Consider the following 922746-nt stretch of genomic DNA (forward strand, 5'->3'; position numbering starts at 1 on the left):
GCAGCGTTGCGCGCAGCGCGCCGCGCGCCGCGTCGGCCCCGCCGCGCTTGCCGGCTGCAAACGTGAAACCGCGCCCGGCGGCGCGGCCAAAACCGGCGCCCCGTCCAGCTCCCAGACCAGCCCCGGCGCCATCCGCCGCCGCCTCCGGGAAAAAAGCCACGCCATCGGAAGACGGCTGGGAAGAGTTTTAAATCAGCAGCCTGAAGGAGGCAGCAAGAATCGGCGCAAAAGCCGGCAGAGCGGGTCAGATTTCAGCGCCTTTGCATCAATAGCCCCGGGCATGATGCAAAGGCGGCAAAAACCCTCCCCCACTGCAGATTTTTCGCTACGATTCACCATCCGACAGGCTGCCAGGCGGCCCCGGCCGCCCCCGCACCCCGCCAAAACGGCCCGCGCTGCGGGCCGTTTGTTTTTTGGGAGCTGTTTTGTCTGCATCATCACATTCTGAACGCGCGTCTGCGCCCCCCTTCGCCATCCTGGCTTTCATGTTAGCGGCGCTGGCCATGCTTGGCCCGTTTTCAGTTGACACCTATTTACCGGCATTTGAATTGATCGGACAAAGCCTGCGCGCCACGCCGCTGCAAGTGCAACAAACCCTGAGCGCGTATATGTTTGCGTTTTCGCTGATGGTGATCTGGCATGGCCCGCTGTCAGACTCATATGGGCGGCGGCGCGTGATTTTGCTGTCGCTGGCCGTGTTTTTACTGGCCTCAATCGGCTGCGCCCTGGCGCAGAATGTGCAAACCCTGTGGTGCTTCCGCGTCTTGCAAGGTCTGTCTTCGGGGGCCGGCACGGTGGTCGGGCGCGCCATCATCCGCGACTGGCACAGCGGGCCGCAAGCCGAGCGCCTGATGTCGCTGGTGACCATGATTTTTTCAATCGCGCCGGCGATTGCGCCCATCATCGGCGGCTTAATCATCAGCGTGACCGACTGGCATATGATTTTCTGGCTGCTGACTGCTTACACCCTGCTGCTGTTGCTGGCCTGCTGGCGCTGGCTGCCGGAATCGCATCCGCAATCAGATCGCATTCCGTTTGCGCCGCGACCTGCGCTGGCCAGCTTGCGGCAAGTCATGGGCAACGTGCGCTTTTGGCAGCGCGCCGGGCCGGTGGCGCTGAATTTCGCCGGCCTTTTTTTATATATCAGCTCGGCCCCGGTGATCATTCAACAACATTTGAATTTGAGCGTGCACGGCTATTCCTGGCTCTTCATTCCCACCGTCAGCGGCATGTTTTTAGGCTCACTGGCCGCCAACCGGATGGCCGGACGTCTGGCTTCGACGCGCCAAACCGCGATCGGCTTTTCGCTGTTGCTGAGCGCGGCAGGCATGCAACTGCTGTGGCATCTGTTGCAGCCGCCAGCGCTGCCCTGGAGTGTGCTGCCGCTGTTCTTTTACAGCGCAGGACATTCCATCATCACCCCGCCGGCCACCATGCAGGTATTGGACCAGTTTCCACATATTCGCGGGGCAGCCGCAGCCTGCCAATCATTTTGCCTGACCATGCTGTGCGCCCTGGTGGCCGGGGTGGTTGCGCCCTTCCTGGCCAGCGATCTGCGCGGCCTGGCGGCCGGACAAATGAGCATGGTTTTGCTATCGGTGTATTTGTGGCGTCAGGGGCAACAAACCGGCCAGAAGCATCGAAGAAAATAGAAAAATTTTGCGAATAAAGATGGCAAAAATATCAGCACAAAACAAATGATTCGCCCCGTGATGCGGAATTGGCGCGCTGGCCGAAAGGAAATCCCGCCAAAGATATGAATTCACGGGACAGTAATGCTATATTTCCTGAAGCACCCGCAAGCAGGTGCGCGCCCGGTGGCTTGCGCCACTGTTTGAAAACAGCCGGGAGTCGTGCAAAAGGCTCCCGCCAGAATCGCCCGGGTTCCTGCAATGGACATGTTTTGGTCAGACGAGGAGGTAGCGCGGCTGGAAGCCGAGTTACCCCAATTGCATGAGACTGCCCGCCTGACGGTCATGTTGCCGCTCGCCTGGGCGCTGCGCCAACGCGATGCGCGCCGCGCCTTGCAACTGGCGGAGGAAGCCGAAACCCTGTTGCTGCACAAAAGTCTGGCGCCGCAAAAAAGACGGCAGGCGCAAGCGCGCCTGAATCTGGTGCGGGCCGAAGTGCGCTGGCTGTACGCCCAGCTGGACACGGCGGAAGCACTGGCCGTGGCCGCGCTCAAAGAATGCATCAGCATGGGCGATGAAGCCGGCGCCGCCGATGCGCACTGGCTGCTGGCCTGGATCGCCGGCGACCGTGGCCACAGCCTGGCGCGCGACGCCGGACTGGAAGCCGCCGCCAGCCACGCGCGCAATGCGCAAGATCTGGTGCGGCTCGATATTGCCGAAGCCGCCCTGGCGCGCTTGTCTGTGTGGCGCTGCAAACGCGCAGATCAAGCGCAATGGGGCAGCCGTTTTTCTCCTGACGATCTGCCGCATAAACCGCCGGGGGTGGCGCACTGGCTGCATGATTATTTCGGCGCGCTGGCGTTTCAGGAAAATGATTTCGGCCTGTCCGCAGCCTACCGCACCCACGCTTATGAAGCAGCGCTGGCCTCGGGCCAGATTCAACGCGCGATTTGCGCCGCCACCAATATCGGGGCCAGTTTCGCCCACCTGAACGACCATTTCGCCGCGCTCGACTGGAAACAGCGCGGCCTGGATCTGGCGCTGCCGACCGGCTGGCCGGGTTCACTCGGTTTAGCCTTGATTCACACCGCCGACACCCTGCGCCTGCTGGGCCGGCTCGACACCGCGCACGAGCTGCTGGCCAAGGCGCGCGCCACCCTGGCCCCCTTGTCAGATTCGCGCAGCTACACCCTGGCCTTGCGCAATCTGGGCGATTTGGCGCTTGACCGCCAGGACGATGCGGAAGCGCTGGAAACCTTTCAGCAATTGGAAGAGCGCGCCGACGCCCTGCATCAAACCGATTTCCAATCCGCCGCGCGGCGCGGTCAGGCGCATGCCTTGTGCCGCATGGGAGAGGCGCAAGCCGCTTTGCGCGCCGCCCACAGCGCTTATGAGATTGCGCATAAAGACCAGATGCTGGCGCTGCAAATCGACGCCTTGCGGGTGCTGGCCAAAGTGCATCAATGCTACCCGCAACTGCCGGCCAATATTGATGCGGCCAATCCGCCCCTGCATTATTTGCAGCAAGCGATTCAACTCTCCAACCCGATTGAAGGGTATAACGCACCGGATCAATTGCTTGACGAATTGGCCGACGCCTACAGCGCGGCAGGACAGGACAAGGAAGCGTTCGCCTACGCGCGCAAAGCACGCGATGCGCGCGACAAAACCCACAGCCAGGAAGCCATCAACCATGCCATCGCGCTGCAAGTGCGGCATGAAACCGAGCGCGAGCGCGCCGAGGGTGAGAAGCACCGGCAAATGGCGGCCGCCGAAGCGCGCCGCGCCGAAGCATTGCAACAAACCAGCACCACCCTGGCGCAACTCGACGCCATCGGGCAGGAAATCACCGCCCACCTGGATTTGTATGCCGTGTTTGAAACCCTCAACAAACATTTGCATGGCTTGCTCGATGTTTCGCTGTTTGCGGTGTACCTGCTTGACCCCGACGGCTTTGCCCTGAATCTGACCTTTGGCGTGGATGACGGCCAGCCCTTGCCGACTTATCGCATCGAACTCACCGAACAAAGTGCGGATGTGGTGCGCTGCGTGCGCGACCGGCGTGAAATTCTGATTGACCAAAGCCAGCTGGGCGGCGAACGGACGCCGACCTTGAGCCGGCTGTATGCGCCGCTGGCGATTGGCGATCAGGTGCTGGGGGTGATGACGATTCAATCGCGCCGCCGCCATGCTTATGGCGAACGCGAGCGTTTGATTTTCCGCGCCCTGTGCGCGTATGGCGCGATTGCCTTTGATAACGCCAGCGCTTACCGCCATCTGGAAGCGACCCTGCAAACCCTGCGTGAAACGCAGGCCGAATTGATGGTGGCGATGCAAGTCAAACATGAGGCCGAACGCCAGGCGGCGCAGGCCGAGCATTTGCGCCAGCTGGCCGAAATCGACGCCAGCCGCGCGGAAGTGTTGCAGCAAACCAGCCTGACACTCGAACATTTATGCGCTGTGGGCCAGGAAATCACCGCCCAGCTCGACGCCACGGTGGTGTATGAAGCCTTGAACCGGCATATTGTCAGCCTGCTGCAGCCGGTCGAATTCAGCATCTACCTGTTCGACCCGGAACAGCAAACCATGGCGCGGGTGTATGGCCCGGCCACCAGCCCCGGCGAAGAAGATGGCCCGCACAAGCTGAGCGGCGCGGCGCATTGGCATATCCGCGCGGCGCTGGAAAAAACCGAATTGCTGCGCACCGATGCGGATCTGCCGCATGCCCTGTTCGCGCCGCTGTATGTCGGCGAGATTGTGATTGGCGTGATGGCGATTCAAAGCCCGGCGCAACATTTGTGGGATGAGCGCGAGCGCCTGATTTTCCGCACCCTGTGCGCCTTCGGCGCGATTGCGCTCGACAATGCGCACGCCTATCGGCAATTGCAGCAAACCCAGGCGCAATTAATCGGCCATGAAAAAATGGCCGCGCTCGGCAGCCTGGTGGCTGGCGTGGCGCATGAATTGAATACGCCGATCGGCAACAGCCTGATGTTAGCCAGCTCGCTGCAGGAAAAAACCGACGCCGTGCAGCGCCATTTGCATCACCAATCGCTGCAGCAACAGGATTTGTCTGATTATCTGGAAGAAACCCAGGAAGTGGCGCTGCTCTTGATACGCGGACTGTCTGCCGCCTCCGATCTGGTGGCCAGCTTCAAACAGGTGGCGGTGGATCGCACCACGGCGCACCGGCGCATGTACGATTTGCTGCAGGCCACGCATGAAATCGTGGCCACCATGATGAATCAGATCCGCGCCGCCGGCCATGTGATCGATCTCGATATTCCGAAAGATATTGTGATGGATGGCTACCCCGGCCCCTATGGCCAGATCATCACCAATTTCATCAACAACGCCCTGCTGCACGCCTTCCATGGCAAAAGCGGCGGCTGCATGAGTTTGAGCGCGCGCCAGATCATGGTCGGCGCCGTGCGGATTATTTTCGCGGATGATGGCGATGGTATTGCGCCGGAGCATATGAGCCGGATTTTCGACCCCTTCTTCACCACCAAACGCGACGCCGGCGGCAGCGGCCTCGGGCTGTCCATCATTTATAACATCGTGACCACCCTGCTGAATGGCAAAATCCAGGTTGAAAGCGAGCCGGGCAAAGGAACACGCTTTATCATTGATTTGCCGCAAACCGCACCGCAACAGCAAGTGCAGATACCTGAAGCATTGCAGTAATGCGCAGCCGTGTCTTGCAGCACGGCGCAAGATGTTGCTATGCAACAGATAAATTTGACATTTGCCCCGCATTCTTGCGGATAATACGGCTTCTGGCCGACATTCCATTTCATCTATGCAAACCCCTATCAGCCTGCGCGCCTGTGTGCGCCTGTTCCTGTTGTTCTTGTGCCTGAGCGCGCACGCCGCGCACGCGCTGGAAGCGCGCCTGCAACCGCTTACCCGCGCCAGCAGCCGCCAAGTGTATATGGTGACACTGATCCCGCCGCCGGAAGGGGTGGCGATCAACCGCATGCACAGCTGGCAGGTGCGCTTGAGCAATGCCGAGGGCAAACCGGTGGAAAAAGCCACCTTCCGCATTGACGGCGGCATGCCGCAACATAATCATGGCCTGCCGACCCGCCCGCAAGTCACGCAAAACCGGGGGCATGGCATTTATTTACTCGAAGGCATGCGCTTTAATATGCCCGGCTGGTGGGAGCTGACCTTGCATATCGAAAGCGAAAAACAAAAAGACCGCGTCAATTTCCAGATTTTGATTGATTTGCCGCCGGCGCCCGGCGCCGCTCCGGCCCAGGCCGGCCAGCATAGCGGAATGAATATGCCGGGGGGCAAATGAAAATCCGCCTCTCAACCGCCCTGATTTCCCTGGCTGCGTTCGGCTTCCTGGTGACGCCTGCGCTGTCGATTTTGGACAAACTGCCGGCCTGGAGCAGCGAAAGCAGCGGCCCGGACGCCTGGAGCGATGACGAGCGTAAAGTGCTGTCTTCACTGCTGCTGAGCAAACTCGGCCCGCCGCCGCTCGATCCCTCCAATAAATATGAGTTGAAACCGGAAGCGATTGCGCTGGGTAAGCGCCTGTTTCACGATGTGCGCTTATCCACCAATGGCGCGGTGTCCTGCGCCAGCTGTCACGATCCGGCCAAGGATTTCCAGGACGGCAAAGCGCTGGGCCAGGGACTGGCGCAAGGCAATCGCCGCACCATGAGCTTAGGTTCGGTCGGCTACCACCCTTTCTTTTTCTGGGATGGCCGCAAAGACAGCTTGTGGTCGCAAGCGCTGGAGCCGCTGGAAAATCCGAAAGAACACGGCATGACCCGCACCGGCTTGCTGCATCTGATGACGGCGCATTACAAAGCTGATTATGAAAAAGTATTCGGCGCCCTGCCCAAGACCGAAGGCTTGCCGCAGCAAGCCGGGCCGCAAGGCACGCCGGAGCAGCAAGACGCCTGGCAAAGCCTGCCGCGCCAGAACCGGCATGAAATTTCGCAAGCCTTCGCGAATATCGGCAAAGCGATTGCGGCCTGGGAAAAAACCCTGCAATACACGCCGGGCCGGGTCGATCACTATATCGAAGCGCTGTTGCTCAACCGGCGCGACGAATGGAAGGTGCTGAGCACATCGGAAAAAAACGGCATGCGCCTGTTCATCGGCAAAGCCCAGTGCATCACCTGCCACAATGGCCCGCTGCTGACTGATTACAGCTTCCACAATACCGGCGTGCCGCCGGCCTCGATTCAGGAACTGGCGGCGGGGCGCTCCAGCGCACTGGAAAAATTGACCTCTGATCCATTTAACTGCCTGGGGCCGTTTTCTGATGCGAAAGCGGATTTATGCGGTGAATTGCGCTTTTTATCGAATGACAATCCGGCTTGGCTGGCGGCTTTCAAAACCCCCAGTCTGCGCGGCGTCGGCAAACGCGCGCCGTATATGCACGCGGGACAAATGGCGAATCTGGAAAGAGTCGCGGCGCATTATCAAAAAGCGACCCCGGCCAGCATCGGCCACAATGAGCGTGACCCGATGCAGCTGACGCCATCCGAAATCACCGATTTGCTGGCCTTCCTGAACGCGCTGGACAGCAAGATTGTGGAAAATAACGCCACTTTGCGCGTGGCGCGGTAAGCGCGGAGACTTGAATTCCTTTGCGTAGCCGCCGGCGCCGGGCTGGGCTGCGGCGCCAACCTGCATTTGCGGCCAGCCCTGATTGTTTTCGGGCTTCGGGCTTGTGCGTCGATCTGAAAAACATCGTATAATCGCAGGTTGATTTTTCCCAACCTGGCAAGTGATTGGCAATCGGGTCGAGATGCAGCACTGACCGACGAAGTGTTGATTGGCTACCAAACTTATTTTGAGGCATAAATGAAAGCTGATATCCATCCGGATTACCGCGAAGTCGTGTTCCACGATCTGTCCTGCGATTTCAAATTCATCACCCGTTCCACGATCAACACCCGTGAAACCACCGAATTTGAAGGCAAGACCTACCCGCTGGTGAAGATCGAAGTTTCTTCGCAATCCCACCCGTTCTACACCGGCAAACACAAGATCGTCGATACCGCTGGTCGCGTGGAAAAATTCCGCCAGAAGTTCGGTTCGGTTGGCTCCAAGACCCAAGTCGCCGCCGGCTGATTTGCTTCGGCAAACTGAAAAAGGCAGCCTTGCGCTGCCTTTTTCATTGCCGCACATCGCAACACAACACTGAACACCCATGAAACCTGTGCGCCTGCCCGCTTCCGCAACACTGGCATTGCCGCGCCGGGTTTTATTTTTACTCTGCCTGCTGTACATCATCCCCGGCCTGATCGGGCGCGACCCATGGAAAAACGCAGATGCGTCAGGCTTTGGCGTGATGTGGAGCATGGCGCATGGCAGCTGGCAGGATTGGCTGTGGCCGAATGTGGCCGGGCTGCCGATGCCGCAGGAAGGCCCGCTGGCGTTCTGGCTTGGCGCGCTGATGATCAAACTCAGCGCCCCCTTGCTGGGCGATGTGCTGGCGGCGCGCTTATCCACCGCCGCCGCCTTTTTGCTCGGCGCCGCCTCGGTCTGGTACAGCGCTTACCACTTGGGCCGCCGGCCCGAAGCGCAACCGCTCAAACTCGCCTTCGGCGGCCAGCCGGAAGCCAAGGACTTTGGCCGCACCCTGGCCGACGCCGCACTCTTGATTTATCTGGCCTGCTTCGGCCTGCTGCTGAACAGCCACCAAACCAGCTCGCACCCGCTGCTGACCGCGCTGATGGGCTTGCTGACCTATGTCAGCATCCGCTACGCCGACGAACCGCACTGGCGCCATGCGGTGCGCCTCGGCCTGACCCTGGGCGCGCTGGCGCTCACGCGCGGCTTGCTGGTTCCTCTGACGCTGTGGGCGGCCCTGTTGATCTGCCTGCTCTGGCTGCGCAGCACCCCATTGTGCCTGCGCCATATGGCGCTGACCTTATGCACCATGGCCGCCGTGCTGGCGCTGTGGCTGTTGCCGGCGCATCTGCTGCGCCCGTATGGCTCAACCCCGCTGTATGCCTGGCTGGGCTGGCACAACACCCAGTTGGCCACGCCCAGCGGCGCCAGCCTGCATTATTTTCTGCGCTACGGCATCTGGTTTTTCTGGCCGGCCTGGGCGCTGGCCGGCTGGGCCGTATATGCCTGGCGCCGCCAACACCGCGCCCTGCACATCGCCTTGCCGCTGGCCCTGATGCTGCCGCTGGCCGTGCTGGCCCTGTGCAATCCCGAACTGGCGGAAAGCCAATTGCTGCCGCTCTTGCCGCCAGCGGCGATTCTGGCCGCCTTCGGCCTGCCCGCCCTCAAGCGCGGCGCATTGAATGCGGTCGATTGGTTCGCCATGATTATCCTGTCGATGACCGCCGGCTTGATCTGGCTGCACTGGCTGGCGCTGCAAACCGGCTGGCCGGCGCAATTATCAAAAAATATGCTCAAGCTGGCCCCCGGCATGCAAGTGCAGTTCGATCCGCTCGCCTTTAGCGCCGCACTCGCCGCCACGCTGGCCTGGATTGGCCTGGTGCGCTGGCGCCTGCTGCGCCGCCCCACCGTGCTGTGGCGCGCGGTGGTGCTGTCTTCCGCTGGCGTGATTTTGTGCTGGCTGTTGTTGATGAGCTTGTTCTTGCAATGGAGTAATTACCGCTTGAGCTATGCCGGCGTGGCGCAGCAAATCGCCGCCAAACTGCCGCCCGGCGCCTGCGTCGAAAGCAATGTCAGCCCGGCGCAGCGCGCTTCCTTCGCCTACCTGGGCGGCGTGCGCTTCTCCGCCTTTGGCGGCTCTGAGTGCGAATGGCTGCTGCTGCGCGATAGCGTGCGCCTGCGCGATGAGCGCGAATTGGCCTCGCAATGGCGCACGCCTTCCTGGCAATTGATGTGGGAAGGGCGGCGCCCCGCTGACCGCGATGAGCGCTTCCGCCTGTACCGCCGCAAGCCGATGTAGGCCCGTCTCGCATACCGGCTGCCTGCCGGACTGAGCAACAATCGTCAGGGAAACCGGCAGCGCGAACCATCTTGCAGCGTCTTATTGCTCAATAGCCTGCGATTGATCCTGTAAAGCCGATGCAATTTATCTTTGCTCTGCATTTGCCGCCACGCTTGACCGGCCCCGCCAGGCTGCCAGCGCCGCTGAAATGAACTCACGGCGCCACACCACATGATTGAGTAAGCAGCAAGCGCCGCTCTTGCGACCAGGATTTCGAGGTTTCACAATGCATCAAGACAAGGAAAAAACTGCAAGCCAGCATCAACGCATCTTGCATCTGACCTGGCCCACACTGATCGGGCAAATCGCCGTGATCGCCTACGGCGTGGCTGACACCATGATGACGGCGCGCTACAGCGCAGCCGATCTGGCCGCGCTGGCGGTTGGCTCCTCCATCTACATCAGCATCTTCCTTGGCTTATCCGGCATTTTGCAGGCGCTCACGCCGCAAATCGCGCATGCTTTCGGCGCGCGTGAAGGGGAAAAAATCGGCCATCTGGCGCACCAGGGCATCTGGCTTGCGCTCGCGCTTGCCTTGCTGGGCGCAATTGCCCTGTGCTTCCCCTATCCCCTGCTGGCGCTGGCCAAGGCAGGGCCGGAAATGCAGGCCAAAGTCTTGCAATATCTGCGCACCTTAGCCCCGGCTTTGCCGGCCACCCTGGCGTTCGTGGTGTACAGCGCAATCAATAATGGCAGCGCACAACCGCGCATGGTGATGGTGTTGCAAGTCTTTGGCCTGCTGTTGAAAATCGTGCTGAACGCCGGCTTTATCTATGGCATGGCCGGACTGCCGGCGCTGGGCGGCCCAGGCTGCGCGCTGGCGACCATGATCGTGGCCTGGGTCAATCTGGCGCTGGCATGGTGGCTGTTAAAACAAAAGCGCGCCTATCGCAGCTATCGCCTGTTTGGCCGCGCCTGGGAAAAACCGCATTGGCCCACCCTGCGCAGCCTGCTGGCGCTGGGCTTGCCAATCGGCGCCTCGTATTTCATTGAAGTCAGCTCTTTCACCTTCATGGCGATCTTTATCTCACGCTTGGGCGAATCCGCCGTGGGGGCGCACCAGATCATGGCCAATATCGGCGCAATTATATTTATGTGGCCGCTTTCCGTCGCGCACGCCACCTCCACGCTGGTGGCGCAAGCGCGCGGGGCCGGCATGCTGCCGCAAGCACTGGCGATTACCCGCCACGGCTTGCAACTGGGCATAGGCGGAGCCTTTATCTTCGGCCTCGCTTGCTGGCTGCTGCGCGACAGTCTGCTGGGCCTGTACACCCATGACCCGCAAGTGGTGCAACGCGCCCTGCCGCTATTCTTATTCCTGGCCGCCTATCAGATTTTCGACGCCACCCAATGCATCATCGCCTTTGTGCTGCGGGCCTGGAATGTGGTGTTTTGGCCGATGCTGGCGAATGCTTTCGCCTTGTGGGGCATGGGTTTGCTGGTCGGCTGCATACTTGGCCTGAACTTACTCGATCTCTCATTATCGCCGGCGATTTCCGGGGTGCAGGGCTTTTGGCTGGCGAACAGTCTGAGCCTGGTGTGGCTGGCGCTGCTGCTTTACCCCTATTTGCGTTTTATTGAAAAACGGGCCATGCGTGCTGATGGCAATTCCAATCACTTGGCTGCAGTTGAAGCACGATGAAATCAGATAGAAAAATCCGGAAATCCGGATTTCACTTGCAGACTTCAAAAAAGCTTGGCATAATTCTGTCTTCCGTTGCCGAGGTGGCGGAATAGGTAGACGCACGGGACTCAAAATCCCGCGCCGCAAGGCGTGCCGGTTCGATTCCGGCTCTCGGCACCAAGCTTCAAAAAGCCCGCAATCGCAAGATTGCGGGCTTTTTCACTATCAAGCCCAACATTTCCCACCAGCAAATCTCTCGCTTTCAAATTAAAAGGAAGCGTATGAGTGATACATTGAAACAAATGTATGCCGCCGCAGGCATGTCTGATGCGTATTTTGATGTAACGACTCCGGTAGATCTGTGGCGGGCACAAAGTGATCAAGATTTCAAAAAAGATGTTTTCATCATGTACCCACACCCCGGATACATTAAGCGAGATGAAAATGGTGTCATTACAAAATGAGCGTCCGCCCGATGTAAAAGTTATTGAACGGGATGGGCAATCTGTAGTCCTGGGCTGCAGATGTCTTTCTGGCCACTTTCGCGGCATTTCGCTATTCGACATCACCATCACATGGCTTGGCCCAAAATGGAGAAATTACCTCATTCCTGCCGGAACCCCAATACCTGGCGCACTGATGGTGACGCGCGACCATTATTCCAGAGGGACAGGCGCCACCCATTACACCCTGGGACCAAAGGACGATATGCCATTGGCCCTATTCATTCAAACCCTGAAAGCAGTCGCACTACACGCCAAACTTGTCGCAAAAGAAAGCTGATTATGATTACACTCAGTCAATTAAATACCGCCCCCTTGATTGCCCTGCTTCGCGCCACCTCTGCTGAAATCAGCAGACTGCGTCATCGACTGTATCAAGATGATGTCAGCGATGAGGAAAGTGAGGAACTGGGTCTATATTTGCAAGATTTACTGATCGGTCGCACACCGCTTGAAGATGAGTATGAGCAAAGGCAAATACAGGCGCCGGAAGATTTAAGCCCACTATCGCAATTGCTTGCACATTTCGAGAAAAACCCGCTATAAAAACCTTTTCACGCAGAATTTTCAGCAGCTTTGATCAAACTGCAAGGCTGCTGCCATTACAACGAAAAACCGGCACACATCAATTTCCCTGCCATACATTTTCAGATAACTGAAATAAAAGTATGTCACCATCCTCCGAAAAAATCGGGGAGGGTCGCGCAACATCTCCCCTCATTACATGCTGCGAAGGGCTTGCAATACCGCATCTTGCCCCCATATCAGCGCAAATTCAGGCGCATCGCCGCCCAACAATCCTCAAGGAGCCCTCATGCAAGAAGACAAGCTAGCACAAAAAACGAATCTGCTGCCCAAACTGATCTTCAGTTCACGCTGGCTGCAATTACCGCTGTATCTGGGTTTGATTGTTGCGCAATGTGCTTATGTTTTCCTATTTTTAAAGGAATTGGCGCACTTGGTGACGGACATCAATGCGCTCACCGAACAAGCCATTATGCTGATTGTTCTGGGTTTGATTGACGTGGTGATGATTTCCAATCTGCTGGTGATGGTCATCGTTGGCGGATATGAAACTTTTGTTTCGCGCTTGCGCTTGAATGGGCACCCGGATCAGCCGGAATGGCTAAGCCATGTCAACGCCACAGTCTTGAAAGTTAAGTTAGCACTGGCAATCATCGGCATTTCTTCGGTGCACTTGCTCAAGACCTTTATCGAAGCAGGCAATATTGGCATGCCAGGCGCCAAATTCACTGAGGCCGGCGTGATGTGGCAAACCATCATCCATGTATCGTTTATTTTGTCGGCCATCGGCATCGCCTATACCGACAAATTAATGCACAACCTGAGCATTGCGCACAAGTCGCATTGATTCTGATCCGCCAGCAACCCTGGGCACAGCCTCGGGGTTGCTGGCAAATCCTCAATACTCCACCGCCGCCCCCAGCACACCCAATTGATTTTGCAGCGCCAAACTGAGTTCATCGCCCGGCGCCACGCGCCACTCATCGCCCAGGGTGATTTCACACTCGGCGCCGCTCGTGCGGTAACGGATGCCGACCTGAAGACCGCCGGCTTTAACAAAAGGCGTTAATACATCGCGCAACTTCGCGCTTTCCACCTTCTTTGGCAGGGAAAAGCTGTATTTCTTGCCATAACTGATGCGTGCAGCGGCGAGATTCCAGACTTTTTCCGCACTGACGCGCACGCCGCCGGTGAAACGGTCTTCAGAAACCTTGCCGGAAACCAGCAGAAACTCGTCTTCTTTGAACATTTCACGATGTTCGTCGTACACCTCGCCAAATACGGTCACCTCAACCACAGCGGTTTTGTCATCAATCGCCACAATCCACAACTTGCCGCGCTGAGTCATCTGGGGCCGGATGCCGCAAATCACGCCAGCCATCAGGCGCGCATCGCGTGAAGGCGATAAATCAGCCAGCTTGGTGCGCACAAAGCGGCGCGCCTCGCGCGCATAGGCGTCGAACAAATGGCCCGACAGGTAATAACCCAGGGCGGATTTTTCTTCTGATAAACGCTGCTTATCTGACCACGGCGTGACTTTCACATAATCCGGCGGCGGGGTCAGGTCGCTGTTTTCATCGCCAAACAGGCTGACCTGATTTTTCGAGGCCAGCTCCTGCTCGGCGTAGTCAATCGCAAATTGCACACTGGCCATCAAAATGCCGCGATCCACGCCAAAGCAATCAAACGCGCCGGCGCGGATGAAGGCTTCGATGGTGCGGCGGTTGATCTGGCGCTTATCGACCCGCTTACAGAAATCAAACAGGCTGGTGAACGGGCCGCCTTCGCGGCGCGCCGCCAAAATCGCTTCAATCGCATTCTGGCCACTGCCTTTAATCGCCCCCAGACCATAGCGGATCTGCGTCACAGGCTTACCGGTTTTGCTGCGCGGCTCGCCCGCTGGTGTGAAACGATAGTCGGAAATGTTCACATCCGGCGGCAACACCGTCAAACTGCAAACATCTATCGCGTCTTCCACCAGGATTTTCACCTTATCGGTGTCATCCATGGCGAGCGACATATTCGCCGCCATAAACGCGGCAGTGTGATGCGCCTTCAAATATGCGGTGTGATAGGCCAGCAGGGCATACGCGGCGGCATGCGATTTATTAAAACCGTAGCCGGCGAATTTTTCCATCAAATCGAAAATTTCGTCGGCTTTTTGCTCGGTCAAGCCATCTTTGGCCGCGCCGTCGCGGAAAATCTGGCGGTGTTTGGCCATTTCCTCCGGCTTTTTCTTACCCATCGCGCGCCGCAACATATCCGCGCCGCCCAGGGTGTAGCCGCCGACCACCTGCGCCATCTGCATCACCTGCTCCTGATACACCATGATGCCGTAGGTTTCTGACAAAATCTTTTCGGTGCGCGGATCGGGATAATCAAACGCTTCGCCGTGCTTACGCGCGCAAAAGTCGGGAATCAGATCCATCGGGCCGGGGCGGTACAAGGCCACCAGCGCGATAATGTCTTCAAAACGGTCGGGCCGCGCTTCTTTCAGCATGCCTTGCATGCCGCGACTTTCCAGCTGGAACACGGCCACGGTTTTGGCTTCAGTCAAGAGCTTGTAGCTGGCGCGGTCATCCAAGGGCAGCGTTTCCAGCGCAAATTCAGCGTCTTGCGGATCGAGCGCGCGGATATAGCGCACCGCCCAATCCAAAATCGTCAGCGTGGTCAAACCCAAAAAGTCAAACTTGACCAGACCGACCGCTTCCACATCGTCCTTATCGTACTGCGAGACCACGCCGGAATCGCCGCCCTGGGTGTAGAGCGGACAAAAATCTGTCAATTTGCCGGGCGCGATCAACACGCCGCCGGCGTGCATGCCGATATTCCGCGCAATGCCTTCCACCTGCTGCGCCAAATCCAGCAATTGTTTGACTTCTTCTTCCTTCTCGGCGCGTTCTTTGAGCAAAGGTTCTTCTTCAATCGCATCCGCAATCGATACCTGTTTGCCCGGTTTGAATGGAATCAGCTTGGAAACGCCATCGCAAAAGGTGTAGCTGAAATCCATCACGCGGCCCACGTCGCGAATCGCGCCCTTGGCCGCCATGGTGCCGAAGGTGGCGATTTGCGACACCGCCTCACGTCCGTATAAATCCTTGACGTGCTGAATCACCTTATCACGCCCTTCCTGACAGAAATCGATATCAAAGTCAGGCATCGAGACGCGTTCTGGATTCAAAAAGCGCTCAAACAGCAGATTGTATTCAAGCGGGTCGAGATCGGTGATGAGCAGGCAGTAGGCCACCAGCGAACCGGCCCCGGAACCGCGCCCCGGCCCCACCGGCACGCCATTGTTTTTCGCCCACTGGATAAATTCAGCCACAATCAGGAAGTAGCCGGGAAACTTCATCTTATTGATGATCGAGGTTTCAAATTCCAGCCGCTCTTCATATTTAGGCCGCATCTGCTCGCGTTTGGCCGGATCGGGGAATAAATGCAGCAAACGCTTTTCCAGGCCGGCCTTGGCTTCCGAAACCAGGAATTCATCAATCGTCATGCCCGGCGGCGTGGGGAAATTCGGCAATTGCGGCTTGCCCAGCACCAGGGTCAGATTGCAGCGTTTGGCCAGCTCGACTGTGTTTTGCAGCGCCAAGGGCATATCGGCGAACAATTCGCACATCTGGGCGCGGGTTTTGAAGCTTTGATTTTCATTAAAGCGGCGCTGCCGTTTCGGATTGGCCAGGGTTTCGCCTTCGGCAATGCAAGTGCGCGCTTCGTGTGCGATAAATTCATCATCGCGCTGAAATTGGATAGGATGGGTCGCCACCACCGGCAAGCCGAGTTTGGCCGCCAGCGCCACCGATTGGCGCAACAGCGCTTCGCCATTCGGGAAGCCGGCGCGCTGCACTTCGATGTAAAACGCATCAGGAAACACTTCCATCCAGTGCTGTGCGCAGCGCTCCGCCAAAGCCGGATTGCCCGCCTCGAAGGCCATGCCGATATCGCCATATTGGCTGCCTGAAACCGCCAGCAAGCCATTGCCGCGCGCATCGCTGTTGAGCGCGGCCAGCCATTCGGGACGCAATTCGGCGCGCCCGCGCTGCTGATTGGTAAGCCAGGCTTGTGAGAGTAATTCGCACAACTGCAGATAACCGTTGTGATTGCGCACGAACAGCAGCAAACGCGAAGGTTTGTCTTTATCTGCATCATTGCTGATCCAGACATCGCAACCGATAATCGGCTTGATGCCCTTGTCGCGTGCGCCTTTATAGAACTTGACCATACCAAACAAATTGGCCAGATCAGTGATGGCCAGCGCGGCCTGGCCGTCTTTGGCGGCGGCTGCAACCACATCATCAAGGCGCACCAGGCCATCGACGATTGAATATTCAGAGTGCAGGCGGAGGTGGATAAAATCAGGCGTATTCATCCCGGCATTTTACCGCAGCCGCCCGCCGCCATTCATCCGGCATGCAGGCTGCTAGACAGAATGGCCTATTGGGCCCTTGGCTTGCGGGCCGTATAATGCCGGATTCCCGATTTCCCGAGCAAGACGCCATGCACGCCTCAGCCTCTTTTGCGAATGCCGAAGCGGCGACTCCGGTCGCTGAACCCGGCAAAACTGCCGACAACTCCCGCTACACCAATATTTCCTCGTATAAATTTGTGACGATTGAAGATACCGCAGAGCAACGCCCGGTATTTCGCGCCAAATGTGAGGAATTGAATTTAAAAGGCACGATTCTGCTCACGCCTGAGGGCATCAATATGTTTTTGTGCGGCGAGCATGCCGATATCGCCGCCTATCTGGCGTGGTTGCGCAGCGATGCCCGGTTTGCCGATATCGAAGCCAAATACAGCTATTCCGACAATGTGCCTTTCAAGCGCATGCTGGTGAAGTTGAAAAAGGAAATCATCACCATGCGCATGCCGCTGATCAAGCCCGAGCTTGGCCGCGCGCCGGTGGTGGACGCCAAGACCTTGAAACGCTGGCTGGATCAGGGCCGCGATGACGAAGGCCGTGAAGTGGTGATGATGGAAACCCGCAACGCCTTTGAAGTCGATGTCGGCACCTTTGAAAACACCCTGGATTACCGCATCAGCAAATTCACCGAATTCCCGGCAGTGGCCGAAGCGCACCGTGCGGAATTGGCGGATAAAACCGTGGTGACTTTCTGCACTGGCGGCATCCGCTGTGAAAAAGCGGCCATTCACATGAAAAACATCGGCTACGAGCATTTGTATCAGCTCGAAGGCGGGATTTTGAAATACTTTGAGGAAGTCGGCGGCGCGCACTACAAAGGCGATTGCTTTGTGTTCGATTACCGCACCGCGCTCAAACCCGACCTTTCGCCCAGCGAAACCACCCAATGTTTCGCCTGCCGCGCAGTGGTCACGCCGATAGAGCGCGAATCCGAATGGTATGTGGCCGGCCACTCCTGCCCGCACTGCCGCAAGCAACAGCGCGCGTGAATCCTGCGCCGGGTGAGGCGGAAAAAATCCCCTCCCCGGCCTGTGGCAAGGCCGCGCCATGCATGCGATAATCAAAAAGCTGTGCATATCCACGCACAGCTTTTTGTAACTCCAGGCAGTGCGGGAACATTCCGGCAAAGCCTTTGACGCCGGTGTATGCATGACAACTTCCGCCCCCCAGCGCCCAGGCGCCAAGCCCGGCGCGCCCGCCGCGCAGCAAGCAGCTGCGCCTCCCGTGGAGACCAGCGCGCCGGCGCAAGTCAGTCCTTTACCCGAACGCCGCCCATCTGGCGTCAATCCGCAGACATCTGCAGCCAAGCCGCAAGCATCCGCCGTCAACCCGCCAGACAATCGCGCCCCGGGCGCGCCCGCCGCCACACGCGCAGCGCAAGTGACGCCAGGCCGCAACACTGCGCCACCCATGCCGCAAAACCGGCCAACGCCACACCATCCTGCGCCATCAGGCGGTAAAACACCACATCATGCTGCGCAACGCCGGCGTAAAGCGTATCGTCCGCCGCTCTCGCCCGAACGCCGCATGCAAATCGGCATCGGCATTTCCCTGCTGTTTCACGCCCTGCTGCTCTCTATGCATTTAGGGGTGGCCGGACTGGGTGTACCCGGCTTTGAACTGCCTTGGCGCAAACGCATCGCGCAAGAAAACCAGCAGCCTGCCGAAGCTGGCAGCGCAGCGGCGGCAACGCCCGAGCCGGCCCCCGCCCCCGCGCCAGAATTGGCGCCGGCGCCTGCCGTGCCGCTGACCGCATTGCAATGGGTGAATCTGCCGCCGCCACCGCCACCAGCGGAAACAGCGCCCGCGCCATCGGCCAAAAGCGTCAGCGCCAACAGCCCCAAGACTGCCAGCAAACGCAAGGCGAAAGCGCGCCCCAGCGCGGTGCTGACTGAAAGCCGCCATCAGGAAGACGGTTTTCTGGTCGCCCAGTCTGAAGAAAGCGCCGCTCCCAGCCTGCCGCAAAACGGCGCGGAAGATGGTGAGGAAGATGGCGTGTCCGCCAGCCAGGAACAACAGGCCCGGGACGCGCAGGCGGCCGCTGAAAAAACCGCTGCGGAACAAGCGCTGGCGGAGAAATTGGCGGAGGAAAAACAAGCTGCCGCCAAACTGGCTGCGGAAAAACAAGCCGCTGAAAACGCCGCCCGCGAAAAAGCCGCACAGGAAGAAAAGCTGGCGCAAGAACTGGCGGCGCGCGAAAAACTGGCGCAAGAGCAACGCCGCGCCGGGCAAATCAAGCAGGAACAGGCGCAACAGCAGGAATTGCAAAAACAGGAACAACTGCGTGCGGAACAACAGCGACTGGCGCAGCAACAGCTAGAACAACAGCGCCAGGAACAGCAAAAGCTTGAGCAGCTGCGCCTTGCGCAACAACGCCAAGAGCAACTCAAGCAGGAACAGCTGAAACAGGAGCAAATCAAACAAGCCTTGCAACAACAGGAATTGATCAAGCAAGAGCTGTTAAGGCAGGAGCAGCAAAAGCAGGCGCAAGAACGCGCGCAACAAGCCGCGCGTGAGGCCGCCGCAAAAGAAATCGCTGCGAAAGAAGCTGCAGCAAAAGAAGCTGCGGCCAGAGAAGCCGCCCGCAAAGACGCCGCAGCAAGAGAAGCCGCCGCACAAGAGGCTGCGCGCGAAGCGGCGCGTCAGGCGCTGCAAAGCGGCAACAGGCCGGATGGCGCTGGCCAGGGCCGGCAAGCGGATGGCGTGGGCGCGGGCAACAGCGCAGCGCCGCCCGCGCCGGACAGCCGCAGCAGCCGCCCCTTGGATCTGGGCAGCCGCGCGCGCGATTTGCTGCGGGAAGCCAGCCGCGCACCGCAAGCTGACAAACCGCCGCGCCGCTCGCCCCTGGGCAGCGCGAACCAGGATGTGCCGCTGCGCATGTATCTCGAATCCTGGCGCAACAAGATTGAGCGCAATGGCCGTTTGAATTATTCCCAGCAAGCCAGTGAGCGTGCGCCATATGACGCGCTGGTCTCGGTGATTGTGCGCGCTGACGGCTCAGTGGAAAGCGTGGCCATCGTGCGCTCCAGCGGCAGCTCTGCGCTGGACGCGGCAATCCGCCGCATTATTCAGTTAAACAGCCCATTTTCCAGCTTCCCGCCGGGATTGGCGGCGAAATACGATGAAGTGGAAATCCGCCGCGCCTGGCGCTTTGAGGGCGGTTTGCGTCTACTGGAAGAGTTGGAATGATGCAGGAAGAAAGACAGCAACCCGGTTTGAACGCGATTCCCGCAAGCAGCGAGAGCGCCACAGGCAGGCGCGCGCATTGCGGGCGCTGCCTGCGCGCAATGCGCACTTGCATCTGCGATCTGTGCCCTGACGCGGCGCGCATCGATAATCAAGCCGCGCTATTGATTGTGCAGCACCCGGATGAAGAAAAAGAAGCCAAGGGCAGCGCGCGGCTCTTGCATCTGTCTTTGCAACACAGTGTGCTGCAATGCAGCCGGGATCTCGGCGCCGCCGCCTTGTATGAGATGCTGTATGCAGACGGGCGCCAGCCTGTGTTGCTGTATCCACCCGATCCCGGCGCGCCGCCCCCATCGCCGCTGAGGCTCGCGCCGCAGCAAATGCGTCTGGTTGCGCTCGACGCCACCTGGCGTAAAAGCCGCGCCCTGTTGCGCGATTTTCCAACGCTTGTCAGCCTGCCGCGCCTGGCCCTGCATGCGCAGCAAGAGCGGCGTTATCTGATCCGCAAAGCGCATGCGCCGCACCAACTCTCCACCCTGGAAGCCTGTGCGCTGGCATTGGCGCAAGTGGAAAACGCGCAGCAGCGCTATGCGCCATTATTGGCGGCGTTTGATGCATTTAACGCTCGTTGGCTGCGGTTTGTGCCGTAAGTCGAGCTTATCCGGCCCGCTCGGATTCCTTTGTGTATTCCACGCTGTCGGACGCCGGCTTATCGCTACGCTCAACCCGGCCTGCATTTTGGACTTAAATTTGGCTGCGCTCTTATTCCCATGGATTGATTAAGGCAATATCCAAACCGGCAAAATCTTTCACATTGCGCGTCGCCAATGCCGCAGGGCCGGGGATGTTCTGACAAATGGCGGCAATTTGCGCATCCGCCATACTGATCGGTCTGCCGGCTTTTTCCCTTTGCGCCACGATTTGCGCATAGTGATGCGCAGCCGCCGTATCGAATGGCAAAATTTTGCCGGCAAAATCCTCTTCAAACAGCGCTTGCGCCAGCCTGGTGAAATTTTCCTTGCGCTTGCCATCCGGCAGGCGCGCAATGCCGAGTGAAATTTCGGCCACAGTCAGACTGCTGATTCTGAGACGGGAAGGCGCTTGCGTATCTATCCATTGCAACACTTTTTGCTCTGGCTGAGGACGCATCAATTCAGATAAAACATTGGTGTCCAGCAAAATCATGGCTCAAATTCCACGCTGCGCGGCATCTCGCGGCGTTCAGGTAAAAGCAACTCGGCCGCCTCATCCTCAGCAAAAATTGCGCGGCGGCGCTGCAAAATCTTGCTGCCCATGCCGATTTTTTCTTCTTGCGCTTGCAGCGCCTGCCCCAAAATCACACGCGCTTCTTCTTCCATCGAGCGGCCATGGATAGCAGCGGAAACCCGTAAGCGGGTTTTAATAGCAGGTTCAAGATTACGGATGGTCAGGGTGGACATGATACGGCTCCCGGATGGCATAAAACGCGACAGCAATGACAGCAATGACAGCAATGACAGCAATGCTAGCACACTTGTGACAACAGCGGATGGCGGCAAAATATGCGCTTTGATGCCGCCAGGATTGTTACGTCCACCCACAGCCGGACCTTGCGCAGATCTGCGCCGGCCATCTTTGGCTTGATTATGACCAACGCTTATATACACTCGCTGACGAGGAGACAAGCACCTGCGAGGGATCAGCGACAACAGGGCAGGAACTGGACAAGCCAGCCCATTCTTGCTGAGTGAAATTCTGTTGATTAAAGCTGGCTAAAGCTGTCGTATCGATGGTGCACCCCATCATTTGATAGAAACTGCGCTCGCTTTGTGCCGCAGACAGGATTTGCATCCTTTGGCAGTTTGCCTGAAGTGCTTCAGAGGCGGCGAGGTGCATCAGCAGGCTGCCCAGGCCCGTGCCTTTCGCTGGATGTGATTGAATGGTATGGAGAAGAAATTGGTTCCCAACAATTTCCCAGTCAACTGAGCCCCAATCGTGTGGTCCAGCGACAGCCTTGATTTCTGTGAGATGGCCACTCTGACCAATCGTTACCAAATACGTCTTTTGGGTTTCTGAATTTGTGTAGTGACATGGAAATGGCATTGTGGTTCTCCTATAAAGTGGGGGAATTGTTGATTCAGGATGCGTGAGCGGGTTGGCGCGCATCCAAGGGGGGAGTAATCGGTCTCGAAGCGCCAGCGAAGGGAAGTCAAACTGAGCGGCAATGCAGCAGAGCTGTCTGACTGAGTTGTTAGCACACGGCTGGGAAGACTAAGCCGAATGACATGAAGAGGTCGCATGCTTCGTGCCGCTGCGCCTTGTTAGAGACATTTGACACCAATAACAAGCAAAAGGCGCTAACGCAGAATAATAGCACGCCCCCCTCCCGAATCCGGGAGTGTAGGCGCTGTGTGCAGGTAATTAGGAGGTTAAGCGGGATAAAACAGGGAAAACCCTATGGTCAAGAGTAAGAACAACAAAGCGCCGCTGGCCAGCAGCACACGGGTTTTGCCCTTCCATTGTTTAAAACGCACCAGCAGCAAGCCTTGAAAGACCAGCGAAATCGCAAACAACAGGGCTAACAGGGTTTTCAATTCCATAACAAATCCAAACGATGCCGAAAAAATCCGACCTAGCGCTGCCGTGCGCGCGCCATTTGCGCCGCCACTTGCAGCGCGGTGCGCATGCTGCCGTCATCGGCCAGGCCCAGCCCCTGCGCCGCCAAATCCAGCGCTGTGCCGTGGTCAACCGAGGTGCGGATGATGGGCAGGCCCAGGGTGATATTCACGCCGCGTCCGAAAGTGGCGTATTTGAGCACCGGCAAGCCCTGGTCGTGGTACATCGCCAGCACGCAATCCGCCTCTATCAAATGGCGCGCTTGAAATAAGGTGTCCGCCGGATAAGGGCCGCGCACATCCAGGCCGCGCGCGCGCGCGGCGGCGATGGCCGGTTCGATGATGCGCTGTTCCTCATCGCCTAAATGGCCGCCTTCACCGGCATGCGGATTTAAGCCGCACACCAGAATACGCGGCTGCGGCAGGCCGAAGTCACGCCGCAAATCGTGCGCGATGATATCCAGGGTTTGCGCCAATCCAGCCTGCGTAATGTGGGCGCTGACTTGTTGCAGCGGCAGATGGGTGGTGGCCAGGGCGACCCGCAACATATAGTCCGGCGCGGCGGGCATGGCGGCGGGGCCGGCCAGCATCATCACCACTTGCGCCACGCCGCAACGCGCGGCGAGGTATTCGGTATGGCCGGAAAACGGGGTGCCGGCGTCGTTGATGACGGATTTTTGCAGCGGCGCGGTGACCAGGGCCTGACACCAGCTATCGCGGCAGGCGTCGCAGGCGGCGTCCAGCATTTGCAGCACGCCGGCGGCGTTGGCGCGGTTGAGCACGCCGGCCGCAACCGGTGCGGCCAGACTGCAATCGACCACACATAAATAATCAGCGCCAAACACCGGGCGCGCGCCGGCTTTGATGTCGGCCAGATTCCAGGCGCGCAAACGCAAGCCCGGCAATTCCTGCGCCAAATCGGCGGCCAGCGTGGACAGCCAGGCGGCGTCGCCAAACAGCACGCAAGAGACTTGCGCGCGCATGGCCCAGGCGGCGCGCAGGCTGATTTCCGGGCCGATGCCAGCCGGCTCGCCGCAGCTGATGGCTAAAACCGGCAAGGCTTGCGCACGCATGCCGGCCTCACTTCTTGCCGTCAGACTGCTTTAACTCTTCGATGCGGTATTCAACATAGGCGCGGTCGCGCACCTGGCGCGCCCAGTCTTCCACCGCTTCTTCCATCTTGCGCTCACGCAGTGCGGCGCGGGCGACTTGCTTTTGGCGCTCTTTGGACACATCGTCCGATTTGCGCTCCAGCACTTCGATCAAGTGCAAACCATAGCTGGTTTCAACCGCTTCGCTGACTTCGCCCAGCTTCAATTTATTCATCGCGCCTTCAAATTCCGGCAGGGTGTCGCCCGGATACAGCCAGCCCAGATCGCCACCCTTGGCGGCGGAGCCGTCGCCCGAGAATTGACGCGCCAGATCTTCAAATTTAGCGGTCTTATTCACCAATTTATCGCGCAATTCGGCGATTTTCTTGCGCGCTTCCGGCAAGGGCATGGCCGGCGTGACTTTGATCAGAATGTGGCGCGCGCGGGTTTGCTGGCTTTGCGTCGGAATCGCGGCGGATGCCTGATTTAAGCTGCGCTTGCCCAGCACTTTCAAAATATGGAAGCCATTCGGGCTGCGCAAAATCTGCGTGATCTGGCCGTCTTTCAATTCGGCAATCGCATCCACGAATAATTGCGGCAGACGGTCTGGATTGCGCCAGCCGATTTCGCCGCCGCGCAAGCCTTCCGGCGAATCAGAATAGGCGGCGGCGGTTTTGCCAAAGTCCGCGCCCAGGCGCAATTGGCGCATCACGTCTTCAGCGCGCGCGCGGCGCTGGGCGATTTGCTCGGGCGAGGCATTTTCCGGCAGGCGCACCAGAATGTGGGCCAGATTGAATTCCTGCGCGGTCTGGGTTTGCTGGCTTTGTTCGGCCAGATAGTTTTCCACTTCGGAATCGCTGATGATGAGCTTGCTTTCCACTTCGCGTTCGCGCAGGCGGGAAATCACGATTTCATCACGGATTTCTTCGCGGAAGGAGGCAAACGGAATGCCGTCTTTTTCCAGCTGATTGCGGAATTGCTGCAAATTCATTTTATTGCCCTCGGCAATCCGGGCAATCGCGCGGTCGAGCATGATGTCATCCACCCGCATGCCGTATTCCTTGGCCAGTTGCAGCTGGGCGCGTTCAGTAATCATGCGTTCAGCCAGCTGGCGCATCAAGTCGGCTTGCGAAGGCAATTCAACGCGCTGTTTTTTCAGGCGCTCAACCACGGCGTTGAGGCGGATTTCCAATTCGCGGCGGGTGATCACTTCATCGTTTACCACCAGCGCAATCGAATCCACCGTCTCGCTCTTGCCGGCCGCCAGTGCGGCGGGCGCGCCGCCGGTTGATGCCGCCAGAACTGCGCACAGCGCCGTGATTCGCAAGGTTTGCTGCAATTTCTTCATGGTATTCATCCTGTCAATCCGGCTGATTCACTTTTTGATAGCCCGGAATGTTTTTCGACAAGGCGTCGATCGGGTTCGAGCCCAGGCGCGACAATCCGTTCAGTTCCAATTGCAGGAACAGGGTGGTGGTGGCGCCCTTGGTCGAGGTGGAAAAACGCTGGGCCGCAAAACGGAATACCCAGCAATCGGCATTGTATTCAAATCCGGCCAGACTCTTGACGGTCTGGCGTTCAGGCAGCGAATAACTGATTCTGCCCACGGCGTAATAACGTCCTGCCAACGGCCATTGGCCGGAGACATTCAATAACTCAAAGCTGTTGCGCAGATAGCGATACTCGGCATTGAGCACATGTTTGGGTTGCGGCGCCCATTGCACGCCATAGTTGGCGGCGTACACCTGGTGCTTCGAGACGCTGTATTGCAAACCGCTGTCAAAATTGATGGTCGGCGTCAGCTGGCCGGCGGCAGACAGCAGGATATCCGAGCGGCTGTCGCGGATTTCGCTGCCGTTCGGATCAAGTTGCACGCGCTGGTTGCGGAAATAAAAGCGCTGTCCCAGGGCGAAGCGCATGCGCTCCGCGCCGCTGGATTCCAGCAGGCGCGACACCACCGCCAGCGTGACTTGATTGGCGTCGCTGATGCGGTCGTGTCCGGTGAAGCGGTTTTCCGCAAACAGCTGGGCGAAATTAAAGCCGGCTTCGGCAGTGTCAAACAAGGGAAACTGGCTTTGCTCGCGGTAGGGCGTGTTGACGTAAAACAGGCGCGGCTCCAGCGTCTGGGTCAGTTTGTCGCCGCCCCACTTCACCGGGCGCTCAAACACCAGCCCGCCGTCGAGTGAGAAGGTGGGCACAAAGCGGTTCAGATTTTTTTCAGCCTGCGCCGCCACGCCCGGCCGCGCGGCGCGCGCTTCGGTGTTGTAGCTGCTGCTGTGCAAGGACAGGCGCGGCGTCAAAAAGCCGGCGGGATGCAACAGCGGATAGGAAATCTGCGGATTGAACACCAGGCGCTGGCCGCGCACTTCATCGGGATGCCAGAAATACGTCCATTGCGCATCCAGCGCAAAATCAAAGCCGGCGACATCGCGCTTGACGCCATTCCAGTTAAATTCTGGCAGGCGGTCATAAGGGCGGTTGACCTTCAGGCTGGGATCAAAGACGGATTCCGGGTCTTGCAAAATCTGATAGTTTTGCACGCGCGCGCTGGCGTTCCAAAAACTGCCCTGGTAATCAAAGCGTAATTCGCGCACCAATTGGCGCTGGCTGCTGATGGCCAGCGAGCCGGCGAAATCGGTCGGATACGCATCGTCTGAAGCGGTGTTCAGATTCCAGCCGAAGGAAAATTTTTGCGTCAATTGCTGGCTGTGCAGCGAGGCCAGGGAATAGCGGCTGCGCCCGGCTTTGCGGTCGCCCGGCAATACTTCGAGATTGGTTTCGCCGCGATAATCCGTGCCCAGATAACGCGCATTCGCGCCCAATTGCAAGCCGCGCCGCGCAATCAGTTTGGGATACAGGGTCAAATCGCGATTGGGCGCGATATTGAAATAATAAGGTACGGTCAATTCCAGGCCGCCATTCGAGGTCGCGCCAAACGTGGGCGGCAAGACGCCGCTTCGGCGCGCCGAAGTCAGCGGGAAAGACAGCGCGGGCGTGCCGAGAATCGGCAAATGCTTGAAATACACCAGGGTTTTGCCGGCGGCGCCGACATCGCGCCCGAAATCCAGGTGCAGGGTGTCGGCTTGCAAATACCAGGCCGGATCGGTTCCCTCGCAAGTGGAATAGGTGCCGTTGACCACCACCGCCTGCTCCTGGTCGATGAAATCGACGCGCTCGGCGCGGCCCTGGGCCGAATTCAGCTCCAGGCGGTAACTTGGCTTGCTGATCATGCCGGCCCCGGTATCGAGGTTCAAGCGCAGACGCTCGCCGGTGTACACATCGTCAAAGCGGCGCATGCGCACCCCGCCCTCGGCTTGCACCTCATTGTCGAGTTGCAGCCAATTGATAGAAGCGGCGTTGACAATGGTTTTATCGCGCACCAACTCGGCATTGCCCAGTAATTGCACCTCACGCTCGGGGCGTCCGCGCAATTCTTCGCCACGCAAAATCACCGGCGCATTTTTGTCTTCGACTTTGGCGGACTTGTCCAGCTTCGCGCCCTTACTCTTGGGCGGCTGGCTTTGCGCCTGCGCCAATAGAGGCGCGAGCAGGCACACCGAGGCGCTGAGGCCGGCGTGCAAGCAATAGCGACGGAAAGGGTATGCCGATAACCAGCTCATGAATTCGAATCAGCTCCTGCGGGTCAGCTTTGCAGCGACGCCTTTTTGATCGGAATCCCGTATTATACGGGGATTTGCAGCGCGCCCGCTTTTTGCGCACAGCGCGCAACACATACGCAATTAATCATATTTAATAAGATTTTCATGTCAGAACAACAATTAACCCAAGATGCGCGCATCAGCGCCCTGCGTGACTGGCTGCAAACATTAAGCCCGCAAGGTCTGGCGCTGCAAGCCGACAGCCTGCGCCCGGCCTCGGCGGACGCCAGCAGCCGCCGTTATTTCCGCCTCGACGCCGCAGAAGGCGCCAGCCTGATCGCGATGGATGCGCCGCCGCCGGAAGATACCGAAAAATTCGCCCGTGTCGGCGCCCTGTTCGCCTCTTGCAATCTGCGCGTGCCGCGCGTGCTGGCGGCGGATCATACTCAAGGTTTTTTACTGTTGGATGATTTCGGCAGCACCACCTATTTGCACCAACTCAGCGCGGATAACGCCCACCATTTATATATGCAGGCGCTGGCTGCGCTGGTGCAATTGCAGCGCCACAGCCGGCCCGGCGTGCTGCCGGAATATGACCGCGCATTTATGCAGCGCGAATTGGATTTATTCCCGGAGTGGTTTATCAAAACCCATTTGCAGTTTGAATTAAGCGATAAACAGCGCCAGGATCTGGACAAATGTTTTGAGCTGATTTTGGCGCAATGCTGCGCCCAGCCGCAGGTCTTCATGCACCGCGATTACCATTCGCGCAATCTGATGGCGATTGACGGCGGCGCCCCCGGCGTACTGGATTTCCAGGATGCGGTATACGGCCCGATCACTTACGATTGCGTATCGCTGCTGCGCGACGCCTATGTGCAATGGGATGAGGAAATGGTGCTGGATTGGCTGATCCGCTATTGGGAACAGGCCAAGCGCATGCAATTGCCGGTGCACCACAATATCGATCAGTTTTACCGCGATTTTGAATACATGGGGCTGCAGCGCCATTTGAAAATCCTGGGCATTTTCTGCCGCCTGAATTATCGCGACGGCAAGCCGCATTATTTGCAGGATTTGCCGCTGGTGCTGGACTATGTGCGCAAAACCGTAAACCGTTACAGCGAATTGAAACCGCTGGCGCGCCTGCTGGATGTGCTGGAGCAGCGCCAGCCGCAATACACCTACAGTTTTTAAGCGGGGCCGGCCATGAAAGCAATGATTTTGGCGGCCGGACGCGGCGAGCGCATGCGCCCGCTGACCGAGCACACGCCCAAGCCGCTGCTGGAAGTGCGCGGGCGGCCCTTGATCGTCTGGCACATCCTGAATCTGGTGCGCGCCGGCATCAAAGAGATTGTCATCAATCTGCACTATAAAGGCGCGATGATCGCCGATTATCTGGGCGATGGCAGCCGCTACGGGGCCAAACTGCGTTACAGCCATGAAAGCGAGTTGCTGGAAACCGCCGGCGGCATTGTGCAAGCCCTGCCGCTGTTAGGCGAAGCGCCCTTTGTCTGCATTGCGGCGGATGTGTATTGCCCGCATTTTGAATTTGAGCAAGCCAAAACGGTGCTGCAGGATGCGGATATGTGGGGCAAGCCCTATGCCGCCGACGAGCGCGATATCGGCTGGCTGTTCATGACCAAAAATCCGCCGCACCACCCGCAAGGCGATTTCGGCATGAAGCTCTACAGCATCTGCAATCAGGGCGAACACCGTTTCACTTTCACCGGCATCGGCGTGTACCGCCCCGAGATGTTCGCCGGCCTGACGCCGGGGCAACCGGCCAAGCTGGTCAGCCTGTTTCAGCATTATGCGGAGCTGGGCGTATTGGGCGGCGAAGTGTATCCGGGTATATGGACTGATGTGGGAACCCCTGAGCGTTTGCAGGCTCTGAACGCCCAGACTTTTTGAATGCAAGAACATCCCGCTTTGAGCAGATTGGAAACTGATATGAGTACTTTTGCCGCACGCCGCGCACGCCTGTTTGCGCACATGCAAGCATTGGGTGGCGGCGTCGCCGTCCTGCCCACCGCCAGCGAAATTTTGCGCAATGGCGATTCGCATTACCCATTCCGCTTTGACAGCGATTTTTATTATCTGAGCGGATTTGGCGAGCCGGACGCGGTACTGGTGTTGAGCATCGGCCAGACCGGGCCGGGCCGCGCCACCCTGTTTTGCCGCCCCAAGGATGTCGAGCGCGAAATCTGGGACGGGTTCCGCTATGGCCCGCAACAGGCTTGCGCCACCTTCGGCTTTGACGCCGCGCACAACCTCGACCAGCTGGATGCGGAAATGCCCAGGCTGCTGGCGAATGCGCAAAATCTGTTTTACAACTTCCGCGATCCCTATCGCTTCCTGCCGCGCCTGCAAGGCTGGCTGGAGCATGTGCGCAACAATGGCCGCAATGGCGAATGGCTGGCGCAGCAAGCGCATGATGCGGAAAGCCTGATCGGCGAATTGCGCCTGTTCAAAGATGCGCATGAAATCAGCCTGATGCAAAAAGCCGGCGATATTTCCGCCGCCGCCCATGTGCGCGCCATGCGCGCCTGCCGCCCCGGACTGCATGAATATGCGCTGGAAGCCGAGTTGCTGTACGAATTCCGCAAAAACGGCGCACAAGCGCCGGCTTACACCCCGATTGTGGCCGCCGGCGCCAACGCCTGCATCCTGCACTATTCCGCCAATAATGCGCATATCAATGACGGCGATATCGTTTTGATTGACGCCGGCTGCGAATTTGACGGCTACGCCGCCGACATCACGCGCGCCTTCCCGGCGAATGGCAAATTCACTGCGCCGCAACGCGATGTATATCAATTGGTGCTGGATGCGCAACTGGCCGCGTTTGAACACGCCAAAGTCGATGCCCACTATATGGACGGGCATGACGCCGTGGTCAAAGTGATGTCGCAAGGCATGCTCGATCTGGGATTGCTGGACGCGAATAAAGTCGGCGGCTTGCAAGACGTGATAGAGAAAAAAGCCTACCGCAAATACTTCATGCACGGCACCGGCCACTGGCTCGGGCTGGATGTGCACGACGCCGGACATTACCGCCATCCGCATTTCCAATTTGACGGCCCGACCCGCCCCTGGCGCACGCTGCAGGCCGGCATGGTGATCACGATTGAACCGGGGATTTATGTGCGGCCGGAAGAAGGCGTGCCGGAAGCGTTCTGGAATATCGGCATCCGGATTGAAGATGATGTCTTGATCACCGCGCAAGGCCCGCACAATCTGAGCGCCGCCGCGCCCAAGCAGATTGATGAGATTGAAGCCGTGATGCGGGGGTGATGGTGGAGTGCCGCACCCCTTTGCCGCTGGCGATTTGCGGCGCCGGCCCCTGCGGGCTGGCGCTGGCCCTGCTATTGCGCGCGCGCGGCATGGCGGCGCAACAGATCTGCCTGTTTGACGCCGGCAGCGCGGATAAAGCCCTGAGCGATCCGCGCACCCTGGCCTTATCCTGGGGCAGCCGGCAAATCTTGCAAAACATTCACGCCTTTCCGCAACAGGCGGCGGCGATTGAAGAAATCCATGTCTCGCGGCGCGGCTATTTTGGCCGCACCATGATCACCAGCGGCGAGTACGGCTTACCGGCCTTGGGCTATGTGCTGCGTTACGGCGATTTGATGCAAAGCCTGCTGACGCGCGCCGCAGAGGCCGGCCTGGAAATCCGCCGGGGCTGGCAATTGCAGGATGCGCAAGAGCAGCCATCCGGCTGCAGCCTGCAATTTGCCACGCCGCAGGGCGCACAAACTTTCGATTGTGAAATTCTGGCGCAAGCCGAAGGCGGCCTGTTCGGCCAGCAAGCCGCGCGCGCCTTTGTGCGCGACTATGCGCAAACCGCCATCATCTGCGAAGTGCGGGTGAGTCAGGCGCAGGCCGGGCGCGCCTATGAGCGCTTCACCGATCAAGGCCCGCTGGCGCTGTTGCCGATTCCGCCCGGCGCACAAGGCATGCAATATGCACTGGTTTGGTGCGTGCAAGCGGAACAGGCCGCGCACTTGCAAAGCTTGGAAGCGCCAGCCTTTTTGCAAGAACTGCAAACCGCATTTGGCGCGCGCATGGGGCAATTCCTGGATTGCAGCACGCGTCACGCTTTCAAGCTGGGCGTGAATGCCGGCGCCCCCCAGGGGCAGCGCATGATCGCCATCGGCAATGCTGCGCAAACCCTGCACCCGGTGGCGGGCCAGGGTTTAAATCTGGGTCTGCGCGACGCCACCGTACTGGCGCGCTTGCTGGCGCGCGAAAACGCGCCGCAGCAATTGGCGCAATTCGCGCGTGAGCGGGCAAACGACCGCCGCCTGATCGTGCGTCTAACTGACAGTCTGGCGCGCATCTTCACCAGCCAGGGAGGCTTACCGCAAGGTGCGCTGGCGCTCTCGCTGGGCGCGCTGGACTTGTTTGCGCCTGCGCGCGCCACCCTGGCCAGCTGGATGATGTACGGCATGCGCCGGTAAAAACTGCAGCTTGTCAAAACCCGGCGCAGACTGCACAATCGACAGCAACCATTTAACCAGCAGGGGCTTTCCAATGTCTGGTCGCGCCAGCGTCTTGATGCTACGCCTGTTCAGCCGCCGCAATCTGCCGGCCTGGCTGATTTTTGCCCTGGCTCTGCTGGTGACGCAGGGCATCGCCTGGAGCGTAGCGCAGGAAGCGGAACAAAACGCCGCCCGCCAATTTGAGCTGCACGCCCAGGAAGTCATCTCCAAACTCAGTGCGCGCATGCATCAGCATGAACAGATCCTGACCGGCGGCGCGGCGCTGTTTGAAGCGGATAAAGAAAATCTGGAGCGGCACGAATGGCATGACTATATCGCGCGGCTGGAGTTGGGCCAGCACCTGCCCGGTATTTTAGGGGTCGGTTTCGCCCGGTATGTTCCCGGGTCCGGGATTGCCGCATTTCAGGCCAAGGTGCAGGCGGAAGGATTTCCTGATTTCCAGGTGCGCCCGCCCGGGGTGCGCGCGGCATACGCGCCGATCGAATTTTTAGAGCCGATGAGCGGGCGCAATCTGGCCGCATTCGGCTACGATCTGTATTCGGAGCCGGTGCGCCGGCGCGCGCTGGAGCTGGCCACCGACAGCGGAGAAACCACCATCACCGGCAAAGTCCGCCTGGTGCAGGAAAATCAAGGCAAGGTGCAAGCCGGCTTTTTGATGTGCATCCCGGTGTATAAAAAGAAACCCGCGCCGCATAATCCGGAGCAACGCAGAGCCGCCCTGACCGGCTTTGTGTACAGCCCTTACCGGATGGAAGACATGATGGCCGGCACCTTCAATCAAGAGCTGAATCTACTCGATTTGCGGATCTATGATGGAGCGCAGGATGCGCCGGAAGCATTGATGTTTGATTCCGCGCATTTTCATGCGCCGGAACAACATCTGAGCGCGCCGCACGCCCTCAAACGCACCATGCGCCATTTTGGCCACGCCTGGACGCTGCATTTGCAAAGCCGGCCCGCCTTCGCGCAAAGCACGCATTCGCAAATGCCATCTTTCATCCGCATCACCGGCGTGAGCATCGGCATGCTGACCTTTATGCTGATTTCCAGCCTGGTGTTTCAACAGCAGCGCGCGCAGGAATTGGCGCAACAGATGACTGCAGATATCCGCGCCAGCGAAGCCTTGCTGCGCGCCAGCGAAGAACGTTTTGAGCTGGCGGTGAAAGGCTCAAGCGATGGCATTTGGGACTGGTCAATCGCCAGCAACACCCTGTATTACTCACCGCGTCTGCACGCCATGCTGGGCAGCTCGCCGCAAGATCTGGAACAGGGATACGCCTTTTTCGCCAGCCGCGTGCACCCCGAGGACTTGCCCAAAGTGGAAGCGGCGATCAACGCGCATCTGGAAGAAAATACGCCATACAATCTTGAATTCCGCATGCGCGCCGCGCCGAATGGCGAATATCAATGGTTCAACGCACGCGGCATCGCAGCGCGCGATGCGCAAGGCAAAGCGGTGCGCATGGCCGGCTCCCTGACGGATATCAGCGAACGGCTGCGGGTGGAAAAAATGAAATCCGAATTCATTTCCACCATCAACCACGAATTGCGCACGCCGCTGACCGCGATCAATGGCGTGCTGGGTTTGATGGCCGGCAATGCGGTGGCGCCTCTGCCCGACAAACTCAGATCCATGGTGGAAGTGGCGCAAAGAAATTGCCAGCGTTTAAGCAGCCTGGTGAATGATTTGCTGGATCTGGAAAAATTAATGGCCGGCAAATTCAGTTTTGATTTGCAATGCCAGGAATTGGCCCCGCTGATCCAACAGGCGCTGGAGAGCACAGACAGCTATGGCGCGCAATATCAGGTGCGATTCACCTTCACCACAACGGCGCATGCCGCGTATGCGGAAGTGGACGCCCAGCGCCTGCACCAGGTGCTGCTCAATCTCTTATCGAATGCGGCCAAATTTTCACCGCCGGGCAGCACGGTCGAAGTGCGCCTGCAGCCTGGCGCGCCGGCTCATTGGCGCATCGAAGTGTGCGACCAAGGCAGCGGCATTGCGCCGGAATTTCAGCAAAGAATTTTTGAAAAATTCTCACAAGCAGACGCCTCCGCCACGCGCCAGCGCGGCGGCACCGGGCTGGGTTTGGCGATTACGCGCGAACTGGTGCAAGGCATGCGCGGTCATATCGGTTTTCATTCCAGCCCGAATCAAGGCAGCGTATTTTATTTTGAATTGCCCGCCAGCCAGCCGGCAGGCGCAGCGCAAATGGAAAGCGGCAAATCACAGGAGATGGACGCATGAACACTGAAGTGGAATTGGCGCAAGAAGATGATGATGATGAAGATTGGCTGATCTATGACGATCTGAATGGCGAAGGCGATGGCAAAGGCGGCGAAGACAGCCGCGCCTGGCAAATCCTGATTGTGGATGACGATCTGGATGTGCACGCCGTGACGCGCTTAGCCTTGCACAAAGTGCGCTATAAAAATCGCGGCCTGCGCTTTCTGTCCGCCTACAGCCGGCAGGAAGCATACGCCATGCTGCGCGACACGCCTGAAATCGCGCTGGTGCTGCTGGATGTGGTGATGGAGACCGATGACGCCGGCCTGTCCCTGGCGCGGCAGATCCGCAATGAGCTGAATAATCAGCTGGTGCGGGTGGTGCTGCGCACCGGCCAGCCGGGCCAGGCCCCGGAACAGTCGGTGGTGATGGAATACGACATCAACGACTATAAATCCAAGACCGAGCTGACCGCGCAAAAGCTGTTCACTTCCGTGATTTCCTCCTTGCGCGCATATGAAAGTCTGCTGCTGGCGGAAAAAAGCCGCGCCGAATTGCTGGCCAGCATGGCCAAGACCAAGATTTTGAAACAGGCGCTGGATCAGCATTCGCTGGTGGCGATCACCGACCAGTATGGCAAGATCACTTACGCCAACGATAAATTCTGTCATGTCACCCAATATACGCAGCAGGAATTATTGGGACAGGATTACCGCATTTTCAATTCGGCCTACCACAGCAAGCAATTTTTCGCCGACCTGTGGCGCAGCATCGGCATGGGCCAGACCTGGCAGGGCGAATTGCGCAACCGGGCGCGCGACGGCAGCTATTTCTGGGTCGAAACCACGATTGTGCCCTTCCCCGGGCCTGATGGCCAAGGGGCGCAGTATGTGGCGATTCATACCGATGTGACAGAACGCCGGCGCGCCCAGGAAAACTGGCAAAGCGCGAATGCCGGCCTGCTGCATGTGCTCAACGCCAGCCCGCTGGCGCTGTCGATTGACAATCTGGAGAGCCGTCAGCGCGTATTCGCCAATCAAAATTTTGTTGAATTGTTCCAGACCACGCAAACCCTGGCGCATGGCGCGGATGCGCTGCAATTTTTCAGCAATCCGCAAGACTATGAAGATATTTTGCAGCGCCTGCGCCAAGGCGAAACGATTCAGCTGCACAGTCTGACGATGCAAACCCGGCATCGCGACAGCCTCAAGCTGCAGGCGTCATTCTCTTTGATGGAATTCCAGGGCGCAACGGCGGTGCTGGGCTGGTATCAGCGCCAGGAATAAGGCACAGGCCCTGCCTGCGCCCTTTCACATGCGGCATGCAGCGGCTGGCCTGACGCCACAGGCCAGCCCTGCCACATCAGAAAACCCCTGAAAAAATCGCACTGCGCTGCCTCAAGCACGCCAGGCGGCCTTGCGCGCCAATTTCCAGCTGGTTTTGCGCAGTATCCCAAACACGAATGCGACGGCAATGGCAAAAAATATTCAAGAAACAAACTTCCATGACGAAATAATTATCAAATTGTAACTTTCATCTTGTTGCGCTTGGGGTGGATTGATAATTTTAGCGATTTTGCAACATTTCCGGTGCAAGCCTTCTTCTTGCGGCTTGTGCCGGCGAAACGCAAGATCAGTGTCAGTTAGCCCCCGTCTTTTCTGCATGGACACACAGCAAAGCGTACAGCGCGCAAGCGTGGTGCGGGGTGGCGCTGACAGGCCGGGTTTTGCCCGTTCATCCACCATGCACACACAAAAGCTATGAAAAAAATCGCACTGGCCATTGCCGCATGCGCACTGCTCTGCAACGCCGCCCAGGCGGCAGACAATCTGCAAGGCTCGACCTCGGCAATCTTCACCAATCCCAGCGCTGGCGAGCACGATGGCGTTGGCTCCCGCACCTTCACCTGGGGCAATCCGGCGCAAGCCGATGACAGCGCCAACCGCCTGAGCTTTCGCGGCAACGCTTTCAGCACCCTGCTCGACACGCCTTTCAAATTGGGCACACTGAGCTATTTCAATGGTTCCACCACACGCGGCAGCAATCCGGACGCAGTCGATCTGCGCGCCACCTTGCAATTCTCCGACCCGGCCATGCCGCTGCTGACGGCGGCCTTCAAGCTGGGTTTGAACAACACCAATAACACGCGCGATGCGCAAGCCAGCGCTGACTATCTGAGCCTGGGCAGCCTGGATTCAGACCAGACGTTCAGCCTGAATGGCGTGAGCTACCGCTTGCATATTGAGGGCTTCCGCAATGTCAGCGGCGGCGGTTATCTGAGCGCCTCGGGACGTGAGTTTCATGTGATGGAAGACCGCCGCGCGCGCGCCGATCTGTACGCCAGCGTGAGCGCGGTGGTGCCGGAAGCGCAAACCTGGGGCATGCTGCTGGCCGGTTTGGGCGGCCTGGGCTTGCTGGCGCGCCGCCGTCAGCCGCAATAATTCTCCCGCGACTTGTCCCCTGCCCCGCTGGCCAGGCGCCTGCCGGGGTCAGGAAATCATAGCGAAAATTCAGCCGGCTTTGCGGCCTCGCAAAGTCCGCCAGACGCCCGGCTATGGCGCGTCTGGCCTCAGTCCCAGGCTGTCCAGCAATTGCCCGCCCAAGGCCAGTTGGCGCATATGCGCCAGTGTGAATTTATGTTCATGCTCAATGCGGCGCTGCTGCAAACTGTAATAAGCCTCATGCGTTTGGATGATTTGCTGCAGATTGCGCCGCCCGGCCTCAAATTGCACCGCACTGGCGCGCACGATCTGGGTCATTTTGTCTTCCTGCTCGCGCAAATTGCGCAGCACGCGCTGCAGATTCGCCAGACGCGGGCGCAGCGCTTCAAATTCCGCCAGCGCGCTCAATTCGGCGCGGCTGACTTCAGCTTGCGCCTGACGGGCGCGCGCCGCCGTTTCATCGCGCCGCGCCAGCACTTCGCCGCCCAGCGGCCACTCCCAACTCAGACTGACTGACCAGCCATGCTGCTGCTCAGTGGAGGGTGGCGGCGAAGTCTGGTTGTGCAATTGACGGCGCAATTGCAAATCCACCTTCGGCGCCAGCGTGGCGGCCAGATTGCGCTGGCGCAAGCTGGCGGCGCTGGCGCGCGCTTGCGCCGCCTGCACGCTGGCGTTGCTGGCGATGCCGCTCAGCGTGACGGGCGCCAGGCTGAAGGCGGCCACCTCTTCGCGCAACTCGCCGCCGGCCAGGAGGCGCAGTTTGATCAGCGCGCTGTGGTAGTCCGCATCCAGCGAATCCAGCGTCAATTCCGCTTCCAGTTTGGCGTTTTGCACTTGTCCCCAATCGAGTTCAGCCAGTTTGCCGGCTTCGCGCTGCTGCCCGGCTTGCGCCGCCAGTTCTGTCACGGATTGCAAACGCTGTGCGGCGCAGCGGCGCAGCTGCTGCAAGCGCAAGACATCGAAATAGGCTTCGGCCAGGCGCTCGGCGGCTTCTTCCTGCGCGCGCAGCAGCTCGGCTTGGGCGGCGATGATTTCCGCATCCGCCGCCTGCATTTCCGCATAATCGGCCCCGCCCTGGTACAAATTCCAGCGCAAATTCGCTTCGCTCTGGCGGGTTTTGCGCTCCACGCTCAAGCGCCCATCGCGGTCGCTGCTGTCGCCATGCACGCTCTGCAAACCGAAGCTGGGCCACATGCGCGAACGGCTTTGGCGATAGCGCGCCTGCACTGCTTCGAGCATGGCTTGCGCGCTGCGCACTTGCGGGTCCTGCGGCAGCGCGCGCGCCGCCAGCGCAGTCCAGGCCGGCGCGCGCAGGGCGGCGCCGGATTGCATATGCTGCCGGGTATTCGATTCATCCGGAGCGGCGGCAGGCGCCGGCGCGCTGATGCTGCGCGTCAATTTCAAGTCCGTCCCGGCCTGCGCAGACAGTGCGCCGCCGAGCAGACTGAGCCAGAACAAAGTATGCGCTGCGCTTGGCATCAACGCTCCTGCAGTGAAGATTGCAAACCGCGCAAAATCGGTTTGATCAGGTATTGCATGACCGTCCTTTTACCCGTCAAAATCGCGACCTCCACCGGCATACCCGGTGTGATCGGCAAAGTCTGCCCCTTGCTCTGGAGCTGCCTGGCGTCACAACTCAGCTGAACTTCAAAATAAGCTTCGCCGCGCTCATCAGCAAGCGCATCGGCGCCGACGCGCAGCACTTGCGCCGCCAGCCGGCCATAGGTGGCGGCGTCATACGCCAGCACATTCGCCGAGGCGCTTTGGCCAACCCGGATAAAACCGATATCCGCAGGCTTGACGCGCACCGTGATCAGGAGCGCGCTTTCGGCCGGCACGATTTCCAATATGGTTTTGCCGGGCGCCGCCACGCCGCCGATGGTGGGGGTCAGTATGCGGTTGATCACGCCATCCAGCGGTGCGCTGATATCGCGCCGCGTCACAATATCCTGCTGCCCTTTGATGGTGCTGGCCAGAGCGTTGACCTTGGTTTCATATTCGCTGCGTTGCGCGCCCCATTGCGCGCGCATCCGGGCGCGCGCTTCGGCGGCTGCGGCTTGCGCTTCGGCCAGTCCGGCGGACAGGCGCGGCAGCGAATTTTTCAAGCCGTCCAGCTCGCTTTGCTGTTGCAAAAGACGTTGTTGCGCATTCAGATAATCCATGCGCGCGCCGGCCCCCTGCTTGTACAAGCGCTCTTCAATCGCCAGGCTTTCGCTGCCGAGTTTGACGCTGTGTTCCAGCTGGGCGATGCGCTTTCTGGCTTCCTCCAACTCGCCCCGGCGCCGTTCCACGCCTTCGCGCCCGGCCTGCATGGCGGCCTCGTATTCGCGCTTGGCGTCTTGCCATAATTGTTGCTCTTTGGCGATCAAGTCCGGCGCGGCGGTGCGCCACGCGGGGTCAAATCGCGGCTGGCTTTCATTCAGCAAGGCATCCAGCCGCGCACGCCCGGCCAGGGCGGCGTAACGGTTATGCTGACTGGCCCCGAGATTGGCGTCATATTGCGCCGTATCGAGCCGCAACAGCAATTCGCCACGACGCACAAACTGTCCCGCCGCGACGCGCAATTCGCGCACAATACCGCCCTCCAGACTTTGCACTTCCTGCAGGCGCGAAGGCGGGGTGACGCTGCCGCGCCCATTCACCGAAACATCCAGCTCGGCCAGCATGGCCCACAGCAACAGCGCGGATAACATGAGTGTCATGCTGGCGATCATCCAGCGGATCAGGCGGCGCGGTTCACGCTCCGGGTCCGGGTCGTAATCCGGCATAGCAAGCTTGGCGCGGCTCATGATGCGCCTCCCTGATTGTTTTGATTCGGGGCCGCCGCCAGCGCGCGCAACACCTCATCGCGCGGGCCATCCGCCACGATGCGGCCACGCTCAAACACCAGCAGGCGATCGACTAAACCCAGCATCGCCATACGGTGTGTCACCAGAATGATGGTTGTGTCACGCAAACTGCGCAAACGTTGGATCAGTTTTTGTTCTGTGCCGGGGTCAAACATACTGCTTGGCTCGTCGAGCAGCAGAATCGGCGGCTTGGCCAGCAGCGCGCGCGCAATCGCCACCGCCTGCCGCTGCCCGCCGGAAAGGCGTTCGCCGCGCTCGCCGACATGCGTCGCCACGCCCTGCGGCAATTGCTGAATGATCTCATCCAGACAGGCCAGGCGGATCGCTTCCAGCAAATCGCGGTCGTCTTCCTTGCTGCGGCCAAGTTCAATGTTTTCGCGCAAACTGCCATAAAACAGGGTCACATCCTGCGGCACATAGCCGATCTGGCGGCGCAAGCTGAGCGGATCGAGCTGGGTGCTTGGCAAATCATCAAACAATACGCTGCCGCCTGCCGGGCTGTATTGATTCAAGAGCAGGCGCAAAATCGTGCTTTTGCCGGAACCGAGTTTGCCGATCACGCCAATCCGCTCGCCCGGTTTGATCTGCAAATTCAGCTTGTCCAGCAACAGCGGCGCTTGCGGATAGGCGAAGCTGACTTCGCGCAATTCGATGCGTCCCGATAAGGGCGGCGCTTGCAAGCTGGCGTGCTCGTCGTCGGTCTCGGCTTGCATGATTTGATTCAAGGCGCTGTAAGACAGCTTGGTTTGCTCCCAGCGCATAATCAGGCCGGCAATCTGGCTGATCGGCGCCAGCGCGCGTCCGGTCAGCATGCTGACGGCGATCACCTGTCCCAGCGTCAAGAGTTTTTCCCCCATCATGAGCGCGCCGAGCGCCACCACGGCGGTGCCGGTCAAGGCCATGATGGCGGCGTTGATATAGTTGACGCGGCTGACCAGTTCGCGCGTTTCGACGCTGTTGGCGGCGATCGCCATGGTCAGGTTTTCCCATTTGCGCCGGCTCCAGGCTTCTGCGCCCTGCAGCTTGATGACGTCCAGCCCGTTCATGCTTTCAAACAAATGCGCGGTGCGCTGCCCGCTTTCCTGCATGGATGAGGCGACATGGCGCGCCAAGGGTTTTTTGGCCAGCAAGGCCACCAGCAAGATGAGCGGCATGGCCAGCAGCGGCACGACGGCCAGCCAACCGCCGACCAGCGCGATGACGCCCAGAAACAGCAACAGAAAAGGCAAATCGCCAAGCGCGGTCAGGGTGCTGGAGGCAAAAAACTCGCGCACGGTTTCAAAGTCGCGCACGGTATTGGCCAGCGCGCCGCCGGAGGCGGGCCGGGTGGCCGCGCGCAGCCGCAGGCATTGCGCAAAAATACTGGAGGATAATGCGACATCCATGCGGCGCGATGCGGTTTCGACTAATTGACTGCGCAAGATCCGCATCACCAGCTCAAACACCGAGAGCAGCACGGCGGCAATCGTCAGCACCGCCAGACTGGCGGTTGCGTTATTCGGAATCACGCGGTCATACACCGCCATGGCGTAAAACGGCAGCAGCGCGCCAAAGATATTCAAGACCAGCGTGGCCAGCAAGGCCCAGCGTAAAATCCAGCGATTGCGCGCAAACACATCAAAAAACCAGCGCCCGCTTTGCGGCAGGGTATATAAGAGGCTGCGCTGATCGAAAAACATTTTGGGACGCACCGCCAGCCAGCGCGCGCCTGGAATTTGCGCCTCGATTTGCGCCGCATCCAGCCAGCTGCAACCCTCAATGCCGGGAATATGGCATTCATAGCGGCCCGCCTGCAGCGCGAGCACCACCAGGGCCTGGCCGCCGGCGTTGAGTAAGAGGCAGGGCATTTCGGTGGCGCGGCGCGGCTGGCCGGACGGCAGTTCTGTGCCGCTCAAGCCGGTCTGGGCTAAGATTTGCGGCAAGGCGGCGGCGCTGCCCTCGCCATACGCCGCCAGATTGGCGCGCAGACCTTCCGCATCCGGCGTGACGCCGAGAAAACGCGCCAAAAACATCACGGCGCCATGCAGCGCGTCTGCAGACGCAAGCCCGTCTTGGGTCATTGGCATGATTCGGTTTCCAATTTGATCCAGGCGGCAAGCCGCGCCAGCCTGGCAGGCAGACATTTCAAAGTTTTATTGTGCCATGCGCGCGCAGTGCGTGGAAAAAATGGTGCGGCCTGTCCGCCGCCATCCGTCTGCGGCATGACGCAAGATGAAAAAACGCCAGCGCCGCAAACGGCGCTGGCGTTTTATGCTTGCAACAGCAATTACGCGCGTTTTTTACGGCGCGCCATGAAAGCCAGCAGACCCAGACCGGCGGCCATCATGCCGTAGGTTTCCGGTTCCGGCACAGCCGCCACGGTCAGCATTTTTTGCGATTTCAAGACATCGCTGGTCAGGCTGGTGTAGCGATAGGTGTTGTTGATCACGCCATTGCCCAGGGCGGTGGCCAGCATCGCGTTCGCATCCGCCACCACGGCGTTGCTCAGGCTGTTAAAACGCAGATCGCCGCTCAGCAGATTGCCGTTATCGTTGTTCAATTCCCACAAAGCCAGCTGGAATGCTTTCGCCTTCGGCGCCGGATTGTTCAGATTGCTGCCGATCACGCTGCTGTAGTGGCCTTCATACAAACGCTTGATGGCGTCGCTGGCGTTAAAGCTGGCGCTGCTGTAGTGGTTGGAGGAACCGCTGAAGGCCACTTTCGGCTCCAGGCAGAAGGCATAGAAATTGAAATTGCCAAAATTGACTTCCCATACGCCCGGCGTCACGCTGTTGCCGCCAAAACCACCGCCGGCAGCGGTGAATTGCGGGCCGCCGTGCAATACGGCGGAGAGGTTGGTGGCGGCGCTGGCGCTGAAGCTGGTCAACGCCAGTGCGGCGGCGATCACGGTGGTGCGCAATGCGGTTTTATTGAAGGTTTTCATATTGTCTTTTCTTGGAAAATTAAAACAGGGTGCTCGTACTGCCATCATGCATGCGCCGGCATGGCTTCGGCTTGCGCCAGCACGCGGCGCAGCGCTTCCGCCGCATCGCATGAAACCTGGACTTGCTCCAATACCGCCTGAGCCTGCAACGGGGCCGCAGCCTGGCCCACCAACGCATCCAAGGCATAGTCGTCGCGCAGCAACTCGGCCATATTCGGCAGGCTGACGCCGGCCTTGGCCGCGTCTTGCGCATCAACATTGAAATACACGTCAGTCATATCGACCGACTGACCATTGCTGAGGGTGGCGCTGCTGCGCTCCAGATGCAAATTGTTGTTGGCGTCGAGGAAGGGCAGTTCCTTGAATTGCACCATCAGGCTGGCCACGCCGGCCTCATCCAGACCCAGCAATTCGCCAGCATCGGTCACGCCATTGCTGTTGGCGTCGCGCCAGATGCGCAATTCGGCAAAGCGTTCATCTTGCGCATTGACCTGGCCGTCGCCGTTGGAGTCAAAGCTGGCCAGCTTGGCAAAGCCGGCGCCTTTTTCCACGCCGCCAAACAATTCGCTGATATTGTCGATGCGGCCATTTTGATTGTTATCAATCGCCAGCAAGCCGTCATTGCCGGAAACCCAGCCGGATTGAATCGCTTCGCCATTGCCCAGCAGATCAAAGCTGCCCTGGAAATCAGCGCGCGCAATCGTCTTCACGCCGTCGCCGTTCAGGTCGATCACGATCGGGGTGATGGTGGCGTCCCAGCTCATATCGCTTTCGCCGGATTCGAGGAAGGTGACATCGGTATTCGTCACATTCGCTTTGGATACGCCATCGCCATTCACGTCGGAGTCGATCTGGTCGTTATTGCCGACGTTCTTCACGCCCCACTTCCAGTTATTCATGTTGACGCCGGCAAAAATGACATTGGTTTTGTCAAATTTGAGGTAGTACGCGCCCGGCGTGATATTGCCGAAGTAGTAGTTGCCGTTGCAATTGGTGTAGGTGGTGGCCAGCAATTGGTGGCTGGCGCTGTACAGCATGACTTTGACGCCGCCGATCCCTTCTTCATTGTAGTCTTGCACGCCGTCGTGGTCGCGGTCGCGCCACACTTTGTCGCCAATGCAGGCGGTGCGGAACAGGCCGGCGTCCAGGCTCAGATTGTTTTCACCATAATTCAGGCGCACCAGCTGAGTGCGGCCATAGCCATCCACATCGGAGTCCAGCGCATCATTGCCGACATCGCGACGCGTGAAATACCAATTGCACGGCTGCACCACTTCCACGCGGTAATCGCCGGCGTTCAGATTGCTGAACAGATATTTGCCGTCTTTATTGGTGACGGTGGTGGCGATTACTTGGTTGTAAGCATTCAGCAAGCGCACGGTGACACCGCTCAGGCCGCGCTCACCCGCTTCCTGCACGCCATTGGCGTTTTTGTCTTCCCACACAAAGTCGCCCAGGCTGGCCTTGGAGTACAAACCGGCATCGACATTGTTATTCACCTGGCCCGGGGCCAGCGTGATCAGGGTGGTGTTGCCGGCGGCGTCGATATCGCTGTCATTCGCCTCATTCCCGCCCACGTCTTTACTGGTGACGTAGTAACCGCTGGGGGCTTTCACCGAGACATAATATTTGCCGGCGGCGACATCAAAACCATACATGCCGTTGGCGTCGGTGGTAGTGCTGGCGACCACGGCGCCGGCTGTGTTTTTCAGCTGCACGGTGACGCCGGCAATTCCGGCTTCGCCCTGGTCTTGCAGACCATTGCCATTGGCGTCAAACCAGACACGGTCGCCAATATGCGCATTCAAAGCTTGCAAACCCATATCCAGGCTCAGATTGCTTTCGCCGGAAGCCAGGGTCACTTGCGCGGTCTTGCCATCTGTCGGATTGGCGTCGGAATCAGCCGCATCATTGCCGCCGGCATCGCGCGCGGTGATGGCGTAGCCCGCAGGCAGGCTGTTTTTGTCAAATTGCACGCTGTACGTGCCGGGTTTCAGATTGGCGAACAGATAGTTGCCATTGGCGTCGGTGCTGGTCACCATGCCGGTGGCCGCGCCATTGGCGTCGAGCAGGCTGACTTTGACGCCGGCCACGCCGCCTTCGCCGGCATCCTGCACGCCATTTTTATTGTGATCAAACCAGACGCGATCGCCCAATTGCGCGGTTTTGTACAAGCCGCCGTCAATCGTGCGGTCAGTCGCGCCGGGGGCCAGGGTGATCAAGCCGCTGTTGCCGTTGGCGTCAAAATTGCTGTCGCGCGCACTGTCGCCGCCCTGGTTTTGCGCGCTCACGCTGTAGCCGGACGGGGTTTGCATAGACACCGTATAGGCGCCCGGATTGACATCAAACTGATACGCGCCGGCGGCGTCGGTGGTGGCGCTGGCCACCACATTGCCTTGCGCATCTTTGAGCTGCATCACCACGCCGGCGATTCCGCTTTCATCCGCGTCTTGCACGCCATTCGCGTTTTTATCGTGCCAGACAAAATCGCCCAGATGGGCCGGCGGCACATTAAAAGTCAGATAGTTGGGGCTGAGGCTGAGGTCGCTGGCGTTGCAACCATCCGTGCCGCCCGCATCGCGCACTTTGAAGCCGACAGCGAAATTGCCGGCCACATTTTGATCCGGCACAAACGCCAGATGACCGGCGCGAATGTCAGCGATGGCGATTTCAGCGCCGGCGGCCAGCGCCACGCCATTTAATTGCAGGCTGCCGGCCGGCGGCAGGCTGGTGATCACGACGGATTGGAAAGCATGCTGCTCAACATCGTCATGGAAACCGAAATCGGCTTCGCTCAAAACCACGCTATTGCCATTCAACAGATCAAAAGATTTGTCCGCAGCGGCCGGGGCATCATTCACCGGATCAATAATCACTTGCAAATCCAGGGTGATGGCGTCGCCGTCGCCCAGATTCACCACCAATTCGAGCGTGCTGAAAGAACCATACCAGTTGGCGGCCCAGGCGCCCGGACGCACATACACATTTTGCCCATCCAGCAGGCCGAACAAGGGAGTATTGCCTTCGCTTTCATCACCGTTAGGCAGCAGCACCGCCATGCCTTCGATGTTCAAATCACCCACCCCGGTGTAACCAGCCTGGGTCAGCAAATCACGGATATTGAAGTTGCGTTCTGTATCTTCACAGACATGCACCGCAGTGGAAAGATTGATAGTAGACAAGCTGGCTCCTGATGAAAAAACGGCACAAACACAAGCTTCTTCGCACGCTGGCAAAGTGGTGTATGGCAAAAAATGGAAATTAGGTTTGGGCACAAGCCCGAATCCGGGGGTAAGGCTGGGGATGCGGCAGAAAGTGCGTCAGTTATCTGCTCAAACATCCATCCGCACTTGGCACAAGCAAGTCCGGTCAAATCTGAAACTGCGCTTACATTTCAAAGCTGCCGCGATTATAGCAAAAGTTATCCCACGAGCAATCCAGTTGTTTTAAAGCAAGCGCTCTAAAATCTTACACCCCCTCTCAAACCCACAAAAACAGCCTCAGAATGGCAAAACGCAAAACAAAGTGTGTCGCGCCAAAATTTTAAAAAAACGCTCCAAACCCGTTTAATCGCAAAAAAAGCAAGTTCGTATTTTCCACAGTACGACAGGCACTGAAAATCCTGTTCATTAAGCTTGTGGATATGTTTTCAATTATACAAACAAATTAATTTTAAAACAATCATTCAGATTTACCGTTACCCCTCATCACGCCGCCCACACTCCCCGCACACAGCCAGCAAAAATACCATCTGCAAATAGATTAATCACATGAAAAGTCAATCCGCAGCGCAAACTGCTGCCCCCGGCCCGGCCTCAAACGGCGCGCCGCACAGTGTTCATGCAAGCAGGAAGTGGAGTGCCTAAAGCACAGCGGGACGGCAATCAGGGGCCAGACCGGCCCCTTTCACTTGCGCCAAGATCAGCGCGCGCCAGGACAGGCAATGCGCTGCATGGGAAATTCCATGCTGCGCGGCTTGCCGTTACGCACACCGGAAATGCGCGCCAACAGCTTGTCGCCGGGCTGCGCCTGATAGCTGATTTTTTGCGGGAAATCATGCTGCGGATTTTCAAACACCAGTTCAGGCCCGCTGCCGCTTTGCACAAAGCTGGCAGCCGGCTGTCCTGAGGGTTGCGCGGTAAACACCAGCCGCCCCTTCTCATCCTGATGTATGCGCATGAATTCATATTCCACGGTTTTGCCCTGACGCACCGTGCGCGCCATGCCCAGCATGCTGCCGCCGGCGGGCGGCATCCAATATTCATATGAGCCGTCTTCCCTGCCCTCCTGCCGCCAGCAGCCGCTCAACCAGGCCGCATCGCGCCACGCCTGCTCGCGCGCCACAGGCGGCGCCTCTTGCGCACCCGCTGCCGCTGCTGCAAAAAACAGCAAACCCATCCATGCCCGCATTCTTTTCTCCTTCCGGCACATGCCGGCAAACCATTCTAACAGCCTGCGCCCGGCCCTTGGCGCAAGCCGGCAATGATGCATTTTTCTGCATCGCCGCCGCCCCCGCCCCTACGCAAACATGACTTGCATTGTGCACAAAATTCTTTCCGTATATTGCAAATATATTTAAATGCTTCTACAATGCAATACATGGACAGCCTACATCGCAGCGACAAGGGCCAGCGCCGGCAGTCCCTTCAACCTCACAAGATATTCAGGAGAACAATATGAGCCAGCAAGCAAGCTTCCCGTGGCGCGGCGTCTATCCGGCGGTGACCACCAAATTCAAGGAAAACGAAGATCTGGATTTTGCAGAAATGGAAAAACATTTCGCTTTTCAGATCGACAACGGGGTGCACGGCCTGATCACCGGCGGCTCGCTGGGCGAGGCTTCCACCCTGTCGCTGGAAGAGCGGCTGGACGTGGCGCGCACCGCGCTGAATGTGGCCGACCGCCGTGTGCCGGTGCTGGCCAATGTCTCGGACACGCGCAGCCGTGACGCCATCCGCTTTGTTGAGCAAGCCGCCAAGATGGGCGTGCAAGGCTTTATGGTGATGCCTTCCGTGCTGTACGCCGCCGATGCGCGTGAAGCCAAAGAAAATCTGCGCGATATCGCGCGCGCCGGGCAAAAACCGGTGATGGTGTATAACAATCCGGTCAGCTACAAAGTGGATTTGACGCCGGCTGATTTTGCCGAACTGGCAGACTGCGAATTGCTGGTGGCGATCAAAGAATCCACCGACAATGTGCGCCGCGTGACAGACCTGCGGAATGCAGTCGGCGCCCGCTATCAAATCTTCATGGGGGTGGATGATTTGAGCTATGAAGGTCTGGCCGTGGGCGCGGATGGTCTGGTGGCCGGCTTGTGCGTCGCCTTCCCGCAGGAAACCGTGGCACTGTGGGACTTGATGCAAGCCAAACAATATGATGCCGCGCTGAAACTGTATCAATGGTTCATGCCGCTGATGCATCTGGATGTCTCGACCAAGCTGGTGCAAAACCTGAAACTGGTGGAAGCGCTGGTCGGCGTGGGTAATGAAAATGTGCGCCGCCCGCGCCAGCCGCTGGTCGGGGCCGAACGTGAAAAAGTGATTGGCGTGGTGCGCAATGCGCTGGCCAATCGTCCGAATCTGCTTGAACTGGGTTGGCGCGGCGCGCGTTAATCACAGCCAAGTGGTACTGCTGTGCCGGCGCATGCGCCGGCAGTCTCCTCGCTTTATATGGCCGGCTGCAGCAGCCCGGCCATTTTTTATTGTGCGGCGGCAAGCTGACAAGGCGCGCGCCAGCCTCAGTAAAACTTGCCATTTTTATCATACGATACCGCTATCCGCATTTGCATTATGGCAATCCGCACAATCGCAGCTGCAAACACGGTACAATGCGCGTTTGCTCCTTGCTATTCAATACAGATACGGAAACCGCTATGCCGACCGTGATGCAGCCAGCCCGCATGAGCGCCGCAGCGCGCCCCAAGATGCGCGCCGCCGATGTGGCCTATGATGTTCTGGAAAACCTGATCGTCACCTTGCAGTTAAAACCCGGGGTGCCGGTGGTGGAAGCCGAACTGATAGAAATGACGGGGCTGGGACGCACGCCTTTGCGCGAAGCCTTGATGCGCATGACCACCAATGGCTTGATCGTGCAACTCCCCCGGCGCGGCCTGATCATCAGCGATATTGAGGCCGCCGGCCATATCAGCCTGTTAGAAACGCGGCGCGTGTTGGAACGCCTCATCGCCGCCAGCGCCGCGCGGCGCGCCAGTCCGCCGCAACGGCAGGACATCTTGCGCTGCGGCGAAGAAATGGTGCAAGCCGCCACCAAACAGGAATTAGCGTTTTACATGCAAGCCGACCAGGCGCTTGACCACGCCGTGCACAGCGCCTGCCGCAATCCCTCCGCCGTGGCGGCGGTGGTGCCGCTGGTGATCAAATGCCGCCGCTTCTGGTACGCCTATCAGCATGAAGGCGACGTCGAACAGGGCGCGAGACTGCATTTGAAACTGGCGCAGTCGATTGTGGACGGCAATGAACAAGCCGCCGTGCGCGACTCTGACGCCTTAATGGATTATCTGGAATCGGTGACGCGCAAGGTGATTGAGGGGTGAGCGGTGGCGCTGGCTAAAACAGTGCAAACTGCTCAGGCGCCTCTTGTGGCGGAGCTGCAGCGCCCCCCTGAAAACATAAAATACGCTCGTATTGCTTGTCAGTGAATTGCAAAATGCTGACTTGCCCGCCAGGCGGCAAGTTGGATTGAATTTTGCCGCACAGGGTTTCCATTTGTTTTTGGCTGGCGCAAAAACGCGCGTACACAGAGAGTTGCACCATTTCAAAGCCGATATCCTGCAAAGCATGCCGAAAATCATTGGCGGCTTTGCGCTCCACTTTGCTTAGTACAGGCAGATCAAACATTACCAATAACCACATGATGCGGTAACCCGATAACATCAGCCTTGCTCCAGGCTGGCAGCCAAATCCAGCGCCAAACCGGGCAGGGGTAATTCCAATTTATCGCGCTCGGCGCAAAACACCTGCGCCAAGGAGGTCGCCAGGCGCTGTATGCACAACATCATCGGCGTCACACCTTGCGCGGTTTGCATATCGTGATAGAGGCAATTGACCAGTTTGCGCTTGAGTTCCGGCGTCAAGCCCTGCTCCAGCAAACCTTGACGCTGACACAACAACACTTGCAAATCGATCATGGGACGAAACGGCTCCATCAAATCATCCACCAACCGCATTGGATTTTGATCGTTGGAATGATGCAAGCCAATGCTGGGATGCAAACCCGCAGCCACCACAGCACGCGCAGCACAAGCACGCAGGACGGTATAGCCGTAATTCAAAGCTGCATTTTCGCCATCCCCTTCCTGATTACGCCTGAATTCTGGGCCAAACAGCATTTGCCAATATTTGCGCGCGCCCTGCGCTTCCAGATTGTCCGGATCGCCAGCCTTCACCTTACGCGCCAATTGCAGTAAAACCACATCATTTTGTCCGATCGACGCCAGCACGCAAGCTTGCTGCTGCAATTTTGCTTTTACAATTTCCGCCCATAAGCGTTTGAGCAAAGGCAAGTTTGCCTGCAGTTGCGCATCAATCCGCCCGCCTTGCAAATAATGCCCATCCAGGGACAACAACATGCCAACCGGCATGTGATTGGCTCCGCACAAGACAAACGGCGCACCACGCTCAGCCAGCGCCACCAGCAAATTATTGGTGTAAGTAAGACCGTGCGCGTGCGCAATCAAAGCGGCGATATCGTCAAGCGGGATCTGTCCCAGTAATCGCCCGTCCACTCCGCTTTCATGCACTTGCATGAAGCCACGCGACAAGGACAGATGACGCCTGTCATCAGCAACTTCGACAATGCGCCCGCAACTCATGCGCGCCACCCGGGATCATGCAAGCGCCCGGCAGGACTGATGGTGCAGCGGCGGGCTTGGGCTTTTTGCAGGGAACCGGGCATCTTTGAAACGTAGGAAAAAGGATCGCTTTTATCAGCATCCCGTGCATCCACATTCGCCTCTTGATGTGGCGCCATATAAATCTGCCCATTACCACGCACCGATGCGATCAACATCGTTTTTGTCACACCATCAATTTGCAGACGTAAATAATCTTTTTTTGTTAATCGCATCACCAAAGGCTTCCCGGACAAGGTCATGTTCGGATCTCGCAAACGTGCTTGCCCCTGCACCTCACCTTCCTTTCGCATTAATGCATATACTTGAAAAGTCGATATCACATCACCTTTCCAACGCCCCCTCTCGTCACACCAAATTTCAATGCAGTAATTGCTCCCGCCAACATAACCCTTATAGGGACGCGCATGCCCGTTCTCATCAATGCCATGGCGCGAAATTTGATTCGGAGCATAGATTTTGATCAACTCTTTGTTAGCCACCTGCTTAACCCTGCTTCCATCCAAACCCCAGTCATGCCGATGTGCTTGTCCTTTCGCATCCCAACCCCAGGCTTTATCTTCCAGCATTGCCCCCTGCCACCCATGATCTGGCCGCTGACTGACCCAAATTGCATGCAAGGCGCGCTCCACATGGTCTCGATATGTGGGCCAAGGGTATTCCAGCTTGTCCAACAGACGTTGCATACCTTTTTCTTTGGCGCGCGAATGCGCCTGCGCCATTTTGTTTAACAGACTGCGGTCAATCACACCGATCACCATCGCATCCAGCGCATGATGGCGGTGGTCATTGCGGTTTTTCTCCTCACTGCCTGAGAGCAATTCATTCAAACCGAATTTGCCGCGAATCATCGCCGTCATGCGCCCCGGCAAGACCCACACTTTTTGCCCCTCAGAAGGCGCATACAGACAGCACAGATATTCCCGCGCAATGCGGGACAGGTAGGCAGTATCATTCAGTGCGCGCGCCAGAAAATCATCACCCTCATGCTGCAACCATTGTTGCAAACCGTCCGGCGCAAAGCGTTTTCGCTTGGAAGCCGGCATGACTTTGGCGCGCTCCACCATATCGGCATACACGAAACCTGGCACACTGTTGGCGCCAAATGCCTCGTAGGGCGTCATTTCGCGCTTGATGCGATTTGCCCGACGCAAGGCTACCGTTTTATTCATCAAGCTATCGTCCAGGGTTTTACTGTACGGCAAGATATGTTCGATTTCGACTTCATCGCTCAGCAAGCGCTGAATGGAAATCAGCTCGCCGGTATAGGGACAGCAGCGCTGCAAAGGATTCGCCGGGTTCAATTCCTGCCATAACTGCATTTTGTGCAGCAATTCGCGCCGGCTGGCGCCATCCAGGTGGTCTGGCTGTCTTTGCAGAATAGCGCAAGCTTCCACCAGCAGAATTTGATTGCGCTTTTGCCGCGCTGCCTGTTGTTTTTGAATTTCCAGCTTTTGCTCACGGCTCTGTTTCAGTTCGCGCGCCACTTCCAACACCACTTGCGCCGGTCTGCCATAAGATTCGATTAATTCATTGACCACGACCCGCACTTGATTCAGACCGATATGCACCGTCGGATTGGCGATTTTGCCCAAACGCTCTTCCTCATTGCGCGGATTGTCACGGGCGAAGCCAATATGCCTTTGCAGCACCACTCCGTAGTATGGCAAGCGTTCAAATAACTCCCCGGTTTGCTGCCCATGCTGCAATGCGCTGTGACTGCCCAGACCGGCGGCCTCTGTGGCCGCACTGTAATCAAGATTGTTTTGCTGCATCTGCGGCAAGATGCGCAATTGCGCCTCCTGACTCAAATTGCCATAACCTTGTGGCAGGCTGCAATTGGCGATACGCTCAGCTTGTTCCGCATCAACATGACAGGCTTGCTGTAGCCAGTCAATCAAAGTCTGCGCATTGTCTTCGTCCAGTAATTTTTGCACGATCCGTTCTTGCATATCCGCAGACAAACTGAACCATGCCTGGCCAAACATCTCAGGTTTGCTCAAAGCCACGCTGCTCAAATTACCTTTCAGTTCTTTGCGCTTATCATCCTCCAGATTAAAGCGCACATCGCTGGGCAAACGCAAAGACTTGCGTATCGCATCAAAACTGATGCGCGCCTTACTTTCCAATAATTGCGCCACTGTGTTTTTTTGCGCCAGACTCAGAGGCAGGGCTTGCAATTGCGCATCCAGCAAACGCAAATTCGCCACTTCTTGCCAGATCCGAAAACGCTGGGTAGAAGGCAGCGCCAGTGGGGCACGGCGCAGATCGGGCAACAGACTGCAGCGCCCTGCTTGCACCGGTTTCAAAGGACGTTGAAAAAACAAGATGCTATATAAGGTTTCACGCACTTCCTGAGAAAACATATGTGCATCCGGCAAACCCGCATGCAAGCGCTGCTGCGCCAGCCAAAGCGCATCAAATTCGGCTTGCACCATCGCGCGGCTGGCGTAAAAGCTGAAGGCTTTTTGTTTGCCCTGTCCGCTGCTGCGCGCGCGCACATCCAGGCCGCGCTGCTGGCACCGCCACAACCAATCACCCAAAGTGTGCGGCGCATCGCCGGTATTTTCTGCCGCGTTTGCGCTTAACTCCTGTTGCAATGCCTTAATCGCACGCTTCATCAAGCCATCTTCGGCGTCTTTGGTGTCGGTTTTACGATTGCTTTGAAAGCCGCGCCGCTGATTGAGATGAAATAATGCACGCGCAAACTCCGCTGGCGATAAGGCGCGGCGCAAACCTTCGCTGCGCAATTGATAAGGGTTCAGCAATTCGAGCGCTTTGCGCTCTTCCAGATCGTCGGGGAAAAAGCCATGGCGCACCAAGGCATTGATAAATTTGGATTTACGTTGCAAGAGGCGGTCACGCCGGCGCCGCATGGCGCGGGCATTACGCCGGGTGACTGCCAAAGAAGTTCCGTCCTTGGGGTTGCGTCCATCATGAAAAATACGTGAACCTGAACGCACGATAGCGCTGACTTGATCCTGATCATTGAGCTTCAGCACAGCCCAGCCAAGCGATTGCGCACCCAAATCCAACGCCAAACGGTAACGTAAAGCCATCATCTCTCCAGACAAGACAGTTAGCAGTACAACGCATCAAATAACCGACAGAAATTCTACTCAAGGTGAGAGTAAAGTGGGAGCAAAACACACTTTTTGTTGCCATCTGGCGACAGTAAAGCAATCAATAGAAAGATGCTTGACAGGGGCTGGACGAATGCATAGACTTCAAGCCACTAACAGATTGGGATTTGTGCTCTGGACGCTAACAAGTATCCTCTGGATGCACCAAATGAAGGGCCGCTATATGCGGCCCTTGTCACGTCTCACGCCAGAAAACAGCTGCCATGCTTGAAAAAATCCGCTAAAAACATCCTCAAAACCAGCCTATGAGAGTATTTTTTCGCCACCCAAAAAGCCAAAAGCCCTTGAATAATCAAGGGCTTACTGGCGTTCTAGTTTAGCAGATTGGGATTTGTGCTCTGGCCGGAACTGCCCAGTTGCCCGCAGCAGATCAATTTCAGTTTAGCAGATTGGGATTTGTGCTCTGGCCGGAACAGCTGGTGTCATCGCGTCGCTCATTGGCGGAGTTTAGCAGATTGGGATTTGTGCTCTGGCCGGAACGGCGCTGCCGTTGTCTGTATCGACTGCGCGAGTTTAGCAGATTGGGATTTGTGCTCTGGCCGGAACCGCACAAGGATCGGTTGCAGCTGGCCTTGTAGTTTAGCAGATTGGGATTTGTGCTCTGGCCGGAACTTCAACCCGACTCGAAACGGCGCGCAGATGGAGTTTAGCAGATTGGGATTTGTGCTCTGGCCGGAACCAAGCCGCAGCGCTGGACTGTGAAGCCGCGAGTTTAGCAGATTGGGATTTGTGCTCTGGCCGGAACCGTGTACGTGGCACACCAACGTGGCGCCGGAGTTTAGCAGATTGGGATTTGTGCTCTGGCCGGAACAGCGTAGGAAAAAAATTAAATAGAGAATCAAGTTTAGCAGATTGGGATTTGTGCTCTGGCCGGAACTATGCTGACTGTCCCTCGATATTTTAATTCAGTTTAGCAGATTGGGATTTGTGCTCTGGCCGGAACATGGCGCTCTACGGGGGGCAGCAAGGCGGCAGTTTAGCAGATTGGGATTTGTGCTCTGGCCGGAACCATTGTGTCAGGCATAATGCCCGATGCATGAGTTTAGCAGATTGGGATTTGTGCTCTGGCCGGAACAGGACGGCAGCGCCAGGACGGCAGCGCCAGAGTTTAGCAGATTGGGATTTGTGCTCTGGCCGGAACTTGCATGCCAAGGACTGCGGCGCCCAGCGCAGTTTAGCAGATTGGGATTTGTGCTCTGGCCGGAACTGCCAAATACATTCTTAAAAAATCCCTGTCAGTTTAGCAGATTGGGATTTGTGCTCTGGCCGGAACTCATTTCCGAGCGCATGAAGAACTGCCCAGAGTTTAGCAGATTGGGATTTGTGCTCTGGCCGGAACACGGGCCGCTGCGCAAAGCCAGCTCAAATAAGTTTAGCAGATTGGGATTTGTGCTCTGGCCGGAACAACGCAAGCTGTGAAAGTGGTGCGTGAGCAAGTTTAGCAGATTGGGATTTGTGCTCTGGCCGGAACTAAAAGGTCTGGCAAGCGGGCGGCAAAGCCAGTTTAGCAGATTGGGATTTGTGCTCTGGCCGGAACGGGAAATATGGGACATACACGGGCCGGCGTAGTTTAGCAGATTGGGATTTGTGCTCTGGCCGGAACTGCCCGGTTCGGTAGCCAAATACGCTGCGTAGTTTAGCAGATTGGGATTTGTGCTCTGGCCGGAACATATCATGATGATACTTGAATGGCCGGACGAGTTTAGCAGATTGGGATTTGTGCTCTGGCCGGAACCGCGGCGGGGTGCGGGAATGAGCGCAAAAGAGTTTAGCAGATTGGGATTTGTGCTCTGGCCGGAACAACGAACGAAGCCGGCCAGAAAATGACGCTAGTTTAGCAGATTGGGATTTGTGCTCTGGCCGGAACAGAGTGGAACAACTCTTAAAATATCTGCTAAGTTTAGCAGATTGGGATTTGTGCTCTGGCCGGAACAGCTTTATCTCTTATAGATTCTGTCGATATAGTTTAGCAGATTGGGATTTGTGCTCTGGCCGGAACTATGTTGACTGTCCCTCGATATTTTAATTCAGTTTAGCAGATTGGGATTTGTGCTCTGGCCGGAACGTAATACTTCGTCAGCGTGGGCAGGGTCACAGTTTAGCAGATTGGGATTTGTGCTCTGGCCGGAACCCATGTATGGGTGGCGTACCGTCGGGGTTTAGTTTAGCAGATTGGGATTTGTGCTCTGGCCGGAACATCGGCGTCATAGTACTGCCGCGCCTTTTCAGTTTAGCAGATTGGGATTTGTGCTCTGGCCGGAACTCGTTTCCGAGCGCATGCAGAACTGCCCAGAGTTTAGCAGATTGGGATTTGTGCTCTGGCCGGAACCGCGGATTGCATCGGCTTCGTGCTGCGTGCAGTTTAGCAGATTGGGATTTGTGCTCTGGCCGGAACTGCGATGTGCCGCTATTGTTCACGGCTGCGAGTTTAGCAGATTGGGATTTGTGCTCTGGCCGGAACACCTTCGGCAAGATCGACTTCGCCGGCCTGAGTTTAGCAGATTGGGATTTGTGCTCTGGCCGGAACCATTCAATCCGAGCATCAAGCCCTGCTTGAAGTTTAGCAGATTGGGATTTGTGCTCTGGCCGGAACCCATGTACAAGTACTCAGTTGAAGGGCGTGAGTTTAGCAGATTGGGATTTGTGCTCTGGCCGGAACACAGGCGCACACAGACAAAAGCACCGCGCGAGTTTAGCAGATTGGGATTTGTGCTCTGGCCGGAACAAAGTATTTACGCCCGACCCCGGCTGGGCGAGTTTAGCAGATTGGGATTTGTGCTCTGGCCGGAACTGCGCAGTGATCGCCTGCGCGTTTGGCGTCAGTTTAGCAGATTGGGATTTGTGCTCTGGCCGGAACCAGCTGGCTGGAGCAACATTTACCGGGCCGAGTTTAGCAGATTGGGATTTGTGCTCTGGCCGGAACCGCCTTGCCGAAGTGCGCCAGCGCCTTGCTAGTTTAGCAGATTGGGATTTGTGCTCTGGCCGGAACGGGACAACTACTGCCCTGCCTCCGTATCGCAGTTTAGCAGATTGGGATTTGTGCTCTGGCCGGAACCGCATGCTGATGTGGCTTTTCCAATCGCACAGTTTAGCAGATTGGGATTTGTGCTCTGGCCGGAACTAACGATAACGCCGGTTCACGCCCTGCGAAAGTTTAGCAGATTGGGATTTGTGCTCTGGCCGGAACTGAAATCAAAGTGACCAGCCTGCTGGATATAGTTTAGCAGATTGGGATTTGTGCGTAAGCGCCCAACAGCCCCATCTCCCCAGCCCATAAAAACCAGCGCATGCTATGCCCATCAAAAAGGAGGCATAGGATGCACAGCAAATCACGCAAACAACGCAGGGAAGAATGGCTCGCGCACGTAAGGGCATGGCGCTTGAGCGGGCAAACGCAAACCGCATATTCCCGTCAGCATGAAATCAATCTGCCGGTCCTGCAATATTGGATCAAACGCAGCCGCACGACAGCAGAGCACAGCGCGCCGCTAACGCTGGTCGCCACGCAAGCGCCAGCCGACGTCATGCCGGCTTCCCCCGCTGGCCATCTCACCCTCGAAAGCGGAGTGCAGCGCCTGCATATTCCGCTGCATGTCACGCCGCAATGGCTGGCCGCATTACTGCGGGAGTTGGCATGAGTTGGCCGCAGCCTGGGCAAATTTGGCTGGTGCAAGAGGCGATTGATATGCGCGCCGGCATCGACAGTCTGGCCGCCCGTATTCAACACACCTTGGGACGCACGCCCAGCGACGGCGCGGCGTATGTGTTTCGCAATCGGCGCGCAAACCGTCTCAAGGCGCTGGTGTTTGACGCCAGCGGCATTTGGCTGTGTCAACGCCGTTTGCATCAAGGCGGCTTCACCTGGCCCGAAGCTGACGCACAACTTTTTATACTCAATCCTGCGCAATGGGAATGGCTTTGCAAAGGCGTCGATTGGCGCCGTTTGAGCGCGGATCGCATCCCGGATTGGCTGTATTAAAGCGCATTTTTGCAGCCATCGCATGGGCGCTTTCTCAAGCAGGAAAACACATGAAAAAAACCGCAAAAATCATGCCGTTTGCACAGAGCAATACACCGGCAAATGCTACACTTAGCGCATGGATTTCACTGCGCAAAAACACCGCTTGCAACACGCCGAAGGCATCCCGTCCCCGCTGCGGGAAGAGCTGCTGGCGCTGCTTGAGCAAGCCGCGCACGTCGAGCAAAATGCGTCCGCATTCGCGCAACGCGCCGCGCACGCCGAGCAAAAAGTCACATTGCTCGCACAGCAAGCCGCGCACGCAGAACGGCACGCTGCGCAACTGCAACAGCACAACGAAAGACTCCAGCAAGAAGTCGCGTATTTGCGCCGCATGCGTTACGGCGTCAAGAGCGAGCGGGTGGTGGATAGCCATCAGCGCAGCTTGTTCGAGGAAGACATTGAAGCCGACCTTGAAGCTGCGCAAGTCGAGTTGGATAAACTCGCGGCTGCGTCCCGGCAAGCCAAGCCGGCCAAGCAAAGGCGTCCCGGACGCCTGCCGTTGGCGGCGCACTTGCCGCGCGAAGACGTGTTGCACGAGCCGGCCAGTTACGACTGCCCGGAATGCGGCAAAGCGATGCGCAAAATTGGTGAAGATGTCACCGAAAAATTATCGGTGCAGCCCGCTGTGTTCAGCGTCAAGCGCCACCGCTATCCGAAATACGCCTGTCACGCTTGCCAAGCCATTCATCAAGCGCCAAGTGCGCCCTCGATTATTGACGGTGGCGGCGTCGAACACGATGTGCTGGCCTGGCTGGCGGTGGCGAAATACATCGATCATCTGCCGCTGTATCGCCTGGAACAGATCGGCGCACGCCATGAGGTTGCCTTGTCGCGCACCAAGCTGGCGCAGTGGGTGGGGCGTTTGGGCGTGGCGCTGGCGCCGCTGGCTGATCGCTTGGCCGAATTGCTGCGCCAGCGGCAATGCTTGCATGCCGATGAAACGCCGGTGGCGCAATTGGCGCCGAAGACGGGTAAAACCGAGCGCGGTTATCAATGGGTGTATCGCAGCAATGATCTGGAGCCGGGGCCGCGCATTGTGGTGTACGACTATCAGCCTTCGCGGAAGGGACAGCATGCGCGCAACATGCTGGATGGTTGGCGTGGCTATCTGATGGTGGATGCGTACTCCGGCTATGATGCCTTGTTTACTGGCGGCGTGGTGGAGCTGGGCTGCATGGCGCATGCGCGACGAAAATTCTTTGATTTGCATGCGACGCAGCCAACGCCGATCACGACCGAAGCCTTATTCCGCTTTGGCCAGCTGTACGAAATTGAGCGCGAAGCCAAGGAGATGAGCATCGAAGACCGCGCGGCCTTGCGACGACGAAAGAGCATACCATTGTTGACGGAGTTCGAGGCGTGGCTCACAGAAATCGGGGCCAGGGCGTCACCGTCCTCCGGCTTGCAAAAAGCGGTCATGTACACCATCAGCCGTTGGGCTTCGCGGGTGCGTTATGCGCACAGCGGCGATTTGCCGATTGACAATAATCCGGCAGAAAACGCCTTGCGCCCGATCGCTATCGGACGTAAGAATTGGCTGTTTTACGGCACCGAGCGCGCCGGCCACCGCGCATCAAGCATTATGTCTTTACTGACAACTGCCAAACTCAATGGCCTGGAACCGTATGCCTGGCTACTGGATACCCTCAATAAATTACCCACTTGGCCTACCAGCAGACTGGATGAGTTATTGCCGCTCGCGCCACTGCCTCAAGTTTGAAGGGGGGGCGTGGGCGCGTTGGGCGGTTACATTTGTGCTCTGGCCGGAACAAGCGCATAATCATCTGCGTTTGCCGTTGCAGTTTAGCAGATTGGGATTTGTGCTCTGGCCGGAACCATTTCTGGCCTGATTGGCTTGCCTGTGCGAGTTTAGCAGATTGGGATTTGTGCTCTGGCCGGAACCTGGGACAGGTCGCAACAAAGATTGCAGTCAGTTTAGCAGATTGGGATTTGTGCTCTGGCCGGAACCAGCCAATCGGGCCGGTGAACCACGGATTGAGTTTAGCAGATTGGGATTTGTGCTCTGGCCGGAACCACTCATGACGCCAGTTGTCACAACGCGGGAGTTTAGCAGATTGGGATTTGTGCTCTGGCCGGAACTCAACGCTCAGTGAATTGCCGTGATAGACGAGTTTAGCAGATTGGGATTTGTGCTCTGGCCGGAACCAATTGAAATGAAGCCGGAACCAGACATTAAGTTTAGCAGATTGGGATTTGTGCTCTGGCCGGAACCTGCGCTTGGAATACTGCCTGCTGTTCCTCAGTTTAGCAGATTGGGATTTGTGCTCTGGCCGGAACGGAGTATCGTCATATATCTCGCCAGATGCGAGTTTAGCAGATTGGGATTTGTGCTCTGGCCGGAACAATATCGATGTGCAGGAGTACGAGTACCGCAAGTTTAGCAGATTGGGATTTGTGCTCTGGCCGGAACAGCATCACAAACACGAAGATTGGATGAGACAGTTTAGCAGATTGGGATTTGTGCTCTGGCCGGAACCACGATGCGTAATGCTGTGCGCTCTGCGCGAGTTTAGCAGATTGGGATTTGTGCTCTGGCCGGAACCCTAGCCGGCGCGGACAGACTGCGCGCAATAGTTTAGCAGATTGGGATTTGTGCTCTGGCCGGAACCGGGCGGGAGGTGTTGCCGGGGGTGGTGGAAGTTTAGCAGATTGGGATTTGTGCTCTGGCCGGAACGTTATCTTCACCATAAGTGGGCTTGAGCAAAGTTTAGCAGATTGGGATTTGTGCTCTGGCCGGAACGGAACGGCAGAAATGTACAGCTTAATGCCTAGTTTAGCAGATTGGGATTTGTGCTCTGGCCGGAACCATTTTTCGCCAGTCATCCACATGCAAGGAGTTTAGCAGATTGGGATTTGTGCTCTGGCCGGAACTGTGGCTGGCTGTGGTGGTGGCGCCGGCGTGAGTTTAGCAGATTGGGATTTGTGCTCTGGCCGGAACTTGCAAAGCGCCGTGGCCAATGGCGCGCTGAGTTTAGCAGATTGGGATTTGTGCTCTGGCCGGAACGGCACCGTGTATCTGAGCAGCGACGGCGGGAGTTTAGCAGATTGGGATTTGTGCTCTGGCCGGAACTGTTACGGTTGCTGAAAATCGCGCCTAATTAGTTTAGCAGATTGGGATTTGTGCTCTGGCCGGAACGAGCGACATCTGCAGGCCGGTGTCGTGCACAGTTTAGCAGATTGGGATTTGTGCTCTGGCCGGAACCACGAAAGCGGCGGTTCCACCGCTTGAGGAGAGTTTAGCAGATTGGGATTTGTGCTCTGGCCGGAACTGCCTGGGCTACGTGCAAGCCGCCCAGCGCAGTTTAGCAGATTGGGATTTGTGCTCTGGCCGGAACGAAGAACTGCTCCACTACGCGCGCGTTGGCAGTTTAGCAGATTGGGATTTGTGCTCTGGCCGGAACCATTGCTTCAATGAAACCGCGCATAGAACCAGTTTAGCAGATTGGGATTTGTGCTCTGGCCGGAACCGGGACGCGATGAATAAAATGTGGTGGGCGAGTTTAGCAGATTGGGATTTGTGCTCTGGCCGGAACGCGGCCAAGCCGGGGTGTGAGGTGTGGAATAGTTTAGCAGATTGGGATTTGTGCTCTGGCCGGAACTGCCTGGGCTACGTGCAAGCCGCCCAGCGCAGTTTAGCAGATTGGGATTTGTGCTCTGGCCGGAACTGCCTGGGCTACGTGCAAGCCGCCCAGCGCAGTTTAGCAGATTGGGATTTGTGCTCTGGCCGGAACTGTGCAACGCAAGCGCCGCCTGTGACAGTTAGTTTAGCAGATTGGGATTTGTGCTCTGGCCGGAACTTGAATGGCTGGCTGAAAACAAGGCCGAGTAGTTTAGCAGATTGGGATTTGTGCTCTGGCCGGAACTGGGGCTGTCACTGCTCAACGCAGGCCGTAAGTTTAGCAGATTGGGATTTGTGCTCTGGCCGGAACGCGCGGGGCGGCGGCAGCGCGCTTTGCTGAAGTTTAGCAGATTGGGATTTGTGCTCTGGCCGGAACCCACCACATCGCACTCAGGCGCCTGACATCAGTTTAGCAGATTGGGATTTGTGCTCTGGCCGGAACCGCGTCGTTTAATTGAAAAAATGGCGCCAGAGTTTAGCAGATTGGGATTTGTGCTCTGGCCGGAACACCGGAAGCCTTCAGCGCATCGAAAATTGCAGTTTAGCAGATTGGGATTTGTGCTCTGGCCGGAACTATGGTGTGATACTTCTCTGTCTTGAGATTAGTTTAGCAGATTGGGATTTGTGCTCTGGCCGGAACGAGGTAAAAACGCGATAGAAGCAGACATACAGTTTAGCAGATTGGGATTTGTGCTCTGGCCGGAACGGCTGGTGGAGTCGCGCAAGGCCAGCACCAAGTTTAGCAGATTGGGATTTGTGCTCTGGCCGGAACTTGTATTGCATACAACTCACAATTGCGACTAGTTTAGCAGATTGGGATTTGTGCTCTGGCCGGAACCCCAGCACTACGCCCGATTCGCCATCCTCAAGTTTAGCAGATTGGGATTTGTGCTCTGGCCGGAACGGCTTGGCTGGCGCACTGCGTGAGCGGCGCAGTTTAGCAGATTGGGATTTGTGCTCTGGCCGGAACTCCAGCGGGGAACTTCCCTCATATTCGCCCAGTTTAGCAGATTGGGATTTGTGCTCTGGCCGGAACCACTGCCTGCTCGTGGGCATGTCTGGCGCGAGTTTAGCAGATTGGGATTTGTGCTCTGGCCGGAACTTTATGGTGGGCTGATCGGCATAGGCGCGCAGTTTAGCAGATTGGGATTGTGCTCTGGCCGGAACAAATGCGCGCTCGTGTGCATCGCGCAGCATAGTTTAGCAGATTGGGATTTGTGCTCTGGCCGGAACTGGCAAATCGGCGTCATCGTCGGCCCATCGAGTTTAGCAGATTGGGATTTGTGCTCTGGCCGGAACCCCAGCTCAACCTTGTATTCCGATGCGCTCAGTTTAGCAGATTGGGATTTGCGCTCTGGCCGGAACCACGCATACGCAGCCCACGAAATCACATGGAAATTTAGCAGATTGGGACTTGTGCCCTCTAGCCAGAATTCCTTCGTCGTAAGATGCATTTTTGCAGATTGTGATTTTCAATCTATCCCCCATCCGCTACCCACCCCGCACAAACCTTCCATACGCCGCAATCTTTTCCTGCAGCCGCGCCGCCAGGCAGGGGCTGGCGGCCCCGAGTGCGTTTAAGATCTGTCCCGCTTCGCTTTGATAACTGATGATTTTCGCGTCATCCCAGTAAAACGGCGGATGATATAAATTCGCAATCCGGTCTGCCAATTTCACCATCGCCACTTCGCGCGGCTGGCGCAAGATGCGCTGCAGGCTGTCGGCTAATTGCTGAGCCTTGGGCAACGCCGGATTTTTTGACAGGGCTTGCACGCCATCCGCCACGGCCAGGCCGAATTCCGCCGCAACGCTGGCGTAAGTGATGCCGCAGTCTTCCAGCGTGTCATGCAAGAGCGCACATTGCAGCGCCAAATCGCCATCCAGGCCAGGCCCCGCTTCCGCCTGCAAAGCCCAGCTGACTTCCATCGCCACGCTGGCCAGATGGTTGATATAGGCAATCTGTTCCCCCGGCAAAGCGCCGCCGTAAGTTTGCCCCTGATGCGCGCGGCTGGCGAACATCCACGCGCGTTGCCAGCTGTCCTGGCGCCAATTGATCTGCATCGCCCCCTCCTTTTTTGCCAAAGATTGCTGATTGTGGCACGCGCCGCGCATACCGGCAGCCTGTCAAAAGATTGCCCGGAATCAGCAAAAAATATGCGCCCGCTATCCAAAATTCAACTACAGGGACATATTATGTGCGGCAACCAAAAAACGGGACAGTTTACGCCCGGAATTCACATGCTTGCAAATTGCCGCGCCATATAATCGCCACGCCCATTTCAGGCATACCTATCTTCAGGAGAATAACAATGGCAATCATCAGCGGCACTGAGAACGACGATATTTTGTACGGCAGCAAAGAGAACGATAAGCTGTACGGCTATGGCGGCAACGACACTTTCCGCCTCATCACCGGCGGGGACAACAATGGAATTGATTGGTATGACGGCGGCAGCGGCGTGAATATGATTCAAGGCGGCTGGTCTTACGATGTGTTGCACGTCATGAATCATCTGGCGAATCTACAGAATATCCAGATTTTGGACGGCGGCGACGGCACAGCCGAATACAACACCGTGCAAGCCGGCCCGGACAGCGATTATCTGGATTTCTCGCAGATGATTGTGAAAAACTTTGTGCTGGACGGCGGGGCCGGCTTTGATGTGATCATCGGCACCGATGGCGGCGACGTCATTCGCGGCGGGCTGGACAATGACAAGCTGTATGGCGGCGCCGGCGATGACACCTTCCTGTTGCTGACCGGCGGCGATAAAAACGGCGTGGATTGGTATGAAGGCGGGACGGGTCACAACACCATTAAAGGCGACTGGTCTTACGATGTGTTGCACGTCATGGACGGTCTGCAAAATCTGCAAAACATTCACCTGCTGGACGGCGGCGACGGTACCCCGGCTTACAACACCGTGCTGGCCACGGATGCGGATGAGACGCTGAATTTCTCCAAGATCACGGTGAAGAATTTTGTGCTGGATGGGGCTGGCGGTAATGATGTGATCATCGCCACCGAAGCCGGCGATGTGATTCGCGGCGGGGCCGGCAATGACAAGCTGTATGCGGAAGGCGGCGATGACACCTTCCTGTTAATCACCGGCGGCGATAAAAACGGCCTGGATTATTACGATGGCGGGGCCGGTCTCAACCGCATTACCGGCGACTGGTCTTATGATGTGCTGCATGTGGAAAACAAGCTGATGAATCTGCAAAACATTCAGATTCTGGATGGCGGCGACAAGACGTGGAGCTACAACGTGGTGCAAGCCGGCAAGGGCGATGACAGTCTGGATTTCAGCAAGTACCAGGTCAATTATTTCACTATCGACGGCGGCGATGGCAATGACGCGATTATCGGCAATGATGATGTGAACCATATCCGTGGCGGGGCCGGTCACGACACCATCAGCGGCGCCGGCGGCGACGATGTGTTGTCCGGCCAGGCTGGCGATGATGTGTTCCAACTGATTACCGGCGGCGATTTCAACGGCACGGATTGGTATGACGGCGGCAGCGGCGTCAACAGCATCGTGGGCGGCTGGTCGTATGATGTTTTGCATGTGGTGGACCAGTTGGCGAATCTGAAAAACATCCAGATTCTGGATGGCGGCGACGGCACAACTGCCTACAACACGGTGTTGGCCAGCGATGCGCATGAGACGCTGGACTTTTCCGGCATGCTGGTGAAAAACTTTGTGCTGGATGGCGCCGGCGGCAATGATCTGATCATTGGCGGCAAGGGTGATGATGAGATTCGCGGCGGGGCCGGCGATGATAAGCTGTATGGCGGCGCTGGCGATGACAGCTTCCTGTTAATCACCGGCGGCGATAAAAACGGCCTGGATCTGTTTGTCGGCGGCGATGGCGTCAACACCATCAAAGGCGGCTGGTCTTACGATGTGCTGCATGTCATGAATCATCTGGAAAATCTGCAAAACATCCAGGTGCTGGACGGCGGCGACGGCACAGCCAGCTACAACACGGTGCTGGGTACGGCGCAAGACGACTATCTGGACTTCTCGCATATGGTGGTGAAAAACTTTGTGCTGGACGGGGCGCAAGGCAATGATGCGATTTACGGCTCCAAGGGCGATGACGTGATCCGTGGCGGCGCAGGCAATGACAAGCTGAATGGCGGGGCCGGCGATGACACCTTCCTCTTGATTACCGGCGGCGATAAAAACGGTTTTGATTACTACGATGGCGGAGCCGGCTTTAACGTCATCAAGGGTGATTGGTCATATGACGTGCTGCATGTGGATAATCTGCTGTCGAATCTGGTGAATATTCAGATGATTGACGGCGGCGACGGCACGGCGGCGTATAACAGCGTGCTGGCCACGCCGGATGCGGATACGCTGCCGTTTTACAGCATGACGCTGCGCAATCTGACGATCAAAGGCGGGGCCGGCAATGACATCATCGGCCTGTCCCGTTTGGCGGATCAAAGCGTGCATTACCAAGGCAATGAAGGGGATGACCGCTTTGTGTTTGAAACCGACATCCGGGTCGCAGTGATTGACGACTTTAATCAGGCTGGCAATGACGTGCTGGATTTGCGCGCCTGGCAAGTCAAGGATCTGCAGACTTTGCAGCATCAATCCTTCCAGGTCGGCGCAGATGTTGTGATCAATGTCGCAAGCGGCGCCCAAATCACGTTGATCGGGACGCAGCTGGCGCAATTGGATTGGACTGGCGCGAGCGACTTCCTGCTTTGATGGGGTGCAAGGCATGCCGGACTTTGCCGGCATGCCTTTTTTAGCATCTGCGCGCGCGGCTTGCAAAAATACCGCCAACATGGCGTATGCCGCGCGCCTTTCGGCTAAGCTATGCTGATGACGGCTCACGCCGTTTTATTGGCTGCAACACTCTTGAGCTGGGCCTGTATATGACCGATCTCGTACTCACTCTCAAGCCGCAGCTGCTGCACAATCCTGATCTGGATCTGCGCTATGCCATCCCCGACATACTGGCCAGCCGCTCACACGGCAATATTCAAGGCGCAGGCTTTGACTATGAAGAACAGGAAGATGGCGCCGCCGCGCTGCTGACAATCTTTCTGTGCGTGAGTGATTTGCCGGCGGCTTTAAGCATCATCAGCGCGGTTTTGTACAGTGAAACTGTGCTGGAAAACCAACTCGCGCCCGCCGCCGCTTTGTATCTTCAAGAAGGCGCACAGCTGACATTGCTCAACTTGGGCGATGAAAAGACATGGACTTTGTAAGGGATCATCCCCGCGCCTGCGGGGAACAGCGCATGCAGCGCATACGCCTCACTGCCGTGGTGCGTATGCGCGACCGCTCCTGTACCGGGGAATCAAACCCTGCTCATCATCAGCCATGCCCTGCGACAGGCGCAGGGCGAACGGCTTGCGCCACTGTGCTTTTGCTGTGACAGGACAAAGGCGCGGCCCTGCATAGAGCGGGCGCAAGCATGCATCAGTTGTAAGCCGGTATGCGCGAGCGATCAATCACGATCGCCGCATCAAAATGTTGATCCAGGCGATCAAGCTGCAAATGCATCCCCCAGTTCATAAAATTCAGCGGCCTATGCAGCCAGTTATCGCCATCCCCGGCCGCATCGCGCGCAGGAATCGGCAAATATAAGGCCCCCAGCCGCAAGCTGTGCGCATACGCCTCTAAAGAATCCGCTGGCGGCAAACGCACCGGCATACTGTTGCGAAAATTATTTGCGTTCTCCCCGCGCAACATGAATAAGCCAATGGTAAATAACTGATCCTGCCATTCTTTGGCCAGATACGACCCCATAGGCGCGCCTGCAGCACTCCCCCATTGACTGGCGCGTGAGATATGCGCGTTATGCGCCCAGACCATGATTTTCTCCTGCGGGTAAGCCAGCTTGGCCAGCCCGCTGATGCTGCGCGCCATGGCCGGATCGCGCCCCTGGTAAGAATGGGGGTCGAGATGGCGCGCACGCAAACTGAGCAGGCGGTCTTGCAAAGACTGCAAGCCCAGATACGCCATATTGCGCACAAAACGCTGACTGTCATCAGCTTGCGCCCGATACGGTTCAAAGGTCTGGATCAAGCGCGCCATTTCCTGCTCATAGCGTGCGCCTTCGGCCAAAAAAGCCTGGCACGACGCCGCAGCCGGAGCGGAAGCACAAGCCGTCCCTTTCTGCGCAAGCGCGAACACAGCTTCGATCAGCGCGCCGGTGTTCTGCAAAGCGGCATCATTTGTCTGCCGCAGCACAGGCGCGAGCCAGTTGCTGACGCGCTCTGCATTATCGTAAGGCGTACTGGATTCTTGCCAGTCAAAGCCGGCCAGACGTAAAGGCCGGGAACTGGCCTGGGTGCTGTCGATATAGCGGAATAATTCATCCAATTCCTGCGTCGCCCAAACGGCAAACACACATGCCTGACGCGGCGGCACGCTGCGGCGCGCCAGGTATTCCTGATCCTGCAAATGACAGCCGATCAATGAAGACTCAAAGGCCAGCACGTTATAACCCAATTCCTGATGCATGAATTTGACCATGCGCACCTTGATTTGATTGAATTCGCGCGAGCCATGCGAGCTTTCGCCCAATTGCACAATGCGTTTACCTGCTAATTCCTGACGCAAAAACGCCAAGTCAGAAAAATCGCGGTCAAACACCAGGGAGCGGATTTTGCGATGATTTTGCTGCAGCCAGGCGCTTTCCTGGGCGGTCGGGGTAAAGCCGGTCGCCAAGGCGCTGGTCGCCAGCTCATCATCGCTCAATAATTTGGCCTGGGTCAGGTCAGGTTCCAGGTTGACGCTGGATGGGGGGGTAGCCACAGGCGCCGGACTGGCGCCACCGGACGCGCCGCCGCCACAAGCTGTCAGGCCAGCCAGCAGCGCAGCCAGAAAAAGTCGATTGCAAAGATGCCTCAAATTATTTTTTTTCATAGTAAATATGGATGGAGGAAAAAGGGGCGCAGCGGGTGCGGGCAGTGCGCCGGGGCGCCGGGGTGCCTGTATCGACTGCAAAACAGTATCAGGCAGAACGGAAAATGCCTGTGAGAAATAGAAATTACAGCAAGCCCCGTTTCATCCCCTGAAAGTCAAGCAGCAGATCGCGCAGAGTATCCCATAGCTGGCGGCGCAGCACAGATTTGCGCATAAAAATCTGCGCCCCCGGCCAGCCGATGGAGCAGACGATGGCGGCGCATACGAGGTTGTGATGATGAATGCGATGAGATATTCCGGATTATCCGCGCGAATGCGGGGAACACTTTGTCGAGATGCTTGCGCCAGATGATGTGCCCGGATCATCCGCGCGCCTGCGGGGAACACTTGCCGCACCCCTCTCTTTTTTCTTACACAAGCCGGTGGCAGGGAATTGAAGTCCTTCGCCCCGCCACCAGCCTTCGCTTCATTTGTGGGAAGAAATTGCACATGTCATCGGATCATCCCCGCGCCTGCGGGGAACACGTGAGGGTTTTCTTTGCTGTCATGATTTCATCCGGATCATCTCCGCGCCTGCGGGGTGCCGCCAGATCATCGCACGAAGACACCCAAAGTTCGACGGGACAAACTGTTTATGTGGCTAAGAATTTATGATGCTATCGAATACAGCAAGGCTTCCGAGGAAGATGTGATTCCAGAATTTTATGGGAAACAGCGTAAACCGTCTGATCCAGATTGGGATAGTACTCGCAAGAAACTTAAGTATGATTTGAAACGGGCAAGGCAAATGGTCAAACAAGATTATTTGTTCTTAGTGCCGCTGGACTATCTACAAGAGAAATCATACTTCAAGGATATCCGCAAAGAGAAAGCGGATGAATCTCCGCCTTCGGATTTGTCCACGTAAGTCTATGAATTTTGTGTAGCCAGCCTTGTAGTCAAGCTGGCTTTTTCAAAAAAAGAATTAGTAACTCATTGATTTTATTGAAGAAATATTTCACATCAGAATGACATCATATTGCTCTTGATGATACGAAGTCTCGACCTGCAGTGAGATTTTCTTGCCGATGAAGTCGCCCAGCATGGCCAGGTGTTGCGATTCTTCTTCCAGGAATAAATCGACCACTTCCTGCGAGGCCAGGATGCGGAATTCGCGCGGGTTGAATTGTTTGGCTTCGCGCAGCAATTCACGCAAAATTTCGTAGCATATCGTGCGCGAGGTTTTGACCTGGCCACGGCCACCGCAGGCGGGACAGGGTTCGCACAGCACATGGGCCAGCGATTCGCGTGTGCGCTTGCGCGTCATTTCCACCAGGCCAAGCGCGGAAAAGCTGCTGACCGAGACCTTGGTGCGGTCGCGCGACAGGGCTTTTTTCAATTCGGCCAGCACGGCGTTGCGGTGCTCGGCGTTTTCCATGTCGATGAAATCGAGGATGATGATGCCGCCCAGATTGCGCAGGCGCAGTTGGCGCGCAATCGCATGCGCCGCTTCCAGATTGGTTTTGAAAATGGTGTCGGCGAAATTGCGTCCACCCACATAGCCGCCGGTATTCACGTCGATGGTGGTCATGGCCTCGGTTTGATCGACGATCAGATAGCCGCCTGATTTCAAATCGACGCGCCGCCCCAATGCGCGCAAAATTTCTTCTTCCACGCCATATAAATCAAACAGCGGACGTTCGCCGGTGTAGTGCTGCAGGCGCGCCAGCTCTTTTGGCATATAGGCGCTGGAGAATTCGCTCAAGGCCAGATAGTTTTCTCGCGAATCGACAAAAATCGCATTCGTTTCATCATTCACGAAATCGCGCAAGACGCGCTGCGCCAGATTTAAATCCTGATACAGCAATGAGGTCGGCGGTTTGCTGCGCGCTGCGGCGCCGATGGCGCTCCAGATTTTGCGCAGGTAGTCGATATCGGCTTGCATATCGGCGTCGCTCGCCTCTTCCGCCACGGTGCGCACAATGAAGCCGCCTTTTTCATCCGGCGGCAACAGGCTTTGCAGGCGGCTGCGCAATTGTTCGCGCTCCGCTTCGTTTTCGATTTTTTGCGAAATGCCGATGTGATTATCTTGCGGCAGATAGACCAGCATGCGTCCGGCAATCGAGATCTGGGTGGACAGGCGCGCGCCTTTGCTGCCAATCGGATCTTTGATCACTTGCACCGTCAAGACCTGGCCGTCAAACAGCATCTTTTCAATCGGCGTCAAGTTGCCGCTTTCGCCGCTGCGCGCTTCCCAGATATCGGCCACATGCAAAAACGCGGCGCGCTCCAGGCCGATGTCGATAAAGGCCGATTGCATGCCGGGCAGGACGCGCACCACTTTGCCCAGATACACATTGCCGGTTAATCCCCGCGAATGGGTGCGCTCGATATGCAATTCCTGGACGGCGCCCTGTATCACCAGGGCGACCCGGGTTTCCTGCGGGGTGATATTGATCAGCAAATCTTCACTCATGGCGCTCTCAAGGGGCAAATCCTGCTTGTTGCAACAGTTGGAGGGTGTCGTACAGCGGCAATCCCATGATGCCGGAATAGCTGCCTTCGATATGCGAGATAAACGCGGCGGCCTGGCCTTGAATGCCATAGCCGCCGGCTTTGTCATACGGTTCGCTGCCGCTGCAATAACGCACAATTTGCGCGTCATTCAAGGGCGAAAATTCAACTTGCGAGACCTGGGTATGCTGCCAGGTCTGTTCCTGCCAATGCAGGGCGATGGAGGTCAGCACTTGATGGCGGCGCCCGGCTAAGCGGCGCAGCATGGCTTGCGCTTCGGCGTTATTGGCGGGCTTGCCTAAGATGTCGCCGTCAATGCTGACCGTGGTGTCGGCGCATAAAATCGGCCGCAGCGGTAAATGGCGCATGGCTTGCACATGCGCCGCGCAGGCGACTTTTTCCAGCGTCACGCGGCGCACATAATCCGCCGCCGCTTCGCCCGGCATGGCCAGTTCTGTCACGTCCGGCCCGCGCGGGGCCTGTTCGCGTAAAAACAGAATTTCAAAGTCCACCCCGATTTGGCGCAGCAATTCGCGGCGGCGCGGGCTTTTCGAGGCCAGCCAGATTTTTTTGTCCAGCTTCATGTCTCCCCCTCAGGTCAAACCCGGTGATATGGATGATTTTGGGTGATGCTCCAGGCGCGGTAGAGCTGTTCGGCCAGCAGCACGCGCACCATGCCGTGCGGCATGGTCAGGCTGGACAGGCGCAACAGCATATCGGCCTGTTGTTTGATGGCGGGGTCGAGGCCATCGGCGCCGCCGATGATGAAGGCGCAGTCGCGTCCATCCTGGCGCCATTGTTCGAGCTGGCGGGCGAGCTGGGCGCTGCTGAGGTCGCGCCCGCGCTCATCCAGCGCAATGATGCGTGCGCCCTTGGGCAGGGCGGCTTCAATTTTGACGCGCTCTTGCGCCATCACGCTTTCCGCCGTGCGGCCGCCGCTACGCTCAATCGGTTTGATTTCTTTGAGCGCAAGGCGCAGCTCCGGCGGCATGCGTTTGGCGTATTCAGCAAAGCCCTGGTTGATCCAGTCGGGCATTTTGTGCCCGACTGCGGCAATCAGCAATTGCATGGCGCGCCGCTCATTCCCCGCTCTTGACGCGACGGATCACGCGCTTGGCCGGGGCGGCGGGTTTTTCCGCTGCTTTTTCCGTCGCTTTGCGTGCGGCGGTCTTGGCGGCTTTCACTTCTTTCAGTTCTGCGGTGACAGACTTGGACTGAGCCACTTTGACCTTGGCGCCGCGCGCCACTTTCGGGGCCGGTGCGGCGCTTTCCACTGCCTCATCGCTGACTGTGGATTTGCGGCTGCGCGGTTTTTTCGCGGCCACCACTTGCTGCACTTGTTCGCTGACGGCGCTGACGGCGGTTTTGCGGGCGCGGGTCTTGGGCGCGGCGGGCGCTTCGGCGCCGGCGGCGCTCTTGCGGGCGCGCGGTTTGGCCGGGGCGGCGTCTGCGTCTTCTGCGGTTTTGCGGGTGCTGCGGCGTTTCGGCGCGCTTTCTTCCGGCGCATCCTGCATTGCCGCCAGATGCTTGCTGGTTTTCACCGGCTCTGCGGTCTTGGTGCTCTTGGGCGCGTTCTTGCGCTTGGCGGCGCGTTTCGCTTCGTCGATTGAAATCGGCTTATCGCCCCAGATTTCTTCCAGACGGTAGTAAGCGCGGATCGGCGCTTGCATGATATGCACCAGCATATCGTTGAGGTCCACCAACACCCATTCGCCGGTGTCTTCGCCTTCCAGGCCGACCACGCTGCCGCCGGCCTCTTTGACTTTGTCGCGCACCGATGCTGCCAGGGCGCGGGTTTGCCGGTTGGAGGTGCCGGTGGCGATCACGATGCGCTCAAACAGGCTGCTTAAATGGGTGGTGTCAAACAGGCGGATATCCTGCGCTTTGACGTCTTCCAGCGCGTCGATCACGAGCGCCTGTAATTTATTAATTTCCATGTCGGTACAATTGATGATATTGAATATAGTCTAACACTTTGGCTGGCAGCAGTTGCGCCAATTCCTCTTGCACTGCAGGGGCCAAGTGCGCGCCCTGGTTCTGCAGCAGTTCGCGCACCCGGGTAGCCGAAGCCGGGTGCGCCATGGGCGGCAATTGCACTGCGCTGCCAAAAGGCTGCGTGCGCAACTGTGCCAAATCAGCGAGACGCGCCTGCGCTTGCGCCTCGCCTTGAATCGTAAAACCGGGACGCATGGCCACCGCCAGATGCGCCAGTTCAAATAGTCTGGGCCATTCGCGCCAGGTGTGCAGGCGCTGCCATTGGTCGGCGCCGATCACAAACACCATCGCCACCTGCGGCCCCAATTCGGCGCGCATTTGCTGCAAGGTCTGCACGGTGTAATTCGGGCTTTGCTGATGCAATTCGCGCTGGTCAAAATACAGCGGCAAGCCGGTCTCGGCAAACGCCAGTTGCAACATTGCCAGTCTTTGTTCGCAACTGGCTTGCAGGCCGCCTTTTTGCCAGGGACAGCCAACTGGCAGCAGGCGCAATTCATCCGCCTGCAGCGCGCTATGGACGTGGCGGCCCAGCGCCACATGCCCAAGATGGGCCGGATCAAAACTGCCGCCCAGAATCGCGATGCAGGGCCGCATGCTCACTCCGCGAGCCAGTCGCGCACCGGCAAGAAGTCGCTGTACAGCGCGGCTTCCGCGCTGCCGGCCTCCGGTTGCCAGTCGTAGCGCCATTTGACGATCGGCGGCATGGACATCAAAATCGACTCGGTGCGCCCGCCGGATTGCAGGCCGAACAGGGTGCCACGGTCAAACACCAGATTGAATTCGACATAGCGGCCACGGCGGTATGCCTGGAAATCGCGTTCGCGCTCGCCATATGGCAGGGCGCGCCGGCGCTGCACGATGGGCTGATAGGCCGGGATGAAGGCGTCGCCGATATGGCGCGTCATGGCGAAGCTTTCTTCCCAGCTCAAGCGATGGAAGTCGTCGAAGAAAATCCCGCCCACGCCGCGCGCTTCTTTGCGATGTTTCAGATAAAAATAGTCATCGCACCAGCGTTTGAATTCGGCATGCAAATCGGCCCCGCCGGCTGTCGGCGCCAGCGCCGCGCGGCAAGTCTGATGGAAGTGGCGCGCATCTTCGGCAAAGCCGTAATACGGGGTTAGATCCATGCCGCCGCCAAACCACCAGACGCTTTCTTCTTCCGGGTTGCGCGCATACGCTTCAAAGTAGCGCACATTCATGTGCACCGTCGGCACATAGGGGTTGCGCGGATGCAGCACCAGGGACACGCCCATGGCTTGCCAGGGACGGCCCGCCAATTGCGGGCGGTTGGCCATGGCCGAGGGCGGCAACTGGCTGCCCTGCACATGCGAGAAATTGACGCCGCCGCGCTCAAACAAATCGCCCTCTTCGATCAAGCGTGAAATCCCGCCGCCGCCTTCCGGCCTGTCCCAGGCATCGGTGCGGAACGGCTGGCCATCGGCGTTTTGCAGCGCTTGCACGATGGATTCCTGCAGGTTCAGCAAATATTGTTTGACGGCTGCGGTATCCGGTTGTTGGCGGGTGTTTTCTGTCATCTTGTTCGGCTCTGGGCTGGGGCGTTATATTTTCAGTTTATTCGATGCAATTGTTGTTGCTGTAAGAACTGCATTCGCGGCTAAAGCCGCTCCTACCGGCTGACGCATTTTCATAGTCTGTCATTCGCGGCTAAAGCCGCACCTGCGGCTTGATCAGGCTGTTTCTCAAAAAACAAAGCGGCCCGGACAGCTCCGGGCCGCAATGTCTGACGCATCCGGCTCAAGCCGCCGGGTGTTTCATGCCGCGCCAGCCGATGTCGCGCCGGTATTGCATGCCATCGAAATGGATTTTTTCCACTGTGTCATACACATGCTTTTGCGCCATCTTGACACTGTCGCCCAGGCCGACCACGCACAGCACGCGCCCGCCCGAGGTTTGCAACTGGCCGTCTTGCAGCACGGTGCCGGCATGGAAGGTGGTGCACTCGGCAGTATCCGCCGGAATGCCGCGAATCACATCGCCCTTGCGCGGATCTTCCGGGTAGCCGGCGGCGGCCAGCACCACGCCCAGCGCGGTGCGGCGATCCCATTCGAGTTCGACCGCATCCAGCGCGCCATGCAAGGCTTGCTCAAACACATGCGCCAAATCGGTTTTCAGGCGCGCCATGATGGGCTGGGTTTCCGGATCGCCCATGCGGCAATTGAATTCCAGCGTCTTCGGATTGCCTTTGTCATCAATCATCAAACCGGCGTACAGGAAACCGGAATACGGAATGCCGTCGCGCGCCATGCCTTGCACCGTGGGATTGATGATTTCACGCATCACGCGCGCATGCAGCGAGGGGGTGATGATGGGGGCCGGCGAGTAAGCGCCCATGCCGCCGGTGTTCGGCCCTTCGTCCTGATCGCGCAAACGCTTGTGATCCTGGCTGGTGGCCAAGGCCAGCACATGCTTGCCATCCACCATCACGATAAAGCTGGCTTCTTCGCCCGCCAGAAATTCTTCAATCACCACGCGGCAACCGGCGCTGCCCAGCTTGTTGTCGGACAACATCATGTCCACCGCTTGATGCGCTTCGTCCAGGGTCTGCGCCACCACCACGCCCTTGCCGGCTGCCAGGCCGTCGGCCTTGATCACAATCGGCGCGCCTTTTTCATTCAGATAAGCGTGCGCCGCTGCGGCGTCGGTGAAGGTTTGGTACTCAGCGGTGGGAATGTTATGCCGCACCATGAAAGCTTTGGCGAAGTCTTTTGAACTTTCCAGTTGCGCGGCTTCTTTGGTCGGGCCGAAAATTTTCAAGTCCTGGGCGCGGAACAGATTCACAATCCCGGCCGCCAGCGGCGCTTCCGGGCCGACCACGGTGAAATCGATGTGCTCACTGCGCACAAAATCAGCCAGCTCCTGCGGCGCGGACAATGCGACATTGCACATGCGCGCATCGCGCGCCGTGCCGCCATTGCCAGGCGCCACATACACCATGGTGACGCGCTCGGATTGCGCCAGTTTCCAGGCCAGGGCATGTTCACGCCCGCCGCCGCCAACAACCAGAATTTTCATAAGAACTTATTCCCAAGAGAAGCAAGACGGCATTACAGATCAACGGTCACGTTGGTGAAAACTTCCTGCACGTCGTCCAGATTTTCCAGCGCATCCAGCAGTTTTTGCATTTTCACCGCGTCGTCGCCTGTGACCGTGGTTTCATTGTCGGGACGCATCACGATTTCCGCCACCTCCGGTTTGAAACCGGCGGCTTCCACTTTTTCTTTGATGGCGGCAAAATCATTTGGCGGGCACAGCACTTCAAAGCCGCCCTCATCATCCGCGATCACATCATCGGCGCCGGCTTCGAGCGCGGCTTCCATCAATTTATCTTCGTCCACGCCGGGCGCAAAAAACATCTGGCCGCAGTGTTTGAACATGAAGGCGACCGAACCTTCGGTTCCCATATTGCCGCCGAATTTGGAGAAGGCGTGGCGCACTTCGGCCACGGTGCGCACCCGGTTATCGGTCATGCAATCGACGATAATCGCCGCGCCGCCGATGCCATAGCCCTCGTAACGCACTTCTTCGTAGTTGGCGCCGTCCAGACCGCCGGTGCCGCGCTGAATCGCGCGCGTCACGTTGTCCTTCGGCATATTCGCATCCGCCGCCTTATCGACCGCCAGGCGCAGACGCGGATTGGTGTTGATATCGCCGCCGCCCATACGCGCAGCGACCGTGATTTCTTTGATCAGACGGGTCCAGATCTTGCCGCGCTTGGCGTCAGTGGCCGCCTTTTTGTGCTTGATGTTAGCCCATTTGCTATGTCCAGCCATGTTCTTTCTTTCTGTCAACCATTGGGAATGGGCCTGGATTTTACCACAATGCGCCCCGGCGCCAAAGCCGCCAGCGGGCAAACGCTGTTTGTGCATAGATTGCTGCTAAAATCGACAGCTGCACGCAAATGCGCGCGCCACCAGAGAGAACACAGCCATGAGCATTGCCCATATCGTCAGCATTGAGCGCACCGGCGGGCCGGAAGTCTTGCGTTACCACCAGCAGGAAGTGGCGGCGCCGGCGGCGGGCGAAATCCAGGTCAGGCAATACGCCTGCGGTTTGAATTTCATCGATATTTATTTCCGCAGCGGCTTATACCCGCATCCGCTGCCAACTGCGCTGGGGATGGAAGGCGCAGGCGAAGTGGTGGCGGTAGGCGCAGGGGTTCAGGATTTCGCGCCGGGCGACCGCATCGCCTATGCCGGCAGGCCGAACGGCGCTTACGCCAGCCTGCGCAATATGCCGGCCGCCATCGCGCTCAAATTGCCGCCGGAGATTGACTATGCAACCGGGGCGGCGATGATGTTGCAGGGCTTGACGGTGCAATATCTGCTGCGCCGCACCTGCCCTTTGCAAGCCGGCGACACCGTGCTGTTTCACGCCGCAGCCGGCGGGGTCGGCTTAATCGCCTGCCAATGGGCGCGCGCGCTGGGTGTGAATTTGATCGGCACTGCCGGTTCCGATGAAAAACTGGCGCTGGCCAAAGCGCATGGCGCGGCGCATGTGATCAATTACCGCACTGAAAATTTTGTCGAACGGGTGCGCGAGCTGACCAATGGGGCCGGCGTCAAAGTGGTGTACGACTCGATCGGCAAAGACACGTTTTACCAATCGCTGGACTGCCTGCGCCCGCTAGGCATGATGGTCAGTTTCGGCAACGCTTCCGGCGCTGTGCCGGCTTTCGACCTGGGCGAATTAAGCAAACGCGGTTCGCTCTTCATCACCCGCCCCACCCTGTTCGCCTACACCGCGCAACGCGCTGATCTGGAAGCGATGGGTGCGGAACTGTTCAGCATGGTGCAAAGCGGCCAGATCAAGATTGATGTGCGCCAGCGCTACGCCCTGGCTGACGCGGCGCAAGCGCATATCGAGATGGAAGCGCGCAGCACCATTGGCAGCAGTATTTTGATTCCGGAGCATGCATGAGTAATAAAGGAGACAGCCCGCGTTTTGGCTTGCTGCTGCTGGCCCTGTTGGGTGTGGTCGGCCTGGTGGTGTTGATCACCTTCGCCTCACTGGCCTGGTACACCTGAGTATGAAAGTCCAAACCCGCGACGACTTGATGCAATGCATCGCCGAAGCCCTGCACCAGGAAAAGATGCAGGATGGCATGCTGGCGGCGCAAGCGGATATCGAACAGCGGCTGGATACCGGCGAAGTGGCCGGGTTCATCGGTAAATTTTTACAACAACATTGGGTGCATGTATTAGCCGAGGCGCACGCCAGCGAAGAAGATGAAAAAATCGTCGCGGTGCGGCAAGTGCTGGACGATTTGATCTGGAGCACCACGCCCAAGGCCACGGCGGAGGAGCGCAAAAATCTGCTGTCGCGCCTGCCGGCGATTGTGCGCGACTTGAGCCAGCACCTGGACGCGATCAACTGGCACGGCCAGGCGCGGCAACATTTCTTCGCCAAGCTGGCGCAACGCCAGGCCACCTATGCGCGCGCCGCACTGACGCCGCGCCAGAAGATCGAATATGCCGTGACGGTAGCGCAGCGCGCCAGTGAAAGATTGATGGAGCGCCAGGATAAGCCGCCGCGCATGCTGGACGAGGCGAACCGCACCGTGGATGCGATGCGGCAGGGGCAGTGGATGGATTTTCAATTCACGCCTTACAGCGCAGAACCGATGCTGCGCTACAAGCTGGCCTGGATCAGCCCCGGTCACAGCCGTTTTATTTTCGTGCGCGACGATGGGGCCGATTTCTTCTCCATCGCCGACGAAGACTTGGCGCGCGCGCTGCGGGAAAAAGAGGCGGTGTGCGTGTGGCAACATGAAAAACCGGCGCATATTCCCGTTGGCAAACCGCTGTTGTGGCGCGATTGAGCCGGGTTTCACAATATTGCGCCGCGCGGGCATAAAAGCATGCCCCCTGCCCGGCTGCGCAAGAAATACGGTTTTTACGCCCCCATTAGCGCAACGGCCAAAACCACACTTCTTTTGCAGAAAAATAACAAGCAGAATGGCACACTTGCGCGGCATTACTTGGCTCAATCAAATCAATGTGCCCGCCTGAATAACCTTCAATTTTCCAGAAAAAAACAATCCCTCTTTTCCCCACCAGTTTTCCAGGCGCTTCAATTGTTCGATAAATTTGTGGTTTCCCAAGAAAATCCGGCTTTGCCAGCTGATCGGCCAACAACTTGGCCCCCGGTTCCACAGTCCTGCCTTTAAATTTTCCAACCCTGACTTTCAAGCGCCCATTGATTGGTGCGCCATGTTTGAGAAGCGCCAAACTCATGCGCGTAGCACAGGTATTGACATACCCGGCATTCTGTTTAATCAAATCATCTTGGACATAGCCAATCTCATGGTACAAATCAGCGCCGGAGACATACGCCAAACTGAACTTATCTGAAGAATAGTGGTATTTCTTCAATGAAAAGTACGATAATTTCATTTACGCCCCTTTTTGCAGGCAAGCTTTTTTTGCAGAATTTCAGAGATAACTGAAGAAGCCCTTCTTTTTAACTTCTCTGGATCACTGTTTTTAAAACCCTCATAAACCATTTCATCCAATGAAATGGTTTTCACCAGCTTATAATCACACCAAGCACTGCCTTCAGTTGCATCCAATACGCCAAGCAAATACATTTCAGCAAAACGACGCTCCTGCATGTTTTTGCTCATATAAGCAGCAAAAAATTCGGATGCAATCAAATTATTATTTTCAATAATCATTGATTGTGGATGTTTCTCTGATTTCAGCAGCTTACTGTCTGCAGCAACCACTTGCAACATGCCAAGCAAAGCCAAGCCAAACAGTGTTATAAAAACCTTTCCAATCATCAAGATTCCCCTATGGCAATTTTATTGAGATGAAAATCAGAATTGCAAATTTTATTGCAAAGTAATTGCAAAGTAATTGCAAAGTAATTGCAAGCCAGGTAAATAGTGGCAGTTGATTTTATCACATCGAATTCACATGCCAGTCAATCACTGCATTTTCGACGCTGCTTCAGTTTTTGTTCAGTGATGTGCAAGACCTCACCCGCGTGCGCATCATCCCCGAGGCGCGCGATGCGCAATAGTCGCGGGAATGAGCGCGGCAGGCTAAGGATTGCGGATGATGAGACTGTTATCCGATGCGGGTATTGCAAAAGATATTGTATGACAGTGATCAAAACCATCCGGCAACAGGGCATGCCGCTACGCCTTGACCACCGACAAACTTTAGCTCCACCAGCGGCTGCTGAATTGCTTGTGTGAAGGGTTGGAGGCCCTGAATCGGCGCATGTGGAGGGCCAAGGCTGTTTTCGCGGCTAAAGCCGCCCCTGCCGATTTTCAGCCGCCAAAACGGGATGCGGCAGGTTCAGATTGCATTCCGCCGCCCGCTATTTAAACTCCCGCGAAAACTGGCGCACGCTGCCATTCACGCCCGGAAACCCCTCCAGCGCGCCATCCAGCATAAAGCCCAGCACCCGTTCCAGATGGTCATCGCGGGTTTCATTATCGACCAGGGCTTCAAATAAAATCTGCTGGTCGGCGTTGCGCACCAGGGCTAAGCGCAAGCGTCTTTGCATATTCGGAAAAGGCGATTCGCGATACACATACACCAGGCCGCGTCTATGCCAGGGGTCATACGCCAGACTTGGCGCATACCAGCGCCCGGGGCTGTGCCAGGGGCCAAAATATGGGCCGTAGTGCGGGCCGAAATACGGCCCCCAGTACACTGCGTTCCAGGACGACAGCGGCGCATGCAAAAAGGGGCCGCGCGCCCAAGTGCGCCACAGCCGGCCATGACTGGCGAACATCACATCATCGAGCTGATACACGCTTTGCGCATATTGCGCCACTTGCAATACCACTTGCATGTCGGCGCCGGCGGCGACTTCGGTAAAGCCCAAGGCTTGCAAGCGCGGGCGCAGCAGTTGCAAAAATTGTTGATAGGTTTGCTCGTCGCCCTCTTCGCGCGCGCTGACGCTGGCGAATGCATAGCTTTGCGGCGCCGCCTGCGCCGGCCATTGCTGTTTGATGCGCACTTCGCTGTGCAAGGTCAGGCTGCAGGCGCTAAGCAGCATACTGCATAACAACAAGACCCAGATTTCCAGCCGCAAACCCCGGCGGCAATTCATCGGCTTCATACATCCTCCACACAAATCAGCGCCGCACCGGTTTTGCGGCAAGCCAGCATAAACAGCGTGATTGCAACACGCACGCTTATATTGTATTACCCCGGCCTGAGATGCGCGGGGCGGGCTGGCCCGGGTTGCCTTGTGGCGCCAGGGGTGTCGGACGCCGGGTTACCGCTGCGCGACAACCTGGCCTACGCTTCGTATGCTGCGGGCCATTGCTGGCGCTTTATTTTCACAACGCAGAAACTTTCTTGCGGCATGCGCGGTCTTGGTAAAATGTCCACCTGCCGATTTTTTTGAGATTGCACTATGCGCACTGATTCGCCTCATATCATTTATCGCAAAGATTACACCCCGCCCGCCTACCTGGTTGAAACCGTGGAAATCGGCTTTGATCTCGATCCCGACGCGACCCGCGTGGCCACCCGTTTGACCATGCAACGCAATCCTGCGGGCAAATCGCGCGACATCCATCTGCATGGCGAAGGCTTGAAACTGGTGCGCCTGTGGCTCAATGGCAAGCAACTCAAGCGCGGTGAGTATCAGCTGGATAAACAAAGCCTGACCATCCCCGATGCGCCCAAGGATGTGGTGCTGGATATCGAAACCCTGATCGCGCCGGCGCAAAACACCTCGCTCAACGGGCTGTATACGTCCAACAACAATTTCTACACCCAGTGCGAAGCCGAGGGCTTCCGCAAAATCACGTACTTCCCTGACCGCCCGGACGTGATGGCGAAATACACCGTCATGCTGCGCGCCGACAAAAAGCAATATCCGGTGCTGCTGTCCAACGGCAATTTGCTGGAAGAAGGCATGCTCGACGATGGCCGCCATTATGCGAAATGGGAAGATCCCTTCAAAAAGCCGTCTTATCTGTTCGCGCTGGTGGCGGGCAAGTTTGAAAAGGTTGAGCAATGGCACACCCTGCGCTCTGGCCGCAAGGTGTTGCTGCAAATCTGGGTGGAAGCCGCCAACCTCGATAAAGTCGCGCACGCCATGGAATCGCTGGTCAACAGCATCCGCTGGGATGAAGAGCGCTTCGGCCTGGAACTCGATCTGGACCGCTTCATGATCGTCGCCGTCGGCGATTTCAATATGGGCGCGATGGAAAACAAGGGCTTGAATATCTTCAACACCAAATATGTGTTGGCGAATCAGCAAACCGCCACCGATACCGATTTTGCGAATATCGAAGCGGTGGTCGGCCATGAATATTTCCATAACTGGACCGGCAACCGCGTCACCTGCCGCGACTGGTTCCAGCTTTCGCTGAAAGAAGGCTTGACCGTCTTCCGCGACCAGGAATTCTCCGCCGATATGATCGGCACGCCTGCCGGTCGCGCTGTGTCCCGCATTGACAATGTGCGCGTGCTGCGCCAATCCCAGTTCCCGGAAGACGCCGGCCCGATGGCGCACCCGGTGCGGCCCGACGCATATGCTGAAATCAATAATTTTTACACCCTGACGGTGTATGAAAAAGGCTCGGAAGTGGTGCGTATGTACCAGACCCTGGTGGGACGCGACGGCTTCCGCAAAGGGATGGATTTGTACTTCCAGCGCCATGACGGCCAGGCGGTGACCTGTGACGACTTCCGCGCCGCGATGGCCGACGCCAACGGGCGTGATTTAAAGCAGTTTGAACGCTGGTACAGCCAGTCCGGCACGCCGCATGTCAAGGTCAAGAGCAGCTACGATGAAAAAGCGCAGGTGTTTGAGCTGACCATCAGCCAATCCTGTCCGGCCACGCCGGGCCAGCCGAAAAAACAGGCTTTCCATATCCCGCTGCTGACCGGGCTGGTGGGGCCGGACGGACGCGATTTGCCGCTGTATCTGGAAGGCGCGCCGCACACCCATGGCCAAACATCGGTGGTGCTGGAGCTGACCAAGACGCGGCAAACCTTCCGCTTCCTGCAAGTGGCCAAGCTGCCGGTGCCCTCGGTCTTGCGCGATTTCTCGGCCCCGGTGGTGCTGGATTCCGGCCTGAGCGAAAGCCAATTGCTGCACCTGTTCAAGTATGACAGCGATCCGTTCAACCGCTGGGAAGCCGGGCAGCAATTGCTGCGCAGCCGCTTGCTGGCGGCGATCCGCGCCTGCAAGCTGGGACAGGAATTCAGCGCCGACCCGCTCTTGATCGAGGCCATGCGCAGTACCTTGATGGATAGCAGCCTGGATCCGGCCTACCGCGATGTCGCACTCACGCTGCCCTCCGAAGTCGAGTTGGCCGAATTGCAGGAAGAAGTTGATCCGCAAGCCATCCGCAAGGCGCGCAACGGCTTACGCCGCAGTCTGGCGCAGGCGCTGCAAGCGGAATTCCTGCAAACCTATCAAAACAATCAGCGCCAGGGCGCTTACAAGCCGGACGCCGGACAAGCCGGCCAGCGCGCGCTGAAAAACCATGCGCTGAATATGCTGTTGCAAGCCGGCCACCCGCAAGCCGTGGCGCTGGCGCAAACCCAGTGCGAGCAGGCAGACAATATGACAGACCGCTTTGGCGCGCTGTCGGCCTTGATCAATATGCCGGAATCACTGATGAACAAGAGCAATGCCAAGGTGCTGGAAAAAGCCCTGGCGCGCTTTTACAAAGATTTCCAGAAAGACGCCCTGGTCATCGACAAATGGTTCAGCCTGCAAGCCACGGCGGAAAGCAGCAATGTGGATGCGGTGCGCGCGCTGCTGGAGCACACTGCCTTCACCTATAAAACGCCAAACCGCGTCAACAGCGTGATTACGGTGTTTTGCAAAAACAATCTGGCGCAATTCCATGCGCCGGATGGCAGCGGCTATGAATTCTGGGCCGACCAGGTGATTGCCCTCAACAGCATCAATCCGCAAGTGGCGGCGCGCGTGGCGCGTGCGCTGGATCGCTGGCGCCTGTACGCCAAGCCGCTGCAGCAAAAGATGGAAGTCGCGCTGCAACGCGTGTACAAAACCCGCAAGCTGTCAAAAGACGTGGCGGAAATCATCGGCAAAGCGCTCGGCGTGCTGTAAGCCCGCAGGTTTATTTACTGATAGAGGACAACATGAAACGAGTCAGTCTTACCCAGTACCTGGTGGAAGAACAACGCTTGCACCAGAATATCCCGGCTGAGCTGCGGCTCTTGATCGAAGTCGTGGCGCGCGCCTGCAAGACCATCAGTCATGCAGTCGGCAAAGGCGCACTGGGCGATGTGATGGGCAGCGCCGATACGGAAAACATTCAGGGCGAAGTGCAAAAAAAGCTGGATATCATTTCCAATGAAATCTTGCTCGAAGCGAATGAATGGGGCGGCCATCTGGCGGCGATGGCCTCGGAAGAAATGGAAACCGTGCACCAGATTCCAAACCGCTACCCGCGCGGCGAATACATGCTGGTGTTTGATCCGCTGGACGGCTCTTCCAATATTGATGTGAATGTCTCAATCGGCACCATTTTCTCGGTGCTGAAAGCGCCGGAAGGCATGAAAGAGCCGAGCGAAGCGGCCTTTTTGCAGCCGGGCCGCCAGCAAGTGGCCGCCGGCTATGCGATTTACGGCCCGCAAACCGTGTTTGTGCTGACCACTGGCCATGGCGTGAATTGCTTCACGCTGGATCGTGAACTCGGGGCCTGGGTATTGACCCACCGCAATATGCGGATTCCTGAAAGCACCAAGGAATACGCCATCAACGCCTCGAATGCGCGACACTGGCATGCGCCGGTGCAGCGCTATGTGAATGAAATGCTGGCCGGCAAAACCGGGCCGCGCGGCAAGGATTTCAATACGCGCTGGATCGCTTCGATGGTGGCCGATGTGCACCGCATCATGAGCCGTGGCGGCATCTTCATGTATCCGGCGGATATGCGCGACACCAGCATGCCGGGCAAGCTGCGTCTGATGTATGAAGCCAATCCGATGGCTTTTATTGTCGAGCAGGCGGGCGGCGCCGCTACCGATGGCCGCCAGCGCATCATGGATATCCAGCCGCATAAGCTGCATCAGCGCGTGCCGGTGTTCTTAGGCTCAAAAGAGGAAGTGGAACTGGTCACCAGCTATCATTTGCAGGCGGATGCGGCAGGGTAAACCCGGACTGTATCGCACCTTGCATTTGCATTTTCGCGTGCTATAATTTGCGCTTTCGCCGGTGTAGCTCAGTTGGTAGAGCAGCGCATTCGTAATGCGAAGGTCGTAGGTTCGACTCCTATCTCCGGCACCAGAATCAGACAAAGCCCCGCCATGCGGGGCTTTGTCATTTCTGCGCCGCGCAGCATCATCAGATGGCGCCGGTCTCAGAAAATGATTGAAATCCTCCTGATTGCGCGCTTATACTGTGTTTTTATACAGCTATCGCGAGGACATGATGCGCTACTCCACTTCCCACGCCGCCGCTGATTCCAATGTGCTGGCGCAAGAATCCGCTTCCCTCCACCCTTTTCATACTCCCATCCTGACCCAATTCGGCGACATGGTTGATGTACGCAAACGCGGCGCCTTGCGCATTATGCGCAGCGCCGGCGCCAGCAATCTGGACACACCCGCCGTGGTGCGCCTGTGGCTGGATCAACAATGCCGCGAATTGAATGCCGAACAGGCGCGCCGTCTGGCGGCGCAATTGCTGGCGGCGGCCGATCTGGCGGATTGCCAAAACCGCAATTGCTGATCCGTCCGGCGCAGCGCGACGGCCAGCCTTGCCCGGCTGCCAAAAGCGGCCGCCGCCCCTAATGCCTGACCCAAAGCTGTCGATAACGTCAAAGCATGGCTGCGCGCCGCGCGCATTGTCGCGCGCGCACAAGACTGGCGCACAGATTGGATGGCAAGGTGGCGTGACGCCACAAATTGCCGCAATCCGGGCCGGCAGACTTTGCCTGGCGCATAGCACATGCAATACTGGAAGCAAGCTGCCGCCGCAATCCGGGCGCAGCCGGACTTTCATCCTGCTATGCATGATTTGCGCCGCTATGAGACAGACCGACTTGATGTTCAGGTTTTGCCAGACTCTGCTGCTGCGGGCGGCTGCGTTGCGCGCGCACGGCCTGGATGCCGTGACCGCCCTCAACCCGGCCCCCATGCGCCGCCGCATCCATCTGATGTTGCACCGCTGGCGGCTGCGCTTCCTGCTGGCTGGCGGCCTGGCGCTGGCCTGGATCGGGCCGGCCACGGCAGCGGAAATCGGTCAGATCCGCACACTCTCCCATATCGGACAAAATCTGCTGGCGGAAGTCGAAATCACCGCGCTCAGTGCGGAAGAACAACAGCATTTGCAAGCGCGTCTGGCGGTGGCCGACACCTACCGCCTCGGCAATATCCGGCGCAATCCGGTGCTCAACAGCGTGCGCCTGCTGCTGCGCCAGCAAGAAGGCCGCCATCTGGTGATTTTGCAATCCAGCCAGCCGGTGCATGACAGCTATCTGAATATCTATCTCGAATTGGGCGATGGCCGAAACCATGTGGTGCGCCAGCTGACTTTATGGCTGGAAGCTGATCCCGCCGCACCGCCCAGCCACAGCGTCGCCTCCAGCCAGGCCGATGAAGAAGCCGAGTTGCCGCGCGCGCAGGCCAGCCGCGAGGCGCCGGAGAAAGCGGAAATCCCCGCCGCCAGCCATGCCAGCCAGATTGAGGCTGCGCCGCCCGTCATCGCCGCAGCGGCAGCGCGCCAAGCCCATGCGCAGACGCGCGCCAGCGCGCCCGGCCGTAACGCTTTGCCGCAGTGCGGTAAAGAGTTACAGCAGGCGCAACATGCTGCGCGCCGCTGCGCCGCGATTGCACAGGAAAACGATTTTATTGCGACCCAGCTCGACAGCCTGGATGACAAGGTTGCGGTGTTAAAGCGGGTGATATTGGCCGATGAGGGGCCGGCTGCGGCCCCGCTGGCGCTGCCAAGCCCGCCAGCCACGCCCATGCCGATGGCGGCCAAGTCCAAAAAGCCGCAAGAAACCATGATTCCTTTGCGCATTCTCTTGATTTCCGCCGGCGTCTTCTTTGGCGTCGCCCTGCTCTCCTTCCTGCTGCTCACCGTGCGCAGCAAATGGCAAGAGAAGCGGAAAAAAACCAAGGCCAAAGCGCCAGCCGCCAAGCCCAAGGCGGAACCGGCTCAAGCAGAAGCCGGGCCGGAAACAGGCGAAGCGCCGGCAGAGGCCGCGCCGCCGCGCGCCGGCTGGCGCGGCAAGCTTGACCGCATGCGCACGGCGCTGCGGCGCAGTAAGCAAAACATGGCGGCAGGCCCGGCGCGCCTGCTGGCCGCAATGCGCAGCGCGCCTGCCGCCTGGCTGGCCGGCCTGCGCGCCAAATTCAAGAAGAAAGACAAGGTCGAAGAAAGCAAGCCGGAAGCCGCTTAATCACGCTTGCCAGCGCCAAGCTGCACGCTTAATGCGCTTCGCCTTTATCCTCCGCCATGGCTTCAAACAGGGCAATCTGCAGCCTTGAGTGCAAGCGTTCAAAAAAGCCCCAGAAGATCAGCGAAATTGCCGTCACCAGCGCAATCACGCCCAGCAGCCAGGCCGGCGGCGGCAGGATTTTGCCGCTGATGAAGGTAATCAAGAGCAAAATCCAGCCGATGGTGATGAGTGGCAGCAGCTCAAACAAAAAGCGCCGGAAGCGTTTGCGCCATGCGCTGCTGAGTTCCGGCAGATGGAAAACCTCTTGCAACATCATGGATAAGGCTTGCATCTTGCGATAGGTCGCAATCAGGAAGGGGGCGGAAATCAAGAGTGCGCCGCCCCACACAAAGCTGCGCTGCAAATACTCTTCTTTCAACACAAACAGACTCATTTTCTCAACCACGCCCATGAAATACACGCTGGCGATAAACACCGTCGCCACCAGACAGCAATTCACCAGCACTTGCACGATGATGCGCGCAAACAGCATGGCAATCATGGCGCGCTCATCTTCCAGCTGCAGGCCGCGCAGCCAGCGTGTATAGCCCAGGCTTTGATCAACCACTTTTTGCGGCAAGGCTTTTTCCATCACGCCAAGCAAGGGGTCGGAGAGTTTGATCAGATAGGGCGCGAGCAAAATCGTAATCGCCGCGACCGCCACCACAATCGGATATAAAAAGCTGGAGGTCACTTTCAGGCTTAAGCCAAGACCTGCGATGATGAAGGAAAACTCGCCAATCGGGGCCAGCCCCATGCCAACCCGCATCGAGGTGCGCCCGCCCTGGCCGGCCAGGAACGTGGCCAGCGTGGCGCTGAAAATCTTGCCGAACACCACCACCAGGGTGATGATGGTGATCGGCAGGGCGTATTCGAGCACCACCTTGGGATCAAACAACAAGCCGATGGAGACAAAGAAGATGGCGCAAAACATATCGCGCAGCGGCTCAATCAAGCGCTCAATCAGAAGCAGGCTGCGCGCTTCGGCCATCACGGCGCCAATCATAAAAGCGCCCAGCGCCACGCTGTAGTCCAATTTCAACACCACCAGACAAAACGCGAAACACAGGCCAAGCACCGCCACCAGCAGGGTTTCATTACTCTTAAAGCGCGCCACATAATCAATCAGGCGCGGCACAATCAATAAGCCCAGCACCAGAGAAACAATCATAAACAGCGAGAGCTTGCCGACCGTGGCCAGGACGTCGCCGGCATCCACCGTGCCATTCATGGCGATACCGGTGAGCAAGGCGATAATGCCAATCGCCAGGATATCTTCGACAATCAAAATGCCGTAGATCAGATGGGCGAAGCGCTCATGCTTCATGCCCAATTCGTCGAGGGATTTGACAATGATGATGGTGGAGGAAATCGACAGCATGGCGCCGAGGAACAGCGCGTCCATCGCGCTCCAGCTCATTAAACGTCCGATTTGATAGCCTATCCAGACCATCATCACGATCTTGCCCAGGGCGACCACAAACGCCGTCGCGCCCACCTTGCCCAATTTGCGCAAACTGAATTCCAGCCCGAGCGAAAACATCAAAAACACCACGCCCAGTTCTGACAAAATCTGAATCGTGTGCTGATCATGAATTAATTGAACCAGAGGGGTATGCGGCCCGATCAAAACGCCGGCCACGATATAGCCAAGCACCACAGGTTGCCGCAAGTAGTGAAAAACCACCGTCACAATACCGGCGATCAACATGATCATCGCCAGATCATGGATAAAGTCTGATGCATGCATAAATGTCCCCGTAAGCTGGGCCTGCGCGGGGGCGCGGCGCAGATGCAAGCATAGCATCCGGCGCCGTGACTGTGAGTGCTGCGCTGCAAGAAAGGCGCACGCCAAGCGCTGTGCCGCACATCGCGGCGGCACAGCCAAGCCGGATCAGGCGTGACCGACGATAGAAGCGATCGCGATCAACTCTTCCAGCAAGGCCATCGAGGCTTTGCCGGACACCGTGTAAGGATCGAGTTGCGGCAGGGAAGAATATTTCAGCAAGACCGAAGGATTGAGCTTGCTTAAATTGACCTGGCCCATAGTCCAGTTATTGAAATGGCGCTCGGCAATTTCACCGTATTCGAGCAAGACCATATCTTTGTGCCGGGGGTCGCGCAAAATTTTGCCGTACACCGCATTCACCTGATCGCGCCCGCCTTCCAGCACTTGCAAGAAAATCTCGCCGCCATAGCACAGCACCCCGGTTAAACCGGCGGAGGGATTGTTTTTTCTGGCCTTGGCCAGAATATCGGAAATCAATTCCTGATTCATGCCGCCCACAACGCGGCTGGCGTATAGCAAACGTACCAACATGGCGCCCCTCATTTTTTCCGGTTTTGCAATAACGACAGAAATTCGCGGCGCAAATCAGCATCCGTCAAAAATGAGCCGCGCATCACGCTGTTGATCATTTTCGCATCAGTATCTTTAACGCCACGCCAATGCATACAGAAATGGTCGGCTTCCATCACAATCGCCAAGCCATCGGGTCGCATCTTCTCTTGCAGGATGTCGGCCAGTTGCACCACCGCCTCTTCCTGAATCTGGGGACGGCTCATAATCCAGTTCGCCACCCGCGCATATTTCGACAGACCGATCAGATTGGAATGCTCATTCGGCATCACGCCGACCCAGACATGTCCCATGATAGGGCATAAATGGTGCGAACAGGCGCTGCGCACGGTGATCGGGCCGATGATCATCAACTCATTCAAGCGTGACACATTCGGGAATTCGGTCATGGTCGGCAACGCCTGATAGCGGCCGGCAAACACTTCTTTGACAAACATCTTGGCCACGCGGCGCCCGGTGTCATTGGTATTGTGGTCGCTTTCGGTGTCAATCACCAGGCTTTGCAACACGCCTTTTAATTTTTGTTCCACTTCATCGATCAATAACTCCAGCTCACCGGGCTGGATGAAATCGGCGATATTGTCATTGGCATGAAAGCGCGCACGCGCTGCCTGCAGGCGCGCACGAATCACTTGTGAAACCGGCGTGCCGGCCTCGTCATGCACTGGCGGCGCAATGGAATCAGAAGTCATCAGGAATTCTCCAGGGAAAGAAAAGGGGGCGATGGTCGTGCAAGCACAGGTCAAAAAGCGGCGGCTTGCGCCCTCCGGATCGCAGGATTATGCCTGAATTCAAATAAGCCGGCTGGCGCGCGCACACAAAGCCACACGCTTAACGCGGGTACTCGATGCCGTTGGCAATCGCCGCCGCCACCCCCGCCTGGTTTTCCGGCGATTCGGCAAATGCCGCCAACACCTGGGGCCGGTTGGCCCGCCCCTGACGCAGCAAATCGCGCCAGAACTCAAATCCGCCGGCATCCGGGGCGCGATGCAACACATTCTGGTATAGCCGCATAACAAATTCATCGTCGCTTGGCGTGCCGCCATACAGTGCGCGGAATTCATCGCTTTGGATAAAACCACCCGCCACCGCCTCCTGGCTGGCGCCGCGATCCATCACGCCTATCCAATATTGCAGCCCGCCGGCGTCCGGCGTGCGGTTAAAGGCCGCTTGATATAAGCGATATGCCTGCCCCGCGCGCCCGCTCAGATCGAAGGCGATGATTTTGTCATCAAACTGCAGGCGCTCGATATTGCGCAACACATCCTGCCCGCGCGCGCCGCTGACGCTCAAACCATCTGCATTTTTTTGCACCTGATAGGCGCTGCGCGCGCCCTGATACAGGGCCAGATCAAAACCGGCGCCGCCATCCAGCCGCCAGCCGCCATTGCCGTACATCACATCATCGCCGTCTGTGCCATTGAATACGCTCTGATTGGAAACGCTGACCGCTTTCAAATCGCTCCATGCGCCAAAATAACCATACATGCCGGGCCGCGCCTGCAGCCAGACCATGCCATTATTCGCGAAGCTGGTGGAAAAATTTGTCCCGCTCAAGCTGTGCGGGCCGCTTAACACGCTGATCTGCTGCACGCCCTGCAATTCGAGATCGTCGATATACCAGCCGACATTGCCATTGGTCTGGGGGTAGAACGAGCCGCCTTTTTCATAGCGCAAGCGGAGTAGAAACGCTTTCTCCGCATACGCCGCCAAAGACAGTGTTTTGCGGCTGAAACTGTTTTCCGCGCTGCTGCCGGCCTGCTGCCAGATTGAGACCCAGTTCTTGCCCTCATCCAACGAGATTTCCACCCGCGCAATCTGGCTGGCGGTGGCCCAGCCAAGACGGCTGGCAAAGCTGAGCTGCGCTTGCGCACTGCCGATCAGGGTGGGCAGGAATTGCATGCTTTGATCGCCACTGCCCGAGGGGTGGGCCAGATGAAAGGATTTTGCACCATTTGCCGCGAATTCGCTTGAAACCACACTGTAATTGCCGACATTCAGCGTGAAATTGGCGCTGCCCTGCTCCGCCCCGTCGCGCAAATGATAGTCACTGCCGCGCAGTGCGCGCCATTCATAGCCGGTGGCGCCGGGGATCTGATTCAGGCTGTAAGCAGTGCTGACGCCGGCGTTCACACTGCCACTGCCGCTGATGCGCAAAGCGCCCGCTGCCCCTTCCTGCTCTGGATCAAACACAGTCACGCTATAACTGAAGCTGCGCGCCTGCCCGCCCACCAGCACATTGCTGAGCGTGACTTGATACACCGTGTCCGCCGCCGGTTTGGCCCAGCGCATCCCGTCGCTATAGGCGCCGGGCAGCCAGACCAGGGTGTTTTCGCCATAGCCGTTCGCCAGCGCCTCTTGCCGGACCGCGATGCTCTTGCCGTTTTCCGTCATGCTGACGCTGGCTTTGGAAAAGTCTGCTTTGGGGTAAGAAAATGACCAGCGCGGATACACTGTTTGATAGGGGGCGTAGCCCTTGGCCGGCCAGGCCACAAAATCATCACGCACAGCGGGCCGGCTGGAAAAGGCATTGCCATCCATCACCCACAGCGCGTTTGCCGCCGTCACCCCGGCCCCGCTGACATCGCCTGTACCCATGAAGCGGGTTTGCGGCAGCAAGATCCAGCGCCGGTGTCCGACTGCCGTATTATTGCCGCCGTTGTCGCTGATATAAGCGCTGATCGCCGCCGGCCCGGCATTGCCCAGACTGAGATTGGACTTGCCGGCGGCTTGTGCGCCGCTGCTGTTGTGGCACTTCCAATTTGCCGGCGGCGAATGACTCAGCGCGCCATTTGCACTCATCAGCAAAGCGGCCTGCTGCGCTTGCGCGCTGTATGCGGCATCCCATTGCACATTCGCCGGCGCCCCGGCCATGGCGCGAAACCAGTTGATGCGGCGCAAAGTCGCAGCTTGATATTCGGCACTGACGTTGCCTGCGGCGCATGCGCCGGTATCGCCATTCCAGCCGCTGGCCACATGATCGGAAGAGGCATACACCGTGCGGTAAAACAGGCGCACCGCCTCCCGCTCCTGCGTGTCAATGCTGTAGCCGCCATCCTGGCTGCGCAGGGCTTGCAGCCCCGGCGCGCTGCGCATGGCCGGCAAAGCTTGCGCGTCTTGCTGCGACTGGCGCGGGGCCTGGCCCAGTTGCGGGGCCGGCGTGCTTTCCTGCTTGGGCGTCGCGCTGTGCCCAAGCAGACGCGGCGGCGGCGATTGTTGCGCGCCGCCACAGGCGCTCAAGAATAGCGGCAACATCATCCAATACCAGCGATTTGTCGCGAAATGAGTGGAAAAGCGGGCAGCTAAAAGGTGAACATTCATGAGGTGATTTGAACCGGAAAAAGCAGCGCAGGCAACCGCGAAGGCGCATCGGGGGAGTCAAAAGTGGCATAAATTTTAACATAATGGCAAGCCCAGCCTGAGCGTGCGCCGCCGCGCCAGATTTGCCGGGTTACAATGCCGGCCTTGATTTGCAAAGGAAAACAGGATGTGGGAATTGGTCGAAGCCACGCCATCAGCGCATGGCATGCTGGAGTTATACACGCATGGGCATAAGGAATATCTGATCCGTTTTGATGGCATTGAGCTGATGAACAGCCTCTTGCATGCCTCGGAAGATGTGCTGGGCGAGATGGCGGCGGCGTTTTGCCGCACTGCGCAGCCGCGCATTCTGATTGGCGGCCTGGGCCTTGGCTTCACCCTGAAAGCCTGCGTGCAAGCGCTGCAGCACAGCAAACGGTGCGCCGATCTGAGCGTGGCGGAGCTGACCGCGCAAATCATCGACTGGTATGGCCGGTATTTTCAAAAAATGCAGGGTCTGGCGCCAGACTGCGCACAGCTGATTGGCGGCGATGTGTATCAGGTGATAGAAGCTGGCGGCCTGTATGACATGATTTGCCTGGATATTGATAACGGCCCGTCGTATCTGGCCAGCGCGCACAACAGCCGCATGTATGACGAAAGCGGCCTGGATTTCCTGCGCCGCCACCTGCAGCCGCAAGGCGCGGCCCTGATCTGGTCAGCGCAAACCGAGGCTGCGCTGGCGACAGCGGCGCAATCCGCCGCCCTGCTGTGCTATGAGCGGGAAGTGGCGATGCCTTTGAACGGACGCATCTTCAGCCATTACATTTATCTCTTATGCAGCACTGCGCCTGAAACAGAATTATTGCAAAAGTATCAGCTGCGCTTGATGTAAAGCCGCAAGCGCCAATGGATTTTTTGCAAGCCGGCTCTTACAATGCAAAACAGAGCCGGCGGCAAACACGCCAAGCCGACCCCCTCCCGCCCGGCAGCCAATGCGGCGCCGCTAACTGATGGAGCGCCAGGACATGCCATTTCGCCATTGGCTTTTATTGTGTTTTTTACTGACATGCCATGTGGTCAGCGCGCAGGCGCTGGAGTGCGGCGCACGGCCCCTGCGTTTAGCCTTTTATGAGAACGGCTTGTATTATTTCCGCGACGCCCAAGGCCAGGCGCGCGGAATTGATCCTGATCTGGTGCAGGAAATGCAGCGCCGCAGCGGCTGCCGCATCGAAACCATGGTGATGGCGCGCGCGCGCATCTGGGCAGACCTGGAGAGCGGCGCCTTGGATATGGCCACCTCAGGCATCCAAACCCCTGAACGCGACCGTTTCGCCTGGTTCATCCACTATCAAATTCAGAAAAATCACGCGGTAATCCGGCGCAGTCTGCAAAATCAAGTCAAGCAGCCACAGGATTTCATCAATGACAGCAAGCTGATTTTCGGCGTGGTGCGCGGCTACAAACACGGCGAGCAGCAAGATAAATGGCTGGAGCCTTTGCGCGCCGCCGGCCGGGTGCAGGAAAGCCCGGAGATTGAAATCATTTTCAAAAAACTCAAAGAAAACCGGATCGACGCGATGTATGCGCCGGCCCCGCTGTATCACAAAAAACTGGCTGATCTGGGCTTTGCGCAAGATGTCATGATCCAGGACTGGGCCCCGCAAACGCGCGGCGTGATGCATGGCATGATCCTTTCCAAAAAGAGCTTCGCCCAGCCTGAAGTCGCTGCCTGGCGCAAGATTTTGCAGGAGATGCGTAAAGATGGCAGCATCAAGCGGATTTTTCTGCGCTATCTGCCGCCCGAAGAAACCCAGCGTCTGCTTGATATGCCGGATTGAACCATGCCAGCCGCCGCCTCCAATCACAGTCTGGCGCAATGGCTGTTGCGCTATCTTGCCGTGGGTTTTTTACTGTTTGCGATTTGCATCAGCGCCATCCAATTGGCGCTGGAGTACCATAAAACCCGGCACAATATTCAACACAGCCTGAATGCGCTCGCCATCACATTCGCCCCCGGCGCGGAATCCGCCTTATGGGATTATCAGGACACCGTGCTGCAAGCCATGCTCAAGGGCATCGCCTCCAATCCGCAAGTGGCGCAAGTCGAAATCATCACGCCCAATCCCAAACAAAGCCTGAGCTGGCGCTCTGAAAAATACCCGCCCAGCAGCAAGCTGCAAGTCGAACGGGATTTGACGCATAAGAGTTTTGGCGAGGGCAAACAAGTGGTGCTGGGACAGTTGCGCATCCGCTCCAGCGATGATTTGCTGTTTGCGCATTTACAGGACGTGTTATTCCGCCTGCTGCTCAATAATCTGGCCCTGATGCTGTTTCTCGGCCTGCTGTTCTGGCTGGCGGCGCGCCGTCTGCTGGTGCGCCCGCTGGAACGGCTGTCCCTGCAAGTGGAGCATCTGGCGCGCCAAAGCAGCCATGCGGATATGCTGGATGCCGGCGGCGGCAAGATTCGCGAGATTCACACCCTGACCAATGGCTTTAATCATTTATTGCAGCAATTGGCGCGCAGTCACCGCCAAATCGCCGAAGATAACGCCAGTTTGGAACAGCGTGTGGCCGCGCGCACGCGCGAACTGGAAGAGGCGCAACAACAGGCCGAAGCCGCCAACCGCGCCAAATCCGATTTCCTGGCGAATATGAGCCACGAAATCCGCACGCCGATGAACGCCATCATCGGCTTAACCCGGCTGGTGCTGGAAACTGAATTGCAAGAGCAGCAACGCGACTTCCTCAAAAAAGCCTACGCCTCTTCGCGCGCCCTGCTCGGGATTTTGAATGATATTCTGGACTATTCCAAAATCGAGGCTGGCCGCCTGCATATTGATTGCGCCCCCTTCAAGCCGGAAGAATTATTGCGCGATGTGGCGGCCTTGTTCTTGCCGCTGATTGAAAGCAAGGGCCTGGAAATTTTTCTCGACATTCAAGCCGATGTGCCGCAACAGGTGCTGGGCGACTCACTGCGCGTCAGCCAGGTCTTGAACAATCTGGTCGGAAATGCGGTGAAATTCACCGAACATGGCGAAATCGCCATCAAACTCGAAATCGCCAGCAGCAACGAAGAACACTGGCTGTTACGTTTTGCGGTGCGCGACACCGGGATCGGCCTGTCGCGCGAAGCGGCGCAAAAACTGTTTCAAGCCTTCACCCAGGCCGACAACTCAATCACCCGTAAATATGGCGGCACCGGCCTGGGCCTGTCGATCAGCCAGCGTCTGGTGCATTTAATGGGCGGCGACATTGCCGCCAGCGGCGAGCCGGGCAAGGGCACTGTATTCACCTTCACCATCCAGGTCGGACGCATGGCGCAGGAAGCGACCGATTTGCAACAATTGAAAAATCTGCGCGTACTGGTGGCGGATGATCAGGAAACCTCGCGCCTGATTTTGCAAGAATTGCTGCATGCCTGGGGGCTGCGCTGCACGGTGTGCGCCAGCGGGCGCGAAGCCTTGCAGGCGGCAGCGGCGGCGCGCGCGGCGCAACAGCCGTTTGACATCGCACTGCTGGATTGGCGCATGCCCGGCATGGACGGTTTGGCGGTGGCGCGCCAACTGCAACAAAGCGCACTGCAGGCGCCGCTGATTTTCATGGTCAGCGCGCATGACCGCGATGAAGTCAGCGCCGCCGCCGGCAATCTGCAAGTCAGAGGCATTTTGCACAAACCTGTGACCCCCTCTTATTTACTGGATGCGCTGCTGAATATCCGCGCAGTACGCCCGAAAATGCCGCTGCGCCCGCTGGAAAACGCCGGCCTGCGCTTAGACGGCGTGCGGGTTTTGCTGGTGGAAGATAATTTAATCAATCAGGAAGTGGCCGCCACCTTCCTGCAACAGCGCGGCTTGCAGGTCAGCATCGCCCAGCATGGCGGCGAAGCGCTGCAAATGATGCGGGCAAGCATGTTTGATCTGGTTTTAATGGATTTGCACATGCCGCAAATGGATGGCTTTGAAGCCACCCGCCTGATCCGCCAAGGCGGCGACCGCACCCCTGTCATTGCCATGACGGCGGCGGTGATGCAGGAAGATCGCGACCGCTGCCAGGCCGCCGGCATGAATGATTTTGTCGCGAAACCGCTGGATCCGGATGAGTTGATGCGCGTGCTGGACAAATGGACCAGCGAGGCAGCGCGCCAGCGGCAAGAACAGCCGGCGTCGAATGCTGCGGCAACGGCGCCGGGCGCGCCCCCTGCTGCTGCGCCAAGCGCGCCGGAAGCGCCGGAAGCGCCGCTGCAAGCAGGCTTTGCCGGCTTGCAGCTTCTGGGCGAGCGCCTGGCCCCGAGTTTTGACTTGCCGGGCATCAGCAACCGTTTCCAGGACAATGAAGCGCTGTATTTGCGTCTGCTGAACCGCTTTGCCGAAAGTGAAGCCGGTTTGCAGGATAAATTGCACAGTTGGATGCAAGCCGGGGAATATGAGGCGGCGCGCCTGCATTTGCACACGGTCAAAGGGGTGGCCGCCAATCTGGGCATGCATGCCCTGGCGCAAGCCTGCGCGGCATTGGAGCCGGGCTTCAAACAAGGCCAGCCGGATGTCTCCCTCGTGCACGCTTTACAACACATTCTGCAAGAAACCCTGGACTGTCTGCGCCTGTTGCAAAACCCGCCGGCTGAGGCGGCAAGCCCGTCCGGCAGTGCGCTGACGCCAGAGCAGCAAGCACAGTTGCGCGCGCTGCTGCTGGAAATTGCGCCCATGCTGCAAAGCCAGCAACTGATCAGCGACGAAGCGTTGCTTAAATTGCATGCATTGCAAGTAGCAAGCGCATCCCCCAATCTGAAGCAGTTATTAGAGGCGCTGGACAATTTTGACTACGCGACGGCAAGGCAAGCCAGTGCGCAAGCCCTGAGCGAGTGCGAAACATGAAACAAGCCCTGATATTGCTGGTGGACGATCAGCCGGCCAATCTGCACAGTCTGGCCGCAGTATTGAAAGCGGATTACCGCTTAGCCTTCGCCACCAGCGGCGCACAAGCGCTGCAATTGGCGCAGGAAAATCCGCCGCAACTGATTTTGCTCGATATCGTGATGCCGGAAATGGACGGGCTGGAAGTATTGCGCCGTTTGCGCAACGATCCACAGCATGCGGATATCCCGGTGATTCTGGTGTCTGGCGATGGCCGCACCGAAACAGAATTAAGCGCGCTCGACACCGGCGGCGACGATTATCTGAGCAAGCCGGTGATTCCGGCGATTTTGCTGGCGCGGGTGCGCAATTTGCTGCAAAAAAAGCAGACCGAAGCGCAATTGCAATTGGGCGCGCATGTGTTTTCACACAGTGGCGAAGCCTTGTTGATCACGGATGCGCAGTTCCATATTCTGGACGCCAACCCGGCCTTCGCCCGCCTGACCGGCTATGCCTCACAAGAAGTGCGCGGACGCGATCCCCTGTTTTTAACCCTTGAAGGCGGACAAAAAAACGCATTCGGCCCGGATTGGCCGGGCGTGCTGGCGCATCTGAAAAAGCATGATGAATGGCGCGGCGAAGTCTGGAACCGGCATGCCGATGGCAGCGCCTATCCGGTGTTGCTGACCATTTCCTGTGTGCGCCAGCGCAACGGCCATGCCAGCTTTTTCATCGGCAGCATGGTCGATATTTCAGAACAAAAAGCGGCGCAGGACCATTTCCAGCAAATGGCGCATCACGATGCGCTGACCGGCCTGCCCAACCGCCTGCATTTAAATATCCATCTGGAGCAATGTCTGGCGCTGGCGCGCCGCAAACAGGAAGGCGCCGCACTGATGTTTATCGATCTTGACCGCTTCAAGCATATCAATGACACTCTGGGCCACGATGTCGGCGACGCCTTGCTGGTGCAAGTGGCGCAGCGCTTGCGCCAGGCGGTGCGCGAGAGCGACCTGGTGGCGCGCCTGGGCGGGGATGAGTTTGTGATCGTCTTGCATGAAGCCGGCAAACGCGAGCAAGCGCTGCCGGTGGCGCACAAGATTCTGACGCGCATGGATGCGCCGTATGAAATCGAGGCGCATCAAGTGATCAGCTCACCCAGCATCGGAATTGCCTTGTACCCGAGCGACGGCAACACACCGGATGAATTAATGAAACACGCCGATATCGCCATGTATCACGCCAAGGCGCTGGGGCGCAATAATGCGCAATTTTTCCGCGACGCGCAGGCGGCCATGGAGCAGATGGAACATCATTGAACGGTGTTGAACAATATTCCTGGCTATTCACTCCGGCATCGCCATTCCCGCGAAGAACCTGCCCTCGCGTGCTTGAATCGGGGAAGCGAATCCAATGGTTGCACGCAGTTCAAACGGCGCCTGTTCGCACAAAACTGGATTCCCGCTAAAAACATGCGGAAATGACGGAGCGAGGCTCAACGGCTGAATAGAAGCCAAATTATGATGTTACGCGCCAGGGTGCAGTGGTTGACGGGGCGGGCGACGTCCATGGCAAGGGATGTGGCTTGGTTTGGGGCGGTAATGCCCAGTTTGTTGTAATGCGCTTGCGCTAACTGTTTTTTCTGGTTTTGCAACATCAGGGTATTGAGCGCCTGATGCGCATTGGCGCCGCTGTTGGTCAGTGTTTGGGCAGCGCAAAAGTCAACGTCATCCGCACATAAAAAGCTGCCCTCAATAGGGTGAGCTACCTGGAATAGAGAATTTAATACCAGTCAGAGCATGCTCTTGCACTATTTTCTCCAGCTTTTCTTTAGCGACTTGATTGATATAAATACAGATTCGTGCCGTCAACGCATCTTTAAATATCAATGGTACTTCCTGGTCAAACTCTGAGAAAAAAGCGGGACGTTTAACTAGTTGATACTCATCAAACTCAGAATGTTCCTGATCTATGCAAGGCAGGAGTTTTGTAACGTTGTAGAAAAATTCTGGCTCACCTTCACAATTCAATTCGAGGAGCTGACCAAATGGCGCCAGAAATTCATGCAATAATAAATAGGCGCGTTGACTCAATACAATCGAACCAAACCAAAGGTGGCTGAAATCTGCACGAGGAGACTTGGTTTTCTTCCTGTGCTTTAATATTGTTTGCACAAATGGTGGTGCTGGCCATTGCAATGGCGATCCATTTGTTTCAAACAGCTGCCCGAGTGGATCTACAGAATAATCTCCGGCGAGAACTGCATATTTATTAATTCCATCATTTCTTATTTCGTAGATCATAATTACCTCAGTAAGGGAAAATCCCAGAAAGAATTTCCTGTTTTATTTTTCGTAACGTTAATCGCCCATCTTGCGCAGGTTGGTTTCTAATTCTTCCCAGCCGAAGATTGACTTCCAAATAATAGACACCAGTATGCAACGTTTGATGAACTAATGCTTGCGGCAAACTTGGCACGGCCGATGAAGCAAAGCGGGGTAAATAAACTCCGTTATCTGCATCATTGATTGCAATACCCCATATGAATAGGCAAGACCTTGCAATATGTGCATCAATTGCCAACCTCGCCACAATATGATGCGCCGCCACATATTGCGGTCTTGGCGTGCCGGTGTTGCGGTTGATGTTGCGCGCCAGGGTGCGGGAGTGGTTGACGGGGCGGGCGGCGTCCATGGCGAGGGAGATGGCTTGGTTTGGGGCGGTGATGCCCAGTTTGTCATAATGCGCTTGCGCTAACTGTTTTTTCTGGTTTTGTAACATCAGGGTATTGAGCGCCTGATGCGCATTGGCGCCGCTGTTGGCCAAGGTTTGTGCGGCGCTGATGCGCTGCGCCAGGATGGTTTGGCCAGTGGTGGTGACTTTTTGTGCGTTTGACATCAAGACTCCGGGATAATGGGGACGCCGAATCAGATTTGCAATGCGGCAAGGAAGAAAAATTCCTAAAAGACAATATTTCGATCATACCATACAGCCGCCCGCCATAGAATTTTTACGCGTATTTTCGCTTAGCAATCAAGCTATTGCGATGCAATCCGCGACGATGCGCACTTTGCCGGCATGCTGAGTCAAGTCACCAAACGCAAATTGCCAGGGCCGGGGCTTGGCGATGGCGGCAAACGCAAGATGTCATCAATCATGCGCACCCGCAGCAATTGCTCTTTCAGGGGCAAGGCCAGTAACAACTCCACCAGCCGGCATGCATCCGGGGTCAGCGGCTGTTGAAAATAACTGGCAAATAAATTGCAATCCTCTTGCAGCTTGCGCACTTGTACGCGCATATGATTCAACTGTTCATCGTAGCTGGCTTGTTGTTGCTGCGCTTTGCGCTTTGCTCTGGCCAACTGCCCTTGCAAATCTTGCACTTTTTTCCGGCTCGCCTCATCTGCCCCGGCGGGGGCGCTGAGAGCATCGACTAGCTGAACACTGGTACTCAAATCCGCTTGCAACTGCGCAATTTCGGCGTCGCTGCTTTGCTGCGCCGCCTGTTTATGCCCTTCCAACTGGACGATGCTGGCGCGCATGAGCGCCAATTCTGCTTGCAAGTCTTGTAATTCCTGCGCATGGCGGGCCTGCAGCGCTTGCAATTGCGCATCATACTGGCTGGCCTGGGTTTGCAATTGCTGATGATGCTGGCTAATCAAGGCCTGTATGCGCAAGCTGGCCACACGCCGCGCTAAACGCAGACGTTGCGACAAGCGCACCGCGCGCGCAGCCTGCTGCAGTTGCTGGCACAAGAGCTGGATTAAACGCGGCGCGTAATACAGTGTGAGCAAGACGGAAATGGCCAAGACCAAGTAGGGGAAAACCATTTTGCCATTTAAGATTTGGAAAACGCCAAAGCTGCAGGCAATCACGAGCAAGCCCAGCCAATGCAGCCACTGCCGGCCGGAAAAGCGCGGTCGCGCTGGCAGCGCTGGCCACCATCGCGGGCCGAACAAGCGTTGCATCGGCCAATCCAGCGCGGGCCAAGCCGCTAAACCACCGTCCTTCGCCAGCGGCAGCCAGGAAATACGCAGCAGGCTATATACCGCAATCAAGCCATTGAGGTAGTGAAATAATTTGTAGTCATACAATAAGTCGAGGCAAGCTTCCCAGTGCAAGGCTTTACTCGTGAGCAGAAATAAGATCAGAAAAATTTTATATACGCTTAACGCAATGACATCGCGTGCAACTGGAGTATGCCGCCATTTGTACAAAAAAACGATATGAGCGCCAGGAACCATTAACAAATAAGGGATATACAAGCCACTAACAGCAAATTTCTGCATGTCAATCATGAAGAGAATGAGGGCTTGTGCATATGACAATAGCCAAAGTGCAATCATAATGCTTATATCAGTACCGATTTGCACGTTTTTTTCTTCTTGATGATATTTCACGCCTCTCTCCCATTTACGTATTTAGCAAGATTATCTTGGCGGTGGAGGTGCATCCGGAAGCGAGTAAATCACTTCGCCTTCTACAGACTCGGCTACCTTCCGTGGCGCGGCAAGAGCCCCCACATCCACAAACAAACATCTTGGCGGAGGTGGGTTGCCCGTTCCCGCACAAGTCACACAATCATCAGTCGGCGCTAACTCAGTACTAAGCGCCACATCTCCCCCGCCATCCACTGGCAAGCAACCCGCGTCCATCGACACACCCGACACCTGCTGAGCAAACATATCCCACATGACTTTCTCCCCGGTGGTGAAAAAGTCAACAGTATATTCCCACGCGGCAAGGCCGGATAGGGTGACTTGCTTCCCGCGCTCAGGCCTTCCGTTGCAGCGTCGCCAGCAGCGGCAAATCCTGCAAAACGTCCCGCAGTTGTGCTTCCGGCAGGGCCAGCAGGGTCTGGCGCAGCGTCGCCGGGCTGGATTGCATGCCGGCATAGACGCGCTGCAGCAAAAGCGCGATGCTGTGATCGGACAGGTCTTGTTCCAGCAAGGCCATGGCCCAGCCGACCAGGGTGTGGTGTTGACCTTGATCCAGCCGCACGCCATCCAGCCAGACCGACTGCGCGACGATGCGCATCGCGGCTTCCAAGCGCGCCTTGTCGGCGGCTTCGTGCTTTGCGGCAGCGGCATACATACGGCCTTGTCCGGTCAAGAGCCAGTGCAAATTCACGCCGGATTGCGCCAGTTTGATCAAGGCCAGCGATCCCGGCATCACGCTGCCCATTTCGTATTTTTGCCACACCGAGCGCGTGACCCCGGCCATTTTGGCGATGTCGGTTTGGCGCAAGTTCAGCGCCTCGCGCAAAGCTTGCAAGCGCAAGCCCACTTCGCCCCCACTATTGTTCCGTTCTTCATCCATGGCAGCCCCTTTGTAAGGCGCGAATTATAAGCAATTCAGCTCAAGCGCTCACTTTTTGTGAGCAAAGTCACACAAAAACAACAAATTGAAATTTTTCGCAATAAAAAGCATCAAATTTGATGCCTAATGGTGAAAATAATGTGCATTATGAATACGCCGCTATCTTTCATGTCTCACGAAAACGGCACGGTAAGGCAGTATCTGGCGCGCGTCGCCGCCCTGAATTGGCGCCGCGATTTTTCAACATGCCCCGCCTCACGGGCGGGCGCTCAGCAACAGGAACTATGATGAAAACGGAAGAGGCGACACAAAAACCACATCTCTTGATTGTTGATGACCAGCGCTTGTTGTTGGATTTGCTGTGCAAGGAGTTGCGTGAGCATTACCAGATTACCGCTGTCAACAGCCGACATGCGGCGCAGAATGCGATCCGCAACACGCGCTTTCAAGTGGCGATGCTGGATTTGCAATTGGGCGCCGAAGACGATGGTTTGCATTTGCTGCCGGAACTGTTGCGGCGCGGATTCAAGGTGCTTGTGCTCACCGACGCCATGGATCGGGCGGCAATCCGGGCTTGTATCCGCTTGGGTGCTCATGGCGTGGTGGATAAAACCTGGGAATTGTCGCATTTGCATGAAGCGCTCGGGGCGGTGCTCAGCAACCATCTGGCCTTTCCTCAACAGCTGTTATCGCAGGCCTTGCTTGAGCCGCGCAATCTCTTGCCATATTTAAGTGACCGTGAAATGCTGATCTTGGATTTGTTATTGCAGCAACCGATGCCAAGCAACGAAGAGATGGCGAGCAAGATTGGGATCTCGACGGGCAGAGTGAAAAATTGTCTGACTGAAATTTATTCAAAATTCAAAGTGATTGGCCGCCATGCTTTGGCAGAGGAGGCGCGGCGGCGCGGGTATTTTCCCGGGATTCACCGGGCACGCATGGCTGACAAATCGCGCCAGCAGCCTTGACAAATGCACCCTCTGCCCGGCGCGCCACTGCCCTGCAAGGACAAGACCTGCTGCGCTCCAGCTGAAAGCGCGCCGCCTGATCCCGTACATACAAAATAAAATGCGCCGCTATCATGCGCCCCTCCCCTTTTTCCCTGTTTGCGCAACTGCCGAATACATAATCCGCAGAAAAACACAGCCAAGCACGCAAAATAGAAAGAATCTTCAGCGCTTTGCCGATTCGCCAAGTATTCCGCGCAAATTTCATGATGTGGAAAACAGAATGTGACGGCAAATTGCTTATCTTGCAGTTTTAACCGGATAAAATTCAATCCATGCTGCTTGCCATGAAATTTTATCCCGTTTACCGCGCGCGGCCTGCGAAGTGAATTCGGGGCCGGATGTGCTCTTGAAAAGTGACAGAGTGATCAATACAGAGCAGATTGCCAATACAGCAGGCAATCGCAATTCTGTGATTTTTTTGACAATTCGATATTTCGCGCAAAATTATCGCGCCGAATCTTGCTGCGGATCAAAAAAGCAAATGCTTGATCCTTGCAATATGCAGCATTTCGCATCAAAAATGCGGCAATTGACAGCTATATAGCCCTGATTTACGCTGAATCCCGATTGCGCAAGAGTCACTCCGCCCCACCCGGCGCGGCTTGAACCGCTCGCCTTACCCGGCTCCGCATGGCTTTTCCGCCTGCGCAATCACCCTTTGCAAATGTGCGAACTTCGCGCCCATTTCGCGCCAATAAAAATCAATGGAGACAACAGAGATGAACCGCAATTATCTGCTTGTGGCAGCCTTGCTCGCGCTGCCCGCTTTTGCACAACAACACGAATTGGCCACGGAAGCCGTTGGGATTGAACTGGGCAGCGTGCAGCAAGTGGTGGAGGCTTACAGCAAGCAACACCGCGATATCCGCAGCACGTTTCAGGCCAATCTGGGCGGGCACAGCCTTGCCGCTGACATCCGCGATTTTTTTCAGCGCGATGGCAAGTTTTCCATCAGCGGTCAGGCGCTGGGTACGCCAAATTCGGTCTTTATGCTCAAAGGCGATCAGAAAAAAGCCTATGGCTATCTGGTGCTGCACGACAGCAAAAAAGCGTTTGAATACACCACCGACAAGCATGGCCGGGTGTGGGCGCATGCGGTGCCATTGAAAAAAATCTATCCGGATCTGGATGAAAAATTCATTGCTGAAAATGTGCCGGAACAAGGTTTGCTGGCGGTTTCACATCCGGTCTATAGCAGTATGGCCCTGCGTCAGGCGCCGCATATCGGCCCTTACAATAATCAAGACGTGACCAAACTCGAAAGCCGGCCCGGCAGCCCGTATGTGTTTTATCTGAACACCCGGGCGGTGATGAATGGCAGCACGCCTTTGAATGGCGTCAGCAAAGAAAATATGTATCGCGCCTGGCAATCGGTGGCGGATCAGTATTCGATGCTGAATATGAATGTGACCACCAACCGTGCGGTATATGACGCGGCGAAAGCGGCGAATGTGCTGCGCACCGGCATCTTGAATTTTGTGAATCAGGATGGGCGCTCTTTTGCGCCGGTGCATTCATTCGGCACCACCTCCGCCGGCACGCTGTATCGCAATCCTTCTTCCGGTTTTGATTATGGCTATGGGATAGGGATGACCGCCGCGCACGAGGTCGGGCATCAGATGGGTATGCTGCATGACGGCGGCGGCGGCGATGGCGAATATTTCGGCGGCATCGCTGCTTTCCAGTGGGGGCCTATCATGGGCAATTACTGGCGCGGCGGTTCCTGGGCCAATCAACTCTTCACCTGGAGCCGGGGGGAATATACCGGCGCCAGCAATAAAGAAGATGATTTCAACATCATGACTGTGGGCGAAGGCGTGCCCTACCGGGCGGATGACAATGTGAGCGGCAAGGCGATGGTGTTTGGCGCGAGTGGCGTGATTGATCCGCGCAGCAACTGGGGCCAGATCGAGCGCAATACGGACAGCGACGCTTTTACCTTCAAACTCAACAGCAATGGCGTGTTGAATTTGCGCATTGACCCGATTGAATATCTGCGCATGCTGGATGTCGAAGCCACGCTGTACAACGCGGCCGGCAGCGTGGTGGCGCGCAGCAATCTGGCGGTGCACCGTTCGGCGGAATTCGTCAATCTGCAATTGCCGGCGGGCGCTTACAAGCTGGTGATTCAGGGCGGCGCAGAGGGTACGCCCGCTAATGGCTTCTCGAAATATGGCTCGGTGGGGTATTACGCCATGAAGGGCAGCTTGAGCGGGACGATCGGGCTGGCGCGCTAAGCAGGTCAAATGCCGGCGCTTGTTTGATGAAACAAGCGCCGGCGTCTGCCTGATTTTCGTATGGCGCCTGAGAGGCCCCGCCATCCCTCAACATCATTCATCAATCTAAGCCCGATACGTGTACAACGAATAAAACATTTGACACTTCATGGTTTCCTACAGGAAAATATTCCCCGCATACTTGCAGACCGGCAATGCATAATGCAAAGCCCATAGCTTTCATGCAATGGGTTCCACAATAAAAACGCCTATACCACCCTGTTAACAAGGAATCTCATGAAACTGCTCTCCACTCTGTTGGCGGCGGCTGCGCTCGCCATGTCCGCACAAGCCAGCGCTGAAGTCAATCTGCTGCGCAATGGCTCGTTTGAAGAAGTACAAATTCCCAGCAATTCGACCTGGCGTATCTATAACAGCGGCTCGACCGGGATCCCCGGTTGGACTGTGCTGGGCGCTGACACCCAACTGACCCGCACCGAATTCGTCCCTGCTGCGCATGGCAATCAATGGATTGATCTGACCGGCATCTATGGCTACAACAAGGGTTTGCTGTCGGATGGCTTCGCCACTGAAGCCGGCAAGCGCTACACCGTCTCGTTTGATCTGGGCGACTTCCACGCTCAAGGTTTTCGCACCGCGACCCTGGCCCTGACCGTGAATAATCAGCCGCGTCAATTGTTCACCAATATCTATGAAGGCGGCATCATGGATTGGGAACGCAAGAGCTACACCTTCACCGCTGACAGCAACATTACCCGTTTGAGCTTTTTGGGCGTGGAAAACGGCTCCCTCAGCAATAACGCTGTGATCGGTCTGGACAATGTGGTGGTGAACGCCGCACCGGTGCCGGAAGCGGAAACCTACGCGATGATGCTGGCCGGTCTGGCCGGCCTGGGTCTGCTGACCCGCCGCAAGCAAAACCAGTCCATCTGATTTTGCCCATACAGCAGCACACGCCGGCGTCGGCGTGTGCTGCCGAGCAGCTTGTCTGACGCTTATCATGTCTCATCCAAATTACGGCGTGTAGTGCGTCCGCCGGAATAACGCAGCAAACTCCCGCACCATGGTCTGGCTGGAAATCGGCTTGATCAACTCCCCACCGGGCTTGAGACAAGCCCGCACATCCCCAAACCCTTCTGGAGAACTCTATGTTGAATAAAGCATTGCTGGCTGGCGTATTCGGCCTTGTCATGCACAGCGCCGCACTCGCCGCGCCTGTCACTTATTACTTTGCCGGCGCCTTGAATGATAACTTTGGCAGCTTATCGCTTGGCGCCACTTTCACCGGCTCCTTCACCTATGAAAGCGGGCAGGCGCTCAATCCCAATCCCTGGTTGCCGTATCGCGGCGATTATCGTTACAGCAATCTGAGCGTCACCTTTGGCCCGGCCACGGTGACAGACCACGGCACTGGCGTGGTGAATGTGTATGATCGCGGCGCGCCAGGCACATATCCCGGCTCTGGCCCCTGGGACGATGGGCGCGGCTATCCCACCGACATGTTTCACCTCTACACCTTCAATCTGAATGGCAGCCTGGGTGGCCTGCAATTAGTCGGCCCTGAACAATTCAAATTAAGGTCAACAAATGCAATCTGCGGTCAGACAAGGTTTTCCCTCAGGAAATCTGAAGCTGCAAAGAAACGCAAGGAAGGCCAAAAAAAGCCGGAGCTTTCGGAGGATCATGCGCAGATTGTGGCCGCAGCCGCATAACAAAGCATGAAAGGCATCACCATCAGCGCCTTTCAACCAATTTCTGCTCAATCTTCCGTCATTTTTCATATGTCCAATCACCGGTTCAATTGCGCTTCGCCGTCGGATATCCCGCCGAAGTCGCGCTGTGATGTTGCGCTTTAAACGTCGATGGAAGACTTTAACGCCGCTTGGCGCTGTGCCGCCGCGATAGCCCAAATCTGTAAATGCCTCTTTTGGAAGGGTATCTGTCAGGATGGCCGCTTGTTCCAATGCTTCGTATAAAGTATGGCCATCGTATGGGTTGCCGGGCATACTGCGCATCCCCACCACCAAGCCTTCTTTGTGTGTCACCGTAATCGAAACCTTCACACCGAATTCATATGGCTGCCGGGCCTTTCCTTTGGAGATGCATTCAACTTCCGGCGCATGCAGGCTATAAAGTTTATTCTTGTCATTTTTTTGTTGCGTCAGCAGGCGCTTCGCTTTGGCCAGCAAGTCGCTGGCTTTCTGCTTCACGCTCTCAGACTTGTTGGCGAGCTTGCGCTCCACATCCCGATAAACGCGCCCCACCAGCGTCTTGAGCTTCTTTAAACTGCCGCGCATGCGTTTGAACTGCTTGGCGTGAGCATAACGCGCTACTTGCCCGGCTAATTTTGGCGCCTCACGGTTATAGTTTTGCCGCAAATCCAACTTTTCCTCAATGGCAAATTTGACCAGATGCTGCCTGGCGCGCTCCAGCAATTTTGCGTCGGTTGGCCACGTAATCGCTTTTTCTTGCACTGTGCTATCAACGATCACCTTCTCAAAGCTTTTTTGTTCCACCACCTTGGCTTTTTCTGCTGCTTTGATTGTCTGCGTCAGCATCCATTCCAGACCTTTTTCTCCAATCCGTTTGCGCCAACGCGTCAGCGAACTGGGGTCAATTGGCGGGTGATGTTGAAACCAAATTTCCCCGCAAAACAATTGCCAATATGGATTCTCAACCCATCCCCACACAACATCTTCGTCAGATAACGCAAATGTGTGTTGCAGATACAAAAGGCCTGCGATCAGGCGCGTAGAAGTTGCTGGTCTGCCTCGCGATGACGGGAAATGCGTCGTCCATTCCCTCTCGAACACGCTCCAATCCATCAAATCGGCCAACTTCACCAATGGATGTTTGGGGTTGACCAACTCATCAAGCCTTTGTCGGAACATATCCGCGCTTACTGTCCCCGTCGGTTTCGGCCCCATTTGCCCCTCCGCTTTTTGCCGGAAATGAATTCTATTTTAATCATTTCTTGCAATTCTGCGGTCTCCATTCCTCAATTTTTTTCAATAAAATCAGGAGGTTGGGAATTGTTCAGGGGAGACCAATTAGCGCCGGGCGCGGGTCTGCAATTTGTTTTGCAAGACCTCAGTGGCGCGGTCTTCAGCGGCCCGCAGATGTTGCAAGACAATTTAACCTTAGCCAATTTCACGCCTGGCAACGGGACCTTTTTGCAATTGCAAGAAGCATATTCGCCGGATAAGTGGAATACCGCCTATGCCCGTGGCGAGTTGACTTATCTGGGCAGAACGCCGATGGTGCCGGAAGCGGAAACTTACGCCATGATGTTGGCCGGTCTGGCCGGCCTGGGCTTGCTGGCGCGCCGTAAGCGCAAGCAGGCGGCATAAGTCACCCTGCACTGCCCGGCCCCTGCCGCATCAGCGCGCCGGGGCCGAAGTCCTCGACAAAAGGCAAGTCGCGCCGCTGCGCATAGCCGATATAGCAATCGCAGCGGCGGCGGGTGCAGGGACTTTCCTGCAGCAGTGCTTGCAAATCATCCTGATATAAATTTCCCAGTCCGGTTTCAATAAAGTGGCAGCGCTGCAGATTGCCGGCGCCATCCAACATCAGGCTTTCACTGCCGGCGCGGCACGCGGCGCCCAGCGCGGGGCGCGGTTTGTGGCTGTAGTCAAACCAGGGATCGATTGCTTGCAAGCGCGCCAGCATGGCGGCGCTGTAATAAGCGGGGCCGCGTCTGTCATAGGCATTCAGCCACAAATAAATATGTTGCGGCAGTGCGGCGCGCATGGCTTCGATCTGCTCGATGTTTTCACGCAAGGCGACCATGCCGACCGCGTGCGCCACGCCCAAGTCTTGCAAACGTGCGCTGCGCGCCAAAAAGCGTTCCGCGCTGACTTGCTCAGGGTGAAAGGTGCACCACAAGGCCAGGCGCGCGCGTTGCGCCGGCGGCATGCGTTCCAGCCAGGCCAGCGGGGCCGCCAGATTGCTTTGCGCCCCGGCTTGCAGCACATGCGGCATGGCGCACAGATTCTGCAATGCCTGACGGTAATGCCGCCGCACCAGGGCCTCGCCCCAGGGGGTGAAAAAAATCCGCAAGCGCCGTTGCTGTGCGCCGCACCAGGCGACAAAGCGCGCCACTTCCGACGCATCGCGCGCCAGTACGGCGCGGCTATCGCGTTTTTTGGCGAAGGGGCAATAGCTGCATGCGTAATTGCAGCTGGCCAGCGTACCGCGATACAGCAGGCTCAGGGCGGACGCCTCAGTCATCATCCACCTGCGTCTGCGCCAGATTCAGCGCATAAAACTCATGCAATTTGGCCTGCAATAATTTTTTGTCCGGCAATTGGGTCTGGTATTGCGCCACCAGGGCGGGGGAAAGCGAACGCGAGAGCGCATACTCCACCACTTCATCATCTTTGCTGGCGCACAATAACAGGCCGATGCTGGGATTTTCATGCGGCTTTTTATGATCCCGGTCGAGCGCTTCCAGATAAAACGCCAGCTTGCCGACATGCTCGGGTTCAAAGCGTTCGACTTTGAGTTCGACCGCGACCAGGGCATTCAATCCCCGATGGAAAAACAGCAGATCCAGGGAAAAATCGCGCTTGCCGACTTGCAACGGAAATTCGCTGCCGATGAAACAAAAGTCACGTCCCAGTTCGAGTAAGAAATTTTTCAGCTTTTCCAACAAACCCTGATGCAAATCACTTTCACTATGCGCTTGTTGCAAGCCAAGGAATTCAAGCACATAGCTGTCTTTAAACACATGTTTTGCATCAGGATGCATCTGCACTAATGCGTCTGAATGCTTTGCCGGCGCCAACACAACGCGCTCAAACAACGCCGTATTAAACTGCCGCTCCAACTCGCGCTTGCTCCAGCGCTCTTGCGTCGCCATGCGCAGGTAAAATTCGCGCTCTTCTTTGCTCTTACTCTGGCCGAGAATGATCAGGTTGTGGGTCCATGGCAATTGTCGCACCAGTGGCGCGACTTTTCCGTCGTGCTGATAGGTCTCATAAAACTGACGCATGCGAAATAAATTACTGCGGGTAAAGCCTTGCAAACCAGGCTGTGTTTGCGCCAAATGACGCGCCAGCTGATCGATCACCCCCTCGCCCCATTCGGCAGCCGCCAATTTGGCGCTGAGATATGCGCCGACTTGCCAATACAGCTCTATAAGGGTGGTATTCACCGCACGGTAGGCCTGTTGGCGCGCCGCTTCTATCAAGCCGCTTATCTCTGAAAAATCCGGAGCCTGCACAGGCTTAGTCATCTTGGGGCCTCCTGCAAATTGAAAATCAAACCCAATCACGCCCTGGAAATTATATCGGCTTTGCCCCTCATGAAAGCGGCAGGAAAACTGACTTAACAACTGACCTCACGTTCTTGCATCAAGGCGCGCACCGCCGGTGAAGCCAGCCAAGGGCCGATGGTGTCGGCGCGCGCGTAGCCGGCTTCGGTCAAACGCAGCCAGCCTTGGTGCGCCTGCGCCAGGCCCAAGTCGAGCAAGGCTTGCAATTCCGGCCTGTGCGCCAACAGCTCGCCGCCAAAGCGCGCCTGCCACGCCGCCAGCTCCAGGCCCGGTTCGGTCAGCAGCGATTGCATGGCGAAGCGGCGTTGCTGTTCGTCTTCATTTAACACAAAACCATAGCGCGCCTGGGACAGCGCAACGGCGTCTTGATTCAGCCAATCCGCGATGATGTCGCGCGTCGCGCTGCGCTGCACCGCGTAGGCGCTGGAGTAATGCAAGCGCCGCGTATAGGAGCGGGCGCCGGCGCCAAAGCCCAGCATGCCATCGTTTTGGCAGGAATAGGCCGGGCCGCTGTCAGCCGGCGCATGCGGGGCGCGGAACATGCGCATCGAGACCTGGCGATAGCCGGCTTGGCGCAAATGGTCACGCGCGGCATGGTAAAGGGCCAGCCGGCTGTCGCCATCCGCATGCAAAATCAGCGGGGCGAAATTGCTTTGTCCCTGCCGGCTGAGTTGCATTCCGAGGCCGGTTTGCGGCCGCAGATACAGCGGATATAAATACAATTCTTCGGGCGCAAAGGCGAGCGCGCTGTCAATCGAAGCCAGCAGGCTGGCCACGGTCTGGCCGGCAATGCCGTAGATCAAATCCAGATTCAAGAGCGGGAAAGCGGCGTGTCGCACTTCTTCTATCGCGGCCTGCACCTGCGCGTTTTGCTGTGCGCGCGCCAGGCTGCGCACTTCGCTGGCGGCAAAACTTTGCACCCCCAGGCTGATGCGTTGCACACCGGCGCGGCGCAATAGCGCCAGCTTGGCCGCATCCACTGTTTCCGGCGAAGCTTCCACGCCAGCCGGGACATGATGCAAATCAAGATGCAGATATTCGCCCAGGCCATCCAGCAAGCGCCGCCATTGCGCCAGATTCAGATACGTGGGCGTGCCGCCGCCGACATAAAAACGGGCGAAGTTGAATTCGCCCAGCAGCGGCGCGACGGTTTGCATTTGCCGCACCAGCTGCGCAACATACGCATCCACCATCTCAGGCGCCGGGGTGGCCATCGCAAACAAATTACAAAAGCCGCAACGCATGCTGCAGAAGGGAATATGCACATAGCCGGACAAGGCGCGCTTATCTTCCGCCGCCCACACTTGCGCCAAGTCTTGCGCGGTATCCAACAAACGATACGCCGCCTTGTGCGGATAGGAATAGGAATAAGCTTGATATGGGGTGTGGCGCAGGCGCGCCTGCAAATCCTGCAGGGGGCTGTTCATGCCGCCTCCGGGACTAATGCAAATTCCGCATACGGCACATCCCAGACGCTGGCATGTCCCAGGCGGTGGCCATGCCAGCCGTCTTCGCCGAAAGCATGGCCATGATCCGAACACAAAATGCAATATGCGCCGCCGCGTGCGCGCAGCGCCGGCCACAACGGCGCCAGGGCGGCGTCGGTGTATTGCAGGGCGGCGGCCTGGCTTTGTATGCTGTCGCGCGTACAACCGGGTAAATAAAAATGGTGGGGCGGGTGCATGGCGCTTAAGTTGATGAATAAAAACATAGGTTGGCGCACTTCCTGCAAGCGGCGCAGGGCCAGGCTGACTTGCCGTTGCGGCGCCCGTTTTTGCGTCACGCCCAGCGCCGGACTCCAATGGCTTTCCATGAACATGCCGGGCAAAACCTGTCCCATGGCTGTGGCGCTGTTAAAAAACCCGGTGCCGCCTATGCAGAGGGTGTGATAACCGCGCGCCTGCAGCGCTTGCGGCAAGGTGGCTTCGTCAAACACAAAAGTATGCGCATCGCAAGTGCGGCTGCCGCCGAAACGGCTGGCGAACAGGCGGTTTTGGCTAACGTGCGGGTCAGCCGGGGTAGGCAGAAATCCGCTGAAAAAAGCATGGTGCGCGGCATAGGTGAAGCTGGCCGGCGTATGGCGTTTTTGCCAACCCTGCGCGCCCAGCATGGGGCTTAAATGCGGCAGCAAGCCGGCTTGCCAGCATTGCTGCGCGACATCGTAGCGCAAGGTGTCAAAGGTCAGCAGCACAATATCGCTGCCCCCCAGCATCGCTTTGAATGCGCCCGGCGCACTCATGCCGCCGCCTCCCAATGCAAGGCTTGATCCTGATAGGGATCATGTCCCGCATGCAGCAAACCCGGCAATAAATCGCCGAATGCATTCGCCTCCAGCAAGCAGCTGCGCACGCCGCGCTGAATGATGTCGAAGCCGATCACGCGGCTGTGCGGAAAAGCTTGCGCGGCGCGCCCGGCAAAGCAGCGCAAGGCTTGCTCATGCGGCGCGGCCAGCACCTCGGCGGCGCTGCGGCGCTGGCTGTCAAGGTGCAAATTGGTCATCGCCTGGCGCGACAGGCGCGCCACCACATGGCGCGCCTGTCCCTGCAAGCAAAGTACGCGCAAGTCAAAATGACCGCCCGGCGCGCTTGGCTTGGGCAGCCAGACTTCGGCATACGCTTGCTGTGCGCACAGCCAATCCACGATTTGCATGATCTGGCGCGCATCGCGGTAATGGCGGATGCGTTTGCTGTTGAACAGCATGGGGCCGGCGCCGCTGTGCTGCCAATCGGCGGAGCTGCTGGCCGCAAGTTTGCCGCCGGCGCTGCGCAAAGCCAGTACGCCGCAAGCCGAAGAACCGTAGCGGATTTTAACAAAGACCTGGGAGCAGGACTGCGCGCGCATCTGCGCCAGCAGCGCATCGCCGCTTTCAATCTGTCCCAATAAAGGCGGCACAGGCAAGCCTTGCGCTTGCAAATGCTGTTGGCAAGCCAGTTTGTCGGTCATGAGCAAGATGTCAGGCACGGCATTGCACAGCGCAACCGGGTGCGCCGCCGTCTGCGCCTGCACTTGCTTTAGGCATTCGGCAAATCCGGCAAACCAGCAATCATGCGCCATCAATTGCCCGTGCGCCACCGGGGCGGGGACTGGCTTATGCAGCAATTGCGCTCCCAGGCTGAGCAAGTGCTGTTGCACTGCGCTGTCCTCGCCGGGGGAGTCGATTTTCAGCAGCGCCGGGCTGGCTTGTTGCAATAAGTCCGGCAAGCGCTGCGGCTGCGCCAGCCAATCGCCCCAATCCAAGACCTGCGCGGCAGGCAAACCCAGACTGGCGCGCGCCGCCTGTTGCAAGCGCACGCGCTTGCCTTTGGCCACGCCCAATAACAGCAACGCTCCCACCTGCTCAAGCGGCTTTATTCAGACACCGCCACATAGCGGTATTCTTCATCATCGTCCCCGTCCGCTTCCTGTGCATCATCCAACTTCACATCGGGATATTTGGCCAGCAAACTGTCTTGCATGCTTTCGCTCAGATAATGGTGTTCCAGGTTTAAATCTTCCAAGCCGCTTAGATACGGGCTGTCGAGCAAAGCCTGGCCGCCAGCGTCGCCCAACGTGCCAAGTGACAGGTCCAGGGTCGCCAATTGCGTCACCCAGGCTTCGCCGGCGATCCAGGTGGCGATTTGATCGCTGATTTCGCTGTCGCGCAAACCCAGATAGCGCAATTGCGGGCCGCGCAATGCATGCACCACTTGCTGACAATCTTCCAATTTGCCGTCAAAACCGTAATCTTCCGCGCCCAGCCAGAGTTCCAGGTGTTCCAATTGCGGCAGCTTAGATTGCGCCAGGGCTTGCAAGACGCTGGCCGGCAAGCCGCCGGACTGAATCACCAGTTTTTTCAAATTCGCGTGCTGGAACGGGGCCAGGCTTAAACCATTGCCGCCACGGATCTGCAGCGTCTGCAGTTGCGGGAAGGCTTGCAGCAGCGCGCTGTAATCGCCTTGCACGATCCAGGAAATTTCACATTCCTCGCTGGTGATATCGCCCACGAACAAAGCCCGCAGCTGGGACAGACGCGGGGCCAGTTCAATCAAGGCCTGCAAGACGGCGTCCACGCTGCTTTCATAAGGCTCACCCCACATGCCGATCACCAGCGCCTGCACTTTGGACACATCCACCTGTGCGGCGAATTGCTGCAGCAGTTCCGGCAGACTGCCTTCATCGTCATATTCCAGTCGCAGGCGGTAGGCTGCCGCGCTGTCAAAGGGTTGCTGCGGATCGTAATCCAGCACGTATTTGCCATCAAACATGCGGAGATTTTCGTAAATCGTCATGCTGCGCTCCTGTGAAGGGTGGGAATGGGGCTGCCGGGCATACTAGCATAGCGCAATCCAACATCCGGCAAGGAAGATCGGCTATTGCATGCAAGCAGGGCGTTTGCAAATGCCTCTGAGCAAATCATGCAAACCCGGGCCATTTTCAAACAGCCGCAAAAGATATGCAAAATGGATGATTTGTGATACCCATCACATTTCACAACAAAATACTATCTTAAAATTACATTTAAAAAACTACCCCTTTTACCCTACATCAAATGGCAACATCCTACTCTTCAAGTCTGGCAAAAAAAATGGACATTGCCAGCCTGGCGCTTTTTGGCCACGCCAATCCGCAAAAGTATCTGTTCACGCAGGGCACGCCCGATGAAATGCGTATCCCCGCTTACTTACAGGAATTTTTCAGCAGCGCTGAATTTTCGCAGCAAAGCGGCAGCGCCGGCATGCCGCAATTGATTGATCAAATGTATGTCAATCTGTTTGGCCGCCACGCTGAAGCGGAAGGTTTGCAATGGTGGCTGAATACAGCTCAGCAAAACCACTTCAGCCAGGTCGATTTGCTGACAGAATTTCTGAAGGGCGCGCAAAACAATGATGCGCGCGTGCAATACGCCAAACAGCAAGTGTCGTACACCCTGGGTCAAACCCTGCACTACGCCAGGAGCACTGATGGCCAATACCGTGCCGAAAGTCCGGCGGTGCGCGATGCGATGCGCGAATTGCTGCAAAACGTGCAAAACGACGCCAGCGCCAGCGCCGCCACCGCCAGCGATGGGGCGATTGCGCAATTGCTGACGCAATTTCACTTTCAAGCCAGCGCTGACGCCCCGATCATCCCATATCATCCCCAGCTGACGCAGCACGGCACGCAGGGACACGCATCCGCAGCACTGGGGCATGCCCTCAGCGCACAGCCAGGCCAAAATTTGACCCCAGCCACCTTCCATGAAGCGCCTGAATTGATCGGCGTGACGCATGCAAACAGCACTCCGGGTCCGTTTTAAGACAGCAGATTTACCCTTCGTTCTGCTTCCCGGCGTCATCCTGCGCCTGCTGGCTGTGCAAAGCCCCGCACAAAGCCAGCAAGGCGGCAGGCCCCGGCTGCTGCAATGCAGCCGGATGGTAACTCAAGCCCACTTCACGCTGGCAATGCAAACCCGCCAGCGGCAGGCATAACACGCCAGATGGCGCCAGACTGGGCGGCAGGCAGGCAATCGCCTGCCCTGCAGCCACCAGCGCCGCCGCCAATTCCAGATTGGCCGCACGCAGCGGATGTGCTGGTTGATAAGGGCCGAGCGCACTGCTCAAGCTGATGTGTGATGGATCATCCAGGCAGACCACCCATTCCTCTTGCGCCAATTGTTGCGGCTGCAAAAGGGTCTGCGCCGCCAGCGCATGCCCGGGCGGCAGCGCAATCATGAAATCTTCCCGCCATAAGGGGAAAAACGATTCATCGCTGCAGCGCTGATGCGCCAGACCGAGCCGGATTTCACCGGCACAACCGGCGTACAAGGTCAGCTGCGGGGCCGGTTGCAACTGTCCCAGGCGGCGACAGAATTCTTGCAAAAAAAACGCGCCGACATCCGCTTCCACGCCGATTTGCAAGGGAATGCAAGCCGCGCCGCTGTCAAACTGGGCGCGCAGCGCCTCCATTTCCGCCACCAGGCGCCGCGCTTGCGGGTACAGGCGCTGCCCGGCTTGCGTTGGCCGCATGCCGCGCGGCATACGTTCAAACAGCGCCACGCCCAAGGTCTCTTCCAATTGCTGCAGGCTGGCGCTGATGCTGGGCTGGGTCAAATGCAGGCGCGTCGCCGCCGCGCTCACGCCGGCATGCTCATAAATCGCAAGGAAAACACGTAATTGTCTGATATCCATTAATTTTTCCGATAGCAGGAATGGAAATTTATGATTTTTCAATGCAAAAAGGCGCTGCTAAAGTGTACTCCCTTGTTCAGGCATTGAACTTATCTATTTCAAGGAAAATCATGAAAAAAGCTCTGGTCATCATCACAGGCGCCAGCTCCGGCATTGGCGAAGCGACTGCGCGTTTGTTTGCGCAACAAGGTCATCCGCTTTTGTTATTGGCGCGCCGGCTGGAGCGGCTGCAGGCCTTGAATTTGCCGGATACGATTTGCGCCCAGGTCGATATCTGCGACCGCGCCGCTGTGCTGGCGGCGGTGCGCCAAGCCGAAGCGGAATACGGCCCCGCCGATTTGCTGGTGAATAACGCCGGCGTGATGCTCTTGGGCCAGGTGGCGCAGCAAGACCCGGCGGAATGGCAGCGTATGTACGACGTGAATGTAATGGGTTTGTTGAATGGCGTTCATGCGGTGCTGCCGGGCATGCGCGCACGGCGCGGCGGCACCATTATTAATATCAGCTCAATCGCGGGCCGCAAAACTTTCCCGAACCATGTGGCGTATTGCGGAACCAAGTTTGCGGTGCACGCGATGTCGGAAAATCTGCGCGAAGAAGTTGCGCTGGAGGATGTGCGGGTGATCACGATTGCGCCGGGTGCGGTCGAAACCGAGTTGTTGGGACATACAACGAATCAGCAGATCAAAGACGGTTACGAATCCTGGAAAGAAGGCATGGGCGGGGTAATCAGCGCGGCGCAGGTTGCGGATGCGGTGCGCTATGCATACCAGCAACCGCAACATCTGTGCATTCGCGAAATTGTGCTGGCCGCCACCCGTCAGCAGCCCTGAGACTACGGCCCGTCGTCCGTCTGCGCTTGCGGCGGCGCCGGCGCGCCTTTTTGCTGGCGTATCCACTCCAGCACAGGGCCGTCTTGCGGCAGTTGGGAAATCTGCTTGCCGACGGCCAGATTCACCGCCAGCAGATCCGGGATGCGCTCCAAGGGCACTTCATTGCAGTATTGGGAAAAGGCCAGCATGAAGCGTTGCGAATTCAGGGTGCGCAAGACTTTGGCCCCGCTCATGAATTGCAAAATACTGGTGATGCTGTGACCTGGCCCCAGCGATTGATAAATAAAACGATTGACGCCGCCGTCGAGCTTTTTAAAGTCCAGCTGTTCGTCGGTCATGATGCCGTCCAGATACACCAGGCCCAGGGCGACGCGGAAAAAATCCAGCGCCTGCTGGCGCGTGCTGCCGCGCCGCGTTACCGCCAGGATTTTGTCGCGCAGGATTTTTTCCATAACACCGTTCTTCAGTTTCAGTCATGCCCTGCTTCAGTATAAAGGCTGGCTGCGCCGTGGTGGCCGAAACACGCTTTGATCGGCATAAAACGCAGCGTCCTGTTGCGGCCACCAGCCGGGAACTCCGGCCAGCGGCAGGGGACAAAACACCGGCTCCTGCTGCAAAGCGCCCTGCTCCAGCGCATGCGCCAAATGCTGATCCAGCAAGGCATGCAGCGGCGCGTCTTGCTGCGGCCAGATTTGCTGCGGCGCAAACCACAGCACGTAGCAATGCGCCGTGATCGCCTTGTAGGGCTGCATCATTTTTTCCAGCAAGGCGTGGCCAAACAGCAACAAGCGTGCTTGCGCCAGCGCGCCGGGGGCAAACAGGCGCGCCCAGTCATGCGCGCGCAAAGCTTGGAACAATTGCTCGCCTTGCGCATCGCGGCGCAGGCAAAGCAAGCCGGCGTTTTCATCAAACAGGGTGGCGCGGTCGCGCACCCGGCCACGCACGGCGCCAACGCCGGCGGCGGCGATTTGCTGCGCCTGTTGCCGGTTTAATTCGCGCTTGGCGAGCGGGAAAGCGGCCCAGATCAGCGCATTGAAAATATCATGCAAATTTTCGCGCGTCGGCACCGCGCCGTGCTGATAGATAAAGGCTTCATAGGCCTGCCCTTCCGGCAATTCCTGTTGCGCCACAAAGCGCAGCGGCAAGCCGCAAGCGTTGACGCGCGCAGGCGCCAAGGCCGCCAGCGCGGTATGCAAGTCCACGCCCTGCGCCAGACGCGTGCGCAAATCGCACCAGGCCGCGCGCACGCTGTCAAACCAGGGCGACTCCCACTGCGCCGCTTCAAGCTGGCGCAGTGGCGCGCTCAAGCCTGCAGTTTCCAATGCAAAGTGGCGCCGCCATCCAGCGGCACGATGACTTGGCCGGAACCATCCAGCTGGGCCGGAATCTGCCATTCGCTGCGCTCCAGCGTCACAGTTTCAGTGTTTTCCGGCAAGCCATAGAATGCCGGGCCGTGGCGGCTGGCGAAGCCTTCCAGCTTGTCGAGCGCATTGGCGGATTCAAAGGCGGTGGCGTACAGCTCCAGCGCATGCAAAGCGGTGTAGCAACCGGCGCAGCCGCAAGCGTGTTCCTTGGTTTCTTTGGCGTGCGGGGCGGAGTCGGTGCCGAGGAAAAATTTGGCGCTGCCGCTGGTGGCCGCCGCCAGCAAGGCTTGACGGTGCTGCTCACGCTTTAATACCGGCAGGCAGTAGTAATGCGGGCGGATGCCGCCTTTGAAAATTTCATTGCGGTTGTACAGCAGGTGGTGAGCGGTGATGGTGGCGGCCAGATTCGGGCCGGCGGCGCTCACGTATTGCGCCGCTTCGCGCGTGGTGATGTGCTCCAGCACCACTTTGAGCGCGGGAAAATCGCTTTGCAGCGGCTGCAACACCTGGTCGATGAAGACCGCTTCGCGGTCGAAAATGTCAATCGCAGGATCTGTCACTTCGCCGTGCGCCAGCAAGGGCATGCCGACTTCTTGCATAACTTCCAGCACCTTGCGGCAGCGCGCCAGATCGGTCACGCCGGCGTCAGAATTGGTGGTGGCGCCGGCCGGATACAATTTAACCGCATGCACCAGCCCGCTGTCTTTGGCGCGCTTGATTTCATCCGGCGCGGTATTGTCAGTCAGATACAAGGTCATCAGCGGCTCAAAGCGCATGCCATGCGGCAGCGCCGCCAAAATCCGTTCGCGGTAAGCCAGCGCTTGCGCAGTGGTGGTGACCGGCGGCTTGAGGTTGGGCATCACGATGGCGCGCGCAAATTGGCGCGCGGTATGCGGCAAGACGGCGGCCAGCATTGCGCCGTCGCGCAGATGCAAGTGCCAATCGTCGGGCCGCAGCAGGGTAAGCGTGGAGGACATATCTGCGCCTGTCATAAAAAAGGGGAAGCCGGCATTTTATGCGGCTGCGCGCTGTCCGGCAATCAGTACAAAGGATGAGGCAGGCGGATGCCCCGAAAAAGCGCCTGCGCAAAAAAATCCGCCTTTAGCAAGCTTCAACCATCATTTACGCCAAGATGCCGGCTGGGTTGTAGCGCAGCGAAAACCCGGCGTCCGCAACCGCTAGCGCAGCAAAGGAACGGCAGCCGGCCAAAATACCGATAATCCATGAAAAGAAGCGGAGCCTGTCCAGCCAAAAGTGATACCATCAACTGCGCCAAATCGATTGCTGCCGGAGACACCGTGAGCCCCATTCGCTTATTGCTGTGCAGTCTGTTTTGCCTGTTACTGTCCGCATGCGGCCAGGCGCCGGCCCCGGATCCGTCCCAGTCCCAGTCCGGCGCGCGGCGCAAACCACAGATCGGGCTGGTCTTGAAAACCATGACCAATCCCTATTTCGTCAGCATGGAGCAAGGGGCGCGCCGCGCCGCGCGTGAATACGGGGTGCAATTGATCGTGCGTTCCGCCGCCGCAGAAACTTCGGTCGAGCAGCAAAACCAGTTACTTTCCGATTTGATTGAGCAAAAAGTGGACGCCATCGTGTTTGCGCCCTCCGACTCGATGCGCCTGATCCCGCAATTAAAACGCGCACAGCAAGCCGGCATCAAATTGGTGAATATTGATAACCGTCTCAATCCCGATGGTCTGGCGCATGCCGGCATGCACAAGCTGCCCTTTGTCGGCGTGAATAATGAAAAAGCGGCGTATGAGGCGGTGCGGCATTTGCTGGCCCCGTTCAAAGGGCCGGCGCGGGCGGCGATTCTGGAAGGACTGCCGATTGCCTCGAATGCGCAGGAAAGATTGCGCGGCGCGCGCCGCGCACTGGCGGAAAAGCCGCAAATCAAACTGGTCGCCAGCGTGGTCGGCAATTGGCGGATTGATGACGGGCGGCTGGTGATGAAGCAGATTTTGCAAAAAAATCCGCAGCTGGATGCGCTGTTTTGCGCCAACGATATGATGGCCCTTGGCGCCATGCAGGCGATGCAAGAGGAGGGACGCAAGGAAATCCGGATTGCCGGCTACGATGGCCTGGATGATGTGCGCAAGGCGGTGCGGGATGGCAAGGTGGCGGCGACGGTCGATCAGCAACCCGATTTGCAGGGCTATCACGGGGTGCGTCTGGCCTATCTGCAATTGCAAGGACAAACTGTGCCGGCATCGATGGAAATTCCAGCCTTGCTGGTTCTGCCGCCGTGAGTGCGATATGGGTCTGGCATCACGCTTCAGATTGCGCCGCAAATTACGATGGCTGCAGCCGAAAATCACCGGCAAGCAAATCTGGTATTTGCTGGCGGTCAGCATCTTGCCGCTGCTGCTGTTTGTCGCCTCTTCGCTGGATGTGATGCGCAAAACAGTGCTTGATCTGGCGCAAAATTCCAGTGCGCAATTGTTGCTGAATCAGCGCGATTATCTGCAATTGATGGCGGAACAAGTCGAGGGACTGGCGAATAATCTGGCCGGCATGGAAGATATCGGCGACGCCATGGCGACGGTGGATATTGACGCCGGGTTTGAGCGCAGCGCGTATCACGAATTGGCGACCCAGGCCAAAATCGGCTATATCCTGAACGGCTACAGCAATTTGCGCGGCTTAGTCTCAATTGATTTATTCACCTACCTGGGTTATCACTTTCATGTCGGCGAAGCGCTGATCAAAGCGGATGTGAACGACAGTCAGCGCCAGCGGATTTACCAGCAAACGCTGGAATCGCCGCGCACCCTGGTCTGGCTCGGCATGCAGGAAAACGTCAATCGGAATTCGCAACAGCGTCAGGTGTTGTGCCTGGCCAAGCTGATCCATCACTATTACCCGAAAATCCAGCAAAGCACGCCGGTTGGCATGATGCTGATCAATTATTCGCCGCTGTATCTGCATGAACATTTTTCACGTCTGGACTTCGGCAAAGACAGCCGCCTGATTGTCGCCGATCAGCATTGGCGTCTGATTTACGATCATGATGTGCAGCGCATCGGCCAGCCGCTGGAGCCGGAACTGCTTGGGCTGCTGCAACAAAAACAGGCGCGCAGCATGCTGCAAATCAATGGCAAAGACATGCTGGTGTCGCACGCGGTATTGCCGAATACCGGCTGGCACGCGCTGCTGCTGACGCCGGAGGAAACGCTGTTGCTGCCGATGCGCGGCATGTTGCGCAATGCGGCGATTTTGCTGCTGCTGTGCTTTGCTGCGATCGCCATCGTGGCGTATCGCCATACCCGCAATGTGGTATTGCCGATCAAAGCAATTTCTTCCGGTTTCCGCCAGATTCAGGCGCAATCCGAGCAGATGCCGGCCCCGCTGCCGGTGCCGCAAACGCGTGATGAAATCGCCGAACTGGTGCAATGGTTCAATGCGTTTTTGCAAGTCGAGCAGATGCGGATTCAGCATGAAAAGGATTTATTGGCGGCCAAGCTGGCGGCAGACCACGCGAATCAAAGCAAAAGTGAATTCCTGGCGAATATGAGCCATGAGATCCGCACGCCGATGAATGCGATTCTGGGCATGATTCAACTGGCGCAGGAAAGCCAGAGCGATGCGGCGCGCGGCAATTATTTGTACAAGGCGCGCCGCGCTGCGGTTTCGCTCTTGAGTCTGATCAATGACATTCTGGATATTTCCAAGATCGAGGCCGGCAAGATTTCGCTTGAGCAAGCCAATCTCTCCCCGCTGCAACTGCTGCAGGAAGTGGCGGAAGTGGTGGCCGCCGGGGCGCATGAAAAAGGCTTGGAATTGCTGTTGGATGTGGACCCGGACTTGCCGGCGCAAATCAATGGCGACAGCCTGCGTTTGCGGCAAGTCTTGCTTAATTTGCTCGGAAATGCGATCAAATTCACCGAAAAAGGTGAAGTCTGCCTGCAAGTCCGCATTCTGCGCCGTGATGCCCAATACGCCTATCTGCGCTTTGCGGTGCGCGACAGCGGAATTGGCATCAGCGCACAGCAGCAGCAATTGCTGTTCCGCCAATTCGCCCAGGCTGACAGCTCGATGACACGGCGCTATGGCGGCAGCGGCCTGGGCTTATACATCGTGCGCCATCTGGTGCAATTGATGGGCGGCGAAATCGGCCTCGTCAGCAGCCCCGGGGCCGGCAGTGAATTCCATTTCACCTTGCAATTCCCCTGCTGCGAAGAAGAAGCGCGCAGTGACGAAAACCTGCCGCCGCTGCATCTTTTGTTGCTGGATGACAACAACACTTTGCGCACGCTGGTGGCGCGCATGGCCAGTCTGCTGCCGGCCAGAATCAGCGCCTGCGCAACGCTGGCGCAAGCGCTGGAGGCGCTGCGCCACGCCGACGCGCAAGCCGGGGAACGTATTGTCTTATTGCTCGATTATCCGGTATGCGCGGAAGACAGCCGGCAAGCATTGCTGAAGCTGCACTTGCAAGCCGGGCGCAAACTGCCGGTGATCTGGCTGGCGGCGCAACCGCTGCCGGAAGATATGATCCATCCCGAATCGCTCAGCCTGCATAAGCCGTTTTTGCTGCCGGAACTGCGGCAAACCCTGCGCCAGATCTGCGGCATGGATGCGCCACGCTGCATGACGCATCAAATCAAGCGCAGCGCGGACTTCCTGCCTTTGCTGCAAGGCCGCCGCGTTCTGCTGGTGGAAGACAATCCGATGAACCAGGAACTGGCGCTGGCCCTGCTGGCGCAGGTCGGCATCCAGACCGAATTGGCGGAAAACGGCGCGCAGGCCCTGGCCAAGCTGGCGCAGGCGCCGTATGACGCGGTGTTGATGGATTGTCAGATGCCGGTGATGGATGGTTATCAGGCCACCAGGGAAATCCGCCGCAATCCGGCCTGGGCCGCACTGCCGGTGATTGCGCTGACTGCGCATGCGCTGCTGGGCGAGCGGGAAAAAAGTCTGGCCGCCGGCATGAATGAGCATCTGACCAAGCCGATTCAGCCCGATCAGTTATACCAAACCCTGCTCGATTGGATAGGCGCGCCATCCCCGCAAACAGAAACTGCGCCCTTGACGCCTGAGCAACTGACACTGGAAGTCGATGCTATCATGGCGCAAATGCACTCAAGCGCCCCTGCCGCCCCGGTTCACCTGGATACCGACGCAGCGCTGGAAAATCTCTTGCAAGACAAAAAAATGTATGCGCGCATGGCGCAATTGTTTTTACAGGAGCAGCGCGCTTTCCCTGAGCATTTTGCCGCCGCACTGCAGCAAGACGATCCGGCGCTGGCGCGCCGTCTGGCCCATACGCTCAAGAGTGCGGCGGCGATTGTCGGCGCCCGGCAACTCGAACAACTGGCGCGCACGCTGGAAGAAGCATGCCAGCAGCGGCAAAATTGCGATGTTGCAATGCAGCAGGCGACATCCGAGCTGGAACAGGTCTGCCACAGTCTGCAGCACTGGCTGAGCGAGGCAGAATGAAGGGCTGGCGATTTGTCAGGATGTATGTAAATATGTGCGGGATGATGGCCGGGTTGCGCCCGGGACGCGACGTTGCAGGCAAGACGGCGCAGGTTTCTGCAGTTTCTGATGCACCCGGTACGCCCTGTGCGCTCCGGCTTGGCTTACAATTGAGGGCATGGCGAAGCGCGTGATCGCCGCGCACTGACAGGAGCAAGTATGAATTCTGAAGCATCTAGCGATAGTGGCAAGGCAGAATGGCTGATCTACGATGATGGCGGCGGCGCTGCGCCCGGCGAGCCTGTGGTCGAAGAGATCCCATGGCGCGTCTTGATCGTGGATGATGATGTGGATGTGCATGTGGTGACCCGCTTTGCCTTGCGCAATGTCACCTATCTTGGCCGCCGGCTGAAATTATTTCACGCCTACACCGGCGCGGAAGCTTATGATGTGCTGCGCGACACGCCCGATATCGCCCTGGTTTTGCTGGATGTGGTGATGGAAACCGCTGACGCCGGTTTGCGGCTGGCGCGCCAGATTCGCGGCGAGCTGAATAATCAATTGGTGCGTGTGGTGCTGCGCACCGGCCACGCCGGACAAGCGCTGGAGCAAAGCGTGATTGTCGATTATGACATCAATGATTACCGCACCAAGACCGAACTGACCACGCAAAAGCTGTTTACCACCGTCATTTCCTCGCTGCGCACCTATGACAGCCTGCTGGCCACTGAACGCAGCCAACGTGAACTCAACGCCACCCTGGCCAAGCACAAAGATTTGCAATTCGCACTCGATCAGCACGCCATGGTGTCTGTCACCGATCTGGATGGCAAAATCACCCATGTGAATGAAAGCTTTTGCCGCGCCACCCAGTACAGCCCGGATGAATTGCTGGGGCGCGATCACCGCATCATTAATTCCGGCAGCCATCCGAAAGAGTTTTTCGCCGATCTGTGGCAAAACATTTCGCAAGGGCGCAGCTGGCATGGCCAGATCCGCAACCGCGCCAAGGATGGCGCGATTTTCTGGAGCGAAACCACCATCGTGCCCTGCCTGGGCGAAGACGGCAAACCGTATCAATATGTGGCGGTGCGCAACGATATCAGCGAGCGCAAGCTGGTGGAAGAACGCCTGCGCCTGGCCGAAGCGCGCATGCGCGGCATGTTTGAAGTCAGCCCGATGGCGATTTCCATCTTGCGCCTGAAAGACAAAAAACGCCTGTTCGCCAATCAGATTTTCCTGCAAACCTTTAAGCTGGGCTGGGATCAGGCCAAGGAGATCGATGGCGCGCAACTGTGTCAAAATCCGGCGGAATATCAAATTTTGTTGCAAAAAGCGGCGGAAAGCGAAAGCGTGGTGAATCATCCGATGGCGCTGCAAGCTGCTGATCAGCAAAAATTCAACGCCAAGGTGTCTGTGTTTATGACGGAATACGAAGGTGAAAGCGCCTTGCTGGTCTGGTTTTGCGATTGCAACTGAATCCGGTCTGAGGCACACAAACCCTGCGGCCCGCCGCAGGGTTTTTTGTTTGATGGAGCAAGCATGCAAACAGTTGAATTACCTGAGCTGGCGCCGGTCTGGCAGCGCCTGCCGCGTCTGCCGCAACAGGAATTACACAGCCAGCGCTTGAGCTTGACCGGCTGGCGCGAGGAAGATCTGGCCCCGTTCGCCGAGCTGAATGGCGACGCCCATGCGCTGCGCTTTTTCCCGCACACTTTAACGCGGGAAGAAAGCGATCAAATGACTTTTCGGATTCACACCCGCATGCAGGAATTCGGCTGGGGTTTGTGGGCGCTGCGGGTCGGCCCGGAACGCCGCTTTGCCGGCTTTGTCGGCCTCTTGATACCGCGCCCGGAATTGCCGCTGCCGCCAGCGCTGGAAATCGGTTGGCGCTTACGGCAGGATTGTTGGGGACAGGGCTACGCCCGCGAAGCGGCCAAGCTGGCGCGCGATTTCGCTTTTCATCAACTGGGCGAACAGGATCTGATTTCCATCACCTCGCTGCACAATCAGCCGTCCTGGCGCGTGATGCAGGCGATTGGCATGCAAGACAGCGGCCAGCGTTTTGACCACCCTGCGTATGAAGAGGGCGATGCGCGCGCGCAGCATTGCGTATACACCCTCAATCGGGCCGCGTGGCTGGCGCAGCGCGAAGCTCAGGCTTGAAGCGGCGGCAATTGCACCCGGAAGCAACTGCCGCCGCCCTCGCGCGCCAGACAGTGCACGGCGCCGCCATGTCTTTGCGCAATCTGGCGCACCAGGGCCAGGCCCAAACCAACCCCGCCGGCTGCCTCGCTGGCGCCACGGGCGCGGTAAAACGGCTCGAAAATACGCTCCCGCTCATCTTGCGGCACACCGGGGCCGCGATCACAGATATCAATTTCAAAACCCTGCGCAGTCTGGCGGATGGTTGCGCAAATCGGCGCGCTGTCGGCATCGACGCTGACGGCGTGCCCGTAGCGGCGCGCATTTTCCAGCAAATTGCGCAACATCCGCCGCAGTAAGCGCGCTTCACCGCGATACATGCATTCGCCCGCGCCATTGAGTTCCAAAGCGGCGTCCACCCGCGCGCACTCTTCCGCCAATAAGCCGGTCAGATCGACCTCTTCCAGCGTCAGCGCTTGCGCGTTGGCGCTGTCGAGCCGGCTGGACAGCAAAATCTCTTCAATCAACTGATCCAATTCATGCACATTGCGCGCCAGTTCGGCGCGGCTGGCGGCGTCATGCTGATCCAATTCCAGCGCCATGCGGATACGCGCCAGGGGCGAGCGCAATTCATGCGAAGCGTTAGCCAACAGATTTTTTTGCGCCGCCACCAATGCCTCGACACGTTCCGCCGCCTGATTGAAGCTGTGCGCCAGGCTGGCCACCTCATCCTTGCCCTGTGCTTGCACACGGGTGGCAAGCTGGCCCCGGCCCCAATCTTCGACACTTTGCTGCAGCGTTTCCAGGCGCCGGGTAATGCGCCGCACCACCGGATACGCGCCGATTGCGATCACCAGCGCAGTAATCAGCAGAATAAAGAAAAGACTGCGCGCCGGCGGGCCAAAACGGAACATCCGCCAGCCGCGTCCCTCGCCGCGCGCATGCGGCGGAGGCAAATGCGCTTCACGCGGGCGCCGCCCTTGCCATTCATGCTGCGGGCCTGGCGGCGGCGCGGCAAAATCCGGCGGCGGGAAATCTCCACCACGCCCGCGCGGCCCCTGCATAAAACCGGCAGGCCCGCGATGCCGCCCGAACAGCCAGCGCCCATCCGGCAGTTTCAAGGCAAAACGCGGCGGCAAACCGGGCAGCCAGCCGCTGTAATCCGATGTCCAGTTCCAATTTTCCGGGGCGTCCAGCGTTTCACCGGCGCGCGCTTGCAACTGGCCCCGGGGTAAATACAGGGCCAGATCCGCATGCGTCAATTCCTGCAAGCGCTGCAGCACGGCGCTTTGCTCGGCTTCGCTTTTATCAGCGGCAGGCAGGCTGTTGGCGGCGAAGGCGGAAAACGCGGCCAGATTCGGAAACATGCGCAAGCTCTCATTGTGCCGCTGCGCCAGCCAGGCGAACAGCAAGACCGAAAGCAAGAGGCTGATTAAAACTGCGAGATAAATGCGTAAGTAAAGGCGATGACGCCAGGCGATGCCAGGACGGGGAGCGGCGGCGGCCTGCTCAGGCATCTTGCACCTTGGCGAAAACATAGCCGGCCCCGCGCACCGTAATGATGCGGCGCGGCTGACGCGGATCGTCTTCCAGCGCGGCGCGTAAGCGGCCGATATGCACATCGATTGAACGGTCAAACGCCTCCAGCTGCTCGCCCTTGACCGCATCGCATAATGCTTCGCGCGTCAAGACCCGCCCGGCGCGCTCCGCCATGGCGGTCAGCAAGTCGAATTGATAAGCCGTGATTTGCCGTTCCTGTCCGTCGATGCGCACACAACGCGCGTCCAGATCAATGCTCAATCGGCCAAAGCGCATCAGATTGCGCGCGCCCTGACTCAGCCCATCCGGCAGGGGTGGCCGGCGCAACACGGCGCGCATGCGCGCCAGCAATTCGCGAGGCTCGAACGGTTTCGGCACATAGTCATCGGCGCCGAGTTCCAAGCCGATCACGCGATCCAGCGGATCGCCTTTGGCGGTCAGCATCACCAGCGGGAGGGCGGATAAAGGCGGCGGCAAGGCGCGGATCTGACGGCACAGATCCAAGCCGCTGCCATCGGGCAACATCAAATCCAGCAGCACCAGATCCGGCGCGCTGAGCGCATTTTGCTGTAAGCGCTGCATGCCGGCCTTGGCGCTGCCGGCATGCTCCAGATTGAAACCATGCTGCCCCAAATAGGTGGCCAACATCGCCGCCAGACGCTGATCGTCTTCAATCATCAAGATGGTTTGCTGACGCGTCATAGCGGCGCTCCTTTGATACTGGTTTATTTGCCAAACGGCGACTTCATCGCGCCCGGCAGGATTTTATGCTCCATCCGCGCTTTCAGCACTTCGCCGACTTTGGCGCGCTGCGCTGCGGTCAACACATCCGCCACGTCCGCCAGGGCCTGGTTTTTGCGCTTGCTCAGTAATTCCACCTGGCGCAGCGTGTCCACCCGGTTTTGCTCCAGCGCATTGCGGTCCACCGTGGCGGCGGTCAGGATCGTGATTTGCGCCTTGCGCAAAGTCTTGATCTGCTCGTGCATCGGCTTCATATCGGCATGCGCCGCTTTGGCGATAGTTTTGATGCTGGTCTTTTGCGCCGCTGTGATATCCGGCACGATACGGTCAAGCATGCGGTCGAGATGTTTTTCCAGCGTGGCGGCATCCGGCGCACGGAATTCCATAAAGCCGCCATGCCCCGGGCCATGCCCATGGCCATGGCCCATGCCTTCGCTGGCCCAGCTCATACCGCTGACAGACAACAGACCCAGGCTGAACGCAGCGATGCCAGCCAACAGCATGCGGCGGGTTTGCGCATGCAAAGAATGATCACGGTGTTTCATAAGGCTATCCTTTCATTACACTGATTGAATTGCACCCCGCGTCCCAACGTTTGCCATCTGTCATGACATATTGCGCGATGCATGATGCTACTCTAGCCATCGCAGTGCAAGAGAATATGTCGCCCGGGTAAAGTTTTGTAAAGACCGCGCGCCAGGATAAGCCGGCAAAATGCTATGCTGACCACAATTGCAGCCTTGAAAGAACACAACCATGCACCCCAATCAGGATAACAATGCGACGCTGGCCGTCTTAATCGACGCCGATAACGCGAACCCGGCCATTATTTCCGGCCTGTTGGAAGAGGTGGCCAAGCTTGGCATCGCCAGCGTGAAGCGGATTTACGGGGATTGGACCACCCCCAATCTGGGCAGCTGGAAACAGGTGTTGTTGAAGCACTCGATTCAACCGATTCAGCAATTCAGCTACACCAGCGGCAAAAACGCGACCGACAGCGCAATGATTATCGACGCCATGGATTTGCTGTACGCCGGCCATTTTGATGGTTTTTGCATTGTCTCCAGCGACAGCGATTTCACCCGGCTGGCGGCGCGCATCCGCGAATCCGGGCGGCGGGTGTATGGTTTTGGCGAAAAGAAAACCCCGCGCCCCTTTGTCGCCGCCTGTGATTTGTTCATTTACACCGAGGTGTTTGTGCAAAAACCGGGTGAGGCGCAAAACGGCGTGATCAAGCGGCGCAGCGAAAAAGAATTGCGCGCCGACGCCGCATTGTTAAATCTTTTACGCAATTCAGTGGAAGCGGCGGCGGATGAAAGCGGCTGGGCCAAGCTGGGTGTGGTGGGCGGTTTTATCACCCGCACAGTGAATGATTTCGATGTGCGCAGTTATGGTTATTCCAAATTGAGCAGCTTATTGGGCGCGATCAAATTATTCGACGTGGAGCGGCGCGAAGATCAAATCTTTGTGCGCAGCGCCAAAACTGCGGATACCGAGATGCGCACCGAGGATGGGGCGGAAAAAGGCGCCGACAAGGCGCAGGACAAGCCGGCAGGCAATCCCGCCAAGCAGGAAAACAAGGGCAAGAACAAGCAAAAGAAACGGCAAAAAGGCGCCAATCCAAACCCGCCGCCGGCAGCCGCCACTGCGGCTGCGCCTGCTGCGGCGACGGAACAAGCCCCAGCCGCCAGTCTGCAGACAAGTCCGGCAACGGTGCAAGAGAGCAGCGCGCCAGTCAAGAGCGAGCCCAAAGCAACGTCTAAGCAGCCAGCCAAAAAGCGCAAGCAATTATTGCAGGCGGTCACAGAAGCGGTGATGGAAGCCGCCGCCAGCGTGGCGGCAGCGACCCAGGCCCCCGCCAAAGCCGCCGCCAAACGCAGCCGCAGTCAAGCTAAAACTGAGCAGCCGCAGGCGGACAATGCGCAGGAAGGCGCTGCCAGTCAAGCGAAAAAACCGCGCGCCACACGCAAGAAGAGCGCGGCTTGAACGCACTAACTTTGAGCGCCGCCGCCGCGCAGCAAGCGCGCCGGCAGCGTCAGTAATGCGTGTAAAAACTGGAACAGCGCATCAAAGGTAATGCCGATCAGGCGAAATGGCAGCGTCAGCAACCAGGCCAGCGGATACAGCAACAAAGCCAGCAAGGCCAACGGCCAGCACAACAAAAACAGCAGAATCCAGAGCAAGAAAGTCAGCATGGCGCGCCTCAAGCATCCGGCAAGGCAGCCGGGTTTTGCATCTGGGCTTGCATTTGCACAGTCGCCGGCAAGGCATGTTCTGCCGCGCTGAATTGCGGATGTTCCAGCACAATCAGGCCCGCCACGGCAACTGCGGCGCAACTCAAAAACCAGGCTTCCATATGGGCAATCGCTTTCATGACAAGCTCCTTTCGCGGTGATCTGTAAGCGTTTTGGATGCTTGTACTGTAGTCTTGCGCCAATCGGGACGCCCCGGCTTTGCGATGAAATGCAAAAAAGCGGGAATGAATTGCCGTCAGGCAAACAAAAACCCGCCAAACCCGGCGTCAGACCAGGTTTGGCGGGTTGCTTCTTGTGCAGCCGGGCGTTTTACGCGGCTTGTGCTTCGTGCGTGGCGCCAGCGGCGCCAAACAGCGCAGCCACCAGCGGGTCACGCCGCACCGGGTCGCAATTCGGGCGGATCGCGTGGTGGGTTTCGTCGGCCAGCATATAAATCCGCTGTCCATTCGCGCCGATGGTCAGGCTGAGCATGGAGCCGCCTTGCGAAGCCGAGACCTGCGGCTTTTCGCTGCGCCCGCTGCCACGCTTTTTCGGCTGCTGAATCATTTCCTGAAATTTGCGGATGCGCTCATCATCCGCCGCCAGACGCCACGCCGGTTTGCCTGGCGAATTCATGCTGGCGCCTTTGTAGTGATCCAGCACAATCATGTGCTCGTCGCGCAACTGCTGCAGATATTTCTCTGCGCAAGCGGTCTTGCAATTCAATAATGCGCCAACATCCTGACTGGTCATGCTGCCCTCGGTGAAACGGGCCAGGAGTTTGAGCATTTGTTGTGAGCGGCGTTCGCGGGTATTGGTGGTCGGAACAACTACGTGGTTGGAGGCTTCGACAGACTTTAACATGATTTTAAAACGTTATAGTTAAACATGCCCCGCGCTCTTGCCGTGACTCCTGGCGCCTGTTCCCGTCAGGCAAACCGTGCCTCGAATCACATCAACAGCTTTGGGTACCAGCCGAGATCGTCTGCGGCGCAAGTCTGTGTGTAGGGGGCCTCACTGTGATTCGCAGTACTGCCATGCAGCAAACTTGCCGAACAGAAAAACTTGGCAAAATCTTGTTACAAACAAGTGGGGCAGTATATAGCCGGCAAAATAGCATTGCAATGTCTTTGTATATGTCCTGTCATTATTTTCAGACAGTCCAGCTTTCAAAACTGCCCAAATAATGAAAAAAAGCATACTTCTTTCATATAAATATATTAATTTACATGTCAATATACATGTAAATTGATTTCCTTATGGAAATAATTTGCCGTTTTTAAATCTTCCAGTTTCATTATTCACAGCAATTCTTTGTTTTGTTATGAATCAGACCCTGTTAAGTTTCACAGTATTCAAAAGCTTGCAAAGTCTTTCAATTTGTAATGGGACAGACGTGCGGCAGCTGCCGGAAATGGTGCTGCGGCGCACGGATATGAGGGAAATATGTTGCAACGCGATTTGCTGCGGCGCTGGCTTGGCGCGCCGCAGCTGTGGACCTCAAGGCAGCAATGCCGGCTGACTCTTGCCCAGTTTCAGGCACATTTCATGCGGCAGCCAATTGCCTGTGCTTTCCTGGCGGCCTTGCAGGATGAAGCGCGGCTTGGGGCTGTTCATGGCATCAACCGCCTGTTTGCACAATTCGCCGATCTTGCCTTTTTTGAGGCGATTCACAACCAGCCCCAGTGCGGTGTCGGAAAAATCGCGCAACATGTCATAGTCGCCATCAGAATCGCCGGCGACAAACAAGGGGCCATAGCCTTTTTTCGCAAGCAGTTCACGTTTGATGACTTCAGTCTTGCCCGGCCCCCAGTTCAGCGGCCATTCCGGCATATAGGCGTTTTGCAACACATCGCCCTTGCGCGCCAGGCGCAGGCCGAGCACATTTTCACGCGCCACATGGTAGCCATATTTGGGCAGGGTGGCGAAGGCGGCCACCACTTCCTCCATTGAAGCAGTGCTGACATACACATCAATGCCATGATTGCGCAGCGCATCCATCAAATCCGCAACTTCGGTGCACAGGCGGATGCCGTGGAAATGCGAAATTGAGATCACCCCGGCTTTACCCGGCAGGCTGGCGGGGCTGCTGTATTTCACCTTGCTCAAGCCTTCGCCAAGGGCGAAATCATGCGAAGCTTCGGCCAGCTTCATCACCTCCGGCACACTCATATTGGCGAAGAAATAGATGACCCAGGGATAGCCGACATTGACGCCGTGAGTATCATTCACGGCATTGTATAAAAACAGCAATTTGGCGCGAAAATCGGCGAATTGCGGAGTTTGTGAGACTTCTTCCAGGGTTTTCTTACCGCCCAGTCCGGCATATTCGGCATACAGAAAATTGTAATCTTCCGCCAGATCAGCGCAGATCTCATCCAATTCGACGATTTTGCCTGCAGCATTTTTATAGTCAGCAGTGAATGGCCCTGCCGGCACATGTTGGCGGATCACGGTGGCGAATTCTTGCGGCTTGAGCTTGAACGACAGCGTCATAATCTGGTAGTACAACAGCGCTTCTTCGCAATCATTCATGATGGAAGTGTTGTCCCAATCAAACACGGCATAGGGTTTGCGCTTGGGATTGTACTTTTTGCTGTGCTTGCCGTGCTCACGCAGCAAGGTATTGAGCGCAGCCCAATTGCGCGGCGCCCATTTGCCGCGCGCCAGCAGGGCGGGGGTTTTGTGTTCAGCATTGCCATGCTGATGTTCGTGCGCCAGTGCGGCGCCGCTTGCCGCCACTGCGCTGCCTGCGATTAATGTGCGCAAAGCCCGGCGCCGGCCTGTCTTCTCTTGTTCTTGCATAGCATCCTCATCTGGTTATGCGGCTGGCGCAAGAAGCAAGATGCGCCAGCCTGCTCCGGCCGGGAAAGACCGGAGCAGGCTTTATACCGCAAACCGCAAACGGCCGCAAACCGCTGCATGCAACTTGCAGGACAATTGCATTACGTTTGCCGGCCGCGCTTTGCGCTTAGCAGCCGGTTGCTGTCAATTATTTTCGCGTCAGTATCCGTCGCCACAGCGGCCCTGATTTGGGCATCAGTCAGGTTTTTCAGCTTGTTCCAATCGGTTCTGCCATGCAAGTTTTTGGCGATCGCACCTTTCATCTTAAACAGCGCCATCTTTATTTCTCCGTTGGTTTCTTGACAGGGCCGCGCTTGAAGTTTTTCAACGCTTCATCACTGGGCAAATCTGAATCTGGATCATTTTTAGCTGCGTCAGCGATTTGCTCATCAGTAAGCGCATCCAATGTATCCCAATCTGTTGTCCCTTTACGCTTGAGTGCTTCCTCACCAGTTATCTTAATGATTGCCATGATTGCGCCAATATGAAGTTGAGTCATCAAAAACCGCCGCGCGTATATGCGGCAGCCTCCCGTTTTTCTGCTTTGCGAGCTGAAATAATACGAATCGTATTTCCATGCCTTTCTGTGTACACGACAAACAGAATTTTGCCGTAAGACATTCCTATTACTTGAAACCGCTCTTCGCCATAGTCGGATCGATCATCGTATACAGTGATGCGCATGTCATCGTAAAACACACGGAGAGCATCCATGAAATCGACGCCATGCTTGTTCTTGTTGCTTGCATTTTTTGCCTCATCCCACTCAAACTCAAAATCCATCTTGCATTTCCCCATGCGAAAAATGACAAACAGGTTTAAGCAAATAACTGCGCCAACGCCTGACCAGGATCCGGGGCACGCATAAACGCTTCACCCACCAAAAAGCCATGCACATGCGCCGCGCGCATGGTTTGCACATCATCCCGGCTCATGATGCCAGACTCCGTGATCACGGCTTTGCCCGCAGGGATGCGCGGCAACATATCCAAAGTTGCGCGCAAATCCGTGACAAAGGTGCGCAAATTGCGGTTATTGATGCCCAACAGCGGTGTGCGCAAACGCAATGCAGCGTCCAGTTCGACCCCGTCGTGGACTTCAACCAGCACCGACATGCCCAATTCCAGCGCGCAGGCTTCGAGTTCCGCCATCAAGCCATAATCCAGCGCAGCCACAATCAGCAAAATCGCATCCGCGCCCCAGGCCCGCGCCTGATATACCTGGTACAGGTCGAGCAAAAAATCTTTGCGCAACACCGGCAGCGCACAGGCCGCGCGCGCCTGCTGCAAGTAGGCCGGCGCGCCCTGGAAAAAGCGTTCATCGGTCAGCACCGACAGACAGGCTGCGCCATGTTGCGCATAACTGGCGGCAATCTCAGCCGGCGCAAAATTCTCACGCAAGACGCCTTTCGAGGGCGACGCTTTTTTCACTTCGGCAATCACTGCCGGCTTGGCTGCGGCGATGCGGCCTTGCAGTGCGCCGGCAAAATCGCGCAAACCGCCCAATTGTTCCGCTTCGGCTCGCAACGAGGGCAAATCGCGATAGCGCTTGGCTTGCGCCACCTCGTCTTTTTTCACATCCAGGATTTGTTGCAGAATATCGCTCATCTCAAGCGCCTTTCTCATTCTTTGCGCCCAGCTCTTGCGTGATCTGAACAAATTGCTCCATTTTCTTGAATGCGGCCCCGCTTTCCAAAGCGCTGCGGGCGGCTTGCAAGCCATCTGCGATGGAGGCGGCGGCGCCGCAAGCGTACAGCGCGGCGCCGGCGTTCAAGGCCACGATATCGCGCGCCGCCCCGCCTTCATTGCGCAATACTTCCAACACTTTGTCTTTCGAGGCGGCGGCGTTGTCAACGCGGAAATTGCGGCTGGCGCACATTTGCAAGCCGAAATCTTCCGGGTGAATTTCATACTCGCGAATCTGGCCGTCAATCAATTCGCCGACCATGGTGGCGCCGCCCAGCGTGACTTCATCCATATTGTCACGACCCCACACCACCACCGCATGCTGCACGCCCAGGCGTTGCAAGACACGCACCTGAATCCCGACCAGATCAGGGTGAAATACGCCCATCAGGATATTCGGCGCGCCAGCCGGATTGGTGAGCGGCCCCAGGATATTGAAAATGGTGCGCACGCCCAATTCTTTGCGCACCGGCGCGGCATGCCGCATGGCGGCGTGATGATTCGGCGCAAACATAAAACCAATCCCGGTTTTTGCGATGGAGAGCGCGACTTGTTCTGGCTTCAAATTGATATTGGCGCCCAGCGCTTCGAGCAAATCCGCGCTGCCGGAGGATGAAGAAACGCTGCGCCCGCCGTGCTTGGCCACGCGCGCGCCGGCAGCGGCGGCGACAAACATCGACGCAGTGGAAATATTGAAGCTGTGCGCATTATCGCCGCCGGTGCCGACAATATCGACTAAGCCGCGCGTATCGGCCATCGGCACCTTGGTGGAAAATTCGCGCATCACTTGCGCTGCTGCGCTGATCTCGCCGATCGTTTCTTTTTTCACGCGCAAGCCCATGGTCAGCGCGGCAATCATCACCGGCGACATTTCGCCGCCCATGATCTGGCGGAACAGGCTTAACATTTCATCATGGAAGATTTCGCGGTGTTCAATGCAGCGCAATAAAGCTTCCTGTGCGGTAATCGTCATCTGTCACTCCTTATTTCTGTTCCAGGAAATTGCGCAACAGCGCATGGCCATGTTCTGACAGGATGGATTCCGGATGGAATTGCACCCCTTGCAGCGGCAAGCTCTTATGACGCACGCCCATGATTTCGCCATCATCGGTCCAGGCTGTGATTTCCAGACAATCCGGCAGGCTGTCGCGTTCAATCGCCAGCGAGTGGTAACGCGTCACCACAAAGGGCGATGGCAAGCCATGAAATACGCCGACGCCGGTATGCGCAATCGGACTGGTTTTGCCGTGCATCACTTGCTGCGCACGGATCACGCGCCCGCCAAAGGCTTCGCCGATTGCCTGATGTCCCAGACAGACGCCCAGAATCGGCAATTGGCCGGCGAATTCTTTGAGCAGGGGGACAGAAATGCCGGCGTCCGCCGGCGCTTTCGGCCCGGGGGAAATGCAAATATGTGTGGGCCTCAGCTGGCGCACTTGCTCAAGCGTGATTTCATCATTGCGGAAGGTGCGCACCTCCATGCCCAGTTCGCCAAAATACTGCACCAGGTTGTAGGTAAAGCTGTCGTAGTTGTCTATCATCAAAAGCATTTCAGATCTCCCCATCCAGGCCGTCTTGCACCTGCTCTGCCGCACGCAAAACAGCGCGCGCCTTGTTTTCGGTTTCTTTCCACTCCAGCTCAAACACTGAGTCCGCCACCACGCCGGCTGCAGCCTGCACATACAACATGCCGTCTTTGATCACGCCGGTGCGGATTGCAATCGCCAAATCCATGGCGCCGGAAAAACTCAAATAGCCGCAGGCGCCGCCATATACGCCGCGTTTGCTGATTTCCAATTCGTCGATGACTTCCATCGCCCGCACTTTCGGCGCCCCGGTCAGGGTGCCTGCCGGGAAGGTGGCGCGCAACACGTCCATATTGCTCATGCCTTCGCACAAGCGCCCTTCCACATTCGAAACGATGTGCTGCACATGGGAATATTTTTCGATCACCATTTGATCTGTCACTTGCACCGTGCCGGTCTGGCAAATGCGGCCCAGATCGTTGCGCGCCAAATCAATCAGCATCACATGTTCAGCAATTTCCTTGGGGTCAGCCAGCAATTCGCGCGCCAGCTCGGCATCGCGCTCAGGCGTGGCGCCGCGTGCACGGGTGCCGGCGATCGGGCGCAGGGTGACTTTTTCGCCGCCATCGTCCAGCAATTCCTTGCGCACCAGAATTTCCGGCGATGCGCCGACGATGTGCATATCGCCGAAATTGTAGAAATACATATACGGGGAAGGATTGAGCGAACGCAACGCGCGATACAAAAGCAGCGGCGAATCGACAAAGGGCTTTTTGATGCGCTGCCCGATTTGCACTTGCATCAAGTCGCCGGCCAGAATGTATTCATGCGCACGGGCCACCGCTTTTAAATAATCCTCTTTCGCGAATTCGCGGATTTCCGGGGTGCGCACCGAGCCGCTGGTGACCGGGAAATCAATGCCACGGCGCAGGCGGGCGCGCAAATCGCGCAGGCGGTTGCGCGCGCGGGTGTAGGCTTCCGGCTGGGTCGGGTCGGCGTACACAATCAAATACAGCTTGCCGGTGACATTGTCGATCACGGCCAGTTCCTCGGTCAGCATGAGGCGGATGTCGGGCAGATGCAAATCATCTTTGGGACAGGAGGAAACCAGGGTTTTCTCAATATTGCGCACCACGTCATAGCCGAAATAGCCGGCGAAACCACCGCAAAAACGCGGCAAACCGGGGCGGGTGGCGACTTTGAAGCGGGCTTGCACTTGCTCAATCACATCCAGCGGATTGCCGTCAAATTCTTCGATCAGCTCGCCATCGCGCCGGATTTCAACCTTGCGCCCTTGTGCGGTGAGAAGGGTGGAAGCCGGCAGGCCGATGAAGGAATAGCGGCCAAAGCGCTCGCCGCCCACTACCGACTCCAGCAAAAAGCTGTTTTTACCCTGGTTTTGCGACTGCGCCAGCTTCATATACAGCGACAGCGGGGTTTCCAGATCGGCCAGTGCTTCGGCGATCAGGGGGATACGGTTAAACCCCTGGGCAGCCAGGGAATTGAATTCAAGTTCAGTCATGCTTGAGCTCCAGCCGCAACAAAGCGGCGCCAGTTATCAAAGGCAAGCAGGCTTGCCGTGGATGTTGTTGGCCGCATGCGGCCGATGATGGTTTGTCTGCTGTCGCTAGCGCGATTGTATGCGCTGTGGCTGTGCTGTGGGCATGCGCGTCGATAAAACGGCAAACCGTCAGCCAGTCTTGCAACAAATATGTGATCCGCCCGCAGGCGGGGATTCAGCGTGTCAGCTGCTGCTGACAGGAATCAGAAAACGCAAACAGAACAGCGACGCCAGCGACGCCACAGCCAAGCCTCGGGAACGGCATGGTTGCGGGATGCGGAGAGTTTGGCGGCAAACATGTTCAAATTTGGTTGATTGAGAAAGGATGCAACAATTAAATATGGAAACGCTGCTGATGCACGGCAATCGCCTGCGCAGCTTGTAAAAGCGTATTTACTATACCATCAGAATCGGTTTCCTGCACGTCCTGTCCGTGGTTATAGCCATAAGGCAGCAGCCACACCGGGCAACCGGCGGCGCGCGCGGCGCGCGCATCGTTTTCCGAATCGCCCACCATCAGCACGCAGGAAGGATGCAAGCCGAATGCCTCGCAGGCTTGCAGCAAAGCTTGCGGATGCGGCTTTTTTTGCGGCCAGGAATCGCCGCCATACACCAGCTCCATATACGGCGCCAGGCCGAAATGCAGCAGCAGCGGCTTGGCGAAAGCCAGCGGCTTATTGGTCACGCAGGCCAGACGCAAACCAAGTTCGCGCAGGGCCTGCAAACCTTCCATCACTTCAGGATACAAGGCGCTGTGCACGCCATTGCAGGCTTGGTAATGGAATTGATAGCGTTGCAGCGCCTGCGGCCAGGTTTGCTCAACTTGCGCAGCCGGCCAATCCGCCGCCAGCACGCCTTGCACCAGATGTTCGCTGCCCTTGCCGACATGGCGCAGGATGTCATGCTGCGCCAGCGCGCCTAAGCCGTATTCGGCGCGCATGGCGTTGATCGCCACACAAAAATCGCCGGCGGTATCGACCAGGGTGCCATCCAAATCCAGCAACACGGCGCGCAAGAGGCGCGCCGGCAAGGCGTGGATTTGCGGCGGCGACAAGGTGTGCATGGCAGAAGGCGCAGACATGCGTGCTCCGTTTACACTTTGGCCAATTCGGCGCGCATTTGCGCAATCGCGGCGTGGTAATCCGGCTGGCTGAAGATGGCGGAACCGGCGACAAAGGTGTCCGCCCCGGCGCGCGCCACTTCCGCAATATTTGCCGCCTTGATGCCGCCATCGACTTCCAGCATGATGTCGCGCCCGGAAGCGTCAATCATGCGCCGCACCTGTTTCACTTTTTCCAGCGTGTGCGGAATGAATGCCTGGCCGCCGAAGCCCGGATTCACCGACATCAGCAAAATGATGTCCAGCTTATCCATCACATGCTCCAGACAATGCAGCGGGGTGGCCGGATTGAACACCAGGCCGGCTTTGCAGCCATGATCGCGGATCAATTGCAAGCTGCGGTCGATATGTTCCGAGCCTTCCGGGTGAAATGTGATGATGTCTGCGCCGGCTTTGGCGAAGTCGGGGATGATGCGATCGACCGGCTTGACCATCAGATGCACATCAATCGGCACGCTGACATGGGGCCGGATCGCCTGACACACCAGCGGCCCCACAGTCAGATTCGGCACATAGTGGTTGTCCATCACATCGAAATGGATCAAATCGGCGCCTGCGGCGATCACATTGCGCACTTCCTCGCCCAGACGGGCGAAATCGGCAGACAGAATGCTGGGAGCGATACGGTATTGAGTCATGGCGGGCGGGGCTGGCGGGCGGTGAATGAAAAGCCGTCATTGTAAGGGATTTGACGCAGATTTGCCCGGCAAAAGTTGCCATAAAGCATTTTTCAGCATCATGCATGACGCCTTCAGCCGCCTGCGCCCAGATATTTGGCGCGGATTTTCGCCATCACGCCTTCTTCCTGCATCTTACGCAAACTGCGATCCAATAAGGCGGCTTTGTCTTGCATTCTGCTGGCTTTATTAAATACCAGATAGGTCGGCGTTTCGACCAGCGCGGGCGATAAGGCATGCACCTGGCTCAACTGTAATTGCTGCATCACCAGCGCGCCCACATCGGCATTCGCCACCAGCGCATCAATCCGGCCCAGGCTGAGTTTGCGGAAATTATTCACATCGTCATCCACTTCCTCCACCACAAAGCTGTTCTTTTTGCGCATGGCTTCAAATTCGCCCGGCACGACAAAGCCGCGCCGCAAGCCGATCCGCTTGCCCTGCAAATCCGCCACGCCGCGCCATTGCGCAAAATCGCCTTTGCGCACAAATACTTGATAACGCGTGATTTTCAGCGGTTCCTGCATGAAATCCATGTAAGTCTGGCGCTGTGGATTGCTGGTGTAGGCAAACGCGCAATTCACCTCAGACATGGGGCCGTTGCGCACTTCGTTTTCCAATCTGACCCATGGCAAGAGACGGAATTGCACATGAATGCCGGCGCGCCGCCCGGCTTCGGCCACCACATCAACATCAATTCCGCTGATTTTGCCGTCCTGCTCAATCACATAGGGCGCAAACGCAGTGCTGTAGCAAATCAAGTCTGCGCCGGCAAACGCAGCGCTGGCGCAGAAGAGGCCGACAGCGGCAAAAGTGATACGGGAAAGAGACATAAACAGCCCCGCCAGATCGTGATGAAGCAGTATAACAGCCTATCTGACATGACCAAAAGCCCATCCCGGCATACGCATCCATTTGATACATGCGCATTCGCGCACTTCGGTTTATATTAACGCATCGCCATTTTCCGCCAGTCCCATGTCTTGCAAACCTTTCGCCGTGGCCTTACTCAGTCTGCCAAGCGCTCTGTGGGCGGCGCAGCCCAAACCTGAACTGCAAGCTGCCTGGTATGCCTTGCATTTGGAAATGGAAAGTTCTGGCCGCACTTACCTGGAACATCTTTGTATTCAGAAAAACGGCAAGCTCTGGTTGCGCCAGTCAGCACAAGCATCCGCCCCCAAATCCAGCCCGGCGAAGAAAACTGATTTGCGCGGGGAATGGCGGCTGCAAAACGGCCAGTTGCGCATGTGGCATGACGAAGGCGATTTTCTGTTCCAGATCACGCTGCGCTATCAAAACCCGCCCGCATGGCCGCATCAAAGCTATTGGCTGGGCCACATGGCGTTTGGCCCAGGCGCCGGCAAATTGGACGCGGAAAATGTCGAAACCGCCGGCATCTGGGACTTACCGCATGGCAAGCCGCCGCGCTATGTCACGCACAGCGCCAGACTCAGTTTTGTGCGAACCGAATGCCCGCCGCAGCAATAGTCACTCCTCTCCGGCCGGGCCTGCGGCGCCGATATTGCTCTGCAGCCAGTCGCACACATCCTGCGGCAAAGCGGCGCGCGCCTCGCTGGCCGGGCCGTAATACAGGGCATACAATTCGGCGAAAAACTCCATATGCGACATCGCCGCATAATTGCTGGGCATATTGGCGACAAATTGATCCAGCGTTTCCGCTTTCACCACCATAAAACGCTGGTACCAGAAATTGATGCAAAACGCCAGGCCATTGGCGCGATGCCAGCAAGCATGGTTGCGATACCAATAGGCGCCGCTTTGTTCAAACGCCAGACGCGGGCCAAAGTCTGGCGCGCGCCAGGGGTGTTTGTCAGCAATCGGCGCCAGCTCGCCCGGCTGCCAGGTGCTGCCCTCGCCTGCCGCCTGTAAGAGAATTTTCACCACCTCACTCTGTTTGCGCTTACTCAAGTGCGCCATACCGCCCATCGCATCCACCCAGGCGCGCACGCCATCTTCGTCGTTTTCCCAGTAATGCCAGCCAAAACGCTGTAACAGCCACGCATTCACCAATTCCTTGCGTTGCGCATGCACTGCGTGCCCGACTTCATGGCGCAACACGTCGGCAAAGCGCACATCATCGCCGCGATTGCCCTCGCCGATTTCTATGGTGCCGTCGCGCGTATAAAAACCACCGCCGCCGCTGCCCTCTTTGATTTTGTTCAGGCTGGTATTGCCCTCGACATTGGTGGAAGGCAAGTCGCGCAGCAATTGCCAGATGGTGTCAATATCATCCGGGTCATCATTTTTGCCCCATTCATTGCCCAGTTCAGCGCCAAAGCGCACTTCAAAAATCAAATCCTGGATTTTCTGATCGCCCTGCGCCTTGGCGTATTCAAACAGATTGCGCAAGCTTTGCTTGGCCCAACCCGGCAATTGCGCGCCGCGCGGCAGTTTTTTGAGCATGCGCGCAAGCTTGGGGTCAGCCAGATCCGGCGGCTGCCCGGCCTGCTGCGCGTCGGACAGTATCTGCAATTGCTCCAGTGGCGAATAGCGCCGTGAATAGCGGCGGAAATTGACCCAGCAATCCTGGCTGGAAAACAGCGATTCCTGATGGGTTTGCGCCAGCCAGGCGCGCAACTCAGTTTCCCGCCCGTGCAGGCCGCGCGCCAATTCAAGCGGGAAGCTGGCGCGAAAGCTGTCAGGCTGATTGTGGTGCACCGCGATGAAGTGCAATTGCGCGCCGTCAAAGCCATCCAAAAAGATTTGCAGGCGCAGTTTTTGCAACAGGAAGGGATGCTCGTACACCAGCAGAATTTTGCAGATTTCCAAAATGCGGTCATCCAGCGCAGCATCTTGCGCCAGCAATTTTTCGCGCAACTCGCCCAGCCCGTACAGCACGCGCAAATGCAAATCGCTGCCGCCGTTGCAAGATTCCGGCGCCGGCGCGGCGGGCGCGGCGGAATCGGCGGCCCCCGCTTCAGCCTGACGCGGCAATTGCTGTGCGCTGGGAATCGCCTTGGCCTGCTCTTGCAATTGCTGCGAATCGCTGCGGTAGCGATAGCGCCGGCTGCGCGGCTGCACCAGATACACCGCGTGGCGCGCTAAATCGGTGTAATAAAAAGGCCGCTCCACCACAAACGCGCCCTGGCAGGAAGGACATTGCACGCTCTGCCAGCGCTTTTCGATAATCTGCTGCCGCACTTCCGGCGTGCGCGCCACGTTCACACTGTGCGCCAACGGCATTTCCATTTGCGCGCCACAAGCGCAGCTAAAGCGATGGGGGTGGGTGACGGCCATGATTTGCTCCTTGTTTGCAAACGATTACGCGAGCATAACGGAAACAGGCCGGCTTGCCTGCCAGGCCATCGGGTTACAGCAAACCCTCTTGCGCGCGCAAGCCGCGCTCACCCAGGAAGAAGTGTTCGATAAAGGGATGTTTGACCTGGATGATGTCTGCGCGCGCGCCGCTGGCGACCACCTGCTTATCCGCCAGCACCGCAATCCGGCCGGACAAGGCAAACAAGGTATCCAGATCGTGCGTAACCATCACCACAGTCAGGTTCAGATGCTGATGCAGATTTTTGATCAGGCTGACAAAGGATTCCGAGCGGTCGGGGTCGAGGCCGGCGGTCGGCTCATCCAAAAACAAAAGTTTGGGATCCAAGGCCAGCGCGCGCGCCAGCGCCACCCGCTTGACCATGCCGCCGGACAGATTGGCCGGCATCTTGGCGGCATGCTCTGGCCCCAGTCCGACCATGTCCAGCTTGAGCAAGACCAATTCGCGGATCACGCTCTCCGGCAGGCTGCGCAATTCGCGCAAAGGCAGGGCGACATTCTCAAACACGGTCAGCGCGGAATACAAGGCGCCATGTTGAAACAACATGCCCCACTGCTGGCGGATGTATTGCAATTGGGCGCGGCTGGCCTGCTGCAAATCAATATCAAACACCTTGACCGTGCCGGATTGCGGTTTTTCCAAGCCCAGCATATGGCGCAGCAAGACCGTTTTGCCAGAGCCGGAGCCGCCTACAATCGACAGAATTTCCCCCTCAAAGACTTGCAAATTCAGGGCGCGGTGCACCACCATGCTGCCGAAGCGGGTATGCAGATTCTCAATCTGCAAAATAGTCTTGGCGGTTTGCATCAGAATATAATCCCCAGGCCACGGAAAGCGACGGCGAAAATAGCGTCCGCAAAAATCACAATCGTAATTGAGGTCACCACCGAGGAAGTGGCGCCGCGCCCCAGGCTATCGGTATTCGGTAAAATCCGCATGCCGAAATGACAAGCCGTGAGGCCGATCAAAAAGCCGAACACCACGCCCTTGGCCAGCCCCAGCCAGTAATTTAACAGCGGCACCGATTCACGCAGTTTTTGCAGGAAAAACTCCGGGGACATATTTAACTCCAGATACGCGGCCAGCATGCCGCCGCCCAGGGCCGCCATATCGGTCCAGATCACCAGCAGCGGCATGGCGATCATCAAGGCCAGCACCTTGGGCAAAATCAGGCGGAAACCATGCGGAATCCCCATCACCAGCATGGCGTCCAGCTCTTCGGTGACGCGCATGACGCCAAGCTGCGCCGCAATCGACGAGCCGGAACGGCCCGCCACCAAAATCGCCGCCAGCATCGGCCCCAATTCGCGGATGATGGCGATGCCCAGCATATTCACAATAAACGTATCCGCGCCGAAATTGCGCAATTGCTGCGCCGAGAGATAAGACAGCACGATGCCGATCAAAATCCCGACCAGGGCGGTAATGCCCAAGGCCTGAAAACCGGCGCGATACACATTGGCGGAAATTTCCTTCCACGGCCCGCGCCAGGGTGCGCGCAAGAAGCGCAGCAAATCCAGTGAAAATTGGCCGGCCATGGCGATAAAACCCAGCACATGCTGGAAAAACCCCAGCACGCGCGCGCCCAGCTTGTACACAAACCCATCATCCGTCTTGGTTTGCGGCGGCAATTGCAGAGCAGCCGCCTGCTGCAGATGCTCGAAAATAGCTTCCTGTCCCTCGCCCAGAAGCAAACGCGGCGGGCGCTGGCGGCCCCAGACTTGCCACAGCAGTTGCGCGCCGATGTGGTCAAACTCGACAATCCCGCGCAAATCCCATTCTTGCACCCGGGCCGCCTGCTGCGTCAGGCGGGTTTGCAGGTCTTGCCATTGTTTGCCGCGCGCCAGACACTCCACCTGCCAATGCCCATGCAGACGCAGACAGCCCCCTTCCAGCTGCCAGCCGGCCTGCTTGAGTTGGCTGGCGCGCATCATGCGGCAAGATGGCGCGCCTGACGCACCTGTCCCGAATTGCCTTCCGGGGCTTGCCGCCGCGCATGATCGCGCCCCAGCAAAAGCGCGGCTTCATTTTGCGGCATGCCCAATTCCTGCTCCAGATAACGCAACACCAGGCCGGCCAGACGCTCCAGCGCAATGCGGTGGGTGGCGTCGGTGTTGGCGAACAGCCAGCGCGAAAAGCGCATGAAATTGGCGAATGGCGACTCGCCCAGCAAGATGCGCAGGCTGTTGGCGAAGCGCCCGGAATTGGCCACCAAATCCCAATAGCGCGCAAAGCGCACCAATTCCTGCATTTCCAGAAAACTGATGCTGCCGGTAGCCTGGATCGCATATGGCGGCAGCGGATCAAACACCAGGCCGAATTCATCGGTATGGCGGATGATGGGCGTACCGCGCAGGCGTTTCAAAATGCCGAATTGAATTTCATCCACGCCCAAAGACCACAGACGATCAAAACCGGCGGCAAAACTGGCCACATCTTCACCCGGCAGTCCGGCAATCAAATCGACATGCAAATGGGCCTGACTGTGCGCCGCCAGCCAGGCCAGATTGGCGCAGGCTTTGTCATTGTCCTGTTTGCGGCTGATGCGCGCCTGCACTTGCGGATTAAAGGTTTGAATGCCGATTTCAAATTGCAGCGCGCCGGGCGGAAAGCGCAGGATGGCGGTTTTCAGGGCGTCCGGCAAATGGTCGGGCACCAGCTCAAAATGGGCATACAGCGGATCTTCCGGGTGTGCTTCGATCTTATCGAGGAAGAATTGCAAAATCGCCAAGCTGGTTTTGATATTCAGATTGAAGGTGCGGTCAACAAATTTGAATTGGCGCGCGCCGCGCTGATATAAATCTTCCAGCGCGGCGAGAAACCGCGCCGTCTCAAACGGCCAGGCGGTTTTATCCAGCGCAGAGAGGCAAAATTCACATTTAAATGGGCAACCGCGCGACGCTTCCACATATAAAGTGCGCTCGCGGATATCGCGTTCGTCGTAATACGCATATGGCAGCGCCAATTCCGCCAATGGCGGCTGCGGCCCGGCGTGCACCTTCATCAAGGGTTGCGGGCCATGCAAAATCTGGCGGCACAGCGCGACAAAGCCGGTGTCGCCCCAGCCGGTGATGACGTAATCCGCCAGGCGGGTGATTTCCTGCTCCTGGGTCTCATGCGATACTTCCGGCCCGCCCAGCACGATTTTGATGTGCGGCGCAATCCGTTTCAGCAGCGCCACCACATGTGTGATTTCTTCCACATTCCAGATATACACGCCAAAGCCGATGATGGCCGGCGCATGCGCCAGCAAACGCTCAACCAGATCGGCGGCGCGCGCGCCGATGACAAATTCAACAATCCGGGTTTGTTCTTGCAACTCTGCCATGTTTGCATAGAGACAGCGCAAGCCGAGAGAGGCGTGGGCGTAGCGGGCGTTCAGGGTGGTCAGCAGAATGGTCATGGCAGGCAGGAAAAAGTCGCAGCCGGTATTTTACTTGCAAGGCGCATTGCTTGCTGCGTTTATGCAAGCCTGCAGCAAACGTCTTGGCGCACTCGGGCATGGCCGCTTAGCGCGCGCAGCTGTGCAGATTGGCGCAAAACCTGCGCTCTGTAGTATACAATCGACGCGAGCGCCAAAGTGCGCAGTCAATCCTGATAATCTGGGCTAAACCGGGGCCAATGTATGACGCAAATCTTGCAGCACATAGCCGGCGCGACGCTGGCAGCTGACGCGCGCGAATACGCAGCGCCGGAAGCCGTCGCTCCGGCATCTGAAATTGAACGCTTGCATGCGGAAAATCGCCAATTACTCAAGCAAATAGATGAATTGGTGGAACAGGCGGCATACAACCATCAAGTGATGTGCAAACATCAAGCCTTTGATCTGGAAATCGTCGGCGCTTCCAGCTTCCCTCAGCTGGTCACCAGTATTTTGCAAACCCTGCCGCAAATCTCCAAGCTGGATAACATCAGCCTGAGTCTGCTTGACCAGGATGCGGACATTCACAATGTGATGCAAAACCTGGGGGTGGATTTTGAGCAATTCCCGAATTTGATTTTTGTCGAAAGCGCGCAGGACCTGGGGCCTTTCGATGCGCATGAGGGCGCATGCAAGCCGCATCTGGGCGCCTATGAGGAAGCGCTGCACGCGCATTTATTTCCCGGCGCAGAACTGCCGGCCAGCGTCGCCGTCGTGCCCTTGCTGCGCAACCGCAGCCTGATCGGCAGCTTGAACCTGGGCAGCGCCGATGCGGCGCGCTTTTCCAGCGAATTGGGCACCGATTCGATTGAACACATGGCGTCTATCATTGCGATCTGCCTGGAAAACGTGATCAGCAATGAGTTGCTCAAATACATCGGCCTGACCGATTCCCTGACCGGCATTTATAACCGGCGCTATGTGGATCGGCGCTTACTGGAAGAAGTGGCGCGGGCACGCCGCACCGGCTACCATTTTTCCGCGATGTATATCGACATCGACCATTTCAAACATGTGAATGACAGCGTGGGCCATCTGGGCGGCGATGAAGTGCTGCGCGAAGTGGCTGCGCGCATCAAGGCTGAACTGCGGCAATCGGATGCGCTGGGCCGTTTTGGCGGCGAGGAATTCGTGGTCTTGCTGGTTGACGCCGATATGGAAAGCGCGCGCAGCGTGGCCGAGCGAATCCGCAACAGCATGGAGCGCAACCCCTTTGTGCTGTCCACCGGCATTTCCCTGCAAGTCACGGTCTCGCTCGGGGTCGCCACCTTGATAGACGATGAAAATGACAGTGTGGAACAGCTGTCCATGCAATTGCTGGCCCAGGCTGACCATGCTTTATATGAAGCCAAGCAGAGCGGGCGCAACCGGGTTGTCAGTTTTCAGTGACGCGCCGGTTTGAATCCGCCGCTGCGGCGCAGCTTTGCGCTTACAATCAAAACCGGCGCTGCTGGGCCAAACAGGGTTTGTTGTGAAAAGCTTGCCCGGATGCAACCTCTTGGGTGTATGATCAACAGGCGGCGTATGCCTGAATACACCGGGCAAGGCAGTATTGCCGACAGATAAAATATGCTGAACAGGGAGCTTGGCCTGACAGCCTGCCGGGGTTAGAGAATCGTAGCGAAAAATCTGCAGGGCGAGGATTGATTTTGCCGGTATTGCAGCATCAATAGAAAAACTATTGATCAAAAAGGCGCGGAAATACAATCCAATCTGCTGGTTTTGCAGTAGATTTTTTAAGTCCGATCAGTTGCCAGCCCGATTGCTGTTGCAAGGAATGAAGCGACGATGCCACTTTCAACTCCGGAAGCCAAAACGCCAGATAAGCTGATTGCAGAAGCATGGGCTTGTTTGCACCGCGACAGACGGCAGGCGCAACGCCTGGCCGATGTCGCTGTTGAGCTGTGCCGGGAACAGGGCAAAATGCGCGAATTGCTCTCGGCGCGCACGGTTGCGCTGGCCTGCACCGCGTTTGCCGTGCCGACCCAGGGCTTGTTGCCGCAAATGGAAGAACTGGCGGAAGAATGCCGGGTGCAATCCGACCGCGACAATTTGTGTTTGATCCGCGCCGCCACCGCGCGCCTGCACTGGCGGCTCGGGCAAGGGGAATTGGGGCGCGCCATTTTCCGCGAAGAGATTGAAAGCGTGCTGGATCAGCTTGATGAACGCACCCGTTTCAATGTTCTGCTGCCCTGCAGTATCTGCTTTTTCGGTTTTGACACCCTCAGCATGATGCGCCTGGAATACAGCGCGCTGGAGCTGGCCACCCGTTTCAACGATCCGGTGTGCCGCGCGCGCGTGCTGGGCAGCCTGGGCTCCACCCACGTCACCTATGGCAATTATGAGCATGGCCTGAAAGTACTGAACGAAGCGCAGCACTTATCACGCCAATTGCAGATCAGCGATTACATCGACAATATCAATGGCAACACCCTGCTGGCCTTGATCGCGCTGGGCCGCATGGATGAGGCGCAGCAACAGGCTGAACAGTGGTTGAGCGAACGCGGCCACCAGTTTGATAATTACAACTCGCTGTTTTCTTATTCGCTGGCAATTTACATCCTGAGCGAGCAAGGCGAATATGAGCGCGCCGGGCAATACATCGCGTATTGCGACCAGCAATTGGCCAGCATCCGCGCCGCCGGTGAAATCGATGCGTTTCAAGACACCCTGCTCAATCTGGGCTGGGCGCATGGGGCCTGGCTGCGCAGCCAGGGCCGCTATCAGGAAGCGATTGCGCGCATCAGCGCTGACCGGCCATATTTTGAACTGTGCCAGGATCTGTTTTTCCAGGTTCACGCCTGGCAGGAATTGGCGCACTGCCACGCCGAACTCGGCCAATGGCGCGAAGCCTTTGCCGCCCATGTCGAATACAACCGCCTGCAAAGCCAGTTGCTGAATGACGCCAACGCCACCCGCATGCATTCGCTGACGATAGAACATCAAGTGTATGACGAACAGCAGGCGCGCCAGAAAGCTGAAGAATCGACCCGCGCCAAATCCGATTTCCTGGCCAATATGAGCCACGAGATCCGCACCCCGATGAACGCCATCATCGGCATGTCGCATCTGGTGCTGAACACTGAGCTTAATAACAAGCAGCAAGACTATGTGTCGAAAATCCACCGCGCCGCCATGTCGCTGCTGGGCATCATCAACGACATTCTGGATTTTTCCAAGATCGAAGCCGGCAAGGTCGATCTGGAGCAAACCCCGTTCGCCCTGGAAGAAGTGTTCGCCAGCGTGGCGGCGGTGACGCGGCAAAAAGCGGTTGAGAAACAGCTGGAATTCTCCCTGCATCTGCCGGAGGGCGTGCCGCGCCATTTGCAAGGCGACCCCTTGCGCCTGGGGCAGATCCTGATCAATCTGGTGAATAATGCGATCAAATTCACCGAGCGCGGCGATGTCGAACTGGCCTGCATGCTGCAAGGCGTCAAGCAAGGCCGCGCCAAGCTGATGTTTTCCGTGCGCGATTCCGGCATCGGCATGAGTGCGGAACAACGCGCCAAACTGTTCAAACCCTTTTCCCAGGCGGATGACTCGACCACCCGCAAATACGGCGGCACCGGCCTTGGCTTATCGATTTCACAACATCTGGTGGGCCTGATGGGGGGCAAAATCACCGTCGAGAGCGAACCGGGCAAAGGGGCGAACTTCCATTTTTCGATTGAATTGCCGCTGGCGGCGGAAAGCGAAGTGTCCGAAGTCTTGCCGCCGGTCTTGAACGGGGCCAGGATTTTAGTGGTGGACGACAGCCGTCTGGCGCGCGCCATCCTGGTGGAAGCGCTGCAGGCGCTGCCGGTGCGGGTGGATGCCGCCGCCACCGGCAAAGAAGCCCTGTTGGCGGTGCGCGCGGCAGATGCGGCGCGCGACCCCTTCCTGCTGGTGTTGACAGATTTGCAAATGCCGGAAATCGGCGGCATCGAACTCACACGCCGCATTTGCAGCGACGACTTGCTGGCGGTCAAACCGAAAATCGTGCTGGTCACATCCTACGACCGCGATGATGTGCAACGCGAAGCGGAAAGCGTGGGGGTCAGCGGCTTTTTGTTCAAACCCATCAGCCGTTCGCTGCTGGTGGACACCCTGGTTTCTTTATTCGCCGGCCGAGTGCCGGCGCAACGCAGCGCCCCGCCGCCGCGGGAGAAAAAGGTCGAGGCGCCGCAGCGCATTTTCGATGGCGCCCGCGTTTTGCTGGCCGAAGACAATGACATCAACCAGCAAATCGCGGTCGAACTGCTGGCCAGCGTTGGGGTGCAGGCGGATATTGCGAATAATGGACAGGAAGCGGTGGACAAGGTCTTGCGCGCCGACGTACCGTATCAATTGGTCTTGATGGATTTGCAAATGCCGCTGATGGACGGGCATGAAGCCACGCGCATGATACGGCGCGACCAACGCTTCGCCCACATTCCCATCATCGCCATGACCGCGCATGCGCTGGCCGATATCCGCCAGCGCGCAATGGAAGATGGCATGCAGGACTATCTGACCAAGCCGGTGAATCCGGATCAGTTATATGAAACGCTCAAGCGCTGGCTCAAACCGGCAAGCGCGGCAACTCCCAGCCAGGCGCAACCCGCTTCTGCGCTGGCGCCCGCCGCCGCGCCTGTGCGCGCTCCTGCTCCCGCGCCCGCTCCGGCACCCGTCCCGGTTTCTGCGCCGGCGACCCCGCTGGCAGCGCCAATGCCGGCGCCGGTGCAAGCGCCTGCGCCCGCCGCGCCGCTTGCCCCTGCCGTGACAACGCCGCCGGCGGCAGCCGCGCCGGCGCCGCAAGCGCATACGCCTTCAGCGGCGCAGACCGAAGTGCGCCTGCCGCATATCGAAGGCTTGGATTGTGAAGATGGCTTGAGCCGGGTCAATCAAGATCCGCGTTTTTACTGCCAGCTGCTGGAGCGTTTCCGTATCTCGCAACGCAAACTCAGCCTGCAAGTGCGCCAGGACTGGGCGAATGGCATGAAACAAGATGCCGTGCGGCGCGTCCACAGCTTACGCGGCGTGGCGGCGAATATCGGCGCAATGAATCTGCAAAAACGCGCTGAAGCGCTGGAAATGTATATGAACAGCTGCCACCAGCAAAACCCGCAAGACCGGCTGTGGCTGCAACATATGCAGAATATGGAAAATGCGCTCAAGCAATTGCTGGACGGCCTGGATGCGCATTTCGACCCCGACGGCTCGCTCGACAAAGGCGCCGTCAATGCGCACGCCAATCTGGCCCAGCTCAAAAGCATGCTGGCCGAAGACCGCGCCGATGCGGTGTATTTCTTTGAGAACGTCAAAACCAGCCTGGAAACCCTGCTTAACGCCGATCAGCTTGGCAGAGTCGCCAACCATATCCGCCAATTTGAATTCGAGGACGCACACCGGCTGCTGGCCGCCTGTCAGACTTGACAAGGCCGCCGGCCCAGCCGGCAAAGCCCGCCCGGAGCATGCCGGCGCCATGCTGGCAGTAAAACAACACTGGATAAAAACAGCTGTTTATTTATACAGTAATGTGCTACTGTAAACCCTATCGCATCCATGCACGCAGCCATGAATGTCGTAACTGATCCGCTGCGTACCTGGAGGCATCGCCGGCATTGACGCGGGCCACAACACAGCGCCCATGATTCCGCCGGCCTTGTTCAACCTTGACCAGTATTCCAGTGAGATCGCCATGACAGATTTGCCGCTCGACATCCATGCCCGTTTCAACCAGGCGCAAAACCGCCCGCCGCTGCAATGCCGCATTGGCCGCCGCACCCTCAGCCTGCGGCGCGACTACCGTAAGCGTTTTTACAGCGTCAATCCGCTGCTGGACTGCGGCGCCGGGTTTGAACGCGGCCATCTGGAAATTCTGCTGCTGGGCCGCTGGCTGCTGGAGCTTGGCCGCGCAGACTAATGCCGGGCGCAGGCTGCCTGAGCATTACGGCCAATGACGATTGAATTTGATTTCCGATTGCTTGATCCAGTGTTGCCCCCGGTCGGCGCAGCATACTCCCAGGACCTTGCTTGTGCTGCGCGCAGTTTGGCGCAGCTTTTTTTTTGCTTTTCGCATACGGCGCATGTGAGGGAAATATCCGAAACTTTGTGCGCCGCGTCCGCTGCATGAATCATGCACAGGCTTAGTGAGGCGCAAGTCAAGAAAAAAGAAATGAAATCAGCCGCTTCCCATATCCCTTGCCCACTTCCCTGCTCTCCTCAATCTTCCGCAAGCACAGAAAGCAGCATGCGCGACTTGCCGCAGCAATACAGCAGCGCCCATGGTCTTTGCAGATTTTCCCCAATTCATGCAGGCGCTCCCGATGCTCGTGCAACGGCGCAATGGTTTTGCGCAGCCTGAGAAAAATGCGCAGGTGCGAATCCGCCACATGGCGGCTTGTTTCTCGCATAAAAAAATAAACAAACCCGGCTTGTGCCGGCCTGGCAGGCGCATATCGCAAAAAAGCAAGCTGATACACAACACGCAGCATGCCGATTTGTATTCACTGCCGCCTTTCGCTATGCTGAACAACATTCCCGGCCAATCCTGCAATCATGAAACGCTGCCAACATCCCGACCATCCACATTGCACCCAATGGGTGCTGCCCGGCGCGGCGGTATGCGGTGCGCAGCATGTGCAGCCGCAGCGCGAGCGCGCCTTGGAGCAGGCGGCGCGCAGTTGGCAAGCGCAAGCCTGGCAAGGTCAGCGCGCACAGTTGCGGGTCTCGGGTTTTGATCCGCGCGCGGCTGGCGGGCGCCAGAGCATACGCTTGCATATCCTGGGCATTCCGGCGGCGCCGCAGGGGCATATGCAGCTGGTGGCGCGCTCTGAATTGCTGGCCGGCGGAATTGCGCATTTGCGTTTTGACGCCGGCGCGCATGGACAATGGCAACCGCAGCTGCTGCAGTTTTCTTCACACGGCAAATTACACGGGCAATATGCGATTGAAGTCGAATTGCAATTGCAGGCGCAGGTGGTGCGCCGCTGGCGCGGCGCGCTGGTGATTCTGGCCCCGCGACGCGACGCCAGCTTAGCGCAAATCCATCAAAGCTATCTGTCCACCCATAAAAATGTGCGCATCCACGCCGAAGATGGCGCGATCGCCAATTTGCAAGGTTTGCTGGCGATGCCGGGCGCGATGACGCTGGAGCTTGAGGCGAAAAACGGCGCATTGGCGCAATTGGACATGCAAGGCGCGCTGGCTGCCGAGCCAAGCCCGACCGGGCTGGCGCAATTGTCATGGGATGAGGATTTATTCGAGATTGAAGCAGCGCCGCTGGCGAGTGCGCCGGCCCGCGCGCAAGCCTGCATCTGTTTGCACACCCCCGGCCTGGTGGCGCATGTGCGCCTGTTTGCGCAGGATGAATTTGTGCTGGGCCGCTGGCAAGCCGGGCCGGCGCAACAGCAGGCCGACCTCCGTTTAGCCCCGTTTGCCGCCGGCCATCCGCAACTGGATGGCATGGCGCGCCGCATCAGCGCGCGCCATGCGCTGATCCGTGCGCGTGAGAATGGCTGGGAGATTGAGGATGTGTCACGCTTCGGTTTGTTGCTGGATGGCCAATGGCCGGGGCGCCATCAGGCGCGCACACTCAGCGCTGGCATGCGGCTGGAATGTTGCCACAGCTTTCCCGGCCTGCTGCAATTGGAAGTGGCGGCGCTGACGCCGCAGCTGCTGGTGCTGCAGCGTTGCGATGCAGGCCGCCTGTATGAATGTTTTTATCTGCTGAAACCGGAAACCCGTCCCGCCACCGAAAGCAAAATGCCGGCTGGATTGCCCTTGCTGTTTCATGAGCAGCAAGGCTTTTGGCGCCAGGATCAGCACAGCGGCTTGCGCCTGCGTCTGCTGCCGGGGGCCTTGGCGGCACAGGCCGAGATCAGCGATCTGGCCCCGGCCAGTGTCTTGCACGCGGCGGCGTATCCCTGATGCGTCTTAAGCAACACGCTGCAAACTGAGCACAAAACTCACCCCATCCGCCTCATTCTGCGCCACAATCGCGCCGCCCATTTTCGCCATATAAGTTTTGGCGACAAATAAGCCCTGTCCCCGATTGCCATGCGCGGCGGCATCCAGCTGATCCGAGACGCCATATTCAAAAATCTTGCTCAGCATATCCTCTGCGATGTGCGGCCCTTGATTGCGGATTTTAATGATGGCGGTGGTTTCGCTGGCTTGCAGGCTGATTGTGATTGCGCTGCCCGGAACCCGGAAACGCTCCGCATTGCGCAGCACATGTGTCACCACGTCTTCAAGCGAATATTCATCGGCGCGCACCGGCAAAGCCTCACGCTGTCCCTGATATTCGATCTGGCCGATGCCGACCATGGGCGCATTCGCCGCCACATGCTGTAAGAAGGCCGCCAGATCGACTTCATCCAAGGCCAGCACGGTGGTTTGAAACGCCTCGCTGGGCGAGGCGCTGCCATACAGGACACGCAAGGCTTGCTGCATGCGCAGCAGATAGCGCCGGCTGGAATCGTCTTCTGCACTGTGCAACACCAGCAAGGATTGCAGCGGGGACATGATTTCATGCCCGACCGCATGCCAAACCTGTTTTTCCTGCTCGGTGCGGATGGCTTCGCGCTCAACATCTTCTTTCACGCGCCGCAACAAATCATGCAGACAGGAAGCCAGGATGCCCATTTCATCATTGCCGCGCAAATCGGACATGGTGAATTGCTGCAAGCCGCCGGCTCCTTTGACTGATTTCGATAAGGAACTGGCGCGCCGGGTCAAGCCGCTGATGCGCCGGATTAAGCCGATTTCAATCACCAGCCAGGCCAGCATCAAGGCCAGCATCATGGTTGAGACAAACCACACCATGCGCGAAGCCGTCGCCACCAAAACCCGGTTGGCGCTGCGCACATCGCCTTGCAGGAAAACATCATATTGATGCAACGGGGTGCTGATTTCATCATGCGCCTCCAACTGCATGCTGTGCACTTGAATCGGCAAGGCATGCACCAATGGCGCAAGCCAGGCAAACGGCTCCGGTTCTTCTTCAAAGCGGCCTGCGGTTAAAAACAAATCTTTGCTTTCGCCTTTTTTGCGCACCTTTAAAATCTCGCCGGGCAGTAAATGCTGTTGCAGATCCTGCAATATGAATGGCGGGTTGCCGCGCACCGCCGCGCTGTCAAAAATCGGATTGAGCCGGTCTGGCCCCAAGACTTGCACCCGCACTGCGATCTGCTGCAAATCAGGCGGCGGCCAGTGTGGCCGGCGGCGCTCTTGCATGGCGTTGAATAAGGCTTCCTGCAGCGGCGGCAAGGGCAGGCGCAGTGAGTAAAACACATTTTTCTCACAATCCGCCCCCAGTCCGTCCCGCTGCACGGGATTGCACTCTGCTTTTTGCCAAATCCAGCCGCGAAATTCCTTCACCGGACGGGCGTTGAGTTTGCCCTGATCGTGCGCCCAAAAACCGGTCAGACGGCCGCGCGCGCCGTTTGCCCCCGGCTCTGCTTCAAACGGGGCCAGCCATTCATAATCGCGGCCACGCAGGCTGACTTTGACGCGCACCCGGTGTGCAGCATCCCACTGCATCGCGCCGCGCGTGCGCTGCACCAGGCCGGTGCTGTTGAATTCGCCGGCGATATACAAAAAACTGCCGGCATATGGATTATTTCCGATGCCGGCGCACAAGCCATTGCTGACGCCGTATTGCCGCATACAGCCGGACAGGGCAATCGCCTGCTGCACCTTGCCCTGATCATCAAAATCCAGCGCGGCGTATGGCAGCAGCCAGGGGTAAAGTTGCGCTGCGTTGGCTTGCTCATTGCCGGCCCAGGGGTTGAGCAGGGCCAGTTGCCCGGCGGGATGGCGTAAGGTGGCGCTGATTTGCTTGCGGGTTTTGTCAAAGCTGCGCTGATAGCTTTCATAACTGAGCTGCTTTTCCTGCTGCAAGATACTGAGCGCTAAGGCGACGCTGGCCAAGGCCAGCAAGATGAATGCACTGCGAATCAAGATCCGCAAGCGGAATGAGGCTATCCATTGCCAGCCCCGGCGCGCCTGCTGCGGCAGGCCTTGCCACAAAGTACGCATCAAACCCGTCCCTGATCCACCCAGCGGAAGCCGCGCATCGGCACATTTTCTATCGCCGCAAAATCGCCATCGATTTCACGAAATGCTTCGCGGATGGTGGAAACATGTTTGCGGATATTGTCGCGGTTGCGGCCACTCTTGACGACTTCAAACAAGTCTTCGTAAGACACCACCTGGCCGCGTTTTTCATACAGCACGGTGAGGATGCGCTGCGCGGTCAGCGGCAGATTGATGCGTTGCCCGCGCCAGGTTGGATTGCGCTGGCGCAGCGGATCGATTTCCAGGGTCTCGCGGCTTTGTTCTTCTTTGCGTGCGGCATCGGCGTTTTTGTCGCGCCGGTCTTTCACGGCGCGCAGCATTTCCAGCACGGTTTCGATGAAGTCGTCTTCGCTGAAGGTGGTTTTTTGCAGATAATCCCAGGCGTCCAGCGCCTTCATGATGGAGCGGTAAATGGTGGCGGGCATGGCCGAAACCACCAACACCGGAATCGGCCAGGCGCGACTTTGCGCCAATTTATTGATGGTGTTGATGATGGCCACGCCGGCATGACGCTCGCGCCCGAGTTCGATATCCAGCAAGACCAGATCATATTCTTTACTGAGCAAAGCGCTTTCCGCATCATCGCGGGAAAACCATTGCTCCACCACGGCGCCGGGACGCGCCGCCTCCACCCAGGCTTTCAGCTGATTGCTGGTCGGGATATCGTCTTCAATAATGGCCACACATGCCATGCTGCTCTCCTGGTTCATGGCGCGCGCCATTCCTGGCTCAAGTATAGCCGCGCCACGCTGGCCGGCGCGCGCGCGTGAGTTTTTCTTCACACAACGGAAGCAGGAGCGGCGCAGCCAGAAGATTTGCATCTGCGCACGCGCTTGAACCCTCTGTCGATTCCAAGCGATCATACTGTCCTGGCGCGAACCATCAGTCCGGCAGACTGAACGACTGCATGCGCCAGACATTCAAGCGGCCAGCCTGGCCGCTGCAGGGAGAGGCGGGATGGGAAACACACTGCAATCAGCTTTCAAAAAACTCAAACATCAATTCCAGCAAAGCGGCGCCAGTCTGCGCCGGTGCATGTCGGGTTGCGGCCGGATCAGCGCATTCCTGGCCAGCCGGCTGCTGCGCAACAACAAGCCGGTTTTATGCAGCGCCTTGCTGGGCGCGCTGCTCTATCTGGCATACACACACCCCGAGCAGGAATCGGTGCGGCCTGGTGAAGTCGTGTTGCGCGTGAATCGATTGAGCGGCGCGGTGGATTATTTTGAGGCGGGGCGCTTTATCTGGCTGCCGCTGATTCATGAAGCGCGCCGTTATCCGGCGCGCGATCAAATCTACAGCCGGCATCATGCCAGCCATGGCGCGCCATGGTTCCAATCTCAGGATGGCCAGGCGCTGGCGCTGGATTTATCGATCCGCTATAAATTGGATCCGGGCCGGCTGAGTGCGCAAACGCCGCACAATATCAGACACGGGCTGGTGGCGCCGAAAGTGGATGAAGTCATCAGCACGACCCTGGCGCGCTACGCCTTGCATGAGATCATGTCTGACAAGCGGGCCGAAGTCGCCCGGCAAATTGAGCAGCAATTGCATATCAAGCTGGCGCAGGAGGGCGTGATGCTGCGCTCGATAGCGCTGGGACAGGCGGATCTGGCGCCGGGGTTGAAACAGGAAATGCGCGCCCAGCTCAGCCATGATCTGCGCCACAACATGCAGCGCACAGCGTTGCGGCCCCAGCCTGAGACGATCAAGCCGGCGCCGCGCCACCGCGTGTGAGGCCGGCGCGCCAGCCTACCGGGAATAGCAGATGGGGACGACAAATCAGCCGGCTGCGGATAAATATTGCGGACGGATCAGGCGCTTTGCTGCAGCGACAACATGCGCTCGACGTAACGGGCAATCAAATCCACTTCCAGGTTGACGCGCGCGCCGGGACGCAGATGCTGCAAGGTGGTGACGGCGATGGTGTGCGGGATCAAATTGATGGAAATCAGACAGGCGCCGCTGTTTTCATCCAGCACCCGGTTGACGGTCAAGGACACGCCATTCACCACCACACTGCCTTTGTAGGCGAAGTACTTGGCCAATTGCGGCGGGGTGCGGATGATCAACTCGTGCGATTCGCCGACTTGCGCAAATTTTTCCACCACGCCCAAGCCATCCACATGCCCGGACACTAAATGCCCGCCTAAGCGCTCCGCCAGGGTCAGCGCTTTTTCCAGATTGACCGGGCCGGGCTGGTCCAGGCCGCAGGTGCAATTCAGGCTTTCACGCGAGACTTCGACGGCAAAGCCATGCGCCTCTTTGCTGATCACAGTCATGCAGGCGCCGTTAATCGCAATCGAGTCGCCCAGGGCGACATCCGATAAATCCAGGCCGCCGGCATGGATCTGCAAGCGCACGCCGGCATTGGCGTCTGCGCCACATGGGGTCAGGCTCTGGATTTGGCCAACAGCGGCGACGATTCCGGTAAACATAATGCTCCCTTTTCAAAACGCAATCCGCGCATTATGTCATGCCACAGGCGCCTGCTGCGCTTCGGCCAGTGCGCGCAAACGCAGATCGCGCCCCAGCAGGCTGCTGTCAAAAAAGGCGAAGCGCTGGCTTAACGGCAGATCTGCCAAGGCGGCCAGCGCCGGCAAGGCGAACATGGGTTGTCCCTCGCCCAAAATATCCGGGGCCAGGTACAGCAATAATTCATCGATGCAAGCCGCGCGCAACAAAGAGGCATGCAATTTATTGCCGGCTTCAACATGCACTTCATTCAAGGCGCGCCGCCCCAGCTCCTGTTTCAGCGCGCGCAAATCCACTTTGCCGTGCGCATCCGGCAAGTACAAGGTCTGCACCCCGCGCGCGTGCAATTGCGCCAGTTTTCCGGCATCCGCTTGCGCATACGCCAGCAGCGGCGGCTGCCGGTCTTGCGCCTGCGCTTGCAAAATTTTGGCCTGCAACGGGATTTGCAAGCGGCTGTCGATGATGATGCGCTGCGGTTGCCGCGCCACCGGCAGGCTGCGCACCGTCATTTGCGGATCATCCGCCAGCACGGTGCCAATGCCGGTCAGGATGGCGCAGGCGCGTGCGCGAAACGCATGCCCATCGGCGCGCGCTTGTGGCCCGGTGATCCATTGACTTTGGCCGTCCGGCAAGGCGGTCTTGCCATCCAGGCTGGCCGCCATTTTCAGACGGAACCAGGGCAAACCGGTTTGCATGCGGTGTAAAAAACCGCGATTGATTTCTTCCGCTTCCGCTCGCAGCAAGCCGCATTCGACCGCCACGCCGGCGGCCTGCAGGCGCGCCAATCCTTGTCCGGCGACTTGCGGGTTGGCGTCGGGACATGCTGCGACCACGCGCGCGACGCCGGCGGCAATCAAGGCGTCAGCGCAGGGGCCGGTGCGCCCGGTATGGCTGCACGGCTCCAGCGTGACATAGGCGGTGGCGCCGCGCACTTCAAAGCCGCGCGCGCGCGCATCCTGCATGGCCTCGATTTCCGCATGATTCCCGCCCGGCCGCTGAGTTCGGCCCAGACCTATAATCTGTCCCTCGCGCTGCAGTACGCAGCCTACGCGCGGATTCGGAATGGTGTCATTGGCGCATTGCCCGGCCTGTTCCAGCGCCAGACGCATATAGTCAAGATCTTGCATCACGTTTGCCTGCAATAAAAAACGGCCAGTATGACTGGCCGTTTGAAAAAGGAAAACAGGAATTTTATTTACCTTGCCAGCATGCTTCCACCGACATCGTCGGGCTGCCCTCCAAGGTTTTGCGTCCAGTGTGGTCGATCACAAAAGTCTGACACAGCGGCTCTTTGAAATTCGAGACCGGCGTCGCTTTCAGCGTGTACGAGTTAGCCATGGGATTGACCAGTGTGATTTGATATTTGGCGACCCCGCCTTTCGGCGACTGCTGAAACGGTAAAACCGGGGTATTGCCGCCTACCAGATACGTGCTGTTCGCAGCCATCAGCTGTTCCATGAACAATTGATTTTCGTACAGCACGGCGCGCGCCTCATTACGCGCTGTGCGCTTGACCGAGGCGGTGTAGCTGGGAAGGGCGACCCCGGCGATGATCGCAATCACCATGACCACAATCATCAATTCAATCAGGGTAAAGCCCTGCCTTTTCTGCATTTGCATCATTCCTGCTCCTGTCATCAGTAACCGATATTGACTTCACGCCAACTGCGCAGCGGCGGGCGGCAATAAGGACGGACATTCATTTCCTGCGTGGTGCCGTCCATGCGGTTGATCACCAATTTGCGCGTGGTGCTTTGGCAAGACGGGCTGGGGCAAGGGGCCTGACCTGCGCCACCGCATTGACAGGCCGGTTGGCCGGGTTTGCCACATGGCGGCGGATCAACTTTCTTGAATACGCCGCTCGCAGCAACCGTGCCGCCGGTCTTTTTACCGATGACGCCAGCACGATCGCTTTGGTTGATCACGCCATCGCCATTGGTGTCCATCACCGCATCAGGATTACCGCCACCGTTGAGGAAGTTAAAGCCGTACAAGCGGGAATCGCCGCCGGAAGCACAGGGATCAGCCACCGGATCGAGCGTGGTCAGCCAGAACGTGGTGTCGTCGGTGATGAATGGCTCACCGATACCGCGCTCGCCTGCGCCCTGGTTCAAATCAGCATACCAGCCGCGCACCGTCGCCCAGTCAATTTCGCCGACTTCGGTCAAATCGCCATTTCTGGCCACATCTTTTACCGCAACCCCGCCGCTGGCAGCGTCAGCCACCAGCTTATGTCCCTTCAAAATCGTGCTGCGCGAACCGATGATTCGGGTGGAGGCGACATCTTTGATGCCGCTTTTATCCCAGATGCCATAGGCAGATTGGCGCGAGGTGCTCGAACCGTCTTCCGTGTCAAAATATTTGCCGGTGGCGAAATTCACCATATACCCGCCTTTCGGGTGATAGCCCAGAGCCGGGCGCAAGGTGATCGGCTGGATTTCGTTATTGTCATTTTTGGCCGTGAATAAAGGCTCGCCCTCAAACGCCACCTTCCAATTCGATGCGCTGGCGTCTGACAAATCAAACTTCCACAGATTGCCTTGCAAATCGCCAGCGTAGGCGGCAACCGCTTCACGGTCTTCGTTATACAGAATCGCCGGGGTGGAAAGTCCGTTTGGCGTGCCTTTATTGCCCGTATCGAGCTTGGCGATGGTTTCGCCGGTGAAGGCGTTCAGCACGTACAAAACGGCGCGGTTATTGGCGCTTTCATAGCCATTGCCGACAATCACACCCCATGCGCCATTGCGCATCTTGGCGACGGTGCTCTTACCCAGCACATGTCCCAGATCTGAGATGTCTGCATTGCTCTTTTCCCACAACACATTGCTGGCGCCGAGCTGGTTGGCGCCGCTGGCGTTGGCAGGCGCAGTCACATCCAGTGCAAACAAGGCCTTGGCGCCCGCCCCGGTGGAGCCGAGCAACAGAGTGCGCCATCCGTCATTCGCTTTGAAGGCGTCGGCTTCAACCAGCTGCCCATCCACAAAATAGCGATGTGCGTAATTGGTTTCCGTCAATTTTTTCAAATTCGGATAGACCGCATTCGGCACATAGGCGAAGGCCTCAACGCCGGTGTTGGCATTGAATGCATGCAACATACCGTCATTTGCACCAACATACACCATCGGCGTGCGTGTTTGTTTGGATGCTTGGAAAGTGCGATACCCGCCCATGTTTTGATAGGCGAAATTCGCATCTTTGACATACGCTGGGGAAGAATTGACGATGTCGCCAAGTTTGTGCGGACGGTTACGGAATGTGCCGTTCTGACTTCTTTCCTTGGCGTTATTGCCGCGCAAATACTCCAGCACATCGCTGCTGTTGCCCAGTGCGGTTTTCTGATCTGCGCTCAAATTGGCCCATTGGAATGGAACCGCCTTGGCTTGCGCCCGATCCCAGGTCAGGATGTTGCGTGCAGACCAGGCTGGAATCAGATTTTCCGCCTGCCAGGCGACTTGCGCAGTGACAGCGCCATCCACCACGCGGCGCGCTTTGAGCGAACCGGCCCAGGAGCCTGATTCAAAGCCCGGCACAAAAGCCAAACCATCGCCGCTCATTGTGCTGCTGAAATTCAACGCCACAGTGGAAGCCGCCGCCTGTGCTTTGGAAATATCTTCCAACGCGGCAATCAAACCATCGCGGAAGGACTTGGGATTGCGGGCGCTGAAATACAGGCCATGACCATTCACAGCGGCATGCCATAAATCATCCACTGCAGTCGGCGTATTTTGGTTGACAGGGTTGGGCCAGAATTTATTCACGCCGGCTTTCAGTGCCGCCGTGTCCGTTGGGAAAGTCAGCGTGCCATTCACCCCAAGGCCAACGGTGTATTGCGTAATATGCTGCCAGAAGGCCTCATCGGTGCTGGTGGACGGCACATTATTGGCCAAGTCAGAACGCAAATCTTTTTTCCAGTAATACATGGCCACGTCGGCCAGCGTGTTGGACGCCTCGCTGCGGTAGTAGGGGCCGGCCTTGCTGGCGACATATTTGTATTTCACGCCTGTCTGGGCGTGGGTATATTCTTCGCCATCCGTGTTATCCGCCTCGCTTGTGCCCGAGGTGGTGGCGGCGTCGCCATTCCAATAACCGTCTGTCATCAAAATGTGATATGTGCGGCGGCAGGACAATTCAGTCGAATTCGGTTTATCCGGCTCTTCGGCCCAGGGGCTGCCATTGTTTTTTGCGCGGCTGAAATACTTGCCGACGTCATCCATCGCACGCCGCAATGGCGTACCGCCGCCTGGACGGGCGGCAAACAGGCTGTTATAAAAATTCGTGCGCGCGACGCCGGAAAAATCACGCACCGGCAACATCACCGTATTCGCATCCACCCCGTCAACTTTGTTGCCTGAGCTGTTGATCTGACCATAGCCGACCCGCTGATTGCCTTCCAGATCAGCAAAAGCCTGCGATGTGCCAGCGATTGCGGTGTAAATCCGCTTGCGGTAATAGGTATACCAATTGGCAAAGTTCTTAATTTCCTCATCATAGGTGCATACTGCGCCTGCGCAGTCGCTGCGGTCTGCGCCTTTGGGGCCGAATTTTGCTTCATTGCCAGGTTCTATGACAACTTTTTCATACTTGTTGTTTACTCTGTTAGCGTAAAACGCCATATAGCGCTTACCGCCATCAGATCGGTCAATCAAATTGACCACTCCCGTTTCCAAAGGATGCAGGCGCGCCGCTGAGGGATTGCTGTCCGGCATATATGTGCGATCAGCTTTGACCCATGGTTTATAGAGCACATTCGGATCGTAGGCCATGCCGTTGTAAGCCGCATTCCACATGCGCAAATTGACCGCGAGGAAAGATCCGCCCCAATTGTTCGGGTCCAGATGATCAATCAAGGTATTGCCCGACATGACTGCGGTGCTATCCGGGATAAAGTTCCAATCCATCGACCCGGAATCATCCAGCGTGAACATAATGTTCGGCCTCGGCTGTGAAGCGAGAAACAATGGGGATTGGGCAATCGCGGCATGCGCCCACTGGCTTTGTCCGCACAGCGCCAACGATAGCGCCAGGGTGCGCCAGACAGTTTGCTTGGCTTGTCTTTGCTTCATAGGGGCCTCACTCAAAGGAGTACGATATAACTTTGCAAAATCACAACCGAGGTATTGCGGGCGCCAACGCCTCTGGCCGTGATACGCAATTGCTCTTTTTGATCCTGCGGGTTGACGGTGCTGACCACCGGATCCATCAATTCCACCATGCAGCGCGGCCGCTCCGCCGCCAGCATGACATTATTTAACTGCGCTTCTGAAGCAGAAATTGGAACTGCGAATGAATTGGCGCCGTTCCAGTTGGCCGGGATTTCCCAGTATTCCTGAAATTTGTTGGCGGCAACCTCCACCGGCCCGCGCGGCAAAATCCGCACCAGATGAACCTGCCCCTGCTGCAGCAATACTTCACAGCTGCGCAAGGCTTGCTCTGCCGCCTGGAAAGCCAGATTCTGGCTGCGCGAGTTGGCCGCCATTTTTTCTTCCAGCGTGATATTGCGCACAGCGCTGACGCCCAGCAACATCATCACCACCATAAAAATCAACACCACCGGCAAGACCACGCCATGTTGTTGATGTTTCAAGCTGTATTTCATATCTCTCCCCTTCAAGGCGCCGGGGCCGGTCGTGCCGCCAACAAAGATGTGCCGGAGTTGTTGCGCACCGCAAACACATTGCGCAATATCAAACGCATACGCTTATCTTCAAACGTCCTGCTGCGTCCACGGCAATCCACCAAGGTCTGCTTGGTGGGATTGGTCAGGTTCGGGCTGACAATCTGCAAACAAACGCCAACGCTGACCACATCCTTTAATGGCGGGTAGCCGGTTTCCGGGAAACCCGGCGAAGCCGGCGAACGCTGCAGCGCAACAGCAACTGAATCGGTGTACATATCCGCAGTGCGGTCATCGTCGTTTGGCGTGGTGTTAATGCCATAGGTAAACACCATATCCTCGACATTTTGCATCACAGGTTGCGGCGTGGGGTTGCCATTGCCGGCGCACATCAGTGAGGGGAAGGGATCCGCATTATTGCTTTTCGCCAGATAAAAACGGTTGACCACGAACAAATTGCCGCGCGCATCGGCTGCCGCCTGTTGATTATTGCAATCCGTACCAATGCCAAGCGTAGGATTCGGCGTATTGTCCACCCGATATGACAATTGCAAAGCGGCCGGCGCATTGGCAGCATTGGCGCAGGTGGCATTGCCAAGATTCGAGGGCGTGCTAAATCCGCCGTCACACCCCATCAAGCCAGGCGCTTGCAGATCAGTCCGCAAGCCGCCAATAAAGTAGCTGGTCGGCTGGCCATACCAAGCCTGTTTAATGCTTTTGCCGATCAGGAACATGGCGGTGCGGCCATCTTCCTGCATGCGCGAATTATCATCCTGCTGCCGGTTGCTGGAACGCCCGCCCAGATACAGGCTGACCACAAACAGAACAATCAGCATGCCGATGGTCAGGGAGATCATTAATTCGATCAGGCTGAAGCCAGCGGTTTTATGATGAGCAAGCTGTAATCTCATGGAAACACCACCGTGACAAAACAATGCACATTCTTATATTGTGCTGGCACCGCACCATTGCGGCAATTTACGTCATTGGCCTGACTGGTGCGATCCACCTCCGGCTCCTGATAATAGACACGAACCACATAGCCGGACACCGAATTGCCGGAAATTTCCCCCCAACCGCCAGGAATGCCGCGCGCCAGATTCAAGCGCCATGCATAGACATCGAATGCCGCCATTTGCGCCGGCGTGCAGTTGGATGCGGCCTGATCGCAACGGGTGGCCGGGGCCGCCGGCTCACCTGGCGCATAGTTGGTTTGCGCCAGATTGTAGGAGCCGGCCCGCACCGCAGCGATATTGCCGCGCATGCGATCCGCCATTTCTGCGGCATATTGGCTGGCCAAACCGTGGTAAGCCGCCACTTTTTGATAGCGCAAACCGGTGATTTGCAGGCCGGCCAGTCCAATTAAACCAAACGCGGCGATCACCAGCGCAACCATGACTTCCACCATACTCACGCCACGTTGGGCGCGGCGGCGGCGGATTGGATCAATTACATGCCGCATTGTCATTCACCCCTTGCAAAACACGCACCCGGCCAGTGCGGCCAATGCAAACCTGGCGCTTGGCCTTGGCATTGCCGGACACCGAGTAGTTGAATTGAAATGCAGGATTCACCGCCCCGGCAGCCTCGCCCATTGCATTGAAGGTCAATGACGAGAGATTGCCTTGTGCATTCACATTTTGCGGCAGCACATCCTGCCTGTACAAAATCGTATCGCCATTGTCAAACACACCTACCGTGGCGGGCGCGCTGCTGCCTTCTGCAAACACGATCCAGCCGGCGTTCCAATTGGTGCTGCCATTACTGCACTGAGGCGCTGCATCATTCGGTTTTTCAGAGCGGCAGATTGTCACCAGACGGCTGCGCTGCACCGCCTCTGAACGGGCCAGGGTCATTGCGCCAATCATGTCATTGGCATGAGTCGAAACTTTGCTATCGTTCAGAAAGCCCGCCATATTGGGAACGCCGACGGTCAGCAAGAGCACGGTGATCAAGACTGTCACCATAGCCTCAATCAGGGAAAAACCTGCCTGCGTATGGCAGGCAGGCCGGGATGGAGCGCTCAGTCGCCTTCGCTGCTGATCTGGGTAAGCTTGCATGGGATATATATAGAAACCGGATGGATGAGTTGACATCATATTTTGCCAGCCGGAATGCAGCAAGCTTCATGCGATAAATGGCAGGCTTTCAAGGATGGGCGGCTAAAGCTGTGAATACTTCTCCACAGTTTTCCGCTATGCAACAAAACACCCATCCCGTCATACCTCATGCACAACGATCCACATCCCGCAACACTCTGGTTCTGCCTGCACGGGAAATGCACAAAACCCTTTGCTGCTTGCCATCCCAGGAAAATTGCACACGGGCACCGGCGATATTCAAAGGCACGCCTTGCGGCCCCCAGATAATCGCAGTCGCGGTAGCGTCACCCTCCCCGCCTTCATGCAAGGTTCCTTGACGGGCCAGGATTTCATCCTCGGCATCGACCTGCCCCAGATTGCCGGCGCCATTTTCCACAAACACCAGCCAACCGGCGGCCCAATCGCGCGGCCCATGCCCATCCACAGTATCCAGGCTGCACTCATCACGCCCCTGGTCTGCGCGCACACTGCGGCAGACTGTCACCGGCTTGCCGCGCTGAATCGCCTCCGTGCGTGCGAAGGACTGCGCGGCTATAAATTGATTAACGCTGGTGCTGAGTTTGGTGTCGCGCAGCAATTTATTAAACTCAGGCAGCGCCTGCGTCAGCAAGATCAATCCGATGGCCAGGGCGATCAATAATTCCGGCAGGCTGTGGCCGGCTTGCAGCCAGCGCCCGTGCTTATGCGGCATTTGCCGGCGCCAATCCAGGCGCTCACGCCACGCCATCCGAACGCGCCGGCCAGCCCCGGCCAGCTTGGGCAGCAGCAAGGTCCGGGTGAAATGAATGGCGGCGGACAAAATGTTTTGCCTGCGACTGAAGATATTGCGCATACCCATCTGATTCCACAGGTGCGCAAGATGATGTCTCAACATGGCTCCCCTCCGATCTTTGGTTGGCAATGCAGGAGCCTGCCGGACGCATCCAAGCCCGACAGGACTGCAACAATCGTCACCGCCTCTGGCGGCGCAATTTCAGGCTAGACAGCAGATTTGCCTGCAACAAGCGGGATGGAACAAAGAAAACGCATTCTTGCCACTCGACAAGCCTGCGTTGCGGGAACACGACAAGTTATGAAAAATGGCCAACAGCTTTCAATTCTGGCCGGGGGGACGGGCGAATTCTTCGATTGCGTTTTGAAACTGCGTCAGATCGTCAAAACTCTGATACACCGAGGCAAAGCGGATATAAGCGACTTGATCGAGCTGCTTAAGCTCATCCATCACCCACTGCCCGATCTGACCGCTGGGCACTTCGCGCAGACCGGATGAGAGCAATTTTTCCGTGATGTGCTGCACCGCCGTGTCAATCGCCGTGACAGCGACCGGGCGTTTGCGCAGCGCCAGCATGAGGCTGGCGCGCAATTTGGCGGGATCAAATTCGGTGCGGCTGGCGTTCTTTTTGACCACTACCGGCAGCACCAGCTCCACTCTTTCATAAGTGGTGAAGCGCTTATCGCAGTTGGCGCAACGGCGCCGGCGCCGGATCGAATCACCCTCATCCGAGGCGCGCGAATCCAGCACCTGGGTTTCCTGATGGTGGCAAAAAGGACATTTCATCTTAGTCGATATGACAAGGGCGGCCAGCAGGCCGCCCGGGGTGTTTATGCTGCGTACACCGGGAAGGCGTCAGTCAGCACCTTGACTTCCGCTTTCACACGTTCGATCACTGCTGCATCTTGCGGATTATCCAGCACGTCCGCAATCAGCTGGCCGACTTTGTGCGATTCGGCTTCGCCGAAACCGCGCGTGGTCATTGCCGGGCTGCCCAGACGGATGCCGGAAGTCACGAATGGTTTTTCCGGGTCGTTCGGAATCGCATTCTTGTTGCAAGTCATGTGCGCGCTGCCCAGCACCGCTTCCGCCGCTTTGCCGGTGATGTTCTTGGGACGCAAGTCAACCAGGAACACATGCGACTCGGTGCGCCCGGAAACAATGCGCAGACCGCGCGAAATCAACGACTTGGCCAGCGCGTCAGCGTTTTTCAACACCTGCTGCTGATACACCTTGAATTCCGGGGTCAGCGCTTCTTTGAACGCCACCGCCTTGCCGGCGATCACATGCATCAGCGGGCCGCCTTGCAGGCCGGGGAAAATTGCGGAATTGATGGCCTTTTCGTGCTCGGCTTTCATCAGGATGATGCCGCCGCGCGGGCCGCGCAGGGATTTATGCGTGGTCGAGGTGACAAAATCGGCATGCGGCACCGGATTCGGGTACACACCGGCGGCGATCAAGCCGGCGTAGTGCGCCATATCCACCATGAAATACGCGCCGACATCCTTGGCCACCTTGGCCATGCGCTCGAAATCAATCCGCAAAGCGTAAGCGGAAGCGCCGGCGATGATCAGTTTCGGGCGCGTTTCATGCGCCTTCTTTTCCATCGCGTCGTAGTCGATTTCCTCTTGCGCGTTCAAACCGTAAGACACCACGTCAAACCATTTGCCGGACATGTTCAAGGCCATGCCGTGGGTCAGATGACCGCCTTCAGCCAGGGACATGCCCATGATGCGGTCGCCGGGTTTGAGCACGGCGAAAAACACGCCCTGATTCGCCTGCGAGCCGGAGTTCGGCTGCACATTCGCGGCTTCGGCGCCAAATAATTGTTTTACGCGGTCAATCGCCAATTGTTCGGCCACATCCACGAATTCGCAACCGCCATAGTAGCGTTTGCCGGGATAGCCTTCGGCGTATTTATTGGTGAGTTGTGAACCTTGCGCCTGCATCACTGCCGGCGAAGTGTAGTTTTCAGAGGCGATCAACTCGATATGATCTTGTTGGCGCTGATTTTCTTTTTGAATCGCGCTCCATAATTCGGGGTCGATGTTGGCGAGTGTATGGTCTTTTGCGAACATGAAAAAACTCCTTCAGTAATTGCTTTCAGAAGCCGCGCAGGCAGGCCTGGCTGAACGGTCAGGCGCCGACACTGGCGTAGCAACCATCATCGCCCAGGCGAACGGCATTGACTCTCACGTTCCCCGGTGGCGCTCCACCTTTTCACCGTTCACGGCAAACTTTGTTATGCTTGGAACGGCTTCTCGCCAGTCACGTGAGACATCGGGAGCGGCATTGCCTTGCAGCAAGTCTGCCCCGCTAATGGTGCGGCGATTGTAAAGTAAGGCCAGGGATTCGGCAAGCCGCAACCAGCTCTGCGAATTGCAGTGCAACATTGCGTAATTATGCATAATCAGAGGAACGATGGCCCGCAGTTCATATTTTCAGTAAAAGGAGAAACCATGATTGTATTGGTAACCGGGGCCAGCTCGGGCTTTGGCGAGGCGATTGCACGCCGCTTTGTCGCCGGCGGCGCGCGCGTAATCGCAGCGGCCCGCCGCAGCGAACGCTTGCAGGCGCTGGCTGCGGACTTGGGCCCGGCGCTGCTGCCGCTGACGCTGGACATGCGCGAACGCAGTGCGCTTACTGCGCTGCCGCACAGCCTGCCGCCGGAATGGCGCGAGATTGATGTGCTGGTGAATAACGCCGGCCTGGCGCTGGGCACCGAACTGGCGCAACACGCCAGCCTGGACGAATGGGAAACCATGATCCAAACCAATTGCTTTGGCCTGGCCGCGTTGACCCACACCCTGTTGCCGCAGATGGTGGCGCGCGGCAGCGGTCTGGTGATCAATCTCGGCTCAGTCGCCGGCAGCTACCCCTATCCGGGCGGCAATGTGTATGGCGCGAGCAAGGCTTTTGTCGATCAATTCACCCTGAATCTGCGCGCCGATCTGGTCGGAACAGGTGTGCGCGCCACCAATATCGCACCCGGTTTGTGCGGCGGCACGGAATTTTCCAATGTGCGCATGCGCGGCGACGATGCGGCTGCGGCCAAGGTGTATCAGGGCACGCAACCGCTGAGCGCTGAAGATATCGCCGAGACCGCCTGGTGGATTGCGAATCTGCCGCCGCATGTGAATATCAACAAGATTGAGATGATGCCGGTATGCCAGGGCTTCGGCGCCTTCAATATCAAGCGCGAAGTTTGAGTTACATGTGGAAACAAGTTGCGCGGCACTTCCACCCGCCGCGCCGCTTCCAAGCGCCGTTTCGCAGGCTGAACCATGAGCAATCAAACCACGCAGGAATTTCACCTCCCGCTGCGCGTGTATTACGAAGATACCGACGCCGGCGGGATTGTGTATTACGCCAATTATTTAAAATTTTGCGAACGCGCGCGCACCGAATGGTTGCGCACAGCCGGCGTCGATCATCAAACCTTGCTGGCGCAGGATGGCTTGCTGTTTGTGGTCGCCGCCTGCAACATCGCCTACCGCGCACCGGCGCGGCTGGATGATGAACTGGACGTGCGCTTGCAGCTCACCCGCATAGGCCGCGCCAGTTTGCAATTCAGCCAGTCTGTGTGGCGCGCGGACACCCTGCTGTGCGAAGTGGAAACCCGGATTGCCTGTGTCGCTGCGCAGGATGTGCGCGCCACGCCCATGCCGGAAGCCCTGCAAGCACGCTTGCGCGCATGCTCCGGACTGGCGTAAGACAAACGGCTATCGAAGTTCGCTGTTAAACTTTTTGCTTTTATTGTTAACATGCATGTCACAAAATCGCCCGGACATGGTATCAAGCACGGGCCTGTTGACATCACACTCTGAACGTTGCCGCCATGCCAAACACCGCAACCCAAGATCTATCCTTTGTGGCCTTAATCGCCAATGCCTCCGTATTGGTGCAATTGGTGATGGCCATTTTGCTGCTGGTCTCCTTTGTATCCTGGGCGTATATTTTCCGTAAGCTGTTTGCGCTTTCCGCCGCCCGCCGCGATACCGAAAACTTTGAGCGCAGCTTCTGGAATGGCGGCAGCCTGCATCAACTGTATCAACAAGCCTCTAACAACCGCGAGCAGGGCGGCGCCTTGCAAAGAGTGTTTGAAGCCGGCATGGGCGAATTCATCAAGGGTAAAGCAGCCAGCAGCCGCGACCAGAGCATGGACAGCGGCGCAGTGCTGGACGGCGCGCGGCGCGCCATGCGCGCGGCTTACCAGCGTGAAATGGATGCGCTGGAAGCCCATCTTTCTTTCCTGGCTTCAGTCGGCTCAGTCTCGCCCTATGTCGGCCTGCTCGGTACGGTGTGGGGCATCATGAATTCTTTCCGTGGCCTGGGCAATGTGCAGCAAGCCACCCTGGCGGCAGTCGCCCCCGGGATTGCCGAGGCCCTGATCGCCACCGCCATCGGCCTGTTTGCCGCGATTCCTGCGGTATTGGCGTACAACCGTTTTTCGCATGATCTGGATCGTCTGGCGATCCGCTTCGAGAGCTTCATCGAAGAGTTCTCGAATATCTTGCAACGCCAGTCGCGCTAAAGGAGACGCAGCATGGCGACAACTTCCAGCATGCGCGGCGGGCGCAACCGCAAATTCAAGGCGGAAATCAACGTCGTCCCGTATATCGACGTGATGTTGGTGCTGCTGGTGATTTTCATGGTCGTGGCGCCGCTGCAAAATCCGCAGGTGATCAATCTGCCGACCGCCGGCAAATCGACCCAGCCGCCCAGCGAGTATTTGCAAATCTCGATTCAGGCCGATGGGCGTGGCAGCATCGGTCTGGTGAATAAAAACGGCAAGAGCGAAAGCCCGCTCGAATTCGCAAACCGCAGCGAGATGACGAAAAAACTCAAGGCGCTGCACGCGGAAAAACCGGAACTGGCGGCCTTGATCGCCGCTGACCGCGAAGTGAAATATGATGAAGTGATCCAGGCGGTATCCGAGGCGCGCAAGCTCGGCATTGCGCGCGTGGGTCTGGCCACCAAATGAGGCAGTGATGAGCAGCAGCGCAATTCCCTACCAGATTCCGCGTGCGCCGGGCGGCATTCCCGCCTGGCTGCTGTCGCTGCTGGTGCATGGCGCGCTGCTGGCCTTTTTCATTATCGGCATCAATTGGAAAAATGAGGTTCCCTTGGCGATTGAGGCGGAAGTCTGGGATGTCAAGCCGGAACTGGCCGCACCCAAGCCGGTCGTGACGGAAGTGGAAGCGCCGCCGCCGCCCAAGCCGCCAGCCAAACCCGCGCCCATCGAAAAAGAAGAGCAGCCCGATATCGTGCTGGAGCAGCAAAAGAAACTGGCGCAAAAGCGGGCGCAAGAGGAAAAAGAAAAACTGGCTCTGGCGGCGCGCGAAAAACGCGAACAGGAAACCAAGCTCAAGGAAGAAAAAGCGCGTCAAGAGGCGGCCGACAAGGCGCAGCAGGACAAGCTGCGCAAGGAAGAGGAAAAGAAAAAGCTGGCCGAGAAAAAGAAACAGGAAGCCGCAGAACAGGCGCGCCTGGACAAATTGCGTGAAGCGGAAATGCGCCGCATCACCGGCGCCGCGCCGGATGTGAGCGGCAGCGGCGGCACAGGACGCGCGGCGAAATCGACCAGCCCGCGCGGCGACCCCAGCTATCTGGGGGCAGTGATCAGCAAGATCCGCTCAAACCTGATTTATCCGGTGGATCCCAACAGCCCAGGCAATCCGCATGCGATTTATTTGATTATGCAATTGCCCACAGGGGAAGTGGCGAGCTTCAAAAAGCTCAAGAGCAGCGGCATTGCCGCCTATGATTTGGCGATTGAAAATGCAATCAATAAATCCTCACCGCTGCCGCGCCGCAAAGACGGCAGCGTCGAGCGCGAGCTGGAAATCAAGTTCAATATGAAGGAGTGATATGAAGACCATGCTGTTTTCAACGGGCCTCGGACTGCTGCTGGCAGGCAGCGCGGCGCAGGCGCAATTGAAATTGGAAATTTCGGGCGTGGGCGCGAATCAGATTCCGATTGCCGTCGCCAATTTCGCCGACGACAGCGGCGCGCCGCAACATGTGGCCGACATCATCCGCGCCGATCTGGCCCGCTCCGGCCTGTTCAAATTGATCGAAGCCAATACCGTGGTGGACGCCAATGGCAGCGTGAACTATGGCGACTGGAAAGCCAAGGGCGCGGACGCGCTGGTGGCCGGCAGCGTCACCCGTCTGGCGGATGGGCGTTACGATGTGCGCTACCGTTTGCTCGACACGATCAAAAACGCCCCGCTCTCGGCCAGTGCAAACGCCGCCCCGGAACAGGCTTTGCGCCTGCAGGCGCATAAAATAGCTGACGATATCTTCCAGAAATTGACAGGTGAGCGCGGCGTCTTCGCCACCCGCATCGCCTATGTCAGCAAACGCGGCAAACAATATATGCTGGAAGTCGCGGATGCTGACGGCCAGGGCAATTTGCCAGCCTTAAGCTCGACTGAGCCGATTATCTCTCCAACCTGGTCGCCGGATGGCACTAAACTGGCGTATGTCTCGTTTGAAATGCGCAAGCCGGTGGTGTATGTGCAAAACCTGGTGACCACCAAGCGCACCATTGTCGCCAATTACAAGGGCAATAATTCGGCCCCGGCCTGGTCGCCTGACGGGAATCATTTAGCCGTCGCGCTCACACGCGATGGTCTGACCCAGATTTATATGGTGAATGCGGATGGCAGCGGCCTGCGCCGCTTGACGCACAGCAGCGGCATCGACACCGAGCCGCGCTTTTCGCCGGACGGGCAAAGCATTTATTTCACCAGCGACCGCAGCGGCGGGCCGCAAATTTATCGCATGAGCGTGGCCGGCGGCGAGGCCCAGCGCATCACTTTCGGCAGCAACTACAACATCAGCCCGCGCATCTCGCCGGATGGCAAGACGCTGGCGTTTATTTCCCGGCGCGAAGGCAAATTCCAACTCTATACCCTGGATTTGGCCAGCGGACAGGAAGTCAGGCTGGGCGACACCCACGCCGAAGAAAGTCCCAGTTTTGCGCCGAATGGCAAATATCTGATGTACGCGACTGAAGCTGGACGCCGTGGTTCGCTTGCGGTAGTCTCGCTGGACGGTCGCGTCAAACAGAGACTCAACGCCCAAGCGGGCGATATCCGTGAACCAGCCTGGGGGCCGTTCATGCCATAATGGCAAAACCCCTCAGCGGCTTTGTTTAACACAAGGAGAACCACTATGCGTCAATTCCTTAGCACCGCAACTCTCATCTCCGCCGCCATTCTGATGTCGGCCTGCTCCTCCACCGTGAAACTGGAGGAAAAGCCGGCGCAAACCGAAGCGCCGGCGCAAAAGCCGGTACAACCGCAGGCGGATAACCGCACGGTGCAACCGGTGGTGGCGGAAACCATCGATCCCCTGAACGACCCGAAAGGCGTGCTGGCCAAGCGCAGCGTGTATTTCGACTTTGACAGCTTCGTGGTCAAAGATGATTACAAAGGCGTGATCCAAAACCACTCCAGCTATCTGAGCAAAAACACGGGCCGCAAGATCAGCATCGAAGGCAATACCGATGAACGTGGCGGCCGCGAATACAATCTGGCGCTCGGCCAAAAACGCGCGGATGCAGTGCGCAAGAGCATGGCCGCTTTAGGCGTGTCGGAAGCTCAGATGGAAAGCGTGTCTTTCGGCAAAGAAAAGCCGAAGGCGCAAGGCAGCAATGAAGAAGCGTGGGCGGAAAACCGTCGCGCTGACATTGTGTATAAGTAATTCCACCACCGGCGGCCTGTGTCACAGGCCGCCCTGTTTGCCTGCCCGATATGAAAGCACATCCCCTGTTTTGGCGCGCGCTGCGGCCTTTGTGCGCTGTTTTGCTTGCGCTGCCCGTGGCCGCACACGCCGGCCTGTTTGATGATGATGAGGCGCGCAAGGCGATTTTGGATTTGCGCGCCAAAGTGGAAGCCTTGCGCCAGGAAACCGAGGCCAAACTGGATACCAAATCCAGCAAATCCAGCACGCTGGACCTGGTCAATCAAAACGAACAGCTGCGCCAGGAAATGGCCAAGCTGCGCGGCCAGATTGAAGTCTTGAGCAATGAGGTGGCGAATCTGCAAAGACGGCAAAAAGACTTTTACACCGATCTTGACGCCCGCCTGCGCAAACTGGAACCGCAAAAAGTGGTGCTGGACGGCAAAGAGGCGAACGTCGATCCGGCTGAATTGAAATCCTTTGAAGCTGCTGTCGCCGAATTCAAAAGCGGCGACTATAAAGGCGCAGCGCAAGCATTGAGCGAATTCCAGCGCCGCTACCCGGATTCGCCCTACACCCCGCAAGCCGCGTTCACGCTTGGCAATACCCTGTACGCGCTGCGCGATTGCAAATCAGCCATTCCGGTGTACAAAGAGATGGCGCGCAACTTCCCTGAACATGCGCGGGCGCCGGATGCGCTGTTGAGCATCGCCAGCTGCATGACAGAATTGAAGGAAAAACCTGCGACGATTAAGAAAGCGCTGGAAATCGTGATCCGCGATTATCCAGACAGCAGCGCCGCACAAACGGCGAAGGAGCGCTTGGGCGCCAAGAAATAAGCAGACTGAAGCGAAATCCGGAAATTCGCGTTTCGCTTGACAGCTTTCTGCAGGGCACCTATAATTTCATCTTTCTCGTGGGACGTTAGCTCAGCCGGTAGAGCAGCGGACTTTTAATCCGTTGGTCACAAGTTCGAATCTTGTACGTCCTACCACCGAATAAATTGAAATTGTGAAAACAATTTCAAAGCAGTCTCACCGGGACGTTAGCTCAGCCGGTAGAGCAGCGGACTTTTAATCCGTTGGTCACAAGTTCGAATCTTGTACGTCCTACCAGTTTTACCCGAAAGGGCCATGTGCAAACATGGCCCTTTTGCTTTTCTGCGCCGGCTTGACAATGTCTATCTGCTTGCGCAAACTGCCCACATAATGTCTTCATAACCCTGCCATCCAGCAAAACCATGATCAAGTTATTTTCAGCCGTCGCACTATCCCTGTTTTCCCTCCACGCCAGCGCAATTGAGCTGCCAGCCGACAAAGCCGCCTATCAAGGCGATTGGCGCGGCGAGCAAATGCGCCTGCACATCAAACAAAATGGCAAGGTGCATTACCACCGCAAAACGGCTGAAAAAAAAGTGGATGTGAGCATTGATCTGGACAGTTTTGAAGGCCACAGCTTTCTCGCTGGCGTCGGCCTGTTTAAAACCCGCTTCGATGTCAGCAAACCGCCGCACAAAGTCGGCGATAAAATGAAAATGGTAGTGGATGGGGTGGAGTTGACCAAGGTGGATTGATCCTTTTTTTCAATGGGGTCAGACTCGATTGATCCAAATCTGCTTCCTATTAACTGCCGCCCTGCTCCAAAGAAAAAACCCGTGCAAGCACGGGCCAAGACAATGACGCCCTTCCCGCCGGACGGGAAGGCGCCATAGCAGATGCAATCTTACATACCGATGCTGATCACACCCTGGGCCGAGCTTTGATAGGCGCCGCCTGTGGTTTGTTTCAGGCTGTAGGTGAAACTATTGCCCGAAGGCAGTACGTTCAAGCTGTAAGCAGTATCCGGTTTTAAACCGGTCGCGAGGATTCTGAGGTTGCTGTTGCTGCTGCTCCAGCTCAGGCTGGCGGCGTCACTGCTGCCACGGTTAAACGCAATCACCAGTGAATCCTCCAGCAACACAGCTTCGGTATTGGCGTCACTGCCGATGCGGCTGGCAGCAGGCGCAGCGCCCTGACCGCTGCCGTTATCGTTAGCGGCAACACTCATGACATTCAAAAAGTACTGCGTCTCGCCAACTGCCGGCGTGCCGGGCATCGAGTATTCCAGACGCCAGGCGCCAATATCGCTGGTGCTGTGTTCTTGCGGGGTTTGCTTGTTGCTGCCCAGTTTTTCCGGGTAATTGCGCCAAACAAATTCACCGGCATCAGAGATACGTTGACGCGTAACGAAGCGGCAGTCGCTGCTGCTGCCGGTAACGCTGCCGTTGGCTGGACTGATCTGGCTGCAACTGGAGCCGCTTACGCCCCCCACTTTCAAGACCATGGCGTCTTGCGGCAACAGGGTTTGCACCACCAGCATGCCGCCGCCATTCCGGACGGTCAGCTTGCGCGCGCCGCCATTGGCAAATTGCACCTGATATAAGCCATTGCCCAGCCCCTGAGCGCCGGAGCCAATCACCGGCTCATTGGCCGGATGCAGCAGGAAGTCTGCTTTCAAGTTGCCTTCGGTGCGCACCGTGTCAAACACCACAGTAAGCGCCTTACCGCCAAATTTGGGTTCAGGGACAAACACCATATTCCGGATGAAGCCATTATCCTGCTTCATCTTGTCTTTGGAGTAGGCCTTGCTGGCGTTTGCGCTGACAAAGGTGTAGGCCGGCTTATATTCATAGCGTTGCACGCCGTCGTTATAGACATCGTGTTTCGGTTCGCTCAGATTGGGCGCCAGCTCTTCCAGCGTCGGGTACAGCGTATTCACAGAATTCTGATTGTCGGTGGGATTGCGAAACCATTGACCGCCATCGTTGCTGTATTCCTTGCCATTCTTTTTGAAACGCTCGCGGGAATCAAACACCGTGATGGTGTTATGCGCCACGGTACGGGTGTAATAATTTTGCCAGTGCTGGCTGCCGTATTCGTCGTACATGCCGCTATCCAACAAGAGCGGTTTTTTGTAGAACAGTGAAAAGCTGTTTTGATCCAGATGCTGATGGTTTTCACTTAAAAAATTACTGGATTTGAAGTCGATCAGCGTCGCATCGGCGGTTTCCCATTTATCGCGCATTAACACCTGTCCCGCCATGCGGAAGTAGCGCGATTTGTCCAGATTGGCGACCGGACTTTCTTGCACATAAGCGCTGACAGGCCAGTACAAGCGCTCCCACACCAGCGCCATCGTATTGCTGTTAAGGCGGCTTGGCAAAATGGTGTTTTTATAAAACGACAAGGCCGTGCCGTCATTGCCATTGCTGGCGGCCCACAAGGCAAATTGGCCAATTTCAGCCGAGGAAGCAGTCAGACCGAAATCATCGCCCCGCGCCGGATAGCTGTTGTCGCCGCGCAGAGCGTAAATGAAGGGGTAAATCAGCTTGTTTTGCCATTCCGGTGTAAATAATGGCGCACTGGCATTGTCGATCTGCAGAGCATTGCGCCATAACAGGGTGCGTTCCGGCAGATTGATGGCGGCATAGGCATAGCCAGTGTGGTGACCGCCGTCGAGCGAAATGGCGCCGCGCGCTTTCAGAAATCCGCGTTCGATGTGCTGGTAGGCGGTGTCCAGCAAGGGCATGATTTGCTGCGGGTTTTCGTCATAAATCGCCAGCAGGCCCATCGAGATGGCATGCACTGCACTGAAGGCGTGGCCCATAATGTATTCTTTGGCGACAGAAGGCTTGAGCGGGCTTTCCCAGCGGTTCCAACCTTCGATTTGCACTGGCGTAACGCATTGCAAGCTGCTGCCATAACTGAGATTGCTGGCGCCGCTGGCGCTGGTGGCGCAGATTGATGCGGCCAGATCGTCACTCGGTTTGCTGCTGGTGGCGGCGATTGTGTTTTTGATGTGTTCCGCCAGCGCCTGACGATAACTGCGGGTATCGCCGGGCATATATTTGCCATCCATTTCCGGGTACATCCAGTCATACAAAATACCCATGGCCGCGACCCGCCCACCCATCGTCCACTCAGTGCCGCTGCTGAGCGGCGTGACTTGCAGGATTTTGTCGGCGTACAAATACGCCGCATCGCGATACAGCGGATTTTTGCTCATATTCCAGGCCAACCCCAGTTGCTGGGCGAAATCGAGCAATTTGATGCGGTGTCCGTTTGTAACATTGCAGACTGAATCGCTGGGCGCACTGATGGAGTTACAGGTATTGAGGGTATTGACGCTGGTATTGACAGTGGCGAGAAAGCTGTCCCAGGCATTGGCGAGGGCCGGGTCGATATTGGCGACTCTGGAAATGATGTCGCCGTTTTTGTCTTTCATCAAAAAGTTATCAACGCTTTCTTCTTTGCGAGGCGCAAAAATAAAACTTTGTTCATTGGCTTGCCACGATTTTACACAAGACCCACCCGCAGCAGCAAACGACCACGGCTACAAGGCCAAGGCTGCTGGCAACGTTTCCGAGCGTTTTTTAAAAGTGGAAACCATCCCCGATACCGGCGACAGCCGCAGCGGCATACGGCTGCGCGGCAAATGGCTGAAACAAGCGGGATTCCTTGCGCAAACGCAGGTGCGCGTGCGCGTCATGCCTGGCTGTCTGGTGATTACCGTGCAGGACTAGCGCCAGCGGCTTTTCTCTTCTTAGCTGCTGCTGGCCGCGCCACGCGCCACCCCGGCGGCTAAAGAAGAAAGGCAAAGCAGCCAACACCACCCCGGCGCAGCCGGGGTTGGGGCCGCTTTTATTCTGAAGAAATAAAGAAAGACAGCAGGCCAGCGCCGCCAAAGGGCGACAAGCCAAGCGCCGCGCCGACTTCACGTTCAAAGGAATGATGATCATGAGCACTTGTAAGCAACCCGACACCCCAGCCATTTGCGCACACTGCCCACACAATCCGGCCAATGCCGAACTTGGCCAGCAAATCACCTATCTGCTGGCCGAAATGAGCGCAGCTGAGCGCGCGCAAACGCTCAAGCTGATTGACAGCATCCTGGCGACCAGCCGCCAACCACCAGCGCCGCCACGGCAGAGCAAGCGCGGTAAGCGGCGTTGATGTAAAAAAGCCGCCATGCCTGGGCAGTGTTGGGCATGGCGGTTTTTTTAGATTTGTCAGGCGCGGCGCGTCATGAGCGAAATGTTGGAATGTTTGAACTGGCCCCGTTCGTCCTGGGCAATTTTCAGTCGGCGTCAACACGCTCTTCAAACTTGCTCTTTCCGCTTGCCTTAAATTGGTCGAAGATCGCTTTACTTGCCTCTATTAGGCTCTTAGCCGCAAGCTCGCCGAACTCCAAGTCCTGCTGCTGCACTTCATCTAATGCAGCTTCAAAGCCCCCCAGTTCGTCGGCTAAAATACTGAGTCTCATTGGACATAGGAAAAAACGATTATGTTTAGTGCGTTTTACATCCCATTTAATACCAAAAAAATCATGACTAAATGCCTGCGACATTATTTCATGAATGTAATCCGCATCATCTGGATGGATGTGAAATGAAATGAATAGTAGTGAATCTTGTTCACTTCCACTCGGTCCAGCATTAAACCAGCCTCGCACAGAAATACTCTGTAACAGATCCATAAAAACACCGGCCGCTTTGGACTTTGTGCTGAAAGATAGCGATTCCATTTTTAGAATCCTCCCTTTTTAAGTTGAGTAGCCATTGGGGTTGGCATTTCCGGCGTATATATCCGCCAAGACACACCGTTAGGATTCAAAGCATTTAACATCTTGAGATACTGTCGCTGTGAAACCGGGGTTGCTGATAGCAAAGGATCGTAGAAATACTTTCCGTCCGTAAATATCGAATGGTAGGCAAAGATTTCAGACCCTTTTGCCGATGGTGCTATCAAACCATCTTCTTTTCCCAACCCCCAAGCGTACTTGCCATTCCTCGGCCAACGAGTTTCAGTTGAGGATCAATGGGGTCAGGATCAATGGGGGCAGACTCGATTGATCCAACTCTTTTTCTTATGGTTTTACCCGCGCTTCATCACGCGTTCTTCAAATTGCATTTTGATCTCGCGCAAGGCAATGTTCGCCCTGAGTTCTTCTTGCAAAAGTTGGCGAGCTGCCGGACGCCGTGGTCTGACCGCATGTTCGACTGGCCATTGGCAATAGTGCCTGAGTCATCATTCAAGGCTTAGACACAAAATATGTGCTCGCTTCATTATTTTAGTACACTTCAATTTTCACCCAAACCGAAGTTTGCCGGCCTTGCCGGCGCAGCATCGCGCAGGGCATGTTTTTATTCTTAACAGCTTTATTTTGCGGGCATCCATTGGCCAGCGCCCCATTCGCACAGGCGGCTGCTTCATCAAATAAGCTGCCCTGTCGTCACAGCGGATCGCCTTGCAAGCCGGCGTGACTCACTTCTAAGGAAAAAAAATGGCCAGAGTACAGACAATTGCTTTACGGCGTATGGAACGGTTACGTCGCCGCAAGGAAAAAAAACAAACCGGGCGCATTTACTGCCGAAGTTCCTTGGTGTTTCGTTTCGATGCGAGCCTGCGTATTGGCGGCGCCGGGGCGCATCACGCAGAAATCAGCAGACGCACCGGATTACAAGCCACCAAAGCCCTGTTGAAAGGCCATCCCGTTCGGCCCAACTCAAAACGCATCTGCCAGGAAGACATTTGGATCCTCTCTTCGCCATTGAGTGAATACGCTGCGCCAGGCGAGCACCTTGCGTGGCTGTGGGAAGCTGTAGCGCCTCATATTGACTATTTTAGTGAGCTGATTCCACAAGCTGCCTGGGCGGATATTTGCATTGGATGTTTGTCCGAAAGCCCCTTTCCGCTTATATCCATTGATCCCTCATCGCTTGAGCTGATGCGCAGGCTTAAGATTGGCGTGTCTTTCAATTTCACATGCACGTAGCAGCGGATCGTGTTTGGCCTTTTAGCTTGCATGCGGCGAAATCCTTAGCCGCCCGCCGTCACCGGTTCCATTTCCAATTTGACGCCGAATTTGCCCTGGATATCGGTTTGAATCGCCGCCGCCAGCGCGGCGATTTCGGCCCCGCTGGCGCCGCCGTGGTTGACCAGCACCAGGGCCTGATGTTCATGCACGCCGGCGGCGCCCATGCGCCGTCCTTTCCAGCCGGCGCGATCAATCAGCCAGCCCGCCGCCAGCTTGTATTTGCCATCGCTTTGCAAATAACTCACCAGATCCGGCCACACGGTTTGCAATGCCGTGCGCTGCGCGCGCGTGACCACCGGGTTTTTGAAGAAACTGCCGGCATTGCCCAGCTTGGCCGGGTCGGGCAATTTGCGCCGGCGGATCGCGCATACCGCCGCCGCCACTTGCTGCGCATTGGGTGCGTCTATGCCGGCTTGCGCCAGCTCTGCCGCCAAATCGCCATAGCCGGTTTGCGCGCGCCAGTCTTTCGGACAGGCCAGGCACAATTCCAACACCAGGCCGCGTTCGCGCCAGACATGTTTAAACACGCTGTCGCGATAGCCAAACGCACAATCAGCATTATCCAGCACCACGACTTCCCCGCTGTTCCAGTCATACACCGTGACGCTGTGCAAGACCTGCTTTAACTCCACCCCATACGCGCCGATGTTTTGAATTGGCGCCGCGCCCACCGTGCCGGGAATCAGGGCCAGATTTTCCAAACCGGGCGCGCCCTGCTGCAAACTCCATTCCACCAGGGCATGCCAATTGCTGCCGGCGGCAGCGCGCAAATAACGGTAATCGCTGTCTTCTCCCGCGTTTTGCATGCCTTCTGCACACATATGCACCACCAGGCCATGCACATCGCCCAACAGCAGGAGATTGCTGCCGCCGCCTATCACCAGACGCGGCAAGGCCGCCAGTTCGGCATCCTGCGCCAGCAGCTGGCGCAATTCGATTAAATGTTGCAGCGCGTGGATTTGCACATAGGCGCGCGCACGCGCCATGATGCCGAAGGTGTTCAAGGCGCGCAGATCGGCGCCGCGCTCGACTTTCAATGGCGCGGCAGCCAGCTCGGGAAAGGCGGAAATGGGTTGCAGGCTGGGCAGATTGGGGGGCATGGCGGCGGGATTCCGGGATCGCGAAAAACAGGTGGAACGGCGCTTTTTATGCCGCGCGGCAATTGTGCGCAGGAAAAAAAGCATAATTTCCTATTATAAAGCCAGGCCGCAGAAGATTTGAGGGCGCAGCTCATTTACAATGCCAGCTGGAACGCGGCGCCGCCGCATGCATTGAATTCAGCATTTGTAAGGACTTGACATGCCCTCTTTTGACACAGTTTCCGAAGCCAATATGATCGAAGTGCGCAACGCCATCGACCAGTCCAACAAGGAAATTTCCACCCGTTTCGACTTCAAGGGCAGCGACGCCCGGATCGAACAAAAAGAACGCGAACTGACCGCCTTTGCCGATTCCGATTTCCAGCTGACCCAGGTGCGCGACGTGCTCACCGCCAAGCTGACCAAACGCGGCGTCGATGTGCGCTTTATGGATCTGGGCAAGATTGAAAAAATCGGCGGCGATAAAGTCAAACAGGGCATCCGCATCAAAAATGGCATCGAAACTGAAGACGCCAAGAAAATTCAGCGTATTATCAAAGACAGCAAGATCAAGGTGCAAGCCTCGATCCAGGGCGATGCGGTGCGCGTCACCGGCGCCAAGAGGGATGATCTGCAAGCCGTGATTGCATTGCTCAGGCGCGAAGTCAAAGACTTGCCGCTGGAATTCAATAACTTCCGCGACTGAGTGAAACAAGGTGCAGCATGGCTCGATACAAGTTTCCGGCGCCCAGGACGCAAAGCGGTCAAAAAACGCAGACTTTTGATCCCTATGTGTCAATTCTGGAGCGTGACTACCCGCGCATTCTGGAAAACATCCAGATGCTGTGGGGATTTGATGAAATGAATGATTTCTTTCGCAAACTCTCCATCGATGATCGTGGCGACCGTCAGGGTTTTCCGCCCGAAGCCTGGGAAGAAATACGCGCCCTGATGGACTTGCATCTGTTCATCGTGCCGGAAAAACATACATTCTGATCATGCGCACCTCGCTCTCCACCCTCTGCTCTGTGTTGTTGCTGAGCCTTGCAGCTCATTGCAACGCCCTGGAAATCGGTCTGGCCGGCATCTTCCCCGGCAAAGCCTTACTGGTGGTGGATGGCGCGCCGCCCAAGTTATACGATGTCGGCGCCAAACTGGGCGAGCAAGCACGCTTAGTCAGCGTGGAGCGCGACAGCGTGCAAATTGAAATCAATGGCAAGCGCCGCACTTTCCGCATGGGCGAACATGTGCGCAGCAGCGGCATTGACAGCGGCGAAGCCAACAGCAGCGGCGTCCGGCAAAAAGTCGTGCTGCCGGTCGGCAGCGGCGGCCACGTCTATACCAATGTGCAAGTCAACGGCGTCTCGGTGCGCATGGTGTTAGACACTGGCGCCACCCTGATCGCCCTGCCCGCACGCGATGCGCAACGCATCGGCCTGGATTATCGCAAAGGCCGGCTGATCCAAATGAATACCGCGAATGGCGCCAATCAAGCTTATCTGGTGAAACTCGATAGCGTCAAAATCGGCGATTTGAGCATCAATGCCGTCGATGCCAGCGTGCTGGAAAGCGGCCTGGATCAAGCCCTGCTCGGCATGTCTTTTTTAAATCGCACCAATATGGTGCGCGAAAACGATAAAATCACCCTGGAAAAACGTTTTTAAGCCAATCCGGATGAAACGTTTCAGCGCCTGCCTGCTCCAAGCCCACACGCCGCCGCCTCAGGCGGCTTTTTACTTCACAGGATAAGCGTATGAAGAAATCAATGCGTCTGCTGGCGATAGCCATGGCCGGCATGTGTCAATATGCAGTGGCGAATCAAGCCGCGCCGGCCAACGCCGCCCCCGCCAGTGAGATACTGGCCCCCAATCCGAATTTGCGCGCAGACGGCATTCCGCCGATTTCAGCAGCGCTGGCGCAAAAAATCGCCCCCTATACCGAATTCCGCCCGCGCCGCCTGCTCGACTGGCATCCGCAAAAACGCCAGATCCTGCTCTCCACCCGTGGCAAAGGAAACACCCAGCAACTGCACATCAGCGATGGCCCGGATGCGCCCTTGCGCCAAATCACCGACTTCGCCGACCCGGTGCGCGACGCCAGTTTCCAACCCACCCACGGCGAATTTCTGGTGTATCTGAAAGATGAAGGCGGCAATGAAGCCGGTCAAGCCTACCGCCTGGATCTGGCCAGCGGGGCCAGCATGCGGCTGTCCGACCCGGATCAAAAAAATGGCGTTGGCGGCTGGGACAGCAAAGGCCAGCGCATCGTGATTTTCTCAACCCCCTTGGATCGCACCGCCAAGGGCGCCACGCGTGCGGAAATCTCGACCGACGTGTGGCTGGTCGATCCCCTGGCGCCGCAGGACAAGCGCAAGCTGGCCAGTTTGCCGGGCGGCGGCTGGGGCGGCTTTCAGTTTTCGCCGGACGATAAAAAGCTGCTGGCGCTGAATTACACTTCCGCCAATTCCGCCTCAGTCTGGCTGCTGGATGTGAAAAGCGGCAAGGCGCGCGAAATTTTGCCGGCTGGCGCAGCAAGCGCGCCGGTGCGCTGGCATCACCCGCGTTTCTCCGCTGATGGCAAGAGCATCTTTGTGGCTGGCGATGCGGATGGCGAATTCATGCAATTGAACAAAGTCGATCTGAAAAGCGGCAAGCGAACCATATTGAGCCAAGCGATTCCCTGGGATGTGACGGAAATTGATCCCTCCCCCGATGGCCGTCTGGTCGCGCTGCGCATCAATCGCGACGGTTTGCAGGAATTGCATATGTTTGACGCCAAAAGCGGCAAGCAACTGGCGCAACCAGCGCTGCCGCCGGGCGCCGTGGAACGCCTGGTCTGGCGCCACAAAGGCCCGGGCAAAAAGGGCCTGCACAGTGAATTGGCGCTGACCATCAATTCCAGCAAAAGCCCGGGGGAAATCTGGACGCTGCCGCTGCAGGGCGGCAGCGCAGGCCCGGCGCAAGCCTGGACGCGACAAGACCCCGGCACGCTCGACAGCAGCGAGTTCCCCGATACAGAAATTGTGCGTTGGCAAAGTTTTGATATGCGCAGCATCAGCGGCTTGATCACGCGCGCCCCGGCGCACAAATTCAAAGGCCGGCGCCCGGTCTTGATCTCGATTCACGGCGGCCCGGAAGCACAAGCCACCATCGGCTTTTTGAGCCGCCACAATTACGCCATCAATGAACTTGGCATCACCCTGATCCAACCGAATGTGCGCGGTTCCTCCGGCTATGGCAAAACCTTCCTCAAACTCGATAACGGCGTGTTGCGCGAAGACTCGGTGAAGGACATCGGCGCCTTGCTGGACTGGATCGCTGCACAGCCGGATCTCGACCCGAATCGCGTGATGGTGATGGGCGGCAGCTATGGCGGCTATATGAGCCTGGCGGTCTCGACCCACTATGCCGAGCGCATCGCCGGCGCGGTGGATATGGTCGGCATCTCGCATTTCACCACCTTCCTGGAACGCACCGAGAGCTATCGGCGCGATTTGCGCCGGGTCGAATATGGCGATGAGCGCATCCCCGAAATGCGCGCCTTCTTCGACAAAATCGCTCCGCTCAACAATGCCGACAAAATCCGCAAACCGCTGTTTGTGGTGCAAGGCAAAAACGATCCGCGCGTACCAGTGCATGAAGCCGAACAAATTGTCGCGCGCGCCAAGCAAAACAAGGCCCCGGTCTGGTATTTGCTGGCCGACAATGAGGGACATGGCTTTGCACGGAAAAACAATCAAGACTTTTATTACGCGGCGCTGGCCACCTTCATGCAGGAATATCTTTTGAAGTAAGGCGCTTGCAGGCATAAAAAAACGGGCGGCAGGTTTGACCTGCCGCCCGTTTTCATGTCAACGGCAACTTATTGCCAGCTCACCTTCAAGCTGGCGCCCGAGGAAGCCGCATAACCATACAGGCCGATATACCAGGTTCCGGCAGCCGGTGCGGCATTGCTGCAGGTTTCGGTATTCGTGCTGCCGTTTTTGCGGCAGCTGTAGCTGCTGGTGGTCGGCTTGGCGTTGAGCTGGGTATACAGATCAATATCGCCCGTGCCGCCGGATGTGGCGACGGTGAAGTTCTTCGCCCCGGCCGGCAACACCACCTTGTAATACTTCCACGCCTTGCTGCCCACGCTGATGCTGCTCACCGTTTGGCCATTGCTGAGCGTCGGCGTGTCGTCGGTCACGCTGATGTTTTTGCTGACGGATGAGGACAAACCATCATTGTCTGTCACCGTCAACTGCACGGTATAGGTTCCGCCGCTGGCGTAGGCATTGCTGGGATTGGCGCTGGTGGAGGTTTTGCCATCGCCAAAATTCCAGTTGTAGCCGGTGATCGTGCCATCATCCGTGCTGCGGTTGGTGAAATTCACCGTCAAGCCGCTCGCCGCACTGTCAAACGCTGCTGTCGGCGGGGTTCCTTGCGCCGCGCCGACATTCACAAAAGTGGCTGTCACCGCGCCCCAATTGCCGGCGCTGTCGCGACCGCGCACATACACCAGATGTTTGCCATCGCTCCAGCCAGTGGTGTCAAGCGTGGCGCGCACCTGCTCCACGCCGCTGTTGAAAGCGCCATCCGCCGCCGTCATCGGTTTGGCCACGGCGCCAGCGACCCAGGGCGGCGTATCGACAAAATATTCCGCCGCCGCCACGGTTTGCGTCGGCTCTGTGCCATTGCTTTGGTTAAAGCGGGTGTCGTCCAGGGTCGCGCTCAGGGTCACATTCGCCCCGCTGCCGCTGGCCGTGACGGTGTGCGCTTCCGGGCCGGCGGCCACGGTGTAAGGATTGCGGCTGGCTTTGGCCGCGTACACCAGGGCCGGCATATTGCCCGGCAAAATCGTCCCGTTGTAATAGCTGCATTGCTCAAAGAAGGCGGTGCCGAGTTCAAAGGTGAAGGCGGCCACGCCCAGTTCGCCGTAGCTGGGGCCATCGCTGGTGCCATCGGTTTCATACAGATCCAGCGAGCGTTGCGGGGTGTGCTTATTCCAATACGAGAATTTGCGCGCCAGGGTGGCAAGTTGCCCGTCATTGCCCGCCACCGGGCCATTCGTGCCCCAGGGATAAAGCAGCAGGCGGCCATGGCTGTGGATATCAAGATGGATGCCGGAAGTATCCGCCGGCGCGGGGTCGGTGCGATTCGGGCCGCGCCGATCCGGCCAGATCTGGCGGATATAAGCTTCAATCGCTTTCACTTCCGGCTCAGAGCCGGCAGTCGGGCCACGGTAGGTATCATTACACACCGAGCCGGAAGAGCCGGCGCCGTTGGTGGAATTCCAGCCAAAGGTGAAATTGCGGTTCAAATCCGCGCCGCGCGAATTGCTGGTGGCGCCGCAGTAATTGGTGTTGGTGTTTTTGCGCCACAAAATGCCGCCCTCGGCTTTTTTGCGCCCGTCCGGGTTGGTCACCAGCAGGATATGCACTTCGTGATGATCCAGAATCCAGGTCATTTCCGCGTCGCTGCCATAACCATTCACCAGCTTTTTGGCGAATTCCAGCGCCAGCGGGGTGGTGGTGTATTCGCGCGCATGGATGCCGGCCTGGATGAATAAAATCGGCTTGCTGCCGGTTTTTTGCGTATTCGTCAGCTTCAAGACTTTCAGGTCATAGCCGGCTGCATTGTTTTGCGTGCGCTCCCAGGATTTGCCTATCGTGACCCAGGACGCCAGTTGCGGTTTGGCGGCGATCAGGCCATCCGCCGTGGAAAACACCTCTTCCACCGTCGGATAGCAGGAATAATTCGGGATGCCGGCAAGCATTTGCTGGCGCGGCAGCTTTGCATTGTGTTCGCGCGCCATCTGCAATTGCTGCGCCTGCCAGAGCCGGTCACGCTCCAAGCGGAAACCGGCGGCGCGCAGCTCCTTCGCTTCCGCCGGATTCACCATCACCACCATATAACCCAGCTCGTATTTCGATTCCAGGGTTTCATACTTGCTGTGCGCAATCGCGCGCGCAGCTTTGATATCGCGGAAATAGGCGCGCATCACTTCGCGCTTTTCACTTTCCTTGACTGCCGCCTCCTGATGCGCCCAGGCCGGAGCCGCCGCGCCGCCTAACAGCGTAATCCCGGATAGCGCGAAAATCGCCGCCAGCAAGCGCCGGCTGCCTTGTTGCAAAGTCCTCATCTCAAAGTCTCCGTGTTATATGCATGATCAAGCCATGCTGTTTGCCGCCCATGCGGGCGCTTTGCAACCCATGTTGCAAATCTTGCGTGCGATGACTTTCTGCGGCCATCTGCGCTGAATATGGTGATGCCAAGAACGCGTACAAACTGCCCGCCGCCCGGCCTGCCAGGCAGCGTAATAAATACGACTGATAAAGCGGAAGAATGCTGAAGAAGCGCGGAACCGGCCTCTGAAATCAAGAAAAAGATTAACACACTGCGGCGCAAGGTGGCGTTTTTTATCTATCAATCCATTTGCAAACCTGGGGTCGCAAAGCCACAAAGGAAGCGGCTGAAGCTGACATCTGACGCATGCCGCCAGCATTGTCATGCAAGTGTATAGATTGCCACAACGCGAATACTTTCTTGTGCGGCGCCAAAACCGGGCCCCAATTCGCTATCGCTGAGCAAAGGCGGAATCATGTCGCAAGAGAGTTGCAACAAAGCGGCTTGCCTTTGGATATTTCAGTATTGCGCAAAGGCGCACCGCATAAATTGGTGGTCAGCAAACTGCCCAGCTGGCGCGAACAACGGCGCAAGCAAGAACAGTCGGTACGGGAAGCGCTGGCGGCGTGGCCGCCAGGATGAAGGCGGGTGGATGGAAATCAATGGCGGCAGGCTTGAATTGCGCTTACATAAGGAAAAATCGTGACTAGTCAGCCGAATTCCGGCCATCAGAGTAGGCTGGTTTGAGCGAAGCGATAAGCCGGCGTCGGCAGCGTTTGCGTCTGCCAAGCTTTGGAATTCCGCCTGAGCAACGATGGCGTCGCGTGCCCCCCCTGTTGGCTGAATTTTACCGAGATGCGTGCGCAGGGCGCCGGGATTGTCAAGGTTCGTGCTGAGAGCATTTTCCAAGACACGCCGGGCGATGATCTCTTCAGACGTCTTAGCCGAAGCGACGAGGCTGGATAGCTCCTCCTTCCAGGAAGAGAGGGATTGATCTTGAAATGATTGCATATAGATCTCATCAATTGATAATGCCGTGATCACGCAAAACCCAAAGCAAAATTCTACGCGCCGATTCCGTCATCAGGAATAGGCATCATACCCTGGTTGAACATGGGAATATCAGTGCGCGACTCATGCTGATCGACCAATACCGCATGCGCGCAAGGAACGAGGACATTCTCTCACTCCCACCCCACCCGCACACTCGCGTTATACGCCACCCCATATCCGAACAAGCCAATCACCCACTTGCCTGCCGCTGGCGCCGGGTGCAGGCAGCTGGCGGTGTTGCCGGGGCCGTCGTGGCGGCAGGCAAAGGCGCCGGCGGAAGGTTTGCCGCCGTGGCGGGTGTACAGATCAATATCGCCCACGCCGCCGCTGACTTGCACGTTCAGGTTTTTCGCGCCGGCTGGCAGTTCGACTTGGAAGTAACGCCAGCTTTTGGCCGGCACGCCGATGCTGTTTGCGGTTTGGCCGTTGCTCACATTGGGAATCTCATCCTGCACCTCGATTTGCCGGCTGAGGCTGGCTGTGGCGCCTTCGTTGTCTGTCACGGTTAATTGCACGGTGTAGGCGCCGGCGTGCGCATAGGTGTAGGCGGGATTGGTGCGGAATGAGCGCGCGCCGTCGCCAAACTGCCATTCGTAGCGTTGAATGGCGCCGTCGTCTGTGCTGCGGTTTTTGAAATCGACTTGCAAACCCCGCGCGCGCACATCAAAGGCGGCGTTCGGCGGCGTGACCTGGCTTTGGCCAATGTACAGCCAGGTGGCGCTGAGCGGCCCCCAGTTGCCCTGGCTGTCGCGCCCGCGCACATACAGCAAATGCTTGCCGGCGCGCATGGCGCTGACATCCAGCAGCGCAGCCGCCTGTTCTTGCGGACTGTTGAATGCGCCATCGCTGGCTTGCATGGGGATGGCTTGTGCACCGGCGCTCCAGGGCGGCAGGCCGATATACAATTCCGCCGCCGCAACATTGCGTATCGCTTCGCGCCCATTGCTGTGCTGGTAACGTGTCCCGTCCAGGGCGGCGCTGATATTGACGTAGCGCCCTGCGCTGCGCTGCGCATACAGACTGTGCGCATCCGGCCCTTGTGCGAGGAGATACGGGGCGCGGCTGGCTTTGGCGGCGTAGATCAGGGCCGGCAGATTGTCCGGCAGGATGCTGCGCTGGTAGTCGTTGCAGGATTCAAAAAACGCTGTGCCAAGTTCAAAGGTGAGCGCGGCCACGCCCAGTTCGCCATAGCTCGGGCCATCGCTTGTGCCGTCGGTTTCATATAAACCCAGTGCGCGCTGCGGGGTGTATTTGTTCCAATACGCGAGTTTGCGCGCCAGGGTGGCGAATTGGGCTTGATTGCCGGCGGGCGCGCCTTTTGTGCCCCAGGGATACAGCAGCAGCCGGCCATGACTGTGCAAATCCAGGTGCAGACCGGAAACATCGGCGGCGGCGGCATCGCTGCGTTGCGGCCCGCGCCGGTCGGGCCACAGGCTGCGGATGTATTGCTGAATCGCCTGCACTTCCGGCTCTGAGGCGGCTTGCGGGCCGCGATAGGTTTCGCGGCAGGGATCAGCGGATGAGCCGGCGCCGTTGCTGTCATTCCAGGCAAACGAAAAATTGCGGTTCAAGTCCACTCCGCGCCACGGGCTGTTGGCGCCGCAATATGCGGTGTTGGTGTTTTTGCGCCATAGCAGGCCGCGTTCGGCTTGCTTGCGCCCGTCCGGGTTGGCGACCAGCAGAATGTGTATTTCGTGGTGGTCCAGAATCCATGTCAGGTCGGCGTCCACCTCATGTCCCTGCAGCAGACGGCTGGCGAATTCCAGCGCGAGCGGGGTGGTGCTGTATTCGCGCGCATGGATGCCGGCTTGCACCAACAGAATCGGCTTGGGGCCGGGGATGTGGCGATTGCTGAGTTTTAAGACTTTCAAGTCATAGCCGGCTTGCGCGTTTTGTGTGCGCTCCCAGGAACTGCCGATGATTTGCCAGGCCGCCAGATGCGGTTTCGCGGCAATCAGGGCGTCGCCTTTGGCGAACACTTCTTCCACCGTGGGATAGCAGTTGTAATACTGAATGCCGCTGAATTCCGGCGCGGCGGCGGCTTGTTTGTCTTGCTGTCTGGCGTGTTGTTTGGCTTGTTGTTTGGCGTGCTGCACCTGGCGCGCCAGCCATTGCGGATCGGGCTTTAACTGAAATCCGGCGGCGCGCAATTCCTGTGCTTCCTGCGGATTCACCAGCACCACCATATAGCCCAGTTCGTATTTCGATTCCAGCGTTTCATATTTGCCGTGCGCAATCGCGCGCGCCGCCTGAATGTCGTGGAAATAGGCGCGCACCAGGCTGCGCGCGGCCCCGTCTTGCCCGCTGTGCGCCAGTGCGCTGCCGCACAGGGCGAGGCCGGGCAATATGCGCCATAATTTGCTTAATCGCTGTGTGTTCATCTGTGTCCCAGATTGTGTTGACTGCCGCCACTCCGGCGCCGTACCGTTGCCAGCGTATTGCGCGGCGCATCAGGCAGACGGGGCCAGCCGCGCCATCGCCTGCGCCAAAGCCTGCTGCTGCGGCGCGCCTTGCTCCAGTGCGGCGATCACGCTGTGCAGATCAGCCGGTTCCCGATTCTGGCTGCATTTGCATTTCAGCTCCATGCTGCGCACCCGCAGTTCGATGCCGACGATAGCGCGCAACATTTTTTCGGTGTAGTCCGGCGGCGCGTCTTCTATGCGCCAGGGATGTTCCTGTCCCGCTTCATGGTGCGCGGTGAGTTCAGTGAGGAAGCTGCGCAGCCAGACCGGATCGTCGATCGCGCGCAAATCGGCTTGCACATGCGCCACCAGATAATTCCAGGTCGGCACTGCTTTGCCGTGAATTTTTTTGGAAGCGTACCAGTTCGGTGAAATATAGCCTTGCTCAGCCTGAAACACGGCCAGACATTCACCCGCCTGACGCCAGAGCGGATTGGCGCGCGCCACATGGCCGCGCAAAATCAGGCTGCCATCTTGCTGCGCATAGCAATGCAAGGGGATATGGTCGGCCTGCAATCCCTCCCCGGTATGGCGCACGATGCAGGCCAGCGGGAATGCTTGCGCCAACTGAACAAAAAGCTGCGGATCTTGTGAGCGGTAGTGGGATGGCGTGTACATGAGGCGGCTGTGTGGAGTTATGCAATAGTTGGATTGTATGCGTAATCTGCAATTTTCAGCATGCCGCCCATGCCGCCCCGCTTTGTCGTATGCTAGCGCGCATCTGCCTCGTTCCGGGTCTGCTATGAAACTCCTGTCCGTCACGCTTTCCATGCTTGTCCTGCCAGCCCTCAGTGCGGCCCAAACGCCCCTCAGCGGCGGCATCTGGCATGGCGCAATCGGCGCTTTGCCCATCAGCGTCTGCCGCAATGATGCCGAGAGTCCGCTGCTGTACTACTACCACAGCCAGGGCAAGGTGTTGCGGCTGGAGGCGGACAAAGAAGGTTTTGCGCTGGCCGGCGGCGAGCGCTGGCGCAAGCTGCGCGCGCAGGGCGACACGATTAGCGGCGAATGGCATAGCGGCAAAGGGAAACAGCTGGCGCTGCAGCTCAAGGCCGCCGCGCATGGCAAACATGAGGCGGATGAGCGGAACTGCGCACATCCGGTGTTTTATCAGGCGATGCAAAAGAAAGTGCAGTACCGCGAAGAGCCGCCGCAGCAATTCGGCGCGCTGGCTTACCGCAACTACAGCTTGCGGCTGGCGCTGGAGGGTTTCAACGCGCAGCTGTTGGATCAGCGCATCGAATTGCTTGCGCCGGGGGACGGGCCGAAGCGTATCAATCAGGCGCTGCGCAAAGAATTCAAGCTGGCGAATGGCATGCCGGCGCTGTTGGAATGCCATGCCACCGCACTCGCGGCGCATGGCCAGGATGGCGATTACACACAGGAAATGAAGCCGGTGTTTGCGCGCGGGCCGTATCTCAGTATTGAAACCAGTTACAGCAATTTTTGCGGCGGCGCACATCCGGCCAGCGGCGCAATGGTGGATGTGTGGGATTTGCGCAGCGGCCAGATGCTGGATGTTTGGCGCTGGTTTCAAGGCGGCAAGGCGGAGCGCCTGCCGCCCAAACTGGAACGGCTGTTGCAAGAAAAACTGGCGCGCGCGCAAAAAGAACATCCGGACTGCGCTGCCGAAGTCGCGCAAAATCGCAGTTTCCGTGTCTGGCTGAGCGCCAACGGAATCAGTTTTTCCACGCAGCTGCCATATGTTTCACATGCCTGTGACGATACGGCCGAACTGAGTGCGGACAGCTTGCGGCCATTCCTGAATGCGCGCGGCAAGCAGGAAATGCAAGCCTTATTCGGCAAATGAAGACAGCGATTTTGCCACTGGAATTGGCGGCCTGCCGCGTGCGCCGGCTGCGTGAGCAGGATTTGACGGCGTTTCAAGCATACCGCTGCGATCCGCAAATCGGGCGCTATCAGGGCTGGCAAGCGCAAAGCGATGCGCAGGCGCTGGCGTTTTTACAGGAAATGGCGGCCGCGCCGCTGTTGACGCCTGGCGCATGGCTGCAGCTTGGCATTGCCGACGCCGCCAGCGATGTCTTGCTGGGCGATCTGGGTTTGTTTTTGGCGGCGGATGGGCTAAGCGCGGAAATCGGCTTTTCGCTGGCGCGCGCAGCGCAGGGGCGCGGCATTGCCACGGCGGCAGTGCGCGCCGCCTGCGCGCTGCTGTTTGCGCATACCCAGGCGCAACAGATCGCCGGCATTGCCGATGCGCGCAATCTGCCTTCGATTCGGCTGCTGCAGCGCATCGGCATGCAGTTTGTGCGTGAAGAAGCGTGCGTCTTCCGTGGCGAGCGCTGCATTGAGGCGCATTACGTCCTGGCGCGCCCGGCTTCAGGCTGTGTGATATAAGCCCCGGGTCTGCGCAAACACCCGCGTCAAGCCCAGCAAGACATCAATATACGGTGTTGGCATATCCAGCTCACGTCCGATTTGCTGCACCACCGTCACCAGGGCGTCGAGTTCTATCGGTTTGCCGGCTTCCACATCTTGCAACATGGAGGTGCGCAAGGCGCCGAGTTTGCGCGTGATCGCCATGCGGTCGGCTCCGCTTTGCGCAATCGGGCAGCCGATGCGGGCGCCGATGGCGGCGGCTTCCGCCATCACATCCAGACAGAAGCGGTTGACTTCGTGGTCGTCCAAAATCTTGTCGCCGGTGGCCCCGGTCAGGGCGGAGATCGGGTTCATGGTCATATTGCCCCACAGCTTGTACCAGATCTGGGTGCGGATTTCATGGCTGACGTCAACCTCAAAACGGGCTTCGCGCAAGATCTGCGCCAGCTGCGCCAGACGCGCGCTGTCGGCTCCGTCCGGCTCGCCGATGATCAAGCGATTGCCCATCGCCAGCCGCACCACGCCGGGCTGCGGGCAGGCGGCGGATAAGTGCACCACGCAACCCATGGTTTGCGCGACCGGCAGCGCCTGCGACAGGCGGCCATCTTTATCCAGCGCCGGCAGGTGCACGCCATGCAGCGGCACATCCGGGGTGGCGAAAAACCACCAGGGCACGCCATTCATGGCGGCCAGAATCAGGGTGTCGGGGCCGATCAGATGCGCCAGTTGCGGCAAGACTTCAGGCAAGGCCGGCGCCTTCAATGACAAAATCAGCACGTCCTGTACGCCAAGCTGCTGCGCATCGGCCACAGCGCGCACCGGCTGCGTGATCTCTTGCCATGCGCCCTGTTGCTGCTCTTGCAGCACAATGCCTTTGCTTTGCAAAGCATCCAGGGTGGCCCCGCGCGCCACGACGCTGACCTGACGCCCGCTTTGGGCCAGACGCGCCGCCAGTAAACCGCCAATTGCGCCTGCGCCAAAAACTGCGATTTTATTCATACTTAGCTCCTTCCATTCCATGCCGCATTGATAAGTAAAGCGTCTTGCCAAGCAGATACAATACCGGTTTGGCTGCGATTCAGACTTTTTTGCATTTCAAGCCGGCTATTTTGCACCTTGTCGCAAATCAATGGCGTCTGTTTGCGGATTTGCGTAAGTTCGCAATATGAGAAAAGGGAAACCCCTCCCTGCCTGAAACCGGACCTGGCTTACTGTGGAGCGCTGTATGGAATTAAAAATTGAAAAGCTGTGCAAGACCTATGGCAATGGGGTGCAAGCCTTGAACAATATTTCGCTGACCATACCGGCTGGCATGTTCGGCTTGCTGGGCCCGAACGGGGCCGGCAAATCCACCCTGATGCGCACCCTGGCCACCTTGCAGCAAGCTGACAGCGGCGCGGTGTTTTTGGACGACATCGATGTGCTCGACGATACCGAGGAAGTGCGCCGGGTGCTGGGTTATCTGCCGCAGGATTTCGGCGTCTATCCGAAAGTCAGCGCCTATGAGCTGCTTGACCATTTCGCGCGCTTGAAAGGCTTATCCAATGCCAAGCAGCGGCGCGAGGTGGTGGACGGACTGTTGCAGCAAACCAATCTGTACCAGGTGCGACATAAGGCGATGGGTGGTTTTTCCGGCGGCATGCGGCAACGTTTCGGGATTGCCCAGGCCCTCATCGGCGACCCCAAATTGATTATTGTCGATGAACCCACCGCAGGTCTCGATCCGGAAGAACGGGTGCGCTTTCATAATCTTTTATCCGATATCGGCCACGACAAAATCGTGATTTTGTCCACCCATATCGTCGGCGATGTGGCCGATCTGTGCCAGAACATGGCGGTGATCAATAAAGGCCGCCTGCTGCTGGCGGGCGAGCCGATGCGCTTTATCCGCCAAATCGAAGGCTTGATCTGGCAACGCTTTATCGACAAACACGAGCTGGCCGATTATCAACAAAAACACCAGGTCATTTCCAGCCGCCTGATGTGCGGCCGCACCATGATCCATGTGTATGGCGCGCAGCAGCCCGGCCCCGGTTTTGAAGCGGTCGCGCCGACGCTGGAAGATGTGTATTTCTCCACCATTTATCACGCCACCGAACGCAGCGGAGCTTGATCATGAAAGCTATGCTGGCCATCCTCGGATTTGAATTCCGGCAGCGCATGAAGCTGCTCTCGACCCACATTTACTTTTTGATTTTCCTGGCTTTAAGCATGTTGTGGATGGCCGCTGCCGGCGGCGCATTTTCTGAGGCCACGGTTTCCTTCGGCGCCAAAGCCTATGTCAATTCGCCGTATGCGGTGGCGCAGACCATCGCTTTTCTGACTTATGCCGGCGTGATTGTGATCGCGGCGGTGATGGGGCGTGCGGTGCAGCAGGATTTTGAATACCGGATTCACGATTTCTTTTTTTGTGCGCCCATCAGCAAGCATCAATACCTGCTTGGCCGCTTTTTCGGCGCCTGGCTGACCCTGGTGTATATCTTCGCCAGCATCGGCCTGGGCGCGTGGCTGGCGATTTATCTGCCGGGCCTGGATGCTGAACGCTTCGGCCCCTCGCATATCCTGCATTACATCCTGCCGTATCTGTATATCACGCTGCCGAATCTCTTGATTCTGGGCGGTATGTTTTTCATGCTGGCCGCCACCACCCGCCGCATGTTGCCGGTGTATGTCGGCGGTGTGCTGTTGCTGATCGGCTATCTGATTGCTTCGCGCATGGCGCAAGATCTGGAATATCGCGATATCTCCGCGCTGCTCGATCCCTTTGGCATCCGGGCGCAAGCACGTCTGACGGAATATTGGCCGATTCATGACAAAAATAACCGCACCCTGACGCTGGAAGGCATTTTCCTGTTCAATCGCTTGCTGTGGGCGGGCCTGGGCATACTGCTGTTTGCTCTGGGCGCCTGGCGCTTCCGTTTCACCAGCCGGCAAGAGCTGCGCGCGCCGCGCAGTGAAGAAAAAACAGACTCGCCCAAAAGCGTGCAGTTTGTGCGCCATGCGCCTGATTTCAGCCAATACAAGCCCAGCCGCCTTCTGTGGCCGCTGACCTGGCTGAATCTGCGTGAAACGATTAAAAATGTGTACTTCGGCGTGATTGTGTTAGCCGGCGTGCTCTTGATGTTTTTCATTGCGCGCGAAGCCGGCAAGGCGTATGGCGTGCAAACCTGGCCGGTGACTTACAACATGCTGGAAATGCTGTCCGGCTCGTTTGCCCTGTTCATGCTGATCACCACCACGTTTTACAGCGGCGAATTGGTGTGGCGCGAACGTGAAGCCGGTCTGGCCCTGATGCATGACGCGCTGCCGCTGCCGAATTGGCTGTATATGCTGCCCAAATTATTGGCCCTGATCTTGATGCAGGGTTTGATGCTGCTGCTGGTTTTGCTGTGCGGTTTATGCGTGCAAGCGGTGCAAGGCTATTTCAAATTTGAGATCAATCAATATCTGTTCCAGCTGTTTGTGCTGCAATGGCCGCAATATGCGCTGCTGGCGGTGCTGGCGATCACGGTGCAAGTGCTGGTGAATCAAAAATACCTGGGCTTTTTTGTGATGATCGTGTACTACCTGGTCAGCTCACTGGGGCCGCAATTCGGTCTGGAACACCCGATGCTGTTCTATGGCCACATTCCGGAATACACCTATTCCGACATCAATCAATACGGCCATGCGCTGCCGAAAATGGCCTGGTTCGGCGCATATTGGGGCGGGCTGGCGCTGATTTTGCTGTGCATTGCGCTGGCTTTATGGCCGCGCGGCGTGAATGATGAATGGCGCTCACGCCTGCAACTGGCGCGCATGGAATTAAGCCCGCGCGTGCTGGGCGCCGCCGGCCTGGGTTTGACCCTGTTCCTGGCGTGCGGCGGCGTGATTTTCTATAACACCAATGTGCTCAATGACTACACAACCTCGTTTGAGCGTGAAGAGCAGCAGGCCAGCTATGAAAAACGCTACAAGCGCCTGCAAGACCGGCCCCAGCCGCGCATCAGCGATGTGCGTTTGAAAGTCGATATCGAACCCTATGCCCGCAGTGCGCAAATCGCCGGCAGTTATCGTGTGCAAAACCGCAGCGACAAGCCGATTCATGAAATTTATGTGAATCTGCCGCGAGAGGCGCGGGTGCGCAAGATGGAATTCAAGCAAGGCGCGGCGGCCCAGATCGCCGACAAGGAACTTGGCATGTACAGCTACAAGCTGGACGAAGCCTTGGCCCCGGGGGCCAGCGCAGAGCTTGATTTTGCGCTCGACTATGCGCCCAAGGGCATGCTCGGACTGGAAAGCGATACGCCGGTGATTTATAACGGCTCCTTCTTCAATCAAGATGTGTTGCCGCATCTGGGCTATCACGCCGAGGCGGAACTTGTGGACGACCGGGTGCGCAAAAAACACGGCCTGGCGCCGAAGGAACGCATGCTGCCGCGCGACGATGCGCGCGGGCTGGCGTTCAATCCGATCGGGCCGGATGCGGATTGGGTCAGCTTTGAAGCGATTTTAAGCACCGCGCCGGATCAAATCGCAATCGCCCCCGGCTATCTGCAAAAGCAATGGCAGGCGAATGGCAAAGCTTATTTCCACTACCGCATGGATCAGCCGATTTTGAATTTCTACGCCTTCCAATCGGCGCGCTATGCGGTCAAGAAAGACCAATGGCGCGGCCTGCCGCTGGAGATTTATTACCAGCCGGGCCATGAATACAATTTGGATCGCATGTTCAATGGCATCAAGGACAGCCTGAATTATTTCAGCCGGGCGTTTTCCCCTTACCAGCACAAGCAAGTGCGGATTATCGAGTTCCCGCGCTACGCCACGTTTGCGCAATCCTTCCCGAATACGATTCCCTATTCGGAAGCGATCGGCTTTATTGCGCGGGTGGATGACAATGACCCGCACAGCATCGACTACCCCTACTATGTGACGGCGCATGAAGTGGCGCATCAGTGGTGGGGCCACCAAGTGGTTCCGGGCAATACGCGCGGCCAGACCATGATGATTGAGACCCTGGCGCAATATTCCGCGCTGATGGTGATGAAGCGTAAATACGGCCCGGAAAAAATGCGCCGCTTCCTGCGCTATGAGCTGGACCGCTATTTGCAGGAACGCGCACACGAGTCGAAGAAAGAATTGCCGCTGGCGCACACTGAAAACCAGGGTTACATCCATTACCGCAAGGGCAGCGTGATCATGTACCACCTGCAAGAAGCGCTGGGCGAGGAAAAAATCAACGCCGTCTTGCAAGACATCGTGCGCCAGCATGGCGGACGCGGCGCGCCCTACCCCAGCAGCGCCGTGCTGGTGCAAGGCTTGCTCAACATTGCGCCGCCGGAATTCCAATATCTGGTCAAAGAAAGTCTGGAAGACATCGTGCTGTATGAAAACCGCGCCCTGTCGGCGCAGGGCGTCAAACTGGCCGATGGCAAGTACCAGGTGACTTTGAAATTTGATGCCGGCAAAGTGCGCGCGGATGAGCTGGGCAAGGAAACGCCGATGCAGATGAATGATTGGGTGGAATTCGGCGTTGATGATGAAAACGGCAAGCCGCTGCTGCGTGAGAAACGCTGGATCAAGCGCGGTGAGCAAAGCTTGCAATTCGTAGTCGCCGCCAAACCGGCCAAGGCCGGGATTGATCCTGATAATAAATTGATAGACCGCAAGCCGGCTGACAATATGGTCAGGCTGGAACTGGAGAACGGCAGAAAGTAAGGCATGGGAAAATGGGGCGCAAGCCCCATTTTCTTTTTAAGAGGAGTTGCCAGAGAATCAAACAAGATGATGCAAGATATTCGCTTTATTTTGCTTGGCGCATCAAATATGACAAAAAAGAGTGGACAAAACTTCAATATCATGAAATGCTAAGACATTGGCTAGCATAAAAATAAAGACCTGCCTAGTCCCGCCCAAGTCAAACCCGCAGGATTGGCGTCAAAAATACAACAGGTCATACACCGGACATATCCGGCAGCAAGAATGTGCCAACCGCACAACGCCGGAAGCAGACTGGATCGATTGCATTATGCAGGCGCGCCCATCAAGCCGCGTTTGCACGGGAGCAGTGCTTGCACCCATCCTCCCAAGCCTAGAGGAGTTGCTTTGCCATGAGTTACTTAATCAAGAGCAATTACAGCAATGTCGCCCAGTTGAAAGAACTGATGACAGCGCCCCCGATGACCCGGGAACAACATGCGGCCGTCATGCGTCGCCGCATACAAAAACGCAGAATGCTGGAAGAAGTGCGCGACCTGAAAAGCGCTGTGCGCAGTATGTTTGATTGAACCCGCCCCGTCTTACTCTGTTTTCATCATCTTTCATTTTTTCCGATTCAAGGTTCAGCCGCGCGCCTGTCTGCGCATAAACAACCCTTGCATGCCGGGATAATGCCTCTGAAGCTGCTTCATGCCGCTGCTGGTGAACTGTTCCCCCGACTCTTGCAACATGCGCCAGCGCAGCAGCCCTGCGCCGGCTTTTTTGCTTTGGCGCAAACTTTTCTTTTCAACAAGTCCCGGATCACCTTGTAATCAGAATCATTCTCATTTACAATGGGAATGATTCTCAATTCGCTGCGTTGCCCGCAGCTTTCTACCGGCTCAAACAGGACTTGATGTGAATTTTGCTGATCACAACCCGGGTTTGCTGCACCGCGCCAAGCATGCGCCAGGCTTGCTGGTTGCGCTGGGAGTGCACGCCTTAGCCTTGCTGGCGGTGTTGACCCATCAACAAATCGCGCAAATCAAAACGCAAAAAGTGGAATTGGTGCGCATCATCATGCCGGAACCGCTGCCTGTACAGCAGCCCAAACCTTTGCCGGTGAATCAACATTTCAAAGCCCCCCCTTTGCCGCAACTCCATCCGCCGCAATTGCCCGATCTGACCCCGCCGGTAGAGCACAATGCGCCGGCGATCAGCCAGCCGGCCAGCATTGCGCCGCCAAGTCCGCTCGCACAAGCTGCGCAGCCTGTCGCGCCGCCAGCGCCGCCCGCACCGAAAAGCGCCAGCCTGTCGCCGCCGCGTTTTGACGCCGATTATCTGGACAACCCGCCGCCCAACTATCCGCCCTTATCGAAAAAGGCGCGCGAAGAAGGCACGGTGCTGCTGCGTGTGCTGGTGGACGCCAGCGGGCACGCCGACAGAGTCGAATTAAAAGAAAGTTCCGGCTTTGAAAGGCTGGATCGCGCTGCTTTGAATGTGGTGCAGCGCTGGCGTTTTGTGCCAGCGCGCCAAGGCAGTGAACAAGTCTCCGCTTGGGTGCTGGTGCCCATCGTTTTCAATCTGCGTCAGGCTTAAAGACGCAGACTTTTCTTCTGACAACCCTATCCAGGCCGCCAGCCCAGCCCGCTTAGCCAGCCAGCCTGCTTTTTTTGGATTGAGTAATGCAAAGCAATATCACTTCCTTGCTGCCGCTGGGCGCAGCCCTGATGGCCGGCGGCTTGTCGCTGGCGCATGCCGCCGATGTCAAACCCGCTGCGGCGCCGGCAGCGCAAAACGCAAAAGCTGAGAACAAAAGCGAGGGCAAAGAACGGCAGTTGAACGCAGTCAATGTCAGCGCCGACGCTGATAAGCCGGATGGTTTGCGCGCCAGCAAAACCCGGGTCGGCAAAACCGTGCAGGATCCGCACGATATTCCGCAAGCCGTCACCACGGTCACCAATAAATTGATGGAGCAACAGCAAACCGGTTCGCTGCGCGAAGCGCTGCGCAATGTGGCGGGCTTGAGCTTTAACGCTGCCGAAGGCGGCCGCTCGGGCGACAATATGAATCTGCGCGGCTTTTATACTTTCGGCGATATGTATCTGGATGGCATCCGCGACACCGCCCAATACAATCGCGAAACTTTCAATCTGGAGCAAATCGATGTGCTGCGCGGCGCCGGCGCCATGCTGTTCGGGCGCGGTCAGGCCGGCGGCGTGATCAACCAGGTCAGCAAAACCCCGTGGGCGATTGATGCGCTGAAACTCAGTGCGTCAATCGCCAGCCGCAATTCGCATGAAGCCACGCTGGACTGGAATAAAGTGGTCAGCCCTGACACCGCCTTCCGTGTGAATCTGATGAAGCGCAAAGAAGTCAGCGCGCGCGTCAATCCCTCCAATGATGCGCATGCGCAAAGCGACCGCGACGGCGCCGCCTTCTCGATGGCGCTGAACCGCACCGGCAAACATAAATTCTGGCTCAATCTGTATCAAGTCAATACGCACGACAATCCGGATTTCGGCATTTCGTTTGACGCCGCCACCCGCGCGCCCAACCAGAAAATGCCGGCGGATTGGTTCTGGGGCACGGATAAGACCTTTGATAACAGCGACTCCATCATGTCCACCCTGGTGCATGAAGTACAGTTGACGCCGCAAATCGCCTGGCGCAATCAAGTGCGGCGCGCCCAATACCACCGTACTTACTGGGCCAAAACGCCGAATCTGACGAACCCGCCCAGCCCGATCGGCGCGGTGGGCGGCAATCAGTCGCGCACCTCGCAATACGACACCCGGAATCTGCAATCAGATCTGTCCGGTAAATTCAAATACGCCGGCATGACGCATGAATGGCTGGCCGGCCTGGAATATTTGAAAGAAGGCAGCTACCGCAAAACGCTGAATAATTTCGGCACAGCAGCGGCGCCGGTATTCCGTCCCTGGGCGGAAAATGTGAGCGGCAATCCGACCGCCTTCACCGGCAAATCCTGGGCCGTGTATGCGCAAGATACGGTGGAATTCGTGCCGCAATGGAAGGCCACGCTCGGCCTGCGCCGCGACAGCCTGAAAGCCGATTATTCGAGCGCCACCTCGCCCAAGCTGGACTTTGCCGAAACCAGCGTGCGCAGCGCCCTCTCCTTCCATCCGAAAGAAGACAGCCACTACTACCTGGCCTACAGCGATTCTTTCAGCCCGACCGCTGACCTGTATCAATTGACCGTCAAACCGCAGCCGGCGGAACGCTCGAATGTGATTGAATTGGGCGGCAAATGGCTGCTGGCCGATGGCGACCTGGCTTTGCGCGCCGCACTGTATCGCGCCACCAAAAACTGGGAACGCAATGCCGACCTGGAATCGACTGCCGCGATTTTGACCAAAAAACGCCGCACCGATGGCCTGGAGTTTGAAGTCGCAGGCCGCTTGAATGAACATTGGGAAATTTTTGGCGGCGTGAGCTTGATGCGCGCGCGCATTTTGCAAGTGGCGGAAAACATCAACGCCAGCACCGGCGCCATCACCTATGGCAACCCGGAATATGTCGGCAAGCCGGCGCGCAATACGCCAAGCTACAGCTACAACCTGTGGACCACCTATGATTTCCGCAATGGCTTCACGCTGGGCGGCGGGGTTGAGGGCAAGGGCAAGCGCGCGGCGGTCAATCCGTCCGGGGCTGGCGCTGTGCCGACCTTGAACGGGGCCTATCATCCGAATACCGCACCGGCTTACACCCGCGTCGATTTGATGGCCAGCTGGCAAAGCGGTAAATGGCTGACCCGCTTGAATATCAAGAATTTGGCCAACACCCTGTATTACGATGCGGTGTATGACAATGGCGGCTTTACCGTGCCCGGCCCGCGCCGCACGGTGGCGCTGAACGTCGAATACACATTCTGAGGACGCCTTATGCTGTTGACCCTGCCTGACGTATTATCCCCCGGGCAAGTGCGCCAGGCGCGCACCTTACTGTCCCAAGCCCGATGGGAAGACGGGGCCAACAGCGCTGGCAGCCAGGCGGCGGCGGTGAAAGCCAACCGCCAGCTGGCGGCTGACGCCGCCGAATTGCCAGCGCTGCGCGCCATGGTTTTGCAAGCCCTGCAAGGCCATGCCCAGTTTTTCGCCGCTGCGCTGCCGCGCCACATCCTGCCGCCCATGTTCAACCGCCACAGCGGCGACTTGAATCATTACGGCGCGCATGCGGATTGCGCTCTGCATGCGCTGCCGGGCGGCGGCTGGCTGCGCGCCGATCTTTCAGCCACTTTGTTTTTATCTGAACCGGATGACTACCAGGGCGGCGCCTTGCGCATTCATGACACCTTTGGCGTGCATGATGTCAAGCTGCCGGCGGGCAGTCTGGTGCTCTACCCTTCTTCCTCGATTCATGAAGTGCAAGCCGTCACCGGCGGCGAGCGTCTGGCTTGCTTCATGTTTATACAAAGCCTGGTGCGCGACGCCGGCCAGCGCCGTTTGCTGTATGAAATGGATATGGCTTTGTTGAGCTTGCGCGCGCAAGCGCAAGACGCCAGCGCGCAAGCCGCGCTGACTGCGCTGACCGGGACATACCACAACCTGTTGCGCATGTGGGGCGAAAATTGAATTCGTCTGAGCTGTATGGCGTGCTGGCCGAGTATCAACAACGCGCCGCCGCCACGTTGCCGCCGGAAATCTGGCACTACCTGGAACATGGCGCCGGGGCCGGCCACAGCCTGCGCGCGAATCTGCAAGCGTTTGCGCAAACCCCGCTGCTGCCGCGCGTGCTGGCGCAAGTCGGCGGCGGCGGCACGGCGCTGAATTTGTGCGGCCAGCGCTTAGCCCATCCCCTGCTGCTGGCCCCGATTGCCTATCAAGCGCTGTTCCACCCGGAAGCGGAAAGCGCCAGCGCGCAAGCGGCGCAAGCGCAAGATGCGCTGATGATTGTCAGCAGTCTGGCCAGCCGGCGTTTTCAGGAAATTGCCGCCAGCGGGGTGCAATGGTGGTTTCAGTTGTATTGGCAAGCTTCGCGTCAGGCCAGCCTGGCGCTATTGCAGCGCGCCATCGATGCCGGCTGCAGCGCTGTGGTGTTAACCGTGGATGCGCCGGTCAAGCAGGCGCAATTGCAACTGCCGCCGCATGTGCGCGCAGTGAATCTGGAAGCAGCGCCAGATCCGCACCTTATGGCGGGACAGAGCATGGTGTTTGATGGCTGGATGCGGCAAGCGCCGGATTGGCAAGACTTGGCCTGGCTGCGGCAGCAATGCCAGCTGCCTTTGCTGCTGAAAGGCGTTTTGCACCCCGATGATGCGGCGCAGGCGCAAGCGCTGGGCGTAGATGGCGTGATTGTCTCCAACCATGGCGGGCGGGTGCTGGATGGCACACCTTCGCCGCTGGCGATGTTGCCGCCGATCCGCAGCCGGGTCGGCCCGGCTTTTCCAGTGCTGCTTGACAGCGGCGTGCGCAGCGGACAGGATGCGCTCAAAGCCATCCTGGCCGGGGCCAATGCGGTGCTGCTGGGGCGTCCCTATATTTGGGCGCTGGCGGCCCAGGGCGCACTCGGCGTTGCGCATGTATTGCGCGTGCTGCGCGATGAATTGGAAATGAGTATGGCGCTGTGCGGCATGGCGCGCTTAGCGGCGCCGGACTGAATCGGCGCGCTTTATTTTTTCTCCTGCAACCAGTCCGGTTTTTCTGTCAGGCCGGAATCCACCACCACCAGATAGCGGCCCGGATGCGCCACCGGCTGCCGGTCTTTGCGCAAGACCCACAGCTTTTGCCCTTGTTTGAGCGCGGCGTCATAATCGGCGTCGAGCAAGCCATATTGATCAAGCACGCGGTTCAACTCAGTGGAAATGCGCACGCAGCCTTTGGAGGCGCGCTGCCCCAGACGCGATTCCAACAAAGCCGGATCAGTGGCGTGCATCAACAGCCGTATCGTACCCGGTTCGCGCGTGCCCCAACCGCGTTCGCTGTTGGCCCAACCGAAATCCCACACCCGCATCCCCTTTTCGCCATAGCCGCGCACGCCTTTTTGATTGCGCGTGCCTTCGGCGCGGAAATCTGGGTTGGCCAGGCTGTGCGGGAAAACGCCAAGCGGGGTGAGATAGTGATCAAAGCGCCCGGTGCGGCCAGTTGACACCGGGGCTGCGCCTGCCATTTCCCACGGCCCTTGCGGCGGTTTGGCGTAAATGAACAGGGTTTGCACATGCGGGTTGCGATCCACCAGCAGCACATATTGCGGCGTATGTTCAGGCGCGCCAGCGCTGCGCATAGCTTGCAGCATTTTGCCGGCATACTCGGCTTGCACTGCGGCAGGGACATGACGCTGTTTCAGCTTGCGCGTCTGCCACTGCGCTTTAAATTGCGCCAGCGTCAACGTGACCGGCGCAGGCGGCATGCTTTTCACACCGGCAGGCGGGACAGTGGCGGAAGGGGCAGCCGGGGCCGCTTGCGCTGCGGCAGCAGCCGCCATACTCCACATGAGCAGACAAAAAACAGTAAGCGGCATCCACATAGATGAATCCAGACAAGGGCCATGCACACAAAAATTGATCCTTGTTTCTATCATACTGGGAGCCTGCCGGATTTAGAAAAAATCTGCGGCAAAACCAGCAGAACGGGCCATATTTGGCTATCTTGTTGATCAATAAGCCCACTATTGACACTGCACAGCCGACAACAATCTATGCCCGCCCTGTTGATTTTCCGCTGCCACCCGCTAAGCCCGACAGGCGCCTGGACGCAAGCCGGGCCGCCATTCAGAGCGCCGCCGCTGCGTGCATGCCCGGCCAATGCTTAAGTAAATCATGCCAGGTCAGAATCCCTTGCAAGCGCTCATCTTCCTGCAACACCGGCAGGCAGGTGATATTGTTTTGATTGAACAACTGCACCGCATCGGTCAGCGCCGCATGCGGCGCAATCGTGAGCGGTTTGCGGCTCATGATCTGGTGCACCCGTTTGTGCAGGGTGGCGGCGTCGCGCCAGGTTTCCACCAGGGTGCCCAGATTCGGGCTGAGCGCCCGCAGCAAATCGCGCTCATGCACCACACCGGCCAGCCGCCCCTGATCCAGCACCGGCAAGTGGTGAAATTTGACATGGTCGAAAATTTCTTTGACCAGAGACAGTTTGTCATCCAGCTCGACCGTCACCAGATGTCTGCTCATCACCTCAGCTACTTGCATGGCGCCACCTCTTACCGCTTGCGCGCAGCGGAATGCTGCGCTTGATTTCATGTTGCCACATGGAAATATTTTTACAAGTTGCGGCTTGCAAGCATTGGTAACAGGGGCAAATTTGCTTTGATCATTCAGATCTTGCCGCCGCCTGGCAGTTGATCCGGGTTGGGCGCAGGGCTGACCAAAGCAGCGGTTTGCAAGTCAAAGCAGCCACTTTCTGCCGCGCCGGCAAAAGCGTGAATCAAGGCTAAGCGCATCTGCGGGTCATCGGCAAAGACGGTCATCCAGATGCTGAAAAAACCTCTGGCTGTTGCCTGCTTGATGACCCACTTGCGCACGCCCTCCACATTGCCGGGTTCTTGCAAATCATGTTTCGCATCCAAGGCTTCTTGCCAGACCTCTTTGCGCTGCTTGATTCTATCCAAAGGAATTTCCACACCATCCGTAGCACGACTCCCTTTTGGCGTCGCCAGACCGGTCAAGGCAATCGCTTCCAGCGCCATCTTGTGTTGCCCCGGCGTCAAATCAGGCGCAGGACGCACAATACCATCTGCCGCATAGGAAAAGGCGCACAGCGTATTATCCCGATCTGGTAAAAAAACTGTTTCAGGCTTCACATCTTTATTGCTTTTAGTCGAATTGCAATTCGTGCACGCAAGCAGAAAATTGCTCCATGCTGTTTTCAGGTCGGGATACAGGTCTTGCGCTTGCACATGCTCGACCGCGATGCCTTGCCTCACACATCGCTCACAATAGCTGCAATATGACCCCATACGCTGCACCAGATCCGGCAAAGCATCTTGATAATTTTCAAAGGTCGCAGGCGCCGGGCCTCGTCGTACCGGGCGCATCTTCACACTCCCAATTTTGCGACGCGCTTGCGCTCCAAAACCGCTTGAAAAGCCGGATTTTCCGCATACGGCGTCAGCGTATCCGCCAACTGGGATAGTGCGGCATCCCGTTCTTCAGGCGGCAAGTTCTGCAGTCGCTCCAACTCCTGCAAATACTCACTGGCCACATTGTGCTGTTCGGCATAGCGCAAGCTGGTTTCGGTATGCGTCACCTTTTGCACCTGGCGCACAATTTCCTGTAAAGGCCGGTGCGCCAATTGATCCGGGGCCGCGCCTTCCAGGAGCAGTAATTCATCGCCACTGCGCAATGATTGAATCAAGAACGGGGAGTGAGTGCTGCAGATGAATTGCAAACCGGGGAAGCAAGTGCGCAAATCCTCAACCACATGTTGCTGCCAAGCAGGATGCAGGTGCAAATCCAATTCATCGATCAAGACCATGCCCCGGGTGTGCAATAAGACATCGGGTCCGAGATGCGGATTCAAGATGCAAGCCTTGCGCGCAATATCGCCAACCAGGGCTAACATACAGCGCTGACCATCACTCAGATTGGAAAAAGGTTGCAAACGCCCGCGCAAATTCACCACAATCTCGCCCAATTTGGCGTCAAAATACAAATCCTCGCCGCCTTCAAGGCAGAGCAACAAGGCTTGACGCACCACCTGCCAGAGTTGGGTGTCTGCTCCTCTCTGATAGGCAATCCAGGTTTGCTGAGCGATCCAACGACTTAAATGTTTGACGGACAAACGGGGATCAACGCTGTTCAAATAACCATCCAGGCGGGACATACGCAAGTCCAGCTTGCGCGCATCCTGCACTTGATAATCATCGCGCGGCTCTTGCCACAGGCGCCCCACACCGTAATAAGAAAGCAAGGGCAAATCCAGATTGCCGCCTTGCCGCACAGCGCTGTCAGCTTGCAAGGCCAATTTCTTAAGTTGGCGCGCATCGGTTTGCGTGGTGCGGCCTCCCGGGCCATGTAAACTGCGCGTCCAGCTCAGCGAGGTTTGCAGTACTTCGCCGTTGGCTTGGATACGGCAAGGATATTGCGCTTCCCAATGCATTCCTACAGCGCTCTCAAACGCTTGCAAGCGCACTTCCTCGCTGCGGATATGCCGGCTATCCGCACCGCGCACCCCCAAAAACCAACTGCCGGCAGCAATCGCAAGCGCATCCAGCAAACTGGTTTTACCCGCGCCATTTGGCCCGGCCAGTAAATTAAATTGCGGATGAAAGTTGAATTCGCGCTCGGTAAAAGATTTATAGTTTTGCAAATGCAAGCTGTGTATTCGCATATCTTGCCTGGATGATTGAATGATTGCTCATTGTAGCGCGTTCAAAAGCGCAGGAAGTAACAGCTTGCACCCGCATCTATGCCGAGGCGCTCAGGTAAATTATGTTAAAACCCGCCAAACAGCCGATCCAACGCGGCTTGGATGCTGGCTTGCTGCGCGCTCAAATTGGCGACGCAATGTTTGAGGACGTGGCGCGGCACTGCCGCCAGTTTCGGGGTTTCGAGCAGACAGGCTTGCTGTTCACTCAAGTGTGGGCAATAAATCAAGCGGCATGCGGACAATACGCGGCATGCTTGCCATGCGGCGCAGAGGGATCACGACACGGGTATCCAAGGCGCCCAAATGATCGCTTTGAATGTCGAGCAGGTAGGGGTAATCAGTGCGATTGGGACTGGTATTGCGATAGACGTCAAAGCGCGCCATTGCAGTTTAAAATTGGCGCCATTGTTCCAGAGGCAGGCTCGCCGCAACTTCGGCATTGTAAGCAGCGACGAATTCAGGGTATTCATCGGCCCAGGCGCGCGCTGCCGGCGACAAAGCGCTTGCGGCAGACGCATCGCTGTGCGCACCGCATTCATTCACGCTTTCGCTTAAACACACGCTCATATTTGCTCCAGATACAAGTTGAAGGGATGAATTGAGACTAAACCAATGCAAATGCAAATGCAAATGCATTGGCAGACGCTGGAGCGGGTGACTCCAGCTTCTTTGCATATCCACCGGCGCCGGTGTGGCAGGCTCCTGCTCCTTTGCATATCCACCGGTGTCGGACGCTGGGCATCGCTTCGCTCAGCACCAGCCTGCATCGGTGGCAAGGTTCAGCGCCATTGGAATGCAAGGGCAGGCGCTGGTGGCTTGTCAAGGGCTGGGCTTACGGCGTCAGCACTTCCGCCGGCACACACACGCGACCTTCCATCAAAACCCGCGCGCTGCGGCTCATGATGGCTTTGGTGACAGTCCATTCGCCATCCACTTGCGCCGCCGCTGCGCCGACGCGCAATGTGCCGGAGGGGTGGCCGAAGCGCACTGCTTCGCGCGCGCCGCCGCCGGCGGCCAGATTCACCAGGGTGCCGGGAATCGCCGCCGCCGCGCCAATCGCCACCGCCGCCGTGCCCATCATCGCATGATGCAACTTGCCCATCGAGAGCGCGCGCACCAGCAAATCAATTTCCTGCGCCTGCACCTGCTTGCCGCTGGAAGCGGTATAGCTGGCGGCGGGTGCGACGAAGGCGATTTTCGGCGTGTGCTGGCGCTTGGCGGCTTCCTCCAGATTGGCGATCAAACCCATCTTCAAGGCGCCGTGCGCGCGTATGGTTTCAAAGCGCGCCAATTGCGCCGGATCATTATTTATCGCGTCTTGCAGCTCCATGCCGCTGTAGCCGATTTCCGCCGCATTCACAAAAATGGTCGGAATCCCGGCGTTGATCATGGTTGCCTGCATGCTGCCCACGCCCGGCACATCCAGGGTATCGACCAGATTTCCGGTCGGGAACATGGAACCGCCCGCGCCTTCCTCATCCGCTGCCGGATCGAGGAATTCAAGCTGCACTTCCGCTGCGGGAAAAGTCACACCATCCAGCTCAAAATCGCCCGATTCCAAGACCTGGCCGTCTTGCACAGGCACATGGGCGATGATGGTTTTGCTGATATTCGCCTGCCAGATACGCACGGTGCAAACGCCGTTGTGCGGCACGCGCTCCGCCGGCACAAGGCCGGAGGCAATCGCAAATGAGCCGACCGCCGCTGACAGATTGCCGCAGTTGCCGCTCCAATCCACAAACGGTTTATCAATCGAGACTTGACCAAACAAGTAATCGACATCATGTCCCTCTTTTGTGGCCGGCGCGAGAATCACGCATTTGCTGGTGGACGAGGTGGCGCCGCCCATGCCGTCGATTTGCTTGCCATACGGGTCCGGGCTGCCGATGACGCGCAACAGCAGTGCATCGCGCGCCGCGCCCGGGGTTTGCGCCGCCGGCGGCAAATCCTGCAGGCGGAAAAACACGCCCTTGCTGGTGCCGCCGCGCATATACGTGGCGGCGATTTTGATTTGTGGCTTGAAGCTCATCATGTCCCCCTCAAGCTTTATGCGCGGCCAGGAAGTCTTGCGCAAAACGCTGCAAGACGCCACCGGCTTCGTAAATCGAGACTTCTTCCGCCGCATCCAAACGGCACAGCAGCGGGGTTTCCTGGCGCGTGCCGTCTTTGCGGTGAATCACCAGAGTCAGCGTGCCGCGCGGGCTGGGTGCGCCTTCGACATCAAAGGTTTCTGTGCCATCCAGGCCCAGGGTGAGGCGGTTGGTTCCGGGGAAGAATTCGAGCGGCAATACGCCCATGCCGATCAGATTGGTGCGGTGGATGCGCTCAAACCCTTCCGCCACCACCGTTTCCACGCCGGCTAAGCGCACGCCTTTGGCGGCCCAGTCGCGCGAGGAACCCTGGCCATAATCGGCGCCGGCGATGATGATCAAAGGCTGCTTGCGGTGCAGATAGGTTTCCATCGCTTCCCACATGCGCATCACTTGCCCTTCCGGCTCAACCCGGGCCAGCGAGCCGGCGCGCACGCTGCCATCGGCATTGCGCACCATTTCATTTTTCAGAGTCGGATTGGCGAAGGTGGCGCGCATCGCGGTCAAATGGTCGCCACGATGCGTGGCGTAAGAGTTGTAATCTTCTTCCGGCAAGCCCATTTTGTGCAGGTATTCGCCGGCTGCGCTGTTCGGCAAAATCGCATTTGAGGGCGATAAGTGATCGGTGGTGATATTGTCCGGCAGCAGCGCCAAGGGACGCATGCCTTTCAGCGTGCGCGGATTGGCGGCCAGCGCGCCCACCCCTTCTGTGTCCCAATACGGGGGGCGGCGGATATAGGTCGATTGCGCACGCCAGTCATATTGCGGGCTGACTTTCACGCCATCATCCACGCGCACGGCGAACATCGGCTCATACACCTGGCGGAACATATCCGGCTTCACCGCTTGCTTGACCAGGGCGTCGATTTCCTCATCCGAGGGCCACAGATCTTTGAGGCGGATTTCGCGCCCTTGGTGTACGCCCAGCACATCATTTTCGATATCAAAGCGCACCGTGCCGGCCAGCGCATACGCCACCACCAGCGGCGGCGAGGCGAGGAAGGCTTGCTTGGCGTAAGGATGAATGCGGCCATCAAAATTGCGGTTGCCCGACAGCACTGCAGTAGCGTACAAATCGCGTTCGATAATCTCTTGCTGAATCGCCGGATCGAGCGCGCCCGACATGCCATTGCAAGTGGTGCAGGCAAAGGCGACGATGCCAAAACCGAGCGCCTCCAAATCACCCAGCAAACCGGCTTCGCGCAAATACAATTCCACCACTTTGGAGCCGGGCGCGAGCGAGGATTTGACCCAGGGTTTGCGCACCAGACCGGCGCGCAGCGCATTGCGCGCCAGCAGGCCGGCGGCGATCACATTGCGCGGGTTCGAGGTATTGGTGCAGGAGGTGATGGCGGCGATGATCACCGCGCCATCCGGCATCGTGCCTTCGCTGGCAGCCGGCATGCTCCATGGCGCCGCAATGCCCTTGGCTTTCAAGTCCGCCGTGGCCAGGCGCGCATGCGGATTGGACGGCCCGGCCATATTCCGCACCACTGAGGACAGATCAAATTCCAGATTGCGTTCATACACCGCGTCCTGCAGACTGTCGGCCCACAAGCCGGCTTGTTTGGCATAGGTTTCGACCAGCTTGATTTGCTCAGGCTCGCGGCCCGTCAATTGCAGATAGTCCAGAGTTTGCTGATCAATGCTGAACATGGCGGCGGTGGCGCCGTATTCCGGCGCCATATTCGAGATGGTGGCGCGGTCGCCAATCGTCAGATTCGCCGCGCCTTCGCCATAAAATTCCAGATACGCGCCGACCACTTTGGCCTTGCGCAAAAATTCAGTCAGGGCCAGCACGATGTCGGTGGCGCTGATGCCGGGTTGACGCCGGCCCAGCAGTTTGACGCCGACGATTTCCGGCAGCCGCATCCAGGAGGCGCGCCCGAGCATCACATTTTCCGCTTCCAAACCGCCCACGCCAATCGCGATCACTCCCAGCGCATCCACATGCGGGGTGTGCGAATCAGTGCCGACGCAAGTGTCGGGATAGGCCACGCCCTTGTCGGCGTGAATCACGGGCGACATTTTTTCCAGATTGATCTGGTGCATGATGCCATTGCCAGCCGGAATCACATCCACATTCGCAAACGCTTTGCGGGTCCAGTCAATGAAGTGGAAACGATCTTCATTGCGGCGCTCTTCAATCGCGCGATTCTTTTCAAATGCCTGCGGATCAAAACCGCCGCATTCCACCGCCAGCGAATGGTCCACAATCAATTGCACCGGCACCACCGGATTCACCTGGGCCGGGTCGCCGCCTTCTTTGGCGATGGCGTCGCGCAAACCGGCCAGATCCACCAACGCGGTCTGCCCCAGAATATCGTGACACACCACGCGCGCCGGGAACCATGGGAAATCGCGCTCGCGCTTGTACTCAATCAATTGCAGCAGGCAATCATTGATAATCGCCGGGTCTGCTTTACGCACAATGTTTTCGGCGTGCACTCTGGCGGTGTACGGCAGTTTGTCCCAGGCGCCGGGGGCGAGTTTTTCAACTGCGCCGCGCGCATCGAAATAGTCAAGCTGTGTGCCTGGCAGTGGTTTGCGGAATTCTGTGTTCATGCTTGGCTCTTGGCGAAAAAGCCGGCGCACGCAAAGCGGGCGCCGGCGGAACTAAGGAATGGCCTGAATTACTTGCGATCTTTGATCGGCACGAATTGCAGATCTTCCGGCCCGACATAGTTGGCGCTGGGGCGGATGATCTTGTTGTCGATGCGCTGTTCAATGATGTGGGCCGACCAGCCGGAGGTGCGCGAAATCACAAACAGCGGCGTAAACATCGCGGTCGGCACGCCCATCATGTGGTACGACACGGCGGAGAACCAATCCAGATTCGGGAACATCTTTTTGATTTCCCACATCACCGATTCCAGGCGTTCGGCGATGTCATACATCTTGGTCGAGCCGGCTTCTTCGCTCAGCGTGCGCGCCACGTCCTTGATGATTTTGTTACGCGGATCGGACACGGTGTACACCGGGTGGCCGAAGCCGATCACCACTTCCTTGTTTTCCACGCGCTTGCGGATATCGGCTTCCGCCGCATCCGGGCTTTCATAACGTTTTTGCACTTCAAACGCGACTTCATTCGCGCCGCCATGTTTCGGCCCGCGCAAAGCGCCAATCGCGCCGGCAATCGCGGAATACATATCCGAGCCGGTGCCGGCGATCACGCGCGAGGTGAAGGTGGAGGCGTTGAATTCATGTTCGGCGTACAGAATCAGCGAGGTGTGCATGGCGCGCACCCAGGATTCGCGCGGTTTTTCACCGTGCAGCAGGTGCAGGAAATGGCCGCCGATGGAGTCATCATCGGTTTCGACTTCGATCCGCTTGCCATTGTGGCTGAAGTGATACCAGTACAGCAGCATCGAACCCAATGACGCCATCAGGCGGTCGGCGATATCGCGCGCGCCCGGCACATTGTGGTCATCTTTTTCCGGCAGGGTGCAACCCAGCACCGAGACGCCGGTGCGCATCACGTCCATCGGGTGCGCCGAGGCCGGCAGGGTTTCCAGCGCGGCTTTCAAATTGCTGGGCAGGCCGCGCAGCGATTTCAGCTTGGCTTTGTAAGCCTTCAGATCGGCTGCATTCGGCAGATTGCCATGCACCAGCAGGTAAGCGATTTCTTCAAATTCGCAAGTATTCGCCACGTCCAGGATGTCATAGCCGCGATAGTGCAAATCATTGCCGGTTTTGCCCACGCTGCACAGCGCGGTATTGCCAGCGGCCACGCCGGACAGGGCGACAGATTTTTTCGGCTTGAAAGGAACGGCTTCTGGATTGCTCATGGTTTTCTCCTGTTGGGCGTAGGTTTATTTGCCAGCTTTTTGTTGCGCAAACAGCGCGTCGAGTTTTTGCTCGAAGGCGTGGTAATTGATGCGCTCATAGAGTTCAGCGCGGGTTTGCATGGTGTCCAGCACATTCTTTTGCGTGCCGTCGCGGCGGATCGCGGTAAACACATTTTCCGCCGCCTTGTTCATGGCGCGGAAGGCGGACAGCGGATACAGCACCAGGCTCACATCGGCGCTCTTGAGTTCTTCGACGGTGAATAAAGGCGTGGAGCCGAATTCGGTGATATTCGCCAGCACCGGCACTTTCACGGCCTGCGCAAATTGGCGGTACATGCCAAGCTCGGTCATGGCTTCCGGGAAAATCATATCGGCCCCGGCTTCGACGCAGGCCAGGGCGCGCTCAATCGCCGCATCCAAGCCTTCGACCGCCAGCGCATCGGTGCGCGCCATGATCACAAAATCGGGATCGGTGCGCGCATCGGCGGCGGCTTTCACGCGGTCCACCATTTCCTGCTTGCTGACGATTTCCTTGCCCGGACGATGGCCGCAACGCTTGGCGCCGACCTGGTCTTCGATATGCATGGCGCCGGCGCCGGCTTTGATCAGGGATTTAACAGTGCGCGCGACATTGAAGGCGGATGCGCCGAAACCGGTATCCACATCCACCAGCAGCGGCAAATCGCAGACATCGGAAATGCGGCGCACATCGGTCAGCACATCATCCAGATTCGAGATGCCCAGATCAGGCAGGCCGAGCGAACCGGCGGCCACCCCGCCGCCGGACAGATAAATCGCACGAAAACCGGCGCGCTTGGCCAGCAAGGCGTGATTGGCGTTAATGGTTCCCACCACTTGCAAGGGAGATTCTTCCTGCACCGCCTTGCGGAAGGCGGCGCCTGCGGAGTGTAGCGTCATGGCATGTTTCCTTTGTGGGTAAAGACGCGGCAAGCTTTGCAATAACTGTGCCATCTGCCGCAACAGGCCTGCGCAATCGCGCAAAGTTTTGCAAAATCAGCGACTTGCATCAGCCATGGCGTGCCGGGGGACGCGCATTGCGCTGCGTTTGCAAACGCCTTGAAACATTGACGTTTCATATTGAAACATCGCGTTTCAAGCATATTGAAACACTGCTGCCCATCTTGCTGCTCGCCCGCGCCACTATGTTTGCGAATCCTCCGTTGCCGGATTTTGCGTTATCGTGACATGCGACAGCGGCCGGGTTTTGACACTGGCATCGCTTAAGCAATCTTTTGAAAAACTGAAAAATAATTATTTCTATTGCTTATTTATTGCATTTTTATATTACAATCCCGGGAACAGGCATTTTCTCTGCCTGGGGCATCTCAGCAATGGCGCCGTGTCACACCGCGTCTTTCAGCTGTCAGTGCTGGACAGGCAATCCGGCTCAATATTTGACCATCATCATCTGAAACCAATTGACATCATGATCAAACACGCTTTGTTGTGCGCCCTGCTGGGCGTCGCCTGCAGCGCGCATGCCGCGCCGCAAACTTGGGAATTTGAACTGAAGAATTTTAATTTTTATGAGCGTCTGACCTATCAAGGCTATCCAGGCTGGGATCGCAGTGAAGTAAGGCCGAACGAAGTCATCAAGGGCAGCTTTACTGCAGATGACAATAATCAGGATGGCAGCTTCAGCCTGAGTGAACTGCAGGCCCTGCAAGTCAACGGCAAACGCTTCATGCACTGTGAAGCGGAGCGCAATTGTCCGGGGGCGTCGGTTTTCAGCTTCAACCCTGCCAACCATCAATTCCGTTTGTCCGTAGAGGCAGATTTCCGCACGCCGCCCTGGAACTTCACGCGCGAAACCCTTGATATCAATCTCTGGAGCTGGGGTTCGATCCAATATCAAACGTTCACCAGCAATCCGGATCACGAACTGCGCAGCACACTGTATAACAATGGCGCCACCACCTGGGCTTTCAAACCGGCGGCAGCTGTCCCCGAAGCTGAAACCTGGGGCATGCTGTTGGCAGGCATGGGCGCTGTGGGTCTGATGGCGCGCCGCCGCCGCGCATAAGGCCGGCTGTTTTGTATCTCCCTGCCTGCTTTATGCATGCAAGCGGCTTGAGTTAGATTGCACGCCGCCCAATTCCTGCACAACGTCAGCTGCAATGCGCATAATCAAGAGGCATGGCGGCGCTCGATTGATTGCAGGTATGCGGCTATGTGCGCCACTCGCTCCGGCAAGGCGCCGCTGCCAGCGCGCCTTGCTTTATCTGCATTTCAATACAATACAAAATCAGTATTGGCCAGACTGTTGAGCCCGGTCGGCAATACCGCAATCTGCACCGCCGCACCGCCTGCGCTGCCATCCCCGTCATACAGCAACGCACCGCTGCTGCTGTTATAGATCAGGAAATCATTCGCATCCAGCGCAACTGTACCGATGATAAATTTCCCGGCACTCAAGGTTCCCGCGCTGCCCAGTGCAGTGAAAATACTGGCCTTTAAGTGCAGTTGGTCAGAACCTGGTGTGAAGTTGACCAGGGTGTCCAAATTCGCACTGGCGTTGGCGGCGACATCAAAGCGGAACACATCATTCCCATTTCCGCCATTCAGCACATCATTGCCGTTGCCGCCGATAAGCGTGTCATTGCCATCCCCGCCATTCAATGTGTCATTCCCCACATCGCCATTCAGCAGATCGGCCTGACTGCTGCCGCCCAATACATCATTGCCGGACAAGTTGGTGTTGCGCCCCGCGCCAAAGCCTGTGCTGATGAAATGCCGCACTGCCGCGTCCTGATCAACCCCGAACGCCGTGCGCAGATCGGCATATTTGGCCAGATACACATCAGGGTCAAATGTCACGCCCCGTCCTTCACGCACTGCATTATTCAAATAATGTGTCAGTCCGGAATCGGTATTCAAACCAAACGCACCGATCAAGTCCGCATGCGAAGCAATGTAACGCAAGCCCTGCAGACTGGTGACTGTCATATCACGGTCAGCAAAACGCAACAGCTCAGCATTGCGCACCGAATCCACGCCATCGTTGCCATTCGCGCCATTGTTGTCGGTGACACTGATCACACCGGATTTCACGTTATATAAATATTCCCCGTGCTTGCCGTCATACCGGACAATGTCCGTCCCTTCTCCAGCATCCAGGACATCATTGCCTAAACCGCCCAACAACGTATCATTGCCGCCATACGACAGAATGCTGTCATTGCCGCTGGCGCCAGTCAGATTATCCGCGCTGCTCTTGCTGTCATTCCGCCCCGCGCCAAATCCGGTGCTGATAAAGTGGCGCAGCGCCGCTTCCTGATCACTTCCCACCGATGCCCGCACATCCGCATATTTGTCGATATATACCAGAGGATCAAATATCACACTGCGATTTTCTTTGACTGAGCTGTTCAAATAATGCAGCGCAGCACTGTCAGTATTCACGCCAAACGCGCCAATCAAATCCGCATGCGAAGCCACATAGCGCAGCACATTCAAAGTGCTGACATTCATATCGCGGTCGGAAAAACGTAAAATTTCAATGTTGCGCAAGCTGTCTACGCCTTCATTGCCATTCGAGCCATTGGCATCAGTCACACCGATCACACCGGATTTCACACTGTACAAATATTCCGCACTCTTGCCGTCAAATCGTGCGATGTCTGTGCCCGTGCCTCCGTCCAGCACATCATTGCCTAAACTCCCCCACAGCGTGTCATTCCCGCCATACGCCAGGATGCTGTCGTTGCCATTCGAACCATTCAGATTATCTGCACTGAGCATGCTGTCATTCCGTCCGAGGCCAACACCGGTGTTGATGAAGTGACGCACCGCCGCTTCCTGGTCGCTGCCCACCTCTGCGCGCACATCCGCATATTTGTCGATATACACCACAGGGTCAAAGGTGACGCCACGGTTTTCTTTGACTGAACTGTTTAAAAAATGTTGTGCAGCGCTATCGGTATTCACACCGAATGCGTTGATCAAATCGCCATGTGAGGCCACATAGCGCAGCACATGTAAGGTGGTGACATTCATATCGCGATCAGAAAACCTGAGCAGTTCGGCATTACGCACCGTATCCACACCCTCATTCCCGTTTGCGCCATTATTATCAGTGACGCTGATCACCCCTGATTTCACGCTGTACAGATAATCCGCCCCCTTCCCTTCAAAGCGCACAATATCCGTCCCTTCGCCGCCATCCAGCACATCATTACCGCCACCGCCGAACAGTGTGTCATTCCCGCCATACGACAGGATGCTGTCATTACCCGCTGTGCCAGACAGATTGTCCGCACTCAATTTGCTGTCGCTGCGGCCAAGTCCAAAACCGGTAGAGATGAAATCACGCACGGCAGCTTCCAGATCACTGCCCACCGCTGCGCGCACACTTGCATATTTGTCGATATACACCGCCGGATCAAATGTCACGCCACGATTTTCCTTCACTGAGCTGTTTAAATAATGCTGCGCTGCATTATCGGTATTCACGCCAAATGCGCCAATCAAGTCAGCGTGCGAAGCCACATAGCGCAACACATTCAAAGTGGTGACGTTCATATCGCGGTCAGCAAAGCGCAACGTTTCCACATTGCGCAGGGTATCCACCCCTTCATTGCCATTCGCGCCATTGTTATCAGTGACAGTGATCGCGCCGGATTTGACGCTGTACAGATATTCCGCATTTTTACCATCAAAGCGTACAATGTCCGTCCCATCGCCAGCGTCCAGCACATCATTCCCCAAGCCCCCCCACAAGGTGTCGCTGCCGCCATATGACAGGATGCTGTCATTGCCGGATGTGCCTGACAGGTTGTCTGCACTGAGTTTGCTGTCATTGCGGCCAAGTCCAAACCCGCTCGTGATGAAGTGACGCGTTGCTGCGTCCTGATCACTACCCACCGCTGCGCGCACATCCGCATATTTGTCGATATACACCGCTGGATCAAATGTAACGCCACGGTTTTCTTTGACTGAGCTGCTTAAAAAATGCTGTGCAGCATTATCGACATTCACGCCAAAAGCGCCGATCAAATCGCCATATGAGGCGACATAACGCAGTACATTCAAGGTGGTGATATCCATATCTCGGTCTGAAAACCGCAGCACTTCGGTATTGCGCAGCGTATCAATGCCATCATTCCCGTTTTCGACGTAATTATCGGTGACTGTGATGACGCCGGATTTTACGCTGTACAGATATTCCGAGCTTTTACCCTCAAACCGCGCAATGTCCCGCCCTTCGCCGCCATCCAGCACGTCACTGCCGACACCGCCTGCCATGGTATCGTCCCCTCCATAAGCAAGAATACTATCCGCGCCGGCGGTGCCGCTCAGATTATCGGCGCTGAATTTGCTGTCGCTTCGGCCCAAACCGAAACCGGTGCTGATGAAGTGGCGCACAGCAGCCTCTTGATCGCCGCCGACCATTGTGCGCACATCTGCATATTTGTCGATATATACCGCCGGATCAAATGTCACGCTGCGGTTTTCTTTGACTGAGCTGTTTAAAAAGTGTTGTGTCGCGCTGTCGGTATTCAATCCGATCGCGCCAAGCAAATCCGCATGCGAAGCGACATAGCGCAACACATTGAAAGCAGTAACTTGCATATCCCTGTCAGCAAAACGCAGGGTTTCCATATTTCGCACAACATCCACGCCTTCATTGCCGTTTGCGCCGTTATTATCGGTGATCGTGATAACGCCGGATTTCACGCTGTAAAGATAGTCTGTGCTTTTACCGTCATAGAGAGCAATATCGACCCCATCGCCGCCATCCAAGTCGTCATTGCCAACGCCGCCCACCAGCTGGTCGATTCCGCCCAAACCGCTGATTGTGTCGCTGCCGTCGCCGCCTTGCAAGAGATTGGCGGCTTGATTGCCTTCCAGAATATCGGCAAAGGATGAGCCAAGCGCATTTTCAATCATGCAGTTATACGCAATCGTCAGATTGTCGCGCACCGACGATTGCCCGTTCGAGAAGGCCACCCCGATACTGGACCATTTGCCCGGCGTCAGATAAATGGCGCAAGCTTGCGCCTGTCCCTGCGCGCTGAGCGTGTCATTGCCGCCGCCATCCCAGATGGTTTCATACACTTTCGCTTTGGCGTCCCAGGCATAGACATCGTCGCCACTGTGAAAAGACGTATTCACGCCATATAAAAACTGCATGGTTTGAATATCATTCAGCATCAGGGTGGTGGGGAAGAAGGAAGTGCTGAGGCCGGCTTCGATCGGCTGTCCTTCATAACCCCGATAACTCATCACCGAATATTTCAGCTGATCCTCACCGCTCGGCGCCGCCACCACGCCCTCATGCGGGTGGTTCATGCCCATCGCATGCCCCAACTCATGAATCAAGGTGAAAAATGAATACCGGCCAACCACCGGATTTTGATATGAAGTTTGCACCGGCCCCAGCCATATATCTCCGCTGACGCCATCCCCGCCTGGATAATATGCATATGCCGTACTGACAGCGGTATTACTGGTATTACTCCAGCGCACATCGCCAGCCAGACTGGCGCTATCCGTGACTTTTTGCCATGTGATGGCCGCCACATCGGAATAGCGCGTATGCGCCAGATCAATCGCACTCACCTGGGTCTCAGCAATCGGCAATTTACCGTTGACGGCCTCATCGTCAGGCGCAGTGGAATAATCATACGTCGAGCTTTTATTCGCCAGGCTGTAGCTGAGCGTGATCGCAGAACCAAGCTTGCCATCGCCCCATCTGTCGCCAGAGGTCAGATTTTGAATGCTCAGATTATTGCTGCCTTCCGTGACCGGATTAAAGCTGGTGCTGGGCGCGACATTGCCGCTGATGCCATTGCCGCCGCCAGTGCTGCTATTGATCATGGAAGGGGCGCTGGAAGAAAATGTCGGGGGGACTTGCGCTTGACTCATGGTTTTCCTCTTCGTACAGGGGGGAAATGAGAAAACGGAATAGGATGGCCGTCTGGCCGGATATATCGGCTTGAGTATAGCAGCTTGCAAAAAAGAAACTTGCTTCAAAAAGTGGCTCGGAGTCAGCGCCCTTCCCGCCAGCGAAGCCGGGCCGGCGCTATGAACTGCCGCATCTTGCTAAGCGCATGGGGATGTTGCAAATGCTTGCAATGTCTGCCGCCCGTCTGTAAGGGGCTGCGGCAGGACATTGCATCCTGCCCAATAAAAGCAGACAAAGGGGTGCGCAGCGGCAAACCAGACTGCCAGGCCGCCGCCGCACTGCGCTTTGCTGATAGCGGCCTCAGCCGGCTGCAAACAGCCGCACAAACTCCGCCGCCGCCGGCCCTGGCGGTTGTTGCGCCATATAAACGCTGCTGATCGCCGCCACCATCTGTGCCCCGCGCGCCACCAGCGGCGCACTGTTTTCCACCGTCATGCCGCCAATCACCACGCATGGCAGGGTGAAACGTTGCAAAGCCTGGTTGATGATGTCCGGCTGCGTCGCCACTTCATATTTTTTCACGCGCGAAGGATAAAATCCGCCAAACGCAAGATACGAAGCGCCCTGCTCTTGCGCAGCTTGCGCCAGATCCAGGCTGCCATAACAGGAAGCGCCGAGAATCTTATCCGGCCCCAGGGCCGCGCGCGCCTGGCGCACGGCGATATCCGTGCCGCCGACATGCAAACCATCCGCATCCAGCTGCAGCGCCAAATCCAGATAATCATTGATGATGAAAGGCTTGCCATAGCGCGCGCACAACGCTTGCAGCGCGCCGGCCTGCTCCAGCCGCTGCGCCGGGCCGGCGCTTTTATGACGGTATTGCAGCAACGCGGCGCCGGCTTGCAAGGCCGCTTCTGAAGCTTGCAAGAGCGCAGCAGTATCATCCCAATCCGGCGTCACCAGATACAAACCGCGCAAGGCGGCGGCGTCAAATCTATTCATCTCTTCCTCAAACAAAGCGGGTCGCCGGCAGCTGCCGCGCCGGTATCCATTGCCCGTCCGCCACCGGATAGGCCAGACCAAGCGCGCACTGGGTGTAAGTTTGCGCCGCCAACAGCGCCGCTTCCATGCGCTCGCCCAGCGCCAGACGCGCCGCCAGCGCGGCGGCCAGGGTGCAGCCGCTGCCATGGAAGGCGCCATGCAAACGCGGCCACTGCCATTGACGGCGCCAGCCGCTGGCGTCAAACCAATGATTTTCCACCATGCCGCCTTCCGCATGCCCGCCTTTGAGCAAAAGCTGACGGCAACCGCTTTGCAAAATCGCCTGCGCCTGCGCCGCCGCATCCGCCGCCACCCCAGGCTGCAGAGCTTGCGCTAAACGCGCGGCTTCCGGCAAATTCGGCAGCAACACATCGCTGACAGGCAAGAGCGGGGCCAGAATCCGGCAAGGATCTTGCGCCGCCAGCGCATCGCCTGCGCCGCTGGCCAAGACCGGATCCAGCACCACTTGCAAATCCGGCTGTTGCGCGCGCCATTCCGTGATGCGGGCGGCCAGCGCCTGGGCGATTTCCAAACTGCCCAAAATACCCAGCTTGATCACGCTAAAAGGAATTTTGGCGCGCAACGCATCAATTTGCGCCAATACCTGGGCCGCCGGCAAAGGCGCAATCGCATGCACCCGGTCGTTATCCTGCACCGTCAGCACGGTCAGGGCCGGCAGCGCATGTGCGCCCTGCGCCGCAATCGCGCCGATATCCGCCGCCAGGCCTGCGCCGCCGCTCGGATCAAGCCCGGCGCACACCAACACGCAGGGACGCTGCATCATGATGGCGAGACAATCCGGCCAGCCATCGGCGAGGACGGAGAAGCCGCGAATTTGCGCGGAATGCGGCCCGCCAAAAACGCCTCGCGCCCGGCTTCCACCGCCAGCTTCATGGCGCGCGCCATGCGCACCGGATCGCTCGCGCCGGCAATCGCGGTATTCATCAGCACGCCGTCGCACCCCAGCTCCATCGCAATCGCCGCATCCGAAGCGGTGCCGACGCCAGCATCCACCAGCACCGGCACCTTGGATTGTTCGATGATGAGGGACAGATTCCAGGGATTCAGAATGCCCATGCCGGAACCGATCAGCGAGGCCAGCGGCATGATCGAGCAGCAACCGATGTCTTCCAGCATGCGCGCCTGAATCGGATCATCGCTGCAATACACCATCACATCAAAGCCGTCTTTGACCAGGGTCTCGGCGGCCTTCAGGGTTTCCGGCATATTCGGGAACAGGGTCTTTTCATCGCCCAGCACTTCCAGCTTGACCAGCTTATGTCCGTTCAATAATTCACGCGCCAATTGCAGGGTGTACACCGCATCGGCAGCGGTGTAGCAGCCGGCGGTATTCGGCAGAATCGTGTAATCGCTGGGCGGCAGCACATCCAGCAAATTCGGCGCGTTTTTATCCTGGCCGATATTCACACGGCGGATCGCCACCGTGATGATTTCCGCGCCGGCGGCAATGGTCGCCTCGCGCGTTTGCTCCAGATTGCGATACTTGCCGCTGCCCACCAGCAAACGCGAGCGGTAAGTCTTGCCGGCGATAGTCAACCCATCTTCCGTCAGAAATTGTGATTCCATGCTTGCTCCTGTAATGGCGCGGCGTTAACCGCCGCCTATGGCTTTGACGATATCCACTTGATCACCGGGACACAACTGGCGCTGCGCCCATTGCGCGCGCGGCGCCACCTGGCGGTTCACCGCCAGCGCCAGCGCCTGCTGTTCCAGGCCAAGTTCACGCATCAAATCGGCGCAGGAACTGCCTGCCGCGATCTGATGCGCTTGGCCATTCAAACTGATTGCAATCGTTTCCATCATTGTTTTTGATAGATTTCCGCGCCCTGCTTGATGAATTGCACGGCCTTCTCTTCCATGCCCTTGTTCAACGCCTGCTGCTCATCGACGCCGAGTTTTTGCGCAAAATCGCGCACATCCTGGGTGATCTTCATGGAGCAGAAATGCGGCCCGCACATGGAGCAGAAATGCGCCACCTTGGCCGAATCCTTGGGCAGGGTTTCATCATGGAATTCGCGCGCCTTGTCCGGGTCCAGACCGAGATTGAATTGGTCTTCCCAGCGGAATTCAAAACGCGCCTTGGACAGCGCATTGTCGCGGATCTGCGCGCCCGGATGGCCTTTCGCCAAGTCCGCCGCATGCGCCGCAATCTTGTAGGTGATGATGCCGTCTTTCACATCGTTTTTATTCGGCAAGCCCAGATGCTCCTTCGGCGTCACATAGCACAACATGGCGGTGCCATACCAGCCTATCATGGCGGCCCCGATGCCGGAGGTGATGTGGTCGTAACCCGGCGCGATATCGGTGGTCAGCGGCCCCAGGGTATAGAACGGCGCTTCCTTGCACCATTCCAATTGCAGATCCATGTTTTCTTTGATGAGTTGCATCGGCACATGGCCCGGGCCTTCGATCATCACCTGCACATCATGCTTCCAGGCGATTTGCGTCAACTCGCCCAGGGTTTTCAATTCGCCCAATTGGGCTTCGTCATTGGCGTCGTAAATCGAACCCGGACGCAAGCCATCGCCCAGGCTGAAGGAAACGTCATACGCCTTCATGATTTCGCAGATTTCTTCAAAATGCGTGTACAGGAAAGATTCCTTGTGATGCGCCAAACACCATTTGGCCATGATCGAGCCGCCGCGCGAGACGATGCCGGTCATACGCTTGGCGGTCAGCGGCACATAGCGCAGCAACACGCCGGCGTGAATGGTGAAATAGTCCACCCCCTGCTCGGCCTGCTCGATCAGGGTGTCGCGGAAAATTTCCCAGGTCAGGTCTTCCGCCTTGCCATGCACTTTTTCCAGCGCCTGATAAATCGGCACGGTGCCGATCGGCACTGGCGAATTGCGGATAATCCATTCGCGCGTTTCGTGGATATGCTTGCCGGTGGACAAATCCATCACCGTATCGCCGCCCCAGCGGATAGCCCAGGTCATTTTCTCCACTTCTTCGCCGATCGAAGAGGTGACAGCGGAATTGCCGATATTGGCGTTGATCTTGACCAGGAAATTGCGGCCGATAATCATCGGCTCGATTTCCGGGTGGTTGATATTGGCGGGGATAATCGCGCGCCCCGAGGCCACTTCCTGGCGCACGAATTCCGGCGTGATCACATCCGGGATATGCGCGCCGAAGCGCTCGCCCGGGTGCTGCGCCGCCAGCAGATCGGCCATCTTATTGCCGGTCACGCCGCCGGCGCGCAGGCTGGCGATGTATTCTTCGCGGCGCAGATTTTCGCGGATCGCGATGTATTCCATTTCGGGGGTGATGATGCCCTGGCGCGCATAATGCATCTGGGTCACATTCTTGCCAGCCTTGGCGCGGCGCGGCTTGCGCTGCAGATTGAAACGCAGCTCGGCCAGCTTAGCGTCGGCTAAGCGCTCCTGCCCGTAGTGGGAGGTCGGGCCGTCCAATTCCTCGGTGTCATCGCGCTCCAGAATCCAGGGCAGGCGCGGCGTATTCAAACCGGAACGGATATCAATTTGCGCCGCCGGATCGGTATAGGGGCCGGAAGTGTCATACACAAAAATCGGCGGATTTTCTTCACCGCCGAAAGCGGTCGGCGTGGCGGCCTGGCTGATTTCGCGCATCGGCACCTGGATGTCAGCGCGGCTGCCCTGCACATACACCTTGCGCGAATTCGGCAAAGGCGCGATGGCGGCGGCATCGACTTGCGCCGTGGCGGATAAGAATTTCGGATTGGCGTTCATGACTGCTCCCATAAAAAGCTCGCAGGCGGCAGAGCAGGGAGGCAAAGAAGCAGTTGGAACCGGCAGATTTGCGCTTCCCTTCGCTGGCATTACCCAGAGCAGGTTCAGAGGGTATTTCTCACCCGGCATCAGGCCAGGACCCCTAGCTTGTTCCCGGCGCGGCGCCGGGGGATTGGGCGCGATTATATGTCAGAACAGCAAGCACGTCTTGCCGCCACGCAAAGTTTTGATGATGCGGCGCAGCAGGTTTTGCACAACAAAAACGTTTTACAACAAATTTGTTTTAAAACGTTTTTGTTGTAAAACAATCCCGTTGTAAAATTCAAGGCCAACCTTCAGCAGAGGAGCGCGCATGGACTACCGCAGCAAAAGCTATGGCCGGAACCAGGAAGTGCAAGAGATTTTCGCTTTGTTTGAGCAAGCGCGCGACTTGAGCATGCCCGGGCCGCGCCGGCTTGGCAAAACCTTTGTGCTTGACCGTCTGGAAGAGCAGGCGCAAGGGCGCAAATGGCATTGCATCAAACTCGATGTCTCCGGCTGCAACGACGCGCAACAATTTTTTCACAGCCTGTGCCAAAACACAGACCGTTTGCGCGGACACAAACGCGGCGCTTTTGACACCCTTGTGCAACGTTTCAAACAACTGTATCAACCCAAGCCCGGCGCACAAAGCAGCTCCTGGTTTGCCTCACTGCTCATGCATGACTGGCGGCAACATCTGGAAACGCTGCTGCAAAACATGCATGAGGCGAAAACTGAGCGCTGGGCTTTGCTGATTGATGAATTGCCGATTTTCTTGAAACGCCTGCATGACAAGGGGCCGCAAGGTTTGAGCGAAGCGCGCGACTTTATGAATTTCATCAATGATCTGCGCCAGCGCTACCCGCGCGTGCGCTGGTTGATTACCGGCTCAATCGGCATGGAGCCCTTGGCGCGCGCCGGCCAATACTTTGGCGCACTGGCCAAATTCCACACCTACGCCCTGAATGAATTAAGCGAGGCGCAGGCCGTCGATTTTGTGCAAGACCTGGCGCGCCATAACAAAATCAAGCGCAGCGAAATCAGCGCCGGCGAAGCGCAAGCTCTGGTGCAAGCCTGCGGCTGGCGCGCCGCCTACTATCTGGATTTATTCGCCAGCCAGATGCCTGGAATCAGCAGCGACGACGCGGCGCAAATTGCGCAGCATATTGCAGCCTGCCGCCACACATTGATGCAAAAACATATGACCAGTCACTGGAGCATATGGGAAGAACATTTGCGCAAGCATGACCCGGAATGCAAACGCGCCTTCACCTGCTTAAATGCGCTGGCGGCGCATGAAAACGGCATGCTGGCCGACACCCTGCTGGCAAACATCAACGACCCGGCTTTGCAAAAACCAACGCTGCTGCAACATTTGCACAGCATGTGCTGCGATGGCTTGCTGTATGAAAGCGCGCCGGAGCGCTTCGCCATCCGCCTGCCTTTACAACGTCTGTACTGGCAAAAATTTCCTCTCGTTTAAAAGGCTGCGCCATGAGCTTTCCCCTCTCCCATTTCAATCCCGGCCAACAGCGGCGTGAAGATTTTTTGCTGAGTTTCATCGCGCGCAAGAACGAACTGCAGACTTTTCTGGATGTACTGACACAGCAAGATGAGGCGCAAAGCGCGCCTGCACAATTAATCATCGCGCCGCGCGGCTTTGGCAAAACTTCTTTGCTGCGCCGCATCGCCATCGCCGTGCAGCAAGATGACAGTCTGCGCCAACGCTATATCGCCCTGACTTTCCGCGAAGAGCAGCACAATGTTTTGAGTCTGGATTTATTTTGGCGCAATTGCCTGCAAGCCCTGGCCGAAGCGCGCGAAGATGAAGGCGCCGATGATGCAGAAATGCGCGAGCTGGACGCCATGTGGGATCGTTTTCCGCCGCGCCGTCTGAAACGGGAAGAGCAGGATGGCGAACCCGCCTGGCAAGCTTTCCGCGCCTGGTGCGAAACTCAGCAACGCCGCCCTTTGTTGCTGGTGGATAATCTGGATGCCTTATTAGCCGGCCTGCCTGAGCGCCAGCAATGGCATTTGCGCAGCCTGTTGCAGCAGGCCGGCGGCCCCTGGCTGCTGGCCGCTGCTTCACGCTACCCGGAAGAATGCCGTGATCCGAAAGCGGCGTTTCATGATTTTTTCCGCATCACCACCCTGCCGCCCTTAAGCCAGCAGGAAGTCTTGCACTGCTTGAGCGAGCTGGCCAGCCGGCGCGGTGAAAGCGGCAAAGCGGTGCAATACATCGTGGACAACGACCCGGGCCGCATCGCCGCCTTAAACACCATGTCCGGCGGCAACCCGCGCACCCTGGGCATTTTGTATTCGGTATTGGAAAACCGCATGCACGATGATGTGCTGCAACAATTACAAGCCATGCTCGACACCTTCACCGGCTGGTATCAGGCGCGCACCGAAGAGCTGCCCATGCAAACCCGCGCCGTGTTTGACGCACTGGCCCTGCATTGGAACCCGGCGACTGCCGCCACCTTGTCGGAATTAACCGGCTTGGACACCTCAACCGTCAGCAGTCATTTAAACCGCCTTGAAAAAACCGGCTATGTGGAAAGCGTGGCGCTTTCCAGCAAAAAAACCGGGCGCAATGGCTATCAAGTCAGCGAGCGTTTTTACAATATCTGGTACTTAATGCGGCATGGTTCGCGCAAAGTGAAATTGGAAGTGCAAATGCTGACCCGCTTTTTGCGCACGGTGTTCAGCGAATCTGAATTGCTGGATATGGCACGTATGCGCACCAGGCTGGGCGGGCAATCCAGCGCATTGCTGGCGTTTGCTGCGGCGATTCCGGCAGAAAAAATGCGCCAGCAATTAATTGATATGGCGAAGCAGGGTTTGGGGCCGGAAGATGCGGAATTGGATTGGAAAAATGAGTTGATGGAGATCCGGAAGAATACGCGGCCGCCACGGAGAAATAAAAAAAAGGAGATGAGGGAATATATTGACGACATGCTAAACTCAATCAATTCAGGCTTACCAGAACAAGCCTATTATACAATAAAAATAATTGAAAGCTCGCTTGATAAAAAGCTTGCTTCGATATTTTGGTTCAGCATTGGCGCAGCATTAATGCAAAAAAATAATTCGCCCGCCTGCATACATGCTTTTGAACGATGTCTAGCAAATGAATTCCCCGAACCATCATTAAATTTTCTTCTCCTCCTTGAAAAAGAAAAGGAAAAGTATTCACTCTACGACCTACTGCAACACGCACTTAACACAGCCAAAGGAGTTTTAAGAAGTAAAAGAAATGAAATCATGAACGGTTTACTTGAGAAAGTAAACAGCATAATCTCCTCACATGAACTTACATGGAATGATTTGCATTTAATTTCTGAAATCCACGAAACGATTCTCGCAGATGATGCAAATGACTTTTCCATCCTCGAAAAGAACTTACGTATCGCACTCAAGGCAGGGTTACCTGACATCATAAAATCATTGAGGAAATTATCATCAGTAGCAACCGACAAAGATTCAATTAATATTTCAATATCATATAGTTTTGTGTTTGGCGCGATTTTCCCTGATGCGTTTGATTTTGATAATTTCCAGCAAGAATTTAGCAGAAATAATTTCACCGAGGAACTGTGGAACGTTCAAAAAAGCCTAAAACTATATCATAGTAGCAAAGGAAAATCTGAAGAAGCATTCCTACTTTGGGAGCGCCATTTGCGAGACACCCCTTTTGTCATGACATATCCAGCCATCGCAATCATTTACCACCAGGAAGCTTGGCTGTTGGAGCAACTCGAACAAAACGGCTCTACAGAATTGCAAACCATTGCAATCGCACTGAAGGCTCACATGGAAGGAGAATATGTTTTACTACAACTAAACCCCGAACTGCGTGAAGTGTGCAATGAATTACGAAAAGATTTAAAAATTTTGATCGCCCCCTATCACGCCAGGCAGCATTATTTAAAACTGCAAGCCGAAAATACCGGCCTGTAGGGCGACAATAGCAGCGCTTTGCGCTGCGTATTGCGCAGCACATGCCGATCACCAAAAAATCTGAACGCCCCGCTCCATAGGGGGATACTCACGCTTGAACTATCGGCGAAATTTCCGGCGCAATACGCCTGCGGCTCGCGCCCTACATGCTAAAGCGCCAGTAATGCAAGCAGCGTTTGCCGGCAAACTGCGGCGACCGGCATGCTGGCATTCAATGCTTGCGCAACACCGTAATCGCCGGATGTTCGTCATTCACCCCATACAACTGCAGCAGCCCCATGGTGGACGCTGCTTGCGACAACATCTGCTGTTGCTGCTGCGACTGCACCGCGTTTTGCATACTCAGGCCAATGGATTGCGCCAACGATTGATAGATATTGCCCAGCGCCATGGCCGGCGCGTTATTTCACGTCCTCCCTGCAAACACTGTTTCAAGCCGGCAACAGCAGCGCGCTTGATGTGGTGCGCCATGCCGCTGCTGAATTCCGGGCGCCTGCGGCATCAAGTGCAAGCCAATGAAGCGGCGCGCGATGCAGCGCTGGCGCAATATCGCAAAAGCATATTGCAAGCGCTGGCCGAAGTCGAAAGCGCCTTGCTGCGGATTGCCGAAAATCAGGCGCGCGAAACCAGCCTGCAGAATGCGCTGGCGCATAGCCGGCGCCAATTGCAAGGCCAGACCAGCCAATGGCGTCATGGCGAAACAGCGCGCTTTGGCGTGCTGGAGGCGCAGCGCCGCCTGCGCGAGCAAGAAGATGGTCTGGTGCAGGCGCAGACACAAAGCTGGCTGGGCGTGCTGGCTTTATACAAGGCGCTGGGCGGCGGCTGGGAATAGAGAACGGCAAACGGGTTGCGGCTGGTTGGGTGCTGCACGCAAACCGGGACATTCTGCGCCAGGCCTGACAAGGTAACATCTTTAACAATTCTGATACTCAAATCAGTTGAAAATATATTGACTGATATGTAACTCATTTGTATAATATTGCCCTGCTTCAATAAAAACAGCCAGGTCGCCTGCAAACCTGCGTCAATCATTTCCCCCCACAAAACAGAAAGGAAACACCATGCGTATTTCTACGCTGTGCGCCGCTATTCTCTCCCTCGCATGCGCCAGTGCGCACGCTGCCCCGATCACTTTTTTCGGTGAAGACATCAACCGCACCGCCAGCGGCCCCGGTATGGAAGATGCGCGTCGCATTTTCCATCCGCTGGCGGATGCCGCCCGCAACGGCTTTATGCAAAAGTTGCACAATGTGAAGACGGAAAATTTTGAAAGCTTCGCCTCCAACACCATGATCAACACCCTGCAGTTTGGCGATACCTCGGCCACACTGTCCAAGCCGCTGCAAGTCAAAAATGTGGTGAACGGCACGTTCAACGGCACCTATCCGATTTCCGGCAATCAATTCCTGCTGCAAGCGGTCGGCGCCAGCGAACAATTCCGCATCAATTTCTCCGCGCCGCAAGTGGCATTCGGTTTCTACATGACCGATATCGAAGTGCCGGGTAATTTCTCGCTGCGTTTCCACGGTGTGGATGGCCGCAATGTGGACTACGCCGTGCCGACCCGCGCCAATGCCGGCGGCGCGAATAACACCGGTTCGGTGGCTTACTTTGGCATGATCGACAAAGACGCGCCGTTTTCCGGCGTGACTTTTGTACGCAATCAAAACCGCAATGATGGCTTTGGCTTTGACGATATGACGATTGGCAATCTGAGCCAGGTGTCGAACGTGCCGGAAGCTGAAAGCTGGGCCATGATGGGCCTGGGCCTGCTGGCCTTGGGCGCCTTTGCGCGCAAACGCAAGCAAGCCGCCTGATTCAGTTCAGCGGGACAATGAAAGCCGCCCCAGGCGCCAGCCTGGCGCGGCTTTTTTGCACATATGGCTTCCACTCATCCTATGCCGGATGCCGCCACAGCTGACGGTGGATTAAGCACTTTTGCTACGACACATTCTTTGCGTTCCCTTGCCCGGCATCGTCTGTGCGCGCTAAAAAACACAGGCCGGCATTGCGCCGGCCTGTTCAAGCGCTTGCGGCGCAAGCTTACATATTGCGCCGGTACTGCCCGCCGACTTCAAACAATGCGCTGGTGATCTGTCCCAAAGAACATACCCGCACCGCCTCCATCAGACAGGCGAACACGTTTTCATTGGCAATCGCAGCGCGCTGCAGATTGGCCAGCGCGTGCGCCGCGCTTTCTTTGTTGCGGCTGTGGAACTCGTCCAGGCGTGTGAGCTGGCTTTGTTTCTCATCCTCGGTCGAGCGCGCCAATTCAATCGTGGCCGGGGTTGCGTCCCCTTTCGGATTGCGGAAGGTGTTCACGCCGATGATGGGCAGCGAGCCGTCATGCTTCAAGTGCTCGTAATACATCGACTCTTCCTGGATCTTGCCGCGCTGGTAGCCGGTTTCCATTGCGCCCAGCACGCCGCCACGCTCGGCGATGCGCTCAAACTCTTGCAACACCGCCTCTTCCACCAGATCGGTCAACTCTTCCAAAATGAAGGAGCCCTGATTCGGGTTTTCATTTTTGGCCAGGCCCCATTCGCGGTTGATGATGAGCTGAATCGCCAGCGCGCGCCGCACCGATTCATCGGTCGGCGTGGTGATCGCTTCGTCATACGCATTGGTGTGCAGGGAATTGCAATTGTCGTAAATCGCAATCAGCGCCTGCAAGGTGGTGCGGATGTCGTTGAAGTCGATTTCCTGCGCATGCAAGGAGCGGCCCGAGGTCTGAATATGGTATTTCAGCTTTTGGCTGCGCTCATTCGCGCCGTATTTATCGCGCATCGCCACCGCCCAGATGCGGCGCGCGACGCGTCCCAGCACGGTGTATTCCGGGTCCATGCCATTCGAGAAGAAGAAGGACAGATTCGGCGCAAAGTCGTCGATATGCATGCCGCGCGCCAAATACGCTTCGACAAAGGTGAAGCCGTTTGACAGGGTGAAAGCGAGTTGCGAAATCGGATTCGCGCCGGCTTCCGCGATGTGGTAGCCGGAAATCGAAACGGAATAGAAATTGCGCACTTTGTGATGCACAAAATATTCCTGAATATCGCCCATCACCTTCAAGCTGAATTCGGTTGAGAAGATGCAGGTATTCTGTCCCTGATCTTCTTTCAGAATATCGGCCTGCACTGTGCCGCGCACGTTTTCCAGCACCCATTCGCGAATTTTGGCGGCTTCGTCGGCAGTCGGCTCGCGCTTATTGTCAGCGCGGAATTTATCCATCTGCTGATCAATCGCGGTGTTCATGAACATCGCCAGAATGGTCGGGGCCGGGCCATTGATGGTCATCGAGACCGAGGTGCTGGGGCTGCACAGATTGAAGCCGGAATACAGCACTTTCATATCGTCCAGCGTGGCGATGGACACGCCGGAATTGCCGACCTTGCCGTAAATATCGGGACGGATCGCCGGGTCAGCGCCGTATAAGGTGACAGAATCGAAAGCGGTCGAAAGGCGTTTCGCATCCAGCCCTTCCGAGACCAGCTTGAAGCGGCGATTGGTGCGGAACGCGTCGCCCTCGCCGGCGAACATCCGGGTCGGGTCTTCGCCTTCGCGTTTGAAGGCGAACACGCCGGCGGTGTAGGGGAAGGAGCCGGGCACGTTTTCCAGCATCAGATAACGCAGGATTTCGCCATGGTCTTCAAAACGCGGCAGCGCCACTTTGCGCACCTTGTTGCCGGACAGGGTTTTGTAAGTCAGATTGGTGCGGATTTCCTTGTCGCGGATTTTGACCACATATTCGTCGCCGGCGTAGGCGGCTTGCATATCGGGCCACATCGCAATCAATTGGCGCGCCTGCGCATCCAGATGAGATTCACGCTCTTCAATCAGCGCGTCCAGGGCCGTCACATTGTCGGCCTTGCGCGCGGCCAGCAGCATGCGCTTGGCTTCTTGCAATTGCTGACGTTCACGCGCCAGTTTGACTTGCTTGTTGACTTGTTTGTGATAGCCGCGCACGGTGTCGGCGATTTCCGCCAGATAGCGGCTGCGCGCCGGCGGCACAATCACATGCTTGGCGCTGGAGTGGCGCGTATCGACCGCGCCCAGGCGGCCCGCTTCGACTTTCAAGCCCAGCGCGGCCAGCTTGGGCAGCATGCCGTGATACAGCGCGGTGACGCCATCGTCATTGAAGCGCGAAGCCTGGGTGCCGTACACCGGCATATCGTCCGGGCGCTGGCTGAATAATTCGCGGTTGCGCTGATATTGCTTGGCCACGTCGCGCAGGGCGTCGAGCGCGCCCTTGCGGTCAAATTTATTGATGGCGACAAAATCGGCGAAGTCCAGCATGTCGATTTTTTCGAGCTGGGAGGCGGCGCCGAATTCCGGCGTCATCACATACATCGACACATCCACCAGCGGCACAATCGCGGCATCGCCCTGGCCAATGCCCGAGGTTTCCACAATCACCAGATCAAAACCGGCCACTTTGCAGGCGGCGATCACATCCGGCAGCGCTTGTGAAATTTCCGAACCGGCTTCGCGTGTGGCGAGCGAGCGCATAAAAACACTGCTCTTGCCCTGCCAGGGGCCAATCGCATTCATGCGGATGCGGTCGCCCAGCAAGGCGCCGCCGGATTTGCGGCGCGAAGGGTCAATTGAAATCAGGGCGATATTCAGGCGGTCGCCTTGATCTAAGCGCAGGCGGCGGATCAATTCATCCGTGAGTGAAGATTTACCGGCGCCGCCGGTGCCGGTGATGCCCAGTACCGGCGCGCTGCAATTTTCCGCTGCTTTATGCAAGGCGGTTTTCAGCGCCGGCGCGGCGTCGCCATTTTCCAGGCGGGTGATAAGTTGCGCCAGGGCGCGATGTTTGGCCGGCACATCCGCGCCGTTCAACACATCCAAGGCTTGCGGCGCGTATTCGCACAAATCGATGTCGCAGGCGGCGATCATGGACAAAATCATGCCTTGCAAACCCATGCGCTGACCGTCTTCCGGGCTGAAAATGCGCGTCACGCCATATTCGTGCAAATCGGCGATTTCCGCCGGCACAATCACCCCGCCGCCGCCGCCAAACACTTTGATATGCGCGCCATTGCGCTGGCGCAGCAGATCAATCATGTATTTAAAGTATTCGACATGCCCGCCCTGATAGCTGGAAACGGCGATGCCCTGCACATCCTCCTGCAATGCGGCGGTGACCACTTCATCCACCGAGCGGTTATGCCCCAGGTGAATCACTTCGGCGCCATTGGCTTGCAAAATGCGGCGCATGATATTGATCGAGGCGTCATGGCCATCGAACAGCGAGGCTGCGGTGACAAAGCGCACCTTGTGCTTGGGTTTGTATTCGGTCAATTGATTGGCGATGGAAAGGTCGGTCATGATAGTTCCTGCACGACAGGTCGTCGGGTTGCCGCCACGTATTGCGGCGGAATGGGCTTACGGTATCTTACGTTAACGTAAACGTCAAGAATCAGGCAGAATCCTGAGCATACAACTGCGACCGGGCAGGTAAAACAGGCGTGACAGCGCATCAATGCGCAGTCGAAAACGGGTAAGCATAGTGTTCTCCACGATGTGCACACAGCATGAGCGTCGGGTATGACGCATCCCTGCCAAGAGTTGTAGCCGAGGCGGCAGCCAATGTACAGATTTTTTTCAGGATATGAAAGCCGCCAGTGTAAGCGCAAGGCGGGCTGACGGGGAAATAGGGAATACGGATGCAGGCATCAGTTTTGCTTATACCCTGTGCAGCGCAGCAGGGCATACGGGGAGGCAAGACAGAGAGTGCGGCAGGATTGACTCTGGAAAACTTGCGCCCCGGGTAGCGCAAGCAGCGCAGCTGCTGACCGTCGTCAGGCTGACGGCAAAGGCATGGCCTTTGCTTTCCTTTCACATCCACAGGGTATATGGATTCGCTCTGAGATTTCCATGCCCCGGTATGGCATGTTCCTGCACAGGCTGGCAGTCGCGGTTGGCGGCTTGTCAGTTCGTTGCTTGAACTTGCTGACAGGGATCAGTGTAGGGCGAATACAAGCAGGCGGGAAATACGGAATGCGGATGGTGGTATAAGGCTTACTTATGCCCTGCTTGATACTCCCCGGTTTATCCAGCCGCACCCGCGCCTGCCTTGCGCGTTGCGCCGGCTGATGCAGTTTGATGCGCCTGAGGCATTTGTCCTGCTACAATCAAAATCTTGTTTTCATGTTATCTGAGCCTGCCATGAAATCCTCTCTGTTCTGCCTGTTGCTGTGTGTCAGTCCGCTCTGCATGGCGCAGCCCAAAAATCCGCCGCCGATCACCGAAGCGGCGCACCGCACGCGTTACGAATACCGCCCGCAATTGCAATTCCCAGAAGGCAGCATGGCTTGGGTGCTGGTGGCGGATGCAAATTTGCGCGCGCTGCCGGACGCCAAAAGTCCGAGCGTGGCGAAATTGCCGATCGGCGCGGAAGTGCGCCTTTTGCCCAGCGACAGCACGCCGGACGAGCACACCCACAACGGCGTGCGCGCGCCCTGGCGCAAGGTGAAGATTCTGCAACCCAAACCGGCTGCCGGGCCGGACAGCGGCTGGCTGTGGGCCGGCGTGCTCACCCAAACCCGCATCAAAAGCGCGAGCGACGACGGCACGTATTTCTATCTGGGCTTAGCCGGACGCGAAAAAAGCGGCAAGGGCCGCCTGCTGGCGCAGATCCGCGCCGCCAACGCCGGCCATGAGCTGGGCCGCATGGCGTTTGAGATTGAGGCCGAAAGCGATTTGCCGGTAGCGCTGCAAAGCCACGGCAGCCAGGGACTGGTGCAGGTGAATGATGTGCTGACAGCCGATTATGCGCCGCAAGCCTGCGGCGTGACCGGCGGTGAAGCGCTGCTGTTTTGGAGCGGCACACAATTTATCCACGGCGGCTTTGCCTCGCACTTTTCCGACCCGCCGGTATTCAGCCATGAGCAATGGATTCTGCCAGGCGACGCCGGCGGCCACAAAGGCGCGGTCTTGTGGCGCAAGCAGGTGCAGGAAGATGAGCAAAAGGACTTGAAACAGGAAAGCGCGCTGTGGGTATGGGGCGGGAATGGTTTGCTGAAACGTTGAAGGCAAACACCCGCCGCCATGCTTCACGCGGCTTGCTGGCGCCACCCCGCCAACACCTGCGCCACCTGTTCTGCGCTGATTTGCGCCATGCAGCAGCAGGATTGCGCGCCGTTGCAGCTGTCGCAGCGGCTGGCGGCGCTGAGGTTTTGCGCGCGGGCGCCGACTGCGCCCCAGCGCGCGATGTGTATCGGCGCAATCGGCGGGAACAGGCCAAGGCAGCGCTGGCCCAGCGCGGCGGCCATGTGCAAGGGGCCGGTGCCGCTCGCCACCAGTCCATCGGCATGCGCAATCAGGGCCGCTAATTGCTGCAAGTCCAGCTTGCCGCAGGCATTGCGCACATTCGCTGATTTGAATAATTCCGGCGCGGCTTGCGCCAGCCATTCCCCTTCGGCTTTGCTGCCGGTGAGCACAAAACTGACTTGCGCATCAGCGGCAAAGGCGCGCACCAATTCGACAAAGCGCGCAATCGGCCATTCGCGCCCATTGCCATTTGATTTGGGGTGCAAGACAAAACAAGTGCGCTGATCCAGCCAGTCTTTGACTTGCTCGCGCGGCGGCGCCTGCAGGCCGCCCCAGGCGATCAGATCGGCAACACTTGGCTGCAGATCGATGCCAAATGGCGTAAGTAATTTGAAATTCAACTGCGCTTCATGCCAATCCGATTTGACCCGGCTGAAATGCGCGCGCCGGTTGCAATACAGCCAGTGGTAGAGGCGGTGACTGCTGCCGACGCGCCAGGGCACGCGGGCGCGCTTGGCGGCGCGCGCTAACTGTTTGTCCGGGAAGGCGAAAATCACCATGTCCCAGCCGGCCAGCAAATGTTCCGCTTCTGCGGTTTCGCGCGCCAGCACGCAATCCACCGCCGCCGACAGGCGCACCACCGGGGCGGCATAGGCGCGCACCAGAAAACCGACTTCGATTTGCGGCCAGGTTTGCTTGATGTAGCCGGCCAAGGGCAGGGTTAACACCACGTCGCCGATATTATCTGTGCGGCAAATCAGAATGCGGCGCACGCCGGGCGGCAGTTGGGGCGTGGCGCTGGGACGGGAGGCGGTCGGCATGGCGGCGGGCAAAAAGCTGCATTATGCCTGCATATGGCGGGGTTTTGGCTTGGCTCCGGTTTGTTTGGAGCGGCGGCGCTGTCTTTTCGGGCGGAGCCGGCGCCTTTGTTGGGCCACCGGCGTCGGACGCCGGCTTATCGCTGCGCTCAACCCAGTCTACGCTTGATTGTGCCGCTTGATTGTGCCGTTTGAGCGCGGCTTTCATCGTTTTTGGCGGGGCGCTGGCTTCCCGTATAATGCCGGCTCCAACTATCCAAGCCCATGCCATGCCCAGCATCAGCAGCGCCATTCCAAGTCCGAGCGCCGTGCAACACAGCGTTGCGCGCATCTTGTTGTTCGCCTTGCCGGTGTGCGCGCTGACTTCCGCCGGCGGCATGGCCTTGGTGCAATTGCTGATTCTGATTCTCAGTCTGTGCTGGCTGCGCCCCTTGCGCGCCTGGTATCGCGCGAACTGGCGGCAATATCGCGGCATCGTGCTGGCTTTTGCCGGCTTCTTCCTGGTTTCCGCCATCCGCGCCGCATTTCATCCCAAACCCTGGGCCGCGCTGGACGGCCCTTTGCGCGTGCTGCTGGCGCTGACGTGCATCGGTTTTGTGGCCTGGGCGCGCCCGTCCTGGCGCGAGTTTATCGGCGGCGTCTGCCTCGGTGTGCTGGGCGCGTTTTTGCTGGCGCTGGTGCAGCGCCTGGTGATCGGCATGGGGCGGGTCGATGGCTATACCCACCACCCGATCACTTTCGGCGATCTGGCCTTGGCGATGGGGGTGCTGGCGCTGCTGGCGCTGCCGGGCTGGCGCGCGCACCGCTGGCTGCGCCTGGCCCCGCCGGCGGCTTTGCTGGCCGGGCTGGCGGTTTCGGTGCTGTCCGGCTCGCGCGGCGGCTGGCTCGCCCTGCCTCTGCTGGCGGCAGCCCCGCTGCTGGCCGGCAATTGGCGGCTGGCGCGCCAGATCGGCGCTTTGCTGGCCGCCTGCGCCCTGCTATTTGCGCTGGCCTGGGCGGTTCCCGCCAGCGGCGTGGCGGCGCGCGTCACGCTGGCGGCCACCGAAGCGCGCGGCTATATCGAGCGGCAAGATGCGAATACTTCGGTGGGCATCCGCCTCGAATTATGGAAAGCCTCCTGGCTAATGTTCCAGCAAGATCCTTTGCTTGGCGTGGGGCGCGACCGGTTCCGTGCCGAATTGCAAACCTTGGCGCAAAGCGGCCAGCTGCAACACTCGCTCGCCCTGCAATTTTCCAGCAGCCATAATGATGCGCTGAATATGCTGGCGACTGGCGGCTTGCTGGATTTTTCCTGTTTATTGCTGCTGTATGGCGCGCCGCTGCTGCTGTTCCGCCGCACGCTGCAGCGCCATGCGCACGGCCCGCAACACGACGCCGGCTTGGCAGGCATTTTGCTGGTGCTGTGTTTCATCGGTTTTGGATTGACCGATGTCATGTTCTGGCTGATGATGCCCAAAGTGTTTTATGTCATGTTCGTCGGCGTCTTGGCCGGCTATTGTTTGCAAGAGGAAGCATGAAATCACGCAGCCTGCTGGCGCGGCTGCTGCAAGCCGCCCACCCCTACCGCAGTCGCATGTATCTGTCATTTCTGTGCATGATAGGCACAGCGATCACAGAAACCCTGTTCCCCAAGGTGCTGCAAATCATGCTCGACGATGGCTTTGGCCATAAGCCCGGCTTTGCTTTGTGGATGGTGCCAGCCGCCCTGATTTCTTTATTTGTTGTGCGCGGGCTGTGTACTTTTTCCGCCGCCTATCTGAGCAACTGGGCCATCAGCCGCGTGCTGCGCGATTTGCGCCGTCAGATGTTTGTGCGTCTGCTGCATCTGCCGGTGGCGCGCTTTGCGCAGGAATCGGCAGCGCGCATGATGAACACCATGGTGGCCGAAGCGCGTCAGGTGGTGGAAATGTTCACCCATGTGTTTTTAGCGATTGTGCGCGACGGCTTGATCGTGATCGGCTTGCTGGGCTATCTGTTTCTGGAAAATTGGCGCTTAACCATCGTCACCCTGATTCTGGTGCCCTGCAGTGCGGCGCTGGCGCGTATTTCGGCGCGCCGCCTGCGCAAGCTGAACCGCTCGAATCAGCAAATCACCGAAGAAATGACGCAAGTGATTGATGAAGCCGCACGCGGCCATCAAGTGATCCGGATTTTTTCCGGCGAAGCGTATGAAAGCAAACGCTTTGAACAGCGCAGCGACACCCTGCTGGGCTTTTCGCGCCGGATTACCGTGGCCGCCGCCGCCACCGTACCTATCAATCAGCTTTTATCCGCGCTGGCGGTTTCGGCGGTGGTGATGATTGCGCTGCATCAATCGAAAACCGACCCGTCCGTCACCGCCGGCTCGTTTGCCGGCTTCATGGCCGGCATGCTGATGCTGCTGGCGCCTTTGAAACGCTTAGCGGAAGTGAATGGCCCGCTGCAGCGCGGCTTAACGTCGGCGGAAGCGGTGTACGCCTTGATCGACAGTGAAATCGAAGCCAATCCCGGCACGCATCAAACCCCGCGCGCGCAAGGCAAGCTGGCCTTTGAAGAGGTGCATTTCACTTATCCGAACAGCGACAATCCGGCCTTGCGCGGCATTTCTCTGACCATTGCGCCGGGCGAAACCGTGGCCCTGGTCGGCGCCTCGGGCGGCGGCAAGAGCACGCTGGCGCATCTGGCGGCGCGCTTTTATGCGCCGGATACGGGCCGCATCCTGCTCGACGATGTGGCTTACCCGGCATGGGAATTGAAAAACCTGCGCACTCAAATCTCTCTGGTCAGCCAAAACGTGGTTTTATTCAACGATACGCTGGCGGCGAATATCGCGTATGGTGTGGAAGAAATCGACCAGGCGCGTTTGCAAGCGGCGGTGCAGGCGGCGTATTTGCAGGAAGTGGTGGATAAATTGCCGCAAGGCTTGCAAACTGAGATTGGCGACAACGGCATGCGCCTGTCCGGCGGGCAGCGTCAACGGGTGGCGATTGCGCGCGCGATTTACAAAAATGCGCCGCTCTTGATTTTGGACGAAGCCACTTCGGCGCTGGACAATGAATCCGAGCGTGCGGTGCAAGCCGCGCTGGATCGCCTGATGAGCGGCTGCAGCACGCTGGTGATTGCGCACCGCCTCTCGACGATTGAGCGCGCCGACCGCATTCTGGTGGTGGAAGGCGGACGGATTGTGGAAGCGGGCCGGCATCAGGAATTATTGGCGCAGGGCGGGGTGTACGCCAATCTCTATCATCTGCAATTTCGCAAGGAGCAACAGGCATGAGCGGCGCGAATACAGAATTGCATGCGCTCACACAGCGCATCCTGATTATCTCCCCTAACTGGATCGGCGACGCCGTGATGGCGCAGCCCTTATTGCGCTTGCTCAAAGACGCCCATCCGGAGCGCAGCATTGATGTGTTATGCCCGCCTTCCGCCGCCGCCGTGTGGCGCGCCATGGCCGAAGTCGAGGAAGTGGTGGAAACCCCGTTTCGCCACGGCGCTTTGCAATTGCGCGAACGCTGGCAGCTGGCGCAGGTATTGCGCAAGCGCGGCTATCTGGAAGCCTATGTCTTGCCGAATACCTTGAAATACGCCCTGATTCCCTGGCTGGCCGGGATTCCGCGCCGCATCGGCTACAAGGGTGAATCGCGCTATGGCCTGTTGAATGTGATGCACCATGACGATGGCGATGCGCCGCGCGCCATGGTGCCGTTTTACGCCGCCCTGGCCACGCCGCCGGCGCCGCAAGCGCCGCCGCTGCACACCCTGCCGCGCCCGCGTTTGACGGTGGGCGAAACGGAAATCAAGCGCGCCATGGGCTTTGCCGCGCTGCAGCCGAATTGGCCGGTCGTGGTGTTTGCGCCGGGCGCTGAATTCGGCTCCGCCAAACGCTGGCCGGCGCGCCATTTTGCCGAGCTGGCCGGGCTGGTCTGGCAAACCCTGCCGTATGCGCAAGTGATTTTGCTCGGCTCGAAAAAAGATATGGCGGTGTGTGAAAAAATCGTCGCCATCGAGCCGCGCGTGCGCAATCTGGCCGGTCTGACCCAGCTGTCCGACGCCATTCACTTGATTGCGAATGCGGTGGCGGTGGTCTCCAATGATTCCGGTCTGATGCATATCGCTTCCGCACTGAACCGCCCGGTGCTGGCGCTATACGGCCCGACTGACCCTGATCATGCGCCGCCCTTTTCCGATGTCGCCAAAGCCCTTTCGCTGCGGCTGGCCTGCGCACCCTGCCGCGAACGGCGCTGCCCGCTCGGACATCGCGAATGCATGCGCAAGATGACGGCCGATTTCGTGTACCAGGAATTCAAACCCATGCTGCAATCGGCGGCGGAACAGGAATAAGCGATTGTCATGAAGTCAGTACGTTCTGTCTTGAGCATCCTGGTATTGGCTGGCATGCTGAGCGGCGCAGGCGCGCAGGCCGCCAACCCGCCACAGAAATCCGCGCCGGCCAAAAAAACGCCGAAAAGCGCGCCCAAAGCCAACCCGCCTGGCGCGGCGCAAACGATTCTGACGCCGATTGATGACGCCGGCCATACGCGGGCGCCGAATCTGTGCCCTGATCTGAGCAGCTGTATTGACAGCATTCTGGCCAATGCCGGCCAATTTGATATGCGCAACACGATGGAAGCAATGTGGCGCATGCAACAATTTCCCGCCCAAAAACGCGGCTTGGGGCAAACTTCCGGCGAATGGCAAAAACGCGCCCGCGCCACACTGGAAGCCGGCGACTTGAAAGGCGCGCTGGACTTGTTGCGCGCCGCCTTGACGATCAATCCCGGCAATGAATTGCTGCATATCGAACTCGGCATGATGCTCTTGCAAAGCGGCGATCTGGCGCAGGCGGAGCGGAGTTTTCAGCAAGCGCTGCAATTAATTCCCTGGCGCACCCAGGCCTGGGAAGGACTGGCCCTGAACTACCAGGCCCAGGCGCAAGACGACAAGGCGGCGGCGGCGCTGGCGGTAGCCTGGGAATGGGCGATGAACAAATCCGCCTACAAAGCCGCACTGGCGGGCAAAACCAAACAGGCGATGTACGCCAAAGCGCTGGAATTGATCAACCGGCGCAATGAACAAACCATCGCCGCCTGGGAAAAAGTGCGGCAGGACAATCTGCAAGCGCCCGCAGATTGGCGCCAGCCGGTTTTGATTGAACGCGAAGGCTTTCAATGCAACGCGCCGCAATATCCCATGCAAGCCTTGCGGAATGGCGAAGAAGGCACGGTGCAGATGGATTTTTTACTGGAGCAAAACGGCCTGGTGCTGGACACCCGCATCAGCCAATCCTCCGGCGTGAATGATCTGGACGCCGCCGCCCGCCTGTCCCTGGCGACCTGCTTTGGCGTGCGCGTGCCGCCGCAGGGCCTGGGCGGACGGATTTTGCTCAGCACCCGCTACGTGTGGAAACTGGAATAGCAGCACATCATGCAAGGCGCCCGCAGCGTGGCCGTATGGCAAACTTTAGCGCGGCGCCGCTTTCAAACCATCTCTGCCAGCCTGAAGGAGTCAAGCATGCGCCCCACCCTGTCCGCCGCCACCCTGCTCTTGCTATTGTGCGCCGGCGCCCTGTCCGGCTGCGCCTGGTTTAAAAAACGCAGCCCGCCGCCAGCCGCCGCCAGCCCGGCCCCCGTGCTGCTGGGCAAACTGCCCTGCGCCATGCAATTGCCGCACAGCTGGCGCGTGCAGCAATTTGACGGTCTGACCCAGGCCAGCGATGGCGCCGGCAATCTGGTGGTGAATGCCGGGGTGGGCGGCGTGGATGAGACCCGCAAAACCTGGCAGGCGCTGCGCAAAGTGCGCAAACAATATGAAGACAACAGCCAGCGCTGGTTTGCCGAAGTGGCGTCCGACGCTGCTCACGCCGGCCTGCGCAGCTATATCGGCATCGTTGGCGATGCGCGACAAAGCTGTTTGCTGCAACTGTATTTACCGCCGGAACAGGAGATGCAAGCGCTGACGCTGTGGCGCGCTTTGCAATGGCCGCACCGCACGCCGCCACGCTATCCGGTGGGCGACGCCGCGCAATAACATCACGCCAAATCGATGGGCGCGGCGCATTCCGGCTTCAAACCCTGGCGCCCGGCGTAGGCGGCGCGAATCGCCGCCAGATCCTGCTCCCGGTCGCCGCTTAGCATAATGAAATCGGTGACGCCGATTTCGCGCTTGCCATAATCAATAAAACCCAAGCCAAGCGGGGCCTGCGCTTGCAAGGCGATGTGATAGAAACCGCTGCGCCATTGCGGCTGATAGCGGCGCGTGCCTTCCGGCGACATCGCCAGCCAAAACCAATCAGCCTCACGCATACGCGCCGCCAATTGCGCGCTGGCCCCGGTTTGCACATTCCGCACCACCGGCTCACCGCCCCAGGAACGCAAAATGCGGCCAAATAAAAATCCACACACGCCGCGAAACAGGCTTTCCTTACCGATCCAATTGATATGCACCCCGCAACACCATTTGGCCAGCATGCCCACCGGGAAATCCCAGTTGGATGTATGCGGGTACACGATCAACACCCCGCGCGGGCCTGGAAACGGCGCCAGCAATAAGCGCCAACCCAGGCGCAGCAACAACCACAAGGCCAGTTTTTGCTTGAGGGTGCGCATCTGCGCCTGGCTGACGCAATGCTCCTGACGGGTATCAGACATGATGTGATTCCGGAAAAATGTTGCTTTTGAGCACAGATAAAGCCGCATTATAGGCCGCTAACATGCGCAAACATGCAGTTTGGCCGCAGATTGCCTATAATTTATCTATCCGCCTGCCTGACGCTCCCTCCTTCCCGCGCCCGGCTTTTTCCTGACTACCCTGCTGCCTGGAGTTTGCATGACCTCCGAAACCGTCGATTTCTGGTTCGATGTGATCAGTCCCTATGCCTGGCTGGCGGCGCACGAATTGCCGCGTTTGCAACAGGCCGGCCTGCAAATCCGCGCCCGCCCCGTGCTGTTCGCCGCACTTTTGAATGCGCATGGCAATCTGGGGCCGGCGGAAATTCCGGCAAAGCGCGCCCATCTGGCGCATGATGTGCTGCACCGCGCCACCATGCGCGGTCTGAATTTTCAAGGGCCGCCGCATCACCCCTTCAATCCCCTGCTGGCATTGCGCATGTGTTGCGCCCAAAGCGATGACGCGCAGCGTCTGACGCTGGCGACCCGCCTCATGCGCGCCGCCTGGGAAGAAGGCGCAGACCTGGAACAGCCGGCGCAACTGCAAGCGCTGGCTGCTGCCTGCGGCCAGGACGGCGCCGCGCTGCTGGCCGCCGCCGCCAGCGCGGCAGTGAAACAAAGCTTGCAAGCCAATGCCGAGGCCGCCCTGGCCGCCGGCGTATTCGGCGTGCCCACCCTGGAATGGCGCGGTGAATTATTCTGGGGGGCTGACCGGATTGAACATATGCTCTGGCGCCAGGCTGGCCACAGGCCCGACCTGGAACGCATTCCCACCATCCTGGCGCGCCCTGCCAGCGCGCGCCGCAAACCATGACTGGACTCGCCATGATCGTCCTGCTCGACCCCAAACAAGACGCCGCCGCCCTGCACCATCTGTGGCAAAGCGCATACCGGCAAGAAGCTGATTTGCTGGGCGTGACCGATTTTCCACCCCTCAAAGTCAGCCGTGAAGAATTGCAAACCTCGCCCGCCCAGTGGTTTGGCGTGTGGCAAGGCGGCGCCCAATTACTGGCCGCCTGCGCAGTCGAAGCGCAAAACGATCACCACTTGATCAGCGCCATGCTGGTGGCGCCGCAAGCCCAGCGCCAGGGCCATGGCCGGCGTCTGCTGACCCATGTGTGCGAACGGCATCACGCCAAGCGCTTGCGGGTCGGCACAGCGCAAGCCAACCGGCCCGCCCTCGCGCTGTATGCACAAGCCGGCTTTGTTGCGGTCAAGCAACAGCAACTCCCCCTGCAGCAAGGCTGGCTTGATTATCTGGTGCTGGAAAAAGCCGCGCAAACGATGTAAACAGAAAGCAGAAGCCGGCAATCACGCACGGCAAGCAGGGAGGCTGGCATGTTGTATAGCAAATTGATTTTATTGCTGCTTTTGTTGTTCTCCTGCCTTCCCTTGCTGGCGGCGTCCTGGCTGGTGGATCACAACAACAGCAGCGCCTGGTTTGCCGTCGGCTATCTGGGCAATGGACAAGTCAAAGGCCGTCTGGCGGTGCAAGCCGGGCGGGTCGAATTCGACCGCCAGGCCCAGCTGGCGCAAGGTGAAATCGGCTTCGATATGAATTCGGTGCAAACCGGGCGCAGCAATCTGGATCATTTCATCAAATCCGCCTCCATCTTTGACAGTGCAAACTATCCCGACATGCGTTTTCGCGCCATGCGCCTGGAATTTGACGGCCTGCGCCTGCAGGCTGCGCACGGAGAATTGCAGTTGCGCGGCGTGACGCGCCCGGTGCGGCTGGAAGTGAAACGGCTGAGCTGCGCCGATCAATTACCCCATCTGTTTGAAAGCGGGCGCAACCTGGATGACAATCTGGAGCGCGCCTACTGCCAGGCGGAATTCGTGACCTCGATTTCGCGCAGCCAATTCGGCATGGATGCCTATTCGCTGCTGGTGAAAGATGAAGTGGACATCGCCGCGCAATTGGTCTTGCAAAGGATGGCGCCGTGAAGCGCTGGCGCCGCTTGTGCGCTGCGCTATCGGGCTTCGCCGCCTGCGCCTTGCTGGGCGCAAGCCCCGCTTTGCATGCGCGCGAATTCGTACTGGACGCCAGCCACAGCAGCATTTATTTCGCCGTTCCGCACTATGCGCGCAGCGACATCCGGGGCCGCCTGCCACAGTGGCGCGCAAACCGTCTGTGGTTTGATGGCCAGCAAGGCGAGGTGGAGATTGAAATTGACGCCAGCCAGATCGACAGCGGCTCGCGCCTGCTGGATAAAATCATCGCCTCGGAACAAGTGCTGGACGCCGAAAACCATCCGCAGATCCGTTTCAGCGCACGCCAATTTGAATGGCGTGACAAGCAATTGCATGCGCTGCATGGCGAACTCACTTTGCACGGCGTGCGCCAGCCGCTGAGCTTGCGCGCGCAGCGCTGGCAATGCGGGCGCATCCGCATCGTGCTGATAGAGCGCGAAGTCTGCGGCGGCGTGCTGCGCGCTGAATTTGCGCGCAGCGCGTTTGGCATCAAACGCTATTTACCCGAGGTGGGCGATATGGTGCAGCTGGAAATTTCGATTGAAGCCAGCCCGCGTTAAACAAAGCGCATTCAGCCGACATCGGCGCGCTGGCTGCCGATCAATTTACAACCGCATTCGGTGACGCAATTTTCGACCGCCACCGCGATGCCATCCAAGGTCATCGTGGCATGCCCGCTGACAATTTTGTTAACCCCGTGCGGTTTGCCGCCGGGATACACCAAGGGACAGGAAACCTGATCGCCCACGCGCGCAATCGGCCGCCCGTCGATATCGTGCTTGGGCGAACCGCTGATCACGACGCCGCCATGGTCGGTTTTATCACCGACGGTGATGATTTTGAGGGACATATAGACTCCAGATGCAGCGCCCTGCCTCAAGGCTGGCGCGACAATTATCATATTCACAATTCGCGCCATATTCTTTGCCTTTGGGCGCAGTTAAATCAAAGCAAACCAGCTGCAATTTTACGTTCACTTATTCAGAGGTATAGCGCGTATGCATGTGAAACTGTAACAGTTCAGCTGGATTCAGGCTAAAAGCGCAGGCTGGGTTGAGCGCAGCGATAATCCTGCGTCCGACAACACTTGAGCCACAAATGAGCCAGCGTAAGCGATAAGCAAGATCGACAGCTGTCGTTTCATATTGCTGAAACAGGTAGAAAAAACAGTAACGATAGTTTCATGCCTCTATAGGGGCTGAATAGACACGCTTAATTTTTATTTTCCTGGTTAATAGTATGTGCCTTACACCAAAGTAAGGCGCTTTGTACCGACGTCACAGACTCAATTAAGCCGCGATAGTTGGCCATATTCGCAATTTACGCCAAACTCCTCACCTTTGGGAGCAGTTAAATCACGGCAAACCAACTCCAATTTACCATCCACTTTTTCTGCGGTGTAGCGGGTGTGAATGTGAAATTTACGCTTTTCCACCAAATCGGTAGCACGCCAATCCAGTTCATAGCCATTATTGATGCGCTTAATCACCGGCAACTCATCTGGAGTGGGCTTAGGCCCACCTTTGGTAGATTGCACATTGCGCCATAATACAAGCAGAGATGCAGTTTTAGCATCATACAAAAGATAATTAACTTCCCGGTGATATTTTGCATCCTTGCCTGGTTTTTGATCATATTCAAAGCCAGGGCAGATTTTGCGCACCAGCGCCATACCGGTTTCCGCATGCAAAACATTGAATTGATAAGCTGGACATACATTATTTTTAGCGCCATGTGGCACACCAGCATTAAATGCATCAATCTTACTACCCTGCACGAAAACAAGGCGCCCAGTTTGCGGCTGCAATTGCATCTTGAAATTATCAGATTTTATCAGTAGCACTTCCAGATCCTGAGGTTTGACGCTCTCGGAAAACAAAACAAATTGCCTCCAGCGCTGCTGATCTGTACCAGTTTTCAGAATCTTCTCCTCTCTTTCCCTGGCCTTGCGATCGATGATTTCAGTTGGTGATTCCCCAGTTGCTGTATTAGAGGGAAAATCGGCCCTGGCTGCAAAAAAAATACTGAACAACAGCAAGAGTGACATACTATTTTTCATAAATTCAAATTCTCACTTTTATAACTCTGTCCATATAGCATGCGCTACTATATTCTTCCCCTTTTGCAGGGTGTTGAAAACACTAGCTACCGCCAATTTTTCATGCCATACATAGTTGAATTTTGATAGTATCAACTAGATATAGTAAAAAATTTCTGAATATCTTCATTTATCAACGCCCTGTTACATCTAATGCTCAGGGAATTCGTGGTATTTGGCCATATTCACAATTCACACCAAATTCTTCGCCTTTGGGTGCGGTTAAATCACGGCAGACCAATTGCAATTGACCGTTCACTTTTTCTGATGTATAACGCGTACGAATGTGGAATTTTTTATTATAAACGGGATTTAATGTATTCCAATTCATTTCATAGCCATTCTCAATCTTGTGAATTTTTGGCAATGTTTTAGGCTCAGGATATGCCCCATCTTTGCTTGTTTGCACATTTCTCCACAATACAGTCAAAGATGATGTCGCCTCATCATAAAGAAAATAATTAACTTCAAGATGGAATTTAGCCTCTTTTCCAGGCTTAGCATCAAACTCGAAGCCTGGACAAGTTTTGCGTATCACAGCCATCCCAGGTTCCGCATGAATAACACTGAATTGATATTCTGGGCAAACATTGTTCTTTGTACCATGTGGAACTGCCGCATCAAATGCGTCAGTTTTCTTTCCTTGAATAAAGAGCAAGCGCCCGAATTGTGGTTGTAACTGCATTTTGAAATTCTCAGATTTAAGCAAAAAGATTTCAAGATCTTGGATTTTTTTGCTGTCTGAAAACAAAATCTTATCAGCCCAACGCTGTTTATCAGTGCCTGACTTGAGAATTTTCTCTTCCCTCTCACGTACTTTTCGCTCTGCGATTGCTGCGGGCGCCTCGCCTGTTGCTGTATTAGATGGCATATCTGCATAGACACTGCATGAGACCCCGGCCAATCCCCCCAACCAACACAGTTTCAAAAAAATATTCATATCAATCATTTCCTTATGTTTTTAATAAACAATAGTGGATCAAGCCTATTAGCTAGCCCTGAACATGTCATCTGAGCAATTTTACGAACCTCAAAATGGAGGTGAGCACCATTTTCTATAGTTGTCATATTAGATGCATTACCACTACATCCTGATTTTCCTATGATATCACCTGCATGAACATAGGTACCGTGAGGAACACCAAAATTCGATAAGTGCGCATAGAAAAAGCCTATCGTTTTTTGCCCAGGGTTGATTTTTTCACAAAGAACTGCCATGTCTTCAGGCAAGTCATTAATTCCAACTTCGAGAATTATGGTATTGCCATAATCTGATTTCTTCGATATTTCATTTGTGTATACTCTACCATTGGCTACCGCATAGATAGAAGTGCCGGGTAGCGCAACCAGATCAACACCTTGATGTGATTTACTTCCACCTTTTCTCACCATCCCGAATTTGGCGCCATGAAGTTCTTTACCGTTAACAACTCTAACGCTTAATAAAGCAGTCCTCAAAGTGCAATTGGTGAGAGGATCTACCCAATATCCTCCCCCTGTTGATGTAGGAGGAGCTGCAGTGTGCATCGATGTAGGTGCTGCTGCAGGTTTGGGCATTGGTTTTGCAACAAACTCGCCACCCAAACCTGCTAAAATATCAGAAAACTTACGCACAGGCAATTGCAATTTTGGATCATTCACCATGAAATGGTTGACATTTATTTTAAAATCAATATAAGAATACAACCATCCACGATACGCCATTACTGGAGAGCCTTTATATTGCTCAAGAATTTTTCGCAATCGATCGGGGTTTTTTCCTTCTGGATCAATCTGTGATTTTAAACGCGCAAGAGCAACGCTATTATCAAAACTGTCCTTGTACTTCCCCATTCCCATCACTTGCAACGCGCCCCCAACCCCCTCATGATGTAAAAAATAAGCAATTTTCGCCCTTTCCTCAGGGGGCAAACCCGACACCGATAACTTGCTCAGTCTCTCAAACTGTTTCAAATTCAATTTGGCATAGCTGGCTGCGGCATCTATAGCGTATTTGGCGACCAGTCGCTTTTTCAAGCGGTCACTTTCCTTTAAGCTGCCACATTCTTGATGCAAGAGCGATTGTGGATCTTTAAACACCTCTGCCCATGCAGCAGGAAAAAACTGGGCTAAGCCTTGCGCCCGTTTGGGAAAGCTCTCATTTGAATTTTCCAGCCAATGCCCCGGATTCTTGCTCTTCTTGCCAGCTTTCGCAGCTTCCGCGTCCACCAGGGCAGCTAATGCCTGCGGTGTCTGCCCATGTCGGCTGGCGGAGTCGATCAGATATTTGCGGTACTCTTCATTGGCAGGTGGTAAACGCAGATTCTTTTCCGTGTAGATACTGGCCATCGCGTGCATGGGCGTGCCTGCCTCCGTTCTGGTCTGCTCTTGCACGGTCGCGCCTGATGCTTTTTGTGCTGCCTGCGCACTGTTTTTTTGCACAGTCGCCACCGCTGCTTCCTGCTTACCTTTTTGCGGCAATAAATTCCCTTTCAAACTCACCTGCCGCGAATCAATCCCGACCATCCATTTGCCTGGCGCAAGAACTTGCTGATCCACCACTTGCACCAGTTTCTTTTCCATGTCTTCGATCCAGACTTTCAGACCTTGCGCATGATCATTCACAGCCACCTGCAAAGTTTTCAGACCTTGCTCGAAAGATTGCACCACCGTTTTACCATCGTATTCCAACTTGATGTTTTTTGGCGTAAAGCTGTTGAAATCCAAACCACGAAATTGTAGCTGAAGCAAGCAATCCGGCACACCTGCCGCGCCAGGAAGCTTTATCTTCTGCCCTACCGCCAAATGATGCACCTGGCTGCCCTTCATCCCATTCAAATGCGCCAGCGCATCCACGGTTGTACCGTGCGCTTTGGCGATTTTCCACAGGGTGTCACGCGGTTTTACCACATATTCGGCCATCTTCTTTTCCTCACAGATGTTCGCTGTCGCGATCTTCATCCAACACACCCGGATCAAATTCGCCCAACTCTTCCAACTCGTCCACAATCTCTTCAAACTGCACGCTCCACCCCTCGAATCCGACCAAAGCGTTATAAATCTGATTGTGCGCTGCTTCCACTTTTTCAGTAATGCCGCTGGCGTCCAGCACCTTTTTGGCCAGCACTTTTTGCTGCTCGGGATCAAAGAATGTCACCACCGCATCTTGCAATGCCTTGCCTTCCGCGCTCAAGGCCATCACGCTGATTTCATGCGGGCCTTCTTCTTTTACCGGATTCAATTCGATTTTCACCGGTATATTTTTCGGCCCGACCATGCTGTGGGTGGCAGCGTGCGCCACCCATGGCCCTTTGCAACCCTGCTCTATGCCGCCGGCATTGAGCTTGATATAGCTGCCGCCGCCATTGATCACCACTTCTTCTTTTGCAGTGATAGTGATGCGCTCCGCTTCCTGCTTGATATCGAGCTTGGCCAGAATATTGATATTGTTTTTCAGCGCTTCAATATCTATATCGCCGCCAGCGGCAATCAGCTTCATGCCCGCCTTATGTACAAACAGGCGGAAGGTGTTGCGGATGCTGGCGAACAGATTTTTTCCGCTGGCAATCGATAAGTTCTTTCCGGTGGTAAGAGCGGTATGCTCATCGCTGCAAATATGAGTGGATTTGCGCGTGGTGCTGGCGATGCCTGCCGGACTGGCCAAGACCAGATGCGGCGCCGCCAATTCCGGAAAGTCATCACCGGCGGGAGCGCCGCGAATCTGCTGGTTTTGCTTTTTCAGCTTATCCAACACTTCGTTCTGTCCCTCATCCTGTGCGCCGTGCTGCTCTGCCAGTTTGGTCAGCACTTGCTGCTGCTCGCGCGCCGAATACAGGCGATGCATAGTTTCCGCCATGCTCTTAGCCGGCCCGGCGACATCATCACGCGCTTCGGTGGTCAGCAACATGCCGCTGCCGGCGCGCGCCACGCCCCAGGCATTGGTCGCCAATTCCCAACCTTCGCCGCGCGCATCGCGCCGCCCGCTGTTATTTTCGATGCGGGTAAGCGCCCCTAAGCTGAGTTGGCTGCAGGCATGATCACTCTTTAATTGCGCCTGAATGTTGTCTTGCGTATCGTCCAATATCAAATGATTGCTGCGCCCCCTGGCGCCATTGCCGCCGCCGGGTTGCAGTTCGCGACTGCGCAAGCCGGATAAAGCTTGCTGTGAAGGTAAGCGCCAGGGCGGCATATTGCGTGCGTTATACACCGAACCGATAATGATTGGCCGGTCTGGCGAGCCGCCCAGCCACTGCACCAAGACTTCTTGCCCGATGCGCGGCAAATTCATCATGCCTAATTCACCGCCGGCCCATTGGCTGGAAACACGCAACCAGGCGGTATTTTGCTCACCCTCTCTGTCCCAATGAAAACGCACTTTGACGCGGCCAAAGCCGTCAGTATGGATTTCCTGGCCGGACGGCCCGATCACAGTGGCGCTATCAACGCCAGGCATGCGTACGTCATGACTGTTAAAACCCGGCCCGGGTCGCCAGTCATATTGCAAAGGCACGCAAGTAAAGCTGTTTTCATATTGCGCCGCGGCTCCTGCCTCATTCAGGAAATTATTGTCAGCCTGGTGCCGCACTGAAACCAATAAATATTCCTTCGCCTCATCTTCCAGGAACTGTCCCAAACGGTCGCGCTGCAAACGGAACCAACGGCCTGGTTGCATACGGCGCACATTGCTGCGGCCTTGAATACGCACCCCTTCGGTTTGCAACTGGGCCACGCGCACTGCAGCCTGCTGCGCGCCATGCGCCGCATCTTTAAATCCGTATAAATCCTGATATTCATAGACTTCGCGCGCAGACGCCTTGCCCAGATCATGCGCGCCGCTGGCATGTGCGAATTGTGTTGCCGGCTGCTTGAAATCCCAGCTGGAAAGGCTGGCGCTGCCTGAGCATAATTTGTGTTGCGGCTGCCACTGTAAAATTTTGTCATGCCGGTTATCACCGCCAGCGTGATGCCACACCACGTCTGCTGCGCCATCTATTGGATCCGCATGCCCTGAACTGTCCGATAAAATCAGGCGATGTCCTTGCAAGCTGTGTTCGTACCAGTAATGCCAACCCATCTCCTCCCAGCGCCGGTGCAAGTAATTGTGATCCGTCTCATCAAATTGGCAGGAGTAGGTGCGCTCCGGGTCTGCGCTGCGCATGCGGAAGTCATGTTGCGCCATCCCGCTCTGTAAAAAAATTTCCTTGCTTTGCGCCTGAATCGATTGCCGATGGAAAAGGCAATTGGTCTTGCGCAAGGCGAATTGCGCCAACCAGGGGGTGAGGATCAACTCGTAGTGCGCCAAGGAATTTTCAACTGCGGTGCGGGTAAATTGCTGGCAATAACCGTTGAAAAAACGGCTGCGTCCATCTTCCCCCTTCAACTCAACGCAAATCATGCGTCCCTGCACCTGATTTGCAGGAATGTGCCAGTCGTCAGACAATGCAGTAACGGTATAACGATAATCACGCGATAAACTTTCCTCTGCATCGAGGCGATTAATCAGCAAACCGGCATCAGGCCCATCCTCGTGTGGAAAGTACATATAAAGCAGGCGCACGCCGCCGCGCCGCATCAATTTTGCGATTTTTTCCGCCGGGGAGAATTCCATCAATTCGCTCTCTGGAAATAGTTAAAACAGCTATGTAAATTAAATGTAAAACGTCTTGAGAATGCACGCATCAGAATGGCTCATGTGTTCTACTCATTTTCTCATAAAAACAGCACTGCAACAATGCAAGCATAGCTTCCTGTTCATAAGTTCTCACAAGATTTTCATATGAGAAACTTTCAACAAGATGCAAAAATTTTCATTTCTGACCCCATATCTTGACAAAACATCAAAAACACTGCTACAGTAACACCTATTGCAGGCCAAGATTGCATGCAATCTCAACAACAATCACATCCGGGCATCAGAACCGGGGCGTGCCGGGATTCTCCCGCAGACGATCAGCATTCAAATCAGTTTCCATCAGGAATCAGTTAATTTTTAATTGATACCAGCATCATTTGTTTCACCGCCAGGCCGGATCCAAAAACAGGCCGGCCCAGCCAGGACACAGGAGAGAAAACAAGGACACGGTAGCCATACCGGGAGGGGCTTGCGCGCATTTTGCGCCGGTTCCGCTGGATGGGCAGGCCCGCCTTGGGCCGCCTATCCCGAGAGAGGAGACTGCGAACAGACATGAATGCCGGACCAAGAGACGGCCAGCTGTTTGCGCCATATCGCACCGTGCCGCGCGCACGGTGTTTTTTTATCTGCACAAAACGCCTGTGTTAGCATGGCGCATCGCTATTCTCTGCACATTTGTATGTCTGATCTCAGCCGTTTTTCCGCCGTCGTTGCGGCCCCTTTTGGCGCGCTTGGCATCGTCTGCGATGCGCATGCGGTGCAGGAATTGATTTATCTGCCGCCCTCTTTTCAAACCCGGCCGCCAGTCAATGCGCTGGCGCAACGTGCGGCGCAACAGGTGACGGCTTATCTGCAAGACGCGCAAGCGCCTTTTGATTTGCCGCTGGCGCCGCGCGGCACCTTGTTTCAGCAAAAAGTGTGGCAGGCGATTTGCGCAATTCCCGCCGGGCATGTGCAAACCTATGGCCAAATCGCACGCGCTTTGCAATCCGCGCCGCGTGCAGTGGGCCAGGCTTGCGGCGCGAATTGGTTTCCGCTGGTGGTGCCCTGTCACCGTGTCACGGCGGCGCAAGGTTTGGGCGGTTTCGCGCACGCCACTGATGATTTTCATCTCGGCGTCAAGCGCTGGCTGTTACAACATGAAGGCGCACTCCTGCTGTGAAACGCAAACCGGAACCCTGGCAATTGCTGCCGCTGGAGGCGGCCAACGGCGAGGCGATTGATCGCTTTGTCGATACCCTGTGGCTGGAAGAAGGCTTGGCGCGCAATACGCTGGAAGCATACCGGCGCGATCTCGAATTGCTGGCGCGCTGGCTGCAGGCGCATCAATCCTGTTTGCTGACACAGGCGCAAAGCCACCAGCTGCATGCCTATTTCGCCGCGCGTCATATGGAAACCAAGGCCAGCAGCAGCAATCGGCGGCTGGCGGTGTTGCGCCGTTTTTATACCTTTGCTGTTCGCTGTCATTGGCGCCAGGATGATCCCTGCGCACGCATGGAAAATGCCAAACAGGGGCCGCGCCATCCCAAGATTTTGAGCGAAGCCCAGGTCGAAGCGCTGTTGGCGGCGCCGGACTGCGCCACGCCCCTGGGCTTGCGCGACCGCGCTATGCTGGAATTGATGTACGCCAGCGGTTTGCGTGTTTCGGAATTGGTGTTGCTGCCGCTGAATGCCGTCAGCATGAATGATGCCGTGCTGCGGGTGCAGGGCAAGGGGGATAAGGCGCGCCTGCTGCCATTTGGCGAACATGCGCTGGCGCTGCTGCAACGCTATCTGGCGCGGGCGCGCAGTGAGCTGTTGCAGGGACAGATCAGCGACGCCTTGTTCGTCACCGCGCGCGGCGGGCCGATGACGCGCCAGATGTTTTGGGTCTTGATCAAGAAATATGCGCTGCAGGCCGGCATCCGCAATCCCTTGTCGCCGCATACCCTGCGCCATGCGTTCGCCACCCATTTATTGAACCATGGCGCAGATTTGCGTGTGGTGCAATTATTGCTGGGACACGCTGATATCACCACCACGCAAATTTACACCCATGTGGCGCGCGAACGCTTAAAGCAATTACACGCGCAACATCATCCCCGCGCTTGATATGTCTGTCACTTTACATCACATCAATATCAGTGCGCCGGCGCAGACTTTGCGCGCAGTGCGCGATTTTTACTGTGCCCTGCTGGATCTGCAGGAGGGTGCGCGTCCGGCGTTTAACAATCCCGGTTATTGGTTGTATGCCGGGCCGCATGCGCTGCTGCATTTGACGCAAAGGAGCGAATCTCATTGCCGCAGCACGCAAAGACAGCACAGTACGCTGGATCATGTCGCTTTCGCTTGCAGCGATCTGCCGGCGCTGCGGCAACGTCTGGCTGACATGCAGTGCGCCTTCAGAGAAGTGCAAATTGCGGCGCTGTGTGACCAGCAGGGACAAGTTGTGATTCCCGCGCAAATCCAGTTGTTTTTGCAAGATCCCGGCGGCAATCAGATTGAATTGAATTTTGAACTGCGCCAGGCAGCATAAAAAAACCCCGCATACATGCCTGCACGCGGGGTAAGGAGGAAAACCCGGGGGTTTAGCACCGGATTTACAGCGAACCGTTACTCATGATTTTTATCAGCTAACACATGCGGGGCGGCGGCGCCATGCGCGGCGCCATCCTTGCCATGCCAGAAGCGCAGCGCACGCTTGCCCAGGCTGTCGAGGTAGGTGTAGGCCACCGGCACCACGATCAAGGTCAGCAAGGTCGAAGTCAGCACGCCGCCGATCACAGCTCGTCCCATCGGGGCCTGGATTTCACCGCCATCGCCGCTGCCAATCGCCATCGGTAACATGCCAAACACCATCGCCAGCGTGGTCATCAGAATCGGGCGCAAGCGCACTTGACCGGCTTCCAGCAAAGCTTGCATGCGTTCCTTGCCTTCACGCTGCGCCTGGTTGGCGAAGTCCACCAGCAAAATCGCGTTCTTGGTCACCAGCCCCATCAACATAATGAAGCCGATCAGGGAGAACATATTCAGCGTGCTGCCTGTCACCAACAGCGCCAGCAGGACGCCGATCAAAGACAAGGGCAAGGACATCATAATCGCCACCGGCTGCAAGAAGCTGCCAAATTGCGAGGCCAGTACGAGATAGATGAAGATCACGGCAATACCCAGTGCGGTGGCGAAGGAAGACAGCATATTCGCCTGCTCTTCCGCCTGGCCGCCGATATCAAAGCGCACCCCGTTTGGCAACTCTTTCTTAATTTCTTCCAGCACTTTGTCGATTTCCTTGTTGACGTCGCCCGAGGGACGGCCTTCAACATTGGCGTAAATCGCAACCCGGCGCATCAGGGCCTGACGCTTGATCACTTGCGGGCTGGAGGACGGCACAAATTGCACCACCTGACGCAAGGGGGCCATCACCGGTTTGCCCTGCTCATCCACGCGGCCAGTGGCGATCATCAGATTTTCCAAATCGCTGATTTTTTGCCGCGCTTCTTTCGGCAGTTGCACATTCACGTCATAGTTTTGTCCATCCGGCGCAAGCCAGCGTGTCACCGCGCTGCCCGCCACCAGCGGACGCACCGTTTCGCCAATCTGCTGCGGCGTCAAGCCCAGATCGCTGGCCACCTCATTATTGATCTTGATCACGGTGGCCGGATTTGCGCCAGCCTGGCTGTATTCCATATCCACCACGCCCTTGATCTGACGCAGACGCGCCATCAATTTCTGCGCAGTCGCTTCCAGGCCGGCTTCGTTCTGTCCCAGAATCGCGATAAAGATCGGTTTGTCATTGCCGCCCACTGAAAATTCGATGCCGCCGATGTTTTGCATGCGTTGCCGGATTGCTTTTTCAATGTCTTTCTGGCTGCGCCGCTTGACCTTTTCCTTGTCTTGCAGCTTCAAGCGCATGGTGACATTGTTTTTACTGTCATCGCCCACCACGGTGGAGACTGAGACCACTTCCGGGAATTTTTGCAAAGCCTCTTCAATCTGCAAGGCTTTGGCGTTGGAATATTCCAGACTGGAGCCAACCGGCATTTTGAAATTCAGCGAGATTTCACCTTCATCGCTTTCCGGGAACATTTCCCCGCCCACCAGCGGCACTAACATCAAACTGCCGACAAAGATGGCAAAGCTCAAGCCCAGCGTGGTTTTGCGATGGCCTAAGGCCCAGGCCAACACCCGTCCATACAGGCGGTGCAAGGCATCGATGCGGTGCTCAATCGCTTGCATCATGCGCCCCAGCCAGGGAACATATTTGAAGCGGTTTTCCGCCGGATCCGGCCATACTGCGGACAGCATGGGATCAAGTGTGAAACTGACGAACAGCGAAATCATGACCGCGACCGCCACCGTAATCCCGAATTGCAGGAAGAAGCGGCCAATAATGCCATCCATGAAGGCCACCGGGACAAACACCGCCACAATGGCGAAAGTGGTGGCCATCACCGCCAGACCGATTTCATTCGTACCGTCATTCGCCGCCTGGCGATGGCTCTTGCCCATGCCGAGGTGACGCACAATGTTTTCCCGCACCACAATCGCATCGTCAATCAGCAAGCCGATTGAGAGCGAGAGCGCCATCAGGGTCAGGGTGTTGATGGTGAAACCGAACACTTTCAAGGCGACAAAGCTGGCGATTACCGAGATCGGCAGGGTCAGCGCGGTAATCACCGTGCTGCGCCAGGAATGCAGGAACAGGAACACGATCAAGATGGTCAGCAAGCCGCCTTCAATAATCATGCGTTTAACGTTATCGACCTGCTTTTGCACATAGTCCGAAACCATGAAGGAGACTTCCAGCTTGACATCCGGCGGCAGCTCCAGTTTGACCATATCTTGCACGGCTTTATACACGCCCTTGCCGACTTCGGTGACATTCGCGTCTTGCATCTTGATCAGATCGAAGCTGATCGACGGCTTGCCATTGATGCGCGCCATGGAAATGCGTTCACGTTCGCCATCAATCACTTTGGCCACTTGCTCCAACAGCACCGGGCCGTTGGCGCGACGCGCGACGATGATTTTATTGAATTCGGCCACGCTCTTGATGCGTCCCTCAATCCGCACCAATTGTTCGCGCTGGCCAAAGCTCATCGCGCCTGCCGGCATATTCTGGTTATACACTTGCAGCGCGCGCATCACTTCATCGACGCCAACGCCGAAGGCGCTCAATTGATCCGGGTTGAGTTGAATCGCGATTTCACGCGTACTCACGCCGCCGACGCGCACTTCACCCAGGCCGGGCACATTTTGCAAGCGCTTGGTGATGAGTTGTTCCGCCAGATTCGATAATTCGCGCAAATCGCGCTTATCGGAAGTCAGATTCAAATGGCCCAGGTAGGAATTGTTTTCCCCATCGCCGCGCCCGATGAAGGGGTCTTTGACATCTTTGGGAAAACCCGGCTTGATCGCCGCCACTTTGTCGCGGATCTCCTGCACCGCCTTATCCATATTCGCATTCAAATCGAATTGGATAAACACGCCGGAGCGGCCTTCCCATGAATTGCTGCGGATTTTGCGCACCCCGGCCACGGTATTGACCACTTCCTCAATCGGCTTGGTCAGATCCTGTTCCACCTGTTCCGGCGACGCGCCCGGATAATTCACCATAATCGAGGCGAATGGCAGTTGCACATTCGGCATCGCTTCCACCGGCAAACGCTTGTAGGCGAACAGACCGAGCACCATGATGCCAATCATCACCATGGTGGCGAACACCGGATTATTGATACTGGTTTTTGTGATCCACATAATATGTCCCCGCCGCATCAAGCCATGCGGCCCGGTTTCAGTGCGGCCGCTTTGCCGGCTTTCTGCGGCAGTTTCACTTTACTGCCAGGCTTCAGGCTGTCGCTTCTGGTCAGCAAGACTTCATCGCCGGCCTGCAAACCCTGGCTGACTTCCGCCACGCCTTCGGCTTCATTGCGCACGCCGAGTTTGACCGCCTGGGTTTTGAGTTCGCCGTTTTTGATCAGATACACCACGTCCTGCCCGCCTTCCTGACGCAATGCCAGCAGGGGCATGACCGGGGTTTGGCGCGATTTTTCCACCGCCACCACGCCGCGCGCATACATGCCGCCTTTCAGGCTGCCATCGTTTTGCACTTGCACATACACGGTGAGGGTGCGCGAAGCCGGATCGGCGGTGGGGTTGATGCGCTCCACCTTGCCGGTAAAGCGTTTTTTCTCCATGCCATCGACACTGAACTGCACGTCCTGGCCGGCATGAATGCGCGCCACCTCCGCCGCCGGCACCGCTGCTTCCAGGGTTAAGCGCTCCAGATTGACCAGGCCGAATACCGGCATATCCGGGGCCGCTTTATCGCCGGCTTGCAAATAGCGTTTGGAGATTACGCCGGCAAACGGTGCGCGCACGACCGAGTCAGCCAGCGCGATGCGCGCCACATCCAGCTGGGCGCGGGCGGATTTGAGGTTGGCCTCGGCCAGTTCGACACTGTTTTGCACCTGGTCGTAGGCGTTTTGGGAGATGTATTTCTGCTGCAGCAGGGCTTGATTGGTGTGATGATTTTTTTGCGCCATGGATAGGCGGGCGCGCGCTTCATCGACTGCGGCTTGCTGGCTGGCCAGGCGGGCTTGCAGATCGGCGGTATCGATGCGCGCCAGAATCTGCCCTTGCTGCACACTCATGCCTTCTTCAACCAGGCTTTCAAGCACAACGCCGGCGGCGCGCGCTTTGATGGTGGCGCTGCGCGCCGGAATCAAGCTGCCATGCAAAGCAATATGCACCGGCAGTTCGCGCAGGCTGATGGTGTTGACGTCGGCTGCAGCCAATTCATAAATCGGGGCCGGCTGTTCTTTCTTTTCTTTTTTTTCCGGCGCATTGCCGGCCTGAGATTGACTGACCATCCAGCCGCCGACAGAGAGTCCGGCGACCAGCACCGCCAGCAGTGGCCAACGCAAACGCTTGATTGTGCCTGATTGTTTCATGATGCCTCTTCCTGATAGATGAATGCGGTGCGGTATGCGACCTGACGCACTGCCCGATCTGGCGCCGGGCTGCGTCTCCAGCTTTGCACTGTAAAAAAAGCTGTGCATACAGACTAGCGAATTGCGATAAAACGCATTTTTGCGCAGCTGAACTGCAAAAAGGCGGGAGGAAGTGCGCAAAATGCGCGATGAAATGCAAGCGCACAAAATGCCGCCGCAACCAGCGCCGGGCCAGTTGCGACCCGCAATCGCCCACGCCAAGGGACGGACATGAGGTGTTTTTGCGCTGACCCCGCCGGCTTTGTTTGCTGTATGACGATGGCATAACGCACTCCTTGGCCCGCTTGCCGCGCCGCCTTTCCTGGCAACGGCAGCCGGACTTTCATTATCGGAGTTGGCGCGCAAAGTGCAAGCCCGGATCTTTCGGGCGCGCCGGCGATGTGCGGATGGCGTGGCCGGCGCCGGCGGATATCAGCGGCGCGCGCATGCTGATCAGAGTTTGCGCAGCGCTTCTTCCACCTGTTGCCGGGTTTTGGCGTCAAGCTGGGGCAGCACTTTTTGCCATTTTTCCGCGTCTTGCACTTGCTTTTGCTGTTGTTCGCTGAGTGCGGCGGGGGCGGCGGGTTGGCGCATAAACAGCGCCTGGCCGGCCAGGGTGAAGAGCGCAGCCAGGGCGGCGCTGATGGCCATTTGCGGCCAGGGCAGGCTGGCGGCGGGCGCGTTCCGGGGCGCTGCGGCGGCCGGCGGCGCGCTTTGCGCTGGCGCTGTGGCCGGTGCGACTTCGGGCGCAGCGGCGGATAAGGGCGGCGCGACGGGCTGGCGCGGCGCGCCCTCCTCCCAGATATCGTCATGCCGCGCAGCGGCTGGCTGGGCCGCGTGTGGCGCGCTTTGCAGGGCGGGATGCGCCAGCAAATTACGTCCGGCCTGCTCCAGCAAGCCAAGATGACGCGCCACCGCTTCATCCAAAATCGCCTCATTCATCACCACCAGGGCGAACGCTGGGTCATTCAGATCAATTTTGATGCCGGTCTTTTCCAATACCAGGCTGCGCAATTTCTGCTGATCCATGACGCCCCTCTCACCAATTGACTTTGTCGAGTTGCTCAAAGACATCACGGAAAAACAGCTTGATGCGTTGTTTTTCCATGATGTTGAATTTCTCGCTTTGCAGCACTTCGTCCAGGGTGAGGCGGCCAATATTCATCTTTTTCAAATCCGCGCCGAAGGTGTCGGGGTTGCGCGGCGCTAAGCAGATGCGGCCACGCACCCGGGTCGAGTGTTCGTAGTAGGTGGCGGATTCGGTGAAGAGTTTGCCGCTGGCCGATTGCAACAGGCCGAAATGCTGGTTTTCCCACAGCACCAGCGGGGCTTTGGTGGCTTTCGCGGTGGAGACAAAGCCGGTGGCGGTGTCGTGCAGGGTGTCGCCGCCGCCGACAATGGTGTGGATATACACTTTGCGCCCGGACTCTTCCAGCATGCCAAGGCAATCGTTTTCCAGCAGATAGGACATCAAGGGCGAAAAGCTGTTGGCCCCGTTGTCGATCACGCAATTGCCTTCCCCTTCCAGGATGTCGATCATCAATTGATCAAAGCGCTTGGGTTCAATCAGGCGCTCATCCGTCATCACCGGGACATGTTGGACATTCAGCGCTTTGTAACGCGAAAAGGTGGGGTTTTCCTGATCGGTATCAAAGCAGCGCAGCGCCTGCTCATCTTTGCTGCGCACCCATTGCGCCAACAGGGTGGAGACAAAGGTTTTACCGATCCCGCCCTTGCCCTGCAAAATGAAATGCACCGTATTATTCATGAACACTCCATGCGGCGCGCCGCCGCTTCAAGGGCCACCGGCCCGGCTTGTTTGAAATCAGTGGCATGCGCGGCTGCCGATATCGCGCAGCGCGCCATCTGTTGTCAGAAATTGCCAATCGTAGCCATTTTCGCGCAAGACCAGCTGCAACACGCCATGCGCATCATTGAATGCGGCCTGGCTGTGCGGCCTTTGCAACAAAAAGGATGACAAACGCGTGCCGCCAGTGCCGACCACGAATTGCGCGATGCCATCCGGGCGCGCATTGCCGTTGGCGTCTTGCGGGGCAAACCGCTCATAATCATGATCATGCCCCGCCAACACCAGTTCGGCTCCGGCGTCTTGCAAAATCTGCCAGGCTTGCTGCATCCGCTGGTCATTGCCATGGCCGCCCGAGCTGTAGCGCGGGTGATGCCAGTAAGCCAGGCTGCAGCGCGCCGGGTTTTGCTGAATTTCCTGGCGTAGCCAGTCAAGCTGACGCTGCATGGCCTCGCCTTTTAAATTGCTGTTCAAGGCATACAATTGCCAGCCCTTGAATGTTTTGCGGTAATAACCCAGGCCGGCCGGCCCGGCTTGTGCGCCGAAATAAGCGTAATACGGCAGCGCGTCTTTGCTGTAATACTCATGATTACCGGCAGCGGCCCAGGTGCGCTGCAAAAAGCGGCCCCAGGTGGGCGCATAACAGTCGCGCAATTCTGCTTCAGACGCCACCACATAGGCGTTGTCGCCCAAGGTCAAGACCTGGGCTTGCGGGTCGCGCGCCAAGCGCTGCTCAATCAGCGCAGCGGTGGCGGCGGCAGGGCTTTGCAGCGCGGCATGCCGGCGGCAATCAGCAATATCGCCAGCCACATACAGAATCTGCGCGCCCGCGCCCGCAACGTCCGGCAAACCCCGGGGCGCCCCGGGCGGCGTGCTGACGCATGCGCTTAAAACCAATGTGGCGCCAAGCAGCGCCGGGATGGATGTGTGAACACGAAACATGCCTGAGGCCATCTTGCAACTCCTGAAACAAACAGATGGGCAATCTTACACTGCGCCGCCAGCACAATGCAGGCGCGGCGCAACAAATGCATATTTCACATGCGCCATTTTCCATGGTTCTGAGTATCATAGAGATATTCACAGCCTGCCGGAGTCCGCCCGTGACTGCAGAACTGCAATTGGATAAGGGTGAGATTGATCGCCTGAACGCACAAAGCCTGTCCTGCCTGGTGTCCAACCGGCAGGAAGCGCGCCGCTTGACCGATATCGCGCTGGCTGCGGCGCGCCGCCTGCAATATGATCGCGGGGCCTGGATGGCGGAATTAAACCACGCTTCGCTGCTGTATTACGGCGGGCAAAACGAGGCGGCGGAGCAGGTGGTGCGCCCGCTGGTGACGCGCTTTCACGCGCTGGGCGATCTGGAAGGCGAAATGGCGGCCCTGGTTTGTCTGGGCGCGCTGGCTTCGCGGCGCGGCGACTTCAATTCTTCCGGCCAGCATTTTGACAATGCCTTGCAATTGGCGCATCAAATCCCGGATTCCCTGTACAAATTTTCTCTCTTCAACCGGATGGGGATTGACGCCCTGTCACGCGGCGACAGCCGCAGCGGGCCGCGCAATTTTCTCTTATCACTGGATATGGCCGAGCGCTTCGGCACTGCCGCGCACCGTGTGAATGCGCTCTCCAATCTGGCTTCTTCACAACACGATCTGGGCAATGATGAAGATGCGATTCCGCTGTTGAGCGAGGCGCTGGGGATTTTGGATAATCAACATTTGCCGCATTTGCGTCCGCTGGTGACGGCCAATCTGGCGATGTGTCTGCTGGCTTCGGGCAAGGCGCAGGATGCGCAAGTCTTGCTGGAACCGTTTTTGGAAGAAGGCGGTTTGGCCGAGGGCGCGGAACATGCTTTCATCCAATGTCTGGCGGCGCATGCGCTCATGCGGCAAAACGTGCAAGAGCGCGCGCTGTATTTTCTGCAGCTGGCGCAAAGCAAGGCGATCCAGTGCAATGATTATGAAGAGCAGATGCATGCCTGGCTGCTGTATGGCATGTATCATTTTGCGCGTGGCGAAGCAGAGCTGGCGCTGGATGCTTTGGGCAAGGCGGAAGAATTATTGAGCGTACAGCGCAATCCTTTTTACCAGCAGCAGATTTACAAAGGATTCGCCGATCTGTATGCGCAGTTGCAGGATTGGCGTCAGGCTTATCATTATTTGCAGCTGTACCAGATGCATTACGAAGCGCGCGCACGCTCGGCGCGCGATTCGCGGATTCTGATGCGCAATCTGGAAAAAGAAATGCGCATTCTGAAGGAAGAGCGCGACCGCGCGCTGGAATTGCAGGCAGCGCGCGAAGCGGAAAACCAAAAGCTGGAAACCCTCAACCGCGAGCTGACCCATCAAATCCACCATGTCAGCACGGTGCGCGACAGCCTGAAAGAACAGGCGATCCGCGATCATTTGACCGGCTTGTACAACCGGCGTCATTTTGAAACCTGTCTCAACGCCATCCTGCATGAATCAAGTGGCCGCTTCCATGTGGTGGTGGTGATTCTGGATCTGGATTTCTTCAAGCGCGTAAATGACACGTATGGCCATGCGTTTGGCGATGAGGTATTGATGCAATTTGCGCAGTTGGTGCAAAGAGAGGTGCGCGCCGGCGATATGGTGTGCCGTTATGGCGGCGAGGAGTTTTGCTTATTGCTGCGCGCGATTGACGCCGCCACCGCGCAGCACAAAATCCGTCAGATCGCGGAAAAATACCGCAAGCAGCAAATCCGCCTGGAGCAGCACATGATTGAGGGCTGCACCTTTTCCGCCGGCATCGCCGAATATCCGCGTCACGGCGCCACCCGCCATGAATTGCTGATGCGCGCCGACACCGCTTTGTATGTGGCGAAAATGAATGGGCGCGACCGCGCCGTGATTGTTTCAGAAGGCGAGAATTAAGCCACGGCCCATTTTTGCGCCCGGACGCGCGCCTTTATTTGCTCTTGGCGCGCACGTCCGCATCAATATCCAGATAACGCCAGGCGGTGTTATCGACGGTCGGCTTGACATAGTTTTGCAGCCAACTATGGCGCACATCCACCGTCAATCGATGCAAGCGCACCATCATCGGCATATACACATCAATCAAGCGGATCATTTGCGCATGGATGCGCTGACGTTCGGGGCCGTTGGGCAACTTCAGAATCGCCTCGTACAGCTTGTTGTATTCCGGCAGGTCAAAGCGCGGATCGTTTGAGATGCCGATATTCGGGCCATACAGAAGTTGAAAGAAGTTGCTGCTGTCGGGGTAGTCCGCAACCCAGCCAAATTCAAACATCTGCACCTGGCCAAGCCGGCTGGCCTTGATGATTTCGGTGTATTTATCGCTCTTGAATGAAATTCTGATGCCAATGCTTTGCATGGTTTTGCGCCAACGCTCGTCATACACACGGCCTGTCGCGTTGGCGCGGCTGTGCATGACGATGGCCAGCGGTTTGCCTTGCGGCGTCATGCGAAAACCTTCGGCGTCCCGTTTGCCATAGCCGAAACGGTCCAGCAGTTTATTCGCGAACCCCACATCAAAGCGGCGCAAAGGCTTCATGTCGGGATCATAGCCCGGCAAATTCGGCGGCAGGAGGCTGACGGCAGGAATCGCCAAGCCATGGCTGTGCACGCGGATATCTTCTTCCTGGTCGTAAGCCATGGAAATCGCGCGGCGCAAGGCGATTTTTTCTTTGCTGTAGCCGCCCACCACCGGGTCTTGCATATTGAACCAGGCGTAATCGGTTTGCATGCGCGGATTTAAATGCAAGACCACGCCGCGCGCACCCAATTCCGGCCTGATTTTGCGATCCGGGCCTACCAGCATCTTGGTGAGTTGCTCGGGAATCTGTTCGGCCAGATCCAATTGTTGATTCAAAAACGCCAGCACCACGCTTTGGTGCTCTTCCATGATTTTGACTTCAACCTGGCCGATCAGGGGCAGGCGGCGGCCTTTCAATTTTTCAGCGATCTGAGCATCGGCCAATTGCTCGCCCGGCTGCCAGGTGTAAGTCTCGGGCCGGAAATCCGGGTTGGCCGCCAGCACAATCCGGTTGCTGTGTTGCCATTCTTTGAGCAGATACGGCCCGGTGCCAACCGGATGATTGCCGGGATTGGCTTTATGCGCTTCGATCACTTCGCGCGCCAGCGCGGCGGTGGCCGGCATGGCCAGCAAATTCGGCAAATTCGCATTCGGCGCTTTTAAACGCAGTTGCAAGGTGTAGCGGTCGAGCGCTTGCAAACCGGGGATCCTGGTGTCATAGCTGAAATTCTTTTTCAGCGCTTCATCGCCCAACAAGACCCCTTCAAACAGAAAAGACCAGGGAGATTTCAAGACCGGGTCATACAAGCGCATGAAGCTGTACACATAGTCCTGCGCCACCAATTCACGCTTGACGCCCTTGAATACAGGATCGGGGGTGAAATAAATCCCCGGCTTGATTTTGATGGTGTAGGTCAAGCCATCCGCCGAGACTTGCGGCATGCCTTCCGCCGTATTTCCCTCCAGCCGCAAGGGCCGCACCAGATAGTTGTAACGCAACAGCGGATCGAACAGATTTTCATTGATGCTGATCGTGTTCGCTTCAAACGCGGTGGCCGGATCGAAAGAACTTTCGCTATTCGGAAAATAAGTGTGCAAGACTTTATTCATATCCGCCGCCAGCAGCGGGGCGGAAAACAGCAGGGCGCAAGCGCAACAGAATAAGCGCACATGGCGCACAGGCAGCTTAAGTCGGAACATGATCTGGCGGGATGGACAAAGACGCCGGGAAATGTATCACAGTTCGGGGGCGGCGGCTGTGCCGCTTGCTTCACCAGGGACGCAGGAAACGGTTTTTCGCGCAAAAGATTTTCGCCTTGCGCTGGAAGTAGATGATTTGACTGCCGGGATTGCTTTGCCGCATCGGATAGGGGCCGCTTTGCACTTTGGCATATGGGATGCCGCTGCCGGCTTGCACCGCCTCGCTCAAGACTTCCGGCGTGACATCGACCACCGCGGCAAGAAAGGAAAAATCGCTGTTCGGCTCAGACACCAGCACATCCGTCACCGGCGCGCCCCATAAACTGGCGTCAGATTTAAACCACCACGCCCCGCCCTCGCGCTTATAGGGTTTGCCGAAGGCGTTTTGCAAATAGTCGTAATACCAGGCTTCATCCAATTGGTTCAGGCACAGCAAAGCATGACCGACGGTGACGCCGAAGGTGGAAGGCGCCGCCGCCCTGGCGCCGCCGGCCAGCGCGGCGCACAGACATAAAGCGCAGTACAGGCGCACCACCCGCTCCTTACGCCTTGGACAACCACTGCCGGTTTTTTGCGATCTGGTCTTTCACGGCTTGCGGCAAGACATCATAGCAACCGGGGTGCATCTTTAAGTCAAATTCACGGACTTCTTTGCGCAAGCCATTCACATTGAAGCAATACATGGTGGCGCCGGTATCCGTTTTTTTGGTGCCTAAATACTTGATCACGATCAGCTCCTTGCAGGCTGGGGGGGATTCCCGTTTGTTTTAATCTTATCGCAAAACCGGATGGATAAGATATCCGCAGGTGCAAGAAGGATGCGTCTTATGCCAGCGCCAAATGCAAGCCAAGCGCGTTTGCCCGTTTTTGCCAGTACCTGGCATGGACTTTTTTTGCGCCAGACTGCAATGGCGCGCTGCTGTGCCATTGCGCCAGATTCCATGCGCCAAGCGCATTCCCTGCGGCGGCGGCGCGCCGCCAGCCGGTGTGCGCTTCTGCCAGTGTTGCGTTCCCGTCCTCGCGTAATGGATAGCGTTCACCACCCAACATCATGAGACATGCCTGCAGCAAGGCATGCTCGCCTTTCGTATCAGGCGCTTGCGTTTGCAATTGCGCCAAGGCCGCTGCATGCCCCGTTTCCAGCAGTGTTGTCAAACAAGCGCGCCATACACCGGCAAACCCGGAACCTCGATCAAAGCCAAATAACATCGGCATCGTTTGCATGGTTTGGCAATGAAGCTCCCAATACATGCCACAAAACACGCCATTGACGTCATACAAAGCACGCCCCCACCAGTTCGACTGACTTGGCGTACCCGGGACAAAATAAAGGCAATGATATTCAATCGGACTGCCCCAGCATGACTCATGCCGCATCCCGGTTTCGCGCGCCTCCAGCGCGATCCAATAGCTATCGCCACAGGAAAGACAACGCGGTGGCGCACTGCGCTGAAGACAATGCTGCGCCAGCCATAAAAAATCCCCATCGTCACAGTGATACAGCATGCCCGCCGGACGCTGTTGCGATGGCAAACGGCGCAATGCAGCAATATCCAACAATTGCTGCCGCGCCGGCAAGCACTCCACAAACGCCGGGCCATCACAACGCAAACACCAAACCGGCCTTACTTCCATTGGCATGATGCGCAAAGGCCATGGAGAAGGCGCATCGCACCAATGTTCAAGTAAATCGGTGTAGGAGTACTGGCTGTCAACCGGGAAGTCAAAGCGCTGTGCGCAACCCGTACATTTTAAATAGCCGACAAAAGTCATTTAAATGGATTTAAAAGGAAGGAAATCATGTGTAGATACCATTTCAGGGAATGCAAGGGCGGCGCATGTTCTGCCTGGCTGGGTTTCGGAGGCAGGATCAAGCAAAAACGCTCAATTAAATCTTCAGCAATAATGCCTATCCACGCCAAGCTGGGACAAGAACGCAACAAAGCGACAGTCTTACAGCACTCAAACTTATGCAGCACGCTCTGCCGGCGATCCAGAAACAAGTTGAACCGAGAGGCGCAAACCCAGGCCTTTGAGCGCCGCCAGCAAGCTGTGTAATTCTGCATTACTTTGCGCTGTCATGGTACGGGGAATCTGACTCTGTGTGGCATTCGCATTTTCAGCAACAGGACGCGCATCAGCACAAGTCAAGGCTACTTGCTGCAATGCTATCATCAAGTCTTCCGACTCGCCATCTTGCAACAATTGGTTTAAATACTGAACGGCAAATTCGGGGTCATCCTTAAATAATTCCGCTATTGCCTCATCATGGCTTCGATCTTTCATTCTCCCCTCCCCTGCCAGTCTTTCCAATACCTGACTGCCCGTTCAATATCTTCATTTTGCGAGGATTTATCACCACCACAAAGTATAAGCACTACCACGGCGCCAGATTGTGCATAATACACCCGGTAACCAGCTCCCTGATCAATGCGCAACTCCCAAACACCGTCCCGGCAAGGCTTGTGGTCACCAAAATTCCCCCCTGCAAGCCGGTTTATGCGCTTTAATATCTGCACTTTGGCAATTGGATCTCGCAGCTTCTTAAACCACTCCAGAAAGGGATCACGCTGATCCTCAGTAAGATAATGGCGAACAGTGAACTTAAGAGAATTATCGTTTATACCCGTAGCAGAAGCAATCCGATCTTTGAGGATTTGCGGCAAGGCCTCGTAGCAATCGGGATGCTTTTTCAAGTCATTTTCACTGACTTCCTTGCGAAAGCCATACACATTAAAGCAATACATGGTCGCGCCGGTATCGGCCTTTTTTGCGCCCAAATACTTAATCACGATCAACTCCTTGCCCGCAGCGGGAATTTTTCTTCTCCGCTTTACCCTATCACAAAATGCACGCAGGGAACAAAGTGAATAGCATGGGCAGTGCCCAAGAAAGATGGTGGCTGGAGTTGATGCCAGAAAATGGGCAGGTAGCATGCCAGTTCCCGGCGCATACGCACCTGCATTTGGGCTGCGATGTGAGCCAATCTGCCGCTGCGCTGCAATACGCCTGCGTCAATTGCGGGCTGCGGAAATGAAAAACCCCGCCGGCTTGCGCGGGCGGGGTTTTGAATTCTGGTGGTGATAGGTGGATTTGAACCACCGACCCCAGCATTATGAGTGCTGTGCTCTAACCAACTGAGCTATATCACCGAAGAAGACGAGATTATAGGCGGCGTTTTTAAAGCTGTCAAGGCATTTACGGATTTTTCTGGATTTCAGCGGAAAACAAGTCGCGCAACTGTTGTGCGCAGTCGCTGCGCAGACAATCCAGCACCACCCGCTCCGGCATAGCCCGCAGCCAGGTCAGCTGACGCTTGGCCAATTGGCGGGTGGCGGCGATGCCCTGTTCTTTCAGCGCCGCCATATCGATACGGCCATCCAGATAATCCCAGGCTTGGCGATAGCCGACACAGCGCATCGAAGGCAGGTTGGGATGCAAATCCGGATCGCGCCGCAAGATTTCCACTTCATCCAGCAAATTCGGGCTGCCCTGCAACATCGCCAAAAAGCGCTGCGCGATGCGCGCGTGCAAAGCGCTGCGCTCAGATGGCTCCAGCGACACCGGCCACAAGCGGAAAGGCAATTCCGGCGTACTGCGGCGCGCCAGCAAGGCCGACATCGGCTGACCTGTGAGCATGAAAATCTCCAGCGCGCGCTGAATGCGCTGCGTATCGCCGGGCGGCAAGCGTTGCGCGGTGTGCGGATCGACTTGCGCCAGGCGCGCATGCAAAGCGGCGATGCCGTCGCGCGCAATTTCGTCCTCAAGCCGGGCGCGGATGGCCGGGTCGGCTTGCGGCAAATCATCCAAACCCTGGCTCAAGCCTTTGTAATACAGCATGGTGCCGCCGACGATCACGGGAAAACGTCCGCGCGCCTGGATTTGCGCAATCAAGCTGCTGCAATCAGCGGCGAATTGCGCTACCGAATACGCCTCGGCAGGCGCAATGATGTCGATCAGATGATGCGGCGCGGCGGCGCGTTCCTCTGCGCTCGGCTTGGCGGTGCCGATATCCATGCCGCGATACACCAGGGCCGAATCCATGGAAATGATTTCAAGCGGAAAATGGCGCGCCAATTCCAGCGCGCAGGCGGTTTTACCGGAAGCGGTGGGGCCAAGCAAGGCCAGCACCAGCGGTTTTGCCTGTTGCATTATTGACCTCGCAAAAACAACTTATCCAAATCATTCATCGACATTTGCACCCAGGTCGGGCGTCCGTGATTGCACTGGTCGGAGCGCTCGGTTTGCTCCATCTGGCGCAGCAAGGCATTCATTTCCTGCAGCGACAGCAAACGGTTGGCGCGCACTGCGGTGTGACAGGCCAGCGTCGCCAGCAATTCATTGCGGCGCTCCACCAGCACGCGCGCGCCGCCATATTCGCGCACATCGCGCAAAACATCGCGCGCCAGGGTTTGCGCATCCGCATTTTGCAACAGCGCGGGAATCGCGCGCACCGCCAGGGTGGTCGGCGACAGCGCATTGATTTCAAAACCCAGCTGCTGCAATACCGCCGCCTCATCGCTGGCGGTGGCGACTTCCAGCGGATCGGCGTAAAACGTGACCGGGATCAGCAATTGCTGAATTTGCAGTCCCTCGCCCAGCGCCTGTTTTAATTCTTCATACAAAATCCGCTCATGCGCTGCATGCATATCCACCAGCACCAGGCCGCGCCGGTTTTGCGCCAACACATACACCCCATGCAATTGCGCCAGGGCAAAGCCGAGCGGGTAATCTTCCGGCTTGCTCTCTTCTGCCGCGAGCGGGGCCGGGGCGGCGATGTGCAGCGCAGCTTTGCCCGCATCTGCCGGATAAGTGTGCGCCACAGGCGCCGTCTGCGCCAGGGGTTGCGGCACACTGCGCGCCGCGCCGACGAATTCGGCATAGCGCGCAGCGCTCTGCGCCACACCGGCTGGCGGCGCGCGCCAGGCTTGCGGCGGCAGCGTTAAATCGGCGGCGAAACTGGTTTGCACATGCGGACGCAGCGGGGCCGGGGCTGGCGCCTCGGGGTTGGCGGCGGGCGCATCGCTTGGCGCGCTGCCGGCGCTGGTGGCGGCCAGGGTGCGCGTCAGCGCATGGAAAATAAATTGATGCACAGCGCGCGAATCGCGGAAGCGCACCTCGGTTTTAGCCGGATGCACATTCACATCCACCAGCGCCGGATCGATTTCCAGCGCCAGCACGTAGGCCGGCTGTTTATCGCCGTGCAACACATCCTGATACGCCGCGCGCACTGCATGGGTCAGCAATTTATCGCGCACAAAGCGGCCATTCACATAAAAATATTGCGCATCGGCGCGCGCCTTGGCGGCAGTCGGCAAACCGGCCATGCCATGCAAGCGCAGCGGGCCGTAAGTATCGTCCAGCGCCAGACTGGCTTTGGCGAAGGCTTCGCCCAGAATCTGGCTGCAGCGACGCGCAAAACTGCAGGCGCTCCAATGCTCCAGCAATTTGCCATTGTGATGCAGGGCAAAGCTGACATCGGGACGGGCCAATGCAATGCGGCGCAACACATCGGCGCAATGGCCGTATTCGGTCTGCTCGGTTTTCAAAAACTTGCGCCGCGCCGGGGTATTGAAATATAACTCGCGCACATCCACCGTGGTGCCTTGCGCGCCGGCCGCCGGGGCCGGCGTGGCGTCATGCGCGCCGCTGATCTGCCAGGCATGTTCCGCTTCGGCGGTGCGCGAAATCAGGCTGAGTTGCGCCACTGAAGCAATCGAAGCCAGCGCCTCGCCGCGAAAACCGAGCGTGCCGACGCGCTCCAATTCTTCCAGATTGCAGATTTTAGAGGTGGCGTGGCGGCGTAAAGCCAGCCCCATTTGCGCTTGCGGAATGCCACGCCCGTCATCGTTAATCATAATCCGCTTGACGCCGCCCTCTTCCAGCTTGACGGTGATTTGCGTCGCCCCGGCGTCCAAGGCATTTTCCAGCAATTCCTTGACCACCGCGCTGGGGCGCTCAATCACCTCGCCGGCGGCGATTTGAGAAATCAATTGGTCTGACAGCAGGGCAATCGGGCGCTCAGGCTGCAGCGGGCGGGTCTGGGTCGTCATGGCGCACATTGGCAAGCGGCAAAGCCGTTTGCTTTACTCCTGATAGGGATTGGCAAAACCGAGTTTCGCCAAAATCTCTGCTTCCAGCGCTTCCATCTCTTCCGCCTCGGCTTCGTCCTCGTGGTCATAGCCTTGCGCATGCAAGACGCCATGCACCACCAGATGGGCGCAATGCGCTTGCAGCGTTTTGCCCTGCTCTTGTGCCTCACGCGCCAGCACCTCATTGCACAAGACGATATCGGCTTGTGTTTCTTCCGCCTCTTCGTCTTCGGTATAGGCAAAGGTCAGGACATTGGTGGCGTAGTCTTTTTGACGGTAGGCGGCATTCAGCGCGCGCCCTTCTTCCGCATCCACAAAACGCAGATTCAAAGAGGCTGGAAACAGCAGCGCGGCCTGCACCCAGCGCCGCAACAAGGGGCGCGGCAGGTCTTGCTGCAAGCTGGCGTCGGCGTATTGCACCGAGAGCGAAAGTTTATGCTTGCTCATGCTTTCCCCCCGTGTGCGCTGCGGCGCACCGGCAGCGGCTGGGCTTGCGCGGCCGCCTGTTCGTAGGCGTCCACGATACGCGCCACCAGCGGATGACGCACCACATCGGCGCTGGTGAAGTGGGAAAACGCCACCCCGCGCACATTGCGCAGAATCTGCAGCGCATCATTCAAACCGCTGTTTTGCCCGCGCGGCAAATCGATCTGCGTGATGTCGCCCGTCACCACCGCCTTACTGCCAAAGCCGATGCGGGTCAAAAACATCTTCATTTGCTCCGGCGTGGTGTTTTGCGCTTCGTCCAAAATCACAAAAGCATGATTCAAGGTGCGCCCGCGCATATACGCCAGCGGGGCGATTTCAATCATTTGCTTTTCAAACATTTTTTGCGTGCGGTCAAAGCCCAGCAAATCGTACAGCGCGTCATACAGCGGGCGCAGATAAGGATCGACTTTTTGCGTCAAATCGCCCGGCAAAAAACCCAGGCGCTCGCCGGCTTCCACCGCCGGACGGGTCAACACGATGCGCTTGACCGCATCGCGCTCCAGTGCATCCACCGCACACGCCACCGCCAGATAAGTTTTGCCGGTGCCGGCAGGGCCTACGCCAAAGGTGATGTCATGTTCCAAAATCGCCTGCAGATATTGGCTTTGACGCGGCGTGCGGCCACGCAAATCATGGCGCCGGGTTTTCAACACCGGCTGCTGGCTGTCCGGCGCGCCGGCCTCAACCGTGGGCAGGCCGGCCACAGCCGGCAAATCCGCCGCCTGGCTGACTGCGCGCAACTCGACCAGCGCCAATTGAATTTCTTCCACCGCCAGCGGAACCTTGGCTTGCTGGTAAAAGCGCTCCAGCAAGCCGACCGCCTGCTCCGCATTGCTGCCGCTGATTTGAAATTTTTCGCCACGGCGGAAAATCGTCACATCCAAAGCCGCCGCAATCTGGCGCAGGTTTTCATCCATCGGCCCGCACAAATGGGCCAACCAGGCATTGTCCAGGGGTTGCGGGACAAAATACAAAGGCGCTTTCGTTTTCGTCATTCTTGCACTACCAATTCCCCGCGCAGCGAGTAGTTATAAGCTTCGGTTACGCGCAAATCCAACATCTGGCCGATCAGGCGCTCCGGGTAGGGGCCGGGGTTGAAGTTGATCACGCGGTTGTTTTCGGCGCGCCCCTGCAAATCGCCGCCGGCGCGCTTGGCGCCGCCTTCGACCAGGATGCGATAGGTCTGGCCCAGCATTTTTTCGCTGTTGCGCTTGATGCTGGCGTTGAGCAGGTTTTGCAGCTCGCTCAAACGGCGCGCGCGCACTTCCTGCGGCGTATCGTCATGCAGATTGGCGGCCGGCGTGCCGGGGCGCGGGCTGAACAGGAAGCTGAAGCTGTTATCAAATTCCAGATCTTCGACAAACTTCATCAGGTTGCGGAAATCTTCTTCGGTTTCGCCGGGGAAGCCGACGATGAAATCCGAGGACAGGGTGATATCCGGGCGCACCGCGCGCACGCGGCGGATGATGGATTTGTATTCCAGCGAGGTATAGCCGCGCTTCATGGCCGCCAAAATCTTGTCCGAACCGTGCTGCGCTGGCAGATATAAATGATTGGCCAGCTTGGGCACCTTGGCGTAGGTGTCGATCAGGCGCTGGGTGAATTCTTTGGGATGGCTGGTGACAAAGCGAATCCGCTCAATCCCTTCGATTTCGGCGATGTATTCGATCAACAGCGCAAAATCGGCGATTTCCGGCTCGCTCATCGGGTCTGCCGGCTTCATGGCGCCGCGATACGCATTCACGTTTTGCCCCAGCAGGGTGATTTCTTTCACGCCCTGCATCGCCAGATTGGCGACTTCTTCCAGCACATCGTCAAAGCGGCGCGAGACTTCTTCGCCACGGGTGTAAGGCACCACGCAATAGCTGCAATATTTGCTGCAGCCTTCCATGATCGAAACATAGGCCGCGCCGCCTTCCACCTTGGCCGGCGGCAGGTGATCGAATTTTTCAATTTCAGGGAAGCTGATATCGACTTGCGGCGCGCCGGTATCGCGACGCGCGTGCAGCATTTGCGGCAGGCGGTGGATGGTTTGCGGGCCGAACACCAGGTCAACATACGGCGCGCGCTTGATAATGGTTTCGCCTTCTTGCGAGGCGACGCAACCGCCGACGCCAATCAAGAGGCCGGGCTTGTCGCGCTTGAGTTCGCGCAGACGGCCCAGATCGGAAAACACTTTTTCCTGGGCTTTTTCACGCACCGAACAGGTGTTGAACAAAATCACATCGGCGTCATCAACGGTGTCAGTGCGCGTCATTTGCTCAGTCTGGCCGAGCAGGTCAAGCATTTTGTCAGAATCATATTCATTCATCTGACAACCAAAGGTCTTGATAAAAACTTTCTTTTGCATGGTCAATCCGAAATAAAGCTAAGCGAAAAGGGGTGTAAATCCCCTGGCCTTATGGACCCGGGTTAGGCCCGGTGTGGGTGGTGTGGCCCACTTCGTCCTTCGTCAAAATCCAGATGCGCTGAATCTCACCCGCTTCATTTTCCAGATAATTGACGTAATAACTGCCAGGCAGCAGCGTATTGAAGGTTTCCAGCAGATTGTCGGCGTTGCGGATCTGAATATTCACCGCCAGCAGCCGCACCTTGCCATTGAGCACGATTTCGGGGTACACCCCGGGCGTCATCACGCCGCGTTTGGATTCGGGCGGAAATTCGCGTGTGAAAGCCTGCGCCAGCATGCTGCACGCGAACAGCGCAACTGCCAGCCAAGTGAATCGATTCATGCCTGCCTCCTGGTGAAATCCATCATCGCGACAGCCGCGCCGCCGCCTTGCTCAATGCCAACTCTGCGATCCTGGCAAACCCTGCAGTATAAAGCATACGGCGTTTGGCTGCAGGATGGGAAGCAGGCGCGGCAGACGCCAAAACAGCGCTGAGCGGGAGCCGGCAGGATGGCATGAGGACTGGATGCACTGCATGGGAAAGTTGAAGGCGCATGCGGCCTGCCGCTGCCTGCGCCCGGCCCCGCCTCAGGCGTGCGGCGGCTCCAGCGTCAAGGCGCCGCCATTGGTTTGAATCGTGGTGGCCGGCCCTGCCGCTGTCGCAGGCGCTTGCGCTTTCGGGCGCTGGGTGCGCGCCATGGCCTCGCACATCGCCAGCACTTCCGGCAGGTCGTTGCCATTGGTGCGCAACCAGGCGTCCAGGCCGTTTTTGCGCATGATGCCGACATTGGTTTCGGTCAGCTTCTGGCTTTCGCAATAGCTTTGAAACATTTCCATCGCCATATCGTGACGGCGCGCCTGCGCGATCATCATATCCAGCCACTGCGTGCCGCTGTTGGGCAGACGCAGCGCGATGGCGGCTTGTTCTTTGAGGGTGAAGCTGGCGGGGGAATCATTCGGCATGTCAGTCTCCATGTGCGGCATGAGAATAAAAATGCAGTCTAGCCCAAAAATCGCCGCGCTTCACATTTGCGTATGCCTGCCGCCAACACAAGCAGCCGCGCCCCCGCTATCATAGACGGGCTGCACTTCTGTCTTGCAACTGCCGGAGCCGCTATGTCTTCCCCGCATAAAATCCTGTTTGTCTGTATGGGCAATATTTGCCGCTCGCCCACCGCTGAAGCGGTGTTGCGCGGGCGGGCTGAGCGCGCCGGCGTGGCGCACCGTTTGCAGATTGATTCCGCCGGCACCCATGATTACCACATCGGCGAAGCGCCGGATGCGCGCAGTATCCGCCACGGCGCACAACGCGCTTACGACTTGTCCCCTTTACGGGCGCGGCAGGTGACTGCCGCCGATTTTGAGGCCTTTGATTATGTGCTGGCGATGGATCATGAAAATTTAGCGCGCCTGCAACGCTTGCGCCCGCCGCACGCCGGCGCAGACTTGCGTTTATTCATGGCGTTTGCGCCGCAGGCCGGCAGCGCCATCGTGCCCGATCCGTATTACGGCGGGGCGGATGGCTTTGAATTGGTGCTGGATTATTGCGAGGCGGCGGCGGATGGCTTGCTGCGTGAGCTGGGTTTGCTGCGCTGAAGCGGTTTACCGCAAGTCGTCCCACAACTCGCCATTCGGATTAATGCGCGGCACAGCCAGGCCGAAATGTTGATACGCCAACGGCGTGGCGATGCGTCCGCGCGGGGTGCGTTGCAAATAGCCTTGCTGAATCAAATACGGCTCTAACACATCTTCAATCGTGTCGGCTTCTTCGCCAATCGCCGCCGCCAGATTGCCGACGCCGACCGGGCCGCCGCTGAATTTATGCAAAATCGCCTGCAGCAATTTGCGGTCCATCAAATCAAAGCCGACTTGATCGACATCCAGCATTTTCAGGGCGGCATCCGCCACTTCCTGATTGATCGTGCCGCCGCTGCGCACTTCGGCGTAATCGCGCACCCGGCGCAAGAGGCGGTTGGCGATACGCGGCGTGCCGCGCGCGCGCAAAGCGATTTCGCGCGCGCCCTCTTCCGTGATCGGCGCTTGCAGCAGGCCGGCGCTGCGGCTGACGATTTTGGTCAATTCTTCCGCGTTATAAAACTCCAGGCGCGCGACGATGCCGAAACGGTCGCGCAGCGGATTGGTCAGCATGCCGGCGCGGGTGGTGGCGCCGACCAGGGTGAAAGGTTGCAAATCGAGCTTGACTGAGCGCGCCGCCGGCCCTTCGCCAATCATGATGTCGATTTGATAGTCTTCCAGCGCGGGATACAAAATTTCTTCGACCACCGGCGAAAGGCGGTGAATTTCGTCGATAAACAGCACATCATTGCGCTCTAAATTGGTGAGCAGCGCGGCCAAATCGCCCGGGCGCTCCAGCACCGGGCCGGAGGTTTGACGCAAATTCACGCCCATTTCGCGCGCGATGATGTGGGCCAGCGTGGTTTTGCCCAGGCCCGGCGGGCCAAACAGCAAAGTATGATCCAGCGCCTCTTGCCGTTTGCGTGCCGCGCTGATGAAAATATCCAATTGATCGCGGATTTTTTGCTGCCCGACATATTGATCCAGCTGCTTCGGGCGCAAGGCGCGTTCAATCGCCTCTTCATTCGGCGAAGCAGGCGCGGCGTCGATGATGCGGGCCGGGGCGAATTGTTCAGTTTGAATGCTCATGCTGCTTTCCGTTTAGCTGGTTCAGCCCTTGGCCAAGGCTTTCAAGGCCAGTTTGATGCCCTCGCTCACGCCTACGCCGGCGGGCAGGGTTTTCAGCGCGGCCAGCGCTTCTTTGTCAGAATAGCCCAGCGCAATCAAGGCATGCAGGATATCGCTGTTGGCGTCCGGCGCGGCATGACCGGCGGCGTGTCCCAGTTCCGCGCCCAGCTTGCCCTTGAGTTCAAGCAAGAGCCGCTCGGCGGTTTTTTTGCCTATGCCCGGCACCTTCACCAAACGCCCGGCTTCTTGCAGCGTGACGGCCTGCGCCAGATCAGCCACCGACATGCCGGACAAAATCGAGAGTGCGGTGCGGGCGCCGACGCCGCTGATTTTGATCAATTGGCGGAAGGTGGCGCGCTCTTCCAGCGAGCCGAAGCCAAACAGCAAATGCGCGTCTTCGCGCACAATCATATGGGTATGCAGCACGACTTGCGCGCCGGCTTGCGGCAGATTGTAGAAAGTGCTCATCGGCACATCGACTTCATAGCCGACGCCATGGCAATCGATGAGAATTTGCGGCGGATTTTTTTCCAGGAGGGTACCAGTCAGGCGGCCAATCATGTTCTCTGTCCTGCAGTTGGGGCAATAGCGCATGATACAGGAGGCAGCGCGGCGCCAACGCAAAAAAGCAAGTCAGGCGCATGCTTTTGCTGACGGGTCAGCCGACTAAGCGCCCGCGTTTCATGCGCAAGCCGCTGCGCCCGGCCAGCTTGCCCATTGTGCCCAGCAAATCCAGGCCGTGCGCATCGCAAATCGCAATCGCCAGAGCGTCCGCCGCATCCGGCCCTGGCACGCCGGGCAGTTGCAAGAGGCGTTGCACCATGGCTTGCACTTGTTCTTTGTGCGCTTTGCCATGGCCGACCACGGATTGCTTGACTTGCAGCGCGGTATGTTCGCCTACGCTGAGATTGGCGGCGACCAGGGCGCAAATCGCCGCGCCGCGCGCCTGGCCCAGCAAGAGGGTGGATTGCGGGTTGACGTTGACAAAGACTTTTTCAATTGCGGCTTTGTCGGGCTGATAGCGTTGGATGATTTCTGTCACGCCGCTGAAAATCGTGTGCAGGCGCTGCGGCAGTTCCTGTTGCGCATCGGTTTGGATGGCGCCGGCTGCCAGATAAGACAGCTTTTGCCCCTGTTTGTGGATCACGCCGAAACCGGTGGTGCGCAAGCCGGGGTCTATGCCTAAAATTTTCATCAGCAAAAAAAGCGGCGGCCCGCCCTCCAAAAAGCAAATTTTCCAAGCCCCGCTCCGGCCCCGGCAGGCTGGGTTGAGCGAAGCGAAAACCCGGCGTCCGGCGCCGGTGGATATGCAAAAAACCCGGGGCGGGCCGAATCTGACGCCGTCTATTCCAATGCCTGTCCGGCGGGCGCCGCCATTCGCGACTGAAGTCGCTCCCACAATACTGGCGCAGGCCGGAGGCTTTCGCGGCTAAAGCCGCTCCTACCGGCTCCGGCTGCTTGCTTTCGCGGCTAAAGCCGCTCCTACCGGTTCCGGCTGCTTGCTTTCGCGGCTAAAGCCGCGCCTGGCGGCCAACGCGCAGGCTGCGGGGCAAGCGATGCTTGCCCCTGCAACACCTTAATGACGGAAATGACGGGCGCCGGAGAACAGCATCACAATGCCGCGCTCATTGGCGGCGTCAATCACTTCCTGGTCGCGCATCGAGCCGCCCGGTTGCACCACGCAAGTGGCGCCGGCGTCGGCCACCACATCCAGCCCGTCGCGGAAGGGGAAGAAGGCGTCCGACGCCACCGCCGAACCCTGCAAGCTCAAATTCGCATTCGCCGCCTTGATCGAGGCGATGCGGGCGGAGTCGATGCGGCTCATCTGGCCGGCCCCCACGCCCAGCGTCATGCCGCCGGCGCAGAATACAATCGCGTTCGACTTGACAAACTTCGCCACGCGCCAGGAGAACATCAAGTCTTCCAATTGCTGCGGGGTCGGTTGCTTCACCGTCACCACTTTCAATTCTTCCATCAAGACATTCTTGGCGTCCGGGCCTTGCACCAGCAAACCGCCGCCAACGCGCTTGAAGTCATATTGATGCACGCCATTGCCGAGCGGGATTTCGAGCAGGCGCACATTTTGTTTGGCGGCGAAAATCTGCTTGGCTTCCGGGGAGAATGACGGCGCAATCAAGACTTCGACAAACTGCTTGGACACAGCTTCCGCTGTCGCGCCATCGAGCGCCCAGTTAAACGCGATGATGCCGCCGAAGGCTGAAGTCGGGTCGGTTTTGAAGGCTTTCTGATACGCTTCCAGCGGGCTGCCGGCAATCGCCGCTCCGCAGGGATTGGCGTGCTTGATGATCACGCAAGCCGGCATGCCGCCCAGCGATTTCACGCATTCCCAGGCTGCGTCCGCATCGGCGATATTGTTGTAAGACAGTTCCTTGCCTTGCAATTGGCGGTAATTCGCCAGCGCGCCCGGCACGCTGTGGATGTCGCGATAGAAAGCGCCGGCCTGATGCGGATTTTCGCCATAACGCATGTCCTGCACTTTTTCAAATTGCAGATTCAGGTTTTGCGGGAAGCCGCTGCGCGTGCTGTGCTGCAAATCCTCGCCCAGCGCAGACAGATAATTCGCAATCGCGCCATCATATTGGGCGGTGTGCGCATAGACTTTCTTGGCCAGCGCGAAACGGGTCGCATAGCTGACTTCGCCGGCGGCGATTTCTTCCAACACGCGCGCATAGTCCGCCGGATCGCAAATCACCACCACGTCTTTGTGGTTCTTGGCCGAAGAGCGCAACATGGCCGGGCCGCCGATGTCGATGTTTTCAATCGCATCTTCCAGGCTGCATTCCTGCTTGGCCACGGTTTGCTGAAACGGATACAGATTCACCACCACCATATCAATGGTCGGGATGCCGTGTTCGCTCAAGGCTTGCATATGCGCCGGGAAATCGCGCCGCGCCAAAATCCCGCCGTGCACTTTCGGATGCAAGGTCTTGACGCGGCCATCCAGCATTTCCGGGAAACCGGTGTGCTGCGCCACTTCCGTGACTTGCAAGCCATTGTCCTGCAACAGTTTGGCGGTGCCGCCGGTGGACAGCAATTGCACCCCGCGCGCAGCCAGGGCTTGCGCAAATTCCAGCACGCCGGTCTTGTCGGAGACAGAAATCAAGGCAGTTTTGATCATGTTGACACCATGTGGTAAGAAGAAATCGGTTTGCGCCCGACGCCGGGGAACGGCGGGCAGGGGCTTACAGTAATCCGTGCTGCTGCAATTTTTTACGCAAGGTGTTGCGGTTGATGCCCAGCATTTCAGCGGCGTGCGACTGATTATGGCCGGCGCGCTCCATGACCACCGACAACACCGGCTTTTCCATGGTCGCCAGCATCATGTCGTAGATATTGCTGGGGCGTTGTTCGCCCAGATCATTCAAATAATCTTCCAGACTGCGTTGAACGACTTCCTGAATTATTTCTCTGCTCATGCTTCTCTCAATGCTCAATCAAAATCAGGCGGCAAGCGCCTCTTGCGCTTGCGCGCGCAGGGATTGCAGGCGTGGCCCGAGGCTGGCCTGCGAATCAAAAAATGCAGCAACTGCGTGTAATTGTTCTTGCGGCTGTTCCAATGTGTTCATGCGCTGGCGGAAAGCTTCGCCGCCGGGCAGATCTGCCACATACCAGCCGATATGTTTGCGGGCGGTGCGCACGCCCAGGTATTCGCCATAAAAAGCGTAATGCGCTTGCAGATGCGCTAACAACAGCGCGCGCACTTCCGTCACCAGCGGCGGCGGCAATAAGCTGCCATGTTCGAGGTAATGCGCGACTTCGCGGAAAATCCAGGGCCGGCCTTGCGCCGCGCGCCCAATCATCACCGCATCGGCGCCGGTGTAATCCAGCACCTGACGCGCTTTTTGCGGGCTGTCGATATCGCCATTCGCCACCACCGGAATCTTGACGGCGGCTTTCACGGCGGCGATGGTGTCGTATTCGGCCTCGCCCAGATAGCGGTCGGCGCGCGTGCGGCCATGCAGGGTCAGCATTTGAATACCGGCGTCTTCGGCGATTTTGGCGATGGAGAGCGCGTTTTTATTGGCGCGATCCCAGCCGGTGCGGAATTTCAGCGTGACCGGCACGTCCACTGCGCGCACCACCGCATGCAGAATCTGCGCCACCAGATCTTCGTGTTGCAAGAGGGCTGAGCCGCACCAGTTATTGCACACTTTTTTGACCGGGCAACCCATATTGATGTCGATAATTTGCGCGCCGCGCTCGACATTGAAGCGCGCGCAATCGGCCAGCTCTTGCGGCACGGCGCCGGCGATTTGCACCGCTTTCGGCTCCATTTCGCCATCATGATTGGTGCGGCGGCTGCTTTTTTCACTGTCCCACAGACGGGGATTGGAAGCCGCCATTTCTGACACGGCATAGCCTGCGCCCAGCTCTTTGCACAGCTGGCGGTAAGGACGGTCGGTGACGCCCGCCATGGGCGCGACAAAGACGCGATTCGCTAAAGTGAAAGGGCCTAATTGCACTGGGTTGTCCAAACTTGCCGGGATTCGGGGAGGCGCTATTTTACACGAGCTTATGCCCAAAAAATAGGCAAGCCGGAAGTCAGTCAACCATATTTACCGGAAGTGAGGATGTACATCAAGCCGCGATAAAACAGCATGGCGCTGTGCTCGCGCAGACGTTTGCGCCAGCTGCGCTGATGCACACTGGCTAAGCTCAGGCTGGCGCCGTCGGCCACGCCCTCCAGAATAGCGCGCCGCAAGGTGCGCGCAAAATCATCATCTTGCACCAAAAGATTCGCTTCGTGATTTAAAAACAGGGAAAGCCCGTCAAAATTACTGGAACCCACGCTGGCCCAGCGACGGTCAACCACCGCCACCTTGGCGTGCAACTGGGTTTTGCGATATTCCACCAGATGCACCCCGGCGCGCAGCAGCTTGGGATAAAACGAGCGCGCCACCGCGTCTTGCAAGTGGAATTGGCCACAGCCCAGCAAGAGCGTGACGCGCACCCCGCGCCGCGCCGCCGCGCATAACGCATTGATGAATTTGCGTCCCGGCGCAAAATACGGGGTGGCCAGATAAATTTCCTGTTTGGCGTTGCGAAACGCTTGCTCAAAAGCTTGTTGAATCGTGCGCCGGTTGTTCAGATTATCGCGTTTGACCAAGGCCGCCAGGGCTGGTGCGGCAAGGCTATCCGCGTTGTCTTTGTCGCGCTGGCGGTATTGAGCTAAAAAGCCGCGCAAGGCAGCGCGTCCGCCGCACAAACGCGCCCATTGCGCGCTGATTTCACGCCAAATCTGCTGCACCAGCGGGCCGCGCAATTGCACGGCAAAATCCCAGCGCGGCGCGTTCAGGCGTATTGAGGCATCGAAATCACACAGCCAATCATCATTCAAATTGATGCCGCCGATGAAGGCAACGTCCTGATCCACCACGCACAGCTTGCGATGGGTGCGGGTAAAACCGCGTTTAAACCAGGGATTGAAATTCAAATGCTGCACGCCGCTGGGCAGCAAACCCAGATTCATTTCAGTGATCGTATTGTGTCCGGTGCCATGCCAATCGGTAATCAGTTTCACGCTCACGCCGCGCTTGGCGGCGTCCATCAAAGCCTGTTGCACCGCGCGCCCGGCCGGGTCCAGCGCAAAAATATAGGTTTCCAGCAGCACTTCGCGCTGCGCGCCCCCGATCGCCGCCACCAGCGCCGGAATAAACTCCAAACCGCCGCGTAACAGCGTCAATTGGTGGTTCGGCAGATAGGGCACAGGGCGCATGGCGAATTCGCAGGCTTGATCCAAAGCCTTGCATTTGGTGGCGGGCGGGTGAAATTCAAGTCAGGCATGGCAGGCGAACAGCTGTGGGTTTTATGGGAGAAGCCCGCCGGGGGCGAGAACATTTTCCGCCTCCTGGCGCAGGATGCCTTATCCGCGTCAATCAGCCATCCAAGCGCAATTCCGCCAAAATCGGCGCATGATCGGACAATTGCGACCAGGGCTGGCCGCGTAAAACCTGGGCCTGCTCGACGATAAAACCGCGACAATAAATCCGATCCAGGCGCAGCCATGGCAAGGCGGCGGGAAAAGTGCGCGCCGGCACAAAACGTTGCACATTGGTGCGTCCGGCCAGATTGCGCCATAAACTGCCTAAGCGCGGCGTGCTGCGGCGCTCGTCAAATACTTCAATCACGCCCAACTGATTGCGCAAAGCGTCGCCCAGATGATTGCGCCAGTCGTTAAAGTCGCCGGCGATGATGATGGGACTATCGCCGGCAGTGCTTTGCACCACCTCAATCAAGGCATCGGTCTGACGCTGGCGGCTGCCGGCGAACAGGCCAAGATGCACCACATAGCAATGCAAATCCTGCTGCGGGGTTTGCAGCACGCAGTGCAAAATACCGCGCTGCTCAAAGGCGTGGTCAGACACATCATTATTCAACGCTGAGACAATCGGGTAGGCCGACAGCAGGGCATTGCCATGATGGCCGTCGCGATAAATCGCATTTTTGCCATACGCTGTATGCAAATGCGCGCCGGCCAGAAACTCATGTTGCGACTCTTGCGGCCAGTGTTTGGGGCCGGGCGGATGCTGGCCAAAACGTTGCAAGAGGCGATCATGGCGGCCCTGCACTTCCTGCAAAAAAACCAGATCCGCCTGCAAATCATGGATCGCGCTGCGCAGCGCATGCACGCGCGGCTCGCGTCCTGTGGCGGACATGCCTTTATGGATGTTGTAGGTTGCAATACGCAGTTTCATCGCTCTGTGCTTTTGGCCTGATTGCGCCCAGTATAGGGCGGCGGCAAACAAAAAGGAATGTGGAAACTACGCAGATTCTTGTCTTTTTATTCATTTCCGCAAATCATCACGCGCGTATCCCTGGCCCGCCCATCCGCATCAAAGCGCTCCGCGCGCAGCAAGGCTTGCTGGCGCATGCCGGCGCGCTCACATAGCGCAATGGCGCGCGGGTTCAGATCATCGACCAAGGCATACACTTCACGCGCCTGCCAGGCGTCAAAAGCGAATTGAATAATCGCTTGCGCCGCTTCAGTGATGTAGCCACAGCGCGCCAATGCCTGATTGCCCCAGAAGCCGAGTTCAAAACGGCCTGTCGCAAAATCGGGGTGATGCAAGCCGCTGCAGCCAGCCAGCGCGCCATCATGGGTGAAAATCAAAAGGGGAAAGTCGCGCCCTTGCGCTGTATTACTGATTGCGCTGAGCAGATAAGCGCGGCTGCTCTCAAGCGAAGGCTCATATTTCACCCAGGGCAAGGAAGCCGGGAATTGCCGCAGCTGTGGCAGCGAAGCGCACACCGCCTCAAACAGCGCCGCAGCATCTGATTCCAGGCTGCCAGCTTGCGGGCTGCGGATATGCAAGCGCTCGCTGCTGAAGCAAATTGCCGCGTGCATGATCATGCCTCTTTACGCAGGCGGCGCAATTGCCAGGCCAGCAAGCCCGCCAACAGCGCCAGCAAGGGCCATTCGCCAAAACGGGCATATGGGGTCAAACCCTGCATGCCCTGCACAGTTGCGCGCAGCACGCCTTGCTGATCATAAGCCAGCAGCTTTTGCACCTCGCCGCGCGCATCAATCACGGCGGTCGCCCCGGTATTCGTGGCGCGCAGCATCGGCCGCCCGGTTTCCAAACTGCGCATGCGCGCGATTTGCAAATGCTGCGGAATCGCGCTGGACTGCCCATACCAGGCCAGATTTGAGACATTCAATAAAATACTCGCCACCGGCTTGCCGGCTTGCGCCGCTTCCCCCAATTGGCTGGCGATTTCCAGGCCGAATAAATCCTCGTAGCAAACATTCGGCAACACAAATTGGTCTTTCACCGCAAACGGCGCCTGCAGCCAGGGGCCGCGCGCAAAATCGCCCAGCGGAATTTGCATCATATCGACAAACCAGCGAAAACCGGGCGGGATGAATTCACCAAACGGCACCAGATGCCGCTTGTCGTATCGGTAGTAAGCATTGCTGCGAGGGGACAAACCAAGCACACTGTTGGCGTATTGGTTGGGGCCGTCGGTGAGCGGCACACCGAGCAGCAAATGGCTGTCATTGCTGCGCGCCCAGTCATGCAAATCGCTGATAAACCCGGCTGGCAGCAGATGCATAAAGAGCGGGAACGCGGTTTCCGGGGTGGCGATGATATCGGCGCGCTCGCCCATAATCATGCGCTGATACAGCTGCAAGGAATCAATGATGCGTTCGCGCGCGAACTTCTCATCTTGCGCGATATTTCCCTGCAGCAGACGCACTTGCAAAGGCTGGCCCAGCGGCTGGCTCCAACTGTGCTGCTTGAGCAGCCAGCCGGCGCTCAACAATAAGAGCGGCAAAGCCAGGCACAGCGCGGCGCGGCGCCATTGCGCCTGTTGCCCGGTTTGCCAGACTGCAGCCAGCGCGCCGCCGCACAGCATGACGGCAAAACCGACCGCATTCACCCCGGCCAGCGGCGCAAAACCGGCCAAAGGCGCGTCGATTTGCGCATAACCGGACAACACCCAGGGAAAACCGGTGAATAACCAGCAGCGCAGCCACTCCCCCAGAGTAAATGCGACGGGAACGCTGAGCAGCAGCCAGCTGAGCGCCGGCTGCGCGCCTTGCAAACGTTTGGCCAGCCAGCCGGCCAAGCCATACGGCAAGCCCATGGCCAGGGCAAAAATCAAGGTCGCCAAAGCAGCCAGCGCTGCGGGCATATTGCCGAAGCGGTGCATCGCAATGAACAGCCAATACACCGAGGCCAGCAACCAGCCGCTGCCAAAGGCCCAGGCCGGGGTAAATCCGCCCTCGCGGCGCAGGTATAAAAAGAACCAGGCAAATATGAGAAACTGCAGCGGCCACCAGCCAAACGGCGCAAAACACAGGGCTTGCAGCGCGCCGGCGGCGCAAGGCAGGGCAAAGCGGCGGCCCGGCGCAAGCCAATTCAGCTTCATGCGGCGTCGCCTGCGGGCGGCGGCGGCAGTTTTTCCACCAGCAGAACATGCACCTGGCGCGGATCGGCGCGCAACACTTCAAAGCGCAGCAAGCCGATATCAAATTCTTCGCCCTTATGCGGCATGCGCTTCAAATGGCTCGACACCAGGCCGCCGATCGTGTCCACATCGTCATGCTGCAAATCAGCGCCCAGCACTTGATTAAACTGTTCCAACTCGGTCAGCGCCTTGACGCGCCATTTCGGCCCGTGCGCCCCATCTTTCACGCGCAGAATATTGTCTTCTTCCTCGTCGTAATCGTATTCGTCTTCGATTTCGCCGACAATTTGCTCCAGCACGTCTTCAATCGTGATCAAGCCGGCCACGCCGCTGTATTCATCGACCACAATCGCCATGTGATTGTGATTGGCGCGGAAATCGCGCAGCAAGATATTCAGACGTTTGGATTCGGGGATAAACACCACCGGGCGCAACATATCGCGCACATCGAAGTTTTCGCCGGCGTAATAGCGCAGCAAATCCTTGGCCAGCAAGATGCCGACCACCTTGTCGCGGTCGCCCTCGACAGCGGGAAAACGCGAGTGCGCGGTTTCCAGCACCAGCGGCAGCCAGTCTTCAATCGGTTTGGTCAGATCCACCACATCCATTTGCGCGCGCGGCACCATGATGTCGCCGGCGCACAGCTCAGACACCTGGAACACGCCCTCGATCATCGAGAGCGCGTCGGCGTCGAGCAAGTTGCGGCCATGCGCATCGTGCAGCACTTCCAGCAGCTCGGCGCGGTTTTCGGGAATAGGGGAAATCAGCGCGGTCAGTCGTTCAAACAATGACCGGTGTGGTTTGGCGTCAGATTTGACGCCACTAGGGTGCTCTTGCATAGGGCGATTCGCCGTTGTTTCTGGATGTATTAGCATACACCAAAAGCAGGCTTGCGGCGAAAAGCGGCGGACAGCGCCAGCGCAGCGCATCAAAGGCGGGCCGGACACAGCGCCGCATGCGCGCGCAAAAACGAAAACGGGCGGCAGATTTTCTGCCGCCCGTATCGGGGAATAAAAAAAGCGTTTGCGCAATCAGCCCAATGCAGTCACAGGGGGTGACAATCCAATTTTCAGACTGTTCCGGCTTCTGCGCCAGGGTCTTCCGGAACATTCATGGCATTCGGCACAACATCAGGCTCGCGCGCAAACGCGAATACCGGACGGGTAGCTGGTGCAGCTGCGCTGGATGCTGCATCGCTGTCAGATAATTTGCGCGAACCATTCACCGGCCCGCAATCCAACAACATACGCCAATGAGCCTGCGCTTTGCGCTTACCCATCTCAGCCTCCACTGCATTGCTTCCCTACAGGCCAAGTATCGGTCAGCGGCACAGCGGCTGCAATTACACTCGATTACACCGGATTACGTGACATTACTTGAGTCAAGAACAGGGTGAAATGGCTTAACGCGGGCGCAGTTTGATGCTTTGCGATAAGACCGAAAACGCCAAGCCGACCTGGCTGCGCTCCAACACCAGCGTCATTTCAGAATACGTGCAGATCATATCGACCACATTCACCTTGACCAGCGCCAATTTTTTTAAAATGGCGTGGTAAATGCCGGGCGTATCGCGCGCCTCCGGATCAAGGCGCAAGGTCAATGCGGAGACTTTTTCAATCTTGGCCAGCAATTGTTCGGCGGCAAAACAGCTCTCCACCGCCTCCACCAACTGACGCCCGACAATAATCAGAACCTCATGCAAGCCTTGGGTCACAGTGACGAACACGCCGGGATGTGATTCCGCCATCGCCAGCAAGCGGCCCTGACACTCACGGCTGGTGGCGGAACTGCGATAGGTGAATTCAGTGAGTTCGGAGCGGGTGGTCAGCTCTGCCATTTGTGGCAAGAGGCCGGCTTCCACATGTTCGCGCTGTTGCAGCTTGCCGGCCAGGCGGGTTAAGGCCATCACAACTGCGGCTTGCCCCACCGGTTTCCACATTTCTTTTTCAAGTTGCGGCTGTAATTGCCGCGCCAATTCAGACAGATTGATCAAGCCCCGCACCATACCTTCGGTTAAAAATGCGGACTCGATCACCACCTGCTCCACCCTGGCAGCGATTGATGTCATAGTCTCTCTCCCTTTGCTCCCGCCACTGGCGGTGCTTATTTTTAAATTTACCGACGCTCAATGTCGTCTTTGTTTAAATATTAACGCATTTTGCAAAGTTTAGCCGTCCCGGTTTTTACCCGAATTTTCGCTTGAAAAGCATGCTTATCAATGCTGAAAAGCACATATCGCCTGTTTAAAGCGCGGATAAAAACCCAAATGCACATGATTCCGGCAGGCAATAATATTGCTTATTCCACAACCCAATGCAGCCGCCAGGCGCGATGCCGGCGCCAACCCTGCTTTACAAAACTGCGAATTTGTAACAAGCGGCGGGGAAAGGCGACTTTACTTTGACATCGCTGTGCGGCGGGACTACTATCCAATTAACAAAAGTTGCTGTACGGGAATATTTTTGCCTGACTCAACGCTCCCGTACCAAAAAAATGATTGGAACCGCCATGCATAAGCGCACCGGACTTCTCACTCTTGCCTTAGGGCTGCAAATGTCCGCCTTCGCGCATGAAGCGCAATTCCTGTACAACGGAAACGCCAGCATCAACGCCCAGCAAAAACAGGCGCTGGCGAATCAAGTCAGCAATAAATACGGCATGGACGCCAATCAGGGTATGTTGGTGCAATCCGAGCAACCCGGCCTGGGCGCCACGCGCGTCTTGCGCACGCTGCACACCCATAATGGCTTGCGAGTATGGCAGTCGGAATCGGTGATAGTGGCCGATGGCAACGGCCAGTTGCTCAGCGAAAGCACGCGCGATTTGCGGCATGGCTTGAGCAAAAAAGGTCAGCAATTGGCGGCCAGCAAAGCAGAACTCAACACCACCCCGAAAATCAGCGCGCAGCAGGCAATCGGCATCGCCAGCGCCCGGGTGGCGCCGAATGGCAGCCACATCGAACAGCCGCAAGCCGAATTGCTGATTTATCCCGTCATGCAAAGCCGCCGCAGCGCAGCCGCCGCCAACAAACCCGAAAGCCAGTTAAATGCGCTGGATATGGAAACCGTGGTGGCCGGCTATGAACTGGCGTATCGCGTCAAAGTGCGCATGATGAGCAGCGGACGCCCGGTTTTGTTTGATATGTTTGTGAATGCGGAAAATGGCCAGATCCTGCAACAAATCTCGGCCATGCACAGTGTGGTCGGCAGCGGCAATGCACAATACTATGGCAAGGTGCCGATCAATACCACGCAAAGCGGCAATCAATTCAAGATGCTCGACCCAAGCCGGGGCGTGGGTGGTCAATTCGGCGGGCTTGCCATCACCAACGCCAACCGCAGCAGCAACGCCGGCAGCGTGTACGTCAACAGCACGAATAACTGGGGCGATGGCAAACAATTTGTGGCGAACGGCTCCACCACCAGCGCCAACGGGCAAACCGCCGCCGTGAATGCGCTGTGGGGCGCAATGAACACCTACGACCTGCTGAAAAACGTGCTGGGCTGGCAATCGCTGGACGGGCGCAACACCGCCACCTATATCGCGGTGCATGTCAACAGCAATTATGAAAACGCCTACTATTCCGATTCCTGCCGCTGCATGTTTATCGGCGATGGCGCGAATACCTTCTACACCCTGAGTTCGCTTGATGTGATCGGGCATGAAATGGGGCATGGCGTCACTGCCGCCACCTCGAATCTGGCTTACACCGGCGAATCCGGCGGTTTGAATGAATCCGCCTCTGACATCATTGGCGAAATGGTGGAGGCTTACGCCAAAGGCGGAAGTAAGGGCGCGAGCGTGCCGGCGGGCAATGACTGGGTGATGGGCAAGGAAATTTCCAAACGCGGCACACCGCTGCGCTATCTGCAAAAACCCTCGAAAGACGGCTCCAGCCCGGATGCCTGGAACAGCAATCTTGGCGCCATGGATGTGCACTACAGCAGCGGCCCGAATAACCGCATGTTTTATTTCCTCGCGCAAGGCTCCAACGCCAGCACCGGCCACGATGCACACAGCAGCTATCTGACAAAAACCCCGAAGGCCATGAGCGGCATCGGCAGCGATAAAGCGTTCCGCATCTGGTTCAAAGCGCTCACCACCAAATTCACTTCCGGCACGAACTATGCCGATGCGCGCGCCAAAATGATCAAGACCGCGCAAGAGTTGTATGGGGCCGGCAGCAAAGAGGAAATCGCGGTCACGCGCGCGTATGCCGCCATCAATGTCGGCGCCGATATCGACGAAGGCCCGGTCGCCTTCGGCATCGGCAGCAACCCGGAAAACGCCAGCGTGCAAGCCGGCGCCAGCGCCAGTTTCAGCGTCGCCGGCAGAGGCGGCAAGACGCCTTACAGCTATAAATGGTACAAAAACAATGTGCTGATCAACGGCGCGAGCGGCGCCAGCTACAGCTTTACCGCCACCGCGAATGACAATAACGCCCAAATTCATGCTGTCGTGACTGATGCCGCAAAAGCCAGCGCCACTTCCGCAAAAGCCGTGTTGAGCGTCACCAGCACCCCGCTCAACAGTGAGTTAATCAGCAATGGCGGTTTTGAACAAGGCGCCAGCGGCTGGGCAGGCGATGTGGGCGTCATCAACAGCTGGCGCGAAATGCCCGCCGCCAGCGGTAAAAACAATGCCTGGATGGGCGGCAATGGCACGATGTACACCGAAAACCTGTATCAGCAAGTGACCATTCCCGTCACGGCAAAATCCGCCACCCTGAGCTTTATGCTGCACATTAACAGTGATGAACCACGGGCCACCGTGGCCGCAGACAAAATGACGGTGAGCGTGCTTGACAGCAAGAACGCGGTGTTGAAAGTGCTGGCCACGTATTCCAACCAGAACAAGGCGACCGGCTACCAGAAACGCAGTTTCGATCTGAGCGCTTACAAAGGCAAAACCATCCGCATCTTATTCAGCGAGACGGAAAACTTCTTCTATCAAACCTCGTTTGTGCTGGATGATGTCAGTTTGATAGTGAAGTAAGGCGGCGCGGGCGGCATGCAATATCTGCATTGATGTTTAAGCATGCTGCCGATAGCGCAACAATGCTCAACCCGGCGATTGAGCAAGCTGCGGCATCTCATTCGGCCCGGCCGGGCGCGCTGTGGCCATCCCGCTCTGCCGCCAACAGTTGCCAAGGACTTGTCGCGCGCAGTGCATACATGCTGAGGCATACACCGATGGCGAGCACAAATCCGATGAAGGCTGCCGCTTGGGCGTATTGATACAAGGCGCCAAGCAATACAAAGCTGAGCGCACTGGCAATTTGATTCAGCATCAATTGTGCACTCACCACCGGCAGTCTTTGTTCACTGCGCAGAGCCAGCTGACGCTTGGCCATCGCCTGCAATGCCAGATTTGTGCTGCACAGACCAACAAACAACATTGCCAAGCATAGTTTCACTTGGCCCTCCTGCCGCCTAAATTTGCAGGCGCAGCAGCAAACTGCGATGCAATGTCGTCGCCTGTCGGCCCGATTCTGCCCATGCGCAAACCGTTGGCCACCCGCAATCGTCGCAGGGCGGGCTGATGGTGCGGCGCAATGCACATGCCGGCCTCATCGTGCCGCAGCGCTGCCTGCTTGCCAAGCCGGATTTGTGCAAACGCAAATGATGTATATAAACAACATTTTGAAATATTTTTGTCACATCAAAAATTTCCATACTGAAAGAATTCACGTTTTCAATCAAAACATTGATATTTTTTTAGTAATTTTCATCAAATTTTCCGACCATAATATAAATTTATGGCAACCCAGCTGTTTTCCTTATTTCCATGTGGAAATTTATGTAACTTTGTTATACAAGCGCTTGACGTTTCAGTTTTTTTGACATCCTCATTTTTTGCCCCTATAGTTTGCGTCTGAAGTCGCGCATCCAAAGCCGTCCTTCTTTCCCCTCCGCCGGGCATTTTTGCACTCTGCCACCGCCTTTTTCCTTCGCCACCAAGCCATAAAAAGCTAGGTTGCAATGTGTGTTTGCGCCCGTCGAATTCCCCCAAAATCTGGAGACCACATGAAACTGCGTTTGTCCCTGCTGGCCGCTTCGATTGCGCTGGCAACCCTGTCCGCCCAAGCCGCCCCGACGCTGATGTCCGCCCCTGTGCCGACCCTGGCTTACAAACAACAACAAGAATTGATCCAACAGCTGCGCAGCGCGCAAGGGCTGGATGAATACAACAGCTTTGCCGTGACGCGTCAGCACCCAGGCGCTGGCGAAACCAAGATTGTGCGCTTAGCGCACACCCATCAGGGCTTGCGCGTATGGCAGTCTGAAAGCGTGGTGGTGTTGAATAAAGGCGGCAAGATCCTCAGCCGCGCAGATGGTGAGCGCCGTGGCGCTTTGCTGCGCGCCGGCGCCAGCCTGAGCGCCAGCGAAGGCAAATTGTTTGACACCACTCCGAAGTTAAGCAGCGAAGAAGCGATCGCGATCGCTGTCAAACGCATCGCGCCGGGCGGCAAGCATATGGAACAACCGCAAGCCGAATTGATGATCTACCCGAAAACCCTGCGTCAACGCATTCCCGCCGCTGCAAACAAGCCGGAAAAAGCGCTGAGCGCAACCGATCTGCGCACCGTGGTGGCCGGCCATGAGCTGGTGTATCTGGTCAAAGCGCGCATGGAAGCAAATGGCCGTCCGGCTTTGTGGGATCTCTTGATCAGCGCCAAAGATGGCCGCGTGGTGCAACAAATCTCCGCCATGCACAGCGTGGTGGGCGAAGGCCGCAGCCAATACAACGGCACGGTGCCAATCAACACCACGTTTGAAAACGGCCAATACAAGATGATCGACGGCTCGCGCGGCACGGGCGGCCGCTTCGGCGCAATGGCGATCACCAACGCCAACCACACGTCCAACGCGGGCGAAGTGTATGTCAACAGCAGCAATGTCTGGGGCGATGGCCAGCAATACATTCCGGGCGGCTCGACCACCAACGCCAACGGCCAGACCGCTGCGGTCAGCTCGCTGTGGGGTTTGATGAACACCTATGACACGCTGAACAATGTGTTCGGCTGGAAGTCGCTGGACGGTCAAAACACCGCGACTTACATCAATGTGCACGTCAACAACAACTATGAAAACGCGTACTACTCCGACGCTTGCAAGTGCATGTTCATCGGCGATGGCGCGTCTTATTTCTACTCCTTAAGCTCGATTGACGTGATTGGCCACGAAATGGGCCACGGCGTGACCGCCGCCACTTCCGATCTGACCTATGCCGGCGAATCCGGCGGTCTGAACGAATCGGCCTCTGACATCATGGGTGATATGGTGGAAGCGTATGCGCGCGCCGGCGGTACCGGCACGACAATTCCGGCTACCGGCAATGACTGGGAAGTGGGGCGCGAAATTGCCCGCAACGGCGTGGCGCTGCGTTTCATGCGCAAGCCGTCCAAAGATGGCTCCAGCCCGGACGCATGGAGCAGCTCGATTGGCAATCTGGACGTGCACTACAGCAGCGGCCCGAATAACCGCATGTTCTATTTCCTCTCGCAAGGCTCCAGCGCAGACAGCAATAGCGAAGCGTACAGCTCCTTCCTGACCGGTTCGCCGGCGGCCATGAGCGGCATTGGCAACGACAAAGCGTTCCGCATCTGGTTCAAGACCCTGACCACCAAGCTGACCGCCAGCTCCGACTATGCCGACGCACGCGCCAAGATGATTCAATCCGCGCAAGAGCTGTATGGCGCCGGCAGCAAGGAAGAAATCGCAGTCACCCGCGCCTACGCCGCCATCAATGTGGGCGAGGACATGGACGAAGGCCCGACTCCGTTCCGTATTCAAAGCCAGCCGCAAAGCCAAAGCGTGATGTTCGGCAGCAATGCCAGCTTTAATTTTGTGGTGCGCGGCGGCAGCGCGCCGTATCAAATCCAATGGTATAAGAATGGCCAGGCAGTGTCCGGCGCCACCGCTTCCAATTGGACTTTCGCGGCGACTGGCGCGGATTTCAATTCCCGCATTCACGCTGTGGCGCGCGATAACGCCGGCGCAGTGCTGACCAGCGACACCGCGACCCTGAACGTCACCACTTCGCCTGGCGATATGGAAGTGATGAAAAACGGCGGCTTTGAGCAAGGCACAGTGAACTGGGCCGGCAACACCGGCGATATCGGCACCTGGTCGCGCTTCCCGGCTTACGAAGGCAAAGTGAATGCCTGGATGGGCGGCAATGCGGCTGCGATCACGGAAAATCTGTACCAAACCGTGACCCTGCCGGTGAATGCGGCGCGCTTGAAGTTGACCCTGCAACTCAACATCCTGACCGCTGAAACCGCCGCTACGCCAATCGACAAGATGAGCATCACGATCCGCGACGCCAACAACAACATCTTGCGCACCCTGGCCAACTACAGCAATCTGGACAAGAGCAACGGCTATGTCAAACGCGAGTTTGACATCACCGAATTCAAAGGCCAGACCGTGCGCGTGCATTTCACTGAAACTGAAAATGTGGGCAATGCGACGTCCTTTGTGATCGACGCTGTCAGCCTGAAGGCGAATTGATTTTATTGTCATGAGCTGAGCCTTGGGCAGCATTGCTGCCCATCGTGGTGGTTTTCCGGCCCGTTCTGCGGGCCGGTTTTTTGCGCTCACTGCGTCTGGCGTATGCCGGCCGCAGCAAAAATTCCCTCCTGCGGAGGCGGGCAGGCGCAGCCTGACAGGGTGGTTTGCCGCCATTCCCGGCGCAGCCGGGGAAACATCATGAAGAGCGGCGCCCCGCGCTTCCCGCACGCCTGCTGCAACGCACCTTACCGGCTTGCATGGATGCGATAGCAGGGAATCAATCGAGTCTGACCCCATTGATCCACAGCAATTTGATTTTGATGCGGCGCTGGCGTGTTTGGGGCCGTGAAGCGCGGCAGAATCGGCCATTCATCCACTAAGCGCAAGCGGCGACAGAAAAGCCGGATGACTTCCAATCAGGCCAATCCTGCCCCATTGCCCCCATGGATTCTTGGCTTATCAAGGGTGGGCCAACAGCCAAAAATTTTTCTCTTCCAGCCCGATTTCCAGGCAAAACACTCCGCTTTGCCGCTGCACAGCGCTGGTTTTGATCTCAGCGGGATACAGCAGCAGGCCCTGCAGACTGCCAGCGCAGTGCATGCCTTGAGACTGGCGTAAGCGGTACAAAGACGAATTTTGCAGCGCTGCATCCGGCGCATCGCCAATCACCGCAAGCGCGATGACATTGCCCGCATCCGGATAGCGCCAGGCTTGCGCTTCGCCGCGCTTGCCCAACGCTTGCGCGCTCTTAGGCCCGCCGGTCTTGCGCGGCGGCGGCCCCTGCCACGTCAGCAATCTGCACGGCGCCTGCAAATCCAGCGCAAGCATACGGGCTTCGCCCTTGGCCTGCGGGCTGTGATATTCGACTTGGCAGGCTTGCCCGTCTGTGCTGTGCAAACGGATGCGATAGCCGGCTATCTGGTGTTCTGTCACAGCGGCTTGCACGGGTTCAGATGGGCTTGCCGCATGCGCAATGGCGGATGCAGACAGGCAAAACAAAAACCATGCGCATCTCAGTGGCAGGCGTTTCATCAGTCCATCTCCCAAAACCAGATTTCCTGCGATTTATTAAAGTAACTGTTGTTACCTTGGGCCATATTCGCGCCGTCCCACAAATCAATATGGTCGCCCTGATTATTGCTGCCCCAAAAATTGCGAAACACCACAATCCCGCGCTTGCCCGCGTAATCAGTGGCGCTCTTTTGCAGACCATTTTTGTCGCGTTTTGAGATATTCGCAGCGCCGAATGGCGAGCCTTTCCGATTGAGCCAAAGCATCATTTCTTCGGCACGTAAAAAATGCTTGCGCCCATGATTGTGCCAGCAACAAGCGCCGCGAAAACTTGCCAGACTGATCCCGGCATTGCTCAGGCAAACGCCCATCCGGATCGCACATTGATTTTCAAAATTGGCAGCGCCATCTTTATTTTTGCAAGGTGAGGTATCCGGCGTGGCTTGCAAGGAAGGATGGTTGCGCCACAATTGATCAAACAATGTTTCGGTCTTCTCTTCAGACATTTCCTGCTCCCGGATAAATGCGATGCGGGAAGCATATATGAAAAAAACTGATCCAGGCGAAAAAGTACAAATTATATATTTCTCAAGGTAAAGATTTCCAAGCGGGAATATCTTGCCTGAGTCATGTCTATCTGATCGCGCACAGGTGCTCGCTTCTCGATGGGTTAGCAGACGCCATTCGATCGATTTAATGTCGGCGGGCGCACGTATTCGCGCGCCACGACGCAAGTCACGCTGATGGTCTCCCCTTTACCTGCAGGCAGTTCAATGCGCCGCGCCCACAATTGTTGGCGCACCGTGCGCGATTCCACGTCAGGGCGTGCCGGCAGAACGAATTCGATCCGGCCCAGCGACTCGCCGGCGCAAGTGTGCTTGGCGCGTACCAGCCAAGCAAGAGGTAAGCCCAAATTGAATTGCGCGCAGCTCCCCGCACACAGAAAGATGACAAACGAGCGCATGGCAAAATGAAAAGCATGTGGAATCCCCGCCATATTCCTGACCTGCCCGGTTTTTCATGATTTAATACCTGTGTCACGAACAGCCCGCTTCGCGCCATGACCAGCCAGCCGCCGCTCATTGTTTTACTCACAGTCAACGAGCATGAAACCCATGCCGTGTTTGACGCCTTCCTGCCGGCCGGGCAGGCCCCGCAGCTCTGTGCGCGCGGCGGGGTGGATTATTTTGAGCTGGGCCAGCATGGCGGCAACCGGGTCTTGATGAGCATCAGCGAAATGGGCGCCGGCGGCATAGGCGCGGCGGCGCAGCGTGCGCAGGATGCAATCAACCATTGGCAGCCGCAAGCATTGATTGCGGTCGGGATTGCTTTTGGCATGGATGAAAGCAAGCAAAAGATAGGCGATGTGCTGGTGTCCAGCCAGTTGCAGGAATATGAATTGGGCCGGCTCAATCAAGATGGCAGCCTGACCCCGCGCGGCGACAAACCGGGCGCGGCGCACCGGCTGTTGAACCGGGTGCGCAGTGTGAACACCATACAACAGCGCCTGCCGGGCGGCTGGCCCAAATTGCGCATCGGACTGCTGCTGTCCGGGCAAAAGCTGGTGGACAATCTGGATTACCGCAACAGCCTGCAAGCGCTGTTTAGCGAAGCCATCGGTGGCGAAATGGAAGGCAGCGGCTTATACGCCAGCGCCGGGCGCAGCAAAGTCGATTGGCTGGTGGTGAAAGCGATTTGCGACTGGGGCCATGATAAAAACCAGGGCAAGAAAGAGGAATGGCAACAGCAGGCGGCAGCGAATGCGGCGCGCGTGGTGTTGGAGATGTTGCGGGCGCCGGGTTTGTATCAAGAGCAGGAGGGCAGCGCGCAGCAGGTGGCGCATGCTGCGCCCTTGGTCACAGCCGCGCCGCCGGCATCTGCGCCAAATCCACCTTCGCCAGCGCCGGCGCCCATACCCGCCAGCACGCCTGCGCCATGTCCCTCCTGGGCTTTGCAGCGCAAAGGCGATCACGTCTTACTCCCCGTGCCCTGGGGCGCGCCGCAATGGCTTCCAATGCCTCTGGATGACAATTTTCCGCAGGTATTGTGTCAGGCTGACACGCCTTTTCCCAAAGTGGGCGGACTGCAAATCAGCAGCTTTGTTTTAAAGCGTGATGAAGTGGGTTTGCTGGCGGAAATGACGCTGTCGCGCGTCTTGACCCAGGCTTTCCGCTATATTCGACCCGGGGCGTTTCTGATGGGTTCGTCAGCGGATGAGGCAGATAGACAAGATAATGAAACCCAGCATTGGGTCAGCATCAGCCAGGGTTTTTGGCTGGCCGATACCGCCTTCACCCAAGCTTGGTGGCAGGCGCTGATGGGGAATAATCCCAGCCATTTCAATCAAGCTAATGGCGGCGGGCCGGAACATCCGGTGGAGAACGTCAGTTGGCTGGATGTGCAAGCCTGCGTGCGCAAGTTGGCTGCTTTACTGCCCGCATGCCTGCCCAGCCTGCCGACAGAAGCGGAATGGGAATATGCCTGCCGCGCTGGCAGCCAAACAGCGTTTTCCTTTGGCGACAATATTCATCCTGGCGTGGTGAATTATGAAGGCAACCATCCCTATAAAAATGCAGCCAAGGGCTTGTACCGGCAAAAGACTGTGCCGGTCAAAGACTTGCCGGCGAATGGCTGGGGTTTGTACCAAATGCATGGCAATGTGTGGGAGTGGTGTGCGGATGGGTATGTGGAAAATTTGGGGCAAGGCTTGGTCGAAGATCCGGGCTTAGCGCAAGCCTTGGCGCCAAAACTGGATGAGGAAGGCTGGCGGGTGCTGCGTGGTGGTTCGTGGCGCGTCTACGCGCTGAACGCGCGCGCCGCCGACCGGACCGGGTACTGGCCGGACTGGCTGAACGACGGTATCGGTTGGCGTGTGGCCCTCAGGTCAAGGCAGCCCTAGGCAAGCGCAGCGCGCCTGGGGCCAGTGCTTTTCCGGGTTGCTTTTTCGGTTTTCACGGTGTTGGGGTTTTCAAGGGTTTTCCGGTTTTAAGGTTTTGCGGTTTTCAAGATTTTTCCCGTTTTATCCCCGGCTTGCCGGGGATCATTTCACGCTTTCGCACAAAGACGAAACCCTCAGCGCCTTGCTCGCGCGCATCCAGGCCCAGCGCGCCGCGCCTGCGAAGGCGAAAAAGCCGCGCGCCGGCAAGGCCTAATCAACAAACCCGCAGCAAACCCGCAGCGGCGGGCGCGATTGGCAAAGCCCGCCAGGGCAATCGCATGAAGCCGGGTGGTTTAAATTGGCGCCGGGTTTTGTGCTGTGGCTTGCTTATTGATATGCCAGCAACACGGTTTTTCGTCTGCGAAGTTTGCGGGCGACCTGCCGGTCCGCCCCTGCGCAGCAAACGCTGTGGGCCAAAATCAGGCCTTTGGGTGCGAAACTATGCAGCGGGAGCGGGATGCGGCAATACAAAACGCTGCTTGGCTTAGATGTGGAAACGGCTGGCGGCAAGTTAAACCTTGATGCGATTGCCCTGCAAAGCCCGCCAGCATCCCCGGCTTTTTGCCACAGCTGTGGCAAAATTGGCCGGCAGAAAGCAATGCGGCACGCGCCAAAGCCAATTGGGCAAGCGCCTGTTGCCCAATTGATGCAAAGAAAATAGGATGCAGCATGAGCGAACTTGCCAACTATAGCGGTCTCTTAAGCGAAATTAAAAGCCGCATCGCACACGCGCAAACGCGCGCGATGCAGGCGGTCAATAGCGAATTGATCCGGCTGTATTGGCATATCGGCCAATTATTGGCTGAGCGGCAAGATCAGGAAGGCTGGGGTAAAGGCGTCATCCCCCGACTGTCGCAAGATATCCGCAATGAATTACCTGAGGTGAAAGGGTTTTCTGAGCGGAATTTAAAATTGATGGATCAGTTTTATAACACTTATCCAGACTTATTCAGCACGGACTTAATTGGGCAACCACTGGTTGCCCAATTGCCCTGGGCGCACAATGTCTTGCTGATGCAGACCATCAAAGATGAGGCCAGCCGCTTCTGGTATATGGAACAAGCGCTGGCCCACGGCTGGAGCCGCAATATACTCAAGTTGCAAATTGAAAGTGGTTTGCATCGTCGCCAAGGCCAAGCCATCAGCAACTTCCAACAGCGCCTGCCTTCCCCGCAATCCGATCTGGCGCAGCAGGCGCTGAAAGACCCGTATATTTTTGATTTTTTAACCCTCGAAGCCCGCTTCCATGAGCGTGAATTGGAAACCGGCTTGCTGGCCCACCTGGAAAAATTCCTGTTGGAACTGGGACAGGGCTTCGCCTTCGTCGGGCGGCAATACCATTTGCGTGTGGGCGAGAGCGATTTCTATCCGGATTTGCTGTTCTACCATCTGAAACTGCGCTGCTATATGGTGATTGAACTCAAGCGCGGCGAGTTCAAGCCGGAATATGCGGGCAAACTGAATTTCTATTGCAATGTGGTGGACGACACCCTGCGCCACCCGCAAGATGCGCCCACCATCGGCCTGATTTTGTGCCAGGGCAAAGATAATGTGCTGGCCGAATACGCACTGCGCGGGATTGATAAACCCATCGGCATCGCAAGCTACGAACTGACACGCGCCTTGCCCGCCACCCTGGTTTCAGCCTTGCCCAGCATCGAAATGCTGGAAGCTGAGCTGGCCGCTATCGCACAATTTGAGCCTGAAATCAATGGTGAAATCAATCGAGTCTGACCCCATTGATTTCAATTCTCATGACCCCATTGATTCACCCCATTGATTCCTTTGAGTCTGACCCCATTGATTTTTGCCATCTGCCGGCGGCAGGCTGCGTGCGCGGGATTTGCGCCGTACTGGCATATTTTGCCCAGGCCGCGCCGGCAAAAGCTGTGCGCACAACAGCCGCGCCCACACTCCATTCTGCTATCATTTCCAGTCTGCATCCGCGCAGCATGAAAACGTTGCGCGCCACTATCTGGAGACTGCCCATCATGAAAACATCCCCCCTGTCAGCCCGCCGTGGCTTCACCCTGCTGGAATTATTGGTGGTGATGGTCATCATCGGTTTGCTGGCGGCGTTTGTCGGCCCGCGCTTTTTCGGCCAGCTCGGCAAATCCGAAACCAAGACCGCCAAGGTGCAAATCGAAGCCCTGGCCAAAGCGCTCGACACCTACCGCCTCGACACCGGGCACTATCCCAGCACGGAACAAGGCTTGGCGGCGCTCAATACCAAACCCGCCGAAGAAAGCAAATGGAGCGGCCCGTATCTGAGCAAAGCGCTGCCCAACGATCCCTGGGGCAAACCCTTCATCTACCGCATGCCGGGCAGCAATGGCGCTGATTTTGATCTGCTGTCCTACGGCAAAGACGGACAAGCCGGCGGAGAAGGCGATAACGCCGACATCAGCTTCAAATGAACCAAGGCGCGGCCACGCTCAGCCCGGCGCTGCTGGAGCAGGCGCGCGACGCTGCGCTGGCGCAGGGGCGGCCGCAATTGGCCTTGCTGGAAGAATTGTCCGGCCTGGCCGCGCCGGAATTTGTGCGCGCCCTGGCCGCCCTGTTTGCCTGGCCTGCGCTGGACATGCAACAACTGCAAGCCGCCGCACCCGCCTTTGATTTACTCCCCTTCGCCCGCTGCGCGCAACAGGAATGCATTTTGCTGCGCCAAGCCGACGCCGCCAGCCCGCTGCTGGTGATCGCCGATCCGTTTAACACCGATTTGCCGGACTGGGCCGCGCAACAGGTGCGCGGCCCGTTTCAACTCTGTCTGGCGCACCGGCAGGATATCAGCGCCTGGCTGCAGCAGCAGGAAAACGCGCAGCAGGCGATGCAGGATATTTTGCGCGATGACGACAGCTTGCCGGATGAGGAAAGCGGGGTCGAAGATATTTCCTTAGCGCGCATCAGTGCAGATGCCTCGCCGGTGGTGCGGCTGGTGAATTCCACCCTGTATGACGCGCTCAAATTCGGCGCTTCCGATATTCACCTGGAATGTGAAGCCGGGGTCTTGAATATCAAATACCGCATCGATGGCGTATTGCTGCCGGCGGGACAGGCGCAAGGCATGCATCTGGCGGAACAGATCATTTCGCGCATCAAAGTTATGGCCGAACTGGATATCGGCGAGCGCCGCGTGCCGCAGGACGGGCGTTTCAAAGTGCGCATGAAGGGACGTGAAATCGACTTCCGCGTCTCGATCATGCCGAATATTTTCGGCGAGGATGCGGTGCTGCGCCTGCTGGACCGGCGCACCCTGGGCGAAGCCAGCCAAAGCCTGCGCCTGGAACATCTGGGCTTGAATCCGGATGCGATCAGTCTGATCCGGCGCCTGGCCGGCAAACCGCACGGCATGTTGCTGGTGACAGGCCCGACCGGCTCAGGCAAGACCACCACGCTGTATGCCGCGCTGACAGAGATCAACAGCGGGCACGACAAAATTGTGACGATTGAAGACCCGGTTGAATACCGCCTGCCAAAAGTATTGCAAATCCCGGTGAATGAAAAAAAAGGCTTGAGCTTTGCGCGCGGCTTACGCTCGATTTTGCGGCATGACCCCGACAAAATCATGGTGGGCGAGATCCGCGATGATGAAACTGCGCAAATCGCCGTGCAAGCCGCACTGACCGGCCATCTGGTGTTCACCACGGTGCACGCCAACAATGTATTTGATGTGGTGGGGCGCTTTTTGCATATGGGGGTGGATTCTTACAGCTTTGCCGCAGCCTTGAACGGGGTGGTGGCGCAACGCTTGCTGCGTATCAATTGCCCGCATTGCGCGGCCCCGGCGCCGCCCACAGCGGCGGAATTGCAAGCCAGCGGTTTGTGCGCGGAACAGGTGCAGGGTTGGCAATTCCGCGCCGGACGCGGTTGCGGTCAATGCCGTGGCGCCGGCTATAAAGGCCGCAAAGCAGTCGCAGAAGTGTTGGAGTTGAATGATGCGCTGCGCGAAATGATCAGCAGCCGTGCGCCGCTGCTGCGTATGCGTGAAGAAGCCGCAAAACTCGGTTTGCGCCCGGCGCGTGAGGCCGCGCTGGATCTGGTGCGCTGCGGCGAAACCACCTTGCAGGAGCTCAATCGTGTCACTTATTGAAAGCAGCGTGCGGCTGTGTGTGGCGCTGCAAGCCGGCAGCGTCGCTTGCGCGCTGTGGCGGCGTGGCCGCTTGCAAGCCGACAGCGCCTGGCGCGCAAAGCCGCAGGCGGAAGGCGGCGATTGGCCGGAATTAATCGCCCTGCTGGAGGCGCATTTGCAAAATGGCGCGCCGCTGCCGCCCGGCTGCGCGCTGCAAATCAGCCTGGGCAGCCGCTGGTGCGCCAGTTTGCGCCTGCCCTGGAGCGATGCGCTGCTGCAGCAAGACAGCGCGACCCGCTTCATGCAGGCGCAATTCGCCGCCGTGTTTGGTCAAAGCGCAGACTGGGCTTTGCGCTGCGTCGATGGCGCGTATGGGCAGCCGCGCCTGCTGTACGGCATACGCAGCGATTTGCTGGCCGCGCTGCAGGATTTCGCGCACAAACACGGCTTGCGCTTAAGCTCAGTGCAAGCGCAAAGCGCGCATGCCTGGCGCGCTTTGCGCCAAAGCCAGCGCCGTCTGCGCCTGGCGCTGCTGGTGGAAGATGATCGGCTCTGCCTGCTGCAAGGAGAACACGGCTTGCTGCAGGCGCTGCATGCGGAATATCTGAACGCCAGCCAGCTGTCCGAATTCTTGCCCGCATTCTGGCGCCGCGCCTGCCTGCGTCATCCCGAATTGGCGCAGGCGCGTCACATTCCGCTGTTGGATCTCAAGCACGGCGCGAGCGTCGTAACAGTAGCGCCGTTTTTTCATGTGCCGCCAGGACCGGCTTGGCTGGATGCGGACTACGCCTGCCTGCTGGCGCAACGCAAACCGGACAGCGGCGACGCCGATTGGGGGGAAGCGCCCGGCGCCGGCAAAGCCTGGCCCTGGCTGGCCCCGGCGGCCGCACTGCTGCTGGCCGCCGCCCTCGATTGGGGCCAGCAAAAAAGCGCTTTGCAACAAGCCCATAAGCAGGTGCAAATCTTAGCCCCGGCGGTTCAGGCGCAGGCAGGCCGCAACGCACAGCAACAACGCGCGCTGGAACAGCAAGCCGCCGCCGTGCGTCAGGCCGCGCATCAACTCGCCTTGCCGCTGCCGGATATTCTGCTGGCTTTGCGCGCGCCGCGCGATGTCAAAGTAGCGGCGCTGGGACTGGATTTGAGCACCAGCGAAGCACGCCAGCGCCTGCAATTGCAAGCGCAAGCCGAAAACAGCGCGCACATGATGCAATATCTGGCCTGGCTCGAAGAACAGGGACGCTTTAAACGCATCGAATTGCAAAAACACGAAACCCGCGATGATGGCCTGATTCTTTTTCAAATGGAGTTATGGTGGCAATCCTGAAACCTGTCCCGCCACAAAGCGCACTGGCGGAACGCATGGCGCGCTGGCGCTACGCCTGGCGCCGTCTGTGGCTGCATGGCGGTTGGGCGCTGTTGGCCGCCCCGTTGCTGCTGGCGGCGGCGCTGTTGGCTTGGCGCGGCCATTTGCTGCGCGAGCAAAGACAAGCCATGACACAGGCCGCGCAAACGCCGCTGCGCGCACACCTCAACGCGCCCGATCTGGCGCAACAAATCCAGCGCTTTGAACAAACCCTGCCGCAACACGCCAGCGCGCCGCAGCAACTGCGCCGCCTGCTGGAAATCGCCGCTGAACAGGATGTGCCGCTGCCGCAAGCGGAATATCGCCAAAGCACACTCACCAACAGCACCTTGCAACGCTGGCAAATCACCCTGCCACTGCATGTCAGCTATGGCAAATTGCTGCGTTTTTTGCAAACCGCTATGGAGGAAATGCCGGCGCTGGCGCTCGATAATCTGCAAGTGCGGCGCGCCAGCAGCGACACCGATGAAGTCGAAGTGCGTCTGCAATTGAGCCTGATCATCAATCCACAGCCAGTCCGCCAGCGGAGCCGCCATGAATAAGGGGCCGCGCCTGCTCCTGCTGTGCGCAACGCTGGCCGGGGCCGCACAGGCGGCCGGCACGGCTCCGGCCAGTGCGCCGCCGCCGCGTAAAAACCAGGCGCCGTGGGACGCCACGCTGTTTGGCGTCGCGCCTGAGGCGCCAAGCGCGAGCGCGCCGCAGGCGCAGGCGCCGCAGCAACCGGCGGCGCGCCAAAAAAAACCGAAAGCAAGCCCGCCGCTGGCCCCGCCCCTGCCCTTTCAATACCTGGGGCAATTGCAGCAGGATGGCGTGACTTATTTTTTACTGCAACACGGGACACGCTTTCTGAGCGTGCAAAGCGGGCAGCAAATTGATCCGCATTATGTGTTGCAAAAAGCGCAGGGCAATCAATTGCATTTTGTGTATTTGCCACTGCGGCAAGAACAGATTTTGAAGCCGGGAGACATGAATTGAAGGCACAGCGCGCAATCCTCAGCTGGTTTTGCAGTCTGGCATTATTGGGCTGCGCCAGCAATCACGCGTATCGGGAAGGCGAGCGCCTGCTGGCCGCCGGCGAATATCAACAAGGTTTGGCGCAATTGCAGGAAGCGGTGCGCCAGCACCCCGGCAATGCGCAATACCGCATCACCCTGGCGCGCCAGCGCGCTGCGGTGATCGGCAATTTGCTGCAGCAAGCGGCGCAAGCGCGCGCGCAGCAGGAATGGGCGCGCGCGCAGAGCGCTTATCAGGCGGTGGAACAAATCGAGGCCGGCAATGCGGCCGCACGCCAGGGACTGGAAGCGCTGCGCATGGAACAGCGCCAGCAGCAGCAAGTGCAACAAGCGCAACAACTGTATCAAACCCAGGGCGCGCGCGCCGCCGCCCAGGTGCGTGAAATATTGCGTCTGGTGTTGCTGGAAAACCCGCGCCAGCGTGAGGCTTTGCAACTCAAGGCCCGTCTGGCGCAAGAGTTGCCGGCAACGGAACAAAAGCTGGCCGCCAGTTTCCGCAAACCGGTCAGCCTGGAATTGCGCGATGCGCCCTTGCGCGCGATTTTCGATCTGTTGGCGCGCCAGAGCGGCTTGAATTTCTATTTTGAGCGCGATGTCAAACCGGATCAGCGCGCCAGCATCCAATTGCGCCAGGTCGCATTGGAAGATGCTTTGCGCATGCTGCTGTCCGGCAATCAACTGGAAATGAGCGTGGTGAATGAAAACACGGTGATGATCTATCCGGCCAGCGCGCAAAAACAAAAGGAATATCAGCAATTGCATGTGCGCAGCTTTGCGCTGGCCAATGGCGATGTGAAAAGCCTGGCGTACACCATCAAATCGCTGCTCAAAGCGCGCGATATTGTCACCGATGAAAGGCTGGGCCTGATCATCATGCGCGACACCCCGGAAATGCTGAAAATGGCGGAGAAAATCATCGCCCTGCAAGATCTGCCCGATCCCGAAGTCATGTTGGAGGTGGAGGTGCTGGAAGTGAAACGCTCGCGCCTGCTGGAACTCGGCATTCGCTGGCCGGATGGCGCCAGCCTGTCTTTAGCCGGCGTTCCCAAACCGAATGGCGGCAATCAATTGCTGCTGTCGGATTTGCGGCATATCAACAGCAACAACATCAATCTCAATCTTGGCGCCACCACCATCAATGCGCGTAAAGAAGATGGCGATTCCAATATTCTGGCCAATCCGCGCATCCGTGTGCGCAACAAAGAAAAAGCCCGCGTCATGATAGGCGACCGCGTGCCGGTGATCACCACCACCTCCACCGCCACCGGCTTTGTTTCTGATTCGGTGACGTATGTGGAAGTCGGGGTCAAGCTGGAAGTCGAGCCGAATATCTATCTGGATGAGGAAGTGGCGATCAAGCTCAATCTGGAAGTCTCGAATCTGGTGAAAGAAGTCATCAGCAAATCCGGCACCCAGTCCTATCAAATCGGCACCCGCAATGCGAACACCGTTTTGCGCTTGAAAGATGGCGAGACCCAGATCCTGGCCGGCTTGATCAGCGATGAAGAGCGCAGCAGCGGCAACCGCTTGCCCGGTCTGGGCGAATTGCCCTTGCTGGGACGTTTGTTTGGCAGTCAGAAAGACAGCAATGAGCGCAGCGAAATCGTGTTGGCGATTACGCCGCATATTTTGCGCAGCCTGCGCCGGCCGGATGCGCTGGAAGCGGAATTTCCCTCCGGCAGCGAAACCAGGGTCGGCCAGATCGGCAGCGGTTTGCCGCCACTGGCCCCGCGCAAAGGCGCGCCGGCGGCGCCAGCGGCGACGCCCGGCGCTGAGGCTGGCAAAGAGGCGGCCCCGGCTGCCGCAGAGCCGCCACCCGAGGCTGCTAAATGACAGCGCGCGGCTTCAGCGTGATCGAATTATTGGTCACGTTGAGCCTGCTGGCCCTGCTGGCCACGGTCAGCCTGCCGCTGGTGCAAATCCAGGCGCAACGCGAAAAAGAAAAGGAATTGCGCCGCGCCCTGGTCGAAATCCGCGAGGCGATCGACGCCTATAAATTGGCGGCGGACGCTGGGCGGGTGGAAAAAAAGACTGGCGCCTCGGGCTATCCGAAAAGCCTGGATCTGCTGGCCGAGGGTGTGCCCGATCTGCGCAGCCCGGATGGGCGCAAACTGTATTTTCTGCGGCGCGTGCCGCGCGACCCGTTTGCCATCCATCCAGACCTGCCAGCCGCGCAAACCTGGTTCAAACGCGCCTACGCCAGCCCGCCGCACAGCCCGGAAGAAGGTGAAGATGTGTATGACATCGCCTCCCGCTCCAATAAAATCGGTTTGAACGGGATTGCGCTCAAAGAATGGTGAGCCGGCAAGCGCAAGTGCTATGATGGAAAAAATGATGCGTCCCGCACCAGGGGCGGCCAAGCAGAGGAGACCTGCATGAGCGTGATTCAAAAATATCTGGCAATCGAAGATGTGCAAGCCGGCATGGTGGCGGCGGAGCAGATCTGCAATGCGCAAGGCCAAGTCCTGCTGCAAGCCGGCGCCGTTTTGACTGAAGAGTTATTGCAAGGCTTGCGCCGCCGCCAGGTGGGAGCGCTCAGTATCTTATTCACCGAACAGGCCGCAGGCGATGCCGATGCGCTGTTGCATACCAGCCTGGAACGGCTGGAATACCTGTTCCGCGCACAGCGCGAGGATGACGCCAGCGGGTTGCTCAAACAAGCCCTGCAAGCCTGGCGCAAACATCAATACCAGGCGGAGCAGCCAGCATGAGCCATACTGCGGAAGAAATATTGGCGCAGATTGATGATCTGCCCTCGCTGCCGGCGCTGGTGATGGATGTGCTCAACAGCATCGACGATGACAGCATCCCGCTGGAACAGATTGCGCACAAGGTGCAGCTCGACTCCGCGCTCACCGCAAAAACCCTGCGCCTGGCCAATTCGGCCTGTTTTTCGCGTCAGGTCAAAGTCAGCACGCTTTCGCATGCGCTCAGCTTCCTGGGCATGAGCACCACCAAAAACCTGATCATCGCCGCCGCCCTGACCGGCTGCTTTCCACAAGGTTTGCTGCGCACCTTTGACTACAAAGCCTTTTGGCGGCACTCGATTTCCAGCGCGGTGTGCGCACGCGCGATTGCGCGCCACTTGCGCTTTAATCAGGATTACGCATTCACCGCCGGCCTGCTGCACGATATTGGCCGGCTGGCTCTGGCCAGCCAATACCCGGAAGAATACGCCAGGGTCGTGCAATGGCGCGCGGAGCACGATAGCCACTGGATCGCCGCCGAACAAGCTTGCCTGGGCCTGGATCATGTCGCCGCCGGCGTCGCCCTGGCCAAGCGCTGGCATTTATCCGGCACCCTGCAGCTGGCGATTGCCGGCCACCATTTGCCGGATGCGCCGGGGGCTGGCTTTCTGGCGGCGATTGTGCATCTGGCCGATTGCATCTCGCACGGCCTGGATTTATGCCAGGTGGATGACGAACATGTGCCGCCGGTTTCCATCATCGCCTGGAATGCGCTGGGCTTAAGCGATGAGGCTTTACACCAGATTTTTGCCGAAACAGAAATGCAGACTGCCGAAGTATCCCGTATATTACTGGGCTGACGCTAAGCAAGCGTTTGCTTTTTAATATGCAGCGGCATGGCCGCATGGAGTCTGCTATGAGTTTGCAAGGAAAAACCCTGTTTATCACCGGCGGCAGTCGCGGCATCGGCCTGGCGATTGCCCTGCGCGCAGCGCGCGATGGCGCCAATATTGTGATTGCCGCCAAAACCGATGCGCCCGACCCGCGCCTGCCCGGCACCATCCACACCGCCGCCGCTGAAATCGAAGCCGCCGGCGGGCGCGCGCTGGCGCTGGCGCTGGATATCCGCGATGAAGAAAAAGTGGCGCAAGCCGTAGCACGCGCTGCCGAACACTTTGGCGGAATTGATATTCTGATCAACAACGCCAGCGCAATCCGCTTAACCGGCACGCTGGACACGCCGGTCAAACGCTACGACCTGATGCACGGCGTCAACGGGCGCGGCACATTTGTCTGCAGCCAAGCCTGCCTGCCCTATCTGCGGCAAGCCGCCAATCCGCACATTCTGACCATGTCGCCGCCGCTCTCGCATGATCCGAAATGGTTTGGGCGCTGGCCAAATTACATGATCGCCAAATACACCATGAGCTTATTCACGCTGGCGCATGCAGCGGAATTCAAACAATACGGGGTGGCGGTGAATTCGCTATGGCCGCGCACCACCATCGCCACCTCAGCCGTGGCGAATGAAATCGGCGGCGAAGCAATGATGAACGCCTCGCGCAAGCCGGACATCATGGCCGACGCCGCCTGGCACATCCTGACGGCGAACGCGAAAAAAGTCAGCGGCAATTTCTTTTTGGATGATGAGGTGTTAATCGCCGCCGGTGTGCGCGATCTGGCCAAATACGATGTCGTGCCTGGCGCCAAATTGCAGGCGGATTTCTTTGTGGATGCGCTGCCGGGGATGTTGCCGTCAGCATAATCAAGCCGCGCCGCCAGCCGGCGGCGCAGCAGCGGCTTTATGCGCGGATGTTGATGTTTTGCCCGATGCGGCCCGGAGTTTCGCCGTTCTGCTTGGTTTTTTGCGCTTCGGACGGGCCTTTCACCGCTTCGCGCAATAAATCATCGTTGCGCTTCACATCCGCCTTGAACTGGGCGTCTGCAATCGCCTTGTACTTGGCGGCCTGATTGCTTTCCTGGGTTTGTTGCACGCGCTGGGCTTGCACCTTGTCATTCAAGACGCTGGCTTGCGGGCGCTCGCCGGATTTGGCCTGCTGCACTTCCACGCTTTGCTGGCGCTGAGCGGTTTGCTGCACCGCCTGTTTTTCGCGGATCTGCTGAAAAGCGGTGGCGTCTGAGCGCTGGCGCTGGGAGGCGATCTGCTGGGTTTGTTCGCGCTTTAATTCCTGCGCATCTTCAAACTTGGCCTGGGCGCTGACGACATCGCGCCGCGCCGCGTCAAGCGTGCGCTGGGCGCGCACATTTTGCGCTTTGAACGCGGTTTCGGCCACGCCGCTTTGCTGATTCTGGCGCACGCTCTGATCCACCGTCTTGGCCTGCGTGGCGCGCGAAGTGCCGCTCACGCCATTGGCGCCATTGCCGATTTCATTTTTCTCGCGCACCCGTTCGGTCGCGCCATTCAAGGTGTTTTGCTGACTGGCGGACAAACCGCTGGCGGCGCTCTCACGCGCCTTATCCTCTTCCGCCTTGCTGCGTCCGTTATCGACGCGATTGGTCTTGGCGGCGGAATTTTTCAATTCCTGATTTAAATTCGGCAAAAGCCTCAAGCTTGCGGCAGAAGCTGCCGATGATGCAAAAGACACGGCCATATCCGACTCCCCGAGCGGCTTGGCCTTGGCGGCTTGCCGCATGTGCTGACACAGCGTCAGCGGTGCTGCTCGTCTATACCCGGCCTGCGCACGCAGGCCGCCTGTGTTCACTCTAGGGCAAGCAAAAGCAAAGTCAAATGGATTTTTCCTGCGCTTTTCCCGCTTGCAATTTTCCGAAAGATTAGCATAGGCCGCTTAAACATGCAGTCAGCGCTTGCGATAAAATTTCCGTATGGAAATTTTTATTTGGCAGCGCTTCCCACCACCCCATCCTTCCGGTTTGTTCAGCGATTCGAGACTGCTTGCAGATCAACCATAGAATGGCTTGTGCCGGGGGTGCAGCAATGCGCTTAATGCAAAGACGCGGGGGTAGTCATCCCCCGCTAGAGACGGCCTTGACCGCAGACGCGGTTGCGCTTTGCAGCGGCTGCGTTCGCGGCCTGCGCCGCTCTCCACAAGCACTCAACACGCAAACGCTGAAAGGCGGAAAGGCGGAAAATTACTCCGCGCGCACCCAAACCTGGGTGCGGCCAAACATCGGGGCGCCGACATAGCCGCGCACATTCAGTTTTTTGCCGCCATCGCTCAGAGAAATCTTGCTGCGATACACCTTGCCATTATTCGGGTCGAGGATTTCGCCGCCGTTGTATTCCTCACCGTCTTTTTTCAATCCCTTCATAAACACCATGCCAATGATGGGCTGGTCTTTACGGTCGTCTTCGCATTTATCGCATTTCGGGTTGGCGTCTTCGCCCGGCTCTTTGAACAGTTTTTCAATCTTGCCGCTCAATACGCCATTGCTCTCAGTAATGCGCACCAGGGAACGCGGCTTGCCGCTTTTGTCGTCGATGGTTTTCCACAGGCCGACCGGACTGGCGTCGTTTGCCAGGGCTGGCGCCAGCGGGGTCAACAAAGCGGCGGCCAGGGTAGTGATCAAAATGCGTTTCATCTCTCTATCTTCCTTCTTGGCGCGCCGGCATGTGTCAGGCCGGCGCTGTTTGCTGATGGAACGGCAGACCTGCCCGTCCCCTGATTCGGTGCGGCCTGGCCGCACCGCACTGCATGCGGATATCAGGCCGGCGGGAGTTTGGCCAGCTGTTCGCGCAATTTTTCCAGCAGGGTGGAGAAATTCGCCACCCGTTCACGCTCTTGCGCCACCACCGCCGCCGGCGCGCGCGCGACAAAGCTTTCATTGTCGAGCTTGCCTTGCGCTTTGGCGATTTCACCTTCCACCCGCGCGGCTTCCTTGCTCAAACGCTCACGTTCAGCGGCGACATCGATTTCCACCACCAGCATCAGGCGCGCACTGCCGACAATCGCAACCGGGGCCGGCGATTCCGGCAGCTTGTCCACCACCTGCACCTCAGCCAGTTTGGCCAAGCCGGCCAGATATGGGGTTTTATCGGCCACATCCGCCGCCTGAGCTTCCAGCACCAGCGGCACGCGCTGGGCCGGAGAAATTTGCATTTCGCCGCGCAGATTGCGGCAAGCGTCCACCATCGCTTTCATTTCCTGCATCCAGGCGAGCGCCGCCGGGTCGATTTTGTCGGCTTGCGGCAAAGGATAGGCTTGCAGCATGATGGTCGCGCCGCTCTTGCCCGCCAGCGGGGCCACGGTTTGCCACAATTCTTCCGTTACAAAAGGAATAATCGGATGCGCCAGGCGCAAAATCACTTCCAACACCCGCAACAGCGTGCGCCGGGTGTGCCGTTGCTGCGCCGGATTGCCTTGTTGCAACTGCACCTTGGCCATTTCCAGATACCAGTCGCAGTATTCATCCCAGGTGAATTGATAAATCGCATTCGCCACATTATCGAGACGGTATTCGGCAAAGCCTTTTTCAACTTCCGCTTCGGTTTGCTGCAGCAGGGAGATAATCCAGCGGTCAGCCGCCGAAGCCTGGAAATGCTCAGCATCCTGGATACGCGCATCATCTTCCGCGCTGACGCCGCAATCCTGCCCTTCTGTATTCATCAGCACGTAACGGGTCGCATTCCACAGCTTATTGCAGAAATTGCGATAGCCTTCACAACGCCCCAGGTCGAAATTGATATTCCGGCCCAGATTCGCATAACTGGCCATGGTGAAACGCACCGCATCCGCGCCAAACGCCGGAATGCCGTCCGGATATTCTTTGCGGGTGGCTTTTTCAATCGACTGCGCGGCTTTCGGATTCATCAAGCCGGTGGTGCGCTTGGCGACCAGGCTTTCCAGATCAATCCCGTCAATCAAATCAATCGGGTCAAGCGTATTGCCCTTCGATTTCGACATTTTCTGACCGTCGCCAGCGCGCACCAGGCCATGGATATACACATCGCGGAAAGCTGGCTTGCCGGTGAAATACGCGGTCATCATGACCATGCGCGCAACCCAGAAGAAAATGATGTCAAACCCTGTCACCAAAACCGAGGACGGCAGGAAGGCGTCGAGTTCAGCGGTTTTTTCCGGCCAGCCCAGCGTGGAGAACGGCACCATGGCGGACGAGAACCAGGTATCGAACACGTCCCCATCGCGGCGCAAGGTCTTGCCGCCGGCCATTTGTTGCGCTTCTTCTTCAGAGCGCGCGACGTACACCTTGCCATCATCGTCATACCAGGCGGGAATTTGATGCCCCCACCAGAGCTGGCGCGAAATACACCAATCCTGGATATTGTTCAGCCATTGGTTATAGGTGGTGGTCCAATTATCCGGCAGGAAGCGAACCTTGCCGCTGTCCACCATATCAAGCGCCGCTTCAGCCAGCGAGCGGCCCGGGAAATGCGCGTGCGCCGGGGCCGGTTTGCTCATCGCCACAAACCATTGATCCGTCAGCATCGGCTCAATCACCGCATCGGTGCGCTCGCAGCGCGGCACCATCAGCTTGTGCGGCTTGATGTCTTCCATCAACTCCAGCGCAGTCAGATCAGCCACGATTTGCTTGCGTGCGACAAAACGGTCTAAGCCACGGTATTTTTCCGGGGCTTGATCATTGATCTTGGCTTCCAGCGTGAAAATGCACAGCGGTTCGAGTTTGTGCCGCCGCCCCACTTCCCAGTCATTATTGTCATGCGCCGGGGTGATTTTGACGCAGCCGGAGCCAAAGCTCTGATCCACATATTCGTCGGCGATGATGGGGATTTGACGACCGGTTAGCGGCAATTCGAGCATTTTGCCGACCAGATGCTTGTAGCGCTCATCTTCCGGATTGACCGCCACAGCAACGTCGCCCAACATGGTTTCGGGACGGGTGGTGGCCACCACAATATGTCCGCCGCCCTCGGCCAGCGGATAACGGATATGCCACATCGAACCGTTTTCTTCTTTCGATTCGACTTCCAGATCCGAGACTGCCGTGCCCAGCACCGGGTCCCAGTTAACCAGGCGCTTGCCGCGATAGATCAAACCGTCCTGATACAGGCGCACAAAGGCTTCAATCACAATCTTGCTGCGCGCTTCATCCATGGTGAAATATTCACGCGCCCAATCCGCCGAAGCGCCCATGCGCCGCATCTGGCCGGTGATGGTGGAGCCGGATTTTTCCTTCCACTCCCAGACTTTATCGATGAAGGCTGCGCGCCCCAGATCGTGACGCGAGATTTGCTGTGCGCCCAATTGGCGCTCCACCACGATCTGAGTCGCAATCCCGGCGTGATCCGTGCCCGGCAGCCAGCAGGTGTTGTGCCCGCGCATGCGGTAGTAGCGGCTCAACGCATCCATCACGGTCTGATTGAACGCATGCCCCATATGCAAAGTGCCGGTGACATTCGGCGGCGGCAACTGAATACTGAAGGAAGGCTGGGAGCTGTCCATGGAGGCGGCGAAATATCCGCGCTCTTCCCAGGTGCTGCGCCATTGCGCTTCGATGGCGGCAGGTTCAAAAGACTTGGCTAATTCCATAATTGTCTGGCCGCCACCGGCGGGCGGGCCTGGTTTGTTGTTGGTAAGCAGCCATTATAAAGTATCGGGCCGCGCCTGCGGCGGTGCATCATAAGCGCTTTGATTGTGGCTTTTTTGCACAAAAATGCCCTTTTTCTGCTGCGGGAAGTACGTAGCGCCAAGCGCAAATATCTGTACAAGCGCGCATGCTCGTATAGAATCAGATAAGCTGCCTGCCTGTCACATGCACTGTATCAAGTGTTAAGATTGCATTGAATGCATGCCCAGGCAAACTCATCAACCCGGTCATGCTATTCCTCTGTGCCATGCCTTTTGCTTTTTGGAGCATCTGATGATCAAGATTGCTGTCGTCTCGTATAACAATGAAGCGCCTGCTTCGCCCATCTCCGCGATTTTCGGCCCGGAGCGAGCCACGATAGGACGCAGCGAGGGCAACTTCCTGGTTCTGCCTGACCCCAAACACTATGTTTCACGCTCCCAGGCTGCGGTATGGAGCAATGGCATGCGCCACCATATCGTCAACCTGTCACAAGCCAATCCGATTTTAATCAACGGCAAGGAACTCGAACCCGAGCGCGAATACGACATTCACGCTGGCGACGAAATTCAGATCGGTCTGTACCGTCTGCGCGCCGAAGCTTATACCGGTCAGCCCGTGCAAAATCCGACCCAGCCTGTGGCGCACAGCCAGACCCAGGCCATGGCGGGCACGCAAACCATTCCGCCGGCCATGCGTCAGCCGGCCCCCACCGCAACAGCCCCCGCTGCTGCGGCGGCCGCCCCGCTTGCAGCCGCTGCCGCGCCAGCGCCGGCAGCTGAGGCGCAATCGCCTGAGCAGATTAGCGCCGCCGCTGCGGCTGCCGCTGAAGCCGCGCATTTGAATGAATTGCTGCACGCCTTCCTCAACGGAGCCGGCGTGCCGAATCTGGCCTTATCCACGCCGCTGAATGCGGAACTGATGGAAATGCTGGGCAAACTGGTGGCCGCCTCAATCAATGGCGCCATGCAATTAATCGCCCAGCGCGCCCTGGTCAAGCGCGAAGTGAATGCGGAAGTGACGATGGTTGTGTTGCGTAAAAACAACCCGCTGAAATTTTTCCCCGACAGTCAAACCGTGCTGACCCAAATGCTGCGCAAAAAGATGCCCGGCTTTATGGAGCCGCATGAAGCGATGGAAGATTCCTTCCATGATCTGTACTCGCATCAACTGGGCGTAATCGCCGGCATGAAGGCCGCTATGGAAGGCATGCTCAAACGGCTGCACCCGACAGTGTTTGAGAAAAAACTCAAACAACCTTCCTTGATGGACTCGCTGAACCCGGCGCGCCGCAAAGCGGAAATGTGGGATTGCTATATGGAGCAATTCAATGGCATTTCTCATGAGGCCAAAGGCGATATCCAAAATCTGATCGGCAAGGAATTCCTCGCCGCCTACGAAAAGGAAGTGGAGCGTGTGCGTCACCCGCACGATCCCGCATAAAGCATGGCCGACCAATTCGAGACCGACCTGCTGCAAATCGACTCGGCGCAAATCAGCGCGGTCGGCGCACGCGCCAGCAATCAGGATGCGCTGACCTGTTGCAAGCAGGATGAATTGGTATGTTTTGTGATGGCTGACGGGGCCGGCGGACATGAGGGCGGCGAAATCGCCTCGCGTCTGGTGATCCATGCGATTGCTGAAAAATTCATGCAGGAAGGCTCATTTTCGCCACGCGCATTGCGCTCATATATCGAATGGGCTGTGATCAAGGTGGCGATAGGCAAACGCACCCACCCCAAGCAGCAAAGCATGAGCGCAACCATGGCCTCGCTCCTGATTGACCAACGCAACCGCAGCGCGCTGTGGGGACACCTGGGCGACACCCGTATTTATATGTTCCGCGCTGGCAAAGTATTTTGCATCAGTAAAGATCACAGTCTGGCGCAACGCTTTGTTGACGCCGGCTATGGCGACTATGCGAATATCCGGCAACACCCGCAACGCAGCGTATTATTCGCTGCGATTGGCGCTGAAGGCGACACATTTCCGGATATCACGCAAGAACCGGTCAACGTTTTGGACGGTGACGCATTTCTGCTGTGCACCGACGGTTTTTGGGAGTGGGTGCTGGAAGCGGACATGGAAAACACTCTGGCGCAAGCACAAAATTGCAATGAATGGCTGGCAATGATGAACCGGATTGCCGAGCGCAACGTCAGCGCTTCAGGCAAAGGGAGGGATAATTTTTCGGCCTTTGCAATTTGGTTGCGCGAGCCAATCGCGGTAAGATGACGAAACATGCCCGCTGAATAAGCAAACTTGTCGAGCAGACCTTGAAAACAGAAGAAATATTCGCAAGCACGGTGCAAGTTCCAAGAGATAGCGGAACTGAAAATTGCCTGCCCATAGGAACCCGCCTGGCTGATTTTGAAATCACCGGCATCCTGGGCGAAGGCGGTTTTGGCATTGTGTATCTGGCCTTTGACCATTCCTTGCAACGCACTGTTGCGATCAAGGAATATATGCCAGGCACGCTGGCCAGCCGCGTCGCCGACGGCGGCGTCGCCGTGCGCGCTGAGCGCCACAAAGCCACCTTTGAAGCCGGTTTGAAGAGCTTCATCAATGAAGCACGCCTGTTGGCCCAGTTTGATCACCCGTCTTTGGTGAAAGTCTATCGTTTCTGGGAACAAAACCGCACCGCATACATGGCGATGCGGTATTACGATGGCAAAACCTTAAAAGAAATCGTCAATACGCGCCCGGAAATGGTGACGGAGGCTTGGCTTAAATTTATTTTTAAGCAAATCCTGGAAGCGCTCGACACCCTCTACAAAGCCAAAATTCTGCATCGCGATGTGTCGCCGGACAATATCATCGTGCAAAAGAATGGCGATGCGGTGCTGCTGGATTTCGGTTCCGCGCGTCAAATCATCGGTGACATGACTCAGGGGCTGACTGTGATCTTGAAGCCGGGTTATGCGCCGGTCGAGCAATATGCCGACGACGCCACCCTGCGCCAGGGGCCGTGGACCGACATCTACGCCTTGGCGGCGGTGATGTATTTCGCCATCAACAAAACCCCGCCCCCGACTTCGGTCGCACGCGTGGTCAAGGATTCGCTGATTCCTCTGCAACAGGGACAGCACGCCGGTTTTTCGGAAAAATTTCTGCAAGCAGTCGATATCGGCCTGGCGATTCAACCGGAAGACCGGCCACAATCGATGGATGAATTCCGCCGCCTGCTGGGCATCCCGGCTTTCATTTCAGCGCGCTCTTCGCGCTCTTCACGCAGCAGCGCGGCCAACCCCGGCGCCAGCCAAAATGGCGAAACACGCCAGCGCAATCATGGCCCACGCACACAAGGCAAGGTCAAACCCAAGGCAGAGGAAGAGGAAGGCGAAAATATCAAGCGCGGGCGCAGCCGCCCCGGCCTGATCATTTTCGCGCTGGGCTTGGCTTTGATGCTTGGCGCCGGCCTGTATTTTTCCAAACGGCAGAGCGAGCCGGCGCCGGTGGTGAATAATCCCCCGCAGCCGGCCAGTGCGCCGCTGGCGCAAGTCAGCACGCCGACGCCAAGCCCGGGCGTCACGCCAACGCCAGCGGCAACGCCAGCCGCAAGCCAGGCTGCAAACGCCAGCGCCACGTCTGGCAGCCCGCCGCAAAGCAACCCGGCCGGCGAGACGGAAGAATGGGAAAGCCTGAAAACGGAAACCAGTCCCGATAAGTTAAACGCCTTCCTGCAAAAATATCCTGACGGCAAATTCGCCGAGGCCGCCAAGAGCCGCCTGGCTGAATTAAGCAAGACCGGCGAACCCGCCCCGGCCAAAGTCAATGTGCGTCTCTCCATCAAACCATGGGGGGATGTGTATGTGGACGGCACGTATCGCGGCGCCAGCCCGCCGAAAAAAGCCTTGAGCCTGGAAGAAGGCAAGCACAAGGTCACGATTAAAAATGGCGGCTTCCCGGATTACTCCACGGAAATCGTGGTCAGCAAGAAAAAAGGCTTGGTGATCGAACACGAATTTAAGTGAAAAACAGCGCTGACACAGCAATCTGTGTTGACGCAAAATTTGGCGTGCAAGGCAAAAGTGGGTAGTATTGATCCAATCTCTCTGTCATTCTCCGGATCAAGATGAAAACATACCGCGCATACAAAGCCCTGTGCTGGGCTGTTGCAATAGCAACAAGCAGCGTACTGCTGAGCGGCTGCGAAACCCCGCCGCCAGCGCCGGCCAAACCCGTGGTCAAACCGGCCCCGCCCAAACCGACGCCAACACCGGAGCCTGCCCCGACGCCACAACCACAACCCAGCGTCGGCCCGGAAACGATTGCCTACAAAGAGGGGCTTGCCTTATACAACAATGGCAACTTCAATGAGGCGGTCAAGCGTTTAAGCGCGCCGGAAATCTGGAACAGCCGGGATAAGTCCATCCAGGCCGAAGCGGCCAAATACATGGCGTTCAGTTATTGCGTGACCAATCGGCGGCAACTGTGCCGCCAGCAATTCGACCGGCTGCTGAAATTGGAACCGGGATATGAATTAAGCGCGGCGGAAAAAGGCCACCCACTCTGGGGCCCGGTCTTTGTGCAAGCGAAGAAAGCTGCAAAATAATAGAAAAAGGCCGCAAATGCGGCCTTTTTTGACGCAAAAGAAAATCAGGCTGCTTTGCGGCGGCGGGCGAAAAAGCCCAGTGCGCCCAGACCCAGGCCCAGCATAGCCCAGGTTTCAGCTTCCGGCACGGCGGTCACGGCAGCGCCAACTGTGGCGCCGTAATAGTATTCATAGTTCGGGGTGAGGAAACTGATTTCACTGTAGACGCCGTTCAAGCGCACCACGCCATTGCCTTCACGCCCGGTCACGGTCGTACCGGATGCGCTCAAGGAGCCGCCGCCCCAGTGACCAGGGCCTTGCACGATCACGTCCAGGCTGCTGACATTCTGGAATTGAAAGCTGACCGGCACCCCGCCCTGCCCCACGCTGATCAAGGCGATATAGGGATTGACCACCGGCTTGGAGAAACGGATCGTATTGATTTGATTATTGCCGCCAGTCATCAACAGTGTGCCATTGCTGCCCGGCGTGTTGCTGACTTCAGCATTCGTAAAGGAAGAGGGAACATCATAGATCCAGGCAGAATGATCGGAAGCAAATGCATTCCCGGTATAGCTGACGCCAATGCTTTCGCCATTTTGCGTCAAAGAACCGTTATAACCATTCCAATTGGTCCAACTTACCGTGCCTGCAGCGGCAGGCAGCGACACGGCAGCAGCGAGAACGAGTGCAGCAAATTGTTTCATCTTCATTCCTTTGTTTGCAATATGAGTTTCCAGAATCCGGGCGCGTCTCTTGTAATATGCTGATATTCACGCTTATCATACAAGCGAAGCAGCTGTGAATATGAATCCACAGCAGTATAGCGCACTGATGTGGATTGTAGAAGAGAATTGCTTTTTAGATAATGCAAAAATGTGTATCACGCCAGCGCCAAGCCGTCGTTCATAGGGGGAGTTTGCATGCAAAAACATATTGATTCCGCAGCCCTGGCGCTGATGGGCGCAGCCCTCACGCTTGCGCTATTCAAAGGATTGGTGGGCGCGCTGTTTTCAGGCTTGCTGGTGTATTCCCTGATCCACCTGATCACCCCCAAAATTGCCGGCAAAATCAGCAATGAGAAGGCAAAACTGCTGGCGGCTTCGGTGCTTGGCTTTGTCGTGATTGGCGGCTTGACGCTGGGGATTTGGGGGGCAGTGTCTTTTTTCCGCAGCGATGCCGGTAATTTGCACGCCTTGCTGCAAAAACTGGCCGATATGATCGCCGCTTCCCGCCATCAATTCCCGCAATGGCTGATCGATAAATTACCGCTGGATGCGGATGAGATGAGCCAGCAAATCGCCCAATGGATGCGTGAACATGCAGCGGAAGCCAAGACCTGGGGCGCAGAAGCAGGCCGCAGCGCCTTGCATATTTTGCTGGGCATGATCATCGGCGCAATTATCGCGCTGGGCGATGTGCGCAAGCCGCATCAAATGCAGGCGCTGGCCGCAGCCCTGCATACGCGCTGCACCCTGCTGGTCGAATCTTTCCGCAGCATCGTGTTTGCGCAAGTCTGGATTTCCGCCATCAATACTGCGATTACGGCAGTCTTTGTGCTGCTGGTGCTGCCGCTCGCCGGGGTGCATCTGCCTCTGGCCAAAACCCTGATTGCGATTACCTTTGTCGCCGGCTTGCTGCCGGTGGTGGGCAATTTGATTTCCAATACTGTGTTTGTGATTGTCGGCCTGTCGGTTTCGCTGAATGTCGCCATCGCTCTGCTGGCTTTCATGGTGATCATCCACAAACTGGAGTATTTCCTGAATGCGCGCATCATCGGCTCGCATATTGACGCCAAAAGCTGGGAATTGCTGATTGTGATTTTGGTAATGGAAAGCTGCTTCGGGATTGCCGGCGTGGTCGCCGGGCCAGTGCTGTACGCCTATATCAAGAAGGAATTAAAACTGCGCGAATTGATTTAAGCGAGATAAAAAAACCCGCTCTCAGCGGGTTTTTTTATGTCTTGCGTCAGCTTATACCGAGAAGGATGAGCCGCAGCCGCAAGTGGAGGTCGCGTTTGGATTGCGGATCACAAATTGCGCGCCTTCCAGATCATCTTTGTAGTCGATTTCCGCGCCGAGCAAATATTGATAGCTCATTGCATCAATCAATAACTGCACGCCATTTTTGACCATAGTGGTGTCATCTTCATTCACCACTTCATCAAAGGTGAAACCATATTGAAAACCGGAGCAACCGCCGCCTTGCACAAAGACGCGCAGCTTCAATTCCGGGTTGCCTTCTTCCTCAATCAGCTGTGCGACCTTGGCCGCAGCGCTGTCGGTAAAAACGATGGGATCCAATTCAGCGACGGCATTCATATTGCTCTCCTTGCACATATCAATCAATGCGACAGATTATAACCAGCCGCAGGTTTTCCTGCTGAAGCCGGGCTTAAGACTTACCACCGGCAGACACCGCCAGCTTCAAAACCGGTTCGGTTTCATGCGCAAGCTTGCCGGAAACCACAGCCCCGCCATGCATTTCCAGCGTTTTATACGATACATCACCGTTGATGCGGGCTTTTGGCTGCAATTCCAGCATTTCGGAGGAAAACAGCGGCCCCACCACCTCACCATTCACCACCAAATGCGCGGCGCGCACTTCGCCTTCGATTTTAGCCTGCTCGGAAATCACCAGCATACTCGGGGCGCCCTCTTCACCGATCACATTGCCTTTGATCTGACCATCTATGCGCAAACCGCCGCTGAAATGGATATTGCCCTCAATCCGCGTGCTTGCGCCGATCAGGCTGTCTATGGTGTTTTTGGGGGATCGTCCGAACATTGCGCCATCCTTAGAGTGTTGCTGATTGCTGAGTGCGCATCTGGCCTTTTTCGAGCACACGCGCCTGTACCGACTTGACCGTCAAGCCATCCGGCAGGGTCAGAATGCCTTCCAGGCGCTGGTAGTGTTTGAAGCTGAGCTTGTATTTGTCAGCATCGTTCGCCTTGGCATCGGGGAATTGGATGATAACACTTTTGCCCCCCTGCTGACCAGTCAGCAGCAACTGCAATTGGCCGTCAAACTGCAAATCTCCCTTGCCGCCCTGCATCACCAGCAGGCGGTAACGCAATTGGGTCGGGGCCAGCAAATCGATTTTCACACGTCGGATAGCAATCCCGCGCGCACCGGTATCTGCCGGCAACAAGCTTTCAAAAAACGCTAAGTCCTCTTTTAAGCGCGCATTTTCATCTTCCAGGGTCTTGGCTTGACGGGCCAGCTGCTGCTGGGCGGCGCGCTCAATGTTGACTTTGGATTCAGCGGCATTGGCTGCGCTTTGCAATCTGTCTTTTTCTGCGCTCAACTTCTCGATTTGCTCGCGATAATCACGCAATTGCGAACCGGATGCGCCGCCGCCCAAGCGTGGCGCCGCCCACCACAGCAAGGCGCCGGCGACACATAAGGCCAGCGCAGGCGCAAACAGCCGCTCAGGCCAGGTGCGCTCCTGTTGGATCGAGACTTTGGAAGAGGCCAAATCCTGCCGCTTCCACCAGGGTTTACGTTTCAATACCACAAGAACCTCCCGCGCCTAGCGCAGCTGAATTCCACCGGCGCCCACGGCGCCGGCGCTTACGCCTCAGGGCAATACCGGCACATGCAACAAACCGGCGCTTTCCTGCAAGCCGAACATCAAGTTCATGCACTGCACCGCCTGACCGGAAGCGCCCTTGACCAGATTGTCTTGCACCACCAGCACGGTCACGGTATCGCCGGCCCAGCCATCCTGCTGCGGACGGTGCAAGGCGATGCGCAACATATTCGAGGCGCGCGTGCTGCGGGTTTCCGGGTGGCTGCCAAACGGCAACACATCAACAAACGGCTCAGCCTGGTAGGCTTGCTCGAACAATTCCTGCAATGCTTGATTGCTGATTTCAGTTTTCAATTGCGCATACAGGGTGGAGTGCATGCCGCGAATCATCGGAACCAGATGCGGCGTAAACAATAAACCGGGCTTTTCCGCGCTGATGTAAGAAAGTTGCTCCAGCGTTTCCGGAGTATGGCGATGCCCTGACACGCCATATGCTTTGAAGTTGTCGCCGGCTTCTGCCAACAACATCCCGACTTCCGCTTTGCGCCCGGCGCCCGAGACGCCGGATTTGCAGTCTGCAATCAAGCGCTTGGCGTGCACCACGCCAGCTTTCAGCAAGGGATACAAACCGAGCTGGATGGTGGTCGGATAGCAGCCCGGATTGGCGATCAAGCGCGCATTGCGGATTTTTTCACGGTTCAATTCCGGCAGGCCATATGCAGCTTCCGCCAGCAACTCCGGGCAAGTGTGTGGAATTCCATACCATTTTTCAAATACGGCGCGATCTTTCAAGCGAAAATCAGCGCCCAGATCGATCACTTTCACGCCAGCAGCCAGCAATTCCGGGGCCTGCGCCATTGCGACACCGTGCGGGGTGGCGAAAAACACCACATCACAAGCAGCCAGATCCGCTTTTTCCGGCGCTGAAAACGCCAAATCCACGCGCCCGCGCAGCGAAGGGAACATCTCGGACACCTTCATTCCATCTTCTTTACGCGACGTGATCGCTTGCAATTGCACTTGCGGATGCGCTGACAGCAAGCGCAGCAATTCGACCCCGGTGTAGCCAGTGCCGCCAACGATGCCCACTTTGATCATGTTCATTCCTTCAACGCCGCGAGAGTACTCTTTTGGCAAAATTAGTGTTAAAACAACAATAAGCTTGTGGCTGCATTTTACCAGTTTGCCGCCCGGGGCATGCGCTTGCACCTGAATTCAGGCAGCATACGGCACAGCAAGGCGCGGCAAAAAATGTGTCCACAAAAAACAAAACCGCCGGACAAAGCCGGCGGTTTTGCATGCGGATCGCAGCGATTAACGCTTGGAGAATTGCTTTGCGCGACGTGCTTTGCGCAGACCAACTTTCTTACGTTCAACTTCACGTGCGTCACGGGTCACGAAGCCGGCGTTCGACAGAGCAGCCTTGAGCGCTGCGTCATAGTCGATCAGGGCGCGGGTGATGCCGTGGCGCACTGCGCCTGCCTGGCCGGATTCGCCGCCGCCGTGCACATTCACCTTGATGTCGAAGCGCTCGACATTATTGGTCAGTTCCAACGGTTGACGGATCACCATCAGGCCGGTTTCACGCGAAAAGTATTCGCTTGCCGGACGGCCGTTGACGATGATTTGGCCGCTGCCGGCCTTGATGAAGACGCGGGCGACGGCGCTCTTACGGCGGCCGGTACCATAGTAGTAATTACCGATCATGGCGATTTCCTCAGATGTCCAAAACTTTGGGTTGCTGCGCGGTATGCGGATGGGTCGCATCTGCATACACTTTCAGCTTCTTGAACATCGCATAGCCCAGCGGGCCTTTAGGCAGCATGCCCTTGACCGCTTTTTCCAGGGCGCGGCCCGGGAAACGCTGTTGCATCTTCAGGAAGTTGGTTTCGTAGATACCGCCCGGATAACCGGAGTGACGGTAGTACATCTTGTTCTGTTCTTTGGTGCCGGTCACGCGCAGCTTGGCTGCATTGATGACGACGATGAAATCGCCGGTATCAACGTGAGGAGTGAATTCCGGCTTGTGCTTGCCACGCAACCGGCGTGCCACTTCGCTGGCAACACGCCCGAGGACTTTGTCGGTCGCGTCAATCACATACCATTCGCGGGAAACCTCAAGCGGCTTCGCGGAAAAAGTTTTCATGATGACTTCCTTGTTTTTGGAAAATACATGCCCAATTTACTGGCGGTTCCGACGTTGAAATGCCGGACTCATCCTTTTTCCTGGGCAGACGGAAACGCAAGATTCTAGCCGATGCACGCATCAGCGTCAAGGCGTTACTTATCGCCAGATGTCCGGATTTCACGCAGGTTTCTGCGGTATTTGCTGCCGTTTGCCTGCAAAACATGGATCGACACATGCCACGCAAAAAAACTGACGCCCAGACCTGGTACCGCCCGCCGGCGGATGATGTCTGCCCTTTATGCGGACGCATCATTCCGCCGGAACAAAAAGATGCGCATCATCTGATTCCAAAAATGAAGGGCGGGCGGGAAACGCAATTCATGCACCGCATCTGCCACCGCCAGATTCACGCGCTATTCAGCGAAAGCGAACTGGCGCAGCACTATTGCACGGTGGAGGCCTTGCTGGCGCACCCGGAGATTCAAAAATTTGTGAACTGGATCAAACGCAAGCCGCCCGGTTTTTATGACCGCTCCAAGCGCAGCAAGCAATGGCGCTGAGATGAATTGCGCGTCAGCAGCTACAATGGCAGACCCTCGAACGATCCAAAAAACTTGATTGCGCCGCAATGCGTTTGCCGGCAGAAAGGAAATCACATGGAATGCACAGTGCGCTGGATGGGCCAATCCGGCATGAGTTTTATCGCTGAAACCGGCTCCGGTCATATGTTGACAATGGATGGCGCGCCCGATGGCGGCGGCCGTAATCTGGCGGCGCGCCCGATGGAGTTGCTGCTGTCCGGCGCCGGCGGCTGCACAGCCTACGATGTGGTGCTGATTTTGAAACGCGGGCGGCATGATGTGCGCGGCTGCGATGTGAGCTTAAAGGCGGAGCGCGCGGAACAGGATCCGAAAGTGTTTACCGCCATCCATTTTCATTTCACCGTACGCGGCCGCAATCTGCCGCAAACAGCGGTGGAACGGGCCATCAACCTGTCCCACGAAAAATACTGTTCTGCTTCGATCATGCTGGAAAAGAGTGCGAAAATCACGCATTCCTTTGAGATCATCGACGATCTGGCAGATGCGCCGGGAGCTTGAGCGGGTTCAGATATGATAGGCGGAGGTGGTCATCACCTTCGCCATCGCCTGCATGATTTTCTGCACCGGAAAGGGCACTGCCGCCGCCCCCATGGCCTGCGCATGGGCGCCGTGCTGCATTTCATCCACCCGCATCTGCTCGACAATTGCACGCGATTTGGCGTCTTCTGCCGGCAACATCTGCAAATGGCTGGCCAGATGCGCTTCCACCTGGCGCTCAGTTTCCACCACAAAACCCAGGCTGGCGGCGTCGCCCAGCTTGGCCGCCGCCGCCCCCAAGGCATAGGAAGCGGCATACCACAAGGGGTTGAGAATGCTCACGCCATATCCCAATTCCTGCAAACGCTCGGCAGTCCAGGCTAAATGGTCTTCTTCTTCACGCCCGGCTTGCGCCAACTCGGCGCGCAACTGCGGATTTTCTGCAAAACGGGCTTGGGCGTTATACAAAGCCTGGGCGCACACTTCGCCAACATGATTGATGCGCATCAAGCCGGCAGCATGTTTTTTTTGCTGCGCATCGAGCGCACTTTCATTGCATGCATTGGCGGGATTCGCTCTTTGCGCTTGCGCCACGCCGGACACGGTGCGCAGGGCGCGGTCGAGATCGCGCACCACCTCATCCAAGATGGGCGGACGCGGTAAGGAAAAGGGGAAGTCTGCCATGACGCACCTTCAACAAAGCAAGGGGGATAAGCGATTATACCCCGTCGCCGTGCGCCGCCCATGCGCGCCGGACTCAACTCAGCATGCGGGCGCCGCCCCAGCGCCCGCTATCGCACAGATCGCGGCTGACATCGACCACCAGCCGCGCCACTGCCGCCGCCGCTGTGGTCAAGGGAATGGTTTTAGAGGCGCACAGGGCCACCGTGCGCGTCAGCGCCGGCTTGACGATGGGGCAGGAAATAATTTTTTCGCGCTCGATTTCATCTTGCAGCGGGGCCACCGGCAAAATGGTGGCGCCCATATCAGCCATGATGGCGGACTTTAAAATCGTCACCGAATTGATTTCAATCACATGCTCCAGTTTCAAGCCCATGCTGCGCGCGGTGTTTTCAATTCTGGGCCGCACGCCGTGCTGCAAGTCCGGCAGAATCAGGGGAATGGTGACGGCTTGCGCCAGGCTGATATTGCGCCGCCGCTTGCCAAAGCGCGAGTTGGCGCGCCACAGGAAATGCATCTCCTCTTCCACCAGCGGGGTGGTGGAAAACTGCGTCAATTGACCATCATCGAACAGCACGGCCAGGTTGATGCGGCCTGATTTCAATTGCTCGCTCAAATTGCCGGACAATTCTTCAGTCAGTTGCAACACGATTTCTGGATAAGTTTGCTGCACTGCCAGCAAAAGCGGTAAAGCAAGCGCGCCGGAAATACTGTGCGGCAGCCCTAATGCGACAGCGCCGGAAGGGCGGGTGGTGGATTGTGTAACAGCCTGGCGCGCATCGCCGACCTGTTTCAAAATCGCTTGCGCATGTTCATAAAACACTTTGCCGGCGTCAGTTGCGCTCACGCCCTGGGCCGAGCGGTGCAGCAATTGGGCGCCCAATTCCTCTTCCAGCTGGCGCAATTGCTGGGTCAAGGCCGGCTGGGCGATATGCAAGACCAATGCGGCGCGCGACAGCGAGCCGTGATCGACACTGGCGACAAAGTAGCGCAGTTGGCGCAATTCCATGAACTTCCCTCCTCTTTGCTCAAGCGCAAACAGAAGTGTAGCCGGATTGCCGCATGCTGCGGCGGCAATCCACTGCGCGGCCAGCTTTGCGCTTACTCGCTCAGCTGCAAAACCAGTTTGCCCTGATTTTCGCCGGTGAACAGCATATTGAAAGCTTGCGGAAATTGCTCCAAGCCTTGCACGATGTGTTCGCGCGCTTTCAACTTGCCTTGTTGCGCCAGACCGGCCAGCGCTTGCAAACCCTCCATTGCGCGCGGGTAGTAGTCGCCCACCACCATGCCCTTCATCGTGGCGCGCTTCACCAAGAGGGACAGATAATTGGCCGGGCCGCGCACTGGCTGCTGATTATTGTATTGGCTGATGGCGCCGCAAATCACGATACGCGCGCCTACCGCCAGCCGGGTCAGCGCGGCATCCAGAATATCGCCGCCGACATTATCGAAAAACACATCCACGCCTTGCGGGCACAGGCGCGCCAATTCCTGCGCCACATGCTGGCTCTTGTAATCAATTGCCGCATCAAAGCCGAGTTCTTGCGTCAGATAAGCGCATTTATCAGCGCCGCCGGCAATCCCGATCACGCGGCAGCCGCGCGCCTTGGCCAGTTGGCCGACAATCGCGCCGACAGCACCAGCCGCGCCAGACACCAGCACGGTTTCACCGTCTTTCAACTCACCCACAACGTTAAGTCCGAAATAGGCGGTCAGGCCGGGCATACCGAACGCGCCCAGATAGCGCGGCAGCGGGGCCAAACGCGGATCGACTTTAAACAAACCCTTGCCATCCGAGAGTGCATATTCCTGCGCCCCCAGCAAGCCGCTGACATAATCGCCCTCGGCAAAATCCGCATGCTGCGATTGCAGCACGCGCCCCACCGCCAAGGCCCGCATCACCTCGCCCACCGCCACCGGCGGCATATACGATTCCCCCTCATTGATCCAGCCGCGCATGGCCGGATCGAGTGAAAGATACAGCACTTGCACCAAGACCTGGCCGGGGCCGGCGACAGGCGCCGTCTCTTGCGTCAGATTCCAGGTGCTGGCGTCAGTCATGCCTTGCGGGCGGGCGGCTAAGCGGATTTGGCGATTTTGACGGGTGGCGGTTTGCATCTTGTTTGCTCCTTGCAGGTGATCGATGGAAGAAAGTATAAAGAAGGGATTGTCAGCAGAGAAGTCATCGATATACGATAGATGCGTTGACATTTTTCGCACAATTAAAGCAATGCGCAATCCACAACACTTAGCCACGCTGGCGCGCGTGGTGCAGGCCGGCAGCATCAGCGCGGCCGCTGCGCAACTCGGTTGCAGCAAGTCGGTGCTGTCACGCCAATTGGCGATGCTGGAACAGGAATTGGGGGTGCGCCTGTTGCAACGCTCCACGCGCAAGCTGGCCTTGACCGAAATTGGCCGCAGCGTGCTGCATGAGGCGCAACACATCACGCGCGCGCTCGACAATATTGTGCAATTGGCTGGCGCGCAGCAAGAACAGGTCTGCGGCGTGTTGCGGGTTTCCTGTTCGCTGGCCGGGCGCGCGCGTCTGTTGCCGGTGGCGGCGGAATTCCTGCGCCGCTATCCGGCAGTCAGCCTCGAATTGCAGTTGGAAGACCGCATGGTGGATTTGATCGGCGAACAAATCGATGTCGCGATCCGCGCCGCCCATTTACCTGATTCCACTCTGGTGGCGCGTAAATTGACGGACAACCGGAACGTTCTGGTGGCGGCGCCGGCCTATCTGGCGCAACACGGGACACCGCAACACCCACAGGACTTGACGCAGCACGCCTGCCTCTTGTACCGCCAGGGCGCGCGGGTCTGGGACGAATGGCGGCTGGGCGGGCCGGATGGGCCGCACGCGATCAAGGTGCAGGGTGTGTTGCAAGTCAATGATGGCAGCGCGCTGATTGCCGCCGCCACACTCGGCTGCGGCATTTTATCCATCGGCGGCTTGCTGGTGCAGGAAGAATTGGCGCGCGGCGCCTTGCTGCCGGTCTTGCCGGATTACCCTTCGCTGGCCGGCAGTCCGGTGTATGCGGTGTATCCGGCGCGCGATAAGCTGGCGCTGAAAACCGCCGCCTTTGTCGAGATGCTGGCGCAACGCTTTGCGGCGCCTGCTTAGTCGAAGAAAAATTCGGCGGTGTCGTTGCTGGCGCTGGTCGCCAACTCGCCTTCGCGCACCAGTTCGTCATAATGGCAGACCAGATTCCGGCCATGCGTTTTGGCGTAATACAAGGCTTGATCGGCGTGCCCCAAAATCACCACTGGCGATTCGTAGGGACTGACGGCGACAAAACCGACGCTGACTGTGATCTGGCCGATTTGCGGGAAGGCGTGCGACTCCACATTCTGGCGGAAACGCTCAATGATTTTGCGCGCATTGTCATAGGTGGTGGAGCGCAGCAGCACGACAAATTCCTCACCGCCGAAACGGAATACGCGGTCATTTGAGCGGAAGGAGGATTGCAAGAGATTGGCCACCAGAATCAGCACTTCATCGCCATACAAATGACCGAACTGGTCATTCACGCGCTTGAAATGATCCACATCCACCACTGCCAGCCAATGCTTTTCCTCTTTGTGCCGCTGGCGCCGCTCTTCGCCATCCGGCGCGCTGCCATTTTCCTGCTCGCCGGTGGAGGCGATCATTTTGGCCAGCTGGTCATCAAACGTTTTACGATTGAGCAAGCCGGTCAGGGCGTCACGCTCGCTGTAATCGAGCAGATTCTGGAAATTGCGGTACACACTGACCACCCCGCTGATGATTTGCGTGGTTTGACTGGTGTAAGGCGTGGGGTTGGTGATTTCAAGGCAGACATTCGCCTTGTCTTTGATCCAGATCGGCAGCCACAGTGTGCGCAAGCCGTCTTCCGCCATATGCTCGGCATTCGCCAGATTGTGCTGAATGCAATGCGCCAACGCCGGGTAATTGGTGATCGGTTCGCCGTCTTGCGAAGGATCAAGATGTTCTTCGATTTGCGCCGGCTGCAGCTGGGAAATGCTGGCCTTGGGCATGACATAGATCTGGTCGCGTAACAGATAAATCGACAGCAAGCGCGTACGCAAGGCGCAAGCCAATTCCTGTACCGCCGAGATCACCGATAAATCCAGCATCGAATGATCGCGGTGGGTGGTCAAATCCACCATGTGTTTGAGCAGGGGATCCATTATCGCTTATCCAAGTTGAGCGGCGCCGCGTCCCTGGCGTGACGCGTTTGCGGTCATTATAACTTGGTACAGTGTGCGCCAAGCATTTTTTCCGCGCAATTACCTTGCGCTAATAACAAACAAGCGCGTTAATTCAGCTGCACCCCTCCTCCCCGTCCACAATCAGACGCTGGCCGCTGGCCGCGCTGCGTTGCGCCGCTTCCAGCAACAAAATGCCTTGCAGCGCGTCCTCTGCGCTGACCGGCGGCGCGCCGCCAGTCAGCAAGGCCGGCGCCAGCGCGGCATAAAACTCGCACCAATTGCCCGGCTTGAGTGCGATTTCATGCGCGACGCCGCTCTCGTCGTAAAGCGTGGCGCGCTCCTGCGCCACATGCCAGCCCGCGCTTAACGGTTGCAAACCCGCGCGCAGCGCATCCTCTTGACCATCCATGCCATATTTACACCAGCTGCCGCGCATGCCGTGCAGCAAAAAGCGCGGCCCCGCCGCCGCAGTCAGGCAAGATGCGCCCAGTTGCACGCGCAATGCCGGATATTGCCGGTAGTAGAGATGCAATTGAAAATAATCCACGCCTTGCGCGCCGCTCCGCTGCTGCGCCAGATCCGCATACAAGGCATGCGGTTGGCCAAATAATTGCAGCGCCTGATCCAGCAAATGCGGGGCCAGATCAAACAGCAAGCCGCCGCCCGCCGCATCCTGCTCGCGCCAGCGCGCACGCACCTGAGGCCGGAAGCGGTCAATCCGGCTGACAAAAGTATTCAACTCACCCAAGCTTTGTTGCGCCAGCAAATCTTTGAGCGCCAGAAAATCGCCGTCCCAGCGCCGATTGTGAAATACCGATAATTGCAAACCACGTTGTTGCGCCAATCCAATCAGGCTGCGCGCCTCAGTGCTGCTGAGGGTGAATGGTTTATCCACCACCACATGCTTGCCGGCGCGCAAAGCGGCTTGCGCCAGCGGGAAATGCTGTTGATTCGGGGCCGCGATCACGATCAAATCAATCTGCGCATCATCAAACAGAGCTTCGGGCGCCGTCACCACACGCGCCTGCGGCAAGCGGCTGGCCAGCAATTCGGCTTGGGAACTGGCCACCGCCGTCAGCCGGTACACCGGCAGCGCTTGCAACAGCGGGGCATGGAAGGTGGCGCCGGCCAGACCATAACCGATCAGGCCGACCCGGATGGGGGCGGTCAAGGTGTGCATATGCTCCTCATTAAAAACAGCGCAATACGAATATTTTTGTTTTGTCTGGAAAATTTGGCCCTGCATTTACCTCCCGCCGCACATCTGCAAAGCTGCCATCCCTTGGTATTGCGGATGGAAAATCACCGTCAACCTTACCAGACCCGGCACTGGATTCTACTCTGCCAAAGGATCGAAAACATGGCCTTGACATGCTTTCTGGCGGCAAGTCGATGCCAACCCTAGTTTCCTTTTTTGTTTGACTTCACAATCCAAGTCATGCGTATTATCATCCTGTCAAACCCGTGCTTCGCTGGTTTATGCGCACGCAAACTGGTGTGCGAATTATCACAATCCCATTAAAAGTCACCCACTTTATATGCTTGCATTTGTCAGAATAATCACCACAGCCATCCTGCTTCTTCCTGTTGCTGCGCCGCTTGCCGCAACAACGGCTGAACAGGCCCGCCAAATATTGACTCAGAAAACAATTCCATCCTGGAAGAGCGCAGCTGCGCAAATTGCTAATCAGAAAAAACAATTGGTGTACTTACCGCAGGATCTCAATTGGAGCCAGCTTGATGATCTGCTCAAATCAAAAACTGAAACAGCCGTGCTGGGCAAGGTTGGCGATCCAAGCAACCGCAAAGAGCTGCACCTCAATGCTTCATGGCTGCGATGGAAGATCCTGACGGATAAATCTGATGGCAGGTACTCGTATGTCTATTCACATCTCTTAGGGCTGATGAAGGATGGGCAGGGAGACTTTATGCGTGAAGCGGTGGTATTTTATTTTCACGGACGCCTGGCAACTACTGTCGATGGCTCAAGATGTAAGGACAAATCCAGCCCCCAAGTCATCATTGATGGATATGAATCACAGAGCGGTTATAAGCGCATTCGGGAAGCCATCGAAAAAATGCCTGCAGATCAGCGGGCCGCCTCAATTATTGAGGCAATAGCAATAGAAGAAACGGTCGGTGAGCGCGCGCCTATTGAGTGGCTGTGCACACTGGGTGTACAAAGCATGCAACGCGCTTTAGAGCAAGGACGAAAGTTTGAGAAAACCGGAGACGCTGATGGGCAGGGTTTACTTGGCGGCAAAGGAAATACTCTTACCTTGGACACATCAGGAATAAAGGTTGATATGGTTTCGCCGGAAGAATGGACACGCCTGCGCCGGAAAGTGCTGGACGATCTTTTTGCGGAAGTTGTCAAGCATTTGTGAAAAACCGGGCAAGCTGACCCGGCATAGCAAAAATCAGGCAGCGCATGTGAAGCATACAAAAGCCCTGTAAAAACAGGGCTTTTCCTTGATCTGCAGCGCGCTCAGCGCCAAGGCCGCATCAGAACGGAATATCGTCATCCATATCCGAGAAGTTCGGGGCCGGGCGTTGCGGCGCCGGACGGGCTGCCGGGGCGGGGGCCTGGGATTGCATGCCGCCACGCTGCGGCGGTGCGCCATAACCATCGTCCATCATCGCGCTGTCGCCGCCACCCTGGCTGCGGCCACCCAGCATTTGCATCATATCGCCGCGAATCTCGGTGGAATATTTTTCAATTCCGTCTTTGTCAGTGTATTTGCGGGTGCGCAAGCTGCCTTCCACATACACCGACGAGCCTTTTTTCAGATATTGGCCGCATACTTCGGCAGTCCGGCCAAAGAAGCTGACGCGATGCCATTCGGTTTGTTCTTTCTTTTCACCGCTGTTCTTGTCTTTCCAGGTGTCGGTGGTGGCGATTGCCAAGGTTGCAACCGCGTCGCCGCTGGGCATGTAACGCACTTCCGGGTCACGCCCGAGATTGCCGATGAGAATGACTTTATTGACTGAGGCCATGGTAACTCCTTTCAGGCTGGGCGGCCGCTAGCCTGTGTTGCCGCCCGGAATAAGTGTCAGTGGATGCAGGGTGCGGCCTACGCCGCAGCCGGCATTATAGCCTGGACCAGCGCTGCGGCAGCAGTGGATTTTTTGCCGGGCGCGCTGGCCAGTTACGCCAGTTTTGGATTAAGATGGGCTATGCAGTGCGCCCAGACGCCTGCCGCCGGAAACACGCTGGAACCACAAAGCGCGCCCGTGCTTGCGGATGCGCCGAATTGATTAGGGCTGGCAATGCAAGTAACGAGCAAACCCACGGTGCTGATAGTTGACGATGCGGCTGATAATCTGATGCTCATCAGCATGCTGCTGCAAGACCGCTGCCAGGTCATACAGGCGGACAGCGGCCCGCGCGCGCTGCAGATGGCGCGCGCGCTGCCGCATCCTGATTTGATCTTGCTTGACGTGCTGATGCCGGAAATGGATGGCTATGCCGTTTGCGCAGAGCTGCAAGCCGATCCTGAATTGGCGCAAGTCCCGGTGATTTTTCTAACTTCGCGCAATCAGGAAGAAGACCAGCGGCGCGGTTTTATGGCCGGCGCAGCGGATTACATCACCAAACCCATCAACCCTGACGTGCTGCAAGCGCGCGTGGCGACCCATTTGCAATTGTCGCACCTGCGCCGGCAATGCCGCCAACAACATCTTGCCCTGCTCGACATTCTCGGCCCCGCCGCGCGTGCGCTGCTGGAAGGCGGCATGCGCCAGGTTCCGCCACATGCGCAGACGGTGCAACGCATCGCCGCCGCACTCAACCGGCAATTGCTGGCGATGCGCAAACCCGGCTTGGATGCAGAACAATTTGCCCTGCTGCATGACGCCATCGCCCTGCTGGAATGCGAAGGCATGCACTGGCCGCAACCGGCCGGCGGGGCCGCCAATCTGAGCGGCAGCGTGGAACGTTTGCTGCAATTGAGCAGCAGGATGCACGCCATGCGGCACAGCCATTTTGCGCATGGCGACGCGCCTGCCCAGGGGCTTGCGCTGCCGCTCAGGATCTGGCAAACCGCCCATGCGCTGGCGCAACTCACTTCCGAACGCGATCTCAAACCCGCGCTTGAGCTTGAGCAGGCGCTGGCCGTTTTGACGCGCGCCAGCGGCGCGCAATTTGATCCGGAATTGACGCATGCGCTGCATGCCTTGCAAGCAGAGTTGCCCCAGTTGCTGCAGCCCGGCGGATAGAGGAGAAGCGGCGATGGGCGTTACTGAACCGCAGGAACACAGCCAGGACCCGCTGCGCCAAGCCTGGGAAATGTTGTACCGTGACCGCAAACACGCGTATGGGCTGGCGCGCGAGCTGCTGGCGCATTGCGCCAACCAGGGCAATGCGCATGGTTTGCGCGAGGCGCAGGCTTTTTGCGCCATGCTGGAGTCGATTGAAAAACCGGGCCGCGAGCGCCTGACCTTGCTGCAAACCCTGGCCCAATCCTGCCAGCAAGCCGGCGATTTACGCGCGGCGCTGACCGCCAAACTGGCCATGATCGCCATCATGTGGCGTTGCGGCATGGCGGAACAGGGGGTGCAGCTGTGCAATGAGGAAATCGTGCCGCAGGCCGAAGCGCTGAATGATGATGCGCTGCGCTTTCAAGCCTATTCCATGACAGCCAACTGCCATCTTGGCAACGACACCCTGGCGCAAATGAAGTATCTGTACGCCGCGCTTGGCTTATCGGAAGAGATGGGCGATATCTCGCGCAAAATCCATGTGCTGGCCCATCTTGGCTCCAACCACGTCACCTATGGCAATTATGAAGAAGGCGCGCGCGTCTTGCAGATGGCGCTGGATTTGAGCAAGCAATATCAGCTGCACCATAAATTGCCCTTGATCACTTGCAATATCGTGATGGCCTCCATCGCCATGGGCCATCTGGACGAGGCGACCTGGATTGTGCAATCCTGGCTGGCGACGCAAAAACAGGACAGCTTCAACCATATCCTGCTGGTCTTGTATGCACAGGCGATCTGGCTGTTCGCCGAACAGGGCGAATGGGTGCTGGCGCATCAATATGTGCAGCGCTGCGAAAGCCATCTGTGGGATGCGCGCCAGGCCGGCGAACTGGCCGGCTACCATGACTGCATGCTGGCGCTGGGGTGGGCGCACGGCGCTTTACTGCGGCGTGAAGGCCAGTTCGCCCAGGCGATTGAGCGCATGCAAGCCTACGAACCCTATTTCAACGCCTGCCAGGATATTTTCATTCAGATTCAGGCGCGCTTTGAATTGGCCCAGTCTTACGCCGCGCTCAAACGCTGGGAAGAAGCGTTCACCGCCTATGTCGATTTCAACCGTTTGCAAGCGCAATCGCTGAATGACGCCAACGTCACGCGCCTGCATGCGCTCAATATTCAGCACCAGGTGCAGGCGGAACAATTCGCACGGCAAAAAGCGGAAGATTCGGCGCGCGCCAAATCGAATTTTCTGGCCAATATGAGTCATGAGATCCGCACCCCGATGAATGCGATCATCGGGCTGGCCCATCTGGCGCTCGGCTCTGAACTCAATCCCAAGCAAAAAGATTACATCAGCAAAATCCAGCGCGCCGCGCTGTCGCTGCTGGGCATCATCAATGACATTCTGGATTTTTCCAAAGTCGAAGCGGGCCGGATTGATCTGGAGCGGGTCGCCTTCTCGCTGGAGGAGGTGGTGGCGAATGTGGCGGCGGTGACGCGCGGCAAAGCGGTCGAGAAACAGCTCGAATATCTGATCCATCTGCCGCCTGATGTGCCGCGCGCGCTGTTTGGCGACCCTTTGCGCCTGGGACAGATCTTAATCAATTTGCTGAACAATGCGATCAAATTCACTGAACGCGGCGAAATCTCTTTGCGCTGTCAATTGCTGGCGCACAGCCAAGCTGCGGTGCGCCTGCATTTTGCGGTGCGCGATAGCGGCATCGGCATGAATGCGGAACAGCAAGCGCGCCTGTTCATTCCTTTTTCTCAGGCGGATGATTCCACCACCCGCAAATATGGCGGCACCGGCCTGGGTTTATCGATTTCCCAACATCTGGTGCAACTGATGGGCGGCCAGATCCGTGTCGAAAGCGCCCCCGGGGCCGGGGCCTGTTTCAGTTTTGAAATTGAATTGCCGCTGGCGGAACAGCGCGCCCCGCAGCCCTGCTATCCGGCGCGTTTGCAAGATGCGCGCGTGCTGGTGGTGGATGACAGTGCGCTGGCGCGCGCGATTTTGATCGACGCCATGCATGGCTGGCCGGTGCAAATTGAGCAGGCCGCAAATGGCCAGGCGGCGCTGGCCGCTGTGCTGGCGGCAGAACAACAGGGGCGTCCCTTCACCCTGGTGTTAAGCGATTTGCAAATGCCGGATCTGGACGGCTTGAGTTTAATCCGGCAGATCCGCCGCAGCGCGCAAAACGTACCGATGTTTGTGCTGGTCACGGCCTATGATCGTGAAGAAGTGCACCACCAGGCCGAGCAATGCGGCGTGTCCGGTTTTTTATGCAAACCGCTGAATCCGGCGCATCTGGTGGAAGTGGTGTTGCCGCTGTTCGGTCAGCAGCAAAGCACCGCTGCGCCCTTGCGCAGCGCCACACCGTATTATCCGGGACGGCGCGTATTGCTGGCGGAAGATAATGAAATCAATCAGCAAATCGTGATCGAATTGCTGGGCTTGGCAGGGATTGCGGTCGAAGTCGCGCAGACCGGGCGCGAAGTCTTGCAACGCCTGCAAAGCGCGCAGCAACGCTATGACTTGGTGTTGATGGACTTGCAAATGCCGGATATGGATGGGCATGAAGCGACCATGGCGATCCGGCGCGAAGAGCGGTTTGACCAATTGCCGGTGATTGCGATGACCGCGCATGCGCTGCAAGACATCCGTCAGCGCTCGCTGGCGCAAGGCATGCAAGACTATCTGACCAAACCGGTCAATCCTGAAGATTTATACCATACCCTGTCGCGCTGGCTGGGGCCATCAGAAGCCAGACCAAGCCCGCCGCCGCCTGCGGCGACGCCAGCCGCCAGCGCGCCGGAAAGCACATTGCCGGCCCGGCTGCCCGGCATTGCGCTGGACAAGGGTTTGCAGCATGTGGCCGGCAACCGCCACTTTTACCTGCAATTATTGGAGCGCTTCACGCATTCGCAAGAACATGCCTTGAGCGAAATCCGCAAAGCATTACAGGAAGGGCGACGCGCCGATGCGCTGCGCCGCGCGCACACCTTGCGCGGGGTGGCGGCGAATATCGGCGCGCAGCAAGTGCAATCGCTGGCCGAGCAGGTGGAAATGCAGTGCCAGCATGAACAGCCGGTCGAGCCGCTCCTGCCCGCACTGGAGCAGGCTTTGCAGGAAGTTTTGCAAGGACTGGCGCAATATTTCAGCACACGCGCGGCAGCCAGCGCGCGCCCCGCCGGCAAGCAGCCGCCGGCTGCGCAAGTGCTGCAAGAGTTGCGTGAATTACTGCAGGAAGACCGCGCTGACGCGGTGTATTGCTTTGAATCCGGGGAAAGCGCGCTGGCCACCCTGCTGGCGCCGGACAAACTGGCGCAGCTCGGCGCAGCGCTGCGTCAATTTGATTTTGAACTGGCGCGCCAGCTGCTGGCTTCCTGAAGCGCATCAGAAAACGCATGCGCAAACGCGACAGGTTAAAATGACGCTGCGCCGGGCTGTTTTCCGGCAAGCTTTTTGCTTGGCCAAACTGCGCTTCCCAGGATTATACTATTGGCATGACATCAACATTTTCACAACAGACGCCCGCAGCGGCGCAACAAGCCGCGCTGGCATTGGCGCGCGACACCCTGAGCATTGAAGCCGAGGCCGTCCTCGCGTTGCGCGCACGCCTGGCGGATGGCAGTGACAATGCGCGGCAATTTCTGCATGCCCTGGATTTGCTTTTGCAATGCAAAGGCCGCGCCGTGGTGTCCGGCATCGGCAAATCCGGCCATATCGGACGCAAAATGGCGGCCACCATGGCGTCCACCGGCACCCCGGCCTTTTTTGTTCATCCGGCGGAAGCCGCGCATGGCGATCTGGGCATGGTCACGGCGCAAGATGTGTTAATCGCGATTTCAAATTCCGGCGAAACCGGCGAACTGCTATCGATTATTCCGATTGTCAAACGCAGCGGCGCCAAATTAATCGCCATGACCGGCAATCCGCGCTCGCAACTGGCGTTATTGGCTGATGCGCATCTCGATGTTTCAGTGGAAAAAGAAGCCTGTCCGCTGAATCTGGCGCCAACCGCCAGCACCACCGCCACCCTGGCCTTGAGCGACGCGCTGGCGGTGGCGCTGCTGGATGCGCGCGGCTTTCGCGCGGAAGATTTTGCCCGCTCCCACCCCGGCGGCGCCTTGGGGCGGCGGCTCTTGACCCATGTGCGCGATGTGATGCGCAGCGGCGAGCAGGTGCCGCGCGTGCCCGTCAGCGCCACGCTTTCGCAAGCTCTGCTGGAAATCACGCGCAAAGGCATGGCCATGACTGCCGTGGTGGATGAGGCGGGCCGCTTGCGCGGCATCTTCACCGATGGCGATTTGCGCCGCTTGATTGAACAGGCGCGCGACTTCCAGCAAATCAATATCGCCGATGTGATGCAAACCAAACCGCGCTGCATCGAACCCGAACGGCTGGCGGTGGATGCGGTGGCGATGATGGAAGAATTCCGTATCAATCAATTACTGGTGGCGCGCGGCGATGAATTGCTGGGCGCGCTGCATATCCACGATCTGACCCGCGCCAAGGTGATTTGATGCATGTCGATTTCTCTACCCTGCCGGCGCCGCTGCTGGCGCGCGCCGCGCAAGTTGAATTGATGATTTTCGATGTCGATGGCGTGCTCACCGACGGCGGCCTGTATTACGGCGAATTGGGCGAGCAGGTCAAACGTTTCAATGTGCACGACGGACTGGCAATCAAGCATTTGCCAGAGTTTGGCATCCGCACCGCGATTATCAGCGCACGCCTGTCCCCGCTGACCGCGAAACGCGCGCATGATCTCGGCATTTCCCATGTCTATCAGGGTGCGCAGCAAAAACAGATCGCCTTCGCCGATCTGCTGGCGGAATTGAATCTGTCGCCGCAAGTCTGCGGCTATCTGGGCGATGATGTGATCGACCTGCCGCTGTTGCGCCGGGTCGGCTTCGCCGCCAGCGTGGCCAATGGCCGGATCGAAGCGCAACAGATGGCGCACTATGTCAGCCAGGCCGGCGGCGGCGCTGGCGCGGCGCGCGAAGTGTGCGAATTGCTGCTGTTTGCGCGCGGGCGCAGCCTGGCCGAATTATTCAACGCTTGAGGCCAGCATGAGCGACTCCGCCAGCCATGACCGTTTCCGCCTGATTGCCTTGCTGACGCTCGCCGCAGTGATTACGCTGTCCAGTTATTGGCTGCTGGACGTGCTGCGCCAGGGCGCGCCGGCGGCGGCTGAGGCCAACAAATCGAATGACCCGGATTATTTTGTCGAAAACTTTCATGTGGTGCGCCTGAGTCAGGATGGCAAGCCGAAAGACATCATGTCCGGCAAATTGCTGACGCACCGCCCGCTGAATGACAAATCCGATGTGCAGCAAGTCCAGGTCTTGAGCTTCAATCCCGCGCAAAGCCCGCTGCGGGTGCAAGCCCGTCAAGCCTTGATCGAACACCAGAATAATCGCGTGCTGTTGCAAGGGGAAGTGGAATTGGTGCGCAGCGCCGATGCGCGCAGCGAAGGCTGGACCATGCGCAGCCCCAGCTTATGGATGCTGCCGGATGACGACCAGATGCAAACCGATGATCAGGTGCAAATTCTCAGCGGCAAATCACAGTTGCATGGCAAGGGCATGCTGGTGGACAACGCCAAAGGCCAGTTCAGCCTGCAGCAACAAGTGCGCGCCAGTTTCGCGCCGGCAATCAAAGGAAGCGCCAAATGATGCGGCGCACCCTGCCCTGCTTGCCCGCCCTGCTTGCGCTGCTTGCCGCCGCGCCGGCGGCGGCGGAAAAAGCCGATCGCAACAAGCCCACCGAAGTACAGGCTGCGCGCATGTGGTTTGACGATGTGAAGCAAATCAACAGCTTCAGCGGCAACGTCCACCTTACGCGCGGCAGTTTGCAGATGAAAGCCGAACGCATGACCTTGAATCAGGATGCCGCCGGCTTTCAATTTCTCGAATTGCATGGCGGGGCCGGCAAAACGGCCAGCTACCGTCAAAAGCGCGAGGGGCTGGATCAGTGGGTCGAAGGAGCCGCCGATCGCATTGAATACGACAGCAAAAGCGAACTGGTGAAATTTCATACGCGCGCACGGGTCCGGCGTCTGCAGGGCAATCAAGTGCTGGAAGAAATTTCCGGCGCCACGATTGTGTATGACAGTGTGCGCGAGACATTCCAAGTGCAAAACGGCCCGGCAACGGCGGGACAGGACAACCGCATCACCACGGTGATTCAACCGCGCAAGCCGGATCAGGACACAAAATGACAGAACAACGCAACAACAGTAAATTGCAAGTGCGCGGCCTGCAAAAATCATATGGCAAGCGCATGGTGGTGCATGACGTCGCGCTGCAAGTTGAGAGCGGCGAAGTGATTGGTTTGCTGGGGCCGAACGGGGCCGGCAAAACCACCTCGTTTTATATGATCGTCGGCCTGGTGCCGGCGGACGCCGGGAATATTGAATTGGACGGCGCCGACATCACACGCATGCCGATTCACCAGCGCGCCGTGCGCGGCCTGTCCTATCTGCCGCAGGAAGCCTCGGTGTTTCGCAAGCTCAGTGTGGAAGACAATATCCGCGCCGTGCTGGAACTGCAACGCCCGCAAGGCCGTCCTTTGAGTACGCAGCAAATTGATGACAAACTCAATCAACTGCTGGCCGATTTGCAAATTGAGCGGCTGCGCGAAAATCAAGCGCTGTCCCTCTCAGGCGGCGAGCGGCGGCGGGTGGAAATCGCGCGCGCCTTAGCCACCGATCCGCGCTTTGTGCTGCTGGATGAACCGTTTGCCGGGGTGGATCCGATCGCTGTGATCGAAATTCAGCGCATTGTGCGTTTTTTAAAAGAACGCGGCATCGGCGTCTTGATCACCGACCATAATGTGCGTGAAACCCTGGGCATCTGCGACCGCGCATATATCATCAACCAGGGTTCCGTGATGGCCAGCGGCAGACCACAAGATATCATTGCGGATGAATCGGTACGCCGCGTGTATCTGGGGGAACACTTCCGCATGTAAGCACAGCATTTCAGGACCGCCATGAAACAGTCGCTGCAACTTCGCACCTCGCAACATCTGGCGCTGACGCCGCAATTGCAACAGTCGATCCGCCTGTTGCAACTCTCCACGCTTGAATTGCAGCAGGAATTGGCGCAGATGTTGTCGGAAAACCCCATGCTGGAGCGCACCGATGATCCGCTCGATCATTCCGTGCGCTTGTTAGCCGACGGCGCCATCAGCAACAGCCCGGCGAGTGAGGCCGGCATGCCTTCAGAAAATCCGGCCCCCGAAGCGGAAGCGCCGGCAACTGCAGAAGCCGGCAACAGCGAAGAAAACAGCTTCGAGCATGATGGCGATGGCATGCTGCAAGACAGCTTGAGTTTTGAAGATGCGCCGGGCGCGCGCTCGGCGGACGATGAAGATATGCGCCCGCAGCTGGAAGACGCCAGCAACAGCCTGCGCGACCATTTGCTGGAACAAATGCGCGTCACTGCCCGCACCCAACGCGACCGCGCCCTGCTTGAATTCCTGATAGACAGCTTAGATGAGAATGGCTATCTTGAAGAGAGCCTGGAAGCCTTGCTGGAAAGTCTGCCGGCTGAATTGGAAATTGAATTGGAGGAATTGCAGACCAGTTTAAAACTGCTGCAAAGCTTTGACCCGCCCGGCGTTGGCGCGCGCAATCTGTCTGAATGCCTGGCGCTGCAAATCCGCCAATTGCCAAAAGCGCCAATGGTGACGCGCCGCCATGCGCTGCAAATCGTCGAGCAGCATTTGCCGCTGCTGGCGGCGCGCGACTACACCAGGCTGAAAAAAGCCATGGACTGCGACGACGAGGATTTGCGCGAAGCGCAAGCCCTGATCCGTCTGTGCCAACCCCATCCGGGCGCCGCTTTTGGCGCTTCCGATAAAGACCATGTGGCGCCGGATGTGATCGTCAAACGCAACCGCAACGGCTGGAGCGTGAGCTTGAATCCGGACGTGATGCCGCGCTTGCGCGTGAATGCGCTGTACGCCTCGATGTTGAAGCAAAACAAGGGCGATGGCGGCTTGAGCAACCAACTGCAGGAGGCGAAATGGCTGATCAAAAATATGCGTCAGCGCTATGAAACCATCCTCCGCGTGGCGCAAGCAATCGTGGAGCGGCAACGCAACTTTTTCGCCCATGGCGCAGTTGCGATGCGCCCCCTTGTGTTACGTGAAATTGCTGATACACTAGGATTACACGAGAGCACAATCTCGCGTGTGACGACTCAAAAATATATGCTGACCCCGCACGGCATGTTTGAGTTGAAATACTTCTTTGGCAGCCATGTCGCCACTGAAGCGGGGGGCGAAGCGTCATCAACGGCGATACGCGCACTGATCAAGCAACTGATAGGAGCAGAAGATCCCAAAAATCCCCTTTCTGACAGCAAACTTGCAGATATGCTGGGTGAACAGGGTATGGTGGTCGCACGTCGCACTGTGGCCAAATACCGTGAAGCTCTGAAAATCCCGGCAGTGGCGCTGCGCAAAAGCCTGTAGCGGCTTCATCCTCCGGTTCCCCGGGCCTGACTCCACCGCGCACAGGAAGTGCAGCCTTCACGTAGCAGCAGTAGTATCCGGTTGTCTGAATGATGCAGGCGGCTCTTGAAAACGCCAAAACCGCAAGCATATGCATGACAGGCAACATCACAATAGGAGTCTGTATGAACCTCACCATCAGTGGACATCATCTCGAAGTGACCCCCGCCATTCGCGCTTTCGTTGAAAACAAGCTGGAAAGAATCAAACGCCATTTTGATCAAGTGATCGACATATCGGTGATTCTGAGCGTGGATAAGCTAAGCGAAAAATCGAAAAGGCAAAAGGCTGAAGTAACGTTACGGGTCAGCGGCAAGTCCATTTATGTGGAAAGCGTGTCAGAAGATTTGTATGCAGCCATTGACACCCTGCTGGACAAACTCGACCGTCAGGTATTGAAGCACAAGACCAAGGTGCAAGATCACAATCATACTTCCATCAAATACATGTCAGGCAGCAGCGCCGACGCTGAAGAAGCTGAAGCTGCATAAACACATCCAACAGACGCACACCGGCGGGGCGCTATGCGCCCCGCATGCATTTTCAGCCTCGCGCACATACAATGTGCTACCAGCCCGCTGACATGTTTCCCGATTCCCCGGCGTTGTTGCGCCCCCTGGCAACATGCAAACCCGGGGCCATCGCATGAAATCGGCCAGGCTTGTTTGACAAAACCTTCTCTTTAGCGCGCAGGCCGGTAACACGCATTGCCGTTTGCGCATCCGGCTGGCTGGCGCTGCTCCGTCAGCAGCTTGCTATCCTGCCTGCTTCATGCAAGAACGGAAACTGCCGGACATCAGGCGGAACCTTGATACGATTGCCCTGCATGCAGGCTGCGTCGTCGTTGCGCCTGGCTGTAAAGCCGGTAAACTGGGCGCCAGGGCCTGTTCAACTGAGGAATCAAGGATGACTGACTATGTAAAAACCGAAGTGCGCGGCGGATTCGGCGTAATCACGCTGGATCGCCCCAAGGCATTGAATTCGCTTTCACTGGAAATGGTGCGCGCCTTGCACCAGATCCTTTCCAGCTGGCGCGCAGACGCCGCAATTAGCGCCGTACTGCTGCGCAGCAGCAGCGACAAAGCGCTGTGCGCCGGCGGCGATATCCGCTTTTTCCATGACAAGGGCAAGCTCACACCGCAAGGCGGCAGCGCCTTGCTGGAAGATTTTTTCACCGAAGAATACACACTGAATCATTTGATTCATCACTACCCCAAACTCTATATCGCCTTAATGGATGGCGTGGTGATGGGCGGCGGCATGGGGATTGCGCAAGCCGGGCCGCAAGCGCGCCTGCGCATCGTCACTGAGCGCAGCAAGATCGCCATGCCGGAAGTGAATATCGGCTTATTCCCCGACGTGGGCGGGACATACTTTCTGCCACGCTGCCCGCAATTCAGCGGACGTTGGCTGGCGCTGTGCGGCGAGGCGATTGGGGCCGCAGACGCAATCTGGTGCGGACTGGCCGACTGCTTCGTGCCGGCCCGCCACATCAGCGCGCTGCAAGATACTTTGTGCGCCAGCGCCGGAGCCGATGCAGCGCAAGTCGCGGCAGCGTTTTGCGCCCCCTTTGCCGCCGAATTGCCGCCCGCACGCATCGCGCCACAAGCTGATTTGATTGCCCGCCATTTCGCACATGAATCCGTGGCGCAGATCCAAGCCGCGCTCGCAGCGGATCCCGCTCCTTTCGCGCAAGCCAGCCTGGACAGCATGCAAAAACGCTCGCCCCTGCTGATGTCTGTCACATTGGAAGCGTTGCGGCGCGGTGCGCAAATGTCAGTGGCGGATTGCCTGCGGATGGAAAGAAGTCTGGTGCGGCGCACTTTCGAGCATGGTGAAGTGATTGAAGGGGTGCGCGCGCTGGCGGTCGATAAAGATAATGCGCCACGCTGGCATCCCGCAAGCCTGGCGGAAGTGACAGAGCAGCAGCTGCAAGAGATGTTTGCGCCTGTCTGGCCGGAATGGGCACACCCCTTGCGCCATCTGGACTGAATGCGGCTTAACTGGCGTTGATATCAAACAGGCGGCGGTGTTCGCGCATGGCGTAGCGGTCTGTCATGCCGGCGATGTAGTCGGCAATCTGGCGCGCCTGCAGCTGCTGCCCGTCCATGCGCGCCGCCTGATACGGTGGCGGCAGCAGCACCGGCTCTTGCATGAAGGCGTCGAATAATTCGCGGATAATGCGGCGCGCCTTGCTGGTCATGCGCAGCACTTGATAATGGCGATACAGATTGTGCAGCAAAAAATGTTTCAGTTCGCGCGCCTGCTGCGCCATCTGCGCGGAAAACGCGATTAAGGGCGGCGACTGCCGCACCGCATCCGGACTGGCCGGTTGATGCGTTTCGATCAATTTGCGCGACTCTTGAATCAAATCCACAATCAGCGCATTAATCATGCGGCGCAGGGTTTCATACACTGCGCGCCGGCCACTGACGCCGGGACACTCTTGCAATGCCTGCTGATGGCAACTGGCGAATAAGGCGACTTCCATCAATTGCTCCAACTGCAGCAAACCGGAGCGCAAGCCATCATCGATATCATGGTTGTTATAAGCGATTTCATCGGCCAGATTCGCCACTTGCGCTTCCAGGGTCGGCTGACCGCCTTGTAAAAAGCGCAGGCCGACTTCGCCCAACTCGCGCGCATTATTCTGCGAACAATGCTTGAGTATGCCCTCGCGGGTTTCAAACATCAGATTCAAACCGTCTTTGTCGGCGTAATGCTGTTCCAGCTGATCCACCACGCGCAAACTTTGCAGATTATGCTCAAAGCCGCCAAAGGCGCGCATGCAGGCATTCAACTCGTCCTGTCCCGCATGTCCAAACGGGGTATGCCCCAGATCATGGGCGAGGGAAATCGCTTCCACCAGATCTTCATTCAAGCGCAGATTGCGCGCCAGCGCACGCGCAATTTGCGCCACTTCCAGGCTGTGCGTTAAGCGGGTGCGGAACAGATCGCCTTCATGGTTGACGAAGACCTGGGTTTTATATTCCAGCCGGCGAAATGCGGTGGAATGAATGATGCGGTCGCGGTCACGCTGAAATTCGGTGCGCGCAAATGAAGCCGGCTCCGTTTGCCGGCGCCCGCGCGAAGCGCTGCTGCGCGCGGCAAATGGCGCCAGATGCTGCTCAAAACTGTCGGGGCGCTCCGGCCACATCATCCCACAGCCTGGCTGCAAGCAGACAGGGTGGCTTGCAATGCCTCGTCCGGCACGCTGCCAATCCAGGGACGGCCCAATTCCTGCATCAGGATAAATTTAATCGCGCCGCCTTCATTTTTCTTATCCACCATCATCCACTTCAACCAATCCGCCCCCAGATCCGGGGCGCGGGTCGGCAGACCGGCGGCGGCCACCAAGGCGCGCACGCGTTGCGCGCTGGCCTGATCAATCTTGCCCAGACGGCAGGACAAATCCGCCGCCAGCACCATGCCGCAGCCAACCGCCTCGCCGTGCAGCCAAACGCCATAGCCCAGGCCGGCTTCAATCGCATGGCCAAAGGTGTGGCCGAAATTAAGCACGGCGCGCAAGCCGCCCTCACGCTCATCGCGCGCCACCACATCCGCCTTGATCTGGCAGGAGCGCAAAATGGCGTAAGTCATGGCGTCAACATCGCGCTGCAGCAGCGCATCAATATTTTGTTCCAGCCAGTCAAAAAAAGCGGCGTCCAAGACCGCGCCATACTTGATCACTTCAGCCAGGCCGGCGCTCAATTCGCGCTGCGGCAGACTGGCCAGGGTGGCGGTGTCAGCCAGCACCAGGCGCGGTTGATAAAACGCGCCCAGCATATTTTTCCCCATCGGATGATTAATCCCGGTCTTGCCGCCGACCGATGAATCGACTTGCGCCAGCAAGGTGGTGGGAATCTGGATAAACGGCACGCCGCGCATATAGCAAGCGGCGGCAAACCCGGTCATGTCCCCCACGACGCCGCCGCCCAGCGCCAGCAAAGTGGCTTTACGCTCACATTGGGCGCCCAGCATGGCGTCAAAAATTTGCATCAAATGCGGCCAGTCTTTATACGCTTCGCCATCCGGCAAAATCACACTGTGGACTTGCTTGCCCATGCCTTCCAGCGCCTGCTGCAAACCCTGCAGATACAAAGGCGCCACGGTGGTGTTGCTGACGATCACGGCTTGCTGCCCGTTCACATACGGGGCCAACAAGTCAGGATCGGAATAAATATTTTCACCAATCAGAATCGGATAACTGCGCTCGCCGAGCGCCACATCCAGTCTTTGCAATTGATTGGCCTCTGTCGCCTGCATTGCGTCACTCATGTTCTTTCCAGAATGTTTGCGCATGCGCTGCGCGCGCCGTTTGCGCGCACCCAGCGCACCCAGTTGTTGCAAGATGGCATGCACCATCGTATTGACATTTGGCTTGCCGGTGTCGATCACCAGATCGGCGATTTCACGGTATAGAGGTTCGCGTTGTGCGGTCAGCTCTTCCAGCCGTTCACGCGGGTTGGCGGTTTGCAGCAGCGGCCTGTTTTTGTCATGGCTGGTGCGCTGCAGAATGCTGTCAACGCTGGCGCGCAAATAAATCACGATGCCGCGTTGTTTGAGGTAGGCCCGGTTATCCGGGTTGAGGATGGCGCCGCCGCCGGTGGCCAACACGATGCCACTCTGTGCAGTCAGTTCCCGGATCATTTCGGCTTCGCGCCGGCGGAAACTTGGTTCGCCTTCAATTTCAAAAATCCACGGGATCGAAGCGCCGGTGCGGGCTTCGATCTCGTGGTCGGAATCGACAAAGCGCTTTCCCAAGCGCCTTGCCAGGATGCGCCCGACGGTGGTTTTACCCGCCCCCATCAGGCCAACCAAAAACAGGTTCTGCATCCAATTCCTTTAGTTTGCGTATTGGCAACCCAATACATCATTGCCCACCGCAACACGGGTGCCATACGGACTGCTTTGACCCGGCGGAGAAACGGTTGCTTCTTTGTAGTCATCCGACAAACCAGGCAGTTGCACCAGTGAAGCCACATACGTCGCCTCAGTACCGGCCACCCGCGCGGTAATCGTAATGTCTGCCACAGTCCACTGCGCGCGGTCACGCGGGTATGCAATCCGCACCAGGCCGGTGCCGCTGGCATCCGTGGTCAAAGAACCGCTGATCGTAATCGGGATCCCCGGATCGAGGCGTCCATTAGCATTGTAATCTTCGCCACTGTCCAAAATACCATTTCGATTCAGGTCTTCGTTGCTGCATTCGTTATACGCAGTTCTGGCAGGCAGCGACCACAGCTTGGCGTCACTAAAATAGACCAGATTGCCCTTGCGATACAGCGCCGGCACGACTTTTGCCGTAATGGTTGCATTACTGACCGGATTACCGGTAGCGTCAGTCACAAACACCGCATAGTCAACCGCGTAAGTGGCGCTATTCGGCGTCAAGGTGGTAGAGCCAGTACCGGCGCTGATAAACAGGGCCTGACCGGATACTGTCAATTTTGCTTCAGCAGGATTTTTGCCGTTCACGACCGGCAAATCATTGCCATTCTTGTCCTTGCTTTGAATGCGCGCTTGCAGCACCACGCCATCCACCTTGGTCGTTACATTGCCTGCGGTGTACACCACCACTGCCGAACCATCCGCATCAGTCTTCACCACAGAAGGCTGAGCCAGCTTACCGCCGCTCGGATCTTCTTTGATGATAAATGCCAGCACGGCGTTTTTCACCAGATTATCTTTGGCGGTGCCATCACGCACGACGGCGCGCACCGTAGCCGGCTTACCCAGCGCGACCACAGTCGGATCGACTTGCAGCACAACATATGAAGTGCTTTCAACCGGAGCAATGAATTCAACTTCAGAATTCGCCAGTGCGCCGGAGGCATCTTGCAAACTCGCAACCAATGTGGCGACACCTGGGGTGTCCGCTTTAATCCATGCCACAGCCTCGCCTTTAGCATCCAGCGTCACCGTGCCGGACAAGGGAGTGGAACAGGCGGAATCGCGATACACCACGCCGCGCGTGCTGCTCAAACCCACAGAGCCGGTTTGCGGTGTGCCGCCATTGTCAACATGCGCCCTGAAAGACACGCAGTTATTGATGTAGCTCAAGTTCAAGGGCTCTTCTTTATCGCCCACAACTTTGAATGCCTGCACGGTGAAATTCAAGGTGTTGATATTAATCACACGACTGGCGCTGACGCCTAATGCGCTGACGGTAATCGTATCAGTGGAACCTGCTTTGGGCGTATAGTCCAATTGAATCTGACCTTGCGAATCCGTCTTGGTCGAACCTGTTTTCCCAGTACCGGTTTCAACCAGCACATTGCCGGCGCTCGCAGCGCTGAAGGTCATTTCCACATTTGGCAAAGGCTTGCCGGCAGAGTCACTCAAAATGGCGGACAGCTTGGTCACTTTACCCAGATTTGCACTTTCAATCGTACCAATCTGCACCTTATGACCTTGCACTTTCACAATCAACTCTTGATTGGCAATGGTATCGGTGCGTGCAGTCAGCTTGATATCGCGCGCAGTTTTGTCATTGCCGGTGCTCAGTTTTTCTGAAACGCGGCCATTCGCGTCAGTCACGCGATTGGTATTCGTCAGAGAACCGGAGCTGGCGCTCAGGTACACCATCACGCCCGGCACCACGTTGTTGCCGGCATCACGCACCACTGCCACCACCGTCACTTCAGAGCCATCGGCGCCGGAAGAATCCAATGAGTTCGAGCTGACGCTCAGACTAAGGCTGGGCTTCACGCCTTCCACCTTCACTTCTTTGCTGGTGCTTGCGCCTGGGGTTGATGCCGTAATCTTGATCGTGCGCGCCGAACTGTCGCCGGGCGAAGTCAAGGTTTCGGTAATCAAACCATTCTTATCTGTCTTACGGTCAACATTATTCCGGCTCAATGAAGCGCCATTTGTGACAGCGATATCAATAATTGCATCCGGCACCACATTGTTGTTGGCGTCTTTTGCCAACACATTCACCGTCACACTGCCGGAAGACGGCATGGTATCACTGGAGGTGGTAATGACGATTGAGCTGACTTTGCTCGTGCCTGGCCCGCTATCCGCCGGTTTGTTCGGATTCACGCCGGGACTGCCGCCACCGCCGCCGCACGCAGCGAGCAGCATTGCCCACAAACATGCAATCAGAAAGCCAGCGATGCTATTGGGCATCGGTCTATTGCGTTGTTGTCTCATGATTTGATTCACCATATATTACGTTTTGACAATCCACCCGTTCAACGGGCAGTCAAGCGATCCGACACGATCTTGGGTGTGATAAAGATCAGCAACTCGGTCTTGTCGTTGGTTGTGCCTTTTGATTTAAACAGATTGCCCAACACTGGAATATCCCCCAGCACCGGCACCTTGGCCACATCGTCGCGGATTACCTGTTGATAAATGCCGCCCAACACCACAGTGCCGCCATTGTCCACCAAGACCTGAGTCTTCACATGTTTGGTGTCAATGGCAAACCCGGCGCGGGTTTCCCGGCCCACACTGTCTTTGTTGACGTCAACATCCAGGATTATATTGCCATCCGGTGTAATCTGCGGCGTCACCTCCAGGCGCAAGTTGGCCTTGCGGAAAGTAACTGAAGTCGCACCACTGGAAGTTGCCACTTGATATGGCAATTCGGTGCCCTGTTCAATCACCGCCACGACTTTGTCTGCCGTCACCACGCGCGGACTGGAAATAATCTTGCCCTTGCCATCCGCCTCAAGTGCGGACAGTTCAAGATTCAGGAAACGGTTGGCGGCGGATGAGAACAGGCTGATCGCAACATTGGCTGCGCTCAAGCCGTTGATGCCGGCTGCAGGCAAATTCACAAATTGGGTATTGTTGTAGGAATTTTCAGATAACTTCGCCACCCCCAACTGTTCACCCACGCCCTGATAGTTGCCGCCTACCGCAACGCGTTGATTGCCGTTCAACTGATAGCCTGAATCGCCGCCACGCAGGGTGCGCATATCGGCAAAGCCAAGCTTGGCGCCCAGACTCTTGCTGAATTTATCATCCGCTTCGACGATACGGGCTTCGATCAATACTTGACGCGAAGGGATATCGACTTTTTGCACCAGCTTACGCAGGTCTTCCAATTTGGACGCGATATCCGTCACGAATAATTGATTGGTGCGCGGGTCAATCACTGCGCTGCCGCGCTTGGACAGCATGCGGTTTTTAGCATCGCCGCCTTCCAAACCAAGCATGGTTTTAAAGGATTCGGCTTTTTGATAATTCAGCTGAAAAATTTCAGAACGCAGCGGTTCCAGATCAGCAATTTGCGCCTTTTGCTCCAACTCCAGCTTTTCCTTGGTCAGCAATTCGTCTTTTGGCGCAATCCATAACACCTGGCCGTTTTTACGCATATCCAAGCCTTTGGATTGCATCACAATATCCAATGCCTGATCCCAGGGCACATCAATCAAACGCAGAGTCAAGCTGCCGGACACGGTATCGCTGGTGATGATATTGAGCTTGGTGAAATCTGCGATCACCTGCAACACTGCGCGCACTTCAATATTCTGGAAATTCAGGGACAGCCGTTCGCCGCGATAGCCTTGCGTGCCCTGCACCAGTTTGTTCGGCTCTTCCTTGATCGGTTTGACTTCAATCACCAATTGGCTTTCGCTTTGATATGCGCTGTATTCCCACAGACCTTTGGACTCAATCACCATATGCACATTGTCACCTTTCGGGGTGGTGGTGACAGAGGCGACCGGCGTGCCGAAGTCGGTCACGTCCAGACGGCGGCGCAGGGTTTCCGGCAGGCCGGTCTTCAGAAAGTCAGCAATGATGGTTTGACCTTGCAAACGCACATCCACGCCCACCTGGCTGTTCGGCAAATCAACCACAATGCGGCCTTCGCCATTCACACCGCGACGGAAATCGATATCGCGCAAAACCTGTTTGCCGGCAGGGGCCGGCGGGGTGGCTGCTTGCACCGGGATGCCGGCAGAGCTGACTGCTGTCGCCACGCCGCCCGAACCGTCAATCGTCAACACCACCGACTTGCCTTCAATGATGGTGGCGTAATTCAGGGGCCGCTTCAGATTGAACACCAGGCGGGAACGATCACCTGCTTGCACCAGATTCACGTTGCGCACATCCCCCATCGAGATATCCTGAGTATTCTTGCCGGTGGCGTTGGTGGCGCCAAGGAAATCAAGCGAAATCCGGGCTGGATCTTTCACCAGAAAGCCGCGTGGCAATTCTTTAGGCGTATCTTTGAAGCCAATCTTGATGATCACATTGGCGCCTTGCTGGTTGGCCTTGATCGACTCGATTGCATTTTCCTGCGCCCAGGCGCCGCCTGCTGTCATCCCGACCAGCAGCAACAGCGTGGCTTGCAGGAAACTGCCAAGCTTCGCATTCCAGCGCCGCAAAGTTTTTCGTAATGTGATCATTTCTTGTTCTCCTGCAATTCTAGGGTAGCCGCACGTTCAACCCAATCGCCGGTTGGGTCCTGCACCAGTTCTTTAATATCGATCTGGGTTTCCGAAATCTTGGTGATCTTGCCTTCGTTCTGCCCCAGGTATTGCCCCGCCTTGACCTGAAACAGCGATTTGTCCACCTGCACCAAACCGATAATCACGCCCTTCTTCTGCAACACCCCCACCATCTTGATTGTGTCCAAGGGGAAGCTTTCCAGCAATTCCTTGTTACGATCACGATCTGGCTTCAAACCTGAGCTGTTCTTGGCGCTCAAGCGGTCCAACACGACCAGCAATTTCGCGGGGTTGAATGGTTCAACCTGCTCTTTGCTGGTGTACTCGGCAGCCACAAACTCCTTGGTTTCTGGCAATGGCTTAACCGATGGCCTGGCTTTTTCCGTCTCTTGCTTCATCCAGACTTTGACTTCTTCCACGCCATCACCGCCGCATCCTGAGAGAAGGGCCGCGCAAGCCATGGTCGCCAGCAGCAAAGCTGTTCTGTTTTGCCTTATGCTCATTTCTTCGCGCCCTTCTTATCTTTTTCTGTCGCCTTCCTCTGTGCAGCCACTTCTTCCGGATCAAGATAACGGAAAGTTTTAGCTGTCACATCCAGTTCAAGAATGCTGCCATCCTTGGGTTGCGTTGCCTCCTTCGGAATATCCAGAATCATGTCATTCAGCGTCACGATACGTGACAGTTTGGCGATGTTCTGCGCAAACAATGCAATATCGTGGTAAGTGCCAAACACCTTGATTTTGATCGGCAGTTCAGCGTAATACTCTTTCACAGTGGCGGATTGCGGCTGGAACAGCTCAGGCACCATATTCATGCCCACGCCAGCCTGATTGATTTCCGACAGCAGACTGTCCATCGATGCTTTGCTTGGCAATTTCTTTTCCAGCTTGGAAACACGTTCCGCCACCAGTTTCTTTTGCTCCTGCAAAGCTTCCAGATTCACTGCCTGCGTCATCTTGGTCTGGAAATCCGCACGCAATTTGCTCTCTTCCTGCACCAGCTGTTCATGCTGTTCCAATTGGCCTTGCCAGTACAGAAAATAGCCAAGCACCACCATCGCCAGCACCACGCCGAGCGCAACCAGAATCCGTGGCAAGATAGGCCACAAGCCTGGATGGCGTCCATTCAAACCGCGAAACTGGTTCTGGATGGAGTAATTCAAATTTGCTAAATCGATATTTGCCATCTGACCCTCACTGCGCGCTGGCAGAGGCTGAGGCCGCTGCATTCTTTTCGCCCGGTTTGCCGGGCTTGCCAGGTTTGCCAGGCTCTTCCTTCTCGCGTGGTCGCTTGACAAACACCGACATCGAAAATTCGTAAGCTTTTTTGGCTTGCTTATCGTTCGGTTTGCCGTTGCCGCCGATTGCGCCCAACTGAATTTGTTTCAAATCAGGCTTTTCCAACCACTGCGAATTGCTCAGATTGCGCAACAGCTCAGACACACGCTCATTCGACTGCGCGTAGCCGGTCAGCAAAATTCTTTGCCCTTCCTGCTTGAAGCTCTTGAAGAAAATACCTTCCGGTGTCTGTTTGGTCAGCTCATCCATGATCAACACAGGCTGATTGCGATCGCTTTGCAGATCCTCCACAGCCTGCTGACGCGCCTTGAGCCCCTCAATCTCTTCCTTCAATTTAGAGATGTCAGCAATCTTTTTATCCAGCTTGGCGTTAGCCTCTTTGATCAGCTTGTTGCGCTGATCCTGCTCTGTGATGCGGGCTTCCTGCACCGCGCCGACCACCGCCACCACAATCAAGCCGCACAAGGCGGCCAGCACCAGCATGGCGACAAATGCCGTCTTGGCCTGTTTGCGCCGCGCCTCACGGTGCGGCAGCAGATTAATCTTAATCATCGGTCAAACCTCCGCAGAGCCAAGCCACAAGCGACCAGATACGAAGGCGCTTCGGCGCGCAATTGCTTTTCGCGCACGCCGGAAGCCAATTGCATGCCTTTGAACGGGCTGACCACAGTGGTGGAGATCTTGGTGCGATTGGCGACGATATCCAGCAAACCCGGAATCACCGCGCAACCGCCTGCCAGGAAAATCTGATCCACCTTGGTGTAAGGCGTTGATGTGAAGAAAAACTGAATCGCGCGCGTGACTTCCATCGCAGCCGATTCAAGGAATGGATTGAGTAAATCATTTTCCCAACCCGGGTCAAGGTCGCCGCTCTTTTTACGCGCTTCGGCGTCATCGAAGGGGTAGCCATAGGCGCGCACAATATCTTGCGTGAGTTGGTTGCCGCCGAAGGGCTGTTCACGCTCGTACACGGTTTGGCCATCGAGCATGACGGAGATATGGGTCATTTGCGCGCCGATCTGGAACAGCGCCACGATCTGGCCGGAACCGCCGCCCGGCATCATTTCGGTAATCCGGTCGATCGCTGCGCGTGCGGCGTAGGATTCGATATCCATCACCACCGGCTTGAGGCCGGCAGCCTCGGCGATGGCGACGCGATCTTCCACTTTTTCACGACGGGAGGCCGCCAGCATCACTTCCACGTCATCCGGGGAGTTCGGCGCAATGCCGATGACGTCGAAGTCGAGACTGACTTCATCCAATGCGAAGGGAATATATTGACTGGCTTCGGATTCAACCTGGACTTCCAGCTCATCCTCGCTCAAGCCGCTGGGCAAAATGATTTTCTTGGTAATCACATGCGCCGGCGGCATGCCAAGCGCCACCAGCTTGATGCGGGTGCCGCTTTTTTTCCATACCCTGCGCACGGCCTCGGAAACCTGGTCAATGTTTTCGATATTGCCATCGACCACTGCGCCGCGCGGCAAGGGTTCTGAAGCGTAACGCTCCAGCCTGTATTCGTTCTTGCCTGCTTCGGCCAGTTCAACCAGGCGCACGGCGGAGGTGGATATATCCAACCCCACCAGCGGTGGCTTTCTGGCGCCCAGCAATGCTCCAATATTCAGCGTCAAGGGCAAATCTCCAGAAGATCATTATTTCCGGGGAACCTCATTAAACCGGCGGCACAATGCATGCGTGGATGTTTGTGGCTCCGTCCAGTCTTACTGCGCCATTCTTGCGCCGGGCCGGCGCTTGCCAACAGCGGGTTCGTTCGGAATTTTTTGTTTAAAAACCTGTAGTTAGGCAACATATATAAAATGGTACATTAAATCCTAGCAATAAGGCCTTTGCGCTGTAAAGCGAATTCGTGCTCGCCCCAGGCAAATCCGTTGCCAAAATCCTACGCGCTGTGCAGCAGTTTTTGTCAGTCCGCCAGCGAATTATCCCCCGGCTTTACTGCGCTGCCGAAGGGTCGAAATTCTTGTTGCATCGCCGCATCATTCCCCGCTGACAACGCCTTGTGCAGCGCATCATCGCGGCTGTTGCAGCAGCTGTTTTATAATCGGCAAGCTTGGCTGGCAGCCTCGCATACCAGTGAGCAACTACCGCAACCAAAACGCATGACAACCACGCCTCCACCTGTCGCCCCCGCCCCGCCCGCCGCCAGCATCGCCCGCATTCTGGGCCGCATTCTGCTTTGGCTGTTCGGCGGCATCGTCGCTTTGCTGCTGATCATCCTGCTGGTGATCGGTTTCGGCCTCTCGATGGCGTATCCAACCCTGCCGGATCTGGATTCGCTGACCGATTACAAACCCAAGATCCCTTTACGCATCTTTTCAGCTGACAATGTGCTGATTGGCGAATTTGGTGAGGAGCGGCGCAATCTGGTCCGCATCAAGGATATTCCCGATGTGATGAAAAAAGCTGTGCTGACTGCGGAAGACGACCGGTTCTATGAACACGGCGGTATTGACCTGCAAGGCATCGTGCGCGCTTTGATGAACAATCTGTCCGGTGGCGCGAAGCAGGGCGCTTCGACAATCACACAACAGGTTGCGCGCAACTTTTTTCTATCCAGCGAGCAAACTCTTAAACGAAAAGCATATGAAGTGCTGCTGGCATGGAAAATAGAACAAAATTTGAGTAAAGACCAGATTCTCGAAGTGTACATGAATCAGATATATCTTGGACAACGTTCTTTCGGATTTTCTTCTGCGGCGCAGATATATTTTGGCAAATCTCTCAAGGAAATTTCGATCGCTGAAGCAGCGATGCTGGCCGGTTTACCCAAGGCGCCTTCAGCCTACAATCCGGTGGTCAACCCGAAGCGCGCCAAAGTTCGTCAACAACACATTTTGCAACGGATGTATACGCTCGGATACATTACGCAGCAGCAGTATGAGCAGGCGAAAAACGAAGAATTGCGGATCAAGCCGGACAGCAATGAGTTTGGCATGCATGCAGAATATGTGGCGGAAATGGCTCGGCAACTGGTGTATGAGCAATTCAAGGAAGAGGCTTACACCAGGGGCCTGAACGTCTTCACCACGATTACCAAAGCAGATCAGGATGCCGCCTATCTGGCCTTGCGGCGCGGCGTGATGGACTATGAAAAGCGGCATGGCTATCGCGGCCCGGAATCTTTCATCACCCTGCCGGAAAATAAAGAAGAGGCGGATGCAGCGATTGAGGCTGAGCTGGCTGACCACCCTGACAGCGACGATATCGTGGCCGCACTGGTGATGAAGTCCAGTCCGCAAAAAGTGCACGCGCAGCTGGCGTCCGGCGAGGAGATCACAATCAGCGGCCAGGGCTTGGGTTTTGCCGCCGGCTGGCTGTCAGACAAGGCGCCGCCGAACAAGCGCATCCGGCGCGGCGCCGTGATCCGCGTCACGCAAGATGTGAATGGCTGGAATATCACGCAAATGCCTGAGGTGGAATCCGCCTTCATCGCCGCCAACACGCATGACGGCGCGATCCGCGCCATGGTTGGCGGTTTTGATTTCAATCGCAACAAATTCAACCATGTGACGCAAGCCTGGCGCCAGCCCGGCTCTTCCTTCAAGCCCTTTATTTATTCAGCCTCACTGGAAAAAGGCTTATCGCCATCGACCATGATCAACGATGAGCCGATTTCCTTTGACGCCGGGCAAACCGGCGGCCAGGCCTGGGAGCCGAAAAACTATGACGGCAAATATGAAGGCCCGCTGTCGATGCGGCGCGCGCTGACCAAATCCAAAAACATGGTCTCGATCCGCATTTTGCAAAAAATCGGCGCCAAGTATGGCCAGGAATTTTCCACCCGTTTTGGTTTTGATGCAGACAAAAACCCCGCGTATCTGACCCTGGCGCTGGGCGCCGGCGCGGTCACGCCTTTGCAGATGGCGGGGGCGTATGCGGTATTCGCGAATGGCGGCTATAAAGTGAGTCCCTATCTGATTTCACACGTCACGGACAGCAGCGGCAAGATCGTGGCGCAGGCGCAACCGGATCTGGCCGGCAATGAAGCCAACCGCGTGCTGGATGAGCGCAATGCATTCATGATGGATTCCATGATGCGCGATGTGGTGCGGTTTGGCACCGCCACCCGCGCCCTGGTCTTGAAGCGGCCTGATATCGCCGGCAAAACCGGCACCACCAATGATTCGGTGGATGCCTGGTTTGCCGGTTATCAGGCAAAGGTGGTGGGAATCGCCTGGATGGGGTTTGATCAACCGCGCAATCTGGGCAACCGCGAAACCGGCGGCGGCCTGGCGCTGCCAATCTGGATCGGCTATATGCAAAAAGCCTTGAAAGATATCCCGGTTGAAGAGCGGCCCGTACCGGAAGGCTTGATTCAAGCCGGCGGCGACTATTTCTATGTGGAAAATCCCCCCGGCAGCGGGGTGCGCAGCCTGGGCTTGCATCATAAACCGGGGGATGAGAATGAAAAAATGCGCGATGAAGTCAGAAATGAAATTTTTTAGCGCCGCTCAATGAGCAAACTGGCCGCCTTAAGCGGCCAGTTGCACATTCACCCCGCCCTGCTCGCTGACAATGCGCGACAACATACCGAACAACTCGCCATGTTCGCGCGTGTCCTGCCAGCTGCTGCCCTCATGGCGGAAATGAAAGCCGCCGCTGCGCGCCGCCACCCACAATTCCTGCATGGCCGATTGAATATTGATGATGACCTTGGAGCCATTATCCAAAAACTCCAACTCCATCACATTGCCGTTGCGCGTACACTCCACGTCCAACACCTCATGCTGCGCATCCAGTGCATCTTCAATGCGCTGCAGGGTTTGCTCGGCCAGACGCAAAAAATCGCTTTCGCCCATGTTACACTCCTCATATCTGCTGATGTTTTAACTGATTCTATATGAAGCCAGCCAGCCCCACTCTTTTCCGCGCACTGCCTTTTGGTCTTGCGCTTTGCCTCTTGGCCGCCTGCGGTCAACGCGGCCCGCTGTATCTGCCTGAACCGCCCAAGGAGGCTGTAGAGAAAAAAGCAGAAGCAACCGGCGCCGCCCGCGCCGATGACAAAAAAGCGGCAAAATCCAGCGCCAACGCCGACGTCAAACAATAACGTCTCCAGGCTTGCTGCCGCTGCGACTTCACAACCCTTTTGATACGGTCGAATATGTCGCATTTTCATTATCAAAACGGCGAACTTTACGCCGAACAATTGGCTTTGTCCGAAGTGGCTGCGCAATTTGGCACGCCCTGCTATGTGTATTCGCGCGCCGCCTTGCAAGCTGCATGCGACAGTTGGCAGCAAGCTTGCCAGGGCCGCGACAGCTTGATTTGCTATTCCGTCAAATCCAATTCAAATCTGGCTATCCTGCACATTTTAGCAAAGCAAGGTTTTGGTTTTGATATCGTGTCCGGCGGCGAATTGCGGCGCGTGCTGGCAGCGGGCGGCGCAGCGCAAAAAGTGATCTTTTCCGGCGTCGGCAAATCGCGTGAGGAAATCCGCTTCGCGTTGCAGCAGCAAGTGGCCTGCTTCAATGTGGAATCAGCATCTGAACTGCTGCGCATCAACCAGATCGCCGGCGAACTTGGCTGCCGCGCGCCGATTTCGCTGCGCGTCAATCCGGATGTCGATGCGCAAACCCATCCCTATATTTCCACCGGCCTGAAAGAAAACAAATTCGGCATCGCCTACGAAGAGGCCTTGCCGCTGTACCGCATGGCCGCTGGCCTGCCGCATTTACAGGTGCACGGCATCGACTGCCATATCGGTTCGCAATTGCTGGATGATGCGCCGCTGTTAGCAGCATTTGAGCGGATTGCCTTGCTGGTTGATACCCTGGCGGCGGAAGGCATTCATTTGCAGCATCTGGATATCGGCGGCGGCTTGGGCATACGCTACACCAGTGATCAGCAACCTGTGCCGGTGGGCGATTATTTGCAACACCTGTTTGCCCGCATCGATGCCTGGCGCGCGCGCAGTGCGCATACGCAAGCGTTGCGGATTGTGTTTGAACCGGGCCGCTCTATTATCGGGAATTGCGGCCTGCTGTTAAGCCGGGTCGAATATCTGAAACACGGCGCCGGCAAAAATTTCGCGATTGTCGATGCGGCGATGAATGATTTATTACGCCCCGCCCTGTATCAAGCCTGGCATGAAGTCTTGCCGCTGCAACAGCACGCCCGGGCGGCGCAACTGTATGACATCGTCGGCCCGGTATGCGAATCGGCGGATTGGCTGGCGCGCGCGCGCGAACTGGCGCTGCAAGAAGACGATCTGCTCGCCTTTATGTCCGCCGGCGCATACGGCATGACCATGTCGAGCAATTACAACACGCGCGCCCGCGCTGCCGAAGTGCTGGTCGATGGCGCGCAAATGCACCTGATCCGTGAGAGGGAACAGCTGGACAGCCTGTTTGCGCTGGAAAAAATCCCGTTTTAATACCGGCGGCGCCATACGCTGACTTATTGCGCCCGCCCCGCCTGCGCAGGCGGCGCATTCTGCCGGCTGCGCGCGCGCCACAGCCGCGCGGCCAGCAAAGCGCCGATCAAGGCGATGAATAAGGCCGGCTGGGCAAAATCATTTTTACCGGCTTTCATCCACCAGTAATGCCACAGCGCCAGCACGGCAATCAGATACACCAGGCGATGCAATTGCTGCCAACGCCGCCCCAGTTTGCGGATAGCCCAACGATTACTGCTGGCGGCCAATGGAATCAAGAGCACAAAAGCCAGCAAACCAAGCAAAATGAAAGGCCGTTTGGCGGCGTCTTGCAACATTTCCTGCAGATCAAAGAAATGATCGAACCAGAAAAAGGCGGTGAAGTGCAGACAAGCGTAAAAGAAGGCGTACAGGCCAATCATACGCCGCAGCGGCAAGAGCCATTGCCACCCCAGCGCATGCCGCAAGGGGGTAATCGCCAAGCCCAGTGTCAGAAAATATAAACACCAGTCGCCGCTGTTGCGGGTGATGAATTCGAGCGGATTGGCGCCCAGCCCGTCAAAAAAAGCGCCATGCAAAAGACGCAAGGCCGGCAACAGAAAAAGCACAAACAACACGCCTTTCACGCGTCGCACATCAGATGGCTGCATCACGCGCCCCCGCTCAATAGAATTTACGCAAGTCCATGCCGGTATATAAACCGGCGACCTGGGAATAGCCATTGAACATCAGGGTTTTGCGTTTTTTCGTGAAAAACCCGTCTTCGCCGATACGGCGCTCGCTGGCCTGTGACCAGCGCGGATGATTCACCTCCGGGTTCACATTGGAATAAAAACCGTATTCTTCCGGCGCGCTCAGATTCCAGGCGGTTTTCGGCTGCTCGCGCACAAAGCGGATTTTGACGATGGATTTGGCCGATTTAAAACCATATTTCCAGGGCACGATCAAGCGCACCGGCGCCCCGTTCTGATTCGGCAAAACCTGGCCGTACATCCCAAGACAGAGCAGGCAGAGCGGGTGGTTTGCCTCATCCAGGCGCAAGCCTTCGACATACGGCCACTCCAGCACAGGATTGGCGATGCCCGGCATTTGCTTCTTATCGGCGAGCGTGACAAATTCGACAAATTTGGCCTGCCCATTCGGCTCGACCCGCTTGATCAGCTCCGACATGGAATAGCCGATCCAGGGAATCACCATCGACCAGCCTTCGACACAGCGCAGGCGGTACACCCGCTCTTCCAGCGGGGCCAATTTGAGCAGGGCGTCCAGATCAAGTTGCAAGGGCTTTTTGACCTCGCCTTCGATGCTGACCACCCAGGGCCGGGTTTTCAGGGTGTGCGCATTTTGCGCCGGATCGCTTTTGTCCGTGCCGAACTCATAAAAATTATTGTATGTACTGGCGTCTTTGAAGCTGGTGGTTTTTTCCATCAGGGTGTAGGCCTGATTGGTTTTGGCGGCCAGGCTTTGCCCCGCCGCCGCTGCCGGCACACCGGCCAGCAGCAAACCGCCGGCCCCCATCGCGTGCAGAAATGCGCGCCGGTTTTGATACACGCTTTGCGGCGTGATTTCAGAGGGGTAAGGCAGATCCAGCCCATTCGCGCCATGTCGAATCAACATCATATTCTCCTTTGCAGGCCCGGCGCATGCCGGGGATGTTCTTGGTCGGGCTGGAACGCCCCTTCCTTACAGTTTGCCGTAGGAATGCAAACCGGACAGGAACATATTCACGCCCAAAAAGGCAAAGGTGGTGACCAGCAGGCCGATCACCGCCCACCAGGCCGCCAGTTTGCCGCGCAAACCGCCCACCAGGCGCAGATGCAGCCAGGCGGCGTAATTCAACCAGACAATCAAGGCCCAGGTTTCTTTCGGGTCCCAGGACCAATAGCCGCCCCAGGCTTCCGCCGCCCACAGCGCGCCCAGAATGGTGGCGATGGTGAAGAAGGCAAAGCCGACCGAAATCGCTTTGTACATCACATCGTCCAACACTTCCAGCGGCGGCAGGCGGTCAGCCAGAATGCCCGCATTTTTCAACAGCCAGGCGCAGGCCACCATCGCCGCCAGCGCAAACGTGCCATAGCCGATGAAATTGGCCGGCACATGGATTTTCATCCACCAGCTTTGCAGCGCCGGCACCAGCGGCTGAATCTCCGCCGCATCGCGCGCCACCGTGTACCACAGCAAAAAGCCGACTGCGGCTGCAATGATCAGCAAGACAAAAGCGCCCATCTGCCGGGTTTGGTAATAGCTTTCATAGTGCAGATAAAACATCGCCGTGATCAAGGCGAACAGAATGAACACTTCATACAGATTGGAAATCGGAATATGGCCGACATCGCTGCCCAGCAAATATGACTCATACCAGCGCACCAGCATGCCGGTCACGCCCAACACCACCGCGCCCCAGCACAGGCGTGCGCCAATCGCTTGCGCGCTCTCGCTGCGCCCCAGCAAGCCTATCCAATAAAACACCGTGGACAGGCAAAACAGCACCGCCATCCATAAAATCGCGGACTGGCTGGATAAAAACCATTTCAAAAGAAAACGCTGTTTAGCGGCTTCCAGTGTGCCGCCGTACTGAAAAATGCCGATCAAGGCCAAGGCGGCAGTCAGCGGAAACAGCCAGCGCATCGGGCGCCAGACCCAGCCCAGCCAGGCAAAGGAAGGGGCGGCGCACAATAAAATCGCTTTTTCATAGCCATCCATATAGGCGCCAAAGCGCAACAGCGCAAACATGGCGCCGGCGAATATCGCACTGGCGTACACCCAGTCATACAAATCACGTTGCGCAAACCAGGTTTGCGCCATGCTGTTATTGGCTTTCATTTGCTTTCTCCAGCGCAGCTTCCGGCATGCTGCGCAATTGCTGTTTGATCCGCTCGAATTCTTGCACAAACTCGAAAGTCTTGCGCTGACTGCTCATGGCCAGCAACAGTTCCTGGCCGCCCTCCTGCGGTTTCAGCCACAACCACAGGCGACGCTCGCGGATGTAGAGCATGGCGAACACCCCCAGGGTCAACAATAAAAAGCCCAGGTACACCACACTCTTGCCGGGCGCGCGCGTGATTTGCAGGACAGAAGCTTTGATTTCCTTGAACTCGTCCAATTGCAAATACACCGGCGCAGCGTAAAACGCATTGTCAGACAGCGCATTCGCCGCATGCTGCAGATAACGCGCATATTTTTCATGGCTCTCCAGCTCCGGCAAGCCATCCTTCTGGCGCGCCACCTGCCACAAATCCCACAAACTGCCTTGCAGCATTTTCATGAAAATATCCGCCGCCTTGCCCTGCTCTTCTTGTGGCAGGCGCTGCAAAAATTGCGCCACCGCCACCATGCCGCCGGGCTTATCGGGGCCGGCGCCGCCGGCAAAGATACCCAGACTCTTCAGGGCGGAATCCTGCAATTGCGCGCGCACTTTGTCAGCATCCGGGCGCGAGCCTTGCGGGAAGGCGCGCAGAGCATAACGCTGCGCCGCCTGCACCCGCATCTCTTCATTGTTCAGCGCTGCGCGCAAACGCATCCACTCCCCTACCCCATGCTGCTCATCCACCGGAATCCGCAAATACGAAAAGGCGTCGTTCGGATTGTCGCGCACCCCCGCCAGATAAAAACTCTGGCCATCGATTTCCACCGGCTGCATATAGTTGTGAAATTCGCGCGCCTGGCCGGTTTTGTCGCGCAATTTATATTGCACGCTGGGGCCGACGTTTTTCAGGTTTTTGGTATTGGTTCCCTTGGCCGCCGAACCGCTCAGGGTTTCAATCTTGCCCAATAATTGCTGGCCCAGGTCTTTATTCCCATTCACCGCGCGCACATCATTGCCTTGCATGTTTTCCACGTTGAAGGGGCGGAAGCCATTCCATTCGATGGTGTATTCAGCCTCATGGCTGCCGGCGCGGGAGAGTTGCGAGGATGTGCCAATTTCGCCATCCATGGCGAATTGACGGCTCTCGCCGCCTTGCATATTCCAGGCGCGCAACTTGAGTTTGCTGCCGCCATCCTCAAAACTGGATTGATACATGGCGTAACCGCGATAAATCAGCGGTTCATTCACTTTGATGGTCGCGCTCAAGGGTTTTTGCAGCTGCGCATCATGAATCACCACATCGCTGGCGAACAGCTTGGGCATGCCGGTCGAATAAAAATCGATATGGAATTTTTTCAGCTCGATCACAAACGGCAGATCCTGAATCAGCACACCGTTTTGCATTGGAATGATGGCGGCATTGCTGCTGGCGCCTTCCGGAATCATGGTGTTGCCGCGAAACGTGGGATTGCTCAAAGGCAAACGATGCTGTTCCGGGATTTTAGCGATCAACCCCGAGCCGCCATATGGCTGTTTGCCATTGAACCAGATTTGCATACGGATGCCGAGATCAGAATCCAGCAAACCGCCGATGCTGATCACGATGATGGACAGATGCGCGAAGATGTAGCCATATTTATTCGCCGCGCCGCGCTTGGCCACCAGCAATTGCGCGCCGTCCTCTTTTTCGACCTGCTTGACCTTGTAGCCTTGTTGCTGCAGCACGCTTTGCGCCTGTTGCAACAATTCGCCTTGCGGCTGGGTGCTATGCCAGACCTCGTGTTCGTGAAAGTGGCGCAGTGAGGATTCGCGCACCTGCTCACGCCAACTGCGCATATCTTTCAGCATCTTGGGCGTATTGCGCCATAAACACAGGCTGGTGGACGCCACCAGAAAGCCGAGAATCAGCAAAAACCACCATGCGGAATACACTCCATACAAATCAATCTTGCCAAACACTTCCGACCAGAACGGCCCGAATTGATTGATGTAATTGCCCATCGGCTCGTTTTGCTTGAGCACGGTGCCGATAATGGTGGCGATGGAAATAATGCACAGCAAACTGATGGCGAAGCGCATCGAAGACAGCAATTCGCTGGCTGTGGCAAAGCGGGAGCGCGCAACTGGCGGCGCGCTGATTTCATTTGGATTCATTGCTGCTCGAAAAAATCTGTGCCCACGTTACGTAAAAAAGGGCAGCTTGCGCTGCCCCTTTGGCTGGTCTTGCCAGTGGATTACTTCAAGCCCGCCACATAGTCGGCCACGGCTTTCATTTCCTGCTCCGACATGCGCTTGGCGATGGTGCTCATCTGTGCGCTGTTTTTGCGGCTGTCTTTGGAGAAAGCTGTCAGCTGCGCCACGGTGTAATCCTGATGCTGACCGGAGAGGCGCGGATATTGCGCCGGAATTCCGGCCCCGGTGGCGCCATGGCAGCCAGCGCAAGCCGGCACATTTTTTTCCATGATGCCGCCGCGATAAATCTTCTTGCCCAGCGTAGCCAGATCTTTGTCTTTGGCCTCGCCTTGCTTGGCCGGCTGTTTGGCCAGATAAGCGGACAGATTTTTAATATCAGCGTCGTTGATGGTTTTGGCAAACGCGCTCATTGCGGGAATGCTGCGCTCGCCTTTATGGAATTCCGTCAATTGCTTGACCAGATAGGCTTCGTGCTGCGCGCCCAATTTCGGGTTGGCGGAAATGGTGGAGGCGCCTTTTGCGCCATGGCAGGCAACGCAGGCAGCAATGTTACGCGTGCTGTCGCCATTGGTGTACAGGGCTTCGCCCTTGGCCGGATCGGCCTTGGCTGCGCCTGCAGCGGGTTTACTTTCATTGGCGGACGCGAATGCCGACACTGCCAGCAACGCCACGCACAAGGACTTCGCAATTGGGGAAGGTTTCATTCACACACCCTGGGACAAATTAACAGAAAATTCCGCACATGGGCCGCGCCGCCGCTTCCCGGGCTGCACTGATCAGCAACAATCTGGGGGAAGCCGGCAAACTCTGCAAAACACGCATGCCGCAACAGTAACCCCTTATTGTACAATAGCTTTTTGTCGTTTTCCCGTTTTTGCTAGCCTTTGCTGCATTTTGGCATCCAGTCTGTTCCATCAGACTGCAGCGTGCGGATGCTTGCGCTGTGCCGCAGCTTTTTTTAGGACTTACGCAACACCGCCGGGGCGGCTTTGCATAAGTCCTGCTTATATGAGGTCGCCCCGATGTCCAGACTCTGGCAAGCCCGTTTTTTCACCACTGTTAACCATTTGCGCGATTTGCCCGCCAGCGAGGCGCCTGAGATCGCCTTTGCGGGCCGCTCCAACGCCGGCAAATCCACCGCTATCAATATTCTGTGCAATCAAAACCGCTTGGCGTTTGCGTCCCGCACGCCGGGACGCACCCAGCACATCAACTATTTTTCGATTGGCGGCGCACACGTCGGCCAGCACCGGCACGACCCGGTGCGGCGCGAAGAGATCCGCGCCATGCTGGTCGATTTGCCCGGCTACGGTTACGCCGAAGTGTCCGGCGACGCCAAAAACCATTGGCAGCGCCTGCTGGGCGACTATGTGCAAAGGCGGCGCCAATTAGTCGCCCTGGTTTTGATCATGGACGCACGCCGCCCCTTCACCGAACTGGACGTGCAAATGCTGGAATGGTTTGCGCCGACCGGCAAACCGATTCACTGCCTGCTGACCAAGGCCGACAAACTCAACCGCAACGAGGCGCGGCAAGCGCTGGCCTATGCGCAAAGCATTCTGGACAGTTATGTGGATGAAGAGGGCAATGGTTTCCCCTTCACCGCGCAGTTATTTTCCGCTCCGAAACGGGTCGGCCTGGAGCAGGCCGACGCCATGATTCTTGAACTGCTGGGACTGGATCAAGCAGACCGCCCGGCGGAGCCCGCCAACTCAGAGGATGAACCCGCATGAATACCCCGGCTTTTCCCGCCATCCGCATGCGCCGCATGCGCCGCGATGCGTTTTCCCGCGCCCTGATGCGCGAAAATATGCTGTCCCCATCTGATTTGATTTACCCGGTCTTCGTGCGCACCGGCAGTCATGTGCGCGAAGCTGTCCCCTCAATGCCCGGCGTGGAAAGAATTTCGCCCGATGTGCTGCTGGAAGTCGCCGCCGAATGCGTGCAGCTCGGCATTCCGGCGCTGGCCCTGTTTCCGGTGGTTGAACAAGCTTTAAAAAGCCCGGATGGCCATGCCGCCTGGGATCCGGAAGGCCTGATTCCGCAAGCGGTGCGCCTGCTGAAGAAAAATGTCCCTGAGCTTGGCGTAATCACCGATATCGCACTCGACCCCTACACCAGCCACGGCCAGGATGGCGTGATCGACGCCGATGGTTATGTGTTAAACGATGCAACCATCGCGCTGCTGGTGAAGCAGGCGCTGTGTCACGCCGCCGCCGGCGCGGATGTGGTGGCGCCATCGGACATGATGGATGGCCGCATCGGCGCCATCCGCGCCGCACTGGAAGCCGCCGGTCATATCCACACACGGATTCTGGCTTACTCGGCCAAATACGCCTCGGCCTATTACGGCCCGTTCCGCGATGCGCTTGGCTCGGCGGGCAATCTGGGCAAGAGCAATAAGGCGAATTACCAGATGGACCCGGGCAATGGCGACGAAGCCCTGCGCGAAGTGGCGCTCGATCTGCAGGAAGGCGCCGACATGGTGATGATCAAACCCGGCATGCCCTATCTCGACATTGTGCAGCGCGTGAAAAAAGAATTCGGCGCGCCGACCTTCGCTTATCAGGTCAGCGGCGAATACGCGATGCTGAAAGCCGCCGCCGCCAATGGCTGGCTGGATCACGACAAGGTGATGATGGAAAGCCTGCTGGCGTTCAAACGCGCCGGCGCGGATGGGATTTTGACGTATTTCGCGCTGGATGCTGCGCGCTTACTGCGCGCCTGATCGGCGCCGGGCTGTTCTGACGCTGGCTGGGCTGAACGCAGTCAAGCCCGGCGTCAGACGCCGGAAATCGAAGCAGCTTGCAGTGCGCTGCTGAAGCGCTTCGCGCCAAGGCTGGCAATCCATTCCGCCAAGCGCAAATAAGCACACCGCACTGCCCAAGCAAGTTATATGGCAGCGCAGCACTACGCAATACGCAGCCGGTTTTCCAATTTGATCACGCCATTATGGCCGCCTTGCAAGGCCATTTCCGTCACCACATCCAGCGTGTCATTGCGGTACGTGATGGCGCGCAACAGCATCGGCAGACTGATGCCTGCAATCACTTCGACCTTGCCCGGCTCACGCAGCCGGGTGCAGCAATTGCAAGGCGTGCCGCCCATGATGTCAGTCATCAGCAACACCCCGCTGCCATCGTCCAGCCGGCCAATGGCTTCTTGCGCCAGACAATTCACCTCATCCGTATCCTGATCAGCCACCACGTCTATCGCTTCCAAGCGCTCCGGTTGATGGCGGAAAACATGGCTGGCGGCGGCGATAAAGGCCGCGCCCAAAGGTTGATGCGTGATCAATAAAATCCCTATCATGCTGCGCTCCCTGTCGCTGTCTGTAAGGCGTCAATGAACATAGCGGCCACCGAAAACCCGGTTTGCGCGGTAATTTCCTGAAAACAAGTGGGGCTGGTGACATTCACTTCGGTCAGACTGTCGCCAATCACATCCAGGCCGACCAGGAGCAAGCCGCGTGCGGCCAGCTGCGGGGCCAGGGTTTCGGCGATTTCGCGGTCGCGCGCACTCAGTTCGCGCGCTTCGCCCCGCCCGCCGGCGGCCAGATTGCCGCGCACTTCGCCGCCCTGCGGGATACGCGCCAGGGCATACGGCACGACCTTGCCGCCAATCAGCAAAATCCGCTTATCGCCATCTTTGATCGCCGGCAAATAACGCTGCGCCATGATAGTGCGCGCGCCCAGGCCGGTAAGCGTCTCCAGCACTGCGCCGAGATTCATGCCGTCCGCGCCCACCCGGAAAATGCCGGCTCCCCCCATGCCATCGAGCGGCTTGAAAATCACTTCCCCATGCTCGGCATGAAAAGCGCGCAGGCGCGCCATGTCTGCGCTGATCAAAGTCGGCGCGGTGAATTGGGCGAATTGGGCGATGGTGATTTTTTCATTGTGGGCGCGAATCGCCGCCGGATCATTGAACACGCGCGCGCCCTGCAGCTTGGCCAGCTCCAGCAAATGCAGGCCATACAAATATTCCATATCAAACGGGGGATCTTTGCGCATCACCACCGCATCCAGCGCATGCAAGGGCATTTCCGCTTCCTCCTGCACGGTATACCAGTCAGCCTGGCCGGCTTGCAAACTGAGGCGTTTGATGCGGGCGCTGACCACGCCGCCCTGCCAAGCCATATCGCGCTGCTCAAACGCATAGACGGCATGGCCACGGCTGGCGGCTTCCACCATCATGGCGTAGGTGGAGTCTTTATACGTTTTAAAACTGTCCAGCGGGTCGGCTAAAAATCCGATTTTCATAGGCTTCCTCAATAGACTTCCGGGTCGGGGTCGGTTCTTTCCATTTCCAGCGAAGCCGCCAACAGCGCCAGGCGCGCCACTACGCCATACATATAAAACCGGTTGGGCGCGCTGGCCCCGGGGCGCGCGTCCACGTCCGGTATCGCGTGTTGCTGGGCAAAGGCGAGCGGGACAAAGCGCGAACCCGGCATGTTCAGGCTTTCATCCGCCGCGCGCTGCTCATGCACCCGGTAATAGCCGCCGATCACATAGCGGTCAATCATATACACCACCGGTTCGGTGACAGCTTCGTTGATCCGCTCGAAAGTATATACGCCTTCCTGCACCACCACATCGGACAGCGGTTCACCGTCTTTGCCCAGGGTGTTGCCGGCGCGCTCCAGCAAGCCGGTCAATTCCTTGGCGTCGCGCAGCGTGAAAATGCCGGCCCCCTCGGTGCTGGCATTGCCCTTGACGATCACAAAGGGCTTTTCTTTGATGCCGTATTCCTTGTACTTTTTACGGATTTTGGACAGCACGCCATCCACCGTGGTTTTCAGCAGATCCGCGCCTTCCGGCAAAGCCAGATTGATTTCCCCGGTTTTGCCGTACAGCGGATTGACCATCCAGGGGTCGATATCAATCAATTTGCCGAATTTTTTCGCCACTTCATCGTAGGCCGCGAAATGATTATGCTTGCGCCGCACGCTCCAGCCGGCGTGCAAAGGCGGCAACAGGTTTTGCTCGTGCACCTGATCCAGCACCGCCGGCACGCCTTGCGCCAGATCATTATTCAGAATGATGGTGCAGGGATCAAAATTGGGCAGCACCACGCGCCGCCCGTTGGCTGAGCGCTGCAGCGGCTCCAAGGTCAGGCTGGAGCCATCATCAAGCGCAATCTGGCGCGGCGCATTGCAACGCCAACACCCCAGGCGCACATGCAAACCGGTCTGACGGAAAATTTTCACCAGGCGTGACACGTTTTGCGAATAAGAAGGATCGTCCAGATCTTTTTCCGGAATCAAAATCACATTCCGCGCATCGGGACAGTATTTGTCGATTGCGGCCATGGCCGCCTGCACCGCCAGCGGCAACATTTCCTGCGCCAGATGATTAAAGCCGCGCGGGAACAGATTGCTGTCCACCGGAGCCAGCTTGAAACCGGCGTTGCGCAAATCCACCGAGCAATAAAACGGCGGCGTGTGTTCTTGCCATTCCAGCCGGAACCAGCGCTCGATGGCCGGCGTGGCCTCCAGGATTTTCTTTTCCAGATCAAGCAAAGGGCCGGTCAGAGCAGTGACCAGGTGGGGAACCATGTTGTTTCCTTTTTATCAAGCTTGTTGCCATACGGCAGAGCGTCACAAATGGTGGCGGCGGCAAGATTGTAAACCCCGTTTGCGCAAAAAGATATGCATGAACCTCATAGCTTTTGACTATGAAAGAAAAACGCCGCCCGGATGGGCGGCGTTTTTTGCCGGCAATGCAAGATTTTAATGATGGTATGCCGATTCGCCGTGGCTGGTAATGTCCAGGCCTTCACGTTCTTCGTCTTCAGCGACCCGCAAGCCGATCACTAAATCCACCAATTTATAGGCAGCGAAGGAAACCACCGCCGACCACAACACCGTCACGCCGACGGCCTGGGCTTGAATCCACACCTGGCTGGCGATGTCATATTCAGCTGCGGCCTTATTCGCCACGTAGTCAAAAATGCCCTGCCCGCCCAGTTTCGGCGCAGCGAACACGCCAGTCAGCAAGGCGCCGAGGATGCCGCCCACGCCATGCACGCCGAACACGTCCAGCGAGTCATCCGCGCCGAGCAGGCGTTTCAAACCATTCACACCCCACAGGCAGACCAGGCCGGCCAGCAAGCCGATCAGCAAAGCGCCCATCGGGCCGACGAAGCCGCAAGCCGGCGTCACCGCCACCAGCCCGGCCACCGCGCCGGAAGCTGCGCCCAACATCGAGGGCCGACGCTTGTGCACCCATTCGCCGGCAGTCCAGGCCACCGTCGCTGCCGCAGTCGCCAGCAAGGTGTTGACAAAGGCCAGGGTGGCGATATCGCCCGCTTCCAGTGCGGAGCCGGCATTGAAACCAAACCAGCCCACCCACAGCAGCGAGGCGCCGACCATGGTCAGGGTCAGGGAATGCGGGGCCATCGATTCACGCTTGTAGCCGATGCGCTTGCCGACCATGTAGGCGCCGATCAAACCCGCCACCGAGGCATTGATATGCACCACGGTGCCGCCGGCGAAGTCAAGCGCGCCTTTTTGCCACAGGAAGCCGCCTTTTGCGGTTTCACTCGCCAGACTGGCGGCGTCTTTAATGCCATCCGGGCCGGGCCAGAACCACACCATGTGCGCAATCGGCACATAGGCGAAGGTGAACCACAGCACGATAAAAGCCAGCACGGCGGAAAATTTGACGCGCTCAGCAAAGGCGCCGACGATCAAGCCGCAGGTAATGGCGGCAAACGTGGCCTGGAAGGCAACATAAATGAACTCCGGGATCACCACGCCCTTGCTGAAGGTGGCGGCGACAGCAAAGCCCTTGGCCGGATCATAAATGCCTTGCAGGAATAAGCGCGCGCTTCCGCCTATCAGCGCATTGCCTTCGGTGAAGGCGAAGGAATAACCGTACAAGCACCACAACACCACGATCAGGGAGAAAATCACAAATACCTGAATCAGGATCGAGAGCATGTTTTTACTGCGCACCATGCCGCCGTAAAACAGGGCCAGACCGGGAATCGTCATTAAAATCACCAGCAGCGTGGCCACCATCATCCAGCCGGTGTCGGCTTTTTGCGCGGTGGGCGCCGCCGGCGCTGCAGCGGCGGGGGCAGGCGCGGCAACTGCTGCGGGCGCGGCTGCCGGCGCAGATGCGGCAGCGCTGGCGGCGGTTTCTGCCGGCGCAGGGGCGGCTGCGGCTGGCGCCGCAGGGACAGAGGCTGCAGGCGTCGCAGCAGCAGCGCTGGCCGCCGCCTTGCCATCCGCGCTGGCGTCTGCCGCCTGCGCCGCACCGGCCAGAGCGCAGGCCAACATGGCTGCGCTGATCCAATTCAATAATCGCTTCATCCCCATCTCCTCACAATGCCTCGTTGCCGGTTTCGCCGGTACGGATACGCACCACTTGCTCCAGCGGCGAGACAAAAATCTTGCCGTCGCCAATCTTGCCGGTGCGCGCCGCTTTTTCTATGGTTTCAATCACCGCTTCGACAATCGCATCATCCACCGCCGCTTCGATCTTGGTTTTGGGCAGAAAATCGACCACATATTCCGCCCCCCGGTACAGCTCGGTGTGCCCCTTTTGCCGGCCAAAGCCTTTCACCTCTGTCACCGTAATCCCTTGCACCCCAAGCGTGGAAAGCGCTTCACGCACTTCATCGAGCTTGAAGGGTTTGATAATCGCTGTAATCATTTTCATGGTCTGCCCCTCAGAAAGTCTTGCTGGCGGTCAGCACCAGCGCGCTCTTGCCCAAATTCTTGCCATTCGGCGCGACATAGACTTTGGTGTTCGTGCCGATCACGGCCAAAGCCAGGGTGGCGAAGCTGAATTCCTTGCTGAGACCCAGCTTGTAATCGGTGTAGGACAGCGCACCCGCGTTTTTCACGCTCTGCCGCCCCACATGCAGATTCAGGGTGAAACCATCCGCCAGTGGCAAATTCGCGCTCAAATCCAGATAGCCGCTGCCCTTGCTGTCCGCCACGCCGAACAGATTCGACAGCGAGCGCGAATACTTCAGACTCACCGCCTGATAACTGATTTGCCCGTACAGCTCAGTGGTGTTGACGTTCGGCGTCAAACCGTTTGACGGGTACACATAGGTCAGCAGGCCGACGTCATAAGCCCAATCCTTGGCGATTTCACCGCGCTTGCCGGCATACAGATCCAGTTCGATATCGCCGCTGCCGCCCACATCCTTGGTCCATTTAATGGTTGACGCCCAGGCCCCGGCGTACCAGCCGCCGGCGTTGTTGACGTAATCCACGCCGCCCTGCACAGCGGGCTGCAAACGGGTTTGCGACAGCCCGCGATAGCGATAGTCAGAGGCAATGCCGAGATTGGCGCTGACTTCATGCTCCGGCTTTTTTTCCTGCGCCTGGACATTCACGCCAGCCAGGCACAAGACGGCGCCGATTGCAGATGCACGCAAGATGGTTTTCATAGCTCTTCCCTTTCGTATCGAAGCGCGTTGCCATTTTTGGACAACGCTGTTTATGCACGTCTTGCCGATACCTAAGCAGGACTCGTGCCAGCATTGCATTGCAGCAATCCAGCTCTGCGCCGGCATGGTGAGTTTGTGCGACAGCGGTGCGCAGCCCGGCACAGCTTTGGGCAACAAGCGCCCCAAACTGGTGCAGCGCAGTTCACGCACCAAATCAGTGCGCGCGCAATGCAACACGCTTTCAGGCAAAATGACGCCAACACGCGACAAAGCACGCCATACGCGCCGCTTTGGCTTTACCATCAACACGCAGCACTGCACTTTGTGCAGCAGGGAGTTTCTCTATGGATATGAATGCTTTTTTCAATGATTTGCAGGGCAAATTCAACCAGGTGCTGGAAAATTCGCCAGCCAAGGATGTGCAACAGAACATGAAGGCGATGATGTCGCAGGGTTTCGCCAAGCTGGATCTGGTCACGCGCGAAGAATTTGATATCCAAAGCCAGGTGCTGGCCAAAACCCGCGCCCGTTTGGAAGCGCTGGAAGCGCGCGTGGCCGAACTGGAAGCGCGCATCGCACGCGGCCAGGATAAAGATTAATCCAGCCCCGGCGCTGATCATCGCCCTCCTGCTGCTGGCGCCCTGCGCACAAAGGAGGGGCTATGAGTCTGGCCGTATTGAACAGCCGCGCCCTGTGCGGCATGCAAGCGCCGCAAGTCACGGTGGAAGTGCATTTGGCGAACGGTTTGCCGGGCATGACCATTGTTGGCCTGCCGGAAACGGAAGTCAAAGAAGCCAAAGACCGGGTGCGCGCGGCGCTGCAAAATGCGCGTTTTGATTTGCCGAATCAGCGCATCACCGTAAATTTGGCCCCGGCGGATCTGCCGAAAGAGTCGGGCCGCTTTGATTTACCGATCGCGCTCGGGATTTTAGCCGCCAGCGGGCAATTGCCGGCGCAGGAACTGAGCCAATATGAATTCGCCGGCGAACTGTCGCTTTCGGGCGAATTGCGCCCGGTGCGCGGCGCGCTGGCCATGACCTTCGCCATCCAGCAAAGCGGCGGCGCGAAACCGGCCTTTATTTTGCCGGCGCAAAACGCGCCCGAAGCGGCGCTCGCCACCGGGGTGCAGATCTTCCCGGCGCGCACCCTGCTGGAGGTGTGCGCGCACTTCGCCAGCCGCGATCCGCAGCAGAAATTGCAAGCCTATCGCGCCAATCTGGCCGGCCAACGCCCGGCCTATCCCGATCTGCTGGACGTGAAAGGCCAGCAAGCCGCCAAGCGTGCGCTGGAAGTGGCCGCCGCAGGCAGCCACAGTCTGTTAATGAGCGGGCCGCCGGGGACAGGCAAGAGCATGTTGGCGGCGCGTTTTCCCGGGATTTTGCCGGAAATGACGGAACAGGAGGCGCTGGAGGCGGCAGCCGTGCAATCGCTGACTTCCGGCTTTCAGGCGCAGCGCTGGAAGCAGCGTCCCTACCGTGCGCCGCATCACACTGCTTCCGGCGTGGCCCTGGTGGGCGGCGGCTCCACCCCGCGCCCGGGCGAAATTTCGCTGGCGCACAACGGCGTTTTATTTCTCGATGAATTGCCGGAATTTGACCGCAAGGTGCTGGAAGTCTTGCGCGAGCCGCTGGAATCGGGACAAATCACCATCTCCCGCGCAGCACGCCAGGCCGATTTCCCGGCCCGCTTTCAATTGCTGGCGGCGATGAATCCCTGCCCCTGCGGTTACTTGGGACATGCCAGCGGCAAATGCCGCTGCACCCCGGAAGCGGTGGCGCGTTATCAGGACAGGATTTCCGGCCCGCTGCTGGATCGCATCGACATGCAAATCCAGGTCGGCGCCTTGAGCCAGGAGGAGTTGCAAAAAGCCGCCGATGGCGAAGCCTCGCACGATGTGGCGACGCGGGTGCAAGCCGCCTGGCAACGCCAATTGGCGCGCCAGGGCAAACCCAACAGCCAGCTCGGCAGCCGCGAAATCGACGCCCACTGTCAGCCGGACGCCGCCGGCGCCGCACTGCTGCAACAGGCCATGCAAAAACTGAACTGGTCGGCGCGCGCCTACCACCGCGTGCTGAAAGTGGCGCGCACCGTGGCCGATCTGGCCGGCCTGCCGGCGCCGGGCCGGGCGCAGGTGGCGGAGGCGATTCAATACCGGCGCGGACTGCGGGAGAAATAAACAGAGATTTCTATTGAAAATTTAGTGATTTCCGTCAAAAATGACGGAATATTGAATTTTCATATACAGAGGCAAGCTTGTTACTCGAATTTGGCGTCAAGAATTTCTTTTCATTTTTAGAGGAAAGCGTGCTTTCCCTGCGCGTGGACGCGAAATGCCCGCCCGAGGTCGCGCAAGGCCGCCCCGCCTTGAGCGCCTTGTGCATACAGGGCGCCAATGCGAGCGGCAAAACACAGTTGCTCAAAGCCCTGACCTTTGTGTCGCATTTTGTGTTGAATTCCTTTGCCGATGGGCCGCAGGAAAAAATCGGCGTGGCGCCGTTTTATGGCAGCACCGATCCGTGCGAATTTTTCCTCGAATTTGAAGATGAAGACGCCATCTGGCGTTATGAATTGGTGGTGGATCGACAGCAAGTGCAACGCGAAACGCTGTACAAAAGCAGGGGCAAGCGCGTGCGCCTGTTTCAGCGCGAGGGGAATACCTTGAGCGCCTGCGTCAAAGAACTGCATGCGCTGAGCGGGATGCGTTTGCGCAGCAATGCCTCGATTGTCTCAACCGCGATTCAATACGATTTCAGCGGCTTGCATGTGTTGGCGAACAATCTGGAATTTGTCAGCAATGTCTCTTTTCTTGGGCGGCGCGATGCGCTGTTCAATGTGCGCGACATCGCCGGCCATCTGCAAAATGAGCCGGAAGTATTTGCCTTCATCAAGCAATTCATTTGTGATTGCGACACCGGGATTGCCGACATCAAGATTGAAGAATCCATCGACCAGCATGGCGAACAAGTGCGCTTCCCCGTGTTTTTTCACCGCTGCGGGGACGATCTTTATGCGGTGCCGTATATGATGGAGTCATCCGGCACGCGCAGCCTGTTTTGCGATCTGGGCATGTATCACTATGTCTTACGCAGAGGCGGCGTGTTGATACTGGACGAATTTGATCAAAATCTGCATCCGCACATCCTGCCCAAATTGCTTGCGCTGTTTTTGCAAGCGGAACACAACCCGCTGGGCGCGCAATTACTGTTCACCACGCATGACACCGAAATCATGAATTTGCTGGGCCGCTACAGAATTTATCTGGTGGCGAAAGAAGATAACGAGAGCTTTGCCTACCGCCTGGATGAAATTCCGGGCGATATCCTGCGCAATGACCGGCCGATCCGTCCCGTCTACATCGAAGGCCGGATTGGCGGAGTGCCGCGCCTATGAGCAATAACCAGCGCAAAGACCGATTTTTGCAATCCATCCCGCAAGCCAGTATTGACAATGATCCGGGCTTCGCCCAGCGCGCCAAGTTCAATTTCTCATTTTTTTGCGCAGGCGAAGATGCCGGTGAAAATTTTCAGGATTGGGAACACAGCAAGCTGTGCGGCCTGCTGCACAAACTCAAAGACTATGGGCGCGAGTCTTTGCAACACTGGCAGCGCGAGACTGCCGGAAAATCCGGGACAGTGTTGGCGATTTACGGCGGTTTTCCCCTGCGCAGCGAATTCAAGCATCCCAAACATGTGCCACATCAAGCGCGCTGGGGACGTTTTCGCATCGATCAGGCCACCCGCCTGGTTGGCTTCATACTGCCGCCGGAATATGAGGGCAAGCGCGATCCGCTGAGTGGCGCAATGTTTGATTGCAATACGTTTTATGTGGTGTTTCTGGATCAGGAGCACCGTTTTTACAAGACCGAGCCGCGTTGAGCGAGGCTTGCCGCATGGCTGACGGCGGCAATGCCGCAGCAGCGCGGAATAGAGGAAATTCAGCTGAAGCAGGTTTTCAACCAGGTACAAAAAGACTGCATTCCGCTGGCGTTTGCATCCAGCACGCCAGCGCCATGCAAACCTTGCATGCCCTGTCCCGGCATTTTTTGCCAAGCCGCATAGGTGGACAAAACGGCTTTGCTCTCATGATGAGGACGGAAACGTTTGTCAGACAAGGTGGCAACAGTGCTTTTTGCATGCGCGAGCAAGGTTTGCTCATTTGCCTGCAAATTATCCATCAGAAAATTTTCAATGAACCCATCGCCGCCATTGCCCGGCATAATCCACACGCCAATAGGCATCAGCTTGCCGGCATAGTGATAATGCAAGCCCTGCTGCATATTCTTGGGCGGGTTTTCCGGCAGCGTATAACCGTTGGCGCGTAATGTATCGGCGATTTTGCGCCAGGTGTTCTTGCAACCCAGGCCATCGGTGTGGGCAAAATCCGCATCCACCATCAAGGCCAGATGCGTAATATCGCCAATTTTCATTCTTTCTATCATTTCCGGCAGCAAGGCAATCACATTCCCTTTGCCGTTTCCGCCTGCGCCAAAATCCTGTGGCGGGCCGATTTGCACATCATCCAATCCCAGGTCACGACACAACGCTGCGCAAAAATCCCGATCTGCCCGGCCTTCCACCAAAAGATGCTTGCTGAACACTTTTTTGGGCATCAGCGCACCTCAATCTCAGCATCAGTCATTGCGGCCAGCTTGGGCGCATCCATCTCAATGGCCACAATTGCGCCATTCTGCTCAGGCAAAATACTGCGCCCGAGTTTGAGCAGCATGGCGCCGGTTTCGGGACGGTTTTGCGCAACAGCCGCGAAGTGGTTGACACAGTCAAAGCTGTGCGTGGTGGCGAAAATTTGCACATCCAGAGCCTGCGCCAAATCGAACAGCATTTCCCACACCTGCCGCTGAATCTTGTAATACAGTCCGTTTTCAAACTCATCGATTAAAAGCATACCGCCACGCGCGGCAAAAATTTTCATCGCCAGTTGCAACACGCGCGCCATACCGTCGCCCATGCTATTGAGCGGGAAAGGGCGTGACTGACCTTCCAAGCTGACCATGGGAATGCGCCCGGGACGGGCGCGCTTGGGATCTTGCACGAAGAGCAAATCGCGGAATTCCGGCGCAATGATGCGCAAGGCTTGAGCAATCGATTCTTTATGCTCTGGATTCAACCAAACCCTATCCCAGATTTCGGCAAGTTCGTCGAGTGAAAGAGTTTTGCTGGAAATCCAGGCGCAGGGCGTGGTCGGCAATGCTCCCGCCAGCCGTCTCTCCCGCATCCGGGCGGCTTCCATTCTGGATCCGCTCACGATGTGCGCCATGCCGTTTTTACTGATCCGCAAGGCGAACTCAGCCTCATCAAACTCAGCACTGGCGCAATCTGGCATGGGGATAAATTTTTGCCGCACGGAAGCAGGTAAGTTCAGCCCTGTGGCATCTTGCATTACGTCGATGCCCAGCACCCCAAATTGCATCTGGATTTGATGCGCGCTCTGTTCAGGATCGCCGATGAAAATCTGCGTATCATCTTCTGGAAATTTTCTGCCGCTGAAAAGATTCTCCAAAGGTAAAAAATCGCCCTCCTCTTCCGCCTCGCCTGCCATGTAAAACAATTCATCCCGGTATTGCAAAAGATCACGCAACAGACGCGACGATGCGCCGCCAGCCAGGATACGCAAGGCTTCCAGCAATGAACTTTTGCCGATGTTATTGCTGCCAACGATCAGATTCACCCTGCCAAGTTGGCGGATTTCCAAATGTTCGAGGTTGCGGAAATTTTTGATGCGTAAAGCGTTGAGCATCGCTTCTCCAAGGATGAATGGCAAACGTGCAAATGATTATACCCGCGCTTGCCAAGGCAAACGGCGTATCGCAAGGCATACGACAGGCATGTAATGCGCAGCCGGCCTCACTCCGGCAAGGCCTCGCTGAACTGCTCGCCGCTCTCAAAAAAGTGTCCGCCGGCGATGTAATGAATTGAGCGCGGCATGCCTTCTGCAAAATTCCAGTGCCCATCCTGAAATGCGCGCGGGTCGGCGTGCGCGGCGATGATTTCGGCCAGGTACAAGTCATATTTATGCGCCAGCTCCGGCTCCGGCAGCACGCGACATTCGAGCCAGCCGAGACAACCCCCGATCAAGGGCGCCCCGATCAGACTGCCGGCAAAGGTCTGCAAACCGGCCCAGGCGAATTTATCCTGTCCCGCCGGCAAATCGCGCGCCGAACGATTGCCAACTTGCACCGTCGCTGCGGCCAGCGCACGGCTTGGCACATTCAAGGCGAAATACCCGCTGGCTTTGATCAATTCACAAGTGACGGTGTTTTTGTCGATCACCACCGCGACTTTCGGCGGCGTGAAGTCCAGCGGCATATTCCAGGATGCCGCCATCACATTGCGCCGGCCTTGGTGCGCTGCGCTGACCAGCACGGTCGGGCCGTGGTTTAACAGACGCCAGGATTTTTCAAGAGGGATTGGGGTATGCATGGGCAGAGGGATGGCAAAAACTGCATTGTGCCATATGCCATGCAAATGCTTTGCGCCGCAGGGCGGGCGCAAAGCATCAGACAGCCGGCGGGCCGGCTGTCGATCACATCAAGCTTGCGCTTTGCGACGACGGCGCGCCATCAGCGCCAGCGCGCCCAAGCCTGCGCCCATCATGGCCCAGGTTTCAGCTTCCGGCACAGGATTCGGATTGCCGCCCGGCAGAGGATTCGAGCTGGGGTTCATGTCGGCCACCATAAAGCCACGGTTATTGAATTGGAAAGCCGGGTTACTGCTATGGTGCGAGAACAGCGTCACTTCCTGGTTCAGCGTTTGAATCCCGCCCACTGCGTGATGCTGGCGCAGACTGTTTTGGCCATATTGGAATTCAATCCGGTTGCTGCCTTCGTGCAAAATCACCTGGAAGTCGGCCTTGCTCTCGGCAGGATTGTTGCCGTATTCATAGCCGCTCCAATTGAACACCAGTTCGCGCGAACCGGCATCGCCAAAGGTTTTGGTTTTCACCGTGGAAATCCAATCCGTCCAGAACGGCGCAATCGCCGCCCCCATATACGCAGTAGCGCCGTTGTTCAACACATCGCTGCCGCAGCAGCCATTGCTCTGCGAGGTAAAGGACAGAATGCCATTCGTGCTGAAGCTGATCTCGCTATAGATGCGATCATTGAAGACGAAATTAAAAGGCAGCAGGCGCTTATAGGCAGCATCATCAGTCGCCGCGATCAGCACTTGCGCATCCGTCATGTCACGCATATTTGCAGTGATTTCTGAGGCTTGGTAATTGTCCGCTTGGGCCATGCTGCTGACGCTCAAAAATGCGGCAGCGATTAATACCTGCAGTTTGCTGGTGTGTGTCATCATTTTTCTCATGGTGTGATAATTGAGGCGCCACAGGCCGGGCATAGACAGTCTGAAGCATCAATCTGCGACAAACGGGGCAATGCGAAAAACCGGAAATGGCGAGATTGCCTTCAGGTAAAGAAAGCGGGCATATAATACACGCATTTTTCACTAAAAAGCAAAAGGCAAATGCCTCAAAAAATGAATACTGACAAGCTTAACAGGTAAAATTATTAAAAATGCACCGTTAAATCTCATCCATGATGTGATTGACGTGTTCAATCTGAACATCGGGGGCCGTACTTATATTTCAACAAATACAGCCCCTCCCTTTGCGCAGACAGGGCCAAAGCCCTGCCTGCGCCCCTTGCATCAGCCCAGGAACAATCGATACGCCGGATTGCCGCTCTCATCCCAATAGCGATAGCCCAGCGTGTTCAGGAAGCAGCGGAAGGCGTCCATTTCTTCCTTCGGCACTTGAATCCCGACCAGCACCCGGCCCACGTCGCCGCCCTGGTTGCGGTAGTGGAACAGGGAGATATTCCAGTTCGGCGCCATGCTCTCCAAAAAGCGCGCCAGCGCGCCGGGACGTTCCGGAAATTCAAAGCGGTACAGCAATTCATCATGCGCCAGCCGGCTTTTGCCGCCCACCAGGTGACGGATATGCTGCTTGGCCAATTCGTCATGCGTTAAATCCAGGGTGGCGAAGCCGTGTTCCTCAAAACCGGCTTTGAGCTGGGCCGGCTCGCTGCGATTGGCGACTTGCACGCCGACAAAAATGTGCGCCTCGTTTTCATCGCTGATACGGTAGTTGAATTCGGTCACGCTGCGTGCGCCGACCACCTGACAAAAGCGTTTGAAGCTGCCGCGCTGCTCAGGGATGGTCACCGCAAACACCGCTTCGCGCGCCTCGCCCACTTCGGCGCGCTCGGCGACAAAGCGCAGACGGTCAAAATTCATATTCGCGCCGCAGGTGATGGCGACCAGGTTTTGCCCCTGCACCGGGTTTTTCCCCATCGCCTCGCGCTCCACCCAGGCCTTGGCCCCGGCCACCGCCAGCGCGCCGGATGGCTCCAGAATGCTGCGCGTATCTTGAAACACGTCTTTGATGGCGGCGCAAATCGCATCCGTATCGACCAGAATCACCTCGTCCACATACAGCTGCGCCAGGCGGAAGGTTTCTTGCCCGACTTGTTTGACCGCCGTACCATCGGCGAACAGGCCGACATCATCCAGCATCACGCGCTTGCCGGCTTTCAGGCTTTGCGCCATCGCATCCGAATCGGTGCTTTGCACGCCGATGATGCGGATATCCGGACGCACTTGTTTGACATACGCCGCCACGCCGGAAATCAGACCGCCGCCGCCAATCGCGATAAAAATCGCCGCCAGCGGATCAGAATGTTGACGCAAGATTTCCATGCCGATAGTGCCCTGGCCGGCGATCACGTCCGGGTCATCAAAAGGGTGGACAAAAGAAAGATTCTGCTGCCGCTCCAATTCCAGCGCATGCTGGTAGGCATCAGAATAAGAGACGCCGTGCAAAACCACTTCCACCGCGCGGCCGCCGCGCGCTTTCACGGCTTCGATCTTGACTTGCGGGGTGGTGGTCGGCATCACAATCACTGCGCGGCATCCCAGCCGCGCCGCTGACAGCGCCACACCTTGCGCATGGTTGCCGGCAGAGGCGCAAATCACGCCGCGCTGCAACTGGCTTTGGCTCAAGTGCGCCATTTTGTTATACGCGCCGCGCAGCTTGAAACTGAACACGCTTTGCATATCTTCCCGCTTCAAGAAAATCCTGTTGCTAATTCGCTCCGACAGCGAAGAGGCGAATTCCAGCGGGGTCTCGCTGGCGACGTCGTACACGCGGGCAGTCAGGATTTTCTTCAAGTAGTCAGTAGTCATGATGTCATTTCAATATGTTGGCGTAAAAAGAAAAGGGTTGAACAGGATGGATGATCTGCTGCATGCCGCCGGGTGGGCGGGGCCGGAATGTTTTTGACGCGCTGATGGCGCGCCGGCAAGACTCCGGTCTGAGGGATTATAATGGGCGCATCTGACGCACTGCAACATCCATCATGATTGAATCTTTCGTGCAATCGTTGTTCTCCTGGTTGGCGCTGCCGCAAGTCGGCCTGCCGGCAGTGTTTATCATCGCCTTCATTTCCGCCACCGTCTTGCCGATGGGGTCGGAGCCGGTGGTGTTCGCCACCATCAAAGCCAGCCCGGATGCTTTCTGGCTGGTGATCGCCTGCGCCACGCTGGGCAATACGCTGGGCGGCATCGTCGATTACTGGCTGGGGTATGGCGCCAAACAGGCTTTCGCCAAAGAACGTGAAACGCGCTGGTTCCGCTGGCTGGCGCATTACGGCGCCAAAACCATGCTCTTATCCTGGCTGCCGGTGGTGGGCGATCCGCTGTGCACCCTGGCCGGCTGGCTCAAGCTGCCGTTTTGGCCCTGTGTCTTGTATATGGCGATTGGCAAGCTGGCGCGTTATTTGACCATGACCTGGCTCTTGCTTGCAGTGCCGGACGCCTGGTGGCAAAGACTGGGGCAAATGCTGTTTTAATTCCGTCGATTGTCAGCAAAAACCGACAAACAGGCCGCGTGTCACGCATTTTTCATGGCGGCAGCACGACTTGCGCATAGTATGTGCGAGTCCCCCTCACCACTTACGGAGTCTGCCATGAAACAATTCGCCACCCCGCTTGCCGCCCTGCTCGCCCTCGCTTTATGCGCCCCGGCCAGCGCTGCCGAGCGCAACGCCAAACCGGCGCGGAAAACCTCGCTCGCCGGCGCCGGCATGGAAATCGGCGCGGTGTATGAAGCCTGGCTCAGCCCGCAGCAGGAAGGCGGCGAAGAGGAAGATACGCCGGCCGCCACGCCCGCCGTATTCCGCTCGACCACCCCATCCACCCCGCGCGAGCAACGCAAATCGCGCGGCTATGGCACGATCAGCTTCAGCAAAGATTTAAGCCGGGCCTGGGTCAAGCTGGAAATCGAAGGCGTGAAAATCCAGGAAATCAATATGTTCCATCTGCATTGCGGCCGCCCCGGCCAGCTCGGCCCGATTCTGGTTGATTTCGGCGTGAAAGACGGGGCCAAGGTGGATTTGCCGGCGGCTTTCGCCAAAGGCATGTTTGAACGTGAAGTGAAAAACGCCGACATCACTGCCGTCACCGAACACAGCCATGGCGCGGTGGATTTCGCCACCAAGGGCTGCCCTATCGTGCAAACCCTGCCGCAGGACCGCGTGAAAAACATCGCCGGCATGGAATACATCACCAGCCAGGGCGAGCTGTATTTCAATTTGCACACCACCAGCCAGACTTATTTTGGCGATATCCGTGGCGTGTTGAAGCGCATCAAATAAGGAAGCGTCATGCCTGAGCATATTTTGCAATTCTGGTTTGTCGAGACCGATCAGAAAGACTGGTGGCGCGCCAGACCTGAATTCGATGCCCTGCTGGCAGAGCGCTTCGGCGCTTTGCTGCAGCAGGCGGCGCGCGGTGAATTATTCCGCTGGCGCGCCACGCCCGGCGGGCGGCTGGCGGAAATTATTGTGCTGGATCAGTTTTCCCGCAATATCGGACGCAATTCGCCCGCCGCTTTCGCCCAGGATGGCATGGCTCTGGTTCTGGCGCAGGAAGCAGTGGCGGCTGGCGCACTGAGCGCGCTGGACAATCCGGCGCAACGCGCGTTTTTGCTGATGCCGTATATGCACAGCGAATCGGCCTCGATCCACAGCGAGGCGGAACAGTTGTTCCGCGTCTGGGCGCCGCAAAATCTGGAGTTTGAATTGCGCCACAAAGCCATCATCGACCGCTTTGGCCGCTATCCGCACCGGAATCAGATTCTGGCGCGCGCCTCCAGCGCGGCAGAAGAAGCGTTTTTATTGGAACCCGGCTCCAGTTTTTAATCCGTTCCCGGCAAGCCTTTCACCACCGCATAGCGCTGCAAGGTGCGCTCGCGCGCCTGCTCATGTTCGACCAGGGGATAGGGATAATCCTGTCCCAAATGCAGACCGGCGGCTTGCAGTGCGAGCGCGCCGGCGCGTTGCGGCGCATGGCGCAAGGCGGGCGGCAAGGCCGCCAGTTGCGGCAGATAACGCGCGATGAAACGCGCTTCGGCGTCAAATTTTTCCGATTGCGTCCAGGGATTGAAAATGCGAAACCAGGGTTGCGCATCACAACCGCTGGATGCAGCCCACTGCCAGCCGCCATTATTCGAGGCCAGCTCAAAATCGTTCAGCTTTTCAGCGAAATAGGCTTCGCCCCAGCGCCAATCCAATCCCAGGTCTTTACATAAAAAACTGGCCGTGACCATGCGCAAGCGGTTGTGCATATAGCCGCTCTGGTTTAACTGCTGCATCGCGGCGTCCACCAGCGGATAGCCGGTGCGTCCCTCGTACCAGGCGGCAAACCAGTCATCCGCCTGCGCCCCGCGCTCCCACTGAATCGCATCAAAAGCCGGTTTGAAGCTGCGCGTCAAGACATGCGGAAAGCAGTACAAAATCATTTGATAAAACTCGCGCCAGATCAATTCGCTCAGCCAGCAAGCAGCCCCCTCGGCTTGCGCCGGATCTTGCTGCGCCTGCCAGGCGGCGCGCACCAATTGGCGGATCGAGAGCGCGCCGAAACGCAAATGCATGGAAAGATAGGACGGCCCTTTGCGCGCGGGAAAATCGCGGGCTGCTTTGTACTGTCCCAGCCGTGGCAAAAACGCTTGCAGCAGGCGCTGCGCCCCACTGGCCCCGGGCGGCAGTTCGAGACTGCTCAAATTGCTGCGCGCAAAACCGAGCGCTTCCAGCGGCGGCAGCGCACTCGCGTCATGCGCTTGCAGGCGGTCGGGTGGCGGCAGTTGCAAATCCGGCCCCCATTGCGCATCCGCGCCCTGCTGTGCAAACGCTTTGAGCCAGGCGTTTTTATAGGGTGTGAAAACGGTGTAAGGGCGTCCGGCCTGGGTCAGAATTTCTTCTTTTTCAAAGATCACCTGATCTTTGCAACTGTGCCACACGCGCCCTGCAGCCTGAATCTGTTTGGCCACCGCCGCATCGCGCGCCATCGCCGCCGGCTCGATATCGTGATTTGCAAACACCGCCTGCACCCCGAGCGTATGCGCCAGCGCCGGAATTTCCTGCTGCGGGTCGCCATGGCGAAACAGCAATTGCCCGCCCAGCGCGCGCACTTCCTGCGCCAGTTCCCCGCAACAGGCGTGAATGAATTCGACGCGCCGGTCAATGCGCGGCAATGTTTGCAAAATCGTGGCATCGAACACAAACACGCAATACACCCGCCGCGCCATGCGACAAGCCGCGAGCAGGGCGGTGTTGTCATGCAGGCGCAAATCACGGCGGAACCAGAACAGGGCGGAATCGTACATTGCTTACTCGCTGTGGCTTGTGGGCAAAACAGGATTATGCCCGCTCCCGCTGCGGCGCGCAGACTCAGTACGGGGCGCCGAAAATCTGCGCAAACATGGCCTGGCCCGGGCCGTTTTTAGGCAGCAAATAGTTTTCCAGCATGCCGTATTGCTCTAATTGCAAACCGATGCGGGCATACAAATCGTGCAGATCCGGAATGCCTTCCTGGCTGATGATGGGATGTAAAAGCGGCCCCAGATCCAGCCCGCTGTGTTGCCGGGCCACCCGCAACAGATCATCCAGGGTATAGCTTTTACCGGCCTGGCCGAATTCGGCATACAAGGCGCGCATCAGCTCCGGCAAGCCGCTTTTGCCCTGGCTGGCTTCGCGCAGTTTGACATCCATCGCCAGCGCCGCAATGCTGCCGCCGCCATATACCAGCAGCCAATTGCGGTGTTTGTCCTGATACGCCTGGCGCACCGTGCCTTTCAAGCCCATCAAGCGGCGCGCCGCAACTTGGCCGCGCGGCAGATTTTCCAGAAACTGCCGCACAAAATCACGCGACAGCAAGCCGTTTTTACTCATCGTGCTGATGGTCAGATAATCTGTCACGCCTTCTTTAAACCATTCTTCGTTGCCGTCGCGCGGGGTGAGCGATAAGCCATTCCAGAAATGCAGCAATTCATGCGCCACCACCCGTCCCCATACCGGACGGCTGGCCAGATCGCCATGGCCTTTCAGATATTGGCTGAAACTGCCGGAAAATGCGCCGCCATCGCCGCTGTCGCCCTGATTGATCACCAGCATAAAGCGCTCGCCCAGCGGCGCTTTGCCGAACATCTGTAAATACGTCTGCATCTGTTTTTCAATCAGTTCGACAAACACCTGGCGCTGCGGCCAATACTGTTTGCCCATCACCAGCTTGATCTTGATCCCGCCAGCGCTGATGTCTTCCGCCCGCGCCGTGCCGAAAAACATCACGTTGTTGAGCAATTCGCGCCGGCTTTGCGCGGTGAAACTATGCCCGCCATTGCCGCGCCAGGGCGTATGCGCCTGCCAGCCGGATGGCAGCGCAAAATCAACCCGGGTTTCGCCATGCATTTTCTTGCCCGGCGCCAGAAACAGGCTGTAGCCGCTGGCCAGCATCCCTTCTCCTGTGTGGTACAAGACTTCTTCCTTGCCGGCGGGCCAGTCGTAATCGTCGTGATTGAGTTTGACTTGATAAGTGAGGATAACGCGCTGATCGCCTTTGACCTGATATTCGCCTTCGCCCTTGTCTTGCAGCGCAAGCAAGGCGCCGGACTGATCGCGCACTTGCAGATTTTTGATGAATTCGGCTTGGCCGTTTTTGAGTTGCGGCGTCGGGCTGACCGCAAACATGGCCAATTCATCGCCGTCCAGCCAGAGATTGGCTTGCACATGCGCCAATTTAGCCTGGGGGTCGATGTTGACCTGGTAATGATTCGGCTTTTGGTCCCAGGCCCATACAGATGAGGACAGGGTGCAAAACAATCCAAGCGGCAATAATATTTTTTTCATGCTTCCTCCAATGGCGAATGATTTGTACGCTGCAAAGCGGCGCCAACTCTGCAAGCTGGGCGCATTGTAGAGTCGCCATGCGCGCCGCCGCAGCGCCTTTTTGATGGATTGCAAAAAACGCGGCATGAAATGCAAAAGCGGGCCGCCGCTGCCGCTGGACTACAATGGCGACACCATCCGCCACCGCTCGCCGCCATGAAAACCTATGCGCTCTGTTTGGGCGTCAATCACTATCTGCCGCCGTTTGCGCGCCTGCGCTGCAGCGAATCTGACGCCAGCGGCCTGGCCCATCATCTGACGCGCCTGGCGGATTGCCAGGCGCACAACCTGGAGCAATATGATGCCGCCGCGATTTTGTATCAGCTGGCGCAATTGGGCGGCCAGATGCGCCCGGGCGACCGCCTGATTTTTTATTTTTCCGGCCATGCCTGTCTGCACAATGGCGAATATTGTCTGATGCTGCCCGGCAGCCATGCGGAACTGTTGGCGCGCGGCGAGGAAAGCGAAGTTTTATGCTGGTCCGCGCTGCAAGCTGTCAGCGCCCATCCAGCCTGGCAAGGGGTGCAAAGAATTTTTATTTTCGACACCGCCCTGCCCGCACCCGCGCCGGCCTGCATCATCAGCGCAGAAAACAGCGACACCATCCTGCTGTGCAGCAGCGCGGCAGACAAAAACCAGCTGGAACAATCGCAACATTTCGGTATGTTCTGCCTCGCCTTGCAAGCCTGGTTGAGCGATAGCGCCTTAGCCTTTGATGCGGCGGCGGCAGATGCGCTGCGCCGGCATATGCAGGCGCAACACGCAGACATCCACCCGCTGCCCGATGTGCAGTGGTGCGCGCTGGCGCCAGCCGCGCGCGCGCCTGTGGCGGACTGGCTGCGCGCCCTGCAAGATGGCAGTCTGGATGCCTTGCAAAACTATGTGGCGCAGGCGGCGCTGCTGGCGCCGCAAGTCAAGCTGGCGCGGCAATTGATCACCCTGCACAAACGGCAAGCGCAGGATGAAGCCAATTGGCGCGCCTTGCAAACCAGCCACCAGGCCAGGGATTGGGCCGGCTATCTGCAAAGCGCACCGCCCGAATCGCCCTACCGCAGGCAGGCCCAGCGCCAATTGACGCAATTGCGCGCCGATGCGCACAGCCGCCGCCAGCGCCTGTTGGGCGGCAGCCTGCTGCTGGGCGCGCTGCTGCTGGCCCTGCTCCTGTATGCGCTGTGGCAAGCGCGCAGCGGGCAAATGGATGCGCCGGGCGCGCCGCCGCCGGCGCAGTCCGGGCGCGGCGAACTGCCCGGCCCGAATCCACACGCACTGCCGGCCCTGCCCGACCCGAACGGGCCGCCGGCCCCGGTGTTCAATGAGGCGCAAGATGCGGCGCAAGCGCAATACGCCATGGCCTTGCAATATCTGCAGGGCGAATTGAACGCGCACAAACGGCGTCAGGCCATGGCCTTGTTGCACAAAGCGGCGCTGCAAGGCCATGCGCTGGCGCAAATCAGCCTGGGCAATTTGTATGAAAGCACGCCGGAGGGCAAAGACGATCTGCGCCAGGCCGCGCTATGGTATGGCGCGGCGGCGCAACAGGGCAATGCGCTGGGCCAGTTTCATCTCGGGCAGATGTATGAAAAAGGGCTGGGCGTGGCCGCCGATGCAGCGCTGGCGCAAGCCTGGTATGAATTGGCGGCGGCCCAGGGTTTGCCGCAGGCGCAACAGGCCTTGGCGCGGCGCAGATGAGCACATTTGCCGCTACTTACCGGGCGTATCTTGCTACTCGCCCCTGCTGATCTGGCGCTCTCATGCTGCAACCCAGACTCTGCTTCATTTCAGTGTAAACTTGTGTCAAATTCGCAGTCTGTCAGCTTTTTTCAGCCTGCCTTTACCTGAACCCTTGAAATTGCTATCTTGAAGTCATGGAGAAACCGCAGCACTGTCGCATTTCCAAATTGGCCAAGGCAGCAGGCATGCAGCGTACTCCTTTTACTGGATTCCAAGCTGGCATGCCGCGCCAGGGTTTGTCAGACGCCGGAGATAAGAAGGAGCATCAACCATGAGACTTCCGCAATTGAATCTGGTCAACCATTTCCTGATCGCCATGCCGTCTATGCATGATCCGGTGTTTGGCGGCAGCGTGGTATATGTCTGCGAACACAATGAAAACGGGGCGTTGGGCGTGGTGATCAATAAACCGACCGATATGACCATGCAATCGCTGTTTGACCATATCGAACTTTCGGTGGAAGACGGCGCCAGCCGCACTTCCCCCATGAAAAGCCGGCCCATTATGTTTGGCGGCCCGGTGCAGGACGATCGCGGCTTTGTGCTGCACAGCCCGGGCGGACATTATTCTTCTTCCCTGCAAGTAACCGAAAACGTGGTGTTCACCACCTCGATTGATGTGCTGGAAGCCGTCGCCACCGGCGCCGGGCCTAAGCAAATCATGGTCAGCATCGGCTATTCCGGCTGGAGTCCGGGCCAATTGGAAGCGGAAATCGCGCGCAATGGCTGGCTCACCGTCAGCGCAGATCCCAGCATCATCTTTGATCTGCCGATTGAAGAACGGTATACCGCCGCCATGCGCCTGCTGGGCTTTGATCCCGCCCTGCTGGCCAGCGAGGCCGGGCATGCATGAGCGACAGCGCCAGCCGGCGCCATGGATATGCAAGGTGGCGGCATGACGCACGCCACCATCATCGGATTTGATTTCGGTTTGAAACGGATCGGAGTCGCGATTGGCAATACCCTGACACACCAGGCGCGCCCGCTGACCGTGATCGCCGAAGAAAGCAATGATAAAAAATTCGCCGCCATCGCCGCCTTGCTGCAAGAATGGCAGCCCGCCATGTGCGTGGTTGGCCTGCCCATGCACCCGGACGGTGAGGAACATGAAATGAGCCGGCGCTGCCGCCGTTTCGCCAATCAATTGCAAGGCCGCTTCAATCTCTCCGCCACCCTGGTGGACGAACGTTACTCCTCCGCCGTCTTGAACGGACGGCGCGGCGAGGTGCTGGACGCGAAAGCCGCCGCCATCATCCTGCAACAATATTTCGACGAGCATCCATGAACCCGATTCCCGTGTATGAGGGCTATGCCGCCCTGCCCGATTTTCCCACCCTGTACCGGCAATTGCTGGCCAGCATCCAGGCCGCCGCCCTGCCCGAACCGCTGCATATTGTCGGCATTCACTCCGGAGGCGTGTGGCTGGCGCAACGATTGGCGCAGGACATGGGGCGCGAGGCCCCGGGCGCGCTGGATGTCTCGTTTTACCGCGACGACTACGGCGCGCGCGGTTTGCATGCGAATGTCAAACCCAGCCAGATCGCCTTCACCGTCGAAGGCGCGCACATCCTGCTGGTGGACGATGTGCTGTACACCGGGCGCACCACGCGCGCCGCGATTAATGAGATTTTTGACTATGGCCGCCCGGCATCGGTGCGGCTGGCGGCCCTGATCGACCGTGGCGGACGCGAATTGCCGATCGCCGCCGACTTTCTGGCCGCCCGCATCACGCTGCCGCCGCAACAAGTGCTGGTGCTGCAACGCGACGCCCAATCCACGCTTTCTCTATCCTTGCAAACCGAGTGACTATGTTCAATCCGCAATTGAAACCCGACGGCCAGTTGCAGCACTTGCTTTCCACCGAAGGCTTGCCGCGCAGCATTCTGACCAATATTCTGGATACCGCCGCCTCCTTTGTCGGCGTCTCTGACCGCGATGTCAAAAAAGTCCCGCTGCTGCGCGGTAAAAGCGTGTTCAATCTGTTTTTTGAAAACAGCACGCGCACCCGCACCACCTTTGAAATCGCCTGCAAACGCCTGTCGGCGGATGTGATCAATCTGAACATCGCCGCCTCTTCCACCAGCAAGGGCGAGTCGCTGCTCGACACCATCGACAATCTGTGCGCCATGCATGCGGATATGTTTGTGGTGCGCCATGCCCAGTCCGGCGCGCCTTACCTGATCGCGCGCCATCTGCAAGCCATCGGCGCCGATCACATCCATGTGGTGAACGCCGGCGATGGCCGCCATGCGCATCCGACCCAGGGTTTGCTGGATATGTACACCATCCGCCACTACAAACAGGATTTCACCCGCCTGACGGTGGCGATTGTGGGCGACATTTTGCACAGCCGCGTGGCGCGTTCCGACATTCACGCCCTGCACACCCTGGGCGTGCCGGAAATCCGCGTGATCGGCCCCTACACCCTGCTGCCCAGCGGCATGGAGCAAATGGGGGTGCGCGTGTTCTCCGACATTGAAGCCGGTTTGAAAGATGTGGACGTGATTATCATGCTGCGCTTGCAAAACGAGCGCATGAGCGGCGCCCTGCTGCCTTCCGCGCAGGAATTCTTCAAAACCTACGGCCTGACCGCAGAACGCCTGGCGCTGGCCAAGCCGGATGCGATTGTGATGCACCCGGGACCGATGAACCGGGGCGTGGAAATTGATTCCGCCGTGGCGGACGGGCCGCAAGCTGTGATTTTGCCGCAGGTGACGTTTGGCATCGCGGTGCGCATGGCGGTCATGAGCATTCTGGGCGGCGGCAATCCACAGTAAGGAACAGGCATGAGTATTCTGATCAAAAACGGCAAGCTGATTGATCCCGCGCAGGGTTTGTGCGGGATGTATGACATTTTTATTGAAGAAGGCAAGATTGCCGCCCTGACGGCCGCCGGCAGCGGGAATATCACGGCGCGTGAAGAAATCGACGCCGCCGGCCTGGTGGTCGCACCCGGTCTGGTGGATCTGGCGGTGCGCCTGCGCGAACCCGGCTACGAGCACAAAGCCACGCTGGAATCGGAAATGCAAGCCGCGATTCAAGGCGGCGTCACCAGCCTGGTCTGTCTGCCGGACACCGAGCCGGTATTGGATGAACCCGGCCTGGTGGAAATGTTGAAATATCGCGCCAGCAATTTACACCAGGCGCGCGTGTACCCGCTCGGCGCTTTGACGGTCGGCTTGAAAGGCCAGGCTCTAACCGAGATGGCCGAGCTGACTGAAGCCGGCTGCGTCGGTTTTTCCCAGGCCGAAACGCCGGTGCAGGACACTGGCGTATTGTTGGGCGCGCTGCGCTATGCCGCGACCCATGGCTACACCGTCTGGCTGCGCCCGCAAGACGCCTTCATCGGCCGCAGCGGGGTGGCGCACGCCGGCCCGTATGGCTCGCGCATGGGCTTGCCGGGCGTACCGGTGATTGCCGAAACCATTGCTTTGCACACCATTTTTGAATTGATGCGCACCACCGGCGCGCGCGTGCATTTATGCCGCCTGTCCAGCGCCGCCGGCCTGGAACTGGTGCGCGCGGCCAAGCAAAGCGGTTTGCCGCTGACTTGCGATGTCGGCATTCACCATGTGCATTTGATGGATACCGACATCGGCTACTTCGATCCGAATGCGCGCTTGAATCCGCCGCTGCGCAGCCAGCGCGACCGCGACGCCATCCGCGCCGCGCTGGAAGATGGCGTGATCGACGCGATTTGCTCCGACCACACGCCATGCGACGATGATGAAAAAACCCTGCCCTTTGGCGAAGCCACGCCCGGCGCCACCGGTCTGGAATTATTGCTCTCGCTGAGCTTGAAATGGGCGCAGCAAAGCGCCGCCGTAGGTGAAAAAACCGATGCGCAAATCGCGCGCGCCTTGCGCAAAATCAGTTGCGATGCGGCGCGCGTGGCCGGCTTGCCGGGCGGCTCGCTGGCGGTTGGTTCGAGTGCGGATATCTGCCTGTTCGACCCGGACGCCAGCTGGCGCGTGACGGCGCGCGAGCTGGCCAGCCAGGGCAAGCACACACCCTTCCTCGGCTATGAATTGCCGGGCCGGGTGATGGCGACCATGGTGGCGGGCCGCCTGGCGTGGCAGAGGGCGCGATGAAAAGCTGGCGTGCGCTGCGTATGGCCTTGCATTTAGTGTGGGGCCTGGCCAATTGCGCCTTACTCTTCCCCTGGATCAGTGAAGCGCGCCGGCAGCGGCGCACGCAAGCCTGGTCACGCCAATTGCTGGGCATTTGCAAGATCAAGCTGGAGGTGGTGGACGCCGGCGGCTTAGCGCAAGCGGAACAAGTCAACGGCGGCGAGATGTTGATCAGCAATCATGTATCGTGGCTGGATATTTTTGTGATCAACAGCATGAGCCCCTGCCATTTCGTGGCCAAGTCCGATATCCGCGATTGGCCGCTGGTGGGCTGGTTATGCGAAAAAGCCGGCACCATTTTCATTGCGCGCGGCAAGCGGCGCGACGTGCGCCGCATTTTTCAAGACATGGTGGCGCGCATCGAAGCCGGCGACCGCGTCGCCTTCTTCCCGGAAGGCACCACCAGCGCACAAGGGCAATTGCTGCCCTTTCACGCGAATTTATTTGAAGCCGCAATTGATGCCCGCGTGCCGCTGCAACCGCTGGCCCTGTCCTATCTCGACGCCCAAGGCGCGCCGGCTCCAGCGATAGAATTCACCGGCGACACCAGCTTCATGGACAGCATGTGGCTGATCCTGGCCAACCCCGGCATTACCGCACGCCTGCAAGTCTTGCCGCTGATTTCCACCATCCACGCCAACCGGCGCGATTTGGCGCGCACATCCTGGCGCGCCGTGGCGGGCGCGCTGCAGATTGCCGAGCAGGAGGGGGAGGAGCATGCGGCTTGACAGGTCTTAGCGCAGCGTCAAATGTGAAGTCGGGATTTTCAGTCCGCTGGCATTCAATCTGCGCCGCCGCGCCTGATCAATATGCACCCAGCCACTGGCAATCCAATGAAACTCCATGGCTGGCATGGGCTTAACTTGCGGCGTATTGCGCAACCATGCTTGCAGCCAAGCCAGCTTCTTCAGCACCGCATCCACTATAGCTATTCAGCCGATTGGCCTGCGGGAAGAGGCAGGCGGTTTGGGCAAATTCAGATTGCACCAGATTGTGCAATTTATCGCTGAATTCTCTGACCACGAAAGGATCGCCCGCACGAAATTCTTGAAACGAACGGGTTAAACCATCGCGCACCGCCATCACCCGCTGCGCCGGGATGTAAAACACAGATTCGCCATTACTGGCGCCGTTTTTACGGCGATCAAACAGCGTTTCCAGGTCAAAGCTTTTGCTCTCGGTGGCGACGCGGGTTTTGCCGCTGAACAAATACTGCATGCCCTCACCAAAATACAAATTCAAAAAACCCTTGCTGTCTTTACCCCAATCAATATTGAAGCGCAGAAATTCTTCACGCACCGCCGGCGCATCTGAGACCAGTTTGAACAACTGCCAAAACAAGCTTTTGCCACTGGCTTGCGGGCCAACGCTGATGTTTAAATCGCCCAACATGACTTGGGCTTGCTGAATCGGGCCGAAGTGTTTGAGGTGTAGCTGTTCCATATCTTGCGTTTCCGGTTGGTTTTGCATACGAGCAGGCTTGAGTGCGGATTTTACCAAGCAGCAGCGCCGGACAGCCCGGCCGCCATTTCACCCCGGCTTTTGATGCTGCCGACACTGCGCCTGCAACACCTTGCGGTCTGACAGCCGCACTGCGGTCAACGCACCGCCCCAGACGCAGCCGGTATCCAGCGCGAGCACGTCGGGGCGCTGCAGCAAACCCAGGGTGGACCAGTGCCCGCAGACCACCAAACTGCCTGTACTCTGGCGGCGCGGCACATCAAACCAGGGCATGAAACCGGCGGGCGCGCCATCCGCGCCCTCTTTCGTGGCGAAATCCATCACCCCTGCGGCATTGCAAAAACGCAGGCGCGTCATGCCGTTGATGATGCAACGCAGACGCGCCACGCCTTGCAAACTCTCATCCCAGCGGTCTGGCAAATTGCCGTACAACTCGCGCATCAAATCGCGCCAGTGCGGCCCTTGCAACACCACTTGCACCTCGGCCGCTAAGGCCAGACTCCGGGCAATGCTCCACTGCGGCAAGAGGCCGGCATGCACCAGCAGGCCGCCATTTGGCAGGGCCAGCGCAAGCGGGCGATGGCGCAGCCAGTCTATCCAGTCGGCTGCATCCGGGGCCTGCAAAATCTCATCAATCGTGTCGGAACGGTGGCTGCGCCCCACCCCGGCGGCGCGCGCCAGCAAGTGCAAATCATGGTTGCCCAGCACGCTCTCGGCGCGCGCGCCCAGTGCGCGCACGGTGCGCAGGGTGGCCAGCGAAGCCGGGCCGCGATTCACCAAATCGCCGGCAAACAGGATCTGCGCCGGGCCGCTTTCCTGCGCCTGAATCTGCGCCAACAGGCGTTCCAAATCATCACAACAGCCTTGCACATCGCCAATCAGCCAGGTATTCATCGCGCGCCCACAGAGCAAAAAAGGGATTGTAGCGCATGGCTTATGGACGTAACGCAGCGTTCACGGCGCAAGTCAGCGCAGCACGCATAACACTTACAAAGTACAAGTCACGCAAAGTTCAGTGCCAAACCGTCTTTATCCCCTACAATCACAGCCTTGGACTTTTAGCACAAGGTGGCAATATGATTTTCGTAACGGGCGGCGCTGGTTTTATTGGTTCCAATTTCGTGCTGAACTGGCTGGCGCAGCATCAAGAGCCGGTTTTGAATTATGACAAGCTGACCTATGCCGGCAATCTCGGCAATCTGGTTTCCCTGCAAGATGACGCGCGCCATCTGTTTGTGCAAGGCGATATCTGCGACCAGACGCAAGTGCTGGCGCTGCTGCAAACGCACCGTCCGCGCGCCATCGTGCATTTTGCCGCCGAAAGCCATGTTGACCGCTCGATCCATGGCCCGGAAGCCTTCATCCAGACCAATATCCAGGGCACCTTCTCCCTGCTGCAGGCGGCGCGCCAATTCCTGGCGCAGCAAGACGCTGAATTTCAGCAGGCTTTCCGCTTTTTGCATGTTTCCACTGACGAGGTGTACGGCACCCTGGGGCCGGACGATGCGCCGTTTTCCGAAACCACCGCGTATGCGCCGAACAGTCCCTATTCCGCCTCCAAAGCCGCCTCGGATCATCTGGTGCGCTCTTACCACCACACCTTCGGCCTGCCGACCCTGACCACGAATTGCTCAAACAATTACGGCCCCTATCATTTCCCGGAAAAACTGATTCCGCTGATGATCGCCAATGCGCTGGCAGGCAAGGCCTTGCCGATTTATGGCGACGGCCAGCAGATCCGCGACTGGTTGTATGTGACGGATCATTGCCGCGCCATTGAGCGCGTGCTGCAGGCCGGCCGGCCGGGTGAAACCTATAACGTGGGCGGCTGGAATGAAATGACCAATCTGCAAGTGGTGCACACCCTGTGCGATTTATTAGACCGCCTGCAGCCGCGCGCCGACGGAGCCAGCTACCGCCAGCAAATCACGCGCGTGGCCGACCGTCCGGGACATGACCGCCGTTACGCGATTGATGCGCGCAAAATCGAGCGCGAACTGGGTTGGAAGCCGCAGGAAACCTTTGCCAGCGGGATTGAAAAAACCGTGCAATGGTATTTGCAAAATCAAGCCTGGGTGCGCGATGTGCAATCCGGCGACTACATGAAATGGATTGACCGTAATTACAAGGGACGTGAGGCGTAAGATGGGGCAAGCACAACGCAAGGGGATTATCCTGGCCGGTGGTTCCGGCACCCGGCTGCACCCGGTGACGATGGCGGTTTCCAAGCAATTGCTGCCGGTGTACGACAAACCGATGATTTACTATCCGCTCTCGACCCTGATGCTGGCCGGGATTCGCGAGATTCTGATCATTTCCACGCCACAGGACACGCCGCGCTTCCGCGAGCTGCTGGGGGATGGACGCCGGTGGGGTTTGGAATTGTCGTATGCGGTGCAACCCTCGCCGGACGGGCTGGCGCAAGCCTTCATCATCGGCAAGTCCTTCATCGGCGATGATTTATCCACCCTGATCCTGGGCGACAATATTTATTACGGCCATGATCTGGAAGCCAAGCTGAGCGCCGCCGGCGCGCAAAGCAGCGGGGCCACGGTGTTCGCCTACCATGTGAATGACCCGGAACGTTATGGCGTGGTCGAATTCGACGCCGAGCGGCGCGTGGTCTCGATTGAGGAAAAACCGAAGCAGCCGAAATCGAATTATGCCGTGACAGGTCTGTATTTCTATGATCAGCAAGTGATTGAGATTGCCGCCGGAATCAAACCTTCAGCGCGCGGAGAGCTGGAAATCACCGATGTGAATCAGGCTTATCTGGAGCGCGGCGGTTTGAATGTGCAATTACTCGGGCGCGGCATGGCCTGGCTTGACACCGGCACCCACGAATCCTTACTCGAAGCCTCGCAATTCATTTCCACCATTGAAAAACGCCAGGGCTTGAAAATCGCCTGTCCCGAAGAAATCGCCTGGCGTAAAGGCTGGATTGACAGCGCGCAGCTGGAGACGCTGGCGCAAAGTTTGAAGAAGAACGCCTACGGGCAATACATGTTGCAACTGTTGGAGAAGGGGAATTGAAATGAAGGTCGTCACCACCCGTTTGCAGGATTTATTGCTGATTGAGCCGCAAGTGTTTGGCGATGCGCGCGGCTTTTTCTTTGAAAGCTTCAATCAGCGCAAATTCGCCGAGCTGACCGGCGTCACCCTGCCTTTTGTGCAAGACAACCATTCCAAATCGGCGCGCAATGTGTTGCGCGGCCTGCATTATCAGATCCAGCACGCGCAAGGCAAGCTGGTGCGCGTCACGGCTGGCGAAGTGTATGACGTGGTGCTGGATATCCGCAAAAGCTCGCCCACTTTCGGCCAATGGGAAGGGTTTCATTTGTCCGGCGACAACAAGCGCCAGGTGTGGATTCCGCCCGGCTTTGCGCATGGCTTCCTGGTGCTCTCGGAAAGCGCCGAATTTCTCTACAAAACCACCGATTACTGGTATCCGGAACACGAGCGCAGCATCCGCTGGGACGATCCGGCGCTGGGCATCGAATGGCCCTTGATCGGCGAGCCGGTGCTGTCCGGCAAGGACGCCGCCGGCCTGCCGCTGGCGCAAGCTGAGGTCTTCCCATGAAACCGAGAATTCTGGTGACTGGCGTCAATGGCCAGCTCGGCTATGAATTGCAGCGCGCGCTGCAAGGCTTGGGACAGATTATCGGGCTTGACCGGCATGCGCTGGATTTATCCAATCCGTCCCAGGTGGAAGAGCAGGTGCGCGCCATGCGGCCGCAGCTGATCGTCAATCCGGCCGCCTACACTGCAGTCGATAAGGCGGAAAGCGAAGCCGAACTGGCCTGGCGCATCAATGCCGAATCTGTCGGCGCCATCGGCCGCGCGGCCAAGGCTTGCGGCGCCGGGGTGATTCACTATTCCACCGATTATGTATATGACGGCGCGAAAGATGGCGTGTACCGCGAAGACGACCCCACCGCGCCGCTGGGCGTGTACGGGGCCAGCAAGCTGGGCGGTGAAGACGCCTTGCGCGCCTCCGGCGCGCCGCATCTGATTTTGCGCACCTCCTGGGTGTATGGCATGCGCGGCAAAAACTTTCTGCTGACCATGCTGCGCCTGATGCAAGAGCGCGAGCAATTGCGCGTGGTGAATGACCAGATCGGCGCGCCGACCTGGTGCCGCAGCATCGCCGACGCCACCGCGCACGCCTTAGCGCGCGCGCCGCTGGCCGACGCTGCGCAAAGCGCGGCCTGGTGGGAGCAGCATCAGGGCGTATATCACCTGACTTGTCAGGGCGCCGCATCCTGGTATGACTTCACCGCCGCCATCATGGCCTTGCGCCCGCCGCCACGCCCGGTTGATTTGCAGCCGATTCCAAGCAGCGCTTACCCGACGCCGGCCAAACGGCCAGCCAATTCACGCCTGGATTGCAGCAAATTCATGTCCCATTTTTGCGATCTGCCGGAATGGCGCAGCGCCTTGGAACTGTGCCTGGCCCCATGAGCGTCAGCGCCCTGGATTATCAAGACAAGCAAGCCGCGTATTTCGCCAATGCGCGGCGTGAAATCGCGCCGCTCCTGGCGCGTCTGCCGCAGCGCCCGATCCGCGTGCTGGAGCTGGGTTGCGGCAACGGCGCCACCCTGGCCTGGCTGCGCAGCCAGACCCCGGTGGAACACGCCAGCGGGGTTGAATTATTCGCCGACGCCGCACAACAAGCGGCGCAACAGGCCGAGCGCATTCTGCAAGGCAATCTGGAACAGATGCTGGAACAGGGCGCGCTGCCGTTTCAGGCCGGCGAGTTTGATCTGATTTTATGCATGGATGTTTTGGAGCACCTGGTCGATCCCTGGCGCGTCACGCGCGCCTGCGCCGGCTGGCTGCGTCCGGGCGGGCTGCTGATCGCCAGCATTCCCAATGTGCGCAACTGGCGCGCCCTGCTGCCGCTGCTGTTTGCCGCGCGCTGGGAATACAGCGAGGCAGGGATTTTGGATAGAACCCATTTGCGTTTTTTCACCGGGGCCAGCGCCCGCGCCCTGCTGACCCAGGCCGGCTTGCAAATCGACGATGCGCAGCGCCTGCCGTTTGCGGTATCGCCCAAAGCACGCTGGGCCAACCGGCTCAGCCTGGGCTTGCTGCGCGACTTTCTGACCCTGCAGTTTTTGCTCACCGCGCGCAAGCCCGGCCCCTGATTCTTCATGTCACGTCCCGCATTACCGCCGATGCTGGCGCGCTTATTGCAAAACGCCGGCTGGAATCTGTTTGGCCAGGCCGCACCGCTGGCCGCCGCGCTGTTCGCGATTCCCGTGCTGCTGCACAGCATCGGCAATCAACGCTTTGGCCTGCTCTCGATCGGCTGGATGCTGATCGGCTATTTCAGCCTGTTTGATTTCGGCCTCGGGCGCGCCCTGACCCAATTGCTGGCGCAGGATCTGGCGCGCGAAGACAGCACGCAAGAAGAGCGCAACGCCTGGCTGTGGAGCGCCCTGGCCTTGCTCGGCGGCCTCGGTCTGTTGGCCGGTCTTGCCTTGTGGCTGTGCACGCCCTGGATTGTCGGCAGCGCTTTAAAGATTGAGCCGGAATTGCGCGCCGAAGCCGCCGCCGGTCTGCCCTGGCTGGCGGCGGCCTTGCCGGCGGTGGTGATTTCCAGCGCCTTGCGCGGCGTGCTGGAAGCGCATCAAGCCTTCCGCCTCTTGAATCTGGTGCGCCTGCCGCTGGGTTTGCTGACCTTTCTGGCGCCGCTGGCGGCGCTGCCGTTTTCCAAAGAAATGCCGGCCTTGTTCGCCCTGTTGAGTCTGGCGCGGATTGCCTGCAGCGGCTTGATGCTGTGGGCCTGCATGCGCGTGCATGCCGGTTTCTGGCAAGTGCGGATTGAACGCGCCCGCTTCGCCCCCCTGCTGCGCTTTGGCGGCTGGATGACGGTCACGAATGTGGTCGGGCCGCTGATGGTGAATATGGATCGCTTCCTGATCGGCAGCCTGCTCAGCTTGAGTGCGGTGGCCTACTACACCACGCCGTTTGAAATGGTGACGCGCCTGTTGATCGTCGCCGGCGCGCTCTCGACCGCCTGCTTTCCACTGTTTGCGCAACACCACAGCCGGGGCGATTGGGACGCCTTACGCCTGACCTACCGTAAAAGCCTGCTCTGGCTGGCGCTCAGCCTGGGGCCGCTGTGCGCCGGCGTAGCGCTGTTGGCGCCATGGTTGCTGGAATGGTGGCTGGGCGCAGAATACGCCCAACACAGCAGCACGGTGCTGCGCTGGCTGGCGCTGGGTGTGTTCATCAATGGCCTGGCGCATCTGCCCTTCGCCCTGGTTCAGGGACTGGGACAGGCTAAAGTCACCGCCACATTCCACTTGCTGGAACTGGCGGCCTACCTGCCGCTGCTGTATGCTTTATTGCAAATCATGGGGATTGCCGGAGTAGCCCTGGCCTGGGTCTTGCGGGTCAGTCTGGACGCCCTGCTTTTATTTGTTTATAGCGCGCGCATCTTGCGCCCGCAGCAGCCGGAACACACATGACACAATTGGCGCAACGCGAAAAACCTGTGGTGTGCGCGGTGGTAGTCAGCTACCAGCCGCAGCCGGAGCGTTTGCGCCGTCTGTTGGAAACCATGGTGTTGCAAGCGAATGCGGTGCTGGTGGTGGACAATGGCAGCCGCGCCCAAAGCGCATTGCAAAACCTGGTGCAAGAGGCCGGCGCCTACTTTCTGCCGCTGGCGGAAAACATCGGTCTGGCGGCCGGTTTTAATCGCGGCATCGCTTGGGCCATGGCGCGCAACGCCAGCCACGTCATGCTGTTTGACCAGGACAGCGCGCCCACGCCCTCGATGCTGCGGCAAATGCTGTTCGCGGAAAACTGGATCTTGCAACAAGGCTTGCCGCTGGCCGCGCTGGGGCCGGCGTTTGTCGATGTCAAAACCCGCGTGATGGGCGATGTGATCGGCCCCGAAGCCTGGTTTACGCGACGCAAACGGCAACCCGATCTGGCCATGCTGATCCGCGCCGCCTATCTGATTTCTTCCGGCAAACTGATCCGCACCAGCGTCTTGCGCGAAGTCGGTTTGATGGATGAAAAACTGTTCATCGATGCGGTGGACACCGAATGGTGTTTGCGCGCGCGCAACCTGGGGCTGGAATGTTTTTGCGTCACCGACGCCATGATGCAACACGACTTAGGGGACAGCTCAACCAGCATAGGCAAACGCAAGATTGCTTTGCACAGTCCTTTGCGTCACTATTACATCATGCGCAATGCGATTTTATTGATGCGCATGGCGCATATCCCCTGGCGCTTTAAATGCACGGAAGCGTATAAAAGCCTGCGGCGCCTGATTGGCTGGACACTGCTGTGCCGGCCACGCCTGAAGCATTTACAATACATGTTGCGCGGGATTGTTGACGGTTTGCGCGGTAAAAGCGGCCCGGCGGATCGTCCGCCGGCGGATTCTGGTGGAGCATAGCAGCAGCATGAGCGATCTTATCTTGAGCATTTCCATTGTCAGCCATGGCCATGCGCAGCATGTGCAACAGCTGCTGGAAGATCTCGTGCATTGCGCGCCCGCCAACGCCGAAGTAATCCTGACCCATAATCTGCCGGAGCAGATCAGCTTGCCGCCCAAGCTGCCGTTTGCCATCAAACAGGTGCACAACCCGGCGCCAAAAGGTTTCGCCGCCAATCACAACCACGCTTTTTCACTCTCGCGCGGGGCGTATTTTGTGATCTTGAATCCGGATGTGCGCCTGCCGGAAAATCCCTTCCCGCAATTGTTAGCGCTGTTTGCACATCATCCCAAAGCGCTGGCCGCGCCGCTGATTGTGAATCAGCATGGCATGGTGGAAGACAGCGCGCGCAATTTTCCGACCCCGCTGTTATTGATGAAAAAAGCCGCCGGCAAGCTGTTCCGCTTCCGGCTGGCGCAAGACCAGGTGCCGGCCAAAGATGACTGGCTGATGCCGGACTGGGTAGCCGGCATGTTCATCATGGCGCCGCGCGCGGTGTATGAACATTTGCGCGGTTTGAATGAACACTATTTCCTGTATTACGAAGACGTGGATTTTTGCGCGCGCGCCCGTCTGGCCGGCTGCGACATCCTGGTCAACCGCAATGTGCGCGTGGTGCATGAAGCACAGCGCGACAGCCATAAAAAAGCGCGCTATCTGCTGTGGCATATGAAAAGCGCGCTCAAATTTTTCACCTCGCAGGCGTATTTGCGCATCAGCTGGCGCCGTCTGACCGGCGCATTGTGAGGCGGCCATGCGTATCTTAGTCACCGGGGCGCAAGGCTTCGTCGGCGCCGCCTTGTGCGCCAGCCTGCGCCAACAAGGCCACCAGGTCATGGCCCTTGCGCGCCGCCCGGCGCCCGATACCATTTGCCTCGAAATGGGGCCGCAGACCGATTGGTCGCCGCACCTGGCCGGGGTGGAGGCGATTGTGCATTGCGCCGCGCGCGTGCATTTGATGCAAGACGCGGCCAGCGACCCGCTGGCGGCCTATCGCGCCGCGAATTGCGCAGCCACCCTGCAATTGGCGCGCGCCGCCGCCGCCGCCGGCGTGCAACGTTTTGTCTTCCTCTCCAGCATCAAGGTGAACGGCGAAGAAAGCGCACAAGCTTACCGCGCCGACACCCCGCCGGCGCCGCAAGATCCGTATGGCGTCTCGAAATGGGAAGCGGAACAAGGCTTGCTGGCCTTGGCGCAGCGCAGCGCGCTGCAAGTCTGCATCATCCGCCCGCCCTTGATTTACGGCGCTGGCGTAAAGGCGAATTTCCGCCAGCTGCTGAACCTGGTGCGGCGCGGTTTGCCGCTGCCCCTGGCCAACATCGACAACCGGCGCAGCCTGCTGTATCTGGGCAATTTGCTGGATTTGATCAGCCTGTGTTTGCAACACCCGCAAGCCGCCAACCGCACCTTTTTAGCCAGCGACGGCGAGGATGTCAGCACGCCGCAACTCATCCGCACCATCGCCGCCGCCCAGGGCCGCAGCGTGCGCCTGCTGCCCTGCCCGCCCGCCCTGCTGGCGCTGGTCTGCCGTCTGCTGGGCCGCAGCAGCGCCTGGCAACGCCTGGCCGGCTCGCTGCAAGTCGATAGCAGCGCGGCGCGTGATTTGTTGGGCTGGACGCCACCGTACAGCATGGCGCGGGGGTTGCAGGAGATGCTGGCGGCGGAGCAAGCATCGCATTGAAAATGCGAACGGCGTCAGATTTCACGGGTATCGGCGCGGCTGACTCGAATTCCTTTTTGTATCCACCGCTGTCGGAAGCCGGCTTATCGCTGCGCTCAACCCAGCCTGCGATTTGGGCTGGAAGACGGCTGAACGGTCTTTGTTCCGATGATCTGCTGCAATCCGTTTGTAAGCTGCGCGCCTGGCGCGCCGACTAAACATCAAGCCGCCCCGCACTGGCATTTCCCGCTCTGCCGCGCTAAGCTGCATCAGTAAGCTTGACGATTTTTTCTATCCGGGATCAGTAAGCACATGGCAATTTCCGGCATTTCCGCGAACCCGTATTACGCCTATGCGCCCCCGGCGCAGGGCGGGGCGCGCACGCGCGAGGAAGGCGCGGCGGCGCAGCCGGAAAAAGTGGCAGGGGCGACGGCAGGAGCCGCCCCCACGGCGGCCCAGGCTGCCGCCGGTTTGCCGCCCGGTCAAAGGGTGCAAGCCGGCGCTGACAGCCAGGCCGCACGAAACAACACAGGGCGCAAAGCGGAGGAAAGCGGCGCGCCGCAAGCCAGGGATGAAGCGGGGAAAAAAGCCGACGCCGGCAGTGCGCGCAAAAGCGACGGCAGCGCATTTTCTGAAGAGGAATTGGCGCAAATCGCTAAATTGCAGGCGCGCGACCGCGAAGTGCGTCAGCATGAAATGGCGCATCTGGCCGCCGCTGGCGGCCTGGCCACCTCGGGCGCCAGTTTCAGCTATCAAAAAGGGCCGGACGGCGTGAATTACGCGATTGGCGGTGAAGTCAGCATCGACACCTCCAGCGGCAGCACGCCACAGGAAACGATTCAGCGCGCGCGCACCATCCAGGCCGCCGCGCTGGCCCCGGCCTCGCCATCCGGCGCCGACCGCGCCGTGGCGGCGGCGGCGCAGCAAATGGAATTGCAGGCGCGCGCCGAATTGGCCAGCAGCGCCATCAGCGCGCCGCAAGAAGACGGGGCGGAAACGGTGGGCGCAACTGAGGCCGCCAAAGAGGCGCAAGTCAAAGACCCGGCGCAAGTCGCGCGCGATGTGGCGCAAGCGCTGGCGGAAAGTCTGCCGCCGCCGGTGCAGGCGACGACGGCCAGCGGCAACGCGCCGCAAGCCGCACAAGCCGGCGTATCCGCGCCGGGCGCACTCAGTCCAGGACAGCGCGCCAATGCGCCTGAGAACACAAACCCCTTCCCGCCGCAACGCAACAGCCAATTGGCGCGCGCCTACGGCGATGAAGCGCCGCGCCAACCAAATCTGCGCGCCATTGCATAGGAATCAATATGGAACTGCAAGCCATCAGCAACCGCGCCACGCTGCAAGCCATCAGCAGCAGTCAAGCGCCAGCCGCGTTAAGCAGCGAAAAAAACCTGAGTGCAGCGGCGTGCGGCCCGGGGTGCGCATGTGACGCCTGCGCACCCGGCGCTGCCGCACTGGGCAGCGCAAGCGAACAAGTCAGTTTGAGCAGCCAGGGCTTGGCGCTGGCCGCTGGACAAGGGGTGGAAAAAACACAAAGCGCGCCGCCGCTGGCCGGTTTTTCCAGCCTGCTGCTGCCCAAGGCGCAGCAAGCGGCGCTGGCGTATCAAAGCTGAGCCGCTGCCGGCTTATTTTTCCACATAGGTTCCGGCTTTCAACTCCGGCCAGTTTTTATCCGCCGCCTGCACATAGCCAGGAATATCTTTTTGCCAGCGCTTGAGTACGCGCTGGCTCAAATTCAGATACAGCTTGCCATCCACCACTTTGAATGCCTGCGGATCAATTTCCGGCGCATAACCTTGCGCCACGCCATAGGCGCAATAGCCGCCGTATTGCGGCGCATATTTTTCCGGCTGTGCTTTGAAGGCGTCCAGATTGCTTTGGCTGGCGAAATGCCAGGTTGCGCCCTGCCAGACATGGCGCAGCTCGGGCTTGCCCTTGTGCGCTTTCTTTTCAGTGAAATAGGCAACCGGATCATAACCACGGATCGCCCCTTCGGCGGTGGAAAATACCGGCGCCACCGGCTGGCCGGCCCAGGCGCTGGCGCACAAAGTGAGCGCGGCGCCAAGTTGTGCAAAACGGGCAGTGGGATGGAAACAAATGCGCATAACAAGCTCCTGTGATCGGGTCTTGCTTGGTCGCGCCAACTGCGGCAAACCTTACAGCCACGCCGCAGATTCAGAGCAGATTTTCGAGCGCCTCAATATCCGCCGCCAAGTCCAAGGGCAGATAACACAGCACTTCCAGTTCGCGGTCGAGATAAATTTCGCGCCGGGGCCGCGTCTGGCTCAATTCCTGCATCACAGCGTCGCGCTGCTGCAGCAGGCTGTGAATGGCGGGGCGGTACAAGCTCAACAGGGCGCGCAATAATTGATTCACCTGGCGCACGCCGCGCCGTCCTTTGACTTGAAACGCATCCAGACCGCGCACGCTTTGCTGAAAGTTAAGCCATGGCCCTTTGCTGACCCAGCGATTAACGCAAAACAGGCCGGCGGGCTGGCCTTGCGCATCCATCGAGATCGCCAATAAATGCGCCGGCGAAATATTGCGGCCCGGGCGGGCGCGCTTGATGCCGGCTTGCTGCGGCAAAATGTATAAATGAAAATGCCCATGCTCTTCAAACGGGCGCAAGGCAGAGCTGTGCGCATGGTAAAAATATTGTGAGGCGTTGACCTCATCGCGCACGTCGGCATCGGGGTAATGCTGCCATTCGACAAACTCGCGTTCGCCGATCAGCGCTTGCACGGCCTGGGTTTCCTGTTGCGCCAATTCCTGCATGGCGCGCACCAGGGCGCAGGCGGCGCGCCAACAATCTTTCAGCTCACGGCGCGGCAAGGCCGCCCAATTGCGCCAGTGCGGCATCATCACGGGCAATTCTGCAAGGCTTAAGGCGCTCGGCGCGGCGGTGGAGATGGTGGCGGCGGTCATGACGGGGAAATGCAGGTGGAAAAAAGCCGGGGCGGCAAACCCCGGCTTTGGCGAACGGCGCGAGCCGGGCCGGCAAAATTACTTGGCCGGTGCGCAACCGGTTTTCGCGGTTGACGGCGAGCAGCTGGCCTTTTGGGTGGCTGGCGCGCAACCGGTTTTGCCGGCAGCTTTCTTCGGTGCGCAAGCTTTTTTAGGCGTACATGCCGCTTTCTTCGGGGCGCAAGCTTTTTTCGCAGCAGCACAGCTGGTTTTGGCGGCGCAACCGGTTTTGGCGGCGCAGCTGGCCGGGGACTTGGCTGCGCAGCTGGCCGGGGAAGACGCCACAGCCGGGGTGACGGTCACGGCAGCGGCGGCCACGACGGATGCGCCAACCACTTTCTTCAGAGTGCTGGAGAGGGAAGATTTCATTATTAAGCTCCTGTTGAACGGGAAACGCCTGTAGAGAGGCTGAGAAGATGAAACGCTGCAAATACTACTGATGTTTAGTCGCAGTTGCACGAAAATTCTTGCCTGATCAATCCAAATGATTCGCAAAAACAACGAAAATCTTGAGATTTCAAATAATGTTATAAAAATATTTTGATCCACATCAAATCAGTCGAATATTGCATGCTGTTTTTTGCTGCATGACACAACAGCTGCTTATGCCGATTTACGCAAAACAGCACGCTTGGCCGGATTGCCGGCGCAGTAAATCTGATTCAGACGCGCCGCGCATTGTGCAATAATCATGCGAGCCGTCAGCGCACGGCGCGTCAGGTGTATTTTCAGAACTTCCTTTTCGCACAGGACTGGCATGCATAAACATCGCAGCGTGGTCGATCTGAGCGACCCGATGGCCTTTTTTAAAAAGCTGCAGACCATCACCGCTAAAATCAACGCCACCAGCAAGATCGAGGAAATCATGCTCGATCTGTCAGAAGATATTTGCGAATTATTCGGCTGCGACCGCCTGACCCTGTACGCCCTGTCGCAAAGCCGCACGCACATCGAATCCAAGGTCAAAACCGGCTTGCGCAGTTTCAAAAATTTCAGCCTGCCGATTTCCGCCGCCAGCATCGCCGGCTTCGTCGCCCTGACGCGGCGCGTGGTGAATATCGCCGATGTATATGACGAAGGCGAATTGCGCGCACTCTCGCCGGAGCTGACCTTTATGCGCGACGTGGATCAGCGCACCGGCTACCGCACGCGCCAGATCATGGCGGCGCCGCTGGTGGATGAAGATGGCGGCGCGCTGCTGGGCGTGGTGCAACTGATCAATAACCGCAATCCGGGCCGCTTTTCCCCCATGATTGAAGACGGTTTGCGCGATTTGTGCGAAGTGCTGTCGCGCGTCTTTGCGCAACGCATTTTGCCGCTGCTGACGGTGCGCATGAAATATGACCCGCTGGTGGAAATCGGTTTGTTAAGCGGAGCCGAGCTGGCCCAGGCGTATCGCAATGCGCGTCTGAAAGCGCGCGATATGCAACAGATCTTGCAGGAAGATTTTCATTTGAGTTTGGCCGATATCGGCGCCGCACTGGCGACTTTTTTCAATACGCCCTACGAACCTTTCCGCCCGGAACGCAAGCCGCTTGCGCTGTCGCTGAAAAAATTCCGCCGCCCCTACTGTGAGCACAACCGCTGGCTGTTGCTGGATGATGATGGCGAATGCATCCGCATCCTCTCGACCGACCCGGCGCGGGTGCGCAATGCGCGCGTGGTGGAAAGCCTGTTTCCTCACCGCCGCCTTGAATATCTGGTCAGCACCGACCGCGAATTCCGCCTCACCCTGGATCAATATTTCGGCGGCGGCCCGATCACCGAAGAAGCGCATGCCGCCGGCTTATCGCCGGCCATGTCGGCAGCCGAAAACGCCCTGCTGACCCGTCTGTGCGGCATGCTGCACAAAGCCGCACAGGATATTCCCGGCTTGCAACTCGATGTGCGCACCGATTTATTGCGTATGGTGCGGCGCGCTGCGGATGATGGCAGTCTGGCCGGCATCCGTGGTCAATTAAGTTTTGATTTTTCCTACGAATTGCAGCCCCCTGCCGGGGCTGCCGATTCGCCCTCTGACTATTCTCACTGAGCGAGGCCATTGCATGAAAGTTGAAGACCAATCCCTCTTGCAAGATGCGCAAAACCAAGTCAACAGCCTGCAGCCGGGGCCGGATCAGATGAACCGGCGCGGCTTCATCCAGAGTACGCTGGGGGTCGGCTTTGCCGCCGCAGTTTTGCCGGTGGCGGCGCAAACCATGGTCAAAACCCCGGCTGAGGGCTTGTTAAGCGGTGAAGTGGTGATTGAAGTGAATGGCCACAAAATGCCGGTGTACCGGGCGCAGCCGGCAGGCAAGAGCAATTTGCCGGTGGTCTTGGTGGTGTCGGAAATTTTTGGCGTGCATGAGCATATCGCGGATGTGGCGCGCCGCTTTGCGCGCCAGGGTTATCTGGCGCTGGCCCCGGATCTGTTTGGCCGCCAGGGCGATCCGACCAAATACGGCACCGCCGCAGAAGTCATCAAAGAAGTGATTTCCAAAGTGCCGGATGCGCAAGTCATGGCCGATCTGGACGCCTGCGTGAGCTGGGGGCGCGCGAATGGCGGCAGCGATAAGCTGGCGATCACCGGTTTTTGCTGGGGTGGCCGGATTACCTGGCTGTATGCGGCGCACAATCCGGCGATCAAGGCCGGGGTGGCCTGGTATGGCCGGCTGGTGGGCGATAAAAACGCCAACAATCCCACGTTTCCGGTCGATCTGGCCCCAAAGCTGAGCGCGCCGGTATTGGGTCTGTATGGGGCCAAGGATGCCGGGATTCCACTCGACTCGGTGGAGAAGATGAAAGCCGCGCTGGCGCAGGGCAAGAGCAAGTCTGAATTCGTGGTGTATCCCAATTCCGGCCACGCCTTCCACGCCGATTACCGCCCGAGCTATGTGGAGGCGGATGCGAAAGACGGCTGGCAACGCGCGCTGGCCTGGTTTAAGCAACACGGGGTGGCCTGAAGCGGGATTCATGGCGAAGCGGCCTTGTGTTTATGGCGGGCAGGCTCCGCCTCCTTTGATTTTCAAGCGGCGCCGGGCGGCGGGGCGCCGGACGGGGGGGCGGCAAAGCTGATAGAATGACCGGTTTTGACCTGCCGCCGCAGGCTTGCACCCAGACTTTTGCAAGTTGGCCGCGCCGCCGCCCATGCCCGAATTGACGCCTGTTTTAAGCGCTATTTTGCTCACTACCCTGGTTGCCGGGGTGGTCAGCATTTCCGCTGCCGCCCTGTTTTCCTTCACCCTGCTGGCCAAGGTGGTGGAACGTATGGTCAGCTTGTCGGTCGGCATTATGCTTTCCACCTCTTTCTTGCACGCCCTGCCGGAAGCATTTGAACATGGCCAGGATGCGCGCGCCCTGTTCGCCTGCCTGCTGGGCGGCTTGTTTGCCTTCTTTTTACTGGAAAAAGTCGCCCTGCTGCGCCATTCCCATCACCACGAGGCCGACGGCCATCACCATGCGCACGGACATGATGCGCGCGAGGCCGGCAAGGCCGGGTGGATGGTTCTGGTAGGCGACAGCTTGCATAACTTCACCGACGGCATTCTGGTGGCCGCCGCCTTTTTAGCCAATCCGCAACTCGGCGTGGTCACCGGCCTGGCCATCATCGCCCACGAAATCCCGCAGGAAATCGGCGACTTCATTGTCTTGCTCAACGCCGGCTTTTCACGCCGGCGCGCGTATTGCTATAACCTGATTTCCAGCCTGATGGCGGTGGCCGGCGGCGTGCTCGGCTATTACACCCTGGCCCAGGCCAGCCAGATGATTCCGTATGTGCTGGTGCTGGCCGCATCTGGCTTTATTTATATTGCGGTGTCCGATTTAATGCCGCAAATGCAACGCCGCGCCACTCTGCGCGAAACCATTCCGCAAGTGTTGTTGATCTCGCTGGGCGTGGCGCTGGTGCTGGGTTTATCGCATTTACGTCACTGAGGAATACCTCGTATTGCACAGCAACAAGCTGCGCCCGAAGGCAGGCCACACTGATTTATGCGCAAAACATCGCTTTGCCTGATGCGCTGCAGCAGCGAATTTCATGGTCAAGCGTCAGAATGTTGCTGATAATCATGATAAACCGGTGGCCAATTCTGGCGTCAAGCCGCCCTGGCTGCCGGTCTCGAACTCCCCTTGGTTTTGCGCAATTCCGCCCCCAATACATGGCAAGGAATGGGCGCTTTGCCCTGGTTTTCAGGATGCACTATGACAAAACGAAAATTGACGCTGCAACACGCGTTAAAAGAAGCCGTGGTCGGGCCGACGCCTGATTTGCTGGCCTTTTCCACCAGCTGGCTGTCGCTGCGCGACGCGCCGCGCGGCGATGGGCGCCCGGTGCTGGTCCTGCCCGGCTTTTTATCCGGCGATATGCCGACCTGGCCGCTGCGCCAATTCCTCTCCGGCCTGGGCTACCACTGCTGGCCCTGGGGTCTGGGTTTGAATCTGGGCGTGTCTTCGGCCTATGAATACGATATCGAAGCGCTGATCGAGCACCGTTTAAAAGAAATCTGGATGGAAGCGTCTGACCAGAAAATCAGCGTGATCGGCTGGAGCCTGGGCGGGGTGTATGCGCGCGAGCTGGCGCGCAAGTATCCGCACCTGATCCGCGATGTGATCACGCTGGGCAGCCCGATCAACGGCAATCCGGCGGAATCCAGCATCACCCGTCTGTATTCCTGGGTTACGCGGATGCAGGTGCACGATGCGGACTACCAGGAAAAAATCCGCCAGGCCACGCAACCGGTGCCGGATGTGCCGGTGACGGCTTTCTACAGCCCGGATGACAATATCGTGCCGCCGCAATGCGCGCGCGAAACGCCGGGGCCGCTGACGCAAAATATTGAAGTCGATTGCACTCACACCGGTTTCGGCTTTTCCGCCCTGGTGTTTTATCTGGTGGCGCACCGCTTAGCCGCCACGCCGGGCGAGCCGATTGACGCCGAAAGCTTGAAACGCCGCTTCCGCGATCAGCGCCTCCCGTTTTCACTCGGGCGCTGGCTGCCGTTTTCACAGGTGCAATCATGATCCCGGTGAGCAGCAGCGAAGAGCTGCTGATGCGCCTGGAAAACGCGAATATGCCGATGCATGTCTCCAGTCTGACGATTTACGATCCGGGCAGCGCGCCCGGCGGCAAAGTCGGCTTCAAAGACATCATGCGTTTTTTCAGCGAGCGCCTCTACCGCAGCAAGGTATTCCGGCACAAACTGGCCCCCGGCCCGCTCGGCCTGGGCAATGGTTTTTGGGTGGAAGATCCTGAGTTTGATATTGAATTTCATCTGCGCCATATCGCCCTGCCCAAACCCGGCGACTGGCGCCAGTTTTGCATTCAAGTCGCGCGTCTGCATGCGCGCCATCTCGACACCAGCCGCCCGCTGTGGGAATGCTATGTGATCGAGGGCTTGGACAATATTCCCGGCGTTCCCAAGGGCAGTTTCGCCCTGTTCATGAAAACCCATTACGCGGCGATGCATGGCGCGCCCGGCGCACAGCTGTTAGCCGCATTGCACGAACTGTCGCCGGATGCGCGCGCCTCGGCGCCGAAACAGGGTTATGCGCATGAGCTGCCCGGCATGCGCGATATGCTGATGGCGTCGGCCAGCAACAGTTTGCGCTGGCCCTTGCGTGTGGCGCACTATATGAACACCTATTTTTCACCGCTCAAAATGTATGCCGGCGGCAAGCTGGGCGAATGGCTGCGCCCCTGGCGGCGCAATGCCGAACAAAGCGCGCCGCCGACGCCGTTCAACGCGCCGGTTTCGCCACACCGCGTATTTGAGGCAGTGAATATTGATTTACCGCAAATCGCCCGCGTGCGCGAGCTGGTCGAAGGCGCGAACAGCAATGATGTGCTGATCTGCGTGATTGCCGGCGCGCTGCGTCAATATCTGGGCGGCAAGGGGCTGCTGCCGCCGGCATCCCTGCTGGCCGAAGCGCCGTTCACCAGCCGCTCCGAGATGCGCATCAACTCCATGCGCAAGCTGGCTGACAGCGCAGTCATGGCCTTGCATACGGATTGCGCCGATCCGCTGCAACGCTTGCGCCAGATCGTGGCGGAAACCCGGCACGGCAAGCAAAATTTCCAATCCTTTCTCGGCAAGCGCTTATTGCTGGACGCCACCGATCTGGCCCCCAGCGTCTTGATCAAAGGGGTGGGCGAAGCGGTGCGGCGCAGCCGTCTGGCCAGTCATTTGCCGCCGCAATTCAATACCAGCATTTCCAGCATGCGCGGGCCGGATCTGCCCTTGTACATGAGCGGCGCACGGCTGGTCTCGTATTACGGCATGGATTTGGTGCACGATCTGTCCGGCCTGTCCCATATGATTTGTTATTTCGCCGGCCAGGCCAGCATCAGCGTGACCGCCTGCCGCAAATTGTTGCCGGACCCGGCGGCGTATGCCGCCTGCCTGCAACAATCCTGGCAGGAATTGCTGCAAGCCTGCCAGCATGAGGACGCCGCACCGGCGCCGGCGCCGAAACGGCGGCGCGTGCGCGCCAGCGTGGCGGGCGCGCCGCCGCGCCGGCGCAAAAATGCGGCTGTGGCGACACACGCATAATATCTGCAAGCCCGCACGCCAACCGCGCTGCGGGCTTGAGTTTATTATTAAAAAAATAAACACAGATAATTCACCGTTTTAAATCCATCCAGCCAGTTCAAATAAGCGCTAATAAACGCAGTTTCTATTATTTCCACGCGACAATTATTAATAGCAAATTCCAGCTCTTTCCATTAAGAAAATAAAAAGCGGATGATTGTTCATGATTGAACTTGATTCTATTTTTTGAACAATTTCATCCAATATGGCAAACGCCATGTTATTATTTTTACGCCCATCTGCATTCGGGCCTTCAGCCTTTCTGGAAACCGGAGTCGTTGCGCTGTCGTTGAAAGTCCCCCCGTCTGAGTAACCATCGTGCTGCGCGCGCTGCTTTGTTGCGCGCATTGATATTGCTTTAACGGTACGCACTGGAAAATGACAGTGCGGCTTTGATGTTTTCCTTTTCTTCAAGGAATCAGAATGAAAAAAATCCTTTTGCACGCAGCAGCATGCACTGTTGTCGCCCTTGCATTTCCCCAGATGTCCCAGGCAGCCGGCGTGACGGTCAGTTTTTCGCCGAATCCCGCTGTGGCTGGTCAAACCGTGCGCTTCACCTGGAGCAGCCGCATCGGCAGCATCTGTGAAATCGAAGGCGTGCCGGGCATTACGTTTGGCCGTCACAGCGGCAGCTACAGTTTCGTCGCCAGCGAAAACTTAAGCGCCTATGTGATGTGCGAATATGCCGACCGTTTCTATACCGGCTCATCGAATTTGACTGTGAGCAATTCCGCACCCAAGCCGGTGGTGAATGTCAGCTACTCGCCCAGCACCATCGTCAGCGGCCAAGCCACCACCTTCAGCTGGTCGTCCAGCAACGCCACCTCCTGCAGCACGCCGGCAGGCTCCGGCACTTCCGGTTCGACCGTGTTGTATCCAAGCAGCAGCCAAACCACCAGCGTGACATGCAGCGGGGCCGGCGGCTCGACCACCGCCAGCGCCAGCGTGACGGTGCAGCCGGCGGGCGGAACCCCGAGCGTCAGCTTGAACGTGTCGCCGACTTATCTGTACAACCCGGGCTCTGTCACGGTGAGCTGGAACTCGACCAATACCACCAGCTGCGATCTGGGTGGCGCCGTGAGCGGCAGCATCAATATGTATCGTTCTTACACCGATTACATTGATCAGACCTGTTATGGCCCGGGCGGCAGCGACACCGCGTCGGTGCTGGTGACGGTGCAAGGCACTCATATCCCGCTGCTGCCGCAAGGCATTCCGCAAACCGATCAAGACATCCCGCAAACCGATCTGGCTGCGCTCGGGATTGATCTGAAACGCCCGGGCATGTTCTGGCGTCGCCTGAATCTGAATCGCGATGGCGATAAAGATCTGATCGTGGTCGATTCACAACGTCAAGTGGCGTACATCCTGCTCGCCCAAAATGGCCGCTATCCGCGCATCAATAAGATTGTGCGTCTGGTCAGCGCCTTGAGCGATATCAAGGCTATCCACGTACCTGCAAACGGCGGCCCGATCCGCGTCCGTGTGGAACGTTGATCGATCCTGCTTGACTTGCCTGGCTCGCCAGGCTTGTAACAAAAACGGGGACATGGTTTGCGCCATGTCCCCGTTCACATTTCCAGCGCCGGCGCTGCGCCCATCACTTGGTGAACAAACGCTCCCGTTTGGTGTGGGTATAACCCAGGCGTCCGTCTGACAGCCATTGCGCCGTCACCACCATACCGTACACGGTGGAACCGGCCATGGTGTGCTGGCTTTTGCTGCTCAAACCGTAATAACTTTTGCTGCCGCCGCCGTAATTGGCGTGTGCCACGCTGAATTGCATCCGCATCGCATTCACCAGCTGGCTGCCGGCGGCGTGGCCGTTTTTATCCATGCTGTACAAATGATTCGCAATCCAGCCTTCTTCCATCTGGTTGTAGTCAGGCGGTAAAAACGCACTCCAGGTCAGTCCCGCGCCCGGCCCTTTGGCTTCCACAATCATGAATTCATATTTGCCTGTGCCCAGATCTTTGGCCCAGATCTGATCGATGCCTGTGCCGGAATGCAGATGAAAGCCCCATAGCATCTCAAATCCGGGGAATTTTTCCAGCATGCAGATGGCAGTCGCAGCCTCGCCCACGCACTCGGTCAACACCGAATCTTGCGCCGGAATCAGCATCTTATTGGTGACGGCATTGAAATGCTGGCGCACTTCGGGATCAGCGCTGATGCCGCTCACATCCTGGGTCAGCGCCTGCCAGGTCTTGACGCAGGAAATATCCAGCCAGGCGAAAGGAAGCTGCACGATATTGCCGCTGGCGTTATTAAAATTCGGCATCTTGCTCGCATCGTCATAATATTTGACCGAGGCGTGCTGGCCGGTGAAAGGCCAGGCAGTCAGCGGCGGCGCGGCATTGGTGCGCCCCTGCGCCTGATGCGGATTGAAAATCTTGGGTTTTTTATGCACCGTCACATCATATTCAAAGGTTTCTTCGTCATAACGTGACTCCATCTCATGATAATCAGTGCGCTTTTTGGGGCGGGTGGAATAGCCGGTGGAAGATGTCATGTGCAACTCCTGTCGCTGGAAGTGAAATACAACTATAGCAGTTCCGCCGCGCGCAAACCCCACCATGCAGCTTCCTCAAACACACTGAAGCCGGATAAGTCGGCATGTGCAAACAAAATCGGCCCGCGCGCCTGGCGCAGGGCCTGTACCCCCGGATTGTTGCGGAAACCCGGAACCGGGGCCGCCATTGCATGCCCTCGTATCGTCAACTCCACCTGCTCCACGCATGCCGCAAAGCGCCAGCCGTAGGCGGCATGCAAATCGCGCATCGCCAATTCCAGCAATTCCTCTTTACTGGCGCGGTCCAGCCATTTGCGCGCAGCGTCGATCTCCATATGCGACATGGCGACATAGGAGGTGAATACAGTTTTCGGCGGCGGCGTCTGGCGGATCTGCTGATGGGTCGATACCACATAACCCAGGCCAGGCGCGGAATACACCACATTGTCCCAACTCAAGGGCACATGCGGTTTTTCCTCAGGAAAGCGGCGCAAGAGGAAATTCGCCACCAGCCAGGGCGCATAGCGCGGCGTGTCGCGTTGCGGCTCGAAGCCTAATTCGCGGATGTGCGGAATGATGCGCGCCGCCAGGTACAGGGGCATGGCGCAAATCGCGTTTTGCGCCTGCAGCGCAAAAAATTCCGGCTGGCCATCCGCGCCCAGGCGCAAACAATGCGCCTCCACCCCGCCGCCGGCGCGCAACTGCAGACGGTAAGCGCTGCCCTGCATATGGCGCGCGCCGCCCAGGCGATCCATGCCGCGCGCCAAGTGGGACAGGCCATCCGGCCAAGTCAGCCATGCGCCATGATTCGCATTCGCAGCCTTGCCCCAGCGGCTGCAGTAATAATGCAAACCGGCCCAGGCGGAAATCTGGTCATGGCTGCGGCCATAATCGTCGCGGCAGCAATAATCCAGATACCAATGCAAAGTCGGCGCGCGATAGCCCTGCTGTTCCATCCAGGCTTTCAGACTGAGCTTATCCAGCGCCATCCATTCCGGGTCGGTCGAAGACAGCTCGGTGGGAAACACAAATACGCGCCGCCCATCGCGCCCATGCAGCGCGCGCAAGCGTTCAACTTCAGCAAAAAAGCGTTTATGTTCGTCCAACTCCCATTGCGGCGTCTCTTCAGTCGGCAAAAAGCCATCCTGCCAATAGCCATTGCGCAGCAGGCGTTCTTCCGGCGCATGCAGCACGCAGCTTTCATCGTACAAGGGCGCTTCGGCATAAGGATCGCGCTTGATAATCCCCAAATCGAACAGAATTTCACGCACATGCGCCGATTCCGGCGATGGCAAGGGCAGATAATGTCCGCCGCGCGGATAGTGGTATGCGCCAAACGCGCCGCCGGCGGCATTGCCATGCAATTGCGGGCCATCCAGCATGAGGACGTCAGTACGTCCCTTTTTGCGAAGCTTCCAGGCGGCAGTCAATGCCGCCACGCCAGACCCCAAAATCAGGGTTTGGCAGCTGGCGCGCAAAGCCGGTTGCGGCAAGGGGACGCCTTGTTGCGCCTGGCGCAGCAGATTGCGCAGAAAATGCCCTTCGCTGCGGCCCGGCGCATAAATCGTGGCCGGCATTTCCAGCCATTTCCAGGCCGCGCCGGCGCTGCCGGCCAGCACACTGAGACCGGCCCCGGCCTGCAGCAAAAATTGACGCCGGCTCATCGCAACACCTGGCGCCAATCTTGTTCAAATTCGCGCACCAGGGATTGCGTATTCAGCCGGTTCGGCGGCATTTGCAAATGCGGCATATCGGGCGGGAATTCAAACATGGCGCGCGTGGTGCTTTCGTTCAGATAACGCAAGGGCAGACGATAGCTTTTCGGCGGCTGATAATTGCTTTGCGGCGAAGCCAGAATGAATCCCCATTCGCCGAATGAAGGGACATATGCGTGATAGGGCCAGGTTTTCAAACCGGCTTCGCGCAAGGTGGCTTCGATTGTCCAATACGCGTGCGGCGCAAAAAAAGGCGAAGTCGATTGCACCACAATCAAGCCATGCGCCGCCACATGCCGCCGCAGCGTCTGGTAAAACGGCTCGGAATACAGCTTGCCCAGAGCATACGAAGATGGATCAGGAAAATCCACAATCGCAACGTCAAACATCTCTTGCGTTTCCTGCAGCCAGATGGCGGCGTCGGCATTGATCACGCGCGCCTTGGGATTGCTGAGCGAGCCTTGATTCAATTTCGCCAATTCAGGACGCTGACGGAAAGCATTCGTCATGGCCGGATCAAGATCAACCAAGGTGACATGTTCGATATTCGGATAGCGCAATACTTCGCGCAGGGCCAAGCCATCGCCGCCGCCCAAAATCAAAACCCGCTTGGCCCAGGGCGTTTTTTCCAGGGCGGGATGCACCAGCGCTTCGTGGTAGCGGTATTCGTCGCGCGTGGAAAATTGCAAATTGCCATTGATGTACAGCCGGGTGTCATCCTTCCAGCGCGTAATCACCAGGCGTTGATACGGCGTGCTGGTGGAGTAAATCACTTCATCGCCAAACAGGCCGCGCTCGCCCCATTGCACCAGGCGGTCAGAATAGGCAAAGCCGAAGCAGAGCAGCAAAAACACCAGCGCAGCGCGCAAAATCCGTCCTGTCACATTCTGCAGCTCACGGCGGAAAGCGTGGATAGTCCAAATCGCCACCGCCACATTCGCCAAGCCGAATAAAAAGCCGGTGCGCGTCAAGCCGAGTTGCGGCGCCAGCACCAGCGGAAACAGAACCGAGACGGCGAGCGCGCCCAGATAATCAAAAGTGAGCACGCCGCTCACCAGATCATTGAACGCGGTCTGGCGCGCATTCAAGACCCGCATCACGAGCGGAATCTCCATCCCGACCAGCATGCCGATCAAAAACACGCTGACATACAACAAGGTGCGAAAAGGAACCGCCATCCAGGCGTAGGAGAGAAATAAAAACGCGGCGGAACAACCGCCCAGCAAGCCGATCACCAATTCGATATCAATGAAGCGCGCCAGCACCTGCTCTTCTTTGACGAATTTGGAAAAATGCGCGCCCACCCCCATTGCGAACAGATAGCAGCCGATGATGGTGGAAAACTGCAGGATCGAGTCCCCCAGCAAATAGCTGGCCAGAGCGCCGGCGATCAATTCGTAAGCCAGGCCACAAGAGGCGACTACGAACACCGACAGGATTAAAATTCGTTTTGTCATGCGCAAAAATTGTTCTAAGATAAGCGGGCTTGCTTTACGGCTGTCCGGTTGGGCAGCTGCATATAATAACGCGGGCCGGCGTTGATCTTGTGCTCTGCACAGTTTTCAGCGGCAGCCAAACAAACTTCCACCTTGCGAGAGATTGCCTTGAGCCCGATTCAACCTGAAGCATTCCTGCATTACGCCGCATATGTCCTGCTGGCTGCCGGCATGACCATTGTTTTCCTGCTGGTGTACACCAGGCTCACTCCGCACGACGAATTGGCCCTGATCCGCAACGGCAAAAGCGCCGCATCTCTGTCCCTCGGCGGGGCCTTGCTGGGTTTCATCATGACCCTCGCCTCCTCCATCATGCACACGCAAAGCTATGTCCAGTTCATCATCTGGTCGGTGGCGGCGCTGGCGGTGCAGTTGCTGGTGTACCTGGTTTTAAGCCTGCTGTTGAAAGATATCCCGCAACAGCTGGAAAAAGATAATGTCGCCTTTGGCGGCCTGGTTGGTGCGGTCTCTTTGGCGATGGGTGTGATCAACGCCGCATGCATCTATTAATTTAGAAGTATTTGCGCAAATTACTTCCGAAAAATTGAAGTATGGATGCGCCTATGCTATCGCCATATGACATGTATTGATACAATCTGCCTGATTCAGCCGCTGCCTGATGCGGCACACTGACAGGGCTGGCGGATGTTTCCGCGCTGTGACGGGTGGAACGCCCGCCTTTACCAACTGAAACAAGGATAAACATCATGGGCCTCGGTTCGTTTTTCAAGAAACAGTTTATAGACGTTCTGCAGTGGAACGAAGACAGCGATGGCGTACTGGCGTGGCGCTATCCGATGCAGGATTTTGAAATCCAGAATGGCGGCACGCTCACCGTGCGCGAATCGCAAATGGCGGTGTTTGTGAATGAAGGCCAGATCGCCGACGTATTCGGCCCCGGCAATCACACCCTGACCACGCGCACCCTGCCGCTTTTGACCAACCTCAAGAACTGGGACAAACTGTTTGATTCCCCGTTCAAGTCTGACGTGTATTTCTTCAGCACCCGCATCCAGACCGGGCGCAAATGGGGCACCACCCAGCCGATCACGATCCGCGACAAGGATTTTGACATGGTGCGCATCCGCGCCTTCGGCATGTATTCCTACAAAATCGCCGACCCGGCCAAATTCTTCAAAGAAATCAGCGGCACACGCGAGCAATTCACGCGTGAGGAAGTGGAAGACCAATTGCGCGGCCTGATGCTGGCGGACATGGCTTCCGCGCTTGGCGCCAGCCAGGTGCCCTTCCTCGATATGGCGGCGAATCAAGCTTTGATGGCGCAACAGCTCAAAGGCGGCATCAGCCAGATGTTTGAACGCTATGGCTTGCTGCTGGATCAGTTCGCGGTAACCTCGGTCAGCCTGCCGGACGAATTGCAAGCCGCGCTGGACGAACGGATTGCCGCCGGTATGAAGGGCGGCATGAGCCAATCCAAGCTGGATGGCTTCACCAAGTTCCAGGTCGCCAACTCGATTCCGCTGGCGGCGCAAAACGAAGGCGGCTTGGCCGGCCTGGGCGCCGGGCTGTCTGCCGGTCTGGGCTTTGGCCAGGTGATGGCGGGTGCGATGAATCAGGCGCTGATGCCGCAAGCGCCACAGGCGCCAGTCGCAGCGCCGCAGGCGCCGGTGGCGGCAGCCCCTGCCGCGCCGGCTGAGGAACCGCTCGAAGCGCGTTTGGAAAAGCTCAAAGGTCTGCTCGACAAGGGCTTGATCGGACAAGCTGATTTCGACAGCGCGAAAGCGGAAATTCTGAAAAAACTGATAGGTTGATCAGGCATACCAGATGCAACAAGTCTCTTGCCCGGGTTGCGGCGCGCCGGTAGCGTTCCGCTCACATGCTTCAGTACTCGCAGTCTGTGAGTACTGCAGCACGACTGTCATGAAGGATGCCGATTCGGTCAAAGACCTGGGCAAGATGTCGGCTGTGCTGGAAGATTATTCGCCCTTCCAGATCGGCACATCGGGCCGTTTCGGCAAACGCAGTTTCACCATCATTGGCCGGATTCAGCTGAGTTATGAAGCAGGCCGCTGGAATGAGTGGTACTGCATGTTCGATGATGGCGAAACCGGCTGGCTGGGCGATTCGTCCGGCCTGTACACCTTCACGCTTGAGCGCGATGTGCCGCAAGAGCGCATGCCGGCTTTCTCCGCGCTGCAAGTCGGGCGCGCGATGAAGTTTGAGGGCAATTCCTATATCGCAGCGGAAATCCGGCGCGGTTCCTGCATTGGCGGCCAGGGTGAATTACCGTTCAAAGTCGGGGCCGGCTATGAAATCGAAGTGGCCGATTTCCGCTTTGGCAAAAACTTTTTGACGCTGGATTATTCCGACGACAAAGTGCGCGCTTATACCGGGCAGGCGGTCAAGCTGGAAGATTTGCAATGCCAGCTGCTGCGCGATGACGATACGATCAAGGAAAGCGCCGCAAAATTCAAAGGCAAGGTGAAATCGCTCGACTGCCCTTCTTGCGGCGGCAGCATCACCTACGCGCCCGGACTGTCGAAACATTTGCACTGCTCATCCTGCCATGCGCAAATCGACGCTTCCAGCCCGAAGGCGCAAGTGGTCAAGGCGGCGGAAGAAGTGGATGCGGTGTATACCACGCTGCAATTGGGCATGACGGCCAAAATCGCCGGGGTCGAACACCGCATCATCGGTTTGATGATGCGCGTCGATGATGAGGGCACGCCCTGGACCGAATATCTGCTGTACAACACGCGCGGCCTGTTCCTTTGGCTGATCGAAACCAATACCGGCTGGGCGCGCGCAAGCGTGCAGGATAATTGGCCGCAATGGGATCTGGGCGACAATGCCGTGCTCGGCAATCAGGAATTTTCCAAACTCTATGACTATCAAGCCAGCGTGACATACGCGCTGGGGGCTTTCAATTGGCGCGTGAATGTCGGCGATCAGGTCAAAGTCACCGAATTTGAATGCGGCCAGGCCAAGCTGGCGGCGGAAAGCACGACGCAGGAACTGACCTGGTCCTTATCCACGCCTGTGAAGCCGGAGCAGATCCGCGAGTGGTTCGGGCAAGATGTGGCAGCGGATAAGGCTGATGACGACGGCAAAATCAGCGCGAAAAAATTTATCTGGTGGCTCTTGATTATCAATGCCATTCCGGCGCTGGGCGGCGGGATTTTGGTGTGGTTCCTGATCCTGATCGGCATCCTGATGTTGTGGTTGCCTTCCTGGTATTTAAATAATCAAGTCGGCGGAGATGGCGCATGAAAGGCAAGTACACAGTCTATGCGCTGGTGGTGGTGTTGCTGACATCTGTCGCCAGCTGGGGCAAATTATTTTCCAGCAGCAGCAGCGGCAGCAGCAGTGGCAGCAGCTGGAGCAGCCGCTCCAGTGGCGGCAGTTGGGGCGGCAGCACTGGAGGAGGCCACAAGTGAGCAGCGCGCATCACGCCAGCGGCCAACATTTGCTGGCGGATCTGCACGGCGTAGCCCCGTCTGTATTGCAAGACGGTGCGGCGCTGGAAGCCTTGATGCGTGAAGCGGCGCAACGCGCCGGCGCGCATATCCTGTTTTCCCATTTACACAGCTTCGGCCCGCAAGCCGGCGTCACCGGCGTGCTGCTGCTGGCCGAATCGCATATTTCGATTCATACCTGGCCCGAATCCGGCTTTGCCGCACTGGATATTTTCATGTGCGGGGCAGCGCAACCCGGGCTGGCGCTGGATTTTCTGTGCCAGGCCTTGCAAGCGCAACAGGTGCAAACCCGCACCGTGGCGCGTGGCGATGGTTCTGCTGTTTGAGGAAATTTCTCATGCATTCCGATCATGTGATCAAACTCAGCAGCCGCATCCTGTATGGCGCGATTTTGCTGCTGGTGTATTGGGTGTTTTGTTTTCTGTTGATCAATGCCTTTGATTTGAAGGTGTTTCGCGAATCGCTTTCTTCCATGTTCGGCATGAGTCTGCTCGGCATTTTCGCGGTGCTGGGCGGCGCATTGATTTTAAATATCAGCGCCAATCTGAACAAAATCTCCGCCGCGCAGGCCGCTGCGGCCGGGCTGGCGCCGCCGCCGGATATGGCGCCGCGCAAACGCAATCTGCGCGCCCTCGCCTTGCTGCTGCTGTTTCCCTTGCTGGCGGCGCTGCTGTTTGGCGCGCATCATGTTTCCACCAAACGCAAAAACGCATTGGTGGAACAAGCCGGCTTGCATTTATTGAACAGCAATCAAAGCGCGATTCAAGCCTTGCGCGATTACCGTTTTGAACGCGCCTGGCTGGAGCAAGCCAGGGAAAATCTGCTGGTCTTGAATAATATCGATACCCGTGTGCCAGTGGTGCATCTGGTGGCGCAAGACCAGATTCAAAAGCAAAACGTGCTGCTGAGTTTTTCCCCGCACGAGTTGCAGCGCGCTTTGCACCCCGAAAAGGATGAGGCTGGCAAGCGCACTGACAATGAGCCAACACCGCTGAACAAGGGCGATTTCCTGTTGAAAACCACGCACCAGGAAAGGCAATATCTGGAACAGGTTTTCGCCGGTAAACAACGCAACCCGCGCCTGTTCCGCGAAGGCGCGACAATGCGCTTGTATCACCCGCTGCAGCAGATGGGCGGCAATGTGGCGCTGTTGCTGACAGAAGAACAGCATTACGGGAAAATGTGAGCCTGACGGATTGGCCAAGGCCCGCAACATGGGGGCCGGCTTGCGGTCTCTGAAACGGCATATCCAAGCTGATGCGCCGCCTTGGCAGCCGAAGCATCCGCCAAAATAACTAGCACGCCACCGCCAAAAGGCGTATTCACCTAGCCAATCTGCAGCATACCGCCAGCCTGAAGCAGAATGGCTGTCGGCTCGCGCTCTGACTATCATTGCGGTATCCCAATCTTTTCAATTTCACCGTGAACAAAGCCCCGATTACCGACTGGAATCCGGATTCGCCTGCATTTTGGCAGGTGCAGGGGCGCGCGCTGGCGCAACGCAATCTGGCGCTGTCGGTCGCCAATCTGGTGCTGTCGTTTGGCGTCTGGATGGTATGGAGTGTGCTGGTGGTGCAATTGCCGGCGGCAGGCTTTGAATACAGTCCCAATCAATTATTCTGGCTGGCCGCCTTGCCCGGTTTGTCCGGCGCCTTGCTGCGCATTGTGTACACCCTGTTGGCGCCGGTGTTTGGCGGCCGGCGCTGGACGGCCCTGTCTTCGCTCAGTCTGAGCCTGCCTTTGCTGGGCTTGTATTTGACCTTGCAGAATACGGACAATGTTTATCCCAGCTTCCTGCTGCTGGCCTTGCTGACCGGCATGGGCGGCGCCAATTTCACCTCCTCGCTCTCACATCTGGCGCCGTTTTACCCGCAACAACAACAAAAAGCGATTCTTGGCCTGCATGCCAGCCTGGCCAATCTGGGCGTGGCCCTGGTGCAATTTCTGCTGCCGCTGTTAATGCATTGGCTGCTGTTAAGCGGCGTCAGCACGCAAGACAGCCTGCGTTTCACCCTGCTGCCCTGGTTCATCCTGTTGACGCTGGCGGCCATCTCGGCTTGGTTGGGCATGAATGATCTGCCCTGCACGCCACCCAGTCTGACCAGTCATCTGCGCCCTTTCCGCAAGCGGCAAAATTGGTTGATGAGCTGGCTGTATCTGGGCAGTTTCGGTTCGTTTATCGGCTTTGCCGCCGCTTTTCCGCTGTTAGCGCAACTGGGTTGGCATGGCGCGCTGCCGCCGGAAGTGGTATTTGCCGGGCCGCTGTCAGGCGCGCTGGCGCGCTGGGCCGGCTTGCGCCTGATGCCGCCGCAACCGGCGCGCATGCTCTTGTTCGGTTTTCTCGGCATGGCGGCCTGCTGTTTGCTGATTGAATGGCAGTTCGGGCGCAACGGCTGGGCTTGGCCTTTTTATCTGACCATGCTGATGCTGTTTTTATGCACCGGTCTGGCGAATGCCGCCACTTTTCATCTGATGCCGAATGCGAATAACAGCGATGCGCCGCAAGCCGTGCTGGCGTTTGCCTCCACCATCGCTGCATTGGGCGCTTTTGTGATTCCGAAAAGCCTGGGCAGCGCCTGGGCGGTGTGGGGCGATCCGGCGCCAGCCTTCTGGCTGTTCTTCTGCTTCTTCCTATCCTGCGCATTGCTGAGTTTGCACTTGCTGCCGCGCCCTTCCGCACGCGCACATAGCGTGCATTGAGACGGCGACGACATCAGAATGACATCAAAAACCTGGCGCAACACCCTGTTGCCGCCAGACTTCAAGCGAGCGCTTCGCCTCATCAATCACCCCAGGCTCAGTTTCTTTTAGCAAAAACCACTGCATCAGATTCGCATAATTCTCTTGTGGCAAATAGCGCAAAGCCTCGGCCACATTAAAGCGCTGATTGGGATGGTCTGCCGGTAAACGCATGAATTCATGAATCAAATCATCGAGCAATTGGGCATGCGATTTGGCGTAGTGTTTCGCCAGTGGCGGCAACAATTGGCTGGCTTGATATACCCTGCTATTTTTTAGTGATTGATGAATTGCTTTACTCATATCCGCTGCCAAACTGTGGTGCGAAAGAGATTGCAAAACATATTTGAAATGGGATTTAAAATAACGTTGCGGATAAAGCGCCAGAAAACGATGACAAACAGGAAGAATTTCTTCAACCTCTCCTGTCTTTTCGGCATAGTAATAAAAAGCCAAAGCCATTTCATCCAGATAATTATCGTGACCGTAAATTCGATCCGGCTCCAATGCGAACTCAAAAACAGGGGCCTGCGCTAAGAGAGCGTGAAATACTTGCAATGCTTGCGGTCTGCCCCAGGCCAGCGCCAGCAAGAGTGCTTGATAACGAATGAAAACATCAGCGTGGCTCAGTAATGTGCACACCGCATCCGCTCTGGCTTCATCAACCTCTTCCATCAGCTGCGCATCACGCAAACTGTCGATTTCACCATCCTCGTTGGTGTAGAGCAGCTTGACAATTTCTTGATCCATATTATTTTACCGTGAAATATTGTGATGGCACGATGCCCTTGATGAGCCCTTCAACATCCCGCATTGTATTTTTAAGATCATTTTTCGCACTCTCCATTTTTTCAAGATTATTTTTACTTGGATTATTCTCATATTTCAATTTTGCTTTATCAAATGCTTCTTGATGTACTTTTTGAATTTCTGTGGATCTGAAGATTTCGACATCTTGAAGCTTCCCCGACTGAATATCAGCCTCCAGCTTTTTGATATCCAGCTTAATTTCGGACTGCCCATACAGTTTGGCAGTGTCAGTTTTCTCCGAAAATGAAGTGTAGGGACTATCGCTTTTGGCCGGCTCCGCTCCCCGGATATGTTGCCGGAAATTCGTTTTGCCATGCGGGTTGGCCGGACGCAGGTTTCCTTCGCTGTCAATGTGCGATTTGATCCTGTCCGCTTTTGCTCCCACTGAAGAATAAGGCCGGTCGTCGCGTCTGATCCAAAATCTATCTTCATTATACTTTCCAAGCCCGCGTGCGCCATCCTTGGCAAACGCTTGCCATGGACTGCCCGGAATGCGTAAAAAATGAGCGTAGAATTTGGCGCCGCTGCGCGCGCCTGCCAGCGCGCCCAATACGGAACCGCCCAGCGCCATGGCGCGCTGTCCGTCTGAACCTTCACCAAACCAAACTCCGCCCAGGTATGAAGCGCCATAGCCGCCAGCCACGCCACCTATCAATCCAGCGACTGCAATCACAGGCCCGAACAACACGGTGGCGCTGGCCAAACCCAAACCAAGCAGGGTGTATTCAATCCAGTGCGGTATTTCTGAAGCGACAGGATCGGTGGTGACCGTCGGGCCGCCTGCTCTGACATTCATGGCCCCGCTTCCAAGTTTGCCGCCACAAGCGCTCATATCGCCAACGCGCAACGGTTTTTGAGCAAAATCTCCGGCCCGCTTGGCTTAGTTGCAGCAAGGAGGCAAGCCGTCCTGGCCAGGAAAGACCCCGCTTACGCCTTTTCTATGCAAGTTTTTCCCCGCGCACTCCCTTATAATGTCGGATTGTTGTCATCATCCCTTGCCGTTTCGCCATGCAATTGCTCGCTGTCGGTTTGAACCACACCACCGCCCCTGTCTCGCTGCGCGAGCAATTGGCGTTTGCGCCGGATCAAGTCGGCCACGCGGTGCAAGCCGCTCGCAGCTGGTTTGCGCGCCATGCGCCGGATCAGTCCGCCGCCAGCGAAGCCGCGATTCTCTCGACTTGCAACCGCACTGAAATTTATTGCGCCCACGCCTTAGCCAATCCGGTGGACGCCGCCGCCCATTTCCTGGCCGATTATCACAAGCTGCAACACAGCCAGCTGCGCCCGCATTTATACGCCCTGCCGCAAGACGGCGCGGTGCGGCATGCCTTCCGCGTCGCCTCCGGGCTGGATTCGATGGTGCTGGGCGAGCCGCAGATTCTGGGGCAGATGAAAGACGCGGTGCGTCAAGCCGATGCGGCGGGCGGCCTGGGCGCGTATCTGCATCAAATGTTTCAGCGCACTTTTGCGGTGGCCAAGGAAGTGCGCACCACCACCGAAATCGGCGCCCACAGTGTGTCAATGGCGGCGGCGGCAGTGCGGCTGGCGCAACGCATTTTTGACAGTATCAGCGAACAGCATGTGCTGTTCATCGGCGCCGGTGAAATGATTGAATTGTGCGCGACTCACTTTGCCGCGCAAAATCCGAAATCGCTGACCATCGCCAACCGCACCCTGGAGCGCGGCGAAACCCTGGCGCATCGCCTGGGCGGGCAGGCGATCCGCTTGGCCCAGCTGCCGGAACAATTGGCCCAGTTTGACATTGTGATTTCCTGCACCGCCTCCAGCCTGCCGATTATCGGCCTGGGGCTGGTTGAGCGCGCACTCAAAGCGCGCCGCCGCAAGCCGGTGTTTATGGTGGATCTGGCGGTGCCGCGCGATATCGAGCCGGAAGTGGCGCGCCTCAACGATGTGTTTCTGTACACCGTGGATGATCTTGGCGCCGTGGTGCAAACCGGGCTGGAGCACCGCCAGGCGGCGGTGGCGCAAGCCGAGGCCATCATCGAGACCCGGGTGCAATCCTTCATGCATTGGCTGGACGACCGCGCCCTGGTGCCGGTGATCCGTGGCTTGCATGAGCAAAGCGAGGCGATCCGCCTGCACGAGCTGGAGCGCGCGCGCCGCCTGCTGGCCAAGGGCGAGGATGTGGACAGCGTGCTGGAAGCGCTGTCGCGCGGGCTGAGCGCCAAATTTTTGCACGGCCCGCAACAAGCCCTGCACCAAGCCCAGGGCGAAGAAAGGGCGCGTCTGGCCGGCCTGCTGCCACAACTCTTCCGCACCCGCCGCCGCTAGCTGCGCCGCCTGCAGCGCCGCCCGCCCCTTCTGTACCTGAACCGGATATTTTATGAAGCCTTCGATGCTGGCCAAGCTTGAGCAATTGGCCGACCGCTTAACCGAACTCGACCATTTACTGATGGATGGCGAGGCTACCGCCAATCTGGACAATTACCGCAAACTCACGCGTGAGCATGCCGAGCTGTCGCCGCTGGCGGCGCTGTTTGCGCAATACCGTCAGGCCGGACAGGATCTGGCCACCGCCCAGGAATTATTGCAAGACCCGGACATGAAAGAGTTTGCGCAGGAAGAAATCAATCTTGCGCGCGAAACTGTGGCCGGCCTGGAGCTGGATTTGCAAAAAATGCTGCTGCCCAAGGATGAAAACGACGAACGCAATATTTTTCTGGAAATCCGCGCCGGCACGGGCGGCGATGAATCGGCCCTGTTCGCCGGCGATTTGCTGCGCATGTACACCCGCTTCGCCGAGCGCCAGGGCTGGCGTGTGGAAATGGTGTCGGAATCGGCCTCTGATCTGGGCGGCTATAAGGAAGTGATTTGCAAAATCGTCGGGCAAGGCGTGTATTCGCGCTTGAAGTTTGAATCCGGCGGCCACCGCGTGCAGCGCGTCCCGGCCACCGAGGCGCAGGGGCGCATCCATACCTCGGCCTGCACCGTGGCGGTGATGCCGGAAGTGGCGGACGTGGGCGATGTGAATATCAATCCGGCGGATTTGCGCATCGACACTTTCCGCGCTTCGGGCGCCGGCGGTCAGCACATCAATAAAACCGATTCCGCCGTGCGCGTAACGCATATCCCCAGCGGCCTGGTGGTGGAATGCCAAGATGACCGCAGCCAGCACAAAAACAAGGCGAATGCGCTGGCGGTGCTGGCGACGCGCTTGAAAGACATGCAATTGCGCGAACAGCAAAGCAAACAGGCCGCCACCCGCAAAAGTCTGATCGGCTCAGGCGACCGCAGCGAGCGGATTCGCACTTATAATTTCCCGCAAGGACGGGTGACAGATCACCGCATCAATCTGACGCTGTACAAACTCGATTTTGTGATGGATGGCGATTTGCAGGAACTCAGTCAGGCTTTGGCTGCCGAACACCAGGCCGAGTTGCTGGCTGCGCTTGGCGAAACCTGATCCCCGGTATTACTGCCTGACTTAGAGAGGAAGACAAGATGGCGCTTATCAAACCACGCACGCTGTTGATTATTTGCGGCATACTCAGTCTGGCCGCCATCGGCTGCGCCTGGTATTTGCAGCATTACAAAGATATGCTGCCATGCCCGTTGTGCGTGATTCAGCGTTATGCCTTTCTGGGCGTGGCGCTGTTTTGTCTGATCGGCGGCATCGGCAACGCCACCCGCCTCGGCGGCGTATTCGGGCTGTTGAGCGCGCTGGGCGGCTTGGGCACGGCCATCCGCCATGTCTGGGTGCAAGCCCATCCTTCTGTTTCCTGCGGCATTGATCCGATGGAAACCATGCTCAACCGCATCATTACCGCTGATCTCGTGCCGCAATTATTCAAGGCGGACGGTCTGTGCAGCGATGTGCATGCGTTGCTCGGCTTGACCATTCCGCAATGGTCGCTGGTGGGCTTTTCCGGCCTTACCCTGTTGCTGCTCTGGTCGTTGGTGCAACGCCGTGACTGAGGCATGGCCGGAAGCGCCTTGCACCCTGGCGCAATTGCAAAGCTGGCTGCACAGCCAGTCCGGCTTGCCGGCGCTGGAAGTGCGCATGCTGTTGATGCAAGCCTTACAGTTTTCGCGCACCGAATTGATGACGCGCGATCACACCACACTGGAGGCGCCGCAATTGGCGCAGGTGCGCAGTCTGATCCAACGCCGTTGCGCCGGGGAGCCGATGGCCTACATCAGCGGCGAGCGCGAATTTTTCGGCCTGCCGCTGCAGGTCAATCCGGCAGTCTTGATTCCACGTCCCGACACCGAATTGCTGGTTGAGCTGGCGGCGCAACATGCGCCCAACGGCGGCGCCGTGCTGGATATGGGCGCCGGCAGCGGCGCCATCGTGCTGGCGCTGGCCCATTTGCGCCCCGATCTGCAGTTGTGCGCACTGGACGCCAGCAGCGCGGCGCTGGAGGTGGCGCGCGCCAATGCCGCGCGCTTGCAGCAAGCCGGCTTGCTGCAAAACGCGCCCCAGTTTTTGCTCAGCGACTGGTTCAGCGCATTGCCGGCGCATATGCGCTTCGCCCTGATCGTCTCCAACCCGCCCTACATTGCCGCTGATGACAAGCATTTACAACAGGGTGATTTGCGCTTTGAGCCGGCGCAGGCGCTGACCGACGGAGCCGACGGTTTGCAGGATTTGCGTCATATCATTACGCACAGCCCGGCCTGGCTGGAGGAAGGCGGCTGGCTGTTATTGGAACACGGCCATCAGCAGGCCGCCGCAGTCCGCGCCTTGCTGCAAGCACATGGCTTTGTTCAGGCGCAGTCCTGGCGCGATCTGGCCGGCATCGAGCGCGTCAGCGGAGCTTGCCGCGCGGCGTCGCGCTGAACTGATCAGGCCGGCGGCAAAGCGCGAGTGGCATGGCCAATAATGGCTATACGCCAAACTGTTTGGAAAATCTTTGCTAGAATGCCGCCTACCCCGGCGCCTTGTCTGCGCCAAGCCTGCAAGGAGCACTCCCCCATGTTTCACCCGCTTTGCGCCCCCGCTGCTTCCTTCCCTTTGCCTTCCTGGCGCAAGCTGTTAAGCGCGACCTTGTGTGCGCTTGCGCTGGCAGCCCCGGCGCAGGCGCGCGACGCCGCGCTGCATCAGATTTTTGATGCGGACTGGGCCTGGCGTCTGCGCCAGGACCCGCTGTTGGCCACTGAAACCGGGGAGCGCCGCTACAATCATTTGCTGCCGGATGTCTCGCCGCGCGCACGGCAGGCCGATCTGGCGCACAAGCGCCGCGTGCTGCAAGCGCTGCAGCGCTTTGACCCGGCCCGGCTGGATGAGCAGGATGCGCTTTCACTGCAACTGCTGCGCCGGCAATATCAAATCGATCTGGACAAGGCGGCGCTGACACCGCATAAAATCTATGCCTTGACTGCGCTTGATGGCGGTCATTACGACCTGCTCTCGATGATCGATAAAATGCCGTTTGAAAACCGGCGCGATTATTTGAATTATCTGGCGCGCCTGCGCGCTGTGCCGCAATATCTGCGTCAGTTGCAAGCCCATCTCGACGCGGCGGAAAAAAGCGGCTGGCGCCCGCCGCGCGTGATTTTGAGCAAAGCGCCGCAACAATTACGCCTGCTGGCGCAAACCCTGGCGCACAGCCAATTCAGCGCGCCTTTACAAAACCTGGGGCACACTAAAGCCGATCAGGCGCTGCGCCAACGCTTCCAGCGCGCCTTGCAAAGCGATGTGAAACCGGCGCTGCTGGCCTTCGCCGCCTGGCTGCAAAATGATTATCTGCCGCGTTGCCGCGAAACGGTGGGGGCCGGCGACTTGCCGCAAGGCGCCGCGTATTATCAATTGGCGATCCGCGAAAACACCACCACCGATATGACGGCGGAACAGGTGCATGCGCTGGGCTTGCAGGAAGTCGCGCGGATTCAGCAGGAAATGCAAAGCGTGATGCGCGAAACCGGCTTTAACGGCGATTTCAATGCCTTCGCCAAAAAGCTCAACACTGAGCCGCAATTTTTCCACCAGACCCCGGAAGCCTTATTGCAAGGCCACCGCGAGATGGTGGCGCGCACCCGCCAGGCGCTGCCGGCGCTGTTCGGCAAACTGCCGCACACGCCGCCGGATGTCAAAGCAGCGCCCGGCCCGAATGCGGAACAAGCCGCCGGAGCCTGGTATGAAGCCGGCTCGCCGGATGGCAAGCGGCCCGGACGTTTTTACGCCAACACTTCGGCCCTGCACACCCGGCCCAAGTGGAAAATGGAAACGCTGACCTTGCATGAAGCAGAGCCTGGCCATCATTTTCAGGTCATGTTGGCGCAGGATAATCAAAATCTGCCGGCCTTCCGCCGTTTCGGCTGGCTGGTCGCATATGGCGAAGGCTGGGCCTTGTATGCCGAAAGCTTAGGGCCGCAACTGGGCTGGTTCAAAGATCCCTACGCCCGCTTTGGCCATCTGGATGACGCTTTATACCGCGCCGCGCGCCTGGTGGTGGACACCGGCTTGCACGCCAAGGGCTGGAGCCGGCAGCAGGCGATTGATTATTTAAATCAGAACACGGCCAACCCGCCAGCGGATAATGAGGTGGAAGTTGACCGTTATATCGGCTGGCCCGGCCAGGCGCTGGGCTACAAAATCGGACAATTGAAAATCTTGCAGATGCGCCAGCAAGCCGAAACGGCGCTGGGCGCACGTTTTGATATCCGCGCATTCCACGACTATCTGTTGGCCAGCGGCCCGCTGCCTTTGGATATTCTGGAACAGCGTATGCGCAATTGGCAGCAGACCGCAGCACAGTAATAAACCGCCGAGAGTTCCCCGCCGGCCCATCAAAAAAAGAGAAGGAAGAATAACGTGAGCACACTTTTGGAAAGCCGCATCGCCCTGCTTGGCGCCCCCGCCCGCCGTCATTTGTTGCAACAAGGTTTGCGCGGAATTGAGCGAGAAACCTTGCGCGTTGACGCCTTTGGCAAATTGGCCCACAGCCCGCACCCGCGCGCCTGGGGCAGTGCGCTGACGCATCCGCACCTGACAACCGATTATGCGGAAACGCTGGTCGAATTCATCACCCCGGCGCGGCATGACATCGGCCAGGCGATTGATGATTTGTGCGGCGCACACCGTTTCGCCTATTCCCATCTGCATGATGAAATGCTGTGGATGCATTCGATGCCGGCGCAATTGCCGCCGGAAGATGAAATCGCCATCGCCTGGTATGGGGTGTCCAATCCCGGCATGCTGAAGCACGTCTATCGGCGCGGTCTGGCTTTACGTTACGGCAAAGCAATGCAGTGCATTGCCGGCGTGCACTACAATTTTTCGCTGTCTGAAGATGTCTGGGCGCTGCTGCAAACTGAGGAAGCGCAATTACTGCCGAATCTGGCCAACCTGAGCCGCCAGGATTACCAGTCGGAAAGCTATATGGCTTTGATCCGCAATTTCCGCCGCTACAGCTGGCTGCTGATGTATTTATTCGGCGCGTCGCCGGCGCTGTCCACCTGTTTCCTGCAGGGCCGCGAACATCAACTCGAACGCCTTTCTGACGACACCCTGTTTTTGCCATACGCCACCAGCCTGCGCATGAGCGATCTGGGCTACCAGAACGACGCCCAGACCGATTTGCAACCGCGCGAAAACAGTCTCGAATGTTATGTGCACACCCTGTCTGAGGCGGTGAATAAACCCTGGCCGCCGTATGCGGAACTGGGCTTGCGGCATGGCCAGGACTGGGTGCAAATCTCGACCAATGTGCTGCAAATCGAAAACGAATACTATTCAACCATCCGCCCCAAACGCATCACCAAGCCGGGTGAAAGACCGATTCAAGCGCTGTGCCGGCGCGGCGTGCAATATATCGAAGTGCGTTGCCTGGATGTCGATCCGTTTGAACCCGCCGGCATCGCACGCGACACCGCGCGCTTTATGGATGTGTTTTTGCACTGGTGCGCACTGGCCGAAAGCGCGCCGATTTTCGCCGAGGGCAAGCAGGAAAATGCGCATAACTTCGCCACCGTGGTGAAAGAAGGCCGCCGCCCCGGCCTGCAGTTGCAAAGGAATGGCCATGCCATCAGTTTGCATGACTGGGGCCGTGAACTGATCGCCGAGATGCAAGAGGTGGCGGATCTGCTGGATCTGGTGCGCGGCGACGATACCCATCGGCGCACCCTGGCGCTGCAAGCCGGTAAGCTGGAACACCCGGAATTGACGCCATCCGCGCGCGTGCTTGAGGCCATCCGCTCGTATGACAACAGCTTCCATGAATTCGCCTTGCAGCAATCAGTCTTGCACGCCAACTGGTTCCGCAATCATCCGCCAGCCCCGGAACTGGCGCGCGAATACGAACATATGGCCGAGCAAAGCCTGGCTGAGCAACGCGCCATGGAAGCAGCGGATCAAATCAGTTTTGATGAATACATTGAGGCATATCGCCACAGCAAATTGTGTCAGGAATGCGATCCGGCGCCGGCGCATATGTCAGTGGAATGCGCTTGAAGGGGGTTCGGTGGCCGGCTTGCATGCCTTTGTGATGCAGGCCTTGCCGGGTGGGCGGATCAACGTTTGTTGTTTTTTGGGGTTTGGGGGTTTTGCGGTTTTACGCGACGCCACGTTCCAAGACAAAGCTGGCGATAGTGCTGGCGCTGCCGCCCAGATTCAGACAGGCGGCGCGCTGTGCGCCTGCCACCTGATAGTCTCCGGCCAAACCCGTCACCTGTTTCGCACAGTCCCACAGCATGCGGATGCCGCTGGCGCCGACAGGATGGCCGGCCCCGATTAAACCGCCGGAGGGATTCACCGGCAAACGCCCGCCGAAACACAGGCTGTCATCCTGCAGAGCGCGCCACCCCTCACCAGGCGGCGTCAAGCCAAAATGATCCAGCGCAATGTATTGCGTCATGGCGAAGCAATCATGGGTTTCAATCAAATCCATCTGCCAGACATCGGCCACGCCGGCGCGCGCAAAGGCATCCTGAATCGCCGCCGCCATATGCGGAAACAGCAGCGCATTGCTATGCGCCAATTTGCTCTCCAGCGATAAACCGGCAGTACGCCAGCCCCAGCCGCTGATGCGCGCCAGCTGATGCAAGCTTTTGCCGTGCAGTTCCGCCCACAGATGGGCAAAGCGCGCATTCGCCAGCAACACCGCCGCGCCGCCATCAGTCACCTGGCCGCAATCATTGCGCCGGGTCCACCCATCCACTACCGGATTGGCTTCATCATCCTGGCTGAAACTGGCTTGCGTGAATTCCCATTTGCGGGTTTGCGCCAAAGGATTGCGTTTGGCGTGCTGCAAATTGCGGCGCGCGATTTCCGCCAGATAGGCATACTCCATGCCATAGCGCTCGGCGTAAATTTGCGCCATGCGGCTGAACATATGCGGCCACAGCAGCCGCACCTCCTTTGCTTCACGCCCGGTCCAGGCCGCCGCCCCCAGATTGCGCGCCGCCGTCAGCCCCTGCACATTGCGCTCTTGCTCCGCGCCCAACACCAGCACACAGTCATGCCAGCCAGCCTGGATTTGCGCCATCGCTCCCAGAATCGCCATACTGCCGGAAGCGCAGGCCGCTTCATGCCGGGTCGCCGGCTTGCCCCAAAAACGCGCATCCAGACTGGCCGGCATAGCGCCAAGCTGGGCCTGACGGTTGAATAATTCGCCAAACGCATTGCCGACGTGAATCGCGCCGATTTGCGCCGGCGCCAGGGCCGACGCCTGCATCACGCCATCCAGCGTTTCCTGCACAATGTCGGCAATATCCTTGCCTTCTTTGGAAAAATTGCGCGCGAAATCGGTTTGATAGCCTGCCAGCACATACACGGACTGCATTCTGCTCTCCTTCCCGCGTGGCGGAATACCTTCATTTTTGCAGATCAAGCTCTGCAATGCGAGCCATGCGGCATGGCGTCACCGCATGAGCAATAATGTAATGCTTATCTGTCTGCGCCGCTGAAAAAGCCTGTGCATAAATAAAAACGCAGCGCCGATCAACTGACCAGACACTGCGCAAAGGAGGATTCTGAGAGAGACTGCAACACTGCAAACAAACTGCCACTGCCCTTACCTGCCCACGCACTCACGCATGGGCGCTGATGTATTCCACTTTGTCGCGCGCTTTGCGCAACAGGATGCCGAGTTCGCCGACTTCCGCAAACATCTCGCCATGCGTTTCCGCAGCAAGACGTTGCGTCATTTCCTGCGCCAGCCGGATCACCACCGCCAATTCTTCCGAAGTTTCACGGCGTTCCCATTCTTCTGACACGGCGCTCATTCCATCCCTCCATTGATCATGCTTTACGGAATCTGCAGCTACCGCCGGATACCTGTCCCGACTGCTTTGCTGCACCGCATTGCGTTCAACCATGATGTTATTCTACAGAAACACTTTTTCAAATCAAGAAGTCTGCGAAAAATAAACTTCTTGAATTTTCCCTTGTTATCAACTTGGTTTATCTTGTCAAAAATTCCTTTTTTTGCTGCACTGGCAAAACTTCATCCGGCCAAAACCCTGATTTTCATCTGAAATAACGGCAGTTCGCTGGGAATCAGTGTTTTTCCATGCGGAAACTTTTTACGTTGCGGCGCAGCATTCTCACCAGGTTTCAAAGCCTTCCAGCACATTTACCGCATTCACCCCGACTTCATTCACCGCATACCCCCCCTCAAAAATAAACACCGTCGGCAAGCCAAGCTGTGCAATCCGTTCGCCGATGCGCAAATAGTCGCTTGTTTGCAACAGAAAATGCGAAATCGGGTCGCCGGCGAAGGTATCCACCCCCAAAGAAATCACCAGCGCATCCGGACGCGCAGCGGCAATCCGCAGGCAGGCGCTCTCCAGCGCGGCGAACCATTGGGCTGCGCTGCTGCCTTGCGCCAGCGGCAGATTCAGATTCCAGCCCGCCCCCTCGCCAGCCCCGGTTTCATCGGCATACCCCAGATAAAAGGGGAAATCTGTGGCGGGATTAGCATGAATCGAGACAAAAAGGACATCACTGCGCTGATAAAAGATGCTTTGCGTACCATTCCCGTGGTGATAATCAATATCCAGAATCGCCACCCTGCGCGCGCCGTCATCCAATAAATGCTGCGCCGCCAGCGCGGCATTATTCAAAAAACAGTAGCCGCCAAAAAAATCATGTCCGGCATGGTGGCCTGGCGGTCTGCTGAGCACAAATGTTGCACGCTCGCCACAGTTGAGCGCATGCGCGGCATTGATCGCGCAGTCGGCCCCGGTTTTCGCCGCCAACCAGGTTCCGGCTGTCAGCGGAGTGCCGGAATCCATCGAATACAAACCCAGCTTGGCGCAAAAATTATCCGGCTCCTTGTCATGCCGCAAGCTGCGTATCGGCCAGACCGCCGGCAGCGCATCTCTTTCCGCATTCGCAGGATCCAAGGCCACCCATTCCTGCCAGGCGTGACGTAGAAAATGCAGATAACGCGGACTGTGGATTTTTTCCAACGACATCAGGGGCACGCCTTGCGGCGTGACAATTTCTCCCAGACCGCGCCGTTGCAATTCGGCCAGCACAAAATCCACACGCTGCGGTTTTTCAAAGCAGGGCAAGAGCTCGCCGCGAAAGAATTCCACCTTGCCGGCATGCTGACTATGCTGCCCATTGTAAAAAGTTAACATGCGCCCTCCATGGCTGATCGCGGGCATAAGCCCTTATTATTCATAAAACTAATAAACTTTATCATGAATATAAATTGGATTAATATGTTGCCGTGCATCATAATGCTTTCCGTCTCCTCTATTCTCCTCCAAGAAAATAGATTCACGCCCATCCCCGGATGGGCGTTTTTTTTTGATCTTTCGGCTACACTTGAAAAACGCCGCACAACCCTGATATCACGGCGCGTCATCATCAAATGCGAGAATCTATCATGTCACGTTATAAAGCCTTTGCCCTGCACCTTGCGGCAAGCTTGGTGCTTATTCTTGGCATCTTCATGGCCTTGCGCTCGATCTGGTACCCCGGACCGCTGTTTCATGCTGCGCAGGCCAGCAATCTGATGCAAATCCTGATTCCGGTGGATGTGATCCTCGGGCCGATATTAACCTTGATCATTTTCAAGGCTGGCAAGCGCGGCCTGAAATTTGATCTGGCCATCATTTTTCTGGCGCAAGCCAGCTTTCTGTTGTACGGCTTGTATTCCATTTACCAGGTGCGGCCGGTGTACTTTGCCCTGATGGAGCAAAACGCTTACCTGATCACGGCAAATGCGGTCGAAGACGAAAATCTGGCCAAAGCCAAGGACGAGCGATATCGGAAATTACCGGCGTGGGGGCCTGAGTGGGTCTTTGTCAAAGCGCCCACCGATTCTGAAGCGCGCAGCAATGATGTGCTGACCAATGCCATTTTCGGCATTGGCTCACAAAATCTGCCGGAACTGTACAGCCCGCTGCAAGATAAACAATTGCAAGCGGCGGCCCTTCCGTTTGAGCGGCTGAAAGATCTCAAACCGGCTGACCATAAAAAGCTGCTGGATTATCTTGAACAGCACAAGGGCCAAAAACACGGCTTTATCCGGCTCTACACCAAGACAGGCCCGATGTTTATAGCGATCAATATGCAAGATGGCAAGGTGGCGCAATTGATCTGAACACATTATTCACAAAACTTATCGACACTATTCTGAATATAAATTTGACGAATAGATTGCCACAGGGCAAAATAACACCTGTCTCCTCTATTCTTCCTCCTGGAAAATAGCTTCAAGCCCGCACCTGATGCGGGCTTTTTTTTTGCCTGGGCGATGCACCATTGCGGCGCTTTGCCGCCCGGGATTGCGACAAGACGGTGCAGCAAAGGCTGCCGCGATTCGCATCAAGCCTGTGGCATACCAGCGCGACAGCACTGGCACAAAAACTGCTTAGAAGAGAGATGAAAGATTGGGCCTACTGTCAACTTTGACAGTCTGCGCCAAATCGCACTTGGCATTTTGCTTGGCATCGGCGTAAAAATTTACGAAAAAGACAAGTGGAAAGATCAAAAATTTCCCGCACGGCCGGTCTTTTTTGTTGCGCAGCGCCAACTTATACAATATGCGGCCCCAAGCGCTTTGAGGATCTTTCGCCTTTTTTGATGTCAGCGTGAAATGTGGGTAAATGATTGGATTCGTGCAGTGATTTGCTGCTATCTGTGGCAAATTTCACATCGGAGGATTTTTTAGACAGATTGCTGGCAAGCCGTCAAAAAAAGTATTTTGGATCTGATTTGTTGCGCCGCGATTAATTCTTGCCGGGAAAAACACCGAGCAAGTGCTCGCGGCTTTTTCCATTATTCGGAAATTGTATGACTTACATCATAAAGATAAATTGGCTTGATATCGGAGAAGAGCGCATCATGCTTCCTGTCTCCTCTATTTCTCCTCCTAGAAAATAGATTGATGCCCACCCCAGGTGGGCTTTTTTTTGCCTGCGCTTTATTCAACTGATTGCTGATAAACCAGGGGGCGGTGGATTTCCATGATGCGCTCCGGGTGCGCCGGCTGCGTAAAGCCCAGCGGCTGGTACACCCCATGCGCATCGCTGGTGACCAGCATGATGCGGCGCAAGCGCTGCCAACACTCCTGCTGCAACACGCTTTGCAACATTTGTCTGGCGAAGCCATGCCCCCGCCAGGCCGGCAGCACAAACACATCAGACAGATAGGCAAATGTGGCGTAATCCGTCACCAGACGCATAAAGCTGACTTGCTGTGCGCCGACAAAACCGCCCACACAATAGGAATGCGCCAAGGCCTGGCGCAAAGTCGCCGCTGGAATATCGCGCGCCCAGGCGCTGTGCCGGGCTAAAAAGTCATGAATCATGGCGAAATCCATTTCCGCCAATTGATCTGAGATCCTGAGTTGCTGCGCTTCATGCATCATCCACCCCCAGCCAAAAAACGCCAGTGTAGCGCTATGTAAGGGTATATCCGCTCGGGCAAAAAAAACGGCGAACCCGGAAGTCCGCCGTTTTGCTCTGCAATGCCGCGCTCAGCTCAGCTTGCCATGGCACTGCTTATATTTTTTGCCGCTGCCGCATGGACAGGGATCATTGCGCCCCACTTTGGGGCCATGATTGACCATAGGTTCGCTGCTGTCGGCGCTGCTGCCATCGTCCGGATTCAATAAATCTTCCGGCGCTGCATTCGGGTCAAAGTCGGCGTGGCGATAATGCACATTCGCCACATGTGATTGATGCATCTGCTCTTCCGCCGCTTCCACTTCTTCGCGCGACTGGATGCGCACCGTGGTCACGATACGGGTCACATCGTCGCGAATCATGGTCAGCATTTGCTCAAACAGGGCGAACGCTTCGCGCTTGTATTCCTGTTTCGGGTTTTTCTGCGCATAACCGCGCAAGTGAATGCCCTGACGCAAATGATCCAGCGCGGCCAGATGTTCACGCCAGTGGGTGTCCAGGCTTTGCAACATCACATTGCGTTCAAAGCCGGCAAACACCTCGGCCCCGACCATATCCACCTTGGCCTTGTAGTTTTCATCGGCGATTTGCAGCAAGTGCTCCAGCAAGTCTTCGTCGGTGCAGTTTTTATGCTGATCCATATAGGCCTGGAAGTCGATCTTGATCTGCCAATCGACCGCCAGCAATTCTTGCAAGCCTTTGATATCCCATTGTTCTTCCATCGACTCTTCCGGCACGCTGGCGCGGAAGGTGTCGCTGAACACGCCACGGCGCAAATTGGTGATGGTGGCGGAAATATCTGCCGCCTCCAGCAACTCGTTACGCTGTTGGTAAATCACTTTACGCTGGTCATTCGCAACGTCATCGTATTCCAGCAATTGCTTACGGATGTCGAAGTTGCGCGCTTCCACTTTACGCTGCGCGGTTTCAATTGAGCGGGTCACGATGCCGGCTTCAATCGCTTCGCCTTCCGGCATTTTCAGGCGATCCATGATGGAGCGCAGACGCTCACCGGCGAAAATGCGCAACAGCGGATCGTCCAGACAGAGGTAGAAGCGGGAAGACCCCGGATCGCCCTGACGGCCTGCGCGGCCACGCAACTGATTATCCACCCGGCGCGATTCATGCCGCTCGGTGCCGATGATGTGCAAACCGCCAGCCGCCACCACTTGATCATGCAAGCCTTGCCATTCATCGCGCAATTGCTGCGAACGGGCGGATTTTTCCGCATCGCTCAACTTGGCGTCTTCATGGATAAACTGGATTTGTTTTTCCACATTGCCGCCCAACACGATATCGGTGCCCCGGCCCGCCATATTGGTGGCGATGGTGATCCCTTTCGGGCGTCCGGCCTGGGCGATGATTTCCGCTTCGCGCGCATGCTGTTTGGCGTTCAAGACATTGTGCGGCAGATTGCTCTTTTTCAGAATGCTGGACAGCAATTCCGAGTTTTCAATCGAGGTGGTGCCGACCAGCACCGGTTGCCCGCGTTCGTAGCAGTCTTTGATGTCATTCACGACTGCATTGAATTTTTCCTGCGAACTCTTGTACACCTGATCCTGGCGGTCTTTACGCTGCGGCGGGCGGTTGGGCGGAATCACCACCGTTTCCAGACCGTAAATTTCCTGGAATTCGTAGGCTTCGGTATCGGCTGTGCCGGTCATGCCGGCCAGCTTGGAATACATACGGAAATAATTCTGGAAGGTGATCGAGGCCAGGGTTTGGTTTTCGTGCTGGATCTTGACGCCTTCTTTCGCTTCCACCGCCTGATGCAGGCCGTCCGACCAGCGCCGCCCATTCATCATACGGCCCGTGAATTCGTCCACGATCACGACTTCGCCGTTTTGCACCACATAATGCTGGTCTTTGTGATACAGCACATGCGCGCGCAACGCGGCGTACAGGTGGTGGATCAGGGTGATATTCGCGGCGTCATACAAGGATGCGCCATCCGGCAGCAAGCCCAGCTCGGTCATGATGCGCTCGGCTTTTTCGTGCCCGGCTTCGGTCAGCAGCACGCTGTGCGCTTTTTCATCCTTGGTGTAATCGCCCGGCACTTCAATCTTGCCCTTGCCGTCCGGGGTTTCTTCGCCGATCTGCAGGGTCAGCATCTTCGGCACTTCATTGAGCTTGTAGTACAGACCGATGTCTTTATCAGCCTGACCGGAGATGATCAGCGGGGTGCGCGCTTCGTCGATCAAAATCGAGTCCACTTCATCGACGATGCCGAAATTCAAGCCGCGCTGTACGCGGTCGGCGATGTCGAACACCATATTGTCGCGCAGGAAATCGAAGCCGAATTCATTATTGGTGCCGTAGGTGATGTCTGCGGCATAGGCTTTTTGCTTGTCGTCGTGCGGCATTTGCGACAAATTGACGCCGGTGCTCAAACCCAGCCAGGCGAACAGTTTGCCGGTGGTGTCGGCGTCGCGCTGCGCCAGATAGTCATTCACGGTCACGATGTGCACGCCCTTGCCGGACAGCGCATTCAAATACGCCGCCAGGGTCGCCATCAGGGTTTTGCCTTCGCCGGTGCCCATTTCAGCGATCTTGCCATAGTGCAAGACCATGCCGCCGATCAGCTGCACGTCGAAGTGGCGCATCTTCAAGACGCGCTTACTGGCTTCGCGGCACACGGCAAAGGCTTCCGGCAACAGGGCGTCGAGGGTTTCGCCCTTGGCCAGACGCTGTTTGAATTCCGCCGTCTTGCCTTGCAAATCGGCATCGCTCAATTTCGACAGGGGATCTTCGAGCGCATTGATCTGGCGCACGGTTTTTTGATATTGCTTGAGCAGTCGCTGATTGCGGCTACCGAAAATCTGGGTCAGAAATGACATGCTTGCATTCTTGAAAATTGCGCTGGAAAAAGACTGCGCTTGCGCAGTCCACGTCACGGCCTTGCGGGTCGCGCTAAGCGCGACAAAATCAAACGGGTGATTTTATCATGCGATATTGAGTTGCAACACCGGGATTGCAAGAGCCCGGCGGAAATGTATTTACGGATATCAATTTTTCCCGGGGGTATTCAGCTGCGCCAGCTTGCCGACATCTGCCCCGGCTTGCAGGAATTTATGCGGATCCTGCGGCACGCCTTTGACATGCACTTCAAAATGCAGATGTGCGCCGGTTGAGCGTCCGGTTGAGCCGATGTCGGCGATATGCTGGCCGCGTTTGATAATATCGCCAACTTTGGCCAGCAGGCGCGAAGCGTGTGCGTAGCGCGTCACAATTTCGTTGCCATGATCAATATCCAGCATATTCCCATATTGGGGATGGAATTCGGCGGCGATCACGACGCCGCCGGCGGCGGCTTTGATCGGCGTCCCATTGGCGCTGGAAAAGTCGATCCCCTCATGAAAGGCGTTGCGGCCACTGAAAGGATCTATGCGCCAGCCAAAGCCGGATGCGTTGTAGCTGACATTCACCGGCTGGATGGTGGGTAAAAGACGGGATTTGATTTTGGCGTTCATCAATGCGGTTTCCACCACATTCATATAGTCTGCGCGCTGCTCAACGCCATGCGCCAAATCGTCCAGCGCAGTTTTCAGCTCATGCATGCTCAAATCATGCGAATGTTGCTCGGAATAGGCGCCGCCGCGTCCCGGCAGTTCGCGGAAATTGAATTCCTCCGGCTTCACGCCGGACAGGCCCTGAACCCGCTCGCCCAAGGCGTCGAGACGCGCCAGCTGGGCTTGCATTTCGCCCAATTTGAGCGCCATCAGATTCAGATTTTCTCTGAGAAATTTTTCTTTTTTCTGGCTGTCTTCCTGCGCCGCCATTTGCGCCAGGCTTTGCCCGCCGGGCAAAGGCAAATCGCCGCCAAAACGCACGGTGAGCCAGGTCAGGCTCACGCTCAACAGCGCAGTCATCAGCAAAAACGCCAAACCCAGCACAATCAGCATGCGCCCATTCAAGGTCACGGATCTGGCTTGCGCCAGACGCGGGTGCATCACGATAATTTGCATCTTTACTCCTCTCTGTACTCAGCCGTGGCGGATGTGCTAAGGTGCTGCGCCATGAACAGATTTCTCTCTTACCGCCAGACCACCGGCAATCAATCGGGCGGGGCCGCCGCCGAATTCCTGCGTCAACACCGCCGCATGGCCGGTCTGTTGCCGCAAGCCAGCGCGCTGCTGGCGCTGAAAGCGGAATGCATGAAACTGCTGCCATCGATGTTTGCGAGTTGCGAAGTGGTGCGTTTCGAGGCCGGCTTGCTGGTCATCCATCTGCCCAATGCCGCCATGCTCACCAAATTGAAGCAACAATTGCCGAAATTACAAGAACATCTGGCGCAACGGGGATGGCAGGTTACTTCAATCAGGCTGAAAGTGCAAGTCAGCGCACCGGCGCCAACGCCGGCCCCCGCCAGCGCGCCGCCGCGCCAGCTGAGTCAGGCCGCACTGGCGGCGCTGGATGAGTTGGAACACAATCTGGCGCAAGACCGGCACAGCCAGGACTTGCATGCCGCCGTCAAAGCGCTGCTGCAAAGCGCGCGCCATCAGTCCGCTGAATAAGCCTTATCGCTCTGACGCAGCGGCGGCAAATCGTCGCTTTCATCGAAGGTGACGTATTCCCAGGCGTCCGGCTGTTGCAACAATTCGCGCAGCAGCAGATTATTCAATCCATGGCCGGATTTATGCGCGCTGTAGGCCGCCAGCAAAGGGTGGCCGACCAAGTATAAATCGCCAATCGCATCCAGAATTTTGTGGCGCACGAATTCATCTTCGTAACGCAAGCCATTGCTGTTCAAAATCCGGTATTCGTCCATCACAATCGCGTTTTCCAGCGAACCGCCGCGCGCCAGGCCGATTTCGCGCAAGGTTTCGACATCTTGCATAAAGCCGAAAGTGCGCGCGCGCGCGACATCTTGCACATAGCAAATTTTGCCAAAATCGACTTCTGCGCGCTGAGCTGTGCCATCGACTGCCGGGTGATTGAATTCGATGAAAAAATCGAGTTTGAAACCATGAAAAGGCTCCAGCCTGGCCCATTTTTCCGCCGCGCCCTGGCCCTGTCGCACTTCGACTGCGCGCTTGACGCGGATAAATCGCCGCGCCTCGCTCTGCTCTTGCATCCCGGCCTGCTGCAACAGATACACAAATGATGAGGCCGAGCCATCCATGATGGGAATCTCTTCCGCCGACAAATCGACCCGCAGATTATCAATGCAAAGACCGGCGCAGGCCGACATCAAATGTTCGACGGTGGAAATGCGGGCGCCATCTTTCACCAGCGTGGAGGCCATGCGGGTATCGCCGACGATTGCGGCGTCCACCGGGAATTCGACCACCGGCTGCAAATCAACGCGGCGGAACACAATCCCGTGCCCCGGCGGGGCTGGGTGCAGAGATAACTCTACTTTGCGCCCGGAATGCAAACCGACGCCGGTGGTTTTCACAGAGTGTTCAATGGTGCGCTGTTTCAACATGGATTTATGATTGCGAGCTTGCAATTTTCTCTGGACAATCTGACATTTTAAGTCAATTGGATTGTATGAGCACGAGCACGCCACAAAACCCGATGCTGCGCAGCGCCCGCCTTTCTCTCTCAGTACTTGAAATTGAGCAAGCGCCTCTGCTGCTTGACTTTGTGCTGCGCAACCGCGCCCATCTGCACGCCTGGGAAGGCGCGCGCGATGAGGCGTATTTCACGCTGGCTGAATGCGAGAAGCGCATCGCGGCGCAGCAAGCCGCCATGGCGGCGGGCAGCGGCTACGCGTTTGCGCTGTTTGACCACGCACAGCACATCATGCTGGGCACAGCGGGATTATCGAATGTGGTGCGAGGCTTGTTTCAAGCCTGCCATCTCGGTTATTCACTCGATCATGCGCACCAGGGCCAGGGGCTGATGCATGAGGCGCTGCAGGAGGTGATACGCTTCGCCTTTGACGATCTGGGCTTGCACCGCGTCATGGCGAACTATATGCCGCACAATCTGCGCAGCGAAAAAGTATTGCAGCGGCTGGGTTTTGAAAAAGAGGGCTATGCGCGCGCGTATTTGAAAATCGGCGGGCAATGGCAGGATCATGTGCTGACCGCGCGCATCAATCCCGCCGCTATCTGAGGCTTACGCCGGCTGTGCTCAGGACAACTGGGCCAGCATGGTTTCCGCGTTCGAGACTTCAAACTTGCCCGGCGCTTCGATGTTCAAGCTCTTCACCACGCCATCCTCCACCAACATGGAGTAACGCTGGCTGCGGGTGCCCATGCCGAACTTGGAGAAATCAGCGTCCAGACCGAGCGCCTTGGAGAAGTCCGCATTGCCGTCTGCCATCATGCGCACGATGCCCGTGGCTTGTTGCTCGCGGCCCCAGGCGCCCATGACGAAAGCGTCATTCACCGAAATGCACCAGATTTCATCCACGCCCTTGGCCGCCAGTTCCTTGGCCAGCTTGACATAGCCCGGCACATGTTGCGCGGAGCAGGTCGGCGTGAAGGCGCCGGGCAAGCCGAAAATGGCAATCTTTTTGCCGCGCACCAAGTCTTCGACTTTGAAGGTATTCGGGCCGATCGCGCAGGATTCGGTCGCGGTCTCAACATATTCCGCCAGGCTGCCTTGCGGCAGGCGGTCGCCAATCTTGATGGTCATAGGAATTCCTTTGTGTATTGTTGGAGTGCGCTGCGCATGGCTGCAACTGAGCACGGCCTGCGCGCGCCGTGCAGTATGCATCAGGCACAAGCTTTTTGCAGCGCGCAAACAAAAAGCCCCTGTGCTGAACAGGGGCTTTTTTAGCGGCGCGGCGGGAAAATCAACGCTTTTCGCTGAAGTAGGCCGAAATCGCCCGCATATCTTCCGCACTGAGCACGCCGGCGGCTGCGCGCAAGCGGGTCCAGGCTTGCAAGTAGTTGTACTTGGCCTGCGCCAAGTCGCGCAAATTGCTGTAATACTGCTGACGCGCATTGAGCAAATCCAGATTGATGCGCAAGCCGCCCTTGATGCTTTGCTGGGTGGCTTGAATCAGCAGGCGGCTCGATTCCACTGCCTTTTGCACCGCCTCAATCTTGCCGGCGCTGCTGGTGGCCAGATTGAATTGCTTGCGGATTTCCTGCATCACCCGGTCGGAGCGCACATTCAGATCCGCCTTGGCTTTTTGATGATTCGCCACCGCCTGGTTGGAGGAGGCATTCACATAACCGCCGGAATACAAGGGAATATTCAATTGCACGCCGATTGAGCGCACGGTCGAATCCTGGTTCGAGGTGGACAGGGTTTCCGATTGGTTCTTGCTTAAACTCGCCACCAGATCCAGGCGCGGCAAATGGCCGGCTTTATTGCGGCGGATTTCCTGATAGGCGATTTCCACCGCTTTTTCCTGCGCCTTTAATTCCGGATTATTGCTCAGCGCCAAATCGCGCCAGGCGTCGAAGGTGTTCGGCTGCAGCGGGCGCAGACGGAAGTCCTTGCCCAGCTCATCCACCGCTTGCACATTGCTGCCGACAATGCCCGACAAGACGGCCTTGTTATTGGCCAGATTGTCGCGCGCCTCAATCAATTGCGCTTCCGCCACATCCAGCTTGGCCTGTGTTTCCAGCATCTCGGTGCGCGTGCCCTCGCCCTTGCTGAACATCTTCTCATTCATTTTGCGATGTTCGGCAAAGGTGTCGCGCTGCGCCACCATCAAAGCCACCTGATCTTGCGCAAATAAAATATCAAGGTAGGCGGAGAGCACGCGCAACATCAGTTCATGCTGACGCGAAATGAATTGGGCGTCGCTCAACTCGGTTTGCGCCTGGCCCTGACGGTAGCGCGCCCAGCCTTCCATATTCAGCAGCGGTTGACGCAGGCTCAGGCTGTTGCTGCGGCTGGTGTACTGCGGATGTGAGGTGCTGTCGCCGCCACGCTCGGAGTGAATGGTGTAATCCGCCCGGTTCTTGCTTTGCGAGAGTGACGCCGACAAAGTCGGCAGCAGATTCGCCCGGCCCAAGGCTTTATATTCCTTACCGGCTTCGCTTTCATAGCGCGCGCTCTGATAGGTCGGGTCATGTTGCAAAGCGGCTTCATACGCCTGCCATAAGCCGATGGCCTGCGCCGGCCCGGCCAATAACATTGGCAGCGCCAGACAGACGGCATTCCATTTCCAATGTGTCGCCACAATCACTCCTCAGCCATCGATGTCTGAGCGCGATCAATGATCGGCTTCAACAGATAACTCATCATGGTCCGCTCACCGGTCTTGACGAATAAATCCACCGGCATACCGGGTTGCACTTTCAAATGCGCTAACTTCTTCATGCCGTCAGCGGTGACTTCCGCCTTCATCTTGTAATACGGCATACCATTATGCTCATCCACAAAACGGTCCGCAGACACCTGCACCAATTTGCCGGGAATATGCGGCGTGGTGTTTTGATTGAAGGCGGTAAACATCATTTCCACATCCAGCCCGGCATGCACTTTGTCGATCAAATGCACCGGCACCTGACCTTCCACCACCAGCTTAACATCAGACGGCACGATATCCATCATCTTAAAGCCGGGAGGCACCACGCCACCCTTGGTGAACACGCTCAAACCCACCACCGTGCCTGCCGCCGGGGCGCGAACTTCGGTCGCGGCCAGATCAAAATCATTGCTGGTTAAGCGCGCTTGCTGCGTTTCCGCTTCCCGCTGCACTTCGCTCAGATGCGAGCGCACTTCTTTTTGATATTCCTGCAAGCGCTGCGCGGAACGCATACTCAACTCCGCCATCTGTGAGCGCGCGCGGCCGATGTTGCCGATATCCTCCGCAATCGCGCCATGCAACTGTTCCATCGTGCGCTCCAGCTCCAACACGCGGTTGCGCGCGACAAAACCGTCGGCAGCCAAATCACGCAGACCGGACAGCTGCTCTTTCAGCAATTTCAATTGGCTTTGCTTACTGTTGCGCGACTGCTCCAAACCGCTGATCTGATTTTTCAGACCGGAAATGCCCTGCTCCATCGCCGCCAATTCACTTTGCAATGCCGACTGGCGCGAGGTGAATAATTGCTTTTGCATTTGCATGCTGGCTTCGACGCGCGGATCGCTTTTGGCTTTTTCAAGCTCAGGCGAAAACACCAGCGCTTTCTTGCCATCACGCTCAGCCACCAGACGCGCCTCCACCACACGGGCGGTGAAATATTGCACCCGCGTCACTTCCGCCTGCGCGCGCGCAGTGACATCAATCATACGCACCAGCACCTGCCCCTGTTTTACCTGATCGCCTTCTTTCACCAGGATGTCTTGAATCGTACCGCCATATTGATGTTGCACGGCTTTGCGCGCGCCGGACACCACCACCGTCCCCGACACCGGCACCCCTTTATCCAATGGCGCGGTAAAAGCCCACAGTAAAAAACCGCCCACCCCTGCCAAAACAATCCACCACCCCAGTTTGCTGTATGCGCCGTGATCCGTGTTTACCAGCGAATCGGATGCGGCGCCTTCTGCTGCCTTTTTGCGGGAAAAGAAACTCATTGATTACCCCTGCTCTGTTTCAGAGTTGGCCTCAGCTTGCAAGCGGGCCTGTTGATTCGCTTGTACTTGCGCCTGTAAGGCGGCTTGCTGTTGCGCAACTTGCTGTTGTTGTTGCATCGCCGCCTGATTCAAGGCCGCCACCACCTGATCGGTCGGGCCAAACATCTGCGCCACGCCGTCACGCAAAACCAGCAATTTGGTGGTTGCATTCAACACGCTGGTGCGATGTGTGATCAGCACAATGGTTTTGCCGCGCTGCCGCAGATCCAGCACGCTCTTGATCAGCGCCGCTTCGCCCACATCGTCGAGATTGGAATTCGGCTCATCCAGCACAATCAAGGCCGGGTCGCCGTACATCGCGCGCGCCAGCGCCAGACGCTGGCGCTGGCCGCCGGACAAACCGGCGCCGCCATCGCCCAGACGGGTGTCATAGCCTTGCGGCAATTGCAAAATCATTTCATGCACCCCGGCGCGGCGCGCCGCCAGCACCACCGCATCGCTGTCGATTTCGCCAAAACGGGCGATGTTTTCGCTCACCGTGCCGCCAAATAACTCGATATCCTGCGGCAGATAACCGATGGAAGGGCCAAGCTCGTCTTTATTCCACTGGTAAATATCGGCGCCATCCAGACGCACCTTGCCGATTTGCGCTCCCCACACGCCAACCAGCAGACGCGCCAACGTAGACTTACCCGAGCCGCTCGGCCCGATCACGCCCAGCACATCGCCGGGCTGCAGGGCGAAACTGACATTTTTCAATACCGCCGCCGGCGCGCCGGGCGGGCCGGCTGTGACAGATTCGAGCGCCAGCTTGCCTTCCGGCTTGGGCAGGGTCATGGTTTCGCGGCGCACCGGATTTTCTTCCAGCAGCTTGGACAGGCGCTCATAGGCGGAACGCGTACTGGCCCAGGATTTCCAGACTGCAATCACCTGCTGCACCGGACTCAAGGCGCGGCCCAGCAAAATCGAGGCGGCAATCATCATCCCCGGAGAAATCTTGCCTTCAATCACCAGCAAAGCACCCAAGCCGAGCACCAGCGATTGCACCGAGATTTGCACAAATTTGGTGATCGCGCCAACCAAGCCGGCCTTTTCACTGGCCTCTGCTTGCAAGGCGAGAAATTTCTGATGCATGATGAACCAGCGTCCCATCAGATTTTTCAGCATGCCCATGGATTCAATCACTTCGGCATGGCGCAAATTATTGGTGGCCAGATTGCCCGAAGCAATCGCCATCGTGTTCGCTTCGGCCAGCGGTTTGTGCGACACTTTTTCATTGATATACGCCAATGAAATCAAAATCGCCGTACTGATCAGCGCAAACCAGCCCAGCGTGCTGTCGAACATGAAAATCACCGCCAGGTAAATCGGAAACCATGGCGCATCAAAGAAGGCGAATAATGCGTTGCCGGTCAGAAATTGGCGCAAATTGGTCAGATCCGACAGCGCCTGACCGGCATTGCCGCCGGCGCGCTTGAGGTTTTGCTCAAATGCGGCGGTATACACGCGCTTATTGATGTTCAAGTCAAATTTGGCGCCCACCCGCACCAGCAGGAAGCTGCGCACCAACTCCAGCGCCCCCATCAGCAAAAAGGCGCCGAGGATCATCAAAGTCAGCATCAACAAAGTGATTTCATTGCGGCTCGCCAACACCCGGTCATAAACCTGCAACATATAAATGGAGGGCGCAAGCATCAACAAATTGATGATTGCGGAAAAGATGCCGACCGTGCGAAATGCGCCTTTAAACTGGCGCAAGGCCTCGGTGATTTCGTTTTTCGGCAATTGCATTTTATTTTTCATGTACGCTCAACCAGAAGAAGGCGCTGTGCGCCCGGTTATGTTCAGCCTGAGCCAACCCAGACTTACCGCCACCTCCGCGCCATGACTGCACAGTGCGGCGAAGCGGAAGAAAAGCAAATTCAAAGTATTTCATTACACCACATTTTCCGTAAATAAATGTGATGCAGATCACAAACCAGCGAAGCATACCATATTCGCAGTGGATTTGTCACAGCAGCCCGCAATACGCCAAGGTCGTATAATCGTACTCCCGTTTGTCTGCCTGCCCGCAATTTTGCGGCAAAGAATTTCATGACCCAAATGATCATTGGCTATAGCGACAGTGAAGACCGGCTGTGGCTGTTGTTGTCCGACGACGGACATCAATTCTGGTTGAGCCGGCGCTTTTGCGCCAATCTCTTAATTCAGCTGGAAAAAGCGCTGACCGAATCCTGCCCGCAAAGCGGGACGGGACGCGATCTGGCGGCCGAAACCAGAGTGGCGCTGGAGCATCAAGCCGCCCACGAGGCGCCGGAGGATGGCGTGAAAGCAGCCAGCGCGCCGCCGCGCCAAGAGTTGCCGCAGCAGCGTATTTCTGTGCTGCTGACACAGATTTTGATGACGGTGGATGGCAAACAGGCGCGCTTTGAATTGATCAGCCCGCAGTTTGAGCGCACTGTGTACCTGAACCGGGCGGAAGCGCATCTCTTGCTGTCCGGCCTGTGGCAGCGCGCGGAAGGCGCGCGCTGGGGCCTGCAGATGCCGGCCCTGCTGCGCCGCGCGCAACAGGGCGGCTGAACTCAGATTTTGCTGCGGATCTTACCGGCCATACGGGCCGGATGCATACCGGGGAAATAGCCGCGCCGGCGCGCCTCATCCACCAAGGCATGCCGGTTTTCCACATTGAATTTGGAATACAGCTCGGTCAGGCAGTTTTTCACGCGCCCGGTGGAAATCAGCAAAACCGCCGCCATTTCCTCATTGCTGGGCATGGGCTGCTTGAGCAACATATCGAGCAGCATCACCTCGCGCTCACTCAAATAAGGCACCATGTTTTTCGGCTCGCGCAAGACTTGCGACAGCAATTCCTGCGGATACGCCAAATGATCATCCAGCACTGCGCGCAATGCCGCATGCAAATGGCGCAACTCCCAGGCCTTATCCACAAAACCATGCGCCCCCATACGGATGCTGGCGCGGATCGCGGCCTGATCGGAAGTGCCGGAGAAAATCAATACCTTGGCGCCGCGCTCAAGCAATTCCGGCAACAGGCTCAAGCCATCGCCCTCCTGGCCAAGGTACAAGTCAAGTAAAGCAACCGCATATTTTTCATTGCGTAAAGCCAGCCGCATTTCACGCCGGTTGCTGACGGCGGTAACGCGAAAATTATCGCTCAGGTTTATTGATAATGCATCCATCAATAATTTATGATCATCTATCATGATTAGATTATGCATGCTGGGGCTTTCGGGAATGGGGCGTCGTCATGGACGCCTTCAGGGATGGAAAAACTGCGCCGGCAGATACTGAAAATTGCTGTCATGGCGCAGGCCGCAGAGCGCCTATTCTATGACTGGCTGTAAAATTTCACAAGCACTGGCGAAAATTTTGTTGCATCGCCTCCATTGATACTTAGGAAAAAAATGACGCACTTCCCACTCTATATTTTCACGAGACAGGTAATCATTCCCGCCCTTCCCAGTAAGTGTGAGTCTATTTTGGCATCGCCCGTGGTTTGACAAATTCTTTGCCGCCCCGATACCTAAAGTACTGGAAAAATACCGGAAGAAAAGTCAGAATATCCTCACTGATTGCGCGAGAGCACAAGCAGTGTTTTCTTGAAGAAGCAGTGTGGTCTGAGTCTCCACTGTGTTTTGCGGACGTCGCACACCTGGCGTGTGACGTCCGCCTTTTTTCACCATTCACACCCGTATATGGAATTCGCAGCGCTGGATGAATATCTGCGCCTGCGCCACACGCGCTGGCGCCGCACGCATGATGACACCGTAGCCTGGGTCGGCCCGGAAAACATTCAAACGCACGATGGCCGCATTTTGCCCGCGCCACGCCGCCAATCCACTTTGCCGCCGGATGCGCGCCTGTTTCACGCCGGCGATATTCTGCTCAGCCGCGCCAGCGCGGCGTTTCTGGGTGGGGCTTGCGGAATTGTCGATTTACAGGCGCAACTGGCCTTGGCCGGCAGCGCCAGCCTGCCGGCAATTGGCGCATGCAGCCCGCAAATCCTGGTGTTGCAAGGCCAGTCTGAGCAAGATTTGACTTATTTCTGCCATTGGCTGCGCTGGCGTGGCCGGCTGGCCTTGGCGCAGTTGATCCGGGAACATGGCGCGCGCCCCCGGGTGCCGCGCAGCGCGCTGGCGCATTGCTGGCTGGCGCTGCCCGGCCCCGGCCTGCGCCAGATTTTCGCCAGCTATCTGACCTTGCAAAGCGCCCGCATCTGTCTGCCGCTGCATGGAGCGGCAGCGCGCAGTCTTGCGGCACAGGCATTTTGCGCGCAAGCCTGGGAGCGCTGGGAGCAGGATTTATTGGCGCTGGCGCGGCCATAAAAAAACCGCGCAAACGCGCGGTTTTTCCCGAGTGATGACAAATCAGATCATCAGCAGCGAGCGCCAGATCGGCAGGCGCTTCATCAGCACGGCATCAATCTGCGCCGCCAGTTCGCGCTGATTTTCTTCCGCGCTTTCCAATGGCTTGCCTTCACGCATCATGCGACGGCCTTGCGCCGACATCATGCGCCAGGCTTCATTGACCAGCGAGGTCAAATCATTCGCAAATTTCGGCTGGGCCGAGATGATCAAATACACCATCCGTTCCATATAGTTGGCGCTGACGCCATTGCCGAGCAGCGGCGAAGCAAGGGCTTGCCATTCGTCGGAATAACGCACTTGCTGCGCCAACACGCGGTTGAGGCGCTTGGCCGCTTCGCCGGATGGCGTTTTGGCATGATTGAAATACAGACCCACTTGATTCGAAGCGAACAACATGGTGGCGATCTGGGTCAGATTGCCATAAGTCTGGCCCTGCAGCTTGGGCAGGCGGCCCAACTCTTCCAGCGTCATCGGCTTTTCCGCCAGCGCATCCAGCACCGGGCCATAGCTTTCTTCCTTGCCATTGACTTCGCCGATGCCCAGCTTCATTTGCAAAGAAACATCCTTGCGCGGCACCAGCAGCGCCACCCCGACCTGCCCCAGCCATTCGGCCTGACGCATCGGACTCATGCGGCGCGGCCCGCGCACAAACACATCGCGGCGGAATTGGGTATTGAACAGATAATCCAGCACAGTTTCACGCATGGACGGATTGGACACGCTGTTGAGCAGCTCCTGGCGCGGCGCATCCAGATACAGTCCGTGGTAGGCGAAGGGCAGATCCGCCGAACCGATAAAATCCAGCTTGGCGTTGGCCATATCGCGCGCCACGTCAACGTGGTACATCGGTTCCCAATGGCGGTGCATGTATTCGTGCACCAGATAATTGCGACTGCCGTTCTTCAAGACTTCAACCCGGCTCTTCAAGCTCGGATTGACATTGAAATAACCGGCGTTCAATTCGGCCAGTTTTTCAATAAATTGCGCGCCGGCATTGACTTGCAAATCGCTGCGATTCGGATGCAAATCGCCATGCTCCACCAGCAGACGCTGCATCGGCAGCGCAGCCGCCCAGCCCGGCATCGCGTTATAGCTCATATACACAATGCCGCCCGGCTTCAGATAGCGGCGGATGAATTCGGCGATGTGCGCGCGGTTTTCGCGCGTCACCCAGGTGTAAATGCCATGCAGCGTGATGAAATCGAACTGCGGCAAATCAACTTCGCCCTTGGCCAGTTCTTCAAAGCTGTTTTCCAGCAAATGCAGATTGGAGAGTTGCGCGGCGTCAGCAAAATTGCGCGCGCCAGCCACATGGCCGGGGTTGAAGTCGGTGGCGTAAAACTGACCATTCGGATGCGCCGCCGCCTGCAGGCTGACCGTCAAACCGCGCCCGAAGCCGAGTTCGCAGTAGGTGAAGGGACGATTCAAGGGCACCGGCTCATAGCCGTTCAAGACGCATGCAAAATTCAGATAGACCGGGCTTTGCTCCCGGTAAAAACCCGCCGTATATTCCACATCCGACGCGTAACCTGCAGTCCAGTTCATTCGCTACTCCGGGAAAAAGTTCAAGGTAAGGCGTTGATTCTATCAAATGCAGAGGGGAATGCCGGTTTTTGCGGGAGTGGATTGGGGAAATCGTTTGCGGCTTGTGGCTCAGCGTTGGCGTTGACGCAGGTCAGCCCGGGTAAAGCACGCTTCACATCTGACTCAAGTTGAAAAACCGGCTTGGTGCAGCCAACACATGAGACATGCAGATTTGGGACTTATTGCCTGCAGCGTCTTCATGCCTCACATGGACACAAACAATTTAACAATTAACTGCAACCCTCTTCAAAAATTCCTCGCCACAGCCTGAAGCATTGCCATATCAGCACAGGAAAAATGAAAAAGGCCAAGCCTTGCGGCTTGGCCTTGATTGCCTGATGCGCAGCTTTCACTGCGCATCAACAGCTGGAGATTAAGCCAGCGTCAGCGAGTTGCCAGACAGCGTTGCTGCAGACAGATCCACCAGACCGGTCAGCTTGATCACGGCGTCAGTACCGTTCACGAAGCTGGCGTTCACGCCGGAACCGTCATGGCGGGATTGCACCAGATAGGTGTCGCCATTGAATTGGAACCAGCCGAAGTAGCCATTCGCGCTAGCGTTGCCGCCAGCTTGAATCACTGCATTCGCATAGTCCTGGAACACAGCGGTGTTGGTCAGCGCAATCTTCGAGGAACCGAATACTTCAGTACCCAAATCGCCGAAGGTCAGGGTAACGCCTGCGTGCGGGTCAACGATCGTGCTGTAAGTATTGACGTTGCTACCCGATGCGGACAAGGTCACCACGTCTTTACCTGCGCCCAGAGTGATGGTGTTGATGCCGCCACCCACGGTGATGGTGTCAACGCCAGCGCCGCCGGTGATGGTGTTGTTGCCGCTACCTGCGGTCACAGTGTTAGCGCCATCGCCCACGGTGATGGTGTTGTTGCCATTGCCCACGGTGATGGTGTCATCGCCCTTGCCTGCAGTCACGGTGTTGCTGCCTGCGCCGCCGGAGAATTTGTTGGCGCCATCGCCCAACGCAACCACGTTGTTTTTGGCATTGCCGATGGTGACATCATCGTCGCCAGTACCGCCAGTGTAGGTCACTGCAGCGGTGGCTGCAGTTGCAGTCAGCTTATTATCACCAGTAGCGGAACCTTTGATCGTAGCCGCAGCAGCCAACGCGCCAGTGGTGAAGGCGAAACCACCCAGGCTGATGCCGGAAGCATCCAGCGAAGTCAGTGCGGTGCTTGCAGCAGTCAGGCTCAGACCAGCATTGCCGCTGACAGTGATCGTGCTAGCCGAGTTGCCCAACAGGGTCAGGGTGTTATTGAACGTACCGCTCGGAGTAGCTTGCGTGTCAGCAACAGTGATCGCGATGGTTTCCACATTAGCGGCAGTGATGCCGGTGGAAGCGAATGCCACGCCAGCGCCGGAGCCGTCGGTCAGGCTGACGTTCAGCACATCAGTCTTACCTGCGGAGAACGCGCTGTTCGCCACGGTGTAAGCAGTGCCAGCGCCGGTCAACAACAGCGTGCCATTGCTCGGCAGATTGTTCAGGGTCAAGCCATTGCCACCGCTGGTGGACACATGGTTGAAATTGCCCAACACAGCCAGATCAATGGTTTGATTGGTGGAGCCGGTCAACACCAGACGTTCGAAGTTGGTCACCAGGCCAGCAAACTTGGTATCTGCAGATGCGGTCGCCGCGCTTGCTGCAGAAATAGTCAGGCTGTCGGTGCCAGCGCCGCCATCGATAGCGACAGTGCTGGCGCCATTCAGGGCCAGGCTGTCATCGCCGCCGCCCAGGCTGATTGCCTTGGAAACAGCACCGGTGGTGGTCACAGCGTCAACGCCAGCGCCGCCGGTATAAGTGGCTTTGGAAGCATCCACAGTGATCTTCGAGGAACCGCTGCTGGCAGAGGTATCGATCGAGGTCATCTTGGCGCCGCTCAGGTCTGCGGTCAGGCCGGCAGAACCGGACACAACTGCGGTGGTCATCGAAGTCAGGCCTGCGGTGGAAGTCAGGGTCAGGCCCTTGGTGCCAGCCACGGTCAGCTTGGTCAGAGCGCCGAAGGTGATATTCGCCAGGGTGGATGCAGTACCAGTGGTAGTCACATTCAGAGTGGTGTAGATATCAGCATCATCCAGCGTGCCGCTGGTTTGACCATCAAGGCTCAGAGCCAGCGTCTTGTTAGTCGGGCTCTTCAGACCGCTGTTGTCGATAATCATGTTGCTGCTGCCGCCTTTCAGCGACAGCGAAGTCAGCGCATTGCCAGTGATTGCCACGCCGCCGAAGTTGGTCACCGAAACAGAGGTGATCGTGCCTGCGTCAGTCGTGCCGCCGTTCACGTCATTGATGAACACGTTAGCAGTTTGCACACCGGCAACAGTTGCGCTGGCAGATGCTTTGGCAGTGCCGGTCACAGATACGCTGGTGGTGCTGGCGCCGCCATTGACCGTCACACTACCTTGTGTAGCGGTTTTATTGACGGAGGTGGACACGTTTTGGGTGATGCTGACAGTCTTACCGCCAGTCACAGTGATATCGCCAGAGGTATAGCTGGCAGTATCGGTAGAAGTGTGATTGATAACCACAGCGCCGGCCGGAGCGCTCACGCCGCCGATCGTCACGTCACCGGTAGTAGCGCCGCTGGTGGTCAGGGTGAGATCATCGCCGCCGTTCACGGTCACTTCATTGGTGGTTTGCTTGGAGACGCTCAGCACGCCATCCGTGGTGGCTGCCAGAGTCACATCCATATCGCCGGTAGCAGCAGCGGTCAGGCTGGTCAGGCCAGTCCACTTAGTTACGTTGCCGGAGATAGCAGAATCAGCGGTCAAGGATGCAGCTTCGATGTTCTTGATAACAGCGGTGTCCGGCAGAGTCAAGGTTGCGCCGGTAGCCGACACAACGGTCAGCGTATCGTTGCCAAGGCCGCCGTCCAGATTGTCGAACGAGGTCAGGGTCGAAGCAGTGGTAGCGGTGGAAGCGAAGGTGTCATTGCCTTTGCCGCCGGTGAAGGTGTCGATACCAATGGTCAGGTTGTAGGTTTGACCTTTGTTGTTCACAGCGTCAGCAGCTGCAACCACGTTCAGAATGGTGGCGTCGATGCCGCCTTCAGCAGTCGCCTGGGTGGCTTCATCAGTCACGCCGGTCAGGAAGGTGCGGCCCAGTGCGATCGCATCCTTGTTGTTGTAAGCCAGAATTTCAGGAGTGGTGTCCAGAGCGTTCGTGAACACGGTTGCGGCGGACACTTTGGAGTTGTAAGCGGTCAAGTCGGCGCCAACAGCGCTCTTGCTGACTTCAGTCACAACGTTGGACATGGTCAGATCGCCGGCAGCCAGTTTTTGCGACCAGTACAGCAAACCGCCCACTTCAGCGTCACGGCCGAACAGGTTGCGGTAAATGGTGTTGATGATGGCTTCATTGGTCATGCCAGCATAGGTGGCAGTGTATTCAGCCGAGGTCGAGAAGAAGGCGCTGACGGCAGAGGTATCGCCATTCTTGGAGGCGACAACGCCTTCCCAGAACGCCTGACCGACCGGGTCTGCCGGACGGTTGAAATATGCTACGTACAGCTTTTGTACTGCTGCGGTATATTGACCCATTTGGAAACTCCCAGGAAAGTCAGATTATGAAAAATAAGCGGCACGCGATACCAAACTTCGCAAGAACCTCGAGCCGCATGATCGCAGAAGGCGCTTATTGCTTGATGTGACGAGCATCACAAAAAACGATAAAGACCATCCAGTCTCAGGCGAATTCAACAAAAAAACAACATCCCTGCTGTTCAAATCCAGCCCACTATGCCGCGCACAATGAGGAGAAAAGTGGAGATGTTTGAGAGCCGGGCGCTGCCAGCGCCACCCTTTTTGCCAGTCCCGCGTCGTGTACAACACGTTTCGCCCGAGTGACTGCTCTCAGTAAACAGGGCCACCGAAGTGGCCCTCAACAGGAATCAAAACCATTTACGCATAGATTATTCATTCCTTCTGTGCAGCGCGCAGATTATAGCTCACTTGCCCACAGATTTGCCCCATGCTGTTTTGCCGTACACGACTTCTCTGCTCAAACTGTCCAACGGCCCCTGGAACAAATACCAGGCTTTGTCGCCGCCTGCGCCCACAATCCCTTCCACCTGCATAGTATTAGTGGAAATAAAGCTTTGCCGTTCAGAGTAGATCCGCGCATCCTTGGTCAGATACCCTTCGCTTTGCAATGAGTAAGATTTCTCGCCGTGTTGCAGCACGAAGCTGGTAAAGAAAGTGCGCTTGCCGAAATCCAGATTCAATACCCCGTTTTCCACCTTGGCTAACACCACCGAACCTGTGGCGGGGGTCTTCACCAGCGCTTCGGAATCTTGCAGTGTCATGCCGAATTTGCCCTGCTGCGGCAAACTCCAATCCACGCCTTCACGCGCCAGGGCCAGCACGTAATAGGGATTGGACGCCACTACCTGGCGGTTTTTCTGCAGATTCACATAATTCTGCTCAGCCGGTTTATCCAACACCGGCTGCCAACGCCCCCACACCACGTCTTTGTAGTGTATCGGCTGGGTCGCCGGCGGTTGCGGATTCATCACCGCCAATTCCATATCGGGTTTCGGCACGATATCGACCAGGGGCGGGGAAACGCTGGCCCCGCTGCCGGGTTTATCAACCGGTTGCGGCGGCCCGGCTTTTTGTAAATTCAAGCTCTTTTGCGGATCAAGGCTCAAGTCCGCGCCGCCGGGCGCCGTCGGTTTATTTCCCTCATCCTGACGCGGCAGCACCGCTGAGAATTCCGGCGCTGCGGCGTTTGGCAGGCTTTGCGGCGCACTCTGGCCGCGTTTGATCTGCAACATCTGCCCGACCTGGTTGGCGAATAATTCACGGCTGTTGCCGCCTTCACAGGGGCCATGCCCCTCAGGGCCGCAGCCGGAGCCAAAACCGGACACCACGATGCCGCCGGAAATCACCGCCACGCGCGAGGTTTCGGCATCCGTGAACACGGTGAAATCGGTGCCGCGCACGCCGATCGCTGCAACAGGGGTATTGAAACGGAAATTCTGCCGCGCCAGCTTCACCGCTTCGCCGGAAATGCTGCGCGCCACGCCGGACAGAAGTTCGAGCTTGATGCGGGTGTTTTTGGGATTGTTTTGATCGATATGGTAGGCCACGATGCGGGCGCGGCTGGAGGGGCGCAGAATCAAAAATCCGTTGTCCACCGTTTTCACATAGACAAATCCATCTGCGCCGGTGGCGATTTCATCGCCTTCGTGCACCGGGTCGCCTTGGCTCAAAGTGTGTTGCGCCAGTTTAGCCTGCCCGCTCACATAGACAATGCGGCCAGCTTCGCCGGCATATGCATTCACTGCAAGCCACAACAGACAGGCGGCGCTTAATAAATAGCGTGTCATGTCAGCACTCCTCATTTAGCGCGATCTTGCGCGTGATTTACGGCAAATTCTGTGATCCGCATCACATGCATTTTACCTGTCACAAGCCCGCACTGGAGCGCGATTGACAAACCTTACAAATCCTTACAATAAACACAAATTGGATTTCCATCATAGCGCCACGGTGCGGCGCAGCAGTGGCGCACTGTTACAATAGCCGCCACCATGAAACACGCCAGCCCCGCCCCCCGCTCCGCACCACGTCGCATTTCCCGACTGCGACTGGGACTGGCCGCGCTTTGTCTGAGCTTGTGCGCTGCACTGCAGTTTTTGCCAAACGATAACCGCTCCTGGTTCGCCAACGAATGGTTGCGCGATCAGTTTGTGCAATGGCTGGCGCAAGACACGCCGGAACAACGTTTCGTGGTGATCGATATTGATGAAAAAAGCCTGGCCAGCATCGGCCCCTGGCCCTGGCCGCGCGCGCGGCTGGCGGATTTGATTGAAGAATTGCTCGGCAATCAGCAAGCCAAGGGGGTGGCGCTGGATATGCTGTTGCCCGATCCACTCGACGCCCCCGGCGACGCGCGCTTGGCGATGCTGGGCCGTTTCGGCCCCCTGCTGTTGGCGCAGGCGTTTGATTATCAAGGCAATTTACCGCTGACAATCGGGCAGTTGATCGCCCCGCCGCCGGCCCGCACGCTGGCCCCGCCGCGCGCCAGCGTGCCGGCCAGCGGCTTTCTGGCCAACCATGCCGCCTTGGCGCATCCCGACGCCAAGGCAGGCAATATCGGCCTGGCCCCGGACAAAGACGGCATGATCCGCCGCTTGCCGCTATACACCCGCTATCAGGACAAAGACTGGCCCACCCTGACCCTGGCCCTGGTGGAATGTTGCAGCGGGCGCGCCACCCGCCTGCCGCGCGCCGCCGCGAATGGATTCTGGCGCGTACCCTACCAGCGCCAATGGTCAGCCTATACCGTGATCCCGGCCTCGGTGATTTTGCGCCAGGAACTGCCGCCCGGCCAGTTGGAGCACAAATTGGTGCTGGTCGGCTCCTCCGCGCTCGGCCTGGGCGATCGCGTGGCGACCCCGCTGGCGGCGAATAGCAGCGGGGTGCTGGTGCATGCATCAGCGCTGACCCGCCTGCTCGACTTGCAAGAGGGCGTGGCTCCTGCGCCATGGCCCGGGCGCGCGCTGGCGCTGGCCTACACTTTCCTGCTGTGCCTGCTGTGGCTGTGGCCGCGTCAAGGTGCGCTGAGTAAATTGCTGTGGCTGCTCGGGGCCGGCTTGCTATGGCTGCCGCTGGCGGCATGGTGCAGCGTGCACGACGGCGAGTTTTCCGCCAGCGCGCCCTTGCTCAGTCTATTAGTGCTGCTGGTGATCGGCATGCCGCTGGATTGGCAAACCAGCCAGCGCATGTCGCGCCGCCTGCTCAACGCCCTGCGCCAATATGTGGCCCCGGCAGTGGTGGATGAACTGCTCAAGCGCGGCCTGCAAGAAACCCTGGCCCCGGCGCAACGCCAGATCACCACCCTGATTGCGGATATGCAAGGCTATACCAGCCAAGTGGAACAACTGGATGTGCATGAAGCAGCGCAATTGACCAGTGATTTTCTGGCCTGTCTGACCGGGCCTGTGCTGGCGGCGCGCGGCACGATTGATAAATATACCGGCGACGGCATAGTCGCCTTTTGGGGCGCGCCGCTGCCAAGCGCGGATCATGCCGATTGCGCGCTGGATGCGGCGCGCGGCATTTTGCAACGCGTGGCGGAATTCAGCCGGCAACGCGAAGCCGCCGGCCTGCCCGGATTGCGCGTGCGCATCGGGATTGAAAGCGGAGAGGCAATGGCAGGCGATTACGGCTCCGCCGAACGCAGTATTTATACCGCAGTCGGCGACAGTGTGAATGTGGCGGCGCGCCTGGAACAGTTGGCGCGCGATTATCCGCATGACGTGATCATCGGCCAGGGGTGCGCGGCCAGCCAGACCCGGCACCAATTGCAAGCGCTGGGTGAAGTGCATTTGCGCGGAAGGGAAAAGCCGATTGCAATTCATACTTTGCAGGAGGCGGCATGAAACGGAGCCTTGGCGCGCTCTTCCTTGGCCTGTGCGCCAGCCTGGCCGTGGCGCAAGACAATGCGACGCCGCTGGCCGATGGCGATGAACAAAACCGCCTGTATCTGGAAGCGCTGCAGGCATTGGGCGAAGGGCGCAAACTCGACGCCAGCAAGCGCTTGAAACATTTAACGGAAATCGAACCGAAACATGCCGGGGCCTGGCTGGATCTGGCCTTGATTCAGTGCGAACTTGGCAACAGCAAAGAAGCGGAACAATTGTTTGCCGACATTTTGCGCCGCTTCAATCCGCCGCAAGCCATTCGCGAAATCATTGCATCCAGGCAAAAACAGGGTTGCGAACTCAAAGAGCGCAACTGGAGTTGGGGCGCATCGCTGGCGCGCGGGCGCGAACAGAATGTGAATCAGGGCGCGAGCGACGCCTATTTGGATGGCGGCGCCGTCAGCGAAGAGTTTTTACCCAAGGCCGACAATTATCTGCAAGCCTCGGCAGAGGCCCAGCTTGAAGTGAGCGGAAATGGCGCGAATCTGATCATGCAATGGTCGGCGCGCCGTCATGACCGCTTGCACCAATATGACAGCGGGCAATTATTCGCTGGCGTGGAACAAGCCTGGCGCCTGCACGGCTGGAATTTGCGCGGTTCGCTCTGGTTCGGCGTGCATGGTTTGGGCGGCGCCTTGTATCAACGCCAGACCCAGGTGCAATTACGCGCCACTCCGCCGCTGAATCTGCCGCCGGAATGGCAGGCGCATTTGAGCGCCAGCGCCAGCCATTTGCGTTATCTGACCCTGACCTCTTTCGACGCCAACACCCAGGAATTGCGGGCGCAGCTGCAATACCGCAAACCGCAGCGCACCCTGCAAGCCTCGCTGACCTGGGCGAATGACCACGCGACTGACGCGCGCCCCGGCGGCCATCGGCACGGCTGGCTGGGCCATCTGCAGTGGCGCGAAAAAGTGCATGAAAATCTGTCAGCGGAACTCAGTTGGTCGCGCCAGACCTGGCGCGGCTCCAGTCCCTATTCACAGGAAATTTTCGGCGATCTGGTGCGGCAGCAAAGTATGCAGACCCTGCGCATGGCCATGGTCTGGCAGCAAAACGACAAACAAAGTTGGCAGATGGAGTGGCGCGCGGTGCGCAATCGCGAGAATATCTCTGTATTTCAGTACAATAACCAGCAATTGCAATTAAGCTGGCATTGGTATCACAACTGAATCCAGTGCAATGCCCATTCCGGCAAGCCCGCATGGCGTGGTAAGCTTGCCCGGATGACAAGCAAACCGCACATTTTCAACAGGCAAGGATGGCTAGCGTAATCAATCACAAACAGGCTGAGCAGCAAGTGGTGCAGCACAAGCCTGCGCATATCGAAGCCGACGCCGCGCCTGGCAGCATGGCGCTGCATCATAATGCGCGGCAAAATCTGCACATCCACTTGCGCCGCATCCCGCTGCTGGCTGATTTAAGCGATGAGGAAATCGTACGCGTCAAAACGGATCTGCGCATCCGCCAATACGCCAAGCGTGAAGTGGTGCTGCAAAAAGGCGGCAGCGGCGACGCCCTGCTGTTTTTGCTGGCCGGCCAATTGCAAGTGATTGATGTGACGGAAGACGGACGCGCGATCGGCTTGCGCATGTTGAATCCGGGCGACTTCTTTGGCGAAATCGCCGTCATCAACAATTCCACCCGCTCTGCCTCGGTGGTGGCGATGAGTGAAGTGCTGGTGGCGTTTTTACCAGCCCCGACCGCCTTGCATCTGTTTTCCCACTCGCCATCGGTGGCGAATCTGATGTTGCGCCATCTGGCGCAAAAAATTCAACGCGACTCCGAATTCCGCGCCCTGCTCTCGATCAACAATATTTCCAAGCGCATCTACACCTATCTGAGCCTGCTCAAGCAAACCCTGCCGGACGGGCGCGAAGTGATAGAAAACATGCCCACCCATCAAGATGTGGCGAATATGGTCAACACCAGCCGCGAATCCGTCACGCGCGCGCTGGCGGTGCTGTTGCAGCAGGGCATTGTGGAAAAACAGGCGCACCGGCTCTTGATTCATGATCCGGCGGGGTTGTTGAAGGCGATACAGAATGCGGGGTAGGGACAAATCAGGAGTACATCAACGAACTTAATTAAAGGAGGATGTATGCAGAGAGTTGAAGTTTTGCAAGATGTTTTGATTCAAGCGGGAGAGGTTGACAAATATTACGGTGACAGTGTGCCGGTCAATCTTTGGCGCGCAAAGAACTTAAATAAGCCAGGGCTTGGTTTATTTGCTATGGTGGAAGAAGAGGAAAGACGCGCGGGAAATGTTCGCCCGCCAGATATCACTATTGAAAATGGTTGGGTCAAAGTAAGCAAAGCGCCCCGTGGCATCAGCACATTTGACAAGCCTGATGTGTTTGCCCGGGGGAAATGGGAGTATTACAAAATTCCGGCAGGCACTGTCTTGCCATTTGGGTTAGCAATTGTGAAGGATCGATTTAATCCTGTGCTTGGCGCAACCCACTATACAATTGCGCCCGCACATGATATGCCCCTGGAAAAATTTAAAGGCTTGCTGGATCAACTGGCGGTCCAATTGTTTGCAAAGGTCTCATAATGGAAATTGACAATTATTGGATTCCCACCCTGCTACAAACAGTAAGAGATGGAATCCGCTACAAAGAAGGGCTGTTGACAAGCGAAACCTTGCGAGACATTGAAGCACATGAAGAAGATCTGATGTTACGGGGTGATTTGATTGCTTACCTGGTAGAGCAATACAACAAGCACCAGGCAGATTTCAAATTCACCCCTGCGCAATTATTAGAAGGCAAAGAGTAAGGCATTGCCAGAGCAATCGCCTTCTTGCAACAAGTCAGCCGCAATTTTGCCGCCCTAATACCTTTTTGCGACAGCCTCCTGCGAGGGGAGAGAGGATGTACTAATCCGCCATCGTTTTTCAGTATGGTGGGCTTCATTTCTGCGCAACCATGCAAATCCCACCGCTCTGTTCCAGTACACCTTAAACCCCGATACAAATCTCAACCCGGCGCAACAAACTCCTCTGCAGCCTTGCCCAAAATATGGGCAGGCGCAGTGCTATAATCCGCGCTTTCCCGAAAACCCCAGCTTGTATGCCCGCCCTGAATTCCTTCTGCGCCCCCCCGTTTTGCGCCGCCATGCCGGAGGCCATATGTTGATGCCCTTACTGCGCGGCGTATGGGCTTATCGCGGCTTTGTGCTGGGCAGCGTCAAGCGCGAATTCCAGGTCAAATACCGCTATTCCCTGCTGGGTGCGTTGTGGGCCATCTTGCAGCCGCTGGCGCAGATTCTGGTGTACACCGTGGTGTTTTCACAGTTGATGCAAGCGCGCCTGCCCGGTGCGCAAAACAGCGCGTCTTACAGCATCTATCTGTGCGCCGGCATTCTGTCATGGGGCTTGTTTTCGGAAATCGCAACGCGCGCGCAAACGGTGTTTCTTGACCATGCGAATCTGATGAAGAAAATCAGCTTCCCGCGCTTTTGCCTGCCGGTGATTGTGGTCTTGAATGCCCTGCTCAACTTCAGCATCATCTTTACCCTGTTTACGCTCTATCTTCTGCTGAGCGGGAATTTTCCCGGCCTGGCTTATCTGGCGCTGTTCCCGGTGCTGGGCCTGGTCTGCCTGCTGGCCATCGGCCTGGGCATGCTGCTGGGTGTGCTGAATGTGTTTTTCCGCGATGTCGGACAATTTTTTTCCATCTTTATCCAATTCTGGTTTTGGCTGACGCCGATTGTGTATGCGCCGCAAATCCTGCCGGCGGAAGTGCGCGCATGGCTGGCGTATAACCCGATGGCGCATTTGCTCGGCGCCTGTCAGCAGATTGTGCTGGCGAATCAATGGCCGGATTGGCTGGCGCTGGCGCCGTCCGCCGGCTTTGCTCTGCTGTGCTGCATCGCCGGTCTGGCCCTGTTCCGCAAGCGCGCCGGCGAAATGGTTGATGAGTTGTAAGAGGCAAGGCATGGGCAAAATACTGGTTTCCAATCTGGGCAAGGCGTATAAGCAATACAGCAATCGCTGGGCCCGCCTGCTCGAATGGCTGACTCCCGGCCAGCGCATCTGGCATACGCAAAAATGGGTCTTGAAAGATGTCAGCTTTCGTGTCGATGCGGGCGAAGCGGTCGGTTTGATCGGCATCAACGGCGCCGGCAAAAGCACGCTCTTGAAATTAATCACCGGCGCCAGCCAACCCACCACCGGACATGTGCAATTTGAAGGGCGCGTCGCGGCCCTGCTCGAATTGGGCATGGGCTTTCACCCGGATTTCAATGGCCGCCAAAATGTCATGATGGCCGGCCAGTTGAGCGGCATGACGGTGGAAGAAATTGAAGCGCTGATGCCGGAAATCGAAGCCTTCGCTGAAATCGGCGACTATATCGAACAACCGGTGCGGGTGTATTCGAGCGGTATGCAAATGCGCCTGGCGTTCGCCATCGCCACCGCGAAACGCCCGGATATTCTGATTGTGGATGAAGCGCTTTCAGTGGGCGATGCGTATTTCCAGCACAAGAGTTTTGACCGCATCAAGCAATTCCGCGCCCAGGGCACCACCCTGCTGCTGGTGTCGCACGATAAACATGCAATTCAATCAGTCTGTGACCGCGCGATTTTGCTGGATAGCGGGCGGGTGGCGAAAGAAGGCGGGCCGGAAGAAATCATGGATTATTACAACGCCATGCTGTCCCAGCGCGAAGGGCAAAGCGTGAGCCAGGTGACACACGAAAGCGGCAAAGTGGCGACCATTTCCGGCACCGGCGAAGCCAGCGTGACAGAGATCGGCCTGTACGATCTGCAGGGCCAATTGCTGGAAACGGTGGATGTCGGCAGCACGCTGGAATTGCGCGTGAAAGCCGCGATCCGCGCGCCGATTCCGCGCCTGGTGCTGGGCTATATGATCAAAGACCGCCTGGGCCAGCCGATTTACGGCACCAACACCCACCTCAAAGACATGCCGCTGTATGACATGCAACCGGGACAGGAAGTGGAATTCCGCTTCCGTTTTGCCGCCAATCTCGGCCCCGGCAGTTACTCCATCGCCACCGCCCTGGTCAGCAGCGACACCCATTTGGATAACAATTATGAATGGCGCGATTTGGCGCTGGTGTTCAATGTGGTCAATCTGGCGCGCCCGCATTTTGTCGGCTGCGCCTGGCTTGATCCCGAAATCAGCATTTTGCGCAGCGAGTAATGCATTATGACCACGCAAGCCCCTTTTATTTCCTACGCTCAGAACGCCGAAGATGTCTTGCTGTGGCGCGCACTGGGACATATTCAACACGGTTTTTATATCGACGTCGGGGCCAATGATCCCGAGCACGATTCAGTCACCAAAGCGTTTTATCAGCGCGGCTGGCGCGGCCTGAATCTGGAGCCGCTGCCGCATTTTCATGCGGCGCTGCAAAGCGCCCGTCCACACGACATCAATCTGGCCATGGCGTGCGGCGCAGAAGCCGGCACGCTGACCTTGTACGATGTGCCGCAAATGCATGGCTGGGCCACGCTGGACGCTGACATCGCACAGCGTCATACCAGCGAAGGCTATCAAGTCAGCACCAGCATCACCCAAGTGCTGCCCTTGCGCCAAGTGTGCGCCGAGCATGTCAAGGATCAGATTCATTTTCTGAAAATCGATGTCGAAGGCTTTGAAGAACAAGTCTTGCTGGGCATGGATTTTCAGCGCTGGCGGCCCTGGGTGGTGGTGGTCGAAGCCACCCTGCCCAACAGTCGCGCCACCAATCATGAGAAATGGGAACATTTACTGACTGATTGCGACTACCGCTTTTGTTATTTTGACGGCCTGAACCGCTATTACCTCAGCGCCGAGCATGCGGAGCTGGCCCCCTTGCTGTCGGTGCAGGCGAATGTGTTCGACAATTTCCAAAGCGCGCATTTACACCATGCGCTGGAAATGTATGACAAGGCCATCGTCGATGTGCAAGCGTATGCCAAGCGCGTGAAAACCGTCGAAAGCCTGCTCGAAACCTATGGCGAACAAAGCCTGCTGGCGCTGCAACAGCGCGAAACGGCAGATGCGCGCGCCGACTATTTGCAATTACAGGCAGACCGCCTGCAAAGTCTGCAACAAAGCCTGGAAACGGAATTGGCGCAACAGCGCGCAATCGCCGCCAACGCCAGCCAATCGCTGCTGCAATTGCAACATGAAGCGCGCGCGATTCAGGAATGGGCGCACAACCTGGATCAGAATTCGCAAGTCCTGGGCGCGCAAATCGGACAGATGCAAGCCTCGCTTTCCTGGCGTTTGACCGCGCCCTTACGCCGGCTCATCGGCCTGTTGCGCAAGATGCGGCAATTGCAGCGGGAAGGCCAATTATTCCAGCGCCTGCTGGCCAGCGTGCAATTCCGGCTGCGCGCGCGCGCGCATGCGCAAGCCTTGCAAGACGGCGCCGCCCCGGCTTATCAGGCCGCGCCCGCAACCCCGCCACAAGCCAGCGCGCCGTCCCAATTGACGCCGCAAGCGCGCCAACTGTATGCCGATCTGGAGCGCGCTGCGCACCGCCTCCCGCCACAAGGAAAACCGTAATGCGTTTGCTGTTCGATCTCCAAGCCTGCCAGTTATCTGACGCCGCAGAATTGCAGCACATCATCGCCCTGTTGCAAGCGCTGCAGCAGAACGCTGCCGCCCAAGACTGGCAATGCTGCGCCCTGCTGAACCAGGGTTTGCCCAACTGGGTGCAAAAAGCCATGCGCGACAGCGCGCTCAACCTGCCGTTCTTCAGTTTTGAGCTGCCGCCGGCGCGCGACAACGCGGAATACAATGCCCTGGCGGCGCAGATTGTGCGCGATGATGTGATCCGCCAAAGCGACGCGGATTTGATTTACCAATTCTGGCGCGCCGACCACGCGCCGCAAGCACAATTGCCAAGCCGCCATGCGCAAAGCGGCATGCCGCCGCGTGTGCTGCATATTTTGCAAACGCTGCCGGCGGAACTGGGGACAGAAGATGGCGCGCATCACCGCCATCAACCGGATTGGCATTTCCAAACCCTGCCCTGGCTGAGCCAGGCGGCGGCGCTGGTGTGCGGCAATGCGCAAGATGCGGCGTATTTACGCAAGGCACTGCCGCACAGCCGGGTCTTGAGCCTGGCCCCGCCCTGCCTGCCGCAAACGCTGTCAGGCATTCAGGATGCGCCGCCGCGCCAGGCCCCGGCCAGCCCGCACCTGCTCTTGTTCGCAGCCGGCGCCAAGCCGCAGCAACAACGCATGTTATGGAGCGGCGTTTGCCAACAGCTGGCGCGCCATCCAGACTGGCAAGCCGTGCTGGCGGGCGCAGCCGATGCGCAAGAGCAGCAAAGACTGAGCGAAATCGCCAGCCGCAGCGGCTGCGCCGGGCAGTTGCAATTCGCCAGCCCGCACAGCGCACAGGAATGGCAGGCGCTGTTTGCGCAAAGCACGCTGGGCGTGCTGTGCACAGCCGCCCCGGTGCAAGCCGGATTGCACGCCGCCTTATGCGGCTTGCCGCTGGCGGTCAGCAGCCAGCATGCGCTCTCGCTATGGCCGGAATTTTGCCAATTCCAGGAACTTCCAGACCGGATTTGCACCGATTTGAACGAGCGCTTAGCGCAATTGCTGCAAACGGCATGCGCGCCGCCGGCCCCGGACAGGCTGCAGCAGAACGGATTGCCCGCCCTGCTCGAAGCGCTGCGCCAGATCATACAAACGCCGGCGCCGCTGCATGCGCCGCGCCGGCCGCGCCTGGCCTTTGTTTCGCCTTTGCCGCCGCTGCCGTCAGGGATTGCCGATTACAGCGCGGAATTAATCCCCGAATTGGCGCGCGATTTCGCGCTCGAATTGATTGTCGCGCAGCCCGAACTCAAACTGCCCTGGGGCCGCGACTTGCTGCCGCTGCGCGATTTGGCCTGGTTTGAAGCGCATGCCGACAGCTTCGACCACATTCTGTACCACCTCGGCAATTCGCCCATGCACAGCCATATGTTCAGCTTGCTGCAACGCCATCCCGGGGTAGTGGTGCTGCACGACTTTTATCTGGCCAATGTGCTGGACTATATGCACCACCAGCACATCACGCCGCATGCGTTTATGCGCGAGTTGTACGAGTCGCACGGCTACAGCGCGCTGCTGGAGCAAAGCAAGATCGGCGTGGTGCCCTCAATCTGGGCGTATCCCTGCAATAAGCGGGTGCTGGATGCGGCGCACGGCGTGATTGCGCACGCCGCGTTCCCGGCCCGCCTGGCGCAGCGCTGGTATGGCGCAGACTATGGCCGCGATTGGCAAGTGCTGCCGCTGTTGCGTGGCCGCGCGGATTTGCCGGACGCCGACTTGCCGCAAGCGCGCAGCGCTGCCCGCGCCACACTCGGCTTGCAGGAAGAGGATTATGTGGTCTGCAGTTTCGGCATGCTGGGACGCACCAAACACAATCTGCTGCTGTTGCAGGCGTTTGTGGCCAGCGCGCTGGCCAGCGCTGCGCAATGCCATCTGGTGTTTGTCGGCGCGAATGAGGGCGGCGAATATGGCCGCAGCATGCTGGAGCAAATCCAGGCCGCCGGTCTTGGCGCGCGCATCCGCATCACCGGCTTTGTTGACGCCGCCGCCTATCGCCAATGGCTGCTGGCGGCGGATTGTGCGGTGCAATTGCGCATAGACTCGCGCGGCGAAACCTCGGCAGCCGTGCTTGACTGCCTGCTGTACGGCGCGCCCACCATCGTGAATGCGCATGGTTCGCTGGCCGAATTGCCGTCGCACACGGTGCGCCAATTGCCTGATTTGTGCACGGCGGAAGATTTGCGCGATGCGCTGGAAAATTTGTGGCGCAACCCGGCGGCCCGCGCCGAACTGCGCCAGGCCGGACTGGCGCATATCGCCAGCCAGCACGCGCCCGGCATCGTCGGACAAGCCTACCGCCAGGCGCTGGAGCATTTCGCCAATCACGGCAAGCAACAGCGCCGGCGCGGTCTGCTGCACAGCATCGCCCATCTGGCGCAGGAATTCCCGCAGGAAATTGAGGCTGGCGCCTTGATCAATCTGGCGCAAAGTCTGGCCGATAATCAAGCCGCCAGCGCGCCGCGCCGCCTGCTGGTCGATCTCTCGGCCATGGTGCAAACCGATTTGAAGACTGGAATTCAGCGCGTGGTGCGCAGCATTTTGTTAGCCTTGCTGGCGGATTGCCCGCCCGGCTGGCGCATCGAACCGGTGTACAGCGAAGGCCGTAACCAGCCTTACCGCCACGCGCACCGCTATATGCAACAATGGCTGGGACATGACAGCCTGGGCCTGGATGACGCCCCGGTGCAAAGCCTGGCCGGCGATATTTTTCTGGGCCTGGATTTATTCATGCACGGCAGCACGCAAAACGAGCCGCAATTGCAAGCGATGCGCCGGCGCGGCGTGCAGATTGTGTTTGTGGTGTATGACATTTTGCCGCTGCTGCTGCCAGATCGCTTCCCGTCCGGTGCGGCGGAGGATTTCGGCGCCTGGCTGCAGATGGCGGGACGCAACAGCGACGCTTTGCTGTGCATCTCGCGCGCGGTGGCGGATGAAGTGCATGCCTGGTTCACCCACACCCCGCCGAAACGCGCGCCGCAGGATGCGCCGCTGCAACTCGGCTGGTTCCATCTGGGCGCAGATCTGGACGCCAGCGCCCCCAGCCAGGGCTTGCCGGAGAATGCCGCAGCGTTATTAGCGCAGATTCAGGCGCGCCCGGCGTTTTTGATGGTCGGCACAGTCGAGCCGCGCAAGGGCCACGCAATGGCGCTGCAGGCTTTTGAGCTGCTCTGGGCCAGGGGCGTGGACGTGAATCTGGTGATCGTCGGCAAACAGGGTTGGATGGTGGACGCTTTATGCCAGCGCCTGCAAACACATGCCGAGCTGGGCCGCCGCCTGTTCTGGCTGCAAGGCATGTCAGATGAAATGCTGGGCAAGGTGTATGCCGCCAGCAAAGTTCTGCTCGCCAATTCAGAAGGCGAGGGCTTTGGCCTGCCGCTGATCGAAGCTGCGCAACACGGCTTGCCGGTGCTGGCGCGCAATTTGCCGGTGTTCGTCGAAGTCATGACTGAGCATGCGCAGTTTTTCCAAGGCGGCGCAAGCGAGTTGGCGCAAGCCGCGCAAGACTGGCTGGCGCTGGATGCAGCCGGCGCTGCGCCGCAATCCAACGCCATGCGCTGGCTGAATTGGCGCGAAAGCGCGCAGCAACTGCGCCAGGCGCTGCTGGAAGGCGCCTGGTATCGCAGTTGGCAAGCGCCGCAATAAATCCGCTTTGCCAAGGCGCCGGCGCAGAAGATAAAGCGCGCCGGCGCCGCCCCGCCCGGCTATAATCGCGGTACTTTCCCAACTCTGAACACGACTCATGAATGGCGCGCAACAATTCGGCCCGCAACGCAATGTGCTGGGCGTGGTAGGCTGGTCCGGCAGTGGCAAAACCAGCTTGCTGGAACAATTGCTCAGCCTGCTGTGCGCACAAGGCTTGACCGTGCATGCGATCAAGCACAGCCATCATGATTTTTCACTCGAACCCGAACACAAAGACAGCGCCCGCCTGCGCCGCGCCGGCGCAACACAGGTCTTGCTCAGCTCGCCCTATCGCTGGGCGCTGGTGCATGAGCTGCGCGGCGCGCCCGAACCGGATTTGGCGCAACAATTGGCGCGCCTGGCGCCGGCGGATCTGGTGCTGGTCGAAGGCTTCAAATTCGCCCCCATCAAACGTCTCGAAGTGCACCGCCCGGCGCTGGGCAAGCCGGCCCTGTATCTGGAAGATGAACACATTATCGGCGTCGCCAGCGATGCGCCAGCCGGGCCGGCGGCGCGCGCGCAGCAACCCGATTGGCTGGATTTGAATCAAGCCGCACAGATTGCCGCCTGGGTGCACGCCAAGTTGGCGCAAGGTTTGCTGCGCTGGCCGGAGGAAATGCAAGATGTTGCGTAATGTGCTGCCGGCCAAAAGTCTGGGCGGCAAAATCGTCGCCGCCCTGCTTGGCGTCTTGCTGTTAGCGCTGCTGGCCATCAGCACCACCCTGCTGCTGTCCTGGCAATTGGAAGGCGCATCCGCCGCCATCAATGAAAGCGGCCGGCTGCGCATGCATGGCTATCAGCTCAGCCTGCGCGCCGAACGCATCCGCAACGAGCACAATAATCAGGCCGAACGGTTTGTCTTGCAGCAGGAAATCAAAACCATTGACCACGTTTTCACCCTGCTCTCACGCGGCGACCCGCAACGCCCGCTGTACCTGCCATCGGAATTGGAAATCCGCCAGCAATTCATCACCGCACAACAGCAATGGCTGAACACCATCCGCCCGGCGGTGGAAGCGCTGCTGCATGGCGACCCCAAGACGGTGCATCAATCAACCCAGGTGATCAGCACCGACATTCCCTTGTTTGTGCAAAACATTGAAAAGCTGGTGCGCCTGATTGAAAAAGACAGCGAACAGCGCGCCTCCTGGCTGCGCAGCTCGCAACTGGCCCTGATCACGCTCTCCCTGGCCGGCACCGTGGCCCTGATTTATCTGATGTTTGTCTTGATCATTGACCCGGTCAAACATCTGCAGGAAGGCATGCAAAAAATGAGCGAGCAGGCTTTCGATGTGCGCCTGCAAGTCGAATCGGATGATGAATTCGGCGAAGTCACCGCCGGCTTTAACCGCATGGCCGACCGCCTCTCCGATCTCTACAACGGCCTGGAACAAAGGGTGGCGGCCAAAACCCTGGAACTGGAAACGCAAAACCGCGAATTGGCGCTGCTGTATGAATGCGCCAGTTTTTTGCAGCAGCCTTTGAAAATGGAAGGTTTATGCGAAGGTTTTCTCGACCGCATCCGCCAATATTTCGGCGCGGATGGCGGCTCAGTGCGGGTGCTTGATCCGGTGCATGGCAATTTGCATATGCTGGTGCATCATGGCATTTCAGCGGATTTGGTGAATGCGGAACACTGTTTGAAAGTCGGCGATTGCCTGTGCGGCGAAGCGGTGGCGGAAAAAGTGATTGTGATCCACGATTTGAACAAAATGGATCAAAAACACCACTTGCAATGCCACAAAGAAGGCTTCGCCTCGGTTTCCGTGTTCCAGATTCACGCCAGCAAACTGCATCTGGGTTTTTTCAATTTGCATTTCCGCACCACCAAGACCTTCAGCAAGAGCGAAGTGACCTTGCTCGACACGCTGGGCCAGCTCTTGGGCGTGGCGTTGCAAAACATCCGCCTGGCCACACGCGAACGCGCGCTGGCGATTTCAGAAGAGCGCAATCTGGTGGCGCAGGGCCTGCATGACAGCATTGCGCAAGGTTTGAATTTCCTCAACATCCAGGTGCAAATGCTGGAAGATTCCCTGACCAAGGGCAAGCTGGATGAGGTTGCCGAAATCGCCCCGCAATTGCGCGCCGGCATTGCCGAAAGCTATGAAGATGTGCGCGAACTGCTGCAAAACTTCCGCAGCCGCTTAGCCGAAGGTTCGCTGGCGCGCTCGCTGGAAAACACCTGTGAAAAATTCCGCCGCCAGACCGGCATCGAAATTGATTTCCAGGCTGACAGCGAAGGCGCGCCGCTGCCACGCGAACACCAATTGCAAATTCTGTTCATCTTGCAAGAAGCCTTGTCGAATATCCGCAAGCACGCCATGGCCGCGCATATCCGCGTGCGCTTTGCCGACCGCCAGGATATCGAACTCACCGTGACAGATGACGGCGTAGGCTTTGATCTGGCTGAATTGCAGCAAAAAGGCGAAACCCATGTCGGCTTGAAAATCATGCGTGAACGCGCCCAGCGCATCGGCGCGGATTTCACCCTCGAATCCCAACCCGGCGCCGGCGCCACCGTGCGCATGCGCCTGTCGCGCGAACAACGCGCCGCCGCATAAATCCACCATTCGGAACCATTATGAGTGAAGAAGCAGAAAAAATTTCCGTGCTGTTAGTCGATGACCACACCCTGTTCCGCAGCGGCATACGCTTCCTGCTGCAACGGCATGCCGATTTTCAGGTGGTGGGCGAAGCGGCGGACGGCGTGGAGGGCGTGAAACGCGCCAAGCAGCTCAACCCGGACGTGGTGCTGCTGGACTTGCATATGCCCGGCATTTCCGGTCTGGAAACGCTGCAAATGCTGCTGCAAGACAGGCCGCAAGCCACGGTCTTGATGCTGACCGTTTCTGAAGACGCGGAAGATCTGTCCGCCGCCTTGCAAGCCGGCGCGCGCGGCTATCTGATCAAAAACATTGACGCCGATTATCTGGTGCGCGCGATCCGCCGCGCCGCCGCCGGCGAGGCGGTCGTGGCGGAAGCCATGACCGCCAAGCTGGTGGCCCAGCTCAAAGGCGGCGCGCCGGCGCGCACAGAAAACAGCAGCGGGCTGGACAAACTGACCCCGCGCGAACGCGAAATTCTGATCTGTCTGGCGCGCGGCGAAAGCAATAAAGTGATCGCGCGCAATCTGTCGGTGGCCGAAAGCACGGTCAAAATCCATGTGCAAAACGTGTTGAAGAAGCTGCATTTGTCCAGCCGCGTGCAAGCCGCAGTGTTCGCCGTTGAACATGGTTTGGATAAATTGCAAGCACATTGACGACTGATCAAACTATGTTGCCAGATGACAACATCACAGATTTCAGTCGTATGCATGCAGAAACCATAAACGGAATACAGTTAGCGTGACTGCGCTAACTGTATTCAATTCCCGGTAAAACCATTTCATCCTGCAATCATTTGCGACGATTTTTTCAGCAGCAGATTTGCCTTGGCGCAAGATTTCTGCTGGGGAATGTTGTTAAGATTGCGGTAAAAATTTGTTTCGCTTCCAAATAAGAACTGCTTTTCCGGAAATAAGCGTATAGAATAGTGTACCTGCCTAAATAATGCACCGGTATGCCTTCCAGTAGTATCTCGGTAAAAATCAAAAGTTTCTACCAGTGGCTGAATGAGCCTGCCGGGCACACAACGAAAGCGGAAAAAAGGCGGGTTTTTTTGAAACTGGAAGCCATACCCGGCGCAGTCTTTGAGCACCGCTTGCAACGGGAGTGGTAATTAATATGGGAGTATTACTGGATGATTGACAAGAAATCTTTTCCCGGCCAGGAAACAGCGGAAAGTACCGGCTTTTTGCTCTGGCAAGTGACCTCGATCTGGCAACGCAATGTCGCTGCCGTTCTGCGTGGCCACGAACTCACCCAAGTCCAATTTGCTTTGCTGGCCAGCTTGATGTGGCTGGAAGACAAAGAGGAATGGGTTACTCAAGCGATGCTGGCGCGCCATGCCAAGCTTGATGAAATGATGACTTCCCAAGTGCTGCGTTCCTTGGAAGGCCGCAAATTGCTGGAGCGTCACCCCCACCCCCACGACACCCGCGCCAAGCATTTGGTGCTGACCTCTTCGGGTCGCGAAAAAGCCAAAGCAGCGCTGCCTGATGTGGAGCGTGTGGATTTGGAATACTTTTCCATCCTGGCTGACAGCCGTCCCAATTTCAATCAATCCCTGCAAGATCTGATCGACAAAGGCGGTTGCCACGGCTGATGGCGCTGGCGACAGGCCAGGCCTGTCGCCCTTCCCCCTCCCGATCTGCGCGCTTTGCTGTACTTCCCCTGCGCCCCCTCTCAACAGCACGTTTTTTCTTCAACCCCTTCAGCTTTTCCCTGCATTCTGTTATCCGGATTCTGCGGCAAGATAGCGCTTGTCTGCAGTTCATCGCAGCGTTCTTGCGCCACCCGGCGCGAGCCGCCACACTGCAAACATGGCGCAGATGGCGCAAACCTTCAGGAGCGGATATGAATCAGGACAGTTTCAGGCAGCAAGTCAAAATGCTGTTGCGTGAGAGTTTCAAGGCGGGCGGCTATTTCGCCCGGCGCGGCTTTAACCGCGTGCAAAAAATGAGCGGCGTGCAAATGCTGGCCTGCGCCGCCTTGCTGGTGCTGGCGATTGCGCTCTTGCATCTGGCGCTGTTTATTTTCATCGTGTTCAGCATCTTCAAACTGGCCGTGCTGGTCAGCGTCTGGGCCGGGCGCAAACCCGCCGCGCAGCGCAGCAGGGCACAGGCCTACAGCGCGCCGCAGCGCGATCCCAACCCGACCGATGTGCTGCCGCAGCGTCTGCTGAAATAAGCAAATCAGGCTGCCGGAGCCTGGTCTTGCTGGAGCGCCGTAATGATGGCGCTGCGCTCCAGCGTGGGAGCGAATTCGCAAATGAAATCCAGCGCATAGCTGCGCAACCAGGCGCCGCGCCGCACCGCCAGCCGCGTCACATTCGGCGCAAACAAATGCCCGGCCTCAATCGCGCGCAAACTGCCTTCTTTTTGCGTAATCGCCATGCTGGCGACAATCCCCACTCCCATCTCCAATTGCACATATTGCTGAATCACATCCGAATCCATCGCCGTCAGCACAATATCCGGTTTCAGTCCGGCGGCAGCAAACGCCTCGTCAATATGGCCGCGCCCGGTAAACCCGCTGTCATACGTGATCAAGGGCCATTGCGCCAAATCTTCCAGCCGCAAAGGCGTTTGTTTGAGCAAGGGATGGCCTTGCGGCGCCACCACCACATGGCTCCAGCGATAGCATGGGAAGGACAGCAATTCGCCGAATTCTCTCAAGCCCTCGGTGGCGATGCCGATATCGGCCTTGCCTGAAATCACCCATTCCGCAATATGTTCCGGCGCGCTTTGCTGCAAAGCGATGCGGACATCCGGGAAGCTGCGGCGAAAACTCTGCACCACTTGCGGCAACACATAGCGCGCCTGGGTATGGGTGGTGGCAATGGTCAAAGCGCCACTGGTTTTGCCGGCAAAATCCTGACTGGCGCGCTGCAGATTTTCCGCCTGCACCAGGAGCTTTTCGATGATTTGCAAAATCCCCTTGCCCGGCTCACTCAAGCCCGTCAAACGCTTGCCGTGGCGCTCAAAAATATCGACGCCCAATTCTTCTTCCAAATCACGGATCTGCCGGCTGACGCCAGGCTGCGAGGTGAATAAAACCTGGGCCACTTCTGTCAAATTAAAACCGCGCCGCGCGGCTTCGCGCACGGAGCGCAATTGTTGAAAATTCATAGATATCCACCATTTCTGCACGCGGCATGCGTGCGTCCCTTGATTAAGTTGTTGTGTTGTAAAACACTTGCATGCGACGTGGCTTGAGCAGCAAACGCGCGACCATGCCGCCAAACTGCCGCTGCTCAAGTCCAAAATCCCTTTGTGCACACGGCCATGAAACAGATTCACATTGCGTACACAAAAGGCGAAGGCGGATGTCTATACACTTGCTGCGGCGCGCCGCATTGCTCGATCCTGCCATAATTCATCAACACCACCTGGTCAGCCACTTCCAGGGCTTCTTCCTGATCATGCGTAACAAAGATGCTGGCGAGGTGCAATTCCTCCTGTAAGCGGCGCAATTCAATATCGTAAGCCAGCTAAAACACAGCGCGCACAAGGCCCGCATGGTGCGTGAAAGATGCTTGATTGATGTGCTCAATGGATTCCTGCCGCTGTGAATGCAAGCAGAATAAAGGAATCCCTTAAAATACAAAACGAATGATTTATCCCATCTTTATTATGAAATCGCATAACGCTGCTCAGTCGCCAAGCGCTTGAAAACGCATGGGCAGCAGGCAGATGCGGTGCAGCCAATCGACGTAAGGTGAATGATCGGCCTGCCCATGCCGGCAAACCGCTTGCAACCAATGCGCGCAGGCGCTCGCCTCTGGCGCGTGATACACCCCGCAATGCGGATCAAACATGAAAAAACCTTCCTCCAGATGCGCCATGGCCAACAAGTGCCGCACGCTGCCGCTGCGGTCGTACAAGGCCAGCATCACACCGCTGCCCATTGCACAGGCATAGCCGGCGCAGGCGCAATCAGCCAGCGTAACTTGCTGCGTCTGTCCCAATATCGCTTGCCGGCCAAGGCTGTGCGGTAACGGCGCGCATGGCGCCAGCGAATGCATGCTGATCACAAACGTGGTGCGGGTCAGGGTGGCGCGTAACCAGTCCAGCGCCAGCATGCCGCTCACGCCATGCCCATGCAGCATGGGGCTGTGGCGCTGCGCGGCAGCGGGCCATGCAAACGGGGTGCGCAAACTGAACCAGGGATTCGCCTCTAAGGTTTCCATGTTCTTCTCCTTGCTTGATCGTGGGCATAGTCTGCCTGCGCAATGTGGAGCGAATTTGCAGCAAGTGTGGAGAAAAAAATGGCGCCGCGATCAGCGGCGCCATCAAGCGAAAAGAGTGCGGCCGGGAATCAGACTGCGGCCAGCATCTGGCTGGCGGCGGGATTGCGGTTTTTCGGCGGGCGGCCCCGTTTCGCCGGCGCCACACGGCGCGCGGTGCGCGCCTGCAAACTGTTCAGATAGCGTTCCGAACCGAGCGCCCAGCCTTTGAGTAAAGCATTGCGGATCTGCGCCTCCAACTCCGGCGCCGCGCTCTGCGCCAGCAATTGCTGATACGCCGCTTCACGCTGAAACGGCGTATTCCCCAACCCCCAATACACCGGGTGATCTGTAATGATGGGACTGGTCTGCACCCCGGCATGATGCGCATAACTTGACCAGGGCCAGGCGCCGGCATGGGCGGCCACATGCGCACGCACTGGATTCATTTCAATAAAGCGGCAGCAATGCAGAAAATAGCCATCGGCGTCAATCACCGAGGCTTTGAAACGCCCTTGCCACAAAGTGCCGCTGCGGCCATATTTGCGATTGAACCAGGGCACATAATGCCGCCCTATCCACTGCATCATGCGCCCCAGCCCATTGTCGTCGGTAGGCGAAGCCAATAAATGCACATGATTCGGCATCAAGACATAGGCATGCAAGGCAACCTTGAACTGCTGCGCCGCCTGCTGCAGCCAGTTCAGCCAAGCTTGGTAATCCGCATCTTCGCGGAACACAATTTGCCGGTCATTGCCGGATTGCATGATGTGGTGCACCTGAAAAGGCACCACGAGTCGGGGCAGGCGAGCCATTACAATTCTCCAAAATCAACTCAGACCCGCAAAGTCTGCATGCCAATTGTGGAGCAATCATGCACGCAGCACGGCCCACCTGGCGAAATCCATGGCGCCGGCCACAAAGGCCTTTGCCAAACAATGAAATGATACATGGCTTGCGCGCCGGCGCAACAGCAGCGGCGCGCAAGACGGCCTGGAGTTTTCCTGAGTCACGCTGAAGAGTTATAACATTCCGTTAAAATCTTGACGTTTTTTAAAATATTTCTATTTCATGCAATGCGCATCTCATTCCTGTAAAAAACATTTTATTGAAATCCATTTCCAGACTGCAACGCAACCCGGAATGATTTAATATTTCCCTTAAAAATCAATTATTTACCATATTTTTTAAAGTCCTCGCAGATATACTCCCGCCACATGCATAATTGCCGGAAATCAATGTGGCTGGAATCCCACCAAATTTCATTTTTTTATCAAAAAAACCATTTTTTGCGCCACAGCAAAATCCACATGCAGTAATCTGGTCTTCCTTTTGAGAGGAGACTTACAATGAAAACAACTGCAAAAAACCTGGCCGTGATTCTGGCCGCAATCGGCATGCTGGGGCCAGTCTGGGCCGGCGGCAATCACACGCACGAGCTGAAAGATCAGATTGCGCAGGAAAAGCGCAAGATGAATATCTATGAAGCGCGTTTCCCGAATCTGGATCTGGCGCATAAAGCCGCGATCAGCTTTCACCATGGTCTGCTGGAAGCCAACTACGGCGCCGGGTATATGGTGTTTGAACTGTCTGATGAGGAAAAAGAAGGGCTGGAAAAATTCGGCTTCAAGCTGAAAGTGGCGCAAGACTTCATCAACAAACGCAACGCCATGCTGGAGCGCCTGCACGGCGGCAGCAAACCGCAAGCGCTGCTGGGCAAACAGGCGCCGGCTTTCAGCGGTTTGAATGCGGAAGCGATTCCCAGCTACCCATGTTATGAAACGGTGGAAGAAACCTATGCTGCGGCGCAGGCTTTCACCACCACCTATCCGAATCTGGCCAGCTGGACAGCAGTCGGCAAGTCCTGGGAAAAAACCAATAATCTGGGCGGCTATGACATCTATGTCTTGAAGCTGACGAATAAAAGCGTGAGCGGCACAAAGCCGATTCTGTTCATCCAAAGCTCAATCCATGCGCGTGAATACACCACCGCGCCGCTCAACCTGGCGTTTGCGCGCGAACTGTTAAGCGGCTATGGCAATAATGCCGATGCGACCTGGATTTTGGACAATCAGGAAGTGCATTTCATGTTCTATGTGAACCCGGACGGACGCAAAAAAGCCGAAACCGGCCTGTCCTGGCGCAAAAACACCAATCGCAATTATTGCGGCAGCACCAGCAACAGCCGGGGCGCGGACTTGAACCGCAATTTCAGCCACAGCTGGAACAGCACCAATGGCCAGGGTTCCTCCGGCAGCGTGTGCAATGAAACCTATCGCGGCCCGTCCGCCGGCTCGGAACCGGAAACCAAGGCGGTGGAAGCGTATATCCGCTCAATCTGGCCGGATCGGCGCGGCCCCGGCAGCACAGACCCGGCCCCGACTGACACCTCCGGCATCCACCTGGATATTCACAGCTACAGCCAATTGGTGTTGTGGCCCTGGGGCAATACCTCGACTAAGGCGCCGAATGGAACCGCGATGCAAACCCTGGGCCGCCGCCTGGCGTTTTTCAATGGCTATAAACCGCAGCAATCGGTTGGTCTGTACCCGACCGACGGCACCTCAGACGGCCCATCGTATGGCGAATTGGGGGTGGCGGCGTTCACAATTGAGCTTGGCACTTCATTCTTTGAGAGCTGCACCTCGTACAACAACACCACCAAGCCGAAGAATCTGCCGGCGCTGTGGTATGCCGCCAAAGTGACGCGCGCGCCCTACATCACGCCAGCCGGGCCGAATGTCAGCAAACCGGCGCTGTCGCCGAATGCCGCCACCACCCCGGTGACAGCCGGAACCAGCCTGGCGCTGAGCGCCACCGCCAACGACGCCCAATTCAATCAAAGCAATGGCGCGGAACCGACCCAGGCGATTGCCGCAGCGGAATACTATATCGACATCCCGCCCTGGAAAAGCGGCGCGCGAGCGATTGCCATGACGGCGACGGACGGCGCGTTTAACGCCACGTCAGAGGGAGTGAAAGCCACCCTGAGCACCAGCGGCTTATCTGTTGGCAAGCACATCGTATATGTGCGCGCCAAAGACGCTTCCGGGGCCTGGGGGCCGGTCAGCGCTGAATTTATTCAGATCAAGTAAGTGAAATAAAAACGGCGGCAAGCCAACGCTTGCCGCCGTTTTCAAAAACCGTTTTAATCCGCCACTTTGTCAGAAGGGAAGCGCAGCGATTCGCGCAGCAAAAATCCCATCGGCATCGCCAGCGACAAACCCGAAGGCGGAATCGGCTTCATGAACCACTTTTCATAGACCTTATTCAATTCGCCATCGAAAATAATCCGGCTCATTTCCTTGTCCACCAGGGATTTGAATGGCGCATCGTCTTTGCGCATCATGATTGCATACGGTTCAGCAGAGAGCGGATCGCCGGTAATGATCAGCTTATCCATCAATTTTGATTTGGCGCGCAAGCCATACAGCAACACATCATCCATCGGGAATGCATCAGCCTCGCCGCGCTCGACCATGCCGAAAGATTGCGCATGGTCTGCCCCTTCCATCAATTTCATCGCCAGCGCGCTGTGTTTATCGCGGCTTTGCAGCACCTTGACCACGGTAGTGCCCTTGGTGGTGACGACCCGCTTATCGCGCAAATCGCCCCAATTTTTGACGCCGGAAGATTGCAGCGTGACCATGCGCGTGGTGGCGATGAAATGCGGAATCGTGAACGCCACCTGTTTGCGGCGCTCGGCATTATTGGTGGTGGAGCCGCATTCCAGATCCGCGCGCCCTTCCGTCAACGCCGCCACGCGGTCGCTCGGCGTCACCATCAGCCATTGCACCTCCAGCTTGGGCAGTTTCAACTCGCGCTTGATGGCCTCCACCACTTTCAAACACAACTCAACCGAATAGCCGACCGGCTTTTTACTTTCATCCAGATAAGAGAAGGGAATCGAGGCTTCGCGGTGCGCCAGCACAATCTTTTGGCTGCCGCGTATCTTGCTCAGAGTATCAGCTTGCGCCTGCAGGGACAGTCCGAGGACAGCAGGCAAAACAAGGGCGCACAGGAATCGCTTCATTTTCTCACTCCAGATCCGTGCCGGCATGCAGCCGGTCAATTCATGTTACACCGCATCGGGGTCGATGCGTAGGGCCATTTATGTTTCTTTGTGGAAAGCATGGCGGCATGCAGTGTAGGGGCGCACGCGCACAGCGTCCAGCCGCGCCATGTTTCTGCTGTAACAGGATGTGAGGAATTGAATGCGGTCTCGGCTGAGCGCTTGGCGGCGCACCACCCCGGCCAGGAATATCGCGCGCTGCTGTTGCACACGCAATACACTCATGGTTACGCAAGACGCCTGCTGTGTGAGAATACATGCATGCGAACAATACGGGGGCGGCATGACCAAGCTGAACTTTGCCGGGAAATCTGTCAGTCAGGCAGATTTGCGACATCTGGATGATCTGCAAGATGCAGACTTCAGCGGCGCACGGCTGGCCAGTGTGGATTTTCGCGGGAAGAAGCTGGATGGGGCGAAGTTTTGTGGGGCAAGCCTGGGGCGGAGCTGGGGTGGCAAGTTGGCGGTTTTTGCGGCGCAATGTGGCTTGGCTGGTTTGTCGGGATTGACGAGCGTTTTCGGTATTTTTTGGCTTTTTGTTTTAGCCGAAAGCGACAAATTCCTTTCACCCTTAATTGGTAAAGGGCCTCTCTTTGGCTTTTTTCTCACCCTGCTCTATTTCTTCCCTTGGCTTGCATTTCATTTCCGCAATAGAGCGTTCCTTACTATTGGTTTTACTCTATTTTTTTCAATGATGACAGCGGTAGCGGGAGCGGCAGCGGTAGAGGGAGCGGTAGAGGGAGCGGTAGCGGGAGCGGGAGCGGGAGCGATAGCGGCAGCGGCAGCGGTAGCGGTAGCGGTAGCGGTAGCGGCAGCGGCAGCCGGAGCGGGAGCGGCAGCGGGAGCGGCAGCGGGAGCGGCAGCGGCAGCGGTAGCGGGAGCGGTAGCGGTAGTGGTTATGGACTCAAAGCTTCAATCGTCTGCTTTCCTTATACTAACCGTCCTCCTGCTTGCTCAGTTTCTTTACTGGCGCCTGACCCTGCGGGCGCTGAAATTACAAGAGCCGCACTTACTCTGGCTGCGCAATCTGGCCCTGCTTTTTTCCAGCATGTACGCTTGCCGCTTCAAGCAAACCATATGCCACGCTGATTTCAGCCAAGCAGATTTCAAGTATGTCAATCTGCAAGACTGCGAATTTTTGCGCTGTACTTTTTCCGGCGCCAAAAACCTGCATATGACGCGCACCACAGGCACAATTCTTGAGCAGCGCGCCGTGCGGGAATTGCTGGTGCATGGCAGCAGCACAGAAAAAGATTTCCGCAATCTCGACTTGCATGGCGCCAGCTTCGCCGGCATGGATTTACGCATGTTGGACTTCAGCAATTGCAACCTGGCTGGCTGCGATTTTTCCGGTTGCAAATTGCAAGAGGTGAATTTCAGCCATGCGAATGTCACCGGCGTCGATTTCAGCGACGCGAATTTAAGCGGCGCCATCATTGAAAACTGGAATATCGACGCACAAACCCGTTTTAGCAATGTGGAATGCGATTTTGTCTGGCTGGAAATGAAAAAAACCGGCCCGGGACGTGAGCGCAATCCGCCGCTTGCGCATCAAACCTTCCAGCCAGGCGAATTCAGCAAGCTGTATCAACAAGTCAGTGAAACGATTTCTTTTATTTTGCACAACCGTAATGAAGAAGCGGCTTTCGCCCTGGCTTTGAGCAAGCTGCAGGAAGAAGGTAAAACTGAAGCGCAAATTCTGAGCCTGGAGCAAAAAGGAGGCAGCACGGTAGTCAAACTCGGCTTGCCGCCAGAAGCTGAGCGGGAACAGGAATATACCCGGCTTCACGCAGAAATGCAGCAGCAACAGGCGCAAATTGCTCTGCTGCAGCAAGAGCAGCAACGTTTGTCGCTGGCCTGCAGCGTGCTGGAAAAAGATAAGCTGGCGCTGACAGTCAGCAATCAGCATCTGGCGCAGGAAGTCGGGCACAATCGCAGTTTGCTGACCTTGCTGGCAGGCCGCGCCATTCAATTTCAACAGGAGATCAGCATGGGCAATAACTACCAGCAAACCATCACCGGCAACAACAATGCCGCTGCCCAGGGCACGCAGGCCAGCGCGAATCTGCACATACATCAACACACCCAGCCCGACCTGGCCGCCCTGCTGCAGCAATTGGAACACCTGTTGAGCGCCTGCCAATTGCCCGCTGCCGACGCCAAGGAAGCCGCCGAAACTCTGCACCGCTTACAAACAGAGCACCAGGGTGAGAAAAATCCCTCCCGCGTCAGCCGCTGGCTGAGCGGTTTGCAAGACTTGCTGTCCCATTCCGGGGCCAGCCTGGAAATTTTGGAGCAGGTCAAAAACCTGGGAGAGAAAATCAAGGCATTTTTTTAAGCCCGCCCGCTCTGCAGGTGTTGCGAAACATGGCTGCAGGCCGTACAAGCCGGCATCCCAACAGGCCGCACCAACAATTCTCCTCCGCCGGAGGGGTGGCAGGCGCAGCATGACGGGGTTTGCCGCCTTGGCGGCGCTCCATTTTCCCTGCGCAGCCGGGTTGTCTGGCGCCGCTTCGCCAGCAGTTTGGCATCCTGCCAGCTTCATTCAGCTTGTGGGAACGGCTTTAGCCGCGAATAGCGTCCGTTGCGAGGTGACGGCCTGGTTCGCGACTGAAGTCGCTCCCACCACAAACTCACAAGTTTGCCTTGCGCATGCTCTTGAGCGGAACACAGGAAAATGAGCCAATCGGCACGCCAGAAAATCCACTACTCATCGCGCCAGAAAACCCGGCAATCTGCACACCCAAAAATCCACCATCGCAACAAGCTGTGAATTGACAAAATACCGGTAGGAGCGGCTTTAGCCGCGAACAGGCGCCGCGCCATCCCAGCCGCCGGTTTTCGCGACTGAAGTCGCGCCTGCCGCAAGCGCGCAAAAAAACGGCGGCCCGCAGGCCGCCGCAAATCTGAGGAGGGTGGAAAAAATCAGTTGGCGCGCACGCAAGCCACCGGCAAACGGTTGCTGTCCGCCGCTGTGGCGTAGCTGACCACGCCATCACTGATGCGCACCGCCTGGTTGCCGCTGCTGGCCGGCGTGGCTGTCCAGATATAGCCGGCAGGCCAGCCGTCATTCACCAGATTGGCGCCGCCGATGGCCGCCACCAGCGCCGTGACTTCTGCTGTGCTCGGCATGCGCCAACCGCTTAAGCCGCCGATGTTCTGGCCCTGGCAGTAATGCAACATCGCCCAATGCGCACGCGGCACACCGCCCGGACGCGCCCAGGTCAAACCGCCCTGCTGCACGCTGCCGGCCGGCAAGCCGTTGGCATCATGGATGCAGGCGGCGGTGTAGCGATTGCTTTCGGTCGGCGCGGCCCAGGAAGTCAAACCATCCGTCATGCGCAAAACCTGGAAACCGCTGCTTTGCGGGTTAAAGGCCCAATACCAATCCGTGGCCCAGCCAAGCTGACTCAAGCCGCTTGCGCCAAGCGTCGCGCGCAGGGTTTGCAATTCGCTGCGCTTGGGTAAGCGCCAACCGCTTTGGCCATACAAGGCCTCATCGCAGGATTTTTCAGTCGCATACCAGGGGCGCAAGGTCGGCCCGGTTTTGGCCCAAACATCAGCCCCGACGATTTGCGCGCCGCTTGCGCTGTTGCTATAAGCGGATTGATCGCTGACACAAGCCAGCAGATGGCGTGCGCCATTGCCTTCCGGCAGCGAGGAAGTGGTGGGGCCGGGCAGCGTCCATAAATTGGCCGGATCTGCCGGGAAACCGGCGGCCTGCATCCAGGCGGCGCCTTTTTCCGCATACAAGGCCGCCACTTCGGTCTGGCTCGGCATGCGCCAGCTCAAGCCGGGATTCGGCGCATACCAGGAGCAGCTGTATTGCGCATTCGCCCAGGGCATGGCTTGCTTGACCGGCTTGCTCCACACCATGCCGCCTTGCTGCAGGGTGGGGGTGTGCGCTGGCGGCAGATCGGCTGCGCTGCGCACGCACACGGTGTAATTGCTGCCGCTCACATCGTAGCTTGGCAAGCCATCCGAAAAGCGCAACACACTGTGGCCTGCGCCTTGCACATCCGAAGCCCAGATCCAGCTGGCGCCAAAACCGAAGGAGGAAAGGAAGGTCGCGCCCTTGCTGTAATACAGGCTGCCCAATTCCGCCATGCTCGGCAAGCGCCAGCCGCCCACGCCGCCCAGGGTGCTGGCGCTGCAAGCCGCTGCTGCGCTGCCCCAGTTGCGCACGGTGGTTTCCGGGCGCGCCCAGCGCAGGCCATCATGCACCAGGGTGGACACTGGCAAGGGGTCGTTATCGTCATGCACGCAAGTCACGTTATAGGCGTTGCTCCCGCCAGCTGTGCTGGGCAAACCATCCGTCATGCGGAACACATGGTAAGCCGGTGCGCCGGGGGTATTGCTCCACAGCCAGCCGCTGGGCCAGCCGGCGGCGCTGATGGCGCCGGCGCCGCGTTCGTGATACAGATTCGCCAATTCATACACGGTCGGCAAACGCCAGCCGCGCCGCCCGCTGGCGCTTTGCGCTGCACAATACGCGTCTGCAGTGGGGAAATTACGGGTGCTGGCGTCCGGCGGCAGGAACATCAGATTGCCGCTCTTCAAAAAACCTGCCGGCAGCGGGTAGTAGTAACGCACGCACACGGTCTGATGCGTGCTGCCGGCATAGGCGGTGGCGCCGTCGGCGGTGTTGAACACCAATTGCTGGCCGCTGAAATCTTCGATGCTGGCAGTCCAGTACGCCGCCGCAGGCCAGGCGGCGTTTTGCAACTGGGCCTGATTGCGGTTGTAATAAAAATGGGAAATTTCATCGCGCGTCGGTAAGCGCCAGCCACTGACGCCGCCTGCAGTGCTGTTTTTACAGAATAAGGTCGCCTCTTCTTCACTGCGCGCTACGCCATCTGGCTTGAGCCAGGCCAGGTTGTCGCCGATCAGTGTGCCGGCGGGATAGTTGGTGACTTCAATCGGGGCCGCCGCGAATACAGGCAGGGAGAACATACTGGAAACTGCGACAAGCAAATAGCGCAACTGCATACGATTTCCTTTCGGGCGCCCTGTGCGGGGGGATTGCAGCGACCGGGCGCAAGTTGCTGCAAAGCAATAAGCTACGCAGTCTAGGCTTGTTTTGCCACGCCGTCCAGATCATATACATATCTGCTTTCAATATTTATATGGCATTTACACCAAGTGCTTAAAAGTCGTTTCTGCCCTGCATCAAGGGGGCCGTACAGTTCAAAAAAAGTCATGCTGTAATGCAACGTAAATGCCTGTAATTCCAATACAGCAGGCAAAAGACGAGAATTTCATTCATCGCAAGCTTGGCTATGCGCCAGCGCCGCCAAACCAATACTGCCGCCGCCCAGGCATGGGCCGGCCCTTTTTTCGCCCGGGAGTTCTGCTATGTTTTACATGCAACAATCCAATCAATACACGCTGAATTATTCTTTTTGCCAGACTGACACCACCTCCGTGAAAGGGGTGAATGACGGCTTTGACGACGCGGTGCGCGCCGAACACGGCATTTGCTGCGTGCTGGGTCTGGATTGGCTGGAAGCGAAATTGCGCAATCAGGCTTTTGTTGTCACCTGGCAGTCGATCTACGCAAATGCGCGCATGTTTAACACGCTGGAGGCGGCGTATGACAAGGTGTATGCGAATTACTGTCCGAATTTGCGGCGCGGCAACATCTACAGCTACGACATCACCAGCGCGAATTGTCTGAGCGCGGTCAATCAAATCCAAAATCCGGGCGGCATTGCGATCCACCTCGGCGTTTCGCTCGACCGGAACGACGCCAGCGGGCATATGGTGTGCATCGTGCGCAATGGCCGCCAATACAAGATGTTTGACTCGAATTTCGGCGAATACACGGCAAGCAGCGCGCGCGCCTGTGCGCACTGGTTGCACACCCTCTGCAACACCAACCGTCCAGAGCGCGGGCGCTATCTGGATTGGACGCAAAAGCTGCACGCGATTCAATTCAGCGTGTAAGGGAGGCGCACATGTACCGTCTGCCTGCCAGCATCGCTTACCGCCTCGAATATGCGTTTTGCCAGCAAGAGCTGGACGATATGCTGGGCTGTAAAAGCCATATGGCGCAATTGGGCGGCGTCGGCGCGGTGCTGGCGCTGGACTGGTTGCAGGCGCGCTTGTGCCAGCGCGCTTTTGTGCTCAGCATGCACAGCCTGCGCGAACCCTGGTTGAGCAGTCAGCCGGCCTTGCCGCCGGCACAGCGGGCGCCGCTGAATGCGGCCAGCCCCGGCGCTGCGTTCAGCCAGGCCGGCGCGCAAGACTTGCTGCAGCAGCTGGGCTGTCACAGCGGCATGTTGCTGCGCCTGGATGGCGACACGCGCAGTCATCAGCTTTGCATTGTGCGCCAGTCGGATAGCTGGCTGATGTTCGACCCCGATTCCGGCGAATACCGTGCTGACAGCTTGGCCGGCTGTGCGCAATGGCTGCACGACCTGTGCCAATTGCGCCAAGCCTGGCGCGGCGGCTGTCTGAGCGTGGATGCGCCGCTGATTTTCCGCGCTCCGGGGCAAGCTTATGCCGCGCCGCGCTTTGCTGCGCAGTATTGATGGGTGGGCCGCCCGTGGCCCGGGCTGAATGCTGTGCGGCAGCCGCAATCGGTAGTAAAATACCGGCCTTCCCACTCTCGCAGCGAATACCATTATGAGTTTGAAATGCGGCATCGTCGGCCTGCCCAACGTCGGCAAATCCACCCTGTTCAACGCCCTGACCAAGGCCGGCATCCCGGCTGAAAACTACCCGTTTTGCACCATCGAACCGAATGTCGGCGTAGTTGAAGTGCCCGATCCGCGTTTGCAAAAACTGTCTGAAATCGTGAAACCTGAGCGCATCGTGCCGGCCATCGTCGAATTCGTCGATATCGCCGGCCTGGTGGCCGGCGCTTCCAAGGGCGAGGGGCTGGGCAATCAATTCCTGTCGCACATCCGCGAAACCGACGCCATCGTGAACGTGGTGCGCTGCTTTGAAGACGATAATGTGGTGCACGTCGCCGGCCGCGTCAGCCCGCTCGACGATATCGAAGTGATCCAGACCGAACTGGCGCTGGCCGATTTGAGCACGGTGGAAAAAACCCATCAGCGCGAACTGAAAAAAGCGCGCGCCGGCGATAAAGACGCGATCAAGCTGTGCGCCCTGCTGGAACGCCTGCTGCCGCATCTGAACGAAGCCAAACCGGTGCGCGCGCTCGGTCTGGACAAGGAAGAGCTGCTGATGTTGAAGCCGCTGTGCTTAATCACCGCCAAGCCGGCGATGTATGTGGCGAATGTGGCGGAAGACGGTTTTGAAAACAATCCGCTGCTGGATCAATTGACCGCCTATGCGAATGCGCAAAACGCCCCCATCGTGGCGATCTGCGCCGCGATTGAAGCGGAAATCGCCGATCTGGACGAAGCCGACAAGGGCGACTTCCTGGCCGATCTGGGCATGGAAGAGCCGGGCTTAAACCGCTTGATCCGCGCCGGTTTCAAGCTGCTCGGTCTGCAAACCTATTTCACCGCCGGCGTGAAAGAAGTGCGCGCCTGGACTATCCGCGTCGGCGACACCGCACCGCAAGCCGCCGGCGTGATTCACACCGACTTTGAACGCGGCTTCATCCGCGCCCAAACCATCGCCTTTGACGATTACATCGCGCACAAAGGCGAAACCGGGGCGAAAGAAGCCGGCAAGATGCGCGCGGAAGGCAAGGAATATGTGGTCAAGGATGGGGATGTGTTGAATTTCCTATTTAACGTGTAATCGATCCGGCACTGGCAAGGGGAGCGCAAGCATGTTTGATCGCGTGACACTGCAGCATTTTGGCCCCTGGTCCGCCCTGGATTGGAAAAATCTGGGCGGCATCAACCTGATTTTGGGCGGCAATGGCAGCGGCAAGACTTTTTTGCTGAAAGCGATCTACAGCGCCTTGCGCACCCTGGAAACCTATAAGCGAGGCGACGAGCCGCGCAGCGCCAGTGAAATTCTGCTGGAAAAATTACACTGGACTTTTCAAGCCGAAAAAGTGGGCGACTTGGTGCAACGCAGCGCAGCGGGCGCATTGTCTTTTGCACTGCATGAACAAGAAGCACAATTCGCCTACAGTTTTGGGCGCGACACCACGCGCCAAATCAACAGCCTTGAAAACCATTTCAAGCCCCGTTCGGCGAACTCAATTTTCCTGCCCGCCAAAGAAATCCTGTCTTTGCACGCGATCATTCTCAAAGCGCGTGAACAGGATCGCGCTTTTGGCTTTGATGACACCTATTACGATCTGGCGTTAGCGCTCAAACAAAGCACCAGCAGAGGCAAGAATTACAAAGAATTCGCGGATGCGCGCAGCCGTCTGGAACACATGTTGGGCGGCGCCATCAGTCTGGAAGCCGATAGCAATCGCTGGTACTTCACCAATCAACAGCGACAGCGCTTCAGCATGGGCGTGACGGCGGAAGGCATCAAAAAAATCGCCATCCTCGACACTCTGCTGGGCAATCGTTATCTGGCGCTGGATTCTGTGGTCTTGATTGATGAGCCGGAAGCGGCTTTGCATCCACGCCTGATTTGCGAATTTCTTGACATCATTGCCCAGCTCGCCGCGCGCGGCATGCAGTTTTTCATCGCCAGCCATTCCTATTTCGTTCTCAAAAAACTGTATTTGCTGGCGCAGGAAAAACAACTCAGCATTCCAGTCTTAAGCCAGGAAGATGCCGGCTGGGAACAACATGATTTGCTGCAGGCCATGCCGCACAATCCGATTGTGCGCGAATCGGTGCGCCTGTATGAACAGGAAGTGGAGCTGGCGCTGACATGAGCGCCATCGAGATCACTGAATCGGGCCTGACTTTTGGCCCCTTCCCCACGCAAGCATGCTTTCATATTGAGCAAAGCAGCTTGTTTCAAAGCTTGTGTGCGCACAATATTGCCGGGGTTGAGTTCATTCTCGAAAAACAGCAAAAAAACGGAATCGCCCTGTGGCTGGTAGAGGCAAAATCCAGCGTCCCCCGGCAAAGTAAGAAAGAGGATTTTCAACACTGGTGCGCCGGAATCAACCGCAAATTCATTGATGCGCTGCAGTTGCAGCTCAGCATCCTGCTACGCCGTCATGCTACGCCTGCGGGCATGCCTGCCAAATGGCTTGCGTACAGTCTTGACGACTTGAATTGGCGCACAGTCCTGGTGATTCCGGATATGCCATCTGAACACTGCCCGGCATTACAAGACGCATTGCGCCAACATTGTCAGCCTCAATTGCAAGCTTTGCGCACGATCTGGAAACTGCCCTCTTTAGACTTACTGGTGCTCAATCGGACCAGCGCCGGCAAATATGGTTTGAGTCAAAACAATCCAGCATAGGCATTGCTAATAAACAGAAAATATACGGCGCAAAGGAGCAACTATGGACTTTGACGCTTTCGTCCAGTCTCTGAAAAACGCGCCGCAGACTGGCCTGGTCATGCAAAATCCTGGCGCCGGCACATCCACCATCCTTTACTGTAATGATCAGCGAATTTGCTACAAGCGGGGCAAATCGCCAATGGCTGTCAAATATAGTGATTTGTATGAGGGATACATCCAGTACGCTGGAAAAGAAATGAGCACAAATGATTTAAAGGCCATGCGCCCAGCCGTCTTTGACTCCAAACATAATGGCCATAGCTGCCACTGCACTTTCTTGATGATGGTCTTACACAGAATGGGGCTGGCCAGCGCAATTCAAGGCAAGGGCGTAAAAGGTAATCCCTTCCTGGTCAAGCTCTGAATCAGCAAAGCCTCACCCCGCACCGTAGCGACGCCACGCCGCAATCGCCAGCCCGGCGCCGATGCTGCCGAATAAATCGCCCTCCACCAATTCCGCCTGCGGCAAGAGTTGCGCAAAGCGTTGGCGCAGCAGGCCGATGCCGCTCGAGCCGCCGGTGACAAACAGGGTGTCGATGCGCTCTGCCGGAATTTGCGCCAGCTGCAGCACGCGCGCCACGGTATGCCCGACCTGTCCCACCAATTCATCAATCGCCGTCTCAAATGCACTGCGCAAGACCGCATGCAGGAGACCCGGCTCCAGGCGGCTTAAATCCAGGGTATGCCGTTCAGCGCCAGACAAAGCGATTTTGGCTTCTTCGGTTTGAATCGCCAGCCAATGCCCGGCGCGCTCCTCGATTAAACGCAGCAGGCGCGCCAGCTTATCCTTCTCGCAGGCGTCGCGATACACATCCTGCAATTCCTGCCAGACTTTGCGCGTGTAAGTAGAGTTGATGGTGTGCCAGGTGGCCAGATTGAAATAATAGCTGGACGGCACATCGGCTTGCGAGCGCAAGCGGCTGCCCAAACCCAGCAATGGCATGATTTGCGCCAGACTCAGATATTTATCAAAGTCAGTGCCGCCGATGTGCACGCCGGCATTCGCCAGCACATCGCTGTGTCGCTCTGCAGCGCTCATGCGCTGCGGCGACAGGCGAATGATGGAAAAGTCAGAGGTGCCGCCGCCGATATCCGCCACCAGCACCAGCTTTTCGCGCGTCAGGGTTTGTTCATAGTGGAATGCGGCGGCAATCGGCTCATATTGAAAGCTGACCTCGCGAAACCCCACCGCCTGCGCCACTTCCTGCAAAGTTTGCTCGGCCTTGGCGTCCGCCGCCGCATCATCATCGACAAAATGCACAGGCCGCCCGAACACCGCCGTATCCACACTGCGCCCGGCGGCGTGCTCGGCGCGGCGCTTGAGTTCGCCGATAAACGAAGCCAGCAAAGCGCGGAAAGGCAAGACCCGTCCATTCACCTCGGTCTGCCCGTCAATCAGGCTGGAACCCAACAAGCTTTTGAGCGAACGCATCAAGCGCCCTTCATAGCCCTCCAGATATTCCGCCAGCGCGCGCCGGCCATAGCAGGTGCGCTCTTCTTCGGCGTTGAAAAACACGGCGGATGGCAGCGTGACTTTGCCATCTTCCAACTCCAGCAAAGCCGGGCGCAAGGGATTGATCCAGGCTGCGGTGGAATTCGAGGTGCCAAAGTCGATGCCGCAAGCACGCGCCCAGGCGGAATGAGGTAAAGCAGTATTCATATGCGATCCAGAAAAACCATGCCGTCCTGTGGCTGTACAAAAACTGGCGCACATTGCGCTCAATTGATGCTGCAACAGCGCTTGGAAATGAAAAAGGGCGGGCACATTACCACAAATCCGGGAAAAGCAAAATACTGACTTGACTGCTTTTTTAAAGAACAGCAAAACGCGACCGGGATGGGCTTGTCGTCACATCCCGGCTGAACGAAATCAGTCTCTCCGTGCGCGCACAAAGCGTGCAAAAGCAGCAATGCCCAGCTGGATTTGCTCCGGCGTGACATAGCTGAAAGACAGGCGAATCGCCTGCGCCGGGCGTCCATCCAGGTAAAAATAACTCATCGGCGTCCACAAAACACCATATTCGGCTGCACAATGCAATAAATCCTGATCCGTCACCGTCCAGGAACCTGTATACAAGGTCAGGAAGAAGCCGCCTTCCGGTTTATTCCAGCGCATGCCGTGGGGCCTGGTCTGTGCTGGAAAATGCTGCTCCAGCGCGGCTAACAAGGTATCGCGGTTTTCCCGCATCGCCGCATGCCGCACTCGGATATAGTCTTGCAAGCTGCCGCCATGTCGCAACAACATGCCGCCCACAATCGCCTGGCACAGCGGCGATGTGTTGACAGTCAACAGGCTCTTGACCTTCGACATTTCATGCGCCACCCGGGCCGCGCTCAACTGCCCTGCCATATCGTCATGCGGAGCCAGCACAAAACCGACCCGCACACCCGGGAACAGGCTCTTGGAAAAACTGCCGATATAAGCGCAATGCGCGCCCCCTGCCATCGCACGCAACGGCAGCAGACGCTCGCCTTCATAACGGAAATAAGAATATGCGTGATCCTCGACCACGAAAATGCCATGCCTGCGGGTGAAATCAAGCAACCCCTGACGGCGCGCCAGCGTGGTGGTGACGCCGCTTGGATTGGCGAAATCCGGGGCCAGATAAAGTAATCGGGCGCGCTTGCCCTGCGCTTGCAGTTGCGTCACGAGTTGCTCCAGCGCTATCAAATCGACACCATCATCATCACTGGGGACGCAACAAGTGGCGATGCCAAGCACCTGCGCGGCGCCGGACATACCGATGTATGCAGGCTCCACCACCAACGCCACATCATCCGCCCTGCCGCACAGCGTCAACAAGCACAGACACATCGCTTCCTGCGCCCCCACTGTGACCACCAGCTCTTGCGCGTCGGCCGACAAGCCCTCATCCTGACGCAGCAAATCTGCAATTAATTCGCCGATGACGCCATTGGTGCGACCGTATTGTCCCAGATCGGCGAGGTCCGCGCCGCGTACACCCGGTCTTGCCTGGGCGAATTCGGTGATCAATTCCAGCGCGCTTGGCACATCAAAAAAACGCTCTTGCGGCCGCCCCGGAGCAAATGAAATTGCATTGGGATAACGATGTGCAACTTCGTTAAGAAAATTCATCACCTCGACATTGCGATGCGCCAAGGCCGGATTGATACTGTGCATTTGCTGGGCTCCGCTTAATATAATTCCTGCTTTTCGAGGGCATCGAACAAACGCTGCACATTGCCGTCATGAAAACCGGTGTAACCATTGCGGCGCTCAATCAATTCCACCATCATGCCGCTGGCGGGATGACGCACAGAGAAGATTTGCGACAGATCTTCGCCCTCCAGCAAAGGCGTGCTGAATTCCATTCCCTGCGCACGCAATTGCTGCACCGCCTCGTCCAGATCCGCCACGCGAAAAGCGACATGCTGCACACCGGGGCCATGCTTATCGACGTATTGGCTGGTCTGCGATTGTTTGCCCAGACCTTGCGTTAAGACCAGCGTTACCGGGCCATTACTGAGCACCGCCGACTTCATCCCGGTGCGCAGGCCGCTGGTTTCGCGCCGCTCATCGACAGTGAAACCAAGCGTACCGTGAAACCAGCGAATCGCTTCATTTAAATCAGGGACAGCAATGGCCAGGTGATCAATTCCTAAAAACAGTTGATCGGCTTGCAAGTCAGGTGCGGGGGCGAGTAATTCTGAAGTCATGATGTATGTTTGAAGTTATTTGAGGAAGGGTTCGGCCTGCGGTGCGCCGGTAAAATACAAAGTACGATCCCGCAAATGGATTTCACGGTTTCCGTAGAGGCGTTCAGCATGAATTGCGCGCTCCTGCAAGTGTTGCAGCAAGCGCGTGCTTTCCACAATCGGGCGCGAGTTTGCGGAGTAGGAGACACTGGATAAGAAGGTAACCCATGGCTCTGCTCCCATCGCGTACACAAAGACAGCGGCAGGTTGAAAGCAATCTACAATCTGTGCAGCTTTAACACTGTCTGAACCATTCAAACGGCGCGCCTGATCCTGGGCTCTACTGAGCGGGGCCTGCAGCAAGCTGCCGTACAGCCAAGACATCGGCGCGCCTTCGCACTCCATACCAATAAACAAAACATCCAGCGGGCCGGTTATCTGCGCCACTTGCGCATACACTTCGCTATCCAGATTATTGCTGTCAGCCAGAAATGCAACGCTGCCCTGATCGGTCAAAACGCCATACGCCAGCTTGCCATTGATATCCAGGTCGCCATGCTCGCCAAAGAAAGGCAAGCCCAGAATTTTTCCACCGGGACAGGGCAATTCATCCATCTCAGCGAGTTCAATGATGTTCTGAAAACCGCAAGCTTTCAAGATCAGACGCAATGATGGATCAGTCAGACCATTGCCATTGCTTTTCGGCACAAGCAATGTGCCGATTTTGTGGCGCAGCGCAAGCAGGGTTTCCAACAGCACATGATCCTGATGGCAATGGGTCAGCAGGACATAGTCAATCCGCTCCGGTAAATCGAGGAAGCCAAAACGCTGCGGGCCATGTTCCGCCACCGAAGACACACATGGATCAACCATCAAACTGAATTGCGCGGTTTGCAGCAACACCGAGGCATGACCAAAGTAACGGATCCGCATGCCGGCCCCGTCAAATTCCGGGGCCGAACCCGGCAACGGCTTATCAGGCGTGACCCAGGATTGCAAATCGTCCGGCGTCACTGGCTTTGCCGTGTATTTTGAGATCCGCTCACTTAATTCCAGCAGGCTGCAAGCTTGCAATCTGGCGCGGCTGAAAAAGTCCACATCGGCGTTGCGGAAAGGAATGCGCAGCGTCATGTCTTGCGCTTCCAACGCTGGCGTACTCAATGCAAAGGGACGCTTCTCCGGGTCGTGCTTGACAAAGTGCAAGGTTTGCAATGCGTCTGTGCTATAGCGCGCATAAACCAGGGCTTCCAACAAGCGAAATGAAGGGACATGACGAAAGTCATAACGCAACTCAGTCAGACCGCGTAATGCTGGCGGCAATTCTGCGTAAACACGATCAAGCGATTCACCAGTAAATTCAGACAAGCGTCCAGCCAGCGCGGCAATCTGCGTCGCGAGTTCGATCTGCGGCCCCAGATCGGCGCGGGTGGCGTCCAGCAAACTCTGCACATGATCCGGCGCGCCGTCGTAATTCAAAAATGGCCCACCGAGCATTGCAGGATTTTTCGCAGCGGCATGATGGATTTGGGGAGACTTGATGAAAGAATCCAAAATCTTCAGATGTGAATTCTTTGTCACCATTCCCAATGTGGCGGGATAAATCAGGAAAGGCCAGGCATACCATGAATTGACGCGTGGCTCTATAACGACCTCTGGCCGCAAGAATACAGTTTGCTCCATTTATTATTACCAAGAAGAAGGCCGAAGCGCACGCAGAAGTGATGAAACTGCAAGACCAGCCAAAGATTGAGGAGTGGAAATAAATTAAAAGTACTATTTTAGACTATGATAAATAAATTTCTGTGTCAAGCCAACTCTAAAAAATTTTTAATAAAATAAACTTGAATTAAATACATTGAAATTTGACTTTTACATCGGAAAAGTGCAAAAGCCAAACCACAGAATTCGCCTTGCAGGCATCTCCACCCATCGATCCACAATCACAGCTGAGTCAGCACCAGCGCCACGCATTGCAATCCACTCCTATAGGCAGCAGCATCGATTAAGCGCATGATTGATGCACGGGAATATGAGGCATTCCTCCAAAAATGAGCACATCAAGCAAGCGGAGACGGATAAAAGTATGCGTATGCAAGCAGTATTGCTGGCATAAAAATAATTGTTCAATGTGTATGATGCGCATTTTAATTTCTTAATTGGCAACATTTAATACAAAGACATATAGACATTTTTAAACATTTTCTACGTTTTTATTCCAAATAATTTTTAATTATATGTATATATTATTAAATGCGGGGAAAGCTTGTGCATATTCCCTTACTATGGTAAATTAATTTGGTATTTTTTGGAGTACAGCAGGGCCATTAAACGCTTCTGCGTCATTCTCCACCTCATACTTCGCCATGAGAAATTCAGGAATTGCGCCAGCAAAAAGGCTCGGAGCATGCCTTGAAAACTATTTGCCACCTTTGTTTGATCACCTTTCTTGCCTGCTCATTCCCGCCGGCACGATAAATTTCAAGTCATAAGAACAACTTACAAGCACTTTTCCGATATGAAAAATACTACTTTTCATATATTTATATGTTTCAGCCTGATGACCTCCAAGCCATCACTTCCGCCGTTTTTTTTGTTTAAGGCAATTTATGCGAATGAACTCCGTCACTGAAACAGATCAAGTTTGGCAAGCCGCTTACGCCAATCAACAACAGTTGATTGGCGCCTACCATGAGCATATCCACCCATGGTATATCCAGGGTTTTCAAAGACTTTCTCTGTCCCCACATGAATTGCCGGACAAAGCTGCGCTGGATGCTGCGCTGCGCCCTTTTGGCTGGGAAGTGGTGCTGGTTGACGGCATCATTCATTCGCGCGAATTCGCGGCCCTGATCGCGGAACAGCGGTTTCCGGTTGCCGCGAATGTCAGGACGCTGAGCCAGCTTGAGCACTCACCGGCGCCAGATGCGATTCATGACATTCTGGGACACCTCCCCTTCCTATGCAGTCCGGCTTACTGCGCCTACCTGCGCAATGCTGCACTGGCGTTTGCGCGCTGCCCGCTTGATCGCATTGAATTGGAATATTTCAGCGCCAGAAAAACATATGGCGATCTGACTGCAGCCAGCGCCAGCGCTGACCAGATCGCGCAGGCGGAACATGAAGTGGCGCGCCTGAGCCGGATGCTGGCCGGGGCTGACTCCTTGATTGCCCAGGTTAACCGGTTGTTTCTCTGGTCGATTGAGTTCGGTGTTTTGCAAACTCCTGAGCAACGGATCATGCTGAGCGGGGCCGCCATCCTTTCTTCCCGGCGGGAAGTTACGCGAGTGCTGCGCGAACAACATCGATATGTCCCATATACCAGTGCAGCAGCGCAAGTTGACATCAATTACACCGAGCCGCAATCGATTTATTTCGTTGCACCATCCTTTGACAGCTATCAATCGGTGCTAGAGCAAGTGATGCAGCCGGAACAGGTTGCGGCATAAACACAGCACACCATAGCCATCTCAACAGTCCGGCAATCTCTCCCGGCGCACAAGACAAGTCAAAACATGGAACAGGATCAGAATATGCAAGTTCATACAAACAGCGCACAAGTTTCACAGGATATCCCCGCCGTAAGCAACGCTGATCAGGCTGATTTCTGGCGCGCCAGCCTGGCCGGCGCACCACCTTTGCTGGAGTTGCCATGCGACTATACGCGCCCATCCCAAGCAAGCAATTCCTGCGCAATCCAGCAAATACGGATTCCGTTTGAATTGAATACGCAAGTCCAAGCGCTGGCGCAACGCCATGGCGTAACCCTGTTCATCGTATTGCTGACTGCATGGGGCAGCTTATTAGCCCGACTGAGTGGTCAAGCGGATCTGGTGATTGGCGCAGCGCCACACACCACACCGGACGAAACCGCCAATCCATGGCCGGTGCGTATTCGCCTGGATGACGCGATTAACACCACGAATTTATTGCAACAAGTAAAACAAACCACCAATGCAGCATGCGCGCATCCAGCTCTGCCGGCAGTGCAACTCGCAGCAGCGATGCATGTGCCACACAGTGTGAGTTTCAATCCCATTTTTCAAACCTTACTGCATCTGAGCAGCAGTGAATCGGACAATACTCAGGGACAAATTTCGACCACTCCCTACGAAAATCTGGATCTGTCTTTGCGGCTGTCCGAAACAGCGGGCGAATTGCATGGGGCGCTGATCTATGCCAGTGATTTATTCACAAGCAACGGCATCCTGCGTATTGCACAGCAATTCCAGACTTTACTCAGCGCCATGTGCGCCGATCAAGACATGCCAGTCACGCGCCTGGCATTACTGGACACTGCGCAAAAAAACCAACTGCTGCACACCTTCAACGACACCCGGCGCGACTATCCACAGCCAGCCTTGCTGCACGCAATGTTTGAAGAACAAGTAGCGCGCACCCCACACGCCATCGCCGTCCGATTTGAAGAACAGAGCCTGACGTATGATGAGTTGAACCGGCGCGCCAATCGCCTGGCGCACCATCTGCGCAGCCTGGGCGTGGGCCCTGACAAACGCGTCGCGCTCTGTCTGGAGCGCAGCTTTGAGATGGTGATCGGTCTGATGGCGGTATTGAAAGCCGGTGGCGCATATGTCCCGCTGGAACCATCTTATCCGCACGAACGGATCTCATACATGCTGGCGGACAGTGCGCCAATGTCTGTTTTGACCAGCCGAGCTTTACAAGCGATGCTGCATACCACGGCGCCAATGTTGTTATTGGATGAATTAGATTTAACAAACGGTTTGGCGGAACATAATCCAGTCGTCGAAAATTTACTGCCACGGCATTTGGCGTATGTGATTTACACCTCAGGTTCAACCGGTCAGCCCAAGGGGACAATGAATCAACATGACGGGGTGGCGAATCGTCTGCAATGGGCGCAAGAAACATATGGCATTGGCCCGCATGACCGCATCATGCAAAAAACGCCGTTCGGTTTTGATGTCTCGGTATGGGAATTTTTCCTGCCCTTGATTTCCGGCGCACAACTGGTGATGGCGCGCCCAGGGGGACATAAAGATCCGGCTTATCTGCGACAGCTGGTACAACAGGCCGGCGTCACGCTGATGCATTTTGTGCCGTCAATGCTGCAAGTATTTTTGCATCATAGCAGCAGCGCAGCCCCTGCTTGCCTGCGCCGCGTGCTGTGTTGCGGCGAAGCTTTGCCTTACGCACTGCAACAGGCTTTCTACGAACGCAATCCGCATGTCGAATTGCATAATCTGTACGGCCCGACTGAAGCCTCAATTGAAGTCACCGCAATACATTGTCGGCCGGATAGCTACAATGGCATCGTGCCAATTGGCCGGCCGATTGCGAATAACCAAATGTATGTGCTGGATCAGCATATGCAACCGACGCCACTGAATGTGACTGGTGAGATTTACATTGGCGGCATCGCTGTCGGGCGCGGCTATTTGAACCGGCCGGAGTTAACCGCAGAACGCTTCATCCCCGACCCATTCAGCAGCCGTCCTGGCGCGTGTCTGTACAAAACAGGCGACCTGGGACGTTGGCTTGAAGATGGCGTACTTGAGTACCTGGGACGCAATGATTTCCAGGTTAAGTTACGTGGTTTCCGGATTGAACTGGGTGAAATTGAAGCCCGCTTGCTGCAGTGTCCGGGGGTGCGCGAAACCGTCGTGCTGGCGCGCGAAGATACGCCAGGCGACAAGCGCCTGGTTGCCTATGTTGTCATGTTTGCTGGCGAACAGATGGATGCGGCAAGTTTGCGCCAGGCTTTGTCCGAAAATCTGGCTGAATTCATGATTCCGTCTGCATTCGTGCAAATGCCGCAATTTCCACTGACGCCAAATGGCAAGCTCGACCGCAAAGCATTGCCTGCGCCAGATGCACAGTCAAGCATTGCACGCGACTACATCGCGCCACAAGGTGAGCTGGAAAACATGCTTGCTGAGACATGGCGTGAACTGCTGCATCTGCCGCAGATCGGGCGCCACGAGCACTTCTTTGAATTGGGCGGCAATTCCCTGATTGCGCTGCAACTGGTCGCCCGCCTGCGCCAGCGTCTGGGTGTGGAGTTGCATTTGCGCGATGTCTTCGCTGCGCCCACCCTGGCCGCTATGGCGCTTTTGACAGCGCAGCATAGCGATGCCGTCTTGCCTGTCTTACAAGGCGCTGCCCGCACACAAGATTTGCCGCTATCCTGGCCTCAATTACGTTTATGGTTTCTCGACCGCTTAGACAGCGCCGCCGGCGCTGCCTACAACATGCCCACCGGCTTGCGCCTGCAAGGCCATCTAGAGTTACCCGCATTGCAAGCAGCGCTTGATGCCCTGCTGGCGCGCCATGAAATTCTGCGCACCGTATTTGTGGATGCGGACGGCGAACCTCGACAACAGATTCTGGCGCCGCGCGCATTTGCACTCAGCCGGCATGATTTGCGTACTTTAAGCGGCCACGAACAAAGTCTGGCCGTGCAATACCACTGCCAGGATGAAATCGGGGCGCTGTTTGATTTGGCGCAAGGCCCCTTGATCCGCGCCCGCCTGCTGCAGTTGTCCGAGGCAGAACATCTGCTGATTCTGGTGCAGCATCACATCATTTCTGATGGCTGGTCGGTCAGCCTGCTGCTGCAGGAATTGGATGCACTGTACGACGCTTTCCGCCAGAATCTGGCGAATCCCCTGCCACCGCTCAAGCTGCAATACGCCGATTACGCTGTATGGCAGCGCAGTCAGGAACGCAGTGCGGACTTTGCCCGGCATCTGGAGTACTGGCGCAATCATCTGCACAACGTCACTCCGCTGCTTGAGTTGCCAAGCGACCACCCGCGCCCGGCGCAACAAAGTTTCCGTGGCGAGACAGTGGAAATCATGCTGCCGGCGACATTATCGACAAAGCTGCACGATTTCTCTCAACAGCATGGCGTCACGCTCTACATGAGCCTTTTGCTATCGTGGGGCATATTGATGTCGCGCATGAGTGGGCAAAATGATATTGTGATTGGCGTCCCCGTCGCCAACCGCAACCAGGCTGAGCTGGAAGCGCTGCCGGGTTTCTTTGTCAATACGCTGCCGCTGCGCATCCAATTGCAAGCGGGCATGCGCGTCAATACCCTGCTGCAGCAGGTCAAGGATAATCTGCTCAACGCCCTGGCGCATCAAACCACGCCTTTCGACCATATCGTGGAAGCGGTGCAGCCGGCGCGCAGCATGAGTTATAACCCGCTGTTCCAAACTCTGTTGACCTTGAACAATGCGCCAATGCTGGAAAGCGGCAAACTCGGTGATCTCATGCTGCAGGAACAGGCGCTGCCGACGCAAGCGGCGCGCAGCGATCTGGGGCTTTCCATCACGCCCGTGGCGCAAGGTTTGCGTGGCGAACTGGAATACGCAAGCGATCTGTTTGAACGCAACAGCATCGAACGCTTGCTGCAACTCTGGCGCAGCATATTGCAGGATATGCTCACGCAGGAAGATCAGGAAATCAGCCGCCTGGCCTGGCTCGATGAGCCTCATCGGGACTTGGTTTTGCATCAATTCAATGCCCACCGGCCAAGTTTTGCGCGCTTTGGCGCAATTCAGGAATTGTTTGAACAGCAAGCCGCAGCACAGCCTGCGCAATGCGCGATCATGCAAGATGGTTTCAGCATCAGCTATGGCGAGCTGAATCAAAAAGCAAATCAATTTGCGCATTATCTGCTGGCGCACGGCTTGCAGCAGGGTGAGCGGGTTGCACTCTGCATGCCGCCAAGCTGGCAATTGATCGTCAGCCTGCTGGCGCTCTGGAAAGCCGGTGCGGTGTATGTCCCGCTCGACAGCATGCATCCGCAGGAACGTTTGCAATATATGCTGCACGATAGCGCGGCCAGCCTGCTGCTGTGCCATGGCGGTCTGGAAGAAAAACTGCACGGGGCGACGCAAACTCTGATGTTGTTCGAGCATGTCTGGCCGGAATTAAGCGAATTCAGCGCCACCGCACCTGTACTCGAATGGCGCGCGGCAGAATCACCTACCGCCTATCTGATTTACACCTCAGGCTCGACCGGCAAACCGAAGGGGGTGATGAACCATCACGCCGGTTTGCTCAATCTGACGCAAGCGCTGATTCAGGAATTCGGATTATGTCCGGGCCAGCGCATGCTGCAATTCGCTTCCATCGGTTTTGACGTCAGCGTTTCTGAAATCACACTCACCCTGTGCAGCGGCGCCAGCCTGTGCATCGCCAGCCGCACTGATTTACTGCCAGGCCCAGCGCTGCGCGAGACGCTGCAGCGCTTTGGCGTCACACATGCCCATCTGCCTTCAACTTTGTTGCGCGCGCTGGGCGAGCAAGATGTTGTGCCGCCGGGCGTCACCATCATCACCGGCGGCGAAGCAATCGCTCCGGCCGTCTTGCAAAGGCTGGCGCAAACGCATGCTGTCTACAATTGCTACGGCCCAACTGAGGCCACGGTCTGCGCCACCTGGCAGCGCTGCTCCGCCGATCCACAACAGCGGATTTCGATCGGCCGACCGCTCGCCAACGTGCAGGTCTACATCCTGGATCCGCACATGCAGCCAGTTCCAATCGGGGTGGCGGGCGAGTTATATATTGGCGGAGCCGGCGTCGCCAGCGGCTATATGCAGCAGGAGGAATTGAACCGCGAACGCTTCCTGCCGAATCCCTTTACGCCGGGTGGGCGCATGTACCGCAGCGGCGACTATGCGCGCTGGCTGGCGGATGGCCAGATTGCATTCATCGGCCGGCTCGATAATCAGGTCAAGTTGCGCGGTTACCGTATCGAATTGGGTGAAATCGAAGCGGCCTTGCTGGACTGCCCGCAAGTCCGGGACGCCGCAGTTACGCTGCGCCATACGCCTCATGGGGAAGCCAAACTGATCGCCTATATCAGCAGCACGCCACAAGCCGGCGCGGATTGTACGGCCATCCTGGAGCAGCTGCGCCGGAGCTTGCCGGAATACATGTGCCCGGCGCACATCATCGTGCTGGAATGTTTGCCCAGAACCATGAACGGTAAAACTGACTATGCAGCTCTGCCAGATGCGCAAACCGGGGGGGCCGCCGGGCCGCTCGAAGCAGCCCGCACGCCACTCGAAGCGGCCTTGAGCGAAATCTATGCTGAATTGCTGGATGTGCCGCAAGTCAGCGTCAGCGAGAGCTTCTTCGGTCTTGGCGGACATTCCCTGCTGGCGGTGCGTCTGGTGGCCCGGGTACGGCAAAAACTGCAACTTGGGATCGAATTGCGCGATGTCTTCAACAGTCCCAGCGTGCGCGCACTGGCCACCCGGCTGGAGCACAGCGGCGCGCTGCAGCACATGCCTATCCTGGCCGCACCGCGTGATCAAGCCCTGCCCTTATCCTGGGAGCAACAACGGCTCTGGTTCCTCGACCGCATGGGTGGCGGGGCCAGCGCGGCCTACAATATGGCGCTGTGCTTTGACTTGTACGGACCCTTGCAAATCGGGGCCATGCAAGCCGCCCTTGACGCGCTAATCGCACGCCACGAAGTATTGCGCAGCAGCTTTGGCGAACACGCCGGACAGGCGTACTTACAGATCATGCCAGCACAAACCGGGCTGCGGCTGCGCCGGCATGACCTGCGCCCGCTGCCCGCCGCAGCACAGCAGGCGGCGCAAGCGGCATTGCTGGAGCGTCTGTGCGCGCAAGCTTTCGATCTGGCGCAAGGGCCGCTGATCCGCGCGGATCTGCTGGAATTGGAAAACGAGCGTCACATCCTGTTGTTGGTGCAGCATCACATTATCTCCGATGCGGAATCCATCGCCATTCTGGTGCAGGAATTGCGCGCGCTGTATTGCGCCTTTTCTGCAGATCAGCCCGATCCACTGCCGTCCCCCGGCCTGCAATACGCCGATTACGCGTTCTGGCAACGCCAGTGGCTGCAAGACCCTGCTATTGCGGCGCAGATGGATTTCTGGCGCCAACACCTGGATGGCGCGCCGCCTTTGCTTGAATTGCCGACTGACCATCCGCGCCCGTTGCAACAATCCTATGCCGGTGGCGCAATTGAAGTTCACATCCCGGCGGCATTAAGCGCGCAAATCAAGGCATTCGGACAAAGCCATGGCGCGACCCTGTTCATGACCTTGTTGAGCGCATGGTCAGTTTTATTGTCGCGCCTGAGCGGACAGCAGGATGTGGTGATCGGCGCGCCGGTGGCCAACCGTCAGCGCACCGAATTGGAGTCGATGCCCGGCTTCTTTGTCAATACGCTGGCGCTGCGCGTTCAACTCCCGGATGAGATCAGTGGCGCTGACTTGCTGCAACAGGTCAAGCACAGTGTGATTGCCGCATTCGCGCATCAAAACCTGCCCTTCGACCAAGTGGTGGAAGCACTGCAGCCGGCGCGCAGCCTGAGCTACAGTCCGCTCTTCCAGGCCTCCCTGACGCTGAACAATGACATCGCCGCCCCGGCGCAATGGGGCGCGCTGCAGGCACAGGAAAAAACCCTGTTCCAGCCCTACACCAAGTTTGACCTGTCCTTATTGCTGACGGAACAGGCGGACGGTTTGCACGGGGAATTGGTTTTCGCCAGCGATTTATTTGAAACCGCCAGCGTGCAGCGTATCGCTGCGCAATTTGAGATCTTGCTGCGCGCGCTGTGCGCTGATCCGCACACCCCGGTTGCCCGCCTGCCGCTGCTGGATGCCGCGCAAAGCGAGATGCTGCTGCACAGTTTTAACGCGACTCGGCGCAACTATCCTGAGCAAGCCTTGCTGCATCAATTATTCGAGCAGCAGGCGGCGCAAACGCCGCACGCAATCGCCCTGCGCTGCGCTGGGCACAGTCTGAGTTATGCCGAACTGAACCGGCGCGCGAATCAGCTCGCCCATCACTTATTGACATATGGCGCAGGCCCAGATCAACGCATCGCCATCTGCCTTGAGCGCGGCATCGACATGGTGGTCAGCATGCTCGCAGTGCTCAAAGCCGGGGCCGCTTATTTGCCGCTTGATCCCAACCACCCGCTGGAGCGCATCATGCAAACCCTGGAGCACGCCGCGCCGTCCGCCTGCATTCTGCGCAGCGAACAGGCGGATCGCCTGCCCTGGCTGCCGCTCCCTTTGTTGGCGCTGGAAGAAATCGATGCGCTGTTACAAGGCGCGGCGCAAGAAAATCCACCGGCGTCAGCACAGGGATTGCACTCGCGCCATCTGGCGTGCGTGATGTACACCTCAGGTTCGACCGGTGCGCCAAAGGGCGTGATGGTGGAACACCGCAGCATTCTGCGCCTGATCTGCAACAACGGCTTCGCCGAATTATGTGCACAAGACAAAGTGGCGCATTGCGCCAACCCGGCGTTTGACGCCGCCACCTGGGAAATCTGGGGCGCCTTGTTGAACGGCGCCACGCTGTGCATTTTCCCGCATGAGACGGTGCTGGAGCCGCAACGCTTCTTGCAAGGCTTGCTGGAAATGGAAGTCAGCGTGCTGTGGCTGACGATAGGCTTATTCAATCAATACGCGGAAACTCTGGCTCCGGCGTTTGCCCGCTTGCGCTATTTATTGACTGGCGGCGATGTGCTCGATGTCGGCCCGATCGCCAAACTCTTTGCCAGCGGCCAACAACCCGCGCATTTTGTGAACTGCTACGGCCCGACTGAAACCACCACTTTCGCCACCACTTATGAGATTACGGCTAACCCGGCTGGCAGCGCCAGCATTCCAATCGGCCGCCCGATCGGCAACACCCGTATCTATGTGTTGGATAAACATCTGCAACCCGTTCCACTGGGCGTATGCGGAGAAATCTATATTGGCGGCCCCGGGGTCGCGCGCGCTTATCTGTTTGATGCGGAATTGAGCGCCAGCCGCTTCCTTGCCGATCCATTCGAGCCCGGCGCGACCATGTACAAAACGGGCGACCTGGGGTGCTGGCGCGCCGATGGCAATCTCGAATATCAGGGGCGTAGCGATACTCAGATCAAATTACGCGGTTATCGCATTGAATTAAGCGAAATCGAAGCGCATCTGGCGCAATGTCGCGGCGTACAGCAGGCATGCGTCTGCGTCAAACACGGCGCGGCTGGCGAAAAACGTCTGGTGGCGTATTTGATCGCGAAACCGGGCGCACAACTGGCTCTGACAGAACTGCGGGCGCAATTGGCTGGCAAACTGGCGGATTACATGCTGCCGTCCGCCATGGTGACGCTGGAACAATTTCCACTGACCCCAAGTGGTAAATTGGATCGTCGCGCACTGCCGGAACCGGATCAAAGCGCGCTCGTCACGCATGCATTTGAAGCGCCGGCGGACGCCAGGGAGCGCCTGATCGCCGCCATCTGGCAGGAATTGCTGGGCGCGACGCAAATCGGCCGTCAGGACAATTTCTTTGAATTGGGCGGGCACTCGCTGTTGGCAGTGCAATTCATCGCACGCCTGCGACAAGCGCATGACATCGAAGCGCCGCTGCAAACCCTGTTCGCCCATCCCGGCCTGGCCGATTTCGCACGCGCCATCGCCACCGCCCAAGCCAGTGATGGCGGGCTGATTCTTCCTGCAGATCGCACTTTCCCGCTGCCCTTGTCCTGGGCCCAACAACGTCTGTGGTTCCTGGATCAACTCGACAGCAAGGCCGGGGCCGCGTATCACCTCCCTTCCAGCTTCACGCTGAAGGGAAATCTGGATGTGGCGGCCTTGCAGCGCGCGCTTGATCAATTGGTGGCGCGCCATGAAATCCTGCGCACCAGCTTTGTTGATGGCGCGGATGGCCCGCAGCAATTGATCGCCGCAGCGGACAGCGGTTTTCCGCTGGCGCTGTACGATCTGCGCGATCTGCCGGCAAGCCAACAAGCTGCGCAAATCGAAGCCATCAGCAGCCAAACACTAAACCACAGTTTCAAGCTCAGTCAGGGCCCGCTGATTCGCGCCGCCTTGCTGCAACTTGACGCGCAAAACCATATTTTACTGCTGGTCAAGCACCATATCATTTCCGATGGCTGGTCAAATGGCGTGTTGGTGCACGAACTCAGTGTGCTCTACAATGCATTCCGTCAAGGCGGGCCGAATCCGCTGCCGCCCTTGCCGATTCAGTACGCCGACTACGCTGTATGGCAACGCAATTGGTTGCAAGGCGCGAACCTGGCGCAGCAAGTCGCCTTCTGGCGGCAACATCTGGCAGGCGCACCGCCATTGCTGGAATTGCCAACCGACCGGGCGCGCCCGGGCATGCAAAGCTATGCCGGCGCGGCTGTGCACATACGCCTGCCTGCCACATTGAGCAGCAGCGTCAAGGCGCTGGCGCAACGCCATGGCGCAACCCTGTTCATGACCCTGTTCGCCGCCTGGGGCGCATTGTTGGCGCGCCTCAGCGGCCAGCGCGATCTGGTGATCGGCGTGCCGGTCGCCAACCGCCAGCGCACTGAAGTGGAGCCACTCATTGGTTTCTTCGTCAACACACTGGCCTTGCGCATACAGCTGCCGCCAGACTGCAGCGTGGCGCAATTGCTGCAACAGGTCAAAACGACCACGATTGCCGCATTCGCCCATCAAGACCTGCCGTTTGAACAAGTGGTGGAAGCCTTACAACCGGAACGCAGCTTGAGCTACAGCCCGCTGTTCCAGGTGGTTTTCGGTCTTTTGAACACCCCGGGGGAGCACGATATCGCCCTGCATGGCCTGCAGATCACGCATAATGAGCCGCCCCATCATCTGAGTCAATTTGAGCTGGCCGCCAATTTGGTCGAAGAAGGCGATGAGATCAATTTCGGCCTATCGTATCAAAGCGCGATTTATGAGCGCGCCACGGTCGAACGCATCTTGCAGCAATTCCAAACCCTGCTGGAAGGCATGACGCAAGACGGGGATCAGACTGTGGCGCGGCTGCCCTTGCTGAATGCGCAGCAATATCAGCAATTGATCCGCGACTTCAACCGCACCGGGGCCGCCTTCCCGCGCCACGCCACACTGCCGCAATTGTTTGAGGCCCAGGTCGCCCAAACGCCGCAGGCTGAGGCATTGATCTTCCAAGAGCAACGCATCACGTATGCAGAATTGAATCAGCGCGCCAACCGTCTCGCCCATCTTTTGCTGCAAAACGGCGTGCAAAACGAAGACCGGGTCGCGATTTGTCTGCCGCGCAGCGCCGATATGCTGATCGCAATCCTGGCCACCCTCAAAGCTGGCGCCGCCTACGTCCCGCTCGACCCGGCCTATCCGGCCCAGCGTTTGAATTACATGCTGCAAGACAGCGCGCCGCAAAGCGTTATCAGCACAAGCGCCTATGCGGATCTGGCCGACTGGCCGGCGCACCGCCTGCTCTGCCTCGACAGCGTTGCCGCGCAGCTGGCAAGCCAGTCCGACGCCAATCCCGCCCTGCCCGCCAGCGCCGCCCAATTGGCGTATGTGATGTACACCTCCGGCTCCACTGGCCAGCCAAAAGGCGTGATGGTCGAACAGCGCAATATCATGCGCTTAGTGCTGGGCCAACAGTACGCCCCGATCACCGCCCAGGATTGCGTCGTGCATTGCGCCAATCCCGCCTTTGACGCCGCCACCTGGGAAATCTGGGCCGCCCTGCTGCACGGCGCACGCCTGCTGGTGATCGCGCATGACACCTTGCTCGATCCGCACGCTTTCGCCAATACGCTGCAAGCCGAACAGGCGAATGTGCTGCACCTGACCATCGGCCTCTTCAATCAATACGCCGATCCGCTGGCGCAAGTGTTCGGACAACTCAAATATTTATTATTCGGCGGCGAGCGCGCTGATCTCGGCACGGTCTTGCGTGTGCTCGGCCAGCGTCTGCCCGGCCGCCTGGTGCATTGCTACGGCCCGACTGAAACCACCACCTTCGCCACCACCTATGGCATCGCGCCCGGCGCTGCGCTGCCCGGCGCTTTGCCGATCGGTAAACCAATTGCCAACACCAGCATCTATATTCTGGATGCGCAGTTGCAACCGGTTCCACTCGGCGTGCCGGGTGAAATCTATATCGGCGGCGAGGGCGTGACGCGCGGCTATTGGCGACAAGCTGAGTTGACGCAGGAACGCTTCCTGCCCGATCCTTTCTCCGCCACTCCGCAACAGCGCATGTATCGCAGCGGCGACCTTGGCCGCTGGCTGCCGGATGGCAATATCGAATATCTCGGCCGCAATGATATGCAGATCAAGATCCGTGGCTATCGCATCGAACCCGGCGAAATCGAAGCCAAACTGGCCACCCTGCCTGAGGTGCAAGAAGCGCTGGTGATGGCGCGCGAAGATCAGCCAGGGAATACAACCCTGGTCGCCTATGTCGCGCTGCAAGCCGGCGCGCAAACCGATGGCCCCCGCATTCTGGCGCAATTGCGCAGCATGCTGCCTGACTATATGACGCCGGATTTCTGCATCTGCATGGACAACTTCCCCTTGACGGCGAATGGCAAACTGGATCGTCAGCGCCTGCCGGCGCCGCAACTGGAAGCGCAAGATGCAATCTATCAAGCACCGCTGGAAGGAGTGGAAACGCAGATCGCCGCTATCTGGTGCGAAATCCTCGGCTTGCAAAGGGTCAGTCAACAAGCTCATTTCTTCCAAAGCGGCGGCCACTCTCTGCTCGCAGTGCAATTGGTGATTCGGGTGCGGGAGCAATTCGGCGTCGATTTTTCTCTGCGCACCGTGTTTGAGCATCCCACGCTGGCGGCAATGGCGGATTACGTCACCGCACAACAACTTGCCGCATACGACCAGCACAGCCTGTTAGCGCTGCAAGACCACATCAATCAATTATCAGAAGACGAATTACTCGCCCTTCTTGCTGAGGAATGATCCGGTTCATGAATACGCCACATAAACTCGAACAATTACAACGCGCCGTTTTGCTCAAGCAATTGGCCAAAACCAGACAGGACGCGGCAATTCAGCCAAGCAGCTTGCCGCAAGCCGATCGCAGCCGCCCGCTGCCGCAATCCTGCGCTCAACAACGCTTATGGTTTTTGGCCGAATTGGGCGATGCCGGCAGCCGCGCCTACAATATGACCGGCGGCTGGCGGCTGAGCGGCGTACTGCAACTCGACGCGCTTCGCCAAGCCTTGGATTGCCTGGTGCAACGCCATGAAAGCCTGCGCACCACCTTCCACAATCTGAATGGCGAAGCGATTCAAGTGGTCACGCCGGCCGGCGCCGGCATGCCTTTGCGTGAACTGGATTTGCGTCCCGGCGCAGCGCTGGCGCAACACATGACCTTGGAGCAATTGATTGCGGCGGAAACGGAGCAACGCTTTGATCTCAGTCATGGCCCGCTGCTGCGCGCCACCCTGGCGCGTTGTGCCGACGCTGAACACGCCTTGCTGCTGTCGATGCATCACATCATTTCCGACGGTTGGTCGATCGGCGTACTGACCAAGGAACTCGCGCAATTGTATAGCGCGTTTGTCAACGGGCAGGACAATCCGCTGCCGCCGCTGACCGTGCAATACGCCGATTACGCCGCCTGGGAGCGAGAGCGCATGAGCGGCGCGCTGGTGGCGCGGGAAAGCGCATTCTGGCGCGCCACGCTGGCCGATGCGCCTGCGCTGCTACGCCTGCCTTACGATTATCCGCGCCCGGCAGTGCAACGTCACCTTGGACATATCATCCGTCTCATGTTGCCGCTCTCATTGCTGCAGCGTTTGCAGCTCTTATCGCAGCAACATGGCGTCACGCTGTTTATGAGCTTGCTGGCCGGCTGGGCGCTGGTGATCAGCCGCCACAGCGGGCAACAGGATGTCATCATCGGCACAGCAGTCGCTAACCGCATGCATAAAGCATGCGAATCCCTGATCGGATTCTTTGTCAATACGCTCGCATTGCGCATCCAACTCAAGCCGGAAATGCGTGTGGCGGACTTGCTGCAAAGCGTGAAACAAATTGCACTCGAAGCTTTTTCGCATCAGGAATTGCCGTTTGCGCGCGTGGTAGAGGCGGTGCAGCCGGATCGCAGTTTGAGCCATAACCCGCTGATCCAGGTTATGTTCGCCCTGCAAAACGCCGCCGAAGGCGAATTGCACATGCCTGGCTTGCGCGTCACAGCCCTGACCGCGCCGCACAGCACCACCCAATTCGATCTCTCGCTCTCAATGACCGAGCGGCCCGACGGGCTGGAAGCAGCGCTGGAGTATTCCAGCGATTTGTTCCAGCAAGCCAGTGTCGAACGCATCTTGCAGCAATTCCAAACCCTGCTGGAAGGCATGACGCAAGACGGGGATCAGACTGTGGCGCGGCTGCCCTTGCTGAATGCGCAGCAATATCAGCAATTGATCCGCGACTTCAACCGCACCGGGGCCGCCTTCCCGCGCCACGCCACACTGCCGCAATTGTTTGAGGCCCAGGTCGCCCAAACGCCGCAGGCTGAGGCATTGATCTTCCAAGAGCAACGCATCACGTATGCAGAATTGAATCAGCGCGCCAACCGTCTCGCCCATCTTTTGCTGCAAAACGGCGTGCAAAACGAAGACCGGGTCGCGATTTGTCTGCCGCGCAGCGCCGATATGCTGATCGCAATCCTGGCCACCCTCAAAGCTGGCGCCGCCTACGTCCCGCTCGACCCGGCCTATCCGGCCCAGCGTTTGAATTACATGCTGCAAGACAGCGCGCCGCAAAGCGTTATCAGCACAAGCGCCTATGCGGATCTGGCCGACTGGCCGGCGCACCGCCTGCTCTGCCTCGACAGCGTTGCCGCGCAGCTGGCAAGCCAGTCCGACGCCAATCCCGCCCTGCCCGCCAGCGCCGCCCAATTGGCGTATGTGATGTACACCTCCGGCTCCACTGGCCAGCCAAAAGGCGTGATGGTCGAACAGCGCAATATCATGCGCTTAGTGCTGGGCCAACAGTACGCCCCGATCACCGCCCAGGATTGCGTCGTGCATTGCGCCAATCCCGCCTTTGACGCCGCCACCTGGGAAATCTGGGCCGCCCTGCTGCACGGCGCACGCCTGCTGGTGATCGCGCATGACACCTTGCTCGATCCGCACGCTTTCGCCAATACGCTGCAAGCCGAACAGGCGAATGTGCTGCACCTGACCATCGGCCTCTTCAATCAATACGCCGATCCGCTGGCGCAAGTGTTCGGACAACTCAAATATTTATTATTCGGCGGCGAGCGCGCTGATCTCGGCACGGTCTTGCGTGTGCTCGGCCAGCGTCTGCCCGGCCGCCTGGTGCATTGCTACGGCCCGACTGAAACCACCACCTTCGCCACCACCTATCGCATCGCGCCCGGCGCCGCGCTGCCCGGCGCTTTGCCGATCGGTAAACCAATTGCCAACACCAGCATCTATATTCTGGATGCGCAGCTGCAACCGGTTCCACTCGGCGTGCCGGGTGAAATCTATATCGGCGGCGAGGGCGTGACGCGCGGCTATTGGCGGCAGCCTGAACTGACCCGGGAACGTTTCCTGCCCGATCCTTTCTCCGCCACTCCGCAACAGCGCATGTATCGCAGCGGCGACCTTGGCCGCTGGCTGCCGGATGGCAATATCGAATATCTCGGCCGCAATGATATGCAGATCAAGATCCGTGGCTATCGCATCGAACCCGGCGAAATCGAAGCCAAACTGGCCACCCTGCCTGAGGTGCAAGAAGCGCTGGTGATGGCGCGCGAAGATCAGCCAGGCAACAAGATGCTGGTTGCGTATATTGTGCCGGATCAAGCCAGGCTGCTGGCGACTGATGCGCTGGAGCAAGAAGCGGTCGCCACCTGGCAACGGGTGTTCGACGCCCAAGTCAAGGTCGATGACAATGCTGCGATTGACGCGGAATTCGACATTTCCGGTTGGAACAGCAGTTACACACGGCAAGCCATGCCGCCTGCCGACATGCGCGAATGGCGCGACGCCATCGTTACGCGCATCGCCGCCTTTGCGCCACAACGTATTCTGGAAGTCGGCTGTGGCACGGGCTTGCTCTTATTCCCCCTGGCGCGCCAGGCCGAACACTATGTGGGCGCAGATTTGTCCGGCCAAACCCTGGCCAGGCTGGCGCAACATATCAAGCGCGACCCGGGATTGGCGGCGAAAGTCGAATTGCACCAGATGCAGGCAAGCGATATTGGAGCCATCCCGGCGCAAACCTTTGATACCGTGATCATCAATTCGGTATCGCAGTATTTTCCAGATATCGCCTATTTGCAATCCGTGCTCAGTCAGGCTGTGCAACACATTTCAGGCAGCGGCCGCATCTTCCTGGGCGACGTGCGCCGTTATGCTTTGCTGTCCAGTTTCCATGCTGCGGTGCAAGCCAGTCAGGCGGAAGATTCTATGTCCCCCTCGCAATTACTAAGCCTGGTCAAACAACGCGTACTGACGGAACAAGAGTTATTGGTGGAGCCTGAGTGGTTCGATACTCTGCGCGCCGCCTTGCCGCGCATCAGCCATATCGAGGTCTTGCCCAAGCAAACACGTGCATACAATGAAATGTCGGCTTATCGTTATGACGTGGTGCTGCATATCGACGGCGCGCCGCCAGCGCAGCTGACGCCGCACTGGTTTGACGCCAGCCAGCTGCGCGCGGCAGACGATTTGCAAGCTTTATTCGATGTGGTGGATGCGCCGCTGTTCGGCTTGCTGCAATTACCGAATCCGCATGTGGCGGGGGATGCCCTGCTGCTGGAATATCTGCACCACGGCGCGCCGGTGCGCAATGTGGCGGAATTGCGCGAAAGCGTGCGCCAGCATTGCCCCGCCGGCGTGTACGCCACTGAGCTGGCGCAGCTGTGTGCGGCGCGCGGCTGGGGTTTGCAGCTCAGCTGGCGTCAGGGAGCGGAGAATGGCGCTTATGATGCGCTGATCCATCAACACGGCCCGCTTCCGGCATTTGATTGGCGACAGGCTCCGTCAAGGACAGGCTGCGTAGCAGACGGCCGCAAATTGCACAGCAGCCCGACGCTGGCGAAAACCATTGCCGGATTGCCTGCGCGTCTGCGGCGCGAATTGAGCGCCCTGCTGCCGGAATTCATGACGCCATCCGCCTTCATCGTGCTGCCAGCGATTCCGCTGACGGCGCACGGCAAACCGGATCGCAGCGCACTCCCGGCGCCGAATCTGCATCCCGCCAACAAGCTCAGCATGGCCCCGCGCACACCACTGGAAACCGCCATCGCGCAGGAATTCGCAGCCTTGCTTGGCGTGGAAAAAGTCAGCATAGAAGACAGTTTCTTTGACATGGGCGGGCACTCCCTGCTGGCGGTGCGTCTATTGAGCAAACTGCGACAAAGCCTGCATGTGGAATTGCAATTGCAAGACGTGTTCGCCACACCGACAGTGAGCGGATTGGCGCGCCGGGTGCAACAAAGCGGGAGCGGATCTGAAGCCGCCATCCCGCCCGTGTCGCGCGAACGCACACTGCCGCTTTCCTGGGCCCAGCAACGCTTATGGTTCCTTGACCAACTCGACCCCGCCGCCAGCGCCGCCTATCATATGTCAGCGTGTTTTGAACTCAGCGGCGCATTGCAAGCCACCGCGCTGCAAGCGGCGCTTGATGCGCTGGTGGCGCGTCATGAAACTCTACGCACCCGTTTTGCTGCAGACGCCGGTCAGGCCTGTCAAGTCATCGACACCGCCGAACGCGGCTGCGCACTTGAGCTGCACGATTTGCAGCACTTGCAAGACGCGGCGCAAGATGCGGCATGCGCGGCGATTATCGAAGAAGTGTTAACGCGCCGCTTCGATCTGCAACAGGGCCCCTTGTTCCGCTGCGCCTTGCTGGCCTGCGCCGAACAACGGCACATCTTGACGCTGGTGAATCATCACATCATTTCAGATGGCTGGTCGATCGGCATCCTGGTGCGCGAATTGAGCGCTTTATACCAAGCCTTCTGCGCGAAGCAGGCCAATCCTTTACCCGCGCTGCCGATTCAATATGCCGATTACGCGGTCTGGCAACGCCAGTCGCTGCAAGGCGAGGCGCTGCAGGCACAACTGGAATTCTGGCGCAGCGCCCTGGCCGGTGCGCCGCCCTTGCTGGAACTGCCAGCCGACCATGTGCGCCCGCCGCGCCAAAGCTACCGGGGTGGCGCAGTACCGCTGCATTTTTCGGTGGAATTGAGCCGCCGCCTGAAAGCGCTGGCGCAACGCAATGGCGTCACCCTGTTCATGTGTATGCTGGCCGGGCTCGGCGTGCTGCTGGCGCGTTTAAGCGGACAACACGATATCGTGATTGGCGCTCCCGCCGCCAATCGTCAGCGGCCGGAAGTGGAAGGCTTGATCGGCTTCTTCGTGAATACCCTGGCCTTGCGCATCCAATACGATCCCGCGCTCAACGTGGCGGAATTGTTGCAGCAAGTCAAAGCCAGCGCGCTGGCCGCCTACCAACACCAGGAACTGCCTTTCGAGCAGGTGGTGGAAGCGCTGCAGCCGGCGCGCAGCTTGGGTTACAGCCCGATTTTTCAGGTCATGCTGGCCTTGGATAGCGACGCCACACAAAGCGAATTGCAACTGCCGGGTCTGCGCCTGATCCCACGCGAGCAGCCATTCAACGCAGCACAATTCGATCTGGCTCTGACCTTGAGCGAACAACATGGCTGCATCAGCGGACAAATCGAATTCGCACGCGATCTGTTTGAAGCAGAAACCATACAACGCTATGCGCTGCATTTGCAAACGCTGTTGTGCGGCATGGCGGACGCCGACACGCAGCCCCTCGCAGAATTACCCTTGCTGGCGCCACAGCAGCGCCACATCCTGCTGAACGGATTCAACCCAGTCCCGCAGCGCAAAGCGGAATATGGATTAATCCATCAGATGGTGGCGGCGCAAGCCGCTTTGCATCCCGCTGCGCTGGCGCTGGAATATGAGGGCGTCCAACTCAGTTACGCCGAATTGGAACAACGCGCGAATCAGCTCGCGCATTTCCTGATCACGCGCGGCGCACGCCCGGATCAACGCATTTTGCTATGCATGGAACGCGGCATTGAGGCGGTATGCGCAATTTTGGGCATTCTCAAAGCCGGCGCCGCCTATGTCCCGCTGGAAGCCAATCTGCCATTAGAGCGTGTGATGCGGATTGCCGGCGACTGCGGGGCCCGCATCGCCCTGGTGGCAGGCGCAGGCGCGCTCTCTGACGCGCTAAGCGCCTTGCAAGTCCAGGTCTTCGATATGTGCGCGCCGCTTTGGCTGAATTGCCCTTCGAGCGCGCCACAGGTGAGCGGGCTGACCCCGGAACATCTGGCATATGTGATCTACACCTCAGGCTCCAGCGGGACGCCAAAGGGCGTGATGCTGGAGCACCGCCATATCGTCGCCTCGACCATCGCACGGAATGCGGTATACCAGCACTACACGCGCTTCTTGCATCTTTCTTCGCTTTCTTTTGACAGCTCGCTGGCCGGGCTGTTCGGGACCCTGAGCAGCGGCGGCGCGATATTCATGCTCGAACGCAGCGCAGCGCAAGATCCGCTGGAAATCGTCAACGCGATTTGCCGCCACCAGATCAGCAGCGTCGAATCAGTCCCCTTGCTAGCCCCGTTCATCCTGGAACGCCTGGAGGCGCGCGCTTATCGCGGTTTGAAAGAACTCGTGGTGGCTGGCGAAACATGTCCCGCCAGCCTGCGCGAGAAAGCCTTGCGCTTTGACCCGCCGTTAGCCTTGTTCAACGAATATGGCCCGACCGAGGCCGCAGTCTGGGCCACGGTGCATCGTTGCCAGGCCGGCGAACGCGGCCCGGTGTCGATTGGCAAACCAATCGCCAACTACCGGGTCTTTGTGCTAGATGCGCTACAACAACCGGTTCCAATCGGCGTTGCCGGTGAGCTGTACATCGGCGGCGATGGCGTGGCGCGCGGCTATTTGAATCAGGCGCAACTGAGCGCGCGACATTTCCTGCATTTGCCTCAGATCGACAGCGGACGCCTGTACCGCAGCGGCGATATGGCGCGCTGGCGCGCCGATGGCAATCTGGAATTCCTCGGCCGCACCGACGCACAAGTCAAAATCCGCGGTTTCCGGGTCGAACTCGAAGAAGTCAGATCACAATTACTGCGTTGTGATGGGGTGCGCGAGGCCGCCGTTTTCACCCGCGAAGACGCGCAGGGCGGTTTGCAATTGGCTGCCTGCCTGGTCGCCCATCCCGGCGCCGACTTGCATGCCGACGCACTGCGTCAGCAATTGCGCGGCATGCTGGCCGATTACATGATGCCGAATGTGTTTCTATTTGCGCCCGCGTTGCCATTGACGCCGAACGGCAAATTGGATCTGCCAGCCCTGCGCACGTTGGAAGGCGAGAGCATAGAGTCGCATCATGCCGCGCCGGCGCAAGGCGCTTTGGAAGAAAGCATCGCGCGCGCCTTCCAGGAAACGCTGGGCGGCAAGCTGCCAGGCCGTTTTGAGAATTTCTTTGCACTGGGCGGGCATTCTTTACTCGCGGCGCGCTTGATCGCCAAGCTCAGTCAAATGCTCGAACGCGAACTGCCGCTGCGTCTCATCTTTTCTCACCCCAGTGTGGCCCTGTTGAGCACAGCGCTGAGTGGGGAAAGCACCGCACAGCGCGCAGATAATTTGACGCAAATCCGCGTCGCAGGCGATTTGCCGCCACTATTCCTGGTACACGCCGGCGACGGCGAAATCGCCTATTGCCACGCACTCGCGCGCTGGATTACGCCGGGGCGGCCGATTTACGGCCTGTCCGCACTCGGTTTGAACGGCGAAACGGCGCCGCTCACAGATTTAAGACAAATCGCTAAAACATATCTGGCGCGCATCCGCAAAGTGCAAACGCATGGCCCTTACTGCCTGGCGGGCTGGTCGGCTGGCGGCAGTATTGCCTATCTGATGGCGCAGGAATTGCTGCAAGCGGGTGAGCAACTGCATTTTCTCGGCATGTTTGACACGCTCTGCGATTACCGCAACTTGCCACCTGCCTCCTCTGCCGCGCCAGCGCTGACATTGGCCGCCGGATTGCACGGCTACAGCCAGCACCGCATGGCGGTGCAGGAAGCGCTGGCGCAAGCCCTACTCAGCTATCAAGCTCTGCCGTTACAAGGGACAAACCCGGTCTGGCTGTTTGTCGCTGCGGAAGAAGAACGCGGAAACAACATCCAAAATTGGCGCAGCCTCTTGGGTCAACGGCTGCGCATCCGCTACGCGCCGGGCGACCATTATTCCATGATGGAAAACGCCCATATCGACAAATTGGGCGGCGCCATCAGCGCACTGCTGGATTGCGCTGATTTGGCAAACACGCATGCGCACGCCGCACATCGCAACACTTTTGAGGAAATCACATCATGACCGATTGCAAACTGAACCTGCTCGTACTCGCTGGCGAATATGTGGTCGCCCATCTCACTTCGCTGGCGCAATTGCATCCGGCCCCGCTCAGCGGGCAAGCAATGTATTCGCTCACCGTCACCCCGGATGAGCTTTCATTCATCGGCCCGGCCGGCATGATGCCGCCCGGATTACAAGCCGAAAGTCGCGGCTGGCGCTGCCTGCGCATTGACGGCGAACTGGCCTTTGATCAGGTCGGCGTAGTAGCCACGGTCAGCTCCGCCATCGCCGCTCAAGGCATCAGCGTGTTCGCCATTTCCAGCCACGACCGCGATCACTTTCTGGTGCAAGCCGCCGATTTGCCGCAAGCAATCCTGCAATTGCGCATGGCAGGCTGCAATGTGAATGAAGCAAACGTCTGAACTGTACAAATTGAATTGATTATGACTAAGCACAATACTAGCGAAAAACCGGCATTCAACTCGCGTCATCAGTTAGAAGCGCTGCGCAAACATCTCGAACGGGGCGACAGCATGATTCCTCTACAGGGATATTTCAATTTCACCAAGACCCCGCATACCTGGGTGGACGGCATGCTGCTGCGTGACTTCGGTCTGGAGCGCACCACCCGCACCTGGATTTCCGCACGCATCGAAATGACGCAATTGCTGGAAAAATTCGCTGCCTGCGACCCACAGGTAAGCGGACTGGACTATCCGCGCCACTATCCGGCGCGCATCCTGTTCGGCAACGCAGCGTTAGCGCAAAGCCAGGATGTGTTCCTGTATTTTCCATATGGCGCCAACATCGTCAGCGAAGATGAGCAAGATGTGTTCGGCTTTGAGCTGTTTGAAACCAGTGAACGGATTTTCTCGACCATTCACGCGCCATGCATAATACAAGCGCTGGATGCCGAGAGCGCAGCACTGTTTCACCGGCAATTATTCGGCTGCGTCCCGGAAACTTTGCAGTTATACGCCATGCTGCATGAAATGTCGCATCGCCTGGGGCCCTGGAAAGTCATCCCGAAAGCGGATCCACGTCTGAAAGTAGGCGGCTGGCGGCTGGCGGTGATGGGCGAACTGGCGGCCGACCTGACCTTGCTGCATGTCGCCAATATGTTCCCGGAATTGATGCTGCAAATCTTCTTAAACCGGATTTTTTGGTATGGCCGGCGCGGCTTCAGCAGCGATCGCAAACACGCCTTGCTGAATCAGGATAACGACGCGTGCGGCGCAGCCTGGTTATGGCAAAAATTCATGCAAAAAGGAGCATTGCGCATCCTTCACGGCCGCATCAACCTAGACCTGATGCTGTTGCGCAAAACTTTTGACGACTGCTATCACGAGGTGCTTGAGCTCGGCCAACGCCTGAGCAGCATGCAGGATGGTCAGAAAGAGGCGTTTGACGCGTGGCTGCAACAAACCGTGCCACATGAGGATGGTCAGCTGGTCTTACCGGCAAGCATGCGCGCCGTGTACGAACGTTGCGCCGGGGCGCCGGATGCGCTGCCGCCGCGCATCATCCCGACCAGCGGCGCCAGCCAATTCAGCCTTGCCGGCAATCCATGCTAAACGGCTGCCGCTTGCGTCCTGCGCTGGAATCGCAGGCACCTGAAAGAGAAAGTCACTTCCAGTTCAGGAGAAGCCAACAACCGTTGCGTATGCTCGTCCGTGACATGCCAGCCGTTCGGCGTCATGGTCGCCAGCGCCAGCAAATCGGCGCCATGCAGGCGCGCGCGCGCAACAATTTCCTGCTCTTCCAACGCATCGAACCACGGGGCCAGTTTGGCTTTCACTTTTTCAGCCTTGTCCGCTTCAATGTCGAGCAAGCCCAGCATGTCGCGCAATTCCTGCAAATGCGCATCGCCGGGAATAGTGACGAGCAAATGTCCGTGCGCCGCCAGCAGACGGTGAAATTCAGCAGGATTGCGCGGCGCGAAGATATTCAGAATCAGGCTGGCGCAGCCGCTTTGAAAAGGCAGGGTTTGATTGATATCCGCCACCACAAAACTCAGAGTTTGGTGGCGTTTGGCAGCCATTTTGATGGCTTCTTTGGAAATATCAGCGCCAAGCGCGGACAGGTTGCGTCCCTGTTGCAGCAGATGGGCGTGCAAACGGCCCAGGTAATAGCCTTCGCCGCAACCGAGATCCAGCAGCGCGCCAGCAGCGTCATGCGCCAGCGCCTTGCCCGCCATGGCGTTAAGCGCAGAGGAAAGCAGCGCATAATGACCAGCGTCCAGAAACGTGCGGCGCGCCTGCAGCATCTCCTTGGTGTCGCCACGTGATTTGCCGCGCAATAAATTGCAATACCCTTCCTTTGCAATATCAAAGGCGTGCTGCTTGTCACATGACAATTTACCGGGTGCATCCGCTAAGGCGGACTGGCACACCGGGCAACGCAAAAATTCGACTGCAAGCATTCGGATCAAACTCCATTTATAAACTGATAATTCATTTTCTGAGAGAAACCAGATCGGACGCGCAAGCTCATTTACAATATCAGCCCAGCCAGACGCCACCCGCCTTTCCTCAGATAATCGGCCCCGCAACTATAGACGAGAACAACTATGACAGGATTTTCGCCACTGCCAATTCAAGGCAAAAAGCCTCAATATTTTATATTACTCACAGTATTTCTTGACGTTGTGGGTTTTGGCCTGGTGGCCCCGGTCTTACCCGCTTTAATTCGCGGCTTATCCACGTCCGCACAAAGTCAGGCGCAATGGATAGGCATCTTAATGGCGCTTTACGCTGTCATGCAATTCTTCTTTACCCCGATTCTGGGCGCCCTGAGCGACCGCTTCGGCCGTAAACCGGTTTTATTGCTTTCTCTGCTGGGTCTGGCTGCGGGCGAGTTCATCCACGCCTGCGCCACCAGCCTGGCGGCGCTGGTGTTTGCGCGTCTGCTGACCGGCTGCACCAGCGCCACCATCGCTGTCGCCAATTCTTATATGGCGGACGTGACCCGGCCGGATCAACGCGCGGCGGCTTTCGGCAAAATCGGCGCCGCCTTCAGCCTCGGTTTCATCATCGGGCCGATGGCCGGCGGCCTGCTGGGCGAAGTCGATATCCGTATGCCGTTTTACGCCGCTGGCGCGCTGGCCGTACTCAACGCCCTGTACGGCCTGTTGGTGCTGCCGGAAAGCCTGCCGGCCGCTAAACGCAACCCGCTGAAATGGCACAATATGTCCCCATTTAATGCAATTGCCGATTTAAAACTGCTCCGCAACGCCTCTGGACTGGCCCCCATCATCGCGCTGTCGATTTGCGCCCAGGCCATTCTGCAATCGGTATGGGTGATGTATACCGAAACCCGCTTTGGCTGGACACCCAAAGACAATGGCGGCATGTTGCTGGCGATCGGCTTACTCAGCGTGCTGACAGAAGGCTGGTTATTAGGCAAATTGCTGCCGCGCTGGGGTGAGCAACGCTTGACCTTGATCGCCTTGCTCTCAGCCAGCGCCAGCTTCCTGCTATTCGCACTGGCCTGGCAACCATGGATGATGTACGCCATTGCCTTGATCACCTGCATGTCAGCGCTGAGCGCGCCAATCTTGCAAGGTCTGGTTTCGGCGGATGCGGATGCCGAACGGCAGGGCGCCACCATGGGTGCGCTGGGCGCGATCAACAGCATCATGATGGTCGCCGCGCCGCTACTGGGCACATTCGCCTTCAGCATGGTCAACCACATGCCGGCAGGCGACTGGCGTCTGGGCAGCAGCTTCCTGCTCAGTTTCGCCATCCAGAGCGTAGCCCTGTTGCTCGCCGTGCTGCACTTTAACAAACGCAAACCGGTCGCCACCACAAGCGCCAAACTGCCAAACTGAAAACGCGCCGCCATGTCTGTTTTGCAAGATTGCCATACTGTTGAAGATTTCGCCGCACTGGCGCGGCGACGTTTGCCGGATTACGCATACGACTTTATCGCCGGCGGGGCCGGACGCGAACTGGCGCTGGCGCGCAACCAGCACAGCCTGGATCAAATCGCCCTGGTTCCGCGCCTCGGCCAGCAAGTGCAACACCCCGACCTCTCACTGCGCTGCCTGGGTCAGAATTTCGCACTACCCTTCGGCATCGCGCCGCTTGGTCTATGCGGCCTGGTCCACCCACAAGCTGACTTGATGCTGGCGCGCTGCGCACAGCGTTTGCGCATGCCCTACATCCTCAGCTCCACCAGCAATCTGCCGCTGGCGCAATTAAGTCAAGCGCTGGGGGAGGCGCCCTGGTTTCAATTCTATGCGCCGCAAGCGCCGCAAGCCGCAGCACAAGCCCTAGCGCGCGCCGAACAACACGGCTGCCCGGTGCTGATCGTCACCGCCGATGTCGCCGCCCCAGGCAAACGGCTGCGCGATGTGCGCCATCGTTTGCAAATGCCGCTGCGCTGGAATGCGCGGCTGTTGGCCGCCACGCTCAAACACCCCTTATGGGCCTGGCGCCGGCTGCGCGCCGGCGCGATCAGTTTCCCCAATCTGGCCATGCCGGAAGAGGATTGCCGCACCTGGCCATTGCAACGCCTGATGGCCTGGCAAACCGGCGGCGCGCTGGATTGGGATGCGCTGGCGCAAATCCGCGCACGCTGGCCGCGCAAATTGGTCTTAAAAGGCGTGCTGTGCGCGCAAGACGCTTTGCGCGCGCGCGCGCTAGGCTTCGATGCGGTGTATCTCTCCAACCACGGCGGGCGCCAATTGGATGCCGCACCGGCGCCTGTTCAAATGTTGCCTGGCATCGCCGCCCAAGGCTTGCCGGCGGCGGAATTATTGCTCGATTCCGGCATCCGCAGCGGGGAAGATATCGCGAAAGCGCTGGCGCTGGGGGCTGGCGCGATCTTCCTCGGCAGGCCATTTCTGTATGCGCTTGCGGCCGGCGGCGAAGCCGCGGTCGAACGTCTGGTGGAATTGCTGCGCCAGGATCTGGCGCGCAGCATGGCCTTGCTCGGCATACCTTCCGCGCAACAGGCCGGAGAATGGCGAACGCAAGAAGGCGGCGCAGTGTATAACTGGCGCACCGCAACTTGATTGTTTGCTTGGACGCACACAGCGCGACCGCATTGCCCTCGCACTGACGGTTTAAGATATAAGCTTTCACTTTCCAAATCCGCCGCCATGACCGATATTTTGCTGCGCTACATCCATTTCTTCGGCATCCTGCTGCTAGGGGCCGCACTGTTTGCTGAAAATCTACTCTTGCGCCCCGTCTTGCAACAAGACGAGGTGCGGCGTCTGGCACGCATCGACGCACTGTATGGACTGGCCGCCCTGCTGGTGCTGGGCGCAGGCTTGAGCTTGTGGCTGATAGGGGCAAAGGGTGCGGCGTTTTATAGTAAAAATCCGGTGTTTCACGCCAAACTGGGCTTGTTTGCGCTGATGGGCTTAGCCTCACTGATTCCGACCGTGTTTTTCCTGAAAAACCGGAGCTTGCCGCAAGTCAACGCGCCAGCTTCAGTACGCTTGATTGTACGCATGCAGTTGCTGGCGCTACCTTTGCTGCCACTGCTGGCGGTTTTGATGGCGCGCGGAATAGGGTTGGAGCAATAGTGTAAACGTAACTATTCAGCCTTATACGGTACGCAAGGTGGGTAATTTTTTACGTACACATTATACGCCGTCGTCCCCGAATACCTTTGTCGGGGATTCAGAAACCTCTGGGTTCCCGCCCTCGATGAAGACATTCGAGGGCAGGCTATGCACGGGAACGACGGTTCGACCGTAGTGACTCATTGTTAATTCTCCACGCACTCAGGCTGAATAGAGACGTGTAAACTCATCTGCACCCGGAAATTTTACCAACGATACGAAAATGCCATTCAATCCCTTGAGGCAATCGTCATATTCCGGGAGTGTGTCGATTTTTCAAAGAAAAATCGACACATCAATAGTAGCATTTATATTGCCAGCAAAATACAATCAAAATCAAGCCGCCCGCAACTCGCCGCGCCCGCTTTTCGCCAGCAGGCGCAAAAAATTATGTCCGGTGATTAATTTTTCCTGTTCCGGCGGCAGACCCAGCAGGCGGATTTTGTGCAGTTCCAGACCCGGGTGCAGCCAGGGGCCATCGCTGCCGAACAGCACTTTATGCGCGCCGGCGCGCTGCACCGCCTGCTTCAATAAATCAAAACGGCGCACGCCGGAAGTATCGGTGTAGATATTCGGGTGGCGTTGTAAATGATCAATCAAGCCCACATGCGCGCGCCAATCGTCGGCGAAGCTGCCCAGATGCGGAATGATGAAATCCAGATCCGGGTATTCTTCCGCCAAAATCTGCGCCAACGCGACATTGCCGCCGACATCGTACAAAATCGGCAAACGCCATTCGCGCGCGGCTTCGCAAATCTCGCGGTTCAAAGGCGCGTCATGAAAATGCACCTTGATGCCGACAAAACCGTATTCCTCCACCGCACGCCGGATGAGGCGCGCGATCCGTCCCTTATCGCGTTGCGCATGAACGAAGGCGAAACCGTAATAGCGCGCCGGATTGGCCGCCACGATTTGCGCCACCTCGCCATTTGCGCGCGCATAGTCGCCATCAAAGGCGGCAAAAATCACCGTTTTATGAATCCCGGCCTGCGCCGCGCGCCGTGCATAATCCTGCAATGGCGCCACGGTGTTCCAGGGATCTGTCAATCCGTCCGCATGGCCGGCGTGGCAATGGCTGTCGATGATCATGCCGCCCTCCCTGGCTTACAGTTCCAACACAATATGCCCGCCTTCGCGATGCCAGGCCCCGCTGTTGCGCGAGGGGCCGAAGCCAAAGCCGCCACTGCCCACGCTGGCTGCCGCGCGATTGAATTGCGCTTGCGGCAAATGCCGCTTGACCGCGCCCAGCACCGCATTCTGCACCACGCTGCCGGCGTCCGCCGCCGGATTGGCTTGCGCTACCTGTCCCGCTGCGCTGGCGGCGATGCGCACAAAGCGGCGCGCCATTTCAAATTCCGCTTCTTCCTGCTCCAGATGGCCGAATTCCATTTCCAGGGCGTTCGACACCACCGTGCCCAGGGTTTTGCCGAGCATGGTGCCGACGCCCGGAATCGGAATCAGCGAACCGAGTGCGCCGCCGACAAAAGGCAGGGCTTTTTTGGCCAATCCTTTCAACACGCCGCCCAAGGGCTTGACGAATTTGCCCACCACCGAGCCGACTTTCTTGATGCCGCCCCAGACTTTTTTAAACAGATTGCCTAAGAAATGATTCAACTCAGCTTCGGAAGAAACTGACAGCAATTCCATCGCCAATTCCATTTCCGCGCCCGGGTGCAAGCGGTAAGCGTATTCGTTTTGCATGATTCCTCCACATTCGTGACAGATGTTTGACATGATGAAACTCCTTTGCGCAACTGCGCATGAATACCGTTTAAGCGAATAATTCAGCTTCCAACTCAGTTCTCAGGTTGACCAGCGTCCCTCGCAAATTCCCACGCTGAGCATTCAGGTTTTTTTCCAGGCGGCTGGCGGTATCCACATCTGGCGTGATGGTGTAATACACCATATATTGACGCTGCAAGCCGACCGGAAAACTCAACTTATGCAAATGCTCAACCATGCGCCTGCGCAAATTGTTAGTGCACCCGCTGTACGCCATGCGCTTGCCTTGATGTTCAAAAGTAATCAAATAGGCTGCCGGCTTATTGTTCAGCTGCATGTTTTTCACAATGTCCTGAATCGGAACTGCGGCGCGCCGCCCGCCTGCTTTGAAGCTGTCATATTGGGCAAAATTGCCGCCATCCTTATCCATTTGCAACATCCGATAAATCGCTTGCGGAATCTCGCCTTCGCCGCCGCCCGCCGCTGGCGCACTGTCCGTCCCCGCATCCGGGGCCGGCGCATCAGCGCTATCCGCCGCCGCTTGCGCATGCTTGCAGGTGCAAGGTTTGGCTGCGGCATCGTCGCCGCCAAATGGATTGGGATTGGCCTGGGCCTGATTCAAGTCGCCGCCCGGGGCCGCATCCGGCGCCGCGCTTGAGGCGCCGAAAGGATTGGCGTCTGCCGGATTGACGCCTCCCAACGCGCCATCCGGACACTGTGCGAACACATTTCCTCTCATCCCTGTATCCGGGGCCGGGGCTGGCGTCGCATCAAACGGATTCGCCGCCTGGGCTGGCGCAGGTTCCGCCGCCGCAAAAGGATTCGCGCCTGGTTCCTGATTAAATCCCGGCGGCGGCCAATATTGGGTGCGCTGCGAATCTATCCAGTAATTTGAGCGTGGCCGGGGACGCGGCAAACCGCGCACCGTAACACGCCGCTTGGGCGGCATCCCGTTTTGTCCCTGGCGCTGGCCTGGCGTGCTGCGCGGAGTTTGCGGCTGCGCCTGGCGATACGGCTTGCTGCTGTTCGCCTGTTGCAACATGCGACGCGTGTTTTTATCCAGTAAACCGCTGACCGGCAGACCATTCAAGCGTTGAAAACGGCGCAAAGTGCTGCGCGCCTGCACATCCAGCACGCCGGAAGTCGGCAGTTTCAAGCCGAATAAATGATTCAATTTGCTTTGCACTGCACGCACATACGGGCTGCCGCCGCGCGTAGCGCCTTGTGCGTTCTGGGCGCCGGCCTGCGCCTGCTGAGCGCGTGCTTGCGCCCAGAGTGTGCGCGACGGCTGGCCCGTACCTTGGGCCTGACGCCGCGCCATATTCTGGTAAGCGCTGTAACTCATGCCAATCTTAGTCCCGCGTGCGCCGCCTGAGCGCCCGCCCTGGGTGCGCGCTGCGCTGCCGCGCAACTGCTTCATCGCCGCGCGCAAACCGGCCTGATAACCAGCTTGAAAACCGCTGCTGGCGGCGCCCCCAGCGCCGCCGGCGCGGCTGCGACGCGGACGCAAAGCCCCGCTGCCCCCGCCATAGCCGGCATAGCCGCCCCAGCCGCGCGCCGCATATTCGCCTTCCGCTTCAAACGCTTCTTGCGTCTCATCCTCGAATTCAAATGCTGAATGCATGATCCCTCCGCTCTATTCCATAAACATCAGATGGTTGTCGTTGCAGCCAATCGGCAATCAGCTGCAATACGAATGCGATCTGCTCCCGCTCATGATCCGCATTCAGAATGAAACTCAAACCGCGTGCGGCATTGCGCAATAAGCTGCGCACCCCGCGCCGCCGCAAAAACCGGTACAAATCCGCCCAATCCCACGGCCCCAGCAAGGTTTGCTGCGGAAACAGGCCGCCGCCGCTCTCCAAGCCGAGTTGCGCGACGCCTTGCCGCCAGTGCGCCAGATTGCGCCACAAACGTTGCCGGCGCGCTTCGCCTTCTGTGCCGTTCAAGGTCAGCGCGCGCAAGGCGGCGTTGACAGCTGCTTGATTCGGCGGGCTGCTGTGCTCACGCGTGGCGGCGCGCATATCAAACTCAGCAATCAACTCTCGCGCACCGGCCAATGCCGCCAGCGGTGCGCCAAACGCTTTAGCCAGACTGCTGCCAACTAACACCGGCGCATCCTGCAGGCCAAAGCGTGACACGCTGCCGCCGCCACCCACGCCGCAGGGATGTCCCGCTTGCGGGGCATCAAACAAACCCAGCGCCTGCGTGTCATCCAGCACCAGCAGCGCGCCATATTGCTGCGCCAATTCGGCATACTGCGGCAGCGGCGCAAAGCGGCCCAGGGCCGGGGTAAAGCCTTCGCTCACAATCACCGCTTGCCAACCCTGCGCGCGGGCTTGCTGCAAATGGCGCGCCAAGGCTTGCGCATCATGCGCGGCGAAACGTTGCACGCGCGCGCCGCGTCCCTGCGCCCGTTCGACGCCCCAGCCCAGCACCGGATAACAGGCGGCGTCAAACAAAATCAGGCAGCGCGCATGCGCCAATAAACCAAACAAATCCCAAAACAAATGCAAGCTGGACGTGCATAAAGTGGCGGCGGGCAGACCTTGCAAACGCGCCAGCCCAGCCGCCAGGCGGCGGCTGCCCGGAACCTCGGCCAACCAGGCCGGCTGTCCCGTGGTCAGCGCGGCCCAGCCTCCCAGCGTGTGCGCCGGATGGCGCCAGCCGAGATACAGCGCGTTTGCAAAATCCAGCACGCCTGGCCTCACGCTGCGCGGTGTTGCTGATCCAGACGGCGTTGCAACAGCACCGACGGCATGGTGGCGTCCACCACGGTGTCTGTCGCTGTGCCGGTCAGATCCACCCCGGTGGCGGCGCGATAGGCGTGGATATAGCCCTGGATTTGCGGACGCCAGAAACGCGCCCAGTTAAAGGCTTGCGACGGCTCGAACACATCGCTCCAGGCGCCGAAACGCACCGACAGCAAAATTTGTTCGCCGAACATGGCCAGGCTGCGGAAGTGCAACACGCTGGTGTCGCCCCAGCCTTGCAGCTTCTTCATCGAATCCACCCTGTCCATCCACGGTTCCGGGTATGCCACCATGATGCGGGTCGGCAGGAATTCGCGGAATTCGGGACGCGCCAGCAACCATTGCTGCATCAGCATTTCGACCCGCGCCACCGAAGGCAGATCGCCATATTGATTGTGCGCGCCTTGCGACAGCACCAGATGCACTTCTTTGAGCGCATTCAAGACCGGGAAGGCGTCGGCTTTCACGGTGGTGTCGTCATCCTGGCGGAAGAATTGCGAGCACATGCGCAGCAGGTGGTGGAAGGCTTCCAGGAATTTGGAGCGCGTATCCGCCGGACGGAAATCACGCACCGCCTTGCCTTCCAGGCGCAAACCATAGTGATGGTCGTATTCATAATTGCGGCGCACCACGGTCAGACGATTTTGCTCGTCTTGCAGATAGCCCCACAGCAGATTATTCAGGGGACGCAGCGGATCGGTTTCCAGATTCGCCAGCGGATCATTGCCCTGCGGCGCGCGCACGTTTTGAAAGCGGCGCGTGATCGCGTTGGTGGTCTGCACCAGCATGCCTTCTTCCTGCCAGTAAGACCAGATCAATTCCAGCATCAGCGGATAGCGCAGGCGCTCTTGCACCATGGAGTAGCCAAGCTGGGTTTCCATCGTATTCAGATTGGCGATTTCCAGCTCCGGCAGTTTGCGCCGGATCAGCGCCAGATAGGGCAGCAAGCGGTTTTCGCTGCCGGACGGATCGCGCTGCAGATATTCATTATCGTAAGTGTCGCGTGTCATGCCGCGCGCATTAATGTCGCGCGAATCCATGTATTCGAGCGGCTTGGTGCTGACATCATCGCCCGGAAGCCGGCTGCGGGTCGGCTCCAGCTTGGCCGGATCAACCCCGGCATTCACCATCACAAAGGCTTCCGTCGCTGCGCGCAGCAAGCGATACGCTTCGCCATTCATGAAGGAAATGCTGCGGGTTTGCTTCATGCGCTGGAATTCCTGCATCAACGCGCTTTTGTCAGTGGCGCGCTGGCCGTCGATCACCAGGCCGATGAAATTGCTGTAATTATCAAAGGACAGGGCTTCCGTGCTTTCGCGGATCGAATTCCACAGCGATACATCTTCATCCGCCGGTGAATCAGTGCGCCCGATTGTCACGTTCACGGAATCGCATCCCGTGCCCCCTCGCATTGTATCCATTGCATTTGTCATGATTTCGATCTCCGTTGTTACCACAAACTGCGCCACAGGCCTTACTTTCTCCCCCAGGCTGGCCGCCTCGGTTGGCCCCATCAAATTCCCTGTACTGCTGGTCAGCCAGGTGTTCTGCAAAGCTGGAATGCTGAATTCAAACGCAAGCTGCAAGCGTCCTTCCTGCTGCAAACGGGTGGCGAACACACCGCTCTTGCCGCTCACCGCCTGCAAATCCGTATTCACCGGACGCGCCCGCACATGGCGGTCATAATCGTGCTCCAAAGCCACTTCCAGACGCTCGCCCACCGCCGGCAAACCCTGCTTCGGGCGGCCCGCCTTGTCATAGCTCTGGAAATGCATCTGCACGTCATAATCAATGCAAATTTCCGCATAATTGCGCCCGGCTTTCAGCTCCAGCGCAAATGGCGGCAGCTTCGGCAAATGTGCATATTCGGCATAGTATTTGCCAGGTTTTAAGCTGCGGAATTGCAGTGTCCCGTTTTCCTTGGTCAGCGCGCTGCGCAAAGGTTTTTTCGGTGTCCAGGTATTGCTGTAAGCATCGCCTGCGACCTCTTCCAATTGCGGCTCATCCGCCAGCGCCACATCCGCCGGATACAGATTGATGCAGGCAAAGCGGATCGGGCTGTTGCGCGATTTTTCCTTTACCAGCAAATCCAGAATGGCTTGCTTTTCCACCGGCTTTGGCTCGACCGGCACGGCTTGCGCCGCGCTGTCGCTGGCGGCATTCTCTTGCCGCTCTGGCTGTTGTTCTGTGCTGGCCATAGATTCTCCTTGTTCAGCGTGGCGCGCCATGCATCAGATGGCGGCGCGTGCGAAACCGCGCTTGCGGCATGGGCTGGGTGCGCCGGCGCCACACATCGGCTTGCGGCGGACTGTCCATACCTGTCACTTGTGCAGCGCTGCGCCCGAGCGAGATGGCGCAACTGCTGCTGGTGTTCAATGAATTTTGCAAAGCCCAGTGCGTCAACAGCTTGCCCAGCACATCGCTTTCCGCTTCCGGCGTTAAGCTGCCATCCACGCGCGCCTGGCCAAACACCGCAAACACCAACGAAGGCGGGGCTTGATACATTTCATGCGGCGCGGCGCGCCAAGCGGCGAACAGACGCGCTAACTGCGCCGGCTGGCGTTGCTCGATCTGGCACAGCTCCGGCAGACTGTGGCCATGCAAGCTGGCCGGGCGATGCGCCAGCAGCAAGCGCACAAAAGCCGGAATGCTGCGTTGCAAATCGCGATACAAACGCAAACGCTGCGGCGCCAGACCTTGCAGCGGGTAGTACGAATCCCACAAGCGGGACAGACGCCGCCATTGCGGGTGCGGGTACAGCGCATCGCCGATGGCGCAGCTGAGCATCACGCGCAGCCATGGCACCGGGTGCGGATCGTTGCCGCTCAAGCGCAGCACAAACAGGCGCGGCAGCGAGAGCACCGCGATCAAGCCCATGGTGGACGCCACCCCGACCCGGCTCACGGCCCAGAAATCGGCCACAATTTCAGAAATCCAGGTTTCCCACCAATGCCAGGGATCTTGTTCCGGCGCGCCGCCATGGCGGCCCTGCATGGCCTGGATTTCCGGGCGCAAGCTTTGCGCCAGATCCAGCAAGGCGGCGGCCTGATGCCCGATTTCATGCACCAGCGAAGAGGCGATTCCGGCCCCCACCATGCGCTCGCGCGGAATGCGCACAATCGCCACCGGATTCTGTCCCCCGCCCGGAAGCCGGGTGCCGGCGCGGCGGATCGCCGCACCGGGGCCGCGATCCAGATAACACACCACCGGCGGCGCCTGGTAGTAGTCGCCGGGCAGGCGCAGGGTTTCCGCGCACACCACATCCAGCCCGGCCAGCCAGACCCCGTTTTCACATTCGCTGCGCTGCGTGATCACTTCGGAAAACAAATCCACATGCGTCAGCATGGCGTTAAAGCGCAGGCGCAGAAAGGTGAACCTGCGCTGGCCTTCGGCTTCATCCGCAAATTGCGCCTGCGGACTGCGCAGCCAGCGCAGAAATTGCATGACTTGTCCCCGCAATTGCCGCCGGCACAGCGCCACATGACGCTCAATCGCGCTCTGCGCGCCGGGCTGCAAGGCGGCAGCCGGCACCATCGGTTGCAGCAACGCGAAGGGCTTGACGCGGGTTAAGCGCGTCAACAGCGAGCGCGCTTCCTGTCCCAGCATCCAGGCGGCAAAAGGGTGGATGGCCATGGCTTACACTCCGTACAGGATCACCTTGTTACCACGGCGCACCCAGCGCCCGCTCTGCGCATTGGTGCTGCCTTCAAACACTTCGCCGTACTCACCGGCATATTCACCCGCATATTCGCCGGCATATTCCTGCTGCGCCGCGCCGCCGCCTTGCAATTGCAGCAGACCCGGAATGTATTGACGCGCAGCGGCCAGCGCAGCGCTGCGTGCAGCGGCTGCCGGATTGCCGCGCGCTTGCAGCATACGGCGCGCCACATCGCCCGCCATCCGCACAAATTGTTGTGCGCCGGCGAATTCCATTTCCTCGGCTTCCATGAATTCCATTTCGCCCAGGCCCAGGCGGCTTTGCGCCAGATCAAACAGGCGGCCACTGAGAGCGCTGCCCAGGCTTTGCCCGGCCTGGCCGCCATATTTGGCGCCGAGCGAACCCAGGGTTTGCGCAGCTTGTTGACCGAAGATGCCGCCGACTTTATTGCCCAGCCATTGGCCAGCGGCGGAACCGCCGCGTGCACCCAGATTGCCGGCTGCGGCCTGGATCCCGGCCTTGCCGCCAGCGGCGTTGATCAAATGATTCGCCCCGGCTTTCATGGCGGCGGTGGCGGCGCCTTTCAATGCCGTGCCGGCGGCTTGCACCTGCGGGCTGCTCAAGGCCCGGCCAATGGTCGAGCTGGCTTGTTTCAGCACTTTGCCGAGGAAGTGATTGAGTTCGGCTTCGCTGTTGATTTCCAACAACTCTTGCGCCAATTCCATTTCCTGCGCTTCGGAAAATACTTCGCCCCATTCACTGGCGAATTCGCCGGCATATTCAAATTGTTCTGCTTCAAAAGCTTCGCCGGCGAATTCCATTTGGGTGCGGTCGATGTCGTGCATGATGTTTCCTTTCGTTTATCTGGTGTCGCAATCGTCAGAAATGCAGTCAGAGATGAATCACAGGCCGTAGATCACAATCTTGTTGCCCCGGCGCACCCAGCGTCCGCTGGCCCCGCCCTGGTTCGCCACCGCCGGCGCGCTGCCGGCTTGCAGCAGGCCGGGTGCGTGTTGCCGCACCGCAGCCAGGGTGGCAGCCTGCGCGACTTCGCCCGCTTGGCCGCCATTGGCTTGCAGCGCGCGTTGCACGGCGTCGCCAGCCAGGCGCACAAAGGAGCGTGCGCCTTCAAATTCACGGTCTTCCTGTTGCATGCTTTCCATTTCAAAGGCGTTCGCCGCCATCGACGCCAGGCTGCCGCCGATCTTGGCCCCGAGCGGCCCGCCGACGTAGGCGCCAAGCGCGGTGCCGGCAATCGGCAGCGCTTTTTTCGCCACGCCTTTCAGCATCGAGCCAATGGCCTGTCCCGCCGGTGAGCTGACCGCGCGGCCAATCGCCGAGCCGGCGGAGCGGATCAATTTGCCGAGGAAGTGGTTCAATTCCGCTTCGCTGTTAATCGCCAGCAATTCATGCGCCAATTCCATTTCCTGCGCTTCGGAAAACACTTCGCCGCCGCCATAGTTGAACTCATGCTGGGCGAACTCGAAGTTTTCTGCTTCATAGGCGCCTTCGTGCGCCAACTCCATCTGGGTGCGGTCGATATCGTGCATGCTGCGCTCCTTCTGTATAGGAAAATCGGTTGGACATGTCACACAATGAGACTGACATGCCAGTCCTATTGCAAAGCGCGTGCCAGCTTGGCGTTTTGCCGCCCGCACTGGGCAAGGCATTGCCGCATGGAAACGAAGTGCGAAGCGGGTTTCGGAAAACGGGCGAAAAGCGCTGCGGCGAGCGAAAATGGCTTCGGGGTGGGTTGCCGCAGGGAAATTGCAGGAGCGGCATTAGTCGCGAACACCGGTGGATGCTTTGCTACGGTGCGTATTCGCGGCTAAAGCCGCTCCTACCGGGCTGGCGCCGGCTGCGGGCGTTTGAAACAGTGCGTATTCGCGGCTGAAGCCGCTCCCACAGGTATGCAGGCAATCAAATACTGGCGCAACAGCGTTGATTTTGCACACACCCGCCAGACTCCCGCACAGCCTGCGCTTTTGTTGCAGGAGCGGCATTAGTCGCAAACACCGGTGGATGCTTTGCTACGGTGCGTATTCGCGGCTGAAGCCGCTCCTACCGGGCTGGCGCCGGCTGCGGGCGTTTGAAACAGCAAACCTGTCGCCGGCCTGCGGTACAATCAAAGCAGCCGGGCCATCCTGCTCCGGCGCTGGCATGGAGTCTTGAGATGTTGCAAATTGATGAGTTATTTCCACAGCTGAATGAAGAAACGCGCGCCACGCTGGAGGCGGCGCCGCGCAATGAGGCTGTGGTTTTATACCACCTGCACGACCTGGGGCCGCTGGAAGCGGGCGACCGCTTGTATGTGGACAGCAAAGCGGCGCGCAGCGACGCCTTCAGCAATGAATTTTTGCGCAAGCTGGGCTATTTCCCGGAACAACAACCGCCCATGTTTTTGCCGCCCAAAAACGGCAAACATCTCTTATTTTTCGGCCATGTCGGCTGTGGCAAAAGCACCGAATTGCGCCGCTTGAGCGCTCAATTGCAAGCGCAGGATCGGTATTGGGTGACGCATGTTGATCTCTTGAAATTGATTGATCCGAATAATGTGCGTTATTGCGATGTCTGGCTGGCCGCCACCCAGGCCCTGCTGAAACATCTGGAAGATGAGCACATCAAAATAGAAGAAGCCGGGGCCAAGCGCTTGTACAACTGGTTCACGCAAACCGTGCTGACGCATGAAAAAGTCAGCGAACTGTCCGCCGAGTTAAAAACCGAAATCGAAGCCGGCTACAGCTTCCCGCTGCTGGGCAAGCTGGTCGCTAAATTCACCAGCGCCTTTAAGCTGGCCAATACCAAGCGCGAAACCATACGCGAAGTGGTGAATAACAGCTATGGCGAATTCATCGGTGCGCTGAACCAATTGCTGGCAGCCATCACCGATGGCTTGCAGCGCAGCGGCAAGGGACAATTGCCCTTGCTGGTGATCGACGGCCCCGACCGTTTTCGCGGCGATGATTGGCGCCGTTTTTTCCAGGATGAAGGGATACAAGTCACGCAAGCGCAGTGTGTCACGATTTACACCGCGCCGCTGGCGCTGAAACATAATGGGCGGCCATTGGCGCAATTTGATGCGGTGATTTTGCCCATGGTCAAGCTGCGCGATTTTGATGATGGCCATGCGCTGCCCGCCGCCTATGACATGATGCGCTTAATGCTGCTCAAGCGCGCGCACTACAGCATGTTTGCCGATCTGCAAAGCCTGGATGATGTGATTGATTATTCCGGCGGCAATGTGCGCGATGCGCTGAAACTCTTGCGCATTTGCTGTGAAATTGTCGAACGCCTGCCTTTTGACCGCGCCACAGTTGAAAAAGCGGCGACAAAATTGGCGGCGGAATTCCGGCATTGGTTAAAAATTGAGCACTATCAGATTTTGGCGCAGAGCGATTTGCTCTTAAACCAAGGGCATAGCGACGACATTAATTATCTGATTGAAGAAGGCGCTTTGCTGGAATATAACACCGGCTCCTGGCGCCAGGCGCACCCGGTCTTGCGTTTGCTGCATCCGTTTAAACTGGCGCAGGAAAAACTTGCGCAAGAAGCGCTGGCGCAAACAGCGGCGGCTGACAAAACGCCATGAGCGACTTAGCGGAATTTGAACCCGCCATCCGCACGGCAGCACAGAGCCTGCCGCCTGAGTGTTTTGATGATTTTCGCCGCATTGCGCGTTCGCTACGCAGCGACACAAAGCACTGGGCCTTGTATCTGCTCAAATTTTCCCACCGCCAGCAACAGCAAGCAGTCTCCCAAGCTTTACAAAGTCTGTTCGGCGCCTTCACCCAAGTTCAGGCCATGGGACATGCTGACTGGCTTGATCTTGAGCAGACATTGCGCACCGCTGCGCAAGCCGGCAAACCGATAGAAATCACTGACCTGGATCAATGGCTGGAAGATTATCCCGATCCAGCGCAAGCGGACAGGCGCATGGGCGCCTGGAATATCCAGCGCGAATCCTGCGCCGCCAGCATTCCCGTCCCCATGCTGTGCTGGTTGCGCGCGCCACGCTTGCGCGCCCTGGCCACGCGCGCGCCGGATTTGTGGTCGTGGAAGCGGGGTTTGTATGTGTTTTGCGAAGAGGATGAGGCAAAGCCGCAAAGCGCCGGCTTGCTGGATGTGATACGTCCCAATCATAAAGTAATTGATAACCGCAGCGGGCAGGATAAGCAAGCACGGCTGGCGGAAATTCAACAGTATTTGGCGCAAACCGGGGAAGAGGCGGGGGATGCATTGCGCTGGAATCTTTTGTATGAGCAAGCCGATTTGCTGATCAAACTTGGCCAGCCGGATGCTGCACTGCGATTGTTACGTGACGAATTACTGCCCTTGGCGCGGCAAGATCAACGGCAATATGCGTTCACCATGGGCCAAATTGCCGATGTGTTGCAAGCACGCGGCGAATGGGATGAAGCTTTGCGCATTCGCCGGGAAGAAGAATTGCCTGTCTATACGGCCTTGGGCGATCAGCGCGCACGCGCTGTGACCATGGACAACATCGCCGATGTCTTGCAAGCACGCGGCGAATGGGATGAAGCTTTGCGCATTCGCCGGGAAGAAGAATTGCCTGTCTATACGGCCTTGGGCGATCAACGCGCACGAGCTGTGACGATGGACAAAATCGCTGATGACTTGCAAGCACGCGGCGAGTGGGATGAAGCTTTGCACATTCGCCGGGAAGAAGTACTCCCTGCATTTGAATCCTTGAGCGATCAGCATGCGCGCGCTGTGGCAATGGGAAAAATCGCCGATGTCTTGCAAGCGCGCGGCGAATGGGATGAAGCTTTGCGCATATACCGTGAGGAATTACTGCCAGCCTTTGAAAGCTTGGGCGATCAGCGCGCACGCGCTGTGACCATGGGCAAAATCGCCAATGTCTTGCAAGCACGCGGCGAATGGGATGAAGCTTTGCGCATTCGCCGGGAAGAAGAATTGCCTATATTTGAACAGCTCGCTGACAAGCGCGAGCTGTCCGTCAGCCGCTTCAATCTCGCCCTACTCCTGCTAAAGCGTGGCCACGCCGCCGACCGCCCCGAAGCCCTGCGCCTCTTGCAACAATCTCTCGCCGCTGACCGCGAGCTGCGCATACCTGAAGCTGATTACGTAGCCCAAACCCTGCAACAACATTTCCCCGACCAAGCCTGATTCCTGCAAACTCAAAAGGAGCCTCCCCCATGCCAAAAAAAATCCTGCTCACCGGCGCTTCCAGCGGCTTAGGCGCTGCGCTTGCGGTGGAACTGGCTGCGCGCGGCCATCAAGTCTGGGCCACCATGCGCCAGCCTGAGAAAAAACTTGCGCTGTTGGACGCCGCCGCCGCGCGCGGCATGACGCTGGATTCGATGGCTGTGCATATCGACCAGCTTGATGTGGAAAACGCCGACAGCGTGCAAGCCAGCGTGGCGCGCATGTTGCACGATTGGGGCGGGGTGGATGTGCTGATCAATAATGCCGGGGCCGGTTTTTTGCGCCCGTTTGAGCAAACCACGGCGGATGATTGGCGCTGGGTGATGGAGGTGAATTTCTTTGGCGCACTGCGCTGCACCCAGGCCGTGCTGCCGGCCATGCGCGCCGCGCGGCAGGGGCATATTTTGAACATCAGCTCGGTGGGTGGGCTGGTGGGACAGCCGTTTAATGAATTGTATTGCGCCGCCAAGTTTGCGCTCGAAGGCTTCACCGAAGCGCTGGCGGTGTATATGGAAGCCGGTTTCAATTTGCATTTCACCCTGGTCGAGCCGGGCGGGATTCAGAGCGATTTCGCCAAAAACGTGCTGGCGCGCATGCCCGGCACGCCGCCGGCGGAAGATGATCCGTATGCGCCGCTGCTGGCCGGCTACATCCACCGCGCCCGCTCGCGCAAGCCGGAAGATGTGGCGCACATTTACCAAAGTTCGGCCCAGGTGGCGCAGGTGATTGCGGATTGCATGGAACAGGAACAGCCGCCCCTGCGCCTGCGCACCTCGCCCTGGGCCGAAGAATTTTGCCGCTTTAAAACCGGGGCAGACCCGGATGGGACATTGCAGAAGAAGATGGTGGCGGGGTATAGCCTGGGGGTGTGAGGGGGGCGGCGGCGAGGCTCGCATGCGCGCCCTGCCCGCTTGACACGGTATATCCCCAATACGCTGCATGAGGCCACGCATGGAATTTGTTGTGGGAGCGACTTCAGTCGCGAAAACCGGCGGCGGATATGGCGCGGCGCCTATTCGCGGCTAAAGCCGCTCCTACCGGTATTTTGTCAATTCACAGCTTGTTGCGATGGTGAATTTTTGGGTGTGCCGATTGGCTCATTTTCCTGTGTTCCGCTCAAGAGCATGCGCAAGGCAAACTTGTGAGTTTGTGGTGGGAGCGACTTCAGTCGCGAACAAGGATGGCGCACAGCACAAAGGCCATTCGCGGCTGAAGCCGCTCCTGCCGGGCGAGCTGCACCCTGGTCAAAACGCGCAGATGAAGGCGCAAACAATATGCTGACGCACAAACAACAAACCCGGCGCCTGGCCGGGTTTGTCATCAGATCAACACTGCTTATTTCTTTTCGTCGCGCAATTCGCGCCGCAGAATCTTGCCCACATTGGTCTTGGGCAGGTCTTTGCGGAATTCCACGTATTTCGGCTTTTTATAGCCGGTCAGCTGCTCTTTGCAGAAATCCATCACCTGGTCTTCGGTCAGATTCGGATCTTTTTTGACGATGAAGAGTTTGACCGCTTCGCCGGCGTTTTTGTCCGGCACGCCGACGCAAGCGCATTCCAGCACGCCCGGCATGGCCATGACCACGTCTTCGATTTCATTCGGATAGACATTGAAGCCGGAGACCAGAATCATGTCTTTCTTGCGGTCAACGATGCGGGTGGCGCCGCTTTCGTCCATGACGCCGATGTCGCCGGTTTTGAAGAAGCCGTCCGGGGTCATCACTTTGGCGGTTTCTTCCGGGCGCTGCCAGTAGCCGGCCATCACTTGCGGGCCACGGATCGCAATTTCGCCGCGCTCGCCCAAGGGCACCGGTTTGCCGTCGTCGTCCAAAATCGCGATTTCGGTATTCGGAATCGGCAGGCCGATGGTGCCGTCAAACTCGGTGGTGTCAAAGCGCACCGCAGTCGCCACCGGCGATGTCTCAGACAGGCCATAACCCTGGATGATGGGCACGCCCGTCAATTTCAACCAGCGTTCGGCGACGCTTTGCTGCACCGCCATGCCGCCGCCGTTACAGATGCGGTAGCCGGAGAAGTCAAGCTTGGCGAACTCCGGATTGTTCAACAGACCATTAAACAGGGTGTTGACCGCAGGGAACATATTCACCTTGTATTTCTTCAACTCTTTGATAAAGCCGGGCAAATCGCGCGGATTGGGAATCAAGAGGTTGCAGGCGCCAAGGCGGGCGCCCATCAGGCCGCACACGGTCAGCGCAAAAATATGGTAGAGCGGCAAGGCGCACACAATCAGCATGCCATCCGGCGGCGGCGTCCAGCCTTTCAAGGCCGGTTGGAACCAGGCTTCGTTTTGCAGGATATTCGCCAGCACATTCCGGTGCAGCAGCACCGCGCCCTTGGATACGCCTGTAGTGCCGCCGGTGTATTGCAGGAAGGCGATGTCGTCGTGGCCGATCTTGACTTCCTTCAATTGCATGCCCTTGCCTTGCAGCAAGACTTGATTGAAGCGGTAGGCGCCCGGCAGGCTGTACTCCGGCACCATTTTTTTGATCTTGCGCACCACGAAATTGACCAGCAAACCTTTCAGGCCCAGCATATCGCCCATGGTGGCGACCACTACTTTCTTGACCTGGGTTTTGGCGACGACCTGCTGCACGGTGTTGGCGAAATTTTCCACCACGAAGATGACTTCCGCGCCGCTGTCTTTCAACTGGTGTTCCAGTTCGCGCGGGGTGTAGAGAGGATTGACATTGACCACGGTGTAGCCGGCGCGCAAAACGCCGGCCATCACGACCGGGTATTGCAGAATATTCGGCATCATGATCGCTACGCGCGCGCCCTTGGATAAGCCTTGCGCTTGCAGCCAGGCGCCGATGTGCGCCGATTTCTGGTCCAGCTCTCCGTAGGTAATCGATTTACCCATGCAGATGAAGGCGCGCCGGTCGGCGTATTTGCGGAAAGCATCCTGCAGCAGGTGCGCCAGCGATTGGTATTGCGCTGGGTCGATTTCCGCCGGCACGCCGGGCGGATAATTCTTGAGCCAAAACTTATCCATCCATTCCCTCTTTTGTGTGTTGGGGCGCGTCCCGCTACGCTGCAATGAGCAGAGGCGCCCCGGCTTGGTGATGTCGTGTGATGCTAGCTGCGAGCGGGTTTGCATGCAAGCAGTTTGCGTAGAATTTCCTCTCTTGTTTTAACGAAATACCTATATTGCAGCGCAACAAGCTGACGCCAGAGCAAGGCTGGCCTTAATTCTGGCGCAGCGGTAAGAGCCAGCGCGGCTCAAGCAGCACGGCCCCGCTCTCTATCTGGTAGCTGTCCGGCAATGCCGGGGCCGGCAGATTGCGCGCGCACCAGGCGCGCAATTCCTGCTCAGTCAGCCGCGCGTGGGCGCTGGCGCGCACTTCGGCGCGCAAATGCAGTACGCCCTCATCATCCGGCTGCTTGCGCACCTGGGCGAATTCGACTGCCGGATGTTCATACAACACTTCTTCAATCTGGCGCGGAAACACCCGCATGCCGCCGCGCCACACCAGATTCGCCTTGCGCTCGATGATCTGGAAAAAACCGTCATCGTCCATGCTGGCGATATCGCCGGTGGCGAACCAGCCATGTTGCAGGCGCGCCTGATATTCCGCGCTGTCATACGGCGCATCGTAGCCGGCAAACACTTGCGGGCCGCGCAGCCAGAGTTCGCCGGCTTGCTCCGGCCCCAGCTCCTGGCCGCTGTCCAAATCCAGAATGCGCGCTTCGGTGTCCGGCAGCGGCAAACCGACGGCGCCGCCGCGTCCGCGACTGGCGATCGGCATCGCCAGCGCGGCGGCGGCGCATTCCGCCAGGCCATATGCCTGCAACAGGCGGCCACGGGTGATTTTTTCAAATTTTTCCTTCACCTCGCGCGGCAGCGGTGAGCCGCTCACGGCGCACACCCGGATCGAGGCCAGGCCGTAGTCGCGCACGCGCGGGGTTTGCACCAATTGATGAATGATTTTCGGGGTGGTCGGGAAATAGGTGGGGCGTTGTTTTTGCACGCAGCGCAAGAGCTGCTCCAGATTATCGTCCGGCAACAAAATCATGCTGGCCCCGAGATACACCGCCAAATGCAGCACGCCGGTCAAACCATACGCCGAGGCGAATGACTGCAGGGCGAGAAATCGCTCGTCGCCGGGGCGCGCTTCCGGCAGCCAGTGGCGCAGTTGCAAGGCGTTGCTGGCCAGATTGCGATGCGATAAAGGCGCCGGCAGGGCCGGCCCGGTGCTGCCCCAGGTGTACACAATCACCGCGATATCATCCAGCGCGGCGGGCGGCGGCAATTCGTTGCGACGCGCATGCAGCAAATCGGCAAAGCGGGCGAAGCGGCGTTCCGGTTGTGGCCGGTTGCGCCACAGCCACGGCAAGCGCGGATGCTGGCGGCTGAGGTATTGCAGACGGGCGCGCGGCCCCATGTATTCATGCAGGCTGGCGAACACCACGCGCTTTAAGCCGGCGGCGCGCGCATCTTGCAGCAGCGGGCTGCGCAATTCCAGATAGCGCTGGCTGGAGACAATCAATAACACGCTGCGGCTTTCCTGGATGCGTTTGAGCAATTGCTGCTGCTCCAGGCCGGCTTCGACCAGCACGGCAATGGCGCCGGCTTTCAAGATGCCGAAATAGGCAATCAGCCATTGCGGGCTGTTGGGCAAGGCCAGCATCACCCTTTCGCCGGGGCGGATGCGGCGCGCCAGCAAGCCATGCGCAAAACGGGTGGCCAGCCGATCCAATTCGCGCCAGCTCATATTGCGCCCATAAAAACTGAGCGCCGTGGTTTTGCCAAAGCGGCGCGCACAGGCTTCCAGCAGTTTGGGCAGCGGCGCATACGGCGGTTTGATACGGTAGGTGGTGCGCGCATCGTAAAACTTGAGCCAGGGCCGCGCTGCTTCGAGTGCGATGCGGGCAGCGCGCCGGCTTTGTTTTTGCGCCGCGCGCTGCTGCGCCGCTTGCATCGGGTCTTGCAAACCCAGCAGAAAATGGTTGATGGCGCGGTTGACCGCGTCGGGCCGCTCTACCATCACTTGATGCGCGGAAACCTGCACCACCACCTGCTGCGCGCCTGGAACCAGTTGCGCCACTGCGCGATAGGCTTCTTCGGCAAACAAAATATCGCGCTGGCCCAGGATCACCAGGGTCGGGCAGGCGATGGCGCGCAGGTAATCGCTGCCGTCCCAGTCGCGCAGGGCGTTGCGGTTTTGCAAATACACCACATGCGAAGGCGGATACAGGCGCGCGGCGTTGAATATGGTGGCTTGCAGCAGGCTGCGCGCACTGTCCAGCAACCAGGGCGGGGCGCGCAACAGCAAGCGCCCGGCCAGACGCAGCTTGAAGCGCACCGCCGAGGCGATAATCACCAGCGCTTGCACCCGCTGCGGATGGCGCTGGATGAAGTAAGAACTGAGGGCGCCTCCAAAAGAGTGGCAGATCAAGGTGAATTGCTGCGGCGCGCGCAAGACTTCGAGCGCGGCTTCGATGTCCGCCACCAATTCGGCCACATCGTAGCGCGCGCCTTCGGCTTCGTCTGGCGCGTCGGTATAGCCATGGCCGCGCAGATCCAGGGCCAGCACGCGGTAATCTTCCTGAAATTGCTCCAGCTGAAAATGCCAATATGCGGCGCGGCCGCCGAAGCCGTGAATGAAAACCATGGTCGGCGCACTGTATTTGTCGCCGCTGGCCGGGCCGGCTTCGACCACGCTCATTTCCAGGGGACGCGACGGCCCCAGCCGGTCGGGCAGGCTGATGGTGTAACGGTGCAGGTCAACGTCGAAGCTCATGCGCCAATTGTAGCTTGCAGCATGCCGCGATGGCTTAGCGCTGCGCATACGAAAGTGCTTGTCAGCGCCAACGCATACGGGCAGAATGCTCGGTTGCTTTCGGCCCCTGCGCCGCCACCTTTTCCGCCATTCTGCTGGAGTATATTCAGATGCCTTACCGATTCCGCAATCCAAAACGACTGATGCAATTCACATGCAGCGCTGTGGCGCTGGCTGCGCTTGGCGCCTGCGGCGGTGGCGACGGCAGCTGGGGCAGCGGCAAGGGCGAAGCCCCTGCCAGCGGCCAGCTCAGCATCACCGTCGCCAACCAATTGCAAGTGGCCGGGCAAGTGCTGCGTGCGGCGAATGGCCTGGCCCTGAACGATGGCCTGGAGCCGGGCACAGTGCGCCGCACCCATCCCAACGATTTGCTGCAAAAAGTGTTTGAAGCCATCAATACCGAAGTCCCCAAACGCGAAGGCACAAGCTATTCCTTCAGCGTGGCTTGCGGCAGTGACGCCGCCGCCGGCGCGGTGAATGTGGCGGTGACGCTGAAAACCGCCAAAGTTCTGGCCGCCGGCGACAATGCGCAAGTGACGGTGCAAACCTGTCAGCTGAACCAGGTATGGTTTGGCGGCGCAGCCAAAATTGAATACACCGCGAATGTGAACGGCGAATTCAATGCGGTGTTCAGCAATTTCGCCCTGCAGGAAGGGACGGAAAAATTCATTCTGAATGGCGACAGCCTGATCGCCAAAGCGGGCGACGCCTATTTGAACACCGGCAAACGCCTGGTGCTGGCGCGTTACAGCAATAATGTGCTGATCGACGAAAAAGAATTGACCGAATACACCTTGCGCAGCGGCAATAAGAGCTTTGGCCTGGGCGGCAAATTCCTGTATAAGGGCGCCAAACCCGGCAACTTCCAGGCTGAGATCAATAACGCCAGCATTTTCATTGCCTCGGACAAATATCCGGTGCTTGGCCGCTTGACGGTTCTGGGCAGCAGTTACAGCATGCTGGCGCTGGCGCCGCTGGGCACGAATGCGATGCGAATCGATTTCACCGATCAAAAAGACGGCAAAATCACCAACAGCCAGAACAGCACTTACGAAGACGTGCAAAAAGCGCTGAATTGATGCTGCCGGGGCGGCGCCCTGCCGCCCGGCTTTATTTCATCATTCGTCAGATATTGCGCTGCAAGTCAGGATAAAATTCACGCTTCAGATTGCAAGTTTCAACCCCTCCCACTACTGGAGATTATCGATGCGAATGATGAATATGAATGCCAAGCATTTGGGCGGTATGTTGCTGCTGGGTCTGCTGAGCGCCTGTGGCGGCGGCGGCAGTGGTGCGGGAAGCCCTGCTCCGGTCACGCCTCCAGTCCAGTCAACGCCGATCAGCAGCAGCAATTTCATGCAAGTCGCGGCGCAAGCATATAACAGCGGCGATGCGCTGAGCGGCCAAGGCGGCAGCGGCAGTAACAGCGGCGGCGGCGCCAGCATGAATTTGAACAGTAAAGTCGGCGATATCTACAACGCCGTGAAGAATGGCGCAGCGTCGCTGCCGGATCTGAATAACCGCATGACCGATAATTGCCGCGATGGCGGCACGATTGATTTGAACATCCGCCTCAACGCCAGCCGCAGTCTGGCTGCCGGCGCGCAGATTGATTTGACCGCCAGCAATTGCATCGACAGCGGGGTCAAATTTGACGGCGGCGCCAGCATGAGCATCGCCGCCGGCAGCAACAGCTTTGAATATGGTTTGAATTTCCAGAATTTCAGCCTCAGCAGCGCGACAGAGCGCTTTGTCTTGAATGGCGATGGCAAATTCAGCAGCGTGGGCGGAAAAGTGGTGCAAAGCGGCAGCGCCATGTATATCGCTTACTACAAAAACGGCGCGCTGGTGACTGAACGCAGCCTGAGCAATTACAGCATGAGCAATGGCAACAGCGGCTATCAGATCAGCGGCGTAATGCAATTCAAAAACCAGGCCCTGGGTACGATTCCGGTGACGGTCAGCACCGAAGCGCCGTTCACGCCCGGCCCGCAAGGGTTCCCGATCAGCGGCAAGATGGTGATCAGCGGCAGCGGCAACACGAAAATCACGCTGACGCCGACCGGCAATCAATCGGTCAAAGTGGATTTCAGCGATAAGCCGGACGGCTCGATCACACTGACGCAAACCGTCACCTTTGACCAGCTCAAAGCGATGCAATAAACGCACGCGACGGTTTTTTTTCATCAAGCCGGCAAACATTGCCGGCTTTTTTACGTCCATCGCTTCCAGCATTTCTTGTGACTGTTCAGTCTTCACAAAGATGGACGAAGCAGATTCCGTTCGCCCTGAACCTGTCGAAGGGCATGGTTGATCATGGTTCGACAAGCTCACCACGAACGGCAAAACCGTGGTTCGACAAGCACACCACGAACGGCAAAACCATGGTTCGACAAGCACACCACGAACGGCAAAACCGTGGTTCAACCAGCTCCACGCAATGAAGCTGCGCCCCGCTTGGCATACAAGACCGAATTGTTAGCGCAGCGGCTGAATAGATACCATTTCTTTATTTTGCAGCGCAGCAGACCACTTCCCGATTTGCCCCATTCACCGCACGCCGCCCTGCCCTGCGCCGCCTTGCTGCGGCCTGAGCCGGAACCCTGCAGACCAGTTGGCCGAACCGCAATGCTGAGACGCTGCGGCGTGCAGCGCGCCGGATTGCCGCACCGGCGCCCAGGCTATGCGCGCGGCCCGCACAAATTTTCACTGCAAAAACCCTTGTATAGACAAGGGAAAATTCGATAAACAGCAGATTTCTCCGTGGCTTGTTTCCCTCTGCGGCAGTGTGGTTTTACTCTGGCACCATTTTTTCCTCTGTGCATTTTCCCATGTTTTTATTTTACTCCGACCCTAATTTAGAGGATTGTGAATTTTTCCGCACTGCACTAATCTTTTCCCACTACCAACACGCAGCGGAGAGCCACGATGAATGCCCAAGGTTTGTACCACCCTTCCAACGAACATGACGCCTGCGGCGTCGGCTTCATTGCCCATATCAAGGGTAATAAAAGCCATGCGGTGATCGAACAAGGCTTGCAGATTCTGAAAAATCTGGATCATCGGGGAGCAGTGGGCGCAGATAAATTGATGGGCGACGGGGCCGGCATTTTGATTCAAGTGCCGGATCAGTTTTACCGCGATGAAATGGCAAAACAAGGCGTGGAATTGCCGCCGCCGGGCGAATATGGCGTCGGCATGGTGTTTTTGCCAAAGGAAAACGCTTCGCGCATCGCCTGCGAACAGGAAATCGAGCGCGCGGTGCGCATCGAAGGCCAGGTGGTGCTGGGCTGGCGCAATGTGCCGGTGGATACAGAAATGCCGATGTCGCCCGAAGTGCGCCAGCGCGAGCCGGTGATCCGCCAGATTTTCATTGGCCGTGGCCCGGACATCATGGTGACTGACGCGCTGGAGCGCAAACTGTATGTGATCCGCAAATCTTCCGGCCACGCGATTCAGGCGCTGAAGCTGGCGCACGGCAAAGAATTCTTCGTGCCCTCGATGTCCGCGCGCACCGTGGTGTACAAAGGCTTGCTGCTGGCTGATCAGGTGGGCCTGTATTACAAAGATCTGCAAGACCCGCGCTGTATTTCCGCGCTGGCGCTGGTGCATCAACGTTTTTCCACCAACACCTTCCCGGAATGGCCGCTGGCCCACCCCTACCGCCTGATTGCGCACAATGGCGAAATCAATACCGTCAAAGGCAATTTCAACTGGATGCGCGCGCGTGAAGGCTTGATCAAATCGGCGGTGTTTGGCGACGATTTGCAAAAGCTGTTCCCGCTGATTTATGAAGGCCAGTCCGACACCGCCTGCTTTGACAATGTGCTGGAGCTGCTGGTGATGAGCGGCTATCCGCTGGCGCAGGCAATGATGATGATGATCCCGGAAGCCTGGGAAAACCACAGCCTGATGGACGACAACCGGCGCGCCTTCTATGAATACCATGCGGCGATGATGGAGCCGTGGGACGGCCCGGCGGCGATGGCCTTCACCGATGGCCGCCACATCGGCGGCACGCTGGACCGCAATGGCTTGCGCCCGGCGCGCTATATCGTCACTGATGACGATATGGTGGTGATGGCCTCGGAAGCCGGCGTATTGCCGATTCCTGAATCCAAAATCATCAAGAAATGGCGTTTGCAACCGGGCAAAATGTTCCTCATCGACCTGGAGGCTGGCCGCATCATTGATGACAAAGAATTGAAAGACATGTACGCCAACGCCAAGCCCTATAAAGCTTGGATCAATTCGGTGCGCATCAGCCTGCAGGATTTGAAATTGCAGGATTCCAAAGTCAGCCTGCGTCCGGGACATACGAAAAACGGCGGTGAAATGCCGCAGGAAAACCTGCTGGATTTGCAGCAGGCCTTTGGCTACACCCAGGAAGACATCAAATTTGTACTGTCGCCGATGGCGCAAAACGCTGAGGAGGCAACCGGCTCGATGGGCAATGATTCGCCGCTGGCGGTGATGTCGAACAAGCTCAAGCCGCTGTATTCCTATTTCCGCCAGTTGTTTGCGCAAGTCACCAATCCGCCGATTGATCCGATCCGCGAAGCGCTGGTGATGTCGCTGGTTTCCTTCATCGGGCCAAAGCCGAATTTGCTGGACACGAATAACATCAACCCGCCGATGCGGCTGGAAGTGAAACAGCCGGTGCTGGATGAAACCGATATGCTGCGCCTGTATAACATCGGCGCGCACACTGGCGGCAAGTTCAAATCTTATCTCTTGAATATCTGCTACCCGCTGGCCTGGGGCCGCGCCGGAATTGAAGCCTGCATCGCCTCGCTGTGCGCGGAAGCGGTGGATGCCGTGAAATCGGGACATAACATCCTCATCGTGTCAGACCGTGCGATCAATGCGCAGCAAGTGGCGATTCCGGCCCTGCTGGCGACTTCTGCGATTCATCAGCATTTGGTGGCGCGCGGTTTGCGCGCAGCCACCGGGCTGGTGGTGGAAACCGGTTCGGCGCGCGAGTGCCATCACTTCGCCCTGTTGGCCGGCTATGGCGCGGAAGCTGTGCACCCGTATTTGACTCTGCAAACCCTGCGCGATATTGCGCCCGGTCTGGCTGGCGGCTTGAGCCCGGATAAGGCAGTGGCGAATTACACCAAGGCGATTGGCAAGGGCTTGATGAAGGTGATGTCGAAAATGGGCATCTCCACCTATATGTCATATTGCGGCGCGCAGATTTTTGAAGCAGTTGGCCTGAATACGGATTTCGTCGCCAAGTATTTCAAGGGCACGGCCTCGAACGTCGGCGGGATCGGCATCTTTGAAGTGGCGGAAGAGGCATTGCGCCTGCACCAGGCCGCGTTCGGCAGCGATCCGCTGTTGCAAGATCAGCTCGACGCCGGCGGCGAATACGCCTTCCGCACCCGTGGCGAACATCATTTATGGACGCCGGACGCGATTGCCAAGCTGCAGCATTCGACCCGCAGCAACAGCTACGCCACGTATAAGGAATTTGCGCAATTGATCAATGACCAGAGCCGCCGCCATCTGACGCTGCGCGGTCTGTTTGAATTCAAAATCGACCCCAGCCGCGCGATTGCGCTGGATCAGGTTGAACCGGCCAGAGAAATCGTTAAGCGCTTCGCCACCGGCGCTATGTCGCTCGGTTCGATTTCGACCGAAGCCCACGCTACGCTGGCGGTGGCGATGAACCGCATCGGCGGCAAGTCGAATACCGGCGAAGGCGGCGAAGATCCGGCCCGCTATATGCCGGAATTCAAGGGCATCGCGATTAAAAAAGGCGACACCCTGGCCTCGGTGCTGGGCCAGGAACAGGTGGCGTCTGACTATGCGCTGGAAGATGGCGATTCGCTGCGTTCGCGCATCAAGCAAGTGGCCTCGGCCCGTTTCGGCGTGACTGCCGCCTATCTGTGCTCTGCCGATCAGATTCAGATCAAGATGGCGCAAGGGGCCAAGCCGGGTGAAGGCGGCCAATTGCCGGGCCACAAAGTATCTGAATACATCGCCCGCCTGCGCTTTTCCGTGCCGGGGGTGGGTTTGATTTCACCGCCGCCGCACCACGATATTTATTCGATTGAAGATCTGGCGCAGCTGATTCACGATTTGAAAAACGTCAATCCGACCGCCTCGATTTCGGTCAAGCTGGTGTCGGAAGTGGGGGTCGGCACAGTGGCCGCCGGCGTGACCAAGGCCAAAGCCGATCATGTCGTAATCGCGGGACATGACGGCGGCACCGGCGCCTCGCCGCTGTCTTCCATCAAACATGCCGGCTCGCCATGGGAACTGGGCTTGGCGGAAACCCAGCAAACCCTGGTCTTGAACGGCTTGCGCAGCCGCATCCGGGTGCAGGCCGACGGCCAGATGCGCACCGGGCGCGATGTGGTGATCGCCGCCATGCTGGGCGCGGATGAATTTGGCTTCGCCACTGCGCCACTGGTGGTGCAAGGTTGCATCATGATGCGTAAATGCCATTTGAACACCTGCCCGGTGGGGGTGGCGACGCAAGACCCGGTGTTGCGCGCCAAGTTTGCCGGCAAGCCTGAGCATGTGGTGAATTATTTCTTCTTCGTGGCGGAAGAAGCGCGCCAATTGATGGCCCAGCTTGGCATGCGCACGTTTGACGAATTGATCGGGCGCGCTGATTTGCTCGATAAATCCAAAGCCATCACGCATTGGAAGGCGCAGGGCCTGGATTTCGCCAAGGTATTCCATCTGGTCGATGCCAAGGGACAATCGGTGTATCACACCGAGGAGCAGGATCATGGTTTGCTCAAGGCGCTGGATAACAAGCTGATCACGCAAAGCAGGCCGGCGCTGGAAAAAGGCGAAAAAGTGTCTTTTATTTCGCCGGTGCGCAATCTGAACCGCACCGTCGGCGCCATGTTGTCTGGCGAGGTGGTGCGCCGCTATGGCCATGCCGGGCTGCCGGATGACACCATTCATATTCAATTGCAAGGTACGGCGGGACAGTCCGCCGGCGCCTTCCTGGCGCAAGGCATCACGCTCGATCTGGTGGGCGAAGGAAATGACTATGTTGGCAAAGGTTTGTCCGGCGGACGTTTGATTGTGCGCCCGAATACCGAATTCCGTGGCTGGGCGGTGGATAACATCATCGTCGGCAACACCGTCTTGTACGGCGCGATTTGCGGCGAAGCCTTCATCAATGGCGTGGCCGGCGAACGTTTCGCGGTGCGCAATTCCGGCGCCACCGCCGTGATTGAGGGACTGGGCGACCACGGTTGTGAATATATGACCGGCGGCACAGTGGTGGTGTTAGGCGCAACCGGGCGCAACTTCGCCGCCGGCATGTCGGGCGGGGTGGCGTATGTGTATGACGTGGACGGACAATTTACAGCGCGTTGCAACAGCGCCATGGTGGAGTTGGAGCCGGTCTTATCGACGCTGGAGCAAAGCGCGAAAACCGATGCCGCGACCTGGCACAGCGTGGAGCGCGGCGGTCAGGGCGAAACTGACGAGGCGATTTTAAAACGCCTGCTGGAGCGTCACTTTAAATACACCGGCAGCACGCGCGCGCGCCTGTTGCTGGATGACTGGGCCAATGCGCGGCATAAATTCATCAAGGTTTTCCCGAGTGAATACAAGCGCGCGCTGCAGGAACTCAACCGCGTCAAAGCCGCTGAAAAAATCGCAGCTTAAAAACCCGTCCGACCGAATACAGAACAGGAAACAAGATCATGGGCAAAGTCACCGGCTTTCTCGAATACCAACGCATCAGCGAAGCCGCACAGGAAGCGGCGGAACGTAAAAAACATTATCGCGAATTTGTCTTGACCTTAGACGATGCGCAAGCCAAACAACAGGGCGCGCGCTGCATGGATTGCGGCATTCCGTTTTGCAATAACGGTTGCCCGGTGAATAACATCATCCCGGATTGGAATGATCTGGTGTATCGCGGCAATTGGCGCCAGGCGCTGGCGGTGCTGCATTCGACCAATAACTTCCCCGAGTTCACCGGACGTATCTGTCCCGCGCCTTGCGAAACGGCCTGCACCCTGGGCATCAATGACGATCCGGTCGGCATCAAATCGATTGAGCATTACATCGTGGATAAGGGCTGGGAAAACGGCTGGATCACGCCGCAGCCGGCCAAACACAGCACGGGTAAGAAAGTGGCGATTGTCGGCTCCGGCCCGGCAGGTCTGGCGGCGGCGCAGCAATTGGCGCGCGCCGGGCATGCGGTGACGGTATTTGAAAAAGCCGACCGCGCCGGCGGCCTGCTGCGCTACGGCATCCCGGATTTCAAGCTGGAAAAATCGCATATCGAGCGCCGCCTGGAGCAGATGCGGGCCGAAGGCGTGACCTTCCGCACCAATGTGTTAATCGGCAAAGACTTCCCGACCAGCGTCAATAACTGGGCCAAGGAAACCATTTTCCCGGAAGATCTGGCGGCGGAATATGATGCGGTGGTGATTGCCGGCGGCGCGGAACAACCGCGTGATTTGCCGGTGCCGGGACGCAATCTCAAGGGTGTGCACTTCGCCATGGACTTTTTGCCGCAGCAAAACAAAGTCAATGCCGGCGACAAGCTCAAAGATCAAATCAAAGCAGGCGGCAAGCATGTGGTGGTGATTGGCGGCGGCGACACCGGCTCGGATTGCGTCGGCACCTCGAACCGGCACGGCGCCTTGTCGGTCACCCAATTTGAATTGATGCCAATGCCGCCGGAACAGGAAAACAAGCCGCTGGTGTGGCCGTACTGGCCGACCCGGCTGCGCACCTCGTCTTCGCATGAGGAAGGCTGCCAGCGTGATTGGGCTGTCGCCACCAAGCGCTTTGAGGGCAAGGGCGGCAAGCTGGATAAGCTGATCGCCTGCCGTGTCGAATGGCAGGATGGCAAGATGGTGGAAGTGGCGGGCAGTGAGTTTGAGGTCAAGGCTGATCTGGTCTTGCTGGCGATGGGCTTTGTCTCGCCGGTGCAGCAAGTGCTGGATGCGTTTGGCGTGGCCAAAGACAGCCGGGGCAATGCGCAAGCCGCCACCGATGGCGCGCAAGCGTATCAAACCTCGGCCCCGAAAATCTTCGCCGCCGGCGATATGCGGCGCGGTCAATCGCTGGTGGTGTGGGCGATTCGCGAAGGACGGCAATGCGCGCATGCGGTGGATGCCTTCCTGATGGGCGAGTCGCAGTTGCCCTTATAAGCTTGGGTGTTGATGAAATTTTGGCAAAACATCCTGAACGTAGAAAAAAAGCTTGCAACAAGTTTCATTTTGTAACAGAATGATTTCCTCAACCAGGAGAAGGGCAATGTGTCATCACATACCGCCCTGCTCCTGATAGAAGGCGGTAAGGTGTGGCGCAAGCCACCCCGTCCTGCCCACATCACTGCGCAGCCATGCGACTTCCCATGCTTTTCAGGCGTCTTCAAGGCCGCAGTGAATCCTCCTTTTGCCAACTCAGGCAGCATTCCGCTGCCATATCAAGGAAATTCAATGAAATACTTAGTTGCATGCTGCATTGCCGCGCTCTTACCCCAAGTGTCCCAAGCAGTCGAATTGTATGACAATGGCCCGGTTGTGAACGCGAATGGCAAATCCGCCATCTCCGGCGCACGCACCGCCTATGGTTATGCCGTCAACAGCTCCGCTGTTGTCGCGGATGACTTCAAAGTCAGCGACAATCAAGTGTGGAATATTGGCCAGTTCGATTTCTTCGCTTACCAAACCAACGCCACCAACTTCGGTTTCCAATCGGTAACCTGGAGCCTGGTCAAAGATCTGCCGGACGGCACGGAAGTGATGGCTTCCGGCACCACCAGCGTGAGCAATGGCGGCCTGGTCGGCCACCGCGTGCTGAACGACAGCTCGACCAGCACCGCTCGCAAGATCTACCGTCTGCAAGCTGACGTGCAAGACTTCAATCTGTCTGCCGGCCACTACTGGCTGCGCTGGTCGATTACCGGCAACAGCAGCTTCAGCGGTCCTTGGGTGCCGCAAACTGCGGATGGCCGTGACGGCAATGGGCAGCAAAACACCGGCAACGGTTGGGCTGATATCGACACGCTGACCGCTGACCTGCCGTTCGCTGTGCATGGCACAGTGGCCGTGGTGCCGGAAGCTGAAACCTGGGCCATGATGCTGGCTGGTCTGGGCGGTTTGGGCATGCTGGCGCGCCGTCGCCGTCAAGCCTGATCGAGCTCTACTCAGATAGAAAAACGCCGGCTGCGCGCCGGCGTTTTTTTATGTTGCGTCAAAATGGTTTGAGTGCGATTTTTTCATGCAGCCCGGGAATCAGGCTGACTGCCGCAGAGGCGAAGAAACGGTGAAAATCAGCTGTCATCTCGCCTTGAATAATGACCGGATCGGTGGCTACCAGCTTACGCGCCTCTTCCACATCCTCCACCGCCAGCACAAATATTCCGCGCCGCCCTTCCACCCCGTCAAGCGGCCCGGCCAGAGCCAGTTTGCCTTCAGCCGCCAGCCGCTTCATATTCGCAAAATGTCCTTTGAACATTTCATCGCGCTGCGCGCCGGCGGGCAAGGGTTTGTGCGTTTTTAAAATCACCAGCACAAATTTGCGCATCCCGTTTTCATTCGCGCCGGCTTTTTTGGCCAGGGCGGCGTCGTAATTCGCTGGCGCAGCAGCGGCAGGCGTGGCGGGAGCGCTTTGTGCGCTGGCGCCTAAGCTGGTCAGCGCCAGCGTAAGGCAGGAAAGGATGGCGGGTAATTTGGGCATGACAGGCTCCGGGCTGGATCAAAAGCTTATTTTGCACCAGTCCCGCCGCAAACCACAGCCGCCAGCACGCCGGCGTGGCGGAAGTGTTGCGTATTGCGCCTCGGAACACTGGCCGGGATGCCTATTGGCAAAGCCCGCCACAGTATGCTAAAGTGCGCCCCGTCCTCAGGGAGTAGCCGCATCTCCTGCATGATGGTCGTGTTCAACATACTTGGCGCAAGCCGTGGGCGCGACGCCCGCCCCAACTGGTGCGGATAGGCAAGACTGATGACTGTACGGCGCCGCTGCTGGCGGGGGCTGTATAGTCATCGTATCTTCGCCAGCAAAGGAACATCATGGAAGCACTTATTCTTTCCACCCTCGCTGTCACCCTGGCCGAAATCGGCGATAAAACCCAGTTGCTGGCTTTCATGCTGGCCACCCGTTTTCGCCGCCCGGTTCCGATTATGCTGGGCATTCTGGCCGCCACGCTGGCCAACCACGGCCTGGCCGGCCTGCTTGGCAGCCTGTTGGCGCAATGGATTTCCCCGCTCGCGCTGCGGATTGGGGTGGCGGTTTCGTTTCTGGGCATGGCGGCCTGGATTCTGATTCCCGATGAGTTGGATGAAGACACGCCCACCCGCGCCGGATTGGGCGTATTCGGCGCCACCTTTGTCAGCTTCTTTCTGGCGGAAATGGGCGATAAAACCCAGTTCGCCACCATCACCCTGGCGGCGCATTATGAAAGCACCTTGATGGTGATCGCCGGCACCACGCTGGGCATGTTGATCGCCGATGTGCCGGCGATTTTCATCGGTCAGAAAATGGGGCAAAAATTGCCGCTGGCGCTGGTGCAGCGTTGCGCTGCGCTCTTGTTTGCGCTGCTCGGTCTGGCTGCAGCCTGGGATGCGGCGCGCCTGGCGGGGTGGTTGTAAGTCCACCCGCCAAACCAGCGCTGCCAGCGGCCTGATATGCAATGGCCATGAGCGCAGAAATAAGGCCCCGGAGTCCCCGATAACAACATCCGGGGACGGGGACGACGATGCCGAGGCCGTTGGCAATTTCTGCTGGCGGCTTTAGATCTGCGCGCCAGCTGCCACGATCGTTACGCTAATTCTTTTTCCAATAATTGATGCAATTCGGCAAACGACGGTTCGCCCACATAGCGCTTGACGATACGGCCCTGTTTATCAATCACGAAGGTGGTCGGGGTCATACTGACATTGCCAAAGGCTTTGGCCAACTCGCCTTTGTAGTCGAGCGCGACATGAAATGGCAATTTGCGCGTTTCGGCGTAGTTGATGACGTAATTCGGCGGATCGTATTGCATCGCCACGGCAACGAACTCAAGGCCGCGCGGATTGTATTTTTGCCAGGTTTCAACCATCTGCGGCATTTCCCGCACGCAGGAAGCGCAGGATGTGGCCCAAAAATTGACCATCACCACCTTGCCGCGCAGGCTGGCGCTGTCAAATTTTTTGCCCTGTAAATTGGTGTATTCGACATGCGGCGCGGCTTGTCGCGCGGTCAGGCTTTGATAGCCCCACAGGCCTGCGCCTGCCACCAGTAATACAGTCAACAAGGGTAATACCAATTTTTTTGTCTGCATTGCATCCATCCCGAAAAAACCTGTGCTGCGCATGATACGCAAAATCGCGCCGGATTGCAGGGCCCCATTAATTCATCTTGACTGGCGGCAAGTCCCTGCTAACTTGAAACAAGCCCGTCCCATTTGACGTTTTTCACCCTGGAAAGGAATCAGCATGAAAAGTCTGCGCACGAATTGCATGGTCCTGCTGCTCGCTTGCCTGTCGCCACTGCCTGCCCTGGCGGTCGGGGCCATTGCGGTTGATGATGATCAATCGCTCTCGGAACCGGCTTATGGCTTCTCCGTGCGCCAACCAAATCGGCAAACCGCAGAACGGGTGGCGCTGAATTATTGCCGCCAGAACGGCGACAATTGCCGCGCTGTGGTGTGGTTTGAAACCTGTGGCGCGTATGCCGCATCGGCCCGCCATTATGGCTATGGCTGGGGCGCCACCAAGTCCAAGGCCACCAGTGATGCGTTGAAGATGTGCGGCTCGAACAGCTGCAAGGTGGTGGTGGCGGAATGTGAGCGTTAAAGCCGGCCCATAACAGGCGGCGCAATCACACTGCTGCACGACGATTGCGCCGCGCTTTATGACCTCTGTTCACTCTTTTGCGACAAGCAGATTCAATCACTCCCTCCGCTGCACCCGCCCCCACTGCAACTGCCGCCACTGTCGCTGCTGCAATCTGCGCCACCGCTGTAATCACTGCATGCTGCGGCGGAATCGATGGCGCCCAGGCTTTCCAAGGCGCCGGGGTGATAGGCATGCGCCAGGGAATAATGCTGGGTATGGCCATCGGCCCCGCTGCGCAACAAACTGCCGGCGGCCACACTCCATAAAATCGGCGCCGCCAATCCCAGTCTGTCATCCAGCGCAAACAGGGATGGCATGCGTTCCGGCTGCTGCGGGTTGATATTTTCAGCGGCGCATGCGCTGCGCCAGCTGGGCAGGATGGCGCCATCTGCGCCGCTGCCGGCTGGGGCATGATGTAAGAAACGTCCGAAAGCACGCTGACAAAAGTCTTCGTATTGCCGGGTGCATAAAATAAATTCATGCCACAGCAAATCCACGGCTTGCGATGGCATCTCCAATTGCTGTCCGGGCGCGTTGCTGCAAGCCAGAAAAAATTGACGCAATGCGGCGCACAGCGCCAGGTAGCTGGCCTGATCCAAGTGTGGAATATGCTGGCGCATTTTGCCAAACAATGCGGCGGGGAATTGGTAATGGCGGATGAAGTGCTGGCGCTGACGCTGCTGACGCTGGCGGCGCAAACGCCACAGGCGCATACCGAGCGCAATCGCCAGCACGCAGACAGGAAGCAACAAATAAATATAGGGAATCATGACAAAGCCCGCAATGGTATGCGGTCATGATAACAGTTCAGCAGATTGCCACAATAGCCGGGCGCAAGGGCTTGCCGTTCACAATGAGCATTGCCAGCTTGGCAAGGATGGCCTGCTCCGGAGATAAGACTTCACACATCAATTTACATTCTTGGCGCTGGTTTGACAGGAATAAAAAAACGGGGGCTTGCGCCCCCGTTCTCTTTTCTGCTCAAGACAATCAGTGATCGTCGCCGCCAAAACCGGACATGCCGGTCGCTTCGGCGATTTCTGATTCTGCGCGCGCCAGGCGTTCGGCCTGGAGCACGGCATGGCGCTCTTCGGCTTCCCAGTTTTCCTTTTCCTTGCGCGCACGGTGGAAGGCCAGACCGGTGCCGGCTGGAATCAGTCGGCCCACAATCACGTTTTCCTTCAAGCCGCGCAGGCTGTCTTTCTTGCCCATGATCGCCGCTTCGGTCAGCACGCGCGTGGTTTCCTGGAACGATGCCGCCGAAATGAAGGAGTCAGTGGACAAGCTGGCCTTGGTAATACCCAGCAACACGTTTTCGTAGTTGGCCGGGATCTTGGCCAAAGCGTTGACGCGGTCGTTTTCGTCCAGCAGCTCGGAGCGTTCCACCTGCTCGCCAACGATGTAGTTGGTGTCGCCGGCGTCGGTGATCTGCACGCGGCGCAGCATCTGACGCACAATCACTTCAATGTGCTTGTCATTGATCTTCACGCCTTGCAGACGGTACACGTCCTGCACTTCGTCAACGATGTAGCGCGCCAGCGCGTCGATACCCAGCAAGCGCAGAATGTCTTGCGGATCAGCCGGGCCGTCCACAATCATTTCACCCTTGTTCACCACCTGGCCGTCATGCACCAGCACTTGCTTGTCCTTGGTGATCAGGAACTCATGCTTGTTGCCGTCCATGTCGGTGATTTCCAAGCGCTGCTTGCCCTTGGTTTCTTTACCGAAGGCCACCGTACCGGTGACTTCCGCCAGCATGCCGGCGTCTTTCGGGGAACGCGCTTCAAACAATTCGGCCACACGCGGCAGACCGCCGGTAATGTCACGGGTTTTTTGCGATTCGGTCGGAATACGCGCCAACACTTCACCCACCGAGACTTGCTGACCGTCTTTCACGGTGATCAGCGCGCCCACCTGGAAGCCGATCGTCACCGAGTGTTCGGTGCCGGCAATCTTCACTTCTTCGCCGGCGTCGTTCAACAGTTTCACCTGCGGACGCATGCTCTTGGTGGAGGTGCTGCGGCTCTTGGCGTCGATCACCACCAGGGTCGAGATACCGGTGTTTTCGTCTTCCTGACGGGCCACGGTGACGCCTTCTTCCACATTCTCGAAACGCACGGTGCCGGCGTATTCGGTAATGATCGGACGGGTCAGCGGGTCCCAGGTGGCGAGTGCGGCGCCGGCCTTGACTTGCATGCCGTCTTTGACGTTCAGGGTCGCGCCGTACGGCACTTTATGACGTTCACGCTCACGGCCATGGTCGTCGGTGATCAGCACTTCGCCGGAACGCGAAATCACGATCTGGTTGCCCTTGCCATTCGTCACATAACGCATGGTGGCGGTGAAACGGATCACGCCGTTGGACTTGGCTTCAACCGAGGAGGCGACTGCCGCACGCGATGCCGCACCACCGATGTGGAAGGTACGCATGGTCAGCTGGGTGCCCGGTTCGCCGATCGACTGCGCCGCCACCACACCGACGGCTTCGCCGACGTTGACCAGCTGGCCACGGCCCAGATCGCGGCCATAGCACTTGGCGCACAGACCGTAGCGGGTTTCGCAGGTCAGCGCGGTGCGCACTTTCACTTCGTCGATGGACAGACGTTCGATCTCTTCCACCATGTCTTCGTCCAGCAGCGTGCCGGCCGGGTACAGGGTAGCCTGGGTTTCCGGGTTGATGACGTCGGTAGCGGCAACGCGGCCCAGAATACGGTCACGCAGCGCTTCAATCACTTCACCGCCTTCGACCAGCGCCTTCATCGAGGAGCCGTTCATGGTGCCGCAATCTTCTTCGATCACCACCAGATCCTGGGTCACGTCCACCAGACGGCGGGTCAGGTAACCGGAGTTCGCGGTCTTCAATGCGGTATCCGCCAGACCTTTACGCGCGCCGTGGGTCGAGATGAAGTACTGCAACACGTTCAGACCTTCGCGGAAGTTCGCGGTAATCGGCGTTTCAATAATCGAGCCGTCCGGCTTCGCCATCAGGCCGCGCATACCGGCCAGCTGACGGATCTGCGCCGCGCTGCCGCGCGCGCCGGAGTCGGCCATCATGTAAATCGAGTTGAACGATTCTTGATGCGATTCCGTGCCGTCGCGTTTGGTGACAGGCTCCACTTTGAGATGATCCATCATCGCCTTGCCGACTTCGTCACCGGCCTTGCCCCAGATGTCCACCACCTTGTTGTAGCGTTCGCCGGCGGTCACCAGACCGGAAGCGTATTGCTGTTCGATCTGCTTGACTTCGTGTTCAGCAGCGCTGATCAGCTTCACTTTTTGCGTCGGCACCAGCATATCGTCCACGCAAATCGAGATGCCGGCGCGGATCGCCAGACGGAAGCCGGATTGCATCAGCTTGTCGGCGAAAATCACAGTCGCATGCAGGCCGCACTTGCGGAACGAGGTGTTGATCAGCTTGGAAATTTCTTTCTTCTTCAGGGCGCGGTTCAAGACCGAGAACGGCAAGCCCTTGGGCAGAATTTCCGACAAAATCGCACGGCCCACCGTGGTTTCATAGCGGGTTTCGGTGCGCACGAATTCGCGCGTCACCGGGTCACGCGGGTTTTCGATAATGCGCACGGTGATGCGGCTGGTCAGCTCCACTTCCTTGTTGTCCCAGGCGCGCAGCACTTCGGCGACGTCGGTAAACATCATGCCTTCGCCCTTGCCGTTGATGCGTTCGCGGGTGGCGTAGTACAGACCCAGCACGATATCCTGCGACGGCACGATAGACGGTTCGCCGTTGGACGGGAACAGAATATTGTTGGAGGCCATCATCAAGGCGCGTGCTTCCATTTGCGCTTCAATCGAGAGCGGGACGTGAACTGCCATCTGGTCGCCGTCGAAGTCAGCATTGAATGCCGCGCACACCAGCGGGTGCAGCTGAATTGCTTTACCTTCGATCAGCACCGGTTCAAACGCTTGAATGCCCAGACGGTGCAGGGTCGGCGCACGGTTCAACATCACCGGATGTTCGCGGATCACTTCTTCCAGAATGTCCCACACCACCGGTTCCTGGATTTCCACCAGTTTCTTGGCGGCTTTAATCGTGGTCGCCAGACCCATCAACTCCAGTTTGTTGAAGATGAAGGGTTTGAACAATTCCAGCGCCATCAATTTCGGCAGACCGCATTGATGCAATTTGAGCTGCGGGCCCACCACAATCACCGAACGGCCAGAGTAGTCAACGCGCTTACCCAGCAGGTTTTGACGGAAACGGCCGCCCTTACCTTTGATCATTTCAGCCAGCGATTTCAGCGGACGCTTGTTGGCGCCGGTCATCGCTTTGCCGCGACGGCCATTGTCCAGCAGCGAGTCAACTGCTTCTTGCAGCATGCGCTTTTCATTGCGGGTGATGATTTCTGGTGCGCGCAATTCCATCAGACGTTTCAGACGGTTGTTGCGGTTGATCACGCGGCGATACAAATCATTCAGGTCAGAGGTGGCGAAACGGCCACCGTCCAGCGGCACCAGCGGACGCAGTTCCGGCGGCAACACCGGCAGCACTTCCATAATCATCCAGTCCGGCTTGATGCCGGAGCGCTGGAATGCTTCCAGCACTTTCAGACGCTTGGCGTATTTCTTGATCTTGGCTTCAGACTTGGATTCACGCAGTTCGACGCGCAGGGCTTCCGCGTCGCGGTCGATGTCGATCGAGCGCAACAGTTCGCGAATGCCTTCCGCGCCCATCATGGCGGTGAAGTCGTCGCCGTATTCTTCATACTTGGCGGCGTAGTCGTCTTCGGACATGATCTGGCACTTTTTCAGCGGCGTCATGCCGGGATCGGTCACCACATAAGCTTCAAAGTACAGTACGCGTTCAATGTCGCGCAGGGTCATGTCCAGCACCATGCCCAGACGGGAGGGCAGGGACTTCAGGAACCAGATGTGGGCGACCGGCGAAGCCAGTTCGATATGGCCCATGCGCTCACGGCGCACTTTGGCCAGGGTCACTTCCACACCGCACTTTTCGCAAATCACGCCGCGATGTTTCAGGCGTTTGTATTTGCCGCACAGGCATTCATAGTCTTTGATCGGGCCGAAGATTTTGGCGCAAAACAGGCCATCGCGCTCCGGCTTGAAAGTACGGTAGTTAATGGTTTCCGGCTTTTTGACTTCGCCATACGACCAGGAACGGATTTTCTCAGGCGACGCCAGGCCGATTTTGATGGCGTCGAAAACTTCAGTTTGCTGAACTTGCTTGAACAGATCGAGCAGGGCTTTCATGTATCACTCCACAAGGCGTGAATGCGCTATAGCGCATGAATTCATACGGTACTAATGCCCTGCGCCTTGCGGCGCAGGGTGATCGCGCAATTACTCGCGCTCAAGGTCGATATCGATACCGAGCGAGCGGATTTCCTTCACCAACACGTTGAAGGATTCCGGCATGCCGGCGTCGATCACATGGTCGCCCTTGACCAGGTTCTCATACACTTTGGTACGGCCATTCACGTCGTCCGACTTGACGGTCAACATTTCCTGCAGCACATACGAGGCGCCATACGCTTCCAGCGCCCAGACTTCCATCTCACCGAAGCGCTGACCGCCGAACTGCGCTTTACCGCCCAACGGCTGCTGGGTCACCAGCGAGTACGGGCCGGTGGAGCGTGCATGCATCTTGTCGTCCACCAGATGGTGCAGTTTCAGCACGTGCATATAGCCCACGGTGACGTTGCGCTCGAACGCTTCGCCGGTGCGGCCATCGTACATCGTGACCTGATTCTTGGACGGCGTCATGCCCAGCTTCTTGGCGATCGGGTCCGGATAGGCCAGATCCAGCATGCGGCGGATTTCCTCTTCATTGGCGCCGTCGAACACCGGGGTGGCGAACGGCACGCCATTGCGCAGGTTATGCGCCAGATGCATGATTTCCTCATCGCTGAACTGATCCAGCTCTTCGGCGCGACCGGTTTCGTTGTAGATCGTGGTCAGGAATTCACGCACGCGCTCCACTTCGGCCTTGGCTTTCAACATATCATTGATACGCCAGCCCAGACCTTTCGCGGCCCAGCCCAAGTGGGTTTCCAGAATCTGACCGACGTTCATACGCGACGGCACGCCCAGCGGGTTCAGCACGATGTCGGCAGTGGTGCCATCAGCCATGTACGGCATGTCTTCCACCGGCACAATACGCGAGACCACACCCTTGTTACCGTGGCGGCCTGCCATCTTGTCGCCCGATTGCAGGCGGCGTTTCACAGCCAGATACACCTTCACCATCTTCTGCACGCCAGGTTGCAACTCGTCGCCCTGGGTCAGCTTCTTGCGTTTTTCTTCAAACGCCAGATCGAATTGGTGACGCTTTTCATTGATCGATTCTTTGATCGCTTCCAGCGCGGTGGCCAGATCGTCATCCGCCGGGCGGATGTCGAACCAGTGGTAGCGGTCCAGATCGTCCAGGTATTCCTTGGTGATCTTGGCGCCCTTGGCCAGTTTCTTCGGCCCGCCGTTGACAACTTTACCGAGCAACATCCGTTCCAAACGCTGGAAGGCGTCGCCTTCCACAATACGCATCTGGTCGTTCAGGTCGAGGCGATAGCGCTTGAGTTCATCGTCGATGATCTGTTGCGCGCGCTTGTCACGCTGGATGCCTTCGCGGGTGAAGACTTGCACGTCGATCACGGTGCCCACCATGCCGGACGGCACGCGCAGCGAGGTGTCTTTCACGTCGGAGGCTTTTTCGCCGAAGATCGCGCGCAGCAGTTTTTCTTCCGGGGTCAGCTGGGTTTCGCCCTTCGGCGTCACTTTACCGACCAGCACGTCGCCGGCTTGCACTTCAGCGCCGATGTACACGATGCCGGATTCATCCAGACGCGCCAGCTGGTTTTCGGCCAGATTGGAGATATCGCGGGTGATTTCTTCCGGCCCCAGTTTGGTGTCGCGCGCCACCACGGACAGTTCTTCGATATGGATCGAGGTGTAGCGGTCGTGTTCCACCACTTTTTCCGAGATCAAAATCGAGTCTTCGAAGTTCAAACCGTTCCACGGCATGAACGCCACCAGCATGTTTTGCCCCAGCGCCAATTCGCCCAGGTCGGTCGAAGCGCCGTCAGCAATCACGTCGCCCTTGGCCACGCGGTCGCCCACTTTGACGATAGGACGCTGGTTGATATTGGTGTTCTGGTTGGAACGGGTGTATTTGATCAGGTTGTAGATGTCCACGCCGACTTCACCCGCCACCGCTTCCTCGTCGTTGACGCGGATCACGACGCGGCCTGCGTCGATGTAGTCCACCACGCCGCCACGGGTCGCTTGCACGGTGGTGCCGGAGTCAACCGCCACCGTGCGTTCGATGCCGGTGCCGACCAGCGCTTTTTCCGGACGCAAGCAAGGCACGGCCTGGCGTTGCATGTTGGCGCCCATCAATGCGCGGTTCGCGTCATCGTGCTCAAGGAAAGGAATCAGCGACGCCGCCACCGACACCACCTGCCCCGGGGCCACGTCCATGTACTGCACGCGCTCCGGCGAGACCAGAATGGTTTCACCTGCTTGACGCGAGGACACCAGTTCGTCGCACAGCTTGCCCTCATTGTTAATGGTGGCGTTCGCCTGCGCGATCACGTAGCGCCCTTCTTCAATCGCCGACAGGAAGTCGATCTGATCGGTCACGGCGGTGTTTTCCACTTTACGATACGGGGTTTCCAGGAAACCATATTCGTTCAAGCGGGCGTACAGCGCCAGCGAGTTGATCAAGCCAATGTTCGGGCCTTCCGGGGTTTCAATCGGGCACACGCGGCCATAGTGGGTCGGGTGCACGTCGCGCACCTCGAAGCCGGCGCGTTCACGCGTCAAACCGCCCGGGCCGAGTGCGGAGACGCGGCGCTTGTGGGTGATTTCCGACAGCGGATTGGTTTGGTCCATAAATTGCGACAGCTGGGAAGAGCCGAAGAATTCACGGATCGCGGCAGAGATCGGTTTGCTGTTGATCAGGTCGTGCGGCATCAGGTTGTCGGTCTCGGCCTGGCCCAGACGTTCCTTGACTGCGCGTTCGACACGCACCAGACCGGCGCGGAATTGGTTTTCCGCCAATTCGCCGACGCAACGCACGCGGCGATTGCCCAAATGGTCGATATCGTCGATTTCGCCACGGCCATTGCGCAGCTCAACCAGAATCTTGATCACGGCCAGAATGTCATCGTTCGACAGAGTCATGTCGCCGGTCAGTTCATCGCGGCCAATGCGGCGGTTGAACTTCATGCGGCCCACTGCCGACAGGTCGTAACGCTCGGCGCTGTAGAACAGGCCGTTGAACAGCGCTTCCACCGATTCTTCGGTCGGCGGTTCGCCCGGGCGCATCATGCGATAAATCGCAATCTTGGCGGCCACCTGGTCAGCGGTGTCGTCAGTGCGCAGGGTTTGCGAGATATAGCCGCCCTGATCCAGATCGTTGGTGTACAAGGTCTGGATGTCGGTCACGCGCGCTTCGCGCAGACGCGCCAACAGTTCATCGGTCAACTCATCATTGGCGTTGGCCACCACTTCGCCATCCGGGCTGACCACATTCGTGGCCAGCACGCGGCCCAGCAAATAATCTTCCGGTACGGAGATGTATTTGATGCCGGCGTTCTGGATGTCGCGCACATGGCGCGAATTGATACGCTTGTCCTTGGTGACGATGGTTTTGCCGGTTTTGTCAACGATGTCAAAACGCGCCACTTCGCCACGCAGACGTTCGGAGATGAATTCCATTTCTGCGCCTTCCGAACGCAGCATGAAATTATCGAACATGAAGAAATGCGCCAGGATCTGTTCCGGCGTCATGCCAATCGCTTTGAGCAGGATGGTCACTGGCATCTTGCGGCGACGGTCAACGCGGAAGTACAGAATATCCTTGGGATCGAATTCAAAGTCGAGCCAGGAACCGCGATAAGGAATGATACGCGCGGAGAACAGCAGCTTGCCCGAGGAGTGGGTTTTGCCGCGATCGTGCTCGAAAAACACGCCAGGCGAGCGGTGCAACTGCGATACAATCACACGCTCTGTCCCGTTAATCACGAATGAGCCGGTCGAAGTCATCAAAGGCAATTCGCCCATATAGACTTCCTGCTCCTTCATTTCTTTCACGACCGGTTTGGTCGGCGAATCCTTATCCAGGATCACCAGACGCACGCGGGCGCGCAACGGCGACGCAAAGGTCAAGCCACGTTGTTGGCATTCCTTCACGTCAAACGGAGGATCACCCAGTACGTAAGAGAGAAACTCCAGCCGCGCAAAACCATTGTGCGAGACGATAGGGAAAATCGAGGAGAAAGCCGATTGCAATCCCTCATTCTTACGTTGGGATGGGGCGCGCTCCGCTTGCAGGAAACCCGTATACGACTCAAGCTGGGTTGCCAACAGGAACGGTACCTGGTGAACGTTAGCGCGTTTCGCGAACGACTTGCGGATACGCTTCTTCTCAGTAAATGAGTAGTGCATGAACACTCCGTGAGTGACAGGAAGGATAGAGATTTCAGATGTCAGGATGGACATCTCAAGTCTTTACCCTTCTCGTATTGCGCCAGGCGATTCCCGCGTTGCCCGGTTTTCCAAACGACAAAGGAGCCAAAGCCGTTCCCCCTCTCTTGCGAGCAGGTTCCAGACTTTGGCTCAGGCGCGTCGCGGGACGCGCCACTTTTTCCAGCAAATATTACTTCAGATCGGCTTTAGCGCCAGCTTCTTCCAGCTTCTTCTTAGCGGCTTCAGCGTCAGCCTTGGCCAGGCCTTCCTTAACAGGCTTCGGAGCGCCGTCCACCAGGTCTTTGGCTTCCTTCAGACCCAGGCCGGTGATTTCACGCACTGCCTTAATCACGCCAACTTTGTTAGCGCCGATTTCGGACAGGATCACGGTGAATTCGGTTTGCTCTTCAACTGCTGCAGCAGCAGCGCCGCCGCCAGCTGCCGGAGCTGCCATAGCAGCTGCGGACACGCCAAATTTTTCTTCGAAAGCTTTCACCAGTTCATGCAATTCCATCACGGACATTGCGCCGACTGCTTCCAGGATATCTTCCTTGCTGATTGCCATTTGAAACTCCTAATTAATTCAGTATAAATCCAGTAAGTATTGACGAGGGAAAGGCAAAAGGCATTAAGCCTCGACGCCTTCGCCCTTCTGTGCCGCCAAAGCAGCCAAACCACGCGCAAATGCCGACACCGGAGCTTGCATAACGCCCAACAATTGGGACAGCAGCACTTCACGGCTCGGAATGCTGGCCAGGGCGATCACGCCTGCCTTGTCCAGCTGTTTGCCTGCGTAGTTACCTGCCTTCACAACCAGTTTGTCATTGGTTTTAGCAAAGTCAGCGAGGACTTTAGCTGCAGCCACTGCATCTTCCGAGATCGCATAGATCAACGGACCGGTCATTTCAGAGGACAGGTTGGCGAATTGCGTGCCATCCACAGCGCGACGAGCGAGCGTGTTTTTCAACACGCGCAGGTACACGCCCTGGGCACGCGCTTTTGCGCGCAGTTGCGTCAAGTGACTCACCTGGATGCCACGATATTCGGCTACGGCGATGGTCTGTGCCTTTGCAACATGTGCAGACACTTCTTCAACGACGGCCTTCTTGCCATTCAGATCGAGACTCACGGTCAACCTCCAAAAGTGGTATGAGATTTACATCCCACACCGTTTCGAACACGGCGTCCGACGTTCAGGAGTTCCACTGTCGCAACAGATTGATACGCAGTGCTACTACATTCGTTCGGGTACACCATCTGCGTTGGGCGCTGCTGAAGCCAGCGTTTAAGCGTTTGCGTGTTGCGCCCGCCCCAACGGTCTTTGATTGTCCAATGCTCATACTGCAGCACTGGCCCAAAGCAACGCCCGGCCTGGCTTGCGCCATACCGGGGCTTTAAATTTATTACGCAGCCAGAGCAGCGTGATCAACACGCACGCCGATGCCCATGGTCGAGGACAGCGACACGCGGCGCATGTACACGCCTTTGCTGGAAGCCGGCTTGGCCTTGTTCAGCGCTTCGATCAGCGCCATCAGGTTCGACTTCAGCTGGTCTTCGGTGAAAGACTTGCGGCCAATGGTGGCGTGAATGATGCCCGACTTGTCGGTACGATATTGCACCTGACCAGCCTTGGCGTTCTTCACAGCAGTCGCCACGTCCGGGGTCACTGTGCCAACCTTCGGGTTCGGCATCAAACCGCGCGGGCCCAGGATTTGACCCAGGGTGCCGACGATACGCATGGTGTCCGGGGAAGCAATCACGATGTCAAACGGCATGTCGCCGGCTTTGACGCGTTCTGCCAGATCTTCCATACCGACCACATCAGCGCCGGCAGCTTTCGCCGCTTCAGCTTTGTCGCCGGTGGCGAACACTGCCACACGCACGGATTTGCCAGTACCAGCCGGCAGCACGACAGAGCCGCGCACCACTTGGTCGGATTTCTTCGGATCCACGCCGAGTTGCACAGCAACGTCGATGGATTCATTGAATTTGGCGGTTGCGCATTCCTTCACCAGCGCCACAGCGGCGGTGAATTCATAGGACTTGGTGCGGTCAACCTTGGCTTTTTGCGCTTTTACGCGTTTGGATACTTTTGCCATTTTACAGACCCTCCACCTTGATACCGATCGAACGTGCGGAACCGGCGATGGTGCGCACAGCGGCGTCCATGTCAGCAGCAGTCAGATCCGGGGTTTTGATCTTGGCGATTTCTTCGGCTTGCGCACGGGTCAGGGAACCAACCTTGTCGGTGTGCGGGCGGGAAGAACCTTTTTGCACGTTGGCAAATTTCTTGATCAGATAAGTTGCCGGCGGCGTCTTCATCACGAAAGAGAAAGACTTGTCGGCGAAAGCGGTGATCACCACCGGGATCGGCATGCCGGGTTCCATACCTTGGGTCTGCGCATTGAATGCTTTGCAGAATTCCATGATGTTCAAACCGCGTTGACCGAGCGCCGGACCGATCGGCGGGGAAGGATTTGCTTTACCAGCTGGCACTTGCAGCTTGATAAAGCCAATAATTTTCTTTGCCATGATGGCTCCTGTTGAAATGAGTGATAGCGCCTTGCAGGCTTGGCTTCCCGCAAGGCTCCTCTACCGGATTTAACGCTCCGACGGGCGTACAGCAGGCCGCACCAGGCGGCCAATGTTCTTGCTTATACTTTCTCGACCTGGCCGAATTCAAGTTCGACCGGAGTGGCGCGGCCAAAAATTGTGACCGATACGCGCACTTTCGATTTTTCGTAATTGACTTCTTCGACATTGCCGTTGAAATCGGTGAACGGGCCATCCTTGATGCGCACCATTTCGCCCACTTCGTACAGCACTTTGGGACGCGGCTTCTCGATGCCATCCTGCATTTGTTGCATGATGCGTTCGATTTCACGGGTCGGCACAGGCGTCGGCTTATTCGACTTGCCGCCAATGAAGCCAGTCACTTTCGCGGTGTTTTTCACCAAGTGCCAGGTTTCATCCGTCATTTCCATTTCCACCAGCACATAGCCAGGCAGGAAACGGCGCTCAGAAACCGACTTATGACCATTCTTGACTTCCACCACTTCTTCGATGGGAACCAGAATCTGGCCGAATTGTTCTTGCATGCCGGCGCGCTCTACGCGCTCAACCAGCGCGCGTTGCACGCTTTTTTCCATACCGGAATAGACATGCACCACATACCAGCGCTTGTTACCGGTCGGCGTATAAGCACTAACCGCCGGAGCGGCGGTTTGGTCTTCTTGCAGGTTTTCAGTCATTTTTTCCAACCCAGAATCAAGTCGTAAAGCACATACTCCAGAATCTTGTCAACACCCCACAAGAACAGCGACATCACAAACACAAAGGCAAAAACCACTGCGGTGACTTGCATCGCTTCTTTGCGTGAAGGCCAAACGACTTTGCGCGTCTCACGAACAGATTCTTTGGCGAAAGAAAGGAAGTTCCGGCCCGGGCCGGATGTCCACAGAATGCCAACGGCCAACACCAAGCCGCCAAACAGGGGCAAAGAGCGCTGCCAAGTTGGAGATCCTGCGAGGAAATAAAAAGCGACGATGCCCGCAATCGCGAACACCAACGCCAAACTGACCTTAATCTTGTCACTAGACGGCGTTACGGTCTCAACGGATTGGTTCGACATACGTACACTTTCGGCGCTTGACGCCATTTTTGTGGCAGGGGCAGAGGGAATCGAACCCCCAACCTTCGGTTTTGGAGACCGACGCTCTGCCAATTGAGCTATACCCCTAGGTTGATTGCTTGCCCCGGACAATCCCCGGGGCTGGATTAAAACTGATACCGATTACTCGATGATCTTGGCAACCACGCCGGCGCCAACAGTACGGCCACCTTCACGGATTGCGAAACGCAGGCCTTCTTCCATCGCGATCGGGTTGATCAGGGTGACAGTGATACCCACGTTGTCACCCGGCATCACCATTTCTTTACCTTCCGGCAACTGGATGGCGCCAGTCACGTCGGTGGTGCGGAAATAGAACTGCGGACGGTAGTTCGAGAAGAACGGGGTGTGACGACCACCTTCGTCTTTCGACAGAACGTACACTTCGCTGGTGAACTTGGTGTGCGGAGTGATCGAACCCGGCTTAGCCAGCACTTGACCACGCTCCACGTCTTCACGCTTGGTGCCGCGCAGCAGCAGACCAACGTTGTCGCCAGCTTGACCTTGATCCAGCAGCTTGCGGAACATTTCTACGCCGGTGCAAGTGGTTTTGGCGGTGTCGCGGATACCCACGATTTCGATTTCTTCGCCGACTTTGATGATGCCGCGTTCCACACGACCGGTCACCACGGTGCCACGGCCAGAGATCGAGAACACGTCTTCCACCGGCATCAGGAATGCGCCGTCAACAGCGCGTTCCGGTTGCGGAATGTAGGAGTCCAGAGCGTTGCCCAGTTCGATGATCTTGGCTTCCCACTTGGCATCACCTTCCAGTGCCGGACGCGCTGCGCCACGGATCACCGGCAGATCGTCGCCCGGGAAGTCGTACTTGGACAGCAGCTCGCGCACTTCCATTTCGACCAGTTCCAGCAACTCTTCATCGTCAACCAGATCGCACTTGTTCAGGAACACGATGATGTAAGGCACGCCCACCTGACGGGCCAACAGGATGTGCTCACGGGTTTGCGGCATCGGGCCGTCAGTAGCAGCCACCACCAGGATTGCGCCATCCATCTGCGCAGCGCCGGTAATCATGTTCTTGATGTAGTCGGCGTGACCCGGGCAGTCAACGTGAGCGTAGTGACGGCCAGCGGTTTCGTATTCGATGTGAGCGGTGTTGATGGTGATGCCGCGCGCTTTTTCTTCCGGCGCTGCGTCAATCTTGTCAAACTCGGTTGCAGTGCCGCCATAGGTCTTGGCCAGCACAGCGGAGATTGCCGCGGTCAGCGTGGTTTTACCATGATCGACGTGGCCAATCGTGCCGACATTGACGTGCGGTTTTGTCCGCTCAAACTTTTCCTTTGCCATTTTCGACTCCTAACGATTCGATGAGATTATTCAGGCACGCCGCCCGACCATAAACACCAGTTTCAAAACGATGGTGCCCTTGACGTGGATTGAACACGTGACCTCTCCCTTACCAAGGGAGTGCTCTACCACTGAGCTACAAGGGCATTACTTTGCTTTTGCGCGCCTTCGCTATCGCAGCGAGTCTCACAAAATCAACATCCAAAACAACGACGCAAAGAACTGGAGCGGGTGAAGGGAATCGAACCCTCGTCGTAAGCTTGGAAGGCTTCTGCTCTACCATTGAGCTACACCCGCCGCGAGGCATCCCTTTCATCCGGTTGCACTTTGCGCCGATGAAAAATTCTTGGTGGAGGGGGACGGATTCGAACCATCGTACTCATAAGAGGGCAGATTTACAGTCTGCTGCCTTTAACCACTCGGCCACCCCTCCATACAGAACCGCAGATTATGAAGATATTCAAAAATGCTGTCAAGCGTTTTATCACATCTTTCTTCGCGATCATTTTTCCTGCTTTGCAGCTTCGGCTTAACGAAGCAGGAAAGACAGAAATTATAGGCGAGTTTTTTAGAAATGGGAAGATTTTTTATGAAGAAATATTGCGAAACGCAAATCCGGTCTCAAAACCGGCTTAGCGCGCACTCAAAGCCGCCAATACTTGGGCCTTAAGCGCCTTGATCAGCGCTGTTTCATCCGGCGGCACACCTTCCGGGGCGGTCTTGGTGCGATCTGCGTAAAACAAGCCCAATTGCACCTTTTGCATTGATAAGGGCAACACGATGAAGCTGCGCGCATCCGGCAACAAGGCGCGATGCCAGATCGGCAGCAGATCGCGCACCTTGGCCACGGTGGAGTCAGCAATCATCAGATCCGCATCATTTTCCATGGCCAGATGAAATAAATCACGCGTCGGCGCGATCGGAAAATTAAAGCCGGCCTGGCGCGACAAATGATCCTCCCCCAGAGCCAGACGCGAACGGTACATATTCGTTTTCATGTCCTTTAAGCAAACCACGGCGAAGCGGAAACCCATACTGCGATACAGGGTTTCCAGCGCCAGCAGGATCAACTCATTGACGCGATAACGCCCGGAGGCCCGCATTTGCGTGACATCCTGCACCCCTGCCAACAATAAATCGCGCGCATTTAAGGGCTTGCCACTGGGATGGCGCGCTTCGCTGTGCTCGCTGGGCGAATTCAAAGTTGCTTCTTGCAACACCGCCGGCAGGGAAGAGCCTTCATCCACCCCCATTTCCAAATCCACGCTGGGCGCGCCGCCCATGCTTTGCGGTTTGGGGCGGGCCAGATTGGCGGCATTGGCGGCGCTCAATAAATTCAATGACTCGGCCAGGGTGGTGATTTCATCGGAAACCGTGGCGAATAACTGGCTCAGTTTTTCCAAGTCAAGGCCCAGCGCAGCGCCATATTTTTCCAACAGCGCATCGCATGCATTCTCTGCTTGCGGCTCGCCCATGCGCGGAATCAGTTTGCCGGCCTCCGCCGAAAATGCGGCGACAATACGCAGCCATTCGCTGCGGCTTTTCGGCGCTTTATAAGGCGGATTGCCGGGCAATGCGCTCTGCGCCTGAATAATTGCTTCGGGTATGCCCCACTCCATCAAGACCGCCTCGCCCAGCGCTTCGTAAGAGACGCCCAGCATTTGCGATGATGCCTGCGTGGAAGGCTTGCCGCGCTCCACCAGATCGCGGATTTCCAGATATAAAGCAGGTTCGTGCGAAGCCACCAGCATCGGGCCGAGATTTTTGAAGAGCGCGGCAATCGATGCCTCTTCCGGCCCCTGATAATTACTGCGGCGCGCCAGTTCTCGCCCAACCAGGCTGGCGTACAGTGAAGCAAGCAATTCTTTTTTGACCAGTGTGGCTTGTTTTTGATTGGCCAGCTTGTCCACCAGCAGCATCGCCAAAGCGCTGGATTTGACGGTATCGTAACCGAGCAAAAAAATCGCGCGCGAAATCGTGGTGACTGGCGCGCTGGATTTGGTGCGATAGCAAACGGTATTGGAAACGCGGAGTAATTTTTGCGTCAGCGCCACATCCGACATCACGTAATACGCCAGACTGTGGGTGTCTTCATCATCGGAAGAAGCCAATTCCACCACCCTGGAAACCGCGCCACCCAAGGCCAACAGATCCGCATTGGTCTTGAATTTTTCCACCATCGCATCGCGCACCATGGATTTGGCGCCGTAGTTTTCCGGAAATGTAAATGATGGTGTGTGCATCGCTGTTTTCCAGTGCAGGCAGGGTTAAACCATTATAAATCAGATAAGCCCAAAATAAATGGTGTTCCCCTCAGCCCTGCGCCCGGCGGGTGGCATTCTCCTTGGAAGGCGCCCGTCCGGGTTGAATCTTGTATTTCTTCAATATTTGTTGGTGCAAGCTGGCCAGGGCCGGTAATTTGCTGTTGATTGGATCCAGCTTGCGCACGGTGCTGATCAAGGACAAGGCATACTCGCCCAAACGGTCATCCCAGCCCATATTTTCCAGACATTTCAGCACAGCCACAGCGGCATTGAACACCACAGTAGGATTGTCCGGGAGCTTGTTGACCGCTTCAGCCATCAACGACACCGCGCCGCGATAGTCGCCTTCTTTTGCTCTGGCGGCGCCGTTTTGCACCAGATCCACCACCTGTTGCCGCGCCTCTTGCGCCAAAGCCTGTCCCAAATCGCCATGGCCGGCCCGCTCAAACACCGCCACTGCCTTGGCCATCGCAGCATTATTTTGCGCATTCCGCATCACATCGCGCATCACTTCTTTGGCGCCATCCTCGTGCTCATGCTCCAGGCAGTTGCGCGCCAATTCCATTTTCAAATCATTTGATAAACCGAGCGTGTCTTTTAACAACTCAACCGCATTATCGAGCGATTCATTCAAGCGCAATTCATCACCCGTCAGTTCATACACCATGGCGGATGAAATCGCGCTGCAGGCCGGCGTGTTTTTCAAATTCCCCATTGAGCGGTCTAAATCGCGGATCACCGCCTTGGCCTGCTCCGGGTCGCCTTTCTTGATCAGGGTTTTGACCAGCTTCACATGGTCTTCCGGATCACGGAATTCTGAATATTTGACCTTGCTGACGACTTGCTTCAAGACTTTTTCAGCGGTATCGACATCGCCCGTTTCCATCGCCACTTCGCCCAGTTTGCGCAAGCGCCGCACCGCATGAGGGGACACAGCAACAGCGCTGGAAAGGACTTCCTGGCTGCGCTGCAGCTGGCCCACCGCTTCATAGGTCTTGGCCAGCCAGTCATAGGCATCCACAAATTTTTTGTTATTCGACACCAGGGATTCAAGAATTGACTGCGCTTCGGCGAAACGCTCCTGCATAAACATGGATTTCGCCAGCCCCAGCCTGGCCCAGGCAATCGCCTTGGACTCATACAGTGCGTTGTAAATCGGCTCAGCCTCTTTCGGCTCACCCAGCAGCATATGCAACTCCGCGCGCAGGCGCAGGAAATCGATGGCAAAGCGGGGAAATTTATTCGCCCCCTCGGCACAAATCATAATCGCTTCGCGATGACTGCCCATGTCCATCAATTGATACACGGGCAAAAACACATTGCGCTTTTCCAATGCCTTGCCAATGCGCTCAAGCAGGCGGTCGGCAGTGAAGGGTTTGAGAATGTAGTCGGTTGGCGCGAGTTCAGCCGCGCTGACGACTTTGCCGTAACCGCCTTCGGCTGTCACCATGAAGAACATGGTGGCCAGGGTGATTAATTGATGATGCCGCAAGTCTTCCAGCAATTGCTGCCCATCCTGCCCGCCGTCCAAATCATATTCGCACAAAATAATGTCGAACGTTTTTGTCGATAAATGGCGGATTGCAGGCCCGGAACCGCCTGCATGCTCGATCTTGGTCAAACCGCACTGATTCAGCATATTGTGAATGCTGGAACGCATCCCGGCATGCGGCTCGATTATCAAAGCTGTCAAACCATCGAGTTGGAACATGGCTGGCTTTCAATGTCTGCTCTTTCAGGGTACGCCGTTGTCACAACGGCGCTGGCGCTTGCTACCTGTATATATAACGGCGACTGGCGGAAAAAATCAATTTGCAGTGCACATAACAGAGAAGATTCAGGTTCTGCGCGCAACACTTTGCAGCAAAACCCCGTCAAGCTCATCCCGCATTACGCTTAAACGTCCACCACAAGCTGAATAAGCCAAACACAATCACCACGCCCCCCATCAACAGCACATGCAAACGCAATTGTTCCCAGGCGGCGGCGGCCTGGCTGCCGGCCTGCGTGTTGGACTCATTTTGCAGTGAGATCATTTCATCCAGCGCAGCCTGCCAGTGCGCCATCGGGCCGCCGCGCAAATCACGTTTGGCCAATTCCAGCGCCGCCTGCGGTTCGGTTTCACGCATGCGCTCCAACTTATGCACCAGTTCCAAGGTATCTTTGCGATCCTGGGCGATTTTCATCATCAAGGATTCCTCCTTGCGCGTCCCCTGTTTTTTGATCTGCTTGAGCAAGGCCTCTTCCTGGCGCTGACTTTGTTGCAGACCGTCGGTGTAGCGCTTCTTCAAGTCCACCCCGGGGGTCGGCGGCAGCACGCCCATATACATTTCCAATGCGCGCGACGCAGCTTTGAGAGTGAAGCGCATATCTGACAAGGTGACCAGGCGGGCATTATTGGCTTCCCAGATCGCTTCCATCTCATCCTGAATCTGGATTGAGCGTTTGATGGTATAGGTCGCAATCATGGACACAAACATCAATGCGAGCAGCAACTTCCAACGCGGACTTACCCGCATACTGAAAAAAGACATCACACCCCCCTTTGCATTTAGCGGCAAACCTGGAACTGGATACTTGTTTATTCGTCTTCACCCACCCATTGCTGCGGCTGATCCTGCACCACTTCAAGCAGCGCGCGCACCACTTCAGGATCAAATTGTGTCCCGCTGCGTTCGACAATATAGGATGTCACCGTTTCAAACGGCCAGGGTTCTTTATAGGGGCGGCGGTGCAACAGGGCGTCGAACACATCGACCACAGCAACAATGCGCGCAGACAAAGGAATTTGCAAGCCCCGCAATTGGCTCGGATAACCATTGCCATCGAAATGTTCATGATGGCCGCCTGCGATTTGCGCGCCGAATGTCAGATAGCTGATGCCATCCACCATCTTGGCCGCACGTTCGAGAATAGCCTGTCCCACTTTAGCGTGCGCTTGCATCACTTCACGCTCTTCCGGGGTATGGCGGCCAGGCTTGAGCAAAACCGCATCCGGGGTGGAAACTTTGCCGACATCGTGCAAAATGCTGGCCACGCCCACCATTTCCAGCATCTGCGGCGTGATCTCATCGAGATAAATCCCTTGCTGGTACAGCTTGCGCGTGATCGCCTCAGTCAAAGCTTGCACCCGCCGCACATGGCCGCCGGTGCCCTCATCGCGGAATTCCGCCAAATCCGCCAAGGCCACCACGGTCGCCTCCTGTGCGCGGTGTAATTGTCCGAACAAATACAAATTATCAAAAGCCGCCGCAATGCGATGGCAAAACACTTCCATCAAATCGCGCTGCACCTGGGTCAGCGGCCAGGGCGGCGTCACGGAAATCGCAAATTCATGGCCCTGCTGGGTGTGCACAAACAACACATCGATTGGATGCTCATATTGATTGCGTTTTTCGCGGAAAGCGCGCTCAATCGCCGCCGCCAATTGATGATTCGGCGGCAACTCTTCGCTATCCGCCAGATGGGAATAACAGCCGGTGGCCGCCACCACCGAAGCCAGACTTTGATCGCTGTTGCCGTGTAAAACGCACAACACGCCATCGGCGCCCACGTCCAGCACAGCGCTGACCTGATTCAGCACGCCGGAAGCGAATTCGCGTAAGGAATGGACTTTGTAGAGATTGGTGGCGCCTTCCAGAATGCGTGACAGACCGACGCGGCTGCGCTCAAGCATGAGCAAAGTCTCATAAGCGCGCAAGGAGGCAATCACGGTAGTGAACAGCTTTTGCGTGGTCAGTTCAGTCTTGGCTTTATAGTCGTTGATGTCATATTCAATAATGACGCGCTGCTCCGGGGCCTGCCCCGGCTGGCCGGTGCGCAGCACCACGCGCACGATTTCATTATGCAGTTCGCTGCGGATGCGCTTCGCCAACAACAGGCCGGCGTCATCCGTTTCCATCACCACGTCCAGCAAGACCAGCGCGATGTCGGGCACGTCGCGCAACATCTCAAAGCCTTCCTGACCGCTGTAGGCGCTGAACAACTCCAGTTCGCGCCCCTTGAAACTGACATTGCGCAAAGCCAGACGGGTGACGGCATGCACATCAGCATCGTCGTCCACAATCAGGATGCGCCATACGCGCTGATCGAGCGGGGCCAGCGCTTCGGGTTCGCCGCCGCCCTCATCATCCACCAGCCAATCATCATCCTCTGCAGCAATTTGCTCTGTCATACCGACTCCTGTTCCGGTGCAACCTGCAAAAACCTGAGTGTGAAACAAGCGCCCTGCCCTGGCGCGCTGACCACACTGATTGTGCCACCAAACTGCTTGACCACCAGATTGTGAACAATATTCAGCCCCAATCCTGTGCCGCCTTGATTGCGGCGGGTCGTGAAAAACGGTTCAAACACCTTGCCAATATACTCAGCGGGGATGCCTTTGCCATTGTCGGCAAAATGCAACGTCACCCAGCCATCTTTGGCGCTGACGCTGATGCTGATGCAGGCATCCTGCTCCTGCCCGAAAGCATGGGTCAGGGCGTTCATGACCAGATTCGTGATCACCTGCGCAAAAGCGCCCGGGTAACTGTCCACCTTCATATCCGGCGGGCAATCCACCTCCACCGCCACTTTACTCTGCTTCAGGCGCGGCCCGAGGCTGGTGATGATCTCATCCAGATATTGCCGCATCTGAAAACGGCGCCGGGCCTCGCTGGTTTGGTCAACCGCAATCTGTTTGAAACTTTGAATCAATTGCGCCGCCCGCTCCGCATTCGCCTGTATCAAGCGGCTGCTTTCACCAGCTGTCGTCAGATATGCCAGGATATCAGATTTTTTTATCGGTCCATCTGTCACCGCCTGTCTAATTTCGTTGGTGGCGTCGCACAACACAGACGCCGAAGTCAACGTAATCCCGACCGGCGTATTGATTTCATGCGCCACCCCGGCCACCAGGCTGCCCAATGAAGCAAGGCGCTCAGATTGCAACAAAGAATCCTGAGCCTGGCGCAGATCCTCGACCGCCTGTTCCGCCTGCTGGCGCGCGCTTTGCGCACTTTCCTGGGCTTCGCGGGTTTGTTGTAAAACCGCCTTCACCTTACGCTGGATGCGATTAAAGCCCTCCACCACCTCGCCAAACTCATCATGACTGCGGTGCGTCAACTCCTGGATTTCCGTGGTGTCGTTATTGGCCAGTTCAAATAATGCATCGCGCAAACGTTGTAATGGCGCAAACACCATGCGCAGACTGAGACTGAGGGCGGCGATCAGAATCAAATCCAAAAACAGAATCTCACCCAGCCGGCGCAACAGCGCATCGCGCAGACTGGCGTCAATCTGGGCGCGCGAAAAATTGATTTGCACATGCCCGACCGGCAGCGCTTTCACGCCGCCGCCGTCGCCGCTGCCGCGAAACACCAGCGGAGCCTCAGTGACCGCGCCCGGCAAAACGCCCTGTGCTGGAATATTGATGATTTCACCAGCGGCATTCCGCATCTTGCCGCTGAACAGGCCGGTGCTGGCGTCATACACACGGATAGACAAAACCTCAGATGGCAGCATTTCCGCTTCGATAATGCCGGCCACTTTGTTTTTATCCATGTCCCACAGTGCAGACGGAAGAGAAATTTGCAGGCGGGTGACAATGCCCGCGCGCAACTGGCTGTAACGTTCTTCTTGCTCATGATTGAGCTTCAACTGGCTGTAAGCGCCGGATACGAGCAAGACCAGTGTCACCAGGACAACGAACAGGACATTCATCCGTACCCGGATACCGAGCATGCACGCCCTCCTTGGCAGCCTGTCGAACTGAGAAAAAATCCACTGCAAAAGCGGCGGAGCGGCCCCTGTTGCACCGCGCTTTGAAGCAATAGCCGGGGTGATTCACGCTGCAAAGCCGGCAAATCCGCTTGCCCTGCCGATTTTTCGCGGCGGATCTTCCGCCCCCCCCGGCTCAAGCCAGAGTCAGGCGCGACTGCTGACAGCTTGCATCTCCATCATGGCTTGCGCCAAAGCCGGGGCCATACTGATCTGATTGCTTATGTGCAATACAGTATCACAACTGACCACTTGCGCCACCCCCGCTTGCTGCAAGACTTGCCAGGCGTCTCCGGCAAACAGGGCGTGCACCGCAATACACACCGGCGGCGGCAAACCGGCCGCATGCAAATGATTGCAAGCCGCGACCATGGTGCGCGCAGTGGAAGCGATGTCATCCAGCAACACTGGTTGCAAACCTTGCCAGTTTGCGCTGTCCGGCACAGAGACTTCCACCTCATGATCGCCATGCCGCACTTTGCGCAACACGGTATGCCGGCAAGCCGCCAACTGCGCCACCGCCGCCACCCATTGCTCGCTTTCCTCATCCGGCCCGATCAAGACCGCCTGCGGCAAATGCAAGCGCAGCCAGGCCGCAATCGAAGGCGCCGCCGCCACCACTTTGCTGGGAATGCTGTAAATCTCATCAAGCGAATGATGCCGGTGCAAATGCGGATCGACGGTAATTAGCCAATCCGCAAAAGAAGACAGCAAACGGGCGAAATGCGCAGAAGTGATCCCTTCGCCCGGATGGAAACGCGCATCCTGCCGCATATACGCCAGATAGGGAGCGACCAGGCCGATGCGGCGCGCGCCCAATTCGCGCGCCACACTGGCCGCCAGATACAAAGGCATCAAGCGCATGTCCGGCTGATCCAGGGTGCAGACCAACACCACATCACGTCCCTGAACCTGGCTCAAGTAACGCAGTTTCGATTCACCGTCCGGGAAGCGTTGCAGTTGCCAGGCGCCGACTTGCCAGCCGCTGGCGGCGGACAATTGCTGCGCCATCGCCTCATTACCCGGCAAGGCGAAAATCAAGGGCGTTTCAGACATCACAATCCTCCAGAGTCAAAAATTCCTGCCGCGTGCGCGCATACGTCATGGCGTAATCCAACTGGCCCTGGGTTTGCGCATGGATTTCCAGCCAGGGCTGCCCCTCTTCCAACTGCGCCCCCAGCGCGGTCAGGAAACGCAAGCCGGCAGCCGGCGCCTGTGGCGCTCCCGCCAATTTCGCCAGCCGCGCCAGCTCCAGATTATTCACCACTCGCACCCGGCCACGCTGTTGCGCATGCAATGTGGCGACAAAGGGCGCGCGTGGCGGGGTGCGCATGCCGCCCTGGGCTTCACAAATCGCAACAAATTTACGCCAGGCTTGCCCGCTTTCCAGGCAGCTGCGCGCCAGCGCCAGACCGGCGCCCGGCGCCGCTTTGCCGCCCATCTCCAATAAATGCGCCGCCAGAGTCAAGGCGCGCATCCGCAGATCCTGCGGCGCATGCTGCGCATTTTGCAGCACTGCCAGCACATCATGCGCCTCCAGCGCCGGGCCGATGCCGATTCCGACCGGGCTGGCGCCATCGCTGATCACGGTGCGCATGTGCAAACCCAATGCCTGTCCCACAGAACAGAGCATATGGCTCAAATGATCCGCCGCGCGCTGACTGCGCACCTTGGCGCTCGGCCCCAGCGGGATATCAATCAAAACATGGGTGGAGCCGGCGGCGATTTTCTTGGACAGCACCGAAGCCACCAGTTGGCTGTCCGAATCCAGACCTAAAGGACGTTCGACCCGGATCAAAATATCATCCGCCGGACTCAAGCTGACCGCCCCGCCCCAAATCACGCAACCGCCTTCTTTTTCCACCACTTTGCGCATCTGCTCAATATCCAAGGCGACCGGGGCCAGCGTCTCCATGGTGTCCGCCGTCCCGGCCGGCGAAGTGATGGCGCGTGAAGAGGTTTTGGGAATCGTCAGCCCGCAGGCCGCTAAAATCGGCGTGACAATCAAAGTGGTGCGATTGCCGGGCAGGCCGCCGACACAATGCTTGTCCACAATCGGCGTCGAAGGCCATGTCAAACGGCGCCCCACCGCCACCATGGCGCGCGTCAAGGCGGTGGTTTCTTCCACGCTGGCGCGCTGGCCCGCCACCGCCGCGACAAAACAGGCGACTTCCAGATCAGAATAATTACCGGCGGCGACATCGCAAATCACTTCCTGCATTTGCGCATCGCTCAACGCAGCGCCAAACAGTTTTTGCCGGACGTGGGAAAAAGATTGAATCGGAGATAAATGCTGCAAAGCAAGCGGGGTATTTTCAGCAACCCCCAAGGCGCGCCAGGCGGCTTCCGACAAACCGGCCTGATCTTCCTCCAGCAAAGGCGCTTCGACCACGTTCAAGGTGGCGATGATGCGCACCTCGCCGCGCCAGACCTCAATCCGCGATTGCGCGGCAAAACCTTCGGATTGACACACCGGACTGTCACGGCGCAGATAAAGCACGGCCTCCTGATAGGTATCAATACCCATGCGATGCGCGCGCAACACGGGCGCGCCGGGCCTGGGGGGTTGAGGTAAAGAACAAAAAGCGCCTGACTCCATGGGAGCAACCTCAAAAATTCTGATGTTCGCACACTCCCCAGTCAGGCGCAAACGGCGCGGTTTCCAAATGTTACCAAAGCGCCTGCCATATGCAACCGGCAGGGATGAGGCCGGCAGAAAGCGAGATCCGGCGGCGTCTTTGCGCATCGTCCAGCGCTGTCGCCAGCGTGCCGGGCCGGATTTGCCTGCGCCTGTTGTTTGCGCCCGGTCATCAACAGCGAAATCCGGGATGTGGATAAGAAAGGGGAACAATTTCCAGGCGGGGCTGCCTGCTCGGGCTTGGGAAACAGGCAGTTTTTGCAGATTAGCATGCATTTTACAAAACGCCAGGGATGGAAAGCGAAGATTGCTCCTTTAGCAAACATTTATTTGTCCTGCACCCGGGGTGTGTGCAAAAACCCTACGTCATGCTGCACAGCACTGTTATTTAACTGCATAGTCTGCTACTCTTTCCTGGCACATTCAGCTGGCGCTTGATGTTTTCATGATTCGCGTCAGTGGATCGACTGCGGCCCGGCGCTGCATGACGCCCCGCCCGGTCGGGAAGTCCGCACCATGCACACGCAGATAAGGATCGGCTTATGGCTCAGGCAGCGACAGGCAATATCGGCATCACCGGGGGCAACCACGACATCGCCGGACATGAATTCCTTGCATTCACATTGGGCAAGGAAGAATATGGGATCGATATTCTCAAAGTGCAGGAAATCCGCGGCTACGAAGCGGTAACCCGGATCGCCAATGCGCCGGAATTCATCAAAGGCGTCATCAACCTGCGCGGCATCATCATTCCCTTGGTGGATATGCGCATCAAGTTTAATCTGGGTGCGCCAACCTATGACCAGTTCACGGTCGTCATCATCCTCAACATCAATGGCCGCATCGTCGGCATGGTGGTGGACAGCGTGTCCGATGTCACCACGCTATCCCCCGAACAGGTCAAACCGCCGCCGGAAATGGGCGCGGCGTTTGACGCCAATTACCTGATTGGCCTTGGCACAATTGAAGAACGCATGCTGATTTTGCTGGACATCGACAAGCTCATGTCCAGCCCGGAAATGGGTTTGGTCGATCACGGCGGCTGATACGCCGCCCGCAACGCCACAGTTTCGACGCAAACGCACCTGCGCACAGAGGGCTTTATGAATATTTCCAATATCAAAATCAGCGTCAAGCTGGCGGTAGGCTTTGGCTTTTTAGTATGTCTGATTCTTCTCAGCATCGGCGTGGGCATGTCGCGCATGCATTCCGTGGCCGATGTCACCTTGCAAACCATCAAAGCAGACTGGCCCAGCGCGCAAAAAGCCATGGAAGTCGAGCAAATGGCGCAAAACAATGCCTTGCGTCTGTATGCCTTGCTGTTCGCCAGCGACCGCGAAAAACGCATCGCACTGTATAAAGAAATCGACCAGAATCGCGCCAAAATCAGCGAAAACCTGAAAACCCTGGGCGCACTGGCCAAAAGCGCGCAAGAAAAAGCCATTCTTGAACGGGTGTCGCAAGCGCGCGCCGCCTATTTGCAGTCATACCAGAAAGTCGCCGACCTGGTGGAAGCCGACGATCGTGAAAACGCTATCAACACCATGGTGCAGGAAACCTCGGCGCGGCTGATCACATTAACCCAGGAAATGCACGCCCTGGTGCACCACCAGGAAAAGGAGATGGAAGAATCCAGCAAAGACATTGAAAGCACACTGCTGCAATCAAACTGGCTGTTATCCATTTTTGGCCTGGCGGCCTTGGCGATTGGCAGCTTGCTGGCCTGGTTTTTAACGCGCGCCATTGTGCGCCCGCTGTCGCAGGCGGTGAAAATCGCGAAACGGGTGGCGCATGGCGATTTGACCACCCAGATCGAAGTGCGTGGCAAAGATGAAACCGCCGAGCTGCTGTTTGCACTCAAAGAAATGAATGACAATCTGGATAAAACGGTGGGCGAAGTGCGTTTCAGCGCCGACACCATTGCCACTGCCGCCTCGGAAATCGCGACCGGCAACCAGGATCTGTCTTCGCGCACCGAATCCCAGGCCGGCTCGCTGGAAGAAACCGCCAGCTCAATGGAAGAGCTGACCTCCACCGTGAAACAAAACGCCGACAACGCACGGCAAGCCAATCAACTCGCGCTGTCGGCCTCCTCTGTTGCGCAACGTGGCGGCCAAGTGGTCTCGGAAGTGGTGCACACCATGGCCTCGATCAAAGACAGTTCGCGCAAAGTGGTCGATATCATCGGCGTGATTGACGGCATCGCCTTTCAAACCAATATTCTGGCCTTGAATGCCGCCGTGGAAGCCGCGCGCGCCGGCGAACAGGGGCGCGGCTTCGCCGTAGTCGCCGGCGAAGTGCGCAGTCTGGCGCAGCGTTCCGCCTCAGCCGCCAAGGAAATCAAGCAATTAATCACCGCTTCGGTGGAAAAAGTTGAAGATGGCGGCAAACTGGTTGACGAAGCCGGCCACACCATGGAATTGATTGTGACCTCGGTGCGCCAGGTGGCCGACATCATGGGGGAAATCACCGCCGCCAGCCAAGAGCAAAGTTCAGGGATTGAACAAGTCAATGAAGCCGTCACGCAAATGGACGAAATGACCCAGCAAAACGCCGCACTGGTGGAGCAAGCCTCAGCGGCCGCGCAAAGCATGCTGGATCAAACCCAGACCCTGACCCAGGCGGTAAGTTTTTTCAAACAGCGCCATACCCCGACCGGTGCGCCGCGCGCCACGGCGCCACGCCCGGCAGCGCCGCGCAAAGCCCTGCCCAAAGCCAGTCCGGCCAGGGCCAAGCCGCTCAGCAAGCCGGCGGATGAGGCCGGCTGGGAAGAATTCTGAGCAGCCGCAGCCTGACGCTCTGCTTATTGGGGCAAACCAGGGAAAGCGCCCCTCGCCCCGGCTCAGCTGGCGCTTCAGCGCGCCTGGACTGCCGGCGGCGCAGCCGGAATCGGCGAGGCCGCCGGCTTCTCCGCCAGCTCACATTCTGCGCGCCGCTCAAGTGACAAACCCAGGGCCTGTTGCTGCACTTGATAACGGCCCGCCGCCAAATCCTCAATGGTGAATTTTTCTTGTGCGCGCAAGAGCAGATGACGCACCGGCAAATGCCTGGCCTGGTCATACACAATCACCAGCATATCGTGCGGATTGGCGGAATTATCCAGCAACAGACTGGTATCGCCGCCGGCATTGCCAACCTTATAACCTTCGATCAGCCCGCTCTTGGCCGGCCAGGTTTCGCCATTCGGCGCAAATTCAGGACGCGGCGGTAAAGCGCAGGGCTGCGCCACTCCCACCAGCGTGATTTGCGCGGACAAGGCCGGCTTGAATTCGACTTTTGGCGGGGGCGGGCTGGCCACAGGCGGCGCCGTCTGCGCATTCGCGCTGGCCAGCGGAGGCAGGGCAGCAGGGGCTTCAGGCATCAAATGAAATTGCATTTGCATCACAGTCGCCGCGCCCCAGCCCAATGCGACGCAAACCGCCAGCACCAGCCACCATTTGGGATCGCGACTGGGACGGTAGCGCCGTCCGTGATCCGCCACCGCCTCGGCTTCCTTTTCATCCTCTTTGGTGCTTTCCAGCCAGGCGATTTCCCATTCTTCCGCCGCAATCCACTCATCATGTTCTTTACGGCGCTGCGGATCAGACAGGGTTTCGTAAGCGCTGTTCAAAATCGCCATGATGCGCGCCGCCTTATCATCCCCCTGATTTTTATCGGGATGATATTTTTGACTCAAGGCTTTGTAAGCCGCACGTATGACCTCCGCCGGCGCATTGCGCGAAACTTTCAGATTGTCATAGTGGGTGTGGATTTTATTGCTCATTTGAGAACAGGGCCAGGCTCACAAAAACTTGCCGATGAGTGCCGCCAACAGCGACAGCAGGATGGTGGACGCGAATGGCAACACATGGATGCGGCCAAATAATTTGAAGCGGAAATCGCCGGGCAAACGCCCCAAGCCCAGCTTTTCCAGCCAGGGCAATAAATAAGACAGAATCAGCAAGGTGATAAAAATCACCAGCACCCAGCGTATCATCCCAGATTCCTCAGTTGAACCGGCGGCGCAAAGTATAGGCGCACAAACCCAGCATCATCGCAAAAGCCGGGGATTGCTGCAAGCGCATCTCACAAAGCCGCTTGACGCGCAATCCGGCCCCAGCCAGGCGGCAGCGTAACATGCCGGCCCAATAGTAAAACTTTGAATAATTCGCCCATCTCATGCGCCGCCAGCAATTTACCCGCCGCCGCCGCCTGCGGCAAATATTGCGCCGGGCGCGCCGGGTCCAGCGCCTCCAGCAGCGTGGTGATCCCGGCTTCCATCAAAAAACCGGCCTGATTGCTGTAAGACAGCACATCCAGGCCGGCATCTTCAGCGATTTTCGCCAAGCTGGAAAATTCGACATGCGCCGTGATGTCCTGCAAACCGGGCAGGAAGAAAGGTTCATCATGCGCATGATGGCGGTAATGGCAATACAGGGTGCCGCGCATCCTCTGCGGCAGATAATATTGATGCGCGGCAAAACCATAATCAATCCACAACGCCGCGCCGCGCCCGCGCGCCAGCAATTCGCTGGTGCTGCGGATGAAAGCGCAAGCTTGCGGGTGTAATTCGGTCACATACGCCGGCGGCAAGCTGGCGATATCCGGGATTTGCAGCGCAATTTGCTCCGCCAGCGCTAAAGACAAGGCCATTTTGCGCCAACACAAACGGCCCGCCTCGATGCCAACGCCCAATTCCAGCCAGCCGCCATCCTGCTGTTTTTCCACCAGATGCACCGGCATCGCATCCAGCACCTCATTGCCCAGCATCACGCCGTCAAAGCGGTGCGGCAAACGCTCCAGCCAGCGCACCGGCAAGCCGGCCAGCTTTTGCTGCTGGCGCGCGCGCAATTCGGCGGACAATTCGAGAATCGCATAATCCGGCAAAGCGATACCCTGCTGCTGCAAACCATGCAGGATGTCATACGCTAATTGGCCGCTGCCGGCGCCGAATTCGATGATGGCGGGTGCGCTTTGCTCAAGCAAGGGGGCGATGATGCGCGCCAGGGCGCCGCCAAACAGCGGCGAGATTTCCGGCGCGGTTGTAAAATCTCCATCTTTGCCCAATTTCGTGGCGCCGCCGGCGTAATAGCCCAAACCCGGCGCATACAGGGCCAGATTCATATATTCAGCGAAGGAAATGAGGCCGCCCGCTTCCGCTATGCGCGCCGCAAGCAGTTCCAGCAACTGGCAAGATGCCGTCAAGGCATCCGGGTCTGGCATGGGCAATTGAGAACGCATAAGAGAAACACAATCAAAAATGGATAAATCAGATTTGCAAAACAAGGCCGCATCCGCCCCAGTCGCCCTGGTGACCGGCGCTGGCCGCCGCCTGGGCCGCGTGATTGCGCTGACCATGGCAGAACGGGGGTGGGATGTGGCGATTCATTATCGTCATTCTACCAACGAGGCGGAACAAGTCGTTGATGAAATCCGGAAACTGGGCCGGCGCGCGCACGCTTTTCAAGCCGATCTGGCGCAGGAAGCGCAAGCGCAGGCGCTGATTCCACGCATCCTGGCGCATTTTGCGCGCCTGGATTGCGTGGTCAACAGCGCCAGCCTGTTTGAATATGATGACGCCGCATCATTTAATCAAGTCACCCTGGACGCGCATATGCACGCCAATCTGATGGGGCCGATCATCCTGAGCCAAGCCTTGCACGCCGCCACACCCGAGGGCGGACAAGGCGTGGTCATCAATCTGCTCGATCAAAAGTTGTACAACATGAATCCCGATTTCCTGTCCTACACCCTGTCCAAAGCAGCCCTGGAGAGCGCCACCACGATGTTGGCGCAATCGCTGGCGCCGAAATTGCGGGTGGTGGGACTGGCGCCGGGCATCACCCTGATTTCCGGGGCGCAAAGCGAAGCCGACTTCGCCCGCTCGCACCGGATGACCCCGCTGGGCTATTCCAGCCGTCCTGAGGATATCGCCGAAGGCGTCTGTTACCTGGCGCAAGCGCGCGCCATCACCGGAACCACCTTGGTGATTGACGGTGGCCAGCATTTGATTCCCTTGCAACGTGATGTTGCTTTCATACCCAAATAAACCATGATAACCGCCCTGCTCCACCCGCAACTGATGGACTGCCGCCGCCTGTTTTTGCGCAACTACGAAGTAATGATCAATATCGGCGTGCACGAATTTGAAAAGAAAGGCGAACAGCGCGTGCTGCTCAATGTCGATCTGTTCATTCCGCTGGCGCTCTCCACGCCCCAGCATGACCGTCTGAGCGAAGTGGTCGATTACGACTTCATCCGCGAAACCATCGCGCGCCGCATGGCCGAAGGCCATGTGCATTTGCAAGAAACCCTGTGCGACGACATCGCGCGCAGCATGCTCGACCACCCGCAAGTGCGCGCGGTGCGGGTTTCCACCATGAAGCCGGATGTGTACCCGGATTGCGAAGGCGTGGGTGTGGAAGTATTCCGCATGAAAGACGGGATTTGAGGTGAGCATCATGAATGCAGCTATGGACAGCGCAGCGCTCGACGTCAACGCCCTCAAGCGCGCCGAAAAACAAGCGTATGAAAACAATAAACTGAGCAAACGCCTGTGCCGCCAGGTCGGCTCCGCGATCATGGATTACAACATGATCGAAGAAGGCGACCGCGTGATGGTCTGCATGTCCGGCGGCAAAGACAGCTACACCCTGCTGGATATTCTGCTCATGCTGCGCGAACGCGCGCCGGTGAATTTTGAGGTGATCGCAGTCAATCTGGATCAAAAACAGCCCAATTTCCCGGCAGACGTGCTGCCGCGCTATCTGAGCGAACGCGGGGTTCCGTTTCACATTGAAAATCAAGACACCTACAGCATCGTCAAGCGCGTCATCGAAGAAGGTAAAACCACCTGTTCGCTGTGCTCGCGTTTGCGGCGCGCGATTTTATACCGCGTGGCGGATGAACTGGGCGCCACCAAGATTGCGCTCGGCCATCATCGCGACGACATCATGGAAACCTTTTTCCTGAATATGTTTTTCGGCGCCAAGCTCAAAGCCATGCCGCCCAAACTGCAGTCAGACGACGGCAAACATATCGTGATCCGTCCCATGGCCTATGTCAAAGAAGCGGATAGCGAACGCTGGTCGCAAGTGCGGCAATTTCCCATCATTCCCTGCGATTTATGCGGCTCACAGGAAAATTTGCAGCGCAAGCAAATCAAACAAATGCTGCGCGCCTGGGAAAAGCAATTTCCGGGACGGGTGGAAAATATCTTCAGCTCGCTGTCCACCATCGCCCCGTCCCATCTGATGGACCGCAAACTGTTTGACTTCAGCGGCCTGCAAGTGGATGGCCTGGCCAAGCCGGATGGCGACATCGCGTTTGACGAAGAACCCTGCAGCAGCAGCCAGCCGGGCGTCATCAGCCTGGACGGTTTGCGCAGTACGCAACGGCCTGCGTTTGGCGCGGAAAGCATGCCGGACAGCACAGAATAAAACCACCGCCACAAACTGCCGCGCCGCCTGAAAATGGCGCGGCAATACCAAAATAACAAGCATCATCGCCGGTTTGCACACACCAAAGGAACTAAAATATTTCCTATCGTAAATAATATAAATATTTTTTAATTTTAGTTCAAAAAACTATTCACCTCTCACATTTTCCATTGTTAGAATCGAGCGGCAATCTCCGATATTGCTCCGCAAACCCCAGCCAGCCGCATCAGCCAGGGACACTACCCATTCAAACAGGAAGATGATGATGAGACTCAAACCGCTCGCAACCGGTTTGTTCGCGCTCTGCTCACAGCTCAGCGCACAAGCCGCCATTCAAGAAGGTCTGGCCGACGCCAACTTGTTACCACGTCCCACCATTCCGCAAATTCAGTGGCAAACCTGCCCCGATATGCCGGACTTGCAATGCGCAGAAGTCAACGTGCCGCTTGACTACCGCAAACCGCAGGGCGAAAAAATCACGCTCGCATTGAATAAATATCCGGCCAGCAACCCGGCGCAGAAAATCGGCACGCTGTTTGTCAATCCGGGCGGCCCCGGCGGCTCAGGCGTGGATGCGGTGGCCAACGGCTTGGGCGCCGGTCTGGATCGCGGCTTGCAAGGCCGTTTTGATGTGATCGGCTTTGATCCGCGCGGCGTGGCCCGCTCCACAACCTTGCGCTGCTTCGCCAGCGAGGAAGAGCGCGCCCGATTCCTGCAAGACATGCCCTGGTTCCCCTATCAGGAAGCGCAATACCGGCCATTTTTTGCCAAAGCACAGGAAGTCACACAACGCTGCTTAAACAGCGCCAATCCGGTCACCGCCTACATGAGCACCGAAAACGTGGCGCGCGATATGGATTTACTGCGCCAGGCCGTGGGCGACGCCAAGCTGAGCTACATAGGCTTCTCCTATGGCTCCTTCCTTGGCGCGACTTACGCCGCACTGTTCCCGAAAAACCTGCGCGCGCTGGTGATTGACGGCGTGCTTGACCCTGCCTTGTGGTCATCCGGCTGGCAAATCTGGTCTGACCGTAAAAACACAGAACAGTCCTTCAATGAATTTCTGCGCCTGTGCGATGGGGCCGGCATAGACTTATGTCCGCTCAAAACCCGGCAACAAAGCGCGGCGCAGCGTTATCACGCCTTATTAGATGCGGTGCGGAAAAAACCATTGGAATTCGGTGGCCAGGTGTTTGACTACCCCACCTTGGTCGGCATCAGCGCACAATCCCTGTACCGCCCGGAAAGTTGGGGCGGGCCAAACGGCTTTGGCGCCATATTCGCCATGCTGGCCGATGCCGCGCTGGAGCAGAAATTGGAATTGCTGCCGCAAGCCCGGCAATTGCTGAAAGACATGCAGCAAGGCGCCGCAGCACCAGCTGGCAAGGAAGAATATCGTAACGGCTATGAAGCCTTCTTTGGCAATCACTGTGCGGATGCGGATTACCCCGGCACAGAATTGGAATTCCGTGCGATTGATTTCCTCGCCTCCATCGGCTCCGTGCAAGCGCCGTACTGGTGGTGGAGTTCCGCATCATGCGCCAAGTGGCCAAGCAATAAACAACGCTATACCGGCCCGTGGCAGATCCGCACCAATGCGCCGGTGCTGGTGGTCGGCAATTATTTTGACGGCGTCACCAGCTACGAAGGCGCACAAGCCGCCCACCGCGCACTGCAAGGCAGCCGCCTGCTCAGCTATGCCGGCTGGGGACACTGCGCCTATGGCCGCAATGCCTGCGTGCGCGAATACGTCAACCAATATCTGCTGGAAGGCCGCTTGCCGCCAGCCGGTACGGTATGCGCCGCCAATCCCAATCCTTTCCTGCCGCAAAGCGGTTTGATGAAAGAGGCGGTGGATCACAGCACATTGCCGGCGCTGCCGCCAAACTGGCCGCTGCGCTAAAACAAACGGGCGCCGCATTGGCGCCCGTTTGCCTATACGCGGCTTGCGCCGGCTCAAGGCGCAGGCTGCAAACGCTGCCGCAAATTCTCCACCTGCTGCGCGCTGGCGCGCAGCCCCAGCTTGCTGCGCCGCCATAAGATATCTTCCGCGCTGCGCGCCCATTCCACTTGCTGCAAATAACGCACTTCCGCCGCGTACAGGCCGGGGCAAATTTCCTCGCCCAATTCAGCCAGACTGCGCGCCTGTCCCAGAATTTGCGGCGTGCGCGCGCCATACGCGCGCGCCAGGCGTTGCAACAACGCTTGCGGCAAAAAAGGATATTGCGCCGCCAGCTTGGCGCAATACGCGGCAAACGCCTGCACATCTGTCACCAATTCGCCGGATTGCTGCAAATCGCCGCCTGGCAAGGGCGCGCTATGGCTCCAGGCGCGGCGCGCGGCGGCGGGCAGCGCAGCCAAAGACGGCAATAACATTTCCATAGCATCTTGCGCCAGCTTGCGATAAGTGGTCAGCTTGCCGCCCCACACATGCAGCAAGGGCGCGCCGGCGTCGGCTTGCAATTCCAATTTGTAATCACGGCTGACCGCCGCCGCATCGCTGTCCTCATCCAGCAAGGGACGCACGCCGGCATATGACCAGCGCACATCGGCAGGCGTGATATGACGCTGGAAATAACGATTCGCCTGCGCGCACAGATAATCAATTTCCTGCGCGCTGATCGCAACTTGCGCCGGGTCGCCGTGGTAATCGCAATCGGTGGTGCCGATCAGTGTGAAATCTTCTTGAAACGGCAGCGCAAACATAATCCGGCCATCATCGTTTTGGAACAGATAGGCATGCGGATGGGAAAACAGGCGCGGCACAATGATGTGGCTGCCTTGCACCAGACGCAGATTATGCCGGCGCGTGCTGCATTGATTGGCGAAGCGCGCCGCCCACGGCCCGGCCGCATTCACCAGCGCGCGCGCAGTCACGCTGCGCTGGCCCTTGTCATCTTCCAATTGCACCTGCCAGGCGCCGTTTTGCGCCTGCGCCGCAAGGCAGCGCGTGCGCGTCAAGATGGTCGCGCCACGTTCTTGCGCATCCAAAGCGTTCAAGACCACCAGACGCGCATCATCGACCCAGCCGTCAGCATAGGTGAAAGCGCGGCTGAATTGCGGCTGCAACGGCGCGCCCGCCTCATGTTGCGCCAGACGCACCATGGATGAACCGGGCAGCCATGCACGCCGCGCCAGATGATCATATAAAAACAGGCCGCAACGTATCATCCAGGCCGGACGCTGGTGCGGCGCGTGCGGCATCACAAATTGCAAGGGGTGACTGATATGCGGCGCCATGCGCAACAGCACTTCGCGCTCTTGCAAAGCCTTGCGCACCAGGGAAAATTCGTAATACTCCAGATACCGCAAGCCGCCATGAATCAGCTTGGTCGAAGCCGAAGAAGTGTGTTGCGCCAGATCGTCCTGCTCCACCAGCAAAACGCGCAAACCGCGCCCGGCGGCGTCGCGCGCAATGCCGCAACCATTGATGCCGCCGCCCACTACCAGCAAATCATATGCGGCTTGTGCTTGCGGGGGCTGCGTCTGCATGGTATTCCTTTACTGGTTGGGTGAATTGCTTCATTTTAAGATAAAGCGAAAATAAAGCAACACAAAACCATAGTAAAATCATTCGATTATTTTCGTTTATGTTCGTTTGGAGGCGTAATGCTGCCCCGTCATCGCCAAATTCTTGATTATGTGCGCCAACACGGCGACGCTTCCGTAGAACAGCTGGCGCGCGCGCTGGAAGTCACTGCGCAAACCATACGGCGCGATGTGCGCGAGTTGGAGCAAATGCAAATGCTGGCGCGCTACCATGGCGGGGTCGGTCTGCCGTCTTCGGTGCAAAACATCGCGTATGAAGCGCGCCAGGTCTTGCACATCGACGCTAAGCGCCGCATGGCGCAAGCGGTGGCGGCGCGCATCGAAGCCGGGCGTTCGCTGTTTTTAAATCTGGGCACCAGCACCGAAGAAGTGGCGAAAGCGCTGCTGCAGCATCGCGGCTTGCGCGTGGTGACGAATAATTTGAATGTGGCGGCGATTCTGGCCGACAACCAGGACGCGGAAATTCTGGTGGCCGGCGGCGTGCTGCGCCACCGTGATCGCGGCATCGTGGGTGAAGCGGCGCGCGATTTTGTGCGCCAATTCCGCGCCGACCTGGGTATTATCGGCGTCTCCGGGATTGAAGCCGACGGCACATTATTGGATTATGATTTGAGCGAAGTGCGCGTTTCGCAAGCGATTATCGAACAGTCGCGCGAAGTCTGGCTGGTGGCGGATCACACCAAATTCGCACGTCAGGCGCTGGTTAAACTGGGACACGCCAGCCAGATTACGCGGTTTTTCACCGACGCCGCGCTGCCGCCGGCGGCGGCGGCCAGTTTCGCCGGGGTGGAAATCATCATTGCATAAGCGCATGCGAGAAACGCATTTGCCGCCAGCCGCGCCGCATGGCAAGCTGTATATCTTATTCAATACAGGATTCCAAGCATGATCAATCCCGATTTGCAAAGCAGCATCTTGCAAGATTTTGAGCAACAGGGGCAGCTGTATCAAGAGCTGGCGCGCAACAGCGCAGAACTGATCAAGACCATGCTGCAAACCCAGGATTTGCATGTGCACTCAGTCACCTGGCGCTGCAAACAGCGCGACAGCCTGGCGCGCAAAATCGCCAACCCGGACAAAAGCTATCAACAACTGCACGACATCACCGATCTGGCGGCGGTGCGCATCATCACGTATTTTGACGACGAGGTGGACGCGATTGCGCAATTGATTGCGCGCGAATTCGCAATTGATGCGGAAAACTCCACCGACAAACGGCAGTTGCTGGAAATGGATCGCTTCGGCTACCAATCCATGCATTTCATCGCCGCATTTTCGCGCGAGCGCAGCGAATTGCTGGAATACAAACGCTTTGCCGGCCTGCGCATGGAAATCCAGATCCGCTCGATTTTGCAGCACGCCTGGGCTGAAATCGAACACGATCTGGGCTACAAATCCGCCAGCGGCATCCCGCGCGAAATCCGGCGCCGCTTTGCGCGCGTGGCCGGCTTGCTGGAATTGGCCGACGCCGAGTTTTCCGGCATCCGCCAGGCTTTGCATGTCTATGCCGACGGCTTGCCGCGCCAGATCGAGCAACACCCGGAACAAGTGGAATTGGATTTGCTCTCGCTGCAAACCGCTTACGCCGCCAATCCGCATTTGAAATCCCTGGATCGCGCGGTGGCGGCTGTGGCGCAAGCCAAATTAACGGGACATACCAGCTTTGTCTTGGAGCGCGCCCTGCCGCGCCTGGCGTTCTTGGGCATCAAGAGCGTGGCCGCGCTGGAACAAGCCGCGCGTGCGCAGGCGGCGCGGGTCGAAGCCTTTGCGCGCGCCTGGATGGCGGGCGACACCTACGGCAGTCTGGAAGTTGGCATCAGCAGCACTTATTTATGCTATGTCCTGGCCGGTGAGCGCCAAGAGCGCGAATTTGTGCTCGACTATCTGGCCGCCAGCGCCACCTTCGGCGTGCGTCAGCGCGAACGCATCGCGGACAATATCTTGCACATTTGCGCCAAATTGCCGCCGCTGGCGACATAAGCGAGCACACGCCCGCCTATAATCAAACTTCCTGACTTTGAGATGAGGCTTTTATGAGCATCCCCGCTGTACTGCAAGGCTTGCGCCTGCCTGTGATTTGTTCCCCGCTGTTTATCGCCAGCAATCCGCGCTTAGTGGCGGAGCAATGCAAAGCCGGCCTGGTCGGCTCCTTTCCCGCACTGAATGCGCGTCCGGCGGAATTGCTGGATGAATGGCTGGGCGGTTTGAAAGCAGAGCTGGCGGCCTGGCAAGCCGCGCATCCCGAGCGCAAAGTCGGCCCGTTTGCCGTGAATCAAATCGTGCACCAATCGAATGACCGCCTGCAGCATGATGTTGAATTGTGCGTCAAACATCAGGTTCCTATCATCATTTCCTCACTGCGCGCGCCGCCGCCGGACATGCTGGATGCGATTCACAGCTATGGCGGCATCGTCATGCACGATGTGATTTCGCTGCGCCACGCCGAAAAAGCCTTGGAAGCCGGGGTCGATGGTTTGATTCTGGTGGCCGCCGGGGCCGGCGGTCATGCTGGCGCGCTCTCGCCATTTGCCTTAGTCGGCGAAGTGCGCCGCATGTTTGACGGCCCGATTGCGCTGGCCGGTTCGATCGCCAGCGGCGACGGGATTTTAGCGGCGCAAGCGATGGGAGCGGATTTCGCCTATATCGGCACGCGCTGGCTGGCCACGCCGGAAGCGAATGTGACGCAAGCCTACCGTGACGCGATTATCGAATCGGCGGCGGGGGATGTGGTGTACACCAATTTATTTACCGGGGTGCATGGCAACTATCTGAAAAAATCCATCGTCGCCGCCGGTCTTGACCCGGACAATCTGCCGGTGGCGGATAAGAGCAAAATGAATTTCGGCGGCGGCAGCGCAGCCAAAGCCTGGAAAGATATCTGGGGCGCAGGACAAGGCGTGGGCATGATGGACGATGCGCCGCCGGCGGCAGAGGTGGCGGACAGGTTGGAAGCGGAATACCGCGCAGCGCGCCAGCGGTTGGGACTGTAAGAATACCGCCGCTCCGGCCTAAAGCGAGGTGGCGTTCTTGCCGGAGCAAAACAGGCGTCGCAAGCACGACGCCTGCTTCAAGCGCCGCGTAATCCTAAACGCCTGGCGCTGGCGGCCAACCCCGGCGCCATGAATAATGCTTGCATGTTCTGCACTCTGATTTTGCTTTGTGCCCGGGAAAACAGCACCACTGCCTTGCCGGTATTCACATGTCGCGACATATACAACAAGCCATCATATTCAGCCGGGTTTTGAAACACGCCTAAGGCCCATTGCCTGGTAACGGCGTAATCAGCGCTGCCTCCCAACCCGGCATGCGCGCCCATGCGCTTGAGCGCTGCGCCGGTCAAATCCGCCAGCCGCAAATTTTCCCCTTCAAATTGAAACAGCCAACGCTGCCGCAACTCCACTGCTGCAATATGAAACAGCCCATCGCAAGGTATCGCATCATGCAACACGGTTTCCGCCAATGCGACATCCAAACTGAGCGCAAAATAACAAGCCGCATACGAGGGTGGCATATCTGGCGCATCAAAGCGATTGCAAGCGTTCGCGCCGAACCAGGGTTCGCCAGTCTCAAAACGGGAAATGCGCAGCAGACGCTGCGCAGGCAGATAGACGGTTTTGTGTTTGTAATTGGCAAACCCGGCTGGCGGCAAGTCCAATTCCAGCGCTGCCATCAATCAAGTCTCAATAAAAGCGCGGGCGGCTTGCAAGACCGCATCCAGCTGCCCTGCGCGCAATGCTTGCAAGGGCGTTTTGCCGGAAAGCGTATGACGCGGCTGCGTAAAAAATTGCCATTGCGAGGCGCCAGGCAAATCCAGCATGACTTTACAGACTTTTTCCAGCTGCCTGCGATTAAAGCTGTGGTCGGTAAAAAAAGCGGGATACCACTGCACCCCATTCGGGCCATCAAGATAAAACATGCGTCCCTCACGCACTGCCTTGCTCACCGCTTGACGGGAAATGCCCAAACGTTGCGTAAAATCCGCCGCAGAGAGCAAGCGCCCGGCCTGGAAATGCTGGGCGCGCAGGCGCAAGCCTTGCTGCTCCATTTCTTCCAGCAGTGCGCGGTTTTGGGATGGGATATCAGGAATGGCTGCGCGCGCCGCGACAGGCTCGGCGGCTGACGCATTTGCAGCGTTGGCGCGCCCGCTTTGTGAGGTGTCATGTGCAAGCCGCATAAGCAGACCTTGAGGCATGAGAAGATGCTCTATCCGCAGCATATCTACAGGCAGCGCATCTTTTTCAATGGCCGCTTTTCTCAAAAGAAAAGGCCCATTTGCCTTTAAACGTTGCGGGTTCAAAGCCACAAAAAGGTCTTCGTCCAATTCCAGCTCAGCTTGCAAATCGGATTGAAATGTTTCCCAGCTTTTTTGCAATTTGCCGCTGGCGACAATGGTTTTACCATCGCCCAGGTCAAACACAAGTGGATTATTCAGCGCAGTCATAGCACACACCTTTCAAGCATCATGCCTGTAGTTAAGCATGCCATGTCAACCATGTCAACCAGCCCGCCTATCAAGCGCCGGACGCCCGCTTTACTGTATGCCGCCATATGCGATAATCAAGCTTCCTGCCTGGATTCGGCCGCCAATCTTGTAAGGAGTCGCCCATGTTCGACCGCACCGCCGAACGCGCCGCCGATGAAGCCGCCGTGCGTATCATGCAAAGCCCGGCCAGCCAGACCACCTTACGCCCCTTGCAGCCCGGCCAAAGCCAGTTCGGCGGCAACGCCGGCCAGGCCTTGGATGCGGGCACGCAAAGCTTTATGCAAGCCCGCTTTGGCGCCGATTTCAGCCAAATCCGCACCCACACTGACGCAGCCGCTGCGCGCCGTTGCGAGGCGCTGGGCGCGCAAGCCTTCACCTGGCGCAATCACATCAGTTTCGGCAAACATCAGCAACCCGGCGTCAACGCACTGACCGCGCATGAATTGGCGCATGCGGTGCAGCAAGGCGGCGGCGGACCGGGCTTGGCGGCGCAAGCGCCTGCGCTGCAATGCAAATTGCAGTTTCGCGAGCTGGATGCGCTATTGCAGGCCATGTTACTAAAAAGAAATCCGCGCCTGAATTTCATCTCGGCATGGGCGCGGCGGCAGGAATTGGCGCAACGTCTCAATCAGTTAAATCCGGGCCTGCAATACGACGCCAGCGGCAATCAACTGCGCTACCAACTTCAACCTGGCGCCAGACTGGATGGTTTTGATCAATTTATGATGGAACAGATTGACCGTGCGGCAGTGACGCCGTTGGTGCTGATCGGGGGGCATCGCCTGTCCATGGTTGACAGCTATCAATTTGGTTTAGTTGACCTGGATGATCTACTGGCCAGCGATGCGCAAGGTCTGCGTTTTGTCCTGCTGCATTTCTTGCGTGAACGCGCCGCGCCATTGCCAGCGCAGGGCGCAGCGGCGGCGGAAGAGTACGCCGCCATTCTCGGCGCCGAACGTTTGCAAAGCATTTACTACAACGACGCACATCATGCTGGCATTCAACAGGAGCTGATGTATTACCGCCAAACCTTGCTTGACCCCAGCCTGGTTGAACTGCCTATCGCACACGGCAGAAATCGCGCCAGGAATCGTTTTTTACGCATACACCGCAGCCAGTCCTTTGGCTACCGGCTGCGTTTTGAAGCACACCAGGTGCGCGACCACGCGGTACGCGGGATACAAAGCAGCATCAGCTTCCCGCGAACATTATCCCGCGCCCGCATTAAGCAAAGCCTGCGCCAGATGCTGGGTGAACATGCGCCAGCCTTGCAGCAGACGCTGCTGCGCGGGGCGCAAGTTCCTTTGCAGGAATATATCCAAGCGCGACAAGCGGCAACAGGATTGGCGCCAATAGAATCCAGGCAAGAACCGAATCCGCAGCCGCTGCCGGATGACATCGGGCATGGCGAAGCTGATTTCCAGCTTCCCTGAAATATCTTCAACCGTGCAAGCGGCCCTCCTGCGCTTATCCGCAGCCTCAATGCACAAGGCCAGCCGGCCCGCTTACGCCTCCGGCGCCCCGCTCGGTGAGGGGAAAGGCTGGTTTGACGGCGCAGGCGGCGGCTGGCGCAGCGCTTCACTGCTCTCCTGGAAAATGCGATAACAGCTATTGAGCAGCGAGACATCCCATTTATTGCCGTCGCGCCGGGCAAAGCCAAGCGGCGCGTAATAGTGGCGCACGCCATGTGGCGCAGCAAAGTCAATTCTGCCATCTGCATTCAAGGGCCAATCCGTGATCCTGGTCTGCCCGACCCGCATCGGAATCATCCAATAATCGCCAGCGCGGCAAGTTCCATTGTTAAAACAAATTTGCAAACCGTCTTCCACGTCCTGCGCTTTGCCATCATCCTCAAATTTCAATACGCCGCCGTTTTCTTCCGCTTTGCTGCCGCGCTGATCCCAGCGGCGCACGCGCGGGCGTTGCGATGGCGCCGGCAGATCAAATTCCAGTCCTGCCGCCATCTCGGCCACCAGCACGCCAGGCTCAACCCGCACCAAGCGCAACATCTGGCCGCCGCTGCCTTCCAATTCCTGATCCGCATCCAGCACTTCAACCCAATCGCCTGCGGCAAAACCCCGGCTGCTGTCAACCTTCAAGGCATACATGCCCGGCCCGGCTGCGGCGGCGCTATCCAGCCCTAAGAGTGCGACACACAAACTGCCATTATCACGCGACCATTTCCAAAACAAAGGCTTGCCTTCCTTATCCACCTGATGAATCTCAATCCGGTACAAATGATTCTCCATGCCGCGATAGGCCGCTTCCGGCGCCAGCAAACACGGGCTGTCATATTGCTCCTGATCCATCAATTTCGGATACAGACCAAGCGGGGTGGCAGCCTGCAATTGTTGCAATGCAATTTGACATGGCGCCGGCAACTCCTGCAAACGCGCCTCGACGATACTCAGATGCTCGCGCGAGCTTTGCACCAAGCGTTCCCAGCTGGCATGGTCGGTGCTGGGCTGGCCCGGGATGTAGAGAGTGAATTGCGGATTGGCCGACAAATGCATTTGCTGCTCAAAATTTTCGGTGCGCCAACGCAAGGCCTGCGCCACTGACTGCAGCGAGCTGCGTTCATCAATATACGCTTGCAAGCTATTGCCATCCATTTCCAGCAAAGCGCTCTTTACCTGCCACACCAGTTTGCTGCGTTGACAGGTGTCGATTCCCGCTAAAGCCGGCTCCCGGATTTGCGCATCATCCAGCGCAGTCACCAGACGTTCGCTGACATCCAGATAGAGAAAGGCGGCGCGCGCACCTTGACTGTCCCATGCCTCACTCAAGCCATCGCCCACAGGCGGGGTATAGTCCGGTTGCTTGAAATAGCTGACATTGCCTGATTCATTTTCCAGCATCAAGCCATGCACATACATACGCCCGGCGGAAATTTGCAGATCAGGCACACTATTGGCCACGCCGCCACTGCTGATGCTGAGCGCAAGCTTAAACCCGGGCGCCGCCTGCGGCGCGCCATACGCCCCGATCAAATCGCGCGCCAGGGTGCGCAAATGGTATTGCTGAATCTGGCTTTGCTCATTGGCGTCAGCATCCAGCATCACCCGTCCCTGTTGCTGCAGCACGCGCGAATAGTGTTTGGCCGGGTCGAAGCTGTCACGGGAAAAATCGGCTTTCATATCAAATCCTCGGTTTTCAGTTCATGTCAATAATGGCGGCCTGCATCCCGGCTGCCGTGTATTCATCCAGCCGTGCTTGCAAATGCGCGCGCCGTTGCGGCTGGTACAGATTGTGAAACACGCCCATTTCCGCACCGCTCTCAGCGCCGGCGGCGATTTCCGCCGCGCTGCGCAATTGCGCATAGCCCGGACGGCCATAGCGACGGCTGACAAATTGCGGGGTCAATTCCAGCAGGCGGCTGTGACGGCGCTGCGCCTGCTGTGCCGCTGACAAATCTGTCTCCGCGTCAATCTGCGCAAACGCCAGATCCGGCTGGCAGGCATAGCGGCGCGGGGTGCGGCAACCGGGTGGAATCCAGCAATAGCGCATGCAGCCGATCTGACGCCGCGCCACATGCAGGCAATCGGTGAAAATCGTGTCTTGCGCCAGACTCAGCGCATGCACATTGCAAATCCCGAACACAGTGCTGCGCTGAATATCCAGCAGACAAAAAGCGGGCGTCGCATCCAGCGCGCCCAGGGCTTCCTTGTACGGCGCGCAGGCATCCAGAATCGAATCGCGGATACACAAGGGCAAGGGGTCTTGCAGACTTTCATCGGCCTGGATTTGAATCGAACCGAGTATGCAATGCTCAATCCGCACTTCGGCGCGCAGCTTGATCAATTCCAGCGAAGGCTCGGCTGGCCGTTTAGCGCTGCAATCCTGCTCCAGCCCCCAGCCTGGAACCAGGGTGCAGTGGCGCAATATCAATTGCGCATTGCAAATCCCGGTTTGCGGCGCCGGCGGCCCATCCAGCGCAGCCTTGACCGCGGCTGCGCTGCTGGTCAGCGCGCTTTCATCCTCTTCCACATCGCTGTCCGGCATACTGGCCGGGTGCGCCGGCGCATGCGCGCCTTCAATTGCCGCCGCGCTGGACGCGCCCAACATGCCAGGCCCGCTCACAGTCAAACTGCAACCTGTCACCAGCAAACCATCCAGCACCAAACGGCTGCCCGCGCCCATCACCACCAGGAAGGAATCCGGCGCATCGGTTTGCCAATCCAGCAAACGCAAGACCGGGCGCATACCCTGCGCCGCGCGCAATTGCAGACTGTTGCCATGCGGCACTTCAAACGCCAGCGGCTCGGTGTACACCGCGTTATCGCACAGCTCCAGCACCGCATCTTGCGGCTTGTCCTGGCGCCAGGCTTGCAGGGCTTCGCTGATGCGTTTATGCGCCTGATCGCGGCCGATTTTATACACGCGCGCCGTCTGCAAAGCGCCATCTTCGCGCATGCGCGGGGCCGGCTCAATCAAGGGCCGCTGGTAAGCGCCGCCGCCCAAGGCATCTGCCAAACCATAGTTGTAATTCACGCGCACGCCTTTGCGCGGCAATTGCGAAGGCGGAAAAACAAAGCGCCCGCGCTCAGGATCGAGCGCAATCTTGCCTTGCGGCGGGGTGTATTTCCAATCCGCCAAATCGGCCACGATGATGGCTTCCGGCGCAATCGGCGTCTTGCCGTCTGAATCATTCCAGCCGGGCGCATAAATCGCCAGGCTCTTGCCCTCGCCGTACAAATCATGCAAGCGGCGCGCCAGCATGCGGCGCGTGATTTGCAGCGGTAAATTGATCTCATCGGCCAGCGCCATCGTATCGCTCTCCGCCTGCGGCTTGATGAAGAGCGGCGCATCCTGTCCCAATACGCTGAAAGTGAAGCAATGCGGGCCGCTTTTTTCATGGCAATACGCGGCGCAGTATTGCACCGGCCAGCTGCGCAGACGCCAGATAAACAAACCCAGCGCAGCCGGCTGGCGCCAGCCTTGCCGCATACCGGAACGCAGATGCGGATCGCGCATGCGCCGCACATCAATCGTATGCGCCAGACTGCCAAACGGGCCGCCTTCCTGCTCCAAAGCTTGCATATTGCGCAAATCCGCCCATTGGGCGCGCTCGGGATGGCTGAAATTCAGATGCTGGTTCCAGCCCAGGGTGGGGTAAAACTCTTGCGCGCGCGCCGGCCAGGAGGCGGCGCGCGCCAATTCTTCCAACAGCGCCAGACTGCCCTTGCGCTGACGCCAGCGCACAGTCTGTCCCAGCTCGCGGCGCGGGGCCAGCGCACGCGTCAGCGCGCCGGCTTGCGCCGCCGGCAGGGCCGCGCTGCCAGACTGCGGCGCCAGGCCCAGCAACTCGCCCAGATAGGGCAAGAGCCAGTCTTCGGCGGTTTCGACAAAATAATTTTGATACAGGCGGCTGATATCGTCTTCCAGCAGATTGACTTGCGCGCCGATCACGCGCAACAGCGCTTGCAGCACATGGCCGTGCTCCGCATCGCGCATGCGGTGAATCGCCGGCAATAGCGCATACAGGCGGTCGATGCGGGGATCTCGTTCAGTAGCGGGAATCATGGTGCGCTCACAAAATCTGGTTGAGAATCAGGGTTTCCGGCAAGCCGGCGGCAAACAGCGCCAGCCAGGCCGGGCTGAGCGGGGCAGCGGGCTGTCCCTCTGCCAGCAGCGCGGCATGCACTGCCTGCGGCAGCACAGCGGGACGCTGGCGGCTGTCAAACCCTTTGCCTTGCTGCGCAATATCGCGCAGACGGCGCGCCAATTCCTGCAGATCGGGCAAGGCGCGGCTGCCATCGCGCTGTGTGATTTTTTCCGGCACGCCGCCGAAATTTTCAATCCGCACCCAGGCCACGCCCGCCACATTTTGCAGCGCCGCCAGCACTTCGCATAACAAAGCCGGCTGGTTCAAATCGCGCGCCGCAAAGCTGAAGGTTTGCAGCAGCGCGGCGCGTGCGCGCGCTTCCACGTCTTCCCATTGATAACCGGCTTGCAAAGCCAGTCCGGCTTGCAGCACCAACACAATCAATTCGCGGATATCCAGATGCAGCGGCAGATCAGGGTCGCCCAGCTCACGCATGGCGCTGCGCAGTGCGCGCAGCAGATCCGCATCCTGGCTCAAAGGCGCATCGCGCGCGCCGGCCAGGGTGAGTTGCAAAACTTCGCGCCGGCCATCGCTGCTTTTGCGCGCCAGCGCCTTGCCGATGCCGGCGAAGCTGCGCGCGAAATTGGCGTAATCGCGCAGCGACACCAGGCGCGTCAAAGCTTGGCTGGCGAGCGGCAGATTGGCGCGCGCCTCATCCCGGCTTTCCGCATCCGCCCCGCCTTCCGCGCGCAGCGGGTTGCGCACCGCCTGCACGCCCAGCGGATGGCTCAGTAAAAGGCTGATTTGTTCTGCCCGCACATTGCCGGCGGCGCCGATGCCCTGGCGGTATTCCGCCTGCACATTTTCCACCCCGCCCGGCAGGCGCGCGCCGTTGACGCCATCGCCAAAACAGATGCGGGTCGCGCCGTCGTCGTCGATCTGCAGCATATACGCCCGGCTGCGCCCATCTTCATGCGCCAGATTCGGCGTCTCACGCCAGGCGATGCGGTTGACCAGCACTTGCAAGCTGCTGTCCACCCCTTGCGCATTGGCTGCCGGGGTAAAGGTCAGCGGCAATTGTTTCAGATTGAATTGCTGCAGGCTGTGCGCGGCATTGCCGCTGCCCAGGGTCTCGCGCCGCGTCTCGCCGTGGGTGGCGCGCGCCACATTGGCATGCAGCACCAGGCTGTCGCGTTTGTAGCGGTAGGCGCAGGGGGTGGCGAACACCAGGGTGGTGTGCAGACTGTCGCCGGGCACAGACGGGTCATAGCTGTGGCGCAATGAAGCGATCATCAACAGTTCCGCCGCGCGCACCCCGCGCACGCCTTGGATATCGGCGCGTTCGCCTTCCAGAATCACCCAGCGGCCCGAGGGCAATTCTTTGTACAGGCCGTCGAGTTCGATTTGATCCGGTTGCGCTGGCGCGGGCACAGCATCGGTGAGCGGGGCGGGCGCCAGTTGCAAGGCTTCCGGCTGCGCCAGAATGCGCGCGCTGCGTACGAAGCCGATGCTGTCCGCACCCTGCACCCCGCCGACATCATTACCGGCTGTTGGCGAAATCGATTTGCGCGGATCCCAGGCTGTGCGATCAAGCTGCAAACGCGTGCACTTTGCACTCACGCCAAACGCGCTGCGATTGCTGAAGCCGACATCGCGCACATAAAACACAGGATTAGAAGGTTCGCCGCGCATCGGCAGCAGCAGCAACGCTTGGCCAGGCTGCAAGTGTTGATTTTCCTGCCCCAGCCACAGCGCATCGCCCACTTCATCTGCGGGCAGACTGTCCCAATCCGTCCAATCTTTTTGCGCTGACAACACGGGAGGATTGCCCGGGCTGTATTTGGGCGGAATCGGCGACTGCGCGCCAAGCATGCTGTGCTCTGCGCGCATCACATACAGCGCTTGCAATGGCGCACTGCTGCGCTCCAGTTGCGCGCCTTGCCAGGCGCGGTAAAAATCAGCCCGCAATCCTGGCGCGATTTCAAACAGCAATTGTGGATGGGTGTCTGCGCCTGCAGCAAAACTGCGTCCCAAATCACGCCGCAATTGCTGACTGTTGCCGGCTTGCGGCACAGGCGCTTGCAATAAACCTTGCAACAACTCGCTGATTTGCAGCGGATGCATCTGCGGCGCCATACGCCACCAATTTTCCAATGCATCGGCAAAGTGCAATAAAGGCTGGCGCAAGGCGGCATCGAATGTGCTCAGGTAGATATCAAACAGATCTTCCACCCAGCGCCCGCGCAAACTCTCATCGCCATCCAGGTCGGCCAGGCAACTATTCGCTTTATTCGCAATTGTGCGCAGCGCCTCGTACTGCATACGCCAGGCATTGCGCATCGCCGTTTGCACATCATTCAGCACCCTTTGTTCGTCTGCACTGAGCGCGTTCCATGCGGGCGCATTTTCTTGCTTGGCCCGCAACAGGCTTTGCACTTGCGGCTGCGCATAAAACTGTTGCAGCGAGCTGACAAAACCGCTATGCCATAGCGGATGCCGGGCCGGCTCTGCGTCCAAAGTAAACTGCAATGCTTGCAGCTCGACCCGGGTGCGGGCATTCGCGTTGTCAGCCTGCACAGCCGCCACGATGCGCAGCGCATATTCAGCGCCAAAATCAAATAATAAATACTGTCCCGGACGCAAATTCAATTGCGCGCCTTGCAGCCACACATGATCCAGACTGAGCACGGTATCCAGCGCAACCCGCTGTGGCCGGCTGCTGCGCGCGCGCAAGGCATTCCACTCGCTGCGCGCCGGCAGGTCTTCGGCGGTTTCAAAGGTCTGCGGCAATTCATCCGGCCCCGGCACGCTTTGCACCCGGCTGCCGCGCGCAATCAGCGCCGGCTCAGTCTGTTCAGGATCAAGCGTGAAGGCCAGATATACGCTGGCGGCGACGCCGGGACGCAGACGGTAGCCGACCAGGCGCGCCATTTCCAGCACTGAGCGGCGTTCCTGCGCGGTGCGCAAAAACGCTTCATTCGCAATCCGCTCCTGGTAAAAACTGAGCACATCCGCCGCGCAGGCCCAGGCGTCCATCAGGGCGATCGCCGGGTCTTCCAGACTTTGCGTGTGCAACCCTTGCAAGGGACGCACATATTGCGGCTGGCCATTGTTTTCCAGGGTCACGCTTTGTTGCGGCGCGCGCGCCAGCATGGCTTGCATAAAACTGGCGTAATCGCCGCAGCGGTAGCGCAGCGCCGGCAAACCGGGCCGGTTGCGCAGCGGCAGCGGGGCTGCCGCCGGCGCGCTGCACGCGCATGGCGTGCTGTGACAGGTGCAGGATGTCATGCGCGGCCTCCACAAAGTATCAGGCGCAATTGCCCGTGTTCAGGAAAATCAGGATCTTGCGCGACTTGCGCAATCTCATCCGGCCCGAGTTGCAACACGCCGCGCGCCAATTCCTGATTCGGCGCGCAATACAAACGCTGCAATTTTGTGACGGTGGCGCAAGCTACGCCGGGCTGCGCCATGGCCAGCGCGGTCAATTGCGAGACATGGATCGCCTGGCCGAAACTGAGGCGGTCGGGATGGAACAGGCCCAGGCTGCCATCGGCCAGCACAGCGCGCCCGAACACCGCTTGCAAAGGGGGCCGCAAATCGGCCTGGCGATAGCCTTCCTGCACACAAATTTCCAGCGCAATATCGAGCGCGACGTAACGCGCCGCCTTGATGCGCAAGTCATGTCCCATGCGGCGGCCACGCAACACACGCTGCTGCACCGCATGCAACAGCGCCGGCGGACAATCTTCACGCCCGCGCGGATCAAGCGCGACTTGCGCCTCATACCAGCTGCCATTCCAGGCCAGGCGCGCGGCGGCGCTCTGCAGCGCAGAATGTTGCTGCGCCAGCGCGGCATAGTCTTGCGCCAGAATCGCCCTTTGCAGCGGACGGCCCGCCAGATCAGCGGCAAACAATTTGGCCGCCTGCATGTCTTCCGCCGCGCTGCCGCCCACTGCCGCTGTCAAATTGCGCGGCCTGAGCGTGACGCCGGACGGGGCTTGCGCGCGATAAATCAAGCGCCGCACACTGTCCACGCCGAGATTGCCGGCCACGCCATTGCCCAGCAGGTATTCGGCTTCAAATTGCAAGCCGGCTTCCGGGCGCCAGCCACATTCGCCATCGCCAAAGCGGAGTTGCGCCCGCCCCTGATTATCAATTTCAACCACGAAATGCAAATCATGCGGCGTGCTGTCGAGCAAATCCAGGCGCGCCTGCCAGCTGCGCCCGAGGCTGTCTTGCAAGCGGATGGCCGGCAAAGCTTGCCGCACATCTTGCGCAAGCCAGGCCGCCGCCGGCGCCGCCAAGGGCAGCGGCGCGCCCCAGCCAAGCGGGGCCGCGTCCAATTGCGGCGTGAAGGCGCCGGCCTGCACGCTGACTTCCCCCGCTTGCGCCACGCAGGCGCAAGCTTGTTCCAGATGCAAAAACGGAACCTGGCCCAGATCCTGGCGCCGCACATGGCCATGCTGCAGCAAAATCAAATTGGCGCGCGCCACGCTCAAATCCTGCAGCCAGGCGCAGGCCGGGGCCGGGCCGATGGCCGACAGCGGCAAACAAAACGGCAAGGCGTCGGCCTCGTCCCACGCCACCTCCAGCAGCGGCAGCGCGCCGCCATCGGCCAGCGGCGTCAAGGGATCGCTGTTTTGCCGCACTTGCGTCAGGCGCACCACATGGCGCAGCCCGGCCGCGCCGCAGGCCATGCCCTGGCGGTCTTGCACTTGCTCCAGGGCGAGGAAATCGCCCACCGCCAGATCCAGGCAGCGCTTGCCATGCTGATCCGCATCGCGCAGGGTGCAGGACGTGCTGCCCTGGCGCAACTGGCAAAACGCGCCGCCCCAGTCATGCAACACAATCCGGTTGTGCGCGCGCCGCAAGGTCTGCTGCCCGGACGGCCAGGCCACACTGAAGGCTTGCGCCAGCCAATGCGGCGGCAGATCCTGCAGCGCCAGCGGGGCCGGGGCCGGCGGCACATCGAAACCGGGCTGATCCGGGGCAAAATAAAATTGCTGCAGATCCAGCGCCACATCGGCGTCGGTCTCCAGCTGCAGCCAGGCGCGCGCATGGCAGCCTTCGTGCAAACGGTAATCCACCAGCCGCGCATGGCGGCGCACCGAAATGCGCTGCAAGGCGGTGTGCAAATACGCTTCGCTCGCCACCGCATCCTGGTAATACGCGAGTTGATCGGCGACGCTGGCCAGCAATTCGGCCAGGGTCACGCCCAGGTCAGCCGCATGTTGCTCATTCCAGCCAGGCAGATTCAGGGCCAGGCGATCCAGCAAAAGTTGGCGCATGGCCGGATAATCGCGCGCCGTGTAATCCAACAAGGGCGGCGGCGCTGGCGGCGCGGCGACGGCGGGCGCTGGCTGGCAATCCAGCGCGCTGGGACAGTCGCGCCGGAAATAAAATTGCGCGCGCGCATAACGCTGATCAATCTGCGGCAAGTCCACCAGCTCCAGCCAATACGGTGAAAAATCGCCCACCTTATCGACTGTCAGCAGCAGCACATCGTCTTTATCCGCATCCTGGGCCGGCTGCGCCTGCACGCGCACAATGCGCAGCTCGCGGATGCGGCGGCCGCCGCTGATGCGCAGATGGCGCGGCGCGTCCGCTGTCATCAATTGCGGCGGCAGGCGGCCAAAAAACACGGCCAGCAATTCATCCGGCTGATTGCCGCCTTCGACATAATCGAGTCCGTTCCAGGCCCCCGCCCCGCGCTGCGCTTCACGCAGCAACACGCGCCGCCGGTCGTATTCGCAACATTCGCTCATCTCGCCTCCGCCTGCTTATTTGGGATGGCGGAATTCCGCCGTTTCCAGGCTGCCATCGCGCAGCAGCAGATAGCTGATGCTGATGCGCAATTCGCTTTCTTCGTTATGCACTTGCAAGCTCTGCACTTGCAGCACATCGCCCAGCCAGCGCGTAATCGCCGCCTGCAAACTGAATTGCAGGGTGGCGGCCAGCTCCGGGCTGTTCGGCGCAAATAAAAGTTGCAACACGCCGCTGCCAAAATCGGGACGGTGCAAACGCTCGCCCTGATTGGTGAAAATCAATTGTTCCAGCATCTGCCGCACATGCGCGGCCCAGTCGGCGCGCGCCGTGCGCCCGGCTTGCAATTGGAAGGGAAAAGCCAGATCGCGCATCATCAACTCCCTGTGACTCTGGTTTGCTGCTGATTCACCAGCAGAGCGCCTTGCGGCATTTGTTCCGGGCTTTGCGTCAGAGACGGCCCCGGGGCCAACATCAAGGGCTGGCCCTGGCACATGACGCGGCTGGAAACTTGCAGCCAGCGCGCGCTGATGCAGGGCGAAGGCTTGGGAACCGGCGTCGGCAAGGTGAAGGGACAGCCGGCGATCACAAACTGGTCAGACGCCAGCGCCGCCGGCTGGCCGCTTAACAAGACCCGGCTTTGCGATGGCGTCAACTGCGCCGGCGCGCCATGCGGGCAGATGATCACCGCGCCGGCGTGCAAGATCAATCCAGGCATCTGATTCTCCTTAAATCACGCTCAGCGCGCCGTTGTTCACATCCACATTCGGGCCGACCAGATTGATGCTCGCGCCCTTGCCGTTTTGCAGATAAATTCCGGTGTCGTTCACAATCAGGGACACGCCGGTGGCGCTTTTCAACATCAGCCCGCCCGCCGGGCCGGGCGCGTCGCTGATCGCCAGCACATTCTGGCCGGCGGTTTGCAACACAATGCTGGGCGCCGCCGGCACGCCGGCGCGCGCCAAAGGCGGTATTTCGCCCTGCTCAAAGCGGCAGCCTGTCCACACCGGGTAATTCGGATCGCCCTGCTCGAACTCAACCCATACCTTGGCCCCGACCGGCGGCACGAAATACGCCCCCATGCCGGTTCCGCTCGGCCCGGCCAGCGGCGCACACGCCTCGGCCCACGAGCTGGGAACCAGGCCCAGCACATCCGGCACCAGACAAGTCAGGCGCGCGCGCTGTTCCGGGTCGAGATTGTTGACCACCGTGCCACGATATTTGCCATAAAAACGTGGCCCGGATACGCTGTTCATGTCGTTCATATCGGCACCGTTGGGGTAAGCGAAATGAGGCCGTCGCGGCTCAATTCAAAACTCTGTTTATATTCGCCGGGCTTGATGTCGTGTGTCACGCTGTCCACGTAATACAAGCCATCATGCGCCAGCCCCAAGCCGCGCACCCCGACCAGGCGGCGCGCGCGCAGCAAGCCGCCATAGCGCGAAACATGCAGCGAACCGCTCAAGCGCAGGGCCTGGCTGGATTGCGCCAGCGTCCCCAAAATATGGTCAAGCAAATTCGGGATCTGGCGCGAGCGGTTATACGATGGTGAAAATTCGACCTTGGCCGGCGGCGTCAGGCACGCCCCCAGCGGCGGACGGTATATATTCAAATTCGGCAAAGGCAGCGGCAATGGAATCGTGCCGGTGGCCGGATCGAGCACGCCAAACACCAGGATTTTTTTGCTCAAGCCGTCATAGCTGGCGGACAGGCTTTCAACATTGCTGTGCGCATCCATATTCACGCTCAAAGCCGGTTGCGGGGACGGATCTTGCAAAGGCGGGCCGAAATACGCGCGGCTGCTGCCCGGCAGCGGCCCCGGCTCCAGATAAAACACATAGGCATGGCGACGCGCCAGACTGCGCAGCCAATCCAGATCTGTGCCGTACTGAATTTCCCGCCCCTGGCTCGGGCTTAAAGGCTGATCCAGCAGCGGCGGAATCAAGAGCGGAACAATGCCGAATGCGGCGTAATTGGCCAGAATCTGCGCCGCCTGCGCAATATGCGGCGTGCTTTGAAACACGCGCCGCACCTCGACCACATCCATTAACACGCTCAAATCGCTGCCGGTCAAGGTCAGCGTGCTCAAGCCCTGTTCGCCGGCTTGCAATTGATGACGGGTGATCACGCCATCAATCAAGACCTGCGGCGCGCCCTGCAGCGTCACCATCAGAATCACGCGCGTCACAATCGGATCAAAAAAGCCGGCCGGCAAGAGCTGCTGCAAAATCGGCGATTGCTTGCCGAGCGCGAAACTGAGTTCAAACGCGCCTTCGCTGCCGCCCTGCGTCACGCGCACTCCGCTCAAAGCCTCCATCAGCAATGGCGGGGCCGGCAGCGGCGCTTGCGGCCCGATCAGCAACGTCAGATGCACACCTTGCAGCATTTATTGCGCCCCTCCCGGCCCCGGCACGCCCGGCCCCAGGGTCAGACGCAAACGCAGGCCCGGCGCAGCCGCCTGCTGCACCTGCTGCAGGCCATTGGCGTCCATGATGCGCCACCAGGCCAGGCTGTCGCCCAGCGCTTGCGCGGCGATCTGATCGACACGCTCGCCCTGCTGCACGCTGTGGATTTGCAAGGTGTGCATGCTGGCCGGATCGGGCAAGAAGCGGCGCGCCAGCCAACGCACTGGCCGCCCGTGCGCATCCGTCCCTTCCTGCACAGCGCATTGCGCGTAGCGGCTGTTGAGCGCAGCAAATGGGTTCATTCCGCTTCCTCCCTAGATTCCAGTCAGGCCGAGCGCCTGCAGACTGCCGCCTGTCAGTTTGCGCGCCAGCGCTTCTTTGTTTTGCAAGTAACTGATGAATAAATGCCCGCCGCGCTGCATAAAGCCCAGATCATCCACCGACAACACGCGCAAGCTGAGCGCCACCCTGGCGCGGATCGGGTTTAAGGCCGGATCAAAGGCCTCTTCGGTGATGGAAAATTCCTGGATGCGCACCGGCACAATCCGCTGCGGCCCGAAAATGAACAGCGGCAAAGCGCCTTGCATCGGCAAAATCTCAATACTGCCGAGCGCCGCCAGCGCCTGATTCGCCAGCAAAGCGCTGCTGGATGGGTGCAACAAGGCTTCCAGCGCCGCCAGTTGCGGATGCAGACCGAGCGCCACGGTTTGCCCGTCGCCATTCGCCAGCCCTTCGCTGGCGTCCAGCTCCGCTTCCAAACGGATGGTTTCCACCGGCGGCCCTTTCAGGCGCAAGGCTTCGACATGCTCGCCGCTATCAGCCTGCACGCCCTTGGCTTGCAGCGTGCGGCTCAGGCTGTCCGGGTTGTATTGCATCGGAATGATTTGCTGCACGCGGCCGCTCAGCGGCTCCATCAGCGCCAGCGCGGCGCGCAGCACGCGGGGCGAACGGCTGAAGCTGCTCATGCCATCCCCCCGTCGCAGACCGGGGCGGCGCAATGGCGCGTCAGCTGTTGCGTGACGCTGTGCGCGACTTGCTGCGCCAGCGCTGCGCCGCCCGCCGCCGGGGCCGGCGGCAGCGCGGCCAGATGCCGCGCCTGCCACTGCAGCCCGGCAGCCGGCGATGCTTGCTGCAAGGCGTGTTGCAGCGCCTGCTGCAGCGCGGCGGCAAACTGCGCCGCATTTTGTTGCGGCGGCAAGCCGTGCAACACCAGGCGCTCAATATGCAGCGTCAGCGGGGCCCCGGCTGCTTCCTGCTGGCGGCGGGGACGGGTATGCGCCTGCACTGTGCTCATGATCGGAACTCCGCTTCGACAATGGGTTTATCCAGTTTGCGCAATTCGGCGCGCGCGCTGTTGAGCAGCATTTGCATATCCAGCGGGGCGCTGGCGTCGGCGGCGCAAAATGCGGCGTTCAGCACAATGCTGTGAATATTGCCGCCGCTCAAATTCAGGCGCGCCAGACGTTCAAAATCAAGCCGCGCGCGCGGCAGTGCGGGCGGCAAAGCGCCCTGCCAGATGCGGGCGCGCTCGCGCGGGCCGGGCCAGGGAAAATGCAGCACAAAGCGCAAGCGCCGCATAAACGCCTGATCCAGCGCCTGTTTCATATTGGTGGCCAGCAGCGCGACCCCGGAAAAGGCTTCAATGCGCTGCAACAGGTAATTGATTTCGATATTCGCATAGCGGTCATGGCTGTCTTTGACTTCGCTGCGGCGGCCAAACAGGGCGTCGGCTTCATCAAAAAACAGCAGCGCGCCGCCGCTCTCGGCTGCATCAAACAGACGGCCCAGATTTTTCTCGGTTTCGCCTATGTATTTGCTCACCACCTGGGACAGATCAATGCGGTACAGATGCAAATCCAGCGCGCGCGCCAGGACTTCCGCCGCCATGGTTTTGCCGGTGCCGCTATCGCCGGCGAACAGGGCGGAAATCCCCATGCCGCGATTCATACGCGCGGCAAAACCCCATTCCTGATACACCAGATGGCGCGCGCGCGCCTGCGCCACGATCTGGCGCAGCATCTGCATTTGCTCTTCCGGCAAAATCAAATCATCCCAAGCGGCTTTCGCCTCCAGCCACTGGGCCAGCCCTTCCAGGCGCGGGCGGCACAAATCGCGGCAGTGACGCCACAAGGCCGGCCCATATTGCTCAGGCGGCAGACCGGCCACGCTGTGCGCGGCGCGCGCCAATTCTCCGCTGTGCAAATCAAAGTGACAGCTCATCTGCTGCGCCAGGGCTTGCGCATCCGGCGGCAGTGCCTGGCGCCATTGCGCGTATTGCGCGGCGCGGCTGGGACGCTCGCAGACCAGGGACAATCCGCCCAATTCCGCCAGCGCTTTGTCCAGTCCGAGCAAAATCAAACCCGGCTCTTGCCGCACAAAACTGCGCAGCGCTGCGCGCTCGGCCTGCGCCCCGTCTTCGATATACAGCAAGAGCGGCCAGAGCAGACTTTCGCGCAGACACAAGCGCGCCAGCTGCGCCGCTGTCGCCGCCTCATTCAAAGCGGCTGCCGGCAAACGCAGGCACTGCCGTCCCAATGCATGCGCCACATGTTGCGCCAGCAAGGCGCGGCTATCGGCGTCAGCCCCGCTGATTTGCAGCAGCGGCAGCTTGCCTTGGCTGGCTTCTTGCTGCACTTGTTGCAAGATGTCTTGCAATTGCGCGGCTTGCTGCGCGGGCAGATCGAGCGCCGGCGGGGCCAGGATTTCGCCCGATTCCAGCAAGCGGTGGTCAATTTCCTGCCAGCCTTTCAGCAAATGCAAGATCCGCTCATCCACGCGCAAGGCGGCGGCGGTCAAGCCGGCTTGCGCCACTTGCGGCAAGTGCAGCAATTGCAGATGGCGCAGCGGGCGGCGCGGCGTCAGCGCATCCCAGGCCGGCTGCGGCAACAGGCGCAGCGCGAGCGCAAAATTCGGCCAGATCGACTGCGCCTGACCATGCCAGGCGGCGCAGGCGGCGGCGAAAGCAGGATCCAATTCCGGCGCGGCGGCCAGCAAAATCACATCGCGTTCAAAACCGGACAGCCCGCATAACTGCGCCAGCCATTCCAGCGCGGCGGGAGCGCCGCAGTCCTGCGCCTCTTGCGCCGCCTGCTGACGCGCCGCCAGCGCTGCCGCCAGATCCACTTCCTGTCCCTGCAAGCCGGACATGGCCAGACGCAGCCAGGCCAGACTGGCGCCGAGATAGCGCGCATTCGCTTCCTGCCATGCGCTGTCGCTGGCGGCGATCATTTCACACTCACCGTTTGTTGCGGATCAAAAGCGAGCTGCGGCGGATTTCCGCCCAGCTGCACCGGCAGACTGTCCACCCCATCCACGCGCAAGCGCACCACATATTGCCCCGGCGGGATTTTTTTCATTTCAAACTTCAGTGTGCTCGGCTTATTCACATCATTCGGCGTGCTGACCTTGGCCGGGCGCAGGCTGAAATTGCCGAACAGCAGCTCCAGATTCTTTTCCTGTTCCGGCAAGAGGCGCGGACTACATTCGATATTCAAATTGAAATTCGCGCTGGCGAAATTGTTGGCGGCCAGCTTGATGCGCGGGGCCAGGGCAAATTGCAAACGCTGGCTGGACAGGGTATGGCCGGAATCGAGCTGCGCGCGCAAGGCGATTTCCCATATGCCGATCGCCCATTCGCTCAATGCTTTCGGCGCGCCGGCCTCAGGCAGCTGCGCCAACAAGGCGCCGGATGGACTGGTTTGCGGCGTCAAAATGCGCTGCATGCCGCTGGCCGGGTGCAGCAATTCGATATCGCTGCACAAATTCAGATGCGCGCCTTGCAAAGCCAGCGTATCGCCCAGGCGCATGGCGGGCGCGCGCGGATTCCCTTCCACCCGCACCCCATGCAATTGCGGCCAGGCGGCGCGCGCGCTGAAACCCTGATCCTGCGGCCCGCGCGCCAATACCGGCAAGGCCTGGCGGGTCGGCAGATTGTCTTGCAATAACACCACCGACACCGAATAAGCCATGCTGGGACGCATCTTGGTTTGCATGGCGGTCCAGAATTTGGACAGTTCTTCCGTGCTGGGAAAGCTGGGCGTGATTTTGATCAATTCCACCTGCTCGGCCAGATCAGCGGCGGCCAGCGCCTGCATGCCGGGCGGCAATAGCGCTCCGCTCAAGGGTGGAACGCCGCCCAGCGATGTGCGCAACTGAGCGCGCGTCAAGACCGGATTGCGGTGCAAGATTTGCATTGCATAACCGAGCAAAATCTCAGCGTGCAAATCTTCGCTGCCCCAGGCCGTCAACATATAGTGCAAATCCAGCGCCAGCGGCGGATTGGCCAGACGCCGCCCCTGCTCATCGCGCGCCGGCAAACCGGCGTTGCGCCACCCCTGATTCGGGCTGAGGTGGTGCATGAACAGATTCAATTGATTCGGCTCGCTGGGCGTGGTCACAATCCGGTCGGGCGGCAAGGCGCTGACGCTGAAATTGCCGACCTTGGACAGATCGTGATTCAACAAGCCGTCATTGAGTAAGTCTTTCAATGCCGCAGAAACGGCGGCAATCGCCAGGGCGCTGCTCATGCGCGGCCTCCGTTTCTGCTGCGCAAATAGGCTTGCAATGTGTCTTCCTGCGCCGGCTTGGCGCGCGGCGCGGCGGGGGCCGGACTGGCGACGGCGCGCACTTCCAGGCGGCCAATCGAGATCTGCACCGGCGGCGGCGCGACAGGCGCATCGACTGGCGGCGGCGCGCTGTTGGCCAAACGCTGCAGCGCGCGGGCGGCGGACGGCGTGGCCGGCGCGCGTAACGGCGCAGGCGGCGCTGCCGGCCTCAGGATTTCACGCGTGTGGATGGTGTGCGATTCGCGCAGGGTGTGTGTGGCCACGGCGCGCTGCGGCGCCTGGGCTGGCGGCGCAAATTGCGGCGTATCGGGCGGGGGCTTCAGCGGCGGGGCGGCGACGCTGGCCGGCAATTGCTGCAACATAAGCGGCGCCTGCGGCTGGGCCGGGGCTTGCGCCGGCAGGCGGCTGACTGGCGCAGCCGGGTTTGCCGCCGGCGCCACAGCGATGGGCTGCGGCGCCGCCGCATGTGGTGGCGCGCTGGCGGCGCCAGGCCGGGCGGCGGGCGCTACGGCCGGCCCCGCTGCGGCAGGCGCACGCGGCGCCGGAATATGCATATTCATTGGGGACACAGAAGGCGCTGCGCTGTGAAGCGGCGAGAGCGGCGGCGGCGCTGGCGACGCCACGGCGGGCGGGCGCACTGGCGGCGCTGCCTGCGGCGCTTCCGGCTCCATGTGCGGCGCGCTATCCGGCTCAAATAATCCGGCCTGCCGCCGCTCCAGCACAGGGAGGCGCTGTTGCGCGCGCGCGCTCATTCTGGCAAACAGATCATCCATACCCATCCCATTCACGCCGGCCAGGCTAGCAGCCCAGCATTTGCAGATACAGGGCGCGCCGTCGCGCCGATAAGGCCAAAATACTGTGTTCGCTCCAGCCATAGGCCAGCGCTAATTGGTGCACTTGTTGCAGCAGGGCATGCGCCCAGCGCGTCAAGTCTTGCCACAGCCAGGCCCCGATTTCCAATTCCCGTTGCCAGGCATGGCCGCAGGCGGGACAGTGCAAGCCTATGCTGATTTCCGCCAGCGGGTCCGCTTCCAGCAAAGCCTCTTGCGCCGCTGCGCGCCAATCCGCCTGCTGCGCCAGATGCGCCAGTTCAGGCGGCAGGCAGGCTTGCAGCAAAGCCACGCCATCCAGGCCCGTCGCCGCCGGCAGATCCGCCGCTTGCGGCGCGCGCATGCGCCATTCCTGTCCCTGCCACTGACCTTGCAACATGACATCATGCGGCATGACTTGCGCGCCCTGCGCCAATTGCGCCAGCTGCCAGCCGGGCGGGCAAATCTGTTCAGCGGAAAAACTGCTTTCCAACTGTTCCTCGCAGGCCGGACAGGCGGTCACGGCGTCAAAGCCGGCCCCAAACCATTGACAGCGCAAATACAACAAATGCCAATCAACCCTGCCGCAAGTCTGGCGCGCCCATTCCAGCGGCGCAGGCAGCGGCCAGGCGCTTTGCAGCAACAATAATTTGCGCATGCTCAGATCCAGCGCGGCGCCGTCTTCCCACAGTTGCAACAGGCTGTGCGCATCCAGCTGCATACCTCAGTCCAGGCTTTACGCCGGTTCCGTGAAAGTCGGCTCGGACGGCTCGGCCACATCCGGGTCGCGCTCCCAGCCCTCGTTTTCCAGCTTGATATGCTGAATCGCCACCGCATTGCCATTCGCATCCAGATCCGGCAGGGCCTGGAATTCCGATACCCAGCAGCGGAACAGGCGGTAGCGCAGCGCCAATTGGCCGGCTTCGTTGTACAGCTCGATCAGGATGTTTTTGCGGAAGTCTTTGAGCGAGACTTCGGCCCCGGCCCCGCTGCCGAAATTCCACACCTTATTCGCCCATTGCTCGAATTCTTTGTCGTGTGTCACGCCGCGCTCCAGCGTCACGGCTTCGTATTCGGTGCGCCCGGGCGATTTGCGGCTGCTGCTGGGGTCGCCGCCTTCGCGGTGTTTCACCACTTCAGTGCTGCGCTTTAAGCTGGAGACTTTGGAAATCCCCGCCACCGGGGTGGTGTTGCCCTCAAAAAAGACGCGGAATTTGAAATTTTTGTACGGGTCAAAACGTTGGGTGTTGACGGTAAATTGCGCCATGGCGATGTCCTCCTCACACTGCGAGCTGGCCAGCGATTTGCTGGAGTTTGATGACCACGAATTCAGCCGGTTTCAATGGCGCAAAACCGACCACCACATTCACAATGCCGAGATTGATATCGTTTTGGGTGGTGGTTTCCTTGTCGCATTTGACGAAATAGGCTTCGCGCGCGGAAGCGCCCTGGAATGCGCCCTGGCGGAACAGATTGTGCATAAACGCTCCCAGGCTCATGCGTAACTGTCCCCATAATGGCTCATCATTCGGCTCAAACACCGCCCACTGGGAACCGCGATACAGGCTTTCTTCGATATACAAAGCAAGCCGGCGCACCGGGATGTATTTGTATTCGTCGGCCAATTGATCCGCCCCGCGCAAGGTGCGCGCGCCCCACACCACCCGTCCCGCATTCGGGAAGCTGCGCAGGCAATTCACGCCGATTTGATTCAAGCGCCCGTTTTCCGGGTCGCTCAACACCACGCTCAAGCCGGCGCTGCCCTGCAAGCTGGCGTCCAGGCCGGCGGGCGCTTTCCACACGCCGCGCGTGGCGTCGGTGCGCGCAAACACCCCGGCAATCGCGCCACAGGGGACAAAGCTGTCAAGCTGGCCATTGCGCGCCGGGTCTGGCGCCAGCAAGCGCGGGAAGAAGACAGCTGCATTGCGCGCCGCATCGCCTTGCGGCACATCGTCGGTGGAAACTTTGGCGACGCTGTTCCAGGCTTTGGGCGGATCAATGATCAGCATCGCGCGCCGCCGTGTGCAATACGCCAGCGCTTCATCCAACACCGCTTTCGGCGTCTCGCCGTCGCGCGTATCGGGCGGCATGCAGAGTAAATTGAAGAGATCGGTTTGTTTCAGCGCATAGACGCCAGTGCCGTCCGTTTCACTGCCTTTCCAGGTCGCCACGTCCAGCGCATCGCTGTCTTTCAGTTTGGCGGCATCCGACACGCCGGTGGAAAGCTTATCATCGCTCCACAGCTTGCTTGGATCTGTCACCGGATCATGCAAACTCGGGCGCACCCCGGTTTTCAGGCTGGGGCTTTGCGCATAATCGCCGGACACATCCACGCGCAGCCATTGCGATTCCGCCGCCAGCACGCGATCCACCCGGCGCGGCCCTTCTTTCACGCTCAGATTGCGGAATACTTCCAGCGCGCCATTCAGATTCACGGTCAGATTGAATAAATCCTCATCCGCCAGGCCAAAACGTTTGCCGCTGTCTTTGGGAATATCGCCATCCAGCCGCACGCGCAATGCGGCGCCCCATGTGCCGGGATTGGCCGGCTGCAAGGTGAGGTTAGTGACTTTGAGCTGTCCCAGTGCGCTGGCCTTGTCTTTGAACAGGCGCACAATCACTGCTGTGCCGCCGCCATTCAGAAAGAAGTCGCGCACTGCATACGCCATCGGATAATCGGCATGCAGCTTGCCGAAAGTGCGCTCGAATTCGCCAAAATTGTCCAGCGTCACCGCCTGATCCACCGGCCCGCGCGCTGCGCGCCCGATAAAAGCGGTGATCGAGGTCGCAACCCCGGCAATGGTTCTGACGCCACTGGGCACTTCTTCAATATATACACCGGGGTAACTGACTGAAACTGGCATAGCTGACTCCTTCTGAGCGTTGGAGAACTGGGGATAAGCATGTGGCGCCAACGCCAAGCCAGCTTTGCGCATGCAAGCGCAAGAACTTCCGATACTGCCAGCCGGGGGATGGGGCACGCGCAAAACCGGGGTGACGGTACAAGATCCGTCAATAAAAGCCGGCTCATGCTAACCCAAAGCCATGGGGGCGACAGGAAATACGTCACGAAATGTTGCGTGATTGCAAATGTTTTGCCTTATGGAAATTAACATGTTCGCAAATTGCAAGTTGGGTTCGTTTCACCTTCACTTTTCAACCCCGCCTTCATCATTACGGCGATAAAGACTGTCACACAGCTTGCGCGGCCTTGATCGCAAAACAGTCAAGCATCAGGCCAATCTGGCGCTGACGTTTGATGAAAATTTTTGACGGGGAGTATAGATGGCGCCGATTTTGCACAAAACTCGATTCCAGCTGAAAAAATTCGGGAGTGGCGGAGTGCGGATCAAAGGCTGAGTCGATACGCTTCACTGCTTACAAGTAAATATTGCCTTAAATGCTGCAATAAATTATTATTACCAAGCTGCCTGACATGAAGCATCCTGGACAGTTCCATTTCCCCCCGTCCACTCCAATTCAACACAAAGCACCTTGAAACATGCAGACAATGGGCTTTGTCAAAGCGTCTTACGAAAGGTCTTTCAATGGCTATTTGTTACATCGCAAAAACACCGGATTATTGGCTGAGAGTTAAGCTGGAAAGCAATGAAATTATCTCTGTTCCTTATGGACTGAAATTGGAACGGCTTGAAATCAAGGCTGGGCGTGAGTATTTCAAAATCCTTGAAGGCGTGTACAAAGGTAAAAAAGCCAGTGTGTCCATGCCCCCGGGCGGCTCGTATCTGACCGACAAAATCAAACACCAGAGCGGCATTCTTCTGAAGTTTGATCGTAAGAGCCAAAGCTTGCATGTCGGCGGCGCCGGCCCGTTCAATGCGTTTTCAGGCGGCGGCCATTCCGGTTACACGCCAGTTTCCGCTGGCACATACCTGCTGGCCATACCTGCCTATCCTTCTGCACAAACCCGCGCCGCCTACAACCACTGGTGCACCTATCATAATTTGTGGTTCAGAATTGGCATCGAGACCACCGGTTCCCGTTTTTTACACGCCGGCATCATTTCTGATGGCTGCGTAACGGTGAGACAATTCATCTATGACCCCAAGAAGAAGGAAAAGCCGCCTGCCGGCTTTGAAGACTTGGTTCAGGGGGCACAAACTGCGCCAGGCTTATTGGGACTGCCCTTGCCTGAAAAACCAGCGCCTTGCATCAATTGGGACACATTGGTGAACACGATTCTTTTATGCCGGCATGATGACCAGGCTGTTGGCAAATTAGTGGTGACCTGATGCGAAAATTTTTATCCATTTGTCTGGCGTTGGCCAGCCTGGGATTGTCCTGCGCCCCCCCGTTAGCGCAGGCGCAGGCGCAATGTGCGTATCAGCCGGCATTCAAAACCTTGCAACAACAGTTGCCATCCCTGTCGTCTGCGCAAAGCATCCAGGCTTTGCAGCAATTTTACGCAGCCAATGAAAACGCCCAGCCATGTGAAGTCGCGCGGATTGAACAATTATTGGACGACCAGGAAACTGCCCTGATCCGTCTGCATATGGGCAGCGTGGCGCGCAAACCCCAGCGTTTGCTGCGCTGTAATCAGTTCACTGCGAAAACCGCGCAATGTCAGTCGCCGTATGAGGACAATACCGCACACCCCCTGCAAAACAATCTGCGCTTCACACCCTGGCCGGCGCCGCCGCACGTTTTACGCTTGCAAGTGGATTTGCCGCAAGCAAAACTGATCGGCGTATATCAGACAACCCTGGCAGCGGCATTGGATGGCAAGCCTGCAAAACGCTTAGGCGCTGCCACACAAATCAAATTGCGAGAGGCCGAAAAAAATCTGGTGTTGATCGCGATTTATAAAACGCCAGGGCCATGGGCTTACCGCAAGCTGGTTTGGTATTTTGAATGAACCGCACACCGCCATGGCAAGCGCGGATGGCTTGTTGCTGATTTTTTCCTTGCCGCTGATGTGCATCTGCGCCGGAAACGTTGTCGGAGGCCGGCTTAGTGCTGCGCGCAATCCACTTGCGTATTGCAAAGCAAACGTATTATTCATTTGATCGTCGATGGCCGGCGCGCAATAATCTGTGCTGAGGCGCAGATTATTGCGCGCCTGAATTCTGCAACCATGCAAAGTACTTCCCCATGAACCTGCCCGAACATGAATTACACCTCTGGTGCGCGCGCGATGCGGATTGCACGCCGGAATTGCTGGCGCTGTGGCGCTCATGGATGAATGATGAGGAGCGCGCGCGCGCTGACCGATTTTATTTTGAGCGCGACCGCCATCAATTCACGCTTACGCGCGGCCTGCTGCGCGCCACGCTGTCCGCCTACGCCGCGCCGCATGCGCAGATTGCGCCGGCGGCATGGCGTTTTGGCAAAGAAGCCAAAGGCCGTCCCTATTTATTGAACGATTTGCCGCCCGCGCTGCAAGGGCTGGATTTCAATCTCAGTCACACGCAAGGCATGGTGTTGCTGGGCTTGGCGCGCCATCTGCGCTTCGGGGTGGATACAGAAAACTATCTGCAACGTCCGGCCCCCTTGGAAATCATCAACAATTATTTTTCACCGCTCGAAGTGCAAGCGCTGCAAGCTTTGCCGCCGGCGCAACAGGGCGAACGTTTTTTCCATTATTGGACGCAAAAAGAAGCTTTCATCAAAGCCGAAGGGACAGGGCTTGGCTTGCCGCTGGAAAAATTCGGCCTCGACTACGGCCCCGGCCGCGCAGTGCAACTGTGCTTTTGGCAAGACTTGGTCGAGGCGCCGCAAGACTGGCGCAGCTGGCTGTGGCGCGATGTGCGCGCAGACGGCGGCACGGATGGCTTTTTACTGGCGCTGTGCATGGTCGGCGGCATGCCGGCGCTGCGCGCCTTCGCCAGTGTGCCGGGGGTTTCGAGCGCGCCGCAAACGCTGTCCTTGCTGCGCTGCCCGTCGGCCTGGACGCATGCGGCGGACTGGCCGGAGGCGGTATGAATCAAGCTTTTCCCCGCCGCATTTTTGCGGTGTCCGACATCCACACCGATTACGATGAAAACCGGCGCTGGTTATTAAACCTGTCACGCTGGGATTACACCGATGATGTGCTGTTGTTGGGCGGCGATGTGTCGGACTTGCCGCATTTGATGGAAGAAGCCTTGCGCGAATTGGCGCGCCGTTTTCATCAGGTTTTGTTTGTGCCCGGCAACCATGATCTATGGCTGGTGCGCAGCAAGGAAGAAGGCGATTCGCTGCAAAAATGGGCCAGATTGCGCTTGCTGGCCGAGGAGTGCGGCGTCTCCACCCGCCCCTGGCGCATGGCAGGTTTGCAAATCGTGCCGCTGTTGTCCTGGTATGACTGGTCGTTTGGCCAGCCATCAGAGCGCTTGATGCAAGCCTGGGCCGATTTCGTGGCTTGCCGCTGGCCGCATGAATTGACGCAGCCGGCGGCGCTGACGCAGTATTTTCATGCGCAAAATCTGCCGCATTTGCACAGCGAAGCGCCGTCTGTGATCAGTTTTTCGCATTTCATGCCGCGCCTGGATTTATTCCCCGCCGCCGTGCCGCCGCAACGCCGCTTTATCTTGCCGGTGTTAGGCAGCAGTGCGCTGGACGCCCAGATCCGCCAACTCGGCAGCCGCCTGCATGTGTATGGCCACAGCCATCTCAACCGCTGCGAGTTGCGCGACGGGGTGCGCTATATCAATAATGCTTACGCCTATCCGAATGAGGCGCAGATCGCGGCCAAGCGCTTGTTGTGTCTGGACCCATGGCTGGATGGGAATGGGCCGGACTGATTCCTGCGGCGTGCAGTAACGATTGCAAACACGCCCCGCTTGATTGCTCATTCATCTTTTCCGGCTGCAAACACGGATGGGTATTGACGCTCATAAAATCCGGCTGCCTGTGCGACTTCCATCTGCACTAAATGACGATATCCGGGTATGAAAATCATGCTGCAGGCGAGCAGAAACAGGGCGCTTGCGCAAAACCAAAACCATGTCGCAATGGCGAAATGCGCGACCCACAGCGCAGCGACAGAAATGCCAATTTGCGCCGCCAATGCGTTCAATGTGATGTGCGCGCCAGCGAATTGGGCGCGCATGCGATCCGGCACAGCGACACGCCGTTGTGCAGCGCCGCCCTGTATCCTGAGCGCCAGCATGAAATTTGCACAAAATAGAGCAAACACCAAAGCCAATGGCAGATTTTGTACGATAAACAACGCACAGCACGCCACCGCCAGTGCGAGTAAAAATGCCGCTGTGAGGCTGACCCGCCATTGGCCGCAATAGCGCATCAGCTTAGGCGCCAGCACACTGCCCAGCACCAGCCCGGCGCCGCTGCCTGCCTCCAACCATGCCAGCCAACTATTGCTCCAGCGCCGCTCCTGCAAGACACTGGGCAACAAGATGCCAAAGCTTGGAATAATCAGCAGCAACTCCAAAAAAATCTGGATAGACAAATATCGTTCCGTGCGCACCGCCCAGCGTAAGCGGAAGCCGCCCATCACATCGCGTCCCCATGCGCGCACTTTTTCTGACATCCGGTCTTGCTTTGCCGGCCCGCTTTCCGGCTTGCGCTTGAAGCGTTCACCCAAACGCAACAAGAGCAGCGCATACAGCGGCAAGCATAAAAACGGGGGCAGTAACAGGGTGAGCAGCAAGCTCTGCTGCGGCGACCAGGCCAGCAGGCACAAACCAGCGATCACAGGCCCGCCGAGCCGGGCGGAATACAACACTGCGTATTCCCAGCCTGTGAACTCTTCTAACCGCTTATGTTCAACCAACTGCACAGAAATTTTGGGATACGCACTGCCTTCAAAGGCTTGAATCATGGCGCTTATGATGAAATAAGCGCCCCAGTGCGTGATGCCCATGGCGCTTTCGCCGACAAACCAGGCCGCGCCAAGTGACAGAGCGGCGAAAGCGAGATTGCAAAAGAACAAGAGCCGCAGCGGGTTGCTTTGATCGACGATAGGGGCTAACAAAGGCGTCAGGAGCAAGCGCACGCCAGCGCTGATCACCATGCAGCTCGCCAGCGCCTGCAAGGACAGTGACTGAGTGACCATCAATGCAATAAGAACCGGCAAAATAGCGCTTGCCAGGCCGGCTATGCCATGGGCTGCGAGAAATAAGTAAGGAATCTTCAAAATCGTTGCAGTGAAATTAGCGAAGGTGGGACGGCGATAAGCAAGCTTTTGCCACGATAAATTGATGGGGCTTGGTGGCGCAAACCCACCCAAATCCAGCCCAAGCACTGAGGAGACTAATTCGCCAGCAAGTCCTGAGCGCCGATATGGATTGCAGTTGTGCGCATGTTCGGCTTTTATAGTGCGTAGTTAAAACTCAAATACTTTTCCTCCTGGGTAAAACCATGTTGCCGGTACAGTGCTTGCGCCGCTGCATTGTCATGCGCAGTTTGCAAGCTGATCCAGGCGGCCCCGCTGCTGCGCCCATGGGCGATGGCTGCTTGCAATAAGGCGCTGGCCACGCCTTGCTGGCGGAATTCCGGGTGGACGTATAAATCGTTCAAAATCCAGGCCGGGCGCATCGAAACGGATGAAAACACCGGGTACAGCTGTGTGAAGCCGGCCAGGCGGCCATCTTCAGCTTGCGCCAACAAAATCTGCGATTGCGCCAGCTGCATTCTTTGCTGCAAAAAAGCTTGCGCGCCGGCTACATCCGGGCTTTGGCGATAAAACTGGCGATAGGCGTCAAACAACGGCGCAATTGCCGGTAAATCAGCTTCTTGCGCAAGGCGCACAGAAAACTTGGCGGACATCAGGAAACTCCTCGGTGATTTATATTCAAACAAGTCAGACGCATTCACGCGCATACGCCTGAGCGGGTGGTGAACCGCATCATAAAGCGATATTAAAAGCTTGCATAGAATGGAAAAGAATCACGTTTTGATAATTTTATTGCTGAAAAGGTAATTTATTCCAAGTCTATGCATGCTTGCATCACGCTATTCATCTCTGCATCCTTCCGCGGCCCTGGCTGCGCTGCATCAAAATACCGAATCCTGCATATCATACATAGGAGAATACAGGCGTATGGCGCAGAATTTTGCACATTATCAAAATCCGCTGCGGGACTGCGCCGCTTGATCGCGCCGACACTTTATGCCGGCGCGATCGGAAAAAACTGCGGCTTATAAAAAATCAATCTTTGCCCCGGCGCAGGCGCGCCAGCAGTTCTTGCGTTAAATGGGAATCGGTTTGCGGATGGTCGCGCAAGAGGCGCAGATGCAAGACCATGTTTTCCAGCACCAGCTTGGCCGCCACCGCCAGCAGGCAAAGCTGGCGTTCCTCTTCGCTGAAGGCTTCCATGCGCTCCGCCATCTCGCATAAATGGTTGGCCACCAGATCGCGCAGCTCATGTTCATCGTATGGCAGGTCAGCAAAGTCTATCGGGTCTTCGGCTTCGACTTCCTGAATTAATTCCTGCAATTCGGCGGGACTGATGCTCATGGCGCACTCCTGAATAACGGGGATGAAACGATTATGCGCGCTTGCCCTGTTGTTTGCATGTTTTAGCAAAATCCCTCCAGTTTGGCGTCAAATGCTTGCAAAAAGCATATAGCTTGTGCAGAATTCCGCCTCCCCCGGATAGATTCATGCGCCGGTAACACCCACTCCTGATAATGTCACGCTTTCTTCATCCCCGAGGTTTTTTTATGTCAGTTTCAAAGCGCGTTTTCGCCTTAAGCCCTCTCGCCTTCGCCCTGCTGCTTGCCGGCTGCGGCTCGTCCAGCAATCAAGTGCCGCTGATCCCAACCGGCGCGACTGCTGAATTGGGCGTGCTGGAAACCACTGATTTGCATACCAATGTGCGCAGCTATGACTATTTCAAGCTGGCCGAAGACAAGTCGTTCGGCTTTGAGCGCACCGCCACCCTGATCAAGGCGGCGCGCGCGGAAGTCAAAAACTCTCTGCTGTTTGATAACGGCGATACGATTCAAGGCACGGCGCTGGCCGATTATCAAGCCCTGATCAGCCCGATTGCCTGCGAAAGCACGCTGGGCATGTACAAGGCCATGAATATCATGGGCTATGACGCCGCCGGCATCGGCAATCATGAATTCAACTATGGCCTGCCGTTCCTGGCCCAAGTCACCGGGCAGAAATTCAATGTCGATGGCATGCCCGCACCGGAAGCGCAAAAGAAATGCGCCGGCCCGAATTTCCCGCAAGTGCTGGCGAATGTGATTTCCAATAAAGATAAAAAACCGCTGATGCAGCCGTATGTGATTTTGGATCGCGTCATCAGCGCCACCGCGCCGGATGGGCGCAGCATTCAGGCGCCGCTGAAGGTAGGCGTGATCGGCTTCACGCCGCCGCACATCCTGAACTGGGATAAGCGCTGGCTCGAAGGCAAGGTGTACACCGACGGCATCAAAGAATTAGCGGCTAAATATGTGCCGGAAATGCGCGCCAAGGGCGCTGATCTGGTGATCGCGATTTCGCATGGCGGTCTGGATAACTCGACCTATGCGCCGGGTATGGAAAACGGCAACTGGCATCTGGCGCAAGTGCCGGGCATTGACGCCATGTTGATCGGCCATTCGCACCAGGTGTTCCCGGACGCCGCTTCCACCCTGCCGCAATTCAATCTGCCCGGCGTGGACAAGGCCAAGGGGCTGGTGAACGGGGTGCCGACGGTGATGGCGAATTTCTGGGGCAAGCACTTAGGCTTCATCAAATTCAATCTGCGCTTTGACGGCAAAAACTGGGTGGTGGAAAAAGACAAGACCAAGGTCGAAGCGCGCTCCATCAAAAATGCTGACGGCACGTTTGTGGCGGCAGATCCGGCTATCGCACCGCTGGTGGAAGCGGAACACCAGGCCACCATCAACTATGTCAAAACGCCGATCGGCGCGACTGACTTCAATATGAGCAGCTATTTCGCCGACGTTGGCGATGTGTCGGCGATTCAAATCGTCAACCAGGCGCAAGCGGCCTATGTGGCGGCGTATGTGAAAGCCAATTTGCCGCAATACGCCAGTCTGCCAGTGCTGTCGGTCTCGGCCCCGTTCAAGAGCGGCTTTGGGGGCGGCAATGATTACACCGATGTGGCCGCCGGCAATGTCGCGATCAATAATGCGGCCGATCTGTACCTCTACCCGAACACCCTGTATGCGGTGAAAGTGAATGGGACGGATATCAAAAACTGGCTGGAAACCGCCGCCAAGCGCTTTAACAAGATTGATCCGGCCAAAGCCGATGAGCAAAACCTGATCAGCAGCTTCCCCGGCTATAACTTTGACATGTTCACCGACAGCGATTTGCAGTATGAGATTGATGTCTCGCAAGACGTGGGCAACCGCATCAAGAACCTGACTTACAAAGGCGCGCCGCTGTCAGCCAGCCAGGAATTCATCATCGCCACCAATAACTACCGCGCCAGCGGCGGCGGCAATTTCCCCGGCCTGGATGGCAGCAAAACCATTTACGCTTCGCCGGATGCAAACCGCGATGTCTTGATCGACTTCATCAAAGCGCGCAAAAACCTGAGCTTGAACAGCAATGGCGCGGCGCGCAGCTGGAAATTCAGCAAGCTGAATCTGGCCGGCCCGGTGGTGTTCCGTTCCGCCAAGGATAAATTGGCGCTGGCGCAAAAAGCCGGCATCACCAATCTGTCCGTGCTGCGGGCCGATGACGGCAGCGGTAAGAACCTGGCTGTGTATCAAATCGACTTGTCCAAGTAATGGCGGGCAAGCGTGTCTGGCTGGCAGCGGCAGCGCTGTCAGCCATGGCGCTGGCGGCGGGCGGCTGGCATCTCAGCCGCGCCACCCCGGCGCAGATTGAGCGCCTGCGCATGGCAGGCGAAGACAGCGCGCCGCGCTTGCGCTGGCATGCCTGGAGCGGCGACGCCCAGGCCCAGCGCGCTTTGGCGCAAGTGCTGTGGCGCAAGCAACGTGAAGATGCGTTGTACTGGGCGCAGCGCGCCGCCGCGCAAGGCGATGTGGAGGCGGCCTGGATGCTGGGCCGCACCCATTTTGACGGCAGCGCGCGCGCTGACCACCGGGCCGATTACGCCAAGGCGCGCGCCTGGCTGACGCAAGCGGCGCAAGGCGGGCATGCCGGGGCCATGCATTTGCTGGCGCTGATGGATAAAAACGGCTACGGCGGCGCGGTGAATTTGCCGCGCAGCGCGCAATGGCTGGCGCAGGCCGTCAAACTGGGACATGCCGATGCCATGTTCCTGCTCGGCAATGCCTATCACGACGGCCAGGGCGTGGCGCGCGATGAGCAGCAAGCCTTGCGTCTGTATCAGGCGGCGGCCGAAAAAGAGCAGGCGCAGGCGGCGCAAATGCTGGCCCAGGCGCATGCCGAGGGGCGGCTGGGTTTGCGCCAGGATGCGCGCGAAGCCGCCTTGATGATGCGCGAAGTGGAGCATATCCTGTCCCATCATGGGCCATAAGGCCAAGCCGGGAGACGCAATATGAGCATGCCGAAATTGAATGTGCTGGGTTGTGGCAAAGTGGCGCGCGTGCTGGCGCGTCTGTTTGCCGCGCATCAAGTGTTTCAGGTGCAGGACATCTTGAACCGCAGCCAGGAAAGCAGCGCGCGCGCCTTGCTGTTTGTCGGCAGCGGGCGCGCGGTGGAGCGCTTGCAGGATATGCGCAGCGCTAAATTCTGGCTGTTGGGGGTGAATGATGACGCCATCATCAGCCAGGCCCATGCTTTGCAACAAGCGCATAAATTGCGCGCCGGCGACACGGTTTTTCATTGCAGCGGCGCACTGTCCGCGCAGGCGCTCGATTTTTTGCAGGCAAGCGGGGTGCGCGTCGCCAGTGTGCACCCGATCCGCAGCTTTGCCGATACCGCCACGGTGTATGCCCAGTTTGAGGGGACATATTGCAGCCTGGAAGGCGATGCGCATGCGCAAAACCAGTTGCAGGATGCTTTGCGCCGCATCGGCGCACAAGTGCTGTTGATCGACGGCGCACACAAAGCGCTGTATCACGCCGCTTCGGCGATTGCCTGCAATTTCATGTCCACTTTATTGGAAACCGCGTATCAGAATTGGGAAAAAGCCGGTTTGACGCGCGAGCAAGCCGAGCGCGTCGCCACGCCCCTGGTGCGGGAAACGCTGGACAATATTTTGCGCATGGGGCCAGCCGCCGCCCTCACCGGCCCGATAGCGCGCGGCGACTGGCAAACCGTGGACAAACACCGCGCCGCGCTGGCGCAAGCCAATCCGCAACACGCGGCTTTGTATGAAGCTTTTGTACCGCTGACAGCGGCGCTGGCGCAGACAAAGAAATAGGCCGGGCGGGCTGTTTGCCACTGCCTGCGGCGCGATAAATCCACTATGATTTGCAGCAAGCCGCGTGCCGCGCACGCCCATTTTTCTTGCGCAAATCATATGACAAATCTATTCCAGGAATTGCAGCAAGCTGGCTTGGCGGATGCACCGGGCGAGGCGGTGTTTGCGCATGAGGGCGTGCTGGACAGCGCCGCCCTGCGTCTCAAGCTGGGCGCCTGGTCTGTGCCGCTGGATGGCCCCGGGCTGACAGAAACCGACTTGGCGCGCCTGCAGGCCGCCGCCCACCCTGCCCCGTTTGGCTGGGGTGAGCAGACCATGTTTGACAAAGCTGTGCGCGACAGCTGGGAAATCGACGCAGTGGAGTTTGATCCCGGCCAACAAGACCTCATCAAGCACCATGCCATGGGTCTGATCTTGGTCGACCACTTGGTGGATTTGTTTTCTGGGACCTTATGCATCCGAGGAAAGATGGCGTTTGATTCAAGCCACCTCCCCTCGCCGTTAGCTTACAACAAACGCGGACTACTATCCTGCAACGCCGATACCGCCTGAACGTTTTGCGCTACCGTACCAAACTGCCCGCTCGCAAGAATTGCCTGACTTGGCAACAGCGAGATGTGCGACAAATTGCCAGTGCAGGCTTGCTGATAGGCCAAATCACCACCCAGTGCCGCGGTATCACTGCTGGCAAGATGGAAATCCAACAAAGACTTAGAGAGTTGCCAACTGCTGATGGTGGGTGTGGCGTTACGCGCGCTATCGAAAGCCGCAACCAAGCCATCAAAGTCAAATTGCGCGATTTTCTGATTGCGGATCACGCTGGCCGAGGCTGCGTCATAATCCACACTTCCTTCCAGCACGACTTGCAGATTCGCTACGCTGCGATTGGCAGGGTTGGCATACCAGTCTTTGAAGGTGATTTTATCGCTCGCCCCACTCACCAAGATCAAGTCGTTAGCACTTTTCTGAAACAACAAATCGGCGTACTGGATGCCATTTCCCAAAGACAGGGTATTGTCTTTTCCCGCGCTCGCCATGACCACATCCGCACCGTCGCCACGGTTAAAAGCAATCACATCCGACCCGCTACCAGTATGAATGGTATCGTTGCCAAGGCCACCGATCAGGAAATCATTGCCAGCGCCAGCGCTCAACACATCATTTCCCGCACCGCCGTCAAGCAGATTATTGCCAAGCGAATCGCTCAAGCTATCGTTACCCGCCGCCGCCTGCAAGATATCATTCCCCGCAGCGCCGTCCAGCGTATTGATACCGCTATTGCCTTGCAATAAATTATCCAGGGCGTTACCGACACCATTGATGGCCGCCGTACCGCCCAGCATGAGCGCTTCGACATTCGCCGTCAAAGTGTGGCTGACACTGGAATACACCCGATCCAAACCTTCACTGGCAAGCTCCGTGACTTGATCGGCCAGATTATCCAGAAAATAGCGGTCATCTCCCAAGCCACCCTGCAAAGTATCCGCCCCCGCCTTGCCATCCAGCACATCGTTGCCAGCGTCGCCAAACAAGGTATTGGCGGCGGTATTGCCGTACAACACATTGTTGAGTCGATTGCCCGTGCCATTAATCGCCGTGCTACCAGTGAGTGTCAGATTTTCAATTTGCTCGGCCAAGCTATAGCTCACGCTGGCATTCACCAAGTCCAGCCCCTCGTCAGCGAATTCGATTAGGGTGTGTTGACATTTATTTCAACCATATCATTGATGCCGCCAAGGTTACAAACGAAGAGAAACGGGTATCCAGTTTGTCGTAGCGGGTAGCGATCCGTCGAAATTGCTTAATTTTGGCGAAAAAGCGCTCAATGAGATTGCGGTTTCGATATTGGAACTGATCATAATCCCGCTGTTCTTTCCGGTTCGCCTTTGGTGGAATCACGACCTTGGCATTTTTTCCCTCAATGCAATCAATCAGTGTGTTGGCATCATAGGCTTTATCTGCCAGCACCGCTTGTGGCGCGACGTCATTGAGTAACGCGGTTGCCTGGGTTATATCGTGAACTTCTCCGCCTGTCAGGATGAACTGAACCAAATTGCCCAAGCCCTCAACGCAAGCATGAATCTTGGTGGTTAATCCCCCACGAGACCGGCCAATGGATTGCGGCCCCTTTTTTTTGCGGCTCCTGCTGCATGCTGATGCGCCCGCACGATAGTGCTATCAAGAAAAACTTCCTCAAAGTCCGCGTCCTCGCGTAGCACGGCAAAGATTTTGTGCCATACCTGCTTATCCGACCAACGCGCAAACCTCACATAGACGCTGTTCCATGGGCCAAATTCAGCAGGCAAATCCCGCCACGGGCTGCCTGTCTTTGCTATCCATAAAACAGCTTCCACAAACAGCCGATTATTCACGCCTGTTCTGCCTCTATCGCCAACCTTTCCTGGTACCAAGGCTTCAATTCTTGCCCACTGATCGTCCCGTAACATCATCCGTGCCATTCTGTTTTGCCCAAAAACAAGAATGTAAACACAAGTGGCAAAAAGTTAACAGCTTTTTTTGAAAATTCCCATCCAAAGTGCTGTTAATTGTCAACACGCCCTAGTAGATCAGCGATGTTATCAACCACATACACATCATCTCCAGCGCCACCGCTCATGCTATCCGCGCCTGCATTGCCGTTAAGCGTGTTCGCAGCACTATTACCCAACAAAACATTGTTGCTGGCATTACCTGTCGCATTCACCGCCGCAGTTCCGGTCAGGCTTAGATTTTCGACATTGCTTGCCAGGGTAAAACTAACACTGGCTTTGACCAAATCCGTACCAGCATTCGCCGCTTCGCTCACCACATCAGCGCTATTGTCCACAATATAAATATCATTGCCCGCACCACCTGCCATCGTATCGGCACCGGCATCACCATCCAAGACATTCGCACCAGCATTTCCGGTCAGCGCATTATTTGCGGCATTGCCGGTCGCATTGATGGCGGCGCTGCCAGTTAATTGCAGATTTTCCAGATTTGCCCCCAAGGTATAGCTCAAGCCAACTTTGACCGTATCCAGACCTTCATTGAAGTTTTCGATGAGCACATCAGCAAGATTATCCACGGTATAGGTGTCATTTCCTAAGCCACCACTCATAGTATCCTCGCCAAACAAGCCATCCAGCACATTATTGGCTTGATTGCCGATGATGAGGTTATTCAACTCGTTACCAGTTCCATTGATCGCGGCATTGCCCGTCAATTGCAGATTTTCCAGATTCGCCAACAAGGTGTAAGTCAGCGCAGTTTTGACCATATCCACGCCTTCATTCGCATTTTCGGTAATCACATCAGCAGTGTTATCGCGAATATAAACGTCATCGCCACTACCGCCCAGCAATTTATCCGCCCCTGCACCACCATCCAAAGTATCGTTGCCAGCGCCAGCGATGAGCGTATTTACGGCGGCATTGCCCACTAACACGTTGGCGGCGGCATTACCTGTGGCGTTGATCGCCGCGCCGCCTGTCAAGCTCAGGTTTTCCAGATTCTCAGGCAAGGTGAAGGTCACACTTGCTTGCACCGTATCGTAACCTTGCGCCACATCTTCCGTTACCACATCGGCCAAATTATCGACGATAAACAAATCATCACCATCACCGCCAAGCAGCGTATCAGCACCAGCTTTACCATCCAGCACATCATTGCCAGCCGCGCCAAATAACTGATTGGCGGCGGCGTTCCCGGTCAAATTATTATCCAACGCATTGCCGCCAGCGTAGTGCGCAGCCACTCCACTCAGCAACAGATGTTCCAGATTCGCGGGCAAGGTATAGCTGACGCTACTGGTCACCGTATCGACACCCTCGGCCAGTTCTTCGTACAAACTATCCGCGCTATCATCAACCCAATATTGATCATCACCCAGCCCGCCGCGCAGCGTATCCGCTCCGCCAGCGCCATCCAGACTATCATTACCCGCACCCGCCACTAACAAATTGGCGGCGGTATTGCCCAGCAGATTGTTATTGAGTGCATTGCCATAAGCGGTAATCGCTTGGCTTCCGGTTAAGCTGAGGTCTTCGACATTGTCGGGTAAGCTAAATGAAACACTGGCTTGCACACTGTCCAAACCTTCATCCGCCAATTCGTTGACCGTATCCAGGGCGCTATCGATCAGATACAGATCATTGCCAGCACCACCTGCCATCAAGTCATCGCCACCACCACCATCCAGCGTATCATTGCCGCCACCACCAAGCAGGCTGTCATTGCCTTCTGCACCGAGCAGCGCGTTATCAGCGGCATTACCGCTTAATTGATTATCTTGCGCATTACCTGTGCCGGAAATCGCTGCTGAACCCTGCAAAACCAGATTTTCAAGATGTTCGCCAAGCGTGAACGTGACATAGCTTTGTACCGTATCTACACCTTGCCCGGCAGCTTCGCTGACTACATCGCTGACGTTATCGACAATAAACACATCCTGGCCTAAGCCACCGCTCATCAAATCAAGGCCAAGACCGCCATCCAAGGTATCGTCACCACTCCCGCCATGCAAACTATCATTGCCCTCATTGCCAAATACCTGATCATCACCCGCCAAGGCATCGACTAGTTCATTGCTGCTTAAGCCCCAGAAAAAATCTGCGCTTTCACTGACTTGACTCATACGCGCATTGATTTCGGTCTGGCCCCACAACGTGCTATCGGCAAATTTGAGCTGCTCGATTTTGTACAGCGGATCGGCATAAAAATTTTGCACAACCAGCTTATCTTGGGTGTGTTGCAGATGCAGATACAGATGCGCCGCATCACGCGTCACCAGCAAATCTTGCGCGCTGATGTCTGCATTGAAGAACACGGTATCGCTACCGGCGCTATCGCTAATCGTATCTTTGCCATAACCACGGCCAAAGGCATAGCTATCATTGCCATCTGCGCCATACAAAGCATCGTCACCGGCGCCGCCATCAAGCTTGTCATTACCCGCATCTGCCAATAACACATCGTTACCGGCAAAGCCAAAAAAGCTTTCGCTGGCAGCACTTCCGTAGAGGTAGTCAGCACCCTGCGTGCCGCCGAATGGGGCAGCCGCCAAGGTCGCGCTATTCCAGACGGTATTATTGGCAAACTTGATACTTTCAATGCGATTCGCGCTCGCATCAAACCAAGCTTGCATGGTAAGGATATCGGCTGTACCGGGAGTGCCAAAATACAAATTAGAAGCGTCACGCCATAGCATGGTATTGCCAGGATTCAGACCAGCACCCACCTTGATGCTATCGGCGCCGCCAGCATCGGTAATGCTGTCCTGACCACTGCCCAAGTCGTAGTGATAAGTATCATTCCCCAGGCCGCCGTCCAAAAAGTCATTACCCGTCCCACCATCCAACACATCATCGCCCGCATTACCGCTCAAGCTGTCGTTACCGCCGTAGCCGAGTAGCGTATCGTTAGCATTGGTGGCATTGAGTGTGTCATCTGCATTGCTACCGGCAAATGGCGCAGCCGCCAAAGTCGCGGTGTTCCACACGGTATTGTCAGCAAAGCGAATGCTTTCTACCCGATTTGCCACCGCATCAAACCACCCTTGTATGGTCAACACATCCTCGCTGCCATTCACACCAAGGTATAAATGCGAGGTATCGCGCCAGATGCGGACATTATTGACGTTCAAGCCGTTGCTCAATTGAATCACATCGCTACCTGCGGCATCCACCACCACATCTTGACCATAGCCCATACCAAATATATAGCTATCATCACCAATGCCACCTTCCAGGCTGTCATTGCCCAAGCCGCCATCGAGCGTATCATTGCCCTCCATGCCGACCAGCACATCATTACCAGCCAGGCCATACAACAAGTTAGGCGCAGCATTGCCAGTTAAGGCATCGTCAGCCGCCGTACCACCAAATGCGGCATTGGCTAAGACTTCAGTATTCCAGACGGTGTTGTCGGCAAAACGTATACTTTCCACCCGGCTGGCATTTGCCAAAAACCAGGCTTCGACCATCAACACATCTTCCGTCCCCTTGACACCGACAAACAGATTCGCCGCATCGCGCCAAATCTGCACATTCCCAAGGTTCAAACGGCTGCCGAGTTGAATCACATCCACCCCGCCGGAATCAATAATCGTGTCCTGCCCATGACCAAGGTCAAACAAATAACTATCGTCCCCTTCACCACCAGTCAAAGTATCATTGCCTGTACCGCCATCCAAGCTGTCATTGCCGCCATTACCGGACAAATTGTCATGGCCGCCCAAACCATGTAAGACATCATCGCTTTCCGAACCAACAAATACATCGGCGTCAGGGGTCGCCAAGAAAGTCGCGCGCGCTAACACCTCCTTACCCCATACCACGCCATTTTCAAAGTGCAGGCTTTCCACTTGATTTGTCAGCGCATCAAACCAGCCTTGTATGCACAACACGTCCGCCGGATTTGCTGCATGATCCTCTGCGTCAGCAGGATACAAACCAAGGTAGAGATGCGAACTATCACGCCACAATTTGATCTGTGAGGTAGCAATATTGCCCACTAGCTTGACCCTATCTACCCCGGCAGCCTCAATGATGCTGTCTTTGCCATAGCCAGCGCCAAACAAATAGCAATCATTGCCTGCGCCACCGTCCAAGGTGTCATTACCACTACCACCATCGACCGTATCATCCCCAGCATCTAGATAAAGATAGTCATCACCAGCAAAGCCCTGCAATTTTTCCTTGTTTTGCGTGGCATAGATGATGTCATTATCGTTCGTGCCGTTAAACGGCGCCGTTGCCAAGCGCTCAGCATCCCATACCGTGTTATCGGCGAAGATCACGCTATCGCCACGCGGGCCAGCCACATCGAACCACCCTTGCAAGGTGATGCTTTCGTTTGAGCCAAGCGCCGAGATAGTCAAATTTGAACGATCCCGCCAAATCTGTACATTCTCGGGTGTGAAGCCCGCGCCCAACTTAATGACATCATTACCGCTGCTGTCCAGCAAAGTATCCTGGCCATCGCCAGCATTGAGCAAATACACGTCGTCATCCGTACCGCCGTCGAGCAAATCATTGCCGCTGCCGCCGGCTAAGGTATCGCGTCCAAGATTGCCATACAAAGTATCGTCACCTTCGCGCCCTTCAATCAAATTGCTCTTGGCATCTCCCTCCAAAAGATCGGTAGTATTGGCGCCAGCATACTTGGCATTGGCAAACTCAGTTTCACCCCATATGGTGTTATCTGCAAAGCGCAAATAATCGACCACCTTATACAAACGGCCAAGGCCATCCTCTACTTTCAAAATATCGCCAGCCGCGTAATTGCCAAAATAGACGTTGTGCCTATCGCGCCAGATTTCCAGATTAGCCTTGGTGTACCCGGGCCCCAGATGAATAGCATTGCCCAGCCCTGCATCCTGAATCACATCCTGGCCGCCTGCCCTATCGTATAGATAGACATCATTACCCACGCCACCTTTGAGGGTATCGTTTCCGCTGCCACCATCTAAGGTGTCATTCCCTAAAATACCTTCCAATAAATCATTGCCACTGCCGCCATGCAAACTATCGTCACCAAGTGCGCCATCCAGCGTGTCATTGCCAGCCAAACCGTCCAGCGAATCGTTGCCCTGCCCACCTACCAAATAGTCGCCCTCAGCAGTCGGCGCCAAGGCTGCCGCGATCAGGTCGGCGCTACTCCACGTCGAGCCGTCAGCGAAACGGACTTGCTCAATTTCCGGCCCTCCTCTGGCAATCCGACTTTGTAAAGCCAAGCCTTCGCTACTATCTTTGAGATTCAGATAGAAATTGTTAAGATCGCGTCGCACGCGCACATCGGCAGGGCTGATCCCTTCAGCAAATTGCATCGTATCCGTGCCAGCAGAATCGGCTATGGTGTCGCGGCCATCGCCACGCGCAAATTGATAGACATCGTCGCCACGACCAGCGTCAACAATATCATCGCCACTGCCACCGCTAATGGTGTCATTACCAGCTTCGCCAAACAAGCTATCATTGCCTTGCAGGCCCAGCATGAAGTCATCACCATGACTGCCAATCAGCAAATCGCTTTCCTCCGTAGCGAGCAGTGACATAGCGGTAATCTTCGCACTATCCCACACTGTGCCGTCAGAAAATTCCAGGCGTTCGATTTGCGTACCGGGCAAATCGTTTGACCAATGGCCAATCGCGATGCGGTCCGTGCCGCCCTTGATCGACAGATACAGATGATCGGCGTCACGCGTAATCCGAATATCATCAGCCACGATGCCGCGCCCAAATACTACGCTATCGTTACCACCGCCATCCTCAATCAAATCTACGCCATCGCCGCGCTCGAAAAGATAGATGTCATCCCCAGCGCCGCCGCCCAGGACATCCGCCCCTTTGCCACCCAACAGGATATCGCTACCGCTTTGGCCAAAAATGATATCGCTCCCCATAGCGCCACGTGTAAGCTGATGTGCAGCAGGTACCGTGAAAATACCAGACGTGGTATGTAAGTTAATTTTCTCAACACCGGGATTGCGCAAGAAATAGTCTGCATATGGCGAGGTAGACAACCAGGTTTGCAGGGTTTCTGGCGCGATCTCGCAAGCGTCCTGCTGAAACTGCGCCAACATCGCTGCCGCAAAATCCGATTCTGCGCTGCTGGTGATTCTTGCCAAACTGGCTTGCAGGCTACTTTGCAAAAGCTCAGCATCATTCACCACGAATTGATTCAGGGCCAAGGAATAATGCGCGCCTTCAAACCAATCAGCCCCTCTGGCTTGCATAGCAAAACGCAAAGCATTATTGGCTAAAAAAGGTTGATATTTTGAATCCAGATAAGGCGTATCCATCTCCGCAATTTTGGTAAAGCCGGTTGCCTCAATCATGGGTCTGCCATTGCTCAAACCCATCAAAGTTTCCATCGTCCAAGTCTTATCTTCTGGCGTGAGATAGCTGCGATTCACGCCCTTTGCTTGATGTGCGGCAGCCAAGCCCGTCCATATTTTCAGAAAACCTTCAAAATTGCGCAAGATATCGCTGCTGCTCTGACTGGCTAAATCTATGGCGGCCTGCTTTAAGGCATTCCATTACACACATCTCCGCAGGACGCCCTGAACGCGGCCAGAAATCCGTTTACATTCAATGAGTTGCACGCCCGCTTGTAAACTTACCGGATTTCGCGTTTACTCACATCTTTTGGGCGGCGCACGTGAGCAGAAAGCAAGCAGCACAGAGTTGGACCGACGATGAGTTTGGCGGACTCGATCTTGGCGATGCCCGCCTTAACAACAGGGCGAGAAAATTGATGGAAACATTCGCGACCAAACCGAAGGCCAGCATTCCCGAAGCATGCGACAACTGGACGGAGACGCAAGCGGCCTACCGCTTTATGGCCAATCCGGAGGTGACATGGGATGGCATTCTGGCGCCACATTGGGCGCGCACCATGGAACGCATGGCGACGCAGAAGGTTATTCTGTGCATTCAGGACACCACCGAACTGGACTTCAGCGGCCAAAACATCGACGGCCTCGGCCCGCTCAACTACGAAGCGCGGCGCGGCATGTATGTGCATCCGACCTACGCGGTGTCGCCAGAGCGTGAGCCGCTGGGCCTGCTCGATGGCTGGATGTGGGCGCGTGAAGAGCGTGGCGCTGACGGCAAGCGCCCCGCCAGCGTAAAAGAGAGTGAACGCTGGATAGAGGGCTACGAGCGGGTCGCCGAGCAGGCGACCCAGTTGCCCAATACCCGTCTGGTGTATGTGGCTGACCGCGAAGCGGACATGATGGGAATGCTGCGGCGCGCAGCCGAATTGGGCACGCCTGCCGATTGGCTGGTGCGCGCCAAGCATGATCGCTGTCTGGCTGACGGCGAAAGCAAACGCCTGTGGCCTGAAACCACGGCCGGTATGCCGCTGGGCGAGATCAGCTTCATCATGGCCGGGCGCGGCAAGCAAAGGGCGCGCCAGGTACGTCAGCAGGTGTGGGCCAAGCGCGTTCTGCTGCGTGATGGCAAGCGCGGCAAGATCGAGGCGACCTGCATCGTAGCATCCGAAGTGCAGCCGCCGACGGGCATCAAACCGGTGGAATGGCGCTTGCTGACCAACCGCCGCGCGGAAACCTTGGCCGACGCCAGCGAACTGATCGACTGGTATCGCGCGCGCTGGGAAATTGAGATCTTTTTCAATGTGCTCAAGAATGGCTGTGAAGTCGAAGAACTGCAACTGTCCACCATGGCCCGGCTGGAGCGGGCGCTGGCGCTGTTTATGGTGGTGGCCTGGCGTATCGCGTACCTGATGCGTAAGGGACGTACCTGTCCGGATCTCGACGCCACTTTGTTCTTCGATCCCGACGAAATCCGAGCGGCTTATCTGCTCAATAAAAAGAAGGCGCCCGCTATGCCGGGCTTGAACGAGGTGTTGCGCATGGTAGCCCGTGTCGGCGGTTTTCTCGCACGAAAACATGACGGGGAGCCTGGCGTGAAAACAATCTGGCGAGGTCTACAGGATGTTCAAGTTTCGGCTCAGACAATCAGGACTCTACGCGAGATGGGCGCATTGCAAGACTGAGTTGTGTGTAATGGAATGGCTTTAAGGCTGGATTTTCATCCATCGCTTGATGCAAATCTTTCACCAAGCCAAAGCCACGCAACCAAGGTAATGCGAAAATATCACTACCGAGCAGCGGCGCCTGATCCAAGGCGCGGTAAGGGTTGGAATCAGTCAAGTCAAACTTGACGGAAAATTCCAGATTCGCCGACAGTTTTTTCTGACCATGCTGCACGAAATCACTGGTTGCCGTAATAATATTATCAAAATCCAAAATTCGCGTCGGAGTTGGCCTCAAGTTGATGCTTTCAATCCCCAACTGCGTTAGAGTTTGTAATTCTCCGGCTTGGGAAACGCCGTCGCTATTGGTATCTTGCCACATCAGTAATTGTGCAAAGCCGGAATCGCCGGCATCAATCACATTGTCGTGATTGTTATCCAAGCGTTGCTTCAAATCACTATAGCCATCTATATTTTTATTGCCAAACAATTCAGATAAATTATCGACAAAACCATTTTTATTTGCATCAATCGCGAGCAAGCCATCGTCAGCGCCAATCCAACCGCTATGCTCGGCAATCCCATCCAAATTAAAATCAAAATAGGTTGATGACTGCGCACTACCAATCGTGGTAATTTTTCCATCGCCATTCAAATCGAAAGCAAGCGGATCAAGCGGATTAAAATTTCTACGTGGATCATAGTTCGGGCCAGGTATTGGTCTTTGCATTTCATCAAGATAAATACCCAGGTAACCCATTCTGAAATTTTTAATTGTCAGATTTCCATTTACCTTCAAGGTGCTGCCGCTCAAATCGAAACGATTTCCATCTTTATCATAGTAGCTTGTTTGGCCAGCATAGCGCCGCGCGAAACCAAGCTTAATGCCATTCATCAGAACTGCGCCGCGCCCATCTTTATCAGAAATTTCATCGAATTGATCGGCATAGTAGGTATCAAACCCTGAGCCACCATTCAATTCATCGCCGTCTGGGCCATTTTGATCACGGCCATCCAGCACGTCATCACCATCATCACCATCCAGCTTATCGCGTCCCTCGCCACCAACCAGGGTGTCAAAACCATTTCCCCCCTGCAAGGTATCATTGCCCAATTCGCCATTGAGCGAATCGAGGCCGCTATCGCCACGCAAATGATCATTCCCGGCGCCACCATTGATGGTATCGTTGCCGTCATTGCCCTCAACGTAATCGTTCCCCTGGTCAGCATAAACCCAGTCATTGCCACTGCCAGCATAAATATGGTCTTTACCAATCCTGCCCGACAGTTGCTTATCATCAGTTTCCAGACCAAAAATAACTGTCGTGGTATTTTCTGGACGACTCATCGCCAACGGGTTCTGGATGAAGCTGGTATTGGAAGCCAAATCCATCGTCACCTTGCTTTGTGGAAAAGCAACACTGGTTTTCGAGTAAATACGGCCACCCTCTGGTAATTCTGAGACATCGGTGAATTGGCTCTGCATCACGTTTTGAGAAACGGTCTGCTGAATCATATTCAAAGCATTCAAGCGATCGAGTAAATACTGCTGTGTAAAACTGCGCCGCACATCATCGCCCTCCAGGGCTTGATCTGCCTGCCATTTTTCATACAAACCCGGCTGTTTTTCTCTTACCAAAGCTTCGGACTCTGCCCCAGTCAGTTTAAACAGGCTGAGGTTGTGAAGTGCCATGAAACTGAGAAAATCCGTCTTGGCCTCTGCCAGCAAGGTCGAGGCAGGCGGGCTTTTTTGCAAACCTAACTGTTTTACATCACCCAATTGCCGGAAAAAATCCAGCGCAAGCTGATCAAAATTAGCCTCATTTGCTGGCGTCAAATTTGTCCCCAGCACACTACGCCGTAGCATATCCAAAGCATTCGCATCGGTAATCGTGCTCAATTCCTGCACCAGCGAACGAGCTGGACTGGTGGCTGGAATCATCGTCGCAAACAGCGAGTTCGATGCCAAGGAATTACTCAAATCCATTGCCATTGCGGTCTCAACGCTAATACCGATGTCGGTAAAAAGTTGAAAATCCTTCAAACTCTTCGGACTAGCCGCAGCAGCCACAGCACTTTTCAATGCAACATAAAATGCGCGACGCGCAAATAAAACATTGCGCAGATCGTCGATTTTGTCGAAAGATGCTCCGCGTTCTGACGTGCCAAACAAACGATAAGTTTGATCTGAGCCAAGACCGGTAAATAAAGGAGTACCAGCCCAACCAGCGTTTTGATTATTAAAAATAGCACTGTCGGCAGGAATAGTTTCAAATAGTGTCTCGCCCACACCAATTGCATCTGCATTGGCGATATCTGTCATGGTTGGCGCCACTACATTACCATAAGCATCCGCCTCCCTAATACGTCGGGTATTGGGATTCGCCCCCAAAATATCAGCAAGTGCATTTTTAGCTACTTTATTTGACGCCTTCTGCATCAAGTCATCTGAATAATTCGTCGCACCGCGCAATTCCATCTGTTTCTTGCTATAACTACGAATAAATTCAGAAAAAATACCCTTACCGGAATTGGCTAGCTCTGCTCCTTCAAACCAGCGCTTTTCACTACTATTTGGCAATATACTAGCTATGTATTTATAAATATGACTATAGTTACCATTTACTTCCCCCGCCTCAGCAAGTTGCTTGATTTGTGCTATTTGTGCTGCTGTGAATTTATGCATATCTATCCTAATTAGTTTAATAAAATTTATCTCTGAACCGCGTGATCAAAAAATACATGTAGTTCCCTATAAATCTCTCGCCAATAAGGCAACAATTTAGGGACAAATTTATAGGTAACAGCAATATCCGGCTGGTAAACAAGGTCGGCGACACAATTTATCAATGGATGCACTTTGTCCTCGATTTGAGCTGCGGCGTCGCAGTGAATGCTGAAAGGGTAATCTCGCCCTCCATTATAATTTTGGTCGATTGGCACATAAACATACCTTTCAACATCTTTCCCATCTACAACCATATACTCGTGTAAACCCCAATTATCCTTTTGATTACGAATAGGTGATTTCGCAATTATTTCATCAATATACTTCTTTTGCATAGCACTCCACTCATGGCTCTCACCCAAACTAGCGTTAAAATCAATGTCTATAACGCCCAATGTTTTCTCTTCAGCAGCCTTTTTGTCTGGTACCAGTTTATGATCGGCTGTAAAAGAAAGGCTAATCCTAATCTCATTTGCCCAACCTGGACGAATTTTGCTTGGATTTTTATACGCATCCCAACCAAGAGTGCCAGCATAAACTGTAATTTCAGGATCAAATCGCAATGTAGGGCGAAAATTGTTTCTGTCATTGAACAGCGTAATCTGATTGACGGTTTTCCCATCATTGATGATGCCATGTAAAGCATTATGCTCCGTGGAGCCGTACATGGGCATGGGACGCTCACAAGCCACAAGTAGCGCAAGGCATAGTAAGCTCAGCCAATTCATATAGTTTTTCTGCATTGTTCGCATTGTGTCCTCAATCAAAAAGGAAATCCTATCTCTGAACCGTTTGATCAAAAAATACATGTAGCTCCCGATAAATCTCTCGCCAATAAGGCAACAAATTAGGGCTAAATGCATAAGTAACAGCAATGTCGGGCTTATAGAGAAGGTTGGCGACACAATTTGTCAATGGATGTACTTTATCTTCGATTAGAGCACCTGTATTGCAGTGAATGCTAAAAGGATAATCTCGCCCACCATTATATTTTTGGTCGATTGGCACATAAACATACCTGTCAACTTCTTTCCCATCTACAACCATATATTCGTGTAGACCCCAATCATTTCTTTGGTTACGAATAGGCGATCTGGCAATTATTTCAGCAATGAGTTTATTTTGCTTGGCATTCCAATCAGGGCTATCACCAAGATTAGCGATGAAATCTATATATACAAAACCCAATATTTCATTTTCAGGAATTTTATTAGCCGCCAACAATTTCTTATTTTTTGTAAAACCAAGAACTATATTAATTTTATTTGCCCAACCTGGACGAATTTTGGTTGGATTTTTATACGCATCCCAACCAAGAGTTGCAGCACGAACTGTAATTTCAGGGTCAAATCGCAATGTGGGTCGAAAATCATTCCTGTCATTGAACAGCGTAATCTGATTGACGGTTTTCCCATCATTGATGATGCCATGTAAAGCATTATGCTCAGGGGAGCCGTACATGGGCATTGGACGCTCACAAGCCACAAGTAGCGCAAGGCATAGTAAGCTCAGCCAATTCATATAGTTTTTCTGCATTGTTCGCATTGTGTCCTCAATCAAAAAGGAAATCCTATCTCTGAACCGTTTGATCAAAAAATACATGTAGCTCCCGATAAATCTCTCGCCAATAAGGCAACAAATTAGGGCTAAATGCATAAGTAACAGCAATGTCGGGCTTATAGAGAAGGTTGGCGACACAATTTGTCAATGGATGTACTTTATCTTCGATTAGAGCACCTGTATTGCAGTGAATGCTAAAAGGATAATCTCGCCCACCATTATATTTTTGGTCGATTGGCACATAAACATACCTGTCAACTTCTTTCCCATCTACAACCATATATTCGTGTAGACCCCAATCATTTCTTTGGTTACGAATAGGCGATCTGGCAATTATTTCAGCAATGAGTTTATTTTGCTTGGCATTCCAATCAGGGCTATCACCAAGATTAGCGATGAAATCTATATATACAAAACCCAATATTTCATTTTCAGGAATTTTATTAGCCGCCAACAATTTCTTATTTTTTGTAAAACCAAGAACTATATTAATTTTATTTGCCCAACCTGGACGAATTTTGGTTGGATTTTTATACGCATCCCAACCAAGAGTTGCAGCACGAACTGTAATTTCAGGGTCAAATCGCAATGTGGGTCGAAAATCATTCCTGTCATTGAACAGCGTAATCTGATTGACGGTTTTCCCATCATTGATGATGCCATGTAAAGCATTATGCTCAGGGGAGCCGTACATGGGCATTGGACGCTCACAAGCCACAAGTAGCGCAAGGCATAGTAAGCTCAGCCAATTCATATAGTTTTTCTGCATTGTTCGCATTGTGTCCTCAATCAAAAAGGAAATCCTATCTCTGAACCGTTTGATCAAAAAATACATGTAGCTCCCGATAAATCTCTCGCCAATAAGGCAACAAATTAGGGCTAAATGCATAAGTAACAGCAATGTCGGGCTTATAGAGAAGGTTGGCGACACAATTTGGCAATGGATGTACTTTATCTTCGATTAGAGCACCTGTATTGCAGTGAATGCTAAAGGATAATCTCGCCCACCATTATAAACTTGGTCGATAGGAATATAAACATACCTCTCAACACGATTTTTTTCTACGGTTATATACTCGCGCAAACCCCAATCATCTTTTTGATTGCGAATAGGCGATTTAGCAATTATTTCATCAATGAGTTTATTTTGCATAGTATTCCAATCAGGGCTATCACCCAAATTAGCGATTAAATCAATATTTAAAAAACCCAATATTTCATTTTCAGGAATTTTATTACCCACCACTAATTTCTTATTTTTTGTAAAATCAAGAACTATATTAATAGTATTTGCCCAACCTGGACGAATTTTGCTTGGATTTTTATACGCATTCCAACCAAGAGTGCTGGCATAAACTGTAATTTCAGGATCAAATCGCAATGTAGGCCGAAAATTGTTTCTGTCATTGAACAGCGTAATCTGATTGACGGTTTTCCCATCATTGATGATGCCATGTAAAGCATTATGCTCAGAGGAGCCGTACAGGGGCATGGGACGCTCACATGCTGTAAGTAGCACGAAGGATACTAAAATTAGATTACTCAAATAATAGTGTTTTTTATTCATTGTTATTACACTCAAACACAAATCACTACCATTATCATAATATTAAAAATCAAATATTATGATTTTCTTATGCTGTCCCAAGTTGAATTTTCATGTCCTCAGCCAGATATAGTAATCGGATTTCTGAACACATCCATTTAGAAACACACTGTCAAGGCTGGCCGTCGTTTAGATTAAGCACAGGGGTTTTGAATAGACAATGGGAAAATTTGTAAGTAAAATTACCAAGCAAAGATGCAAAATCTTAGCACAGAAATTTCCATAAAGCAACAACATGCGCTCAAAAACACTTTTCCCCCAATGAGCAAAGCCCCAAAAATTTTGTTGTTTGCAAACCAAGGGCATACTACATGCCAGGACGTTTTGATCTTTTAAGTTTCACTTAAATAAATCCTAAAAGTAAAGTTAACTTTTCGCGTGATGTGTTTTCATTCTTGCTTTTTTCCAAAACAGAATGGCATGCATGATGTGACGAGACGATCAGTGGCCAAGCATTGAGACCTTGGTACCTGGAAAGGCTGGGGATAGCGGCAGAACAGGCGTGAATAACCGGCTGTTTGTAGAGGCTGTACTATGAATAGCAAAGACAGGCAGCCCGTGGCGGGATTTGCCAGCTGAATTAGGCTCATGGAACAGCGTCTATATGAGGTTTGCGCGTTAGTGGGATAAGCAGGTGTGACGCAAGATATTTGCAGTACTGTGCGAGGATGCGGATTTTAAGGAAATTTTTCTTGATAGCACCATCATGAGGGCGCATCAACATGCCGCTGGAACAGCAAAAGAAGCGTAATTCATTGGCAGATCTGGTGGAGGACTAAGCACGAAAATTCATGCTTGCCTTGAGGGCTTGGGCAATTTGGTTCAGTTCATCCTGACTGGCGGACAAGTGAACGATATCACCCGGGAAGTTGCCTTGCTCAATGACATCGCGCCGCAAGCGGTGCTGGCAGGGAAAGCCTACGATCCCAACACATTGATTGCGTGCATTGAAGAGAAACAGCCAAGGTCGGGATTCCACCAAAGGCGAACCGGAAAGAACAGCGGGAGTATGATCCGTTCCATATCGAAATCGCAATCTCATTGCGCTTTTTTTCGCCAAAATTAAGCAATTCCGGCGGATTACTACGCGCTATGACAAACTGGATACCCGTTTCGCCTTGTTTATAAGTTTGGCGACATCAATGATCAGGCTAAAGTAAATGTAAACATACCCCAGTCCAGACTGAACTTCCCTCATGACTGCCTGCCCACCATTGCGGCGCACTGCTGATGGCGGGCAGTTTCGTTTCTGCGCCAATCAATCCAGATTGATCAGATTTGCTGCACTCAGGCGCGACGGCGGCGCGCGGCCCAGCCGAGCAGGCCCAGGCCGCCCAACAGCATGGCCCAGGTGTGCGCTTCCGGCACGGCGGAAGGCGTGTGCCACGGCTCGTAACCGATTTCCACTTGCGCATTGATCGAATGCGCCATCACACTGCCTTCGATATGTCCCGTACCGCTGATATTGGCGCCGGTGGCCAAAATGCTGCCCCAGGTAAAGGTCGAGATCTTGACATCGCTGGCGTTGACGAAATTGAACAGCACGCGGTCGCGCAGGGCTTCCAACTGCCCATCCTGGCCGCCGGCGAAGGTGTAATTGCCGGGCGCACCGAAGACATTCACCACCACTTGCGCATCGCTGCGCACGTTTTGCAAATACAGATTGCTGAGTTGATTGGTGTGCAGATTGAAGACCTGGGTGTGCGCCTGACCGTCACCGCTCAGATACAGTCCGCCCCATTTTTGCTCAACCACGCCATTTGCCGCCAGCTTGCTCAAATCGCTGGAAAGCTGCGTCAATTTGCCGTGCGCGGCGGCGAAGTCGAGCGGCTTGCCCTGGCGCAGATCGTGCACTGACAAGGATTGATTTTTGCCGCCGTACACGCCGTAGCCCAGCGGTTTTTCCCAGGAGGTGATAGGGCCGGTGCTGGCATTGGTATCAATATTGGTCTTGGGCGGGCCGAAAATCGCGCCTGTGCCGAGTTTCACATCGCCGCCCACCACCAGCGATGCCGCGCTGCTGCCATAGGGCGCGCGGTAGCCGATTGAAAAGCCGCTGGTCTGCAGCGAGCCGCCCACCGCCAAACGGCCTTCGACATCCATCACGCGACTGGCGTCGCCAAAGAAAAAGCCGCTGTAGTCGCGCGCCGCGCCCAGATCAATCCGGGTTGCCGCTTGTGCGCTGGCGGCGCACAAGCCGGCCAGCAAAATCAAGATTGCAGAAGAGGGTTTCATCAATATCCTTGTGGCAAGAAGGCCGGTGGACATATGAAGGAAGCCGCCGGCAATTGAGGTAAGTACCAATTTCGATTTGGTATTATATCGGTATTATTTACGCAGAGCAATACACTGATTTGGCCCTGCCCTCTAATTGGGGGGATGCGGTAGCCGGCCCTGCTGCCGGCGGCAGGCGCGCGCGCTACCCATGGCAATTGGCAAGCCGGTCGGCTTGTCAAATCGGCTATCATGCGGTCTTCATGAATTTGCTGGATTTGTTATGAACGCTCCCGCCAAGAAAAAATCAACCCTGATGCGCATTCTCATTTTGCTTGGCATCGGCGGCGCGCTGTGTGGCGCGCTGTTGCTGGGTTTTATGATGATTGTGATTCAGCCGCAGCTGCCGGATCTGGCGGAAATGACCGATTACCGGCCCAAGATGCCCTTGCGGGTGTACACCGCTGACGGTGCGCTGCTGGGTGAATTCGGGCAGCAAAAACGTGATTTCATCGCCGCCAAAGATATGCCGGTGATGATGAAAAAAGCCTTGCTGGCGGTCGAGGATTCGCGTTTTTATGAGCACGGCGGGGTCGATTTCAAAGGCGTGTTGCGCGCCATTGTGAGCGACTTGAGCGGCGGCATGCGCCAGGGCGCTTCAACCATCACGATGCAAATCGCACGCGATTTTTATCTGACGCGGGAAAAATTGATGACGCGCAAGCTGACCGAGGTGATGCTGGCGCACCGCATCGAATCTGCGCTGAATAAAGAACAAATCCTGGAGCTGTATATGAACCAGGTGTATCTGGGCGAGCGCGCTTACGGTTTTGGTGCGGCGGCCCGCATTTACTATGGCAAAAAAGTGTCGGAATTGAGCATTGCGCAGATGGCGATGTTGGCCGGCTTGCCGCAGCGCCCGGCGGATGCGAATCCGGTCGCCAACTACAAGCGCGCGCGCAACCGGCAATTGATTGTGCTGCGCCGCATGCTCGACACCGGCGCGATTACGCAAGCCCAGTATGAGGCGGCCAAGGCGGAACCGCATGCGCTGCGCGAACGCGGCCGCAGCACCGAGCCAAGCGGCGAATATGTGGCGGAAATGGTGCGTCAGGCCTTGTTTGAGCAATATAAAGAGCAGATTTATGTGAATGGCCTGTCGGTGTACACCACGGTCAACAAGGCGGAGCAGGAAGCCGCCTGGGACGCTTTGCGGCGCCAGGTGCTGACGTATGAAAGCCGGCACGGTTTCCGTGGCCCGGAAGCGCGCATCGCCCTGCCGGCGAATGCCGAAGAACGCGAAGAGGCGATTGCCGATGGCCTGGAGAAATTGCCGCGCGTGTATAAAATCCCGCTCGCCGTGGTGCTGGCGGCCAGCCCCAAATTACTGAAGGTGGAAACCGAAAGCGGCGAAGAGCTGGAGATTGGCAGCGAGGGTTTGCGCCTGGTGCAAGGCGCACTGTCTGCCAAAGCCGATGCGCAGAAAAAAATCACGCCCGGCGCGGTGCTGCGTTTGATGCAAGACGCCAAGGGCCGCTGGCAGGTGGTGCAGCTGCCGCAGGTGGCGGCCGGTTTCACCGCACTCGACGCGAAAACCGGCGCAGTGCGCGCCCTGGTTGGCGGCTTTGATTACAATCTGTCCAAATTCAACCACGCCACGCAAGCCTGGCGCCAGCCCGGCTCCAGCATCAAACCCTTTATTTATTCCGCCGGGGTGGAAGAAGGCATGTGGCCGGGCACCCTGATCAATGGGCGTGAATTGAGCATTCCTTCCGGCGGCAATGTCTGGAGTCCGGAGAACGATGACGGCGTGTATGAGGACGCCGTGAGCATGAAGCAGGCTTTAACCAAGTCCAAAAATGTGATCGCGGTGCGGATTTTGCGCCATGTCGGGATTACGCGCGGCCATGCTTTCTTGCAGCGCTTCGGCTTTGATCTGGATAAACATCCGAAAAATCTGACCATGGCCCTGGGGACAGGCTCGGTCACGGTGCAGCAAATGGCGGCGGCGTATGCGGTGTTTGCGAATGGCGGCCATCGGGTGCAGCCGTATTTGATCGCCAAGGTGCAGGATGCGCGCGGCAAAGTCTTGTTTGAAGCCCGGCCAACGCAGTTGGATGACAGCACGCGCGTGCTGTCGGCGCAAAACGCCTTTTTGATGCACCAGATGATGCATCAAGTAACCGTCAGCGGCACTGCCGCCGCCGCCACCCAGCGTCTGGGGCGGCAGGATCTGGCCGGCAAAACCGGCACCACCAGCGATGCGCTGGACGGCTGGTTTGGCGGCTATGCGCAAAACATTGTGGCGGTGGGCTGGATGGGCTATGACGATCCGCGCTCGCTGGGCGGCAAGGAATTCGGCTCCAGTCTGGCGCTGCCGATCTGGATTGACTATATGCGCGTGGCGCTGGCCGGCAAACCGGCGGCTGAACGTCCGCTGCCGGGCGGGATTGTGTTCCAGGATGGCGATTATTTGCCGCAAGCGCGGCTGGAAGATGGCAGCTTGATCCGCGCCGTGGAATTGGGCGAGGCCGCCGGCGAAAGCGCGCCGCCGGCGCAGACGCATGAGCCGGAGCCGCAGCACGCGCCGGCGCCGCAGCCTGCCGCCCATGCCCCGGCGCCGCAACGCGCCGCGCCAGCGGCCCCCGCCGCCCCTGCGCCGGCGCAACCGACGCCCGGCGGTTTTTTCCCGCGCAAGCCGGATCCGGCGCCGCGATGAATTTGCTGCGTTTGGATTGGCGCTATCCACTCGCCCCCGGCGTGCTGTTGCGCGCGCTGGAGCCGGGCGACGCCGCCGCGCTGCTCAAGTTTGAACGCGACAACCGCGCCTGGTTTGAGCGTTTTATTGAGCCGCGCGGCGCTTTCTTTTATTGGCCCGACGGGGTGCAAGCGCATGTGCAGGAATTTTGCGCGGCGATGCAAAGCGGCCAGTTGCTGGCCCTGCTGCTGGAGGAAGATGGGGCCATCATTGGCCGCATCAATTTGCATGGCATCGCCAGACACAGCGCACGCATCGGCTACCGTCAGGCGCAGCATGCCTGCGGTCGCGGTCTGACCAGTCTGGCGGTGGCGCAAGTCTGTCACTGGGCGCAGGAAAGGCTGGACTTGCACAATTTGCGCACCTGGGTGGTGCAGGAAAATGCGGCGAGCGCGCGGGTGCTGCATAAAAATGGCTTTGTGCTGCTGCGCAAGGGGGAGAAAAAAACCCCGCTGGCGCATGGCCAAGCCGTGTGTGATGGCTGGTGGAAATTGCTGCAAGCGCATGCCGGCATACGCCAAGTCTGACAAATCTGAACTTTTCCCCCTGCCGCTTCTCTATGCCGGCAAAGCCTGCAAGCCTGTCCTCAGCCACTTGCCATTCCGACACGATTACCACTTTGGAGACTGCATGTTTGCTCACCACCCCCGCCAGTTGGCGCTGCGCCCATTGGCGTTTGCCGCCGCACTTTTGCTGGCCGCGCCCGCCCTGGCGAAAGAAGAGAAAAACGCCTGGGATGTGAATCATCCGCCAGGCGCCAAACAAAGCGTGCAATTGGATGTGCGCAGCGGCACCTGGATGAGCGTCGATGTCAGCCCGGATGGCAAAGAAGTGCTGTTTGATTTGCTGGGCGATCTGTATGTCTTGCCGCTTGAGGGCGGCGCAGCGCGCGCGTTGACGCGCGGCATGGCCTGGGATATGCAAGCGCGTTTTGCGCCGGACGGCAAACATATTCTGTATATGTCTGACGCCGGCGGCGGCGATAATCTGTGGCTGATGCAGCGCGATGGCAGTGGCGCGCGGCCCTTGACCAAGGAAGATTACCGCCTGCTGAACAATCCGGTCTGGCACCCGCAGGGCGAATATGTGGCGGCGCGCAAGCATATGGTGGGCAGCCGCTCCGCCGGTTCGGGCGAAATCTGGCTGTATCACAAAGACGGCGGCCAGGGCGTGCAATTGACCGATAAACCGAATTGGCAAAAAGACTCGGGCGAGCCGGCTTTTTCACCGGACGGGCGCTATCTGTATTACTCCCAGGATGTGACTCCGGGCAGCACCTTTGAATACAATAAAAACAGCCACCGCCAGATTTATCAAATCCTGCGCCGCGATTTGCAAGAGGGTAAAACGATTCCGTTTGTGCGCGGGCCGGGCGGCGCGGTGCGTCCCACCCCTTCACCGGATGGCCGCTATCTGGCCTTTGTGCGCCGCGTGCTGGGACAGTCCACCTTGTTTCTGAAAGATTTGCAAAGCGGCGCGGAAATTCCGGTATGGAATCAGTTGGAGCGCGATTTGCAGGAATCCTGGGCCATGCACGGGGTGTATCCCTCGTTTGCCTGGCTGCCCGGCAGCCGCGAACTGGTGATCTGGGCGCGCGGCAAGCTGTGGCGGGTGGCGCCGTTTGACGCCAGCGGCGCACCGCAGCAGGCCGCCGCCAAAGAAATTCCCTTCCATATCAAAGATACGCGCGAGATCCGTCCCGCGCTGCGGTTTGCGCAGCAAGCCGCGCCGGAGCAATTTGCGGTGCGTGAATTGCGCTGGCCGCGCGTGGCGCCGCAAGGCGATCAGGTGGCGTATGCGGCTTTGGGCAAAATCTGGCTGCGCAAGCTGCCGGACGGCAAGCCGCAGCGCATGAGCAGCCAGGAACAACATATGGAAATGTTCCCGGTGTTTTCGCCGGATGGCAAGCAGCTTGCTTACACCACTTGGCATGACAGCGAATTTGGCAGCGTGCGGGTGCGCGATCTGGCCAGCGGCAAGGAAGTGGTGTTGAGCAAAGAACCGGGCAAATATCTGTCCCCGGCCTTTTCCAGCGATGGCCGGCAATTGGCCTGGGTCAAGAGCAGCGCAGCGTATCTGACTTCGCCCTGGCATGGTTTGAACCCCGGGGTGTACGCCGCCGCAGTGCATGGCGCCGAGGCGCCGCATTTGCTGACGGAGCACGGCAGCGCGCCGCAATCCGCCGGCGCTCACTGGTATGTCACGCGTAACCGGGCGCTGGATGAAGTCAGTTTTGAAACCACGCTGGTGCGTCTGGCGCAGGGCGGCAATCCGGAAAGCATCGTCGCCAAGAGCGATGCCGCGAGCGAAATTGTGTTCAGCCCGAATGGACGCGAACTGGCGTTTATTGATCACCGCCATGCCTATATCATGCCGGCCCCGCTGACCGGCAAAACGCTGGATGTGAGCCGGCAGGCCGGTTTGCCGCAACAAAAATTGGATGTCAACGCGGCCAACGGGGTGCATTTTTCCGGCGATGGGCAGCGCCTGTATTTCACGCTGGGCGCGGAATTGCACAGCCGCGATTTACAGAGTTTGCGCCAGCAGCGCAGCGAGCAGGCGCGCAAGGCCGGCCTGGCGGCAGTGAAAAAAGACAATAAGGCGACGGACAAGGCGGCGGCGCAAGGCTGGCAGCCGCCGGAACAGGGTTTGCCGATCGGCTTTATGCATGCCAGCGACAAGCCGCGCGGCCTGCTGGTGCTGGATGGGGCCAAGATCATCACCATGCAAGGCGATCAGGTGATTACGCGCGGCCGCATTGTGTTGCAGGACAATCGCATTCTGGCGCTGGGCGAGCAGGATAAGGTGGCGCTGCCGGCCAAGGCGCAGGTGGTTGATGTCAGCGGCAAAACCATTATTCCCGGCTTAGTCGATGTGCACTGGCATGGCGCGATGGCGGATGATGAGATTACGCCGCAGCAAAGCTGGATCAACCACGCTTCGCTGGCGTTTGGCGTGACCACCTTGCATGATCCGTCAAATGATACGGAAGCGATTTTCACGCAAGCAGAATTACAGCGCGCCGGCTTGATCACGGCCCCGCGCATTTTTTCGACCGGCACGATTTTATATGGCCCGCGCATTCCCTTCGGTTCGCCGGTGGAAAGCCTGGAGGATGCGCTGACTCACGTAAAACGCATGAAAGCGCATGGCGCCTTCAGCGTGAAAAGCTATAACCAGCCGCGCCGCGATCAGCGGCAACAGATTGTGGAGGCGGCGCGCCAGCAAAACATGATGGTGGTGCCGGAGGGCGGCGCGCTGTTTCAGCACAATATGACCATGATCATCGACGGCCACACCGGAATTGAGCATGCGCTGCCGCTGGAAAATGTGTATGAGGATGTGCTTCAGCTGTGGGGACAAAGCAAAGTCGGCTATACGCCAACCTTGGGGGTCGGCTATGGCGGCCTGGACGGTGAGCACTACTGGTATGCGCACAGCGAGGTATGGAAGCATCCGCTGCTGACCCGTCATGTCCCGGCTGGCATTCTGCAGGCGCGCGCAGTGCGGCGCGAGCTGGCCCCGGAGCAGGATTACAATGTGTTCAAGATTGCGCGCGGCGCGCAGCAATTGAGTGCGCATGGGGTGAAAGTGAATCTGGGCGCACACGGCCAGCGCGAAGGTTTGGCCGCGCATTGGGAAATGTGGACGCTGGTCAAGGGCGGCATGACGCCGCATCAGGCTTTGCGCAGCGCGACCTTGAACGGCGCGCATTATCTGGGGCTGGATAAAGATCTGGGTTCGCTGGAAGTCGGCAAGCTGGCGGATCTGGTAGTGCTGGACGCTGACCCGCTGAAGAATATCCGCGATTCGGATAAAGTGCATATGGTGATGCTGAACGGGCGCTTGTATGATGCGGCTGGCATGCATCAAATCGCGCCGCAGCAAGTCAAGCGCGCGCCATATTATTTTGAACGCAACGCCGGCGCCGGCATGCAATTGGATGTGGGAGGAGAAATCGGCCATGGACATGGACATGGGCACTGAAGCAGCCTGGCCGGCAGGCCGCTTTTGCCTCGCGCTGCACGGCGGGGCCGGCACGATCGTCTGTCCCGAAGTGGAACAAGCGGCCTGGCATGCCGCGCTGCAAAGCGCACTGGAGGCGGGCCGCGCCGTGCTGGCGGCGGATGGTTCGGCGCAAGCTGCGGTGGTGGCCACGGTGCAGGCGCTGGAGGATTGTCCCCTGTTCAACGCCGGGCGCGGTGCGGTATATGACGAGAGCGGCAGTTTCAGTCTGGACGCTTGCGTGATGGAAGGCGCGCACAAACGCGCCGGCGCGATTGCCGGGGCGCCGGATGTGGCCAACCCGGTGCTGTTGGCGCAGGCGGTGCTGGAGGAAGGGTTTAGCGTCTTATTGGGCGGGGCCGGGGCGCAGGCGTTTGCGCGCGCCCAGGGTTTCGCCGCCATGCCGGCGGAATATTTCGCCACCGCACAGCGTTATGCGCAATGGCAGGCAGTGCGCGGCGGACAGGCGGCGAGTGAATTGGATCATGATGCGGCGGCGCGTCTGGCCCAGCCCTTGCGGGAAGACGGCAAGCTGGGCACGGTGGGCGCGGTGGCGCGCGACCGCGCCGGCAATCTGGCCGCCGCCACTTCGACCGGCGGCATGACCAATAAACGCCTGGGCCGCATCGGCGATTCCCCGCTGGTCGGGGCTGGCTGCTATGCCGAAAACGGCGTGGCGGCGATTTCCTGCACCGGCACCGGCGAACATTTCATCCGCAGCGTGCTGGCGCACCAAGTGGCCTGCCGCATGCGTTTCGGCGGCCAGGATCTGAGCAGCGCCTGCGCCGCCGCCCTGGCCGAAATGCAAGCCCTGGGCGGCCAGGGCGGCCTGATCGCCATCGACGCCGCCGGCCGCATCAGCCTGCCTTTCACCACACGCGGCATGTATCGCGCCTGGCTGCGCGAGGGAGAGATGGGGGGGACGGGGATTTTTTGAAATAGGCAGCAGTTCCAGCTGCCTGAAACACAACCATGTGCTTCGACAGGCTCAGCACGAACGGCAAAAGAAAAGTACTTGTTCCAGCTCTGCCATGGGGATTACTCCTTGCCTTGGGTTGTAAGCCGGGTTTTACCAGCTTGTATTCTCGCACCGGATGGCGGCGAGTTAAAGCGGCATTGCGCCATTCTATTTGCAGCAAACCAGACAGATGCAAATTGACGCGTGAAGTTTCCCGCTGGATGGCGCCCCCCTGGCTTCCTTCATGCACAAAACCGATGATTGCCTCATCGCTCAAGCGGTGAATGGCAAAATGGCGTTGGTCTTCTGATAGATGCATCCAGCGTTCCAGGCGCCGATCGTTTGCCTACTAGGGCATGGTGGAGAGCTTGGCAGACGCTTGATGGCTGCATCGCTATACCAGGCATGTATCTGAGATAAATTTTCTGCGGTATGCAGCGCCAGAGGAATATCTATGCCTTTTGCTATACGGGGGCCGAAATTCATATCTGAAAACTCCCGGAGCAGTGATTAAACAGAGTGCGAATGCTGTGCAACAGGATTTCACTTGCGCTGCCGATTGTCCAGAGTTTTCAATCGCATCAGCGCCATTGGTTTTAGCAGTACGGCGTCAGCTCAGCCGACTCTCATCGCATGAGGATTGATTCCAGATCTTCTCCACCACCATAAACGCCCCATAAAAAAACCTCCACTCCAAGCAAAAAACATTGACGCTTACCTTTCCCGCATAAGATGATATCCGTGTGATATCACATTGCGCCCCTCTGCGGCATTCAATGCACTCTCTGTCTATGGAGTTCTTATGTACACCACCAAAGAAAAAATCGTCACCGGCATGGATGGCTATCTGGCTATCGTCTGTGGCTTGGGATTTGGCGCGCTGGCCTTGGTCGGCGCGGCCAATGAATATTTTTCCGCCATGTTGATCGGCGCGCCGCTGGCCCTGCTGTTTCTGAGCGGTTTATGCACGCTGGAGCCGAATCAGGCGGCGGTGCTGACGCTGTTTGGCGCCTATCATGGCACGCTGCGCACGCCTGGCTTGCGCTGGGTGTTTCCGCTGTATCACAAAACCCGCGTCTCGCTGCGCGCCAACAGCTTGAATATGGAAAAGCTGAAGGTCAATGATAAGCGCGGCAATCCGGTTGAGATCGCCGCTGCGGTGGTGTGGAAAATTGAAGATTCTGCGCGTGCGGTGTTTGATGTCGAAGATTATCAAGCCTTTGTGCGGGTGCAGGCGGAAGCGGCGCTGCGCCATGTGGTCACGGAATTCAATTATGACCATGGCGAAGATGAAAATGAGCATGAAATGACGCTGATGAATGGCGGCGAGGAATTTTTACGCAAATTGGCCGAAGCGGTGCAGGTGCGCACCGCCGCTGCCGGCATCTGTGTCCCGGAAGCGCGTTTGACGCATCTGGCGTATGCGCCGGAAATCGCCGGCGTGATGTTGCGCCGCCAGCAGGCGGAGGCGGTGATTGCGGCGCGCAAGAAAATCGTCAGCGGCGCGGTGGGTATGGTTGAGCTGGCGCTGAAACAATTGTCGGAAAAACAGGTGGTGCAGTTGGACGATGAGCGCAAGGCGGCGATGGTGTCGAATCTGCTGGTGGTGCTGTGCGCCGACCGCGAGGCGGAACCGGTGATCAATACCGGCACGCTGTATAACTGAGTCGCCTGAGGAGCTGTGATGGCAGGCGCGCGCAAACAGTTTTTGCTGCGTTTGGATCCGCAGCTATGGGCCGAGCTGGAAAGCCTGGCGGCGCAGGAAATGCGCAGTGTGAATGGACAGATTGAATATCTGTTGCGCCAAGCGCTGCGCAAACAGCGCGCGTCTGCTGCGGCAGAAGAAGCGGATAAAGGGACGGAATAAAGTCCTGGCGCGTTGCTTCAGTATTTCAGCCTGCTTGACGGGCGCATGCCAGCTGCTTGGGCGGACATGGGCGCAAAAAAACCCGCAGCAGCTTGCGTCTGTGCGGGTTTTTTTACTGCATTGCGGCGGATGCCGCAAAGCTGCTTTATACGCGCTCGAAAATACCAGCCGCGCCCATGCCGGCGCCGACGCACATGGTCACCATGCCGTACTTCAGCTTGTTACGCTGCAGCGTGGGCGCCACGGTTGCGGCGCACGCTGGCGCACGCCAGCTGCTTGGGCGGACATGGGCGCAAAAAAAACCCGCAGCAGCTTGCGCCATTGCGGGGTTTTTTACTGCATTGCGGCGGATGCCGCAATGCTGCTTTACACGCGCTCGAAAATACCAGCCGCGCCCATGCCGGTGCCGACGCACATGGTCACCATGCCGTACTTCAGCTTGTTACGCTGCAGCGCGTGCACCACGGTTGCGGCGCGGATTGCGCCGGTGGCGCCCAAGGGGTGGCCCAGGGCAATCGCGCCGCCCATCGGGTTCACCTTGGAAGTGTCCAAGCCCAGGTCTTGAATCACCGCCAGCGCTTGCGCGGCGAACGCTTCGTTCAGTTCAAACCAATCGATTTGATCTTGCGTGATGCCGGCGGCGGCGCAAGCGGCGGGAATCGCCACTTTCGGGCCGATGCCCATGATTTCCGGCGGCACGCCGCGCACGGCAAACGAAGAGAAGCGCGCCAGCGGGGTCAGGTTGTGCTCTTTCAAAATCTTTTCCGAAACCACCAGCAATGCGCCGGCGCCGTCAGACATTTGCGAGCTGGTGCCGGCGGTGACGCTGCCCTTGGCGGCGAACACGGTTTTCAGCTTGGCCAGGCCTTCCGGGCTGGTGTCGGCGCGCGGGCCTTCGTCCAGGCTGATCACGCGGCGCTTTTCCACGATCTCGCCGCTTTCCAGATTCGGCGCGCGGTCGATCACTTCATACGGCGTGATTTCATCGGCGAAGTGGCCGGCCTGCTGTGCGGCCAGGGCGCGGCGGTGCGATTCCACGGCGAAAGCGTCTTGCGCTTCACGCGAAATCTTCCACTGGTTGGCCACTTTTTCAGCGGTCAGACCCATGCCATACGCCATGCCGATGTTTTCATCTTGCAGCACGCGCATATTGATGGACGGGTGGTGGCCGGTCATCGGAATCATCGACATCGATTCGACGCCGGCGGCGATCATCACATCGGCTTGACCGACGCGGATACGGTCTGCCGCCATCGCCACGGCGGTGATGCCGGAAGCGCAAAAACGGTTGACGGTGACGCCGCCCACGGTGTTCGGCAGGCCGGCCAACAGCAGCGCCATACGCGCCACGTTATTGCCTTGCTCACCTTCCGGGAAGGAGCAGCCGACAATCACGTCTTCGATCAGTTTCGGGTCCAGATTCGGCGCTTGTGCGACGACCGATTTCAGCGCGTGCGCCAGCAAATCGTCCGGACGGGTGTTGCGGAAGGCGCCGCGCGGCGCTTTGCCGATCGGCAAACGGGTGGCGGCGACGATGTATGCATCTTGAAGTTGTTTGCTCATGATTTTCTCGATCTCGTTAAATTCTGCGGTCGCGGGGCTGTCCCTGCGGCGGTTCAATCCTGTTATGCCTTCGGCTCTTTAAAACTCAAATGCCAATCGACTTGCATCTGGCACACCTGCACTCCGGCGCTGTCGAAAATATCGACTTGCACCGGAAACGCGAGCTTGCGCTCGGCGTGCAATTGCGCTTTGAGTGCGGCCAGATCGCCTTCGACCTTGGCGCGCGCCAGCGTGCCGCCCTGCGCCACTTTCTGGTAGCGGATGGTGGCTTGCTTGGCCAGCGGACGCAATTGCATGATCAGCTCGGCAAAGCCGCCCGCCATCGCCGCCCCCGAGGCGGTTTCCGCCAGGGTGAACAGGGCGCCGGCGTGCTGGGTGCCGATGTGGTTATGCAATTTGGCGTCGTCCGGCATGCTGGTTTCGGCAGTGCCGGGGCCAATCGCATCGATGCGGATGCCCAGCAACTGCGCGAACGGCAGCGAACTCATCATATGTTGCGCAATTTGCTGGTACACGATGCTTGGCCTCACAAATAACAGGATTTTGAACAGCAGGGACTTCATCGCGCTGATCAGTTACGCACCGGCTTGCCGGTTTGCAACATGCCCATGATGCGTTCCTGGGTCTTGGGTTCGTTCAGCAGGGCGATGAAAGCCTTGCGTTCGCGATCCAGAATCCATTGCTCATCGACGATGCTGCCGGCGTCAATGTCGCCGCCTGAGACGATTTCCGCAATCATGCCGCCCAGTTTGTAGTCGTAAGCGGAGATGAAGCCGCCGTCGCGCATATTCACCAGGGAAGCCATGATGGTGCCCAGGGTGTAACGGCCGCCGACCGGGAACTTGGCGCGGTGCGGGGCACGGTAGCCACCGTCAAACATGGCGCGCGCTTCGTTTTTGGCCACATACAGCAATTCATACGGGTTGAACACGATCACGTCTTGCGGCGTCAGATAACCCATCTTGCGCGCTTCCAAGGCAGACTTCGAGACGTTCGCGGTGGCGGCGTTCATGAAGTTGTCTTTCAGGAATTGCAGCAAATCATTGCCTTGCGCGTTGTTGGCGGCGCGCAGCGCGGCTTCTTTCAAACCGCCGCCCGCCGGGATCAGGCCCACGCCCACTTCCACCAGACCGATATACGATTCCAACAGCGCGACGCGGCGGCTGGCGTGCAACAACATTTCGCAACCGCCGCCCAGGGCGATGCCGCCCACCGCTGCAATCACCGGCACGTTGGAATATTTCAAATCCATGAAGGTGTTTTGCAAATCGGCGATCATCGGCTCCAGCGCCTTGGCCCCGCCGGCCATGAATTTCGGCAGTGCGGATTGCAGATCGGCGCCGGCGGAGAACGGCCCGCCTTCGGTCACGTCGGTATTCCAAATCACCAGACCCTTGAAGTTCTTTTGCGCTTCGGCCAGGGCCAGTTTGAAGCCGTTGATCACGCCTTCGCCAATCACATGCATCTTGGTCTTCAGGGAGATGATCAGCACGTCATCGTTTTGATGCCATACGCGCACCGATTCATCTTCATGCACGGTGACGCCGGCTTCGGTAGCCGGGGTTTGCGCGCTGCCAAACAGCGGCGCACGGAAAGCTTGACGCGCATATACCGGCAAATCGGAACGCGGCACTTGGCTGTTGGTGGCGGCGGAGTAGCTGCCGTCGGCATTGTGCACGCCGTCGCGCTCAAACACCCAGGCCGGCAGCGGCGCATTGCACAGTGCTTTGCCGGCTTCAATGTCTTCTTTCACCCATTCCGCCACTTGGCGCCAGCCGGCGGCTTGCCAGGTTTCAAACGGGCCGACGTTCCAGCCAAAGCCCCAACGCATGGCGAAGTCGATTTCGCGCGCGCTGTCGGCGATGTCAGCCAGATGGATCGCGATGTAGTGGAAGGCGTCGCGGAAAATCGCCCACAGGAATTGTGCTTGCGGGTTGCTCGATTCACGCATGGCTTTCATGCGCTTAACCGGATCTTTTTCCTTCAGGATGCGAACCACGATGTCAGCCGCTTTGGCGCCGCCCGCCACATATTCACCGCTGGCGAAGTCCAGGCGCAGGATGTCTTTGCCGACTTTTTTGTAGAAACCGGCACCGCTCTTTTGGCCCAGTGCGCCGGCTTCGATCAGCTTGGACAGCACAGCCGGGGTTTTGTAAGCCGCCGCGAACGGGTCGTTCGGCAGCGTGTCTTGCATGGTCTTGATCACATGGCCCATGGTGTCCAGGCCAACCACGTCGGCGGTGCGGAAGGTGCCGGACTTGGCGCGGCCCAGCTTGGCGCCGGTCAGATCGTCCACCACATCGCAGGACAGACCGAATTTTTCCGCTTCGTAGATGGTGGCCAGCATGCCGAACACGCCAACGCGGTTGGCGATGAAGTTCGGCGTGTCTTTGGCCCGCACCACGCCCTTGCCCAGGGTGGTGGTGAGGAACACTTCGAGCTGGTCCAGAATCGCCGGATTGGTGTCGGTGGTGGGGATCAATTCCACCAGATGCATATAGCGCGGCGGGTTGAAGAAGTGCACGCCGCAGAAGCGTTGTTTGAGCGTGGCGTCAAAGCCTTCGGCCAGTTTATTGATCGACAGGCCGGAAGTGTTGGAAGCAAAAATCGCGCCTTCAGCGATGAAGGGCGCGACTTTTTTGTACAGATCATGTTTCCAGTCCATGCGCTCGGCAATTGCTTCGATCACCAGATCGCAGCCGCGCAGCAGTTCCAGATTGTCTTCGTAGTTGGCGACTTCGATATATTGCGCGTCGTCTTTATTGCCCAGAGGCGCCGGGCTGAGTTTCTTCAGATTTTCAATAGCGCGCAATACGATGCCATTCTTCGGACCTTCCTTGGCAGGCAAGTCGAACAATACCACCGGCACTTTGGCGTTGACACAGTGTGCGGCGATTTGTGCGCCCATCACCCCTGCGCCCAGCACCGCAACTTTTTTAACGATGAAATTAGTCATGGAAACCCTTTGTAAGGTTGAACTGCTCCGCCAGACGGCGGAAAACTTGGGCGCGCCAGCCTGGCGCGCCCGCTTACCTGAGCAACGGCGCGGTTAAACGCTGCGCCGCATTGTGCGCTTAAAACAAATCGGCGTCGAGCGCCATCAAAGTCGATGCGCCTGCGCGCGCCTGACGGATCAGGCCGGCGGTTTCCGGCAACAGACGCGCAAAGTAGAAGCGCGCGGTGGCCAGCTTGGCTTTGTAGAAATCGTCGCCCGAATCCAATTTTTCCAGCGAGATTTTGGCCATTTGCGCAAAGAAATAGGCGTACACCAGATGGCCCACAATGCGCAGATACGGTACCGAAGCGGCCCCCACTTCGTCTTGATTCTGGAAGGCTTTCATGCCGATTTCCATGGTCAGCTTGGTGACTTTTTCACCCAGATCGGCGAGCGGGCCGATGAATTCGCTCATGTTTTCATCGAGGCCGTTTTCCTCCACAAAGTTTTGGATCAGTGCCCCGAATTTGCGCATTTTCGCGCCATTGTCGAGCAGGATCTTGCGCCCCAGCAGGTCCAGCGCCTGGATCCCGTTGGTGCCTTCGTAAATCATATTGATGCGGCAGTCGCGCAGATATTGCTCCATGCCCCATTCGCTGATGAAGCCATGGCCGCCGAACACTTGCAGACAGTCAGATGCGGCGATCCAGCAGTTATCGGTAATGAAGGCCTTGATCACCGGGGTCAGCAGGGCCACGATGTCCGCCGCGTCTTTACGCACTTCTTCGTCCGGGTGGTTTAATTCGCGGTCGATCATCAAACCGATGTAAGACGAGAATGCGCGCGCGCCTTCGGCATAAGCCTTGGCGGTCAACAGCATGCGGCGCACATCCGGGTGCACGATGATCGGGTCAGCCGCTTTGTCCGGGGCTTTGACGCCGGACAGGCTGCGCATTTGCAGGCGGTCTTTGGCGTAAGCCAGCGCGTTTTGATACGCCACCTCAGTCACGCCGACCGATTGCATGCCGACGCCCAAACGGGCCGCGTTCATGAACACGAACATGGCGTTCAAACCCTTGTGCGGTTCGCCGATCAGCCAGCCGGTCGCGCCGTCCAGATTCATCTGGCAGGTGGAATTGGCGTGGATGCCCATTTTTTCTTCAATCGCGCCGCAGAAAATCGGATTGCGCGCGCCCAGGCTGCCGTCTTTATTCGGGATGAATTTCGGCACCAGGAACAGCGAGATGCCTTTCGAGCCTTCCGGCGCATCCGGCAGACGCGCTAACACCAGATGCACAATGTTTTCCGCCATATCGTGTTCGCCGGCGGAAATGAAAATCTTGGAGCCGGTGATGGCGTAGCTGCCATCGGCTTGCGGAATCGCCTTGCTGCGCAGCAGGCCCAGATCGGTGCCGCAGTGCGCTTCGGTCAGGCACATGGTGCCAGTCCACTCGCCCGAGACCAGCTTGGGCAGGAACATCGCTTTGAGTTCCGGCGTGCCGTGTGCGTGCAAGCACTCGTAAGCGCCATGGCCCAGGCCGGGATACATAGACCAGGCCTGATTGGCGGAATTGATCATTTCATAGAAGGTGTTATTCAACACCAGCGGCAAGCCCTGACCGCCAAAATCCGGGTCGCAGGACAGCGCCGGCCAGCCGCCTTCGACAAACTGCTTGTACGCTTCTTTGAAACCCTTGGGCGTGGTCACGGTGCGGGTTTCTTTATCGTAATGGCAGCCTTCGCGGTCGCCGCTGTGATTGAGCGGGAACAGCACTTCCGAGCTGAATTTGCCGCCCTCTTCCAATACCTGATTAATGGTATCGGCATCCAGATCAGCGTGAGCCGGCATTTGCTTCAATTCATCTTCCACACGCAACAGCTCGTGCAGCACGAATTGCATATCACGCAAGGGAGCGACATATTGACCCATGGTTTTCTCCTGACATTACGATTGGGGTTACTTGTTTATCTGATTTCATTCGCACAGCTGGCAAAGCTTCATGCCGGCTGCTGGTAACTCATTAACAGGCGTTCAAACCCTGCCTGCGCTCTCGGCACACTGCCCGGCATGCGCAAAAACCGCGCATCGTGGTGCAGCGCCAGGATCAAACCGTACATTTCAAACACCAGTTGCTGCGGATCGGTGTCCGCTTTCAAATGGCCGCATGCAATCGTTTGATCCACACAGCGCAGCAAGGCGGCCTGCCAGGTGCGCACCATATCGGCCAGTTCCTCGCGGATCGGGCCGGGCCGGTCGTCATATTCAACCGCGCCGCTGATATAGATGCAGCCGGAGGCGATTTCCATCGACACCCGCTTCACCCAACGCGCAAACATCGCTTTCAAACGCGGCAGTCCGCGCGCTTCGGCAATGCTGGGCAAAAACACTTCACGCTCAAAATTGCGGTGATAGAGCTTTAACACTTCGCTCTGCAAATCTTCGCGCGAGCCGAAATGGGCAAACACGCCGGATTTACTCATCCCCATTTTGTCCGCGAGCGAACCGATGGTCAGGCCTTCCAAACCATCGCGGCTGGCCAATTCCAGCGCGGCTTCCAGAATCGCTACCCTGGTTTGTTCACCCTTGCGCATAAGTCTTTGTCATCCTCACTGTGCGAATTCCTGCACTTGCAGCTATATGCTTATAACTTCAAATGCGAACGTTCGTACTATTATTCAGCCCCCCTTAAAAGTCAAACGGGTTTCCTAGAGTTGGCAATCTATTGGTGCGTCGCAGCATGCGGCGCTTTGGCGGCTTGTGTGGCAAGGGCGGGGAAGGCGTCCCGGCGGCGTGCGCCGGGGCTCGTTGTGGGGCGACAACAGGGACAGGAAAAGGCGGTTTTTCAGAGGGGAGCAGGCTTTATTCAAACATGCCTTTTTGATAAAAGGCGCGCGACAGATCGCGCCTGTCCTGTTTGGTGGGACGGCCCTTGCGTTGCGCGGCGGGTTCGGGGGCGAATTTCTTTTGCTCTGCGACATGCGCCCTTTGCTGGATGGAATCCGATGTTTCTTCATACAGCAGGCGCGCCACCGGGGCCGGCCCGCGCACATCCGACAGCGCCAGCACCTTGACTTCCCAGCAGGTCGCGCCATTGTCGATCTGTAACACATCACCGACATGCACCGCGCGCGCCACTTTCACGCGCTCGCCGCCGATTCTGGCGCGCCCGTTTTCAATCGCGGTCGCGGCCAGGCTGCGGGTTTTGAAAAAACGCGCGGCCCACAGCCATTTGTCGAGGCGGACGGGGGAGGAGTCTTGGGACATGGGGGGATTCCTGATGCTTGCAGATACACAGAATTTTACCCCGATCTGCGGATAAAACAGGGCTGATGTGGTATGCGGATTTCAGTACGCCAGTGTACTGCAGGTGATTTTTTTGCGTTGTTTTGCAGATTCAATTGAAGCTGTCATAATGAATTACGGCTGTGTCATTTTTCACTCATTATGATACCTGAATTTAACATTTCTTCTGTCTTACCCCCATTTGTCGGGGCAAGCTCCGCTGAACGTAAGGGGGTATCCCCTTACCGTTGCAGTTCCAATGAGTTAGTCGAACGATTTGCCTGTTCATCAGAGCGGATTCAACTTTTACACGGGTTGCTGGACTATCGGGCAGATTTGCAGAAGCTGGGAATTATTGAAGGCTGGCAATGGTTGGATGGCAGTTTTGTGGAGGATGTTGAGCGTACTCAAAACCGGTCGCCAAACGATATCGACTTAGCCACATTTGCAAGGGTGCCAGGCACCGCCAGTCAACAAAAACAATTTGCTCTCGAAAACTTATATCTTTTTGAGCCAGGGGCTGCAAGGGCAAAGTATGGTTGCGATGCTTATTTTATAGAACTTGGCGTTCGGCCTCAGCTTTTGATAAGCGATGCATGCTACTTACAAGGGCTTTTCTCTCACCAAAAACAAACGCATCTGTGGAAAGGCATTCTGCAGATTTCTTTAAATACACCTGAGGAAGATGCCGCGGCGCGTCTTTTGCTGCAACAACGCACAGCGCAGCATAGGAGGGGCTTATGTTGAATAAGCTTGAATACGAAGCGTTGGCAGCCGATTTGGCGGCAGTAAATGCCTTGTTGGCTGATCGTACCGAAGATGAGGACCCTATCGGCTGGATGCAATATTCTTTCCGTAAAAAAGAGCTGGAACAAAAATTATCCAAAATGCAGCAGAATCAATTGCACCATGCACAACTTGGCCTTTTTTTTGGAGGCGGGCCGGTTCTGGGCTCTCGCGGGATACATGCAGATTTCGCAGGTCAAGCCTTGAATATGATGCAAACATTGATCAAAAGCCGCTGTGCTGAAGTCGAAATGGGGCCGCTCAAACAAAGAGGGAAGTTACCGCAAACTGAGCGTTCTCAATTGATTGTTACGCAAATCCTGCGCGGGTCAATTGGCTTTGTTCTGGAAGAGGCGGGTGAGAATTCTGAAATTATCGACACTCCGCTGAAGGAGGTCGTGGATGAAATTTCACAGCTTTTGATCGCAACAGCTGAGGGTGATTCAATGAAATTTGAGCAGGCAAGCGAATCACTTGATCAGCGCATCCTGAATTCTCTTCGGGGTTTCTTTGCATTGTTGGATGAGCAGGAGGCAACTCTGCGGATTGTATGTGGTGAGAAAGACTCATCGTTCAATCGAGAGGCGATACAAAGTGCATATCTGCGTTTACAGGCATTGGAAATTCATGAGTTTTCAAAGGAATTGTGCGGCGTTTTATACGTTAGGCCAGGCAAGCGGGATTTTGAATTGCACTATTGTGATGCGGGGCAGATGGAGAAACTCGATGGCAAGTTGCTGCCACAAGCCATTGCGCAAATTGCCGGACAGGCAGAATTAGAAGGGACGCAGCTTGATCCAGAGAACATTGTGGGACGCCGTTGGCGTGTTTTGCTTAACGTTAAAGAATACAAAGAAAGAAAGCGTGAGCGCACCAGCTACGCGCTGCAAAGCCTGCTGGGCTTGGCAGATGAATTGGCGCATTGATCAAAGCACTTGAATTCTCTCAGGCCGGCAGGAGTGGCTTCAACCGCGAGCCGGTGCGGGGACAGCGTAAATGCCTTGGCGCCGTCCCTTTTTTCTGACGCACAATGGGCGCGGGGCGCGCGCGGCCTGCAGCGCGCTCCCCGGCGTATCTGTTTCCATGCAATCCGCCCCCCCAGCCACACCTCACTCAGGCCGCTTCACCCCTGCCTTGTGCTTGCCAACCTCATGCGCCCCGCTTTTTTTGCCGGCTTGCAGTACGCTCAACAGCCGTTTGTCCAACTCACTGATATTGGCCGACATTTCGCGCACGCTGTCCCAGATGCTGTGGTCGAGGCGCATTTTGTGGTTCATTGAGCTGAGCATGGGCAGCAGGGTTTGTTCATAGCTTTCCGTCAATTTGAGCAGAGCCTTTTGCAAGATCAGCTGCTCCGGCACGCTGATGTCAATTTTGGCCGGCATACGCTGCGCCATCGCTTCGATTTGCGCGCTGATGTCGCCCAGCAGATTGGCGATTTTGGTGGCGCCATCGGCGTCGGCCCCGCCTTGTTTGCGCAGGCGCAGAAAGTCGCTGCACAACTCCCGCCAGCGCGCCTGCTCCTGTGCGCTTGGCTGTCCCAGCAAATGCGCCAGTTTCAGCAGATTTTCTTCCGCGCCGGTGGTCAGGGTTTGCGCTTCGCCGCGATAGTGGTCGCGCAATAAAAGATCGAGTTCCGCCGGACTCATCAAGGCGGAAATCCTGGCGGCCAGCTTGGCCATATTCCGGTAACTGCCTTGCAGCTTGAAGCTTGGTTCTGTACGGTATTGCGGATCTTGCGCGGCGGAAGCGATGTAGGCCTGGTTCACCGCCAGCACCGCGTCGCGCACCTTGCACATGCGCTGCAAGACTGCGCATATTTCGCTGATTTCCTGGCTGCTGTAAGCGTGTTGCAATTGGCTGGCGGCAATCGGCTCGCCTTGCGCCATGCGCAACAAGAGTTGCACATCCTGCGGCGCGCGGTTGTTTAAGACCTGCAATACCGGATTGGCGACCAGCGCGTTTTCGATATACGACATGGCGAACACATCTTCATGCCCGGACAGCATATCGCCCAGATTATAAATATCGGCGCGATTGGCCAGCATGTCGGGAATGCGGAACATCTCGCCCGATTCGGTGTAAGGATTGCCCGCCATCACAATCGCAAAGCGCTTGCCGCGCAAATCATAGGTATGGCTGGCGCCGCGCCAGATCCCTTCGATACGGCGGGTGCCATCGGCTAAGCCGATGAATTTTTGCAAAAACTCGGCATTGGTATGCTGAATATCATCCAGATACAGCATCACATTATTGCCCATGGCCAAACCCAGATTCAGCTTTTCCAGCTCCATGCGCGCGGCGCTGTTGGCGGCTTGCGCCGGATCGAGCGAGCGCACTTCATGCCCTAACACCGGGCAGTTGATACGCACAAAAATCATGCCCAGGCGGTCGGCAAGATATTCCATCAAGGTGGTTTTGCCGTAGCCGGGCGGCGAGATCAGTAACAGCATGCCCATCGAGTCGGTGCGCCGGGCGTCGCCTGCCGCGCCGATTTGCTTGGCCAGATTGTCGCCGATGGTGGGCAGATACACATCATCAATCAAGCGGTTGCGCACAAAACTGGAGAGCGGTTTGGCTTGGAATTGTTCAAGCCGCAAACGCGCTTTTTCTGCTTGCAAGAGTTGCAAGCGCAAAGCCTGCAATTGCAGATAATGCGGGACATGCACTTGGCAGTGAGATTGCAAACGGCGCACGAATTCATTCAGATGTAAATCCAGACTTTGTTCTTGCACGCGCGCATGTTCGCCCAATACATTGCTGATTTTCACACGCAATTCAAGCGCCAGTATGTCGCGCGGTAAGGGACAGAGTAAGGCTGCTGCCGCTTCCGGCAACACGCTGTCTTGCGTCGCACTGTGCGATGCCGCGCCGCCTTGCGCTGTCAGGCTGGCCAGCCAGGCGCAGGCAAGCTGCCAGCGTTCGGCCAGACTGAGCTCGGCCGCCTGCCACGGCAAGCTGATTTGATGGCGGCTGAAATGCTGCAATAAATTTTGCATCAAATCGGCGGCGCTGCGGCTCAACACCCATTTGTGTTCAGCTTTGAAATTGCCGCTGCCCGGATGCTGGCCCAGTTCCGCCAATAAATAACTGGCGGCCTGCTCCAGCGTCAGGGACAGATCCGAGCCGGCGAAAATATCGCTCTGATCCAAGCCCTGTTGTTGCACAAATTGCGCCAGATTGGCTTGCTGGGTTTTTGTCAATTGCTGCAGCAAGGCGCGATTGCCAAACTGGCGCCGCATCAGTTCTGCTTGCTGCGCCTGGAGACACAGCGTTTGCGCTGCGACTTGCGGCGCCAGTTGTGTGGCAAGGTGTTGCCAATACAGCAGGGCAAGCGCGCGTGCGCCGGCGTCGTAGCGCAGCAAACCGGCGCTATCCAGCATCGGCGCCAGGCTGCGCAGAATTTGCACTGCATCGTGGTCATGCAGCCCTTTTTGATAGCCTTCCTGATAGCGTGGCGCGGCAAATTGCCGTACTTGCATCAGTAACTGCGCGCCATCCACCTCTCGCACTCCGTCTTGCAGCAATTGCCAAGTCCAGCCTTCACGCCCTTCCTGCGCCGCCAGTACGACTTGCCAGGCCAGATATTCGGCGCGATACACTTGCGCGCTCTCGGCCAGGCTTTGTTGCTGCCAATACGCTTCCAGCGCTTGCAGGCGCGGTTCATCGACCGGGAAAAAATAATCGGTGCCGGTCAAGTGATAGCACATCTGCTGCTTGTGCAAGACCATATTCAGGTCTAAGGGCTGGCTGTTGACGGTGAAGGCGTGGCGCCCCAGGCGTATCGTATTGCCGCTGACTAATTCGGTGCGGTCGCGCAAAGCGCGCTGCCCCTGTTCGCGCAGATTTTTCAGCTGCCCGGCCAGATCATCGGCGCTGACGTTGCTGCCCAGTTTGCGCAAATCTTGAATACTGCTTTTGAGTTTTGCCACCAGGGCATCGGCGGCAAAGTACGCTTCCAGTTGCGCCGCTTCAGTAAATTGCTGCAAGCGTTTCGGAATGCTGTGCAAGACGCGTTGCGCGGCGTCGGTAATGGCTTGCACACGCTGCGCGCGCTGGGCTTGCAGACTCTGTTTTCTGGCCTCAAACGTGACATATACGGTTTCACGCTTGGCGGCGATTTCGGCCAGGAATTCGGCTTGCTCGGCAAAGCGCCCTTCCTGCTCTTCCAATTGACTCAGCAAACGGGTCAGCAATTCCTCGCAGCGCTCCGGCGTATCGGCTTGCTCCAGTGCGCTTTCCACTGCCTGCGCGAACAAATTGAACTGCGCCGCAAATTCGCCCGCCGCTTCGTCCTTGCTGAATTGCTGATGACGCTGGCGGACTTCTGCGCGCAGCTTATTCACATCGGCAAAAATGCTGGAGATGCTCTGCAAAATCCGGGTGCGCAGACTGGCGTCGCTGACCGCCAGACTGGCCAGTAATTCAGTCAGGCCATTCAAATTCAGGGCGGTGGCTTCGAGTGTGGTTTGCACCGTTTGCAGCTGTGCCGAGGTGTGCAATTTAGGCAATTCCAGCCGATGTCTGGCCAATTCCGCAGAAATTTTGGCAAATGCCTGTTCCTGGCTTAAAAATTGCACGGTGCGCTCAGCGACGCGGCTTTCTTCTTCCTGCAATGCCCGGTCCAACTCCGCCAATTTGACAAGGTCGATGTAACGTTGCTCTTGCATACTGGCTAAGCGGCCACGTTCGAGGCGCAAGGCGGCCAGGGCTTCGACAAAATCGGTCGGCGATTGCCAAAGGCGGCTGGCGATCTCGCTCAATAACTGGCGCTGCGTGCTGGCGGTCTGTTGCAACTGCTGTTGCGCCTGGCGTTGTACTGCGGCGACTTTGTCAAACTCATCAATTGTGCTGTTGGCCACCTCAATGATCAAACCCATTTCCTGGCCAGGCTGATGGGCCGCGTCTTCATTGAGCCAGTGATAGGCATCCACGGTGCGGCGGCATTGCTTGATCAAGCTTTCAAACATAAAGCGCGTTGGCAATTTGTCTTTGCCGCTGGCGTCTTGCTCATGCACCAACTTGCAGATCGAATACATTTCAGAGATGGCGCGCACCAGTTCGCGATTGCCGATTTTCCCTAAAAAGCTCTGCTTAGGGACTTGTTTGGCGGCGTGCTCTTCGCTCTGAAACGGCGTTTGCCAGAGCTGCATCGGGTGGTTACGGGTCGGCTCCTGGTTTTCCGCAGTAAACAGCAAGATGCGGCCATCCGGAAAACGCGCATAGCCATGCGCGATCATGGGTTGGGACAGTGTTTTATTGATCAGGTTATAGCTCAGCAAGACATAGATGCCTTCCTGCACGCCATAAAACACATACAGCACATCTTCGCCGTTCGCCGACAGCACGCGGCGCTTGAACTGCAAGCCGGCGGGCATCTCGGTAAATGTCCGGCTTTCACCGCTTTGCAAGGCATAACCGACAGGAAAGACGATGCCATGATCCTCGGGCAATTGCACGCAAGATTGCCCAATTGCATCTATCCTGCTCACCTGTTGCAGGCGGCGGTTAAAGATTAAATAGCGATTTTCCTGCTCGCGATAGGGTTTGATGCGCAACAGAATCAATTCGCCCACACTCGCGTAGGCGATTTCCGCATCGTTCAAAGACTGGTTGCGGTCTGTCACCGGCTCGCTGTAAATCCCCAAGCCGGATTCGGTATTGTTTTCAATCTTGATCGTCAAATCGCCATCGATGGTCTCGACAAACAGGGTGTCGAGAATATTGATATGGCTGTGTTTGCCAATGACGTGTTGCTCACGGGTGGTTTTGTGCCATTCAAAGTCATGGCTGGGCGGCAGGGCGATATCGCGTTCGCCGCGATTGTCGATGTAAGCGGGCTGGCCGGCATCGGCCAGTTGCCAGCGGAACACACGCAAGTCGCTGGCGCGTTCGCCAATTTGAAATGCGGCCAGCAATTTGCCCTGATGCACACGCAATTGCACCAGTTGCGTATTGCGGTAATAGCTGTACAACTCGGTGAATTCGGCGACAAAGCGCGGGTCTGCCAGGAAGCTGCCCTCTATCGGCAGCGCTTGCAACTCGAATTGATCGCTGTCGCCGGCCTGTTGCAAATGGTACAGGGCAAACACATCGGCAACCTTGGTTTCCTTGCGCAAGCCAATGAACACGTTGTAGCCGAACAGTAAAACATCGCCGACCAATACCAAATCACGCGCCACGCAATTGTTTTCCGTGCGTGCGCGGGTGCGCGCCAGCAGCCTGGTGTCATCCCGGCCAAATTCATCGATACGCGCCTGATTCAGGCTTGCGGCCTTTTGTAATAAGGCTTCAGCTTGTTGCGCCAGACGTTGGCGCAATAAATCGAAACTGCTGGAATGCACGGTCGCGCGTTCGGCCTCAGCTTGGGCGAGGCTGGCGTCTTGCGCAGCGCCGGTTTCAGGAAGACTCATGTCTGGCTATTCCGTGGTGAAGATTGGACAAAGCTGCACTGTGCGCGATGATATGCCGCCAGGCATGCGGCTGGCGGGACATCATTACGGGCCAGGGGCGTTTGCAGCCTGCCCCCCAGCCTGGCCACCCGCCTTAATTGCCGCTGTTGAACTTGGTCAACAGATTTTGCAAGGCGGCTTTCTGCTCTGCCGAGCCTTCTTTGCTGATTTTGTTCAAAAAGGCCGTCATCGACAGGTTTTGCAATTCGCCCGCCGAGCCGCCCAGGGCCGCCAGCAAACTGCGCACATCGTTGAGCATGTCGCGCTCGCCGCTTAAATGGTCTTTCAAACCCAGTTGCAAGGTTTTGCTCTTTTCAATCGCGCCATCAATGCCTTTACCGAGCGCCAGCGCGTTGACGAAGCGCTCAAAATAGTCGCCTTCGCCGCCCACGATATCAATCTTGGCGTTGGCCAGCGCTTTACCCAGCAACTCGGCTTGATCTTGCGCCACCGAGATTTGCGCTTCGATGCCTTTGACGATTTGCTGATTGCTGGCTTCCAATTGCATGCGGAATTCTTCATGGGCGCGGGTTTCGCTGCTCATGCCGGACATGGCTTCAAATTTTTGCCGCAGACCGACCGATTCAGCAGCAAAACGGGTTTGGATCACATGCGCCTGCGCATCGCCATGTTTGATCATCGCTGCCGCATCTGCGGTTTTCACGGCGGCTTCGGCCAGGCCCAATTGTTCATTGCCTTGCGCCTGCGCTTGCAACTTCAGGCGCAGCGCTTCGGCCTCTGCCGCGCCTTGTTTGGCTTTGGCTTCGGCTTCGGCAATCATGACCTGGGCTTGCGCCTGGCCAATTTGTTGCGTGCCCTTGGCTTGCGCTTCCATTTGCAGGCGGGATGCTTCTGCCTGCGCAGCGCCTTGCCGCAAAATCGCTTCCGAGCTGGCGATTTTGACTCTGGCTTCCGCCAGGCCTTCTGCCGCCAATTGTGCTTCGGCTCCTTCGGCTTCGCGTTTTTTGGCTTCGGCGGCTTTTTCCGCCACCTTCAACTGGGCGTCGGCCAGGGTCAATTCCTGCGCCGCTTTGTGTTTCGCGCTGCGCTCCTCGCCTTCAGCCTCAGTCACCGCCAACACCATTTTTTCCTGTCCCTTGGCTTCGGCGGCGATCACCAGCGCTTTTTTATTGCGGTCGGCCTCGGCCACCACCCGCACTTCTTTAATCGCTTCCTCTTGCTCTGCGACCGTGCGCTCAACCACAATGCGCTCGCGGATCACATCGGCAATCGCTTTTTTCTGAATTTCCACCACTTTTTCTTTTTCAATCACTTGCAGCGCCACTTCTTTTTCGCGCTCGACGATTTCCAGCTGGCGCGCCCGGATCACACGTTCTTCTTCAATCGCCACCGCCCGTTTGCGATTGTTTTCCGCCACTTCTTTTTCCCGCGTGGTGTTTTCCTGCTGCACCATCACCTGTTGTTCCGCTTGCAGGCGCGCCAGTTCAGCTTTGGCGTGCTCCTCCGCTTGAATTTTCATGGTTTCCGCCTGCTCGCGCGCTCTTACTGAGCTGACTTCGCGGTTTTGGCGTGATTCGGCATCCGCTTGCTGGCGCTCCAGTTCCAAAATCGCTTCGCGCGTTTCGACATCTTTTTTCTTGATCCGCATTTCTTCATCGCGCGTCACTTCATTGGTGCGGATATGCTCGACTGCAGTTAATTCGGTAATCTTTTTAATCCCCTGGGAATCGAGAATATTGCTCGGATCGAGCTTGTCCAGCGGGGTTTGTTCGAGGTAATCGATGGCCGCATCTTCCAGCACATAACCGGATAAATCGTCACCAATCTGGCGGATGATTTCATCGCGGAATTTTTCGCGCGATTGGTATAAATCAATAAAGTCCATGCTTTTGCCCACGCTCTTCAAGGCTTCGGCAAACTTGGCGGAAAACAGATTTTCCAGCGTGTCTTGATGCGATGCGCGCTCGCAGCCAACCGCCTGCGCCACACGCAACACGTCTTCAGCGGTCTTATTGACTTGAATGAAGAATGTCACCTTGATGTCGGCGCGGATATTGTCGCGGCAAATCAAGCCATCCTTGCCTTCGCGGTCAATTTCGATGGTCTTGAGCGAAATTTCCATGTATTCCGCTTTGTGAATAATCGGGTACACCATGCCGCCGGTGAACGTCACATCGGGCTGGGAACGCAGGGTGTTGATGATCAACGCATGACCTTGCTGCACCTTGTGATAGAACTTGGCGAACATGGCCAACATACCAAACAAGACCAGGGTTCCAATCCCGGCTGACAACAATAAAATGTCCATATTTTTCCTTCCTGGCTTTGTTAATCGGTATAACTGATGAACCGCAAGCTTCTCTTGCACAAATGAATTAATTGGAACTGTCTTTATCCAGCGCCGCCACTTCGTAGCGCTGCTTTGTTTCGTCATAGGACAAAATGACAGCAATGGATTTTTTTCGTAAATGATTGGGGGTTTTTGCCCACACCCGGATATTCAGATTGACTCCCGTATCTTTGACTTCAGCACGGCCAAACTTTTCATCCACCGACAGCGTGGTGATCATGCAGCTCAAGCCGGTCAGGCTGTGATTGCTGCGCGCATGGTGTTTGACAAACAATGGGCGCAGCGGTTTGATGGCCAGCGCAGACAAACGGATCGAACAGGCCGCGCTGAGCAATAAAACCATCGCGCCGGCAAGATAACGCAGCACATCACTGCCCAACATCTGCAGCAGATATTTATGAATCAGCGCACTCAGCAACCAGGTGAAAAACACCAGCAGGGTCAGGACGATGGACAAGGGCACGCCGCCCAGGCCGAGCGCCACCAGATATGAGGCCAGCGAGTGCAAATCCGTGCTTTCGGCATGGGCATCAGTATGCAGATGCACATCAGCTGCGCCATCGCCGCTATCGAGTTCCAGGTTGTCCCCCAGATCGACCAAGCCGATGATGGAAAACAACCAGTACACCAGCAAAATCGCCAAAAAGATGCCCGGTATGATGGTGGGAAAACTGCCGAGCAATTGCCAGAGCGTCATCCGTCACTCCTCTGTAGTCGTGTGAGACAGGCCCGCACCCAATTTAGCGGGTGCGGGGTGCAGCTCTGCAAACGCAATCAAGGCTTGATGCAAAGCTTCTTTGACGGCCCGTTTGTCCGTTAATGTTATGCCAAAGCGCTGCGCCAGCAAAGCATAATCGGCTTCGCTCAAACTCACGGTGAGGCGTGGCCGCACCGGTTTGCCAAGGCAGGGCAGATTGAGGATTTTGCGGATTTGATCGGAGGGAGAAAGCTGGTTCTCCCAGGCCGCATAACGCACCGCCTCAATCACCTGCATCTCAACGTCGAATGCCACTTGCACCGCGCGTATCGCATCATCCGAGCTGCTCCAGCGTGAAGATGTTTTGACCATCTCAATCCACTTTCGCTAAATCCGGCCCGGCTGGCGCAGCTTTCGCCTTCAGTCTGGCCATCACCTCGGCTTTTTTGTCTTGCAATTCGCCGATGCCGGCTGCCGCCAGTTTGGCATCCAGGGCGCGATCACTCAGTTCGCTATCGAGCTGCGCGCGCGCTTGCATGCGGTCGGCATGATCTTGCTGACGTTGCTTGATACGCTCCATGGATTCTTTGGCGTTCAGCAATTTCGAGCCGCTGCTGCCCATGCTGTCCTCAATCATGCTGGTGGCGCGGTACACGCTCTCGGTGGTTTTGGCCATCGCCAATTGCCGCTCATGCTCGCGCAAACTGGTTTCAGCATTCACAATCAAGCCCTTTAAGCGCTGCAATTGCCCGTCAAAAGATTGGTGTGCGGCGTTTTCTTCCGCCAGTGCGGTTTCCAGGTTGGCGATTTTATTCGCCACCTCCTCGGCCAGCGCGGCTTCATTTTTCTGCAAAGCTTGCAAAGCCTTGTCTTCATAGTTGGCGATTTCTTTTTGCAAGCGCTCGATTTCGCGCGCACTTTGCATTTGTTTGGCCATCAGCGCGGTTAAGTCCTGCCTGGCTTTGGCGACATGCGCCTTGGCCTCGACAATTTCCTGTTCGTAAATGGTGGTGGCGTTTTGATCGACCACGCTTTGTCCCATTTCGCGTAAATCGCCCCGCAGCATCGTCAGAATTTTTGAAAAGATAGCCATGATATAGCCCTCCTTAATTAGTGCAGATTTTTAAACACTCAGTAAATATTCAGCGAACACGTCCAATGCTTCCAAGGCATTGTCGGCCAGCATCACCACATCATGCGCCACATCCTCCACCCTGGCGTCTGTCGCCAGGGCGCCGAAAATCACATAATGCTGGCCGATGCGGCCAAAGTGAGAGAGCGGAATCGCCACATTCAAATCCAGCATCGCCTCGTGCATTTCACTGCGCCGCGCAGGATTGATTTCAGCTTCGCGCCACAGATAGCAAATGCACAAAATCTGGCTTGGCGACACCGTGACAAAAACCGGTAATTCTTCACGGTTTTCAATGCTGATGCGCAACACCGGGACGGTTTGCGCATCAGCGGCGGGCAACTTGGAGACAGAAAACGACGTTGCGCCTAATCGTTGGCCCAGGGCCTGTTCCAAACCGGATAGCTGCCCGGAAGCTTGGCCCGGTTCATTCATTTCAACCATTTTTCCCCTCGTCTAGTTGTGGATCTGTCGTTTGCGGTACGACATAATATGTCAAAGTGTAGCGCAATGACATAATATGTCAAGAAATTTCTGGAAGGGAACTCGGAGCGGGTCTGGCGCACTGGCCGGGCCGGGGCGCGGCGAAGAAGCGGCGGCGCGACGGCGATGCAGGCGGAAGGGGTTTGCAAGACGGCTGAGCGCCGCAATGAGGTCTGGCTTAATCCGCCATCAAAGCTGGACCAGCGCATGGTTGCTTAATCGATTTTTTGCGACAACTACCTTGACACGCTCCGGGAAACTATAACAACTCAACCGCAGGAACCCCCTCTGCAAGCATTATAGCTTTCCGGGGTGAGAGAGGAAACTATAACCGCCACACCGTGTACTGATCAGCAAACTCAATTATAGCTTTCCGGGGTGAGAGAGGAAACTATAACATTTAATGATGCCGGAAAACCTGCCGAAAAATTATAGCTTTCCGGGGTGAGAGAGGAAACTATAACCGTCGCCAAAGTGGAAGCGCAAGAAATTGGATTATAGCTTTCCGGGGTGAGAGAGGAAACTATAACATGAGCGAAAGCGGAATCGTCTCCGTTCTCATTATAGCTTTCCGGGGTGAGAGAGGAAACTATAACAATTTGACGGGCAATTTCCTCCTCCGCAAGATTATAGCTTTCCGGGGTGAGAGAGGAAACTATAACTTTCCATGCCTAAAGCCTGAGTCAAGCTGTATTATAGCTTTCCGGGGTGAGAGAGGAAACTATAACTGGTGCGGTAGCAATTATTTTGTTGATAATATTATAGCTTTCCGGGGTGAGAGAGGAAACTATAACCGTCAAGATGTCGCTCAGCGCAGTCGAGCTATTATAGCTTTCCGGGGTGAGAGAGGAAACTATAACCCTCGCCGCGCGCCTGTATGCGATGGTGGAATTATAGCTTTCCGGGGTGAGAGAGGAAACTATAACCATCGCCGCGCTGTCCTCGACTCGGTTGCGATTATAGCTTTCCGGGGTGAGAGAGGAAACTATAACTGTTTTTGCGTTTTGTTTTGCATATTGTTTATTATAGCTTTCCGGGGTGAGAGAGGAAACTATAACTTCCTCTTCTTCTTTGACTTGTGATATTGTATTATAGCTTTCCGGGGTGAGAGAGGAAACTATAACGCGCTTGGCGCTGGCCGTGCGCGGCTCCACATTATAGCTTTCCGGGGTGAGAGAGGAAACTATAACCTGTCATGCGGCGGCCTGCGGCTTGTATGCATTATAGCTTTCCGGGGTGAGAGAGGAAACTATAACCCCGATGCCGCAAGCGAGCCGTCCCCACGGATTATAGCTTTCCGGGGTGAGAGAGGAAACTATAACCCATTCCATTACACACAACTCAGTCTTGCAATGCGCCCATCTCGCGTAGAGTCCTGATTGTCTGAGCCGAAACTTGAACATCCTGTAGACCTCGCCAGATTGTTTTCACGCCAGGCTCCCCGTCATGTTTTCGTGCGAGAAAACCGCCGACACGGGCTACCATGCGCAACACCTCGTTCAAGCCCGGCATAGCGGGCGCCTTCTTTTTATTGAGCAGATAAGCCGCTCGGATTTCGTCGGGATCGAAGAACAAAGTGGCGTCGAGATCCGGACAGGTACGTCCCTTACGCATCAGGTACGCGATACGCCAGGCCACCACCATAAACAGCGCCAGCGCCCGCTCCAGCCGGGCCATGGTGGACAGTTGCAGTTCTTCGACTTCACAGCCATTCTTGAGCACATTGAAAAAGATCTCAATTTCCCAGCGCGCGCGATACCAGTCGATCAGTTCGCTGGCGTCGGCCAAGGTTTCCGCGCGGCGGTTGGTCAGCAAGCGCCATTCCACCGGTTTGATGCCCGTCGGCGGCTGCACTTCGGATGCTACGATGCAGGTCGCCTCGATCTTGCCGCGCTTGCCATCACGCAGCAGAACGCGCTTGGCCCACACCTGCTGACGTACCTGGCGCGCCCTTTGCTTGCCGCGCCCGGCCATGATGAAGCTGATCTCGCCCAGCGGCATACCGGCCGTGGTTTCAGGCCACAGGCGTTTGCTTTCGCCGTCAGCCAGACAGCGATCATGCTTGGCGCGCACCAGCCAATCGGCAGGCGTGCCCAATTCGGCTGCGCGCCGCAGCATTCCCATCATGTCCGCTTCGCGGTCAGCCACATACACCAGACGGGTATTGGGCAACTGGGTCGCCTGCTCGGCGACCCGCTCGTAGCCCTCTATCCAGCGTTCACTCTCTTTTACGCTGGCGGGGCGCTTGCCGTCAGCGCCACGCTCTTCACGCGCCCACATCCAGCCATCGAGCAGGCCCAGCGGCTCACGCTCTGGCGACACCGCGTAGGTCGGATGCACATACATGCCGCGCCGCGCTTCGTAGTTGAGCGGGCCGAGGCCGTCGATGTTTTGGCCGCTGAAGTCCAGTTCGGTGGTGTCCTGAATGCACAGAATAACCTTCTGCGTCGCCATGCGTTCCATGGTGCGCGCCCAATGTGGCGCCAGAATGCCATCCCATGTCACCTCCGGATTGGCCATAAAGCGGTAGGCCGCTTGCGTCTCCGTCCAGTTGTCGCATGCTTCGGGAATGCTGGCCTTCGGTTTGGTCGCGAATGTTTCCATCAATTTTCTCGCCCTGTTGTTAAGGCGGGCATCGCCAAGATCGAGTCCGCCAAACTCATCGTCGGTCCAACTCTGTGCTGCTTGCTTTCCGGAGCGTGTCAAGGTAGTTGTCGCAAAAAATCGATTAAGCAACCATGCGCTGGTCCAGCTTTGATGGCGGATTAAGCCAGACCTCATTGGGCGCCAGCCAGGGCCGTGTATGACGCTTCCAGCGCAGCGGATGGCGTTGCCGGGCTTCGGCATAAACGTCGCGTCGGCGCTCCAGGATCACATTGGCGGCGCCCGTATGGCGCTGCTCCGGCGTCACATAGGCCAAGGCGCTGTGCAAATGGGTGCAGTTGTACCAAGTCACAAATTGCAGTGTCCAATCCCGAGCCTGCGCGATGCTCTCAAAGCCTTTGGCTGGATAGCTGGGCGCATATTTACAGGTGCGGAACCACGCTTCGATATGGGCATTGTCATCGGAGACGCCAGGCCGGCTATGCGAGGAGCCGATGCCCAGCATTTCCAACTTGCTCTTGAGCGTGTGCGAAGTTTGCGCAGCACCGTTATCGGCATGCAGCACCAATGGCGTGCAGCGGCGCTGTTCACGCCAGCAGGCGCGCTCAATCAGTAAAGCAGCTTCCTCACCATTTTCCCGCTCGTGGACTTCCCATGCGACCAGTTTGCGGCTGTAAATATCGAGCACGGCATACAGATAAAAATACTGGCCGCGCACCCGGCTGGGCAGGTACGTCACGTCCCAGCTCCAGACCTGGTTGGGGCCATGGGCGACATGGCGCACCGGCTCGCTGGCCACAGGAGCCTTGCTGCGACCCCGGTGATGCTGCTGGTCGGCGCTTCTCAGCACACGATAGAACGACGATTCCGATGCCACATACGCTCCCTCGTCGGCCAGCCGCGGCACGATCTGCGCTGGCGGCAAATCGGCAAAGCGCGGTTCATGACACAGTTGCAGGATGCGCTGACGTTCCGGAGCGTGTCAAGGTAGTTGTCGCAAAAAATCGATTAAGCAACCATGCGCTGGTCCAGCTTTGATGGCGGATTAAGCCAGACCTCATTGGGCGCCAGCCAGGGCCGTGTATGACGCTTCCAGCGCAGCGGATGGCGTTGCCGGGCTTCGGCATAAACGTCGCGTCGGCGCTCCAGGATCGCATTGGCGGCGCCCGTATGGCGCTGCTCCGGCGTCACATAGGCCAAGGCGCTGTGCAAATGGGTGCAGTTGTACCAAGTCACAAATTGCAGTGTCCAATCCCGAGCCTGCGCGATGCTCTCAAAGCCTTTGGCTGGATAGCTGGGCGCATATTTACAGGTGCGGAACCACGCTTCGATATGGGCATTGTCATCGGAGACGCCAGGCCGGCTATGCGAGGAGCCGATGCCCAGCATTTCCAACTTGCTCTTGAGCGTGTGCGAAGTTTGCGCAGCACCGTTATCGGCATGCAGCACCAATGGCGTGCAGCGGCGCTGTTCACGCCAGCAGGCGCGCTCAATCAGTAAAGCAGCTTCCTCACCATTTTCCCGCTCGTGGACTTCCCATGCGACCAGTTTGCGGCTGTAAATATCGAGCACGGCATACAGATAAAAATACTGGCCGCGCACCCGGCTGGGCAGGTACGTCACGTCCCAGCTCCAGACCTGGTTGGGGCCATGGGCGACATGGCGCACCGGCTCGCTGGCCACAGGAGCCTTGCTGCGACCCCGGTGATGCTGCTGGTCGGCGCTTCTCAGCACACGATAGAACGACGATTCCGATGCCACATACGCTCCCTCGTCGGCCAGCCGCGGCACGATCTGCGCTGGCGGCAAATCGGCAAAGCGCGGTTCATGACACAGTTGCAGGATGCGCTGACGTTCTTCATCAGACAGTTTGTGCGCAGGCGCTGGCCGCTCTGCCTCCGGTCGGCCGTCAGGACGAATTTCACCGTCACAACGCCAACGTTCCAAGGTGCGCACGCTTAGACCGAGTTCGGCGCATGCCAATGCTAAACGCGCACCAGCCTTCCGGGCCTGCAGAATATCGGCGATCATTTCAAGGCGCTGGGGCAACGCAGTCATGCGTCCTCGCCGTCGATCCCCAGCGCCTCGTACTTTCGGGACAGAACCAGCAAGGCCGCTGTTTCCGCCAGCGCTTTTTCTTTACGCCGCAAATCCTTTTCCAGCTCCTTGATGCGCTTTTTGTCTTTGGCCCGGGCTGCAGCATCGGCTTGACTGCTCTGGCTGCTAAGCGCAGCGTGCATTTCTGTGCGCCAGCGCTCCAGTTGCGCTACCAGCAAGCCTTTACGGCGGCAATACTCAGCCAGCTCTGCTTCGTTCAGCGGCGCCGCTTCCAGTACTGCAGCAAATTTGTCCGCAGCACGCCATTGCTCGGGGTTTTGTCCGTCGCCAGGCACAACACGACCGGCTTCACGGGCCTGCTTCCGCCACAGGTAAAGCGTAGCCTCTGGCACGCCGCTTATCTCAGCGACCTCGGCCACAGACTTGTTTTGTGGTGCGCTCATCAGCTTGAGCACATGTTCTTTCTTCTCTTGTGTGTATTTCATTATCGTCTGTTCCATCGCCCCCGGGATGGATTAGAACTCCAAATCACTGGAGGCGACAACTATTTTGACACGGGGGGGTTCTTCATCAGACAGTTTGTGCGCAGGCGCTGGCCGCTCTGCCTCCGGTCGGCCGTCAGGACGAATTTCACCGTCACAACGCCAACGTTCCAAGGTGCGCACGCTTAGACCGAGTTCGGCGCATGCCAATGCTAAACGCGCACCAGCCTTCCGGGCCTGCAGAATATCGGCGATCATTTCAAGGCGCTGGGGCAACGCAGTCATGCGTCCTCGCCGTCGATCCCCAGCGCCTCGTACTTTCGGGACAGAACCAGCAAGGCCGCTGTTTCCGCCAGCGCTTTTTCTTTACGCCGCAAATCCTTTTCCAGCTCCTTGATGCGCTTTTTGTCTTTGGCCCGGGCTGCAGCATCGGCTTGACTGCTCTGGCTGCTAAGCGCAGCGTGCATTTCTGTGCGCCAGCGCTCCAGTTGCGCTACCAGCAAGCCTTTACGGCGGCAATACTCAGCCAGCTCTGCTTCGTTGAGCGCCGCCGCTTCCAGTACCGCAGCAAATTTCTCCGCAGCACGCCATTGCTCGGGGTTTTGTCCGTCGCCAGGCACAACACGACCGGCTTCACGGGCCTGCTTCCGCCACAGGTAAAGCGTAGCCTCTGGCACGCCGCTTATCTCAGCGACCTCGGCCACAGACTTGTTTTGTGGTGCGCTCATCAGCTTGAGCACATGTTCTTTCTTCTCTTGTGTGTATTTCATCATCGTCAGTTCCATCGCCCCCGGCATGGATTAGAACTCCAAATCACTGGAGGCGACAACTATTTTGACACGGGGGGTTCCTCTCTCACCCCGGAAAGCTATAATAGCAATTTTTGAAAAGGCGCGTGCAGGAGAGTTATAGTTTCCTCTCTCACCCCGGAAAGCTATAATCCGTAATCAGATGGTGAATCATTGCTGGCAGTTATAGTTTCCTCTCTCACCCCGGAAAGCTATAATGGGGCGTCTGACGTGTAAAGTGCCGGCACAGTTATAGTTTCCTCTCTCACCCCGGAAAGCTATAATGGCGAATGTCAGGGTTGGTCTTCCTCAGCGGTTATAGTTTCCTCTCTCACCCCGGAAAGCTATAATTCAATTAATGTCAACTCTGGGCTGAATTCAGTTATAGTTTCCTCTCTCACCCCGGAAAGCTATAATCCACCTGAAAAGAAGAAAAAAGCTTAAGCGGTTATAGTTTCCTCTCTCACCCCGGAAAGCTATAATGCGGCGGTTAATGCGGCAATCGTCACGATTGTTATAGTTTCCTCTCTCACCCCGGAAAGCTATAATGCACCAGGTGCCCCGGCGTGCGTTTTGCGCGTTATAGTTTCCTCTCTCACCCCGGAAAGCTATAATGCCTGGGTGGCTTGATCAGGCCAGTTATCAGTTATAGTTTCCTCTCTCACCCCGGAAAGCTATAATCGAGCAGCAGAGCGGAGAGATGATAAAAATGTTATAGTTTCCTCTCTCACCCCGGAAAGCTATAATGGCGGGAGTTTATTATCAGCTGGTACTTGTGTTATAGTTTCCTCTCTCACCCCGGAAAGCTATAATGCCAGGCGCGCCGGCAGCGGGATCCATCGGGTTATAGTTTCCTCTCTCACCCCGGAAAGCTATAATGATGGCGGTTGTATTGGCGACTGCAACATAGTTATAGTTTCCTCTCTCACCCCGGAAAGCTATAATGCAACACACGTTGTTGCACCATATTTACCGGTTATAGTTTCCTCTCTCACCCCGGAAAGCTATAATCCAGGACTGCGAACAGAATCATAATCGAGGGTTATAGTTTCCTCTCTCACCCCGGAAAGCTATAATCCTGATGAGGAAGAGAGCGAAGATAAAGATGTTATAGTTTCCTCTCTCACCCCGGAAAGCTATAATACGGATCGTAAAGAGCTGATGCGGCATCAGGTTATAGTTTCCTCTCTCACCCCGGAAAGCTATAATGGATCATACTCGGAAACAGTAGAGTAAACAGTTATAGTTTCCTCTCTCACCCCGGAAAGCTATAATTTTGTAACGGCTGAGGAGACTACGCGATTCGTTATAGTTTCCTCTCTCACCCCGGAAAGCTATAATAACTGCATCAGATGTAGCTGATTTACTTATGTTATAGTTTCCTCTCTCACCCCGGAAAGCTATAATATTGCCGAGCCTGTCGCGCAACTCAAGCGCGTTATAGTTTCCTCTCTCACCCCGGAAAGCTATAATGCTGCGCGCCGTACTGATGCCGCAGACTTCGTTATAGTTTCCTCTCTCACCCCGGAAAGCTATAATAAGGCATAATTGAGGGCTTGACCAAGCCACGTTATAGTTTCCTCTCTCACCCCGGAAAGCTATAATAGCAGCAAGGATTCGACGGCATGAATTCGGGTTATAGTTTCCTCTCTCACCCCGGAAAGCTATAATGCCGGTTGCTTTACGTGTTTTCATATTGGCGTTATAGTTTCCTCTCTCACCCCGGAAAGCTATAATAAATGACTAATGTAGCACGCAATTTGGAATGTTATAGTTTCCTCTCTCACCCCGGAAAGCTATAATATGGGCATGTGCCAAACTGTCGCGTCAGGGGTTATAGTTTCCTCTCTCACCCCGGAAAGCTATAATGTGTCGTTGAGATAACTTGCTTTCCTTTTGGTTATAGTTTCCTCTCTCACCCCGGAAAGCTATAATTTAATCACAAGCATGAAAGCGCCAATACCCGTTATAGTTTCCTCTCTCACCCCGGAAAGCTATAATATCAATGTTGCGTAGCTCGACCTCAATGCGGTTATAGTTTCCTCTCTCACCCCGGAAAGCTATAATATCCCACGCACAAACCCTTGATTTTCAAGGGTTTTTTGCGTTTTTGACGTGTCAAAAACGCGCTCAAAACAGCAATAATTGGCTTGCATTGACCTTTTTTTCCTGAAAACTGGCTTCGCCCACCAGCATTTTCATATTGCTGAACTGGCGTTCGCTGATTTGCAGATAGCGCACAGAACCCTGCGGCGGCAGATTTGCGCACAGGCGTTTGACATGTTTTTCCATATCGTCATTGCCATTCACCAGACGCGCATAGACTGAGAATTGTAGCATGTCGTAACCTTCACTCTGCAAAAAGCGGCGGAATTGAGCATACGCGCGGCGCTCGGTGCGCAGCTTGACCGGCAAATCAAAAAAGACCATTAATCGCATAAACTTCCTCGTCTCTGCGCTCACGCCCCGCACTCCGTATCAAATAATGCCCCCTGCCGCCCCTGCGCGTCGATGCAAGGCAGGCTCAAGCGCGCCTTGCTGTCGCCTTCCAGCGCGCGCACCAGACTTTGCACGCTTTGCTCCAGCGCCGCCAGCACAGTGCAGCGCCCTGACTGTGTTTGCAGCGGCACATCCTGGTGCAGAAAACTGATCAATTGCGCCTTGTCTTGTGGCGTCAGGCTGGCCGCCTGTTCTTCCGGGTAATGGCGTAAAACCCAGGCGTCCAGCAGCGGGCGCCAGGGTTCTATCATGTCGTCGGCTAAATTAAAGGCATTGAATTCATTGCAATGGTGCAGGCCATGCGCCGGCAGCAGGCCGGCGGCGCATAAGGCGCGCGCCAGCGCAGCGCGCACGATGGCGTAGGCATAGTTCAAGCCGGCGTTCCAAAAGCGTTCATCGCCACGCCGGAAGTCGCGCCCAAACAGCGCCAGGAAATATTTTTGCGCCGCTTGCGCTTCCAGATTATCCGGGTCGCCGGAGCGCACGCGCGTCGCCAATTCCTGTAAGTGCGCCGCGCTTTGCGTCTGGCCGTGCAGGGCCAGTACGCAGGCTTGATTATCAATTTTCTGTTTGATGATTTGCTGCCACAGGCGTTTTTGCAGCGGCGCGCCAGCCGCCAATTGCAGACGCAATACGCGCAAAAAGCGGAAATGCGGGGTGAAGGGCAGCAACATGCCATTCGGCAAATGCTGGCCATTCACCGTGATCAGGGCGATTTGCTCCTGCGACAACGCCGCCAGCAGGGCCGCGCTGAGCGTGACTTGCGGCTGATCCAGCACCAGCGCCGCAATATCTTCCAACGGCACTTGGGCGCTGCCGGCATCCTGCTCAATCAAGAGGCTGCGCTGGCGCAGGGCCAGACGGGCCGGCTGGCTGATCAATACGCTGCGCCAGCCCATATCACGCTCCGCTGCGCCGCAAGGCTTGGCGCGTTTCGGGGCGCGCTTTGAACAAGCGGCCCAGCATATCGACATGGCATTTTTCAATATTGGCGGCGGTTTTAATGCCAATGCCGCGCTGCAGTCCGGCTGTGCCAACGGCTTGATTGCGGTCATGCGTCCATAGGCTGAAGGACGCGGTGGCGCGATCCATGCCGCCGAAATATCCTTCTTTCACGCCCTTGGCGCCCAGGTCAATGCGCAACCAGTCATTTGGGTGCACGCTGAAGCAAAAGGTGTAACTCGCATCCATTTCCGGCCATTCGCTTTCCGCTTTGTTGGCCAGGGCTGCTTTGTTCGGCAATGCGGCCCGCACCAGGTCCGCCACATACAGGGGCACGGCAAAATATTTGCCGCCTTTGACAAACACATCCACGCGCAACATGACGCCATTGTCGGCTATGCCGCCGCGCACCGGAATGCCGCTCTTTTGTGTGGTGAGCAGGCGCACGCTGCGCACCAGGGGCGCGGTTTTATCGCTTGCGCTGGGGCGGTAAAACGGTGCGGCGAAGGCTTTTTGGCCATCGTCTTTATGCAATTCCAAGCGTTCGCGCAAGGCTTCGATCAGACGCGCATTGCGCGGGTCGTGTGCGCCGGCGATGTTGTCCAGGTCTTTCAATTTTAATTTTTGCAAAGGCGTGTTGACTGCGCTCTGGCCGGTGGCGATGCCCTGCACTGCGCGGATGGTGTCGGCATGCGCTTCGCCGCTGCCGCGCCGCATTGGCGCGCGCGAGACGCGCACCGGGGCCACGCCTTGCGCCGGGTAGCCGGGGATGCGCGCTAAGCCGTGTTCCGGGTTGGGCGAGAGGCGGGCCAATAATTCTGCGCGGAAATGCGGCCAGGGCGGCGGAAAGTCTTCGCGCTGGCGCGCGGCCTGGATGATTTCGCCGGTTTCCGGGTCGGTATAGCTGTCGTTGAGGGCATATAACTCGCCCTGTCTGGCCCAGTAGCTGATGCGGTTCACCAGTTGCGGGGTGCAGGCGGCAATCACCGCCGCATCCAGCGCATGATGTAAATCACCGCCTTCGCGTGCTTTCAGCAAACCCCATTTCATGCGCAAAAAGCCGGTCAATTGCCCGCTTACGACGACGCAGCGCTGATAAGTCTTGCCGTCGGCAGCCACCGGCGCCAGTTGCAATTGCTGTTCCACCATGTTTTTAAAGCTGCGGCAGATGTAGCGCGTGTCGTTCAAATTGCGCTCTTTGAATTCCTGCGCCTGTTCTGCGCCAAAGTCTTTGCGCAAGAGGCGTTGTTTCTTGGCCTGGCGCAATTTACCGGCTTCGACCCAGGCTTGAAAATGGCGCCAGCTTTGGCTGTCTTCGCCTTCGCGCCCCAGCCATTCCCAGGGCGTGCGGTTGCCTTTATTACGGTTGCAGTGGGTGTGCGCCAGCACTTTATTATTCTGGCTGTCGTCAAAGCTGCGCGAATAAGGCAGGATGTGTTCGATTTCAGCATAACCCGCTTCAAACAGGCGTCCGATGTCCAGACTTTGCTGGCAATACGGACATTGCGCAAGCTGTTCGCCATACAGCCGGGTTTTGAGCACATCTTGCCCTTTGGCCTGGCGTTGATATTGATCTTCAAATAATTTGACGGCTTTTTCTTTCTCAACCTGGAATTTTTCCTGCTCTTTGCTGATTTTCTGCCGTTCGTCAAACGGCTTGGCCAAATCGCGCGCCAGCTCAATATGCACGCGCGCCGGGCTGCCGTATTGATCAATCAGGGCGTTGACCATTTTGCGCGCCTGGTTGATGGCGCGGTACACCACCGGATTGGCGAAATCTTCGCGGCGCGGCGGGCTGAGACGGGGCCGCTTGCCTTGGCTGAGCGGTAAGGCGCTGTGATGGGTGTAGCCGGCGTCTTGCACCGCTTCGTCATAGCGCCGCCCGGCTTGCATAAACGGCAGGATGCGTTTCAGCGCTTTGACAGAGAGGCCGATGAAGTCGCTGAAGCTGTGCTCCAGCGCGCTTTCGATGATGGCGTCGGCAAAGCCGGCTTGCGCCAGTGCTTTGCGGATTTCATCGTCATCTTTAAAACAGCTCAGCGTCCAGGCCAGCGCTTCCAGCCTGTCGTCTTGCAGGCGGTCTTGCAACCAGGCGTCTTTGGCGCCGGCTTTTTCATACATTTTGCGCAGGGTGTGAAAGCCGCTGGCTTCAAACAGCTTGGCGTCTTCCGGGTTTTTGCCTTCGGTGCGGTAACTCAGGCCGACAAAGGTGTCGCGCTCTGGCAAGTCGAGTTTCTTGCGCACTTGTTTATATGTGAGTTTGTCTTGCTCAAACGGCAGATTCAGCAGCAGCGTTCGTTCACTTTCATCCAGCTCGCGCCGCCGGCCATTGGAGACGATGCGTAAATTATTCAGGCGCGTCAGCCAGACAAAGCGTTCGGCGTGGATGCCGCGCTTGGGCGCGCGGTGTTCTGTCGGCTCAAAGGTGCAATAGCCGACCATTTTCAGTAAATTCGCGCCCGACAGGGTGGGGCGGCGCTCCATCAACAGTTTTTCACATTGCAATTGCAATTCGGTGCTGATGAGCGGATTGCCCAATTCGCGCTGTACGCGGAAAATCTCGCGCAATTCTTTTTGCAATTCCAGCCGGGAAAAAGTGTGGCGGTAATCGCCACCCTTGTTGCGCTTGGCTTGTTGAAATTCTTCATGCTTTAGGGCCAGTTCGGCCATGCTGCGGAAGTTGTGCGTTTCTTTCAGCTGTTGATTGCGCTGCACCCCGCTGAGCATTTGCCCGGCTTGTTCGTCGTTGTTGACTTCGCTTTTGCGGTTGGAATAAAAGCCGCGATGTTTGATCAGGTGGTATAGCGCAAGCGCCAATTCTTCGCCGCTCAAGCGCTGATCCAAACCCTTGACCCGCAATTCCCAGGGCGAGAGCGGATGGACGGGCAAGTCCTGGCCGGCCAGTAAGCCGCAGCGCTTGAACAGGCGGCGCAGGCGCAGCAGGCGGTGGGCGCGGCGGCGCAGGCGGCGCCGGGCGAGGCGTTTTTCGCGCCGGCTTTTGTTTAACGATTCGCCGGTTTTCGGCACTTCCGCCTTGTCAAAGGCGCGCACATGCAAACCGAGTATGCGTTCACCCTGCAACACCGCTGCGCCAACTGACGCCATGCCGATATCCAAACCAAACACCAATTCTGCGCTCATACTGGCATTCCTTTAAAAACTGTTTTATACTCGACTCATTGTAGCTTTCCGGGGTGAGAGCCGTTGCTATAATAAAGTTGTCCCTTCGGGGACAAGCTGTATCCAACCCGGCTTCGGCCGGGTTTCTCTTTTCTGCCTCCCCTTTTGCACTGCTCTTGCTGATACGCCTTTGTGGCGACACATGGGGCCTGACGCCGGCGTATCGCTGCGCGCAACCCGGCCACTTTCTTGGCCTTGAATCGGGTTGAGTGAGCGCTTTGATTTTACCTGCACGCTGTGTTGTTTTATGCTTGATGCGCGTAAAATCAGGCTGTTGCTTAGTCAATAAAACAACGACTTGTTAAACTGCCAGTGTTTGTGTTGGCGCAGTGTATTGATCTGCAATGCAACTTTCCGCCGATGCGCTATGGCGCGCCGGGCTGCGATGTTTGCAGTGTCCCATTTTTAACGCTTTTGCGCGTGGCGGCGCTTTACCCTTTGCGGCTTCCGTTGTAAGGTGAGCCATCGTCACGCCTGCAGGAGTTGTTATGAATCCACGCACCTGGGTCGCGCAAGCGATCCGCATTATTGAAGCCGATTACAACCGTTCGGCTGACACCCATTTGTTTCCCTTGCAATTACCGGCTTTTCCGGGGATTGATCTGTATTTCAAAGATGAATCCAGCCATCCCACCGGCAGCTTGAAGCACCGCCTGGCGCGTTCGCTGTTTTTATTCGGCTTGTGTAATGGCTGGATTCACAGCCGCAGCACGATTATTGAAGCGTCCAGCGGTTCGACGGCGGTGTCGGAAGCGTATTTTGCGCGCATGTTGAATTTGCCTTTCATTGCCGTGGCGCCGCGCTCCACTTCGCCGGAAAAAATCGCCTTGATTGAGTTTTATGGCGGGCGTTGTCATTTGGTGGATGATGCGGCGCAGATTGTGCCGACTTCGCGCCGTCTGGCGCAGGAGTGCGGCGGCCATTTCATGGATCAATTCACGTATGCGGAGCGGGCCACCGATTGGCGCGCGAATAACAATATCGCGCAATCGATTTTCAGTCAGATGGCGCAGGAGCCGCACCCGCTGCCGCATTGGATTGTGTGCGGGGCCGGCACCGGCGGCACCTCGGCCACCTTGGGGCGCTATGTGCGTTATCAGCGCTACAGCACGGAAATTTGTGTGGCCGACCCGGATTTTTCTGTGTTTTTCGATTACTGGCAAAGCGGCGACGCCAATTTGTGCAGCGGGCGCGGTTCCCGCATCGAGGGCATCGGGCGGCCTGGAGTGGAAGCCAGTTTTATGCGCGATGTGATCGACGCCATGGTGAAAGTGCCGGATCACTTGAGCTTGGCCGCGCTTTTGTATCTGGAGCAGGCGCTGGGGCGTAAATGCGGCGGCTCCACCGGCACGATTTTTTGCGCCATGCTCAGTCTGGCGGCGCAAATGCGTGCGCGCGGCGAAAGCGGCTCCCTGGTGGGCATTTTGTGCGATGGCGGCGAGCGTTATCTGCACAGTTATTACAACCCGGAATGGCGCGCGGCGCAGGGCTTTGATATTGATGCCGAATGCGCGCTGGTGCGGGACATGGCCAGTATCAGCCATGGTGTGCAATGGCCGCTGCAAGTGGCGCAGAAAATATGACGGGCTGCCGCTTACAGATTGCGCAGGCGGCGGATTTGCCTGAATTATTTGAGATGCGCTGCGCAGCGCTGGCCAGCGCCAGCCAAAGCCCGTCGCTGCCGGTGTCGCCAGCCAGCCTGCAGCGCGCGTTTGCGGCGGGTTTTGTCGCCGGCGAATGGTGGTTGGTGTTGCGGCCTGATGGCCAGCGCATCGGCTGGCTGGCCTGGCATGATCAGGCGCGCGAACGCCATTTGCAGCATTTTTACCTGCTGCCGGCCTGGCAGAGTCAGGGCATAGGCGGGCGCTTGCTGCATCAGCTGTGCGCGGAGGCGGGACGGCGCGGTCTGGATGTGGTGCTGTCGGTGTTGCATGGCAGCCGCGCCGGTGCGTTTTACCGGCGCGCCGGTTTTATCCAGGATGGCGGCGCGCCCGGCGAAACCTGGTATCGTTTCACGGCCCACAGCGCAGCGCCGCTTTGAAAATTTGCCACAGGGCTTCAAGCAAGCGCCACTGATGAGTTACACTTCATGCTTTCCAAATTCCCTTCAAGCATCTGATGGACGATCTTCGCCAACTTGGCCGTTATGAATTGACCCGCGTGCTGGGCCGTGGGGCTATGGGTGTCGTGTATTTGGGCACTGACCCCAAATTGGGACGCCAGGTGGCGATCAAAACCATTTTGAAGAGCCAGATCAGCGACCCTGATCTGGAAAAGGAATATTCCGAGCGCTTCATCCGCGAAGCCAAGGCGGTGGCCCGGCTGAACCATCCGAACATTGTCACGGTGTTCGATTTCGGCGATGAAAATGAAATCGCCTTCATCGTCATGGAATTCATCCAGGGCGATGAACTCAAGACCTATTTCGACGAAAAGCGCCAATTTTCACTTGATGATGCGGTGCGCATGACCGGCGAGTTGCTGGATGCGCTGGACTATGCGCATAACAATGGCATCGTGCATCGCGATATCAAGCCGGCGAATGTCATGCTGGACGGGCAAAACCGCGTCAAGCTGACCGATTTCGGCGTGGCCCGGCTGGCTGACGCCGGGGCCGATCGGACTCAGGCCGGCACCATGGTCGGCACGCCCAGCTATATGTCGCCGGAACAGATCGAAGGCGCGGCAGTCGGCCCGCGTTCCGATATTTTTGCAGTCGGCATCATCCTGTACCAATTTCTCACCGGTGAAAAACCCTTCCATGCGCAAGGCATGTGGGCGATTCAAAAGAAGATCATGACCGAAGACCCGGTCTTGCCGAGTGAGATGAATGCGGCGATTCCGGGCGCGTTTGATACGGTGATTTTGCGCGCGCTGGCGAAAAAGCCGGAGCAGCGCTACGCCACTGCGCGCGAATTCAAAGAAGAATTGCAGCGCGCCCTGGCTGGCGAAGACCTGGGCGACGCCGACGCCACGCGCATGGTGTTGCGCCCCTCGGTGAATACCCAGCGCAGCGCGGACGGCACGCGCCCGCCGACCCTGGGCGGGGCCAATGCGACGCAGAGCGGAACCGGAACCGGCAGCCAGAATGAAGGCACCGCCGGCCTGGAGATTGAATTCTGGCGTTCGATTAAAGATTCTGATGACCCGCAGGAAGTGGAAGCGTATTTGAAACGCTTCCCCGGCGGCGTGTACACCGAGCTGGCGCAACGCAAGCTGGCCAAATTGCGCGGCGAGGGCACGTCTTCGCTCAAGCCGCCGTTCGCCCAGGCGGAAGATGATGCGACCCAGGTGGTCGGCAGCGGCATGCGTTTGCCGCCAGCCCCGGCCCCGGCCCCAAGTCCGGCCACGGGCGCCAGCCCGGCGCCGGTTGCATCCGCTGCAACTGCGGAAAAAGGCAAGGGGGTGCTGTTTGGCGGCATCGCCGCCGGTGCGCTGGCCTTGGCCGGCGTGGCCTGGATGTTGAGCGGCAGCCCGGCACCAAGTCCGGCCCCGGCCCCGTCTGCCAGCGCATCGGCGCCGGAGAGCGCGCCTGGCACAAGCCCCAGCCCTGAACCAGTCCCGACGCCTGCGCCGACGCCGACGCCGACGCCAAGCGTGACGCCGGAACCCAGCCCGACGCCGCTCGCCACGCCGTCACCCGCGCCGACCCCGGCCAAAAAAGAATTGACGCCGGAAGAGAAGAAAAAGGCGGACGAAGAAGCCGAGAAGAAGCGTAAAGAGCGCGAAGAAAAGAAAAAGGCCGAGGACGAAGCGAAGAAAAAAGCCCAGGACGAAGCCGCCAAGAAAAAAGAAGAAGACGCACGCAAGAAGGCTGACGAAGAATTCAAGAAAAAATTGGCCGACGAAAAGAAGCGGGTGGAAGAGGAGGCGGCGAAGAAAAAAGTCGAGGAAGAAATCCGCAAACGCGCAGCGGAAGAGGAAGCCAAGCGCGCCGCCGCAGCGCCGGCCCCGGCAGCCGGTATGTCGGCTTCACAGATGCGCGCCGAAGCGCAAGCGCTGGAAGGTCAAGGCAAGATGCGCGAAGCGGTGCGCATGTATAAAAATGCGGCGAATGCCGGCGATGGCGAAGCCGCCAAGCGCTTGCATAACATCTACGGCAAGGGCGAGGGCGGCATCGCGCGCGATTATGCCGAATCGGTGAAGTGGGGCGATGTGGCGCGCAAGCGCGGGATTGATATTCCGAAAGGCGATAAGCTGTGATTACAGCCCGTTTGCCGGAAAAGCAAACTTATCTGGCGCGTTGTCATTGTGGTGCGGTGCATTTTCGCATCCGCACCGATTGGCCTGAGCTGACCACCTGCGACTGCTCGATTTGCCGCATGAAGAACGCGCGCATGGTGATGGTGCATGAAAGCGAGCTGGAGCTGCTGCAAGGCGCGGACAGCTTGACGGAGTACCGTTTTCACACCCAAACCGCGCGCCATTTCTTTTGCAAGCATTGCGGGATTTACACCTTTCACCGCAAACGCATGTTGCCCGACCATTACGGTGTGAATGTGGCCTGCGTGCAGGATGTGACCGTGGCCATCACGCCGCGCATCGCCCACGGCGCAGCCTTGCCTTAATCTTTCATGCGCATCACCTTCACGCGCGCTGCAGAGACCGGGTTTGCAGATTTGAATCGAGCCAGATAATCTTCAAGCCGCCAGCGTGCGGCAACTGACCCGTTGGCATTGGTTTTCAGCGCTGCACCTCAAAAAAAACCCGCAATCGCTTGCGCATTTGCGGGGTTTTCAATATCAGCGTGTGAGCGGCGCGCCTTGCGTATTCCCGGGCAAGCTCAATATTGCCGGATATCCGTCAACAGCCAGTTTTCCCGTCCGTGCACCGAGCGGCTTAACCGCCATAATTCCTCAAATGCTTCCTGCTGCGGGTTGCTGGACTCTTTAATGATGCCGGTCATCTTCACCGTCACCACAAATTTTTGCGATTCCTGCTTCAAACCCAGCACTTCCGCTTCAAACGCCAGCACATCTGTCTGGTTTTCGCTTGGCCCCCGGGCCGCGATCTGGCGTTGAAATTCGGCGCAGATTTCCGGCGAAGTGATTTCAGCGATGTTTTGAATATCGGAACGGTCCCAGGCGATTTGCAGGCGGATGAAATAAATCCGCGCCTTGCGGACAAAGCCGGCCACATTGAAATTCGGCGGCAAGACGCCGAAGTCTTCACCATATTTATTCACCGTGACAGCGGCGCGTGCGGCGGCGTTGGCGGCTTGTGAGGCCATATGCGCGCGCTCTGCCGGCGTGGATGGTAAATCCTGGCGCAAAGCGGCCTGGGTGTTTTCGTAACGGTTTCCGCCCTCATTCGAGAAATTGGTGTTGGCGTAAGCCGTGTACTGGGTCGGGCGCATCATCGCGGTGTTGCTGCGCGTGGTATGGCGCTGGCTCGCTTCCGGGGCCTGTTCGGCGATCCGGCTCAACGGCCCGGTGCGGGTCTCGGGGCCGGTGCGGGTATGCGGCCCGGTGCGGGTATTGCCGCCCATGCTGCGCGATTCCGGGCCGGGCGCGCGCATGCTTGGCTCGCGCCGGGTTTCCGGATTGCGGCTGCGCCGTTTTTCCTGTTCCGCCTGCAGCTTGCGGGCGGCGTTGATGCGTGCTTTTTCCTGCATGCGCATGTACGCCATGCGCAGCAGCGCCAGCAGCAAGAGCGGTGTCAATAAGCTTAAAACCAGTTGCAGCAAAGGGTGATTCACGCCAACTGCGCGCCACAGCGGGCCGACGCCAAAACTGTCCAGGCTCAAGGCGAGCTGGCTTTGCCAAGTGGTTTTGGGTGTGCTGACATCTTCTGATAGCAAATCTCTGGCGATTTCCTTTTGCCGGTTGCTTTGTTGCGGTGTCGGCGCATCTTCCGCGTGCTTACTCTTTTGCGCACGGCGGCTGGCGCGCTCTTCGCTGCGCGTTTGTTGCGCTTCTGCGGGCGCATCTGTTTCCACGCTTTGCGCCGCGCCAGGCGGCGTCACGCCGCCCAGGCCCAAAGCCAGGAAGATGAACAAAACCCGCTTGCGCCATCGCGTCGCAAGCTGCCGGCCTTTCTCCATGCCAACTCCTAGAGTTTGACGCCAGTGTGCAAAGCGACCACACCTGCGCTCAAGTTGAAATACTCAACCCGCTCAAGGCCTGCATCTTCCATCATCTTCTTAAGTGTTTCCTGATCGGGGTGCATGCGGATGGATTCGGCCAGATAGCGATAACTGTCGGCATCGCCGGCGATTTTCGCGCCAAGCCACGGCAATACCGAGAAAGAATATACATCGTAAGGTTTTTGCAGCGGCGCGGCGACTTTTGAGAATTCCAGCACCAATAAACGCCCGCCGGGTTTGAGCACGCGCTGCATTTGCTGCAAAGCGCGGTCTTTATGCGTCATATTGCGCAAACCGAATGCAACGCTGACGCGGTCAAAATAATTATCGGGAAAGGGCAGGTTTTCCGCATCGCACAAGGCGCAGGGCGTGAGCAGGCCTTCATTTAACAGGCGGTCGCGGCCTACGCGCAGCATGGATTCATTGATGTCGGTCAGCCAGACTTCGCCTTGCGGGCCGGCCTGGCGCGCAAAGGCGCGCGTCAAATCGCCGGTGCCGGCGGCAATGTCCAGCACTTTATGGCCGGGGCGGATGGCGGCTTTGGCAATCGTGAACGTTTTCCATACACGATGCAAACCTGCCGACATCAAGTCATTCATTACATCATACTTATTGGCGACGGAATGGAAGACTTCTGCAACTTTATGCACTTTTTCGTGTTCTTCCACGGTTTTATAGCCAAAATGTGTCGTGTTTCCCATGTCGCCAACTGGTATTTGTAAAAAAAATGTGTCAGCCATTATACAAGCGTGTCAAGCTTTTGGTTTTGGGCCGGGGATGATTGGAGGCTTTAATCTGACCAGCGGCAGGGTTTTACCGGTGGGGACGTGTTTGCGGCGCAACAAAGTTGTTATAAATAATATGGCTAATTTGATAATTGTAGTGACTGTTATCGCCAGTTTTCTTGGCAGGTGAACTGTGTTGTGATGGCGGTTACTGCGCAGCTGTACGCAAAATCGCAAGCTGCGCATGGCTGCGCAGCGTGTCCAGACTGTTTCAGGGTTTGCTTTTGCTGACCTTGGCTTCCACTGCGCCGCCGGCTTCTTTCCAGGCGGCAAAACCGCCGGCGATATGCGCCACCGGCTGCAGGCCCATGTCCTGCACGGTTTTGGTAGTCAAGGCGCTGCGCCAGCCGGCAGCGCAAAAGAACACAAATTCCTTCTTTTCGCCGAAAACAGGCTTGAAATACGGTGATTCGGGGTCGATCCAGAATTCAATCATGCCGCGCGGCGCATGAAAGGCGCCGGGAATCACGCCTTCGCGCTCCAGTTCACGCACATCGCGCACATCAATCAGCTGTAAATACGGATCGCCCAGGCGCGCCATGATTTGCTTGGGCGTGTAGGTGGTGATTTCCGCATTCGCTTGCGCCACCAGTGCTTCATAACCTGTCTTCAACATGCTCTTCCCCTTGGTCTATGGTGTGTCTGCGTCAGCATTGCAAAAAATACCGTGCATGGCAATATCATGCGCGTCTGCGGCAAACTGCGCCGCCTGAAAAGCATACGCCACGCCATAGCCTTTGCTGTGCGGGGCGGCGGCCAGGGTGCGGTCGTAAAAACCGCCGCCATAGCCCAGGCGGAAATGCGCAGGATTGAAGGCGACACAGGGAATCAAGAGGTGCGCCGGAGTGTCTTGCCACTCCGGCGCGGCCGGTTGCGGCACCTTCATGGCCCCCGGCGTCATCGGCATGCCGGGGCGCCAGCGCGCAAATCGCAGCGGCGCTCCAGGCGCTTGCACCAGCGGCAGCGCCAAGCGCACCCCGCGTTGCGTCAAACGCTCCCACAGCTGGCGTAAATCCGGCTCCCCCTGGATCGGCCAGTACACCCCCAATTCGCTGATTTGCCCTTCGGCTTGCCAACGCAGGATGGCGGCGCTGATTTCAGCATCCCAGCGTGCGCGGCTGGCGTCATCCAGCGCGCGTCTTTGCGCCAGCAGGCTGCGCCGCAATGCCGCTTTATCATGTGTGGGCGGCTGGACTGTGCTATGGTTCTGCTCCATGACCAAGTGTTTCCAATAAGATGAATTCCGTCAAAACTGTTGCATTTCTGATTGCGCTGGCATGCACCGTCAGCGCTCCCTTGAGTGTTGAGGCGCGCCAGAGCAAGGCTGCAAAAGCCGCGCCGGCCAAACCTTTGCCCAAAGTCGCCACGCCGATTGCGCTGGATGCCGCCGACAGCCAATTTCTGGCGCTGCGCGATGCTGTGCGCAATGATAATGCAGTGCGCGCGCGGCAACTGGCGGCGCAGCTGAAAGATTATGCGATTCCGGCCTATGTCGATTATTACCTGCTGAAAGCGGAATGGAAGGCGAATGGCGAAGAGGGGATTCGCGCCTTTTTGCAAAAATACGATGGCATGGCGATTGCCGACCGGGTGCGCAATGACTGGCTGCTGGATTTGGGCAGAAACCGGCAATGGGCTTTGTTTGAAGAACAATACCCGCTGTTTCAGTTGAATGACGATATGCAACTGAAATGCTATGACTTGATGGCGCGCCAGGCCAGGGGCGTGCGCGTGACGGACGATGCGCGCGGCTTGCTGGTCAATCCGCGTGATTATGGCGAAGCCTGCGCCAACCTGATTACCCAATTGCTGGAAAGCCGCCAATTCAACGAGGCCGATTTATGGGCGCAAATCCGGCTGGCGGTGGAAACCGGGGCCACGGTGCAAGCGCGCCGCCTGCTCAGCCAGGCCGGCGTGAGTGACAAACAGGCCGCGCAAACCCTGGACAAACCGGCCTTGACGCTGGGCCACGGGGCGGGCGGCAGCAATAAAGTGGAGCATGAATTATTCATTCTGGCCTTGGGCCGCATGGCGCGCAGCGGCGCAGCCGGCGTGGCGAATGCGGCGCAAGCCCTGGAGCGCGTGCGCCGTCAGTTAAGTGAGAAAGAAGCCGCGCAGGGCTGGGCGCAAATCGCCTTGCCGGCGGCGCAAAGCCTGCGCCCGGAAGCAATGGATTATTGGCGCGCCAGCGAAGGCGCGCTGCTGTCGCCGGAAGCGGCGCAATGGAAGGTGCGCAGCGCCTTGCGCGCGCATGATTTCGCCATGGTCAAGCGCACGATTGAAAACATGCCGGCGGAATTGCGCAGCGAGCCGGCCTGGATTTATTGGCTGGCGCGCGCTTTGATGGCGGAAGCCGGCGTCGGCGAGATGCCGGCCATGGCGCGCAATCTCTTACAGTCGATTGCCGGACAATTACATTTCTATGGCCTGCTGGCGGCGGAAGAGCTGGGCCAGAAATTCCATTTGCCGACCCCGCCGCAAGCCTTAAGCGCGGCCGAATTGCAGCAAGCGGCGCAAAATCCCGGTTTGAAGCGCGCCCTGAAATTTTTCGCCATGGGATTGCGTTTTGAGGGCGTGCGCGAATGGAATTGGGAATTGCGCAAGATGTCTGACCGGCAAATCATCGCCGCCGCCGAATTGGCGCGCCAATATGAGATGCTGGACCGCATGGTCAATACCTCCGACCGCAGCAAACAGGAAATCGAGATGCTGCAGCGCTACCCTTCGCCGCATCTGGACGTGATGCAAAACATTGCCGGCCAGTTAGGTCTTGATAAAGCCTGGGCGTATGGCCTGATCCGGCAGGAATCGCGCTTTATTTTGAACGCCAGATCCAGCGTGGGCGCATCCGGCCTGATGCAATTGATGCCGGCCACCGCCAGCTGGGTGGCGCAAAAAATCGGCATGAAGGGCTTTGCCCAGCATCAGGTCAACGATATTCAAACCAATATCACGCTCGGCGCGAATTATTTGCACATGGTGTTGCAGGGCTTGAATCAATCGCAAACGCTGGCCTCGGCAGCGTATAACGCCGGCCCGGGCCGGCCCAAAAACTGGCGCAGCACCTTGGCGCATCCGGTCGAAGGCGCGATATTCGCCGAGAGCATTCCCTTCCTGGAAACCCGCACCTATGTCAAAAACGTGCTGGCCAACGCCACATGCTATGCTGCTTTGTTCGAGAAAAAGCCGCAGTCGCTCAAAGCCCGCCTGGGCACGATCACACCGTAAAGAGGCAGATGATGGAAAACACAACCGCACTTGATCCGCAAGTCGCGCGCACCCTGCAGGAAATGGAAAAACGCGCTTACACCCTGGTGATCGGCAACAAGAATTATTCCTCCTGGTCGATGCGTCCCTGGCTGGTGATGACCGCATTCGGCATTCCTTTCAAAGAAGTGCGCATTTTGCTGGACCAGCCTGACACCGCAAACCGGATTGCCGAATTTTCCAATGCGGGCCGGGTGCCGGTCTTGCTTACCGGCGATATGGTGATCTGGGATTCGCTGTCGATTTGCGAATTCCTGGCCGAGCAATTCCCGGAAAAAAATATGTGGCCGCAAGACACCGAAGCGCGTGCGATTGCGCGCAGCGTGTGCGCCGAAATGCACGCCGGCTTTGGCGCTTTGCGCAGCTCGATGCCGATGAATATCCGCGCCTCGCATCCAGGCAAGGGACGCAACGCCGGCTCCCAGGCGGATATTGGCCGCATCAGCGAGATTTGGGAAGATTGCTTCGCCCGCTTTGGCGCGCAACGCTTTTTGTTTGGCGATTTCTCAATTGCCGATGCCTATTACGCCCCGGTGGTGATGCGCTTTTGCACCTATGGCGTGACGCTGGCCCCGGCGCTGAATGCCTATCTGGAGCGGGTTTGCCAGCATCCGGCAGTGGCGCAATGGGTGCGCGATGCGCACGCCGAACCCGAATCCCTGCCCGCGACGGATAATTTCTTCAATTCCTGAGCATGCGGATTTATTGTGTTGGCGGCGCGGTGCGCGACAGCCTGCTCGGGCTGCCGGTCTCTGACCATGATTATGTGGTGGTCGGCGCCACGCCGCAGCAAATGCTGCAGGCCGGCTATCTGCAAGTCGGCAAAGATTTCCCGGTGTTTTTGCATCCGCACACGCATGACGAATACGCGCTCGCCCGCACTGAGCGCAAAACCGCCCCCGGCTACAAAGGTTTCCAGGTCTATGCCGCGCCCGATGTCACGCTGGAAGAAGATCTGGCGCGGCGCGATCTGACCATCAATGCGATTGCGCGCGATCAGGACGGCCAGATCATCGACCCCTGGGGCGGGCAGCGCGATCTGCAGGCGCGCATTCTGCGCCATGTGTCCCAGGCATTCAGCGAAGACCCGGTGCGCATCTTGCGCCTGGCGCGCTTCGCCGCACGCTTCACTGATTTTGAGGTGGCCCCGGAAACCATGGGCTTGATGCAGCAAATGGTGGCGCATGGCGAGGTCGATGCGCTGGTGGCCGAACGCGTCTGGCAGGAAGTGGCGCGCGGCCTGCAGGAAGCGCGACCTTCGCGCATGCTGCAGATTTTGCGCGCTTGCGGCGCCTGGGCGCGTTTGGCCCCGGAGTTGGAAGCGTGCTGGCGCGCACCGGCGCAATATGGCCGCACCCTGACCCGGCTCGACCATGCGCCGCCGCAATTAGCGCTGCGCTTTGCACTCTTGCTGCACGAATTAGGGCAGGATGAGGCGGCTTTGCGCACCCTGTGCGCACGCTGGAAAACGCCGACGGAATGCCAGGATCTGGCCTTGTTGTATCTGCGACACGCCAGCCAGCTGCGCGCCGGCGCCGCGCTGAACGCCGCTCAAAGCGTGGCTTTGCTGCAAGCCTGCGACGCCTGGCGCCGACCTGAGCGTTTCGACTGCTTGCTGCAAGTGCTGGCGGCGGATTGGCCGGAACAGGATAACAGCGCCCTGTGCGCGCAGTGGCAAGCGCGCTTGCACGCGGCCAGCGCAATCGATAGCGGCGCCGTGGCGCAGCGGGTGCGCGAGCAGGGCGGCGATCCGGCGCAAATCGGCCACGCCATCCATGCCGCGCGGGTGGCGGCCTTGGCTGCGCTGTAAAACTGCGCCGCCAGCGTTTGGCTTGCCCTGGTGAAACTGCTATGCTTGTTCACCACGGCAGCCGCCGTGATGCGACCCTATCCCGAATCCAGCCCATGATGCAAAGTCTGACCGCCACTTCAGTTTCAGCCGGTGCGCCGCGCGCGTGCCGGCATGCTGCGCACAGGGGGCGGCGGTGAATGTCTGGCGTCGCCTGATGCTGGGCGCTTTGCTGCTCTTACTGGGCGGGATACTGGCGCTGTTGTATATGCGCGCCCAGACGTTCGGCCAGTTGAATCAAGAGCATGTCTTGCTGGCGCTGCGCGAAATGCGCGAGCTGGATGCGCAATGGGATGTCAACATCCTGAAATCGCACACCGGCTTGAATCACGATTACGATCCCGTCACCACCCCATTGCGCCATATGCGCGAGACCATCAAAGTACTGGAAGAAGCGTGCCGCTTCAGCAAAACCAGCGCGCCGCGTCAGGAATTGGCGAATTTGAAAGCGGCGCTGGAAAAAAAGGAAAAACTGGTTGAGCGCTTCAAGTCGCAGCATGCGATTTTGCGCAACTCACTGATTTACTTTCCCAGCGCAATCGATGAGTTCAAGATCGAAATCGACAATCAGGCGGCCACCCTGCCGGCGCTCAAGGCGCAATTGCTGTATGCGCTGGATACCCGCATCAATGGCGTGCAAGCCGATATTCTGCGTTTCAACCTGCATCCTGAAGCGGCGCTGGGCGAGCGCATCAGCACCCAATTGCTGCAACTCGAACAGCAGCGCGCCATGTATCCTGAGAGTGTGGGCGAACACCTGGCCCAGCTCAGCGCCCATGTGCAGGCGATTTTGCGTCAGCGCGTAATTGAGGCCGGCCTGTTAAACGGCATCACCGGCGCGCCGACTTCCGCGATTTTGAATAATCTGAGCGACGCCTTTGTGATTGAATTTGACTTGATGGCGCAGCAGCGCCAGAAAGACCGCCTGTATCTGTTTCTCTATTCCGGTTTTCTGCTGATGGTCTTGATGTTGCTGGCCAGCCGCCTGATTAAGAGTTATCAGATGGTGGCGCAAATGAACCGCCGCCTGGTGTCGGCCAATGAATTGCTGGAGCAGCGCGTGGCCGAGCGTACCGCCGAACTGGAAGCGCAATCGGCGCGCTTGGCCGAATTGGCCACCCATGACGCCCTGACCGGCCTGGTGAATTGCGCCCACCTGATGACCTTGCTGGCGCGCGCCCTGTTGCGTTCCGAGCGGCGCGGCAGCATCGTGGTGGTGATGTTTATCGATCTGGACGGCTTCAAGGCTGTGAACGACACTTGGGGACATCATGCCGGCGACCTGGTACTGAAGGAAGTGGCGCAAAAAGTGCCAAGTAAATTGCGCGCCGAAGACACCTTGGCGCGCCTGGGCGGCGATGAATTTGTGATTTTGCTGGAAGACGCCAGCACGCGCGAAGGCGCGATCCGCGTGGCGCAGGAAGCCTTGCGCCAAATCGAAAGCGTGACCGAAGTCGCCGGCCACGCAGTCAAAATCTCGGCCAGCATCGGCATTTCCAGCGTGCAAGGCCGCATCGGCGCCTCGTATTCCGCCGACGCTTTGCTGGACGAAGCCGACCACGCGATGTACCAGGCCAAACAGGCCGGCAAAGGCTGCATCCGCTTCAACCAAAACGCCCAATTCCGCACCCCGCTGGAACCGCTGCCCCCACCTGCTGCGACAGAAGAGGATGAGGCCCCCGTCTCGATCCAGGAGGGGGAGGATGAGGCGGAGCATAGTGCTTGAAGACGTATGATTCGCACCCCAGTGGGGAAAGAGAGCAGCCAAAGAATTTCTTGATGGGAATTTTTTGATTATGCAATATATGCTCGCATGCCTTCTTGAGGCGCTCACTATCCCATCTTAATCTGGAGCAACCCTGCGCCGCTGGCATAGATTAATGATGACGCGTTGAAGAGAGCATTCCTGAGCATCAAAAAGCGCAAGATCATCGAAGAGAGTTTTGGCTGGGCGAAGACGATTGGCGGATTGCATAAGACACGATTTGTCGGCTTGGCCAAAATCAAATATCAGATGATCTTCACCTTTGCTGTGTACAAAATGCGGATTGATGCCATGCCCGAGTTGCGAGAGAAGTATGGCTCCAGCCTTATTGCGGCAAATATGAAAAGCCAATTGTTACTATTAAAAGGGGATGATTTCCTGGATTGGGGCGCCTCCGAATATTTCGTCGAAGACGCACTTCTGCCGATTTTCCATGAGCAAGCAGATTTTGATCTATCCAGACCCAAGCAATCAAGCGCTGACCCCAGCTACACTTGCAAACCTGTCCTGATCCGCAGCAATGCAATTGCATAAGATTGATTTGAAAGAAGCGCGAAAATGATTCCATTAGCCAGGCATGCAGCCTGACTAATGAAGCCCCGACAGCCGACGTGCCCATCCTATTACAAGAAGTCGATTTGCCCGCCCACGCTTGCCATGCACTTGATCCCGTTTGGCATATGTGCTTCAATGCAAAATTGATCAAGGCGCAGACTCCTGCCGTACTCAAGGATTTCAAGGGAAACTGATGAGCACCATTATCATTGACTGCAGGGACGTCAGTAGTGAAGCCGGATTTTGGCAATTGTATCTGCTAACGGTTCGCCCTGAGGGGGCACAATTCTTTGGCCGCAATAAGAGCGCATTTCGGGATGCGATTTGCGGCGGTGGTCCGGGCTGGCCGGGCGAGGTGGATTTGCGGTTCATCCATACCGCATCTCTTGCGGCCATCGATCAGGGCAATCTGCTGCGTTTTTTGCAGGAGATGCAAGATTTGACCCCGCGAGTGCGCATATTACCTGGCGCTGACCATTGACAATGCAATCAGCGAGCGCCAAAACACTGCCCCGGTATATCGAATGTTTGCGCAACTTCCTGTGCATGGGCTATATGGCCACTGTTTACGCACCTCATGAAACCAGCATCCCCGCCACCCTCCATCATCTTCACCACCCCGCGCCTGTACGCCCGCCCGCTGACGCCGGCGGATGCGCCCGCCATGCACCTGGTGTATGGCGATGCCGCCGCCATGCGTTGGGTCGGCGATGGCCAGACGCTGAGCTTGGCGCAATGTGAGCAATGGGTTGAAGTAACAGAACGCAATTACGCCACGCGCGGCTATGGCATGTTTGCCCTGCTGTGCCGCGCCTCAGGTGCGGTGATCGGTTTTTGCGGTCTGGTGCATCCCGGCGGCCAGCCGGAGGCGGAAATGAAATACGCGCTGCAGCGCCAGTTTTGGGGGCAAGGCCTGGCCAGCGAAGCGGCTGCCGCCATGCTGGCCAGCGCTGCTGCGCTGTTCGGTCTGCAGCATGTCATCGCCACCGTGGCGCCGGACAATCCGGCTTCGCAAAAAGTATTGCTGAAAGCCGGCATGCAGCGCGGGCCGCTCAGGCGCAATCAGGATGGTTCAGACACCCAGCTGTTTGCATGGCAAGCGCCTGCCAGCGCTAATGCGCGATAAATCGGCGCCCTGACGCAAGGCAGTCAGACGGCGCTGACACCGCAGGCTGGATTGACAGCGCACAGGCCAGCACATACTATGATGCTCCCAAAACAACACGGGTTGATTACCCGCAACATCCAGAATGGATAGTTCCTGTGACCGAAGTTGGCTGTACACATCTGCAGCCAACCCTGCCTTGGCGCAAGGTCTGCGCCCCCTGTCCGGCGCTGCCGGTTTAGCTGTAAACCCTTTCCCGTATTGCGAGGCCTGAGATGGAAATTATGCTTCTGTTCGGCCTGATCGTGCTCAATGGCATGTTCGCCATGTCTGAAATCGCGCTGGTCACTGCGCGTAAAGGACGCTTGATGAAACTCGCCGCTGAAGGCGATAGCGCAGCGGCGGTGGCGCTCAAACTCGGGGAAGACCCGACCAAATTCTTATCCGCGATTCAAATCGGCATTACCTCCATCGGCCTGTTAAACGGGATCGTCGGCGAGGCGGTGTTGGCCGGCCCGTTCTCGCTCTGGATGCAAGAACTCGGCCTGCCCAAACGCCCGGCGGATATCGGCGCCACCGCGATTGTGGTGGTGGTGGTGACTTATATTTCCATCGTGGTCGGCGAGCTGGTGCCCAAACGCCTGGGGCAAATCACGCCGGAACCGATTGCGCGCCTGGTGGCGCGCCCGATGCAGGCGCTGGCGCTGTTGACACGCCCGTTTGTGATGCTGCTCTCGGTTTCCACCCATACGCTGTTGCGCTTGATGGGCGTGAAGCAGGATGGGCCAAACAGCGTCACCGAAGAAGAAATCCACGCGATTCTGGAAGAAGGTTCGGAAGCCGGCGTGATCGAACAACATCAGCATGAAATGGTGCGCAATGTGTTCCGGCTGGATGACCGCCAGCTCGGTTCCTTGATGATTCCGCGCGCGGATGTGGTGTTTATCGATATCCGCCTGGATGCGACGGACAATTTGCAGCGCTTGATAGAGTCTGAGCACTCGCGCTTTCCGGTGTGTGATGGCGGCCTGGAAAATATCCTGGGCGTGCTCCACGCCAAGCAAGCGCTGTCGTATGTGGCGAAGGGCGTAACGCCGGATTTCACAACCAATTTGCACACCTGTCTGTATGTGCCGGAAACCCTGACCGGGATGGAGCTGCTGGAGCAATTCCGCAGCAATAATATGCAAATGGCGTTTGTGATTGATGAATACGGCGAAGTGGGCGGGATTGTCACGCTGCAAGACTTGCTGGAAGCGGTGACCGGTGAATTCACCCCGCGCAATGCGGAAGATTCCTGGGCGGTGCAGCGCGAAGACGGTTCCTGGCTGCTGGATGGCGCGATCCCGATTCCTGAGATGAAAGACCGGCTCGCCTTCAAGCACGCGCCGGAAGAGGAAAAGGGCCGCTATCACACTCTGAGCGGGATGATGATGCTGTTGCTGGGCAAGGTGCCGAATACCGCCGACTATGCCGAATGGGACGGCTGGCGCTTTGAAGTGGTGGACATGGATGGCAAGCGGATTGATAAAGTGCTGGCCAGCCAAATCGCGCCAAACCCGCCCGCACAGGAATAAAGCGCGGCGCGCCGCATCAAACGCAAAGCGGGCAGACCATGGCGCTCTGCCCGCTTTGCTTTATGCGCTCAGAAAATTGCCATGGAAGCACAGCGGCGCATGGTAGGGCAAGTACGCTTGCGCTTGCGGGCCATCCGCCACATGCTGCATATCAAACAAATTGAGCACGGTTTGCGCACGCTGCAAGTTTTGCATCACGCCCAGCAACCAGGCTTCGCCTTCGGGCGCGCCGGCGCGCTTGGGCACAATGATGTGCTCCTCCACCTGCCACTCAGCGCCAAAATCAAAATGCTGCGTCAAACCGCGCTGGCGATCCAGCACATTCACGCGGTGCAGGCGTTGCGCGCCATGACGCGCTGACAGCAGGGTCAGATAGCGGTGCCGCTGGCCGACGACGCCCGGGGCCACGGCCGGAAATTCACAGGCGCTCAAAAGCATTTCGATATGCGCCTTGCGGTTTGCCAGATCAAAGCGGATCTGCGCTGCGCCGCTGCGCGCGCCCATCGGGCGTGAGGGCTGGCCGGACATTTCCTGCGCCAGGTCTTGCAGCACTTGCGGGCCATCGTGCAAAACCACATCCAGCAGGCAATCCTGGCCCTGGTCCCAGGCGTTGCCGAAGTGGAACACCATATGCGGCGGCAATTCAAAGGTTTGCTCAATCTGCAAATCAGACAGGCGGATCAAGACTGCGCGCATGCCGCGCCGATCGCCCTGCCATTGATGGGAATCGAGAAAGCTTTTGCCGGCTTGCATCTGGATTTTGAACGGCGGAATCAGCAGGATTAAATATTTATCGCTGATTGCGAAATCATGCTGCATGTTCACGTCCGGCAGGTCGAGCATGGCGAAATTGCGCAGCACGCCATTGGCGCCGATGTGATACAAGGCCAGTTTATCGCTGCCGGGCAGCGCACCGATATTCCACAACGAGCCATCGCGCGCCCGTTTCGGATGGGCGCAAAACGGCATGCTGCGTAAATCCTCGCGCCAGGCGACCAGTTTGCGCGTCTCTAAGGTTTGCGGGTCAAGCTCGGTGGCCGAACCGCCTTCCCACAGCGCATACAGTTTGCCGGCGAAAGGCAATAAATTGGTGTTGGCGGCATTGATCTGATCATTGCCGCGCACGCCGCGCCGGCCGATATAAGTGCCAAAGCCGGAATATAAAAATTGCCCGGCGCGGCTTTCTTCCAAAAACTTGGCGGTTTGCACAAACCGCCCGCGATGCCGCACGCCGGTTGCGCTGATCTCCCAGCGCTGGGCGAAGCCGTCGCCATCAAACAAATGATGATAACGTTCGCCGCCCAATTCCATGCGCCCCGGCCCATTGCGGTAAAAACTGCCGCGCAGCGCCTGCGGCCAGCGCCCGCGCACCCGGGCCTCGCCCTCCAGCTCCATTTCCTGATTCACATACACCCCGTATGCGGGATGTTGCGCCAGCGCAGCTTGAAAGGCGCGCAGGGTGGCGTTATCGGCCAGGGCCAGCTGGCTGGCGCCGCCAGCGCTCAGTGCGCCGAGTGCGCCCAGAAAATCACGGCGTTGCATGGGCGGCTCCGTCTCAGTTGAATTTCAATTTCAGGCTGACGCCGCCAGCCGGCACTTTAAAACTGGCGGAAGCAAACGTGGGTGGCCCCATATCGCCTTGCGCATTATTGGAAAAGGCGAAATCTTCCAGCGGCATGCCCGACGGGTTGCGATCCATGCGCTGGTTGTCGTTGGCGTCGTGGAAAATCGCCATCGCATATTCGCCCTCCGCCACGCCGCTGATTGTCATCTGCGTCAGGCCGGTCTGCGCCGGTTGTTGCAAAACATAGGCCGGCTTTTTCAGATAGCTGTCCGCGCTGTTATACAAAGCCACCATCAGCTTGCCTTGTGCGTTTTGCACGCCGCTGACTTCAATTTGCACATCCGCTGCTTGCGCGTTGAGGGCGACGGCGGCGAGGACTGCGCTCAGAATTTTTTTCATGTTCATCTCCTTGCTGGTGTGAAAGTGAGGCCAGTATAGGGAGGCGCTGGGCGCGCGGAAAAAGATGCGACAAAAGCGCTGAAATGCGGCGCGAAGCCGGGCCGTGGCGGCGTGAAACCTGCCTCTTGAATTCCGTCAAACGCATGCCATTTGCGGTGTTCTTCCTTTCACTGTTGGATTTCGTATGCTGAGCCGCCAGCGCCGCCGGAGCGCCTTATGAATATCTGGATTGTCTTATTGCTGTGTGCGATTCCGCCGCTGTTCGGCTGGTATCTGTTCCGCGCGCCGCGCCGCCGCCATGGCCGTTTGAGCAAGCAGCAGCGCCGCTTGCTGGCGCAGGCGATTCCCGGCTGGCGCAATATGGCCACCCCGACCCAACGCGAGTTGCAGCATTTGACCTGGCTGTTTTTGCAGGAAAAGCGTTTTGTCGGCTGCGATGGCCTGCAAGTGACGGAAGCAATGCGGGTCAGCATCGCCGGTCTGGCTTGCATGCTGGTGATGCGGCGCGAGACTGCTTTGTATCCGCGTTTGAGCCACATCATGCTGTACCCGGACGCCTTCATTGCGCCGCGCAAGGAACAATTGCCGGGCGGCGTGGTGCAGGAAAGCCGGCAGACCCTGGCCGGCGAATCCTGGGATCATGGGCAAGTGGTGCTGTCCTGGCGCCATGTGCAGGAAGCGTTGGCGGAGCCGGACAGCGGACACAATGTGGTGTGGCATGAATTCGCCCACCAGCTCGACAGTGAAAACGGGCCAACCAACGGCGCGCCGCAATTGCCGGGGCGGCGCGCCTACCAAACCTGGGCCGCCTTGATGCAAGAAGAATTCAACCGCTTGCGCCAGGCAGTCGATCATGGCTTGCCGACTGCGCTGGATCCGTATGGGGCGCAAAATCCGGCGGAGTTTTTCGCCGTCGCCTGCGAAGCATTTTTTGGCCGGCCACATCAATTAGCGCGTTTGCATGCTTCGTTGTATGCCTTGCTGGCGGACTATTTCCGGGTTGATCCACGCCACTGGATGGAAGACCGCGCGCCGCAAGAAGATGAACTGCCGGGCTATTTTTCGGTACACTGATGGTCTGCGCGTTGCGCGCCTTCTCATCCTTCACTCACCACCATGATAGAAATCCGTCCTGCCACAGTGCACGATGCGCAAGCTGTGCACGAATTAATCGCCGCCTGGCTGCCGGAAATGGTCGCCATTCCGCAACAAGCTGTGCATTTTCTGAATTCGATTTCCAAAGACGCTGAAGCCGGCTATATCTGCGCGGAAAATTTTGATTTCCAGCTGGGTTTTGAAGATGGCCGTCTGCAAGTCATCGGCGCAATGCGCGATGGCAGTCATTTGTATCATTTGTTTGTGGCGCGCGGCCAGGAACGGCGCGGCTGGGGCCGGCGCATGTGGCGCTGCTTGCAGGAAAAAGCGCTGGCGGCGGGCAATCCGGGCCGCTTCACAGTCAACGCCAGCCGCGCCGGCCTGCCCTTTTATCACAGCCTGGGCTTTGTCGCCTGCGCCCCGGAAAACGCGCTGCACGGCGTGCACATTACGCCGATGCGCCTGGCCAGCGAAAAGGTGGAAAAGGCGGCGATTGATCAACTGATTACGCGCTTTTACGCCGCCTTTGATAATCGCAAACAACTCGATTTGTCTTATCTGGCTGATTTGTTCACGCCCGACGCGCGCATCCATTGCGCCGGGGCCGACCTGCCGCACAGCATGTCTGTGCAGGAATTCATTGCGCCGCGCGCGCTGTTATTGCAGGAAGGCCGCTTGCGCCATTTCCACGAATGGGAATACGCCGCGCACACCGATCTCTTCGGCAGCCTGGCCAACCGCCGCAGCCTGTATCAGAAAGCCGGCGAATTCGATGGCGCGCCATATGGCGGGCGCGGCTACAAACAGTTCCATTTATTGCGCCATGGCGATCAATGGCGTATCTGCAGTTTGCTGTGGGAAGATGAGCGCAGCGGGCTGAGTTTACCGGCAGGCGTGTAAGCCAATGTAAATCCCGACTTTGCCCGCATGCAAGAGTGCGTCGGGATTTTGCAACAATTACGCGCAAACCAAATAAAAAATCTGTCAATTTCTTTGATAAATTGCGCTTTAAGCATTTCATTTTTCTGCAAGCTGCTTACAATTTGTATCCTGCAGCGCCTGGCTGGCGCCATGCGGCAAAAATCAGCCACGATATGACAAGAATCGTGCGCCACTGAAAAAAGTATGCAATACTGGCATTTCCCGTGAGAAACACCAGAATAAGCAGCGCCCGGCATCCCCATGCCAACGGGCCACACCGGATGGAGAATCAAGTGAATATCAAAGGCATTGAACATTTAAGCAATGAGGAATTGCAGGCTGAATTGGCGCAGGGTGCGCGCTTTGTCATTTTTCAGTACTGCATCTCTGTGCTGGTGATGTCTTTTAAACGCAATTCGCCGATTTATTTCATTCCGGCGCAGCACAAGGCGGCGCCGCGCAGCTTGCGCTTTATCGGCATTTCGCTGCTGGCCGGCTGGTGGAGTCTGCCCTGGGGCCCGATCTGGACCTGGCGCACGGTGAAAAACAATATCAAAGGCGGGATTGATGTTACGCGCCATGTACAGCAATCCTTAAGCCGCGCCGCTTAAGCTGCCGCCGCCGTGTCTGGCGCGCAGTTTTCTGATCTGTCCCATTTTCGTGTTATCGTAAGTGCTCTGCGGCGCAGAAATCCTCAAGCAAGCTGGCCAGCTTCGACTTTGCACACACACAAGGGAAGATCCTCATGAAAAAAGCAGTCTTTGTTTTCTTCGCAGGCCTGGGCATTGCCTTTTCCGCCACTGCCTGCATTTCAGATCCATGCACCTGTCTGGCATATCAGCAAGCCTGCGAGGATGGCGATCAAATCAGCTGCGCGGAGTATAAGCGCGCGCGTTGCTGGCTGACCAATCCTTACGATTGTCCGCTCTGATGCATGCCGGGGCGCGCACGCGCCCTGTCTCACACCGGGCTGGCGCGCCGCTTGGCCCAGCCCAGCGCGCCTTTCACCGTAAACCAGCCCAAGGCCAGCAAGAGCAGCGCCAGCAGCATGCCCAGCACAGGCAGCAGCAGCGTGATCACGGTCAGGCCGGCGGCCCCGAACAGCTCAATGGTGGAAAGAAAGAAATTGCCGAAACCACCGGTGGCGCTGCTGGAGCCGGCGCGCAAGCCGACCGTGGCCAATTGCACCAGACCGGCGCTGCCGCCGCCGGCAATCAAGGCCAGCGACCAGCGCAACAGCGGCGACATCTCATCAATCATGGAAGCAGTCAGAATCGCGCCGGCGGCCACCGCCAGCGGCGAGGCGATGGAATCCATCAGATTATCCAGCCAGGGCACATAGTAAGCGCCGACTTCGAGCAGGGTGGCGCATAAGAAAGCCATCATGGCCGGCCAACTGGCGAGCCAGGCTAAATCAGGGGATAACTGTAAAAACCCGGTATGCGCGGCGATGCTGGCCCCAAGCAGCGGAACGAAGACCCGAAAGCCGCAGGCTGCGCTCAAGCCCACGCCTATCATCAAACCCAACATGGTTTCCATTTACCGCCCCCTTCCCCACGCCTCTTTCTGTCGCCGCGCTGCTGCGCTTGCCTTGCTGTCACAGTAACAAAGCACTGTACGCTTGGCAAGCGCGATTCCGGCGCCGCTTCAGATTTCGACCTGGGTGCCGAGTTCGATCACGCGGTTGGGCGGAATTTGATAGTAGTCGGCAGCGCTGCGCGCATTGCGGAACATAGCGGCAAAGAAGTGTTCGCGCCACAAGGCCATGCCGCCGCCGGCGCGCGGCAACAGGGTTTGACGGGCGATGAAAATCGAGGTTTCCATCATCTGGAATTCCAGCCCGCTGGCGCTGGCCAACTCAAATGCGCGGGGCAAATCCGGCTCGTCTTTAAAGCCGTAATACACATTCATTTGATAGCACTGATGGCCCAGGTCTTGCACTTTCACCTGTTCATGCGGCGCGACAAAAGGATCGTCGGTGATGAACACGGTCAAAAACACCACGCGCTCATGCAGCACTTTATTGTGCAAGAGGTTGTGCAATAAAACATGCGGCACGCCATCGTTTTCCGGGCGCATGAAAATTGCGGTGCCATGCACGCGCGGCGGCGGATCAATGAACAGCGATTGCAGGAAGTCATCAAGCGGAATGGCGTGCTTTTGCAGATTTTTATACACCATCTGATGGCCGCGCTTCCAGGTCAGCATGATGAACAGCAACACACTGCCCAGCACCAGCGGGAACCAGCCGCCATTGAAGATTTTCATGATATTCGAGCCAACCAGGAAAATATCCATGATCATAAAGAAGCCGGTGGCGCCAAGCGCAATCCAGATGCTGAATTTCCAGCGGTAATACACCACAAAGAAGGTCATCAGGGTCGTCACCAGCATGGTGGCGGTGACGGCAATGCCATATGCGGCGGCCAGATTGTCCGAGCTGCGGAACATGAACACCGCCAGCAGCACCACCACCAACTGGGTCCAATTCACAAATGGAATATAAATCTGGCCGCGCTCTTTTTCTGAGGTGTGGATGATGCGCATACGCGGCAAAAAGCCCAGCGCAATCGCTTCTTTCACCAGCGAGAAGGTGCCGGAAATGGTGGCTTGCGAGGCGATCACTGCCGCCATGGTGGATAAGCCGACCAGCGGCAGCACGCTCCAGGCGCCGAGCTGGTTATAAAAAGGATTGCTGGCGGCCGCCGGATTGACCATCAGCAAGCCGCCCTGCCCCAGATAATTCAAGGCCAGGGCCGGGAAAGCGACACTGAACCAGGCGATGCGGATCGGTTTTTTGCCGAAATGGCCCATATCCGCATACAGCGCTTCAGCGCCGGTGAAGGCCAGCACCACGCCGCCCAAGGCAATCGCCAGGGCTTGCAGACTGTTCTGGCTGATGAAATAAAAGGCGTACAGCGGATTCAATGCATTCAAAATCTGCGGCGCACGAATGATATTCACCACCCCCATCGCCGCCAGCGCGGCAAACCACAGCAACATAATCGGCCCGAACCAGCGCCCGATGCCCGCTGTGCCATGCCACTGGAAGGCGTACAGCGTCACCAGCACCAGGACGGCAATCGGCACGATGTAGGGGTGTAAGGCAGGCGTGGCCACGCCCAGACCTTCGATTGCGCCCAGCACGGAAATGGCCGGCGTCACCACCGCATCGCCAAAAAACAGGGTGGCCCCGGTCAAGCCGATCACCATCAAGGGGAAATACCAGCGCGAAGCTTTGGTCACGGAAGACAGCGCCAGCGCCATCAAGGCCAGAATGCCGCCTTCGCCGCGATTATCCGCGCGCAACACCAGGCTGACATATTTGAGTGAAACAATCAGCACCAGTCCCCAAAAGATCAGGGACACAGAGCCGAGCAGATTCACTTCATTCAGGGGCAAACCGTGTTTTTGATCAAACAGGGTTTTCATGGTGTACAGCGGACTGGTGCCGATGTCGCCATAGACGATGCCGACCGCCGCGACGGTCAGTGCAGCTACGCTGCTTTTTTGATGTTCGGATGACAAGGTCGTGCTCTCTTTTCAAGATGAACGTTTGGCGTAATCGTTGCACGCCATTACCGTTCTGTCACTTTGGCGATGACGCCGGATGTTTCTTGTGTGCACTGCACAATATGCCAACTGCTGAACTGAGGCAAGCGGATTCATTTTCATTCTCCGGTTTTTTATGCCTTGTTTATATGACGGCGCCAGCTTTTTCTCTTGGAGAATTGCAAGATTACTCCAATTCAACTCTTACGCAAAGCCGCTTGCGTATTGCGGCTTGCCTCAAGCCGGTTGGCGGTTTGCCGCCCACTGTTGCAATAACTCCAATTCCGCTTCAGTGAACCCGGCGGCGCGGCGCGCGTCGAGATTGAAGGGGGGGCGCAACACCGGCGCGCGGTGCGCTTGCGCCAGCTGCGGCCAGCACTGCAGCGGGTCGAGGCCGCGCTGTGCACACAGCCAGGCAAACCAGCGATTGCCGATCGCGACATGGCCGATTTCATCGCGCAGGATAATATCCAGAATCGCCGCCGCCTCCAGATCGCCGGCATTGGCTAAGCGCGCGCGCAGCGCCGGGGTGGCGTCCAGCCCGCGCGCTTCCAAAGTGCGCGGCGCCAGCGCCATGCGCGCCAGCGGGTCGTGGGCGGTGGTTTCCGCCATCTGCCACAAAGCGTTATGGGCGTCGAAATCGCCATACGCATGGCCCAGTTTGGCCAGATGCGCTTGCAGCAGGGAAAAATGGAAGGCTTCTTCACGCGCCACTTGCTGCCAATCCAGATAATAGGCGTCCGGCATGGCGGCAAAGCGCCAAATTGCATCCAGCGCCAGATTGATGGCGTTGAATTCAATATGTGCAATTGCATGAATGGTGCTGGCGCGTCCCTGTATGCTTTGAATGGCGCGCTTGGGCACATGATTCGGGGCCACCAGCCTTGGCCGCGCGGGCCGGCCCGGAATATCCGGCGGCGCGCTGAATTGGGCCTGCGGATCGATGTTCAAACTGCCTTGCTGGCGCCGGTTTTCTATTTCCGCTACCGCCGCCAGTTTGGCGGCCACGCTGTCAGCCTGCAGGGCCGCCAGCGCCATTGCGCGTAATTCAGGCATGATCGGCTGCTTCCGTGACTTTCTTGCGGAACAGGGGCGCAATCAGCAATCCCAGTTCATATAACAAACACATCGGCACGGCCAGCGCCAATTGGCTGACCGCATCCGGCGGCGTGACAATCGCGGCGATGATGAAGGCGCCGACGATCACATAGCGGCGGATATCCTTCAATTTTTCCAAACTCACCACGCCCATGCGCACCAACACCACCACGACCACCGGCACTTCAAAAATGATGCCAAAGGCCAGGAACATATTCAGCACGAAATCAAGATAGTTTTCGATATCCGGGGTGACGGCAATGCTTTGCGGCGCCATTTGATAAATCAGCGCGAACATAAAGCGGAACACAATGAAATAGCAATACAGCACGCCGCAGGCAAACAGCGCGGAGGAAGAAAACACCAGCGGCAGCACGATTTTTTTCTCATTGTCATACAGGCCGGGGGCGACAAACGCCCACACCTGGTAAAAAATCCAGGGCAGACTGACCAGAAAAGCCGACATCAGGGTCAGCTTGAGTGGCGTCATGAATGGTGAAATCACGCCGGTGGCGATCATTTTGCTGCCGGCAGGCAACGCTGACAGCAGCGGTTGCGCCAGCAGATTGTAGATTTTTTGCTGGCCGGGCCAAATCGCTAACATGAAGAAGGCGACCAGCAGAAAGCCGCCCATGGCGTACATCAGGCGGTTGCGCAGTTCGACCAGGTGCGAAATGAAGCTGTCTTCCGGGGATGAGGTGTCAGACATGAGGCTTGAAAGGATTGCGCGGACGGTGGCGCGCGACTCTGGCCGCGCCCGAAGTCACATGTTGTTTGATGCTGTGGCGGTTTTTATACCACAGCGGTAAGGCCGCTTGCCGGTTGAGTTTTTTGCGTTTGAATTGCCGCACCCGGCTGCGGATCTGGTCTTCGCTCGGCGCCATGGTCCAGTAAGCCGGCTGGTCGGGGGTTTCGTTCCAGCTGTGCTGCAAAGCGTCAAGCTCTTGCTGCGCCTCTTGCTGCACTTCCTGGAGTTGACCGGAAATGCTGCTGCCGGCCTCTTGCGCGGCCTGCTGCACTTGCTGCTGCATCTTGCGCAATTCATCCAGCTCCATCTCACGGCTGACTTCGGCCTTGACCTGGCTGATATAACGCTGGGCGCGACCATACAGCGCACCCAGCGTGCGCGCCACGGTCGGCAGTTTTTCCGGCCCGATCACCACCAGGGCGACCGCGCCGATGATCGCCAGTTTGGTCAAGCCCAGATCAATCATCGCGCATCAACTCTTTTGCTTTTCCTTGGCTTGGGCGTCGATCACATGCGGATCGGCCGCCACTTGCTGCGGCGGCGCAGCGGGCGCAGCCGCCGGCTTTTCCTCTTCACCGCCGCGCATACCATCTTTAAAACCGCGTATCGCCTTGCCCAGATCGCTGCCGGCATTGCGCAATTTACCAGTGCCGAACACCACAATCACCACCACGGCCACAATCAGCCAATGCGTAAGACTCCAGGAACCCATGTTCTTCTCCTTGCTTGTTGCGCTGCTCTTTCATCATAGTCGATCAGCGCCCGAAAAAACTCAGCCGCGCCGCCAGGGGTGGGGGCCGCCAATGATATGCATATGCAGATGATAGACTTCCTGTCCGCCATCCGGCCCGCTGTTGATCAGCGTCTTGTATCCACCCTGCGGTTGCCCGTTTGCGTCAAACGTGACAGCGCAACCTTGTTCCTGCGCAATCTTCGGCGCAAGAGCCAGCATTTTACCGAGTAATGCCGCATCTTCGCTGGTGCAATCCGACAAAGTGGCGATATGACGGCGCGGTATCAGCAAAATATGCACCGGCGCGGCAGGGTTGATGTCTTTAAACGCGACGAACTCATCATCCTCGTACACCATGGTGGAAGGGATTTGTTTTGCCGCGATCTTACAGAAAATGCAATTATCCATGTTTTTAATTTTCCTGTTTTTAAACAACGCTGTTTATCTGTGCCCGCTATCACTGCGCTGCGGTCGCCCGCAATGACGCCCCCGGCAAACCGCCTTGTTTGCCTCTGAGCACAGACATACAACATGACTTACGCCACCCATGCCCGCCAAGCTGAGCGCTGCGCTCAGCTTGCTCAGGCGCGCGTTTCCTCAACCTCGCGCGCTTGCGCCTTGCGATTGGCTTTCTCCTCAATCCCGGAAATGCCTTCGCGCCGCACCAATTCGTCGATCACCTGCTGCGGCGTTAAGCCGAAATGGGCCAGCATCACCATGCTGTGAAACCACAGATCCGCGCATTCATAAATCAATTTGGACGGATCAGCGCCGTGGCGCACGTCTTTGGCGGCCAATACGGTTTCGGTCGCTTCCTCGCCGACTTTCTTCAAAATCGCATCGTCGCCTTTGGCGAACAAGCGCGCCACATACGAGGTTTGCGCATCGCCATCCTGCTTGCGCTGCTCCAAGACCTGCGCTAAGCGCATCAAATCATCATTGCTCATATATTCGTCAGGAAGTGTAGATGGCGGCAGGATCGCGCAGCACCGGCTCCACGCTTTCCCATTGGCCATTGTGGGCGTCGCCGCTGAATTTTTGGAAGAAACAGGAATGCCGCCCGGTATGGCAGGCGATACCGCCGCACTGCTCGATTTTGAGCAAAATCACGTCTTCATCGCAATCCAGGCGGATTTCCAGCACTTTTTGGGTATGGCCCGATTCCTCACCCTTGTGCCAGAGTTTTTTGCGCGAACGGCTCCAGTACACGGCTTCGCCGCTCTCCACCGTTTTCAACAGCGCTTCACGGTTCATCCAGGCGAACATCAGCACATCGCCGTTGTCGGCCTGCTGCGCGATGACCGGAACCAGGCCGTTTTCATCCCAGCGCACTTTATTGAGCCATTTGCTGGCCGCACTCGCCGGCGTGCTCATGCCAGCCTCATCGGGATGCCTTGCGCGGCCATGAATTGTTTTGCTTCTTGCACGCTGTGTTGTCCATAGTGAAAAATACTCGCCGCCAGAACTGCGTCTGCATGCCCCAGCGTAATGCCATCGGCCAAGTCCTGCAGAGAACCGACCCCGCCGGATGCTATCACGGGAATATGAACAGAATCTGACACGGCGCGCGTTAATTCCAGATCGAAGCCGGCTTTCACGCCATCGCGGTCCATGCTGGTGAGCAAAATTTCACCGGCGCCCAGATTTTGCATCCTGGCCGCCCATTCCATCACATCCAGGCCGGTGGCTTTGCGTCCGCCATGGGTGAACACTTCCCAGCGCCCCGGCGCGCAGCTTTTGGCGTCAATCGCCACCACCACGCATTGCGAGCCGAAACGGTGCGCGGCGTCCGCCACCAATTGCGGATTGCTGACCGCCGAGGAATTCAGCGACACCTTATCCGCGCCGGCATTTAACAAGCGGCGGAAATCGTCAATGCTGCGCACCCCGCCGCCGACTGTCAGCGGAATAAACACCTGATCAGCGACGGCTTCGATCACATGCAAAATCAAATCGCGCCCGTCGGAGGTGGCGGTGATGTCGAGAAAAGTGATTTCATCGGCGCCCTGTTCGTCATAGCGGCGGGCGATTTCCACCGGGTCGCCAACTTCGCGCAATTGCTCGAAATTGACGCCCTTGACCACCTTGCCATTGGTCACGTCCAGGCAAGGGATGATGCGTTTGGCCAGCATGCTGTTCCCTGGTTGCGCGCTGATCAATCAGCGCTGAGTTCATCGGCGCGCGCTTGCGCGGCGCGCAAATCCAGCGTGCCTTCATAGATCGAACGACCGCAAATCACGCCTTCGATGCCCTCATCCTGCACCCCGCACAGGGCTTCCACATCGCTCAGATTGTGCAAGCCGCCAGAGGCGATGATGGGGATCTTGACCGCGCGCGCCAGGCGCACCGTGGCTTCGATATTCACGCCGCTCATCATGCCGTCACGCCCGATGTCAGTGTAAATAATCGATTCAACGCCGTAATCCTCAAACTTGCGCGCCAAATCGATCACATCGTGCCCGGTCAGCTTGCTCCAGCCGTCAGTCGCCACTTTGCCGTCTTTGGCGTCGAGGCCGACGATGATCTGGCCGGGGAAGGCGCCGCAGGCGTCATGCAGAAAACCGGGGCTTTTCACAGCGGCGGTGCCGATGATGATATAGCTGATGCCGGCATCCAGATAACGCTCGATGGTGTCCAGATCGCGGATGCCGCCGCCCAATTGCACCGGGATCTCGTCCAGATCAAACTCATCCTCGTATTGGCGCACAGCATCCAGAATGGCTTCGACGGCGGCGTCATTTTTCGGCTTGCCGGCGAAGGCGCCGTTCAGATCGACCAGATGCAGGCGGCGCGCGCCCTGTTCCAGCCAATGGCGCGCCATCGCGCCGGGATCATCGGAAAACACCGTGGCAAGGTCCATATCGCCTTGCTTGAGGCGCACGCAGTGACCGTCTTTCAGGTCGATAGCAGGAATCAGCAACATGATGAAGGTGCTAAAAAAGTCGGAATCAATCGCGCAAGCTTATAACAGCCTGCGCATTAAGGTCTCCAGTTGGCAAAATTCTTATACAGCTGCAAACCGCATGCGGCGCTCTTTTCCGGGTGGAATTGAGTGGCGAACAGGTTTTCATGCGCAACCGCACAAGCAAAATACGCGCCATAGTCAGTCACGCCAACTGTGTGCGCGGCGTTTCCGGGCACAGCATAGTAACTGTGCACGAAATAGAAATAACTCTCGTCGGGAATGTTTTGCCACAGCGCATGCGGGCGTTGTTGCCGCACGCGGTTCCATCCCATTTGCGGTACTTTAAAACGGGAACCGTCCGCCTGCAACTGGTCTTCGAGGGCAAAGCGCACCACGCGCCCCGGCAGCAGCCCAAGACACTGGCTGTCGCCTTCCTCACTCGACTCAAACAGCATCTGCTCACCAACACAGACGCCAAGCAATGGCTTATTGCGCGCGGCTTCCAGCACTGCTTGCTGCAAGCCGGAATCACGCAGTGCGGCCATGCAATCAGGCATGCCGCCCTGGCCCGGCAAAATCAGGCGCTCTGCCTGGGCAATCTCTTCCGCTTGCGCGGAAATGCTGACTTGCGCGTCTGGCGCGGCGCGGCGCATGGCTTGCGCCACTGAGCGCAAATTACCCATGCCGTAATCGACAACGACGATGCGGTTCATGATTTTTCCAGTGTGATTACAGGCAGCCCTTGGTGGATGGCACAGCATCGCCTAAGCGCGCATCGAATTCCAGCGCCATGCGCAGCGCACGGCCAAAAGCTTTGAATACGGTTTCGCATTGATGATGGGCGTTTTCGCCGCGCAAATTGTCGATATGCAGCGTGACTTGCGCGTGATTCACAAAGCCCTGAAAAAATTCACGCGTCAAATCGACATCAAAGGCGCCGATCATGGCGCGTGTGAACGGCAGGTGATACACCAGGCCGGGACGCCCGGAGAAATCGATCACCACGCGCGACAGCGCCTCATCCAAGGGCACATACGCATGGCCATAACGGCGGATGCCTTTTTTATCGCCCACCGCTTGCGCCAGCGCCATGCCGAGCGTGATGCCGACATCTTCCACCGTATGATGCGCATCGATATGCAAATCGCCCTTGGCGCTGATGTCCAGATCAATCAAGCCATGGCGCGCGATCTGGTCCAGCATATGATCCAGAAACGGCACGCCGGTGTTGAGTTGCTGGCGGCCATTGCCGTCGAGGTTGAGACTGACCGTGATCTCGGTCTCATTGGTTTTGCGCGTGACGCTCGCGCTGCGCGGCTGATTCATGATATCGGGTTGGTGGTTGTGAAAAATCCGGCTCAGTTGAGCGAGTCCAGCGCCGCCTTCAAGGCCGCCAGCATCGCCTGGTTTTCTTCCGGCGCGCCGATCGTGATGCGCAGGCAGTTGGACAGCAATGTATGCATTTTACCCACATTTTTGATCAGCACCTTGTGCTGCAGCATGTGTTGGAAAACGCGCTCGCTGTCAGCCACCCGCACTAACAGGAAATTGGCGGCGGAAGGGAATACCTGCACCCCTGGCCACGCCGCGATTTGCTGCGCCAATTGCTCACGCGCCTGGCAGATTGCAGCGGCCTGGATGTCAAACAGGCTTAAATGATCCAGCGCGAAATTGGCCGCCGCCTCTGTCAGAACATTGACATTGAAGGGCGGACGCAGCTTTTCCAATTGCGCCAGCAAATCAGGATGCCCGCTCATATAGCCGAGACGGATGCCGGCCAGCCCCAGTTTGGAAACGGTGCGCATAACCAGCATATGCGGGTATTGCGGCAAGCGCTCCATCCAGCTGACCTGGGCGAACGGTTGATAGGCCTCATCCAGCACGACCAGGCTGCGCCCGGCGCAGGCCTGCAAAATCGCTTCGATATCGCTGTCTGCAAATAAATTGCCGGTCGGGTTATTCGGGTAGGACAAGTACACCAGAGCCGGCTGTTCGCGCGCAATCGCCGCCAGCATGGCCGGCATATCCAGTGTGAAATCGGCTTGCAGCGGCACGCCGGTGAATTCCAATCCGGCAATCTGGGCCGACATCGCGTACATCACAAAGCTTGGCGCCGGCGAGAGCACGCGCGCGGCGCGCCCGTCGGCGTCTTTTTGCGCGCAAGCCAGCGCCAGCAGGCTGATTAATTCATCCGAGCCATTGCCCAGAATCAGCGGATAGCCGGGCGGCACGCCTAAGCGCTCAGCAATTTTTTGCTTTAAGCGTTGATAGTCCGGGGTCGGATAGCGGTTCAAAGCCACCTGCGCCAGCACGGCCCCTAATTGCTGGCGCAGTTGCGGCGGCAAATGATAGGGATTTTCCATCACGTCCAGCTTCACCATGCCATGCGCGTCTTGCACATGGTAAGCCGCCATTTGGCGCACATCGGGGCGAATCAATTCCAGCAGACGGGTGGGCAATGCAGTCATGGCTAAGCCTGTTTGACGAGTGATTGGGATAAAGGGGCGGCAATCCGCGCAGCATCTATGCGCCGCTGCGCAATCGCACAATAATCGGGATTCAATTCAAAACCGCAGAAATGGCGGCCACAGCGCAACGCCGCCACGGCTGAGCTGCCGCTGCCCATGAAAGGGTCTAACACCACCCCGCCGGGGGGACAGGAAGCCTTGACCATACGCTCAATGATTTCCAGCGGCTTTTGGGTCGGGTGTTCAGCCCGCTCCGGGTGTTCGCGATGCAGGCGCGCCACACTCCACACATCTTTCGGGTTGTAGCCGACTTCCAGCCATTTGGCGCCGACAAAAATCGAGCGCGTGCGCGCTTTCTTGGTTTTTTCGTCGTAAGGAATGCGCACCGCATCCAGATCAAAGTAATAATTCTTGCGCAAGGCGAACAGGCCAATGGTGTCATGCACCGAGCTGAAGCTGCGCACGCTGCCGCCCATTGACGGCACCCGTCTGTCCCAGATGATTTCATTAATCATCAGCATGCGCTGCTTGAGCAGCACAAAGATTTCCGGTGAAAAACGCCAGGTCAGGAAGATATACAGGCTGCCGCTGTCTTTCAGCTTGGGAAGCGCCAGATCAATCCAGGTTTGCGTCCAGTCCAGATAATCCTGCACGCTTTTGCGGTCAGAATCATTGCCATAATCTTTGCCCAGATTGTAGGGCGGGTCGGCCAGAATCAAATCCACCGATTGCGCCGGCAGGCGCGCCAAGCCGTGCAAGGCGTCTTCACAGTAAATGCGATCCAGCCATTCCATCATCATTCCTGCACATCCAGGCGCATTTCAGCGCTGCGCGCGTGCGCCTGCAAACCTTCGCCATGCGCTAACAGGCTGGCGATGCGTCCCAGTCCCTGCGCGCCATCGCGGCTGATGTGCAGCAGGCTGGAGCGCTTTTGGAAATCCAGCACCGAGAGCGGCGAGGAAAACCGCGCCGTGCCGGCAGTTGGCAAAACGTGATTCGGGCCGGCGCAGTAATCGCCCAGCGATTCAGAAGCATACGGGCCGATGAAAATCGCGCCGGCGTGGCGGATTTTATCCACCAGCGTCTCCGCCTCGCGGCAGGACAGCTCCAGATGCTCAGGCGCGATGCGGTTGGCGATCTCGCACGCCTGATCCAAATCGCGCACTTTGATCAAAGCGCCGCGTTGCGCCAGCGAAGTGGCAATCACGGCGCTGCGCGGCATGTCCGGCAGCAGACGCGCCAGCGCGGCTTTGACCTGCTGCAAATATTCGGCATCGGGACACAGCAAAATGGATTGCGCCATTTCATCGTGCTCAGCCTGGGAAAACAAATCCATCGCGATCCATTCCGGATCGGTGGCGCCGTCGCAAATCACCAGAATTTCGGAAGGCCCGGCGATCATATCAATCCCGGTCACGCCAAACACACGGCGCTTGGCCGCCGCCACATAGGCGTTGCCGGGGCCGGTGATTTTATCCACCGCCGGCACGCTTTCGGTGCCGTAAGCCAATGCCGCCACAGCTTGCGCGCCGCCAATCGCAAACACGCGCGAGGCTCCGGCCAAGGCCGCCGCCGCCAGCACCAGTGGATTGCGCACCCCGTCAGGCGTCGGCGCCACCATGATGATTTCGCCCACTCCGGCCACCTTGGCCGGCATCGCATTCATTAACACCGAGCTGGGATACGCCGCCTTGCCGCCGGGGACATAGATGCCGACGCGATCCAGCGGCGTCACTTTTTGTCCCAGCAAATTGCCCTGTTTGTCGCGCCAGCTAAAACCGCCGCCGCAAGCTTCTTTTTGCCGCGCGTGATATTCATAAATGCGCAGTGCGGCTTGCTCCAGCGCAGCGCGCTGCTCTGCCGGCAGGCTGTGCAGCGCGGCTTGCATTTCCACCTCGCCGATTTCCAATTCCGCCATGCTGGCCGCCTGCAGGCGATCAAAGCGGCGGGTGTATTCCAGCACAGCAGCGTCGCCGCGTGTGCGCACATCTTGCAAAATCGCGCGCACGCTGTTTTCTATCGCTTCATCCTGCTCGGCTTCATACGCCAGCAGCTGGCGCAGGGCGGCGTCGAAGTCAGGCCCCTGCGCATCCAGTTCGCGGATCATGCTGCGTCCCCTTTTGCGCTTGCTTCCTGGCTGGCGCGCGCGAAAGCGGCCAGAATCGGCTGCAGGCGTTCGCGTTTGATTTTCAGCGCGGCTTGATTCACGATCAGGCGTGAGGACACATCCATAATGTGTTCGACTTCTTCCAGATTGTTGGCGCGCAGCGTGCTGCCGGTGGACACCAGATCGACGATTGCATCTGACAAGCCGACCAGCGGCGCCAATTCCATCGAGCCGTACAGCTTGATCAAATCGACATGCACCCCTTTGCGGGCGAAGTGTTCACGCGCGGTTTGCACAAATTTGGTGGCCACGCGCAAACGCGCGCCCTGCCGCACCGCATTCGCATAATCAAAGCCCTTGGGCGCCGCCACCGCCATGCGGCAGCAGCCGATATTCAAATCAATCGGCTGGTACAGACCTTCGCCGCCATGCTCCAACAACACATCCTTGCCGGCCACGCCGAAATCCGCCGCCCCGTACTGCACATAAGTCGGCACGTCAGTGGCGCGCACAATCAGCACGCGCAAATGCGGGTCGCTGGTGGCCAGAATCAGCTTGCGCGATTTTTCCGGATTTTCCAGCATGCGCACCCCGGCAGCTTCCAACAGCGGCAGGGTGTCTTCAAAGATGCGTCCCTTTGACAGGGCCAGCACCAGGGGCTGCTGCTCGGCAGCCGGTTCAAGGATGGATGAGTTCATTTGATACGCTTAATGTTCGCTCCCAGCGCCGACAATTTGACTTCCATTCTGTCGTAGCCGCGATCAAGGTGGTAAATGCGGTCAACCAGGGTTTCGCCTTGCGCCGCCAGGGCGGCGATCACCAGCGAGGCGGAGGCGCGTAAATCAGTCGCCATCACTGGCGCGCCGAGCAATTGCGGCACGCCTTTGATAATCGCGGTATTGCCTTCGATTTCAATATCCGCGCCCAGCCGTTTGAGTTCCTGCACATGCATAAAACGGTTTTCAAAAATCGTTTCGGTGACATGACTGGCGCCATCGGCGACGCAATTCACTGCCATGAATTGGGCTTGCATATCGGTCGGGAAACCAGGGTATTCGGTAGTGCGGAAGCTGATCGGGCGGGCGCGCTGCGTCATGCGCGCCTGCATCCAGTTATCGCCGCATTCGAGTTGCAAACCGGCTTCGCGCAGCTTGTCGAGCAAGGCATCCTGGATATCGGGACGCACCCCGGTCAAACGCAAATCACCGCCGACCGCCGCCAGCGCACACAGGAAGGTGCCGGTTTCAATCCGGTCAGGAATCACATCGTGCTGGGCGCCATGCAAACGCTCAACCCCTTGCACCACCAGACGATCCGTGCCAATGCCTTCAATTTTGGCCCCCATCTTCACCAGCAGATGCGCCAAGTCCGTCACTTCAGGCTCGCGTGCGGCGTTTTCCAGCACCGTCTCGCCTTCCGCCAAAGTGGCCGCCATCAACAGGTTTTCGGTGCCGGTGACGGTAATCATATCGGTCACGATGCGCGCCCCGCGCAGGCGTTTGGCGCGCGCGTGGATGTAGCCGGCTTCCAGCGTGATTTCCGCGCCCATCGCCTGCAAACCCTTGATGTGCTGATCAACCGGACGCGAACCAATGGCGCAGCCGCCCGGCAGGGAGACGCGCGCTTCGCCGAAACGCGCCAGCATCGGGCCTAACACCAGAATCGAGGCGCGCATGGTTTTCACCATATCGTAAGGCGCTTCCAGCTTGTCCACTGCCGCTGCTTGCAGCAACCATTGCCCGTTTTCCTCACGGATTTGCATGCCGGTTTGCGCCAGCAATTTGCGCATAGTGGAAACGTCCTGCAGGCGCGGCACATTGCCCAGCGCCACTTCATCGGCAGTCAATAATGCTGCGCACAAAATCGGCAGGGCGGCGTTTTTGGCGCCGGCGATTTGCACTTCCCCATGCAGGCGCTGACCGCCGCTGATGACTAATTTATCCATTTGCCTGATCCTCTTCCGGGGTCAGGGTTTGCATTGACAGCGCATGAATTTCTTCACGCATGCGGTCGCCCAGCACCGCGTACACGATTTGATGGCGCTGCACCGAACGCTTGCCGGCAAAGGCGGGCGAAACGATCACGGCGCGGAAGTGCTGGCCGTCGCCTTCGACTTCAAGCCTGCTGCACTCCAGGCCGGCGGCGATGTAGCCGCGAATATTTTCTGCTGTTGTAGTCATAGTGTGTGTGGGTCAGTGACGCAATTTATAGCCGCGCTTCAACAAACGCAGCGCCAGCAGCGCCAAGCCGATGAAGAACAGGCTGACGATGGCCAGGCTGGTGGCGGGCGGCACATCAGACTGCCCGAAGAAACCATAGCGGAAGCCATCGATCATATAAAAGAAGGGGTTTAAGTGTGACACCGCTTTCCAGAACGGCGACAGACCATTGACGGAATAGAAAACCCCGGCCAGGAAGGTGGCCGGCGCAATCAAAAAGTTTTGAAACGCCGCCAACTGGTCGAATTTATCCGACCATAAGCCGGCGATCACGCCCAGAGTGGCCAGAATGCCGGCGCCCAGCAGCGCGAACAGCAGCGTCCACAAGGGGGCCACGAAATGCAATTTGGCGAACCAGACGGTGGCGATAAACACGCCAAAGCCGACCACCAGACCGCGCACCATGGCCGCCGCCACATAGGCGGCGAAAATTTCGACATGGGATAAGGGCGGCAGCAATATAAACACCAGATTGCCGGTGATTTTTGACTGCACCAGGGAAGAGGAAGAATTGGCGAAAGCGTTTTGCAACACGCTCATCATGACCAGGCCGGGCACTAAGAAAGACAGATAGCTGACGCCGGGATAGGCCTGCACATGGTCGGCCAGCACCTGGCCGAACACCAGTAAATACAAAAGCGCGGTTAACACCGGAGCGGCGACGGTTTGCGTGGCCACTTTCCAAAAACGCAGATTTTCTTTGTACAAGAGGGTGCGAAAGCCGACTGAAAACATTATTGGCTCCCTCCCATGACTTGCAAAAACACATCTTCCAGATCGGCCTGCTGCAAATGCATTTCCTCAATTTTGCAGCCGGCGGCGCGCACGGCGGCCAACACGCCTTCGACTTCACTGTAATCCGTAATACGCAAGGCATGGCTGCCGTTGTGCGAAGGATGCGCCAACAGATGTTGCAGCGCGGGCGGCAAATCCGCCGGCTGCAGACGCAGGTTTAATTGCATGCCGGAGATGTGTTTCAGCAGGGCTTGCATGCTGTCCTGGCGCACCACTTTGCCGCTTTTCAACATGGCGACGCGGCGGCACAATTCCTGCGCTTCTTCCAGGTAGTGGGTGGTGAGAACGATGGTGTGGCCTTGCTGATTTAAGCGCGAGATGAATTTCCATAGAGTCTGGCGCAATTCGACATCCACCCCGGCGGTCGGCTCATCAAGCACAATCACAGGCGGTTTGTGCACCAGGGCTTGCGCCACCAGCACGCGGCGTTTCATGCCGCCGGAGAGTGCGCGCATATTGGCATCGGCCTTGCTGCTCAAGCCCAGGTTTTCCAGCACTTCATCAATCCAGTCATCGTTTTTAGCCAAACCGTAATAACCGGATTGCAGGCGCAGCGTTTCGCGCACCGTGAAAAAGGGATCGAACACCAGTTCCTGCGGCACCACGCCCAGAGAGCGGCGCGCATTGCGGTAATCAGCTTGCACATCAAAACCAGCCACTTTGACGCTGCCGCTATCGGCGCGCACCAAGCCGGCGATGATGGAAATCAGGGTGGTTTTGCCGGCCCCGTTCGGCCCCAGCAAACCAAAGAATTCGCCCTCTTCGACCGTAAGCGAGACTTGATCCAGCGCCTGCAGGTCTTTATAGCGTTTGCTGATTTGCGTGATTTGTATCGCTGACATGTTAGATGCTTCCGCGCGCCGGTCTTTGCAATGCACAAAGTCTTTGATTATATGGGATTTTCAGCCCGCTGGCCAAAGCCGGCAAAAAGCGCGGCGCGGCTGCAGAAAGGCGCACAGGCGGTGCGCAGCAGGCGCAAACAGACAGGATCAATGTCGGTGATGAGGCAGAATCAGTTCTTCCACGCCATACATTTGAATCAGGCTCAGCAGATTTGCCGGCAGATGGTGAAATTCGAGAGGAGTATGCTGCGCGCGTGCGGCGCGCAGCCAGGCCAGCAGGGTGGCGACGGCGCTGGAATCGAGTTGCTGCACCGCGCTGAAGTCCAGGCCGGTGCAGCCGCCTTTCAGCGCATCGAGGCCGATTTGCAGCACTTGGCGCGCGCTCGCGCAAGTGATCTGCGCCGGCAGCGTGAACATTGTCATTTCGCGCCTTTCGCCGCCGCCAGTTTTTGATTGCGCTCAGTCAGGGTTTTGATCAAGCCATCCATGCCGTTTTTCGTGATTTCGCTGGCGAAATTGCCTTTGTAGGTCTCAACCAGCCAGGCGCCCAGGACGTTGATGTCATAGATTTTCCAGCCGGACGGGGTTTTTTCGAGGCGGTAATTGAGTTGCGCCGGTTCGCCGCGCGCCTGCGTCACCTGGGAACGCACTTCGACTTCCGTGTCAGCCGGATCGGCGCGCATCGGTTTGAATTCGATTTTTTGATTTTTGACTTGCGACAAGGCGCCGGAATAGGTGTGAATCAGGAGGGTGCGGAATTCCTGGGTCAGTTTCTTTTGCTGCTCCGGGCTGGCGTCGCGCCAGAAGCGGCCTGCGGCCATGGAAGTCATGCGCTGGAAATCGACGTGCGGCAGAATTTTGCTTTCAATCAGATCCATCAAGGCTTTTTGATTGCCGGCCTGGATGTCTTTATTGTTTTTCACCACCTCCAGCACTTCGCCGGAAACCCGTTTCACCAGCGCATCCGGCGCTTCCTGCGCGCGCGCCGGGCTGACGGCCAGCAGCAACACGCACAACATCATCCAACATTTCTGCAAAATCTTCATGATCGTTTCCTGTAGTGGCGCCGGCGGTTTGCCGGCCCTGATTCAACGCTTATTCTGCCGGCAACGCCTACCGCCGGCCTTATCTCAGTGTTTCCAAGTGCAACAGCGCAGGCTTGAGGCGCCAGGCGTTGCGCGCCTGCTGCATGGGAAGCGGCGGCAGCGCTTCATATTCTTGCGCCAGGACGGCGGCGGGTTGTGCGTCGCTCTGAACCGCCTGTGGCTGCGCATCGCTTTGAGCCTGCTGCTGCGCGGGGGCGGCCTCATCGCCGGCGTCCGCACCTTGCTCAATCATGCTTGCGCGCCGCTGCAAATAAGCGTCGCGCACGAATTCATAGCGATCCAGCGCGGCTTCTTCCATCAAATTGCCGGCATCCAGCAGGCTGGCGCGCTGATCCAGCAAGCGCAGCGCCGTCCCGCTGTTGCGCTGATAGCGCGGCTTGACCTGGCGCCAGGGATCCGCCGCCAGATCTGCGCCAAAGGCCAGCGAATCGCGGAAAGTGGAGGGGCCGAACACCGGCAACACCAGATAGGGGCCGGACTTGATGCCCCAGACGCCCAAGGTCTGACCAAAATCTTCCTTATGCTTGCTGAGGCCGGCTTCTGAGGCGATATCGAGCAAGCCGCCCAGACCCAGGGTGGAGTTGACCGCCACCCGCATCATGTCATTCAAACCATGCTTGACCTTGCCCTGCAGGAATTGATTGACCATGGTCCAGACGTCGCCGATATTGCCGAAGAAATTGCCGACCCCGGTTTGCACCGGTTGCGGCGTTACTTGTTGATACACAGTGGCCGCCGGCTTGATCGCGGCGCGGTCGAGCGCGTCATTGAAATTGAACATGGCGCGATTGAAACCTTCCAGCGGATCGCGCGGATTGCTGCCGGTGGCGCAGGCCGACAGGCTGGCGACGCAAGCCAGCATAGCGAGTAAGCGCAACAGACGCATCCAGGGCCGCGAGCCACCCTCAGCTTGAGAGGAGTTCATTTTGCCGCATCCTTTCCTTCCGCCGCCTTGCTGTACAGGAATTGACCGATCAAATCCTCCAGCACAACGGCTGATGATGTCATTTTGATCTGGTCGCCGGCAGCCAGATTCTCCGCCGCGCCACCCGCCTCGATGCCAATATATTGCTCGCCGAGCAAGCCTGCCGTCAAGATTTTCAGTGAACTGTCTTTCGGAAATTTATATTCCGCCTGCATATTCAATGTCACCAGGGCATTGAATTTCTTATCGTCGAAACGGATCGCCGCGACCCGCCCCACCACCACGCCGGCGCTCTTGACCGGGGCCTGCGGTTTCAAGCCGCCGATATTGTCAAAGCGCGCGCTGACCTGGTAAGTCTGGCCGCCCAGATTCAAGGAACTCATATTGCCGGCCTTGAGCGCCAAAAACATCAGCGCCGCCATACCGGCCAAGACAAACAAACCCACCCAGACATCAATCGCTTTACGTTGCATGTTATTTCCCGGCGCGCCAGCGCCTGCCTTCCCTTATTTATTGAACATTAATGCCGTCATCAGGAAATCCAGCCACCACACTGCAAGCGAGGAAATCACCACGGTGCGGGTCGTGGCGCCGGCCACGTCTTCCGGCGTCGCAGCGGCTTCATACCCTTGGAACAGAGCGACAAAGGTGACCGCCACGCCAAACACAATGCTTTTAATCACGCCATTGGCGATATCCGCCCAGACATCGACCCCGGTCTGCATTTGCGACCAGAATGCGCCCTCGTCCACGCCAATCAGCTTGACCCCGACCACCCAGCCGCCGATCACGCCGACTGCGGAAAACAGTGTGGCCAGAATCGGCATCGAAATCACGCCGGCCCAAAAGCGCGGCGCCAGCACGCGCGCAACCGGATTCACCGCCATCATTTCCATCGCCGCCAATTGTTCGCCGGCCTTCATCAGGCCGATTTGCGCTGTCAGCGAAGTGCCGGCGCGCCCGGCGAACAGCAGCGCAGTCACCACCGGCCCCAATTCACGCGTCAGCGATAAAGCCACCAACAGGCCCAGCGCCTGTTCGGAGCCGTATTTATTCAAGGTGTAATAGCCCTGCAAGCCCAGCACCATGCCGACAAACAGGCCGGAGACGCAAATAATCAACAGAGAATAATTGCCGATGAAATGGATTTGCTGCAGCACCAGACCGGGGCGTTTGAGCAAGCCGCCGGAGACGGCGATCAAATTCAGCAGGCTGCGCGTGGCGTAGCCGATATGCGCCACCAGTTGGCGCAGATTGCGCCCGATGTTTTCGGCCAGTTGCAAAATCATGCGCCGCCCTCCAACCCGAAATCCTGGGCCAGACTGCGCCCCGGATAATGAAACGGCACCGGGCCGTCTGCTTCCGCGCGCACAAATTGTTTGACAAAGGGATCTTCCGAGGCGCGCATTTGCGCCGGATCGCCGTGCGCCACAATCCGCCCCTTGGACAGAAAATACACATAATCGGCGATTTCCAGCGATTCATGCACATCGTGCGACACCAGAATCGAAGTCGAACCCAGCGCGAGATTTAATTTGCGAATCAGATTCGCGGTCACGCCTTTGGAAATCGGATCCAGGCCGGCAAACGGTTCGTCATACATGATCAAGGGCGGATCCAGCGCAATCGCGCGCGCCACCGCCACCCGGCGCGCCATGCCGCCGGACATCTCGCCCGGCTTCAGATACGCCGCATTGCGCAGACCGACCGCATGCAACTTCATCAATACCAGATCGCGAATCAACTCTTCCGGCAAATCGGTGTGCTCGCGCAAGGGGAAGGCGACATTTTCAAACACCGATAAATCAGTAAACAAAGCGCCATGCTGGAACAGCATGCCCATTTTGCGCCGCAATTGATACAAAGCGTCCGTATCCAGCGCATGCACATTCAGACCATCCACCGTGACGCTGCCGGCTTGCGGCCGCAGCTGGCCGCCGATCAAGCGCAGGATGGTGGTTTTGCCGGAACCGGAGCCGCCCATCACCGCCACTACCTTGCCGCGTGCGAATTCCATTTGCAGACCGGACAAAATTGAACGGTCGCCAAAACCAAATTCCAGATCACGGATTTCGACAAGATTAGACATGGGCAGCATTGCGCCCACAGTCCGCAGGCGTTAATGAATTTTGAGTCAGATATTTTACCACGGCTGAAAATTTCCGCCCGGCGCCCTTCAAGCCGCCGGGCGGATGCCCGATTTATTGCTTAATGGAAGACAACTTTTGTTCCAGCATGCGCGCATCGATTGCGCCTGGAATGCGGGAACCGTCCGCAAAGAAAATGGCCGGGGTGCCATTGATGCGCAGCTTGCGCCCCAATTCCGCCACTTTTTCATTCGGGTTGGCGCAATTCGCCGGGGCTGCCGGCGGCTGCTTGTTTTCAATCATCCAGTCATCCAGCGCTTTCACTTTGTCCGGGCTGCACCAGATGTTTTTCGATTTGACGGAAGAGTCTTCCGACAGAATGTTGTACAGGAAGGTGTAAATCGTCACATTGTCGATTTCCTTCAGAGTGGTTTGGCGGAAGCGTTTGCAATAGCCGCAATTCGGATCTTCAAAAATCGCCATCACGCGCTTGCCATCGCCCTTCACCACTTTCATGGCCAGATCCAGCGGCAGATCGCTGAACTTGATCTTATTGATTTCATCCACCCGCGCCTTGGTGTAATTCTCATAGGTCTTGCTGTTGAGAATATTGCCGACGAACAGGAATTCGCCTTTGCGGTCGGTGTAGATAATGTCGCCATTGGTGCGCACTTCATACAAGCCGGAATACGGGGTCAGGCGCACCGAGTCCACTTTCACGCCATCGCCCAAACGCGGCTCAATGATGCGCTTGACTTCGGCTTCAGTCGCGGCGTCGGCTGCCGGGGCGGCGGCTTTGGCGACTTCCGCTTTCTTTTGCGTGCTCTGCGCATATGCGCCAGCGGCCAGCACGGCCAGCGCCGCCAATACTGCAAACTTGTGCTTCCTCATCTTTTCTCCAATAGCGTCGAGTTTCATGGTGTGCTTCCTGCCGGTTTTATTTGCCGATTGCCTGCGCAATCAATTGCCGCTTTAAGACCGGAAATTTATCCAACAAGTTCAGCCCCAGATTGCGCACCGCGCGCAGAGGCCCCAATTCGCTGCCAAATAAACGGGCCAGCGCATCAGTGGTGAATTGCATCAACATCACATCTTCTTTTCTGGCGCGCGCATATTGCGCCAACACCTGGGCGTCGCCTGCGCTGCGCTGCGGAGCGCGCTCTTGCAGCGCTTGCAACAACGCGGCGATATCGGCAAAGCCCAGATTCATGCCATGCCCGGCCAGCGGGTGCACCACATGCGCAGCGTCGCCGATCAAGGCCACATGCGGCGCAATCACACTGTGCGGGCGCATCAATTGCAGCGGAAAACCGCGCGCCTGCTGCGGCGGCAAGGGCGTCAAGGCGCCAAACTGGTTGGCGCACAATTCTTCCACATGGCGCGCCAATTCTTCCACCGGATGATGCAGCCATTGCGCCGCCAGCGCCTGTGGCGCTGACCACACCATGGAAACCTGATCGCCCGGCAGCGGCAGCAGCGCTAAAATCCCCTGTCCGCTCAAAAACCATTGCCAGGCCACGCCATGATGCGGCTTGGCGCAGGCGAAATTGCACACAATCGCAGTCTGGCCGTAGGGACGGTAATCCAGGCCGATATCAAGCTGGCCGCGCACCCAGGATTGCGCACCATCCGCGCCGATCAATAATTCCGTGACGATGCGCAGCATTTGCCCGCTGCCGTCGCGCACGTCCAATTCCGCCCGCTGTTCATCGCTGCGCAAGGCAAGCGCTTGCGCTGGCAAAATTTCCAGATTCGGCGCAAAACGCAACGCCGTATCCAGCGCCTGATTCAAATTGCCGTCTTCCAAAATAAAGGCCAGCCGCTCCACATGCGCCGAAAAGGCATCGAAATCCAGCTTGCCGGCGCTGCCGTCGCCGGCATCGCCAATGATTTGCATGCCCTCGACCGGCGCAATCCGCTCTTGCTGCATAGCGCCCCAGACTTTCAGCCCGGACAGCAAGTCATGCGCCGTATTATTCAAAGCATACACACGCAAATCCCAATCAGTGGACGGGCGCGGCGCAGCTGCGCCGGCTTGCGGTGGAACCAGCATCAAAACCTGGAAACCGGCTTGCGCCAGCGCCAACGCGCAGGTTTTGGCAATCGCGCCATTGCCAACGATGCACACGGGAACCTGCCTCTCGGCAAGCGCCACAGAACGCGAAAGGGTGTCTTGGGTAGTCATCCCGGCATTATCCCGCATTTGCGCCTGCAGCGCAGATACATGCACGCCAAAGCAGACCGCCGCCGCAACAAACAAGCTATCAAGTCGCTAATCATAGCGCAAAAAAGATATATTTTTATCATCATCCACTTGATTTACAGGAGTGACTTGCAGCTTTCTTCAGTTTTTTCAGAAAAAACCTGGAATACGCCTTGCACGCAAAAAAAGAGCTGCTATAATCCTCCCTTCGTTGGCCCGGTAGCTCAGTCGGTAGAGCAGAGGATTGAAAATCCTTGTGTCGGTGGTTCGATTCCGCCCCAGGCCACCAACGATTTCCCGGGCTGTTGCAGCCCGTGTTGGCCCGGTAGCTCAGTCGGTAGAGCAGAGGATTGAAAATCCTTGTGTCGGTGGTTCGATTCCGCCCCAGGCCACCAAGTTTTTCTATAAAAACGCCGATCTTCACAGGTCGGCGTTTTTTTTCGGCGGTATAGACCCCCTGCGCCACGCCATCCCCACTTAACACGGCAACAGAGCGCATGCGCTCAGAATATCCCCCTGCAAAATTCGATATCGCGCGATGCCGCGCAATTCCCCTATGCGCCAACGGGGGCGCAAAACATGATTGACATTTGTTTCCACGGAAACTAAACTTCCACAAGTTTCCGGAGAAACCTAATGAACCAACACGATGATCCAATCCAACCGTCGCCGCTGGAAGCCCACCTCGGTTTTTGGCTGCGTTTTGTTTCAAACCACGTATCAAACCGTTTTCAACAGTTGCTTGAAGAAAAAGGCGTCAGCGTTACCGAATGGGTCGCGCTGCGCACGCTCTGGGCGCGTGATGAAACCAGCCATGCCGCGCTGATCCAGACTCTGGGCATGACCAAAGGCGCTGCGTCCAAGGTCATATCGCGGTTGGAGGAAAAAGGCTTGGCAGGTCGCCAATTGCTTGACGGCCGCGCCCGTGAGCAAAGCTTGAGCCTGAGCGCTGCCGGCAAAGCCCTGGTGCCACAACTGGCCGCCTTGGCCGACGCAAATGACGCCCACTTCTTTGGCCACCTGCCAGCCGCTGAGCGCTTGGCGCTGACCCGGGCCATGCAAGCCCTGGTGCAATACCACCAACTCAAAGACATCCCAACCGCCTGATACAACAGGCATCTTTGCAGCGAAGAGAAATCATGAATCAAAGCACACTCGACACTATTCACTCGACTTTTGAAGCATCCAAACAAGGCGCCATCCAATTCGGCCAAGTCATTGCGCAACTGATAGCCGCCGGCGTGGAGTCTTACCACGTAGATTACCGCGCTGGCCGCATTACCTTTTATCTGCCTGACGGCAGCAGCACTGATTGCAGTTTCGAAAAGCCGCAACATGGAATCGCCGACGCTTTTGACAGCGCCGCCGTGCACGCCGCAGTCCTGGGCGCGCAGCAGGGGAAGGTGCAGTACCCTGAATTCAAACAACTCACGCAGCAAGCTGGCTGCGTTGGCTATACAGTCTGGATTGCGGGCCGCCATGTGTCCTACCTGGGGCGGCGGGGCGAGACGCATGTAGAACATTTTCCTGACTGAATGGGTCAGAAATCTCCAAGCCGGGCCAGATTGCGCTGCAGCCATCAATCTGCGCGCACCTCCTGAGGCGCGGGACGCAAGAATCGCCAGAGCCGGCTGGAACCTTTCAGTGTGATGGTATACTCCCGCAGCAACATTCCCAACGCCAGACGGCAAGCCGCTCTGGCGTCTTTCATTTGGAGCCTATCATGTCCCTGCCCGCCTGCCCGCAATGCACTTCCAACCTGACTTATGACGACGGCATGGGCAATTATGTTTGCCCGGAATGCGGCCACGAATGGCCGCAACAAGCCGCCGCCGCTGAAGCCGAAGCTGCGCGCGTCTGGCGCGACGCCGCCGGCAATGTTTTGCAGGATGGCGACACGGTGGTGGTGATCAAGGATTTGAAGCTCAAAGGCGGCGGCGGCGTGGTCAAGCAAGGAACCAAAGTGAAAAACATCCGCTTAGTCGATGGCGACCATGATATCGATTGCAAAATCGACGGTTTCGGGTCTATGGGTTTGAAGACGGAATTTGTTAAAAAGGCTTGAAGCTGATGCTACTGATGCTTACTGCTCACCCGAACCAAAGAACCGCTCACCGAGAGATGCATTCACACAAATTAACCAAGCCTATCCACTAACTCGACCAACGTTAACTTTTAGTTTTTATCCATATCAGTCCCGAGAACTTGTAATTGCTGAACCTCGAGCCTTATTGCCTCAGTAAGCTCGGAAACTTCAGAGGAATGGAGTCGATATTCGGCAGTTACCTGCTCTTGACTCTTATTGGCAAGGAAAAATAGCTTACCCGCAACCTCTAGGAGCAGACTTACCAATTTTGAGCATCGATTAAGGCTGTTGGCTTGTACCCAGCGCTCAAGTGCTCCGCTAGACATTCCATAGAGTTCCTCGCGCCAATGTACACTGTTTACAGCGAGAAGAACTTCTCGCTGAGCGGCGATACGATTGTTGAATTCAGTCATCTTCTTACCTCGGCGAGTAGTTGACGCATCCAGGATTGGATGGCAGGAGCCGCCCTAAGTACAAGCATAACCTCCTGGTCCGACAGCGCAAGACCAATTCCACGCGTTGATAACACTCGTGCGCGCGTAAGCACACCAAAGGCCTCTGCATCTATGCTCAGTGGTGAATCAATCAACAAGGGTGACCTTCTTGAGAAAACGGGGTGGCCATGCCAGATAGAATAGCAGGTAGCAAAGTTCCTAATACCCAGGAACATACAAGACAGATTGAAAGTAGCATTCACTCGAGTTTTTAATAGTTGATTAAACGAATCAAAAAAAAGGTTGGCGAACTTATTGCAGTCCTCCTCTCCAGCTGTGTAAGCAGCAGGAGCACCCAAGGAGGCGATGAAGTCTATGCCATCTGACGAAAACAAGAGCCTTGATTCCAAATGCAGGTGCCAAGCAAACGGATTTCCCTCTGTCCATAAGCGGCGCAATCGATCATGCTGATATACCGAGAATTTTTCCGTGTCAATATCAGAATTAGGCCCTGTGATGCAGGCAAGGATGTCGACATCTGATGCCTTATCGACTTCCCCCCGGCAAATCGAACCAAATGCGTAGAAATGCATGTTCATCGGCGTCCAAAGCGTTTGACCAAGAGCGCCGTGAGTAAGGATAACGCTATTAGTCTGGTAGCAACGATCGCCGAAGCGGCTGCAATCGCGTGTGATGGACGAGAAAGGGTTCCCAAGAATATTGCCGGCGCGGCTTTCAGACTCTCCCAGTAGTCTAGGATGGTGGCCGAGGTACTAGAAGTATTGGCATCGTAAACAGCAATGACTATCATCACAATGATGATCGATCGCAGCAGCTTGGAAATACTCTCACCATTCCCCCAGACAAAATGAAGCACCCAGAACTCTAGCCAAGCCAGAAACTGGCGGACGCGCAAAAGACCTGGGTACTTCTTACGGTGAAACTCATCCTCAGATTGCCAAGATTCACGTAAATGACGTGCCGTAGCATCAAGTTCTTGCGTGATTGCCTCATTTACCGCTTTAGCATCCCCAACCTGTTGGAAGTTCATACGCAATGAGCGCGCGAAACGCATCTTGAGATTCTGCTCCCTAGGGTTCCATGCAGTGAGAATATCGGAATCAATTTGACAACGCTCGAAGGTCGCGTAGTCAAATCTGGAGCCGGGAAAACTCGACTGATGGAAGTTAGAGCCGATAAATCTACACCCAGTGAAATTACACGAATCAAAAACGCAGTTGCGAAAATAGCAGCCTTCAAACAAACTATGCTCGAACGACACGTTCTTGAATGTAATCCTGCTTGCGTTTAGGCGGGTGAAATTCTTAAATTTGAATGCAACAGCCTCATACACAACGTTTTGGGCAACGTAGTGGTCAGTAATGGTCTGTCTGTTGCCCGGAGAATAATCAGCCGGAATCGCAGGCAAGTTATCGTCTGTCATTTGGGTTTCGCAATTGGGTTAGCTCACATTTGCTCAAAGCCAGTCTTCTAATACTCAGCTAAGACCTAGGATTCAAATGATTCTATTATCGCTCTTTAGCTATGATGCCGCACAAATTTTTGCGTTGAACATCCACCACTGCAGTTTCCACCGAGGACCGCATTACACATGCACAAATAATATTTTATCTTCATCACTGGCCGTTGGCAGGGAGCGACATACAGCTCCTGACACCGTTCGGATATTGCTGCATACATTTTCAGCGCCACGCCACTCTGACAAAAACCACCACTAGTTGACATGAAAGTGCACAATCGCCCCTATCTTCTCTGCTGTTGCTCCTTCTATCAAATGTCAAATACCCTGTCCTGATGCATAGCAAAGCACCTTTGAAAAAGCGTAAAAATATTGTAACAAAATTAATTATCAACAAGCCATCGCAAGCCCGCTCCCGCTTGCTACAATCCATGATTATTCCCTTCTGATGCAAGGAGTCTTCCGATGCGCTTTTTATCCCCCCTGATCCTGGCCGCCGCTTGTTTGAGCGTATTGCCGCAGCAAGCCGCGTTTGCACAATCTATCTATGAACAAGCCGCCAAAAGCCCGGACTGGGCTGAAGGCCGGGTGCAGAAAATTGACCTCAAAGAAGGCAAGGTCACCATCAAACATCTGGGCATGCGCAATTTTCTGAATCAGGCTGGCGTAATCGTCTTGCCGGCGCAAGACAAAAAAATACTCGAAGGCATGAAACAGGATCAGGCGATTATTTTCAAAACCGGACAGGGTGCGGATGGCAGGCCGGTATTGTTGGCCTTCATGCCGCAAGTTTGAAGCGGCTAATCAGCACGCCGCAGATATTGCTGCCGCAGGCGTTGCGGCAGCCCTGATTTTTGCACCACATCCCAGGCCGATTGCAAACGCGCGACCAGCGCTGGATCACTATCCCGGTTCAGCGCGAAATACAGGCTGCGGCTGCCATCAATTAAAAACGCAGGCTCAAACGCATCCAGATCAAGCTTTTGCAGCTTGCACACCGAGATAAAATTCCATTCCATCAAAATCACATAATCCAGGCGCCCGGCCAACAGTTTTTGCAGATTCAAGAAGGAGCTTGGGGCAAATTCAAACGCTTCCTCACTTAAGCCGGTCTGCTCCAGCACCACCCGGCTGGACGCCATCTGGCGCACCATGCCGGTGCGGTAACGCGCCAGCTCATGCACGCTGGCGGCTTGCAGATCTGTGCGCTTGCGCAATTTGTAGGCGTAAATATTGATGGGGGAAAGCGGGCCTATCCACAGAAATTGCTGCTCCCGCTCCGGAATTCTGGCGGTCGAGTACAACAGGGTGTTTGGCTGCAGCAAAGTCAATTGCATCGCGCGCCGCCAGGGCATCACTTCGATCTCCGCTTGCAAGCCGGCGTGGCGCAAGGTGGCCTGCAACAGCCCGGTGGAATAACCGCCGACTTTGCCGCCCTCGGTGTAATTCAGCGGGTGGGTTTCTTCTGTCAGCACGCGCAATGCCTGGCCAACAGCCGCCGTACTGCAAAACAGCATGAACAAAGCAAGCAAACCTGCAGAAAGAGATCGCATCGCCGCTCCTTGCGAATGGCTGTTCTTACATGATAGCTTGTGCAGCCGCATGCACAATACCATGCATATGTATAATGCAGGGTTTTGCAGCCCGCTGGCTAACAGGAAAACAGGATGAAGAACGATTTTGCATTACACGAAGGGACATTTGCCGACCGCGCCGTGCTGGATCGCCTGGCCGAGCTGTATCTCTACGATTATTCTGAATTCGATGGCTATGACGTGGATGCGCATGGCTTGTACCGCTTCGATGATCTGGATTATTACTGGCTGGAAAAAACGCGTGAAGTGTTGTTGTTCAAGGTCAATCAACACTGGGCCGGTTTTGCTTTGATTTCAGAAGATGTGCTGCACCCGCAGAGCCAGCGCTGCATCAATGATTTTTTCATACTGCGCAAATACCGCCGGCAAGGCATAGGCGCGCAAGCGGCGAACTGTATTTTTGCGCGCACCCCATCCGCCTGGGAAGTCTGTATGCTGCCCAACAATTTGCCGGCGCAGGCGTTCTGGCGCAAAACCATCGCCGCCGCCAGCAATGGCGCCTGGCAGGAACAACAAATCGACAATGACGACTGGCGCGGGCCGCTGATGTGGTTTGACAATCGCCCGCAAACTTAAAGCTTGATGCAAGAAAAGGCAACCATGCAGTTACCTGTCCGCGCCATGCTGGCTGCGCAATTTTTTTCCATCCTGGGCAGCGCGATTGGCGCACTGGCCATACCCTGGCTCTTGTTTGAGGCGCACTTAAGCCCCGAGCGGATTGCCTTGCTGTTTGCGGTGCAATCCGGGGCCGCTCTGCTGGCCGCGCTGCTCGGCACGCCGCTGGTGGATCGGATCGATAAGCGCAAAGCGTATATCGTCTGCGATCTGTTGCTGGCGCTTGCCTCATTCAGTCTGGTCGGCCTGTATCTGGCGCATGCCCTGCATCCACTGATCATTGCGCTGATTCTGGCCATTGCCGCCGTGCTCAGCGCTTTCGCCAGCGCCGCCGGTTCAGCCATGATTCCGGGACTGCTGCAACAACAAGCTTGCGATCATCCAGACACCCATCAGCGCGTCAACGGCTGGATAGGCGTATTTCACAATTTCGGCGATCTGGCCGGCCCGATTATTGGCGGTCTGTGCATCGCCGCGCTCGGCAGCGCCGGCGCGCTGGCGCTCGACGGCGCCACTTTTTTACTCTCAGCCCTGCTGCTGTTTGTATTTTTGCCGCGCATGAGCGCAAGCGCTGCGCATCCCGCAAGCACTCACAGCGAAGCCGGGCAGGCGCATGGCCGCAACGACTATCTGGCCGGGGTGCGTGAAATCATGCGCAGCCCGGTGCTGCGCATGGTCAGCTTGATCAGCGCCGTCATCAATTTGAGCCTGACCCCGCTGCTCGCCCTCTTGCTGCCGGTGCTGGTGAAACAGGCTGGCGGCAGCGCGCTGGGCGCAGGCGTGCTGATTTCCTGCTTTGGCGGCGGCGCACTGCTCGCGTCTTTATTGATCAGCCTGCGCCCCCTGCCCTGGCCAGCCGTGTACAGCCTGTGCGGCTCGCCCGGTTTGATGCTGCTGTGCTTTGTTTTGCTGCCCTTCAGCAGCGGCCTGAGCAGCTGCTTCCTGCTATTCCTGCTTGGTCTGGCGGTAGGCTACCTTGGCCCCTTGGAACAGACATTGATGCAAAGCCATGCGCCGCAACAGCATGTGGGACGCGTCATGCTGGCGTATTCAGCGCTGCGCACCGTGCCGGTTCCGCTGGGTTATTTCATCTGCAGCCTGGGTCTGGCGCAGGCCAATCTGGCGGCCAGCCTGCACAGCCTGGCCGCGCTGCTGGCGCTGGCGCTGGCGGCGCTGCTGTACAGCGCCTGGCGCGAAAAGACGCATTGGCGGCCACCGGCATAAGCTGCAGACGGATCAGCCTGCCTGCTCTGCTTTGCGCGCGGCGCGCCCGTTGCGGCCATAAAACTGATACAACTTGTCCAAGGGCATGCCGGGAAAATAGCCGCGCCGCTGCGCCTCAAACACCAATTGATGACGGCGGCTGACGCCGAATTTGGCGAACAGCTCCGTCATCAGATTTTTCACGCGGCCATACGAAAGTTTGACGCGTTGCGCCACCTCCATGTTTTCCAGATCCGGTTCGCGCAAGAGCAAATCCAGCACCCTGATTTCGCTTGCATGCAAGAGAGGAATCGCATCGCGCTGATCGCGAAAGGCGCGCAACATGCATTCCGGCGTGAACAGATAAGCGCCTTCCAGCACTTGCCGCACCGCGCTTTGCAAACGCAAGCTGTCATCGCTGCGCGACAGATAGCCGTGCACGCCCAGCACAATGCAAGTGCGCAACAGGGCCAGATTTTCACTCGATCCGAGCGCCAGACAGGGCGTGCCGCGCCGCTTGGCCTGCAACAGACACTCAACCCATTCGCGCCCTTCGCCGCTCTCGATATGCAGGATCAGCAGATTCGGCCCCGCCTCGCGCCACACCTGCTCCAACTCACGCGCCCGGCTCAGGCATTGCAAACGATAGTGCGTCCCCAGACTGTGCCGCACCGCGTCGCACAACATGGCGTGATCGCTGATAAAAAGAATATGTTTGACCTGCGCCGCTGTTGCGTCAGGCGCGGCTTGCTGATTTAACTGGTTCATCGCTACGCTCCCGGATAAAGAATGGGCCGATAGTAAGCGCAGCCCGCGCAGAAAGGAAGCATTCGCTGAAAAACCCTGCTGTACATTGGCATACTGCAGCATATCCGGGTTTGCGCGCTGTTTGCGCGGGCGCTTACACGCAGCCGCAGCGCATCAGCGCACCCGTCCCTCGCGCCAGGCCTGCAGCAATTTCTCATACGAAATCGTCAAGCCGGGCGGCTTCTCATTCGCCAATTTAGCCCACGGCGCACCCTTATTGCTGAGCCAGCGGGAGGCTTCTTTTTTGGCATTCAAGCGCGGCGCGCAATGGCGCATGCCCTCGCGCTGCAACTGCGCCATATGGGCGTCGAGCTGTTCCGCCAATTGATCCAAAGCCTGCTGCGCACTGCTTTTGCCTTCCAGCGCCGGGGCCAGATTGCGCCACCACAGCGGCGCCATGCGCGGATAATCGGGCACATTCACGCCGGTCGGGGTCCAGGCGACGCGCGCCGGACTGCGGTAAAACTCAATCAAACCGCCGTAACGCTCACTGTGGCGGGTGAAATAATCCAGTTTGATGTCCGATTCGCGGATAAAGGTCAGGCCCACCACCGATTTGCGCGCCGACACCGTTTTCGAGGTCACGAACTGCGCATACAACCAGGCCGCCGCCAATTGCGGCGGCGAAGTCGATTGCAAAAAAGTCCAGGCCCCGACATCCTGATAGCCGTTTTGCATCCCCTCTTTCCAATACGGGCCATGCGGGGCCGGGGCCATACGCCACTTCGGCGCGCCATCCGCATGCGCCACCGGCAAACCCGGCTTGGTCAGGCTGGTGGTAAACGCGGTGTACCAGAAAATCTGTTGCGCGATATGGCCCTGTCCCGGAACCGGGCCGGCCTGATTGAAATTCATATTGCGCGCCTGCGGCGGCGCATACTTGCCCAGCCACTCAAGATATTTTTGCAAAGCGAACACCGCCGGCGGCGAATTCGTGGCGCCGCCGCGCGCCACCGAAGCGCCGACCGGCGTGCAACGGTCATCGGCAACGCGGATGCCCCATTCATCCACCGGCGCGCCGTTCGGAATCCCCTTATCCGCCGCGCCCGCCATCGACAACCAGGCATCGGTGAAACGCCAGCCAAGCGAAGGATCGCGCGCGCCGTAATCCATATGTCCCCACACCCGCTTGCCGTCAATTTCGCGCACATCGTTGGTGAAAAATTCGGCGATGTCTTCGTATGCGCTCCAATTCACCGGCACCCCCAGTTCATAGCCGTATTTGGCTTTGAAACGTTGTTGCAATTCGGGCCTGGCAAACCAATCTGCGCGGAACCAATACAAATTGGCGAATTGCTGATCCGGCAATTGATACAGCTTGCCATCCGGGTCGGTGCAAAAACTCAGGCCGATGAAATCCTGCAAATCCAGTCCGGGATTGGTGTAAGGCTTGCCGGCCCCGCTCATATAGTCCGAGAGCGCCAGCGTGCGGCCATTGCGCATATGGGCGCCGATCAAGTCCGAATCGCTGACCCAGGCGTCAAACGGCGACTGATTGCTTTGAATCGCCTGCTGCAACTGCTGCACCAGCTCGCCTTCCGGTATGGTCTGGTGCTCAACCTGAATGCCGCTGATGTCATGAAAGGCGCGCGCTAACACCTTGGCTTCATATTCATGGGTATCAATGGTTTCCGAGGCCACCCGGATCTTGCGCACGCCCTGCGCGCGCAAACGCGCGGCGGCTTCGATAAACCATTTCATTTCCGCCAACTGCGCTTGGCGTGTCAAGCTGCTGGGCTGAAATTCCTGATCGATCCAGCGCTGCGCCGCCGCCATATTGGCTTGCGCCGGCAGCGCGCATACCAAGGCGCCAGCCAGCAAGAATGCAGAAATGCGCATGCCGCCTCCCGGGAAAAAGCCGCGATGCGCTCATGATAGCGCCTTCTGCATGACAGGTGAAAGGCGCTGCAAGCGCCCTCCGATAAAAATTCCAAAAAGACAGAAAGACCTAAATAAAACCAGGGATAAAATATGAAGACACGCAAAGCCGGGCTGCGTCAATCTTTCATATGCAAGCTGCCCACAAAGGAAAACAGATGACTGCATTACCCGCCCAGCCACAACGTTCTTCTCTGGTGTCCGGCCTGGCCTGGCTGCTCATCATCGTCGGCGGTTTTTCCATTGTGATCGCACTGCTGCAAATCCTCGCATTCAGCTTTATTCCCCCGGAAAAGTTTGCCAGCATGGTGGATGCCCCGAAAATCCCGTTCCTGATCAAACTCATCTTCACCAATCTGCACTTGATCTTTTTTTCATTCGGACTGCTGTCCTGCGCCACGCTGATCTGTGGCGTCGGCTTGCTGCTGCGCAAATATTGGGGCTGGTTCGCCACCATCCTTCTGCTCGTGTTTGGCATCGTGTGGAATTTCGGCATGCTGTTTTTGCAAAACGCCCTCTTCGCCGCGTTCACAGAAATGGCGCCGGAGCTTGCGGAAACGACGATATTCGCCATGTTTAAAGATGGTTTGCTGATTGGCTTCAGCATCTTCGCACTGATATTCAGCGCCTTGCTGTTGTGGCTCATCAAGCGCTTGACAGCGCCTGAGATCCGAGAGGAATTCCAGCCGAAAGCAATGTGAACCATCGATCGAATCAGCATCAAAGTAATGCAGTCGGCGCACCGATACGGGGTGCGCCGCCAAAACCAGCGGGCAAATGCTATCTGGCCGCCAGCATCCCCTGATTCAACACAAAAGCCTTGCTGGCGTAAGCCAGGGAAAACACAATCAACACCCCGAATTCCCACAGGAACAGGGTTTGCGACCAGATGCTGTCGCCCTGCATCAGACAGGCGCGCAGGGCGTGCACAAACAAATTCACCGGCATCACATCCAGCACCTGTTTTAATGGGCCGGCCCCGTCCAGGGGGACAAACAAATTGCCCAGGAAAATCAGCGGGAAATACACCAGATTGCACAGCAGCGTGGCCCATTCGCTGTTGCGCAAGCGCGCCGCCAACACCAGGCCGAGCGCCAGAAAGCCGGCCACGCCCAGCAGCAATACCGGCAAAGCATGCAACCATGGCCCCGGCGCGAGCGGGAAACCGGGTTGATACAGCAGCGCGGCAAAGCCGAATAAGAGCAAACCGGCCAACACAATCACCAGGAATTTGGAAACCGAAAACGCCAACACCACCGACAAACGCGACACCGGCAACAATTCAAACACACGGAAATGGCCGGCCTGACGGGCGCTCACCAAGGGCACGACAAAGCCCATCAATGCCGTCGAGACCACCACCATACACAGCAAACCTGTCACCAGATATGCGGCATACGGCAACTTGGCGCGCGCCGGCGGGGCCTGGGTGGCGAGCTGAATGCCGCGATACTGGTACAGCTGGCGCAAGGCGTAATCATCCGCCACCGAAGCGATGATATTCAACGCCACATCGCTGGCCATGCTTTTCGGCTGCTGCAAGCGGGCGTCCAGCAAAACGCCTTGACGCGCCTGCACCCGTTCGGCAAAGCCGGCCGGAATCTGCAATTCAATTTGCTCTTTTTCGCCCGCCGCAAACACCACCTCCACTGCTTGCTGCGATTGCAGCGCCAGCTTCAGATGTTGTATCAGTGCGCCTGAGGCCGGGCTTTTGTCCTGGTCAATAAAAACCAAGCCGACTTGTCCCAATTTGCCGCTTTCGCCAAACGCGCTCATAAAAATAATCAGGCTCAAGAGCGGAAAGCCAAACGTCCAAAAGGCCGCCGCTTTATTGCGCAGGAAGTTGCGGACATCGACTTGCAGCAAATTCCAGAAAAAAATCCATGCCTGTTTCATACCGCCACCTCCAAAGCTTGCGGGCTGGCGTGCGCGGCGGCCATGAATAAATCGCTCATATCGCAGGCGCGCACTTGATAATCCAGCAAATTGTGTTGCGCCGCCAGGGCGCGAAAAGCCTGCAAAAATCCTTGATCGCCCAGCATGCTGATGCTGTCTTGCTGCGCAAACACATGGCGCGCGCCCAGTTCGCGCAGGGCCGGCAAATGCTGCCGGTTGCCATGCGCGAGTTGCAAATCGACCCGGTAATCTGACAAATACGCGCGGCGGATTTGCTGCGGGCTGGCGCAAGCTTGCATGCGTCCCTGCGCCAAGACTGCAATACGCTGACAGCGCGCCAGAAAACCGGCCTCATGGCTGACCGCCAACACCGCTGCGCCCTGCTGGCGGCGTTCTTCGATCAGGGCGAATAATTGCCGGCTGTATTCATCATCCAGGCCCAAACTGGGTTCATCCAAGACAATCAAGCGCGCTTGCGGCAAAAAGGCGGCATATAAATCGACACGCTGCTTTTGTCCGCTCGACAGCCAGCCATATTTTTTCTTCAGCAAATCGGTCAAACCCAGGCGCTGCAACAGCGCTTGATCCTGCCGCCCATAGGCCGCGCGCAGGATTTGCAAGACATCTGCGACTTGATAATCCGGGGCAAAACTCAAGCGATGCAAACGCGCGCCGACTTGCTCGCGCAGGGACAGATTGCGGCGCCAGGCGGCAAAGTCCATGCCGCAAATGCGGTGCACGCGGCTGCTGGCCTGCTGCAGACCGATGCAACACTCCAGCAACAGCGACTTGCCGACGCCGTTCGGGCCGATCAAGGCCAGCAATTCGCCGCTGTGCACGCTGAAATCATCCACTTCCAAACTAAAGCCGGCAGCGTCGCCAAAGCGCAAGCCCTGGATTTCCAATTGCGCCGCACCGGCTGGCTGCATCTCCTCTTGCTGCGCGGACTCCGGCGCAGCATCCGGCACGGACTCCGGCGCCACCGCCGCCGGGGCCGGCAAAGCGTCCGCGCCATACACCTGGCGGAAAATGGCCGCCGCCACCAAACCGTAGTCGTCTGCGCGCAAAGCGAGCTGGCGCAACATGCTGCGCCCGCTGTCGGCGTCGCCGCCATATTGCTGCGGGGTGTGGATTAACAAAGTGGCTTTGCAAATTTGTGCGCTATACGCTTGCGGATACATGCGCAGCGCCGCATCCGCTTCACGCATCGCGCGGCTGCCCAGGCTGGCGCGCTCAAACACGCTATTCGCACGCATCAAACGGCTCATGGTGTGACGCAATTGCAATTCAGCCAGCGCCTGTCCCCCGCCCTGGCGCAAGAGATCGGCCAGCAACAGATCCGCCTGCTTGCTGCGCTCTGCCGCTTGCGGCGCGCGCAATTCGCGCAAGCTGATTTGCGCATCCAGCATGGCCAGGCGGCTGGCGGCATCCTGCGCCTGCTCCCACTGCGCCAGCATGGCGCATAAACCGTCCACATCATTGCGCGCGCGCAAAGCCAGCGCCTGGGCTTGCGTAAAACTGTGCGCCGGGGTCGCGCTGGCGGTGTGAAAACTGTCCCATTCATCGGCCAAAGCCTGGCGCACCAGCGGCAGCGCGGCGCCATTTTGCGCGCGCACAGCGGCAAACAGCTGGGCCAAACCGGCCCCGCCCAGGCGCGCATGCAAGCGCGCCACCAGCAGCGCGCCTTGCGGGTAGAGTGCCGCGCGCTGCGCCTCATCTTCGACCGCATCTTCAAACGCCAGCCCCTTGCCGAAGCCGCTTTGCAAGGCGCCCGGCAAATCCCAGGCGGCAGCGGCGCAGGCCGTTTGCGCCGCCGCCGCGTCAAAAGCCCCGCTGCTGCTGTATTCAAACCAAGTCGCCAAGCCTTCATCCAAGAAACGCTGGCCGCAACGCAAATGCGCATGCCCGGTTTCATGCCACAGCCAGCGCGCCATCTGCGGCTGCCCCAATAATGTTTGCGGAAATTGCAAACAGGCCAGACCGGGAATATCAAACATGGCCAGATTCATGGCGCCGAAGTCCGGATTCAGATACAGCAGCAGCGGCGCGACCGGCTGCGCCAGCTGGCTGGCGCCGAACGCCAGCGCAGCGGCGATCTGCCCATCCGCCTCTTGCAGCGCCGCCAGCGACACCTCAGCGCCGGCCAGCCAGTAACGCCCCTGCAGCTGATGGCAGCGCAAGCCGCCTTGCTGCAATTGGTGCAAGGCGCCGAGGATGCCGGCCTGCACCGCCATGCGCCGCAAAATCGTCGCGCCCTGCTGCACGCGCGCCGCATCCTGCGCCGCCGCCGCCTGCAACAGTGACAGCACAATCGCCGCCAGATCATACGGGTCGCCGGCCACATAGTGCGCCAGCGCCGCTTGCCGATTGCCGTCCATATTCATCCCGCGAAAAAGCCTACGATCACCGATTCGCTCACCCCATCCAGCTGCAATAAGCGTTCCGCCTCATCATCAAAAAACGAACTCCACATCAAACCATGCAAACCCAATGCCTGCGCATTCAAATGCAGGGTCTGGCCGGCGGCCCCGGCTTCAATCATCACCAGCTTATAGCCCTTGTTGCCATATTTATTGGTGGAGCGCTGCAACACCCCGCTCATGAAAATCATCACTGCCGGCATTTTGTCGGCGGCAAATGGCATCGACAACACGCGGTTGACCTGCTCCGCCTGCAATTCTTGCTGCAACACGCGCAATTCACGGCTGATCGTGTTGTAGTGACAGACGCAAGGCTGCACCCCGTCCACACGCATCGGCAGCACATAAAATTCCACCGGATACAAACCGCCGCCGGAAGGATAGGGCTTGCGGTGCAAGGTGGCGTCGCGCGCATATTCCGGCGTCATGCTGGCGTTACAGCCGAGCGCATTGCCGAGCAAATCCGCCAATTCCTGCTGGCTGATGCTGCGCCCGAACTCGGGGCGCGAGCGGCGCTGATGCAGCACGCTGGCGAATTCCTGTGACGGCAGGCTTTGCGCCGGCGGCAGCGCCAGCAGCGGAAAAGATTCATAGCGTTTGACCCCGGCCAGATGCAGGCGAATGGTTTGCGGATTGCTCAAAAAGTCATTGATGCGCATGCCGATCCCGGCCACTGTGGGACGGAAATACTTGGCGTTTTCATTAAAAATCTCATACAGGCAATCCACATCATAAGCGCCGTATTCATAATTCGGCGCAATCGCCTCGCTCAATTCCAGCACTGTCGCTTTGCTTTGCTCGCTCATGGTTGTCTCGTTTTTTTCATGTCAGGGGAAGGGATGGGGGGCCGGATTCAATTCCGCCGGCATCGGCATGCCCCAGAAATCGGCCAATTGCTGCAAACGGCGGCGCTGCTGGCTGGCGAAGCAGGCCGGATTGCCGAAGTACAGCGGCTGGATATCGGAAATCAAAACTTTCACCACGCGCAAACCGGTTTGCGCCACGTCTGCCGTACTCAAATCGGCCCAGCCTATGCAACGCCCGGACGCATGCACTTTTTGCGCTACGCTGTGCAGGCTGGCCGGGGCCAGACCGGCTTGCAGTGCGCTGGCCTGCACCCGTCCCGGACTATCGAGCAGGAAGCTGAGTTGCGCCCGCATTTCCGGGCGCAAGTAATAAGACACATGTTCTTTCGAGCCGGCCAGCTTGCCCCAGCTGTGCAATGTCTGCTGCGCCTGCTCCATTTCGCTATCGGCGAAACGGGTTGACCATACCCAGGTGTGACAGGCTTCCACAATCGCTTTTTCACAGGCCTGCAGCAAACTGAAATGACAGGATGCGCCAAAGCCGATGCGCCAGCTGTGCCGTCCCTGGCAGCAGGCCAGCACGGTGATGGCGCCGAATTCATTCGGCAGATACCACAGCGTGAGTTGGCACACCGGCGAGGCCAGCATGGCTTGCACTTGCGCCGGCAATTGCTGCAAAAAGGCGGCGTCGAGTTCGATTTGCTGCGGTTGATAGCGCAGCAACCACATCGCCATAAACACATCGCGCTCCAGCGCTTCGCGAAAGCCGGAGGCAATCGCCTGGCTGTAATCGGCGCCGCACGCCATGCCGGTGCTGACAGTCTGGGTCAACGCTTCCCCCTGCCCCACTTGCAAGCCGAAATAAATCAATTGCGCCGGCAGCCACAACTCATCACCGTTGATCAAATCCTGTCCCTTCACCCATTGCAGACTGGTTTGATCTTGCAAACGGCCAAATGGAAATTCGGGATTGTCGTATTGTTCCTGGCTGTACAAAATCCAGTCTTGCATGGGAAAACAGCGCCCCGCCATCTCTTCCGGCAAGCCGAATTCAAATTGCTCCATGCCGTACACCCCGCCGCAATAGCGTTCCACCGCCTCGCCCACGGTGGACCACAGGCATTGCTCGCGCGTGATGCCGGCCCCGGCCCCGCCCATCGGCACCTTCACCGGCGGCGCATCGTTGGCGCAAAAATAGGCTGGATTCGAGAGTACAGCGGCGGCGATATGCAATTGCGGAAATTCCGGCGCGCGGCAGGATTCGAGCAAGAGGCGGATCACGCCAAAGCGCGCGTCCACCAACTGGCGCCACACCGTGGGCAAATCCAGCGGGGCCGCCTGGCGGCCGCCATCCGGCAGATAAGTCAAAAAATCAGGGGGCAGGGGTGCGTTCATGGGGCAGACTCAAAAAATGCCGGCGAAACGGAGGCCGAGCGAGGTTGTGTAAGGAAGGTAGGCGTATTCTGTGCCGCCTTTACGGGCAAAATGACTGATGGAAAAACCGATGCTGGCGCCGCGCCACAGGCCGCGCCGCAGATTCAAAAAAGCCGCGCGGCTGCCGTCTTGCAAGCCGAAACTCTGTCCCAGACTCCAGTCCCAGCCGGCATGCGCGCCCTGCCACTGCAGATAGGCGTAATCGCGCAACATGCCTTGCGGCGGCAGGCTTTGTGCGTCCCACAGCAAATTGACTTCGCGCAAGGCTTGCGGCCCCGGCGCGCTGCGATGCCAATCCACCATCTGGCGCCAGCGCCGCCATTCATCACGCTGCATGCCATTGCCGTTATGCGACCATTCCAGCGTCAGGGCCGGCCAGTCGCGCGGTGTCCAATTCAAGCCGAGCAGACTCTGGCCGCGCCAACTTTCGCTGCGCTGTTCCTGATATGGATTGCTGAACCAGAATTGATCCGCTGTTTGCAAACCGGCATGACGCCAGCTGCGTTGCCCGCGCTGCCAATACAAGGAAGCATGCGCCTCCAGGCTTTCCAGCGGGGTGTAGGACAGACTGGCGCCGACACCGTGTCCCACTTCGCGCACCTGGCGCGCCAGCAGGGCGTAACTGAGCTGGCCTTGCTGGCCGGACAGGCGCAGCACGGTTTGGCGCAAACCCCGGTTGCCATAGTCCAGCGGCGCGCTGTCACGGCTGTGCGCCAAGTCCAGCGCCAGCCCCTGCGCCACGCGGCAGGACAACAGCGCCAACGGCAAGCCTTCGCTATTCCCGGCCAGGTCTTGCAAATCGCTTAAATTCGGCTGAGTTTGAAAAAATCCCAGCGGCTGCAATAAAAATCCCACATCCCACGCCAAAATCCGTTTGCCAAGGGACAGTTTGCAGTCTTGATTCAAGCGCCATACCTTGTTCAATTCCTTGAGCCGCACTTCCTGTTGCGCCGGATTGCCGCCGGCGCGCGCCGCCAGCGCCCGCACGCGCCAGGTGAAACCGGCGTGCTCGCCGTCCAACGTCAAGGCCAGGGTTTGTTGTTGCGCGGCGAATCCGTTGGCGCGCGTAATCGGAAAATACGCTTGCGACAGCGCATTTTCCTGCTGGCTGAAATACAGGGTCAGCGTGGGCCAGTCTTGCGCCTGGGCCGCGCCGCACAGGCCGGCCAGCAGCAGCCAGACTTTATTGCCCGACTTCCAGCGCGTGCAGACTGAAGGCATCTCGTTCCACCTGAATGTTTTTGGCGGCTTTCACCACGTACAGCGTTTCTTTGCCGTTTTTGGCGTCCAGCGCGCTGATGATGCGGGTGCTGCGGATCAGGCGGAATGCGCCCAGATTTGCGCTTTCGCCATACCAGGCGCTTTTCATCAATTTGCCGCCAAAGGTGTACATATCCGCTTTCACCGGCGCGAATTGGCTTTCGCTCAGATACAGCTCAATCTTGCGGTAAGTCGCTTCTTCCTGCGCCGCTTCGAGCGTGACGCGCCAGCAATTGCGTCCCTCCACTTGGGCCAGCTGCGGCGCATCGGCGGCCAGCTTGTATTCCTCACTCCAGCGCGTGCGCAACACATCGCCCACGCTGGCGTTACCCTGCAGCTGTTGCACCGCAGTCAGGCGCAGCGGGCGGCGCGTTTTCGGGAAATACATCCAGATGCCCTGTTTGGTGCTGAGAATTTTTTGCCCGCGCTTATCGCGGTTTTGCATCGCCAGCAAGGCATTCCCGCCGCCATCCGAGGTAATCGCATACGCGTCCTGCTCGACCTCGCGCCCGTCTTGCAGCGTGCTCAGGCTGACTTGCAATTCGACCCCGCCAGCCGGCTGGCGCTGCTGGTCGATACGGCTGATGATGTCTTTTAATTGCGCCGCATCAGGCGCTTTGGCCAGCGCCAAGGGCGCGCATAACAGCAGGGGCAGGAGGAAATGAAGACGCATAGGCTTGGCTCGTAGGTGTTTAATGGGTGTTGATCGCGTCCAAAATGTCCAGGCTGGCGACATGACGGCTGGCCAGCCAGGCCGCCAGCATGCCCAAGGCAATCAGGGCCAGACTGACTTGCAGCGCCATGCCGCCATCCCACAGCAATTGCAAGGGATAGCCGCTGGTGCTGCCTGGCGGAGCCGGCATCATGATGTGAATATGGCGGCACAGCCAGCCGCCGCCCCAGGCCAGCGCCGCACCGGCAGCGCTGCCGAGCGCGCACAGATAAAAACTCTCCAGCGCAAAGCCGGCGCGGATGCGCGCGGCGTCGATGCCGAGCGCGCGCAGACTGCCGATTTCGCGCGTGCGCTCCATCACATTCATGATGATGGCGTTCAATATCGCCAAAAACGCCACCGCCAGCAAAATCCCGCCCAGGACGATGAATTGGCCCCGGTAGAGTGTCACCAACTGATCGTAAATCGGGTTCAGCTCACGCCAGCTGCGCTGCGCAAAACCGGCGGGCAAGGCGGCTTGCATGCGCTGCGCCTGCGCCGCACTCAGATCCTGCTGCAGCAGCACGGTCAGGCGCGAGACTTTTTCGCTGCGCAATAATTCCTGCGCGCCGCCCAGCGGCATGGCCAGATAATAGGTGTCGCGTGCGGCAATTCCGCTGCTGATCACGCCGGCCAGGGTCACATCCATCGCATTCATCTGGCCGCTGACCGCCGCCGTCACCAGCGTCAGCGTGTCGCCCGGCTTGGCGTGCAGGCGCTGCGCCAATTGCTGGCCGAGCACAATGCTGTAGCGTTTATCGTCGCCGCCTTCCAGATAGTCGCCGCTGACAATCCGCAACTGCTTGCCAAACGCCTGCCATTCCGCTTCCGCATCCAAGCCTTCGCCGCTGAAGCTGCGCGTGATTTCGCCGTTTGAAATCAATCCCTGAAAATACAGGCGCGGCAAAATCTTTTTGACGCCGCCCAGGGCTTGCGCCTCGCGCTGCAAGCTGGCGCGCTGCGCGCTGCTCAAGCCATATTCCAGCGGTTTGTTTTCCTGCTCCAGAAATTCATTGCGGTGCGCCAATTGCACATGCCCGGCGCCGCCCTGCACAATCGAAAATTTCAAACCTTCAAACGAGGCCAGAATAAAACCATAGGCCAGCAAAATCGCGCAGCACGCCACCGCCACGATGGCGAGCGTGAGCAGACTGCGGCGACGGTTGCGCCACACATTGCGCCATGCCAGCGCGCTCCACAGCATCAGGCCAGACACTTGCCATCCTCCAGCAGTTGCACGCGCTGTACATAATCGTGCACCAGCGCATCGTGGGTGGCGATCACCAGGGTGACGCCGTTTTCCTGCTGCAAACGGCGCAAAATTTGCAGAAATTGCACGGCGTTTTTGCGATCCAGATTAGCGCTCGGCTCATCCGCCAGCACAATCCGGGGCTGCGGCGCCAGCGCGCGCGCAATCGCCACCCGCTGCTGTTCGCCGCCGGACAGCAGCGCGGCGCGCACATCCGCCCGGTGTGACAGACCGACTTGCTCAAGCCAGCCGCCGGCGCGGCGCTTGCGTTCGGCTGCGCTGAGATTCTGCATCACCAGCGCCATTTCCACATTTTCCTGCGCGCTCAAGACCGGCAGCAAATTGAAGCGCTGGAAAATGATGCCGATCTGCTGACCGCGAAAACGATCCAGCGCCTGCGCGCTCAGACTGTCCAAGCGCGTGCCGCCGATGCTGACATAGCCTTCATCCGGCTTGAGCAAGCCGCCAGCCAGCGCCAGCAAGCTGCTTTTGCCGCTGCCGGAAGGGCCGCACAGGGCCAGCGCCTCGCCCGCCGCCACCTGTAAATCCACGCCGCGCAGCGCCCAATACGCTTGCGCGCCATTCGGCCAGCATTTGCCGACGCCATGCAATTCGATCATTTTTCAATACGCCAGGCGGAAGCTGAATTCAATATTTTCTGTGCTCACCTGCTGCGCCGCATCGGCGAATTTGGGCGGGCCATACTGTCCCTTGGCGTTACGGCTGAAGGCTGTGCCTTCGACAGGAATCCCGAGTTGATTCACATCCAGGCGGCCATTCCCGTTTTCATCATGAAACGCGAGCGCGGCCCAACGCCCCGCCGGCACTTTTTGAAAACTGAGCGTGGCTTGCGCGCCTGTCACCGGGACGATTTGCTGAAACGGGCAAGTCGGCTTCAAAAAATCTTTTTCTTCGCACAATTGCACATACAGCTTGCCCTTGCGCTCCGCATCCACAGAATGGATGCGCAATTTGACTTCGGCGGCCTGGGCCACCCCGGCCAGCAGCATGATCAGCAAAGCGGCGCGCATCACATCCCCTTGAAGTCATAGGCCGGGGCAAACGGCAAATTCGCATTCCCGTTGCCGCAATGCGGGCAGCGCGGCAGTTTCAGCACTTGCGCCAACTTTTCCGTTCCTTGCAGCACATTGCATTCCAGCAGGCAGTTTTGATGCAAGTCCAGCACCTGACCGGCCAGCATGGCGCCGGCATGCATCAGAGTGACGGTGGCCAGATGTTGCGCTTGCAACAGCGGCGGCGGTAATTCCTGCACATGCCACAAGGCCTGGCCGGAACTGGCGGCGTCATATTCGCGGAAAAATTGTTTGCTGGCGCGCATGCGGTGGTGCAGGCATTCAAAACAGCCGGTGGCGCGCGGCACAACCCGCAGCAAGCGCGCGGCTGCGCCATCCAGCCAGGCGAACAGCGCCGGTTTTTCTTGCGCCAACACCAGATCGCGATTGGCGGCGCGGAAATCATCATGCTGCGGCTGGTCAGCCAACAGCACAAACATGGCGGCGCGCGCAGCGTCATCGGTGCAGACAAAACCGCTGTCTTGCGCCAGGCTGGCCAATTTGTCGCGCAGCACGCCTGTCCCGTGCAAATAGAGCGGATGGGCGGCGGCGTCAAACGCCGGCGCATGCGGGTTTTGCCGCGTATTGGTCAGCGCGTACAGCCAGGCATCCGCCGCGCTGGCAGGGCCGGATGCGCTTTCACACAAAATGCCGCGCGCCAGCAGCGAATCAATAAATCCGCCCAAGGCGGTGGCGTCGAATTCTTGGCGCAATGAAGCAATCCACTCATCCCGGCTGAGTTTGCCTTCCGCTTGCAGCACGCTGCGCAAAAGTTGTTCCGGGCATTTGATGGAAAACGCCGATGAGAGCATCACGAATTGCCAATGGCCTTCCGCCAATTGGTGAATGCGCAGGCCGGGGGCCAAATACAGTTTTGCAGCGTTCATGGAATTCCTGGGGGGTAAAAATTCCTGGGGGGAGTAAAAAACAGCGGGCCTTGCGGCCCGCTGCCGCCACCGTCTGAGGTGCGAGCTCCTGACGGCGGCTACACAAACAGATTACTGACCGTTGCCACCGCTGCCGCAGCAGCAGCAGGTGCAGGTGCAGGTGCTGCCGGCTGCATATTCAGACAGGGAAACTGCGTTCAGTGCATCGGACTCTTGGGTGTCGATGATTTCGATGTTCAGCATGCTCATTTCTTTTTCCTTGGTTGTGTTGTGGAGATTCCGCCAAATCTCAGCCGACAGCCATGCCTTGACCTGAAGACAATAGGAAATACACAGGCGCTAAGGGCGACAGGAAACGGGAAACTGGTGCTGAAGGATGCCGGAATTGTTATGCGGGCGCTTGTCGCATCGGGGAAAAACTTGATACGACATATTGCCCGAAAGTGATAATGCTCATGCAGTTTACGATTTGCCAATGCTGTTTCATTTTGTTACATATATTTATCATATTCGCATGGTTTCATCCATGTATGCATGAAATCGCGCAAGTTAGACCGTTTATTGCGTCAGTTATCGGAAATTCATTCATTTTTTCTGCCCCTTGACATGTAACATAATGTGTATTTCCAGCCGGAAATTCTGCACATTGCGGCGCCCAAAGCGGCTTGCTCAAACCGGCTCGATTAGAGGCGAACGCTCGCTTTGTAAAAACATGGCTATGCAGAATCCCGCATCAGCGGCGATTACTGGCGGGCGCTCAGGGCTGCGCTTTGCGCGCCAAAATGCGGCGGAAGGTGAGATTGATGCGCGGCCCTGCGTCGGCTTCGCGATTGATACCGTGCTGCCAATGATGCTGGGTGGGGCCAGCCATCAGCAGCAAAGAACCATGCTCCAAACGCAGGCGGACGGGTTTCAGCGTTTTGTCACGTTTGTGGCGCAAAATGAAGGTGCGCGGCGCCCCCAGACTGAGCGAGGCGATAAGCGGATTGCGCCCCAACTCCGGCTCATCGTCGCTGTGCATGCCCATCGCGTCATTGCCATCCCGGTATAAATTCAACAGCACGCTGTTATACGCATGCCCGGTGAACTGCATCAGGGCATCGCGCAATTGCGCCAACACAGGCGTCCAGGGAAGGGGGACATATTCTTTGCCGCTGTAGGCATAGCGCGCATGCGCATCGCCATACCAGGCCATCAGACGCGGTTGCAGCATGGTCTTGCCGTAAATCGTGATGCTGTATTCGGCCCACGGGGTGTCGCGCAGCAATGCCGCATACAGCGCATCCGCCGCCAGCGGCAAGGGCGGGGTGCGGCAAAAATACAGTTCCGCATCCGGCAAGGGCAAAATCTGCAATTCCTGCTCAGAAGCAAACAAGTCCGGGTTATGCTGCATGCTTTCTCAAGTCCTGAAAGGTGGAATGATGGAAAAACGTGATTTCCTGCGCCATGCCGGCGCCCTCGGCGCGCTCGGTCTGGGCGGTATGGCGGCCAGCGCGCCGGCCTTGGCCGCCACGTCTGCGAAAGCGCCGCAACTGCTGCATATCACCGGCGCAATCGGGCGCAGCAATCGCGGCGCGTTTGACGCCGGGCGCGATATTCTGTTCGGCAAACAAAAAATCAATTTTGAGCGCGCCTTGAGTCTGGATTTTACTGCGCTGGCCAAGCTGCCGCAGCAAACCATACGGCCCACGCTGGAATACGATAGCAAAGTCCATAGTTTGCAAGGCCCGCTGCTGACAGATGTGCTGGCCCTGGCCGGCGTGAAAGCGGATGCCGCCTTGCAAGTGCAGATGCGCGCGATTGACGGCTATGTGGTCAACAGCAGCTTGCAACAGGTGAAAGAGCGCAAACAGATTGTCGCGCTGATGATGGACGGGCAAGCCATGTCCTTGGGCGGCCTGGGACCACTATGGGCGGTGTATGACGCTGACCGCGTGCCGGAATTCTCCAGCCGCCCGGTCAATGAGCGTTTTATCTTCTGTCCCTGGGGTTTGTATCACATCAATTTGCTGGCGCAATAAGGCGCGGCAAAGCATGCGGGCCGGCGCAAACCGCCCGCATGCAAGATGTGCAACAATCAGGCGTAAGCCTCGGCCAGGGTCATCACGCGCGGCGTGATAGTGACGCCAATGGCGGAGAAGATGCGCTCAATTTCCTTCATATTCGCTTCACGCTCATTGTCTTTCCAGCCTTGGAACAAGTCCGTGCCGTCTTTGGAAAAGTGCAAATCCAGCACCTTGCCCTTATCTTTGTGGGTGTAAGAAGATTGATGGATCATTTTGAAGCCGGCGTTTCCCAGTTCCGCCAGCACGGCGGCTGGTTGATTGTCCGGATCCACGGCCATGAAAATGCCGTAAGTCTTGCCCGGGGGCTTGGCTGCGACATCCACCTCATAGATACCGGGCGCTTTGGTGACTGCCGTACTTTTCAGATAAAGCATTTCAGCTCCTTCCATTCTGACAAGTGAAGCCCGCGCAACCCAGCGGGCTGATGATGCCGCCAGGCGGCACTGCCCCATGAGGCATATTTTCACAGATATTCGCCTTTTTTCAAGGCAGCTGCATTGCTGCAGTGCGAGGCTTTACGCGCGAATTGCGCAAAGCCGGCGCGAACTCATAATCTATTGCTTTTTGGCACACTTGTCACCTGCAACGCGCGCGCCAGCGGCAGACAAACAACAGTGCAGGCGCGCCGCAACATCCGGGATGAGGCCGGCGCTGACCTATAATAATGCCCCTGGAGCGCGCTGACTGTCCCCGGACTGATATGCGGCGCCACGGTCTGATTTAAAACCTTGTAAAAAACACCAAAAACCTCAGATCAGCTGTTCCATGCCAACCTGCGAAAGTTTGCAGGGGGCAATACTGCCGTTAGGCAAATGCGGGCGGCTCCATTACAATAAATCTGAACCTGTGCCGGTTTTCCCGCCACCCCGGGCGCCCGGCCCCACCTGACGAAGGCGATATGCAGGAAGACAAAGACATGCGATCCACAGGCCATCCGCGCTGGCAAGGCGTGAGTGCGATGTTGCTGTGGCTATTGCATTTGTTCCATCCGAATCAACCGGAGCGGCAGCAGGATGACTCGCGCCAATTGCAGCGCATCCGCCGCTTTGGCCGCGCCAGCTGGATTCTGGTGGCGTGGCTGTGCGGCCTGCTGGGCCTGTTTTCCGCCGGCCAATTGCCGATTTTATTGTGGATAGAAGTCGCTGCGCTGGGCTTGACCGGCTTTTTATTGTTCGCATTCCTGCTTTTTTCCGGTTTGAATCAGCGCGCCCAGGATAAAACCCTGACCGCGCCGATGGCCGGCTGCATGCTGGCCTTGATGTCCTGGGCTTTGTACACCACGCCGGCGACGCAAATTCTGTTCAGCCCTTTCGCGCTCTTGATCACGATGTCCTGCGCTTTCCGCCTGCGCGAAAAAACCCTGCTGCTGGTGGCTCTGGGTGCGCTGTTTTCCAATCTGGCGGCGCAATTCTTGCACTATCTGGTATGGCATGACCGCGCCACCCTGATTCAAGGCTTGATGCATTGCGGCGCATTGGGCATCACCCTGCCCGGCTTTGTCATGCTGGCCACACGCGTGCGCCGCCTGTACCGCTCGCTGTACATGGTGAGCGTGAAAATGGAAAGCATTGAAGAACATGCGCGGCGCGATGAGCTGACCGGCAGCTTCAACCGGCGCTATATGATGGCTGCGCTGCAGCAACAAAAACATCTGGCCGATGCGACCGATCAAAGCTTATGCCTGGCGGTGATTGATCTTGACCACTTCAAGCGCATCAATGATGAAATCGGCCATCTGGCCGGGGATGAGGTGTTGCGCACTTTCGCCCGCCTGGCGCAACAAAGCGTGCGCCGCGAAGATGTGTTCGGGCGCTATGGCGGCGAAGAATTTTTGCTGCTCTTGCCCGGCATTGAATTGCAAGCCGCCTTCAGCACCGTCGAGCGAATTCGCGCCATGACCGAAACCCGGCTGGGCATCATCGCCAAGGTCGAGCGCAAAGTCACTGTGTCAATCGGCCTGACCCAATACATTCCGGGCGAATCGGTATTGGATTTATTTGCGCGCGCCGATACCGCGATGTATCTGGCGAAAACCGGCGGCCGCAATCAGGTCGTGATGCAAGAAGCGGTGGAAGAACGGGATTGAGGCGGCGCCAGGCCGCCCCGCACAGCGTTTATTTTCCGCTCTGGCCGCTGACCGGTTTGCCGGCATGCGTCGCGGCCGACCAGACATAACCATCATCCAGGGTGCATTGCGCCGTGCCATCGCCCTGCGCAATCTGGAACGGCCCGGTCCAGGCCGGACACACACATTCCGCCAGCTCCAAACCGGTCTTGGCGTCCGTCTTATTCAATTTCTTGCACGGCGCCGTCATGCAACCGACATACTTGCCGGAGGGGCAGGAAATCTGCTTGATCGACAGGCCATTGTTTTGCGCCATATAAGTGCTGAAGGTGGACACCAGGGTGGCGCTTGGGTAAAACGTGTTCTGCGTGATGCTGGCGCAAGCCGGCGCGGAATTGGTCTTGCTGCACGCGCCGCCCTGCTGGCCGCAGCGTTTGACGGTATCGCGGTACACATCCAGATTCAAAATCGCGTGAATATCCACTTTCCACAAATTCGGCGTACTGCTGGCGCCGGCGGGAATCACATAGCAGGTGCAATCAGCTTCCGTGCCATCCGGGCGCAAACGGCAGGGCGCCGGGCCAGCCGGGCCGGAGTAATAGCAGAGCGCGATTTCGCTGCCGCTGCAATTGAGAAAATTGCGCGGATGCAAAATCACATTCGCCCAGGCTTTGGCATTGGGCGTGGTGTCGAGCACATTCAAGACAAACGGCCCGCCTTCGGTGTAGGGTTTGAGATTCGGCAACGCTGGTTTTTCCTGGGACTGCGCAAGCGCACTGACTGACAACAAGAGAGCGAACGGCAATGCAAAACGGGTTGACATGGCGTTTCTCCAGATGGGGGGAGGGATGGTCAGTGTACACCGGCGGGACGGGTTTGTATCCATGCATACGGAGGATATCGCCCCCCGCCTTGCACTGCAAAATAAGCGGGTGCAATGCGGCAATCCGGCGTTTCCACAAGGCCCGAAAACAATTGAATAGATATTCAACTGTTATAAAGCACAGCCGCAAAAATCCTGCTACACTTTGCCGCCATGACCCGTCGCCTCGTTCTCATTTTCTTCATGTTGATTATCCCGCTGCAGCTCAGCCTGGCGGCGATCAGCGCTATCTGCCAGCATGAGCAGGGCGCGGCGGCGAATCATCCCGGGCATCATGAACACAAACATGACAGCAGCGTGCAGGCTGAGGCAAGCGGCGCGACTGACCCGGATTGCGGCCCCTGCCATGATGTGCACCAACCGGCCCCGCTGGAAAGCCGGACGCAAACCGCGCTGTTTGCGGTCAAACTGGCGCCGCCGGATTATCTGGCGCATTTAAGCCACCCGCCGCACCACCCTCCCGAACGCCCACAATGGCGCCGCCCGGCTTAAGGCCGGCGCAGCGCCCTCCTCTATTGACTTACGCTATGTGGCCGCTGGCCGCATCGCCGGCGTTGCGCCGATTTTCTTGAACATTGTCAGCCCGTGCGCCGTATGCGCGCACGGCTGGGAGAATCGGAATGCATTTTTTACGCAAACCCCTGTGCGGCTTGCTGCTGGCGCTCGGCCCTGCGCTGCCAGCCTGCGCAGCAAGCGACTGGCCCACGCTATGGCGCCAGGCGCAGCAACACAATCTGGAATGGCGGCAAAGCAGCCGCAGCGCCGACTTCATGCAAGCGGAAATGGAGCAGGCGCAGACCCGTCCCAATCCTGAACTCAGCATCAGCCAGGAGGGCCAGGGCGCACAACGCAGCCGCAGCGTGCAACTGAGCATGCCCATCGAAACCGGCGGCAAACGCGCCGCCCGCATCGCGCTGGCGCACAGCAATCAGGCTTTGCAAGCCTTGGAGCAAAGCCAAAAACGTCAGCAGATTCAAGCCGATCTGCGCCTGGCGTTTTATGAAGCGCTGGCGGCGCAACAGCGGCAAACCCTGAGCCATGAAGCGCTCACGCTGGCGCAACAAGCGCATCATCTGAGCACGCAACGGGTCGCCGCCGGCAAAATTTCGCCACAAGAACAGGCGCGCACGGAATTGGCATTGGCGCAAGCCGGGCTGGATGTGCGTCAGGCGGAACTGGCGCTGCAACTCAGCTTAAGCCGCCTGGCCGGGCTGGCCGGGCTGCCTGCTGTGCCAGCGGTGCAAGGCAAGCTGGAACACAGCCCGCCCGCCCCGCCCTGGCCGGCATTGCAGGCCGCATTAGAGCAAGCGCCGGCCTGGCGGCACATCCAAAGCACACAGGCGCAAGCGCAAGCCGCCAGCGCACTGGAACGCAGCAAAGCCATGCCGGATCTGCAATTCGCAGTCGGTTTGAAACAAACCGTCGAAACCGCACCCGGCGCCAACCCGCGCCAACTTTTGCTCAGTCTGGCGATTCCTTTGCCCTTGTTTGAGCGCAACCAGGGCGCGCGCGGGCAGGCGGAACTGCGCGCCCGCGCCGCGCAGCAGGATGGCGCCGCGCAACAGCTGCAATTGCAACAGCAATTACAGCAAGCCTGGCGCAATTGGCGCCAAGCGCAGCAGGAAAGCTGGCAAATCGGCCAAACGCTGTTGCCGCAAGCACAGCAGATCGTGGAAGCGGCCTTGCAGGGCTTCCGCCACGGCAAATTCAGCTATCTGGAGTTGCAGGAAGCGCAACGCAGCCAAGCCGCCTTGCAAGCGCGGCAAATTCAAGCCCAGCTCGACGTCTGGCGCGCCATCGCTGAAGTGGAACGGATTAATGGCCCGCTCGCGCCATAAACAAAAAAGGATCAATCATGCAAAGCAAACTCAAGGCGCTGCTGCGCCACCCGCACACCCCCATCTGCGCACTGATCGTCAGCCTGAGCGTGGGCGGACTGTTTTTACTGCCCTCCGCTGACGCCGCCAAGAGCGGCCATGCCGATCATGCCGGCCATGCGCATGAAACAGAAGGCGCGCACGGCAAACCGGAACAACACGAAAAAGCAGCGTCGCACGCAAAAAGCGCGCCGCCAGCCGCTTCCGCTGCACACACCGGGCATGCCCACGATGACAAACAAGCCGCCCACGCACACGATGAAGAAGAAACACAGGAAGTCGCGATGAATGCGCAACAAATCAAGCTGGCCGGCTTGCGTATCGCGCGCGTGGAAAACGGGCCGATCCGCAGCATGCAACCCTTACCGGCGGAAATTTTGCTGGATGAGGCGCGCACCGCGCATCTGACGCCGCGTCTGTCCGGGGTGATTCTGAGCGTGCACGCGAACCTGGGTCAGCGTGTGCGTAAGGGACAGGTGCTGGCGATCTTGCAAAGCGCGGCAGCGGTCGAATTGCAGGGCGAAACGCGGCTGGCGCAACAACGTTTGCAGCTGGCGCAGCAGCAATATGCGCGCGAGAAAATGCTGTGGGAGCAAAAAATCAGCGCCACTCAGGACTACCAGCAAGCCGCGCACCAGCTGCGCGAAGCGGAATTGCAGCTGCACAATGCGCGCCAGAAAATGCAAGCCCTCGGCCTGCAAGGTGAAGCCGACGCCAGCCGCATCGCGCTGCGCGCGCCGCAGGATGGCCTGATTTTAGAGCGCCACGCCACCGTCGGCGAAGCCGTGAAAGAAGAACAAAACCTGTTCACGATTGCTGATCTGTCCCAGGTTTGGGCTGAGGTGGAAGCGCCGGCGCGCGATATGGCGCTGCTGAAACAAGGCGCTGCAGTGCGCGTCAGCGCCGCCGGCTTGCAAGCGCATGGCGTGTTGGATTGGGTCGGGGTGCAATTGCGCGAACAAAACCGCAGCGCCAAAGCGCGCGTGCGCCTGGCCAACCCGGAACTGGCCTGGCGTCCCGGCGTGCTGGCGCAAGTCGAAGTCGAAAACGGCGCGCAGCGCAGCGCACTCAGCGTGGAAAGCGAAGCCTTGCAGGAAATCGACGGCAAGCCCAGCCTGTTTATCCGCAGCGTCCACGGTTTCCGCGCGCACAGCGTGCAAACCGGGCGCAGCGATGGCCGCCGCACCGAGATTCTGGCCGGCTTGCAAGCCGGGCAGGAATATGTGGCCGGCGGCAGCTTTGTGCTCAAGTCCGAGCTTGGCAAAGCTGCTGCGGCGCACAGCCACTGAGAACGGAGCCTCCTATGTTTGATACGCTGATCCAAAGCAGCATCCGCCAGCGCGCGCTGGTGCTGCTGGCTGTGATGGCGCTGGCCATGCTCGGCCTGTTCCACTTTCAACGCCTGCCGCTGGACGCCCTGCCCGATATCACCAATGTGCAAGTGCAAGTCAACACCAGCGCACCCGGTTATGCCCCGCTGGAAGTCGAGCAGCGCATCACCGCGCCGCTGGAAAATCTGCTGGCCGGCCTGCCCGAAGTGCAGCAGACGCGCTCACTCTCGCGCTATGGTCTGTCACAAGTGACGCTGATTTTCGCGGATGGCGCAAATCTGCAATTAGCGCGCCAGCAGATCAATGAGCGCTTGCAGCAGGCCGCCGGCCGCCTGCCGCCCGGCCTCAGTCCCGGCTTAGGCCCGCCCACCAGCGGCTTAGGCGAAATTTATCTGTGGACGCTGCAAGCCGCGCCGCAAGCGCGCAAAGCCGACGGCAGCGCCTACACCTTGAGCGATTTGCGCGACTTGCAAGACCGCGTGCTCAAACCGCAATTGCGCAGCGTGCCGGGCGTGGCGGAGATCAACAGCATGGGCGGCGATGTGCGCGAATACCAGATTGCGCCGCTGCCGGAACGCATGGCGGCGTATGGCGTCAGCTGGCAAGACATCGCCAGCGTGTTAGAGCGCAGCAATCAGCGCCAGGGCGCCGGCTATATTGAAAAACGCGGCGAACAATATCTGGTGCGCACCCCGGGCGCGCTGCGCGATCTGGACGATGTGCGCATGCTCAGCCTGGGTCTGCGCAATGGCGCGCAAGTACGCTTGCGCGATGTGGCCGAAGTCGGGCCGGGGCGTGAACTGCGCACCGGGGCCGCCACCGCCAACGGGGCCGAAGTGGTGCTCGGGGCCGCCTTTATGCAACTCGGCGAAAACAGCCGCAACGTGGCGCAGGCGGTGCATGCGCGCTTGCAGGAAATCAAAGCCGGCCTGCCGCCCGGAGTGCAGGCGCACACCGTGTACCAGCGCACCACGCTGGTGGATAAAGCCATGCAAACCGTGCGCAATAATCTGCTGGAAGGCGCGGCCCTGGTGGTGGCGGTGTTATTTCTCTTCCTCGGCAATTTGCGCGCCGCCTGCATCGTCGCCCTGGTGATTCCGCTGTCGCTGCTGTTTACTTTCAGCGGCATGGCGGCGGGACATGTCAGCGCCAATTTGATGAGTCTGGGCGCGCTCGATTTCGGCATCATTGTGGATGGCGCGGTGGTGATTGTGGAAAACTGCATGCGCCGGCTGGCGCTGGCGCAAGGCGCCAGCGGCGCCGCACTGCCCGTGGCGGAGCGCTTGCGCATTGTGTATGAAGCCGCACGCGAATCCCGCCGCCCGCTGGTGTATGGGCAGCTGATTATCATGCTGGTGTATGTCCCGGTATTCGCTTTCCAGGGAGTCGAAGGCCGCATGTTCCAGCCGATGGCGTTTACCGTGCTGTTTGCGCTGGGGGCCGCCTTGCTGCTGTCGCTGACCTTCATCCCGGCTGCGCTGGCGATTTTTTTGCGCGGCCCGTTGCGCCAGCATGAGCCGCGTCTGCTGCAAGCCGCGCAAAGGCTGTATGCGCGCCTGCTGCCGCGCGCCATGGCCGCGCCGGCTCCACTTCTGTGTCTGGTGTTCTGCCTGATGTTGTGGAGCGGGGTGACAGCCAGCCGGCTGGGCGCGGAATTTGTGCCGAATCTGAACGAAGGCGATTTCGCGCTGCAGGCATTGCGGATTCCGGGCACAGGTTTGGCGCAATCGGTGGCCATGCAAGAGCGTCTGGAGCGCCAACTGCTGGCGCGTTTTCCGGAGATCGAAACGGTGTTTGCGCGCACCGGCTCGGCGGAAATCGCCACCGACCCGATGCCGCCGAATATTTCCGATGTGTATCTGATGCTCAAACCGCAAGCGCAATGGCCGGCCCCGCGCAAAACCCGCGCGCAATTGCTGCAAGCCATGCAGCAGGAAGTGGCGCAGATGGCGGGCGCGAATTATGAATTTTCACAGCCGATTCAATTGCGTTTCAATGAATTGCTGTCCGGCGTGCGCAGCGATCTGGCCTTGAAATTGTATGGCGACGATTTGCAGCAATTGCGCGTGCAGGGTGAGCAATTGGCGGCACGCCTGGCGCAAATTCGCGGCGCGCGGGAAGTGCGCCTGGAGCAAAACGAAGGTTTGCCATCGCTGGATTTGCAAATCGACCGGCAAGCGGCGGCGCGCTATGGCGTGAACCCGGCGGAAGTGCAAAACCTGGTCGCCGCCGCCATCGGCGGGCAAAACATCGGCGCGATTTACGAAGGCGAGCGCCGGGTGGAGATGGTGATGCGCCTGCCTGAACAGATGCGCAATGAGGTCGCCGCCCTGCGCCGCCTGCCGCTGGCCCTGCCGCCGGATAGCGCCGGGGTGACACGCTTCATCGCCTTGTCGGAAGTGGCCGATTTTCAATTCAGCCAAGGCCCGGCGCAAATCAGCCGCGAAAACGGGCGGCGCCGGATTGTGATCAGCATGAATCTGGAACAGCGCGATGTGGCGTCGTTTGTCGCCGAAGCCAAAACCCTGCTGGCGCAACACCAATTGCCGCCGGGCTACAGCATGCGCTGGAGCGGTTCCTTTGAAAATCTGGAAGCCGCCATGCAAAGGCTGTATTTAATCGCCCCGCTCACCCTGCTCTCAGTCTTGCTCTTGCTGTACGCCGTATTTGGCAATCTGCGCGATGGCTTGCTGGTGTTCGCCGGGATTCCCTTCGCCATCTGCGGCGGCATTTTTGCACTGGCTTTGCGCGGCATGCCGTTTTCGATAGCAGCGGCAGTCGGCCTGATTGCGCTATCCGGGGTGGCGGTCTTGAATGGCCTGGTGATGCTGAGCTGTATCCGCCAATTGCGCGAACAGGGCCTGCCCTTGGAGCAAGCGATTTTGCAAGGCGCGCAGCAGCGCTTGCGCCCTATCCTGATGACCGCACTGGTGGCGGCGCTGGGTTTTGTGCCGATGGCCCTGGCCAGCGGGGCCGGCGCGGAAGTGCAGCGCCCCCTGGCCACGGTGGTGATTGGCGGCATCATTTCTTGCACCGCGCTCAGTCTGTTGCTGTTGCCGATGTTTTACCGGCTGGCGTATCGGCGTCACAGCACAGCGCAAGTCAGCGCTGCGCCGGCTGCGTTGAATCTGGCCCCGGTCTCATAAAGCGGCGCCCCGGCAACCTGCGCCGCAAAGCGCAGGTTGCCGGGATGTCATGCTTGCAAATGCAAGCGCCATTCGCGGCAATAGCCCTTGCTGTCTTCACAGAATTCCCAGACCGACAAACCTGCCAGCAAAGCCAGCCAGAGCGTCGCCGCGCAACACAAGATACGCAAAAACGGGCGTGCGCTGTTGCTGCGATAAATAATCAGGCTGAACAGCCAGCTGCCCATCAGCGCGCACAAGCTCAACATCAGGCACAAGCCCTTGAGCGCCACCTCGCCAAATCCAGTCGGGCCATCGCTTCTGATCACAAACACCACTTTCAAAAACGGCATCAAGAGCAATATTTGCAAGAGATTATTGTGCAGCGCATAAAAGGTTTTTTGCCGTTGCGTCAATTGCGGCTGGGGCGGGTTTTCCTGGTGCATGGCGAATGATGGAAAAAAGTGCGCATCAAGACTGTTCTTGAAACAATTCCTGATACGCTTGATGTGCGGGATGAAAAGTATATTCTGGAAGTGAGCCGTTAAGACCATAGGTGACGCTCATCAGCAGTTGTTCATAATGCGATTCAATATCGTCCTTAAAGAAATGATCGCGCCGGTCTTCCTGATAGTCTTTATTCAATTTTTCATGGCTGCGGTAATACTCCCTGATTAAGCTATCACAGTGCTTTTTCTTTACAAGCGCAGTGCCATGCGTTTGCACCAGTTGCTGAAATGCCGCCTTATTTGAGGGCGGCGTTTGCACCACATAATGCTCGGTGCATAAAGTGAAATTACCGCCTTCGCTTCTTGGCAATATCTGTTGAGAATCCAACTGCTGTAAATGAAAAACCTCAGTCGGCCCCGGCGCCGGTTTGGAACAGGCTTGCAGAAAAATAAGGCAGGCAATGCACAGGGATGCATATTGCTTCATGCCAAACTCCCGGCGAAAGGGTAGTCAAATACCGCCTTGGTAATAAATGGCTTATACGCAAAATTGACATAATGCTGCAGGATAAACCAGGCGCGGAAGCCGCCCAAATTGCCATACACCTTGCTGTAATCCACATCCGGCACGTCCAGACCAAAGTGATCAAATAAAGAAATGCGCAACGTGCCGGCATACTCTTTGCCGGACATCCCATAGCCGGTCAATTCAACACGCCAAGCCCAGACATCATTGATGGCAATTGTCAAACCGCCTGCGATATCGGACTTATCATTGAACACCAGCTTGCTTTTAATTTGAAAATCTTCATTGACGACAATTTTATTCGGATCGCCCTGACGCTTTTTTAAAACAGGATGGATTGCAGCCAGCACTTCTTGAGAAAATTTCAGATAACGGTGGTGGCCGGCAATTGCTGTATTCAGTTCTTTGCTGCTGAAATCGCAACCGCTGCTGCCTTGAAAATGGTCAATCATTTTTTGAATATTGATCTGCAAATTCCCCATGGAAAACAGCGATGCCATCTCGCGCAAAGAAGCAAAATATGTCCGTGCGGGCAGATGTTCAATAAAATCCAAGCGAAAATTCCAGCGCAAGGCGCGGATTTGTTCCGCGCTGTAGTCGCCATAGCGCAAATCATCGGCAAGGCCGGTATCGTTGTAATTTCGCCCCGGCTTCTTTTGAGATTGCGCCAGCAACAGCGGCTGCGCCAGGGTGCGCATGTTCAGATACGAGCCGAAACGGCTGATGTCGCCTGGCGTCAACTGTGCTCCTGGAGCCAAGGCGCCAGCACCGCTCAATGGCGAATTGGATAATCCGGGGAAATTGCTCAAAACAGGCTCCTGAAGAAAGCGGGCGAAGCAGCACCGCAGCTGAGGGTTATGGATACTGTATGCTTGCTTGCAAGAATGATACAAGCTGTCATGTTTGGCAGTATCCATCCACCAAAAAATAAATATATGCTAACATTATTTTCCTGTCATACAACATCCATTCTCCCACCATTTCCCTGCACACGATGAACAACAGCGCAACAGAACACATCATCAGCTTGCTCAACGGCGGCGGCAAACGTCTGTTGAAACTGTATTTTCCGCGCGAAGACGGGCCTGACGCCGGCTTGCTGGTCAACCGCTTGGTGGCGGACGAAGGCGTATCGCGCGATTTTTGCTATACCGTCACCTTGTTGTCGGATGACAGTGAAATCGAGCTGAAAGATGTGCTGGGGCGCATGGTCTGCGTCGAATTGCAGTGCGAAGGACGCACGCAACGCTATTTCAATGGCTATTGCTTTGAATTTGAGCGCACCGATGTGCAACAGAACCTGTCGGTGTACAAAATGGTGTTGCGGCCCTGGCTGGCGTTTTTCAAACTGCGCCGCAATCATCATATTTTTCACGACATGACCATTACCGAGCAGAGCAAGGAAATCTTCCTCTACTCCGGCACCGCCAGCCATGATTTTATGATCAAACAAGGCGACCCGAAACGCACTTTTTCCTGCCAATACGGCGAAACCGATTACAACTATCTGCACCGGCGCTGGGAGGAAATGGGTTGGCATTACTGGTATGAACACAGCCTGAACGGGCACCGTTTGATCATCAGCGACAATTCCTGCACCTCGCGCCCGCTGGATGGCAAACTCAAGCTGATGCTGCACCACGACGGCGGCGCCACCAAAGAAGACCGCATCCACAGCTGGGAACCGCAGCGCCAGGCGGTGGCCGGCAAAGTGGAATACGCCAGCTACGACTTTAAAAACCCCGACCCGCAATTAGCGGCGCACAAGAGCACACATGAGCAAGGCGATGTGTTCAAAATTGAAGTCTATGCGTATCAGGGTTTATACGGCTTCAAAGAACGCGAACATGGCGCGCAAATGACGCGTCGGCATATGGAGCAAATCGAATCCGCCGCCAAAAATTTTGAAGGACGCGGCGAGTGCCGCACGATGCAAGCCGGACGCTATTTCCAGCTGGGCATGGCGTATCACACGCCGGGCAATGAGGCTGACATGGAATTTTTCATCACCGATGTGTTCCATGTGGTGGACAATAATTATCTGAACGGCAGTGGCGCGCACGCCACTTACGACAACCGTTTCCGCTGCCTGCGCCGGCGCATTCCCTGGCGCCCGCAGCAGGGTTTCAACAGCGAAGCAGCGCCCGATCCGGGCATGGACACCGCGACCGTGGTCGGCCCCGATGGCGAAGAGATTCACACCGATAAATATGGCCGCATCAAAGTCCAATTTCACTGGGATCGGATTGGTGAATTCAATGAAAAGAGCTGCGCCTGGCTGCGCGTGATGACGCCCTGGGCGCAAAACCAGTTCGGCATCATCGCCCTGCCGCGCGTCGGCAGTGAAGTGGTGGTGCAATTCCTGCAAGGCAATCCCGACCGCCCCCTGGTGCTGGGACAGGTGTACAACGAACGCCATATGCCGCCCTGGGCTTTACCGATGAACCGCACGCAAAGCGGAATTTTAACGCGCTCCAGCAAGGGCGGCACACCGGCCAATGCCAACGCCCTGCGTTTTGAGGACAAAAAGGGGGAAGAGGAAGTCTGGTTGCATGCAGAAAAAAATCAGCGCATCGAAGTTGAACATGACGAATCGCACTGGGTGGGACATGACCGCAGCAAAAAAGTGGATCATGACGAAACCGTGGTGATCAAAAACAACCGGCGCGAAAATGTGGGCAATGATGAAACCATCAACATCAACCACAACCGCACCGAAACCGTGGGCAATAATGAGAGCATTACGGTGGAAAAAGATCGCACCATCGAGATCAAGCAAAACGAGCGCATCACGATTGGCAAAGTACAGATCACGAAAGCTGGCGAACATATGGAATTTGTGTGCGGCGCGGCTAAAATCGTTTTACAAAGCGATGGCGGGATTTATCTGCACGGCACGCATATTGAAATCCAGGGCAGCCAGGCGATTAATGCGGATGGCGGCATGGTCTTCATCAACGACGGCAAATCAAAAGCGCCGCCCAAGGCGTAAGGAGCAGCGATGGGAAAACCGGCAGCCAGAATCGGCGATATGCATGTTCGGCCCGGCGGCGGCGGGCCGATTGTGGAGGGTTGCGTCACGGTGATCATCGCCGGCATGCCAGCCGCGCGCACCGGCGACAAAGCCGTCTGCGCGCCCGGCATGGATGTGGTCGGCCCCGGCGCGCCGGGTGTCATCATCGGCGGCAAAATGGCTGCGCGCATGGGTGATAGCCATGCATGCGGCGGGAAAATTGTCAGCGGTTGCCCCACGGTGATCATCGGCGACAAAGTCGGCGGCGCCGGCGCCGCCCCGGTCACAGTCAAGTTGGCGCAACAATTCAGCCAGCAAGTGGATTTGGCCGACTTCATTGGCATGGATCCGGCGACCGGGCGCGCGATTGAAAACCTGCCGTATGAATTCCGCGATAAAAAGGGGAATGTGTTGTTGAGCGGGGTGACGGATCATGTGGGGGATACGGCACGGGTGTTTACAGAATCCGCTATGGATTTGTATTTATATGTAGGCGAAGGGGAATGGTCTTTGTCTATGGATGGTATGCATGAAAGCGGCGAAGATGACAAATGAAGTAAACCCTAATCAAAAACCAGCTAATAATACTATGCAGGAAGTTGGTAAGGTATCTCCCATGGATACAACGAGCCAGGCCCAAGCTACCAAAGCACAAACCATTGATTCGCCAGTAAAAACAAATGGCGAAGCAGGCCTAGTATCGGCGGATAAAACTGAAACACCAAGTACAGCAACAACCCCACAGAAGTTAGCAGAAACTGAAGCTGTGGACAAAGCCATAGAAAAACAGCCCACAGAGGCCGCAAGTTCAGCAACTCAGCGCACCGCTCCAACCGAGGCACCACCAACAACAATTCAGGATGCCTCTATTGCAAATATTGAGGCTGAAAACTGTTCTACTGGCACATTGGATTTGTATATCCGAGATTATCATAATGATCCGGTACCAAATTTGCAAATTAAAATCTTAATGCAAGGGAAAATTATTTATACCGGCTCGGTAGATAGCAATGGGCGCAGGAAAATTGAGAAAATTCCAATGCATTTTCCATTTGAAATCCGCGTCAAAAAAGACAAAGCAGTTGCTGGCTCTGCGCCGGAGGACTCAGACGGTTATCGCTTTGCTGCGATTGGGAAATTGATGCAAGTACAAGCTACTGCCTGTCTGACAAGCCCAAAGACGCGGTTCGAATTTTTTACAGAGATGCATGCAGGCCCTGCTGGAAAAGCTGAAGAGCATAAAAAGGCCGTAATACAAGCGCATAATCAAAAGCCGGATGCACAACCCGACATAAGTAGAAACTCAGACAAAAAGCCTGAAATTAAGGCTGACCGTAATTCACATGGTCAACCAAAAGGGAAAATAATTGATGGTTTGCAAGATTGGTTTGGCCGAAACAGAAACACAACCGGCAATCCTCATGCAGGATTAAAAGATATTGAGAAAGTGAAACAATTAATTGAATTTGCCGACACTCAATCCGGGTGGGAATATAGCACTGGAATTATTTCTGAGACTTATATACAACAAATGATAAAAGGAAGTTTCAAAACACCAGCAGCTAAAGATAAAAGCAAATCGGCACGTCAATGTAATAAGTATGTAAAAATTGCTTTATGGAGAGCAGGTTATGGGATGGAGACTGAGCCTATTGGCAAAGATGCAAAATACGCTCCGGCGCGAACTATGGGACCAGCTTTAATTTCTGCTGGGTTCACTGATGTTACAAAGCAATTGCTTGATGGTCGTTGGGCAGCTCCTGGTGATATTATCGTTTATGAAAGAATTGGAGCGCCAAATGAGTCAGGTCACATTGACATTCGAACATATGATGGATATCTCAGTGATTTCTTTCAAACATATTTGCCTGTGAAGAGATTTAAGGTTACAGGAATATATCGAAAATATCATGATCCTTTACCAGAAAAGCGAATGCGCGCTTTTTTGAAGGTGATTGCATCCAGAGAAGCCGAAACACTCTTTAAAGCAAGTGGGTATGAAAGTACATTTTATGCCTTACCCATACTTAAAGGCCACAAAGGCCCTCCTCCAAAGTTTGAAAGCTTTGCCACACATCCATTTAAAGAAAATCCCACAACGCGTACTCCTTCGGGAGCATATGGAATTACTCTGAAAACATGGAAGAATTATCTCACTTTCTTAGATCTTGATGAAAATCAGGAAAAATTTACACCATCTGTCCAAGATCGTATTGCAATTACAATTATGGAGCAAGTACAAAATGCATTAGCGCTTGTAAGGATTGGAAAAATTGAACAAGCCGCTAATATCCTTGCGATGAAGCAACAATGGTCATGCCTTCCGGGTGGAGCCGAAACACGTGGTTTTGGCGTTAAAGAAATGATGCAGTCTTACGAACAGTTTTTTGGAGAGATGAAATGAAGAAAATTATTTTATTGCTGCTCATGTTTCATTTTTCGGCCTATGGGCAAACAAAGTCTTTATGTAATTCTAAAGAAAAAAAAGGTCAAGCCATTTTACTTGATCAAACCCGTAAGAGGATTTTACCAGAGTTTACTCTTGGGAAAATAGATGCGACTGGGCTTGACCAAGACTACGTGTATAGCACCAACAAATTCTACCTATTAGTAAAACCATCTCATTATGAATTCTATCCAGATTGTAATCTCGGCATTTGTATGGAAGCAACACGCATAAATAATCCATGCCCAGAGGTGGCTGAGTATGAGGTGAAGGTAGGAATTAATCCTGCTAAATTCAAGACTGGGGCTTTCCTGCAAGAAATCACGATGAATTTCGAGAATTCAAAATCCGATTCACCGGCGAGGCCAAACATACAGTATTCATTTAAACCTAGAATTGAAGGCAGTTTTTTGCGGGATAAGTCAAAATGAAGAAAATATTTACATTTCTCATTTTTTTGCACTCCGAACACAATTTTCATCAATGGTTGACTTTAATTTGAATTATTCCAGGCCGTATAAATATACAATGGCTGATTTTATACAGCGATATGATCAGTTCATGACGGAATTAAAATATTAAGCTTGGAGAAAAAATGAAAAAAACCCTTTTTCTATCACTATTTTTTGGAGCATCTGCTTATGCAGGAAATGCCCCAACATTAGAAGAAGTACGTAAAACCATAATAGGTTTATATCAGATAACTGTATATGAACACGAGTGTAGCACGCTACGTTCAGGAATAAATCCTGAAGCAGCCCGCAAGAAAATTGCTCGCGCCAGCTATGAAGACTTTCCTATTGTAGCACAAGATATGTATGAGTGGCGCGTTAAGGATGACACTTACTGGAAGGCTTTCCCCCCGTGTCAAAATAGTTGTCGCCTCCAGTGATTTGGAGTTCTAATCCATCCCGGGGGCGATGGAACAGACGATAATGAAATACACACAAGAGAAGAAAGAACATGTGCTCAAGCTGATGAGCGCACCACAAAACAAGTCTGTGGCCGAGGTCGCTGAGATAAGCGGCGTGCCAGAGGCTACGCTTTACCTGTGGCGGAAGCAGGCCCGTGAAGCCGGTCGTGTTGTGCCTGGCGACGGACAAAACCCCGAGCAATGGCGTGCTGCGGACAAATTTGCTGCAGTACTGGAAGCGGCGCCGCTGAACGAAGCAGAGCTGGCTGAGTATTGCCGCCGTAAAGGCTTGCTGGTAGCGCAACTGGAGCGCTGGCGCACAGAAATGCACGCTGCGCTTAGCAGCCAGAGCAGTCAAGCCGATGCTGCAGCCCGGGCCAAAGACAAAAAGCGCATCAAGGAGCTGGAAAAGGATTTGCGGCGTAAAGAAAAAGCGCTGGCGGAAACAGCGGCCTTGCTGGTTCTGTCCCGAAAGTACGAGGCGCTGGGGATCGACGGCGAGGACGCATGACTGCGTTGCCCCAGCGCCTTGAAATGATCGCCGATATTCTGCAGGCCCGGAAGGCTGGTGCGCGTTTAGCATTGGCATGCGCCGAACTCGGTCTAAGCGTGCGCACCTTGGAACGTTGGCGTTGTGACGGTGAAATTCGTCCTGACGGCCGACCGGAGGCAGAGCGGCCAGCGCCTGCGCACAAACTGTCTGATGAAGAACGTCAGCGCATCCTGCAACTGTGTCATGAACCGCGCTTTGCCGATTTGCCGCCAGCGCAGATCGTGCCGCGGCTGGCCGACGAGGGAGCGTATGTGGCATCGGAATCGTCGTTCTATCGTGTGCTGAGAAGCGCCGACCAGCAGCATCACCGGGGTCGCAGCAAGGCTCCTGTGGCCAGCGAGCCGGTGCGCCATGTCGCCCATGGCCCCAACCAGGTCTGGAGCTGGGACGTGACGTACCTGCCCAGCCGGGTGCGCGGCCAGTATTTTTATCTGTATGCCGTGCTCGATATTTACAGCCGCAAACTGGTCGCATGGGAAGTCCACGAGCGGGAAAATGGTGAGGAAGCTGCTTTACTGATTGAGCGCGCCTGCTGGCGTGAACAGCGCCGCTGCACGCCATTGGTGCTGCATGCCGATAACGGTGCTGCGCAAACTTCGCACACGCTCAAGAGCAAGTTGGAAATGCTGGGCATCGGCTCCTCGCATAGCCGGCCTGGCGTCTCCGATGACAATGCCCATATCGAAGCGTGGTTCCGCACCTGTAAATATGCGCCCAGCTATCCAGCCAAAGGCTTTGAGAGCATCGCGCAGGCTCGGGATTGGACACTGCAATTTGTGACTTGGTACAACTGCACCCATTTGCACAGCGCCTTGGCCTATGTGACGCCGGAGCAGCGCCATACGGGCGCCGCCAATGCGATCCTGGAGCGCCGACGCGACGTTTATGCCGAAGCCCGGCAACGCCATCCGCTGCGCTGGAAGCGTCATACACGGCCCTGGCTGGCGCCCAATGAGGTCTGGCTTAATCCGCCATCAAAGCTGGACCAGCGCATGGTTGCTTAATCGATTTTTTGCGACAACTACCTTGACACGCTCCGCTTTATTTTCACGCTACTATGCACCCGATGTGGCAATGCAGTATGCGCGGCAGTGCAGTAAAAATTTTCCTGCAAACAGCAAACCGCAGTTGCCGGATGTTCGTTTTCCTGATCATTACGATGAAAATGCCAGCTTTCTCATCAAAGATATTTCTTTTGAAAATATTAAAGAGAGTAAGAGTGGGGTAAATCTAGCAGTCAAGGTATATTTAGTCGGCCCTGAACAATTCAAATTAAGGTCAACAAATGCAATCTGCGGTCAGACAAGGTTTTCCCTCAGGAAATCTGAAGCTGCAAAGAAACGCAAGGAAGGCCAAAAAAAGCCGGAGCTTTCGGAGGATCATGCGCAGATTGTGGCCGCAGCCGCATAACAAAGCATGAAAGGCATCACCATCAGCGCCTTTCAACCAATTTCTGCTCAATCTTCCGTCATTTTTCATATGTCCAATCACCGGTTCAATTGCGCTTCGCCGTCGGATATCCCGCCGAAGTCGCGCTGTGATGTTGCGCTTTAAACGTCGATGGAAGACTTTAACGCCGCTTGGCGCTGTGCCGCCGCGATAGCCCAAATCTGTAAATGCCTCTTTTGGAAGGGTATCTGTCAGGATGGCCGCTTGTTCCAATGCTTCGTATAAAGTATGGCCATCGTATGGGTTGCCGGGCATACTGCGCATCCCCACCACCAAGCCTTCTTTGTGTGTCACCGTAATCGAAACCTTCACACCGAATTCATATGGCTGCCGGGCCTTTCCTTTGGAGATGCATTCAACTTCCGGCGCATGCAGGCTATAAAGTTTATTCTTGTCATTTTTTTGTTGCGTCAGCAGGCGCTTCGCTTTGGCCAGCAAGTCGCTGGCTTTCTGCTTCACGCTCTCAGACTTGTTGGCGAGCTTGCGCTCCACATCCCGATAAACGCGCCCCACCAGCGTCTTGAGCTTCTTTAAACTGCCGCGCATGCGTTTGAACTGCTTGGCGTGAGCATAACGCGCTACTTGCCCGGCTAATTTTGGCGCCTCACGGTTATAGTTTTGCCGCAAATCCAACTTTTCCTCAATGGCAAATTTGACCAGATGCTGCCTGGCGCGCTCCAGCAATTTTGCGTCGGTTGGCCACGTAATCGCTTTTTCTTGCACTGTGCTATCAACGATCACCTTCTCAAAGCTTTTTTGTTCCACCACCTTGGCTTTTTCTGCTGCTTTGATTGTCTGCGTCAGCATCCATTCCAGACCTTTTTCTCCAATCCGTTTGCGCCAACGCGTCAGCGAACTGGGGTCAATTGGCGGGTGATGTTGAAACCAAATTTCCCCGCAAAACAATTGCCAATATGGATTCTCAACCCATCCCCACACAACATCTTCGTCAGATAACGCAAATGTGTGTTGCAGATACAAAAGGCCTGCGATCAGGCGCGTAGAAGTTGCTGGTCTGCCTCGCGATGACGGGAAATGCGTCGTCCATTCCCTCTCGAACACGCTCCAATCCATCAAATCGGCCAACTTCACCAATGGATGTTTGGGGTTGACCAACTCATCAAGCCTTTGTCGGAACATATCCGCGCTTACTGTCCCCGTCGGTTTCGGCCCCATTTGCCCCTCCGCTTTTTGCCGGAAATGAATTCTATTTTAATCATTTCTTGCAATTCTGCGGTCTCCATTCCTCAATTTTTTTCAATAAAATCAGGAGGTTGGGAATTGTTCAGGGGAGACTATTTAAGCAATGCAAAAAAATTTACCCTAGACTGGGAATTGCGTAAGTATAATGATGGATGGAAGGTATTTAATATCATTGAGACGAAGCCTGCGGCAAGTCGGAATGAATTGTATATTTCACGTTCGCTGCAAGAGGAAATGGGAAATTTCAGGAAGAAATAGATGTTCTACGAGCGCACGTGTGATGATTCAAGTCTCTAAGAGACTGTTTGAAAAATCAAAAGTGAGCCAAATTCCGATAATTTTCTTCCAGGAGTTTGGTGTGCCGCGAGAGGGAAAGCACGAAAATAATGCTAAATAACCTTCAAGATGCATATTTCATTTTCATCCCCCCCAATCTCATGCCTAAAATGTTTCCCGGGAGTTATTAAACAGTCTCTGACAATATAGGTGATTTTGGGGCATCATTTTTCATCAATGGCAATTGATGCCTAAAATCTATTGAGTTTACAAAGTCTCCCCTGAACAATTCCCAACCTCCTGATTTTATTGAAAAAAATTGAGGAATGGAGACCGCAGAATTGCAAGAAATGATTAAAATAGAATTCATTTCCGGCAAAAAGCGGAGGGGCAAATGGGGCCGAAACCGACGGGGACAGTAAGCGCGGATATGTTCCGACAAAGGCTTGATGAGTTGGTCAACCCCAAACATCCATTGGCGAAGTTGCCGATTTGATGGAGTGGAGCGTGTTCGAGAGGGAATGGGCGACGCATTTCCCGTCATCGCGAGGCAGACCAGCAACCTCTACGCGCCTGATCGCAGGCCTTTTGTATCTGCAACACACATTTGCGTTATCTGACGAAGATGTTGTGTGGGGATGGGTTGAGAATCCATATTGGCAATTGTTTTGCGGGGAAATTTGGTTTCAACATCACCCGCCAATAGACCCCAGTTCGCTGACGCGTTGGCGCAAACGGATTGGAGAAAAAGGTCTGGAATGGATGCTGACGCAGACAATCAAAGCAGCAGAAAAAGCCAAGGTGGTGGAACAAAAAAGCTTTGAGAAGGTGATCGTTGATAGCACAGTGCAAGAAAAAGCGATTACGTGGCCAACCGACGCAAAATTGCTGGAGCGCGCCAGGCAGCATCTGGTCAAATTTGCCATTGAGGAAAAGTTGGATTTGCGGCAAAACTATAACCGTGAGGCGCCAAAATTAGCCGGGCAAGTAGCGCGTTATGCTCACGCCAAGCAGTTCAAACGCATGCGCGGCAGTTTAAAGAAGCTCAAGACGCTGGTGGGGCGCGTTTATCGGGATGTGGAGCGCAAGCTCGCCAACAAGTCTGAGAGCGTGAAGCAGAAAGCCAGCGACTTGCTGGCCAAAGCGAAGCGCCTGCTGACGCAACAAAAAAATGACAAGAATAAACTTTATAGCCTGCATGCGCCGGAAGTTGAATGCATCTCCAAAGGAAAGGCCCGGCAGCCATATGAATTCGGTGTGAAGGTTTCGATTACGGTGACACACAAAGAAGGCTTGGTGGTGGGGATGCGCAGTATGCCCGGCAACCCATACGATGGCCATACTTTATACGAAGCATTGGAACAAGCGGCCATCCTGACAGATACCCTTCCAAAAGAGGCATTTACAGATTTGGGCTATCGCGGCGGCACAGCGCCAAGCGGCGTTAAAGTCTTCCATCGACGTTTAAAGCGCAACATCACAGCGCGACTTCGGCGGGATATCCGACGGCGAAGCGCAATTGAACCGGTGATTGGACATATGAAAAATGACGGAAGATTGAGCAGAAATTGGTTGAAAGGCGCTGATGGTGATGCCTTTCATGCTTTGTTATGCGGCTGCGGCCACAATCTGCGCATGATCCTCCGAAAGCTCCGGCTTTTTTTGGCCTTCCTTGCGTTTCTTTGCAGCTTCAGATTTCCTGAGGGAAAACCTTGTCTGACCGCAGATTGCATTTGTTGACCTTAATTTGAATTGTTCAGGGCCGACTCATTACTCGCATTCTGGTTCCATATAGCAAGCGGGCCAGCAAGCCATAGAGATCGTGCATTTTTTCCAAAACGGCTAGCACTTCGCGCTCGCTCAGCACCACCGGCAAGCGCGCCGGACGTTTGGCGCGCACCACGCCCTCCATCCACGGCAAATCTTGCTCCAGCACTTCCCGATATAAGAAGAGCAAAGCGGACAAAGCCTGGTTTTGGGTTGAAGCCGCAACATTGCCTTCAAGCGCCAAGTGACTCAAGAATGCCTCCACCTCAGCGCCACCCATGTCCTTAGGGTGGCGCTTGCCGTGAAATAAAATAAATCGCCGCACCCAATGCACGTATTGAGTTTCGGTGCGTATACTATAGTGCCGCAAACGTATCTTTGCCCGTAGTTGATCCAGTAGTCTGGGTGGTGTAGTTGGAGGTGTTATATCTGACATTTTGCATTTTATGTGGTTGATTTGAGTGGATTCATTTGTTAATATACACTTAATTAAAACTGTGTATACACCTTAGCAGGTGTATACTTAACGTTGGTCGAGATAAACACCTCGGTTGCAAAACCGAGACATACATAGGCTAAAAGTGGCGATGTATAAAGTGCAAAAAACATGCTAAAAAGCGAAGCTTGAGCAGAGCGGATGTATAACGCAAGCGTTGATACACACGCCCAGCCCAAACTTCGAAAAAGAGCATGAATTGGAGTGAATTTGGGGGCGCGACGTAAAATGATGACAAATCGAATTGCCGGTGTTTTTCACGCCCAACCCGTCGTTCGAGCACACTCGCCGCACGTGGTGCGGCAAGGTGCTCAACTCCAACGTTAGACGCAGAGTTGCAAAGCATGCCTACTGGAATAGACCTGCTGATATCAGCTTTCGCAAAGTTCCTTGACGCCGGATTTGGTACGGATATGGCGAAGTATGGGCTGTTCGGTTTCTGCTTTGAGCCAGGAGCCCTGCCGACTACCAGCCATGTCGAGCGTGCTTCGGCTTCGGCGGCAATATGGCAACAAAAGATGGGAGGGCGTCCAAATCCTTACAAGGACGTCTTGTCATTCTTCGAGGAAGGTGGTCAGCTCGGTCGTTGGGAGAACAACATCCTCGATGTGTTCTTGGCGAGCGGAGAGAGGTTTGGTGTACCGCTGCAGACGTTCGTCCAACTTGTTTCTAACTATTCGCTAAAGTGTTAGGTGCCTTGAAATGGCCGTGGTCCACCAATGCGAGATGTATCCCGACGAATCGGCCTGGGATGCCATCTATAACGCTATCGAAGAAGGTCGACGGCCTCCTTGGCCGTCGATGAACTTCCACCTCCAAGCTCAGGACACGTCTTTGCCAGGTTGGAGTGCGCTGTTGCAACTTGTCGAGGATGCTGCCCATGATCGTCGAGAGACGTTCTCACCAAAGAAGGCATTGGGGCCGGAACTCTGGGGCCAGGTGATCACGCTGCCTGCTTCCATCGCGTCGCTGAAGCACGTGAGGAAGCTCGATCTATACCGAAGTAGCCTACTCCGGCTCCCGCCGGAGATCGGTAGTATGGAGAACTTGGAGGAATTCGTCCCATACACCTCCTATGGACTCCATTGGTTTCCCTATGAAATCACAAAGTGCAAGCAGCTCCGGGCGAGCACTGTGAGCACAAGGGCACTCTATGGAAACTACAAATACAGGCAACCTGACGTTCCCTCGATATTTCGTCTGCCATCAGATGAATTTTATGCAGCCAGCTTTTCCTGATTTTGCTCACGCTGCCAGCGGTCAAGATACTGAAACGGCGATTGATAGCCCAGAGTTGAATGCTGACGGGTTCGATTATAAAAGACTTCAATATATTCAAAGCTGGCAGCCTTCATTTCAGCATGGCTGGCATAACGCACGCCATGGTATCGCTCATTCTTGAAACTGTTAAACCAGCTCTCGGTCGGTGCGTTGTCCCAGCAGTTTCCTTTGCGACTCATCGAGCACGTCATGCCGTATTCCTTGAGTTTGTCCTGAAAGGCTTGGCTGGCGTATTGGCTGCCGCGATCAGAATGATGCATAACGCCCGCGTCCGGTCGACGGCGAAACCACGCCATCGTCAAAGCGTCAGTCACAATGTCGCTGGTCATGCGCGGCTTGAGCGACCAGCCGATCACCTCCCGATTGAACAGATCCAGCACAATCGCCAGATACAGCCAGCCTTCGTCAGTCCACAAATAGGTGATGTCCGACGTCCAGACCTGGTTAGGGGCTGCCGGAGTGAAATTGCGAGCCAACAGGTTGGCAGCAACCGGCAAACTATGCCTGGAATCCGTGGTGACCTTGTAGCGCCGCTTATGGCGGGCACGGATACCATTGTTTCGCATGAGACGTTCGACGCGTTCTTTGCCAGCGCTGAAGCCTCGTTTGCGCAGTTCTCGCACGATGCGCGGGCTGCCGTAAGCCCCTTTGAGTTCGGCATGAATGGCGCGTATCACTGCAAGCATTTGTGCATCCTTCAAGCGCTTACGCTCAGGCGTGCCGCCACGCTTCCACGCCCGATAGCCGCTGATGCTGACGTCGAGAACGGCGCACATTTCTGTCAGCGCATAGCTCTTGATTTGTCCATCCATCCAGGCGTACTTCACAGGACATCCTTCGCGAAGTACGCCGCTGCTTTTTTTATGATTTCATTCTCCCGCTTCAACCGGACGTTTTCTGCGCGCAGTCTGGAAAGTTCCATCGCTTCCGGCGTCACCACTTTGCCGCCAGCGCCTTTGAGTTTTCCTTCTGCTGCCGCCTTGATCCAATTTCGCAGCGTCTGGTCGCCCAGCCCCAGCTCCCTAACCACGACCGCCACCGATTCACCATCTTGGACGCGTTTGACCGCCAGTTCTTTGAACTCGGTCGTGTATGCTTGTTTCGGTATTTTTTTCATTTCCTGTCTTTCTCAAGTAACGTTATTTTACGTCACCTGTGGCAGACTAAATTTCAGGGGAAGCTCAACCCTTTCCCTCTCTTGAGCCGCCTGTAGTCGAGCTCGTCTCCGGGCATTGCAGCATTTGTGGCGAGCCATTCGATCCAAGCAAAGTCGAGCAACGTTGGATCTCACTCCCGGTCGCTACGGATGTGCTCCCACTGCTTGTCAATGCGTGTTCTATTGCCTGCTTGGCCCAGCTGCCAACTCCAGCAGCAGGCTACGTTGCATGCTCACACAGGGGTGGGTCTTCATTGCAGCAGCCGCCCGTAGAGCCATGAGCAATCCGCAGGCACCTAACCCCTCCGTCAAGGGGGCCTGCCTGCGGCAGGACCCTTACGTCGAACGTTAGGCGTCAAGTCGCTGTTCGCCGTATTGTTCTGGTATATTTCAGCTCTTACCTGCGCCAAAGCCCGTCGCCATTGCTGGCTTGGCATCACGCAGTGCAAGGTTTTTTATTTCCGTCAGCTTTATTTTGCGAGGACGCTTTGGCTGGTTTTCAATTCACGAAGGCTGTTGCCTCATCAAGCAGCCTAACCCATCGTTGCAGCGGATCGCCTGCGGCGCCCGCTGAACTCACACGTTAGGCACTCTTTTCATCGCAAGAACAAACATAGCCCATGTCTGAAATTTACATCAGCACCGACGTTGAAACTGATGGCCCAATACCTGGGCCTCATTCGATGTTGAGCTTTGGTTCTGCTGCTTACACGGCAGACAAAAAATTAGTTTCCACTTTCGAGGCAAACCTAGAAACGCTCCCTGAGGCATCGCCTCATCCGAAAACAGCCGAGTGGTGGGCTACTCAGCCAGAGGCATGGGAAGCCTGTCGAAAGGACACAGTTTCCCCAAGTGACGCTATGAATCGTTACGTCGAATGGCTTAAGTCCTTGCCTGGGCGCCCTGTATTTGTCGCATACCCTGCTGGGTTCGATTTCCTGTTTGTGTATTGGTATCTCATCCGCTTTACGGGAGAAAGTCCGTTTAGTCATTCCGCCCTCGATATGAAGTCATTTGCAATGGCTTTGCTCAAAACAGACTATCGAGAAAGTACAAAGCGAAATATGCCTAAGCATTGGTTCGACAAGCTGCCCCACACTCACGTGGCGCTCGACGATGCTATTGAGCAAGGCGCTCTCTTTTGCAACATGCTGAAAGAAAATCGCGGGGGTGGCCATGTCTAACCCTGCAGTCAAGCGGACCGCCACAAGCTGCGCTTGTGGTTCCCTCCGCGCTACGCGCTCCGGCGTCCGCTTACTTCCACGTTAGGCACACCAGCCGGCACATAGATAACTGAGAGATTCACATGGCAAAAACAACCATAACGATTGGCTCGCGTGCACAGGCAGAAACGCTGTTCACATACCCAAACGATGGACACGAGGCCCAATCTCTTGAGGAGACCATCAAGCACTACGTGTCCGACAGTCTTGACCGTGAGGCTGTCGGCTCTTTTGCTGTCGCTGTTCACATCAAGAACGAAACGGTCACGCTAGAAATCGAGCACATCAGTGCTGACATCATTAGTGCAATTTCCAAACGGTATCGAAAGTTCTTTCAGCTTGGTGCTTCTGGTCATGAAGCTGTTCAAGAGTTTCAAAAGACCGGTAAGTGGAGTGAATCATGGAAATTCCTGCTTCCACTTGGCTTGCCGCTCGAATATGCGAAGGCTGTCGAAATAATGGATTTCCCTCCACTTTCTTTGATAAAAAAACAGGATTACCTCAACTCCAAGACGACAAATCGTTGGTGGGAATTGCTTACGCTCAATGGAGTGCCAAAAGAAGAGCTCGCACGCTATTCATGTATCGTTGATATCGTTCCGGTGGCCGCACCCGCAAGCGATGGCAAGAATCTTGACCAATCTGGCATTTATGAAGGTCCATTCGACAGCTATTCAATCCCACTGCTTGAGCTTTTCTCCGATCAATCTGGCAGTAGCGACCGCCGACCTCTAATTGCTCTTGGGCTGCCGATTAGAAAGTGGATAGAACGCCTATGGGGCACAAGCCTAAATATTCTTGACGTTGCAACAATTAAGATATTTGGAACAGAGAATTCATCTGTTATTGCTTCAAACCACCCAAGTTTCTTTTTTTATGCAGCATCCGCTTACAAAGGAACTCCGGATGCTGACAGAAAGAACCTCGCTGCAGGACTTGCTGTCATGAAGCAAGATATCGTCGCCGCTGCATGGCACGCAGAGATTGGACGAAACCCACAGTCCGATCCAACAGCAACTTTGGCTCAGGTTCGCAACAAATGGGCCAATAGAGAATCGGAACTCCTAGAGCTAGTACGCAAACAGGCCGGCATTCCAAAGCCCCTGGCGATAGAGCTAGAAATCGCCGAACTCCGTGACTTCGAGCCAACCCCCGAAGAACTTCAAAGACTTGAGATGGAGTTTCACGAAGGTATTGGAGTTTCTAATGCAGAGTAGGTTGTGCCTAACAAATCGTTCCAGCGGACTGCCTCTGGCAGCCGCTGAACTCAAACGTTATCCATCACAGGAGGCTATGAAGTGAAGGTGTTTATTAGTTGGTCAGGGGCTCGAAGCAAGTTCGTGGCTGAGGTGCTTAGGTCATGGCTTCCTAAAGTCATTCAATCTGTGAAGCCTTGGATGTCGGAAGAAGATATATCGGCTGGATCGAGATGGTCGAACGACGTATCGAAGGAACTTTCGCACTCTAACTTCGGAATCATCTGCGTAACTCCTGAGAATCAGGCGAACCCGTGGCTGCTTTTTGAGGCTGGTGCCCTATCGAAAACACTCGACGAAAGCTATGTATGCCCGTTGTTGTTTGACATGTCGCCGGGGCAACTTGCCGGCCCACTGTCGCAATTCCAAGCGTCCCAAATTGACCAAGTAGGTGCACTCAAATTGCTTGTGACGATGAACAAAGCGTTGGGCACATCGCAATTGAATGCAGAAGATCTGGAAGAGATATTCAAAGTGTGGTGGCCACGCCTTGACCAACGACTTAAAGATGCACCGGCTGGTTCAGGTGATAAGCAGGTAAAGAGGGGGGTGGAGGATTTGCTAGAAGAAGTGGTTGAAAACACTCGAGAGCAACTTAGAAGGGAGAACTTGCGCATGGAGCACAGCAAAGAAAAGGACGCAAGGCTCGACAGTCTGTTGGACATGATGGATTCATCAATGGCCGCAATGAAGAATGCGCAGAAGATTCCGCAAATGATTGCCCGCTTCATTGGGGCGCGGGAGCCTTCCTCGCCAGAAGAACTGGCAATTTCGCAATTGGTGCGCTCGCTCCCCTCTATGGACATGGAGGGTATGGCCAACGTAGTGGCACAAATGCAGGAATTGAAAGTACGTGAGCAACGATTCACGGATGAACTATTGAATAAGCCTGCTGAAGGAAACGGTGCGGTCGCAAGTAATGGATAACATTTCCTTCCAGCGGACTGCCTTCGGCAGCCGCTGAAGTCAGGCGTTAGGCGTCGCCAATTCTCAGAAGCTCCACATCAACGTTGAGGGAAATGATGTCCGCAATTCATTTGATCGAGAAGGCGGGAACGGCTCAGGGCCTGAAACCAGTCGATTTCAAAGCAGGTCTTTGGGAAAGCGGCTACTGGAAAGTAGCCACAGACACCGCGGAGAAGCTGATCGGCGGTCACATATTCCTCCACTCAAGTTGGTCAGAGCCATCGCATTTCGGAGGTCAGATCAGCGCCTTCTCCATACACCGTTCTCCTGGAACCAAAGAAGATGGTCGGATCATCTTCAAGTTCACGTCTCTGCCAGAAGGCAAGGGAGTGAAAGCACCGGATGGCGCGGCGGGCGAGAAGCGGATTGCCTGGTAGAAGAAGTGCAATACAACTTCTGCGGCCTGCTACCAGCGCCGCCTAACCCTTCCATCGAGAGGACTCGCCCCGGCAAGCCGGGTCGAGCCTCTCATGTCAAACGTTAGAGCTCCCTACTTGAACACGTCCGACCCCAAAGACGCCATCCGCCGCCGGCTGTTTCTCGAAGCCGTTCGCAATGGCAATCGTGATCCAAAACATGGATTCAGGCTTTGCCCTGCGTGTAGCGGCCGAGGTTCAGTTTGCATCGAGCGAATCGAAAGTGGTCGTCACACTGCTGCATTCGAGGTCTGCGCAGAATGCAACGGTGAAACCATTGTCCCTGTCGATTGACCGGCTCATGAAAACATCTCGCGTTCAACGGCCGCGCTCTAACAAGGCAGTCAACCGGACACCCAAATGCTGCGCATTTGGGTTCCCTTCGCTGGCGCTCCGGTGCCGGTTACTTCCACGTTAGGCGTCAAGTCGCTGTTCGCCGTATTGTTCTGGTATATTTCAGCTCTTACCTGCGCCAAAGCCCGTCGCCATTGCTGGCTTGGCATCACGCAGTGCAAGGGTTTTTATCTCCGTCAGCTTTATTTTGCGAGGGCGCTTTGGCTGGTTTTCAATTCACAAAGGCTGTTGCCTTATCAAGCAGCCTAACCCGTCATTCCAGCGGATCGCCTGCGGCGCCCGCTGAACTCACACCTTAGACGACATGACCGAAGCTGACTACATTTCCGAGATCGAAAGGCGTTGGCCCTCCCGTTGCCCCGGCGAGCCAACGCGAGAGACCATTCATCTTACGAAAAAAGCTGTCGAAATCTTCCCAAAGTCAGCGAAATTGTGGGTCATGCGCGGGAATTTGCTCCAACTTATCGACTTTGAATGCGATATTCCATTGGGAGAGTCAGAGTATTGCTACCGGCAGGCCATAGCAGCAGACCATTTTTTTGCCGAGGCGTATGAAGAAATGGGCTACTTCCTAGACGTAATCATGGGCAAACCGAGAAAAGCCAAGCGTTTCTTTGACAAAGCACGCAGGCTAAAAAGATCGCGGCAAAAATACAACCGTGTAATTGCCGCCTAACACTTCAATCAACCGGACGCCGCTTACTTCCAACGTTAGGCGCTATGGCCCGCCATCTCGCAAATGATGAACTCCGCGCTGAGCTTCTGCCAAGCGTCGGGGATCATTCGGCCATCTTTCGATTTGCAATGCTCTTCAATGGCTACGAGTACTTTGGCTCGCTTGAAGAGGCGTCCGCTCAAGCCCGCAAGAAACAACGGGATAACCTGACAGCACTCCGCAATGAGCTATTCATCGCATCACGCCGTTCGCGCCACCAAGACTCTACCAAGTTCGCTGATCTTTATCGGGAGCTTTTCCCGCTATTGCAGGCAGCCATCAAGTCGGTTAAGTATGAGGCCTAACTGCTCGCTCAAGCGTTGGACGCCAAGCAGACAACGCATGGCAGGCATTCGCCGATACCACACCGAACCCAATCACAAACCACATTAAGGCAATGCTGTTGGCAGAATGGAGTGAGTTCGTGAGAGTGTCTGAGCAAGCTAGCGCGGCAGCCTGCCTGAAGAGCATGAAATCCAGTCGTGTTGGCGCCCAACCATTCGCGGCAGGCGCGACGGCTCTGGCGGGCCGCAGCCTGGACTCAAACCTTAGGCGTTGTTCCGATTTGTCGTGCCGCCGGTTGCAATTTTTTCGCTGAGTTTGCGGCAATTTTCAGGTTTCGCAATCAGCAGGCGAGCGATACCATGGCGTGCGTTATGCCAGCCATGCTGAAATGAAGGCTGCCAGCTTTGAATATATGAAGTCTTTTATAATCGAACCCGTCAGCATTCAACTCTGGGCTATCAATCGCCGTTTCAGTATCCTGAGCGCTGGCAGCGTGAGCAAAATCAGGAAAAGCTGGCTGTATGAAATTCATCTGATGGCAGACGAAATATCGAGGGAACCTCACTTTCCTGTCTTGCTACAATCCCCCCACCCCTCCAGCGAAAGGAATGCCTATGCTGCCCGTCCCGCCTCTGCCTGCCGCCGCTGCCCGTCATGGCGCGGAGTTGGTGAAAATCCATGCGTTTTTGTATCACATCGGCCTGCGGCTGGAACAAAAAGCGCTCGGCGATGACTGTTTTTTGCCCGGCTTGGAACTCGGGCCGGGGGTGGTGTATGTGGATTATGACAAGCTGTGCTGGCCGGGCGATATCCTGCATGAGGCCGGACATCTGGCGGTGACGCCGGCCAGCCAGCGCGCGGCAGTCGGCAGCGCTGCGCTGGAACTGCCCTGGCCGACCCAGGGCGAGGAAATCGGCGCCCTGCTCTGGAGTTACGCCGCCCTGCGGCATCTCGATCTGACCCCGGAGTATGTGTTTCATGCGGATGGCTATAAGGGCGACGCCGGCTGGCTGGCGGAACAATTCTGCAGCGGTAATTATATCGGCATGCCGATTCTGGAATGGGCCGGGCTGTCCCTCTCGCCAGAGCGGGCGCAGGCAGAAGGCAAACCGGCCTTTCCGCAGATGCTGCAATGGCTGCGTGATTAAGCGGCGCTGCTATACTGCGCCCTTTCCCCTCTGTAAGCTCAGACCATGGACCCGCTGCTGCGCAAGCTTGATTTGAATCTGCTCAAGGTCTTCGATTTGCTGTATGACACCGGCTCCGTGTCGGATACCGCGAACCTGCTGTGCATCAGCCAATCCGCCGCCAGCCATTCTTTACGCCGCCTGCGCCTGGTGCTGGACGATCCTTTGTTTGTCAACAGCCGCCAGGGCATGTCCCCCACAAAATTGGCGCAACAGCTGATGCCTGGCATACGTCAGGCCCTGGCGACGCTGCAGCACAGCTTGAATTTCGACCACGATTTTCAGCCAGCCGCCAGCCGCCGCTGCTTCACCCTGTACGCCAGCGAATATGTGGAATTGCTCTTGCTGCCGCCCTTGCTGACCTTGCTGCGTCAGCAAGCGCCACATTGCAGCCTGGAAGTGCGCCGCCTGCAAAACCGGATTCCCGCCGCTGAATTGGAACAGGGCAGTGCGGATCTGGCGATCAGCTATGCCGGTTGTTTTGAATTGCATCCCAATCTCTGCCAGGAAGCCTTGCTGCAAGAAGAATTGTGCTGCGTGCTGGATGCGGCTGATGCGCTGGCGGCTGATCAGCTGGATTTGCCGGCCTATCTGGCATTGCCGCATATCTATCCCGCCCCCTGGGGCGACAGCAGCAATCTGGTGGACGCCTGGCTGGCGCGCCAAGGCCAGCAGCGCTGCATCCGCCTGAGCACGCAAAATTATCTGGCAGCCGCCTTGGCCCTGCCCGGCAGCGGCGCGCTGCTGACCATGCCGCGCCGTCTGGCGCAAGCGATGGGCGCCTGGCTGCCTTTGCGCATCCTGCCGGCGCCGCCCGGCTTACCCGGATTCACCCTGGAAATTCTGAGCGCGCGCCAGTTTCACGCCAGCGCGCCGAATCGCTGGTTGCGCGCCTGTTTGCAGCAAGTTGCGGCCAGCTTATAAATCAGGCGCTGCGCACGCGCGCCAGCAAAAGCGGGGCCAATAATGACAGCGCCACCCCGGGCAAGGCCGCGCCCGGCGCCGGGCGTTGCCAGAACAGGAAATTCAACAACAGCACCAGGGCCGGCGTTAAATAACTGTAGGACATCACCACCGTCGGCCCCAGGCGCTTAATGCCATATTGGGTCAGCCAGAAACTCAGACAGGTGGCGCCCAGGGTCAGATACAACAGCGCGCCCCATTCGCTGCCTTGCAAACGGCCCCAGTCCAGCACACCATCCTGCAGCAGCAAGGTCAGGCCCAACATCGCCAGGCCGCCCAACAGCAAGACCCAGAAAGTGATAAAGGCGGCGGAACGCTGCTGCGGCAATTGGGGACGGAACAGACGGCTCAACACGCCATGCCCGGCCATGCAGGCGCAGCCGGCGACAAACAGCGCATCCGCCGGTTGCCAGCGCAGCGCGCCGGCTGGCGTGCTGTGCAATAAGACCCACAGCGCGCCCAGCAAACCGGCTCCCATGCCCAACATCAGACGGGCGCCGGGTTTTTCGCGCAAGAGGAAAAAACTCAAGCCGGCGCTCAATGCCGGCGTCAGGGTGTACAGCATGCCGGCATTCAGCGCGCTGCTGTGCTTTAAGGTATGGAATAAAGCCCAGAAATACGCCACCAGCAATGTCGCCAGCACGGCATAGCGCAATGTCTCACTGCGCTGCGGCAGCGATAATTCTCCGCGCCAGGCCAGCCAGGGCAAAAACAGCAGGGCGGCCAGCAAAAAGCGCAGGCTGGTCAGGCCGGCGGCGTCGATTTGCGGGGAAATCATTTGCGCCACCGGAAAAGAGGCGGCGATCAAGAGCGCCCAGACGGCCATTAACACATGCGGAAAAAAAGCGGATTTTTGCATCTTGGGGCGCCGGCGCGGCATTGCTGTTGAGAAACAACGCAGTATAGGCAGCGCGCCGCGCCAGCGGCAAATGAGCAATCTTCATGCGCGCATGCAGCAAATGCAGGCGCCGTGCGCGCCTCAGGTCGGGCATTCGTCGTCGATCAGGCTGGCCACCTTGGTCACAATCATATCCACCGCCGCCACATTCGCGCCATGCGGCAAAATCACATCGGCATAGCGCCGCGTCGGTTCGATGAATTGGTTATACATCGGGCGCACTGTGGCCAGATATTGTGTGATTACGCTCTCAGTGGTGCGGCCACGCTCGGCGATATCGCGCCGCAGGCGGCGGATGAAGCGCACATCGGCATCGGTATCGACAAAGATTTTGAGCGACATCATGTCGCGCAAACGCGCGTCATACAGGGGGAATAAACCTTCCAGCACGATCACCGGCGCGGCGTTGAGCATCACGCTTTGCTCGGCCCGTTGATAGCGCGTGAAATCATAGGTCGGCATGGCCACGCTTTCGCCGCGTTGCAGCGCTTCCAGATGCGCGATCAAGAGCGGCCAATCAAAGGCGTCCGGGTGATCGTAATTGGTCTTGAGCCTTTGCTCAAAGGGCAGATGCGGCTCGTCGCAATAATAATTGTCCTGGATCAGCACCGTGACCAGATTCTCGCCTATGGTGGACAACACCTGCTGCGTGACGGTGGTTTTACCGCTGCCGCTGCCGCCGGCGATGCCGATGATAAAAGGCTTGTTCATGTGAATTACGTGCAGAAAAGCGCAAATTGTATAGCCAAACCCGGCATTTGGCGCATGCCTGCCTAAAAAATATGCACCCGGCGGCAAGCCGCACGGTTTCGGCTACAATGCTGTTGCTTCTATTCCAACACCATCACATCATCTTCGATTCCTCAGTTGGACAGGCCGTATAGGCAGTTTACCGGCTGCACCGTGACGCCGGGGAGTCGGGAAACAAGTAATCGGGCCTGTAGCGCACTCACTCCATGGGGGAATCTGCTGTTTGCAGGAAATTTCAATATATTCATCGACTTATCTAAGCCTGAAAGCGCTCAACTGAGAAAGTTAGGATCATGTCACAAGCACGCCATTTATTTTGTCTGCCGTATGCCGGCGGCATTGCACAGTCGATTTACGCCCGCTGGCAACAATATTTGCCGCATTTGCGGGTCCACCCCTTGGATATCGCCGGCCACGGGCGACGCTATACAGAAGCCTTTGATGCCGACCTGGCCGGGGCGGCGCAAGACATTTGCCGCAAGATCACAGCACATTTGGCGCAACATGGCGGAACTTGGATGCTGTACGGCCACAGCATGGGCAGCATGCTGGCCTATGAGACGCTCGCCGCCGCACACGCCGCCGGCTTGCCGGGGCCGGAAGTTTGTTTTCTTTCCGGACGCAATCCGCTGCATGTGCCGCGCAATCGACGCGAAATTCACGAGTTGCCGGATGAAGAGTTTTTGCAGGAAATCCAGCAACTTGGCGGCACTTCGCAGCGTTTTTTTGAAAATCCTGAATTAGTGCAAATGTTTTTGCCGGTTTTGCGCAGCGATTACCGCCTGGTGGAGCGCTGGCGGCTGCAACAAACCCCGCATATCAGCAGCGCGCCCCTGGTGTTTTTCAGCAGCGCCGACGACACCTTGCTTGATCACGGGCGTTTGCATGAATGGCAAAACTATTCCAGTCAGCCGCTGCACATCGAGCATTTTGCAGGCGATCATTTCTTTTTATTGCCGCAGGCGGAACAGGTGTGCGCGCGGATTGCCAGTTGTTTGCAGAAATTAGCGGCGCAAACTGCCGCTTGAAGACACTGCGCCCCCCATGCCGGCGCAGTTTGAAGCAAGACTCAGCACGGCGCCCGGCTGCATCCCTGCGCCCCTGATCTGGCCTTGCCGGGCAAGCAGCCTGTTGTGCGGGTCACTGTCGCCCGCCTGCTGACGGGTCTGTTTTATACGACATTCCGGCATGCCGCGCGCAGCTGTGTTTCTTTGACAAAGTCTGCGCATATTGCAGCGATCCGGCCTGAGACAGAATTGGCATGCTGGCGCATGTTATTGCTATTATTCATGCCTGAATAAACTGTCTTAGCCTGCCGGTTATGTTGTTATTAAAAGCTCAACCGGCATGACTGTATGCTAGCAGCCGCTTGTAAAATTGCAAGGGTGCAACTTTTATTTCTTTATGGAAATTTTACAGTCTTCTGTTTTCCAGAATTTGGGAAACAATTCGAGGGAAAACCAAGATTAACGGCAGAATGTGGCGGAAATGAAGCAGGCTGCGGCAAAAAAATTACATCATTTAAATTCATGCAAGCTGGCAAGACTGATTGAAAGTCAGCTTTTTTCCTCAGTCAAGGTGGCCATGGCCATATCGCGCGGAAATAATTCCAGCTGGACGCCGCCGCCCGGCGCATGCAAGCGCACGCCCAGGCCCAGCAAACGCATCGGCAAGCGTTTCCGGGCATAGCCCAGGGCCAAGAGATGGCGATATTGCGCCAGATCCGGGGCTTGGCCACCGCACTCGACCGTGGTGATGCGGAAATCATTAAAGCGCAGTTTGATATACAGCTTCTCAATCAGATGGCTGGCGTCAGCGCGCGCGATGCGGCGCAACAGTTGCGCAAACAGGGCCGGCAATTCCTGTTCGGCCTGGGCCAGATTGCGCAGATCAGGGGTAAAGGTTTCCTCCACGCTGACTGATTTTCTTCCATCGTCAATCGAGACCGCGCGCGTATCCTGGCCCCGGCTCAATTCATACAGGCGTTCGCCCATACTGCCGAATTGCATGCGCAATTGCATCAGGCTGGCGCGCTGCAAATCGGCGCAGGTCAAAAAACCCTGTTGCCGCAACTTGGCCGCCGTCACTTTGCCCACCCCAAACAGTTTTTCCACCGGCAGCACGGCGACAAATTCCGCCACATCTTGCGGTTTGATCACGAACAGGCCGTCCGGTTTATTCCAGTCGCTGGCGATTTTGGCCAGAAATTTATTCGGCGCCACGCCGGCGGATACGGTGATGCCGACTTGTTGCCGCACCCGTGCGCGGATTTCCTGTGCGATCAAGGTGGCGCTGCCGTGGTGCGCGCTGCATTGGCTGACGTCCAGATATGCCTCGTCAAGCGAAAGCGGTTCGACCAGTGCGGTGTAATCCTGATAAATCGCCATGATCTGGCGTGAGGCCTGGCGGTATTTTTCCATATCGCCACGCAATAAGACCAGATTCGGGCAGAGTTGCAAGGCTTGTGAGGTGGGTTGCGCGGAATGCACGCCAAAGCGGCGCGCCACATAATTGCAGGTGGCGATCACGCCGCGTTGTTCCGCGCTGCCGCCTATCGCCAGCGGCACATCGCGCAAAGCCGGGTTGTCGCGCATTTCAACTGCTGCGAAAAAACAATCGCAATCGCAATGGATGATTTTGCGCTGAGGGAGATTCACGGCGGCCTGATACTGTTTAAAAACACAGTTTATTGTATAGCCTTTGCCGCCGTTTGTGCAGTACGCAGAGGATTGCGCCGCTGCTGCGCCTCACATTTTGCTGTGCTCGGGATAGATCTGGTACAGGCTGCAGAATTTTTGCGTGTCGCGTTCACGTTTTTGCGCATACAAACGCCACTGACCATCCGCCCCGCGCACGCCGAAAATGGAAACAGTGCGGTTATCGCCGTACATGCCGCGTTCATTTTCATCTTCTTCATGGCCATAAACGATTTGTGCGCCGGGGTGTTCCTCCTTCAGGAAGGCGCGCAGATCGGCGGCTTTAAAACCGCTGGGGTTGACATGCGCCACCTTGACCGATTGCCCCTTATTCCAGACGATGAAGCAACATCCCGTCAGTTCGCCGGTGATCATTACCGATGAGCCATTGCCGCCCAAGGTATAGGGCTTGATCTCATTTGCGTTCGGATCCATCCGCACCACATGCACCAGCGTTTGATGCGCACCGTCTTTGATGGCGCCGGATGGCCCCATTTTGAAAAATTGACCATTCGCCCCGGATTTCAACACGATAGGCGCTTCATCCGCACTGTAGGCTCCCAGCGCAACTTCATATTCAGCAGACGGTTTATTGCCGACGCCGGCCAGACGCAGGGTGTAAGTTTTCAGGAAGTTAACCGGATTCGCGACCAGGGCGGTGTAGGCGGTGCTTGATGACAGGGGCATGATAGACCTCAATATATAGTGAATGTATGCACACTGTGACGCAGAACTGTGGAGGAAATTTGGAGCGCGGCTTACACCTCAGAAAATGCGGGCCACAATTGCACCACGCGATGGATGACGTTATTGCCATTGCCATATTCTTGCGAATAGACGCGCCACTGGCCCTGCGCATTGCGCACCCCGACCACCGCGCAGTAATCCCGGTCCCGGTCGTAGCATTGATTGCCCTTGCCATTGCCATACACCTGGGCATCTTCGTATCGGCTTTTCAGGATTTCGGTCAGCTTGCTTGAAGCGTCATCATTGATCGACACGGAATGCGGTTGCACATGGGCGATCAATACTTTATCGCCGCTGCCCTGTTTAATCACGATCGCGCAGCCATTGAGTTGGGAGGTCAGCATCAGGGTTTTGCCATTTTCCCCCAATTCTGTGAAGGTCAGCGTATCGCTCAAGGCCTGCATCGGCAGATTGTGCGCCGTGAATTCCTTTTTAATGACGTCTTTGACAGCGCTGCCGCCTTTGACATCAACCCGCAAGACATCGGTGTCTTTCATCGCCTTGTAGCCGAATACGGTACCGGGCCGTTGGCCATGTTTTTTATTGTCATACAGTTCAAAATTGAGCTGGCAGTTTGACGCGCCGCCGGCCAAACGCAGCGGCCAGGTGCGCAAAAAACGCACAGGATTGCTCAATAACAAATTGTAGGCGCCGTTGATGGCATTTTCATTCATGGGCATGCTGTTCTCCAGTTGGGTCAGATGGGAGCAGCATGCCCGGCAAGCATGGAGCAATCATGGAAAGCCGCATACAATGATTTTTTTATTGCGAGAACCCCGCCATGCAACGCTGTTCCTGGGCCAATCCGGCCAACCCTCTTTACCTCCAATATCACGATGAAGAATGGGGCCGCCCCTGCCATGATGAAACACGGCTGTTTGAAATGCTGATTCTGGAAGGCGCGCAAGCCGGCCTGAGCTGGGAAACCGTGCTCAATAAGCGCGCCCATTATCGGGTGGCGTATGACGGCTGGGATGTGGAAAAAATCGCCGCCTATGACGACGCCAAAGTGGCGGCCCTGCTGGCGGATCCCGGCATCATCCGCAACCGCTTGAAAGTGGCGGCCAGTATTCAAAATGCGCGCGCCTATTTGCGCTTGCGGCAAGAATGCGGCGGTTTGGATGCATATATATGGGGCGCGGTGCAAGGCAAGCCCATCATCAATGACGGCGCGCGCTTTTTCACCAATACCCCGTTATCGGATGCGATTTCCAAAGATTTGCAAAAACGCGGCTTCAAATTTGTCGGAACCACGATCATCTACGCCTATCTGCAGGCAATCGGGGTGGTCAATGACCATCAGCAAGGCTGTTTTTTGTGCGGGCAAGCATTCTGATTCGCGGCGCCTTATTCCGTGTTCCAGGCAATTTATCTGATTTTGCAGCAACTTCGCTTAAATTCTGTTAATTATTACCGATGCAAAACCCGGCGCGCGCAGCGCGGGCGATGCAAAACCAGAGTATGATGCAGCCCCATGAGTGCACATAAGCAAGATATCGAAGGCCTGCGGGCGGAAATCGCAGCGGCGGCGGCGCGCATGATCGCCGAGGATGGCGCTGATTACAGCAGCGCCAAACGCAAGGCTGCGCGCCAGATTCTGGGCGTGGCGCATAGCGACGCCCTGCCCGATAACGCTCAGGTCGAAGAGGAAGTCCGGCTTTACAATGAATTATTCCTCTCGGAAACTCAGCCCAGGCGCCTGCTGCATCTGCGCCGCCTGGCGCGTCAGCTGATGCAGGAGTTGCAGGAATTCAATCCCTGGTTAAGCGGTGCGGTCTGGAATGGCACAGCGGGCGAGCATTCCGACATCCATTTGCAATTGTTTTATGACAATGCCAAAGATGTGGAAATCTTCCTGCTGAATAAAAATGTGCCGTTTGAAGTCAGCGAAGGCGCACACTTCAAAGCGCACAAAATGGAAGCGGTGGAAAACATTCATTTCATGTGGCAGGGCGAAGTGGTGACGCTGGCTTTGTATATGGAAGATGATTTGCGCGGCGCGCTCAAGCCGCGCGACGGTAAAGCGCAACGCGGCAATCTGGCTGCGCTGGATGCCTTGCTGGCGCAGGATGGCGCGCAGGGGGCGGCATGAAGTCCTCCAGCTGGTGGTTGCTTGCGGTTGGTCTGGCCTCTGCCGGGGCCGGATTGTATGTGGCGCAGCGCGAAATGGATAAGCTGGGGCAAAGCGCCGCCGCCATCAAGCCGGCCAGCGCTGATACCCTGCAAGCGCAGGCGGTGCAAAAAATGTTCGCCATGCAATTGCCGGATCAGGATGGCAAAGCGCAGGCGCTGGCGCAATGGCGCGGCAAACCGCTGCTGGTGAATTTCTGGGCGCCGTGGTGCGCCCCTTGCGTGCGCGAAATGCCGGCCCTGGTCAAGCTGCGTCAGGATTTCGCCGGCAAACAGCTGCAAGTGATCGGCATCGGCATGGATAATGCGGCGGCCATCAAGGAATTCGCAGCGCAGCGCAAAATCGATTTGCCGCTGCTGGTGGCCGGCGTCGAGGCGGCGGAATTGTCGCGCGAACTGGGCAATGAACGCGGCGGCCTGCCCTATACCGTGCTGATCGGTGCGGACGGGCGGATTTTGAAAAGCCATGTGGGCGAATTGAAGTTCGATTCCTTATACCAGGAATTGCAAGTATTTTTTGGTGGACTGGGCGCGGCCCCAAGCGCGCCGGGTTCTTAGCAAATAGTAAAAATTGCTGCAATTTGTTCTTGCCAATCTGAAGTGTTTGGCGGCAAAATGCGGGCAACATCGGGAAACAGCAGCCAATTTCATGAACAAACATGTGTTATTGCTGAATGGGCCAAATCTCAATCTGCTTGGTGTGCGCGAGCCTCAGGTGTATGGCGCACACACGCTGGCGGATGTGGAATTGGCTGCGCAGCGGCAGGCTGAAGCCGCCGGCTGGCGTTTTTCCGCATTGCAAAGCAATCATGAAGGTGTGCTGATCGACCGCATTCATGCGGCGCGAACGGAAGGAATCAACGCCATTGTCATCAATCCGGGCGGCCTGACGCATACCAGCGTCGCGTTGCGCGATGCGTTGGCAGGGGTCGCCATTCCATTTATTGAGGTGCATATTTCGAATATCCATCAACGCGAAAGCTTCCGCCACCATTCGTTTATTTCAGCGCTGGCGGCAGGCGTGCTGTGCGGTTTCGGGATTGATGGCTATCGATTGGCGCTTGATTACGTAATACAGAAATACTGAAGCAGCCGGTGCGATGGCGCCGGTTTTCGAGAAAAAGGGCGGTTGCCGGTGTATCCCATCTGCGCCGCTGAGTTTGATTTGCTTTGACCAGCAAGAATTCTGACAGGGGTTTCATATGGATTTAAGAAAGCTCAAGACACTGATCGACCTGGTGGCCGAGTCCGATATCGCGGAGCTCGAAGTCACCGAAGGCGAAAGCAAGGTGCGTATCGTCAAGTCGTCCTCCTTGCCGCAAAACCAGGTCGTGATGTTGCCGCAGCAAAGCACCCCGGTAATCCAGGCTGCTGCGCCAATCGCCGGGCCGGCCCCTGGCCCGACCGGCAGCGGTCAGACCGCCAATCAACTGGAACCCGGCCATGTGGTGAAATCGCCCATGGTTGGCACTTTCTACCGTGCGTCCGCTCCGGGCGCCGCGCCCTTCATTGATATCGGCTCCCAAGTCAAAGAAGGCGATACCCTGTGCATCATCGAAGCGATGAAACTGCTCAATGAAATTGATGCCGACATCAGCGGCACAGTCACCCAAATCCTGGTGGAAAACGGGCAGCCGGTCGAGTTCGGCCAGCCGCTGTTTGTGATCAGCTGAAACAGCTGTGTTCCAAGACCTTGCGGCAGTACGTCTGCCGCAGCGTCTGCTTGCCGGAAAATCTATCATGTTTGAAAAAATCCTCATCGCCAATCGTGGTGAAATCGCCTTGCGCATTCAGCGCGCGTGCCGCGAACTTGGCATCAAAACCGTCGTTGTGCATTCCGAGGCTGACCGTGAAGCCAAGTATGTCAAGCTGGCCGATGAATCGGTCTGCATCGGCCCGGCTCCCTCGGCGCAAAGCTATCTGAATATGCCGGCCATCATCAGCGCTGCCGAAGTGACAGACGCTGAAGCGATCCATCCGGGGTATGGCTTTTTGTCGGAAAACGCTGATTTCGCCGAGCGCGTTGAGCAATCCGGCTTTGTTTTCATCGGCCCGCGTCCGGATTCAATCCGCATGATGGGCGACAAAGTGACCGCCAAACAAAGCATGATCAAGGCCGGCGTGCCTTGCGTGCCAGGTTCGGATGGCGCGCTGCCGGACGACCCGAAAGCGATCATTCAGATTGCGCGCAAGGTCGGCTATCCGGTCTTGATCAAAGCCGCCGGCGGCGGCGGCGGGCGCGGCATGCGCGTGGTGCACACCGAAGCCGCCCTGATCAACGCCGTCACCATGACCAAGGCGGAAGCCGGGGCCGCATTCGGCAACCCGGAAGTGTATATGGAGAAATATCTGGAAAATCCGCGCCATGTGGAAATCCAGATTCTGGCCGACGAACATAAAAACGCGATCTGGCTGGGCGAACGCGACTGCTCGATGCAGCGCCGTCATCAGAAAGTGATTGAAGAAGCGCCCGCGCCGGGCATTGCGCGCAAGCTGATCGAGCGCATCGGCGAACGTTGCGCCGAAGCCTGCCGCCGCATCGGCTATCGCGGCGCCGGCACTTTTGAATTCCTGTATGAAAACGGCGAATTCTTCTTCATCGAAATGAACACCCGCGTGCAGGTCGAACATCCGGTGACAGAAATGATCACCGGGGTCGATATCGTGCAAGAGCAGATCCGCATCGCCGCCGGCGAAAAGCTGCGTTACCGCCAGCGCGACATCCAATTCAACGGCCACGCGCTGGAATGCCGCATCAATGCCGAAGACCCGTTCAAATTCACGCCCTCGCCGGGCCGCATCACTTCCTGGCATGCGCCGGGCGGGCCGGGGGTGCGGGTGGATTCGCACGCTTACACCGGCTACTATGTGCCGCCGAATTATGATTCGATGGTGGGCAAGCTGATCACCTATGCGCCGACGCGCGAACAGGCGATCAAGCGCATGCAAATCGCGCTCTCGGAAATGGTGGTGGAGGGGATTTTGACCAATATCCCGCTGCACCGTGAGCTGATGCTGGATGCGCGCTTCATCGAAGGCGGCACCAATATTCACTACCTGGAGCAAAAGCTGGCCAATCAGCCCAGCTTCTCCAAGGATAAATAAGCAATGAGCTGGACAGAAATTGTGATTGAAGTCGCGTTGGATCAGGCGGAAAGCCTGTCCGATGCGCTGATGGAAGCCGGCGCGCTCTCGGTTTCGGTGGAAGATGCAGATCTCGACACCGACGCCGAGCGCCCGCTGTATGGCGAGCCGGGCATGGAAATCCCGGTCGCAGCCTGGGAACACAGCCGGGTGGTGGCCTTGATCGAAGAGGGCGCCGAGCCGGCTGCGATTTTGCAAGAGGCGGCGCAAGCGCTGGGTCTTGATCCCTTGCCGGCCTGGCATACGCGCGTGGTGGAAGAACAGGATTGGGTGCGCATGACGCAAGCCCAATTCGATCCCATCCACATCGGCAAAAATATCTGGGTGGTGCCGAGCTGGCACAGCGCGCCCGATCCGCAGGCCCTGGTGCTGGAGCTTGACCCCGGTCTGGCTTTTGGCACCGGCAGCCATCCGACCACCCGTTTATGCATGGAATGGCTGGAAAGCCATGCGCCGCGCGGCAAGCGGGTGCTGGATTATGGTTGCGGTTCCGGGATTTTGGCGATGGTGGCGCACAAGCTTGGCGCAGCGCAAGTGATCGGCGTGGATATCGACCCGCAAGCGATTATCGCCGCCGGTGAAAACGCGGCACGCAACCACTGCCAGATTGCGTACTATCTGCCGGATGATTTCGCACAAGCTGAATGCGGCCAACTTGGCCAGCGCTATGATGTGGTGGTGGCGAATATTCTGTCATCGCCGCTGAAATTGATGGCGCCGATGTTGGCGGGCCGGGTCGCGCCCGGCGGCCAGCTCACCCTCTCCGGGGTGCTGGCGCGTCAGGCCGAAGAAGTGGCGCAAGCCTATGCTCCTTATCTCAAGCTTGAAGTATGGGCTGAGTTGGATGGCTGGGTCGCCTTGAGCGGACGTTTGCCGGGGTAAGTATGGCGTTAGCCACCAGATGCCCGCTGTGCGGGGCCATGTTCAAAGTCGCGCAGGATCAGTTGAAACTGCGCGCCGGTCTGGTGCGCTGCGGTGCCTGCCATCAAGTCTTTAACGGCATCGAAAATCTGGTGCGCCCGCAAGGCGCGGACAACACAGCGGCGCCGCCGCATTCTGCCGCCGCACCGGCGCCGGCGCCAGTTCCGGCGCCGCCCGCCAACCGCGCCGCGCCAGCGCTGGCCGCACCTGTCGCCAGCGACACGCCGGCCCAGGCGCCGGCGCAAATCAGCCAGGCGGTTTTACGCCAGCCGGACCCGCCGCATGCGGCGCCGCCGGCCCCGCCGCCCCCACCACCCCCGCTTCCTGCGCCTGCGCCCATTCCTGAACCGGCGCCCATTCCAGCGCCAATTCCAGCGCCCGCACCGCTTCCTGTGCCGACGCCAGCCCCGGCGCCTGTCAGCATGCCGGAACCTGCGCCCTCCCATGCGCCCGTGCCTGCGCCCGTGCAAGCGCCTGCGCCGCTTCCGGCGCCCGCCGCCGCGCCATCGCCAGCGGCGCCGATTGCTGCGCCGCCAACGCCATCCGCCGTCGCCGCAGCGCGGGTGGACGATTGGCCGGATCTGACGCCGCCGCAAACCATCACCCTGCATGCATTGCCGGATGAAGAGGGGGAGGAAGATTTCTTTGACAGCGCGCCGCCGCCAGCGGCGGATTGGCGCGGCCATCCGGAAATCCGCATCGAACCGCATCTGGATTTAAGCGATATGCTGCCCGCCAGCCCCGCTCCGGCGCTGTCTGAGGCCAGCGCAATCGAGCCGGAGCCTGAAGCGCGCGCCGCATCGGCGCAGGCAGAAGAGCAAACGCCGCCGCATTTTGCCGGGCATGCAGAACATGTCGCCACGCCGCCGGAAACGCCGGCCCCGGCAGTGTTTGCGGCAGCAGCGCATGATGCGCCGGCAGCGTCAGAGCAAGCGCCTGAGCAGGCCGACAGCAATGCAGAAGATGTGCCCGAATTCGTCAAGCGCGAACGGCGCGAGCAGCGCATGCAGCGTGTGTTGCACCCGCTGCTGGGTTTTGGCGTCGGTTTGCTCATCATCGGGGCCGCAGCGCAAGGCATTTACGCCGGACGCGCGCAATTGGCGGCACACCTGCCATTCACCCGCCCCTGGTTGGAGCAAGCCTGCCAGCATCTGGCTTGCAGCGTCGGGCTGCCGCACAATATCAAAGCGATCACGCTGGAAGCGGATGAGTTGCAAACCGTGCCGCCGCTGAAAAACAATTATGTCTTTTCCACCTTGCTGCGCAATCAAAGCGATACCGCGCAAACCTGGCCGCATCTGGAATTGACCATCAACGATGAAAAAGACCGGCCCCAGATCCGGCGCGTGTTCACTCCCGAAGAATATCTGGGCAAGGAAGTCGAGATTGCGCGCGGTTTTGCGCCGCGCGGCGAACAGCAAGTCCGCCTGTATTTTGAAATGCACCAGATCAAAGCATCCGGTTATCGCGTGTATTTGTTCTACCCCTGACGCCGCGCCCGTGCAACCGAATGCAGGCCAAAGCCGCAGGCGGGGTTGAGCGCCGCGACTTACCCGGCGTCCGGCGCCGCTTGTCGCACAAAGGCGTATGCGCGGGCAACAAGCAAAATCAGCCGCCGCTCCATCGCCTTAAAACCCTCACGTCAAACAAACGCTTTATGGCGGCGGCAAACCAAGGCAATCCGCCAGCCAGGCCGGATCAGGCGGGGTGCGTACAATTTCCAGCAATTTGCGGCGCGCTGCGGCGCCATGGGTGATCTGAATCGCGCTTTTCGGCAAACGCAATTGTTCAGATAGAAAACGGATCAATTCCTGATTGGCGCGGCCATCAATCGGCGGGGCCTGCAGACGGATTTTGAGCGCATCCGGCAAGACTTCCATCACTTCCGATTTTTTCGCATTCGGCGCCACCTGCACCGCCAGGCGCAGGTGTTTGCCATGCACAGAACACCAGCCGGCCATCAGAGCAAGGCCGGCAGACGCAGCAAAAACTGCCCCAGCTCATCCAATAACAGCAAGGCGATTTGCAGCAAAATCAAAGCCGCCATCGGCGACAGATCAATATTCGCAATCGGCGGCAAGACGCGCCGGATCGGGCGCAACATCGGGCGGCTCAGTGCGTCAAAAAATGGAGCCAGCGGGGCCATCGGATTGATCCAGGAAAAAATCACGCTGATCAATAAAATCCCGCTCAAACCATACACAATCCAATTCAGCAAACGCAGCAAACCCCGGACCAGAATCGGATACGGCATGAATTCGCCCGACAACATCGATAACAGGGCGGAAGTCGCCAACGCCAGCAAGGCGGCGCCCAGCAAGCTGGCCCAGTCATAGCCGCCAAAGCCGGGCACCACGCGGCGCAAAGGTTTGACCAGCCAATCAGAGAGTTGATACGTGAATTGCGACAATTGCGCAGGAGGCCGGATGCGCACCGCCTGCATCCAAAAGCGCAGCAATAACACCAGCGCCAGCAGGCCGATCACGGCGGAGAGGATGATATTCAGAATACCCAGCAACACTGGCAACCTCCAGACAAAAACCGCCGCACAAAGGCGGCGGGATGGATGACAGCGCTATTATGCCACTGCCGCTGCGCTGCGCCGTTGTTTCGCCAACGGCGCATACGCATTATGGACGCGGCCCGGTGGGAAACGGCCATGCTGCCGGATCGGCAGTTTTGGCGGCGGCTTTTTTTGCCGCCGGTTTTTTTGCTGCGGCCGGTTTGGCTGCCGGTTTGGCCGCTGCTTTCACCGCAGGCTTGGCTGCCGCCTTTTTCGCAGCCGGCTTGGCTGCCGGTTTGGCGGCGCAATCCGCAGCTTTCTTCACGCTCTTGGCGGCGGCAGGCGCTTTGGCCGGAGCCGCTTTTTTCGCTGCAGCCTTGGCCGGCTTGGCTTCGGCCTTTGCTTCAACCTTGGCCGGTTTGGCGGCGGCTTTCGCTTTCGCCGGTTTGGCTTCGGCTTTCACCTCGGTCTTGGCGCTGCTTTTTTTGACGGCGGCTTTGGCCGGTTTGGCGGGCGCTTCAGCTTTCGGCTCGGCTTTTTTCACGCTTTTTTTCGGCGCGCTTTCGGCTTTTACCGCTTTCGCGGCTTTCGCCGGTTTGGCTTCGGCTTTCACCTCGGCTTTAACTTCTGTTTTCGCGGCGGGCTTTTTGGCGGCTTCGGTTTTTTTCACCGCCGGCGCCTTGGCCGCTTTTTTCACTTCTGCCTCTTCAGCTTTTTTGGCCACGCTTTTTTTAGCGGGTTTATCGGCTGCCTTGGCTGCAGTTTTTTTACTGGTTGCCATGATTTCTCCTTCCTTCATCATGCAGATATCTAAACATGAAACCCGCTGCCGGCTGCAGCGGGTTATTCATCGGCACAAACATGGTCTGGTTATGCTAATGAATTCTGTCCCGCGCAAATGCGCGTGATGCAAGCAAAGGTTTGGGCTTGCATCGTGTTCCGGTGTGGCGCCCGCAAAAGACAAAACCGCCTGACTGCATGGCAATCCAGGCGGTTTGCGCTGCGATCATGTCCCCGGTTGCGGAATAAACGGCAAGGCTGCAGGCGCTGCGCCGCGCGGGGTGAACCGCACGGTGGCGCACAGTTGAAATGAAGCGACGCAAAAGGCAATCTCATTTCATCCATCCTTGGCCACAAATCAGTGATGCGCATTCCATGCAAACCGGGTGCGCTTCGTCGCATTGTATCCTCAGTGAAACAATATTCCAACTTCGCTTTGCGCAAATCTGCAAGATTTATTTGCAGGCGCAAAAATCATTCCGGTTTTTGGTGTGTCCCACATTTTGAGGCGATTACAGCGGGGTTGGCGCGCGGCTTGATGGCGGCCCGGCGGCAGTGCGCAGCATGCTGTTTTGGCTGATGAAAAAGCCCGGTCTGCGCTGCTTTTTTCCTCACGGGTGACGCACATCAGGCTGCGCGCCGCTGTGCTGAAGGCGCAGCCGTTGGTGGATATCGGCATATGCGGCGGCGATCAATTCCTGCAGCGCAGGCGTATCACAGGACGCACCGGGTTTGAGTTTGATATGGCGCATATTTTTTCCACTGCCGCATAGCAGCGCCGCCGGATCCGGCAAATGTGCGCCATGGAAAAAGCCGAGGTTGAGGTGTGCGCTGAACACATTCACATACGCAAACGCCGCCATTTGCACGCATGCGGTGGCGTGGCCGTCGTGCAGACATTCCTGCACATCGGGGCCGCATGCGCGCAGCTGCGCAAAACAGTTTTGCGCAAGTTCTCGCCAAGGGGCGGGACGGGTTGCCAGCCATGTCGCCAGCGCGGCATCGGCCGCGCAGGCTTGCGGCAAGATGAAGAGTGCGCCCATATGTGTTGGCTGCTCACGCCTTAACGCGCTGCGCGATATTTTTGCAGTGCGCGCGCCCAGCTTTCCGCTTCCAATTCCTCGAATTCAAATTCGATGTCATCAAACGCGTCGGCTTGCGCCGGCGTCAACACCGATGCGGGCGTCAGTCCCGGATTGCGGCTGACAAAATTGGCCCCGTCTTGCAAGCTGAAAAGCGGCGTGAGCAATTCACAAGCCTGCGCAAACCACGGCGCCAGCGGATCATCGCAGGCCAGCAGACAGTGGCGCAGTTGTTCGATGCGTTGTGAGGTTTCGTTATAGAACAGGGCCAGCAAACCATCATGATTGAGCGTGCTGTAAATCAAATTGATGCACTGAAAATATTTGAGCGCGCCAAAGAATGCAGACAATTCCGGCGGCAGCGTGCGCGCCTGGCCCTGATCCAGATCGGCCAGCATCACGCCCAGGCCAAGTTCGGTTTCAATTTCCCAATTGAGTTCATACAGATTGTCTTCGTCCACTTGATCCGGCGCAGACATGTCTGCGCGCAACTTGCACAAGACGCTGAGTAAATCGCCCATGCGGCCTTCCTTTTTCCATGCAGTGTGAGGGATGCTGTCGCACCGGCGGCAAACAGGCTGCCGCTGCGCAAACCTTCATTGTCCCTCATTCCGCCAAATCTTGTGGCGTCGGGCAACGGCGGTCGGATTTTGCGCTCAGTAATTGATTATTTGCGTATTGGCATTGAAACGGGCGCGATTTCGGCTCGGTGATTTCAGCGTGTTTCAGCTGGCCTTTTTGATATTGCAGATTGGCCATCAATTGCTGATTGCTGAGCCAGAATTTGCGGCAGCCGGAATAATTTGGCGGCAGTGCGCCTGGATAGATTTGCAGCGCCATGCCGCGCTGTTCACGCTGCAGCGCATCTTTCGGCGGCGCTGACAGTTCGCAATTGCTGCCGGAAAAATTCAAGCCCGCCGCGCTCACCGGCGTCAGCGCTGAACTCAGCAAGATGCAAAACAGCATGCGAAGCATCAACATGAAGAAATCCTTTCATCCGGCATGGCGCAATCGGCAATTGTTTGCTGGCGTGTAAATCAGCGTAGCGCGGAATGCGCTTGGATGCAAATGAATGCGCGCCGGTGATCGCCGCCCGGGCGGGGAAATGCAGGGCGCCTGCCGCAGCGGCGCACTGGCCGGCGCCTTCACCCGGTCTGATCGCTCCACCTCAAGCGATCCCAACCGGCGCTTTGCAGACTGTCGCGATATCGGGGCCAATCAAAACACGGCCCCGGATCGGTCTTGCGTCCGGGCGCAATATGCTGATGTCCGGCTATCGCGCGCAGCTGCGGGTAATGCGCCAGCAAGGCGCAACTGAGTTGTTGCAAACTGCGATATTGCGCCTCCTCAAACGGCAACCAGTCACATCCTTCCAGCTCAATTCCGATAGAAAAATGATTGCATTGCGCGCGTCCCTGCCAGCTGGAAACGCCGGCATGCCAGGCGCGCGCCTGACATCCGACAAATTGCTGAATTTGTCCCTTCCGGGTAATCAAAAAATGGGCGGAGACTTGCAAACCCTGCAAACTGGCGAAGGAAGCATGGGCGGCGCTGTCGAGCTGGCCGAGAAATAAGGCAGCGATATGCGGGCCGCCGAATTCGCCCGCCGGCAAGCTGATATTGTGGATCACCAGCAATTCCGGCTGCATGCCGGCGGCGCGCGCATCCTGAAACGGACTGGGCAGGCGCTGTGCGCCGTGCAACCAGCCTTGCGCATCCAGCGTCCAGGCCTCAGTCGGGATCATGGATTTCCAGCCTTTGCACTTGATAGCGCAATTGGCGGAAACTGATGCCCAGCAATTCCGCCGCTGCGGTGCGGTTGTAGGTGGTTTGTTCCAGCGCGCTGATGATGATCTGCTTTTCCACCTGATCCAGAAAACTGGGCAAATCCTGCCCCTTGCGTCGCCAGAATTCGGCCACCGCCTGCGCGATGCCATCCACATCCTGCACCCCGCCTGCCGCCTGGGTCTCGGCCTGCGGCGGCGCGGCGGGCGGCGGCGTTTCGGCTGGCGCGGGAGCGGCAGGTGCGGCGGCGGGCGGCGCGCTGTGCAATAAGCTGCCATCGCCGGCGATATCGGCAGGACGCTGCGGCATGTCGCTTAAGCTGCGGCCCGGTTTTAACGCCAGATCGGAGACTTCAATCACGCCATCATTGGCAAACGCCAGAGCGCGCTCAAGGATATTTTCCAATTCCCGCACATTGCCCGGAAAACTGTAATCCGACAAGGCATGCAAAGCCGCTTCGGACAAGCGGCCTTGCACACCATGCGCGGCGCCCAGGCGCTGCAAAATATTTTCGGTCAGCACGCCCAGATCGTCGAGCCGCTCACGCAATGGCGGCAGACTGAGTTCAATCACATTCAAGCGGTAAAACAAGTCTTGCCGGAACTTGCCTTTTTCCACCCATTCCGCCAGGTTTTGATGGGTCGCGCTGATGATGCGCACGTCCACCGGCTCTTCCGCCGTGGCGCCGATTTTACGCACGCGCCGCTCTTGAATCGCGCGCAGCAGTTTGACTTGCATAGGCAGCGGCAAATCGGCCACTTCATCCAGCATCAGGGTGCCGCCATTGGCAGCCTGAAAAAAGCCGTCGCGCTCATCGCTGGCGCCGGTGAAAGCGCCTTTGCGGTAGCCGAAAAATTCGGCTTCCATCAGCGTTTCGGGGATCGCGCCGCAGTTGACGGCGATGAAAGGCTTGTTGGCGCGCGCGCTTTGCGCATGGATTTCGCGCGCCGCCAGCTCTTTCCCGCTGCCCGATTCGCCAGTGATGGAAATCGGCGCCATCGAGCGCGCCAGGCGCGCGATTTGCGCGCGCAAATCCTGCATCGCGCGCGAAGCGCCGATCAGGCGCGAACCGGGAGCCGCTTCCGGCGCGCTTTTATTCTGTCCCAATCCCAGGGCTGATTGCACCAGCAGACGCAACTGATCCAGCGCCACCGGCTTGGTGACATAATCAAATGCGCCGGCTTTCAAGGCCACCACCGCATTTTCCGCACTGCCATATGCGGTCACCACTGCAACCGGGGTATTTTTAAATTTGCTGCTGATTTCGCTGACCAGCTCGATTCCCATGCCATCCGGCAGACGCATATCGGTCAGCACCAGCGCATATTCATGTTTGGCCAGCAGCTTGCGCGCGCTCTGCAAATCCTCTGCGCTGTCCACATCCAAACCCATGCGCAAGATGGTGATTTCGAGCAGATCGCGCAAATCCTGCTCATCGTCAACTACCAAAACCCGTGGAGCTGTCATTGTTTCGCCTCTTTTTCCCAAGCGCCAAAACTGATCACAAAACGCCCGCTGGACTCATCTTCCAGCTGCATATCGCCATCATCAATGCGGTATTCATAATCCAGCATCGCGCCATTGTTCATGCATAATTCGCGCGCCAGATACAAGCCAAGCCCGGTGCCTTTGGAGGATGTGGTGTAAAACGGCTCAAACAAATGGGCCCGCACTTCGCTGGAAATGCCGGGGCCGTCGTCTTGCACATGCAATTCCAGACGGCCTGCGCGGATCACTTCCAGCATTTTGATGCTGCCGGGGCGGCCTGAGGCGTAACGCACCGCATTCGAGAGCAGATTCACCACCACTTCACGCAAATGCAAGGGATCAAAGCGCACCAGCGCCTGGCTGGGCGGCCCCAGCATCAACAAACTTTCCGGCAATTCATGGGTTTCTTCAAACTCATTGCGGATTTCACCCAGCAGGCGCGATAAATTCAGCGGTTCATTATTCGGCTGCACTTTGCGCGAGAGTTGCAAGATGTCTTCAATCATGCGATTCACCCGCGTCACATTGTCGCCCACGATATTCAGCAAACGCACCTGGGTCTTGCTGTTCAATTCTTCTGACAATAGTGCGGCGGCATGCGAAATCGCGGCCAGCGGATTGCGCACCTCATGCGCAATGCTGGCGGTCAGGCGGCCCATCGAAGCCAGTTTCAATTGCTGCGCCTGGTTTTCAATCTCCCCCACGTCCTGCAGGAACAGCACGGTGCGCGCATCCGGCCCGACTGCGCCATGCACGCGCACAAAACGCACTTTCAAGTGCACCGTTTGTTCGCGCCGCCCGCTCCACAACGGCCCGCCATAAGAACTTTGCTCATCTAAGGGCCGGATGCTCAAAAACACCTGGGATGCGGTATCCGGCAGACTGGCGTCGCCAGTCTGCTGCAAACTCTGCAACCAGTTGCGGTGCGCCTCCACCATTGCATGCATAGTCGGCAAATCGCTCAGCCGGGTCAATCCCAAGTCGGGGATATCATCCAGATGCAAACCCAGCATGGTTTGCGCCGCCGGATTGCTGGAGTAGATAGAGCTGTCATCGCCCAATACTAAAATGCCGTCGCCCACGTCGGCAATCACAATCCGGTTGATGTGCAATTGCATTTGCAAATCGCGCCCGCGCTGCAGCGCCAACTCTTCCTGCCGGATCAGTTTGCCGGCCAGACGTGAGACCACCACCACGGTGGTGAAGAAGGCCACCCCATACAAGCCGGTTTGCAATATCGGCACTTCCGGCATGTGCAAAAACACCTGGTAAGTGCCTTCCAACACCAGAAACAGCGACACCATCGCCGCGTAAGTCAGCGCCAGCATCAGCGGCGCCAGCACCGCCAAGCCGGCCAGCGGCAGCAAAAACAAAATCGCCAAACCGCTCTTGGCGCCGCCGGCGGCGATGTAAAGCAAGGCGATGATGACCAGATCCAGCGTGACCTGGGCCAACAATTGCAAGGTGAAATGCTGGCGGTAATACATGGCTGAGAGCGAAAGCAAAATCGCGCTCAGCAGATAAAACACGCCGGTGTCGGGATATTGGAATTGCTGGGCGACTTCGATGCCCTTGGCGTTGAACTGGGTGTACACCAGCAAGACGCTGGCCACCACCACCCGCGTCAAGCCAAAGGTTTGCAATGAGCGCCAAAAGCTTTCGCGCGCTTCAATCGGGCGCAAGCCGGCGGGCAGCAATTTCATGATGCAGTATGCTGTTGTTGATGTTCAGCGCTGCAAAATACCCGGCCTTGGACATCATATACCGCCTCAGAGGCCGGGAAGGCGACCTGGCAATGGGTGCAACGCAACAGTTTTTCCGCCTCGACCGGTAAATGGCCGGGGCCGGCGGGCGGCGGCGCGGATGGCGGGCGGGCGCGCTGTTTGAATTTCTTTTTCAGCGCCAGCCACACCAGCAACAACAGCGCAAGCCAGAATAGAAAGCGGCTCATACGCTCCCCCGGTGCAAAATCACTTCCAGCACAAAACGGCTGCCGACATAGGCCAGCAATAAAGCGCCAAAGCCGGACAGGGTGAAGCCAAGCGCGGTCTTGCCGCGCCAGCCGCGAAAACTGCGCCCGGCCAGCAAAATGCCAAACAAGAACCAGGACAAGAGGGTAAACACGGTTTTATGGTCAAAGCGCAAGGGCCGGCCAAATAATTGTTCTGAAAACACGATGCCGGACAGCACCGTCAGACTGAGCAGGGTGAAGCCGATGGCGATTAAGCGGAACAGCAGTCTTTCCATGGTCAAGAGCGCCGGCAGGCGGTCAAGTATGGCGCCAAACCAGCTCTCTTGACCCTGGCGCGCATGCAGGCGCGACTCTTGCAGCGCCATCAACACGGCATGAAATACGGCAATGGTCAGACTGGCGTAGGCCAGAATTGCAATCAGGATATGCCAGCCGAACAGCGGGGATTTATGTTCCAGCAACTGCAGCGCACCGGGAAAAGCCAGCGGCAGCAGGCAGCTGACGGCGGCAACCGGCAGCATCAGGACGCGCAAACCGTCCAGCGCCAGATTGCGGTTTTCCAGCAGCCAGGCGGCCACCGAAACCCACATGGTGAGAGAAAGCACAACCGCAAAGCCCAGACGCAGGCCGCCGGGGACAAAGCTTTGTTGCCATAAAAAGCCGGCTTGCAGCAACCAGGCCAGCAACACGCCGCCGTTACGCAAATCCGGGCGCTGCGGCGCAAATGCGCACAGCAGGTATAACAGGGCGGCGATGGTGGAACAGAATATGAGCATGATTTCTCAGGACGCAAGCCAATCTGGCACATTCCGGCAAAGATAGCACGGAAGCCGCATACTGCGGCGCCATACACGGCGCCGCGTCATGCTCCGCCGCTTCAGTCTTTGTGTTCGCCGCCCAGGGCCAACACCAGATCAGCGATCAATTTCGCCAATTCCCCCGTCATCAGGGTGAAATCAGCGTCGAAACGCTCATCATCGTCAAAGCTTTGCGCTTCGTTTTCTTTCAGCACGTCGAGCGCTTTGACGCTCTTGACCGCCATGCCTTCGGTCAGCACAAAGGAAACCCGGTCGGCCCAGGTCATGGCCAGGCGGGTGCACTGCTTGCCGCCGGCGATATGACGGCGCACATCTTCCGGCTCCAGGGTGTGATTCACGAAGCGCACCTTGGCCCGGCTTTCGCCGCTGGCGCTGAGTTCGGTGTCCTGGTCCACGGTGAAGCCGCCCGGCGCATCGTCTTCCGCCAGCCAGGTCGTCATGGCGCTGCCGGGCGAGGTGGCGACGTTCAGATTGGTCACCGGCATTTTGTCTATGCCTTTGAGCAGGCTTTTCAAAATATCGTCGGCCTTGGAAGCGGCGGCGGCGTCCACCGCCAGCCAGCCATTCACCGGATCAATCCAAACCCGGGTGCTGCTCTTGATCGAAAAGGCGCGCGGCAGCAATTCTTCGGTGATGTCTTCTTTCAGCTCGCGCATTTGTTTCTTGCCGGGCTTGAAACCCTGCTTTTCTTCCAGCTCGATGGCGCGCGCCTTGGCGACTTGATTGATGACAGAAGCCGGCAGCAATTTCTTTTCATATTGCATTTGCAACAGCATTTGCTTGCCCACGGTGTACACCAGCTTGTCATTGCCGCGCGGCGCCACCCAGCCCTGGGTGGACATATCCTGGCTGCTGCATTCAACGAATTTAAGCGGCGCCAGCGCTTCTTCAATTTGTTCGGGAGTGATGGCCCAGGGGGCCGGCAGGCGGTAAATTTGCAGGTTTTTAAACCACATGATGAGATCCGTTAGCTATCCGAAAGCGGAGAAAGAGCGCTATTCTACACCCCGGGCGCCGGCCTGCGGCGCGCGCGGGGATGGCTTTGCTTGCAGAGTGTTGCAGATCAGGCGTGACGGCGGCGGCGCGCGATGGCGCCTGGCATGGCCAGGGTTTCGCCTGGCTTGCCTGTTTGGCGGATGATTTGTGCAAGCGCATTGCCGGCCATAATGGCGACACGGCCTCAGTTTTTTTTGCGCGGGCTGCTTTTTTTCACGCCGGCTTCGGCTTTAGCGGCTGGGCTGCGGCGCGGCGCGGCTTTGCGTGGCTTGGCAGGGGCTTTTTCCGGCTCTGCCGCCGGCGCTTTTTTGCGCGTTTTGGCAACCGGCTTATCCGCCGCCATGGCGCTGGCCACCACTTGTTTAAATTGCTCTTGCAGCATGCCCCACCAGGCCCCGCCGGTCTGCGCCAATTGTGCGGCGAAATCGGGCGGAGTTTTTTTGTCCGCGCCGGCATCGTCCTCTGGCTTGGCCCCGGTTTCTGGCGGCGGTGGCGGCGCCTGGGCCGCGATATTCTTTTCCATTTCATCCGGCGTGGTCGGCGCCGGATTGGCGTTCGGGAACAGGAAGGCGGAAGCGTAGGGAATCACCGCCAGCAGCGACTTTTCCGCATTCGCCGCATCTTCGCCGCTGCCCTTCACCGCATTCGACAGCGTGGCGCCCATGGATTTCAGGGTGGCGATAGTGCCGCGCTGCACTTCCAGCGCTTGAATACTGCCGCGCAGCATGCCCAGATTCAAATTCATCCAGGCTTCGACGGCTTTTAAATCATTGATTTTCTTGTCCAGCTCTTCCACCGAAAGCGTGGGTGCGGCCATGCCGGGCAAGGTGGTGACGCCAGGCACTTGCATACTGCCCCACAGGTTTTTGACGAAATCCAGAGTATCGTTGACCATCCCGGCGCCGGGCAGATTGTTTGGCTTGATCATGGCTTTCTCCTAGAGGGTAGCGGCTGCCTCAGCCTAACAGAAAGCGGAGCGGGTGACAAACCTCAGGAAACCCGTGTAATAACCTTGCGCGAGATACTATGACGCATACAAGTTGCATCTCACAAAAGATCAAGTGGGCTATCCACACCTCGCCCGCCTTTGTTCAGCACATGGGTATAGATCATCGTTGTGGCGACATCCGCATGTCCCAACAGCTCTTGCACAGTGCGAATGTCATATCCCCGTTGCAGCAGATGGGTGGCGAAACTGTGACGCAAAGTATGCGGGGTTGCTGGTTTGGCCAGGCCTGCCGCTGTGACGGCGCGCTTCATCGCCCTTTGCAACAACTTTTCATCCAGATGATGCCGTCGCGTATGATTACTGCGGGGGTCTTTTGAATAACTGCCAGCAGGGAATACATATTGCCATCCCCACTCAAGTTCCGCATGGGGATACTTGCGCGCCAGCGCATTGGGCAAAAAAACTGCCGCCATCCCTGCCGCCAAGTCATCTTCATACAAGGTTTTGCGCCAAGCCAAATGCGTCTGCAGGGGCTGAAGCAGCGTGCGCGGCAGCATGGTCACCCTGTCTTTTGCGCCTTTGCCATCACGCACCAAAATCTCGCAACGCTCAAAATCGATGTCCTTGACTCGCAAACGCACGCACTCCATGACCCGCATCCCGGTTCCGTACAATAAGCGGGCCAGCAGACCGTAGGTGTCATGCATTCTTTCCAAAATTGCCGACACTTCGCGTTCAGTCAATACGACGGGTAAGCGTGCCGGGCGCTTGGCGCGCACCACGCCATCCATCCAAGGCAAGTCTTGTTCCAATACTTCACGGTACAGAAACAGCAACGCCGACAAGGCCTGATTTTGGGTTGACGAGGCGACATTTCCTTCAAGCGCCAGATTGCTCAAAAAGGCCTCTACCTCAGGCCCGCCCATATCTTTGGGATGCCGTTTGCCATGAAACAAGATAAATCGCCGCACCCAATGCACGTATTGCGTTTCAGTGCGTATGCTGTAGTGCCTTAAGCGAATCTTTGCCCGTAACTGATCCAGCAGTTTGGGTGGAGGAGTTCCTGTATGAGGTGTTATATCTGGCATATCATCACCTATTGCATTGATTTTCCAGGATTTATAGAATAATATACACCTTATTTAATCGAAGTATACCCCTTCGTAGGGGTATACTCTACGTTGGTCGAGATAAACACCTCGGTTGCAAAACCGAGACATACATAGGCTAAAAGTGGCGATGTATAAAGTGCAAAAAACATGCTAAAAAGCGAAGCTTGAGCAGAGCGGATGTATAACGCAAGCGTTGATACACACGCCCAGCCCAAACTTCGAAAAAGAGCATGAATTGGAGTGAATTTGGGGGCGCGACGTAAAATGATGACAAATCGAATTGCCGGTGTTTTTCACGCCCAACCCGTCGTTCGAGCACACTCGCCGCACGTGGTGCGGCAAGGTGCTCAACTCCAACGTTAGGTGTCAAGTCGCTGTTCGCCGTATTGTTCTGGTATATTTCAGCTCTTACCTGTGCCAAAGTCCGTCGCCATTGCTGACTTGGCATCACGCAGTGCAAGGTTTTTTATTTCCGTCAGCTTTATTTTGCGAGGACGCTTTGGCTGGTTTTCAATTCACAAAGGCTGTTGCCTTATCAAGCAGCCTAACCCGTCGTTCCAGCGGATCGCCTGCGGCGCCCGCTGAACTCACACGTTAGATTGCAATGCTCGATCTCAACCATCCAAAGACACAGCACATATTTGAAGCGGCGAGAATTGAAGATGAGATTCGTCGGCTTCTCGTTGCGTGGAGACAGAATGGGCCTGCTAGTGCTTTGCCTCAATCAGCCGAATACGCACTGCAGTCCAGCCTCGCCGAATTGCACAAATTAAATCAAAATCACTTTGGCGCCTCTGGAGGCATCGGAAACACTCTATCCGCGTTGGAGACCGCCATCTCTCATGGTGACAGTAACGAGAGTTGGCGAGCGTTTATTAAACTTGCGGAAGCGCCTGGTGAAAACTTTGGAACGTGGGCAATCTAACCTTTCGGTCAACGTGACAGCCCAAAGCTACGCTTTGGGTTCCCTCCGCTGCTACGCAGCTCCGGCTGCACGTTACCTCCAACGTTAGGCGTCTTATGTTCACGCTATTGCATGCACAGCACTGGATCGAACGAGCTTGGTCAGAAATGGGACGAGACTTTGACGCGAATCTTGTGCCAGTCTCTCGGTTTGGGGAACTTGAAGTTGATGATATGGCGTTTCCATTCAAGAACTCCGCGCTTGAGTCGTGGCTCTTGAAAGATGGCGCGCTAGTGAAAGATCCGAACGCAAAGATAGTTCGTGTACCTTTCATCGCTTTCGCCATTGATGATGAGAAGAACACTATGAATATTCAGGTAAATTGGGCTAGTCGCTGTGGCTATGGCTTCGAGGTCGCGTTCAATGAGCGTGGTGAAGTTATTACTCAGAAAATGCGGTGGGTATCGTGAGGCAGCCGCCTAACATGGCGCTCAACCTCGCTCCCTTTGGTCGCTGGACGCTGCGCGATAAAGCCGCGCAGCGCCGGTTAGCTCTACGTTAGACGCAGAGTTGCAAAGCATGCCTACTGGAATAGACCTGCTGATATCAGCTTTCGCAAAGTTCCTTGACGCCGGATTTGGTACGGATATGGCGAAGTATGGGCTGTTCGGTTTCTGCTTTGAGCCAGGAGCCCTGCCGACTACCAGCCATGTCGAGCGTGCTTCGGCTTCGGCGGCAATATGGCAACAAAAGATGGGAGGGCGTCCAAATCCTTACAAGGACGTCTTGTCATTCTTCGAGGAAGGTGGTCAGCTCGGTCGTTGGGAGAACAACATCCTCGATGTGTTCTTGGCGAGCGGAGAGAGGTTTGGTGTGCCGCTGCAGACGTTCGTCCAACTTGTTTCTAACTATTCGCTAAAGTGTTAGGTGCCTTGAAATGGCCGTGGTCCACCAATGCGAGATGTATCCCGACGAATCGGCCTGGGATGCCATCTATAACGCTATCGAAGAAGGTCGACGGCCTCCTTGGCCGTCGATGAACTTCCACCTCCAAGCTCAGGACACGTCTTTGCCAGGTTGGAGTGCGCTGTTGCAACTTGTCGAGGATGCTGCCCATGATCGTCGAGAGACGTTCTCACCAAAGAAGGCATTGGGGCCGGAACTCTGGGGCCAGGTGATCACGCTGCCTGCTTCCATCGCGTCGCTGAAGCACGTGAGGAAGCTCGATCTATACCGAAGTAGCCTACTCCGGCTCCCGCCGGAGATCGGTAGTATGGAGAACTTGGAGGAATTCGTCCCATACACCTCCTATGGACTCCATTGGTTTCCCTATGAAATCACAAAGTGCAAGCAGCTCCGGGCGAGCACTGTGAGCACAAGGGCACTCTATGGAAACTACAAATACAGGCAACCCTTTCCCTCTCTTGAGCCGCCTGTAGTCGAGCTCGTCTCCGGGCATTGCAGCATTTGTGGCGAGCCATTCGATCCAAGCAAAGTCGAGCAACGTTGGATCTCACTCCCGGTCGCTACGGATGTGCTCCCACTGCTTGTCAATGCGTGTTCTATTGCCTGCTTGGCCCAGCTGCCAACTCCAGCAGCAGGCTACGTAGCATGCTCACACAGGGGGGGGTCTTCATTGCAGCAGCCGCCCGTAGAGCCATGAGCAATCCGCAGGCACCTAACCCCTCCGTCAAGGGGACCTGCCTGCGGCAGGCCCCTTACGTCGAACGTTAGGCGCAAGTCGCTGTTCGCCGTATTGTTCTGGTATATTTCAGCTCTTTCCTGCGCCAAAGTCCGTCGCCATTGCTGGCTTGGCATCACGCAGTGCAAGGTTTTTTATTTCCGTCAGCTTTATTTTGCGAGGACGCTTTGGCTGGTTTTCAATTCACAAAGGCTGTTGCCTCATTAAGCAGCCTAACCCGTCGTTCCAGCGGATCGCCTGCGGCGCCCGCTGAACTCACACGTTGGACGGCTTTATGAAGCTACCTCGCCTCAATCTGAAATACTTTGCCATTTGGCTGGCTATATGCGCTGCCGGTGGGGGATTGATAAGCTGGTTCTCGTCCATGCCGTTTTGGGGTGGGGCCTCAATTGTGGCTGCGGCGCTTATCATTAACGGAATAATCGCCAAGGTCGAAGACAACGCGCCTGGTGGCTTCAACAACCCGCACGACAAGTCGAAATGAGTGCATTGCCGTTTTGGTCCAACCAATCAATCCAGCGGACGCCTGACGGCTCCGCTGATTATGCACGTTAGGCATCAAGTCGCTGTTTGCAGTATTGTTCTGGTATATTCCAGCTCTTGCCTGCGCCAAAGTTCGTCGCCATTACTGGCTTGGCATCACGCAGTGCAATGTTTTTATTTCCGGCAGTTTTATTTTGCGAGGACGCTTTGGCTGGTTTTCAATTCACAAAGGCTGTTGCCTCATCAAGCAGCCTAACCCGTCGTTCCAGCGGATCGCCTGCGGCGCCCGCTGAACTCACACGTTAGCTCCCAAGAAATGAAACCTCTCAGCATCAATGAAGCATTAGATCAATTGGATCAGCTAGCAGGGCGAGATATCTCGCTCCTCGGCATCTTTTGCTTTGAGTTCGAAGATGTTTCCCTTTATCACCATCCAAAAGGTGTGCGTAGGCCTGGATATTCATCGTCAATCTGGCTGTCAACTGGCACAGGCAGCATTGGCTTTGATTCAAGGGCCTGCGAGAGGCTGCATGGAAAACTTGTCTTGGTTGAGGGAACTCTTATCAAGCCAGATCCATATTTTGGCGGATGTGGCCATATGAGCCTTTGGCCAGCAGAAATTATCGGTCGTTCTTTGCAGCGGCCAGTGAGCTAACAACTCGTTCAAGCCGACAAATAACCGCTGCGCGGTTATTTGTCGGCTTAACTCCAACGTTAGGCTTTATAAAAATGAGCATGTCCTCTGAACCGAGTATTCCCTTGCCTGAGTTTCGTGAACTGATTCGCTGTGCTCGCGCGTATGTTGCTGGCGATCTCCATTTTTCCTACGTCTGCTCTGCCGCTGGCGCATTTCGTGATGTGACAAAAGTCCTTCCCGTTAATCGGGAAATCAAGCAGATTGCGGAAGAGTGGGCTGAAATGGCCACGCGTGCGTGGCCGGAAATGGCGCAAATTGCCAACCCCATTTCGGAGGACGATTTTCTGAAATGGGTAAGCGAAAAAATGAATGTCTTCCAACCTGTGAATTTCCCTAATGCTCAGTAAGAACTGCCATTTTCGGCCCAAACAATCCGTCAACCAGCCTAACCCATCGTTGCAGCGGATCGCCTTCGGCGCCCGCTGAACTCACACGTTAGGCATCATGCAGCCATGACTGAGCACAACGAACTGCGCGCCGCGCTTCACTCGAAAGACATTGCCGCGCTTTGGAGTGCTTTGGCGAAGGTCAGTAAATGCGAGGGTGCCCCGTTTCTTGCCGAGGCGCTGCTAGCAGACTGGCATGAGTCACATGAAGACATCGTCTTCGAGCTTGGCCTCATTGGCGATCCGCGTACCACCGAGTCCATTGCGAGAGCTGTCGTGACTACTTTCCAATACATGGTCGAGTGGGACAACATCCACGAGTTTCAGCGTAAGTGCGCCTATGCGCTGGCGCGAATTGGCAGCGCGGAATCTCGGGTGGCCCTCGAGAACCTTGCGAAGCACTCAGATCCATATCTTAGAGGGGCCGGTGAAGAGGGCTTAGAGCACTGGCCACTACCCTATCGGAAAGGTGAATATGCCTAACACTGCAGTCAACCGGACACCAAACTGCTGCGCAGTTTGGCTCCCTCCGCTGCGCTTCGGCGCCGGTTACTTTCAACGTTAGGCGGTGTTCTGATTTGTCGTGTTTTGCGTCTGTCAGTAAAATCACCGACTACAATTTTTTACGCTGAGTTTGCCGCAATTTTCCAGTTTCGCAATCAGCACACGTCGCGCATGTTCATTGCCATTTCAGTCGCCTCGCTTTACAATCAGCCGTCATTTTTTGGTTTGGGTTCAGGGTGTGTTATGTGTCGTCGTTCATCAACCTGCCTAACCCATCGTTGCAGCGGATCGCCTGCGGCGCCCGCTGAACTCACACGTTAGGCGTTAAGTCGCTGTTCGCCGTATTGTTCTGGTATATTTCAGCTCTTACCTGCGCCAAAGCCCGTCGCCATTGCTGGCTTGGCATCACGCAGTGCAAGGTTTTTATTTCTGTCAGCTTTATTTTGCGAGGCCGCTTTGGCTGGTTTTCAATTCACAAAGGCTGTTGCCTCATCAAGCAGCCTAACCCGTCGTTCCAGCGGATCGCCTGCGGCGCCCGCTGAACTCACACGTTAGGCGTCACAAATCCGATGGCGAGCTGCTCGTCGCACAACTTGAACGGAGACCGCTATGGGAGTCTTGACCTTCACTATCAACCTGACACTTGATGGCTGCGTGGATCATCAGGAAGGAATTGCCGACGACGAGACGCATGCCCTCTTCACTCGCCTGATGAACGAGAACGGCGCCACGCTGTGGGGGCGCGTGACATACGAAATGATGGAGGTTTATTGGCCCAGAGTAGCGCGCGGCGAGGTAGAAGTGCCGCCGGCCATGCGGGAGTGGGCGATAAAGCTGCAAGCCAAGCCGAAATACGTGGCTTCTTCGACGAGAAAAGAGTTTCCGTGGGAAAACAGCCACCACGTTGGCTACGACCTGCGCTCTGACGTGGAACGACTCAAGCATGCGAACCCAGATGGCGTACTCCTGTGTGGCAGCAGGCTTGCGTGCGAACTGGATCGCCTTGATCTGATCGACGAGTACAGACTGCTCGTGCATCCGAGGCTTGCCGGCCACGGCCCAACCCTGTACGCAAGCGGAGTTCCCAATACGAGAAGGCTGGAATTGCTCTCGGCCCAACCGCTACGAAATGGCGCCGTCGCTATGCACTACAGGCGCGCGTGACGCCTAACCCCTCCATCGAGCGGACGACCTACGGCATGCTTCGCATGCCGTAGGTCGCCGCTCATGTCGAACGTTAGGCCGCCGCATTGCAGTTGTCGTCAAACCCGAGGTAGAAGCCATGCAAATTCAATATCTAGAGATAGTGACCAAAGAAGTAGACGCAGTATGTGCCGCGTACGCTGCTACGAACGGCGTGCAGTTCGGTAAGCCTGATGCTGGGCTCGGCAATGCACGCACTGCCATGCTGGCAAATGGCGGGTTGGTTGGGGTGCGAGCACCCTTGCGTGAGACTGAGGAGCCGGTGGTGCGACCTTATTGGCTAGGGCGTGTTGACAATTAACAGCACTTTGGATGGGAATTTTCAAAAAAAGCTGTTAACTTTTTGCCACTTGTGTTTACATTCTTGTTTTTGGGCAAAACAGAATGGCACGGATGATGTTACGGGACGATCAGTGGGCAAGAATTGAAGCCTTGGTACCAGGAAAGGTTGGCGATAGAGGCAGAACAGGCGTGAATAATCGGCTGTTTGTGGAAGCTGTTTTATGGATAGCAAAGACAGGCAGCCCGTGGCGGGATTTGCCTGCTGAATTTGGCCCATGGAACAGCGTCTATGTGAGGTTTGCGCGTTGGTCGGATAAGCAGGTATGGCACAAAATCTTTGCCGTGCTACGCGAGGACGCGGACTTTGAGGAAGTTTTTCTTGATAGCACTATCGTGCGGGCGCATCAGCATGCAGCAGGAGCCGCAAAAAAAAGGGGCCGCAATCCATTGGCCGGTCTCGTGGGGGATTAACCACCAAGATTCATGCTTGCGTTGAGGGCTTGGGCAATTTGGTTCAGTTCATCCTGACAGGCGGAGAAGTTCACGATATAACCCAGGCAACCGCGTTACTCAATGACGTCGCGCCACAAGCGGTGCTGGCAGATAAAGCCTATGATGCCAACACACTGATTGATTGCATTGAGGGAAAAAATGCCAAGGTCGTGATTCCACCAAAGGCGAACCGGAAAGAACAGCGGGATTATGATCAGTTCCAATATCGAAACCGCAATCTCATTGAGCGCTTTTTCGCCAAAATTAAGCAATTTCGACGGATCGCTACCCGCTACGACAAACTGGATACCCGTTTCTCTTCGTTTGTAACCTTGGCGGCATCAATGATATGGTTGAAATAAATGTCAACACACCCTAGTGAAAGACATCGAAGCAGCTGTCTCTGCCATAGTCGAAGCAGGCGGGAAAGTCGCCGTTCCGCCTATGGAGATTCCTGGTCACGGGACATTCGCGGTCTTTCTACAGGGTGGCAATGATCACGGCCTGTGGCAGCTTTAGCCGGATGCAATCCCATGCAGCAGAGGCCTAACAATTCATTCAAGCCGACGCCGCTTCGCGGCGCGGCTTAATTCAAGCGTTAGCCATATGAGCTATATCGCGAGCACAGAAGAGGCTTTCGCTTATCACAAAGCAACAGGATGTCCCGTCCTTCGAGCCAAGGAGGTACTAGAAGGGATGGAGCCACTGTTACGCGAAAGAGTTCTGCAAGCAGTCTCCCAAAAGATGCGCTCGCGAGTTCTGCGAGATCCGATTGAAGAAGATCCCAAGGCATCAAGCATCATCGCGCAAGCGCGCGAAGAAGCAGAGGTCATCGTGAAGCAGCGCGGTCTATCGGGAAAAGGAGTTTGTCACTCCATCTGGTTCGAGCAGGCGAGAATCCTTCAGGATAAATTCCAGATCAAATGGTTCTCACCAAAAGAAATGAATCCGGGGGTGTTCTTTGACTAATCGGCTAACAATTCCGTCGAGAGGGACCGCCGCAAGCTGCGCTTGCGGTTCCCTTCGCGGCTTCGCCGCTACGGCGGCCCCTCACGTCAAACGTTAGGGGTCAAGTCGCTGTTCGCCGTATTGTTCTGGTATATTTCAGCTCTTACCTGCGCCAAAGCCCGTCGCCATTGCTGGCTTGGCATCACCCAGTGCAAGGTTTTTTATTTCCGTCAGCTTTATTTTGCGAGGACGCTTTGGCTGGTTTTCAATTCACAAAGGCTGTTGCCTCAAGCAGCCTAACCCGTCGTTCCAGCGATCGCCTGCGGCGCCCGCTGAACTCACACGTTATGCCGCCTATGCGGGAGATGGAAATGAATGACGGAGCAAAGCAGGCTAGGGCAGCGGTCAAGGCGTTCCACTATTGTTTGAACTCCTCGGGCTTGTTGCCCAGTCAAACGTACATACCTGCCAACGTTGGGTTCGCGCCAGTCTGCGTAGTCAATCAAATCGTTGCACTTTTCTTCAGCCACAACTACGAGCGCATACCTGGGCTAATTCGCTTCGCATACGAACGCTTTGACGCGTTCGACGTAAAGCCAGTCTTTTCCGCTTACAAGGCGATCGCATTCGACTATCTTTGCCAAGTATCTTTCTTTCTCCGAGAATTCACCGACCTTGACAAGGCCGAACTCGAAAGAACAATACCCTCCGCCATCTTTCACGCAGGCCCGAAAGCGGCACCTGACTATGACATCAAAAGCGGCGAATTCCCGGCGGCATAACACTACGGTCGAGCGGACGCTCCGCCTGTCGGCGGAGTTCGTTCCCTCGCTTCGCTCAGTCACCGCCGCTCACCTACGACGTTAGGTGTCAGATGCTCTTATCGCCCATGCTTGCGTTTCTGGCTGAGCTTCAAGAGAAGTCGCACTCTGCATATGCAGAAGGCGGCTTGTTGTACACGTATATCGAGGCGGCAAATCAAGCTCATTCCTGCTATCCCTCGTCAGCCGGCACCTCTGTTGCTCTTTCATCGCAGCTTATTCAAGAGCTGGGCCGCTTCATTCATGCATCACAGGGCAACTATCAAGAGAATTTAGTCGATCCCGCATATCAGGCAGCCGCCAAACAATTCTTTGAGTTATTGAAAAGTGACCTGAAATTCGATGATATTTCGTGGTCGCTCGAAGATGGCGGCCATGACATGACTGCACTTATAAGCATGGCGCGCCATCGAGACAATCGTTTCTTCTCGCTGGAGCTGATGTGGTCCATCGACTGACACCTAACCCTGCAGTCGAGCGGGACAGCCAAAAGCTGCGCTTTTGGTTCCCTCCGCTTCGCTCCGGCTGCCCCTCACTTACACGTTAGGCCCGCAACAACCATATGGACAGTCTCAGTATTCTTCGCGACTACGTCGAGGGACGGATGTCTCACCCAGAATGGCTAGACTGGTGGGCATTACATTCCGGCGACGTAGAAGCTCAGCTGGGCCGGTTCGCTTTTCTAAAGATCAAGAAGCGGGGCTTTAGCGGCGCGCTCTCGATTCTCGAAGAGGCGGGAGTGCAGCTTGTTCCGGCAAGTGGCTTCTGCAATTCCTGCGGTGAGCCATTGTTCAAGGCCGTTCCTGGGGTCACAACCGCAGAAGAGATCCGAGCGTTTGCCAGCTTGAGCAAGATCGGAGAAGCCGATGAGATCGTTGAGAGTGGCTGGATTCACCCCGGCGAGTACTGCCCAAATGGCTGCACGATTGTGCTGCACTCCTACCGGCGGGCCTAACAACTCGCTCAAGCGGCCACATCAATCGCTTCGCGATTGATGTGGCCGCTTAGCTTCAGCGTTAGGCGTCAAGTCGCTGTTCGCCGTATTGTTCTGGTATATTTCAGCTCTTACCTGCGCCAAAGCCCGTCGCCATTGCTGGCTTGGCATCACGCAGTGCAAGGTGTTTTATTTCCGTCAGCTTTATTTTGCGAGGGCGCTTTGGCTGGTTTTCAACTCACAAAGGCTGTTGCCTCATCAAGCAGCCTAACCCGTCGTTCCAGCGGATCGCCTACGGCGCCCGCTGAACTCACACGTTAGACATCTCCATGACGCTGCATCAGTACTTCGACGAGTTCTGCAAATCCGTAGAGGTCGAGCCAGGTTATGGCATTACCGGACAAGTAGCTGCTGAACTCGCAGCCGGATACGAGATCGGGCTGACCATCGATCAGATGCGGCAGTTTCTTGCTCGCCGCACAGAGATCACCAGCGTGGCGGCGGCACTGAAGAGCCCCACCCTGTCCGCGCAAGATATTGAACGCATTCTTGAGGCACGGGCAGCTGGGGCCGTCTATCCAAAAGACGTCTTGGCGCATGCGTTCAGACCTGATGAAGTGCACCCAAAGTTTCATGCGGCGGCGTTCGGTGAAACCGATGTCTAACCATTCGCTCAACCGGACCCGCAACGGCATGCCGCCTTCGGGCCTCATTTCATTCTGGCCCTGCGGCGTCCTGCCGTCGCGGGCCGGTTAGCTCAAACGTTAGGCAAGAAGCATGAGCGATTGGGACTTTCTTCACGACATGCATAACGAAGGCTATAGCTCAGAGCAAATAGCTGATGCCGCCGCTTGTGGGTACAACCCTTGGGAGGTCAGTTACATTGATATTGACCGCGAGTGGGTTGATTCCCAGTTTCCAGCCTCCGCGACAGACCAAGCAAAAAAAACATTCAAGAGTCGAGATGGTTTCCCATACAGCACACTCGAACAAGCGGAGATCTTTCACGATCTGATTGAATGCGCTACGCGTCACTTTGAAAATACTGGAAGGTACTTGCAAATCTGGGGTGAGCTCGGGGAGATATACGCCGAGATCAAATTTGGCCTCTGCCGTCATGGCTCTCACAAGGAAGGGTCTGATGGCACGATTGCAGGAAAACTGGTCGAAGTAAAAACAATTTCCCCAGAAAAAACAAACGATCATGTCCTTGTTAAGAGCCAAGGAGACTTTGAGCAACTACTCATCGTTCGCATTGATGAGCAGTTCCAGTTCTCCGGCAAGCTATTTAATCGTAGCGAGCTGAAAGGTGGTTCAGGTAAATTCCTCAGAGGGCAACTCAAGGATGGTGCCGGCTATGCCTAACAATTCCGTCGAGAGGGACCGCCCACAAGCTGCGCTTGTGGGTTCCCTTCGCGGCTTCGCCGCTACGGCGGCCCCTCACGTCAAACGTTAGGTTTCGTATCCCCGGCGAGCCTGGCATTTTGAATTCGGGGTTTACCTATGGATCGATACCTGTGAAAAAAATTATTTTTGGAATGGCTCTCATCGCAGCTTCCACGTCCGCTTTTGCCGAGGACTTCAAAACCATGGTGATTAGAGAAGCAGGCAATGCCATGAATAGCGGGGGAAAGGTTGTTGTATTTTTTCAAACGGACAAACCACTAGCCCAAACCACCGCAATTATTAGTGCTGCAATGAAAACAAGCAATCCAAATGCAATTATTAATAAGCGCTGGGTGGAAGATGTAACATTCAAAGGTTATGACGAAAAAAAACGATGCGGTATTGCGGTCGGAAAATGGGCTCCTGGTGCGATAGAATCCGAATGGGAAAGCGCCGTGTACCCTAAGGTAAAAAAATCAGTAAATATAATTTCATTTCAATATGTAAAGAATGGCGACCTTAAAACCCTTTCTGGCACACAAGGCTCAAATGGTGACGATATTATGGAATTGTGCCTGAATTAAGCCTAACCATTCCGTCGAGAGGGACCGCCCACAAGCTGCGCTTGTGGGTTCCCTTCGCGGCTTCGCCGCTACGGCGGCCCCTCACGTCAAACGTTAGGCGGTGTTCTGATTTGTCGTGTTTTGCGTCCGTCAGTAAAACCACCGACTACAATTTTTTACGCTGAGTTGCCGCAATTTTCCAGTTTCGCAATCAGCACACGTCGCGCATGTTCATTGCCATTTCAATCGCCTCGCTTTACAATCAGCCGTCATTTTTTGGTTTGGGTTCAGGGTGTGTTATGTGTCGTCGTTCATCAACCTGCCTAACCCATCGTTGCAGCGGATCGCCTGCGGCGCCCGCTGAACTCACACGTTGGACGGCTTTATGAAGCTACCTCGCCTCAATCTGAAATACTTTGCCATTTGGCTGGCTATATGCGCTGCCGGTGGGGGATTGATAAGCTGGTTCTCGTCCATGCCGTTTTGGGGTGGGGCCTCAATTGTGGCTGCGGCGCTTATCATTAACGGAATAATCGCCAAGGTCGAAGACAACGCGCCTGGTGGCTTCAACAACCCGCACGACAAGTCGAAATGAGTGCATTGCCGTTTTGGTCCAACCAATCAATCCAGCGGACGCCTGACGGCTCCGCTGATTATGCACGTTAGGCGGTGTGCTGATTTGGCGTGATTTACGTCTGTCAGTAAAATCACCGACTACAGTTTTTTGCGCCGAGTTCGCTGGAATTTTTAGGCTTCACAATCAGCGCGCATCACGCAAGCACATTGCCATTTCCACCGCTGCGCTTTACAATCAACCATCATTTTTTTGTTTTAGGGCAGGGTGTTTTATGAGCCATCGTTCATCAACCAGCCTAACCCGTCGTTGCAGCGGATCGCCTACGGCGCCCGCTGAACTCACACGTTAGCCAACAATTTCTCCGCAGGCACATATGCAAATCAGAAGCGACTTTCAGCCCGCCGCCTTAATACTCAGTCGACTAGCAGAATATGCAAAAGTCTTTAATGCCAACAATATGCAGCATTGGCCACACCTAAAGAACAACGAGGACTTTAAATTCGTCTACCCCCTTCCTTGGGAAGATCGTGGGCCTTTAGAGCAAATTTATTGCGACGGGAGAGATTTGGCGGTATTCATGTCATCCCGCCTCATTGAGTTTAACTACGCAGAATATTTCCCAACGCTAAAATCATTCGTTGATTCATTTCATGGCGGCTGGGTTTATCAAGTCGACTTGCTTAAAGAGGTGTCTCAAGCTGCAAAGGATAAATCCAAGCAGCTTAAGAATTGCCCGTGGGCGGTTGGTCAAATGATTGAATTGTTTGACCGCCAAATTGAACTTCTTGTAGCCATTGGGCAATGCCTTGCTTCTTTAAGGCAAACAGATCTTTACAAATGGGAAGGCGGTCATAGTCAGGTTACGTATCAGACGCCCGAGTACAACAAAATCTTAGAGTGCGTTCATTCTGTCGGGAAGATGTTTGAGCGTCTTCCTAGTACTTACGCAAACAAGGACGAAGAATCGCTGCGAGACCATATTTTGGTATCCCTTGAGGTTGTTGTTTTTGGCTCGGCAACTGGCGAGACCTTTAATAAACGTGGAAAAACAGACATCCTGGTTCGCGGCAACGGCTCTAATGAGTTTGTCGGAGAGTGCAAATTCTGGAGAGGGAAAGAGGTCTTTCTCGAAACAATATCTCAGCTTCTTGGTTACTTATCTTGGCGCGACACCAAAGCAGCCGTCATATTGTTTGTCCCGAACAAAGACTTCACGTCTGTAATCGGGAAAATTCGAGACGATGTAGTTGAGCACCCCAACTATCTTCGCAGCATCTCCGAAATCGACGAAACTTGGCACAACTATGAGTTCCGTATGAATGAAGACAATAGTCGGGTTGTTCAGGTCGCAATAATGCTTTATCACTTGCCGTAACTGGCTAACATGGCGCTCAACCGTGCTCCCTTCGGTCGCTTGACGCTGCGCGATAAAGCCGCGCAGCGCCGGTTAGCTCTACGTTAGGTGTCAAGTCGCTGTTCGCCGTATTGTTCTGGTATATTTCAGTTCTTACCTGCGCCAAAGTCCGTCGCCATTGCTGGCTTGGCATCACGCAGTGCAAGGTTTTTATTTCCGTCAGCTTTATTTTGCGAGGGCGCTTTGGCTGGTTTTCAATTCACGAAGGCTGTTGCCTCATCAAGCAGCCTAACCCGTCGTTCCAGCGGATCGCCTGCGGCGCCCGCTGAACTCACACGTTAGGAGGCTTTGATGCAGTTTGCGCATAGACGAAAGAAACCCACAACGGAAGAGCGCCTGGCTAGATGGTCTACTAGTCTATTGGGAAGCTCAATCGTTCTATTTGTTGTGTTCTTCACATTAGGCATCACTATTGCTGCCCAGTCCTACTGGTCGCCTCTCGCAGTGGCCTGCCTCGGTATTTATGTGGCTCAGTTTTATTTTCTCGGGCGCATTGGAAAGTACGAATCCAGACAAAGGCTTCGCATTTGGCTGCTTTCACTCCTGGGGCATATATTTCTCTTCGGAGCAGTTCTTTCCTTCGTTGGTAAACCATCTCTAGCTTTTGTTCTTCTTCTTCCTGAGGCGGCAAGCGGCATAATTCATATGGCAGCCATCAGCCTTGAGTTAAAAACGTTGCGAGCCACCTAACCATTCATTGCAGCGGACCTGCGCCAGCTGCGCTGGCTGGTCCGCTGAATTCAACCGTTAGGCGTCAAGTCGCTGTTCGCCGTATTGTTCTGGTATATTTCAGCTCTTACCTGCGCCAAAGCCCGTCGCCATTGCTGGCTTGGCATCACGCAGTGCAAGGGTTTTTATTTCCGTCAGCTTGATTTTGCGAGGGCCGCTTTGGCTGGTTTTCAATTCACAAAGGCTGTTGCCTCATCAAGCAGCCTAACCCGTCGTTCCAGCGGATCGCCTGCGGCGCCCGCTGAACTCACACGTTAGGCGTTGGCATGGACGAACTCGCACGCAATCTGCATGACGCCGTTCTGCTCAAGATTGAGCACGATTGGCAATCTCGGACTTGTAAGCTGCTCTTTCGGGGGGCACCGGCCATCGGCCAGCCCTTCCATGTCGAGTTCCATGATGTGACGGGTGTAGAGCTCTCCGCCCTTGCGCCTTGGGGGCCGTCATCTTCCGTCCTGGACGTTGCCACCGGTCCGGGTGAGCGCGTTACCATCACCATGCAATCGGGCGACATCCTGGTGGTTCATTCGCCTAACTATTCACTCAAGCGGACCGATCAATCGCTGCGCGATTGATGCGGCCGCTTAGTTCAGGCGTTAGGTGCTTTGAAGCTCATGGCTACTCTCGTGAAAACCACAACAGGCCAAATACTTCATTCCAGCGGATCGCCTAAGGCCATTCCATTACACACAACTCAGTCTTGCAATGCGCCCATCTCGCGTAGAGTCCTGATTGTCTGAGCCGAAACTTGAACATCCTGTAGACCTCGCCAGATTGTTTTCACGCCAGGCTCCCCGTCATGTTTTCGTGCGAGAAAACCGCCGACACGGGCTACCATGCGCAACACCTCGTTCAAGCCCGGCATAGCGGGCGCCTTCTTTTTATTGAGCAGATAAGCCGCTCGGATTTCGTCGGGATCGAAGAACAAAGTGGCGTCGAGATCCGGACAGGTACGTCCCTTACGCATCAGGTACGCGATACGCCAGGCCACCACCATAAACAGCGCCAGCGCCCGCTCCAGCCGGGCCATGGTGGACAGTTGCAGTTCTTCGACTTCACAGCCATTCTTGAGCACATTGAAAAAGATCTCAATTTCCCAGCGCGCGCGATACCAGTCGATCAGTTCGCTGGCGTCGGCCAAGGTTTCCGCGCGGCGGTTGGTCAGCAAGCGCCATTCCACCGGTTTGATGCCCGTCGGCGGCTGCACTTCGGATGCTACGATGCAGGTCGCCTCGATCTTGCCGCGCTTGCCATCACGCAGCAGAACGCGCTTGGCCCACACCTGCTGACGTACCTGGCGCGCCCTTTGCTTGCCGCGCCCGGCCATGATGAAGCTGATCTCGCCCAGCGGCATACCGGCCGTGGTTTCAGGCCACAGGCGTTTGCTTTCGCCGTCAGCCAGACAGCGATCATGCTTGGCGCGCACCAGCCAATCGGCAGGCGTGCCCAATTCGGCTGCGCGCCGCAGCATTCCCATCATGTCCGCTTCGCGGTCAGCCACATACACCAGACGGGTATTGGGCAACTGGGTCGCCTGCTCGGCGACCCGCTCGTAGCCCTCTATCCAGCGTTCACTCTCTTTTACGCTGGCGGGGCGCTTGCCGTCAGCGCCACGCTCTTCACGCGCCCACATCCAGCCATCGAGCAGGCCCAGCGGCTCACGCTCTGGCGACACCGCGTAGGTCGGATGCACATACATGCCGCGCCGCGCTTCGTAGTTGAGCGGGCCGAGGCCGTCGATGTTTTGGCCGCTGAAGTCCAGTTCGGTGGTGTCCTGAATGCACAGAATAACCTTCTGCGTCGCCATGCGTTCCATGGTGCGCGCCCAATGTGGCGCCAGAATGCCATCCCATGTCACCTCCGGATTGGCCATAAAGCGGTAGGCCGCTTGCGTCTCCGTCCAGTTGTCGCATGCTTCGGGAATGCTGGCCTTCGGTTTGGTCGCGAATGTTTCCATCAATTTTCTCGCCCTGTTGTTAAGGCGGGCATCGCCAAGATCGAGTCCGCCAAACTCATCGTCGGTCCAACTCTGTGCTGCTTGCTTTCTGCTCACGTGCGCCGCCCAAAAGATGTGAGTAAACGCGAAATCCGGTAAGTTTACAAGCGGGCGTGCAACTCATTGAATGTAAACGGATTTCTGGCCGCGTTCAGGGCGTCCTGCGGAGATGTGTGTAATGGAATGGCCTAAGGCGCCCGCTGAACTCACACGTTAGCCGCTATGAACTCACTGGAACTTCATGTGGCTGGAGCCACCGTAAAGCACGAAAGCCCCTTTGCATCGTTAGTAGTGCCCACGGATTTTGAACCTCTTCCCGCTGAGATTCGGGAAAGTTGGGTAAAGCCACTTTACTTTGGGCTTGGCAAATCAAGCGCACAAGAGCTCATTAAAAACAATTTGCACCTAGCAACGCCAGCACTAATATCTAGGCTACTTCAGCAATTCGATTGGCGCTCTCGGACATGCGGCACTCTGCTTGCAATACTTACCGAACAGTCTCAATTTCTAGATCAGATAGGAAAACTGTTGCTGAGAAGCGATGTTTGTTATGCAGGTAGCACATATTGTTTAGCTCTTGCTGAATTTAACGAACCCCAGTCCGTTGAGTACTTGGAAAAATATTTAGCCTACTACTTAAAGCAAAAGGACCTTTGGTTCGACCAGGGCCAAGCGATATCTGCCCTTATGTATTTAGATGCGATTAATTCAACGAAAAACTCAGATAAATATCGTTCCGATTGGTCTGCTTTCATAGAAAACAAGCCAAACTGGAACCTAGAAGCCGAGTTTTCACGCTTCGGAGAACGTATTGAACAAGTCCATTCGCTCAAGCAAGCGCGCGGCTAACCCTTCGCTTAAGCGGACCAGCCAAAGCTGCGCTTTGTCTGCCCGCTTAGCTCAAACGTTGGGCCTCACATGAATGATCTGCTCAAGCTTGCCGCTCAAGTCCGAGAGCATTACATCAAGGCGCTACTCGCATCTTTCGCTGAATTCAACGGCGCATACTCACCTTCTGCTTTGGAGGTGATGTTTGAGCTTCAGCGTCAGGCATCGCTTCCGTACCGGCTGTACCGAGCTGATATGGCTGCAAACGTAAGCGGCCAAGCGAAGCTCCAAGAAGTCAACCCATCTACTCACCTCAGCTTCGAACCCTTTAAGCTAGACACCGGGAACGGCTTGGTTGCTGCTGTTCATCCAGTAGTGTGGAATGACGTGAGTATCAAGACCGATGTAAGGCTCCCCGATGGTGAAATCGAAGCTTGGGCAATGCAATGGCTAGACATGGACGACCTCCATGCTCAAGATGAGAACGGACTACAAGGCGTTATCCATTCAATACTCCGTGATGACACGGGCGACGAAGGTACCGAACTCACCATTGACTTTGGTTCCGCACCTGTGGGGGCACTGCACGATCTTCTTAGTGTTCTGCACAAGTGTGGCGTGTCGTACATCACCATTCACTCGGGTAGCGTGCAATGAGGCCCAACCATTCAATCCACCGGACCTGCGCAAAGAGCCGCGCAGGCCGGTGATTTCAAACGTTAAACAGCAAATGGCTACGCCTCACGAATCGGAAATAATTCCTTCCACTATTGAGTGCGCTCGCCACATGCGAGACGGCGGAATTGACGCGATGGCAGCACTAAATGAGGCATTGCGGGATGCGATAGCCGATCTGCAGCAGCAGGACTCACGGGCGATCAAGCTCGCATTTGCCCATGCCATGGCTGAGATCTCAGAAAAAATCATCAATCCCGCAGTGCACGCCTTCCCCGAGCTTGAACCAAATGAAGAAATATGGAAGTCGGTGGCAAAAGCTCGTGCAGTGGCGCGTGCAAATGCTGTTTAACCTTTCAATGCACCGGATCGCCTGCGGCGGCCGGTGATTTCAAACGTTAGGCCCCTCTATGCCGTATGTGCTGTGTCCCGTTTGTGCTTCGACGTATCACCTGAGCATCAGGGGAAGCCCGGAGGCTTGGGAGAAGGAGCATGTGACCGAAAGATCACCGAATGGAATGCCGCTACTGAAATGCATTCGGTGCTGGGTCGAATTGCGCCCTGGCCATCGCGTCACCATTCGGTCAGTACCAGATGAATGTGCGGGCCAACTGGTGGTGGGCCAGGAGGGTGTCGTTTCGTCCACAACGGCCGACTCCTTCAACATCACCTTTGGTGCGGCTTCAGCTACATTTCGCCGGGAGCAGTTGTTCTATGTTGTGGGCCAACCACCCTTGGCCTAACAATTCGCTGCAGGCACGACGGCCCTGACGGGCCGCGGCCTGAGCTCAAACGTTAGGCGTCAAGTCGCTGTTCGCCGTATTGTTCTGGTATATTTCAGCTCTTACCTGCGCCAAAGTCCGTCGCCATTGCTGGCTTGGCATCACGCAGTGCAAGGTTTTTATTTCCGGCAGCTTTACTTTGCGAGGGCGCTTTGGCTGGTTTTCAATTCACAAAGGCTGTTGCCTCATCAAGCAGCCTAACCCGTCGTTCCAGCGGATCGCCTGCGGCGCCCGCTGAACTCACACGTTAGGCGCCGAAATGAAGCACGTGTATCTCTACGGCGGTGCCGCAAAGTTCGATGGATCTGGTTCTTTCGAGTGGCACGGTCCGGATGTCGGTTCAACTCACAAGCTGATCCTCTTTCTGTCTCAGGATACGGACGAACCTCGACAGGATTTGGCTATCCGCGAGCTTGCTTGTTTCGGCTTCTGCGAAATTCAAATTGGTGTGGGTAAGCCGATTCATGTCGAAGCGCTCAATGATCCGCAAATGCACGCGTTTCAGCGCCACTACGAGGGAGCCATCGAAGATGGATGCTCGGTCGTTTGGTATCCGTAGGCTTCCGCCAAAAGCGGCGCCTAACCAGGCGCTCAACCGGACCCGCAACGGCACGCCGCCTTCGGGCCTCATTTCATTCTGGCCCTGCGGCGCCCTGCCGCCGCGGGCCGGTTAGCTTCAACGTTAGCCATCATATCCGCCATGCCAATAACGAAACAGATTCACCCTCTATTCCTCATTACTGCTGCAATTTGGCTGTCAGTTTCACTCTTTGTTGCGGGTGGAGTGCTTTATATTGAGTGGATTCATAATCCTCAAGGTGAATTCCATGACATTACAGGCATTAATTGGGGCAATTGGTTGCCTACAGGTGCCATATTATTTGTCATTACCGGCGGCCCTCTACCGCTAATATTCCTGCTTTTATATTTAACTTTGAAAGTTAAAATTTGTGGTTGCCATAAGAATAATGGCTAACCCCTCGTTCAACACGGACAGTCAACAAGGCCGAGCGCTTTGCTCATTTTCCTCCTTGTCGCCTGCCGGTTAACTCAAACGTTAGGTCTCAATAGCCATGACCGGAACTTTGGAAGATCTCGGGTGGCCTGAAGCCGAGCTTTTTGACATGGCGCTCGAAGATGGTGTTTTTAGCTTCAAGATGCTTGATCTACTGGCCTATAGCGATCCTTTGAAGTACGAAGTGGTGCTGGTCATGGTGAAAGGCATTGATTCGCTACATATCTCTATGACACAGTACCGTAATGGTCGGTTCGAGGCGAAATTTATGCCGATTCAGATTGGGCGGCAGAGCGAGGATGATCAAGGATTTGAGGGGGTCTCCCTAGCTGACCCCTTCACCGGCGCCAAAGCAGAGCAGTTTTGGGTGTCCGGCAGCTTGCGCGCGACTGATATTTCATTACGGAGGACAGGAGAATTTCGGTTCAAGCAGCGTGCTTACTAACAGAGACCTAACCTTTCGCTGCAGCCGACCCGCGCCAGCTGCGCTGGCTTGGTCGGCTGAGCTCCAACGTTAGGCGTCAAGTCGCTGTTCGCCGTATTGTTCTGGTATATTTCAGCTCTTACCTGCGCCAAAGCCCGTCGCCATTGCTGGCTTGGCATCACGCAGTGCAAGGTTTTTATTTCCGGTAGCGCTATTTTGCGAGGACGCTTTGGCTGGTTTTCAATTCACAGAGGCTGTTGCCTCATCAAGCAGCCTAACCCGACGTTCCAGCGGATCGCCTGCGGCGCCCGCTGAGCTCACACGTTAGCTGAAACAACGAAATGAAAATCTGTTTATACAATCTAGAGCAGGTAGGCATCATCATTTTGGATGACCGAGGGCTTCTGTATTTTAATCAAGCTGGTGGAACTGCTTGTTTGCAGCCATCGGCTAAAGGGTATTTTGTTCCCATTTCTAATGGTCCACCGTTAGATCAACCGGAACTGGCGTTGGATGTCAAATTGACAGAAGTGACGCAAGATTTGGTTGGACTCAATCCCGCGGTGGCGCAGGAAATCAATCTGCTTTTGATGGAGGTTTCCTCTAGCGATCGCTATGAGGTAGATCTAAGCAAATTGGCCCTATCCAGCGAAGCTTGGGTGTATGTCAGGGTTTATCCGCAAGGTAACTACAGCACATATGGCGCTTCAGAGCCTTTTGAAGCGATTTTAACCTGGCCTAATAGTGATTAACAGCCAACAAGTCTTCAAGCGGAGCTCGCTACGCGCGCCCGCTTAACTCCGGCGTTAGGCGTCTTTTTTCTCTGCTCCTTGGAGTAATCGAGTGCAAATTTTTTTGGCAATTGTTGTTATTCTCTTTGCTTGGATAGCTTGGTATCAATTGTTGTCACGAATTATGTTTCGCTCTCGGCTTAAGCGATGGGAGCGCATGGAAGACATGATGAATGAAGGAAATCAAACAAGCATCATTCTCCTCATAAGTGGTATTTGTGGGTTGTTTAGCGCTCCTTTTTTCATGGAAGCCGGAAGTTTTCTGTTTGTCTTTGTTCAATGAGCGCAAACCATGGCGAAGTTGAATCCCTTTAGCCTTCCCGAGCCGGAGGACGACTCCGATAGGAAACTTCTTTCAGACATTGGAGAATTTGGATGGCACGTTGTAGGTATTCACGAAGAAGAAAACAGCCCTCGCTTCGCTTTCACCGTCGGCTTGTACTATCAGTACCTACACCCCGAAATCATGATCATGGGCTTGCCTCATGAAGTAGCTCACGCGCTATTGGTAAGTGTTCAAAGCATCACCCATAAGGGCGGCTACATCCAACCATGGAGCGCAGTCGAAGAGATTGCGAGTTTTCCGCTAGTGGCGGTTCCTATTCACTTCAGTCACTACAAAGAGCATCTTGGCTACGGAATGTGGTTCTACAAGTCACTTCCAGAACCGTTCCCCGCAATCCAATTGGTCTGGCCTGATAAGGCCGGTGTTTTTCCCTGGCAAGATGGATACGACCAAAGGTACTTCCAGCTACAAAGGGTGCTGTGTGAAGAGCAAGCGCTCTAACCAGTTCGTCAACGTCAGGTTTCACAAATGCGATCCGGAGCGCACTTTGAGATAGAGATCGAATTGGCTGGAGATCCCGCCACTTGCACGACAGTTCGAGTTGACAGTGAGGCAGAGGTACTAGCGTTGGTGAGCAGATCTCTGCATCCAGGCGCCGGCATTTTAATTTCCTGCCTCGGTTCGGGCGTCGACTACGGCAACTTGGTTATCGAAGTAAATACTCAGAGTAATTGCAATTTGAGAGCTCTTGAGCATATTGGTTTCGCCGTCGGTGGTGCATCAATTGAGCAGGTGCTCAACGCAGTAGAATACTGGCTGCCCGCTCAGCAAAAGATTCCGAGTCTTAAATGGGCGGTCGAATGAAACCTAACCCATCGTTCAACCGGATCAATGGGGTCACGGATCAATGGATCAATGGGGTCAGACTCAATTGATCCTGCAAGGGCGAAAGCCTTCGTCGTTCCAGCGTATCGCCTACGGCGCCCGCTAGACTCAAACATTAGATATCAATTCAATGTTCGCTGTATTGTTCTGGTATATTTCAGTCCGTACTTGCATCAAAGTTGCTCGCCATTGCTGGCTTGGCATCACGCAGTGCAAGGTTTTTATTTCCGTCAGCTTTATTTTGCGAGGGCGCTTTGGCTGGTTTTCAATTCACAAAGGCTGTTGCCTCATCAAGCAGCCTAACTCATCGTTGCAGCGGATCGCCTGCGGCGCCCGCTGAACTCACACGTTAGGCCTCAAATGAATCATTCCCACTTTTTCCAGTCCTGGCCGTTCAAAATTCCAGTTGAAACTGGGGTATTCACGACTAGACAAGTCATGGAAGGCCTGGAACCAGTTCGAGAGGTCTACCACGATCCGGATGGGGATTGGCAATTCTTATGCGGAACTACGCTGGACACGGCCGACCTCAAGCTGGTTTGCTTTGGCTGCATGTTTGATCGTGATCCATCAATTGCCGCACTCGCTGAGTTGCCACCTAGCTGGTGTGCGACACGAAAGGCCCCTGATTTCGCCTGGGCTCAGGAAGAGTATGAGCCCCGCCAGGATGAGGCCTAACCATTCATTGCAGCCGAGCTGCGCTGGCTGGTCGGCTGAATTCAAACGTTAGACGCTTATGAGTCCTTCTGACTTTGATCTCGAGCTCGAAGAGCTTTACAACAAATCGGCGGGTCGCCTCATCGCCTCCGAAAGTTTCGATGGTGCAGCGTTTGCCCGCCTATACGAATACCTTAGCCACAAGGCGGAGCTAATCAAGACCGAGCACGTCGTATCAAAGCAGGTGGTAACAGCACTCCTGTCTGTGCAAAGCGCAATTGAAAATGCGGCCCCCTACAATCCGCAAGCAAAAGAGGGCTTGCCGTTTGTGGGCAAGTTCTCAATGCTGTTGGGACTGATCGCTATAGGCGAGAGTCCGCGCGATAGGCAACCAGGAGTTCCTCGTGTTGTTTAGCCGCGCGTCTAACCCTGCAGTCGAGCGGGACAGCCACAAGCTGCGCTTGTGGTTCCCTACGCTTCGCTCCGGCTGCCCCTCACTTCCACGTTAGCAGCTATGAAGCACCTTATCGTCGCATTGCTTTCGTCTCTGATCTTCATCGCAGCAAATGCCGCTGATGATGGCAAGCAGACATTTGAAACGCCTGATGGTCCTGTCACAGCCACAAAGAAAACCGCTCCTCCCGTACCACAGAAAATTTCCGCTGTCGGATCGAAAGAGCTGGCGGCTTTCGAACAGGCATCAGCAAGAGCTCTGAGGTTTGTGACGGATTATGTTCCACGAGCATCAAATCCAAAGCTGACCGATTTCGACAAAGCCTTCTACCTTTGGCAGAAGGAGAAGAGCCGTCGGTATTCCGAGCAGCAAGTGATCGAGATGATCGGCGCCTACCTCGGCAATCAGCTTGTCAAAGATTTTCAAATGGAATGGGTTGTCGTGAGCGATCAGTACGGAACCGACTATGCCGTTCGTGGCAAGCAAAAAGAAGTCATGTCGTTCCCCTTTGCTTCTGTCGAAAAGCGGATACAACGAAAGGAACATGAGTTCGTGGTTGGCGTATATCAAACGGTCAAACACACATTGGCTGACGCCGATATCAAAGCACGGTGAACGCTGCTAACAATTCGGTCAAAGGGACAGCCACAAGCCGCGCTTGCCGTTCCCGCTTCGCAGCTCCGGCTGCCCCTTACCTCAAACGTTAGGCCTCTGAATGAGGGGCCCCCTGCATAGGCTCAGATTGATCGGCAATTGATGAACATTGAGAATTTCGCTGCAATCACACGGGATGTCATCCGCGAGAATGGATTCGAAGAATTTCAGCCCACCGTGTGCCTTCCCGAACGCAAGGATGTGAGGTCGCTTGCTGGAGTCCCTGGGGACGAGGAGCACGAGCCGATCGCTCTCCGGTGGGCGGCCGGAATTGCTCGACCTGATGAGGAGTATCTTGTCGCATTCAAGTGCACGTCCACCGAGTTCAAGGTTGTCCGGTTTGAACGTGGCATTGCAGAAAGTCAGGTCTATGCGGCCGATGCCTAAGCCCTCAGTCAAAGGGAAGTCTTGCGGCAAGCCGCAGGACTTCCCTTACCTCGAACGTTAGACCTCACCAATGACGCATTGCCATCTCTCGTTCGTCTGCGGGAAGAAGTGGGACGATCTTGCCGCCACGCCGGAAGCCTCTGCGCGCTATTGCAATGATTGCGGAAAGAACGTTTTCAAGATCAAGACCGAGGCACAGCTTTCTGTGGCGACTGCACTTCGGCGCTGTGTCGCGATCGCGGATGACAATGACTTCATCAGCGCCATTGGTGAATCTACGTTTGAATGGCTGGAGCCGGGATACCTCCACGATGTCCTGGTCGGAACTGCCCATCCATTGAGTGCCCCTAGGGCGGATCTCCTGCGAAGGTTTTTCCCAATGATTTTCGATGCTGGCCCGAATGAACGCACACTCAATGACGGTGGACTGGTCAAAATTGAGAATGTTGGTCCAGCGGCCAGGGAAATTCTTCTATGTGAGCTTGCCTCTTTGGCTCCGGAGCTCAATGTCGCGACCAAAGAGGTCTAACCCGTCGCTCAACCGGACCCACAACGGCATGTCGCCTTCTGGCCTCATTTCATTCTGGCCCTACGGTGTCATACCGTCGCGGGCCGGTTAGCTTCAACGTTAGGCATCAAGTCGCTGTTCGCAGTATTGTTCTGGTATATTTCAGTTCTTACCTGCGCCAAAGTCCGGCGCCATTGCTGTCTTGGCATCACGCAGTGCAAGGTTTTTATTTCCGTCAGCTTTATTTTGTGAGGGCACTTTGGCTGGTTTTCAATTCACGAAGGCTGTTGCCTCATCAAGCAGCCTAACCCGTCGTTCCAGCGGATCGCCTGCGGCGCCCGCTGAACTCACATGTTGGGCGCTTTTTTGAATCCTCGATTATGAACACTTGGCCGTTTGATCAACCGCAGAATTGTGGAACGATCATTTCACGCGCTATACTCGAAGGCCGTAATGCCATCCTCTATGTATCTCACGATGAAGATGATCATGGTTGGCAATTTCTTGACAATGAAACGTTCGAAGCAAAGGACGCTGCGCTTGTTTGCTTGTCGCACGTCGTAGGTCTCGATCCATCAGTGGTGGAGGTTGCGGATCTTGATCCGGGTTGGATCGCGACTCGCAGTCACCCTGGTGCTGTGTGGGTTCGTGAGCTAGCACCTCCAGAGCACGAAGAAGATGAATAAAGTCCATCGACCCAACCACTCATTCCAGCGGACGCCTGCGGCGCCGCTGAACTCACCACGTTAGAGCGCATCCATGAAACGCATCTCCGCGCGTGCCAAGCTTTCTCAGCGACTACTCACGGGCGCGCAGATTCACAAAGAGATGTCGCGCCTGTTTCCCAAGAGAAATGACTACGGCACGGGCTCTTTTGACGAGCTGGTGCCAGAGCTCGCCAAATTCGGAGTCTGCACAGTAGGAAAATTCATTAAGCTCATGAAGAAACACAAGCGGACTTTGCTCAAGATTGATCGGGATCGACTCGCACCTTGGGAGATTCGCCATTTTAGTGAATCGTTTGGTGAGTCCTTTGTGAAAGACGCAGTCCGTCGCCAGTATTGGTTTGCGTATCCTGGCTTAGTCAGAAATGCAGCCGAGCTAGAGTTTGGAGAAGAAGCTTCCGTCTATGAAACAGCACGCTAACCCTACAGTCAAGCAAACCGCCACAAGCTGCGCTTGTGGTTCCCTCCGCGATTCGCGCTCCGGCGTCCGCTTACTTCCACGTTAGGATTCACAAATGCGATCCCGAGCGCACTTTGAGATAGAGATCGTAGATCAATGGATCAAGGATCAATGGGGTCAGACTCAATAGGATCAATGGGGTCAGACTCAATTGATCTTGCAAGGGCGAAAGCCTTCGTCGTTCCAGCGTATCGCCTACGGCGCCCACTAGACTCAAACATTTGGCATCAATTCAATGTTCGCTGTAATATTTCAGTTCGTACTTGCATCAAAGTTGCTCGCCATTACTGGCGTGGCATCACGCAGTGCAAGGTTTTTATTTCCGTCAGCTTTATTTTGTGAGGGCGCTTTGGCTGGTTTTCAATTCACAAAGGCGGTTGCCTCATCAAGCAGCCTAACCCGTCGTTCCAGCGGATCGCCTGCGGCGCCCGTTGAACTCACACGTTAGGCTTTCGCATGGCCATTTCCAGGCGCCAATTCGTTTCTTTCCTCGGCGTGAGTACCGTTGCGGCACTCGGCTCCGCCTGCGCTTCGCTTCCATCGAGATCATTCATGTACGGACTAATCGGCAAGATCAACGCCACAACGGGCAACCGCGACTCCTTGGCCGCAATTCTCATCAAGGGCGTTTCAGGCATGCCGGGTTGCCTCAGCTACGTCGTTGCAAACGACCCAACAAGCCCAAACTCTTTGTGGATCACAGAGGTCTGGGAGAGCCAAGACGCGCATCGTGCGTCGCTTTCGCTGCCGTCGGTGCAGCAGGCAATCACCGAGGGCAGGCCGATGATCGCCGGCTTTGGCGAGCGCCACGAGACCGTGCCCTTGGGAGGCCACGGCCTTGTCGCAAGCACAAGCAAAGTCTAACTATTCGTTCAAGCCGACGTGCTACACGCTTCGCGTTCCGCATGCGGCTTAACTCAGGCGTTAGGCACTTCGCAAATGCTCACACTTCGGCATCAAGATGGCGATATCCACTACCAATTTGTGAGTGGCGGGTTTCATTACGATGGTCAGCACTTTTATCTTTCCATTGAAGCTCATGCCATCAATGAAGAAGCATTCCCCGATATTTATTGCCTTACCCTAGACCGCATTCCGTTAGCCAATGGATTCAATTCGCAGGAAGTTGTAGTAAGTACAAATTCAAGCGATAAACCACCAAACATTTATGTTTACACAACATTCCATGCAGCCGAAGTTAACGGCAGAGTACTTATCGAAGTCACATCACCAAATAAATTGTTGGCAACACTTAGCATCACATCCGAAGATGTAAATTACTATGACGAAAGAGCGAAACCGAACACCTTAAGTGGAAAGGTCGAGCTTTCCGCAATATCAAAGAATCAGTTATGGCTACCATGAAAGTGCCTAACCTTTCAGTCAACCTGACCGCCCAAAGCTGCGCTTTGGGTTCCCTCCGTTGCTGCGCAACTCCGGCAGCAGCTTACTTCCAACATTAGGCGCCTCATGTCACCACTTGCAGTGCTTGGAATACTCGCCGCTTCGACTGCCGCATTGGCTTTGGCGGTGGTTCTTGTGCGCTTCAATCGCAAACGGCTGTGCGTTGCGCGTTGTGCAGCAACGCTGACACCAGAGCAACTTGAGCGCATCTATTCGCTTGTCGAACAAACCGGAACTACCGCCGCCAACGGCTATGTCTTGGCTCGCACAAACAAGGCGACCACCGAAACGAGGTGCCTTGTACCAATTCCAAAGGAACTGCCACAGTTTCCCTGGGCCGGGAGAGTCGTCGAGGCCACGGTATCCAACACAGTCGAACTCCAGTTCGTTGAGGCCACAGCCTTCGAGCCCTCCCTCTTGGGTCATGTGTATCGCCCGGTGCAAGTCCCTCGCCATGTAACGAAGAGTTTGAGCGAGGAAGGAAACGCGTTCTCACCAGAACGGTACGTTGCCGACAGTCCGGCGTTGTCGGTGGCTTTGAGCGCAGTATGCCCAAAGTACCCAACCGAACTTCTGTCCTACCTCTTGTGCGTCGGCAGGGCGAGCTTCGAGTTCGACCCCATCGATCAAGCTCGCATAGGTACGAGTCCGGCATGGGTCCAGGATCCTGAGCACCAGATTTGCGATGAGTGCCGAAAAAGAATGCATCTCGTCCTGCAACTGCCTGGCACGGTCATTAGCAGGAAGGCCTTCCACAGGGGAACGTTTTACCTTTTCGGCTGCGTCACACATCCAGACCGAACCAAGACTCTCGGGCAGTTCACGTAATGATGGCTAATCCTTCCATCTAGAGGGACGTTCAAGGGCTAGCGCCCTCGGCCGCCCCTCATGTCAAACGTTAGGCGTCAAGTCGCTGTTCGCCGTATTGCTCTGGTATATTTCAGTTCTTACCTGCGCCAAAGTCCGTCGCGATTGCTGGCTTGGCATCGCGCAGGGCAAGGTTTTTATTTCCGTCTGCTTTACTTTGGGAGGGCGCTTTGGCTGGTTTTCAATTCACACAGGCTGTTGCCTCATCAAGCAGCCTAACCCGTCGTTCCAGCGGATCGCCAGCGGCCCCCGCTGAATTCAAACGTTAGGCCGCACCAAAACCAAACCGACGACGATGCCCCCACAAGTTTCGCGAACCAATGCGACCATCGCGGTCACCACCTTCACACTAATGGCGTTGGGCGGCTTTGTACCCTTCATATGGAAGGTCGTCGTTCCCTTCGCGGCCACGGGCTACGCGCCAGCTGACTGGACATGGCCAAGGGTGAGTATTGCGTTTGGCGTGCTGCTGGCGCTCTTCTTCTACCTTGGATACGGAATGTTCCAGCGGTTTGGCACAAGGCTAACGGAGGCTGAAATCACCGCTCCCACCCTTCGAGGAGATCGTCGCCTTCGCTGGGAACAGATCGAACGCATTAGAACGCGCGGACATGAACTTCTGTTTGAGGGAGCATCGGGAACCATCACCCTCAACCTCTTATGCTTCAAGAGGCCATCCGAAGTTGAAGCATTTGTTCGTTCACGGCTGCCAACCCGGCTCGGAGGCGTCAACAAGCCGCCGCTCGCGGCTCAGCCTCAACATTAGAGTTTTCCGCCATGATCGTTACGACTTTCGAAGCAAAGTGTTCAAATTGTTCGGAAACATCTTTCTTCCCGGAGCTGGGAGATTTTGCGTACGGCGATTTCATTTTTTATGGGGAGGGTGGTTCTGCTTTCGGCTACTTCTCAGCCCATGGCAATTCGGCTTGGGCAGTCATAGAAGCGCTTATCCCAGCATCGGGCACAGGCAATCAGTCAGGGGCCAAGCACGAACAGCTGATTCAAGCTGCGTGTGCGGCGATGGCAGATCCTATAAGTAACCAAACCCTGTCCAATCGTCGGAGATGTCCTCACTGTGGATCAATGAGTTTTGAGTATTGGTCTGGTGCGCAAGGTCAAAAAATGGATGTTCGCCAAGTCGAGCATGTCCGTTTCCTAGCTTTGTCGCGCGAAGCCCAGAAAAAAGCACTAAATGCATACATCGCCACGCTCTAACAATTCCGTCGAGGGGGATCAATGGGGTCAGACTCAATTGATCCTGCAAGGGCGAAAGTCTTCGTCGTTCCAGCGGATCGCCTGCGGCGCCCGCTGAACTCACATGTTAGGCGCCACACATTACCCTCTCGGAGGATGAAGCAATGGAAATCATCGAGTTTAATGGTCTCGGACAACCACGGGATGCCCGCTATGGAACCGGCACGATCGCGATACTTGTGCAGGGTGCGTCAATCAGCGTCGTGCGTATCGAGTTGCTAGCGCCCGAAGAATACGGGCCGTCACTGTCACACGCGCGAAATGACATGGAGCTGCAATCTGCCGTGCGGCAATCTCTGGCCAACGCCTATCCAAAAGGCCTGGACTCGTCGAGGCATTGGGTGTTGACCTGTCCAGAGGAGATAGCGGCCCGTGCAATGTTTTAGAGTAGGCTTGCAGCGGGTGGCGCCTAACAAGTCGTTCAAGGGACGCTCGCGTTGCTCGCTGGACATCCCCATCCGGTGCATGCTTTGCATATTATGCGCCGCCTGTGGCCTCCCCTTAACTCGGCGTTAGGCTTTTTCATGCTTTCAACCGCCACATGTCGCAAATGCGGAGGAATTACTTCCTACTCAACCCTGGGCCATATGTTCGAGGCCATTTGCAGCCATTGCGGGTATGAGGAAGCGGGAACCTTTTCGCCTTCTGTTCTTGGAGTCCCAGTTGTCAAACCTGCAAGCGTCAGCGTTTATCTTCAAGACGCCAAGCCAACCGCCGCCAACTTGCTGTGGTTAAGCAAGCTACACCCCAAGTTCGCCAGTCTTTCACCGGGTGAATTGAAGGCGGCGTTTCTAGCTGGCGCCATTCTCGATCTCGGCACTCTATACGCAGAGGACGTGGAGCGAGTGCAGAAAAAATGTCTTGCAATGGGCTTCACGGTAGATGTAAAAGAAGAAGCATGAGTTCAACCCGCGCCTATGGAAACGCCTCTGTTGCGAAAGGCATGCCTGCCGCCTAACCCATCACTCAAGGGGACGTCTTGCGCATACGCGCAAGCCGCCCCTTACCTCGAACGTTAGCCACTTCGATGAACTCGTCACCATTCTTGCTATCGCCGGATGCATTTTTGTTGGCAGTGCCAGAGCTGAGCACCTTGCTGACTTACTCGCCCTACGAATCTGCATGGGGCGTTACTGACGAAGTGCTCTGCTATTTCAACTGTGTTTTACTTGGGCAAGAGGTAAGCGCCACAGGCTGGGAGAGCTATCTTGGTGTCCCCACACGTTGGATTCAACTTCTACCGAAACTAGATCATCACAGAGAATTCGCTTGGCCCAGCTTGGATTCATTTGAAAATACATTGCTGATTTATCTTCAAAAAGAAAGCACATGGGCAATTCGATGCGAAAAGGACTGCGATCAAGTTAAAATTGAAAGTGTAGTTAACAATTTCCCCCGTACCAAAAGCCTAATTGGTGAAGTGGTGGTTTATTGCACAGGCGGTGGTCATGAATGTCCAACTTTTCAGGCTCAGCAATCGCGTGGGTAACCTTTCAGTCAACCTGACCGCCCAAAGCTGTGCTTTGGGCGCCCTCCATGCCTACGGCATTCCGGCGGCAGCTTACTTCCAACGTTGGGCTCCTTGAAATGTCCGCAGAAATTCGCCAATTTGACATGGTTCGATTAAAAGCGATCCGGGATGATCGTTTTGCTGATGCAACCATTTACCATGAGCGCTTGCCTGCAGGAGGCAGGGGGCAGTTTTAACAATCAAACATTTGGAGAAATTTGTTGGAATGTTAGAACTGCCCCCCGTCATTCCACATGCATAGAACCTGCCAAAGAGGATGCCATGTCCCATTTCTCCATAAAACACCCCGTTGCTGTCTGGCTGCGAACATTTGGCGCGGCGCTGCTTTGCCTGCTGAGCCTGGGCGTGCGTCACGCCGGAGCGGCTGACGTGATCGGCCACATCGATGGCTTGCGTGAAGAGGCCGGGCAGGTGCAGCTATTCGGTTGGGCTTGTCAGCGGGGCAGTGCGGCGTCGCTGGCGGTGCATGTGTATGCCGACCATTCCGCTTACGACAAGCCGGCCGGCGCCATGGTTTTGGGGGCGAAGGCGGATGTGGCGAACGAGCCCGCGGTCGATCAGGCTTGCCAAGGGCAAGCCGGCGGCAAACATCGTTTCTTCATTGTGCTGCCTGCGGACGTGCTGGAGAAATACCAGGGCAGAAAATGGGATTCGGGCCTTCGGTAATGTCGAAAATAGCGCACTGAAAGGTTCGGGTGAATTCGCCTTTCCAGCGCCGCGTGCTGTGAGCGTCAAGAGCGCCAACAGCGTCAGCGGGCGCGCGACAACGTCCGGGCGCGTGCCGCCACTGGCTGGCAGCTATACCAGTTCAACCCAACATCCGCGCGTATTTACCAACCAGAAGGAGTTGACGCAGTTGGCCAAGCGCAGCAACGTTGCTGGCAGCTTTTCGGCGCAGAATTTCAGCCGTCTGACCACACAGATCAAGCAAGACCTGGCGGCGAAAGTCGATTGGGCGGCGGCGTATTCGGGGTGCGACCTGGCCATTTATCTGCGTACGTTTTCGTATGAGGCGCGCACCGGCTATGCGGCTGAAGTGCGCTCCGAAGAACAATTAAAGTCGGCGCTGCGGGTGCGCAATGACGCGACCGCGCCAGCCGGCGCCGCGCTGGTCGCAGCGCGCCTGGCGCTGTACGCAGCTTTGCTGAAAGCCGGCGCAACGCCATTGGAGCAGGCGCCGGAAGCCGAGGCGGCGGCGCAGTTGGCGAAGCAGATTTTGCTGGCCTGGGCTGAGCGCGGTTTTCGCGATGCCAAGGGGGCGCGTTTTCAGTCGTCGCAACAGTTTTGCGGCAACGATGGCAAGCCTGAAGACGCCAACGTCGGCTTGCAGCTTGGGCGCGGTGTGGTGTATTCAGTCCAGGCGCAAGATTTGTTGCAAGCGCAGGGCGCGTTAAACAGTGCTGAGGTCAAGCAGCTCAATGCGTTTCATTTAGGATTGTTCGACCTGATCCGGCTGGCGCTGAATCGCCGCGTGGAGCAGCCGATGCAAGATTGTGAGCGCTACAGCAACCACAGCGCGGCCGCGCTGACCGGTATGTTGTCGATTGCGCGTTTACTGGACGATGGCAAGCGTTTCAATGCGGTGCTGAAGGGTGGGGATGCAGCATATCCGGTGGCGCTGCCATGGCTGGTGCAATTCAACCGTGCGATTTACGGCGAGGGCGACAGCCCGGTGGCTTGTTATCCCAACCCGGGCAAGGACAGCTTGACCAGCAAACCCTCGTTCCAAACCGCCAAGGTGGAGCCGGGTGAAATCGAAGACCGCTACCGCAACGCCAATCCTCTGCAAGGCATAGGTTACCCGATGTTCGCGCTGGAATTGATCACCAACGGCGCTGCTATTCTGCAACAGGCGGGCTTCGACGCCTGGGGCTATCGCGGCGCGCAGCAGCAATCGATTGGCGCTGCGATTGCGTATTATGCTTGTTATGGCAAGGTGGTCGGCTTCAATAAAACCGTGACGGCTGAGAATGCCAAGTCCTGTCCGAATCACGCGCAATATGTCGGAAAAATGGTGCATGGCGTGGAGAGCATGGTGTTGCTGGGCAGCGCGCGTTATCCGAAGAATGCGGAGATTACTGAGCTGGAAGAGGCTGCGCGGAAGGGACGGATGGTGGTGGATGGGGTGCGCTTTGGGATGTGGCGGGATTGAGGAGAATGGCGTATCTTGCTCCTGGGGCAACAGGGTCAGCGCAACAGCGCCCGCCAGACTCAAACATTAGGCATCAATTCAATGTTCGCCGTATTGTTCTGGTATATTTCAGTTCTTACCTGCGCCAAAGCCCGTCGCCATTGCTGGCTTGGCATCACGCAGTGCAAGGTTTTTTATTTCCGTCAGCTTTATTTTGCGAGGGCGTTTTGGCTGGTTTTCAATTCACAAAGGCTGTTGCCTCATCAAGCAGCCTAACCCATCGTTCCAGCGGATCGCCTGCGGCGCCCGCTGAATTCACACCTTAGGCGTCTCATGCGGCGATCGATCGGTCTGATTCTCGTTCTTGCCACATTGGGCGTCATTGGCGCGTTAGCCTGGCGAGTGCTTCACCCTGCGCCCGACGCTGTTGTTATAAATAATCCGTGCCATACCTTTGTGTCCGAGTTCGCGCCTATGGCCACTCCGCACTTGAGATCAGCGGACAATGGCCTTGAGCTCGTCTTGAGCTTCACTCCGGAAAAAGATACAGAAGCTGGCAGTGTACTTTCCGGCGTCTCGGCCGGAACGAAGACGCTTCTTGTATCATCAGCTCGACGTCCGGTCAGCGCCCTGCGAATCGACCAAGGGCGCCTGGTTCTTTCAGTCAAATCAGCCGCACATGCTGCTGAGGTCTTGGAATTGATGTGTTTCGAAGAGAAGTACCGTTATCCAAAGCTGCAAGCTGCTTTATGAAACTGAACTGTCTTTCCAGCGGATAGCCTCTGGCGCCCGCTGAACTCACATGTTAGGCGTCATGTCACTGTTTTCTGTACTGTTCTGGTATATTTCAGTTCTTGCCAGCGCCAGAGTTTGTTTCCTTTGCTGGCTTGGCATCACGCGGTACAAGGAATTTTTTCCCGTCAGCCTTATTTTCGAGAGCGCTTTGACCGTTTTTCAAGTCGCAAAGGCTGTTGCCTCATCAAGCAGCCTAAGCCATCATTCCGGCGGATCGACTATGGCCCCCGCTGAACTCACACATTAGACCTTCTTTCACCATGAGCACAAACCGCTACGCACCACCATCATCTGAATTAAGCAATTCTGCAAGTACCGAACTTGAGTACGCAGGCTTTTGGATTCGCACCGGAGCAGCCTTGATTGATTCGGTATTGACCATCGCTATCACCTTTCCAATCCTCTACGCTATCTACGGCGCGGAATACTTCGGTGATGAGAAAAAGGACTTCATTGCCGGCCCGGCAGACTTTCTGCTTTCGTATGTGGCGCCAGCCGTCGCTGTCATCCTTTTCTGGATCAGCAAACAAGGCACGCCAGGCAAGCTTGCTCTCTCGCTTCGTATCATCGACGCAGAAACCGGGAATGCGCTGTCAGTCGGCCAATCCATTGGCCGGTATTTCGCCTACTTCGTCTCGGCGATTCCACTGGGTCTTGGGATCATCTGGGTAGGCATTGATGCCCGAAAGCAAGGCTGGCATGACAAGCTTGCCAAGACCGTCGTCATCCGCGTCAAGAAATAGGCCACTACTCCCGTTACATTCAACCGGAAGGATTAAGCCTTCCATCGAAAGGACATACCCCGGCAAGCCGGGTCATGTCCTTTTAGATCAAGATCAATGGGGTCAGACTCAATTGATCCTGCCATCGGCGCGAAAAACGGGGCGCTGTTCCAACAGCCTGAGCCAACGTTCCCGCACATCGCCTTCGCCCCCCGTTGCTCTCACACGTTTTGAATCCATCCATGTCCGAAACCGCTGCAATACGTATGGCGATAAATTCGCACCGGGGCTGAATAGTTACGCCGGAAAATAAAAAAGGGGGAAGGCTTTCGCCCTCCCCCTGAATTCACTTTCAAGCTGCAGGCCGAGGGGCCTGCTTTGGATTATTTACCGCAACCCAGCGATTTGATGCGATCGTAAGCTGCTTTGGCTTGCACCAGACCGAAGCCGAATTTCACGTCGCGGCCTGCTGCGCCCAGATCTTGCGCGCTCTTTTGCAGGGTGATGCGCATTTGTGCTGCGGTACAGGTCGGGAAGTAGCTCCACACCAGGGCCGCGACTGCAGACACATGCGGGGTCGCCATCGAGGTGCCGTCAAAGTAGGCGTAGTTGGTTGCCTTCACATTCACGGTCGCGCTTTGGCCGACTTGCGCCTTCATTGCTGCGCCATCGACATCGGTTGCCGTCACCGACGGGATATTCGTTACCGCCGTGCCCAGGGTGCCGCCAAATGTGCCGGCTGCATTGTTATACACAATCGCGCCTACGCCGCCGCTGCTTTCGCAATTCTTGACCTTGGTGGCGAAGTCAACCGTACCGCGCTGGATCAAGCAGATTTTGCCTGCCGCGCCGGCGTTCACGGCGTCGCCGATACCCATATCAAACAGCGCTGCAGTTGCTGCCTTGGCCGGCGAGCCGGTCATGCCGCCCACGGTGTAAGCCACGCCTGCCACGCTGGCGGAAGATTCACGCCCTGAGCCCATCGGTACGGTGGACAACACATTGGTGCCGGGGCCTGCCAATTCCACTTTGGTGTTGTATTGCGAGAAAGTGGACCATTGTTTGTTTTCGTCAATCGAACCCACCGAAATCACGCTGCTGTAGCCCGCCGGATAGGACACGGCGGTGGCTTTGGCCGGATCCGGGTCCGCGCCGTCATTGCCGGCGGCGGCGATCAGCAGAATGCCAGCCTTGGCCAGATTGCTGAAGGTGGTGTTTTCCGATGCGCTGTAGCTCGGGCCGCCGAGGGACATCGAGATCACATTTGCGCCAGCGGTTTTGCACTTGTTGGCGGCGGTGGACAGCGAGGAGGAATACGCCCAGCCGTCTTTGCCAAACACTTTCACAATGTGCAACTTCAATTTCTTGTTCGGGTTCACACCGACCACGCCGACGCCGCTGTTATTCAAGGCGGCGATGGTGCCGGCGACGTGGGTGCCGTGGTGGTTTTCGTCGGTGTACCACCAGCCGGTGCCGCTGTCGTATTCGCCGGTCACGTTGGCGCTGTTGTCCAGATCTTCATGGGCGCGGTCGTAGCCGGAGTCGATGATGCAGATTTTGCGGTTGGCGGTATTCGCATCGCCATTCGGCATCACATCGGCTTGCACTTGCTTGATGCCGTAAGGCACCAGCTGGCCGCTCAGGTAGGGCGCGCCGGTGGATGGGGTGGCGCCGGCAAACGGGTAGCGCTTCACATCTTCTTCCACCATGTGCACATCTTTATGACCCTTCAATTGCTTCGCGCCATCTTTGCTGGCTTCGATGGAGACTGCGTTCATGCTGTGGATCTGGTATTTCACATTGGCGCGGGCAGCCAGAATCGCGCTGCGCACTTCATTGTGGGAACCGTCTTTGAAATGCACCACATAGCGGGTGTTTTCGTTGGCGGCAGCGTTACCAGCGGCGGTCAGGGCAGCCAATACAGCGCAGGCGATTGCGGAAGCTTTGAAGTTCGATTTGGTCATAAGTCTGTTCCCCATAGTGATTATTGTTTAACTCCAAGAAAAACTTCTGTGCACTCTTAGTCGTTTTGCTTTGTTGCAATGTGTGGTGCGTTGAATAGAATCTTAAGTGGAAAATTTATTGTTGTCCACAGGAAAATCGAAAAATATAAAAATTTTTTTTGTGCTTTACCGGTTTTTGCCGTGGATAAGTTTGTATAAGGCGCTTATCCGAAATAAAAATTAGGTAAACTATATTTTTGAAAGCACAGAACTATTGCCAAAAATTCTTGCTGCATGGAAACATATCGAAACAGATTCAACAAAATTTAATTTTTAAAATTGTGAAATAAGGTAAGTTTCCATGTGGAAAGTTATGCAACCGTGAATGACTCCCCAGCCGCTGCGCGATCCGCCATGGCGGGCCTGGCAAATGCAAACGGGCCGCAGAGACTGCGGCCCGTAAAAGGTGTGGATTGTTATGCAGGAAAACGGCGTGAGCAACAGCTCAGTCCTGCGCTTGCAAGACAATGCCCGGCATGCTGAGGTAGCCCGGCATGGCCTCGATGCGCGCCAGCCAGGCGCGCACTGCGGGATACTCCGCCAAACTCAGCTGCGCCTCCTTGGATAAAGCCAGATAAGGATACAGGGCCACATCGGCAATTGTGATGTGGCTGGCCGCCAGCCAGTGCTGGCCGGATAAGCGCGCCTCCATCATCTGCAGCAATTGCATGCTGATTGCCTGCGCCTGCTCCAGCTCCAGCGCACGGCCCCATTTATGATGCAGGCGCAAGGCGTTCGGGCCGCGCGCCACTTCATATGCCGCCACCGAAAGCCAGGCGGCGACATGGGCATTGCTGAGCGCATCCGCCGGCAGCCAAAGCTCGCTCTGCGCTGCGCCATAGCGACGCGCCAGATACACCAGAATCGCCTGGCTGTCGCGCACCACCGCAGGGCCGTCTTCCAAAAGCGGAACCTGTCCGAGCGGATTGAGGGCGAGGAATTGCGGCGTTTTGTGTTCGCCTTGTGCGCCATTCAGCAGCACACTGCGATATTCCAATCCCAGGAATGACAGCAGCAGTCTGACTTTATGACAATTCCCTGAGAGCGCGAATTCATACAGCGTAAGCATGGCAATCCTTTCATATGACGATGTGTTTTGCTTAGATGGCGTTTGCGGCGCCGGCGTGCAGGCAAAACAGTGTGCCAAATTCAGGATCAATTAAGAATATTCATTTTTTCCAATACATTATTCCTTGATGCGAAATAATGACTGCTTATTGCAATGCCGCATCCGCTTTCAATGCTTGCGCCATGAAATCGACAAAGGCGCGAATCTTGGCCGAACCATGCCGCCCTTCGCGGTGCACGATATGAATCGGCAAGGGGCTTGGTTCAAATGCCTCCAGTACGATTTGCAATTCGCCGCTTTGCAGCAAGTCAGCCACCTGGTATGACAACAGACGTGTCACGCCGGCTCCATGCCGCACCGCCATGATCGCGCTGTCATTACTGCTGACGGTCAGGCGCGGCTTGATGCGCACCGTATTGCTCTGTCCCTCACTGCCGAATTTCCATTCCACTGCAGGGCTGATGCTGCTGGCGGCGACAATTTGATGCTGGTGTAAATCTTCCGGGCTGCGCGGCACTCCCCGTGCTTGCAAATATGCGCTGCTGGCGCACACCACGCGCCGCACCTGGCCGACCCGGATGGCGCGCATGCTGCTGTCCGGTAAAGGGCCGATGCGGATGCCGACATCCACCCCTTCTTCCAACATATTCACCACCCGGTCTAAAAACAATGCTGAAATGTCCACCTCGGGATAGCGCTCCATGAATTTGACCAGATTCGGCGTCACGAACTGTTTACCGAACAAGACTGGCGCGGTCAGCGCCAAATGGCCGCGCGGCTCGGCATTGACGCCAGCCGCCGCCTCATCCGCTTCCCGCACTTCGGCCAGGATGCGCCGCACATCTTCCCAATAGCGCTGGCCAGCCTCTGTCACGCGCACATAACGCGTGGTGCGCTGTAAGAGTTTGACGCCCAATTCCTCTTCCAATGCGGCCACCGCGCGCGTCACCGCCGGCGGCGACATGCTCAGCTTGCGCGCTGCTGCGGCAAAGCTCTCGGTTTCGGCAACTGCGGCAAACACGGTCATTTGGTGAAATCTGTCCATGGTTTATTCCGATTATTGAAACAATTAATTGTAAATTAAATCTATTCTTGTTTTCAATGAATTAATTCAGAATGCACTCATTCGCTCAACGACAAGCGAAACGACAAACCCGAAACAAGCCCAGACGCTTGTCTCATTCACGAAAGGATGAATCATGAGCCGCATCAATACCGTCACCGCCGATACCGCCAACGCTGAACAACAAGCCTTGTTTGAAGCCATCCGCAGCCAACTGGGCATGGTGCCGAATTTTCTGAAAGTTTTCGCCAATTCACCGGCTGCGCTGCGCGCCTTCCTCGGTCTGCATGGCATCGCGAATGCGGGCAGCCTGGACGCCGCCACCCGCGAACGGATTGCGCTGGCGCTGGCGCAGCAAAATTCCTGCGAATACTGCCTCTCGGCGCATACCGCGATTGGGCGCGGGGCCGGCTTGCCAAACGATGAAATCGCCGCCAACCGCGCCGGCACAAGCCAGGATGCAAAAGCCGCCGTGGCGGTGAAGCTGGCGCGCTCGCTGGCCGAGCACAAAGGTGAAATCACCACGGCTGAATTGATGGAAGCGCGCAACGCCGGTTTCAGCGATGGCGATATCGTGGAAATCATCACTCACGTCGGCATGAATCTGCTGACCAATATTCTGGGCAAAGCCAGCCGGGTCGAGATCGACTTCCCGAAAGTGGCCCTGGCCTGATCTTGACACACATTTTTTTCATCTTCTGACACAAGGAAATACATCATGTTGACTATGCGCAAATCTCTGAACCTGTCGTTTGCTCTGATGCTCGGCGCCGCCTGTTTCACTCTGTCCCCCAGCACGGCGCTGGCGTATGACGCGCAATCCACAGCGGCGGTGAATGTCGATAAGCAAGGGGTGGGCTTGCAAGGTCATGACCCGGTGGCCTACTTCAGCGCCAAAGCCGCGACTGCCGGCAAGCCGGCTTACCGCGCAGACTATGAAGGCGTGACTTACCACTTTGCCAGCCAGGCCAACCGCGACAAATTCAAGGCCAATCCGGCTCAGTTTGCGCCGCAATTCGGCGGTTTTTGTGCGATGGGCGTGGCGCTCGGCAAAAAGCTCGATGGCGATCCGCAAGCCTGGAAAGTGGTGGATGGCAAGCTGTATTTGAATGTGAATAAAGACATTCAAAAGAAATGGCTGGAAGATGTGCCGGGCAATCTGCAAAAAGCGCGCAGCGAATGGCCGCAGATCCAAGCCAAAGCGCCGCAGGATTTGTGATTTCCGGCTGGCCGTAAGTTGTACCCGTTTTCCTCTCTCTTCCCCTGCCAGCCCGCCGGCTGACAGGGGCTTTTTCCCACTATCCCGCGCTGTCCTCTCTTTACACATCAGGAGCGTCGCATGTCTATCTCACAAGGCCTCGCCGATCTGGCGCAAGCCAGGTTCATGCATTATTTCAGCCAGCCGTTTGAATGCTTGATCCGTCTCTATCTGGCCAAGACATTTTTTTGGGCCGGGCTGAGCAAAGTCGATGACTGGAGCGCCACCCTGGCGCTGTTTTCCGATGAATATCATGTCCCGCTCTTGAGTCCCAGCTTAGCGGCATGGAGCGCCAGTGCGGCGGAATTGCTGCTGCCTGTGCTGCTGGCGGCAGGTTGTTTGAAGCGTCTGGCCGCCTTGGCTCTATTTATGGTGAATGGTGTGGCAGTGCTGGCTTACTACCATGTCTTGCGCGACATGCCTGCTGCCCTGCAAGATCATGTGGAATGGGGTTTGATGCTGCTGGCGCTGGCGGCGTGGCCCGGGCCGCACTGGAATGTGGCGCAATGGATTGGGCCGCGTCAGCAGGTGGCCTGAAGCCGGCCTTAAACCCCGGCCAGCATGCGCGTTAAATCGCCTGCATCCATGTCCCGGCAGAGGCTGGCGGCCTGTCCTGCCCACAGCGGCGAAAAGTCGCCGCGCCCCGCTTTTTCGGCATGCGCGCGCAAGGGTGCAAGGGCGGCGCTGGCGAGCGGAAAGGCGGGCGCGAGCGGATTCAAAGGCCCGAGTTCGCGCATGAGGCGGTTGACGATGCCGCGCGCCGGCCGCCCGGAAAACAGGGTGGTCAGGGCGGTTTCTTGCGCCGCCGCACTGTGCAGGGCGGCGCGATGGGTGGCGCTGGTGTTGGCTTGCGGGGTCAGCAAATAGGCGCTGCCGACTTGCGCCGCGACAGCGCCCAAGGCCAGCGCTGCGCGCACTCCGGCGTGATCGACAATGCCGCCGGCGGCGATGACCGGCACATGCAAATGCTGCGCCAGCAAGCGGGTCAGGGCGAATGTGCCGAGCTGGGTTTGTAAATCCATATCGAGAAACATGCCGCGATGTCCGCCCGCTTCCACGCCCTGGGCGATGACCGCATCCACGCCTTGTTGCTGCAGCCACAGACCTTCCGCCAGGGTGGTGGCGCAAGCCCAGACTTTGCAGCCCAGAGCGCGCACGGCGGCCAACAGATCCGCCGCTGGCAAACCGAAGTGAAAGCTGACGATGGCCGGCGGATGGGCGCGCAAGGCTTCCAGGGCCAGCGCGTCAAACGGCATGCGGGTCGCACCGCCGCTGGCCGGCGCCAAACCGGCTTCTTCGTAATAGGGTTGCAAGGCTTGCTGCCAGGCGGCCAGCCTTGCCTGGTCAGGCGCTGGCATCTGATGGCAAAAGAAATTCACATTAAAGGCTTGCCCGCTGGCGGCCAGCACAGCCAGCTCGGCCTGGATTTGCGCCGGACTCAACATCGCGCAGGGAATTGAGCCCAGGCCGCCGGCGGCGGCTACCGCCAGCGCCAGCTTGCTGTCTTGTGAACCGGCCATCGGGGCCTGGATGATGGGCAGAGCGGCCCCAGGCAAGGTGGAATGTGCGCTCATAGCAATTATTTTTGGCAGAGTTTCAAATTCACCCGGGTCGCCTTGGCCACTTGCAACACCGCATCGATGCGCATTGGCGGCCATTCGTTTTGCAATTGCTCATTGCTCTTGGCCGCAAATTCTTGCAACGGGGCCAGGGTTTGGCGGCAGTCCGCCGCGCTGCCGGCGCGCAACTGGCCGAGCGCCAGATCATTGCGCAGCCAGGCTTTGTCTTCCAGCATCAAAAATTTATCGCATTGCGTCGCCGGGGACAGTTTGGCGACGGCCGCCGGATATTGTTTTTGATCGTACAGCTTTTTGAATTCTTTGCGCAGGCGGCTGATTTCTTTCGCCGTGCATAGCGCCGGCGCGGCCAGATATGTCCCGTCCAGATATGCATTGTGGCCGCAATATGTACGGCAGCTTTCGGTGCTTTCGACCTGCACGGCCCCCGCCACCGGTTTGAAATGGATCACGCAAGGCTTGTCATCGCCCTCCAATTGGGCGCGGCCATCGGCCTGAATCTTGCCTTCCGCATTGCACATATTCAGATTCGCGCTCAGGCTGTTGAGCGCAAACGCACTGTGCGCGCCGCTGCGCTTGACCTCCAGTGCGCCATGCCCGCCCTCGGTGATATACATGCCGGGGGCCGGGGCCGCCGCCTGCGCCGGACTCAGGCTGAAGGCGGCGCACAAGAGCGGAATCAGAAAACGGGACATGGCATAGCTCCTGAAAAAAGATGAATACAGATGCTGTCACGCCTGCCCCATGCTGCGCAAGGGAAATCTGACGTGCGCTTACCAGCCTTTATGCACCATCAGCCAATACACCACCAGCAAGCCGATGAAGGCGGGGAAACCCAGGATTGTCCAGATTTTTTCATAGCGCCAATACAGTGCCGGCAGCGGCTTTTGTTCTGCGGCGGCGATTTGCGCCATATCGCGCATTTTCAATTGCAGCCACACCACCGGCAGCCAGCAGGCGCCGGCCATGGCGTATAAGGCCAGCGAGATGCCGACCCAATAGGCGTTTTGCAAATTCTCCAGCGTGAAACTGAAGCCGCCTGCGCGCAACATCAACCAGCCGGTAATCGGCTGAATAATCACCGCCGGCGTGGTGAACCAGGTGTCGGCTTTCACCACCCAGCGCGAGACAAAGGCAATCGCTTGCACATTGCCGCTGCGGCTGGCGAAGAACATATAAAACGCGGTGCCGAAACCGGTGCCGAACATCAGGGTGGCGGACAGAATGTGCACCCATTTCAACAGTAAGTAATCCATGTTCATGCTCTCATTTCATGATCAGTATTATTTGCGGCCCGGCTGCTGCAGGCAGAGAAAAAGCAGCAAGAGGCCCAGTATCGGCAGGTTTTTGCTCAAGGGGCCAAAGGGGTGGAATAACATGTCCGGCAAGCCGATCGCCAGCGCCAGGCTGTAAAAGCCGACCAGGCCGAGTTGCAGCCACCACAACCAGCGCGCCGGCCGCCACAGCAGCAGCAAGCCGATCGCCGCATCCATCAAACAGGCCGCCGCCAAGGCCGTGGGCGCGAGTGCGGCAGGGATGCCGATTGCTTGCAACCAGGCATGGCTTTGCGCTTGCGGCCAGCCAAACCAGGAAGTCCAGGCCGTCCACAGCCACAACACGGCCAGCAACACACGCAACAATAAACCGGCCCAGCCCCATACCGCCGGCAGCAATAAAGCCGGATGAGCGAAGTTGGCCGGGTCGCGCAGGCTGCGCCCGAGCCAGGCCGCCAGCGGAGCCGGATCGCCGCAGCTGCGCTCGCCCTGCTGCAACATGACCAGCGCATCCGGCGTCAGCGGCGCGCTGGTGAAACGCTCGGCGGCCCAGGCCAAGGGACGCGCCAGCGCAAACGGCATCGACAAAATCAGGCCGGGCAGCGCGCCCATGCCTTGGCGCAAATTGTTGAGATAGTCGCGCAGCAGCATGCGGCGCGGCCCCAGCACCTCCAACCGGCGCGGCGCGGCTTGCGGCGCTTGCAGCAAACGCAAAATGCAGGCGCACAGATCGTCAATATGCACCGGCTGCACCTGGGTGCTGGCGGCCCCCGGCAACATGGCGCATGGCAAACTGGCCAATTGCATAAACATGCGGCTGCTGTCGCCATCGTCGCCATACACCAGGCCGGGACGCAAGATCGTGTAATGCAGGGAAGAAGTTTGCAGCGCGCTTTCGGCTTCGCCTTTGCTGCGCCAATAGCCGGTGGCGGCGTCGGGCGCACTGCCCTGGGCGGAAATCTGGATCACTTGCGCCACGCCGGCGGCTTGCGCGGCGGCGAACAGGGCGCGCGGGGCATTGCTGTGCAGGGCTTGAAAATCGCCGGCGCGCGTTTCACGGATGATGCCGACGCTGTTGATCACCACATCCACTTCTTGCAACAGAGCCGCCCAGTCCGCCGGCGCTTGCATCTGCTGCAAATCGCCAGCCTGCCAGCGCCAGCAGGCCGGATCCGTGCCCGGCAGCGCCTGCGGCGCGCGCCGGCTGATTGCTAACACTTGATGTCCTTGCTGCGTTAATGCATGCAATACATGCCGGCCAATGAAACCGCTGGCGCCGGTTAGCAATATGCGCATTTATTTCTCCAGGTTTTTTTACATCAGTAAATTATATCAGTGCGGCGCCAGCCTTGCCGGGCCGCCAGCAAAGCACGGCTGTGGCGCAGGGGGCGGCTGGTGTATAGTTTTGCCGTCATGAATACACACACCCTCCCCTCTCCCGCGCAGTTTGCGCAGCCGGGCTTTGATCCGGCCACCATCAGCCACGAAGGCCGCATCCGTTATCTGCATCTGGGCAGCAGCTGGATTCAAGGCGCGCTGGACTTGCGCGCGCCGGAACGACTGCAGCTGGAGTATGTGCGCAAAATGATGTGCTGGCAGCTGTTTATGGCGCAACCACGGCATATTGTGCAATTGGGTTTGGGCAGCGGCGCGCTGACCCGCTTTTGTCTGCGCCACTTTCCTGATGCGCGGGTGACGGCGGTGGAATTGAACCCGAATGTGCTGGCGGCATGCCGCGCGCATTTTTTATTGCCTCCGGACGATGCCCGCTTTCAAGTCTGTTTGATGGATGCGGCGGAGTGGGTGACGCGGCCGGATCTGGCGGGGACGGTGGATATTTTGCAAGTGGATATTTACGACGCCGCCGCACGCGGCCCGGCGCGCGATTCTGCAGCGTTTTACGCCGCCTGCCATGCTTGCCTGAGTGAACAGGGGATGCTGGTGGTGAATATTTTCGGCGGCAATTACCAGCAAAATCTGGATCGCCTGGAAGCGCAGTTTGACGCCTGCGTCTGGCTCACGGCGGAAGAAGGTGAAAACCTGGTGGCGCTGGCGTTTAAGCAGGCGCCGCAAGTCGATTTTGCGATTTTATTCGCGCGCGCTGCGCAAATTCACCGCCAGACCGGCTTGCGCGCTAAAGCCTGGGTGCTGGAGTTGAAAGAGTGGATGGCGCAGCAGTGAGGCGCATTACGGCGCGGCATCAGCTGGCGGGCTCGCATCCGGCTGTTGCAAACCGTCAATCTCAGCCCGTAATCGGGCCATGTGCGAATCATCCAGAGTAAATTGCGGCGTTTGCGCCAGATATTGGGTAAAACGTATCCCGAGCCGGTCTTTTTTGCGCAACAGCCAAGCCCATAAAGCCGGCAGCGTGACATAGTAATGCGGGGCGGCGCCATGCAATGCGCCCTGTCCCGCCATCTGCGCGCTGACGCGTTGCTGCTGCGCCGGGGTGCGCAGCTCAGCGGCCTGCAACACATCCGGCCAATACAGCAGCCAGTCGCCGCGCGCATTTTGGCAGGCGCGCAAATGGACTTCATTGAATTCAAAATAGCGCTGCATCCAGACGCGCCGGCTATAAAAGTAGCGCCACAAGGGCCAACTGGCGCCCAGCGCGCATGCCAGCGCTGACATGCCATTGCGCAGCATTGCGCTGCTGAGTTGCTGCGCGCTGGCATAGCCGTTGGCGGCTTCTCCGGCGGGCATGGCCTGCGCATCGAAGGCCATCCAAAAACTGAAGAAACTCACCGGCCAGCAGACCACAGCCAGCACCTCCAGCACAATCAAGAGCAAAAACGGCAGTTGCAACACGCTTGCAGGCGGTGGCGGCATGGCGTCCTCCAAACAGTTTGTGCAGATATGCCGGCCTGCGCCCCGCACAGGCCGGGTGCGGCTTCAGTCAAACTGGCTGAAATCAGGCTTGCGTTTTTGGAAGAAGGCGGTGAAGGCTTCGCGCGCTTCTGCGCCCAACAGCATTTTGCCGAATTGCGGGGTTTCGATATCCAGCGCGGCTTGAATTTGCGGCACGCTGGCGCGTTTCATCAGTTGCTTGGTGGCGCGCAGGCTGGCGGCAGGCAGGCCGACCAGCTTGGCGGCCTGTGCCCGTGCGTGGCTGTGCAATTCCGCCAGCGGCACAACTTTGCTGGCCAGGCCCATGGCGTAGGCTTCTTCCGCGCCAAACGGCTCGCCCAACATCAGCTTTTCCGCTGCGCGCGCATGCCCGGAATACAAGGGCAGCAGCAGCGAAGAGGCGTATTCCGGGCACAAGCCGAGCTGGGCGAACGGTACCGACAGCTTGGCGTTATCGGCCAGATACACCAGATCGCAATGCAACAGCAAGGTCGTACCGATGCCAACGGCATTCCCGGCCACCGCCGCGACGACCGGTTTTTCGCATTGGAACAGGGCTTGCATGAATTGATACACCGGGCGTTCGGTCAGCGGGGTGCTGAGATCGCTCGCGCCCTTCATAAAATCTTCCAGATCATTACCGGCGGTAAACACGGTTTCCTTGCCCTGGATCAAGAGCGCGCGCACGGCCTTGTTGTCGGCGGCGGCGTTGATCTGGTCGGCCAATTCCTGATACATGGCGTTGGTAATCGCATTTTTGCGCTCCGGGCGGTTGAATTCCAGGGTCAAAATGCCATCTGCGATGCTGCTCAAAATATCCATAGATGCTCCAGGGGTGAGTGATGATAGTCAGCGGCGCGCGGCGCCCGACCTTGGCCAGCATTGTTGCACAAAAAATGCCGCCGGCCAGGCTCGCGGAATGGGGGATGGATTCGGTTTTTCTATTGCGCAGAAGCAATCATGATGCGCGCCGCGCGCTGCAAATCCCTTATTTCTTATCAAGCAGCTCCAGCCCCAGCGCATACAGGGCATTTTTCTTGGCCCCGCTGATTTCCGCCGCCATTTGCGCCGCCTGCTTCAAACTGCAATGCTGCAGCAAGATCTGCAACACCCTTTGCCCTTCAAGCAGGGCGGCGTCCTGCTCCGCTGTTGCGCCTTGCAGCACAATCACATATTCGCCTTTTTCTCTTTCGGGACGCGCGTTCAGCCATTCCAGGGCGTTTTGCAAAGGGCCGCGCCAGATTTCTTCAAACATCTTGCTGATTTCACGGGCCAGCACAATTTCCCGTTCATTTTCAAATATCTGTCCGATTGCCTGAACAGTTTCTAAAATGCGGTGCGGCGCCTCATAAAACACCAGGCTGGCGGACAAATGGCGCAAGGCGCGCAAAGCATTTTCTCTTTGATTATTTTTAACCGGTAAAAAACCGGCAAAATAAAATGCGCCATCCGGCATGCCGGCAGCGGATAAGGCGCTGACAGCCGCGCAAGCGCCCGGCAGCGGCAAGACGCGGATGCCGGCGGCATGTGCGGCGGCGACGATTTTGGCCCCGGGGTCAGACACAGCGGGCGTGCCGGCGTCAGAAATCAGGGCGATACGCTGGCCGGCCTGCAGGCGGCTGAGCAGTTTTTGCGCGGCCTCCTGTTCGTTGTGCTGGTGCGCCGCCAGCAAGGGGGTATGAATCCCGTAACGCGCCAGCAATTGGCCGGAACTGCGCGTATCTTCGCAGGCGATGGCGTCCATGGCCGCCAGCGCCTGCAAGGCGCGCACGCTGATGTCGCACAGATTACCGATTGGCGTGGCCACCACATATAATGTCGCGGCGGGATAGGTTTGGCGGGCGCATTCCTGCGCCAGACGCTGTAAGCAGTCGGCAATGTCAGGTAATGCGCTGCTGGATTCTTCAGGGATGCTCATGGTGGAGGGCAACGTGGCAAATTTGATACAAAAAATAGCAGCCGGCTGGCTGCTGGCGCTGGGCTGCGTGTGTGCGCAGGCTAACACGGCAGACGCCGGCGACGCAAACAAAGACGCGCCGCCCGAAGTGCGCACCTTCTCCGTGCCGCAGCCCAGCAGCAGCGCCCCGGCCCCCGCCGCCGCGCCAGCCCCCGCCGCCGCCGCTCCGGCAGAACGCCCCCCGCGCCGCATCGCCCTGCTGCTGCCGCTGCACTCGGAAAATCTGGGCCAGGTGGCCGAGGTTTTGCGCCAGGGCTTTATGGCCGCGCATGAGATCCAAAGCGATGGCGTGCTGGTGAATGTGGTCGAGAGTGGCGAGAACGGGGCGGATGTGCTGGACAATTATCAGCTCGCGCTGTCGCAACATGATGTGATTGTCGGCCCCTTGTCGCGCGCCGGGGTGGAAACCCTGATCGCCAGCGGCGGCCTGTCGAAACCCACGCTGGCCTTGAACTATCCTGAAAAAATCAGCGAACGTCTGCCCCACAATCTCTTGCTGATGGGTTTATCGCTGGAAGATGAGGCGCGCCAAAGCGCGCAATGGGCGGCGCAAAACCTGCCCAAAGGCGCGCGCGCGCTGGTGTTGTCCTCGAATATCGCGTGGCAGCGGCGCGCCGCCAAAGCCTTTGCCCTGCAATGGCAAAAACTGGGCATGGAGGCGCTGCAGCAGGAAATCTGGAGCAGTTCCGGCTTTCTCAGCGCGGCCGGGCTGGAACAACTCAAAAAACGCTTGAGCAGCGAGAAACTGCAACTGATTTATATCGCGCTGGACGCCGAGCAAACGCGCCAGCTGCGCAATCTGCTGCCGCCGGAATTGCCGCAGTACGGCAGCTCGCAATTAAACCGCATCGCTCTGCAAGATCAGGAACACGCCGACCCGGCGCTGTTTCTGGACGGCGTGCGGGTACTCGATATTCCCTGGCAATTTCAGCGCGACCATGCGGCGGTGATGGTTTATCCGCGTCTGCTGCAAAACGCCGAGCAAAAACGCAGCGCCGATCTGGAGCGCCTGTATGGTCTGGGAATTGACGCCTACCGCATCGCGCGCGTGCTGGCTTTGCAAACCGGCCAGGCGCTCGAATTGGATGGCGTGACGGGCCGGCTGCAGGTCAAAGTGAATAAAAACGGTTTCAGTTTTGAACGCCAGTTGCCGCAGGCGGTGTTCCGCCAGGGCGTATTGCAAAACCATGGCCTGCCGCAACTGGGCCCGTAATGGATTGGCTGGCGCTGTGGCGGCGTGTGTGGCCGCAAGCCCGTGCGGGCAACGCTGGCGCGCAGGCCGAAGACGCCGCCTTGCGCTGGCTGCAGCAACGCGGTTTGCGCCTGCTGACGCGCAATTACCGCTGCCGGCGCGGCGAAATCGATCTGGTGATGCAAGATGGCGCGTGTGTGGTGTTTGTCGAAGTGCGGCAGCGCAGCAGCGCCTGGGCCGGCGGCGCCGCCGCCAGTGTGGATCGGGCCAAACAGCGCCGCTTGCAAGCGGCGGCGGCGCATTGGCTGCAGCGCCAAAAGCGCATGCCAAACTGCCGTTTCGACTTGCTCGCACTCGATGGCGAACAAGTGCAATGGATCAAAAATATAATTCAGGCAGAATAGGGGCTGTGCTTGATTTTCAGGTTTGCTGAGCAGCCCGCAATTAAATGGAAAATTATGATTAATCACCGCATCCTTGGTCACTTCCACGAAAGTGCCGAACTCAAAATTCAAGCCGCTTCCACCCTGGCGCCGGCGATTGCGCAAGCGGTAGATCTGATGTTTGCCGCGCTCTCCAACGGCAATAAGATTCTGGCTTGCGGCAATGGCGGCTCGGCTGCCGATGCGCAACACTTCGCCGCCGAGCTGGTAGGCCGCTTTGAACGCGAGCGCCTGCCCCTGCCGGCGCTCTCGCTGTCCACCGACACCTCGATTTTGACGGCGGTCGCGAATGACTATTCTTTCCGCGATATTTTCGCCAAGCAAGTGCAGGCGCTCGGGCAGCCGGGCGATGTGCTGCTGGCCATCACCACCTCCGGCAATTCTGAAAATGTGATTGCGGCGGTGGAAGAAGCGCTGGAGCGCGATATGCGTGTGGTGGCGCTGACCGGCAAGGGCGGCGGCCGCATGGCGCAATTGATCACCGACGCCGATGTCCATTTGTGCGTGCCGCATGAGCGCACCGCACGCATTCAGGAAGTGCATCTGTTGACCTTGCACTGTCTGTGCGATGGCATCGACGTCGCGCTGTTTGGAGGAGATGTGCATGAATAACATGGCAAAACGCTGGCTGCGCGGCGCGGCTGCGCTGGCGCTGGCGCTGCAATTGGGCGGCTGCGTCGAAGTGGTGGTGGGCAGCGCGGTGGTGGGCGGTATGGCCGCCACCGACCGCCGCACCCTGGGCGCGCAGACCGAGGACAACAGCCTGACTTTGCGCGGCGAAGCGCTGGCGGCCAAGGCGGGTGAAGGCAATCACATCAATGTCAGCAGTTATAACCGGCGCATTTTGCTGTCCGGCGAAGTGAAAGACGCGCAAACCAAGAGCAAGATTGAAGAACAAATGCGCAAGCTGGAAGGCGCGCTGGATGTCTTGAATCATCTGGAAGTATCCGGCGCCTCCAGCCTGGCTTCGCGCTCTTCTGATGCGCTGATCACCGGCAAAATCAAAACCGGCTTGCTGGCGAATAAGCAATTGCAGGCGAATTCGGTGAAAGTGGTGACGGAGCGCGGCACGGTTTATTTGCTGGGCCGGGTCACGGAAGCAGAAGGCGCTCAAATCGCTGACATCGCGCGCAGCGCCAGCGGGGTGCAAAAAGTGCTGAAGCTGTTTGAATATATCAGCGAAGAAGAAAGAAAACGCTTAACGCCGCAAAACACATCAGGAACCGCACAATGATGATGCGCAGACAATTTATCGGCGCGCTTGCCTTGAGCGCACTGACGCCGCTGGCGCTGGCGCAGCAAACCACAGCCGCCAGCGCGCCCACGGTGCGGGTGGTATACCACGTCGCAGACGGCATCGAACAGGCGCAGCGTGCGCTGGGCAATATGCGCAATCATTTGCTGGCCGAACCCGGCCACAAGCTGGTGCTGGTGGCGCTGAGCGGCGGCATTGATTTTCTGCTGGAAGGCGCGCGCGACACCTATGGCAATCCATTTGATGCACGCATCGCCTGGCTGGCGCAGCAGGGGGTGGAGTTCAAGGTGTGCAATAACACCCTGAGAAACATGAAGTTGGATCCTTCCAAGCTGGTGCTGGAAGCGAAACTCGTCACTTCCGGGGTGGCTGAAATCGCCCGCTTGCAAGCGCGTGAGCAATACGTCTATATCCGCCCCTGAGTCTTACAAACCCTCGACCAGGCGCATCGCAAACACCATCGGCAAGCCGACTTCAATCACGCGCCGCGCCGCGCCGCTGATGTCGTAGGGCACGCGGAAAAATTGCAGCATGCCGCTCTGGTCGTCATACAAGGCGTAACTGGCGGAAGTATTGCCGTCGCGCGGCTGGCCGCAGGAGCCGGGAATCGCCAGGTATTGATGTTGCGCGCGGATCGGGTGCACGCTTTCCGGCGCCGGAATATGGCCGCCGCTCTTGCCATCCTGCGCAATGCGGTACAGCGCCGGCATATGCACATGGCCGGAAAAAATCAGGCGGCATTCGGTGGCCTGCATGCTGCGCACGGCGTCTTCCAGGGTATTCACATAAATCCATTCCTGCGGCTCATAAGCGCTGGCGTGCACATACAGCACGCCGCTGTCGCGGATTTGCAGCGGCAGTTTGCGCAGGAAATCGAGTTGCTCGGGATTTAAATGGTTGCGCGTCCAGTCTATCGCCTCGCGCGCTTCGGCATGCATCTGCTTGCGCTCTTCCACTGCGGCGGCGTAGTCATGATTGCCCATCACCACCAGCGCGCCGCGTGCGGCATAGTGCATGACGGTGTCCACCACCCAGCCGGGATCGCCGCCATAGCCCACCAAATCGCCCAAAAACGCATAACGCCCGGCTTGGCGTTGCGCGGCATGCGCCAGACAGGCTTCCAGCGCCTGCCGGTTGGCGTGCACATCGGTCAAAATCGCTGTCAACATCGTTCGCTCATCAGGTCGGCTTGATATAAAAATCTTACACTGCTGCAAGCCCGGGCGCCACTGCATAGATGGCCTTGCATGCAGACAAACGATCAATGGCGTAAATCAGGGGGATGAGTGGCGCGGCTGGCGGCGCAATCCCTGCGCCCATCAGCGCTGCGCGGTTGCCATGGCGCGCTTTTTCGGGGATAATCCGGCCCCGTTTTCCATGAACCATCAACCCCGGAACTGCCATGACTGATAGCGCCCGCCCCGACTTGCCCGACCGCCTTTCGATTGACCCGACCAGCCCGCACCATGTGGCCGCTGTGTTTGAACATGAGATCGGCATCCGCCACAACGGTAAAGAACGTTTTGACGTGGAAGAATATTGCATCAGCGAAGGCTGGATCAAGGTGGCGGCAGGCAAAACGCGCGACCGCAAAGGCCGTCCGATGTTGATCAAGCTCAAGGGCGTGGTGGAAGCGTTTTACCGCTGAGGCGCGGCGCGCCGGCGGCGCTTCAACCCGTCGCCGTTTCAAAGCGCAGCACATTGCGGCCGGCGCGTGAAAATTCGACCCCGACCAGCACAATCGGCACGCCCTGGTTGCGGTATTTGTCAGCATAGGCGCGCGCTTGCAGCTGCTGCAACGCTGCGCCCTCCGGCTGCAATTCCACCACTTTGAATTCAAACAGATAAATCCGCTCAGGCAGCTTGACTGTCATATCGATGCGGCCATGATTGGTGGCGTCCTCCACCACAATCTCATAACCCAGCGCCGCAAAATAGCTGTAAAACACGCTGGCGTAAAATCCCTCGTATTCGGCAATCGGATTATTCACAAACCAGTGATAGGGAATGCTGGCGAAAAAAGCTTGAAACAGCCCCTGCAGCGCCGTCAGATCGTTGCGGCTGAGCATCTGCTCCAGTTGCAAGCGCTGCCGGTTGCTTTTGCGCATATCGCCGGTATACGCCGCCAGCAAATGGCTGTTAAGACTGATTTCGACTTCCAGATTCGGATACCCCAGCGTGTAAGCCCAGGGGCCAGAGGGTAATTGGCGCGCGGAACGGATTGTCAGATATCCGGTTTGAAACAGCAGCGCCTCGGGCGTAATCTGGTCAACGTCAAAGCTGGAAATCAGTTCGGAACCAACTTCCATGCGGGCCAGCTCAGGGGTGAAAAATCCGCTGTGCGCCATCAACCTGGTTAAAAAGGTGGGCGTGCCGGTTTCAAACCACCAGGTTTGGAACTCGCGGCGGTCAAACAAGAGCAATAAATCAAAGGGGTTATAGACCGCTTCGCCGCGCCAGTTGTAACCGTTATACCAGCGCCTTATCTGCTCCCGCTCCAAGCCTTCCAGCTCCGGCGCAAACACCGTCTCCACCTCGCGCTCGGTATAACCGCACAGGGCCGACCAAGCCGGATCCAGGGTGATATCTTTCAAATTATTCAGACCGGAAAACAGACTGACTTTGGAAAATTTGGACACCCCGGTCAGCATCACAAAGCGCAAATGCGCATCCAGCCCCTTGAGCACGCCGTACAGGGTTTTGAGCTGATTGCGGATTGCCTGCGCCAGTTCTGACTGCTCAATATTGTCCAGAATCGGCTTGTCATATTCATCAATCAAGACCACCACGGTTTGCCCGCTTTGCTGATGCAAACGCAAAATCAAGTCACGCAAGCGTCCCCGATGATCGGTATAGCGCGCAGGCAGTGCGAATTGGCGCTCGTAATCATCGAATTGCTGTTTGACGGAGGCGTCCAAATCCTCCAGACTGTTCAAGGTGTCGCCGCTGAAGTCGATGCGCAGCACCGGATGGGGACAAGACCAATCCCATTGATCTTGGATCTCCAGCCCTTGAAACAACGCTTGATTACACTCAAAAATTTCTTTGATGCTGTCGAGCATCAGACTTTTACCAAAACGCCGGGGACGGGACAAGAAGTAATACTTACCTTGTTGAATCAAGTTGGCAAACATGCCGGTTTTATCGGCATAATAAAATCCTTCGCTGATGATATTGGACAGCGAGGAAATGCCAATCGGCAGTTTTTTGCGGTTCTGGTTCATATCAGGCATGGTGATCCATCATCAAAGCGCATCCTTCGCCCGACTGATTATAGCTTGCGCCGGCAACTGCAGCCGCGCCAAATAGGGACTTTGCTGCGCCGCTTCCGCCGGCGTCAGCAGCCATAATTCCTGCTGCGCGCGCGTGATCGCGACATAAAAACGGTTTTCCTCTTCCCAGGCCGCCTCGCCTTTGCGCGGAAAAACGTGTTGCGCCAAAAAAGGCAGAATCACACAGGGATATTCCTTGCCTTTGATGGCGTCCACGGTGGCCAGGGTCAAGGTGTGGCGTTCTTTTTTTTGCGCCAGCTGCCATTCTGTTTCGCCCAGCCAGGCGCAAAACGCATGCACATCCTGCTGCCGCCAGGCGGCCAGCGCTTGCAAGCTGTCGAGCGTGGCGGCGACGCTGTCGGCCTGCGCCCGCTCCAGATACAAACGGCGCGCCACTTGCTGCGGCTGCAGCAGCTGGTATACATGCTGCAACACTTGCGCCGCCGGCGTATCCGGGGCCAGGCTGCGCAAATAGTCCCAGGCTTGGCGCATAGCTTGCGCTGACGGGCCGTTTTGGCGCAACAACACGCCTTCAAAAAACCAGTCCAGCGCCTGCGGCTGATTGATCAGGGTATGCCAGGATTTTTTCCACTCCTGATACTCCTCCGGCCCGTATTGCACTTCAGCATAGGTCAGCAAGGCGTCCACAATCGCTTCACGCGAACTTTTCAGCTTGACCGTATCCAGATTGCGCAAACCCGCCGCCAGCATGCCGCGCATGGCCAACACTTCCAGACGCAGCAGGAAGGATTCCATGCCGTCCACGCGCCAGGCATGGCCATGCAGCGCCAGTGCGGCTTCCAAAAACACGGATTGCCCCGGCTCGCGCAACAAAATCGCGACTTCCTCGGCCTCCCCTTCCGCCTGCAGCCAGGCGCGCAACGCTTGCACGCATTGCACCCCTGCATCTTGCGCCGTTGCGTAGCTGCGCAGATGAATCGCGGTGCTGTCGCCCAGCATGGAGGTATTGGCTTTGCGTTTGAAATGGGACACCGCCTGCGCCAGCGTGTCGCCGTAACGGAAGCAGGCTGTGAGCGGATATTCTTTGATGCGCGGCCAGGCCTGGCGCAAACGTTCCTGCATAAAGCTGTGATCCGCACCGCGCCAGCCATAAATCACCTGATCGCGGTCGCCGGCGCCGCAAAAAAACGCATTCCCGCGCGCCACCAGCGCCAGCAGGATGCGGCAACAGGCTTCGTTCAAATCGTGCATTTCATCGCATAGCACCATTTGCCATTGCGGCAGCTGGACTTGGACATCGGGCTGTTGCAGCAAGCGGCAGGCCAGATCAAAGCTGGCGTCGCCGGGGCCGCGAAATTCCGGCCAGTCCTCCGCCCCGCGCAGGGCCTCATACTCCAGATACCAGTGATAGCCGGTAAGCGGAATGTTCAAAGCATAGGCGCATTCTTCCGCGCTATAACCTTCGCGGTCGAGCATGGGCAGGGCCAAACGCGCTTTCAGGTTTTCCTGCAGACGCAAAAACTGATGCACCGCCAGATTGGTGAAATTGGCATCCAGATCCGGGTGATGCACGCTGTCGCAGACTTGCTCCAGCGCGCGCACGGCATACGCCTGCAAATCCTCTTCCTGCGGCAACACAGGGCATTCGCTGCCTTCCAGGTTTTGCAAAATCTGATGCGCCAGTTGTTCAAAGGTGGCGATGCGTATTTCGCGCACGCGCGCAGCAGGCACGCCGAGTTTGATCAAGCGCTGTTGCATCACATCGCGCGCGGCCTCGGTCATGGTGAGGGCTAAAATCGACTGCGCCGGCACGCCGCGCACCAGCGATTCGGCGATGCGCAACGCCAGCGTGGTGGTTTTGGCCGCGCCTGCATTGGCTTGAATCAGGATTTCGCGCTGGGTTGCGCATTGAATCGCGCTTTGTTCAGCGGTGGGCGTAATGCCGCGCGGACGGAATTTCGGGGTTTGCATGGTTCAAGCTGACGCCGGGATAAACAAAGCCGCTATCATCGCACAGCCAGACGCCATCACACTTCGTATCGCAACATCCGCCCGCTCTGTTGCGCCAAACCATGCCTGCGCTATGGAAAAATCAATCCAAAGCGCACAAGCCGGCTGACACATTGGCCTCCAGTCAAGCACACCCTTTTCCCGCCGTCAGCTTTGTGGGATACTGGCCTTCCCCCGCCCAGCCGGGCATGCATCTGCGTCGTGTTGCACCCATTCAAAGGAAGCATGATGAGCCAGCAGACTGTTTTCACCCACGTAGGCTTGTATGGACAGACCGCGCAGGAAGCGCCGGACCGCCCCGGCCCTATCCCGCAAGATTTCACTTTTAATTCCCTGGTCGGCTGTGCGCTCGATAGCGCAGGCCGGGTCTGGGTGTGCGATACCGGCAACGACCGCGTGCTGGTGCTGGATCAGCAATTAGGCCAGATCCTGCGCGTGCTGAATTTCCCGCAGGCCGGGGCCAAAGGCGGCGGCGGCGTGCATTTCCGCATGCCCTTCCATGTCTGCCGCCATCCGGTGAAAAATCTGATGTACATCACCGATATGGGCAATTCGCGCGTGGTGGTGATGGAATATGACGCCAAACAGATCAGCTTTTCGCATGTATTCGGCAATGTGCTGTCAAATGGCGGCCTGCCCTTGCAAGATCCGAATGGGATTACCGTGGTGCGCGACGCCAAGGGCAAGTATTTTGTGCATGTGAATGATGAATTTTTCCATACCCCGGCTGATCCGCGCCGCAACCGCTGCGTGCGCTTCACCGAGGCGGGCGAGTATGTGAATGAATTCCGCACCATGATCAATCCGGATGGCACGCGCCATGATTTGTACTGGCCGCAGGGCTTGAGTTCGGATCATCGCGGCAATCTGTATCTGGCCAATACCGGCAGTTATGAGATTTTGAAGTGCGACGCCAACGCCAAAGTGGATGCGGATTATTGCATCCATGCCGAAAGACCGGTGGTGCAACACCGCTTCGGCCAGCCGCGCGGCATGGGGACGATGAATATCATGCGCGATGTCAGCGTGGTTGGCGAATATGTGTTCGTGCCCGATCAAACCCTGAACACAATTTCGGTGTATGACCTGGATGGCCGTTTGCTGACCCATTTATGCGGCGTCAAGCGGGTCTGGAACCATGGCAATATCACGCTGAATTCACCGACCGACCCGGTATATTACTTTGAAGAAAATAATATGCTGCTCAATCCGTATGTGATTTGCGGCGGCGAGGCGCCGGATATCTACTATGTCACGGAACCCTTCACTTCGCGTTTGCTGAAATTGCGCATCCCGCAGATGAAGGGAAAAATGGCGCAAATGAGTTTGCTGGGCGCACTTGGCGCGCGCCGCAATCAGCCGGGTGACGCGCATACCGATCCGCAATTCAATGTGGTCAGCGCGGTCGAGGAATTTAAACCGCAACGGCTGTTGAAACCGACCGTGCTGGGCAATCCGGCGCAGGAGTGGCAAACCCTGCAAGAGTTGCCGCCCTGGTTTAAATACAATCCCTGGGAGTGGGCGTATCTGGCCTGGGCGGCGGTCAGCACCAGCCTGTACGCCGCCAGCGCCGGGATCTGGATGGATTATTGGCTCAGCCTGGGCCAAAAGCAGCAGGCGCGCAGCCTGCGCTTGAATCTGGACGCGGGCAATTGGGCGCTGCGCGCCTATCTGGAAGAAAAAGACGGTTTTCAGCCGGTGCGCGAGCCGATTCAATTCGGCCCCTTCGCAGCGGGCAATATCTCGCTCACGCTGCATTACCCGCAACAGCCTTTGTTGGGGCAAATCTGTCCCGGCACCCCGATTTTGCTGACAGCGAATTTTGATTTCGGCATGGTTTCGATGTATCAGCTGACGCCTTCCGGCAGCTGGATCAATTACGGCCTGCCGTTTGGCATCTATGGTCAGGCCGATGGTTGCATGCGCGGGCCGCAAGGGATGGCGGTGAGCGATGATGGCCAGATTTTCATCGCCGACTCTTTAAACGACCGCATCGCCAAATGGCAATTGCTGCAAACCGGGCAAGTGGTGTTCATCAAAAACTTTGTCTGGCAAGCTGAGCACAAAGGGCCGCAACGCGTGTTCACCCCGGTCGATGTGGCGCTGGATGGCGCGCGCCGACTGTTTGTCACTGATCAATTCAATAACCGGATTTGCGTCTTTGATATGCAGGGCAATTCGCTGTGGAGTTATGGGCGTGAGGGCTATTGGCAGGAGGGGCAGCCGGATGGCGACCATTTCATGCTGCCGACCAGTCTGGCGATTGATGAGGAATTTTTGATTTTGAATGATTTGGTCAATCGCGCCCTGAAGCTGTTCCGCATCCGTGAAAAAACCTTGGAATTCATGGGCGGGATATCGCTGTTCAAGCTGCATTTGCAGGATGGCGGCGTATGGATGCCTTACTTCATGTGCGCGCGCGACGGCGAGGTGTATATCGCTGATTCGACGTATAACGTGGTGCAGGTGTTCAGGTATTGAGTTGATCTCGTGTCATCATGGCAAATACGGCCCGGCATATGTTGGCGGGTCGAGCCTGAGGCTTTGGCAAGGACGGTAAAGAAGGTCATGAGGTAAAGTCGCATCAAGGGCCTAGCTTGTTTTACGCAGACTTGATGAGTGTTGCGTAGTCTTGCAGAACTGGATTTTTCTCGCGCTCTTGTAGATAAGCCAGTCGTAACTCGGATGCCAATGTTGAGTATCGGAATAACTCTTCTTCGATCCAAGGGAGCATAGGATCATCTTCATCACCGTGTTCTAACTGCTGTTCCAGCAAGTGTATTTTGTCATCAATGGCGGTGATGATAAGCATCATATTAATGATATCTACTGAGAACATTTTACATTCCACTTTCACTGTTTTTTGCCAGTTCAACGGCTCTTGCGAGCGCCGCCCGGGCCAAATTATCTAATGCTCCCTTGTATGCATCCAAGCGCATCAGGCGGGCTTTCGGCTCTATCTGATAGTGATCAGCTTTGAATCTTTCGTTATAGCCGGTAAAACGAAGAATCAGTGAATCAGGGGCCTGAGTACCTTTGGGGATTGTGAAGCTGAGCCAACCTTTTGTCTTAAATACCCCAGGTTTATCAAATAAAGAAGTTCCTTTTCCACTTTGGACCCACAACTCTCCATCATCTCCGACAAATGGCTGAGTATCAGGCTTACGAAAAGAGCCATTTGGAAGCTCTTTTTCTTCAAAGTCGGGGTATAAAATCTCAGGCGCAGGCTGAGACTCAATGATTGGTCCCATCGGAAACTGCTCAACTCTTATAGAGCGATAAAGATCTAATTCAGTTAACGCCACCATATCCTCCTTGGTTAAAAGCTCTCGCTATGATGTGACAGCACAAACAATGCTTAGGCCTATCTCCCCTATGTCAGTTGAAGGGCCGAGGGATTAGAAATGTGTTTCGGCAAATAAAACACGAGAGGAATTGTGTTTTAGGTTGTCGTAATCATTGATTTCACTCCACCGTCGCCAACTTCCAAAAACCCGCCGCCACCAGTCTGGGCCGCAACAGCGGCTGCCAGATGCGGCTGACGAACAGCCTTTGTTGCGGCGTCATATCGCCGCCGGGCAGGTTGCGGTTAGGGCTTTGCGCCGGGTCATAGCTGCGGCAGGCCAGGCGCCAGCCGCTGCTTTCCTGTTCCAGCAACTGCTTTTGCAAGCCGTCAAACACAGAGCGGTATGGCTGGCTGCGGCGCGGCGGCGTCAATTCCTGTTCAGGATGTTGCCGGCGCAGCTGTTGAAAATCCTGCCAGATGCGCCATTCTTCGCGCAATTGGCTGATTTGCTGCAAGAACAGGCTGTTTTGCGAGATGTGCGCAGCAGCGGAAATGCGTGCTTGCGCTTGTGGCGCACAAAAACAGTCAAACAGCGCTAACAAGGCTTCGTGGGTTGGGCGCAAACGGTATTCTTCCAGCAGCAGGATGAAGAGAGCGTCCGGATTGACCGCGCGCACGCAATATTGCCACAATGCAATCGCAGCTTCGCCGCCGTTGCGCGCAAGCGCAAGTAAATCCGTATCCAGTTGCACAGTGCTGGCCAGCGGCGCCGGCGGCAAGCCGGCATCCCGCTCAGCGACGCGCTTCGCATTCCAGGTCTGCTGCGATTCCTGCAGCAAGGCCATCATCTCATCCATCTCCGGCGCGGCAAGTTCGGCTGCGGCTTCCTCTTCACGCTCAGCGACGCGCGCCGCATTCCAGGTCTGTTGCGATTCCTGCAGCAAGGCCATCATCTCATCCATCTCCGGCGCGGCAAGTTCGGCTTCGGCCTGCGCTTCGCGCTCAGCGACGCGCGCCGCATTCCAGGTCTGCTGCGATTCCTGCAGCAAGGCCATCATCTCATCCATTTCCGGCGCGGCAAGTTCGGCTTCGGCCTGCGCTTCGCGCTCGGCAATGCGGGCGGCATTCCAGCTTTGCTGTGACTCTTGCAGCAGGGAAAGCATCTCCGCCATCTCAGCGGGGGCCGGTTCGGGCAGCTCGGCGGCTGCAGGAAGCTGTGGGTTGGAGTGAGTCATGGCAAGTCTGGCGTGATCATCGCGCCCGGAGAATGGCGCATCAATATGGAGCGGGTGTGGAAGCGCGCAGCCTGAGGCTGCGCGCTGATCTGTCACAGTACGTAACGTGACATGTCTTCGTTGACCGAGAGCGCTTGCAAACGCTGGTCAACATAAGCGGCGTCAATCGCCAGCAGCTGGTCTTTGGCGTCAGCGGCGGAGTAAGAAATTTCTTCCAGCAGCTTTTCCATGACCGTGTACAAACGGCGCGCGCCGATATTCTCGGTGCGTTCATTCACCGCAAACGCGATTTCCGCCAGGCGCTTGATGCCATCTTCGCGGAATTCGAGTTGCACGCCCTCTGTCGCTAACAGCGCTTGATATTGCTTGGTCAGGCAGGCGTCGGTGCTGGTCAGAATGCGCTCAAAATCGGCAGAGGAGAGCGATTCCAATTCCACCCGGATCGGGAAACGGCCTTGTAATTCCGGGATCAGATCGGACGGCTTGGCCAGATGGAAGGCGCCGGAAGCGATGAATAAAATATGATCGGTTTTGATCATGCCGTACTTGGTGTTGACGGTCGCGCCTTCGACTAAGGGCAGCAAATCGCGCTGCACCCCGGCGCGCGAAACATCCGCGCCGCCGACTTCGCTGCGGCTGGCGATTTTGTCGATTTCATCCAAAAACACGATGCCGTTTTGTTCTACATTGTGAATCGCGCGCTGTTTCAAGTCGTCTTCATTGATCAGCTTGGCGGCTTCTTCTTCCACCAGCAGCTTCATGGCGTCGCGGATTTTCATCTTGCGCGCTTTTTTGCGGCCACTGCCCAGCCCGGAAAACATGCTCTTGATCTGCTCAGTCATTTCTTCCATGCCGGGCGGGGCCATGATTTCCATTTGTGCGGCAGGTTCGGCGACTTCGATTTCGATTTCCTTGTCATCCAACAAGCCTTCGCGCAGACGTTTGCGGAAAGTCTGGCGGGTGGCGCTTTCTTCACCCGATTTTTCTTCGCTGCTGTGAAAGCCGAAGTCGCGCGGCATCGGCGCCAGGATATCGAGCACGCGGTCTTCTGCCGCATCTTCCGCGCGCATTTGCACGCGCTTGAGTTCGGCGCTGCGGGTTTGCTTCACGCCGATGTCGATCAGATCGCGGATGATTGTGTCCACATCGCGCCCGACATAGCCGACTTCGGTGAATTTGGTGGCTTCCACTTTGATGAAAGGGGCGTCCGCCAGTTTGGCCAGGCGGCGCGCGATTTCGGTTTTGCCAACCCCGGTCGGCCCTATCATCAGGATGTTTTTCGGGGTGATTTCGTGGCGCAGCGGTTCATCCACTTGCTGCCGGCGCCAGCGGTTGCGCAGCGCAATCGCGACGGCGCGCTTGGCTTGGGCTTGCCCGACCACATGTTTATCCAGTTCGGACACGATTTCTGCAGGTGTCATATCCATGGCGCCAGTCTCACTCCAGAGTTTCGATAATCAATGATTGATTGGTGTAGATGCACATATCGCCGGCAATGCGCAATGCTTTTTGCACCACTTCCGCCGGCGGCAGATCGGTATTTTGCTGCAACGCCATCGCCGCCGCCTGCGCATAACTGCCGCCGGAGCCGATCGCGCCGACGCCTTGTTCCGGCTCCAGCACATCGCCATTGCCGGTGATGATCAGAGTGCTGTCGCGATCGGCCACCAGCAACATGGCTTCCAGGCGGCGCAACATGCGGTCGGTGCGCCAATCTTTGGCCAGCTCAATCGCCGAGCGCATTAAATTGCCCTGATGTTTATCAAGTTTGGCTTCAAACAGATCGAGCAGGGTGAAAGCATCGGCAGTGCCGCCGGCGAAGCCGACCAAGACCTTGCCGTGATGCAATTTGCGCACTTTGCGCGCAGTGCCTTTCATGACGATATTGCCAAGCGTGACTTGACCATCGCCGCCCAGCGCGACTTGATTGCCGCGCCGCACAGAAAGAATTGTGGTGCCGTGAAATTGTTCCATGTTTGCCTGCTGAATGAGGGGCTGCCGCCCGTAAATGCGGTGAATGCCGGCGTGACGCTGTGTTGCTGCTTGGCGACAACGGACGACGGGCACAATAGCCGGCAAATGGGGATGCTGCGCTTGTTTTCAAGCGCGCCGGCCTGCAAAAAACAGCGCCAGAAGTTTAATATTTATGCGGGAAAACTTTGGCGATGTTGGTGATGCCGATCACCTGGAACAATGCCGCCACCAGATGGTTGACACCTTGAAACTCAATCAGCCGCCCTTTTCCGGCCAGGGGCGCCAGGCCGCCCATCAATTCCCCGGCGGCGCTGAATTCGACCCGCGTCAGGCGCGAGCAATCGAGCAGCACCGGATTGTATTCGGCGGCATAGGCTTGAATATCGGCCAGCAATTTTTCCAGCGAACCGGAGATTACCGGCGGCATCATGAAACGGTCGGGCGAAATGTCGGGGTGGACTTTTTCTTCCGCCGCGGTGGTGACTTTGATTTTCTTGGGCGGCTCAAAGGCCGGCGGCGAGACTTCAAAGGTCACGCAATAATCCATGCTGATCTCTTCAAAATCTTTTTCGCGGTCTAACAGTTGCAGGATTTCCAGCAACAGCAGCCAGGGCGCCTCGGTTTCATCGCGCCGCCCGATTTTGATAATCGATTGGATTTTTTCCGCCAGCTCTGCCGCGCCCACCATGATCAAATCATGTTCCGATTTGCCCAGGGTTTTCAGCGCTTTCAGCAACAGGCCGCAACCTTCCGGCGTGACATTCGCCACGCGGGCGAATTCCAGACGGAACACTTGTTTCTTTTCCGCCAGACTTTGCACTTTGTCGAGTTGCTTGGTGATGCTGCCATCCAGCGTGCCGGCAAAGGCCACGGTGGGCATCAGACCGCTGAAATTGCTGCTGCTGGCGCTGGGCTTGGTATGGTAGAGGTCGGCCACCCAGGGCGGGGGCGAGGTTTCAAAACGGCTGGCGTAGTCAATCGAAAGATTTTCAAAATCTTCCATGCGCCCGGTGATTTGATATAAATCGAACAACATCCACCAGGCTGAGCGCAAACCCGATCCCAGGCTGTCGTCATGCAAAGCGCCTTGCAACATTTGTTCAACCAGGGCCAATTGCTCGCTGGCGTACAAAATCGCGACTTCCTCCATCAGCGGCGGCGTATCGCCGGCCACCGCGATGCCTTGCCGGGCTTCGAGCAGGAAATCCGTGCTGGAGGAATTGATCAGCGGCAGGGTGTCTTCAAATTCGACTTCGAGGGTATTGCGGCCATCGGAAATTTCAATGCGCTGGGTGTCTTCGGGCTTGGGCGGGCGCTTGGCCTGCCACGCCGGCTGGCTGTCGAAGATGTCGGAGGTCATCTCCGATTCAATCGCGTCGATCTTGAGCGCAGTGGCGCGCGCGATCTCGCGCTGCATCTGGGTATTGTGTTGCCGGCTTTCTGTGGGCGCCGACAGGCGACGATCTTCCTCGCGCCGCTTGCGCTGCGCGGCGTCCTTGTCGGAAGGCGTTGCCGTCTTCTGGCTGTCCTTCTTTTTGAAAAGCGAGAAAAGTCCCACAGTCAACCCGGTTGCTTAGCCTGAATCAAAGATCACCACACCATGCAGGGCGCTTGCCTTCACCCTGCTGCAAAACAAACAGGTTTCAGGCACGCTGCGCTGGCAGGAATGCCTATTGTACGTCGCATCCGGCGCCGGATAAAGCCTGATCCGGCGCACCCTGTGTTTCAGTCGCCGTACAGCTTTTGTTTCAGCTCACGTCTTTGCTGCGCTTCCAGAGAAAGCGTGGCGGTGGGACGCGCGATCAAACGCGGAATCCCGATCGGCTCGCCGGTCTCTTCGCAATAGCCGTAATCGTTGGCTTCAATCGCGGCCAGCGATTGTTGAACTTTTTTCAGCAATTTGCGTTCGCGATCGCGGGTGCGCAATTCCAGCGCATGTTCTTCCTCAATCGTGGCCCGGTCAGCCGGGTCAGGCACCAGCACCGTTTCACGCAAATGCTCAGTCGTTTCATCCGCGTTGCGCAGCAGTTCTTTTTCAAGCATCTGCAGGCGGTTTTTAAAAAACGCCAGTTGCGCTTCGTTCATATAGTCGTCATCGCTCATTGCGCGGATTTGCTCTTCCGTCAACAGCGGCGGCTCATTGCCCGTCGGGGTATTGGTCTTGGTGCTCACTTCGCTTACTTTCACTACTTCAGGGAATCCGCAAGCAGACTCCTGCACAGGTTCAAACTCAGCCCGCCTGTTCCCCCCGCTGTGCGGCGCATGCTCAGGGAACAACCGGAAACGCGGCGCTTGCGCCCTCCGTTTCCGCAGCGCCGTACTGACGGGCCACCCCGCGCCGGCTTCATTGGAAGCACGGCGCTTGTTTTGTTTTTACTGCATTCGTGCGGCAAACGCCAGAAGTTTGGCATTGCCGGAAAAAAACCCGGACAGTTTATACCAAACACTGCTCAAGGCCAGTAATAATCGTGTCTTTCGGCAGATTCTTGCCGATAAACACCATTTTGCTGCTTTTTTCCTCTGTTTCGCCCCATGGCGCGCCAAGATCGCTGCCCATTAATTGGTGCACGCCCTGAAACACCACCTTGCGCGGACTGCCTTCCATCCACAGCACGCCTTTATAACGCAGCATGTGCGGGCCATACACTTGCACCACCTGCCCCAGAAATTCATCCAGCCGTTTTACATCGAAGGGACGCTGCGCGCGGAAGACGAAGGCGGCGATGTCATCGCTGTGGTGCGCATGGTGATGGTCATGCGCATGATCACAGTGCTCATGATCATGCTCATGGCCGTGCCCATGGTGATGGTGTTCATGTGTGCAATGTTCATCATGACAGGCGTCATCATGATCATGCGCATGCCCGTCCTGCGCCAGAAAATCAGGATCGATTTCCAGTTTGGCGTTCAGATTGAAGCCCTTCAAATCAAATACCTGGTCAATCGGAATCTGACCGAAATGGGCGCGTGCGATGGGCGCACGCGGGTTGATATGCACCAGCCGCCGGGTCAGGGCCTGGATTTCTTCCTCACTCACCAAATCGGTTTTGGAAAGCATGATGCGGTCGGCAAATCCCACTTGGCGCTGCGCTTCTTCATGCTGATCCAGCTGCTGCATGGCGTGGCGCGCATCCACCACGGTGATCACGGCATCCAGCAGATAATGCGCGCCGACTTCCTCATCAATGAAAAAAGTTTGCGCCACCGGGCCGGGATTGGCCAGGCCGGTGGTTTCAATCACCACATGATCGAATTGCAGGCGGCCTTCCGCCCTTTCTTTGGCCAATTTGCTGAGCGCGGCAATCAGGTCGCCGCGCACGGTGCAGCATACGCAGCCATTATTCATCTCGACGATCTGTTCATTGCTGTTGACCAGGATTTCATTGTCAATCCCTTCCTGCCCGAATTCATTTTCAATCACCGCAATCCGATGGCCGTGCGGTTCTTGCAAGATGCGGTTGAGCAGGGTGGTTTTGCCGGCGCCGAGAAAGCCGGTCAAGATCGTGCTGGGTATCAAAGCCATATCATCCTTCCTGTTCATTGGTTTTGCGTTTGGCGCGCGGATGCGCGGCATCATAAACCCGCGCCAAATGTTGAAAATCGAGTGCGGTATACACTTGCGTCGAGGCGATGCTGGCGTGGCCGAGCATTTCCTGCACTGCGCGCAAATCGCCGGAAGATTGCAGCATATGGCTGGCGAAGGAGTGGCGCAGCATATGCGGGTGCAAATGGCTGTCCAGCCCGGCGCGGGCGCCGAATTGCGCAATGCGCCATTCCAGCACGCGCACCGATATGCGTTTGCCGCGCTGATTCAAAAACAAGGCATGCGCATCCCGGCTGTTGTCTTGCCGCGCCAGTTGCGGGCGCAGCGTGAGCCATGCTTGCAAGGCTTGCAACGCTTTGCCGCCAAACGGCGCGGCGCGCATTTTATTGCCTTTGCCGGTGACATGCGCCATGTGTTCGTCCATATCAATCCATCCTGCCGAGCGGTATTGCGGCGCATCCGCTGCGCCCTGCGCCGGCTGCCAGTCCAGGCCGCACAACTCAGAGGCGCGCAAACCGCTCGAATATAACAACTCAAACATGGCGCGATCACAGGCTGCGCGCAAGGGATCGTCAGGCTTGCCCTCTTGCTCCAGCAGCCAGCCGGTTTGATCCACCGGCAGCGCTTTGGGCAGATTTTTGGCGGCTTTGGGCGCACGCAAAGCGGGCGCCGCAGCGCACACCCCTTGTTGCGCCAGCCAGCGCAGGCAACCGCGCCAGGCCGACAAGGTGCGGGCAATCGAGCGCGGATTCAAGCCCCGCGCATGCATTTGCGCCGCCGCTTTGCGTAAATGATGTTCCTGCAGCGCGCTCCAGTCCAGGTCGCCTTTGGCTTGCAGCAATAAGGCCAGATCGCGTTCGTAATGTTTGAGGGTCAGCGCGGCCAGTTTGCGCTGGCTGCGCAAATATTCGAGATAGGCAGCCAGATGCGGATCCATGGCCTCATTCAATCAGGCAGGTCAGCGCAGAACCGGCAGTTTCGCTGATACGCACCAGAAAATCAGTCGCCATATCGGCGGAAAAACGTTGCGGGTCGGGTGAGCCTAAAATCAGCAGGCCGAAACTTTCCGGCGATTCAAACACCTTGCCGGCGCGCAAGGGCAGGATTGCGGTGGAGCGCACTTGCGGCGCTTCTTCAAGCCAGCGCACAGCTTCAAAATCGTGATTTTCCCCGCAGTATGGCGCGGCCAGGCTGTTGGCGAAAATTTTGGCGTCTTCCGAGACATCTTGCACAAACCAGGTGTGGCAATATTCCGGGGCCACGCGCCACAGGCGCAAGGTGGCCCAGGGCACGCCGTAGATGCTGCGCAAACCTTCGATCAGGATGTGCGGCAGATCGACATCATTGCGCGCTTGCAACAGGGCCTGAGTCCAAATGTGGAATTTTTGCACGATGCCGTCATTTTCCTGCGCCAGGCGGACTAATTCACCCAGTTTCAATTCCAGCGCCTTATATTTGCCGCGCATGACTTCCATTTGCCGTTCCGATAGGGAAACCGCACGTCCGGTAAGCGGACTGGTGAGCTGCACTCGCGCCAGCAATTCGCTGTGTTCTTGGAAAAATTCGGGGTGGTGCGCCAGGTAATCGGCAACGCTTGCGGAATCCAGATCGACAGTCATCATCTCGTACACTCAAACAAAGGGGAAAGCCGGCGCCTGGCCGGCAAAACTGGAAAAGTGTACCAGCCAAAAGCGCGGCGCGACGCGCATGCGCAGAAAAAAAGGGCGTCCGCAGACGCCCTTTGTTGCCGCTGTGAAATTCTGATCAGAATTTGTGGCGCATACCCAATTGCAACACTTTGGCCGATTCGCCCGGCGCGCCGGTGAAGCCGCCGGCTGTCGCCGCGATACCAGGCGCATATTGGCCCAGATTGCGGTTCTTCTGATAGCCGAATACGGCGTACAGATCAGTGCGCTTGGACAGGAAGTGATCGTAACCGACTGCGTACAGCGTGGTGTCGGCATCATACGAGCTCTTGTCGTTTTGGTGCGAATAGGAAGCCATGATGCGGCCCGCGCCAATGTGATAGTGGAAGCCGAGGGAGTAGCTGTCGGAATCCAGATAGAAGTTTTTCTTCAGATTGGTCACGAACACATTACGCAGCGCGCCTGCAGTGGCGGCGCCCAGCGGGGCTAAGCTCGGCGCAATCGTTGCATCCCATTGGCCGATAAAGACCGGAATCAAGACCGAATTTTCATTCTTCATGCGCTGATAGCCAGCGAACAATTTCCAGTCGCCGGTTTTATACGAACCGCCCAGGGTGGTGGTGACCAGACCGCGATTGCCAACTTGGTCTGTGCCGTAGTTGTGACCGATGCCAACGTCCCAGCCATTTGCTTTGTAGGTGACGTTGAAAGACCAGAAACGCTTGTCCAGGCCGATGTAGCCGGATTTGTCCAGGCCATACATCACAGCCGCGCCAAAACCGCTCTTCGGATCAGCGATACGGTATTGGATCGATTTGTCAGAGCGGATCGCAGAACCGGTGGTCAGCAGACCGCCGATGCCGCCATTCACCCAACCCCAGGAGCCGGCGGTGCCGACTTCAAAGGTATCGGCTGCGGCGAACACTTCGTAGGCCGGCGTGTATTGACGGCCCATCAAAATCGCGCCAACCGGGGTGATCAGGCCAACCATCGAGGTGCGGTCAAACAGTGCGCGGTTGGAGTTAACCACCACGGCCGGATTCAGTGCCGTGCGCACGCCATTCAACACTGCCGCCGGCAGCGCTTCCATGCCACGGGTCAGACCATAGCCGGTGTTGGTGCTCAGATTGCCGACGGAGTTATTGCCGGTGTCCAGCTCCACGCGTGCTTCAAGGGTGAAGATGGCTTTGTAGCCGCCGCCAATATCTTCCACGCCTTTAAAGCCGAGACGCGAGCCTTCGGCGATGCCGGATGCAATTTTGACCTTGGGATCGTTGCCGCCCAGGCTGCTGATATTGAAGCCGGCGTCAGCCAGACCATACATGGTGACACTCGATTGTGCAAATGCGGTGCTGGCGCAGCAAGCGGCGATCAGCGCAGTGACAGTTTTCATTTTCATGTTTGTTCTCTTGGGGGAGGTTTGCGAATGACAGGTGCACACTCCGGGGTGCGCGTACTGGTTCTACTATGCCATTCAGGCTGTGCGCTTGTACAGAAAATGCGTCGAAAAGGGCGATAAATCGACACATTTAGTTGCATATTGGATACATATTGCTGCAAATGAAAAAAAACGCAGCGGGTTTCCCTGCTGCGTTTTTTGACTTCGCTTGCGCGCATTTTCATGCGCGCAACGCCATCCTGTCGCCAGGATCAGAAGCGGTGGTTGATACCCACGTCGAAGGAGTTGACAGTGCCAACCACCGGTGCTTTTTCATTGTATGCGTCAACATACAGGAAAGTGCGCTTGGACAGGTTGTGCTCGTAACCCAGAGCGAAACGCTTGGTGGATTCCACGCCGTCCGGTTTGATTTGACCGTAAGCAGCCAGGATTTGGCCGGTGCCAACGTTGTAGTTGGCGCCGATTTGCCAGCCCTTGGTCTTCGGATTCACAGCCTTGGTGGAACCTTGATCTTGCTGAGCGTAGGTAGCTTGCAATTTCAGTTCCGGAGTGGCTTGCACGGAGCCGCCCAGGATCCAGAACTTGGTTTCCACCGGATTGCGCTCGTAGCCGGCCATCACTGCCACCGGACCTTGGTTGTAGGTAGCGGAAACAGAGTACGGATTAGCCTTCGGAGTGCCAGTGCCTTGAGCTTCTTTGGTGCCCAGGGTGACATTCAGTTGGAAGCCGCTCATGTTCGGGCTGTTGTACCACAGACCGTTGGACCAGCGGTTGGTCGAGCTGCCAGCGTGCAGCGGATCGCTGTTGTAGTTGGCCACAACGTAGGAGGTCATTGCAGCGCGGGTGCGAGCTTCGCCCCATGCTTCAAAACCGGCGCCGGATTCTTGCACAGCGGTCAGGCCACGACCCAGACGGATCATACCGAAGTCGCCTTGCAGGCCAACGCGGGATTGACCTTGGAACAGCGGACGTGCGCCGCCGGCTTCAGTGGTGCCGGTGTCCGGATCAAAACGCATTTCAGCGTGGAACAGAGCCTTCAGGCCGCCGCCCAGATCTTCAACGCCTTTGAAGCCCAGTTTGTTGTTGTCGCCAGCAACCATAGAGGTGGTGGAGCCGGTTTTCTTGGTGATCATGGCGTCCATTTGGCCATAGATCGTGACGTTCGATTGGGCGTGAGCCACGCCAGCTGCGCCGAGCACTGCCAGGGCGATCAGAGTTTTTTTCATTTCTTTTTCCTTTGCTGAAAGTGAAATCAGTTACCAGCTTAAAAAGCCTTTAACAAGCGGATGTCCAGTACCTTATCTGTCCAAGCCTGGTGACAGGCTTATTTGGCTCATTGGCCATGCTTGTCTTGGTCGAAAGCGTAAAAACAGGGTCACGCTGTTGTATTTTTCTGACGCATTTGTCCATCGGGGCCGTCTTTTGGTTCGCGCTCCGTCCCTCATGGGGTGCAGGTCACAGGCAACACCGCTGTGCTGCAAAAGCGCAAGCCTGACAAGGCTTCCCAAAATCTTCGTTGCTAGAGCGTCATGGCGCTTACGCCAACCCGGTCTCGGCTGCTCCAGGCCGAACAATGTTGCTGCCGGGAACTGAATTATGCGCCATGTTCCAGTGAAAAGTGTTGGATTAATGAGACTGTTGGCGATTTTTGTTGTAGATTTCCAAAAAAAAAGCGTTTCTGCGCTCATACTTTGGCGGTTTTAGAGCAAAAACACTAAGTGTGCGATATGGCGAATCGTGAACAATTGGCAATTATCAGGCAGGCCCGGGCTGGCGAAGTCGCGGCCCAGCTTGCCCTGGCGAAGTTGTACTTACATGGTGCGCATGGCTTGCCGCAGAGCGTCGGCACGGCCCTCTATTGGTTCGACCGGGCTGCGCGCGCGGGTTCGCACGAGGCGGTGCTGGAGATCGGGCGCGCGATTCCTTTCGATGTCGCACGACAGAGTGAGGATGTGGAGCAGATCTGGCCCTGGTATCAGCAAGCCTTTGCCGCCGGCGTGATGCAGGCCGGCCTGGTGTTTGCGCGCCTGGTGTTGCAGCACAAAAGCGCCACACCGGCGCTGCAACATGAGGCGCGCAATGTCTTGCTGCAAGCGGCGCAAGCCGGCCTGCCGGAGGCGCAATGGCTGTTGGCCAAGCAAAGCGCTGACGCGCCGGGACAGCCCAAAGCCGGCGCCAATCAACATTGGGTGGCGCAGGCGGCGCAGGGCGGCGTGACTGAGGCGCAAAGAGTGGTGGCGGAAAGCGCCTGGAATAAGCGTAATTGGGAAGGCTGGCTGGCCTGGGCGCAACCGATTGCGCGTGATTTGACTCAGGCGTGTCAAAGCTGGCAGCAGGCGCATGCTGATCTGCCGCATGGCAATACCCTGCCATTACAGGATGAACAGGTGAATGTGCTGGTGCGTTGCGCGCAAGCGCTGGCGCAGGTCAAACGAGATCCCGAAGATATGGTGCGGTTTTGCGAACTGGCGGCTTTGCACGGTAATTGCCAGGCCCAATGGCAGCTCGGTTTGTGGCATGCGCGGATGGATCAATATGGCATCCGTCAGCCTGGCGCGCTCGGTTCCGCCAATTTCAAAAAAGCCATCCGCTGGCTGACCCATGCCGGTGAGCAAGGTTTGGCGGAAGCCTGGTTTGCTCTGTCCCGCATTTATCTGAAACCTGAATTTTCCCAACGCAGTGTGGCGGATGCGCAAATTCATCTGGAGCGCGCTGCCGAACTGGGACATATATTGGCGCAGGCCGAAGCTGGCGCCAACGCTTGGCGCAATCGACGCGAAAAAGAGGAAAACGATGTGCGCGCCTTGTATTGGCTCAGCCGCGCCGCCGCGCAGGGCGAGCAGGAATCCGCCGCCTTGCTGGCCAAAATTGCGCCGCCGCGCACACCGAATGCCTGGGCGCAGCGGGCCTTGCGTCTGCTCACCCGCGAATTGACCTTGAGTCAGCCGTTTCTGGCGGCGCGCATCGAATTGGCCGCGATGTTCGGTCTGACGCGCGCCGAATGTCTTTTGCTTGATCCCAAGCAGGCTGATTGCGGCCATTGCCTGGTAGTGGATATCCGCGCGGTGTACGGGCGCAGCAAACGTCAATTATTGCTGGTGGATAATGGCGCGCCGCGCCAATTGCTGGATCGTTTGGGGCGCTTGTTTGATGACGTCGATTGCAGCGCATCCGGCCCGGAAGGAAATTACCGCCAGCGTTTATACCGTCTGAAAACCAGTTTGCCGCAGCTGGCGGAAGAAGAAAGCGAAGCGGCTTAAAGCGCGAAATCGATTTCGCCTTCAAACACGAATTCCGCCGGCCCGCCCAGGAAGACGGGCTGCCCCGGCCCTTGCCAGCGTACTTGCAATAGCCCGCCCCGCGCCTGCACCCGCACTTGCGGATCGAGCAAGCCGCGCAAAATCCCGCTGACCACGGCGGCGCAGGCGCCCGTGCCGCACGCCAGAGTTTCACCGGCGCCACGCTCCCAAACCCGTAAGGCGATCTGCTGACGGGACAGTATCTGCATAAACCCCAGATTCACACGCTGCGGAAAGCGCGCATGATGCTCGATTTGCGGCCCAAGTTGTGTCACTGGCGCGGCCTCCACATCAGGCGTCAACAACACCGCATGCGGATTGCCCATCGACACCAGCCCGAGTTCGCAGCCATATTCAGGCAAGCGCCATAACTGCGCCTGCGCTTCTTGCCGGGGTGACAGGTCTGCGCTGTCAAACGGGATGTCCTGCGGCGCCAGACGCGGCGGCCCCATATCGACTTCGATCATGCCATCCGGCAACAGGCGCGGCTCAATCACGCCTTTCATGGTCTGCACCCGGATGCTGGTTTTGTCTGTCAGTCCCTTGCCATGGACAAATTTGACAAATGCGCGTGCGCCATTGCCGCATTGCTCGACTTCGCCGCCGTCGGCATTGAAAATCCGGTAGCGGAAGTCAATTTCAGGACGGTCTGCCGCCTGCACCACCAGGATTTGATCCGCACCGACGCCGAAACGGCGGTCAGCCAGCCGGCGCATCCAGGCGGCGTCCAACGGCACTTCGCTGCGGGTTGCATCCAGCACCACAAAATCATTGCCGGCGCCGTGCATTTTGCTGAACCTGAGTTTCATGATCCTGAATTCCTTAGTTGAACAGGTGAGAGTAGGCAGTTTACCGGTTTCCCGGCGGGACGTGATGATGGCGCCAAGCAAGCTTTGCGAAGTATGCCTGGCAGGCGGCGCATGCGGGATTAAGCATCCTTGTTTGCTGTGCCCCGATAGAAATCGGCTTCGCCTGGGGGCCGGGTTTTAAAACGTTTGTGACTCCAGAAATATTCTGCCGGAAATTGCAGCGCCTGCTGCTCGATAAATTGATTCATATGGCGCGTGGCGGCGGCGATATCCTGGCCTGGATAATTTTCCCATGGCGGGAAAAATTCCACCCGGTAGCCGCGATAGCCCGGTAAAAAACTGGCCACCACAGGAATCACTTGCGCGCCGCTGGCCCCGGCCAGACGCGCCGGCGCGGTCAGGGTGGCGGCCGGGATGCCGAAAAACGGGGTGAAGCAGGCATCTTTGATGCCGAAATCCATATCCGGCAACATGAAGTAGGGCAAGCCTTTTTGCATAGCGCGCAAAATCGGCTTCACGCCGGCGTCGCGTGAAAACAATTCCACCGGCCGGAAGCGCGAGCGGCCACGGCGCAAGGCGGCGTCGAACACCTTGTTTTTCTGTTGCGTATAGATTGAGCACAGACTGCTTTCCAACATCACCGCCACCCCGGCCACGTCCAGACAGACAAAATGCGGACACAATAAAATGGTCGGCCTTGATTGGATCGCCGCCAAGGGCACTTGCGGTTCAATCTGGATCAGACGACGTAAGCGCGCCTCGCTGCCCCACCACAAAATGCCGCGTTCCCAGACGCTGCGCGAATACGCCTGAAAATGCGCGCGCGCCAGGCGAATGCGCTCAGCTTCGCTTAATTCTGGCCGGCACAGGCGCAGATTGGTGAGGGTGATGTGACGGCGTTTTTTCAACAGCAAAAACAGAAGACTGCCGATGGCATCGCCGAAGCGCCCCAGCACTGGCAGCGGGAGAAAATGCAGCAACCACATCAAACCCAGCAGGATTCTCATGACGCCTCCGGCGCATCCACCCCGGGCGGGATTTTGTAGCGGTTATAGCTCCACACATACTGGGCCGGGCAACGCAAAATCAATTCTTCCATCGCGGCATTGATTTGGCGCGCCTGCGCTTTGGCGTCGCCTGTCAATCCGGTTTCAAAAGGAGAAAAGCGGATCACAAAACCACGCCCGTATGGCAAGCGCTCGGCCCAGGTCAGCAAGATCACCGCTTTTGACATTTTTTGCAGCTTGGCCGGCAAGGTCATGCTGTAGGCCGGCTGGCCGAAGAAATCCGCCCAAACGCCTTCACCCAGACGCGGCGTTTGATCTGGCAGCAGGCCAATCGGCTGGCCGTTTTTCAAAGCTTTGGCCAGGATGCGTACGCCGGCCATGGTGGCGGGGGCCAATTCCAGATTGGCGCGCGCGCGCGCGCCTTCGACCAGCGGTTTGAGCGCCGCTTTGCGCGGCGGGCGGTACATCACAGTTAAGCGCACATGTTCGGCGATGGCTTGCGCCGTCAATTCAAAGCAACCCAGATGTGGCGTTAAAAACAAAATGCCGTGGCCGGCATCCAGATGCGCTTGCGCCAATTCCCAGTTTTCCACCCGGCAGGCGCGCCGCACCCGCGCAGGCGAAGCGCACCAGACAAAAGGCAGTTCAAATACGCCTTTGCCGGCTTCGCCGACCGCCTGGCGCAAAGCATGACTGACGCCGGCTTTCGCCATATTGGCGCGCATGCGGCGCCGGTAGCCGCCGGCGCACAAATACACCAGCCAGCCCAGCAGCCAACCCAGCGCATGCAGTACAGGGAGGGGAAGAAAAGCAAGCAGGCGGAACAATGAAACCAGCATCGGGAAGGTGATTTGTACGTCAAATCCACAAAAAATTTTCAAGATGCGTAAAATAGCACGACTTGAGCCGCCGAGTTAACAGACAACTTGCGAGGCGGTTTGGGAAATACAGAACATCCCTTCGCACAACGCTGCATTGGCAAGCGATGCAGCGGACGGACTTACGTTTTGACCCAAGAAATATCGCTAAAGCGTCGCGCCCAGGCACCCCCTGCTTGCCGCGACATGTAAAAAACCAGCAGCAAACAGGAGTTTTTTGATGTCCAACGAGTTTTTGTTTACCTCCGAATCCGTATCTGAAGGCCATCCGGATAAAGTCGCCGATCAGATTTCCGACGCAATTCTGGATGCGATTCTGGCGCAGGACCCGCGCGCGCGCGTCGCCGCTGAAACTCTCTGCAACACCGGTCTGGTGGTGCTGGCGGGTGAAATCACCACCCATGCCAATATTGACTACATTCATGTGGCGCGCGACACCATCAAGCGCATCGGCTACGACAACACCGAATTCGGCATCGACTACAAAGGTTGCGCCGTGATGGTGTGCTACGACAAGCAATCTCCCGATATTGCACAAGGCGTGGACGAAGGCCGCGGCCTCGATCTGGATCAGGGCGCCGGCGATCAGGGCTTGATGTTCGGTTATGCCTGCGATGAAACGCCGGAACTGATGCCCGCCGCAATTTACTATGCCCACCGTCTGGTGGAGCGCCAATCCCAACTGCGTAAAAATGGCCGTCTGCCGTGGCTGCGCCCGGACGCCAAATCCCAGGTCACCTTGCGTTATCGCGATGGTCAGCCGATCGGCGTGGACACCGTGGTGCTCTCGACCCAGCATGCGCCGGACATCCAGCACAAGCAAATCGAAGAAGCCGTGATTGAGGAAATCATTAAACCGGTATTGCCGGCTGGCTGGCTGAACAACACCCGTTACCTGGTGAACCCGACTGGCCGTTTCGTGATTGGCGGCCCGCAAGGCGATTGCGGTCTGACTGGCCGCAAGATCATCGTTGACACCTATGGCGGCGCTTGCCCGCACGGTGGCGGCGCCTTCTCCGGCAAAGATCCGACCAAGGTTGACCGCTCCGCCGCGTATGCCGCACGTTATGTGGCGAAAAACGTGGTGGCGGCCGGTTTGGCGCGTCAGTGCCAGATTCAGGTCAGCTATGCAATTGGCGTGGCCAAGCCGATCAATATCACGATTTACACCGAAGGCACGGGCAAAATTTCGGACGACCAGATTGCGCAATTGGTGGCCGAGCACTTTGACCTGCGTCCGAAGGGCATCGTGCAAATGCTGGATCTGCTGCGCCCGATTTACAGCAAGTCCGCCGCCTACGGCCATTTTGGCCGCGATGAGCCGGAATTCAGCTGGGAGCGCACCGACAAGGCTGCCGCCCTGCGCGCCGCCGCCGGTCTGTAATCCTTGCAAATGTTGGCAGGCGCCCCTTACCAGGGGCGCCTTGATCTATTTTGAAATCGTTCCGTTTGTCATGGCTCTGTCTGGCAGCGCTGCTTGCATGCAGCGCGCAGGCCGCCACGCCTTCCGCCTCCGCCAAAGCCGGCCCCAAAGCGGCAGCCAAAAGCCCGCCCAAACCTGCGCCCAAAAACAACAATGCGCGCGCGCGTCTGGATTTGGGGCCATTGTGCGCCAAACTCAGCCCGCGTTTGCCGGGCGTCAGTCAGCAGGATTGCAAAAGCAGCGGACTGCTTGCCGCCAGCGCCAGTTCTCGCAGCGGTGTGCCGATCTTGTACAAGGATCAGGCCGCCAAAGCCAAAAATCCGGTGCGGGTGCTCTTGTTGGGCGGGATTCATGGCGATGAGCTGACCGCTTCCGCCATCGTATTTCAGTGGATGCGCTGGCTGCAAACGCCGCAAGCCCAGGCTTTTCAATGGCGCGTCGCACCGCTGGTGAATCCGGATGGTTTGCTGGCGGCCAAACCGAAGCGCATGAACGCCAGCGGAATTGATCTGAACCGCAATTTCCCCACGCCGAACTGGAAAAGCGAAACCCAGCAATATTGGGTGAAAAAAACCGGCAGCGATCCGCGCCGTTTTCCGGGCAATCAGCCATTGTCAGAGCCGGAAAGCCGTTGGGTGCATGATCAGATTGAGCGTTTCAAACCGCATGTGGTGATTTCCGTGCATGCGCCATTTGGCGTGCTGGATTTTGACGGCCCGAGCGAGCCGCCGCAGCGCTTTGGCCGCTTGCTGTTCAATCCGGTCGGCGTGTATCCCGGCTCGCTCGGCAATTATCTGGGCGTGCAGCGCAAATTGCCGATTGTCACGATTGAACTGCCGAATTCGCTCGAAATGCCGCCGCCGCCCGAAGTGCAGCGCATCTGGCAGGACATGCTGGTTTGGATGCGTAATAATATTCACCCGGTCGCGGCCAAGCCGGCCAAAGCGGCAAAAAACCTCAAGCCGGGCAAGAGTGTTGCGGCGGCCAAGCCGCCAGCCGGCAAAGCTGTTGTCAAAAGCAAGCCAAGCCAAAGCGGAAATTGAAATTCGATTGACAGCGCCGCATATTTGACGGCAAGATTGCACACTTATCCGGGGAGCGTTGCGACGGGGCAAGCCCGCCAGGCCCGGAAGCTTAAACCGCGCTCACGTTTTTCTTTTTTCTATCGATGAAAGGAGGGCGTGATGAACGCCGTACTCAAACCTGTTCAAGATTTCCACGTTGCTGATTTGAATCTGGCCGATTGGGGCCACAAGGAAATCCGTATTGCCGAAACTGAAATGCCCGGCCTGATGGCGATTCGCGACGAATACGCTGCCAGCCAACCACTCAAAGGCGCACGCATTACCGGCTCCCTGCACATGACGATCCAGACCGCCGTCTTGATCCAAACCCTGGAAGCACTGGGCGCTCAAGTGCGCTGGGCTTCCTGCAATATTTTCTCCACCCAGGATCACGCCGCCGCCGCGATTGCCGCCAACGGCACGCCGGTGTTCGCAGTGAAAGGCGAATCGCTCGACGATTACTGGGAGTTCACCCACCGCATTTTTGAATGGCCGAACGATGAACATGGCCGTCCGGTGTATTCCAATATGATTCTGGACGATGGCAGCGACGCCACCCTGTTGCTGCACCTGGGCGCACGCGCGGAAAAAGACATCCATGTGCTGGACAAGCCGGGTTCCGCTGAAGAAATCTGCCTGTTCAACTCGATCCGCCGTCACCTGGCAGTCGAACCGGATTGGTACAGCAAGCGCCTGTCGCAAATCATGGGCGTGACCGAAGAAACCACCACTGGCGTGCATCGCCTGTATCAAATGCACAAAGAAGGCAAGCTGGCCTTCCCGGCAATCAATGTGAACGATTCCGTGACCAAGTCCAAATTCGACAATCTGTATGGTTGCCGCGAATCGCTGGTGGATGGCATCAAGCGCGCTACCGACGTGATGGTGGCAGGCAAGGTGGCGGTGGTGTGCGGTTACGGCGACGTGGGCAAAGGCTCGGCGCAAGCACTGCGCGCGCTGTCGGCGCAAGTGTGGGTGACGGAAGTTGATCCGATCTGCGCGCTGCAAGCTGCGATGGAAGGTTTCCGCGTGGTGACCATGGATGATGCTTGCGAATTGGGCGATATTTTCGTCACCTGCACCGGCAACTACCATGTGATTACGCATGAACACATGCTGCGTATGAAAGACCAGGCCATCGTCTGTAATATCGGCCACTTCGACAATGAAATCGATGTCGCCTCGCTGCATCAATATCAGTGGGAAAACATCAAGCCGCAAGTGGATCATGTGATCTTCCCGAGCGGTCGCCGCATCATTCTGCTGGCCGAAGGCCGTCTGGTGAACCTGGGTTGCGGCACTGGCCATCCTTCGTATGTGATGAGCTCGTCTTTCGCAAACCAGACCATCGCCCAAATCGAGTTGTTCAGCAATAACGCCAAATACCCGATCGGCGTGCATACCCTGCCCAAGCATCTGGATGAAAAAGTGGCGCGTTTGCAGTTGAAGAAACTCAACGCCAAGCTGACCGTATTGACCGCAGAACAAGCGGCCTATATTAACGTCAGCCAGGAAGGTCCGTACAAACCGGATCACTACCGCTATTGATGCAAACTGCGGGCAGGCTGGTCCTGCCCGTTTTTTTATCTGTCACAACATGCCGCGTCTGCTCCTTGTCTGGCTGATCAATACCGCAGCCCTGTTTGCGATTCCCTGGCTGTTGCCCAGCGTGCACTTTTCCAATCTGTTCGCCGCTCTGATTGCGGCGCCGGTGCTGGGTTTGGTGAATCTGTTGATCCGCCCTTTGTTGATCTTATTGACCCTGCCGGTGACCGTGGTGACTCTCGGCTTATTCCTGTTCGTGGTGAATGGCTTGAGTTTCTGGATGGCTTCCGGTCTGGTTCCCGGCTTCACCGTGGAGGGATTCTGGCCGGCGATGGGCGGCGCGCTGTTATACAGCATCATTTCCTGGGCCTTATCCACGCTGCTGTTGGAGAAAGATGATGAAGCCGCATAATTTTTCGATTGAATTTTTTCCGCCCAAAACGGAAGAAGGCGCACGCAAACTGTGCGCCACCCGCGCCGAACTGGCGCAATTAAAACCGCTGTATTTTTCCGTGACCTTCGGCGCCGGCGGCTCCACTCAGCAAGGCACGCTCGACACTGTGCTGGAAATTCAGCGTGAAGGCCATCTGGCCGCGCCGCACCTGTCTTGCATCGGCAGCACGCGCGCGCAATTGCGCGAAGTATTGCAAGGTTATAAAGCAAATGGCATTTCCCGCCTGGTCGCCCTGCGTGGCGATTTGCCTTCCGGCTATGGCGGCATGGGCGAATTGCGTTACGCCAGCGAATTGGTGGAATTCATCCGTGCAGAAACCGGCTCGCACTTTCATATTGAAGTCGCGGCCTACCCGGAAATGCACCCGCAGGCGCGCAGCCCGCAAGACGATTTGCAAAACTTTGTGCGCAAAATGAAAGCCGGCGCGGATGCCGCCATCACCCAGTACTTTTACAATGCTGACGCGTATTTTTACTTTGTCGAGCAAGCCCGCAAGGCCGGGATCGAGGCCCCGATTGTGCCGGGCATCATGCCGATCACCAATTATTCGCAATTGATGCGCTTTTCCGACATGTGCGGCGCGGAAATTCCGCGTTGGGTGCGCTTAAAGCTGGCCAGCTTCGGCGACGACAGCGCCGCCATCCGCGCCTTTGGCCAGGATGTGGTGACAGATCTGTGCCGCCGCTTGCTTGCCGGCGGAGCGCCGGGTTTGCATTTTTATTCGATGAACCAGGCCGCCGCCACCAAGGCGATCTGGCAAGCCTTGCTGTGAATCAGTGCGCAGCGCCTCGTGGCGCTGCTCACTCCCGGCTCAAGTGCGCCAGCGCAGCGCCTTCCTGTTCCCATTCCTGGCCATTGAACTGGCTCAAATTCACCGCCTGCACCGTGCTTTGATCAATGCAGCGCAAATTCACGCTGAAGCCATCCGGGTTGCTGCGCGGCACGTAAAACGGTTTGCAGCCGCAGTGCTTGCAAAAATAATGCTTGGCCACGCCGGTATTAAACGTGTAGCAAGTCAAATCCTCTTCCCCGCACAAGAGCGTGAAGCGGGAGGCCGGCACAATCACATGTAAAAAGCCGGTGCGGGTGCACATGGAGCAATTGCATTCCTGCACTTCCAGCACGGAAGGCGCGTCGATTTCGATTTGCACTTTCTGGCAATGGCATGAGGCGAAGTGTTTCATGATGCGCTCCTGAAAACTTGATTATGCGCGCGTGTGGCGCGGAAACGGCGGCATGCCTCGCATTTTCAGGCAAGCGCGCCTAATAGCGCTACACTTGGCAGGCTGTCGCCTCTTCCACTGACCAGGAGAAAATTATGCGTTTGTCCCATTTATTGCTGTCCTTCGTCTGCCTGCTGCCGGGCGCCGTGCTGGCGCAACAGCCGATTGTCATTAAATTCAGCCATGTGGTGGCGGTGGATACGCCCAAAGGCCAGGCCGCATTGCGTTTTAAGGAGTTGGCGGAAAAAGCCAGTCAGGGCAAAGTCAAAGTTGAAGTCTTTCCCAACAGCCAGCTGTATAAAGACAAAGAAGAATTGGAAGCGCTGCAACTGGGCGCAGTGCAAATGCTGGCGCCTTCGCTGGCCAAATTCGGCCCGCTCGGTGTGAAAGAATATGAAGTTTTTGATTTGCCTTACATCTTCCCGAATAAAGCCACCCTGACCGCCGTGATGGATGGCAAAATCGGCCAGGATTTGATGCAAAAACTGGAAAGCAAGGGCATCAAAGGTTTGGCCTACTGGGACAATGGCTTCAAAATCATGTCCGCCAACAAGCCTTTGCGCAGCGTGGCTGACTTCAAAGGGTTGAAGATGCGGATTCAAGCCTCCAAGGTGCTGGATGCGCAAATGCGCGTGCTCGGCGCCAATCCGCAAGTGCTGGCGTTCTCTGAAGTGTATCAAGCGCTCGGCAATGGCCTGGTGGATGGCACCGAAAACCCGCCCTCCAATATGTACACGCAAAAAATGCATGAAGTACAAAAGCATCTGACCGTCTCCAACCATGGCTATCTGGGTTATGCTGTGATCGTCAACAAAAAATTCTGGGACGGACTGCCGGCGGATATCCGCAAGATCCTGGAAAAAGCCATGGCTGACGCCACCACTTATGAACGCGCCATCGCCCAGCGCGACAATGAGCTGGCGCTGGACGCCATCAAAAAATCCGGTAAAACCGCGATTTACCAGCAAACCCCGGCTGAAGCCGCTGAATGGAAAAAAGCCATGTTGCCGGTGCATAAAGAAATGGAAGGGCGGATCGGCGCAGACCTGATCAAAGCCATCGGCCAGGAAGCGGCGCGCAATAAATAAGCGCAATCGAGAATGGATGCGGTATGAAATACCTGGATCGCCTGGAAGAAATCCTGATCGCCAGCCTGATGGCCTGCGCCACCCTGATCATTTTTGTGGCGGTGTTGCACCGCTATGCTTCAGGCTGGCCTATCCCCTGGCTGCAAGACAAATTGATTGCGATCAATATGAGTTGGGCGCGTGAAGCCTGCATTCTGATGTTTGTCTGGATGGCCAAATTCGGCGCCGCATACGGCGTGCGCAGCGGCATTCATGTCGGCGTCGATGTTCTGGTCAAACGTCTCGGGCCGGGCGGTCAGAAATTCTGCATCCTGTTCTCCGTGTTGGCCGGCGTCTTGTTCACCGCCACGCTGGCGGCGATCGGGGCCGGCATGGTGTACCACAAATTCGGCGACACCATGACCACCGAGGTGATGGAGCTGCCCTTGTGGATGGTGTATCTGGCGATTCCGCTGGCCTCCGGTTTGATGGCCTTCCGTTTTTTACAAGTCGGCTGGACGTATCTCAAAACCGGGGCCATGCCGCAGCATGATCATGGCCATGTGGACGGACTGGATGAACAGGAATTGATGCGGGAGCAGCGCACATGAACACGATTTTGATTTTTTCGCTGCTGATCCTGCTGATGTTGAGCGGGATGCCGATTTCGATTGCGCTGGGCTTAACCGTACTCACCTTTTTATTCACCATGACCACCACCGAAGTCGAAACGGTGGCCTTGAAGTTATTCACCGGAATTGAAAACTTCGAAATCATGGCGATTCCCTTTTTCATTCTGGCCGGCAATTTTTTAACGCATGGCGGGGTGGCGCGCCGCATGATCCGCTTTGCTTCCAGCATGGTCGGGCATTTTCACGGCGGTCTGGCCTTGGGCGGGGTGTTGGCCTGCGCCCTGTTCGCCGCCGTGTCCGGCTCCTCGCCGGCCACCGTGGTGGCGATTGGCTCGATTATTCTGCCGGCCCTGATCAAACAGGGTTACCCGCCCCGTTTTGGCGCAGGCGTGATCACCACCTCGGGCGCGCTTGGCATTTTGATTCCGCCCTCGATTGTGATGGTGATGTATTCCGTCTCCACCAATACCTCCATCGGCAAGCTGTTCATGGCCGGGGTTGTGCCGGGTTTGATGCTGGCGTTTCTGCTCGGCCTCACCACCTGGTATCTGGCGCGCAAAAATAACTACCCGCGCATGCCGCGCGCTTCCTGGGATGAGCGCTGGCAAGCCTTCCGTGAAGCATTTTGGGGCTTGGCCTTGATCGTTTTGGTGATGGGCGGGATTTACAGCGGGATTTTCATGCCGACCGAAGCCGCCGCCATGTCCGCCGTGTACGCCTTTGTGATCGCCCTGTTTGTGTATAAAGACTTGCGCTGGCGCGATGTGTATAAAGTCCTGCTGTCCTCTGCCGCCATGTCGGCCATGCTGCTCTACATCATCACAAATGCGATTTTGTTTTCGTATTTGATGACCAATGAAGGTGTGCCGCAAGCGATGGCGGATTGGATGTTAGCGCAAGGCATGGGGGTGGCAAGCTTCTTGCTTATAGTGAATGTGTTGCTGCTCATCGCCGGGAATGTGATGGAGCCATCGTCGATTGTCTTGATCATGGCGCCAATTCTGTTCCCGATTGCGATGAAGTTGGGCGTGGATCCGGTGCACTTCGGCATCCTGATTGTGGTGAATATGGAAGTCGGCATGTGTCATCCACCGGTAGGATTAAACCTGTATGTTGCCTCCGGCATCACCAAAATGGGGATCACCGAGTTGACAGTGGCGGTCTGGCCCTGGTTGTTGACGATGTTGGGCTTTCTGATGATCGTCACCTATGTTCCGGCAATTTCCCTGTTCTTGCCGCAACTGCTGGGAATGTAGGCGATGTGCACAATCAGGCGCAATTGCTGCAGCATGTAACAAGTTTTGCCGGAATGCAAAAAAAATTGCTGCAATCCGGAAACTGTTACGCTATTATGACGCGACTTTTCAGAAAATACAGTTCGGAAAAAACTGTGTTCACTGTCACCGCATAACGAGTATTCATTTTCCTGCATAAGCAGGCCGGTTTTGGTTGGGGGAAGTGGGCAGACCGCGCAAGCCTTGTGCTTGTCAGGTCTGGAAATATACAACGGTATCGCAGTACCGGAGATCTGAGGAGACGCACGCTGCAATGATGCTGCTGCCGCCTGCCACGATGCAGGATTGGACAAGCCGCCGTCAGCGTGGATAAATTTTAAAACGCACCGCAAGGTGCGTTTTTTTTCATCTGCGGCGGGGCTGCGTTGTATCGGTGCAAATGCACCAGAAAAGTGCGACTTGTAACACCTGCGTGCAGCGCATGCAAGGCAAATACATTCAGTTCGGGGCAATCGGCTATAATCCGCTGTTACCGTCTGCAAATGTGCGCAATGCCGCGCCCGCAAGCCATCCAGGCGCCGCAGGTGGTTTTCCCTGTGCGTCTTGCATTACACAAGCTTGTTGGATTTCTATGATTATTGGCAACGGATTACTGGCGCAAGCCTTTTCCCCGCGTTACGCAAACGACCCCGAAGTGCTGGTGTTTGCCTCGGGCGTCTCGAATTCGCGTGAAACCGATCCTGCAGCGTTCGCGCGGGAAAAAGAAATGTTGCAGCACGCCTGCGCCGAAGGGCGCGAGCTGGTGTACTTCAGCACCTGCAGCGTACATGATCCTGAGCTGGCCAACAGCCCCTATGTGCAGCACAAAAAAGCGATGGAAGAAATGGTCGCGGCGCTGCCGCACTTTGCTATTTTCCGTCTGCCGCAAGTGGTCGGGCGCACGCCGAACCCGCACACCCTGACCAATTTCCTGCACCATCAAATCGTCAGCGGCGCCACCTTTCATATCTGGCGCAATGCGCGCCGCAATCTGATTGATGTTGATGATGTCGCCAAAATCGGAACCTGGCTGCTGGATCACCACGAAGCCGACGACATCATCACCAATATCGCCTGTCCGTTTTCAATCGCCATCCCGGATCTGGTGGCGATTTTTGAAGACGCGCTGGGCATGCGCGCCGCCTGTGATGTGCAGGAAGCCGGCGGCAAATACATGATCGACACCCGGCTCGCGTTTTCAGTCGCGCCCAAGGCCGGGGTCGAATTTGATGATTTTTATGTCAAGCGTCTGATTCACAAATACTATGCACCCGCCAAGTCTTGAACCCACGCTTGCCCTCTCGCTGGTGATTCCTGTGTACGGCAGCGAAAAAGTGCTGCCGGAACTGGTCGCCCGCGTGCGCGACACGCTGGATACCCTGCCGGATGTGCGCGGCAGCTATGAAATCGTGTTCGTCTGCGACCGTTCGCCCGATCAAAGCTGGCAAGTGATCCAGCGTTTAAGCAGTGAATACAACTTTGTGCGCGGCATCTTATTGCGCATGAACGCCGGCCAGCACAATGCCCTGATGGCCGGCTTTGCGCATGCGCGCGGACGGCGCATTGTCACCATGGACGACGATTTGCAGCATGCGCCTTCGGACATTCCGAAACTGCTGGCTGAATTGGAGCGCGGCCATGATCTGGTGTATGCGCGCTTCGGCCAGCGCCGCCATGCCGGCTGGAAAATTCTCGGCAGCAAACTCAATGACAGCGTAGCCAGCTTTTTGCTCAACAAGCCGCGCGATATGTATCTTTCGCCCTTTCGCGCGATCCGCGCCGAAATTTGCCGCGACATCCTGCGCTATCAGGGGCCGTATGTGTATGTCGATGGCTTGTTGCTGACCGCGACCCGGAATATCGGCAGCATCGAAGTGGCGCACCATGAGCGCTTCGCCGGCGACAGCGGCTACAGCTTCAAAAAAAGCGTCTCGCTGTGGCTCAAAATGGCCACCAGCTTTTCCATTGTGCCGTTGCGCTTAACCTCGCTGGCCGGCATGTTGTTTGCGGGCCTGGGCTTTTTACTGGCGCTCTTATTCATCGTTCAAAAATTCACCATCAACCGCATGCCGGACGGCTGGTCTTCGCTGATGGTGACGATTTTGATTCTGGGCGGGGTGCAATTGCTGGCCCTGGGCGTGCTTGGCGAATATCTGGGCCGCGTGCTGTTGACGATCAACGCCAAACCGCAATATGTGATCGGGGCCAAGGCCGGCTTTGACAATTCGCAGGAGCCGGCATGCTGAACGCATTATGGCAACGCCATCGCCAATTCCTCTTGTATTGCATTTGTGGCGGCAGCGGCGTGGTGGCGCATTACGCCGTGTATCTGCTGCTCTGCCTGGCGCTTGATAAACAAGTGGCGAACGCCGCCGGCTATCTCGCCGGCACGCTGCTGTCCTTTGCTTTAAACCGGGTTTTCACCTTCAATCTGCGGGATCGCACCGCGCAACGTCTGGCGCAATTTTTAATCACCGCCGGGGCCGGCTATCTCGCCTCCGCACTCTTGCTGGGCGTGCTGGTCGATGTGCTGCATATGGATAAGCGTTTTGCGCTGATTCCCGTGTTGCCGCTGGTGGTGCTCCTGCAATTCACACTCAACAAACGCTTCGCCTTCAAAGGCGCGAGCCAATGAACTGATACAAACATGGAACATGAATACGATGTCGCCATCGTCGGGGCCGGCTTTACCGGTTTGACGGCGGCCCTGGATTTGACGCGCGCCGGCAAAAAAGTCTTGGTGTTGGAAGCTGACAGCGTGCCCGGCGGTTTGGCCAGCACTTTTGATTTCCGCGATGGCGTGCGGATCGAAAAGTTTTATCACCACTGGTTTAATAATGATGTGTATGTGCCGGAACTGGTGCGCGACCTGGGCCTGGAAGGCGAAATCGTCACCATGCCCTCGAAAACCGGCATGTATTTCAATGGCCGCCACTGGCGCCTTTCGACTCCGCTCGACTTGCTGCGCTTTTCCCCGCTCAGTTTCTGGGAACGCATCCGCTTAGGCTTGCTGGTGTTCCAGGTGCGCCGCGTAAAAGACTGGAAGAGCATCGAACATCTTTCGATCCGCGAATGGCTGGAGCCTTTGTGCGGCAAAAATGTGTTCCGCATCGTCTGGCAACCGCTGATCGAAAATAAATTCTCGGTGGTGGCGGACGCCGTGAATGCGGTCTGGATGTGGAAAAAACTGGTTTTGCGCGGCAGCACGCGCGATTCCAAAGGCGGCGAGCAGCTGGCGTATTTCCGTGGCGGTTTTGGCCGTCTGGCGGAAGAGATGGTCAAGCAAATCCGCGCCGGCGGCGGTGAAGTGCGCTACGGCGCTCATGCGCAGGAAGTGGTGAGCGCAAATGGCCGTTTGCAAGCATTGCGCACCGGCGAGGGATTGGTGCGCGCACGCCAATTCCTGTTCACGCCTTCGTTCTCAATCATTGCCGACATTTTGCAAAAAGATGCGCCGGCGGATTATCTGGCGCGCCTGCGCCGCGTGCGCTATCTGGGCAACGCCTGCCTGGTGCTGGAACTGGATCGCAGCCTGTCTGACACCTACTGGCTGAATGTGAACGACCCCGGCTTCCCCTTTGTCGGCGTGATCGAACACACCAATTTCGACTCGCCGCAAAACTACGGCGGCAAACACATCGTTTTCCTGTCGCGCTATCTGGCCAAGGAAGACCCGGTGTGGACTTATTCGGATGAGCAATATCTCGACTTCGCTTTGCAGCATCTGCAGCGCATGTTCCCGCAAATGCAACGTTCCTGGATTCAGGAATACCGCATCTGGCGCGCCGAATTCGCTCAACCTGTCACCGAGCGCAATTATTCAAGCTATGTGCCGGGACAGGAAACCCCGTACGCCAATGGCTGGATCAGCAGCATGGCGCAGATTTATCCGGAAGATCGCGGCACCAATTATGCGATCCGCGAAGGCCGCGCGATGGCGCAAAAACTGCTCAAGCTGTTGAGCTGAGGCGAAACGCACATGCATAACGAATACCACAGCAGACCTTCGCGCGGCTGGCAATATGGCTTGATTTTGCTCGCGCTGGCGGCCTTTATCGGCCTGAATATGCGCGGCGTGTGGGGCACCTCGGGCGACTTCGCCCACCACTACGCCCTGGTGGCGCGCATTTGGGAATTGTTCGGCCTGCCCATCGTGTCAGAGAAGCCGCTGGGAGAAATGAATTTTTACCCGCCGGCCAGCCATGTGCTGGGCGCGGTGGCGGCGCATTTCCTCCACTCGCCGCTGTTGGGTATGCACCTGGTCAGCCTGCTGGCCCTGTTTGCGCTTTGGGTAGCGGTATGTTTCATGCTGCTGTCCCTGCCGCGTAAAAACGGCATGCTGAGCACGCTGCTGCTGCCGGCCCTGACCGCCTTGTGCTGGTGGCTGGATCTGGTCTTGCATGGACGCGAACTGACTGCGGATTTCTTTTACGCCCAATTGGTGGCGCAAGCCATGTTGATGTGTGTGGCCTGCAGCATATTGTGGCTGGAGCGCCAGCACAGCCGCCGTCTGCTGCTGCAATTGCTGACCTTCGGTCTGGCCTGGGCTTGCGTGTATGTGCATTTGCTGGCCAGCCTGCAATTGCTGGCTTTCGCCACATTGCTGTTCATGGTGGACGCCCTGCAAGTCTGGCGCAGCCGCCAGCGCGCGCTGCGTCGCGCCGCCTTTACGCTGTTGCTGGCCGGCCTGTGCGCCTGGGCCATCAGCCGCAATTATTACTTCATCGGCATGCAGCGCATCAGCAGCAATAATGGCCAGCTGGAATTGACCCATTTAAACAGTGTCGGCATGATCGGCGCGTATGCCGCCGCCGCTTGCGGGATCGCGGCCTTTTTCCTGTGGCAATGGCTGCGCCTGGATGACAGCCGGCGCAAAGCCATGTTGTTATGGAAATACTGGGCTTGCTACGGTATGGCGATTGCATCGCTGTGCCTGCTGCAATTGCTGGTGCTGCAATTCGGCCAGGGCAGCGAATACGCGGTCAAAAAATATATCTTCTCGCTGCATATGGTGCAGCTGGTGAATGCCATTTTGCTGCTCGGCTGGCTGGCGCAGTGTGTGGCGCCGCGCCTGATGCAAGACCAGGCGATGCGCGGCGGCAATTGGCATCATTATCTTTTACCCAGCGCCGGCGTTTTGCTTTGCCTGTGGCTGGTGATGCCGCTGCAAAAAATCTATCAAATGTCGGATTTGTATGAGGCGGAGCAGGCGGTGATGAATCTGCGTGTCTCCGGCGTGCCCTACAGCCCGGCCAAGGCCAGCTATGTCACCGAGATCCGGCAGGCGCCGCCGATGGTGAATTACATGTTATCGCTGGGTTTGCTGCATTCGCCGCGCGATGACATTGCAGCCAGCATCTTGCAGCAACGCCCGATTCGCGACTTTTCTGCGGTCAACACCCTGGTGACCACGGCGGATTCGCAGATTGACCGCAGCTTCCCCTGCCGCCGCAACCAGGTCGGCGGTAAATATGTGGTGCTGGACGGGCGCTGCATCATGCAGGCGCTGCGCCAATCGCAAGGCATCTACGACTTCACTGATCGCCTCAGCATCGCCGAATGCCAGATTGACGGCTTGAGCGAAATTGAAGCGTTTGGACGCTGGACGGAGCGCAATCATGTGCGCATCCGTTGCCCCTTGCCGGAATTGCCGGGTGGCCGCAAAGCCGAAAGAGTGGAGCTGGATATCACCGCCTTCCTGGAAAAAACCATTACCCAGCAACGCGTGCAAGTCAGCTTGAATGGGGCCGAGCCGGCAGAATACGTGATCGACCGCAATATGCCGACGCGTATGCTGTCCTTCTCCTTGAAAAATGTCAGCGGCAGCATGGTGGATTTCCGGCTGACACTGCCTGACGCCAAATCGCCCAAGGAATTGGGCTTGGGCGACGATCCCCGCATTCTGGGAGTTTCAGTGCGGCAGCTTGCATTTAAGTGAGGTGGAAAAAAACCGGCGTGAGCCGGTTTTTTTCATTTCAGCTTGCGGCGCCTATTTCACTGCTTGATCCTCAAACGTGAGATTGCTCAAACCGCCATTGAGCAAATGAATCGACCATTTCCTGGTTTTGACAATATCGCCGCTTTCATTATCAAAGAAATCGCTGTGGATACGCACCACCAGCCCATTCAAAAAAATGTCTTCGTACACGGTGATGGAGTTCAGATTCACATTCGTGATTTGCGCCAATAATGCAGCATCCGCAACAAAGGTTTTGCCACGCTTGCTGACCTGGAGTTTGGTCAGTGCATAGCGTTTATCAGTCGCAGCTTGCACCTGCGCCCCGCCTTCTGTGTGAAACGAGACATCAGTCCACATATTCTTCAACATCGGGCTGGCGTGGGCAGCCGGCCAAGTCAGCAAAACGGCGCAGCAGGCCAGGATGGAAAATTGCCGTTTCATCTTATCTCCATTATCTAAGAAACGTGTTTGCGAGGGTTGTTAAATACATATGGCGCATGGGACGCCCCATGCCACGCGCCCCACGCCAACCGCGCCAATTCCTCACCCCACAGCTGCGCCCCCAAGGCCGAGGGGTGATAACCATCGCTGGCCAACAATGCCGGATCTTGCACATCAAAGGCGATGGGCGCATGCAGCCAGCCGCCGTGCGCCGCGACTTCCATGCTGACCGCATTCAAGGCGGCGGCTTTCAAGCCGAGAATGGCGCGCAGGGGTTGCGGCAGCGCCGACAGATATTGCACCGGCGGCGCGCCGGACACCAGTAAAAGACGCGGTTGACAGCGTTGCGCCAGCGCCGCCGCCAGCGCGGACAGCGCCTGGCGATAATGGCGCATGCTGTGGAACTGGCTGACGTCATTCACGCCAAACGCCAGCAAGACAATGTCGAACTGTCCCGCGACCCGGGGCAGCAGGGTGTGCCGGGCTTGTGCGGCAGTGGCGCCGTTCATGCCCAGCGCCTGCCACTGCACCGCGCGGGCGCTGTGTTGCGCCAAGGCTTGCGCAAAACGGTAAGTCACGGCATGTTCCTGATGTGTCACGCCAACTCCGGCCACCGGCGATTCGCCTATGGCCAGCAGGCGCAAAGGCGGTTCGGCGCAGGTCTCTTGCGGCGCGCTGATCAAACCCTGGCGCGCGCCGGCGGCTTCCGGCAGGCGCGGCGTGCTGCGGCGCGCACGCCGGCCTTGCGCCAGCAATAGCGGCAGCAAGGCCAGGGCCAGGCTGTTGGCCGCTGCCGCATACAGATACTTCATAGATCAGGATTTTTCCGGCTGGCTTAAACTGCTTTCGTGCTGGGTTAACATTTCTTTCGCCACTTCACTGATTTTGCGCCGCTGCGAACGCGACTGGTCGCGCAGTTTTTGGAAAGCCAGATGGCGGGTCAGGCGGAAACGCATCATCAGCAAGCCCACCGCCATACTGGTTTCGCGCCCGGCGTCAAGCGCAGCAGTCAGGCTCATTTCATTGTTGCGTAATTGCCGGATATCGTCGGCGCGCGCCAGGGCGGCGGTGATGGCCGGCAACAGCTGACTTTGATTGACCGGCTTCACCAGATAGCCCACCGCGCCATAGCGCGTGGCCTGCTTGACGATTTCCATATCATCGAGGGAAGACAGAAACATGAAGGGAATCGCGCTTTCGTGGCGCAAATGGCGCGCCAGCTCCAGCCCCGACATGCCGGGCATATTAATGTCGAGTAAGGCCAATGATGGCTCTTGATCCAGCGCCACTTGCAAAGCATCCTGGCCATTGGTGGCGCTCCATATCTGAAAGCCGGCAAATTGCAACACTTCGGCCAAATAGGCCAGCAGCATTTCATCATCGTCCACTAACAGAATGCTGCGCACATTTTCGCTTGCTGTCATGCAGTTCTCCCGGATTTCCGGCGTGCAGACCGGGAGCCGGACTGCCGCCTTTTGTTTCCACATTATAGAAGCATGCAGCAGCGGCTCACAGATTGATCACGCAATTTGCACTTCATCACTGCGACTTTCGCCACGATTGTCGCGCCATTGCACCCGCACGCTCTCGCCTTTGGCGCCGCCATTGAATTTGAAAGACAGATACGGGTCTTTAGAGACTGAAGGGCCAAACATCGCATTCAGCACGGTTTTGTTATTGTGCTGCACCTGCACTTGCTGGATGAAATGGGCCGGCACAAGCTTGCCATCGGCCTCTTTGCGCTGCCCGGTTTCCATATCATGCCGCATCAAAATCTTGACTTCGGTGTGCGCGCCTTGTTGTATCGCACGAATGCGCATCGGTTCTGCCGCCATCTTATTCTCCCTGTTTAACCGCCACAGCCGCCAAGCGTGACTTTGATTTCTTTGGAAGCCAACAACCACTTGCCATCCGCCAGCGCCAATGCGTGGACGGTGGACGTGGCGCCCATTTTGACGCGCGTGCTGACCTGGGCCAGCGTACCGGGCGCCAGATCAAAGGCGGCGGACAGGGGATTCGGATTCTTTTCGACCAGAATCGCGATTTTGCTCAGATTCGCCGAGCTGCTCACGCCGACCGGCACCACGGCGCCGTTTTCAGCAATATCCGGCGCATTCAGCTGCAACAGCGGGGACACTTCAAACTTATCGCCGCCTAAAGCCTGCAATACATCGGCCAGCGTTTTGGCCTCAAAAGCGCGGCCATTCCAATCTGCCGCCAGCACATCTTGCGGACGCAGCCAGCCGGCCCCGAAGGCCAGACTCAGTACGCCGGCAAAGCGCAGCGCATCGCGGCGCGTGATCGACTTGCTCATTGACTCTCCTGTGATTGAGAAATACCGTGGGCAACGCGACGGCGCCAGACCTGCCAGCGCTCGCGGGCTGCAAACACATCGATGGAATCGCTGGCGGCTTGATCCACCAGACAATCAAATGCCGTTTCCATCAAACCCTGCAAAACCGGGGCTTGAATTGTAAACGGCGGCCCGCGCACCGCATCGGCTGCGGGGTCAATAAAAAAATAGCCAAACAATAAGCCGCCTTCGGGCAAGAGCTCGGCCCAACGCTGCACAATCCGCACGCGCTGCGCTGGCGGCAGGGCGCAAAAAAAGGCCCGTTCATAAATCGCGCCCAGCGGCTGCGCCGGCTGCCAGCTGAAAAAATCGCCTTCCTGCACGCAAGCGGCCAGCGCCGGATCTTGCTGCGCCAGACGGGCGCGCGCCTGTTGCACTGCCGCCGGGGCAAAATCCAGCGCCAGCGGGGTCCAGCCATACGCGGCAAAACAGGCGACTTCCCAGGCATTGCCGCAGCCCGGCAGCAACACGGTGCGCGGCGCATGGTCGCGCACAAATTCCTGCGCCTGGCGCGGCGCGGCGCCGGAATCCCAGGGCGTGAAACGGGCGGCGAAACGCTCTTGCCAGAATTGCGGCAATTCCGGGTTGCGATTTTCAAACTTGGGCGGCGGCGCGCTCATATCTGCAGCCCGAAATGCAGCGCGGCCAGCCAGGCGGCTGCGCCGGCCAGGCCGAGCAGCAGAATACTGCTGAGGATCAGCAAAAAGCGGTTGGTGCGGCGCTGTTCATGCAACAAGGCTTGCAGCACCTGTGCGGTGGCTTGCGGTTCGGCGCTGTTGGAGAGCGATTGATGCAATAAGCGCGGTAATTGCGGCACGATTTGCGAAAAACGCGGCGATTCGTCACGCAGCCGGTCAAGCAGTCCCTGCCAGCCGACCTGCTCGCCCATCCAGCGCTCCAGATAGGGTTTGGCGGTTTTCCACAAATCCAGATCAGGGTCCAGCTGGCGCCCCAAGCCTTCAATATTCAGCAGCGTTTTTTGCAGCAGCACCAATTGCGGCTGCACTTCGACATTGAAGCGGCGCGAAGTCTGGAACAGGCGCAATAAGACCTGGCCGAAAGAGATTTCTTTTAATGGCCGGTCGAAGATCGGCTCGCAGCAGGCGCGCACCGCCGCTTCCAGCTCATCCACCCGGGTTTCTTTCGGGGCCCAGCCGGATTCAATATGCGCTTGCGCCACCCGCTTGTAATCGCGGCGGAAAAAGGCGATGAAATTTTGCGACAGATAATTTTTGTCGTAATCATTGAGCGTGCCGACGATGCCGAAATCCAGCGCGATATAGCGGCCAAAAGTGGCCGGCTCGACCGACACCAACACATTGCCGGGATGCATATCGGCGTGGAAAAAACCATCGCGGAACATTTGCGTGAAGAAAATCTCGACCCCGGCGGCGGAGAGTTTCTTCAAATCGACGCCGGCGTCTTCCAGGCGGCCGATTTGCGAGACCGGAATGCCGCGCATGCGCTCCATCACAATCACCGAGGCCGAGCAGTATTCCCAAAACATTTCCGGCACCAGCAGTAAATCGGAGTTGGCGAAATTACGCCGCAATTGGCTGCCGTTAGCGGCTTCGCGCATCAAATCCAGCTCATCATGCAAATGCTTGTCGAATTCGGCCACCACTTCGCGCGGTTTCAGGCGGCGCCCGTCGGCCCAGATGCGCGTCATTAAATCCGCCGCGATCCCCATCAACGCCACATCTTCATCAATGGTTTTGCGCATATTCGGGCGCAGCACCTTGACCGCCACTTCGCGCCCGTTTTTCAGACGCGCAAAATGCACTTGCGCAATCGAGGCGGACGCCACCGGTTCGCGCTCAAATTCAGCGAATAATTCATGCGGCGGCGCGCCGAGCGAACGGGTGATTTGTTGAATCGCCAGATCAGGGTCGAATGGCGGCACGCGGTCTTGCAGATGCGCCAATTCATCGGCGATGTCGGCGGGCATTAAATCGCGCCGGGTGGACAGCAATTGGCCGAACTTTACGAAAATCGGCCCCAGATCTTCCAGCGCCATGCGCAAGCGCACGCCGCGCGGGGCGGAAATATCGCGCCAGAACAGCAGGCCATTCAAGAGGCGCGCCAGACGCGGCGCATTCAGCTGGGCAATCAGAATGTCATCCAGGCCATAGCGCACCGAGACGCGGATGATTTTCAGCAGGCGCAGAAATTTCAGAATCATGCCGGCCTCAATCCTGCGCCGGCGCGGTGGCGCGCTCGACTTTTTGCACCCGCTTTTCCAGCCGCTCCAGATCATCGCGCAGTTTGGCCACCTGCTGCGAAAACTCTTCCACCGCCGCCGGACGCACCAGCATCGCTTGCTCTTCTAACAGGAATTCAGCGATATTTTCCTGCAATTTGCGGGTATTTTGCTGCGCGCCGGCTTGCAAATCACGCCAGGCCATAGCGATCCGGCGCGCGCCGATTTCGCCGAAGATGCGTTGCAAATCGTATTCCATATCCCAGCGCATATTGTTCATCAATTGCGACAGGGTGTTGGCCAGTTCGACATCGCCTTCGATGCGCGCCGCCGCCATCAGTCGCGCGCGGTCTTGCAAAAGCCAGGTCAGATCCGCCGCTTTCAGATGAATTGTCACTGCGCAGTCGGCATCCGGCGCGGCGCTTTGCAGCAGACCATCGGCGCAGACTTGCAAAACCGGCTTGAAGCCGCCCAAATCCAGCGCCGCGCATTTGCCGCCATGCGCGCCAAGCAGCGTGCGCGCCCAGGCGTCCTGCGCCAGCAGATGATTCAATACGGGAAGAATGCTTTGCGCCGCCAGTTGGTCGGCGGCGGGGACGGATGCTGTCATGATGCGTGGACAAGAGCGGGCAATGCGCTAGTGTAGCAGCTTGGCGGCCTTGTGCGCGCAGGCCGGCCGCGCAGACTGCGGCAGCCGGCCTGCGCGAGGCTCAAATGCGGCGGATAATTTTCTCGCCAAACAAACCCGCTGGCCGCACCAGCAGGAATAACAGCGCCAGCACATACGGGAACCAGCCTTCAATCCCGCCGCCCACCATCGGCCCGAGATAGACTTCGGCCAGCTTCTCGCTGGCGCCGATGATCAAACCGCCGACAATCGCACCGGGCACCGATGTGAAGCCGCCCAGAATCAAGACCGGCAGCGCCTTCAAGGCCAGCAGGGTCATAGAAAATTGCACCCCGGTGCGCGCGCCCCACAGCACGCCGGCCACCAGCGCGACAAAACCGGCGGCGCTCCACACAATCACCCAAATCGTGCGCAGCGGAATGCCGACCGCCTGCGCCGCCTGATGGTCATCCGCCACCGCGCGCAGCGCGCGGCCAATCTTGGTTTTGGAGAAAAACAAGGCCAGCGCAGTCACCAGCACCGCACAAATCGCCGCCGCCGTGACATCGAATTGCGAGATCGAGATATTGTGCTGATCCAGCAGCCAGGCAATCGGCTCGTCGGTAATCGGCAGCTTGAGTTCATGCGGATTGGTGCCCCAGATCAATTGCGCCAGACCTTCCAGGAAGAAGGTCAGGCCGATGGTGGCCATGAAGAGGGTGATTTCCGGCTGATTCACCAAGGGCCGCAAAACCAGCTTTTCCACCAGCCAGGCCACCACAATCATCACCAGCAAAGTGGCAGGCAAGGCCAGCCAAAGGCTGAACTCGAATTTTTCCATCAGGCTGACACAGGTCAGCGCTGCGCAAAACACCATCGCGCCCTGAGCGAAATTGAATACGCCGGAGGCTTTGTAAATCAGCACAAAGCCCAGCGCCACCAGGGCATACATGACGCCGGACAGCAGGCCGCCCAACAGCACTTCAATAAAAAATGTGAAATTCATGCTGCCTCCATCAATGCGCGCCAAGATAGGCGCGGATCACTTCCGGATCATTGCGCACTTCCTGCGGTGTGCCATCGCCGATTTTTTTGCCGTAGTCCAACACCACCACCCGGTCGGAAATATCCATCACCACCCCCATATCATGCTCAATCAAGACGATGGTGACGCCGTAATGGTCATTCACATCCAGGATAAAGCGGCACATATCCTGTTTTTCTTCGATATTCATGCCGGCCATAGGCTCATCCAGCAGCAGAATTTCCGGCTCCGCCGCCAGCGCGCGCCCGAGTTCGACGCGTTTTTGCAAACCATAGGGCAGACGCCCGACCGGCGTTTTGCGGATCGCCTGGATTTCCAGAAAGTCGATGATTTCTTCCACTTTGGCGCGCTGTTCCAGCTCTTCGCGCCGCGCCGGCCCCAGGTGCAGGGCTTGCAGCAAAAAATTGCTGCGCATCTTCAAATTGCGCCCGGTCATGATGTTGTCCAGCACGCTCATGCCTTTGAACAGCGCAATATTCTGAAAAGTGCGCGCAATGCCGGATTTGGCGGCGGCGTGGGTGTTCATATTTTTGCGATGCTGGCCGCGATAAATAATTTCACCATGCTGAGGCCGGTACACGCCATTGATCACATTCAGCATGGAACTCTTGCCGGCGCCATTGGGGCCGATGATGGCGCGGATCTCATGCTCGCGCACATTGAAGGAAATTTCACTCAAGGCGCGCACCCCGCCAAAAGAGAGTGAGATATTTTGCAGATCCAGAATCACCTCGCCGATTTTGCGGCTGCTGCTTTGCTGCGCTTCCATCGCCATCCTTTCACGCCAGATCGGCAATCACCAGGTCGGCCGCCACCTTGCCTTGCCGCCCGTCTTCAAATTTGACCAGGGTTTCAATGTATTGCCGCGCGCGCCCGGCATACAAGGCTTCCACCAGCACGCCATATTTTTCGGCAATGAAGCGGCGCCGCACTTTGCGGGTGCGCGTCAATTCATCGTCATCCGGGTCGAGTTCTTTGTGCAAAATCAAAAAGCGCTTCACCTGCAAAGCGGCCATCGCGCCTTCCTGCTGCAAATCGCGGTTGACCTGGCTGATGCAATCGGCGATCAATTGATAAACTTCCGCACGCCCGGCCAGATCGGCATAACCGGCATACGAAATACCGCGCCGCTCCGCCCAGTTGCCGACCGCCGGCAAATCAATATTGATGAAGGCGCACACTTTGTCATAGCCATTGCCAAAGCACACTGCTTCTTTGATGTAGGGGAAAAATTTGAGCTTGTTTTCGACATAGTTGGGGGCGAACATCACACCGTTCTGCAAGGCCCCGACATCGGCTGCGCGGTCGATGATTTTCAAATGCCCGTCTGCGTCAAACATGCCGGCGTCGCCGGTGCGGAACCAGCCTTCAGCGTCAAACACTTCGGCGGTGGCGTCGGGCCGTTTGTAGTATTCCTTGAGCATGGCGGCGGATTTCACCAGCACTTCGCCGTGCTCGCCCAATTTCACCTGCACGCCGGGAGCTTGCACGCCCACGCTGTCGAATTTGATTTTGCCATCCGGCTGCAGGCAGACATAAGCGCAGGTCTCTGTGGCGCCGTAGAGCTGTTTCAAATTCACGCCCAGCGAACGGTAAAACCGGAACAGATCCGGCCCGATTGCCGCGCCCGCCGTGTACGCCACGCGCACCCGGCTCAATCCCAGGACATTTTTCAAGGGGCCGTAAATCAGCAAATTGCCCAGGCCGTAATGCACTCGATCAAGCAGGCCAACCGGCTTGCCATCCAAAATATCGGCCCCGACCTGTTTCGCCAGGTTCAGGAAGTGCTGGAACAGGCGGCGCTTGATCCACCCCGCATCTTCCATTCTGATCATGACATTGGTCAGCATGTTTTCAAACACGCGCGGCGGCGCAAAATAATAGGTGGGGCCGATTTCACGCATGTCTGCGCTGACGGTTTCCCCGGATTCGGGACAGTTCACAGTAAACCCGGCGTAAATCGCCTGGGCGAAAGAAAACAGGCTGTCGCCAACCCAGGCCATCGGCAGATAAGACAGGATGTCTTCATCCGCACTCAGGCGGTCAAAGCTGACCCCGCCCTTGGCCGCCGCCAGCAATGAAGCATGGGTCTGGCATACGCCCTTGGGCTTGCCGGTGGTGCCGGAGGTGTACAACATCAGCGCCACATCATCGCTCTGAATCGCGGCCAGTTTGTCTTTGATGAAGTTTGGCTGTTGTTGCAGGAAGTCTTGCCCGATTTGCAGCACGCGCTGCAAATCCATCACGCTGTTTTGCTGGTAATGGCGCATGCCGCGCGGGTTGTCGTAGGCGATCAGGCGCAGATTGGCGCCGGATTCGAGCAATTTATCGACTTGTTCCTGGTCTTCTGCAATCGCAAAACTGATCTCAGCGTTTTGCAACACATATTCCAGATCCGCCGCCGGCGCATCCTGATATAAAGGCACCGGCACCCCGCCCAGCAATTGCGCGGCGCTCATGGCCCAGTACAGGCGGGGCCGGTTATCGCCGATGATGGCCAGATTCATGCCGCGCGCAAAACCGAGCTGCGCCAGGCCGGCGGCAAAAACCTGCACCTGCTCCCAGACTTGACGCCAATTCCAGGTTTGCCAGATGCCCAGGTCTTTTTCGCGAAAAGCCGGGTGCTGCGGCCTGTTTTGTGCATGCTGCTGCAACAAAAGGGGAAAGTTCATTGCCTCTGTTTGCACCACAACCTCCATGCCATGGTTGAATCCGGGAAAAAAAGGGAAATGGCCAATGCTGGCTGTGTCACGCCAGCCGGCCCATCCGCTGAAAGTATCACAAAGCTGGCGACTGCTGCGCATTTTGCAGACAAATGCGCAACAGTTGTGCGCCCGCAAACCGGCCACAACACGCATGCCGCAAGCAGGATCAGGCACAGCAAAGCAGGGCAAAGCGCGCTATCATGCATATTTATTTCTATGCCCTGCTATGTGCCGGAGAAGCTCATGAACACCCTGTCTGAACAACATGTGGCGCATGCGCGCATTGCCGCCCTGCGCGCCGCCATGCAACGCCAGCAAGTCCACGCCTGTTTAATTCCTTCCAGTGATCCGCATTTGTCCGAATACCTGCCCGAGCGCTGGCAAGGGCGGGTGTGGGCCTCCGGCTTCACCGGCTCAGTTGGTTTATTGATCGTCACGCTGGATTTCGCCGGTCTGTGGGCGGACAGCCGTTATTGGGCGCAGGCGGAAGCGGAGTTGGCCGGCAGTGGAATTGCGCTGATGAAGATCAATACCGCCGGCAGTCTGCAATATGTGGAATGGCTGGCGCAAAACCTGAAGCCGGGCCAGCGGCTGGCGGTGGATGGCGCCATTCTTGGTTTGGGCATTGCACGGCAGATTGAACAAGCGTTGCAAAGCTGCGGCGCCAGCATGGCCCCGGAATGCGATTTGTTGCAGGAAGTCTGGAGCGACCGCCCGCCCCTGCCGGATGCGCCGGTGTACGAGCATCTGCCGCCTTACGCCACGCAAAGCCGGGCCGCCAAACTGGCCGCGCTGCGCGCTGAAATGCGCGCCCAGGATTGCGCTTGGCATCTGATTTCCACAGTGGACGATATCGGCTGGCTGTTCAATCTGCGCGGCGCGGATGTGAATTACAACCCGGTGTTTTTAGCGCATGCCTGCATCGGCCTGGAACAGGCCACGCTGTTTGTCGGCGCCGGCAAGATCGCGCCGGAATTGGCGGCGCGTCTGGCGGCTGATGGCGTCACGCTGCAAGCCTATGAAGCCGCCTTCCCGGCCTTTGCCGCACTGCCGTCGAATGCCCGCGTGCTGCTGGATCCACGCCGCGTCACCTATGGCTTGCGCCAGGCGCTGCCGGCTGGCGTGAGCGTGGTGGAAGCGGTCAATCCGACGGTCTTCGCCAAATCCAAAAAAAGCGCCGCCGAACTGGCCCATGTGCGCGCGGCGATGGAACAGGATGGCGCCGCCCTGTGTGAATTCTTCTCCTGGCTTGAAAGCGCGCTGGCGCAAGGCGCAGTGACTGAGTTGGAAGTGGATGCTCAAATCACCGCCGCGCGCGCCCGCAGGCCGGGCTTTGTCTGTCCCAGCTTTGGAACCATTGCCGGCTTTAACGCCAACGGTGCGCTGCCGCACTATCGCGCCACGCCGGCTGCGCACGCCCGCATTGAAGGCGATGGCTTACTCTTGATTGACTCCGGC

821 protein-coding genes, 11 tRNA genes, 6 pseudogenes, 4 CRISPR repeat arrays and 3 riboswitches (2 of these 845 only partly in view) are annotated in these 922746 nt (G+C 57.4%); of the genes and pseudogenes, 394 read left to right on the forward strand and 444 right to left on the reverse strand.

All coding sequences use genetic code 11. The features are described 5' to 3' along the window. The 13 genes from V8J88_RS17645 to V8J88_RS17705 all read left to right on the forward strand — a co-directional run. Window positions 1–191: the final stretch of a methyl-accepting chemotaxis protein gene (locus V8J88_RS17645; RefSeq protein ID WP_338845543.1), read on the forward strand. The gene continues 1324 nt to the left of window position 1, outside the view; only the last 191 of its 1515 coding nucleotides appear in the window; its start codon lies beyond the left edge, outside the window; the stop codon is at window positions 189–191. A 234-nt stretch (window positions 192–425) separates the two neighbouring features. Next, complete coding sequence (locus V8J88_RS17650; protein WP_338845544.1) at window positions 426–1652, forward strand: multidrug effflux MFS transporter; 1227 nt, start codon at window positions 426–428, stop codon at window positions 1650–1652. Between the two features lie 246 nt (window positions 1653–1898). Further along, the gene (locus tag V8J88_RS17655) at window positions 1899–5318 is read left to right on the forward strand and encodes an ATP-binding protein (protein ID WP_338845545.1); all 3420 of its coding nucleotides are present in this window, start codon (window positions 1899–1901) and stop codon (window positions 5316–5318) included. A gap of 115 nt (window positions 5319–5433) precedes the next feature. Next, complete coding sequence (locus tag V8J88_RS17660; protein ID WP_338845546.1) at window positions 5434–5937, forward strand: FixH family protein; 504 nt, start codon at window positions 5434–5436, stop codon at window positions 5935–5937. Next, window positions 5934–7223, forward strand: a complete 1290-nt coding sequence (locus tag V8J88_RS17665) for a cytochrome c peroxidase (RefSeq protein WP_338845547.1) — start codon at window positions 5934–5936, stop codon at window positions 7221–7223. Before V8J88_RS17660 ends, V8J88_RS17665 begins: the two co-directional genes overlap by 4 nt. A gap of 237 nt (window positions 7224–7460) precedes the next feature. Further along, complete coding sequence (locus V8J88_RS17670) at window positions 7461–7730, forward strand: type B 50S ribosomal protein L31 (RefSeq protein ID WP_338845548.1); 270 nt, start codon at window positions 7461–7463, stop codon at window positions 7728–7730. A gap of 79 nt (window positions 7731–7809) precedes the next feature. Next, entirely contained in the window at window positions 7810–9531 is a 1722-nt protein-coding gene (locus tag V8J88_RS17675) for a glycosyltransferase (protein WP_338845549.1), read from the forward strand. A 268-nt stretch (window positions 9532–9799) separates the two neighbouring features. Beyond that, complete coding sequence (locus tag V8J88_RS17680; RefSeq protein WP_338845550.1) at window positions 9800–11215, forward strand: MATE family efflux transporter; 1416 nt, start codon at window positions 9800–9802, stop codon at window positions 11213–11215. A 77-nt stretch (window positions 11216–11292) separates the two neighbouring features. Further along, window positions 11293–11377: transfer RNA gene (locus V8J88_RS17685), tRNA-Leu, on the forward strand. Window positions 11378–11478: 101 nt separating this feature from the next. Next, entirely contained in the window at window positions 11479–11661 is a 183-nt protein-coding gene (locus V8J88_RS17690) for a hypothetical protein (RefSeq protein ID WP_338845551.1), read from the forward strand. Beyond that, window positions 11636–11980 carry a hypothetical protein gene (locus tag V8J88_RS17695; protein WP_338845552.1) on the forward strand — a complete coding sequence of 115 codons (345 nt, stop codon included), beginning with the start codon at window positions 11636–11638 and terminating at the stop codon, window positions 11978–11980. Before V8J88_RS17690 ends, V8J88_RS17695 begins: the two co-directional genes overlap by 26 nt. A gap of 2 nt (window positions 11981–11982) precedes the next feature. Then, on the forward strand, window positions 11983–12246 hold the full coding sequence (locus V8J88_RS17700; RefSeq protein WP_338845553.1) for a hypothetical protein: 264 nt from the start codon (window positions 11983–11985) through the stop codon (window positions 12244–12246). A gap of 268 nt (window positions 12247–12514) precedes the next feature. Further along, window positions 12515–13072: a TIGR00645 family protein gene (locus tag V8J88_RS17705; RefSeq protein ID WP_338845554.1), complete on the forward strand. Its 558-nt coding sequence runs from the start codon at window positions 12515–12517 to the stop codon at window positions 13070–13072. Between the two features lie 51 nt (window positions 13073–13123). Here V8J88_RS17705 and dnaE read toward each other — a convergent pair whose 3' ends face one another. Next, window positions 13124–16597: a DNA polymerase III subunit alpha gene (gene dnaE / locus V8J88_RS17710; RefSeq protein ID WP_338845555.1), complete on the reverse strand. Its 3474-nt coding sequence runs from the start codon at window positions 16595–16597 to the stop codon at window positions 13124–13126. A 128-nt stretch (window positions 16598–16725) separates the two neighbouring features. On the opposite strand from dnaE, the gene V8J88_RS17715 reads away from it, so the two are divergent. The 3 genes from V8J88_RS17715 (at window position 16726) to V8J88_RS17725 (ending at window position 20487) form a co-directional block, all read left to right on the forward strand. Beyond that, window positions 16726–17640: a sulfurtransferase gene (locus tag V8J88_RS17715; RefSeq protein ID WP_338845556.1), complete on the forward strand. Its 915-nt coding sequence runs from the start codon at window positions 16726–16728 to the stop codon at window positions 17638–17640. 160 nt (window positions 17641–17800) lie between these two features. Then, the gene (locus tag V8J88_RS17720; protein WP_338845558.1) at window positions 17801–19840 is read left to right on the forward strand and encodes a TonB family protein; all 2040 of its coding nucleotides are present in this window, start codon (window positions 17801–17803) and stop codon (window positions 19838–19840) included. After that, on the forward strand, window positions 19837–20487 hold the full coding sequence (locus V8J88_RS17725; protein ID WP_338845559.1) for a tRNA-uridine aminocarboxypropyltransferase: 651 nt from the start codon (window positions 19837–19839) through the stop codon (window positions 20485–20487). Before V8J88_RS17720 ends, V8J88_RS17725 begins: the two co-directional genes overlap by 4 nt. A 112-nt stretch (window positions 20488–20599) precedes the next feature. Here the strand turns inward: V8J88_RS17725 and V8J88_RS17730 are convergent, their stop codons facing one another. The 7 genes from V8J88_RS17730 to lptD all read right to left on the reverse strand — a co-directional run bounded on the left by V8J88_RS17730 (window position 20600) and on the right by lptD (window position 27142). Continuing rightward, window positions 20600–21022, reverse strand: a complete 423-nt coding sequence (locus V8J88_RS17730) for a type II toxin-antitoxin system VapC family toxin (RefSeq protein ID WP_338845560.1) — start codon at window positions 21020–21022, stop codon at window positions 20600–20602. Next, a complete protein-coding gene (locus V8J88_RS17735) occupies window positions 21019–21276 on the reverse strand; it encodes a plasmid stabilization protein (protein ID WP_338845561.1) in 258 nt (85 codons plus the stop codon). Before V8J88_RS17735 ends, V8J88_RS17730 begins: the two co-directional genes overlap by 4 nt. 184 nt (window positions 21277–21460) lie before the next feature. Then, complete coding sequence (locus V8J88_RS17740) at window positions 21461–21919, reverse strand: GNAT family N-acetyltransferase (RefSeq protein ID WP_338845562.1); 459 nt, start codon at window positions 21917–21919, stop codon at window positions 21461–21463. 326 nt (window positions 21920–22245) lie between these two features. Next, the gene (locus V8J88_RS17745; RefSeq protein WP_338845563.1) at window positions 22246–22416 is read right to left on the reverse strand and encodes a hypothetical protein; all 171 of its coding nucleotides are present in this window, start codon (window positions 22414–22416) and stop codon (window positions 22246–22248) included. Window positions 22417–22448: 32 nt separating this feature from the next. Next, the gene (gene pdxA / locus V8J88_RS17750; protein ID WP_338845564.1) at window positions 22449–23504 is read right to left on the reverse strand and encodes a 4-hydroxythreonine-4-phosphate dehydrogenase PdxA; all 1056 of its coding nucleotides are present in this window, start codon (window positions 23502–23504) and stop codon (window positions 22449–22451) included. A gap of 7 nt (window positions 23505–23511) precedes the next feature. Beyond that, window positions 23512–24870: a peptidylprolyl isomerase gene (locus V8J88_RS17755; RefSeq protein ID WP_338845565.1), complete on the reverse strand. Its 1359-nt coding sequence runs from the start codon at window positions 24868–24870 to the stop codon at window positions 23512–23514. A 13-nt stretch (window positions 24871–24883) separates the two neighbouring features. Further along, window positions 24884–27142, reverse strand: coding sequence for an LPS assembly protein LptD (lptD, locus tag V8J88_RS17760; protein WP_338845566.1), 2259 nt, complete (start codon window positions 27140–27142; stop codon window positions 24884–24886). 144 nt (window positions 27143–27286) lie between these two features. On the opposite strand from lptD, the gene V8J88_RS17765 reads away from it, so the two are divergent. The 7 genes from V8J88_RS17765 to V8J88_RS17795 all read left to right on the forward strand — a co-directional run bounded on the left by V8J88_RS17765 (window position 27287) and on the right by V8J88_RS17795 (window position 36294). After that, window positions 27287–28318 carry a phosphotransferase gene (locus tag V8J88_RS17765; protein ID WP_338845567.1) on the forward strand — a complete coding sequence of 344 codons (1032 nt, stop codon included), beginning with the start codon at window positions 27287–27289 and terminating at the stop codon, window positions 28316–28318. A 12-nt stretch (window positions 28319–28330) separates the two neighbouring features. Continuing rightward, window positions 28331–29035, forward strand: a complete 705-nt coding sequence (gene murU, locus V8J88_RS17770; protein ID WP_338845568.1) for an N-acetylmuramate alpha-1-phosphate uridylyltransferase MurU — start codon at window positions 28331–28333, stop codon at window positions 29033–29035. A 39-nt stretch (window positions 29036–29074) separates the two neighbouring features. Further along, on the forward strand, window positions 29075–30418 hold the full coding sequence (locus tag V8J88_RS17775) for an aminopeptidase P N-terminal domain-containing protein (protein ID WP_338845569.1): 1344 nt from the start codon (window positions 29075–29077) through the stop codon (window positions 30416–30418). Next, window positions 30418–31584 carry an FAD-dependent monooxygenase gene (locus V8J88_RS17780; RefSeq protein WP_338845570.1) on the forward strand — a complete coding sequence of 389 codons (1167 nt, stop codon included), beginning with the start codon at window positions 30418–30420 and terminating at the stop codon, window positions 31582–31584. The genes V8J88_RS17775 and V8J88_RS17780 overlap by 1 nt, the downstream gene beginning before the upstream one ends. A 73-nt stretch (window positions 31585–31657) precedes the next feature. After that, window positions 31658–33874 (forward strand): CHASE domain-containing protein, encoded by a 2217-nt coding sequence (locus V8J88_RS17785; RefSeq protein ID WP_338845571.1) that lies wholly within the window; start codon window positions 31658–31660, stop codon window positions 33872–33874. Continuing rightward, window positions 33871–35139, forward strand: coding sequence for a PAS domain-containing protein (locus tag V8J88_RS17790; RefSeq protein WP_338845572.1), 1269 nt, complete (start codon window positions 33871–33873; stop codon window positions 35137–35139). Before V8J88_RS17785 ends, V8J88_RS17790 begins: the two co-directional genes overlap by 4 nt. Window positions 35140–35613: 474 nt before the next feature. Next, the gene (locus V8J88_RS17795; protein WP_338845573.1) at window positions 35614–36294 is read left to right on the forward strand and encodes a choice-of-anchor K domain-containing protein; all 681 of its coding nucleotides are present in this window, start codon (window positions 35614–35616) and stop codon (window positions 36292–36294) included. Window positions 36295–36405: 111 nt separating this feature from the next. Here V8J88_RS17795 and V8J88_RS17800 read toward each other — a convergent pair whose 3' ends face one another. The 5 genes from V8J88_RS17800 to V8J88_RS17820 form a co-directional block, all read right to left on the reverse strand. Continuing rightward, window positions 36406–37773 (reverse strand): TolC family protein, encoded by a 1368-nt coding sequence (locus tag V8J88_RS17800; RefSeq protein WP_338845574.1) that lies wholly within the window; start codon window positions 37771–37773, stop codon window positions 36406–36408. Next, window positions 37773–39083, reverse strand: coding sequence for an HlyD family type I secretion periplasmic adaptor subunit (locus tag V8J88_RS17805; protein ID WP_338845575.1), 1311 nt, complete (start codon window positions 39081–39083; stop codon window positions 37773–37775). Before V8J88_RS17805 ends, V8J88_RS17800 begins: the two co-directional genes overlap by 1 nt. Then, the gene (locus V8J88_RS17810; RefSeq protein WP_338845576.1) at window positions 39080–41209 is read right to left on the reverse strand and encodes a type I secretion system permease/ATPase; all 2130 of its coding nucleotides are present in this window, start codon (window positions 41207–41209) and stop codon (window positions 39080–39082) included. Before V8J88_RS17810 ends, V8J88_RS17805 begins: the two co-directional genes overlap by 4 nt. A 200-nt stretch (window positions 41210–41409) precedes the next feature. Continuing rightward, the gene (locus tag V8J88_RS17815; RefSeq protein WP_338845577.1) at window positions 41410–42066 is read right to left on the reverse strand and encodes a PEP-CTERM sorting domain-containing protein; all 657 of its coding nucleotides are present in this window, start codon (window positions 42064–42066) and stop codon (window positions 41410–41412) included. A 44-nt stretch (window positions 42067–42110) separates the two neighbouring features. Continuing rightward, complete coding sequence (locus V8J88_RS17820) at window positions 42111–45248, reverse strand: SdrD B-like domain-containing protein (protein WP_338845578.1); 3138 nt, start codon at window positions 45246–45248, stop codon at window positions 42111–42113. Between V8J88_RS17820 and V8J88_RS17825 the strand changes: the two genes are divergently transcribed. Further along, entirely contained in the window at window positions 45235–45516 is a 282-nt protein-coding gene (locus V8J88_RS17825; protein ID WP_338845579.1) for a hypothetical protein, read from the forward strand. The two genes, V8J88_RS17820 and V8J88_RS17825, sit on opposite strands and share 14 nt — an antisense overlap. A 471-nt stretch (window positions 45517–45987) precedes the next feature. Here V8J88_RS17825 and V8J88_RS17830 read toward each other — a convergent pair whose 3' ends face one another. After that, on the reverse strand, window positions 45988–46476 hold the full coding sequence (locus tag V8J88_RS17830; protein ID WP_338845580.1) for a DUF6265 family protein: 489 nt from the start codon (window positions 46474–46476) through the stop codon (window positions 45988–45990). A 266-nt stretch (window positions 46477–46742) separates the two neighbouring features. Between V8J88_RS17830 and V8J88_RS17835 the strand changes: the two genes are divergently transcribed. Both V8J88_RS17835 and V8J88_RS17840 read left to right on the forward strand, forming a co-directional pair. Continuing rightward, window positions 46743–47678 (forward strand): dihydrodipicolinate synthase family protein, encoded by a 936-nt coding sequence (locus V8J88_RS17835; RefSeq protein ID WP_338845581.1) that lies wholly within the window; start codon window positions 46743–46745, stop codon window positions 47676–47678. Window positions 47679–47938: 260 nt separating this feature from the next. Beyond that, window positions 47939–48619, forward strand: coding sequence for a GntR family transcriptional regulator (locus tag V8J88_RS17840; protein WP_338845582.1), 681 nt, complete (start codon window positions 47939–47941; stop codon window positions 48617–48619). Window positions 48620–48632: 13 nt separating this feature from the next. Here the strand turns inward: V8J88_RS17840 and cas2 (V8J88_RS17845) are convergent, their stop codons facing one another. Genes cas2 (V8J88_RS17845) through cas9 (V8J88_RS17855) form a run of 3 tightly spaced genes read right to left on the reverse strand, consistent with a single transcriptional unit; the run spans window position 48633 to window position 52998 of the window. Further along, entirely contained in the window at window positions 48633–48959 is a 327-nt protein-coding gene (gene cas2 / locus V8J88_RS17845; RefSeq protein ID WP_338845583.1) for a CRISPR-associated endonuclease Cas2, read from the reverse strand. Next, entirely contained in the window at window positions 48959–49897 is a 939-nt protein-coding gene (gene cas1 / locus V8J88_RS17850) for a type II CRISPR-associated endonuclease Cas1 (protein ID WP_338845584.1), read from the reverse strand. Before cas1 (V8J88_RS17850) ends, cas2 (V8J88_RS17845) begins: the two co-directional genes overlap by 1 nt. Then, window positions 49894–52998, reverse strand: coding sequence for a type II CRISPR RNA-guided endonuclease Cas9 (cas9, locus tag V8J88_RS17855; RefSeq protein WP_338845585.1), 3105 nt, complete (start codon window positions 52996–52998; stop codon window positions 49894–49896). Before cas9 (V8J88_RS17855) ends, cas1 (V8J88_RS17850) begins: the two co-directional genes overlap by 4 nt. A gap of 394 nt (window positions 52999–53392) precedes the next feature. Further along, window positions 53393–56332: a CRISPR direct-repeat array (repeat unit 36 nt; unit sequence AGTTTAGCAGATTGGGATTTGTGCTCTGGCCGGAAC). 64 nt (window positions 56333–56396) lie between these two features. On the opposite strand from cas9 (V8J88_RS17855), the gene V8J88_RS17860 reads away from it, so the two are divergent. From V8J88_RS17860 to V8J88_RS17870, 3 genes are all read left to right on the forward strand, one after another. After that, on the forward strand, window positions 56397–56717 hold the full coding sequence (locus V8J88_RS17860) for a hypothetical protein (RefSeq protein WP_338845586.1): 321 nt from the start codon (window positions 56397–56399) through the stop codon (window positions 56715–56717). Then, window positions 56714–57058 (forward strand): IS66 family insertion sequence element accessory protein TnpB, encoded by a 345-nt coding sequence (gene tnpB, locus V8J88_RS17865; RefSeq protein WP_338845587.1) that lies wholly within the window; start codon window positions 56714–56716, stop codon window positions 57056–57058. The genes V8J88_RS17860 and tnpB overlap by 4 nt, the downstream gene beginning before the upstream one ends. A gap of 118 nt (window positions 57059–57176) precedes the next feature. Beyond that, complete coding sequence (locus V8J88_RS17870) at window positions 57177–58820, forward strand: IS66 family transposase (protein WP_338845588.1); 1644 nt, start codon at window positions 57177–57179, stop codon at window positions 58818–58820. Between the two features lie 14 nt (window positions 58821–58834). Continuing rightward, a CRISPR array of direct repeats spans window positions 58835–62172; the repeat unit is 36 nt; unit sequence AGTTTAGCAGATTGGGATTTGTGCTCTGGCCGGAAC. A gap of 59 nt (window positions 62173–62231) precedes the next feature. Here the strand turns inward: V8J88_RS17870 and V8J88_RS17875 are convergent. Further along, on the reverse strand, window positions 62232–62801 hold the full coding sequence (locus V8J88_RS17875) for an HD domain-containing protein (RefSeq protein ID WP_338845589.1): 570 nt from the start codon (window positions 62799–62801) through the stop codon (window positions 62232–62234). A 248-nt stretch (window positions 62802–63049) separates the two neighbouring features. On the opposite strand from V8J88_RS17875, the gene V8J88_RS17880 reads away from it, so the two are divergent. Together V8J88_RS17880 and V8J88_RS17885 are read left to right on the forward strand one after the other, a co-directional pair. Continuing rightward, on the forward strand, window positions 63050–65470 hold the full coding sequence (locus V8J88_RS17880; protein ID WP_338845590.1) for a calcium-binding protein: 2421 nt from the start codon (window positions 63050–63052) through the stop codon (window positions 65468–65470). 170 nt (window positions 65471–65640) lie between these two features. Continuing rightward, window positions 65641–65976 (forward strand): hypothetical protein, encoded by a 336-nt coding sequence (locus V8J88_RS17885; RefSeq protein WP_338845591.1) that lies wholly within the window; start codon window positions 65641–65643, stop codon window positions 65974–65976. Between the two features lie 214 nt (window positions 65977–66190). On the opposite strand, the gene V8J88_RS17890 is transcribed toward V8J88_RS17885, so the two are convergent. Continuing rightward, complete coding sequence (locus tag V8J88_RS17890) at window positions 66191–67531, reverse strand: erythromycin esterase family protein (RefSeq protein WP_338845592.1); 1341 nt, start codon at window positions 67529–67531, stop codon at window positions 66191–66193. Between the two features lie 691 nt (window positions 67532–68222). Between V8J88_RS17890 and V8J88_RS17895 the strand changes: the two genes are divergently transcribed. Further along, window positions 68223–68549 (forward strand): hypothetical protein, encoded by a 327-nt coding sequence (locus V8J88_RS17895; RefSeq protein ID WP_338845593.1) that lies wholly within the window; start codon window positions 68223–68225, stop codon window positions 68547–68549. A 90-nt stretch (window positions 68550–68639) separates the two neighbouring features. On the opposite strand, the gene rng is transcribed toward V8J88_RS17895, so the two are convergent. From rng to V8J88_RS17935, 8 genes are all read right to left on the reverse strand, one after another. Next, complete coding sequence (gene rng, locus V8J88_RS17900; protein ID WP_338845594.1) at window positions 68640–70097, reverse strand: ribonuclease G; 1458 nt, start codon at window positions 70095–70097, stop codon at window positions 68640–68642. A gap of 7 nt (window positions 70098–70104) precedes the next feature. After that, complete coding sequence (locus tag V8J88_RS17905) at window positions 70105–70719, reverse strand: nucleoside triphosphate pyrophosphatase (RefSeq protein ID WP_338845595.1); 615 nt, start codon at window positions 70717–70719, stop codon at window positions 70105–70107. Window positions 70720–70733: 14 nt separating this feature from the next. Beyond that, entirely contained in the window at window positions 70734–71204 is a 471-nt protein-coding gene (gene rlmH / locus V8J88_RS17910) for a 23S rRNA (pseudouridine(1915)-N(3))-methyltransferase RlmH (RefSeq protein ID WP_338845596.1), read from the reverse strand. Window positions 71205–71214: 10 nt separating this feature from the next. Beyond that, complete coding sequence (rsfS, locus tag V8J88_RS17915) at window positions 71215–72072, reverse strand: ribosome silencing factor (RefSeq protein ID WP_338845597.1); 858 nt, start codon at window positions 72070–72072, stop codon at window positions 71215–71217. Continuing rightward, window positions 72062–72724 carry a nicotinate (nicotinamide) nucleotide adenylyltransferase gene (gene nadD / locus V8J88_RS17920; RefSeq protein WP_338845598.1) on the reverse strand — a complete coding sequence of 221 codons (663 nt, stop codon included), beginning with the start codon at window positions 72722–72724 and terminating at the stop codon, window positions 72062–72064. Before nadD ends, rsfS begins: the two co-directional genes overlap by 11 nt. 2 nt (window positions 72725–72726) lie before the next feature. Next, window positions 72727–73665, reverse strand: a complete 939-nt coding sequence (gene hemF / locus V8J88_RS17925; RefSeq protein WP_338845599.1) for an oxygen-dependent coproporphyrinogen oxidase — start codon at window positions 73663–73665, stop codon at window positions 72727–72729. Window positions 73666–73885: 220 nt separating this feature from the next. Continuing rightward, window positions 73886–75163, reverse strand: a complete 1278-nt coding sequence (purD, locus tag V8J88_RS17930) for a phosphoribosylamine--glycine ligase (RefSeq protein ID WP_338845600.1) — start codon at window positions 75161–75163, stop codon at window positions 73886–73888. A gap of 32 nt (window positions 75164–75195) precedes the next feature. Then, on the reverse strand, window positions 75196–75921 hold the full coding sequence (locus V8J88_RS17935) for a YebC/PmpR family DNA-binding transcriptional regulator (protein WP_338845601.1): 726 nt from the start codon (window positions 75919–75921) through the stop codon (window positions 75196–75198). A gap of 163 nt (window positions 75922–76084) precedes the next feature. On the opposite strand from V8J88_RS17935, the gene V8J88_RS17940 reads away from it, so the two are divergent. Together V8J88_RS17940 and V8J88_RS17945 are read left to right on the forward strand one after the other, a co-directional pair. Further along, a complete protein-coding gene (locus tag V8J88_RS17940; RefSeq protein WP_338849920.1) occupies window positions 76085–77068 on the forward strand; it encodes a quinone oxidoreductase in 984 nt (327 codons plus the stop codon). 109 nt (window positions 77069–77177) lie between these two features. After that, window positions 77178–77969, forward strand: coding sequence for a DUF1631 family protein (locus V8J88_RS17945; protein ID WP_338845602.1), 792 nt, complete (start codon window positions 77178–77180; stop codon window positions 77967–77969). A gap of 85 nt (window positions 77970–78054) precedes the next feature. Here V8J88_RS17945 and V8J88_RS17950 read toward each other — a convergent pair whose 3' ends face one another. The 3 genes from V8J88_RS17950 to V8J88_RS17960 all read right to left on the reverse strand — a co-directional run bounded on the left by V8J88_RS17950 (window position 78055) and on the right by V8J88_RS17960 (window position 80227). Beyond that, a complete protein-coding gene (locus V8J88_RS17950; protein ID WP_338845603.1) occupies window positions 78055–78543 on the reverse strand; it encodes a T6SS effector amidase Tae4 family protein in 489 nt (162 codons plus the stop codon). Then, window positions 78540–78932, reverse strand: a complete 393-nt coding sequence (locus V8J88_RS17955) for a Rap1a/Tai family immunity protein (protein ID WP_338845604.1) — start codon at window positions 78930–78932, stop codon at window positions 78540–78542. The genes V8J88_RS17950 and V8J88_RS17955 overlap by 4 nt, the downstream gene beginning before the upstream one ends. A gap of 545 nt (window positions 78933–79477) precedes the next feature. Next, window positions 79478–80227 carry a DUF4136 domain-containing protein gene (locus tag V8J88_RS17960; RefSeq protein ID WP_338845605.1) on the reverse strand — a complete coding sequence of 250 codons (750 nt, stop codon included), beginning with the start codon at window positions 80225–80227 and terminating at the stop codon, window positions 79478–79480. 300 nt (window positions 80228–80527) lie between these two features. Between V8J88_RS17960 and pepN the strand changes: the two genes are divergently transcribed. The 5 genes from pepN (at window position 80528) to V8J88_RS17985 (ending at window position 86510) form a co-directional block, all read left to right on the forward strand. Further along, window positions 80528–83209, forward strand: a complete 2682-nt coding sequence (gene pepN, locus V8J88_RS17965; RefSeq protein ID WP_338845606.1) for an aminopeptidase N — start codon at window positions 80528–80530, stop codon at window positions 83207–83209. 32 nt (window positions 83210–83241) lie between these two features. Then, window positions 83242–84258, forward strand: a complete 1017-nt coding sequence (locus tag V8J88_RS17970) for a class 1 fructose-bisphosphatase (RefSeq protein WP_338845607.1) — start codon at window positions 83242–83244, stop codon at window positions 84256–84258. Window positions 84259–84315: 57 nt separating this feature from the next. Further along, window positions 84316–84391 (forward strand) — tRNA-Thr (locus V8J88_RS17975). A 99-nt stretch (window positions 84392–84490) separates the two neighbouring features. Then, window positions 84491–84835, forward strand: a complete 345-nt coding sequence (locus tag V8J88_RS17980; RefSeq protein ID WP_338845608.1) for a hypothetical protein — start codon at window positions 84491–84493, stop codon at window positions 84833–84835. A 298-nt stretch (window positions 84836–85133) separates the two neighbouring features. Then, window positions 85134–86510: a hypothetical protein gene (locus V8J88_RS17985; protein ID WP_338845609.1), complete on the forward strand. Its 1377-nt coding sequence runs from the start codon at window positions 85134–85136 to the stop codon at window positions 86508–86510. A gap of 28 nt (window positions 86511–86538) precedes the next feature. Here V8J88_RS17985 and V8J88_RS17990 read toward each other — a convergent pair whose 3' ends face one another. The 4 genes from V8J88_RS17990 to V8J88_RS18005 form a co-directional block, all read right to left on the reverse strand. Beyond that, window positions 86539–88299 carry a cation:proton antiporter gene (locus tag V8J88_RS17990; protein ID WP_338845610.1) on the reverse strand — a complete coding sequence of 587 codons (1761 nt, stop codon included), beginning with the start codon at window positions 88297–88299 and terminating at the stop codon, window positions 86539–86541. A gap of 144 nt (window positions 88300–88443) precedes the next feature. Then, complete coding sequence (locus tag V8J88_RS17995) at window positions 88444–88869, reverse strand: BLUF domain-containing protein (RefSeq protein ID WP_338845611.1); 426 nt, start codon at window positions 88867–88869, stop codon at window positions 88444–88446. Window positions 88870–88877: 8 nt separating this feature from the next. Then, complete coding sequence (gene folE / locus V8J88_RS18000; RefSeq protein ID WP_338845612.1) at window positions 88878–89600, reverse strand: GTP cyclohydrolase I; 723 nt, start codon at window positions 89598–89600, stop codon at window positions 88878–88880. Between the two features lie 139 nt (window positions 89601–89739). Beyond that, window positions 89740–92166, reverse strand: a complete 2427-nt coding sequence (locus V8J88_RS18005; RefSeq protein ID WP_338845613.1) for a DUF4214 domain-containing protein — start codon at window positions 92164–92166, stop codon at window positions 89740–89742. A 229-nt stretch (window positions 92167–92395) separates the two neighbouring features. On the opposite strand from V8J88_RS18005, the gene V8J88_RS18010 reads away from it, so the two are divergent. The 4 genes from V8J88_RS18010 to V8J88_RS18025 all read left to right on the forward strand — a co-directional run bounded on the left by V8J88_RS18010 (window position 92396) and on the right by V8J88_RS18025 (window position 98380). Then, on the forward strand, window positions 92396–93103 hold the full coding sequence (locus V8J88_RS18010) for a hypothetical protein (protein WP_338845614.1): 708 nt from the start codon (window positions 92396–92398) through the stop codon (window positions 93101–93103). A 133-nt stretch (window positions 93104–93236) separates the two neighbouring features. Next, the gene (locus V8J88_RS18015; RefSeq protein WP_338845615.1) at window positions 93237–94049 is read left to right on the forward strand and encodes a transporter substrate-binding domain-containing protein; all 813 of its coding nucleotides are present in this window, start codon (window positions 93237–93239) and stop codon (window positions 94047–94049) included. A 3-nt stretch (window positions 94050–94052) separates the two neighbouring features. Further along, window positions 94053–97082, forward strand: a complete 3030-nt coding sequence (locus V8J88_RS18020; RefSeq protein ID WP_338845616.1) for a response regulator — start codon at window positions 94053–94055, stop codon at window positions 97080–97082. After that, window positions 97079–98380: a diguanylate cyclase gene (locus tag V8J88_RS18025; protein WP_338845617.1), complete on the forward strand. Its 1302-nt coding sequence runs from the start codon at window positions 97079–97081 to the stop codon at window positions 98378–98380. Before V8J88_RS18020 ends, V8J88_RS18025 begins: the two co-directional genes overlap by 4 nt. Window positions 98381–98812: 432 nt before the next feature. On the opposite strand, the gene V8J88_RS18030 is transcribed toward V8J88_RS18025, so the two are convergent. From V8J88_RS18030 to V8J88_RS18045, 4 genes are all read right to left on the reverse strand, one after another. Continuing rightward, on the reverse strand, window positions 98813–99364 hold the full coding sequence (locus V8J88_RS18030; RefSeq protein WP_338845618.1) for a hypothetical protein: 552 nt from the start codon (window positions 99362–99364) through the stop codon (window positions 98813–98815). A gap of 7 nt (window positions 99365–99371) precedes the next feature. Further along, window positions 99372–99959 (reverse strand): AHH domain-containing protein, encoded by a 588-nt coding sequence (locus V8J88_RS18035; RefSeq protein WP_338845619.1) that lies wholly within the window; start codon window positions 99957–99959, stop codon window positions 99372–99374. A gap of 188 nt (window positions 99960–100147) precedes the next feature. Further along, on the reverse strand, window positions 100148–101182 hold the full coding sequence (locus V8J88_RS18040) for a hypothetical protein (RefSeq protein ID WP_338845620.1): 1035 nt from the start codon (window positions 101180–101182) through the stop codon (window positions 100148–100150). A 652-nt stretch (window positions 101183–101834) separates the two neighbouring features. Beyond that, window positions 101835–102380, reverse strand: a complete 546-nt coding sequence (locus V8J88_RS18045; protein WP_338845621.1) for a helix-turn-helix transcriptional regulator — start codon at window positions 102378–102380, stop codon at window positions 101835–101837. Window positions 102381–102520: 140 nt separating this feature from the next. Between V8J88_RS18045 and V8J88_RS18050 the strand changes: the two genes are divergently transcribed. From V8J88_RS18050 to V8J88_RS18060, 3 genes are all read left to right on the forward strand, one after another. Continuing rightward, the gene (locus V8J88_RS18050) at window positions 102521–103348 is read left to right on the forward strand and encodes a response regulator (RefSeq protein WP_338845622.1); all 828 of its coding nucleotides are present in this window, start codon (window positions 102521–102523) and stop codon (window positions 103346–103348) included. Window positions 103349–104109: 761 nt separating this feature from the next. Beyond that, a complete protein-coding gene (locus V8J88_RS18055; RefSeq protein WP_338845623.1) occupies window positions 104110–105627 on the forward strand; it encodes a hypothetical protein in 1518 nt (505 codons plus the stop codon). 276 nt (window positions 105628–105903) lie between these two features. Next, window positions 105904–106560 carry a DUF642 domain-containing protein gene (locus tag V8J88_RS18060; RefSeq protein WP_338845624.1) on the forward strand — a complete coding sequence of 219 codons (657 nt, stop codon included), beginning with the start codon at window positions 105904–105906 and terminating at the stop codon, window positions 106558–106560. A 647-nt stretch (window positions 106561–107207) separates the two neighbouring features. On the opposite strand, the gene V8J88_RS18065 is transcribed toward V8J88_RS18060, so the two are convergent. Then, complete coding sequence (locus V8J88_RS18065; protein WP_338844876.1) at window positions 107208–108554, reverse strand: IS5 family transposase; 1347 nt, start codon at window positions 108552–108554, stop codon at window positions 107208–107210. Window positions 108555–108659: 105 nt separating this feature from the next. Between V8J88_RS18065 and V8J88_RS18070 the strand changes: the two genes are divergently transcribed. Then, entirely contained in the window at window positions 108660–108977 is a 318-nt protein-coding gene (locus V8J88_RS18070; RefSeq protein ID WP_338845625.1) for a PEP-CTERM sorting domain-containing protein, read from the forward strand. 1 nt (window position 108978) lies between these two features. On the opposite strand, the gene V8J88_RS18075 is transcribed toward V8J88_RS18070, so the two are convergent. The 6 genes from V8J88_RS18075 to V8J88_RS18100 form a co-directional block, all read right to left on the reverse strand. Next, window positions 108979–109860 (reverse strand): STM4011 family radical SAM protein, encoded by an 882-nt coding sequence (locus V8J88_RS18075; RefSeq protein ID WP_338845626.1) that lies wholly within the window; start codon window positions 109858–109860, stop codon window positions 108979–108981. Then, window positions 109850–110863 carry a PDDEXK nuclease domain-containing protein gene (locus V8J88_RS18080; RefSeq protein ID WP_338845627.1) on the reverse strand — a complete coding sequence of 338 codons (1014 nt, stop codon included), beginning with the start codon at window positions 110861–110863 and terminating at the stop codon, window positions 109850–109852. The genes V8J88_RS18075 and V8J88_RS18080 overlap by 11 nt, the downstream gene beginning before the upstream one ends. A 92-nt stretch (window positions 110864–110955) precedes the next feature. Next, window positions 110956–112329 carry an STM4012 family radical SAM protein gene (locus V8J88_RS18085; protein ID WP_338845628.1) on the reverse strand — a complete coding sequence of 458 codons (1374 nt, stop codon included), beginning with the start codon at window positions 112327–112329 and terminating at the stop codon, window positions 110956–110958. Continuing rightward, complete coding sequence (locus V8J88_RS18090; protein ID WP_338845629.1) at window positions 112326–113141, reverse strand: STM4013/SEN3800 family hydrolase; 816 nt, start codon at window positions 113139–113141, stop codon at window positions 112326–112328. Before V8J88_RS18090 ends, V8J88_RS18085 begins: the two co-directional genes overlap by 4 nt. Continuing rightward, the gene (locus V8J88_RS18095) at window positions 113138–114235 is read right to left on the reverse strand and encodes an STM4014 family protein (protein ID WP_338845630.1); all 1098 of its coding nucleotides are present in this window, start codon (window positions 114233–114235) and stop codon (window positions 113138–113140) included. The genes V8J88_RS18090 and V8J88_RS18095 overlap by 4 nt, the downstream gene beginning before the upstream one ends. 14 nt (window positions 114236–114249) lie before the next feature. Next, complete coding sequence (locus V8J88_RS18100; protein WP_338845631.1) at window positions 114250–115170, reverse strand: STM4015 family protein; 921 nt, start codon at window positions 115168–115170, stop codon at window positions 114250–114252. A 296-nt stretch (window positions 115171–115466) separates the two neighbouring features. Here V8J88_RS18100 and V8J88_RS18105 point away from each other — a divergent pair, with 296 nt between their 5' ends. Then, window positions 115467–116177 carry a DUF4214 domain-containing protein gene (locus tag V8J88_RS18105; RefSeq protein ID WP_338845632.1) on the forward strand — a complete coding sequence of 237 codons (711 nt, stop codon included), beginning with the start codon at window positions 115467–115469 and terminating at the stop codon, window positions 116175–116177. Between the two features lie 10 nt (window positions 116178–116187). On the opposite strand, the gene V8J88_RS18110 is transcribed toward V8J88_RS18105, so the two are convergent. After that, entirely contained in the window at window positions 116188–117048 is an 861-nt protein-coding gene (locus tag V8J88_RS18110; protein WP_338845633.1) for a LysR family transcriptional regulator, read from the reverse strand. Between the two features lie 110 nt (window positions 117049–117158). Between V8J88_RS18110 and V8J88_RS18115 the strand changes: the two genes are divergently transcribed. After that, complete coding sequence (locus V8J88_RS18115) at window positions 117159–117881, forward strand: SDR family oxidoreductase (RefSeq protein ID WP_338845634.1); 723 nt, start codon at window positions 117159–117161, stop codon at window positions 117879–117881. 2 nt (window positions 117882–117883) lie between these two features. On the opposite strand, the gene V8J88_RS18120 is transcribed toward V8J88_RS18115, so the two are convergent. Genes V8J88_RS18120 through pyrC form a run of 3 tightly spaced genes read right to left on the reverse strand, consistent with a single transcriptional unit; the run spans window position 117884 to window position 120222 of the window. Beyond that, complete coding sequence (locus V8J88_RS18120; protein ID WP_338845635.1) at window positions 117884–118333, reverse strand: hypothetical protein; 450 nt, start codon at window positions 118331–118333, stop codon at window positions 117884–117886. 33 nt (window positions 118334–118366) lie between these two features. Next, on the reverse strand, window positions 118367–119188 hold the full coding sequence (locus tag V8J88_RS18125; protein ID WP_338845636.1) for a DUF3025 domain-containing protein: 822 nt from the start codon (window positions 119186–119188) through the stop codon (window positions 118367–118369). Beyond that, window positions 119185–120222: a dihydroorotase gene (gene pyrC, locus V8J88_RS18130; RefSeq protein ID WP_338845637.1), complete on the reverse strand. Its 1038-nt coding sequence runs from the start codon at window positions 120220–120222 to the stop codon at window positions 119185–119187. The genes V8J88_RS18125 and pyrC overlap by 4 nt, the downstream gene beginning before the upstream one ends. 321 nt (window positions 120223–120543) lie before the next feature. Between pyrC and V8J88_RS18135 the strand changes: the two genes are divergently transcribed. The 4 genes from V8J88_RS18135 to V8J88_RS18150 all read left to right on the forward strand — a co-directional run bounded on the left by V8J88_RS18135 (window position 120544) and on the right by V8J88_RS18150 (window position 126829). After that, window positions 120544–121497 (forward strand): substrate-binding domain-containing protein, encoded by a 954-nt coding sequence (locus V8J88_RS18135; RefSeq protein ID WP_338845638.1) that lies wholly within the window; start codon window positions 120544–120546, stop codon window positions 121495–121497. Window positions 121498–121504: 7 nt separating this feature from the next. Next, on the forward strand, window positions 121505–124684 hold the full coding sequence (locus V8J88_RS18140) for a response regulator (protein ID WP_338845639.1): 3180 nt from the start codon (window positions 121505–121507) through the stop codon (window positions 124682–124684). A 198-nt stretch (window positions 124685–124882) separates the two neighbouring features. Then, window positions 124883–126142, forward strand: coding sequence for a PAS domain-containing protein (locus V8J88_RS18145; protein ID WP_338845640.1), 1260 nt, complete (start codon window positions 124883–124885; stop codon window positions 126140–126142). A gap of 63 nt (window positions 126143–126205) precedes the next feature. Continuing rightward, window positions 126206–126829, forward strand: coding sequence for a GNAT family N-acetyltransferase (locus V8J88_RS18150; RefSeq protein ID WP_338845641.1), 624 nt, complete (start codon window positions 126206–126208; stop codon window positions 126827–126829). Here V8J88_RS18150 and V8J88_RS18155 read toward each other — a convergent pair. Genes V8J88_RS18155 through V8J88_RS18165 form a run of 3 tightly spaced genes read right to left on the reverse strand, consistent with a single transcriptional unit; the run spans window position 126820 to window position 129633 of the window. Continuing rightward, complete coding sequence (locus V8J88_RS18155; RefSeq protein ID WP_338845642.1) at window positions 126820–128325, reverse strand: HAMP domain-containing sensor histidine kinase; 1506 nt, start codon at window positions 128323–128325, stop codon at window positions 126820–126822. The two genes, V8J88_RS18150 and V8J88_RS18155, sit on opposite strands and share 10 nt — an antisense overlap. Continuing rightward, the gene (locus V8J88_RS18160) at window positions 128318–129049 is read right to left on the reverse strand and encodes a response regulator transcription factor (protein ID WP_338845643.1); all 732 of its coding nucleotides are present in this window, start codon (window positions 129047–129049) and stop codon (window positions 128318–128320) included. Before V8J88_RS18160 ends, V8J88_RS18155 begins: the two co-directional genes overlap by 8 nt. A 23-nt stretch (window positions 129050–129072) precedes the next feature. Then, window positions 129073–129633: a periplasmic heavy metal sensor gene (locus tag V8J88_RS18165; protein WP_338845644.1), complete on the reverse strand. Its 561-nt coding sequence runs from the start codon at window positions 129631–129633 to the stop codon at window positions 129073–129075. Between the two features lie 211 nt (window positions 129634–129844). Between V8J88_RS18165 and V8J88_RS18170 the strand changes: the two genes are divergently transcribed. Next, window positions 129845–131074: an NYN domain-containing protein gene (locus V8J88_RS18170; protein ID WP_338845645.1), complete on the forward strand. Its 1230-nt coding sequence runs from the start codon at window positions 129845–129847 to the stop codon at window positions 131072–131074. Between the two features lie 5 nt (window positions 131075–131079). On the opposite strand, the gene V8J88_RS18175 is transcribed toward V8J88_RS18170, so the two are convergent. The 14 genes from V8J88_RS18175 to V8J88_RS18240 all read right to left on the reverse strand — a co-directional run bounded on the left by V8J88_RS18175 (window position 131080) and on the right by V8J88_RS18240 (window position 141568). Then, on the reverse strand, window positions 131080–131283 hold the full coding sequence (locus V8J88_RS18175) for a hypothetical protein (RefSeq protein ID WP_338845646.1): 204 nt from the start codon (window positions 131281–131283) through the stop codon (window positions 131080–131082). An 8-nt stretch (window positions 131284–131291) separates the two neighbouring features. Continuing rightward, complete coding sequence (locus V8J88_RS18180) at window positions 131292–131462, reverse strand: hypothetical protein (protein WP_338845647.1); 171 nt, start codon at window positions 131460–131462, stop codon at window positions 131292–131294. Window positions 131463–131652: 190 nt separating this feature from the next. Next, complete coding sequence (locus tag V8J88_RS18185) at window positions 131653–132186, reverse strand: hypothetical protein (RefSeq protein WP_338845648.1); 534 nt, start codon at window positions 132184–132186, stop codon at window positions 131653–131655. A gap of 636 nt (window positions 132187–132822) precedes the next feature. Beyond that, the gene (locus tag V8J88_RS18190; RefSeq protein WP_338845649.1) at window positions 132823–134127 is read right to left on the reverse strand and encodes an HAD family hydrolase; all 1305 of its coding nucleotides are present in this window, start codon (window positions 134125–134127) and stop codon (window positions 132823–132825) included. Window positions 134128–134267: 140 nt separating this feature from the next. Further along, on the reverse strand, window positions 134268–134444 hold the full coding sequence (locus tag V8J88_RS18195; RefSeq protein ID WP_338845650.1) for a hypothetical protein: 177 nt from the start codon (window positions 134442–134444) through the stop codon (window positions 134268–134270). Between the two features lie 2 nt (window positions 134445–134446). Next, window positions 134447–134638, reverse strand: a complete 192-nt coding sequence (locus V8J88_RS18200; protein WP_338845651.1) for a hypothetical protein — start codon at window positions 134636–134638, stop codon at window positions 134447–134449. 26 nt (window positions 134639–134664) lie between these two features. Beyond that, window positions 134665–134949, reverse strand: a complete 285-nt coding sequence (locus V8J88_RS18205) for a BrnT family toxin (protein WP_338845652.1) — start codon at window positions 134947–134949, stop codon at window positions 134665–134667. Window positions 134950–134984: 35 nt separating this feature from the next. Continuing rightward, a complete protein-coding gene (trpC, locus tag V8J88_RS18210) occupies window positions 134985–135773 on the reverse strand; it encodes an indole-3-glycerol phosphate synthase TrpC (protein ID WP_338845653.1) in 789 nt (262 codons plus the stop codon). 1 nt (window position 135774) lies between these two features. Beyond that, window positions 135775–136824, reverse strand: a complete 1050-nt coding sequence (gene trpD / locus V8J88_RS18215) for an anthranilate phosphoribosyltransferase (protein ID WP_338845654.1) — start codon at window positions 136822–136824, stop codon at window positions 135775–135777. Between the two features lie 10 nt (window positions 136825–136834). Then, complete coding sequence (locus tag V8J88_RS18220; RefSeq protein WP_338845655.1) at window positions 136835–137401, reverse strand: aminodeoxychorismate/anthranilate synthase component II; 567 nt, start codon at window positions 137399–137401, stop codon at window positions 136835–136837. Window position 137402: 1 nt separating this feature from the next. After that, window positions 137403–138899: an anthranilate synthase component I gene (gene trpE, locus V8J88_RS18225; RefSeq protein ID WP_338845656.1), complete on the reverse strand. Its 1497-nt coding sequence runs from the start codon at window positions 138897–138899 to the stop codon at window positions 137403–137405. 373 nt (window positions 138900–139272) lie between these two features. After that, a complete protein-coding gene (locus tag V8J88_RS18230; protein WP_338849921.1) occupies window positions 139273–140001 on the reverse strand; it encodes a phosphoglycolate phosphatase in 729 nt (242 codons plus the stop codon). 29 nt (window positions 140002–140030) lie between these two features. Then, a complete protein-coding gene (gene rpe, locus V8J88_RS18235; RefSeq protein ID WP_338845657.1) occupies window positions 140031–140696 on the reverse strand; it encodes a ribulose-phosphate 3-epimerase in 666 nt (221 codons plus the stop codon). A gap of 113 nt (window positions 140697–140809) precedes the next feature. Then, the gene (locus tag V8J88_RS18240) at window positions 140810–141568 is read right to left on the reverse strand and encodes a transporter substrate-binding domain-containing protein (RefSeq protein ID WP_338845658.1); all 759 of its coding nucleotides are present in this window, start codon (window positions 141566–141568) and stop codon (window positions 140810–140812) included. Between the two features lie 145 nt (window positions 141569–141713). Here V8J88_RS18240 and V8J88_RS18245 point away from each other — a divergent pair, with 145 nt between their 5' ends. Then, a complete protein-coding gene (locus V8J88_RS18245) occupies window positions 141714–142223 on the forward strand; it encodes a hypothetical protein (RefSeq protein ID WP_338845659.1) in 510 nt (169 codons plus the stop codon). Here the strand turns inward: V8J88_RS18245 and V8J88_RS18250 are convergent, their stop codons facing one another. The 4 genes from V8J88_RS18250 to V8J88_RS18265 form a co-directional block, all read right to left on the reverse strand. After that, the gene (locus V8J88_RS18250) at window positions 142224–143993 is read right to left on the reverse strand and encodes a CpXC domain-containing protein (protein ID WP_338845660.1); all 1770 of its coding nucleotides are present in this window, start codon (window positions 143991–143993) and stop codon (window positions 142224–142226) included. Between the two features lie 73 nt (window positions 143994–144066). After that, on the reverse strand, window positions 144067–144840 hold the full coding sequence (locus tag V8J88_RS18255) for an ATP-binding cassette domain-containing protein (RefSeq protein WP_338845661.1): 774 nt from the start codon (window positions 144838–144840) through the stop codon (window positions 144067–144069). After that, window positions 144840–145967 carry an ABC transporter permease gene (locus V8J88_RS18260; protein ID WP_338845662.1) on the reverse strand — a complete coding sequence of 376 codons (1128 nt, stop codon included), beginning with the start codon at window positions 145965–145967 and terminating at the stop codon, window positions 144840–144842. The genes V8J88_RS18255 and V8J88_RS18260 overlap by 1 nt, the downstream gene beginning before the upstream one ends. Then, on the reverse strand, window positions 145964–147436 hold the full coding sequence (locus tag V8J88_RS18265; protein ID WP_338845663.1) for a DUF4080 domain-containing protein: 1473 nt from the start codon (window positions 147434–147436) through the stop codon (window positions 145964–145966). Before V8J88_RS18265 ends, V8J88_RS18260 begins: the two co-directional genes overlap by 4 nt. A 222-nt stretch (window positions 147437–147658) precedes the next feature. Here V8J88_RS18265 and V8J88_RS18270 point away from each other — a divergent pair, with 222 nt between their 5' ends. Next, window positions 147659–148843, forward strand: a complete 1185-nt coding sequence (locus V8J88_RS18270; RefSeq protein ID WP_338845664.1) for a DUF484 family protein — start codon at window positions 147659–147661, stop codon at window positions 148841–148843. Here V8J88_RS18270 and V8J88_RS18275 read toward each other — a convergent pair. Continuing rightward, window positions 148793–149161, reverse strand: coding sequence for a hypothetical protein (locus V8J88_RS18275; protein ID WP_338845665.1), 369 nt, complete (start codon window positions 149159–149161; stop codon window positions 148793–148795). The two genes, V8J88_RS18270 and V8J88_RS18275, sit on opposite strands and share 51 nt — an antisense overlap. A gap of 81 nt (window positions 149162–149242) precedes the next feature. Here V8J88_RS18275 and V8J88_RS18280 point away from each other — a divergent pair, with 81 nt between their 5' ends. Together V8J88_RS18280 and V8J88_RS18285 are read left to right on the forward strand one after the other, a co-directional pair. Further along, window positions 149243–152848: a response regulator gene (locus V8J88_RS18280; RefSeq protein WP_338845666.1), complete on the forward strand. Its 3606-nt coding sequence runs from the start codon at window positions 149243–149245 to the stop codon at window positions 152846–152848. Between the two features lie 214 nt (window positions 152849–153062). Then, a complete protein-coding gene (locus V8J88_RS18285) occupies window positions 153063–153338 on the forward strand; it encodes a hypothetical protein (RefSeq protein ID WP_338845667.1) in 276 nt (91 codons plus the stop codon). A 238-nt stretch (window positions 153339–153576) separates the two neighbouring features. Here V8J88_RS18285 and V8J88_RS18290 read toward each other — a convergent pair whose 3' ends face one another. Next, window positions 153577–153909: a hypothetical protein gene (locus V8J88_RS18290; RefSeq protein WP_338845668.1), complete on the reverse strand. Its 333-nt coding sequence runs from the start codon at window positions 153907–153909 to the stop codon at window positions 153577–153579. A 64-nt stretch (window positions 153910–153973) separates the two neighbouring features. Here V8J88_RS18290 and V8J88_RS18295 point away from each other — a divergent pair, with 64 nt between their 5' ends. Then, entirely contained in the window at window positions 153974–155344 is a 1371-nt protein-coding gene (locus V8J88_RS18295; RefSeq protein ID WP_338845669.1) for an FHA domain-containing protein, read from the forward strand. Window positions 155345–155350: 6 nt separating this feature from the next. Here V8J88_RS18295 and V8J88_RS18300 read toward each other — a convergent pair whose 3' ends face one another. Both V8J88_RS18300 and V8J88_RS18305 read right to left on the reverse strand, forming a co-directional pair. Further along, window positions 155351–157456 (reverse strand): HAMP domain-containing sensor histidine kinase, encoded by a 2106-nt coding sequence (locus tag V8J88_RS18300; RefSeq protein ID WP_338845670.1) that lies wholly within the window; start codon window positions 157454–157456, stop codon window positions 155351–155353. Then, window positions 157456–158187: a response regulator gene (locus V8J88_RS18305; protein ID WP_338849922.1), complete on the reverse strand. Its 732-nt coding sequence runs from the start codon at window positions 158185–158187 to the stop codon at window positions 157456–157458. Before V8J88_RS18305 ends, V8J88_RS18300 begins: the two co-directional genes overlap by 1 nt. A gap of 265 nt (window positions 158188–158452) precedes the next feature. On the opposite strand from V8J88_RS18305, the gene V8J88_RS18310 reads away from it, so the two are divergent. Then, complete coding sequence (locus V8J88_RS18310; RefSeq protein WP_338845671.1) at window positions 158453–159229, forward strand: SPFH domain-containing protein; 777 nt, start codon at window positions 158453–158455, stop codon at window positions 159227–159229. 77 nt (window positions 159230–159306) lie between these two features. Here V8J88_RS18310 and V8J88_RS18315 read toward each other — a convergent pair whose 3' ends face one another. From V8J88_RS18315 to glyA, 11 genes are all read right to left on the reverse strand, one after another. After that, on the reverse strand, window positions 159307–159930 hold the full coding sequence (locus tag V8J88_RS18315; protein ID WP_338845672.1) for a riboflavin synthase: 624 nt from the start codon (window positions 159928–159930) through the stop codon (window positions 159307–159309). 36 nt (window positions 159931–159966) lie between these two features. Then, window positions 159967–161094, reverse strand: a complete 1128-nt coding sequence (gene ribD / locus V8J88_RS18320) for a bifunctional diaminohydroxyphosphoribosylaminopyrimidine deaminase/5-amino-6-(5-phosphoribosylamino)uracil reductase RibD (RefSeq protein ID WP_338849924.1) — start codon at window positions 161092–161094, stop codon at window positions 159967–159969. Window positions 161095–161158: 64 nt separating this feature from the next. Further along, a complete protein-coding gene (locus V8J88_RS18325; RefSeq protein ID WP_338845673.1) occupies window positions 161159–161590 on the reverse strand; it encodes a type IV pilin protein in 432 nt (143 codons plus the stop codon). 14 nt (window positions 161591–161604) lie between these two features. After that, the gene (locus tag V8J88_RS18330; protein ID WP_338845674.1) at window positions 161605–165030 is read right to left on the reverse strand and encodes a PilC/PilY family type IV pilus protein; all 3426 of its coding nucleotides are present in this window, start codon (window positions 165028–165030) and stop codon (window positions 161605–161607) included. A gap of 11 nt (window positions 165031–165041) precedes the next feature. Beyond that, a complete protein-coding gene (locus tag V8J88_RS18335) occupies window positions 165042–165563 on the reverse strand; it encodes a PilX N-terminal domain-containing pilus assembly protein (RefSeq protein ID WP_338845675.1) in 522 nt (173 codons plus the stop codon). Between the two features lie 11 nt (window positions 165564–165574). Beyond that, complete coding sequence (locus V8J88_RS18340; RefSeq protein ID WP_338845676.1) at window positions 165575–166492, reverse strand: PilW family protein; 918 nt, start codon at window positions 166490–166492, stop codon at window positions 165575–165577. Beyond that, complete coding sequence (pilV, locus tag V8J88_RS18345) at window positions 166489–167049, reverse strand: type IV pilus modification protein PilV (RefSeq protein ID WP_338845677.1); 561 nt, start codon at window positions 167047–167049, stop codon at window positions 166489–166491. Before pilV ends, V8J88_RS18340 begins: the two co-directional genes overlap by 4 nt. Next, window positions 167027–167548, reverse strand: a complete 522-nt coding sequence (locus V8J88_RS18350) for a GspH/FimT family pseudopilin (protein WP_338845678.1) — start codon at window positions 167546–167548, stop codon at window positions 167027–167029. Before V8J88_RS18350 ends, pilV begins: the two co-directional genes overlap by 23 nt. A 259-nt stretch (window positions 167549–167807) precedes the next feature. Further along, window positions 167808–168557 (reverse strand): GspH/FimT family pseudopilin, encoded by a 750-nt coding sequence (locus tag V8J88_RS18355; RefSeq protein ID WP_338845679.1) that lies wholly within the window; start codon window positions 168555–168557, stop codon window positions 167808–167810. Window positions 168558–168776: 219 nt separating this feature from the next. Continuing rightward, window positions 168777–169241 (reverse strand): transcriptional regulator NrdR, encoded by a 465-nt coding sequence (gene nrdR / locus V8J88_RS18360; protein WP_338845680.1) that lies wholly within the window; start codon window positions 169239–169241, stop codon window positions 168777–168779. 44 nt (window positions 169242–169285) lie between these two features. Then, a complete protein-coding gene (gene glyA / locus V8J88_RS18365; RefSeq protein WP_338845681.1) occupies window positions 169286–170533 on the reverse strand; it encodes a serine hydroxymethyltransferase in 1248 nt (415 codons plus the stop codon). Between the two features lie 84 nt (window positions 170534–170617). Then, a riboswitch (ZMP/ZTP riboswitch) is annotated at window positions 170618–170737 on the reverse strand. A 177-nt stretch (window positions 170738–170914) separates the two neighbouring features. Here glyA and V8J88_RS18370 point away from each other — a divergent pair. The 11 genes from V8J88_RS18370 (at window position 170915) to V8J88_RS18420 (ending at window position 177720) form a co-directional block, all read left to right on the forward strand. Continuing rightward, window positions 170915–171664 carry an SDR family NAD(P)-dependent oxidoreductase gene (locus tag V8J88_RS18370; RefSeq protein ID WP_338845682.1) on the forward strand — a complete coding sequence of 250 codons (750 nt, stop codon included), beginning with the start codon at window positions 170915–170917 and terminating at the stop codon, window positions 171662–171664. Window positions 171665–171739: 75 nt separating this feature from the next. Continuing rightward, window positions 171740–172168 carry a tol-pal system-associated acyl-CoA thioesterase gene (gene ybgC, locus V8J88_RS18375; RefSeq protein WP_338845683.1) on the forward strand — a complete coding sequence of 143 codons (429 nt, stop codon included), beginning with the start codon at window positions 171740–171742 and terminating at the stop codon, window positions 172166–172168. Between the two features lie 125 nt (window positions 172169–172293). Then, entirely contained in the window at window positions 172294–172989 is a 696-nt protein-coding gene (tolQ, locus tag V8J88_RS18380) for a protein TolQ (protein ID WP_338845684.1), read from the forward strand. Window positions 172990–173001: 12 nt separating this feature from the next. Beyond that, on the forward strand, window positions 173002–173439 hold the full coding sequence (locus V8J88_RS18385) for an ExbD/TolR family protein (protein WP_338845685.1): 438 nt from the start codon (window positions 173002–173004) through the stop codon (window positions 173437–173439). Window positions 173440–173446: 7 nt separating this feature from the next. Next, window positions 173447–174325 carry a cell envelope integrity protein TolA gene (locus tag V8J88_RS18390; RefSeq protein ID WP_338845686.1) on the forward strand — a complete coding sequence of 293 codons (879 nt, stop codon included), beginning with the start codon at window positions 173447–173449 and terminating at the stop codon, window positions 174323–174325. A 1-nt stretch (window position 174326) separates the two neighbouring features. Next, window positions 174327–175592: a Tol-Pal system beta propeller repeat protein TolB gene (tolB, locus tag V8J88_RS18395; protein ID WP_338845687.1), complete on the forward strand. Its 1266-nt coding sequence runs from the start codon at window positions 174327–174329 to the stop codon at window positions 175590–175592. 45 nt (window positions 175593–175637) lie between these two features. Further along, on the forward strand, window positions 175638–176168 hold the full coding sequence (pal, locus tag V8J88_RS18400) for a peptidoglycan-associated lipoprotein Pal (RefSeq protein WP_338845688.1): 531 nt from the start codon (window positions 175638–175640) through the stop codon (window positions 176166–176168). Between the two features lie 50 nt (window positions 176169–176218). Beyond that, complete coding sequence (ybgF, locus tag V8J88_RS18405; RefSeq protein WP_338845689.1) at window positions 176219–176986, forward strand: tol-pal system protein YbgF; 768 nt, start codon at window positions 176219–176221, stop codon at window positions 176984–176986. A 79-nt stretch (window positions 176987–177065) separates the two neighbouring features. Continuing rightward, a tRNA-Lys gene (locus V8J88_RS18410) sits at window positions 177066–177141 on the forward strand. A 45-nt stretch (window positions 177142–177186) separates the two neighbouring features. Next, window positions 177187–177262, forward strand: a tRNA-Lys gene (locus V8J88_RS18415). A gap of 125 nt (window positions 177263–177387) precedes the next feature. Further along, on the forward strand, window positions 177388–177720 hold the full coding sequence (locus V8J88_RS18420; RefSeq protein ID WP_338845690.1) for a hypothetical protein: 333 nt from the start codon (window positions 177388–177390) through the stop codon (window positions 177718–177720). A gap of 149 nt (window positions 177721–177869) precedes the next feature. Here V8J88_RS18420 and V8J88_RS18425 read toward each other — a convergent pair whose 3' ends face one another. Further along, window positions 177870–180410 (reverse strand): heparinase II/III family protein, encoded by a 2541-nt coding sequence (locus tag V8J88_RS18425; RefSeq protein WP_338845691.1) that lies wholly within the window; start codon window positions 180408–180410, stop codon window positions 177870–177872. Between V8J88_RS18425 and V8J88_RS18430 the strand changes: the two genes are divergently transcribed. Beyond that, window positions 180385–180708 (forward strand): SymE family type I addiction module toxin, encoded by a 324-nt coding sequence (locus V8J88_RS18430; RefSeq protein ID WP_338845692.1) that lies wholly within the window; start codon window positions 180385–180387, stop codon window positions 180706–180708. The two genes, V8J88_RS18425 and V8J88_RS18430, sit on opposite strands and share 26 nt — an antisense overlap. Window positions 180709–180922: 214 nt before the next feature. Beyond that, a complete protein-coding gene (locus tag V8J88_RS18435) occupies window positions 180923–181138 on the forward strand; it encodes a hypothetical protein (protein WP_338845693.1) in 216 nt (71 codons plus the stop codon). A 124-nt stretch (window positions 181139–181262) separates the two neighbouring features. Here the strand turns inward: V8J88_RS18435 and V8J88_RS18440 are convergent, their stop codons facing one another. Next, window positions 181263–181709, reverse strand: coding sequence for a hypothetical protein (locus tag V8J88_RS18440; protein ID WP_338845694.1), 447 nt, complete (start codon window positions 181707–181709; stop codon window positions 181263–181265). A 759-nt stretch (window positions 181710–182468) separates the two neighbouring features. Between V8J88_RS18440 and V8J88_RS18445 the strand changes: the two genes are divergently transcribed. Next, the gene (locus V8J88_RS18445) at window positions 182469–182960 is read left to right on the forward strand and encodes a DUF4279 domain-containing protein (protein WP_338845695.1); all 492 of its coding nucleotides are present in this window, start codon (window positions 182469–182471) and stop codon (window positions 182958–182960) included. A gap of 44 nt (window positions 182961–183004) precedes the next feature. Here V8J88_RS18445 and murB read toward each other — a convergent pair whose 3' ends face one another. Further along, window positions 183005–184102 (reverse strand): UDP-N-acetylmuramate dehydrogenase, encoded by a 1098-nt coding sequence (murB, locus tag V8J88_RS18450; RefSeq protein ID WP_338845696.1) that lies wholly within the window; start codon window positions 184100–184102, stop codon window positions 183005–183007. Between the two features lie 199 nt (window positions 184103–184301). Between murB and V8J88_RS18455 the strand changes: the two genes are divergently transcribed. The 4 genes from V8J88_RS18455 (at window position 184302) to V8J88_RS18470 (ending at window position 187874) form a co-directional block, all read left to right on the forward strand. Next, window positions 184302–184787, forward strand: a complete 486-nt coding sequence (locus tag V8J88_RS18455) for a YajQ family cyclic di-GMP-binding protein (protein WP_338845697.1) — start codon at window positions 184302–184304, stop codon at window positions 184785–184787. Between the two features lie 86 nt (window positions 184788–184873). Continuing rightward, window positions 184874–185077 carry a hypothetical protein gene (locus tag V8J88_RS18460; RefSeq protein ID WP_338845698.1) on the forward strand — a complete coding sequence of 68 codons (204 nt, stop codon included), beginning with the start codon at window positions 184874–184876 and terminating at the stop codon, window positions 185075–185077. 2 nt (window positions 185078–185079) lie between these two features. Further along, window positions 185080–185745: a TIGR02281 family clan AA aspartic protease gene (locus V8J88_RS18465; RefSeq protein WP_338845699.1), complete on the forward strand. Its 666-nt coding sequence runs from the start codon at window positions 185080–185082 to the stop codon at window positions 185743–185745. Window positions 185746–185834: 89 nt separating this feature from the next. Further along, window positions 185835–187874: a prolyl oligopeptidase family serine peptidase gene (locus tag V8J88_RS18470; RefSeq protein WP_338845700.1), complete on the forward strand. Its 2040-nt coding sequence runs from the start codon at window positions 185835–185837 to the stop codon at window positions 187872–187874. 68 nt (window positions 187875–187942) lie between these two features. Here V8J88_RS18470 and V8J88_RS18475 read toward each other — a convergent pair whose 3' ends face one another. The 4 genes from V8J88_RS18475 to V8J88_RS18490 all read right to left on the reverse strand — a co-directional run bounded on the left by V8J88_RS18475 (window position 187943) and on the right by V8J88_RS18490 (window position 194318). Continuing rightward, on the reverse strand, window positions 187943–190201 hold the full coding sequence (locus V8J88_RS18475) for a M14 family zinc carboxypeptidase (protein WP_338845701.1): 2259 nt from the start codon (window positions 190199–190201) through the stop codon (window positions 187943–187945). Between the two features lie 503 nt (window positions 190202–190704). After that, on the reverse strand, window positions 190705–191196 hold the full coding sequence (locus tag V8J88_RS18480) for a hypothetical protein (protein WP_338845702.1): 492 nt from the start codon (window positions 191194–191196) through the stop codon (window positions 190705–190707). 173 nt (window positions 191197–191369) lie between these two features. Then, a complete protein-coding gene (locus tag V8J88_RS18485; RefSeq protein WP_338845703.1) occupies window positions 191370–193619 on the reverse strand; it encodes a M14 family zinc carboxypeptidase in 2250 nt (749 codons plus the stop codon). Between the two features lie 69 nt (window positions 193620–193688). Next, window positions 193689–194318 carry an FMN-binding negative transcriptional regulator gene (locus V8J88_RS18490; RefSeq protein ID WP_338845704.1) on the reverse strand — a complete coding sequence of 210 codons (630 nt, stop codon included), beginning with the start codon at window positions 194316–194318 and terminating at the stop codon, window positions 193689–193691. A gap of 124 nt (window positions 194319–194442) precedes the next feature. Between V8J88_RS18490 and V8J88_RS18495 the strand changes: the two genes are divergently transcribed. Both V8J88_RS18495 and V8J88_RS18500 read left to right on the forward strand, forming a co-directional pair. Next, complete coding sequence (locus tag V8J88_RS18495) at window positions 194443–195510, forward strand: hypothetical protein (RefSeq protein WP_338845705.1); 1068 nt, start codon at window positions 194443–194445, stop codon at window positions 195508–195510. Continuing rightward, entirely contained in the window at window positions 195507–196055 is a 549-nt protein-coding gene (locus tag V8J88_RS18500) for a GNAT family N-acetyltransferase (protein ID WP_338845706.1), read from the forward strand. Before V8J88_RS18495 ends, V8J88_RS18500 begins: the two co-directional genes overlap by 4 nt. Here V8J88_RS18500 and V8J88_RS18505 read toward each other — a convergent pair. After that, entirely contained in the window at window positions 196038–197036 is a 999-nt protein-coding gene (locus V8J88_RS18505; protein WP_338845707.1) for a 2-dehydropantoate 2-reductase, read from the reverse strand. The genes V8J88_RS18500 and V8J88_RS18505 overlap by 18 nt on opposite strands. Window positions 197037–197262: 226 nt before the next feature. On the opposite strand from V8J88_RS18505, the gene V8J88_RS18510 reads away from it, so the two are divergent. The 7 genes from V8J88_RS18510 to V8J88_RS18540 all read left to right on the forward strand — a co-directional run bounded on the left by V8J88_RS18510 (window position 197263) and on the right by V8J88_RS18540 (window position 207336). Then, the gene (locus V8J88_RS18510) at window positions 197263–198150 is read left to right on the forward strand and encodes an ABC transporter ATP-binding protein (RefSeq protein WP_338845708.1); all 888 of its coding nucleotides are present in this window, start codon (window positions 197263–197265) and stop codon (window positions 198148–198150) included. A gap of 2 nt (window positions 198151–198152) precedes the next feature. Beyond that, the gene (locus V8J88_RS18515; protein ID WP_338845709.1) at window positions 198153–201737 is read left to right on the forward strand and encodes a M1 family aminopeptidase; all 3585 of its coding nucleotides are present in this window, start codon (window positions 198153–198155) and stop codon (window positions 201735–201737) included. A gap of 392 nt (window positions 201738–202129) precedes the next feature. Next, window positions 202130–202306 carry a hypothetical protein gene (locus V8J88_RS18520; RefSeq protein ID WP_338849990.1) on the forward strand — a complete coding sequence of 59 codons (177 nt, stop codon included), beginning with the start codon at window positions 202130–202132 and terminating at the stop codon, window positions 202304–202306. A 328-nt stretch (window positions 202307–202634) separates the two neighbouring features. Then, window positions 202635–203315: an energy transducer TonB gene (locus V8J88_RS18525; protein ID WP_338845710.1), complete on the forward strand. Its 681-nt coding sequence runs from the start codon at window positions 202635–202637 to the stop codon at window positions 203313–203315. 86 nt (window positions 203316–203401) lie between these two features. After that, window positions 203402–205612 (forward strand): TonB-dependent receptor, encoded by a 2211-nt coding sequence (locus V8J88_RS18530; RefSeq protein ID WP_338845711.1) that lies wholly within the window; start codon window positions 203402–203404, stop codon window positions 205610–205612. Window positions 205613–205621: 9 nt separating this feature from the next. Next, entirely contained in the window at window positions 205622–206311 is a 690-nt protein-coding gene (locus V8J88_RS18535; RefSeq protein WP_338845712.1) for a Fe2+-dependent dioxygenase, read from the forward strand. Continuing rightward, window positions 206308–207336: an alpha-hydroxy acid oxidase gene (locus tag V8J88_RS18540; RefSeq protein WP_338845713.1), complete on the forward strand. Its 1029-nt coding sequence runs from the start codon at window positions 206308–206310 to the stop codon at window positions 207334–207336. Before V8J88_RS18535 ends, V8J88_RS18540 begins: the two co-directional genes overlap by 4 nt. A gap of 11 nt (window positions 207337–207347) precedes the next feature. On the opposite strand, the gene V8J88_RS18545 is transcribed toward V8J88_RS18540, so the two are convergent. The 11 genes from V8J88_RS18545 to prpB all read right to left on the reverse strand — a co-directional run bounded on the left by V8J88_RS18545 (window position 207348) and on the right by prpB (window position 217844). Beyond that, a complete protein-coding gene (locus V8J88_RS18545) occupies window positions 207348–208160 on the reverse strand; it encodes a L,D-transpeptidase (protein ID WP_338845714.1) in 813 nt (270 codons plus the stop codon). 286 nt (window positions 208161–208446) lie between these two features. After that, window positions 208447–208869: a CBS domain-containing protein gene (locus tag V8J88_RS18550; RefSeq protein WP_338845715.1), complete on the reverse strand. Its 423-nt coding sequence runs from the start codon at window positions 208867–208869 to the stop codon at window positions 208447–208449. A 125-nt stretch (window positions 208870–208994) separates the two neighbouring features. Then, entirely contained in the window at window positions 208995–209714 is a 720-nt protein-coding gene (locus tag V8J88_RS18555; RefSeq protein WP_338845716.1) for an HNH endonuclease, read from the reverse strand. Window positions 209715–209716: 2 nt separating this feature from the next. Then, the gene (locus tag V8J88_RS18560) at window positions 209717–211009 is read right to left on the reverse strand and encodes an AAA family ATPase (RefSeq protein ID WP_338845717.1); all 1293 of its coding nucleotides are present in this window, start codon (window positions 211007–211009) and stop codon (window positions 209717–209719) included. A 104-nt stretch (window positions 211010–211113) separates the two neighbouring features. Further along, window positions 211114–211257, reverse strand: coding sequence for a CcdB family protein (locus tag V8J88_RS18565; protein WP_338845718.1), 144 nt, complete (start codon window positions 211255–211257; stop codon window positions 211114–211116). Then, on the reverse strand, window positions 211250–211432 hold the full coding sequence (locus V8J88_RS18570) for a CcdB family protein (protein WP_338845719.1): 183 nt from the start codon (window positions 211430–211432) through the stop codon (window positions 211250–211252). Before V8J88_RS18570 ends, V8J88_RS18565 begins: the two co-directional genes overlap by 8 nt. Window positions 211433–211438: 6 nt before the next feature. Next, a complete protein-coding gene (locus tag V8J88_RS18575; RefSeq protein ID WP_338845721.1) occupies window positions 211439–211615 on the reverse strand; it encodes a hypothetical protein in 177 nt (58 codons plus the stop codon). Between the two features lie 265 nt (window positions 211616–211880). Further along, on the reverse strand, window positions 211881–213077 hold the full coding sequence (gene prpF, locus V8J88_RS18580) for a 2-methylaconitate cis-trans isomerase PrpF (RefSeq protein WP_338849926.1): 1197 nt from the start codon (window positions 213075–213077) through the stop codon (window positions 211881–211883). 10 nt (window positions 213078–213087) lie between these two features. Then, a complete protein-coding gene (gene acnD / locus V8J88_RS18585) occupies window positions 213088–215703 on the reverse strand; it encodes a Fe/S-dependent 2-methylisocitrate dehydratase AcnD (RefSeq protein ID WP_338845722.1) in 2616 nt (871 codons plus the stop codon). A gap of 68 nt (window positions 215704–215771) precedes the next feature. Beyond that, window positions 215772–216926: a 2-methylcitrate synthase gene (gene prpC / locus V8J88_RS18590; RefSeq protein ID WP_338845723.1), complete on the reverse strand. Its 1155-nt coding sequence runs from the start codon at window positions 216924–216926 to the stop codon at window positions 215772–215774. Window positions 216927–216950: 24 nt separating this feature from the next. Then, the gene (gene prpB / locus V8J88_RS18595; protein WP_338845724.1) at window positions 216951–217844 is read right to left on the reverse strand and encodes a methylisocitrate lyase; all 894 of its coding nucleotides are present in this window, start codon (window positions 217842–217844) and stop codon (window positions 216951–216953) included. A 529-nt stretch (window positions 217845–218373) separates the two neighbouring features. Between prpB and V8J88_RS18600 the strand changes: the two genes are divergently transcribed. After that, window positions 218374–218970 carry a PEP-CTERM sorting domain-containing protein gene (locus V8J88_RS18600; protein WP_338845725.1) on the forward strand — a complete coding sequence of 199 codons (597 nt, stop codon included), beginning with the start codon at window positions 218374–218376 and terminating at the stop codon, window positions 218968–218970. 206 nt (window positions 218971–219176) lie between these two features. Here V8J88_RS18600 and V8J88_RS18605 read toward each other — a convergent pair whose 3' ends face one another. From V8J88_RS18605 to thiC, 6 genes are all read right to left on the reverse strand, one after another. Then, entirely contained in the window at window positions 219177–223814 is a 4638-nt protein-coding gene (locus V8J88_RS18605; RefSeq protein WP_338845726.1) for a M10 family metallopeptidase C-terminal domain-containing protein, read from the reverse strand. Between the two features lie 340 nt (window positions 223815–224154). Then, entirely contained in the window at window positions 224155–224796 is a 642-nt protein-coding gene (gene thiE, locus V8J88_RS18610; protein WP_338845727.1) for a thiamine phosphate synthase, read from the reverse strand. A 7-nt stretch (window positions 224797–224803) separates the two neighbouring features. Beyond that, entirely contained in the window at window positions 224804–225619 is an 816-nt protein-coding gene (locus tag V8J88_RS18615) for a hydroxymethylpyrimidine/phosphomethylpyrimidine kinase (protein ID WP_338845728.1), read from the reverse strand. Then, window positions 225616–226422: a thiazole synthase gene (locus V8J88_RS18620; RefSeq protein WP_338845729.1), complete on the reverse strand. Its 807-nt coding sequence runs from the start codon at window positions 226420–226422 to the stop codon at window positions 225616–225618. Before V8J88_RS18620 ends, V8J88_RS18615 begins: the two co-directional genes overlap by 4 nt. Before the next feature lie 24 nt (window positions 226423–226446). Then, entirely contained in the window at window positions 226447–226659 is a 213-nt protein-coding gene (thiS, locus tag V8J88_RS18625) for a sulfur carrier protein ThiS (protein WP_338845730.1), read from the reverse strand. Then, entirely contained in the window at window positions 226656–228569 is a 1914-nt protein-coding gene (gene thiC / locus V8J88_RS18630) for a phosphomethylpyrimidine synthase ThiC (protein ID WP_338845731.1), read from the reverse strand. The genes thiS and thiC overlap by 4 nt, the downstream gene beginning before the upstream one ends. A gap of 58 nt (window positions 228570–228627) precedes the next feature. Next, a riboswitch (TPP riboswitch) is annotated at window positions 228628–228723 on the reverse strand. A gap of 198 nt (window positions 228724–228921) precedes the next feature. On the opposite strand from thiC, the gene V8J88_RS18635 reads away from it, so the two are divergent. Beyond that, window positions 228922–230073 carry a hypothetical protein gene (locus V8J88_RS18635; protein WP_338845732.1) on the forward strand — a complete coding sequence of 384 codons (1152 nt, stop codon included), beginning with the start codon at window positions 228922–228924 and terminating at the stop codon, window positions 230071–230073. On the opposite strand, the gene V8J88_RS18640 is transcribed toward V8J88_RS18635, so the two are convergent. Next, window positions 230070–230213 (reverse strand): hypothetical protein, encoded by a 144-nt coding sequence (locus tag V8J88_RS18640; protein ID WP_338849991.1) that lies wholly within the window; start codon window positions 230211–230213, stop codon window positions 230070–230072. The genes V8J88_RS18635 and V8J88_RS18640 overlap by 4 nt on opposite strands. A 21-nt stretch (window positions 230214–230234) precedes the next feature. Between V8J88_RS18640 and V8J88_RS18645 the strand changes: the two genes are divergently transcribed. Then, complete coding sequence (locus tag V8J88_RS18645) at window positions 230235–232553, forward strand: MarR family transcriptional regulator (RefSeq protein WP_338849927.1); 2319 nt, start codon at window positions 230235–230237, stop codon at window positions 232551–232553. Between the two features lie 211 nt (window positions 232554–232764). Here the strand turns inward: V8J88_RS18645 and V8J88_RS18650 are convergent, their stop codons facing one another. Continuing rightward, window positions 232765–232944 carry a RebB family R body protein gene (locus tag V8J88_RS18650; RefSeq protein ID WP_338845733.1) on the reverse strand — a complete coding sequence of 60 codons (180 nt, stop codon included), beginning with the start codon at window positions 232942–232944 and terminating at the stop codon, window positions 232765–232767. Between the two features lie 78 nt (window positions 232945–233022). On the opposite strand from V8J88_RS18650, the gene V8J88_RS18655 reads away from it, so the two are divergent. Next, on the forward strand, window positions 233023–233385 hold the full coding sequence (locus V8J88_RS18655) for a TolC family protein (protein ID WP_338845734.1): 363 nt from the start codon (window positions 233023–233025) through the stop codon (window positions 233383–233385). Window positions 233386–233614: 229 nt separating this feature from the next. Beyond that, on the forward strand, window positions 233615–234370 hold the full coding sequence (locus tag V8J88_RS18660) for a PEP-CTERM sorting domain-containing protein (protein WP_338845735.1): 756 nt from the start codon (window positions 233615–233617) through the stop codon (window positions 234368–234370). A 226-nt stretch (window positions 234371–234596) separates the two neighbouring features. Here V8J88_RS18660 and icmF read toward each other — a convergent pair whose 3' ends face one another. Next, on the reverse strand, window positions 234597–237884 hold the full coding sequence (icmF, locus tag V8J88_RS18665) for a fused isobutyryl-CoA mutase/GTPase IcmF (RefSeq protein ID WP_338845736.1): 3288 nt from the start codon (window positions 237882–237884) through the stop codon (window positions 234597–234599). Between the two features lie 840 nt (window positions 237885–238724). Between icmF and V8J88_RS18670 the strand changes: the two genes are divergently transcribed. Beyond that, window positions 238725–239588: a hypothetical protein gene (locus V8J88_RS18670; protein WP_338845737.1), complete on the forward strand. Its 864-nt coding sequence runs from the start codon at window positions 238725–238727 to the stop codon at window positions 239586–239588. 23 nt (window positions 239589–239611) lie between these two features. On the opposite strand, the gene V8J88_RS18675 is transcribed toward V8J88_RS18670, so the two are convergent. Further along, window positions 239612–240649, reverse strand: coding sequence for a glycosyltransferase family 9 protein (locus V8J88_RS18675; RefSeq protein ID WP_338845738.1), 1038 nt, complete (start codon window positions 240647–240649; stop codon window positions 239612–239614). A gap of 266 nt (window positions 240650–240915) precedes the next feature. Here V8J88_RS18675 and V8J88_RS18680 point away from each other — a divergent pair, with 266 nt between their 5' ends. The 5 genes from V8J88_RS18680 to V8J88_RS18700 are packed head-to-tail and all read left to right on the forward strand — an operon-like array spanning window position 240916 to window position 246655. Then, the gene (locus V8J88_RS18680; protein WP_338845739.1) at window positions 240916–242163 is read left to right on the forward strand and encodes an O-antigen ligase family protein; all 1248 of its coding nucleotides are present in this window, start codon (window positions 240916–240918) and stop codon (window positions 242161–242163) included. Continuing rightward, a complete protein-coding gene (gene msbA, locus V8J88_RS18685) occupies window positions 242160–243902 on the forward strand; it encodes a lipid A export permease/ATP-binding protein MsbA (RefSeq protein WP_338845740.1) in 1743 nt (580 codons plus the stop codon). The genes V8J88_RS18680 and msbA overlap by 4 nt, the downstream gene beginning before the upstream one ends. Further along, window positions 243899–244969, forward strand: a complete 1071-nt coding sequence (gene waaF, locus V8J88_RS18690) for a lipopolysaccharide heptosyltransferase II (RefSeq protein WP_338845741.1) — start codon at window positions 243899–243901, stop codon at window positions 244967–244969. The genes msbA and waaF overlap by 4 nt, the downstream gene beginning before the upstream one ends. 9 nt (window positions 244970–244978) lie before the next feature. Further along, window positions 244979–246043 carry a TonB family protein gene (locus V8J88_RS18695; RefSeq protein WP_338845742.1) on the forward strand — a complete coding sequence of 355 codons (1065 nt, stop codon included), beginning with the start codon at window positions 244979–244981 and terminating at the stop codon, window positions 246041–246043. A gap of 9 nt (window positions 246044–246052) precedes the next feature. Continuing rightward, window positions 246053–246655 (forward strand): hypothetical protein, encoded by a 603-nt coding sequence (locus V8J88_RS18700; protein ID WP_338845743.1) that lies wholly within the window; start codon window positions 246053–246055, stop codon window positions 246653–246655. A gap of 2 nt (window positions 246656–246657) precedes the next feature. Here the strand turns inward: V8J88_RS18700 and V8J88_RS18705 are convergent, their stop codons facing one another. After that, window positions 246658–247275, reverse strand: coding sequence for a 1-acyl-sn-glycerol-3-phosphate acyltransferase (locus tag V8J88_RS18705; protein WP_338845744.1), 618 nt, complete (start codon window positions 247273–247275; stop codon window positions 246658–246660). Between the two features lie 178 nt (window positions 247276–247453). Here V8J88_RS18705 and V8J88_RS18710 point away from each other — a divergent pair, with 178 nt between their 5' ends. Genes V8J88_RS18710 through V8J88_RS18725 form a run of 4 tightly spaced genes read left to right on the forward strand, consistent with a single transcriptional unit; the run spans window position 247454 to window position 249827 of the window. After that, window positions 247454–248107, forward strand: a complete 654-nt coding sequence (locus V8J88_RS18710; RefSeq protein ID WP_338845745.1) for a DsbA family protein — start codon at window positions 247454–247456, stop codon at window positions 248105–248107. Beyond that, entirely contained in the window at window positions 248104–248583 is a 480-nt protein-coding gene (locus V8J88_RS18715; RefSeq protein WP_338845746.1) for a GNAT family N-acetyltransferase, read from the forward strand. Before V8J88_RS18710 ends, V8J88_RS18715 begins: the two co-directional genes overlap by 4 nt. Before the next feature lie 48 nt (window positions 248584–248631). Then, window positions 248632–249240 (forward strand): YceI family protein, encoded by a 609-nt coding sequence (locus V8J88_RS18720; protein WP_338845747.1) that lies wholly within the window; start codon window positions 248632–248634, stop codon window positions 249238–249240. Then, complete coding sequence (locus tag V8J88_RS18725) at window positions 249237–249827, forward strand: YceI family protein (protein WP_338845748.1); 591 nt, start codon at window positions 249237–249239, stop codon at window positions 249825–249827. The genes V8J88_RS18720 and V8J88_RS18725 overlap by 4 nt, the downstream gene beginning before the upstream one ends. 11 nt (window positions 249828–249838) lie before the next feature. Here the strand turns inward: V8J88_RS18725 and V8J88_RS18730 are convergent, their stop codons facing one another. The 5 genes from V8J88_RS18730 to tssI (V8J88_RS18750) all read right to left on the reverse strand — a co-directional run bounded on the left by V8J88_RS18730 (window position 249839) and on the right by tssI (V8J88_RS18750) (window position 256952). After that, window positions 249839–250117, reverse strand: a complete 279-nt coding sequence (locus tag V8J88_RS18730) for a PAAR domain-containing protein (RefSeq protein WP_338845749.1) — start codon at window positions 250115–250117, stop codon at window positions 249839–249841. A gap of 435 nt (window positions 250118–250552) precedes the next feature. Further along, window positions 250553–251326 (reverse strand): hypothetical protein, encoded by a 774-nt coding sequence (locus V8J88_RS18735; RefSeq protein WP_338845750.1) that lies wholly within the window; start codon window positions 251324–251326, stop codon window positions 250553–250555. A gap of 196 nt (window positions 251327–251522) precedes the next feature. Next, window positions 251523–252305, reverse strand: a complete 783-nt coding sequence (locus tag V8J88_RS18740; protein WP_338845751.1) for a hypothetical protein — start codon at window positions 252303–252305, stop codon at window positions 251523–251525. A 5-nt stretch (window positions 252306–252310) separates the two neighbouring features. Then, window positions 252311–254266: a LysM peptidoglycan-binding domain-containing M23 family metallopeptidase gene (locus V8J88_RS18745; RefSeq protein ID WP_338845752.1), complete on the reverse strand. Its 1956-nt coding sequence runs from the start codon at window positions 254264–254266 to the stop codon at window positions 252311–252313. Between the two features lie 10 nt (window positions 254267–254276). Next, a complete protein-coding gene (gene tssI, locus V8J88_RS18750) occupies window positions 254277–256952 on the reverse strand; it encodes a type VI secretion system tip protein TssI/VgrG (protein ID WP_338845753.1) in 2676 nt (891 codons plus the stop codon). 703 nt (window positions 256953–257655) lie between these two features. Between tssI (V8J88_RS18750) and V8J88_RS18755 the strand changes: the two genes are divergently transcribed. From V8J88_RS18755 to V8J88_RS18765, 3 genes are read left to right on the forward strand one after another with little or no spacing between them, the layout of a single operon-like run. Beyond that, entirely contained in the window at window positions 257656–258138 is a 483-nt protein-coding gene (locus tag V8J88_RS18755) for a methylated-DNA--[protein]-cysteine S-methyltransferase (protein WP_338845754.1), read from the forward strand. After that, window positions 258135–259067: a site-specific tyrosine recombinase XerD gene (gene xerD, locus V8J88_RS18760; protein ID WP_338845755.1), complete on the forward strand. Its 933-nt coding sequence runs from the start codon at window positions 258135–258137 to the stop codon at window positions 259065–259067. Before V8J88_RS18755 ends, xerD begins: the two co-directional genes overlap by 4 nt. Before the next feature lies 1 nt (window position 259068). After that, window positions 259069–259491 (forward strand): VOC family protein, encoded by a 423-nt coding sequence (locus V8J88_RS18765; RefSeq protein WP_338845756.1) that lies wholly within the window; start codon window positions 259069–259071, stop codon window positions 259489–259491. Between the two features lie 77 nt (window positions 259492–259568). Here the strand turns inward: V8J88_RS18765 and V8J88_RS18770 are convergent, their stop codons facing one another. From V8J88_RS18770 to V8J88_RS18790, 5 genes are all read right to left on the reverse strand, one after another. Further along, on the reverse strand, window positions 259569–262709 hold the full coding sequence (locus V8J88_RS18770; RefSeq protein WP_338845757.1) for an efflux RND transporter permease subunit: 3141 nt from the start codon (window positions 262707–262709) through the stop codon (window positions 259569–259571). Between the two features lie 17 nt (window positions 262710–262726). Then, complete coding sequence (locus V8J88_RS18775; protein WP_338845758.1) at window positions 262727–263905, reverse strand: efflux RND transporter periplasmic adaptor subunit; 1179 nt, start codon at window positions 263903–263905, stop codon at window positions 262727–262729. 492 nt (window positions 263906–264397) lie between these two features. Continuing rightward, window positions 264398–264973: a hypothetical protein gene (locus V8J88_RS18780; RefSeq protein WP_338845759.1), complete on the reverse strand. Its 576-nt coding sequence runs from the start codon at window positions 264971–264973 to the stop codon at window positions 264398–264400. 10 nt (window positions 264974–264983) lie between these two features. Further along, on the reverse strand, window positions 264984–265712 hold the full coding sequence (locus V8J88_RS18785; protein WP_338845760.1) for a hypothetical protein: 729 nt from the start codon (window positions 265710–265712) through the stop codon (window positions 264984–264986). A gap of 57 nt (window positions 265713–265769) precedes the next feature. Beyond that, window positions 265770–266705 carry a metallophosphoesterase gene (locus V8J88_RS18790; RefSeq protein WP_338845761.1) on the reverse strand — a complete coding sequence of 312 codons (936 nt, stop codon included), beginning with the start codon at window positions 266703–266705 and terminating at the stop codon, window positions 265770–265772. Between the two features lie 149 nt (window positions 266706–266854). Between V8J88_RS18790 and V8J88_RS18795 the strand changes: the two genes are divergently transcribed. Continuing rightward, window positions 266855–268645 carry a diguanylate cyclase gene (locus V8J88_RS18795; RefSeq protein ID WP_338845762.1) on the forward strand — a complete coding sequence of 597 codons (1791 nt, stop codon included), beginning with the start codon at window positions 266855–266857 and terminating at the stop codon, window positions 268643–268645. Window positions 268646–268679: 34 nt separating this feature from the next. Here V8J88_RS18795 and V8J88_RS18800 read toward each other — a convergent pair whose 3' ends face one another. From V8J88_RS18800 to V8J88_RS18865, 14 genes are all read right to left on the reverse strand, one after another. After that, window positions 268680–270470, reverse strand: coding sequence for an ABC transporter substrate-binding protein (locus V8J88_RS18800; protein WP_338845763.1), 1791 nt, complete (start codon window positions 270468–270470; stop codon window positions 268680–268682). Between the two features lie 70 nt (window positions 270471–270540). Next, window positions 270541–271002, reverse strand: coding sequence for a hypothetical protein (locus tag V8J88_RS18805; RefSeq protein WP_338845764.1), 462 nt, complete (start codon window positions 271000–271002; stop codon window positions 270541–270543). Window positions 271003–271012: 10 nt separating this feature from the next. Then, a complete protein-coding gene (locus V8J88_RS18810) occupies window positions 271013–271198 on the reverse strand; it encodes a hypothetical protein (RefSeq protein WP_338845765.1) in 186 nt (61 codons plus the stop codon). A gap of 97 nt (window positions 271199–271295) precedes the next feature. Next, window positions 271296–272243, reverse strand: a complete 948-nt coding sequence (locus tag V8J88_RS18815; protein WP_338845766.1) for a hypothetical protein — start codon at window positions 272241–272243, stop codon at window positions 271296–271298. Between the two features lie 195 nt (window positions 272244–272438). Then, entirely contained in the window at window positions 272439–272756 is a 318-nt protein-coding gene (locus V8J88_RS18820) for an addiction module antidote protein (RefSeq protein WP_338845768.1), read from the reverse strand. Further along, window positions 272753–273094, reverse strand: coding sequence for a type II toxin-antitoxin system RelE/ParE family toxin (locus tag V8J88_RS18825; protein ID WP_338849928.1), 342 nt, complete (start codon window positions 273092–273094; stop codon window positions 272753–272755). Before V8J88_RS18825 ends, V8J88_RS18820 begins: the two co-directional genes overlap by 4 nt. 451 nt (window positions 273095–273545) lie before the next feature. Then, window positions 273546–273622: transfer RNA gene (locus tag V8J88_RS18830), tRNA-Met, on the reverse strand. Window positions 273623–273668: 46 nt separating this feature from the next. Then, a complete protein-coding gene (miaA, locus tag V8J88_RS18835; RefSeq protein ID WP_338845769.1) occupies window positions 273669–274622 on the reverse strand; it encodes a tRNA (adenosine(37)-N6)-dimethylallyltransferase MiaA in 954 nt (317 codons plus the stop codon). Beyond that, on the reverse strand, window positions 274622–276523 hold the full coding sequence (mutL, locus tag V8J88_RS18840) for a DNA mismatch repair endonuclease MutL (RefSeq protein WP_338845770.1): 1902 nt from the start codon (window positions 276521–276523) through the stop codon (window positions 274622–274624). The genes miaA and mutL overlap by 1 nt, the downstream gene beginning before the upstream one ends. A gap of 33 nt (window positions 276524–276556) precedes the next feature. Beyond that, on the reverse strand, window positions 276557–277009 hold the full coding sequence (gene ybeY / locus V8J88_RS18845; protein WP_338845771.1) for an rRNA maturation RNase YbeY: 453 nt from the start codon (window positions 277007–277009) through the stop codon (window positions 276557–276559). Beyond that, window positions 277006–278046, reverse strand: a complete 1041-nt coding sequence (locus V8J88_RS18850; RefSeq protein WP_338845772.1) for a PhoH family protein — start codon at window positions 278044–278046, stop codon at window positions 277006–277008. The genes ybeY and V8J88_RS18850 overlap by 4 nt, the downstream gene beginning before the upstream one ends. Then, window positions 278043–279401: a tRNA (N6-isopentenyl adenosine(37)-C2)-methylthiotransferase MiaB gene (gene miaB, locus V8J88_RS18855; RefSeq protein WP_338845773.1), complete on the reverse strand. Its 1359-nt coding sequence runs from the start codon at window positions 279399–279401 to the stop codon at window positions 278043–278045. The genes V8J88_RS18850 and miaB overlap by 4 nt, the downstream gene beginning before the upstream one ends. Before the next feature lie 49 nt (window positions 279402–279450). After that, window positions 279451–279783 (reverse strand): hypothetical protein, encoded by a 333-nt coding sequence (locus V8J88_RS18860; protein ID WP_338845774.1) that lies wholly within the window; start codon window positions 279781–279783, stop codon window positions 279451–279453. Window positions 279784–280029: 246 nt separating this feature from the next. Beyond that, window positions 280030–280404 carry a hypothetical protein gene (locus V8J88_RS18865; RefSeq protein WP_338845775.1) on the reverse strand — a complete coding sequence of 125 codons (375 nt, stop codon included), beginning with the start codon at window positions 280402–280404 and terminating at the stop codon, window positions 280030–280032. A 153-nt stretch (window positions 280405–280557) separates the two neighbouring features. Between V8J88_RS18865 and V8J88_RS18870 the strand changes: the two genes are divergently transcribed. Next, complete coding sequence (locus tag V8J88_RS18870) at window positions 280558–281037, forward strand: low molecular weight protein-tyrosine-phosphatase (RefSeq protein ID WP_338845776.1); 480 nt, start codon at window positions 280558–280560, stop codon at window positions 281035–281037. A gap of 6 nt (window positions 281038–281043) precedes the next feature. On the opposite strand, the gene ruvB is transcribed toward V8J88_RS18870, so the two are convergent. From ruvB to V8J88_RS18935, 13 genes are all read right to left on the reverse strand, one after another. After that, a complete protein-coding gene (gene ruvB, locus V8J88_RS18875; protein ID WP_338845777.1) occupies window positions 281044–282105 on the reverse strand; it encodes a Holliday junction branch migration DNA helicase RuvB in 1062 nt (353 codons plus the stop codon). Between the two features lie 21 nt (window positions 282106–282126). Then, window positions 282127–282705, reverse strand: a complete 579-nt coding sequence (gene ruvA, locus V8J88_RS18880) for a Holliday junction branch migration protein RuvA (protein ID WP_338845778.1) — start codon at window positions 282703–282705, stop codon at window positions 282127–282129. Window positions 282706–282802: 97 nt separating this feature from the next. Then, entirely contained in the window at window positions 282803–283339 is a 537-nt protein-coding gene (ruvC, locus tag V8J88_RS18885) for a crossover junction endodeoxyribonuclease RuvC (protein WP_338849929.1), read from the reverse strand. 381 nt (window positions 283340–283720) lie between these two features. Beyond that, window positions 283721–285283, reverse strand: coding sequence for a bifunctional phosphoribosylaminoimidazolecarboxamide formyltransferase/IMP cyclohydrolase (purH, locus tag V8J88_RS18890; protein WP_338845779.1), 1563 nt, complete (start codon window positions 285281–285283; stop codon window positions 283721–283723). A 64-nt stretch (window positions 285284–285347) separates the two neighbouring features. Continuing rightward, a complete protein-coding gene (locus V8J88_RS18895; protein ID WP_338845780.1) occupies window positions 285348–285581 on the reverse strand; it encodes a helix-turn-helix domain-containing protein in 234 nt (77 codons plus the stop codon). Window positions 285582–285605: 24 nt separating this feature from the next. Next, window positions 285606–286628: a tRNA dihydrouridine synthase DusB gene (gene dusB / locus V8J88_RS18900; RefSeq protein ID WP_338845781.1), complete on the reverse strand. Its 1023-nt coding sequence runs from the start codon at window positions 286626–286628 to the stop codon at window positions 285606–285608. An 83-nt stretch (window positions 286629–286711) separates the two neighbouring features. Continuing rightward, window positions 286712–287905 (reverse strand): phospholipase D-like domain-containing protein, encoded by a 1194-nt coding sequence (locus V8J88_RS18905; protein WP_338845782.1) that lies wholly within the window; start codon window positions 287903–287905, stop codon window positions 286712–286714. Window positions 287906–288041: 136 nt separating this feature from the next. After that, window positions 288042–288860 carry an endonuclease/exonuclease/phosphatase family protein gene (locus V8J88_RS18910; protein ID WP_338845783.1) on the reverse strand — a complete coding sequence of 273 codons (819 nt, stop codon included), beginning with the start codon at window positions 288858–288860 and terminating at the stop codon, window positions 288042–288044. Window positions 288861–288946: 86 nt separating this feature from the next. Continuing rightward, entirely contained in the window at window positions 288947–289510 is a 564-nt protein-coding gene (locus V8J88_RS18915) for a GNAT family N-acetyltransferase (RefSeq protein ID WP_338845784.1), read from the reverse strand. Window positions 289511–289512: 2 nt separating this feature from the next. After that, window positions 289513–291039 carry an apolipoprotein N-acyltransferase gene (gene lnt / locus V8J88_RS18920; RefSeq protein ID WP_338845785.1) on the reverse strand — a complete coding sequence of 509 codons (1527 nt, stop codon included), beginning with the start codon at window positions 291037–291039 and terminating at the stop codon, window positions 289513–289515. Further along, window positions 291036–291917: a transporter associated domain-containing protein gene (locus V8J88_RS18925; protein ID WP_338845786.1), complete on the reverse strand. Its 882-nt coding sequence runs from the start codon at window positions 291915–291917 to the stop codon at window positions 291036–291038. The genes lnt and V8J88_RS18925 overlap by 4 nt, the downstream gene beginning before the upstream one ends. Before the next feature lie 230 nt (window positions 291918–292147). Then, a complete protein-coding gene (locus tag V8J88_RS18930) occupies window positions 292148–292357 on the reverse strand; it encodes a hypothetical protein (protein ID WP_338845787.1) in 210 nt (69 codons plus the stop codon). A gap of 123 nt (window positions 292358–292480) precedes the next feature. Continuing rightward, entirely contained in the window at window positions 292481–293146 is a 666-nt protein-coding gene (locus tag V8J88_RS18935) for a hypothetical protein (protein ID WP_338845788.1), read from the reverse strand. A 485-nt stretch (window positions 293147–293631) separates the two neighbouring features. On the opposite strand from V8J88_RS18935, the gene V8J88_RS18940 reads away from it, so the two are divergent. Then, window positions 293632–296073: a M4 family metallopeptidase gene (locus V8J88_RS18940; RefSeq protein ID WP_338845789.1), complete on the forward strand. Its 2442-nt coding sequence runs from the start codon at window positions 293632–293634 to the stop codon at window positions 296071–296073. Between the two features lie 97 nt (window positions 296074–296170). Here the strand turns inward: V8J88_RS18940 and V8J88_RS18945 are convergent, their stop codons facing one another. Further along, window positions 296171–296494, reverse strand: a complete 324-nt coding sequence (locus V8J88_RS18945; RefSeq protein WP_338845790.1) for a hypothetical protein — start codon at window positions 296492–296494, stop codon at window positions 296171–296173. 610 nt (window positions 296495–297104) lie between these two features. On the opposite strand from V8J88_RS18945, the gene V8J88_RS18950 reads away from it, so the two are divergent. After that, the gene (locus V8J88_RS18950) at window positions 297105–299594 is read left to right on the forward strand and encodes a M4 family metallopeptidase (RefSeq protein WP_338845791.1); all 2490 of its coding nucleotides are present in this window, start codon (window positions 297105–297107) and stop codon (window positions 299592–299594) included. A 459-nt stretch (window positions 299595–300053) separates the two neighbouring features. On the opposite strand, the gene V8J88_RS18955 is transcribed toward V8J88_RS18950, so the two are convergent. The 3 genes and pseudogenes from V8J88_RS18955 to V8J88_RS18965 all read right to left on the reverse strand — a co-directional run. After that, on the reverse strand, window positions 300054–300626 hold the full coding sequence (locus tag V8J88_RS18955) for a hypothetical protein (protein ID WP_338845792.1): 573 nt from the start codon (window positions 300624–300626) through the stop codon (window positions 300054–300056). Continuing rightward, window positions 300626–301111, reverse strand: a complete 486-nt coding sequence (locus tag V8J88_RS18960) for a type VI secretion system amidase effector protein Tae4 (protein ID WP_338849930.1) — start codon at window positions 301109–301111, stop codon at window positions 300626–300628. The genes V8J88_RS18955 and V8J88_RS18960 overlap by 1 nt, the downstream gene beginning before the upstream one ends. A 138-nt stretch (window positions 301112–301249) precedes the next feature. Further along, window positions 301250–301482 (reverse strand): annotated as a pseudogene (locus tag V8J88_RS18965) (IS4 family transposase); the annotation flags it as partial. Window positions 301483–301665: 183 nt separating this feature from the next. Here V8J88_RS18965 and V8J88_RS18970 point away from each other — a divergent pair. Both V8J88_RS18970 and V8J88_RS18975 read left to right on the forward strand, forming a co-directional pair. Next, on the forward strand, window positions 301666–303504 hold the full coding sequence (locus tag V8J88_RS18970) for an SUMF1/EgtB/PvdO family nonheme iron enzyme (RefSeq protein WP_338845793.1): 1839 nt from the start codon (window positions 301666–301668) through the stop codon (window positions 303502–303504). A 708-nt stretch (window positions 303505–304212) separates the two neighbouring features. Next, entirely contained in the window at window positions 304213–305277 is a 1065-nt protein-coding gene (locus V8J88_RS18975) for a PDDEXK nuclease domain-containing protein (RefSeq protein ID WP_338845794.1), read from the forward strand. A gap of 34 nt (window positions 305278–305311) precedes the next feature. Here V8J88_RS18975 and V8J88_RS18980 read toward each other — a convergent pair whose 3' ends face one another. Then, window positions 305312–305536, reverse strand: coding sequence for a hypothetical protein (locus V8J88_RS18980; RefSeq protein WP_338845795.1), 225 nt, complete (start codon window positions 305534–305536; stop codon window positions 305312–305314). Between V8J88_RS18980 and gspG the strand changes: the two genes are divergently transcribed. The 10 genes from gspG to V8J88_RS19030 all read left to right on the forward strand — a co-directional run bounded on the left by gspG (window position 305535) and on the right by V8J88_RS19030 (window position 314440). After that, window positions 305535–305960, forward strand: a complete 426-nt coding sequence (gene gspG, locus V8J88_RS18985; protein WP_338845796.1) for a type II secretion system major pseudopilin GspG — start codon at window positions 305535–305537, stop codon at window positions 305958–305960. The two genes, V8J88_RS18980 and gspG, sit on opposite strands and share 2 nt — an antisense overlap. After that, the gene (locus V8J88_RS18990; RefSeq protein ID WP_338845797.1) at window positions 305957–307633 is read left to right on the forward strand and encodes a GspE/PulE family protein; all 1677 of its coding nucleotides are present in this window, start codon (window positions 305957–305959) and stop codon (window positions 307631–307633) included. Before gspG ends, V8J88_RS18990 begins: the two co-directional genes overlap by 4 nt. Then, complete coding sequence (locus tag V8J88_RS18995) at window positions 307620–308936, forward strand: hypothetical protein (RefSeq protein ID WP_338845798.1); 1317 nt, start codon at window positions 307620–307622, stop codon at window positions 308934–308936. Before V8J88_RS18990 ends, V8J88_RS18995 begins: the two co-directional genes overlap by 14 nt. Then, entirely contained in the window at window positions 308921–309517 is a 597-nt protein-coding gene (locus V8J88_RS19000; protein WP_338845799.1) for a hypothetical protein, read from the forward strand. Before V8J88_RS18995 ends, V8J88_RS19000 begins: the two co-directional genes overlap by 16 nt. Continuing rightward, complete coding sequence (locus tag V8J88_RS19005; RefSeq protein WP_338845800.1) at window positions 309510–309950, forward strand: hypothetical protein; 441 nt, start codon at window positions 309510–309512, stop codon at window positions 309948–309950. The genes V8J88_RS19000 and V8J88_RS19005 overlap by 8 nt, the downstream gene beginning before the upstream one ends. Continuing rightward, entirely contained in the window at window positions 309947–311821 is a 1875-nt protein-coding gene (locus V8J88_RS19010) for a secretin and TonB N-terminal domain-containing protein (RefSeq protein ID WP_338845801.1), read from the forward strand. Before V8J88_RS19005 ends, V8J88_RS19010 begins: the two co-directional genes overlap by 4 nt. Beyond that, window positions 311818–312288, forward strand: a complete 471-nt coding sequence (locus V8J88_RS19015; protein ID WP_338845802.1) for a type II secretion system protein — start codon at window positions 311818–311820, stop codon at window positions 312286–312288. Before V8J88_RS19010 ends, V8J88_RS19015 begins: the two co-directional genes overlap by 4 nt. 75 nt (window positions 312289–312363) lie before the next feature. Continuing rightward, a complete protein-coding gene (locus V8J88_RS19020; RefSeq protein WP_338845803.1) occupies window positions 312364–312699 on the forward strand; it encodes a hypothetical protein in 336 nt (111 codons plus the stop codon). Continuing rightward, a complete protein-coding gene (locus V8J88_RS19025) occupies window positions 312696–313535 on the forward strand; it encodes an HDOD domain-containing protein (RefSeq protein ID WP_338845804.1) in 840 nt (279 codons plus the stop codon). The genes V8J88_RS19020 and V8J88_RS19025 overlap by 4 nt, the downstream gene beginning before the upstream one ends. A gap of 56 nt (window positions 313536–313591) precedes the next feature. Next, window positions 313592–314440: an NAD(P)-dependent oxidoreductase gene (locus V8J88_RS19030; RefSeq protein WP_338845805.1), complete on the forward strand. Its 849-nt coding sequence runs from the start codon at window positions 313592–313594 to the stop codon at window positions 314438–314440. Window positions 314441–314477: 37 nt separating this feature from the next. Here the strand turns inward: V8J88_RS19030 and V8J88_RS19035 are convergent, their stop codons facing one another. The 3 genes from V8J88_RS19035 to V8J88_RS19045 all read right to left on the reverse strand — a co-directional run bounded on the left by V8J88_RS19035 (window position 314478) and on the right by V8J88_RS19045 (window position 319163). After that, window positions 314478–315236, reverse strand: coding sequence for a hypothetical protein (locus V8J88_RS19035; RefSeq protein ID WP_338845806.1), 759 nt, complete (start codon window positions 315234–315236; stop codon window positions 314478–314480). Window positions 315237–315786: 550 nt separating this feature from the next. After that, entirely contained in the window at window positions 315787–316236 is a 450-nt protein-coding gene (locus tag V8J88_RS19040) for a DUF2147 domain-containing protein (protein WP_338845807.1), read from the reverse strand. Between the two features lie 122 nt (window positions 316237–316358). Beyond that, window positions 316359–319163: a valine--tRNA ligase gene (locus V8J88_RS19045; RefSeq protein ID WP_338845809.1), complete on the reverse strand. Its 2805-nt coding sequence runs from the start codon at window positions 319161–319163 to the stop codon at window positions 316359–316361. A gap of 331 nt (window positions 319164–319494) precedes the next feature. Between V8J88_RS19045 and tagH the strand changes: the two genes are divergently transcribed. The 4 genes from tagH (at window position 319495) to V8J88_RS19065 (ending at window position 323755) form a co-directional block, all read left to right on the forward strand. After that, window positions 319495–320643 carry a type VI secretion system-associated FHA domain protein TagH gene (gene tagH, locus V8J88_RS19050; protein ID WP_338845810.1) on the forward strand — a complete coding sequence of 383 codons (1149 nt, stop codon included), beginning with the start codon at window positions 319495–319497 and terminating at the stop codon, window positions 320641–320643. A 3-nt stretch (window positions 320644–320646) separates the two neighbouring features. Continuing rightward, window positions 320647–321435 (forward strand): PP2C family serine/threonine-protein phosphatase, encoded by a 789-nt coding sequence (locus tag V8J88_RS19055; protein WP_338845811.1) that lies wholly within the window; start codon window positions 320647–320649, stop codon window positions 321433–321435. A gap of 41 nt (window positions 321436–321476) precedes the next feature. Then, window positions 321477–323174, forward strand: coding sequence for a serine/threonine-protein kinase (locus V8J88_RS19060; RefSeq protein ID WP_338845812.1), 1698 nt, complete (start codon window positions 321477–321479; stop codon window positions 323172–323174). 101 nt (window positions 323175–323275) lie between these two features. Then, window positions 323276–323755: a TssQ family T6SS-associated lipoprotein gene (locus V8J88_RS19065; protein ID WP_338845813.1), complete on the forward strand. Its 480-nt coding sequence runs from the start codon at window positions 323276–323278 to the stop codon at window positions 323753–323755. A 44-nt stretch (window positions 323756–323799) separates the two neighbouring features. Here V8J88_RS19065 and V8J88_RS19070 read toward each other — a convergent pair whose 3' ends face one another. Continuing rightward, entirely contained in the window at window positions 323800–324441 is a 642-nt protein-coding gene (locus tag V8J88_RS19070) for a PEP-CTERM sorting domain-containing protein (RefSeq protein ID WP_338845814.1), read from the reverse strand. A gap of 216 nt (window positions 324442–324657) precedes the next feature. On the opposite strand from V8J88_RS19070, the gene V8J88_RS19075 reads away from it, so the two are divergent. Continuing rightward, window positions 324658–325656, forward strand: a complete 999-nt coding sequence (locus V8J88_RS19075) for a hypothetical protein (protein WP_338845815.1) — start codon at window positions 324658–324660, stop codon at window positions 325654–325656. 51 nt (window positions 325657–325707) lie between these two features. Here V8J88_RS19075 and erpA read toward each other — a convergent pair whose 3' ends face one another. From erpA to rplM, 6 genes are all read right to left on the reverse strand, one after another. After that, entirely contained in the window at window positions 325708–326055 is a 348-nt protein-coding gene (gene erpA, locus V8J88_RS19080) for an iron-sulfur cluster insertion protein ErpA (RefSeq protein WP_338845816.1), read from the reverse strand. Between the two features lie 73 nt (window positions 326056–326128). Continuing rightward, window positions 326129–326521: a polymer-forming cytoskeletal protein gene (locus tag V8J88_RS19085; protein ID WP_338845817.1), complete on the reverse strand. Its 393-nt coding sequence runs from the start codon at window positions 326519–326521 to the stop codon at window positions 326129–326131. A gap of 10 nt (window positions 326522–326531) precedes the next feature. Beyond that, window positions 326532–327251, reverse strand: a complete 720-nt coding sequence (locus V8J88_RS19090; RefSeq protein WP_338845818.1) for a DUF6776 family protein — start codon at window positions 327249–327251, stop codon at window positions 326532–326534. Between the two features lie 63 nt (window positions 327252–327314). After that, window positions 327315–328364: an N-acetyl-gamma-glutamyl-phosphate reductase gene (gene argC, locus V8J88_RS19095; RefSeq protein ID WP_338845819.1), complete on the reverse strand. Its 1050-nt coding sequence runs from the start codon at window positions 328362–328364 to the stop codon at window positions 327315–327317. 216 nt (window positions 328365–328580) lie between these two features. Next, the gene (rpsI, locus tag V8J88_RS19100) at window positions 328581–328973 is read right to left on the reverse strand and encodes a 30S ribosomal protein S9 (RefSeq protein ID WP_338845820.1); all 393 of its coding nucleotides are present in this window, start codon (window positions 328971–328973) and stop codon (window positions 328581–328583) included. A 10-nt stretch (window positions 328974–328983) separates the two neighbouring features. Then, window positions 328984–329412, reverse strand: coding sequence for a 50S ribosomal protein L13 (gene rplM, locus V8J88_RS19105; protein WP_338845821.1), 429 nt, complete (start codon window positions 329410–329412; stop codon window positions 328984–328986). A 215-nt stretch (window positions 329413–329627) separates the two neighbouring features. Between rplM and V8J88_RS19110 the strand changes: the two genes are divergently transcribed. After that, window positions 329628–329954 (forward strand): HNH endonuclease signature motif containing protein, encoded by a 327-nt coding sequence (locus V8J88_RS19110; protein WP_338845822.1) that lies wholly within the window; start codon window positions 329628–329630, stop codon window positions 329952–329954. Between the two features lie 96 nt (window positions 329955–330050). Then, window positions 330051–330494 carry an OsmC family protein gene (locus V8J88_RS19115; RefSeq protein WP_338845824.1) on the forward strand — a complete coding sequence of 148 codons (444 nt, stop codon included), beginning with the start codon at window positions 330051–330053 and terminating at the stop codon, window positions 330492–330494. 6 nt (window positions 330495–330500) lie between these two features. Here V8J88_RS19115 and coq7 read toward each other — a convergent pair whose 3' ends face one another. The 3 genes from coq7 to V8J88_RS19130 all read right to left on the reverse strand — a co-directional run bounded on the left by coq7 (window position 330501) and on the right by V8J88_RS19130 (window position 333272). Continuing rightward, window positions 330501–331157: a 2-polyprenyl-3-methyl-6-methoxy-1,4-benzoquinone monooxygenase gene (coq7, locus tag V8J88_RS19120; protein ID WP_338845825.1), complete on the reverse strand. Its 657-nt coding sequence runs from the start codon at window positions 331155–331157 to the stop codon at window positions 330501–330503. Between the two features lie 73 nt (window positions 331158–331230). Then, entirely contained in the window at window positions 331231–332163 is a 933-nt protein-coding gene (locus V8J88_RS19125) for a LysR substrate-binding domain-containing protein (protein WP_338845826.1), read from the reverse strand. A 92-nt stretch (window positions 332164–332255) separates the two neighbouring features. Further along, window positions 332256–333272 carry an NADP-dependent oxidoreductase gene (locus V8J88_RS19130; RefSeq protein ID WP_338845827.1) on the reverse strand — a complete coding sequence of 339 codons (1017 nt, stop codon included), beginning with the start codon at window positions 333270–333272 and terminating at the stop codon, window positions 332256–332258. A gap of 112 nt (window positions 333273–333384) precedes the next feature. Between V8J88_RS19130 and V8J88_RS19135 the strand changes: the two genes are divergently transcribed. Beyond that, the gene (locus V8J88_RS19135) at window positions 333385–334278 is read left to right on the forward strand and encodes a LysR family transcriptional regulator (RefSeq protein ID WP_338845828.1); all 894 of its coding nucleotides are present in this window, start codon (window positions 333385–333387) and stop codon (window positions 334276–334278) included. On the opposite strand, the gene V8J88_RS19140 is transcribed toward V8J88_RS19135, so the two are convergent. Together V8J88_RS19140 and V8J88_RS19145 are read right to left on the reverse strand one after the other, a co-directional pair. After that, the gene (locus tag V8J88_RS19140) at window positions 334275–335324 is read right to left on the reverse strand and encodes a GGDEF domain-containing protein (protein WP_338845829.1); all 1050 of its coding nucleotides are present in this window, start codon (window positions 335322–335324) and stop codon (window positions 334275–334277) included. The genes V8J88_RS19135 and V8J88_RS19140 overlap by 4 nt on opposite strands. 133 nt (window positions 335325–335457) lie before the next feature. Then, the gene (locus V8J88_RS19145) at window positions 335458–336525 is read right to left on the reverse strand and encodes an oxidoreductase (protein WP_338845830.1); all 1068 of its coding nucleotides are present in this window, start codon (window positions 336523–336525) and stop codon (window positions 335458–335460) included. Window positions 336526–336883: 358 nt separating this feature from the next. On the opposite strand from V8J88_RS19145, the gene V8J88_RS19150 reads away from it, so the two are divergent. Then, complete coding sequence (locus V8J88_RS19150; RefSeq protein ID WP_338845831.1) at window positions 336884–337732, forward strand: hypothetical protein; 849 nt, start codon at window positions 336884–336886, stop codon at window positions 337730–337732. A gap of 118 nt (window positions 337733–337850) precedes the next feature. Here the strand turns inward: V8J88_RS19150 and ssb are convergent, their stop codons facing one another. Beyond that, window positions 337851–338342 carry a single-stranded DNA-binding protein gene (gene ssb, locus V8J88_RS19155; protein ID WP_338845832.1) on the reverse strand — a complete coding sequence of 164 codons (492 nt, stop codon included), beginning with the start codon at window positions 338340–338342 and terminating at the stop codon, window positions 337851–337853. 273 nt (window positions 338343–338615) lie between these two features. Between ssb and V8J88_RS19160 the strand changes: the two genes are divergently transcribed. The 10 genes from V8J88_RS19160 (at window position 338616) to V8J88_RS19205 (ending at window position 350067) form a co-directional block, all read left to right on the forward strand. Further along, on the forward strand, window positions 338616–339563 hold the full coding sequence (locus V8J88_RS19160; RefSeq protein ID WP_338845833.1) for a response regulator: 948 nt from the start codon (window positions 338616–338618) through the stop codon (window positions 339561–339563). Between the two features lie 13 nt (window positions 339564–339576). After that, on the forward strand, window positions 339577–342939 hold the full coding sequence (locus tag V8J88_RS19165; protein ID WP_338845834.1) for a response regulator: 3363 nt from the start codon (window positions 339577–339579) through the stop codon (window positions 342937–342939). 116 nt (window positions 342940–343055) lie between these two features. Continuing rightward, the gene (locus V8J88_RS19170; RefSeq protein WP_338845835.1) at window positions 343056–344075 is read left to right on the forward strand and encodes a KpsF/GutQ family sugar-phosphate isomerase; all 1020 of its coding nucleotides are present in this window, start codon (window positions 343056–343058) and stop codon (window positions 344073–344075) included. Beyond that, window positions 344075–344617 carry an HAD hydrolase family protein gene (locus V8J88_RS19175; RefSeq protein ID WP_338845836.1) on the forward strand — a complete coding sequence of 181 codons (543 nt, stop codon included), beginning with the start codon at window positions 344075–344077 and terminating at the stop codon, window positions 344615–344617. Before V8J88_RS19170 ends, V8J88_RS19175 begins: the two co-directional genes overlap by 1 nt. Before the next feature lie 7 nt (window positions 344618–344624). Then, the gene (gene lptC / locus V8J88_RS19180) at window positions 344625–345230 is read left to right on the forward strand and encodes an LPS export ABC transporter periplasmic protein LptC (protein ID WP_338845838.1); all 606 of its coding nucleotides are present in this window, start codon (window positions 344625–344627) and stop codon (window positions 345228–345230) included. After that, on the forward strand, window positions 345227–345775 hold the full coding sequence (gene lptA / locus V8J88_RS19185; RefSeq protein ID WP_338845839.1) for a lipopolysaccharide transport periplasmic protein LptA: 549 nt from the start codon (window positions 345227–345229) through the stop codon (window positions 345773–345775). The genes lptC and lptA overlap by 4 nt, the downstream gene beginning before the upstream one ends. Then, window positions 345772–346527 carry an LPS export ABC transporter ATP-binding protein gene (lptB, locus tag V8J88_RS19190; RefSeq protein WP_338845840.1) on the forward strand — a complete coding sequence of 252 codons (756 nt, stop codon included), beginning with the start codon at window positions 345772–345774 and terminating at the stop codon, window positions 346525–346527. The genes lptA and lptB overlap by 4 nt, the downstream gene beginning before the upstream one ends. 21 nt (window positions 346528–346548) lie before the next feature. Beyond that, on the forward strand, window positions 346549–348036 hold the full coding sequence (locus V8J88_RS19195) for an RNA polymerase factor sigma-54 (RefSeq protein WP_338845841.1): 1488 nt from the start codon (window positions 346549–346551) through the stop codon (window positions 348034–348036). 164 nt (window positions 348037–348200) lie between these two features. Then, window positions 348201–348566, forward strand: coding sequence for a ribosome-associated translation inhibitor RaiA (gene raiA, locus V8J88_RS19200; protein WP_338845842.1), 366 nt, complete (start codon window positions 348201–348203; stop codon window positions 348564–348566). Window positions 348567–348981: 415 nt separating this feature from the next. Next, window positions 348982–350067 carry an enoyl-CoA hydratase/isomerase family protein gene (locus V8J88_RS19205; protein WP_338845843.1) on the forward strand — a complete coding sequence of 362 codons (1086 nt, stop codon included), beginning with the start codon at window positions 348982–348984 and terminating at the stop codon, window positions 350065–350067. Between the two features lie 7 nt (window positions 350068–350074). Here V8J88_RS19205 and V8J88_RS19210 read toward each other — a convergent pair whose 3' ends face one another. From V8J88_RS19210 to V8J88_RS19245, 8 genes are all read right to left on the reverse strand, one after another. Further along, window positions 350075–351235: a deoxyguanosinetriphosphate triphosphohydrolase gene (locus tag V8J88_RS19210; protein WP_338845844.1), complete on the reverse strand. Its 1161-nt coding sequence runs from the start codon at window positions 351233–351235 to the stop codon at window positions 350075–350077. Then, window positions 351232–352911 (reverse strand): bifunctional shikimate kinase/3-dehydroquinate synthase AroKB, encoded by a 1680-nt coding sequence (gene aroKB, locus V8J88_RS19215; RefSeq protein ID WP_338845845.1) that lies wholly within the window; start codon window positions 352909–352911, stop codon window positions 351232–351234. The genes V8J88_RS19210 and aroKB overlap by 4 nt, the downstream gene beginning before the upstream one ends. Before the next feature lie 9 nt (window positions 352912–352920). Continuing rightward, the gene (locus V8J88_RS19220; RefSeq protein ID WP_338845846.1) at window positions 352921–355233 is read right to left on the reverse strand and encodes an Ig-like domain-containing protein; all 2313 of its coding nucleotides are present in this window, start codon (window positions 355231–355233) and stop codon (window positions 352921–352923) included. A gap of 41 nt (window positions 355234–355274) precedes the next feature. Next, a complete protein-coding gene (gene pilQ, locus V8J88_RS19225; RefSeq protein WP_338849932.1) occupies window positions 355275–357359 on the reverse strand; it encodes a type IV pilus secretin PilQ in 2085 nt (694 codons plus the stop codon). Window positions 357360–357439: 80 nt separating this feature from the next. Then, a complete protein-coding gene (locus V8J88_RS19230) occupies window positions 357440–357988 on the reverse strand; it encodes a pilus assembly protein PilP (RefSeq protein WP_338845847.1) in 549 nt (182 codons plus the stop codon). Then, the gene (gene pilO, locus V8J88_RS19235; protein ID WP_338845848.1) at window positions 357985–358671 is read right to left on the reverse strand and encodes a type 4a pilus biogenesis protein PilO; all 687 of its coding nucleotides are present in this window, start codon (window positions 358669–358671) and stop codon (window positions 357985–357987) included. The genes V8J88_RS19230 and pilO overlap by 4 nt, the downstream gene beginning before the upstream one ends. A 7-nt stretch (window positions 358672–358678) precedes the next feature. After that, the gene (locus tag V8J88_RS19240) at window positions 358679–359335 is read right to left on the reverse strand and encodes a PilN domain-containing protein (protein ID WP_338845849.1); all 657 of its coding nucleotides are present in this window, start codon (window positions 359333–359335) and stop codon (window positions 358679–358681) included. Beyond that, a complete protein-coding gene (locus tag V8J88_RS19245; RefSeq protein WP_338845850.1) occupies window positions 359332–360414 on the reverse strand; it encodes a pilus assembly protein PilM in 1083 nt (360 codons plus the stop codon). The genes V8J88_RS19240 and V8J88_RS19245 overlap by 4 nt, the downstream gene beginning before the upstream one ends. A 489-nt stretch (window positions 360415–360903) precedes the next feature. Here V8J88_RS19245 and V8J88_RS19250 point away from each other — a divergent pair, with 489 nt between their 5' ends. After that, window positions 360904–363249 carry a penicillin-binding protein 1A gene (locus tag V8J88_RS19250; protein ID WP_338849933.1) on the forward strand — a complete coding sequence of 782 codons (2346 nt, stop codon included), beginning with the start codon at window positions 360904–360906 and terminating at the stop codon, window positions 363247–363249. A gap of 27 nt (window positions 363250–363276) precedes the next feature. On the opposite strand, the gene cyaY is transcribed toward V8J88_RS19250, so the two are convergent. Further along, window positions 363277–363603: an iron donor protein CyaY gene (cyaY, locus tag V8J88_RS19255; protein WP_338845851.1), complete on the reverse strand. Its 327-nt coding sequence runs from the start codon at window positions 363601–363603 to the stop codon at window positions 363277–363279. A gap of 41 nt (window positions 363604–363644) precedes the next feature. Here cyaY and V8J88_RS19260 point away from each other — a divergent pair, with 41 nt between their 5' ends. Further along, the gene (locus V8J88_RS19260; RefSeq protein ID WP_338845852.1) at window positions 363645–363851 is read left to right on the forward strand and encodes a lipoprotein; all 207 of its coding nucleotides are present in this window, start codon (window positions 363645–363647) and stop codon (window positions 363849–363851) included. Window positions 363852–363905: 54 nt separating this feature from the next. Next, window positions 363906–365177, forward strand: coding sequence for a diaminopimelate decarboxylase (gene lysA / locus V8J88_RS19265; protein ID WP_338845853.1), 1272 nt, complete (start codon window positions 363906–363908; stop codon window positions 365175–365177). A 23-nt stretch (window positions 365178–365200) separates the two neighbouring features. On the opposite strand, the gene V8J88_RS19270 is transcribed toward lysA, so the two are convergent. The 5 genes from V8J88_RS19270 to V8J88_RS19290 form a co-directional block, all read right to left on the reverse strand. Next, complete coding sequence (locus V8J88_RS19270) at window positions 365201–365827, reverse strand: protein-methionine-sulfoxide reductase heme-binding subunit MsrQ (protein ID WP_338849934.1); 627 nt, start codon at window positions 365825–365827, stop codon at window positions 365201–365203. Between the two features lie 13 nt (window positions 365828–365840). Next, window positions 365841–366794 (reverse strand): protein-methionine-sulfoxide reductase catalytic subunit MsrP, encoded by a 954-nt coding sequence (msrP, locus tag V8J88_RS19275; RefSeq protein WP_338849935.1) that lies wholly within the window; start codon window positions 366792–366794, stop codon window positions 365841–365843. A gap of 66 nt (window positions 366795–366860) precedes the next feature. Continuing rightward, window positions 366861–368000, reverse strand: a complete 1140-nt coding sequence (gene ccsB / locus V8J88_RS19280) for a c-type cytochrome biogenesis protein CcsB (RefSeq protein ID WP_338845854.1) — start codon at window positions 367998–368000, stop codon at window positions 366861–366863. Beyond that, window positions 367987–370137, reverse strand: coding sequence for a cytochrome c biogenesis protein ResB (locus V8J88_RS19285; protein WP_338845855.1), 2151 nt, complete (start codon window positions 370135–370137; stop codon window positions 367987–367989). The genes ccsB and V8J88_RS19285 overlap by 14 nt, the downstream gene beginning before the upstream one ends. 80 nt (window positions 370138–370217) lie before the next feature. Beyond that, entirely contained in the window at window positions 370218–370880 is a 663-nt protein-coding gene (locus V8J88_RS19290; RefSeq protein WP_338845856.1) for a c-type cytochrome, read from the reverse strand. Window positions 370881–371198: 318 nt separating this feature from the next. Here V8J88_RS19290 and yihA point away from each other — a divergent pair, with 318 nt between their 5' ends. Together yihA and hemB are read left to right on the forward strand one after the other, a co-directional pair. Next, the gene (gene yihA / locus V8J88_RS19295; RefSeq protein WP_338845857.1) at window positions 371199–371909 is read left to right on the forward strand and encodes a ribosome biogenesis GTP-binding protein YihA/YsxC; all 711 of its coding nucleotides are present in this window, start codon (window positions 371199–371201) and stop codon (window positions 371907–371909) included. Next, window positions 371906–372904, forward strand: coding sequence for a porphobilinogen synthase (gene hemB, locus V8J88_RS19300; protein WP_338845858.1), 999 nt, complete (start codon window positions 371906–371908; stop codon window positions 372902–372904). The genes yihA and hemB overlap by 4 nt, the downstream gene beginning before the upstream one ends. Before the next feature lie 182 nt (window positions 372905–373086). On the opposite strand, the gene V8J88_RS19305 is transcribed toward hemB, so the two are convergent. The 6 genes from V8J88_RS19305 to V8J88_RS19330 form a co-directional block, all read right to left on the reverse strand. After that, window positions 373087–373488 carry a PTS fructose transporter subunit IIA gene (locus V8J88_RS19305; protein WP_338845859.1) on the reverse strand — a complete coding sequence of 134 codons (402 nt, stop codon included), beginning with the start codon at window positions 373486–373488 and terminating at the stop codon, window positions 373087–373089. Next, on the reverse strand, window positions 373485–374435 hold the full coding sequence (gshB, locus tag V8J88_RS19310; RefSeq protein WP_338845860.1) for a glutathione synthase: 951 nt from the start codon (window positions 374433–374435) through the stop codon (window positions 373485–373487). Before gshB ends, V8J88_RS19305 begins: the two co-directional genes overlap by 4 nt. Window positions 374436–374443: 8 nt before the next feature. Beyond that, entirely contained in the window at window positions 374444–375730 is a 1287-nt protein-coding gene (gene gshA / locus V8J88_RS19315) for a glutamate--cysteine ligase (RefSeq protein ID WP_338845861.1), read from the reverse strand. 174 nt (window positions 375731–375904) lie between these two features. Continuing rightward, complete coding sequence (gene amt / locus V8J88_RS19320) at window positions 375905–377491, reverse strand: ammonium transporter (RefSeq protein WP_338845862.1); 1587 nt, start codon at window positions 377489–377491, stop codon at window positions 375905–375907. 10 nt (window positions 377492–377501) lie between these two features. After that, the gene (locus V8J88_RS19325) at window positions 377502–377840 is read right to left on the reverse strand and encodes a P-II family nitrogen regulator (protein ID WP_338845863.1); all 339 of its coding nucleotides are present in this window, start codon (window positions 377838–377840) and stop codon (window positions 377502–377504) included. A gap of 10 nt (window positions 377841–377850) precedes the next feature. Beyond that, window positions 377851–378582: a TorF family putative porin gene (locus V8J88_RS19330; protein ID WP_338845864.1), complete on the reverse strand. Its 732-nt coding sequence runs from the start codon at window positions 378580–378582 to the stop codon at window positions 377851–377853. A gap of 344 nt (window positions 378583–378926) precedes the next feature. Here V8J88_RS19330 and V8J88_RS19335 point away from each other — a divergent pair, with 344 nt between their 5' ends. The 4 genes from V8J88_RS19335 (at window position 378927) to V8J88_RS19350 (ending at window position 382457) form a co-directional block, all read left to right on the forward strand. Next, window positions 378927–379181, forward strand: a complete 255-nt coding sequence (locus V8J88_RS19335) for an accessory factor UbiK family protein (protein ID WP_338845865.1) — start codon at window positions 378927–378929, stop codon at window positions 379179–379181. Window positions 379182–379243: 62 nt separating this feature from the next. Next, window positions 379244–380758: a YifB family Mg chelatase-like AAA ATPase gene (locus V8J88_RS19340; RefSeq protein ID WP_338845866.1), complete on the forward strand. Its 1515-nt coding sequence runs from the start codon at window positions 379244–379246 to the stop codon at window positions 380756–380758. A 77-nt stretch (window positions 380759–380835) separates the two neighbouring features. Then, window positions 380836–381972, forward strand: coding sequence for an ATP-binding protein (locus tag V8J88_RS19345; RefSeq protein WP_338845867.1), 1137 nt, complete (start codon window positions 380836–380838; stop codon window positions 381970–381972). After that, window positions 381969–382457 (forward strand): hypothetical protein, encoded by a 489-nt coding sequence (locus V8J88_RS19350; protein WP_338845868.1) that lies wholly within the window; start codon window positions 381969–381971, stop codon window positions 382455–382457. Before V8J88_RS19345 ends, V8J88_RS19350 begins: the two co-directional genes overlap by 4 nt. A 59-nt stretch (window positions 382458–382516) precedes the next feature. Here V8J88_RS19350 and V8J88_RS19355 read toward each other — a convergent pair whose 3' ends face one another. From V8J88_RS19355 to ilvA, 5 genes are all read right to left on the reverse strand, one after another. After that, the gene (locus tag V8J88_RS19355; protein WP_338845870.1) at window positions 382517–383191 is read right to left on the reverse strand and encodes a DUF3226 domain-containing protein; all 675 of its coding nucleotides are present in this window, start codon (window positions 383189–383191) and stop codon (window positions 382517–382519) included. Further along, entirely contained in the window at window positions 383191–384336 is a 1146-nt protein-coding gene (locus V8J88_RS19360; RefSeq protein ID WP_338845871.1) for an AAA family ATPase, read from the reverse strand. Before V8J88_RS19360 ends, V8J88_RS19355 begins: the two co-directional genes overlap by 1 nt. Window positions 384337–384443: 107 nt before the next feature. Further along, a complete protein-coding gene (locus V8J88_RS19365; protein WP_338845873.1) occupies window positions 384444–385019 on the reverse strand; it encodes a flavin reductase family protein in 576 nt (191 codons plus the stop codon). Between the two features lie 108 nt (window positions 385020–385127). Then, window positions 385128–385895 carry a PEP-CTERM sorting domain-containing protein gene (locus V8J88_RS19370; RefSeq protein WP_338845874.1) on the reverse strand — a complete coding sequence of 256 codons (768 nt, stop codon included), beginning with the start codon at window positions 385893–385895 and terminating at the stop codon, window positions 385128–385130. 351 nt (window positions 385896–386246) lie between these two features. Continuing rightward, complete coding sequence (ilvA, locus tag V8J88_RS19375; protein WP_338845875.1) at window positions 386247–387782, reverse strand: threonine ammonia-lyase, biosynthetic; 1536 nt, start codon at window positions 387780–387782, stop codon at window positions 386247–386249. Window positions 387783–387955: 173 nt separating this feature from the next. Between ilvA and V8J88_RS19380 the strand changes: the two genes are divergently transcribed. From V8J88_RS19380 to V8J88_RS19390, 3 genes are all read left to right on the forward strand, one after another. Next, complete coding sequence (locus V8J88_RS19380; RefSeq protein ID WP_338845876.1) at window positions 387956–388447, forward strand: YqaA family protein; 492 nt, start codon at window positions 387956–387958, stop codon at window positions 388445–388447. A 117-nt stretch (window positions 388448–388564) separates the two neighbouring features. Then, window positions 388565–389251 (forward strand): CHRD domain-containing protein, encoded by a 687-nt coding sequence (locus V8J88_RS19385; protein ID WP_338845877.1) that lies wholly within the window; start codon window positions 388565–388567, stop codon window positions 389249–389251. 9 nt (window positions 389252–389260) lie between these two features. Further along, the gene (locus tag V8J88_RS19390; protein ID WP_338845878.1) at window positions 389261–389797 is read left to right on the forward strand and encodes a DUF924 family protein; all 537 of its coding nucleotides are present in this window, start codon (window positions 389261–389263) and stop codon (window positions 389795–389797) included. Here V8J88_RS19390 and V8J88_RS19395 read toward each other — a convergent pair. Both V8J88_RS19395 and V8J88_RS19400 read right to left on the reverse strand, forming a co-directional pair. Continuing rightward, complete coding sequence (locus V8J88_RS19395; RefSeq protein WP_338845879.1) at window positions 389794–391260, reverse strand: deoxyribodipyrimidine photo-lyase; 1467 nt, start codon at window positions 391258–391260, stop codon at window positions 389794–389796. The genes V8J88_RS19390 and V8J88_RS19395 overlap by 4 nt on opposite strands. Window positions 391261–391324: 64 nt before the next feature. After that, the gene (locus V8J88_RS19400; RefSeq protein WP_338845880.1) at window positions 391325–392779 is read right to left on the reverse strand and encodes a hypothetical protein; all 1455 of its coding nucleotides are present in this window, start codon (window positions 392777–392779) and stop codon (window positions 391325–391327) included. 195 nt (window positions 392780–392974) lie between these two features. Between V8J88_RS19400 and V8J88_RS19405 the strand changes: the two genes are divergently transcribed. From V8J88_RS19405 to V8J88_RS19435, 7 genes are all read left to right on the forward strand, one after another. Further along, a complete protein-coding gene (locus V8J88_RS19405; protein WP_338845881.1) occupies window positions 392975–394507 on the forward strand; it encodes a caspase family protein in 1533 nt (510 codons plus the stop codon). Window positions 394508–394820: 313 nt separating this feature from the next. Then, window positions 394821–395402: a YqgE/AlgH family protein gene (locus V8J88_RS19410; RefSeq protein WP_338845882.1), complete on the forward strand. Its 582-nt coding sequence runs from the start codon at window positions 394821–394823 to the stop codon at window positions 395400–395402. Between the two features lie 21 nt (window positions 395403–395423). Further along, window positions 395424–395834: a Holliday junction resolvase RuvX gene (gene ruvX, locus V8J88_RS19415; protein WP_338845884.1), complete on the forward strand. Its 411-nt coding sequence runs from the start codon at window positions 395424–395426 to the stop codon at window positions 395832–395834. After that, window positions 395831–396355: a bifunctional pyr operon transcriptional regulator/uracil phosphoribosyltransferase PyrR gene (pyrR, locus tag V8J88_RS19420; RefSeq protein ID WP_338845885.1), complete on the forward strand. Its 525-nt coding sequence runs from the start codon at window positions 395831–395833 to the stop codon at window positions 396353–396355. Before ruvX ends, pyrR begins: the two co-directional genes overlap by 4 nt. Window positions 396356–396357: 2 nt before the next feature. Beyond that, complete coding sequence (locus tag V8J88_RS19425) at window positions 396358–397326, forward strand: aspartate carbamoyltransferase catalytic subunit (RefSeq protein ID WP_338849937.1); 969 nt, start codon at window positions 396358–396360, stop codon at window positions 397324–397326. Window positions 397327–397335: 9 nt separating this feature from the next. Beyond that, window positions 397336–398640, forward strand: coding sequence for a dihydroorotase (locus tag V8J88_RS19430; protein WP_338845886.1), 1305 nt, complete (start codon window positions 397336–397338; stop codon window positions 398638–398640). Then, window positions 398637–399407 (forward strand): lysophospholipid acyltransferase family protein, encoded by a 771-nt coding sequence (locus V8J88_RS19435; RefSeq protein WP_338845887.1) that lies wholly within the window; start codon window positions 398637–398639, stop codon window positions 399405–399407. The genes V8J88_RS19430 and V8J88_RS19435 overlap by 4 nt, the downstream gene beginning before the upstream one ends. Window positions 399408–399537: 130 nt before the next feature. On the opposite strand, the gene V8J88_RS19440 is transcribed toward V8J88_RS19435, so the two are convergent. Together V8J88_RS19440 and V8J88_RS19445 are read right to left on the reverse strand one after the other, a co-directional pair. Beyond that, window positions 399538–400122: a hypothetical protein gene (locus V8J88_RS19440; RefSeq protein WP_338845888.1), complete on the reverse strand. Its 585-nt coding sequence runs from the start codon at window positions 400120–400122 to the stop codon at window positions 399538–399540. Window positions 400123–400209: 87 nt separating this feature from the next. Continuing rightward, complete coding sequence (locus V8J88_RS19445) at window positions 400210–401034, reverse strand: symmetrical bis(5'-nucleosyl)-tetraphosphatase (protein ID WP_338845889.1); 825 nt, start codon at window positions 401032–401034, stop codon at window positions 400210–400212. Window positions 401035–401216: 182 nt separating this feature from the next. Here V8J88_RS19445 and rfbB point away from each other — a divergent pair, with 182 nt between their 5' ends. The 11 genes from rfbB to V8J88_RS19500 all read left to right on the forward strand — a co-directional run bounded on the left by rfbB (window position 401217) and on the right by V8J88_RS19500 (window position 410870). Then, the gene (rfbB, locus tag V8J88_RS19450) at window positions 401217–402284 is read left to right on the forward strand and encodes a dTDP-glucose 4,6-dehydratase (RefSeq protein ID WP_338845890.1); all 1068 of its coding nucleotides are present in this window, start codon (window positions 401217–401219) and stop codon (window positions 402282–402284) included. Between the two features lies 1 nt (window position 402285). Further along, the gene (rfbA, locus tag V8J88_RS19455; RefSeq protein WP_338845891.1) at window positions 402286–403173 is read left to right on the forward strand and encodes a glucose-1-phosphate thymidylyltransferase RfbA; all 888 of its coding nucleotides are present in this window, start codon (window positions 402286–402288) and stop codon (window positions 403171–403173) included. A 1-nt stretch (window position 403174) separates the two neighbouring features. Beyond that, on the forward strand, window positions 403175–403720 hold the full coding sequence (gene rfbC, locus V8J88_RS19460) for a dTDP-4-dehydrorhamnose 3,5-epimerase (RefSeq protein ID WP_338845892.1): 546 nt from the start codon (window positions 403175–403177) through the stop codon (window positions 403718–403720). Then, entirely contained in the window at window positions 403717–404601 is an 885-nt protein-coding gene (gene rfbD, locus V8J88_RS19465; protein ID WP_338845893.1) for a dTDP-4-dehydrorhamnose reductase, read from the forward strand. The genes rfbC and rfbD overlap by 4 nt, the downstream gene beginning before the upstream one ends. Continuing rightward, entirely contained in the window at window positions 404598–405287 is a 690-nt protein-coding gene (locus V8J88_RS19470; RefSeq protein ID WP_338845894.1) for a class I SAM-dependent methyltransferase, read from the forward strand. Before rfbD ends, V8J88_RS19470 begins: the two co-directional genes overlap by 4 nt. Before the next feature lie 6 nt (window positions 405288–405293). Further along, on the forward strand, window positions 405294–406616 hold the full coding sequence (locus V8J88_RS19475) for a flippase (protein WP_338845895.1): 1323 nt from the start codon (window positions 405294–405296) through the stop codon (window positions 406614–406616). Next, a complete protein-coding gene (locus V8J88_RS19480) occupies window positions 406613–407557 on the forward strand; it encodes a glycosyltransferase family 2 protein (protein WP_338845896.1) in 945 nt (314 codons plus the stop codon). The genes V8J88_RS19475 and V8J88_RS19480 overlap by 4 nt, the downstream gene beginning before the upstream one ends. 7 nt (window positions 407558–407564) lie before the next feature. Beyond that, a complete protein-coding gene (locus V8J88_RS19485) occupies window positions 407565–408344 on the forward strand; it encodes a glycosyltransferase (RefSeq protein ID WP_338845897.1) in 780 nt (259 codons plus the stop codon). 7 nt (window positions 408345–408351) lie between these two features. Beyond that, a complete protein-coding gene (locus tag V8J88_RS19490) occupies window positions 408352–409278 on the forward strand; it encodes an NAD-dependent epimerase/dehydratase family protein (RefSeq protein ID WP_338845898.1) in 927 nt (308 codons plus the stop codon). 291 nt (window positions 409279–409569) lie between these two features. Beyond that, on the forward strand, window positions 409570–410553 hold the full coding sequence (locus V8J88_RS19495; RefSeq protein ID WP_338845899.1) for a putative metalloprotease CJM1_0395 family protein: 984 nt from the start codon (window positions 409570–409572) through the stop codon (window positions 410551–410553). 8 nt (window positions 410554–410561) lie between these two features. Beyond that, entirely contained in the window at window positions 410562–410870 is a 309-nt protein-coding gene (locus tag V8J88_RS19500; protein ID WP_338845900.1) for a hypothetical protein, read from the forward strand. Window positions 410871–410882: 12 nt separating this feature from the next. On the opposite strand, the gene V8J88_RS19505 is transcribed toward V8J88_RS19500, so the two are convergent. Beyond that, a complete protein-coding gene (locus V8J88_RS19505; protein WP_338845901.1) occupies window positions 410883–411362 on the reverse strand; it encodes a YHS domain-containing (seleno)protein in 480 nt (159 codons plus the stop codon). A gap of 70 nt (window positions 411363–411432) precedes the next feature. Continuing rightward, window positions 411433–412182 (reverse strand): hypothetical protein, encoded by a 750-nt coding sequence (locus V8J88_RS19510; RefSeq protein ID WP_338845902.1) that lies wholly within the window; start codon window positions 412180–412182, stop codon window positions 411433–411435. On the opposite strand from V8J88_RS19510, the gene V8J88_RS19515 reads away from it, so the two are divergent. The 6 genes from V8J88_RS19515 (at window position 412181) to V8J88_RS19540 (ending at window position 418748) form a co-directional block, all read left to right on the forward strand. Beyond that, window positions 412181–412624, forward strand: a complete 444-nt coding sequence (locus V8J88_RS19515; protein WP_338845903.1) for a hypothetical protein — start codon at window positions 412181–412183, stop codon at window positions 412622–412624. The genes V8J88_RS19510 and V8J88_RS19515 overlap by 2 nt on opposite strands. Before the next feature lie 354 nt (window positions 412625–412978). Further along, window positions 412979–414253 (forward strand): GAF domain-containing protein, encoded by a 1275-nt coding sequence (locus V8J88_RS19520; protein ID WP_338845904.1) that lies wholly within the window; start codon window positions 412979–412981, stop codon window positions 414251–414253. A gap of 88 nt (window positions 414254–414341) precedes the next feature. Next, window positions 414342–415163, forward strand: coding sequence for a dienelactone hydrolase family protein (locus V8J88_RS19525; protein ID WP_338849938.1), 822 nt, complete (start codon window positions 414342–414344; stop codon window positions 415161–415163). A gap of 184 nt (window positions 415164–415347) precedes the next feature. Continuing rightward, on the forward strand, window positions 415348–416133 hold the full coding sequence (locus V8J88_RS19530; protein ID WP_338845905.1) for a ZIP family metal transporter: 786 nt from the start codon (window positions 415348–415350) through the stop codon (window positions 416131–416133). A 267-nt stretch (window positions 416134–416400) separates the two neighbouring features. Then, entirely contained in the window at window positions 416401–417219 is an 819-nt protein-coding gene (locus V8J88_RS19535; RefSeq protein ID WP_338845906.1) for an alpha/beta hydrolase, read from the forward strand. Next, window positions 417216–418748 carry a wax ester/triacylglycerol synthase family O-acyltransferase gene (locus tag V8J88_RS19540; RefSeq protein ID WP_338845907.1) on the forward strand — a complete coding sequence of 511 codons (1533 nt, stop codon included), beginning with the start codon at window positions 417216–417218 and terminating at the stop codon, window positions 418746–418748. Before V8J88_RS19535 ends, V8J88_RS19540 begins: the two co-directional genes overlap by 4 nt. Window positions 418749–418895: 147 nt before the next feature. Here V8J88_RS19540 and V8J88_RS19545 read toward each other — a convergent pair whose 3' ends face one another. Next, entirely contained in the window at window positions 418896–419231 is a 336-nt protein-coding gene (locus V8J88_RS19545) for a hypothetical protein (protein ID WP_338845908.1), read from the reverse strand. A gap of 39 nt (window positions 419232–419270) precedes the next feature. Here V8J88_RS19545 and V8J88_RS19550 point away from each other — a divergent pair, with 39 nt between their 5' ends. Continuing rightward, entirely contained in the window at window positions 419271–420284 is a 1014-nt protein-coding gene (locus V8J88_RS19550; RefSeq protein WP_338845909.1) for a hypothetical protein, read from the forward strand. Between the two features lie 103 nt (window positions 420285–420387). Here V8J88_RS19550 and V8J88_RS19555 read toward each other — a convergent pair whose 3' ends face one another. The 3 genes from V8J88_RS19555 to V8J88_RS19565 are packed head-to-tail and all read right to left on the reverse strand — an operon-like array spanning window position 420388 to window position 424471. Next, window positions 420388–421299: a hypothetical protein gene (locus V8J88_RS19555; protein ID WP_338845910.1), complete on the reverse strand. Its 912-nt coding sequence runs from the start codon at window positions 421297–421299 to the stop codon at window positions 420388–420390. Window positions 421300–421331: 32 nt separating this feature from the next. After that, window positions 421332–422963 (reverse strand): NAD(P)-binding protein, encoded by a 1632-nt coding sequence (locus tag V8J88_RS19560; RefSeq protein ID WP_338845911.1) that lies wholly within the window; start codon window positions 422961–422963, stop codon window positions 421332–421334. After that, on the reverse strand, window positions 422960–424471 hold the full coding sequence (locus tag V8J88_RS19565) for a polyamine aminopropyltransferase (RefSeq protein WP_338845912.1): 1512 nt from the start codon (window positions 424469–424471) through the stop codon (window positions 422960–422962). Before V8J88_RS19565 ends, V8J88_RS19560 begins: the two co-directional genes overlap by 4 nt. A 147-nt stretch (window positions 424472–424618) precedes the next feature. Here V8J88_RS19565 and V8J88_RS19570 point away from each other — a divergent pair, with 147 nt between their 5' ends. The 7 genes from V8J88_RS19570 to V8J88_RS19600 all read left to right on the forward strand — a co-directional run bounded on the left by V8J88_RS19570 (window position 424619) and on the right by V8J88_RS19600 (window position 430647). Then, complete coding sequence (locus tag V8J88_RS19570) at window positions 424619–425020, forward strand: DUF350 domain-containing protein (protein WP_338845913.1); 402 nt, start codon at window positions 424619–424621, stop codon at window positions 425018–425020. A gap of 197 nt (window positions 425021–425217) precedes the next feature. Then, on the forward strand, window positions 425218–426282 hold the full coding sequence (locus V8J88_RS19575; RefSeq protein ID WP_338845914.1) for an SPFH domain-containing protein: 1065 nt from the start codon (window positions 425218–425220) through the stop codon (window positions 426280–426282). A gap of 109 nt (window positions 426283–426391) precedes the next feature. After that, window positions 426392–427741, forward strand: a complete 1350-nt coding sequence (locus V8J88_RS19580) for a DUF4178 domain-containing protein (RefSeq protein ID WP_338845915.1) — start codon at window positions 426392–426394, stop codon at window positions 427739–427741. Continuing rightward, on the forward strand, window positions 427738–427908 hold the full coding sequence (locus tag V8J88_RS19585) for a hypothetical protein (protein ID WP_338845916.1): 171 nt from the start codon (window positions 427738–427740) through the stop codon (window positions 427906–427908). Before V8J88_RS19580 ends, V8J88_RS19585 begins: the two co-directional genes overlap by 4 nt. Beyond that, complete coding sequence (gene speD, locus V8J88_RS19590; RefSeq protein WP_338845917.1) at window positions 427905–428273, forward strand: adenosylmethionine decarboxylase; 369 nt, start codon at window positions 427905–427907, stop codon at window positions 428271–428273. The genes V8J88_RS19585 and speD overlap by 4 nt, the downstream gene beginning before the upstream one ends. Window positions 428274–428284: 11 nt before the next feature. Continuing rightward, complete coding sequence (locus V8J88_RS19595; protein ID WP_338845918.1) at window positions 428285–429133, forward strand: hypothetical protein; 849 nt, start codon at window positions 428285–428287, stop codon at window positions 429131–429133. 236 nt (window positions 429134–429369) lie between these two features. Then, window positions 429370–430647 carry an MFS transporter gene (locus tag V8J88_RS19600; RefSeq protein WP_338845919.1) on the forward strand — a complete coding sequence of 426 codons (1278 nt, stop codon included), beginning with the start codon at window positions 429370–429372 and terminating at the stop codon, window positions 430645–430647. Window positions 430648–430671: 24 nt separating this feature from the next. On the opposite strand, the gene V8J88_RS19605 is transcribed toward V8J88_RS19600, so the two are convergent. Both V8J88_RS19605 and V8J88_RS19610 read right to left on the reverse strand, forming a co-directional pair. Further along, complete coding sequence (locus tag V8J88_RS19605) at window positions 430672–431436, reverse strand: hypothetical protein (protein ID WP_338845920.1); 765 nt, start codon at window positions 431434–431436, stop codon at window positions 430672–430674. 1 nt (window position 431437) lies between these two features. Next, complete coding sequence (locus V8J88_RS19610) at window positions 431438–432292, reverse strand: hypothetical protein (RefSeq protein WP_338845921.1); 855 nt, start codon at window positions 432290–432292, stop codon at window positions 431438–431440. Window positions 432293–432504: 212 nt separating this feature from the next. Here V8J88_RS19610 and hemA point away from each other — a divergent pair, with 212 nt between their 5' ends. The 6 genes from hemA to gshA (V8J88_RS19640) all read left to right on the forward strand — a co-directional run bounded on the left by hemA (window position 432505) and on the right by gshA (V8J88_RS19640) (window position 439909). Further along, window positions 432505–433788 carry a glutamyl-tRNA reductase gene (gene hemA / locus V8J88_RS19615; RefSeq protein WP_338845922.1) on the forward strand — a complete coding sequence of 428 codons (1284 nt, stop codon included), beginning with the start codon at window positions 432505–432507 and terminating at the stop codon, window positions 433786–433788. A gap of 52 nt (window positions 433789–433840) precedes the next feature. Next, window positions 433841–434920 (forward strand): peptide chain release factor 1, encoded by a 1080-nt coding sequence (gene prfA, locus V8J88_RS19620; protein ID WP_338845923.1) that lies wholly within the window; start codon window positions 433841–433843, stop codon window positions 434918–434920. 38 nt (window positions 434921–434958) lie between these two features. Further along, a complete protein-coding gene (locus V8J88_RS19625; RefSeq protein ID WP_338845924.1) occupies window positions 434959–435432 on the forward strand; it encodes a disulfide bond formation protein B in 474 nt (157 codons plus the stop codon). Then, a complete protein-coding gene (gene prmC, locus V8J88_RS19630; protein ID WP_338845925.1) occupies window positions 435425–436297 on the forward strand; it encodes a peptide chain release factor N(5)-glutamine methyltransferase in 873 nt (290 codons plus the stop codon). Before V8J88_RS19625 ends, prmC begins: the two co-directional genes overlap by 8 nt. Window positions 436298–436432: 135 nt before the next feature. After that, window positions 436433–438217, forward strand: a complete 1785-nt coding sequence (locus tag V8J88_RS19635) for a DUF885 domain-containing protein (RefSeq protein ID WP_338845926.1) — start codon at window positions 436433–436435, stop codon at window positions 438215–438217. A gap of 54 nt (window positions 438218–438271) precedes the next feature. Then, a complete protein-coding gene (gshA, locus tag V8J88_RS19640) occupies window positions 438272–439909 on the forward strand; it encodes a glutamate--cysteine ligase (protein WP_338845927.1) in 1638 nt (545 codons plus the stop codon). 100 nt (window positions 439910–440009) lie between these two features. Here gshA (V8J88_RS19640) and V8J88_RS19645 read toward each other — a convergent pair whose 3' ends face one another. The 3 genes from V8J88_RS19645 to V8J88_RS19655 all read right to left on the reverse strand — a co-directional run bounded on the left by V8J88_RS19645 (window position 440010) and on the right by V8J88_RS19655 (window position 443043). After that, window positions 440010–441239 (reverse strand): acetyl-CoA acetyltransferase, encoded by a 1230-nt coding sequence (locus tag V8J88_RS19645; protein ID WP_338845928.1) that lies wholly within the window; start codon window positions 441237–441239, stop codon window positions 440010–440012. Window positions 441240–441486: 247 nt separating this feature from the next. Further along, window positions 441487–441681 (reverse strand): hypothetical protein, encoded by a 195-nt coding sequence (locus tag V8J88_RS19650; protein ID WP_338845930.1) that lies wholly within the window; start codon window positions 441679–441681, stop codon window positions 441487–441489. Between the two features lie 321 nt (window positions 441682–442002). Beyond that, window positions 442003–443043 (reverse strand): histone deacetylase family protein, encoded by a 1041-nt coding sequence (locus V8J88_RS19655; protein WP_338845931.1) that lies wholly within the window; start codon window positions 443041–443043, stop codon window positions 442003–442005. Window positions 443044–443294: 251 nt separating this feature from the next. Between V8J88_RS19655 and V8J88_RS19660 the strand changes: the two genes are divergently transcribed. Then, entirely contained in the window at window positions 443295–444014 is a 720-nt protein-coding gene (locus V8J88_RS19660) for a hypothetical protein (RefSeq protein WP_338845932.1), read from the forward strand. An 822-nt stretch (window positions 444015–444836) separates the two neighbouring features. On the opposite strand, the gene V8J88_RS19665 is transcribed toward V8J88_RS19660, so the two are convergent. The 3 genes from V8J88_RS19665 to V8J88_RS19675 form a co-directional block, all read right to left on the reverse strand. Next, window positions 444837–445283, reverse strand: coding sequence for a GNAT family N-acetyltransferase (locus V8J88_RS19665; protein ID WP_338845933.1), 447 nt, complete (start codon window positions 445281–445283; stop codon window positions 444837–444839). A gap of 108 nt (window positions 445284–445391) precedes the next feature. Continuing rightward, a complete protein-coding gene (gene secA, locus V8J88_RS19670; protein ID WP_338845934.1) occupies window positions 445392–448157 on the reverse strand; it encodes a preprotein translocase subunit SecA in 2766 nt (921 codons plus the stop codon). 168 nt (window positions 448158–448325) lie between these two features. After that, on the reverse strand, window positions 448326–449285 hold the full coding sequence (locus V8J88_RS19675; RefSeq protein WP_338845935.1) for a M23 family metallopeptidase: 960 nt from the start codon (window positions 449283–449285) through the stop codon (window positions 448326–448328). 51 nt (window positions 449286–449336) lie between these two features. Here V8J88_RS19675 and V8J88_RS19680 point away from each other — a divergent pair, with 51 nt between their 5' ends. Further along, the gene (locus V8J88_RS19680) at window positions 449337–449834 is read left to right on the forward strand and encodes a DciA family protein (protein WP_338845936.1); all 498 of its coding nucleotides are present in this window, start codon (window positions 449337–449339) and stop codon (window positions 449832–449834) included. Here the strand turns inward: V8J88_RS19680 and lpxC are convergent. Continuing rightward, window positions 449819–450748: a UDP-3-O-acyl-N-acetylglucosamine deacetylase gene (gene lpxC, locus V8J88_RS19685; protein WP_338845938.1), complete on the reverse strand. Its 930-nt coding sequence runs from the start codon at window positions 450746–450748 to the stop codon at window positions 449819–449821. The genes V8J88_RS19680 and lpxC overlap by 16 nt on opposite strands. A 65-nt stretch (window positions 450749–450813) precedes the next feature. On the opposite strand from lpxC, the gene V8J88_RS19690 reads away from it, so the two are divergent. After that, a complete protein-coding gene (locus V8J88_RS19690) occupies window positions 450814–451383 on the forward strand; it encodes a GNAT family N-acetyltransferase (RefSeq protein ID WP_338845939.1) in 570 nt (189 codons plus the stop codon). Window positions 451384–451401: 18 nt separating this feature from the next. On the opposite strand, the gene V8J88_RS19695 is transcribed toward V8J88_RS19690, so the two are convergent. The 4 genes from V8J88_RS19695 to V8J88_RS19710 all read right to left on the reverse strand — a co-directional run bounded on the left by V8J88_RS19695 (window position 451402) and on the right by V8J88_RS19710 (window position 456558). After that, the gene (locus tag V8J88_RS19695; protein ID WP_338845940.1) at window positions 451402–451908 is read right to left on the reverse strand and encodes a peroxiredoxin; all 507 of its coding nucleotides are present in this window, start codon (window positions 451906–451908) and stop codon (window positions 451402–451404) included. Between the two features lie 160 nt (window positions 451909–452068). Beyond that, complete coding sequence (locus V8J88_RS19700) at window positions 452069–453412, reverse strand: TolC family outer membrane protein (RefSeq protein WP_338845941.1); 1344 nt, start codon at window positions 453410–453412, stop codon at window positions 452069–452071. A 2-nt stretch (window positions 453413–453414) separates the two neighbouring features. Next, window positions 453415–454755, reverse strand: a complete 1341-nt coding sequence (locus tag V8J88_RS19705) for an HlyD family type I secretion periplasmic adaptor subunit (protein ID WP_338845942.1) — start codon at window positions 454753–454755, stop codon at window positions 453415–453417. Window positions 454756–454758: 3 nt separating this feature from the next. Then, entirely contained in the window at window positions 454759–456558 is a 1800-nt protein-coding gene (locus V8J88_RS19710) for a type I secretion system permease/ATPase (RefSeq protein WP_338845943.1), read from the reverse strand. 291 nt (window positions 456559–456849) lie between these two features. Between V8J88_RS19710 and V8J88_RS19715 the strand changes: the two genes are divergently transcribed. Beyond that, on the forward strand, window positions 456850–457335 hold the full coding sequence (locus tag V8J88_RS19715) for a hypothetical protein (RefSeq protein ID WP_338845944.1): 486 nt from the start codon (window positions 456850–456852) through the stop codon (window positions 457333–457335). A gap of 2 nt (window positions 457336–457337) precedes the next feature. On the opposite strand, the gene V8J88_RS19720 is transcribed toward V8J88_RS19715, so the two are convergent. Further along, window positions 457338–457979 carry a response regulator transcription factor gene (locus tag V8J88_RS19720; RefSeq protein WP_338845945.1) on the reverse strand — a complete coding sequence of 214 codons (642 nt, stop codon included), beginning with the start codon at window positions 457977–457979 and terminating at the stop codon, window positions 457338–457340. 492 nt (window positions 457980–458471) lie between these two features. On the opposite strand from V8J88_RS19720, the gene V8J88_RS19725 reads away from it, so the two are divergent. Beyond that, a complete protein-coding gene (locus V8J88_RS19725) occupies window positions 458472–459101 on the forward strand; it encodes a hypothetical protein (protein WP_338845947.1) in 630 nt (209 codons plus the stop codon). Window positions 459102–459143: 42 nt separating this feature from the next. Here V8J88_RS19725 and V8J88_RS19730 read toward each other — a convergent pair whose 3' ends face one another. The 3 genes from V8J88_RS19730 to V8J88_RS19740 form a co-directional block, all read right to left on the reverse strand. Continuing rightward, the gene (locus V8J88_RS19730; protein WP_338845949.1) at window positions 459144–460688 is read right to left on the reverse strand and encodes a methyltransferase regulatory domain-containing protein; all 1545 of its coding nucleotides are present in this window, start codon (window positions 460686–460688) and stop codon (window positions 459144–459146) included. A 412-nt stretch (window positions 460689–461100) separates the two neighbouring features. Continuing rightward, on the reverse strand, window positions 461101–464277 hold the full coding sequence (locus V8J88_RS19735; protein WP_338845951.1) for a DUF4214 domain-containing protein: 3177 nt from the start codon (window positions 464275–464277) through the stop codon (window positions 461101–461103). 407 nt (window positions 464278–464684) lie between these two features. Beyond that, complete coding sequence (locus tag V8J88_RS19740) at window positions 464685–466067, reverse strand: FecR family protein (protein ID WP_338845952.1); 1383 nt, start codon at window positions 466065–466067, stop codon at window positions 464685–464687. Between the two features lie 309 nt (window positions 466068–466376). Here V8J88_RS19740 and V8J88_RS19745 point away from each other — a divergent pair, with 309 nt between their 5' ends. From V8J88_RS19745 to V8J88_RS19810, 14 genes are all read left to right on the forward strand, one after another. After that, entirely contained in the window at window positions 466377–468125 is a 1749-nt protein-coding gene (locus V8J88_RS19745) for an adenylate/guanylate cyclase domain-containing protein (protein WP_338845953.1), read from the forward strand. After that, entirely contained in the window at window positions 468122–469339 is a 1218-nt protein-coding gene (locus tag V8J88_RS19750; protein ID WP_338845954.1) for a tetratricopeptide repeat protein, read from the forward strand. Before V8J88_RS19745 ends, V8J88_RS19750 begins: the two co-directional genes overlap by 4 nt. Before the next feature lie 89 nt (window positions 469340–469428). After that, window positions 469429–470223 (forward strand): Crp/Fnr family transcriptional regulator, encoded by a 795-nt coding sequence (locus V8J88_RS19755; RefSeq protein WP_338845955.1) that lies wholly within the window; start codon window positions 469429–469431, stop codon window positions 470221–470223. 45 nt (window positions 470224–470268) lie between these two features. Then, complete coding sequence (locus V8J88_RS19760; protein ID WP_338845956.1) at window positions 470269–470724, forward strand: hypothetical protein; 456 nt, start codon at window positions 470269–470271, stop codon at window positions 470722–470724. Continuing rightward, window positions 470724–470948, forward strand: coding sequence for a hypothetical protein (locus V8J88_RS19765; protein ID WP_338845957.1), 225 nt, complete (start codon window positions 470724–470726; stop codon window positions 470946–470948). Before V8J88_RS19760 ends, V8J88_RS19765 begins: the two co-directional genes overlap by 1 nt. A 352-nt stretch (window positions 470949–471300) precedes the next feature. Continuing rightward, on the forward strand, window positions 471301–472098 hold the full coding sequence (locus tag V8J88_RS19770) for an ABC transporter permease (RefSeq protein ID WP_338845958.1): 798 nt from the start codon (window positions 471301–471303) through the stop codon (window positions 472096–472098). 10 nt (window positions 472099–472108) lie between these two features. Further along, window positions 472109–473335 carry an ABC transporter ATP-binding protein gene (locus V8J88_RS19775; RefSeq protein WP_338845959.1) on the forward strand — a complete coding sequence of 409 codons (1227 nt, stop codon included), beginning with the start codon at window positions 472109–472111 and terminating at the stop codon, window positions 473333–473335. Window positions 473336–473341: 6 nt separating this feature from the next. Next, window positions 473342–474688, forward strand: coding sequence for an FkbM family methyltransferase (locus V8J88_RS19780; protein WP_338845960.1), 1347 nt, complete (start codon window positions 473342–473344; stop codon window positions 474686–474688). Further along, window positions 474688–478371 carry a glycosyltransferase gene (locus tag V8J88_RS19785; protein WP_338845962.1) on the forward strand — a complete coding sequence of 1228 codons (3684 nt, stop codon included), beginning with the start codon at window positions 474688–474690 and terminating at the stop codon, window positions 478369–478371. The genes V8J88_RS19780 and V8J88_RS19785 overlap by 1 nt, the downstream gene beginning before the upstream one ends. Before the next feature lie 97 nt (window positions 478372–478468). Continuing rightward, a complete protein-coding gene (gene mobB / locus V8J88_RS19790; RefSeq protein ID WP_338845964.1) occupies window positions 478469–479044 on the forward strand; it encodes a molybdopterin-guanine dinucleotide biosynthesis protein B in 576 nt (191 codons plus the stop codon). Continuing rightward, a complete protein-coding gene (locus V8J88_RS19795; protein WP_338845966.1) occupies window positions 479034–480971 on the forward strand; it encodes a type IV pili methyl-accepting chemotaxis transducer N-terminal domain-containing protein in 1938 nt (645 codons plus the stop codon). Before mobB ends, V8J88_RS19795 begins: the two co-directional genes overlap by 11 nt. Window positions 480972–480991: 20 nt before the next feature. Further along, the gene (locus tag V8J88_RS19800) at window positions 480992–481669 is read left to right on the forward strand and encodes a response regulator (RefSeq protein ID WP_338845967.1); all 678 of its coding nucleotides are present in this window, start codon (window positions 480992–480994) and stop codon (window positions 481667–481669) included. Window positions 481670–482148: 479 nt separating this feature from the next. Next, entirely contained in the window at window positions 482149–482613 is a 465-nt protein-coding gene (locus tag V8J88_RS19805) for a MarR family winged helix-turn-helix transcriptional regulator (protein ID WP_338845969.1), read from the forward strand. Between the two features lie 251 nt (window positions 482614–482864). Then, entirely contained in the window at window positions 482865–483197 is a 333-nt protein-coding gene (locus V8J88_RS19810; protein WP_338845970.1) for a hypothetical protein, read from the forward strand. Between the two features lie 5 nt (window positions 483198–483202). Here the strand turns inward: V8J88_RS19810 and V8J88_RS19815 are convergent, their stop codons facing one another. The 4 genes and pseudogenes from V8J88_RS19815 to V8J88_RS19830 form a co-directional block, all read right to left on the reverse strand. Then, the gene (locus V8J88_RS19815) at window positions 483203–484138 is read right to left on the reverse strand and encodes a CysB family HTH-type transcriptional regulator (protein WP_338849939.1); all 936 of its coding nucleotides are present in this window, start codon (window positions 484136–484138) and stop codon (window positions 483203–483205) included. Between the two features lie 129 nt (window positions 484139–484267). Continuing rightward, window positions 484268–484482: pseudogene (locus V8J88_RS19820) on the reverse strand (sulfate ABC transporter ATP-binding protein); the annotation flags it as partial. 180 nt (window positions 484483–484662) lie between these two features. Further along, window positions 484663–485199 carry a hypothetical protein gene (locus tag V8J88_RS19825; RefSeq protein ID WP_338845971.1) on the reverse strand — a complete coding sequence of 179 codons (537 nt, stop codon included), beginning with the start codon at window positions 485197–485199 and terminating at the stop codon, window positions 484663–484665. Window positions 485200–485327: 128 nt separating this feature from the next. Further along, a complete protein-coding gene (locus V8J88_RS19830; protein ID WP_338845973.1) occupies window positions 485328–486050 on the reverse strand; it encodes a transposase in 723 nt (240 codons plus the stop codon). Between the two features lie 534 nt (window positions 486051–486584). Here V8J88_RS19830 and V8J88_RS19835 point away from each other — a divergent pair. Beyond that, window positions 486585–488330: a M14 family metallopeptidase gene (locus V8J88_RS19835; protein WP_338845975.1), complete on the forward strand. Its 1746-nt coding sequence runs from the start codon at window positions 486585–486587 to the stop codon at window positions 488328–488330. Window positions 488331–488383: 53 nt separating this feature from the next. On the opposite strand, the gene V8J88_RS19840 is transcribed toward V8J88_RS19835, so the two are convergent. Beyond that, window positions 488384–489268, reverse strand: coding sequence for an amino acid ABC transporter substrate-binding protein (locus tag V8J88_RS19840; protein ID WP_338845977.1), 885 nt, complete (start codon window positions 489266–489268; stop codon window positions 488384–488386). A 1087-nt stretch (window positions 489269–490355) separates the two neighbouring features. On the opposite strand from V8J88_RS19840, the gene V8J88_RS19845 reads away from it, so the two are divergent. After that, window positions 490356–491645, forward strand: coding sequence for a pentapeptide repeat-containing protein (locus V8J88_RS19845; protein ID WP_338845979.1), 1290 nt, complete (start codon window positions 490356–490358; stop codon window positions 491643–491645). Between the two features lie 587 nt (window positions 491646–492232). Here the strand turns inward: V8J88_RS19845 and V8J88_RS19850 are convergent. After that, a complete protein-coding gene (locus V8J88_RS19850) occupies window positions 492233–494296 on the reverse strand; it encodes a hypothetical protein (protein WP_338845981.1) in 2064 nt (687 codons plus the stop codon). Between the two features lie 366 nt (window positions 494297–494662). On the opposite strand from V8J88_RS19850, the gene V8J88_RS19855 reads away from it, so the two are divergent. The 6 genes from V8J88_RS19855 to V8J88_RS19880 all read left to right on the forward strand — a co-directional run bounded on the left by V8J88_RS19855 (window position 494663) and on the right by V8J88_RS19880 (window position 499022). Then, complete coding sequence (locus V8J88_RS19855) at window positions 494663–495253, forward strand: YopT-type cysteine protease domain-containing protein (RefSeq protein ID WP_338845983.1); 591 nt, start codon at window positions 494663–494665, stop codon at window positions 495251–495253. An 11-nt stretch (window positions 495254–495264) separates the two neighbouring features. Next, window positions 495265–495840 (forward strand): hypothetical protein, encoded by a 576-nt coding sequence (locus tag V8J88_RS19860; RefSeq protein WP_338845985.1) that lies wholly within the window; start codon window positions 495265–495267, stop codon window positions 495838–495840. 94 nt (window positions 495841–495934) lie between these two features. Further along, window positions 495935–497026: a redox-regulated ATPase YchF gene (gene ychF, locus V8J88_RS19865; RefSeq protein ID WP_338845987.1), complete on the forward strand. Its 1092-nt coding sequence runs from the start codon at window positions 495935–495937 to the stop codon at window positions 497024–497026. Window positions 497027–497057: 31 nt separating this feature from the next. Next, on the forward strand, window positions 497058–498074 hold the full coding sequence (locus tag V8J88_RS19870) for an ATP-binding protein (protein WP_338845989.1): 1017 nt from the start codon (window positions 497058–497060) through the stop codon (window positions 498072–498074). Next, a complete protein-coding gene (locus V8J88_RS19875; protein ID WP_338845991.1) occupies window positions 498071–498616 on the forward strand; it encodes a hypothetical protein in 546 nt (181 codons plus the stop codon). Before V8J88_RS19870 ends, V8J88_RS19875 begins: the two co-directional genes overlap by 4 nt. Before the next feature lie 43 nt (window positions 498617–498659). Further along, on the forward strand, window positions 498660–499022 hold the full coding sequence (locus tag V8J88_RS19880) for a hypothetical protein (RefSeq protein WP_338845993.1): 363 nt from the start codon (window positions 498660–498662) through the stop codon (window positions 499020–499022). A 12-nt stretch (window positions 499023–499034) separates the two neighbouring features. On the opposite strand, the gene V8J88_RS19885 is transcribed toward V8J88_RS19880, so the two are convergent. The 4 genes from V8J88_RS19885 to V8J88_RS19900 all read right to left on the reverse strand — a co-directional run bounded on the left by V8J88_RS19885 (window position 499035) and on the right by V8J88_RS19900 (window position 503995). Continuing rightward, entirely contained in the window at window positions 499035–500318 is a 1284-nt protein-coding gene (locus V8J88_RS19885) for an Hsp70 family protein (RefSeq protein WP_338845995.1), read from the reverse strand. A 210-nt stretch (window positions 500319–500528) separates the two neighbouring features. Further along, window positions 500529–501800, reverse strand: a complete 1272-nt coding sequence (locus V8J88_RS19890; protein WP_338845997.1) for a PLP-dependent aminotransferase family protein — start codon at window positions 501798–501800, stop codon at window positions 500529–500531. 14 nt (window positions 501801–501814) lie between these two features. Then, a complete protein-coding gene (locus V8J88_RS19895) occupies window positions 501815–502336 on the reverse strand; it encodes a VOC family protein (protein ID WP_338845999.1) in 522 nt (173 codons plus the stop codon). Between the two features lie 15 nt (window positions 502337–502351). After that, window positions 502352–503995, reverse strand: a complete 1644-nt coding sequence (locus V8J88_RS19900) for an MBL fold metallo-hydrolase (RefSeq protein ID WP_338846001.1) — start codon at window positions 503993–503995, stop codon at window positions 502352–502354. A gap of 932 nt (window positions 503996–504927) precedes the next feature. On the opposite strand from V8J88_RS19900, the gene V8J88_RS19905 reads away from it, so the two are divergent. The 5 genes from V8J88_RS19905 (at window position 504928) to V8J88_RS19925 (ending at window position 528031) form a co-directional block, all read left to right on the forward strand. Then, complete coding sequence (locus tag V8J88_RS19905) at window positions 504928–505761, forward strand: hypothetical protein (protein ID WP_338846003.1); 834 nt, start codon at window positions 504928–504930, stop codon at window positions 505759–505761. An 84-nt stretch (window positions 505762–505845) separates the two neighbouring features. Next, the gene (locus V8J88_RS19910) at window positions 505846–518046 is read left to right on the forward strand and encodes an amino acid adenylation domain-containing protein (protein WP_338846004.1); all 12201 of its coding nucleotides are present in this window, start codon (window positions 505846–505848) and stop codon (window positions 518044–518046) included. Window positions 518047–518054: 8 nt separating this feature from the next. Next, window positions 518055–526478, forward strand: a complete 8424-nt coding sequence (locus V8J88_RS19915) for an amino acid adenylation domain-containing protein (RefSeq protein ID WP_338846005.1) — start codon at window positions 518055–518057, stop codon at window positions 526476–526478. Continuing rightward, complete coding sequence (locus V8J88_RS19920; RefSeq protein WP_338846006.1) at window positions 526475–526879, forward strand: ACT domain-containing protein; 405 nt, start codon at window positions 526475–526477, stop codon at window positions 526877–526879. The genes V8J88_RS19915 and V8J88_RS19920 overlap by 4 nt, the downstream gene beginning before the upstream one ends. 21 nt (window positions 526880–526900) lie before the next feature. Continuing rightward, window positions 526901–528031 (forward strand): hypothetical protein, encoded by a 1131-nt coding sequence (locus V8J88_RS19925; RefSeq protein WP_338846007.1) that lies wholly within the window; start codon window positions 526901–526903, stop codon window positions 528029–528031. Here V8J88_RS19925 and V8J88_RS19930 read toward each other — a convergent pair. Further along, window positions 528028–528879, reverse strand: a complete 852-nt coding sequence (locus V8J88_RS19930) for a putative RNA methyltransferase (RefSeq protein ID WP_338846008.1) — start codon at window positions 528877–528879, stop codon at window positions 528028–528030. The two genes, V8J88_RS19925 and V8J88_RS19930, sit on opposite strands and share 4 nt — an antisense overlap. Window positions 528880–529026: 147 nt before the next feature. Here V8J88_RS19930 and V8J88_RS19935 point away from each other — a divergent pair, with 147 nt between their 5' ends. From V8J88_RS19935 to V8J88_RS19945, 3 genes are all read left to right on the forward strand, one after another. Then, the gene (locus tag V8J88_RS19935) at window positions 529027–530286 is read left to right on the forward strand and encodes an MFS transporter (RefSeq protein WP_338846009.1); all 1260 of its coding nucleotides are present in this window, start codon (window positions 529027–529029) and stop codon (window positions 530284–530286) included. Window positions 530287–530298: 12 nt separating this feature from the next. Next, window positions 530299–531474, forward strand: a complete 1176-nt coding sequence (locus V8J88_RS19940; protein WP_338846010.1) for an alpha-hydroxy acid oxidase — start codon at window positions 530299–530301, stop codon at window positions 531472–531474. A gap of 87 nt (window positions 531475–531561) precedes the next feature. Next, on the forward strand, window positions 531562–531993 hold the full coding sequence (locus V8J88_RS19945; RefSeq protein ID WP_338846011.1) for a DUF2214 family protein: 432 nt from the start codon (window positions 531562–531564) through the stop codon (window positions 531991–531993). Window positions 531994–532368: 375 nt separating this feature from the next. Here V8J88_RS19945 and V8J88_RS19950 read toward each other — a convergent pair whose 3' ends face one another. The 8 genes from V8J88_RS19950 to V8J88_RS19985 form a co-directional block, all read right to left on the reverse strand. Continuing rightward, window positions 532369–533121: an amidohydrolase family protein gene (locus V8J88_RS19950; RefSeq protein WP_338846012.1), complete on the reverse strand. Its 753-nt coding sequence runs from the start codon at window positions 533119–533121 to the stop codon at window positions 532369–532371. Window positions 533122–533136: 15 nt separating this feature from the next. Continuing rightward, window positions 533137–533733 (reverse strand): hypothetical protein, encoded by a 597-nt coding sequence (locus V8J88_RS19955; protein WP_338846013.1) that lies wholly within the window; start codon window positions 533731–533733, stop codon window positions 533137–533139. Between the two features lie 70 nt (window positions 533734–533803). Continuing rightward, window positions 533804–535378, reverse strand: coding sequence for a peptidoglycan-binding protein (locus V8J88_RS19960; protein WP_338846014.1), 1575 nt, complete (start codon window positions 535376–535378; stop codon window positions 533804–533806). Continuing rightward, a complete protein-coding gene (locus V8J88_RS19965; RefSeq protein ID WP_338846015.1) occupies window positions 535362–536453 on the reverse strand; it encodes an aminotransferase class I/II-fold pyridoxal phosphate-dependent enzyme in 1092 nt (363 codons plus the stop codon). The genes V8J88_RS19960 and V8J88_RS19965 overlap by 17 nt, the downstream gene beginning before the upstream one ends. Before the next feature lie 8 nt (window positions 536454–536461). Further along, a complete protein-coding gene (locus tag V8J88_RS19970) occupies window positions 536462–538705 on the reverse strand; it encodes a hypothetical protein (RefSeq protein WP_338846016.1) in 2244 nt (747 codons plus the stop codon). Window positions 538706–538718: 13 nt separating this feature from the next. After that, a complete protein-coding gene (locus V8J88_RS19975) occupies window positions 538719–540140 on the reverse strand; it encodes a hypothetical protein (RefSeq protein WP_338846017.1) in 1422 nt (473 codons plus the stop codon). Window positions 540141–540143: 3 nt separating this feature from the next. After that, window positions 540144–541010, reverse strand: coding sequence for a hypothetical protein (locus V8J88_RS19980; protein ID WP_338846018.1), 867 nt, complete (start codon window positions 541008–541010; stop codon window positions 540144–540146). A gap of 57 nt (window positions 541011–541067) precedes the next feature. Continuing rightward, on the reverse strand, window positions 541068–541715 hold the full coding sequence (locus V8J88_RS19985) for a hypothetical protein (RefSeq protein WP_338846019.1): 648 nt from the start codon (window positions 541713–541715) through the stop codon (window positions 541068–541070). A gap of 623 nt (window positions 541716–542338) precedes the next feature. Here V8J88_RS19985 and V8J88_RS19990 point away from each other — a divergent pair. Genes V8J88_RS19990 through V8J88_RS20000 form a run of 3 tightly spaced genes read left to right on the forward strand, consistent with a single transcriptional unit; the run spans window position 542339 to window position 546224 of the window. Beyond that, window positions 542339–543754: a hypothetical protein gene (locus V8J88_RS19990; RefSeq protein WP_338846020.1), complete on the forward strand. Its 1416-nt coding sequence runs from the start codon at window positions 542339–542341 to the stop codon at window positions 543752–543754. Beyond that, entirely contained in the window at window positions 543751–545313 is a 1563-nt protein-coding gene (locus V8J88_RS19995; protein ID WP_338846021.1) for a tetratricopeptide repeat protein, read from the forward strand. Before V8J88_RS19990 ends, V8J88_RS19995 begins: the two co-directional genes overlap by 4 nt. Before the next feature lie 29 nt (window positions 545314–545342). Beyond that, window positions 545343–546224, forward strand: a complete 882-nt coding sequence (locus V8J88_RS20000; RefSeq protein WP_338846022.1) for an SDR family oxidoreductase — start codon at window positions 545343–545345, stop codon at window positions 546222–546224. 463 nt (window positions 546225–546687) lie between these two features. Here V8J88_RS20000 and V8J88_RS20005 read toward each other — a convergent pair whose 3' ends face one another. Further along, complete coding sequence (locus V8J88_RS20005) at window positions 546688–548364, reverse strand: long-chain fatty acid--CoA ligase (RefSeq protein WP_338846023.1); 1677 nt, start codon at window positions 548362–548364, stop codon at window positions 546688–546690. A gap of 193 nt (window positions 548365–548557) precedes the next feature. Beyond that, window positions 548558–551113 carry an alpha/beta fold hydrolase gene (locus V8J88_RS20010; protein ID WP_338846024.1) on the reverse strand — a complete coding sequence of 852 codons (2556 nt, stop codon included), beginning with the start codon at window positions 551111–551113 and terminating at the stop codon, window positions 548558–548560. A gap of 149 nt (window positions 551114–551262) precedes the next feature. On the opposite strand from V8J88_RS20010, the gene V8J88_RS20015 reads away from it, so the two are divergent. The 5 genes from V8J88_RS20015 (at window position 551263) to V8J88_RS20035 (ending at window position 561282) form a co-directional block, all read left to right on the forward strand. Beyond that, window positions 551263–552231, forward strand: a complete 969-nt coding sequence (locus V8J88_RS20015; RefSeq protein ID WP_338846025.1) for a hypothetical protein — start codon at window positions 551263–551265, stop codon at window positions 552229–552231. Between the two features lie 127 nt (window positions 552232–552358). Beyond that, complete coding sequence (locus V8J88_RS20020; protein ID WP_338846026.1) at window positions 552359–553315, forward strand: hypothetical protein; 957 nt, start codon at window positions 552359–552361, stop codon at window positions 553313–553315. Between the two features lie 765 nt (window positions 553316–554080). Further along, window positions 554081–558790, forward strand: a complete 4710-nt coding sequence (locus V8J88_RS20025; RefSeq protein WP_338846027.1) for a glutamate synthase-related protein — start codon at window positions 554081–554083, stop codon at window positions 558788–558790. A 38-nt stretch (window positions 558791–558828) separates the two neighbouring features. Next, on the forward strand, window positions 558829–560292 hold the full coding sequence (locus V8J88_RS20030) for a glutamate synthase subunit beta (RefSeq protein ID WP_338846028.1): 1464 nt from the start codon (window positions 558829–558831) through the stop codon (window positions 560290–560292). Between the two features lie 291 nt (window positions 560293–560583). Then, the gene (locus V8J88_RS20035) at window positions 560584–561282 is read left to right on the forward strand and encodes a PEP-CTERM sorting domain-containing protein (protein ID WP_338846029.1); all 699 of its coding nucleotides are present in this window, start codon (window positions 560584–560586) and stop codon (window positions 561280–561282) included. Between the two features lie 58 nt (window positions 561283–561340). Here the strand turns inward: V8J88_RS20035 and V8J88_RS20040 are convergent, their stop codons facing one another. Then, window positions 561341–561826 carry a YciI family protein gene (locus tag V8J88_RS20040; RefSeq protein WP_338846030.1) on the reverse strand — a complete coding sequence of 162 codons (486 nt, stop codon included), beginning with the start codon at window positions 561824–561826 and terminating at the stop codon, window positions 561341–561343. 332 nt (window positions 561827–562158) lie between these two features. Here V8J88_RS20040 and V8J88_RS20045 point away from each other — a divergent pair, with 332 nt between their 5' ends. Then, complete coding sequence (locus V8J88_RS20045; protein ID WP_338849940.1) at window positions 562159–562740, forward strand: TMEM165/GDT1 family protein; 582 nt, start codon at window positions 562159–562161, stop codon at window positions 562738–562740. 170 nt (window positions 562741–562910) lie between these two features. Here V8J88_RS20045 and V8J88_RS20050 read toward each other — a convergent pair whose 3' ends face one another. Continuing rightward, complete coding sequence (locus V8J88_RS20050) at window positions 562911–563414, reverse strand: TlpA disulfide reductase family protein (RefSeq protein WP_338846031.1); 504 nt, start codon at window positions 563412–563414, stop codon at window positions 562911–562913. A 154-nt stretch (window positions 563415–563568) separates the two neighbouring features. On the opposite strand from V8J88_RS20050, the gene V8J88_RS20055 reads away from it, so the two are divergent. Then, window positions 563569–563928 carry a DUF4189 domain-containing protein gene (locus tag V8J88_RS20055; RefSeq protein ID WP_338846032.1) on the forward strand — a complete coding sequence of 120 codons (360 nt, stop codon included), beginning with the start codon at window positions 563569–563571 and terminating at the stop codon, window positions 563926–563928. Window positions 563929–564020: 92 nt separating this feature from the next. On the opposite strand, the gene V8J88_RS20060 is transcribed toward V8J88_RS20055, so the two are convergent. The 16 genes from V8J88_RS20060 to V8J88_RS20135 form a co-directional block, all read right to left on the reverse strand. Next, window positions 564021–564740 (reverse strand): hypothetical protein, encoded by a 720-nt coding sequence (locus tag V8J88_RS20060; protein WP_338846033.1) that lies wholly within the window; start codon window positions 564738–564740, stop codon window positions 564021–564023. 220 nt (window positions 564741–564960) lie between these two features. After that, window positions 564961–569196, reverse strand: a complete 4236-nt coding sequence (gene rpoC / locus V8J88_RS20065; RefSeq protein ID WP_338846034.1) for a DNA-directed RNA polymerase subunit beta' — start codon at window positions 569194–569196, stop codon at window positions 564961–564963. A gap of 90 nt (window positions 569197–569286) precedes the next feature. Next, a complete protein-coding gene (gene rpoB / locus V8J88_RS20070) occupies window positions 569287–573390 on the reverse strand; it encodes a DNA-directed RNA polymerase subunit beta (RefSeq protein WP_338846035.1) in 4104 nt (1367 codons plus the stop codon). A 211-nt stretch (window positions 573391–573601) separates the two neighbouring features. Beyond that, window positions 573602–573976 (reverse strand): 50S ribosomal protein L7/L12, encoded by a 375-nt coding sequence (gene rplL, locus V8J88_RS20075; protein ID WP_338846036.1) that lies wholly within the window; start codon window positions 573974–573976, stop codon window positions 573602–573604. A gap of 63 nt (window positions 573977–574039) precedes the next feature. Next, window positions 574040–574540 (reverse strand): 50S ribosomal protein L10, encoded by a 501-nt coding sequence (gene rplJ / locus V8J88_RS20080; RefSeq protein WP_338846037.1) that lies wholly within the window; start codon window positions 574538–574540, stop codon window positions 574040–574042. A 274-nt stretch (window positions 574541–574814) separates the two neighbouring features. After that, the gene (gene rplA, locus V8J88_RS20085) at window positions 574815–575510 is read right to left on the reverse strand and encodes a 50S ribosomal protein L1 (RefSeq protein WP_338846038.1); all 696 of its coding nucleotides are present in this window, start codon (window positions 575508–575510) and stop codon (window positions 574815–574817) included. Window position 575511: 1 nt separating this feature from the next. Further along, entirely contained in the window at window positions 575512–575943 is a 432-nt protein-coding gene (rplK, locus tag V8J88_RS20090) for a 50S ribosomal protein L11 (protein ID WP_338846040.1), read from the reverse strand. Between the two features lie 122 nt (window positions 575944–576065). Beyond that, entirely contained in the window at window positions 576066–576662 is a 597-nt protein-coding gene (nusG, locus tag V8J88_RS20095; protein WP_338846041.1) for a transcription termination/antitermination protein NusG, read from the reverse strand. Continuing rightward, window positions 576659–577042 carry a preprotein translocase subunit SecE gene (secE, locus tag V8J88_RS20100; protein ID WP_338846042.1) on the reverse strand — a complete coding sequence of 128 codons (384 nt, stop codon included), beginning with the start codon at window positions 577040–577042 and terminating at the stop codon, window positions 576659–576661. Before secE ends, nusG begins: the two co-directional genes overlap by 4 nt. Before the next feature lie 32 nt (window positions 577043–577074). Continuing rightward, window positions 577075–577150 (reverse strand) — tRNA-Trp (locus tag V8J88_RS20105). Window positions 577151–577204: 54 nt separating this feature from the next. After that, a complete protein-coding gene (tuf, locus tag V8J88_RS20110; RefSeq protein ID WP_338846043.1) occupies window positions 577205–578389 on the reverse strand; it encodes an elongation factor Tu in 1185 nt (394 codons plus the stop codon). A gap of 71 nt (window positions 578390–578460) precedes the next feature. Further along, window positions 578461–578535: transfer RNA gene (locus V8J88_RS20115), tRNA-Thr, on the reverse strand. A 77-nt stretch (window positions 578536–578612) separates the two neighbouring features. After that, a tRNA-Gly gene (locus V8J88_RS20120) sits at window positions 578613–578686 on the reverse strand. A gap of 50 nt (window positions 578687–578736) precedes the next feature. Next, window positions 578737–578822, reverse strand: a tRNA-Tyr gene (locus V8J88_RS20125). Window positions 578823–579021: 199 nt separating this feature from the next. Further along, on the reverse strand, window positions 579022–580632 hold the full coding sequence (locus V8J88_RS20130) for an HDOD domain-containing protein (protein ID WP_338846044.1): 1611 nt from the start codon (window positions 580630–580632) through the stop codon (window positions 579022–579024). Between the two features lie 70 nt (window positions 580633–580702). Continuing rightward, window positions 580703–582364 (reverse strand): response regulator, encoded by a 1662-nt coding sequence (locus tag V8J88_RS20135; protein ID WP_338846045.1) that lies wholly within the window; start codon window positions 582362–582364, stop codon window positions 580703–580705. Between V8J88_RS20135 and V8J88_RS20140 the strand changes: the two genes are divergently transcribed. Then, window positions 582257–582553 (forward strand): hypothetical protein, encoded by a 297-nt coding sequence (locus tag V8J88_RS20140; protein ID WP_338849993.1) that lies wholly within the window; start codon window positions 582257–582259, stop codon window positions 582551–582553. The genes V8J88_RS20135 and V8J88_RS20140 overlap by 108 nt on opposite strands. Here V8J88_RS20140 and V8J88_RS20145 read toward each other — a convergent pair. The 5 genes from V8J88_RS20145 to V8J88_RS20165 form a co-directional block, all read right to left on the reverse strand. Further along, window positions 582534–583187, reverse strand: a complete 654-nt coding sequence (locus V8J88_RS20145; protein WP_338846046.1) for a hypothetical protein — start codon at window positions 583185–583187, stop codon at window positions 582534–582536. The two genes, V8J88_RS20140 and V8J88_RS20145, sit on opposite strands and share 20 nt — an antisense overlap. A gap of 47 nt (window positions 583188–583234) precedes the next feature. Continuing rightward, the gene (locus V8J88_RS20150; RefSeq protein ID WP_338846047.1) at window positions 583235–584827 is read right to left on the reverse strand and encodes a DUF3369 domain-containing protein; all 1593 of its coding nucleotides are present in this window, start codon (window positions 584825–584827) and stop codon (window positions 583235–583237) included. Continuing rightward, on the reverse strand, window positions 584824–586374 hold the full coding sequence (locus tag V8J88_RS20155; protein WP_338846048.1) for a HAMP domain-containing sensor histidine kinase: 1551 nt from the start codon (window positions 586372–586374) through the stop codon (window positions 584824–584826). Before V8J88_RS20155 ends, V8J88_RS20150 begins: the two co-directional genes overlap by 4 nt. 183 nt (window positions 586375–586557) lie before the next feature. Beyond that, complete coding sequence (locus V8J88_RS20160; protein ID WP_338846049.1) at window positions 586558–587466, reverse strand: ribose-phosphate pyrophosphokinase; 909 nt, start codon at window positions 587464–587466, stop codon at window positions 586558–586560. After that, a complete protein-coding gene (locus tag V8J88_RS20165) occupies window positions 587459–588955 on the reverse strand; it encodes a thymidine phosphorylase family protein (RefSeq protein ID WP_338846050.1) in 1497 nt (498 codons plus the stop codon). Before V8J88_RS20165 ends, V8J88_RS20160 begins: the two co-directional genes overlap by 8 nt. A 635-nt stretch (window positions 588956–589590) precedes the next feature. Here V8J88_RS20165 and V8J88_RS20170 point away from each other — a divergent pair. Both V8J88_RS20170 and V8J88_RS20175 read left to right on the forward strand, forming a co-directional pair. Then, entirely contained in the window at window positions 589591–590094 is a 504-nt protein-coding gene (locus tag V8J88_RS20170) for a chemotaxis protein CheW (RefSeq protein ID WP_338846051.1), read from the forward strand. 57 nt (window positions 590095–590151) lie between these two features. Then, window positions 590152–591828: a methyl-accepting chemotaxis protein gene (locus tag V8J88_RS20175; RefSeq protein ID WP_338846052.1), complete on the forward strand. Its 1677-nt coding sequence runs from the start codon at window positions 590152–590154 to the stop codon at window positions 591826–591828. 74 nt (window positions 591829–591902) lie between these two features. Here V8J88_RS20175 and V8J88_RS20180 read toward each other — a convergent pair whose 3' ends face one another. The 3 genes from V8J88_RS20180 to V8J88_RS20190 form a co-directional block, all read right to left on the reverse strand. Next, on the reverse strand, window positions 591903–592811 hold the full coding sequence (locus V8J88_RS20180; protein ID WP_338846053.1) for a J domain-containing protein: 909 nt from the start codon (window positions 592809–592811) through the stop codon (window positions 591903–591905). Between the two features lie 18 nt (window positions 592812–592829). Next, entirely contained in the window at window positions 592830–593024 is a 195-nt protein-coding gene (locus V8J88_RS20185; protein WP_338846054.1) for a DUF2905 family protein, read from the reverse strand. A gap of 89 nt (window positions 593025–593113) precedes the next feature. Then, window positions 593114–594250 (reverse strand): SAM-dependent methyltransferase, encoded by a 1137-nt coding sequence (locus V8J88_RS20190; RefSeq protein WP_338846055.1) that lies wholly within the window; start codon window positions 594248–594250, stop codon window positions 593114–593116. A 37-nt stretch (window positions 594251–594287) separates the two neighbouring features. Here V8J88_RS20190 and V8J88_RS20195 point away from each other — a divergent pair, with 37 nt between their 5' ends. The 4 genes from V8J88_RS20195 to V8J88_RS20210 all read left to right on the forward strand — a co-directional run bounded on the left by V8J88_RS20195 (window position 594288) and on the right by V8J88_RS20210 (window position 598369). Further along, the gene (locus V8J88_RS20195) at window positions 594288–595076 is read left to right on the forward strand and encodes an SDR family oxidoreductase (RefSeq protein WP_338846056.1); all 789 of its coding nucleotides are present in this window, start codon (window positions 594288–594290) and stop codon (window positions 595074–595076) included. Window positions 595077–595079: 3 nt separating this feature from the next. Further along, window positions 595080–595478 carry a dihydroneopterin aldolase gene (locus V8J88_RS20200; protein WP_338846057.1) on the forward strand — a complete coding sequence of 133 codons (399 nt, stop codon included), beginning with the start codon at window positions 595080–595082 and terminating at the stop codon, window positions 595476–595478. Window positions 595479–595488: 10 nt separating this feature from the next. After that, window positions 595489–596466 (forward strand): tRNA 2-thiocytidine(32) synthetase TtcA, encoded by a 978-nt coding sequence (gene ttcA, locus V8J88_RS20205; RefSeq protein WP_338846058.1) that lies wholly within the window; start codon window positions 595489–595491, stop codon window positions 596464–596466. Between the two features lie 259 nt (window positions 596467–596725). After that, window positions 596726–598369, forward strand: a complete 1644-nt coding sequence (locus V8J88_RS20210; RefSeq protein ID WP_338846059.1) for an alpha/beta hydrolase — start codon at window positions 596726–596728, stop codon at window positions 598367–598369. Window positions 598370–598422: 53 nt separating this feature from the next. Here the strand turns inward: V8J88_RS20210 and glpD are convergent, their stop codons facing one another. Further along, on the reverse strand, window positions 598423–599958 hold the full coding sequence (gene glpD, locus V8J88_RS20215; RefSeq protein ID WP_338846060.1) for a glycerol-3-phosphate dehydrogenase: 1536 nt from the start codon (window positions 599956–599958) through the stop codon (window positions 598423–598425). 117 nt (window positions 599959–600075) lie between these two features. Between glpD and V8J88_RS20220 the strand changes: the two genes are divergently transcribed. The 3 genes from V8J88_RS20220 (at window position 600076) to V8J88_RS20230 (ending at window position 603005) form a co-directional block, all read left to right on the forward strand. Beyond that, the gene (locus tag V8J88_RS20220) at window positions 600076–600822 is read left to right on the forward strand and encodes a DeoR/GlpR family DNA-binding transcription regulator (protein WP_338846061.1); all 747 of its coding nucleotides are present in this window, start codon (window positions 600076–600078) and stop codon (window positions 600820–600822) included. Window positions 600823–600900: 78 nt separating this feature from the next. After that, a complete protein-coding gene (locus V8J88_RS20225) occupies window positions 600901–601995 on the forward strand; it encodes a hypothetical protein (RefSeq protein WP_338846062.1) in 1095 nt (364 codons plus the stop codon). A gap of 53 nt (window positions 601996–602048) precedes the next feature. Beyond that, window positions 602049–603005, forward strand: a complete 957-nt coding sequence (locus V8J88_RS20230; RefSeq protein WP_338846064.1) for a nitronate monooxygenase family protein — start codon at window positions 602049–602051, stop codon at window positions 603003–603005. 77 nt (window positions 603006–603082) lie between these two features. On the opposite strand, the gene V8J88_RS20235 is transcribed toward V8J88_RS20230, so the two are convergent. Beyond that, window positions 603083–603685 (reverse strand): RES family NAD+ phosphorylase, encoded by a 603-nt coding sequence (locus V8J88_RS20235; RefSeq protein WP_338849941.1) that lies wholly within the window; start codon window positions 603683–603685, stop codon window positions 603083–603085. Between the two features lie 3 nt (window positions 603686–603688). Then, the gene (locus V8J88_RS20240; RefSeq protein ID WP_338846065.1) at window positions 603689–604456 is read right to left on the reverse strand and encodes a hypothetical protein; all 768 of its coding nucleotides are present in this window, start codon (window positions 604454–604456) and stop codon (window positions 603689–603691) included. A 164-nt stretch (window positions 604457–604620) separates the two neighbouring features. On the opposite strand from V8J88_RS20240, the gene V8J88_RS20245 reads away from it, so the two are divergent. Continuing rightward, window positions 604621–605931, forward strand: coding sequence for a DUF4157 domain-containing protein (locus tag V8J88_RS20245; protein WP_338846066.1), 1311 nt, complete (start codon window positions 604621–604623; stop codon window positions 605929–605931). A 72-nt stretch (window positions 605932–606003) separates the two neighbouring features. On the opposite strand, the gene V8J88_RS20250 is transcribed toward V8J88_RS20245, so the two are convergent. Genes V8J88_RS20250 through V8J88_RS20330 form a run of 17 tightly spaced genes read right to left on the reverse strand, consistent with a single transcriptional unit; the run spans window position 606004 to window position 626449 of the window. Further along, window positions 606004–607635, reverse strand: a complete 1632-nt coding sequence (locus V8J88_RS20250; protein ID WP_338846067.1) for a DUF6519 domain-containing protein — start codon at window positions 607633–607635, stop codon at window positions 606004–606006. 16 nt (window positions 607636–607651) lie between these two features. Beyond that, complete coding sequence (locus V8J88_RS20255; protein WP_338846068.1) at window positions 607652–610021, reverse strand: hypothetical protein; 2370 nt, start codon at window positions 610019–610021, stop codon at window positions 607652–607654. Window positions 610022–610028: 7 nt separating this feature from the next. After that, window positions 610029–613331: a putative baseplate assembly protein gene (locus tag V8J88_RS20260; protein ID WP_338846069.1), complete on the reverse strand. Its 3303-nt coding sequence runs from the start codon at window positions 613329–613331 to the stop codon at window positions 610029–610031. Then, window positions 613328–615808 carry a hypothetical protein gene (locus V8J88_RS20265; protein ID WP_338846070.1) on the reverse strand — a complete coding sequence of 827 codons (2481 nt, stop codon included), beginning with the start codon at window positions 615806–615808 and terminating at the stop codon, window positions 613328–613330. Before V8J88_RS20265 ends, V8J88_RS20260 begins: the two co-directional genes overlap by 4 nt. A 15-nt stretch (window positions 615809–615823) precedes the next feature. After that, window positions 615824–616183 (reverse strand): GPW/gp25 family protein, encoded by a 360-nt coding sequence (locus tag V8J88_RS20270; protein ID WP_338846071.1) that lies wholly within the window; start codon window positions 616181–616183, stop codon window positions 615824–615826. Then, window positions 616183–616524, reverse strand: coding sequence for a hypothetical protein (locus tag V8J88_RS20275; RefSeq protein WP_338846072.1), 342 nt, complete (start codon window positions 616522–616524; stop codon window positions 616183–616185). Before V8J88_RS20275 ends, V8J88_RS20270 begins: the two co-directional genes overlap by 1 nt. 10 nt (window positions 616525–616534) lie before the next feature. After that, window positions 616535–617071 (reverse strand): phage baseplate assembly protein V, encoded by a 537-nt coding sequence (locus V8J88_RS20280; protein WP_338846073.1) that lies wholly within the window; start codon window positions 617069–617071, stop codon window positions 616535–616537. Further along, entirely contained in the window at window positions 617068–618192 is a 1125-nt protein-coding gene (locus V8J88_RS20285; RefSeq protein ID WP_338846074.1) for a hypothetical protein, read from the reverse strand. The genes V8J88_RS20280 and V8J88_RS20285 overlap by 4 nt, the downstream gene beginning before the upstream one ends. Further along, window positions 618193–618513 (reverse strand): LysM domain-containing protein, encoded by a 321-nt coding sequence (locus V8J88_RS20290; protein WP_338846075.1) that lies wholly within the window; start codon window positions 618511–618513, stop codon window positions 618193–618195. It lies immediately after the preceding gene. Window positions 618514–618525: 12 nt separating this feature from the next. After that, window positions 618526–619176 (reverse strand): hypothetical protein, encoded by a 651-nt coding sequence (locus V8J88_RS20295; protein ID WP_338846076.1) that lies wholly within the window; start codon window positions 619174–619176, stop codon window positions 618526–618528. Next, window positions 619173–619505, reverse strand: coding sequence for a hypothetical protein (locus tag V8J88_RS20300; protein ID WP_338846078.1), 333 nt, complete (start codon window positions 619503–619505; stop codon window positions 619173–619175). Before V8J88_RS20300 ends, V8J88_RS20295 begins: the two co-directional genes overlap by 4 nt. Next, window positions 619502–621439 (reverse strand): ATP-binding protein, encoded by a 1938-nt coding sequence (locus tag V8J88_RS20305; protein ID WP_338846079.1) that lies wholly within the window; start codon window positions 621437–621439, stop codon window positions 619502–619504. Before V8J88_RS20305 ends, V8J88_RS20300 begins: the two co-directional genes overlap by 4 nt. Next, window positions 621436–622737 (reverse strand): DUF4255 domain-containing protein, encoded by a 1302-nt coding sequence (locus tag V8J88_RS20310; protein ID WP_338846080.1) that lies wholly within the window; start codon window positions 622735–622737, stop codon window positions 621436–621438. The genes V8J88_RS20305 and V8J88_RS20310 overlap by 4 nt, the downstream gene beginning before the upstream one ends. Next, on the reverse strand, window positions 622734–623549 hold the full coding sequence (locus tag V8J88_RS20315) for a hypothetical protein (RefSeq protein WP_338846081.1): 816 nt from the start codon (window positions 623547–623549) through the stop codon (window positions 622734–622736). The genes V8J88_RS20310 and V8J88_RS20315 overlap by 4 nt, the downstream gene beginning before the upstream one ends. Before the next feature lie 25 nt (window positions 623550–623574). Further along, window positions 623575–624306 carry a hypothetical protein gene (locus V8J88_RS20320; RefSeq protein WP_338846083.1) on the reverse strand — a complete coding sequence of 244 codons (732 nt, stop codon included), beginning with the start codon at window positions 624304–624306 and terminating at the stop codon, window positions 623575–623577. A gap of 15 nt (window positions 624307–624321) precedes the next feature. Beyond that, window positions 624322–624852: a phage tail protein gene (locus V8J88_RS20325; RefSeq protein WP_338846084.1), complete on the reverse strand. Its 531-nt coding sequence runs from the start codon at window positions 624850–624852 to the stop codon at window positions 624322–624324. Window positions 624853–624865: 13 nt separating this feature from the next. After that, window positions 624866–626449 carry a phage tail sheath C-terminal domain-containing protein gene (locus V8J88_RS20330; RefSeq protein ID WP_338846085.1) on the reverse strand — a complete coding sequence of 528 codons (1584 nt, stop codon included), beginning with the start codon at window positions 626447–626449 and terminating at the stop codon, window positions 624866–624868. A 684-nt stretch (window positions 626450–627133) separates the two neighbouring features. On the opposite strand from V8J88_RS20330, the gene V8J88_RS20335 reads away from it, so the two are divergent. The 4 genes from V8J88_RS20335 (at window position 627134) to V8J88_RS20350 (ending at window position 630328) form a co-directional block, all read left to right on the forward strand. Beyond that, window positions 627134–627838, forward strand: a complete 705-nt coding sequence (locus V8J88_RS20335) for a hypothetical protein (RefSeq protein WP_338846086.1) — start codon at window positions 627134–627136, stop codon at window positions 627836–627838. Beyond that, window positions 627838–628461 carry a hypothetical protein gene (locus V8J88_RS20340; protein ID WP_338846087.1) on the forward strand — a complete coding sequence of 208 codons (624 nt, stop codon included), beginning with the start codon at window positions 627838–627840 and terminating at the stop codon, window positions 628459–628461. Before V8J88_RS20335 ends, V8J88_RS20340 begins: the two co-directional genes overlap by 1 nt. Before the next feature lie 236 nt (window positions 628462–628697). Then, window positions 628698–629528: a 4'-phosphopantetheinyl transferase superfamily protein gene (locus V8J88_RS20345; RefSeq protein ID WP_338846088.1), complete on the forward strand. Its 831-nt coding sequence runs from the start codon at window positions 628698–628700 to the stop codon at window positions 629526–629528. After that, window positions 629525–630328, forward strand: a complete 804-nt coding sequence (locus V8J88_RS20350; protein ID WP_338846089.1) for a metallophosphoesterase family protein — start codon at window positions 629525–629527, stop codon at window positions 630326–630328. The genes V8J88_RS20345 and V8J88_RS20350 overlap by 4 nt, the downstream gene beginning before the upstream one ends. Before the next feature lie 47 nt (window positions 630329–630375). Here V8J88_RS20350 and V8J88_RS20355 read toward each other — a convergent pair whose 3' ends face one another. The 3 genes from V8J88_RS20355 to V8J88_RS20365 all read right to left on the reverse strand — a co-directional run bounded on the left by V8J88_RS20355 (window position 630376) and on the right by V8J88_RS20365 (window position 633006). Continuing rightward, window positions 630376–631791 (reverse strand): MFS transporter, encoded by a 1416-nt coding sequence (locus tag V8J88_RS20355; protein ID WP_338846090.1) that lies wholly within the window; start codon window positions 631789–631791, stop codon window positions 630376–630378. Window positions 631792–631859: 68 nt separating this feature from the next. After that, window positions 631860–632315: a GNAT family N-acetyltransferase gene (locus V8J88_RS20360; protein ID WP_338846091.1), complete on the reverse strand. Its 456-nt coding sequence runs from the start codon at window positions 632313–632315 to the stop codon at window positions 631860–631862. A gap of 382 nt (window positions 632316–632697) precedes the next feature. Next, window positions 632698–633006: a hypothetical protein gene (locus V8J88_RS20365; protein WP_338846092.1), complete on the reverse strand. Its 309-nt coding sequence runs from the start codon at window positions 633004–633006 to the stop codon at window positions 632698–632700. 206 nt (window positions 633007–633212) lie between these two features. On the opposite strand from V8J88_RS20365, the gene V8J88_RS20370 reads away from it, so the two are divergent. The 4 genes from V8J88_RS20370 to V8J88_RS20385 all read left to right on the forward strand — a co-directional run bounded on the left by V8J88_RS20370 (window position 633213) and on the right by V8J88_RS20385 (window position 637360). Continuing rightward, window positions 633213–635243 carry a bifunctional 2',3'-cyclic-nucleotide 2'-phosphodiesterase/3'-nucleotidase gene (locus V8J88_RS20370; RefSeq protein WP_338846093.1) on the forward strand — a complete coding sequence of 677 codons (2031 nt, stop codon included), beginning with the start codon at window positions 633213–633215 and terminating at the stop codon, window positions 635241–635243. Continuing rightward, window positions 635243–635959, forward strand: a complete 717-nt coding sequence (locus V8J88_RS20375) for a tetratricopeptide repeat protein (protein WP_338846094.1) — start codon at window positions 635243–635245, stop codon at window positions 635957–635959. Before V8J88_RS20370 ends, V8J88_RS20375 begins: the two co-directional genes overlap by 1 nt. A gap of 21 nt (window positions 635960–635980) precedes the next feature. After that, window positions 635981–636808: a DUF2520 domain-containing protein gene (locus tag V8J88_RS20380; protein WP_338846095.1), complete on the forward strand. Its 828-nt coding sequence runs from the start codon at window positions 635981–635983 to the stop codon at window positions 636806–636808. 99 nt (window positions 636809–636907) lie between these two features. Next, window positions 636908–637360, forward strand: coding sequence for a hypothetical protein (locus V8J88_RS20385; protein WP_338846096.1), 453 nt, complete (start codon window positions 636908–636910; stop codon window positions 637358–637360). On the opposite strand, the gene V8J88_RS20390 is transcribed toward V8J88_RS20385, so the two are convergent. From V8J88_RS20390 to V8J88_RS20400, 3 genes are all read right to left on the reverse strand, one after another. After that, a complete protein-coding gene (locus tag V8J88_RS20390) occupies window positions 637315–638469 on the reverse strand; it encodes a hypothetical protein (RefSeq protein ID WP_338849942.1) in 1155 nt (384 codons plus the stop codon). The two genes, V8J88_RS20385 and V8J88_RS20390, sit on opposite strands and share 46 nt — an antisense overlap. 46 nt (window positions 638470–638515) lie before the next feature. Continuing rightward, a protein-coding gene (locus V8J88_RS20395) for an IS5 family transposase (protein ID WP_338846097.1) occupies window positions 638516–639267 on the reverse strand; the annotation gives its coding sequence in 2 pieces (ribosomal slippage) (window positions 638516–638937 and window positions 638937–639267; 753 coding nt in all). 83 nt (window positions 639268–639350) lie between these two features. Then, window positions 639351–645773 carry a calcium-binding protein gene (locus tag V8J88_RS20400; RefSeq protein WP_338846098.1) on the reverse strand — a complete coding sequence of 2141 codons (6423 nt, stop codon included), beginning with the start codon at window positions 645771–645773 and terminating at the stop codon, window positions 639351–639353. Window positions 645774–645952: 179 nt separating this feature from the next. On the opposite strand from V8J88_RS20400, the gene V8J88_RS20405 reads away from it, so the two are divergent. After that, window positions 645953–647311, forward strand: a complete 1359-nt coding sequence (locus V8J88_RS20405) for an IS4 family transposase (RefSeq protein WP_338844729.1) — start codon at window positions 645953–645955, stop codon at window positions 647309–647311. Here the strand turns inward: V8J88_RS20405 and V8J88_RS20410 are convergent. From V8J88_RS20410 to V8J88_RS20430, 5 genes are all read right to left on the reverse strand, one after another. After that, window positions 647274–649976 (reverse strand): calcium-binding protein, encoded by a 2703-nt coding sequence (locus tag V8J88_RS20410; protein WP_338846099.1) that lies wholly within the window; start codon window positions 649974–649976, stop codon window positions 647274–647276. The two genes, V8J88_RS20405 and V8J88_RS20410, sit on opposite strands and share 38 nt — an antisense overlap. Before the next feature lie 26 nt (window positions 649977–650002). Beyond that, window positions 650003–650746 carry a hypothetical protein gene (locus V8J88_RS20415; RefSeq protein ID WP_338846100.1) on the reverse strand — a complete coding sequence of 248 codons (744 nt, stop codon included), beginning with the start codon at window positions 650744–650746 and terminating at the stop codon, window positions 650003–650005. Between the two features lie 49 nt (window positions 650747–650795). Next, window positions 650796–651539, reverse strand: coding sequence for a hypothetical protein (locus V8J88_RS20420; protein ID WP_338846101.1), 744 nt, complete (start codon window positions 651537–651539; stop codon window positions 650796–650798). A gap of 49 nt (window positions 651540–651588) precedes the next feature. Next, complete coding sequence (locus V8J88_RS20425; RefSeq protein ID WP_338846101.1) at window positions 651589–652332, reverse strand: hypothetical protein; 744 nt, start codon at window positions 652330–652332, stop codon at window positions 651589–651591. Between the two features lie 207 nt (window positions 652333–652539). Beyond that, window positions 652540–653145: a hypothetical protein gene (locus V8J88_RS20430; protein WP_338846102.1), complete on the reverse strand. Its 606-nt coding sequence runs from the start codon at window positions 653143–653145 to the stop codon at window positions 652540–652542. An 886-nt stretch (window positions 653146–654031) separates the two neighbouring features. Between V8J88_RS20430 and V8J88_RS20435 the strand changes: the two genes are divergently transcribed. Further along, window positions 654032–654250 carry a hypothetical protein gene (locus tag V8J88_RS20435; RefSeq protein ID WP_338846103.1) on the forward strand — a complete coding sequence of 73 codons (219 nt, stop codon included), beginning with the start codon at window positions 654032–654034 and terminating at the stop codon, window positions 654248–654250. 221 nt (window positions 654251–654471) lie between these two features. Here V8J88_RS20435 and V8J88_RS20440 read toward each other — a convergent pair whose 3' ends face one another. Beyond that, window positions 654472–655419 carry a choice-of-anchor A family protein gene (locus V8J88_RS20440; protein WP_338846104.1) on the reverse strand — a complete coding sequence of 316 codons (948 nt, stop codon included), beginning with the start codon at window positions 655417–655419 and terminating at the stop codon, window positions 654472–654474. Window positions 655420–655681: 262 nt separating this feature from the next. On the opposite strand from V8J88_RS20440, the gene V8J88_RS20445 reads away from it, so the two are divergent. From V8J88_RS20445 to V8J88_RS20470, 6 genes are all read left to right on the forward strand, one after another. Then, entirely contained in the window at window positions 655682–658117 is a 2436-nt protein-coding gene (locus V8J88_RS20445) for a PBP1A family penicillin-binding protein (RefSeq protein WP_338846105.1), read from the forward strand. Then, on the forward strand, window positions 658114–658683 hold the full coding sequence (locus V8J88_RS20450; RefSeq protein WP_338846106.1) for a GNAT family N-acetyltransferase: 570 nt from the start codon (window positions 658114–658116) through the stop codon (window positions 658681–658683). The genes V8J88_RS20445 and V8J88_RS20450 overlap by 4 nt, the downstream gene beginning before the upstream one ends. Window positions 658684–658786: 103 nt before the next feature. Then, window positions 658787–662143, forward strand: coding sequence for an amidohydrolase family protein (locus tag V8J88_RS20455; protein WP_338846107.1), 3357 nt, complete (start codon window positions 658787–658789; stop codon window positions 662141–662143). After that, the gene (locus V8J88_RS20460) at window positions 662121–663098 is read left to right on the forward strand and encodes an isoaspartyl peptidase/L-asparaginase (protein WP_338846108.1); all 978 of its coding nucleotides are present in this window, start codon (window positions 662121–662123) and stop codon (window positions 663096–663098) included. The genes V8J88_RS20455 and V8J88_RS20460 overlap by 23 nt, the downstream gene beginning before the upstream one ends. Before the next feature lie 823 nt (window positions 663099–663921). Continuing rightward, window positions 663922–664785: an SPFH domain-containing protein gene (locus V8J88_RS20465; RefSeq protein WP_338846109.1), complete on the forward strand. Its 864-nt coding sequence runs from the start codon at window positions 663922–663924 to the stop codon at window positions 664783–664785. Window positions 664786–664803: 18 nt separating this feature from the next. Further along, a complete protein-coding gene (locus tag V8J88_RS20470; protein ID WP_338846110.1) occupies window positions 664804–664986 on the forward strand; it encodes a hypothetical protein in 183 nt (60 codons plus the stop codon). Window positions 664987–665352: 366 nt separating this feature from the next. On the opposite strand, the gene V8J88_RS20475 is transcribed toward V8J88_RS20470, so the two are convergent. The 6 genes from V8J88_RS20475 to V8J88_RS20500 all read right to left on the reverse strand — a co-directional run bounded on the left by V8J88_RS20475 (window position 665353) and on the right by V8J88_RS20500 (window position 672749). Beyond that, window positions 665353–666549, reverse strand: coding sequence for an acetyl-CoA C-acyltransferase (locus tag V8J88_RS20475; protein WP_338846111.1), 1197 nt, complete (start codon window positions 666547–666549; stop codon window positions 665353–665355). Window positions 666550–666611: 62 nt separating this feature from the next. Next, window positions 666612–667112, reverse strand: coding sequence for a YiiD C-terminal domain-containing protein (locus tag V8J88_RS20480; protein WP_338846112.1), 501 nt, complete (start codon window positions 667110–667112; stop codon window positions 666612–666614). A gap of 8 nt (window positions 667113–667120) precedes the next feature. After that, window positions 667121–669505: a 3-hydroxyacyl-CoA dehydrogenase/enoyl-CoA hydratase family protein gene (locus tag V8J88_RS20485; protein ID WP_338846113.1), complete on the reverse strand. Its 2385-nt coding sequence runs from the start codon at window positions 669503–669505 to the stop codon at window positions 667121–667123. Between the two features lie 118 nt (window positions 669506–669623). Then, a complete protein-coding gene (locus V8J88_RS20490) occupies window positions 669624–671414 on the reverse strand; it encodes an acyl-CoA dehydrogenase C-terminal domain-containing protein (RefSeq protein ID WP_338846114.1) in 1791 nt (596 codons plus the stop codon). A 68-nt stretch (window positions 671415–671482) separates the two neighbouring features. Continuing rightward, window positions 671483–672076 (reverse strand): TetR/AcrR family transcriptional regulator, encoded by a 594-nt coding sequence (locus V8J88_RS20495; RefSeq protein ID WP_338846115.1) that lies wholly within the window; start codon window positions 672074–672076, stop codon window positions 671483–671485. 268 nt (window positions 672077–672344) lie between these two features. Then, window positions 672345–672749 (reverse strand): RNA-binding S4 domain-containing protein, encoded by a 405-nt coding sequence (locus tag V8J88_RS20500; RefSeq protein WP_338846116.1) that lies wholly within the window; start codon window positions 672747–672749, stop codon window positions 672345–672347. Between the two features lie 180 nt (window positions 672750–672929). Here V8J88_RS20500 and V8J88_RS20505 point away from each other — a divergent pair, with 180 nt between their 5' ends. Both V8J88_RS20505 and V8J88_RS20510 read left to right on the forward strand, forming a co-directional pair. After that, window positions 672930–673514: a hypothetical protein gene (locus V8J88_RS20505; protein ID WP_338846117.1), complete on the forward strand. Its 585-nt coding sequence runs from the start codon at window positions 672930–672932 to the stop codon at window positions 673512–673514. Beyond that, window positions 673508–674479 (forward strand): hypothetical protein, encoded by a 972-nt coding sequence (locus tag V8J88_RS20510; RefSeq protein ID WP_338846118.1) that lies wholly within the window; start codon window positions 673508–673510, stop codon window positions 674477–674479. The genes V8J88_RS20505 and V8J88_RS20510 overlap by 7 nt, the downstream gene beginning before the upstream one ends. Window positions 674480–674662: 183 nt before the next feature. Here V8J88_RS20510 and V8J88_RS20515 read toward each other — a convergent pair whose 3' ends face one another. The 13 genes and pseudogenes from V8J88_RS20515 to cas9 (V8J88_RS20575) all read right to left on the reverse strand — a co-directional run bounded on the left by V8J88_RS20515 (window position 674663) and on the right by cas9 (V8J88_RS20575) (window position 697142). Continuing rightward, window positions 674663–679966, reverse strand: coding sequence for a DNA repair ATPase (locus V8J88_RS20515; RefSeq protein WP_338846119.1), 5304 nt, complete (start codon window positions 679964–679966; stop codon window positions 674663–674665). A gap of 133 nt (window positions 679967–680099) precedes the next feature. Continuing rightward, a complete protein-coding gene (locus tag V8J88_RS20520) occupies window positions 680100–682274 on the reverse strand; it encodes an SPFH domain-containing protein (protein WP_338846120.1) in 2175 nt (724 codons plus the stop codon). Window positions 682275–682341: 67 nt separating this feature from the next. Next, window positions 682342–683013 (reverse strand): ubiquinone biosynthesis protein, encoded by a 672-nt coding sequence (locus V8J88_RS20525; RefSeq protein WP_338846121.1) that lies wholly within the window; start codon window positions 683011–683013, stop codon window positions 682342–682344. A 3-nt stretch (window positions 683014–683016) separates the two neighbouring features. Further along, complete coding sequence (locus V8J88_RS20530) at window positions 683017–683385, reverse strand: hypothetical protein (RefSeq protein WP_338846122.1); 369 nt, start codon at window positions 683383–683385, stop codon at window positions 683017–683019. A gap of 1 nt (window position 683386) precedes the next feature. Next, window positions 683387–684106 carry a PspA/IM30 family protein gene (locus tag V8J88_RS20535; protein ID WP_338846124.1) on the reverse strand — a complete coding sequence of 240 codons (720 nt, stop codon included), beginning with the start codon at window positions 684104–684106 and terminating at the stop codon, window positions 683387–683389. A gap of 30 nt (window positions 684107–684136) precedes the next feature. Then, entirely contained in the window at window positions 684137–684589 is a 453-nt protein-coding gene (locus tag V8J88_RS20540; protein WP_338846126.1) for a DUF2170 family protein, read from the reverse strand. Between the two features lie 269 nt (window positions 684590–684858). Then, window positions 684859–685950: a CRISPR direct-repeat array (repeat unit 36 nt; unit sequence ATTATAGCTTTCCGGGGTGAGAGAGGAAACTATAAC). Between the two features lie 19 nt (window positions 685951–685969). Further along, window positions 685970–687334 carry an IS4 family transposase gene (locus V8J88_RS20545; RefSeq protein ID WP_338846127.1) on the reverse strand — a complete coding sequence of 455 codons (1365 nt, stop codon included), beginning with the start codon at window positions 687332–687334 and terminating at the stop codon, window positions 685970–685972. A 22-nt stretch (window positions 687335–687356) separates the two neighbouring features. Beyond that, entirely contained in the window at window positions 687357–688193 is an 837-nt protein-coding gene (locus tag V8J88_RS20550; protein WP_338849944.1) for an IS3 family transposase, read from the reverse strand. Window positions 688194–688240: 47 nt separating this feature from the next. After that, a pseudogene (locus V8J88_RS20555) lies at window positions 688241–689778 on the reverse strand (IS3 family transposase). 275 nt (window positions 689779–690053) lie between these two features. Further along, window positions 690054–690557: a transposase gene (locus V8J88_RS20560; RefSeq protein WP_338846128.1), complete on the reverse strand. Its 504-nt coding sequence runs from the start codon at window positions 690555–690557 to the stop codon at window positions 690054–690056. A gap of 54 nt (window positions 690558–690611) precedes the next feature. Continuing rightward, a CRISPR array of direct repeats spans window positions 690612–692627; the repeat unit is 36 nt; unit sequence GTTATAGTTTCCTCTCTCACCCCGGAAAGCTATAAT. A 63-nt stretch (window positions 692628–692690) separates the two neighbouring features. After that, the gene (gene cas2 / locus V8J88_RS20565) at window positions 692691–692999 is read right to left on the reverse strand and encodes a CRISPR-associated endonuclease Cas2 (protein WP_338846129.1); all 309 of its coding nucleotides are present in this window, start codon (window positions 692997–692999) and stop codon (window positions 692691–692693) included. A gap of 20 nt (window positions 693000–693019) precedes the next feature. Further along, entirely contained in the window at window positions 693020–693958 is a 939-nt protein-coding gene (gene cas1 / locus V8J88_RS20570) for a type II CRISPR-associated endonuclease Cas1 (protein ID WP_338846131.1), read from the reverse strand. A 1-nt stretch (window position 693959) separates the two neighbouring features. Further along, window positions 693960–697142: a type II CRISPR RNA-guided endonuclease Cas9 gene (gene cas9 / locus V8J88_RS20575; RefSeq protein ID WP_338846133.1), complete on the reverse strand. Its 3183-nt coding sequence runs from the start codon at window positions 697140–697142 to the stop codon at window positions 693960–693962. Between the two features lie 527 nt (window positions 697143–697669). Here cas9 (V8J88_RS20575) and V8J88_RS20580 point away from each other — a divergent pair. The 4 genes from V8J88_RS20580 (at window position 697670) to V8J88_RS20595 (ending at window position 701749) form a co-directional block, all read left to right on the forward strand. Next, window positions 697670–698764 (forward strand): PLP-dependent cysteine synthase family protein, encoded by a 1095-nt coding sequence (locus V8J88_RS20580; RefSeq protein WP_338846135.1) that lies wholly within the window; start codon window positions 697670–697672, stop codon window positions 698762–698764. After that, on the forward strand, window positions 698761–699222 hold the full coding sequence (locus V8J88_RS20585; RefSeq protein ID WP_338846137.1) for a GNAT family N-acetyltransferase: 462 nt from the start codon (window positions 698761–698763) through the stop codon (window positions 699220–699222). Before V8J88_RS20580 ends, V8J88_RS20585 begins: the two co-directional genes overlap by 4 nt. 77 nt (window positions 699223–699299) lie before the next feature. Further along, window positions 699300–701384, forward strand: coding sequence for a protein kinase (locus V8J88_RS20590; protein ID WP_338846139.1), 2085 nt, complete (start codon window positions 699300–699302; stop codon window positions 701382–701384). Further along, on the forward strand, window positions 701381–701749 hold the full coding sequence (locus V8J88_RS20595; protein ID WP_338846141.1) for a GFA family protein: 369 nt from the start codon (window positions 701381–701383) through the stop codon (window positions 701747–701749). The genes V8J88_RS20590 and V8J88_RS20595 overlap by 4 nt, the downstream gene beginning before the upstream one ends. 215 nt (window positions 701750–701964) lie before the next feature. Here the strand turns inward: V8J88_RS20595 and V8J88_RS20600 are convergent, their stop codons facing one another. The 4 genes from V8J88_RS20600 to V8J88_RS20615 all read right to left on the reverse strand — a co-directional run bounded on the left by V8J88_RS20600 (window position 701965) and on the right by V8J88_RS20615 (window position 705267). After that, window positions 701965–703224 (reverse strand): Tim44-like domain-containing protein, encoded by a 1260-nt coding sequence (locus V8J88_RS20600; RefSeq protein WP_338846142.1) that lies wholly within the window; start codon window positions 703222–703224, stop codon window positions 701965–701967. Window positions 703225–703232: 8 nt separating this feature from the next. Next, window positions 703233–703967 (reverse strand): bifunctional demethylmenaquinone methyltransferase/2-methoxy-6-polyprenyl-1,4-benzoquinol methylase UbiE, encoded by a 735-nt coding sequence (ubiE, locus tag V8J88_RS20605; protein ID WP_338846143.1) that lies wholly within the window; start codon window positions 703965–703967, stop codon window positions 703233–703235. 295 nt (window positions 703968–704262) lie between these two features. Then, window positions 704263–704667, reverse strand: a complete 405-nt coding sequence (locus tag V8J88_RS20610) for a rhodanese-like domain-containing protein (protein WP_338846145.1) — start codon at window positions 704665–704667, stop codon at window positions 704263–704265. Window positions 704668–704682: 15 nt separating this feature from the next. Next, on the reverse strand, window positions 704683–705267 hold the full coding sequence (locus V8J88_RS20615; protein WP_338846147.1) for a 5-formyltetrahydrofolate cyclo-ligase: 585 nt from the start codon (window positions 705265–705267) through the stop codon (window positions 704683–704685). A 20-nt stretch (window positions 705268–705287) separates the two neighbouring features. Between V8J88_RS20615 and V8J88_RS20620 the strand changes: the two genes are divergently transcribed. The 8 genes from V8J88_RS20620 (at window position 705288) to V8J88_RS20655 (ending at window position 714169) form a co-directional block, all read left to right on the forward strand. After that, the gene (locus V8J88_RS20620; RefSeq protein WP_338846149.1) at window positions 705288–707279 is read left to right on the forward strand and encodes a transglycosylase SLT domain-containing protein; all 1992 of its coding nucleotides are present in this window, start codon (window positions 705288–705290) and stop codon (window positions 707277–707279) included. Window positions 707280–707290: 11 nt separating this feature from the next. Next, window positions 707291–708010 (forward strand): glutathione S-transferase family protein, encoded by a 720-nt coding sequence (locus tag V8J88_RS20625; RefSeq protein WP_338849947.1) that lies wholly within the window; start codon window positions 707291–707293, stop codon window positions 708008–708010. Between the two features lie 2 nt (window positions 708011–708012). Then, on the forward strand, window positions 708013–709128 hold the full coding sequence (locus tag V8J88_RS20630; RefSeq protein ID WP_338846151.1) for a multifunctional CCA tRNA nucleotidyl transferase/2'3'-cyclic phosphodiesterase/2'nucleotidase/phosphatase: 1116 nt from the start codon (window positions 708013–708015) through the stop codon (window positions 709126–709128). A 175-nt stretch (window positions 709129–709303) separates the two neighbouring features. Then, the gene (locus V8J88_RS20635) at window positions 709304–710893 is read left to right on the forward strand and encodes a DAHL domain-containing protein (RefSeq protein ID WP_338846152.1); all 1590 of its coding nucleotides are present in this window, start codon (window positions 709304–709306) and stop codon (window positions 710891–710893) included. Window positions 710894–711058: 165 nt separating this feature from the next. Further along, window positions 711059–711466: a hypothetical protein gene (locus tag V8J88_RS20640; RefSeq protein ID WP_338849994.1), complete on the forward strand. Its 408-nt coding sequence runs from the start codon at window positions 711059–711061 to the stop codon at window positions 711464–711466. 214 nt (window positions 711467–711680) lie between these two features. Beyond that, window positions 711681–711968 (forward strand): hypothetical protein, encoded by a 288-nt coding sequence (locus V8J88_RS20645; protein WP_338846153.1) that lies wholly within the window; start codon window positions 711681–711683, stop codon window positions 711966–711968. 96 nt (window positions 711969–712064) lie between these two features. Further along, window positions 712065–712613, forward strand: a complete 549-nt coding sequence (locus V8J88_RS20650; RefSeq protein WP_338846154.1) for a GNAT family N-acetyltransferase — start codon at window positions 712065–712067, stop codon at window positions 712611–712613. 254 nt (window positions 712614–712867) lie between these two features. Then, a complete protein-coding gene (locus V8J88_RS20655) occupies window positions 712868–714169 on the forward strand; it encodes a hemolysin family protein (protein WP_338846155.1) in 1302 nt (433 codons plus the stop codon). A gap of 60 nt (window positions 714170–714229) precedes the next feature. On the opposite strand, the gene V8J88_RS20660 is transcribed toward V8J88_RS20655, so the two are convergent. After that, complete coding sequence (locus tag V8J88_RS20660; RefSeq protein ID WP_338846157.1) at window positions 714230–715711, reverse strand: carotenoid oxygenase family protein; 1482 nt, start codon at window positions 715709–715711, stop codon at window positions 714230–714232. A 13-nt stretch (window positions 715712–715724) separates the two neighbouring features. After that, window positions 715725–716132, reverse strand: a complete 408-nt coding sequence (locus tag V8J88_RS20665) for a DUF2141 domain-containing protein (protein ID WP_338846158.1) — start codon at window positions 716130–716132, stop codon at window positions 715725–715727. 216 nt (window positions 716133–716348) lie between these two features. Between V8J88_RS20665 and V8J88_RS20670 the strand changes: the two genes are divergently transcribed. The 3 genes from V8J88_RS20670 to V8J88_RS20680 all read left to right on the forward strand — a co-directional run bounded on the left by V8J88_RS20670 (window position 716349) and on the right by V8J88_RS20680 (window position 718759). Beyond that, window positions 716349–717206 (forward strand): M90 family metallopeptidase, encoded by an 858-nt coding sequence (locus tag V8J88_RS20670; protein ID WP_338846159.1) that lies wholly within the window; start codon window positions 716349–716351, stop codon window positions 717204–717206. Between the two features lie 42 nt (window positions 717207–717248). Next, window positions 717249–718127: a GNAT family N-acetyltransferase gene (locus V8J88_RS20675; RefSeq protein WP_338846160.1), complete on the forward strand. Its 879-nt coding sequence runs from the start codon at window positions 717249–717251 to the stop codon at window positions 718125–718127. A 314-nt stretch (window positions 718128–718441) separates the two neighbouring features. Continuing rightward, a complete protein-coding gene (locus V8J88_RS20680; RefSeq protein ID WP_338846161.1) occupies window positions 718442–718759 on the forward strand; it encodes a hypothetical protein in 318 nt (105 codons plus the stop codon). Between the two features lie 349 nt (window positions 718760–719108). On the opposite strand, the gene V8J88_RS20685 is transcribed toward V8J88_RS20680, so the two are convergent. The 29 genes from V8J88_RS20685 to V8J88_RS20825 form a co-directional block, all read right to left on the reverse strand. Continuing rightward, complete coding sequence (locus tag V8J88_RS20685) at window positions 719109–719687, reverse strand: DUF4126 domain-containing protein (RefSeq protein ID WP_338846162.1); 579 nt, start codon at window positions 719685–719687, stop codon at window positions 719109–719111. Between the two features lie 108 nt (window positions 719688–719795). Continuing rightward, window positions 719796–721676: a potassium transporter Kup gene (locus tag V8J88_RS20690; protein ID WP_338846163.1), complete on the reverse strand. Its 1881-nt coding sequence runs from the start codon at window positions 721674–721676 to the stop codon at window positions 719796–719798. A 261-nt stretch (window positions 721677–721937) separates the two neighbouring features. Continuing rightward, window positions 721938–722756: a ferritin-like domain-containing protein gene (locus V8J88_RS20695; protein ID WP_338846164.1), complete on the reverse strand. Its 819-nt coding sequence runs from the start codon at window positions 722754–722756 to the stop codon at window positions 721938–721940. Further along, complete coding sequence (gene tatC, locus V8J88_RS20700) at window positions 722749–723507, reverse strand: twin-arginine translocase subunit TatC (RefSeq protein WP_338846165.1); 759 nt, start codon at window positions 723505–723507, stop codon at window positions 722749–722751. The genes V8J88_RS20695 and tatC overlap by 8 nt, the downstream gene beginning before the upstream one ends. Beyond that, window positions 723500–724012 carry a Sec-independent protein translocase protein TatB gene (gene tatB / locus V8J88_RS20705; protein WP_338846166.1) on the reverse strand — a complete coding sequence of 171 codons (513 nt, stop codon included), beginning with the start codon at window positions 724010–724012 and terminating at the stop codon, window positions 723500–723502. The genes tatC and tatB overlap by 8 nt, the downstream gene beginning before the upstream one ends. A 6-nt stretch (window positions 724013–724018) precedes the next feature. After that, complete coding sequence (gene tatA, locus V8J88_RS20710; RefSeq protein WP_338846167.1) at window positions 724019–724258, reverse strand: Sec-independent protein translocase subunit TatA; 240 nt, start codon at window positions 724256–724258, stop codon at window positions 724019–724021. Window positions 724259–724318: 60 nt separating this feature from the next. Continuing rightward, window positions 724319–724687: a histidine triad nucleotide-binding protein gene (locus V8J88_RS20715; RefSeq protein WP_338846168.1), complete on the reverse strand. Its 369-nt coding sequence runs from the start codon at window positions 724685–724687 to the stop codon at window positions 724319–724321. 173 nt (window positions 724688–724860) lie between these two features. Continuing rightward, window positions 724861–725226: a phosphoribosyl-ATP diphosphatase gene (locus tag V8J88_RS20720; protein WP_338846169.1), complete on the reverse strand. Its 366-nt coding sequence runs from the start codon at window positions 725224–725226 to the stop codon at window positions 724861–724863. A 7-nt stretch (window positions 725227–725233) separates the two neighbouring features. Then, on the reverse strand, window positions 725234–725653 hold the full coding sequence (gene hisI, locus V8J88_RS20725; RefSeq protein ID WP_338846170.1) for a phosphoribosyl-AMP cyclohydrolase: 420 nt from the start codon (window positions 725651–725653) through the stop codon (window positions 725234–725236). Continuing rightward, on the reverse strand, window positions 725650–726411 hold the full coding sequence (hisF, locus tag V8J88_RS20730; protein ID WP_338846171.1) for an imidazole glycerol phosphate synthase subunit HisF: 762 nt from the start codon (window positions 726409–726411) through the stop codon (window positions 725650–725652). The genes hisI and hisF overlap by 4 nt, the downstream gene beginning before the upstream one ends. A 23-nt stretch (window positions 726412–726434) precedes the next feature. Continuing rightward, window positions 726435–727202 carry a 1-(5-phosphoribosyl)-5-[(5-phosphoribosylamino)methylideneamino]imidazole-4-carboxamide isomerase gene (gene hisA, locus V8J88_RS20735; protein ID WP_338846172.1) on the reverse strand — a complete coding sequence of 256 codons (768 nt, stop codon included), beginning with the start codon at window positions 727200–727202 and terminating at the stop codon, window positions 726435–726437. Between the two features lie 56 nt (window positions 727203–727258). Then, window positions 727259–727897, reverse strand: a complete 639-nt coding sequence (hisH, locus tag V8J88_RS20740) for an imidazole glycerol phosphate synthase subunit HisH (RefSeq protein WP_338846173.1) — start codon at window positions 727895–727897, stop codon at window positions 727259–727261. Between the two features lie 16 nt (window positions 727898–727913). Continuing rightward, window positions 727914–728510 (reverse strand): imidazoleglycerol-phosphate dehydratase HisB, encoded by a 597-nt coding sequence (gene hisB / locus V8J88_RS20745; protein ID WP_338846174.1) that lies wholly within the window; start codon window positions 728508–728510, stop codon window positions 727914–727916. Between the two features lie 32 nt (window positions 728511–728542). Beyond that, window positions 728543–729652, reverse strand: a complete 1110-nt coding sequence (hisC, locus tag V8J88_RS20750) for a histidinol-phosphate transaminase (protein ID WP_338846175.1) — start codon at window positions 729650–729652, stop codon at window positions 728543–728545. A 2-nt stretch (window positions 729653–729654) separates the two neighbouring features. Then, window positions 729655–730452 (reverse strand): site-specific DNA-methyltransferase, encoded by a 798-nt coding sequence (locus V8J88_RS20755; protein WP_338846176.1) that lies wholly within the window; start codon window positions 730450–730452, stop codon window positions 729655–729657. Next, the gene (gene hisD / locus V8J88_RS20760; RefSeq protein ID WP_338846177.1) at window positions 730449–731759 is read right to left on the reverse strand and encodes a histidinol dehydrogenase; all 1311 of its coding nucleotides are present in this window, start codon (window positions 731757–731759) and stop codon (window positions 730449–730451) included. Before hisD ends, V8J88_RS20755 begins: the two co-directional genes overlap by 4 nt. Beyond that, the gene (hisG, locus tag V8J88_RS20765; protein ID WP_338846178.1) at window positions 731756–732457 is read right to left on the reverse strand and encodes an ATP phosphoribosyltransferase; all 702 of its coding nucleotides are present in this window, start codon (window positions 732455–732457) and stop codon (window positions 731756–731758) included. The genes hisD and hisG overlap by 4 nt, the downstream gene beginning before the upstream one ends. Then, on the reverse strand, window positions 732454–733704 hold the full coding sequence (murA, locus tag V8J88_RS20770; protein ID WP_338846179.1) for a UDP-N-acetylglucosamine 1-carboxyvinyltransferase: 1251 nt from the start codon (window positions 733702–733704) through the stop codon (window positions 732454–732456). Before murA ends, hisG begins: the two co-directional genes overlap by 4 nt. Beyond that, entirely contained in the window at window positions 733697–733939 is a 243-nt protein-coding gene (locus tag V8J88_RS20775; protein WP_338846180.1) for a BolA/IbaG family iron-sulfur metabolism protein, read from the reverse strand. The genes murA and V8J88_RS20775 overlap by 8 nt, the downstream gene beginning before the upstream one ends. 12 nt (window positions 733940–733951) lie before the next feature. Beyond that, window positions 733952–734713 (reverse strand): ABC transporter permease, encoded by a 762-nt coding sequence (locus tag V8J88_RS20780; RefSeq protein WP_338846181.1) that lies wholly within the window; start codon window positions 734711–734713, stop codon window positions 733952–733954. Continuing rightward, window positions 734713–735615 carry an ABC transporter ATP-binding protein gene (locus V8J88_RS20785; protein ID WP_338846183.1) on the reverse strand — a complete coding sequence of 301 codons (903 nt, stop codon included), beginning with the start codon at window positions 735613–735615 and terminating at the stop codon, window positions 734713–734715. Before V8J88_RS20785 ends, V8J88_RS20780 begins: the two co-directional genes overlap by 1 nt. Before the next feature lie 147 nt (window positions 735616–735762). Further along, window positions 735763–736038, reverse strand: coding sequence for an STAS domain-containing protein (locus V8J88_RS20790; protein WP_338846184.1), 276 nt, complete (start codon window positions 736036–736038; stop codon window positions 735763–735765). Continuing rightward, window positions 736035–736661 (reverse strand): ABC transporter substrate-binding protein, encoded by a 627-nt coding sequence (locus tag V8J88_RS20795; RefSeq protein ID WP_338846185.1) that lies wholly within the window; start codon window positions 736659–736661, stop codon window positions 736035–736037. The genes V8J88_RS20790 and V8J88_RS20795 overlap by 4 nt, the downstream gene beginning before the upstream one ends. A 79-nt stretch (window positions 736662–736740) precedes the next feature. Next, window positions 736741–737646, reverse strand: a complete 906-nt coding sequence (locus V8J88_RS20800; protein WP_338846186.1) for a VacJ family lipoprotein — start codon at window positions 737644–737646, stop codon at window positions 736741–736743. Continuing rightward, complete coding sequence (mlaD, locus tag V8J88_RS20805; protein WP_338846187.1) at window positions 737643–738119, reverse strand: outer membrane lipid asymmetry maintenance protein MlaD; 477 nt, start codon at window positions 738117–738119, stop codon at window positions 737643–737645. Before mlaD ends, V8J88_RS20800 begins: the two co-directional genes overlap by 4 nt. Window positions 738120–738152: 33 nt before the next feature. Next, entirely contained in the window at window positions 738153–738935 is a 783-nt protein-coding gene (gene mlaE / locus V8J88_RS20810) for a lipid asymmetry maintenance ABC transporter permease subunit MlaE (RefSeq protein ID WP_338846188.1), read from the reverse strand. Next, the gene (locus V8J88_RS20815) at window positions 738932–739735 is read right to left on the reverse strand and encodes an ABC transporter ATP-binding protein (RefSeq protein ID WP_338846189.1); all 804 of its coding nucleotides are present in this window, start codon (window positions 739733–739735) and stop codon (window positions 738932–738934) included. The genes mlaE and V8J88_RS20815 overlap by 4 nt, the downstream gene beginning before the upstream one ends. Before the next feature lie 112 nt (window positions 739736–739847). Next, window positions 739848–740624, reverse strand: coding sequence for a DsbC family protein (locus tag V8J88_RS20820; RefSeq protein WP_338846190.1), 777 nt, complete (start codon window positions 740622–740624; stop codon window positions 739848–739850). Between the two features lie 46 nt (window positions 740625–740670). Further along, window positions 740671–741918: an FAD-dependent monooxygenase gene (locus V8J88_RS20825; RefSeq protein WP_338846191.1), complete on the reverse strand. Its 1248-nt coding sequence runs from the start codon at window positions 741916–741918 to the stop codon at window positions 740671–740673. 231 nt (window positions 741919–742149) lie between these two features. On the opposite strand from V8J88_RS20825, the gene V8J88_RS20830 reads away from it, so the two are divergent. The 5 genes from V8J88_RS20830 to V8J88_RS20850 all read left to right on the forward strand — a co-directional run bounded on the left by V8J88_RS20830 (window position 742150) and on the right by V8J88_RS20850 (window position 744001). Beyond that, window positions 742150–742225, forward strand: a tRNA-Phe gene (locus V8J88_RS20830). Window positions 742226–742255: 30 nt separating this feature from the next. Then, a tRNA-Phe gene (locus tag V8J88_RS20835) sits at window positions 742256–742331 on the forward strand. 241 nt (window positions 742332–742572) lie between these two features. Further along, window positions 742573–743043 (forward strand): MarR family winged helix-turn-helix transcriptional regulator, encoded by a 471-nt coding sequence (locus V8J88_RS20840; RefSeq protein ID WP_338846192.1) that lies wholly within the window; start codon window positions 742573–742575, stop codon window positions 743041–743043. Between the two features lie 32 nt (window positions 743044–743075). Next, complete coding sequence (locus V8J88_RS20845) at window positions 743076–743471, forward strand: DUF1398 family protein (RefSeq protein ID WP_338846193.1); 396 nt, start codon at window positions 743076–743078, stop codon at window positions 743469–743471. A 185-nt stretch (window positions 743472–743656) separates the two neighbouring features. After that, window positions 743657–744001 carry a zinc ribbon domain-containing protein YjdM gene (locus V8J88_RS20850; protein ID WP_338849949.1) on the forward strand — a complete coding sequence of 115 codons (345 nt, stop codon included), beginning with the start codon at window positions 743657–743659 and terminating at the stop codon, window positions 743999–744001. A gap of 110 nt (window positions 744002–744111) precedes the next feature. Here V8J88_RS20850 and V8J88_RS20855 read toward each other — a convergent pair whose 3' ends face one another. The 3 genes from V8J88_RS20855 to V8J88_RS20865 are packed head-to-tail and all read right to left on the reverse strand — an operon-like array spanning window position 744112 to window position 745900. Beyond that, window positions 744112–744435: a hypothetical protein gene (locus V8J88_RS20855; protein WP_338846194.1), complete on the reverse strand. Its 324-nt coding sequence runs from the start codon at window positions 744433–744435 to the stop codon at window positions 744112–744114. Beyond that, window positions 744432–745055: a hypothetical protein gene (locus tag V8J88_RS20860; protein WP_338849995.1), complete on the reverse strand. Its 624-nt coding sequence runs from the start codon at window positions 745053–745055 to the stop codon at window positions 744432–744434. Before V8J88_RS20860 ends, V8J88_RS20855 begins: the two co-directional genes overlap by 4 nt. Next, window positions 745052–745900, reverse strand: coding sequence for a pentapeptide repeat-containing protein (locus V8J88_RS20865; protein ID WP_338846195.1), 849 nt, complete (start codon window positions 745898–745900; stop codon window positions 745052–745054). Before V8J88_RS20865 ends, V8J88_RS20860 begins: the two co-directional genes overlap by 4 nt. 501 nt (window positions 745901–746401) lie before the next feature. Here V8J88_RS20865 and V8J88_RS20870 point away from each other — a divergent pair. Further along, window positions 746402–746731, forward strand: a complete 330-nt coding sequence (locus tag V8J88_RS20870; RefSeq protein ID WP_338846196.1) for a copper-binding protein — start codon at window positions 746402–746404, stop codon at window positions 746729–746731. A gap of 5 nt (window positions 746732–746736) precedes the next feature. Here V8J88_RS20870 and V8J88_RS20875 read toward each other — a convergent pair whose 3' ends face one another. Then, window positions 746737–747489 carry a transporter substrate-binding domain-containing protein gene (locus tag V8J88_RS20875; RefSeq protein ID WP_338846197.1) on the reverse strand — a complete coding sequence of 251 codons (753 nt, stop codon included), beginning with the start codon at window positions 747487–747489 and terminating at the stop codon, window positions 746737–746739. Window positions 747490–747603: 114 nt separating this feature from the next. Here V8J88_RS20875 and V8J88_RS20880 point away from each other — a divergent pair, with 114 nt between their 5' ends. Together V8J88_RS20880 and V8J88_RS20885 are read left to right on the forward strand one after the other, a co-directional pair. Continuing rightward, window positions 747604–748107, forward strand: coding sequence for a GNAT family N-acetyltransferase (locus V8J88_RS20880; protein ID WP_338846198.1), 504 nt, complete (start codon window positions 747604–747606; stop codon window positions 748105–748107). A gap of 24 nt (window positions 748108–748131) precedes the next feature. Further along, window positions 748132–749370, forward strand: a complete 1239-nt coding sequence (locus V8J88_RS20885) for an MFS transporter (RefSeq protein WP_338846199.1) — start codon at window positions 748132–748134, stop codon at window positions 749368–749370. 12 nt (window positions 749371–749382) lie between these two features. On the opposite strand, the gene V8J88_RS20890 is transcribed toward V8J88_RS20885, so the two are convergent. Continuing rightward, a complete protein-coding gene (locus V8J88_RS20890; protein WP_338846200.1) occupies window positions 749383–750117 on the reverse strand; it encodes a response regulator transcription factor in 735 nt (244 codons plus the stop codon). A 153-nt stretch (window positions 750118–750270) separates the two neighbouring features. Then, entirely contained in the window at window positions 750271–751995 is a 1725-nt protein-coding gene (locus V8J88_RS20895; RefSeq protein ID WP_338846201.1) for an ABC transporter substrate-binding protein, read from the reverse strand. A gap of 170 nt (window positions 751996–752165) precedes the next feature. Between V8J88_RS20895 and V8J88_RS20900 the strand changes: the two genes are divergently transcribed. Continuing rightward, the gene (locus V8J88_RS20900) at window positions 752166–752735 is read left to right on the forward strand and encodes a hypothetical protein (RefSeq protein ID WP_338846202.1); all 570 of its coding nucleotides are present in this window, start codon (window positions 752166–752168) and stop codon (window positions 752733–752735) included. A gap of 79 nt (window positions 752736–752814) precedes the next feature. On the opposite strand, the gene V8J88_RS20905 is transcribed toward V8J88_RS20900, so the two are convergent. The 12 genes from V8J88_RS20905 to V8J88_RS20960 all read right to left on the reverse strand — a co-directional run bounded on the left by V8J88_RS20905 (window position 752815) and on the right by V8J88_RS20960 (window position 765164). Further along, window positions 752815–753930: an ABC transporter permease gene (locus tag V8J88_RS20905; RefSeq protein ID WP_338846203.1), complete on the reverse strand. Its 1116-nt coding sequence runs from the start codon at window positions 753928–753930 to the stop codon at window positions 752815–752817. Then, complete coding sequence (locus tag V8J88_RS20910) at window positions 753927–756308, reverse strand: ABC transporter ATP-binding protein (protein ID WP_338846204.1); 2382 nt, start codon at window positions 756306–756308, stop codon at window positions 753927–753929. Before V8J88_RS20910 ends, V8J88_RS20905 begins: the two co-directional genes overlap by 4 nt. A 2-nt stretch (window positions 756309–756310) precedes the next feature. Next, window positions 756311–757156, reverse strand: coding sequence for a SagB family peptide dehydrogenase (locus V8J88_RS20915; protein WP_338846206.1), 846 nt, complete (start codon window positions 757154–757156; stop codon window positions 756311–756313). A 21-nt stretch (window positions 757157–757177) separates the two neighbouring features. Beyond that, window positions 757178–758551 (reverse strand): YcaO-like family protein, encoded by a 1374-nt coding sequence (locus tag V8J88_RS20920; protein WP_338846207.1) that lies wholly within the window; start codon window positions 758549–758551, stop codon window positions 757178–757180. A gap of 9 nt (window positions 758552–758560) precedes the next feature. Next, window positions 758561–759811 (reverse strand): hypothetical protein, encoded by a 1251-nt coding sequence (locus tag V8J88_RS20925; protein ID WP_338846208.1) that lies wholly within the window; start codon window positions 759809–759811, stop codon window positions 758561–758563. After that, window positions 759774–760523: an outer membrane lipoprotein-sorting protein gene (locus V8J88_RS20930; RefSeq protein WP_338846209.1), complete on the reverse strand. Its 750-nt coding sequence runs from the start codon at window positions 760521–760523 to the stop codon at window positions 759774–759776. The genes V8J88_RS20925 and V8J88_RS20930 overlap by 38 nt, the downstream gene beginning before the upstream one ends. A gap of 19 nt (window positions 760524–760542) precedes the next feature. Then, a complete protein-coding gene (locus V8J88_RS20935) occupies window positions 760543–761778 on the reverse strand; it encodes an FtsX-like permease family protein (protein ID WP_338846210.1) in 1236 nt (411 codons plus the stop codon). Next, a complete protein-coding gene (locus V8J88_RS20940) occupies window positions 761766–762431 on the reverse strand; it encodes an ABC transporter ATP-binding protein (RefSeq protein WP_338846211.1) in 666 nt (221 codons plus the stop codon). The genes V8J88_RS20935 and V8J88_RS20940 overlap by 13 nt, the downstream gene beginning before the upstream one ends. Window positions 762432–762434: 3 nt before the next feature. Then, window positions 762435–762842 (reverse strand): DUF2141 domain-containing protein, encoded by a 408-nt coding sequence (locus tag V8J88_RS20945; RefSeq protein ID WP_338846212.1) that lies wholly within the window; start codon window positions 762840–762842, stop codon window positions 762435–762437. Further along, entirely contained in the window at window positions 762842–763771 is a 930-nt protein-coding gene (locus tag V8J88_RS20950; RefSeq protein ID WP_338846213.1) for a hypothetical protein, read from the reverse strand. The genes V8J88_RS20945 and V8J88_RS20950 overlap by 1 nt, the downstream gene beginning before the upstream one ends. Before the next feature lie 111 nt (window positions 763772–763882). Beyond that, on the reverse strand, window positions 763883–764020 hold the full coding sequence (locus V8J88_RS20955; protein WP_338846214.1) for a hypothetical protein: 138 nt from the start codon (window positions 764018–764020) through the stop codon (window positions 763883–763885). Window positions 764021–764528: 508 nt separating this feature from the next. Next, window positions 764529–765164: an alpha-ketoglutarate-dependent dioxygenase AlkB gene (locus V8J88_RS20960; RefSeq protein ID WP_338846215.1), complete on the reverse strand. Its 636-nt coding sequence runs from the start codon at window positions 765162–765164 to the stop codon at window positions 764529–764531. Between the two features lie 25 nt (window positions 765165–765189). On the opposite strand from V8J88_RS20960, the gene V8J88_RS20965 reads away from it, so the two are divergent. Beyond that, window positions 765190–765792 (forward strand): molybdopterin-dependent oxidoreductase, encoded by a 603-nt coding sequence (locus V8J88_RS20965; RefSeq protein ID WP_338846216.1) that lies wholly within the window; start codon window positions 765190–765192, stop codon window positions 765790–765792. 56 nt (window positions 765793–765848) lie between these two features. Here the strand turns inward: V8J88_RS20965 and V8J88_RS20970 are convergent, their stop codons facing one another. Next, complete coding sequence (locus tag V8J88_RS20970) at window positions 765849–766211, reverse strand: hypothetical protein (protein WP_338846217.1); 363 nt, start codon at window positions 766209–766211, stop codon at window positions 765849–765851. Window positions 766212–766753: 542 nt separating this feature from the next. Between V8J88_RS20970 and V8J88_RS20975 the strand changes: the two genes are divergently transcribed. Further along, complete coding sequence (locus V8J88_RS20975) at window positions 766754–767923, forward strand: GGDEF domain-containing protein (RefSeq protein ID WP_338846218.1); 1170 nt, start codon at window positions 766754–766756, stop codon at window positions 767921–767923. 28 nt (window positions 767924–767951) lie between these two features. On the opposite strand, the gene V8J88_RS20980 is transcribed toward V8J88_RS20975, so the two are convergent. Then, window positions 767952–768725: a hypothetical protein gene (locus V8J88_RS20980; RefSeq protein WP_338846219.1), complete on the reverse strand. Its 774-nt coding sequence runs from the start codon at window positions 768723–768725 to the stop codon at window positions 767952–767954. Between the two features lie 243 nt (window positions 768726–768968). Here V8J88_RS20980 and V8J88_RS20985 point away from each other — a divergent pair, with 243 nt between their 5' ends. The 4 genes from V8J88_RS20985 to V8J88_RS21000 all read left to right on the forward strand — a co-directional run bounded on the left by V8J88_RS20985 (window position 768969) and on the right by V8J88_RS21000 (window position 775139). Further along, window positions 768969–769277: a hypothetical protein gene (locus V8J88_RS20985; protein WP_338846220.1), complete on the forward strand. Its 309-nt coding sequence runs from the start codon at window positions 768969–768971 to the stop codon at window positions 769275–769277. 128 nt (window positions 769278–769405) lie between these two features. Then, on the forward strand, window positions 769406–770623 hold the full coding sequence (locus V8J88_RS20990) for a TolC family protein (protein WP_338846221.1): 1218 nt from the start codon (window positions 769406–769408) through the stop codon (window positions 770621–770623). A gap of 17 nt (window positions 770624–770640) precedes the next feature. Continuing rightward, window positions 770641–771951, forward strand: coding sequence for an efflux RND transporter periplasmic adaptor subunit (locus V8J88_RS20995; RefSeq protein WP_338846222.1), 1311 nt, complete (start codon window positions 770641–770643; stop codon window positions 771949–771951). 14 nt (window positions 771952–771965) lie between these two features. Next, window positions 771966–775139, forward strand: a complete 3174-nt coding sequence (locus V8J88_RS21000; RefSeq protein ID WP_338846223.1) for a CusA/CzcA family heavy metal efflux RND transporter — start codon at window positions 771966–771968, stop codon at window positions 775137–775139. Window positions 775140–775186: 47 nt separating this feature from the next. Here V8J88_RS21000 and V8J88_RS21005 read toward each other — a convergent pair whose 3' ends face one another. Genes V8J88_RS21005 through V8J88_RS21015 form a run of 3 tightly spaced genes read right to left on the reverse strand, consistent with a single transcriptional unit; the run spans window position 775187 to window position 776902 of the window. Next, window positions 775187–775564, reverse strand: coding sequence for a hypothetical protein (locus tag V8J88_RS21005; protein WP_338846224.1), 378 nt, complete (start codon window positions 775562–775564; stop codon window positions 775187–775189). Between the two features lie 25 nt (window positions 775565–775589). Next, window positions 775590–776054, reverse strand: coding sequence for a hypothetical protein (locus V8J88_RS21010; protein WP_338846225.1), 465 nt, complete (start codon window positions 776052–776054; stop codon window positions 775590–775592). Beyond that, entirely contained in the window at window positions 776051–776902 is an 852-nt protein-coding gene (locus V8J88_RS21015; RefSeq protein WP_338846226.1) for a DUF3289 family protein, read from the reverse strand. Before V8J88_RS21015 ends, V8J88_RS21010 begins: the two co-directional genes overlap by 4 nt. 185 nt (window positions 776903–777087) lie before the next feature. Between V8J88_RS21015 and tssI (V8J88_RS21020) the strand changes: the two genes are divergently transcribed. The 6 genes and pseudogenes from tssI (V8J88_RS21020) (at window position 777088) to V8J88_RS21045 (ending at window position 784022) form a co-directional block, all read left to right on the forward strand. Beyond that, window positions 777088–779085 carry a type VI secretion system tip protein TssI/VgrG gene (tssI, locus tag V8J88_RS21020; protein ID WP_338846227.1) on the forward strand — a complete coding sequence of 666 codons (1998 nt, stop codon included), beginning with the start codon at window positions 777088–777090 and terminating at the stop codon, window positions 779083–779085. A 9-nt stretch (window positions 779086–779094) separates the two neighbouring features. Continuing rightward, window positions 779095–779661, forward strand: a complete 567-nt coding sequence (locus tag V8J88_RS21025; protein WP_338846228.1) for a PAAR domain-containing protein — start codon at window positions 779095–779097, stop codon at window positions 779659–779661. After that, window positions 779651–781510 (forward strand): hypothetical protein, encoded by a 1860-nt coding sequence (locus tag V8J88_RS21030; RefSeq protein WP_338846229.1) that lies wholly within the window; start codon window positions 779651–779653, stop codon window positions 781508–781510. The genes V8J88_RS21025 and V8J88_RS21030 overlap by 11 nt, the downstream gene beginning before the upstream one ends. Next, window positions 781507–781983 (forward strand): hypothetical protein, encoded by a 477-nt coding sequence (locus V8J88_RS21035; protein ID WP_338846231.1) that lies wholly within the window; start codon window positions 781507–781509, stop codon window positions 781981–781983. The genes V8J88_RS21030 and V8J88_RS21035 overlap by 4 nt, the downstream gene beginning before the upstream one ends. A gap of 164 nt (window positions 781984–782147) precedes the next feature. Continuing rightward, window positions 782148–782444: a hypothetical protein gene (locus tag V8J88_RS21040; RefSeq protein ID WP_338846232.1), complete on the forward strand. Its 297-nt coding sequence runs from the start codon at window positions 782148–782150 to the stop codon at window positions 782442–782444. Between the two features lie 40 nt (window positions 782445–782484). Further along, window positions 782485–784022 (forward strand): annotated as a pseudogene (locus V8J88_RS21045) (IS3 family transposase). Window positions 784023–784296: 274 nt separating this feature from the next. Here the strand turns inward: V8J88_RS21045 and V8J88_RS21050 are convergent. Beyond that, window positions 784297–785643, reverse strand: coding sequence for an IS5 family transposase (locus V8J88_RS21050; RefSeq protein ID WP_338844876.1), 1347 nt, complete (start codon window positions 785641–785643; stop codon window positions 784297–784299). Between the two features lie 697 nt (window positions 785644–786340). On the opposite strand from V8J88_RS21050, the pseudogene V8J88_RS21055 reads away from it, so the two are divergent. Continuing rightward, window positions 786341–787686, forward strand: a pseudogene (locus V8J88_RS21055) (IS5 family transposase). 16 nt (window positions 787687–787702) lie between these two features. On the opposite strand, the gene V8J88_RS21060 reads toward V8J88_RS21055, so the two are convergent. Continuing rightward, the gene (locus tag V8J88_RS21060) at window positions 787703–788149 is read right to left on the reverse strand and encodes a phage integrase N-terminal SAM-like domain-containing protein (protein ID WP_338846233.1); all 447 of its coding nucleotides are present in this window, start codon (window positions 788147–788149) and stop codon (window positions 787703–787705) included. Between the two features lie 404 nt (window positions 788150–788553). Here V8J88_RS21060 and V8J88_RS21065 point away from each other — a divergent pair, with 404 nt between their 5' ends. Then, on the forward strand, window positions 788554–788901 hold the full coding sequence (locus V8J88_RS21065; protein WP_338846234.1) for a hypothetical protein: 348 nt from the start codon (window positions 788554–788556) through the stop codon (window positions 788899–788901). Window positions 788902–789426: 525 nt separating this feature from the next. On the opposite strand, the gene V8J88_RS21070 is transcribed toward V8J88_RS21065, so the two are convergent. Then, a protein-coding gene (locus V8J88_RS21070; RefSeq protein ID WP_338846235.1) for an IS3 family transposase occupies window positions 789427–790607 on the reverse strand; the annotation gives its coding sequence in 2 pieces (ribosomal slippage) (window positions 789427–790355 and window positions 790355–790607; 1182 coding nt in all). A 659-nt stretch (window positions 790608–791266) separates the two neighbouring features. On the opposite strand from V8J88_RS21070, the gene V8J88_RS21075 reads away from it, so the two are divergent. The 9 genes from V8J88_RS21075 (at window position 791267) to V8J88_RS21115 (ending at window position 797972) form a co-directional block, all read left to right on the forward strand. Further along, the gene (locus V8J88_RS21075) at window positions 791267–791830 is read left to right on the forward strand and encodes an exonuclease (RefSeq protein ID WP_338846236.1); all 564 of its coding nucleotides are present in this window, start codon (window positions 791267–791269) and stop codon (window positions 791828–791830) included. A 122-nt stretch (window positions 791831–791952) separates the two neighbouring features. Beyond that, on the forward strand, window positions 791953–793086 hold the full coding sequence (locus V8J88_RS21080) for a hypothetical protein (RefSeq protein WP_338846237.1): 1134 nt from the start codon (window positions 791953–791955) through the stop codon (window positions 793084–793086). A gap of 87 nt (window positions 793087–793173) precedes the next feature. Then, on the forward strand, window positions 793174–794052 hold the full coding sequence (locus V8J88_RS21085) for a TIR domain-containing protein (RefSeq protein WP_338849950.1): 879 nt from the start codon (window positions 793174–793176) through the stop codon (window positions 794050–794052). A 92-nt stretch (window positions 794053–794144) separates the two neighbouring features. Beyond that, window positions 794145–794468 (forward strand): hypothetical protein, encoded by a 324-nt coding sequence (locus V8J88_RS21090; protein ID WP_338846238.1) that lies wholly within the window; start codon window positions 794145–794147, stop codon window positions 794466–794468. A 399-nt stretch (window positions 794469–794867) separates the two neighbouring features. Further along, a complete protein-coding gene (locus V8J88_RS21095; protein WP_338846239.1) occupies window positions 794868–795110 on the forward strand; it encodes a hypothetical protein in 243 nt (80 codons plus the stop codon). A gap of 55 nt (window positions 795111–795165) precedes the next feature. Next, a complete protein-coding gene (locus V8J88_RS21100; RefSeq protein ID WP_338846240.1) occupies window positions 795166–795537 on the forward strand; it encodes a hypothetical protein in 372 nt (123 codons plus the stop codon). A 44-nt stretch (window positions 795538–795581) separates the two neighbouring features. Further along, window positions 795582–795881: a hypothetical protein gene (locus tag V8J88_RS21105; RefSeq protein WP_338846241.1), complete on the forward strand. Its 300-nt coding sequence runs from the start codon at window positions 795582–795584 to the stop codon at window positions 795879–795881. A gap of 594 nt (window positions 795882–796475) precedes the next feature. Further along, entirely contained in the window at window positions 796476–797009 is a 534-nt protein-coding gene (locus tag V8J88_RS21110) for a hypothetical protein (RefSeq protein ID WP_338846242.1), read from the forward strand. 45 nt (window positions 797010–797054) lie between these two features. Then, the gene (locus tag V8J88_RS21115; RefSeq protein WP_338846243.1) at window positions 797055–797972 is read left to right on the forward strand and encodes a LysR substrate-binding domain-containing protein; all 918 of its coding nucleotides are present in this window, start codon (window positions 797055–797057) and stop codon (window positions 797970–797972) included. A gap of 1 nt (window position 797973) precedes the next feature. Here V8J88_RS21115 and V8J88_RS21120 read toward each other — a convergent pair whose 3' ends face one another. Then, window positions 797974–798870 (reverse strand): EamA family transporter, encoded by an 897-nt coding sequence (locus V8J88_RS21120; protein WP_338846244.1) that lies wholly within the window; start codon window positions 798868–798870, stop codon window positions 797974–797976. A 120-nt stretch (window positions 798871–798990) separates the two neighbouring features. Next, the gene (gene udk, locus V8J88_RS21125; protein ID WP_338846246.1) at window positions 798991–799620 is read right to left on the reverse strand and encodes a uridine kinase; all 630 of its coding nucleotides are present in this window, start codon (window positions 799618–799620) and stop codon (window positions 798991–798993) included. 332 nt (window positions 799621–799952) lie between these two features. On the opposite strand from udk, the gene V8J88_RS21130 reads away from it, so the two are divergent. Further along, window positions 799953–800687: an alpha/beta fold hydrolase gene (locus V8J88_RS21130; RefSeq protein ID WP_338846247.1), complete on the forward strand. Its 735-nt coding sequence runs from the start codon at window positions 799953–799955 to the stop codon at window positions 800685–800687. A gap of 327 nt (window positions 800688–801014) precedes the next feature. Then, entirely contained in the window at window positions 801015–801212 is a 198-nt protein-coding gene (locus V8J88_RS21135) for a hypothetical protein (RefSeq protein WP_338846248.1), read from the forward strand. A gap of 3 nt (window positions 801213–801215) precedes the next feature. Here the strand turns inward: V8J88_RS21135 and dinB are convergent, their stop codons facing one another. From dinB to V8J88_RS21150, 3 genes are all read right to left on the reverse strand, one after another. Next, on the reverse strand, window positions 801216–802316 hold the full coding sequence (dinB, locus tag V8J88_RS21140) for a DNA polymerase IV (protein WP_338846249.1): 1101 nt from the start codon (window positions 802314–802316) through the stop codon (window positions 801216–801218). A gap of 90 nt (window positions 802317–802406) precedes the next feature. Continuing rightward, the gene (locus tag V8J88_RS21145) at window positions 802407–803042 is read right to left on the reverse strand and encodes a hypothetical protein (RefSeq protein WP_338846251.1); all 636 of its coding nucleotides are present in this window, start codon (window positions 803040–803042) and stop codon (window positions 802407–802409) included. 71 nt (window positions 803043–803113) lie between these two features. Further along, window positions 803114–803782 carry a hypothetical protein gene (locus V8J88_RS21150; protein ID WP_338846252.1) on the reverse strand — a complete coding sequence of 223 codons (669 nt, stop codon included), beginning with the start codon at window positions 803780–803782 and terminating at the stop codon, window positions 803114–803116. A gap of 101 nt (window positions 803783–803883) precedes the next feature. Here V8J88_RS21150 and V8J88_RS21155 point away from each other — a divergent pair, with 101 nt between their 5' ends. From V8J88_RS21155 to V8J88_RS21190, 8 genes are all read left to right on the forward strand, one after another. Continuing rightward, entirely contained in the window at window positions 803884–804438 is a 555-nt protein-coding gene (locus V8J88_RS21155) for a DNA-3-methyladenine glycosylase I (RefSeq protein ID WP_338846253.1), read from the forward strand. A gap of 138 nt (window positions 804439–804576) precedes the next feature. Further along, entirely contained in the window at window positions 804577–805194 is a 618-nt protein-coding gene (locus V8J88_RS21160) for a hypothetical protein (protein WP_338846254.1), read from the forward strand. Continuing rightward, window positions 805191–805790 (forward strand): redoxin family protein, encoded by a 600-nt coding sequence (locus tag V8J88_RS21165; RefSeq protein WP_338846255.1) that lies wholly within the window; start codon window positions 805191–805193, stop codon window positions 805788–805790. The genes V8J88_RS21160 and V8J88_RS21165 overlap by 4 nt, the downstream gene beginning before the upstream one ends. A 91-nt stretch (window positions 805791–805881) precedes the next feature. Beyond that, on the forward strand, window positions 805882–806319 hold the full coding sequence (gene aroQ, locus V8J88_RS21170) for a type II 3-dehydroquinate dehydratase (protein ID WP_338846257.1): 438 nt from the start codon (window positions 805882–805884) through the stop codon (window positions 806317–806319). Between the two features lie 115 nt (window positions 806320–806434). Then, window positions 806435–806905, forward strand: a complete 471-nt coding sequence (gene accB, locus V8J88_RS21175) for an acetyl-CoA carboxylase biotin carboxyl carrier protein (RefSeq protein ID WP_338846258.1) — start codon at window positions 806435–806437, stop codon at window positions 806903–806905. A gap of 67 nt (window positions 806906–806972) precedes the next feature. Then, window positions 806973–808337: an acetyl-CoA carboxylase biotin carboxylase subunit gene (accC, locus tag V8J88_RS21180; RefSeq protein WP_338846259.1), complete on the forward strand. Its 1365-nt coding sequence runs from the start codon at window positions 806973–806975 to the stop codon at window positions 808335–808337. A gap of 3 nt (window positions 808338–808340) precedes the next feature. After that, window positions 808341–809258 (forward strand): 50S ribosomal protein L11 methyltransferase, encoded by a 918-nt coding sequence (gene prmA / locus V8J88_RS21185; RefSeq protein WP_338846260.1) that lies wholly within the window; start codon window positions 808341–808343, stop codon window positions 809256–809258. Between the two features lie 2 nt (window positions 809259–809260). Further along, entirely contained in the window at window positions 809261–810787 is a 1527-nt protein-coding gene (locus V8J88_RS21190; RefSeq protein ID WP_338846261.1) for a zinc-ribbon and DUF3426 domain-containing protein, read from the forward strand. Between the two features lie 165 nt (window positions 810788–810952). Here the strand turns inward: V8J88_RS21190 and V8J88_RS21195 are convergent, their stop codons facing one another. The 14 genes from V8J88_RS21195 to V8J88_RS21260 all read right to left on the reverse strand — a co-directional run bounded on the left by V8J88_RS21195 (window position 810953) and on the right by V8J88_RS21260 (window position 822758). Beyond that, entirely contained in the window at window positions 810953–811240 is a 288-nt protein-coding gene (locus tag V8J88_RS21195) for a DUF167 domain-containing protein (protein WP_338846263.1), read from the reverse strand. A 17-nt stretch (window positions 811241–811257) separates the two neighbouring features. Next, on the reverse strand, window positions 811258–811818 hold the full coding sequence (locus V8J88_RS21200; RefSeq protein ID WP_338846264.1) for a YggT family protein: 561 nt from the start codon (window positions 811816–811818) through the stop codon (window positions 811258–811260). Window positions 811819–811927: 109 nt separating this feature from the next. Further along, on the reverse strand, window positions 811928–812581 hold the full coding sequence (locus V8J88_RS21205; RefSeq protein ID WP_338846265.1) for a hypothetical protein: 654 nt from the start codon (window positions 812579–812581) through the stop codon (window positions 811928–811930). Window positions 812582–813191: 610 nt separating this feature from the next. Continuing rightward, window positions 813192–813623: a DUF1801 domain-containing protein gene (locus tag V8J88_RS21210; RefSeq protein ID WP_338846266.1), complete on the reverse strand. Its 432-nt coding sequence runs from the start codon at window positions 813621–813623 to the stop codon at window positions 813192–813194. A gap of 20 nt (window positions 813624–813643) precedes the next feature. Then, window positions 813644–814183 (reverse strand): hypothetical protein, encoded by a 540-nt coding sequence (locus tag V8J88_RS21215; protein ID WP_338846267.1) that lies wholly within the window; start codon window positions 814181–814183, stop codon window positions 813644–813646. 85 nt (window positions 814184–814268) lie between these two features. After that, window positions 814269–814643 carry a hypothetical protein gene (locus V8J88_RS21220; protein ID WP_338846269.1) on the reverse strand — a complete coding sequence of 125 codons (375 nt, stop codon included), beginning with the start codon at window positions 814641–814643 and terminating at the stop codon, window positions 814269–814271. A 164-nt stretch (window positions 814644–814807) separates the two neighbouring features. Continuing rightward, complete coding sequence (gene ampD / locus V8J88_RS21225; RefSeq protein WP_338846270.1) at window positions 814808–815407, reverse strand: 1,6-anhydro-N-acetylmuramyl-L-alanine amidase AmpD; 600 nt, start codon at window positions 815405–815407, stop codon at window positions 814808–814810. Continuing rightward, window positions 815394–816914, reverse strand: coding sequence for a sigma-54 dependent transcriptional regulator (locus tag V8J88_RS21230; RefSeq protein ID WP_338846271.1), 1521 nt, complete (start codon window positions 816912–816914; stop codon window positions 815394–815396). The genes ampD and V8J88_RS21230 overlap by 14 nt, the downstream gene beginning before the upstream one ends. Further along, complete coding sequence (locus V8J88_RS21235; protein ID WP_338846272.1) at window positions 816911–818638, reverse strand: ATP-binding protein; 1728 nt, start codon at window positions 818636–818638, stop codon at window positions 816911–816913. Before V8J88_RS21235 ends, V8J88_RS21230 begins: the two co-directional genes overlap by 4 nt. Further along, window positions 818635–818886, reverse strand: coding sequence for a PP0621 family protein (locus V8J88_RS21240; RefSeq protein ID WP_338846273.1), 252 nt, complete (start codon window positions 818884–818886; stop codon window positions 818635–818637). Before V8J88_RS21240 ends, V8J88_RS21235 begins: the two co-directional genes overlap by 4 nt. Continuing rightward, complete coding sequence (ccsA, locus tag V8J88_RS21245; RefSeq protein ID WP_338846274.1) at window positions 818883–819683, reverse strand: cytochrome c biogenesis protein CcsA; 801 nt, start codon at window positions 819681–819683, stop codon at window positions 818883–818885. The genes V8J88_RS21240 and ccsA overlap by 4 nt, the downstream gene beginning before the upstream one ends. Before the next feature lie 101 nt (window positions 819684–819784). Then, on the reverse strand, window positions 819785–820681 hold the full coding sequence (locus tag V8J88_RS21250) for a recombination-associated protein RdgC (RefSeq protein WP_338846275.1): 897 nt from the start codon (window positions 820679–820681) through the stop codon (window positions 819785–819787). A gap of 224 nt (window positions 820682–820905) precedes the next feature. Continuing rightward, complete coding sequence (locus V8J88_RS21255; protein WP_338846276.1) at window positions 820906–821649, reverse strand: PhaM family polyhydroxyalkanoate granule multifunctional regulatory protein; 744 nt, start codon at window positions 821647–821649, stop codon at window positions 820906–820908. Between the two features lie 119 nt (window positions 821650–821768). Further along, window positions 821769–822758 carry an integron integrase gene (locus V8J88_RS21260; RefSeq protein ID WP_338846277.1) on the reverse strand — a complete coding sequence of 330 codons (990 nt, stop codon included), beginning with the start codon at window positions 822756–822758 and terminating at the stop codon, window positions 821769–821771. A 628-nt stretch (window positions 822759–823386) separates the two neighbouring features. Here V8J88_RS21260 and V8J88_RS21265 point away from each other — a divergent pair. The 20 genes and pseudogenes from V8J88_RS21265 (at window position 823387) to V8J88_RS21360 (ending at window position 837382) form a co-directional block, all read left to right on the forward strand. Then, a complete protein-coding gene (locus V8J88_RS21265; RefSeq protein ID WP_338846278.1) occupies window positions 823387–823707 on the forward strand; it encodes a hypothetical protein in 321 nt (106 codons plus the stop codon). A gap of 95 nt (window positions 823708–823802) precedes the next feature. Next, on the forward strand, window positions 823803–824156 hold the full coding sequence (locus V8J88_RS21270) for a hypothetical protein (RefSeq protein WP_338846279.1): 354 nt from the start codon (window positions 823803–823805) through the stop codon (window positions 824154–824156). Window positions 824157–824265: 109 nt separating this feature from the next. After that, window positions 824266–824613: a hypothetical protein gene (locus tag V8J88_RS21275; RefSeq protein ID WP_338846234.1), complete on the forward strand. Its 348-nt coding sequence runs from the start codon at window positions 824266–824268 to the stop codon at window positions 824611–824613. Between the two features lie 1049 nt (window positions 824614–825662). Then, window positions 825663–825872: a hypothetical protein gene (locus tag V8J88_RS21280; RefSeq protein ID WP_338846280.1), complete on the forward strand. Its 210-nt coding sequence runs from the start codon at window positions 825663–825665 to the stop codon at window positions 825870–825872. A 315-nt stretch (window positions 825873–826187) separates the two neighbouring features. Continuing rightward, window positions 826188–826526 carry a hypothetical protein gene (locus tag V8J88_RS21285; RefSeq protein ID WP_338846281.1) on the forward strand — a complete coding sequence of 113 codons (339 nt, stop codon included), beginning with the start codon at window positions 826188–826190 and terminating at the stop codon, window positions 826524–826526. A gap of 80 nt (window positions 826527–826606) precedes the next feature. Then, on the forward strand, window positions 826607–826915 hold the full coding sequence (locus V8J88_RS21290) for a hypothetical protein (RefSeq protein ID WP_338846282.1): 309 nt from the start codon (window positions 826607–826609) through the stop codon (window positions 826913–826915). 105 nt (window positions 826916–827020) lie between these two features. After that, window positions 827021–827437, forward strand: a complete 417-nt coding sequence (locus V8J88_RS21295; RefSeq protein WP_338846283.1) for a HEAT repeat domain-containing protein — start codon at window positions 827021–827023, stop codon at window positions 827435–827437. Between the two features lie 630 nt (window positions 827438–828067). Next, window positions 828068–828622: a dihydrofolate reductase family protein gene (locus tag V8J88_RS21300; RefSeq protein WP_338846284.1), complete on the forward strand. Its 555-nt coding sequence runs from the start codon at window positions 828068–828070 to the stop codon at window positions 828620–828622. A gap of 435 nt (window positions 828623–829057) precedes the next feature. Then, window positions 829058–829797: pseudogene (locus V8J88_RS21305) on the forward strand (IS5 family transposase). A 244-nt stretch (window positions 829798–830041) separates the two neighbouring features. Beyond that, the gene (locus V8J88_RS21310) at window positions 830042–830404 is read left to right on the forward strand and encodes a hypothetical protein (RefSeq protein ID WP_338846285.1); all 363 of its coding nucleotides are present in this window, start codon (window positions 830042–830044) and stop codon (window positions 830402–830404) included. A gap of 350 nt (window positions 830405–830754) precedes the next feature. Continuing rightward, a complete protein-coding gene (locus V8J88_RS21315) occupies window positions 830755–831165 on the forward strand; it encodes a hypothetical protein (RefSeq protein WP_338846286.1) in 411 nt (136 codons plus the stop codon). A gap of 92 nt (window positions 831166–831257) precedes the next feature. Then, complete coding sequence (locus tag V8J88_RS21320; protein WP_338846287.1) at window positions 831258–831662, forward strand: hypothetical protein; 405 nt, start codon at window positions 831258–831260, stop codon at window positions 831660–831662. A gap of 104 nt (window positions 831663–831766) precedes the next feature. Then, on the forward strand, window positions 831767–832159 hold the full coding sequence (locus V8J88_RS21325; RefSeq protein ID WP_338846288.1) for a hypothetical protein: 393 nt from the start codon (window positions 831767–831769) through the stop codon (window positions 832157–832159). 308 nt (window positions 832160–832467) lie between these two features. Next, a complete protein-coding gene (locus V8J88_RS21330; protein ID WP_338846289.1) occupies window positions 832468–832803 on the forward strand; it encodes a hypothetical protein in 336 nt (111 codons plus the stop codon). A gap of 112 nt (window positions 832804–832915) precedes the next feature. Continuing rightward, window positions 832916–833503 (forward strand): hypothetical protein, encoded by a 588-nt coding sequence (locus V8J88_RS21335; protein ID WP_338846290.1) that lies wholly within the window; start codon window positions 832916–832918, stop codon window positions 833501–833503. A gap of 152 nt (window positions 833504–833655) precedes the next feature. Then, a complete protein-coding gene (locus tag V8J88_RS21340; RefSeq protein WP_338846291.1) occupies window positions 833656–834108 on the forward strand; it encodes a hypothetical protein in 453 nt (150 codons plus the stop codon). Window positions 834109–834472: 364 nt separating this feature from the next. Next, window positions 834473–834682 (forward strand): hypothetical protein, encoded by a 210-nt coding sequence (locus V8J88_RS21345; RefSeq protein WP_338846280.1) that lies wholly within the window; start codon window positions 834473–834475, stop codon window positions 834680–834682. A 355-nt stretch (window positions 834683–835037) separates the two neighbouring features. Next, entirely contained in the window at window positions 835038–836039 is a 1002-nt protein-coding gene (locus V8J88_RS21350; protein ID WP_338846292.1) for a hypothetical protein, read from the forward strand. A gap of 330 nt (window positions 836040–836369) precedes the next feature. Further along, complete coding sequence (locus V8J88_RS21355) at window positions 836370–836768, forward strand: hypothetical protein (RefSeq protein WP_338846293.1); 399 nt, start codon at window positions 836370–836372, stop codon at window positions 836766–836768. A 305-nt stretch (window positions 836769–837073) separates the two neighbouring features. Next, entirely contained in the window at window positions 837074–837382 is a 309-nt protein-coding gene (locus V8J88_RS21360; RefSeq protein ID WP_338846294.1) for a hypothetical protein, read from the forward strand. 119 nt (window positions 837383–837501) lie between these two features. On the opposite strand, the gene V8J88_RS21365 is transcribed toward V8J88_RS21360, so the two are convergent. Continuing rightward, window positions 837502–838860, reverse strand: coding sequence for an IS4 family transposase (locus V8J88_RS21365; protein ID WP_338844729.1), 1359 nt, complete (start codon window positions 838858–838860; stop codon window positions 837502–837504). A gap of 186 nt (window positions 838861–839046) precedes the next feature. Here V8J88_RS21365 and V8J88_RS21370 point away from each other — a divergent pair, with 186 nt between their 5' ends. From V8J88_RS21370 to V8J88_RS21500, 27 genes are all read left to right on the forward strand, one after another. Beyond that, window positions 839047–839652, forward strand: coding sequence for a DUF6000 family protein (locus V8J88_RS21370; protein WP_338846296.1), 606 nt, complete (start codon window positions 839047–839049; stop codon window positions 839650–839652). A 69-nt stretch (window positions 839653–839721) separates the two neighbouring features. Continuing rightward, window positions 839722–840288, forward strand: a complete 567-nt coding sequence (locus tag V8J88_RS21375; RefSeq protein ID WP_338846297.1) for a hypothetical protein — start codon at window positions 839722–839724, stop codon at window positions 840286–840288. A 154-nt stretch (window positions 840289–840442) separates the two neighbouring features. Continuing rightward, entirely contained in the window at window positions 840443–840658 is a 216-nt protein-coding gene (locus V8J88_RS21380) for a hypothetical protein (RefSeq protein ID WP_338846298.1), read from the forward strand. Between the two features lie 689 nt (window positions 840659–841347). Beyond that, a complete protein-coding gene (locus V8J88_RS21385; protein ID WP_338846299.1) occupies window positions 841348–841647 on the forward strand; it encodes a hypothetical protein in 300 nt (99 codons plus the stop codon). 141 nt (window positions 841648–841788) lie between these two features. Continuing rightward, on the forward strand, window positions 841789–842064 hold the full coding sequence (locus tag V8J88_RS21390) for a hypothetical protein (protein ID WP_338846300.1): 276 nt from the start codon (window positions 841789–841791) through the stop codon (window positions 842062–842064). Between the two features lie 97 nt (window positions 842065–842161). Further along, window positions 842162–842548, forward strand: a complete 387-nt coding sequence (locus V8J88_RS21395) for a hypothetical protein (protein ID WP_338846301.1) — start codon at window positions 842162–842164, stop codon at window positions 842546–842548. Between the two features lie 320 nt (window positions 842549–842868). Beyond that, complete coding sequence (locus V8J88_RS21400; protein WP_338846302.1) at window positions 842869–843279, forward strand: DUF6210 family protein; 411 nt, start codon at window positions 842869–842871, stop codon at window positions 843277–843279. 91 nt (window positions 843280–843370) lie between these two features. Next, the gene (locus V8J88_RS21405; RefSeq protein ID WP_338846303.1) at window positions 843371–843601 is read left to right on the forward strand and encodes a hypothetical protein; all 231 of its coding nucleotides are present in this window, start codon (window positions 843371–843373) and stop codon (window positions 843599–843601) included. A gap of 9 nt (window positions 843602–843610) precedes the next feature. Further along, on the forward strand, window positions 843611–844105 hold the full coding sequence (locus V8J88_RS21410; RefSeq protein ID WP_338846304.1) for a DUF4262 domain-containing protein: 495 nt from the start codon (window positions 843611–843613) through the stop codon (window positions 844103–844105). A gap of 63 nt (window positions 844106–844168) precedes the next feature. Further along, window positions 844169–844468: a hypothetical protein gene (locus V8J88_RS21415; RefSeq protein ID WP_338846305.1), complete on the forward strand. Its 300-nt coding sequence runs from the start codon at window positions 844169–844171 to the stop codon at window positions 844466–844468. Window positions 844469–845225: 757 nt separating this feature from the next. Next, complete coding sequence (locus tag V8J88_RS21420) at window positions 845226–845561, forward strand: hypothetical protein (protein ID WP_338846306.1); 336 nt, start codon at window positions 845226–845228, stop codon at window positions 845559–845561. Between the two features lie 99 nt (window positions 845562–845660). After that, window positions 845661–846215, forward strand: coding sequence for a DUF3806 domain-containing protein (locus V8J88_RS21425; protein ID WP_338846307.1), 555 nt, complete (start codon window positions 845661–845663; stop codon window positions 846213–846215). A 141-nt stretch (window positions 846216–846356) separates the two neighbouring features. Next, window positions 846357–846641, forward strand: a complete 285-nt coding sequence (locus V8J88_RS21430; protein WP_338846308.1) for a hypothetical protein — start codon at window positions 846357–846359, stop codon at window positions 846639–846641. Window positions 846642–846711: 70 nt separating this feature from the next. Further along, entirely contained in the window at window positions 846712–847170 is a 459-nt protein-coding gene (locus V8J88_RS21435; protein ID WP_338846309.1) for a hypothetical protein, read from the forward strand. A 359-nt stretch (window positions 847171–847529) separates the two neighbouring features. Next, window positions 847530–847835: a hypothetical protein gene (locus V8J88_RS21440; RefSeq protein ID WP_338846310.1), complete on the forward strand. Its 306-nt coding sequence runs from the start codon at window positions 847530–847532 to the stop codon at window positions 847833–847835. Window positions 847836–847908: 73 nt separating this feature from the next. Continuing rightward, window positions 847909–848295, forward strand: coding sequence for a hypothetical protein (locus V8J88_RS21445; protein WP_338846311.1), 387 nt, complete (start codon window positions 847909–847911; stop codon window positions 848293–848295). Between the two features lie 591 nt (window positions 848296–848886). Beyond that, window positions 848887–849198, forward strand: a complete 312-nt coding sequence (locus V8J88_RS21450; protein WP_338846312.1) for a putative quinol monooxygenase — start codon at window positions 848887–848889, stop codon at window positions 849196–849198. Between the two features lie 75 nt (window positions 849199–849273). Next, window positions 849274–849699, forward strand: a complete 426-nt coding sequence (locus V8J88_RS21455) for a hypothetical protein (RefSeq protein ID WP_338846313.1) — start codon at window positions 849274–849276, stop codon at window positions 849697–849699. Window positions 849700–849804: 105 nt separating this feature from the next. Continuing rightward, entirely contained in the window at window positions 849805–850566 is a 762-nt protein-coding gene (locus tag V8J88_RS21460; protein WP_338846314.1) for a hypothetical protein, read from the forward strand. Between the two features lie 816 nt (window positions 850567–851382). Next, the gene (locus tag V8J88_RS21465; RefSeq protein ID WP_338846315.1) at window positions 851383–851820 is read left to right on the forward strand and encodes a hypothetical protein; all 438 of its coding nucleotides are present in this window, start codon (window positions 851383–851385) and stop codon (window positions 851818–851820) included. Between the two features lie 143 nt (window positions 851821–851963). Then, window positions 851964–852245, forward strand: coding sequence for a hypothetical protein (locus V8J88_RS21470; RefSeq protein WP_338846316.1), 282 nt, complete (start codon window positions 851964–851966; stop codon window positions 852243–852245). Window positions 852246–852383: 138 nt separating this feature from the next. Continuing rightward, window positions 852384–852761 (forward strand): hypothetical protein, encoded by a 378-nt coding sequence (locus V8J88_RS21475; protein ID WP_338846317.1) that lies wholly within the window; start codon window positions 852384–852386, stop codon window positions 852759–852761. A 125-nt stretch (window positions 852762–852886) separates the two neighbouring features. Beyond that, the gene (locus V8J88_RS21480) at window positions 852887–853348 is read left to right on the forward strand and encodes a hypothetical protein (protein ID WP_338846318.1); all 462 of its coding nucleotides are present in this window, start codon (window positions 852887–852889) and stop codon (window positions 853346–853348) included. A gap of 303 nt (window positions 853349–853651) precedes the next feature. Then, on the forward strand, window positions 853652–854056 hold the full coding sequence (locus tag V8J88_RS21485; RefSeq protein WP_338846319.1) for a hypothetical protein: 405 nt from the start codon (window positions 853652–853654) through the stop codon (window positions 854054–854056). 58 nt (window positions 854057–854114) lie between these two features. Continuing rightward, entirely contained in the window at window positions 854115–855542 is a 1428-nt protein-coding gene (locus V8J88_RS21490; protein WP_338846320.1) for a hypothetical protein, read from the forward strand. Between the two features lie 501 nt (window positions 855543–856043). Then, the gene (locus tag V8J88_RS21495; protein ID WP_338846321.1) at window positions 856044–856274 is read left to right on the forward strand and encodes a hypothetical protein; all 231 of its coding nucleotides are present in this window, start codon (window positions 856044–856046) and stop codon (window positions 856272–856274) included. A gap of 302 nt (window positions 856275–856576) precedes the next feature. Continuing rightward, window positions 856577–857059 carry an RDD family protein gene (locus V8J88_RS21500; RefSeq protein WP_338846322.1) on the forward strand — a complete coding sequence of 161 codons (483 nt, stop codon included), beginning with the start codon at window positions 856577–856579 and terminating at the stop codon, window positions 857057–857059. Between the two features lie 362 nt (window positions 857060–857421). Here the strand turns inward: V8J88_RS21500 and V8J88_RS21505 are convergent, their stop codons facing one another. The 3 genes from V8J88_RS21505 to V8J88_RS21515 all read right to left on the reverse strand — a co-directional run bounded on the left by V8J88_RS21505 (window position 857422) and on the right by V8J88_RS21515 (window position 861155). After that, window positions 857422–859002: a S8 family serine peptidase gene (locus tag V8J88_RS21505; protein WP_338846323.1), complete on the reverse strand. Its 1581-nt coding sequence runs from the start codon at window positions 859000–859002 to the stop codon at window positions 857422–857424. 484 nt (window positions 859003–859486) lie between these two features. Continuing rightward, complete coding sequence (locus tag V8J88_RS21510) at window positions 859487–860110, reverse strand: glutathione S-transferase family protein (RefSeq protein WP_338846324.1); 624 nt, start codon at window positions 860108–860110, stop codon at window positions 859487–859489. 145 nt (window positions 860111–860255) lie between these two features. After that, window positions 860256–861155 (reverse strand): LysR family transcriptional regulator, encoded by a 900-nt coding sequence (locus tag V8J88_RS21515; RefSeq protein ID WP_338846325.1) that lies wholly within the window; start codon window positions 861153–861155, stop codon window positions 860256–860258. Between the two features lie 154 nt (window positions 861156–861309). Here V8J88_RS21515 and V8J88_RS21520 point away from each other — a divergent pair, with 154 nt between their 5' ends. From V8J88_RS21520 to V8J88_RS21530, 3 genes are all read left to right on the forward strand, one after another. Then, window positions 861310–861846: a peroxidase-related enzyme gene (locus V8J88_RS21520; RefSeq protein WP_338846326.1), complete on the forward strand. Its 537-nt coding sequence runs from the start codon at window positions 861310–861312 to the stop codon at window positions 861844–861846. A 45-nt stretch (window positions 861847–861891) separates the two neighbouring features. Then, window positions 861892–862392, forward strand: coding sequence for a YHS domain-containing (seleno)protein (locus V8J88_RS21525; RefSeq protein ID WP_338846327.1), 501 nt, complete (start codon window positions 861892–861894; stop codon window positions 862390–862392). Between the two features lie 120 nt (window positions 862393–862512). Beyond that, window positions 862513–862968 (forward strand): DoxX family protein, encoded by a 456-nt coding sequence (locus V8J88_RS21530; protein WP_338846328.1) that lies wholly within the window; start codon window positions 862513–862515, stop codon window positions 862966–862968. An 8-nt stretch (window positions 862969–862976) separates the two neighbouring features. Here the strand turns inward: V8J88_RS21530 and V8J88_RS21535 are convergent, their stop codons facing one another. The 4 genes from V8J88_RS21535 to V8J88_RS21550 form a co-directional block, all read right to left on the reverse strand. Continuing rightward, window positions 862977–864005, reverse strand: a complete 1029-nt coding sequence (locus V8J88_RS21535) for a nitronate monooxygenase (RefSeq protein WP_338846329.1) — start codon at window positions 864003–864005, stop codon at window positions 862977–862979. A 5-nt stretch (window positions 864006–864010) separates the two neighbouring features. Further along, window positions 864011–864703 (reverse strand): hypothetical protein, encoded by a 693-nt coding sequence (locus V8J88_RS21540; protein WP_338846330.1) that lies wholly within the window; start codon window positions 864701–864703, stop codon window positions 864011–864013. Window positions 864704–864781: 78 nt separating this feature from the next. Next, a complete protein-coding gene (locus V8J88_RS21545; RefSeq protein ID WP_338846331.1) occupies window positions 864782–865264 on the reverse strand; it encodes a DUF2269 domain-containing protein in 483 nt (160 codons plus the stop codon). 27 nt (window positions 865265–865291) lie between these two features. Continuing rightward, window positions 865292–866578 carry an SDR family oxidoreductase gene (locus V8J88_RS21550; protein ID WP_338846332.1) on the reverse strand — a complete coding sequence of 429 codons (1287 nt, stop codon included), beginning with the start codon at window positions 866576–866578 and terminating at the stop codon, window positions 865292–865294. Window positions 866579–866695: 117 nt separating this feature from the next. Between V8J88_RS21550 and V8J88_RS21555 the strand changes: the two genes are divergently transcribed. Beyond that, window positions 866696–867463, forward strand: a complete 768-nt coding sequence (locus V8J88_RS21555) for a spermidine synthase (protein ID WP_338846333.1) — start codon at window positions 866696–866698, stop codon at window positions 867461–867463. A gap of 6 nt (window positions 867464–867469) precedes the next feature. Here V8J88_RS21555 and V8J88_RS21560 read toward each other — a convergent pair whose 3' ends face one another. From V8J88_RS21560 to rsmI, 3 genes are all read right to left on the reverse strand, one after another. Then, window positions 867470–868111: a hypothetical protein gene (locus V8J88_RS21560; protein ID WP_338846334.1), complete on the reverse strand. Its 642-nt coding sequence runs from the start codon at window positions 868109–868111 to the stop codon at window positions 867470–867472. A gap of 63 nt (window positions 868112–868174) precedes the next feature. Further along, on the reverse strand, window positions 868175–868951 hold the full coding sequence (locus V8J88_RS21565) for an enoyl-CoA hydratase (RefSeq protein WP_338846335.1): 777 nt from the start codon (window positions 868949–868951) through the stop codon (window positions 868175–868177). 166 nt (window positions 868952–869117) lie between these two features. Next, on the reverse strand, window positions 869118–870047 hold the full coding sequence (gene rsmI / locus V8J88_RS21570; RefSeq protein WP_338846336.1) for a 16S rRNA (cytidine(1402)-2'-O)-methyltransferase: 930 nt from the start codon (window positions 870045–870047) through the stop codon (window positions 869118–869120). A 13-nt stretch (window positions 870048–870060) separates the two neighbouring features. On the opposite strand from rsmI, the gene V8J88_RS21575 reads away from it, so the two are divergent. Genes V8J88_RS21575 through V8J88_RS21595 form a run of 5 tightly spaced genes read left to right on the forward strand, consistent with a single transcriptional unit; the run spans window position 870061 to window position 873398 of the window. Continuing rightward, complete coding sequence (locus V8J88_RS21575) at window positions 870061–871299, forward strand: penicillin-binding protein activator (protein ID WP_338846337.1); 1239 nt, start codon at window positions 870061–870063, stop codon at window positions 871297–871299. Next, window positions 871299–871682, forward strand: a complete 384-nt coding sequence (locus V8J88_RS21580; protein WP_338846338.1) for a YraN family protein — start codon at window positions 871299–871301, stop codon at window positions 871680–871682. Before V8J88_RS21575 ends, V8J88_RS21580 begins: the two co-directional genes overlap by 1 nt. Window positions 871683–871736: 54 nt before the next feature. Further along, complete coding sequence (locus V8J88_RS21585; protein WP_338846339.1) at window positions 871737–872333, forward strand: phosphoheptose isomerase; 597 nt, start codon at window positions 871737–871739, stop codon at window positions 872331–872333. After that, window positions 872326–872955: a BON domain-containing protein gene (locus V8J88_RS21590; protein ID WP_338846340.1), complete on the forward strand. Its 630-nt coding sequence runs from the start codon at window positions 872326–872328 to the stop codon at window positions 872953–872955. Before V8J88_RS21585 ends, V8J88_RS21590 begins: the two co-directional genes overlap by 8 nt. Before the next feature lie 2 nt (window positions 872956–872957). Continuing rightward, window positions 872958–873398: a DsrE family protein gene (locus tag V8J88_RS21595; RefSeq protein ID WP_338849951.1), complete on the forward strand. Its 441-nt coding sequence runs from the start codon at window positions 872958–872960 to the stop codon at window positions 873396–873398. A 3-nt stretch (window positions 873399–873401) separates the two neighbouring features. Here the strand turns inward: V8J88_RS21595 and V8J88_RS21600 are convergent, their stop codons facing one another. Then, window positions 873402–874145: a metallophosphoesterase family protein gene (locus V8J88_RS21600; RefSeq protein WP_338846341.1), complete on the reverse strand. Its 744-nt coding sequence runs from the start codon at window positions 874143–874145 to the stop codon at window positions 873402–873404. A gap of 233 nt (window positions 874146–874378) precedes the next feature. Between V8J88_RS21600 and V8J88_RS21605 the strand changes: the two genes are divergently transcribed. Next, entirely contained in the window at window positions 874379–874624 is a 246-nt protein-coding gene (locus V8J88_RS21605; RefSeq protein WP_338846342.1) for a DUF3297 family protein, read from the forward strand. 22 nt (window positions 874625–874646) lie between these two features. Here the strand turns inward: V8J88_RS21605 and V8J88_RS21610 are convergent, their stop codons facing one another. Together V8J88_RS21610 and V8J88_RS21615 are read right to left on the reverse strand one after the other, a co-directional pair. Further along, window positions 874647–876209: an ATP-binding protein gene (locus V8J88_RS21610; protein WP_338846343.1), complete on the reverse strand. Its 1563-nt coding sequence runs from the start codon at window positions 876207–876209 to the stop codon at window positions 874647–874649. Between the two features lie 12 nt (window positions 876210–876221). Further along, window positions 876222–878180 (reverse strand): ATP-dependent helicase, encoded by a 1959-nt coding sequence (locus V8J88_RS21615; protein WP_338846345.1) that lies wholly within the window; start codon window positions 878178–878180, stop codon window positions 876222–876224. A 264-nt stretch (window positions 878181–878444) separates the two neighbouring features. Here V8J88_RS21615 and V8J88_RS21620 point away from each other — a divergent pair, with 264 nt between their 5' ends. Continuing rightward, the gene (locus tag V8J88_RS21620) at window positions 878445–880700 is read left to right on the forward strand and encodes an NHL repeat-containing protein (RefSeq protein WP_338846346.1); all 2256 of its coding nucleotides are present in this window, start codon (window positions 878445–878447) and stop codon (window positions 880698–880700) included. 121 nt (window positions 880701–880821) lie between these two features. Here the strand turns inward: V8J88_RS21620 and V8J88_RS21625 are convergent, their stop codons facing one another. The 12 genes from V8J88_RS21625 to V8J88_RS21680 all read right to left on the reverse strand — a co-directional run bounded on the left by V8J88_RS21625 (window position 880822) and on the right by V8J88_RS21680 (window position 892529). Next, window positions 880822–881058: a hypothetical protein gene (locus tag V8J88_RS21625; protein WP_338846347.1), complete on the reverse strand. Its 237-nt coding sequence runs from the start codon at window positions 881056–881058 to the stop codon at window positions 880822–880824. Between the two features lies 1 nt (window position 881059). Then, window positions 881060–881527 (reverse strand): hypothetical protein, encoded by a 468-nt coding sequence (locus V8J88_RS21630; RefSeq protein WP_338846348.1) that lies wholly within the window; start codon window positions 881525–881527, stop codon window positions 881060–881062. Between the two features lie 157 nt (window positions 881528–881684). After that, window positions 881685–882740 (reverse strand): hypothetical protein, encoded by a 1056-nt coding sequence (locus V8J88_RS21635; protein WP_338846349.1) that lies wholly within the window; start codon window positions 882738–882740, stop codon window positions 881685–881687. Window positions 882741–882832: 92 nt separating this feature from the next. Continuing rightward, window positions 882833–884167, reverse strand: a complete 1335-nt coding sequence (gene hslU / locus V8J88_RS21640; protein WP_338846350.1) for an ATP-dependent protease ATPase subunit HslU — start codon at window positions 884165–884167, stop codon at window positions 882833–882835. A gap of 10 nt (window positions 884168–884177) precedes the next feature. Next, the gene (gene hslV, locus V8J88_RS21645) at window positions 884178–884714 is read right to left on the reverse strand and encodes an ATP-dependent protease subunit HslV (RefSeq protein WP_338846351.1); all 537 of its coding nucleotides are present in this window, start codon (window positions 884712–884714) and stop codon (window positions 884178–884180) included. A gap of 163 nt (window positions 884715–884877) precedes the next feature. Continuing rightward, window positions 884878–886272 carry an STAS domain-containing protein gene (locus V8J88_RS21650; protein ID WP_338849953.1) on the reverse strand — a complete coding sequence of 465 codons (1395 nt, stop codon included), beginning with the start codon at window positions 886270–886272 and terminating at the stop codon, window positions 884878–884880. Window positions 886273–886439: 167 nt separating this feature from the next. Next, entirely contained in the window at window positions 886440–886844 is a 405-nt protein-coding gene (gene dksA / locus V8J88_RS21655; RefSeq protein WP_338849954.1) for an RNA polymerase-binding protein DksA, read from the reverse strand. A 304-nt stretch (window positions 886845–887148) separates the two neighbouring features. Beyond that, on the reverse strand, window positions 887149–888237 hold the full coding sequence (locus V8J88_RS21660) for a GTP-binding protein (RefSeq protein ID WP_338846352.1): 1089 nt from the start codon (window positions 888235–888237) through the stop codon (window positions 887149–887151). Window position 888238: 1 nt separating this feature from the next. Continuing rightward, window positions 888239–889195, reverse strand: coding sequence for a tyrosine recombinase XerC (locus V8J88_RS21665; RefSeq protein WP_338846353.1), 957 nt, complete (start codon window positions 889193–889195; stop codon window positions 888239–888241). Between the two features lie 4 nt (window positions 889196–889199). Continuing rightward, window positions 889200–889877 (reverse strand): DUF484 family protein, encoded by a 678-nt coding sequence (locus tag V8J88_RS21670; RefSeq protein WP_338849955.1) that lies wholly within the window; start codon window positions 889875–889877, stop codon window positions 889200–889202. Window positions 889878–890022: 145 nt separating this feature from the next. Continuing rightward, the gene (locus V8J88_RS21675) at window positions 890023–891303 is read right to left on the reverse strand and encodes a porin (RefSeq protein WP_338846354.1); all 1281 of its coding nucleotides are present in this window, start codon (window positions 891301–891303) and stop codon (window positions 890023–890025) included. Between the two features lie 251 nt (window positions 891304–891554). Beyond that, window positions 891555–892529: a porin gene (locus V8J88_RS21680; RefSeq protein WP_338846355.1), complete on the reverse strand. Its 975-nt coding sequence runs from the start codon at window positions 892527–892529 to the stop codon at window positions 891555–891557. A gap of 501 nt (window positions 892530–893030) precedes the next feature. On the opposite strand from V8J88_RS21680, the gene V8J88_RS21685 reads away from it, so the two are divergent. Next, window positions 893031–894563: a hypothetical protein gene (locus tag V8J88_RS21685; RefSeq protein WP_338846356.1), complete on the forward strand. Its 1533-nt coding sequence runs from the start codon at window positions 893031–893033 to the stop codon at window positions 894561–894563. On the opposite strand, the gene dapF is transcribed toward V8J88_RS21685, so the two are convergent. The 3 genes from dapF to V8J88_RS21700 all read right to left on the reverse strand — a co-directional run bounded on the left by dapF (window position 894560) and on the right by V8J88_RS21700 (window position 897257). Further along, the gene (dapF, locus tag V8J88_RS21690; protein ID WP_338846357.1) at window positions 894560–895411 is read right to left on the reverse strand and encodes a diaminopimelate epimerase; all 852 of its coding nucleotides are present in this window, start codon (window positions 895409–895411) and stop codon (window positions 894560–894562) included. The two genes, V8J88_RS21685 and dapF, sit on opposite strands and share 4 nt — an antisense overlap. A gap of 119 nt (window positions 895412–895530) precedes the next feature. Beyond that, window positions 895531–896418 carry a lipid A biosynthesis acyltransferase gene (locus V8J88_RS21695; protein ID WP_338846358.1) on the reverse strand — a complete coding sequence of 296 codons (888 nt, stop codon included), beginning with the start codon at window positions 896416–896418 and terminating at the stop codon, window positions 895531–895533. After that, on the reverse strand, window positions 896415–897257 hold the full coding sequence (locus V8J88_RS21700) for a lysophospholipid acyltransferase family protein (protein WP_338846359.1): 843 nt from the start codon (window positions 897255–897257) through the stop codon (window positions 896415–896417). The genes V8J88_RS21695 and V8J88_RS21700 overlap by 4 nt, the downstream gene beginning before the upstream one ends. 259 nt (window positions 897258–897516) lie before the next feature. Between V8J88_RS21700 and metK the strand changes: the two genes are divergently transcribed. The 5 genes from metK (at window position 897517) to metF (ending at window position 902554) form a co-directional block, all read left to right on the forward strand. After that, the gene (metK, locus tag V8J88_RS21705; protein WP_338846360.1) at window positions 897517–898680 is read left to right on the forward strand and encodes a methionine adenosyltransferase; all 1164 of its coding nucleotides are present in this window, start codon (window positions 897517–897519) and stop codon (window positions 898678–898680) included. Between the two features lie 50 nt (window positions 898681–898730). Further along, window positions 898731–899762 carry a M14 family zinc carboxypeptidase gene (locus V8J88_RS21710; RefSeq protein WP_338846361.1) on the forward strand — a complete coding sequence of 344 codons (1032 nt, stop codon included), beginning with the start codon at window positions 898731–898733 and terminating at the stop codon, window positions 899760–899762. A gap of 44 nt (window positions 899763–899806) precedes the next feature. After that, a riboswitch (S-adenosyl-L-homocysteine riboswitch) is annotated at window positions 899807–899873 on the forward strand. Between the two features lie 30 nt (window positions 899874–899903). Beyond that, complete coding sequence (gene ahcY, locus V8J88_RS21715) at window positions 899904–901331, forward strand: adenosylhomocysteinase (RefSeq protein ID WP_338846362.1); 1428 nt, start codon at window positions 899904–899906, stop codon at window positions 901329–901331. Window positions 901332–901380: 49 nt separating this feature from the next. Further along, a complete protein-coding gene (locus V8J88_RS21720; protein WP_338846363.1) occupies window positions 901381–901740 on the forward strand; it encodes a phage holin family protein in 360 nt (119 codons plus the stop codon). Beyond that, on the forward strand, window positions 901727–902554 hold the full coding sequence (gene metF, locus V8J88_RS21725) for a methylenetetrahydrofolate reductase [NAD(P)H] (RefSeq protein WP_338849956.1): 828 nt from the start codon (window positions 901727–901729) through the stop codon (window positions 902552–902554). Before V8J88_RS21720 ends, metF begins: the two co-directional genes overlap by 14 nt. A gap of 28 nt (window positions 902555–902582) precedes the next feature. On the opposite strand, the gene V8J88_RS21730 is transcribed toward metF, so the two are convergent. Further along, window positions 902583–902966 (reverse strand): GFA family protein, encoded by a 384-nt coding sequence (locus V8J88_RS21730; protein WP_338846364.1) that lies wholly within the window; start codon window positions 902964–902966, stop codon window positions 902583–902585. Between the two features lie 134 nt (window positions 902967–903100). Between V8J88_RS21730 and V8J88_RS21735 the strand changes: the two genes are divergently transcribed. The 8 genes from V8J88_RS21735 (at window position 903101) to V8J88_RS21770 (ending at window position 911916) form a co-directional block, all read left to right on the forward strand. Then, complete coding sequence (locus V8J88_RS21735; protein WP_338846365.1) at window positions 903101–904093, forward strand: TRAP transporter substrate-binding protein; 993 nt, start codon at window positions 903101–903103, stop codon at window positions 904091–904093. A gap of 23 nt (window positions 904094–904116) precedes the next feature. Continuing rightward, entirely contained in the window at window positions 904117–904683 is a 567-nt protein-coding gene (locus V8J88_RS21740; protein ID WP_338846366.1) for a TRAP transporter small permease, read from the forward strand. Beyond that, window positions 904680–905960 carry a TRAP transporter large permease subunit gene (locus tag V8J88_RS21745; protein ID WP_338846367.1) on the forward strand — a complete coding sequence of 427 codons (1281 nt, stop codon included), beginning with the start codon at window positions 904680–904682 and terminating at the stop codon, window positions 905958–905960. Before V8J88_RS21740 ends, V8J88_RS21745 begins: the two co-directional genes overlap by 4 nt. Before the next feature lie 610 nt (window positions 905961–906570). After that, window positions 906571–907263 carry an NAD-dependent epimerase/dehydratase family protein gene (locus V8J88_RS21750; RefSeq protein WP_338846368.1) on the forward strand — a complete coding sequence of 231 codons (693 nt, stop codon included), beginning with the start codon at window positions 906571–906573 and terminating at the stop codon, window positions 907261–907263. Then, a complete protein-coding gene (locus V8J88_RS21755) occupies window positions 907244–908224 on the forward strand; it encodes a glycosyltransferase family 2 protein (RefSeq protein ID WP_338846369.1) in 981 nt (326 codons plus the stop codon). Before V8J88_RS21750 ends, V8J88_RS21755 begins: the two co-directional genes overlap by 20 nt. After that, window positions 908218–908613 (forward strand): GtrA family protein, encoded by a 396-nt coding sequence (locus tag V8J88_RS21760; RefSeq protein ID WP_338846370.1) that lies wholly within the window; start codon window positions 908218–908220, stop codon window positions 908611–908613. Before V8J88_RS21755 ends, V8J88_RS21760 begins: the two co-directional genes overlap by 7 nt. Window positions 908614–908625: 12 nt before the next feature. Then, window positions 908626–909945, forward strand: a complete 1320-nt coding sequence (locus V8J88_RS21765) for an NAD(P)/FAD-dependent oxidoreductase (protein ID WP_338846371.1) — start codon at window positions 908626–908628, stop codon at window positions 909943–909945. 12 nt (window positions 909946–909957) lie between these two features. Further along, window positions 909958–911916, forward strand: coding sequence for a hypothetical protein (locus tag V8J88_RS21770; RefSeq protein WP_338846372.1), 1959 nt, complete (start codon window positions 909958–909960; stop codon window positions 911914–911916). Between the two features lie 51 nt (window positions 911917–911967). Here V8J88_RS21770 and V8J88_RS21775 read toward each other — a convergent pair whose 3' ends face one another. The 11 genes from V8J88_RS21775 to V8J88_RS21825 form a co-directional block, all read right to left on the reverse strand. Then, window positions 911968–912378, reverse strand: coding sequence for a hypothetical protein (locus tag V8J88_RS21775; RefSeq protein ID WP_338846373.1), 411 nt, complete (start codon window positions 912376–912378; stop codon window positions 911968–911970). 14 nt (window positions 912379–912392) lie between these two features. Continuing rightward, window positions 912393–913190: an SGNH/GDSL hydrolase family protein gene (locus V8J88_RS21780; protein WP_338846374.1), complete on the reverse strand. Its 798-nt coding sequence runs from the start codon at window positions 913188–913190 to the stop codon at window positions 912393–912395. Between the two features lie 3 nt (window positions 913191–913193). Further along, window positions 913194–913802, reverse strand: coding sequence for a response regulator (locus V8J88_RS21785; protein WP_338846375.1), 609 nt, complete (start codon window positions 913800–913802; stop codon window positions 913194–913196). 96 nt (window positions 913803–913898) lie between these two features. Then, on the reverse strand, window positions 913899–914213 hold the full coding sequence (gene soxZ, locus V8J88_RS21790; protein ID WP_338846376.1) for a thiosulfate oxidation carrier complex protein SoxZ: 315 nt from the start codon (window positions 914211–914213) through the stop codon (window positions 913899–913901). A 14-nt stretch (window positions 914214–914227) separates the two neighbouring features. Continuing rightward, window positions 914228–914692: a thiosulfate oxidation carrier protein SoxY gene (gene soxY / locus V8J88_RS21795; RefSeq protein ID WP_338846377.1), complete on the reverse strand. Its 465-nt coding sequence runs from the start codon at window positions 914690–914692 to the stop codon at window positions 914228–914230. Beyond that, complete coding sequence (locus V8J88_RS21800) at window positions 914689–915351, reverse strand: methyltransferase domain-containing protein (RefSeq protein ID WP_338846378.1); 663 nt, start codon at window positions 915349–915351, stop codon at window positions 914689–914691. Before V8J88_RS21800 ends, soxY begins: the two co-directional genes overlap by 4 nt. Then, on the reverse strand, window positions 915348–916913 hold the full coding sequence (gene ubiB / locus V8J88_RS21805; RefSeq protein WP_338846379.1) for a ubiquinone biosynthesis regulatory protein kinase UbiB: 1566 nt from the start codon (window positions 916911–916913) through the stop codon (window positions 915348–915350). Before ubiB ends, V8J88_RS21800 begins: the two co-directional genes overlap by 4 nt. A gap of 7 nt (window positions 916914–916920) precedes the next feature. After that, window positions 916921–917541 (reverse strand): SCP2 sterol-binding domain-containing protein, encoded by a 621-nt coding sequence (locus tag V8J88_RS21810; protein ID WP_338846380.1) that lies wholly within the window; start codon window positions 917539–917541, stop codon window positions 916921–916923. A 100-nt stretch (window positions 917542–917641) separates the two neighbouring features. Next, window positions 917642–918544, reverse strand: a complete 903-nt coding sequence (locus V8J88_RS21815) for a branched-chain amino acid ABC transporter permease (protein WP_338846381.1) — start codon at window positions 918542–918544, stop codon at window positions 917642–917644. A 10-nt stretch (window positions 918545–918554) separates the two neighbouring features. Further along, window positions 918555–919358 (reverse strand): ABC transporter ATP-binding protein, encoded by an 804-nt coding sequence (locus tag V8J88_RS21820; RefSeq protein ID WP_338846382.1) that lies wholly within the window; start codon window positions 919356–919358, stop codon window positions 918555–918557. 4 nt (window positions 919359–919362) lie between these two features. Beyond that, window positions 919363–921255 (reverse strand): AMP-binding protein, encoded by a 1893-nt coding sequence (locus V8J88_RS21825; protein ID WP_338846383.1) that lies wholly within the window; start codon window positions 921253–921255, stop codon window positions 919363–919365. A gap of 276 nt (window positions 921256–921531) precedes the next feature. Between V8J88_RS21825 and V8J88_RS21830 the strand changes: the two genes are divergently transcribed. Beyond that, on the forward strand, window positions 921532–922746 hold the 5' portion of the coding sequence (locus V8J88_RS21830; RefSeq protein WP_338846384.1) for an aminopeptidase P family protein. 594 nt of this gene lie beyond the right edge of the window; 1215 of the gene's 1809 nt are visible here — the first part of the coding sequence; it begins with the start codon at window positions 921532–921534; its stop codon lies beyond the right edge, outside the window.

Source organism: Massilia sp. W12, from assembly GCF_037300705.1.
Lineage (GTDB): Bacteria > Pseudomonadota > Gammaproteobacteria > Burkholderiales > Burkholderiaceae_D > JACPVY01.

Coding starts and splice junctions, on each gene's coding strand:
- V8J88_RS17655 (WP_338845545.1), top strand. CDS start 1,899: ATGTTTTGGTCAGACGAGGAGGTAGCGCGGCTGGAAGCCGAGTTACCC.
- V8J88_RS17660 (WP_338845546.1), top strand. CDS start 5,434: ATGCAAACCCCTATCAGCCTGCGCGCCTGTGTGCGCCTGTTCCTGTTG.
- V8J88_RS17665 (WP_338845547.1), top strand. CDS start 5,934: ATGAAAATCCGCCTCTCAACCGCCCTGATTTCCCTGGCTGCGTTCGGC.
- V8J88_RS17670 (WP_338845548.1), top strand. CDS start 7,461: ATGAAAGCTGATATCCATCCGGATTACCGCGAAGTCGTGTTCCACGAT.
- V8J88_RS17675 (WP_338845549.1), top strand. CDS start 7,810: ATGAAACCTGTGCGCCTGCCCGCTTCCGCAACACTGGCATTGCCGCGC.
- V8J88_RS17680 (WP_338845550.1), top strand. CDS start 9,800: ATGCATCAAGACAAGGAAAAAACTGCAAGCCAGCATCAACGCATCTTG.
- V8J88_RS17690 (WP_338845551.1), top strand. CDS start 11,479: ATGAGTGATACATTGAAACAAATGTATGCCGCCGCAGGCATGTCTGAT.
- V8J88_RS17695 (WP_338845552.1), top strand. CDS start 11,636: ATGAAAATGGTGTCATTACAAAATGAGCGTCCGCCCGATGTAAAAGTT.
- V8J88_RS17700 (WP_338845553.1), top strand. CDS start 11,983: ATGATTACACTCAGTCAATTAAATACCGCCCCCTTGATTGCCCTGCTT.
- V8J88_RS17705 (WP_338845554.1), top strand. CDS start 12,515: ATGCAAGAAGACAAGCTAGCACAAAAAACGAATCTGCTGCCCAAACTG.
- dnaE (WP_338845555.1), bottom strand. CDS start 16,597: ATGAATACGCCTGATTTTATCCACCTCCGCCTGCACTCTGAATATTCA.
- V8J88_RS17715 (WP_338845556.1), top strand. CDS start 16,726: ATGCACGCCTCAGCCTCTTTTGCGAATGCCGAAGCGGCGACTCCGGTC.
- V8J88_RS17720 (WP_338845558.1), top strand. CDS start 17,801: ATGACAACTTCCGCCCCCCAGCGCCCAGGCGCCAAGCCCGGCGCGCCC.
- V8J88_RS17725 (WP_338845559.1), top strand. CDS start 19,837: ATGATGCAGGAAGAAAGACAGCAACCCGGTTTGAACGCGATTCCCGCA.
- V8J88_RS17730 (WP_338845560.1), bottom strand. CDS start 21,022: ATGATTTTGCTGGACACCAATGTTTTATCTGAATTGATGCGTCCTCAG.
- V8J88_RS17735 (WP_338845561.1), bottom strand. CDS start 21,276: ATGTCCACCCTGACCATCCGTAATCTTGAACCTGCTATTAAAACCCGC.
- V8J88_RS17740 (WP_338845562.1), bottom strand. CDS start 21,919: ATGCCATTTCCATGTCACTACACAAATTCAGAAACCCAAAAGACGTAT.
- V8J88_RS17745 (WP_338845563.1), bottom strand. CDS start 22,416: ATGGAATTGAAAACCCTGTTAGCCCTGTTGTTTGCGATTTCGCTGGTC.
- pdxA (WP_338845564.1), bottom strand. CDS start 23,504: ATGCGTGCGCAAGCCTTGCCGGTTTTAGCCATCAGCTGCGGCGAGCCG.
- V8J88_RS17755 (WP_338845565.1), bottom strand. CDS start 24,870: ATGAAGAAATTGCAGCAAACCTTGCGAATCACGGCGCTGTGCGCAGTT.
- lptD (WP_338845566.1), bottom strand. CDS start 27,142: ATGAGCTGGTTATCGGCATACCCTTTCCGTCGCTATTGCTTGCACGCC.
- V8J88_RS17765 (WP_338845567.1), top strand. CDS start 27,287: ATGTCAGAACAACAATTAACCCAAGATGCGCGCATCAGCGCCCTGCGT.
- murU (WP_338845568.1), top strand. CDS start 28,331: ATGAAAGCAATGATTTTGGCGGCCGGACGCGGCGAGCGCATGCGCCCG.
- V8J88_RS17775 (WP_338845569.1), top strand. CDS start 29,075: ATGAGTACTTTTGCCGCACGCCGCGCACGCCTGTTTGCGCACATGCAA.
- V8J88_RS17780 (WP_338845570.1), top strand. CDS start 30,418: ATGGTGGAGTGCCGCACCCCTTTGCCGCTGGCGATTTGCGGCGCCGGC.
- V8J88_RS17785 (WP_338845571.1), top strand. CDS start 31,658: ATGTCTGGTCGCGCCAGCGTCTTGATGCTACGCCTGTTCAGCCGCCGC.
- V8J88_RS17790 (WP_338845572.1), top strand. CDS start 33,871: ATGAACACTGAAGTGGAATTGGCGCAAGAAGATGATGATGATGAAGAT.
- V8J88_RS17795 (WP_338845573.1), top strand. CDS start 35,614: ATGAAAAAAATCGCACTGGCCATTGCCGCATGCGCACTGCTCTGCAAC.
- V8J88_RS17800 (WP_338845574.1), bottom strand. CDS start 37,773: ATGCCAAGCGCAGCGCATACTTTGTTCTGGCTCAGTCTGCTCGGCGGC.
- V8J88_RS17805 (WP_338845575.1), bottom strand. CDS start 39,083: ATGAGCCGCGCCAAGCTTGCTATGCCGGATTACGACCCGGACCCGGAG.
- V8J88_RS17810 (WP_338845576.1), bottom strand. CDS start 41,209: ATGCCAATGACCCAAGACGGGCTTGCGTCTGCAGACGCGCTGCATGGC.
- V8J88_RS17815 (WP_338845577.1), bottom strand. CDS start 42,066: ATGAAAACCTTCAATAAAACCGCATTGCGCACCACCGTGATCGCCGCC.
- V8J88_RS17830 (WP_338845580.1), bottom strand. CDS start 46,476: ATGCGGGCATGGATGGGTTTGCTGTTTTTTGCAGCAGCGGCAGCGGGT.
- V8J88_RS17835 (WP_338845581.1), top strand. CDS start 46,743: ATGAGCCAGCAAGCAAGCTTCCCGTGGCGCGGCGTCTATCCGGCGGTG.
- V8J88_RS17840 (WP_338845582.1), top strand. CDS start 47,939: ATGCCGACCGTGATGCAGCCAGCCCGCATGAGCGCCGCAGCGCGCCCC.
- cas2 (WP_338845583.1), bottom strand. CDS start 48,959: ATGTTATCGGGTTACCGCATCATGTGGTTATTGGTAATGTTTGATCTG.
- cas1 (WP_338845584.1), bottom strand. CDS start 49,897: ATGAGTTGCGGGCGCATTGTCGAAGTTGCTGATGACAGGCGTCATCTG.
- cas9 (WP_338845585.1), bottom strand. CDS start 52,998: ATGATGGCTTTACGTTACCGTTTGGCGTTGGATTTGGGTGCGCAATCG.
- V8J88_RS17860 (WP_338845586.1), top strand. CDS start 56,397: ATGCACAGCAAATCACGCAAACAACGCAGGGAAGAATGGCTCGCGCAC.
- tnpB (WP_338845587.1), top strand. CDS start 56,714: ATGAGTTGGCCGCAGCCTGGGCAAATTTGGCTGGTGCAAGAGGCGATT.
- V8J88_RS17870 (WP_338845588.1), top strand. CDS start 57,177: ATGGATTTCACTGCGCAAAAACACCGCTTGCAACACGCCGAAGGCATC.
- V8J88_RS17875 (WP_338845589.1), bottom strand. CDS start 62,801: ATGCAGATCAATTGGCGCCAGGACAGCTGGCAACGCGCGTGGATGTTC.
- V8J88_RS17880 (WP_338845590.1), top strand. CDS start 63,050: ATGGCAATCATCAGCGGCACTGAGAACGACGATATTTTGTACGGCAGC.
- V8J88_RS17885 (WP_338845591.1), top strand. CDS start 65,641: ATGACCGATCTCGTACTCACTCTCAAGCCGCAGCTGCTGCACAATCCT.
- rng (WP_338845594.1), bottom strand. CDS start 70,097: ATGAGTGAAGATTTGCTGATCAATATCACCCCGCAGGAAACCCGGGTC.
- V8J88_RS17905 (WP_338845595.1), bottom strand. CDS start 70,719: ATGAAGCTGGACAAAAAAATCTGGCTGGCCTCGAAAAGCCCGCGCCGC.
- rlmH (WP_338845596.1), bottom strand. CDS start 71,204: ATGCAATTGCTGATTGCCGCAGTCGGGCACAAAATGCCCGACTGGATC.
- rsfS (WP_338845597.1), bottom strand. CDS start 72,072: ATGGAAATTAATAAATTACAGGCGCTCGTGATCGACGCGCTGGAAGAC.
- nadD (WP_338845598.1), bottom strand. CDS start 72,724: ATGCGGCCCTGCATCGCGATTCTGGGCGGCAGTTTTGATCCGGCCCAT.
- hemF (WP_338845599.1), bottom strand. CDS start 73,665: ATGACAGAAAACACCCGCCAACAACCGGATACCGCAGCCGTCAAACAA.
- purD (WP_338845600.1), bottom strand. CDS start 75,163: ATGAAAATTCTGGTTGTTGGCGGCGGCGGGCGTGAACATGCCCTGGCC.
- V8J88_RS17935 (WP_338845601.1), bottom strand. CDS start 75,921: ATGGCTGGACATAGCAAATGGGCTAACATCAAGCACAAAAAGGCGGCC.
- V8J88_RS17945 (WP_338845602.1), top strand. CDS start 77,178: ATGAAAGTCCAAACCCGCGACGACTTGATGCAATGCATCGCCGAAGCC.
- V8J88_RS17950 (WP_338845603.1), bottom strand. CDS start 78,543: ATGAAATTATCGTACTTTTCATTGAAGAAATACCACTATTCTTCAGAT.
- V8J88_RS17955 (WP_338845604.1), bottom strand. CDS start 78,932: ATGATTGGAAAGGTTTTTATAACACTGTTTGGCTTGGCTTTGCTTGGC.
- V8J88_RS17960 (WP_338845605.1), bottom strand. CDS start 80,227: ATGAAGCCGATGAATTGCCGCCGGGGTTTGCGGCTGGAAATCTGGGTC.
- pepN (WP_338845606.1), top strand. CDS start 80,528: ATGCGCACTGATTCGCCTCATATCATTTATCGCAAAGATTACACCCCG.
- V8J88_RS17970 (WP_338845607.1), top strand. CDS start 83,242: ATGAAACGAGTCAGTCTTACCCAGTACCTGGTGGAAGAACAACGCTTG.
- V8J88_RS17985 (WP_338845609.1), top strand. CDS start 85,134: ATGAGACAGACCGACTTGATGTTCAGGTTTTGCCAGACTCTGCTGCTG.
- V8J88_RS17990 (WP_338845610.1), bottom strand. CDS start 88,299: ATGCATGCATCAGACTTTATCCATGATCTGGCGATGATCATGTTGATC.
- V8J88_RS17995 (WP_338845611.1), bottom strand. CDS start 88,869: ATGTTGGTACGTTTGCTATACGCCAGCCGCGTTGTGGGCGGCATGAAT.
- folE (WP_338845612.1), bottom strand. CDS start 89,600: ATGACTTCTGATTCCATTGCGCCGCCAGTGCATGACGAGGCCGGCACG.
- V8J88_RS18005 (WP_338845613.1), bottom strand. CDS start 92,166: ATGATGTTGCCGCTATTCTTGAGCGCCTGTGGCGGCGCGCAACAATCG.
- V8J88_RS18010 (WP_338845614.1), top strand. CDS start 92,396: ATGTGGGAATTGGTCGAAGCCACGCCATCAGCGCATGGCATGCTGGAG.
- V8J88_RS18015 (WP_338845615.1), top strand. CDS start 93,237: ATGCCATTTCGCCATTGGCTTTTATTGTGTTTTTTACTGACATGCCAT.
- V8J88_RS18020 (WP_338845616.1), top strand. CDS start 94,053: ATGCCAGCCGCCGCCTCCAATCACAGTCTGGCGCAATGGCTGTTGCGC.
- V8J88_RS18025 (WP_338845617.1), top strand. CDS start 97,079: ATGAAACAAGCCCTGATATTGCTGGTGGACGATCAGCCGGCCAATCTG.
- V8J88_RS18030 (WP_338845618.1), bottom strand. CDS start 99,364: ATGATCTACGAAATAAGAAATGATGGAATTAATAAATATGCAGTTCTC.
- V8J88_RS18035 (WP_338845619.1), bottom strand. CDS start 99,959: ATGTCAAACGCACAAAAAGTCACCACCACTGGCCAAACCATCCTGGCG.
- V8J88_RS18045 (WP_338845621.1), bottom strand. CDS start 102,380: ATGGATGAAGAACGGAACAATAGTGGGGGCGAAGTGGGCTTGCGCTTG.
- V8J88_RS18055 (WP_338845623.1), top strand. CDS start 104,110: ATGAACCGCAATTATCTGCTTGTGGCAGCCTTGCTCGCGCTGCCCGCT.
- V8J88_RS18060 (WP_338845624.1), top strand. CDS start 105,904: ATGAAACTGCTCTCCACTCTGTTGGCGGCGGCTGCGCTCGCCATGTCC.
- V8J88_RS18065 (WP_338844876.1), bottom strand. CDS start 108,554: ATGGGGCCGAAACCGACGGGGACAGTAAGCGCGGATATGTTCCGACAA.
- V8J88_RS18075 (WP_338845626.1), bottom strand. CDS start 109,860: ATGATGACTGAGGCGTCCGCCCTGAGCCTGCTGTATCGCGGTACGCTG.
- V8J88_RS18080 (WP_338845627.1), bottom strand. CDS start 110,863: ATGACTAAGCCTGTGCAGGCTCCGGATTTTTCAGAGATAAGCGGCTTG.
- V8J88_RS18085 (WP_338845628.1), bottom strand. CDS start 112,329: ATGAACAGCCCCCTGCAGGATTTGCAGGCGCGCCTGCGCCACACCCCA.
- V8J88_RS18090 (WP_338845629.1), bottom strand. CDS start 113,141: ATGAGTGCGCCGGGCGCATTCAAAGCGATGCTGGGGGGCAGCGATATT.
- V8J88_RS18100 (WP_338845631.1), bottom strand. CDS start 115,170: ATGACGATTTACGAAAATCTCCGCATGTTTGATGGCAAATACGTGCTG.
- V8J88_RS18105 (WP_338845632.1), top strand. CDS start 115,467: ATGGACATTGCCAGCCTGGCGCTTTTTGGCCACGCCAATCCGCAAAAG.
- V8J88_RS18110 (WP_338845633.1), bottom strand. CDS start 117,048: ATGGATATCAGACAATTACGTGTTTTCCTTGCGATTTATGAGCATGCC.
- V8J88_RS18115 (WP_338845634.1), top strand. CDS start 117,159: ATGAAAAAAGCTCTGGTCATCATCACAGGCGCCAGCTCCGGCATTGGC.
- V8J88_RS18120 (WP_338845635.1), bottom strand. CDS start 118,333: ATGGAAAAAATCCTGCGCGACAAAATCCTGGCGGTAACGCGGCGCGGC.
- pyrC (WP_338845637.1), bottom strand. CDS start 120,222: ATGTCCTCCACGCTTACCCTGCTGCGGCCCGACGATTGGCACTTGCAT.
- V8J88_RS18140 (WP_338845639.1), top strand. CDS start 121,505: ATGGGTCTGGCATCACGCTTCAGATTGCGCCGCAAATTACGATGGCTG.
- V8J88_RS18145 (WP_338845640.1), top strand. CDS start 124,883: ATGAATTCTGAAGCATCTAGCGATAGTGGCAAGGCAGAATGGCTGATC.
- V8J88_RS18150 (WP_338845641.1), top strand. CDS start 126,206: ATGCAAACAGTTGAATTACCTGAGCTGGCGCCGGTCTGGCAGCGCCTG.
- V8J88_RS18155 (WP_338845642.1), bottom strand. CDS start 128,325: ATGCCTGAGCAGGCCGCCGCCGCTCCCCGTCCTGGCATCGCCTGGCGT.
- V8J88_RS18160 (WP_338845643.1), bottom strand. CDS start 129,049: ATGACGCGTCAGCAAACCATCTTGATGATTGAAGACGATCAGCGTCTG.
- V8J88_RS18165 (WP_338845644.1), bottom strand. CDS start 129,633: ATGAAACACCGTGATCATTCTTTGCATGCGCAAACCCGCCGCATGCTG.
- V8J88_RS18170 (WP_338845645.1), top strand. CDS start 129,845: ATGCACCCCAATCAGGATAACAATGCGACGCTGGCCGTCTTAATCGAC.
- V8J88_RS18175 (WP_338845646.1), bottom strand. CDS start 131,283: ATGCTGACTTTCTTGCTCTGGATTCTGCTGTTTTTGTTGTGCTGGCCG.
- V8J88_RS18180 (WP_338845647.1), bottom strand. CDS start 131,462: ATGAAAGCGATTGCCCATATGGAAGCCTGGTTTTTGAGTTGCGCCGCA.
- V8J88_RS18185 (WP_338845648.1), bottom strand. CDS start 132,186: ATGTTAAAGTCTGTCGAAGCCTCCAACCACGTAGTTGTTCCGACCACC.
- V8J88_RS18190 (WP_338845649.1), bottom strand. CDS start 134,127: ATGCAAGAACAAGAGAAGACAGGCCGGCGCCGGGCTTTGCGCACATTA.
- V8J88_RS18195 (WP_338845650.1), bottom strand. CDS start 134,444: ATGGCGCTGTTTAAGATGAAAGGTGCGATCGCCAAAAACTTGCATGGC.
- V8J88_RS18200 (WP_338845651.1), bottom strand. CDS start 134,638: ATGGCAATCATTAAGATAACTGGTGAGGAAGCACTCAAGCGTAAAGGG.
- V8J88_RS18205 (WP_338845652.1), bottom strand. CDS start 134,949: ATGGATTTTGAGTTTGAGTGGGATGAGGCAAAAAATGCAAGCAACAAG.
- trpC (WP_338845653.1), bottom strand. CDS start 135,773: ATGAGCGATATTCTGCAACAAATCCTGGATGTGAAAAAAGACGAGGTG.
- trpD (WP_338845654.1), bottom strand. CDS start 136,824: ATGACGATTACCGCACAGGAAGCTTTATTGCGCTGCATTGAACACCGC.
- V8J88_RS18220 (WP_338845655.1), bottom strand. CDS start 137,401: ATGCTTTTGATGATAGACAACTACGACAGCTTTACCTACAACCTGGTG.
- trpE (WP_338845656.1), bottom strand. CDS start 138,899: ATGACTGAACTTGAATTCAATTCCCTGGCTGCCCAGGGGTTTAACCGT.
- V8J88_RS18230 (WP_338849921.1), bottom strand. CDS start 140,001: ATGCACACCTTGTCGCCGCCGCAAATCCACGCCTTGCCGGCGCGCCTC.
- rpe (WP_338845657.1), bottom strand. CDS start 140,696: ATGACTCAATACCGTATCGCTCCCAGCATTCTGTCTGCCGATTTCGCC.
- V8J88_RS18240 (WP_338845658.1), bottom strand. CDS start 141,568: ATGTCTCTTTCCCGTATCACTTTTGCCGCTGTCGGCCTCTTCTGCGCC.
- V8J88_RS18245 (WP_338845659.1), top strand. CDS start 141,714: ATGTCTTGCAAACCTTTCGCCGTGGCCTTACTCAGTCTGCCAAGCGCT.
- V8J88_RS18250 (WP_338845660.1), bottom strand. CDS start 143,993: ATGGCCGTCACCCACCCCCATCGCTTTAGCTGCGCTTGTGGCGCGCAA.
- V8J88_RS18255 (WP_338845661.1), bottom strand. CDS start 144,840: ATGCAAACCGCCAAGACTATTTTGCAGATTGAGAATCTGCATACCCGC.
- V8J88_RS18260 (WP_338845662.1), bottom strand. CDS start 145,967: ATGATGCGCGCCAGCCAACTCAAGCAGGCCGGCTGGCAGCTGGAAGGG.
- V8J88_RS18265 (WP_338845663.1), bottom strand. CDS start 147,436: ATGACCATTCTGCTGACCACCCTGAACGCCCGCTACGCCCACGCCTCT.
- V8J88_RS18270 (WP_338845664.1), top strand. CDS start 147,659: ATGACGCAAATCTTGCAGCACATAGCCGGCGCGACGCTGGCAGCTGAC.
- V8J88_RS18280 (WP_338845666.1), top strand. CDS start 149,243: ATGCCACTTTCAACTCCGGAAGCCAAAACGCCAGATAAGCTGATTGCA.
- V8J88_RS18285 (WP_338845667.1), top strand. CDS start 153,063: ATGATTCCGCCGGCCTTGTTCAACCTTGACCAGTATTCCAGTGAGATC.
- V8J88_RS18290 (WP_338845668.1), bottom strand. CDS start 153,909: ATGCTGCGTGTTGTGTATCAGCTTGCTTTTTTGCGATATGCGCCTGCC.
- V8J88_RS18295 (WP_338845669.1), top strand. CDS start 153,974: ATGAAACGCTGCCAACATCCCGACCATCCACATTGCACCCAATGGGTG.
- V8J88_RS18300 (WP_338845670.1), bottom strand. CDS start 157,456: ATGCGTACTTTGTGGCAAGGCCTGCCGCAGCAGGCGCGCCGGGGCTGG.
- V8J88_RS18305 (WP_338849922.1), bottom strand. CDS start 158,187: ATGGCATGTGTGGCCATTATTGAAGACGATATCCCGACCAGCAATCAG.
- V8J88_RS18310 (WP_338845671.1), top strand. CDS start 158,453: ATGGGAAACACACTGCAATCAGCTTTCAAAAAACTCAAACATCAATTC.
- V8J88_RS18315 (WP_338845672.1), bottom strand. CDS start 159,930: ATGTTTACCGGAATCGTCGCCGCTGTTGGCCAAATCCAGAGCCTGACC.
- ribD (WP_338849924.1), bottom strand. CDS start 161,094: ATGCAAGATCTTGACTATATGCGTCTGGCGCTGGAACAGGCCGGGCAA.
- V8J88_RS18325 (WP_338845673.1), bottom strand. CDS start 161,590: ATGATGCAAATGCAGAAAAGGCAGGGCTTTACCCTGATTGAATTGATG.
- V8J88_RS18330 (WP_338845674.1), bottom strand. CDS start 165,030: ATGAAGCAAAGACAAGCCAAGCAAACTGTCTGGCGCACCCTGGCGCTA.
- V8J88_RS18335 (WP_338845675.1), bottom strand. CDS start 165,563: ATGAAATACAGCTTGAAACATCAACAACATGGCGTGGTCTTGCCGGTG.
- V8J88_RS18340 (WP_338845676.1), bottom strand. CDS start 166,492: ATGAGATTACAGCTTGCTCATCATAAAACCGCTGGCTTCAGCCTGATC.
- pilV (WP_338845677.1), bottom strand. CDS start 167,049: ATGACAATGCGGCATGTAATTGATCCAATCCGCCGCCGCCGCGCCCAA.
- V8J88_RS18350 (WP_338845678.1), bottom strand. CDS start 167,548: ATGGTGACAGTCTTGATCACCGTGCTCTTGCTGACCGTCGGCGTTCCC.
- V8J88_RS18355 (WP_338845679.1), bottom strand. CDS start 168,557: ATGTTGAGACATCATCTTGCGCACCTGTGGAATCAGATGGGTATGCGC.
- nrdR (WP_338845680.1), bottom strand. CDS start 169,241: ATGAAATGTCCTTTTTGCCACCATCAGGAAACCCAGGTGCTGGATTCG.
- glyA (WP_338845681.1), bottom strand. CDS start 170,533: ATGTTCGCAAAAGACCATACACTCGCCAACATCGACCCCGAATTATGG.
- V8J88_RS18370 (WP_338845682.1), top strand. CDS start 170,915: ATGATTGTATTGGTAACCGGGGCCAGCTCGGGCTTTGGCGAGGCGATT.
- ybgC (WP_338845683.1), top strand. CDS start 171,740: ATGAGCAATCAAACCACGCAGGAATTTCACCTCCCGCTGCGCGTGTAT.
- tolQ (WP_338845684.1), top strand. CDS start 172,294: ATGCCAAACACCGCAACCCAAGATCTATCCTTTGTGGCCTTAATCGCC.
- V8J88_RS18385 (WP_338845685.1), top strand. CDS start 173,002: ATGGCGACAACTTCCAGCATGCGCGGCGGGCGCAACCGCAAATTCAAG.
- V8J88_RS18390 (WP_338845686.1), top strand. CDS start 173,447: ATGAGCAGCAGCGCAATTCCCTACCAGATTCCGCGTGCGCCGGGCGGC.
- tolB (WP_338845687.1), top strand. CDS start 174,327: ATGAAGACCATGCTGTTTTCAACGGGCCTCGGACTGCTGCTGGCAGGC.
- pal (WP_338845688.1), top strand. CDS start 175,638: ATGCGTCAATTCCTTAGCACCGCAACTCTCATCTCCGCCGCCATTCTG.
- ybgF (WP_338845689.1), top strand. CDS start 176,219: ATGAAAGCACATCCCCTGTTTTGGCGCGCGCTGCGGCCTTTGTGCGCT.
- V8J88_RS18420 (WP_338845690.1), top strand. CDS start 177,388: ATGATCAAGTTATTTTCAGCCGTCGCACTATCCCTGTTTTCCCTCCAC.
- V8J88_RS18430 (WP_338845692.1), top strand. CDS start 180,385: ATGATGTCGCCGTTTTTGTCTTTCATCAAAAAGTTATCAACGCTTTCT.
- V8J88_RS18425 (WP_338845691.1), bottom strand. CDS start 180,410: ATGAAAGACAAAAACGGCGACATCATTTCCAGAGTCGCCAATATCGAC.
- V8J88_RS18435 (WP_338845693.1), top strand. CDS start 180,923: ATGAGCACTTGTAAGCAACCCGACACCCCAGCCATTTGCGCACACTGC.
- V8J88_RS18440 (WP_338845694.1), bottom strand. CDS start 181,709: ATGGAATCGCTATCTTTCAGCACAAAGTCCAAAGCGGCCGGTGTTTTT.
- V8J88_RS18445 (WP_338845695.1), top strand. CDS start 182,469: ATGGCCAGAGTACAGACAATTGCTTTACGGCGTATGGAACGGTTACGT.
- murB (WP_338845696.1), bottom strand. CDS start 184,102: ATGCCCCCCAATCTGCCCAGCCTGCAACCCATTTCCGCCTTTCCCGAG.
- V8J88_RS18455 (WP_338845697.1), top strand. CDS start 184,302: ATGCCCTCTTTTGACACAGTTTCCGAAGCCAATATGATCGAAGTGCGC.
- V8J88_RS18465 (WP_338845699.1), top strand. CDS start 185,080: ATGCGCACCTCGCTCTCCACCCTCTGCTCTGTGTTGTTGCTGAGCCTT.
- V8J88_RS18470 (WP_338845700.1), top strand. CDS start 185,835: ATGAAGAAATCAATGCGTCTGCTGGCGATAGCCATGGCCGGCATGTGT.
- V8J88_RS18475 (WP_338845701.1), bottom strand. CDS start 190,201: ATGAGGACTTTGCAACAAGGCAGCCGGCGCTTGCTGGCGGCGATTTTC.
- V8J88_RS18480 (WP_338845702.1), bottom strand. CDS start 191,196: ATGCAATCATTTCAAGATCAATCCCTCTCTTCCTGGAAGGAGGAGCTA.
- V8J88_RS18485 (WP_338845703.1), bottom strand. CDS start 193,619: ATGAACACACAGCGATTAAGCAAATTATGGCGCATATTGCCCGGCCTC.
- V8J88_RS18490 (WP_338845704.1), bottom strand. CDS start 194,318: ATGTACACGCCATCCCACTACCGCTCACAAGATCCGCAGCTTTTTGTT.
- V8J88_RS18495 (WP_338845705.1), top strand. CDS start 194,443: ATGAAACTCCTGTCCGTCACGCTTTCCATGCTTGTCCTGCCAGCCCTC.
- V8J88_RS18500 (WP_338845706.1), top strand. CDS start 195,507: ATGAAGACAGCGATTTTGCCACTGGAATTGGCGGCCTGCCGCGTGCGC.
- V8J88_RS18505 (WP_338845707.1), bottom strand. CDS start 197,036: ATGAATAAAATCGCAGTTTTTGGCGCAGGCGCAATTGGCGGTTTACTG.
- V8J88_RS18510 (WP_338845708.1), top strand. CDS start 197,263: ATGGAATTAAAAATTGAAAAGCTGTGCAAGACCTATGGCAATGGGGTG.
- V8J88_RS18515 (WP_338845709.1), top strand. CDS start 198,153: ATGAAAGCTATGCTGGCCATCCTCGGATTTGAATTCCGGCAGCGCATG.
- V8J88_RS18520 (WP_338849990.1), top strand. CDS start 202,130: ATGAGTTACTTAATCAAGAGCAATTACAGCAATGTCGCCCAGTTGAAA.
- V8J88_RS18530 (WP_338845711.1), top strand. CDS start 203,402: ATGCAAAGCAATATCACTTCCTTGCTGCCGCTGGGCGCAGCCCTGATG.
- V8J88_RS18535 (WP_338845712.1), top strand. CDS start 205,622: ATGCTGTTGACCCTGCCTGACGTATTATCCCCCGGGCAAGTGCGCCAG.
- V8J88_RS18545 (WP_338845714.1), bottom strand. CDS start 208,160: ATGGCGGCTGCTGCCGCAGCGCAAGCGGCCCCGGCTGCCCCTTCCGCC.
- V8J88_RS18550 (WP_338845715.1), bottom strand. CDS start 208,869: ATGCAAGTAGCTGAGGTGATGAGCAGACATCTGGTGACGGTCGAGCTG.
- V8J88_RS18555 (WP_338845716.1), bottom strand. CDS start 209,714: ATGCGCCCGGTACGACGAGGCCCGGCGCCTGCGACCTTTGAAAATTAT.
- V8J88_RS18560 (WP_338845717.1), bottom strand. CDS start 211,009: ATGCGAATACACAGCTTGCATTTGCAAAACTATAAATCTTTTACCGAG.
- V8J88_RS18570 (WP_338845719.1), bottom strand. CDS start 211,432: ATGGCGCGCTTTGACGTCTATCGCAATACCAGTCCCAATCGCACTGAT.
- V8J88_RS18575 (WP_338845721.1), bottom strand. CDS start 211,615: ATGAGCGTGTGTTTAAGCGAAAGCGTGAATGAATGCGGTGCGCACAGC.
- prpF (WP_338849926.1), bottom strand. CDS start 213,077: ATGAGCTTCAAGCCACAAATCAAAATCGCCGCCACGTATATGCGCGGC.
- acnD (WP_338845722.1), bottom strand. CDS start 215,703: ATGAACACAGAATTCCGCAAACCACTGCCAGGCACACAGCTTGACTAT.
- prpC (WP_338845723.1), bottom strand. CDS start 216,926: ATGAGCAATCCAGAAGCCGTTCCTTTCAAGCCGAAAAAATCTGTCGCC.
- prpB (WP_338845724.1), bottom strand. CDS start 217,844: ATGACGCTACACTCCGCAGGCGCCGCCTTCCGCAAGGCGGTGCAGGAA.
- V8J88_RS18600 (WP_338845725.1), top strand. CDS start 218,374: ATGATCAAACACGCTTTGTTGTGCGCCCTGCTGGGCGTCGCCTGCAGC.
- V8J88_RS18605 (WP_338845726.1), bottom strand. CDS start 223,814: ATGAGTCAAGCGCAAGTCCCCCCGACATTTTCTTCCAGCGCCCCTTCC.
- thiE (WP_338845727.1), bottom strand. CDS start 224,796: ATGAATAGATTTGACGCCGCCGCCTTGCGCGGTTTGTATCTGGTGACG.
- V8J88_RS18615 (WP_338845728.1), bottom strand. CDS start 225,619: ATGATGCAGCGTCCCTGCGTGTTGGTGTGCGCCGGGCTTGATCCGAGC.
- V8J88_RS18620 (WP_338845729.1), bottom strand. CDS start 226,422: ATGGAATCACAATTTCTGACGGAAGATGGGTTGACTATCGCCGGCAAG.
- thiS (WP_338845730.1), bottom strand. CDS start 226,659: ATGATGGAAACGATTGCAATCAGTTTGAATGGCCAAGCGCATCAGATC.
- thiC (WP_338845731.1), bottom strand. CDS start 228,569: ATGAACGCCAATCCGAAATTCTTATCCGCCACGGCGCAAGTCGATGCC.
- V8J88_RS18635 (WP_338845732.1), top strand. CDS start 228,922: ATGGACTACCGCAGCAAAAGCTATGGCCGGAACCAGGAAGTGCAAGAG.
- V8J88_RS18650 (WP_338845733.1), bottom strand. CDS start 232,944: ATGGCGCTGGGCAATATCTATCAATCGTTGGCGCAATCCATTGGCCTG.
- V8J88_RS18655 (WP_338845734.1), top strand. CDS start 233,023: ATGCCGCTGCTGAATTCCGGGCGCCTGCGGCATCAAGTGCAAGCCAAT.
- V8J88_RS18660 (WP_338845735.1), top strand. CDS start 233,615: ATGCGTATTTCTACGCTGTGCGCCGCTATTCTCTCCCTCGCATGCGCC.
- icmF (WP_338845736.1), bottom strand. CDS start 237,884: ATGACCGACCTTTCCATCGCCAATCAATTGACCGAATACAAACCCAAG.
- V8J88_RS18670 (WP_338845737.1), top strand. CDS start 238,725: ATGAAATCCTCTCTGTTCTGCCTGTTGCTGTGTGTCAGTCCGCTCTGC.
- V8J88_RS18675 (WP_338845738.1), bottom strand. CDS start 240,649: ATGCCGACCGCCTCCCGTCCCAGCGCCACGCCCCAACTGCCGCCCGGC.
- V8J88_RS18680 (WP_338845739.1), top strand. CDS start 240,916: ATGCCCAGCATCAGCAGCGCCATTCCAAGTCCGAGCGCCGTGCAACAC.
- msbA (WP_338845740.1), top strand. CDS start 242,160: ATGAAATCACGCAGCCTGCTGGCGCGGCTGCTGCAAGCCGCCCACCCC.
- waaF (WP_338845741.1), top strand. CDS start 243,899: ATGAGCGGCGCGAATACAGAATTGCATGCGCTCACACAGCGCATCCTG.
- V8J88_RS18695 (WP_338845742.1), top strand. CDS start 244,979: ATGAAGTCAGTACGTTCTGTCTTGAGCATCCTGGTATTGGCTGGCATG.
- V8J88_RS18700 (WP_338845743.1), top strand. CDS start 246,053: ATGCAAGGCGCCCGCAGCGTGGCCGTATGGCAAACTTTAGCGCGGCGC.
- V8J88_RS18705 (WP_338845744.1), bottom strand. CDS start 247,275: ATGTCTGATACCCGTCAGGAGCATTGCGTCAGCCAGGCGCAGATGCGC.
- V8J88_RS18710 (WP_338845745.1), top strand. CDS start 247,454: ATGACCTCCGAAACCGTCGATTTCTGGTTCGATGTGATCAGTCCCTAT.
- V8J88_RS18715 (WP_338845746.1), top strand. CDS start 248,104: ATGACTGGACTCGCCATGATCGTCCTGCTCGACCCCAAACAAGACGCC.
- V8J88_RS18720 (WP_338845747.1), top strand. CDS start 248,632: ATGTTGTATAGCAAATTGATTTTATTGCTGCTTTTGTTGTTCTCCTGC.
- V8J88_RS18730 (WP_338845749.1), bottom strand. CDS start 250,117: ATGTCCCTCAAAATCATCACCGTCGGTGATAAAACCGACCATGGCGGC.
- V8J88_RS18735 (WP_338845750.1), bottom strand. CDS start 251,326: ATGAAAAATAGTATGTCACTCTTGCTGTTGTTCAGTATTTTTTTTGCA.
- V8J88_RS18740 (WP_338845751.1), bottom strand. CDS start 252,305: ATGAATATTTTTTTGAAACTGTGTTGGTTGGGGGGATTGGCCGGGGTC.
- V8J88_RS18745 (WP_338845752.1), bottom strand. CDS start 254,266: ATGGCCGAATATGTGGTAAAACCGCGTGACACCCTGTGGAAAATCGCC.
- tssI (WP_338845753.1), bottom strand. CDS start 256,952: ATGGAATTCTCCCCGGCGGAAAAAATCGCAAAATTGATGCGGCGCGGC.
- V8J88_RS18755 (WP_338845754.1), top strand. CDS start 257,656: ATGTCTGATCTCAGCCGTTTTTCCGCCGTCGTTGCGGCCCCTTTTGGC.
- V8J88_RS18765 (WP_338845756.1), top strand. CDS start 259,069: ATGTCTGTCACTTTACATCACATCAATATCAGTGCGCCGGCGCAGACT.
- V8J88_RS18770 (WP_338845757.1), bottom strand. CDS start 262,709: ATGTGGATCACAAAAACCAGTATCAATAATCCGGTGTTCGCCACCATG.
- V8J88_RS18775 (WP_338845758.1), bottom strand. CDS start 263,905: ATGAAACAATCAGGCACAATCAAGCGTTTGCGTTGGCCACTGCTGGCG.
- V8J88_RS18780 (WP_338845759.1), bottom strand. CDS start 264,973: ATGGATCAGCAGAAATTGCGCAGCCTGGTATTGGAAAAGACCGGCATC.
- V8J88_RS18785 (WP_338845760.1), bottom strand. CDS start 265,712: ATGAATAATACGGTGCATTTCATTTTGCAGGGCAAGGGCGGGATCGGT.
- V8J88_RS18790 (WP_338845761.1), bottom strand. CDS start 266,705: ATGGCCTCAGGCATGTTTCGTGTTCACACATCCATCCCGGCGCTGCTT.
- V8J88_RS18800 (WP_338845763.1), bottom strand. CDS start 270,470: ATGTTCCGACTTAAGCTGCCTGTGCGCCATGTGCGCTTATTCTGTTGC.
- V8J88_RS18815 (WP_338845766.1), bottom strand. CDS start 272,243: ATGACTTTTGTCGGCTATTTAAAATGTACGGGTTGCGCACAGCGCTTT.
- V8J88_RS18820 (WP_338845768.1), bottom strand. CDS start 272,756: ATGAAAGATCGAAGCCATGATGAGGCAATAGCGGAATTATTTAAGGAT.
- miaA (WP_338845769.1), bottom strand. CDS start 274,622: ATGCAACAGGCAAAACCGCTGGTGCTGGCCTTGCTTGGCCCCACCGCT.
- mutL (WP_338845770.1), bottom strand. CDS start 276,523: ATGACGACCCAGACCCGCCCGCTGCAGCCTGAGCGCCCGATTGCCCTG.
- ybeY (WP_338845771.1), bottom strand. CDS start 277,009: ATGAGCAAGCATAAACTTTCGCTCTCGGTGCAATACGCCGACGCCAGC.
- V8J88_RS18850 (WP_338845772.1), bottom strand. CDS start 278,046: ATGACGAAAACGAAAGCGCCTTTGTATTTTGTCCCGCAACCCCTGGAC.
- miaB (WP_338845773.1), bottom strand. CDS start 279,401: ATGCAAAAGAAAGTTTTTATCAAGACCTTTGGTTGTCAGATGAATGAA.
- V8J88_RS18860 (WP_338845774.1), bottom strand. CDS start 279,783: ATGAATCGATTCACTTGGCTGGCAGTTGCGCTGTTCGCGTGCAGCATG.
- V8J88_RS18865 (WP_338845775.1), bottom strand. CDS start 280,404: ATGCCGAATGATTCCCCCGCCAGCTTCACCCTCAAAGAACAAGCCGCC.
- V8J88_RS18870 (WP_338845776.1), top strand. CDS start 280,558: ATGTCTTCCCCGCATAAAATCCTGTTTGTCTGTATGGGCAATATTTGC.
- ruvB (WP_338845777.1), bottom strand. CDS start 282,105: ATGAGCATTCAAACTGAACAATTCGCCCCGGCCCGCATCATCGACGCC.
- ruvA (WP_338845778.1), bottom strand. CDS start 282,705: ATGATTGGCCGCCTGACTGGTACCCTCCTGGAAAAAAATCCGCCGCAA.
- ruvC (WP_338849929.1), bottom strand. CDS start 283,339: ATGAAAATTTTAGGCATAGACCCCGGCTTGCGCACCACCGGTTTCGGC.
- purH (WP_338845779.1), bottom strand. CDS start 285,283: ATGATCAAAACTGCCTTGATTTCTGTCTCCGACAAGACCGGCGTGCTG.
- V8J88_RS18895 (WP_338845780.1), bottom strand. CDS start 285,581: ATGAGCAGAGAAATAATTCAGGAAGTCGTTCAACGCAGTCTGGAAGAT.
- V8J88_RS18910 (WP_338845783.1), bottom strand. CDS start 288,860: ATGAAACTGCGTATTGCAACCTACAACATCCATAAAGGCATGTCCGCC.
- V8J88_RS18915 (WP_338845784.1), bottom strand. CDS start 289,510: ATGCACGCGGCAATTTGCTTCAGCAGCGAGCGCTTGCATATCCGCAGC.
- lnt (WP_338845785.1), bottom strand. CDS start 291,039: ATGAAGCTGAATTGGCTTGCGCCGGGCCGCCGCTTTGCCCTGCCTTGC.
- V8J88_RS18925 (WP_338845786.1), bottom strand. CDS start 291,917: ATGCAAGAGCACCCTAGTGGCGTCAAATCTGACGCCAAACCACACCGG.
- V8J88_RS18930 (WP_338845787.1), bottom strand. CDS start 292,357: ATGGGTAAGCGCAAAGCGCAGGCTCATTGGCGTATGTTGTTGGATTGC.
- V8J88_RS18935 (WP_338845788.1), bottom strand. CDS start 293,146: ATGACATCAATCGCTGCCAGGGTGGAGCAGGTGGTGATCGAGTCCGCA.
- V8J88_RS18940 (WP_338845789.1), top strand. CDS start 293,632: ATGTCCGCCTTCGCGCATGAAGCGCAATTCCTGTACAACGGAAACGCC.
- V8J88_RS18950 (WP_338845791.1), top strand. CDS start 297,105: ATGAAACTGCGTTTGTCCCTGCTGGCCGCTTCGATTGCGCTGGCAACC.
- V8J88_RS18955 (WP_338845792.1), bottom strand. CDS start 300,626: ATGAAACGCCTGCCACTGAGATGCGCATGGTTTTTGTTTTGCCTGTCT.
- V8J88_RS18960 (WP_338849930.1), bottom strand. CDS start 301,111: ATGTCTGAAGAGAAGACCGAAACATTGTTTGATCAATTGTGGCGCAAC.
- V8J88_RS18970 (WP_338845793.1), top strand. CDS start 301,666: ATGACCAGCCAGCCGCCGCTCATTGTTTTACTCACAGTCAACGAGCAT.
- V8J88_RS18975 (WP_338845794.1), top strand. CDS start 304,213: ATGAGCGAACTTGCCAACTATAGCGGTCTCTTAAGCGAAATTAAAAGC.
- gspG (WP_338845796.1), top strand. CDS start 305,535: ATGAAAACATCCCCCCTGTCAGCCCGCCGTGGCTTCACCCTGCTGGAA.
- V8J88_RS18980 (WP_338845795.1), bottom strand. CDS start 305,536: ATGATGGGCAGTCTCCAGATAGTGGCGCGCAACGTTTTCATGCTGCGC.
- V8J88_RS18990 (WP_338845797.1), top strand. CDS start 305,957: ATGAACCAAGGCGCGGCCACGCTCAGCCCGGCGCTGCTGGAGCAGGCG.
- V8J88_RS19000 (WP_338845799.1), top strand. CDS start 308,921: ATGGTGGCAATCCTGAAACCTGTCCCGCCACAAAGCGCACTGGCGGAA.
- V8J88_RS19005 (WP_338845800.1), top strand. CDS start 309,510: ATGAATAAGGGGCCGCGCCTGCTCCTGCTGTGCGCAACGCTGGCCGGG.
- V8J88_RS19015 (WP_338845802.1), top strand. CDS start 311,818: ATGACAGCGCGCGGCTTCAGCGTGATCGAATTATTGGTCACGTTGAGC.
- V8J88_RS19020 (WP_338845803.1), top strand. CDS start 312,364: ATGAGCGTGATTCAAAAATATCTGGCAATCGAAGATGTGCAAGCCGGC.
- V8J88_RS19025 (WP_338845804.1), top strand. CDS start 312,696: ATGAGCCATACTGCGGAAGAAATATTGGCGCAGATTGATGATCTGCCC.
- V8J88_RS19030 (WP_338845805.1), top strand. CDS start 313,592: ATGAGTTTGCAAGGAAAAACCCTGTTTATCACCGGCGGCAGTCGCGGC.
- V8J88_RS19040 (WP_338845807.1), bottom strand. CDS start 316,236: ATGAAACGCATTTTGATCACTACCCTGGCCGCCGCTTTGTTGACCCCG.
- V8J88_RS19045 (WP_338845809.1), bottom strand. CDS start 319,163: ATGGAATTAGCCAAGTCTTTTGAACCTGCCGCCATCGAAGCGCAATGG.
- tagH (WP_338845810.1), top strand. CDS start 319,495: ATGATCAAGATTGCTGTCGTCTCGTATAACAATGAAGCGCCTGCTTCG.
- V8J88_RS19055 (WP_338845811.1), top strand. CDS start 320,647: ATGGCCGACCAATTCGAGACCGACCTGCTGCAAATCGACTCGGCGCAA.
- V8J88_RS19065 (WP_338845813.1), top strand. CDS start 323,276: ATGAAAACATACCGCGCATACAAAGCCCTGTGCTGGGCTGTTGCAATA.
- V8J88_RS19070 (WP_338845814.1), bottom strand. CDS start 324,441: ATGAAACAATTTGCTGCACTCGTTCTCGCTGCTGCCGTGTCGCTGCCT.
- V8J88_RS19075 (WP_338845815.1), top strand. CDS start 324,658: ATGCAAAAACATATTGATTCCGCAGCCCTGGCGCTGATGGGCGCAGCC.
- erpA (WP_338845816.1), bottom strand. CDS start 326,055: ATGAATGCCGTCGCTGAATTGGATCCCATCGTTTTTACCGACAGCGCT.
- V8J88_RS19085 (WP_338845817.1), bottom strand. CDS start 326,521: ATGTTCGGACGATCCCCCAAAAACACCATAGACAGCCTGATCGGCGCA.
- argC (WP_338845819.1), bottom strand. CDS start 328,364: ATGATCAAAGTGGGCATCGTTGGCGGCACTGGCTACACCGGGGTCGAA.
- rpsI (WP_338845820.1), bottom strand. CDS start 328,973: ATGATCGGTAATTACTACTATGGTACCGGCCGCCGTAAGAGCGCCGTC.
- rplM (WP_338845821.1), bottom strand. CDS start 329,412: ATGAAAACTTTTTCCGCGAAGCCGCTTGAGGTTTCCCGCGAATGGTAT.
- V8J88_RS19110 (WP_338845822.1), top strand. CDS start 329,628: ATGCCACGCAAAAAAACTGACGCCCAGACCTGGTACCGCCCGCCGGCG.
- V8J88_RS19115 (WP_338845824.1), top strand. CDS start 330,051: ATGGAATGCACAGTGCGCTGGATGGGCCAATCCGGCATGAGTTTTATC.
- coq7 (WP_338845825.1), bottom strand. CDS start 331,157: ATGGCAGACTTCCCCTTTTCCTTACCGCGTCCGCCCATCTTGGATGAG.
- V8J88_RS19125 (WP_338845826.1), bottom strand. CDS start 332,163: ATGGAATTGCGCCAACTGCGCTACTTTGTCGCCAGTGTCGATCACGGC.
- V8J88_RS19130 (WP_338845827.1), bottom strand. CDS start 333,272: ATGCAAACCGCCACCCGTCAAAATCGCCAAATCCGCTTAGCCGCCCGC.
- V8J88_RS19135 (WP_338845828.1), top strand. CDS start 333,385: ATGCGCAATCCACAACACTTAGCCACGCTGGCGCGCGTGGTGCAGGCC.
- V8J88_RS19140 (WP_338845829.1), bottom strand. CDS start 335,324: ATGGATCCCCTGCTCAAACACATGGTGGATTTGACCACCCACCGCGAT.
- V8J88_RS19145 (WP_338845830.1), bottom strand. CDS start 336,525: ATGCACACCTTGACCGCCCCCATCCGGGTCGGCCTGATCGGTTATGGT.
- V8J88_RS19150 (WP_338845831.1), top strand. CDS start 336,884: ATGCTTGCATTTGTCAGAATAATCACCACAGCCATCCTGCTTCTTCCT.
- ssb (WP_338845832.1), bottom strand. CDS start 338,342: ATGGCCTCAGTCAATAAAGTCATTCTCATCGGCAATCTCGGGCGTGAC.
- V8J88_RS19160 (WP_338845833.1), top strand. CDS start 338,616: ATGCAAGTAACGAGCAAACCCACGGTGCTGATAGTTGACGATGCGGCT.
- V8J88_RS19165 (WP_338845834.1), top strand. CDS start 339,577: ATGGGCGTTACTGAACCGCAGGAACACAGCCAGGACCCGCTGCGCCAA.
- V8J88_RS19170 (WP_338845835.1), top strand. CDS start 343,056: ATGACATCAACATTTTCACAACAGACGCCCGCAGCGGCGCAACAAGCC.
- V8J88_RS19175 (WP_338845836.1), top strand. CDS start 344,075: ATGCATGTCGATTTCTCTACCCTGCCGGCGCCGCTGCTGGCGCGCGCC.
- lptC (WP_338845838.1), top strand. CDS start 344,625: ATGAGCGACTCCGCCAGCCATGACCGTTTCCGCCTGATTGCCTTGCTG.
- lptA (WP_338845839.1), top strand. CDS start 345,227: ATGATGCGGCGCACCCTGCCCTGCTTGCCCGCCCTGCTTGCGCTGCTT.
- lptB (WP_338845840.1), top strand. CDS start 345,772: ATGACAGAACAACGCAACAACAGTAAATTGCAAGTGCGCGGCCTGCAA.
- V8J88_RS19195 (WP_338845841.1), top strand. CDS start 346,549: ATGAAACAGTCGCTGCAACTTCGCACCTCGCAACATCTGGCGCTGACG.
- raiA (WP_338845842.1), top strand. CDS start 348,201: ATGAACCTCACCATCAGTGGACATCATCTCGAAGTGACCCCCGCCATT.
- V8J88_RS19205 (WP_338845843.1), top strand. CDS start 348,982: ATGACTGACTATGTAAAAACCGAAGTGCGCGGCGGATTCGGCGTAATC.
- V8J88_RS19210 (WP_338845844.1), bottom strand. CDS start 351,235: ATGATGTGGCCGGAGCGCCCCGACAGTTTTGAGCAGCATCTGGCGCCA.
- aroKB (WP_338845845.1), bottom strand. CDS start 352,911: ATGCAGAACCTGTTTTTGGTTGGCCTGATGGGGGCGGGTAAAACCACC.
- V8J88_RS19220 (WP_338845846.1), bottom strand. CDS start 355,233: ATGAGACAACAACGCAATAGACCGATGCCCAATAGCATCGCTGGCTTT.
- pilQ (WP_338849932.1), bottom strand. CDS start 357,359: ATGACAGCAGGCGGCGCCTGGGCGCAGGAAAATGCAATCGAGTCGATC.
- V8J88_RS19230 (WP_338845847.1), bottom strand. CDS start 357,988: ATGAGCATAAGGCAAAACAGAACAGCTTTGCTGCTGGCGACCATGGCT.
- pilO (WP_338845848.1), bottom strand. CDS start 358,671: ATGGCAAATATCGATTTAGCAAATTTGAATTACTCCATCCAGAACCAG.
- V8J88_RS19240 (WP_338845849.1), bottom strand. CDS start 359,335: ATGATTAAGATTAATCTGCTGCCGCACCGTGAGGCGCGGCGCAAACAG.
- V8J88_RS19250 (WP_338849933.1), top strand. CDS start 360,904: ATGACAACCACGCCTCCACCTGTCGCCCCCGCCCCGCCCGCCGCCAGC.
- cyaY (WP_338845851.1), bottom strand. CDS start 363,603: ATGGGCGAAAGCGATTTTTTGCGTCTGGCCGAGCAAACCCTGCAGCGC.
- V8J88_RS19260 (WP_338845852.1), top strand. CDS start 363,645: ATGAAGCCAGCCAGCCCCACTCTTTTCCGCGCACTGCCTTTTGGTCTT.
- lysA (WP_338845853.1), top strand. CDS start 363,906: ATGTCGCATTTTCATTATCAAAACGGCGAACTTTACGCCGAACAATTG.
- V8J88_RS19270 (WP_338849934.1), bottom strand. CDS start 365,827: ATGCAGCCATCTGATGTGCGACGCGTGAAAGGCGTGTTGTTTGTGCTT.
- msrP (WP_338849935.1), bottom strand. CDS start 366,794: ATGTTGATTCGACATGGCGCGAATGGGCTGGATCTGCCTTACCCCTCT.
- ccsB (WP_338845854.1), bottom strand. CDS start 368,000: ATGAAAGCCAATAACAGCATGGCGCAAACCTGGTTTGCGCAACGTGAT.
- V8J88_RS19285 (WP_338845855.1), bottom strand. CDS start 370,137: ATGAATCCAAATGAAATCAGCGCGCCGCCAGTTGCGCGCTCCCGCTTT.
- V8J88_RS19290 (WP_338845856.1), bottom strand. CDS start 370,880: ATGAAACCTTCCCCAATTGCGAAGTCCTTGTGCGTGGCGTTGCTGGCA.
- yihA (WP_338845857.1), top strand. CDS start 371,199: ATGTCCAGACTCTGGCAAGCCCGTTTTTTCACCACTGTTAACCATTTG.
- hemB (WP_338845858.1), top strand. CDS start 371,906: ATGAATACCCCGGCTTTTCCCGCCATCCGCATGCGCCGCATGCGCCGC.
- V8J88_RS19305 (WP_338845859.1), bottom strand. CDS start 373,488: ATGATAGGGATTTTATTGATCACGCATCAACCTTTGGGCGCGGCCTTT.
- gshB (WP_338845860.1), bottom strand. CDS start 374,435: ATGAAAATCGGATTTTTAGCCGACCCGCTGGACAGTTTTAAAACGTAT.
- gshA (WP_338845861.1), bottom strand. CDS start 375,730: ATGGTTCCCCACCTGGTCACTGCTCTGACCGGCCCTTTGCTTGATCTG.
- amt (WP_338845862.1), bottom strand. CDS start 377,491: ATGAAGCGATTATTGAATTGGATCAGCGCAGCCATGTTGGCCTGCGCT.
- V8J88_RS19325 (WP_338845863.1), bottom strand. CDS start 377,840: ATGAAAATGATTACAGCGATTATCAAACCCTTCAAGCTCGATGAAGTG.
- V8J88_RS19330 (WP_338845864.1), bottom strand. CDS start 378,582: ATGAAAACCATCTTGCGTGCATCTGCAATCGGCGCCGTCTTGTGCCTG.
- V8J88_RS19335 (WP_338845865.1), top strand. CDS start 378,927: ATGGATATGAATGCTTTTTTCAATGATTTGCAGGGCAAATTCAACCAG.
- V8J88_RS19340 (WP_338845866.1), top strand. CDS start 379,244: ATGAGTCTGGCCGTATTGAACAGCCGCGCCCTGTGCGGCATGCAAGCG.
- V8J88_RS19350 (WP_338845868.1), top strand. CDS start 381,969: ATGAGCAATAACCAGCGCAAAGACCGATTTTTGCAATCCATCCCGCAA.
- V8J88_RS19355 (WP_338845870.1), bottom strand. CDS start 383,191: ATGCCCAAAAAAGTGTTCAGCAAGCATCTTTTGGTGGAAGGCCGGGCA.
- V8J88_RS19360 (WP_338845871.1), bottom strand. CDS start 384,336: ATGCTCAACGCTTTACGCATCAAAAATTTCCGCAACCTCGAACATTTG.
- V8J88_RS19365 (WP_338845873.1), bottom strand. CDS start 385,019: ATGCATACCCCAATCCCTCTTGAAAAATCCTGGCGTCTGTTAAACCAC.
- V8J88_RS19370 (WP_338845874.1), bottom strand. CDS start 385,895: ATGATGACACACACCAGCAAACTGCAGGTATTAATCGCTGCCGCATTT.
- ilvA (WP_338845875.1), bottom strand. CDS start 387,782: ATGACTACTGACTACTTGAAGAAAATCCTGACTGCCCGCGTGTACGAC.
- V8J88_RS19380 (WP_338845876.1), top strand. CDS start 387,956: ATGATTGAATCTTTCGTGCAATCGTTGTTCTCCTGGTTGGCGCTGCCG.
- V8J88_RS19385 (WP_338845877.1), top strand. CDS start 388,565: ATGAAACAATTCGCCACCCCGCTTGCCGCCCTGCTCGCCCTCGCTTTA.
- V8J88_RS19390 (WP_338845878.1), top strand. CDS start 389,261: ATGCCTGAGCATATTTTGCAATTCTGGTTTGTCGAGACCGATCAGAAA.
- V8J88_RS19395 (WP_338845879.1), bottom strand. CDS start 391,260: ATGTACGATTCCGCCCTGTTCTGGTTCCGCCGTGATTTGCGCCTGCAT.
- V8J88_RS19400 (WP_338845880.1), bottom strand. CDS start 392,779: ATGAAAAAAATATTATTGCCGCTTGGATTGTTTTGCACCCTGTCCTCA.
- V8J88_RS19405 (WP_338845881.1), top strand. CDS start 392,975: ATGAAAACCTATGCGCTCTGTTTGGGCGTCAATCACTATCTGCCGCCG.
- V8J88_RS19410 (WP_338845882.1), top strand. CDS start 394,821: ATGAGACTTCCGCAATTGAATCTGGTCAACCATTTCCTGATCGCCATG.
- ruvX (WP_338845884.1), top strand. CDS start 395,424: ATGGATATGCAAGGTGGCGGCATGACGCACGCCACCATCATCGGATTT.
- pyrR (WP_338845885.1), top strand. CDS start 395,831: ATGAACCCGATTCCCGTGTATGAGGGCTATGCCGCCCTGCCCGATTTT.
- V8J88_RS19425 (WP_338849937.1), top strand. CDS start 396,358: ATGTTCAATCCGCAATTGAAACCCGACGGCCAGTTGCAGCACTTGCTT.
- V8J88_RS19430 (WP_338845886.1), top strand. CDS start 397,336: ATGAGTATTCTGATCAAAAACGGCAAGCTGATTGATCCCGCGCAGGGT.
- V8J88_RS19435 (WP_338845887.1), top strand. CDS start 398,637: ATGAAAAGCTGGCGTGCGCTGCGTATGGCCTTGCATTTAGTGTGGGGC.
- V8J88_RS19440 (WP_338845888.1), bottom strand. CDS start 400,122: ATGGAACAGCTACACCTCAAACACTTCGGCCCGATTCAGCAAGCCCAA.
- V8J88_RS19445 (WP_338845889.1), bottom strand. CDS start 401,034: ATGAATACCTGGCTGATTGGCGATGTGCAAGGCTGTTGTGATGATTTG.
- rfbB (WP_338845890.1), top strand. CDS start 401,217: ATGATTTTCGTAACGGGCGGCGCTGGTTTTATTGGTTCCAATTTCGTG.
- rfbA (WP_338845891.1), top strand. CDS start 402,286: ATGGGGCAAGCACAACGCAAGGGGATTATCCTGGCCGGTGGTTCCGGC.
- rfbC (WP_338845892.1), top strand. CDS start 403,175: ATGAAGGTCGTCACCACCCGTTTGCAGGATTTATTGCTGATTGAGCCG.
- rfbD (WP_338845893.1), top strand. CDS start 403,717: ATGAAACCGAGAATTCTGGTGACTGGCGTCAATGGCCAGCTCGGCTAT.
- V8J88_RS19470 (WP_338845894.1), top strand. CDS start 404,598: ATGAGCGTCAGCGCCCTGGATTATCAAGACAAGCAAGCCGCGTATTTC.
- V8J88_RS19475 (WP_338845895.1), top strand. CDS start 405,294: ATGTCACGTCCCGCATTACCGCCGATGCTGGCGCGCTTATTGCAAAAC.
- V8J88_RS19480 (WP_338845896.1), top strand. CDS start 406,613: ATGACACAATTGGCGCAACGCGAAAAACCTGTGGTGTGCGCGGTGGTA.
- V8J88_RS19485 (WP_338845897.1), top strand. CDS start 407,565: ATGAGCGATCTTATCTTGAGCATTTCCATTGTCAGCCATGGCCATGCG.
- V8J88_RS19490 (WP_338845898.1), top strand. CDS start 408,352: ATGCGTATCTTAGTCACCGGGGCGCAAGGCTTCGTCGGCGCCGCCTTG.
- V8J88_RS19495 (WP_338845899.1), top strand. CDS start 409,570: ATGGCAATTTCCGGCATTTCCGCGAACCCGTATTACGCCTATGCGCCC.
- V8J88_RS19500 (WP_338845900.1), top strand. CDS start 410,562: ATGGAACTGCAAGCCATCAGCAACCGCGCCACGCTGCAAGCCATCAGC.
- V8J88_RS19505 (WP_338845901.1), bottom strand. CDS start 411,362: ATGCGCATTTGTTTCCATCCCACTGCCCGTTTTGCACAACTTGGCGCC.
- V8J88_RS19515 (WP_338845903.1), top strand. CDS start 412,181: ATGACGGGGAAATGCAGGTGGAAAAAAGCCGGGGCGGCAAACCCCGGC.
- V8J88_RS19510 (WP_338845902.1), bottom strand. CDS start 412,182: ATGACCGCCGCCACCATCTCCACCGCCGCGCCGAGCGCCTTAAGCCTT.
- V8J88_RS19520 (WP_338845904.1), top strand. CDS start 412,979: ATGCATAAACATCGCAGCGTGGTCGATCTGAGCGACCCGATGGCCTTT.
- V8J88_RS19525 (WP_338849938.1), top strand. CDS start 414,342: ATGAACCGGCGCGGCTTCATCCAGAGTACGCTGGGGGTCGGCTTTGCC.
- V8J88_RS19530 (WP_338845905.1), top strand. CDS start 415,348: ATGCCCGAATTGACGCCTGTTTTAAGCGCTATTTTGCTCACTACCCTG.
- V8J88_RS19535 (WP_338845906.1), top strand. CDS start 416,401: ATGACAAAACGAAAATTGACGCTGCAACACGCGTTAAAAGAAGCCGTG.
- V8J88_RS19540 (WP_338845907.1), top strand. CDS start 417,216: ATGATCCCGGTGAGCAGCAGCGAAGAGCTGCTGATGCGCCTGGAAAAC.
- V8J88_RS19550 (WP_338845909.1), top strand. CDS start 419,271: ATGTCCCAGGCAGCCGGCGTGACGGTCAGTTTTTCGCCGAATCCCGCT.
- V8J88_RS19555 (WP_338845910.1), bottom strand. CDS start 421,299: ATGACATCTTCCACCGGCTATTCCACCCGCCCCAAAAAGCGCACTGAT.
- V8J88_RS19560 (WP_338845911.1), bottom strand. CDS start 422,963: ATGAGCCGGCGTCAATTTTTGCTGCAGGCCGGGGCCGGTCTCAGTGTG.
- V8J88_RS19565 (WP_338845912.1), bottom strand. CDS start 424,471: ATGACAAAACGAATTTTAATCCTGTCGGTGTTCGTAGTCGCCTCTTGT.
- V8J88_RS19575 (WP_338845914.1), top strand. CDS start 425,218: ATGGGCCTCGGTTCGTTTTTCAAGAAACAGTTTATAGACGTTCTGCAG.
- V8J88_RS19580 (WP_338845915.1), top strand. CDS start 426,392: ATGAAGGATGCCGATTCGGTCAAAGACCTGGGCAAGATGTCGGCTGTG.
- V8J88_RS19585 (WP_338845916.1), top strand. CDS start 427,738: ATGAAAGGCAAGTACACAGTCTATGCGCTGGTGGTGGTGTTGCTGACA.
- V8J88_RS19595 (WP_338845918.1), top strand. CDS start 428,285: ATGCATTCCGATCATGTGATCAAACTCAGCAGCCGCATCCTGTATGGC.
- V8J88_RS19605 (WP_338845920.1), bottom strand. CDS start 431,436: ATGGATCAAGAAATTGTCAAGCTGCTCTACACCAACGAGGATGGTGAA.
- V8J88_RS19610 (WP_338845921.1), bottom strand. CDS start 432,292: ATGAATGTCAGAGCAGGCGGCCCGACGGTCACCACCGATCCTGTCGCT.
- hemA (WP_338845922.1), top strand. CDS start 432,505: ATGCAATTGCTCGCTGTCGGTTTGAACCACACCACCGCCCCTGTCTCG.
- prfA (WP_338845923.1), top strand. CDS start 433,841: ATGAAGCCTTCGATGCTGGCCAAGCTTGAGCAATTGGCCGACCGCTTA.
- V8J88_RS19625 (WP_338845924.1), top strand. CDS start 434,959: ATGGCGCTTATCAAACCACGCACGCTGTTGATTATTTGCGGCATACTC.
- V8J88_RS19635 (WP_338845926.1), top strand. CDS start 436,433: ATGTTTCACCCGCTTTGCGCCCCCGCTGCTTCCTTCCCTTTGCCTTCC.
- V8J88_RS19645 (WP_338845928.1), bottom strand. CDS start 441,239: ATGCAGTCCGTGTATGTGCTGGCAGGCTATCAAACCGATTTCGCGCGC.
- V8J88_RS19650 (WP_338845930.1), bottom strand. CDS start 441,681: ATGAGCGCCGTGTCAGAAGAATGGGAACGCCGTGAAACTTCGGAAGAA.
- V8J88_RS19655 (WP_338845931.1), bottom strand. CDS start 443,043: ATGTTAACTTTTTACAATGGGCAGCATAGTCAGCATGCCGGCAAGGTG.
- V8J88_RS19660 (WP_338845932.1), top strand. CDS start 443,295: ATGTCACGTTATAAAGCCTTTGCCCTGCACCTTGCGGCAAGCTTGGTG.
- V8J88_RS19665 (WP_338845933.1), bottom strand. CDS start 445,283: ATGATGCATGAAGCGCAGCAACTCAGGATCTCAGATCAATTGGCGGAA.
- secA (WP_338845934.1), bottom strand. CDS start 448,157: ATGTCATTTCTGACCCAGATTTTCGGTAGCCGCAATCAGCGACTGCTC.
- V8J88_RS19675 (WP_338845935.1), bottom strand. CDS start 449,285: ATGCAAATTATCGTGATGCACCCGCGTCTGGCGCAAGCCAGATCCGTG.
- V8J88_RS19680 (WP_338845936.1), top strand. CDS start 449,337: ATGAACAGATTTCTCTCTTACCGCCAGACCACCGGCAATCAATCGGGC.
- lpxC (WP_338845938.1), bottom strand. CDS start 450,748: ATGTTGAAACAGCGCACCATTGAACACTCTGTGAAAACCACCGGCGTC.
- V8J88_RS19690 (WP_338845939.1), top strand. CDS start 450,814: ATGAGCACGAGCACGCCACAAAACCCGATGCTGCGCAGCGCCCGCCTT.
- V8J88_RS19695 (WP_338845940.1), bottom strand. CDS start 451,908: ATGACCATCAAGATTGGCGACCGCCTGCCGCAAGGCAGCCTGGCGGAA.
- V8J88_RS19705 (WP_338845942.1), bottom strand. CDS start 454,755: ATGAGTTTCTTTTCCCGCAAAAAGGCAGCAGAAGGCGCCGCATCCGAT.
- V8J88_RS19710 (WP_338845943.1), bottom strand. CDS start 456,558: ATGAAAAATAAAATGCAATTGCCGAAAAACGAAATCACCGAGGCCTTG.
- V8J88_RS19715 (WP_338845944.1), top strand. CDS start 456,850: ATGACCCAAATGATCATTGGCTATAGCGACAGTGAAGACCGGCTGTGG.
- V8J88_RS19720 (WP_338845945.1), bottom strand. CDS start 457,979: ATGATAGATGATCATAAATTATTGATGGATGCATTATCAATAAACCTG.
- V8J88_RS19725 (WP_338845947.1), top strand. CDS start 458,472: ATGGAATTCGCAGCGCTGGATGAATATCTGCGCCTGCGCCACACGCGC.
- V8J88_RS19730 (WP_338845949.1), bottom strand. CDS start 460,688: ATGAACTGGACTGCAGGTTACGCGTCGGATGTGGAATATACGGCGGGT.
- V8J88_RS19735 (WP_338845951.1), bottom strand. CDS start 464,277: ATGGGTCAATATACCGCAGCAGTACAAAAGCTGTACGTAGCATATTTC.
- V8J88_RS19740 (WP_338845952.1), bottom strand. CDS start 466,067: ATGACACGCTATTTATTAAGCGCCGCCTGTCTGTTGTGGCTTGCAGTG.
- V8J88_RS19750 (WP_338845954.1), top strand. CDS start 468,122: ATGAAACGGAGCCTTGGCGCGCTCTTCCTTGGCCTGTGCGCCAGCCTG.
- V8J88_RS19755 (WP_338845955.1), top strand. CDS start 469,429: ATGGCTAGCGTAATCAATCACAAACAGGCTGAGCAGCAAGTGGTGCAG.
- V8J88_RS19760 (WP_338845956.1), top strand. CDS start 470,269: ATGCAGAGAGTTGAAGTTTTGCAAGATGTTTTGATTCAAGCGGGAGAG.
- V8J88_RS19765 (WP_338845957.1), top strand. CDS start 470,724: ATGGAAATTGACAATTATTGGATTCCCACCCTGCTACAAACAGTAAGA.
- V8J88_RS19770 (WP_338845958.1), top strand. CDS start 471,301: ATGTTGATGCCCTTACTGCGCGGCGTATGGGCTTATCGCGGCTTTGTG.
- V8J88_RS19775 (WP_338845959.1), top strand. CDS start 472,109: ATGGGCAAAATACTGGTTTCCAATCTGGGCAAGGCGTATAAGCAATAC.
- V8J88_RS19780 (WP_338845960.1), top strand. CDS start 473,342: ATGACCACGCAAGCCCCTTTTATTTCCTACGCTCAGAACGCCGAAGAT.
- V8J88_RS19785 (WP_338845962.1), top strand. CDS start 474,688: ATGCGTTTGCTGTTCGATCTCCAAGCCTGCCAGTTATCTGACGCCGCA.
- mobB (WP_338845964.1), top strand. CDS start 478,469: ATGAATGGCGCGCAACAATTCGGCCCGCAACGCAATGTGCTGGGCGTG.
- V8J88_RS19795 (WP_338845966.1), top strand. CDS start 479,034: ATGTTGCGTAATGTGCTGCCGGCCAAAAGTCTGGGCGGCAAAATCGTC.
- V8J88_RS19800 (WP_338845967.1), top strand. CDS start 480,992: ATGAGTGAAGAAGCAGAAAAAATTTCCGTGCTGTTAGTCGATGACCAC.
- V8J88_RS19805 (WP_338845969.1), top strand. CDS start 482,149: ATGATTGACAAGAAATCTTTTCCCGGCCAGGAAACAGCGGAAAGTACC.
- V8J88_RS19810 (WP_338845970.1), top strand. CDS start 482,865: ATGAATCAGGACAGTTTCAGGCAGCAAGTCAAAATGCTGTTGCGTGAG.
- V8J88_RS19815 (WP_338849939.1), bottom strand. CDS start 484,138: ATGAATTTTCAACAATTGCGCTCCGTGCGCGAAGCCGCGCGGCGCGGT.
- V8J88_RS19825 (WP_338845971.1), bottom strand. CDS start 485,199: ATGGAAACCTTAGAGGCGAATCCCTGGTTCAGTTTGCGCACCCCGTTT.
- V8J88_RS19830 (WP_338845973.1), bottom strand. CDS start 486,050: ATGGCTCGCCTGCCCCGACTCGTGGTGCCTTTTCAGGTGCACCACATC.
- V8J88_RS19835 (WP_338845975.1), top strand. CDS start 486,585: ATGAAAACAACTGCAAAAAACCTGGCCGTGATTCTGGCCGCAATCGGC.
- V8J88_RS19840 (WP_338845977.1), bottom strand. CDS start 489,268: ATGAAGCGATTCCTGTGCGCCCTTGTTTTGCCTGCTGTCCTCGGACTG.
- V8J88_RS19845 (WP_338845979.1), top strand. CDS start 490,356: ATGTACGCTTGCCGCTTCAAGCAAACCATATGCCACGCTGATTTCAGC.
- V8J88_RS19850 (WP_338845981.1), bottom strand. CDS start 494,296: ATGCAGTTGCGCTATTTGCTTGTCGCAGTTTCCAGTATGTTCTCCCTG.
- V8J88_RS19855 (WP_338845983.1), top strand. CDS start 494,663: ATGTTTTACATGCAACAATCCAATCAATACACGCTGAATTATTCTTTT.
- V8J88_RS19860 (WP_338845985.1), top strand. CDS start 495,265: ATGTACCGTCTGCCTGCCAGCATCGCTTACCGCCTCGAATATGCGTTT.
- ychF (WP_338845987.1), top strand. CDS start 495,935: ATGAGTTTGAAATGCGGCATCGTCGGCCTGCCCAACGTCGGCAAATCC.
- V8J88_RS19870 (WP_338845989.1), top strand. CDS start 497,058: ATGTTTGATCGCGTGACACTGCAGCATTTTGGCCCCTGGTCCGCCCTG.
- V8J88_RS19875 (WP_338845991.1), top strand. CDS start 498,071: ATGAGCGCCATCGAGATCACTGAATCGGGCCTGACTTTTGGCCCCTTC.
- V8J88_RS19880 (WP_338845993.1), top strand. CDS start 498,660: ATGGACTTTGACGCTTTCGTCCAGTCTCTGAAAAACGCGCCGCAGACT.
- V8J88_RS19885 (WP_338845995.1), bottom strand. CDS start 500,318: ATGAATACTGCTTTACCTCATTCCGCCTGGGCGCGTGCTTGCGGCATC.
- V8J88_RS19890 (WP_338845997.1), bottom strand. CDS start 501,800: ATGCACAGTATCAATCCGGCCTTGGCGCATCGCAATGTCGAGGTGATG.
- V8J88_RS19895 (WP_338845999.1), bottom strand. CDS start 502,336: ATGACTTCAGAATTACTCGCCCCCGCACCTGACTTGCAAGCCGATCAA.
- V8J88_RS19900 (WP_338846001.1), bottom strand. CDS start 503,995: ATGGAGCAAACTGTATTCTTGCGGCCAGAGGTCGTTATAGAGCCACGC.
- V8J88_RS19905 (WP_338846003.1), top strand. CDS start 504,928: ATGAACTCCGTCACTGAAACAGATCAAGTTTGGCAAGCCGCTTACGCC.
- V8J88_RS19910 (WP_338846004.1), top strand. CDS start 505,846: ATGCAAGTTCATACAAACAGCGCACAAGTTTCACAGGATATCCCCGCC.
- V8J88_RS19915 (WP_338846005.1), top strand. CDS start 518,055: ATGAATACGCCACATAAACTCGAACAATTACAACGCGCCGTTTTGCTC.
- V8J88_RS19920 (WP_338846006.1), top strand. CDS start 526,475: ATGACCGATTGCAAACTGAACCTGCTCGTACTCGCTGGCGAATATGTG.
- V8J88_RS19925 (WP_338846007.1), top strand. CDS start 526,901: ATGACTAAGCACAATACTAGCGAAAAACCGGCATTCAACTCGCGTCAT.
- V8J88_RS19930 (WP_338846008.1), bottom strand. CDS start 528,879: ATGCTTGCAGTCGAATTTTTGCGTTGCCCGGTGTGCCAGTCCGCCTTA.
- V8J88_RS19935 (WP_338846009.1), top strand. CDS start 529,027: ATGACAGGATTTTCGCCACTGCCAATTCAAGGCAAAAAGCCTCAATAT.
- V8J88_RS19940 (WP_338846010.1), top strand. CDS start 530,299: ATGTCTGTTTTGCAAGATTGCCATACTGTTGAAGATTTCGCCGCACTG.
- V8J88_RS19945 (WP_338846011.1), top strand. CDS start 531,562: ATGACCGATATTTTGCTGCGCTACATCCATTTCTTCGGCATCCTGCTG.
- V8J88_RS19950 (WP_338846012.1), bottom strand. CDS start 533,121: ATGATCATCGACAGCCATTGCCACGCCGGCCATGCGGACGGATTGACA.
- V8J88_RS19955 (WP_338846013.1), bottom strand. CDS start 533,733: ATGCAAAACGAATACGCTTACCGCTTGCACCCGGGCGCGGAAATGGAA.
- V8J88_RS19960 (WP_338846014.1), bottom strand. CDS start 535,378: ATGCATTCAGCATTTGAATTCGAGGATGAGACGCAAGAAGCGTTTGAA.
- V8J88_RS19970 (WP_338846016.1), bottom strand. CDS start 538,705: ATGGCCAGCACAGAACAACAGCCAGAGCGGCAAGAGAATGCCGCCAGC.
- V8J88_RS19975 (WP_338846017.1), bottom strand. CDS start 540,140: ATGGCCATCCACCCTTTTGCCGCCTGGATGCTGGGACAGGAAGCGCGC.
- V8J88_RS19980 (WP_338846018.1), bottom strand. CDS start 541,010: ATGCACGACATCGACCGCACCCAAATGGAATTCGCCGGCGAAGCTTTT.
- V8J88_RS19985 (WP_338846019.1), bottom strand. CDS start 541,715: ATGCACGATATCGACCGCACCCAGATGGAGTTGGCGCACGAAGGCGCC.
- V8J88_RS19990 (WP_338846020.1), top strand. CDS start 542,339: ATGTTGCAAATTGATGAGTTATTTCCACAGCTGAATGAAGAAACGCGC.
- V8J88_RS19995 (WP_338846021.1), top strand. CDS start 543,751: ATGAGCGACTTAGCGGAATTTGAACCCGCCATCCGCACGGCAGCACAG.
- V8J88_RS20000 (WP_338846022.1), top strand. CDS start 545,343: ATGCCAAAAAAAATCCTGCTCACCGGCGCTTCCAGCGGCTTAGGCGCT.
- V8J88_RS20005 (WP_338846023.1), bottom strand. CDS start 548,364: ATGGATAAGTTTTGGCTCAAGAATTATCCGCCCGGCGTGCCGGCGGAA.
- V8J88_RS20010 (WP_338846024.1), bottom strand. CDS start 551,113: ATGAGCTTCGACGTTGACCTGCACCGTTACACCATCAGCCTGCCCGAC.
- V8J88_RS20015 (WP_338846025.1), top strand. CDS start 551,263: ATGCCTTACCGATTCCGCAATCCAAAACGACTGATGCAATTCACATGC.
- V8J88_RS20020 (WP_338846026.1), top strand. CDS start 552,359: ATGCGAATGATGAATATGAATGCCAAGCATTTGGGCGGTATGTTGCTG.
- V8J88_RS20025 (WP_338846027.1), top strand. CDS start 554,081: ATGAATGCCCAAGGTTTGTACCACCCTTCCAACGAACATGACGCCTGC.
- V8J88_RS20030 (WP_338846028.1), top strand. CDS start 558,829: ATGGGCAAAGTCACCGGCTTTCTCGAATACCAACGCATCAGCGAAGCC.
- V8J88_RS20035 (WP_338846029.1), top strand. CDS start 560,584: ATGAAATACTTAGTTGCATGCTGCATTGCCGCGCTCTTACCCCAAGTG.
- V8J88_RS20040 (WP_338846030.1), bottom strand. CDS start 561,826: ATGCCCAAATTACCCGCCATCCTTTCCTGCCTTACGCTGGCGCTGACC.
- V8J88_RS20050 (WP_338846031.1), bottom strand. CDS start 563,414: ATGCAGACAAAAAAATTGGTATTACCCTTGTTGACTGTATTACTGGTG.
- V8J88_RS20055 (WP_338846032.1), top strand. CDS start 563,569: ATGAAAAGTCTGCGCACGAATTGCATGGTCCTGCTGCTCGCTTGCCTG.
- V8J88_RS20060 (WP_338846033.1), bottom strand. CDS start 564,740: ATGATTCCCTATATTTATTTGTTGCTTCCTGTCTGCGTGCTGGCGATT.
- rpoC (WP_338846034.1), bottom strand. CDS start 569,196: ATGAAAGCCCTGCTCGATCTGTTCAAGCAAGTTCAGCAAACTGAAGTT.
- rpoB (WP_338846035.1), bottom strand. CDS start 573,390: ATGCACTACTCATTTACTGAGAAGAAGCGTATCCGCAAGTCGTTCGCG.
- rplL (WP_338846036.1), bottom strand. CDS start 573,976: ATGGCAATCAGCAAGGAAGATATCCTGGAAGCAGTCGGCGCAATGTCC.
- rplA (WP_338846038.1), bottom strand. CDS start 575,510: ATGGCAAAAGTATCCAAACGCGTAAAAGCGCAAAAAGCCAAGGTTGAC.
- rplK (WP_338846040.1), bottom strand. CDS start 575,943: ATGGCAAAGAAAATTATTGGCTTTATCAAGCTGCAAGTGCCAGCTGGT.
- nusG (WP_338846041.1), bottom strand. CDS start 576,662: ATGACTGAAAACCTGCAAGAAGACCAAACCGCCGCTCCGGCGGTTAGT.
- secE (WP_338846042.1), bottom strand. CDS start 577,042: ATGTCGAACCAATCCGTTGAGACCGTAACGCCGTCTAGTGACAAGATT.
- tuf (WP_338846043.1), bottom strand. CDS start 578,389: ATGGCAAAGGAAAAGTTTGAGCGGACAAAACCGCACGTCAATGTCGGC.
- V8J88_RS20130 (WP_338846044.1), bottom strand. CDS start 580,632: ATGCACACACCATCATTTACATTTCCGGAAAACTACGGCGCCAAATCC.
- V8J88_RS20140 (WP_338849993.1), top strand. CDS start 582,257: ATGCTCGATCTTGGTCAAACCGCACTGATTCAGCATATTGTGAATGCT.
- V8J88_RS20135 (WP_338846045.1), bottom strand. CDS start 582,364: ATGTTCCAACTCGATGGTTTGACAGCTTTGATAATCGAGCCGCATGCC.
- V8J88_RS20145 (WP_338846046.1), bottom strand. CDS start 583,187: ATGTCTTTTTTCAGTATGCGGGTAAGTCCGCGTTGGAAGTTGCTGCTC.
- V8J88_RS20150 (WP_338846047.1), bottom strand. CDS start 584,827: ATGACAGAGCAAATTGCTGCAGAGGATGATGATTGGCTGGTGGATGAT.
- V8J88_RS20155 (WP_338846048.1), bottom strand. CDS start 586,374: ATGCTCGGTATCCGGGTACGGATGAATGTCCTGTTCGTTGTCCTGGTG.
- V8J88_RS20160 (WP_338846049.1), bottom strand. CDS start 587,466: ATGTCTGAAACGCCCTTGATTTTCGCCTTGCCGGGTAATGAGGCGATG.
- V8J88_RS20170 (WP_338846051.1), top strand. CDS start 589,591: ATGGCTCAGGCAGCGACAGGCAATATCGGCATCACCGGGGGCAACCAC.
- V8J88_RS20175 (WP_338846052.1), top strand. CDS start 590,152: ATGAATATTTCCAATATCAAAATCAGCGTCAAGCTGGCGGTAGGCTTT.
- V8J88_RS20180 (WP_338846053.1), bottom strand. CDS start 592,811: ATGAGCAATAAAATCCACACCCACTATGACAATCTGAAAGTTTCGCGC.
- V8J88_RS20185 (WP_338846054.1), bottom strand. CDS start 593,024: ATGATACGCTGGGTGCTGGTGATTTTTATCACCTTGCTGATTCTGTCT.
- V8J88_RS20190 (WP_338846055.1), bottom strand. CDS start 594,250: ATGCCAGACCCGGATGCCTTGACGGCATCTTGCCAGTTGCTGGAACTG.
- V8J88_RS20195 (WP_338846056.1), top strand. CDS start 594,288: ATGGATAAATCAGATTTGCAAAACAAGGCCGCATCCGCCCCAGTCGCC.
- V8J88_RS20200 (WP_338846057.1), top strand. CDS start 595,080: ATGATAACCGCCCTGCTCCACCCGCAACTGATGGACTGCCGCCGCCTG.
- ttcA (WP_338846058.1), top strand. CDS start 595,489: ATGAATGCAGCTATGGACAGCGCAGCGCTCGACGTCAACGCCCTCAAG.
- V8J88_RS20210 (WP_338846059.1), top strand. CDS start 596,726: ATGATGATGAGACTCAAACCGCTCGCAACCGGTTTGTTCGCGCTCTGC.
- glpD (WP_338846060.1), bottom strand. CDS start 599,958: ATGCAGACGCAGCCCCCGCAAGCACAAGCCGCATATGATTTGCTGGTA.
- V8J88_RS20220 (WP_338846061.1), top strand. CDS start 600,076: ATGCTGCCCCGTCATCGCCAAATTCTTGATTATGTGCGCCAACACGGC.
- V8J88_RS20225 (WP_338846062.1), top strand. CDS start 600,901: ATGATCAATCCCGATTTGCAAAGCAGCATCTTGCAAGATTTTGAGCAA.
- V8J88_RS20230 (WP_338846064.1), top strand. CDS start 602,049: ATGAGCATCCCCGCTGTACTGCAAGGCTTGCGCCTGCCTGTGATTTGT.
- V8J88_RS20235 (WP_338849941.1), bottom strand. CDS start 603,685: ATGGCAGCGCTGGAATTGGACTTGCCGCCAGCCGGGTTTGCCAATTAC.
- V8J88_RS20240 (WP_338846065.1), bottom strand. CDS start 604,456: ATGACTGCGCTGAATAATCCACTTGTGTTTGACCTGGGCGATGGTAAA.
- V8J88_RS20245 (WP_338846066.1), top strand. CDS start 604,621: ATGTTCGACCGCACCGCCGAACGCGCCGCCGATGAAGCCGCCGTGCGT.
- V8J88_RS20250 (WP_338846067.1), bottom strand. CDS start 607,635: ATGAAAGCCGATTTTTCCCGTGACAGCTTCGACCCGGCCAAACACTAT.
- V8J88_RS20255 (WP_338846068.1), bottom strand. CDS start 610,021: ATGATTCCCGCTACTGAACGAGATCCCCGCATCGACCGCCTGTATGCG.
- V8J88_RS20260 (WP_338846069.1), bottom strand. CDS start 613,331: ATGACATCCTGCACCTGTCACAGCACGCCATGCGCGTGCAGCGCGCCG.
- V8J88_RS20265 (WP_338846070.1), bottom strand. CDS start 615,808: ATGAGCGAATGTTGCGAATACGACCGGCGGCGCGTGTTGCTGCGTGAA.
- V8J88_RS20270 (WP_338846071.1), bottom strand. CDS start 616,183: ATGATGCGCGATCTGGCTTTTCCCTTCCAATTGCAAGCCGGGCGCACG.
- V8J88_RS20275 (WP_338846072.1), bottom strand. CDS start 616,524: ATGCCTGGATTGATCTTGCACGCCGGCGCGGTGATCATCTGCCCGCAT.
- V8J88_RS20280 (WP_338846073.1), bottom strand. CDS start 617,071: ATGAACGACATGAACAGCGTATCCGGGCCACGTTTTTATGGCAAATAT.
- V8J88_RS20285 (WP_338846074.1), bottom strand. CDS start 618,192: ATGCTGCAAGGTGTGCATCTGACGTTGCTGATCGGGCCGCAAGCGCCG.
- V8J88_RS20290 (WP_338846075.1), bottom strand. CDS start 618,513: ATGAACCCATTTGCTGCGCTCAACAGCCGCTACGCGCAATGCGCTGTG.
- V8J88_RS20295 (WP_338846076.1), bottom strand. CDS start 619,176: ATGAGCAGCTTCAGCCGTTCGCCCCGCGTGCTGCGCGCCGCGCTGGCG.
- V8J88_RS20300 (WP_338846078.1), bottom strand. CDS start 619,505: ATGAGCACAGTGCAGGCGCATACCCGTCCCCGCCGCCAGCAGGAAGCA.
- V8J88_RS20305 (WP_338846079.1), bottom strand. CDS start 621,439: ATGATCGCCGCCAGCGACAGCGCATGGCAGGAAGCGAATGCGCGCTAT.
- V8J88_RS20310 (WP_338846080.1), bottom strand. CDS start 622,737: ATGAGCAGCGCCCTGGCGATTGCCGCCGTTTCTGCGGCATTGAAAGAC.
- V8J88_RS20315 (WP_338846081.1), bottom strand. CDS start 623,549: ATGGATGATCTGTTTGCCAGAATGAGCGCGCGCGCGCAACAGCGCCTC.
- V8J88_RS20320 (WP_338846083.1), bottom strand. CDS start 624,306: ATGCAGCTGGATGCGCACAGCCTGTTGCAACTGTGGGAAGACGGCGCC.
- V8J88_RS20325 (WP_338846084.1), bottom strand. CDS start 624,852: ATGGCGCAATTTACCGTCAACACCCAACGTTTTGACCCGTACAAAAAT.
- V8J88_RS20330 (WP_338846085.1), bottom strand. CDS start 626,449: ATGCCAGTTTCAGTCAGTTACCCCGGTGTATATATTGAAGAAGTGCCC.
- V8J88_RS20335 (WP_338846086.1), top strand. CDS start 627,134: ATGGCTATTTGTTACATCGCAAAAACACCGGATTATTGGCTGAGAGTT.
- V8J88_RS20340 (WP_338846087.1), top strand. CDS start 627,838: ATGCGAAAATTTTTATCCATTTGTCTGGCGTTGGCCAGCCTGGGATTG.
- V8J88_RS20345 (WP_338846088.1), top strand. CDS start 628,698: ATGAACCTGCCCGAACATGAATTACACCTCTGGTGCGCGCGCGATGCG.
- V8J88_RS20350 (WP_338846089.1), top strand. CDS start 629,525: ATGAATCAAGCTTTTCCCCGCCGCATTTTTGCGGTGTCCGACATCCAC.
- V8J88_RS20360 (WP_338846091.1), bottom strand. CDS start 632,315: ATGTCCGCCAAGTTTTCTGTGCGCCTTGCGCAAGAAGCTGATTTACCG.
- V8J88_RS20365 (WP_338846092.1), bottom strand. CDS start 633,006: ATGAGCATCAGTCCCGCCGAATTGCAGGAATTAATTCAGGAAGTCGAA.
- V8J88_RS20370 (WP_338846093.1), top strand. CDS start 633,213: ATGTCAGTTTCAAAGCGCGTTTTCGCCTTAAGCCCTCTCGCCTTCGCC.
- V8J88_RS20375 (WP_338846094.1), top strand. CDS start 635,243: ATGGCGGGCAAGCGTGTCTGGCTGGCAGCGGCAGCGCTGTCAGCCATG.
- V8J88_RS20380 (WP_338846095.1), top strand. CDS start 635,981: ATGAGCATGCCGAAATTGAATGTGCTGGGTTGTGGCAAAGTGGCGCGC.
- V8J88_RS20385 (WP_338846096.1), top strand. CDS start 636,908: ATGACAAATCTATTCCAGGAATTGCAGCAAGCTGGCTTGGCGGATGCA.
- V8J88_RS20410 (WP_338846099.1), bottom strand. CDS start 649,976: ATGCATAAATTCACAGCAGCACAAATAGCACAAATCAAGCAACTTGCT.
- V8J88_RS20415 (WP_338846100.1), bottom strand. CDS start 650,746: ATGAATTGGCTGAGCTTACTATGCCTTGCGCTACTTGTGGCTTGTGAG.
- V8J88_RS20420 (WP_338846101.1), bottom strand. CDS start 651,539: ATGAATTGGCTGAGCTTACTATGCCTTGCGCTACTTGTGGCTTGTGAG.
- V8J88_RS20425 (WP_338846101.1), bottom strand. CDS start 652,332: ATGAATTGGCTGAGCTTACTATGCCTTGCGCTACTTGTGGCTTGTGAG.
- V8J88_RS20430 (WP_338846102.1), bottom strand. CDS start 653,145: ATGAATAAAAAACACTATTATTTGAGTAATCTAATTTTAGTATCCTTC.
- V8J88_RS20440 (WP_338846104.1), bottom strand. CDS start 655,419: ATGAAACCCTCTTCTGCAATCTTGATTTTGCTGGCCGGCTTGTGCGCC.
- V8J88_RS20445 (WP_338846105.1), top strand. CDS start 655,682: ATGAACGCTCCCGCCAAGAAAAAATCAACCCTGATGCGCATTCTCATT.
- V8J88_RS20450 (WP_338846106.1), top strand. CDS start 658,114: ATGAATTTGCTGCGTTTGGATTGGCGCTATCCACTCGCCCCCGGCGTG.
- V8J88_RS20455 (WP_338846107.1), top strand. CDS start 658,787: ATGTTTGCTCACCACCCCCGCCAGTTGGCGCTGCGCCCATTGGCGTTT.
- V8J88_RS20460 (WP_338846108.1), top strand. CDS start 662,121: ATGGACATGGACATGGGCACTGAAGCAGCCTGGCCGGCAGGCCGCTTT.
- V8J88_RS20465 (WP_338846109.1), top strand. CDS start 663,922: ATGTACACCACCAAAGAAAAAATCGTCACCGGCATGGATGGCTATCTG.
- V8J88_RS20470 (WP_338846110.1), top strand. CDS start 664,804: ATGGCAGGCGCGCGCAAACAGTTTTTGCTGCGTTTGGATCCGCAGCTA.
- V8J88_RS20475 (WP_338846111.1), bottom strand. CDS start 666,549: ATGAGCAAACAACTTCAAGATGCATACATCGTCGCCGCCACCCGTTTG.
- V8J88_RS20480 (WP_338846112.1), bottom strand. CDS start 667,112: ATGAAGTCCCTGCTGTTCAAAATCCTGTTATTTGTGAGGCCAAGCATC.
- V8J88_RS20485 (WP_338846113.1), bottom strand. CDS start 669,505: ATGACTAATTTCATCGTTAAAAAAGTTGCGGTGCTGGGCGCAGGGGTG.
- V8J88_RS20490 (WP_338846114.1), bottom strand. CDS start 671,414: ATGGGTCAATATGTCGCTCCCTTGCGTGATATGCAATTCGTGCTGCAC.
- V8J88_RS20495 (WP_338846115.1), bottom strand. CDS start 672,076: ATGCGCAAGGGTGAACAAACCAGGGTAGCGATTCTGGAAGCCGCGCTG.
- V8J88_RS20500 (WP_338846116.1), bottom strand. CDS start 672,749: ATGTCCCAAGACTCCTCCCCCGTCCGCCTCGACAAATGGCTGTGGGCC.
- V8J88_RS20505 (WP_338846117.1), top strand. CDS start 672,930: ATGATACCTGAATTTAACATTTCTTCTGTCTTACCCCCATTTGTCGGG.
- V8J88_RS20510 (WP_338846118.1), top strand. CDS start 673,508: ATGTTGAATAAGCTTGAATACGAAGCGTTGGCAGCCGATTTGGCGGCA.
- V8J88_RS20515 (WP_338846119.1), bottom strand. CDS start 679,966: ATGAGTCTTCCTGAAACCGGCGCTGCGCAAGACGCCAGCCTCGCCCAA.
- V8J88_RS20520 (WP_338846120.1), bottom strand. CDS start 682,274: ATGGACATTTTATTGTTGTCAGCCGGGATTGGAACCCTGGTCTTGTTT.
- V8J88_RS20525 (WP_338846121.1), bottom strand. CDS start 683,013: ATGACGCTCTGGCAATTGCTCGGCAGTTTTCCCACCATCATACCGGGC.
- V8J88_RS20530 (WP_338846122.1), bottom strand. CDS start 683,385: ATGGTCAAAACATCTTCACGCTGGAGCAGCTCGGATGATGCGATACGC.
- V8J88_RS20535 (WP_338846124.1), bottom strand. CDS start 684,106: ATGGCTATCTTTTCAAAAATTCTGACGATGCTGCGGGGCGATTTACGC.
- V8J88_RS20540 (WP_338846126.1), bottom strand. CDS start 684,589: ATGGTTGAAATGAATGAACCGGGCCAAGCTTCCGGGCAGCTATCCGGT.
- V8J88_RS20560 (WP_338846128.1), bottom strand. CDS start 690,557: ATGGAACTGACGATGATGAAATACACACAAGAGAAGAAAGAACATGTG.
- cas2 (WP_338846129.1), bottom strand. CDS start 692,999: ATGCGATTAATGGTCTTTTTTGATTTGCCGGTCAAGCTGCGCACCGAG.
- cas1 (WP_338846131.1), bottom strand. CDS start 693,958: ATGGGCTGGCGCAGCGTATTGATCAGCCAGCCGGCCCGTCTGGCCCTG.
- cas9 (WP_338846133.1), bottom strand. CDS start 697,142: ATGAGCGCAGAATTGGTGTTTGGTTTGGATATCGGCATGGCGTCAGTT.
- V8J88_RS20580 (WP_338846135.1), top strand. CDS start 697,670: ATGAATCCACGCACCTGGGTCGCGCAAGCGATCCGCATTATTGAAGCC.
- V8J88_RS20585 (WP_338846137.1), top strand. CDS start 698,761: ATGACGGGCTGCCGCTTACAGATTGCGCAGGCGGCGGATTTGCCTGAA.
- V8J88_RS20590 (WP_338846139.1), top strand. CDS start 699,300: ATGGACGATCTTCGCCAACTTGGCCGTTATGAATTGACCCGCGTGCTG.
- V8J88_RS20600 (WP_338846142.1), bottom strand. CDS start 703,224: ATGGAGAAAGGCCGGCAGCTTGCGACGCGATGGCGCAAGCGGGTTTTG.
- ubiE (WP_338846143.1), bottom strand. CDS start 703,967: ATGGGAAACACGACACATTTTGGCTATAAAACCGTGGAAGAACACGAA.
- V8J88_RS20610 (WP_338846145.1), bottom strand. CDS start 704,667: ATGTTGAAGACAGGTTATGAAGCACTGGTGGCGCAAGCGAATGCGGAA.
- V8J88_RS20615 (WP_338846147.1), bottom strand. CDS start 705,267: ATGGAGCAGAACCATAGCACAGTCCAGCCGCCCACACATGATAAAGCG.
- V8J88_RS20620 (WP_338846149.1), top strand. CDS start 705,288: ATGAATTCCGTCAAAACTGTTGCATTTCTGATTGCGCTGGCATGCACC.
- V8J88_RS20625 (WP_338849947.1), top strand. CDS start 707,291: ATGGAAAACACAACCGCACTTGATCCGCAAGTCGCGCGCACCCTGCAG.
- V8J88_RS20630 (WP_338846151.1), top strand. CDS start 708,013: ATGCGGATTTATTGTGTTGGCGGCGCGGTGCGCGACAGCCTGCTCGGG.
- V8J88_RS20645 (WP_338846153.1), top strand. CDS start 711,681: ATGAGCACCATTATCATTGACTGCAGGGACGTCAGTAGTGAAGCCGGA.
- V8J88_RS20650 (WP_338846154.1), top strand. CDS start 712,065: ATGAAACCAGCATCCCCGCCACCCTCCATCATCTTCACCACCCCGCGC.
- V8J88_RS20655 (WP_338846155.1), top strand. CDS start 712,868: ATGGAAATTATGCTTCTGTTCGGCCTGATCGTGCTCAATGGCATGTTC.
- V8J88_RS20660 (WP_338846157.1), bottom strand. CDS start 715,711: ATGCAACGCCGTGATTTTCTGGGCGCACTCGGCGCACTGAGCGCTGGC.
- V8J88_RS20665 (WP_338846158.1), bottom strand. CDS start 716,132: ATGAAAAAAATTCTGAGCGCAGTCCTCGCCGCCGTCGCCCTCAACGCG.
- V8J88_RS20670 (WP_338846159.1), top strand. CDS start 716,349: ATGAATATCTGGATTGTCTTATTGCTGTGTGCGATTCCGCCGCTGTTC.
- V8J88_RS20675 (WP_338846160.1), top strand. CDS start 717,249: ATGATAGAAATCCGTCCTGCCACAGTGCACGATGCGCAAGCTGTGCAC.
- V8J88_RS20685 (WP_338846162.1), bottom strand. CDS start 719,687: ATGGAAACCATGTTGGGTTTGATGATAGGCGTGGGCTTGAGCGCAGCC.
- V8J88_RS20695 (WP_338846164.1), bottom strand. CDS start 722,756: ATGCCTGAATTACGCGCAATGGCGCTGGCGGCCCTGCAGGCTGACAGC.
- tatC (WP_338846165.1), bottom strand. CDS start 723,507: ATGTCTGACACCTCATCCCCGGAAGACAGCTTCATTTCGCACCTGGTC.
- tatB (WP_338846166.1), bottom strand. CDS start 724,012: ATGATTGATCTGGGCTTGACCAAACTGGCGATCATCGGCGCGGTCGCC.
- tatA (WP_338846167.1), bottom strand. CDS start 724,258: ATGGGTTCCTGGAGTCTTACGCATTGGCTGATTGTGGCCGTGGTGGTG.
- V8J88_RS20715 (WP_338846168.1), bottom strand. CDS start 724,687: ATGGATAATTGCATTTTCTGTAAGATCGCGGCAAAACAAATCCCTTCC.
- V8J88_RS20720 (WP_338846169.1), bottom strand. CDS start 725,226: ATGAGCAATGATGATTTGATGCGCTTAGCGCAGGTCTTGGAGCAGCGC.
- hisI (WP_338846170.1), bottom strand. CDS start 725,653: ATGAGCACGCCGGCGAGTGCGGCCAGCAAATGGCTCAATAAAGTGCGC.
- hisF (WP_338846171.1), bottom strand. CDS start 726,411: ATGCTGGCCAAACGCATCATCCCTTGCCTGGACGTGACCAATGGCAAG.
- hisA (WP_338846172.1), bottom strand. CDS start 727,202: ATGTTGCTGATTCCTGCTATCGACCTGAAAGACGGTCACTGCGTGCGC.
- hisH (WP_338846173.1), bottom strand. CDS start 727,897: ATGAACCGCATCGTCGTTGTCGATTACGGCATGGGTAATTTGCGCTCA.
- hisB (WP_338846174.1), bottom strand. CDS start 728,510: ATGAATCAGCCGCGCAGCGCGAGCGTCACGCGCAAAACCAATGAGACC.
- hisC (WP_338846175.1), bottom strand. CDS start 729,652: ATGACTGCATTGCCCACCCGTCTGCTGGAATTGATTCGCCCCGATGTG.
- V8J88_RS20755 (WP_338846176.1), bottom strand. CDS start 730,452: ATGATGATGGAATGGCTGGATCGCATTTACTGTGAAGACGCCTTGCAC.
- hisD (WP_338846177.1), bottom strand. CDS start 731,759: ATGATCCGCGAACTGGATGCGCAGGGGCCTGACTTCGACGCCGCCCTG.
- hisG (WP_338846178.1), bottom strand. CDS start 732,457: ATGAACTCATCCATCCTTGAACCGGCTGCCGAGCAGCAGCCCCTGGTG.
- murA (WP_338846179.1), bottom strand. CDS start 733,704: ATGGATAAATTAGTCATCAGCGGCGGTCAGCGCCTGCATGGGGAAGTG.
- V8J88_RS20775 (WP_338846180.1), bottom strand. CDS start 733,939: ATGACTACAACAGCAGAAAATATTCGCGGCTACATCGCCGCCGGCCTG.
- V8J88_RS20780 (WP_338846181.1), bottom strand. CDS start 734,713: ATGTTTTCAGTCGGCTTTCGCACCCTCTTGTACAAAGAAAATCTGCGT.
- V8J88_RS20785 (WP_338846183.1), bottom strand. CDS start 735,615: ATGTCAGCGATACAAATCACGCAAATCAGCAAACGCTATAAAGACCTG.
- V8J88_RS20790 (WP_338846184.1), bottom strand. CDS start 736,038: ATGACAATGTTCACGCTGCCGGCGCAGATCACTTGCGCGAGCGCGCGC.
- V8J88_RS20795 (WP_338846185.1), bottom strand. CDS start 736,661: ATGAAGATTTTGCAGAAATGTTGGATGATGTTGTGCGTGTTGCTGCTG.
- V8J88_RS20800 (WP_338846186.1), bottom strand. CDS start 737,646: ATGAACTCCTCTCAAGCTGAGGGTGGCTCGCGGCCCTGGATGCGTCTG.
- mlaD (WP_338846187.1), bottom strand. CDS start 738,119: ATGCAACGTAAAGCGATTGATGTCTGGGTGGGTTTGTTTGTCTTGGCC.
- mlaE (WP_338846188.1), bottom strand. CDS start 738,935: ATGATTTTGCAACTGGCCGAAAACATCGGGCGCAATCTGCGCCAACTG.
- V8J88_RS20815 (WP_338846189.1), bottom strand. CDS start 739,735: ATGTCTAATCTTGTCGAAATCCGTGATCTGGAATTTGGTTTTGGCGAC.
- V8J88_RS20820 (WP_338846190.1), bottom strand. CDS start 740,624: ATGAGGAAGCACAAGTTTGCAGTATTGGCGGCGCTGGCCGTGCTGGCC.
- V8J88_RS20825 (WP_338846191.1), bottom strand. CDS start 741,918: ATGACTACCCAAGACACCCTTTCGCGTTCTGTGGCGCTTGCCGAGAGG.
- V8J88_RS20840 (WP_338846192.1), top strand. CDS start 742,573: ATGAACCAACACGATGATCCAATCCAACCGTCGCCGCTGGAAGCCCAC.
- V8J88_RS20845 (WP_338846193.1), top strand. CDS start 743,076: ATGAATCAAAGCACACTCGACACTATTCACTCGACTTTTGAAGCATCC.
- V8J88_RS20855 (WP_338846194.1), bottom strand. CDS start 744,435: ATGACTGAATTCAACAATCGTATCGCCGCTCAGCGAGAAGTTCTTCTC.
- V8J88_RS20860 (WP_338849995.1), bottom strand. CDS start 745,055: ATGAACATGCATTTCTACGCATTTGGTTCGATTTGCCGGGGGGAAGTC.
- V8J88_RS20865 (WP_338846195.1), bottom strand. CDS start 745,900: ATGACAGACGATAACTTGCCTGCGATTCCGGCTGATTATTCTCCGGGC.
- V8J88_RS20870 (WP_338846196.1), top strand. CDS start 746,402: ATGCGCTTTTTATCCCCCCTGATCCTGGCCGCCGCTTGTTTGAGCGTA.
- V8J88_RS20875 (WP_338846197.1), bottom strand. CDS start 747,489: ATGCGATCTCTTTCTGCAGGTTTGCTTGCTTTGTTCATGCTGTTTTGC.
- V8J88_RS20880 (WP_338846198.1), top strand. CDS start 747,604: ATGAAGAACGATTTTGCATTACACGAAGGGACATTTGCCGACCGCGCC.
- V8J88_RS20885 (WP_338846199.1), top strand. CDS start 748,132: ATGCAGTTACCTGTCCGCGCCATGCTGGCTGCGCAATTTTTTTCCATC.
- V8J88_RS20890 (WP_338846200.1), bottom strand. CDS start 750,117: ATGAACCAGTTAAATCAGCAAGCCGCGCCTGACGCAACAGCGGCGCAG.
- V8J88_RS20895 (WP_338846201.1), bottom strand. CDS start 751,995: ATGCGCATTTCTGCATTCTTGCTGGCTGGCGCCTTGGTATGCGCGCTG.
- V8J88_RS20900 (WP_338846202.1), top strand. CDS start 752,166: ATGCAAGCTGCCCACAAAGGAAAACAGATGACTGCATTACCCGCCCAG.
- V8J88_RS20905 (WP_338846203.1), bottom strand. CDS start 753,930: ATGAAACAGGCATGGATTTTTTTCTGGAATTTGCTGCAAGTCGATGTC.
- V8J88_RS20910 (WP_338846204.1), bottom strand. CDS start 756,308: ATGGACGGCAATCGGCAAGCGGCGCTGGCGCACTATGTGGCCGGCGAC.
- V8J88_RS20915 (WP_338846206.1), bottom strand. CDS start 757,156: ATGAGCGAGCAAAGCAAAGCGACAGTGCTGGAATTGAGCGAGGCGATT.
- V8J88_RS20920 (WP_338846207.1), bottom strand. CDS start 758,551: ATGAACGCACCCCTGCCCCCTGATTTTTTGACTTATCTGCCGGATGGC.
- V8J88_RS20925 (WP_338846208.1), bottom strand. CDS start 759,811: ATGCCTTCAGTCTGCACGCGCTGGAAGTCGGGCAATAAAGTCTGGCTG.
- V8J88_RS20930 (WP_338846209.1), bottom strand. CDS start 760,523: ATGCGTCTTCATTTCCTCCTGCCCCTGCTGTTATGCGCGCCCTTGGCG.
- V8J88_RS20940 (WP_338846211.1), bottom strand. CDS start 762,431: ATGATCGAATTGCATGGCGTCGGCAAATGCTGGCCGAATGGCGCGCAA.
- V8J88_RS20945 (WP_338846212.1), bottom strand. CDS start 762,842: ATGCGCGCCGCTTTGCTGATCATGCTGCTGGCCGGGGTGGCCCAGGCC.
- V8J88_RS20950 (WP_338846213.1), bottom strand. CDS start 763,771: ATGAACGCTGCAAAACTGTATTTGGCCCCCGGCCTGCGCATTCACCAA.
- V8J88_RS20955 (WP_338846214.1), bottom strand. CDS start 764,020: ATGAGCATGCTGAACATCGAAATCATCGACACCCAAGAGTCCGATGCA.
- V8J88_RS20960 (WP_338846215.1), bottom strand. CDS start 765,164: ATGCAGCATAACCCGGACTTGTTTGCTTCTGAGCAGGAATTGCAGATT.
- V8J88_RS20965 (WP_338846216.1), top strand. CDS start 765,190: ATGATGGAAAAACGTGATTTCCTGCGCCATGCCGGCGCCCTCGGCGCG.
- V8J88_RS20970 (WP_338846217.1), bottom strand. CDS start 766,211: ATGCTTTATCTGAAAAGTACGGCAGTCACCAAAGCGCCCGGTATCTAT.
- V8J88_RS20975 (WP_338846218.1), top strand. CDS start 766,754: ATGCGATCCACAGGCCATCCGCGCTGGCAAGGCGTGAGTGCGATGTTG.
- V8J88_RS20980 (WP_338846219.1), bottom strand. CDS start 768,725: ATGTCAACCCGTTTTGCATTGCCGTTCGCTCTCTTGTTGTCAGTCAGT.
- V8J88_RS20985 (WP_338846220.1), top strand. CDS start 768,969: ATGTTGATTATCCCGCTGCAGCTCAGCCTGGCGGCGATCAGCGCTATC.
- V8J88_RS20990 (WP_338846221.1), top strand. CDS start 769,406: ATGCATTTTTTACGCAAACCCCTGTGCGGCTTGCTGCTGGCGCTCGGC.
- V8J88_RS20995 (WP_338846222.1), top strand. CDS start 770,641: ATGCAAAGCAAACTCAAGGCGCTGCTGCGCCACCCGCACACCCCCATC.
- V8J88_RS21000 (WP_338846223.1), top strand. CDS start 771,966: ATGTTTGATACGCTGATCCAAAGCAGCATCCGCCAGCGCGCGCTGGTG.
- V8J88_RS21005 (WP_338846224.1), bottom strand. CDS start 775,564: ATGCACCAGGAAAACCCGCCCCAGCCGCAATTGACGCAACGGCAAAAA.
- V8J88_RS21010 (WP_338846225.1), bottom strand. CDS start 776,054: ATGAAGCAATATGCATCCCTGTGCATTGCCTGCCTTATTTTTCTGCAA.
- tssI (WP_338846227.1), top strand. CDS start 777,088: ATGAACAACAGCGCAACAGAACACATCATCAGCTTGCTCAACGGCGGC.
- V8J88_RS21025 (WP_338846228.1), top strand. CDS start 779,095: ATGGGAAAACCGGCAGCCAGAATCGGCGATATGCATGTTCGGCCCGGC.
- V8J88_RS21030 (WP_338846229.1), top strand. CDS start 779,651: ATGACAAATGAAGTAAACCCTAATCAAAAACCAGCTAATAATACTATG.
- V8J88_RS21035 (WP_338846231.1), top strand. CDS start 781,507: ATGAAGAAAATTATTTTATTGCTGCTCATGTTTCATTTTTCGGCCTAT.
- V8J88_RS21040 (WP_338846232.1), top strand. CDS start 782,148: ATGAAAAAAACCCTTTTTCTATCACTATTTTTTGGAGCATCTGCTTAT.
- V8J88_RS21050 (WP_338844876.1), bottom strand. CDS start 785,643: ATGGGGCCGAAACCGACGGGGACAGTAAGCGCGGATATGTTCCGACAA.
- V8J88_RS21060 (WP_338846233.1), bottom strand. CDS start 788,149: ATGTCAGATATAACACCTCCAACTACACCACCCAGACTACTGGATCAA.
- V8J88_RS21065 (WP_338846234.1), top strand. CDS start 788,554: ATGCCTACTGGAATAGACCTGCTGATATCAGCTTTCGCAAAGTTCCTT.
- V8J88_RS21075 (WP_338846236.1), top strand. CDS start 791,267: ATGTCTGAAATTTACATCAGCACCGACGTTGAAACTGATGGCCCAATA.
- V8J88_RS21080 (WP_338846237.1), top strand. CDS start 791,953: ATGGCAAAAACAACCATAACGATTGGCTCGCGTGCACAGGCAGAAACG.
- V8J88_RS21090 (WP_338846238.1), top strand. CDS start 794,145: ATGATGTCCGCAATTCATTTGATCGAGAAGGCGGGAACGGCTCAGGGC.
- V8J88_RS21095 (WP_338846239.1), top strand. CDS start 794,868: ATGCTGCGCATTTGGGTTCCCTTCGCTGGCGCTCCGGTGCCGGTTACT.
- V8J88_RS21100 (WP_338846240.1), top strand. CDS start 795,166: ATGACCGAAGCTGACTACATTTCCGAGATCGAAAGGCGTTGGCCCTCC.
- V8J88_RS21105 (WP_338846241.1), top strand. CDS start 795,582: ATGGCCCGCCATCTCGCAAATGATGAACTCCGCGCTGAGCTTCTGCCA.
- V8J88_RS21110 (WP_338846242.1), top strand. CDS start 796,476: ATGCTGCCCGTCCCGCCTCTGCCTGCCGCCGCTGCCCGTCATGGCGCG.
- V8J88_RS21115 (WP_338846243.1), top strand. CDS start 797,055: ATGGACCCGCTGCTGCGCAAGCTTGATTTGAATCTGCTCAAGGTCTTC.
- V8J88_RS21120 (WP_338846244.1), bottom strand. CDS start 798,870: ATGCAAAAATCCGCTTTTTTTCCGCATGTGTTAATGGCCGTCTGGGCG.
- udk (WP_338846246.1), bottom strand. CDS start 799,620: ATGAACAAGCCTTTTATCATCGGCATCGCCGGCGGCAGCGGCAGCGGT.
- V8J88_RS21130 (WP_338846247.1), top strand. CDS start 799,953: ATGTCACAAGCACGCCATTTATTTTGTCTGCCGTATGCCGGCGGCATT.
- V8J88_RS21135 (WP_338846248.1), top strand. CDS start 801,015: ATGCTAGCAGCCGCTTGTAAAATTGCAAGGGTGCAACTTTTATTTCTT.
- V8J88_RS21145 (WP_338846251.1), bottom strand. CDS start 803,042: ATGCCCCTGTCATCAAGCACCGCCTACACCGCCCTGGTCGCGAATCCG.
- V8J88_RS21150 (WP_338846252.1), bottom strand. CDS start 803,782: ATGCCCATGAATGAAAATGCCATCAACGGCGCCTACAATTTGTTATTG.
- V8J88_RS21155 (WP_338846253.1), top strand. CDS start 803,884: ATGCAACGCTGTTCCTGGGCCAATCCGGCCAACCCTCTTTACCTCCAA.
- V8J88_RS21160 (WP_338846254.1), top strand. CDS start 804,577: ATGAGTGCACATAAGCAAGATATCGAAGGCCTGCGGGCGGAAATCGCA.
- V8J88_RS21165 (WP_338846255.1), top strand. CDS start 805,191: ATGAAGTCCTCCAGCTGGTGGTTGCTTGCGGTTGGTCTGGCCTCTGCC.
- aroQ (WP_338846257.1), top strand. CDS start 805,882: ATGAACAAACATGTGTTATTGCTGAATGGGCCAAATCTCAATCTGCTT.
- accB (WP_338846258.1), top strand. CDS start 806,435: ATGGATTTAAGAAAGCTCAAGACACTGATCGACCTGGTGGCCGAGTCC.
- accC (WP_338846259.1), top strand. CDS start 806,973: ATGTTTGAAAAAATCCTCATCGCCAATCGTGGTGAAATCGCCTTGCGC.
- prmA (WP_338846260.1), top strand. CDS start 808,341: ATGAGCTGGACAGAAATTGTGATTGAAGTCGCGTTGGATCAGGCGGAA.
- V8J88_RS21190 (WP_338846261.1), top strand. CDS start 809,261: ATGGCGTTAGCCACCAGATGCCCGCTGTGCGGGGCCATGTTCAAAGTC.
- V8J88_RS21205 (WP_338846265.1), bottom strand. CDS start 812,581: ATGGCAACCAGTAAAAAAACTGCAGCCAAGGCAGCCGATAAACCCGCT.
- V8J88_RS21210 (WP_338846266.1), bottom strand. CDS start 813,623: ATGGGCGCACTCTTCATCTTGCCGCAAGCCTGCGCGGCCGATGCCGCG.
- V8J88_RS21215 (WP_338846267.1), bottom strand. CDS start 814,183: ATGGGCGATTTACTCAGCGTCTTGTGCAAGTTGCGCGCAGACATGTCT.
- V8J88_RS21220 (WP_338846269.1), bottom strand. CDS start 814,643: ATGTTGATGCTTCGCATGCTGTTTTGCATCTTGCTGAGTTCAGCGCTG.
- ampD (WP_338846270.1), bottom strand. CDS start 815,407: ATGATCCCGACTGAGGCCTGGACGCTGGATGCGCAAGGCTGGTTGCAC.
- V8J88_RS21230 (WP_338846271.1), bottom strand. CDS start 816,914: ATGACAGCTCCACGGGTTTTGGTAGTTGACGATGAGCAGGATTTGCGC.
- V8J88_RS21235 (WP_338846272.1), bottom strand. CDS start 818,638: ATGAAATTGCTGCCCGCCGGCTTGCGCCCGATTGAAGCGCGCGAAAGC.
- V8J88_RS21240 (WP_338846273.1), bottom strand. CDS start 818,886: ATGAGCCGCTTTCTATTCTGGCTTGCGCTGTTGTTGCTGGTGTGGCTG.
- ccsA (WP_338846274.1), bottom strand. CDS start 819,683: ATGCTCATATTCTGTTCCACCATCGCCGCCCTGTTATACCTGCTGTGC.
- V8J88_RS21250 (WP_338846275.1), bottom strand. CDS start 820,681: ATGTGGTTTAAAAACCTGCAAATTTACCGCCTGCCGGCCCCCTGGGCC.
- V8J88_RS21255 (WP_338846276.1), bottom strand. CDS start 821,649: ATGATCAAGCCAAACAATCTGCCCGGCGCCGGGATGGTCAACGATACT.
- V8J88_RS21260 (WP_338846277.1), bottom strand. CDS start 822,758: ATGCCAGATATAACACCTCATACAGGAACTCCTCCACCCAAACTGCTG.
- V8J88_RS21265 (WP_338846278.1), top strand. CDS start 823,387: ATGCTCGATCTCAACCATCCAAAGACACAGCACATATTTGAAGCGGCG.
- V8J88_RS21270 (WP_338846279.1), top strand. CDS start 823,803: ATGTTCACGCTATTGCATGCACAGCACTGGATCGAACGAGCTTGGTCA.
- V8J88_RS21275 (WP_338846234.1), top strand. CDS start 824,266: ATGCCTACTGGAATAGACCTGCTGATATCAGCTTTCGCAAAGTTCCTT.
- V8J88_RS21280 (WP_338846280.1), top strand. CDS start 825,663: ATGAAGCTACCTCGCCTCAATCTGAAATACTTTGCCATTTGGCTGGCT.
- V8J88_RS21285 (WP_338846281.1), top strand. CDS start 826,188: ATGAAACCTCTCAGCATCAATGAAGCATTAGATCAATTGGATCAGCTA.
- V8J88_RS21290 (WP_338846282.1), top strand. CDS start 826,607: ATGTCCTCTGAACCGAGTATTCCCTTGCCTGAGTTTCGTGAACTGATT.
- V8J88_RS21295 (WP_338846283.1), top strand. CDS start 827,021: ATGACTGAGCACAACGAACTGCGCGCCGCGCTTCACTCGAAAGACATT.
- V8J88_RS21300 (WP_338846284.1), top strand. CDS start 828,068: ATGGGAGTCTTGACCTTCACTATCAACCTGACACTTGATGGCTGCGTG.
- V8J88_RS21310 (WP_338846285.1), top strand. CDS start 830,042: ATGAGCTATATCGCGAGCACAGAAGAGGCTTTCGCTTATCACAAAGCA.
- V8J88_RS21315 (WP_338846286.1), top strand. CDS start 830,755: ATGAATGACGGAGCAAAGCAGGCTAGGGCAGCGGTCAAGGCGTTCCAC.
- V8J88_RS21320 (WP_338846287.1), top strand. CDS start 831,258: ATGCTCTTATCGCCCATGCTTGCGTTTCTGGCTGAGCTTCAAGAGAAG.
- V8J88_RS21325 (WP_338846288.1), top strand. CDS start 831,767: ATGGACAGTCTCAGTATTCTTCGCGACTACGTCGAGGGACGGATGTCT.
- V8J88_RS21330 (WP_338846289.1), top strand. CDS start 832,468: ATGACGCTGCATCAGTACTTCGACGAGTTCTGCAAATCCGTAGAGGTC.
- V8J88_RS21335 (WP_338846290.1), top strand. CDS start 832,916: ATGAGCGATTGGGACTTTCTTCACGACATGCATAACGAAGGCTATAGC.
- V8J88_RS21345 (WP_338846280.1), top strand. CDS start 834,473: ATGAAGCTACCTCGCCTCAATCTGAAATACTTTGCCATTTGGCTGGCT.
- V8J88_RS21350 (WP_338846292.1), top strand. CDS start 835,038: ATGCAAATCAGAAGCGACTTTCAGCCCGCCGCCTTAATACTCAGTCGA.
- V8J88_RS21355 (WP_338846293.1), top strand. CDS start 836,370: ATGCAGTTTGCGCATAGACGAAAGAAACCCACAACGGAAGAGCGCCTG.
- V8J88_RS21360 (WP_338846294.1), top strand. CDS start 837,074: ATGGACGAACTCGCACGCAATCTGCATGACGCCGTTCTGCTCAAGATT.
- V8J88_RS21375 (WP_338846297.1), top strand. CDS start 839,722: ATGAATGATCTGCTCAAGCTTGCCGCTCAAGTCCGAGAGCATTACATC.
- V8J88_RS21380 (WP_338846298.1), top strand. CDS start 840,443: ATGGCAGCACTAAATGAGGCATTGCGGGATGCGATAGCCGATCTGCAG.
- V8J88_RS21385 (WP_338846299.1), top strand. CDS start 841,348: ATGAAGCACGTGTATCTCTACGGCGGTGCCGCAAAGTTCGATGGATCT.
- V8J88_RS21390 (WP_338846300.1), top strand. CDS start 841,789: ATGCCAATAACGAAACAGATTCACCCTCTATTCCTCATTACTGCTGCA.
- V8J88_RS21395 (WP_338846301.1), top strand. CDS start 842,162: ATGACCGGAACTTTGGAAGATCTCGGGTGGCCTGAAGCCGAGCTTTTT.
- V8J88_RS21400 (WP_338846302.1), top strand. CDS start 842,869: ATGAAAATCTGTTTATACAATCTAGAGCAGGTAGGCATCATCATTTTG.
- V8J88_RS21410 (WP_338846304.1), top strand. CDS start 843,611: ATGGCGAAGTTGAATCCCTTTAGCCTTCCCGAGCCGGAGGACGACTCC.
- V8J88_RS21420 (WP_338846306.1), top strand. CDS start 845,226: ATGAGTCCTTCTGACTTTGATCTCGAGCTCGAAGAGCTTTACAACAAA.
- V8J88_RS21425 (WP_338846307.1), top strand. CDS start 845,661: ATGAAGCACCTTATCGTCGCATTGCTTTCGTCTCTGATCTTCATCGCA.
- V8J88_RS21430 (WP_338846308.1), top strand. CDS start 846,357: ATGAACATTGAGAATTTCGCTGCAATCACACGGGATGTCATCCGCGAG.
- V8J88_RS21435 (WP_338846309.1), top strand. CDS start 846,712: ATGACGCATTGCCATCTCTCGTTCGTCTGCGGGAAGAAGTGGGACGAT.
- V8J88_RS21440 (WP_338846310.1), top strand. CDS start 847,530: ATGAACACTTGGCCGTTTGATCAACCGCAGAATTGTGGAACGATCATT.
- V8J88_RS21445 (WP_338846311.1), top strand. CDS start 847,909: ATGAAACGCATCTCCGCGCGTGCCAAGCTTTCTCAGCGACTACTCACG.
- V8J88_RS21450 (WP_338846312.1), top strand. CDS start 848,887: ATGTACGGACTAATCGGCAAGATCAACGCCACAACGGGCAACCGCGAC.
- V8J88_RS21455 (WP_338846313.1), top strand. CDS start 849,274: ATGCTCACACTTCGGCATCAAGATGGCGATATCCACTACCAATTTGTG.
- V8J88_RS21460 (WP_338846314.1), top strand. CDS start 849,805: ATGTCACCACTTGCAGTGCTTGGAATACTCGCCGCTTCGACTGCCGCA.
- V8J88_RS21465 (WP_338846315.1), top strand. CDS start 851,383: ATGATCGTTACGACTTTCGAAGCAAAGTGTTCAAATTGTTCGGAAACA.
- V8J88_RS21470 (WP_338846316.1), top strand. CDS start 851,964: ATGGAAATCATCGAGTTTAATGGTCTCGGACAACCACGGGATGCCCGC.
- V8J88_RS21475 (WP_338846317.1), top strand. CDS start 852,384: ATGCTTTCAACCGCCACATGTCGCAAATGCGGAGGAATTACTTCCTAC.
- V8J88_RS21480 (WP_338846318.1), top strand. CDS start 852,887: ATGAACTCGTCACCATTCTTGCTATCGCCGGATGCATTTTTGTTGGCA.
- V8J88_RS21485 (WP_338846319.1), top strand. CDS start 853,652: ATGTCCCATTTCTCCATAAAACACCCCGTTGCTGTCTGGCTGCGAACA.
- V8J88_RS21500 (WP_338846322.1), top strand. CDS start 856,577: ATGAGCACAAACCGCTACGCACCACCATCATCTGAATTAAGCAATTCT.
- V8J88_RS21505 (WP_338846323.1), bottom strand. CDS start 859,002: ATGACCAAATCGAACTTCAAAGCTTCCGCAATCGCCTGCGCTGTATTG.
- V8J88_RS21510 (WP_338846324.1), bottom strand. CDS start 860,110: ATGCTTACGCTGTATGAATTCGCGCTCTCAGGGAATTGTCATAAAGTC.
- V8J88_RS21515 (WP_338846325.1), bottom strand. CDS start 861,155: ATGGACAGATTTCACCAAATGACCGTGTTTGCCGCAGTTGCCGAAACC.
- V8J88_RS21520 (WP_338846326.1), top strand. CDS start 861,310: ATGAGCCGCATCAATACCGTCACCGCCGATACCGCCAACGCTGAACAA.
- V8J88_RS21525 (WP_338846327.1), top strand. CDS start 861,892: ATGTTGACTATGCGCAAATCTCTGAACCTGTCGTTTGCTCTGATGCTC.
- V8J88_RS21530 (WP_338846328.1), top strand. CDS start 862,513: ATGTCTATCTCACAAGGCCTCGCCGATCTGGCGCAAGCCAGGTTCATG.
- V8J88_RS21535 (WP_338846329.1), bottom strand. CDS start 864,005: ATGAGCGCACATTCCACCTTGCCTGGGGCCGCTCTGCCCATCATCCAG.
- V8J88_RS21540 (WP_338846330.1), bottom strand. CDS start 864,703: ATGTCCCGTTTTCTGATTCCGCTCTTGTGCGCCGCCTTCAGCCTGAGT.
- V8J88_RS21545 (WP_338846331.1), bottom strand. CDS start 865,264: ATGGATTACTTACTGTTGAAATGGGTGCACATTCTGTCCGCCACCCTG.
- V8J88_RS21550 (WP_338846332.1), bottom strand. CDS start 866,578: ATGCGCATATTGCTAACCGGCGCCAGCGGTTTCATTGGCCGGCATGTA.
- V8J88_RS21555 (WP_338846333.1), top strand. CDS start 866,696: ATGAATACACACACCCTCCCCTCTCCCGCGCAGTTTGCGCAGCCGGGC.
- V8J88_RS21560 (WP_338846334.1), bottom strand. CDS start 868,111: ATGCCGCCACCGCCTGCAAGCGTGTTGCAACTGCCGTTTTTGCTCTTG.
- V8J88_RS21565 (WP_338846335.1), bottom strand. CDS start 868,951: ATGGATATTTTGAGCAGCATCGCAGATGGCATTTTGACCCTGGAATTC.
- rsmI (WP_338846336.1), bottom strand. CDS start 870,047: ATGAGCATCCCTGAAGAATCCAGCAGCGCATTACCTGACATTGCCGAC.
- V8J88_RS21580 (WP_338846338.1), top strand. CDS start 871,299: ATGGATTGGCTGGCGCTGTGGCGGCGTGTGTGGCCGCAAGCCCGTGCG.
- V8J88_RS21585 (WP_338846339.1), top strand. CDS start 871,737: ATGATTAATCACCGCATCCTTGGTCACTTCCACGAAAGTGCCGAACTC.
- V8J88_RS21590 (WP_338846340.1), top strand. CDS start 872,326: ATGAATAACATGGCAAAACGCTGGCTGCGCGGCGCGGCTGCGCTGGCG.
- V8J88_RS21595 (WP_338849951.1), top strand. CDS start 872,958: ATGCGCAGACAATTTATCGGCGCGCTTGCCTTGAGCGCACTGACGCCG.
- V8J88_RS21600 (WP_338846341.1), bottom strand. CDS start 874,145: ATGTTGACAGCGATTTTGACCGATGTGCACGCCAACCGGCAGGCGCTG.
- V8J88_RS21605 (WP_338846342.1), top strand. CDS start 874,379: ATGACTGATAGCGCCCGCCCCGACTTGCCCGACCGCCTTTCGATTGAC.
- V8J88_RS21610 (WP_338846343.1), bottom strand. CDS start 876,209: ATGCCTGATATGAACCAGAACCGCAAAAAACTGCCGATTGGCATTTCC.
- V8J88_RS21615 (WP_338846345.1), bottom strand. CDS start 878,180: ATGCAAACCCCGAAATTCCGTCCGCGCGGCATTACGCCCACCGCTGAA.
- V8J88_RS21620 (WP_338846346.1), top strand. CDS start 878,445: ATGATGAGCCAGCAGACTGTTTTCACCCACGTAGGCTTGTATGGACAG.
- V8J88_RS21625 (WP_338846347.1), bottom strand. CDS start 881,058: ATGTTCTCAGTAGATATCATTAATATGATGCTTATCATCACCGCCATT.
- V8J88_RS21630 (WP_338846348.1), bottom strand. CDS start 881,527: ATGGTGGCGTTAACTGAATTAGATCTTTATCGCTCTATAAGAGTTGAG.
- V8J88_RS21635 (WP_338846349.1), bottom strand. CDS start 882,740: ATGACTCACTCCAACCCACAGCTTCCTGCAGCCGCCGAGCTGCCCGAA.
- hslU (WP_338846350.1), bottom strand. CDS start 884,167: ATGGATATGACACCTGCAGAAATCGTGTCCGAACTGGATAAACATGTG.
- hslV (WP_338846351.1), bottom strand. CDS start 884,714: ATGGAACAATTTCACGGCACCACAATTCTTTCTGTGCGGCGCGGCAAT.
- V8J88_RS21660 (WP_338846352.1), bottom strand. CDS start 888,237: ATGGCTTTGATACCCAGCACGATCTTGACCGGCTTTCTCGGCGCCGGC.
- V8J88_RS21665 (WP_338846353.1), bottom strand. CDS start 889,195: ATGGATCCGCATCTGGCTGCCTATCTCGAATATTTGCGCAGCCAGCGC.
- V8J88_RS21670 (WP_338849955.1), bottom strand. CDS start 889,877: ATGACTGTCGATCTGGATTCCGCAAGCGTTGCCGATTACCTGGCGCAC.
- V8J88_RS21675 (WP_338846354.1), bottom strand. CDS start 891,303: ATGAAAATGAAAACTGTCACTGCGCTGATCGCCGCTTGCTGCGCCAGC.
- V8J88_RS21680 (WP_338846355.1), bottom strand. CDS start 892,529: ATGAAAAAAACTCTGATCGCCCTGGCAGTGCTCGGCGCAGCTGGCGTG.
- V8J88_RS21685 (WP_338846356.1), top strand. CDS start 893,031: ATGGCGAATCGTGAACAATTGGCAATTATCAGGCAGGCCCGGGCTGGC.
- dapF (WP_338846357.1), bottom strand. CDS start 895,411: ATGAAACTCAGGTTCAGCAAAATGCACGGCGCCGGCAATGATTTTGTG.
- V8J88_RS21695 (WP_338846358.1), bottom strand. CDS start 896,418: ATGAGAATCCTGCTGGGTTTGATGTGGTTGCTGCATTTTCTCCCGCTG.
- V8J88_RS21700 (WP_338846359.1), bottom strand. CDS start 897,257: ATGCTGGTTTCATTGTTCCGCCTGCTTGCTTTTCTTCCCCTCCCTGTA.
- metK (WP_338846360.1), top strand. CDS start 897,517: ATGTCCAACGAGTTTTTGTTTACCTCCGAATCCGTATCTGAAGGCCAT.
- ahcY (WP_338846362.1), top strand. CDS start 899,904: ATGAACGCCGTACTCAAACCTGTTCAAGATTTCCACGTTGCTGATTTG.
- V8J88_RS21720 (WP_338846363.1), top strand. CDS start 901,381: ATGCCGCGTCTGCTCCTTGTCTGGCTGATCAATACCGCAGCCCTGTTT.
- metF (WP_338849956.1), top strand. CDS start 901,727: ATGAAGCCGCATAATTTTTCGATTGAATTTTTTCCGCCCAAAACGGAA.
- V8J88_RS21730 (WP_338846364.1), bottom strand. CDS start 902,966: ATGAAACACTTCGCCTCATGCCATTGCCAGAAAGTGCAAATCGAAATC.
- V8J88_RS21735 (WP_338846365.1), top strand. CDS start 903,101: ATGCGTTTGTCCCATTTATTGCTGTCCTTCGTCTGCCTGCTGCCGGGC.
- V8J88_RS21740 (WP_338846366.1), top strand. CDS start 904,117: ATGAAATACCTGGATCGCCTGGAAGAAATCCTGATCGCCAGCCTGATG.
- V8J88_RS21745 (WP_338846367.1), top strand. CDS start 904,680: ATGAACACGATTTTGATTTTTTCGCTGCTGATCCTGCTGATGTTGAGC.
- V8J88_RS21750 (WP_338846368.1), top strand. CDS start 906,571: ATGATTATTGGCAACGGATTACTGGCGCAAGCCTTTTCCCCGCGTTAC.
- V8J88_RS21755 (WP_338846369.1), top strand. CDS start 907,244: ATGCACCCGCCAAGTCTTGAACCCACGCTTGCCCTCTCGCTGGTGATT.
- V8J88_RS21760 (WP_338846370.1), top strand. CDS start 908,218: ATGCTGAACGCATTATGGCAACGCCATCGCCAATTCCTCTTGTATTGC.
- V8J88_RS21765 (WP_338846371.1), top strand. CDS start 908,626: ATGGAACATGAATACGATGTCGCCATCGTCGGGGCCGGCTTTACCGGT.
- V8J88_RS21770 (WP_338846372.1), top strand. CDS start 909,958: ATGCATAACGAATACCACAGCAGACCTTCGCGCGGCTGGCAATATGGC.
- V8J88_RS21775 (WP_338846373.1), bottom strand. CDS start 912,378: ATGAAACGGCAATTTTCCATCCTGGCCTGCTGCGCCGTTTTGCTGACT.
- V8J88_RS21780 (WP_338846374.1), bottom strand. CDS start 913,190: ATGAAGTATCTGTATGCGGCAGCGGCCAACAGCCTGGCCCTGGCCTTG.
- V8J88_RS21785 (WP_338846375.1), bottom strand. CDS start 913,802: ATGACAGCAAGCGAAAATGTGCGCAGCATTCTGTTAGTGGACGATGAT.
- soxZ (WP_338846376.1), bottom strand. CDS start 914,213: ATGGCGGCAGAACCGATGCGCATTCGTGCGATACAACAAGGCGCGCAC.
- soxY (WP_338846377.1), bottom strand. CDS start 914,692: ATGAGCAAGTCGATCACGCGCCGCGATGCGCTGCGCTTTGCCGGCGTA.
- V8J88_RS21800 (WP_338846378.1), bottom strand. CDS start 915,351: ATGAGCGCGCCGCCGCCCAAGTTTGAAAATCGCAACCCGGAATTGCCG.
- ubiB (WP_338846379.1), bottom strand. CDS start 916,913: ATGATTCTGAAATTTCTGCGCCTGCTGAAAATCATCCGCGTCTCGGTG.
- V8J88_RS21810 (WP_338846380.1), bottom strand. CDS start 917,541: ATGACAGCATCCGTCCCCGCCGCCGACCAACTGGCGGCGCAAAGCATT.
- V8J88_RS21815 (WP_338846381.1), bottom strand. CDS start 918,544: ATGAATTTCACATTTTTTATTGAAGTGCTGTTGGGCGGCCTGCTGTCC.
- V8J88_RS21820 (WP_338846382.1), bottom strand. CDS start 919,358: ATGGCGATGGAAGCGCAGCAAAGCAGCAGCCGCAAAATCGGCGAGGTG.
- V8J88_RS21825 (WP_338846383.1), bottom strand. CDS start 921,255: ATGAACTTTCCCCTTTTGTTGCAGCAGCATGCACAAAACAGGCCGCAG.